The organism is Bacillus sp. SRI_025, assembly GCF_057592095.1.
On record NZ_JBYEGB010000002.1, the window covers coordinates 56,618 to 889,393 of the forward strand.

At 41.6% G+C, this 832,776-nt stretch carries 891 protein-coding genes, 2 tRNA genes, 3 other RNA genes, 2 pseudogenes, 7 riboswitches and 10 other annotated features (1 of these 915 running past the window's edge); of the genes and pseudogenes, 728 read left to right on the forward strand and 170 right to left on the reverse strand.

Annotated features, from left to right (window positions below; all coding sequences use genetic code 11):
* Positions 1-636 carry the 5' portion of an MFS transporter gene (locus tag AC20OE_RS05140; protein WP_487268615.1) on the reverse strand. The gene continues 552 nt to the left of window position 1, outside the view, so the window shows 636 of its 1,188 coding nt (coding positions 1-636); its start codon is at positions 634-636; its stop codon lies beyond the left edge, outside the window.
* 155 nt (positions 637-791) lie between these two features.
* Here AC20OE_RS05140 and AC20OE_RS05145 point away from each other — a divergent pair, with 155 nt between their 5' ends.
* Positions 792-1,163 (forward strand): winged helix-turn-helix transcriptional regulator, encoded by a 372-nt coding sequence (locus tag AC20OE_RS05145; protein WP_034322520.1) that lies wholly within the window; start codon positions 792-794, stop codon positions 1,161-1,163.
* Positions 1,164-1,201: 38 nt separating this feature from the next.
* On the opposite strand, the gene AC20OE_RS05150 is transcribed toward AC20OE_RS05145, so the two are convergent.
* Positions 1,202-3,502: a helix-turn-helix domain-containing protein gene (locus AC20OE_RS05150; RefSeq protein ID WP_372555985.1), complete on the reverse strand. Its 2,301-nt coding sequence runs from the start codon at positions 3,500-3,502 to the stop codon at positions 1,202-1,204.
* A 230-nt stretch (positions 3,503-3,732) separates the two neighbouring features.
* On the opposite strand from AC20OE_RS05150, the gene AC20OE_RS05155 reads away from it, so the two are divergent.
* The 7 genes from AC20OE_RS05155 (at position 3,733) to AC20OE_RS05185 (ending at position 9,014) form a co-directional block, all read left to right on the forward strand.
* Positions 3,733-4,698: an ABC transporter permease gene (locus tag AC20OE_RS05155; protein WP_268474290.1), complete on the forward strand. Its 966-nt coding sequence runs from the start codon at positions 3,733-3,735 to the stop codon at positions 4,696-4,698.
* Between the two features lie 18 nt (positions 4,699-4,716).
* Positions 4,717-5,829: a glycoside hydrolase family 88/105 protein gene (locus AC20OE_RS05160; RefSeq protein ID WP_372555986.1), complete on the forward strand. Its 1,113-nt coding sequence runs from the start codon at positions 4,717-4,719 to the stop codon at positions 5,827-5,829.
* On the forward strand, positions 5,826-6,350 hold the full coding sequence (locus tag AC20OE_RS05165; protein WP_064497799.1) for a hypothetical protein: 525 nt from the start codon (positions 5,826-5,828) through the stop codon (positions 6,348-6,350). The genes AC20OE_RS05160 and AC20OE_RS05165 overlap by 4 nt, the downstream gene beginning before the upstream one ends.
* Before the next feature lie 17 nt (positions 6,351-6,367).
* Positions 6,368-7,657 carry a Gfo/Idh/MocA family protein gene (locus AC20OE_RS05170; RefSeq protein ID WP_212040135.1) on the forward strand — a complete coding sequence of 430 codons (1,290 nt, stop codon included), beginning with the start codon at positions 6,368-6,370 and terminating at the stop codon, positions 7,655-7,657.
* 24 nt (positions 7,658-7,681) lie between these two features.
* A complete protein-coding gene (locus tag AC20OE_RS05175; protein ID WP_212043845.1) occupies positions 7,682-8,365 on the forward strand; it encodes a YesL family protein in 684 nt (227 codons plus the stop codon).
* Positions 8,366-8,419: 54 nt separating this feature from the next.
* Positions 8,420-8,731, forward strand: coding sequence for a rhodanese-like domain-containing protein (locus AC20OE_RS05180; protein ID WP_024424882.1), 312 nt, complete (start codon positions 8,420-8,422; stop codon positions 8,729-8,731).
* A 100-nt stretch (positions 8,732-8,831) separates the two neighbouring features.
* Positions 8,832-9,014 (forward strand): sporulation protein Cse60, encoded by a 183-nt coding sequence (locus AC20OE_RS05185; RefSeq protein WP_024424881.1) that lies wholly within the window; start codon positions 8,832-8,834, stop codon positions 9,012-9,014.
* Positions 9,015-9,059: 45 nt separating this feature from the next.
* Here the strand turns inward: AC20OE_RS05185 and AC20OE_RS05190 are convergent, their stop codons facing one another.
* The 4 genes from AC20OE_RS05190 to AC20OE_RS05205 form a co-directional block, all read right to left on the reverse strand.
* Positions 9,060-9,584, reverse strand: a complete 525-nt coding sequence (locus AC20OE_RS05190) for a CbrC family protein (protein WP_039180751.1) — start codon at positions 9,582-9,584, stop codon at positions 9,060-9,062.
* Between the two features lie 130 nt (positions 9,585-9,714).
* Positions 9,715-11,247: a glycine betaine transporter OpuD gene (opuD, locus tag AC20OE_RS05195; protein ID WP_039180749.1), complete on the reverse strand. Its 1,533-nt coding sequence runs from the start codon at positions 11,245-11,247 to the stop codon at positions 9,715-9,717.
* A gap of 140 nt (positions 11,248-11,387) precedes the next feature.
* Positions 11,388-11,585, reverse strand: a complete 198-nt coding sequence (locus AC20OE_RS05200) for a hypothetical protein (protein ID WP_099663549.1) — start codon at positions 11,583-11,585, stop codon at positions 11,388-11,390.
* On the reverse strand, positions 11,582-12,853 hold the full coding sequence (locus AC20OE_RS05205) for a BaiN/RdsA family NAD(P)/FAD-dependent oxidoreductase (protein WP_058838208.1): 1,272 nt from the start codon (positions 12,851-12,853) through the stop codon (positions 11,582-11,584). The genes AC20OE_RS05200 and AC20OE_RS05205 overlap by 4 nt, the downstream gene beginning before the upstream one ends.
* A 175-nt stretch (positions 12,854-13,028) precedes the next feature.
* Here AC20OE_RS05205 and AC20OE_RS05210 point away from each other — a divergent pair, with 175 nt between their 5' ends.
* Positions 13,029-14,651, forward strand: coding sequence for a putative polysaccharide biosynthesis protein (locus AC20OE_RS05210; RefSeq protein ID WP_047203499.1), 1,623 nt, complete (start codon positions 13,029-13,031; stop codon positions 14,649-14,651).
* A gap of 16 nt (positions 14,652-14,667) precedes the next feature.
* Positions 14,668-15,384 (forward strand): pseudouridine synthase, encoded by a 717-nt coding sequence (locus tag AC20OE_RS05215; protein ID WP_047203498.1) that lies wholly within the window; start codon positions 14,668-14,670, stop codon positions 15,382-15,384.
* Between the two features lie 277 nt (positions 15,385-15,661).
* On the opposite strand, the gene AC20OE_RS05220 is transcribed toward AC20OE_RS05215, so the two are convergent.
* Positions 15,662-15,883 carry a DeoR family transcriptional regulator gene (locus AC20OE_RS05220; protein ID WP_008356419.1) on the reverse strand — a complete coding sequence of 74 codons (222 nt, stop codon included), beginning with the start codon at positions 15,881-15,883 and terminating at the stop codon, positions 15,662-15,664.
* A 373-nt stretch (positions 15,884-16,256) separates the two neighbouring features.
* Entirely contained in the window at positions 16,257-17,555 is a 1,299-nt protein-coding gene (locus tag AC20OE_RS05225) for an NCS2 family permease (protein WP_039180738.1), read from the reverse strand.
* A 95-nt stretch (positions 17,556-17,650) separates the two neighbouring features.
* On the opposite strand from AC20OE_RS05225, the gene pepV reads away from it, so the two are divergent.
* Together pepV and AC20OE_RS05235 are read left to right on the forward strand one after the other, a co-directional pair.
* Positions 17,651-19,051 (forward strand): dipeptidase PepV, encoded by a 1,401-nt coding sequence (gene pepV, locus AC20OE_RS05230; RefSeq protein ID WP_099663547.1) that lies wholly within the window; start codon positions 17,651-17,653, stop codon positions 19,049-19,051.
* Between the two features lie 29 nt (positions 19,052-19,080).
* Complete coding sequence (locus AC20OE_RS05235; protein ID WP_487268624.1) at positions 19,081-19,698, forward strand: Type 1 glutamine amidotransferase-like domain-containing protein; 618 nt, start codon at positions 19,081-19,083, stop codon at positions 19,696-19,698.
* A gap of 56 nt (positions 19,699-19,754) precedes the next feature.
* Here the strand turns inward: AC20OE_RS05235 and cysK are convergent, their stop codons facing one another.
* The gene (gene cysK, locus AC20OE_RS05240) at positions 19,755-20,684 is read right to left on the reverse strand and encodes a cysteine synthase A (protein ID WP_151284616.1); all 930 of its coding nucleotides are present in this window, start codon (positions 20,682-20,684) and stop codon (positions 19,755-19,757) included.
* Between the two features lie 94 nt (positions 20,685-20,778).
* On the opposite strand from cysK, the gene thpR reads away from it, so the two are divergent.
* The 4 genes from thpR to AC20OE_RS05260 all read left to right on the forward strand — a co-directional run bounded on the left by thpR (position 20,779) and on the right by AC20OE_RS05260 (position 24,355).
* A complete protein-coding gene (gene thpR / locus AC20OE_RS05245; RefSeq protein ID WP_126681459.1) occupies positions 20,779-21,330 on the forward strand; it encodes an RNA 2',3'-cyclic phosphodiesterase in 552 nt (183 codons plus the stop codon).
* A 25-nt stretch (positions 21,331-21,355) separates the two neighbouring features.
* A complete protein-coding gene (locus AC20OE_RS05250) occupies positions 21,356-22,291 on the forward strand; it encodes a hypothetical protein (RefSeq protein WP_126681460.1) in 936 nt (311 codons plus the stop codon).
* Positions 22,292-22,339: 48 nt separating this feature from the next.
* A complete protein-coding gene (locus AC20OE_RS05255; RefSeq protein ID WP_039180720.1) occupies positions 22,340-23,269 on the forward strand; it encodes a YegS/Rv2252/BmrU family lipid kinase in 930 nt (309 codons plus the stop codon).
* Positions 23,270-23,554: 285 nt separating this feature from the next.
* Positions 23,555-24,355 carry a phosphotransferase family protein gene (locus AC20OE_RS05260; protein ID WP_487268627.1) on the forward strand — a complete coding sequence of 267 codons (801 nt, stop codon included), beginning with the start codon at positions 23,555-23,557 and terminating at the stop codon, positions 24,353-24,355.
* On the opposite strand, the gene AC20OE_RS05265 is transcribed toward AC20OE_RS05260, so the two are convergent.
* The gene (locus AC20OE_RS05265) at positions 24,352-24,627 is read right to left on the reverse strand and encodes a YtzH-like family protein (RefSeq protein ID WP_025092409.1); all 276 of its coding nucleotides are present in this window, start codon (positions 24,625-24,627) and stop codon (positions 24,352-24,354) included. The two genes, AC20OE_RS05260 and AC20OE_RS05265, sit on opposite strands and share 4 nt — an antisense overlap.
* Before the next feature lie 188 nt (positions 24,628-24,815).
* Here AC20OE_RS05265 and trmB point away from each other — a divergent pair, with 188 nt between their 5' ends.
* The 3 genes from trmB to AC20OE_RS05280 all read left to right on the forward strand — a co-directional run bounded on the left by trmB (position 24,816) and on the right by AC20OE_RS05280 (position 28,192).
* A complete protein-coding gene (trmB, locus tag AC20OE_RS05270; RefSeq protein ID WP_024424866.1) occupies positions 24,816-25,457 on the forward strand; it encodes a tRNA (guanosine(46)-N7)-methyltransferase TrmB in 642 nt (213 codons plus the stop codon).
* 114 nt (positions 25,458-25,571) lie between these two features.
* On the forward strand, positions 25,572-26,420 hold the full coding sequence (locus tag AC20OE_RS05275; RefSeq protein WP_126681463.1) for a YtnP family quorum-quenching lactonase: 849 nt from the start codon (positions 25,572-25,574) through the stop codon (positions 26,418-26,420).
* Between the two features lie 74 nt (positions 26,421-26,494).
* On the forward strand, positions 26,495-28,192 hold the full coding sequence (locus AC20OE_RS05280; RefSeq protein ID WP_081258405.1) for an NAD-dependent malic enzyme: 1,698 nt from the start codon (positions 26,495-26,497) through the stop codon (positions 28,190-28,192).
* A 41-nt stretch (positions 28,193-28,233) separates the two neighbouring features.
* Here AC20OE_RS05280 and AC20OE_RS05285 read toward each other — a convergent pair whose 3' ends face one another.
* Positions 28,234-28,548: a PepSY domain-containing protein gene (locus tag AC20OE_RS05285; RefSeq protein ID WP_099663541.1), complete on the reverse strand. Its 315-nt coding sequence runs from the start codon at positions 28,546-28,548 to the stop codon at positions 28,234-28,236.
* Between the two features lie 199 nt (positions 28,549-28,747).
* On the opposite strand from AC20OE_RS05285, the gene AC20OE_RS05290 reads away from it, so the two are divergent.
* Positions 28,748-29,821 (forward strand): M42 family metallopeptidase, encoded by a 1,074-nt coding sequence (locus AC20OE_RS05290; protein ID WP_487268631.1) that lies wholly within the window; start codon positions 28,748-28,750, stop codon positions 29,819-29,821.
* Between the two features lie 249 nt (positions 29,822-30,070).
* On the opposite strand, the gene AC20OE_RS05295 is transcribed toward AC20OE_RS05290, so the two are convergent.
* Positions 30,071-30,517, reverse strand: a complete 447-nt coding sequence (locus AC20OE_RS05295) for a YtoQ family protein (RefSeq protein ID WP_024426182.1) — start codon at positions 30,515-30,517, stop codon at positions 30,071-30,073.
* Between the two features lie 200 nt (positions 30,518-30,717).
* On the opposite strand from AC20OE_RS05295, the gene AC20OE_RS05300 reads away from it, so the two are divergent.
* The 11 genes from AC20OE_RS05300 (at position 30,718) to ccpA (ending at position 42,287) form a co-directional block, all read left to right on the forward strand.
* The gene (locus AC20OE_RS05300; RefSeq protein WP_487268634.1) at positions 30,718-31,746 is read left to right on the forward strand and encodes a PTS sugar transporter subunit IIC; all 1,029 of its coding nucleotides are present in this window, start codon (positions 30,718-30,720) and stop codon (positions 31,744-31,746) included.
* Positions 31,733-32,053 carry a thioredoxin family protein gene (locus AC20OE_RS05305; RefSeq protein ID WP_024424860.1) on the forward strand — a complete coding sequence of 107 codons (321 nt, stop codon included), beginning with the start codon at positions 31,733-31,735 and terminating at the stop codon, positions 32,051-32,053. The genes AC20OE_RS05300 and AC20OE_RS05305 overlap by 14 nt, the downstream gene beginning before the upstream one ends.
* A 20-nt stretch (positions 32,054-32,073) precedes the next feature.
* Positions 32,074-32,886, forward strand: a complete 813-nt coding sequence (locus AC20OE_RS05310) for a DUF1444 domain-containing protein (protein ID WP_487268636.1) — start codon at positions 32,074-32,076, stop codon at positions 32,884-32,886.
* 16 nt (positions 32,887-32,902) lie between these two features.
* The gene (gene ytpR, locus AC20OE_RS05315) at positions 32,903-33,508 is read left to right on the forward strand and encodes a YtpR family tRNA-binding protein (RefSeq protein ID WP_039180694.1); all 606 of its coding nucleotides are present in this window, start codon (positions 32,903-32,905) and stop codon (positions 33,506-33,508) included.
* A gap of 196 nt (positions 33,509-33,704) precedes the next feature.
* A complete protein-coding gene (locus AC20OE_RS05320) occupies positions 33,705-36,437 on the forward strand; it encodes a DNA translocase FtsK (protein WP_281733695.1) in 2,733 nt (910 codons plus the stop codon).
* Positions 36,438-36,740: 303 nt separating this feature from the next.
* Positions 36,741-38,039: a UDP-N-acetylmuramate--L-alanine ligase gene (gene murC / locus AC20OE_RS05325; RefSeq protein ID WP_039180691.1), complete on the forward strand. Its 1,299-nt coding sequence runs from the start codon at positions 36,741-36,743 to the stop codon at positions 38,037-38,039.
* 222 nt (positions 38,040-38,261) lie between these two features.
* Complete coding sequence (locus AC20OE_RS05330) at positions 38,262-38,681, forward strand: DUF948 domain-containing protein (RefSeq protein WP_039180688.1); 420 nt, start codon at positions 38,262-38,264, stop codon at positions 38,679-38,681.
* Positions 38,682-38,707: 26 nt separating this feature from the next.
* Positions 38,708-39,178: a YtxH domain-containing protein gene (locus AC20OE_RS05335; RefSeq protein WP_039180684.1), complete on the forward strand. Its 471-nt coding sequence runs from the start codon at positions 38,708-38,710 to the stop codon at positions 39,176-39,178.
* A 33-nt stretch (positions 39,179-39,211) separates the two neighbouring features.
* Complete coding sequence (gene ytxJ / locus AC20OE_RS05340; RefSeq protein WP_039180682.1) at positions 39,212-39,535, forward strand: bacillithiol system redox-active protein YtxJ; 324 nt, start codon at positions 39,212-39,214, stop codon at positions 39,533-39,535.
* Positions 39,536-39,757: 222 nt separating this feature from the next.
* Positions 39,758-40,834, forward strand: coding sequence for a bifunctional 3-deoxy-7-phosphoheptulonate synthase/chorismate mutase (locus AC20OE_RS05345; protein WP_034279528.1), 1,077 nt, complete (start codon positions 39,758-39,760; stop codon positions 40,832-40,834).
* Positions 40,835-41,285: 451 nt separating this feature from the next.
* Positions 41,286-42,287 (forward strand): catabolite control protein A, encoded by a 1,002-nt coding sequence (gene ccpA / locus AC20OE_RS05350; RefSeq protein WP_024424851.1) that lies wholly within the window; start codon positions 41,286-41,288, stop codon positions 42,285-42,287.
* Positions 42,288-42,331: 44 nt separating this feature from the next.
* Here the strand turns inward: ccpA and AC20OE_RS05355 are convergent, their stop codons facing one another.
* Genes AC20OE_RS05355 through AC20OE_RS05365 form a run of 3 tightly spaced genes read right to left on the reverse strand, consistent with a single transcriptional unit; the run spans position 42,332 to position 44,802 of the window.
* Positions 42,332-43,492, reverse strand: a complete 1,161-nt coding sequence (locus AC20OE_RS05355) for an acetoin utilization protein AcuC (RefSeq protein ID WP_039180680.1) — start codon at positions 43,490-43,492, stop codon at positions 42,332-42,334.
* Positions 43,489-44,130, reverse strand: a complete 642-nt coding sequence (locus AC20OE_RS05360) for a CBS and ACT domain-containing protein (RefSeq protein ID WP_024424849.1) — start codon at positions 44,128-44,130, stop codon at positions 43,489-43,491. The genes AC20OE_RS05355 and AC20OE_RS05360 overlap by 4 nt, the downstream gene beginning before the upstream one ends.
* 39 nt (positions 44,131-44,169) lie before the next feature.
* Positions 44,170-44,802 (reverse strand): GNAT family N-acetyltransferase, encoded by a 633-nt coding sequence (locus AC20OE_RS05365; protein WP_247544423.1) that lies wholly within the window; start codon positions 44,800-44,802, stop codon positions 44,170-44,172.
* Positions 44,803-44,957: 155 nt separating this feature from the next.
* Between AC20OE_RS05365 and acsA the strand changes: the two genes are divergently transcribed.
* Together acsA and tyrS are read left to right on the forward strand one after the other, a co-directional pair.
* Positions 44,958-46,682, forward strand: a complete 1,725-nt coding sequence (gene acsA / locus AC20OE_RS05370; protein WP_487268643.1) for an acetate--CoA ligase — start codon at positions 44,958-44,960, stop codon at positions 46,680-46,682.
* Between the two features lie 58 nt (positions 46,683-46,740).
* Positions 46,741-46,972 (forward strand) — a binding site (T-box leader).
* 53 nt (positions 46,973-47,025) lie between these two features.
* Positions 47,026-48,294: a tyrosine--tRNA ligase gene (gene tyrS, locus AC20OE_RS05375; protein WP_039180668.1), complete on the forward strand. Its 1,269-nt coding sequence runs from the start codon at positions 47,026-47,028 to the stop codon at positions 48,292-48,294.
* Between the two features lie 86 nt (positions 48,295-48,380).
* On the opposite strand, the gene AC20OE_RS05380 is transcribed toward tyrS, so the two are convergent.
* Positions 48,381-48,737 carry an antibiotic biosynthesis monooxygenase family protein gene (locus AC20OE_RS05380; protein WP_144464250.1) on the reverse strand — a complete coding sequence of 119 codons (357 nt, stop codon included), beginning with the start codon at positions 48,735-48,737 and terminating at the stop codon, positions 48,381-48,383.
* 270 nt (positions 48,738-49,007) lie between these two features.
* On the opposite strand from AC20OE_RS05380, the gene AC20OE_RS05385 reads away from it, so the two are divergent.
* Together AC20OE_RS05385 and AC20OE_RS05390 are read left to right on the forward strand one after the other, a co-directional pair.
* Entirely contained in the window at positions 49,008-49,586 is a 579-nt protein-coding gene (locus AC20OE_RS05385) for an esterase/lipase family protein (protein ID WP_371412188.1), read from the forward strand.
* A 209-nt stretch (positions 49,587-49,795) separates the two neighbouring features.
* Positions 49,796-50,362, forward strand: a complete 567-nt coding sequence (locus AC20OE_RS05390; RefSeq protein ID WP_268464426.1) for a cysteine hydrolase family protein — start codon at positions 49,796-49,798, stop codon at positions 50,360-50,362.
* A gap of 44 nt (positions 50,363-50,406) precedes the next feature.
* Here AC20OE_RS05390 and AC20OE_RS05395 read toward each other — a convergent pair whose 3' ends face one another.
* From AC20OE_RS05395 to AC20OE_RS05405, 3 genes are all read right to left on the reverse strand, one after another.
* Positions 50,407-50,961, reverse strand: coding sequence for a hypothetical protein (locus tag AC20OE_RS05395; protein ID WP_144516122.1), 555 nt, complete (start codon positions 50,959-50,961; stop codon positions 50,407-50,409).
* A gap of 280 nt (positions 50,962-51,241) precedes the next feature.
* Positions 51,242-51,844 carry a 30S ribosomal protein S4 gene (rpsD, locus tag AC20OE_RS05400; protein ID WP_039180654.1) on the reverse strand — a complete coding sequence of 201 codons (603 nt, stop codon included), beginning with the start codon at positions 51,842-51,844 and terminating at the stop codon, positions 51,242-51,244.
* Positions 51,845-52,144: 300 nt separating this feature from the next.
* A complete protein-coding gene (locus AC20OE_RS05405) occupies positions 52,145-52,642 on the reverse strand; it encodes a GAF domain-containing protein (protein ID WP_024424837.1) in 498 nt (165 codons plus the stop codon).
* A gap of 126 nt (positions 52,643-52,768) precedes the next feature.
* On the opposite strand from AC20OE_RS05405, the gene refZ reads away from it, so the two are divergent.
* Positions 52,769-53,434 carry a forespore capture DNA-binding protein RefZ gene (gene refZ / locus AC20OE_RS05410; protein WP_034624245.1) on the forward strand — a complete coding sequence of 222 codons (666 nt, stop codon included), beginning with the start codon at positions 52,769-52,771 and terminating at the stop codon, positions 53,432-53,434.
* Here the strand turns inward: refZ and hisJ are convergent.
* The gene (gene hisJ, locus AC20OE_RS05415) at positions 53,404-54,219 is read right to left on the reverse strand and encodes a histidinol-phosphatase HisJ (RefSeq protein ID WP_487268648.1); all 816 of its coding nucleotides are present in this window, start codon (positions 54,217-54,219) and stop codon (positions 53,404-53,406) included. The genes refZ and hisJ overlap by 31 nt on opposite strands.
* A gap of 339 nt (positions 54,220-54,558) precedes the next feature.
* Here hisJ and ezrA point away from each other — a divergent pair, with 339 nt between their 5' ends.
* Positions 54,559-56,262 (forward strand): septation ring formation regulator EzrA, encoded by a 1,704-nt coding sequence (gene ezrA / locus AC20OE_RS05420; protein ID WP_268464424.1) that lies wholly within the window; start codon positions 54,559-54,561, stop codon positions 56,260-56,262.
* A 41-nt stretch (positions 56,263-56,303) separates the two neighbouring features.
* Here ezrA and brnQ (AC20OE_RS05425) read toward each other — a convergent pair whose 3' ends face one another.
* Together brnQ (AC20OE_RS05425) and brnQ (AC20OE_RS05430) are read right to left on the reverse strand one after the other, a co-directional pair.
* Positions 56,304-57,647 (reverse strand): branched-chain amino acid transport system II carrier protein, encoded by a 1,344-nt coding sequence (gene brnQ / locus AC20OE_RS05425; RefSeq protein ID WP_487268650.1) that lies wholly within the window; start codon positions 57,645-57,647, stop codon positions 56,304-56,306.
* A 215-nt stretch (positions 57,648-57,862) separates the two neighbouring features.
* Positions 57,863-59,203, reverse strand: coding sequence for a branched-chain amino acid transport system II carrier protein (gene brnQ / locus AC20OE_RS05430; RefSeq protein ID WP_039180644.1), 1,341 nt, complete (start codon positions 59,201-59,203; stop codon positions 57,863-57,865).
* Between the two features lie 186 nt (positions 59,204-59,389).
* On the opposite strand from brnQ (AC20OE_RS05430), the gene AC20OE_RS05435 reads away from it, so the two are divergent.
* From AC20OE_RS05435 to AC20OE_RS05465, 7 genes are all read left to right on the forward strand, one after another.
* Positions 59,390-60,532 (forward strand): cysteine desulfurase family protein, encoded by a 1,143-nt coding sequence (locus AC20OE_RS05435; protein ID WP_268464422.1) that lies wholly within the window; start codon positions 59,390-59,392, stop codon positions 60,530-60,532.
* A 4-nt stretch (positions 60,533-60,536) separates the two neighbouring features.
* Positions 60,537-61,742, forward strand: a complete 1,206-nt coding sequence (gene thiI, locus AC20OE_RS05440; protein WP_487268653.1) for a tRNA uracil 4-sulfurtransferase ThiI — start codon at positions 60,537-60,539, stop codon at positions 61,740-61,742.
* Positions 61,743-61,831: 89 nt separating this feature from the next.
* Positions 61,832-62,044, forward strand: a complete 213-nt coding sequence (locus AC20OE_RS05445) for an alpha/beta-type small acid-soluble spore protein (RefSeq protein WP_024424829.1) — start codon at positions 61,832-61,834, stop codon at positions 62,042-62,044.
* Positions 62,045-62,270: 226 nt separating this feature from the next.
* A complete protein-coding gene (gene mbcS / locus AC20OE_RS05450) occupies positions 62,271-63,851 on the forward strand; it encodes an acyl-CoA synthetase MbcS (protein WP_059374794.1) in 1,581 nt (526 codons plus the stop codon).
* Positions 63,852-63,983: 132 nt separating this feature from the next.
* Positions 63,984-64,598, forward strand: a complete 615-nt coding sequence (locus tag AC20OE_RS05455) for a LysE/ArgO family amino acid transporter (protein ID WP_487268656.1) — start codon at positions 63,984-63,986, stop codon at positions 64,596-64,598.
* Positions 64,599-64,852: 254 nt separating this feature from the next.
* A complete protein-coding gene (locus tag AC20OE_RS05460) occupies positions 64,853-65,605 on the forward strand; it encodes a hypothetical protein (RefSeq protein WP_039180634.1) in 753 nt (250 codons plus the stop codon).
* A 17-nt stretch (positions 65,606-65,622) separates the two neighbouring features.
* Positions 65,623-65,799 carry a hypothetical protein gene (locus AC20OE_RS05465; protein ID WP_180272423.1) on the forward strand — a complete coding sequence of 59 codons (177 nt, stop codon included), beginning with the start codon at positions 65,623-65,625 and terminating at the stop codon, positions 65,797-65,799.
* A gap of 52 nt (positions 65,800-65,851) precedes the next feature.
* On the opposite strand, the gene AC20OE_RS05470 is transcribed toward AC20OE_RS05465, so the two are convergent.
* The gene (locus AC20OE_RS05470; protein WP_059374791.1) at positions 65,852-66,283 is read right to left on the reverse strand and encodes a MarR family winged helix-turn-helix transcriptional regulator; all 432 of its coding nucleotides are present in this window, start codon (positions 66,281-66,283) and stop codon (positions 65,852-65,854) included.
* A gap of 116 nt (positions 66,284-66,399) precedes the next feature.
* Here AC20OE_RS05470 and AC20OE_RS05475 point away from each other — a divergent pair, with 116 nt between their 5' ends.
* Together AC20OE_RS05475 and AC20OE_RS05480 are read left to right on the forward strand one after the other, a co-directional pair.
* Positions 66,400-66,987 carry an NAD(P)H-dependent oxidoreductase gene (locus AC20OE_RS05475; protein WP_268464420.1) on the forward strand — a complete coding sequence of 196 codons (588 nt, stop codon included), beginning with the start codon at positions 66,400-66,402 and terminating at the stop codon, positions 66,985-66,987.
* A 103-nt stretch (positions 66,988-67,090) separates the two neighbouring features.
* On the forward strand, positions 67,091-68,443 hold the full coding sequence (locus AC20OE_RS05480) for an amidohydrolase family protein (protein WP_268464419.1): 1,353 nt from the start codon (positions 67,091-67,093) through the stop codon (positions 68,441-68,443).
* 38 nt (positions 68,444-68,481) lie between these two features.
* On the opposite strand, the gene AC20OE_RS05485 is transcribed toward AC20OE_RS05480, so the two are convergent.
* Positions 68,482-70,449 (reverse strand): FtsX-like permease family protein, encoded by a 1,968-nt coding sequence (locus tag AC20OE_RS05485; RefSeq protein ID WP_487268659.1) that lies wholly within the window; start codon positions 70,447-70,449, stop codon positions 68,482-68,484.
* A complete protein-coding gene (locus tag AC20OE_RS05490) occupies positions 70,439-71,200 on the reverse strand; it encodes an ABC transporter ATP-binding protein (protein ID WP_024426158.1) in 762 nt (253 codons plus the stop codon). The genes AC20OE_RS05485 and AC20OE_RS05490 overlap by 11 nt, the downstream gene beginning before the upstream one ends.
* 326 nt (positions 71,201-71,526) lie before the next feature.
* On the opposite strand from AC20OE_RS05490, the gene AC20OE_RS05495 reads away from it, so the two are divergent.
* Both AC20OE_RS05495 and AC20OE_RS05500 read left to right on the forward strand, forming a co-directional pair.
* Positions 71,527-71,871 (forward strand): PadR family transcriptional regulator, encoded by a 345-nt coding sequence (locus AC20OE_RS05495; protein WP_073978742.1) that lies wholly within the window; start codon positions 71,527-71,529, stop codon positions 71,869-71,871.
* Positions 71,862-73,115, forward strand: coding sequence for an FtsW/RodA/SpoVE family cell cycle protein (locus tag AC20OE_RS05500; protein WP_144464237.1), 1,254 nt, complete (start codon positions 71,862-71,864; stop codon positions 73,113-73,115). Before AC20OE_RS05495 ends, AC20OE_RS05500 begins: the two co-directional genes overlap by 10 nt.
* Before the next feature lie 61 nt (positions 73,116-73,176).
* Here AC20OE_RS05500 and AC20OE_RS05505 read toward each other — a convergent pair whose 3' ends face one another.
* From AC20OE_RS05505 to AC20OE_RS05540, 8 genes are all read right to left on the reverse strand, one after another.
* Positions 73,177-74,181 (reverse strand): sensor histidine kinase, encoded by a 1,005-nt coding sequence (locus AC20OE_RS05505; protein ID WP_487268662.1) that lies wholly within the window; start codon positions 74,179-74,181, stop codon positions 73,177-73,179.
* Positions 74,181-74,870, reverse strand: coding sequence for a response regulator transcription factor (locus AC20OE_RS05510; protein ID WP_047203767.1), 690 nt, complete (start codon positions 74,868-74,870; stop codon positions 74,181-74,183). Before AC20OE_RS05510 ends, AC20OE_RS05505 begins: the two co-directional genes overlap by 1 nt.
* A 110-nt stretch (positions 74,871-74,980) precedes the next feature.
* Positions 74,981-75,904 (reverse strand): iron-hydroxamate ABC transporter substrate-binding protein, encoded by a 924-nt coding sequence (locus AC20OE_RS05515; protein WP_064497827.1) that lies wholly within the window; start codon positions 75,902-75,904, stop codon positions 74,981-74,983.
* Positions 75,905-76,104: 200 nt separating this feature from the next.
* A complete protein-coding gene (locus tag AC20OE_RS05520; RefSeq protein WP_144491320.1) occupies positions 76,105-76,704 on the reverse strand; it encodes a response regulator transcription factor in 600 nt (199 codons plus the stop codon).
* Positions 76,701-77,837: a sensor histidine kinase gene (locus AC20OE_RS05525; protein WP_144464232.1), complete on the reverse strand. Its 1,137-nt coding sequence runs from the start codon at positions 77,835-77,837 to the stop codon at positions 76,701-76,703. Before AC20OE_RS05525 ends, AC20OE_RS05520 begins: the two co-directional genes overlap by 4 nt.
* A 110-nt stretch (positions 77,838-77,947) precedes the next feature.
* Positions 77,948-79,003 (reverse strand): Delta(5) desaturase DesA, encoded by a 1,056-nt coding sequence (desA, locus tag AC20OE_RS05530; protein WP_039180608.1) that lies wholly within the window; start codon positions 79,001-79,003, stop codon positions 77,948-77,950.
* 189 nt (positions 79,004-79,192) lie between these two features.
* On the reverse strand, positions 79,193-80,635 hold the full coding sequence (locus tag AC20OE_RS05535; RefSeq protein ID WP_059374783.1) for a DEAD/DEAH box helicase: 1,443 nt from the start codon (positions 80,633-80,635) through the stop codon (positions 79,193-79,195).
* 118 nt (positions 80,636-80,753) lie between these two features.
* Complete coding sequence (locus AC20OE_RS05540) at positions 80,754-81,557, reverse strand: NAD kinase (protein ID WP_024424814.1); 804 nt, start codon at positions 81,555-81,557, stop codon at positions 80,754-80,756.
* Between the two features lie 445 nt (positions 81,558-82,002).
* On the opposite strand from AC20OE_RS05540, the gene sppA reads away from it, so the two are divergent.
* From sppA to AC20OE_RS05610, 14 genes are all read left to right on the forward strand, one after another.
* A complete protein-coding gene (sppA, locus tag AC20OE_RS05545; RefSeq protein WP_059374781.1) occupies positions 82,003-83,004 on the forward strand; it encodes a signal peptide peptidase SppA in 1,002 nt (333 codons plus the stop codon).
* Between the two features lie 14 nt (positions 83,005-83,018).
* Positions 83,019-83,543: an RDD family protein gene (locus AC20OE_RS05550; RefSeq protein WP_041086612.1), complete on the forward strand. Its 525-nt coding sequence runs from the start codon at positions 83,019-83,021 to the stop codon at positions 83,541-83,543.
* Positions 83,544-83,642: 99 nt separating this feature from the next.
* Positions 83,643-84,350 (forward strand): DUF2953 domain-containing protein, encoded by a 708-nt coding sequence (locus tag AC20OE_RS05555; protein ID WP_059374780.1) that lies wholly within the window; start codon positions 83,643-83,645, stop codon positions 84,348-84,350.
* Between the two features lie 14 nt (positions 84,351-84,364).
* Positions 84,365-84,817 carry a GerW family sporulation protein gene (gene ytfJ, locus AC20OE_RS05560; protein ID WP_024424811.1) on the forward strand — a complete coding sequence of 151 codons (453 nt, stop codon included), beginning with the start codon at positions 84,365-84,367 and terminating at the stop codon, positions 84,815-84,817.
* Positions 84,818-84,929: 112 nt separating this feature from the next.
* A complete protein-coding gene (tpx, locus tag AC20OE_RS05565) occupies positions 84,930-85,430 on the forward strand; it encodes a thiol peroxidase (protein ID WP_024424810.1) in 501 nt (166 codons plus the stop codon).
* Between the two features lie 88 nt (positions 85,431-85,518).
* Positions 85,519-86,493 carry a class I SAM-dependent methyltransferase gene (locus AC20OE_RS05570; RefSeq protein ID WP_487268667.1) on the forward strand — a complete coding sequence of 325 codons (975 nt, stop codon included), beginning with the start codon at positions 85,519-85,521 and terminating at the stop codon, positions 86,491-86,493.
* A 412-nt stretch (positions 86,494-86,905) separates the two neighbouring features.
* Complete coding sequence (locus AC20OE_RS05575; protein ID WP_039180594.1) at positions 86,906-88,090, forward strand: acetate kinase; 1,185 nt, start codon at positions 86,906-86,908, stop codon at positions 88,088-88,090.
* A gap of 103 nt (positions 88,091-88,193) precedes the next feature.
* The gene (locus AC20OE_RS05580; RefSeq protein WP_144494582.1) at positions 88,194-88,709 is read left to right on the forward strand and encodes a MogA/MoaB family molybdenum cofactor biosynthesis protein; all 516 of its coding nucleotides are present in this window, start codon (positions 88,194-88,196) and stop codon (positions 88,707-88,709) included.
* 173 nt (positions 88,710-88,882) lie between these two features.
* The gene (locus AC20OE_RS05585) at positions 88,883-90,094 is read left to right on the forward strand and encodes an argininosuccinate synthase (protein WP_024424806.1); all 1,212 of its coding nucleotides are present in this window, start codon (positions 88,883-88,885) and stop codon (positions 90,092-90,094) included.
* A complete protein-coding gene (argH, locus tag AC20OE_RS05590; protein ID WP_151284575.1) occupies positions 90,091-91,464 on the forward strand; it encodes an argininosuccinate lyase in 1,374 nt (457 codons plus the stop codon). Before AC20OE_RS05585 ends, argH begins: the two co-directional genes overlap by 4 nt.
* 120 nt (positions 91,465-91,584) lie before the next feature.
* Complete coding sequence (locus tag AC20OE_RS05595; RefSeq protein WP_487268668.1) at positions 91,585-92,121, forward strand: phosphotransferase; 537 nt, start codon at positions 91,585-91,587, stop codon at positions 92,119-92,121.
* A gap of 412 nt (positions 92,122-92,533) precedes the next feature.
* Positions 92,534-93,289 (forward strand): SDR family oxidoreductase, encoded by a 756-nt coding sequence (locus AC20OE_RS05600; RefSeq protein ID WP_039180586.1) that lies wholly within the window; start codon positions 92,534-92,536, stop codon positions 93,287-93,289.
* Between the two features lie 65 nt (positions 93,290-93,354).
* Positions 93,355-94,038, forward strand: coding sequence for a metal-dependent hydrolase (locus AC20OE_RS05605; protein WP_039180583.1), 684 nt, complete (start codon positions 93,355-93,357; stop codon positions 94,036-94,038).
* 147 nt (positions 94,039-94,185) lie between these two features.
* Positions 94,186-95,508, forward strand: coding sequence for a CBS domain-containing protein (locus tag AC20OE_RS05610; RefSeq protein WP_059374779.1), 1,323 nt, complete (start codon positions 94,186-94,188; stop codon positions 95,506-95,508).
* A gap of 37 nt (positions 95,509-95,545) precedes the next feature.
* On the opposite strand, the gene AC20OE_RS05615 is transcribed toward AC20OE_RS05610, so the two are convergent.
* Positions 95,546-95,848, reverse strand: a complete 303-nt coding sequence (locus AC20OE_RS05615; protein ID WP_003216665.1) for a YtpI family protein — start codon at positions 95,846-95,848, stop codon at positions 95,546-95,548.
* 147 nt (positions 95,849-95,995) lie between these two features.
* Here AC20OE_RS05615 and AC20OE_RS05620 point away from each other — a divergent pair, with 147 nt between their 5' ends.
* Positions 95,996-96,937, forward strand: coding sequence for a DHH family phosphoesterase (locus AC20OE_RS05620; protein WP_059374777.1), 942 nt, complete (start codon positions 95,996-95,998; stop codon positions 96,935-96,937).
* A gap of 51 nt (positions 96,938-96,988) precedes the next feature.
* Here the strand turns inward: AC20OE_RS05620 and AC20OE_RS05625 are convergent, their stop codons facing one another.
* The 3 genes from AC20OE_RS05625 to ytrH all read right to left on the reverse strand — a co-directional run bounded on the left by AC20OE_RS05625 (position 96,989) and on the right by ytrH (position 98,124).
* Positions 96,989-97,174, reverse strand: a complete 186-nt coding sequence (locus tag AC20OE_RS05625) for a YtzJ family protein (protein ID WP_003216400.1) — start codon at positions 97,172-97,174, stop codon at positions 96,989-96,991.
* 108 nt (positions 97,175-97,282) lie between these two features.
* Positions 97,283-97,786, reverse strand: a complete 504-nt coding sequence (gene ytrI, locus AC20OE_RS05630) for a sporulation membrane protein YtrI (protein ID WP_003216226.1) — start codon at positions 97,784-97,786, stop codon at positions 97,283-97,285.
* Positions 97,783-98,124 (reverse strand): sporulation membrane protein YtrH, encoded by a 342-nt coding sequence (gene ytrH / locus AC20OE_RS05635; RefSeq protein WP_024424798.1) that lies wholly within the window; start codon positions 98,122-98,124, stop codon positions 97,783-97,785. The genes ytrI and ytrH overlap by 4 nt, the downstream gene beginning before the upstream one ends.
* A 137-nt stretch (positions 98,125-98,261) precedes the next feature.
* Here ytrH and dnaE point away from each other — a divergent pair, with 137 nt between their 5' ends.
* The 7 genes from dnaE to AC20OE_RS05670 all read left to right on the forward strand — a co-directional run bounded on the left by dnaE (position 98,262) and on the right by AC20OE_RS05670 (position 108,693).
* On the forward strand, positions 98,262-101,597 hold the full coding sequence (dnaE, locus tag AC20OE_RS05640; protein ID WP_372556002.1) for a DNA polymerase III subunit alpha: 3,336 nt from the start codon (positions 98,262-98,264) through the stop codon (positions 101,595-101,597).
* A 141-nt stretch (positions 101,598-101,738) separates the two neighbouring features.
* Positions 101,739-102,971 carry an NADP-dependent malic enzyme gene (ystJ, locus tag AC20OE_RS05645; protein WP_025092260.1) on the forward strand — a complete coding sequence of 411 codons (1,233 nt, stop codon included), beginning with the start codon at positions 101,739-101,741 and terminating at the stop codon, positions 102,969-102,971.
* 304 nt (positions 102,972-103,275) lie between these two features.
* Positions 103,276-104,151 carry an acetyl-CoA carboxylase, carboxyltransferase subunit beta gene (gene accD / locus AC20OE_RS05650; RefSeq protein ID WP_034279640.1) on the forward strand — a complete coding sequence of 292 codons (876 nt, stop codon included), beginning with the start codon at positions 103,276-103,278 and terminating at the stop codon, positions 104,149-104,151.
* Positions 104,136-105,113 (forward strand): acetyl-CoA carboxylase carboxyl transferase subunit alpha, encoded by a 978-nt coding sequence (gene accA / locus AC20OE_RS05655; RefSeq protein ID WP_039180569.1) that lies wholly within the window; start codon positions 104,136-104,138, stop codon positions 105,111-105,113. Before accD ends, accA begins: the two co-directional genes overlap by 16 nt.
* A gap of 341 nt (positions 105,114-105,454) precedes the next feature.
* Complete coding sequence (pfkA, locus tag AC20OE_RS05660) at positions 105,455-106,414, forward strand: 6-phosphofructokinase (RefSeq protein WP_024424794.1); 960 nt, start codon at positions 105,455-105,457, stop codon at positions 106,412-106,414.
* Between the two features lie 27 nt (positions 106,415-106,441).
* Positions 106,442-108,202 carry a pyruvate kinase gene (pyk, locus tag AC20OE_RS05665; protein WP_487268669.1) on the forward strand — a complete coding sequence of 587 codons (1,761 nt, stop codon included), beginning with the start codon at positions 106,442-106,444 and terminating at the stop codon, positions 108,200-108,202.
* Between the two features lie 101 nt (positions 108,203-108,303).
* Positions 108,304-108,693, forward strand: a complete 390-nt coding sequence (locus AC20OE_RS05670) for an FxsA family protein (protein WP_039180564.1) — start codon at positions 108,304-108,306, stop codon at positions 108,691-108,693.
* Between the two features lie 24 nt (positions 108,694-108,717).
* Here AC20OE_RS05670 and ytvI read toward each other — a convergent pair whose 3' ends face one another.
* The gene (ytvI, locus tag AC20OE_RS05675) at positions 108,718-109,836 is read right to left on the reverse strand and encodes a sporulation integral membrane protein YtvI (protein ID WP_372556003.1); all 1,119 of its coding nucleotides are present in this window, start codon (positions 109,834-109,836) and stop codon (positions 108,718-108,720) included.
* Between the two features lie 100 nt (positions 109,837-109,936).
* Here ytvI and AC20OE_RS05680 point away from each other — a divergent pair, with 100 nt between their 5' ends.
* The 20 genes from AC20OE_RS05680 to AC20OE_RS05775 all read left to right on the forward strand — a co-directional run bounded on the left by AC20OE_RS05680 (position 109,937) and on the right by AC20OE_RS05775 (position 132,397).
* Positions 109,937-110,401, forward strand: a complete 465-nt coding sequence (locus tag AC20OE_RS05680) for a DUF441 domain-containing protein (RefSeq protein ID WP_007501699.1) — start codon at positions 109,937-109,939, stop codon at positions 110,399-110,401.
* A 376-nt stretch (positions 110,402-110,777) separates the two neighbouring features.
* Positions 110,778-111,896 (forward strand): citrate synthase, encoded by a 1,119-nt coding sequence (gene citZ, locus AC20OE_RS05685; RefSeq protein ID WP_024424790.1) that lies wholly within the window; start codon positions 110,778-110,780, stop codon positions 111,894-111,896.
* 153 nt (positions 111,897-112,049) lie between these two features.
* Entirely contained in the window at positions 112,050-113,321 is a 1,272-nt protein-coding gene (gene icd, locus AC20OE_RS05690; RefSeq protein ID WP_024424789.1) for an NADP-dependent isocitrate dehydrogenase, read from the forward strand.
* Positions 113,322-113,355: 34 nt separating this feature from the next.
* The gene (mdh, locus tag AC20OE_RS05695; RefSeq protein WP_008356047.1) at positions 113,356-114,294 is read left to right on the forward strand and encodes a malate dehydrogenase; all 939 of its coding nucleotides are present in this window, start codon (positions 113,356-113,358) and stop codon (positions 114,292-114,294) included.
* 185 nt (positions 114,295-114,479) lie between these two features.
* Positions 114,480-115,208 (forward strand): response regulator transcription factor, encoded by a 729-nt coding sequence (locus AC20OE_RS05700; RefSeq protein WP_039180559.1) that lies wholly within the window; start codon positions 114,480-114,482, stop codon positions 115,206-115,208.
* Positions 115,201-116,943, forward strand: a complete 1,743-nt coding sequence (gene pnpS / locus AC20OE_RS05705; protein ID WP_059374772.1) for a two-component system histidine kinase PnpS — start codon at positions 115,201-115,203, stop codon at positions 116,941-116,943. The genes AC20OE_RS05700 and pnpS overlap by 8 nt, the downstream gene beginning before the upstream one ends.
* Before the next feature lie 255 nt (positions 116,944-117,198).
* On the forward strand, positions 117,199-119,838 hold the full coding sequence (gene polA, locus AC20OE_RS05710) for a DNA polymerase I (protein WP_487268670.1): 2,640 nt from the start codon (positions 117,199-117,201) through the stop codon (positions 119,836-119,838).
* A 26-nt stretch (positions 119,839-119,864) separates the two neighbouring features.
* Positions 119,865-120,698 (forward strand): DNA-formamidopyrimidine glycosylase, encoded by an 834-nt coding sequence (gene mutM / locus AC20OE_RS05715; protein WP_024426140.1) that lies wholly within the window; start codon positions 119,865-119,867, stop codon positions 120,696-120,698.
* 174 nt (positions 120,699-120,872) lie between these two features.
* Positions 120,873-121,505: a sporulation membrane protein YtaF gene (gene ytaF / locus AC20OE_RS05720; RefSeq protein ID WP_034279660.1), complete on the forward strand. Its 633-nt coding sequence runs from the start codon at positions 120,873-120,875 to the stop codon at positions 121,503-121,505.
* Between the two features lie 13 nt (positions 121,506-121,518).
* A complete protein-coding gene (gene coaE, locus AC20OE_RS05725) occupies positions 121,519-122,124 on the forward strand; it encodes a dephospho-CoA kinase (RefSeq protein WP_047202652.1) in 606 nt (201 codons plus the stop codon).
* A gap of 172 nt (positions 122,125-122,296) precedes the next feature.
* Positions 122,297-123,319 carry a glyceraldehyde-3-phosphate dehydrogenase gene (locus AC20OE_RS05730; RefSeq protein WP_024425707.1) on the forward strand — a complete coding sequence of 341 codons (1,023 nt, stop codon included), beginning with the start codon at positions 122,297-122,299 and terminating at the stop codon, positions 123,317-123,319.
* A gap of 235 nt (positions 123,320-123,554) precedes the next feature.
* Positions 123,555-123,935, forward strand: coding sequence for an adenosylmethionine decarboxylase (gene speD / locus AC20OE_RS05735; RefSeq protein WP_003216492.1), 381 nt, complete (start codon positions 123,555-123,557; stop codon positions 123,933-123,935).
* A gap of 183 nt (positions 123,936-124,118) precedes the next feature.
* Complete coding sequence (locus AC20OE_RS05740) at positions 124,119-124,505, forward strand: hypothetical protein (protein WP_047202651.1); 387 nt, start codon at positions 124,119-124,121, stop codon at positions 124,503-124,505.
* Between the two features lie 4 nt (positions 124,506-124,509).
* Positions 124,510-124,968, forward strand: coding sequence for a transcriptional regulator NrdR (gene nrdR, locus AC20OE_RS05745; RefSeq protein ID WP_003216720.1), 459 nt, complete (start codon positions 124,510-124,512; stop codon positions 124,966-124,968).
* Positions 124,969-125,069: 101 nt separating this feature from the next.
* Positions 125,070-126,494 (forward strand): replicative helicase loading/DNA remodeling protein DnaB, encoded by a 1,425-nt coding sequence (gene dnaB, locus AC20OE_RS05750; RefSeq protein WP_269103419.1) that lies wholly within the window; start codon positions 125,070-125,072, stop codon positions 126,492-126,494.
* 16 nt (positions 126,495-126,510) lie between these two features.
* Complete coding sequence (dnaI, locus tag AC20OE_RS05755; RefSeq protein ID WP_024425710.1) at positions 126,511-127,440, forward strand: primosomal protein DnaI; 930 nt, start codon at positions 126,511-126,513, stop codon at positions 127,438-127,440.
* A gap of 33 nt (positions 127,441-127,473) precedes the next feature.
* On the forward strand, positions 127,474-128,112 hold the full coding sequence (locus AC20OE_RS05760; RefSeq protein WP_039183253.1) for a TVP38/TMEM64 family protein: 639 nt from the start codon (positions 127,474-127,476) through the stop codon (positions 128,110-128,112).
* A 60-nt stretch (positions 128,113-128,172) separates the two neighbouring features.
* Positions 128,173-129,042, forward strand: coding sequence for a putative sporulation protein YtxC (gene ytxC / locus AC20OE_RS05765; protein ID WP_059374768.1), 870 nt, complete (start codon positions 128,173-128,175; stop codon positions 129,040-129,042).
* Between the two features lie 43 nt (positions 129,043-129,085).
* Positions 129,086-129,332 (forward strand) — a binding site (T-box leader).
* Between the two features lie 45 nt (positions 129,333-129,377).
* Positions 129,378-131,318, forward strand: coding sequence for a threonine--tRNA ligase (thrS, locus tag AC20OE_RS05770; RefSeq protein WP_058838294.1), 1,941 nt, complete (start codon positions 129,378-129,380; stop codon positions 131,316-131,318).
* A gap of 158 nt (positions 131,319-131,476) precedes the next feature.
* The gene (locus AC20OE_RS05775) at positions 131,477-132,397 is read left to right on the forward strand and encodes a methyl-accepting chemotaxis protein (RefSeq protein WP_099663527.1); all 921 of its coding nucleotides are present in this window, start codon (positions 131,477-131,479) and stop codon (positions 132,395-132,397) included.
* A gap of 51 nt (positions 132,398-132,448) precedes the next feature.
* Here AC20OE_RS05775 and AC20OE_RS05780 read toward each other — a convergent pair whose 3' ends face one another.
* Positions 132,449-133,228, reverse strand: coding sequence for an HAD family hydrolase (locus tag AC20OE_RS05780; RefSeq protein WP_039180540.1), 780 nt, complete (start codon positions 133,226-133,228; stop codon positions 132,449-132,451).
* Between the two features lie 176 nt (positions 133,229-133,404).
* Here AC20OE_RS05780 and AC20OE_RS05785 point away from each other — a divergent pair, with 176 nt between their 5' ends.
* The 8 genes from AC20OE_RS05785 (at position 133,405) to AC20OE_RS05820 (ending at position 138,979) form a co-directional block, all read left to right on the forward strand.
* The gene (locus tag AC20OE_RS05785) at positions 133,405-135,162 is read left to right on the forward strand and encodes a sensor histidine kinase (protein ID WP_099663526.1); all 1,758 of its coding nucleotides are present in this window, start codon (positions 133,405-133,407) and stop codon (positions 135,160-135,162) included.
* Positions 135,159-135,896, forward strand: coding sequence for a LytR/AlgR family response regulator transcription factor (locus tag AC20OE_RS05790; protein WP_099663525.1), 738 nt, complete (start codon positions 135,159-135,161; stop codon positions 135,894-135,896). The genes AC20OE_RS05785 and AC20OE_RS05790 overlap by 4 nt, the downstream gene beginning before the upstream one ends.
* Positions 135,897-136,032: 136 nt before the next feature.
* On the forward strand, positions 136,033-136,476 hold the full coding sequence (lrgA, locus tag AC20OE_RS05795) for an antiholin-like murein hydrolase modulator LrgA (protein ID WP_024425718.1): 444 nt from the start codon (positions 136,033-136,035) through the stop codon (positions 136,474-136,476).
* A gap of 14 nt (positions 136,477-136,490) precedes the next feature.
* Positions 136,491-137,186, forward strand: coding sequence for an antiholin-like protein LrgB (gene lrgB / locus AC20OE_RS05800; protein ID WP_372556010.1), 696 nt, complete (start codon positions 136,491-136,493; stop codon positions 137,184-137,186).
* Positions 137,187-137,314: 128 nt separating this feature from the next.
* Positions 137,315-137,446, forward strand: a sequence feature (ribosomal protein L20 leader region).
* Positions 137,447-137,517: 71 nt separating this feature from the next.
* On the forward strand, positions 137,518-138,033 hold the full coding sequence (gene infC / locus AC20OE_RS05805) for a translation initiation factor IF-3 (RefSeq protein WP_024425720.1): 516 nt from the start codon (positions 137,518-137,520) through the stop codon (positions 138,031-138,033).
* Positions 138,034-138,057: 24 nt separating this feature from the next.
* The gene (gene rpmI, locus AC20OE_RS05810; protein ID WP_003216324.1) at positions 138,058-138,258 is read left to right on the forward strand and encodes a 50S ribosomal protein L35; all 201 of its coding nucleotides are present in this window, start codon (positions 138,058-138,060) and stop codon (positions 138,256-138,258) included.
* 31 nt (positions 138,259-138,289) lie between these two features.
* A complete protein-coding gene (gene rplT, locus AC20OE_RS05815; RefSeq protein ID WP_007501659.1) occupies positions 138,290-138,649 on the forward strand; it encodes a 50S ribosomal protein L20 in 360 nt (119 codons plus the stop codon).
* 63 nt (positions 138,650-138,712) lie between these two features.
* Complete coding sequence (locus tag AC20OE_RS05820) at positions 138,713-138,979, forward strand: DUF1294 domain-containing protein (protein ID WP_039180532.1); 267 nt, start codon at positions 138,713-138,715, stop codon at positions 138,977-138,979.
* A 17-nt stretch (positions 138,980-138,996) separates the two neighbouring features.
* Here the strand turns inward: AC20OE_RS05820 and AC20OE_RS05825 are convergent, their stop codons facing one another.
* Positions 138,997-139,401, reverse strand: a complete 405-nt coding sequence (locus tag AC20OE_RS05825) for a hypothetical protein (RefSeq protein ID WP_024426127.1) — start codon at positions 139,399-139,401, stop codon at positions 138,997-138,999.
* Positions 139,402-139,580: 179 nt separating this feature from the next.
* Here AC20OE_RS05825 and AC20OE_RS05830 point away from each other — a divergent pair, with 179 nt between their 5' ends.
* The gene (locus AC20OE_RS05830; protein WP_039180527.1) at positions 139,581-140,669 is read left to right on the forward strand and encodes a M42 family metallopeptidase; all 1,089 of its coding nucleotides are present in this window, start codon (positions 139,581-139,583) and stop codon (positions 140,667-140,669) included.
* A 345-nt stretch (positions 140,670-141,014) separates the two neighbouring features.
* Positions 141,015-142,811 (forward strand): carbon starvation protein CstA, encoded by a 1,797-nt coding sequence (gene cstA, locus AC20OE_RS05835; protein ID WP_039180524.1) that lies wholly within the window; start codon positions 141,015-141,017, stop codon positions 142,809-142,811.
* A gap of 42 nt (positions 142,812-142,853) precedes the next feature.
* Here cstA and sspI read toward each other — a convergent pair whose 3' ends face one another.
* Positions 142,854-143,075: a small acid-soluble spore protein SspI gene (gene sspI / locus AC20OE_RS05840; protein ID WP_024425725.1), complete on the reverse strand. Its 222-nt coding sequence runs from the start codon at positions 143,073-143,075 to the stop codon at positions 142,854-142,856.
* A gap of 113 nt (positions 143,076-143,188) precedes the next feature.
* Here sspI and AC20OE_RS05845 point away from each other — a divergent pair, with 113 nt between their 5' ends.
* The 3 genes from AC20OE_RS05845 (at position 143,189) to pheT (ending at position 147,778) form a co-directional block, all read left to right on the forward strand.
* Positions 143,189-143,932, forward strand: coding sequence for a TrmH family RNA methyltransferase (locus AC20OE_RS05845; RefSeq protein ID WP_058838299.1), 744 nt, complete (start codon positions 143,189-143,191; stop codon positions 143,930-143,932).
* A gap of 381 nt (positions 143,933-144,313) precedes the next feature.
* Positions 144,314-145,348, forward strand: coding sequence for a phenylalanine--tRNA ligase subunit alpha (pheS, locus tag AC20OE_RS05850; protein ID WP_047202641.1), 1,035 nt, complete (start codon positions 144,314-144,316; stop codon positions 145,346-145,348).
* A 15-nt stretch (positions 145,349-145,363) separates the two neighbouring features.
* Entirely contained in the window at positions 145,364-147,778 is a 2,415-nt protein-coding gene (pheT, locus tag AC20OE_RS05855; protein ID WP_487268671.1) for a phenylalanine--tRNA ligase subunit beta, read from the forward strand.
* A 37-nt stretch (positions 147,779-147,815) separates the two neighbouring features.
* On the opposite strand, the gene rnhC is transcribed toward pheT, so the two are convergent.
* Complete coding sequence (gene rnhC / locus AC20OE_RS05860; protein ID WP_487268672.1) at positions 147,816-148,739, reverse strand: ribonuclease HIII; 924 nt, start codon at positions 148,737-148,739, stop codon at positions 147,816-147,818.
* A 134-nt stretch (positions 148,740-148,873) separates the two neighbouring features.
* On the opposite strand from rnhC, the gene zapA reads away from it, so the two are divergent.
* The 15 genes from zapA to AC20OE_RS05935 all read left to right on the forward strand — a co-directional run bounded on the left by zapA (position 148,874) and on the right by AC20OE_RS05935 (position 165,754).
* Entirely contained in the window at positions 148,874-149,131 is a 258-nt protein-coding gene (gene zapA, locus AC20OE_RS05865; protein WP_012010831.1) for a cell division protein ZapA, read from the forward strand.
* A gap of 7 nt (positions 149,132-149,138) precedes the next feature.
* Positions 149,139-149,672 carry a CvpA family protein gene (locus AC20OE_RS05870; RefSeq protein WP_024423226.1) on the forward strand — a complete coding sequence of 178 codons (534 nt, stop codon included), beginning with the start codon at positions 149,139-149,141 and terminating at the stop codon, positions 149,670-149,672.
* A 114-nt stretch (positions 149,673-149,786) separates the two neighbouring features.
* Positions 149,787-151,499 carry a DNA polymerase/3'-5' exonuclease PolX gene (gene polX / locus AC20OE_RS05875; protein ID WP_058838301.1) on the forward strand — a complete coding sequence of 571 codons (1,713 nt, stop codon included), beginning with the start codon at positions 149,787-149,789 and terminating at the stop codon, positions 151,497-151,499.
* A 21-nt stretch (positions 151,500-151,520) separates the two neighbouring features.
* On the forward strand, positions 151,521-153,878 hold the full coding sequence (locus AC20OE_RS05880) for an endonuclease MutS2 (protein WP_099663575.1): 2,358 nt from the start codon (positions 151,521-151,523) through the stop codon (positions 153,876-153,878).
* Between the two features lie 14 nt (positions 153,879-153,892).
* The gene (locus AC20OE_RS05885) at positions 153,893-154,297 is read left to right on the forward strand and encodes a DUF350 domain-containing protein (protein ID WP_008345990.1); all 405 of its coding nucleotides are present in this window, start codon (positions 153,893-153,895) and stop codon (positions 154,295-154,297) included.
* 162 nt (positions 154,298-154,459) lie between these two features.
* On the forward strand, positions 154,460-154,915 hold the full coding sequence (locus AC20OE_RS05890; protein ID WP_058838302.1) for an immunity 63 family protein: 456 nt from the start codon (positions 154,460-154,462) through the stop codon (positions 154,913-154,915).
* A 99-nt stretch (positions 154,916-155,014) separates the two neighbouring features.
* Entirely contained in the window at positions 155,015-156,733 is a 1,719-nt protein-coding gene (locus AC20OE_RS05895; protein WP_059374752.1) for an AMP-binding protein, read from the forward strand.
* A gap of 168 nt (positions 156,734-156,901) precedes the next feature.
* The gene (gene fadR / locus AC20OE_RS05900) at positions 156,902-157,486 is read left to right on the forward strand and encodes a fatty acid metabolism transcriptional regulator FadR (protein WP_039180499.1); all 585 of its coding nucleotides are present in this window, start codon (positions 156,902-156,904) and stop codon (positions 157,484-157,486) included.
* A gap of 26 nt (positions 157,487-157,512) precedes the next feature.
* Positions 157,513-158,292 carry an enoyl-CoA hydratase gene (locus tag AC20OE_RS05905; protein ID WP_024423220.1) on the forward strand — a complete coding sequence of 260 codons (780 nt, stop codon included), beginning with the start codon at positions 157,513-157,515 and terminating at the stop codon, positions 158,290-158,292.
* A 31-nt stretch (positions 158,293-158,323) separates the two neighbouring features.
* The gene (locus AC20OE_RS05910; protein WP_059374750.1) at positions 158,324-159,097 is read left to right on the forward strand and encodes an electron transfer flavoprotein subunit beta/FixA family protein; all 774 of its coding nucleotides are present in this window, start codon (positions 158,324-158,326) and stop codon (positions 159,095-159,097) included.
* A gap of 43 nt (positions 159,098-159,140) precedes the next feature.
* Positions 159,141-160,118, forward strand: coding sequence for an electron transfer flavoprotein subunit alpha/FixB family protein (locus AC20OE_RS05915; protein WP_059374748.1), 978 nt, complete (start codon positions 159,141-159,143; stop codon positions 160,116-160,118).
* Between the two features lie 75 nt (positions 160,119-160,193).
* Positions 160,194-161,672, forward strand: coding sequence for an alpha-N-arabinofuranosidase (locus tag AC20OE_RS05920; RefSeq protein ID WP_099663518.1), 1,479 nt, complete (start codon positions 160,194-160,196; stop codon positions 161,670-161,672).
* A 246-nt stretch (positions 161,673-161,918) separates the two neighbouring features.
* A complete protein-coding gene (gene trxA / locus AC20OE_RS05925) occupies positions 161,919-162,233 on the forward strand; it encodes a thioredoxin (protein WP_007501629.1) in 315 nt (104 codons plus the stop codon).
* A gap of 139 nt (positions 162,234-162,372) precedes the next feature.
* The gene (gene uvrC / locus AC20OE_RS05930; RefSeq protein WP_024423216.1) at positions 162,373-164,145 is read left to right on the forward strand and encodes an excinuclease ABC subunit UvrC; all 1,773 of its coding nucleotides are present in this window, start codon (positions 162,373-162,375) and stop codon (positions 164,143-164,145) included.
* Positions 164,146-164,206: 61 nt separating this feature from the next.
* A riboswitch (Lysine riboswitch) is annotated at positions 164,207-164,385 on the forward strand.
* Between the two features lie 133 nt (positions 164,386-164,518).
* A complete protein-coding gene (locus AC20OE_RS05935) occupies positions 164,519-165,754 on the forward strand; it encodes an aspartate kinase (protein ID WP_059374744.1) in 1,236 nt (411 codons plus the stop codon).
* 154 nt (positions 165,755-165,908) lie between these two features.
* Here AC20OE_RS05935 and AC20OE_RS05940 read toward each other — a convergent pair whose 3' ends face one another.
* Complete coding sequence (locus AC20OE_RS05940) at positions 165,909-166,352, reverse strand: YslB family protein (protein ID WP_024423214.1); 444 nt, start codon at positions 166,350-166,352, stop codon at positions 165,909-165,911.
* 283 nt (positions 166,353-166,635) lie between these two features.
* Between AC20OE_RS05940 and AC20OE_RS05945 the strand changes: the two genes are divergently transcribed.
* The 5 genes from AC20OE_RS05945 to AC20OE_RS05965 all read left to right on the forward strand — a co-directional run bounded on the left by AC20OE_RS05945 (position 166,636) and on the right by AC20OE_RS05965 (position 171,190).
* Positions 166,636-167,244 (forward strand): succinate dehydrogenase cytochrome b558 subunit, encoded by a 609-nt coding sequence (locus AC20OE_RS05945; protein ID WP_039180486.1) that lies wholly within the window; start codon positions 166,636-166,638, stop codon positions 167,242-167,244.
* 37 nt (positions 167,245-167,281) lie between these two features.
* The gene (sdhA, locus tag AC20OE_RS05950) at positions 167,282-169,042 is read left to right on the forward strand and encodes a succinate dehydrogenase flavoprotein subunit (RefSeq protein WP_372556023.1); all 1,761 of its coding nucleotides are present in this window, start codon (positions 167,282-167,284) and stop codon (positions 169,040-169,042) included.
* Between the two features lies 1 nt (position 169,043).
* Entirely contained in the window at positions 169,044-169,808 is a 765-nt protein-coding gene (sdhB, locus tag AC20OE_RS05955) for a succinate dehydrogenase iron-sulfur subunit (RefSeq protein WP_034279749.1), read from the forward strand.
* Positions 169,809-169,930: 122 nt separating this feature from the next.
* A complete protein-coding gene (locus AC20OE_RS05960) occupies positions 169,931-170,392 on the forward strand; it encodes an acyl-CoA thioesterase (protein WP_372556024.1) in 462 nt (153 codons plus the stop codon).
* A 78-nt stretch (positions 170,393-170,470) separates the two neighbouring features.
* Entirely contained in the window at positions 170,471-171,190 is a 720-nt protein-coding gene (locus AC20OE_RS05965; protein WP_064497848.1) for a biotin--[acetyl-CoA-carboxylase] ligase, read from the forward strand.
* 27 nt (positions 171,191-171,217) lie between these two features.
* Here the strand turns inward: AC20OE_RS05965 and AC20OE_RS05970 are convergent, their stop codons facing one another.
* Positions 171,218-172,348 carry a 2-methylaconitate cis-trans isomerase PrpF family protein gene (locus AC20OE_RS05970; protein WP_039180474.1) on the reverse strand — a complete coding sequence of 377 codons (1,131 nt, stop codon included), beginning with the start codon at positions 172,346-172,348 and terminating at the stop codon, positions 171,218-171,220.
* Between the two features lie 135 nt (positions 172,349-172,483).
* Between AC20OE_RS05970 and AC20OE_RS05975 the strand changes: the two genes are divergently transcribed.
* The 5 genes from AC20OE_RS05975 to AC20OE_RS05995 all read left to right on the forward strand — a co-directional run bounded on the left by AC20OE_RS05975 (position 172,484) and on the right by AC20OE_RS05995 (position 176,616).
* The gene (locus AC20OE_RS05975) at positions 172,484-173,344 is read left to right on the forward strand and encodes a LysR family transcriptional regulator (protein WP_024423208.1); all 861 of its coding nucleotides are present in this window, start codon (positions 172,484-172,486) and stop codon (positions 173,342-173,344) included.
* A 153-nt stretch (positions 173,345-173,497) separates the two neighbouring features.
* Entirely contained in the window at positions 173,498-174,814 is a 1,317-nt protein-coding gene (locus AC20OE_RS05980) for a CitMHS family transporter (protein ID WP_212043759.1), read from the forward strand.
* Between the two features lie 206 nt (positions 174,815-175,020).
* Positions 175,021-175,200 carry a helix-turn-helix domain-containing protein gene (locus tag AC20OE_RS05985; protein WP_059374661.1) on the forward strand — a complete coding sequence of 60 codons (180 nt, stop codon included), beginning with the start codon at positions 175,021-175,023 and terminating at the stop codon, positions 175,198-175,200.
* Positions 175,201-175,358: 158 nt separating this feature from the next.
* A complete protein-coding gene (locus tag AC20OE_RS05990) occupies positions 175,359-176,462 on the forward strand; it encodes an AimR family lysis-lysogeny pheromone receptor (RefSeq protein WP_487268673.1) in 1,104 nt (367 codons plus the stop codon).
* Between the two features lie 19 nt (positions 176,463-176,481).
* Positions 176,482-176,616, forward strand: a complete 135-nt coding sequence (locus tag AC20OE_RS05995) for a hypothetical protein (RefSeq protein ID WP_260852374.1) — start codon at positions 176,482-176,484, stop codon at positions 176,614-176,616.
* A 225-nt stretch (positions 176,617-176,841) separates the two neighbouring features.
* Here AC20OE_RS05995 and AC20OE_RS06000 read toward each other — a convergent pair whose 3' ends face one another.
* The gene (locus AC20OE_RS06000; protein WP_059375654.1) at positions 176,842-177,267 is read right to left on the reverse strand and encodes a helix-turn-helix domain-containing protein; all 426 of its coding nucleotides are present in this window, start codon (positions 177,265-177,267) and stop codon (positions 176,842-176,844) included.
* Between the two features lie 184 nt (positions 177,268-177,451).
* Between AC20OE_RS06000 and AC20OE_RS06005 the strand changes: the two genes are divergently transcribed.
* The 16 genes from AC20OE_RS06005 to AC20OE_RS06080 all read left to right on the forward strand — a co-directional run bounded on the left by AC20OE_RS06005 (position 177,452) and on the right by AC20OE_RS06080 (position 185,683).
* The gene (locus tag AC20OE_RS06005) at positions 177,452-177,655 is read left to right on the forward strand and encodes a helix-turn-helix domain-containing protein (protein ID WP_059375651.1); all 204 of its coding nucleotides are present in this window, start codon (positions 177,452-177,454) and stop codon (positions 177,653-177,655) included.
* Positions 177,656-177,736: 81 nt separating this feature from the next.
* Positions 177,737-177,889, forward strand: coding sequence for a hypothetical protein (locus AC20OE_RS06010; protein ID WP_169738191.1), 153 nt, complete (start codon positions 177,737-177,739; stop codon positions 177,887-177,889).
* Positions 177,890-177,966: 77 nt separating this feature from the next.
* The gene (locus tag AC20OE_RS06015; protein WP_487268676.1) at positions 177,967-178,827 is read left to right on the forward strand and encodes a phage replisome organizer N-terminal domain-containing protein; all 861 of its coding nucleotides are present in this window, start codon (positions 177,967-177,969) and stop codon (positions 178,825-178,827) included.
* Positions 178,766-179,632, forward strand: coding sequence for a P-loop NTPase family protein (locus AC20OE_RS06020; protein ID WP_487268678.1), 867 nt, complete (start codon positions 178,766-178,768; stop codon positions 179,630-179,632). The genes AC20OE_RS06015 and AC20OE_RS06020 overlap by 62 nt, the downstream gene beginning before the upstream one ends.
* A gap of 85 nt (positions 179,633-179,717) precedes the next feature.
* Positions 179,718-179,873, forward strand: a complete 156-nt coding sequence (locus AC20OE_RS06025) for a DUF6906 family protein (protein WP_487268680.1) — start codon at positions 179,718-179,720, stop codon at positions 179,871-179,873.
* Positions 179,870-180,397, forward strand: coding sequence for a hypothetical protein (locus tag AC20OE_RS06030; protein WP_487268682.1), 528 nt, complete (start codon positions 179,870-179,872; stop codon positions 180,395-180,397). The genes AC20OE_RS06025 and AC20OE_RS06030 overlap by 4 nt, the downstream gene beginning before the upstream one ends.
* 108 nt (positions 180,398-180,505) lie before the next feature.
* Positions 180,506-180,646: a BH0509 family protein gene (locus AC20OE_RS06035; RefSeq protein WP_144455604.1), complete on the forward strand. Its 141-nt coding sequence runs from the start codon at positions 180,506-180,508 to the stop codon at positions 180,644-180,646.
* 4 nt (positions 180,647-180,650) lie between these two features.
* Positions 180,651-180,833 carry a hypothetical protein gene (locus tag AC20OE_RS06040; RefSeq protein WP_487268685.1) on the forward strand — a complete coding sequence of 61 codons (183 nt, stop codon included), beginning with the start codon at positions 180,651-180,653 and terminating at the stop codon, positions 180,831-180,833.
* Between the two features lie 69 nt (positions 180,834-180,902).
* Positions 180,903-181,112: an XtrA/YqaO family protein gene (locus AC20OE_RS06045; RefSeq protein WP_035701916.1), complete on the forward strand. Its 210-nt coding sequence runs from the start codon at positions 180,903-180,905 to the stop codon at positions 181,110-181,112.
* A gap of 33 nt (positions 181,113-181,145) precedes the next feature.
* Positions 181,146-181,394 (forward strand): hypothetical protein, encoded by a 249-nt coding sequence (locus AC20OE_RS06050; RefSeq protein ID WP_487268688.1) that lies wholly within the window; start codon positions 181,146-181,148, stop codon positions 181,392-181,394.
* A gap of 163 nt (positions 181,395-181,557) precedes the next feature.
* Entirely contained in the window at positions 181,558-183,048 is a 1,491-nt protein-coding gene (locus tag AC20OE_RS06055) for a S8 family serine peptidase (RefSeq protein WP_487268690.1), read from the forward strand.
* 252 nt (positions 183,049-183,300) lie between these two features.
* The gene (locus AC20OE_RS06060) at positions 183,301-183,750 is read left to right on the forward strand and encodes an ArpU family phage packaging/lysis transcriptional regulator (protein ID WP_487268692.1); all 450 of its coding nucleotides are present in this window, start codon (positions 183,301-183,303) and stop codon (positions 183,748-183,750) included.
* Complete coding sequence (locus tag AC20OE_RS06065; RefSeq protein ID WP_060596944.1) at positions 183,747-184,289, forward strand: site-specific integrase; 543 nt, start codon at positions 183,747-183,749, stop codon at positions 184,287-184,289. Before AC20OE_RS06060 ends, AC20OE_RS06065 begins: the two co-directional genes overlap by 4 nt.
* 174 nt (positions 184,290-184,463) lie before the next feature.
* A complete protein-coding gene (locus tag AC20OE_RS06070; protein ID WP_342495652.1) occupies positions 184,464-184,715 on the forward strand; it encodes a hypothetical protein in 252 nt (83 codons plus the stop codon).
* A complete protein-coding gene (locus AC20OE_RS06075) occupies positions 184,716-185,279 on the forward strand; it encodes a type II toxin-antitoxin system PemK/MazF family toxin (RefSeq protein WP_487268695.1) in 564 nt (187 codons plus the stop codon).
* Positions 185,276-185,683 (forward strand): hypothetical protein, encoded by a 408-nt coding sequence (locus AC20OE_RS06080; RefSeq protein WP_342495650.1) that lies wholly within the window; start codon positions 185,276-185,278, stop codon positions 185,681-185,683. Before AC20OE_RS06075 ends, AC20OE_RS06080 begins: the two co-directional genes overlap by 4 nt.
* 269 nt (positions 185,684-185,952) lie before the next feature.
* Here AC20OE_RS06080 and AC20OE_RS06085 read toward each other — a convergent pair whose 3' ends face one another.
* Positions 185,953-187,191, reverse strand: coding sequence for a hypothetical protein (locus tag AC20OE_RS06085; RefSeq protein ID WP_487268697.1), 1,239 nt, complete (start codon positions 187,189-187,191; stop codon positions 185,953-185,955).
* 265 nt (positions 187,192-187,456) lie between these two features.
* Between AC20OE_RS06085 and AC20OE_RS06090 the strand changes: the two genes are divergently transcribed.
* From AC20OE_RS06090 to AC20OE_RS06225, 28 genes are all read left to right on the forward strand, one after another.
* A complete protein-coding gene (locus AC20OE_RS06090) occupies positions 187,457-187,849 on the forward strand; it encodes a hypothetical protein (RefSeq protein ID WP_487268699.1) in 393 nt (130 codons plus the stop codon).
* 46 nt (positions 187,850-187,895) lie between these two features.
* Positions 187,896-188,255 (forward strand): HNH endonuclease, encoded by a 360-nt coding sequence (locus AC20OE_RS06095; RefSeq protein ID WP_487268701.1) that lies wholly within the window; start codon positions 187,896-187,898, stop codon positions 188,253-188,255.
* Entirely contained in the window at positions 188,245-188,592 is a 348-nt protein-coding gene (locus AC20OE_RS06100) for a transglycosylase (RefSeq protein WP_487268703.1), read from the forward strand. The genes AC20OE_RS06095 and AC20OE_RS06100 overlap by 11 nt, the downstream gene beginning before the upstream one ends.
* A gap of 62 nt (positions 188,593-188,654) precedes the next feature.
* Positions 188,655-189,158 carry a phage terminase small subunit P27 family gene (locus AC20OE_RS06105; RefSeq protein ID WP_487268705.1) on the forward strand — a complete coding sequence of 168 codons (504 nt, stop codon included), beginning with the start codon at positions 188,655-188,657 and terminating at the stop codon, positions 189,156-189,158.
* Positions 189,158-190,870: a terminase large subunit gene (locus AC20OE_RS06110; RefSeq protein WP_487268707.1), complete on the forward strand. Its 1,713-nt coding sequence runs from the start codon at positions 189,158-189,160 to the stop codon at positions 190,868-190,870. The genes AC20OE_RS06105 and AC20OE_RS06110 overlap by 1 nt, the downstream gene beginning before the upstream one ends.
* Positions 190,871-190,881: 11 nt before the next feature.
* Positions 190,882-191,064 carry a hypothetical protein gene (locus AC20OE_RS06115; protein WP_269195280.1) on the forward strand — a complete coding sequence of 61 codons (183 nt, stop codon included), beginning with the start codon at positions 190,882-190,884 and terminating at the stop codon, positions 191,062-191,064.
* A 5-nt stretch (positions 191,065-191,069) separates the two neighbouring features.
* Entirely contained in the window at positions 191,070-192,311 is a 1,242-nt protein-coding gene (locus AC20OE_RS06120; protein ID WP_350385828.1) for a phage portal protein, read from the forward strand.
* Positions 192,304-192,936, forward strand: a complete 633-nt coding sequence (locus AC20OE_RS06125; RefSeq protein WP_059375606.1) for an HK97 family phage prohead protease — start codon at positions 192,304-192,306, stop codon at positions 192,934-192,936. Before AC20OE_RS06120 ends, AC20OE_RS06125 begins: the two co-directional genes overlap by 8 nt.
* 35 nt (positions 192,937-192,971) lie before the next feature.
* Positions 192,972-194,177 (forward strand): phage major capsid protein, encoded by a 1,206-nt coding sequence (locus tag AC20OE_RS06130; RefSeq protein ID WP_487268710.1) that lies wholly within the window; start codon positions 192,972-192,974, stop codon positions 194,175-194,177.
* A gap of 2 nt (positions 194,178-194,179) precedes the next feature.
* Positions 194,180-194,470, forward strand: a complete 291-nt coding sequence (locus AC20OE_RS06135) for a hypothetical protein (protein WP_269196464.1) — start codon at positions 194,180-194,182, stop codon at positions 194,468-194,470.
* A 24-nt stretch (positions 194,471-194,494) separates the two neighbouring features.
* Positions 194,495-194,896 (forward strand): collagen-like protein, encoded by a 402-nt coding sequence (locus AC20OE_RS06140; protein WP_487268712.1) that lies wholly within the window; start codon positions 194,495-194,497, stop codon positions 194,894-194,896.
* Positions 194,897-194,910: 14 nt separating this feature from the next.
* Positions 194,911-195,252 carry a head-tail connector protein gene (locus AC20OE_RS06145; protein ID WP_269195277.1) on the forward strand — a complete coding sequence of 114 codons (342 nt, stop codon included), beginning with the start codon at positions 194,911-194,913 and terminating at the stop codon, positions 195,250-195,252.
* On the forward strand, positions 195,206-195,553 hold the full coding sequence (locus tag AC20OE_RS06150) for a phage head closure protein (protein ID WP_269195276.1): 348 nt from the start codon (positions 195,206-195,208) through the stop codon (positions 195,551-195,553). The genes AC20OE_RS06145 and AC20OE_RS06150 overlap by 47 nt, the downstream gene beginning before the upstream one ends.
* Positions 195,546-195,929 carry an HK97-gp10 family putative phage morphogenesis protein gene (locus AC20OE_RS06155; protein WP_269195275.1) on the forward strand — a complete coding sequence of 128 codons (384 nt, stop codon included), beginning with the start codon at positions 195,546-195,548 and terminating at the stop codon, positions 195,927-195,929. The genes AC20OE_RS06150 and AC20OE_RS06155 overlap by 8 nt, the downstream gene beginning before the upstream one ends.
* Positions 195,926-196,294: a tail completion protein gp17 gene (gp17, locus tag AC20OE_RS06160; RefSeq protein WP_151284798.1), complete on the forward strand. Its 369-nt coding sequence runs from the start codon at positions 195,926-195,928 to the stop codon at positions 196,292-196,294. The genes AC20OE_RS06155 and gp17 overlap by 4 nt, the downstream gene beginning before the upstream one ends.
* A gap of 11 nt (positions 196,295-196,305) precedes the next feature.
* Positions 196,306-196,932 (forward strand): major tail protein, encoded by a 627-nt coding sequence (locus AC20OE_RS06165; RefSeq protein WP_017367768.1) that lies wholly within the window; start codon positions 196,306-196,308, stop codon positions 196,930-196,932.
* Between the two features lie 38 nt (positions 196,933-196,970).
* Positions 196,971-197,306, forward strand: a complete 336-nt coding sequence (gene gpG, locus AC20OE_RS06170; protein WP_059375584.1) for a phage tail assembly chaperone G — start codon at positions 196,971-196,973, stop codon at positions 197,304-197,306.
* 2 nt (positions 197,307-197,308) lie between these two features.
* Positions 197,309-197,503: a hypothetical protein gene (locus tag AC20OE_RS06175; protein ID WP_017367766.1), complete on the forward strand. Its 195-nt coding sequence runs from the start codon at positions 197,309-197,311 to the stop codon at positions 197,501-197,503.
* Positions 197,504-197,518: 15 nt separating this feature from the next.
* Entirely contained in the window at positions 197,519-201,535 is a 4,017-nt protein-coding gene (locus tag AC20OE_RS06180) for a phage tail tape measure protein (protein ID WP_487268717.1), read from the forward strand.
* Positions 201,536-202,369 carry a phage tail domain-containing protein gene (locus AC20OE_RS06185; protein ID WP_487268719.1) on the forward strand — a complete coding sequence of 278 codons (834 nt, stop codon included), beginning with the start codon at positions 201,536-201,538 and terminating at the stop codon, positions 202,367-202,369.
* Between the two features lie 12 nt (positions 202,370-202,381).
* Positions 202,382-204,115, forward strand: a complete 1,734-nt coding sequence (locus AC20OE_RS06190) for a glucosaminidase domain-containing protein (RefSeq protein ID WP_487268721.1) — start codon at positions 202,382-202,384, stop codon at positions 204,113-204,115.
* A gap of 29 nt (positions 204,116-204,144) precedes the next feature.
* Positions 204,145-206,028 carry a right-handed parallel beta-helix repeat-containing protein gene (locus tag AC20OE_RS06195; protein ID WP_487268723.1) on the forward strand — a complete coding sequence of 628 codons (1,884 nt, stop codon included), beginning with the start codon at positions 204,145-204,147 and terminating at the stop codon, positions 206,026-206,028.
* Between the two features lie 13 nt (positions 206,029-206,041).
* Complete coding sequence (locus tag AC20OE_RS06200; RefSeq protein WP_487268725.1) at positions 206,042-207,400, forward strand: phage baseplate upper protein; 1,359 nt, start codon at positions 206,042-206,044, stop codon at positions 207,398-207,400.
* Positions 207,401-207,417: 17 nt separating this feature from the next.
* Positions 207,418-207,717 carry a hypothetical protein gene (locus AC20OE_RS06205; protein ID WP_487268727.1) on the forward strand — a complete coding sequence of 100 codons (300 nt, stop codon included), beginning with the start codon at positions 207,418-207,420 and terminating at the stop codon, positions 207,715-207,717.
* Positions 207,714-207,893, forward strand: coding sequence for an XkdX family protein (locus AC20OE_RS06210; RefSeq protein ID WP_487268729.1), 180 nt, complete (start codon positions 207,714-207,716; stop codon positions 207,891-207,893). The genes AC20OE_RS06205 and AC20OE_RS06210 overlap by 4 nt, the downstream gene beginning before the upstream one ends.
* Positions 207,894-207,935: 42 nt before the next feature.
* On the forward strand, positions 207,936-208,355 hold the full coding sequence (locus AC20OE_RS06215) for a phage holin family protein (RefSeq protein ID WP_487268731.1): 420 nt from the start codon (positions 207,936-207,938) through the stop codon (positions 208,353-208,355).
* Positions 208,356-208,400: 45 nt separating this feature from the next.
* Positions 208,401-209,210 (forward strand): N-acetylmuramoyl-L-alanine amidase, encoded by an 810-nt coding sequence (locus AC20OE_RS06220; RefSeq protein ID WP_487268733.1) that lies wholly within the window; start codon positions 208,401-208,403, stop codon positions 209,208-209,210.
* Positions 209,211-209,341: 131 nt separating this feature from the next.
* Positions 209,342-209,809, forward strand: coding sequence for a hypothetical protein (locus AC20OE_RS06225; protein WP_487268735.1), 468 nt, complete (start codon positions 209,342-209,344; stop codon positions 209,807-209,809).
* 173 nt (positions 209,810-209,982) lie between these two features.
* On the opposite strand, the gene AC20OE_RS06230 is transcribed toward AC20OE_RS06225, so the two are convergent.
* Together AC20OE_RS06230 and AC20OE_RS06235 are read right to left on the reverse strand one after the other, a co-directional pair.
* The gene (locus AC20OE_RS06230; RefSeq protein ID WP_487268737.1) at positions 209,983-210,174 is read right to left on the reverse strand and encodes a hypothetical protein; all 192 of its coding nucleotides are present in this window, start codon (positions 210,172-210,174) and stop codon (positions 209,983-209,985) included.
* 81 nt (positions 210,175-210,255) lie between these two features.
* Positions 210,256-210,798, reverse strand: coding sequence for a hypothetical protein (locus AC20OE_RS06235; RefSeq protein WP_486925164.1), 543 nt, complete (start codon positions 210,796-210,798; stop codon positions 210,256-210,258).
* Positions 210,799-210,929: 131 nt separating this feature from the next.
* Here AC20OE_RS06235 and AC20OE_RS06240 point away from each other — a divergent pair, with 131 nt between their 5' ends.
* From AC20OE_RS06240 to AC20OE_RS06280, 9 genes and pseudogenes are all read left to right on the forward strand, one after another.
* Positions 210,930-212,453: a recombinase family protein gene (locus AC20OE_RS06240; RefSeq protein WP_487268739.1), complete on the forward strand. Its 1,524-nt coding sequence runs from the start codon at positions 210,930-210,932 to the stop codon at positions 212,451-212,453.
* Positions 212,454-212,487: 34 nt separating this feature from the next.
* Positions 212,488-212,574, forward strand: a pseudogene (gene gerE, locus AC20OE_RS06245) (spore germination transcription factor GerE); the annotation flags it as partial.
* A gap of 149 nt (positions 212,575-212,723) precedes the next feature.
* The gene (locus AC20OE_RS06250) at positions 212,724-213,164 is read left to right on the forward strand and encodes a MarR family winged helix-turn-helix transcriptional regulator (RefSeq protein WP_024423206.1); all 441 of its coding nucleotides are present in this window, start codon (positions 212,724-212,726) and stop codon (positions 213,162-213,164) included.
* A 7-nt stretch (positions 213,165-213,171) separates the two neighbouring features.
* Positions 213,172-213,990: a glutamate racemase gene (racE, locus tag AC20OE_RS06255; protein WP_099663515.1), complete on the forward strand. Its 819-nt coding sequence runs from the start codon at positions 213,172-213,174 to the stop codon at positions 213,988-213,990.
* Between the two features lie 100 nt (positions 213,991-214,090).
* Positions 214,091-215,143: a GerMN domain-containing protein gene (locus AC20OE_RS06260; protein WP_099663514.1), complete on the forward strand. Its 1,053-nt coding sequence runs from the start codon at positions 214,091-214,093 to the stop codon at positions 215,141-215,143.
* A 151-nt stretch (positions 215,144-215,294) separates the two neighbouring features.
* Positions 215,295-216,023, forward strand: a complete 729-nt coding sequence (gene rph, locus AC20OE_RS06265; protein WP_059375738.1) for a ribonuclease PH — start codon at positions 215,295-215,297, stop codon at positions 216,021-216,023.
* Positions 216,024-216,033: 10 nt separating this feature from the next.
* Entirely contained in the window at positions 216,034-216,636 is a 603-nt protein-coding gene (locus AC20OE_RS06270; protein WP_162860205.1) for an XTP/dITP diphosphatase, read from the forward strand.
* Positions 216,637-216,650: 14 nt separating this feature from the next.
* The gene (locus AC20OE_RS06275) at positions 216,651-217,175 is read left to right on the forward strand and encodes a YfcE family phosphodiesterase (RefSeq protein ID WP_099663513.1); all 525 of its coding nucleotides are present in this window, start codon (positions 216,651-216,653) and stop codon (positions 217,173-217,175) included.
* 120 nt (positions 217,176-217,295) lie between these two features.
* Positions 217,296-217,369: transfer RNA gene (locus tag AC20OE_RS06280), tRNA-Arg, on the forward strand.
* Between the two features lie 457 nt (positions 217,370-217,826).
* Here the strand turns inward: AC20OE_RS06280 and AC20OE_RS06285 are convergent.
* A complete protein-coding gene (locus AC20OE_RS06285; protein ID WP_099663512.1) occupies positions 217,827-218,807 on the reverse strand; it encodes an SDR family oxidoreductase in 981 nt (326 codons plus the stop codon).
* Between the two features lie 197 nt (positions 218,808-219,004).
* Between AC20OE_RS06285 and AC20OE_RS06290 the strand changes: the two genes are divergently transcribed.
* The 8 genes from AC20OE_RS06290 to AC20OE_RS06325 all read left to right on the forward strand — a co-directional run bounded on the left by AC20OE_RS06290 (position 219,005) and on the right by AC20OE_RS06325 (position 226,177).
* Positions 219,005-219,619, forward strand: a complete 615-nt coding sequence (locus tag AC20OE_RS06290; protein WP_180272421.1) for a DUF4241 domain-containing protein — start codon at positions 219,005-219,007, stop codon at positions 219,617-219,619.
* 232 nt (positions 219,620-219,851) lie between these two features.
* Positions 219,852-221,138, forward strand: coding sequence for a Kelch repeat-containing protein (locus tag AC20OE_RS06295; RefSeq protein ID WP_487268744.1), 1,287 nt, complete (start codon positions 219,852-219,854; stop codon positions 221,136-221,138).
* A 250-nt stretch (positions 221,139-221,388) separates the two neighbouring features.
* The gene (locus AC20OE_RS06300) at positions 221,389-221,538 is read left to right on the forward strand and encodes a teichoic acid D-Ala incorporation-associated protein DltX (protein ID WP_024427820.1); all 150 of its coding nucleotides are present in this window, start codon (positions 221,389-221,391) and stop codon (positions 221,536-221,538) included.
* Between the two features lie 14 nt (positions 221,539-221,552).
* Positions 221,553-223,058: a D-alanine--poly(phosphoribitol) ligase subunit DltA gene (dltA, locus tag AC20OE_RS06305; RefSeq protein WP_099663509.1), complete on the forward strand. Its 1,506-nt coding sequence runs from the start codon at positions 221,553-221,555 to the stop codon at positions 223,056-223,058.
* On the forward strand, positions 223,055-224,239 hold the full coding sequence (gene dltB, locus AC20OE_RS06310; RefSeq protein ID WP_059375721.1) for a D-alanyl-lipoteichoic acid biosynthesis protein DltB: 1,185 nt from the start codon (positions 223,055-223,057) through the stop codon (positions 224,237-224,239). The genes dltA and dltB overlap by 4 nt, the downstream gene beginning before the upstream one ends.
* Positions 224,240-224,260: 21 nt before the next feature.
* Entirely contained in the window at positions 224,261-224,497 is a 237-nt protein-coding gene (gene dltC, locus AC20OE_RS06315) for a D-alanine--poly(phosphoribitol) ligase subunit 2 (RefSeq protein ID WP_024423191.1), read from the forward strand.
* A complete protein-coding gene (gene dltD / locus AC20OE_RS06320) occupies positions 224,497-225,663 on the forward strand; it encodes a D-alanyl-lipoteichoic acid biosynthesis protein DltD (RefSeq protein WP_039180447.1) in 1,167 nt (388 codons plus the stop codon). The genes dltC and dltD overlap by 1 nt, the downstream gene beginning before the upstream one ends.
* 94 nt (positions 225,664-225,757) lie before the next feature.
* Positions 225,758-226,177 (forward strand): YkvA family protein, encoded by a 420-nt coding sequence (locus AC20OE_RS06325; RefSeq protein WP_034279788.1) that lies wholly within the window; start codon positions 225,758-225,760, stop codon positions 226,175-226,177.
* A gap of 231 nt (positions 226,178-226,408) precedes the next feature.
* Here AC20OE_RS06325 and AC20OE_RS06330 read toward each other — a convergent pair whose 3' ends face one another.
* Entirely contained in the window at positions 226,409-227,452 is a 1,044-nt protein-coding gene (locus AC20OE_RS06330) for a lactonase family protein (protein WP_487268747.1), read from the reverse strand.
* A gap of 433 nt (positions 227,453-227,885) precedes the next feature.
* On the opposite strand from AC20OE_RS06330, the gene ilvE reads away from it, so the two are divergent.
* The 14 genes from ilvE to yihA all read left to right on the forward strand — a co-directional run bounded on the left by ilvE (position 227,886) and on the right by yihA (position 246,233).
* The gene (gene ilvE, locus AC20OE_RS06335; RefSeq protein ID WP_039180440.1) at positions 227,886-228,800 is read left to right on the forward strand and encodes a branched-chain-amino-acid transaminase; all 915 of its coding nucleotides are present in this window, start codon (positions 227,886-227,888) and stop codon (positions 228,798-228,800) included.
* An 8-nt stretch (positions 228,801-228,808) separates the two neighbouring features.
* Positions 228,809-229,055, forward strand: a binding site (T-box leader).
* Positions 229,056-229,177: 122 nt separating this feature from the next.
* Positions 229,178-230,902, forward strand: coding sequence for an acetolactate synthase large subunit (gene ilvB / locus AC20OE_RS06340; RefSeq protein ID WP_025092480.1), 1,725 nt, complete (start codon positions 229,178-229,180; stop codon positions 230,900-230,902).
* Complete coding sequence (gene ilvN, locus AC20OE_RS06345; protein WP_007501584.1) at positions 230,899-231,417, forward strand: acetolactate synthase small subunit; 519 nt, start codon at positions 230,899-230,901, stop codon at positions 231,415-231,417. Before ilvB ends, ilvN begins: the two co-directional genes overlap by 4 nt.
* Before the next feature lie 18 nt (positions 231,418-231,435).
* Positions 231,436-232,464: a ketol-acid reductoisomerase gene (gene ilvC, locus AC20OE_RS06350; RefSeq protein ID WP_024423187.1), complete on the forward strand. Its 1,029-nt coding sequence runs from the start codon at positions 231,436-231,438 to the stop codon at positions 232,462-232,464.
* Positions 232,451-234,004, forward strand: a complete 1,554-nt coding sequence (locus AC20OE_RS06355; RefSeq protein WP_047202466.1) for a 2-isopropylmalate synthase — start codon at positions 232,451-232,453, stop codon at positions 234,002-234,004. The genes ilvC and AC20OE_RS06355 overlap by 14 nt, the downstream gene beginning before the upstream one ends.
* An 18-nt stretch (positions 234,005-234,022) precedes the next feature.
* Positions 234,023-235,120, forward strand: a complete 1,098-nt coding sequence (leuB, locus tag AC20OE_RS06360; protein ID WP_099663507.1) for a 3-isopropylmalate dehydrogenase — start codon at positions 234,023-234,025, stop codon at positions 235,118-235,120.
* Between the two features lie 40 nt (positions 235,121-235,160).
* Complete coding sequence (leuC, locus tag AC20OE_RS06365; RefSeq protein ID WP_039180431.1) at positions 235,161-236,576, forward strand: 3-isopropylmalate dehydratase large subunit; 1,416 nt, start codon at positions 235,161-235,163, stop codon at positions 236,574-236,576.
* 13 nt (positions 236,577-236,589) lie between these two features.
* Entirely contained in the window at positions 236,590-237,189 is a 600-nt protein-coding gene (gene leuD / locus AC20OE_RS06370; protein ID WP_047202464.1) for a 3-isopropylmalate dehydratase small subunit, read from the forward strand.
* A 125-nt stretch (positions 237,190-237,314) separates the two neighbouring features.
* A complete protein-coding gene (gene ddcA / locus AC20OE_RS06375) occupies positions 237,315-238,322 on the forward strand; it encodes a DNA damage checkpoint antagonist DdcA (protein ID WP_047202463.1) in 1,008 nt (335 codons plus the stop codon).
* A gap of 240 nt (positions 238,323-238,562) precedes the next feature.
* Positions 238,563-239,837 (forward strand): trigger factor, encoded by a 1,275-nt coding sequence (tig, locus tag AC20OE_RS06380; RefSeq protein ID WP_034279803.1) that lies wholly within the window; start codon positions 238,563-238,565, stop codon positions 239,835-239,837.
* Between the two features lie 251 nt (positions 239,838-240,088).
* Positions 240,089-241,354: an ATP-dependent protease ATP-binding subunit ClpX gene (gene clpX, locus AC20OE_RS06385; protein WP_024423180.1), complete on the forward strand. Its 1,266-nt coding sequence runs from the start codon at positions 240,089-240,091 to the stop codon at positions 241,352-241,354.
* Between the two features lie 137 nt (positions 241,355-241,491).
* Positions 241,492-243,153 carry an ATP-dependent protease LonB gene (gene lonB, locus AC20OE_RS06390; RefSeq protein WP_099663505.1) on the forward strand — a complete coding sequence of 554 codons (1,662 nt, stop codon included), beginning with the start codon at positions 241,492-241,494 and terminating at the stop codon, positions 243,151-243,153.
* A gap of 171 nt (positions 243,154-243,324) precedes the next feature.
* Entirely contained in the window at positions 243,325-245,649 is a 2,325-nt protein-coding gene (lon, locus tag AC20OE_RS06395) for an endopeptidase La (RefSeq protein ID WP_039180421.1), read from the forward strand.
* Positions 245,646-246,233: a ribosome biogenesis GTP-binding protein YihA/YsxC gene (yihA, locus tag AC20OE_RS06400; RefSeq protein WP_024423177.1), complete on the forward strand. Its 588-nt coding sequence runs from the start codon at positions 245,646-245,648 to the stop codon at positions 246,231-246,233. Before lon ends, yihA begins: the two co-directional genes overlap by 4 nt.
* Positions 246,234-246,275: 42 nt before the next feature.
* Here the strand turns inward: yihA and AC20OE_RS06405 are convergent, their stop codons facing one another.
* Positions 246,276-246,761 (reverse strand): hypothetical protein, encoded by a 486-nt coding sequence (locus AC20OE_RS06405; protein WP_034279808.1) that lies wholly within the window; start codon positions 246,759-246,761, stop codon positions 246,276-246,278.
* 242 nt (positions 246,762-247,003) lie between these two features.
* Here AC20OE_RS06405 and hemA point away from each other — a divergent pair, with 242 nt between their 5' ends.
* The 8 genes from hemA (at position 247,004) to ysxE (ending at position 255,961) form a co-directional block, all read left to right on the forward strand.
* Positions 247,004-248,371 (forward strand): glutamyl-tRNA reductase, encoded by a 1,368-nt coding sequence (gene hemA / locus AC20OE_RS06410; RefSeq protein WP_487268812.1) that lies wholly within the window; start codon positions 247,004-247,006, stop codon positions 248,369-248,371.
* A 7-nt stretch (positions 248,372-248,378) separates the two neighbouring features.
* Entirely contained in the window at positions 248,379-249,209 is an 831-nt protein-coding gene (locus AC20OE_RS06415; RefSeq protein WP_039180413.1) for a cytochrome c biogenesis protein, read from the forward strand.
* Positions 249,210-249,246: 37 nt separating this feature from the next.
* A complete protein-coding gene (gene hemC, locus AC20OE_RS06420) occupies positions 249,247-250,179 on the forward strand; it encodes a hydroxymethylbilane synthase (protein WP_151284496.1) in 933 nt (310 codons plus the stop codon).
* A complete protein-coding gene (locus tag AC20OE_RS06425) occupies positions 250,176-250,967 on the forward strand; it encodes a uroporphyrinogen-III synthase (protein WP_260774559.1) in 792 nt (263 codons plus the stop codon). The genes hemC and AC20OE_RS06425 overlap by 4 nt, the downstream gene beginning before the upstream one ends.
* On the forward strand, positions 250,967-251,935 hold the full coding sequence (gene hemB / locus AC20OE_RS06430; RefSeq protein ID WP_029706177.1) for a porphobilinogen synthase: 969 nt from the start codon (positions 250,967-250,969) through the stop codon (positions 251,933-251,935). The genes AC20OE_RS06425 and hemB overlap by 1 nt, the downstream gene beginning before the upstream one ends.
* A 27-nt stretch (positions 251,936-251,962) precedes the next feature.
* Positions 251,963-253,255: a glutamate-1-semialdehyde 2,1-aminomutase gene (gene hemL, locus AC20OE_RS06435; protein ID WP_059375710.1), complete on the forward strand. Its 1,293-nt coding sequence runs from the start codon at positions 251,963-251,965 to the stop codon at positions 253,253-253,255.
* A 332-nt stretch (positions 253,256-253,587) separates the two neighbouring features.
* Positions 253,588-254,892 carry a LysM peptidoglycan-binding domain-containing protein gene (locus AC20OE_RS06440; protein ID WP_487268751.1) on the forward strand — a complete coding sequence of 435 codons (1,305 nt, stop codon included), beginning with the start codon at positions 253,588-253,590 and terminating at the stop codon, positions 254,890-254,892.
* A gap of 37 nt (positions 254,893-254,929) precedes the next feature.
* A complete protein-coding gene (gene ysxE, locus AC20OE_RS06445) occupies positions 254,930-255,961 on the forward strand; it encodes a spore coat protein YsxE (protein WP_075611719.1) in 1,032 nt (343 codons plus the stop codon).
* Between the two features lie 51 nt (positions 255,962-256,012).
* On the opposite strand, the gene AC20OE_RS06450 is transcribed toward ysxE, so the two are convergent.
* Entirely contained in the window at positions 256,013-256,201 is a 189-nt protein-coding gene (locus AC20OE_RS06450; RefSeq protein WP_003216497.1) for a hypothetical protein, read from the reverse strand.
* 168 nt (positions 256,202-256,369) lie between these two features.
* Positions 256,370-256,599, forward strand: a binding site (T-box leader).
* Between the two features lie 59 nt (positions 256,600-256,658).
* Between AC20OE_RS06450 and AC20OE_RS06455 the strand changes: the two genes are divergently transcribed.
* The 20 genes from AC20OE_RS06455 to pheA all read left to right on the forward strand — a co-directional run bounded on the left by AC20OE_RS06455 (position 256,659) and on the right by pheA (position 274,785).
* The gene (locus AC20OE_RS06455) at positions 256,659-259,301 is read left to right on the forward strand and encodes a valine--tRNA ligase (RefSeq protein WP_487268752.1); all 2,643 of its coding nucleotides are present in this window, start codon (positions 256,659-256,661) and stop codon (positions 259,299-259,301) included.
* Between the two features lie 65 nt (positions 259,302-259,366).
* Positions 259,367-260,671: a bifunctional folylpolyglutamate synthase/dihydrofolate synthase gene (locus tag AC20OE_RS06460; RefSeq protein WP_487268753.1), complete on the forward strand. Its 1,305-nt coding sequence runs from the start codon at positions 259,367-259,369 to the stop codon at positions 260,669-260,671.
* A gap of 147 nt (positions 260,672-260,818) precedes the next feature.
* Positions 260,819-261,550 (forward strand): prepilin peptidase, encoded by a 732-nt coding sequence (locus AC20OE_RS06465; protein WP_487268754.1) that lies wholly within the window; start codon positions 260,819-260,821, stop codon positions 261,548-261,550.
* Between the two features lie 156 nt (positions 261,551-261,706).
* Positions 261,707-262,723 (forward strand): SPOR domain-containing protein, encoded by a 1,017-nt coding sequence (locus tag AC20OE_RS06470; RefSeq protein WP_144490378.1) that lies wholly within the window; start codon positions 261,707-261,709, stop codon positions 262,721-262,723.
* A 177-nt stretch (positions 262,724-262,900) separates the two neighbouring features.
* Positions 262,901-263,470: a Maf family protein gene (locus AC20OE_RS06475; protein ID WP_047203336.1), complete on the forward strand. Its 570-nt coding sequence runs from the start codon at positions 262,901-262,903 to the stop codon at positions 263,468-263,470.
* A gap of 47 nt (positions 263,471-263,517) precedes the next feature.
* Positions 263,518-264,192 (forward strand): RadC family protein, encoded by a 675-nt coding sequence (gene radC / locus AC20OE_RS06480; protein WP_029706175.1) that lies wholly within the window; start codon positions 263,518-263,520, stop codon positions 264,190-264,192.
* A gap of 89 nt (positions 264,193-264,281) precedes the next feature.
* Entirely contained in the window at positions 264,282-265,301 is a 1,020-nt protein-coding gene (locus AC20OE_RS06485) for a rod shape-determining protein (protein WP_007501538.1), read from the forward strand.
* Positions 265,302-265,328: 27 nt separating this feature from the next.
* Positions 265,329-266,228 (forward strand): rod shape-determining protein MreC, encoded by a 900-nt coding sequence (mreC, locus tag AC20OE_RS06490; RefSeq protein WP_039180383.1) that lies wholly within the window; start codon positions 265,329-265,331, stop codon positions 266,226-266,228.
* Positions 266,225-266,743, forward strand: a complete 519-nt coding sequence (gene mreD, locus AC20OE_RS06495) for a rod shape-determining protein MreD (RefSeq protein ID WP_039180381.1) — start codon at positions 266,225-266,227, stop codon at positions 266,741-266,743. The genes mreC and mreD overlap by 4 nt, the downstream gene beginning before the upstream one ends.
* 54 nt (positions 266,744-266,797) lie before the next feature.
* Positions 266,798-267,481 carry a septum site-determining protein MinC gene (minC, locus tag AC20OE_RS06500; protein WP_039180377.1) on the forward strand — a complete coding sequence of 228 codons (684 nt, stop codon included), beginning with the start codon at positions 266,798-266,800 and terminating at the stop codon, positions 267,479-267,481.
* Between the two features lie 2 nt (positions 267,482-267,483).
* Complete coding sequence (gene minD / locus AC20OE_RS06505; protein ID WP_017358134.1) at positions 267,484-268,287, forward strand: septum site-determining protein MinD; 804 nt, start codon at positions 267,484-267,486, stop codon at positions 268,285-268,287.
* A gap of 180 nt (positions 268,288-268,467) precedes the next feature.
* Complete coding sequence (locus AC20OE_RS06510) at positions 268,468-269,259, forward strand: M23 family metallopeptidase (RefSeq protein WP_039180373.1); 792 nt, start codon at positions 268,468-268,470, stop codon at positions 269,257-269,259.
* Positions 269,252-270,121 carry a M50 family metallopeptidase gene (locus tag AC20OE_RS06515; RefSeq protein WP_047203338.1) on the forward strand — a complete coding sequence of 290 codons (870 nt, stop codon included), beginning with the start codon at positions 269,252-269,254 and terminating at the stop codon, positions 270,119-270,121. The genes AC20OE_RS06510 and AC20OE_RS06515 overlap by 8 nt, the downstream gene beginning before the upstream one ends.
* Positions 270,122-270,187: 66 nt before the next feature.
* Positions 270,188-270,260 (forward strand) — a sequence feature (ribosomal protein L21 leader region).
* A 12-nt stretch (positions 270,261-270,272) separates the two neighbouring features.
* Positions 270,273-270,581, forward strand: coding sequence for a 50S ribosomal protein L21 (gene rplU / locus AC20OE_RS06520; RefSeq protein WP_003216781.1), 309 nt, complete (start codon positions 270,273-270,275; stop codon positions 270,579-270,581).
* A 14-nt stretch (positions 270,582-270,595) separates the two neighbouring features.
* Complete coding sequence (locus tag AC20OE_RS06525; RefSeq protein WP_034279847.1) at positions 270,596-270,934, forward strand: ribosomal-processing cysteine protease Prp; 339 nt, start codon at positions 270,596-270,598, stop codon at positions 270,932-270,934.
* 12 nt (positions 270,935-270,946) lie between these two features.
* Positions 270,947-271,231 carry a 50S ribosomal protein L27 gene (gene rpmA / locus AC20OE_RS06530; protein WP_003216586.1) on the forward strand — a complete coding sequence of 95 codons (285 nt, stop codon included), beginning with the start codon at positions 270,947-270,949 and terminating at the stop codon, positions 271,229-271,231.
* Between the two features lie 256 nt (positions 271,232-271,487).
* A complete protein-coding gene (locus AC20OE_RS06535; RefSeq protein ID WP_073979799.1) occupies positions 271,488-272,081 on the forward strand; it encodes a sporulation initiation phosphotransferase B in 594 nt (197 codons plus the stop codon).
* Positions 272,082-272,102: 21 nt separating this feature from the next.
* On the forward strand, positions 272,103-273,389 hold the full coding sequence (gene obgE / locus AC20OE_RS06540; protein ID WP_039180364.1) for a GTPase ObgE: 1,287 nt from the start codon (positions 272,103-272,105) through the stop codon (positions 273,387-273,389).
* Between the two features lie 55 nt (positions 273,390-273,444).
* Positions 273,445-273,888, forward strand: a complete 444-nt coding sequence (locus AC20OE_RS06545; RefSeq protein ID WP_008342790.1) for an ACT domain-containing protein — start codon at positions 273,445-273,447, stop codon at positions 273,886-273,888.
* Between the two features lie 18 nt (positions 273,889-273,906).
* Positions 273,907-274,785, forward strand: coding sequence for a prephenate dehydratase (gene pheA / locus AC20OE_RS06550; RefSeq protein ID WP_024423155.1), 879 nt, complete (start codon positions 273,907-273,909; stop codon positions 274,783-274,785).
* 24 nt (positions 274,786-274,809) lie between these two features.
* Here pheA and AC20OE_RS06555 read toward each other — a convergent pair whose 3' ends face one another.
* The gene (locus AC20OE_RS06555; protein ID WP_041086449.1) at positions 274,810-275,352 is read right to left on the reverse strand and encodes a transcription repressor NadR; all 543 of its coding nucleotides are present in this window, start codon (positions 275,350-275,352) and stop codon (positions 274,810-274,812) included.
* A 3-nt stretch (positions 275,353-275,355) separates the two neighbouring features.
* Positions 275,356-276,498: an IscS subfamily cysteine desulfurase gene (locus AC20OE_RS06560; protein ID WP_185847110.1), complete on the reverse strand. Its 1,143-nt coding sequence runs from the start codon at positions 276,496-276,498 to the stop codon at positions 275,356-275,358.
* Positions 276,499-276,592: 94 nt separating this feature from the next.
* Between AC20OE_RS06560 and nadB the strand changes: the two genes are divergently transcribed.
* The 5 genes from nadB (at position 276,593) to AC20OE_RS06585 (ending at position 282,442) form a co-directional block, all read left to right on the forward strand.
* A complete protein-coding gene (gene nadB / locus AC20OE_RS06565) occupies positions 276,593-278,167 on the forward strand; it encodes an L-aspartate oxidase (RefSeq protein ID WP_487268755.1) in 1,575 nt (524 codons plus the stop codon).
* On the forward strand, positions 278,149-279,012 hold the full coding sequence (gene nadC, locus AC20OE_RS06570) for a carboxylating nicotinate-nucleotide diphosphorylase (protein WP_073979796.1): 864 nt from the start codon (positions 278,149-278,151) through the stop codon (positions 279,010-279,012). The genes nadB and nadC overlap by 19 nt, the downstream gene beginning before the upstream one ends.
* Positions 278,999-280,108 carry a quinolinate synthase NadA gene (gene nadA, locus AC20OE_RS06575; protein ID WP_487268756.1) on the forward strand — a complete coding sequence of 370 codons (1,110 nt, stop codon included), beginning with the start codon at positions 278,999-279,001 and terminating at the stop codon, positions 280,106-280,108. Before nadC ends, nadA begins: the two co-directional genes overlap by 14 nt.
* 131 nt (positions 280,109-280,239) lie before the next feature.
* Positions 280,240-281,490 (forward strand): SafA/ExsA family spore coat assembly protein, encoded by a 1,251-nt coding sequence (safA, locus tag AC20OE_RS06580; RefSeq protein WP_487268757.1) that lies wholly within the window; start codon positions 280,240-280,242, stop codon positions 281,488-281,490.
* Positions 281,491-281,824: 334 nt separating this feature from the next.
* The gene (locus AC20OE_RS06585) at positions 281,825-282,442 is read left to right on the forward strand and encodes a YhcN/YlaJ family sporulation lipoprotein (protein ID WP_059375683.1); all 618 of its coding nucleotides are present in this window, start codon (positions 281,825-281,827) and stop codon (positions 282,440-282,442) included.
* Between the two features lie 45 nt (positions 282,443-282,487).
* Here the strand turns inward: AC20OE_RS06585 and AC20OE_RS06590 are convergent, their stop codons facing one another.
* On the reverse strand, positions 282,488-283,120 hold the full coding sequence (locus tag AC20OE_RS06590; protein WP_024423148.1) for a LysE family transporter: 633 nt from the start codon (positions 283,118-283,120) through the stop codon (positions 282,488-282,490).
* Positions 283,121-283,355: 235 nt separating this feature from the next.
* Positions 283,356-283,464, forward strand: a riboswitch (TPP riboswitch).
* 126 nt (positions 283,465-283,590) lie between these two features.
* On the opposite strand from AC20OE_RS06590, the gene thiC reads away from it, so the two are divergent.
* Complete coding sequence (gene thiC / locus AC20OE_RS06595) at positions 283,591-285,351, forward strand: phosphomethylpyrimidine synthase ThiC (protein WP_041086435.1); 1,761 nt, start codon at positions 283,591-283,593, stop codon at positions 285,349-285,351.
* 35 nt (positions 285,352-285,386) lie between these two features.
* On the opposite strand, the gene AC20OE_RS06600 is transcribed toward thiC, so the two are convergent.
* Positions 285,387-285,533, reverse strand: coding sequence for a hypothetical protein (locus AC20OE_RS06600; protein WP_180272418.1), 147 nt, complete (start codon positions 285,531-285,533; stop codon positions 285,387-285,389).
* Between the two features lie 190 nt (positions 285,534-285,723).
* On the opposite strand from AC20OE_RS06600, the gene AC20OE_RS06605 reads away from it, so the two are divergent.
* The gene (locus AC20OE_RS06605) at positions 285,724-285,906 is read left to right on the forward strand and encodes a hypothetical protein (protein WP_008342761.1); all 183 of its coding nucleotides are present in this window, start codon (positions 285,724-285,726) and stop codon (positions 285,904-285,906) included.
* A 34-nt stretch (positions 285,907-285,940) separates the two neighbouring features.
* On the opposite strand, the gene AC20OE_RS06610 is transcribed toward AC20OE_RS06605, so the two are convergent.
* Entirely contained in the window at positions 285,941-286,585 is a 645-nt protein-coding gene (locus AC20OE_RS06610; RefSeq protein WP_059375678.1) for a serine/threonine protein kinase, read from the reverse strand.
* A 238-nt stretch (positions 286,586-286,823) separates the two neighbouring features.
* On the opposite strand from AC20OE_RS06610, the gene AC20OE_RS06615 reads away from it, so the two are divergent.
* The 7 genes from AC20OE_RS06615 to yajC all read left to right on the forward strand — a co-directional run bounded on the left by AC20OE_RS06615 (position 286,824) and on the right by yajC (position 291,841).
* Entirely contained in the window at positions 286,824-287,324 is a 501-nt protein-coding gene (locus tag AC20OE_RS06615; protein WP_180272430.1) for an intercompartmental signaling factor BofC, read from the forward strand.
* A 148-nt stretch (positions 287,325-287,472) separates the two neighbouring features.
* Positions 287,473-288,078 (forward strand): Holliday junction branch migration protein RuvA, encoded by a 606-nt coding sequence (gene ruvA, locus AC20OE_RS06620; protein ID WP_024423144.1) that lies wholly within the window; start codon positions 287,473-287,475, stop codon positions 288,076-288,078.
* Between the two features lie 11 nt (positions 288,079-288,089).
* Complete coding sequence (gene ruvB / locus AC20OE_RS06625) at positions 288,090-289,094, forward strand: Holliday junction branch migration DNA helicase RuvB (RefSeq protein WP_024423143.1); 1,005 nt, start codon at positions 288,090-288,092, stop codon at positions 289,092-289,094.
* Positions 289,087-289,287, forward strand: a complete 201-nt coding sequence (locus tag AC20OE_RS06630; protein WP_012010741.1) for a DUF2905 domain-containing protein — start codon at positions 289,087-289,089, stop codon at positions 289,285-289,287. The genes ruvB and AC20OE_RS06630 overlap by 8 nt, the downstream gene beginning before the upstream one ends.
* A 34-nt stretch (positions 289,288-289,321) precedes the next feature.
* Positions 289,322-290,350 carry a tRNA preQ1(34) S-adenosylmethionine ribosyltransferase-isomerase QueA gene (queA, locus tag AC20OE_RS06635; RefSeq protein WP_058838996.1) on the forward strand — a complete coding sequence of 343 codons (1,029 nt, stop codon included), beginning with the start codon at positions 289,322-289,324 and terminating at the stop codon, positions 290,348-290,350.
* Positions 290,351-290,381: 31 nt separating this feature from the next.
* Positions 290,382-291,527, forward strand: coding sequence for a tRNA guanosine(34) transglycosylase Tgt (tgt, locus tag AC20OE_RS06640; RefSeq protein WP_024423141.1), 1,146 nt, complete (start codon positions 290,382-290,384; stop codon positions 291,525-291,527).
* 47 nt (positions 291,528-291,574) lie between these two features.
* Positions 291,575-291,841, forward strand: coding sequence for a preprotein translocase subunit YajC (gene yajC, locus AC20OE_RS06645; protein ID WP_008360993.1), 267 nt, complete (start codon positions 291,575-291,577; stop codon positions 291,839-291,841).
* Positions 291,842-291,890: 49 nt separating this feature from the next.
* Here the strand turns inward: yajC and AC20OE_RS06650 are convergent, their stop codons facing one another.
* Positions 291,891-292,268 carry a TIGR04086 family membrane protein gene (locus tag AC20OE_RS06650; RefSeq protein WP_039180321.1) on the reverse strand — a complete coding sequence of 126 codons (378 nt, stop codon included), beginning with the start codon at positions 292,266-292,268 and terminating at the stop codon, positions 291,891-291,893.
* 151 nt (positions 292,269-292,419) lie between these two features.
* On the opposite strand from AC20OE_RS06650, the gene AC20OE_RS06655 reads away from it, so the two are divergent.
* Positions 292,420-293,082 (forward strand): DUF421 domain-containing protein, encoded by a 663-nt coding sequence (locus AC20OE_RS06655; RefSeq protein WP_039180318.1) that lies wholly within the window; start codon positions 292,420-292,422, stop codon positions 293,080-293,082.
* A 1-nt stretch (position 293,083) separates the two neighbouring features.
* On the opposite strand, the gene spoVB is transcribed toward AC20OE_RS06655, so the two are convergent.
* Complete coding sequence (gene spoVB / locus AC20OE_RS06660; protein ID WP_064497875.1) at positions 293,084-294,634, reverse strand: stage V sporulation protein B; 1,551 nt, start codon at positions 294,632-294,634, stop codon at positions 293,084-293,086.
* A gap of 116 nt (positions 294,635-294,750) precedes the next feature.
* On the opposite strand from spoVB, the gene AC20OE_RS06665 reads away from it, so the two are divergent.
* The 8 genes from AC20OE_RS06665 to dtd all read left to right on the forward strand — a co-directional run bounded on the left by AC20OE_RS06665 (position 294,751) and on the right by dtd (position 304,176).
* Positions 294,751-295,047: a post-transcriptional regulator gene (locus AC20OE_RS06665; RefSeq protein ID WP_003216788.1), complete on the forward strand. Its 297-nt coding sequence runs from the start codon at positions 294,751-294,753 to the stop codon at positions 295,045-295,047.
* A gap of 41 nt (positions 295,048-295,088) precedes the next feature.
* On the forward strand, positions 295,089-297,317 hold the full coding sequence (gene secDF / locus AC20OE_RS06670) for a protein translocase subunit SecDF (protein ID WP_487268758.1): 2,229 nt from the start codon (positions 295,089-295,091) through the stop codon (positions 297,315-297,317).
* A gap of 161 nt (positions 297,318-297,478) precedes the next feature.
* The gene (locus AC20OE_RS06675; protein ID WP_144494500.1) at positions 297,479-297,967 is read left to right on the forward strand and encodes a cation:proton antiporter regulatory subunit; all 489 of its coding nucleotides are present in this window, start codon (positions 297,479-297,481) and stop codon (positions 297,965-297,967) included.
* Between the two features lie 101 nt (positions 297,968-298,068).
* The gene (locus tag AC20OE_RS06680; protein ID WP_058838999.1) at positions 298,069-298,419 is read left to right on the forward strand and encodes a LapA family protein; all 351 of its coding nucleotides are present in this window, start codon (positions 298,069-298,071) and stop codon (positions 298,417-298,419) included.
* An 81-nt stretch (positions 298,420-298,500) separates the two neighbouring features.
* Entirely contained in the window at positions 298,501-300,825 is a 2,325-nt protein-coding gene (gene recJ, locus AC20OE_RS06685; RefSeq protein ID WP_487268759.1) for a single-stranded-DNA-specific exonuclease RecJ, read from the forward strand.
* A 23-nt stretch (positions 300,826-300,848) separates the two neighbouring features.
* The gene (locus AC20OE_RS06690) at positions 300,849-301,361 is read left to right on the forward strand and encodes an adenine phosphoribosyltransferase (protein ID WP_024423133.1); all 513 of its coding nucleotides are present in this window, start codon (positions 300,849-300,851) and stop codon (positions 301,359-301,361) included.
* 142 nt (positions 301,362-301,503) lie between these two features.
* Positions 301,504-303,714: a RelA/SpoT family protein gene (locus tag AC20OE_RS06695; protein ID WP_024427858.1), complete on the forward strand. Its 2,211-nt coding sequence runs from the start codon at positions 301,504-301,506 to the stop codon at positions 303,712-303,714.
* 18 nt (positions 303,715-303,732) lie between these two features.
* Positions 303,733-304,176 (forward strand): D-aminoacyl-tRNA deacylase, encoded by a 444-nt coding sequence (gene dtd, locus AC20OE_RS06700; RefSeq protein WP_487268760.1) that lies wholly within the window; start codon positions 303,733-303,735, stop codon positions 304,174-304,176.
* A gap of 95 nt (positions 304,177-304,271) precedes the next feature.
* On the opposite strand, the gene AC20OE_RS06705 is transcribed toward dtd, so the two are convergent.
* Positions 304,272-305,828 carry an N-acetylmuramoyl-L-alanine amidase family protein gene (locus AC20OE_RS06705; protein ID WP_371412187.1) on the reverse strand — a complete coding sequence of 519 codons (1,557 nt, stop codon included), beginning with the start codon at positions 305,826-305,828 and terminating at the stop codon, positions 304,272-304,274.
* A gap of 161 nt (positions 305,829-305,989) precedes the next feature.
* Here AC20OE_RS06705 and AC20OE_RS06710 point away from each other — a divergent pair, with 161 nt between their 5' ends.
* The 5 genes from AC20OE_RS06710 to AC20OE_RS06730 all read left to right on the forward strand — a co-directional run bounded on the left by AC20OE_RS06710 (position 305,990) and on the right by AC20OE_RS06730 (position 310,717).
* Positions 305,990-306,160 (forward strand): YrzK family protein, encoded by a 171-nt coding sequence (locus tag AC20OE_RS06710; protein ID WP_003216250.1) that lies wholly within the window; start codon positions 305,990-305,992, stop codon positions 306,158-306,160.
* 58 nt (positions 306,161-306,218) lie between these two features.
* Positions 306,219-306,457 (forward strand) — a binding site (T-box leader).
* A 73-nt stretch (positions 306,458-306,530) separates the two neighbouring features.
* The gene (hisS, locus tag AC20OE_RS06715) at positions 306,531-307,805 is read left to right on the forward strand and encodes a histidine--tRNA ligase (protein ID WP_024423129.1); all 1,275 of its coding nucleotides are present in this window, start codon (positions 306,531-306,533) and stop codon (positions 307,803-307,805) included.
* A gap of 18 nt (positions 307,806-307,823) precedes the next feature.
* Positions 307,824-309,602: an aspartate--tRNA ligase gene (aspS, locus tag AC20OE_RS06720; protein WP_487268761.1), complete on the forward strand. Its 1,779-nt coding sequence runs from the start codon at positions 307,824-307,826 to the stop codon at positions 309,600-309,602.
* Between the two features lie 77 nt (positions 309,603-309,679).
* Positions 309,680-309,860: non-coding RNA, 6S RNA (gene ssrS / locus AC20OE_RS06725), on the forward strand.
* A 92-nt stretch (positions 309,861-309,952) separates the two neighbouring features.
* Entirely contained in the window at positions 309,953-310,717 is a 765-nt protein-coding gene (locus AC20OE_RS06730; RefSeq protein WP_039180291.1) for a tRNA threonylcarbamoyladenosine dehydratase, read from the forward strand.
* Positions 310,718-310,750: 33 nt separating this feature from the next.
* Here AC20OE_RS06730 and AC20OE_RS06735 read toward each other — a convergent pair whose 3' ends face one another.
* Positions 310,751-312,016 carry a replication-associated recombination protein A gene (locus tag AC20OE_RS06735; RefSeq protein ID WP_341084122.1) on the reverse strand — a complete coding sequence of 422 codons (1,266 nt, stop codon included), beginning with the start codon at positions 312,014-312,016 and terminating at the stop codon, positions 310,751-310,753.
* 208 nt (positions 312,017-312,224) lie between these two features.
* Between AC20OE_RS06735 and cymR the strand changes: the two genes are divergently transcribed.
* The 8 genes from cymR to AC20OE_RS06775 all read left to right on the forward strand — a co-directional run bounded on the left by cymR (position 312,225) and on the right by AC20OE_RS06775 (position 319,085).
* Complete coding sequence (gene cymR, locus AC20OE_RS06740; RefSeq protein WP_024423125.1) at positions 312,225-312,644, forward strand: cysteine metabolism transcriptional regulator CymR; 420 nt, start codon at positions 312,225-312,227, stop codon at positions 312,642-312,644.
* 18 nt (positions 312,645-312,662) lie between these two features.
* The gene (locus AC20OE_RS06745; protein ID WP_144494492.1) at positions 312,663-313,805 is read left to right on the forward strand and encodes a cysteine desulfurase family protein; all 1,143 of its coding nucleotides are present in this window, start codon (positions 312,663-312,665) and stop codon (positions 313,803-313,805) included.
* A 94-nt stretch (positions 313,806-313,899) separates the two neighbouring features.
* Complete coding sequence (gene mnmA / locus AC20OE_RS06750; protein WP_039180282.1) at positions 313,900-315,018, forward strand: tRNA 2-thiouridine(34) synthase MnmA; 1,119 nt, start codon at positions 313,900-313,902, stop codon at positions 315,016-315,018.
* Between the two features lie 60 nt (positions 315,019-315,078).
* Entirely contained in the window at positions 315,079-315,732 is a 654-nt protein-coding gene (locus AC20OE_RS06755; RefSeq protein WP_126681535.1) for a tetratricopeptide repeat protein, read from the forward strand.
* Between the two features lie 19 nt (positions 315,733-315,751).
* Positions 315,752-318,136, forward strand: a complete 2,385-nt coding sequence (recD2, locus tag AC20OE_RS06760) for an SF1B family DNA helicase RecD2 (protein ID WP_024423121.1) — start codon at positions 315,752-315,754, stop codon at positions 318,134-318,136.
* A 73-nt stretch (positions 318,137-318,209) separates the two neighbouring features.
* Positions 318,210-318,728: a PRC-barrel domain-containing protein gene (locus AC20OE_RS06765; RefSeq protein WP_052196552.1), complete on the forward strand. Its 519-nt coding sequence runs from the start codon at positions 318,210-318,212 to the stop codon at positions 318,726-318,728.
* 13 nt (positions 318,729-318,741) lie between these two features.
* Positions 318,742-318,933, forward strand: coding sequence for a hypothetical protein (locus AC20OE_RS06770; RefSeq protein ID WP_003216308.1), 192 nt, complete (start codon positions 318,742-318,744; stop codon positions 318,931-318,933).
* Positions 318,934-318,953: 20 nt separating this feature from the next.
* The gene (locus AC20OE_RS06775) at positions 318,954-319,085 is read left to right on the forward strand and encodes a YrzQ family protein (RefSeq protein ID WP_064497881.1); all 132 of its coding nucleotides are present in this window, start codon (positions 318,954-318,956) and stop codon (positions 319,083-319,085) included.
* 80 nt (positions 319,086-319,165) lie between these two features.
* Here AC20OE_RS06775 and AC20OE_RS06780 read toward each other — a convergent pair whose 3' ends face one another.
* The 4 genes from AC20OE_RS06780 to AC20OE_RS06795 form a co-directional block, all read right to left on the reverse strand.
* A complete protein-coding gene (locus tag AC20OE_RS06780) occupies positions 319,166-319,816 on the reverse strand; it encodes an amino acid ABC transporter permease (protein ID WP_039180274.1) in 651 nt (216 codons plus the stop codon).
* 15 nt (positions 319,817-319,831) lie between these two features.
* The gene (locus tag AC20OE_RS06785; protein WP_039180271.1) at positions 319,832-320,485 is read right to left on the reverse strand and encodes an amino acid ABC transporter permease; all 654 of its coding nucleotides are present in this window, start codon (positions 320,483-320,485) and stop codon (positions 319,832-319,834) included.
* A gap of 77 nt (positions 320,486-320,562) precedes the next feature.
* The gene (locus AC20OE_RS06790) at positions 320,563-321,372 is read right to left on the reverse strand and encodes a transporter substrate-binding domain-containing protein (protein WP_103131897.1); all 810 of its coding nucleotides are present in this window, start codon (positions 321,370-321,372) and stop codon (positions 320,563-320,565) included.
* 13 nt (positions 321,373-321,385) lie between these two features.
* Positions 321,386-322,114 (reverse strand): amino acid ABC transporter ATP-binding protein, encoded by a 729-nt coding sequence (locus AC20OE_RS06795; protein WP_041086396.1) that lies wholly within the window; start codon positions 322,112-322,114, stop codon positions 321,386-321,388.
* A 230-nt stretch (positions 322,115-322,344) separates the two neighbouring features.
* On the opposite strand from AC20OE_RS06795, the gene AC20OE_RS06800 reads away from it, so the two are divergent.
* The 13 genes from AC20OE_RS06800 (at position 322,345) to udk (ending at position 335,602) form a co-directional block, all read left to right on the forward strand.
* Positions 322,345-323,409 (forward strand): AI-2E family transporter, encoded by a 1,065-nt coding sequence (locus tag AC20OE_RS06800; protein ID WP_058839007.1) that lies wholly within the window; start codon positions 322,345-322,347, stop codon positions 323,407-323,409.
* A gap of 44 nt (positions 323,410-323,453) precedes the next feature.
* Positions 323,454-323,661 (forward strand) — a binding site (T-box leader).
* A gap of 80 nt (positions 323,662-323,741) precedes the next feature.
* The gene (gene alaS / locus AC20OE_RS06805; RefSeq protein WP_487268762.1) at positions 323,742-326,378 is read left to right on the forward strand and encodes an alanine--tRNA ligase; all 2,637 of its coding nucleotides are present in this window, start codon (positions 323,742-323,744) and stop codon (positions 326,376-326,378) included.
* A gap of 89 nt (positions 326,379-326,467) precedes the next feature.
* Positions 326,468-326,734 carry an IreB family regulatory phosphoprotein gene (locus AC20OE_RS06810; RefSeq protein ID WP_008358522.1) on the forward strand — a complete coding sequence of 89 codons (267 nt, stop codon included), beginning with the start codon at positions 326,468-326,470 and terminating at the stop codon, positions 326,732-326,734.
* Between the two features lie 3 nt (positions 326,735-326,737).
* The gene (gene ruvX, locus AC20OE_RS06815) at positions 326,738-327,154 is read left to right on the forward strand and encodes a Holliday junction resolvase RuvX (protein WP_034279935.1); all 417 of its coding nucleotides are present in this window, start codon (positions 326,738-326,740) and stop codon (positions 327,152-327,154) included.
* Between the two features lie 15 nt (positions 327,155-327,169).
* Positions 327,170-327,451 (forward strand): DUF1292 domain-containing protein, encoded by a 282-nt coding sequence (locus AC20OE_RS06820; RefSeq protein WP_024423112.1) that lies wholly within the window; start codon positions 327,170-327,172, stop codon positions 327,449-327,451.
* Between the two features lie 154 nt (positions 327,452-327,605).
* Positions 327,606-328,172, forward strand: coding sequence for a biotin transporter BioY (locus tag AC20OE_RS06825; protein WP_106025814.1), 567 nt, complete (start codon positions 327,606-327,608; stop codon positions 328,170-328,172).
* Positions 328,169-329,635, forward strand: a complete 1,467-nt coding sequence (locus AC20OE_RS06830) for an acyl-CoA synthetase (protein WP_144491371.1) — start codon at positions 328,169-328,171, stop codon at positions 329,633-329,635. Before AC20OE_RS06825 ends, AC20OE_RS06830 begins: the two co-directional genes overlap by 4 nt.
* Complete coding sequence (locus tag AC20OE_RS06835) at positions 329,623-330,711, forward strand: acetyl-CoA C-acyltransferase (RefSeq protein WP_487268763.1); 1,089 nt, start codon at positions 329,623-329,625, stop codon at positions 330,709-330,711. Before AC20OE_RS06830 ends, AC20OE_RS06835 begins: the two co-directional genes overlap by 13 nt.
* Before the next feature lie 73 nt (positions 330,712-330,784).
* The gene (mltG, locus tag AC20OE_RS06840) at positions 330,785-331,867 is read left to right on the forward strand and encodes an endolytic transglycosylase MltG (RefSeq protein WP_341084116.1); all 1,083 of its coding nucleotides are present in this window, start codon (positions 330,785-330,787) and stop codon (positions 331,865-331,867) included.
* 211 nt (positions 331,868-332,078) lie between these two features.
* Entirely contained in the window at positions 332,079-332,744 is a 666-nt protein-coding gene (locus AC20OE_RS06845) for an O-methyltransferase (protein WP_039180249.1), read from the forward strand.
* Positions 332,741-333,673 (forward strand): peptidase U32 family protein, encoded by a 933-nt coding sequence (locus AC20OE_RS06850; RefSeq protein ID WP_487268764.1) that lies wholly within the window; start codon positions 332,741-332,743, stop codon positions 333,671-333,673. Before AC20OE_RS06845 ends, AC20OE_RS06850 begins: the two co-directional genes overlap by 4 nt.
* 20 nt (positions 333,674-333,693) lie before the next feature.
* Positions 333,694-334,962, forward strand: a complete 1,269-nt coding sequence (locus AC20OE_RS06855) for a peptidase U32 family protein (protein WP_024423107.1) — start codon at positions 333,694-333,696, stop codon at positions 334,960-334,962.
* A 7-nt stretch (positions 334,963-334,969) separates the two neighbouring features.
* Positions 334,970-335,602: a uridine kinase gene (udk, locus tag AC20OE_RS06860; RefSeq protein WP_024423106.1), complete on the forward strand. Its 633-nt coding sequence runs from the start codon at positions 334,970-334,972 to the stop codon at positions 335,600-335,602.
* A 52-nt stretch (positions 335,603-335,654) separates the two neighbouring features.
* On the opposite strand, the gene AC20OE_RS06865 is transcribed toward udk, so the two are convergent.
* Positions 335,655-336,002 (reverse strand): Ig-like domain-containing protein, encoded by a 348-nt coding sequence (locus tag AC20OE_RS06865; RefSeq protein WP_487268765.1) that lies wholly within the window; start codon positions 336,000-336,002, stop codon positions 335,655-335,657.
* A 624-nt stretch (positions 336,003-336,626) separates the two neighbouring features.
* On the opposite strand from AC20OE_RS06865, the gene greA reads away from it, so the two are divergent.
* The 3 genes from greA to AC20OE_RS06880 all read left to right on the forward strand — a co-directional run bounded on the left by greA (position 336,627) and on the right by AC20OE_RS06880 (position 339,626).
* A complete protein-coding gene (gene greA / locus AC20OE_RS06870; protein WP_039180237.1) occupies positions 336,627-337,100 on the forward strand; it encodes a transcription elongation factor GreA in 474 nt (157 codons plus the stop codon).
* Positions 337,101-337,150: 50 nt separating this feature from the next.
* Complete coding sequence (locus AC20OE_RS06875; protein ID WP_059374688.1) at positions 337,151-338,893, forward strand: peptidoglycan D,D-transpeptidase FtsI family protein; 1,743 nt, start codon at positions 337,151-337,153, stop codon at positions 338,891-338,893.
* Between the two features lie 67 nt (positions 338,894-338,960).
* Positions 338,961-339,626 (forward strand): YrrS family protein, encoded by a 666-nt coding sequence (locus AC20OE_RS06880; RefSeq protein WP_058839014.1) that lies wholly within the window; start codon positions 338,961-338,963, stop codon positions 339,624-339,626.
* A 38-nt stretch (positions 339,627-339,664) separates the two neighbouring features.
* On the opposite strand, the gene AC20OE_RS06885 is transcribed toward AC20OE_RS06880, so the two are convergent.
* A complete protein-coding gene (locus AC20OE_RS06885; protein WP_024423103.1) occupies positions 339,665-339,868 on the reverse strand; it encodes a YrzA family protein in 204 nt (67 codons plus the stop codon).
* Positions 339,869-340,055: 187 nt separating this feature from the next.
* Between AC20OE_RS06885 and AC20OE_RS06890 the strand changes: the two genes are divergently transcribed.
* From AC20OE_RS06890 to AC20OE_RS06920, 7 genes are all read left to right on the forward strand, one after another.
* Positions 340,056-340,697 (forward strand): class I SAM-dependent DNA methyltransferase, encoded by a 642-nt coding sequence (locus AC20OE_RS06890; RefSeq protein ID WP_251180534.1) that lies wholly within the window; start codon positions 340,056-340,058, stop codon positions 340,695-340,697.
* 15 nt (positions 340,698-340,712) lie between these two features.
* A complete protein-coding gene (gene mtnN / locus AC20OE_RS06895) occupies positions 340,713-341,408 on the forward strand; it encodes a 5'-methylthioadenosine/S-adenosylhomocysteine nucleosidase (protein WP_024423101.1) in 696 nt (231 codons plus the stop codon).
* Between the two features lie 46 nt (positions 341,409-341,454).
* On the forward strand, positions 341,455-342,378 hold the full coding sequence (locus AC20OE_RS06900; RefSeq protein ID WP_212040056.1) for a PLP-dependent cysteine synthase family protein: 924 nt from the start codon (positions 341,455-341,457) through the stop codon (positions 342,376-342,378).
* A gap of 1 nt (position 342,379) precedes the next feature.
* Positions 342,380-343,528: a bifunctional cystathionine gamma-lyase/homocysteine desulfhydrase gene (locus AC20OE_RS06905; RefSeq protein WP_039180222.1), complete on the forward strand. Its 1,149-nt coding sequence runs from the start codon at positions 342,380-342,382 to the stop codon at positions 343,526-343,528.
* Between the two features lie 72 nt (positions 343,529-343,600).
* Positions 343,601-343,831 carry a YrhC family protein gene (locus tag AC20OE_RS06910; RefSeq protein ID WP_034279976.1) on the forward strand — a complete coding sequence of 77 codons (231 nt, stop codon included), beginning with the start codon at positions 343,601-343,603 and terminating at the stop codon, positions 343,829-343,831.
* Between the two features lie 451 nt (positions 343,832-344,282).
* Positions 344,283-344,417, forward strand: coding sequence for a YrzI family small protein (locus AC20OE_RS06915; protein ID WP_144494476.1), 135 nt, complete (start codon positions 344,283-344,285; stop codon positions 344,415-344,417).
* Between the two features lie 160 nt (positions 344,418-344,577).
* Positions 344,578-344,739: a hypothetical protein gene (locus AC20OE_RS06920; protein ID WP_155267112.1), complete on the forward strand. Its 162-nt coding sequence runs from the start codon at positions 344,578-344,580 to the stop codon at positions 344,737-344,739.
* Positions 344,740-344,782: 43 nt separating this feature from the next.
* On the opposite strand, the gene AC20OE_RS06925 is transcribed toward AC20OE_RS06920, so the two are convergent.
* Positions 344,783-344,908, reverse strand: a complete 126-nt coding sequence (locus tag AC20OE_RS06925; RefSeq protein WP_008342643.1) for a YjcZ family sporulation protein — start codon at positions 344,906-344,908, stop codon at positions 344,783-344,785.
* A 267-nt stretch (positions 344,909-345,175) separates the two neighbouring features.
* On the opposite strand from AC20OE_RS06925, the gene AC20OE_RS06930 reads away from it, so the two are divergent.
* The 7 genes from AC20OE_RS06930 (at position 345,176) to AC20OE_RS06960 (ending at position 352,720) form a co-directional block, all read left to right on the forward strand.
* The gene (locus AC20OE_RS06930) at positions 345,176-345,778 is read left to right on the forward strand and encodes a class I SAM-dependent methyltransferase (protein WP_151284473.1); all 603 of its coding nucleotides are present in this window, start codon (positions 345,176-345,178) and stop codon (positions 345,776-345,778) included.
* Positions 345,779-346,191: 413 nt separating this feature from the next.
* Positions 346,192-347,406, forward strand: coding sequence for a formaldehyde dehydrogenase, glutathione-independent (fdhA, locus tag AC20OE_RS06935; protein ID WP_024423097.1), 1,215 nt, complete (start codon positions 346,192-346,194; stop codon positions 347,404-347,406).
* A gap of 85 nt (positions 347,407-347,491) precedes the next feature.
* Complete coding sequence (locus AC20OE_RS06940) at positions 347,492-348,265, forward strand: class I SAM-dependent methyltransferase (RefSeq protein ID WP_058839018.1); 774 nt, start codon at positions 347,492-347,494, stop codon at positions 348,263-348,265.
* A 44-nt stretch (positions 348,266-348,309) separates the two neighbouring features.
* Complete coding sequence (locus tag AC20OE_RS06945; protein WP_260776099.1) at positions 348,310-349,059, forward strand: SDR family oxidoreductase; 750 nt, start codon at positions 348,310-348,312, stop codon at positions 349,057-349,059.
* Positions 349,060-349,431: 372 nt separating this feature from the next.
* Positions 349,432-350,652, forward strand: coding sequence for an MFS transporter (locus AC20OE_RS06950; RefSeq protein WP_144494473.1), 1,221 nt, complete (start codon positions 349,432-349,434; stop codon positions 350,650-350,652).
* A gap of 70 nt (positions 350,653-350,722) precedes the next feature.
* Positions 350,723-351,763, forward strand: a complete 1,041-nt coding sequence (locus AC20OE_RS06955) for a 2,3-butanediol dehydrogenase (protein WP_017358082.1) — start codon at positions 350,723-350,725, stop codon at positions 351,761-351,763.
* A gap of 126 nt (positions 351,764-351,889) precedes the next feature.
* Positions 351,890-352,720, forward strand: a complete 831-nt coding sequence (locus tag AC20OE_RS06960; RefSeq protein ID WP_058839021.1) for a manganese catalase — start codon at positions 351,890-351,892, stop codon at positions 352,718-352,720.
* A gap of 35 nt (positions 352,721-352,755) precedes the next feature.
* On the opposite strand, the gene AC20OE_RS06965 is transcribed toward AC20OE_RS06960, so the two are convergent.
* Genes AC20OE_RS06965 through AC20OE_RS06980 form a run of 4 tightly spaced genes read right to left on the reverse strand, consistent with a single transcriptional unit; the run spans position 352,756 to position 355,799 of the window.
* Entirely contained in the window at positions 352,756-353,469 is a 714-nt protein-coding gene (locus AC20OE_RS06965) for an amino acid ABC transporter permease (RefSeq protein WP_058839022.1), read from the reverse strand.
* A gap of 13 nt (positions 353,470-353,482) precedes the next feature.
* A complete protein-coding gene (locus AC20OE_RS06970; RefSeq protein WP_041086347.1) occupies positions 353,483-354,181 on the reverse strand; it encodes an amino acid ABC transporter permease in 699 nt (232 codons plus the stop codon).
* Complete coding sequence (locus tag AC20OE_RS06975) at positions 354,178-355,038, reverse strand: amino acid ABC transporter substrate-binding protein (protein WP_039180202.1); 861 nt, start codon at positions 355,036-355,038, stop codon at positions 354,178-354,180. The genes AC20OE_RS06970 and AC20OE_RS06975 overlap by 4 nt, the downstream gene beginning before the upstream one ends.
* Positions 355,035-355,799 carry an amino acid ABC transporter ATP-binding protein gene (locus AC20OE_RS06980; protein WP_047201961.1) on the reverse strand — a complete coding sequence of 255 codons (765 nt, stop codon included), beginning with the start codon at positions 355,797-355,799 and terminating at the stop codon, positions 355,035-355,037. Before AC20OE_RS06980 ends, AC20OE_RS06975 begins: the two co-directional genes overlap by 4 nt.
* Positions 355,800-355,943: 144 nt before the next feature.
* Between AC20OE_RS06980 and AC20OE_RS06985 the strand changes: the two genes are divergently transcribed.
* From AC20OE_RS06985 to AC20OE_RS07035, 11 genes are all read left to right on the forward strand, one after another.
* A complete protein-coding gene (locus AC20OE_RS06985) occupies positions 355,944-357,107 on the forward strand; it encodes an acyl-CoA dehydrogenase family protein (protein ID WP_039180198.1) in 1,164 nt (387 codons plus the stop codon).
* Positions 357,108-357,211: 104 nt separating this feature from the next.
* Positions 357,212-358,021: a BPU family class D beta-lactamase gene (gene blaBPU / locus AC20OE_RS06990; protein WP_487268813.1), complete on the forward strand. Its 810-nt coding sequence runs from the start codon at positions 357,212-357,214 to the stop codon at positions 358,019-358,021.
* 101 nt (positions 358,022-358,122) lie between these two features.
* Entirely contained in the window at positions 358,123-358,737 is a 615-nt protein-coding gene (locus AC20OE_RS06995; RefSeq protein WP_144494467.1) for a hypothetical protein, read from the forward strand.
* A gap of 71 nt (positions 358,738-358,808) precedes the next feature.
* Complete coding sequence (locus AC20OE_RS07000; protein WP_394722128.1) at positions 358,809-358,973, forward strand: hypothetical protein; 165 nt, start codon at positions 358,809-358,811, stop codon at positions 358,971-358,973.
* Between the two features lie 48 nt (positions 358,974-359,021).
* Positions 359,022-359,417, forward strand: a complete 396-nt coding sequence (locus AC20OE_RS07005) for a hypothetical protein (RefSeq protein WP_394722126.1) — start codon at positions 359,022-359,024, stop codon at positions 359,415-359,417.
* 66 nt (positions 359,418-359,483) lie between these two features.
* Positions 359,484-359,831: a YxiJ family protein gene (locus AC20OE_RS07010; RefSeq protein WP_212044111.1), complete on the forward strand. Its 348-nt coding sequence runs from the start codon at positions 359,484-359,486 to the stop codon at positions 359,829-359,831.
* Positions 359,832-360,078: 247 nt separating this feature from the next.
* Positions 360,079-360,948, forward strand: coding sequence for an alpha/beta hydrolase (locus tag AC20OE_RS07015; protein WP_212044112.1), 870 nt, complete (start codon positions 360,079-360,081; stop codon positions 360,946-360,948).
* A 75-nt stretch (positions 360,949-361,023) separates the two neighbouring features.
* Positions 361,024-361,380, forward strand: coding sequence for a transcriptional activator HxlR (gene hxlR / locus AC20OE_RS07020; RefSeq protein WP_012010675.1), 357 nt, complete (start codon positions 361,024-361,026; stop codon positions 361,378-361,380).
* A 239-nt stretch (positions 361,381-361,619) separates the two neighbouring features.
* Positions 361,620-362,252: a 3-hexulose-6-phosphate synthase gene (hxlA, locus tag AC20OE_RS07025; RefSeq protein WP_039180128.1), complete on the forward strand. Its 633-nt coding sequence runs from the start codon at positions 361,620-361,622 to the stop codon at positions 362,250-362,252.
* Positions 362,249-362,806: a 6-phospho-3-hexuloisomerase gene (hxlB, locus tag AC20OE_RS07030; RefSeq protein WP_144494463.1), complete on the forward strand. Its 558-nt coding sequence runs from the start codon at positions 362,249-362,251 to the stop codon at positions 362,804-362,806. Before hxlA ends, hxlB begins: the two co-directional genes overlap by 4 nt.
* A gap of 139 nt (positions 362,807-362,945) precedes the next feature.
* On the forward strand, positions 362,946-363,671 hold the full coding sequence (locus AC20OE_RS07035) for a DsbA family oxidoreductase (RefSeq protein WP_212044113.1): 726 nt from the start codon (positions 362,946-362,948) through the stop codon (positions 363,669-363,671).
* A 149-nt stretch (positions 363,672-363,820) separates the two neighbouring features.
* Here AC20OE_RS07035 and AC20OE_RS07040 read toward each other — a convergent pair whose 3' ends face one another.
* Entirely contained in the window at positions 363,821-364,909 is a 1,089-nt protein-coding gene (locus tag AC20OE_RS07040; RefSeq protein ID WP_144490347.1) for a GntR family transcriptional regulator, read from the reverse strand.
* Positions 364,910-365,181: 272 nt separating this feature from the next.
* Here AC20OE_RS07040 and AC20OE_RS07045 point away from each other — a divergent pair, with 272 nt between their 5' ends.
* The 4 genes from AC20OE_RS07045 (at position 365,182) to AC20OE_RS07060 (ending at position 370,369) form a co-directional block, all read left to right on the forward strand.
* Positions 365,182-366,807 (forward strand): xylulokinase, encoded by a 1,626-nt coding sequence (locus tag AC20OE_RS07045; protein WP_372556047.1) that lies wholly within the window; start codon positions 365,182-365,184, stop codon positions 366,805-366,807.
* A complete protein-coding gene (locus tag AC20OE_RS07050) occupies positions 366,801-367,505 on the forward strand; it encodes an L-ribulose-5-phosphate 4-epimerase (RefSeq protein WP_487268766.1) in 705 nt (234 codons plus the stop codon). Before AC20OE_RS07045 ends, AC20OE_RS07050 begins: the two co-directional genes overlap by 7 nt.
* Before the next feature lie 17 nt (positions 367,506-367,522).
* On the forward strand, positions 367,523-368,944 hold the full coding sequence (araA, locus tag AC20OE_RS07055) for an L-arabinose isomerase (RefSeq protein ID WP_487268767.1): 1,422 nt from the start codon (positions 367,523-367,525) through the stop codon (positions 368,942-368,944).
* A gap of 84 nt (positions 368,945-369,028) precedes the next feature.
* Positions 369,029-370,369, forward strand: coding sequence for a sugar porter family MFS transporter (locus AC20OE_RS07060; protein WP_034280034.1), 1,341 nt, complete (start codon positions 369,029-369,031; stop codon positions 370,367-370,369).
* A gap of 41 nt (positions 370,370-370,410) precedes the next feature.
* Here AC20OE_RS07060 and AC20OE_RS07065 read toward each other — a convergent pair whose 3' ends face one another.
* On the reverse strand, positions 370,411-370,623 hold the full coding sequence (locus AC20OE_RS07065; RefSeq protein ID WP_039180104.1) for a hypothetical protein: 213 nt from the start codon (positions 370,621-370,623) through the stop codon (positions 370,411-370,413).
* A 250-nt stretch (positions 370,624-370,873) separates the two neighbouring features.
* Between AC20OE_RS07065 and AC20OE_RS07070 the strand changes: the two genes are divergently transcribed.
* The 10 genes from AC20OE_RS07070 to AC20OE_RS07115 all read left to right on the forward strand — a co-directional run bounded on the left by AC20OE_RS07070 (position 370,874) and on the right by AC20OE_RS07115 (position 378,051).
* On the forward strand, positions 370,874-371,152 hold the full coding sequence (locus AC20OE_RS07070; protein WP_039180101.1) for a spore coat protein: 279 nt from the start codon (positions 370,874-370,876) through the stop codon (positions 371,150-371,152).
* Positions 371,153-371,202: 50 nt separating this feature from the next.
* Complete coding sequence (locus AC20OE_RS07075; RefSeq protein WP_249115472.1) at positions 371,203-371,769, forward strand: GNAT family N-acetyltransferase; 567 nt, start codon at positions 371,203-371,205, stop codon at positions 371,767-371,769.
* A gap of 16 nt (positions 371,770-371,785) precedes the next feature.
* The gene (locus AC20OE_RS07080; RefSeq protein ID WP_212044122.1) at positions 371,786-372,340 is read left to right on the forward strand and encodes a delta-aminolevulinic acid dehydratase; all 555 of its coding nucleotides are present in this window, start codon (positions 371,786-371,788) and stop codon (positions 372,338-372,340) included.
* A 155-nt stretch (positions 372,341-372,495) separates the two neighbouring features.
* The gene (locus AC20OE_RS07085) at positions 372,496-373,899 is read left to right on the forward strand and encodes a polysaccharide deacetylase family protein (RefSeq protein WP_099663466.1); all 1,404 of its coding nucleotides are present in this window, start codon (positions 372,496-372,498) and stop codon (positions 373,897-373,899) included.
* A gap of 104 nt (positions 373,900-374,003) precedes the next feature.
* Positions 374,004-374,195, forward strand: coding sequence for a hypothetical protein (locus tag AC20OE_RS07090; RefSeq protein WP_039180094.1), 192 nt, complete (start codon positions 374,004-374,006; stop codon positions 374,193-374,195).
* A 280-nt stretch (positions 374,196-374,475) separates the two neighbouring features.
* On the forward strand, positions 374,476-374,901 hold the full coding sequence (locus tag AC20OE_RS07095) for an NUDIX hydrolase (protein WP_099663465.1): 426 nt from the start codon (positions 374,476-374,478) through the stop codon (positions 374,899-374,901).
* A 35-nt stretch (positions 374,902-374,936) separates the two neighbouring features.
* Positions 374,937-375,353 carry a hypothetical protein gene (locus AC20OE_RS07100; protein WP_487268768.1) on the forward strand — a complete coding sequence of 139 codons (417 nt, stop codon included), beginning with the start codon at positions 374,937-374,939 and terminating at the stop codon, positions 375,351-375,353.
* 9 nt (positions 375,354-375,362) lie between these two features.
* Positions 375,363-375,695: a DUF3986 family protein gene (locus AC20OE_RS07105; protein ID WP_346266235.1), complete on the forward strand. Its 333-nt coding sequence runs from the start codon at positions 375,363-375,365 to the stop codon at positions 375,693-375,695.
* Positions 375,696-375,750: 55 nt separating this feature from the next.
* A complete protein-coding gene (locus AC20OE_RS07110) occupies positions 375,751-377,520 on the forward strand; it encodes a ribonuclease YeeF family protein (RefSeq protein WP_487268769.1) in 1,770 nt (589 codons plus the stop codon).
* A 15-nt stretch (positions 377,521-377,535) separates the two neighbouring features.
* A complete protein-coding gene (locus AC20OE_RS07115) occupies positions 377,536-378,051 on the forward strand; it encodes an Imm6 family immunity protein (protein WP_099663462.1) in 516 nt (171 codons plus the stop codon).
* Positions 378,052-378,180: 129 nt separating this feature from the next.
* Here the strand turns inward: AC20OE_RS07115 and sigK are convergent, their stop codons facing one another.
* Positions 378,181-378,909, reverse strand: a complete 729-nt coding sequence (gene sigK, locus AC20OE_RS07120) for an RNA polymerase sporulation sigma factor SigK (protein ID WP_034738387.1) — start codon at positions 378,907-378,909, stop codon at positions 378,181-378,183.
* Between the two features lie 218 nt (positions 378,910-379,127).
* Here sigK and AC20OE_RS07125 point away from each other — a divergent pair, with 218 nt between their 5' ends.
* From AC20OE_RS07125 to AC20OE_RS07140, 4 genes are all read left to right on the forward strand, one after another.
* Entirely contained in the window at positions 379,128-380,249 is a 1,122-nt protein-coding gene (locus AC20OE_RS07125; RefSeq protein WP_041086294.1) for a response regulator aspartate phosphatase, read from the forward strand.
* A gap of 171 nt (positions 380,250-380,420) precedes the next feature.
* Positions 380,421-381,161 carry a polysaccharide deacetylase family protein gene (locus tag AC20OE_RS07130; RefSeq protein WP_251180498.1) on the forward strand — a complete coding sequence of 247 codons (741 nt, stop codon included), beginning with the start codon at positions 380,421-380,423 and terminating at the stop codon, positions 381,159-381,161.
* 84 nt (positions 381,162-381,245) lie between these two features.
* Positions 381,246-381,974 carry an SGNH/GDSL hydrolase family protein gene (locus tag AC20OE_RS07135; protein WP_024423053.1) on the forward strand — a complete coding sequence of 243 codons (729 nt, stop codon included), beginning with the start codon at positions 381,246-381,248 and terminating at the stop codon, positions 381,972-381,974.
* Between the two features lie 78 nt (positions 381,975-382,052).
* Positions 382,053-382,202: a hypothetical protein gene (locus tag AC20OE_RS07140; RefSeq protein WP_162842499.1), complete on the forward strand. Its 150-nt coding sequence runs from the start codon at positions 382,053-382,055 to the stop codon at positions 382,200-382,202.
* A 135-nt stretch (positions 382,203-382,337) separates the two neighbouring features.
* Here AC20OE_RS07140 and AC20OE_RS07145 read toward each other — a convergent pair whose 3' ends face one another.
* A complete protein-coding gene (locus tag AC20OE_RS07145) occupies positions 382,338-382,478 on the reverse strand; it encodes a sporulation histidine kinase inhibitor Sda (RefSeq protein ID WP_003217327.1) in 141 nt (46 codons plus the stop codon).
* Positions 382,479-382,839: 361 nt separating this feature from the next.
* Between AC20OE_RS07145 and AC20OE_RS07150 the strand changes: the two genes are divergently transcribed.
* The 8 genes from AC20OE_RS07150 to AC20OE_RS07185 are packed head-to-tail and all read left to right on the forward strand — an operon-like array spanning position 382,840 to position 387,858.
* Positions 382,840-383,361, forward strand: coding sequence for a YqeG family HAD IIIA-type phosphatase (locus AC20OE_RS07150; protein WP_008356191.1), 522 nt, complete (start codon positions 382,840-382,842; stop codon positions 383,359-383,361).
* 2 nt (positions 383,362-383,363) lie between these two features.
* Positions 383,364-384,464: a ribosome biogenesis GTPase YqeH gene (yqeH, locus tag AC20OE_RS07155; RefSeq protein ID WP_059374584.1), complete on the forward strand. Its 1,101-nt coding sequence runs from the start codon at positions 383,364-383,366 to the stop codon at positions 384,462-384,464.
* 21 nt (positions 384,465-384,485) lie between these two features.
* Positions 384,486-385,328 carry a shikimate dehydrogenase gene (gene aroE, locus AC20OE_RS07160; protein WP_039180084.1) on the forward strand — a complete coding sequence of 281 codons (843 nt, stop codon included), beginning with the start codon at positions 384,486-384,488 and terminating at the stop codon, positions 385,326-385,328.
* Entirely contained in the window at positions 385,322-385,612 is a 291-nt protein-coding gene (gene yhbY, locus AC20OE_RS07165) for a ribosome assembly RNA-binding protein YhbY (RefSeq protein ID WP_058839047.1), read from the forward strand. Before aroE ends, yhbY begins: the two co-directional genes overlap by 7 nt.
* A 13-nt stretch (positions 385,613-385,625) precedes the next feature.
* Complete coding sequence (locus tag AC20OE_RS07170; RefSeq protein ID WP_058839048.1) at positions 385,626-386,195, forward strand: nicotinate-nucleotide adenylyltransferase; 570 nt, start codon at positions 385,626-385,628, stop codon at positions 386,193-386,195.
* Positions 386,185-386,748 carry a bis(5'-nucleosyl)-tetraphosphatase (symmetrical) YqeK gene (yqeK, locus tag AC20OE_RS07175; RefSeq protein WP_058839049.1) on the forward strand — a complete coding sequence of 188 codons (564 nt, stop codon included), beginning with the start codon at positions 386,185-386,187 and terminating at the stop codon, positions 386,746-386,748. Before AC20OE_RS07170 ends, yqeK begins: the two co-directional genes overlap by 11 nt.
* 13 nt (positions 386,749-386,761) lie before the next feature.
* Positions 386,762-387,118 carry a ribosome silencing factor gene (gene rsfS / locus AC20OE_RS07180; RefSeq protein WP_003217467.1) on the forward strand — a complete coding sequence of 119 codons (357 nt, stop codon included), beginning with the start codon at positions 386,762-386,764 and terminating at the stop codon, positions 387,116-387,118.
* A complete protein-coding gene (locus AC20OE_RS07185; protein ID WP_126681566.1) occupies positions 387,115-387,858 on the forward strand; it encodes a class I SAM-dependent DNA methyltransferase in 744 nt (247 codons plus the stop codon). Before rsfS ends, AC20OE_RS07185 begins: the two co-directional genes overlap by 4 nt.
* A 48-nt stretch (positions 387,859-387,906) precedes the next feature.
* Here AC20OE_RS07185 and comER read toward each other — a convergent pair whose 3' ends face one another.
* On the reverse strand, positions 387,907-388,755 hold the full coding sequence (comER, locus tag AC20OE_RS07190; protein ID WP_099663459.1) for a late competence protein ComER: 849 nt from the start codon (positions 388,753-388,755) through the stop codon (positions 387,907-387,909).
* A 90-nt stretch (positions 388,756-388,845) separates the two neighbouring features.
* Between comER and AC20OE_RS07195 the strand changes: the two genes are divergently transcribed.
* From AC20OE_RS07195 to AC20OE_RS07205, 3 genes are all read left to right on the forward strand, one after another.
* Positions 388,846-389,475: a helix-hairpin-helix domain-containing protein gene (locus AC20OE_RS07195; protein WP_487268770.1), complete on the forward strand. Its 630-nt coding sequence runs from the start codon at positions 388,846-388,848 to the stop codon at positions 389,473-389,475.
* A 65-nt stretch (positions 389,476-389,540) separates the two neighbouring features.
* The gene (locus tag AC20OE_RS07200; RefSeq protein ID WP_039180075.1) at positions 389,541-390,110 is read left to right on the forward strand and encodes a ComE operon protein 2; all 570 of its coding nucleotides are present in this window, start codon (positions 389,541-389,543) and stop codon (positions 390,108-390,110) included.
* Positions 390,103-392,430 carry a DNA internalization-related competence protein ComEC/Rec2 gene (locus AC20OE_RS07205; RefSeq protein ID WP_487268814.1) on the forward strand — a complete coding sequence of 776 codons (2,328 nt, stop codon included), beginning with the start codon at positions 390,103-390,105 and terminating at the stop codon, positions 392,428-392,430. The genes AC20OE_RS07200 and AC20OE_RS07205 overlap by 8 nt, the downstream gene beginning before the upstream one ends.
* 39 nt (positions 392,431-392,469) lie before the next feature.
* Here AC20OE_RS07205 and AC20OE_RS07210 read toward each other — a convergent pair whose 3' ends face one another.
* Complete coding sequence (locus tag AC20OE_RS07210) at positions 392,470-392,604, reverse strand: YqzM family protein (RefSeq protein WP_012010638.1); 135 nt, start codon at positions 392,602-392,604, stop codon at positions 392,470-392,472.
* 237 nt (positions 392,605-392,841) lie between these two features.
* Here AC20OE_RS07210 and holA point away from each other — a divergent pair, with 237 nt between their 5' ends.
* Positions 392,842-393,861 carry a DNA polymerase III subunit delta gene (gene holA / locus AC20OE_RS07215; RefSeq protein ID WP_047201921.1) on the forward strand — a complete coding sequence of 340 codons (1,020 nt, stop codon included), beginning with the start codon at positions 392,842-392,844 and terminating at the stop codon, positions 393,859-393,861.
* A gap of 132 nt (positions 393,862-393,993) precedes the next feature.
* Here the strand turns inward: holA and rpsT are convergent, their stop codons facing one another.
* Positions 393,994-394,260, reverse strand: coding sequence for a 30S ribosomal protein S20 (gene rpsT, locus AC20OE_RS07220; protein ID WP_024423042.1), 267 nt, complete (start codon positions 394,258-394,260; stop codon positions 393,994-393,996).
* Between the two features lie 198 nt (positions 394,261-394,458).
* Here rpsT and gpr point away from each other — a divergent pair, with 198 nt between their 5' ends.
* The 12 genes from gpr (at position 394,459) to mtaB (ending at position 408,435) form a co-directional block, all read left to right on the forward strand.
* Complete coding sequence (gene gpr, locus AC20OE_RS07225; RefSeq protein ID WP_059374591.1) at positions 394,459-395,574, forward strand: GPR endopeptidase; 1,116 nt, start codon at positions 394,459-394,461, stop codon at positions 395,572-395,574.
* A 66-nt stretch (positions 395,575-395,640) separates the two neighbouring features.
* The gene (locus AC20OE_RS07230) at positions 395,641-396,849 is read left to right on the forward strand and encodes a stage II sporulation protein P (RefSeq protein WP_487268771.1); all 1,209 of its coding nucleotides are present in this window, start codon (positions 395,641-395,643) and stop codon (positions 396,847-396,849) included.
* Positions 396,850-396,862: 13 nt separating this feature from the next.
* Positions 396,863-397,195 carry a YqxA family protein gene (locus AC20OE_RS07235; RefSeq protein WP_024427951.1) on the forward strand — a complete coding sequence of 111 codons (333 nt, stop codon included), beginning with the start codon at positions 396,863-396,865 and terminating at the stop codon, positions 397,193-397,195.
* A 141-nt stretch (positions 397,196-397,336) separates the two neighbouring features.
* On the forward strand, positions 397,337-399,175 hold the full coding sequence (gene lepA / locus AC20OE_RS07240; RefSeq protein ID WP_024423038.1) for a translation elongation factor 4: 1,839 nt from the start codon (positions 397,337-397,339) through the stop codon (positions 399,173-399,175).
* A gap of 114 nt (positions 399,176-399,289) precedes the next feature.
* Positions 399,290-400,429 (forward strand): radical SAM family heme chaperone HemW, encoded by a 1,140-nt coding sequence (hemW, locus tag AC20OE_RS07245; RefSeq protein ID WP_487268772.1) that lies wholly within the window; start codon positions 399,290-399,292, stop codon positions 400,427-400,429.
* A gap of 81 nt (positions 400,430-400,510) precedes the next feature.
* Complete coding sequence (gene hrcA / locus AC20OE_RS07250) at positions 400,511-401,542, forward strand: heat-inducible transcriptional repressor HrcA (protein WP_003217350.1); 1,032 nt, start codon at positions 400,511-400,513, stop codon at positions 401,540-401,542.
* A 63-nt stretch (positions 401,543-401,605) separates the two neighbouring features.
* On the forward strand, positions 401,606-402,163 hold the full coding sequence (gene grpE / locus AC20OE_RS07255; protein WP_212043201.1) for a nucleotide exchange factor GrpE: 558 nt from the start codon (positions 401,606-401,608) through the stop codon (positions 402,161-402,163).
* A 24-nt stretch (positions 402,164-402,187) separates the two neighbouring features.
* Positions 402,188-404,026, forward strand: coding sequence for a molecular chaperone DnaK (gene dnaK / locus AC20OE_RS07260; protein ID WP_047201915.1), 1,839 nt, complete (start codon positions 402,188-402,190; stop codon positions 404,024-404,026).
* 165 nt (positions 404,027-404,191) lie between these two features.
* The gene (gene dnaJ / locus AC20OE_RS07265) at positions 404,192-405,325 is read left to right on the forward strand and encodes a molecular chaperone DnaJ (RefSeq protein WP_024427952.1); all 1,134 of its coding nucleotides are present in this window, start codon (positions 404,192-404,194) and stop codon (positions 405,323-405,325) included.
* Positions 405,326-405,347: 22 nt separating this feature from the next.
* Positions 405,348-406,283 carry a 50S ribosomal protein L11 methyltransferase gene (gene prmA / locus AC20OE_RS07270; protein WP_024423032.1) on the forward strand — a complete coding sequence of 312 codons (936 nt, stop codon included), beginning with the start codon at positions 405,348-405,350 and terminating at the stop codon, positions 406,281-406,283.
* Positions 406,284-406,306: 23 nt separating this feature from the next.
* The gene (locus AC20OE_RS07275; protein WP_212043199.1) at positions 406,307-407,077 is read left to right on the forward strand and encodes a 16S rRNA (uracil(1498)-N(3))-methyltransferase; all 771 of its coding nucleotides are present in this window, start codon (positions 406,307-406,309) and stop codon (positions 407,075-407,077) included.
* Positions 407,077-408,435, forward strand: coding sequence for a tRNA (N(6)-L-threonylcarbamoyladenosine(37)-C(2))-methylthiotransferase MtaB (mtaB, locus tag AC20OE_RS07280; protein ID WP_212040032.1), 1,359 nt, complete (start codon positions 407,077-407,079; stop codon positions 408,433-408,435). The genes AC20OE_RS07275 and mtaB overlap by 1 nt, the downstream gene beginning before the upstream one ends.
* A 42-nt stretch (positions 408,436-408,477) precedes the next feature.
* On the opposite strand, the gene AC20OE_RS07285 is transcribed toward mtaB, so the two are convergent.
* The gene (locus AC20OE_RS07285; protein ID WP_487268773.1) at positions 408,478-409,407 is read right to left on the reverse strand and encodes a Na/Pi symporter; all 930 of its coding nucleotides are present in this window, start codon (positions 409,405-409,407) and stop codon (positions 408,478-408,480) included.
* Positions 409,408-409,589: 182 nt separating this feature from the next.
* Here AC20OE_RS07285 and rpsU point away from each other — a divergent pair, with 182 nt between their 5' ends.
* The 25 genes from rpsU to AC20OE_RS07410 all read left to right on the forward strand — a co-directional run bounded on the left by rpsU (position 409,590) and on the right by AC20OE_RS07410 (position 432,938).
* Entirely contained in the window at positions 409,590-409,763 is a 174-nt protein-coding gene (rpsU, locus tag AC20OE_RS07290; RefSeq protein ID WP_003152957.1) for a 30S ribosomal protein S21, read from the forward strand.
* A gap of 14 nt (positions 409,764-409,777) precedes the next feature.
* Positions 409,778-410,227, forward strand: a complete 450-nt coding sequence (locus AC20OE_RS07295; RefSeq protein WP_041086254.1) for a GatB/YqeY domain-containing protein — start codon at positions 409,778-409,780, stop codon at positions 410,225-410,227.
* Positions 410,228-410,368: 141 nt separating this feature from the next.
* The gene (locus tag AC20OE_RS07300) at positions 410,369-411,682 is read left to right on the forward strand and encodes an NfeD family protein (protein WP_058839062.1); all 1,314 of its coding nucleotides are present in this window, start codon (positions 410,369-410,371) and stop codon (positions 411,680-411,682) included.
* Positions 411,683-411,709: 27 nt separating this feature from the next.
* On the forward strand, positions 411,710-412,702 hold the full coding sequence (floA, locus tag AC20OE_RS07305; protein ID WP_024423026.1) for a flotillin-like protein FloA: 993 nt from the start codon (positions 411,710-411,712) through the stop codon (positions 412,700-412,702).
* A 31-nt stretch (positions 412,703-412,733) separates the two neighbouring features.
* Complete coding sequence (locus tag AC20OE_RS07310) at positions 412,734-413,231, forward strand: hypothetical protein (protein WP_487268774.1); 498 nt, start codon at positions 412,734-412,736, stop codon at positions 413,229-413,231.
* A 203-nt stretch (positions 413,232-413,434) separates the two neighbouring features.
* A complete protein-coding gene (yqfC, locus tag AC20OE_RS07315; RefSeq protein ID WP_012010618.1) occupies positions 413,435-413,716 on the forward strand; it encodes a sporulation protein YqfC in 282 nt (93 codons plus the stop codon).
* A gap of 18 nt (positions 413,717-413,734) precedes the next feature.
* On the forward strand, positions 413,735-414,925 hold the full coding sequence (gene yqfD, locus AC20OE_RS07320; protein ID WP_487268775.1) for a sporulation protein YqfD: 1,191 nt from the start codon (positions 413,735-413,737) through the stop codon (positions 414,923-414,925).
* A gap of 3 nt (positions 414,926-414,928) precedes the next feature.
* Positions 414,929-415,888 carry a PhoH family protein gene (locus AC20OE_RS07325; RefSeq protein ID WP_039180050.1) on the forward strand — a complete coding sequence of 320 codons (960 nt, stop codon included), beginning with the start codon at positions 414,929-414,931 and terminating at the stop codon, positions 415,886-415,888.
* Positions 415,889-416,002: 114 nt separating this feature from the next.
* Positions 416,003-418,114 (forward strand): HD family phosphohydrolase, encoded by a 2,112-nt coding sequence (locus AC20OE_RS07330; protein ID WP_394722259.1) that lies wholly within the window; start codon positions 416,003-416,005, stop codon positions 418,112-418,114.
* The gene (gene ybeY, locus AC20OE_RS07335; protein ID WP_024423021.1) at positions 418,115-418,594 is read left to right on the forward strand and encodes an rRNA maturation RNase YbeY; all 480 of its coding nucleotides are present in this window, start codon (positions 418,115-418,117) and stop codon (positions 418,592-418,594) included.
* Positions 418,572-418,958 carry a diacylglycerol kinase family protein gene (locus AC20OE_RS07340; RefSeq protein WP_024423020.1) on the forward strand — a complete coding sequence of 129 codons (387 nt, stop codon included), beginning with the start codon at positions 418,572-418,574 and terminating at the stop codon, positions 418,956-418,958. The genes ybeY and AC20OE_RS07340 overlap by 23 nt, the downstream gene beginning before the upstream one ends.
* Before the next feature lie 113 nt (positions 418,959-419,071).
* Complete coding sequence (locus AC20OE_RS07345) at positions 419,072-419,470, forward strand: cytidine deaminase (protein ID WP_008356263.1); 399 nt, start codon at positions 419,072-419,074, stop codon at positions 419,468-419,470.
* A complete protein-coding gene (gene era, locus AC20OE_RS07350) occupies positions 419,463-420,368 on the forward strand; it encodes a GTPase Era (RefSeq protein WP_007501305.1) in 906 nt (301 codons plus the stop codon). The genes AC20OE_RS07345 and era overlap by 8 nt, the downstream gene beginning before the upstream one ends.
* A 148-nt stretch (positions 420,369-420,516) precedes the next feature.
* The gene (locus AC20OE_RS07355) at positions 420,517-420,660 is read left to right on the forward strand and encodes a YqzL family protein (protein WP_003217288.1); all 144 of its coding nucleotides are present in this window, start codon (positions 420,517-420,519) and stop codon (positions 420,658-420,660) included.
* A 35-nt stretch (positions 420,661-420,695) separates the two neighbouring features.
* Positions 420,696-421,466 (forward strand): DNA repair protein RecO, encoded by a 771-nt coding sequence (gene recO / locus AC20OE_RS07360; RefSeq protein WP_099663452.1) that lies wholly within the window; start codon positions 420,696-420,698, stop codon positions 421,464-421,466.
* Between the two features lie 39 nt (positions 421,467-421,505).
* Positions 421,506-421,683 (forward strand) — a binding site (T-box leader).
* Between the two features lie 112 nt (positions 421,684-421,795).
* Positions 421,796-422,683, forward strand: a complete 888-nt coding sequence (glyQ, locus tag AC20OE_RS07365; protein WP_012010611.1) for a glycine--tRNA ligase subunit alpha — start codon at positions 421,796-421,798, stop codon at positions 422,681-422,683.
* Positions 422,676-424,721, forward strand: coding sequence for a glycine--tRNA ligase subunit beta (gene glyS, locus AC20OE_RS07370; RefSeq protein ID WP_099663451.1), 2,046 nt, complete (start codon positions 422,676-422,678; stop codon positions 424,719-424,721). The genes glyQ and glyS overlap by 8 nt, the downstream gene beginning before the upstream one ends.
* A gap of 167 nt (positions 424,722-424,888) precedes the next feature.
* Entirely contained in the window at positions 424,889-425,527 is a 639-nt protein-coding gene (gene ccpN / locus AC20OE_RS07375) for a transcriptional regulator CcpN (protein WP_039180035.1), read from the forward strand.
* Between the two features lie 25 nt (positions 425,528-425,552).
* Positions 425,553-426,374, forward strand: a complete 822-nt coding sequence (locus AC20OE_RS07380; RefSeq protein WP_008342399.1) for a pyruvate, water dikinase regulatory protein — start codon at positions 425,553-425,555, stop codon at positions 426,372-426,374.
* Between the two features lie 261 nt (positions 426,375-426,635).
* Positions 426,636-427,136 carry a YaiI/YqxD family protein gene (locus AC20OE_RS07385; RefSeq protein WP_024423016.1) on the forward strand — a complete coding sequence of 167 codons (501 nt, stop codon included), beginning with the start codon at positions 426,636-426,638 and terminating at the stop codon, positions 427,134-427,136.
* Between the two features lie 33 nt (positions 427,137-427,169).
* Entirely contained in the window at positions 427,170-428,999 is a 1,830-nt protein-coding gene (dnaG, locus tag AC20OE_RS07390; RefSeq protein WP_024423015.1) for a DNA primase, read from the forward strand.
* 205 nt (positions 429,000-429,204) lie between these two features.
* On the forward strand, positions 429,205-430,326 hold the full coding sequence (gene rpoD, locus AC20OE_RS07395) for an RNA polymerase sigma factor RpoD (protein ID WP_008342392.1): 1,122 nt from the start codon (positions 429,205-429,207) through the stop codon (positions 430,324-430,326).
* A gap of 301 nt (positions 430,327-430,627) precedes the next feature.
* On the forward strand, positions 430,628-430,987 hold the full coding sequence (gene cccA / locus AC20OE_RS07400; protein WP_034280134.1) for a cytochrome c550: 360 nt from the start codon (positions 430,628-430,630) through the stop codon (positions 430,985-430,987).
* A 120-nt stretch (positions 430,988-431,107) separates the two neighbouring features.
* The gene (locus AC20OE_RS07405; RefSeq protein WP_126681580.1) at positions 431,108-431,824 is read left to right on the forward strand and encodes a tRNA (adenine(22)-N(1))-methyltransferase; all 717 of its coding nucleotides are present in this window, start codon (positions 431,108-431,110) and stop codon (positions 431,822-431,824) included.
* A complete protein-coding gene (locus AC20OE_RS07410) occupies positions 431,817-432,938 on the forward strand; it encodes a Nif3-like dinuclear metal center hexameric protein (protein WP_039180024.1) in 1,122 nt (373 codons plus the stop codon). The genes AC20OE_RS07405 and AC20OE_RS07410 overlap by 8 nt, the downstream gene beginning before the upstream one ends.
* A 37-nt stretch (positions 432,939-432,975) precedes the next feature.
* Here the strand turns inward: AC20OE_RS07410 and AC20OE_RS07415 are convergent, their stop codons facing one another.
* Both AC20OE_RS07415 and vrrA read right to left on the reverse strand, forming a co-directional pair.
* Entirely contained in the window at positions 432,976-433,920 is a 945-nt protein-coding gene (locus tag AC20OE_RS07415) for a 4-hydroxy-3-methylbut-2-enyl diphosphate reductase (protein WP_024423011.1), read from the reverse strand.
* Positions 433,921-434,077: 157 nt separating this feature from the next.
* Positions 434,078-434,782: a VrrA/YqfQ family protein gene (gene vrrA, locus AC20OE_RS07420; protein ID WP_487268776.1), complete on the reverse strand. Its 705-nt coding sequence runs from the start codon at positions 434,780-434,782 to the stop codon at positions 434,078-434,080.
* A gap of 155 nt (positions 434,783-434,937) precedes the next feature.
* On the opposite strand from vrrA, the gene AC20OE_RS07425 reads away from it, so the two are divergent.
* Together AC20OE_RS07425 and AC20OE_RS07430 are read left to right on the forward strand one after the other, a co-directional pair.
* Positions 434,938-436,257 (forward strand): DEAD/DEAH box helicase, encoded by a 1,320-nt coding sequence (locus AC20OE_RS07425; protein ID WP_024423009.1) that lies wholly within the window; start codon positions 434,938-434,940, stop codon positions 436,255-436,257.
* 9 nt (positions 436,258-436,266) lie between these two features.
* The gene (locus tag AC20OE_RS07430; protein ID WP_039180018.1) at positions 436,267-437,160 is read left to right on the forward strand and encodes a deoxyribonuclease IV; all 894 of its coding nucleotides are present in this window, start codon (positions 436,267-436,269) and stop codon (positions 437,158-437,160) included.
* Positions 437,161-437,209: 49 nt separating this feature from the next.
* On the opposite strand, the gene AC20OE_RS07435 is transcribed toward AC20OE_RS07430, so the two are convergent.
* On the reverse strand, positions 437,210-437,464 hold the full coding sequence (locus AC20OE_RS07435) for a DUF2624 domain-containing protein (RefSeq protein WP_024423008.1): 255 nt from the start codon (positions 437,462-437,464) through the stop codon (positions 437,210-437,212).
* A gap of 140 nt (positions 437,465-437,604) precedes the next feature.
* Here AC20OE_RS07435 and AC20OE_RS07440 point away from each other — a divergent pair, with 140 nt between their 5' ends.
* The 5 genes from AC20OE_RS07440 (at position 437,605) to AC20OE_RS07460 (ending at position 441,720) form a co-directional block, all read left to right on the forward strand.
* Positions 437,605-438,486 (forward strand): YitT family protein, encoded by an 882-nt coding sequence (locus AC20OE_RS07440; RefSeq protein ID WP_047202313.1) that lies wholly within the window; start codon positions 437,605-437,607, stop codon positions 438,484-438,486.
* A gap of 135 nt (positions 438,487-438,621) precedes the next feature.
* Positions 438,622-439,398 carry a metal ABC transporter ATP-binding protein gene (locus tag AC20OE_RS07445; RefSeq protein WP_024423006.1) on the forward strand — a complete coding sequence of 259 codons (777 nt, stop codon included), beginning with the start codon at positions 438,622-438,624 and terminating at the stop codon, positions 439,396-439,398.
* Positions 439,398-440,258, forward strand: a complete 861-nt coding sequence (locus AC20OE_RS07450) for a metal ABC transporter permease (protein WP_024423005.1) — start codon at positions 439,398-439,400, stop codon at positions 440,256-440,258. The genes AC20OE_RS07445 and AC20OE_RS07450 overlap by 1 nt, the downstream gene beginning before the upstream one ends.
* A complete protein-coding gene (zur, locus tag AC20OE_RS07455) occupies positions 440,236-440,664 on the forward strand; it encodes a zinc uptake transcriptional repressor Zur (RefSeq protein WP_003217433.1) in 429 nt (142 codons plus the stop codon). The genes AC20OE_RS07450 and zur overlap by 23 nt, the downstream gene beginning before the upstream one ends.
* A gap of 138 nt (positions 440,665-440,802) precedes the next feature.
* On the forward strand, positions 440,803-441,720 hold the full coding sequence (locus tag AC20OE_RS07460) for an ROK family protein (RefSeq protein ID WP_487268777.1): 918 nt from the start codon (positions 440,803-440,805) through the stop codon (positions 441,718-441,720).
* Between the two features lie 19 nt (positions 441,721-441,739).
* Here the strand turns inward: AC20OE_RS07460 and AC20OE_RS07465 are convergent, their stop codons facing one another.
* Positions 441,740-442,318, reverse strand: coding sequence for a 5' nucleotidase, NT5C type (locus AC20OE_RS07465; RefSeq protein WP_487268778.1), 579 nt, complete (start codon positions 442,316-442,318; stop codon positions 441,740-441,742).
* Positions 442,319-442,457: 139 nt separating this feature from the next.
* On the opposite strand from AC20OE_RS07465, the gene AC20OE_RS07470 reads away from it, so the two are divergent.
* Positions 442,458-442,820, forward strand: coding sequence for a DUF308 domain-containing protein (locus AC20OE_RS07470; protein ID WP_039180010.1), 363 nt, complete (start codon positions 442,458-442,460; stop codon positions 442,818-442,820).
* Positions 442,821-442,863: 43 nt separating this feature from the next.
* Here the strand turns inward: AC20OE_RS07470 and ispG are convergent, their stop codons facing one another.
* Together ispG and AC20OE_RS07480 are read right to left on the reverse strand one after the other, a co-directional pair.
* Positions 442,864-443,979: a flavodoxin-dependent (E)-4-hydroxy-3-methylbut-2-enyl-diphosphate synthase gene (gene ispG / locus AC20OE_RS07475; protein ID WP_024423001.1), complete on the reverse strand. Its 1,116-nt coding sequence runs from the start codon at positions 443,977-443,979 to the stop codon at positions 442,864-442,866.
* Positions 443,980-444,084: 105 nt separating this feature from the next.
* Positions 444,085-444,387: a hypothetical protein gene (locus AC20OE_RS07480; protein WP_039180007.1), complete on the reverse strand. Its 303-nt coding sequence runs from the start codon at positions 444,385-444,387 to the stop codon at positions 444,085-444,087.
* A 197-nt stretch (positions 444,388-444,584) separates the two neighbouring features.
* Between AC20OE_RS07480 and AC20OE_RS07485 the strand changes: the two genes are divergently transcribed.
* Positions 444,585-445,130: a GNAT family N-acetyltransferase gene (locus AC20OE_RS07485; protein WP_099663445.1), complete on the forward strand. Its 546-nt coding sequence runs from the start codon at positions 444,585-444,587 to the stop codon at positions 445,128-445,130.
* A gap of 74 nt (positions 445,131-445,204) precedes the next feature.
* Here AC20OE_RS07485 and AC20OE_RS07490 read toward each other — a convergent pair whose 3' ends face one another.
* The gene (locus tag AC20OE_RS07490) at positions 445,205-445,963 is read right to left on the reverse strand and encodes a DUF1189 domain-containing protein (protein WP_099663444.1); all 759 of its coding nucleotides are present in this window, start codon (positions 445,961-445,963) and stop codon (positions 445,205-445,207) included.
* Positions 445,964-446,107: 144 nt separating this feature from the next.
* Here AC20OE_RS07490 and AC20OE_RS07495 point away from each other — a divergent pair, with 144 nt between their 5' ends.
* The 9 genes from AC20OE_RS07495 to pstB (AC20OE_RS07535) all read left to right on the forward strand — a co-directional run bounded on the left by AC20OE_RS07495 (position 446,108) and on the right by pstB (AC20OE_RS07535) (position 455,706).
* On the forward strand, positions 446,108-446,593 hold the full coding sequence (locus tag AC20OE_RS07495; RefSeq protein WP_039180001.1) for a DUF456 domain-containing protein: 486 nt from the start codon (positions 446,108-446,110) through the stop codon (positions 446,591-446,593).
* 182 nt (positions 446,594-446,775) lie between these two features.
* Positions 446,776-447,384 carry a superoxide dismutase SodA gene (gene sodA, locus AC20OE_RS07500; RefSeq protein WP_007501264.1) on the forward strand — a complete coding sequence of 203 codons (609 nt, stop codon included), beginning with the start codon at positions 446,776-446,778 and terminating at the stop codon, positions 447,382-447,384.
* Between the two features lie 121 nt (positions 447,385-447,505).
* Positions 447,506-448,792, forward strand: coding sequence for an MFS transporter (locus AC20OE_RS07505; protein WP_039179998.1), 1,287 nt, complete (start codon positions 447,506-447,508; stop codon positions 448,790-448,792).
* Positions 448,793-448,914: 122 nt separating this feature from the next.
* Positions 448,915-451,050, forward strand: a complete 2,136-nt coding sequence (locus AC20OE_RS07510) for a peptidoglycan D,D-transpeptidase FtsI family protein (RefSeq protein ID WP_081124582.1) — start codon at positions 448,915-448,917, stop codon at positions 451,048-451,050.
* Positions 451,051-451,264: 214 nt separating this feature from the next.
* Entirely contained in the window at positions 451,265-452,182 is a 918-nt protein-coding gene (locus AC20OE_RS07515) for a phosphate ABC transporter substrate-binding protein (RefSeq protein ID WP_047202306.1), read from the forward strand.
* A 79-nt stretch (positions 452,183-452,261) separates the two neighbouring features.
* Positions 452,262-453,188 carry a phosphate ABC transporter permease subunit PstC gene (gene pstC / locus AC20OE_RS07520; RefSeq protein ID WP_047202305.1) on the forward strand — a complete coding sequence of 309 codons (927 nt, stop codon included), beginning with the start codon at positions 452,262-452,264 and terminating at the stop codon, positions 453,186-453,188.
* Positions 453,188-454,072 (forward strand): phosphate ABC transporter permease PstA, encoded by an 885-nt coding sequence (gene pstA, locus AC20OE_RS07525; protein ID WP_039179988.1) that lies wholly within the window; start codon positions 453,188-453,190, stop codon positions 454,070-454,072. Before pstC ends, pstA begins: the two co-directional genes overlap by 1 nt.
* Before the next feature lie 23 nt (positions 454,073-454,095).
* Positions 454,096-454,908: a phosphate ABC transporter ATP-binding protein PstB gene (gene pstB, locus AC20OE_RS07530; protein WP_099663443.1), complete on the forward strand. Its 813-nt coding sequence runs from the start codon at positions 454,096-454,098 to the stop codon at positions 454,906-454,908.
* A 15-nt stretch (positions 454,909-454,923) separates the two neighbouring features.
* Entirely contained in the window at positions 454,924-455,706 is a 783-nt protein-coding gene (gene pstB, locus AC20OE_RS07535; protein ID WP_039179987.1) for a phosphate ABC transporter ATP-binding protein PstB, read from the forward strand.
* Between the two features lie 41 nt (positions 455,707-455,747).
* Here the strand turns inward: pstB (AC20OE_RS07535) and AC20OE_RS07540 are convergent, their stop codons facing one another.
* Complete coding sequence (locus tag AC20OE_RS07540) at positions 455,748-456,248, reverse strand: endolytic transglycosylase MltG (protein WP_039179985.1); 501 nt, start codon at positions 456,246-456,248, stop codon at positions 455,748-455,750.
* Positions 456,245-456,592: a hypothetical protein gene (locus AC20OE_RS07545; protein WP_024422989.1), complete on the reverse strand. Its 348-nt coding sequence runs from the start codon at positions 456,590-456,592 to the stop codon at positions 456,245-456,247. The genes AC20OE_RS07540 and AC20OE_RS07545 overlap by 4 nt, the downstream gene beginning before the upstream one ends.
* A 413-nt stretch (positions 456,593-457,005) precedes the next feature.
* Here AC20OE_RS07545 and rpmG point away from each other — a divergent pair, with 413 nt between their 5' ends.
* The 11 genes from rpmG to AC20OE_RS07600 all read left to right on the forward strand — a co-directional run bounded on the left by rpmG (position 457,006) and on the right by AC20OE_RS07600 (position 466,629).
* Positions 457,006-457,155 (forward strand): 50S ribosomal protein L33, encoded by a 150-nt coding sequence (gene rpmG / locus AC20OE_RS07550; RefSeq protein WP_008360061.1) that lies wholly within the window; start codon positions 457,006-457,008, stop codon positions 457,153-457,155.
* Between the two features lie 48 nt (positions 457,156-457,203).
* Positions 457,204-457,764, forward strand: a complete 561-nt coding sequence (locus tag AC20OE_RS07555) for a 5-formyltetrahydrofolate cyclo-ligase (RefSeq protein ID WP_099663442.1) — start codon at positions 457,204-457,206, stop codon at positions 457,762-457,764.
* A gap of 131 nt (positions 457,765-457,895) precedes the next feature.
* On the forward strand, positions 457,896-458,360 hold the full coding sequence (locus AC20OE_RS07560) for a hypothetical protein (RefSeq protein WP_099663441.1): 465 nt from the start codon (positions 457,896-457,898) through the stop codon (positions 458,358-458,360).
* A gap of 85 nt (positions 458,361-458,445) precedes the next feature.
* Complete coding sequence (locus AC20OE_RS07565) at positions 458,446-458,619, forward strand: hypothetical protein (protein WP_162473402.1); 174 nt, start codon at positions 458,446-458,448, stop codon at positions 458,617-458,619.
* A gap of 86 nt (positions 458,620-458,705) precedes the next feature.
* Positions 458,706-460,244 carry a rhomboid family intramembrane serine protease gene (locus AC20OE_RS07570; RefSeq protein WP_059374625.1) on the forward strand — a complete coding sequence of 513 codons (1,539 nt, stop codon included), beginning with the start codon at positions 458,706-458,708 and terminating at the stop codon, positions 460,242-460,244.
* 70 nt (positions 460,245-460,314) lie between these two features.
* Entirely contained in the window at positions 460,315-460,518 is a 204-nt protein-coding gene (locus AC20OE_RS07575; RefSeq protein ID WP_008342322.1) for a YqgQ family protein, read from the forward strand.
* A 13-nt stretch (positions 460,519-460,531) separates the two neighbouring features.
* Positions 460,532-461,485, forward strand: coding sequence for an ROK family glucokinase (locus AC20OE_RS07580; RefSeq protein ID WP_039179975.1), 954 nt, complete (start codon positions 460,532-460,534; stop codon positions 461,483-461,485).
* Positions 461,486-461,698: 213 nt separating this feature from the next.
* The gene (locus tag AC20OE_RS07585; RefSeq protein WP_212043173.1) at positions 461,699-463,618 is read left to right on the forward strand and encodes an LTA synthase family protein; all 1,920 of its coding nucleotides are present in this window, start codon (positions 461,699-461,701) and stop codon (positions 463,616-463,618) included.
* An 86-nt stretch (positions 463,619-463,704) separates the two neighbouring features.
* Positions 463,705-464,829 (forward strand): M14 family metallopeptidase, encoded by a 1,125-nt coding sequence (locus AC20OE_RS07590; RefSeq protein ID WP_059374629.1) that lies wholly within the window; start codon positions 463,705-463,707, stop codon positions 464,827-464,829.
* Positions 464,830-464,984: 155 nt separating this feature from the next.
* A complete protein-coding gene (locus AC20OE_RS07595; protein ID WP_047202298.1) occupies positions 464,985-466,238 on the forward strand; it encodes an MFS transporter in 1,254 nt (417 codons plus the stop codon).
* A 76-nt stretch (positions 466,239-466,314) separates the two neighbouring features.
* Positions 466,315-466,629, forward strand: coding sequence for an MTH1187 family thiamine-binding protein (locus AC20OE_RS07600; RefSeq protein ID WP_034319597.1), 315 nt, complete (start codon positions 466,315-466,317; stop codon positions 466,627-466,629).
* 187 nt (positions 466,630-466,816) lie between these two features.
* Here AC20OE_RS07600 and AC20OE_RS07605 read toward each other — a convergent pair whose 3' ends face one another.
* A complete protein-coding gene (locus tag AC20OE_RS07605) occupies positions 466,817-466,990 on the reverse strand; it encodes a DUF2759 domain-containing protein (RefSeq protein ID WP_003217333.1) in 174 nt (57 codons plus the stop codon).
* 157 nt (positions 466,991-467,147) lie between these two features.
* On the opposite strand from AC20OE_RS07605, the gene AC20OE_RS07610 reads away from it, so the two are divergent.
* A complete protein-coding gene (locus tag AC20OE_RS07610) occupies positions 467,148-467,786 on the forward strand; it encodes an MBL fold metallo-hydrolase (protein ID WP_487268779.1) in 639 nt (212 codons plus the stop codon).
* Positions 467,787-467,833: 47 nt separating this feature from the next.
* On the opposite strand, the gene AC20OE_RS07615 is transcribed toward AC20OE_RS07610, so the two are convergent.
* A complete protein-coding gene (locus AC20OE_RS07615) occupies positions 467,834-468,076 on the reverse strand; it encodes a DUF2626 domain-containing protein (RefSeq protein WP_003217440.1) in 243 nt (80 codons plus the stop codon).
* Between the two features lie 215 nt (positions 468,077-468,291).
* Here AC20OE_RS07615 and AC20OE_RS07620 point away from each other — a divergent pair, with 215 nt between their 5' ends.
* Complete coding sequence (locus tag AC20OE_RS07620; protein ID WP_007501232.1) at positions 468,292-468,672, forward strand: Spx/MgsR family RNA polymerase-binding regulatory protein; 381 nt, start codon at positions 468,292-468,294, stop codon at positions 468,670-468,672.
* Between the two features lie 55 nt (positions 468,673-468,727).
* Here the strand turns inward: AC20OE_RS07620 and AC20OE_RS07625 are convergent.
* A tRNA-Gln gene (locus tag AC20OE_RS07625) sits at positions 468,728-468,798 on the reverse strand.
* Between the two features lie 98 nt (positions 468,799-468,896).
* Between AC20OE_RS07625 and AC20OE_RS07630 the strand changes: the two genes are divergently transcribed.
* The 9 genes from AC20OE_RS07630 to AC20OE_RS07670 all read left to right on the forward strand — a co-directional run bounded on the left by AC20OE_RS07630 (position 468,897) and on the right by AC20OE_RS07670 (position 474,164).
* Positions 468,897-469,772 carry an STAS domain-containing protein gene (locus tag AC20OE_RS07630; RefSeq protein ID WP_039179956.1) on the forward strand — a complete coding sequence of 292 codons (876 nt, stop codon included), beginning with the start codon at positions 468,897-468,899 and terminating at the stop codon, positions 469,770-469,772.
* A gap of 177 nt (positions 469,773-469,949) precedes the next feature.
* Positions 469,950-471,020: a competence type IV pilus ATPase ComGA gene (gene comGA, locus AC20OE_RS07635; RefSeq protein WP_084096410.1), complete on the forward strand. Its 1,071-nt coding sequence runs from the start codon at positions 469,950-469,952 to the stop codon at positions 471,018-471,020.
* Positions 471,001-472,041, forward strand: a complete 1,041-nt coding sequence (gene comGB, locus AC20OE_RS07640; RefSeq protein ID WP_039179950.1) for a competence type IV pilus assembly protein ComGB — start codon at positions 471,001-471,003, stop codon at positions 472,039-472,041. The genes comGA and comGB overlap by 20 nt, the downstream gene beginning before the upstream one ends.
* Before the next feature lie 16 nt (positions 472,042-472,057).
* Positions 472,058-472,351: a competence type IV pilus major pilin ComGC gene (gene comGC / locus AC20OE_RS07645; RefSeq protein ID WP_024422977.1), complete on the forward strand. Its 294-nt coding sequence runs from the start codon at positions 472,058-472,060 to the stop codon at positions 472,349-472,351.
* Positions 472,344-472,790, forward strand: coding sequence for a competence type IV pilus minor pilin ComGD (gene comGD / locus AC20OE_RS07650; protein ID WP_039179947.1), 447 nt, complete (start codon positions 472,344-472,346; stop codon positions 472,788-472,790). The genes comGC and comGD overlap by 8 nt, the downstream gene beginning before the upstream one ends.
* Positions 472,774-473,091 carry a competence type IV pilus minor pilin ComGE gene (gene comGE / locus AC20OE_RS07655; RefSeq protein WP_487268780.1) on the forward strand — a complete coding sequence of 106 codons (318 nt, stop codon included), beginning with the start codon at positions 472,774-472,776 and terminating at the stop codon, positions 473,089-473,091. The genes comGD and comGE overlap by 17 nt, the downstream gene beginning before the upstream one ends.
* The gene (gene comGF, locus AC20OE_RS07660; protein WP_257218391.1) at positions 473,000-473,530 is read left to right on the forward strand and encodes a competence type IV pilus minor pilin ComGF; all 531 of its coding nucleotides are present in this window, start codon (positions 473,000-473,002) and stop codon (positions 473,528-473,530) included. Before comGE ends, comGF begins: the two co-directional genes overlap by 92 nt.
* Positions 473,527-473,910: a competence type IV pilus minor pilin ComGG gene (locus AC20OE_RS07665; RefSeq protein WP_039179939.1), complete on the forward strand. Its 384-nt coding sequence runs from the start codon at positions 473,527-473,529 to the stop codon at positions 473,908-473,910. Before comGF ends, AC20OE_RS07665 begins: the two co-directional genes overlap by 4 nt.
* A 59-nt stretch (positions 473,911-473,969) precedes the next feature.
* Positions 473,970-474,164 carry a YqzE family protein gene (locus tag AC20OE_RS07670; protein ID WP_024718846.1) on the forward strand — a complete coding sequence of 65 codons (195 nt, stop codon included), beginning with the start codon at positions 473,970-473,972 and terminating at the stop codon, positions 474,162-474,164.
* A gap of 33 nt (positions 474,165-474,197) precedes the next feature.
* Here the strand turns inward: AC20OE_RS07670 and AC20OE_RS07675 are convergent, their stop codons facing one another.
* Positions 474,198-474,476 (reverse strand): DUF3889 domain-containing protein, encoded by a 279-nt coding sequence (locus AC20OE_RS07675; RefSeq protein ID WP_231120214.1) that lies wholly within the window; start codon positions 474,474-474,476, stop codon positions 474,198-474,200.
* Between the two features lie 299 nt (positions 474,477-474,775).
* Between AC20OE_RS07675 and tapA the strand changes: the two genes are divergently transcribed.
* The 3 genes from tapA to tasA are packed head-to-tail and all read left to right on the forward strand — an operon-like array spanning position 474,776 to position 476,785.
* The gene (gene tapA, locus AC20OE_RS07680; protein ID WP_487268781.1) at positions 474,776-475,303 is read left to right on the forward strand and encodes an amyloid fiber anchoring/assembly protein TapA; all 528 of its coding nucleotides are present in this window, start codon (positions 474,776-474,778) and stop codon (positions 475,301-475,303) included.
* 51 nt (positions 475,304-475,354) lie between these two features.
* A complete protein-coding gene (gene sipW / locus AC20OE_RS07685) occupies positions 475,355-475,927 on the forward strand; it encodes a signal peptidase I SipW (RefSeq protein WP_047202287.1) in 573 nt (190 codons plus the stop codon).
* Positions 475,928-475,984: 57 nt separating this feature from the next.
* A complete protein-coding gene (tasA, locus tag AC20OE_RS07690) occupies positions 475,985-476,785 on the forward strand; it encodes a biofilm matrix protein TasA (protein ID WP_039179929.1) in 801 nt (266 codons plus the stop codon).
* 67 nt (positions 476,786-476,852) lie between these two features.
* On the opposite strand, the gene sinR is transcribed toward tasA, so the two are convergent.
* The 4 genes from sinR to AC20OE_RS07710 all read right to left on the reverse strand — a co-directional run bounded on the left by sinR (position 476,853) and on the right by AC20OE_RS07710 (position 480,051).
* Positions 476,853-477,188 (reverse strand): transcriptional regulator SinR, encoded by a 336-nt coding sequence (sinR, locus tag AC20OE_RS07695; protein WP_024422969.1) that lies wholly within the window; start codon positions 477,186-477,188, stop codon positions 476,853-476,855.
* 33 nt (positions 477,189-477,221) lie between these two features.
* Positions 477,222-477,386, reverse strand: coding sequence for an anti-repressor SinI family protein (locus AC20OE_RS07700; protein ID WP_073206269.1), 165 nt, complete (start codon positions 477,384-477,386; stop codon positions 477,222-477,224).
* Between the two features lie 182 nt (positions 477,387-477,568).
* Positions 477,569-478,366 carry a YqhG family protein gene (locus AC20OE_RS07705; RefSeq protein WP_039179926.1) on the reverse strand — a complete coding sequence of 266 codons (798 nt, stop codon included), beginning with the start codon at positions 478,364-478,366 and terminating at the stop codon, positions 477,569-477,571.
* Between the two features lie 14 nt (positions 478,367-478,380).
* Positions 478,381-480,051, reverse strand: a complete 1,671-nt coding sequence (locus AC20OE_RS07710) for a DEAD/DEAH box helicase (protein ID WP_099663438.1) — start codon at positions 480,049-480,051, stop codon at positions 478,381-478,383.
* A gap of 248 nt (positions 480,052-480,299) precedes the next feature.
* A riboswitch (glycine riboswitch) is annotated at positions 480,300-480,406 on the forward strand.
* A gap of 3 nt (positions 480,407-480,409) precedes the next feature.
* Positions 480,410-480,503, forward strand: a riboswitch (glycine riboswitch).
* Between the two features lie 99 nt (positions 480,504-480,602).
* Here AC20OE_RS07710 and gcvT point away from each other — a divergent pair.
* Genes gcvT through gcvPB form a run of 3 tightly spaced genes read left to right on the forward strand, consistent with a single transcriptional unit; the run spans position 480,603 to position 484,516 of the window.
* A complete protein-coding gene (gene gcvT / locus AC20OE_RS07715) occupies positions 480,603-481,700 on the forward strand; it encodes a glycine cleavage system aminomethyltransferase GcvT (protein WP_039179920.1) in 1,098 nt (365 codons plus the stop codon).
* A 16-nt stretch (positions 481,701-481,716) separates the two neighbouring features.
* Positions 481,717-483,063, forward strand: coding sequence for an aminomethyl-transferring glycine dehydrogenase subunit GcvPA (gene gcvPA / locus AC20OE_RS07720; RefSeq protein ID WP_041086157.1), 1,347 nt, complete (start codon positions 481,717-481,719; stop codon positions 483,061-483,063).
* Entirely contained in the window at positions 483,056-484,516 is a 1,461-nt protein-coding gene (gene gcvPB, locus AC20OE_RS07725; protein ID WP_039179914.1) for an aminomethyl-transferring glycine dehydrogenase subunit GcvPB, read from the forward strand. The genes gcvPA and gcvPB overlap by 8 nt, the downstream gene beginning before the upstream one ends.
* A gap of 44 nt (positions 484,517-484,560) precedes the next feature.
* On the opposite strand, the gene AC20OE_RS07730 is transcribed toward gcvPB, so the two are convergent.
* Entirely contained in the window at positions 484,561-484,941 is a 381-nt protein-coding gene (locus AC20OE_RS07730) for a rhodanese-like domain-containing protein (RefSeq protein WP_039183198.1), read from the reverse strand.
* A gap of 219 nt (positions 484,942-485,160) precedes the next feature.
* Here AC20OE_RS07730 and AC20OE_RS07735 point away from each other — a divergent pair, with 219 nt between their 5' ends.
* From AC20OE_RS07735 to AC20OE_RS07745, 3 genes are all read left to right on the forward strand, one after another.
* Positions 485,161-485,997, forward strand: coding sequence for a lipoate--protein ligase family protein (locus AC20OE_RS07735; protein ID WP_039179911.1), 837 nt, complete (start codon positions 485,161-485,163; stop codon positions 485,995-485,997).
* 85 nt (positions 485,998-486,082) lie between these two features.
* Positions 486,083-486,517 (forward strand): transcriptional regulator MntR, encoded by a 435-nt coding sequence (gene mntR, locus AC20OE_RS07740; protein ID WP_003215946.1) that lies wholly within the window; start codon positions 486,083-486,085, stop codon positions 486,515-486,517.
* Positions 486,518-486,621: 104 nt separating this feature from the next.
* Positions 486,622-487,497 carry a patatin-like phospholipase family protein gene (locus AC20OE_RS07745; RefSeq protein ID WP_047202281.1) on the forward strand — a complete coding sequence of 292 codons (876 nt, stop codon included), beginning with the start codon at positions 486,622-486,624 and terminating at the stop codon, positions 487,495-487,497.
* Here the strand turns inward: AC20OE_RS07745 and AC20OE_RS07750 are convergent.
* A complete protein-coding gene (locus AC20OE_RS07750; protein ID WP_039179905.1) occupies positions 487,494-487,889 on the reverse strand; it encodes an SA1362 family protein in 396 nt (131 codons plus the stop codon). The genes AC20OE_RS07745 and AC20OE_RS07750 overlap by 4 nt on opposite strands.
* Positions 487,890-487,927: 38 nt before the next feature.
* Positions 487,928-488,884, reverse strand: coding sequence for a DUF1385 domain-containing protein (locus tag AC20OE_RS07755; protein WP_039179902.1), 957 nt, complete (start codon positions 488,882-488,884; stop codon positions 487,928-487,930).
* Positions 488,885-489,107: 223 nt separating this feature from the next.
* Between AC20OE_RS07755 and AC20OE_RS07760 the strand changes: the two genes are divergently transcribed.
* The 29 genes from AC20OE_RS07760 (at position 489,108) to AC20OE_RS07900 (ending at position 514,640) form a co-directional block, all read left to right on the forward strand.
* Entirely contained in the window at positions 489,108-489,635 is a 528-nt protein-coding gene (locus AC20OE_RS07760; RefSeq protein ID WP_047202279.1) for a YqhR family membrane protein, read from the forward strand.
* Positions 489,636-489,743: 108 nt separating this feature from the next.
* Complete coding sequence (aroQ, locus tag AC20OE_RS07765; RefSeq protein WP_034280247.1) at positions 489,744-490,187, forward strand: type II 3-dehydroquinate dehydratase; 444 nt, start codon at positions 489,744-489,746, stop codon at positions 490,185-490,187.
* Entirely contained in the window at positions 490,184-491,245 is a 1,062-nt protein-coding gene (locus AC20OE_RS07770) for a M24 family metallopeptidase (protein ID WP_372556053.1), read from the forward strand. The genes aroQ and AC20OE_RS07770 overlap by 4 nt, the downstream gene beginning before the upstream one ends.
* Before the next feature lie 25 nt (positions 491,246-491,270).
* Positions 491,271-491,828 carry an elongation factor P gene (efp, locus tag AC20OE_RS07775; protein ID WP_024422954.1) on the forward strand — a complete coding sequence of 186 codons (558 nt, stop codon included), beginning with the start codon at positions 491,271-491,273 and terminating at the stop codon, positions 491,826-491,828.
* 169 nt (positions 491,829-491,997) lie between these two features.
* Entirely contained in the window at positions 491,998-492,279 is a 282-nt protein-coding gene (locus AC20OE_RS07780; RefSeq protein ID WP_059374876.1) for a YqhV family protein, read from the forward strand.
* Positions 492,280-492,345: 66 nt separating this feature from the next.
* A complete protein-coding gene (gene spoIIIAA, locus AC20OE_RS07785; RefSeq protein ID WP_059374875.1) occupies positions 492,346-493,269 on the forward strand; it encodes a stage III sporulation protein AA in 924 nt (307 codons plus the stop codon).
* Positions 493,263-493,778 carry a stage III sporulation protein SpoIIIAB gene (spoIIIAB, locus tag AC20OE_RS07790; protein ID WP_059374873.1) on the forward strand — a complete coding sequence of 172 codons (516 nt, stop codon included), beginning with the start codon at positions 493,263-493,265 and terminating at the stop codon, positions 493,776-493,778. The genes spoIIIAA and spoIIIAB overlap by 7 nt, the downstream gene beginning before the upstream one ends.
* A gap of 19 nt (positions 493,779-493,797) precedes the next feature.
* Positions 493,798-494,004, forward strand: coding sequence for a stage III sporulation protein AC (gene spoIIIAC, locus AC20OE_RS07795; RefSeq protein ID WP_003153142.1), 207 nt, complete (start codon positions 493,798-493,800; stop codon positions 494,002-494,004).
* Positions 494,001-494,414 carry a stage III sporulation protein AD gene (gene spoIIIAD, locus AC20OE_RS07800; RefSeq protein ID WP_087978339.1) on the forward strand — a complete coding sequence of 138 codons (414 nt, stop codon included), beginning with the start codon at positions 494,001-494,003 and terminating at the stop codon, positions 494,412-494,414. Before spoIIIAC ends, spoIIIAD begins: the two co-directional genes overlap by 4 nt.
* Positions 494,415-494,433: 19 nt before the next feature.
* Positions 494,434-495,627 (forward strand): stage III sporulation protein AE, encoded by a 1,194-nt coding sequence (spoIIIAE, locus tag AC20OE_RS07805; RefSeq protein WP_059374872.1) that lies wholly within the window; start codon positions 494,434-494,436, stop codon positions 495,625-495,627.
* 14 nt (positions 495,628-495,641) lie between these two features.
* Complete coding sequence (spoIIIAF, locus tag AC20OE_RS07810) at positions 495,642-496,274, forward strand: stage III sporulation protein AF (protein WP_041086144.1); 633 nt, start codon at positions 495,642-495,644, stop codon at positions 496,272-496,274.
* Positions 496,267-496,938, forward strand: coding sequence for a stage III sporulation protein AG (spoIIIAG, locus tag AC20OE_RS07815; RefSeq protein WP_039179881.1), 672 nt, complete (start codon positions 496,267-496,269; stop codon positions 496,936-496,938). The genes spoIIIAF and spoIIIAG overlap by 8 nt, the downstream gene beginning before the upstream one ends.
* The gene (locus AC20OE_RS07820) at positions 496,938-497,570 is read left to right on the forward strand and encodes a SpoIIIAH-like family protein (protein ID WP_024428006.1); all 633 of its coding nucleotides are present in this window, start codon (positions 496,938-496,940) and stop codon (positions 497,568-497,570) included. Before spoIIIAG ends, AC20OE_RS07820 begins: the two co-directional genes overlap by 1 nt.
* Positions 497,571-497,765: 195 nt before the next feature.
* Positions 497,766-498,248, forward strand: a complete 483-nt coding sequence (gene accB / locus AC20OE_RS07825) for an acetyl-CoA carboxylase biotin carboxyl carrier protein (protein WP_039179875.1) — start codon at positions 497,766-497,768, stop codon at positions 498,246-498,248.
* Between the two features lie 11 nt (positions 498,249-498,259).
* A complete protein-coding gene (gene accC / locus AC20OE_RS07830) occupies positions 498,260-499,609 on the forward strand; it encodes an acetyl-CoA carboxylase biotin carboxylase subunit (protein ID WP_039179872.1) in 1,350 nt (449 codons plus the stop codon).
* 25 nt (positions 499,610-499,634) lie between these two features.
* Complete coding sequence (locus AC20OE_RS07835) at positions 499,635-500,042, forward strand: Asp23/Gls24 family envelope stress response protein (protein WP_034280262.1); 408 nt, start codon at positions 499,635-499,637, stop codon at positions 500,040-500,042.
* Between the two features lie 210 nt (positions 500,043-500,252).
* Positions 500,253-500,648, forward strand: a complete 396-nt coding sequence (gene nusB / locus AC20OE_RS07840) for a transcription antitermination factor NusB (RefSeq protein ID WP_012010530.1) — start codon at positions 500,253-500,255, stop codon at positions 500,646-500,648.
* Between the two features lie 11 nt (positions 500,649-500,659).
* Complete coding sequence (folD, locus tag AC20OE_RS07845; RefSeq protein ID WP_039179869.1) at positions 500,660-501,511, forward strand: bifunctional methylenetetrahydrofolate dehydrogenase/methenyltetrahydrofolate cyclohydrolase FolD; 852 nt, start codon at positions 500,660-500,662, stop codon at positions 501,509-501,511.
* 70 nt (positions 501,512-501,581) lie between these two features.
* Complete coding sequence (gene xseA, locus AC20OE_RS07850; RefSeq protein WP_059374870.1) at positions 501,582-502,928, forward strand: exodeoxyribonuclease VII large subunit; 1,347 nt, start codon at positions 501,582-501,584, stop codon at positions 502,926-502,928.
* Positions 502,925-503,185 (forward strand): exodeoxyribonuclease VII small subunit, encoded by a 261-nt coding sequence (locus AC20OE_RS07855; RefSeq protein WP_003215880.1) that lies wholly within the window; start codon positions 502,925-502,927, stop codon positions 503,183-503,185. Before xseA ends, AC20OE_RS07855 begins: the two co-directional genes overlap by 4 nt.
* Positions 503,169-504,065 (forward strand): polyprenyl synthetase family protein, encoded by an 897-nt coding sequence (locus AC20OE_RS07860; protein ID WP_197412135.1) that lies wholly within the window; start codon positions 503,169-503,171, stop codon positions 504,063-504,065. Before AC20OE_RS07855 ends, AC20OE_RS07860 begins: the two co-directional genes overlap by 17 nt.
* Positions 504,066-504,215: 150 nt before the next feature.
* On the forward strand, positions 504,216-506,117 hold the full coding sequence (gene dxs, locus AC20OE_RS07865; RefSeq protein ID WP_059374868.1) for a 1-deoxy-D-xylulose-5-phosphate synthase: 1,902 nt from the start codon (positions 504,216-504,218) through the stop codon (positions 506,115-506,117).
* Positions 506,114-506,968, forward strand: coding sequence for a TlyA family RNA methyltransferase (locus AC20OE_RS07870; RefSeq protein WP_366203852.1), 855 nt, complete (start codon positions 506,114-506,116; stop codon positions 506,966-506,968). Before dxs ends, AC20OE_RS07870 begins: the two co-directional genes overlap by 4 nt.
* A 369-nt stretch (positions 506,969-507,337) precedes the next feature.
* Positions 507,338-507,787 carry a transcriptional regulator AhrC/ArgR gene (gene ahrC, locus AC20OE_RS07875; protein ID WP_024422938.1) on the forward strand — a complete coding sequence of 150 codons (450 nt, stop codon included), beginning with the start codon at positions 507,338-507,340 and terminating at the stop codon, positions 507,785-507,787.
* Between the two features lie 33 nt (positions 507,788-507,820).
* Complete coding sequence (gene recN, locus AC20OE_RS07880) at positions 507,821-509,554, forward strand: DNA repair protein RecN (protein WP_126681610.1); 1,734 nt, start codon at positions 507,821-507,823, stop codon at positions 509,552-509,554.
* Positions 509,555-509,752: 198 nt separating this feature from the next.
* Positions 509,753-511,030: a SpoIVB peptidase gene (gene spoIVB, locus AC20OE_RS07885; protein WP_039179850.1), complete on the forward strand. Its 1,278-nt coding sequence runs from the start codon at positions 509,753-509,755 to the stop codon at positions 511,028-511,030.
* Between the two features lie 284 nt (positions 511,031-511,314).
* A complete protein-coding gene (gene spo0A, locus AC20OE_RS07890; RefSeq protein ID WP_059374866.1) occupies positions 511,315-512,118 on the forward strand; it encodes a sporulation transcription factor Spo0A in 804 nt (267 codons plus the stop codon).
* Positions 512,119-512,574: 456 nt separating this feature from the next.
* Positions 512,575-513,675: a Rap family tetratricopeptide repeat protein gene (locus AC20OE_RS07895; RefSeq protein ID WP_048239244.1), complete on the forward strand. Its 1,101-nt coding sequence runs from the start codon at positions 512,575-512,577 to the stop codon at positions 513,673-513,675.
* Positions 513,676-513,902: 227 nt separating this feature from the next.
* Positions 513,903-514,640, forward strand: coding sequence for a glycerophosphodiester phosphodiesterase (locus AC20OE_RS07900; RefSeq protein WP_058838020.1), 738 nt, complete (start codon positions 513,903-513,905; stop codon positions 514,638-514,640).
* Between the two features lie 35 nt (positions 514,641-514,675).
* Here the strand turns inward: AC20OE_RS07900 and AC20OE_RS07905 are convergent, their stop codons facing one another.
* Positions 514,676-514,912, reverse strand: a complete 237-nt coding sequence (locus AC20OE_RS07905; protein ID WP_039179838.1) for a DUF2627 domain-containing protein — start codon at positions 514,910-514,912, stop codon at positions 514,676-514,678.
* Between the two features lie 149 nt (positions 514,913-515,061).
* Here AC20OE_RS07905 and AC20OE_RS07910 point away from each other — a divergent pair, with 149 nt between their 5' ends.
* The 9 genes from AC20OE_RS07910 to AC20OE_RS07950 all read left to right on the forward strand — a co-directional run bounded on the left by AC20OE_RS07910 (position 515,062) and on the right by AC20OE_RS07950 (position 525,484).
* Positions 515,062-517,134, forward strand: a complete 2,073-nt coding sequence (locus tag AC20OE_RS07910; RefSeq protein WP_059374864.1) for a sigma-54 interaction domain-containing protein — start codon at positions 515,062-515,064, stop codon at positions 517,132-517,134.
* Between the two features lie 123 nt (positions 517,135-517,257).
* A complete protein-coding gene (yqiS, locus tag AC20OE_RS07915; RefSeq protein ID WP_059374863.1) occupies positions 517,258-518,151 on the forward strand; it encodes a phosphate butyryltransferase in 894 nt (297 codons plus the stop codon).
* Between the two features lie 26 nt (positions 518,152-518,177).
* Positions 518,178-519,272, forward strand: a complete 1,095-nt coding sequence (gene bcd, locus AC20OE_RS07920; protein ID WP_003215658.1) for a branched-chain amino acid dehydrogenase — start codon at positions 518,178-518,180, stop codon at positions 519,270-519,272.
* Between the two features lie 33 nt (positions 519,273-519,305).
* Positions 519,306-520,427 carry a butyrate kinase gene (gene buk, locus AC20OE_RS07925; RefSeq protein ID WP_487268782.1) on the forward strand — a complete coding sequence of 374 codons (1,122 nt, stop codon included), beginning with the start codon at positions 519,306-519,308 and terminating at the stop codon, positions 520,425-520,427.
* Positions 520,417-521,841 carry a dihydrolipoyl dehydrogenase gene (gene lpdA, locus AC20OE_RS07930; protein WP_039179827.1) on the forward strand — a complete coding sequence of 475 codons (1,425 nt, stop codon included), beginning with the start codon at positions 520,417-520,419 and terminating at the stop codon, positions 521,839-521,841. Before buk ends, lpdA begins: the two co-directional genes overlap by 11 nt.
* Before the next feature lie 17 nt (positions 521,842-521,858).
* On the forward strand, positions 521,859-522,851 hold the full coding sequence (locus tag AC20OE_RS07935; protein ID WP_039179824.1) for a thiamine pyrophosphate-dependent dehydrogenase E1 component subunit alpha: 993 nt from the start codon (positions 521,859-521,861) through the stop codon (positions 522,849-522,851).
* Positions 522,852-522,863: 12 nt separating this feature from the next.
* Positions 522,864-523,847 (forward strand): alpha-ketoacid dehydrogenase subunit beta, encoded by a 984-nt coding sequence (locus tag AC20OE_RS07940; RefSeq protein WP_024422925.1) that lies wholly within the window; start codon positions 522,864-522,866, stop codon positions 523,845-523,847.
* Between the two features lie 19 nt (positions 523,848-523,866).
* Positions 523,867-525,123, forward strand: coding sequence for a dihydrolipoamide acetyltransferase family protein (locus tag AC20OE_RS07945; RefSeq protein WP_487268783.1), 1,257 nt, complete (start codon positions 523,867-523,869; stop codon positions 525,121-525,123).
* 67 nt (positions 525,124-525,190) lie between these two features.
* Positions 525,191-525,484, forward strand: a complete 294-nt coding sequence (locus AC20OE_RS07950; RefSeq protein WP_039179818.1) for a YesK family protein — start codon at positions 525,191-525,193, stop codon at positions 525,482-525,484.
* 14 nt (positions 525,485-525,498) lie between these two features.
* On the opposite strand, the gene AC20OE_RS07955 is transcribed toward AC20OE_RS07950, so the two are convergent.
* On the reverse strand, positions 525,499-526,392 hold the full coding sequence (locus AC20OE_RS07955; protein ID WP_058838015.1) for a YegS/Rv2252/BmrU family lipid kinase: 894 nt from the start codon (positions 526,390-526,392) through the stop codon (positions 525,499-525,501).
* 169 nt (positions 526,393-526,561) lie between these two features.
* On the opposite strand from AC20OE_RS07955, the gene AC20OE_RS07960 reads away from it, so the two are divergent.
* From AC20OE_RS07960 to AC20OE_RS07985, 6 genes are all read left to right on the forward strand, one after another.
* Positions 526,562-526,999 (forward strand): BrxA/BrxB family bacilliredoxin, encoded by a 438-nt coding sequence (locus tag AC20OE_RS07960; protein WP_024428021.1) that lies wholly within the window; start codon positions 526,562-526,564, stop codon positions 526,997-526,999.
* A 195-nt stretch (positions 527,000-527,194) separates the two neighbouring features.
* The gene (locus AC20OE_RS07965) at positions 527,195-527,959 is read left to right on the forward strand and encodes a transporter substrate-binding domain-containing protein (RefSeq protein ID WP_059374854.1); all 765 of its coding nucleotides are present in this window, start codon (positions 527,195-527,197) and stop codon (positions 527,957-527,959) included.
* Between the two features lie 115 nt (positions 527,960-528,074).
* Positions 528,075-528,731 carry an arginine ABC transporter permease ArtQ gene (gene artQ, locus AC20OE_RS07970; RefSeq protein ID WP_039179807.1) on the forward strand — a complete coding sequence of 219 codons (657 nt, stop codon included), beginning with the start codon at positions 528,075-528,077 and terminating at the stop codon, positions 528,729-528,731.
* A complete protein-coding gene (gene artM / locus AC20OE_RS07975) occupies positions 528,724-529,446 on the forward strand; it encodes an arginine ABC transporter ATP-binding protein ArtM (protein WP_487268784.1) in 723 nt (240 codons plus the stop codon). The genes artQ and artM overlap by 8 nt, the downstream gene beginning before the upstream one ends.
* Positions 529,447-529,566: 120 nt before the next feature.
* A complete protein-coding gene (locus AC20OE_RS07980; RefSeq protein WP_024422917.1) occupies positions 529,567-530,520 on the forward strand; it encodes an aromatic acid exporter family protein in 954 nt (317 codons plus the stop codon).
* 52 nt (positions 530,521-530,572) lie between these two features.
* Entirely contained in the window at positions 530,573-531,082 is a 510-nt protein-coding gene (locus AC20OE_RS07985; RefSeq protein WP_041086088.1) for a L,D-transpeptidase, read from the forward strand.
* Between the two features lie 38 nt (positions 531,083-531,120).
* Here the strand turns inward: AC20OE_RS07985 and prli42 are convergent, their stop codons facing one another.
* Positions 531,121-531,213, reverse strand: coding sequence for a stressosome-associated protein Prli42 (gene prli42, locus AC20OE_RS07990; protein ID WP_149126490.1), 93 nt, complete (start codon positions 531,211-531,213; stop codon positions 531,121-531,123).
* Between the two features lie 101 nt (positions 531,214-531,314).
* Between prli42 and mce the strand changes: the two genes are divergently transcribed.
* The 4 genes from mce to AC20OE_RS08010 are packed head-to-tail and all read left to right on the forward strand — an operon-like array spanning position 531,315 to position 534,807.
* Positions 531,315-531,734, forward strand: a complete 420-nt coding sequence (gene mce, locus AC20OE_RS07995) for a methylmalonyl-CoA epimerase (RefSeq protein WP_487268785.1) — start codon at positions 531,315-531,317, stop codon at positions 531,732-531,734.
* The gene (locus AC20OE_RS08000) at positions 531,727-533,190 is read left to right on the forward strand and encodes an acyl-CoA carboxylase subunit beta (RefSeq protein WP_487268786.1); all 1,464 of its coding nucleotides are present in this window, start codon (positions 531,727-531,729) and stop codon (positions 533,188-533,190) included. Before mce ends, AC20OE_RS08000 begins: the two co-directional genes overlap by 8 nt.
* A 16-nt stretch (positions 533,191-533,206) precedes the next feature.
* On the forward strand, positions 533,207-534,328 hold the full coding sequence (locus AC20OE_RS08005) for a M20/M25/M40 family metallo-hydrolase (protein ID WP_058838011.1): 1,122 nt from the start codon (positions 533,207-533,209) through the stop codon (positions 534,326-534,328).
* Positions 534,329-534,342: 14 nt separating this feature from the next.
* Positions 534,343-534,807, forward strand: coding sequence for a chemotaxis protein CheW (locus tag AC20OE_RS08010; RefSeq protein ID WP_039179788.1), 465 nt, complete (start codon positions 534,343-534,345; stop codon positions 534,805-534,807).
* A 36-nt stretch (positions 534,808-534,843) separates the two neighbouring features.
* On the opposite strand, the gene AC20OE_RS08015 is transcribed toward AC20OE_RS08010, so the two are convergent.
* Together AC20OE_RS08015 and AC20OE_RS08020 are read right to left on the reverse strand one after the other, a co-directional pair.
* Positions 534,844-535,662, reverse strand: coding sequence for a membrane protein insertase YidC (locus tag AC20OE_RS08015; protein WP_039179784.1), 819 nt, complete (start codon positions 535,660-535,662; stop codon positions 534,844-534,846).
* Positions 535,663-535,690: 28 nt separating this feature from the next.
* A complete protein-coding gene (locus tag AC20OE_RS08020) occupies positions 535,691-535,972 on the reverse strand; it encodes a hypothetical protein (protein WP_039179781.1) in 282 nt (93 codons plus the stop codon).
* 180 nt (positions 535,973-536,152) lie between these two features.
* Between AC20OE_RS08020 and AC20OE_RS08025 the strand changes: the two genes are divergently transcribed.
* From AC20OE_RS08025 to AC20OE_RS08070, 10 genes are all read left to right on the forward strand, one after another.
* Positions 536,153-537,145, forward strand: coding sequence for a carbon-nitrogen hydrolase family protein (locus tag AC20OE_RS08025; RefSeq protein ID WP_487268787.1), 993 nt, complete (start codon positions 536,153-536,155; stop codon positions 537,143-537,145).
* Positions 537,146-537,259: 114 nt separating this feature from the next.
* The gene (locus tag AC20OE_RS08030; RefSeq protein WP_039179779.1) at positions 537,260-538,504 is read left to right on the forward strand and encodes a DNA polymerase IV; all 1,245 of its coding nucleotides are present in this window, start codon (positions 537,260-537,262) and stop codon (positions 538,502-538,504) included.
* A 98-nt stretch (positions 538,505-538,602) separates the two neighbouring features.
* A complete protein-coding gene (gene gndA, locus AC20OE_RS08035) occupies positions 538,603-540,012 on the forward strand; it encodes an NADP-dependent phosphogluconate dehydrogenase (protein WP_041086071.1) in 1,410 nt (469 codons plus the stop codon).
* Positions 540,013-540,126: 114 nt separating this feature from the next.
* Positions 540,127-540,975 (forward strand): GRP family sugar transporter, encoded by an 849-nt coding sequence (locus AC20OE_RS08040; protein ID WP_059374856.1) that lies wholly within the window; start codon positions 540,127-540,129, stop codon positions 540,973-540,975.
* Between the two features lie 12 nt (positions 540,976-540,987).
* Entirely contained in the window at positions 540,988-541,773 is a 786-nt protein-coding gene (locus AC20OE_RS08045) for a glucose 1-dehydrogenase (protein WP_039179773.1), read from the forward strand.
* Between the two features lie 136 nt (positions 541,774-541,909).
* A complete protein-coding gene (locus tag AC20OE_RS08050; RefSeq protein ID WP_041086064.1) occupies positions 541,910-542,221 on the forward strand; it encodes a PTS sugar transporter subunit IIB in 312 nt (103 codons plus the stop codon).
* 3 nt (positions 542,222-542,224) lie between these two features.
* Positions 542,225-542,557, forward strand: a complete 333-nt coding sequence (locus AC20OE_RS08055; protein WP_041086062.1) for a PTS sugar transporter subunit IIA — start codon at positions 542,225-542,227, stop codon at positions 542,555-542,557.
* A 26-nt stretch (positions 542,558-542,583) separates the two neighbouring features.
* Positions 542,584-543,930, forward strand: a complete 1,347-nt coding sequence (celB, locus tag AC20OE_RS08060) for a PTS cellobiose transporter subunit IIC (RefSeq protein WP_041086060.1) — start codon at positions 542,584-542,586, stop codon at positions 543,928-543,930.
* Positions 543,914-545,320, forward strand: coding sequence for a glycoside hydrolase family 1 protein (locus AC20OE_RS08065; RefSeq protein ID WP_099663346.1), 1,407 nt, complete (start codon positions 543,914-543,916; stop codon positions 545,318-545,320). Before celB ends, AC20OE_RS08065 begins: the two co-directional genes overlap by 17 nt.
* Before the next feature lie 190 nt (positions 545,321-545,510).
* Positions 545,511-546,233 carry a GntR family transcriptional regulator gene (locus AC20OE_RS08070; RefSeq protein ID WP_024428032.1) on the forward strand — a complete coding sequence of 241 codons (723 nt, stop codon included), beginning with the start codon at positions 545,511-545,513 and terminating at the stop codon, positions 546,231-546,233.
* Positions 546,234-546,280: 47 nt separating this feature from the next.
* On the opposite strand, the gene zwf is transcribed toward AC20OE_RS08070, so the two are convergent.
* The gene (gene zwf, locus AC20OE_RS08075; protein ID WP_047202253.1) at positions 546,281-547,756 is read right to left on the reverse strand and encodes a glucose-6-phosphate dehydrogenase; all 1,476 of its coding nucleotides are present in this window, start codon (positions 547,754-547,756) and stop codon (positions 546,281-546,283) included.
* A 221-nt stretch (positions 547,757-547,977) separates the two neighbouring features.
* Between zwf and rnz the strand changes: the two genes are divergently transcribed.
* Both rnz and AC20OE_RS08085 read left to right on the forward strand, forming a co-directional pair.
* The gene (gene rnz / locus AC20OE_RS08080) at positions 547,978-548,907 is read left to right on the forward strand and encodes a ribonuclease Z (protein ID WP_487268788.1); all 930 of its coding nucleotides are present in this window, start codon (positions 547,978-547,980) and stop codon (positions 548,905-548,907) included.
* Between the two features lie 139 nt (positions 548,908-549,046).
* On the forward strand, positions 549,047-550,354 hold the full coding sequence (locus AC20OE_RS08085; protein ID WP_099663348.1) for an aspartate aminotransferase type Ic: 1,308 nt from the start codon (positions 549,047-549,049) through the stop codon (positions 550,352-550,354).
* 46 nt (positions 550,355-550,400) lie between these two features.
* Here AC20OE_RS08085 and AC20OE_RS08090 read toward each other — a convergent pair whose 3' ends face one another.
* Together AC20OE_RS08090 and namA are read right to left on the reverse strand one after the other, a co-directional pair.
* Positions 550,401-551,165: an alpha/beta fold hydrolase gene (locus AC20OE_RS08090; protein WP_024422899.1), complete on the reverse strand. Its 765-nt coding sequence runs from the start codon at positions 551,163-551,165 to the stop codon at positions 550,401-550,403.
* Between the two features lie 120 nt (positions 551,166-551,285).
* On the reverse strand, positions 551,286-552,302 hold the full coding sequence (gene namA / locus AC20OE_RS08095; RefSeq protein WP_082700865.1) for an NADPH dehydrogenase NamA: 1,017 nt from the start codon (positions 552,300-552,302) through the stop codon (positions 551,286-551,288).
* Positions 552,303-552,442: 140 nt separating this feature from the next.
* Between namA and AC20OE_RS08100 the strand changes: the two genes are divergently transcribed.
* Together AC20OE_RS08100 and AC20OE_RS08105 are read left to right on the forward strand one after the other, a co-directional pair.
* Complete coding sequence (locus AC20OE_RS08100; RefSeq protein ID WP_487268789.1) at positions 552,443-554,056, forward strand: M20/M25/M40 family metallo-hydrolase; 1,614 nt, start codon at positions 552,443-552,445, stop codon at positions 554,054-554,056.
* A 129-nt stretch (positions 554,057-554,185) separates the two neighbouring features.
* The gene (locus AC20OE_RS08105) at positions 554,186-554,665 is read left to right on the forward strand and encodes a DinB family protein (RefSeq protein ID WP_487268790.1); all 480 of its coding nucleotides are present in this window, start codon (positions 554,186-554,188) and stop codon (positions 554,663-554,665) included.
* 34 nt (positions 554,666-554,699) lie between these two features.
* Here AC20OE_RS08105 and proC (AC20OE_RS08110) read toward each other — a convergent pair whose 3' ends face one another.
* On the reverse strand, positions 554,700-555,527 hold the full coding sequence (gene proC, locus AC20OE_RS08110) for a pyrroline-5-carboxylate reductase (protein WP_099663350.1): 828 nt from the start codon (positions 555,525-555,527) through the stop codon (positions 554,700-554,702).
* Positions 555,528-555,568: 41 nt separating this feature from the next.
* Positions 555,569-555,780: a binding site (T-box leader), on the reverse strand.
* 167 nt (positions 555,781-555,947) lie between these two features.
* Between proC (AC20OE_RS08110) and AC20OE_RS08115 the strand changes: the two genes are divergently transcribed.
* Together AC20OE_RS08115 and AC20OE_RS08120 are read left to right on the forward strand one after the other, a co-directional pair.
* Positions 555,948-556,898: an MBL fold metallo-hydrolase gene (locus AC20OE_RS08115; protein WP_064497568.1), complete on the forward strand. Its 951-nt coding sequence runs from the start codon at positions 555,948-555,950 to the stop codon at positions 556,896-556,898.
* A gap of 12 nt (positions 556,899-556,910) precedes the next feature.
* A complete protein-coding gene (locus AC20OE_RS08120) occupies positions 556,911-557,687 on the forward strand; it encodes an SDR family NAD(P)-dependent oxidoreductase (protein WP_058837997.1) in 777 nt (258 codons plus the stop codon).
* Positions 557,688-557,748: 61 nt separating this feature from the next.
* On the opposite strand, the gene AC20OE_RS08125 is transcribed toward AC20OE_RS08120, so the two are convergent.
* Positions 557,749-559,077: a CoA-disulfide reductase gene (locus tag AC20OE_RS08125; protein WP_099663351.1), complete on the reverse strand. Its 1,329-nt coding sequence runs from the start codon at positions 559,075-559,077 to the stop codon at positions 557,749-557,751.
* Between the two features lie 188 nt (positions 559,078-559,265).
* On the opposite strand from AC20OE_RS08125, the gene coaA reads away from it, so the two are divergent.
* A complete protein-coding gene (gene coaA, locus AC20OE_RS08130) occupies positions 559,266-560,225 on the forward strand; it encodes a type I pantothenate kinase (RefSeq protein WP_039179731.1) in 960 nt (319 codons plus the stop codon).
* A 33-nt stretch (positions 560,226-560,258) separates the two neighbouring features.
* Here coaA and AC20OE_RS08135 read toward each other — a convergent pair whose 3' ends face one another.
* The 4 genes from AC20OE_RS08135 to AC20OE_RS08150 all read right to left on the reverse strand — a co-directional run bounded on the left by AC20OE_RS08135 (position 560,259) and on the right by AC20OE_RS08150 (position 563,883).
* Complete coding sequence (locus tag AC20OE_RS08135) at positions 560,259-561,494, reverse strand: MDR family MFS transporter (RefSeq protein WP_039179728.1); 1,236 nt, start codon at positions 561,492-561,494, stop codon at positions 560,259-560,261.
* 194 nt (positions 561,495-561,688) lie between these two features.
* Positions 561,689-562,033, reverse strand: coding sequence for a YolD-like family protein (locus AC20OE_RS08140; RefSeq protein ID WP_099663352.1), 345 nt, complete (start codon positions 562,031-562,033; stop codon positions 561,689-561,691).
* Between the two features lie 15 nt (positions 562,034-562,048).
* Complete coding sequence (locus AC20OE_RS08145) at positions 562,049-563,281, reverse strand: DNA polymerase IV (RefSeq protein ID WP_039179722.1); 1,233 nt, start codon at positions 563,279-563,281, stop codon at positions 562,049-562,051.
* A gap of 152 nt (positions 563,282-563,433) precedes the next feature.
* Positions 563,434-563,883, reverse strand: a complete 450-nt coding sequence (locus tag AC20OE_RS08150; protein ID WP_047202240.1) for a YfmQ family protein — start codon at positions 563,881-563,883, stop codon at positions 563,434-563,436.
* 272 nt (positions 563,884-564,155) lie between these two features.
* Between AC20OE_RS08150 and AC20OE_RS08155 the strand changes: the two genes are divergently transcribed.
* The 5 genes from AC20OE_RS08155 (at position 564,156) to AC20OE_RS08175 (ending at position 567,828) form a co-directional block, all read left to right on the forward strand.
* Positions 564,156-564,635, forward strand: a complete 480-nt coding sequence (locus AC20OE_RS08155; protein ID WP_024428048.1) for a GNAT family N-acetyltransferase — start codon at positions 564,156-564,158, stop codon at positions 564,633-564,635.
* Complete coding sequence (locus tag AC20OE_RS08160) at positions 564,632-565,606, forward strand: GNAT family N-acetyltransferase (RefSeq protein ID WP_487268791.1); 975 nt, start codon at positions 564,632-564,634, stop codon at positions 565,604-565,606. The genes AC20OE_RS08155 and AC20OE_RS08160 overlap by 4 nt, the downstream gene beginning before the upstream one ends.
* A gap of 79 nt (positions 565,607-565,685) precedes the next feature.
* Complete coding sequence (locus AC20OE_RS08165; protein ID WP_039179713.1) at positions 565,686-566,012, forward strand: iron-sulfur cluster biosynthesis family protein; 327 nt, start codon at positions 565,686-565,688, stop codon at positions 566,010-566,012.
* 12 nt (positions 566,013-566,024) lie between these two features.
* Positions 566,025-566,264: a YqkC family protein gene (locus tag AC20OE_RS08170; RefSeq protein WP_024422884.1), complete on the forward strand. Its 240-nt coding sequence runs from the start codon at positions 566,025-566,027 to the stop codon at positions 566,262-566,264.
* Positions 566,265-566,565: 301 nt separating this feature from the next.
* Positions 566,566-567,828: a response regulator aspartate phosphatase gene (locus AC20OE_RS08175; RefSeq protein ID WP_024428051.1), complete on the forward strand. Its 1,263-nt coding sequence runs from the start codon at positions 566,566-566,568 to the stop codon at positions 567,826-567,828.
* 26 nt (positions 567,829-567,854) lie between these two features.
* Here AC20OE_RS08175 and AC20OE_RS08180 read toward each other — a convergent pair whose 3' ends face one another.
* Positions 567,855-568,781 carry an alpha/beta hydrolase gene (locus tag AC20OE_RS08180; RefSeq protein WP_151284400.1) on the reverse strand — a complete coding sequence of 309 codons (927 nt, stop codon included), beginning with the start codon at positions 568,779-568,781 and terminating at the stop codon, positions 567,855-567,857.
* A gap of 123 nt (positions 568,782-568,904) precedes the next feature.
* Here AC20OE_RS08180 and AC20OE_RS08185 point away from each other — a divergent pair, with 123 nt between their 5' ends.
* Complete coding sequence (locus AC20OE_RS08185) at positions 568,905-569,129, forward strand: YqkE family protein (protein WP_039179706.1); 225 nt, start codon at positions 568,905-568,907, stop codon at positions 569,127-569,129.
* Between the two features lie 173 nt (positions 569,130-569,302).
* Positions 569,303-569,707, forward strand: a complete 405-nt coding sequence (locus tag AC20OE_RS08190; protein WP_231746874.1) for an antimicrobial peptide LCI — start codon at positions 569,303-569,305, stop codon at positions 569,705-569,707.
* Positions 569,708-569,819: 112 nt separating this feature from the next.
* Here AC20OE_RS08190 and AC20OE_RS08195 read toward each other — a convergent pair whose 3' ends face one another.
* Positions 569,820-570,740: an aldo/keto reductase gene (locus tag AC20OE_RS08195; protein WP_126681630.1), complete on the reverse strand. Its 921-nt coding sequence runs from the start codon at positions 570,738-570,740 to the stop codon at positions 569,820-569,822.
* Positions 570,741-570,908: 168 nt separating this feature from the next.
* Here AC20OE_RS08195 and AC20OE_RS08200 point away from each other — a divergent pair, with 168 nt between their 5' ends.
* The 23 genes from AC20OE_RS08200 (at position 570,909) to lysA (ending at position 589,070) form a co-directional block, all read left to right on the forward strand.
* Complete coding sequence (locus tag AC20OE_RS08200; protein ID WP_034622377.1) at positions 570,909-571,466, forward strand: NUDIX hydrolase; 558 nt, start codon at positions 570,909-570,911, stop codon at positions 571,464-571,466.
* Positions 571,463-572,644: a TIGR00375 family protein gene (locus tag AC20OE_RS08205; protein WP_059377145.1), complete on the forward strand. Its 1,182-nt coding sequence runs from the start codon at positions 571,463-571,465 to the stop codon at positions 572,642-572,644. Before AC20OE_RS08200 ends, AC20OE_RS08205 begins: the two co-directional genes overlap by 4 nt.
* Positions 572,631-573,083, forward strand: coding sequence for a GNAT family N-acetyltransferase (locus AC20OE_RS08210; RefSeq protein WP_059377142.1), 453 nt, complete (start codon positions 572,631-572,633; stop codon positions 573,081-573,083). The genes AC20OE_RS08205 and AC20OE_RS08210 overlap by 14 nt, the downstream gene beginning before the upstream one ends.
* Positions 573,084-573,355: 272 nt before the next feature.
* Positions 573,356-573,577 carry a hypothetical protein gene (locus AC20OE_RS08215; RefSeq protein WP_039179694.1) on the forward strand — a complete coding sequence of 74 codons (222 nt, stop codon included), beginning with the start codon at positions 573,356-573,358 and terminating at the stop codon, positions 573,575-573,577.
* Positions 573,578-573,688: 111 nt separating this feature from the next.
* Entirely contained in the window at positions 573,689-574,819 is a 1,131-nt protein-coding gene (locus tag AC20OE_RS08220) for a S8 family peptidase (RefSeq protein ID WP_082700864.1), read from the forward strand.
* A gap of 116 nt (positions 574,820-574,935) precedes the next feature.
* The gene (gene spoIIM, locus AC20OE_RS08225; RefSeq protein ID WP_039179689.1) at positions 574,936-575,580 is read left to right on the forward strand and encodes a stage II sporulation protein M; all 645 of its coding nucleotides are present in this window, start codon (positions 574,936-574,938) and stop codon (positions 575,578-575,580) included.
* 110 nt (positions 575,581-575,690) lie between these two features.
* Positions 575,691-576,143 carry a ferric iron uptake transcriptional regulator gene (gene fur / locus AC20OE_RS08230; protein WP_003215577.1) on the forward strand — a complete coding sequence of 151 codons (453 nt, stop codon included), beginning with the start codon at positions 575,691-575,693 and terminating at the stop codon, positions 576,141-576,143.
* Positions 576,144-576,260: 117 nt separating this feature from the next.
* Complete coding sequence (locus AC20OE_RS08235; RefSeq protein WP_024422871.1) at positions 576,261-576,488, forward strand: YqzK family protein; 228 nt, start codon at positions 576,261-576,263, stop codon at positions 576,486-576,488.
* Between the two features lie 6 nt (positions 576,489-576,494).
* The gene (gene xerD, locus AC20OE_RS08240) at positions 576,495-577,385 is read left to right on the forward strand and encodes a site-specific tyrosine recombinase XerD (protein ID WP_039179686.1); all 891 of its coding nucleotides are present in this window, start codon (positions 576,495-576,497) and stop codon (positions 577,383-577,385) included.
* Between the two features lie 153 nt (positions 577,386-577,538).
* Positions 577,539-578,723: a phosphopentomutase gene (deoB, locus tag AC20OE_RS08245; RefSeq protein WP_487268792.1), complete on the forward strand. Its 1,185-nt coding sequence runs from the start codon at positions 577,539-577,541 to the stop codon at positions 578,721-578,723.
* 11 nt (positions 578,724-578,734) lie between these two features.
* Positions 578,735-579,547 (forward strand): purine-nucleoside phosphorylase, encoded by an 813-nt coding sequence (locus AC20OE_RS08250; protein ID WP_487268793.1) that lies wholly within the window; start codon positions 578,735-578,737, stop codon positions 579,545-579,547.
* Between the two features lie 159 nt (positions 579,548-579,706).
* Positions 579,707-580,861, forward strand: coding sequence for a D-alanyl-D-alanine carboxypeptidase family protein (locus AC20OE_RS08255; RefSeq protein ID WP_487268815.1), 1,155 nt, complete (start codon positions 579,707-579,709; stop codon positions 580,859-580,861).
* Between the two features lie 162 nt (positions 580,862-581,023).
* Entirely contained in the window at positions 581,024-581,377 is a 354-nt protein-coding gene (spoIIAA, locus tag AC20OE_RS08260; RefSeq protein WP_024422866.1) for an anti-sigma F factor antagonist, read from the forward strand.
* The gene (gene spoIIAB / locus AC20OE_RS08265) at positions 581,374-581,814 is read left to right on the forward strand and encodes an anti-sigma F factor (RefSeq protein WP_024422865.1); all 441 of its coding nucleotides are present in this window, start codon (positions 581,374-581,376) and stop codon (positions 581,812-581,814) included. The genes spoIIAA and spoIIAB overlap by 4 nt, the downstream gene beginning before the upstream one ends.
* Positions 581,815-581,827: 13 nt before the next feature.
* Positions 581,828-582,595 carry an RNA polymerase sporulation sigma factor SigF gene (gene sigF, locus AC20OE_RS08270; protein WP_024422864.1) on the forward strand — a complete coding sequence of 256 codons (768 nt, stop codon included), beginning with the start codon at positions 581,828-581,830 and terminating at the stop codon, positions 582,593-582,595.
* Between the two features lie 114 nt (positions 582,596-582,709).
* A complete protein-coding gene (locus AC20OE_RS08275) occupies positions 582,710-583,330 on the forward strand; it encodes a stage V sporulation protein AA (RefSeq protein WP_059377134.1) in 621 nt (206 codons plus the stop codon).
* A complete protein-coding gene (locus tag AC20OE_RS08280; RefSeq protein WP_039179670.1) occupies positions 583,320-583,736 on the forward strand; it encodes a stage V sporulation protein AB in 417 nt (138 codons plus the stop codon). Before AC20OE_RS08275 ends, AC20OE_RS08280 begins: the two co-directional genes overlap by 11 nt.
* Positions 583,737-583,756: 20 nt before the next feature.
* Positions 583,757-584,209 carry a stage V sporulation protein AC gene (gene spoVAC, locus AC20OE_RS08285; protein WP_059377133.1) on the forward strand — a complete coding sequence of 151 codons (453 nt, stop codon included), beginning with the start codon at positions 583,757-583,759 and terminating at the stop codon, positions 584,207-584,209.
* Positions 584,210-584,221: 12 nt separating this feature from the next.
* On the forward strand, positions 584,222-585,238 hold the full coding sequence (gene spoVAD, locus AC20OE_RS08290; protein ID WP_039179664.1) for a stage V sporulation protein AD: 1,017 nt from the start codon (positions 584,222-584,224) through the stop codon (positions 585,236-585,238).
* Positions 585,238-585,588, forward strand: a complete 351-nt coding sequence (spoVAE, locus tag AC20OE_RS08295) for a stage V sporulation protein AE (protein WP_007501045.1) — start codon at positions 585,238-585,240, stop codon at positions 585,586-585,588. The genes spoVAD and spoVAE overlap by 1 nt, the downstream gene beginning before the upstream one ends.
* 6 nt (positions 585,589-585,594) lie before the next feature.
* Positions 585,595-586,203, forward strand: coding sequence for a stage V sporulation protein SpoVABEA (spoVAEA, locus tag AC20OE_RS08300; RefSeq protein WP_059377131.1), 609 nt, complete (start codon positions 585,595-585,597; stop codon positions 586,201-586,203).
* Entirely contained in the window at positions 586,157-587,629 is a 1,473-nt protein-coding gene (locus tag AC20OE_RS08305; RefSeq protein WP_047204120.1) for a spore germination protein, read from the forward strand. Before spoVAEA ends, AC20OE_RS08305 begins: the two co-directional genes overlap by 47 nt.
* Before the next feature lie 115 nt (positions 587,630-587,744).
* The gene (gene lysA, locus AC20OE_RS08310) at positions 587,745-589,070 is read left to right on the forward strand and encodes a diaminopimelate decarboxylase (protein WP_059377130.1); all 1,326 of its coding nucleotides are present in this window, start codon (positions 587,745-587,747) and stop codon (positions 589,068-589,070) included.
* 38 nt (positions 589,071-589,108) lie between these two features.
* Here lysA and AC20OE_RS08315 read toward each other — a convergent pair whose 3' ends face one another.
* The gene (locus AC20OE_RS08315) at positions 589,109-589,993 is read right to left on the reverse strand and encodes a DUF1002 domain-containing protein (RefSeq protein WP_024422856.1); all 885 of its coding nucleotides are present in this window, start codon (positions 589,991-589,993) and stop codon (positions 589,109-589,111) included.
* A gap of 321 nt (positions 589,994-590,314) precedes the next feature.
* Here AC20OE_RS08315 and AC20OE_RS08320 point away from each other — a divergent pair, with 321 nt between their 5' ends.
* Positions 590,315-590,752 carry a peptidylprolyl isomerase gene (locus AC20OE_RS08320; RefSeq protein WP_008359679.1) on the forward strand — a complete coding sequence of 146 codons (438 nt, stop codon included), beginning with the start codon at positions 590,315-590,317 and terminating at the stop codon, positions 590,750-590,752.
* Between the two features lie 31 nt (positions 590,753-590,783).
* Here the strand turns inward: AC20OE_RS08320 and AC20OE_RS08325 are convergent, their stop codons facing one another.
* Entirely contained in the window at positions 590,784-591,983 is a 1,200-nt protein-coding gene (locus AC20OE_RS08325) for an MFS transporter (RefSeq protein ID WP_059377128.1), read from the reverse strand.
* A gap of 271 nt (positions 591,984-592,254) precedes the next feature.
* On the opposite strand from AC20OE_RS08325, the gene AC20OE_RS08330 reads away from it, so the two are divergent.
* The 7 genes from AC20OE_RS08330 (at position 592,255) to AC20OE_RS08360 (ending at position 596,590) form a co-directional block, all read left to right on the forward strand.
* Positions 592,255-592,836 carry a TetR/AcrR family transcriptional regulator gene (locus AC20OE_RS08330; protein WP_059377126.1) on the forward strand — a complete coding sequence of 194 codons (582 nt, stop codon included), beginning with the start codon at positions 592,255-592,257 and terminating at the stop codon, positions 592,834-592,836.
* 195 nt (positions 592,837-593,031) lie between these two features.
* Positions 593,032-593,268, forward strand: coding sequence for a DUF2164 domain-containing protein (locus AC20OE_RS08335; protein ID WP_039179646.1), 237 nt, complete (start codon positions 593,032-593,034; stop codon positions 593,266-593,268).
* 230 nt (positions 593,269-593,498) lie between these two features.
* Positions 593,499-593,843 (forward strand): hypothetical protein, encoded by a 345-nt coding sequence (locus AC20OE_RS08340; protein WP_008344451.1) that lies wholly within the window; start codon positions 593,499-593,501, stop codon positions 593,841-593,843.
* Positions 593,844-593,949: 106 nt separating this feature from the next.
* A riboswitch (FMN riboswitch) is annotated at positions 593,950-594,091 on the forward strand.
* A gap of 252 nt (positions 594,092-594,343) precedes the next feature.
* Positions 594,344-594,994 carry a riboflavin synthase gene (gene ribE / locus AC20OE_RS08345; protein ID WP_039179642.1) on the forward strand — a complete coding sequence of 217 codons (651 nt, stop codon included), beginning with the start codon at positions 594,344-594,346 and terminating at the stop codon, positions 594,992-594,994.
* Positions 594,995-595,005: 11 nt separating this feature from the next.
* Positions 595,006-595,632 carry a 3,4-dihydroxy-2-butanone-4-phosphate synthase gene (gene ribB, locus AC20OE_RS08350; RefSeq protein ID WP_099663356.1) on the forward strand — a complete coding sequence of 209 codons (627 nt, stop codon included), beginning with the start codon at positions 595,006-595,008 and terminating at the stop codon, positions 595,630-595,632.
* A 26-nt stretch (positions 595,633-595,658) separates the two neighbouring features.
* Positions 595,659-596,123, forward strand: coding sequence for a 6,7-dimethyl-8-ribityllumazine synthase (gene ribH, locus AC20OE_RS08355; protein WP_029706184.1), 465 nt, complete (start codon positions 595,659-595,661; stop codon positions 596,121-596,123).
* Positions 596,124-596,236: 113 nt separating this feature from the next.
* Positions 596,237-596,590: a GNAT family N-acetyltransferase gene (locus tag AC20OE_RS08360; RefSeq protein WP_039179637.1), complete on the forward strand. Its 354-nt coding sequence runs from the start codon at positions 596,237-596,239 to the stop codon at positions 596,588-596,590.
* A gap of 24 nt (positions 596,591-596,614) precedes the next feature.
* Here the strand turns inward: AC20OE_RS08360 and AC20OE_RS08365 are convergent, their stop codons facing one another.
* On the reverse strand, positions 596,615-597,139 hold the full coding sequence (locus tag AC20OE_RS08365; protein WP_058837976.1) for a DUF309 domain-containing protein: 525 nt from the start codon (positions 597,137-597,139) through the stop codon (positions 596,615-596,617).
* 90 nt (positions 597,140-597,229) lie between these two features.
* Complete coding sequence (locus AC20OE_RS08370) at positions 597,230-597,322, reverse strand: YjcZ family sporulation protein (protein WP_012010430.1); 93 nt, start codon at positions 597,320-597,322, stop codon at positions 597,230-597,232.
* 209 nt (positions 597,323-597,531) lie between these two features.
* Here AC20OE_RS08370 and AC20OE_RS08375 point away from each other — a divergent pair, with 209 nt between their 5' ends.
* From AC20OE_RS08375 to AC20OE_RS08445, 15 genes are all read left to right on the forward strand, one after another.
* Positions 597,532-598,290, forward strand: coding sequence for a segregation/condensation protein A (locus AC20OE_RS08375; RefSeq protein ID WP_024422848.1), 759 nt, complete (start codon positions 597,532-597,534; stop codon positions 598,288-598,290).
* Positions 598,280-598,873 (forward strand): SMC-Scp complex subunit ScpB, encoded by a 594-nt coding sequence (gene scpB, locus AC20OE_RS08380; protein WP_024422847.1) that lies wholly within the window; start codon positions 598,280-598,282, stop codon positions 598,871-598,873. The genes AC20OE_RS08375 and scpB overlap by 11 nt, the downstream gene beginning before the upstream one ends.
* A gap of 113 nt (positions 598,874-598,986) precedes the next feature.
* Positions 598,987-599,466 (forward strand): YpuI family protein, encoded by a 480-nt coding sequence (locus AC20OE_RS08385; RefSeq protein ID WP_099663357.1) that lies wholly within the window; start codon positions 598,987-598,989, stop codon positions 599,464-599,466.
* A gap of 113 nt (positions 599,467-599,579) precedes the next feature.
* Entirely contained in the window at positions 599,580-600,731 is a 1,152-nt protein-coding gene (locus AC20OE_RS08390) for a D-alanyl-D-alanine carboxypeptidase family protein (RefSeq protein WP_073979659.1), read from the forward strand.
* The gene (locus tag AC20OE_RS08395) at positions 600,719-601,306 is read left to right on the forward strand and encodes a nucleoside recognition domain-containing protein (protein WP_487268794.1); all 588 of its coding nucleotides are present in this window, start codon (positions 600,719-600,721) and stop codon (positions 601,304-601,306) included. The genes AC20OE_RS08390 and AC20OE_RS08395 overlap by 13 nt, the downstream gene beginning before the upstream one ends.
* Before the next feature lie 4 nt (positions 601,307-601,310).
* Entirely contained in the window at positions 601,311-601,847 is a 537-nt protein-coding gene (locus AC20OE_RS08400; protein WP_024422843.1) for a spore maturation protein, read from the forward strand.
* A 135-nt stretch (positions 601,848-601,982) separates the two neighbouring features.
* Positions 601,983-602,717, forward strand: a complete 735-nt coding sequence (rluB, locus tag AC20OE_RS08405; protein ID WP_058837974.1) for a 23S rRNA pseudouridine(2605) synthase RluB — start codon at positions 601,983-601,985, stop codon at positions 602,715-602,717.
* 90 nt (positions 602,718-602,807) lie between these two features.
* A complete protein-coding gene (gene resA, locus AC20OE_RS08410) occupies positions 602,808-603,338 on the forward strand; it encodes a thiol-disulfide oxidoreductase ResA (protein ID WP_039179621.1) in 531 nt (176 codons plus the stop codon).
* 1 nt (position 603,339) lies between these two features.
* A complete protein-coding gene (resB, locus tag AC20OE_RS08415; protein ID WP_099663358.1) occupies positions 603,340-605,019 on the forward strand; it encodes a cytochrome c biogenesis protein ResB in 1,680 nt (559 codons plus the stop codon).
* Positions 605,003-606,181, forward strand: coding sequence for a c-type cytochrome biogenesis protein CcsB (gene ccsB, locus AC20OE_RS08420; protein ID WP_059377123.1), 1,179 nt, complete (start codon positions 605,003-605,005; stop codon positions 606,179-606,181). The genes resB and ccsB overlap by 17 nt, the downstream gene beginning before the upstream one ends.
* Before the next feature lie 86 nt (positions 606,182-606,267).
* The gene (locus tag AC20OE_RS08425) at positions 606,268-606,990 is read left to right on the forward strand and encodes a response regulator transcription factor (protein WP_003215596.1); all 723 of its coding nucleotides are present in this window, start codon (positions 606,268-606,270) and stop codon (positions 606,988-606,990) included.
* On the forward strand, positions 606,987-608,768 hold the full coding sequence (locus AC20OE_RS08430; protein WP_039179612.1) for an ATP-binding protein: 1,782 nt from the start codon (positions 606,987-606,989) through the stop codon (positions 608,766-608,768). The genes AC20OE_RS08425 and AC20OE_RS08430 overlap by 4 nt, the downstream gene beginning before the upstream one ends.
* A gap of 202 nt (positions 608,769-608,970) precedes the next feature.
* On the forward strand, positions 608,971-609,579 hold the full coding sequence (gene sigX / locus AC20OE_RS08435; protein ID WP_039179611.1) for an RNA polymerase sigma factor SigX: 609 nt from the start codon (positions 608,971-608,973) through the stop codon (positions 609,577-609,579).
* The gene (locus AC20OE_RS08440; protein ID WP_059377119.1) at positions 609,491-610,600 is read left to right on the forward strand and encodes a hypothetical protein; all 1,110 of its coding nucleotides are present in this window, start codon (positions 609,491-609,493) and stop codon (positions 610,598-610,600) included. The genes sigX and AC20OE_RS08440 overlap by 89 nt, the downstream gene beginning before the upstream one ends.
* A gap of 104 nt (positions 610,601-610,704) precedes the next feature.
* The gene (locus tag AC20OE_RS08445) at positions 610,705-611,352 is read left to right on the forward strand and encodes a peptidoglycan DD-metalloendopeptidase family protein (protein ID WP_487268795.1); all 648 of its coding nucleotides are present in this window, start codon (positions 610,705-610,707) and stop codon (positions 611,350-611,352) included.
* 35 nt (positions 611,353-611,387) lie between these two features.
* Here AC20OE_RS08445 and serA read toward each other — a convergent pair whose 3' ends face one another.
* Positions 611,388-612,962: a phosphoglycerate dehydrogenase gene (gene serA, locus AC20OE_RS08450; RefSeq protein WP_024422834.1), complete on the reverse strand. Its 1,575-nt coding sequence runs from the start codon at positions 612,960-612,962 to the stop codon at positions 611,388-611,390.
* A 287-nt stretch (positions 612,963-613,249) separates the two neighbouring features.
* Positions 613,250-613,380: riboswitch (FMN riboswitch) on the forward strand.
* Between the two features lie 144 nt (positions 613,381-613,524).
* On the opposite strand from serA, the gene fmnP reads away from it, so the two are divergent.
* A complete protein-coding gene (gene fmnP, locus AC20OE_RS08455) occupies positions 613,525-614,106 on the forward strand; it encodes a riboflavin transporter FmnP (RefSeq protein WP_041109656.1) in 582 nt (193 codons plus the stop codon).
* Between the two features lie 231 nt (positions 614,107-614,337).
* On the opposite strand, the gene AC20OE_RS08460 is transcribed toward fmnP, so the two are convergent.
* Positions 614,338-614,586 (reverse strand): ferredoxin, encoded by a 249-nt coding sequence (locus AC20OE_RS08460; protein WP_003215700.1) that lies wholly within the window; start codon positions 614,584-614,586, stop codon positions 614,338-614,340.
* 267 nt (positions 614,587-614,853) lie between these two features.
* Here AC20OE_RS08460 and AC20OE_RS08465 point away from each other — a divergent pair, with 267 nt between their 5' ends.
* The 17 genes from AC20OE_RS08465 to fni all read left to right on the forward strand — a co-directional run bounded on the left by AC20OE_RS08465 (position 614,854) and on the right by fni (position 630,892).
* Positions 614,854-615,906 (forward strand): YpbB family protein, encoded by a 1,053-nt coding sequence (locus tag AC20OE_RS08465; protein ID WP_099663360.1) that lies wholly within the window; start codon positions 614,854-614,856, stop codon positions 615,904-615,906.
* Positions 615,899-617,407 carry a RecQ family ATP-dependent DNA helicase gene (locus AC20OE_RS08470; RefSeq protein ID WP_487268796.1) on the forward strand — a complete coding sequence of 503 codons (1,509 nt, stop codon included), beginning with the start codon at positions 615,899-615,901 and terminating at the stop codon, positions 617,405-617,407. The genes AC20OE_RS08465 and AC20OE_RS08470 overlap by 8 nt, the downstream gene beginning before the upstream one ends.
* Positions 617,404-618,045, forward strand: coding sequence for a CPBP family intramembrane glutamic endopeptidase (locus AC20OE_RS08475; RefSeq protein ID WP_047202731.1), 642 nt, complete (start codon positions 617,404-617,406; stop codon positions 618,043-618,045). Before AC20OE_RS08470 ends, AC20OE_RS08475 begins: the two co-directional genes overlap by 4 nt.
* The gene (locus AC20OE_RS08480) at positions 617,990-618,775 is read left to right on the forward strand and encodes a LysM peptidoglycan-binding domain-containing protein (protein WP_039179605.1); all 786 of its coding nucleotides are present in this window, start codon (positions 617,990-617,992) and stop codon (positions 618,773-618,775) included. The genes AC20OE_RS08475 and AC20OE_RS08480 overlap by 56 nt, the downstream gene beginning before the upstream one ends.
* Before the next feature lie 64 nt (positions 618,776-618,839).
* Positions 618,840-619,295, forward strand: a complete 456-nt coding sequence (locus AC20OE_RS08485) for a DUF2663 family protein (protein ID WP_047202733.1) — start codon at positions 618,840-618,842, stop codon at positions 619,293-619,295.
* Positions 619,296-619,382: 87 nt separating this feature from the next.
* Positions 619,383-620,171, forward strand: coding sequence for a metallophosphoesterase (locus AC20OE_RS08490; protein ID WP_099663362.1), 789 nt, complete (start codon positions 619,383-619,385; stop codon positions 620,169-620,171).
* Positions 620,172-620,336: 165 nt separating this feature from the next.
* A complete protein-coding gene (locus tag AC20OE_RS08495) occupies positions 620,337-620,915 on the forward strand; it encodes a genetic competence negative regulator (protein WP_024428080.1) in 579 nt (192 codons plus the stop codon).
* Positions 620,916-621,111: 196 nt separating this feature from the next.
* On the forward strand, positions 621,112-622,386 hold the full coding sequence (locus AC20OE_RS08500) for a Glu/Leu/Phe/Val family dehydrogenase (protein ID WP_007500982.1): 1,275 nt from the start codon (positions 621,112-621,114) through the stop codon (positions 622,384-622,386).
* Positions 622,387-622,510: 124 nt separating this feature from the next.
* Positions 622,511-623,482, forward strand: coding sequence for a YpdA family putative bacillithiol disulfide reductase (locus AC20OE_RS08505; RefSeq protein WP_366204872.1), 972 nt, complete (start codon positions 622,511-622,513; stop codon positions 623,480-623,482).
* A gap of 154 nt (positions 623,483-623,636) precedes the next feature.
* Positions 623,637-624,293: a glutamic-type intramembrane protease PrsW gene (gene prsW, locus AC20OE_RS08510; protein WP_024422824.1), complete on the forward strand. Its 657-nt coding sequence runs from the start codon at positions 623,637-623,639 to the stop codon at positions 624,291-624,293.
* A gap of 134 nt (positions 624,294-624,427) precedes the next feature.
* The gene (gene sleB / locus AC20OE_RS08515) at positions 624,428-625,336 is read left to right on the forward strand and encodes a spore cortex-lytic enzyme (protein WP_487268797.1); all 909 of its coding nucleotides are present in this window, start codon (positions 624,428-624,430) and stop codon (positions 625,334-625,336) included.
* 16 nt (positions 625,337-625,352) lie between these two features.
* Complete coding sequence (ypeB, locus tag AC20OE_RS08520; RefSeq protein ID WP_039179595.1) at positions 625,353-626,702, forward strand: germination protein YpeB; 1,350 nt, start codon at positions 625,353-625,355, stop codon at positions 626,700-626,702.
* A 102-nt stretch (positions 626,703-626,804) separates the two neighbouring features.
* Positions 626,805-627,452, forward strand: a complete 648-nt coding sequence (locus AC20OE_RS08525) for a flagellar brake protein (RefSeq protein ID WP_099663364.1) — start codon at positions 626,805-626,807, stop codon at positions 627,450-627,452.
* A 63-nt stretch (positions 627,453-627,515) separates the two neighbouring features.
* A complete protein-coding gene (locus AC20OE_RS08530) occupies positions 627,516-627,698 on the forward strand; it encodes a YpfB family protein (RefSeq protein ID WP_099663365.1) in 183 nt (60 codons plus the stop codon).
* A gap of 71 nt (positions 627,699-627,769) precedes the next feature.
* A complete protein-coding gene (gene cmk, locus AC20OE_RS08535) occupies positions 627,770-628,447 on the forward strand; it encodes a (d)CMP kinase (RefSeq protein ID WP_039179588.1) in 678 nt (225 codons plus the stop codon).
* A gap of 223 nt (positions 628,448-628,670) precedes the next feature.
* A complete protein-coding gene (gene rpsA / locus AC20OE_RS08540) occupies positions 628,671-629,822 on the forward strand; it encodes a 30S ribosomal protein S1 (RefSeq protein ID WP_041085926.1) in 1,152 nt (383 codons plus the stop codon).
* A gap of 14 nt (positions 629,823-629,836) precedes the next feature.
* Positions 629,837-630,892 carry a type 2 isopentenyl-diphosphate Delta-isomerase gene (fni, locus tag AC20OE_RS08545; protein ID WP_487268798.1) on the forward strand — a complete coding sequence of 352 codons (1,056 nt, stop codon included), beginning with the start codon at positions 629,837-629,839 and terminating at the stop codon, positions 630,890-630,892.
* Between the two features lie 16 nt (positions 630,893-630,908).
* On the opposite strand, the gene AC20OE_RS08550 is transcribed toward fni, so the two are convergent.
* On the reverse strand, positions 630,909-631,040 hold the full coding sequence (locus tag AC20OE_RS08550; protein ID WP_487268799.1) for a YpzI family protein: 132 nt from the start codon (positions 631,038-631,040) through the stop codon (positions 630,909-630,911).
* Between the two features lie 128 nt (positions 631,041-631,168).
* Between AC20OE_RS08550 and AC20OE_RS08555 the strand changes: the two genes are divergently transcribed.
* From AC20OE_RS08555 to ypjB, 36 genes are all read left to right on the forward strand, one after another.
* Complete coding sequence (locus AC20OE_RS08555; RefSeq protein ID WP_457921882.1) at positions 631,169-631,762, forward strand: YphA family membrane protein; 594 nt, start codon at positions 631,169-631,171, stop codon at positions 631,760-631,762.
* Positions 631,759-632,643 carry a YIEGIA family protein gene (locus AC20OE_RS08560; protein ID WP_338591484.1) on the forward strand — a complete coding sequence of 295 codons (885 nt, stop codon included), beginning with the start codon at positions 631,759-631,761 and terminating at the stop codon, positions 632,641-632,643. Before AC20OE_RS08555 ends, AC20OE_RS08560 begins: the two co-directional genes overlap by 4 nt.
* A 6-nt stretch (positions 632,644-632,649) precedes the next feature.
* Positions 632,650-632,844 carry a capping complex subunit for YIEGIA gene (locus AC20OE_RS08565; protein ID WP_008344527.1) on the forward strand — a complete coding sequence of 65 codons (195 nt, stop codon included), beginning with the start codon at positions 632,650-632,652 and terminating at the stop codon, positions 632,842-632,844.
* Positions 632,845-633,003: 159 nt separating this feature from the next.
* Positions 633,004-634,314, forward strand: coding sequence for a ribosome biogenesis GTPase Der (gene der / locus AC20OE_RS08570; protein ID WP_041085918.1), 1,311 nt, complete (start codon positions 633,004-633,006; stop codon positions 634,312-634,314).
* Positions 634,315-634,328: 14 nt separating this feature from the next.
* Positions 634,329-635,366, forward strand: a complete 1,038-nt coding sequence (locus tag AC20OE_RS08575; protein ID WP_041085916.1) for an NAD(P)H-dependent glycerol-3-phosphate dehydrogenase — start codon at positions 634,329-634,331, stop codon at positions 635,364-635,366.
* A gap of 266 nt (positions 635,367-635,632) precedes the next feature.
* Positions 635,633-635,836: a DUF2768 domain-containing protein gene (locus AC20OE_RS08580; protein WP_034280421.1), complete on the forward strand. Its 204-nt coding sequence runs from the start codon at positions 635,633-635,635 to the stop codon at positions 635,834-635,836.
* 17 nt (positions 635,837-635,853) lie between these two features.
* A complete protein-coding gene (locus AC20OE_RS08585; RefSeq protein ID WP_341083971.1) occupies positions 635,854-636,579 on the forward strand; it encodes a hypothetical protein in 726 nt (241 codons plus the stop codon).
* 204 nt (positions 636,580-636,783) lie between these two features.
* Positions 636,784-638,262, forward strand: a complete 1,479-nt coding sequence (spoIVA, locus tag AC20OE_RS08590; protein WP_008344534.1) for a stage IV sporulation protein A — start codon at positions 636,784-636,786, stop codon at positions 638,260-638,262.
* 375 nt (positions 638,263-638,637) lie between these two features.
* A complete protein-coding gene (gene hbs / locus AC20OE_RS08595) occupies positions 638,638-638,916 on the forward strand; it encodes a non-specific DNA-binding protein Hbs (RefSeq protein ID WP_003215863.1) in 279 nt (92 codons plus the stop codon).
* A gap of 189 nt (positions 638,917-639,105) precedes the next feature.
* Positions 639,106-639,675 carry a GTP cyclohydrolase I FolE gene (folE, locus tag AC20OE_RS08600; RefSeq protein WP_003215789.1) on the forward strand — a complete coding sequence of 190 codons (570 nt, stop codon included), beginning with the start codon at positions 639,106-639,108 and terminating at the stop codon, positions 639,673-639,675.
* 24 nt (positions 639,676-639,699) lie between these two features.
* Positions 639,700-639,930 carry a trp RNA-binding attenuation protein MtrB gene (mtrB, locus tag AC20OE_RS08605; RefSeq protein WP_008344541.1) on the forward strand — a complete coding sequence of 77 codons (231 nt, stop codon included), beginning with the start codon at positions 639,700-639,702 and terminating at the stop codon, positions 639,928-639,930.
* A gap of 115 nt (positions 639,931-640,045) precedes the next feature.
* A complete protein-coding gene (locus AC20OE_RS08610; RefSeq protein WP_041085908.1) occupies positions 640,046-640,813 on the forward strand; it encodes a heptaprenyl diphosphate synthase component 1 in 768 nt (255 codons plus the stop codon).
* Positions 640,814-640,816: 3 nt separating this feature from the next.
* On the forward strand, positions 640,817-641,521 hold the full coding sequence (locus tag AC20OE_RS08615; protein ID WP_024422810.1) for a demethylmenaquinone methyltransferase: 705 nt from the start codon (positions 640,817-640,819) through the stop codon (positions 641,519-641,521).
* A gap of 24 nt (positions 641,522-641,545) precedes the next feature.
* The gene (gene hepT / locus AC20OE_RS08620) at positions 641,546-642,508 is read left to right on the forward strand and encodes a heptaprenyl diphosphate synthase component II (protein WP_041085904.1); all 963 of its coding nucleotides are present in this window, start codon (positions 641,546-641,548) and stop codon (positions 642,506-642,508) included.
* 129 nt (positions 642,509-642,637) lie between these two features.
* Positions 642,638-643,084, forward strand: a complete 447-nt coding sequence (gene ndk, locus AC20OE_RS08625; RefSeq protein WP_024422808.1) for a nucleoside-diphosphate kinase — start codon at positions 642,638-642,640, stop codon at positions 643,082-643,084.
* 145 nt (positions 643,085-643,229) lie between these two features.
* The gene (locus AC20OE_RS08630) at positions 643,230-644,009 is read left to right on the forward strand and encodes a CheR family methyltransferase (RefSeq protein ID WP_039179563.1); all 780 of its coding nucleotides are present in this window, start codon (positions 643,230-643,232) and stop codon (positions 644,007-644,009) included.
* 74 nt (positions 644,010-644,083) lie between these two features.
* Positions 644,084-645,256: a chorismate synthase gene (gene aroC / locus AC20OE_RS08635; protein ID WP_039179560.1), complete on the forward strand. Its 1,173-nt coding sequence runs from the start codon at positions 644,084-644,086 to the stop codon at positions 645,254-645,256.
* The gene (gene aroB, locus AC20OE_RS08640; RefSeq protein ID WP_099663367.1) at positions 645,256-646,347 is read left to right on the forward strand and encodes a 3-dehydroquinate synthase; all 1,092 of its coding nucleotides are present in this window, start codon (positions 645,256-645,258) and stop codon (positions 646,345-646,347) included. Before aroC ends, aroB begins: the two co-directional genes overlap by 1 nt.
* Entirely contained in the window at positions 646,344-646,727 is a 384-nt protein-coding gene (gene aroH / locus AC20OE_RS08645; protein WP_024422804.1) for a chorismate mutase, read from the forward strand. The genes aroB and aroH overlap by 4 nt, the downstream gene beginning before the upstream one ends.
* A 231-nt stretch (positions 646,728-646,958) precedes the next feature.
* Positions 646,959-648,506 (forward strand): anthranilate synthase component I, encoded by a 1,548-nt coding sequence (gene trpE, locus AC20OE_RS08650; protein ID WP_099663368.1) that lies wholly within the window; start codon positions 646,959-646,961, stop codon positions 648,504-648,506.
* A complete protein-coding gene (gene trpD / locus AC20OE_RS08655; protein WP_099663369.1) occupies positions 648,478-649,500 on the forward strand; it encodes an anthranilate phosphoribosyltransferase in 1,023 nt (340 codons plus the stop codon). The genes trpE and trpD overlap by 29 nt, the downstream gene beginning before the upstream one ends.
* Positions 649,493-650,245, forward strand: coding sequence for an indole-3-glycerol phosphate synthase TrpC (gene trpC, locus AC20OE_RS08660; protein WP_073979673.1), 753 nt, complete (start codon positions 649,493-649,495; stop codon positions 650,243-650,245). Before trpD ends, trpC begins: the two co-directional genes overlap by 8 nt.
* A complete protein-coding gene (locus AC20OE_RS08665) occupies positions 650,242-650,910 on the forward strand; it encodes a phosphoribosylanthranilate isomerase (RefSeq protein WP_099663370.1) in 669 nt (222 codons plus the stop codon). Before trpC ends, AC20OE_RS08665 begins: the two co-directional genes overlap by 4 nt.
* A complete protein-coding gene (gene trpB / locus AC20OE_RS08670; protein WP_047203218.1) occupies positions 650,891-652,093 on the forward strand; it encodes a tryptophan synthase subunit beta in 1,203 nt (400 codons plus the stop codon). The genes AC20OE_RS08665 and trpB overlap by 20 nt, the downstream gene beginning before the upstream one ends.
* Positions 652,086-652,889, forward strand: a complete 804-nt coding sequence (gene trpA, locus AC20OE_RS08675; protein ID WP_059377974.1) for a tryptophan synthase subunit alpha — start codon at positions 652,086-652,088, stop codon at positions 652,887-652,889. The genes trpB and trpA overlap by 8 nt, the downstream gene beginning before the upstream one ends.
* Positions 652,890-652,900: 11 nt before the next feature.
* Positions 652,901-653,998, forward strand: a complete 1,098-nt coding sequence (gene hisC / locus AC20OE_RS08680; protein ID WP_039179539.1) for a histidinol-phosphate transaminase — start codon at positions 652,901-652,903, stop codon at positions 653,996-653,998.
* Positions 653,999-654,113: 115 nt separating this feature from the next.
* On the forward strand, positions 654,114-655,229 hold the full coding sequence (locus AC20OE_RS08685) for a prephenate dehydrogenase (RefSeq protein ID WP_039179536.1): 1,116 nt from the start codon (positions 654,114-654,116) through the stop codon (positions 655,227-655,229).
* A 10-nt stretch (positions 655,230-655,239) separates the two neighbouring features.
* Complete coding sequence (aroA, locus tag AC20OE_RS08690) at positions 655,240-656,526, forward strand: 3-phosphoshikimate 1-carboxyvinyltransferase (RefSeq protein ID WP_099663371.1); 1,287 nt, start codon at positions 655,240-655,242, stop codon at positions 656,524-656,526.
* Positions 656,527-656,806: 280 nt separating this feature from the next.
* Positions 656,807-658,078, forward strand: coding sequence for a tetratricopeptide repeat protein (locus tag AC20OE_RS08695; RefSeq protein ID WP_099663372.1), 1,272 nt, complete (start codon positions 656,807-656,809; stop codon positions 658,076-658,078).
* A gap of 75 nt (positions 658,079-658,153) precedes the next feature.
* Positions 658,154-658,693, forward strand: a complete 540-nt coding sequence (locus AC20OE_RS08700; RefSeq protein ID WP_008344562.1) for a ReoY family proteolytic degradation factor — start codon at positions 658,154-658,156, stop codon at positions 658,691-658,693.
* Positions 658,694-658,754: 61 nt separating this feature from the next.
* Positions 658,755-659,201 (forward strand): YpiF family protein, encoded by a 447-nt coding sequence (locus tag AC20OE_RS08705; protein WP_059377977.1) that lies wholly within the window; start codon positions 658,755-658,757, stop codon positions 659,199-659,201.
* A gap of 144 nt (positions 659,202-659,345) precedes the next feature.
* Positions 659,346-659,852, forward strand: coding sequence for a ubiquinol-cytochrome c reductase iron-sulfur subunit (locus AC20OE_RS08710; protein WP_007500911.1), 507 nt, complete (start codon positions 659,346-659,348; stop codon positions 659,850-659,852).
* 2 nt (positions 659,853-659,854) lie between these two features.
* The gene (gene qcrB / locus AC20OE_RS08715; protein WP_003215804.1) at positions 659,855-660,529 is read left to right on the forward strand and encodes a menaquinol-cytochrome c reductase cytochrome b subunit; all 675 of its coding nucleotides are present in this window, start codon (positions 659,855-659,857) and stop codon (positions 660,527-660,529) included.
* 41 nt (positions 660,530-660,570) lie between these two features.
* Positions 660,571-661,338 carry a menaquinol-cytochrome c reductase cytochrome b/c subunit gene (locus tag AC20OE_RS08720; protein WP_039179522.1) on the forward strand — a complete coding sequence of 256 codons (768 nt, stop codon included), beginning with the start codon at positions 660,571-660,573 and terminating at the stop codon, positions 661,336-661,338.
* A 100-nt stretch (positions 661,339-661,438) separates the two neighbouring features.
* Positions 661,439-662,032, forward strand: a complete 594-nt coding sequence (gene lhaT / locus AC20OE_RS08725; RefSeq protein WP_047203225.1) for a lipoprotein heptaprenylglyceryl N-acetyltransferase LhaT — start codon at positions 661,439-661,441, stop codon at positions 662,030-662,032.
* A 65-nt stretch (positions 662,033-662,097) separates the two neighbouring features.
* Complete coding sequence (ypjB, locus tag AC20OE_RS08730) at positions 662,098-662,901, forward strand: sporulation protein YpjB (protein WP_059377980.1); 804 nt, start codon at positions 662,098-662,100, stop codon at positions 662,899-662,901.
* A gap of 30 nt (positions 662,902-662,931) precedes the next feature.
* On the opposite strand, the gene AC20OE_RS08735 is transcribed toward ypjB, so the two are convergent.
* A complete protein-coding gene (locus AC20OE_RS08735; protein WP_024422789.1) occupies positions 662,932-663,804 on the reverse strand; it encodes a YitT family protein in 873 nt (290 codons plus the stop codon).
* 137 nt (positions 663,805-663,941) lie between these two features.
* Here AC20OE_RS08735 and AC20OE_RS08740 point away from each other — a divergent pair, with 137 nt between their 5' ends.
* The 17 genes from AC20OE_RS08740 (at position 663,942) to AC20OE_RS08820 (ending at position 678,895) form a co-directional block, all read left to right on the forward strand.
* Positions 663,942-664,277, forward strand: coding sequence for a nucleotide pyrophosphohydrolase (locus tag AC20OE_RS08740; RefSeq protein WP_058837948.1), 336 nt, complete (start codon positions 663,942-663,944; stop codon positions 664,275-664,277).
* A 5-nt stretch (positions 664,278-664,282) separates the two neighbouring features.
* On the forward strand, positions 664,283-665,086 hold the full coding sequence (dapB, locus tag AC20OE_RS08745) for a 4-hydroxy-tetrahydrodipicolinate reductase (RefSeq protein ID WP_039179514.1): 804 nt from the start codon (positions 664,283-664,285) through the stop codon (positions 665,084-665,086).
* 17 nt (positions 665,087-665,103) lie between these two features.
* Positions 665,104-665,523, forward strand: a complete 420-nt coding sequence (gene mgsA, locus AC20OE_RS08750) for a methylglyoxal synthase (RefSeq protein WP_034280445.1) — start codon at positions 665,104-665,106, stop codon at positions 665,521-665,523.
* Entirely contained in the window at positions 665,510-666,214 is a 705-nt protein-coding gene (gene bshB1, locus AC20OE_RS08755; RefSeq protein WP_039179509.1) for a bacillithiol biosynthesis deacetylase BshB1, read from the forward strand. The genes mgsA and bshB1 overlap by 14 nt, the downstream gene beginning before the upstream one ends.
* A 2-nt stretch (positions 666,215-666,216) precedes the next feature.
* Complete coding sequence (gene bshA, locus AC20OE_RS08760; protein ID WP_099663373.1) at positions 666,217-667,362, forward strand: N-acetyl-alpha-D-glucosaminyl L-malate synthase BshA; 1,146 nt, start codon at positions 666,217-666,219, stop codon at positions 667,360-667,362.
* Positions 667,355-668,557 (forward strand): CCA tRNA nucleotidyltransferase, encoded by a 1,203-nt coding sequence (locus tag AC20OE_RS08765; RefSeq protein ID WP_039179504.1) that lies wholly within the window; start codon positions 667,355-667,357, stop codon positions 668,555-668,557. Before bshA ends, AC20OE_RS08765 begins: the two co-directional genes overlap by 8 nt.
* Positions 668,530-669,513 (forward strand): biotin--[acetyl-CoA-carboxylase] ligase, encoded by a 984-nt coding sequence (locus AC20OE_RS08770; protein WP_039179501.1) that lies wholly within the window; start codon positions 668,530-668,532, stop codon positions 669,511-669,513. The genes AC20OE_RS08765 and AC20OE_RS08770 overlap by 28 nt, the downstream gene beginning before the upstream one ends.
* 197 nt (positions 669,514-669,710) lie before the next feature.
* Positions 669,711-670,550: a 3-methyl-2-oxobutanoate hydroxymethyltransferase gene (gene panB, locus AC20OE_RS08775; RefSeq protein ID WP_024422781.1), complete on the forward strand. Its 840-nt coding sequence runs from the start codon at positions 669,711-669,713 to the stop codon at positions 670,548-670,550.
* A complete protein-coding gene (panC, locus tag AC20OE_RS08780) occupies positions 670,547-671,413 on the forward strand; it encodes a pantoate--beta-alanine ligase (RefSeq protein WP_212043071.1) in 867 nt (288 codons plus the stop codon). The genes panB and panC overlap by 4 nt, the downstream gene beginning before the upstream one ends.
* On the forward strand, positions 671,406-671,789 hold the full coding sequence (panD, locus tag AC20OE_RS08785) for an aspartate 1-decarboxylase (RefSeq protein ID WP_024422780.1): 384 nt from the start codon (positions 671,406-671,408) through the stop codon (positions 671,787-671,789). The genes panC and panD overlap by 8 nt, the downstream gene beginning before the upstream one ends.
* 114 nt (positions 671,790-671,903) lie before the next feature.
* Entirely contained in the window at positions 671,904-674,696 is a 2,793-nt protein-coding gene (gene dinG / locus AC20OE_RS08790) for an ATP-dependent DNA helicase DinG (protein WP_064497520.1), read from the forward strand.
* Positions 674,697-674,828: 132 nt separating this feature from the next.
* Complete coding sequence (locus tag AC20OE_RS08795; protein ID WP_064497519.1) at positions 674,829-674,999, forward strand: YpmA family protein; 171 nt, start codon at positions 674,829-674,831, stop codon at positions 674,997-674,999.
* A 12-nt stretch (positions 675,000-675,011) separates the two neighbouring features.
* The gene (gene tseB / locus AC20OE_RS08800; RefSeq protein WP_039179489.1) at positions 675,012-675,497 is read left to right on the forward strand and encodes a cell wall elongation/penicillin-binding protein regulator TseB; all 486 of its coding nucleotides are present in this window, start codon (positions 675,012-675,014) and stop codon (positions 675,495-675,497) included.
* A gap of 115 nt (positions 675,498-675,612) precedes the next feature.
* Positions 675,613-676,905, forward strand: a complete 1,293-nt coding sequence (gene asnS / locus AC20OE_RS08805) for an asparagine--tRNA ligase (protein ID WP_126681651.1) — start codon at positions 675,613-675,615, stop codon at positions 676,903-676,905.
* A gap of 99 nt (positions 676,906-677,004) precedes the next feature.
* Positions 677,005-677,709, forward strand: a complete 705-nt coding sequence (locus AC20OE_RS08810; protein ID WP_064497517.1) for a DnaD domain-containing protein — start codon at positions 677,005-677,007, stop codon at positions 677,707-677,709.
* 17 nt (positions 677,710-677,726) lie between these two features.
* On the forward strand, positions 677,727-678,389 hold the full coding sequence (gene nth / locus AC20OE_RS08815; protein WP_024422776.1) for an endonuclease III: 663 nt from the start codon (positions 677,727-677,729) through the stop codon (positions 678,387-678,389).
* Positions 678,386-678,895, forward strand: a complete 510-nt coding sequence (locus tag AC20OE_RS08820; protein ID WP_059377725.1) for a YpoC family protein — start codon at positions 678,386-678,388, stop codon at positions 678,893-678,895. Before nth ends, AC20OE_RS08820 begins: the two co-directional genes overlap by 4 nt.
* A gap of 36 nt (positions 678,896-678,931) precedes the next feature.
* On the opposite strand, the gene AC20OE_RS08825 is transcribed toward AC20OE_RS08820, so the two are convergent.
* Positions 678,932-681,643, reverse strand: coding sequence for a PBP1A family penicillin-binding protein (locus AC20OE_RS08825; RefSeq protein WP_487268800.1), 2,712 nt, complete (start codon positions 681,641-681,643; stop codon positions 678,932-678,934).
* 19 nt (positions 681,644-681,662) lie between these two features.
* Positions 681,663-682,298: a Holliday junction resolvase RecU gene (gene recU, locus AC20OE_RS08830; protein WP_058837936.1), complete on the reverse strand. Its 636-nt coding sequence runs from the start codon at positions 682,296-682,298 to the stop codon at positions 681,663-681,665.
* Between the two features lie 46 nt (positions 682,299-682,344).
* Between recU and AC20OE_RS08835 the strand changes: the two genes are divergently transcribed.
* The gene (locus tag AC20OE_RS08835; RefSeq protein WP_073979686.1) at positions 682,345-683,301 is read left to right on the forward strand and encodes a DUF2515 domain-containing protein; all 957 of its coding nucleotides are present in this window, start codon (positions 682,345-682,347) and stop codon (positions 683,299-683,301) included.
* Positions 683,302-683,326: 25 nt separating this feature from the next.
* On the opposite strand, the gene sspM is transcribed toward AC20OE_RS08835, so the two are convergent.
* The gene (gene sspM / locus AC20OE_RS08840; protein ID WP_039179471.1) at positions 683,327-683,431 is read right to left on the reverse strand and encodes an acid-soluble spore protein SspM; all 105 of its coding nucleotides are present in this window, start codon (positions 683,429-683,431) and stop codon (positions 683,327-683,329) included.
* Between the two features lie 197 nt (positions 683,432-683,628).
* Between sspM and AC20OE_RS08845 the strand changes: the two genes are divergently transcribed.
* The 3 genes from AC20OE_RS08845 (at position 683,629) to AC20OE_RS08855 (ending at position 684,853) form a co-directional block, all read left to right on the forward strand.
* Complete coding sequence (locus AC20OE_RS08845; RefSeq protein ID WP_224928722.1) at positions 683,629-683,862, forward strand: DUF5446 family protein; 234 nt, start codon at positions 683,629-683,631, stop codon at positions 683,860-683,862.
* Positions 683,863-683,911: 49 nt separating this feature from the next.
* Positions 683,912-684,292, forward strand: coding sequence for a YppE family protein (locus AC20OE_RS08850; RefSeq protein ID WP_228280239.1), 381 nt, complete (start codon positions 683,912-683,914; stop codon positions 684,290-684,292).
* A 108-nt stretch (positions 684,293-684,400) separates the two neighbouring features.
* Positions 684,401-684,853, forward strand: a complete 453-nt coding sequence (locus AC20OE_RS08855) for a YppG family protein (protein ID WP_372556086.1) — start codon at positions 684,401-684,403, stop codon at positions 684,851-684,853.
* Between the two features lie 20 nt (positions 684,854-684,873).
* Here AC20OE_RS08855 and AC20OE_RS08860 read toward each other — a convergent pair whose 3' ends face one another.
* Entirely contained in the window at positions 684,874-685,293 is a 420-nt protein-coding gene (locus AC20OE_RS08860; RefSeq protein WP_372556087.1) for an Hsp20/alpha crystallin family protein, read from the reverse strand.
* A 169-nt stretch (positions 685,294-685,462) separates the two neighbouring features.
* Here AC20OE_RS08860 and AC20OE_RS08865 point away from each other — a divergent pair, with 169 nt between their 5' ends.
* Complete coding sequence (locus AC20OE_RS08865; RefSeq protein WP_039183169.1) at positions 685,463-685,969, forward strand: PTS sugar transporter subunit IIA; 507 nt, start codon at positions 685,463-685,465, stop codon at positions 685,967-685,969.
* A 53-nt stretch (positions 685,970-686,022) separates the two neighbouring features.
* Here the strand turns inward: AC20OE_RS08865 and AC20OE_RS08870 are convergent, their stop codons facing one another.
* Positions 686,023-687,141 (reverse strand): NADH-dependent flavin oxidoreductase, encoded by a 1,119-nt coding sequence (locus AC20OE_RS08870; protein WP_341040591.1) that lies wholly within the window; start codon positions 687,139-687,141, stop codon positions 686,023-686,025.
* 160 nt (positions 687,142-687,301) lie between these two features.
* On the opposite strand from AC20OE_RS08870, the gene AC20OE_RS08875 reads away from it, so the two are divergent.
* From AC20OE_RS08875 to pbuX, 12 genes are all read left to right on the forward strand, one after another.
* Positions 687,302-689,548, forward strand: coding sequence for a DEAD/DEAH box helicase (locus AC20OE_RS08875; RefSeq protein ID WP_338591401.1), 2,247 nt, complete (start codon positions 687,302-687,304; stop codon positions 689,546-689,548).
* 24 nt (positions 689,549-689,572) lie between these two features.
* Positions 689,573-690,820 (forward strand): ribonuclease H-like domain-containing protein, encoded by a 1,248-nt coding sequence (locus AC20OE_RS08880; RefSeq protein ID WP_059377743.1) that lies wholly within the window; start codon positions 689,573-689,575, stop codon positions 690,818-690,820.
* A 316-nt stretch (positions 690,821-691,136) separates the two neighbouring features.
* The gene (locus AC20OE_RS08885; RefSeq protein WP_073206049.1) at positions 691,137-691,376 is read left to right on the forward strand and encodes a CotD family spore coat protein; all 240 of its coding nucleotides are present in this window, start codon (positions 691,137-691,139) and stop codon (positions 691,374-691,376) included.
* Between the two features lie 48 nt (positions 691,377-691,424).
* On the forward strand, positions 691,425-691,967 hold the full coding sequence (locus AC20OE_RS08890; RefSeq protein ID WP_029706022.1) for an SLOG family protein: 543 nt from the start codon (positions 691,425-691,427) through the stop codon (positions 691,965-691,967).
* A gap of 75 nt (positions 691,968-692,042) precedes the next feature.
* Entirely contained in the window at positions 692,043-692,348 is a 306-nt protein-coding gene (gene gpsB / locus AC20OE_RS08895) for a cell division regulator GpsB (RefSeq protein ID WP_012010336.1), read from the forward strand.
* Positions 692,349-692,408: 60 nt separating this feature from the next.
* An RNA gene (gene rnpB / locus AC20OE_RS08900) (RNase P RNA component class B) lies at positions 692,409-692,795 on the forward strand.
* 108 nt (positions 692,796-692,903) lie between these two features.
* Entirely contained in the window at positions 692,904-694,058 is a 1,155-nt protein-coding gene (locus AC20OE_RS08905) for a THUMP domain-containing class I SAM-dependent RNA methyltransferase (RefSeq protein ID WP_366203812.1), read from the forward strand.
* A gap of 105 nt (positions 694,059-694,163) precedes the next feature.
* Entirely contained in the window at positions 694,164-694,361 is a 198-nt protein-coding gene (locus tag AC20OE_RS08910; protein WP_024422762.1) for a hypothetical protein, read from the forward strand.
* A 75-nt stretch (positions 694,362-694,436) separates the two neighbouring features.
* Positions 694,437-696,374, forward strand: coding sequence for an ATP-dependent DNA helicase (locus AC20OE_RS08915; protein WP_366203811.1), 1,938 nt, complete (start codon positions 694,437-694,439; stop codon positions 696,372-696,374).
* Positions 696,375-696,497: 123 nt separating this feature from the next.
* Positions 696,498-698,003, forward strand: a complete 1,506-nt coding sequence (locus AC20OE_RS08920) for a carboxypeptidase M32 (protein WP_487268801.1) — start codon at positions 696,498-696,500, stop codon at positions 698,001-698,003.
* A gap of 136 nt (positions 698,004-698,139) precedes the next feature.
* Positions 698,140-698,239: riboswitch (purine riboswitch) on the forward strand.
* A 117-nt stretch (positions 698,240-698,356) separates the two neighbouring features.
* Positions 698,357-698,941 (forward strand): xanthine phosphoribosyltransferase, encoded by a 585-nt coding sequence (xpt, locus tag AC20OE_RS08925; RefSeq protein ID WP_251180415.1) that lies wholly within the window; start codon positions 698,357-698,359, stop codon positions 698,939-698,941.
* Entirely contained in the window at positions 698,938-700,257 is a 1,320-nt protein-coding gene (gene pbuX, locus AC20OE_RS08930; protein ID WP_487268802.1) for a xanthine permease PbuX, read from the forward strand. The genes xpt and pbuX overlap by 4 nt, the downstream gene beginning before the upstream one ends.
* A gap of 182 nt (positions 700,258-700,439) precedes the next feature.
* On the opposite strand, the gene AC20OE_RS08935 is transcribed toward pbuX, so the two are convergent.
* Complete coding sequence (locus AC20OE_RS08935) at positions 700,440-701,288, reverse strand: polysaccharide deacetylase family protein (protein ID WP_366203809.1); 849 nt, start codon at positions 701,286-701,288, stop codon at positions 700,440-700,442.
* Between the two features lie 425 nt (positions 701,289-701,713).
* Here AC20OE_RS08935 and AC20OE_RS08940 point away from each other — a divergent pair.
* From AC20OE_RS08940 to AC20OE_RS08970, 7 genes and pseudogenes are all read left to right on the forward strand, one after another.
* Positions 701,714-702,057: pseudogene (locus tag AC20OE_RS08940) on the forward strand (transposase); the annotation flags it as partial.
* A 328-nt stretch (positions 702,058-702,385) separates the two neighbouring features.
* Complete coding sequence (locus AC20OE_RS08945; protein ID WP_126681662.1) at positions 702,386-703,486, forward strand: type III polyketide synthase; 1,101 nt, start codon at positions 702,386-702,388, stop codon at positions 703,484-703,486.
* Positions 703,483-703,992, forward strand: coding sequence for an isoprenylcysteine carboxyl methyltransferase family protein (locus AC20OE_RS08950; protein ID WP_034623498.1), 510 nt, complete (start codon positions 703,483-703,485; stop codon positions 703,990-703,992). The genes AC20OE_RS08945 and AC20OE_RS08950 overlap by 4 nt, the downstream gene beginning before the upstream one ends.
* An 85-nt stretch (positions 703,993-704,077) precedes the next feature.
* Entirely contained in the window at positions 704,078-704,164 is an 87-nt protein-coding gene (locus tag AC20OE_RS08955) for a Fur-regulated basic protein FbpC (RefSeq protein WP_226340839.1), read from the forward strand.
* 133 nt (positions 704,165-704,297) lie between these two features.
* Entirely contained in the window at positions 704,298-707,894 is a 3,597-nt protein-coding gene (dynA, locus tag AC20OE_RS08960) for a dynamin GTPase (RefSeq protein WP_366203808.1), read from the forward strand.
* A gap of 41 nt (positions 707,895-707,935) precedes the next feature.
* Entirely contained in the window at positions 707,936-708,199 is a 264-nt protein-coding gene (locus AC20OE_RS08965; protein ID WP_041085809.1) for a YpbS family protein, read from the forward strand.
* A gap of 277 nt (positions 708,200-708,476) precedes the next feature.
* The gene (locus tag AC20OE_RS08970; RefSeq protein ID WP_366203807.1) at positions 708,477-709,364 is read left to right on the forward strand and encodes a 5'-3' exonuclease; all 888 of its coding nucleotides are present in this window, start codon (positions 708,477-708,479) and stop codon (positions 709,362-709,364) included.
* Between the two features lie 204 nt (positions 709,365-709,568).
* Here AC20OE_RS08970 and AC20OE_RS08975 read toward each other — a convergent pair whose 3' ends face one another.
* From AC20OE_RS08975 to AC20OE_RS08985, 3 genes are read right to left on the reverse strand one after another with little or no spacing between them, the layout of a single operon-like run.
* Positions 709,569-709,694 carry a hypothetical protein gene (locus tag AC20OE_RS08975; protein ID WP_003215584.1) on the reverse strand — a complete coding sequence of 42 codons (126 nt, stop codon included), beginning with the start codon at positions 709,692-709,694 and terminating at the stop codon, positions 709,569-709,571.
* 42 nt (positions 709,695-709,736) lie between these two features.
* Positions 709,737-710,132, reverse strand: a complete 396-nt coding sequence (locus tag AC20OE_RS08980; RefSeq protein ID WP_039179411.1) for a reverse transcriptase-like protein — start codon at positions 710,130-710,132, stop codon at positions 709,737-709,739.
* A gap of 1 nt (position 710,133) precedes the next feature.
* The gene (locus AC20OE_RS08985) at positions 710,134-710,823 is read right to left on the reverse strand and encodes a queuosine precursor transporter (protein WP_041085802.1); all 690 of its coding nucleotides are present in this window, start codon (positions 710,821-710,823) and stop codon (positions 710,134-710,136) included.
* 94 nt (positions 710,824-710,917) lie between these two features.
* Here AC20OE_RS08985 and AC20OE_RS08990 point away from each other — a divergent pair, with 94 nt between their 5' ends.
* The 3 genes from AC20OE_RS08990 (at position 710,918) to AC20OE_RS09000 (ending at position 712,125) form a co-directional block, all read left to right on the forward strand.
* Positions 710,918-711,589, forward strand: coding sequence for a ribonuclease H family protein (locus tag AC20OE_RS08990; RefSeq protein WP_144464540.1), 672 nt, complete (start codon positions 710,918-710,920; stop codon positions 711,587-711,589).
* Position 711,590: 1 nt separating this feature from the next.
* Positions 711,591-711,773, forward strand: coding sequence for a zinc-finger domain-containing protein (locus AC20OE_RS08995; protein WP_024422748.1), 183 nt, complete (start codon positions 711,591-711,593; stop codon positions 711,771-711,773).
* Positions 711,774-711,942: 169 nt separating this feature from the next.
* Complete coding sequence (locus AC20OE_RS09000; RefSeq protein ID WP_039179402.1) at positions 711,943-712,125, forward strand: hypothetical protein; 183 nt, start codon at positions 711,943-711,945, stop codon at positions 712,123-712,125.
* A gap of 51 nt (positions 712,126-712,176) precedes the next feature.
* Here the strand turns inward: AC20OE_RS09000 and cspD are convergent, their stop codons facing one another.
* Positions 712,177-712,377 carry a cold-shock protein CspD gene (gene cspD / locus AC20OE_RS09005; protein WP_024422747.1) on the reverse strand — a complete coding sequence of 67 codons (201 nt, stop codon included), beginning with the start codon at positions 712,375-712,377 and terminating at the stop codon, positions 712,177-712,179.
* A 263-nt stretch (positions 712,378-712,640) separates the two neighbouring features.
* Here cspD and AC20OE_RS09010 point away from each other — a divergent pair, with 263 nt between their 5' ends.
* Positions 712,641-713,342 (forward strand): AIM24 family protein, encoded by a 702-nt coding sequence (locus AC20OE_RS09010; RefSeq protein WP_059377768.1) that lies wholly within the window; start codon positions 712,641-712,643, stop codon positions 713,340-713,342.
* Positions 713,343-713,375: 33 nt separating this feature from the next.
* On the opposite strand, the gene AC20OE_RS09015 is transcribed toward AC20OE_RS09010, so the two are convergent.
* Positions 713,376-714,527, reverse strand: a complete 1,152-nt coding sequence (locus AC20OE_RS09015; RefSeq protein ID WP_024422744.1) for a diglucosyl diacylglycerol synthase — start codon at positions 714,525-714,527, stop codon at positions 713,376-713,378.
* 227 nt (positions 714,528-714,754) lie between these two features.
* Positions 714,755-715,663 carry a homoserine O-acetyltransferase MetA gene (gene metA / locus AC20OE_RS09020; RefSeq protein ID WP_058838889.1) on the reverse strand — a complete coding sequence of 303 codons (909 nt, stop codon included), beginning with the start codon at positions 715,661-715,663 and terminating at the stop codon, positions 714,755-714,757.
* A 139-nt stretch (positions 715,664-715,802) separates the two neighbouring features.
* Between metA and AC20OE_RS09025 the strand changes: the two genes are divergently transcribed.
* The 12 genes from AC20OE_RS09025 to AC20OE_RS09080 all read left to right on the forward strand — a co-directional run bounded on the left by AC20OE_RS09025 (position 715,803) and on the right by AC20OE_RS09080 (position 726,660).
* The gene (locus AC20OE_RS09025) at positions 715,803-717,485 is read left to right on the forward strand and encodes a formate--tetrahydrofolate ligase (RefSeq protein ID WP_039179394.1); all 1,683 of its coding nucleotides are present in this window, start codon (positions 715,803-715,805) and stop codon (positions 717,483-717,485) included.
* Between the two features lie 74 nt (positions 717,486-717,559).
* Positions 717,560-718,042 carry a glutathione peroxidase gene (locus AC20OE_RS09030; RefSeq protein WP_041085791.1) on the forward strand — a complete coding sequence of 161 codons (483 nt, stop codon included), beginning with the start codon at positions 717,560-717,562 and terminating at the stop codon, positions 718,040-718,042.
* A 1-nt stretch (position 718,043) separates the two neighbouring features.
* The gene (locus AC20OE_RS09035; RefSeq protein ID WP_487268803.1) at positions 718,044-718,667 is read left to right on the forward strand and encodes an HD domain-containing protein; all 624 of its coding nucleotides are present in this window, start codon (positions 718,044-718,046) and stop codon (positions 718,665-718,667) included.
* Positions 718,668-718,697: 30 nt separating this feature from the next.
* Complete coding sequence (locus tag AC20OE_RS09040; protein ID WP_487268804.1) at positions 718,698-719,834, forward strand: conserved virulence factor C family protein; 1,137 nt, start codon at positions 718,698-718,700, stop codon at positions 719,832-719,834.
* A 307-nt stretch (positions 719,835-720,141) separates the two neighbouring features.
* Entirely contained in the window at positions 720,142-721,818 is a 1,677-nt protein-coding gene (ilvD, locus tag AC20OE_RS09045; RefSeq protein WP_024422739.1) for a dihydroxy-acid dehydratase, read from the forward strand.
* 81 nt (positions 721,819-721,899) lie between these two features.
* On the forward strand, positions 721,900-722,334 hold the full coding sequence (locus tag AC20OE_RS09050) for a BrxA/BrxB family bacilliredoxin (protein ID WP_039179382.1): 435 nt from the start codon (positions 721,900-721,902) through the stop codon (positions 722,332-722,334).
* Between the two features lie 66 nt (positions 722,335-722,400).
* Entirely contained in the window at positions 722,401-723,189 is a 789-nt protein-coding gene (locus tag AC20OE_RS09055; RefSeq protein ID WP_487268805.1) for a class I SAM-dependent methyltransferase, read from the forward strand.
* A 284-nt stretch (positions 723,190-723,473) separates the two neighbouring features.
* Positions 723,474-724,091, forward strand: coding sequence for a YpjP family protein (locus AC20OE_RS09060; RefSeq protein ID WP_059377775.1), 618 nt, complete (start codon positions 723,474-723,476; stop codon positions 724,089-724,091).
* A gap of 18 nt (positions 724,092-724,109) precedes the next feature.
* Positions 724,110-724,637, forward strand: coding sequence for a phosphatidylglycerophosphatase A family protein (locus AC20OE_RS09065; protein WP_047203262.1), 528 nt, complete (start codon positions 724,110-724,112; stop codon positions 724,635-724,637).
* Between the two features lie 103 nt (positions 724,638-724,740).
* Complete coding sequence (locus AC20OE_RS09070) at positions 724,741-725,535, forward strand: thymidylate synthase (protein WP_041085780.1); 795 nt, start codon at positions 724,741-724,743, stop codon at positions 725,533-725,535.
* Positions 725,532-726,017, forward strand: coding sequence for a type 3 dihydrofolate reductase (gene folA / locus AC20OE_RS09075; RefSeq protein WP_059377778.1), 486 nt, complete (start codon positions 725,532-725,534; stop codon positions 726,015-726,017). The genes AC20OE_RS09070 and folA overlap by 4 nt, the downstream gene beginning before the upstream one ends.
* 19 nt (positions 726,018-726,036) lie before the next feature.
* Positions 726,037-726,660 (forward strand): lysophospholipid acyltransferase family protein, encoded by a 624-nt coding sequence (locus AC20OE_RS09080; RefSeq protein ID WP_064497496.1) that lies wholly within the window; start codon positions 726,037-726,039, stop codon positions 726,658-726,660.
* Between the two features lie 37 nt (positions 726,661-726,697).
* Here AC20OE_RS09080 and trhA read toward each other — a convergent pair whose 3' ends face one another.
* Both trhA and AC20OE_RS09090 read right to left on the reverse strand, forming a co-directional pair.
* Entirely contained in the window at positions 726,698-727,336 is a 639-nt protein-coding gene (gene trhA, locus AC20OE_RS09085) for a PAQR family membrane homeostasis protein TrhA (protein WP_024428144.1), read from the reverse strand.
* 14 nt (positions 727,337-727,350) lie between these two features.
* Positions 727,351-728,304, reverse strand: coding sequence for an AAA-type ATPase lid domain-containing protein (locus AC20OE_RS09090; protein ID WP_099663390.1), 954 nt, complete (start codon positions 728,302-728,304; stop codon positions 727,351-727,353).
* A 181-nt stretch (positions 728,305-728,485) separates the two neighbouring features.
* Between AC20OE_RS09090 and ilvA the strand changes: the two genes are divergently transcribed.
* The 7 genes from ilvA to ypmT all read left to right on the forward strand — a co-directional run bounded on the left by ilvA (position 728,486) and on the right by ypmT (position 733,316).
* Positions 728,486-729,754, forward strand: a complete 1,269-nt coding sequence (gene ilvA, locus AC20OE_RS09095; RefSeq protein WP_025093104.1) for a threonine ammonia-lyase IlvA — start codon at positions 728,486-728,488, stop codon at positions 729,752-729,754.
* 36 nt (positions 729,755-729,790) lie between these two features.
* Positions 729,791-730,042 carry a YpmP family protein gene (locus AC20OE_RS09100; protein ID WP_059377786.1) on the forward strand — a complete coding sequence of 84 codons (252 nt, stop codon included), beginning with the start codon at positions 729,791-729,793 and terminating at the stop codon, positions 730,040-730,042.
* A gap of 187 nt (positions 730,043-730,229) precedes the next feature.
* Positions 730,230-731,072: a DegV family protein gene (locus AC20OE_RS09105; RefSeq protein WP_024428148.1), complete on the forward strand. Its 843-nt coding sequence runs from the start codon at positions 730,230-730,232 to the stop codon at positions 731,070-731,072.
* A 23-nt stretch (positions 731,073-731,095) separates the two neighbouring features.
* Positions 731,096-731,686, forward strand: a complete 591-nt coding sequence (locus AC20OE_RS09110; protein ID WP_058838899.1) for an SCO family protein — start codon at positions 731,096-731,098, stop codon at positions 731,684-731,686.
* 69 nt (positions 731,687-731,755) lie between these two features.
* On the forward strand, positions 731,756-732,517 hold the full coding sequence (locus AC20OE_RS09115) for an SGNH/GDSL hydrolase family protein (protein WP_058838922.1): 762 nt from the start codon (positions 731,756-731,758) through the stop codon (positions 732,515-732,517).
* Between the two features lie 10 nt (positions 732,518-732,527).
* Positions 732,528-733,094: a YpmS family protein gene (locus AC20OE_RS09120; protein WP_041085768.1), complete on the forward strand. Its 567-nt coding sequence runs from the start codon at positions 732,528-732,530 to the stop codon at positions 733,092-733,094.
* 24 nt (positions 733,095-733,118) lie between these two features.
* Positions 733,119-733,316 (forward strand): protein YpmT, encoded by a 198-nt coding sequence (ypmT, locus tag AC20OE_RS09125; protein WP_024422723.1) that lies wholly within the window; start codon positions 733,119-733,121, stop codon positions 733,314-733,316.
* 30 nt (positions 733,317-733,346) lie between these two features.
* Here ypmT and AC20OE_RS09130 read toward each other — a convergent pair whose 3' ends face one another.
* The 3 genes from AC20OE_RS09130 to AC20OE_RS09140 form a co-directional block, all read right to left on the reverse strand.
* Positions 733,347-734,012, reverse strand: a complete 666-nt coding sequence (locus tag AC20OE_RS09130) for a DUF4397 domain-containing protein (protein WP_099663391.1) — start codon at positions 734,010-734,012, stop codon at positions 733,347-733,349.
* A 120-nt stretch (positions 734,013-734,132) separates the two neighbouring features.
* A complete protein-coding gene (locus tag AC20OE_RS09135; protein ID WP_024422721.1) occupies positions 734,133-734,393 on the reverse strand; it encodes a hypothetical protein in 261 nt (86 codons plus the stop codon).
* 54 nt (positions 734,394-734,447) lie between these two features.
* Complete coding sequence (locus tag AC20OE_RS09140) at positions 734,448-734,879, reverse strand: MarR family transcriptional regulator (RefSeq protein ID WP_007500780.1); 432 nt, start codon at positions 734,877-734,879, stop codon at positions 734,448-734,450.
* Between the two features lie 138 nt (positions 734,880-735,017).
* Here AC20OE_RS09140 and msrA point away from each other — a divergent pair, with 138 nt between their 5' ends.
* Together msrA and msrB are read left to right on the forward strand one after the other, a co-directional pair.
* A complete protein-coding gene (gene msrA / locus AC20OE_RS09145; RefSeq protein ID WP_041085761.1) occupies positions 735,018-735,551 on the forward strand; it encodes a peptide-methionine (S)-S-oxide reductase MsrA in 534 nt (177 codons plus the stop codon).
* Positions 735,551-735,982 carry a peptide-methionine (R)-S-oxide reductase MsrB gene (gene msrB / locus AC20OE_RS09150; protein WP_024422719.1) on the forward strand — a complete coding sequence of 144 codons (432 nt, stop codon included), beginning with the start codon at positions 735,551-735,553 and terminating at the stop codon, positions 735,980-735,982. Before msrA ends, msrB begins: the two co-directional genes overlap by 1 nt.
* 51 nt (positions 735,983-736,033) lie before the next feature.
* On the opposite strand, the gene AC20OE_RS09155 is transcribed toward msrB, so the two are convergent.
* Complete coding sequence (locus AC20OE_RS09155) at positions 736,034-737,062, reverse strand: SDR family NAD(P)-dependent oxidoreductase (RefSeq protein ID WP_099663392.1); 1,029 nt, start codon at positions 737,060-737,062, stop codon at positions 736,034-736,036.
* 251 nt (positions 737,063-737,313) lie between these two features.
* On the opposite strand from AC20OE_RS09155, the gene AC20OE_RS09160 reads away from it, so the two are divergent.
* On the forward strand, positions 737,314-738,036 hold the full coding sequence (locus tag AC20OE_RS09160; RefSeq protein ID WP_099663393.1) for an acylneuraminate cytidylyltransferase family protein: 723 nt from the start codon (positions 737,314-737,316) through the stop codon (positions 738,034-738,036).
* A gap of 29 nt (positions 738,037-738,065) precedes the next feature.
* Here the strand turns inward: AC20OE_RS09160 and AC20OE_RS09165 are convergent, their stop codons facing one another.
* The gene (locus tag AC20OE_RS09165) at positions 738,066-739,028 is read right to left on the reverse strand and encodes a CgeB family protein (RefSeq protein ID WP_058838904.1); all 963 of its coding nucleotides are present in this window, start codon (positions 739,026-739,028) and stop codon (positions 738,066-738,068) included.
* Positions 739,029-739,043: 15 nt separating this feature from the next.
* Positions 739,044-739,445 carry a hypothetical protein gene (locus tag AC20OE_RS09170; RefSeq protein WP_039179354.1) on the reverse strand — a complete coding sequence of 134 codons (402 nt, stop codon included), beginning with the start codon at positions 739,443-739,445 and terminating at the stop codon, positions 739,044-739,046.
* Between the two features lie 207 nt (positions 739,446-739,652).
* On the opposite strand from AC20OE_RS09170, the gene cgeC reads away from it, so the two are divergent.
* The 7 genes from cgeC to AC20OE_RS09205 all read left to right on the forward strand — a co-directional run bounded on the left by cgeC (position 739,653) and on the right by AC20OE_RS09205 (position 745,739).
* Positions 739,653-739,973 (forward strand): spore maturation protein CgeC, encoded by a 321-nt coding sequence (gene cgeC / locus AC20OE_RS09175; RefSeq protein WP_041085753.1) that lies wholly within the window; start codon positions 739,653-739,655, stop codon positions 739,971-739,973.
* Between the two features lie 17 nt (positions 739,974-739,990).
* Entirely contained in the window at positions 739,991-741,286 is a 1,296-nt protein-coding gene (locus tag AC20OE_RS09180) for a glycosyltransferase family 2 protein (protein ID WP_099663394.1), read from the forward strand.
* A 145-nt stretch (positions 741,287-741,431) separates the two neighbouring features.
* Positions 741,432-742,808, forward strand: a complete 1,377-nt coding sequence (locus AC20OE_RS09185) for a sigma-54 interaction domain-containing protein (protein WP_099663395.1) — start codon at positions 741,432-741,434, stop codon at positions 742,806-742,808.
* A 117-nt stretch (positions 742,809-742,925) separates the two neighbouring features.
* Positions 742,926-744,326, forward strand: coding sequence for a lysine 2,3-aminomutase (gene kamA, locus AC20OE_RS09190; protein WP_047203279.1), 1,401 nt, complete (start codon positions 742,926-742,928; stop codon positions 744,324-744,326).
* 2 nt (positions 744,327-744,328) lie between these two features.
* Entirely contained in the window at positions 744,329-744,610 is a 282-nt protein-coding gene (locus AC20OE_RS09195) for a YokU family protein (protein WP_012010281.1), read from the forward strand.
* A 79-nt stretch (positions 744,611-744,689) separates the two neighbouring features.
* Complete coding sequence (locus AC20OE_RS09200) at positions 744,690-744,914, forward strand: YozE family protein (protein ID WP_024422709.1); 225 nt, start codon at positions 744,690-744,692, stop codon at positions 744,912-744,914.
* Between the two features lie 144 nt (positions 744,915-745,058).
* Positions 745,059-745,739, forward strand: coding sequence for a hypothetical protein (locus AC20OE_RS09205; protein WP_039179337.1), 681 nt, complete (start codon positions 745,059-745,061; stop codon positions 745,737-745,739).
* Here the strand turns inward: AC20OE_RS09205 and AC20OE_RS09210 are convergent.
* Positions 745,736-745,870: a hypothetical protein gene (locus tag AC20OE_RS09210; protein WP_255290989.1), complete on the reverse strand. Its 135-nt coding sequence runs from the start codon at positions 745,868-745,870 to the stop codon at positions 745,736-745,738. The genes AC20OE_RS09205 and AC20OE_RS09210 overlap by 4 nt on opposite strands.
* Before the next feature lie 119 nt (positions 745,871-745,989).
* On the opposite strand from AC20OE_RS09210, the gene AC20OE_RS09215 reads away from it, so the two are divergent.
* The 5 genes from AC20OE_RS09215 (at position 745,990) to AC20OE_RS09235 (ending at position 748,898) form a co-directional block, all read left to right on the forward strand.
* Positions 745,990-746,160 carry a YozD family protein gene (locus AC20OE_RS09215; protein WP_064497481.1) on the forward strand — a complete coding sequence of 57 codons (171 nt, stop codon included), beginning with the start codon at positions 745,990-745,992 and terminating at the stop codon, positions 746,158-746,160.
* Between the two features lie 50 nt (positions 746,161-746,210).
* Positions 746,211-746,819, forward strand: coding sequence for a phosphatase PAP2 family protein (locus AC20OE_RS09220; RefSeq protein WP_058838907.1), 609 nt, complete (start codon positions 746,211-746,213; stop codon positions 746,817-746,819).
* A gap of 54 nt (positions 746,820-746,873) precedes the next feature.
* A complete protein-coding gene (locus AC20OE_RS09225; RefSeq protein WP_039179333.1) occupies positions 746,874-747,191 on the forward strand; it encodes a YodL domain-containing protein in 318 nt (105 codons plus the stop codon).
* A gap of 112 nt (positions 747,192-747,303) precedes the next feature.
* Positions 747,304-747,999 (forward strand): purine-nucleoside phosphorylase, encoded by a 696-nt coding sequence (gene deoD, locus AC20OE_RS09230; RefSeq protein WP_012010274.1) that lies wholly within the window; start codon positions 747,304-747,306, stop codon positions 747,997-747,999.
* 68 nt (positions 748,000-748,067) lie between these two features.
* On the forward strand, positions 748,068-748,898 hold the full coding sequence (locus AC20OE_RS09235) for a M15 family metallopeptidase (RefSeq protein ID WP_039179330.1): 831 nt from the start codon (positions 748,068-748,070) through the stop codon (positions 748,896-748,898).
* Between the two features lie 50 nt (positions 748,899-748,948).
* Here the strand turns inward: AC20OE_RS09235 and AC20OE_RS09240 are convergent, their stop codons facing one another.
* Both AC20OE_RS09240 and AC20OE_RS09245 read right to left on the reverse strand, forming a co-directional pair.
* Positions 748,949-749,200, reverse strand: coding sequence for a hypothetical protein (locus AC20OE_RS09240; protein WP_024422704.1), 252 nt, complete (start codon positions 749,198-749,200; stop codon positions 748,949-748,951).
* 92 nt (positions 749,201-749,292) lie between these two features.
* Positions 749,293-749,991 carry a class I SAM-dependent methyltransferase gene (locus tag AC20OE_RS09245; protein ID WP_099663396.1) on the reverse strand — a complete coding sequence of 233 codons (699 nt, stop codon included), beginning with the start codon at positions 749,989-749,991 and terminating at the stop codon, positions 749,293-749,295.
* Between the two features lie 150 nt (positions 749,992-750,141).
* Between AC20OE_RS09245 and AC20OE_RS09250 the strand changes: the two genes are divergently transcribed.
* Both AC20OE_RS09250 and AC20OE_RS09255 read left to right on the forward strand, forming a co-directional pair.
* Entirely contained in the window at positions 750,142-751,527 is a 1,386-nt protein-coding gene (locus AC20OE_RS09250; RefSeq protein ID WP_099663397.1) for a S41 family peptidase, read from the forward strand.
* Positions 751,528-751,883: 356 nt separating this feature from the next.
* A complete protein-coding gene (locus AC20OE_RS09255) occupies positions 751,884-752,798 on the forward strand; it encodes a class I SAM-dependent methyltransferase (RefSeq protein WP_059375543.1) in 915 nt (304 codons plus the stop codon).
* 95 nt (positions 752,799-752,893) lie between these two features.
* Here the strand turns inward: AC20OE_RS09255 and AC20OE_RS09260 are convergent, their stop codons facing one another.
* The 3 genes from AC20OE_RS09260 to AC20OE_RS09270 form a co-directional block, all read right to left on the reverse strand.
* A complete protein-coding gene (locus tag AC20OE_RS09260) occupies positions 752,894-754,381 on the reverse strand; it encodes a sodium:solute symporter family protein (RefSeq protein ID WP_059375541.1) in 1,488 nt (495 codons plus the stop codon).
* A complete protein-coding gene (locus AC20OE_RS09265) occupies positions 754,381-754,584 on the reverse strand; it encodes a DUF3311 domain-containing protein (RefSeq protein ID WP_024422700.1) in 204 nt (67 codons plus the stop codon). Before AC20OE_RS09265 ends, AC20OE_RS09260 begins: the two co-directional genes overlap by 1 nt.
* 237 nt (positions 754,585-754,821) lie before the next feature.
* Positions 754,822-755,439, reverse strand: coding sequence for a nitroreductase family protein (locus tag AC20OE_RS09270; RefSeq protein WP_058838910.1), 618 nt, complete (start codon positions 755,437-755,439; stop codon positions 754,822-754,824).
* Positions 755,440-755,577: 138 nt separating this feature from the next.
* Here AC20OE_RS09270 and AC20OE_RS09275 point away from each other — a divergent pair, with 138 nt between their 5' ends.
* Together AC20OE_RS09275 and AC20OE_RS09280 are read left to right on the forward strand one after the other, a co-directional pair.
* Entirely contained in the window at positions 755,578-755,910 is a 333-nt protein-coding gene (locus AC20OE_RS09275; protein ID WP_059375539.1) for a winged helix-turn-helix transcriptional regulator, read from the forward strand.
* 75 nt (positions 755,911-755,985) lie between these two features.
* Entirely contained in the window at positions 755,986-756,204 is a 219-nt protein-coding gene (locus AC20OE_RS09280; RefSeq protein ID WP_024422697.1) for a hypothetical protein, read from the forward strand.
* A 40-nt stretch (positions 756,205-756,244) separates the two neighbouring features.
* Here the strand turns inward: AC20OE_RS09280 and AC20OE_RS09285 are convergent, their stop codons facing one another.
* Positions 756,245-756,718, reverse strand: coding sequence for an Hsp20/alpha crystallin family protein (locus AC20OE_RS09285; RefSeq protein WP_039179316.1), 474 nt, complete (start codon positions 756,716-756,718; stop codon positions 756,245-756,247).
* Between the two features lie 86 nt (positions 756,719-756,804).
* Here AC20OE_RS09285 and rarD point away from each other — a divergent pair, with 86 nt between their 5' ends.
* From rarD to bshB2, 4 genes are all read left to right on the forward strand, one after another.
* A complete protein-coding gene (gene rarD / locus AC20OE_RS09290) occupies positions 756,805-757,716 on the forward strand; it encodes an EamA family transporter RarD (protein ID WP_257218388.1) in 912 nt (303 codons plus the stop codon).
* Positions 757,717-757,794: 78 nt separating this feature from the next.
* On the forward strand, positions 757,795-758,076 hold the full coding sequence (locus AC20OE_RS09295) for a hypothetical protein (protein ID WP_024428326.1): 282 nt from the start codon (positions 757,795-757,797) through the stop codon (positions 758,074-758,076).
* Positions 758,073-758,423, forward strand: coding sequence for a YojF family protein (locus AC20OE_RS09300; protein ID WP_008359999.1), 351 nt, complete (start codon positions 758,073-758,075; stop codon positions 758,421-758,423). The genes AC20OE_RS09295 and AC20OE_RS09300 overlap by 4 nt, the downstream gene beginning before the upstream one ends.
* A gap of 18 nt (positions 758,424-758,441) precedes the next feature.
* A complete protein-coding gene (bshB2, locus tag AC20OE_RS09305; protein WP_039179311.1) occupies positions 758,442-759,107 on the forward strand; it encodes a bacillithiol biosynthesis deacetylase BshB2 in 666 nt (221 codons plus the stop codon).
* A 43-nt stretch (positions 759,108-759,150) separates the two neighbouring features.
* Here bshB2 and AC20OE_RS09310 read toward each other — a convergent pair whose 3' ends face one another.
* Both AC20OE_RS09310 and AC20OE_RS09315 read right to left on the reverse strand, forming a co-directional pair.
* A complete protein-coding gene (locus tag AC20OE_RS09310; RefSeq protein ID WP_047203289.1) occupies positions 759,151-760,512 on the reverse strand; it encodes an MATE family efflux transporter in 1,362 nt (453 codons plus the stop codon).
* A gap of 59 nt (positions 760,513-760,571) precedes the next feature.
* The gene (locus tag AC20OE_RS09315; RefSeq protein WP_008359993.1) at positions 760,572-760,697 is read right to left on the reverse strand and encodes a hypothetical protein; all 126 of its coding nucleotides are present in this window, start codon (positions 760,695-760,697) and stop codon (positions 760,572-760,574) included.
* A gap of 82 nt (positions 760,698-760,779) precedes the next feature.
* Here AC20OE_RS09315 and cdaS point away from each other — a divergent pair, with 82 nt between their 5' ends.
* The 7 genes from cdaS (at position 760,780) to odhB (ending at position 771,004) form a co-directional block, all read left to right on the forward strand.
* Positions 760,780-761,406 carry a sporulation-specific diadenylate cyclase CdaS gene (gene cdaS, locus AC20OE_RS09320; protein WP_044332896.1) on the forward strand — a complete coding sequence of 209 codons (627 nt, stop codon included), beginning with the start codon at positions 760,780-760,782 and terminating at the stop codon, positions 761,404-761,406.
* A 404-nt stretch (positions 761,407-761,810) separates the two neighbouring features.
* Positions 761,811-763,121 (forward strand): peptidoglycan endopeptidase, encoded by a 1,311-nt coding sequence (locus AC20OE_RS09325; protein ID WP_059375533.1) that lies wholly within the window; start codon positions 761,811-761,813, stop codon positions 763,119-763,121.
* A 78-nt stretch (positions 763,122-763,199) separates the two neighbouring features.
* Positions 763,200-763,778, forward strand: a complete 579-nt coding sequence (locus tag AC20OE_RS09330; protein ID WP_487268806.1) for a superoxide dismutase family protein — start codon at positions 763,200-763,202, stop codon at positions 763,776-763,778.
* Positions 763,779-763,867: 89 nt separating this feature from the next.
* Positions 763,868-764,746, forward strand: coding sequence for an ATP-binding protein (locus AC20OE_RS09335; protein WP_024422689.1), 879 nt, complete (start codon positions 763,868-763,870; stop codon positions 764,744-764,746).
* Positions 764,747-764,757: 11 nt separating this feature from the next.
* Positions 764,758-766,674: a vWA domain-containing protein gene (locus tag AC20OE_RS09340; RefSeq protein WP_059375531.1), complete on the forward strand. Its 1,917-nt coding sequence runs from the start codon at positions 764,758-764,760 to the stop codon at positions 766,672-766,674.
* A 224-nt stretch (positions 766,675-766,898) separates the two neighbouring features.
* Positions 766,899-769,733: a 2-oxoglutarate dehydrogenase E1 component gene (gene sucA, locus AC20OE_RS09345; RefSeq protein ID WP_487268807.1), complete on the forward strand. Its 2,835-nt coding sequence runs from the start codon at positions 766,899-766,901 to the stop codon at positions 769,731-769,733.
* A 14-nt stretch (positions 769,734-769,747) separates the two neighbouring features.
* Positions 769,748-771,004 carry a 2-oxoglutarate dehydrogenase complex dihydrolipoyllysine-residue succinyltransferase gene (gene odhB / locus AC20OE_RS09350; protein WP_039179294.1) on the forward strand — a complete coding sequence of 419 codons (1,257 nt, stop codon included), beginning with the start codon at positions 769,748-769,750 and terminating at the stop codon, positions 771,002-771,004.
* A 35-nt stretch (positions 771,005-771,039) separates the two neighbouring features.
* Here the strand turns inward: odhB and AC20OE_RS09355 are convergent, their stop codons facing one another.
* The 4 genes from AC20OE_RS09355 to AC20OE_RS09370 all read right to left on the reverse strand — a co-directional run bounded on the left by AC20OE_RS09355 (position 771,040) and on the right by AC20OE_RS09370 (position 776,613).
* Positions 771,040-771,990 (reverse strand): bile acid:sodium symporter family protein, encoded by a 951-nt coding sequence (locus AC20OE_RS09355; RefSeq protein WP_341083912.1) that lies wholly within the window; start codon positions 771,988-771,990, stop codon positions 771,040-771,042.
* Positions 771,991-772,139: 149 nt separating this feature from the next.
* Positions 772,140-772,961, reverse strand: coding sequence for a superoxide dismutase (locus AC20OE_RS09360; RefSeq protein ID WP_126681687.1), 822 nt, complete (start codon positions 772,959-772,961; stop codon positions 772,140-772,142).
* A complete protein-coding gene (locus tag AC20OE_RS09365) occupies positions 772,954-774,828 on the reverse strand; it encodes a terpene cyclase/mutase family protein (protein ID WP_487268808.1) in 1,875 nt (624 codons plus the stop codon). Before AC20OE_RS09365 ends, AC20OE_RS09360 begins: the two co-directional genes overlap by 8 nt.
* A gap of 300 nt (positions 774,829-775,128) precedes the next feature.
* Entirely contained in the window at positions 775,129-776,613 is a 1,485-nt protein-coding gene (locus AC20OE_RS09370; protein WP_099663404.1) for an aldehyde dehydrogenase family protein, read from the reverse strand.
* Between the two features lie 212 nt (positions 776,614-776,825).
* On the opposite strand from AC20OE_RS09370, the gene AC20OE_RS09375 reads away from it, so the two are divergent.
* The 8 genes from AC20OE_RS09375 (at position 776,826) to AC20OE_RS09410 (ending at position 782,538) form a co-directional block, all read left to right on the forward strand.
* Complete coding sequence (locus tag AC20OE_RS09375) at positions 776,826-777,038, forward strand: DUF6501 family protein (RefSeq protein WP_024422683.1); 213 nt, start codon at positions 776,826-776,828, stop codon at positions 777,036-777,038.
* A gap of 49 nt (positions 777,039-777,087) precedes the next feature.
* Positions 777,088-777,225 (forward strand): YozQ family protein, encoded by a 138-nt coding sequence (locus AC20OE_RS09380; protein ID WP_080967843.1) that lies wholly within the window; start codon positions 777,088-777,090, stop codon positions 777,223-777,225.
* A gap of 280 nt (positions 777,226-777,505) precedes the next feature.
* A complete protein-coding gene (locus AC20OE_RS09385) occupies positions 777,506-777,844 on the forward strand; it encodes a PH domain-containing protein (protein WP_024422682.1) in 339 nt (112 codons plus the stop codon).
* A gap of 175 nt (positions 777,845-778,019) precedes the next feature.
* Entirely contained in the window at positions 778,020-778,667 is a 648-nt protein-coding gene (locus AC20OE_RS09390) for an SDR family oxidoreductase (protein ID WP_064497474.1), read from the forward strand.
* Between the two features lie 91 nt (positions 778,668-778,758).
* Positions 778,759-779,259: a TraR/DksA family transcriptional regulator gene (locus AC20OE_RS09395; protein WP_039179277.1), complete on the forward strand. Its 501-nt coding sequence runs from the start codon at positions 778,759-778,761 to the stop codon at positions 779,257-779,259.
* Positions 779,260-779,391: 132 nt separating this feature from the next.
* Positions 779,392-779,576, forward strand: a non-coding RNA gene (gene ssrS, locus AC20OE_RS09400) — 6S RNA.
* A 133-nt stretch (positions 779,577-779,709) separates the two neighbouring features.
* Complete coding sequence (recQ, locus tag AC20OE_RS09405; RefSeq protein WP_039179275.1) at positions 779,710-781,512, forward strand: DNA helicase RecQ; 1,803 nt, start codon at positions 779,710-779,712, stop codon at positions 781,510-781,512.
* Between the two features lie 234 nt (positions 781,513-781,746).
* On the forward strand, positions 781,747-782,538 hold the full coding sequence (locus AC20OE_RS09410) for a LysM peptidoglycan-binding and 3D domain-containing protein (protein ID WP_039179273.1): 792 nt from the start codon (positions 781,747-781,749) through the stop codon (positions 782,536-782,538).
* A gap of 154 nt (positions 782,539-782,692) precedes the next feature.
* Here AC20OE_RS09410 and AC20OE_RS09415 read toward each other — a convergent pair whose 3' ends face one another.
* A complete protein-coding gene (locus tag AC20OE_RS09415) occupies positions 782,693-783,205 on the reverse strand; it encodes a GNAT family protein (protein ID WP_039183160.1) in 513 nt (170 codons plus the stop codon).
* Between the two features lie 198 nt (positions 783,206-783,403).
* On the opposite strand from AC20OE_RS09415, the gene AC20OE_RS09420 reads away from it, so the two are divergent.
* From AC20OE_RS09420 to prpB, 4 genes are all read left to right on the forward strand, one after another.
* Positions 783,404-783,943, forward strand: a complete 540-nt coding sequence (locus tag AC20OE_RS09420) for a DUF420 domain-containing protein (protein ID WP_024422676.1) — start codon at positions 783,404-783,406, stop codon at positions 783,941-783,943.
* 168 nt (positions 783,944-784,111) lie between these two features.
* The gene (mmgD, locus tag AC20OE_RS09425) at positions 784,112-785,254 is read left to right on the forward strand and encodes a citrate synthase (protein WP_099663405.1); all 1,143 of its coding nucleotides are present in this window, start codon (positions 784,112-784,114) and stop codon (positions 785,252-785,254) included.
* 2 nt (positions 785,255-785,256) lie between these two features.
* Positions 785,257-786,693 (forward strand): bifunctional 2-methylcitrate dehydratase/aconitate hydratase, encoded by a 1,437-nt coding sequence (locus AC20OE_RS09430; RefSeq protein ID WP_099663406.1) that lies wholly within the window; start codon positions 785,257-785,259, stop codon positions 786,691-786,693.
* 12 nt (positions 786,694-786,705) lie between these two features.
* Positions 786,706-787,623 (forward strand): methylisocitrate lyase, encoded by a 918-nt coding sequence (gene prpB / locus AC20OE_RS09435; RefSeq protein WP_099663407.1) that lies wholly within the window; start codon positions 786,706-786,708, stop codon positions 787,621-787,623.
* Between the two features lie 233 nt (positions 787,624-787,856).
* Here prpB and AC20OE_RS09440 read toward each other — a convergent pair whose 3' ends face one another.
* Together AC20OE_RS09440 and AC20OE_RS09445 are read right to left on the reverse strand one after the other, a co-directional pair.
* Positions 787,857-788,519, reverse strand: a complete 663-nt coding sequence (locus tag AC20OE_RS09440) for a lysozyme family protein (protein ID WP_099663409.1) — start codon at positions 788,517-788,519, stop codon at positions 787,857-787,859.
* A 97-nt stretch (positions 788,520-788,616) separates the two neighbouring features.
* Entirely contained in the window at positions 788,617-789,942 is a 1,326-nt protein-coding gene (locus AC20OE_RS09445; RefSeq protein WP_099663410.1) for an APC family permease, read from the reverse strand.
* A 186-nt stretch (positions 789,943-790,128) separates the two neighbouring features.
* Here AC20OE_RS09445 and czrA point away from each other — a divergent pair, with 186 nt between their 5' ends.
* Positions 790,129-790,458: a Zn(II)-responsive metalloregulatory transcriptional repressor CzrA gene (gene czrA, locus AC20OE_RS09450; RefSeq protein WP_024422670.1), complete on the forward strand. Its 330-nt coding sequence runs from the start codon at positions 790,129-790,131 to the stop codon at positions 790,456-790,458.
* A gap of 31 nt (positions 790,459-790,489) precedes the next feature.
* Here the strand turns inward: czrA and AC20OE_RS09455 are convergent, their stop codons facing one another.
* Positions 790,490-791,014 carry a CcdC protein domain-containing protein gene (locus tag AC20OE_RS09455; RefSeq protein ID WP_099663411.1) on the reverse strand — a complete coding sequence of 175 codons (525 nt, stop codon included), beginning with the start codon at positions 791,012-791,014 and terminating at the stop codon, positions 790,490-790,492.
* A 118-nt stretch (positions 791,015-791,132) separates the two neighbouring features.
* Here AC20OE_RS09455 and AC20OE_RS09460 point away from each other — a divergent pair, with 118 nt between their 5' ends.
* The 8 genes from AC20OE_RS09460 (at position 791,133) to AC20OE_RS09495 (ending at position 797,131) form a co-directional block, all read left to right on the forward strand.
* Entirely contained in the window at positions 791,133-791,528 is a 396-nt protein-coding gene (locus AC20OE_RS09460) for a helix-turn-helix transcriptional regulator (protein WP_487268809.1), read from the forward strand.
* Positions 791,529-791,549: 21 nt separating this feature from the next.
* Entirely contained in the window at positions 791,550-792,065 is a 516-nt protein-coding gene (locus tag AC20OE_RS09465) for a helix-turn-helix transcriptional regulator (RefSeq protein ID WP_487268816.1), read from the forward strand.
* Between the two features lie 54 nt (positions 792,066-792,119).
* The gene (locus AC20OE_RS09470; protein WP_039179246.1) at positions 792,120-792,593 is read left to right on the forward strand and encodes a GyrI-like domain-containing protein; all 474 of its coding nucleotides are present in this window, start codon (positions 792,120-792,122) and stop codon (positions 792,591-792,593) included.
* 36 nt (positions 792,594-792,629) lie between these two features.
* On the forward strand, positions 792,630-793,349 hold the full coding sequence (locus tag AC20OE_RS09475; protein WP_058837911.1) for an MBL fold metallo-hydrolase: 720 nt from the start codon (positions 792,630-792,632) through the stop codon (positions 793,347-793,349).
* 3 nt (positions 793,350-793,352) lie between these two features.
* Positions 793,353-793,925 (forward strand): TetR/AcrR family transcriptional regulator, encoded by a 573-nt coding sequence (locus tag AC20OE_RS09480; RefSeq protein WP_058837910.1) that lies wholly within the window; start codon positions 793,353-793,355, stop codon positions 793,923-793,925.
* Between the two features lie 135 nt (positions 793,926-794,060).
* On the forward strand, positions 794,061-794,942 hold the full coding sequence (locus AC20OE_RS09485; protein WP_039179237.1) for a membrane protein: 882 nt from the start codon (positions 794,061-794,063) through the stop codon (positions 794,940-794,942).
* A complete protein-coding gene (locus tag AC20OE_RS09490) occupies positions 794,905-795,513 on the forward strand; it encodes a DUF4166 domain-containing protein (RefSeq protein ID WP_039179234.1) in 609 nt (202 codons plus the stop codon). The genes AC20OE_RS09485 and AC20OE_RS09490 overlap by 38 nt, the downstream gene beginning before the upstream one ends.
* A complete protein-coding gene (locus tag AC20OE_RS09495; RefSeq protein WP_247544564.1) occupies positions 795,503-797,131 on the forward strand; it encodes a YndJ family protein in 1,629 nt (542 codons plus the stop codon). The genes AC20OE_RS09490 and AC20OE_RS09495 overlap by 11 nt, the downstream gene beginning before the upstream one ends.
* Here AC20OE_RS09495 and AC20OE_RS09500 read toward each other — a convergent pair.
* Entirely contained in the window at positions 797,128-797,607 is a 480-nt protein-coding gene (locus AC20OE_RS09500; protein WP_039179231.1) for a hypothetical protein, read from the reverse strand. The genes AC20OE_RS09495 and AC20OE_RS09500 overlap by 4 nt on opposite strands.
* Before the next feature lie 244 nt (positions 797,608-797,851).
* Here AC20OE_RS09500 and csaA point away from each other — a divergent pair, with 244 nt between their 5' ends.
* The 3 genes from csaA (at position 797,852) to AC20OE_RS09515 (ending at position 801,721) form a co-directional block, all read left to right on the forward strand.
* A complete protein-coding gene (csaA, locus tag AC20OE_RS09505; protein ID WP_039179228.1) occupies positions 797,852-798,184 on the forward strand; it encodes a chaperone CsaA in 333 nt (110 codons plus the stop codon).
* Between the two features lie 513 nt (positions 798,185-798,697).
* A complete protein-coding gene (locus tag AC20OE_RS09510) occupies positions 798,698-800,089 on the forward strand; it encodes an MFS transporter (RefSeq protein WP_039179225.1) in 1,392 nt (463 codons plus the stop codon).
* 24 nt (positions 800,090-800,113) lie between these two features.
* Positions 800,114-801,721 carry a glycoside hydrolase family 43 protein gene (locus AC20OE_RS09515; RefSeq protein WP_099663413.1) on the forward strand — a complete coding sequence of 536 codons (1,608 nt, stop codon included), beginning with the start codon at positions 800,114-800,116 and terminating at the stop codon, positions 801,719-801,721.
* A 47-nt stretch (positions 801,722-801,768) separates the two neighbouring features.
* Here the strand turns inward: AC20OE_RS09515 and xylR are convergent, their stop codons facing one another.
* On the reverse strand, positions 801,769-802,929 hold the full coding sequence (gene xylR / locus AC20OE_RS09520; protein WP_099663414.1) for a transcriptional repressor XylR: 1,161 nt from the start codon (positions 802,927-802,929) through the stop codon (positions 801,769-801,771).
* Positions 802,930-803,139: 210 nt separating this feature from the next.
* On the opposite strand from xylR, the gene xylA reads away from it, so the two are divergent.
* From xylA to AC20OE_RS09535, 3 genes are all read left to right on the forward strand, one after another.
* Positions 803,140-804,477, forward strand: a complete 1,338-nt coding sequence (gene xylA, locus AC20OE_RS09525) for a xylose isomerase (RefSeq protein WP_099663415.1) — start codon at positions 803,140-803,142, stop codon at positions 804,475-804,477.
* A 35-nt stretch (positions 804,478-804,512) separates the two neighbouring features.
* Positions 804,513-806,012: a xylulokinase gene (xylB, locus tag AC20OE_RS09530; protein ID WP_099663416.1), complete on the forward strand. Its 1,500-nt coding sequence runs from the start codon at positions 804,513-804,515 to the stop codon at positions 806,010-806,012.
* Between the two features lie 87 nt (positions 806,013-806,099).
* On the forward strand, positions 806,100-806,786 hold the full coding sequence (locus AC20OE_RS09535; protein WP_099663417.1) for a glycoside hydrolase family 11 protein: 687 nt from the start codon (positions 806,100-806,102) through the stop codon (positions 806,784-806,786).
* Positions 806,787-807,031: 245 nt separating this feature from the next.
* On the opposite strand, the gene AC20OE_RS09540 is transcribed toward AC20OE_RS09535, so the two are convergent.
* Positions 807,032-809,074, reverse strand: coding sequence for a molybdopterin oxidoreductase family protein (locus AC20OE_RS09540; RefSeq protein ID WP_099663418.1), 2,043 nt, complete (start codon positions 809,072-809,074; stop codon positions 807,032-807,034).
* Positions 809,075-809,205: 131 nt separating this feature from the next.
* The gene (locus tag AC20OE_RS09545) at positions 809,206-810,402 is read right to left on the reverse strand and encodes a cytochrome P450 (protein WP_099663419.1); all 1,197 of its coding nucleotides are present in this window, start codon (positions 810,400-810,402) and stop codon (positions 809,206-809,208) included.
* 422 nt (positions 810,403-810,824) lie between these two features.
* Between AC20OE_RS09545 and proC (AC20OE_RS09550) the strand changes: the two genes are divergently transcribed.
* Genes proC (AC20OE_RS09550) through AC20OE_RS09560 form a run of 3 tightly spaced genes read left to right on the forward strand, consistent with a single transcriptional unit; the run spans position 810,825 to position 814,103 of the window.
* Complete coding sequence (proC, locus tag AC20OE_RS09550) at positions 810,825-811,670, forward strand: pyrroline-5-carboxylate reductase (protein WP_257218390.1); 846 nt, start codon at positions 810,825-810,827, stop codon at positions 811,668-811,670.
* Between the two features lie 27 nt (positions 811,671-811,697).
* Positions 811,698-812,816 carry a glutamate 5-kinase gene (gene proB / locus AC20OE_RS09555; RefSeq protein WP_099663421.1) on the forward strand — a complete coding sequence of 373 codons (1,119 nt, stop codon included), beginning with the start codon at positions 811,698-811,700 and terminating at the stop codon, positions 812,814-812,816.
* An 18-nt stretch (positions 812,817-812,834) separates the two neighbouring features.
* A complete protein-coding gene (locus tag AC20OE_RS09560) occupies positions 812,835-814,103 on the forward strand; it encodes a glutamate-5-semialdehyde dehydrogenase (protein ID WP_099663422.1) in 1,269 nt (422 codons plus the stop codon).
* Positions 814,104-814,173: 70 nt separating this feature from the next.
* Here AC20OE_RS09560 and AC20OE_RS09565 read toward each other — a convergent pair whose 3' ends face one another.
* Entirely contained in the window at positions 814,174-814,743 is a 570-nt protein-coding gene (locus AC20OE_RS09565; protein ID WP_099663432.1) for a GNAT family N-acetyltransferase, read from the reverse strand.
* 87 nt (positions 814,744-814,830) lie between these two features.
* On the opposite strand from AC20OE_RS09565, the gene AC20OE_RS09570 reads away from it, so the two are divergent.
* Entirely contained in the window at positions 814,831-815,658 is an 828-nt protein-coding gene (locus tag AC20OE_RS09570) for a MerR family transcriptional regulator (protein WP_099663423.1), read from the forward strand.
* A 48-nt stretch (positions 815,659-815,706) separates the two neighbouring features.
* Here AC20OE_RS09570 and AC20OE_RS09575 read toward each other — a convergent pair whose 3' ends face one another.
* The 3 genes from AC20OE_RS09575 to gltC form a co-directional block, all read right to left on the reverse strand.
* Entirely contained in the window at positions 815,707-817,536 is a 1,830-nt protein-coding gene (locus tag AC20OE_RS09575; RefSeq protein WP_099663424.1) for an ABC transporter ATP-binding protein, read from the reverse strand.
* Positions 817,529-819,265, reverse strand: a complete 1,737-nt coding sequence (locus AC20OE_RS09580) for an ABC transporter ATP-binding protein (protein ID WP_099663425.1) — start codon at positions 819,263-819,265, stop codon at positions 817,529-817,531. Before AC20OE_RS09580 ends, AC20OE_RS09575 begins: the two co-directional genes overlap by 8 nt.
* 94 nt (positions 819,266-819,359) lie before the next feature.
* On the reverse strand, positions 819,360-820,262 hold the full coding sequence (gltC, locus tag AC20OE_RS09585; RefSeq protein WP_034280677.1) for a glutamate biosynthesis transcriptional regulator GltC: 903 nt from the start codon (positions 820,260-820,262) through the stop codon (positions 819,360-819,362).
* A gap of 152 nt (positions 820,263-820,414) precedes the next feature.
* Between gltC and gltB the strand changes: the two genes are divergently transcribed.
* The 7 genes from gltB to AC20OE_RS09620 all read left to right on the forward strand — a co-directional run bounded on the left by gltB (position 820,415) and on the right by AC20OE_RS09620 (position 832,057).
* Complete coding sequence (gene gltB, locus AC20OE_RS09590) at positions 820,415-824,986, forward strand: glutamate synthase large subunit (protein ID WP_099663426.1); 4,572 nt, start codon at positions 820,415-820,417, stop codon at positions 824,984-824,986.
* Between the two features lie 16 nt (positions 824,987-825,002).
* On the forward strand, positions 825,003-826,487 hold the full coding sequence (gltD, locus tag AC20OE_RS09595) for a glutamate synthase small subunit (RefSeq protein ID WP_039179183.1): 1,485 nt from the start codon (positions 825,003-825,005) through the stop codon (positions 826,485-826,487).
* Positions 826,488-826,663: 176 nt separating this feature from the next.
* Positions 826,664-827,365: a DUF421 domain-containing protein gene (locus tag AC20OE_RS09600; RefSeq protein ID WP_099663427.1), complete on the forward strand. Its 702-nt coding sequence runs from the start codon at positions 826,664-826,666 to the stop codon at positions 827,363-827,365.
* Between the two features lie 88 nt (positions 827,366-827,453).
* Positions 827,454-828,428, forward strand: a complete 975-nt coding sequence (locus AC20OE_RS09605; protein ID WP_268503144.1) for a pectinesterase family protein — start codon at positions 827,454-827,456, stop codon at positions 828,426-828,428.
* A gap of 126 nt (positions 828,429-828,554) precedes the next feature.
* Complete coding sequence (gene dacB / locus AC20OE_RS09610; RefSeq protein ID WP_268503143.1) at positions 828,555-830,039, forward strand: D-alanyl-D-alanine carboxypeptidase/D-alanyl-D-alanine endopeptidase; 1,485 nt, start codon at positions 828,555-828,557, stop codon at positions 830,037-830,039.
* A gap of 25 nt (positions 830,040-830,064) precedes the next feature.
* Positions 830,065-831,432 (forward strand): MATE family efflux transporter, encoded by a 1,368-nt coding sequence (locus AC20OE_RS09615; RefSeq protein ID WP_044333002.1) that lies wholly within the window; start codon positions 830,065-830,067, stop codon positions 831,430-831,432.
* Positions 831,433-831,496: 64 nt separating this feature from the next.
* Positions 831,497-832,057: a CatB-related O-acetyltransferase gene (locus tag AC20OE_RS09620; protein WP_039179171.1), complete on the forward strand. Its 561-nt coding sequence runs from the start codon at positions 831,497-831,499 to the stop codon at positions 832,055-832,057.
* 20 nt (positions 832,058-832,077) lie between these two features.
* Here the strand turns inward: AC20OE_RS09620 and AC20OE_RS09625 are convergent.
* The coding region (locus AC20OE_RS09625; protein ID WP_487268810.1) for a BclA C-terminal domain-containing protein at positions 832,078-832,776 on the reverse strand (699 nt) is incomplete at its 5' end.

Genomic DNA, 832,776 nt, shown 5'->3' on the forward strand with positions numbered 1-832,776 from the left:
GACAAATAAAAGCAAGATTCTTTTTGTTTTTAATAAGACAGCTTGATCTTTAAAAGATGTTTTCACACCCTGCTTTAATTGAGACGGAACAAGAAAATAGTTGGTTATCAGTGCGATCAGACCAATGATCACAATCACACCAAATGATGTCCGCCAGCCGAACTCATGACCAAGAAATGTCCCGAATGGCACACCTGTCACAGTCGCTACTGTTAAACCAGTGAACATAAAGGCAATGGCGCTTGCCCGTTTTTCTTTCACGACAAGGCTTGCAGCAATCGTAGAGCCAATGGACATGAAGATTCCATGGGACAAGGCTGAAATCACCCGGCCGATTAACAGCACTGAAAAAGTCGGGGCAATGGTGGCAAGTGTATTACCAACCAAAAAGACGAGCATAATGAGCAAAAGCAATGTCTTTCTTTTCATCGTGGAAGTAAGGGAAGTCAATATAGGCGCACCAAATGTCACACCAAGTGCATATAAAGAGACAGTCCAGCCCGCCTGACTGACGCTCACTCCAAAGTCCTCTGAGATCATTGGCAAAAGACCGACACTAATGAACTCAGTTGTTCCTATAGCAAAAGCACTAATCGCTAGTGCGAGCAAAGCAAAATGGTTTTGCTTGTTCTTCATCAGTAAGTTCACATCCTTCTGTGATGACATTTTGATAGACGAAGCCGATCGGCAAGAGTTATTATCTAACATAGATGACGAAAAAAAAAGTACGTACTTTTTTGTAATATAGGTACTAAAAAGTGCCTGTTCGTACAAAGAGGAGTGAATATTCGATGGAAAAGAAAAAATATAATATCTCTGTGGAAGCAACGCTTGATGTCATAGGCGGGAAGTGGAAGTGTGTGATTTTATGTCATTTGACACACGGGAAAAAACGTACGAGCGAATTGAAGCGGCTCATGCCAAACATCACACAAAAAATGCTGACGCAGCAGCTGAGAGAGCTTGAAAGTGATGGCGTCATTAACCGGATTGTCTATGAACAGGTACCGCCAAAAGTGGAATATGAATTAAGTGAATACGGACAGTCGCTCGAAAGAATTCTCAATGCGCTATGCGATTGGGGAGCAGCTCATATTGAACGTGTGTATGGAGAGCCGCTTTCAGTGCTGGAAGACAGCATCTTAAATGAACAGTTTAAATAAAAGAGCCCCGCTTTCGTGTGAGAGCGGGGCTCTTTGTCTTACGTGCCTTTTTTCTGGTCACGGTATTTACCAGGAGTTGTGCCTTCCAACTTTTTAAAGGATCGGATAAAATTTTGCGGGTTTTTATATTTCAGTTTTTCCGAAATTTCTTTGACGGACATATCGGTTTCTACAAGCCAGTTTTTAGCGACATGGTGTCTGTAGGAAGAGAGATATTCACTAAAGGAGATATCCATTTCCTTTCTGAAAATACTGCTTAAATAATTGGGATTGTAATGCAGGCGTGTGGCGATTTCATCCAAGGTGAGATCTGAGTCGAATTCTTGATGAATAATATGAATGATTTTTTCTGAGATGTTTTTGTATTGTGAGTCTTCACGTGCAGCAAGCTGGTCAATAATTGGCCGGATGATCTCATGTTTCAGCCATGCTTCTGTATCTTCAAAGGTTTTAAATTCAAAAATCGTATCATAGAGCATTTTGTTGTCTTCTACCTCAAATAATTCAATACCCAGCAAATGCATCAGCTCAATTAAATTGTTTAAAAAACGAGCGAGGGCGATCTGGTATTCGTGCGGTCCTGCATTTTTAGAGAAAATGGATTGCAGGAGCACATGTAAATAGTGATCCGCTTTGCCTTGATCGCCAGCTTTCACCGCATCAAATAAATCATGCTGCAGCTGCTTTGGAAAATGGGTTTTGAACGTCTTTCCTTGCTGGATATGCTCATATAAGATAATGGATTTTTTCTCTGCTTTGAGTCTGTATTTTAAGGCTTCTTTTCCTTCAATGTAAGCGTGTTTTGCCATCGTAAGCTCCTTAAACTGGCGGCTGATTCCAATGCTGATCGATAAACCGAGCTCTTCTTCGATACGCTGCTGAATGGTTTCTGCTAATTGATTTAAATATTCAGTAAACTCTTCGTCTGATTTTGAGTGGTTAAGGATAATCGTTGTTTGATGTTCATTGACAACGGTTGGCTGAAGGTGTTCCTCTTGCGGAATAATCTGCTCGATCAGTCCATTGATCGCAAATAAAAGCAAATCAGCATCTTTTTTTTCATAAGGTGTTCCTTTTAACGTATCAATTTGGGTCACGAGCATGGACAAATGAGACCAGCCCTGGGGAAAGCCTAAGCTTTGGAACCGGTTGTTTACTTCTTCATCTGTCAGCTTTCCAAGCAGCAGACGTACCATAAAATATTGCTGTAAGTGTGTCACTTGCTGCTCAATCCGTTCCTCTAAATCATTGTTTTGATCTTTCATTTGTTTAATACTCGATTCAATTAACTCAAATTCATTTTGAAAAGGCTGTTTTTGCAAAAATGATTCATTGCGTGCAAATGACTCGTATAATAAGCGGATTGGTTTATAAAAGTGTCTGGAACCAAACCATGAAAATAGTAATGAAAGCGCTAACAAAATAGTGCAGATAATAAAGGTAATCCACCCGATTGATTTCGTTTGCTGCTTAAGTTCTGGAATAGAAACAAAGGATAGGTACGTCCATTCATTATAATCTGATTTTTGAAATGTGATTTGATAGTTGAGTTCGTCGATCTTCATATTAAATTGTCCTGATCGTTTTTCAAGTGAGAGCACATGCTTGACGAAATCTTGATATTTCAGCGATTCACCAATTTGTTCTTTGCGATTATGTAGCAGCACTTTTCCGTTTGTATCGATGACAAACATGCTATCTGATTGAGAGAAGTCAGGCATGTTATCGGCAATCACGCAGCTTGGAATGCTGGCGACAGCGATTCCCTTTTTTTGAACGCTGTTCATAGGCAGTTGTTTGATTAAATTCACATTGTACTTGCAAAAGGATGCTTTACCTTCTTTAGTCGCAACAAGTGGATTATTCTCTTCAAGTGCCCAGCTGGAGTGACTTGGTATATTGAGGTAAGAGGTCAGCGCTTTTTCTTGGTCTTCGCTTGTGACATGATAAAGCCCCGAATTGTTCATGTACCAGTCTTTCATTTTACTGACGAGTGTAATATTGGAAAGGTCGGTGTCAAAGGTTTGCAGGTAGTTCAGTTCCTGCTGTACTTGATTATAAAGCTGGAATTGGTCTGGATTTAAAGGTTCTGCCAGTGTTTGAAGGAGAGGTGTCGAACTGACATAGTGAGTGAGAGAATGATCAACCGTTTTTAAAATATGCTCAATATTGGATTGCGTTTGTTTGACGCTGTCGAGCTTTTCATTTGAGATATTTTCAAGTGCTGTTTTTTGCGAATGCTGATAAGAAAAAATACCGACAATGATAACAGGAATCGTACTAAGTATGAAAAAAAACGTCACAAGCTTGTAATAAAATTTATACTGCCTTCTTTTCATAAAACCCCCCATTTCAAACGAAACAATCTTTTCCCCTTAATTTATTAATCCAAAAATCTGGTAGGTTTGTCAATAATCATTTTCTGAGATTAGGATCATTTTCTTATGTTTTATGTAACGTTTTGAGTAGCATCACCTATGAAAATATGATCTGTTGATATGATTGTAGACGGATTTTTCATCCTTAAGATACAGTTAACACATGCATCAGCATGAGGGGAGGCTTATCAATGAAAACAGAGGATGTCACTGCCAAGGGTGTGCCTGCGGCAGCTTTGAAAAATGAAAAAAGAAAGCGCTTACTTAATCAACTGCTTAGTCAAAAGTTTTTGTATTTAATGATTTTGCCGGGGCTCATTTATTTTATTGTTTTTAAATATGTGCCAATGTGGGGGCTCATCATTGCCTTTCAAGATTACCAGCCGTTTCTCGGTATTCTTGGCAGTGAGTGGGTTGGCTTCAAACACTTTATTCGCTTGTTTACAGAACCAACATTTTTCATCTTATTAAAAAATACGCTGATTTTATTTGCCATGAATGTTGTGATTTTCTTTCCAATTCCGATCTTATTAGCCCTTCTTTTAAATGAAGTGAGATTGGCATTGTTTAAGAAGTTTGTACAGACGATGATTTATATCCCTCACTTCATGTCATGGGTCATTGTCGTGTCCTTATCTTTTGTTTTGTTAACAGTAGATGGCGGGTTAATTAATGAATTGATTGCTTTCTTTGGAGGGGAAAAGATTAACTTCCTTCTTAGTCAGGAATGGTTTAGACCAATGTACATTTTACAGGTGATTTGGCGGGAAGCAGGCTGGTCGACGATCATTTATCTTGCGGCGATTACAGCGGTAGATCCGCAGCTATATGAAGCAGCAAAAATGGATGGTGCGGGGAGATTGAGACAAATGTGGCACATCACACTTCCTGCCATTAAAAGTGTCATTGTCGTTCTGCTTATTTTAAAAATCGGTGATACGCTTGAGCTTGGCTTTGAGCATGTCTATCTATTACTGAACGCAACGAACCGAGAAGTAGCGGAGATTTTTGATACGTATGTCTATACAGCAGGTCTTAAGCAAGGACAATTCAGCTATAGTACCGCTGTTGGTTTGTTTAAAGCAGCCGTTGGACTTATTTTGGTCATGCTGGCAAACCGTTTAGCGAAGAAATTCGGGGAAGAAGGTATTTATTAAAAAGGGAGATGAGGAAGAATGACATTATCGATTGAAAAGGGATCACCGCTTGAGCATGCAGAGAAATTAGCACAAACTATTATGAAAGCGTATACACCGGTTGAGCTGCCGCCAGCTGGAAGGTGGCATTATCATCAAGGCGTTTTCCTTTGCGGCGTTATGAAGCTATATGAGGCAACAGGGAACGAGGCTTATTTCGATTATGTGAAAAACTATGCGGACTCACTTATTGATGAGTACGGAAATCTATTATTTCGCAGGGATGAGCTTGATGCCATACAAGCAGGGCTCATTTTATTCCCTCTTTACGAACGAACGAGAGAAAAGCGGTATGTGCTCGCAGCGGAGAAGCTGCGCGGACTTTATCGTACGCTAAACCGCACGTCTGAGGGCGGATTTTGGCATAAAGATAATTATGCTTATCAAATGTGGCTCGATGGACTCTACATGGGCGGCCCTTTTGCCTTAAAGTATGCTCAGCTTAAAGGTGAAGAGTCACTTGTGGATATGGTCATCCATCAAGAGCATCTCATGAGAAAGCATACGAAAGATGAACAAACAGGTCTATATTATCACGCGTGGGATGAACGAAAAACGATGCCATGGGCTGATCAAAAGACCGGCTGTTCCCCAGAGTTTTGGGCGAGATCGTTTGGCTGGTATGTCCTTGCATTAGCGGATATGATCGAGGACCTGCCCGAGCAGCATGAAATGCGGAAAGTGTGGAAGGAAACACTGACAGACATGCTGGAAAGTGTGGCAAAGTACCAGGATCAAACGACAGGTCTCTGGCATCAAATCATTGATAAAGGAAATCACAGTGACAATTGGCTTGAAAGCTCGGGATCGTGTTTATTCATGTACGCCATGGCAAAGGCCATGAATGAAGGGTATGTGGGCCTCCGTTATGTTGATCATGTGGTCAAAGCATATCAAGGCTTGATTCAGCATAAGACGGCTGAGAAAGAAAATGGTGATTTTACCATCAACGATATTTGTATTGGAACATCTGCGGGATTTTATGATTATTACGTTGGAAGAGAGCGGAGCACAAATGACTTGCACGGGGCAGGCGCTTTTATTATGGCGTTAACTGAGCTAGAAAAGCTGTCTGTTTTTCAAAAGGCATGAGAAGGCAAAAAAGTGCCGTCGTATGGCTTATCAGTTTCATCGCTGCCTTTTGTTTATCTGCCTGTCAGGGGAAAACAAACGGTATCAATGTCCTGATTTTTTCTGATATGTCAAAGGGAATGAAGGATCAATTAGTGGAGAAGGCTTTTCAGCCGGAACAAGAGACTTATAGCGTCCACATCTTTCCGGCGGTTCCTGAAAAGCTTCTTGTTGAAATTACCTCAAAAGAGGGGGACGTGATGCTTGTCCCAGAAGAAATGTTTAGAACGTATGATGATCCTGAAAGCTTTCAGCTGCTGGAAGAGATGGAAATAGGCGATCAAGCAGCAGGACCATATACGGTCGAGGACAAAAAGACAGGGAAAACGGTCGATTATGCGGTACAAATCAATAAAGGAAAGAAAAAACTCAACGGTTATACCTTTCAATTACATCGAGATATGGTCGCTTTTATTCCCGTGTATGCTGACAAGACGAAAGAGGCGCTATCTCTTATGAAACAGCTTCGTGAAAACCAATAGAAAATGGGGTGAGGAATGTGAAACGGGTCGTGATTTGCGGGCTGAGTCATCGTGCGTTCAATATGTTTATTCGACCTCTTACAGAGGATTTCAATGAGCAGTATAAGATTACAGGGCTCCTAGATATAGATGATCAGCGGTATACACTTTGTCAGGAGCGTTTTCCATCACTCCGGGGCGTTTCGTTTTTTCATGAAGATGCATTTGATCAGATGGTCAAGAAAGCAAAACCAGATATCGTCATTGTGGCAGGCAGGGATGATACACATGTCACGTATATCATGCAGGCACTTGACCATGATCTAGATGTCATCACCGAAAAGCCGATGGTGACAACAGCAAAAGACGCCAAAAAAGTGATGGAAAAAGAGGCGGAAAGTAAAGGAAAGGTCACGGTCACCTTTAATTATCGCTACAATCCCTTCCATCGAAAGATAAAAGAACTGATTCTAGACGGGAAAATTGGAAGGGTCACATCCGTTGAACTGAGCTGGCTGATTGATACGTATCATGGTGCTAGTTATTTCAAAAGGTGGAACCGTACACGTCAATTCTCTGGCGGACTGTCTATTCATAAGTCGACGCATCATTTTGATCTGGTCAACTGGTGGATTGATCAAAAGCCGAAGCAAGTATTTGCCTACGGGGCGCTGAACTATTACGGCAGCGAAAGCCCTTGGAATCCCTTGCACGGGGAGGAAAATAGATTTTGCGGAACATGTCATGTGAAGGATATCTGTCATTATGAAGCAAGGTGGAATCCGCGGGTTGAGCGCTCGAAGGTGGAGGACGACCATATTGAATCCGGTCAGGAGCAAACGCAGCAGTACTCAAATTATCGCCCGGATGCGTGCATTTTTGATCAGGAAATTGATATTGAGGATACATATGTGGCGTCAGTCGCTTATGATCAAGGGGCTCTGCTCAGCTATTCGATTCAATTCTCCGCCCCATATGAAGGCTATCGTCTGGCTATTAATGGGACGAAGGGGCGTATTGAAACAAATGAGTTTCATGTGCCATCAAGAATTCCTTTTCAATTCCCAGAACAAACAATTTCTTATTACCCGATGTTTGGATCAAAGGAGACAATTGAAGTCGTCAAGCAGCCAGGCGGACATGGCGGAGGAGATCCTCTGCTTTTGGCTGATTTATTTATAGGAAAAGATCCATTGATTCACTACGACATTTTAGCAGGTGCAGAGGCTGGTGCTTATTCGATTGCTCTTGGAGAAGGCATGTGGCGATCTGCCGCAGAAAAACGCCCAATTGAAATTGATGAATTGTTTCATAAAGAGAAGGTGTAAAGAGAAAGAGAGGAGGGGAAAGAGATGGATCATGATGGTTCAATGAGCAGAATGCTGAGGATGTGTGAGTGGGTGATGAGACTCGCCTATACGAATTTGTTATGGCTTTTGTTCACTATCCTAGGGCTTGGGATCTTTGGCTTGATGCCTGCGACCACTGCGTTATTTTCCGTGATGAGAAAGTGGATTCAAGGGCATGAGCAGGTCAATGTATTCCGCACTTTTTGGAAGGTATACCGGGAGGAGTTTGTCCGCTCTAACATGATTGGAGTGGTGCTGTTCATCATTGGAACGATTATTTATGTCGACCTTGCTTATATTTATCCGACGAGCTGGTTCCTACATGTGCTTCGCTTTGCTATATATATTTTTGGTTTTCTGTTTATTGTGAGCTTATTTTATATTTTTCCGCTGCTTGCTCATTATGATTGGAAAAAACGTCTCTATCTGAAATTCTCTCTTCTGCTGGGTGTGTCATATTTGCAATATACACTCTCTATGCTTGTTTTCTCGGCTGTGCTGTTTGTTCTGTTTGCTTATTTACCGGGAATCGTGCCATTTTTTAGTGTGAGCATACTTGCCTACGGTCATATGTGGCTGGCCTATCAAGTCTTTAAAAAGGTAGAGTTTGAAAGTGAGCACGAGACAGCCGAAGTGAAGAAGCTGCTGCCGTCTTTCCTTCAATCGAAGCGGGTGAATACGCAGTGAAGTGAACCATCTGCTATAATGGTGTCACCGTGATGAAAAGGAGAGATGAGACTCGTGTCAGTGAAAGAAATTTCAATAGAAGAATTAAAACAAAAGCTTGAGCAGGAAGACGCCATTCAGCTTGTCGATGTACGTGAGGATGAAGAGGTAGCAGAAGGGATGATCCCGGAAGCAATCCACATTCGAATGGGCGATATCCCTGAGAAGCTGGATGCATTCGATCAAACGCAGGAATATTATATTATTTGCCGCTCTGGTAAACGTAGTGAAAATGTCTGCTATTACCTAGAAGATCAAGGCTACCAAGCGACCAATGTTGTTGGTGGGATGCTTGCTTGGACAGGAGAAACAAAACCGAAGTTATAAATTGAAGACCTTTCATCGATAGGATGAAAGGTTTTTTTGTTCATATGCCTCTCTCTATGTGCATAAAGATAGAGTAGCGAGAGAAGGGAGAGTGGCATAGGTGCTAAAGGTAGCTGTATTTGATGAAGAGCATGAGAAAGATTTGCAGAGTGAAATCAATCATTTTTTAAAAGGAATGGATGACGACCAAATCATTGACATCAAGTACAATGTAGCGGTGATCTGTGAGCAGGGAGGGGAACAGCTCTACTGTTTTTCTGCACTCATTTTATATAAAAAATAGACGGTTTCAAAAAAAGGACCTGCTTGAAGGGTCCTTTTTCTTTGGTTAGCTGGCGTCAATATATAAACGGTGCTTGTTGCAGTGAACACATTGGAAGAGGTAGCCCTGTAAGTCTCCTCCGTTGACGAGCCATTGCTTTAGGTTCTCTTTCGTTAATCCTTCGCCGCTGCAAATGTCTTCGATATCCTCGGCGAGTTCTTCCTCTAGATGTTCAATCTCTTTCCAGCCGACATACTGGACGATTGCGCAAAAATCTCCGCAATGACTTAACCAATATTCCTGCTGCCATCCGCGATAGCCTGGCGTTCTGAAGATCAGCTCATCGATATATTCCTCTTGATCGACGTCATCACAGCTCGCATCGTCTTGAAAGGTTCCATTGTATTTTTTAGCCGCTGATCCATCTTTAATGCACCAAGGACAAATTCCCTCCACATCTTCAACAGCATAAAAAGGGCCATGGTACACATAATCTCTTTCTTTCTCACAAACAGGACATGTCGTATGCTCTTTTTTAATCACGTTTAACAAAACTGGGTCTGGGTTGTACTTGAACGTAGGTAACGTCATATAAACCTCCATTATGTAGAAAGTGATAATTCAACACTATTTTAAAGGAATCCTCAAGCTCCAGACAATCTTAAATTGTGTATATAGAAAAAAGCCGTTCGGATGAGGAACGGCTTTTTCTTGCTTGCGATTATGCTTTTTTTACTCTTGGACTTCTTGGTTTATTGACTTGATTGGCTTGTTTGATGATTCTTCGTTCATCATTTAGTGATTTATACAGCGAGACAATCATCAATATGATGACAACGGAGAACGGCAAGGCTGCGAGCTTGGCTGTATTTTGCAAGGCTTCGAGTCCCCCTGAAAATAAAAGCACAGCAGCAACAGCAGATTGGATAATACCCCAGCTGACTTTGACACTGCCAGAAGGATTCAATGATCCGTAGGTTGTCTGCATTCCAAGCACAAATGTAGCTGAATCAGCCGATGTAATAAAGAATACGGCGATTAATATGAGTGCTAGTATCGATGTAATCATCGCCAGCGGATATTCATTAAGCACACCGAAGAGCATCGTTTCAGTTGATAGACCTGCAACATCGACAATATTCTTTTGCTGTAAGTCCATTGCAGATACACCGAAAATCGAGAACCATAGGAATACTAGGATAGAAGGAGCGACTAAGACACCCACTAAAAATTCGCGAATCGTTCGCCCGCGTGACACTCTAGCGATAAAGATCCCGACAAATGGTGCCCAAGAAATCCACCATGCCCAATAAAAGATTGTCCATCCATTAATCCATTCTCTCTTTTCAGGATCATTTGGAGATAGACGGAAGCTCATTTGAACGATATTGGATAAGTATTGTCCAATCGAGTCAGTAAATGAATTTAAGATAAAAACAGTTGGACCTACCAAAAGTAAGAAAAACATCAGAACAGCTGCTAATACCATGTTGATATTACTTAAGTATTTAATGCCTTTTCCAATTCCGCTCAAAGCAGATGCAAGGAAAAGCACCGTCACAATGATAATAATGATCAATTGTGTGCTAAAGGCAATTGGAATATGAAAAAGATAATTCAACCCACCGTTTATTTGTGCTGCACCTAATCCTAGGCTTGTCGCAACACCAACTACAGTTGCAAATACCGCAATACAATCGATGGTTTTTCCGATCCATCCATTCGTTTTATTTCCTAAAACAGGCTGCAGCGTTGCACTGATTAAGCCAGGTGCATCTTTTCTAAATTTAAAGTAAGCAATGCAAAGTGCAACAATGGCATAAATCGCCCATGCATGAAGCCCCCAGTGGAAAAATGTATAGCGAAGGGAATCGCGGAAGGCCTGTGCAGTTTCAGTCTCCCCTGTTGGTGACTGAATAGCATAGTGGCTGATCGGTTCAGCTGCTCCGTAAAAAACAAGACCAATTCCCATACCGGCACTAAATAGCATAGCAAACCAAGAAAATAGACCAAATTCAGGCTCTTCCCCCGGTTTTCCTAGCGTAATCTTACCGATTGGGCTAAAGATAAAGAATAGACAAAAGCCGACAAGCAGTGATACCACTAACAAGTAATACCAGCCAAAGTCATTTGTAATGTATGTTTGAATTTGATCTGTGACATTTTGCAATGTGTCTGGAGAAAACGCTCCCCACATCACGGCAACAAATGTGATCGCAATCACAATCCAAAATACACTTGATACGTTTTTCACACCATCTCACTCTCCTGTTGTTCTACACGTTTAAGCAGAGGACTTAGCTTAATATCCCCTAACTCAACTTATTTCAAACAAAAAGAGGCGAGCTTCTCACTCGACCTCTACTTTACCGTAACATGTTTTGCTTCCATTTATCAACTATCGATATGGGAAGACGATTTTTCCTCAATTCGTTTGCGAAGACGGTAGACATATTCTTTTAAACATACAGCGAAAATGGTAAACACCAAAACAATAGCGATTTTTAACGGGGAAATCGACAGCTTCAAGAAAACAGCGGCTGTCAAACTAATAACGACCGCAAGAACAATCGGTAGTGCACGTCTGATCATTGAACTCTCTCCTTTGCTTCTAGTGCAGCATTCATGCCGGCAAGCCTGCCTGTCACAAGTGCTGACGTGATATTGTAACCGCCTGTATAGCCATGGATATCTAGAATTTCTCCGCAGAAATAAAGACCGGGCATTTTTTTAGACGCCATTTTCTTCGGTTCAATTTCCTTCACAGAAACGCCGCCTCCTGTCACAAACGCTTTGTCCAAGGATAGGGTACCATTTGCATGCACAATAAAATGTTTGCAATCATGGGCAAATGCACGCAGTTTATCCTTGGCTAGACCAGAGAATGTGTCTTGTGGATCAATACCGTTCCGTTCTAATAGAAACAATAAATAGCGTTCTTGCATCCAAGATTTAAGGACATTTTTAATGGCTTTCTTCGGTTCATCTTTTAGGTCACGATGAAGCTTTTGGAACAGCTCCTCGTCATTCAGCTTCGGATATAAGTCAATTTGCAGGCGGACTGCCGGCTGCTTTTTCAATTCTTTCACAACAAATCCGCTGCATCTAAGAACAGCTGGACCCGATAAACCAAAGTGAGTAAAGATCATATCCATGACATGTGTGACGACGGGTTTCCCTTTTTTATTTAGAACACTGACAGCCACACTTCTTAAAGAAAGACCTTGAAGCACTTTTTCTTTAATAAATCGTTCATCTGATGTGACCGGTACCTCTGTTGGGAAAAGCTCTGTAATGGTATGACCTGCTGCTTCTGCCCATGCATAGCCGTCACCAGTAGAGCCGGTATGCGGTACACTTTTTCCGCCGACAGCAATGACGACAGCCTTACTTGAAATTTTTTCATCATTATTTGTAACAATTCCAGCTGCTTGTCCGTCTTGATACAGAACCGTTTTAATCTTTTCGTTCGTTCGAATGGTGACATTGAGGGCGCGGAGCCTGTCTAGAAGGGCATCCACAACAGATTGTGCTTTGTTTGATACAGGGAACATACGTCCATGGTCTTCTTCTTTTAGTTCAATGCCAAGGTTTTCAAAAAATGAAATAATATCCTCGTTGTTGAACTCAGAAAATGCACTATATAGAAAACGGCCGTTTCCGGGAATATGCTTGATGATTTCTTCTACTGGAAGGCGATTAGTGACGTTACACCGTCCGCCGCCAGAAATGGCCAGCTTTCTGCCAAGTTTGTTTCCTTTGTCAATTAACAGAACAGTAGCGCCATGCTCTGCTGATGCAATCGCGGCCATCAGTCCAGAAGGTCCGCCGCCAATGACAATGACATCATAATGTTTCATGTTACATTCCTCTTTCTACTTTCAGTCATTTTTCTATTATAACGAAGATTAGGGAAGGCTGAAATATGAATTGATTGGTTTTGTGACTTCAGTATTGGATTTGTTACCTGTGTGTTGAATTGATGTGGTAAAATAGTTAAGTTGAATATTCATTAGAAAAATGGTGGTTAAGCGCATGTCTAATAAATTGCTTCGTGGTACGTTGGTTTTAACGATAGGGACGTATCTCTCTCGTATTCTTGGTATGATTTATTTAATTCCATTTAGCGCAATGGTTGGAGCAACTGGTGGTGCGCTATTTCAATATGGATACAATCAGTATACGATCTTTTTAAGTATTGCTACGCTTGGTTTTCCAACAGCGGTATCAAAATTTGTTTCCAAATATAATGCGATCGGCGATTATGAGACAACAAGAAAAATGTTCAGGGCGGGTATGTCGGTCATGCTTGTCACCGGGATTATCGCCTTTTCTATTTTATATTTGTCCGCACCGATTTTTGCCAAGATTCAGCTTGGCGGATCAAATGAAACAGGCGGTTTGACTGTCGATCAAGTGGTATATGTGATTCGGATGGTCAGCTTAGGCCTTTTGGTTGTGCCGATCATGAGTCTTGTACGGGGTTTCTTCCAAGGGCACTCCATGATGGGACCAACAGCTGTTTCCCAAGTGATTGAACAACTTGTCAGAATCATCTTCCTATTAACGGCGACGTTTATTATTTTAAAGGTGCTTGACGGCGGGCTTGTCATTGCTGTCGGGTATGCAACATTTGCCGCACTGATCGGTGCATTTGGCGGTTTATTTACGCTTTATTTATATTGGCTGAAGCGGAAGGACCGGCTCTTATCTATGCAGCCGAATACAGGCGCTCACTCTGATTTATCTTATAAGCAAATGTTTACAGAGCTGTTTAGCTATGCGGCGCCTTATGTATTTGTTGGACTTGCGATTCCAATTTACTCTTATATTGATACAAACACAATTAACAGAGCCATGATTGCATCAGGGCATCAGGATATAAGTACAGCGGTATTGTCCATTGTGACGTTATATTTACCGAAGCTTGTAATGATTCCTGTGTCACTTGCAACAGCGTTTGGCTTAACCTTGATTCCGACGATTACAGAATCATTTACAGCACGTAATTACAAGCTGCTTAATAGACAAATTGATCAGACGATGCAGATCATTTTATTTTTCGTACTGCCTGCATCATTTGGTATCTCAGCATTGGCTGGACCGGTTTATTGGTTTTTCTATCCATCAGTTCACCCTGAGATTGGGATCTCCATTTTGTTCTGGTATGCACCTGTTGCATTATTGTTTTCTTTATTCACCATTAATGCAGCGATTCTGCAAGGGATTAACAAACAAAAATTTGCTATCGTTAGTCTTTTGTTAGGGATCATTATTAAAACGGTTCTGAACATCCCGCTGATCAGCTGGCTGCAAGGAAATGGTTCTGTACTGGCAACGGCATTAGGCTACAGTGCATCTATCTTGTATATGTTTATCATGATTAAACGCCATGCTGGCTATTCGTTCCGCAGAATTTTCAAACGTTTTATTCTGATTGGTATTTTAACGGCGATCATGGCTGTGGTGGCTTATGTGACATGTCAGCTTGTGAGCCAAGTGATTTCTTATGAAGGCGGAATAGTACAAGCGGGTATCGTCATTTTGATTTCCATGATCACTGGCGGCGGTGTGTATATGTTCTTATCTTATAAGGTGGGATTACTAGAGCGTGTACTTGGCAGCCGTATGCCGAAATTTTTAAGAAAAAAGAGTTAAGAAGAGGTAGATATTCATGAGGCTTGATAAATTACTTGCTAACAGCGGCTTTGGTTCAAGAAAAGATGTGAAAAAGCTTGTCAAGGCCCGGGCGGTCACAGTGAATGGGGAAGTGGCGAAGCAGGTGAAAGATCATGTTGATCCATCAAATGATGAAGTGCTCGTACACGGAGAGCGTGTAGAATATAAAGAATTCATTTACTTAATGATGAACAAACCGGACGGGGTGATTTCAGCCACTGAAGATCTGCGGGATGAAACGGTTGTGGATTTACTCGAGCCGGAGGATATCGCAAGGGAGCCATTTCCTGTGGGGAGACTGGATAAGGATACGGTCGGTCTCCTTCTCCTCACAAATGATGGACAGCTTGCTCATCAATTACTTTCTCCAAAAAAGCATGTGCCAAAAACGTATGAAGTTCATTTGAAATATCCTTTAGGTGATCAAGACATTAAGCGTCTTGAAGAGGGTGTTGTTATCTTAGATGATTATCACACGAAGCCGGCGAAGGTCGAAGTAGATGCGAATGAAGAGGAAGATACACGCATCCGATTGACGATTACTGAAGGGAAGTACCATCAAGTGAAGCTGATGGCCCAAGCGGTGGGAAATGAAGTGATCTTTTTAAAAAGGCTCACAATGGGGGCTGTCTCATTAGATGAAGATCTAGCACCTGGAGAGTACCGTGAATTGACGGATGAAGAATTAGACAGCTTAATGAATCGTGAATAACGTAAGAATAAAAGAAAAGAACCGGCATATCGCCGGTTCTTCAGCGTGTAGACAAACCCTCGCATTCTTTGTCAGTCCTGCGCGCTGGTGCTCACGAATGTTCGATTCGCTCCGCGCCAGTGCTCGTTCTTCCTAGACTTCAAAGGTTTTCTATCACGCTGAAAAGAAGACAAAGGGCTAAAATAAAAATCATTTTAGCCCTTTGTCAACAATCTGCAAAAGAAAAGAACCGGCATATCGCCGGTTCTTTTTGTTATATGGACAATTCATTATACGCTTAAGATGATATTTTTACTTTTTTTCTCGTTGTTTCCCATTTGCCTCTGCTTGGACTATGAACAAGATCGTTATAGGCAAGCACGTTTAAGTCTCTTTGAATGGTTCTAGGTGTGATCCCGAATTCATCAACCAGCTCTTGTGTCGTCACAAGACCTTTCTCTTGAATGAACATATAAACTGATTTAATTCGAGTCATCATACGGTTTGTTGAAGGTTTCAAAAAACCACTCCCTATCAATAAGATCGGATGGACTTGACTAACCACAACTTACTACACTAAAACTGCGAAATAAGGACATGCAACAATGGTAAATGTTCGTGTTTCTTAATGTTTTATTCTATTATACACGTTATTATGCATCTAGTTCCACCAAAAAGTCAACTTTACGTGTTTTTAAACTTGTCTTCATGAAATGAAATATGGTATATATCATGATTTGAATCCGGTTACAACCCAATAATGATAAGGGATACGATAGAAGCTGCCACGTTCAAACGTTCGAAAAATAAACTCAGAAAATTTACAAAATAAAAAATTCAGTGAAGGCCAAAAAAGGCACATTCCATGTAAGGATGTGCCTTTTCTGTTTCTGTTATCCTTCTAAGAAAAAGAGCTGAATGAAAAATAACACCGCAAAGATGAGAACAAGCACATGTACTTCTCTCCATTTCCCTTTCGCCAATTTCACAAGCGGATATGAAATAAATCCAAGTGAAATTCCTGTAGAGATACTAGAAGTCAGCGGCATCGAAAGAATGACAAGAAAAGCAGGGAATGCCTCGTCTAGTTCGTTCCAGCGAATGCGTGACACCGAGTTCATCATCAAGCAGCCAACAATGATTAAAACAGGTGATGTGATGGATGGTAAAGAAGAAATCGCTTGAACGAGCGGGCCAAAAAATAATGCCACAATAAACAGTGCAGCGACTGTTAAAGAAGTCAGCCCAGTTCTTCCGCCAGCAGCAACGCCTGATGATGACTCAATATAAGCAGTGGTTGGACTTGTACCAAACATAGAACCAACCGTTGTTGCAGCAGAGTCAGCGAGCAGGGCTCTGCGCACTTTTGGCAGCTGGCCGTTTTTCATTAATCCGGCTTGTTCGGCAACGCCGATCATAGTGCCTGTTGTATCAAAAATCGTCACCAGTAAGAAGGAGAAGACGACAGCATATAAATGATGAGAGAACACATCACCAAAGGCAGCGATTGGATTGGTAATCAGCATGCCTTCAGGCAGTGCAGGGACGTCCATCAGCATTTTAGGGAAATGAAGCTGGCCTGTTGCGAGCGCAATCAATGTAGTCGCTAACATGCCGATAAACAGTGCACCATTTATTTGCAGAACCATTAATATAACCGAAATCATTAAGCCGACAAGCGTTAAAACGACAACAGGCGAGCTTAAATTGCCAAGCTTCACAAGGTTTTCTGGATCAGCAGCAATGATTCCAGACTGACGGAGGCCGATGAACGCAATGAAAAGCCCGATTCCTGCTGTAATGCCGTACTTTAAATTATCTGGAATGGCTTGAATCAGTTGTTTTCTAAGGGATGTTAACGATAAAATAATAAAGAGTATACCAGCAACAAATACCGCACTAAACGCTGTTTGATAGCTGATGCCGCCACCGCCGACAACGGTAAAGGTGAAATAGACATTCAGCCCCATGCCTGGTGCAATGGCAATCGGATAATTTGCAAATAGTGCCATCCAGAGCGTACCGACGACAGCAGCGATGATTGTTGCAGTAAAGACTTGGTCAAAAGGAATACCTGCTTTTGAAAGAATTCCTGGGTTGACGGCAACAATATAGACCATGGTAAAGAATGTCGTCATACCAGCGATGATTTCTTTCTTTATGTTGGTTTGATTTTCTTTTAACTGAAACATAAAATCCTCCATTTACGAACATTATTACAAAACAATTAATATAATATTCGTTTTAAGGGTGGATTGCAACCTTTTTTCAAGGAGGAATGGAAAAAATGAATTGGGAAGCTGAAGTAATACGAAAAAAAGATGACTTGATCAAGGACACACAATCTTTCTTACAAATTGAAAGTGTCCTTGATGAAGAAGGCGGCAAAGAAGGAAAGCCATTTGGTGAAAAAGTTGATGATGCCCTCAAGTATATGCTGAAAAAAGGGGAAGACGAAGGCTTCACAGTCAAGAATGTCGATGGCTATGCAGGTCATATTGAATACGGGGAAGGCGAAGACATTGTAGGTGTGCTGTGCCATGTGGACGTGGTGCCTGCTGGCGACGGCTGGACAACCCCGCCATTTTCAGCGGACATCAGAGAAAATAAAATCTTTGCACGCGGGGCTATTGATGACAAAGGCCCAACCATGGCAGCGTTCTATGCGCTGAAGATATTAAAAGATTCTGGTCTGCAGCTGTCGAAAAAAATCAGAATGATTATTGGGACAGATGAAGAAAGCGATTGGCGCTGTGTGGACCATTATTTCAAGCATGAGGCGATGCCGCAAATCGGATTTGCACCAGACGCCGATTTTCCGATTATTCATGCGGAAAAAGGGATTATCGATGCCATCCTGTCATTTACATATCAACAAACAGCGAATCATCAGCGCTATACGCTGAAGCAATTTACATCGGGTATGAGGCTCAATATGGTGCCAGATGAGGCAGCTGCTACTGTGACTGCTGCACAGGCACACGATGCTGAATCATTAAAAACAGCCTTCGAAGCCTATCTTGCTGATCATCAATTATCTGGTGAGGTAAAAAGCACAGCGGATGGACTGCATTTTACATTAAAAGGGATATCCGTTCATGCCATGGAGCCGGCGCATGGGACAAATGCGGGCATTCATATGGCGAATTTCTTATGCGGACATGAATTAGATGAGCAGGGACTTGCCTTTACTTCCCAAATCAACGCTTTATTTGATCAGGATACAAGAGGGAAAAAGCTGGGAATTGCTTGCAAAGATGATATTAGTGGAGATTTGACATTGAATGTTGGGACAATCCGCTATAAACAGAATGAGGAAGCAAAGCTAGGGTTAAATGTACGCTATCCAGTAACTGCAGACGGCAAGGACGTCAAAAAAGGAATTGAAAGCATCAAAGGGGCGTCCCTTCTAAAATTCGAAGACAGCCCTCCTCATCACGTCTCAAAAGATCATCCGCTTGTGAAAACCTTGCAGCTGGTATATGAGGAGCAAACGGGAGATCCTGCAACCCTTATTGCCATTGGGGGAGGAACGTATGCGAGATCTTTAGAAGCTGGCGTTGCCTTCGGACCTCTATTTCCTGGCAGACCAGACTGCGCCCATCAAAAGGATGAATATATTGAAATTGATGACTTACTGAGAGCAGCAGCTCTTTATGCACAAGCTATGTATGAATTAGCAAAATAGAAATTGGAAAAGAGAAGAGGGGATTCATAGTGAAAAAAATGTTCTTAAGTTCTTCATTCAAAGACAGCTATTCTCTCTTGTCTGACTTTGCAGGTGAATCATTAAAAGGAAAGCGCGTGACTTTCTTTCCAACGGCAAGTGCTGTAGAAGAAGTCACGCACTATGTGGATGCAGCGAAGGAAGCCTTTCAGCAATTAGGGATGCAGCTTGAGACTGTGCAGATAGATGAACAGTCCGTAGAAGAGATCACACAGATGATCAAACAAAATGATGTGATCTATATTTCAGGAGGCAATACCTTTTATTTATTGCAGGAGTTAAGAAAGCAGCGTCTCGATGACGTGTTGAAAGAAGAAATCAACAAAGGCAAGCTGTACATCGGAGAGTCTGCGGGGAGTATCATTATGGCGCCAAGCATTGAATATATCTCCATGATGGATGATCAGGAGAAGGCGCCGGAGCTTTCATCATTTCAAGGTTTCAATGAAATAAGGCGCTATCCAGTACCGCATATGCACAATGCCTATTTAGGCGAGGCTGCACAGCTAATCATGGAGAAGCATCAGCAGACACTTGATTTATGTCCGCTTACTGATGAACAGGCTTTACTCGTCACAGGGGAGCAGGTTGAGGTGAAATCTGTCTAAGCATCTTAACCGTGAAAGAAGAAAAAGGAACAGGGATTCATCACCCTGTTCCTTTTTTAATCTTGAAAAACATCACTTGATAAGTATCGTTCGCCTGTATCTGCTGTCATACAGATCACGATTTGATCTGCCGGCAATTGCTTCGCTGTTTCAATGGCTGCATAGCAAGCCGCCCCAGAGGATGGGCCTACTAAAATGCCTTCAAGCATAGCGAGCTCCCGTGTGATGTGGTACGCATCTTCGTCGCTTACTTGCACGATCTCATCATAGACATCCTCGTTTAAGATGTGGGGGATAAATCCTGGGCTTGTGCCAACGAGCTTATGTTTGCCAGGTTCCCCGCCAGATAAGACTGGAGATCCCTTAGGCTCTGCTACACGGATGGTTAAATGAGGGAATGCCTTTTTTAATTCCTCTCCAGTTCCTGTAATAGTACCGCCAGTTCCAGCTGTTGCGACAAAGGCGCCAAGGGGCTGTCCAAGTTGTTTCACAGCTTCCATGATTTCGACCGCTGTTGTTCCTCTATGTGCATCTGGGTTTGCTCTATTGTCAAATTGCATCGGAATAAAGCTGTGAGGAATTTGAGCAGCCAGTTCTTCCGCCTTGCGGATGCAGCCTGGCATTTTTTCTTCTCCTGGAGTTAAGACGACCTGCGCCCCGTATGCCTTCAAAATATTGATTCTTTCCTTTGTCATCGTATCAGGCATGACAAGGATGGCTTTGTAGCCTCTTGCGGCAGCATTCATGGCTAAACCAATCCCTGTATTCCCGCTCGTAGGTTCAATAATGGTTGCTCCTTTTGTGAGTTTCCCTTGTTTTTCTGCCTCAACGATCATATTGTAAGCCGCGCGGTCTTTGACACTTCCGCTAGGATTAAATGATTCCAGCTTTAAGTAAACAGCCGCCGCATTTTCTGGCTGGAGCCGCTGTAATTTGACAAGCGGTGTATCGCCAATCAGCTCAGCTATATTTTGTGCAACTTTCATCAGATGACACCCTTTCTTCTCATTCCGCATTTCTTTAGTTATACTATCATCAATGGGGATTCGTAAAGTTTGTTAAAAAAGGACAGGTGATATTGTGTCAGAAAACCGTCATTATTTTATAGGGATTCACATCCCTGAACAACTTGCGCATCAAATCAAACAAGACATTGATCAAAGGAGCGGACTGTTCTTTCAAAAATGGACAGCACCACATGATTATCATGTAACCCTTGTCTTTTTAGGCGCCATTCCAGAAGAGCGTTTAAAAAAGATCATCCAGCTGCTTGACCTCCTTTCAAATGAAGCATCTGCATTTCCACTAGAGCTGAATGAGGTAGGGCAGTTTGGTGCGAAGGAACGCCCGAGAGTCTTTTTTGCAAAGCCTCATGAAAGTGAGCCGCTCATGCATTTAAGAGAAAAGGTAAAGGAGGCTGTCTTGTCAGCAGGACACCCTGTTGAAAAGAGACCGTTTCATCCGCATATGACGATTGCACGCAAATGGAATGCGGATGACCCTTATGAAGAACAAGCGCCTTTACGCAAAGAGCCATATGTGATGGAGGTTTCGCGTATCACTTTATTTGAAATACGTCCGAAGGAAACCCCTCGTTATCACGCAATCAAACAATTTACATTACATAAATGATTCTAGAAGTTGGAGTGAGCAGCAGATGGCGCAAATTATCAAAATTCAAGATTATATATCACGATATGAACAAGACCCGCATCACTACATCAATCAATTCAATCGGTTGAAAAAACAAAGATGGGACGAGTTGAAAAAGGCTTCAAAAGAGGAGGCGCAGCAACCATTTGACCAAATTCCTCAACAAGCGCCTGAACAGGAGGAAGAAAAGAGAAAGAAATTCTCCTTAAAGAGAAAGCAAAAAGAAGCCGATATGAAAAAGGAACGGGACCTAAGTCTTTTTAACGAGCCGACAGATATAGAGCAAGGGGTTTTCAGAAACGTCCCTACCGATGAAACGAAGCTGATTCACTTTTTTAAGGATCATCTCTTTGAAGTGCAATTAAAATGGGCGAGCTCAACGATTTCACATATTTCAACCGTCTCCCATCATATTCGATATGATGAAAAGCTGCGAATGCTGGCGAGGCAGCTTCCAGATTCTTATTTTGTGATGTACAAGCCGGTGCTGCTCATTCAAAAAGCTGAGATGGAATTATGTCCAATACTCATAACGCCGCTCGAAGTAATCTGTTTATCCTTCTTAGAGGCCGAGCCAGACAGCGTCTATATCGGAACGAAGGAACGTTTTTGGGAAAAACGGGCGACTGGGAAAGCTGTTCAGTCCGTCTTAAATCCTTGTGCAAGCCTTCTGCGTTCTGGCACCGTTGTGTCAAAGATCTTACAGCAAAGTGGTGTAGACCTTCCTGTGAAAAAAATTCTCATCAGCCGAACCTCTTATATTGATTTACCTGAAGTTCCATATGGGATGGAGGTTATCGATAAGAAGAAGGCAGAAGAGTGGTTTGAAAAGCAGCGGAAAAATACGGCGCCGACAAAGCATCAGCAATTTAAGGCGACAAAGGTGTTGCTTGCTTATGGTGAAACAGACAGCAAAAGAAGGCAGGAATGGCTCGATTAAAGGCATGATGGAAGGTCACGAAAAATGAGACCCGAGTGGAGCTAATATATGAATGAATGGTACTTTATCGTTAATCCAGAAGCAGGACATGGAAAAGGACTCCGCACATGGAGGAGCATAGAGAAAGAATTACAAAAGGTGGAGGTCTCTTATCGATCGTTCCTCACCCAGCATGAAGGCCATGCCGAAGTTTTGGCAAGACAAATCAGTGCCATGCAGGATGACAGGCTGAAGCGATTGATTGTTATTGGCGGTGACGGAACGATTCATGAAGTGCTGAATGGCTTAAAGGAAATCGATCATGTGCAGCTTAGTTTTGTCCCTGCTGGTCATTGGAATGATGCTGCGAAGGGTCTCGGTATCCATCGTCATGATGTCCTAAAAGAAGTGAGAAAGCAAAAAAGAATGCTCACCAAAACATTTTCTCTCGGCTCCTTTCAAGATCATGCCGAAAGTCCGCAATCTGTTCTTTTTCTCAATCATATCGGTGTGGGGTTTGATGCACATGTGCTGAGGAAAACGGTGCATTTTAGAGGAAAAAAGTGGCTGAAACGGCTGGGGCTTGGCTTTATCATCTACCCGCTGTCATTTCTCCATTCTCTATGGTCGTTTAAGCCATTTGATCTTGCGTTATTTATTGAAAATGAGAAGAAAGTCTTTCGACAAGTGTGGTTTGTGATCGTATGCAATCACCCGTATTACGGGGGAGGGCTGGAAGCAGCACCGGAAGTGAGTGCAAGGCAGCCAGGTTTTCAAACGATGGTTGTCACAGATTTGAATCCATTCAAAGTCCTCTTGTTTCTAAGTGCAATGGTGTTTCGAAAGCACCTTGGGATGAAGGGGGTTACCCTGTTTCAGCATGAGGAAGCGTACTTAGAAGCAGATGAAAAAATCTTATTTCACGCAGATGGAGAAGTGATCGGTGCAACGCCTGTCTTTGTGAAGGCAAGTGAACGATCCTTAAAATTACGTGCTTAAATAACTTGCGTTATGTCCGCAGTCAAAGAACCATGAAAAAAGGCTTCTTTTTCGTAAGGTTCTTGTCCTGATTTTTTAGTTTTGCTTGACGAGTATAAGAAGGTAACGATAAAATCTATAGGACGGCTATTGTTTAGCATCTCATTCTCAATAGCTGTCCTTTTTGTTTTTATGATCATATAAATAAAAAAAAGAAACAGCCAATTGATCCTCAATCGGCTGAATTTTGTCGACTAAAAAAGCAAGATTTAAAATATTTTAAGAAATGATGGGTTGAAAATTGATATGAACTGGTTGGGACAAATATTAGGTAGCGAATGGCACATCTCTCCGGCTGGAGGCGCTACGGGAGATGCGTACTTCGCAACACACAATGACCAAAAGCTATTTTTAAAACGCAATACGTCACCGTTTCTTGCGGTTTTGTCAGCTGAAGGCATTGTGCCGAAGCTTGTCTGGACAAAACGGATGGAAAATGGAGATGTAATTACTGCACAGCACTGGCTGAGCGGTAGAGAGCTGAAGCCAAAGGACATGAATGATCGTCCTGTAGCAGAGCAGCTAAGAAAAATTCATACATCAAAAGAATTGCTCGATATGCTGAAACGATTAGAGAAGCACTCTCTAGATCCAGAATCCATTCTGATGCATCTAAAACAGTCCATTTTAAACGAGCAAATTGTTTCACAAGACATCACGCTTGCCATTCAGTATTTAGAGAAGCATGTGGAGGCTGTCCATTTTGAGGACAAGGTCGTCTGTCATTGTGATCTCAATCATAATAATTGGCTGCTGACAGATGAAAACCAGCTCTATTTGATCGATTGGGATGGGGCGATGATTGCAGACCCAGCGATTGATCTTGGACCGCTTTTATACCATTATGTTGAGGAAGAGAACTGGGAAAGCTGGCTCTCTATGTACGGCGCCCCGCTGACGGATAATTTGCGAAAGCGCATGGCGTGGTACGTGCTCGCTGAAACCGTATCGTTTGTCGTTTGGCATAAACGAAAAGGGAATGAAAAGGCCCAAAAAGAAGTGCAAGCGGAGCTAAATGCACTCTTAAAAAGGTTAAAAATCCATTAAGACAGTGGAATGTTTTCGACCCACTCAGACAGATGTGATTGATGCTCCTCGATATGTGCATCAATTGAACTGACAGAGGTGCCCTTTTGGCTGTAATCATAAATATCTGTTAACAGCTGACGAATGTCGGGATCCAGATCTTCTTTTGCCAGCATTAATTGAATTACGCGTCCCACCTGTTCATATTCTGCAACAGTCCCGCAGCAATCCAGCTGGTGATCGGTTAAAATATCTTTGATTAATTGAAGCTGATGTTGACGGTTTAAACCCATACAAATGCTCCTTTCCTGCGTGTCATTTATGAGGTTAAACTGTGCAATCAGCGCCCAATTTATACATGCGGCAGACCAGCTCAAGCGAAGGGCTGGTCTTTTTATATGGACATAGAAGATGCTGTCTTGCGGGTCTTTATGTTTCATGGTATCTTGATAAAATGTAAAGAAAATAGAGGTGTATCAAATTGAGAATGCGACATAAACCATGGGCTGATGATTACTTAGCTGAGAATGCTCATATTGCTTTAGCAAGTCCCGAGCAATATAAAGGGAAATGGCATGAGCTGTTTGGAAATGATCATCCAATCCATATCGAAGTTGGGACAGGAAAAGGGAGCTTTATTGCTGGAATGGGCAAGCTTCATCCTGATATCAACTATATTGGCATTGAATTATTTAAAAGTGTCATTGTGACGGCAGTAGATAAAATCAAAGAGACAGATGTTGAAAATGTAAAGCTTTTGAACATTAATGCTGAGACGCTGACAGATGTGTTTGCGGAAAATGAGATTGACCGGGTGTATTTGAATTTCTCTGATCCGTGGCCAAAAGCAAGACACGAAAAGCGCAGATTGACGTTTAAAACCTTTTTAGAGCGATATGAACATATTCTTCGTCCAGGCGGTGAATTACATTTCAAAACTGATAACCGCGGGTTATTTGAATATTCTTTAAAAAGTTTTTCTGCCTATGGCCTTCTTTTAACGTATGTCAGCCTAGATTTACATGAGGACGGCTTAGAAGGAAACGTGATGACTGAATATGAAGAGAAATTCTCATCTATGGGACAACCCATCTATCGATCAGAAGTCAAATTCCCAGAATAACAAGTGACATCAAGCTGGCTGCAAAAAAATTGCAGTCAGCTTTTTTTATGAAAAGATTGGTGCATGCGATTTTTGGCTGTATTTGCTACGATAGAAAAAGGAGGGATGACAGCAATGGAGACAATGAAAATAGGTGAAATGGAACTGTTTTGGTTAAACGGGGGAGATACGCACATGGACGGCGGTGCAATGTTCGGTGTCGTGCCAAAGCCTTTATGGTCAAAAAAATACCCGGTTAATGAACGCAATCAAATTGAATTACGATGTGATCCAATCCTCATTCGGTGGAAGGGACTGCATCTGTTAGTGGATTCGGGCATCGGATCAGGGAAGCTGACAGATAAACAAAAACGCAATTACGGCGTGACAGAGGAAACCAAATTGGAAGAATCTCTAGCGGCCCTTGGTCTGCGCCCATCAGATATAGATTACGTATTAATGACACACCTGCACTTTGATCATGCCAGCGGATTAACAAAACGTGAAGGCGATAAGCTCGTGTCTGTTTTTCAGCAGGCAAAAATCATCACATCGAAAATCGAATGGGATGAAATGAGAGCGCCGAACATTCGCTCAAGAAATACATATTGGAAAGAAAACTGGGAGCCTGTGGCAGATCAAGTGGTCACATTTGAAGAAAGTATTGAAGTGATAGAAGGCATCGAGCTCCACCATACAGGCGGCCATAGCAATGGTCATAGTATTTTAACGCTCACAAGTGAGGGCGAAACAGCGATTCATTTAGCTGATATCATGCCTACACACGCTCATAAAAATCCACTCTGGGTTTTGGCATATGATGATTACCCAATGACGTCGATTCCAGCCAAGCAAAAGTGGCAGGCATTTGCAGAAGAAAAAAATGCGTGGTATTTGTTTTATCATGATGCCATTTATCGTGCTGTAAAATGGGACGAAGACGGGCAGATTACACACGAAATCAAAAGAGAAACAGGAAGATAAAAGATCATCTGTATGTTTTTTTCGCCTTTCACACAAAATAACGACAAAATGAACTTGTGAAAGGAAGAGTGCAGGTGAACCAATTTTATCGTGTACATGGTGATGTGATCGAAACACCATTAAGAGGGATGGAAGTCATGTCAGTCCCTTATTTAAACAAAGGGGTTGCATTTACAAAGGAAGAGCGGAAGGAGCTCGGGTTAAAGGGATTTCTTCCGCCTAAGGTTTTAACTTTAGAGGATCAAGCAAAGCGTGCATATGAGCAGTTCAAGGCACAGCCGGATGAGCTAGGGAAAAATGTGTATTTAACATCACTTCATGATAGAAACGAAGTGCTTTTTTACAAATTACTTAATGAGCACTTGGCGGAAATGCTTCCGATTGTCTACACGCCGACTGTAGGAACGGCTATTCAGCGTTATAGCCATGAGTATCGAAAGCCGAGAGGGCTTTATTTATCGATTGATGATCTAGAAGGCATGGAAGAAATTTTTGCTTCTTATGGTGTTGATGAATCAATTGATTTAATCGTTGCAACTGATGCAGAAGGCATTTTAGGCATCGGAGACTGGGGCGTTGGCGGGATTGCCATTTCAGTCGGGAAACTTGCTGTTTATACAGCTGCAGCAGGCATTGATCCTAGCCGCGTGCTGGCGGTAGTGCTTGATGCCGGGACGAACCAGGAAAGTCTCTTAAATGATCCGCTTTATGTTGGAAATCAGCACTCCCGCGTTCGAGGAGAGCGCTATGATCAGTTCATTGATCAATATGTCGAGCTTGCCCGTGCTACTTTCCCAAATGCACTTCTTCACTGGGAAGATTTTGGTACAAAGAATGCCCGTGCGATATTGGAAAAATATAAGGACCGCATTTGTACATTTAACGATGACATTCAAGGAACTGGCGCCGTTTCACTTGCTGCAGTTATGGCATGTGCAAAAGCTTCGAAGGTCCCGCTGAAAGATCACCGTATCGTCATTTTTGGAGCGGGTACGGCAGGTATTGGCATAGCCGAGCAAATCCGTGATGCGATCGTCAGAGACGGAGTCAAAGAAGAGGAGTCCTATGATCATTTCTGGTGTATTGATAAAACGGGGCTGCTCACAGATGATTCACCTGACATTCAGCCATTTCAAAAGCCGTATGCAAGACGTTCTGACGAAGTAAAGGATTATGCCCGTAATGGTCCAAAGCATTCGATTGATCTATTAGAGGTCGTCAAACAGGCGAAACCTACAATCTTAATTGGCACCTCGACGGTCGGAGGAGCATTTACAGAGGAAATTGTAAAAGAAATGGCGTCACACGTGGAGCGCCCTGCGATTTTACCGATGTCGAATCCGACACCTCTTTCAGAAGCAAAGCCGCAAGATCTGATTGAATGGACTGAAGGACGCGCACTTGTGACAACGGGAAGCCCATTTGATCCTGTTGAATATGGAGGCGTCACATATGAAATTGGACAAGCGAATAATGCCCTTGTCTTCCCAGGTCTTGGTCTAGGCACGATTGTGTCAAAAGCCAGGTTGATGACAGACAGTATGTTTGTTGCGAGTGCTGAAGCCATTGCAAGCATGGTCAATGTGGGGAAGCCGGGTGCAGCGATGCTGCCAAGTGTCGATCAGCTTCGAACCGTTTCAGCAACAGTGGCCGTCCGTGTAGCGCAGGCAGCAATTGATGAAGGAATAGCAGAAGAAACGCCTGATGACCTCATTCAGGCTGTGCAGGACGCGATGTGGCATCCTGTGTACAAAAAAATCAAAGCCATATAAAAAAAGCTTCGCAAGGACATGTCTTTGCGAAGCTTTCTTGATCAAGCAACAGAATCAATTACATCAACGATCATGCCTGTTTTGGCATCAATCATCACTTCATACTGTTCAAGCTCGCCAAAGGCAGAGCGGGTAATGCCAGATTTGTACACATCAATCGTTTCACCATTTACGGTATACGGTTCTGGTACAGTATAAATCCAAGAGCCATCAATCGGGCCGCGCTGTTTAAAAGCAGATTTCACAATTTTTAATGCTTTTTCAGACGAGATATACGTAGGGAAAAATACTTTCTTTGCAACAATTGCAGCGGCTACTCCAATACTCGCACCAATCAAAAAATGTTTTAACTTCAACGTGCTGCACCTCCGTATTGCTGTTTTTTCCATTATACAAAACTTGTCCATTGATGTTAAGGAATCCGAATAATTGAAAGCATATTCAAAATTTCTAGAGAGATACTTGGAAAACCGAAAGAATTCTTATAGTATAAAGTGAGTGTTATTTTTATAGGAATATATATGGTCATTACATAGAAACGAGGTAAACTGTAGAATGAACGAAGAAACATTGTCGCTTTTCCGAAATTTAACAGAATTACAGGGAACACCAGGAAATGAGCACCATGTGCGTGCTTTTATGAAAAAGGAACTTGAGAAATATTCTGATGAACTCATTCAAGACCGTCTTGGCGGAGTGTTTGGCCTACGCAAAGGGCCGGAAAACGCACCGAAAATTATGGTAGCTGGTCATATGGATGAAGTCGGATTCATGGTCTCATCGATCACGAAAAACGGAATGATTCGTTTTCAAACACTTGGCGGCTGGTGGAGTCAAGTCATGCTGGCGCAGCGTGTGGACGTTCATACCGATCACGGGCCAATTCCTGGTGTCGTCTCGAGTACACCTCCTCATCTTCTGACGCCAGAACAAAAAAGCAAACCTGTGAAGCCGTCAGATATGCTTATTGATATTGGTGCAGACAGTGAAGAAGAGGCAAAAGAGCTTGGCGTTCGCCCAGGGCAGCAAATCGTTCCTGCAACGGTATTTACCCCAATGGCGAATCCAAAAAAGATTTTGGCAAAGGCTTGGGATAACCGTTATGGCTGCGGCCTTGCAATTGAATTATTAAAAGAATTAAAAGATGAATCACTTTCATGCCAGTTGTATTCAGGAGCAACTGTTCAAGAGGAAGTAGGGCTTAGAGGAGCTGAGGTAGCTGCAAACATGATTCAGCCAGATCTTTTCTTCGCTTTAGATGCAAGTCCTGCAAACGATGTGACAGGTGATAAAACACAGTTCGGCCAGCTTGGAAAAGGTACACTTCTGCGTATTTTTGACCGCACAATGATTACGCACCGCGGAATGAGAGACTTTGTACTCGATACTGCTGAGACAAACAACATTCCATATCAATATTTCGTATCACCGGGTGGTACGGACGCTGGACGTGTTCATATTTCAAACCAAGGTGTGCCTTCTGCTGTCATTGGGGTATGCGCACGCTACATTCATACAAGTCATTCTGTGTTACATGTGGACGATTACGCAGCGGCAAAAGAGTTAATTGTCCGCCTAGTGAAAAATTGTGATCAAAGTACAGTGGATTCTATTTATCAACAAGTATAAATAGAAGAGAAAAAGGCTGCTTCTTCAATGAGAGCAGCTTCAGCGTGTAGACAAACCCTCGCATTCTTTGTCAGTCCTGCGTGCCGGTGCTCACGAATGTCAAATTCGCTCCGCTCCGGTACTCGTCCTTCCTAGGGCTGCAAAGGTTTTCTATCACGCTGAAAAGAAGACAAAGGGCTAAAATAAAGATCATTTTAGCCCTTTGTCAACAATCTGAGGCTGCTTTTTCAATGAGAGCAGCCTTTTTTCTTATTGCTGTTCAAACACGTAAGATAACGCCTTGATCGCTTGGTTTACAGTTTCCACAGTGATATTTGCTTTGTTTGAGAGTTCTTTTAACGGATGGTGCAGTTCTTTTGGACGGATTAAAATCAGAGGTTTCCCTTTTGCAATTGCAGCAGACGCATCCATGGCTGTGTTCCACTGTTTATATTTCTCACCAAAGCGCGCAATGACGACATCTGCTTTGTTTAATAAAATTTCAGTACGAAAATTGTTCAAATCAGAAGCTGCATCATCTTTGAAAATGGCATTCGGCTGCTCACCTAAAATATCCTCACCGATGTTATCTGAGCGGTCATGATTTTCCATTGGACCGACAAATGTCACCGGCAGCTTCAAAGATTGGCTTTTTTCCTTGATTTCATCACGCCACTGGCTATGAATTTCTCCAGCTAAATAAACAGTTAATTGCATAACGAACTCCTCCTTTTGTACAAACTTAGTAAAGGTTTGTCCTGTTTCTTTTCATGTTACACAAGAAGTGCTTGATAAAGCAAAAAAAATATGATTATGATATTCATGGTAGAGACAATTTTTCATCGTAAGAATACTACATATAATGGGAAGGACAGGCCTCTTCGTCTTTCCTATGAGAAAGCAGGAAGACGACGTTGATGACTTATTTGAAAAGAAAGGGGATCTCCCTTTCGCCAAAGGTGTATTTCATTGATGCACTTTCTTATATGGCTTTAGGTCTATTTGCTACATTAGTGGTAGGTCTGATTTTAAAAACAGCAGGAGGTCTGTTATCACTTTCTCTCATTGTGAAAATGGGTACGCTTGCTATGGGTCTGATGGGACCGGCAATTGGCGTAGCAGTTGCTTATCGCTTAAATGCTTCTCCATTAATCATTTTTGCAAGTGTTGTCTCAGGTGCCGCTGGAGCAGAGCTTGGGGGGCCAGCCGGAAGCTTCGTGGCTGCTCTAATTGGGGTGGAACTCGGCAAACTGGTCAGTGGTGAGACAAGAATTGATATTATTTTAACGCCGCTTGTCACCATTATTACTGGCTTTTTCACTGCTGCTTTCATCGGTCCTGGCATTCAGGCGATGATGACAGGGCTTGGCAGACTTATCATGTGGGGGACAGACCAAAGTCCGCTGATCATGGGCATGCTGGTAGCGACCATTGTTGGACTTGCTCTCAGTTCTCCGATTTCAAGTGCTGCACTTGCGCTCATGCTTGATTTAAGCGGGACAGCTGCTGGTGCTGCAACGATTGGCTGCTGTGCTCAGATGGTTGGCTTTGCTGCTGCAGGTTTTAGAGAAAATCGCTTTGGCGGTCTTGCGGCTGTCGGCATTGGGACGTCAAAGTTGCAGCTTTCGAACATTGTGAAAAACCCCCTCATCCTAATTCCGCCGACGATTGCTGGTCTGATTCTCGCGCCAATTGGTATTATTGGCTTTGGGATGGTCAATAATGCGGCAGGAGCGGGAATGGGAACGAGTGGGCTTGTTGGACAGCTCATGACCCTCACCGTCATGGGGTTTCATCCATCTGTATTTCTATCGATAGCTCTCTTGCATATCGTTGGCCCGGCAGTGATTAGTTTGGTAGTATCAGAATGGATGAGAAAGAAAGGCTATATACAATTCGGAGATTTAACCATACAAACTGGAGGAATGAAACATGAAAAAAATTGAATCTAACGAAGAATTACAAAAAGTGATTCAAGAAGACTTAACGGTATTGCTATTTTCAGCTGACTGGTGCCCGGACTGCACATTTATTGAGCCATTCTTGCCAGAGCTTGAAGCAAACTACCCAGAATTTGAGTACTTCTATGTCGATAGAGACAAGTTCATTGACACTTGTGCAGAGTGGGAAATTTACGGCATTCCAAGCTTTTTAGTCTTTAAAAACGGACAAGAGATTAACCGCTTTGTCAGCAAAGATCGTAAGACAAAGGAAGAGATTGAAGCATTTTTAACAGATTCTCTTTCTAAATAACGAAAGGAGAGTCTAAAACGATGGCAAAAATGACATCAAGACAGCTTGCGAATGAACTCAAAAGCCGTCTAACGAACGACAGCTGGTCACACCAGTTTGATCGGGAAAAAGATACACTTCGTATTGAAGATAAACAAACAGGCAAAGGCATCACACTAGAGCTCCCGCCAATTATTGCAAAGTGGGAAGTAAAGCCTGATGAAACAATTGATGAGATTGTTTATTATGTGAAAGAAGCGCTGAGTGCCATGAAAGGCGAAGCGCAGCACATTTCAGGAAAAGAAAAGCAGATCTATCCGGTCATTCGTTCCACTTCCTTTCCTGAGGCATCAAGTGATGGAATTCCGCTCGTATTTGATGAGCATACAGCTGAAACGAGAATCTACTATGCACTTGACCTTGGAAGCAGCTACCGATTAATTGATGAAAAGATGCTTCAAATGGAAAACTGGACAAAAGAACGAATCAGAGAAACTGCAAGCTTCAACGTCCGTTCACTAGAAACTGTAGTGAAAATGGATGAAGTGGCAGGCAACCTGTTTTATTTCTTCCGCGCAAATGACGGGTATGACGCCAGCAGACTTTTAAATGAGTCGTTATTACAAGAATACGCGCAAAAAATAGAAGGACAAATGGCGATTTCTGTTCCTCATCAAGATGTATTCATCATTGCAGATGTTCGCAATGATTCAGGCTATGATATTTTAGGACAGATGTCGATGAGCTTCTTCGCCAGCGGTACGGTTCCGATTACCGCATTGTCATTTTTGTATGATGAGGGTAAGCTTGAACCGATCTTTATACTTGCAAAAAGCAGACCAAAACAGCAGTAGAAGGGAATTTTGAAGAATGAATGTTTTTTATAATGCAGAAGGTGTAGGCGACACACTCCTTATTTCATTGAAAGATGTGACGAGAGAAGAAGTAGGACATGAGACGTTTGGAGATGTTGTACGAATCTTCAATCAAGAAACAAAAGAAACAACAGGCTTTAATATCTTCAATGCATCTACTTACATGAAAATTGAAGAAAACGGATCTGTCCCGCTTTCTGAAACCATTGTTCAAGATATCAATGAAATTTTAAACCGCAACGGTGTCAGTGAAACGTTGACTGTGGATCTATCACCAAAATTTGTTGTCGGCTATGTAAAGGAAAAAGAAAAGCATCCGAATGCAGATAAATTAAACATTTGCCAAGTTGATGTGGGCGATGAAACCTTACAAATCGTGTGCGGTGCACCAAACGTTGACCAAGGCCAATATGTCGTGGTGGCGAAAGTCGGCGCAGTAATGCCAAGCGGTATGGTCATCAAAGATGCTGAGCTAAGAGGGGTTCCATCAAGCGGCATGATTTGTTCAGCAAAAGAGTTAGATCTTCCAGACGCACCTGCTGAAAAAGGGATACTTGTTTTAGATGATAGCCATCAAGCTGGCGAACCCTTTAAAGCTTAACCTCCCATAAACGGGCACATAGGAGCGAAGAATGTGTTATACCAAAAGTCACTAAGTACGTACTTAGTGACTTTTTTTCATCTACAGACAGCATGAACAGCATAAACCGGCACTTTTCTCGCTTTTCTGCATGAAAAAGCAATGGTATACTAAAAATCGCCCAAGAAAACGTAAGGGGAGTTAAAGTGAGTGATAAATGATGAGTTGGTTAGATAAATTTTTTAGTGTATTTTTAGGAGAAGAAAAGAAAGAAGAAAAAGCTGTAAGACCTGAAGAAGATCTAGCTGCACCAAAGCAGCCAGCTTTTGAACAGCATAAAGAATATAAAAAAATCGAAGATACGAAAGTGTATTATGAATATCCAAAAGGCAACTTTCGGTTTCCGCTCGTTCCAGATGAACCTCTGCGTGACGGAGTGAAGCCGGAGAGAAAACACGCCAAACCAAGACAGTCAAAGACTAGACAGACAACCTATCAGCCTAAACAAACGCTTCAGCCTGATATGAATAAAAAGCCATTCAAGCCAGAGCAAATTCCATCACCGATCTATGGCTATCATCAGGATATGCGTCCAAAAAAGGCAGAAGCAAAAGAAGAAGCAGGATCAGTTCAAAGGAAAGCAGCAGAAGAAACGGCGCAGCGTGTCACACTGTTATCAGAAGAGGCAGAGCGTGAACGGAATGTCAGGCAGCAAATGAACATCCCATCTATTCAGAAAGAAAAACGTATCGAGGAAATGGTTTCAGCATCAGCAAAAGAGAGAGCGGATAAGGAGCCAGAAGTAACCCCGCATACATTGGAAGAGGAACTCGCTTATCAAGATCATGTTCAATCGACGATGGAACGTTTAACTGACGAGCCTTTCCAGCTAGAAGAAAACGAGCCAGAAGATTATCATGAAGCTGATTTACATAAGCAGCAAGCCGAAGTCTATCAGGATCAGGTGGTACAGTCCGAGCCGGAACAGGCTGCCACCAGCGATGAAGAAGAAATAAAAGACGAGCCTGTTAATCAGTTTGAAGATCATACTGTGGAAATAGACATGTTGACCTTCGAAACACCGGAACCTTCGCAGCCAGCGATTGAAATGGAAGCAGACATTCTAGCAGAAGAAGAAGCGGCGTTAACAGAAAATATGTCAGCAGAACCAGTGGAAGAAGTAGAAGCTGATCAAATAGAAGACAAACAAGAAGAAGCGCCCGCGGCAGCATATGAAGAAGCTGAGCCAGTCCAACATGACCTGCAGGAAGATCAGCTGGTTCAAGAAGCTGAAATTGAAGAAGAACAAGTGATGCCAGTAGAACAAGTAACAGAGGAACAAACTGCATCTGAACCGGCAGAAACGGTCATAGAACAGACAGAGCAGCAAGAACAAACGCACGAAGTCAAGAAAGAAGAACCAAAACAGACATCTCCGCAGCCACCACGCGCAAGCGGTCAAACCTCTACGGTTCCGTTTAATGTCATGATGTTAAAAAGCGATCAGCGCGTGCAAGGGCAAAAGAAAGCAGCCGACACACAAGGGTATGTTTTTCCAAGTCTCGCCCTTTTAGACGTACCGCCAGCTCAAAAAGAAGAGGACGGGACATGGGTGAAAGAGCGGGCAGAGCTGCTTAATGCGACGCTTAAAAATTTCAATGTAAGAGCAAGTGTTGTTCATGTCACACAGGGCCCTTCTGTGACAAGGTTTGAAGTACATCCAGAACCAGGTGTCAAAGTGAACAAAATCACGAACCTGTCAGATGATATTAAACTTAGTTTGTCCGCAAAGGATATTCGAATTGAAGCACCGATTCCAGGGAAGAACACGATCGGGATCGAAGTGCCAAACCTGCACAGTAAAATGGTGTTCTTAAGAGAAATGATCAGAAGCAGTGCTTTTAGAGATAATCCATCTCCTTTAACAGCAGCACTTGGATTAGATATCTCAGGCCAGCCTGTCGTGGTTGATCTGCAAAAAATGCCGCACGGCTTAATTGCTGGAGCAACTGGTTCAGGAAAAAGTGTCTGCATTAATACGATTTTAGTGAGCTTAATGTTTAAAGCATCACCAGATGAAGTGAAAATGCTCTTAATTGACCCTAAAATGGTTGAATTAGCGCCGTATAACCACATTCCGCACCTTGTGAGTCCTGTCATTACCGATGCCAAGACAGCAACAGCTGCTCTGAAATGGGTAGTGGATGAAATGGAAAGACGTTATGAACTATTTGCACACTCTGGCGTGAGAGAAATTAAACGATTCAATGAGCTTGTAAAAGAAAAACAAATGGGTGAAAAACTACCTTATCTCGTCGTGGTGATCGATGAGCTGGCCGATTTAATGATGGTCGCACCAAATGAAGTCGAAGAAAGCATCTGCCGAATTGCACAAAAAGCAAGAGCATGCGGCATTCACTTATTGATTGCGACACAAAGACCTTCTGTTGATGTCATCACAGGTCTCATTAAAGCCAATATCCCAACAAGAATTGCGTTTTCTGTTTCAAGTCAGGTTGATTCAAGAACGATCATTGACATGGCAGGTGCAGAAAAGCTTCTTGGAAAAGGAGACATGCTCTTCTTAGAAAATGGCTCCGGCAAGCCGACAAGGCTGCAAGGGAACTTTGTATCAGATCGTGAGATTGATCAAGTGGTGGCACATGTGAGAAAGCAGCGCAAGCCAGTGTTCCTCTTTGAACAGGAGGAACTAATGCTTCAAGGCTCTGCGATTACAGACGAAGATGAATTGTTTATGGATGCCTGTCGTTTTGCCATCGAGCAGAATAGCGCTAGTACATCAAGTTTGCAGCGAAGATTTAGAATTGGCTACAATCGTGCAGCTAGACTGATTGACATGATGGAGCGTGAGGGCATGATTTCTGGTGCAAAAGGCAGTAAGCCAAGAGAAGTGCTCATGACGCTGAGTGACTTAGAACAGTTGATCTAAACAAACCACTTCATTTTTTTTATAAACATGGTATGATAGCACATAGGTGCAATTTTGTAATTGGACGCTTTTCGCATGTCTGCCAGAACGCTTTTTTATGTAAAATAAGCGGAAACAGGTGTTAGAAATGGGAAAGTTGTCGGATACTAATCATAGTTAATATTGATTAGAATAGGAAGATCGGAAAAAAATCTTTATTTGGAGCTGCGATCTGTGATCAGCTAGAGGCAAAAATCACAAGTTGCAAATTGAAATGAGCGTCATATACTGTAAGTCAGATAGACGTTTGTTGGAGGTACAATTATGACTGTTTATCATTTTGTTGGAATAAAAGGGACAGGTATGAGTCCACTGGCCCAAATTCTTCATGATACTGGGTATACTGTCCAAGGATCGGATATCGAAAAACATATCTTTACACAAAAAGCATTAGAAGAACGAAATATTAAAATTCTACCATTTGACCCAGATAATATTCAGCCAGGGATGACGGTCATCGCAGGAAATGCATTCCCTGATACACACCCTGAGATTGAACGTGCCCTTTCTGAAGGGATTCCTGTCATTCGTTACCATAAATTCCTTGGAGAATACATGGATTCATTCACAAACGTTGCGATTACTGGTGCTCATGGCAAAACATCGACAACAGGACTGCTTGCTCACGTCATGCAGGCAGCAAAACCTACTTCGTACTTAATCGGTGATGGATCTGGAATGGGGAAAGAAAACAGCGAGTATTTTGTCTTTGAAGCATGCGAATACCGCAGACACTTCCTCAGCTATCATCCAGATTATGCGATCATGACCAATATTGATTTTGATCACCCTGATTATTTCTCAGATATTGATGACGTATTTGATGCGTTTCAAAACATGGCGCTTCAAGTGAAAAAAGCGATTATTGCTTGCGGTGATGATGAGCACTTGCCAAAAATTCAAGCGAAGGTACCTGTTGTGTACTACGGTTTCAACGAAGAAAATGATTTCCAAGCTCGCAATGTTGTGAAAAATACGGAAGGCACTACATTTGATGTATTTGTACGCAATACGTTTTATGATACCTTCTACATTCCTGCCTATGGAAATCATAATGTCCTCAACTCGTTAGCTGTTATCGCATTATGTCACTATGAATCCATTGATGTAGAGCTTATCAAAGGCGCATTAAAGACATTTGGCGGTGTGAAACGACGCTTTAATGAAAAAGTGGTCGGTGAGCAGGTCTTAATTGATGATTATGCACATCATCCAACTGAAATTGAAGTCACAATTGAAGCAGCTCGCCAAAAATATCCGGACCGTGATATTGTGGCTGTCTTCCAGCCGCATACCTTCACACGTACACAGCAATTCTTAAGTGAATTTGCTGATAGTCTAAAGAAAGCCGACTATGTCTACCTTTGTGATATTTTCGGTTCAGCCCGCGAAAACATTGGGAAGCTGAGCATTGAAGATTTAAGAGAAAAAATCCCGCAGGCCCAATTGATTGAGGAAGAAGATACATCTGTGCTGAAAGCGCACGAAGATGCGATTCTGATCTTTATGGGAGCAGGAGACATTCAAAAATATTTGCGCGCTTATGAAAAAGTCGCTGTATAAATGCTTAAAAAAGTGCCGTTTCACGCGGCACTTTTTTTATTTTGAATAAAATGTGACAAAAGAGCTAAATGTGTCAACATGTGCCGCTTTTTTTCGTTCGCTGTGGACAGGAATTAGCGAATAAGTGTAGAATTATTATTCAATCGGTCATTCTAGGCGATGTTTGAATGATACAACGAGAGGGTAATGAATTGAATATGCCCGCAGCAAAGGAGGTATCAGATGATTATTATTCTATATCTAAGCGTTGCACTGATCGCAATTGCTTTCCTCATTCTTGTCATCTATTTGTCCAAAACATTAAAATCCTTACAGCTGACATTAAAGAATGTTGCATCAACTTTAGAAGGTCTTGAAGGTCAGATGCAAGGCATCACCACAGAGACAGCACAGTTGCTACATAAGACAAACAAGCTTGCTGAAGATATTCAAGACAAATCGGCAAAACTTAACACAGTTGTGGATGCGGTGCAGGGAATTGGTGGCTCGATCAACCAATTTAATACAAGCATAAAGCAGGCAGCTGGTGCGGTTTCTTCATCCGTTGAAAGAAATCAAGAAAAAGTGACGGATGTGGTAAGCTGGAGTAACGCAGCACTTGAAATTTATAAGAAATGGAAACAACGTAAACACCAAAAATAAACCATATTCGCATAGGAGGAATAATCATGAGCAAAGACGGAATCAATAGCAAAGACTTTTTGATCGGAACACTTATTGGTGGAATTGTTGGTGCAACAACAGCATTATTTTTAGCACCGAAGTCAGGGAAAGAGCTTCGCGATGATTTGAACACCCAAGCGAATGTTTTAAAAGAAAAAACAGATCGACTCGCAACAGATGCAAAAGAAAGAGGCACTGAATATGTGACGATTGCGAAAGATAAAACGTCTGAATTGTCTCAGCTTGTAGCAGAGCAGTCAAATCAGATTTTAGACAAAGTGAAAGACATAAAAGACCGTGCAGCTGGTAAAGCTAATCATGTGAAAAGTGAAGCAGAAGATGCGGCAGCTGATTTAGCAAGCGAAGCATCAGATGTAGCTGATGAAGCAAAAGTACGAGCACAAGAAGCAAAATCAGAAATTGAAGACGGCATCAAAGATATCAAAGAAAAAGTAGAACAATCTACTAAAGGCTAACCCTCACAGCTCGAAGTGAAGAAGGAGAACATCATGTCAAAACAACTCATTGAAACAGAAGAACAGTTTGATCAACTAACGAATCAAGATGGGACGTTTGTCTTTTTTAAACACAGTTTGACATGTCCGATCAGCCAAGCGGCTTTTCATGAGTTTGAAGCATTTGCGTCTGCACACGAAGACGTGCCAACGTATTTCTTGCAAATTCAAAATACGAGAGAGCTTTCATCCTACGTGGCTGAAAAATCGGGTGTAAAGCACGAAAGTCCTCAAGCACTCGTCTTTAGTGGTGGAAAAGTGAAGTGGCATGCATCCCACTCAAGCATTACAAAAGAAGCGCTTGAACATAATCTGTAAAAGAAAGAAACGTCAGCAGCGGCTGACGTTTTTTTTATAAAAAAAGGTTTACTTGAACGAAAAGTATGCTATAATCTTACATACAATACTTTACCGCTTAAAAGCGTTTGGGTAATAAAGAAAATTTTCGTGACAATTCCGAAATCTTTGTTTATAATAAACCCTATCATGCAAGAATGAAAAAATAAAAAGCGAGAACAGGCAGAGGAAAGGATGACAAAAATGAGCAACAATGAACTAGAAAAATTGAGGCAGCAAGCAGATGAACTAAATCTTCAAATCTTAAAACTGATCAATGAAAGAGGAAACATTGTAAAAGAAATTGGAAAAGCGAAAGAAGCGCAAGGTGTCAACCGTTATGATCCTGTCAGAGAGCGCACAATGCTGAACCAAATTCTTGAAGAAAATGATGGACCATTTGAAAACTCAACCATTCAGCATATTTTCAAAGAGATTTTCAAAGCAGGTCTAGAGCTTCAAGAAGATGACCATAGCAAAGCACTTCTTGTTTCTCGTAAGAAAAAACCAGAAAACACAATCGTGAACATCAATGGGGAAGCGATCGGTGATGGAAAGCAGCGCTTCATCGTTGGACCATGTGCTGTTGAAAGCTACGAGCAAGTTGCAGAAGTAGCTGCAGCAGCGAAACAACAAGGGTTAAAACTACTACGCGGAGGCGCATTTAAACCTCGTACAAGTCCATACGATTTCCAAGGACTTGGTGTAGATGGTCTTAAGATTCTAAAGCGTGTAGCGGATGAATACGGTCTTGCTGTCATTAGTGAAATTGTTAATCCTGCTCATATTGAAGAAGCGATTGAGCATATTGATGTCATCCAAATTGGGGCACGTAACATGCAAAACTTCGAACTGTTAAAAGAAGCCGGTTCCGTGAAGAAACCAGTTCTTTTAAAACGCGGTCTTGCAGCGACTATTTCAGAATTCATCAATGCAGCTGAATACATCATCGCCCAAGGAAATGATCAAATTATCCTTTGCGAGCGTGGTATCCGCACATACGAAACAGCAACAAGAAATACGCTAGATATCTCAGCAGTGCCAATCTTGAAACAAGAGACACATTTACCAGTCTTCGTTGATGTGACGCATTCAACTGGACGTAGAGATCTTCTCCTTCCAACAGCAAAAGCAGCTCTTGCGATTGGAGCAGACGGTGTTATGGCAGAAGTACATCCAGATCCATCTGTTGCTCTATCTGATTCAGCGCAGCAAATGGACATTCCACAATTCGAAAAATGGTTAGATGCGTTAAGACCACTTGTCAACATTCACGCATAATCATAGATAAAAATAGCCGCCGGAAACTGCCCGGCGGTTTTTTTATGGAATAAATACGATGAAGTTTGGGAATGAAAGGAAGAAAGCACATTGCAAGTTCAAAAAGAGCTTGTTCACAATGTTTTCATTTTTAAAAATCGATAGAATCTGTTAAGATCATTGTCATAGCTGGCGTTCTCGATGGTTTTTTATGAAATATGATTCAAATTACAGGTAACAAGCTGTTTAAAGTTTGTTTAATTTAGTTATAAAAAGAAAGGGAACGTTTTCATATGACAAAAAAACGTGTATAATTTCATAAAAGAATGTCATTTTGATGTAGATTGAAAAATTATGTGTCTCTTTTCATCGTTTTAATGACAAATAGGATATTATTTTCCTCGTATCTGACATGTCTCTATCCAATTGGTGAATGCTATAGATATGAAGTGTATTTGAAGGAGTGATTTATGTGAATAATGTTACAATATATGATGTAGCAAGAGAAGCAAATGTAAGTATGGCAACGGTATCACGCGTAGTAAATGGTAATCCAAACGTAAAACCAACAACAAGAAAAAAGGTGCTTGAAGCGATTGATCGCCTTGGCTATCGTCCGAATGCAGTGGCACGAGGCCTAGCAAGTAAAAAAACAACGACAGTTGGGGTCATCATCCCTGATATTTCTAGTATCTTCTATTCGGAATTAGCACGCGGTATTGAAGATATCGCCACGATGTATAAATACAACATCATTTTGAGCAACTCAGATCAAAATACTGATAAAGAGCTTCATTTGTTAAATACGATGCTCGGTAAACAAGTAGACGGAATTGTCTTTATGGGCGGAAACATCACAGACGTGCATGTGGAAGAATTTAAGCGCTCTCCTGTTCCGATTGTGCTTGCAGCATCTGTGGAAGAGCAAGCTCAAACACCATCTGTCAACATCAATTATGAGCAGGCCATTTATGATTCAGTTCAGCTGTTAGTTGAAAAAGGACATAAACGAATTGCGTTTGTTTCTGGTCCAATGTCAGAACCAATTAATTCCGTGAGAAAACTTGCAGGTTATAAGCGTGCGCTTGAAGAAGCGGGCATCGCGTTTGACGATGCACTCGTCGCTGAAGGCGATTACTCTTATGATTCTGGAATTGAAGCACTTGCTCATCTGCTTGAGCAGTCTGACAAGCCGACAGCTGTTATCGCAGCTACAGATGAAATGGCGCTAGGTGTCATTCATGGAGCACAAGACAGAGGGGTATCCATTCCTGAAGATTTAGAAGTGATTGGCTTCGATAACACAAGACTTTCTCTCATGGTGCGTCCTCAGCTGACAACAGTTGTTCAGCCGACATATGATATTGGTGCTGTTGCCATGAGACTGCTCACAAAGCTGATGAACAAAGAACAAGTGGACGATCAAATTGTTGAGCTTCCGCACAGAATTGAAGAAAGACAATCAACAAAATAAAACAAAAAAAGCAGGCTTACCTTATGACGGAAAGCCTGCTTTTCTTATGCCTTTTTCTTTTCTCTTCTAACAGGCATGAGTGCTTTTTCTACTGTTTGAGCATTCTTTTCTGTGATTTCTGCTTTTCTTGGGATCGGTGGATATAAATCGTCAGGGTCTCTCCACGTAGGTGGAAGGGTAACAGGCGATTGCTTATTCCAGGCTTGAATCCAATCCCGAGGGAGTTCATCTGGCGGTGTAATGCCTTTCATCTCAAGCCAAATACGGCTCCACGCTCTTGGAACGACGCGCCAAATATCATATCCCCCTCCGCCAACAGCGATCCATTTGCCGTCACAATATTGATGCGCAAGTTCATGGGCAAGTCTAGGAATTTCCTCATATATTTTCATAGTGGCAGATAAATGAGTTAACGGATCATAGTAGTGTGCATCAGCTCCGTTTTGCGTCAAAATCACATCTGGTTTAAAAAAAGCAGCAATCTCAGTCACTGCTGTTCGGTATGCTTCGAGGAACGATTCATCTTCCGTAAATGCATCTAGCGGAATATTATAGGCGTAGCCATAGCCTTTATCGTGGCCTCTTTCCTGTACTTGTCCCGTTCCAGGGAACAAGTAGCGTCCTGTTTCATGAATGGAGACTGTACATACCTCTGGGTCGTCATAGAAGCTGAACTGGACACCATCGCCGTGATGAGCATCCGTATCAATATATAAAATTCTAGCGCCATACGTCTTTTGAATATATTGAATCGCCACAGAGCTGTCATTATAAATACAAAAGCCAGATGCACGCCCTTTGAACCCGTGGTGAAGCCCGCCGCCAAGATTGAGTGCATGCTGAGAATGACCGAGCATCACTTGATCAACTGCTGTTAACGTTCCGCCAACAAGGAGAGATGCCGCCTCATGCATGCCTGCGAACATCGGTGTATCCTCTGTGCCAAGACCGTAGCGTTCCCCCTCTGCTGTAGACAGCTTTCCTTCACTTGCCCGCTGCACGGCCTGGATATAATCTGCTGTATGGACGAGCTTTAATTCCTCCAGAGTAGCCATACGCGGTGCGACAATTTCATCCTCTGTTAACGCCTTCATTTTTTGAAGAAGATCATAAGTTAAGTAGACACGAAGCTGATTGAAGGGATGATCTTGGTTAAATTGGTACGTTTGAAAAGATGGTGAAAAAACAAAGGTCGCTTCCTTCATTTGATCGTCTGCTCCATAGGCCAGAGCACCTTATAGCCTTTTGCGCGAATCAGCTTCGTCACATGATCTGCATGAATGGTTTGAAGGCGGAATACGAGCACTTTAGAAGCCTCATTGGCATGAGGATACACAAGCACACTCAGCAATTGAATATGCTGCTCCTTTAAAATGGCTGTAATGTCTGCGAGGCCTTCAGTCATCTGCTCCACTTCAACCTCTAAGTGCGATCCAGGCTGATCTGCACCTGTCAGTCTTACAAACGTACGAAGCAGATCTGTTTTTGTGATAATGCCTACAAGTTTGCCACGTCTCACCACCGGAAGACAGCCAATTCCGTGCTCAAAAAAGACACTTGATATCTCCTCAACGAAATCAAGCGGGTGAGCAGTGATCGTCTCTAATACCATGATCTCTTCGACTGGCCGCTGAATAAAGAGCTTTCTTTTCTCTGTCTCAAAAATACTTGGACTGGCATTTTTAATATCCCGATCTGTCACCATCCCAATGACAGATCCTTGATCAGATACGATCGGAATATGCCGGATGTGGTGTGCACTCATTTTTTGAATGGCTTCTTCAATCGTATCGGTTTTTCGCAGCGTGATCACATCACGCTCCATAATTTGTTCAATCATCATTGTTTACCAATCCCCTTTGCCAAAAAAACGAATTGAACGTTAATACATAAAGCGCTGATGGAAGCGAAGACGATCGAAACGCTCGATCGAATCAGGACTCACATGTTTCCCAATTCTGGCCATTAAACAATTGGCTGGATGTGAGCTAATCTCTGGCTCGTCTGTTGCAAACCAGACAAGACCGCCTGCGTTCATCATTTTCTCCATCATTTTGCGGTACTCCCAAACGTTTTTCTTTGTCCCCTTTAAATCCCAATGCCAGTAATATTCAGTTGTAATGATGATGTAATTCTCCATTTGCTCATCCATCATGCTCACATCAAGCAAATGCTTGCCAAGTGAGCATCCTCTAAATGGAGGAGCGACCTCAATTGCGCCAAGCTCAATTAAATTGTCCATTTTGCCCTCTGACCAGCGCTCAAGTGGATCAGGATACAAATACGTGACATAGCCTACGACAAGCTCATTCACTCTTGCAATGATAATACGTCCCTCTGGAAGATCTGCTATTTCAACAAGTGCTTGTTTCTGTTCCTCAGGCGTGCGAAATGCCGTTAGTCCTTCATGAAACGCATAGTTCGCAAGCTCTGATGCAGGTACCGGTCCTTCAATCAGGATGGAACCTGTTTCTCGCTCAATGGTTTTTGAATAATAAGTTTTAGGATGCTCCACGTATCCACCGCCCCTAATTCTAGTGAGTCGTCTCTATTCTATCTTAAATCTTGTAAGAATTAAAACGGTTTCATCAGAAGTTTTTTAAAAATTGAGAAAAAAAGTCATCTATACTATAATGGTCATTGTAAACGTATGCAAAGGGGGACTGTTTGATGAAATTGGAAACGCTACCATCAGTAAAAGGGGATTATCATTTAAATGATTATGAGCAGGCATACAAAGATTTTTCATGGGAGGAAGCTAGAAAAAACTTCTCCTGGTATGAAACAGGAAAAATAAATGCAGCCTATGAAGCGATTGACAGACATGCGGACTCGTTTCGTCAGAACAAGGTGGCGCTTCACTACAAAGATTCAGAGCGGGATGAAAAGTATACGTTCAGGGATATGAAAATCAACACAAACAAAGCGGGAAATCTATTCAAAGAAAAGGCACATGTGGAAAAAGGGGATCGCGTGTTTATCTTTATGCCAAGATCACCTGAGCTCTATTTTCTTTTGCTAGGCGCAGTGAAAATTGGGGCGATCGTTGGCCCGTTATTTGAGGCATTTATGGAAGGTGCCGTCAAAGACCGTTTAGAAAATAGTGAAGCAAAGGTGATCGTGACAACACCCGATCTACTTGAACGAATTCCATTTGCAGAGCTTCCAAAGCTTGAATCTGTCATCATTGTCGGCGGTGAAAATGAAGACGTCAATGGCGTTCGGACAATTCACTATGAAGAGGCCTTTGAGGAGGCAGCTAAGGAGCTTGAAATTGAATGGATGGATGAAAAAGACGGCTTCCTGCTTCATTACACATCAGGATCTACTGGTACGCCAAAGGGTGTGCTTCATGTCCATGGTGCAATGGTGCAGCAAGGCCAGACTGGTAAATGGGTGCTTGACTTGAAAGAAGATGACGTTTACTGGTGTACAGCTGATCCAGGCTGGGTTACAGGCACAGTGTACGGTATTTTTTCACCGTGGTTTAATGGGGCGACGAATGTGATTTTAGGCGGCCGGTTTAATCCTGATACGTGGTATGAAACCATTGAATCACTCGGTGTAACCGTTTGGTACAGTGCCCCGACAGCCTTTAGAATGCTCATGGGGGCAGGGGATGACCTCATTCAAAAATATGACCTCAGCTCGCTCCGTCATGTGCTAAGTGTGGGAGAGCCTCTTAATCCAGAAGTCATCCGCTGGGGAGATGCTGTTTTTGGCAAGCGAATTCACGACACTTGGTGGATGACAGAAACGGGTGCACAGCTGATTTGTAATTATCCATGCATGGACATCAAGCCGGGCTCGATGGGAAAACCAATTCCAGGCGTAGAAGCGGCGATTGTTGATAATGCAGGAAATGAACTTCCGCCATACCGGATGGGCAACCTTGCGATTAAAAAAGGCTGGCCTTCTATGATGCATACGATCTGGAACAATCCTGAAAAATATGAATCTTACTTTATGCCGGGAGATTGGTATGTTTCAGGAGATTCAGCTTATATGGACGAAGACGGATACTTTTGGTTCCAGGGACGTGTCGATGACGTCATCATGACGTCAGGAGAGCGGGTCGGTCCATTTGAGGTAGAAAGTAAACTGGTCGAACATCCAGCCATTGCAGAGGCTGGTGTCATTGGAAAGCCAGATCCGGTCCGCGGTGAGATTATTAAAGCATTTATTGCGCTCAGAAGCGGATATGAGCCGACAGATGAGCTGAAAGAAGAGATTCGTACGTTTGTGAAAAAAGGACTCGCAGCACATGCGGCACCGCGAGAAATTGAATTTAAAGACAAACTGCCAAAAACGAGAAGCGGAAAAATTATGAGACGTGTGCTAAAGGCGTGGGAGCTGAATTTACCTGCTGGCGACCTTTCGACAATGGAAGATTAATTTTTTCATCAGTTGACTTGATATCAAAAGTGTGTTAAAAATGACATTAGTTGAATATGAAAAGGTTTTGACTGAGATTCAGTAGAATGATCTTTCCCTGTTTAAGAGAGCTGACGGCTGGTGCAAGTCAGTACAAAGAGATATTCGAATTACCCTCACGAACCGCTTTTACGAAAAGGAGCATGCCCTGATTAGTGAAAGAACGGATCTGTCCGTTATCAGTGTAAGTGAAAAGACAAGATTTTTTGTCTTTTAAGCAGGGTGGTACCGCGATATATATCGTCCCTTCGTTCATTCGAAGGGGCGTTTTTTATGTTTCATTTTAAACAAAGGAGATTTGGATATGAGTCAATTGATGGAAGAGCTATCGTTTAGAGGATTAATTCAGCAGCAAACAGATGAAGAAGGTTTAACAAAATTATTAGCAGAAGAGAAAATCAAGCTATACTCCGGCTTTGATCCGACAGCTGACAGCTTACACATTGGTCATCTATTGCCAATTTTAACATTACGCAGATTCCAAGAAGCAGGTCATCACCCGATTGCTCTTGTTGGCGGTGCGACTGGACTCATTGGCGATCCTAGTTTCAAAAAAGCAGAACGTTCACTCAACCCAGCAGAAATCGTCGAACAGTGGTCAGATAAAATCAAAGGACAGCTGTCTCAATTTCTTGATTTTGAAGCAGGCGAGAACCCAGCCGTCATCGTGAATAACTACGACTGGATCAGCCAAATGAATGTTATCACGTTCCTTCGTGATATTGGAAAGAACTTCGGTGTAAACTTTATGCTGGCAAAAGATATCGTGAGCTCACGTATCGAAACAGGGATTTCTTACACAGAATTCAGCTACGTCATCCTGCAGTCTTTAGACTTCTTAAACCTTTACAGAAATGAAAATTGTAAGCTGCAAATCGGCGGAAGTGACCAGTGGGGAAATATCACATCTGGACTTGAGCTGATCCGTAAGTCTGAAGCAGAAGGAGCAAAAGCATTCGGTCTGACGATGCCGCTTGTCACAAAAGCAGACGGCACAAAGTTTGGTAAAACAGAAGGCGGCGCTATCTGGTTAGATAAAGAAAAAACGTCTCCATATGAGTTCTACCAATTCTGGATCAACACAGATGACCGTGATGTCGTGAAATACTTAAAATACTTTACGTTCTTATCAAAAGAAGAGATCGCATCGTACGAAGAAAAAGTGCAAACAGCACCTGAAAAGCGTGAAGCGCAGCGCCGTCTAGCAGAGGAAGTGACAACACTTGTACATGGCCGTGAGTCACTAGAACAGGCAGTCAACATCTCAAATGCACTATTTAAAGGCGAGATCAAATCTCTTACAGCTGAAGAAGTGAAAGTAGGCTTTAAGGATGTTCCATCAATGGAGAAAAGCAGTACAGAAGAATTAACACTAGTTGATATTCTTGTGGAATCAAAGCTGTCTCCATCAAAGCGTCAAGCACGTGAAGATATCACAAATGGTGCTGTCTCCATCAACGGAGAGAGACAAACAGATAAAGACTATGTGCTCTCAGCTGACGACCGAATTGAAAACCAATTTACCGTTTTAAGAAGAGGGAAAAAGAAATACTTCCTTGTGACGTATAAATAAATCTTTATGAAACAGTAAACATCATGGAAAAGCACCTCAAATGTTCGTGTACATTGAGGTGCTTTTCTTTTTTTTGTAGAAGTAGCTCATTCGTCTGCTTCTTGTTCAAGGAGTGAATCTTTGTTTGTATAAGCATGTTCTACCTTACAAATTCGGGTAGTATAGGATTCATACCAATCCTTTTTCCCCTTTTTTTGAACACGCTGATGTGCTGTATGTGCTTTCCATTCTTTGATGGCTGCTAATGAATCCCAGTAAGATACAGTGATCCCAACACCACGTTCATCTCGTACACTTTCTATTCCAAGAAACCCATCTAGACCTTTCGCTAATTCTTCCATTTTTTGAGCAGCCGCAGCGTATTCTTTCTGCTCAACATTTGTTCGTTTTGATGTGAAAATCACGGCATAGTAGGGTGGAGCAGGGGTTTGCGTAAATAGCATCTAGTAGAACCTCCTTTTTCTATTGATATTATATATGAAAGAAAGAAGGTCTCGTAGTCTTTTTGTTTGAATTTAAAAAAGTCCAAGGTGCTTTTTGATTATTTATATTTCTGTAAAATCATCTCATAAACATTACCTTGTTCACTTTTCTGACATATTTTTCTTTTATAAAATAGAGTCGTATAAGATGAATAAGGGGGAATGAAAGTGATTTTTGTTAAGAAAAGGAGTTTGCAAATTCTCGTTGCACTTGCATTGGTGATTGGTTCAATGGCTTTTATCCAGCCGAAAGAGGTGAAGGCGGCTGAGCATAATCCGGTTGTGATGGTACATGGTATTGGTGGTGCCTCTTATAACTTTTATTCTATTAAAAGTTACTTGGTTGGACAAGGCTGGGATCGAAATCAATTATATGCTATCGATTTCATAGACAAAACAGGAAATAACCGCAACAATGGTCCGCGTCTATCCAGATTCGTCCAAGATGTGTTAGACAAAACGGGTGCCAAAAAAGTAGATATTGTGGCTCATAGTATGGGCGGGGCGAACACATTATACTATATTAAGAATCTTGATGGCGGAGATAAAATTGAAAACGTTGTCACGATTGGTGGAGCAAATGGACTCGTTTCAAACAGAGCATTACCTGGCACAGATCCAAATCAAAAAATTCTTTACACATCTGTCTATAGTTCAGCCGATCTCATCGTCGTCAACAGCCTCTCTCGTTTAATTGGCGCAAAAAACGTCCTGATTCACGGCGTTGGACATATCGGTCTATTAACCTCAAGCCAAGTCAAAGGCTATATTAAAGAAGGACTGAACGGCGGAGGACAGAATACGAATTAAAAAACGAAAAAAGACAGCGGTATATGCTGTCTTTTTTAATGTCAATTGGCATATGGCAGCTGTTAGATGAAAGAGATCTTGAAAAGGGAAGTATAACGATGACACAAAACAGATAAAGCATCGTATATAACCGAATAAAAACATGTACAAAACGTTCGCCATTCCGTACACTACATGTAGTGAATAAGAATCTTCGGAGGTGGGCGTTTGTGAAAACGAATCAAAAGGCTTTCGTCATTGTAGATGTACAAAAAGCGTTTGAGCATGAAAAATGGGGAGAACGCAATAACCTAGAGGCAGAGGGAAATATCAGCAGGCTATTGACGTTTTGGCGAGAGAAAGGCTGGAAAGTGATTCATATTCAGCATACATCCGACAATCCGGAATCTGTCTTTCATCCAGCAAATGAAGGGCACCTTTTTAAAGATATTGCTAAACCGCTAGAGGAAGAAACGGTGATACAAAAGAAAGTCAACAGCAGCTTTATAGGTACAAGCCTAGAAGAACAACTAAGATCAAACCAGATTGACACGGTCGTCATCGCAGGATTAACAACTCCTCATTGCGTATCAACAACGACAAGAATGAGCGGAAATCTTGGTTTTGATACGTACCTGATCTCAGATGCAACAGCTGCCTTTGGATTAACAGATCAAAATGGTACATATTTTGACCCAGAAACGATCCACCGGCTCTCACTTGCAACCTTGCATGATGAATTTGCGACTGTCATGACAACAGAGCAGCTCATCGCAAAATGGACAAGTCAAGAATGAACGATTGGAAGCTCCTAGAAAGAAATCTAGGAGCTTTTTTCATGCTAATGATATGTGTCCAGCGATTGTTTTCGTTGTTTCTTACGTGAGTAAAAGAGATCAATCTCAATAAATAAAAAACTGACAAAGAATGATAAAATTAATACGCCGGAATCCCCTATCGATACATTCATTAAATTTAAGTAAAGGACATACTTGATAGAGAGATGTAAAACGATCCAAGAACTCACCCATTCCAAAGTATAAGTGAGCCATACAGGAAGTTTAAGGAGATAAGCCAGTCCTTTTCCTATGAATAGAAGGACAGGTGACCAAAAAACGACGATAACACTCACGAACAAAGAGAAAGAGATTAAAGAAAAAAATGAATCATACGTGATGGTTTCTCCAAAAAGAAAATTCACGCCTAAAACGGTGATGTATAGCAATACACTAGGAATCGCGATCACAAAGCAGATAGAAAAAAAGAGCAGGAAGATAAACAGACTTGCAGCAAATCTATTTGGCGGTTCATTGATAATCTGTTTTTTTCTTAAAAGAGAATAGGCAATCACTGATAAGATTAAAAGTAAGAATAGAATGATTGTGATACTAAACATGGATCTCCTCCATCTAAGTACTATAGAAAACCATACGACTGATACGTCATCTATCATTATTGTACCAATAGAAAAAAGGCAATTCAATGAATTGTTTCCTATATTTGTATATATGATTGAAGTAAGAATGGAGCAGGCAGCCGGGGAAAATAAGTGTTGAAAATGGAAGATGACTTCAAATGATTTCATGTATAATTGAGAACATACAAAAAACCCTAGAAAACCTTGAAAAATCAAGGGATCTAGGGTTTGTTTGCTCTCTCTTAGAGAAGTAATGAAATTAACGAGAGTAGAACTCAACGATTAGTTGTTCGCTGATTTCAGGCGCTAATTCAGAACGCTCTGGAAGACGAGTGAAAGTTCCTTCAAGCTTTTCAGCATCGAAAGAAAGGTATTCAGGAACGAAGTTGTTTACTTCAACTGATTCTTTCACTACTGCAAGGTTTTGAGATTTCTCACGAAGAGCAATCGTTTGACCTGGTTTCACAGAGAAAGATGGGATGTCTACACGGCTTCCATCAACAAGGATGTGACCATGGTTTACTAGCTGACGAGCTTGGCGGCGAGTACGAGCAAGGCCAAGACGGTATACTAGGTTGTCAAGGCGAGTTTCAAGAAGGATCATGAAGTTTTCACCTTGTTTACCAGGAAGTTTAGCAGCTCTGTCATATAGTGTACGGAATTGACGTTCGTTGACACCGTACATGTGACGAAGCTTTTGCTTCTCTTGTAATTGTAAACCGTATTCAGATAGTTTTTTGCGTTGTCCTGGACCATGTGGGCCTGGAGCGTAAGGGCGTTTTTCAAGTTCCTTACCTGTTCCGCTTAATGAAATGCCTAAACGGCGGGAAATCTTCCAACTTGGACCTGTATAGCGAGCCATAATGTGACTCCTCCTTATTGTTTTTATTTGTGAAAAATAAAAACCGTCTGTTCTTCCTCTTCTTCGTCATTATGTTTTCATGCATCCTCGCTCCAGCAGCAGGGAGTTACAAGATGCACCTTCATATAGAAGGAACAAAATGATACAAAAAAGCCGAACAAAAAGGCTGCCATATTTCACACAAACTCTATTATATGACGCTGGGTATGAGAAGTCAACCTATTTAGAGGCAAAGGTGACGTTCCCCATTATATAAAGAAACATAAAAAAGCAGACAATGTGCCTGCTTTTTCTGCAAGATTACGCATCCGTAGAGACAGATAACGCCTGTTGGAGAATGTCTGTAAATTGAATAAGGTAGGTCTCATCTACTTCACTGAAGCGGTCTTTCACAGGACTGTCAATATCGAGCACCCCAATGATCTGTCCATTGACTTTTAGCGGAATGACTATTTCAGATTGCGATGCGGCATCACACGCAATATGTCCAGGGAATGCATGGACATCAGCGATACGCTGCACTTCACCTGTCGCAAACGCTGTACCGCAAACGCCTTTTCCAGAAGGGATGCGCACACATGCAGGCAGTCCGTTAAATGGTCCAAGCACAAGCTCGCCGCCCTTTGCTAAATAAAACCCTGCCCAATTAACTTCAGGAAGTGAGTGATAGAGTAATGCAGCTGCATTTGCCAAGTTGGCAATCAGATCAGGTTCACCATCTGTAATGGCTTCTACCTGTTTGACAAGCAATTGATAGTCTTTTGAAGGATCGCCAGACTGTTTTTCGACATGAAACATGAAAATCTCCTACTTTCTATCTTAAAAATACATAACTTGCGTTTCGCATGTGGGATTTGTCGAGCAATTGTAAAAGGAACTTCTGCCTTCATCTTGAAGTATGTACACATGAAGAGGGGTGAGCGGATGAAAACATCAACAACCGTGCAAACAAAAGACCGTATTATGGATGCTGCCATCAGACTTTTTAACCAAAAAGGATTTTCTGGAACCTCTGTCCGTGAGATTGCGAAGGAAGCAAATGTCAACGTTGCCCACATTTCTTATTACTTTCAAGGAAAAGGAGGGCTGCTTGAGCAGCTCGTATCCGATTTTTATGAAGGTTACATTCATATGATTGAATCACATCTCCATCACATGGAAACCCGTCACGCAAAAGAATGCTTGCTACATGTGGTTTTTGATATTTTATCTTATCAGCACAAGCACCGTCAATTAACCCGTTTCGTTTATCGGGAGGTGACGATTGATTCGACACTCATCAGAGAAATCATGTCGACATATTTAACAAAAGAAAAGTATTTGTTTCAGCTCATCATTGAAAAAGGAAAAAGCACCCATGTTATTTGTGAGCAGCTTTCACTCGCATCCTTTATGATTCAGCTGAAATCACTTCTCATGATGCCATATTTACAGCCGCAATATTTAACAGAGGTGCTTTATTTGAACCCAAGTGAGCCGTATTTCTATCAAATGTACTTTAAGGAGCTGAGCCGCTCGCTTCATCATCTGTTAGAACCAAAAGAGCCCGCATTAGATTCTCATCTGAACCTCATGATGTCCTCGAATTGATCATACGCATATCCGAGATCTTCCGCTTGATGGGCATCAGAGCCGAATATGAGCGGAATTTTTTTCTTTTTGGCAAGGTCAATCATCCATGGATCTAAATAGATACTTCTGGCATATGTTTTACGAAGACCTGATGTATTAAAATCTAAGGACATGCCTTTTTTTGCCGTTTCTTCAAGGCAAAGGGTGACCTTTTGACAAAGTTCAGGTGACATTTCATATGGAAAAAGCTGTTTGAATTTCTGGACAAGGGTGATATGACCGATTCTCTTTGGCTTATATTGGCCTAAAGATGATAGAATAGAAGAATGAATTTGGTCATAGTAGCTTTGGTAGACCTGTTTGATGCTGCCATAGATGCTTATTAGCTGCTGGAAGGCATGCTCGTCAAAATCAAGGCAAATATAATCATCGCCAGCAGGAAGAAAGTGTACAGATAAAATGGCGTCGTCTAGCTCTGGACCGTAGCAGTCTAAAAAGGTTCTAGTTTCCTCTTCATACTCTTTGATAAAGTCAACCTCAAGCCCAGTTTTTACTATTAATTGTCCTTTGTATTCTTGTTTCAGCTGAGCCAGTTTCGTGATGTACGCTTCAAGGTCTTGGAGCTTCATGGCACTATCCTGCTCAGGTGTTGGATCTTGAAACGATGGAGGCAGCGGGGCATGCTCGGTAAAGGTTATGGAATCAAATCCCTTTTTGATGGCTTTTTCAATATAAGAATGAAAAGAATCAAGCGAACCGTGCGGGCAAAACGGTGTATGTAGATGTGCATCTTGTTTCAGCATGTCGTCACCTCTTGTCGATATTTTGAAAAACGTGATGTTTATCAGCGAAAATAATGAAAAATCATGACCAAAAATGCTGGTTACATGGTATCATAATAACAATGAAAACGACAGCTTCCGCATACATAAAAGCAGGTCACATTGATACGTGTGATCAAATGATAGAAAGCGCACAAATACTTTCTTGAAAAAACATACATAAAACCGTGAATGGATGGTATTGGAAAACATACGATCCTGCTTATAAAAACAAATGCAAAGCGGACACGAAAGGGTTCTCAGGTCTACTCGGGACACTTTTACCCTGACATCACTTAGATCACAACAAGGGGGCTCATTATGGAGTTTATCATCGGTTTAATTGTCATTTTGCTTGCTTTGTTTTCAGTCGGTTATTTCCTGCGAAAAAATATATATAAAGAGATTGACCGATTGGAAGCATGGAAAATTGAAATTTTAAACAGATCAATTGTAGAAGAAATTTCAAAAATCAAACATTTAAAAATGACCGGAGAAACAGAGCAATTTTTTGAAAGATGGCGTGCAGAGTGGGACGATATCGTCACAGCCCATCTTCCAAAGGTTGAGGAGCTATTATATGATGCAGAAGAGTATTCTGATAAATATCGATTCTCCAAAGCCAAGCAGGTTCTTACGCACATTGAGGACTTGCTGAGTGCTGCTGATTCGAACATTGAAGACATCTTAAAAGAGATTGCAGACCTTGTCACAAGCGAGGAGCAAAATCGCAAGGACATTGAAAAGGTCAAAGAACAATATCAAACAGTTCGAAAAAATCTGCTTGCGTACAGCCATTTATACGGCACCCTTTATGACAAAATGGAGCAGGACTTAGATGAGGCCTGGGAAGGGATCAAGCAGTATGAGGAAGAGACAGAAAACGGAAACTACATGAAAGCAAGAAAGATTTTGCTTGAGCAAGACCGCAGACTCGATCAGCTTCAGCTGTATATCAATGATGTACCGAAGCTCATTGCAGACTGCAAACAAACCGTACCAGGCCAGCTGACGAAGCTGAAAGACGGTTATAAAGAAATGACAGACAAAGGCTACAAGCTCGAGCACATCCAGATCACTAAAGAGCTTGAGAACTTAAACAAACAGCTGACCCGTGCGGAAAAACTACTGATTGATGAACTCAATCTGGATGAAGCATCAAGCATTCTCCAAATGATTGATGATGCAATTCAGACGCTGTATGATCAGCTTGAAGCGGAAGTAGAAGCAGGGCAGGAAATCAAAAGCAAAATGCCTGAGCTGACGGAAGCATTTGAAAAACTCGAGCAGGATCACACGCAAACAAAGGCAGAAACAGCTCTTGTAAAAGAAAGCTACAAACTGACAGCCGGAGAGCTTGATCAACAGAAGGCGTTCGAAAAACGCTTAGAAGAAATTGAAAAGCTCATGAAACAAATTCGAGAGAAGCTTGATCGTGATCATGTCGCATATTCATTATTAATGGATGAAATCAATCAGCTCGAAACCTTTATCGATGATGCAAAAGCATTGCATGATACGTTTAAAGATCACCTTCAATCATTAAGAAAAGAAGAGCTGCAAGCGAGAGAAACACTGGCTGAGCTCAAAACGATGCTGACAGATACAGTGCGTCAGCTGCAAAAAAGCAATATTCCAGGTGTACCTGCTGACATGAAAGAGCAGGCTGAAAAAGCGCAGGAGATGATTCAGCAAGTGCACGAGCAGCTTGAGAACCTGCCGCTCAACATGCCAGCCGTGAATGAGCAATTAAAAGAAGCCTCTGACACAGTGAGACATGTTGTGGATGAGACGGAAGAAATGCTCACTAAAGTGGATCAAATTGAACGAATCATTCAATACGGTAATCGTTTTAGAAGCCAAAATCATATTCTTTCTGAACAATTAAAAGAGGCAGAGCGAAGATTTTATGCATACGATTATAACGGTTCATTTGATGTAGCAGCAGCAGCTGTTGAAAAAGCATCACCTGGAGCCGTTCAGAAGCTATTAGCTCAGCAGGAAAAAGAATATCAGCATCAATAAAAAAAGCTGAAGTCCATTGATAGGACTTCAGCTTTTTTGTATTATGACGCCTGTTTTTGGCGTTCTTCTGAAGTAGAAGAAGTGAAAAGTGAGATCAGGAATCCAATGGCGACTCCAAGTAACGCAGGGACAAGCCAGCCAATGCCAAGGTCATAAAAAGGCAATACTGTTTGGAAGAGGTCTTTTACTGGACCGATTGGAAGCTTTGCTGCTGCTAATCCGTCAAATAAGCTGACGCACCCTGTTAAAATTAACGAGAGGACATATACTGGTCTTCTATGTCCAAGCCATTTATCAGCAAGTGATAGAACGATGATCACAATTGCCAGAGGATAAATCGCTGTTAAGACTGGAACAGAGAAAGCAACGATATGAGCAAGTCCAAAGTTAGAAATGATGAAACTAAATAATGTAACAAGTGTCACGACCATTTTATAAGAAAGTTTAGGAATTAACTTTGAGAAATACTCTCCGCATGATGTAACAAGACCGATACTTGTTGTTAAACAAGCGACTGTAATGGCAGCTCCTAACACAATATTTCCTAGACTTCCGAAAAGGAACTGAGAAGACTGAGCTAAGATTTTGCTTCCATCTCCAACGAATCCAATGGCATGTGTACTAGAAGCACCTAGATACGCAAGTGATAGGTAAACGAAGGTTAATCCAGCAGCTGCAATCAAACCTGCTTTGATACAAGCAGAAGCCAGGGCCTTTTTACTTGTCACACCGCGTCCTTTAATCGCGTTGATGACAACAATTCCAAATACAATAGAAGCAAGAGCATCCATCGTTTTATAGCCCTCTAAAAATCCTTTGAAAAACGATCCGTTGCTATAAGATACATCTGGTGTACCAATCACGCCCATTGGCGTCAAAATGGCTTTGACAATGATAATAAAAATGATCGTAAATTTAATCGGTGTTAATATTTTCCCTACACGATCAACGATTTTCGTTGGATTTAAAGCAAGGTAATACGTAATACCGAAAAAGATGAGTGTAAATAAAAGAAGGGACAGCCAAGCTGGTACACTTGATAAAAATGGTAATGCCCCAATCTCATACGAAACTGTTCCTGTACGCGGAATAGCGAAAAGCGGCCCAATGGATAAATATAAAATGACGGTGAATGCTGTTCCAAACACTGGATGAGCCTTATCCGCAAGTCCTTTTGCATCACGTCCTGTTAAAGCGATCGCAATAATACCTAGTAGAGGTAAACCGACACCTGTTAATAAAAATCCGCCCATTGCTCTCCATACATTTGTTCCAGCATATTGCCCAAGCTCTGGTGGATAAATCATATTTCCGGCGCCGAAGAATAAAGCAAATAACATAAAACCTATAATAACCGTATCTTTCGTCGACAATGTTGCCTTCATTGAATATAAAGCCTCCAATATTATGTTGAAATATTCTGTTAATTAGTTGTTAAAACCGTTCTTCATTAACATTCACTAATTATAAAGGATGTACGCCTGATGTCAACATGTGTTTTCATACAAAAGTCATGAATTTTTCTATTTTAGTATATGAAGAACATAAAAAAACATCCCCTTCTCCTATGGAAAGGGATGTTTTTTGTTTTGATGCTTGATTAAGCAAGCTGTTTAGGTGGACTCGTGAATAAAGAAATAAGAAGTCCAATAATAGCTCCAAGAACGGCAGGGATTGCCCAGCCGATCCCAAGTTTATATAAAGGAACAACAGCTTCTAAAAATTCAGGTAATCCGCCAAGAGGGATTTTCGCTGCCACGAGCCCATCAATCACAGCAAAGACACCTGTGAAAAGGAGTGAAGCGATATAAATGATTCGTCTTCCATTGATCCATCGATCAATAAAAGATAAGAGAATGATCACGATGGCTAACGGATAAATCGCAACAAGCACTGGAACAGAGAGCGAAATAATTTGTGCCAGTCCCAGGTTTGCTACAAATGTACTGAATAAAGATACAACTAAAACAACTGTACGATAAGAAAAGCGTGGAAATAGCGTAGAAAAATATTCCCCGCAGGATGAAACAAGTCCAATACTTGTGGTCAAACAAGCAAATAAAATCGCAGCCCCTAACACAATATTTCCAGCAGAACCAAATAAAAAGTTTGCCGCAAGCGAAAGGAGTTTTCCCCCATCATTTGCTCCGACCATACCTGTAGCCTCAGGACTTGATGCTCCGACATAAGCGAGTGATATGTACACAAGAGCTAGTCCAGCAGCTGCGACAAGCCCCGCTTTAATACAGGCTGCTGCAATCGATTTACGTTCTGTAATACCACGCTCTTTCACAGCCGTGACAACGACAATTCCGAAAACGATTGAAGCAAGAGCATCCATCGTTTTGTAGCCTTCTAAAAAGCCGGTAAACAGCGGGCTTCCTTCATAGGTTGGATGTGGACTGCCAATTCCACCCATTGGTGTTGCGATTGCTTTGATCACAATTAAAGCAATGACAGCGAGTAAAATTGGTGTTAAAATTTTACCGATTCGGTCAACAAGCTTCGATGGATTTAAAGCAAGAGCATAGGTAATGCCGAAAAAAGCAATTGAAAACAAGAATAATGGAATCCATGATTCAGACTGCGCTTCAGACAGAAACGGCGCCAGCCCAATCTCATAAGAAACAGTCCCAGTACGAGGGATTGCAAAGAAAGGTCCAATGGATAAATATAAAATGACGGTGAAAATGGTACCGAATGTAGGATGAGCTTTATCAGCAAGCCCTTTTGCACCTGTTCCTGTCAAGGCAACGGCAATGATGCCTAGCAGCGGAAGTCCCACGCCTGTCAGTAAAAATCCACCGATCGCAAGCCATACGTTTTCACCTGCGTACTGTCCAAGTACAGGAGGGAATATCATATTGCCTGCGCCAAAAAAGAGTGCAAACAACATTAAGCCGATGGCTAATGTGTCTGTTTGACTTAACTTATTTTTCATAAGGTTATCCCCCTATTATTTTATTTTTCCGCCATGTTTAAATATTCTGTTAATTTAGGAAAAAATATGACAATGGCACTATGCATGATATAGTGAATTGATGAGGTTGTCAATATACCGCTTTATATTGAAATAAAAGGAATTCAGATCATATTAGTTAAACGCAAGAGGATAAGGAGTTTCGCAATGATGTATCTTGATAATAGTGCAACCACAAAACCGTACCCTGAGGTTTTACAAGTATATCAGCAAGTGAGTGAGCGTTATTTTGGAAATCCATCTTCGCTTCATCAGCTCGGAATAGATGCAAGCCGGCTGTTAAATGAAACGAGAAAACAAATGCTTCACTACACGGGCTTAAAACAATATGAGATTATTTTTACTTCTGGTGCTACAGAAGCGAATAACATTGCCATTAAAGGAGCAGCACTTGCCAAAATGAATCGGGGCAAGCACATTGTGACGACAGCAATTGAGCATCCTTCTGTCATTGAATCGTTTGAACAGCTAAAGGCGTTATTTGGCTTTGACATCTCCTATATTCAAGTAAATGAGCAAGGCCATGCAGATATGACGCATTTAAAAGAAGTGCTTCGCCCTGATACAGTGCTTGTCAGCATGATGCACGTCAATAACGAAACGGGTGCCATCCAGCCGATTGAAGAAGCTGCTGGCATCATTCGTGAGCATACCGAAAACGCGCTTTTTCATGTCGACGGGGTGCAGGGAATGTGCAAAGTAGCACTTAATAAACAGCTGGATGTAGATCTTTTGACGATGTCAGGTCATAAAATTCATGGCTTAAAAGGCACAGGCGCACTCTTTTTAAAGAAAGATGTCATTCTCGCCCCTTTCATTACAGGCGGAGAGCAGGAATTAGGGCTTCGTTCAGGTACTGAAAACCCTGCTGGAGCTGTCAGCTTGGCAAAAGCCATGAAACAATCATATGAACAGCTTGACAAGCATCACGATGAGATGCTGAACTTAAAAACGCAGCTGCAAAAACAGCTTGGAGACATAGAAGGTATTGTGATGAACACACCGAGGGCGCAAAGTGCGCCGCACATTGTGAATTTTTCAGTGCCGGGTATTCAAATTGAAGTCCTCCTCCATATGCTTGAAAAAGAAGGCATATATGTTTCTACAACCTCTGCCTGCTCAGCCAAGAAAAAAGAGCCAAGCCGTGTACTGCTGGCGATGGAAAAATCAGAGGAAGTGGCCAAAAGCAGTATGAGAATCAGCTTGACGTATGGACAAGGACCAGAGCTTGCATCGCAAATCATCACATCGATCACACAAAGTGTGAAAAAATTAAAAGGAATGAGATAACAGCATGAAATATGATCATATTTTAGTCCGTTTTGGTGAGATCTCAACAAAAGGGAAGAATAGAAAGAAATTCATTGAAAAACTAAGACAGCACATTCGGTTCGTCTTAAAGGATTTTGAAGCATTGAAGTATGCTTCTGATAGAGACCGTATCACGATTATGCTGAACGGAGAAGACCCTGAACCGATTTCAGAACAGCTCAAAAGTGTATTTGGCATTCAGAGCTTTAGTCTTGCGGTTAAATGTGAGACAAATCTAGATGCGATTAAAGATGCGGCACTAACAGCGGTACAGGAAGTGTATGAACAAGGGAATACATTTAAAGTGTCAACGAAACGTTCTTATAAACAATTTGAACTTGATTCAAATGAAATGAACCGCGAAATTGGCGGACATGTTCTAAGAAATACGGAAAACTTAACAGTCAATGTGAAACAGCCAGATGTGCATTTACGCATCGAAATCAGAGAGCAAGCCACGTACATTACATTTAAAGATGTCAAAGGTGCAGGCGGCCTGCCGGTTGGTTCTAGCGGAAGAGCGATGCTCATGCTTTCAGGCGGCTTTGACAGCCCAGTTGCCGGCTATCAAGCAATGAAACGCGGAATTCAAATTGAAGCTGTGCATTTCTTTAGCCCTCCGTATACAAGTGAACGTGCGAAACAAAAGGTGATTGATCTTGCAGAATGCCTAGCAGCATATGGAGGCGAAGTGAAGCTTCATATCGTACCTTTTACAAAAATTCAAGAGCTGATCCACAAACAAGTACCTGAAAACTATACGATGACATCAACAAGAAGAATGATGCTGAAAATAGCTGACAAAATAAGAGAAAAGCGTGATGCCCTTGCGATTATTACTGGTGAAAGCCTTGGGCAAGTGGCAAGTCAGACACTTGAAAGCATGTATGCCATTAATCATGTGACTAATACACCAATCATCCGCCCGCTCATAGCTGTCGATAAAAATGACATTATTGAAGAAGCAAGAAGAATTGGCACATACGATACAAGCATTCAGCCTTTCGAGGATTGCTGTACGATCTTTACGCCGCCGTCCCCTAAAACAAAACCAAAGCTTGAGAAGGTAGAACGCTACGAAAGCTTTGCTGATTTCGAGCCGATGCTGGACGAGGCAATAGAGCAAATTGAAACGATTATTGTGACAAATGAAAAGAAAACGGCAGATGAATTCGCTGATTTATTCTAAAACGAAAATTTCATAATAATTACCATAAAATCAATCGCATGAAGTCATGTGTTTCTACACATTCTATATTCACAAGGAGGTGAGAACACATGGCTCAACAAAACAGACAAAGCAGTTCTAACCAATTACTAGTACCAGGCGCTGCACAAGCTATCGACCAAATGAAGTACGAAATCGCTTCTGAATTTGGTGTAAACCTTGGTGCAGAAACTACATCTCGCGCTAACGGATCAGTTGGTGGAGAAATCACTAAGCGTCTTGTATCTTACGCTCAACAACATATGGGTGGCGGATCTTTCTAAGACACACAATTTAAAAGCTATGGCTTATGAGCGGGATGATTCCCGCTCTTTTCTTTTTGTACATATAAATAGTTAGAATATTTTTAAAAAAGAAGACGGATTTAAAAAATTATGGCATAATACTAGGAGTAGGTCCTAATTCAAGCATTTTTCAGTTATGAGTGTTAGAATAGGTAAATTGAAACATGTTTCGTTTCATAAGAAAGAGGCTAAAAGGAGCTGTACCATGAAAAGAGAAGACTTAATTGCACCAGAACAATATAACTTAGTCAGTGAGATTGAAGCGTTCAGTCATGACAAGGAGAAAATGGCCCTGCACTGGCAGGACGGTAATGGGCACGAAGCGCATGTAACATATGCAGCATTAGTAGAAGAGGCAAATAAAATTGGACATGTTTTATTAAATGCAGGCTTCAAAAAAGGCGATAAAATCATTGTGATGGTGCCGCGCATGCTCGAGGCATACAGCATTTATTTAGCGATTTTGAAAACAGGAATGGTCGTGATTCCTTGTTCTGAAATGCTGCGTGCGAAAGATTTAGATTACCGAATTGAACACGCAGAAGCAAAGGGAGCGATCGTTTACTCTTCATTCATTCAATCGTTCGACGGAACTAAAAAGCCGAACGATTTTAAAACATTCTCAATCGGTGAAAACGATCATGGCTGGACAAACATTCTAGCGCAAAAGGAAGAGCAATCAAACGAACTTGAATTGGCAGATACAAAACGCACAGACATGGCGTTTTTATCCTATACATCAGGTACAACAGGGAACCCAAAAGGGGTTGTTCATACACACGGATGGGCGTATGCACATTTACGCACAGCTGCCAAAGCATGGCTCTCCATTAATGAAGGAGATAAAGTATGGGCGACAGCAGGACCAGGCTGGCAAAAATGGGTGTGGAGCCCCCTCTTATCTGTGTTAGGAAGTGGAGCAGAAGGCTTTGTGTATGGAGGGAAATTCAATCCAAATACATACTTAGAGCTGCTTCAAAAAAATGAAATCAATGTCTTATGCTGTACACCGACAGAATATCGCTTTATGGCAAAAGTAGATGATTTGAGTCAGTACGCGCTGCCGAAGCTGCATAGTGCTGTTTCTGCGGGAGAGCCATTGAACCGTGAAGTCATTGATACATTCAAAAAGCATTTCGATATAGAAGTACGAGACGGCTATGGCCAAACTGAAAGCACACTGCTTGTAGGGGTGCTAAAAGGAATGGATATCAAGCCAGGAAGTATGGGAAAACCAACCCCTGGCAACGAAGTAGATATCATTGATGAGGATGGAAACGTCTGCGCACCTGGAGAAATTGGTGACATTGCGGTCCATCTCGAAACACCGGCTCTATTTAAGGAATATTACAAAGATGAAGAGCGTACAAAGGCGCAGCGCCGAGGAAATTACTTCATTACGGGTGACCGCGCGAAAAAAGACGAAGATGGGTACTTCTGGTTTGAAAGCCGCAGAGATGACATCATTGTCAGCTCAGGCTATACGATTGGACCGTTTGAAGTAGAAGATGCGCTGATCAAGCATTCAGCAGTGAAGGAATGTGCAGTTGTGGCGAGCCCAGATGAAATCAGAGGATCAATCGTGAAAGCATACGTCGTCCTTCGTGATGGAGTGGCGCAAAGTGATGAACTGATCAAAGAGTTGCAAACACATGTGAAAAACACAACAGCACCATACAAATACCCAAGAGAAATCGAATTCATTGACGAACTGCCAAAAACACCGTCAGCGAAAATTCGCCGTGTAGAGCTGAGAGAAAGAGAGCTTGCACGAAAAAGTAAATAATGAAAAAATGAGAAGCGTTTGGATGGAAGCATCCAGCGCTTTTTTTGTACGGAAAATGAAATTTGTTGAAAGCAGGCAAGGTGCTTTATGTTAAAATATGTAGGAATTTCTGAAAAAGGAGAATGTTAGTAGATGTCGATTGCGATCATTCATGGAATTGTACTTGCCTTTGGTCTCATTTTACCTTTGGGCGCACAAAATGTATTTGTATTTCAACAAGGAGCGCTGCAGCCTCGATTATATCGAGCAATGCCTGTCGTCATCACGGCTGCTCTTTGTGACACACTTTTAATTGCTTTAGCTGTCATAGGTGTTTCTGTTGTGGTGTTTACCATTCCAGTACTGCAAATTGGTCTTTATAGCATTGGTTTTTGTTTTTTAGTTTATATGGGATGGTCCGTATGGAACACAAGCTCATCATCAGGTGATCAAGAGAAGCAGAAATTAATGCCTGCAAGAAAACAAATTGTATTTGCTTGTTCCGTTTCTCTTTTAAATCCCCACGCGATTCTCGATACGATTGGTGTCATTGGGACAAATTCGCTGCAATATAGCGGCGCAGAAAAGCTGGCATTCACACTTGCCTGTATCATCGTGTCCTGGTTATGGTTTATTGGTCTCGCCCTTTTAGGGAAGATGTTAGGGAAGTTAGATACAAACGGCAAATGGATGAACCGTATCAATAAAGCTTCCGCGGTCATGATCTGGCTGGTTGCGTTATATATTGCATATCAATTGATTGTATAAGGGTACATAGAGAATAAAACAAAGAAGCGTTTGGACGTAATGATCCAGCGCTTTTTTTGTGTATCGGTAAGACTTTTCAGCCAGTGTCATCATGATTCAGGGAGGAAGATCAGATTCAATTGCCTAGAGGAAATGATAAAGAATAGGTTATATGCTACATTATCAATAGTGGATTTTATTGGAAAAACAGTCTATTACATTTTTTCCTTTAAAAGGTTATGATTTTTACTAACTTTACTAAAGGAGTCTGTATGATGAAGATAAGAAAAATGTTTTGTATGTTTTTGTTCATATCACTTTTATTCGGACAATATCCTGTAGGTAACGCTGTTACCATAAAAGAGGACGAGCCTTTTGAAAAGATACAAAATGATAAAACAGCAGAAAAACTCATAAAAAAAGCAAAAAAAAGCTCTCAATTTTTACAGGCAAAAGAATTAGCCCAAAAGAAAGGTTATCTATTAAATGGAGAAAGTGCGGCGGTTCATATACACGCTGCTAAAACAGATGTTGTTTATTTTTATCTGAAAAAGAAGAAGTCAGATAATCAGCTGCTTAACAATGTTTCCTTCATTTCAGTTTCACTGAGTCAAATAAAAGCTCACTATATTCAACTTGCAGAATACGATGGGAAAGGGAATTTGCACTCATATTTTTTTCAAAATGGAAAATTGAAAAATAAGTTTCATATCAACCAAAAAGGGGAGTTTTTAAAAGGATCTTTTACCTATGGTGAAAATGGTGTAAAGCAAGATATGATGGAATTAAATAGAAAAATTGTTCAAATAGATGATTCGGAAATTCAAACGAGTTTTAATTGGAACAAGTTTTGGGACTGCTTAAAAAAGAAAAGCGGCCCTAATGAATCTCTTCCGTTACGTTCAATGGTTCTAGGAGCGTGTTATTATATTTGTTTTACTGGACCTGCTAGCTGTATTGCATGCGCAGTGATTAATGGAGGTATATCAGCGGGATTGGCCGGTTATTGTGTGAAAAAAGTTTGGTGAATAGGGGGGTTTTTAAAATGGCTCATAAAGAACAGCGTAAAGGAGTAGTTCTTGCTGTTTTAGATACGTTAACATTTGGTATACCAGTATTGCTATGGAATTTATATAAGAATACGAATACAACATTGAAATTAATGATCCCGATCATTCCGATTGTTGGTTTCATAACGTATCTTTTAGCATCCCTTCATTAATAAGATACAAAATCCTTAGCATGAGCGTAGCGCTCATGCTTTTTTCATTGGGTCATTTTTTAAAAATCGTTTGATTTAATAGACGGAGAGCTTGTACGATATCATCCATTTGTTCTATATCTGAGGAAGATAGGCTGTCTATTAGCATCCTTTCGATATGCTGAAAGGCCTCGTTCATACAGGTACGGCCTTTGTCAGAAAGCATAATGATATGCTTTCGTTTGTCAACACGGTCTTCTTCTCTATCAATGAATTGTTTTTCGTGCAGTTTTTTCAGTTCTCTGCTGACATTTGGAAGAGACATATGCTGACAGTCTGCGATGTCACTAGGGGTAAGCGGTTCGCTGACCGCTAGCTGCTCTAAAATTAAATATTGTAAGGCTGTTAATTCTGGTGGTTTGACTTTGCTCATCAGATCATGTTTTAGCTCTGAAAAAGTAGAAGCAAATGCGACGAATTCCTTGAAGAAATGTGGATGTTGCATGATGATCACCTCCTACGTAACATATCAAATTTATTATCAAAAAACAATTATCATTTGACAATAAATTGGGCAAGGTGTATCATTTAGTTATCAAATGATAACTAAAGGAGAAAAATATGAATGTACTCATTATTTATACTCACCCTCATCACAATAGTTTAAATGGTGCTTTTTTTAAAGAAATTGTTAGAGGAAGCGAAGAAAATCCAATCGTTCAAGAAGTGAAAATCATCGATTTATATCAAGAAAAATTTGATCCTGTACTTGTTTTTAATGAAGAGAAAAAGAGACGTGATATGCATAAAGATCCTGACATTCGCGAGTATCAGGATAAGATCAAGTGGGCGGATAAAATCGTGTTCGTTTATCCCATTTGGTGGGGGCGGCCGCCAGCTATGCTGCTTGGCTTTATTGACCGCATGTTTGCTGCGAATTTCGCTTATCGTCAAACAGGCGGTCTGCTGCCAGAAGGATTATTAAAAGGGAAAAGTGCCGTTTGTGTATCGACAATGCAAGGACCAACCAACTACCCTTTGTTCTTTTTACAAAATGCGCACAAGATGTTAATGAAACGAGCTCTCTTGCAATATGTCGGAATCAAACCTGTGAAGTTCTTTGAGTTTGGGATGATGGAAAGTCCAAAAGGGAAGCAAGACATCAAATTAAAACGCACATACAACTATTTCAGAAACATCAGCTCTTAATATATTTTGATAAGTCACTTTTCTTCTAATTTGATCCTGTTCTGTTTTAAAATGACATTGAGGCGGGGTCACTTATCCTCGTCATTTGAAAAGGGGGATATGGATGAAGAAAACATTGTTTAAAGATTCAGCACTCTTAACACTTGATCCATCTTTAGGTTTTCTTGAAAAGGGAGATTTATTAATTGAAGGGAAACACATTTTAGAAGTTGGACCTTCAATTGAAGTAAGTGATGCAGACATTGTTGATGCATCTAATATGGTCATTATGCCTGGTCTTGTAGATACACATCGGCATGTGTGGCAGTCTGTCATCCGGGGTATAGGAACAGATTGGTCTTTGCAGACTTATTTAAGCAAAATCTATTATGGCAATTATGGAGCGATGAGACGCCCGTCCGACGATCGTATCGCCAATTATTTAGGAGCATTAGAGGCTTTAGATGCAGGTGTGACCACGTTTTTAGATTGGACGATGATCAATTCAATGGAGCATACAGAAGAGCTCATTGGAGGATTAAAAGATGCGGGTATACGAGCTGTTTTTGCTTTTGGTTCCTCTGGAGATGCTGAATATTGGGATAGAGAGAGTACGCTCACCAATATGGAGGACGCAGCACGTGTGAAAAAAGCGCATTTTCAATCATCAGATCAGCTTTTAACAATGGGACTTGCGATTCGTGGTCCAGAGTTTTCTTCATGGGAGACGTCGGTATTTGAAATTGAAACAGCTCGGTCTCTAGATGCTCTATGTAGTATGCACATCGGCTTTGGAAATTGGGGAGCGGAGGATCGATCGATTGAGCGGCTTTACAAAGCAGGGCTGCTCGGACCGGATTTGAACATGGTGCATATTAACGCAATAGATGCGGATCAAATGAAGATGCTGGCAGACAGCGGAAGCTCCATATCCATTACCCCTGAAATTGAAATGATGATGGGTCACGGTTATCCTGTCACAGGACTTGCGATTGAACAAGGTGTTCTTCCAACGCTCGGTGTAGACGTAGTGACAGCGACAGGTGGAGATTTGTTTGCTCAAATGAAATTCGGGCTTCAGGCAGAGCGCGCGATCCAAAATCAATCGTTGTTGATGGATGGGATCATGCCGGGGCCTGACCTTGGGCTGTCTGCTCATCAAATGCTTGAGGCTGCGACGATCAATGGCGCTCGTGCATTACAGCTTGATCATAAAATTGGGTCGCTTACACCTGGGAAAGAAGCGGATTTTATTTTGATCGATCGGACAAGCATGAATCTTCTTCCGATGACAGATCCGGCTGGAGCGGTTGTCCAAACGGCACATCCTTCAAATGTTGATTCTGTTTATGTTGCTGGAAAAGCAGTGAAACAAAACGGAAAGCTAGTCGGTGTGAACCTAGAAGAGGTCAAACGAAAAGCTTATGCGGCAAGAGACCATATTTTATCACACAAGTTTGAATCAACACCTTCATAAATAAAATAACCCCATAGGCGTTGCCTATGGGGAATTGATTACAAGGAATCCTTAATGACCTTTTTATAATATTGGACAGATAGGAATCCGAAGATAGAATAGAGGACAGTGTAAATCGACATAACGATGAGCATTGGAGTCCACAATTCTCCGCCGAATAAAAACCAGCCTGATTGTACAGCAAAGTAGCTGTGCAGCAATCCGACGATGAGCGGAATCCCAAAGTTAAACAGCTGTTTAAGCCTGATACCTTTTAATAGGTCCTTCTCAGTAAAACCAAGCTTGCGCAAGATCGTGTATGAGCTTTGTTCCTCTTCACTTTCATTCATTTGTTTAAAGTATAAAATACAGCCAGATGTGACAAGGAAGCTAAGGCCTAAAAACCCGACCACAAACATCATCAGTCCTATTGTTTGTTTTTGCTGCTGAGCTGAAGCTAGTTGAGACATGCTGTTGTCACCTAGTTTTAAAGATGTAAACACGCTATTTGCTTGTTCAAGATTTTTATCATCTTTTATATTGACTGCGATATATTGGCTATTCTCAAGCTGCAGACCTTTTTGTTGGTCGAGCTGTAGCTTAGGATCCTTCTGTTGATCAAGCTGCTCAAAAACATCTTGACTCACGACGGCAACAGGCAGACCGCCAGAAGTGAAGTTATAAGAAACGAGATAATCTTTCTTCATATCCATGACTTTCAAATCAAGCGGTTTCTTAATGAGAAGCTTCACATCGCCTGAGCTTTGAATCGGCATGAATTTCTTTAACATATCACTGTAGCCGCTTAAAATCACTTCGTTGTTCTCCACATGGATATTTGGTGCGTTTTTCTCACTAATTACAGGCAGTGTCAATATGCCTGGTTCATTATTCATATTTTTTAACTCTGCATCCATATCCATGAGTTTTTTTGCATCAAATTTTGCTCGAATCACTTTGACCTGCTTTAGATCATACGCAATTTGTTTGTCAGAAAGTGCACGAGTGAAGGTGTTGGCTTCTTTCTCTGAGCCCATGACGAAATGTGATGGGATCTGTTGTTCAGCGGTTTTTTCTGCTGAGTAATAGGAAATGTAGCTAAGAGCCAGCAAACCGATGGCGAGTGCAGATACGGTTGTAATAATCGTTAAAAGCAGTGCATTTGATTTTAGCCGGAACATAATGGATGACAATGATAACACTTCATGAATGGCGAGGTAGCCATTTTTTCTTTTACGTACGATATTGGCAATGAAAGAAACAGAGCCTTTGTAAAAAAGAAAGGTACCGATGATGACAGAGGCTAGAATATAAATCATGGCTAAAAGTAACTCAAGCATGGACGTATATGAGCCGGTAAAAAGCTTAGAAGAAATATAATAGCCTGAGCTGATCAAGACAATACCGAACACTCCAATGATGATTTCAAACACAGAGATCTTTTTCACACGCTGTTCTGTCGAAGACGTTGTTCTAAACAAAGATAAAATCGTTTGTTTATTAATAAAACGTCTATTTCTCAGCATAATCAATCCATAGATAATAAAAAAGACAATGAGTGTTTGCAGAAGGGCCATGCCTGAAAAATGCAGATTGGCGATGGCATTAATACCAGTCACTTTAAATAGCACCATCAGCATCAGCTTTGAACCGATAAAGCCGGCAATGATGCCGATAACCATAGCTGTCACGTATAGGATAAAGTTTTCTGCGTTGAGCAGTCTGGCAATTTTTTGTTTCGTCATACCAATGAGCTGTAAGAGACCTATTTCTTTTCCTCTGCGCTTAATAAAAATGCTATTCGCATATAGAAGGAAAATACCGACGATAGCAATGAGCAGAACCGAAGCGGCTTTAATTGAAGCGCCGCCTTTAATGGAGCCTTTTATACTATCAAGTGCTGGTGAGTACTGCAAGGTGACAAAGGAAAAATAGAGCGCCACACTAAACACGAGAGCAAACACATATAAATAGTAATTCTTCAAATTTTTCTTCAGGTTACGAAAGATGAGCTGATTAATGTTCATGCTTCACACCGCCTAAGACACCTTGCGTTTTCATAATATCCTCGAAAAACATTTTTCTTTCTAAAGCGCCTTTATTCAACTGTGTATAAATCTGTCCATCCTTGATAAAAATGACGCGGCTTGAATAGCTGGCTGCGACAGGATCATGTGTCACCATCACAATGGTCGCTTTTCGTTTGCGATTGAAATCTTGCAGTTTGTTGAGCAGGTCAGATGCCGATTTGGAATCAAGTGCCCCTGTAGGTTCATCAGCGAAAATAAGACTTGGTTCATGAATGAAGGCACGAACCGCCGATGTCCGCTGCTTTTGTCCGCCAGAGAGTTCATTCGGGTATTTGTCTCTTAGTTCATAAATCCCCATGTCTTCTGCGAGCTGTTGAAAACGTTCAAAAGCTTCTTTTTTTGGCGTTTTGGAGATGGATAAAGGCAAAAGGATGTTTTCTTTGACTGTGAGTGTATCAAGTAAATTATAATCTTGAAAAACAAAGCCAAGCTGCTTTTTTCTAAATTCCGCAAGCTGCTGATCCTTCATTTGCGTCATCTCAGCATCTGCAATACGAATAGATCCGCTGGACACATGATCGATAGACGACAATACGTTCAGTAGGGTTGTTTTCCCCGAGCCTGATGGCCCCATGATACTGACAAATTCCCCGGCTTCAATGGTTAAATCAATACCACTCAGCACCTCTTGTTTGTTGAATTTATTTCCATAGCTTTTATAAATTTTGCGAGCTTCTAAAATGTTCATTTGGGAACCCCTTTTTCTTTTAATTGATAACTCTAGTATAAAAAGAAGCCTGCTAGACGTCCTTCGATTTGGCGAACAAAACAGACGAGCATGTGACATTGTTGTCACATGCTTGTTTTTTAAACAAATTGTATGTAAATCAGTTTCTTATTAGGGTGAGTTTTCTTTCCCCATTTATTTTATCTGTTTTTCACTCTTATGTATCAATCTTCTCTGATTTTTCATGTCAGGGTGGTGTTTTGAAGCTTTACATGGCCATTTTATTCATGTATGATATGCATATTAAATAAATGCATAGTAAATCTATGTATTGGAGGTAACTAAGAATGAAAGTGAGTAAAGAGCTTCTAAAGGGAAGTACAGCTACCCTTATTTTAAGCTTATTAAATGAAAGACCGATGTATGGATATGAAATGATTAAAGAATTAGAGACGAAATCGGAAGGGATTTTCAGCTTTAAAGAAGGAACAATCTATCCTATTTTGCACAATTTGGAGGGGAAAGAATTCATTGTCTCTTATTGGGGCGAAGGGAATGGCAACCGGAAAAGAAAGTATTACAAAATAAATGAACAAGGGAAAGCATTGATACAGGAAAAGAAAGAAGAATGGAACGTATTCAAACAAGCAGTTGATGGCGTTTTGAACGGAGAGAAAATCGCATGGGATTAGATAAAAAGTTCGAGAAGTATGTCAAAAGTGTATGTAAACGAATTAAAAATAAAGATGTTCATTCGAGTGTAAAGCTTGAGCTGATGGATCATCTATACACGCTAAAAGAGGAAGCAATGAATGCTGGGATGTCTGAAGAAGAGGCGGTAGAGCAAGCGTTGGACCAAATTGGTGATGCGGAAATTCTCGGAACGCAGCTTCACGAAACACATAAAGTCCAAATCGATTTTAAGATGATTCTTCTAGTGCTAGCCACTTGTTCTTGCGGGCTGCTTGTGATGTACTTTTTACAGTTTCATTCAGATTTTACAAATCTTCAAAACATGAACATTTTTTATAAAAGCCTTGCCTTTTATCTGGTAGGTTTAGTGCTTATGTTTGGTTTGTTTTCCTTCGATTATCGGCGCTTATTGAAATACTCTTGGCATTTATACATTGGGACACTCGGAATGCTGATTTTTTCGATGATGTTCGGGTCAAGAGTGAACGGTATTCTTTTTTTAAGAATACGTGATGTATCAATAAATTTGACTGAGATTATGCCTTTTCTTCTAGCTATTTCTTTAGCAGGTATCTTTCACAATTGGAATTGGGAGAATGCGTACAGAGCTTGGCTTGGAGTAGGGATGATGGCTTTACCGATTATTTTAATCAGTACGATTGGTTTTCTTCCTGCGACCGTTATCTGTCTGGTCATGTGCTTAACCGTGATGTATGTGTCTAGCGCAAATTATAAGCAAATCATTCTGCTGACGGCAACAGGCGTGTTATATCTAATGTTTGAAGTGTTTTCTCTTTTTCAAGCAGATAGACACCGTTCCTTTTTCAAAGTTCATGAATTCAGCTCAAACGGGCTTCAGATCACACCTTATGCCATGTCTGAGGTTCACACGGATTGGATGTTTACATATATCATTTATTCATTTGGCTGGTTGGCAGGGCTCATTGCGCTCCTGTTGTTTGTCATCTTTATTCACAGAGTATTTCGTACAGCAAAACGAGTGAAAATGGCTTATGGCAAAATGGTCATGACAGGTTTAGCGGCTGTGTTTGCAGCAAAATATCTGTTAAGCATTTTCACAAACTTTGGCTTGCTGCCATTACCTGGAGTGTCTATACCTTTCATGAGCTATGGAGGTTCACATATTCTCCTAGAAATGATGGCTGTTGGGCTGATCTTAAGTATTTATAGACGGAGACAGATGGGAAATGTTTTTCGCAAAGAAGCGGGAAGTATTTCCTAAGTAAGCCACCTCAATCTCTTCGCGCAAGTTTTGACAGCCGCGAAGAGATTGCGATTGCTTTTTACATGCTCGCAATATGAACAAAATCATTCTTTTTCGGAAAGGTGAAGGTGAAGGTTGTACCTTGATCTATCGTGGAGCTGACCTCGATCGTGATATGAAGAGCGTCTGCTCCTTTTTTCGTTAAATAGAGCCCCATTCCTGTTGAGGCGGTGTCATTGTGATGTCTTGTCGAGGTAAAGCCTTTTTCAAAAATACGAGAGATGTCTCTTGAATCAATTCCTCTGCCTTGATCTGTGATCGTCAGTATGACTTGGTCATTAATTTGCTTGCTTTCAATGACAATATCGGATGAATGGCTGTATTTGACTGCATTTGTGAGTACCTGTCTGATCATAAAGGATAACCATTTTATATCACTTAATACGGTCCGTTCCCCCAGCGCCAGCTCAAAGCCGATTCCTTTTTGCATGCACCATGATTGGAGCGCTTTGATTTCCTTTGCGATGATGCTTTGCAGGTCCAGCTTTTCAATGAATAAATCATTTTCGATATGACGTACTCTGCTTTGGTGCAGCTGGGCATCAAGTAATAAATGTATTCTGAGCCACTCGTATGTCATATTGGATTTCAGCTGCTGATCTGTTAAGCGGTCAATCATTAAGCGCATCGCTGTAAGGGGGGTTTTGACCTCATGTATCCAAGAGAGCAATTCATCTTTTTCTTCTTCAAGAGCGATCTTCTGCTCTGCTGCCATCCGCCGGTAGCGTGCAATTTGCTCTGACGTCGCATCATGTATGAGCTGCTCAAATGGGGAAGAGGGGGTTAGCCGCATTTGATGTTCAATGTCATCATCCCATTCTTTCAACCTCTCATAATAAGCTGTTTCTTTTCGGTATCGAACAAAGAGAAAGACAATCATGAGAAACGTAGACAATATCACAATATAGAAAAGAGAAGCGATGGGAATGGTCGTATCCAAATAAGCAACAAATAGAATGAGGAGCTGCAAACTAAGAAAGAAAAGAATCCAGCTTCTTCGTTCTTTTAGAAATGCCTGCAGCATCATTGATCATCCTTTTCTTTTGCAAGATAGCCTTGACCCACTTTTGTCTCAATGAAGGCGCCAAGGGAGATCTCGTCTAGTTTTTTTCTGAGCCGGTTGACGTTTACAGTCAGTGTATTGTCACTGACAAACCGTTCATCCTCCCACAATGCTTGAATGAGTGATTCCCGGCTGACGATATGATTTTTATGCTGAATCAATTCCTTGAGAATAAATAACTCATTTTTTGTTAATTCAACCTCACCGTGATCATTTGTAACGGTGTTTTTTTCTAGGTCAATGGCAGCGCCGCACCACACCTTTAGGCTGGCCGGCTCTGCATTATAATCATGCACGCGGCGAAGAACAGCATTAATTTTGGCAATGAGCACGTCAAAGTGGAAGGGCTTTTGCACAAAATCATCGGCTCCGAGCTGCATCGACATGACCATATCAGCAGGGTGGTCTCTTGAGGAGAGGAAGATGATTGGAACATTTGAATGATGCCGAATCATCCGGCACCAGTGAAAGCCATCGTATTTTGGCAGCTGTATATCAATAATGACGAGATCAGGCTGGACAGACGTGAATTCCTGCAGCACCTGATGAAAATCTTGAATCCCATAAACATCATAGGACCAGTTGACTAGACGTTCTTTGATTTCTTGGAAGAGGGTTGTATCATCTTCAATTAGTAAAATCTTAAACAAAATCAGCACCACACTTTTTGTATTCGCTTGTTGTCATTGTAGCGGAAAAAGGACCATGCCGCTAGAAGTAGACAAGAAAAAAGCAAGGGAAGAGATCCCTTGCTTCAGCTTTATTTACCTAAAAAGTGCTTTTTAAAGAATGAGAGTTGGTATTCAAGTGTGATCGGGTCATTAAAATAGAATTCTTCTGCATTGGCCTCATACACACGATGTTTTTTGACAGCTGGGATGGACTTGTAAATTTTACTATTTTGATAGGAATTGTCCATTTCGCTGTTTTTACTAATGATCATATAATCTCCAGCAAATTCAGGAATGACCTCCTGTGAAACTGCATAGTAGCCGGCTTTTAATGCTTTTTCTTTCACTTTCTCAGGCATTTTCAGTTTCATTTCCTGGTAGAGGATTTCTGTTCCGCGGCCCCATGCATCTCCAAAGACGTAGAGCTCTTTTGTGCCACTTTCAAAGACAGAAACTGTTGCATCTTTACCGATTTTTGCTTTGATTTCTTTTCCGGCTTCATCTGCACGTTTTTTGAAATCTTTTACCCAAGCTTTGGCTTCTTTTTCTTTGTTTAACACTTTTCCAATTTCAATGTGCTGCTGAAGGTAATCGACTTTGTTATACGTAAACAAAACGGTTGGTGCGATTTTTTTGAGTTTTTCTACATTTTTAGTATTGCTTAAGCCAATGATGACATCAGGTTTTAGCTTCATAATTTTCTCTACATTAGCATCCGATACTTCTTCCACATTTTTTAATTCTTTTTGGAAGCGAGGGTTCTTTTTGGACCAAGAGTCAACGCCAACGATGTTCACACCAAGTGACATGACACTACCTGCGTAAGAACCTAGAACAACAACACGTTTTGGATGCGCTGGCAGCTTCACAGGGCCATTTTCAGATTGATATGTAATTTTGTCTGATGATGATGTTGATTGATTTCCTTTATTTGAGGAAGAGCTGCTGCTATTGCCACATGCGCTCAATGCAAGTACAAAGATGAGCATCAGAGGGAACAATATTTTCTTCATGAATGTAGACTCCTTTGAAATCGGCACATAGCCGTATATTTGGTTGAATTAGTGATAATGATAATTATTATCACTCGGATATCATATCATAGGACTGTGGGCTGTTGTCAATGACATTTTGATAGCTGGTGATAAAAAATAAAGAAGAGATTTTTTATCAAAAAAAAAGATCAAGGCAGCGTGTGTCCTGATCTTTTTTCTTATTTAAACCAGCCTTTTTCTTTTGAGCGGGTAATGGCCTCGATGCGGTTCTTCACTTCTAGCTTATCTAAAATAATGGAAATATAGTTCCGGACAGTGCCGCTTTTAATGCTCAGTTCTTTTGCAATTTCTTTTGTGTTTTTACCGTCTGCGACGAGTTCAAGGACCGATTTCTCTCGCTCCGTTAAAGGATTTTCATCACTATATAAGTCTTCCATCAATTCAGGGGCATACACCTTTTTCCCTTTCATCACACTGCGAATCGCACTTGCCAGCTCCTCGCTTGGACTGTCTTTCAGCATATAGCCGCTGACGCCAGCTTTTAACGCTCTTTGGAAATAACCAGAGCGGGCAAAGGTCGTCAAAATGATGATTTTCACATCTGATCCTTTGAGCTCTTCCGCTGCATCAAGTCCAGATTTTCCCGGCATTTCAATATCCATTAAGCAAATATCAACAGGGTGTTTTTTGGCAAAATCGATGGCATCTTGACCATTCGTCCCTTTCCCAACCACCGTCATATCGTCTTCTAAATCGAGAAGTGAACCGAGTGCACCAAGCAGCATTTGCTGATCTTCTGCGATAAAGATGTTGATCATTTCATCCCCTCCTTTTCTTTTGCAGCTGAATCATTTGGAATGATCATAATGAGCTTTGTCCCATCCTTTGTCTCAATACGCAGGCGGCCATTTGCAAATTCCAATCTTTCTCTTATTCCTAAAAGGCCGTGACCCTTCGATTGAGTGGGCGGATAGTCGCCTTTAAATGTTCCATCGTCCTCAACGGTGATGATCGCTTCCTTTGATTTTTGGTGAATGGTGATTTTACAAACCGTCGCGTCACTATGTTTGACGACATTCGTCACCGCCTCTTTGATGCACATGCTCACAATGTTTTCGTTCAGAAGTGAGATATGTTTCGGTGCTTCCTTTTCATCATAGACCAATTCAATTCCGGCTGCTTCGAGAATTTGCTCGATGTTCGACATTTCATCTTTAATTCGAATGCCTTTCATAGAGGAAACAATCTTTCGCACCTCATTGAGAGACGTTCTGGCAGTCTGCTGGACGCTTTTGAGTTCGGCACGAGCCTGTTCAGGGTCTTTATACACGAGTTTACGGGCAAGATCACTTTTTAAACCGATCAAAGAAAGCTTTTGTCCAAGGGTGTCATGCAGGTCGCGAGCAATGCGCTGCCTTTCTTCAAGTTTCACAAGATCAGCAATCCGTTCATTGGCATATTCTAATTTCTCCTCAAGCCGTTCACGTTCCTTCCTGCTTCGAATGCTAAGTGGAAGAAGAATGGCACTAATCAGGGTAATGACGACAAAAGGAATTTGTGTGAGAAACCAGCCCTTTTTTAAGATCAAACTAAAGTTCACTGCCACGGCGGCGCTCGCCAGATGGATATAGTACAAGATATAAAAGGGGACTTTTCGTTTGATATGTCCGTTAAAATAGGCGATGCAAAAAGCGAAATAAATATAGCTGTAGAGCATCACATAACCAGTTGAAATACCGATCAATAAAAGACCGAAGACATATAAAGACCAGCCTTTTGCGACAAAGGCAAAACGATACACAGCGAAAAAGACGACGTTCAAAATAATGCCGATGACAATACCTAAAGTCGAAGGTGTCTTAAAGATAAAATAGAAGGGCAGGATGAAAAAAATGGCCCATATATAAGGGGAAATCCCATGCAATTTTTGAATTTTAAACTGTTTTTTCATCCGTGTGCCACCTTTTTCATTCTTTTTCCTTACTTTATCAAATTCAACATGCGGCTGCATCCTGTAAATGATAACAAGCTCCTTCTAGTGTAAGAAAGAGCTTGAACCAATTATGCATTTTTCTTCAGAATGTCTCCTTTGATAACAGGGACGTTCATCTTCTTAGATTGCCTTGCCTCTTTGAAGGTAACGAATGCTTTCGTTTCTTCATCCCATAATCTAAATTTCATGGATTCAATACTTGTTTTCAATGTAATAGTTGGGACATTTTGCAACGGTTCACTTTGCTCATGAGCATGCTCTAAATGATAATTCGGTACTCTTGGGCTTAAATGATGAACATGATGGTAACCGATATTACCTGTTAACCATTGAAGAAGCTTTGGCAATTTGTAAAAAGAACTGCCTTCTACAGCTGCCTGCACATAGTTCCAATGTTCATCTGCTTCAAAGTAAGAGTCCTCAAACGTATGCTGTACATAAAACAACCATACACCGATAGATCCTGAGATTAGGAAGATCGGACCTTGAACAAGCAGGAATTCCTGCCAGCCAAAAAGAAGACATGTTACGGCTGCTAACGCAATGATGCTCACGTTTGTGAAATACGTGTTCCAACGCTCTTTTTTACGAGCATTTTTGACGTTGAAACGGTTTTTTAAGAGAAAAACAAAGATCGGTCCTAAAATAAACATCACAAAAGGGTTACGATAAAATCTGTAGCGAAATTTCGTCCATGCTGATGCTTCTTGATATTCTTTGACTGTTAGGAGCCAAATGTCACCAGTACCTCGTTTGTCTAAATTGCTGCTTGTGGCATGGTGAATTGAATGATCTCGTTGCCATTGAAGATAAGGGAAAAGGGTGAGTACGCCCGTTAAAAAACCGAACAGGTGATTTAGCGGCTTCTGTTTAAAAAAGGATTGATGGCAGCAGTCGTGAAAAATAATAAAGACACGTACTAAAAACCCAGCTGCAATAACCGCAAAGAAGAGGGTTAAAAGGTAGGAGATATTCAGGCTGTAATAGGCAAGAAACCAAAGCCCTAAAAATGGAATGAATGTATTAAAGAGTTGAATGATACTTTTTTTCGAATCAGCACCAGAGAATTGACCCACTTGTTTTCTTAAAGTAGCTTGCTGCTGTGTGTTTGTTGAAGTCGTCATGAACGTTCAAGTCCTTTCCGTTTCTTTCTACTTCAAAGTATAGAAGGAAAAGTGTCATGCTCATAGTAGCACCCATCATGTATTCAATATGACATTTGTCATGTTTGTCATCAAAAAGGCTGATGGGATCAACGTTTGTGCGCTTATTACATCATCAATAAAAAAGTAAAGGCGCTGAGCCTTTACTTTTTATGAACGTGCTTCATGTACTTTTAACTGCTTGCCTTTAATGGTTGTGTGGCGCATGGCATTCAGCACAAGAGGACCTTTGCCGTTTAAAATATCTACATATGTTTTCGTGTCTTGAATCGTAATAATCCCAATGTCATCGAATGCAACGCCATCTATTTTGGCAATGGTCCCAACGAAATCAACAGCTCGCAGCTTCTTTTTCTTTCCGCCGTTAAAATAAAGCTTCATAATATCCTTCTCAACGCCTGCCTGTTTATTTTCCTTTTGAACAGGCGTTTCAATCTTTTCTTCAAAGCTTTCTACATGCTTCTCTGCTTCTTCCTTCGTTGGATAAGGCTGAGTTTGAAAATCTATGCCGGCATCCTGCTTTAATTCATCAATAAGCGGCTTAGCATTCTTTGTCATAAACGCAATCGTTTTTCCGCTTTTTCCCGCTCTGCCTGTTCTACCAGTTCGGTGAATATAGCGCTCTTTTTCATAAGGAAGATCATAATGAATGACATGTGTCATATCACTGACATCAATTCCCCGGGCTGCTATATCTGTTGCGATCAGATAACGGAATTCACCTTTTTTAAATTCATCCATCACATCAAAGCGGTCTTCCTGTCTCATGCCGCCGTGAATTTTGTCACAGGGCACATCCCATTCATCCAGCTTCATCGTGAGTTCATTCACCCGGTCCTGTGTATTACAGAAAATAATGCAGCTATCTGGATTTTCAATGACGATCGTCCGCTGAAGAAGGGAGAATTTCGATTCCTCTTCTGTTTCAATTACGGTATGGGTGATTTGCTGTACAGACGTTTCTTCACGTGCGATCTCAATGATTTTCGGTGATTGTAAAAATTGTTCGCTCAATTTCTTCATATCTTCAGACATTGTCGCTGAAAATAGCATCGACATGCGCTTTGGCGGCAGATACTGAATAATAGAAGAAACCTGATCGATAAATCCCATGTTCAGCATTTCATCCGCTTCATCTAACACGAAAAATTTGAGATTTTCTAAAGAAAGGGTGCCTTTCTCAAGGTGATCCAAAATGCGGCCTGGTGTCCCGCACACAATATGATTTTTCTGTGAAAGCTCTACTTTCTGCGCTTGAAAAGAGGCTTTTCCAAAAATGGCTGCGGCTTTGATTCGTTTGAATCGTCCAAGGCTTGTGAGGTCTTGTTTGACCTGCATGGCGAGTTCTCGTGTCGGAACGAGGATAAGGGCTTGAGGCTTATTTTCAGCCCAATCAACCATTTCACAAATCGGCAGACCATATGCTGCAGTCTTGCCACTGCCAGTCTGAGATTTGACGATTAAATCCTGCTTTGAAAAAGCAACAGATAATGTCTCGTGCTGAACGGGTGTAGGTGTATGGAAGTGAAGCGCTTCTAGCGCTTGTTTCAATTCATCACTTAATGGATATTGATCAAAGTGTTGTAATGTCATCGTGTTCTCCTTTTCGTACATTCATACTTGTGACATCATACCATAACCATGACCGTGAATGAAAAGACATAAAAAAAAGCCCCATAAAGGAGCTTTAAACCCTCAATAATCTGAAAGATTAAAGGAATCTGCGTTTTACTTTTTCCCAGTAAGAGTTGTCTTTTAATTTCACCGTTTTAATCACTTTTCCTGAAAGGCCAATGTCAATTTGTTTGACGTGTTTTGTGCCGAGCGCTTCGTTATCAAGCCCGATAATTGGATGATCGTTTCCATCCTGCACCACCTTCAGCGTCAGCTTGCGGTCACTGCTTAAGATGAAAGGAGCACCTAATGTACGATACGAGTTGTTATTCAGCGATGCAAGCTCTGTGACTTGCATACATGGAAGCATCGGATCAACCACTGCGCCGCTCACGGATTTATTGTAAGCCGTTGAGCCAGTCGGAGTGGAAATAATCATGCCGTCGCCTCTAAAAGTTTCAAAGTGGAAATCATCTATATACACATCGATCACAAATGTTTTAATAATGCTGGAGCGGATCGACAGTTCATTTAAGCAATGGAACTGATTTGTACTGTCAACGCTTACATCGATGATCGGATATTTTCTCACTTCAAGCTGTTCAGTGTTCATGGCATCAATCATTTTATCAAAATGCTCTAACGAGAAATCACAGTATAGGTGCGTATTCTCTGATTTTGATACCCCTACATACAAGCAGTCATCCCGGAAGTTCGTTTTGCGGACTGCTTGAAGAAATGTGCCATCCCCACCAATTGAAGCAATAATATGGGCATCCTCTGCACGCTTGACGACGTGAAAGCCTTGATCGGTAGCGAGCTTCTCGAGAGAAGAAATGTGTCCATCCAATTCATGATCTTTTTTGTAAAAGAAAAATACATTGCGTCGATTGTCTGTCATTGACGTTCTCCCCTTTGCTGTCAAAAATAATTTCCAATGATAAAGGGCTTACATGAAAACCCTTGCTCACATTTTACACTTTTTTCATATGAAAGTAAAAACATTAGAGAGAACATCTAATGATCAGATTTGCATGATGAGAAATGAGTCGATGTGAGTGATTCAAAATGGCTGAATCCTGAGCATAATTGAATAGCCGTTTTCTCATGAAAGAATGGTTTAGGTGTTTCGTTGCGGTGAAGATCTAGCCTATTAGGTGCAGAGAGAGGATAAAAAAGCCAATTTTTCGTCATGCGCTTGTCTACGTAGACGATGTAAAGTTGATCGTTATTTAAGAGAGGTGCTATCATATGCCTACATGAAATGTAAAAAAACCACAATTCCTGTGAAACATTTCATGTGGGCATTCGTATGAATGAAGTGAGACAAAAAGGAGGAGAAAAAGATGAATGCGAAAAGATGGGTAGCGCTAATTATTGCACTTGGTGTTTTCGGATTTTCAATTGTGATTAGTGTCACGATGGCCTTGTTCGATAGCTTCAATGACAATAAAATGAGCTATCAATTTGGGGATGAAATAGAAGAGAAGGTACTAGAGAATGGCAGCGGTGCAGGCAAGATTGCTGTTCTTGAGATTAATGGAACCATTCAAGATAATGGCGGCGCCTCGAGCCTACTAGGCGGAGAAGGGTATGATCATCGTGCATTCCTCAAGGAACTAGATAAAGCGAAAGAGGATGCTTCGGTAAAAGGCGTACTGCTGCGCGTTAACTCTCCTGGTGGCGGTGTCTATGAAAGTGCTGAAATACATAAAAAATTAGAAGAAGTGAAAAAAGCGAAGAAGCCGATTTACGTATCTATGGGCTCAATGGCAGCTTCTGGCGGCTACTACGTGTCAACTCCAGCGAAGAAAATCTTTGCTTCACCTGAAACATTAACAGGATCACTTGGTGTTATTATGCAAAGCTTGAATTATTCAAAGCTGGCAGATAATTTGGGCATTAAATATGAAACGATTAAGAGCGGGAAGTTCAAAGACATCATGTCTCCTAACCGTGATATGACAAAAGATGAGCGTAATATCATGCAAAGCATGGTCGATAACTCTTACGAAGGATTTGTCAAAGTGATCTCTGAAGGACGAGGCATGTCAAAAAAGGAAGTCAAGAAAATTGCTGACGGCCGAGTATATGACGGGACACAGGCAAAATCGAACGGATTAGTCGATGAGCTTGGGTATTATGAAGATGCATTAAAAGCGATGAAGAAAAATGAAAAAGGCTTAAAAGGAGCAACAGTGGTCAGCTATTCTCAAAGCTTTGGCTGGAACTCTCTCTTCAACATGAGTGCAAGCAAGCTCTTTAAAAGCGAAATTGATTTTCTGAATTTAAAAGAAACACTGGCTGGCTCAAATGGGTCTAAACCGATGTATCTCTATTCAAAATAAAGGAGGGATCATAGATGGATTCTACATTCGATGAAGTAAGCGAAAGCCGCAGCCAAGAGGAAGAATCGAAGCCGGCCTTTGTGAAGCGCGCTTCAATTGAAGCACAGGCGTTTGCAGGTTTTTGGATTAGATTTTGGGCGTTTATTCTTGATTGGCTCGTCGTCTGGGGTGTCAACCATTTGACGGTTTCTCCAATCTTTAGTCTGTTTGGTTGGTCCAAAGGAGGGGGATGGTTTTCTCCATTTTCCGTCACAACGACGATTGTATTCCTCCTTTATTTCGCCATCATGACGAAAATCTTTCAACAAACACTCGGCAAGATGGTGTTTGGGATTAAAGTGGTCTCACTTCAGCCTGAGAAGAAGCTGGCATGGGATGTTATTTTCTTTAGAGAGATTGTGGGACGCTACATTAATACGATCTTTGTTCTCTATGCAATCGTTGGGTTCTCGCCGAAAAAGCAAGGGGTTCATGATTACTTTGCTGATACAGTGGTCGTCCATGAACATTTATATGAAAAAACAGAATCAAACGTATAATCAGAGGAGTTTGGCCGCGTACTGGTCAAACTCTTTTTTTGTTGATTGGGTATAAAATCCAGAATGAGAGCCATAATCGTAGGGGAAGCATCATTTGTTATGGAGGAAGTGAGCACAGTGCTTTACGTTTGGATCGCAGCGTTGTTGTTTCTTGTGATCTTGTTGATTTTCATGAAAGTAACCATTTCGCTGGACTATTCGCATACAAACGACAATGACCATATTGCACTGAAGGTCATCACCTTATATGGATTGATCAGACTCAAAAAAGAGATTCCGATGGTGAGGGTCAATCCAGAAGACCAAACGATTGATATTCGTGAAAAGAAAATGGAAAGCGCCAAAACCCCTGATCACGAAAAAGAATCGATGCATAAAAAAGTAGGAAAACGTGATATGAAGCAAATCCTTCATCAAATGGAGCGCATCACAAAAGAGATTGTCGATTTAAACCGGATCATGCGCAAGTTCTTCATTCACATAAGGGTTGTCTCATTTCACTGGTCGACATGGATCGGCTTTCATGACGCCGCTTTAACAGGTGTAGCAGCCGGCGGTGTGTGGTCAGTTAAAGGAGCGCTGCTTGCCTTTATGCAGGAGCATCTCACCTTTAAGCATAAACCTGTATATGAAGTCATTCCGGCCTTTCAGCACAACGTATCGCAGACTCAGTTTACATGTATAGCTTATTTTCGTATTGGACATGCTATGCTTGCAGCCATTCGTTTACTTGTCCATTGGTTAAAAGGGAGAAAGGCGAGAAAAAGTGCCTCTCTTCAAGCAACGAAGAATGAATCATCTGTTTAAGGAGGAACCCGAAAATGGCAGATCATCCAATCCAAGGTCTCATGAAGACAGCGATGGAAAACTTAAAAGAAATGATAGATGTGAATACAATCATCGGCGATCCAGTCGAAACCCCTGACGGCAGTGTCATTCTCACTGTGTCAAAGGTTGGTTTTGGATTTGCAGCCGGCGGCAGTGAATTTAACGGGAACCAAAAGAAGGAAAAGCGTTCTGATGATCAAGAACGAAAAGAACCGAGACTCCCATTTGGCGGCGGAAGCGGCGGCGGGGTATCGATTACACCAATTGCCTTCTTAATTGTAGGAACAAACGGAGTTCGAATGCTTCATTTGGATGAACACACACATCTGCTCGATAAAATATTGGATTCTGCTCCTCAAGCAATTGAACGTCTTCAGCACATGTTTAAGAAGGATGAGCGGGAGCACCGTCATAAAGAACGAAAACTAGATGACATAGACCTTTAAAAAGTTAGCTGCGCTGCAGTTAACTTTTTTTTCAAAATGGACGATTAGGCTTTGCAGTTTTTTGCTTTCTCTACTATGATAGAACCATACATTTGAAAAGGGAGGAATTGTTTTGGCATCGATCACATTTAAAGGAAGTCCTGTCACGCTTGTAGGAAATGAAGTAAAAGTAGGCGAGCAGGCTCCTGATTTTACGGTTTTAACGAACTCACTTGGAGAAGTTTCACTTTCTGATTTAGCAGGAAAAGTGACGATCATCTCAGTGATTCCTTCTATTGATACAGGTGTGTGTGACGCACAAACAAGACGTTTCAATGAAGAGGCAGCGGGTTTAGGTCCGGTCAATATTTATACGATTAGTGCAGACCTTCCATTTGCACAAGCACGCTGGTGCGGAGCAAACGGAATTGAAAATGTCGAAACATTATCTGATCACAGAGATATGTCATTTGGTGAAGCATTCGGAGTGTATATGAAAGAATTGCGTTTATTGGCGCGCGCAGTCTTTGTATTAGACCCTAACGGAAAAGTGGTTTACACTGAATACGTAAGTGAAGCAACGAATCACCCAAATTATGAAAAAGCCATTGAAGCTGCAAAATCACTGTTATAAAAGCAGCATCGACAAGAGCTCCGGCTTCAACCTGGGGCTCTTTTCAATGAGAACATATAGCTTTTAACAAAGCGAGGAGAGAAAAGCATTGCAGAAAGATCAAGTAAGTACTATTTTTGAACTGCTCGATACAGCTTCTATTCGATTGAAAAAGGAACAGAGCATTTCCTATATTGAGGCATTGGCAGAAGCAGGAGAAGCCTTTTTCCAAGCAAATGATCGAAACGGTTTATTAAAGGATTTAATAGAGAAAGCAGATTTTGCTTCTTATGATCATGAGCAGATTCGTAAAGCGTTTCAGCTCGCCGTATTGAAAGGTCAAAAGGATATTTCTCATCCAAATCGCCAGATGACGCCAGATACGATTGGACTGTTTGTCAGCTATTTGGTGAATAAATTTTTAGAAGGTCAAAAAGAACTTGTTGTCTTTGATCCAGCAGCGGGAACAGGAAACTTACTTCTTGCGGTTTTAAACAATCTCACTGCAGAAACAAAGCGCGGCTTTGCGTCTGAAATTGATGATGTGCTCATTAAAATTGCTTGGGCCCAGGCGAATTTAGAGGAGAAAGAAGTCGAGCTTTTCCACCAGGACAGTCTTGAACCGCTTCTGATCTCACCGGCAGATGTCACTGTATGCAGCCTGCCAGTCGGCTATTATCCAAATGATGAGCGTGCAGCAGACTTTGAATTGCAGGCAAAAGAAGGACATGCCTTTGCCCATTATTTATTCATTGAACAAAGCCTCCGCTACACAAAAGAAGGCGGCTTCTTATTCTTCATCATTCCAAACGACTTGTTTGAAGGAAAAGAGAGCGTACAATTAAAGGATTACATTAAAGACCATGCGTATATGAATGCGTTAATTCAGCTGCCAGTGTCCATGTTTAAGGATAAAAAACACGCCAAAAGCTTATTTGTGATGCAAAAGAAAAAAGAAGGGCTGGAAGCACCAAAACGAATGCTGTTTGCCAATCTTCCATCTTTCTCACAAAAGGAAGCAATGGTCGGTGTGATGCGAAAACTAGACCAGTGGTTTATAGAAGAAAAAGAAACGAAAGAATAGCCAGAGTTATTTCTGGCTATTTCAGCGTGTAGACAAACCCTCGCATTCGTTGTCAGGTCTGCGCTCCGGTGCTCACGAATCCCAAATTCGCTCTGCTCCGGTGCTCGCCCTTCCTAGAGCTGCAAAGGTTTTCTATCACGCTGAAAAGAAAACAAAGAGCTAAAATAAAAATCATTTTAGCTCTTTGTCAATAATCTGGATATTTTACTATTCAGAAAATAATGACTTATTGATGTAAGCGATAACAGTTTGAAGGTGCACTTGAAATGCAAAGTTTTCAATGTTTAAATGAAAAAGTCAGATATTTTTCGGACTTATCGTTAAACTATAAAAGACCCGTCAAACAGGTTGAATATAGCACCGGAAAAAACGTGAAACCTTATATAACAACTGAGTAAAAGGAGCGACAGTAATGTCCAAAATTATTGCAATCAACGCAGGAAGCTCATCTCTTAAATTCCAATTGTTCGACATGCCAGAAGAAACCGTTTTAACAAAAGGGCTTGTTGAAAGAATCGGAATGGACAACAGTATCTTCACGATTTCTGTAGATGGAGAAAAGAAAACAGAAGTGACAGATATTCCAGATCACGCAGTAGCGGTCAAAATGCTGCTTGAAAAACTAACTGAATTTCACATCATCAAAGACTTTAATGAAATTGATGGCGTAGGACACCGTGTTGTTCACGGCGGAGAGAAATTCAGCGATTCTGTACTTTTAACTGATGAAGTGATTAACGACATTGATCAGCTTTCAGAGCTTGCACCACTTCACAACCCTGCAAACGTTGTAGGAATCAAAGCATTCAAACAAATTCTGCCTGACGTACCAGCGATTGCTGTGTTCGATACAGCGTTCCACCAAACTATGCCAGAGCAGTCTTACCTATACAGCCTTCCGTACGACTACTACAAAAACTTTGGTATTCGTAAATACGGATTCCACGGGACAAGCCACAAGTTCGTTACAGAGCGTGCAGCAGAGCTATTAGGCCGTCCACTAGAAGAGCTTCGTTTGATTTCTTGCCACCTTGGAAATGGTGCGAGTATCGCAGCAGTTGAAGGCGGAAAATCAATCGATACATCTATGGGCTTTACACCACTTGCTGGTGTTGCAATGGGTACACGTTCAGGTAACATTGACCCTGCTCTTATTCCATTCATTATGGAAAAAACAGGACATACTGCTGAAGAAGTGCTTTCTACTTTGAATAAGAAGAGTGGTCTTTTAGGTGTGTCTGGTCTGTCAAGTGACCTTCGTGATATTGAAGAAGCAACAGAAGAAGGAAACGACCGTGCAGAAGTTGCTCTTGATATTTTTGCGAGCCGTATTCATAAATACATCGGCTCTTATGCAGCAAGAATGAATGGCGTAGATGCGATCATCTTCACAGCTGGAATCGGTGAAAACAGTTCAGAAGTAAGAGCACGTGTACTTCGTGGTCTAGAATTCATGGGCGTTTACTGGGATCCTTCCCTAAACAACATGAGAGGCGAAGAAGCATTCATCAGCTACCCGCACTCTCCTGTAAAAGTGATCGTCATCCCAACAAACGAAGAAGTAATGATTGCAAGAGACGTTATGCGTTTAGCGTAAAAGTTTGAAAAGCTCTTTTCCAATAAGGAAAAGAGCTTTTTTCTGTTAAAAGCAGCATGCTATAATGTTGTCCAAAATGAAGTAAAAGGGAGCGTTGCGGAAAATGAGCGTGACAGAACATAAACGAGAGGCGAAAGAAAGGCTTTATGTGAAGGTCATTACGGTCAGTGATACAAGAACGAAGGAAACAGATAAAAGCGGGCGCCTGATGATTGATTTGCTCAAAGAACAGGGACATCTTGTTCTTGCATACGATATTGTAAAAGATGATATTGGATTGATTCAAGACGCTGTGCTAGAAGGAACAAGCGAACCGAAAATAGATGCCGTCTTGTTAAATGGCGGAACAGGAATTGCTGCAAGGGATGTGACCATTGAAGCGATTACCCCTCTTTTTTCCAAGGAGCTGCCTGGCTTTGGTGAAATCTTCCGAATGCTCAGCTATACAGAAGACATAGGTTCAGCTGCTATCTTGTCCCGGGCAGCGGCAGGGGTCGTCAATCAAAAGGCTGTCTTTGCGACGCCAGGATCTACCGGAGCCGTTCGTTTAGCCATGACAAAACTCGTGATTCCAGAGCTTCCTCACGTCTTACGAGAGCTTGAAAAAGATCAAAAATAGCCCAAAATGACTCTGCCAAGAAAATTTGGCAGAGTTTTTTTCATAAAGGGGTTGAAAAAACAATTTTTCCTTGTTACAGTGTATACATACTAAATGCATGTTTATAAATTAAAACTTATTTTTATGCAAAAAACATTCACAGAATCAAAACAAGCGAGAGGAGCTTTTCAATCATGTCACAAAATAAAAAAGTTGTATTAGCATATTCCGGAGGTCTTGATACCTCTGTTGCAGTTAAATGGTTACAAGAGCAAGGATACGAAGTTGTTGCTTGCTGCCTTGACGTAGGTGAAGGAAAAGACTTGGCATTCGTTCAACAAAAAGCGCTTCAAGTCGGAGCGGTTCAATCATACATGATTGACGCAAAAGAAGAATTTGCTGAAGAGTTTGCACTCACTGCATTACAAGCACACACAATGTATGAAGGGAAATATCCACTAGTATCTGCACTATCCCGTCCGCTTATTGCAAAAAAATTAGTGGAAGTAGCAGAAAAAGAAAATGCAGTAGCTGTTGCTCATGGATGTACTGGAAAAGGGAACGACCAAGTTCGTTTTGAAGTATCCATTAAAGCATTGAATCCAGATCTAGAAGTTCTTGCGCCAGTGCGTGAATGGAAATGGTCTCGTGATGAGGAAATCGATTATGCACAAAAACATGGTATTCCAATTCCGATTAACTTAGACAGCCCATATTCAATCGACCAAAACCTTTGGGGCAGAAGTAACGAATGTGGCATTTTAGAAGATCCTTGGGCTGCGCCGCCAGAAGGTGCATATGATCTGACAAATCCACTTGAAAAAACACCTGACACACCAGAAATCATTGAAATCACGTTTGAAAAAGGAAAACCGACAGCGATTGACGGTATCCAGTATTCATTATCTGATCTTATCCTTCATTTAAATGAAGTCGCTGGTCAGCATGGTGTTGGCAGAATCGATCACGTTGAAAACCGTCTTGTTGGGATCAAATCTCGTGAAGTGTACGAGTGCCCAGGTGCAGTCACACTTCTTAAAGCACATAAAGAGCTTGAAGACTTAACGCTTGTTAAAGAAGTCGCACACTTTAAACCAATCGTGGAACAAAAAATGGCTGAATTAATATACAACGGCTTATGGTTCTCACCGCTTAAAGAAGCACTAGATGCATTCTTACAAGAAACACAGCAAAACGTAACAGGTGTTGTACGTGTGAAACTATTTAAAGGCCATGCCATTGTAGAAGGACGTAAATCACCATATTCACTTTATGATGAAAATCTCGCAACTTATACAAAAGCAGATGAATTTGATCATGATGCAGCTGTAGGATTTATTAACCTTTGGGGCTTACCGACAAAAGTAAACAGCATCGTGAATAAAAAGGAGCAGGTTAAAGCATGAAAAAGCTTTGGGGAGGCCGATTTCAAAAAACACCAGAAAAATGGGTCGATGAGTTTGGCGCGTCCATTCATTTCGACAAACAATTAGTGAAAGAAGATCTGACCGGCTCCCTTGCTCATGCAAGTATGCTGAATAAATGCGGTATCCTCGGTGATGAGGAGGCCGCTGCCATCAAAGACGGACTAAATACGCTCATGAAAAAGGCAGAGGAGGATGAACTGGAATTCTCAGTAGATTATGAGGACATTCATTTAAACCTTGAAAAAATGCTCATTGATGAGATTGGTCCGCTTGGCGGCAAATTGCACACAGCGAGAAGCCGGAATGATCAGGTCGCAACCGATATGCACCTATATTTGAATAACCAAGTCGAGCATATCATTGAACTGATCTCTTCCTTTCAAACGGTGCTTGTAGAGAAGGCAGAACAGCACGTTGAAACGATTTTCCCAGGATATACGCACCTGCAGCGTGCACAGCCTATTTCGTTTGCCCATCATATGCTCGCCTATTTTTGGATGCTTGAGCGTGACAAAGCGCGCTTTCAAGATTCATTGAAGCGAATTAACGTATCTCCGCTTGGATGCGGAGCGTTAGCAGGAACGACATTCCCGATTGATCGTGAATATACTGCAGAGCAGCTTGGCTTTGATCACATTTACGAAAACAGCCTTGATGGTGTGAGTGATCGGGACTTCATTTTAGAGTTTTTGTCTAATAGCAGTCTTGTGATGATGCACCTCTCACGTTTTTGTGAGGAAATCATTTTATGGTGCTCACAAGAATTCAAATTCATTGAACTCGATGATACGTATGCAACAGGCAGCAGCATGATGCCGCAGAAGAAAAACCCCGATATGGCTGAATTAATCCGCGGAAAAACAGGCCGTGTGTATGGCAACCTGATGGGGCTTCTCACGATTATGAAAGGCTTGCCACTTACGTATAACAAAGATCTGCAAGAAGATAAAGAAGGCATGTTTGATACAGTGAAAACTATCGCTGGCAGCCTGCAAATCTTCACAGGTATGATTCAAACGATGACAGTCAACGAAGATGTCATGAAAAAGGCAACAAAAGAAGATTTCTCAAATGCGACAGAAGTGGCAGACTACCTTGCGAAAAAAGGCATGCCATTCCGTGAAGCACACGAAATCGTTGGCAAGCTTGTGTATACATGTATTCAAAAAGGCATCTACTTAAGTGATCTTCCTTTTGAAACTTTTACAGAAGCAAGCGAGCTTTTTGAACAAGACATTTACACTGTTCTTGATCCGTATGTGGCGGTTGAAAAAAGAACAAGTGCAGGCGGAACTGGATTCAAACAAATCCAGCTCGCTTTAGAAAAAGCAAAAGCCTGTCTGGCATAACTGATCAAAACCATTCGTTTATACGGATGGTTTTTTTGTCATGGAAAAAAGGAGATTGATGACCATTGGAGAAAATGAAAGCATACCAGCGTCAAGCAGAAGAGGGAGTGACAGCAGATCATGAAGAAAACGCTTGAGGCTTTGTTTCATCAACCGATCGTATCAGTGAAAACGTTAGGAGAACAATATGACGGACGGGCCAATGATGTGTGGCTGATCTCCTTACAAGATAAAACGGAATATGTGATCAAATCTCCTAAAACTGCAAGAGAAGAAAGTGAATTTGTGACTGGGATCAATATGATCTATGGAGTAGATGCTCATACTATACAAAAGTATATCGATCAAATTAATCAAAAACTGTCTCATACGAATTCGTTTCAGATTCCAGAAGTTGTTCGTAAAGTGAAGAAGGCAGGAAGACATTTTTATGTAATGGAGAAAGTAGAAGGAACACCTTTCACATCTTTCGATGGACGTTCATCAAACTTTTATAAGGATTATGGGAGGAAACTAGCACATCTTCATTCATATCGAACTGACTTTTTTGGGGCAGTATACGGAGCTGAAAAGAAACATTTGAGAGAATTTCATGCGGTGTTAAAAAAGGCTGTACCCAAACTCATAGAGCGGGATTGGAAAGCTGAAGCCTCCTGATTCAGCCAGTCTTATTTTAATTGATTTAGATCCGTCTCAATATATTGAAAAAGATGATCAAGTAACGAGTTTAGTTGATACAGAATATGTCGTATATGGACCAGCTGCGTTTGATTTTATTGCATTGGAATACCTTTTGACGAAAGAAGCTGCCCGCGATGTCCAATTGGGGTATGAAGAGATTTGTCCGCTTCCTCGCGAGCTTCAAGAGGTGAGAGAGTGCTATCGTTTTGTTTCGCTGCTTCTCGATATTCATGGCTCATGGGATCTGAAAAAGTGGATGAATCACCCTATACTGTTTTACTCCTATTGATAAAGGGTTCATAAGTGCGCCAGATGCCGGTTTATAGTAAAGTAAAAGATAAGATAAGAAACACGTGAACTTGCAACCTTTGCTTTAGGAGGAGATTGTGTGCGACACGCATTAATAACAGCGGGTTCTAAAGGACTTGGCCGGAAAGTCACCGAGTCTTTACTGAATATGGGGTATTCTGTGACAGTGAATTATCGAAGTGATGATGAAGCTGTCCGGCAGATGAGAGAAGAATTACAGCAGTACGAAGATAAGCTTCAATTTGTCCAAGGTGATGTGACAAAAAAAGAAGATCTAAAAAACATGGTAGAGCTGGCAATAGAGCGATTTGGGCGGATTGATGCCTTGATTAACAATGCTGGTCCTTATATTTTTGAACGAAAGAAACTGGCGGATTACTCTGAAGATGAATGGTATCAAATGATAGAAGGCAACTTATCAGCAGTATTCCATTTGTTCCGAATGGTCATCCCAATGATGAGAAAACAAAGCTTTGGCCGCATTATCACTTATGGCTTCCAAGGTGCAGACCATGCGCCGGGCTGGATGCACAGATCAGCCTTTGGAGCTGCAAAAGTGGGCCTTGCGTCATTGACGAAAACCATTGCGATTGAAGAAGCCGAAAACGGCATCACCGCCAATATGGTTTGTCCAGGCAAAATCGTTGGAGACATGAAAGAATCGACAATAGAGGAAGCCCGCCAAATCAAAGACGAAGAAACGCCAATAGGCAGGTCTGGTACTGGAGAGGATATAGGACGTATCATCTCATTTCTATGTGATGACCGTTCAGACCTCATTACAGGCACCGTCATTGAAGCAACAGGTGGTCTTAACGTCATTCACAGGCATTAAGTTTTTCAGCTTTTTATAGAGGTAATAAATGATATGAGATCAAAATTGAAAGGTGGATATACTACATGAAAGCTACATATCATGGACATTCAGTCGTACACATTGAAACAAACGGATATCATATTTGGATTGACCCATTTTTAAATGGAAATAAGCACACAGATATCAATCCGCAAGATGTGAAAGCAGATGTCATTTTACTGACACATGGTCATGGAGATCACATCGGTGACACCATTGAAATCGCTAAAAACAATGATGCACTTGTTGTCGCGCCTTTCGAACTTGCCACATATTTAAGCTGGCAAGGGGTGAAAACGCACCCGCTTTCTATTGGAGGCAGCCGTGAGTTTGAATTTGGTAAAGTGAAGCTCACGCAAGCGTTCCATGGTTCAGCTGTCATTGATGAAGAGGCGCAGACAATTACGTATACTGGGATGCCATCAGGTATTTTATTTACCGCAGAGGGCAAAACAATTTATCATGCTGGAGACACTGCACTCTTTTCAGATATGAAACTGATTGGTGAGCTGAATCATATTGAGCTCGCATTCCTTCCAATTGGTGATAACTTCACGATGGGGCCGGAAGATGCAAGAATTGCAGCAGAATGGCTGCGGGCAAAACAGGTCGTTCCGATTCACTACAGCACATTCCCGCCAATTGAACAGGATCCGCATGCATTTGCAGACAGCCTGCATGGCGGCGTCGGTCATGTGTTAAATAGCGGGGAATCAATCGAGATTTAATCCCCATACGAAAAAAGCTGGCACACAAATGCCGGCTTTTTTGTTTACCTTCATCTGCTGAAAGAAAAGACAAATTGCTATTAAAAGCCTCCTGCCCTTATAATGAAACATAGATGAAAACGCTGAAAACAAAAAGGGTGAACGGGATTGGCGACAAAGCATGAGCAAATTTTATCGTATATTGATTCATTAGATGTCGGGGAGAAAATTTCTGTCCGGCGCATAGCGAAAGAAATGAAAGTGAGTGAAGGCACCGCTTACCGGGCCATCAAAGATGCTGAAAATAAAGGATTCGTCAGTACCATTGAACGAGTCGGCACCATTCGAATTGAACAGAAGAAAAAAGAAAATATTGAAAAACTGACATATGCAGAAGTGGTTAATGTCATTGATGGACAGGTGCTTGGAGGACGAGCAGGCTTACATAAAACGTTAAATAAATTTGTCATCGGAGCGATGGAGCTGGATGCGATGATGCGCTATACGGCAGCTGGCAACTTGCTGATCGTCGGAAACCGGATCAATGCCCATAAGCAGGCATTAGAGGCAGGGGCGGCTGTGCTGGTCACCGGCGGATTCTCAACAGATGATGAAATCATTCAGCTCGCAGATGAGCTAGAGCTGCCAATCTTATCAACAAGCTACGATACATTTACCGTAGCGGCTCTCATTAACAGAGCCATTTATGACCAATTAATTAAAAAAGAGATTGTGCTTGTAGAAGATATTTTAACGCCGATTGAACGCACTGTGTATTTATCACCAGAGGATAAGCTAGAAAAATGGTATGAAAAGAATTATGAAACTGGCCACGGCCGTTTCCCGGTCGCAGATGATCAAATGAAGATTCACGGCATCCTCACCTCAAAGGATATTGCGGGGCATGACCGCTCCACACCGATTGAAAAGGTGATGACGAAAAATCCGCTGACGGTCATTGGCAAAACATCTGTCGCCTCAGCTGCCCAAATGATGGTGTGGGAAGGCATTGAGGTGCTGCCAGTTGTGGATGATCATGCGAAGCTGATCGGGATGATCAGCCGTCAGGATGTGCTCAAGGCGCTCCAAATGATTCAAAAGCAGCCGCAGGTTGGAGAAAAGCTGGATGATGTTGTCTCAAGAGGGTTTAAAGAAGCTGATACAGAAAAACCAAAAGCAGATGCGGTTTATCAATATGAGGTCACCCCGCAAATGACGAACCAGCTTGGAAACATTTCATATGGGGTGTTCACACAAATTTTAATCGAATCAGCCAACCGCTTCTTAAAATCTCATAAAAAGGGCGAGCTGATCGTCGAGAGTCTTTCTGTCTACTTCTTAAAACCAGTCCAAATGGAATCCACAATCCAGATCAAGCCGAATATTTTAGAAGTAGGGCGCAAGTTTGGAAAGCTGGAAGTCGAGGTTTATCACCAATCGAATATCGTAGGTAAAGCGATGCTGATGGTGCAGCTGATGGAGAGGGGATAATGATAAAAAGGGCGAACCCATGTCGCCCCTTTCCTTATTACGCGTGATCTTTTTCGCCTTCTTTTAAAAAGAGCGGAAGGTAATGCTTGTAGGCTTTATACCCAGCCCATGTACTGCCGATACCGACAGCAACAAAAATAAATCCGATGACAAATGCGAGTGACGAGCGGTTTAAAAATAATTGATTCACACCGAAAAGCAGGACAAAGCAGCCAAGGGCCATACTGGATTTCGCCGACCAGAATTTTTTCTCAACTGGCCGGTTCGTACGGACATTTTTCGCTTTGTAGTATAAATAAAACATGGCAGAACAAATAATAAACACAATCAAAACAAGCATGTGCCAAGCCTCCATTGTAAGTGGTTACAACCCTATTTTAAACGTAAATAGGCTTGCTTACTAGAATAAATTGTCTATTCCTCACTTTTCCGTCACGATAGATTATGATTTAATAATAAAAAGAGTATCGCATGAGAAGGAGTTTTTATGAAAAAAGAACTGATTAGAACCATATCATTATATGACACCATCATCATTCATAGACATGTAAGACCAGATCCTGATGCGTATGGATCGCAGTGCGGCCTTACGGAAATCTTGCGTGCCACCTATCCAGAAAAAAATATTTATGCGACAGGAACCCCTGAGCCATCCCTTTCATTTTTATATGAACTCGATGAGATACCAGACGACGTGTATAAAGGGGCCCTTGTCATTGTCTGTGATACGGCCAATCAAGCAAGAATTGATGATCAGCGCTATTTAATGGGCGATAAGCTGATGAAAATCGACCATCACCCGAATGAAGATCCTTATGGTGATTTGCTTTGGGTGGATACAGAGGCAAGCTCTGTGAGCGAGATGATTTATGAATTGTACTTAGAGGGGAAAGAAGAAGGATATCAGCTGAATACAAAGGCGGCTGAATTGATCTATGCCGGCATTGTAGGAGACACTGGCCGCTTCCTTTTCCCAAACACAACGAAAAAGACACTCAAATATGCAGGGGAACTCATCGAATATCCGTTTTCATCTTCAGATCTTTTCAATCAATTGTATGAGACAGATTTGAATGTCGTGAAATTAAATGGTTATATTTTTCAACATATTTCTTTGTCAGAGAACGGGGTTGCATCTGTGTTCATTAAGCGTGAAATTTTGGAATCGTTCCAAACAACAGCGCAGCAGGCCTCACAGCTTGTTGGGACACTAGGAAATATTGCAGGCATTAAGGCATGGGTCTTTTTTGTGGAAGAAAACGATCAGATTCGTGTCAGATTCCGCTCTAAAGGTGTCGTCATTAACACCATTGCGAAAAAATATCATGGAGGCGGCCACCCGCTTGCAGCCGGTGCGTCCATTTATGATTGGGCCGTAGCAGATGAGATTTTGCGTGATTTAGAAGAAGTATGTAAATCATCATCATAAGAGAGGAGGGATATGAAGTCCCTTCTCTCTTTTTTGTCATGGAGAAAAGGGTTACTTGCATACAGGGATAAACCAGCAGCCGATGTCTGTTGAATCTTCATAGGCTTGGAGATTTTGATGCTTTAATTCTTTTTTAATTAAATGAGCCATCATTTCTGTCTCAGCATAAGCACACATGCCGTCTTTGATCCGGCTTGCTTTGTCTCGTGCCATTTGACGATAGCTGTAAACCTCCATTGTCCTCACCTCTTTCTATTTAAGGTCTCGTTCTACTTTTAGTGTATAAAAATGAAGCGTGAAAAGCGATCATTGAGGGCAGAAATTCATAAAAATTCCACAACCTCTTTATTCAGCAAATGAAATACGTACTTCAAGTGAAAGCTTCGTATAAATTGTCAGCTCTGTCACTTTCGCTCGGTATGCCTTTTCCCGAATGGTATATTCTTTATTTTCCACTGTCCGTTTTAGTAATTCCTTTGTTTTATAGACACTTTCAATATCCTTTGTAATGACTTCTGAGATATCCTCCTTGACCTGGTCTTCAAACTTTAGCGTATCTGGCTCTGGGATTTTATATTGCTCACGATTCACGAGATGAACATCTACGCTTTGGATCAGCAGCCGCTTCTTATTATCCTCATTTAACTTATGCAAATCTTCCCGATAGAGTGTGATTTGTTCCTTCAAACTGTCCATATGATGCTGCTGGCTTCTCAGCAGTGTCACTTGCTTTTCCTGAAAGGTTCCGTATGTAAAGAGAAAAATGAGCCAGCTTACAATCGCACCAAACATCATTCCTGCAAAAAAACGCTGCCAGCCTGGGCGTTTATACAGCTCCGGCACCCTCATGATGACACATGCTCCTGTGTAAGCCACGTAATAATGAGATACCCCGTTTGTGCGCCGCCCATGGCAGAGATAATTAATAAAATCTGCTTGAAAATATCACGCGTGTTTCCTTCGAAAATGCCTCGTTCAAAGCTATAAACAGCATCAAATGTTCCGCCGATAGCGGCGACAAGCGCCCAAATCTTTAAACGGTTGGCAAGACTAGTAATAATGGATAAAGGCGGCTGACCAGATAAATACGCACCAACACCGCCTATGATAGCACCACCCAAAATGACCCCAAGGGCGATAAAATAACAGCTGATAAAATTCGGAATAAAAGCTTCCTTCACATCCATTTTGTCCACCTCACTCTATTCAATATATGGTGTGTGCTGGACAAGTATGAACGGACAGAAAAGAAAGAACATTTGTTTCTCATCGCATCGCGTTTTATAATGAAAGAATGACTTTAGACGAAAGGAGTGGATTTAGCATGTCTTATGTTCATCTTCAGGTCCACAGTGGATACAGCTTGTTAAGCAGTGCAGCTAAAGTAAAGGAGCTTGTACTGAAAGCAAAAGAACTTGGCTGCAAGGCGCTCGCTCTTACCGATGACCATGTGATGTATGGAACGGTTGAATTTTATAAGGAATGTAAAAAACATGGCATCAAGCCGGTTATCGGTTTAACAGCTTCTGTCTTCATAGATGAACAAGAGACAGAGGCTTATCCCTTGGTACTCCTTGCAAAAAACAACGAAGGCTATCAAAACCTGATCAAAATCAGCAGTGTGCTGAAATCAAAATCAAAAGCCGGACTGAAAGAAAAATGGCTAAAAAGCTATCATCGCGGGCTCATTGCGATCACACCAGGTGCATCTGGGTATATTGAAACGCTTTTGCAGCATGATCAGATAGAAGAAGCGCGTGAAGCCGCAAAACAATTAAAGCATATATTCGGCGAGGGCCACGTGTACATCGCACTTCAGCCATTTCAGCAGGACGAATCGCTCACCAGCAAACTGCGGGACGTCTCACAAATTGTGGACATACCTCTTGTTGCGACGGGGGATGTTCACTACATCAATCGAGAGGATAAAATGGCTTATACGTGTTTAAAGGCTATTAAAGCAGGAGAGCAGCTTTCAGAGATAGAGGAAGACCGAGGAGAAAAGCATTTCAGATCCTTTGAAGAAATGTTGGAATGGTATAGAGATGATCGAGAGCTGCTGACAAGAACGGTGGAGATTGCAGACCGCTGCGAGGTCGATTTAAATCTTGGGCAGACAAAACTTCCATCCTATCCAACTCCTGATCAATCAACAGCAGATCAGTTTTTACGCAGAGTGTGCGCAGAAGGGATGATGCAAAGAAAGATTGCTTCACATGACACGTATGTCAAAAGACTTGAATATGAACTGAGCATTATCCAAAAAATGAATTTCAGTGATTATTTTCTCATTGTGTGGGATTTTATGAAGTATGCGCATGACAGAGGGATTGTCACAGGCCCTGGACGGGGATCAGCAGCGGGTTCACTTGTTGCATATGTTCTGTTTATTACGGATGTCGACCCGATCCGTCACGGTCTTTTATTTGAGCGCTTCTTAAATCCAGAGCGAATCAGTATGCCAGATATTGATATTGATTTCCCCGACACGAGAAGAGACGAAATCATTTCTTATGTAAAAGACAAATACGGAGACATGCATGTGGCGCAAATTGTCACGTTTGGAACACTTGCAGCAAAGGCTGCTTTAAGGGATGTTGGACGTGTGATGGGAATCGATTCAAAGGCAGCGGACCGTCTTGCCAAGCTGATTCCATCAAAGCCAGGAACGACGCTGAAAGAAGCGGTGACTGCATCTCCTGAATTAAAAACGATGCTTCAGCAATCTGAAGAGCTTCGAAAGGTCTTCCAAACTGCTTTAAAGGTAGAAGGCTTACCGAGACACACCTCGACACATGCAGCTGGCGTTGTGCTGAGCGAAGAGCCGCTGACAGAGGTCGTTCCGATTCAAGACGGCCATGAAGGTGTGTATTTAACGCAGTATGCCATGAATTATTTAGAAGATCTCGGACTTTTAAAGATGGACTTCTTAGGGCTCAGAAACTTAACATTAATTGAATCCATTAAAAACCAGATTGAAAGACAGGAAAACGTCCACATTAACTTTAGTGACATTTCATATGAGGATCAGAAAACGTTTGAATTGTTATCTGCGGGCGATACAACTGGAATATTCCAGCTTGAATCACAGGGAATGCGTCAGGTGCTGAGACGCCTGAAGCCGTCTAGTTTAGAAGATATCGTAGCGGTCAATGCCCTCTATCGTCCAGGTCCAATGGAAAATATCCCGCTTTTTATCGACCGAAAGCATGGCAGAGTCAAGGTCTCCTACCCTCATCCTGATTTGTATGACATATTAAAGGATACATATGGGGTCATCGTCTATCAGGAGCAAATCATGCTGATTGCAGCGAAGATGGCTGGTTTTCAGCTGGGCGAGGCTGATCTATTAAGAAGAGCTGTTTCGAAGAAGGATAAAAAGGTCCTTGATGAAGAGCGAAGCCATTTTGTTGAAGGATGCCTAAAAAAGGAGTATCCTGTTAACATTGCAAATGACGTTTATGACTTAATCGTCAAATTTGCAAACTATGGTTTTAATAGAAGCCATGCTGTTGCATATAGCATGATTGGCTTTCAGCTTGCTTATTTAAAAGCGCATTATCCGTTATATTTTATGTGCGGTCTTTTAACGAGTGTAATTGGAAATGAAGACAAAATTGCTCAATATTTCTATGAGGCGAAGGAAAAAGGGATATCTGTGTTGAAGCCTTCTATTAATAAGAGTGAGTTTCCATTTACGGTTGAAAAAGGGGAGATCCGCTACAGCTTAAGAGCGATTAAAAATGTCGGAGTGTCAGCTGTAAAGGATATATACAGGGCAAGACAGGAAAAGCCGTTTGAAGATTTATTCGATTTTTGCGCAAGAGTATCACCAAAGAGTGTCAACCGAAAAACGATTGAAGCGCTCATTTTTTCAGGGGCGATGGATGAGTTTTATCCCAATCGTGCTTCGTTATTAGCATCGATAGATATTGCGTTAGACCACGTGTCATTTTTAAATCCTGAGGATCAGCTGGACTTTCTTGGGGATACAACCTTCTCCATTAAGCCAAAATATGCGGAGATAGAAGAAATGCCGCTTGTTGATCTCCTGCAATTTGAAAAAGAGGCACTCGGGTTATATTTATCAAATCACCCAGTACAAGCATACCGAGACCGCTTAAGAGAGAATGGTGCAGTGGAAATAATCAGACTTTCTTCCTATATTAAGCGGAAGATTTCAATGGGTGGTCTTTTGACAAAAGTGAAATCGATTCGGACAAAAAATGGACAATCGATGGCATTTGTTACATTTGGGGATGAAACGGGAGAAATGGAAGGCGTCGTCTTTCCAGAGCAATTTAGAAAGCTGTCCCCCTTACTTGAGGAGGGCACCATGCTTTATGTGGAAGGCAGAGTAGAGATCAGAAATGACAGCAGTCAAATCATCGTGCAAGAAGCTGCTTTGCTGGAAGAGATGGACGTAAAAAGAAAAGAGTCTGTCTACATTCGGGTGAAAGAAGAGAATCATACGCAGGAGCTGCTAGAGCAAGTAAAACAAGTCCTCTCGATGCACAGAGGAGAAGCAGATGTCTATTTGTATTATGAGAAGCAAAAAAAGACGATGAGACTTCCAGATGCATACAAAGTTCATGCAGATCATGCTGTGATTTTCCAGTTAAAAGAGCTGCTCGGTGAACAAAACGTTGTGATTAAATGATGACAAATCGCCTGAATATGTTTTACAAATTCACCTATTGTGTTATCATTTTAAAGATTCTGTGTATTTAAAACTGCCAGTATGTGCTTATCAATTTAGCAAATCATTAAATCATTTTCCACTTGAAGGAGTGTTCATCACATGTCATTAAGAGAAGAAGCATTACATATGCACAAAGAGAATCAAGGCAAACTCGAATCAAAATCAAAAGTACAAGTGAAAAATGCGAAAGACTTGAGCTTGGCTTATTCACCTGGTGTTGCAGAACCATGTAAAGATATTTATGACGACACAAGCAAAGTGTATGATTATACAATGAAAGGCAATATGGTCGCTGTTGTCACAGACGGAAGCGCTGTTTTAGGGCTTGGAAATATTGGTGCAGAAGCATCTCTTCCAGTAATGGAAGGGAAAGCCGTATTATTCAAAAGCTTTGCAGGCGTAGATGCCTTCCCAATCGCGCTTGCAACGAACGATGTAGACAAAATCGTTGAAACAGTGAAGCTTCTTGAGCCGACTTTTGGCGGTGTGAACCTTGAAGATATTGCAGCTCCTAACTGCTTTATCATTGAAGAGCGCTTGAAAAAAGAGACAAACATTCCAGTTTTCCACGATGATCAACATGGAACAGCCATTGTGACAGTAGCAGGACTTGTGAATGCACTGAAGCTATCTGGAAAATCTATGTCTTCAATCAAAGTAGTGGCAAACGGCGCCGGGGCAGCAGGAATTGCGATTATCAAACTTCTTTATCATTTCGGTGTACGTGATATCATTATGTGTGATACGAAAGGTGCCATTTACGAAGGCCGCCCGAATGGTATGAATGCAGTGAAAAACGAAGTAGCTAAATTCACGAACCAAGACCGCAAAGAAGGTTCATTAGAAGAAGTCATTGAAGGCGCAGACGTCTTTATCGGGGTTTCTGTAGCAGGCGCTTTAACAAAAGAAATGGTTGGAAAAATGGCAAAAGATCCTGTCATCTTTGCTATGGCTAATCCAAATCCAGAGATTATGCCAGAAGATGCACATGCAGCAGGTGCAAGTGTTGTAGGAACTGGCCGTTCTGACTTCCCGAACCAAGTGAACAACGTACTGGCATTCCCAGGAATTTTCCGCGGAGCATTAGATGTACGTGCAACTCACATTAACGAAGAAATGAAAATCGCAGCTGTTGAAGCGATAGCGTCTCTTGTTTCAGATGAGGAATTGTCAGCTGAATATGTCATCCCTGCACCATTTGATGCACGCGTGGCACCAGCGGTAGCAAAAGCTGTGGCAAAAGCAGCAATGGAAACTGGCGTTGCAAGAATCAAAGTCGACCCAGAAGCGGTCGCTGAAAAAACAAGAAAATTAACGATTATCGGCGAATAATCAACTGGAAAAGTGTGCACGTTTTTTCTGAAATTGGAGGAAAAACGTGCAACATTTCCTCTCTTACGCGAAAAATTTTTCATCCGGAATGAGATTTTTTTGTAGACGTTCACAATTCAAACATATCAACTGCTCAGCGCCCCAAACACCTACTCATTTCTCATCAATTCCCCACTGAAAAAATTGAATGAAGGATGACAGCGTTTGACAAAAAAAGTACAATAGTTTCGGTACAGTTATGACATGTCCTATAATAGTGGATGTGCGTGTAAAGAAAAAACCCTTCAAAAAGGGAGGTAGTCATTTGTCAATCAAGAATATTTTCAGTAAAAAGAAAAAATATGCATCTGTACCCTCTGAACAGGCAAGCCAAGATGTGCCTGAAGGCATCATGACCAAATGTCCGCAATGTAAAAAAATAATGCTCACCAAAGAACTAGATAAAAATTTACGTGTTTGCATGAATTGCGGCAGACATTTGCAAATGAATGCAAAACAGCGTATCGAAAGCCTTGTAGATGAAGGCACATTTGAAGAATTTAACGGGCACCTCATTTCAGCAAACCCGCTCGGTTTCCCAGGCTACGAAGAAAAGCTTGAGAAAGACAGAGAAAAAACATCTTTGAATGAAGCCATTGTCACAGGTAAAGGTGAGATTGAAGGCCAAAGTGCTGTCATTGCTGTCATGGATGCCACGTTCCGTATGGGCAGCATGGGATCGGTTGTTGGTGAAAAGATCACACTGGCGATCGAGAAAGCAAAAGCGGACAAGGTTCCGTTTATTATCTTTACTGCATCTGGTGGAGCGAGAATGCAAGAGGGAATTCTCAGTCTGATGCAGATGGCAAAAACAAGTTCAGCATTAAAACTGTTCAGCGAAGATCAAGGGTTGATTATCTCTGTGATGACGAACCCAACAACTGGCGGTGTATCAGCTAGTTTTGCGTCTCTCGGTGATTACAACTTTGCAGAACCGGGTGCTTTAATTGGTTTTGCAGGCCGCAGAATCATTGAACAAACGATTCGTGAAGACCTGCCAGAGGACTTCCAAACGGCTGAATTTTTAATGAAGCATGGACAGCTTGATGCTGTCATCCATCGTGCAGAAATGAAAGAAACTCTAGGCCGAATCTTAGCGCTACACAGCACAGGAGGTGAACGAGAGTGGCTGGAGAACTAGAATTTGAAAAACCTGTCATTGAACTTCGAGCGAAAATTGATGAACTGAAAAAGTTCACACAAAACTCAGAAATGGATTTAAGTGCAGAAATTGAGCGCCTTGAAACACGTCTGAGCAAGCTTGAAGCAGACATTTATACAAATTTAAAGCCGTGGGACAGAGTGCAGATTGCTCGGCATGCGATGCGCCCAACAACTCTCGATTACATTCAAGAGCTGTTTGACAATTTTTTCGAATGTCACGGCGACCGTTTTTATGGTGATGATGAAGCGATCGTTGGAGGAATTGCCACGTTTAAAGGGCTTCCTGTCACTGTTATTGGCCATCAGCGCGGTAAAGATACAAAAGAAAACTTGCGCCGTAATTTCGGAATGCCTCATCCAGAAGGCTACCGTAAAGCGCTGCGTTTGATGAAACAAGCAGATAAATTTAATCGCCCGATCATTTGCTTTATTGATACAAAAGGAGCTTATCCTGGTAAAGCAGCTGAAGAGCGCGGACAAAGTGAAGCAATTGCGAAAAACCTATTCGAAATGGCAGGACTTCGTGTACCAGTTGTCTGTATTGTCATTGGAGAAGGCGGAAGCGGCGGCGCACTAGGCTTAGGCGTAGGAAACCACCTATTCATGCTAGAAAACTCAACGTATTCAGTGATTTCACCTGAAGGTGCAGCAGCACTGCTCTGGAAGGACTCATCACTTGCGAAAAAAGCTGCAGAATCAATGAAAATTACCGCTCCAGACCTAAAAGAATTAGATATTATAGATGATGTTATTAAAGAAGTGCAAGGTGGAGCACATCGAGACGTGAAACAACAAGCAGCCTACATGGAAAATGTATTAAAACAATCACTTACATCTTTGCTCAAACTAACACCTGAAGAACTAGTCGAACAAAGATATGAAAAATACAAAGCAATCGGGAAAGTATCGATTGAAAATCAATATATTGGGGTAAACTAAATAAACGTACAGCCTTTTTGGCTGGCGTTTATTTTTTTCATCTTTTTTCATGAAAACCGACCTCATGTAAGCGCTATTTGAAAATAATTTTCTTTTGTTTTCATAAAATTTGAAACGTCTGAAAACCTTGATATGATAAGGTTTATAGCACTTGCCTTTACAGATTTCAGAGAGATTTGCTTTCACGACGTTCTTAACTTTTGTTTAAAAACGGTTTATTTAATTGTATAATAAGTACGGTTTTAGAAATTCGTATTGAAAACATCCAAATTTGCTCATGATTGTTTTCAAGCAGTGGAAATGGTATGTTTAATTCATATATGGTCTCTGAGGTGAAAAAGATGAAGCGTATAGGAGTTTTAACAAGCGGTGGGGATTCCCCAGGAATGAATGCAGCTGTGCGCGCAGTTGTAAGGAAAGCAATTTACCATAATGTTGAAGTTTACGGTATTTATAATGGATACTCAGGTCTAATTAACGGTAAAATTGAGAAACTCGAAATAGGTTCGGTAGGCGATATCATTCATCGTGGAGGAACAAAACTTTACACGGCAAGATGTCCTGAATTCAAGACAGTTGAAGGTCGTGAAAAGGGAATTGAAAACTTAAAAAAATTCGGTATTGAAGGACTTGTAGTCATTGGTGGAGACGGGTCATTTATGGGAGCGAAGAAATTAACAGAGCTCGGTTTTCCATGTGTAGGTGTCCCTGGCACGATTGACAACGATATTCCAGGTACTGATTTCACTATTGGCTTTGATACAGCACTGAATACTGTCATTGATGCCATTGATAAAATTCGTGATACAGCCACATCTCATGAACGTACATACGTAGTGGAAGTAATGGGAAGACATGCTGGTGATATTGCCCTTTGGTCAGGTCTTGCGGGCGGAGCCGAATCTATTTTGATTCCTGAAGCAGACTATGACATGGACGAAATTATTGCTAGGTTAAGAAGAGGTCACGAGCGCGGCAAGAAGCATAGTATTATTATCGTTGCAGAAGGCGTAGGCAGCGGTGTTGAATTTGGTAAGCGGATTGAAGAGGAGACAAGCCTTGAAACACGTGTATCTGTCTTAGGACATATTCAGCGCGGAGGTTCTCCGAGTGCATTTGACCGTGTACTGGCAAGCCGTTTAGGAGCATACGCAGTCGAGCTTCTCCTTGAAGGACAAGGCGGACGCTGTGTAGGCATTCAAAGCAATGAACTTGTCCATCATGATATTTTAGAAATCTTAGATAAAAAACATACAGTCGATAAAAATATGTACCGACTTTCACAAGAGCTCTCTATATAAAACGAGAAGACCTTAGGAGGAACAGTAATGAGAAAGACAAAAATCGTTTGTACAATCGGTCCAGCAAGTGAAAGCATTGAAAAGCTGACTGAATTGATTGAAGCAGGAATGAATGTAGCCAGACTAAACTTCTCCCACGGAGATTTTGAAGAGCATGGTGCACGCATTGAAAACATACGTAAAGCAGGTAAAACATTAGGCAAGGACATTGCGATCCTTCTAGATACAAAAGGTCCAGAGATCCGTACACGTACAGTTGAAAACGGCTCAATTGAGCTAGTCGCTGGTGCTGATCTTATCGTGAGTATGGAAGACATTGTTGGAAATACGGAAAAAATTAGTGTGACATACGAAGATTTAATTCATGATGTAGAAGTAGGTTCAACGATTCTATTAGATGATGGTCTGATTGGTTTAGAAGTAAAAGAAATTAACAAGGACCGCAAAGAAATCGTCACTAAAGTCATGAATACAGGCACGCTCAAAAACAAAAAAGGCGTCAACATACCTGGCGTCAGTGTGAACCTGCCAGGTATTACAGAAAAGGATGCTAATGATATTCTGTTTGGAATTGAACAAGGCGTCGATTTCATCGCAGCTTCTTTTGTTAGACGAGCTTCTGATGTTCTTGAAATTCGTGAGCTTCTTGAAAAGAACAATGCGACTGATATTCAAATCATTCCTAAGATTGAAAACCAAGAGGGTGTTGATAACATCGACGAAATCCTTGAGGTATCTGACGGTTTAATGGTTGCGCGTGGAGATCTTGGTGTAGAGATCCCGGCAGAAGAAGTACCGCTTGTTCAAAAAATGCTGATCAAAAAATGCAATCGTTTAGGCAAGCCTGTCATCACAGCGACTCAAATGCTGGACAGCATGCAGCGTAACCCTCGTCCAACCCGCGCGGAAGCAAGTGACGTGGCCAATGCTATTTTTGACGGTACAGATGCAATTATGCTTTCTGGTGAAACAGCAGCAGGAACATATCCAGTAGAAGCTGTACAAACGATGAATAACATTGCATCACGTTCAGAAGAAGCACTAAACTATAAAGCAATTCTTTCCCGTAGAAGCGAAGAAGTAGAAGTCAGCATTACAGATGCGATCGGTCAATCTGTTGCACATACAGCAATGAAGCTTGATGTGGCAGCAATTGTGACGCCTACGGAAAGTGGACATACAGCAAGAATGATTTCAAAATATAGACCAAAAGCACCAATCGTAGCAGTTACAGCAAACGAATCAGTGGCAAGAAAGCTTTCACTCGTATTCGGTGTATTTGCAAAGAGCGGATCAAAAACGACGTCTACTGATGAAATGCTTGAGAATGCAGTAGAGAAGTCTATTGAAACAGGCTATGTAAGACACGGCGATTTAATCGTGATTACAGCAGGTGTGCCAGTTGGTGAAACAGGTACGACGAACTTAATGAAAGTATATGTTGTCGGTGACATCATTGCGAAAGGTCAAGGTATTGGCCGTAAATCTGCATTTGGACCGGTTGTCATTGCACAAAGCGGAAAAGAAGCAGAAGAAAAAATGTACGACGGTGCGATCCTAGTCGCAAACTGCACAGATCGTGATATGATGGGAGCTTTAGAAAAAGCATCTGCCCTTATCACAGAAGAAGGCGGTTTAACAAGCCATGCAGCTGTTGTTGGATTAAGCCTTGGCATTCCAGTAATTGTAGGTCTTGACGGCGCAACAACACTATTAAAAGAAGGCGAAGAGATTACAGTAGATCCAGCACGCGGAGCGATCTACAAAGGCCGTGCAAGCGTCCTTTAAATCATCCAAGAGGGGAGTTGTCTGACTCCTCTCTTTTTTTATGTTACACTAAAAAAAAAGTAAACAGCTTTCGATGAAAGATACCCCATGAGGTGATATGGTTGAAGAAATATTTTCTACTATTATTAATTCTGTTCCCTGCGGTGGAAATTAGTTTATTTTTAATCTCAAGTAAAATCATTGGCATTTTGCCAACGATGCTGCTCATCGTGCTGACAAGTGCATTAGGTGCTTATTTCGCAAGAAAACAAGGAATAGAAGCCTTCCAAAAAGTACAGAGAGATTTACAATATGGCAAGATGCCAGGGGGAGCGATTGTCGATGGTTTTTGTATTCTGATTGGCGGTCTGTTGCTGCTCATTCCAGGCTTCTTATCAGATCTCATTGGGGCTTTGCTGCTCATTCCGGTAACGAGAAAGGGAATTAAGCCGCTCTTTGAACGCTGGCTTAGAAACTTGTCTAATCGCAACCGCTATACAATCATTCGCTAAAGAGACCTTCAGCCTAGGTCTCTTTTATTTTTGCATGCCATACCGAATGTACTCAAAAATATCTCTGAAAACTCCTGCATTACGGAACGCCTGCCACACGACAAGGGAAGCAGGGCCAATCACAAGTCCAAGAAAACCAAACCATTTTAACCCGACAAATAGCGCCACAAGCGTTGCTAGAGGATTAAGTCCGATGGATTTGCTTAAGACTTTTGGCTCTGATATTTGTCTTTGAATGAGGACAACAATATACAAAATGCCCAGTCCAATGGCGAGTGAAAGATTTCCTGTCATAGCAGAATAAATGATCCACGGTAGGAAAACAGTGCCGCTCCCGATATATGGAAGTAAATCGACAAATCCAATACATAAAGCAATCACAAGGGCATGCTCGACTTTTAAAACGATGAGTCCAATCAATACAATACCAATCGTCATGGCCACAAGCAGAAGCTGAGCCTTCATAAAACCGGTAATGGCTTTTTTAATTTCAGATAAAATGGCGCGTGTATGCTGCATCCATTTTGCGGGAAAGATACGTGAACCATATGTTTTTAATGTAAACCAATCTTTCGTGATAAAAAAAGTTGCCAGAGCAGAAAATAACAATGTTGCTGCTGCATCAGGCAAAAGACCTAAAAAACCGGGAATAAGCTCTAGTGTTTTTGAAAGAAAAGTCCCGATTTTTGCGGCAGCTTCATCACCGAGTGCTTGAATTTGTCCCAAAATCGATTCCTTTTGGCCCGCTTGAAGCGTATTAAATTGGGCTGTGACATCATGATATAAAGGCAGAATTTTATCTGTGAAAAATTGCTCTACAATACCAATCAATTGATCAAGATGGCCAGGCAGCACCTTTGCCAAATAAGCACTCCCTGAAATGATTTCAGCCACTAAAAGCGTCATGAAGCCGGCGGCTGCGACTAAAAAGAGCAAGAGCACAATGACCACAACAAGTCCTCTCGGCATCCCGGTGATCTCTTCGATTTTGCATACGGCAGGATGAATTAAACAAGACACGATAAGGGCGATCCAAAAAGGATATAAAAACGGAAAAGACTGATATAAAAAGACAACAGCAAAAACAGCAATGCTGATTATCATCAAACTTCGCAGAAAAATGGCCACATAGGCGTGATTCACACAATCCCCTCCAAAAAACAAGCATGTCCGATACTTCATTTTATTCAAAAAGATTAGTAATATGAAAAGGTCGCAATAAAAAGAAAGAAAGGAGCGGCGTATGTTTACTCAAGCAAATTTATTTTTGGTACTTTTACTCGTTATTGCACTTATTGCAAAAAACAATTCGTTAATTTTAGCGGTCTCTGTACTGATCGCGATTAAGCTGATTGGCCTGGATCAAAAAATTTTCCCGGTTCTTCAATCTAAAGGTATTAATTGGGGAGTTACCGTTATTACCATTGCTGTGCTGGTCCCGATTGCAACAGGTGATATTGGATTTAAGCAGCTTGGAGAAGCGATGAAATCTTCCTATGCTTGGATAGCTCTTGGAGCGGGTATATTAGTAGCATTAATTGCAAAAAACGGGATTGTGCTACTCGAAAATGATCCGCATATTACGGCAGCGCTTGTGTTCGGTACCATTTTGGCAGTCAGCTTATTTAAAGGGGTGGCTGTTGGACCGCTCATCGGGGCAGGAATTGCTTATTTGGCGATGCAGGCTGTGAAATTTTTCAGCGGGTGAAAAGAGAGTGGTTCCTGCCACTTTCTTTTTTAAATTTTTTCTTGCGTGAGCTTTTGCAAAAAAACATAATTAAATATATTAAAAGAAGCAAATTCCCTTTATTCCATGCCTGATATGGGAGACTGGAAAAAAAAATATCAAAAAAAATTATAGTTAAACATTTAACAAATGTCTGATTATTGTTTATAATGGGAATAGGCTTAATTTTGAACTCATTGATCACACAAGAGATATGAGGCTAAAAGCGCTCTAACCGTATAGGTAAATGTAAGCATTTTCTTTTCAGAAACTGCCATCTTATTCGGATTGGATAGCGCTTTCAAAAAGTGAGAATTCTGCAACGAAGGGGAATCTTTTTAAAAAGGGGAGATTGAACATGACAGCAACAAGAGGTCTTGAAGGTATCGTGGCAACAACTTCATCCGTAAGCTCAATTATTGATGATACTCTTACTTATGTAGGGTACAATATCGATGATTTAACTGAAAAAGCTACATTCGAAGAAATTGTCTACCTGTTATGGCACTTAAAGCTGCCGAATGAGCAGGAGCTGAGTGAATTAAAACAACAGCTCAATGAAAATGCTCAGATTCCGCAAGAAATCATTGAGCATTTTAAATCTTATTCGCTCGATGGGGTTCATCCAATGTCTGCGATTCGTACAGCAGTATCCTTACTAGGTTTACTAGATGACGAATCAGAGATTATGGACAAAGAAGCGAATTACAGAAAGGCAATTCGCTTACAGGCGAAAATTTCTGGACTAGTCGCTGCGTTTTCTCGCATTCGCAAAGGACTTGAGCCTGTACAGCCAAAAGAAGAATACAGCTATGCTGCAAACTTCTTGTATATGCTAAATGGCGAAGAGCCATCACCAGTAGAAATTGAAGCCATTGATAAGGCGCTTATTCTACATGCGGATCATGAATTAAACGCATCGACATTTACAGCACGTGTATGTGTTGCTACACTATCAGATATCTACTCTGGTGTGACAGCGGCTATCGGTGCGCTGAAAGGACCGCTTCATGGCGGCGCTAATGAAGGCGTGATGAAGATGCTTTCAGAAATTGGCGAAGTTGAAAACGTAGATTCCTATATTCATGGTAAGCTAGAGAAGAAAGAAAAAATTATGGGCTTTGGCCACCGCGTATACCGTCAAGGTGACCCGCGTGCAAAGCACCTAAAAGAAATGAGCCAGCGTTTAACAAACCTCACTGGCGAGCCGAAATGGTATGAAATGTCTGTTCGCGCAGAGGAAATCGTGACATCAGAGAAAAATCTTCCACCAAATGTTGATTTTTATTCTGCATCTGTATATCACAGTCTTGGCATTGATCATGACTTATTTACACCAATTTTCGTGATCAGCCGATTCTCTGGATGGATTGCTCATATTCTAGAGCAATATGACAACAACCGACTCATCCGTCCAAGAGCTGATTACATTGGACCTGATCTTCAAACCTTTGTTCCGATCAGTGAAAGAGACTAATGTTTATAGAATAAGCGGGGGCTGATTTCAAAAGGCTAATCAGCCTCCATATCAACATCAACAAAAAACGAATCACGTGAAAAACTTTTTTGCTTGCAGACATCAAGCCAAGAAGTTTCAAATATTCACTACATAACCTGGGAGGTAATATCATTGTCACAAGGCGAAAAAATTACAGTTACTGGCGGCGTATTGAATGTACCAAATAATCCAATCATCCCGTTTATCGAAGGGGACGGAATCGGTCCTGACATTTGGAAAGCAGCATCAAGAGTACTTGAAGCAGCTGTAGAAAAAGCATATAAAGGTGAAAAGCAAATCACTTGGAAAGAAGTATATGCAGGTGAGAAAGCTTACAATAAAACTGGAGAGTGGCTTCCTGAGCAAACGCTTGAAGACATTCGTGAATACTTAATTGCGATTAAAGGACCACTAACAACACCAATTGGCGGAGGAATCCGTTCATTAAACGTGGCACTTAGACAAGAGCTTGATTTATTCACATGCTTACGTCCAGTTCGCTGGTTCAAAGGCGTACCTTCTCCTGTCAAACGTCCAGAAGACACAGATATGGTGATCTTCCGTGAGAACACAGAAGATATCTATGCTGGTATTGAGTATGCAAAAGGTTCAGACGAAGTGAAGAAGTTAATTGACTTCTTGAAAAACGAATTAGGTGTGAACAAAATCCGTTTCCCAGAAACGTCAGGTATCGGAATCAAGCCAGTTTCTGAAGAGGGAACATCCCGTCTTGTCAGAGCGGCTATCCAATATGCAATTGACCAAGGCCGTAAATCTGTGACGCTTGTTCACAAAGGAAACATCATGAAATTTACAGAAGGTGCTTTCAAAAACTGGGGCTACGAAGTGGCTGAAAAAGAGTTTGGCGACAAAGTCTTTACATGGGCACAATATGATCGTATTGTAGAACAAGATGGAAAAGATGCGGCAAACAAAGCGCAAAGTGAAGCAGAAGCTGCTGGCAAAATCATTGTCAAAGACAGCATTGCAGATATTTTCCTTCAACAAATCCTAACTCGTCCAGCTGAGTTCGATGTTGTGGCTACAATGAACTTAAATGGAGATTACATCTCTGATGCACTTGCAGCACAAGTTGGTGGAATTGGTATCGCACCAGGAGCGAACATCAACTACGAAACAGGACACGCTATTTTTGAAGCGACTCACGGAACAGCACCAAAATATGCTGGTCTTGATAAAGTGAATCCATCTTCTGTTCTTCTATCAGGCGTGCTTTTACTTGAGCACCTTGGCTGGCAGGAAGCAGCTGATCTAGTGATTCAATCTGTTGAAAAAACAATTGCATCTAAAGTCGTCACTTACGATTTTGCTAGATTAATGGATGGCGCAACAGAAGTGAAATGTTCTGAGTTTGCTGACGAGCTCATCAAAAACTTGTCTTGATTCTTAAACTTTAAAGTTAAAGGGGAAAAAGGAAATGGCAAACAAGCGTAAAAAAGTATCTGTCATCGGAGCAGGTTTTACTGGAGCAACTACAGCATTTTTAACAGCTCAAAAAGAATTAGCGGATGTCGTCTTAGTTGATATCCCGCAGCTTGAGAACCCAACAAAAGGGAAAGCTCTTGATATGCTGGAAGCAAGCCCTGTTCAAGGTTTCGATGCGAACATTACAGGCACTTCTAACTACGAAGATACAGCCGGTTCTGATGTCGTGGTCATTACGGCAGGAATTGCAAGAAAGCCGGGAATGAGCCGTGACGATCTCGTGTCAACAAATGAAAAAATCATGCGCAGCGTGACACGCGAAATCGTTAAATATTCTCCAGAAGCCATTATTGTTGTGTTAACAAACCCTGTTGATGCAATGACATATGCAGTTTATAAAGAATCAGGATTACCAAAAGAAAAAGTCATTGGACAATCGGGTATTCTTGATACAGCACGTTTCCGTACGTTTGTTGCTCAAGAATTAAACCTATCTGTCAAAGATGTGACGGGCTTTGTCCTTGGTGGACATGGCGATGACATGGTTCCGCTTGTTCGTTACTCTTATGCAGGCGGTATCCCGCTTGAAACATTGATTCCAAAAGATCGAATTGATGCGATTGTTGAAAGAACAAGAAAAGGCGGCGGCGAAATCGTGAACCTATTAGGTAACGGTAGTGCCTATTATGCACCTGCTGCTTCACTTGTAGAAATGGTTGAGGCGATTCTAAAAGATCAGCGCCGCGTAATCCCAACGATTGCTTACCTTGAAGGTGAATATGGCTACGAAGGCATTTACCTTGGTGTACCAACAATCGTAGGTGGAAACGGCCTTGAGCAGATCATTGAGCTTGAGCTGACAGAAGAAGAAAGAAGTCAGCTTGACCGTTCTGTTGAATCTGTTAAGAACGTCATGAAAGTATTGTCTTAATATGAAAAAAAGAAGGCTTCTCTTATGAGGGGCCTTCTTTTTGTTTACAAAACAAATCTTGTCGAAATTTTAAATTGTCCTCTTGTTAAGCTTTCGTTAAAATGAAAGAGAAAGCATGACTTCTCGCTTTTCACATAAGATACAAAAAAACGGATGCAGGGGAAATCACTAATTGGAGGCACAACATGAATAAAAAAATATTAGTTGTGGATGATGAAGAATCGATTGTAACACTTCTAAGCTATAACCTTGAAAGGGCGGGCTATGATGTCGTCACAGCAAGAGATGGGGAAGAAGCGCTTGAAAAAGCAGCAAGTGAACAGCCTGATCTCATCGTATTAGATTTAATGCTTCCGAAGATGGACGGCATTGAAGTGTGCAAACAACTGAGAATTCAAAAAATGATGTTCCCTATTTTAATGCTGACAGCAAAGGACGATGAATTTGATAAGGTGCTCGGCCTTGAACTTGGAGCCGATGATTACATGACAAAGCCATTCAGTCCTAGAGAAGTGGGTGCTCGGGTAAAAGCCATCTTAAGAAGAGCGCAGCAATCTCAGCCTGCCCCCACGCAAGAGGACAAGGAAGAGGTCATTGCAGACCAAATCAAAATTGGTGAACTGCGCATTTTACCAGAACACTACGAAGTCTACTTCCAAGAAGAACGTCTAGAGCTTACGCCGAAGGAATTTGAACTGCTGCTTTATTTGGCCAAGCATAAAGGACGTGTCCTCACACGTGATCTGCTGCTAAGTGCCGTTTGGAATTATGACTTTGCAGGAGACACTCGTATTGTGGATGTACACATCAGCCACTTGCGGGACAAAATTGAAAAGAATACGAAAAAACCAACATACATTAAAACCATTCGCGGCTTAGGCTACAAATTGGAGGAGCCAAAGCCAAATGAGTAAAATAAGAACCCGCCTGTTTTCGGGACTTATTTTTCTCCTTTTTATTGTGTTTGTTGCACTTGGCCTTTTCTTGGATCACATGTTCCATGTTTTTTATGAAACAAAATTAACGGAACGAATGGAAAATGAATCGAGCTTTCTTCTTTCTTCCATGGATGGTGATGATCTGCAGGCGAAGCAAAACAAGGAGATCCTCAATCAGGCAAAGCAGCATCTCGACATGAATGCGTCAATTGTGGATCTGAAGGGGAATATCATACATACAACGGGTCAAGCGGAGCAAAGGGGCATCATTCAAAACACACTGAACAATGAACGGCTTCAAACAAAAGGCGTCGTCATTGAGGATGAAAAGGATGCGCTGTTTCATTACGCAGTCCCTATCGTGAAACAAAACGAACCGGCAGGCTATTTATTTCTCCATGCGTCATTCCAGCCTTTAAATGAAATTGACGGCCAGCTTTGGCTCGCATTAGCCGTTTGTCTTGGCTCGGCGATTATTATCATCGTTTTCTTTGGATACCGCATGTCAATGAAATATGTAAAACCGATAGATTATGCCACAAAGGTAGCCAAACAGCTGGAACGCGGGAACTATGATACCAATCATTATGAAGAGCTCATCATTGAAACTAGTGAGCTTAATACATCAATGAAGCGTCTGGCAGAAAGCCTTCAAGAAATGACAAGCACTGGTGAAATGCAGCGGGACCGTCTGCAAACAGTCATTGAAAACATCGGTGCAGGAATTATTTTGATTGATAAGATGGGGTATATCAACCTAGTCAATCGAACCTTCCGCAAGCAGTTTAAGGTGCAAAAGCACATTTACATGCACAAGCTGTATCATGAAGCATTTACACATGACGAAATTATTGAGCTGATTGACGAAATTTTTATGACAGAAACGAAGGTGCGGAAGTTTTTGCGCCTAGCCGTTGACATTGAACGGCGCTACTTCCAAGTGGATGGTGTCCCAATTTTAAGTACAGACGATGAATGGAAAGGAATTGTCCTTGTGTTTCATGACGTGACAGAAACAAAGCAGCTCGAGCAAATGCGAAAAGATTTTGTCGCCAATGTGTCTCACGAATTAAAGACACCGATTACGTCGATTAAAGGATTCTCCGAAACCCTTCTTGATGGAGCGATTGATGACAAAGAAGCGCTGACACAATTCCTTTCCATCATTCTAAAAGAGAGTGTCAGACTCGAAACTCTCATTCAAGATTTACTCGATCTTTCCAAAATCGAGCAGCAACATTTCAAACTAAATATTCAAGACGCCAATGCGTCAGAAATCATTCAAGAGATTGAAGTCCTTTTAAAACAAAAGGCTGCGGAAAAAGGTATTCAATTACAAGTGCGTATCCCGAAAGAGCCTGTCTATGTGATGGCAGATCCGTTGAGATTAAAGCAAATCTTCCTCAATCTCGTGAACAATGCCCTTACCTATACACCAGAGGGAGGGAGTGTCACCATTTCGGCAAGACCGCGGAAAGGCGCCTATGAATTTGATGTAGCAGATACAGGAATCGGCATGAAGAAAAGAGAGATTCCAAGAATATTTGAGAGATTTTATCGAATTGATAAAGATAGAAGTAGAAATTCAGGCGGAACAGGACTTGGTCTTGCGATTGTCAAACACCTTGTGGAGGCGCATGAAGGGACGATTTCAGTCCATAGCAAACAAGGGAAAGGAACGACTTTTACAGTGAGCCTGAAATCAAAATAGGAAAAAAAGGAAAGTCACGTTAAAATTTACATGATCTTTACAATGGATTCATGTTTAGTTAAACAATCATTGGTAGGATGAATAGGAACCCCTTCATCCAAGGAGCCAATTTTGTAAGGACGAAAACACTTGTTGTTTTCGTCCCTTTTTTTATGCAGGTTCGACTATTTTCTTTTCAAAATAAACTTTGATAAAATGATGATACAATGTGTGAAAGAGACGGCTGAAATGGCTCAGCCGATGGAGGATTAAAACATGACAGACAAAAAGAAATTAGTACTAGTGGATGGAAACAGTCTCGCTTATCGAGCCTTTTTTGCTTTGCCGCTACTATCAAATGATAAAGGCGTCCATACAAATGCCATTTATGGCTTTGCAATGATTTTAATGAAGATGCTCGAGGACGAGAAGCCAACCCATATGCTTGTGGCATTTGATGCGGGGAAAACAACGTTCCGCCACGAGACATTTAAAGAATATAAAGGCGGAAGACAAAAAACACCGCCAGAGCTATCAGAACAAATGCCGTTTATCCGTGAACTATTAGATGCCTATCAGGTGAAAAGGTACGAGCTTCCTCAATACGAGGCTGACGATATTATCGGGACATTGGCTGTGGAGGCAGAAAAAGACGGCTTTGAAGTGAAAATTTTCTCAGGAGATAAGGACTTAACGCAGCTCTCAACAGACCATACGACGGTGGCAATTACGAAAAAAGGCATTACAGAAGTAGAATATTACACACCGGCTCATATTGAAGAAAAATATGGTCTGCGCCCAGATCAAATCATCGATATGAAAGGCTTGATGGGAGATTCCTCAGATAATATCCCAGGGGTGCCCGGTGTAGGGGAAAAAACAGCGATAAAATTGTTAAAGCAGTTTGAAACGGTAGAAAACCTGCTTGAACATATTGACGAAGTCAGTGGTAAAAAACTCAAAGAAAAGCTTGAAGAATATAAAGAGCAAGCGGTGATGAGTAAACAACTCGCAACGATTCTTGTAGAAGCGCCAATTGATGTATCAAGCAAGGATCTCGCATATGAAGGTCCTCATATGGATCAAGTGATCTCTCTTTATAAAGAACTAGGCTTTCAAACGCTGCTAGAGCGTCTAGGAGAAGCACCAGAAACAGGTGAACAGGTCGAAGTTGAAGCATTAGAAGTGAAAAAAATGACTGATGTAACGGATGAAATGCTGACAGATCACGCCGCCCTTGTGGTAGAACAGCTTGGAGATAATTATCATGAAGCGGATTTGATCGGTTTTGCGATCCATAATGAAAACGGTGCGTTTTTTATCACGAAAGAAGATGCACTTCAATCAGATGCATTTAAACAATGGGTACAGGATGAAACGAAGAAGAAATGGGTCTTCGATTCAAAAAGAGCAGTTGTCGCCCTCAGATGGCACGATGTCGATCTAAAAGGTGTCGATAATGATGTTCTGCTCGCTTCCTATGTCGTCAATCCTCAGAAATCCTATGAGGACGTCGCAAGTGTGGCGAAGGAATACGGTCTGAACATCGCATTTTCTGATGAAAAAGTGTACGGAAAAGGAGCAAAGCAGGCGATTCCACCTGAAGATGAACTGAAGGAACATCTTGGACGAAAAGCAGCGGCGATCTCTGCTCTGCATGATTTAACACTTGAAGCACTAGAAAAAAATGATCAACATGAACTGTATGAAGACTTAGAGCTGCCGCTTGCCCTCATCTTAGGTGAAATGGAATCACTTGGCGTAAAGGTAGATATTGAGCGCCTAGAGAAGATGGGTGAAGAGTTAGCGAAAAAGCTGAAAGAATATGAGGAAACCATTCACCGCTTAGCAGGTGAAACGTTTAACATCAATTCTCCTAAACAGCTTGGCGTGATTCTTTTTGAAAAATTAGGTCTGCCGATTATTAAAAAGACAAAAACAGGCTACTCGACATCTGCGGATGTTCTTGAAAAGCTTGAAGATAAGCACGAAATCATTCGGTCTATTCTGCATTACCGCCAAATTGGAAAGCTCCAATCGACCTATGTGGAAGGCTTAATGAAGGTAACGCGCAAGGATACACATAAAGTGCATACACGATTTAATCAAGCGCTCACGCAAACAGGAAGACTAAGCTCAACAGATCCCAACTTGCAAAACATCCCAATTCGTTTAGAGGAAGGACGGAAGATTCGTCAAGCATTCGTTCCATCAAAAGAAGGCTGGCTTATGTTTGCTGCTGACTATTCACAAATTGAGCTGCGTGTTCTCGCTCATATTTCTCAGGATGAGAATTTGATCGAAGCGTTTACGCAAGATATGGATATTCACACGAAAACAGCGATGGACGTGTTCCATGTCTCAGAAGAAGAAGTGACTTCCTCTATGAGAAGACAAGCCAAGGCTGTCAACTTCGGAATTGTATATGGAATCAGTGACTATGGATTATCTCAAAATCTTAGGATCACAAGAAAAGAAGCAGCTGCCTTTATCGAACGCTATTTAACAAGCTTTAAAGGCGTGAAAACCTATATGGAAGAGATTGTGCAGGAAGCGAAACAAAAAGGATATGTCACGACACTTCTCAAACGCAGACGGTATATCCCGGATATCACCAGCCGCAATTTTAATATCAAAAGCTTTGCAGAAAGAACAGCCATGAACACACCGATCCAAGGCAGTGCAGCTGATATTATTAAAAAAGCCATGATTGATATGGCGCGTAAGTTAAAAGAAGAAAACTTGCAGGCAAATCTTTTATTACAGGTGCACGATGAATTGATCTTCGAAGCGCCGAAAGAAGAAATTGCCATACTCGAAAAAATTGTCCCTGAAGTCATGGAAAATGCACTTCAGCTAGATGTGCCGCTAAAAGTTGATTTTGCTTCAGGCCCATCTTGGTACGACGCAAAATAATAGAGAGAGAAAAAGGAGCGAGGAGCATGCCGGAATTACCAGAAGTTGAAACCGTCCGGCGCACACTCAAGCGGTTAGTCGAAGGAAAAACGATTGAAACGGTCGATATCAAATGGCCAAATATCATCAAACGTCCTGGGGAGCCGGAAGAGTTCGCAAGAAGGATGGTAGGAGAAACGATACAAACCATTGAAAGAAGAGGAAAGTTCCTGCTCTTTCATTTAGACCACTACGTAATGGTCTCCCATTTAAGGATGGAAGGGAAATACCGTGTACATGAAGCGCATGAGCCATACGATAAACATGTACACGTCGTCTTTACTTTTACAGATGGTACTGAGCTTCGGTATCATGATGTGCGTAAATTTGGCACAATGCATTTATTTCAGCCGGGGGAAGAGGAAAAGGAACTCCCGCTCTCACAGCTGGGGTATGAGCCTTTTGATGATCAATTCACTCCGGAATATTTATGGGAGCAATTGAAAAAAACATCCCGTGTGGTCAAAACAGCGCTGCTTGATCAAAAGATTGTCGTGGGACTAGGTAATATTTATGTAGATGAGGTTTTGTTTAAAGCAGGCATTCATCCAGAAACAAAAGCGAATCAGCTCAGCCTTGAATCGTGTAAAGTGCTTCACAGGCATATTATCGATACACTTCAAGTAGCGGTAGATGCAGGAGGAAGCACAATTCGCTCATATATCAATTCACAAGGTGATATTGGAACATTTCAGCTGCAGCTTCTTGTGTATGACCGGCGGGGAGAGCCTTGTCAAACATGCGGAAGCATCATTGAGAAAACAGTAGTCGGAGGGCGCGGCACACATTTTTGTGTAACCTGCCAAAAACGTCCTCAATAAAAATCAGCCATCAGCATGCTTCCTTTTTGCTGTGCATACGATAAAAAACATTCATTTTTCAGCAAGGTGTAGACTGACACACAGCCCACCTGCTCTTCATATAGTGAAGAAGAGTCTAAGGACGCCTAGAGACTCTTGATCATCGTTGCATGAACAGAAAGGAAGAGTTCAGGTATGATTTCGATTTCGCTCCTGTTTTTAGCTATTGCAGTCAGCATTGACAGCTTTTCTGTAGGCTTTACGTATGGACTTCGTAAAATGAAGATTCCATTTAAAGCGATTGTCATTATTGCATGCTGTTCAGGGATTGTGCTGCTCATTTCTATGCTGATTGGCAGCCTGCTGACGACATTCCTCCCTGTCTCAGTGACAGATAAACTTGGTGGAGGCATTTTGATCGCCATTGGACTTTGGGTCCTTTATCAATTTTACAAACCAGCGAAAGAGCGTGATTTGCTACTTCATGAAAAGACATTGCTTAATGTGGAAGTGCAGTCACTTGGTCTTGTCATTCAAATTTTGCGCAAGCCGACAAGTGCAGATATTGACCGTTCTGGGACGATCAATGGAATAGAAGCAGTGCTTCTTGGGATTGCTTTATCCATTGATGCATTTGGCGCAGGGATTGGCGCTGCGATTCTAGGCTTTTCACCAATTGTCATGAGTATCACTGTGGCCGTAATGAGCTCACTCTTTGTGTGTATAGGGCTTCGTTCCGGTCATTACTTGGCAAATTGGCGCTGGATCGATAAGCTTGCATGCTTACCAGGGCTTCTGCTCATTTTAATTGGGGTGTGGAAGCTGTAAAGGAGGAAATCAATTGACGCTTGTCATTGGATTAACAGGCGGGATTGCTAGTGGAAAAAGCACCGTCTCGCAAATGATAAAAGAGCAGGGCATCCGGGTCGTTGACGCAGATGTCATTGCAAAAGAAGCGGTTGCCAAAGGTACACCAGCTCTTCAACAAATCGTTCAAACCTTTGGCGAGGATGTTCTCCTGCCAAATGGGGAGCTGAACCGGCAGCAGCTTGGAGCCATCATTTTTTCTGATGAAGAGAAAAGAAAGCAGCTGAATGCGATTGTTCATCCTGAAGTGAGAAAGGAAATGCTCAAACAGCGAGATGAAGGGGTTAGTCAGCAAGAAACCTTCGTTGTCCTCGATATCCCGCTTTTATTTGAAAGTCAGCTGGAAAGCCTTGTCGACCGCATCATTGTGGTGTATACAACGCCTGAATTGCAGCTGTCGCGGCTCATGAATCGAAATGACCTCAGTGAGGAAGAAGCGCTGAATCGTATTCACTCTCAGCAGTCTCTTGAGGAGAAATGTAAAAAAGCAGACCGCGTGATAGAGAACACACAAGATCTCGCGTTTATCAGAAAGCAATTGCAGAACATATTAAATGAATGGGAACATACAGATAAGTAAGAGTACATACACGTACTCTTCTTTTTTTATGCTTTATTCTTATTTCCTTTGAAAAGAACAGCCCTTTTTAGAAAATATACGTTTATATACTGGCAATTACATTCTAATGTGATATACTAATTTCATAAATAAATTTATTGAGTATAACACATAATAGAGGAGTGACCTGTTCATGAAGGTAAAAGCAGCGATCAATGGGTTTGGCAGAATTGGACGCATGGTCTTCAGAAAAGCAATGCTTGATGATCAAATTCAAATTGTAGCGGTGAACGCAAGCTATCCTGCCGAAACGCTAGCACATTTAATTAAATATGACACAAATCATGGACGTTACGAATGTGATGTGACAGCAGAAGATGACGCCTTGATTGTAAATGGCAAAAGAGTGCTTTTGCTTAATAATAGAGACCCAAAGCAGCTTCCATGGGGAGAGCTTGGGATTGATATCGTCATTGAAGCAACAGGTAAATTTAATTCAAAAGATCAAGCGATGGGCCATATAGATGCCGGAGCGAAAAAAGTCGTTCTAACAGCTCCAGGTAAAAATGAAGACATTACGATTGTGATGGGTGTCAATGAGGATGATCTTGATCCTGAAAAGCACGTCATTATTTCAAACGCATCTTGTACAACAAACTGTTTAGCACCAGTTGTGAAACTGTTAGATGATGAATTTGGCATCGACAACGGGTTAATGACAACGGTTCATGCTTATACAAATGATCAAAAAAATATCGATAACCCGCATAAGGATCTGCGCCGGGCAAGAGCATGTGCTCAGTCCATTATTCCAACTACGACAGGTGCCGCTAAAGCGCTTTCTTTAGTGCTTCCGCACATGAAAGGGAAATTGCATGGGCTTGCACTCCGCGTGCCGGTTTCCAATGTGTCGATGGTTGATCTTGTTGTAGACTTAAAAAAAGATGTCACAGCAGAAGAAGTCAATGCAGCCTTCTCGAATGCATCTAAAACATCTCTTGCTGGTATTTTAGATTACACAGATGAGCCGCTTGTCTCTACGGACTTTAACACGAACCCTTACTCAGCAGTCGTTGATGGATTGACAACGATGGTAATGGAAGGGAGAAAAGTAAAAGTTCTTGCATGGTATGACAATGAATGGGGTTATTCATGCCGAGTGGTTGACCTTGTGAAATTTGTCGGCGCACAGATGAAAGAGCTTTCTGCTGTTTGAAATGAAGAAGACGATCGTCCCTTTTCAAGAAATGAGAGAAAATCCCACTAAAAACACAGCTTGCAAAATGGGTCTAAACAAAGTATACTATTTTTCGTGAACTTCTTGTTCGCAGACTCATTCGGGTATACTTAAAGGGTTAGGACCTCTTAGGACTAACTTTCCCCCGTGGTATATGTCCGGTCCGGCTGCTTAGAACTTCACTCTTTCATTCTTGTTTAAAGGGGGGTCCATGATGGAAACAATCGGACGTCACGTTATCTCCGAGCTATGGGGATGCGACTGTGATAAACTGAACGACATGGATTTTATTGAAAAAACGTTTGTAAATGCAGCTTTGAAATCAGGAGCTGAGGTAAGAGAGGTTGCTTTTCACAAATTTGCACCTCAAGGAGTAAGTGGAGTTGTCATTATTTCTGAATCTCATCTGACAATTCACAGCTTTCCTGAACATGGTTATGCGAGCATAGATGTTTATACTTGCGGCGACCTAGATCCGAATATTGCAGCAGATCATATCGGAGATGAATTAGGTGCTGAAACAAGAGAAAACATCGAAATTCCTCGAGGCATGGGACCTGTACAAGTAAAACAGGCACAAGCCAAAGCACTGTAAACATAAAAAAGATTGCAATGGGAGCTGGCCAAAAGCATTAAATGCCTTTGTGTTATGCTCCTTTTTATATTTATTTGAGAAAAAATCCAACATTCCCCAGCTTGTCTATACTTTTGTTCTAGGAAAACAAAGGTTTTTTTTATAAAATAAAGAAAGAGGCATTATGGCAAAGGGGATACGTGTATGATTTTAAGACAAAATTTTAAACGGTTCATGTCAAACCATACAGAAACATCTGACGAGCATCCAGTGTCAGAACTGAAAAGCCATTACTACAAATCGACGAATGCACAAGTTTTTCAAGCGGTGGAAGCCATTCTTTCCCGAAACGATTCCTATCAAGTGACATCTGTTTCAGCAGAACGAGGTGAAATCAGCGCAAACATACGATTGCCGAAAAAAGCCTTTCTCGTAGCGACTGTCATTTCAATTCGTCCTTTTGAAACAGCTGTCGATTTTAATGTAACAACAGAAACGGCCCTGCCAACAGATTTCGGCTATAGTCAGAAGACCGTTCTGTCCCTTTATGATGAACTAGACAAACAACTTCCAAGAATAGATCGGAGCTGATGATATGAAATGTCCCACATGTCAGCACCTTGGCACAAGGGTGCTTGATTCAAGACCAGTAGATGAAGGGAAATCCATCCGTCGTAGAAGAGAGTGCGAAAGCTGCCAATATCGCTTTACGACGTTTGAAAAATTAGAAGAATTACCGCTGATTGTGGTGAAAAAAGAAGGAATTCGAGAAGAATTCAGCCGCGAAAAAATGCTGAGAGGACTTATCAAAGCGTGTGAAAAGCGTCCTGTCGCTTTAAAGCAGCTGGAGGATGTCTGCTTTAATATCGAAAAAGAACTGCGCAATCAAGGCATGTCAGAAGTGAAAAGCGAGCTTGTAGGTGAAATGGTGATGGACGAGCTGGCGAAAATTGATGAAGTGTCTTACGTTAGGTTTGCCTCGGTTTACCGGCAGTTTAAAGACATCAATGTCTTTATTGATGAATTAAAAGATCTATTAAAGAAAGAACGCTAAAAAGAGCTGGAGATTCTTCATGCTCTTTTTCCTGCGTAAAGCGTAAAACGCAAAAAGAGTGTACAATGGAAACAATCGCAATTCATGGGGAGGATCAGCATATGACAGAGCATTGGAAGGAAGTGCTAGCCGTCGATCCGTATGTCGTCAAAAGCGCTTCATTGCTCGGTGACATCGATAGACAGCTCATCACTCTTTTATATCAGCCGCTTATTGGCATGTCCGCTTTCAGCTTATACATGACGCTGTGGGGAGAGCTGGAACAAAATCGTATGTGGGGAAAACCTGCACCTCACCGGCAGCTCATGGTCATGCTGCAGACGAATTTAAATGATATTTTTGAGGAACGTTTAAAGCTTGAAGCAATCGGCTTACTCCGCACATATGAACAGGAAACGGAAGAAGGCAGACTGTTTACATATGAGCTTGTACCGCCGCTAAGACCGGATGAATTTTTCCAAGATGGTATGCTGAATGTCCTGCTGTACCATCGTGTAGAGAAAGCAAAATATATGCAGCTTCGTGATTATTTCTCTTATCCAGGTGTTCCTGCAGAAGCAAAGAACATTTCACGGTCGTTTGAAGAAGTCTTTCACGTATTGCAGCCAGGCGAACGCAAGATGACAGAAGAGATTCATCAGGCGTCATCGCTTGATCAAGGCTATGAATATGTGACCGTTGGATCGAGTCAGCCGGCACCGCTCTCAGACGAATCCTTTGATTTCGATCTATTGTTAGCGGGTATGTCTGACATGATGATTCCAAGAAAGGCTTTGACAAAGCAGGTAAAAGAAACAATTAAGAAGTTAGCCGTTGTATACGGCATCACCCCGCTTCAAATGCAAAATATTGTAGCAGGTGCATGCGGTTCGGATCAAATGATCTCAACAGAAGAGCTGAGAAAAGCAGCAAGAGACTGGTACCAAATTGAATACAGAGGCGAACAGCCAAAGCTGATTGATCAAAAACAGCCAAGACACTTGCGGCAAGATGCTTCAAAGACGCCGGCAGCGGATACTCCAGATGCAAAATTGATTGAAAAGCTGGATCATATTTCGCCTAGAGAGCTGCTAAAAGACATGGCAGATGGCATTGAGCCGACGTATGCCGACCTAAGAATTGTCGAAGATATCATGCTCGAGCAGCAGCTAGAGCCAGGTGTCATGAATGTTCTCATCTACTATACCTTACTCAAAACAGATATGAAGCTGTCGAAAACATACATGCAAAAAATCGCCGCTCATTGGGTAAGAAAGAAAATCAAAACCGTTGCTGCGGCGATGAAAATTGCCAAAGAAGAGAACAGACAAATGACAGAGTGGGCGCAGCAGAAAAAGCAGCGCAGCACATATGGTTCAGGAAAAGTCGTCAGGGAAGAGAAACTGCCTGACTGGATGAAAGAAACCGAAACGAAAGAACAGCCGGCAAAAGAGCAAACGGACAATCTGTCTACAGAAGACCTCGAACGAGAAAAAGAAAAACTGTTAGATCAGTTTAAAAATATGAAAAAGTACAATGCACATTAAGGTGAGGTGAGATGGGATGAAACCGATCGGTCGTTCATTTGAACAGCTAAAAGGACGAGTAGATTTTCGCGTGAGATACAATCAGATTAAAGAAAGTGTGTTATCTGATGAAGATGTGAAGGCCTTTTTACAGAAGCATCAAGAAGAAATACATGAAGACATGATCAATCGCAGCTTGAACCGGCTCTTTGAATATGTGCAGCAGTCGAAGGGTTGCTCTTACTGCTTAGATGACGAAAACGTCAATGCCATTTTAGATGGGTATCACCCGAAGCTTGTAATCAAAGGTCAGAGTATTGATATTGAATATTCCCCTTGTCCAGTCAAGCTGCGGCTCGATAGACAGAAAAAACAGCAAGAGCTGATGAAAAGCATGTATATTCCGCAAAATGTCCTTCAAGCGACGTTCGCTGATCTGAACGTTGTGGGAAGACAAGAGGTCATCCAAAAAGTAGGTCAATTCCTCCAAAGCTATGATGAGACTGGAAAAGGAAAAGGCTTGTATTTACACGGAAAATTTGGAGTAGGAAAAACGTATATTCTGGCAGCCATTGCGCAGCAGCTAGCGGAGAAAGAATACCCATCTCTCCTTGTTTACGTGCCTGAATTTGTGAGAGAGTTAAAAAATTCGTTAGCTGATCATACGCTAGAAGAAAAGCTGAATATGGTTAAATCCACCCCGATTTTAATGCTTGATGATATTGGAGCAGAATCGATGACAAGCTGGGTGCGGGATGAGCTGCTCGGTACGATCTTACAATACCGTATGGCAGAGCAGCTGCCGACGTTTTTCTCTTCTAATTTCTCACCAAATGAGCTGAAGCATCACTTTACGTACTCACAGCGCGGGGAAAAAGAAGAGGTCAAAGCCGCTCGTTTAATGGAACGGATTCTCTATTTAGCAGAGCCGGTCTTGCTCGAAGGAGAAAATCGCCGTCATTTATAAAAACGTATGTCACCTGAAGGAGGAGCAAATGAAATGAACAAAAGAAAATGGCTGCTTTTTCTTGTGATTGGCATTCTTGCTGCTGCGTTGTGGTGGCTGAATAAACAGCATCTTCAGCTCGCGCCGAAAGATGTGAAGAATTGGGTGCTTCAATTTGGGATCCTGGCTCCCTTTGTTTTTCTTTTCTTATCTCTTTTTCGCCCGTTTGTTCTCGTCCCGATTACAGTCTTTTCGCTGGCAGCAGGTTTGGCATTCGGCAGTGTCCTTGGGACGATTTATGCCCTCATTGGGGCGACAGCCGGGGCAACAGGCTCCTTCATGATTGCGTCAACCTTTCGTGCGAAAAAGAAGGAAACGGAATCAAACAGCCGGAAGCTGAAAGCGGTGACGTCCCGCATTCAGGAGCATGGATTTCTTTATATTTTGTTATTGCGTATTGCACCGATTCATTTTGATTTTGTCAGCTATGCGGCAGCCGCTTCACGTGCAAATTATCGTGCATTTGTGGCAGCCACCTTTTTAGGCTTAATACCGGGTACAATTGCGTTAAATGTTCTCGGCTCAAGCTTTGTCAGCGGCAATTATGCCGCCTTAGTGGTTGTTTGTTTGATTTATTTGATCTTTATCTCCGTTCCACTCATTTTAAAAAGAAAGATGCCTGATTTATTTTAGGCGTCTATTTTTTATGTTTCCCCCATATATATGTAACAGATGTCGTTAGGGGGGACAAACATGCTTGAAATAATCTTTGAAGATGAATATGATACCGCCGCTTTTTTACATCTTGCTGAACACTTGGACAGTCGGCATCACATGTCAATTCAACAAGGGAAAGACCGGCTTCTCATAGAGGCGAAGGAATCAGAAGAAGCACTTGAGCACATTGTGCGGCCATTATTGGTTCACTTTTTTTTGGAATGTAAAGAAAATGAGCGCATGCGCAGCATCCTTGAAAACACTTATTTGTTTAAAGATCCCGAAGAGCAGCACCAAATTCTTTCCATCGCTCACAGTATCATGAACGGGGACTTAGATGATATTCCCGGCATTCAGCAAGACCCGTCAAGAGAAGCCCTTTTAAAAAAGGAGCTTGAGGCAATTTCTTTACAGCAAGGTGTTTTTTCAATTGGTTCATTTATGACCTTTAGACTGTCAGAATATGATCGAAGGCTGAAGAACTATGTTGAAGTGTCCATTGAAGAATACAAAATGGAGCAAGAGTATCAAAACTTCATTCAATCGCTTCGAGACTATGTGATGGCAAGAGAGCCTAGGCTCGAAAAAGTACATGTTGTGCATCAGGACCGCCTGGTGATTTGGGAATTTCGCTACGCTTCTGAGCGTGATCAAAAACAATACATAGACAGACAGTTTGTAAGAGAGCATCCAATGTATATTGATTCGCAGCTGATTGCACCGCTTGTCTCTATTGCACCGCAAAAAATTGACCTATTTACAAATGATACAGGTCACTCGATGGTGCAAACGATTCAAAATATTTTTCAAGAAAGGGTCGAGGTGTTCCCGTCTCATTCATTCCAAGAGCACAATGTTCAATTTGTACATGACCATTTCGACAAGAAAAGTGAAAAGCTTTCTTGATTTTCACGAAAAAACGTTTTATAATACGGTGTAACTTCATACAGAGACCGTATTGATAAGGACATGAACAAATGAACACCCGCTTAAAGAGAGGGAAGCCGCGGCTGAAAGCTTCCTAGCAGAGGACCATTTGCTTTACCACCTTTGAACATCAGCTGTGAACTTTTTAGTAATGGCTGACGGGAATTCCCGTTATCGAACCGCAAGCCGTATTTGCTTATGAAAAGCAAGCTGCAAGTACGGGAAAAAGGGTGGAACCACGATTCCGTTTATTCAACCTCGTCCCTTTCCAGGGGGCGGGGTTTTTATATTGCCAAAAAAAGGAGTGACCAGAGATGTCAGAACAAATTCAACTTACATTTCCAGATGGAGCAGTCAAGGAGTTTGACAAAACAGCGACAACAGAAGACATCGCGGCATCAATTAGCCCGGGCCTAAAGAAAAAAGCACTTGCCGGTAAATTGAACGGTAAAGAAATAGATCTGCGTACGCCGCTATTAGAAAGTGGAACAATCGAGATCATCACAGATAAAAGTGAAGAAGCACTCGACATTATGCGCCACAGCACAGCCCATTTGCTAGCGCAGGCGATCAAACGCCTGTATGGAAAAGGACATCACGTTCAGTTTGGCGTAGGTCCTGTCATCGAAAATGGCTTCTACTATGATGTGGACATCGATGTAGCCATCACACCTGAAGACTTGCCAAAGATTGAAAAAGAAATGAAGAAAATCATTAACAGCAATCTGCCAATTGAGCGAATTGAAGTATCAAGAGAAGAAGCGAAAAAGCGCTTTGAAGCGATTGGTGATGAGTTGAAGCTTGAGCTGTTAGAGGCGATTCCAGAAGGTGAAGCTGTGACGATTTATGAGCAGGGTGAATTCTTTGACCTCTGCCGCGGGATTCACTTGCCGTCTACAGGGAAAATCAAAGAGTTTAAACTGTTAAGCCTTGCAGGTGCATACTGGAGAGGTGACAGTAACAACCAAATGCTTCAGCGTATTTACGGAACAGCTTTCTTCAGCAAAGAAGATTTAAATGAGCATTTACGTCTGCTTGAAGAAGCGAAAGAACGCGATCACCGTAAGCTTGGAAAAGAGCTGAAGCTGTTTGCAAATTCCCAAAAGGTTGGTCAAGGACTTCCGCTTTGGCTGCCAAAAGGCGCAACGATCCGCCGCGTCATCGAGCGTTACATTGTCGATAAAGAAGTGCGTCTTGGCTATGAGCATGTGTACACACCAGTTCTTGCGAATGTTGAGTTGTATAAAACATCAGGACACTGGGCGCATTATCAAGAAGACATGTTCCCCGTGATGGAAATGGACAACGAAGATCTTGTTCTTCGTCCGATGAACTGTCCGCACCATATGATGATTTACAAAAACGAGCCGCACAGCTATCGCGAATTGCCAATTCGTATTGCAGAGCTTGGTACAATGCACCGCTATGAAATGTCAGGTGCTTTATCTGGCCTTCAGCGTGTCCGCGGTATGACATTAAACGATGCACACATCTTTGTTCGTCCAGATCAAATCAAAGACGAGTTCATCCGTACAGTTCGCTTAATTGAAGAAGTGTATCAAGACTTTGGCTTGAATGACTACACATTCCGCTTATCTTACCGTGATCCAGAAGATACTGAGAAGTATTTCGATGACGATGCGATGTGGAATAAAGCACAATCGATGCTGAAGGATGCAATGGACGAGCTTGGCCACGATTATTATGAAGCAGAAGGCGAAGCAGCATTTTATGGTCCGAAGCTTGATGTACAAGTGAAGACAGCTCTTGGAAAAGAAGAGACATTATCCACTGTACAGCTTGATTTCTTACTTCCAGAACGCTTCGATCTCACATATATCGGAGAAGATGGAAAGCACCATCGTCCAGTCGTCATTCATAGAGGCGTTGTTTCTACAATGGAACGCTTCGTTGCCTTCTTAATTGAAGAATACAAAGGAGCGCTGCCAACATGGCTGGCACCTGTACAATTCCAAGTCATCCCGGTTTCACCGTCTGTTCATTTAGACTATGCGAAAAAAGTGCAAGAACGTTTACAGCTTGAAGGCCTTCGTGTAGAACTTGACAGCCGTGATGAAAAGATCGGATACAAAATTAGAGAAGCGCAAATGCAAAAGATTCCGTACATGCTTGTTGTCGGAGATCAAGAAGCAGAAAATGGCGCTGTCAATGTTAGAAAATACGGGGAACAAGATTCAGAAACAATGGATCTTGAAGCCTTTGTGAAACATGCAGTAGCAGAAGCGAAAAAATAATGAAGCAGCCAGTGATTCTTTTTAAGATCACTGGCTTTTTTCTTTTTGGAAAACTTTCTCCAATAGTGATCCAATTCCTAAAAAGAGACGTTTAGATAGTACAAAAGTAAGGGTAAGTATGTACTATTGGTTTGAGACAAATTGGGGGAATGAAATCGATGAAGCAAACAACAAACACTTTATCGTCACAAGTATTGGAGCAATCAGCTGTTCTCCGTGCATTAGAGCACTCGCTGGCAATGATTGAATTTAATGTGACAGGTGAAGTTCTATGGGTGAACGATATTTTTGCAAAAGCCATGGGATATTCTAAAGAAGAGATGATCGGTCTTAAACATAGACAGTTTTGTCCTCCACATATTACAGAACACACAAGCTATCACATGTTTTGGAAGCGTTTGAGAGAAGGTCAAGTCTTTCAGGAAAAAGTGCAGCGGTTCACAAAAAACGGCAGCAGCTTATGGCTTGAAGCGACATATTCACCTGTTCGAGATGAAGAAGGAACTGTAGTGGGTGTTGTGAAAGTGGCGACAGATATTACGGAGAGAGAACTCTCGATGAAACAGGTTGTAGAAGACTTAAAGGAGATGTCTGCGAAATTAATGGAACGAGCAGAAGTTGGCATTCAGCATAGTCAAAGTGTCAATGCCTCCTTTAATCATATAGCAAACGAAACCGATCAAAATATGAGCTTGCTAAAAGGATTAACGGAGCAGGTAGAGTCCATCAGCTCCATTGCTGCAACCATTAACAGCATATCCTCGCAAACCCAGCTGCTCGCCTTAAATGCGGCAATAGAAGCGGCACATGCGGGTTCCTATGGAAATGGCTTTAGTGTAGTGGCAGCAGAAATTCGAAAGCTTGCGACAAATTCAAAAGAAGCGATCGTCAAGGTCGATCAATATGTGAAGGCGATCCATGCAGAAGTAGAGAAGGTCAGCAGCGGAACAAGCCGGGCAAAGACAACCGTGTTTACAAACCGGGATCTTGTAAAGCTGGCAAGCGAAGAATTCATCATTGTAGGAGAAGCAGCACGCGGCTTAGACCGGCAAGCGCAAAGTCTAGCAGCAATCATTTAGCTCTGTGAATAAAAAACACCCAATCTCGTCAGGAGAAGGGTGTTTTTTGTTTTATTTTAATATATCAAACAATTCATGTAAGTCTTTGATTTCATAATCAGGCGTCACATCTGTTTCATTTTTCTTGTCATGGCGATTGATCCAAACGGTTTGGATGCCTACGCGAGATGCGCCGAGAATATCTGTTTTTGGATTATCTCCAACCATGATCACTTCGTCTTTTGTTAAGTTTAACAGCTGAAGGCAGTGCTCAAAGATACCTGGATCAGGCTTGCCTTTCCCATAATCCCCTGAAATCACAATCTCGTTAAAATAAGGAGCAAGCTCAGGAACACCCGCAAGTTTTTCCTTTTGAAGGCTAGGATCTCCGTTTGTTAAAAGGAGCAATTCGTAGCTGCCTTTCAGGCGGTTTAAAACAGGGTATGTTTCTTCATAGACATATGGGCGTTTCCTACGCTCTGCTGCAAAGAAATCAGCCAAATATTGTCCAAATGCCTCATCGTCAATTCCCGCTGCCCTTAAGCCATTGGTCCAAGCGTTTTTGCGATATTCTGGTGCAATGGCGTTCAGCTTTTGAAAGCCTTCGCTAATCGGTTCACTAAAATTGGACCACAGTCCTTCGAAAGGATTAATGCCGATCATGACAGTATAATCATATGTTTCATAGGAAGAGTACAGCTTTCTTGCTTCTTCACGTACAATCTGTTCAAATGATTCTGGATCGAGTCCATATTTCTTTTCCGCTTCCCGGCAAGTTTCCTGAAAAGTTGTGTGAATGCTTTTTTCGTCCCAAAGTAAAGTATCATCTAAATCGAAAAATACGGCTTTCATGATCTTCTCCCTTGTTATGTATGTGTTACCTTCAATTGCAAGTGACAGGCTCATGTTCATTTTACAATAGAAGAAGAGGCCAATAAAGAAAAGATTTGAGAGATCTTTGATCATTGACCGCACATGATAGAATAGAAAGACAGTAGAGAAGACATACATCAATTGAGGTGGCCGGTTTGCTTCATTTAATTATCATGATGATCGAGCGTGTAGGGATCATCGTTATTCTAGGATTTGTGCTTGCTCATGTGAAGGGCTTTCGCAATCTATTGCTACATAATCAAGGATTTCGGAAAAAGGCAATCCTTGTCTTCATTTTTGCTTCTTTTAGCATTATCAGCAATTACACAGGAATTGAAATTCAGCAGCAAATTGTCATGAACCATGAGTTTTCTTATCATCTCGGCTCGTCAAGCTCTATCGCCAATACGAGAATTATGGGGATCGAAATGGGCGGTTTGATCGGGGGGCCGTTTGTAGGGATTGGCGCAGGGCTTTTAGCTGGAATTCATCGCTATTCCCTTGGAGGAAGCACCGCGCTCAGCTGTGCGATTTCTTCCATTTTAGCCGGTGTCATTGCAGGTTATGTCGGCAGCAGGTTTAAGCGGAGGAATCGAATGGTGACACCTCGCCAAGCAGCCCTTTTTGGTGTGGCGATGGAATCATTACAGATGATCATTATCCTTCTGTTTGCAAGACCATTCGCCGATGCATGGGGGCTAGTCAGTATCATTGCCCTGCCGATGATTTTTGTGAATGGAATCGGCAGCTTTATCTTTTTATCTATTTTACAGTCAGTCATTCGGCAAGAAGAGCAGGCAAAGGCGATGCAGACGCATCGTGTATTTTTGATCGCCGATCAAACACTGCCTTTTTTCCGCCAAGGTTTAAATGAACAGTCTTGTAAAAGTGTGGCGGAGATCATTCATCGGTTGACTGAAACAGATGCGGTCTCCTTAACAGATACAGAAAAGATTTTAGCGCATGTCGGAGATGGAACAGATCATCATATTCCATCTAAAAGCCTGATTACGGGGCTGTCGAAACAAGTCTTGATGAGCGGCAAGATTATGAAGGCACATTCGAAGGGCGAAATCAATTGTTCCGTCGCCCATTGCCCTCTTGAAGCCGCAATCGTGCTGCCGCTCACTTCTAACGGTCAAACGATCGGGACGTTAAAAATGTATTTCAATTCTCCGGTCGGATTAAGCAGGGTGGAAGAGGAGCTTGCAGAAGGTTTGGCGATGCTGTTTTCCACACAGCTTGAGCTTGGGGAGGCGGAAACCCAAAGCCGCCTGCTAAAAGATGCAGAGATCAAAGCCCTTCAAGCACAAGTGAACCCGCACTTTTTATTTAACGCCATTAATACCATCTCTGTTTTATGCAGAACCAATGTGGAGATGGCAAGGAAGCTGCTGCTGCAGCTAAGTATTTATTTTCGCTCAAATATGCAAGGTGCCCGCCAGCTGCTGATTCCGATGCATAAAGAGATTCAGCATGTGGAGGCATATTTGTCACTTGAACAAGCGAGATTTCCAAATAAGTACCATGTGACCTTTCAAATTGAAAAGGAGCTGGAGCAGGTGATGATTCCGCCCTTTGTGCTTCAGGTGCTTGTTGAAAACGCTGTGAGACATGCTTTTCCTAAACATCAAACAAATTGTGAAGTCATCGTATCCGCTTTGATGAAAGATGGGCATGTTTATATGAAAGTAACAGATAATGGGCAGGGAATTGAAGATGATAAGATGGCTCAACTATTAAAAGCGCCTGTCGAATCACTAGAAGGAACAGGGACAGCCCTTTTTAATTTAGATCAGCGGTTAAGAGGGATTTTTGGTAGACAAGCTGCTTTATCGATTCATAGTGACCAAGGCACTGACATCTCATTTCGCATTCCAATGGATTATGTAAAAAAGGATGATTCTCGTTGATAAAGGTATTAATTGTAGATGATGAAGTGTTAGCAAGAGATGAATTAAAATACTTATTACGAAGAACGAAAGAGGAAGTTCAAATAGAGGAAGCAGAAAATATAGAATCTGCTTTTGATCGGATGGTCGATCAGAAGCCGGATCTGCTCTTTTTAGACATTGATTTATCTGGTGAGAATGGATTTGATATTGCCAAAAGGCTCAACCGGATGTCTGATCCGCCAGCGGTTGTATTTGCGACAGCCTTTGATCAATATGCGCTGAAGGCGTTTGAGGTAAGTGCGCTTGATTACTTAACAAAACCATTCGATGAAGAGCGTTTGCTCCAGACCATTCAAAAGTTTAAAAAATGGAAATCTGTTGAAACGCAAGAGCACCAGCTGTTAGATGATAAAATACCCCAACAGCAAAAATTAGCGATCTCAGTTGATGACTCAATTGTGATCCTGCAAGTTGAAGAGATCATGTATGTAGGACTCAGCGAGGGGAAAAAGGTTGTGAAAACAAAGGATCACATGTATGAGGTCACAGAACCGCTGGTGGTCATTGAAAAGAAACTTCCTGAGGCTTACTTTATGAGGGTCCATCGCAGCTATATCGTGAATACCTCTCATATGAAAGAAGTACAGCCGTGGTTTAATTCGACGTACAATCTGCATATGACAGACGGGTCCATCATTCCTGTCAGCCGCACATATGCCAAAGAATTAAAGAAGTCACTCCTGCTAGAGTAGGAGGGCTTTTTTGTTTGTATTTCAATACTCGTTTTTTGCATTTCAGTCATTGAATCTGGTGAGTTTTATTGTAAACGCTTTATTCATTTATTTCATGCCGTATACTGAGGGCAGTCGAAGAAAGAGGTGAAGGGGCATGAGTGCCACGAAAGTATATGGATTTCTATCTCAAGCATTTATTTTTGCAACCGTAATGTTCGTTTCTAATCTCATTTCAATGTATTTACCGATTCCGATGCCCGCATCCGTTATTGGTTTGGTTCTATTATTTGTTTTGTTAACAACAAAAATTGTCAAACTGGAGCAGGTGGAGCAATTAGGTACATCATTGACAGGACTTATTAGCTTTCTATTTGTTCCCTCTGGGATCTCAGTTATTCAATCACTAGGTGTCATGCAAGAAGTAGGTGTGCAAGTAGTCGGTGTCATTATCATTGCAACCATTATGCTACTTGCAGCGACAGGGCTGTTTTCACAGCTTCTCATGCAATTATCAGAAAGACCACAGAAACGTAAAGAGACAAAGGAGAGTAAATCTGCTCCTTCTCATTCAAATAAACCAGCTTCAAGTACGCATTAAAGGAGAGATGCAAAATGGGTACAAGTACAATGAGTCCTTATTTTGGCATTGTCGTCTCATTAGTCGCTTTTGGAATAGGGACATTCTTATTTAAAAAATCAAAAGGTTTCTTCTTGTTTACCCCGCTGTTTGTGGCGATGGTACTGGGCATTTTATTTTTGAAAGTTGGCGGTTTTTCCTACGCAGATTATAATGAGGGCGGCAAGATTATCAAATTTTTCTTAGAGCCTGCCACGATTGCTTTCGCTATCCCGCTTTATAAGCAAAGAGCCTTGCTTAAAAAATATTGGTGGCAAATTTTATCCGCTATTTTTGTAGGTTCACTTTGTTCCATTACGATCGTATATCTCGTCGCAAAAGGAATTCATTTAGATGCGGCTGTGATGAAAAGCATGCTTCCACAAGCAGCGACAACAGCGATTGCTCTCCCGATTGCAAAGGATATTGGCGGAATTGCAGATATCACAGCCTTTGCGGTCATATTTAATGCCGTCATTGTCTATGCACTAGGTGCCTTCTTCTTAAAATTGTTCCGCATTAAAAACCCAGTGGCAAAAGGTCTTGCACTTGGTACATCAGGCCATGCGCTTGGGGTTTCTGTTGGAATTGAGATGGGAGAAGTAGAAGCAGCTATGGCAAGTATCGCCGTTGTGGTCGTAGGAGTTGTGACCGTTATCGTCATCCCAATCTTTATGCATTTGATTCTTTGATGGCGTCATTGTGTGAAAAAGTCTTGCCCAATTCGTCTCATCATGTTACACTGAAAAAGTTGTTTCAAGAGTTCGGTTACTTGACGGACAAATGAAAATTGTGTAGAATAGTTAACGAATTGAATAGATATCACAAGCAGAAGCACCCGCTTCTCACCTGATTGACACATGTTTGTAGTTGACAGGTTGACCGTACATTTATTTTTTCATGCAAATGTTCGCAGTGTGGGTGTTTTATATGCCCACACTTTTTGTTTGCCTGTAAAACATACAACGAAATGGTCAAAATGAATTGTGAACTCAATTCAAAATCTCATGGAGGTGGCTCACTATTAGCAAAGATCAATTAGTTAATGAAGGTATTCGTGCGCGTGAAGTTCGTTTGATCGGACAAAATGGCGATCAGCTTGGGATTAAAACCCGCCAGGAAGCTCTGGAAATTGCTGCTAAAGCTAATCTTGACCTTGTGTTAGTTGCTGCAAATGCAAAACCACCTGTTTGCCGAATCATGGACTATGGTAAGTTCCGATTCGAACAGCAGAAGAAGGAAAAAGAGGCACGTAAGAATCAAAAAATCATTAGCTTAAAAGAAGTTCGGTTGAGCCCGACAATCGATGAACATGATTTTAACACGAAGCTCCGTAATGCAATCAAATTCCTTGAAAAGGGAGATAAAGTGAAAGCTTCTATCCGCTTTAAAGGCCGTGCGATTACGCATAAAGAAATCGGACAGCGCGTGTTAGACCGTTTCTCTGAAGCTTGCGCTGAAGTAGCAACAGTAGAAACAAAACCTAAGATGGACGGACGCAGCATGTTCCTCATGCTTGCACCAAAAGTCGAAAAGTAAAGTAACAGAGGGAGGAAACATCCAATGCCAAAAATGAAAACTCACCGCGGATCTGCTAAACGTTTCAAAAAAACAGGTTCTGGTAAACTTAAACGTTCTCATGCGTATACAAGTCACTTGTTCGCTAACAAATCTACAAAGCAAAAACGTAAATTGCGTAAGAGCGCAATCGTAAGTGCTGGAGATTTCAAACGTATCAAACAACAACTTGCAAACATCAAGTAATTTGGAATAGGAATCATAGGAGGGAATTACAATGCCAAGAGTAAAAGGCGGAACTGTGTCGCGTCAGCGTCGTAAAAAGGTTCTTAAATTAGCAAAAGGTTATTTCGGTTCAAAACATAGATTATACAAAGTAGCAAACCAACAGGTGATGAAATCTGGAAACTACGCTTTCCGTGACCGTCGTCAGAAAAAACGTGACTTCCGTAAACTATGGATCACTCGTATCAACGCTGCAGCTCGTATGAACGGTCTTTCTTACAGCCGTTTAATGCATGGCTTAAAGCTTTCTGGTATCGAAGTAAACCGCAAAATGCTTGCTGACCTTGCTGTGAATGACCTAAATGCATTCAATCAGCTTGCTGATGCTGCAAAAGCACAACTAGACAAGTAAGTTTTATAAAAGATCATTCCTTCGAGGGGTGATCTTTTTTTCTCATCATGTGAGGTGAAATGAATGAATATGGCTTTGATCCTGCTGCTTATTTTAGTGAATGGCTACGGCTTTTTTCTCATGGGTGAGGACAAACGCCGAGCCAAAGCACATAAATGGAGAATTTCAGAGGCGCATTTATGGAGTGCTGCGGTGCTTTTTGGCGCCGCTGGATCGTATCTGGGGATGCAGTATTTCCGGCATAAAACAAAGCATCCTGCCTTTCAAATCGGCATGCCTGTATTAATGATTTTGCAGTTGATTCTATTGGGATATATCCAAGTTACTTGAAAAAGGAGCAGACGCCATCAGGACGGCGTGTCTGCTCCTTTTTTTTGTTTGATTTTTTTAATGGGCTGATCCCAATCAATTTTGGTTTGAGGATAACGCTCGATAATGTTTTCCTCTAGTTTTTCAAAGTCTTCTAATGTAAATTCACTCAGCTTCTCAGGTGACTCCGTCCAAACGTAAATGGAGTGGACAAACAGAGGATGATCCTTAGAAGGAACATGCTTCTCCCCTTCAAACAAGACACCTTTATAGACGAAATTAAAGTTTTTGCGCGCATTTTGCTGTTCGTCCATAAAATAAAAGCCTTCTTTTAATTGTGCTTGTTTCAGCTTTCTTCTCGGATTTGAGAAGAATTTTACCGCCATGTAGAAGATGTAGACAAGCAGTGCAACAAGAGCTAGTCTCATGAGGATTACAAACATGACAGGATGCACCTCCAATACCGTTATCTGATGTACTACGAATGAAAACGCCAAAAGGTTTCAACTTTTTTTAAAAAAATATTTCGTAAAACGAAAAAATATTCATAAAAAGATCGTATTGAACGAAAGAGGTTTTGTATAATAAGAATGCACCATGAAGATAAAGGAGGATAAATGGAATGACAAAGCTGGATCAAACATTAACTATGCTGAAAGACCTAACGGATGCAAAAGGGATCCCAGGAAACGAACGTGATGTCAAAAAAGTCATGCAGACATACATAGAATCATATGCAGATGAAGTCTCTACAGACCGCCTTGGCAGCTTGATCGCTAAAAAGGAAGGAAACGCAAACGGGCCTAAAATTATGCTCGCAGGTCACTTAGATGAAGTAGGATTCATGGTGACAAAAATTGATGACAAAGGCTACATTCGTTTTCAAACAGTCGGCGGCTGGTGGTCACAGGTCATGCTCGCTCAGCGTGTCACCATTGTAACGAAAAAGGGAGAGATTACAGGGGTCATTGGTTCTAAACCACCACACGTCTTGTCACCTGAAGCTCGCAAAAAGTCAATTGAGATTACGGATATGTTTATTGATATTGGGGCCTCAAGCAAAGAACAGGCAATGGAGTGGGGTGTGCTGCCTGGAGATCAAATCGTTCCTTACTTTGAGTTTACAGTCATGAATGATGAAAAAATGCTCCTTGCAAAAGCGTGGGACAACCGCATTGGATGTGCCGCGGCAATTGATGTCATGAAAAACTTACACAACGCTCAGCATGAGAATATTGCTTACAGCGTCGCAACTGTCCAAGAGGAAGTAGGCCTGCGCGGAGCTAAAACAGCAGCGGCTACAATTCAGCCTGATATTGGATTTGCCATTGATGTAGGTGTGGCAGGAGATACACCAGGCATCACTGAGAAAGAAGCAACAAGCAAACTTGGCAAAGGCCCAACGATTGTTGTATTCGATGCTTCAATGGTCTCTCATAAAGGACTTCGTGATTTTGTTGTCCAAACAGCGGATGAGCTGAACATTCCTTATCAATATGACTCAATGCCTGGCGGCGGGACAGATGCTGGCGGTATTCATTTAACGGGTCATGGTGTTCCATCACTATCTATCGGGATTCCGAGCAGATATATTCATACCCATGCTGCAATGATTCACCGAGATGATTATGAAAATGCAGTGAAGCTTTTAACAGAAGTGATCAAAAGACTTGATCAAAAAACTGTCGAACAAATTACGTACGGTTCATAAGTAAGGAAGCCTTTCCTCAGCAGGGGAAAGGCTTTTTTTATTGAATTTCCCAGGAAATGAACGGTGTTTTTTAAGATGCGCCAAAAGAACTGTTTTTGGCAAAAGAAGAGAATATTTCCTAGTGAATAAGGCACATGTGATCAAGCGTTTATTTTTGTAAGATGAAAGCAATAAAAAGGACAGAGCCATAGAATGCCCTGCCAAAAGAGAGTTTATGGAAGTAGGTGAAGCTACCTTAAGAATAAACATATTATTCTTATTTGTCAACTTGGTTTTAAAAGAAAGAAAAATCAATCAATTTATGTTATATTTGTAACAAATTGTTTATACAAAGGGGATGGTTAAATGAATGCGGTTACAATTGTAATAGGATCTATGTGTATTTTAGCGATTGCCTATCGTCTTTATGGCACATTTATGATGGTCAAGGTATTAAAGGTGACAGATGATCATCCTACACCGGCTCACCTACTAGAGGACGGGAAAGATTATGTGCCGACAAATAAATGGGTCACATTTGGGCATCACTTTGCTGCGATTGCAGCTGCTGGTCCGTTAGTGGGTCCGATTTTAGCCGCTCAATTTGGGTATTTACCTGGTCTCCTTTGGCTTTTAATTGGTGCAGTCATAGGCGGAGCTGTACATGATCTAGTCGTCTTATTTGCGTCGATGCGTAAAAAGGGGAAATCATTATCAGAGGTAGCGAAGGAAGAGCTGGGGCCTGTTGCAGGGTTTTGTACAGGGCTTGCGATGCTGTTTATTATTACAATCACAATGGCAGGTTTGTCTATGGTTGTGCTTCATGCTTTAGAACGAAACCCTTGGGGGACATTTGCAGTTGGAATCACGATTCCGATTGCGATGGGGGTTGGACTGTATTATAAAAAAACAGGCAATTTAAAGCTGGCGACATCTGCGGGATTTATTTTGCTGATGTTTGGTGTATTCCTTGGTCCAAATATTCAAGGAACGGCACTAGGTGATTTTTTAACACTTGATACAAAAACGCTTGCTCTTGCCCTGCCGATCTATGCCTTTTTTGCTGCGGCTCTGCCAGTTTGGCTGCTGCTTGCACCGAGGGACTATTTAAGTAGTTTTATGAAAATTGGTGTATTCATTGCGCTGATTGCCGGCATCTTTGTGGTGAATCCGTCCATTCAATTCCCGGCGTTTACAGAGTTTGTGAACGGAGGAGGACCTGTATTAGCTGGTCCTGTCTGGCCATTTATTTCGATTACCATTGCTTGCGGTGCCATTTCTGGTTTCCACGCATTTGTTGGTTCAGGGACAACACCTAAGATGCTGGACCGCTGGAGTGATATGAAGCCTGTTGCGTTTGGTGCAATGCTGGTCGAATGCTTAGTTGGGATTATGGCTTTAATTGCGGCTACGGCCCTGCATCCAGGAGATTATTTTGCGATAAACAGTACGCCAGAAGTGTTCCGGACACTCGGTATGAGCGTTGAAAACCTTCCGCAGCTGAGTAAGGAAATCGGCCTTGATTTAGAAGGAAGAACGGGTGGTGCCGTAACATTAGCGGTAGGGATGGCGTATATCTTTACGGGAATTCCGTTCTTTAGTCATTTGGCTTCTTACTTCTTCCAGTTTGTCATTATGTTTGAGGCTGTTTTTATTTTAACGGCTATTGATGCGGGGACACGTGTGGCACGCTATTTGATTCAAGACTTCTTAGGTGAAGCATATAAACCGCTTAAACGAACTGACTGGGTACCAGGTTCGGTGTTTGCAAGTGCTCTTGCTTGTTTTATGTGGGGATACTTACTTTACTCAGGTGACATCGGGTCTATTTGGGCGCTGTTTGGGGTTTCAAACCAGTTAATGGCTTCGGTTGGGTTGATCATCGGGGCAACGGTTGTATTAAAAATTGCAGATAAAAGACGTTATATGCTGACTTGTTTAATTCCGCTTGCTTACTTATATGTGACGGTAAATTATGCAGGCTATTGGATGGTAGCGAATGTATATCTCAATCCTGAAGCATCCGGCTATAGTGTGCTGAATGCGGTGCTTTCGATCATCATGCTGATCTTAGGGTTTGTGATTATTGTGTTTGCGATTAAAAAATGGGTTGAAATCTGGCGTGATCCAGCGCTTCGAATGGAAACGCCTATCACCGGCTAAATGAAAAAGGCCGGCTTGCTTTTATAAGCAAACCGGCTTCTTTTATTGCTGCTGCTGAGGCTTTAAGCCTTGCTCTAGTGTTTCAAGGATCTCATTTTTTTCGTTTTCTGATGCTTCTTGCCATAGCACCTCAAACAACACGCCAAGACCTGGCAGCATTTTTTCCTCGCCGCTTTGAATAGCATCTAAAATCGTATGTTCAAGCTGTTCTTGATTATGGCCAGTAATGTTTTGAATGACTGCGCCTCTTAAATTAAAATCCATTGCCCACACTCCTTTTTTGATGGTAATAGCCCTATTCTGTCTCAAAGACAGGTTTATTATGTAGTGTGCATGAGATATAATAAATTCATGATAATTAAAGGAGTTAACGTCGCTTGAAATATATAGAATCAGCTAAAAACACAAACATTAAACAGTGGAAAAAGCTCCATACGAAAAAAGAAAGAACGAAAACGGGGCTGTTTCTCGTTGAGGGAATACACTTAGTCGAAGAAGCATTAAAGAGCGGGATCGTGAAGGAATTAATGGTCACTTCGCCCGATAGGCTTCCTCCTCATATCCAGCCTGACATTGAGCTTTATGAACTGAGCGAAGAGGCCTTTTCTGCCATGACAGAAACAGAAACGCCTCAGCACATTGCCGCTGTCTGTACAGTTCCTGTTTTTGAAGAAAAGAAGGTTGAACGGCTTCTTTTATTAGACGCAGTGCAGGATCCGGGGAATTTAGGCACACTCATTCGAACAGCAGATGCCGCTGGTCTTGATGCTGTGATCTTAGGAGAAGGAACAGTTGATGCGTTTAACGGAAAAACGCTCCGTTCCGCACAAGGGTCTCATTTCCACCTGCCTATCTTAAAGCAATCCCTTCAACAGGCAATCATGAAACTGAAAGAACGAGGCTTACCTGTATACGGCAGTGCCTTAAAAGATGCGAAAGAGTATAAAAGCGTAACGGCAGAAGGCCCATTTGCATTAATTGTTGGAAATGAAGGAGCTGGTATTGATCCAGAGATTCTGCAAATGACAGACCAAAATTTATATGTACCAATGTATGGGCAGGCAGAATCATTAAATGTAGCTGTTGCAGCAGCTGTTCTTGTCTATCATTTGCGTGGATAATGTTGCAACATGCGTTCATTTTCACTATAATAAAACTAATATTTTAAAAACCATGATAGAGGAAGATTGTTTCAAGAAGCGGCCTTATAGGGAGAATGCATCGTAGACTGAAAGTGCATTTAAGGAATGCTGAAACAGGAATTCACCTCTGGAGTTGTCACCGGGACCGCAGGCGTTGCTTTGCGTAAAGGTGAACCGGATTCGTTTGATTCCGTTATGTCAATGAAGCTTATTCGCACATGCATTTGTGCTTAACAAGGGTGGTACCGCGACCACAACTCGTCCCTTCTTTTATGGAGGGACGGGTTTTTTTATTGTCTTCAAACGATCAAACAGCCGTTTATCCGAGCGGTTTTGTATATCAAAAGGAGGATTACACTCATGCAAGAAACGTTAAAACAGCTTGAAACAGAGGCGATAGCGAAGGTTGAAGCAGCTAGCTCGCTCAAAGAGGTCAATGACATTCGGGTTCAATATTTAGGGAAAAAAGGACCGATTACAGAAGTACTTCGCGGAATGGGCAAGCTCTCCGCGGAAGAAAGACCAAAAATGGGTGCACTCGCAAACGAAGTAAGAGAGCAGATTGCTGGTGCCATTGCTGAAAAAAATGAACAGCTGGAAGCAGAAGAAGTAAAGAAAAAACTTGCTTCTCAAACGATCGATGTTACTTTGCCGGCAAGTCCAATCAAAATAGGGGCAAGACATCCATTAACGATAGTTGTCGAAGACATTGAAGATTTATTTATCGGAATGGGCTATACCGTTGAAGAAGGTCCTGAAGTGGAAACGGATTACTATAACTTTGAAGCATTGAATCTTCCAAAGGAGCATCCAGCACGTGATATGCAGGACAGCTTCTATATTACGGAAGATACACTGATGAGAACACAAACATCACCAGTGCAAGCACGTACACTTGAGAAATATAAAGGACAAGGTCCTGTGAAGATCATCTGTCCTGGGAAAGTATATAGACGTGACAGTGATGACGCGACTCATTCACATCAATTTATGCAAATTGAAGGGCTTGTCGTCGATCACAATATTAGCATGAGTGATCTAAAAGGAACGCTGGAGACAGTCGCAAGAAAAATGTTTGGAGAAGATCGTGAAATTAGACTGCGTCCAAGCTTTTTCCCATTCACAGAACCGTCTGTTGAAGTCGATGTGTCTTGCTTTAAATGCGGCGGGAAGGGCTGCTCTGTATGTAAAGGAACAGGCTGGATCGAGATTTTAGGTGCAGGAATGGTTCATCCGAATGTCCTGAAAATGAGCGGATTTGATCCAGAAACTTACCAAGGCTTTGCTTTTGGAATGGGTGTGGAACGGATTGCGATGCTGAAATACGGCATTGATGATATTCGTCATTTCTACACAAATGACATTAGATTCACAAAGCAATTCAAGCAGGACTAAGAGGAGGAAATCAACATGTTTGTTTCATATAAATGGTTAGAAGACTATGTCGATTTAGAAGGCATCAAGCCGGATGAATTAGCAGAAAAAATCACAAGAAGCGGAATTGAAGTGGAAGCCGTTGAATATAAAGGTGAAGGCATCAAAGGGGTTGTCGTTGGACACGTCATTGAACGTGAACAGCATCCGAATGCAGATAAATTAAACAAATGTCTTGTTGATATCGGCGAAGACGCACCGGTGCAAATTATTTGCGGGGCTCCGAATGTGGAGAAAGGACAGCATGTGGCCGTCGCAACAGTTGGTGCAGTCCTTCCTGGCAACTTTAAAATTAAAAAAGCAAAACTGCGCGGTGAAGAGTCTCATGGCATGATTTGTTCTCTGCAAGAATTAGGCGTAGAAAGCAAGCTCGTACCAAAAGAATATGCAGAAGGCATCTTTGTCTTCCCGAATGACGTGAAACCAGGGGATGATGCCCTTCAAGCACTTCAATTAGATGATGCAGTACTTGAGCTTGGCTTAACACCAAACCGTGCCGATGCCCTGAATATGCTAGGTGTCGCTTATGAGGTTGCGGCCATTTTAGGAAGAGACATCAAGCTTCCTGATACAGCACATGACACTTCTTCCGAAAAAGCAGCAGACTATATTTCTGTTAAAATTGAGGATCAAGAAGCGAATCCACTTTATGCAGCAAAGATCATTAAAAATGTAAAGGTTGGACCAGCACCGCTTTGGATGCAAACAAGATTGATGAATGCAGGCATTCGTCCAATTAACAACGTCGTGGATATTACAAATTTTGTACTGCTTGAATACGGCCAGCCGCTTCATGCCTTTGATTATGACCGCTTTGGTTCAAAACAGGTGGTCGTTCGTAAAGCAACTGATAGCGAAATCATTCAAACACTCGATGAACAAGAGCGTACATTGTCATCAAAGCATCTTGTCATTACGAATGGAACGAAAGCGCACGCGGTAGCAGGCGTCATGGGCGGCTTTGAATCAGAGGTGCGTGATGAGACGACGACGATTCTTTTAGAAGCGGCATATTTCAACGGTCAAACAGTCCGTCAAGCATCTAGAGACTTAGGACTTCGCAGTGAATCAAGCACACGATTTGAAAAAGGACTCGATCCGCAGCGTACGAAGCCGGCAGCAGAAAGAGCAGCTCAATTGATCAGCATGTATGCAGGCGGTGAAGTGCTAAGCGGTACAGTTGAGGAAAACCACCTTGAAGCAAGTATGAATGTCATCCACGTATCAACTGAGCGTGTGAACAAGGTGCTTGGAATGAGCATTTCAAAAGAAGATATGGTTCAGATTTTCAACAAACTAGGCTTCACGGTGGGCGAATCAAATGATGTTCTTGTCGTAACAGTTCCTTCCCGCAGAATGGATATTACGATTGAAGAAGACCTCATTGAAGAAGTCGCAAGATTATACGGCTACGATAATATTCCATCTACACTGCCTGCGACAGCTGGCACGGTTGGCGGTCTCACGTCATACCAAGTGAAGCGCAGAAAGGTAAGACGTTTCTTAGAGGGCGCAGGACTTTCTCAAGCGATTACGTATTCATTGACGAATCAGCATAAGTCCACAGCTTTTGCCCTTCATCCAGCTTATGAAACGAGGCTTTCTCTGCCAATGAGTGAGGAACGCAGTGTGCTGAGACAAAGCCTTTTGCCAAACTTACTTGATTCTGTTGCATATAACTTGGCAAGACAAGCTGATTCATGTGGATTTTATGAAACGGGATCTGTTTTCTTAGCAGAAGCTGAAGGAGCAAAACCAGTGGAAAAAGAACATGTCGCTGGTGCGCTGACAGGCTTATGGCATAAAAATCTTTGGCAGGGTGAGAAAAAAGCCGTCGATTTTTATGTAGCGAAAGGAATTGCTGAAGGATTGTTCGAAAAGCTTGGTGTGTCAGACCAAATCACATATGTTCAAGCAGAGCGTGAGGGTCTTCACCCAGGTCGAACAGCAAATGTTCACTTAAATGGTAAAGTCATTGGCTTTGTTGCCGCACTGCATCCAGTTGTTGAAAAAGAATTGGATTTAAAAGAAACGTATGTGTTCGAGTTTGATTTAACAGATGTGATGACATCTGAAACGAAGGATATGAAATATACAGCGATTCCGAGATTCCCTGCTGTGACAAGAGATATCGCACTTGTTGTCGATCAGCATATCTCAAGCGGACAGCTGGAGCGAGTCATCTATGAAGCAGGCGGTCACCTACTCACAGACCTCTCTGTATTTGATGTGTACGAAGGGGAACATATGGAAGAAGGCAAAAAATCTGTTGCATTCTCTCTTCAATATTTAAACCCTGAACAAACGTTGACCGAGGAAGAAGTGACGACTGTTCATACAAAAGTATTGAAAGCACTAGAAGATACGTATCAAGCCGTCTTACGCGGATAAAGAAAAAAAGCTAAGGCCTCATTGGCCCTAGCTTTTTTTATAGCATTTTTTTCGCTTTTTGTGTGTTGGCAAAATGCAGCTTTGTAAATTGACGTAAAGCATCTTCACCATGCAGCTTGATGAGCTTGGCGGCGGCCTTGTCTACATGAGGACCGGCTCCTTTTGGGATGTCAAAGCCTGCAGCCTTTGATAATTTGTCCATTTCAATTAAAAAGGCGTACCTTGCGATAATGGAAGCCGCAGCGACTGACAAATGGATGCCTTCTGCTTTTGTACTAAAATACGTCCGCTCCCGAATGATTTTTTTCCCAGCCAGATGCCTGAAATAAATGCCTGGTTCTGCAAATTGGTCAATCAAAATAGCCTCAGGCTGCTGCCCGCCCAGTTTTTCTAGCACAGAGGTAATGACTTGATTATGAAGCAGTGCCTTCATTTTCCCTTGACTCATGCCCTTTTCCTGCATCGTATTGTACTTTTCATTTCGGAGAACGAGAAGGCTGAACGGAATGGTTTTGATGAGATCTTTGGCAATGTCGATAATTTGCGGGTCCTTTAATCCCTTTGAGTCTTTTACGCCAAGCTCTTTCATTAAAGCAAGCTGGCTGGCATCAACATAGGCCGCACAGACTGTGATCGGTCCGAAATAATCTCCTGTACCTACTTCATCTGAACCGATGACCGACATGGAAGCGATGCCGGGCGGCGGACTGTACTTTGTAACAGCAGGTGCTTTTTGACTTTTCGTATCAGCTGCTTGCAAGTGGCTGAACTGACTGGCTTCAGCTTCTGCCCTTTGTCCTTGAAAGAGCACTTTCCCAGATCGATAGGCTGTAATCGTACAGCCAGGGACTTTTGCTTGAAAGAGGGCACCTGGCGGCAAAGTGTCTGTTAAATGGTGCGCATACGCGCTCTTCATCTTTTTGAGGTCTTCTGATGTTGTTTTTAAAACGGATTGGGGCACAGTGGATAACTCCTTTTTACCTTGATATCATTGATTTCTAAAGTGTACCATAACAGGGAAGGGCTCGTCTTTCCATTCAATGTCTAAACATGTTATGATAGAGACTAGGATTCTCGTGGAATGGAGGAGAAACGTTGTCTGACGGCGGTAAAACGAAAACAACAGTTGAGATTTACGGACAGTCCTATACGATCATCGGACAAGAAACGAAGATGCATATGCGACATGTTGCGTCAATTGTTGATGATAAAATGAGAGAAATAAATGAAAAAAATCCATACCTTGATATAAACAAATTAGCTGTACTGACAGCAGTCAATGTCGTCCACGACTACTTGAAATTAAAAGAGCAATACGAAAAATTAGAGATTCAGCTAAAAGAAAAGGAATGAAATTACCGTGATCGATATCATCATTTTGTTTTTGCTTCTTATGGGAACGCTTGTCGGTCTAAAACGCGGGTTTATTCTTCAATTTATTAAATTGATCAGCTTTGTTGTTTCTATCTTAGTGGCTTCCATGTTTTATCAGTCACTTGCACCACAGCTTACGTGGATTCCAGCACCTAATTTTAGCGGCGGTCAACCGCAGCTCGCTTTCTTTAGTGGAAATCTAGAAACAGCTTATTATAATACCATTGCGTTTATCATTCTGTTTATCTTGACCAAAATCCTGCTCGCCATCATTGGCGGATTGCTCACAACCATTGCAAGTATACCTGTGATTAAGCAGGTGAACAAACTGCTTGGCGGTGTATTAGGATTTCTTGAAACCTATCTATTTGTTTTTATTCTATTGTTTGTCGCTGCATTACTACCAGTAGATGCACTGCAGACAATGATGAGCAAATCAATGTTAGCAGATGTGATCGTAAACAACACCCCTTACCTGTCCGGTCTTGTCAAAGACCTATGGTCGACGTATGGAGTTTAAAAACTTCTCCTTTCCTGGAGAAGTTTTTTCTCATTCCATGACAGAAAGTTGTAGGATGAAGGGAAAGTTTGTATATTTATATAGGAAGATGCCAAAGCGGCTGGAGGATGAGAGATGAATAAAAAAGATATTATCAAACTTCTTGAAACAATTGCAGTATATATGGAGCTAAAAGGAGATAATCCTTTTAAAATTTCTGCCTTTCGTAAAGCAGCGGCGGCACTGGAACAAGACGACCGCAGCCTTTCGCAAATAGATGATCTATTAGCATTACCCGGCATTGGAAAAGGAACCTTTGCTGTGATCACAGAGTATATCGAAAAAGGACAATCAGAAACACTTGAACAATTAAAAAAGGAAGTGCCTGAAGGACTTGTCCCGCTCTTAAAATTGCAAGGACTTGGCGGGAAGAAGATTGCTAAGCTTTACCAAGAGCTTGGTGTCCATGATGCACAATCATTAAAAGAAGCATGCGAAGCGGAAAAAGTACAAGCGCTTGCAGGCTTCGGTAAAAAAACCGAAGAAAAGATACTCGCCGCTCTTGAGGAGGCTGGAAAACAGCCAGAACGACTGCCAATTGGCTTTGCATTAGATGTGGCAGAGCGGATTGATCATGCGCTTGAACAGTTGAAGGGGATTCTTCGTTTTTCAAGAGCTGGCAGTTTAAGACGTGCACGGGAAACAGTCAAAGATTTAGATTATATCATCGCGACTGACAATCCTGAACAAGTCAGAGAGCAGCTCGTTGCACTTCAAGATGTCAAAGACGTCATCGCAAGCGGTGATACGAAGGTATCTGTCATTCTTGCCCTTGATTTTGAGATCAGTGTAGATTTCCGGCTTGTGACAACAGACCAATTTGCAACAACGCTGCATCATTTCACTGGCTCAAAAGACCACAATATTCGAATGCGTCAGCTGGCGAAGGAACGCGGAGAGCGTATTAGTGAATATGGTGTGGAAACAATTGAAACTGGAGAAGTAAAAACGTTCGAAGACGAGGCCGCTTTTTATGCGCATTTTCAACTTCCGCTCATTCCGCCAGAAATTCGTGAAACCGGAGCGGAGATTGATACGTATAAAGAAAGTATGCAATTTGTCGAGCTAAAAGATATTAAAGGCGACCTTCATATGCACTCGACTTGGAGTGATGGCGCATTTTCTATTCGTGAAATGGCAGAGGCATGTATCGCAAAAGGCTATGAATACATGGCGATTACAGATCACTCGCAATATTTAAAAGTAGCAAACGGTTTAACAAAAGAACGTTTACGTCTGCAAGCAAAAGAAATTGACAAGCTCAATCAAGAATTCGAGCATTTTCACATTTTCAAAGGGGTCGAAATGGATATTCTCCCGGATGGATCATTAGATTATGATGATGACTTTTTAGCAGACATGGATTTTGTGATTGCGTCTATCCATTCTAGCTTTTCTCAGCCGGAGGAAGTCATCATGGAGCGCCTTGAAAATGCCCTGCGGAATCAGCATGTAGATTTAATTGCACATCCAACAGGCCGTTTGATCGGCAGACGAGACGGCTATGCCTTAAATATAGATCAGCTCATAGAGCTTGCGAAGAAAACGGGAACTGCACTAGAGCTCAACAGCAACCCGTCAAGACTTGATTTGAAAACAGAGCATTTAATGAAAGCAAACGAAGCAGGTGTGAACATCATGATCAATACAGATGCACACAATATCGCCATGCTGGATCATATGGAAGTTGGTGTAACAGCTGCAAGAAAAGGCTGGACACCAAAAGCAAATGTCGTGAATACTTTTTCTCTAAACGAGATCAAAAAGTTTTTAACGCGTGACAGGTAGTCGTTAGGAGGCTGGACCATGCTGCAACAAAAAGTGTTAGCATCATTAGAATTTCATAAAGTAAAAGAAAAAGTCATGTCCTATACCGCATCCTCATTAGGAAAAGAAAGAGCGCAGGATTTAACGCCGCTGACGGATATAGAAACCATTCAGCATTTGCTGGAAGAGGTAGCAGAAGCACAGGATGTCATCCGTTTAAAGGGATCTGCGCCATTTGGCGGGCTAACGGATATTAGACGCGGGGTCAAACGGGCAGAAATCGGAAGTACATTAAGCCCATCTGAGCTCATGGAAATTGCAGGACTATTATATGCTGTGAAGAATATGAAACATTTTCTCATGTCTATGTATGAAGATGGTGTAGACATACCGCGCCTTCATACATATGCAGAGACACTGATTTTACTGCCAGAAGTCAGAAAAGAAATCGAAAGCTGTATCGGAGATAATGGAGAAGTTCTCGATCATGCCACTTCGGCACTTCGTTCATTGCGGATTCAATTACGCTCACTTGAATCAAAAGTTCGAGATAAATTAGAATCCATGATTCGTTCACAATCTGCTTCAAAAATGCTGTCAGACACGATTGTTACTATTCGTAATGACCGGTTTGTGATTCCGGTAAAGCAGGAGTACCGCTCGAATTACGGCGGAATTGTTCACGATCAGTCATCATCTGGGGCAACCCTTTTTATCGAGCCGCAAGTGGTCGTGGATTTAAATAACACTTTGCAGCAAACCCGTTTAAAAGAAAAACAAGAGGTCGAAAAGATCCTGCAAATGTTGACAGCGAGCGTGTCAGAACACATTGAAGAACTACTTCACAATGTAAAGGAGCTTCAAACGCTAGATTTTATTTTTGCTAAAGCCAAGTATGCAAAGGCAGAAAAAGCCACAAAGCCTGCTGTGAACGATCAAGGGGAGATTTATTTAAAACGGGCAAGACATCCTCTATTGCCTCGTGATCAGGTTGTGGCAAACGACATTGAGCTCGGCAAAGATTTTTCAACCATCGTCATTACTGGCCCAAATACAGGGGGTAAGACCGTTACTTTAAAAACGCTTGGTCTTTTGACGCTTATGACGCAAGCAGGCCTTCATATTCCAGTTGAAGAAGGCTCGGAAGTAGCTGTATTCGACCAAGTCTTTGCTGATATTGGAGATGAACAGTCCATTGAGCAAAGCTTGAGTACGTTCTCATCTCATATGGTCAATATTGTGGATATCTTAAAGAATTTGACATCTAACTCACTCGTATTATTTGATGAATTAGGGGCAGGAACAGACCCTGCTGAAGGTGCCGCGCTGGCCATGAGTATCTTAGATGAGGTGCATCAAACAAATGCACGTGTCATCGCAACGACTCACTATCCTGAGCTGAAGGCTTACGGATATAACCGAGAAGGTGTCACAAATGCGAGCGTGGAGTTCGACATTGAAACCTTATCACCAACGTACCGCTTGCTCATCGGTGTGCCCGGACGAAGTAATGCATTTGAAATTTCTAAACGTCTTGGTTTGCCAGATCACCTCATTGACCGGGCAAAAGCGGATATGCATGCCGAGCATAATGAAGTAGACCAAATGATTGCTTCATTAGAAGACAGCAAGAAACAAGCGGAAGAAGAGCTGCATGAGACAGAAGTCTATAGAAAAGAAGCAGAAAAGCTTCATAAAGAATTGCAGAGACAAATTCTTGAATGGAATGAGCAAAAGGACAAACTGCTTGAAGAAGCTGAACAAAAAGCGGCAGAAAAAATTGAACAAGCCTCAAAAGAAGCAGAAGACATCATTCAAGAGCTTCGTTCGATAAAAAATGAGCATCGCTCATTCAAAGAGCATGAACTCATCGATGCGAGAAAGCGTCTTGAAGAAGCAGTGCCTGAGTTTGACCGGAAGAAAAAGCCAGAGCCGGCGAAAAAAGCAGCAAGACAGCTAAAATCAGGCGACGAAGTGAAGGTGCTCACCTTCGGGCAAAAAGGAACACTGCTTGAACAAACAGGTGACAAAGAATGGAGTGTCCAAATGGGCATTCTGAAAATGAAAGTAAAAGAAAAAGACATGGAATTTATCAAATCGGCACCTGAATTTAAGCAGGAGAAAGCCATTACGGCAGTCAAAGGAAAAGATTATCATGTATCGCTTGAGCTTGATTTAAGAGGAGAGCGTTATGAAAATGCCTTAAGCAGAGTCGAGAAATATTTAGATGATGCTGTCTTAGCCGGTTATCCCCGTGTGTCGATCATTCACGGAAAAGGAACTGGCGCCCTTAGAAAAGGGGTTCAGGAATTACTGAAACAGCACCGAAGTGTGAAAAATGCTCGTTTTGGGGAACAAGGCGAGGGAGGATCAGGCGTTACCATCGTCGAATTAAAGTAAAAAGGAGAAAACGCATGAAAGCCTTTTGGGAAAATGAACTTGTGGAAATTGCCGCCTATTACAGCGTGGCCGTTCTATGTCTTGTCTTATTTCTAACCATTTTTGAACTCGTCACCTCCTATAAAAACTGGGAAGAGATTCAGCGTGGGAACTTAGCTGTTGCCATGGCAACAGGCGGAAAGATCTTTGGGATTGCGAATGTGTTTCAGCATTCTATTGCACAGCACAATTCCCTTCTGCAAATGATTGGATGGGGCGTATACGGCTTTGTGATGCTGCTTGTCAGCTATTTCATTTTTGAATTTTTAACACCACGATTTAAAGTAGACAAAGAGATTGAGAATGATAATAGAGCGGTCGGGTTTATTTCACTCATTATTTCAGTTGGGCTGTCTTACGTAGTAGCAGCCGGCATTTAAGGAGACGACATGGAAAAGCTAGCAAAAGTTTTAATCGTAGTTGCCTGCACTTTTGCGGTCATTGGTGCCGTTTACATGTTCCTGTGAAATGAAAAAGACAAAGTGAGAAAGCTGTCAGGGGTCCCTTGGCAGCTTTTATCTCACCCGAAGGCGGCGAATCATATGAAGCAAATTCTGCAAAAAGACGAAATCATAAAGCGTATTGATACATGTCTCCAAAGAACATCCCTGCCAAGAGACATATATGAACCGTATATTGCACGTCCATTTCAAACGACTGGATTTTTTGATGATTTGAGCCCTTATGTTCAAATTGATCCGAGCGGCTATATTCTCATTCAATATGAACGAGGAATCCAAATGCTGCACAAAAGAACAAAAGAGGCGGATGAAGTCATTTACTGGATTTTAGAAGACACGATTTTTCTCACAGTCTACATCGACATGATGAGGCAGTATCAAGTCGACAACATCCAGACACATTTACCTAATGATCCGAGTATCCATCAACAGATCGTGGAGAGAGTAAATGAGTCATTCCGTGCAATCGGTGGATTATATGAACAGTGGCATCATGAAGGAAAAAGAGCATCGATCGAAACACCAGCGAAGAAATAAAGAGGTCATGGAACCAAGCTCTATTTGAAAAAAGCAAACTGCCTTAAGGAAAAGTTTGCTATAATAAAATAGTACGAAAGTTCAGGAAGGAGGGTTTTTATGCAGTCAGATAAACGTTGGCTTCTGCATTACCCGAATCAAATTCCCCACGAACTCACCATCCCAAATGAGACGTTACAATCTTACTTATTCAGCTCCGCAGAGGCTGCACCTGAGCATACAGCCATTCATTTTCTAGGAAAAAACATCACCTATGAGCAGCTCCAAGAAGACGCATTGAAACTAGCTGGTCACCTGATGGAAATTGGCGTGAAAAAAGGCGACAGAGTAGCGATTATGCTGCCAAACTGTCCTCAATCGGTCATTTCTTATTATGCTGTTTTAATTGCAGGCGGCATCGTTGTTCAAACGAACCCGCTTTATACGGAGAAAGAATTGGCATATCAAATGGAGGACAGCGGCTCCAAAGTGCTGATTACATTGGATTTATTGTATCCAAAGGCCTATAAAATGAAAGCGCTGACAAGTATGGAACACTTGATCATCACCAAACTACAGGATTATTTACCATTTCCAAAAAACATTCTGTTTCCTATCGTCCAAAAAAGAAAAAATAAAATGGTCATCCAAGTCGAGAAAAGTGATACCATTCATCACTTCTCACAAATCATGAAAGAATCATCAGGAGAACAAATCCCGCAGCTTGCCTTTGAACCGAAAGAGGATGTCGCTGTTTTGCAATATACAGGTGGAACGACCGGTTTACCAAAAGGGGTCATGCTGACGCATGAAAATATTTTAGCGAATACTGAAATGTGCGCTTCTTGGATGTATAAAACGACAAGAGGAAAAGAACGAATCCTCGGCATTATTCCGTTTTTTCATGTATACGGAATGACGACTGTATTAAATCTTGCTGTCAAAGAAGGACATTCAATGATTCTCCTTCCTCGATTTGACGCAGTTGATACCCTCAAAACGATTGAAAAACAGAAACCGACACTCTTTCCAGGTGCACCAACCATGTATATCGCCTTGCTGCATCATCCCAATATTGAAAAGTATGACCTGTCGTCCATTACTGCATGTTTAAGCGGCTCGGCGGCTCTTCCTGTTGAAGTCAAACAGAACTTTGAGAAATTAACAGGAGGACGTTTAGTGGAGGGGTATGGTCTTTCCGAAACCTCACCAGTGACCCATTCTAACTTTTTATGGGGAGCGAATAAAACAGGCAGCATTGGCTGTCCGTGGCCTGGAACAGACGCAGGTATTTATTGCGAGGAAACGGGTGGCCTCAAAGAGCCATATGAGCACGGAGAAATTATCGTCAAAGGACCGCAGGTTATGAAAGGATATTGGAATCAGCCAGAGGAGACAGCAGCTGTATTAAGGGATGGATGGCTTTTTACCGGAGATATTGGGTATATGGATGAAGACGGTTTTTTCTATATCGTTGACCGGAAAAAGGATGTCATTATTGCGAGCGGTTATAATATTTACCCAAGAGAGGTCGAAGAAGCCCTTTATGAGCATGAGCTTGTACAAGAAGTTGTTGTCGCAGGTATACCAGACCCTTATAGAGGAGAAACAGTAAAAGCATTTGTTGTGCCGAAAAAGGATGCTTATTTAACAGAGGATGAACTCGATCGCTTTGTGAGAACGAGAATTGCTTCATTTAAAGTACCGCGCGTGTATGAATTTAAAGAGTCACTGCCTAAAACGGCTGTCGGAAAAATTTTGCGCAGAGTTTTAATTGAAGAAGAAAAAAGAAAGCACGCTTCATCATCTGAAACAGCTGTTGATCAATTAAAGAAATAACGACCTTTATCATCCGGTCGAGCGGCCGGATGATTTGAATGATAACAGCCTGCTCTGGTATGATAAAGGTTGAAAAGAAAGAAGAAGATCTCTTGACAAATCACCCGTTTCTTTTTAACATAAAGTTATGAATGAATGCTCATTCAATTTAGAAAGGGACGAAGCACATTGAAGCAGAAAAGACCGAAGTACATGCAAATTATTGATGCAGCAGTTGTGGTGATTGCAGAGAATGGCTATCATCAATCACAAGTTTCAAAGATTGCGAAACAAGCAGGGGTCGCAGACGGAACCATTTATCTTTATTTCAAAAACAAAGAGGATATTCTCATCTCATTGTTCAAAGAAAAAATGGGACAATTCATCGAACGGATGGAAACAGATATTCAAAAGAAGCCGTCTGCCAAAGAAAAGCTTCTACTGTTGATTGAGGAGCATTTTCGCATGCTGGCGCAAAATCATCATTTGGCTCTTGTGACACAGCTTGAACTCAGGCAGTCAAACCTTGAGCTGCGGCAAAAAATCAATGAAGTGCTAAAAGGGTATTTAAATATGCTCGAGTCAATTTTAACAGAAGGAAAGAAAACAGGAGAATTCAGACAAAATTTAGATGTCCGCTTAGCGAGACAAATGGTATTTGGGACGATTGATGAAACCGCAACAACATGGGTCATGAATGATCAAAAGTATGATCTGCCTGCACTCGCAGAAAATGTACATGATCTGCTGTTAAGCGGAATACATCAATCCTAAAAACAATGTGAAAAAGGATGATTGACATGGAAAAGATACTCAGCTTACATCATGAAGGACAGACAGCGCTCATCACGATTCAGAACCCACCTGCAAATGCCTTATCCTCTCAGCTGCTCACTGAGCTTAATGACATGTTCGATGAGCTGGAACAGAATGAAGAAGTAAGAGCGATTGTGATTCACGGAGAAGGCAGATTCTTCTCAGCAGGTGCTGATATTAAAGAATTTACCACTTTACAGGAAGAGTCTGATTATGCAAGCCTCGCAGATAGAGGACAGCAAGTTTTTGAACGGATTGAACAATGTCCAAAACCAGTCATTGCCTCGATTCACGGAGCAGCATTAGGCGGAGGCCTTGAGCTTGCCATGTCTTGTGATATCCGAATCGCAACAAAAGATGCGAAGCTTGGACTTCCAGAACTAAACCTCGGCATTATTCCAGGATTCGGCGGCACGCAGCGCCTCCCGCGCTACGTTGGTTCTGCTAAAGCGCTTGAAATGATGGGAACAGCTGAACCGATTACAGGTGAAGAAGCATTTGCCTGCGGACTTGTTACAAAGCTGGCAGAAACAGAGGAAGAAGCGCTCACAGCGGCCAAAACACTTGCGGGGAAATTTGCAGCGAAAAGCCCAAAATCACTTGAATATGTGCTTGATTTATTGAACGCAACAAAACTGTATTCATATGACGGCGGAATGAAGCTGGAAGCCAAAAAGTTTGGTGAGGTTTTCCAATCAAATGACGCCAAAGAAGGCATCCAGGCCTTTATCGAAAAGCGCAAACCGAACTTTAAAGGGGAATAAGGGATAAGTACGACACAAGGGGGAGAAATAAATGAATATATTTGTTTTGATGAAGCGTACGTTTGACACGGAAGAGAAAATTTCTATTCAGTCTGGTGCAATTCAAGAAGATGGAGCAGAGTTCATTATTAATCCTTATGACGAGTATGCCATTGAAGAAGCCATTCAGCTTCGTGATGAGCACGGGGGAGAAGTGACCGTTGTGACAGTTGGCGGTGAAGATGCGGAGAAACAGCTGAGAACAGCGCTTGCAATGGGCTGTGACAGGGCCGTCTTATTAAACATGGAAGATGATCTAGAAGAGTGGGACCAATATTCAGCTTCTACCATTCTTTATCACTATTTAAAAGACAAAGAAGCTTCCTTGATCTTAGCAGGGAATGTAGCAATTGACGGCGGCTCTGGACAGGTAGCTCCGCGTCTTGCTGAATTACTCGGCTTTTCATATGTGACAACGATAACAAGTATTCAAATTGACGGCGGCTCTGCATCGATTGAACGAGATGCAGAGGGTGATGTGGAAGTCATTTCTACCGAACTCCCGCTAGTCGTCACAGCTCAGCAAGGACTCAATGAGCCTCGCTATCCATCATTACCAGGCATTATGAAGGCAAAGAAAAAGCCTTTAGAAGAATTGGAACTTGATGATTTAGATCTGGACGAAGACGATGTACCATATAAAATCAAAACAATTGAACGTTTCTTACCGGAGAAAAAAGAGGGTGGCAAGGTGCTGAGCGGCGAGCTTCAGGATCAAGTCAAAGAACTGACAGATCTACTCAGAAATGAAGCAAAAGTCATCTAAACATCCACTTTACGATATCACGAGAACAAGGGGGAGCTTGAAGATGAGTAAAAAAGTTGTTGTACTTGGAGAAAGTCGTGACGGTAAATTAAGAAATGTGACATTTGAAGCCATTGCTGCCGCTCACAAAGTGGCAGATGGTGGTGAGGTCATTGGCGTGTTAATAGGGGATGACGTCAAAGGCCTAGCCGATGAACTGCTTTACTATGGAGCAGATCATGTCATGATTGTGGAGCATCCGCACCTTTCATATTATACGTCAGATGGTTTTGCGCAGGCGCTTCAAGCCATATTAGATCAGGTCGATCCAGATGCTGTGCTTTTTGGCCATACGTCTATCGGAAAAGACTTGTCGCCGAAAATAGCCGCACGTCTCCAGACTGGCTTGATTTCAGATGCGATCGATGTAAGCGTTACCGGCGAACATCTTGTTTTCACCAGACCGATTTACTCTGGAAAAGCCTTCGAAAAAGTCATTTCCACAGACCGCCTGCTTCTAGCGACCATCCGGCCAAACAACGTGGCGCCATTTGAGCGGGATGCGTCACGAGGCGGAGAAGTCACACCGGTTTCTGTCGATATTCAGAACCTTCGGACGATCGTGAAGGAAGTCATTAAAAAAACGTCAGAAGGTGTAGATTTATCGGAAGCAAAGATCATTGTTGCTGGAGGACGCGGGGTTAAGAGCAAGGAAGGCTTTGAACCGCTGAATGAACTCGCTGAGACGCTCGGGGCAGCAGTCGGAGCCTCGCGCGGAGCTTGTGACGCTGACTATTGTGATTATGCCCTGCAAATTGGTCAAACGGGAAAAGTCGTCACACCTGACCTTTATATTGCATGCGGGATATCAGGAGCGATTCAGCATTTAGCGGGAATGTCTAACAGTAAAGTCATTGTGGCGATCAACAAAGACCCAGAAGCAGAAATCTTCAAAATCGCCGATTACGGAATCGTCGGTGACTTGTTTGAAGTGGTACCGCTTTTGAATGAAGAGTTAAAAAAGATGAATATCCACTCGTAACGCTCATACACTCAGAATGCCTAGGTATTCTGGGTTTTTTTGTATGTAATCAAGAAAAAAAGGAGCGGTTGACAAGTGAAGGGGACAGTAAAAGTCAATGACGTGATCGGACGCATTTCTAAACACATTTATGGGCACTTTCAGGAGCATTTAGGAAGAGGGATTTATGACGGGATTTGGGTAGGAAAAGACTCAGAGATTGACCATATTGACGGGATTCGTACTGATGTGCTGAAGGCGCTTCAAGCATTACATATTCCGGTGCTGAGGTGGCCGGGGGGCTGTTTCGCAGACGAGTATCACTGGGCAAATGGTGTAGGTGATCTCAGTGAACGAAAGCCAATGGTAAATACCCATTGGGGTGGGACGGTTGAATCCAATGCATTTGGTACACATGAATTTATGGCATTGTGTGAGCTGCTTGAATGTGAGCCATACATTTGCGGCAATGTGGGAAGCGGGTCTGTTCAAGAATTAGCCGATTGGGTCGAATACATGACATTTCCAAAAGGGACACCTATGTCCGACTGGCGCATTCAAAATGGAAAACAAGAACCTTGGCAGCTGACCTATGTTGGTGTAGGCAATGAAAGCTGGGGCTGCGGCGGGAATATGACGCCTGAATACTATGCAGATTTATATAAACGCTATCAAACGTACGTAAGAGAATTTGCCGGGCAGCGTATTTATAAAATCGCCTGCGGCGCGAACTCTAATGACGTGAATTGGACGAAAGTATTGATGGAGCGGGCTGCACCGTGGATGGATGGGCTCAGTTTACATTATTACACTGTACCTGGTACATGGGAGAAAAAAGGGTCAGCGACTGAATTCGACGAGGATGAATGGTTTATCACACTGAAAAAAGCCTATGAGATGGAACGGCTTGTCGAGGACCATGGAGAAATCATGGATCGTTATGACCCAGACAAGCGAATTGGGATGATTATTGATGAATGGGGGACATGGTATGACCCAGAGCCAGGGACAAATCCTGGGTTTTTATATCAGCAAAACACACTAAGAGATGCCCTTGTGTCCGCCCTCCATTTTCATATTTTTCATCGCCATTGCGAGCGGATTCATATGGCAAATATCGCTCAGACGGTTAATGTGCTGCAAGCGATGGTATTAACAAAGGACGAAAAGATGCTTCTGACGCCTACGTATCATGTGTTTCACATGTTTCAAGTGCATCAAGAGGAAGAAGCGCTTGAAGTGGAGTTCGTTTCACCGCCGTATGAACGAAGAGGTGAAAAAATTCCTCAGGTTAGTGTGTCAGCCTCGCGTTCATCAGGGAAGATGCATATTAGCTACTGTCACCTGAATCCGCATGAACAAAAAGAGGTATCCCTTGCCATTGAAGGGGTTGATGCACAAACGAAAGTCACTGGACGTGTGCTGACGGCTGATCGCATGAATGCGCATAATACATTTGATGATCCTCATTCTGTTCAGCCGAAAGACTTTCAGCAAATGACTGTAAATCCCGGGGAATTAACGGTAGAGCTGCCGCCAATGTCAGTAGTCATGATAACTGTCGACCTCGCTTGATTGCATATTTCAATGTTTGATGAGAAGAATGTTGGGGCATCATACATTGTAAATGAAGCGGAAAGGGTGTCATGTCATATGCTTAGAACCATTCTAATGATCATCGGTGCGATTGTTGTTATTGGTGCGATTATACGGTTTGTTTTTTAATTCATTTCCTAAAAAATGATTCGTAAGCATTTCATTCGCAAGTCACATTGGTAGATGCTATACTAAAAAGCATAATTTACATTGGAGGAATGAATAATGGCAATCGTAAAAGCTACTGACGCAACATTTTCACAAGAAACTGCAGAAGGTGTTGTTCTTGCAGACTTTTGGGCACCATGGTGTGGACCTTGTAAAATGATTGCTCCAGTTCTTGAAGAACTTGATCAAGAAATGGGCGACAAAATGAAAATTGTAAAAATTGATGTAGACGATAACCAAGAAACTGCTGGTAAATACGGCGTTATGAGTATCCCAACACTTCTTGTTTTAAAAGACGGTGAAGTTGTAGAAACTTCTGTTGGTTTCAAACCAAAAGAAGCACTTGCTGAACTTGTCAACAAACATCTATAAACCGATCTATGTCCAAGCGGCATGATCATTGAAGCGGTTCTCGTAAAGACGAGAGCCGCTTTTCTTTCAACATGGTATAAAACAAATGTTCGTGATACACTAGAAGGAGTGAAAGAGGAAAACAAGGACGGATGAAAATATGAACAAACTAATCAAAGAAAAACTGTCAGTCCTGCCGGATCAACCAGGCTGTTACTTAATGAAAGATAGACAAAATACGATCATTTACGTGGGAAAGGCAAAGGTGTTAAAAAACAGGGTGCGCTCTTATTTCACTGGATCACATGACGCCAAAACGCAGCGGCTTGTCAGTGAAATTGAAGACTTTGAATACATTGTCACCTCTTCTAATATCGAAGCGCTCATTTTAGAGCTGAATTTAATCAAAAAATATGACCCAAAATACAATGTCATGCTTAAGGATGACAAGACGTATCCATTTATAAAAATTACGAATGAACGCCACCCTAAGCTGATCGTCACCCGCAATGTAAAAAAGGACAAAGGGAAATATTTCGGTCCATACCCAAACGTACAAGCAGCACGAGAAACGAAAAAGCTGCTCGACCGCTTATATCCCCTGAGAAAATGCGCCACTCTTCCTGACCGTGTCTGCCTTTATTATCATCTTGGGCAATGTCTTGCACCATGTGTGTATGACATTTCCGAGGAAACGAATAAGCAGCTCGTGGACGAAATCACAAGGTTTCTAAACGGAGGACATCAGCAAATCAAAAAAGAACTGACCGAAAAGATGCAGGAAGCTGCTGAAAATTTAGAGTTTGAACGGGCAAAAGAACTGAGAGACCAAATCGCTTATATCGACTCAACGATGGAAAAACAGAAAATGACGATGAGTGATTTATCAGATCGAGATGTCTTCGCCTATGCCTATGATAAAGGCTGGATGTGTGTCCAAGTTTTCTTCATCAGACAGGGGAAATTGATTGAACGTGATGTCAGCCTGTTTCCTATGTATCAGGACCCTGAAGAGGAGTTCCTCACGTTTATGGGGCAATTTTATGAAAAGAACAACCATTTTCTGCCGAAGGAAATTTTGGTGCCGGACAGTGTCGATCAAGAGATGATTGAGCAATTACTTGAGACAAACGTTCACCAGCCGAAAAAAGGAAAGAAAAAGGATTTACTTTTACTTGCCCATCAAAATGCCAAAATCGCCTTAAAAGAAAAGTTTTCGCTCATTGAGCGTGATGAAGAGCGGACAATTGGTGCGGTGAAGCAGCTTGGGGATGCGCTTAATATTTATATGCCGTACAGAATTGAGGCGTTTGATAACTCCAATATTCAAGGAGCAGACCCGGTTTCTGCCATGGTTGTCTTTCAGGACGGGAAGCCATATAAAAAGGAATACCGAAAATACAAAATTAAAACCGTCTCAGGACCAGATGATTATGCATCCATGCGTGAAGTCATTAGAAGACGATATACCCGCGTGTTAAAGGATGAACTGCCGCTGCCAGATTTAATTTTAATTGACGGAGGAAAAGGACAGATCAACGCAGCCATCGATGTGCTTGAAAATGAATTGAATTTGTCTGTCCCAGTCGCAGGTCTTGTAAAAGATGAAAAACACCGGACTTCAAATCTCATGATGGGAGATACACTTGAAATTGTTGCGCTGGAGCGAAATAGCCAGGCCTTTTACTTATTGCAGCGCATTCAAGATGAAGTGCACCGGTTTGCCATTAGCTTTCACCGGCAGCTGCGCGGAAAAAATGCATTCCAGTCTATTTTAGACGATGTACCAGGTATCGGAGAGAAGCGTAAAAAGCAGCTCCTCAAACATTTTGGCTCTGTGAAAAAGATGAAAGAAGCCTCTATCCAAGACTTTCAGGAGGCGGGCATTCCAAAACAGACGGCTGAACTTTTAATGGAAGCATTAAAAAAATAGATTGTACTTTTTCCAAAAGTCTGTTAAGATGTGACTAATTTAATAAATGAACGTGTTGTTTGTTGAAGATAGAGGTGCGAACTTCAAGAGTAAGCCTTCGGAGATCGATGGGATCTAAGAAGAGGGCTGAAAGGGGAGCGTCGCCGAAGTGAATAAAATCCACTCATTTTATTCGCTGGCTGTACATTGAAGAAATGTAGGGCTGTCAAGAATTCATTTTCTTGGAGGGCTATCTCATTGTTTGCATCGTTTAATGATGATTTTAAAGCAATGGGAGATTTGTTCTCTCATTGCTTTTTTATTTGCAGTGAGCGGACAGTCTCCAAAGCAGCCTCTTCTCTCACACGTGAACTTTTGAAAAAGGGTGGTAGACATGGGATTAATTGTACAAAAATTTGGCGGAACTTCCGTTGGGTCAACAGAAAAAATTCGCAATGCCGCAAAGAGAGTGATCGCTGAACGCGAGGCAGGACATGATGTGGTTGTGGTTGTATCAGCGATGGGTAAATCAACAGATGTTCTAGTAGACCTAGCGAAAGAACTTACAGACGATCCAAGCAAAAGAGAAATGGATATGCTGCTCGCAACTGGTGAACAGGTGACCATTTCATTATTAGCGATGGCGCTCCAAGCAAGAGGCTATGATGCCATTTCCTTCACAGGCTGGCAGGCTGGTATGAAAACAGAGCATGTACACGGAAATGCAAGAATCGTGGACATTGATGAAGCAAGAATAAAAGAGGAATTAAGTGCGGGGAAAGTCGTAGTTGTGGCAGGCTTCCAAGGAATTGCAGATGACTTACATATCACAACACTTGGACGCGGAGGATCAGATACGACTGCTGTGGCACTGGCTGCCGCACTAAAAGCTGATAAATGTGATATTTACACAGATGTACCAGGAGTGTTTACGACAGATCCGCGTTATGTACCATCTGCGCGGAAACTTGCAGGTATTTCATACGATGAGATGCTTGAGCTGGCTAATTTAGGAGCTGGGGTCCTGCATCCAAGAGCTGTTGAATTTGCGAAAAATTATCAAGTCCCGCTAGAAGTCCGTTCTAGTATTGAAAATGAATCGGGTACGTTAATTGAGGAGGAATCATCCATGGAACAAAATTTAGTCGTCAGAGGCATTGCGTTTGAAGATCAGATTACACGTGTGACAGTGTGCGGGCTTTCAAGCGGTCTCACAACATTATCGACCATTTTTACGACGCTTGCGAAACAGAATATCAATGTTGATATCATCATTCAGTCTGTCACAAGCACCAACCAGACGTCGATCTCTTTCTCTGTGAAAACGGATGATTTGTCCAAAACAGTTGAAGTATTAGAAGAATATAAAGGGGCGCTTGGCTACGAGCAGATTGAGACAGAAAGCAAATTAGCGAAAGTATCCATCGTGGGATCTGGAATGGTCTCTAACCCAGGCGTAGCCGCTGAAATGTTCGCTGTGTTAGCGCAAAAAGATATTCAAGTGAAAATGGTCAGTACGTCTGAAATCAAAGTCTCAACAGTGGTCGGCCGTGATGATATGGTCAAAGCAGTTGAAGCGCTGCATGATGCGTTTGATTTATCAAAGGTGAGCGCAGCTGCTCACTCTTAAAAAGGTAAAGAGGTGACCTCATGAAAGAGGATCGCCTCTTTTTTCTATATGGAATCGGCTGAAACGGACGTAAACCCATTCATTAAGTATGCTATGATAGATGTAGACATATAAAAAAGGCGTGACCTGAAGTCCGCGCCTTTTACCAAGAGGATTAGCTAGGGTCTCTTAAATCCCATTTTACGGTTAAAATGACTTTCTCAGCACGCTTTTTCACTTGTTCATAGGATTCAGCTACGTGCTCATTAAGAAGCTGAATTTGTTCAGCAATAAAACCCGCTTCCATCTGAAAGCATGGCTCCTTTTGATAGGTGAGTCGATTGGATACTAGTGGACCTTCGAGCTCAAACTCAATTTCCTGTTTTTTCGAATGGACCATTGTGAGAGTCCCCCATCCGGCATCATGGAAAAATTCGGGGATCTTTTCCCATGACTCTTGAGGAAATTTACGAGCAAGCAGTTTACCCGCAAAATACATCATAGATGAATGGTCCTGACCAAGAATATCAGGCAGCAGAACTTCGCGTATCAGCTCGTAGGCAAATCCATTGACTTCAATTTCTTTTAGCTGTTCTAAGTTAGATTCGAATTTATTCATTGTACGGCTCCCCTCTTTCAACAATTTATTATAGCTTATGTGGGCATATGATGACAGAGTTTTCCCTGAAGTCTAAGAAATTCTTATTGTAGTAAAACGAATTTTGATTTAAAACTTTTAAATTTCGGAAAATTTTAATTTATGTACGCGGTTTCTTGACGCTTTTTTGACATAGGAGTAAAATGAAATTGTCAATAAATTTGAATAAAGTGCTTACAATTGAAAGAAGCGGGGGTAAGACAATTTTCAAGCAATTGCACTTTTTTTACTAGGGGGTAAAGTAATGTCGGGGAACAAAGAATTTTTTTATCGGAGATTGCATTCTTTGCTTGGCGTCATTCCGGTCGGTCTATTTTTAGTACAGCACTTAGTGATTAACCACTTTGCGACGGATGGACCAGAGGCGTTTAACAAAGCTGCACACTTTATGGAACAGCTGCCATTCAGGTACGCACTTGAGCTGTTCGTGATTTTCTTACCACTGATCTATCATGCTGTTTATGGGGTGTACATAGCCTTTACGGCACAAAACAACACGTCTCGCTTCAGTTACTTAAGAAACTGGTTGTTCAGACTGCAAAGGGTTTCAGGTATCATCACATTGATTTTTATCACTTGGCACGTATGGGAAACACGCATTCAAGCTCAGCTTGGAGCTGAAGTCAACTACGACATGATGGCGAATATTTTAAGCTCTCCATTTATGCTAGGTTTCTATATTGTCGGCGTTTTATCTACTATTTTCCACTTTGCTAATGGCTTGTGGTCATTTGCTGTCAGCTGGGGAATTACGGTTTCACCACGCTCACAAAGAATCTCCACATTTGTGACATTAGGTATATTTATAGCGCTTTCATATGTAGGGCTAAGAGCAATTTTCGCTTTTGTTTAAGAGGAAATAGATTAGTAGAAGAGGGAGAGGGGCTACAATGAGTAATTCTAGCATCATCGTTGTCGGAGGCGGATTAGCTGGTCTCATGGCAACTATTAAAGCAGCAGAAGCGGGAACAGCTGTTCAACTATTTTCAATCGTACCTGTGAAACGTTCGCATTCTGTATGTGCACAGGGCGGAATCAACGGAGCGGTCAATACAAAAGGTGAAGGGGATTCACCTTATGAGCATTTTGATGATACGGTATATGGCGGAGATTTCTTAGCCAACCAGCCGCCAGTAAAGGCAATGTGTGAAGCAGCGCCGTCCATTATCCACTTACTTGATCGTATGGGTGTTATGTTTAATAGAACACCAGAGGGATTATTGGACTTCCGCCGCTTCGGGGGAACACAGCACCACCGTACAGCGTTTGCTGGAGCTACAACAGGCCAGCAGCTATTATACGCACTGGATGAGCAGGTTCGCCGCTATGAAGTAGCAGGACTTGTCACGAAATATGAAGGCTGGGAATTCCTTGGCACTGTTTTAGATGACGAGGAAGTGTGCCGCGGGATTGTCGCGCAGAACTTGACGACAATGGAAATTGAATCCTTCCGTTCAGATGCAGTCATCATGGCAACAGGCGGTCCTGGAATCGTGTTCGGTAAATCAACGAACTCCATGATTAACACTGGATCTGCTGCATCTATCGTTTATCAGCAAGGTGCGCATTATGCAAATGGAGAATTCATTCAAATTCACCCAACAGCGATTCCAGGAGATGACAAGCTTCGTCTTATGAGTGAATCAGCTCGTGGTGAGGGCGGACGAGTTTGGACATATAAAGACGGGAAGCCTTGGTACTTCCTTGAAGAAAAATACCCAGCATACGGGAACCTTGTACCGCGTGACATCGCAACGCGTGAAATCTTTGACGTATGTGTCGAGCAAAAGCTTGGCATCAACGGAGAGAACATGGTATATCTCGATCTTTCTCATAAAGATCCTAAAGAGCTTGATATTAAGCTTGGCGGAATCATTGAAATCTATGAAAAATTCATGGGTGATGACCCGCGTAAGCTTCCGATGAAAATCTTCCCTGCTGTTCATTACTCAATGGGCGGATTATGGGTCGATTATGATCAAATGACGAATATCAAAGGTCTGTTCGCTGCCGGAGAATGTGATTACTCGATGCACGGCGGAAACAGACTTGGTGCAAACTCACTTCTTTCTGCGATTTACGGCGGAATGGTCGCTGGACCAAATGCGGTGAAGTACATTAGCGGTCTTGAGAAGTCTGCGGAAGACCTTTCTTCTGCAACATTTGACAGTGCCGTGAAGAAAGAGCAGGAGAAATGGGACAACATCCTCAGCATGGATGGTACAGAAAATGCGTACGTGCTTCATAAAGAGCTTGGAGAATGGATGACGGATAACGTTACAGTGGTTCGTTACAATGACAAACTCTTAAAAACAGATCAGAAGATCGAAGAACTAATGGAGCGCTACAAGAAGATCAACATCAACGATACCGCATCATGGAGCAACCAAGGCGCTGCCTTCACGCGTCAGCTTGACAACATGCTTCAGCTGGCAAGAGTCATTACGATCGGGGCATATAACCGGAATGAAAGCCGAGGCGCACACTATAAACCGGAATTCCCAGAAAGAAACGATGAAGAATTCCTTAAAACAACGATGGCTACGTTCAAAGGGAAAAATCAAAAGCCTGCATTCCACTATGAGGACGTCGATGTATCGTTAATTGCACCTCGTAAACGAGATTACTCGAAGAAAAAGGTGGAGAAATAAGATGAGTGAAAAAAACACAATTCAATTCATTATCACGCGTCAAGATACAGCAGATGGAAAGCCTTATGATGAAGAATTCGAAATCCCTTACCGCCCAAATATGAACGTCATTTCTGCACTCATGGAAATTAGACGTAACCCGGTCAATAAACAAGGTGAAAAAACAACGGCGATCAACTGGGATATGAACTGTCTTGAAGAGGTGTGCGGAGCTTGTTCTATGGTTATTAATGGAAAACCGCGCCAGTCATGTACAGCCCTGATTGATAAGTTAGATCAGCCGATCCGTCTTCAGCCGATGAAGACATTCCCGGTCGTGAGAGACTTGCAGGTTGATAGAAGCCGTATGTTCAACTCCTTGAAAAAAGTAAAAGCATGGGTGCCGATCGATGGCACATATGATCTTGGACCTGGACCAAGAATGCCTGAGAAAAAACGTCAATGGGCGTATGAGCTTTCTAAATGTATGACTTGTGGTGTCTGCCTTGAAGCTTGTCCAAACGTGAATGATAAGTCTTCCTTTATGGGCCCTGCACCGCTTTCACAAGTACGTCTATTTAACGCACATCCGACAGGTGCGATGAATAAGTCTGACCGTCTAGAAGAAATTATGGGTGACGGCGGTCTTGCGAACTGCGGGAACTCTCAAAACTGTGTGCAGGCTTGTCCGAAAGGAATCCCGCTGACAACGTCAATTGCAGCACTTAACCGAGATACAACATTACAAGCTTTCCGTAACTTCTTCGGAAGCGATCACGCAGAATAACATCACATTCAGTCCTCTTTGCCAATCATGATGAGTGTTTACAAGAGGCTGGGTGGAACACAAAATAAACGCCTCTTCCAATATTGGGAGAGGCGTTTATTGATGAATAAGGAGATGATAAAGTGAGACTTCCGTCATATATTGAAGAATCGTTTGAAGAGTGGAGGGCATCCTTTCGATTTTATGTCGAAACGACTGTCCGTTTTTCAGAAACGGATATGTTCGGCCATATGAACAATGTCACCCCATTTGTGTATTTTGAAGAAGCACGGATTGCCTTTTTTCAAAAAACAGGAATTGTGGATAAACGAATGAAACGTGTGAAAGAGACGATTACAGTCGTGGCAAACCTGCAATGTGATTACATCAAACAGGTGGAGATAGGGGAGCGGCTTCGTGTGTATGTAAAGCCGGAAAAAGTCGGGTCAAGCTCACTTATTCTTCATTATTTAGGAGAAAACGAGCAGCAGGAACCATGCTTTACAGGCTCAGTCACCATGGTCCAAATTAATAAAGAAACAGGCGCTCCTGTCCCATTTACAGAGGAAGAAAAAGAGACATTTCAAGCTCAGCGAAATGGGTAGTATGCAGCCTCATCAACGTGTAAGCTTCATTTTGTTATAATAAAAAGACCATATCAAGAAGAAACAAAAGGAGAACACATGAAGATTTTTCAATATGACACCATTGATAGTACAAATAATGAAGCGAAAAGGCTCATTCAGCAAGGAGAAAAACCTTCATTTGCTGTCTATGCACATCAGCAGACAGCAGGAAGAGGCAGGCTGGGCAGGCCGTGGGAAACGCCTGCAGGAAATGTCGCTGTGACCATGACAGTTTTGCCGCCAGAAGAACTCTCCACCCAGTCAACGATTGCTCCGCTGACCGCACTAGCGATCTATGATGTACTTAAGCCTCTCATAAGGGCTGAGGATCAGCTGGCGATCAAATGGCCAAATGATATTCTTATCAATGAAGCAAAGGTATCAGGCACATTGATTGAAGCGGACCGTACCGCTATTTATATCGGGGTTGGCATCAATGTGAAGACAAAGCCGGAGCATGTTCCGTACAAAACCATTTGCCTATCAGAGCTTACAGAGGTGAATGCCGATCAGCTTGTGAAGGAACTTGCAGCCGCTTTTGAAAAATATCATACACGCTGGAAGAATGAAGGGTTTGAAGCACTCACTGCCCTCTACAACAAACGGTTATATCGTCTTCATAAACCGCTGCGGATTTCGTTAGACCGTGAAAAACAAACATGGGAAGAGGGTATTTGCTGCGGGGTCAACCGTTACGGTCATCTCCAGCTAAAAGATGAGAAAGGGCAGATAAAAGCTCATTCTGCCGGAGATATAGATGCACCGCTACAGCATTAAAAAAAGCAGACGAGAGCATCGTCTGCTTTAAGCTTCTCTTTTAATCTGAGGCTGAATCACATAGTCTTGTTTTGTGAAGACAACTCCGTCTAGAATTTCTCTTGCGGTTCGAATAACTTTGACTCTGTTTTCAGAGATGTCAATTTCAGTTTGCATAATACCAGCAGGATGCCCAATACGAAGGGTGTCATCTTTTCCTTGAAACAGCTGAGAAGGAAGCGTTTCATCTAAGAAACAGCTGGCTGTCACGCAGACAGAGCCGGTAATGGCAAGTGCTTGGTGCGGTCGTTGCATCGATAGCATACGAACGATGATGTCCATATCTTCTGCTCGTCTCAAGATGCCATTTGTATCTACATAATCAGTAGGCTCACTAATGAGCGCAAGCTTTGGAACAGCTGGAGACTGTAATGTGGCCATTTCTTTTGGTGCAAAATGACACATTTCAGCAGCAAGGGAACGAATTTCTTCTAAATCGTCCAGTAATTCGTCTGTAAACTCTTCAGGCAATTCAGTTCCTTTTAATTGAATATCTTTCGCGCGAATAAAGGCAATTGGGTTTGCAATGTCAACGATCGAGATTGGAATCTCGCCAAACTTTGTTTGAATCGTATCAATTTTGTTTCCAGTTGGAAAGGTTTTACCTGTGACAGCGCCTTCAGGTTTCTCAAAGGATAAATAAATGGGAGAACCAGTTCCTTTTACGCCTGGAATTTCTGCCTGTCCTTCAAATTTTACTTCTCCATTTTCGACCTCGACCTCTGCCGTAATGACTTTATTTGTATTGGTATTGAGGATACGTACAGTCGTAATGGGCTCAACCGCTTGAACAAGTCCTTTAATGATCGCATACGGCCCAACGGCTGATGAGATGTTCCCGCAGTTTCCTTTAAAGTCGACATATCTCTCATTAATGCTGACTTGTGCAAATGTATAGTTCACATCCACATCCGGGCGTGTGGCTTTATCGATGATCGCCACTTTGCTTGTTAAAGAATTACCGCCGCCGATTCCATCGACCTGCAGCCGATCAGGGCTGCCCATTATGTCTAATAGAAATGCTTCGAGCTCATCGTGTTCATATGGTGCATTGTTCGCGTGAATGAATACCCCTTTGCTTGTACCGCCTCGCATGATTGTGATTGGAACTTTTCTCATTACTCTCACCCTCAATTTTTAATAAACTGTTTATCTAACCAAAATGGTAAAGTATAATAAGAAATAAGTTAAATACATTATTTTAAGAGAAATCAATAAAATTATTTTATAATTAGTAAAAAAGGAGGGCAAACAATGGATGAAAAAGATTGGCGGTTTTTAAAGGTACTTTATGAAGAAAAGAACATCACAAAAGCGGCAGAAAAATTATTTGTCTCTCAGCCTGCCTTAAGCTATCGATTGAAACAGCTTGAAGAGGAGTTTGATATGAAGCTTTTCTTTAAAAGAAAACGAGGAATTGAATTTACATCAGAGGGCGAATACTTGGCTAAATATGCAAATGACATGCTCAAACAGCTGCAGCAAACAAAAGATGGCATGCTCAATATGCAAAAAAAGGTCAAAGGAACGATCCGGTTAGGGGTCTCAAGTAACTTTGCCCAGTATAAACTGCCAGAAATATTAAAAGAATTTTCTAAGCAGTATCCACATGTTCAATTTATGGTCAACACAGGCTGGAGCACAAAGGTAATGGATTTATTAGGAACATCAAGTGTGCATTTAGGGATTTTAAGAGGCGATTATGACTGGAATGGAGAGCGCTTTTTGCTCGATAAAGAGCGTCTTTGCATCATTTCAAAATCAGAAATCCAGCTAAAGGATCTCCCGAATCTGCCGCTCATTGACTATCATACAGACAGTTCATTGAAACGGCTGATTAACAGATGGTGGCAGGAAACATTCACAATGCCTCCGCTTGTCACGATGGAGACAGACCGTCAGGATACATCAAAAGAGATGGTGAAGCATGGTTTAGGCTATGCCATTGTCCCAGAAATTTGCCTCAGACCAAGTGATGAGTTATTTGTAAAAGGTCTTTCGTATAAAGATGGACAGCCTGTTTTAAGAGATACATGGCTCATGTACCAGCCAGACTCACTTCATTTGTCTGTTGTGAAAGCGTTCATTGAGTTTTTAAGAAATCAGCAAGGTTGATTATAAAAGGAATTTATTGAATATACGAAAAAATCGATATTTTCATTATAAAAAAAGCTATTATATCCTTGAAATAGAAAGCGCTAACATATAGATCGCAAGTGCAAGGGGGCGCTTGCAGATCATGTAAAGAAGAGGATGGAGGGATATAAAGTGCTAGCTATTTTAGGGATCTTGATGGTCTTGACATTTACATTTCTCATTATGACTAAACGTATGCATCCGGTGGTGGCTCTAACCGTTGTACCTATCATATTTGCATTGATCGGTGGCTTTAACAAAGGATTAGGGGACATGATGCTTGATGGACTGAAAACTGTTGCACCATCAGCTGCTTTATTGTTATTTGCGATTTTATTCTTCGGTGTCATGCTGGATGCTGGATTGTTTGATCCTCTGATTAAACTCATTCTACGTATTGTAAAAGGTGATCCTGTCAAAATTGCTTTTGGGGTAGCGATTTTGTCTATGCTTGTTGCTTTAGATGGTGATGGAACAACAACGTATATGATTACCGTATCAGCTATGCTTCCACTTTTCTTAAGAATTGGGATGAACCCATTAATTTTAGGAACAATTTCATTATTATCATTAGGAATTATGAGCGGAATGACGCCATGGGGCGGCCCAGCTACTCGTGCCATCGCGGCGCTTGGATTAGATGCAGGCGAATTTTTCATTCCATTACTCCCAACGATGGTTGGAGGCGGTCTTTTTATACTTTTTACTGCTTACGTACTTGGAAAAAAAGAAAGAAAACGAATTGGGGTTGCAGAAATTCAGTACAAAGAAGAGCCGTCCATTTCTCCAGAATTGGCTGCGTCAATTGAGGATGGAGTAGCCGATATCAAAAGGCCGAATCTGATTTGGATTAACTTCTTCCTTACAATTGCTGTCATGGTCACACTAGTCCTGGATATTATCCCAATTCCTGTACTCTTCTTAATTGGATTTGTCATTGCCCTTATGATTAACTATCCAAAGGTTGAAGATCAGCGTGAGCGAATTTTATCTCATGCAGGAAACGCATTAACGGTTATTACACTTGTATTTGCAGCAGGAATTTTCACAGGGATCTTCTCAGGAACAAAGATGGTTGAGGCCATTGCCAATTTGGTGATTTATATGATTCCAGATTCCTACAGCTCATTTTTCCCGCTGATTGTTGCTTTGACGAGTATGCCATTTACATTTATTCTTTCAAATGATGCTTACTATTTCGGGGTACTGCCGATCTTGGCTGAAGCCGGCGCAGCTTACGGGATTGATCCGGTGGAGATTGCACGTGCTTCTATCATAGGACAGCCTGTCCACTTACTGAGCCCACTTGTGGCTTCAACGCTGCTGCTTGTTGGTATGCTGAACAAAGATATTGGTGATTTGCAAAAATACGCACTCCTATGGACCGTGTTAACTGCCCTTTTTACAACACTTATTGCATTGTTAACAGGCGCCATTACAATCTTTTAAATACCACGTAAAAAAGGACGATGTCTCGGTGAGGAGACTCGTCCTTTTTTGCGGGGCTGAAAGCGCAGTAAATTGGACGCTGATATGCGGGATTTCTTGATTTTAACGTCACCTACCTCAGGCACCCGGCATATGATATCTCGACTATACAGAATCCCATTCTATAGAGACTAGAGCTCTCACCTTAGCAAGGAGGGTTACAATACTTGAAGGAGAAAGAGTTTCAATCCAAGCCGCTATTAACCAAAAGAGAAAGAGAAGTATTCGAATTGCTCGTCCAAGATAAAACAACAAAAGAAATTGCAAGCGAGCTTTTTATTAGCGAAAAGACTGTTCGAAATCACATTTCGAATGCTAAGCAAACCTTTTGCAAATTAAACCTTTAATCTAAATAACTCCGAAAGTCGTATGTTAATAAGTTACACAATAGGATTATAATTGAATTGACTTATTTATTAGAGCAAAAATTCATACTTCTACGACAATTTACGACAACATTTTTTTGTACTTCATGATAAATTAAACAATGGTAAGGTGATCATATATGACAAGTACAATCGCGAAAGACTTACGGACACATTTAAGAAACTCAATAGAAATGTCTAAAGAAAGTCAAAAACAAGTTGCAACAAAGCTGGGCATAAGCAGTAGTTATTTAAGCAAATTTTTAAATGGTAAGGATGTCTCGTTCTGGATAGTTCATAAGATCATTAATTACATTGACAAAGAGAACGAAATTGAACTCATTTTAAATTATTTTAAAGAAGGCATTAATTCTAAAAATGTTCCTGCTGCTTTAGAATATTGCTATTCTAAACAATTGTACGACTACACAAGTGTGATTGCACGAGAATATAAAAGCAAAAGGAATCCCAAGTCTCGAGAGTTATGTGCTTTATATTCACTAATGATTGAGTCGAGGTTTATATTTGAAAGAAACGCTTTTTTAGATAACTTAAGAAATGTTAAGACCACATTTTTGGAAACTGAAATCATGGTGAAGGTCTTACATGTTTATTATTATTATTTGAATGGTCTTTATGATTTAACTATTTATACTATTGATCAAATAAATGACTTATTGTTTCAGGTTAGTGATCCGTTTCTAAAAATGGCATACGGTGCTAGGTTAGATGAAATTCAAGTTAATATTTACTTAAAGCAAAAAACAGAATTAATCCAGTCAAGAAAAATAGCTAACAGAATTTTGGACAGAAATTTCAGCACAGCTCACAACATTACTGCTTATCATATTTTAGGTCTTTCATATTTTCTAGAATCCTATGAACAATCAATTTCTTATTATCTTAAATGTATTGACCTCTATTCAAAATTCCCTGATAGACAGGCCGAAATAATTGAGAATAAAGAAGAAATAGCTTTCCTTCAAAAATACTGGGATAAAAGAATTAATGATGAATTTGCAGTGAGTGAATTCACCACGTTATTAAAACATGATGGGGATTTAAGCAAATTTTATCAGGATGATAGGTATAATAAATATGCGCTTCTTTTTGATGGAATAACAGAATTGTCATCAGAAAAGTTGCTATTATCCCATCATTATTTTTCAAAAAGCAAAGATTATTTCAGGGCAAGTTTCCCAAAAAATGAATTGAATAGAACTGGATTTAGGTATACACTCTAAGAGTTAGGGGGTGCTATACATGACTAAACGTTTCAATGTAATTGTTTTAACAATTACACTAGGAGCAACAATAGTTGTTTCGGAAATTCACTCACTTATCACTAACAACCCAGAAACAGTATATGAAACAAAAGATGTAAGACCAGGAATGTAAATATAAGATATGAAAAAGACGCTACCTATAATCTGGTATCGTCTTTCGTGTTTTCTGGGGAAGTTTCCTGTTTTCAAAAAATACGAAAACAGGAAATTATTTTAAATATATCTAATATAGACTAAAACGTACATAGAACAAGTATTCCTTGGAGGGTAGTGAAATGGCTATAAAATATGAAGAATTAATGGAGATCATAGAAGCAACAAAAAAAGAAGATCAAAATCAATCCTCTTCAGGTGAATCGTTTTCTAAAAATTTAGCCTTAGAAGCTCTGTAATTTTTAAGGGCATCTAGCATGAAATTACGCTCATCATCTGTTATTTGTTTGCCATCTGCATCTATAATATTTGCATTTTTGATATTTTCAAGAGTTAGTTCTTTCGCGAAAACTACTTTCTCAGCTTCTTTACCCATTTTTTTAAGATCTCTTGGATCAGTAACAAAATAGGTGGGGTCAACATTAAAATAATCAGCAAGCTTTGTCAGAGCTTCCAAAGAAGGGCTTTTAATTTTTCCTGTTTCTAGTTTTGATAAGTAACCGTTACTTAAACCAACTTCTTGAGCAAGTCGCCTTATAGAAAGTTTTGGTTTATGCTCTTCTCTTAACCTTTTTAAGTTGGTACCGATTAATTCATTTTTTTTGTCCATAAATAAGGTCACCTCGATTTAATGCCACTGTGTGTTTGTGTACGACACACGACACACCGCTACAAATAATTATAACATGTAGGTTCCCATAAGAAACATTTAAAAATAATGGTTGCACAAAAAGCTAAAGGCTGGTATATTTTACTTGTGCTTCCTGTAGGAAGCGTTTAGGGAGGTGAAAACAATGAACCGCGAAACTGCTTCTTTTGCAGAAAAAATTAAAAAAATAAGGTCAGAAAGAAATGAAACTCAACGCCAATTCGGTTTGGTTACTGGATTTTCTAGCTCTTATGTTTGTAAGTTGGAAAAAGGGAAAGCTAACCCGTCGCACTCTTCTTTAGTTCAACTAAGTGAAAAATTAAATTTGCCACCGGCTTATTTTTTTTAAACAGAGTGCTTCCTATAGTGATCAAAATTCGGAGGTTAGTCCTACTGTCCACATTGCATATTATGTTTCGAGGTGATCTTTATGGCTAAGAAAAAGCAAAAGAGAAAAAGCAACCTGTTTCTCGGAGAAGTTTTCTTTGGAACAGAAGACAGAGAAAAACTTTTCACTGAGGCTGTGGCGCCTTATTACACACCAGTAAAAAAAGAAAAGAACAAAAAAAATAAAGAGGCTTGAAACTTCTGTTTCACCTTTTTTTGAAGGACAAGCTCAAATTGAAAAGCTAAATAAGAAAAAAATAGGAGGATCAACCGATGGGGGAAGTCAAATGGGTGAAATTAAGTACCCAGATGTTCGACGATGAGAAAATCAAACTCATTGAACAAATGCCCGAATCTGACACTCTGTTGATTATATGGGTTAAATTGCTTGCTCAAGCAGGTAAAACTAACGCTTCTGGTTTTATTTATCTAAGTGAAAACGTGCCTTATACAGACGAAATGTTAGCACACATCTTTGGAAGGCCGTTAGGAATTGTTCGCATGGCATTAGATACATTTAGAAAGTTCGGAATGATTGAAATTAATGATCAGAATTTTATCAGTATATGTAATTGGGAAAAGCATCAAAATTTAGATGCGCTCGAAAAGATTAGGGAACAGAATCGCTTGAGAAAGCAAAAACAACGAAAAAAACTAAGTCTTGCAGAACCAAAAAATAACATGTCACGTGACGTCACGATCAATGTCACAGCAAGTCACGCAACAGATATAGATAAAGAATTAGATAAAGATAAAGAATTAAAAGATATATTGTCGGGAAACCCGACTGATGATCCTAAAACTCAAGAATCTGAAATTCCATTTAAGCTGATTGTTGATCTTTTGAACAAAGTAACAGGAAAGTCTTTCAGACATTCTTCTACTGCTACACAAAGGTTAATTAAAGCACGCTGGAATGACGGGTTCAGGTTTGAAGATTTTAAAACAGTGATCCTTACAAAAACTAATCAATGGCTTAAAGACGACAAAATGAATAAATATCTGCAGCCAACGACATTGTTTGGAACAAAGTTTGAAGGATACCTGAATGAAGGTGCGGGGGTGATAAAGCATGCAGAGCATCAAATCAGTGGCGGCGGAGTCCTTAAACGCAAGAATGACATTCCATTCTGATTTTTGTGAGAAACACACTTACACAAGAGGGAACGAGGATGTCATCAAGCCTGTTCGTATGATGATTCTCAATGGCAAAGTAATCTGTCCAAGGTGTGAGCTGGAGGCAGATGAGAAGAAGATACAAAAAGAATTGGAGAGTCAAATCGAGTTTAGCCAGCGTACAAAGAATTTCAACATGTTGGAGAAGCGCAGCATCTTTCGAGACAGAACCATTGCACAAGCGACGTTTGATAATTACAAAGTGGCCGAGCCTGAGGAAACAGAAAATAAGCGCCGCATGATGGAAATGGTTGGTTATTTAAAACAAGGTGAAGTATTCAACATTTTTCTTCAAGGTCATCCAGGTGTAGGGAAGAGTCACCTAGCTTATGCAGCACTTAAAGCACTCAATGTACCGCCTGATCCTGACAACCCCGAGGATATGGGGAAATCATGCTTGTTTGTAAATCTTGCTGATGCTGCTTTTGCGATTCAAGATTCCTTCCACAACAAAGAAAGCAAATTCACACAAGGTTATGTAACAGGGCTTATAGGTGATGTGGATTATTTAGTGATTGATGATGTAGGGGCTGAAACGGGATCTGAACATTCAAAGAGCGAGGCTACCAACTTTATACACAAGATACTTTATGCAGTCACCTCAGCTAGACAGGATAAAGCAACAATTTACACATCAAATCTATCTGGAGACAAATTAAAACAAATGTACGACACCAAACTTGTATCACGCATGACGAAAAGATCTAAATATATTTTGTTTAGAGATACTTTTGATAAACGTGACGAAGAATTGCCATTTTAGGAGAAAACCATGAGCCATCAGCAATTCAACAGCATCCGAAATTGCTAGTTTAATAGCCCATAAAAAAACACAAGGAGGAACGAACATGAAAAAAGGCGGTAGAAAACCCACGAGAGCCGAAAGAAAGGTTTTAGTGGTAAATGGATTAAATCCACTTTATTGGCTCGTAGAAAAGAATCTGACGTCATCTGTACACGTTGTGCATAAAGAGGTCGGTCGCAGAAAGGAAATTGCAAAGTGAGTGCTACTAGAATCATTTTAGAAGATTTCAATTTCGAATGGACCATTATTGGTCTCAAGAGGTTTTTGGATTACTGGTACGAAGGCAGGTCTTTGAGTGAAATGGCCGAACTGTTTCGCAGGCCAGAAGAAGAAGTGTTAATGCTGATGATTGATTTCAGCAAACGAGGAAAGATCAAGGAGCGTCCGAACGGTGTCGGGGCAAATGAACCAATGTATATCAAAAAAAGCGCAATGAGCTACAAAAAAAGGGATTTACGCAGGCTGTTCGAACAACAACCGGTTTACTACGCTTGCCCGCACAGCGATTTCATATGGGATGAAAAAGACATCATTTTATTTAGACAAATGTGGCAGGACCATGAACCGATCAGACATATGGCCAATCGTTTAGCCCGCAATGTCGATGACATCCTGTTGCTGATTATAGATCAAGCTGAGTTAGGAAAGATTGAACCACGTAAAGGCGGCGCGCTAGGAAAGGAGTACAAGCATGAAAAGGAAAAGCATCTTGTTGCCATTTGAGAAAGCAACGACAAGACAACTCGAAGTCATTGCGAGATTTGAAGAGTGTCCGAAACAGCTAAAGACAGCAGCCGTGCGCCACCTCAAAAAGAGAGGAGGCATCAAGTGATGAGCAGTGAAGATAGAGCGTTAATGATCGAGTGGTTGAGTCTTAAAAATGGGGCTTATGGGCGTGAGCATTGTGAAAAACTGTCTGACGAAGAACTCGAAAGAATCTATAATCTCAACGTTCCGCAGCGTGACGAATAAGGAGGTGAGCTTATTGGAAAAGGTAACGAATCCATACAAATCGGGTCCAGTCACAACTTGGGTGATGAGAGAGGAAGAACTAGCAGCTTATAGGCAGCAACATCCACCCAAGCCATATAAAAAGAGACTCAAACGTAAAGACTGGCGTTGGCAGCGCACAGATCAATCCGTCGAGTCTCAGCGGTAGAATTCACATCAGTTCAATGTGAGTGATTAAACTTATGAACCTTAATTATATCACATTGGAGTGAAAATTGTGAATAGACCACAGACTATCTCATTAACAAAAAACGAGCCTTTCACAACATTAGTTGAACAAGGAAAAGTACAAGTGATCGTGCTGGACGGGATAAACAACACAGCGCATTACATAGAGGCTCCCGAACACGGTCACACAATCATTGAAACGATTAAAGGGAGTTTTGACCGAGTTAGATTTGATTTCAGTTATAAAACTAAACGATAGCAGGGGTTTATCCCCTGCGGGGGAGGAAATACCATGAATTTACCTAAACATGTCGAGCTTTCGCAGGCAGTCAAAGCCTGCAAAAACAAAGCGATGACGATTGATGATGCAGCTGCATATATAGGCGTGCCTAAATTTTTCGTGCCAGTGCTTGCCGATAGTTGCCCTGATCTGATCATAGAGGGCAATGTCGTCATGGCAAAGCGTGAGTCAAACGGTCCTGTGATTTTCACTCTACTGTTTTTCATGGGGATTATTGCTGTAGCTGGGTTGATGCAATGAACAACATTGAGTTGTTTGCAGGAATAGGAGGAATTACCTTGCTTCAGAATGGGCTAGCATTGTTTCACTTTGTGAGCATGAATCCTTCTCTTGAAAGGAATTGAATAAAATATCTGGGTTAGTGTAAAGATACTGCTGATTAAAAAATCAGGAGGATGAAATAATGTCAGAAACAAAAGAAATACCTTCTATAGTATACGCAGTAGCTTCTGTCAAATCACAAGGTGAACAATCTCTCTTTGAGGCTCCTCATCTTGTTACTAGCGATAATGTAGAGAATTTTTATTCAGATCCCGACTTAATTGATACTGCGATCAACCGATTGAGTACAGAGGGATTCGAAGTTTTACATGTTAGCCCAATCGCAATCACAATTGCTGCTCCACTCGAGTTATATGAACAAGTTTTTAAAACGAAAATTATCCCTGTTGAAAAAGAAGTTAAACGATTAAATGATGTGCACAAATCGACTTTTTTAGATACAACTGATACTGATATGCCTGGGTTAATTGATGTGTCTAAAAGTGCTTTTAGTGATATATTGGAAGGCATTGCAATAGAAGAACCAAGGTTTCGATTAGGTTCATTGGTATCCGATGTTTTAATTGAAGTGGAAAAAAGTTTTATAGAAAAAAATCAACCTACAGCTTATCCTCCTCCAAAATCATATTGGCATTTAAATGTACCGTCTGATGTGTCTTTGGGATTGAATGCTGATAAAGCACATAGAGCTGGAATTACTGGTCGCAATGTTAAAGTAGTGATGATCGATAGCGGTTGGTACAAGCATCCTTTCTTTAGTGAACGTGGTTATCATTTTAATGATGTTGTACCTGGACCAGCAGCTACAAATTTGGAACACGATGAAAGTGGACACGGTACAGGGGAATCAGCAAATATATTCGCTGTAGCACCCGATATAGATTTTACTATGGTAAAAACAACTTTTAAATTAGTTACTGGGCACGGGGACATTGAAAAAGCTATCGATCTAAAACCAGATATTATATCAATAAGTTGGGGTTCTGATCCTCCTGATATGATCTCTGCTGCTAATATTGCTTTATCAGCAGCAGTTGCTAGAGCTGTCAAAGAAGGAATAACAGTGGTTTGTTCATCCGGCAATGGACAAAGGTCTTTTCCGGGTCAGCATCCCGATGTTATTTCTGCTGGTGGAACATACATGCATGCGGATGGTACTTTTGAAGCTACTCCATATGCAAGTGGTTTTTCAAGCCGACTTTTCCCAGGTAGGAATTGCCCAGATGTATGTGGGTTAGTAGGAATGCTTCCTAAAGCTGCCTACATTATGCTCCCTGTTGAACCAAAAGATGAAATAGATGCTCTTCTTTCTGGAGGCACTCATCCTAATGGAGATGAAACGCTTAACAACGATGGTTGGGCAGCTTTTAGCGGTACTTCCGCAGCCGCCCCACAGTTAGCCGGTGTTTGCGCTTTAATTAAGCAAGCTGCTCCTGATTTGTCTCCAATGGAAATAAGGGATATTCTCAAAAATACTGCACGGGATGTAACACAGGGGATAGCAAGCAAATCTACAGGTAGCCCTAGAGCTATGGAAGGGGTCGATTTAGCAACGGGACATGGATTAGCGGATGCCTACCAAGCTGTAAAAAGAGTGCTTAGTAATGAATAGAATTTCCCCTGGGAAAATATATTTTAAAAGGTCCAAGATGGAGAGCCTGCGGACACTGATCAACACCATTTAAAACGGTGCTGATTAGTGTCCGTTTTTAATTTGTCGGAAAGGATCAGATAAAAAACAAAACAAAAAAACAGCCGCAGAAAGCTCACTGACAGAGAAGTAAGAGAGTTGATGGGGCAAAACATGCAACGTTTAAAAAGAGCCAAAGGCGGGCCATGCGCAGAAAATAAAGGGGGAATTTTCATGAATCAAACAAGTTTAGACATTCCGCAGATCGACGAGGAAAAAACTAGAGCAAAGATGGAAAGAATGCTAGAAAAGTATAAAATGTTAAGGCTTCAAACTTCAGAAGACTTTCTTCCGAAGATCACAACAACTTACACGATTACGCCGCCGAGTTTTTCTAATCAGTTCCACTCATCCACAGAAGAAGCAGCTCTTAAAAAAATGGATTGGGAGATCGAGCGTGAAAAATATATGAAGGGAATCGAAAGGGGCATTAATCGTCTAACGCAAAAAGAGCGTCGTATTTTAGTTATGCTCTATATGCAGGATGAAGAAATGTATGATTATGAGATTTACGCTGAAATGGGCCTCAGCCAGCGGAATTACTATCGTGTTAAAAACAAAGCATACTATCGACTGGCCTTTGCACTTAGAGAAGAAGTGTACAAGCAGGGGGATAAATCATGAATTTTGTTCAGCCAATAAGGGACCTTGATCAGATCCATTATATAAAGAAATATCTTGGAGAACGGAACAAAAGAAACTTGCTGCTGTTTGTGGCGGGAATCAATCTGGGCTTGCGCATATCCGATCTACTGGAATTAAGGGTTAAGAACGTGAGAAAACAGTACGTATCCCTTAGAGAACAAAAAACAGGTAAAGAGAAAAGAATCAAAATAAACAAGACGCTTCGAAAAGCGATAGATCAATATATTAAAGACAAAGATGATCAAGAGTATCTTTTTAAAAGTAGAGAAGGACTCAACAAACCTATCAGCCGCAGCAGTGCATACAATATTTTGAGAGAAGCGGCGGAGTATGTGGGCCTTGATAGTATAGGGACGCATACACTTCGAAAAACGTTTGGCTACTGGCATTATAAGAAATTCAAGGATGTGGCCTTGCTGCAAGAAATATTCAACCACTCAAGCCCAGATATTACATTGAGATATATTGGGATCACACAAGACACAATGGATAGAACAATGGACGACTTTGGCTTATAGGCTCATCTGTTTAAATGGCGGGTGAGTTTATTTTGAATATTAAGTTAAAAGTGCGTATTTTTCTGAACCATTATGAATAAAATGATTCTCTAAGGAGATAACTGTTCTTAAAATAATATAATTGACAGAAATAGAAAGCTGGGTGATAATGTGGACAAAGGGAGGTTGAGGTTAATGGCGACTTATGTGGAACATAATCGCGATGTATTTTTAAAGCTAACTGTAACAGGCATGGCTTTAAAAGCTTCAATTGCAAAAATATACACACACCATTTAGCGGTAGCAGAAGAAAAAAGAAAAGACAGAGAATATTACGAAATGTATGCACAGGCATATTCAGAAGATCAAACTGATAAAGAATATTCAGAGATGTTTTCCAGTATTTCATTAGAAGTAGACAGATTGCTTAAGGAGAATAAAGACTAGATGGGGCGTATGGAACCCTCAAGAGGGGATATATACTGGGCTGATCTAGAACCGGTTAAGGGATCTGAGCAAGGAGGATTTCGACCGGTTTTTGTTGTGTCTAATAATCTTATGAACCAAACTGCTCCAATCTGCATTTGTGTCCCTATCACTAGAGATGGTGAGAAAGTTAAAAATTATCCATTTAATGTACAGTTTGATAGCGGTGATTGGATAATAGATGCAGAGGCTATTCAAAGTATAAAAAAGATGGGGAATAGTTTTGCAAATCAGGGAGGATTCTTGCTTTGTAATCAAGCTAGAGCCATAAGCAAAAACAGATTACATGTTAGAATGGGAACTTTCAAAAACAATTCTCAGTTAAAAAAAGTTGAAGATGCTATCATTCATTCTTTTGGGTTGAACTTATGCGAAAAATGCGAAACTCCACTAAGACCTGGCGGCTTAAAATGCGGAAAATGTAATCGAGTGCACAGCAAAAAATGTTCTGGGTGTAAGAATATTCATTCAGTAAAAAATAATTTCTGTCCGCAGTGTGGAAGTGGGAGGGGTAATAAACGATGAGCGAAAACCTTTCGAAAGATGAGTTTATTGAACTTTTACTGAAGAATATTGAGGAAATTTCATTATCAGTTGATTTATTAATTAATTCAATTAATGGGATTATTAAGGGTGAAATTGTAGACATTACATCTAAAGATAATGAATTGTTTACATCTTGCAGTAACCTGGTCAGGAGTATGGAGAAAATCCACTCCAGTAAGCACGAATTTAGAGAAGTAGATCCTGAACTTTGGAAGAAGTACATAGAAGCTACTGATGTTATTCTTCAAGCAATATTGAGCTTATTGGATTTAATTAGTAACGGTGGTAACAATACTGAAGATTCTGACCAACTCAGGGACATAGTCAACCAGCTGTTTAAAGGATCTGAAATAATCTTTTTCTTAGTAAATGAACTAGTTTAGTTGATTTTCAAACGCTCTTTAAAAAGGGCGTTTTTTATTTGCATTTTAATCAACTAACCAAAATGAGAAAATGTCCAACTCATTTTAGGGAAATGGCTGAAAAGCAAGAGGGACAAAGGATTCAGCGATTCCCTGAGTTAGACACAATAATAGATATGGTGAATTGGTGGATAATTAGGATACTCTGTTTTGTATTTAGGATTTTTACAAAGGTACAAAAAGCGACTTACCAAGTAGGTGTCGCTTTAATACTTATTTAAAGATAACGTTTAACACGTTTCATCGGTATCTGTATTAATGAAATTTCTTATGCAAGGTCCAAGACGTTTAATATATTCTCCTGAAAAACCATGATAAACATCGGTTATATTAGTTAAATCAATGTCCTCTAGTACATTTTCTATTCTGGATAATCCTGCACCAGTTTGACCTAAGGCCGTATGATACGTTGCTAGAGGATAAATCATCATTAAGACAATGTCACTTAATGAATACCAAACGTGCGTACCAGTTCTTTTTCCTGGGTAATCTTGCGCAATATATATAGCATCTTTAAAATCTCCGGTATTGCTAAAGGCATCTGAAGGTAAGGCGGCGGACATACACCACCACTCCTTAAATGAGGAGCCCATGTTATCTTCACGATGTATTTTTTGACCCGCATGAGCAAGAACATAACAACCAAGTGAATGTGTCACAGCTATCCCTTTATCATTTGATTTATTTAGGGTTTTAAGAAAAGGAACCAAATAATCCCCAGTGACTCTAGCTCTTCTCTCCATCTCTCTCCAAAAAATTGCTCCAACAAAAATTAATTCAAATGCACCTAGTCCTCCAATAACTTGACCAGCTATTGCTTTTTCAATAATCTTTCGTTCTCGATTATTCATTTCAGAATCATAACTTACAAGATAAATTTCTGTGTTTGACTCATTATTCTTAAACATTTCGGCTTCTTGTTCAAAGGTTGAATAAAAATCATAAATGTTTAAATCTGAAATTGAAAAGTCACTGCCGTCATTATTCATTGCACTATACAGCATCCCATGAATAAAAAGCCACTGTTTTTTATTTGCATTAGGAACATGAGTTTCTGGGTTAACTTTCTTAAGAATTGGCTTCTCATTTTTATAAATAGCGTAATATGGATTCTCAAATAAGAATAACTGTGGCTTTGGATCCCTTGATATATCATCCGCAATTAATGTGTATATGTAGTAAATTAATTCAGCGGGTAATAAATTATTTTTTGAAAGTATTTCCATTGTGGATGTGAAGTATTGTATAGCACGGTGTGTTAGCCTTAACCGGATATTATCAACATTGACACCACAACCTTTCACACAGTCCATCGTTTGATCAAAAAAATAATTTACATCTTCTACGCTATTTTTTATTACTTTTTTTGTCATTTCAGCGGCATCATTAATTGTGCTGCATACTTTTTTCATGCTAATTTTTGGTTTCCATCTTAGAAATTCCTGTAACTTCTCATCATATTCATTCATAATTATTCTCCTTTTACTTATTTATCTATACTGTTTCCGTTCAGTATAAAAGTATGTATTTTATTCGGATATTGTTTTTTTGGCAGTTAAATGGCGCATTTTTGGCACGATCTTGGCAAAGCATTTTGTCTGAGAGCAGTTATGATGGTAATAGGTGATAAATTGAGAGCGGCTTCCATTGCGGGGGTCGCTTTTTCGTTCGACAAATTCTGCATTAAGTTTCTTCTCTTCACTTTCTGCCGATATAAAGGCTGGAGGTGAAGATATGAGTTTAAAAAAATACATTACCAGTTTATCTACTTATGTCAATTTGATTAATGAGTTAAACGGAGAACAAACAAATGAAATATTAACTTTCTTTACTAGTTATGGATTAATTGAGGGTAGAGTTACAAAAATTGAAGAATTTGAAGTTAATGCGAATTTTGAGGATGGAGATTTTGATCAGGAATTACTCAAAACTATAAGAGAGAATAAAATAAATGCGTATGCGGTGACAGAATTTACTTATAAATTATTTTTAGGTGAAGAGCAAAATTTTGCTATCTATTTAGAAGATGTAACGATTAGGCAAGGGGTTACTACTCATACATCCAATACTTTTGTATTATTTACAAACCAAATAACTGGAATTGTTCCAGGCCAATTTAATAAGTAAATAAAAAGCATCCTGCGGGGTGCTTTTTATTTGTGGAGGAATACTAATGAAAAAGCCATTAAAACCATGCAATGAGCCTGGATGTCCTCAACTAACACGAGAAGGATATTGCCAGCAGCACAAGACATCAAAACCTTTATATGATCTGTTCCGTGAATCATCGTCACGCCGTGGGTATAATAGCCGATGGCGTAAAGCGCGTGAGGGTTATTTAGCAAAGCATCCTTTGTGTCAGTCTTGCATGCTACAAGGCAAACGTATTGCTGCTACAGTAGTGGACCATATCAAACCGCATAAGGGAGATAAAAAACTATTTTGGGATTCTTCTAACTGGCAGCCGCTGTGTGCGTCCTGTCACAGTAGGAAGACCGCTAAAGAAGATGGAGGGTTTGGAAATGGATTATAAAAAATGCACATGTGATCACTGCGGAACAATCTTCATAGTTAAATACTGTTCTAGGATTATGAGGGTCGGCCGTGGAATCAAACGTCACTTTCTTGTATGTCCAGGGTGTAAAGCTGAGTACACATCCTACTATACAAACGCTGAAATCAGAAAGCAGCAAAACAAAATCAGAAAGCTGAATAATGCCATTCGAATGACGAGGAACAAAAGTCTACTTGATCAACACCAAAAGAAAATAGATTCAATACGAGCAGATTTAGAAAGAGACATGAATCAGCTTCGCATTGATGTTGAAGGCACCCCCCAGGGTTTAATCCCTAGAAACGATTTGCCGTAGACCGCGACTCCCTCAACATCGCGAGAAATTCCCTAAATGAAATTTTGAAAGGAGGTGAGAGGATGGCGAGGCCTAGACAACCGGTAGAATTATTGTTGGTAAAGGGTAAGAAGAACCTTACCAAGAAAGAGATTGAGCAAAGAAGGAAACAAGAAGTAAAGGCGCCAAATGATAAAGTAAAAGCACCTGCATATTTACCAAAAGATTTAAAAAGAGAATTCAAAAAGATAGCGGACGAGCTCAAAAACATCGGAATTATGACAAATTTAGATGTAGATGCGCTTGCCCGTTTTTTGTTTGCTCGAAAACAATACTTAGAAATAACAGAAATCTTATTAGAGACACCGATCACAACCCTTGCTGAAAATTCAGAGGGAGAAAAGTTTGAAATTGCGAATCCTGCCTACAGTGATCTTCTTATAAATCAAGACAAATTATTTAAACAATGCAGACAAGCATCAAGTGATTTAGGCTTAACCATTTCCTCACGCTGTAAACTCGTTATCCCAAAGAAAGATGACAAGCCTAAGACAAAAGAAGAAGAACGCTTTGGAGGGCGCATGTAATGCTAACGCAAGAAATGACCGCGGAGCTTTTAATTGAGCGAGTTTGGTCATATTGCGAAAAGATTCAAGCGGGCGAAATAAAAGCAGGAAAGAAGCACAAGTGGGCTGTTCAGAGGTTCATTAAAGACGTAGAGCGGTTAGCAGATGAAGACTGTCCGTATTATTTTGACGCGGAAGCAGTCCTTGATTTCTATGAATGGGCCAAGCAATTTAATCATGTCGAAGGGATATTAGCAGGTAAGCCAATTGAACTTACAGACTTTCAATTATTCATTGCTGCTAATATTTACGGCTTTTACAAAAAAGAAAATGGTGCCAGGCGTTTTAGAAAAGCATACATCCAGTTAGCGAGAAAAAACGCGAAATCACAATTGCTGGCTATCATGGCTTCATATGAAATCTTTCCTACTAGAGAAAAACACCGCGTGTTTATTGCCGGTTGGTCAAGAGAGCAGTCAGATGAAGTCTATCAAGCAATCATTGAACAACTAAAGCACGCACCTATTTTAGAAGGGAAATACACAGACGCTAACGGGCAGGTAACAAAATACGCAACAAATTCAATCATCAAACCGTTATCCCGTGAAGCCCGAAAAGTAGGAGACGGAAAAAACCCTTCTCTTGGGATAGTCGACGAATACCAAGCACATGAAACAAGTGAAATTTATGATGTTATTGATAGTGGAATGGTCGCACGTCGAAGCCCTTTGATGGTTATCATTACTACCGCAGGTTTCAACTTAAACGGGCCGTGTTTCAAAGAGTATCAATATGTTTCCAAAATTCTTGATCCCGACATTGAAATTGAAAACGATGACTATTTTGTTATGATCTGTGAACTTGATCCCGAAGACGACGTAAAGGATGAGTCGAACTGGATCAAGGCAAATCCGATTGTAGCAACTTACCCAGAAGGGATGGAATCACTTCGGTCAGCGTTAAAAGTTGCATTAGATGTGCCTGAAAAGATGAGAAGTTTCCTCACAAAAAACATGGATCGCTGGGTCGACCAAAAAGACAACGGCTATATGAAAATGTCAAAATGGCGGGCCTGTCATGGTGAAATACCTGATCTAAAAGAAATGGCGATCTATCTTGGTTTAGATCTATCTATGACAACTGATTTGACTTCTGTCGGGTGGGTTGGTGTTCTTGATGGTTTTTATTATGTCGGTCAGCATTCCTTCATTCCAGAGGAAAAAGCAAAAGAGAAAATGGCTACTGATAAAGTGCCTTATGATTTATGGCGTGATCAAGGTTGGATGACATTCACGCCAGGGGAGGCAGTTGACTATCAATTTGTTGAAAGATGGATTGTTGAATTTGCCCACGTCAACAAATTGAGAGTCATGGAAATTGCATATGACAAATGGAATGCGTTACACCTAGCGCAGAGACTTGAGGGTAAAGGATTTAATATGACGGAGCTTCCGCAAAGGCTTCAGCACCTTTCTTTACCTACGAAGGATTACAGACAAAAGGTATACGAGGGCAAGCTCATTCATGGGAACGATCCTCTTCTAACTTTTGCATATAATAACGCAATCATTAAACAAGACGCGCAAGAAAATATCATGTTAGACAAAGCGAAATCCCCACAGAGAATAGATCCAGCTGCAGCGGTTATGAATGCTTTTGCTAGAGCCATGTATCACGATACGGGCGCAAACGTTGACTTAAATAAACATTTTTCAGGAAATTTCAGTTTTTAGGATGTGAGAGAGTGAAAAAATTTATTGTTCTTCTGAAATTTATATTAAACGACTTGCTGTTTATTGGAGGGTGCATCTTTATTCTGCTGGCAGCGTATCGGGTAAATACAAACATCGGTCTATTTCTGACGGGTGTATTTTTTATGTTTTACGCCTACCTGCTGTCAAGTCACGCGCGGCAGAAAGAGAGGTGAAATAATTGTTTATAGACAAGTTTTTTGAAAAACGATCCGGCTCAAAAACGTTAGACGGTTTTAGCCAGTTGATCAATCTGTTTGGAGGTAGAGAAACGGCAAGTGGTGAAAGAGTCAGTGAAAGTAATTCATTTGAGCAGCCGGACATTTTTGCCTGTGTAAATGTATTGTCTGATGACATCGCAAAGCTGCCGATACACACATTTAAAAAAGAGAGTCAAGGAGTCAACAGAAACCCTAATCATCCATCTGCCTATGCGATCTACGCAAGGCCTAACCCATATATGACTGCATATGTATGGAAGAAACTCATGATGACCCATGTCCTCACATGGGGAAATGCCTATTCGATGATTGAATTTGGGGCACATGGGTTCCCTGAAAATCTTTACCCGTTGCGGCCGGATGCAACAAAAGCATACATCCATCCCGACTCAGGGAGGCTGTGGTACCAAACCAACGTTAACGGAAGAACGATGGAACTATATGAACACCAAGTGCTGCATTTTAAAGGTTTATCAACGGATGGCATTCACGGTAAGTCGCCTATTGGGGTAGTGAGAGAGCATATAGGCGCTCAAGCAGCTGCCACAAAATATAACGCAAAACTATATAAAAACGAAGCCACGCCGCGAGGTATTCTAAAAGTACCTTCTTTCTTGGATGAAAAACCAAAAGAGAACGTTCGTAAAGAATGGCTGCGGGTCAACCAAGGTGAAAACATAGCCATTATTGACAATGGACTAGAATATCAATCTATTGCCATGCCGTTGCAAGAAGCGCAGTTTGTAGAATCTATGAAATTCAATAAAGCTCAAATTGCCATGATTTACAAAGTTCCTTTGCATAAACTCAATGAACTTGATAAAGCCACGTTTTCAAACATTGAGCATCAATCCTTGGAATACGTAAAAAATACACTGCAACCGTGGATCGTGAATTTTGAACAAGAATTAAATATTAAGCTGTTTACTGACAATGATCAAAAAGCGGGCCATTATGTAAAATTCAATGTTGATAGTGAGCTGCGCGGCGACAGTAAAACTCAAGCAGAGTATTTTAAGACCATGAGCGAAGCGGGTCTTTTAAATAAAAATGAGATTCGCGACTTGATAGAGAGAAACCCTATCGAGCATGGCGAGAAATATCTTTCCAGTTTGAATTATGTGTTCCTTGACTTTATGGAAGAGTACCAGCGACTTAAAGCGGGTTCTGCCATGAAGGGAGGTGACAGCAAGAATGAGTAAGGAAAAAGAAGTGCGGCTGCTCACGACGCCTATTGAGATCCGTTCTGATGGAGAGGGACAATCCGAATATGTGGAAGGCTATGCTTTGAAATTTGAAAAGTGGTCCGAGCGTTTGGGATGGTTCAAAGAAATTATCAGCAGGAACGCTTTAGAATCTACCGATCTATCAAACGTCATTGCACTTTTTAACCACCGAGAGGATTTTCCCCTAGCGCGAAATACCGTTTCAGGGGAGTCAGGGCGGCTTGAACTAGAAATAGATGGCATAGGTCTTAAATTCAGATTTAAGCCGTCAGACACGTCATATGCGCGCGATCTCATGGAGAATATACGCAGCGGCGTTATTAATCAATGTTCTTTTGCCTTTTCGTTGGATTATAACGGAGAAGAGCCTGACGAGTGGCGCATAAATGAAGATGAAGACATATACGAACGAAGAATAAACAACATTCACCGCATTTATGACATATCTCTTGTAACGACACCAGCGTATAGCGATACCGAAGCTGTAGTAGGTGCCCGCAGCTTAGAGAAAGTAGAAGAAATGAAAGAACAACGAAGTGCACCAACAGATGAAACTTTAAAAATTGAATTGGAACTTTTAAGCCTTGATCTTCCAGAGTAAGGCTTTTTTGCGTTCTATGAGGAGGAAAAATAAAGATGACAAAAAAAGAAATTGAACTGCGTCAGCGGTTTACGCAAAAGAAAGAAGATGCTGACAAAGCACTTGCAGAAGGAAAAACAGAGGAGGCGCGCCAGCTTCTCGATGAAGTGAAAGAGCTCAAGAATCAAATTGAATTGATGGTAGAAGGAAGATCACTGAACGTGCCGGATTTACCTGGCGGTGAAAATTTTGTGCCGGAGCTAGAACGTAATCCGGAGGGACGAAAAGGAGCAGAAGGGGATAAGGAAGAACGTCAAAAGAAATTTACCAAGTTGTTCATGAAGTCTCTTCGAGGTAAATCCTTAACACATGAAGAACGTGAATTCCTAGAAAATCCTGAATTCAGAGCGATGTCAGGAAAAAATGAAGAAGATGGCGGAATCCTGATCCCCGAAGATATTTCACGAACTATTAAAGAGTTAAAGCGGGAGCAATTACATCAACTTGAGCAATATGTCACGGTCGAGCCGGTTGCAACAAGATCAGGTAGCCGTATGCTTGAAAAAAACGGAGACATGACACCATTTCAAGACATAGAGGAAATGGGGAACATTCCAGAAACAGACCAGCCTAAGTTTACAAAACTATCATACAGTATCACTGATTATGCTGGATTGTTACCTCTTTCAAATACATTGCTGCAAGATACAGACCAAGCCATCATGACGTATGTGGCAAAATGGTTTGTCAAAAAGTCAATTGCAACAAGAAACGCTCTTATCCTAGCTATCCTTGACGATTTAAAAAAGGTTGAATTTAAAGGCCTGGATGACATTAAAAAGACTTTAAACGTTACGCTAGATACCGCCATTTCAGCTGGTGCGATCATCATGACAAACCAAGATGGGTTTAACTATCTGGATCAGCTGAAAGATGCGGACGGTAAATATCTACTCAAGGACATTCCATCCGAACCGACAAACAAAATGCTGTATGGTCGCCGTGTGGTGGTGATCTCAAACAAGGTCTTGAAAACAAAAGCAGGGAAAGCTCCTGTAATCGTTGGAGATTTAAAAGAGGCCGTTGTCTTATTTGATCGTCAGCAACAGTCTATCGACTATACGAACCTTGCAGCAGGATCATTTGAAACGAACACAACAAAAGTACGTGCAATTGAACGAGAAGACGTCCGAAAGTGGGACGAAGATGCCGTAGTTTACGGCCAACTATCAATAAAAGAAGAAGAGGTGAAAAAGTCTTGAGAGTGACGAAAAATTACACCACTGATGGCGGGGATAGAACTGTCATTGGTGGTGTATTAGAGTTTGCAGGAGGAAAGATAGTCAAAGACGGCGAGGAAGTGAGTGTAGGAGGCGGCGGATCAGCTGCACCAGGAAGCGTGACACATGAAATGCTGGCCGAAAAAGCGGTTCGTTCGGTAAACATCGGGACGGGAAGCGTCATGCCGGAGCATCTTAATTCGTCTATTGAAACTAGACTCAAGGGAATGGAAGACGAAATAAAAGAGCTGAAAAGCAAACTGAGCAAAGAATAAACAATTGAAAGGAATGGATTAAACATGGCTAAAGATTTTTTGAATGAGAGTAACGGAGTATACACCTCTGCAGAGGCGGGGCCTGACGGTAAACCTATCACGCCTGTTTCTATCAGAGACAATAGCGAAGAAAATCCTCTTTATGTGAAGGGGTTAAAGGGTGATCCTGGTGAACAAGGCCCTCAAGGTCCAAAAGGAGAAAAAGGCGATCCAGGAGAGCAAGGTCCAAAAGGTGACAAAGGAGATCCTGCAGTAATTGAAACGGGGGCTATTAAGAACGATCATTTAGGCGACGGGTCTGTAAACTCACGGACAATCGGTAAAGGTAGTGTTAAATGGGACAATATCAATTCAGAAGTACAAAAAATGATTACAGATTTACAGACGCGAGTTGATGGGCTTGAGGGTAAAGAAAATACTGAATAAGTAGGCGGTCTTCTATGGATTTAAAAATGCTGAAAGATGAATATTTAAAAATTGATACCGACCAAGATGATGCCTTACTTAAAACCTTAATTACTGCAGCAAAGGAATATATCAGAAACGGAATAGGGCGTTATACAAAAGGTAACGCTCAATTTGAACTTGTAGTAGGGATGTTAGTTGAGCATTGGTACGAAAACAGGGGGATGTATGAGTCAGGTGTTTCCGGCTCAAACATCCCTTTTACCGTTCAAGCTTTGCTGACTCAACTTCGATATGTGGATGTGAAAGGAAATGAAGAAGATAAGCAAATTGAATCGGAGGTTAATCTTCCAAGTAAAGAAAAGGGTACAGGATGATGAGCTGAATTGGAATGAATCCTACGAAAATGTTTTTGAGACATGGGGTTCAATTGAAGGATTTTCCGGCACAAAATCAGATACGCTTGTTGCCGGTGCGTTAGGCGTTAAGTCACCAAAGAAAATCACAATAAGATACCGGGAAGACGTTACGCAAGATATGCGTATTCTTCATCGAACGGGTACCGATGACGCAGGAGAGCCCATATATCGCACTTTCGATGTAATGGATTTCAACGACATCGAAAATAAAAAGAAGCAACTTGAAGTCACATGCAATGAGGTCGGCGTAAATGGCTGATATGGATATTGATGGATTTGATGATCTAACGAGATTTTTCAACAAGATAGGTGACGACGTGGAAAAAGCTGAAAAGGTTGCCCTTAAAGCTGGGGGCGAGGTAATAGCCGCGCACCAAAAACGTAACGTGAATAAAAGTTCAAAAAATCAGCCTCACATGGTCGATAACATCACGGTTTCAGCTGCAAGAGAATCCAAAGACGGTGAACTGTTTGTATCGGTTGGGCCGAATAGAAAAGTCGCTTACAGAGGACGTTTTTTAGAATGGGGCACGTCTAAAATGCCGCCGCATCCATTCATTGAAAAAAGTGCAATCGAAGGGGAGGGACAAGCTGTGAAGATCATGGAAAGAATTATCACGGCGCCTATTAAATGAGCTTTGATGCAAAGAAAGAATTGAGTGCAGCGTTAATAAAAAACGATGAATTAAAGCAGCTTGTCACGGGTGGTTTTCATAATCTTGTGGCTGATGATGTGGCCGCATTCCCTAGAGTTGTGTTTTCAGAGATTACAGATAGGGACCAGGAATACAGAGACAACCAAGCAGCTGCTAGTGAAGTTCGTTTTCAGCTAAGTATTTTTTCAAAAGCAGACACGCGAACGCATGAAACAGAAATAGCAAAACAGATAGACAAACTGATGAAAGATTTAGGTTACGGGAGGTACGATTCAGTCGATCTTTACGAAACAGATACAAAAATCTTTCACAAGGGCATGAGGTACGTTAAAACATTTTTCTAGGAGGAAAACAGATGGGGAAAACAATCTACGGATTAGACATGTTCCATTATGCTGAGCTTATTCAGGATGATGACAAAGGACTTGAATATGCAAAGCCTGAACGACTGCCAGGAGCTGTAAACGTCAAGGTCGATCCTAAATCAGAGCAATCTAAATTTTGGGCTGATAACGGCGTCTATGATTCATTTAACAACATGGGTGACATTGACCTTGAGGCTGAACTAGCAGATTTACCTATTGAGGTGCAAAACAAGATTTTCGGTCACAAGGTCGAAAATGGGATTTCTTTTGCCAGTTCTGATGACAAGGCTATTTTCTTGGCTTTTGGCTTTAGGGCGAAAACGTCCACAGGCGGCCATAGATTTTACTGGTTCTTAAAGGGACTTCCTGAATTGATGGCTAACGAAAATAAAACCACAGAGGGTAAAGCAGATCCTGAAACAGCAAAATTTAAAGCAGGTTTCATGACTCTTCAAAATAAGAAGGGGAAAAACCGTTGGAAGGCTCAAGCTGAGTTCGACGAAGGCTTTGACCCGGATGAATGGTTTAAACAAGTTGTATACGACGGTGCGTCGTTTTCAACGGGAAAAGATACAGAGGATTCCACAAGTTCAGTAGACATCGGAAAGGGCGTTTAATAACGCTCTTTTTTATTTTGTAATCGGGAGGCAATAGCATGGAAGCATTGACAATCACCTTGCATTTAAACGGTAAGAAAAAGAAATTTTCCACACCTAACTTTATCACGGGTGTTTTATTTAGGACTGCGGCAGAAATAACAGAAGACCTTGAATCGAATGATCCTGAAAGGATTTATACAAGTAAACAATCAGAGTTTATCTGTGAAGTGTTCGGAAACAAATTCACTGCAGAAGAATTTGAAAAAGGCATTGATTCAAGACTTTTATATAGAACAATCTACGCAACTGCAAACTATGTCATCGGAAATATCGTCGAAGCGAGCAAGATCCTGAATCCAGAAACCGCAGAGGAAGCAGAGCCGGGGGAGTAAGTTTGTCCGATGCTGTCCTTGATATGTATAACGCATTAGAGGACATTGGCTTTACTCAAAATCAGATAGACGAAATGGACATTGTCTATCACTTGAAGCGACTCGCGCGGCGCAAAGAAGCGAGCAAGGAAAAGCCAAGTAAAAACGCTGCAGCATCGGATAAGCCTTTATACATTGATCAGATACCTGGACTGTAAAAAGGTGGTGAGGGATTGAGCAAAGACATTAAAGTAAAGCTGTATTCTAATTCGTCCCAATTTAACGGGGAAATGAAAGCAATTGCAGTTCAAATGAAAAACATAAAGTCCGAGTTTGAGAAAAATAGGACTGCCGTTGGTGTGTGGGGCAATGAATTGAAAACGTCGCAGGCGAAAGTCAGAACCCTTTCACAGCAATTAGACCAGCATAAAATGAAGGTCAAAGCACTTGAAAGAGCTTATGCAGATTCAGCCATCAAGAAGGGAAAGGATGCGGAATCAACGCAAACCCTGGCCCGTCGGTTGAACTATGCAACAGCTGAAATGAATAAGACGCAAAATGCGTTAACACAAACGACCAACAAAATTCAGAGGATGGAAGCTGAGATAAAAAGAACATCCTCATCACTTTATAAGATGGGCCAAAGAATGAATACAGTTGGCAACAAAATGAGAAGTACGGGTGCTTCGGTAGCGATGACTTCAGGAGTTGCTTTTGCTGGCTTGGCCCTCCCACTGAAAGACGCCGTAGAAGTTGGTATGTCATTTGAAACACAAATGAGCAAAGTAAAAGCTATTTCAGGGGGAACAGCTGCAGAAGTCGAAAAGCTGAAAAACCAGGCTAAAGAGTTGGGGGCAACAACTGTTTTCACCGCCAGCCAAGCCGCAGATGCACAAAGCTTCCTGGCGATGGCCGGATTTAAAGCAAATGATATTTACGCAGCCATGCCAGGTATGCTGAATTTAGCAGCTGCAGGTCAACTAGATTTAGCTGCCGCCGCCGACATCTCATCTAACATGATGCAGGCATTTGCTATGAAAGCATCGGAAGCAGGGCACGCATCGGACGTAATCGCATATGGTGCGGCTAATGCTAACACGAACGTGGAGCAGATGGGAGAGGCCATGAAGTTCCTTGCACCTAACGCCAATTCATTAGGCTGGGGACTCGAAGAATCAGCGGCCGCAGTCATGGCGTTTGGTGATGCAGGTTTGCAAGGTTCAATCGCAGGACAAGCCTTTGGTACGTCTTTGATCAGGCTGGCAACACCAGCTAGAAAGGCGCAGAAGGTAATTGATAAGTTAGGGTTTGCTTTCTTTGATGTAGCGGGAGACATGAAGAGTATGCCGGAAGTTGTTGCCGAGATGGAAAAGGGTATGAAGGGCATGACGAAGGAGCAGCAAGCCGCAACCTTAAAAACCATTGTCGGAGCTGAATCATACAAACATTGGGCCGTTCTCTTACAAAAAGGCAGCAAGGCATTGAAAGAAAACACTAAAGCACTAAAAGAATCAGACGGTGCAGCTAAAAAAATGGCTGACACAATGCTTGATAATGCGCGGGGCAGTATCATTGCTTTCCAGTCTGCAGTTGAAGGGGCAAAGATTAAGCTTACTGAAAGTCTACTTCCTGCGCTTGGTAACCTAGCTGAAAAAGGAGCAGACATCGTTTCCATGTTTAACAAAATGGATTCTGCCACAGCTCAAACGATTGCTAAAACTGCGTTGTTTGCTACGGGTGTTTTGGGCGCCACAACAGCAGTCGCAACGCTAACGATGGGTATTGGTGCGCTCTTAGCATTTACGGGTCCAGTGGGGCTTGCCATAGTTGGTGGAACGGCTTTACTAGGCGGTATTGCCGTAGCGACATATGCTTATAATGAACAGCTGAAAAACCAAAAGAAACGCCAAGAAGAAGCAAAAGAAGCAGCGCTTTTATATGGCGAGGGTGTTTCTAAAGCGACACAAAAAGCGGCCGAATCATATGTGAATCTACGCGAAAAAGCTACATCACAACTGTTCCAACTGACACAGGTTTCAGGAAAAGAAGCCGAGAAGATGGCAAGCAATCTATTGTCTACTTATCAAAAAATGTCCACATCTCTTATTAAGGAGTTAGAAGGATTTAAGACTGATGCAATTGCAGTTCTCAAAGGACTATTTGAAGATCAGGAAAAAGAGACAAAGAAAATCGGAGAAGATTGGTCCGATCAATTGGTTGGAGACATTGACAAAGACGTCCAAAAAGTTCGCGAGAAAATACGGCAGTTAGAAAAATTGAAAGATGAAACAGGCTTAATGACATCGAAAATGAATGCTTCTCAAAAGAAAACTTTTGAAGAGATAATTTCATTTTTTCAACAGTCAACAAGTAAGTTTGCCGCAAATCAAAAGGACGCTTTAGCAATCCAACAGAGAGTTTCTGAGAGTCAAAACAAACTCTCTTTTAAAAATGCGAAAAGCTACAATGATCAAATCAGCGGTATTTATAAAGAGGGACAGAAAGCAGCTAAAGAAGATCGCGACTACAGAAATAAAGTTTTAGATGAGGCCCTTGCAAAAGAAGCCATATCAGCAGCGCAGCACAAAGCACTAAAAGCTAAAAGTAATGCAGATTATCAAAAGGCTCTTGCTGAAAACCTAGAGGCTTACAAAAACAGTTCCAAAGCTTTGTTTGATCAGATGTCGCAAGATGGTAAGTTGCTGGACTTGGAAACGGGAAAAGCCCTGGAAAAACAAAAAGAGTATTCCAGTAATTCAATGGGGATTTTCATTGAAATGGAAGAGAGCGATGCAAAATACCAAGCACGCTGGGCCGAAAAACAGGTTGCTTTCTTACAAAAACTTGGAGACAGCAAAGAAGAAGCATTAGAAAAAACGAAACAAGCACTTATTGAATTTAACGAGGGTTTAGGATTTTCTGCAGAAGAATCAGCTAGTAAAGCAAACGAAGCAATTGTAAATGCTGAAAATGAATTTAACCGTGCAACATCTGCCCGTGAATCGGGAAAGAAAATGGGCGATGAATTTGCGGACGGCTTAACAGATGCCACACCTAACACGTTAGCAAGTGGAACGATCCTTAAGCAGTCGCTTGATCAAAAACTGCGAGAGGAAAACGGCATTCCTAGAATTGCAGGGAAAGAAAAAGGTCAATCATTTAGCGATGGAATCAGTTCGTCAAAAATTAACGTATCTACCAGTGGTACAGTTCTGCAGCAAGCACTTAGGCAAAAGTTAAGTGAAGGCAATGCAGGAGCTAAAACATTCGGCTCACAAAAAGGCCAATCATTTAGCGCAGGTATAAGCTCAACAAAAGGCAGCACAAGCACTGCAGCAAGCAGCGTAAACCAAACAGCGTTATCAAACCTAGACAAAAATACCACTCAAGCTACTCAAGCAGGAGTGACAAAAGGGAAAAGTCATAGTGCGGGAATAACAAGCACAAAGGGCGCCAATACGTCTGCAGCATCATCCGTTAGTGCGTCAGCAACAGCCCAACTTGCCAAAACAACCGATGGCGGAGGCGGACAAAAAGCAGGGAATCAATTCGCGTCGGGAATCCGTAGCCAAGCCGGAAACGCTAGTAATTCAGGTAGCACCGTAGCACAATCGGGAAAACAAGGTTTATCAAGTGTTAAGACAACTAGCACGGGTGCTGATTTTTCTAAAGGCTTTGCTAATGGTATTCGCAGTATGGGAGGCACAGGTGGTACGATATGGAAAGCTGCATGGGCCATCGGTAAAGTTGCAATACGTTCGCTGAAAGATTCCATACAATCAAAATCACCTGCAAAGAAGACCATCGCAGAAGGTGTGAACTTTGGCGATGGGTTTATCATTGGGCTTGGAGAAAAAGCGCAGGACGTGAAAAAGAGCACTGCAGCTATGGCGCAAGGTGCTATGACGTCCTTCAAGTCTGAAATTAATAGAATGGCTTTTAACATCCAGGGAGCCGCAGATGAAATAAATACGATGCGCGCCGAACTGACTGTGAAAAACGAAATTGATACGCCTATTCTAAATCAGAAGCTAGATGCTCTTATTAACCTTCTATCAAATAATCTGCAGACCAACAATGAAAACGTAAGTGCTACAGGGCAAACAATCAGAATCCATCCTGCGCCTGTCATTATTGGCGGTGAGCATTTAGCAGACATCGTTTTTAATCAAGGAGACACATCTATTCTAGACAAAAAGAGCGCTCAAAAATATGAGCAGAATGCCTATAAAGGAGGGCTGAAAAGATAAATGGATCTGTATTTTGATTTCAGAGATGGTTTAGGGGAGCAACCTTTGTCAGGGTTACTGCCCTATTTTAAGTTGCTTAGCTTTGCACCTGACGCGCCGAGCACTGATAGGGAGTTTGTACAGTTGACCAGGTTTAACGGACTTGTACCAACGCAGCATCCGCGCGACATAGTGTACAAAGAAAGGTCTATCAAGGTTGAAATATTGCTTGATGCTAAAATAGCGGCAAACTTTTATCAGTACAGGCATGAGTTTTATGATCTCGTTGTTCAGCCCTTCTGGTATTACATCTCATGTGATCTGCTTCCTGGGAGACGTTTTGCGGTTACGTGTGACGGAGGGTTTCAAATACCCAAAGACAAGCAAAAAAAACAGGTATCCTTCCAAGTGGATTTTAACAATATCACAGGGCTGGCAGAGTCAAAAGGCACGTCTTTAAGCGCGCAGAACTTTTCTAATGAAAGATGGTTTTCAGGAATGAACATTCAAAGGCGCGACGATCTGGAGTACCGATTTAAAAACAAAAAACGTTTCAGTGTTTTCAATCCTGGCTTACCGATTAATCCACTGCAGCATGATTATAATGTGCTGCTAAACGCAAAGGGAAAAAACATAACGATTATCAATCACACGAACAACGAAAGATTGAAAATAGAAGCCGAATTGAAAAAGTCCCAGCAGGTCAGAAACCTGAAACAGTATACCGTTGTCGGCAATAAAAGATTAAAAACGTCGGGGAGGTTGCCGTCCTTAGACAAAGGCATGAATGAGTTTGAGATACAGAACACCAATGATTTTGAAATTGTATTCGATACAAGATTTTATTTTCCGTAAAAGGGGGTTGTCATGGCTGCAGCAGATTTTATAAAGAAACTAGCTCCAGGGGCGCAGAAAGTCTATAAGAAATATAATGTCCTTGCGAGTCTAGTCATCGCTCAGGGGTGCCTAGAAAGTGGTTTCGGATCCAGTGGTCTTTCTCAACAAGCCAACAACCTATTTGGAATCAAAGGAACTTATAACGGCAAATACGTATTAATGTGGACTAGTGAGCAGGACAAAAAGGGAAACGTTACTAGGATACAAGCGAAATTTAGAAAGTATCCATCTTATGCTGAGAGTCTCGCGGATTTAGGGAGTTTGTACACTCGTTTGAGTCGATATAAGGCAGTGGTAGGTGAAAAAGATTATAAGAAAGCTACTGCGGCAGTTTCAAAAGCTGGATATGCTACCGACATAAACTATGCAACAAAATTAAACAGCATCATCTTTACTTACAAACTTACACAATATGACACCTTTGATGATGTGCCGGATGAACCAGAACCAGAAACACCAACTAAACCGACATATCCAAGCAAGGAATACCAAGGCAAGGATGTAGAATTAAATGACGGGTTGCCCACTGACATTGATTTCAGGCAGCTGCACGTCTCAACCAAAGACGGCAAAGAGCTTGTGGAAATCGTTGGTGCTGTGTTGGAGCTGCAAGACGACACAACAGGTAAAAAGAGTTTCACTTTTACGTTAATGCGAACAGAGGATAACGGAACGGAATTTGATTTGCTTGTTCCAGGGAACATATTGTACTTGGATGAAAAAGTTTACAACCATCAAAAATATTACATTACAGACATTGAGCTTGATCAGAGCAGAAAAAACGTGCTGCAGAAAAAGGTTACGGCCAATCATGTGTATACCGTCTTGTTGGTAAACGACAGGGTCGAGGAAAAAACGTCAAAGAAACTTAACATCAAAGAAGCCCTAGATATTGCGCTTGCTGACACACCTTTTCAATATGTCCTGAAAGAAAAAGAATCAGCATTTGATACCGTTGATCAAGACGGCTTCGGCGAAAAGAATTGTATTGAGTTAATGGATCAAATTGTTGAGGATTATGAAATAGAGCTTGATGTAAACAACTATGTCATCTATGTATATAAAAAGATGGGAAAAGTAGTAGATTACACTTTTGACAGCCGATACAATATGCCGGGCTTTAAATTAAAGATCAATGACCAAAACACTTCCACAAGAGCATGGGGTTACGGCGCAGAAAAGAAAGTTAAGAAAAGTGATACTAAATCCACTGATACAAAAACGAACGAGGATGAAGAGGAAAAAGAGCCTGAATACGAATTCGAGCCTATCCTTTATATCCATCCTGATGAAGATAAGTTTCTCATTGAAGGAAAGCCGCGATGGGGTGAGCCGATAAGAGACGACACAGTAAAAAAAGCAAGCAACATGGTATCTGCTTTGAAAAAGCACGTAAACCCATATCCTGATGTAGTCGTTGAGGCTGAGTATCAGTATATCTATGAGCCAGCACTACAAGGTATAGAAGAGGATTTTTGGAAAGGTGACACGATCCATGTCATTGCTGATACAGCAAATGGGATCACGTTTGAGGACGATGTAAGGTTAGTGTCTGTCACTTATAATCCCCTCAACCCGTATGACAGCCCTAAAATGACTTTCGCAAATTTCCGAAAAGACATTCAGGATTATCAAGTAAGCCAGGCGCGGCAGATTAAGCAACAAAAAAGATATATAGACCAGTTGATGAGAACGCTCAATTAGAAGCGTTTTTTCTTTTGGAATTGAAAGGAGTGAATAAATTGGTCCGGCTTAAAAAAGATTATGATACGACAAGGAATTCAGTCTATGAATCACAGTTACGCGGTGACATGCAAACGGTTGAGAATGAGCTTAATAAAAATGCAACTGAATTACAGTCTCACAAGGATAGTAAAAAAGCTCATTTGTCTAGTCAAATTATGCATGGTCTATTTACTGTTGCCAACAGGATTGACAACATGTGGGCTAGATTGACAAACCTTGTTCTCAATCATGACGGGAATGATGTCAAGGAAGTTGTAGACATTCGAGTTGCTAGGGATGCATCTATTCATCCCACAGCAAAAGACAGATTAGACTATGACTTTCAAATACTTGAAGAAGAAATAGAAGCAGCTGCCGTTTCCCTGAATCTAAAAAGGTTTATTAAAAAGTACGGAAGTTTTACCGCAGGATTCAAGGCAGCTCTTAGTCTTGCAAAATTATACCCTGTGCACATTGTTGTTCCTCCTGGACAATACAAACTAATGGAGACAGCAAGCATATATAAAAACACTCATTTAACCTTACAAGCTGGTGCCGTTATTAAACGTGGCTTTGTGGGATCAATGCTTGTAAATGGGGATAAAGAAGATCAAACAAAGGAATATGACGGCCACGGAAATATACTGATTGACGGTCAAGGGGTGTTTGATAGCGCAGGGGGAGAGATCAAAGAACAATGTTCAGTCATAGGTTTTGCACATGCTGAGCGCATTATCATACGGGACATCACTATCAAGGATGTGTGCGGCGGTCATGCCTTTGACTGTGCAGGTAATAAACACGTATTAATAGAGAATGTCTGGTTTAAAGGTTTCGCTGATTATAAAGGCGACAGGTGGTTTTCTGCTGCGATTCAGCTGGACTTAATGAGATTGGCGGGCAACTTCGGCGCCTTTGGTGCTTATGACCAAACCGTCAGCAAGCATGTCACTATTCGAGACTGCTATTTCAGCAGATCTGAAAGCTTAAAAGGATATGCACGGGGGATAGATTCTCACACCAGCACAGATGGCTTTTGGTATTCTGATATTCGTATCGAAAACAACGATTTTGAAGATACGACCGAGTACGCAATTTCAGGGAACAAATGGGAAGATGTTGTAATAAGCCGAAACAGATTTAAGGATTGTGCATCCGGTGTAAGACTAATGATTCCTAGAGTAGAATCGGTCTACACGCAAGACGCAAACGGCAATCCTACGAACAGGGTCAACAAGGTAAAGCGTCTTTCGGTCAAAGATAACACTTTTACCAATATCAAAGAGCGTCATGCCATTCAAGTATATGGCCGCAAAGGAATTCAAAAAATTGATGACGTTGAAGTTTCAGGAAACAAAATCAATGGCGTAAAGGTTAAGCATGCTATTCACTTATCAGATGTGGATGGCTTTTTGGTGTCTCACAATCAATTTAGAGACATCAAGCATCATGGGGTGCTCTTAACACGCTGCAGCAATGGCAAAGCTGATCTAAACATAGGACGGGACATCGAGGGGAACGGTGTACGCGTAGAATTAGGATGTAAGAACATTGATGTCACAAACACCACCTTACGTGAAGTTGGATATTCGGGGATTTCTGTTTCAGGTGATTCAGAGGACATAAACGTTGATTTCAGCGATATTCAGAATGCTGGTAAAAGGACTTCTTCATCAAACCCGTATTACGGAATTATCTTCATGGATGGAGTCACAGATTCAGCAGCAAGATTCAACAAAGTGCGCGGGAAAAAATGCAGATACGCTATGTATTTTACAAGCAAGTGTTCTCGCATTCAGCATTTCGGCAATCGACTAAAAGGAGCTGGCGCAGAAGGTTCTTTGAAAGACAACAGCGTTGATCCTATTAAATCATTTGAAAATGTAACATGAGAGAGGTGATAACATGATTCGCAAAAATGGTCCACTTGATTTTGATGTAAACGCATATACCAGTTCAAGCGTATCAACTAGCATAAATTTTTGGACGCAGGATCGTCAGACGGCAAGGCTTATTTTCAAACTCACAAAAGATGGTTCACCTTTGCCTTTAGCAGCTGTCACTGGAAAACTTGTATTAGTTATGGCCGACGGCAGCCGATTCATTCGAGACGTAACGATAGTTGATAGAGTGAACGGACACGCCGAGTACGTTTTGACAGATGAAGAGATCAAGCATCATGGAAATGTACAAGCTGAGCTGAATTTGTACTATGCAAATGATCAATCTATGTCCGTACATCAATTCTCTTTTAACATTTCAAGGTCTCTCATTGATCAAGATATTGTGCCAATCACTGAGTATTATGTGGACGAGTTCGAGGCTTTAAGAGCAAAGATAAATGAGCTTTACGAAGAGTCTATACAAACGATTGATGAACTGAGAGACAAGTTTGAGGACTTGGAAAAGATCGAAACAAAACAGGGCGCGCAGTCTAAAGCAGATGCAGCACTTGCGGCAGCTAAAAAATACACGGATGATCACGCGGAAACACCTGCAGGTGCAAAAGATAAAGTAGCGGCGGCACTGGAAGCGGCAAAAGAGTACGTCGATCCGCACCTTGAAAACAAAAAGATTCACGTAACAGAATCAGAAAAAAGTAACTGGAATAACGGCCAGATGCACAGGCTTACACCTAACGACGGTAAAGTTGCCAGGCTGCCAAACGGTACTGATATTTTTTTACTGCCAACGGGTTTTTATATGGGAGCAAATCTGTTAAATCTGCCTGTAGAGAATGATTCCAGTTTCTATTACATTGAAGTATTAGAAACATCATATGTCCAAAATGAAATTAATTACAAAAGGATTATTGCCACGAGATCATTTGATAATATGACTTGGATTGGCACGTTCCATGCACAAGGCTTTCGAGGTTGGAAACGTCTCATAACAGACGGAGATGCTGCAGTCACTTGGAAAACACCTTCATTGTCCAAAGGATGGAAGCAATATGTATCATCAGATGGATTTCCGCACACGCTATGCTACTCAAAAGATGCCTTGGGAGTGGTGGAGATCATCGGGTCTATTACTGGTGGAGTGATTGGTAATGATGCCGAGGCGTTTACATTACTTGAAGGATTCTTTCCCTTGCAGTCATTTCACTTTATTGGAGTAGCATCCAGTTTGGGGTCACCCGGTGTACCACAATATCACCGAACCTATATAGGTACTGACGGTCGAGTTTGTGTTCAATCTTGTTCTAATACGGTAAACCCCAATGAATTTATTACGTTTGGGGTCCGTTTTAAAGCAAAGTAAACGTGGGAGGTGCGAATATGATCTGGGTGTATAAATATGATGAAAATTACATTTGGCAAGCAGACAAAGACATCTTAGTAGATGTAGAAAACGGAGAGGAAATCCCCAAAGGCTATACAGATAAACAGCCACCAGATGGGCTATTTATTGCAAAGTACGATCCCAAAAAAGAAGAGTGGTTTGAATCGGCAACACAAGAATACATTGATAGTTTGCAGCCTGATCCACCGCCACCAGATGATGTAGAGCTGCTAAAAAAACAAGTCGCTCTCCTTACATTGCAACTTTCGCAGTTGCAGAAAGGCGGGACATCATGATTTATCCAACGGCGGCCGACATAAAAGTATTTTGGGATTGGGGCGTTTACACTCTTGAGATCATGCGGGAGTATGTCGCATTAGAAGTAATAACAAAAGAAGAGTTTAAGCAGATCACAGGCGTCGCATTCGACAAGCCTGCTGTCTCAGTGGATTTAGGTTCTACAGCATCTTAACAGGTGCTTTTTATTTTGCCTTCGAAAGGAGGTGACAAATGAATGGGGGATATAAAATTGTTTATTAACTTTGAAACTTTGGATTTAGCGAAGACTTATTTATTTGGCGGTGTGAAATTTTTGGACTTGCTCTTGCTGCTAAGCGTCATTGATGTTCTGACGGGTATCATCAAAGCTTGGAAGATCGGTAAGCTGCGCAGTCGCACGGCTTGGTTCGGTTACGTGCGAAAAATGCTTAGTTTTGTTGTCGTGATTGTGGCCAACATCATTGATCAGATCATGACTTTGAATGGAGTGCTGACCTTCGGGACAGTATTGTTTTACATCGCAAACGAAGGGCTTTCTATCACAGAAAACCTCGCACAGATTGGTGTTAAAATTCCAGCTTCCATAACAGACCGCCTTCATGTGATCGAGTCTGACAGCCAAAAAGAAGAAGAGGAAAAGAAAGCTGCTGAGTAATCGACGGCTTTTTTCTATATAAAAAAATGAATGGAGAGATTTAAAATGACAAAGAAAATTATGCTTGATCCGGGACACGGTGGGCACGATCCGGGCGCAACAGAAAACGGACTGAAAGAGAAGGATCTTGTATTAAAGATCGCTAAGAAAACTAAAGCGATTCTTGAAAAGGTGTATGGGGCATCCGTTAAGCTCACACGATCAACTGACGTTTACGTTGATCTGTCTCAAAGAGCTAGACTAGCAAATAATTGGGGCGCTGATTATTTTGCTTCTATCCATATCAATGCAGCTGGCGGCACAGGCTTTGAGTCGTTTCGTTTCGTCAAATTATCTGCATCATCCGGCACTGGCAAGCAGCAAAAAATCGTACATGATGCGATCTATAGAAAAATTAAAGGTAAAGCAGGGGACCGCGGTACCAAGTCTAAAGATCTTGCAGTATTGCGAGAAACAAAAATGCCTGCAATCCTAACAGAGAACCTTTTCATTGACCGCAAAGAAGATGCTGCGCTGCTGAAACAAGATTCGTTTCTGAACCTATTGGCCGAGGGTCATGCGGAAGGGATCGCGGCGGCTGTTGGTTTAAAAAAGGTGTCTTCTTCAAATAAAACAAAGCCAAGTAATAAACCAGCGCCAAATGGCATTAAAATGGCCGTAGTGAAGCCGAATGCTGATGGGTGGCTATGGGTCTATGATAAGCCGGACTGGAAAGCAAAGCACAAAAAGGTGAAACCTGGTGAAGCATTTACGATTGATATGGCCGTTACAGTCAACGGGTCAAAAATGTATAAGCTTAAATCAGGATTATACATCACGGCTGCATCTAAATATGTTCAGGTAAAACAAAAGTAAAATGAAAAAGCCCTTCCTAATTGGAGGGGCTTTTTTTGTTTGTCGTAAATTACATACTTTATAACTATGGAAATTACTGTATATTTCAAGTTATGCTTTATTTGGAATTCACAAAGGGGGAGGGTACGATTTTGAACAAAAAGTGGATATCTAGAATTTCTTTATCCATTGTAGCTGCGTTGGGTATTTCCTGTACGCTTGGAGAGTTTGCAGATGCAAAAACTAATCAGTCACAATATGTGCAACAAAATGAAACAGCAGAATCTTTCACCAAGAATGATCCTGAATTATATCAAAGCGCTTTAGACCTTGGCCTATCTGACAAGGACATCTTTAAAATCGACAGTCTTTTCGACAAAGAAGATAAAGCCACAGTGCAAAACGTATTTCTTGTAGCGATGGGGATAATTACAGGCATGGCGGCGGTTGTCGGCACAGGTTATGGGGCTGGCCGTTATATTGCAAAGCAGCTACATAAACGCAAACAGCTTAGTAAGAAATATTACAAAAAACATAGATGGAAATTCAGAGCCGCGCTGGTACCAGTCATCGGTATTGCTGCGACATTTGGCTTTGATGACTACTACATGGACATATGATTATGTTTGAATATATTTTGATTTTACTCATTTTAGCAACTTTGTTACTGACAGTCGTCGAGGTTTCTAAAATCAAACGAGAAAATAAATCCCTCAGAAACGAGATAGAAGACATAAAGAAAAACATAAACAAATAAAAATTGTTGGTCGTCCACCTGGGCGGCTTTTTTACATTACTTGAACTTCCATTCCTTCTTCTCTTTATTCCATTCAATTTCATTTCTTGTGATAAGGTTTTTAACTGCCTTACGGATTGTCAGCTCATCTTTACCCGTTTTCCGTTTAAGCTCATCTATTGATGGGTTCTTGCGGAACCGGCTCATATTATAGATGATTCGGTATAACTTCCTTTCAAGATCTGTCACGTCATACCCTCCTATAAAAAGAATGTATGTTCGATTATAAACATATCTTGTGTAAAGTTTTCAAGAGGGATATTCCATTAATTATTTTGGTTTAAAAGTTAAAGTGACTTTTTTCTTTGGAACATCTATTTTGTAAATTGCGGAATAATTCTCATTTTCAAAAGTGTAAGATGGATCAGCATCTCTTGTCGCATCATTCAAATCACTTTCTTCAAATCCTAAAGTTTGTAATACTTTATATGCTGATAAAGTTCCTTTGCTTGGCATCTCAATTATCCCAGATTCATTTTCAATGAAATCTTCAGTTAATACTATCTTATATAATTCATTATCCTTGTTGAAGTGACCAATAACAGAATATCCTTTTTGACTATCATACAAATCTGTTTCAGCAGCAAAAACATTTGAATATCCATTATTATTCGGGACAGGATGAATATTTTCATTAAATAAAGATGGCTTTTTTATTTTTTCATCGGGACTTTTCTTTATAAAAGAATTATATGTACTTACAAATTCATCTGTTGAAATCTGAAAAGACTTTATATTCTCTTGTTTTGAAGGGGTTGAGCACCCGGTCATAAAAATAAAAATAATGTAAGTAACAGCAGTGATTTTTTTCAATTTATACTCTCCTAAGTAATTATTTCCCTGGATCATTTTATCATATTTTGAAGTGCGATTCCTTTGAAAATTTTAAGGGTTTGGATGTAGAAGTGTTATAATTTTCTTAAGTTTGTTTTGGGGGAGATTGAATGTATTTTCAAAAAGAAACGCCAAATGAAATCATCAAATATGACGATTATCCTTATAAGGTTTACACGAGGGTTTCTACAGATCGAGACGAACAAATTAGTTCTAAAGAAAACCAGATCGACGTTTGCAGGTACTGGATCGAGCAACATAATTATGAATGGGATGACCGTTCTGTTTTGTTAGATGATGGTATCAGCGGAACCGTCCTTGAAGATAGGGCAGCCATGAAATACATTTTTTCATTGGCGGAAAAGAAAGAAATAAAGATGGTGATTTTTAAATCTATCACACGTCTTGCTCGAGATCTGAAAGACGCTTTATATATCAGAGAAATTTTGGTTTCTAATGGGGTTCGAGTAGTGACTCTTGAAGAGGACTATGACTCCCTTTACGAGAGTAAAGCGTCCATGAAATTTGAAATGTCTGCTCTGTTTGCGGAGCAGTTACCTAAGTCTATGTCAGTCAATATAAGTGGTGTACTTGCAGCAAAAGCAAGGCGGGGTGAACATTCTGGTCGAGTGCCCTACGGTTATATGAAAGAGGGTAAACACCTTGTAATTAACGAAAATGAAGCTCAAGTTATTAGATTAATTTTTCACCTCTATAATAAAGAGGGCTTGGGCCATAAAAGGGTTACATACGCTTTGCAAGAAAAATGTAAGCTAGGTGAAATACCACCTCCAAAAAAACGTAGTAATTGGCAGCTTACAACAGTTCAAACCATTTTGAGAAATCCTATATATTGCGGTGTGCATATAGCCAATAGGCATACTACAATAAAAGTTGATGGGCGAAAAAAATTCATTCGGAACCCGCCCGAAAAATGGACTGTTTACGAAGACTTTTGCCCGCCGATTGTCTCAAGAGAGGATTGGGAAAAAGCAAATAATAAACTGACTGTCAATAAAAAAACTAAATTCACACCGTGGAATGAGTTGAGACAATTACTTATTTGTGGTAAATGTGGTTCTAATATGGTGATTATCCAAACAAGCAGAGCCAAACAAAATGGTGAAAAAACGTATTGGAAATACGTTAAATGCAGTAATTACAGAAGAGCTGGTCAAGAAGGTTGTGTTAACCATGTTCCAATTACTTATGAAGAGGTCAGGGACTTAGTCATTGAAAATCTAATCGAATTCTCCAAGGATATATCACATGATTACAGAAAAAATGCAATTGAACAAAAAGAAAAACAAATGAAGTCTGTTAAAGTAGAGTTGAAATCTTTAGAAACACAGAATAAAAGATTGCTGGAACTTTACTTAGAAGATCAGATTATTTCAAAAGCCGAGTTCCAAACAAAGCGCAATGAAATTCAATCTAATATAATTAAACTTGAACAGAGTTTATTTTCCTTACAGCAGGTCCATGATGAGAAAAGTTCAATGATGGAAATGCAAGCGGTTCTTCGAGAGCTTGAAGACAAAGAGAAAGATTTAAAGCATGTGTTCGATAAGCTCATTGATCATATTGTTATTCACCCAAACGGAAAAATGAATTTTCATTATAGATTTAAATGATCCTGTAAGTTATACTCATTTGTAAAAGGTATGCATAACAAATGCCATGCAAAAGCTAGGAGTCAAAGGCCGTTCACAGGCCGTAGTCGAGCTTCTGCGTATGGGTGAGCTAGAGCTCTAAAGTCAGCCGGTTTTCCTTCCATATCGGGAAGGAACCGGTTATTTCTATATGGTTTCCATGAGTCTCTTCTTGCATTTTCTTTGAAAAACGAGGAAAATAGACATGTACGTTTTAATCAAAGTGAGATGCTATAGTGAGGTATCAATAAAATGGAAACGAATGAGTCTGGCCATGTTGCAGAGATTGAAAAATCATTGCGCCACATTGCTGCAATTATTAAGCAAAAAGGCAGAGAAATCCTGAATCAATATACAATTACACCTCCACAATTCATCGGGCTTCAGTGGCTCTATGAATTCGGAGATATGACAATAGGTGAGCTGTCACAAAAGATGTATTTGGCTTGCAGCACAACCACTGATTTAATTGATAGAATGGAAAAAAGTGAACTTGTCGAACGGGTGAAAGATCCATCTGACCGCCGCGTGGTTCGCATTCATTTATTGCCTGAAGGCGAGAGGATCATTCAAGAAGTGATTGCTAAACGCCAAGAATACGTCAGTGAACTTCTAGGGGCTTTCTCAGAAGAAGAAGCCATCGTTTTCAACCAATCCTTAACGAAACTACAGCAGCAAATGAAAAGAAAATGAGGCGATTTTGTTGGATCAACCAATCGGCGTCATTGATTCCGGCGTCGGCGGTTTAACCGTTGCAAAGGAAATCATGAGACAACTGCCAAAAGAAAACATCATTTATGTAGGCGATACAAAACGATGTCCATATGGCCCTCGTAAAGAAGAAGAAGTTCTTCAATATACTTGGGAAATGGCGCACTACTTATTAAAACACCACCATATTAAAATGCTCGTCATTGCGTGCAACACAGCAACAGCGATCGCACTGGACGAAATCAAAGCAACGCTTGATATTCCGGTCATTGGTGTCATTCAGCCCGGCGCCCGTACAGCGATCAAGGTGACAAACAATCAGCACATTGGCGTTATTGGCACAGTCAATACGATCAAAAGCGAGGCATACAAAGAAGCGCTGCTGTCACTAAAAGCAGGTCTAACGGTTCAAAGCCTGGCGTGTCCGCTCCTTGTCCCATTTGTGGAAAGCGGTACGTTTTTAGATCAGACAGCAGAGGCAGTGGTGAAAGACTCCCTTGAACCAATGAAAGAAACAGGGATTGATACACTTATTCTGGGCTGCACACACTATCCGATTTTAAAAGAGCCGATTCAGCGCTTTATGGGCAGTGAAGTAAACATCATTTCATCAGGGGATGAGACAGCGAGAGAAGCGAGTACGATTCTTTCATATAAAGGGCTGTTAAATACCTCTAAAGAAGCACCTGTCCATACATTTTACACAACAGGACAGCAGCAAAATTTCCAAAACATCGCTCGTGACTGGTTTGGCTACCTGCCAGGAAAGGTCGAAACCGTGTCACTTGAACACATCTACCAGCAATAACCCCTTCTACTTGAAGCGGGTTATTTTTTTATGAAAAGGGTCTAATCCTCTGATGGAGCTCGTATACATAGTAGTACAAACTACTAGAGGAGGGTGAAGTATGCTGAAAAAAGGATCTACAGCAGCTGTTACGTGTATCGCGTCAGCCATGCTTTTGTCAGGATGCGGATTGTTTCAAACAGACCAAGCGAAAACAGAGATTGATCCACCACAAAACGTCACATATGTGAAAGAAGATAAACAAACAGCCAAAGAAGGAAAAGAAGAGAAGCAGGCTGATACAGTCATGAGAGAATTATATTTAATTGATAAAAACGGGTATGTCGTATCTCAATCCATTCCGCTGCCGAAAAATGAAGGAAGTGCCAAACAAACCCTTGAATATCTCGTGGACGGGGGACCTATTTCTAACTTAATGCCGAACGGATTCAGAGCAGTGTTGCCTGCGGACACGAGCGTATCTGTCGATATTAAAGATGGAACGGCGATTGTGGATTTTTCAAATGAATTTAAAAACTATAAAAAAGAAGACGAACAGCGAATCCTGCAATCTGTTACTTGGACGTTAACACAGTTTGATTCCATAGCCAAAGTCAAATTGAAGATGAATGGACATGAACTAAAAGAAATGCCTGTGAACGGTACACCTATCTCAGATGATTTAAGCAGAGAAGACGGGATTAATATTCAGCACGAGGCTGCCGCTGATATGACTTCAACAAAGCCTGTTACTGTCTACTATTTAGCTGAATCTGATGAACAGACCTACTACGTTCCGGTCACCACAAGAGCACCAAAAGACGAGGATGATCCGATTACAGCAGCAATTGATGAGCTCGTCTCTGGACCAAGCAAAAAAAGCCATCTGCTTACAGACTTTGACCAAGATGTGAAGCTGAATGATGTACCAAAAGTAAAAGATGGACATGTGACACTTGATTTTAATGAATCTATTTTTGGCAGTGCAGATGAAAAGAAAAAGGTGATTTCACAAAAAGTTCTTAATAGTATTGTGCTCACATTAACAGAGATGCCGGACGTCAAAAGCGTATCTGTTAAGGTCAACGGCAAGGCTGAGCTTGTGAACGAAAAAGGAGCAGAGCTCACAAAGCCGGTTTCACGACCAGAACAAGTGAATACAGGTAGTTTTTAACGTCACACATTGATATAATGGAGAAAAAGAGGCATGCATATTCGCTGCCTCTTTTTTATTCCAAGCGGTTAGAACAAGCCGAGGTTGTCAAAGTTAGTAGGAGAACCCCGCTGGCATACGCGCGGAATGTATATCGTAACGGAGGTAAAACATGAGATTAGATGAAAGACAATATGACGAATTGAGAAAAATTGAAATAGAGGCAGGCTACATCACGCACCCAGAAGGCTCTGTCTTAATCTCAGCGGGAAATACGAAGGTGATTTGTAACGCATCGATCGAAGACCGCGTACCTCCTTTTTTAAGAGGAGAAGGAAAAGGCTGGATTACAGCAGAATATAGCATGCTTCCAAGAGCAACCGCACAAAGAACGATAAGAGAATCATCTAAAGGAAAAGTCACAGGACGTACGATGGAGATTCAGCGTTTAATTGGACGAGCACTCCGCGCAGTCGTTGACTTAGAAAAGCTTGGCGAACGCACGATTTGGATTGATTGTGATGTCATTCAAGCAGACGGCGGTACACGCACAGCGTCCATCACAGGTGCTTTTGTTGCCATGACACTCGCGATTCAAAAGCTGCGAGCTGAAGGAGTCATCAAAGAAAACCCGATTACTGATTATTTAGCGGCGATATCCGTCGGAATTGATTCTCAGCAAGGTCTTCTGTTAGATTTAAACTATGAAGAAGATTCTTCTGCTGAAGTAGATATGAATGTCATCATGACAGGCGCTGGACGCTTTGTTGAACTTCAAGGAACAGGTGAAGAAGCGACATTCTCAAGAGAACAGCTAAACGGACTGCTTGATTTAGCCGAAAAGGGCATCAAAGAATTAATCGAAATGCAAAAAGCAGTAACAGGAGAAGTCATCGAATAAAGAGAAGGGTTTGATCAGGATGAAAACAGCCATCATTGCAACGCACAATGCGGGCAAAGCGAAAGAATTCAAAGCCATTCTTGAGCCAAAAGGATTCACGGTCAAAACACTAGCAGACATCGGCTTTACTGAAGAGATTGAAGAAACAGGACAAACCTTCGAAGAAAATGCCATCATCAAAGCGGAGGCTATTCAAGCCAAAGCAGGTGAAATGGTCATTGCAGACGATTCCGGTCTGTCGATTGATTATCTAGGCGGGAAACCTGGCGTGTATTCAGCGAGATACGCAGGTGAGCATAAAGATGATGCGGAGAATGTGGAAAAAGTGCTGAGCGAACTTCAAGGCATTGAAAAAGAAGACCGCACAGCCAGATTCAGATGTGCCCTTGCTGTCAGTATACCGGGAAAAGAAACAAAAACGGTAGAAGGATCAGTAGAAGGCTTCATTGCAGAAAAACCAATCGGCGAAAATGGCTTCGGATACGACCCAATTTTCATAGTCAAAGACAAAGACCAGACGATGGCCGAGTTATCACCAGAGGAGAAAAACAAGATCAGCCATCGAGCGGTCGCGCTTCAAAAGCTTTCATCACTGCTAGACGCAAATGAATAAGGGGGAATGAAGCCATGAAGATACTCATTATTAGTGACAGTCATGGACTCACAGACGAACTTCAAACCATTGCCAAACGGCATGAGGCTGAAGTCGACATGATGATCCACTGCGGAGATTCAGAACTCGAAACGAACCACCCAGCACTCGAAGGATACAAAGTCGTCAAAGGAAATTGTGACTTTATGGGCGATTTTGAAGAAGAGCTCCTGCTCCCACTTGATGGAGGCGGAAAACTATTTCTCACTCACGGACATCTGCATGGCGTCAAACAATCCTTACTTCAAGTCTACTACCGTGCAGAAGAGCTAGGCGCAGACATTATCTGCTTTGGTCACTCGCACATTCCAGGCAGTGAACTGCTAAGAGGAAAACTCCTCATTAACCCTGGCAGCGTACACTTGCCAAGAGTGCGAAAAGAGCGCAGCTATGCTATACTGACACTAGATGGAAGCGAAGCAAACGTACAGTTTTTCACGGACGAAGGTCAGGTCATACAAGATCTCGAAAACACTGTCACATTGGAAGGTATTTCATAAGGGTGCAGCATTTGCCCCTTATGAAAAAACTTTCGAAAAACCGTTGACTTTAAAGAACAATAGTAATATAATAAATCTTGTCGCTGAGGTAATACACCACAGCATATTACATAACAACATGTCCCAGTAGCTCAGCAGGATAGAGCAACGGCCTTCTAAGCCGTCGGTCGGGAGTTCGAATCTCTCCTGGGACGTACTAAGTTAAAAGCCTGAAACCCTTTATTATCAAGGGTTTCAGGCTTTTTTGTTCTTTGGAACTTAAGTTCGTAACTCGCTCCAAAACAGGGTTTTGGAGCGGGTTGGGAGCGGATTTATTTTTAAGTATTTCCGTTCCCTGTTTTTGTATCAAAGAAGCTATCAAAATGGGTGGCTGATTTTTGATCAGTTTCTTCGATGACATGGGCGTAAATTGACATAGTTGTATCCATTTTTGTATGCCCTAACCGTTCCTGAATAACTGCGATTTATTTAAATGATTGGATAATTCAGTTCATAATTTGGGTAGCAATAATAAGGCGGTCTACGTCCAATTTCAGACATTGGCCATGAATCCTCCATATAAACCATAGTAACTTTTTTCATTGAATGATTCACAAGTAATAACTCTACTTCTGGATTAAATTCATATCTCAATGCAATGACCTCCTTATATTAGGAATGTGTGGATTCCCCACCGTCAACATGCAGCACTTGACCTGTAACAAAACGTGAATCATCAGAAGCAAGATAAACAAATGTTGGTGCGAGTTCAAATGGATGTGCAACTCGTTCCATTGGGTTAAATGCTCCATATACAGCCACTTGGTCTGACGAGAAGCTTGCTGCAATGAGCGGCGTCCAGATTCGACCTGGAGCAACAGCGTTTACACGAATTCCTTGTTTTACAACATTTTTAGCCAAAGCACGTGTCCAACCAACAATTGCACCTTTTGTGGCTGTATAATCAATCATTTGTTGTTCACCTACATACGTTACGACTGAAGAAGTACCGATAATAGAACTGCCTGGTTTTAAGTAAGGAAGCGCTGCCCTGGTTGTGTAAAAATGTGAGTATATGTTGACTTTAAAGGTGTCATCGAATTGTTCGTCTGTAATGTCAAGAAGGCTTGGTTGTTGAAATTGGATACCAACGTGGTTACATAGAACATCTAGACGTCCGAAGGTTTTTACTGTTTTCTCTACAATGGTGATACATTGCCTTTTATCTCGCAAGTCTCCTGGCATCAATAAACAACGTTGCCCGAGTTCTTCGATTCTTGCTTTTGTTCTATTAGCATCTTCGTGTTCATCTAAGTATGCAATTGCAACGTCAGCACTTTCCTTTGCGAAGGCAATGGCTACGGCTGCACCAATACCACTATCCCCTCCTGTAATAAGAGCAACTTTTCCCGCTAACTTACCACTCCCTTTGTAATTTGTATTTTCAATAATTGGAAGTGGTACCATTAAACCTTCTACACCAGGATGACGAAGTTGACGTTGTTCAGGTAAATTAATTGGGATTTCTTCATAGCGTGTGATTTTTCCGTAATTAGGGTACATGGGATAAGGTTGAGTTTTCATTTTCTCTAGAAACTTCTGTTGCATTTGTTTTATTTGTTGCAACTTACGCTCATCAGATTCTTGTGTCATTGAATTCCCTCCAAATGTACTTATTCCCTTTTAATATCTATGTTGTTTACTGCTAATCCAAGTATTAATATTTCAGTAAGCTCTCATGAGTAGGTTGAACGGATTAAATAGGGGAAATAAAGCAGGAAGAAAAGGCCAAATAGAGAAAAGTACCATAATTCCAAATGCTTCAGAAAAACAATGAAAGGAATGATTACTTGTACAGCATCAATCCAAGTCACCTGTTATATAAAAATAGAGAGACAACAAGCAGTCAAGAGAGTGATCAATTATTCGCTAAACAGTTAGGTTATATCGAGATCACGGGCGGTCATATTGTTGCCTGTGATCCTTTTGTTTCAGGTATGGACCAATCTTTTACGAGGAAGGTTGCTCTAGGGAAATATCCTATTATACTTGTAGTTAAGCGGTTGGAAAACGGAGACGAACGAGTAGCCTATGCAATGATCAAGTTTACAAACGAGCAAGCAACAGAATGGGAGCTTGCTACAAGAATAGGGCAAGAACTCAATCAATTAAAAGAAGAAGAGTTCTGTGGCTACGGTGTAAATAAGGTTATGGGCTGCTTTATGGATGCGGAGTCAGCTATATATCTTCAAGCGTATGAGGATAAGCGATATAAAGAGGACAATGATTTTTATCTTTACGAGGAATTTGAAGAAGCTCTTGCGCAAAACTACAAGCACACATGGGGCTGGCTCGTCACCCGTTTTCATGACAAGGTGGACATTGCCAGGTTTACAACAGGTTTCGGTGACGGGATGTACCCGAGTTTTTGGGGATGGATGAAAACGGAGAACCTGCTTGCCTAGTGACAGACTTTCTAATAATGGATTGATGAGAAGCCCATGAAATCATGGGTTTCTTTATTGTTCTTTGATTATAGACTTAGGCAGTTTTTGATTAAACCTATTATTTTAAGCGACTCTATAGTAAGTCACTTTTCCGATGCTTTTTTCTATTAATTTCTCTTTAAAAAATTCAATGATTCTATAAAAATAAAAAAACGCTCCGATAATGAAGAAGTAAGATAATGAAAAGGGAGTGTTATTTTTGAAAAAATGGATCGTCATGATGTTACTAGTAATCCTTTCATTCACGCAGTCAGTTCAAATGGTACATGCAGCTAAGGATGAATGGAATCAATTAGCTGATTTGCCAACAGCAAGAGTGGGAGCTGTAGCTAATGCTGTAGATGGGAAAATTTATGTAATTGGTGGCTATAATGCTCTTAATGAAACATTAGAGTATAACCCTTCTACTAATCAATGGACGAAAAAGAAAGATATGCCTAGTGGGAGAGGAGGAGCAGCATCTGTTGTTGTAGGGTCTAAAATTTATGTTCTAGCAGGCAATCACCAAAAGTCATTCGATAAATTTGAAGTGTACGATACAAAAAAAGACGAATGGAAAGTTTTAACTGATATTCCTTTTGAAAGTCCTTCTAAAGGTGCTTATAATGTTCAAGCTGGTGTTATGGGAGATAAAATTTATGTATTAGGTGGCAATGAATTTTTTAGTTATGATCTAACAGAAAACAAATGGAAAAAGGAAGCTTCACCATCATTTAAAACACAAAGAGCAATTGGTCTAGTTTTGAAAGGGAAGTTCTATATTATTGGAGAAAACAATAATAGTGAAATTTTTGAATTTGATGCTTCTAATGATAGTTGGTCTGCAAAAAAAGGAGGATTTAAAAAAGTATATCTGAGTGGAGTTACTTATAAAGACAATATGATTTTACCAGGCATTTCACCTAATAGATTATATGTCTATAATGCTGAAAAAGAAGAAATGGTGAAAGTAGTTGTACCTAACAATGATATTCGTGTTGGTGCTTCATCAGTTATTATTGGGGATATGTTATATGTAATAGGAGGGCGTGAATATAATATAAACTTGAATTATACTGATATTGCTGATAAAAACTATAAATCTGTTATCTCTATTTCTTTAAAAGACTTGGAACTTCCATCAACCACACCCGGTGACAAAGATCCAGAACCGACAACACCACCAAAAGATGATTCTACAAATCCAGGAGACAAAGACCCAGAACCAACAACACCACCAAAAGACGATACAACAAATGAAGACGGTGATGCCCTTCTAATCATCACAATGGTCAATGGCTTACAGAAAGAGTATGACCTTTCAATGAAAGAAGTCAACGCCTTCCTATCCTGGTACAAAAAGCGTGATGCAGGAGAAGGTCCAGGTTTTTATGAAATTGATGAGCATGACAATAACAAAGGTCCATTTGAAAGTAAAAAGGATTATGTAGTGTTTAAAAACATTCTCATGTTCGAAGTCAATAAATATAAGAAGTAATTGAAATCAAAGCCATCTAGTCAACTAGGTGGCTTTTGCGTTAGTTCGACAGCTTTCAGCAATTTTAAGGCAAATTTAAGATCGGATTTCATTTCAAATGTATTAAATCTTTGTTACAATAAGACAGCTTTGCTCAAAAGAGACATTCCAAGGTTCGACATTTTTTTAGCAATTCTTAAAAATTTTATGTTTGATATGAAACTCTTTTGATGATCCATGCGTCTCTATAAGTGTCAAAAGAAAAGAGGTTATCAATATGCTATTCAAAAAGCTATCAGAAAATAAGTCTGTAAAATGGATAGGATATACAAGTTTTTACTTACTTATTTTGCTATTATTGTTCTTTATTTACGGATTCCACACAGCAAATACGGGATCATTCATTTACAACGATTTTTAATTGGAGATTAAACTATGAAACTATTACACACGATTCATGAATACCAGCAAACAAAACCAACACAGTCAGCATTTGTTTCTCAAGATGCGTCGATCACATATGATGAGCTTTGGCATTTATCAGACCAAATGGCTGGTGCGATTGATGCAGTCGTAACAGATAGTGCACCTGTCATTGTCTACGGTCATATGGAGCCAGAGATGCTGATTTCTTTCTTAGGCAGTGTAAAATCAGGCAGACCTTATATTCCGGTCGACATCTCGATACCTGTCGAGCGCATCGTCTCAATCATTGAAAGCTCAAAAGCCAGTCTATTGATATGTGCAAATGAGCAGAATGTATTAGATGTAGAAGAGCACATTGAAGTGAAAAGTGCGGCATCGCTTTTAGCACTTGAAAAAGAAGCACCGCCATCCACGCAGTGGGTTCAACAAGATGATGTTTTCTACATTATTTATACGTCTGGCAGTACCGGAAAACCGAAAGGCGTTCAGGTAACAGCCAATAATTTAGAAAGCTTTACAGAGTGGATGTGCCGCGACTTCCCAATTGGTGAGGGACGCACATTCTTAAATCAAGCACCATTTTCTTTTGACTTATCAGTGATGGATCTCTATCCAGCGCTTCAATCAGGTGGCACGCTTTACTGTTTAGTAAAAGAACTCGTCAACAAGCCAAAGGATATGTTTGCAGCACTTGGTCAATCTGACGTTGAAGTGTGGACATCAACACCATCCTTTGTACAAATGTGCTTAATGGACCCTTCCTTTACAGGAGAGCTTTTACCAGAGCTGAAAGTTTTCTTGTTCTGCGGTGAGGCGCTTCCTGTAGCTGTAGCAAGTGCACTTCTGGAGCGTTTTCCAAAGGCGCAGGTCTTTAATACGTATGGTCCAACTGAAGCAACTGTTGCGATCACATCGATTGAAGTCACGCAGGAGATTCTTGATCAGCACGATTCTTTACCAGTCGGCTATGCCAAACCTGATACAGATATCGTCATTTTAAATGAAGAAGGCAAGACACTTGCTGATGGTGAAAAAGGCGAAATTGTCATCGTGGGGCCAAGCGTTACGAGAGGCTACTTAGGTGAACAAGCCTTAACGGATAAAGTGTTCTTTGAATACGAAGGACGCCCTGCTTACCGCACAGGTGACGCAGGTGTGGCGCAGGATGGATTAATTACGTGCCATGGTCGTCTTGACTATCAAATTAAGCTTCATGGATATCGGATGGAGCTTGAAGAAATTGAATATCATGTAAGCGAGACAACCTATGTCAATGCTTGTGTGATTGTGCCATTCCAGCCAAACGGTCATGTCGAGTACTTGATTGCAGCGATTGTTCCAGCAGCTCATTCATTTGAAAAAGAGTATCAGCTGACAAGTGCGATTAAGAAAGAAATGGCGGATTCACTGCCAGCGTACATGATTCCAAGAAAGTTTGTCTATCTGGAGCAGCTGTACATGACACCAAACGGGAAGGTTGACCGTAAGAGAATTGCGAAAGAGGTTCTTCTATGATTCCGTTTAGTTCATTCTTTTTCTTCATTCTAATTGGTATTCTTCTTTTGCCGACAATCATTCTTGGTCTTCGCGGCAAAAGAATGCAGGGCTACAACATGTTTGCAACGGTTGTGGCACTCGCGCTTATTTTCTCAAAGGATGCACATGGCGCACTGCTGCTCTTCTTGTTCACGGTGTGGCAAGTCTTAATCATTCGCCTGTACCTTGCATACCGGTTAAAGGCGAATCAGGCATCCGTTTTCTATGCAGCAGTGGTGGCATCAATTTTGCCGCTTGTGCTGTCAAAGGTATTACCGTTCTTTTTAACTCATCACCCGCACCAGCCGCCGCCAATTAACTGGCTGAGCTTTTTGGGGATCTCGTACTTAACATTTAAAGGTGTTCAGTTAATTATCGAGACAAGAGACGGCTTGATTAAGAAGAAAATTCCGATTCATCGTTTGGTCTATTTCATTGTCTTTTTCCCGACGATTTCATCAGGTCCGATTGACCGTTACCGCCGATTTGAAAAAGATATGGATACACCGCCTGAAAAGGAAGCATACAGTGATCTTCTGTATTCCGGTATTCATAAAATTTTCATTGGCTTCTTATATAAGTTCATTATTGGTTATCTGATTCACACGTATATTCTGATGAATATTCATCACATTAGCAGCAGTCACTTTGTTCAGCAGTTAACGTATATGTATGCTTACAGCATGTATTTGTTCTTTGACTTTGCTGGATATACAGCATTTGCTGTAGGTGTGAGTTATATTATGGGCATTAAATCGCCAGAGAACTTTAATAAACCGTTTATCAGCCGCAATATTAAAGACTTCTGGAATCGCTGGCACATGTCCCTGTCCTTCTGGTTCAGAGACTACGTGTTTATGAGATTTGTGTTCTTTATGACCAAAAAGAAGTGGATCAAGAACCGTATGGCTGTATCAAATATCGGGTACTTTGTCCTCTTTCTATTGATGGGTGCTTGGCATGGTCTTGCCCTTCAATATATTATTTACGGACTATATCATGCAGTTGTCATGTCCGGTTACAATTTATTTGAGAAATGGAATAAAAAGCACAAGTGGTGGCCGGATAATAAGGTCACAATGGTTGTGTCAATCATTATTACATTCCATGTGATTTGTTTCGGATTTTATATTTTTTCAGGAAAACCATTTCATCATTAATCATTAAGGGAGTAGAAAATTATGGAATTTAAAAATCAAGTATACGGTATTATTGCAGAGGTTTGTCAGGATGACGTTGTGAAAGAAAATCCAGAGATTGCGATTTTTGAAGAAGGTCTTCTTGATTCATTTGGTACAGTAGAACTGCTTATGGCAATTGAAAGTCAACTCGGAATCACTGTTCCGATTACAGAATTCGATCGTGATGTGTGGGATACGCCGAATCATATTGCTGAGCAGCTGGCAGAGATGAAGTAATGAAAAAGCGTTTTTTTGGGCCGCTTATTTTAGCGGCTGTTCTATTCATTGGTGTTCTTCTTGTACCAAATGCATGGCTCTCACACCTGATCCCAAAAGATAAATTACAAAAGTCAGCCACAGAATTAGATCCAGGGATGTTTCAAGGGCTTTATTTACAAGATGAAATGCTAAAAGATCCAACTTATTTGCCGATCTATGGATCTTCTGAACTATCACGTTTTGATCCATATCACCCTTCGAATTTCTTTCATGAGAATCCTCAAGGGTTTACACCTTATCTTATTGGAAAAGGTGGATCGCAATCATTAATTCATGCGATGAACTTTGCAGCGCATATGGATGAATTAAAAGGGAAGAAGCTTGTATTTATCGTGTCCCCGCAGTGGTTTGTGAAATGGGGATCTGACGAGAATCACTTTGCACCTAACTATTCAGCACTTCAAGCGCTGAATCTCGCCTATAATAAAGAAATTGATCCAACTGTGAAAAAAGAGCTGATTAAAAGAATCATGAAGTTTAAAGCAGTCAAAAACGACATGGTGATTACAGAGCTTTTTAAAGCAGAGCTATCTGGAAACAAGTTCGCTTATGGCGCGATTTCTCCTATTGCGAAAATGTATTATGGCATGCTTCAAAAGAAAGACATGTACTATACGATTGGATCGGGGCATGAGCGCAAGCTTCAACCATCTCCTTCAGTCAAAGGAAAAACATGGGCTGAGCTTGAAAAAGAAGCGAGCATTTTTGGTGCGGAAAGAGCAGGGGACAACCCGTTTTATATTAATCAAAAACTGTTTGACCGCAAACTGAAACCGATCATGAAGAAGATGAAGGATTCCCGTGAAGGTCATTCTTATGCCGAATCACCAGAATATAAAGATTTTCAAATCATGCTGGATATTTTAAAACAGGCAGGGGCAAAGCCTTTGTTTGTAACGATTCCTGTCAACGGAAAGTGGTATGATTACACTGGTTTTCCGAAAGAAGGCCGTACAGGTTATTATGAAAAAATCAATCGTCAAATTCGAGATAATGGGTATGAAGTCGCAGATTTGACTAAGCATGAGTACGATCCATATTTCTTTAAAGATACGATTCATGTGTCTTATAAAGGATGGGTTTACATCGATAAGGCAATTGAAAAGTTTTACAAAGAGCAGTAGAAAGAGCAGCTTTCTGCTGCTTTTTGTTTGTCGAATCAGCGGATATCTTGTATAACTGAGGGAAAAGGGCTATGCTGTAGATGGAGGCGATATGATGAATCGTTCTGAGAAAAAAGAACTATTAAAGCGTTCGAAGAAGCATTTTAATGATCATGCCTTTTGGGAAAAGCTAAAAAAGACGGCACAAAAAGCTGGTGTCTCTCTAGTCTATGCTGTGCTATTACTTTACTATACATTGCAAAAACCCGAAGTGCCTGTCAAAGCAAAGACCTTGATTATTGGAGCACTCGGCTACTTTATCCTTCCACTTGACCTCATTCCTGATACATTGATTGGTGTAGGCTATACAGATGATTTAGGCGCCATTACATTTGCTCTGCTTCAAGTAGCAATGTACATTGATGATGATGTGAAAGGAAAAGCAAAAGACAGGCTGTCAAAATGGTTCGGCGAAAAAACCGATACGTCTTTGATTGATCAAAAGCTTGAGGATGGCGGTATGCCGTCTGCATAAAGAAAAGCCTCCGTTATTGGAGGCTTTAGCGTGTAGACAAACCCTCGCATTCTTTGTCAGGTCTGCGCTCCAGTGCTCACGAATGTTTCAATTCGCTCCGCTCCGGTGCTCGTCCTTCCGAGACTGCAAAGGTTTTCTATCACGCTTAAAAGAAGAAAAAGGGCTAAAATGATTTTCATTTTAGCCCTTTGTCAACAATCTGAAGCCTCCGTTATTGGAGGCTTTTTTCTTTTACCCTAAAAATTTCACGCAAACTGGATGAGGGACAGTGATGTCTGATTGTAAGACAGTGAGTCGTCCTGTTTCTTTGTCGCGTTTGTATAACACAAGGTTGCTAGATTCTTGGTTTGAACCGACGAGGAATTCTTCTGTTGGATCAAGCACAAAATCTCTAGGCCAGTTTCCTTCAGAAGAAGCAATCTCGACAAGGCTTAATTGGCCGTCAGCGTCTGCTTTAAAAATCGCAATGCTGTCATGACCGCGATTTCCTGCATAAACAAATTGGCCGTCTGAAGAGACATGAATGGCACTGCCTTGATTGTTCTCTGTAAAATCGCTTGGAATGGTCGTGATTGTTTGGATCTCTTCAAAATGACCATCTTCAAAGTAACGAAGCACAATGACCTCTGAGCTTAGCTCTGTCATGACATATGCCACAGGTTTCGTTGGGTGGAATGTGATATGACGAGGTCCGCTGCCTGGCTTTGTTTCAAATGTATGAGCAAGCTCAAGTTTGCCGTCTTCTTTCTTATACGTATAAATTCCATCTGTTCCAAGGTCAACAGCCACAGCAAATTGTTCATCTGGCGTGAGACCCATAAAGTGGGTGTGTGGCTTTTCCTGACGATCTTCGTTAGGGCCAGTTCCTTCATGCTGCGCCTGTGAGAGCGTGCGGATCACTGAGCCATTTTCAGCATCGATCTCATACATCTCTGCTGTTCCTTTATGATAGTTTGCTGTATACGCCGTTTTCGTTTGACTGTCCACGCTGACGTGACAAGGAGAAGCTCCAGCGGCAAGCTCTTGGTTGATGAAGTGAAGTTTGCCTGTTGTTGAATCAATTTGATACGCAGCAAGGCCGCCCTGTGATCCTTTTTTCACAACAGCATAAACAAACTTTTGATCCTCTGACACGGTTAAATATGTAGGATTTTCAAGCTCAGCAGCGACTTCTACTTGCTCAATCTGCTGCTTGTCCGTATTTAATGTAAACGTATAAACGCCTTTACTGTCTCCCTTTGTATAAGTACCGATATAACCTCTGATGTTAGCCATGTATTGCCCTCCTTCTATTAGATGCTCTCATTCTATCATAAATTCATAGGAAAACGCTTTAGAAAGGCATGCCAAAAGTAAAAACAAAGTCATTGAAATCTCACAATATTCATCAAAAATTATGTGAAAAAATATCACAAAAGTTTTCTCAAAAGAAAAGCGTTCATGTAAAGTAAATAAATTGAAGAAAAAATACAAAAAATTTTAAGTTTTTTCATTCCTTGTCTAGCAAAGGTGTAAGCGTATACATTTAATTTTGATTAGTCTAAATTGTCTAATAATTTTAAAAATGCTGTTGACACTGTATGGAAAGCGGCGTAAGATGGGTTCAACAAAAGCTAAACAAACACGCAGTGCAAGCGATTGACACATCAAAATAAAGTGTCTGAAAATTCAACTACTTTTTGTTTGAAAGAGAGGGTGCTCACTGAAAATGGAAGACCAAAAGGAACAGTGGATCTTTTTAAACGATGAACTCGTGAAAAAAGAGGATGCGAAAATTTCAGTTTACGATCATGGCTTTTTATATGGCGACGGTGTTTTCGAAGGGATTCGCGTGTATAACGGAAATATCTTTCGAATGAAAGAACATTTAGACCGCCTGTATGATTCCGCCAGATCCATTATGCTGAACATTCCATATTCACTTGAGGAACTCACGGAAAAAATGATTCATACAGTTGAAAGGAACGGCCTAAAGGATGCCTATATCCGCCTTGTCGTCTCAAGAGGAGCGGGTGATCTTGGATTAGATCCTAACAACTGCGGGAGAGCCAACACAGTGATCATTGTAGAGCCGCTGGCCATTTTTCCAAAGCACCTATATGAAACGGGTATTGACATTGTGACGGTTCCAACAAGACGAAATCGTCCAGATGTTCTTAGCCCAAAAGTGAAATCATTAAACTATTTGAATAACATTCTTGTCCGAATCGAAGCCCATATGGCCGGTGTGAGTGAAGCGCTGATGCTGAACGATCAAGGGTACGTGGCGGAAGGTTCTGCAGACAACGTGTTTATTTATAAAAAAGGCAAGCTTTATACACCGCCAGGTTATATCGGCGCACTTGAAGGCATCACAAGAAATGCCATCATGGAAATTGCAGAAGACTTAGGCTACGAAGTGAAAGAAGAACCTTTCACAAGACATGATGTGTATACTGCAGAAGAAGTATTTCTAACAGGAACCGCAGCCGAAGTCATCGCCGTTGTAAAAGTTGACGGCCGTACAATCGGTGAAGGGAAACCTGGGTTCCACACAAACAAACTTCTTGAACAATTCCGCAAGCGAGTAGTTGAAGAAGGAGAAAAAGTTGTTTTTACAGATGAAAACATTCATGCAAGTTAAATAGATATCGATAAACGTTGAAGAGGACTAGTAGCTTTAGAGTCAGTATCTACAGAGAGCCGGTGCTAGCTGGAAACCGGTGTTACTTTCTAAAGTGAACTCACCTCTGAGTGTCTGCTTGAAATGATAGTAGGGCAGGCCGAGTGACATTGCTCACTCGTTACCAAAATGGACGAAAGATGTCCATGAGACGGCAGCAGGGTTTGCCGTGAACAAGGGTGGTACCGCGAAAAACAAAGCTTTTTCGCCCCTTTGACCTAGTGAAAAGTAGTGTCATTGTGGGGTGAGAAGGCTTTTTTATATGGTCTCATATCTCTATCTTGAATGGAAAAGGGTGAAAGGACTTGACTGAAGCAAGACAAAGAGGAGGAAATCAAATGGGGACAAATGTACAAATGGAGACGGAAAAATCAAAAGCGCCACAAACGATGAACGGTGCACTCATGTTAATTGAAGCACTCAAAAGAGAAAAAGTAGAAGTCATTTTCGGCTATCCAGGCGGAGCAGTTTTACCAATCTACGATAAAATTTACGATTCTGGTTTATTTCATGTCCTGCCAAGACATGAGCAGGGAGCGATTCACGCAGCAGAAGGATACGCAAGAGTATCTGGTAAACCAGGTGTTGTCATTGCAACATCAGGGCCTGGAGCGACAAACCTTGTGACAGGAATTGCAGATGCGATGATTGATTCGCTTCCCCTAGTTGTATTCACAGGGCAGGTGGCAACGTCAGTCATTGGATCGGATGCTTTCCAAGAAGCAGATGTACTCGGCATCACAATGCCAATTACAAAGCACAGCTACCAGGTAAGAAATCCAGAGGAATTACCGGGTGTCATTAAAGAGGCATTCCATATTGCAACAACAGGCAGACCTGGTCCAGTATTGATCGATATTCCAAAAGATGTCGCAGGCATTGAAGGAACGTTTGAATATGACCAGCCAATTGATTTACCTGGTTATCAGCCAAAAGTAGAGCCGAACTATTTGCAAATTCGCAAATTGGTAGAAGCTGTCAGCAGAGCGAAGAAACCAGTTATTCTAGCAGGAGCTGGCGTTCTTCATGGCAAAGCATCTGAAGAATTAAGACAGTATGTAGAGCAGCAGCAAATCCCAGTCGCTCATACATTGCTTGGACTTGGCGGATTTCCGGCAAAGCATCCTCTTTTCCTAGGGATGGCTGGTATGCATGGCACATATGCAGCAAACATGGCTCTTCATCAATGTGACCTGCTCATTTCAATCGGAGCAAGATTTGATGACAGGGTAACAGGCAACCTCAATCATTTTGCGAAACATGCGAAGGTCGCTCATATTGACATCGACCCAGCGGAAATTGGTAAGAACATTCATACCCATATCCCGGTTGTTGGAGACAGTAAGCTCGTTCTTGAAGAACTGATCAAGCAAGACGGGAAGCAAGGGGAATCAGACGAATGGAAAAATCAATTAGATCAGTGGAAGGAAGAATATCCACTCTGGTACGTTGAAAACGAAGCTGAAGGTTTTAAACCTCAAAAGCTGATTGAATACATTCATCAATTCACAAAAGGTGAAGCCATTGTCGCAACTGATGTCGGACAGCATCAAATGTGGGCGGCACAGTTCTATCCATTTGAAAATGCAGATAAGTGGGTCACATCTGGAGGACTTGGCACAATGGGCTTCGGATTACCAGCAGCCATTGGCGCTCAGCTAGCTGATCAAGAGGCAACCGTTGTAGCAATTTTAGGAGACGGAGGTTTCCAAATGACCCTGCAAGAACTTGCCGTTATCCGTGAGCTGAACCTTCCAGTCAAAGTGATTGTACTCAATAATCACAGCCTTGGAATGGTAAGACAATGGCAAGAAATTTTCTACGAAGAACGCTACTCACATTCTAAATTTTCAGAGCAGCCAGACTTCGTAAAATTATCTGAAGCTTATGGCATTAAAGGAATCAGAATCTCATCAGACGAAGAGGCGAAAGAAAAACTCGAAGAAGCCTTAACCTCTAGAGAGCCTGTTTTCATCGATGTCAATGTAGCGAGAGATGAAAAAGTATTCCCGATGGTAGCACCGGGGAAAGGACTTCATGAGATGGTGGGGGTGAAACCTTGAAAAGAATTATTGTGTTGACTGTATTAAATCGATCAGGCGTACTGAACAGAATCACAGGCCTCTTTACCAAAAGACATTACAACATTGAAAGCATTACGGTCGGCCATTCTGAGATTCAAGATGTATCACGCATCACGTTCGTCGTCCATGTAGACCAAGAGAAAGACATCGAACAGCTGACAAAACAGCTGAACAAACAAATCGATGTTCTGAAAGTAACAGACATTACAAACCAATCAATCGTTCAGCGAGAGCTGGCTTTGATAAAAGTCGTATCTGCACCAGCATCTAGAATGGAGATCACGGGGGTCATTGAACCTTTTAGAGCTTCTATTGTAGATGTGAGCAGAGAGAGTGTCGTCATTCAGGTGACAGGTGAGTCTTCAAAAATTGAAGCACTCATTGAATTACTTAAGCCATACGGCATTAAAGAAGTCGCCAGAACTGGCACCACGGCCTTTGCGAGAGATAATCAGCAAAAGCCGCAAACAAATAAAACAATTTCAATTGTCTAAACAAAAGGAGAGAGTCAAATGGTAAAAGTATATTATAACGGTGATATTCAAGAAAACGTATTAAATGGTCAAAAGGTAGCAATCATTGGTTACGGTTCACAAGGTCATGCACATGCATTGAACTTAAAAGAAAGCGGCGTAGATGTGATCGTCGGCGTGAGAAAAGGCGGATCTTATACAAAAGCACAAGAAGACGGCCATCAAGTATTCACAGTAAAAGAAGCAGCAGCACAAGCAGACGTCGTCATGGTACTACTTCCAGATGAGCAGCAAAAGAAAGTATATGATGAAGAAATCAAAGATCAATTAGAAGCTGGAAACTCACTTGTATTCGCACACGGATTTAACGTTCACTTCCATCAAATTGTTCCTCCAAGTGACGTAGATGTGTATCTTGTAGCTCCAAAAGGTCCAGGACATCTTGTGAGAAGAACATATGAGCAAGGCGCTGGTGTACCTGCCCTATTTGCTATCTATCAAGATGTATCTGGTCAAGCGAAAGACAAAGCACTTGCTTATGCGAAAGCGATCGGCGGAGCAAGAGCGGGCGTTCTTGAAACAACATTTAAAGAAGAAACAGAAACGGATCTTTTCGGTGAGCAGGCAGTTCTTTGTGGAGGTCTTACTTCACTAGTAAAAGCAGGATTCGAAACGTTAACAGAAGCTGGTTATCAGCCAGAGCTTGCATATTTCGAGTGTCTACATGAACTTAAATTAATCGTTGACCTTATGTATGAAGAAGGATTAGAAGGCATGAGATATTCAATCTCTGATACAGCACAATGGGGTGACTTCGTATCAGGACCACGCGTTGTAGATGCAAAAGTAAAAGAATCGATGAAAGCTGTTTTGACTGATATCCAAAACGGAACTTTTGCAAAAGAATGGATCGTTGAAAACCAAGTGAATCGTCCACGTTTCAATGCAATCAATGCAAATGAAAATGAGCACCAAATTGAAATCGTTGGTAGAAAGCTTCGTGAAATGATGCCTTTCGTTAAACAAGGAAAGAAAAAGGAAGCGGTGAGCGTCGGTGCGGAAAATTAATTTTTTTGACACAACACTTCGAGATGGAGAGCAATCACCAGGAGTGAACTTAAATGCACAAGAAAAGCTAATCATTGCAAAGCAGCTTGAGCGCCTTGGGGTTAATATCATTGAAGCGGGTTTTCCCGCTTCATCCCGAGGGGATTTCTTAGGCGTACAGGAAATTGCAAGAACGATTAAAAACTGTTCTGTTGCTGGTCTTGCACGATGTGTGAAAGGTGACATTGATGCTGCATGGGAAGCATTAAAAGATGGAGTGGAGCCAAGGCTTCATGTCTTTATTGCTACTTCTGACATTCACCTGAAGTATAAACTAAAGAAAACACGTGAAGAAGTCGTAGAACAGGCTGTCGCAATGGTGAAATATGCGAAAGAACGTTTTCCAGTTGTCCAATGGTCAGCAGAAGATGCGTGCCGTACAGATCTTGCTTTCTTGGCAGAAATTGTAGAAAAGGTCATTGACGCTGGGGCGAGTGTCATTAACTTGCCAGATACAGTTGGATACCTAGCGCCAAAAGAGTACGGGAATATCTTTAAATATATGAAGGAACACGTTCCGAATATCGACCGCGTTAACTTGTCCGCTCACTGTCACGATGATCTAGGAATGGCTGTGGCAAACTCACTTGCTGCCATTGAAAATGGAGCAGATCAAATCGAAACGGCTGTCAACGGAATTGGTGAGCGCGCTGGAAATGCCGCTTTAGAAGAAATTGCAGTAGCTCTTCATATTCGAAAAGACTTTTACCAGGTCGAATCAACGATTCAATTGAATGAAATTAAGCGTACAAGTGATGTAGTGAGCAAATACTCAGGAATGATTGTGCCGCGTAATAAAGCAGTCGTTGGAAACAACGCTTTTGCACATGAATCAGGTATTCACCAAGATGGTTTCCTCAAAGAAAAAACAACCTATGAAATTATTTCTCCAGAGCTTGTCGGTGTGACAACAGATGTGCTTGTCCTTGGAAAACACTCCGGAAGACACGCGTTTAAAGACCGCATGAAAACACTAGGCTTTAAACTAACGGAAGATGAAATCAATAAATTCTTTGAGACTTTCAAGAACTTGACAGAGAAGAAGAAAGAAATTACAGATGATGATTTGATCTCTATTATATTAGAAGAAAAAGTAGCAGATCGAAAAATTGGCTACGAATTTGAAAGTCTGCAAGTGCATTATGGAACAGAACAAATGCCAACAGCAACAGTTTCTCTGAAAAACCAAGAAACACAGGCAGTCATTCAAGAAGCAGCTACAGGTGCAGGCAGTGTAGAAGCTGTGTACAACACGCTTGAGCGCTGTATGGAAGAAAGAATTCATTTGCTGGACTACCGCATTCAATCAAATGGAAAAGGCAGAGATGCACTAGCAGAAGTATATGTCACTGTTTCAATAGAAGGAAAAGAAACAGCAGGACGTGGTGTAGCGCAAGATGTGCTTGAAGCATCGGCGAAAGCTTACGTCAATGCAGTGAACAGACATTTAATCTTCAAATCAAATCTGATTGAAATTGAGAAACATCACGCGATCTCATAGGAAAGGAGGAAGGTTCTCATGAAAAAGAAAATTGCACTTTTGCCCGGCGATGGAATCGGACCGGAAGTCGTGACATCTGCAGTCGCTGTCCTTCAAGAGACAGCGGCTCAATTTAGGCACGAATTCGAATTTGAAACTGCGCTCATTGGCGGTATCGCAATAGATGAAAAAAACAACCCGCTTCCAAAGGAAACAGTAGATGTATGCAAAAGCGCTGATGCGATTTTATTAGGAGCAGTCGGCGGACCAAAGTGGGATCAAAACCCGCCAGAGCTTCGTCCAGAAAAAGGCTTGCTCGCCATTCGTAAGCAGCTGGACTTATTTGCTAACATCCGCCCTGTAAAGGTGTTTGATAGCTTAAGCGAGGCATCTCCGTTAAAACAGGATCACATTAACGGAGTCGATTTCGTCATCGTTCGTGAATTAACAGGCGGTCTCTATTTTGGTGAACCAAGCGAACGCTATACAGATGATGAAGGAAAAGAAGCTGCCGTTGATACGCTCCTTTATACAAAGGAAGAAATTGTCCGCGTATTAAAAGAAGCGTTCGATATGGCTTTAACGAGACGGAAAAAAGTGACGTCTGTGGATAAAGCGAATGTTCTTGCTTCTAGTAAACTATGGCGGGATGCAGTAGAAGAAGTTGCTTCTCAATATCCAGAAGTTGAATTTGAGCATATGCTCGTTGACAATGCCGCCATGCAGCTGATTTACAAGCCCGCTCAATTTGATGTCATTGTGACAGAGAATATGTTCGGTGACATTTTAAGTGATGAAGCTTCGATGATTACTGGATCACTCGGCATGCTGCCATCTGCTAGTTTATCAAGCACAGGCCTTCATTTATATGAGCCAATTCATGGTTCAGCACCCGATATTGCGGGGCAAAACGTTGCAAACCCTCTGGCAACCATTTTATCAGCAGCAAGCTTGCTTAGAACATCCTTTGCATTAGAAGAAGAAGCGGCTGCAATAGAAGACGCTGTGGAAGCTGTTCTTGCCTCTGGCAAACGAACAAAAGATTTAGCAGCAAAAGAGGGAACATATCAAACGACTGAAGAAATCACTAATGCGGTTGTAGACGCACTCAAGAAGCGCGTGCAAACGATTGTATAAATAGAATCTTGTGGAATTAGATAGAGGGAGGAAAAGGGTTATGCCTCGAACAATCATCGAAAAAATATGGGATCAGCATATAGTCAAAAGCGGCGAGGGGAAACCAGACCTTTTATATATTGATCTGCACTTGGTGCATGAAGTGACATCACCTCAAGCATTTGAAGGATTAAGACAAAAAGGGCGTAAGGTGAGAAGACCTCAAAACACGTTTGCGACGATGGATCACAACATCCCAACTGTGAATCGATTTGTGATTAAAGATGAGATTGCTAAAAAGCAAGTGAGTGCCTTAGAGCGCAACTGTGCGGAATTTGGCGTTCGTCTTGCTGATCTCCACAGTGTTGACCAGGGAATCGTCCATGTCGTTGGACCGGAGCTTGGATTGACACTTCCGGGGAAAACAATCGTTTGTGGAGATAGTCATACATCAACTCACGGCGCGTTTGGCGCGCTTGCCTTTGGGATCGGTACAAGTGAGGTTGAACATGTACTTTCTACACAAACACTTTGGCAGCAGCGTCCGAAAACGCTAGAAATTAGAGTAGACGGAAAGCTTCAAAAAGGGGTAACCGCCAAAGATGTCATTTTAGCCGTCATTGGTGCACACGGCGTGAAGTTCGGTTCAGGTTATGTCATTGAATACACTGGGGAAGTATTCAGAAACATGACGATGGATGAGCGGATGACAGTTTGTAATATGTCGATTGAAGCAGGCGCGAGAGCAGGATTGATTGCACCTGATGAAGTCACCTTCGAATATTGCCGCGGCCGCAAATATGCACCGCAGGGCGAGGATTTCGAAGCAGCTATTAAAGAATGGGAAGAACTTAGAACAGATCCAGGTGCAACCTACGATAAAACCATTGTGTTAGATGGAAATAAGATTTCACCAATGGTTACGTGGGGAATTAACCCAGGAATGGTACTGCCTGTGGATGCATCAATTCCAGGACCTGAGGACTTTGCACAAGAAGATGATCAAAAAGAAGCGATTCGTGCTTACGAATACATGGGAGTCCATCCGCATCAGCGTATAGAAGATATTACGATTGAGCATGTCTTTATCGGCTCATGTACGAACTCAAGAATGACTGATTTACGCCAAGCCGCTTCTATGATTGAAGGACAAAAAGTAGCAGATCATGTCAGAGCGATTGTGGTGCCTGGCTCTCAAAGTGTCAAATTGCAAGCAGAAAAAGAAGGTCTTCATGAAATCTTCCTTGAAGCAGGATTTGAATGGAGAGAATCAGGCTGCAGTATGTGCCTTAGTATGAATAACGATGTGGTACCGGAGGGCGAACGCTGCGCGTCCACATCAAACCGTAACTTTGAAGGGCGTCAAGGGAAGGGTGCGAGAACGCATCTTGTCAGCCCGGCAATGGCTGCAATGGCTGCGATACATGGCCGATTTGTCGATGTCAGGAAGTTTAATCAAGAGAAAACAGTCGTGTAAGGAGTTGTCATAGATGGAGCCTTTAGTCACTCATAAAGGGAAAGCCGCTGTGCTTAACCGTATCAATGTAGATACAGATCAAATTATTCCGAAGCAATTTTTAAAAAGAATCGAACGAACAGGATATGGCCGCTTTGCCTTTTTCGACTGGCGTTATTTAGCCGATGGCAGCCCAAATCCAGATTTCGAACTGAATCAGCCGATCTATGAAGGAGCATCGATTTTGATCGCAGGAGAAAACTTTGGCTGCGGATCATCTAGGGAACATGCTCCTTGGGCGCTTGATGATTATGGCTTTAAAATTGTCATCGCACCATCATTCGCAGATATATTTCATCAAAACTGCTTTAAAAATGGGATGCTTCCGATTCGCCTTGATTATGATGTGTGGAAAACCTTCGCAGCATCATATGAGAACAAAGGGTATGAGATGACGGTTGATCTTGAAAAACAGCAGATAGAAGATCACGAAGGGAATATCACCCCTTTTCAAGTCGACCCTCACTGGAGAGAAATGCTCCTAAATGGTTATGATGAGATTTCATTAACATTACTACTAGAAGATGACATTCAAGCATTTGAAGAAAAGCGTAGCAACTGGCTGCGCGCTTAAGCAACGAGAAGCTGTCCGCCCGAGGTGTGACGGCTTCTTTTTTGCATGAAAACCTCTCGTTACTTGTGTTTACTAATCTTCGTTGGTAAACTGATAAAAAATATGCGCCCGAAAGGAACGTAAGCATGAAGCATGACAAGAAGAAAGATAATGTCATTTTGTTTCCTGGTCTGAAAGAAAGACTGATTGAAAAAGGAATGGCAGCATTAAAAGATAAACAGTATCAAGAGGCGCTTCACTTGTTTTCAGAAGCAAAATCGTATGATGACGATGAAGAATCCGATATTCACCTCGGAATGGCAATTTGTTTTCTGGAGCTGGGTGAGCTGCAGGATGCAAAGCGTGTTTGTGAAAAAATGCTGCATGAAGGATATGGCCACTATTTCACTGTGCTCCAAGTGTATATGACGATCTTAATTCAGCTGAAAGAATATGAAGAAGTCAAACAGACGATTGAGGCTGTGCTCGAGGAAAACCATCTTCCGGCAGAAAGCGCGGAGCATTTTTACAAGCTGCTCGAATTTAGCAGAAAAATGATTGAATCACCTGAAGAGATTTTAGATGAAGATGAGGAAGCCGGAAGTGAGGTCAATATAGATGACATGCTGAAGCGGCCGGAAGAACAGGTCCAGTTCATCCATTCATTGAAAGACCGGAATATTACACCGCACATGGGTCTATTAAATACAATCTTACAAAATCCCGATGGGAACCCTTTGGTCAAATCAATGATCCTGCAGCTTCTGGCAGATCATGATGTGGCAAAGCCGGTTCATGTGACAAAATTCGGTGATTCTTTAACACTTATTCCTTCTGAGGCTGTAAAGCCAGAGCAGATGCCGCTTCTTCAGCAAGTCCTTCGTATGCTCGATGACACGCTCGGCAATGAGAACCCAACCCTTTACCAAGGCGTGGAAGAGCTATGGCGCCGGCACTTATTTGTGCTGTATCCATTTCTTCCTAAGTACACAGATCCGAGTCTTTGGGCAGCGGCACTTCATAAAGTCGGCTATGAAATGCATGGGATCGAGATTGAACTCGAAGAATTGCATCTATTGTATGAATTTAACGAACGAGAGCTGAGAGAAGCTTGCACAATGCTGAAAGATATTGAAGAAATTTCTTATTTGTAATTTGTCGATTTAGTTGAAAGACGGACTTGTTATGTTATAATATAATGGTTGTATTTGTGCATATATAGTGCAGTTGTCAGATTCCAACGGTTGAAAGACGATATGTATAATCAAGTCAAATGTTGTATACATAATGCAAGCTTCTTAGCGGAGTGCGTGGTTTTTGATTGGACGAAGTCTTTATGATGCTTTAGAATGGAGCAACGCACAATCTGAATAGATTTTTGGAGGGAAACACACATGTCAGTAAAATGGGAAAAACAAGAAGGTAACGAAGGCGTTCTAACTGTAGAAGTTGACGCTGAAACATTTAACAAAGCACTTGATGATGCATTTAAGAAAGTGGTTAAGCAAGTATCAATCCCTGGATTCCGTAAAGGGAAAGTACCACGTGGTCTTTTCGAGCAGCGTTTTGGTGTAGAATCTCTTTATCAAGATGCATTAGATATTCTTCTTCCAGTTGAATATCCAAAAGCAATCGACGAAGCTGGTATCGAACCAGTTGACCGCCCTGAAATCGATGTTGAGAAAATCGAAAAAGGCGAAAGCTTAATCTTCACTGCAAAAGTAACAGTGAAGCCTGAAGTAAAACTTGGTGACTACAAAGGTCTTAACGTAGAAAAAGACGACACAGCTGTTACTGATGAAGATGTACAAGAAGAGCTTAAAGGCATGCAAAACCGTCAAGCTGAGCTTGTTGTCAAAGAAGAAGGCGCAATCGAAAACGGCGATACAGTTGTTCTTGATTTCGAAGGATTCGTTGATGGAGAAGCATTCGAAGGCGGAAAAGCTGAGAACTACTCTCTTGAAGTAGGTTCTGGTTCATTCATCCCTGGGTTCGAAGAGCAATTAGTTGGTCTTGAAGCTGGCGCTGAAAAAGACGTAGAAGTTACATTCCCAGAAGAATACCATGCTGAAGACCTTGCAGGTAAACCAGCTGTATTCAAAGTGAAAATTCATGAAATCAAAGCAAAAGAACTTCCAGCACTTGACGATGAGTTCGCTAAAGATGTTGATGAAGAAGTAGAAACACTTGCTGAGTTAACTGAAAAAACGAAGAAACGTCTTGAAGAAGCAAAAGAAAACGAAGCAGAAGGAAAACTTCGTGAAGAGCTAGTTGCGAAAGCTTCTGAAAATGCGGAAGTTGACATCCCACAAGCGATGGTTGACACAGAGCTAGACCGCATGATGAAAGAATTCGAACAACGTCTTCAAATGCAAGGTATGAACCTTGAGCTTTACTTCCAATTCTCTGGACAAGATGAAGATGCGCTTAAAGAGCAAATGAAAGAAGATGCTGCTAAACGCGTAAAATCTAACCTAACACTTGAAGCAATTGCTGCTGCAGAAAACTTACAAGTGTCTGACGAAGAAGTGGAAGAAGAACTTTCAAAAATGGCTGAAGCATACAACATGCCAATTGAAAATATCAAACAAGCGATCGGATCTACTGAAGCAATGAAAGAAGATCTAAAAGTTCGTAAAGCAATTGATTTTCTTGTAGAAAACCGTTAATATGGTGCATAATAATAAAACAGGGCGCGAGTGACTCGTGCCTTGTTTTGTACAATTTTTGACTTATCATCGCTTCTTTTGGAAACGATAGTGTAAGTCGCATCTTTCTGTCATACATATCTCAATGTGCGGTGTTAGAAACACATCGTTACCGTCTTTTAGGAAAGTATGGTAAAATGCATACATACTGGACCCAGAAAGGTAGCTGACTGTTAGCTACAGGCAAGTGAAGAAGAATAAGGGGTGAAAGAATGTTTAAATTCAACGAGGAAAAAGGTCAATTAAAATGCTCGTTTTGCGGAAAAACGCAAGATCAAGTGCGTAAACTGGTCGCAGGACCTGGCGTATATATATGTGATGAATGTATCGAGCTTTGCACGGAAATAGTTGAAGAAGAGCTCGGCACAGAGGAAGAAGTTGAATTCAAGGATGTTCCGAAGCCTCATGAAATTCGGGAGATTCTTGATGAATATGTCATCGGACAAGACAATGCGAAAAAATCCTTAGCTGTAGCGGTTTATAACCATTACAAACGGATCAATTCCAACAGCAAGATTGATGATGTTGAGCTTTCGAAAAGTAATATTTCTATGATTGGACCAACAGGAAGCGGTAAAACATTACTTGCTCAAACACTTGCTCGTATTTTAAATGTTCCATTTGCGATCGCAGATGCAACATCATTAACTGAAGCAGGTTATGTTGGTGAAGACGTAGAGAATATTTTACTAAAGCTGATCCAGGCAGCGGATTATGATGTAGAAAAAGCGGAAAAAGGCATTATCTACATCGATGAGATCGATAAAGTAGCAAGAAAATCAGAAAACCCTTCTATCACTCGTGATGTATCTGGGGAAGGTGTCCAGCAAGCCCTTTTGAAAATTCTTGAAGGAACAGTTGCTAGTGTACCGCCTCAAGGTGGACGTAAGCATCCTCATCAAGAATTCATTCAAATCGATACAACAAATATCCTCTTTATTTGTGGTGGAGCCTTTGACGGCATTGAGCAAATCATCAAACGCCGCTTAGGTCAAAAAGTAATTGGATTCGGTGCGGAAAATAAAGTCGAAGATCTTGAAAAAGAAGTCCTTCTATCAAAAGTACTGCCAGAAGACTTGCTTCGCTTCGGTTTAATTCCAGAATTCATCGGTCGTCTACCGGTTATTGCAAGCCTAGAGCCGTTAGATGAAAAAGCACTTGTAGAAATCTTGACGAAGCCTAAAAATGCGCTCGTTAAGCAATATACAAAAATGCTTGAGCTTGACGATGTAGAGCTTGAATTTGAAGAAGATGCTCTTAGCGAAATTGCGAAAAAAGCAATTGAGCGTAAAACAGGAGCTCGTGGTCTTCGCTCGATCATTGAAGGCATCATGCTTGATGTGATGTTTGACCTTCCATCTCGTGATGATATTGAAAAATGTGTCATCACTGGTGCAACGGTTGCTGATGGTGAGCCGCCGCGTCTTGTGTTAAAAGATGGCACAGTCGTCAACAAAGATACAAAAACATCTGCATAAAGAGAAGTCTCACTCCTGAATCATTTTGATTCAGGAGTTTTTTATTTATCGTGGAAGACGTGTTTATTCCGTCCAGCTCTAGGAAATACTAGCAGACAGAAACCAATACATACGATAGATGAAGGAGGGAGCACCGATTGAGCTGGACAGGAATCGTATTATTTATACAGCTGTTCTTTGGTATCGTCATCGGGCTGTACTTTTGGAACTTACTGCGAAATCAGCGCACACAAAAGGTGACGATAGACAAAGAATCAAAGAAAGAAATGGAAGCACTCAGAAAGATGCGCTCAATCAAGCTGAGTGAGCCTTTATCAGAGAGAGTCCGGCCAAAGGGATTTCAAGATATTGTAGGGCAGGAAGACGGCATTCGTGCTCTAAAAGCAGCGCTTTGCGGACCAAATCCTCAGCATGTCATTGTCTACGGCCCACCGGGAGTTGGAAAAACAGCAGCTGCCCGTCTTGTCATGGAAGAAGCGAAGCGTCATGCTGATTCACCGTTTAAGAAAGATGCGGTATTTGTGGAGCTCGATGCCACAACCGCAAGATTCGATGAACGGGGCATCGCAGACCCACTCATTGGTTCCGTGCATGACCCGATTTACCAAGGGGCGGGAGCGATGGGACAGGCAGGCATTCCGCAGCCAAAACAAGGAGCCGTTACGCATGCTCATGGCGGGGTTCTGTTTATTGATGAAATTGGTGAACTGCATCCGATCCAAATGAACAAAATGCTGAAAGTCCTTGAAGATCGGAAAGTATTTTTAGACAGTGCCTACTACAGTGAGGAAAACACCCAAATTCCGAATCACATCCACGATATTTTTCAGAATGGGCTTCCGGCTGATTTCCGGTTGATTGGTGCTACGACAAGAACACCTGAAGAAATTCCACCAGCCATTCGCTCAAGGTGTTTGGAAATTTTCTTTAAGGATCTTGACCAGCATGAACTGAAAATTGTTGCTGCTAAGGCTGTCCAAAAAATCAAAAAGGAATTAAGTGATGAAGGGTTGAACCTGTTAACCTCTTATGTGAAAAATGGCCGTGAAGCAGTCAATATGGTGCAGATCGCCGCTGGAATGGCCGTCACAGAAAACCGAAAAGACATCACGATCGAAGATGTCGAGTGGGTCATTCATTCAAGTCAGCTGACACCAAGATATGAACAAAAAGTACCGGAAAAGCCAAAAGTCGGGGTAGTGAATGGTCTGGCTGTCTACGGACCAAACAGCGGTGCCCTGCTTGAGATTGAAGTGAACATATGTAAGGCGCTTGAAAAGGGCAGTATCAACATTACAGGCATTGCTGAAGAAGAAAGCATTGGCAGTCAATCTAAATCCATTAGACGAAAAAGTATGGCCAAAGGGTCTGTTGAAAACGTATTAACAGTGCTGAGAAACTTAGGCATACGGACAAATGAATATGACATCCATATTAATTTCCCAGGCGGTGCCCCGATTGATGGACCGTCTGCTGGGATTGCCATGGCGGCGGCGATTTTCTCTGCCATTCATCAAATCCCGATTGATCATCTGACAGCAATGACAGGTGAAATCGGATTGCAGGGTCAGGTGAAGCCGATCGGCGGTGTGATACCGAAGATTAAAGCGGCGAAACAAGCTGGTGCCACAACCGTGATTATTCCTTATGACAACCAGCAGTCGATCTTAAAAGAGATTGAAGGCGTCACCATTGTGCCTGTGAAGCACTTCCAAGAGGTGCTGGATCAGTGTTTGGTCAACCCGCCAGACGAGAAGAAAGATGGACTAGAAGAGGAAATGAAAAGAAAATCTGTTTAATCCCCATCACATATGGGGATTTTTTAGTGAAATAGATCTTTTTTTCTTTTTCAAGATAAAAAGAAAGGGTATACTACGGTAAGATCATCATTTCTCAAGTCTTTTACATTGTACAAGACTGAAACAGGTATATTATAATGATTCATACTAGTGACGGAGGTGTCAATCAACATGGCAGATGAAATCAAAAAGAATGTTCCGCTCCTCCCATTGCGAGGCTTGCTTGTTTATCCAACAATGGTCTTGCATTTGGATGTTGGACGCGAGAAGTCTGTTCAAGCATTAGAACAGGCGATGATGAACGATCATATGATTTTTCTAGCAACACAGCGGGAAATTTCAATAGATGAACCAGGTGAAGAGGAAATTTTCAAAGTCGGCACCTACACAAAAATCAAACAAATGCTGAAGCTGCCGAATGGAACGATTCGTGTACTCGTAGAAGGCTTAAATCGAGCGCAGATCGAATCATATGTGGAGCTTGAGGACTATACGTCCGTCGATATTAAAGAATTGGCAGAAGAAGATTTAAAGGACGCAGAAGCAGAAGCGCTCATGCGCACTTTGTTAGATCACTTTGATCAGTACATAAAAATTTCAAAAAAAATCTCAGCTGAAACATATGCAACGGTGACGGATATTGAGGAACCGGGGAGAATGGCAGATATCGTTGCTTCTCACCTGCCGCTTAAATTAAAGGACAAACAAGAAGTACTGGAAACAGTGGATGTTAAAAAACGTCTGAATCGTGTCATCAGCTTAATCCACAATGAAAAAGAAGTGCTGGAGATTGAAAAGAAAATTGGTCAGCGCGTCAAACGTTCAATGGAACGAACGCAAAAAGAATATTATTTGCGTGAACAAATGAAAGCCATTCAAAAGGAGCTAGGTGACAAAGAAGGAAAAACGGGCGAAGTCAGTTCATTAATGTCTAAAATCGAAGAGTCCAGCATGCCGGATTCTGTTCGTGAAACGGCACTAAAAGAATTGAACCGTTATGAAAAAATTCCTTCCAGCTCTGCTGAGAGCTCTGTCATTCGAAATTATATTGATTGGCTGATCAATCTTCCATGGGGCATCTATACAGAAGATCGTCTAGATTTAAAGCTGGCAAGTGAAATTTTAGATGATGAGCATCATGGGCTGGAAAAAGTCAAAGAACGTGTGCTTGAATACCTTGCTGTACAGAAGCTGACGAATTCATTAAAAGGACCGATTCTTTGCTTAGCAGGACCTCCTGGGGTAGGGAAAACGTCACTTGCCAAATCGATTGCTAAATCACTTGACCGAAAGTTTATCCGTATCTCTCTTGGCGGTGTGCGTGATGAATCTGAGATTCGTGGACATAGAAGAACGTATGTAGGCGCGATGCCAGGCCGTATCATTCGCGGGATGAGCAAGGCAGGCACAATGAATCCGGTGTTTCTTTTAGATGAAATTGATAAGATGTCATCTGATTTTAGAGGTGATCCGTCTTCTGCGATGCTTGAAGTGCTGGATCCAGAGCAAAATCATAATTTTAGCGATCACTATATTGAAGAGACATTTGATTTATCACAAGTGTTATTTATTGCCACTGCCAACAATTTAGCAACCATTCCAGGCCCACTTCGTGATAGAATGGAGATTATCACGATTGCAGGGTATACAGAGGTTGAAAAAGCAGAGATTGTGAAAGATCACCTTCTGCCGAAGCAGCTAAAGGAGCACGGATTAAAGAAAGGGAACTTGCAGCTTCGTGAAGCAGCGATTTATGATATGATTCGCTATTACACAAGAGAAGCAGGAGTCCGCGGGTTAGAGCGTCAGCTTGCGGCCATTTGCCGAAAAGCGGCAAGAGCGATTGTGGCTGAAGACCGAAAACGCATCACAGTGACGGAAAAGAACTTATCTGAATTTCTTGGAAAAAGACTTTACCGTTATGGTCAGGCTGAAACGACAGACCAAGTGGGGGTTGTCACAGGACTTGCGTATACGACAGTTGGCGGAGACACCTTATCAATTGAGGTATCACTCTCGCCTGGTAAAGGCAAGCTCTTGTTAACAGGTAAGCTTGGTGATGTCATGAGAGAATCTGCACAGGCGGCATTCAGTTATATTCGTTCTAAAGCAGATGAACTGAACATTGATCCTAATTTTAATGAAAAGCACGATATTCATATCCATGTTCCAGAGGGTGCGGTTCCAAAGGACGGGCCATCAGCTGGTATCACCATTGCGACGGCTCTTGTATCAGCACTCACAGGACGTCCTGTATCAAAAGAGGTTGGTATGACAGGAGAGATAACGTTAAGAGGAAGAGTGCTTCCAATTGGCGGACTAAAAGAAAAAGCATTAGGCGCACATCGTGCAGGATTGAAAACCATTATTCTTCCAAAGGACAATGAGAAGGATATTGATGATATTCCTGAAAGTGTGAGAGAAGGACTAACCTTTATTCCGGTCTCACATCTAGATGAGGTGCTTGAGAAAGCGTTGGTAGGAGAGGGAAGATGAAAGTAACAAAATCAGATATCGTCATTAGTGCGGTGAAACCAGAGCAGTACCCGAGCGGCGGACTGCCTGAAATCGCGCTTGCTGGACGATCAAATGTTGGAAAGTCCTCGTTCATCAACTCATTGATTAATCGTAAAAATTTAGCGCGTACGTCTTCTAAACCAGGTAAGACACAGACGCTTAATTTCTACATTATTAATGATATGCTCCATTTTGTGGACGTTCCGGGCTACGGCTTTGCCAAAGTATCAAAAACAGAGCGCGAAGCCTGGGGTAGAATGATCGAAACGTATATTACAATGCGTGAAGAATTAAAAGCAGTTGTCCAAATTGTGGACCTGCGTCATAAGCCATCAGTAGATGATGTGAACATGTATGAATTCCTTAAATATTACGGAGTTCCCGTGATCGTCATCGCTACAAAAGCGGATAAAATTCCAAAAGGCAAATGGGAAAAACATGCGAAAGTCGTCAAACAGACGCTCGACATTGACCCATCAGATGAACTCATCTTATTCTCTTCTGAAACAAAAAAGGGGAAAGATGAAGCCTGGAATGCGATCCTTGCGAAAGTAAACGGCTAAAAAAAGCATCTGCGATGAGCAGATGCTTTTTTATTGTATAAGTTATTTCCTTTTTAAAAATAATAAGAGGAGACTGACAGCAATCAGTACATAAGGCCAGTACAATTCAAAGCCAGAAGTAGGAATCGAAAGGGAACTTAGCTGTTTTGTAATTTGCTGAAAGAAATAAAGGAACAGACCGAGTGCGATCAGCACAACACTTTCAATACGATATTCTTTTTTCTGAGATGATTTCACAAAGAGTGCAAGTCCTACGATGAATACAATCATCGTAAATGTGTCTGGCCAGTGGTCCAATTTAGGCTGAAGAATAAAGTGTAGCGAAAGGCCTGTCATAAGCATACCGATAAACACATGAGCGCTTTCTTGCTCCTTCTTTCCTTGATATAAAAAAGCGAGGCCAAAAAGCAGTACAAGTGTATACCATTTCTCTTGATCCTTCCAAATGTCAAATTGACCTCCCGAGAGAATGGCATATAGCGCTACAGCCAGTAAAGTAAGCGGCAGCAAAATGGATTTTTTCTTCAAAGATGTCACCTTCTTTTAAGCAGATCATTTGTCCGCACGCGCCAAATCTGGTAAATTGCTTGAAGTGATGATATGGCATAAACGGTGTCGAACATTTTTCTACTATATCACAACATTTTTGAAATCTGTTCACAATTTTTATCCAGTTAAAAATGAATATATGTTATAATCATTATAAATAATAAATTCTATATTGTAATTATTATAAATTAGACAGGGCGTTGGGGGTGCAAGCTGAAGTTATGCATATTCTTGTTGTGGGTTTAGATTATAAAACAGCCCCTGTTGAGATACGGGAACAGCTGAGCTTTGAACCGAGTGAGCTCGGAACAGCGATGTCCAAGCTTAAAGAAGAAAAAAGCATTCTAGAGAATATCGTCATCTCAACATGTAATCGAACAGAGATCTACGCAGTAGTAGATCAGCTTCATACTGGACGGTTTTATATAAAAAGATTTTTAGCCGATTGGTTCGGTTTAGAAAAAGAAGATGTCTCTCCTTATTTGAAGTTCTATGAAAACGATGGAGCGGTTGAGCATTTATTCCGTGTGGCCTGTGGACTTGATTCCATGGTCATTGGTGAAACGCAAATACTCGGTCAAGTACGCTCAAGTTTTAAAATAGCTCAAGAGGAGAAGACCATTGGTACCGTTTTCAATTATTTATTTAAACAGGCGGTCACTGTCGCAAAACGCTCTCATGCGGAAACGGATATTGCGTCTAATGCGGTGTCTGTCAGCTATGCAGCGGTTGAGCTTGCTAAAAAAATCTTTGGACGTCTTTCTGATAAGCATGTCCTGATTCTTGGCGCGGGCAAAATGGGCGAACTGGCGGCTCAAAACCTCCAAGGGCAAGGAATTGGCCAAGTAACGGTTATCAACCGAACATTTGAGAAGGCAAAGGAATTGGCCGGTCGTTTTTCAGGAGAGCCTAAGAGCTTAAACCAATTAGAAAAAACATTATCCGAAGCGGACATTTTAATCAGCTCAACGGGTGCGAAACAATTTGTCATTACAAAAGAAATGGTCGAAAGTGCGAATAAAAAGCGGAAGGGCAGACCTCTATTTATGGTAGATATTGCTGTGCCCCGTGATTTAGATCCAGCCATTTCTGAAGTAGAAGGTGCTTTTTTGTATGACATTGATGACCTTGAAGGCATCGTGGCTGCTAACTTAAAAGAGCGCCGTGCAGTGGCTGAGCAGGTTGAGCTCCTGATTGAAGCAGAAATTGTAGAATTTAAGCAATGGCTGAATACGTTAGGTGTTGTTCCAGTCATTTCTGCACTTAGAGAAAAGGCACTCACAATTCAAGCCGATACGATGCAGAGTATTGAGCGGAAGCTTCCAAACCTCACAAACCGTGAAATGAAGCTGTTAAATAAACATACGAAAAGCATCATCAACCAAATGCTGAAAGATCCTATCTTAAAGGCAAAAGAAATTGCCGCGGAGCCAAATGCAGAGGAAAAACTTTTACTCTTTAAAGAAATCTTTGATTTACAGGTTGAAGATGAAGAGAAAAAGGTCGAACCTGTACAGGTGGAGCAAGGGGCATTTCAGCTGTTCAAACCAAATATGGCACAAGGCTTTGCTACAGTTGCCAGTGAGTGATTAAGCGATGATGGAATCCATTGTAGCGAGACTCAATGAAGCAACGATCTTAATCTATGCACTAAGTGTCTTGTTCTATTTCATAGATTTTCTTCAACACAACCGGAAGGCTGGAAAAATGGCTTTCTGGTTGCTTTCTATTGTCTGGCTGCTGCAAACAGTCTACATGTTCTATATTATGATGGAAACAGACCGATTCCCTGTGTTGAATGTAGCAGAGGGGTTATATTTTTATACGTGGGTGCTTGTGACACTCTCTCTTGTGCTCACAAAAATATTGCGCGTTGAATTTATTGTCTTTTTTACAAATGTGATCGGTTTTTCCATGATGGCGATTCATACCTTTACACCATCTGACCTCCATTCAGCAGAACTAACGGGGAAGCTGACGAGTGAACTGCTCGTGATTCATATTACGATGGCGATTTTATCCTACGGTGCCTTTTCACTTTCTTTTGCATTTTCACTGCTTTATCTCTTTCAATATCGTTTGCTGAAAAAGAAAAAATGGGGAAAATGGCTTTTGAGAATTGAAGACTTATCAAAGCTGGATCATATGGCATACGTGTTAAACATTATTGGTGTGCCAATGCTTTTGCTTAGTTTAATTCTTGGCATCATTTGGGCATATATCTCGTATGATACGTTGTACTGGACAGATGCAAAGGTGCTTGGTTCGTTTATTATGCTGTTTTTATATGGCTTTTACTTATATATCAGATTGGTGAGAAATATGCAGGGCAAAATCGTGGCATTTTGGAATGTCGCTTCATTCCTTGTGCTGATGATCAATTATTTTCTGCTTGGTAGCTTATCAACCTTTCATTGGTTTCAATAATGATGAGTCTTAAAGGCATTGTCGGGAGGAAGACGTATTGCGTACAATTAAAGTAGGTTCTAGACGAAGTAAGCTGGCAATTACACAAACAAAATGGGTCATTCAAAAGCTGTCTGAACTAAACCCTTCTTATTCTTTTGAAATAAAAGAAATTGTGACAAAGGGTGATCAAATTTTAGATGTGACCTTATCTAAGGTTGGCGGAAAAGGACTGTTTGTTAAAGAGATTGAGCAGGCGATGCTGAATCATGACATCGATATGGCGGTGCACAGCATGAAGGATATGCCGGCAGCTCTTCCGGAAGGTTTAGTGATTGGCTGTATTCCTGAGCGTGAAGATGTGCGGGATGCACTTATTTCGAAGAATCATCTGAGTCTCAGCGAACTGCCTAAGGGTGCAATTGTGGGAACGAGCAGCTTACGGCGCAGCGCACAGCTTCTTCAGGAAAGACCAGATCTTGAGATTAAATGGATTCGAGGAAACATTGATACGAGATTGGAAAAGCTGAAAAATGAAGAGTATGATGCCATTATTCTAGCGGCTGCCGGTCTGTCCAGAATGGGATGGAGCAAAGAGGTTGTGTCGGAATTTTTATCTCCTGAGACGTGCCTTCCAGCCGTTGGACAAGGCGCGCTATCGATTGAGTGCCGCGGGGATGATGAAGAGCTGTTGCAGCTTCTCGCCCAATTTACGAATGAATATACGAAGAAAACGGTTCTCGCAGAAAGAGCCTTCCTCAAACAAATGGATGGAAGCTGTCAGGTGCCGATCGCTGGCTATGCAACGATGAATGAGCATAATGAAATTGAACTAACAGGTCTTGTTGCATCTGCTGATGGGCACACAATTATTCGAGAAACCGTCACAGGCACTGACCCTGAAGCAATTGGGACAGCGTGTGCGAAGCAGATGGCCGATAAGGGAGCAAAGGATTTGATCGACAAGGTGAAAAAGGATCTGTCTCAATGAGCATAGGCAAATCGCTTCACGGACAGACGGTGCTTGTCACTCGAAATGAACGTCAAGCGGGCGTGTTTCAGCAAAAGATTGAAGCGCTGAACGGCCATGCGGTTTTAACCTCTCTTATTCGGTTTGAGCCTACGCTCACAAAAGAAAAAGCGCAGGACTTTTTAAAGGACTTAGAAAATAGCCAATGGCTTGTTTTCACGAGTGTGAATGGTGCGTCTTTTTTTCTGAACTACATAAAAGACCATCATTTCCAAAAGAGCTTATCCCATTTAAAAGTGGCTGCTGTAGGAGAGAAAACCTCTGCCTATCTTGAGCAGCACGGCTTGAAGGTGGATGTTGTGCCAGAACGATTTATAGCGGAAGAACTGGCAGATGCATTACTTGACCATGTACGCCCAGGAGATCGTGTGTTTGTAGCAAAAGGGCATCTATCACGAGATGTGGTGAAAGAGACCCTCGTTCCGCTCGGCATAGAGGTAAAAGAATGGATTTTATATGAAACAGTCAAGGATGAGGAAGGAATTGCTGCTCTTAAAACGGCAATGACGAAGCAATCATTTGATTTTATTACATTTACGAGCTCATCTACTGTTCATTCTTTTATGCATGTGATGGAAGCAGATGCAGCGAAGCTGGCCGCATCTGACACCTGTTTTGTGACGATCGGTCCTCTGACAAAAGAGGCACTGCTTCAATACGGGATTTCTTCTGAAACCCCAGATACTTATACGATAGACGGAATGCTTGATTTGATGTGCCGTTTATCTGAAAGGAAGTTGAACCATTGATGAAATTTAACAGACACCGCAGATTGCGGACAAGCGCAGGAATGAGAGAATTAGTCAGAGAAACTTTTTTAAGACCATCTGATTTCATTTATCCGATCTTTTTTGTAGAGGGAGAAAATGTCCGAAAAGAAGTCTCTTCAATGCCAGGTGTGTATCATATTTCTGTAGATCTTGTGAAAGAAGAAGTCCAAGAGCTTGTTGATCTTGGCATCAAATCGATCATTGTATTTGGTGTGCCAGATCATAAAGATCATGTAGGCAGTGAGGCGTATCACGATCACGGCATTGTTCAAAGAGCAACGCTTGAGATCAAAAAGCATTTCCCAGAGCTCGTGGTCATTGCAGACACTTGCTTATGCCAATATACAGATCACGGACATTGCGGAATCGTTGAAGATGGAGAAATTTTAAATGATGAATCTCTTCAGCTATTAGCGAAAACGGCTGTCAGCCAAGCGCGTGCAGGTGCAGATATCATCGCGCCTTCAAATATGATGGACGGATTTGTTGTTGCCATTCGTGAGGCACTTGATGAAGCAGGCTTTATTCATGTACCAGTCATGTCTTATGCCGTGAAATATGCAAGTGCTTTTTACGGTCCGTTCCGTGATGCAGCACATAGTACACCGCAGTTTGGAGATCGTAAAACATATCAAATGGACCCTGCAAACCGTTTAGAGGCTCTAAGAGAAGCGCAATCTGATGTAGAAGAGGGAGCTGACTTCTTGATTGTCAAACCATCTCTTTCTTACTTAGACATTATGCGTGATGTGAAAAATGAATTTACACTCCCTGTTGTTGCTTACAATGTGAGCGGAGAGTATGCAATGGTGAAAGCCGCTGCTCAAAATGGCTGGATTTCTGAAAAAGAGCTTGTTTTGGAAATGCTGACAAGCATGAAACGTGCAGGAGCAGAACTCATCATTACGTATCATGCAAAAGATGCAGCAAAATGGCTCTCGGAATAAAGAACGGATAGACAGGAGGACATTGAAATGGGACGTAGCTATGAAAAATCAAAACAAGCATTTGAAGAAGCACAGCATTTAATGCCTGGTGGTGTCAACAGCCCTGTACGTGCATTTAAATCAGTCAACACAGACCCGATTTTTATGGAACGAGGCAAAGGTGCCAAGATCTATGATATTGATGGAAATGAATACATCGATTATGTCTTATCATGGGGACCGCTGATTTTAGGACATACGAATGATCGTGTCGTTGAAAGCATTCAGCGAGTAGCGGAAAATGGGACAAGCTTCGGTGCTTCTACGTTAGTTGAAAATGAATTAGCTAAACTTGTATCAGAGCGGGTCCCTTCCATCGAAGTTATTCGCATGGTCAGCTCTGGTACAGAGGCGACGATGAGTGCACTTCGTCTAGCTCGCGGTTTTACAGGCAGAAATAAAATTGTGAAATTTGAAGGTTGCTATCATGGCCACGGTGATTCTTTGCTCATTAAAGCAGGTTCTGGAGTGGCAACGCTTGGACTCCCGGATAGTCCTGGTGTTCCTGAAGGGACTGCAAGCAACACGATCACAGTGCCGTACAATGATTTAGAAAGCATTCAAGTTGCTTTTCAAGAATTTGGCGACGATATCGCTGGTGTCATTGTAGAGCCGGTCGCAGGAAATATGGGGGTTGTCCCTCCGCAAGAAGGTTTCTTGCAAGGGCTGAGAGACATTACGGAACAATATGAATCATTACTCATTTTTGATGAGGTCATGACAGGCTTCCGTGTGGATTATCACTGCGCGCAAGGTTATTTTGGCATCACACCTGATCTGACGTGTCTTGGTAAAGTCATTGGAGGCGGTCTTCCGGTCGGTGCTTATGGCGGAAGAGCGGATATTATGAGACAAATTGCGCCAAGTGGTCCAATTTATCAAGCAGGAACGTTATCTGGTAACCCTCTTGCGATGACAGCAGGCTTAGAAACTCTAAAACAGCTGACACCTGAGTCTTATGAAGAGTTTAAACGAAAAGGTGACCGTTTAGAAGAAGGTATTTCGAAAGCAGCAAAAGCATACGGAATTCCATTAACGTTTAACCGTGCAGGTTCCATGATCGGATTCTTCTTTACAAATGAAGAAGTGATCAATTATGACAAAGCGAAAACAGCTGATCTTGCTTTATTCGCTGAATTTTACAAGGAAATGGCCGATCACGGTATCTTCCTCCCGCCTTCTCAATTTGAAGGACTATTCCTGTCAACAGCTCATACAGATGAAGACATCGAATATACGATTGAGACAGTGGAAAAGGTATTTCAAAAACTACGTCGATAAAACAAAAGCCGATATGGAGACATATCGGCTTCAGATTGTTGACAAAGGCTAAAATGATCTTGATTTTAGCCCTTTGTCTTTTTTCAGCGTGATAGAAAACCTTTGCAGTCTAGGAAAGACGAGCAGCGGAGCGGAGCGAATTTGACATTCGTGAGCACCGGAGCGCAGGACTGACAACGAATGCGAGGGTTTGTCTACACGCTGAGCCGATATGGAGACATATCGGCTTTTTGCGTTGGAGAAAACCAATCATATTTTCACTTCCTCCCACATACAACTGTATTGACATCTAATTTTATTTTTTAAGGATTAGATGAAAGGAGGACACCGACTTGTCTCAAAACAATCGATTACAGTTTTCGGTAGAAGAATCCATTTATTTCAAAAGCGGACAGGAAGTCAGTGAGCTGCTGTCAATTTCTCTCGACCCTGACATTCTCGTTCAAGAAGTGAATGATTATGTTTCCATTAGAGGTTCACTCGAGCTAACAGGAGAATACAACATAAATCAAGAGGAGCTATTGGGTGAATTGAGTTCCTTTCCAACATACAGGGAAGCAGATGAGGTAAAGGTAAGAGAAGACGGAACAGCGGAGCTTCTGCATCAATTTCCAGTCGATATCACCATTCCGAAGAACAAAATTAGTCATTTAAATGATGTGTTTGTGTTTATTGATGCGTTTGATTACCAGCTGACAGAGAATCGTTTGCTTACCATTCAGGCTGATTTAGCCATTGAGGGCTTGTTAGACGAGGAAACGTCTCAAGCGCCTGTAGAGGAGCCGTATGAATTTGTCCATCGTCCTGAAGAGGATTATGGCGATATGGCTTACGATTATCAGTTGCAGCCGGAACAAGAAGAACAAAAAGAGCTGCAAGGCGAAGAACATGAGGATGATGAGAAGCAGCCTGTTTTCCAACATGACACACGTGCTGAGCAAGAAGAACAGGAAGATCAAGAAGAAGAGGATGAAGAAATTGAGATAGAACTGGTGAACAGGGAAGTAGAGGAAGTGTCCGAAGAACCGGAAGAATCAGAAGAACAAGAAGAGCCGGAACAGCCGAATAACCAAGAAGAAGCTATGGCACTTGGCTATCGATCCATCCCTGAAGCTCACGTGCAGGAACCGCCATTTTTTGAACCACCTAAGCTTTTAGAAGAAGAGGAGCGGGAGGATACATTCTTTGAAGTGGAAGTGAGAAAAGATCCGGAAGCTGCAGAAGAGCAGGAAGAAATGGTACAGTCGTATCCGGCATTTGAAGCACCTGCTTATCAAGTGGAATCTGAGCAAGAGGAGCAGGATGACGAATATCAGCTCGGGCGGTTATATGAACGGGAAGCACCTAAAATATATGAGTCAGCTCAAGAAGAAGAGGTGCTTGAAGAAGACGTAAGAGAAACGTCTGGAAGTGAGAACTCTCTTTATTTAACAAAGCTGTTCGCTAAGCAGGAGGAGGAAGATTTTTCTCGCATGAAAATATGTATAGTTCAGCAAGAAGATACCGTCGATCGTATTTGTGAGAGATATCAATTGAATGTGCAGCAGCTTCTTCGCACAAACTCATTATCGATTGATGCGGAGCTTGAGGAAGGGCAGATTCTTTATATTCCTGAATATCAAAAAAGCAATGCATAGCAAGCGATGACTGACCGAGAAAATGTGGTGAGTGAACGTGGATGAAATCCAATCTGTCTTATACGAATACGGACTTGAGGCTGAATATATTGAACCTGTCAGTCCTGTTGTCATCAAGGTATATACAAAGCAGGGTGTATTTGCCCTGAAGCGAGTAAAAGCCAACCGGCATATGCAATTTACAGAACAAATGCTTGAACTAGAATCAAAGGGCTATCGCTCCTTTGTTCCGATTTATCGGACGAAGAGCGGTTCCTTTTTCTCAAGTCATCGGGAAAGCCAGTATGCATACTATCTGATGCCGTGGCTGACGAATGAAAAGAGAGAAGAGCAGGACGATAAGCACGAATATTTATTTCAAGAGATTGCAAGACTTCATAAGCGGACTGAAGTCATGATGGATATCACAGAGCAAGAGATAGAAGCGCATTACACCCAAATCAAGACCAAATGGGAAACAGAGAAAGACATGTATGAACGATTCATAGAGCGGGCAGAACAAACGTGGTATATGTCGCCATTTGAGCTGGCCGCTGCTATGTATTTTTCAGAGGCGATGTCTGCCAGCGAATTTGCGCTTGAGCGTTTAGAAGATTGGCATGAAGAAATGAAAGACAAAGAGACAACGCGTGTTGTGCTAAATCATGGACAGCTATCAATCCATCATTTTTTGTATAATGATGTAGGAACAGGACATTTCACCAATTTCGAGCGGTCTAAAAAAGCCGCCCCCATCTATGATCTTCTGACCTATTACTTTCGGACATTCAAAACCTATCCCACGTCTTGTCCTGAATGCACTTCTTTGTTTTATACGTATCAAAAAGGAAACCCTCTTCGGGAGGAAGAACTGCATTTGTTCCTAAGCTACCTTGCTTATCCGCAAGGGCTGTTTGATACAGTAAAAGCTTATGAAGCAGGCGGGCAGGATGAAATGGAAAGCTGTCAGCAGCTGTTAAGAGCGTATTGGCAGATGAAAAATTCTGAGCCGACCGTTATGAAGATTCATGAGATTGAGCAGGCTAGACGGCTTGAAGAAGAACAAAGTGCCTCGTCATCAGCGGAATGACGAGGTTATGCTGCGTTGGCTTTATATGGACAGGTACATAAGCATGAGTTTTTAAAACCAATCTAGATGAAAGGCACAGGCGAGAAAAATAAGAATACCTAGAATGAGGACGTCAAATGTTGTAGGGAAAATGATCGTACGAAATCCTTGAAATATAGCAATCGGGAGAACGACTTGGGAGGCAACTGCCCGAATTTGTCTCAGCCAGGGGGGGAGTGTGTAAGGATTGATCTTCTTCAAATCAAACGCCCTCCTTCTTCATTTTGTTATTATCATATGGGCAAAAGGGCGAAGGGTGCCTGCCCAATTTGTATAAAGAAGAAGAAAAGCGGAAAAGATGATTGACGAAAACAAAAGGCATTTAGTAATATTAATAAAAGATGAGTATGTGCTGATGAACGTGATATATCGTAAGCGTGGATCAGGAAGAGTACGAGCAAGACCCTAAAGAGAGGGAAGCCAAGAGCTGAGAGGTTTCCTAGGATGTACTTGTTTGGAAGGTCGCCTGTGAGCTTAATTTCTTGAATGAACAAGTAGAGAAATTCGGGAGAACCCCGTTATCCTTTAGAGTGTATGGGACACGTGTATGTGTCTCGTGAAAAAAGGTGGTACCGCGAAAAAGCTTTTTCGTCCTTTTATAAGGATGGAAAGGCTTTTTTTATGTTTCATCAGCCGAAAAAATGTGGAGGTTACACAAATGGGAACAAATAATCAAGAAATGCCAACAAAGTACGATCCTAATGCGATTGAAAAAGACCGCTATACGTACTGGCTTGAAGGAAAATTCTTCGAAGCACAAAATGACAAAACGAAAGATCCATATACAGTCGTCATTCCTCCACCAAACGTGACAGGAAAACTGCATCTTGGGCATGCATGGGATTCTACACTCCAAGACATCGTGACACGTATGAAACGGATGCAGGGCTATGACGTTCTTTGGCTTCCAGGTATGGACCATGCCGGTATTGCGACTCAGGCAAAAGTCGAGGCAAAGCTTCGCGAAGAAGGCGTAAGCCGGTATGACCTTGGCCGAGAGAAATTTGTGGAAGAAACGTGGAAGTGGAAAGAAGAATATGCAGATTTTATTCGCAGCCAGTGGGCGAAAATGGGTCTTGGTCTCGATTACTCCCGTGAACGTTTTACTTTAGATGAAGGTCTGAATAAAGCCGTTCGCCAAGTGTTTGTTCAATTGTACGAAAAAGGGCTTATTTATCGCGGAGAGTACATCATTAACTGGGATCCAGCAACGAAAACGGCACTTTCTGATATTGAAGTGATTTATAAGGATGTTCAAGGTGCGTTTTATCACTTGAGATATCCGCTTTCAGATGGCACGGGTTCAATTGAAATTGCGACAACAAGACCTGAAACAATGCTGGGAGATACAGCCGTAGCCGTACACCCTGATGACGAGCGTTATCAGCATTTGATTGGAAAAACAGTGGTTTTACCAATTACAGGCCGTGAGATCCCAATCGTCGGTGATGACTATGTTGATATGGAGTTTGGTTCAGGTGCTGTGAAAATTACACCTGCTCATGATCCGAATGACTTTGAGCTTGGAAACCGCCACGGGCTAGAGCGTATTCTTGTCATGAATGAAGATGGCACAATGAATGCGAATGCCCTGCAATATAAAGGGATGGACCGCTTCGAATGCCGCAAACAGCTTGTGAAGGATTTACAAGAAGAAGGCATTTTGTTCAAAATTGAGGACCACATGCATTCAGTTGGTCATAGTGAGCGAAGTGGAGCTGTCGTTGAACCGTATTTATCAACACAATGGTTTGTGAAAATGCAGCCGCTGGCAGACGAAGCCATTCATCTGCAAAAAGGGGACGACCAAGTTCAATTTGTTCCAGACCGATTTGAAAAGACATATTTACATTGGATGGAAAATATCCGTGACTGGTGTATTTCTCGTCAGCTATGGTGGGGACACCGTATTCCGGCTTGGTATCATAAAGAAACGAAAGAAGTATACGTTGGACTTGAAGCACCAGAAGATATTGAGAACTGGGAACAGGATAACGATGTACTTGATACATGGTTCAGTTCAGCTCTTTGGCCGTTTTCTACAATGGGCTGGCCGGATGCAGACAGTGAAGACTTCAAGCGCTACTATCCAACCAATCTGCTTGTAACTGGCTATGACATCATTTTCTTCTGGGTATCCCGCATGATCTTCCAAGGTCTTGAATTCACAGGAGAAAAACCGTTCAAAGATGTCCTTATTCATGGGCTTATCCGCGATGAACAAGGGCGTAAAATGAGTAAGTCGCTCGGCAACGGAATTGATCCAATGGAGGTCATCGACAAATACGGTGCGGATTCATTAAGATATTTCTTAGCGACTGGAAGCTCACCAGGTCAGGATCTTCGTTTTAGTTTTGAAAAGGTTGAATCCACTTGGAACTTTGCGAACAAAATTTGGAACGCATCCCGTTTTGCTTTAATGAATATGGATGGTTTAACGTATGATGAGCTTGATTTAACAGGAGAAAAATCAGTTGCTGACCAATGGATTTTAACACGCTTAAATGAAACAATTGAAAGTGTCACACAGCTTGCTGACAAGTATGAATTCGGTGAAGTGGGCAGACATTTATACAACTTTATTTGGGATGATTTCTGTGATTGGTACATTGAAATGGCGAAACTTCCGCTTTATGGAGAAGACGAAGCAGCGAAGAAAACGACTCGTTCGATCCTTGCGTATGTATTAGATCAAACGATGAGACTTCTACATCCGTTTATGCCGTTCTTAACAGAAGAAATATGGCAGCATCTCCCGCATGAAGGTGAGTCCATTACTGTTGCGGCATGGCCTGAAGTGAAGCCGGAGCTTTCCAACGAACAAGCTTCTGCTGATATGAAGCTGCTTGTGGAACTCATCCGCTCTGTTCGTAACATTCGCAGTGAAGTGAACACACCAATGAGCAAACAAATAGAGCTTTACATTAAAGCCTCCACATCTGATGTGCAGGAACGCTTAGAGAAAAACCGTTCATATATTGAGCGCTTCACGAACCCAAGTGTTCTTGAAATTGGCACAGATATCCCAGCTAGTGATAAAGCGATGACGGCTGTTATTTCTGGAGCAGAACTCATTCTGCCGCTTGAAGGCTTAATCAACTTAGATGAAGAAATTGCTCGTCTGCAAAAAGAGCTTGATAAGCTGACAAAAGAAGTGGAACGAGTACAGAAAAAGCTTGGCAACGAAGGCTTTATGAAAAAAGCGCCTGAAAGTGTCGTAGAAGAAGAGCGTGCGAAAGAACGTGATTATGTCGCAAAACGCGAAGCTGTTCAAAAGCGTATTGAAGAGCTGAAAGCATAAGGTTGAAAAGACGGCTCCTAATGAAAGGGAGTCGTCTTTTTTGAAAATTTCGTATGAAATGAGAGATGACATTGTTTACAACCTATCATGAAGCCATTGATTGGATTCACAGCAGACTGGCCTTTGGCGTAAAACCGGGTCTTGAACGAATGAAATGGCTGATGAACAGACTAGGAAATCCGGAACAAAGTATAAAAACAGTACATGTTGCAGGTACAAATGGTAAAGGATCAACCATTGCGTTTACGCGTTCTGTTTTGCAGGCAGCCGGCTATTCGGTCGGAACTTTCACCTCTCCGTTTATACTAACGTTCAATGAAAGAATCAGCGTGAATGGAGTGCCTATAGAAGATGAAGAATGGCTGAGTTTGGTGAATCAAATCAAGCCTTTTGTTGACGAATTAGATCAAACAGAGCTTGGCGCAGCAACAGAATTTGAAATCATTACAGCATGTGCATTTGCTTATTTTGCCCATGTGCACCAAGTAGACTTTGTCCTCTTGGAAACAGGGCTTGGGGGAAGGCTTGATTCTACAAATATTGCTGTGCCTATTTTAACAGCGATTACGTCAATTGGTCATGATCATATGGCCATTTTAGGTGACACACTTGAACAGATTGCAGCTGAAAAAGCGGGCATTATCAAAGAGGGTATTCCAATGATCACGGCAGTTCACCAGCCTGAAGCTCTTGCTGTCATTCAAAACACAGCAAAAGAAAAGAATGCGGAATGTATTTCCTTACATGATACTTGTAGATTTGATGAGCAGCAGCCGACAGAAACAGGTGAACGTTTCACATTACGCACATCAAAAAAGCAGTATCCGCAGCTTGAAACAGGATTAATCGGAACGCATCAAAGGCAAAATGCTTCCCTTGCTGTTTTACTCATTGAATGGCTGGAGCAAGAAGGCTATATTAGTGTGACAGAAGAGCAAATATATGAGGGCATTCGGCAGGCAGCTTGGGCTGGGAGATTTGAAAAAGTCAAAGATCATCCTCCAGTGTATTTAGACGGCGCTCATAATGAAGAAGGGATCGACCGTTTAATTGAAACTGTACAAGCTCATTTTTCTAGTAAACAGGTGCATATATGTTTTAGTGCTTTAAAAGATAAGCCGTACAAGCAAATGATTCAAAAGCTTGAAGCTGTCAGTTCTTCCATCCATTTTGTTTCATTTGATTTTCCAAGAGCCGAATCAGCTGAAAAGCTTTATGTATGCAGTCAGTTAGACGCAAAGTCTTATGATGATGACCCTCGTACAGTGCTTGAGTTCATTCAGAAAAAAAGTGATGATCCTTCAGCGGTGATCATTGTGACAGGCTCTCTTTATTTTATTTCAGATATACGAAATCGTATGATCGGGTAACACAAAAACGCAAATGGCTTCAATGCCATTTGTGTTTTTTTCTTTTGATATACAGATGGAAAGTAAAATCATATTTTCGCTATGTGCTCAATGAATACGATCGTGATAAAATCCGGTCTATCTTATTCTCGGAAGGGGTCACGATATATGATAGGCATTTTTGTGTTTCTTGCAGGCATCACCATGGGGTCGTTCTTTCATCTAGTTGGTGAAAGGCTGCCACTTAAGCGGTCTATTCTCTTTCCTCGTTCTCACTGCACAGTGTGTAAACAGCCGCTTTCCCTGCACGAGATGATCCCGCTCGTTTCGTATTCGTTATTGAGGGGAACTTGTAAGCATTGCGGCACTCGGCTGTCTTTGTTATATCCACTGGTTGAGCTGCTATCAGGCAGTCTTTTTTTGCTCATGTATAGAATCGCTGGTATTTCGTTTGAAGGTCTTTTTCTTGTGATTCTTTGTAGTTTCTTTGTGATTGCTGTCGTGAGTGATCTCCTTTATATGAGGGTGCCAAACGAGCTGTTTCTCTTCTTTTTCCCTCTTTTCGTCATATACCGCACGCTTGAACCTCTTCTAATTTGGTGGGAAGGAGCGGCTTCGCTTCTTTTTTGCTTTCTCATGTTTTATAGTTTAGAACGTTTTAAGCCAAATAGCATGGGCGGAGCTGATATGAAGCTGTTCAGTGTTCTTGCGTTTTGCTTTGGCTTCAAGCCATTCCTTCTCATTCTTTTCCTCTCGTGTATCGCTGGAATCGCCTATGCGAAGGTTTTTTCTTTTCGATTAGATGAACCATTTCCCTTTGTTCCTGCGATCTCTTTTTCTTTTTGGCTGTATCTCTATGGAGCTCATGTCATGCTCCCATTCGCAGGGTCGACCGGTTGAAAAAATTGGCGAACACTTTTTTTCCCTGCCGACAAAAGTCTTGTTCTTTTTTTTTTTCGCTATGTTAAAGTGTGAAACAGAAAGAAGGACGGGTACATTCGCGCTGATTCATTGGACAAAAAGGTCTTTCTTACAAACAATGTTAGAAAGCGGGGAATGACAGTGAAAAAAAGGCAGGCAAAAAAACAAGGGTTAAAAGTCAATATTAATGGCAAAGAAGAAATGCTTCATGAAGATGACCACCAGCCGCCAAAACAGCAAGAGGATGATCAAGTGACGTTTTCGAATTGGGAGGAAAAAAGGCAGTCAGAACAGGAGACAGCTGCATCTGAGGAAGAACCGGCTAAACCGAAAGAAGAAGACTTCCAGTGGGATGACGCAGCTGATCATATTTATCATTCTGATCCAAAGGTCGTCACACCTTATCAAAAGAAAAAAGGCTCCTTTGATCAGAAGTTCGGTAAAAACCGCGGCCCGTTTAAGAGAGTGATGACAACGATTGTATTTGCAGTGGTTCTTGGGACAGGCCTTGGTGTGTTTGCACTTAGCTTAAGTCAAGATGGTACTCAGAATCCATCAGGGGGAGATATCAGCGTTTCAGCATCCGGAAATCAATCATCGATGAAAGCAGGTGGTGATGCGCCGCCAACAGATACTGCTGATGGATCAAAAGAGAATAAAAATGAAAAAAGCGCCTCTGGCCATTTTTCAACCTATGTCGTACAGGCTGGAAAGTTTTCCTCTGAAAAAGGAGCAGATGAATTAGTTGGCAGTTTAAAAGAAGCAGGGTATGCGGGAAAAAAGATCTCAATGGATGATGGCTATTATGTCATTGCTGGGCTTGCGACAGAACAGGGCATGACAAGTGCTGTTGGGAAGAAGCTGATTGATCAGCACTTTGAGGCATGGGGAGGCAAGGAGCTCTCATTTCAAGTACCGGATGAGCTGACTAGTTTAATAGAAAAGGCATCTCTATTATCCTCTAAGGTCATTGCAGGAGATGATGTAGATCAAAAGGACGTTACGCAGCTGATCTCTGAGCTTGAAAGTGCCAAAACAACGGACGCACCAGCTAAAAGCAGTTTGCTGAAAGCGGTACAACTGTTAAATGAACCTACTGCTGAAAACGCGTGGAAATCTCAGCAGGCACTGCTTGATCAATTAAATACGTAAAATCATATTTTAAGAAACGAAACTAGTCAAAAAATGACTAGTTTTTTTCTTTTGCATCCAACATAATGATGAAGGAACATGAAAAATGAATTTTCGTAAATTGTTGGTAAGATGTACATTTGATAGGATGAATGGGTATCTTACTTCTTAGGCTAAACCCTGAAAGGATGGACATACATGAACCGATTGATTCTCGCATCTCAATCCCCTAGAAGAAAAGAATTGCTTGATCTAGCAGGGTTTTCTTATGACATTCAAGCAAGTCAATTAAAAGAAGAAATAAATCGAAACTTTTCTCCTGCAGAGAACGTCCAATGGTTGGCAGAACAAAAAGCAAGTGATATTCAAAGATTATATCCCGAAGCTGTGATCATTGGTGCAGATACGATTGTTGCAATTGACGGCAAATGTCTTGGGAAACCAAAAGACAAGGAAGAAGCGGCCTCAATGCTTCAATTATTGTCAGGAAAGACACATCAAGTCTTGACGGGTGTCACGATTCAGTCAGAGAATAGAAAAGAAACATTTTATGAACAGACAGAAGTAACGTTTTGGACACTTACGCAAAATGAAATAGACCGCTATATCGAAACGGGAGAACCGCTTGATAAAGCGGGAAGCTATGGTATTCAAGGGAAAGGCGCACTGTTTGTTCAAAAAATAGACGGTGATTATTTTTCCGTTGTAGGTCTCCCTATTGCCAAAACAGTTAGAGTGCTCGAAACATTTGGAATCACCCCTTTTTGATGACAGGAAGGAATCTAAAAGGAGTGGGCATCATGAACGATTTCCCTATGTTGCTAAAGCATTTTCCTCAAGATGAAAAGCCGAGAGAACGATTGATCAAATATGGTCCCGGCAGTCTGTCAAACCATGAACTTGTTGCGATTCTTTTAAGGACAGGCACAAAAAAGGAATCAGTTCTTCAAATTTCCGCAAGACTTCTGCAAACATTTGGCGGTCTTCGCACTATAAGAGAAGCCTCAATTGAAGAAATGTCGAAGATTCGAGGAGTTGGAAAGGCGAAGGCGGTCTCTCTTTTAGCTGCTTTAGAACTCGGCACTAGATTACACCATCAAACGACGGACAACCGCTATGTGATCCGCACACCAGAGGATGGGGCAAACTTTGTGATGGAAGATATGAGGTTTTTACAACAGGAAAATTTCGTTTGTCTTTATCTCAACACAAAAAATCAAGTTCTTCATAAACATACCGTGTTTATTGGAAGTCTGAACTCATCCATCGTTCACCCGCGTGAAATTTTCAAAGAGGCCTTTAAACGGTCCGCTGCTTCATTTATTTGTGTGCACAACCATCCATCTGGAGATCCGACGCCCAGCAGGGAAGATATTGAAGTCACACAGAGACTATTTGAATGTGGAAAGCTGATTGGAATACAGCTGCTTGATCATCTTGTCATAGGTGATCAAAAATTTGTGAGTTTGAAGGAAAAAGGGTATTTGTAACACTTTTTTTTTCAATGTTTTACGATATAATAGAGTTTATGAGTTTTTCCCTAAGGGAATTTTGGTTTAAGAAAGGAAGATACATACATATGTTTGGAATTGGTACAAAAGACCTTGGAATAGATCTTGGAACAGCGAATACGCTTGTTTTTATTAAAGGAAAAGGCATTGTTGTGAGAGAACCTTCGGTCGTAGCTTTGGAAACTGATACGAAGTCTATAGTGGCGGTCGGAAATGATGCTAGAAATATGATTGGCCGTACACCTGGTAATGTTGTGGCACTACGCCCAATGAAAGACGGAGTCATTGCAGATTACGAGACGACAGCAACAATGATGAAATATTACATTAATCAAGCATTAAAAGGCAAAGGGCTTTTTGCTCGTAAACCTTACGTAATGGTATGTGTGCCATCTGGCATTACAGCTGTAGAAGAGCGTGCAGTTATTGATGCAACGAGACAAGCTGGTGCACGTGACGCATATCCGATTGAAGAACCATTTGCTGCGGCAATCGGTGCTAACCTGCCTGTATGGGAGCCAACAGGAAGTATGGTTGTGGATATTGGCGGCGGTACAACAGAAGTAGCGATTATTTCTCTTGGCGGCATTGTGACATCACAATCAATCCGTGTTGCAGGTGATGAAATGGATGATGCGATCAGCAGCTACATCCGTAAAACGTATAACCTGATGATTGGTGATCGTACGTCAGAAGCGATTAAAATGGAAATCGGTTCTGCGCAGCCTGATGTACATGATGAGATGGACATTCGCGGACGTGACCTTTTAACAGGTCTGCCAAAAACAATCTCTATTACGGCAGAAGAGATTGCAAAAGCGCTTCGCGATACGGTGGAAACAATTGTCGATGCAGTAAAAATGACGCTTGAAAAAACCCCGCCTGAGCTGGCAGCAGATATTATGGACCGCGGAATTGTTTTAACAGGAGGCGGTGCATTACTGCGTAATCTTGACAAAGTCATTAGCGATGAAACGAAAATGCCAGTCATTATTGCTGAAGATCCGCTTGACTGTGTGGCGATCGGAACAGGGAAAGCACTTGAACATATTCATTTGTTCAAAGGAAAATCAAAAGATAATCGATAATCGGGCGTAATTAAAGAGGTGTAAGACATGCCGCAGTTTTTTATGAATAAAAGATTAATGTTGCTCCTTGTCTGTGTCATCGTACTGGTGGCCATGATTGGTTTTTCAGTGAAAAGCGGCAGAGGTGCTTCATGGCCGGAAAAATTAGTGGGGGATACGACAGGCTTTTTTCAAGGTGTCTTTCATAAACCATCACAATTTATTGCCGGTATTTATGGGAACGTACAAGATTTAAAGAACACATATGATGAAAACGAGCGTCTTCGAAAAAAACTTGATGGACAAACCCAATATGAGGCGAAACTTCAAGAACTAGAAGATGAGAACAAAAAGCTACGCAAACAGCTTGGCTATGTGAACTCTGTTCGTGATTACACGCCAATTCTATCAACTGTTATCGCAAGAAACCCATCTCTTTGGGATAGCTTTGTGATGATTGATAAAGGGAAAAAACAAGGCGTTGACAAAGATATGGCGGTCACAAATGAGAGTGGCGCATTAATTGGGAAGATTGAAAGTGATAAGCTCAACAATTTTACTTCAACTGTAAGGTTGCTAAGCTCAACTGACCAAAATAATAGAATTTCAACGAAAATTTTTGCGAAAAAGGGCAAAGAAGAACTCAATGGAATCATTAACGGTTATGACAGCAAGAAAAAAATGCTGACTATGAATATTCTAAAATCCGATGCAGATGGGGATGTCAAAAAAGGAGATCTTGTTGAAACATCTGGAGCAGGGGGCGTATTCCCACAAGGCTTGACGATTGGTAAGGTGAGTGAAATCGAGCCAGACCATTACGGCCTGACAAAGATCATTTACGTAGAACCAGCGGCAGAACTCAACAATTTAGACCGTGTGATTGTGGTGAATCGCAGCACAAGTACAGCAGATGCATCTGAATTGACGAAGGAGGAAGGCTCGTGAAACGTGTCCTTCTTGCTTTCGTCATGTTGTTTATCTTCGTATTTGACAGCATTTTTGTCGATTTAGTGAAGCTCCCATTTGTTTCAGAGAATCAAATTTTAGCTCCTCATTTCATTTTACTTGCACTTGTATTTATGACTGCTTTTGTGAATCAAAAATATGGTGTGATTTACGGATTTATTTTTGGACTTTTATATGATATTTCATATACAGGCATACTTGGTGTTCATATGTTTGGCTTTGGGGCGCTTTGCTATTTGCTAGCAAAAGCCTTTAAAGTTCTGCAAACGAATATGTTAGTCGTCGTCTTTCTGTCGATTATTGCTGTTTCCGTCATGGAGTTTTATGTATACGGCGTTCAAGCGACAATTCAACCAGGGATTATGCCGTTTAATACGTATGTCATCGAACGCTTTATTCCAACGATTCTTTTAAATACTGCTGCGTCTCTCATACTTGTTGTGCCGCTTAGGCTCTTTTTCATCAATGTGAAACAAGGACTGATCGACGAATAAAAGCAGGAGTTTGTCCAATTACGGCGAAATGAGTATGTTGTTGAGGTGAGCATCTTGAAAACTCAAAAACAGCAATATGTGACGATAAAAGGTACAAAAAACGGATTAACATTACAGTTAAATGATGACTGTTCGTTTGATGATCTTCTTTCTGGCTTGCGAGAGGTTCTTTTACTTGAGCAATATACAGATGGAAGAGAAGGACATAAGGTCAATGTGCATATTAAGCTTGGTTTTCGTTATTTAACGGAGGATCAGGAGACGCGTTTGACTGAAGCGGTGTCTGAAAATGAACATCTCGTGATCCACTCCATTGAAAGTGACGTCATGTCAACTGAAGAGGCGAGACGATTAAAAGCAGAGGCTGAAATTACTTCTGTAGCAAAAATTGTACGCTCTGGACAGGTGCTGTATGTCGAAGGAGATCTTTTATTAATAGGAGATGTCAATCCTGGCGGAACGATTCGCGCAGGAGGAAATATTTTTGTGCTTGGCGCATTAAAAGGTGTGGCGCATGCTGGATGTAATGGCAACAAGCAGGCTGTTATTGCGGCATCACATATGATTCCAACACAGCTTCGCATCGCACAAGTTTTTAACCGTGCACCAGACCAAAAAGAAGATGGAAATGAAATGGAATGTGCTTATTTAGATATAGATGGCAATATGATCATTGAACGCCTGCAGCAATTGGCTCATATAAGACCTAATCTGACAAGGCTTGAGGGAGGAATGTGAAATTGGGCGAGGCTATTGTGATTACCTCAGGAAAAGGCGGCGTTGGCAAAACAACAACATCTGCAAACTTAGGCACAGCACTAGCAATTCAAGGGAAAAAAGTGTGTCTAGTTGATACGGACATCGGCCTTCGGAATCTGGATGTCGTGATGGGGCTTGAAAACCGCATTATTTATGATCTAGTTGATGTAGTAGAAGGAAGATGCAAAATTCACCAAGCGCTTGTAAAAGATAAGCGTTTCGAGGATCTTTTGTATCTTTTACCTGCTGCTCAAACAAGTGATAAAACGGCTGTGGAGCCGGAACAGATCAAGGAATTAATTCAATCATTGAAACAAGACTTTGATTATGTTGTCATTGACTGCCCTGCTGGAATTGAGCAAGGCTTTAAAAATGCTGTATCCGGTGCAGACAAGGCCATTGTCGTGACGACACCTGAAATCTCAGCTGTGAGAGATGCGGACCGAATCATCGGTTTGTTAGAACAAGAAGATATCGAACCGCCTCGTTTGATTGTCAACCGTATTCGTACACACATGGCGAAAAATGGCGATTCAATGGATGTAGATGAAGTGGTACATCACTTGTCGATTGATCTACTTGGCATCGTAGCAGATGATGATGATGTGATTAAGGCTTCAAACAATGGTGAACCGATTGTTATGGATGCTAAAAACAAAGTATCGATTGCCTATCGCAATATTGCCCGCCGGGTACTAGGCGAATCTGTTCCGCTTCAATCCTTTGAAGAAGAAAACAAGGGAATGTTTGCAAAGCTGAAAGCATTTTTTGGTGTAAGAGCATAATCGTGATAGAAAACCTTTACAGTCTAGTAAGGACGAGCACTGGAGCGCAGACCTGACAACGAATGCGAGGGTTTGTCTACACGCTGAGACCGATTCGATTTAGAATCGGTCTTTTTGTTGCATATCAGATGAGGTTGTCACATAAAATGTACAAACTGTTTGTATGTAAAGGGTGATCTCATGAAAAGAGTGGACGAGTACCGAAAGAAAATCGCGCAGCGCCGCAAAACGATGCAGCCTGCTGCTCCTCCTAAGAAGACGGCTTTCAAGAAAAAAGAGGATATCCCGCCATGGGTTATGCTGACAGAGGAAGAAAAGCATTCTGGCTCGACCTCCTATGAACCGGCGTCTCATCAGCCAAAGAAATATCGTCATCCCTTATTTAACCCGAATACCTTTGTGCTTAAATGCTTATTATCAGCGTCCCTTGTGTTGATTGCTGCCATTTCGTTTAAAGGTCAGGCAGGTCCGTTTCAGCAGCTGAAGCCGGTGATTACTCAGACCTTTGAGCAAGATTTTCAATTTGCTGCTGCCAACCGTTGGATAGAAAAAACAGTCGGACATCCGCTGGCATTTTTAACAGAGAAAAAAGAGGGCCAAAAAGACGTACAAGCGAATCAAGAACTAGCTGTGCCTGCCTCTGGTAAAGTGCAGGAATCCTTTACGCAAAATGGAGCAGGGGTCAAAGTCGAAACATCCGCTGAAGCCATTGATAGTATGAAGGAAGGCTATGTGGTCGAGGTGAAAAAGAAAAGCGACACAGGGCTTACCGTTGTGGTGCAGCATGCAGATAACAGCTATAGCTGGTACGGTCAATTAAAGAAAGCCGATGTGGCCTTATACGATTTTGTTGATAAAGGTGAAAAAATTGGCCAGATTTCGCTTGATGATCAAGGGAAGGGCACGTATTACTTTGCCATTAAACAAAATGAACAATTTATCGATCCTATTCAGGTGATGACCTTTGAATAGATGGCTGCTCATGCTGACGAAAATTCACATCCATCCGCTGCTGTGGATTGTGATGGCGTTTGCGATTCTGTCAGGTCAAATTAAGCCGCTGCTTTGCCTGCTTGTGATCGTCTGTGTCCATGAACTTGGACATGCAGCGGCTGCCTGCTATTATCATTGGCGCATTCGGCGGATTTTTTTACTGCCATTTGGCGGAACGGTTGAAGTAGAGGAACATGGAAACCGTCCGCTAAAAGAGGAGCTGGCGGTCATTTTGTGCGGGCCGCTTCAGCATGTACCGCTCCAGCTCATGGCGTGGCTGTTCATGGAAGCTTCTCTTATTTCGCATGACGTCTTTACGATGTTTACCTTTTATAATATGGCGATTTTTCTTGTCAATCTTTTGCCCATTTGGCCGCTTGATGGCGGAAAATTATTCTTTTTGCTCTTATCTATTTTTTACCCTTTCCAACGTGCACATGCTCTAGCCATAAAAGGCTCACTTGTCTTTTTCGGTCTATTGACAGCAGGATTACTTTTGTTTGCACCGCTGCAATTCAATGGCTGGGTGCTGCTCACTTTTTTAGCTTATTCACTCGTGATGGAGCACAGGCAGCGGCATTACGTCAGGGTTCGTTTTTTACTAGAACGGTATTACGGTAAAAAAGAGCAAAAGGTAGAAAAACTGATTCCGCTGAGAGCAAGTGCAGAGGAAAAAGTTTACGAAGTGATGGCACGATTTCAAAGGGGCTGCAAGCATCCGATTATTATTGAAAGAGATGGCGTGAAGATGAGTCAGCTTGATGAAAATGAACTGCTCCATGCGTATTTTTCAGATCGCAGAACGACCTCCTCAATGGAAGAGCTTCTTTTACCGTACTAATGGTGAAAATACATTGACATTCTGCGTCTAGTTTGATATATTTTTTAATGTTATGGATATGTAGCACCCGTGCTACAACCGCGCGGAGCAGGTGTAAAGAGCCTATGGCCCCCTGTATTCGGCGAGTCTGAGTTTATTAGGAGGTGCAGAGATGTACGCAATTATCGAAACTGGTGGTAAACAAGTAAAAGTTGAAGAAGGTCAAACTGTTTATGTTGAAAAACTAGCTGCTGAAGCAGGTGAAACAGTAACTTTCGAAAACGTATTGTTTGTCGGCGGAGACACTGTCAAAGTGGGTAACCCTTCAGTTGCTGGAGCAACAGTAACGGCTAAAGTTGAAAAACAAGGTCGCGGTAAGAAAATTACTGTGTTCAAGTACAAACCGAAGAAAAACAACCACAAGAAACAAGGTCATCGTCAACCTTACACTAAAGTTGTTATCGAAAAAATCAACGCTTAAGGCGTGTGAGTGATATGATCAAAGCAACCATTACTCGGTCATCAGCAGATGAAAGCATTACGTCTTTTCAGATGACTGGACATGCCGAGTTTGCTGAAAAAGGTCAGGATCTCGTTTGTGCAGGTGTATCTGCTGTTGTTTTCGGCTCAGTCAATTCAATTATTGCACTGACAGGATTGGACCCACTGCTTGATATTGGTGAAGAAGGCGGCTACTTCTCTTTTGAACTGCCGGCTGATACAGATCCAGTATCCTTTGAAAAAGCCCAGCTGCTTTTAGAAGGCATGGTCGTTTCCTTAGAGACAATTGAACGAGATTATCACGATTATGTGAGAATATCAACAAAAAAATAGGAGGTGAACTTCATGCTTAGATTAGATCTTCAATTTTTCGCATCTAAAAAAGGGGTAGGTTCTACAAAGAACGGACGTGACTCTGAGTCTAAACGTTTAGGCGCTAAACGTGCTGATGGTCAATTCGTAACTGGTGGTTCTATCCTTTATCGTCAACGTGGAACGAAAATCTATCCAGGTGAAAACGTTGGACGCGGAGGCGACGACACTCTTTTCGCTAAAATCGACGGAACGGTTAAATTCGAACGTTTCGGTCGTGACCGTAAAAAAGTGAGCGTATATCCTGCGGCACAATAATTGCTAAAAACTCCGGTCATTGACTGGAGTTTTTTTCACTTTTACAAGCAGTACCGAAGATGATAAAAGAAGATGCACTCCATAAATATCAAAGAACGTTTGCTGACTTTGCCTCATTTTCTCCTATACGATCAGAAAAAACAACCTTTCCTCACATAACTAGTGTTTTTCTATGCTGTCTTCTCTGTTATAATTCAGGGAGACATATTGATGATAAGACTCCTAAAAGAGAGACCAAACGATTGGGAGTGCGATAATGGAAGAGATACCAAGTAAAGAAAATGAAAAATTAACTCACGTTGCATTAACAAATGAATTGATCTATCTGCTCAGTCGTTCAAGACACGACTGGATGAATAAATTACAGCTGATCAAAGGCAACTTGACATTAGAAAAATATGACCGCGTGTTTGAAATTATAGAAGAAATGGTCATTGAAGCACAGCATGAATCCAAACTCTCAAATTTAAAAATTCCCCAATTGGCCTATTACTTTCTAACATTTAATTGGGAGTCGCATTTTATCACCTTAGAATATGAAGTGCTTGGTGAAACCCGAGACTTATCAGCATATGAATCACAGCTGCTATCGGTATCACAGGAGTTGTTTTCGATATTCGATCAATCAGTTTGCCAAAAAACTGAAAATCATTTAACGGTCACGTTCCAAACAGATCATGAAGAAAATGATGTGATCTTATATTTTGATTTCAAAGGAAAATTAACAAGTTTGGATGCGTTAAATGCGTTTCATGACGCAAACTATCCATGTATGAGTATAACGCAATTTCATGTGACGCCTCATGAGTCCATGATTGAGCTTTGTTTGAGGCAAGAACGAGATATGTGATGCAGAGAAACGGAGGAAGTTATGTTTGTAGATCAGGTTAAAGTGTATGTTAAAGGCGGTGACGGCGGAAACGGTATGGTGGCGTTCCGTCGTGAAAAATATGTACCAAAGGGCGGCCCAGCAGGCGGCGACGGCGGAAATGGTGCAGATGTTGTATTTGAAGTAGACGAAGGACTTAGAACGTTAATGGACTTTCGTTATAAGCGTCATTTCAAGGCTGACCGCGGCGAGCATGGAATGAGTAAAAACCAGCATGGCCGAAATGCGGAAGAAATGATTGTCAAAGTTCCGCCTGGTACGGTTGTGACAGATGCAGAGACGGAACAAGTACTAGCTGACTTGACAGAGCATGGGCAGCGTGCTGTGATTGCCAAAGGCGGACGTGGCGGACGTGGAAATTCACGCTTCGCAACACCAGCAAATCCTGCGCCACAGCTTTCTGAAAACGGTGAGCCAGGTAAAGAACGTGACGTCATCTTAGAATTAAAAGTACTTGCAGATGTTGGACTTGTTGGTTTCCCAAGTGTCGGGAAGTCAACGCTGCTTTCAATTGTCTCTTCTGCGAAACCAAAAATTGCGGATTATCATTTTACAACGCTTGTGCCGAACCTCGGAGTTGTTGAAACAGACGATAACCGAAGCTTTGTTATGGCGGATCTGCCAGGACTGATTGAAGGAGCGCACGAAGGCGTTGGCTTAGGTCATCAATTTTTACGTCATATTGAGCGTACACGTGTCATTGTCCATGTCATTGATATGTCTGGACTTGAAGGGCGTGACCCATACGAAGACTACGTGACGATTAATGAAGAGCTTGAGCAGTACAATATGAGATTGACAGAGCGTCCGCAAATCATTGTTGCGAACAAAATGGACATGCCAGATGCAGCTGACAATCTAGCGGCATTTAAAGAAAAACTAACGGATGACTATAAAGTGTTCCCGATTAGTGCGATCACAAGAGAAGGGCTTCGTGAGCTCTTATTTGAAATCGCCAATCAGCTTGAAACAACACCGGAATTCCCGCTCTATAATGAAGAGGAGCTCTCGGATAACCGCGTGATGTACAGATTTGATGAGGGCGATGCACCATTTGAGATCTCTAGAGATCCTGATGGCACATTTGTCTTAACGGGTAAAGCACTTGAGCGTCTCTTTAAGATGACAGACTTCTCAAGAGATGAATCCGTTAAACGATTCTCTAGACAGCTGCGCGGTATGGGTGTCGATGATGCCTTGCGTGAGCGCGGTGCAAAAGATGGCGACATCATTCGTCTGCTTGAATTTGAATTCGAATTTATTGATTGATCAACAGGAGGGTCCAGACCATGGGCTCTCCCGTTTTTAAAAGGGGAGAAAACAGGTGAAAGAAGAAACGTTCTATTTAGTAAGAGAGGATGTACTTCCAGATGCGATGCGAAAAACGCTTGAAGTCAAAAAGCTTCTCGATCGCAAAAAAGCGGATTCAGTTGCCGATGCTGTTCAAAAAGCGGATTTAAGCCGCAGTGCTTTTTATAAATACCGAGATGCTGTTTTTCCATTTTATACAATGGTAAAAGAGCAGATCATCACATTGTTTTTCCACCTTGAAGACCGGTCTGGGGCTCTGTCAAGGCTGCTTCAAATTGTGGCTGACTCTGGCTGTAATGTGTTATCCATTCACCAAACGATTCCGCTGCAAGGAAGAGCGAATGTCACCCTATCGATTAGTACGGCAGGTATGGCAGATGATATTAATACCGTCATGAATCAATTAAGAAAGCTTGAATTTGTCGAAAAAGTTGAAATTCTAGGTTCTGGGGCGTAAAAGGAGAGATCATAGCAGATGAAGCAATTAACTGTAGGTTATTTTGGACCAGAGGCAACATTTACTCATTTGGCCGTATGCTCTTGTTTTCCAAAAGATGCAGTGCAGCGTGCCTATGCAACGATTCCGCAATGTATGGATGCTGTGTCAAAGGGCGAAGTCGATTTGGCGGTCGTTCCACTTGAAAATGCACTCGAAGGATCTGTGAACTTAACGATTGATTATTTAATTCATGAAGAAGCGTTGTCCATTGTGGGGGAGATGACAGCACCGATACGGCAGCATTTGCTTGTCCACCCATCAAGAGCGGAGAGCTGGGAGACGTTAGATGTCATTCAATCACATCCTCACGCGATTGCCCAGTGTCATCAATTTCTGAAAAAACAGTACCCTCATATTCCTCACCGGCCAGTGGAATCAACAGGCTATGCAGCAAAATACATCAGTGAGCATCCAGATGAAGCTGTCGGGGCTATTGCCAATGAAATTGCCGCAAAAACGTATGGTTTGACGATTGCGAAAAAAGACATTCATGATTATCCGCACAACCATACACGCTTTGTGATTTTACATAAAGATCCTAACGCATCGTTCCCAATGAATTCTGGTTTCTCATCAAAGCCAAAAACGACCATTGTGGTCAGTCTGCCTAAGGATGACCAATCAGGTGCATTGCACCGCGTGCTGTCTGCTTTTTCTTGGCGGAATCTTAACTTGTCAAAAATTGAATCTCGTCCGACAAAAACAGGCCTTGGACATTATTTATTTATTATTGATATCGAAAAAGAAATGGATGATGTCCTAGTCCCAGGTGCGATTCAAGAATTAGAAGCGATTGGCTGTGAGGTCAAGCTGCTTGGCAGCTATCAAACATATGAATTAACGAATGAAAAATAGTGTCCCAACCAGGACACTATTTTTTTAGTCTTTTATTAAAAACCCAGCATCATCCAGCGCTTGAATGGCTTGATCAAGCTGCTTTTGGCTGTAAGAAGTGAGAGTATGCAAATGTACGCCGTCTGTTAGTTCTGACAAGTAGGACGCGCCGGTGTTAGAAATATGATGGACAAAATCAGCGACTTGTTTCCGAGTGCTGACGCGAATGGAGGCCGTTAGTTCACCATAAACAGGATGCTCAATGATCACATCTTTCACCGTCACTCCAAAGTCTACAATCAAGGTCAGTTCCTCTTCTGTGCGAGCAGGATCATGCTTACAGGCGATGATTTGTTCAATTTCTCTTTCTGGCGCATGCTGCGCTGCCATATACACATAGCCTTGGCTTGTGGCAATAATGGGTTCATTTTTTGCTTTTAATAATGAAATATCTTGTACAATGACTTGTCGAGAGACAGCCGCTTTTTTAGCTAAAAAGCTTCCAGTAAGCGGTGTGTCTGTTTCTTTCAGCCACTCTAAAATGGCGGTTCTTCTTTCTTCGCCAATGAGTTTCCTCTCTTGCTCCACGTCCTAAGCTCCCTTCTTCTCCTTTTGCAAATGGTCAAATGTATGCAAAAGCTGATCGATGTCATCTTTTGATGACTGCCATCCAAATGATAGTCGAATAAATTGAAGGGCATCACGATCTGATACACGCAATGCCTTCACAGCAGGGGAAGGATGGTGATAACCAGAAGCACATGCGCTTCCAGTTGATAGACAAATCCCATGCCGGTTACATGCTAACATTACATATTGTCCTTCAAACCCTTCAAAAAAACAACCAATAATATGAGGCAGCGTGCGGCGATTGTCATTGTCCTGAAGAGTACGAACTGGCAACTGTCTGATTTTTAACTGTTGAAGAAAATAATCACGCAGCTGTTCATCTAATTTTTGCTGTTCATCCAGCCTAAGCATTGCTTGTTCACTTGCAGCAGCAAAAGCACCGATACACGGTACATTCACTGTCCCTGGACGTAAGCCATTTTCCTGAACTGCTCCTGTATATAAAGGTTTCCAAGGAACATGAGTGCCCATATAAACGGCACCAGCGCCTTTAGGAGCATACACTTTATGACTTGAGATGGACACGGCATCGACTCCAAGTTCTTTGATGGACACACGTACCTTTCCAAATGTTTGCACAGCATCTGTATGAAAAAGAATGTTCCTTTCTTTTAAAAGAGGTGCTAACTCAGCAAGCGGCTGGATAATCCCTGTTTCTGAATTAGCATGCTGAATAGATACGAGTCCTGTTTCAGGCAATAATGCTTTTTTGAGAATGTCCTCTGTTATGATTCCATCCTGATTCGGTTCAATGATGGTGACTTTTACGCCAAGACGCTCTAAGCTGCTAACTGCATGATGAACAGAAGGGTGCTCGACTGATGTTGTGATGACATGCTGTTTATGTGGTGGTAGTCCATTGATGATCGATTGAATCGCAAGGAGATTGGATTCAGTTCCACCGCTTGTAAAGTAGATCCCATCTGGTTCACCCTCGATCATGGCAGCGAGTGATTGTCTGCTGTAAGTCAATATGTCATTTGCTTTTCCCCCAGCATCATGAAGACTGCTTGCATTTCCGTAGAAATTTTTACTCAGCTGCTCAAAAACATGCAGTGCTTCTTCTGAAACAGGTGTAGAAGCTGCGTAATCTAAATAAACCAACCTATCCATCTCCCGTGTGAAAATTTTTTCTTGTATTTATTTTAGTGTTGTGTAATGATATGTGTCAAGACAGGTGTAAATGACAGGAGGGGCAATGGTGTCATCAATCAAAAAAGTTATTGTGGTGGGATCAGGCATTGCAGCGCTTTCCTTTGCAAGAAATATCTCGAAAAACTGCCAGGTCATCATGATGACAAAAAAACAATTTTCATCTAGTAATTCCATGCTGGCACAAGGTGGAATTGCTGCTGCCTTTTCAGCACATGATTCAGCTGAGCAGCATGTGCAAGATACACTAGATGCTGGCTGTGACCACAATGATGAAAGAACCGTACAAGAAATCGTGAGACTTGGAAAACATCTTGTGCAGCAGCTCGTAGCAGATGGATGTCCATTTGATCAAGATGAAGCGGGAGAGCCGCAATTAGGCAAAGAGGGGGCACACACCACTCATCGCATCTTGCATGCAGGAGGAGATCAAACAGGGAAAACCCTTGTACAGTATCTGAAAAGTCAGCTCGGCTCACATATTCATTTATATGAATATCATCATGTCATTGATCTATTGGTTCATGAAGGGACATGCAAGGGTGTTGCATGGAAAGACGAGACAGGACACGTACAAACAATGACCGCAGATGCTGTTGTTTTATCAACTGGCGGCTGCGGCTCCCTATATGAGACAAACACAAATGATCCTTCTGTCACAGGAGACGGACTGATGATGGCCTATCGAGCAGGTGCGCAATTAGTGGATCTAGAATTTGTTCAATTCCATCCAACTCTTTTGACAATCGATGGAAAAGCAGTTGGTCTCATTTCAGAGGCAGTACGGGGAGAGGGAGCTTATTTAGAAGATGAAACAGGCAGGCGGATCATGAAAGGTATTCACCAACAAGCTGATTTAGCACCTAGAGATGTGGTCGCTAGAGCTATTTTTCATGAGCAGCAATTAGGCCATCAATTGTATCTTAACATCCATGATATTCCGCATTTTTCAGCCCGTTTTCCAGCGATAGATGCGATGTGTCAGCGTGCAGGTGTCAATATGGCGAGCGGCAGGCTGCCAATTTCCCCGGGTATGCACTTTTTAATGGGCGGTATCAGTGTCAATGAATATGGAGAAACGACTGTTCCAGCGCTATTTGCCATTGGAGAAGCGGCCTGTACTGGCTTACACGGTGCGAATCGATTGGCGAGTAATTCTCTTCTGGAAGGTCTCGTGTTAGGCAGCAAAGCGGCACAAAGAATTGAACAGCTGCCTAAACAGAAAGAAACAAGTCCACCTTTTTCTATTCAAGAAATATGGATGGTTCCAATGATTTCAAAGGATCAGCTGAGACAATGGATGACTACATTTGCAGCCATTGTGAGAGATGAAAAGGGCTTGCAGACTTTGCTTCATACGTTACAGCATGTCACTTTTCAGCAAATTAATGTGAAGGATATCACAAATGAACAGATCGAATTAAGCAATCAATGGGCATTAGCGGTTTGCCTTGCTAAATCTGCATTACTCCGTACAGAAAGCAGAGGCGGCCATTATCGAATGGATTATCCAGAGCGAAGCGATGCGTTGTGGCAGGGCAGGCAGATTGTTCATGAAAAAGGTCATATTCATATCATGAAAAATGAAAGGATCGGTGCCAAATGGAACGTTTACAGTTAAAACAAATGCTCACTCATTTTTTTACAGAGGATATTGGCTTTGGAGATGTATCAGCTGATGCCATCTTTGGAGACAAGAAAGGAACAGCTCTTATCATTGCGAAACAATCTGGTGTATTGGCAGGATCACAACTGATTGAAATAGGTTACCGCCTGTTGAATGAACAGATTCAAACTGAGCTGTTTTTTCAAGAAGGTGATTGGATTCATTCAGGCGCTGTACTGGCGAAAATAAAGGGCCCAGTCAACGACTTATTAAAGGGAGAGAGGGTCATTTTAAATCTATTGCAGCGAATAACAGGTATCGCCACCTTAACACATGAGGCGGTGCAGCGATTAGGTGACCCGTCTATTACGATTTGTGATACGAGAAAAACGACACCCGGCTTGCGTATGTTAGAGAAATACGCAGTGAAGACAGGCGGTGGAAAGAATCATCGCTTTGGCTTATCAGATGGGGTCATGATTAAAGATAATCATATTGCCGCATGCGGCTCTATTCGTGAAGCTGTAGAAAAAGCAAGAGCATATGCCGGTCATATGGTGAAAATTGAAGTGGAAATTGAATCAGAAACGCAGCTAATGGAAGCCATTGATGCAAAAGCGGATGTCATCATGTTTGATAACTGCTCTCCGGACGAGGTTAAACGTTTTAAACAAATGACGCCAGAGTCCATTCTGACAGAGGCTTCAGGGGGCATTACGCTAGAGACATTGCCAAGCTACAGGGGGACAGGAGTCGACTTGATTTCACTTGGTTTTCTAACACATTCTGCTCCAGCATTTGATTTTAGTATGAATATGGAATTCAGTCATAAAGGGGGAACAACTCATGTCCATGCTTAATGTATTAGCCAATCAACATGCAGCCATGATGCCAGATGAATATAAACACCGCTCTGATGATGAAATGAAGCAGCGAGTGTTAGAAATCAAGCGGGCTTTTGGATCAAAGCTTTTTATACCGGGTCATCATTATCAAAAGGATGAGGTCATCGAATTTGCAGATGCAACAGGAGATTCATTGCAGCTGGCACAAATAGCGGCCGACAATCACGAGGCTGAATACATTGTGTTCTGCGGTGTTCACTTTATGGCAGAAACGGCAGATATGCTGTCAAACAAGAATCAAAGCGTCGTATTGCCAGATATGAGAGCAGGCTGTTCCATGACAGATATGGCAAACATGAAACAAACAGACAGAGCATGGGAGCAGCTCACTGATCTGTTTGGAGATACAATACTTCCGCTTACGTATGTCAATTCAACAGCAGATATTAAAGCATTTGTCGGCAAGCATGGCGGGGCGACTGTTACTTCATCAAATGCTAAAAAAGTACTCGAGTGGGCGATGACGCAAAAAGAGCGGATTCTGTTTCTCCCTGATCAGCACCTAGGGCGTAATACGGCTTTTGATTTAGGGATTCCGCTAGAAGAAATGGCTGTCTGGGATCAGATAGAAGAAAAGCTCATTACCGATCAGCCGCTTTCCCGAATCAAGATGATTTTATGGAAAGGCCATTGCTCCGTACATGAGAAGTTTACCGTTCGGAATATAGAAGAAATGAGAAAAAAAGACCGTGACATTCAAATTCTTGTCCATCCTGAATGCACGCATGAGGTTGTAAGGGCTTCTGACTTAGCAGGTTCAACGAAATTTATTATTGATACGATCAAACAGGCGCCTGCAGGCAGCAAGTGGGCGATTGGAACAGAGATGAATTTAGTCAAACGGATCATAGCGCAGCACCCAGATAAACAAATTGAATCCCTTAACCCAGATATGTGTCCATGCTTGACGATGAACCGGATTGATCTGCCTCATTTGCTATGGTCACTTGAAAGCATTGAAAAGGGTCAGCCGGTCGGGTTGATACAGGTCAATGAAGACATCACGAAAGACGCTTTGCTTGCACTCGAGAAAATGCTCGCCATTAAATAATGATTCAGCCCCTCCTATCAGAAAACAAGTTTTTATCATATCGGCTTGTAAATAGGCATAAATTTATGTTGAAACATATTGTACTTCTGACATAACCGTTACGTTCACGTTTTGCATAGGAGGGGAAAACGTTGAAAATTCATATTGTGCAAAAAGGAGACTCCCTTTGGAAAATTTCAAAGAAATACGGAGTCGACTTTCAAGAATTGAAAAAACTAAATTCTCAGCTCAGTAATCCTGATTTGATCATGCCGGGTATGAAAATTAAAATTCCATCTAGTGGTGTTCCTGTGAAAACAGATCATCACAAATCAAAAGAAATGCCAAAAACGAAAGAACATCCGTATGTGAAAGAAAAGCCAAAAGATGTCGTGCAAGTGCAAGATACAAAACCGAAGGAAAAGCCAAATGAACCGGTACCTTATGTACCGCCAGTGCCAAAGATCGAGCAGCCAGTTTTTCCGCAAGTCGATGTGAACTATTATCAGACCAATCTCTACCAGCCATTCACGCCTCCTCCCAAAAAAGATCATTATGAGAAAAAAGATCACGTTCACGAGAAAAAAGATCACAAAGATCATTTTCATCATGAGAATAAAGACCATAAAGATAACAAGGGGCATTTCCATCATGAAAATAAGGAACATAAAGATCACAAGGACCATTTTCATCATGAAAATAAAGGTCATCTAAAAGATGAAGTGGCAAAGGGATATGACCCGTTTATTCATATTCCGCATCAAAAAGAGGAGGGAAAAGACATGGAGCATGGCAATTACCCAAACCTTCCTAACTTCCCGCAAATGCCAAATGTGGGAGGGGCAGCGGTAGGAGGAGCGGCTGAAAATAACGAGCATCATCACCAGCATCATCATCATGAACCATATGATCCTTATTTTGGTTATGGTCATGGTCATTACATGCCGGCGATGTATCCATATCCGCAGCAAATGGTGCCGGCATCGCCAATTTTACCGGGATCAGGCCTATGTTATCCTATCCAGCCATATTATCACCATCATATGATGCCATATCCATACCCGGCTCATCCATATTATCCTGCGTATCAAGCGCCTGCTTACTACGGAGAAAATCATGAGCACCATGCAAACGACGGACATCACTGGCCTCACCATATGCATTCAAACGCCAATGCAAATGCTAACGTAAATCAAGGCTTTTATCCAAACGTCTCAAATGCCGCATACGGCAAGGAAGACTGCGGATGTGATGATGGCATGAAGCATTATCAGCCTTGGCCAGGACATTATCCGAATCCTGTTCCTTATGGCCAAATGGGAGCTTATCCAGCTCAGCCTTATATGCAGCCATATCCAGGTCAATCAGTATTTGCAAGGCCGGAGGAGGAAGAAGAGGATTAATGACAGAAGGAACGATCTCAATCGTTCCTTTCAGCGTGTAGACAAACCCTCGCATTCGGTGTCAGGTCTGCGCTCCGGTGCTCACGAATGTCAAATTCGCTCCGCTCCTGTGCTCGTCCTTCCTAGAATGCAAAGGTTTTCTATTACGCTGAAAAGAAGACAAAAGGCTAAAATCAAGAACATTTTAGCCTTTTGTCACCATACCAGAAGGAACGATCTCAATCGTTCCTTTTTTTGTTTATAACTGACAGCTTGATTTTCTTCCTAACTGTACATGCTAAAACAGAGCCTGTTTCGCGCTCATGAGATTGAATTTGTACAGGGGGTTTTTCGTTTGAGACAAAAATGGCAAAAAACAATCGCATTAGTGCTTCTTCCTATTGGGTTAACAGCATGTGGTACAAATGACAATGCAGGTGTAGATACAAGGCATAATCAATCAGGTCAGCCGGTCGGATATCATTCGAATAACCGTGCAGATGACAATAACCAAGATCATCAAGGACCAGTTTCTGAACTCATGGAAGGGATGAACGGTGGGAATACAACGAATGTTGATTATCGCACCCGTCCTCAAGCCGATGATCGAATGCCTCTTGCAGGTGGAGATGGACGCTACAGTCATGGAGATATGAACTATCATAACCAAATGTCGTTCTCAGGCTACGATAAACAAGAGAACATCCAGCGTTCAAGAAAAATTGCCAACCGCGTCAATAAAATGAATCACGTGGCAGACTCTCAAGTCATGGTGACGGATGAGAATGTGTATATTGCCATTAAATCAGATGGCCGCCTGACGTCAGAAGGCGTATCACAAGTAGAAGAAGCAGCGACTCGTTATGCGGATGGAAGAGCAGTCCAAGTCATGAAAGATGAAGGTGCATTCACACGCTTTAGAGATATGAGAAGAACGCAATTTGAAACAGGACAAACAGGCATGACCCGATAGTTTGACACAAAAAGGCTAAAGTTCATCACGAACTTTAGCCTTTTCTTAAAAATAAACCTTGATGCCTATATAAAATTCGTAAAAGAAATAACAGCCAAACCCTAATAATAAAATACCAGCAATAATGGATGTCCACTTGATCATCGTCCGATTCATCACTTTTCTTGTTAAGGATACAAGGGTGAGTAGACCAATGTCATGAAGGAGAATCCCTGCCAAAATACCGCCGGCAGCCAGCATAAATTCAGATGAATCTGTTTTTGTATAAGCATCTGCAAGTACAGCACCAAAAACAGAAACCCAGAACACAAGATTTCCAGGAGATACCGCCACAAGCAAGCCGTTTCGATATGTTTTCGCGAATGATTTATTGACCTTTTCTCCTGCTAAATGGATATCTTGATCCGCATTTTTAATGGAATCGTATGCGAGAATCATTAAAAATACAGCTCCGATCAGCCAGAGCGGGATTTGAACAAACGGCAAAGATAAAAACTGAGCAAATCCAGCATATAAAGCCAAGATGAGTAATAAGTCTATGGTCATACCGCCTGCTCCGACAGTTAAACCATGAAAAAATCCGTTTTTCAGTCCCTGTTTTGTCATTTCAACCGTGATTGCTCCAACAGGCAGAGCAATTGAGAATCCTACGACGATAAATGTGAGAAATGTTTGCAATCGACTAGAACTTCCTTTAAATAAATTGTATAAAAATTCTCCGTTTAGATTAATTATACATAATAGGAGAAAAGGATCAATGATTATTTCAGATTTGATTGAAATGAGAGAGATAGATGATGTATAGAAGACTGTATATCAACATGATCTATAACGCTTGTAGGGGAAAGGAACTATTTTCCTAAATCTTCTTTTCTTCATGATGTCTCTATGCTACACTGATGTGGAAATCAATAAAAGTGACTAGGGGTGCCCGTAAATGGGCTGAGAGAGAAGCTTAAACTTCTTAACCCTTTGGACCTGATCTGGCTCGTACCAGCGTGGGGAAGTTAAAGATGATGCATGTATCATATCAATGATATGCATGTTTATTTCTGACGACGAAACCAGGTTCTTTAAATAGAGCCTGGTTTTTTGCTGGTGCTGATTCCATCCTGTCCGGTGACAAGAAGAAAAGGAGAGAACAGCAAATGAAAGAAAAGAAAAGTGTCCCATCCAACCAATCATTGTTATCCAGCTTTGACGGCAGCCATAAGGTGTATGAGAAAGGATCAAGACCCGATATCTTAGTGCCAAAAAGAGAGATCACGCTCTCACATACTGTGACAGAGGCGGGCGACATAAAAAATGAACCAGTCCGTGTATACGATACGAGTGGACCGTACACCGATGAGAACGTTCATATTGACGTCACAAAGGGGTTAAAGCGTCTTAGGGCAGCATGGATTGAAGAAAGAGGAGATACAGAAAGCTATGAAGGGCGTCATGTAAGACCGGAGGATAATGGATACCGTTCAAGGGAGAAGGAGTCCATCCATTCTGTCCAAACTGATTTTCATCATAAGCCGCTCCGCGCGAAACAAGGTGCATGTGTGACGCAAATGCATTATGCCAAAAAAGGTATCATTACGCCTGAAATGGAGTTTATCGCAATTAGAGAAGAGCTAAGCCCTGAGTTCGTTAGAGAGGAAGTGGCGAGCGGAAGAGCCGTCATTCCTTCGAATATTAACCATCCAGAAAGTGAACCAATGATTATCGGAAGGAATTTTCATGTCAAAATCAATGCGAATATTGGCAATTCAGCTGTCACGTCATCCATTGATGAAGAGGTTGAAAAAATGACATGGGCGATCAGATGGGGGGCAGATACAATGATGGATCTGTCTACTGGAAAGGATATTCATACAACGAGAGAATGGATCATTCGGAATTGCCCAGTCCCAGTAGGAACCGTTCCCATCTATCAGGCCCTTGAAAAAGTGAATGGAGTCGCAGAAGATTTGACGTGGGATGTGTACAGGGACACATTAATTGAACAAGCGGAGCAAGGTGTAGACTATTTCACGATTCATGCTGGCGTGCTGTTAAGATATATTCCGCTCACTGTCGATCGGGTGACCGGAATTGTTTCAAGAGGCGGTGCAATTATGGCAAGATGGTGTCTTGCTCATCATCAAGAGAATTTCCTCTACACTCACTTCGAAGACATTTGTGAAATTATGAAAAAATATGATATCGCCTTTTCACTTGGAGATGGACTTAGACCAGGCTCGATTGCTGATGCCAATGATGAGGCGCAGTTTGCAGAGCTGGAAACGTTAGGTGAGTTAACAGAGATTGCTTGGAAACATGATGTGCAGGTAATGATTGAAGGGCCCGGACATGTCCCAATGGATAAAATCAAAGAGAATGTGGACAAGCAAATGGACATTTGCAAGGAAGCACCATTTTATACGTTAGGGCCTCTTACAACAGATATCGCACCTGGTTATGATCACATTACATCCGCGATCGGTGCGGCCATGATCGGCTGGTACGGAACAGCAATGCTGTGCTATGTAACGCCAAAAGAGCATTTAGGTCTGCCGAACAAAGAAGATGTGAGAGAAGGCGTGATCGCCTATAAAATTGCTGCACATGCTGCTGATCTAGCAAAAGGACATCCTGCGGCTCAAAAGCGCGATGATGCTTTATCGAAAGCGAGGTTTGAATTTAGGTGGCGGGACCAATTCAACCTGTCACTTGATCCAGAAAGAGCCTTGGCGTTCCATGATGAAACATTGCCTGCCGAAGGCGCTAAAACCGCTCACTTTTGCTCGATGTGCGGACCGAAGTTTTGCAGTATGAAAATTTCTCATGATATCCGCAATCAATCTGAAGAAGTAAAAAGAGAAATGGAAAAGAAGGCGAAGGAGTTTGTCAGTCAAGGAAGTCAAATTTATCAGCCATAAAAAAAGAACCTCGCACGATGCTGTGCGGGGTTTTATCAAACCGCTGAAAAGGCTTTTCTTAAAAGGTGAAAAAATGCCTTTGCTGCATATGCCATCATGTCCACACTCGGAATGAGAGCATCTGTTAAATGAAAAAAGACTGTTTTTCTTTCTGGAGATGTTCGTTTCTCTTTCTGCTTCATCAAGGGCAGCCTCCTTTTTACCAATATACTTCTTTGCAGATATGAGAGATAGATATGTTGTGTGAATTTAAACAAAATTTAAACTTCTTGGGTTTGAATGGAAAGAAGGAGGGGAAACGAGTTGAATAGAGAATGAATGAAAAGAGCTGATCTATTTGACCAGCGAACAAGAAGAGTGGAAGGTGATCTTATGATGAAAGTATTTAAGGTAACATTTCATATGAACAATGGGGAAGTGCTTGATTTCGAGCTCAAACGTCCAGCTACCTATGATGTGTATAAAAAAATTGAAGAAGCCAATCATTGGTTTAAGCTGAATAATGAAATCATTAACCTATTAAACGTCAATAGTATCCATGTAGAAACAGAATAACAGCAAAAAGCCGCTCAAAAGAGAGCGGCTTTCGTTATGCAGAAAAATCATTCCGATTATTAAGCTGCCCGCGGGACAGCCAGTTCTTTTTATACAAATAAGCAATCACTTCAAGCCACAGACGCGGTGCTTTTTTAGGGAAAAAAGGTTTTTGGTAATAAGCATAAGCGGCTTTTAAATCATCCCATTGATGACATGCTTTCGTTTGCGTGAATCTGGCAACGTCAATGACTCTGATCCGTCCTTCTTTTGTTAAGATCAGATTGCGCAGATGGATATCAGAAGGATTCAATCCTTTCTCGCGCGCTTCCTCCAGCGCATCATCGACTTGATTAATCATCTGTTTTTTAATAGGAATTCCTTTTGTAAGGCATTCATAGAATGTGTAGCCTTTAATATATTCCATTAAAATATACTGATCCCCAGACTCATAAATCTCAGGGTAGTAAGACGAACCAGAAAGTTTTTCGTAAATGGCAGCCTCTTTGCGGGCAATATGCTGATAAGAAGGGAAAAAGACTTTTAGTGCCATTTTCTTGCCGTCTTTTTTGTATAAAAAGACATAGGCACTTCTTCCTTTGCCGCACAGTTCAAGCTCTGCTGGTTTATAGGCAAGCTTATGAAAACGTTTCTCTTCATGATACTGAATCGATTCGGCTAATCTTTTGACATCTGACATTGACTTCACCTTCTTTGGTTTCAGTTTATGCGGCTGAAAAACGAATGATGAAAAAACGTGTCACTCGATAAAGCAATGGATTGTATAAAACATAACATTTACGAATGAAGGATACAACGAAAGACTCTTACCATACATTTGAATCATCGATTTGGTTAATGTTTAGAAAAATGGGTCAAACTACATATGTCATGCATCGATCTCATGTTCTAAAGAGGTGTAAATAGTGAAAGTGAAGATGAAATGTTTCGTTACAGGACTTATCATGACAAGTGTGCTTTTTTTCGCTGTAGATATGGAAGGGAAAGAACACTTGCAAAAGCAGTCAAACTCTATCACCGTCCAGCTTGAAAAAGTCTATTTAGACGGCGATGTGAGTATTGAAAGACACCGGGCATCATTAGAAGACAAAGACACATTCTGGGCGCAGTATAAAGGCTGGACGCTGGTAGAACAAAAAGAGGATTTTGCCCTTTTTAGAAAGCAAATTGATGATATCTCTCCATTAAGTAAAGCAAATGGATATATCGGATTATCAGAGGACGGTGTGATTTCTACGTTTCATGGAAGGCCTGACGGCTGGGCGGAGCCTATTCATCTCTTTTTTCAAATTGATACGTCCCGTTTAGAAAGTCATGTGGAAAAACAGCTTGAGCAAGGCATTCCTTTTCGAACAAAGGATGAATTTGAGCATGTGCTTGAAGTCATGAAGCCTTACCGAAATGAAATATCGTTTTAAAGCGTGTAACAGCTTGCTGGTGTGAAGACCGCAAGCTGTTTTTCGTGGTTTCATGATAAAAATGTACTGAGCGAACGTATGTTAACTTTTATTGCGGTTTTCTCCTCGATTTATGTTACAATGAAGAACAGTCAAAGAGGTGAAAACGGTGATAGAGTTTGTAAAAGGGACCATTGATTATGTGTGCCCGCAATATGTTGTCATTGAAAACGGCGGAGTGGGATATCAAGTCTATACCCCAAACCCGTTTATCTATCGAGTAAATAAACAAGAAACGATTTATACGTATCATTACATAAAGGAAGACGCATTTTCGTTATACGGTTTTCAAACACGAGAAGAAAAAGCGCTGTTCACAAAACTGTTAAATGTCACAGGAATAGGGCCAAAGGGTGCACTCGCCATTCTTGCTTCCGGTGATCCAGGCGCTGTCATTTCAGCGATAGAACGTGAAGATGAAGCGTTCCTGATTAAATTCCCTGGTGTGGGCAAAAAAACAGCACGTCAAATCATTCTGGATCTAAAAGGAAAACTTGCAGATGTGGTACCAGAAATGATTGGCAACTTATTTAATCACGAGGACCACATTCAGGTTGAAACGCAGCAAACTGCATTAGATGAAGCGCTTGAAGCCTTGAGTGTCCTTGGATACGGTGATCGTGAAATTAAAAAGGTTCTTCCATTATTAAAAGAAGAAAAGAATCTCACAACCGATCAATATGTGAAAAAAGCTTTACAAAAAATGTTGAAATAGGGTGATGTCTCATGGATGAACGGCTCGTCTCAACTGAAGCAGACAACCATGAATCAGCCATTGAGCAAAGTCTGCGGCCACAGACACTTAGCCAATATATCGGTCAGCAAAAAGTAAAGGATAATCTCAGCGTATTTATTGAAGCTGCCCGCATGAGGCAGGAAACGCTTGATCACGTCCTTTTATATGGACCTCCTGGACTTGGGAAAACAACGCTTGCGTCGATCATTGCCAATGAAATGAATGTTCAGCTGCGTACAACATCAGGACCAGCCATTGAGCGTCCTGGTGATTTGGCGGCCATCTTAACATCTCTTGAGCCAGGTGATGTATTGTTTATTGATGAAATTCACCGCTTGCAGCGCTCAATTGAGGAAGTGCTGTACCCAGCAATGGAGGATTTTTGTTTAGATATTGTCATTGGAAAAGGAGATACAGCACGCTCTGTACGGCTTGATTTACCGCCATTTACGCTTGTAGGTGCAACGACCCGTGTCGGGCTGTTAACAGCGCCGCTTCGTGATAGGTTTGGGGTACATGCAAGATTGGAATACTATGAGCAAAGAGATTTGGCTCACATTGTGGCAAGAACAGCCGAGCTGTTTGAGATTGGGATCGATATTCGCTCTGCCGAAGAGATTGCGAGACGTTCCCGGGGAACACCGAGGGTTGCCAATCGTTTGCTCAGAAGAGTAAGAGATTTTGCGCAAGTGCTTGGGAATCATGCTATTACGCAGGACATTGCGGAAGATGCCCTTGAGCGTCTTCAAGTCGACAGGCTTGGCCTCGATCATATAGACCATAAGCTGCTTTTAAGTATGATTGAAAAATTTAGAGGCGGTCCTGTTGGGCTTGATACGATCTCAGCGACAATTGGAGAAGAATCACATACGATTGAAGATGTGTACGAACCGTACTTGCTGCAAATTGGTTTCCTGCAAAGAACACCAAGAGGGCGGGTCGTCACAAGAGAAGCGTATGAACATTTTCAAATGGAGGTTCCGATTCGTGACTGAATTCCCTAAAATATTAATGATTTTAGGTGGTGTCCTTTTTGCCGCAGGATTAGTGTTTCAATTGGTTGGTAAGCTTCCAGGTGATATTTTTGTAAAAAAAGGAAATGTAACGTTCTTTTTTCCTGTCATTACATGCATTGTCATTAGCATCGTACTAACCATATTACTGAATATCTTTGGACGGATGAAATAACGTTAACTAGTTAACTACAGAATAGGTGAAGGAAATGAAGCTAGAACTATTTGATTTTGATTTACCAGAAAGATTGATTGCACAAGTGCCGCTTGAAAAAAGAGATGCATCAAGACTGATGGTCTTAAACAAACAGACGGGTGCGATTACACATGATACATTCTCACAAATCATCGATTATTTTCAAAAAGGTGATTGTCTCGTTCTAAACAATACTCGCGTTCTGCCTGCACGTCTGTTTGGTATGAAAGAGGATACAGGTGCCAAAGTTGAGCTGCTTCTATTGAAACAAGAAGAAGGAGATAAATGGGAAACACTTGTAAAACCAGCGAAACGGGTGAAAAAAGGGACGGTTATCACTTTTGGTGATGGACGGCTCAAAGCGGTATGTACAGAGGAAATGGAACATGGCGGAAGAAAAGTCGAGTTTCAATATACAGGCATTTTTTATGAAGTGCTTGAATCCCTTGGTGAAATGCCGCTGCCTCCATATATTAAAGAGCAGCTTGACGACCGTGAACGCTATCAAACCGTTTATTCAAAAGAGGTTGGCTCCGCTGCTGCCCCAACGGCCGGTCTCCATTTTACAACCGAGCTGCTGGATGCGCTGAAAGCGAAAGGTGTACACATTGCTTTTATTACGCTGCACGTGGGACTTGGCACGTTTCGTCCGGTAAGTGCAGAACGTATTGAAGAACACGAAATGCATGCAGAGTTTTATGAAATGAATGAAGAAACAGCTGATGAGCTTAATCGCGTTCGCAAAGAAGGCGGGCGGATTATTTCAGTCGGCACAACGTCAACAAGAACGCTTGAAACCATTGCAAGTGCACACGATGGTGAGTTCAAAGCCTCAAGCGGCTGGACATCGATCTTTATTTACCCTGGCTACACATTCAAGGCAATTGATGGCATGATCACAAATTTCCATCTGCCAAAATCCTCGTTAATTATGCTTGTCAGCGCATTAGCTGGACGAGAGCACGTACTAAAAGCGTACAATGAGGCTGTGAAAGAGGAATACCGATTCTTCAGCTTTGGCGATGCCATGCTGATTCAATAACATCATACAACAAAGACAGGAGGGCTCATTTTTGTCGCAATTACCGATACGTTATGAGTTCATTAAATCATGCAAACAAACAGGTGCACGTCTTGGCCGCGTTCATACACCGCACGGCTCTTTTGAAACACCTGTATTTATGCCAGTAGGTACACTGGCTACAGTCAAAACAATGGCGCCTGAAGAATTAAAGGCAATGGATGCAGGCATCATCTTAAGCAATACGTATCACTTATGGCTCCGTCCAGGTCACGATATCGTAAAAGAAGCAGGCGGTCTGCACAAATTTATGAACTGGGATCGAGCCATTCTAACTGATTCAGGCGGATTCCAAGTTTTCTCATTGAGTGAATTTAGAAAAATTGAAGAAGAAGGCGTTCACTTCCGTAATCATTTAAACGGAGACAAGCTGTTCCTATCTCCTGAAAAAGCCATGGACATCCAAAATGCGCTTGGCTCTGATATTATGATGGCATTTGATGAATGCCCGCCATATCCTGCAGAGTACGATTACATGAAACGTTCTGTGGAGCGGACAAGCAGATGGGCAGAGCGCTGTCTAACAGCGCACCAGCGTCCAGAGGATCAAGGGCTGTTTGGAATTGTCCAAGGCGGAGAATACGAAGAGCTTCGAAAACAAAGTGCAAAAGACCTTGTTTCACTTGATTTCCCAGGCTACGCCATCGGAGGCTTATCTGTAGGGGAACCAAAAGATGTGATGAATCGTGTACTTGAGTTCACTACACCATTTTTACCGGCAGACAAACCAAGGTACTTAATGGGTGTCGGCTCGCCAGATTCCTTAATTGACGGCGCCATTCGCGGTGTAGATATGTTTGACTGCGTACTGCCTACGCGAATTGCAAGAAACGGTACCTTAATGACTAGTGAAGGCCGTCTTGTTGTGAAAAATGCAAAATATGAGCGTGACTTTAGACCAATCGATGAGAACTGTGACTGCTATACATGTAAAAACTATACACGCGCCTATATTAGACATCTCATCCGAACAAATGAAACGTTCGGAATTCGATTAACAACTTATCATAATCTTCATTTTCTGTTAAAATTAATGGAGCAAGTGAGAGAAGCTATCCGTGAGGATCGTTTAGGTGATTTTAAAGAAGAGTTTTTTGAGCGTTATGGCTTTAACAAACCGAATGCGAAAAACTTTTAACGCATAAACGAAAGGCTTTACAATGCTTTAGAAAGGGGTGAAATAGAATGGATGGTGGTATGGGTTCAATCATTATGATTGTTGTCATGTTTGCTGTGCTTTACTTCTTGTTAATCCGTCCACAGCAAAAGCAACAGAAAGCTGTGCGTCAGATGCAGCAATCTTTATCAAAAGGCGATAAAATCGTCACAATCGGTGGTTTACACGGTGAAATCGACTCAATTGATGAATCAAAAGTGGTCATCAAAACAAGCGAAAACAACCGTTTAACTTTCGATCGCCGTGCTATTAGAGAATTAGCTGACAAAGGCTAATCCTCCGATACATAGCAATAAAAAAAGAGCGATATGAACCGCTCTTTTTTTATTTGCCTCGAAGATTGACGCCAATCATTCCCCCCAGCATACAAATGCCTAAAAATGCCCCATGATAGATGAACTGCTCTGGTGAAAACGTTTTTCCAAACCCCAAATATTGAAATAAAAATACAGTGAGAGAAAAAATGATAGATGTGATCGCACCAATTAGCCAGCCGCGCTCCTTTGCTTTCCCGCCAGAAATGATGCCTCCTAATAACAGGGCAACAAAGGACAAAATCATAATCATCCATTTAAATGATGATTCCTGCATACTTGTGAATGTAAGCATGAGCGACACAAGTAAACTTGTGACAACCATCACGACAAAAATGGCAATTAATCCGGATAAAATGCCTTTTCCAATATGTTTTGTTTCTTGCATGTGATTTGTCTCCTCTCCAATTGACCGAAGCTTGTCTTTTACTAAAATGTATTCACAGTGGAGAAAAAATAGACATGTTTCAGACGTTTCTTTTCTACATAAATAAAGTGTTTTGACACAAGCTATGATGGAGAAGGAGGGTTTACATCACATGCAGGACATCTTGATCATTTCCATGAGAACCATCATTTTATATTTTCTAATTTGGTTTATCTTTCGCTTAATGGGCAAAAGGGAAATTGGGGAATTGAGTATTTTAGATCTAGTCATTTTTATGATGATTGCAGAAATTGCGGTTCTTGCCATAGAAGAAGTAGAGGATCACATGTTACATACGGTATGGCCAATCCTGCTGTTAACCTTCATTCAAATCACACTTGCCTATCTCTCATTGAAATTCCAAGGCGTCCGGCGCTTTCTTGACGGCAAACCGGTCTTGCTCATCATCAATGGCAAAATAGACGAGGGTGCGATGAGAAAACAGCGATACAATTTTGATGACCTGCTCATTCAATTAAGAGAAAATAACATCGACAGTATTCAGGATGTCTCTTACGCTATTTTAGAGCCGTCTGGAAAACTCGCCGTCGTCGAAAAAGAAAACAAGCTCAAACATGCAGCGCTTGAGCTTCCACTTGTTGCGGACGGTGTAGTGCAACATGATCACCTTAAGCAAATCAATCAAAATGAACAGTGGCTGAAAGATGAGCTTGCTAAAAGAGGTTATCATGATATCGAGCAAATCTCTTACTGCAGCTTTAATCAAAAAACATTTTATATTGATTTGAAAGATGAAGTGATCAAAAAGAGATGAGCTAAAACAGCTTCCCAATGAACGGGATGCGTCGCAGCTCTTCTCGTTTCACTAGTCCTAGGCAGATTAATAGAATGACATACAGCATGCACGTAACAATGATGAGTGTTACAAGTTCAATAGGAGCAGAAAAGAGTCCGTTTACTTGAGATTTCAGCCAAAGACTGACAGCCCCCGTACCGATAATCACAAGGACGCATAGTCCATATTCCTTTAGTGGTAAATGAATAGGCAGCACCTTTCCAACAGTTGCCGCATGGAGCAGTGTGACAAGGATGATGCCGATTAAGATCGCAAGTGCTGCGCCCATAATGCCAAAGCCAGGCTGTGAAGCAAGAACAAAAATCATCCCTGTTTTCACAATTGCACCTACCAGGCTGTTGGTCATCGCCGCACCAGCTAAATTGAGTGCTTGAAGCACGGCTTGAAGGGGCCCCTGAAAATAATATAGAAGGAAAAACGGCGCCATGAATTTCACATAAATGGCTGCATGCGACGAACCATACATAAAGAGCGTTAAATCTTCTGCATAAACGAAAAGAATAATACATGAAATGCCTCCGCTGAGTAAACAAAGGCGCATCGCCTGCTTCAGCCGGTATTCGACCGTTTTACGTTTATTCTGCTCCATTCCTTCACTGATCGCCGGAACTAATGCAGTGGAGAGTGAATACGTAATAAAACTAGGCAGTGTCAAAAGGGTCAGAGCAAGCCCGGTCAACTCCCCGTACTGCCTTGTCGCCTCAACAGCCGCATATCCAGCAATGGCAAGACTTTGCGCGACAACAATCGGCTCTAAAAACCATGAAATATTCCCGATAAAACGGCTGCCTGTTGTTGGCAGGGCAATGCTCATCAGCTGCTTAAATGTGTCCTTCCCGTCATGAATCGCCTTAAAAAATCGTTTTCGAATACGAATGGTCTTTTTATAGCGAAAGGCGATCAGTAAGTAAGCAAGTGAAATCATCTCTCCAATCACAGATGACACCATCGCACCTGCTGCCGCAAATTCAATCCCGTAAGGAAGGAAAGCCGTTGTACATACCGCGACTAATGAAATTCTTGCGACCTGTTCCAGTACTTGAGACATCGCGAGCGGACTCATTTGCTGTCTGCCTTGGAAATAGCCTCTTAACACACTGGAAATGGCGATGACTGGTACGACGGGTGTAATGGCAAGCAGTGGATAGACCGTTCTAGGGTCTGTCAGCATATTTTCTGCCATGATGGGCGCAAACCATAAGAAGAGCGGCGTGAAAATCAGGCTGAGTGTTCCTGTTATCGCAAGGGACATGACCAGAATACGTTTTGTTTTCTGTTTGTCACCCCGGGCTTCTGCTTCTGCGACAAGCTTACTAATGGCGACAGGCAGTCCGAATTGCGTGAGCGTCACGGCGAGAAAAAAGGTAGGTGCAGCCATCATGTAAAGCCCGACCCCTTCTTCGCCAATGAACCTCGCAATGACAATTCGATTGACAAAACCCAATATTCTCGTGATAAAACCTGCTAAAATTAAAATAATGGTCCCCTTTAAAAACGTTTGCTTCGTCAAATCACAGATCACCTGCCTTCTCAAACGACATAGAATCATATACAATAAGATATGCGTGTATATCGTCCAAGCATGACAAGTCTCTCGATAAAAAACTGAAAAGGGGGAGCTACGCAATGACACAACATCCAGCTGCTATTTACAAAGACCATTTAAAGCCTTTTCTGTTCAGTAAGCTTGAAGAATTCATCGTTTTGGGCTATAAAGATGTAGATTTAGAGGAATTATGGTCATACTTAGAGAATAAGAAGTGGAAGAAAAAACAAGAGTATCCGATTCATGAAATGGTTGCAGATATCTTATCTGTGAAAATAGGCGAATTTATGAACTATGCAACCGTTCAGTCGTTTAAAACGTCTGCTTTTTTGGACAGTGAAGATGGCAAGAATATGCTTGATGAACTGTTAAAATAAGCCATCTTAATGGATTCAGGTGTTTAAGGAGGAAATACATAATGAAAAAAGGGCGCATTCTTGCGTTTTTCTTAGTGGTTCTGTTAATCGGAACTGGCGTGGGCTTACTAACAAAGCCTGTTGCGAAAGATATGACGCTAGGGCTGGATTTACAGGGTGGATTTGAAGTCCTGTATGATGTACATCCAGTGAAAAAAGAGGACAAGATCACAAATAGTGTTCTCGTTAGTACAGTGGAGGCTCTTAACCGAAGAGCAAACGTGCTTGGTGTAAGTGAGCCGAACATTTCGATTGAAGGCAACAACCGTATCCGCGTGCAGCTTGCGGGTGTAAAAGATCAAAACAGAGCAAGGGAGATTCTTTCCACTGAAGCACAGCTATCCTTCAGAGATACGAATGATAAAGAACTCCTAAACGGGGCTGACCTAGTCGAAAACAGTGCAAAACAAACATTCAGTCAAACGAATGAGCCAATTGTGACGGTTAAACTAAAGGATGCGAAAAAATTTGGTGACGTCACAAGAAAAGTAGCAGCGATGGCACCAAATAATCAGCTTGTCATTTGGCTTGATTACCACAAAGGAGATTCCTTCAAAAAAGAAGTCTCAAAATCAAACCACAAGTATGTATCTGCACCAAATGTGAATCAAGAGATTAACAGCAGTGACGTACAAATAGAAGGAAAGTTTACTGTCCAAGAGGCAAAAGACCTTGCGAGTATTTTAAATGCCGGGGCATTGCCAGTGAAATTAACAGAAAAATATTCCACATCTGTGAGTGCACAGTTTGGTGAACAAGCACTGAACGAAACAGTGTTCGCAGGAATAGTAGGAATCGCATTTATCTTCTTATTCATGCTGTTTTATTACCGATTACCTGGTCTTATAGCTGTCATCACACTTTCAGCTTATATCTACATTACGCTGCAAGTGTTTGACTGGATGGGCGCGGTTATGACACTGCCTGGAATTGCCGCACTCATTTTAGGGGTAGGGATGGCTGTCGATGCCAACATTATTACTTATGAGCGGATCAAGGAAGAGCTGAAGCTCGGCAAATCAGTCCGTTCTGCTTTCAGATCAGGGAACCGCAGATCATTTGCGACGATCTTTGATGCTAACTTAACAAGTATTATTGCCGGCGGAGTGCTGTTCTTCTTCGGGACAAGCTCTGTAAAAGGATTTGCAACAATGCTCATCCTCTCGATTTTAACAAGCTTTATCACAGCTGTTTTCCTATCAAGATTCCTTCTCGGTCTTCTTGTTGAAAGCCGCTCTCTTGACCGGAGAAAAGGCTGGTTTGGTGTTCGTCAAAAAGACATTATGAACATCCATGAGACAACAGAAACCACCGAGCCAAAAACACCATTTGATAAGTGGGATTTCGTCAGCAAACGTAAAGGATTTATGATTTTCTCAGCTACTATCACCATTGCGGGAATCATCGTTCTTTCCATCTTCAAGCTGAATGCGGGAATTGACTTTACAAGTGGAACTAGAATTGATATTCAAAGTGATCACAAGCTGTCAACTGAACAAGTCGAGCAAGACTTTAAAAAGCTTGACCTTGAGACAGACAGTGTCGTGTTATCGGGTCAAAAAGAGAATCAGGCAGCAGCGAGATTTGTCGGTGTGCCGAACAAAGAAAAGATTGCTGAAGTGAAAGATTACTTCAAAGATAAATACGGAACGGAGCCAAACGTAAGTACAGTGTCTCCGACTGTCGGAAAAGAACTTGCCCGTAATGCGCTATATGCCGTCATCATTGCCTCCATCGGGATCATTTTATATGTATCCGTCCGATTTGAGTATAAGATGGCGATTGCGGCAATTATTTCATTGCTATATGATGCGTTCTTTATCGTGGCCTTCTTTAGTATTACGCGCTTAGAGGTGGATGTCACCTTCATTGCCGCGATCCTCACGGTCATCGGGTACTCGATCAACGATACGATCGTTACCTTCGACAGGGTTCGTGAGCAAATGAAGAAACGTAAACCGAAAACCATTGAAGATCTATCGTACATTGTGAACTTAAGCTTACAGCAAACCTTTACGCGATCTGTCAATACGGTGCTGACTGTACTTGTCGTTGTTGTCGCACTGCTTATCTTCGGATCAGCGTCGATTACAAACTTCTCCATCGCCTTACTTGTCGGCTTATTAACAGGGGTGTATTCATCCCTTTATATCGCGGCACAAATTTGGCTGATGTGGAAAGGCCGCGAGCTGAAAAAACCAGCTAAGATAGATACAGATCAAGATATTTAATCTGGAAAGACTGCCTTCTCGGCAGTCTTTTTCTATTGAAAAAACATTTCGGGTTTCATTGATCTTAAAATGGTCTTTTGCTATAATGACTTACGTTTAGATCAGTATAGAAAGCGGGTGTCTGTTTAAGGCATTTTGCTTTATTCATTGGAGGGGCTGTGATGAAGGTTCGGGAAACTGAACTGCCAGGTATCGGTCATAAAACCGAAATGATCACAAGAAATAATGAGAAGCTTGCCATCATTACACATAATGACGGCAGAAGAGAAATGTATCATTTTCAGGAGGACGACCACGAAGAAACGATTTCTGGTATCCTGCTAAACGATGAAGAAGCAAGACAAATTGCGGCTATTTTAGGCGGCATGGTCTATAAGCCGAAAGCGCTTGAAACCGTAGAGGTAGCCATTGATGATCTAGTGATTGAATGGTTTAAAATTGAAAAGAATGCACCAGCTGTTCAAAGAAGCATCGGTGAACTCAATGTTCGCCAAAACTATCAAGTAACAGTCATCGCCATTATGAGAAAATCACACGAGAAGATTTTAAATCCAGGACCAGATACCATCATCGAAGAAGGGGATACCCTTGTTATTTCTGGAGAAAGAAAAGAATTAAAGAACCTGATTAAAGAAAAACTCAGCAGCTGATGATGCCCATGCTGATAGGTTTTCTTCCGCTGCTTTTTTTCTGTGTTTAAAAAAGGCAGTGAAAAGGGAAGAATAAAAGAAAAAGCTTGGGGGATATGTAGATGAACAAACAACAATGGACCATCATACTCGCATTTATTTTCGTATTAATTGTCTCAGTATTTGCCGTGATTAATGTACGGCCTGTCGAGGTAGACTACTTATTTGGAACGGCTGAATGGCCGCTGATCCTCGTCATTATCGGTTCTGTTTTAATGGGCGGACTGATTGTGGCATTTGCAGGGATCTTCCAAATTGTGAAACTGAAACGTGAACTAAAGGCATTAAAAGCTGAGCGTGCAGCTGCTGCACCTGCTACTTCGACGAAAAAGGCAGACAAAGATCTTCAAAAAAAATCGCATGTTACGCCTTTAAAAGAACAGCCAGCATCATTTGACCGGAAGGAAAAATAATCTTCCAGCACAATTTCATAAAATAAAAATTGAAACCCCTCAGGCCACTCTAGTATAATAGTGTGGTTGAGGGGTGAATTTATGTTATTATCCAAAATGCGCTGGGAATATGAACATCCAAGCGAAGAAAAAGTGAAATCACTCTCTGAAAATCTGAATATTTCAGCGCTGACTGCATCGCTTCTCGTAAAAAGAGGACTTGAAGAAGTAGAAGAGGCGAGGTCTTTTTTATTTGATCAAAAAGCCGAATTTCATGATCCATTCTTATTAAAAGGAATGAAAGAAGCAGTAGAGCGCATCAACAAAGCGATCGAAGAGCAGGAATCGATTGTGATCTTCGGAGACTATGATGCAGATGGTGTGACAAGTACGTCTGTACTTTTACATACATTAAAAGAGCGGTCTGCGATAGTAGACTTTTATATTCCAGATCGGTTTAAAGAAGGCTATGGGCCTAATGAACAGGCTTTTCGATATATCAAGGAGCAAGGAGCATCGCTTGTCATCACGGTTGATACAGGCATTGCTGCTGTAAATGAAGCACGTATTGCAAAAGAAATAGGGCTAGACCTGATCATTACAGATCACCATGAACCAAGTGAGGAGCTGCCTGAGGCACTTGCCATTGTCCATCCTAAGCAGCCAGGCTGTGAGTATCCCTTTAAAGAACTTGCTGGTGTAGGTGTAGCGTTTAAAGTGGCGCATGCACTTCTTGGGGAGCTGCCAGTTCAGCTGTTAGATCTTGCAGCAATCGGGACAATCGCGGATCTTGTACCGCTTCATGATGAGAATAGATGGCTCGCCAAAAAAGGGCTTATGCAGCTTCGTCAGTCGAATAGACCGGGGCTGAAAGCGTTATTGAAAGAAGCGGGAGCCACTTTAGAAGAAGCGAACGAGGAAACGGTCGGCTTTCAAATTGCGCCAAGGCTGAATGCTGTAGGACGAATTGAACAGGCAGATCCAGCTGTTCACCTTCTTATGACTGAGGATAAGGATGAAGCAGAAGAGCTCGCTCGTTTTGTACAGGAACTGAATAAAGAACGACAAAAGATTGTCAGTACGATCACAGAAGAAGCCATTCAAATGGTGGAAGAGGCAGGCGATGACCAGTCTGCGATCGTTGTAGCGAAAGTTGGCTGGAATCCGGGCGTTGTCGGAATTGTTGCCTCTAAATTGACGGATACTTTTTCTCGTCCGGCGATTGTGCTTGGAATAGATGAAGAAACGCAAATGGCAAAAGGATCAGCCCGAAGCATTCCTGGCTTCGATCTATTCTTCCATCTAAGCAAATGCCGCGACATCCTGCCGCATTTCGGCGGGCATCCGATGGCAGCAGGGATGACACTTCGAGCGGATGATGTCGCTTTACTAAGGGAAAGATTAAATCAATATGCCAATGAAACATTGACGGAAGAAGATTTTATTCCCATTCAGCGGGTCGATGCTGTGTGTAAGGTAGACGAATTGACGGTTCAAGCGATTGAAGAAGCAGGGATGCTGTCACCATTTGGTATGTCAAACCCAAAACCGTTCATTATGATTGAAGATGCGAAGCTTGAAGATATCCGAACAATTGGGGCAAATCACAACCATATTAAAATGTCTCTGAAAGACGAAGACAAGCTGCTTGACTGTGTCGGCTTTCACCAAGGGAAATTAAAAGAAGAAATTGTTCCAGGAAGCCGCATTTCCGTGATTGGAGAAATGTCCGTCAATGAATGGAATAACCGGAAAAAGCCCCAGCTAATGCTAAAAGATGCACGAGTTGATGAATGGCAGCTGTTTGATCTGCGCGGGAAAAAGGATTGGGAGAAGAAAGTTTCGACGCTTGATTCAGAAAAATCTTTGATTGTCTGTTTTGAGGAAGCAACAAAACAGAACGTCGATATCCCCATTCATCATGTTCATGCAGAAAATGTATCAACGTTTGATGTACACGGAAAGTATGTGGTCTTTGCGGATGTTCCCGCAGATGAGCAATTGCTGAAGCAGCTTTTAGAAAATCAGAAGCCTGCCAGAATTTATACGGTTTTTCAAAGAGAAGAAGATCATTTTATGTCCTCTTTCCCAAGCCGTGATCAATTCAAATGGTTTTATGGGTTCTTGTTTAAACGGGGAAGTTTTCCTATCAAAGAACAAGGAATGGAGCTTGCCAAACATAGAGGCTGGACAAAAGATACAATCATTTTTATGACAAAGGTGTTTTTTGAACTCGGTTTTGTTAAAATAGAGAATGGTGTGCTGTCAATAGTACTTGATGCCCCTAAAAAAGATTTAACGGCATCAGCGTCCTATACAGCAAAACAACGATTGATGGAACTCGATCAAACACTAACATATTCCTCAGCTAAAGAGCTGAAGGAATGGCTGAATAGCATGATGAGCGAAGTCTCACCTGTGCTTTGACGTACGAGGAGGAAAAGGAAAAGATGGATTTAAAACAATATGTGACAGTTGTACCTGACTACCCAAAGGAAGGTGTACAATTTAAAGATATTACAACGTTAATGGATAAAGGCGAAGTGTACCGTTATGCAACGGATCAGATCGTTGAATACGCGAAGGAAAGAGACATTGATCTCATTGTTGGACCTGAAGCGCGTGGATTCATTATTGGCTGCCCTGTAGCATACGCACTTGGTGTAGGTTTTGCACCGGTTCGTAAAGAAGGAAAGCTTCCTCGTGAAGTCATTAAAGTCGATTACGGCTTGGAATATGGTAAAGATGTATTAACGATTCATAAAGATGCGATTCGTCCCGGTCAGCGTGTCCTGATTACTGATGACTTACTGGCAACTGGTGGAACAATTGAAGCGTCCATCAAGCTTGTAGAGGAATTAGGCGGCGTTGTGGCAGGGATTGCATTTTTGATTGAGCTGACGTATCTGGATGGCAGAAAGAAGCTTGACGGCTACGACATCATGACGTTAATGCAATACTAATGGAGTTTTTCGTAAAAAGCACTCAGTAAGAAGGGTGCTTTTTTCCTATCAAAAATCTTTTAGCGGACTTCTTCTCTTTACATCTATCGAATTTTTCTTGATAATAAACTACAATACAGTTTTCATTTAAAAAGGTGATTCCATGGCGAACGAACAAGTTTTAACGGCGCAGCAGGTCATTGACAAGGCAAGAGAATACCTGTCCGCTGAACATATTCAATTTATAGAGCGAGCATATGAATATGCTGAAAATGCACACAAGGAGCAATACCGGAAATCTGGTGAGCCCTATATTATCCATCCAATTCAAGTGGCGGGCATTCTTGTTGACCTTGAAATGGATCCATCAACCATTGCAGGCGGTTTCCTGCACGATGTAGTTGAGGATACAGATGTGACATTACAGGATTTAAAAGAGCATTTTAACGAAGAAGTAGCAATGCTTGTTGATGGTGTCACAAAGCTCGGGAAGATTAAATATAAATCACAAGAAGAACAGCAGGCCGAAAACCATCGAAAAATGTTTGTTGCAATGGCGCAGGATATCCGCGTGATCTTGATTAAGCTGGCAGACCGTCTTCATAACATGAGAACGCTCAAACATCTTCCGCAGGAAAAGCAGCGGAGAATTTCAAATGAAACACTTGAAATCTTTGCACCGCTTGCGCACAGATTAGGGATTTCAAAGATTAAGTGGGAGCTTGAAGATACAGCACTCCGCTATTTAAATCCGCAGCAATATTACCGAATTGTGAATCTGATGAAGCGTAAACGAGCGGAACGTGAGGAATACTTGGACGAGGTTGTCAATGAAGTGAAAGACCGCGTGTCTGAGGTGAACATCAAGGCTGAATTTTCCGGAAGACCAAAACATATTTATAGCATTTATCGCAAAATGGTCTTGCAAAATAAGCAGTTTAATGAAATTTATGATCTGCTTGCCGTTCGTATTTTGGTCGACAGCATTAAAGACTGTTATGCGGTGCTCGGTATTATCCATACATGCTGGAAACCGATGCCAGGCAGGTTTAAGGATTATATTGCGATGCCAAAGCCGAACATGTACCAATCTCTTCATACAACGGTGATTGGGCCAAAAGGTGATCCGCTTGAAGTTCAGATCCGTACAGTGGAAATGCATGAAATTGCAGAATATGGGATTGCGGCACACTGGGCATATAAAGAAGGCAAAGAGTCAGCAGAATCAACGGAAGAAGCGGTCTTCCAGAAGAAGCTTTCTTGGTTTAGAGAAATTCTTGAATTCCAAAACGAATCTACAGATGCAGAAGAATTTATGGAATCGTTAAAAATCGATCTCTTCTCTGATATGGTGTTTGTGTTTACACCAAAAGGAGACGTCATTGAACTGCCGTCGGGCTCAGTTCCGATTGATTTCTCTTACCGGATTCACTCGGAAATTGGGAATAAAACGATCGGTGCCAAGGTCAATGGCAAAATGGTCACACTCGATCACAAACTAAAAACAGGTGACATTATTGAAATTCTGACATCAAAGCACAGCTACGGACCAAGTCAGGATTGGGTCAAGCTTGCCCAAACCTCCCAAGCGAAGCACAAGATCAGACAGTTTTTCAAAAAACAGCGCCGTGAAGAAAATGTCGAAAAAGGCCGAGAGCTCGTAGAAAAAGAAATCAAAAACCTTGAGTTTGATGTCAAAGACATTCTGACCGCTGAAAACCTGCAAAAAGTGGCTGACAAATTTAATTTTTCAAACGAAGAGGACATGTATGCAGCTGTTGGATATAACGGCATTACTGCACTACAAGTCGCCAATCGTTTAACGGAAAAAGAAAGAAAACAAAGAGATCAAGAAGAGCAAGAGAAAACCGTTCAAGAAGTGACGGTGGAACCAAAGACGTATCACGGGAAAAAACGGGAAGCTGGCGTAAGGGTCAAAGGGATTGATAACCTGCTTGTCCGCTTATCTAAGTGCTGTAACCCTGTTCCTGGCGATAGCATTGTCGGTTTTATTACGAAGGGCCGAGGCGTATCTGTTCACCGTGAGGACTGTCCGAACGTGAAAACAGGAGAAGCGCAGGAGCGGTTAATTCCGGTCGAGTGGGAGCATGAGCAGCCTGCTCAAAACCGTAAAGAATACAATGTGGAAATTGAAATATTAGGATATGATAGACGCGGCTTACTCAATGAGGTGCTTCAAGCAGTTAACGAAACCAAAACGAACATCTCCTCTGTTTCTGGGAAGTCTGATCGTAACAAAGTGGCGACGATCCATATGGCGATCTTTATCCAAAATATTAATCATTTGCACAAAGTAGTCGAACGCATTAAACAAATCAAAGACATTTACTCTGTTCGCCGATTCATGAATTAGAAAGGAAGTATATCGTCTATGAGGCTTGTTGTGCAGCGTGTGACAAATGCATCTGTGAAGGTAGAAGAAGAGATCACAGGTGCCATCAGCGATGGATATATGGTGCTTGTTGGTGTCACACACGAAGATACAGAAGAAGATGTGCTTTACTTAGCTGAAAAACTTGCACATTTACGTATTTTTGAAGATGAAAACGGGAAAATGAATCGTTCACTATTGGACATAAAAGGAAGCGTTCTGTCTGTGTCGCAATTTACCCTTTATGGTGATACGAGAAAGGGCAGACGGCCGAATTTTATGAAAGCCGCCAAGCCGGATGCAGCCAATTCGCTTTACGAATGTTTCAATAAAACCCTTAGAGAAAAAGGCATCCATGTTGAAACTGGCCGTTTTGGTGCGATGATGGACGTGTCATTGACCAATTCAGGACCAGTCACGATCTTGATGGACAGCAATGAATAGATTCTCTTTAGACTGTAGATGAACTCATGCGGGAGTTTGTTTAGAGTCTTTTTCTTTTGTGGTCAAAAAAAAAGAGGCGCAGAGGCCTCTTTTTTTTAACGGAAATATTGTTTTAATCCTTCAGTCATTCCTTCTGTGACTCGTTCCTGGTAAGAGGCACTATAAATGATCGCTTCCTCCTGAGGATTGCTTAAATACCCGAGTTCATATAAAAGGGAAGGGCGTTTGTTTTCTCTTAAAACAAAGTAATCTCCGAATTTGACACCCTTATCAGGGATTTGAGAGCGCTTTGCGACTTCGGAATGAACACTTGACGCTAATTGCTGATCTTTTGCTGCGTGATAATAATACGCTGTACTTCCTCTAACACTTTGATCCATAAAACTATCATAATGAAGACTAATAAATGCATCTGCATTTCGGTAATGAGATGTCGCCACCCTCGATTGAAGGCTGATAAAGGTATCGTCACTTCTAGTTAAATACACATTCGCACCAGAAGCTCTTAATTTGCCTGCCAGTAAATTGGCGGTTTTGATGGTGATGTTCTTTTCAAAAGCACCGTCTGCGCCAATTGTGCCGCTGTCTTTTCCGCCATGACCAGGGTCAAGAACAATCGTTTTTCCTTTTAAAGAACCAGTTCCAGACGATGAATCATGCTGAGGTCTTGGCGCTTCGCTGCTATTTTTCTTCGTTTGAACGACCCAGCTCGCCACATAGCCAGTCCCGCCGTTCGATAGTGTCACCTCGTACCAGTCACCTTGCGTCCGAACAATGTGATAGGCAGCTCCTTTTGTTGCTCTTTCTGCAATCCCAGCAGAGGTAGAAGCGCTTTTTCGAATGTTGGTGCCATCATAGACAATGTACGCTTTTTGCTCAGAAGCCGAAGAGGATGAACTCTTTTCAGGTGCAGAGCCTGCTCCTTTGCCTGTGACAATGTAATAGCTTGCAACCCAGCCTTTTACGCCTTTCCCCTCAATTTCATACCAACCGTTCTGCTCTCGCAAAATGGTGATCTGTGTGTTGCGGGCAAGAGAAGCGATGACTTGTGCATTTGGTGCCGCGGATTGCCTCACATTCAAGCTCGATACGCCAACTGTGCCTGTCTGGTTAGAGCGAGAAGACCCGCCGGAGCTTGATTGAGAAGTTTTCTGCCCACCTGAAACATAATCAGAGTGAACCCAGCCTTCTGCTTGTTTATAAGAAATTTTCGTCCATTCGCCGCTTGTCTCGAGCTTTTTAGCGGAAGCGCCTTGCGGGAAAGTACCAATCACTTGATAGGAAGTCCCAGGGCCTGTCCGGATGCGAAGGTCGGAAGCTGTCGATGTAATGGTACTGCCTCCAGCCGTGCTTTGACCTTGCGCCTTTGGTTTCGCTGTTTTTTGAGCGCCGGATGATGTGGTGATCAACCATGAGACGACCCAGCCTTTTTGTCCGTTTGATAATTGGATCTGCACCCATTCTCCTTGTTCAGTGAGAATAGGATAACTTTCGCCGCGTTTTACAACAGCTGCAATTCCATAGCTTAAACCAGGGCCCGTTCTCACATTGATTTCATCTGTTGCGACCACAGCTTGATCTGTTTGTGCTGTAGCATGTGTCATAGGCAAAGAACTCGCGATGAGAACAAAACAAGTAAGCAGCATCATCATTTGATTGTGTTTTTTCAGATTCAAAACGGTGTTTTCCCCTCCCTTGTAAAACCGATGAATGTTAATTCGTTATGTAGTGGTTGAATTCCTTGCAGTTTCCCTAATAAAAATGAATCAATCTGTTTATACTAAATAAAAATGTGATAAAAGGATGTACAAACATGAGATTAAGCAGAAAATTAGGACGAGTGCAATATAATGGACATCGTGATATCGACCGCTGGCAGCACGACGAAATGGATCAGCCAGGCTTCCTTGAAGAAACCGCATCTGAATACGGATGTACGTCAAAAGAAGAGCTGGAAAAGAAAAAGAGGCACGGCAAGGGTTGACAGAGTGGCAGCACCGACCTTATTATAATATAAATCAACACACTTGAAAATTTAAAATGTGGAACTGATGATAGAGAATAGTAGGGTAAATTGCGTGAGCAGAGAGGAATCGCCTTAGGCTGAAAGCGAATCCGCATGGCATTTATCACGAAAGAACACTCTGTAGGTTTCCTGCTGAACGCTCGAAAAATGAGTCAATAGGCGGAGAACGTGAATCTGCGTTAAGGATTTGAGCGGGAACATGCTTGATCATGTTCCAACTAGGGTGGCACCACGGGTATAACTCTCGTCCCTACTATACACATAGTAGAGGCGGGGGTTTTTTATATGTCCACATAAAAAATGAATGATGGTCGTAGGAGGACGAAAAATGAGTTTTAATATTCCAAGAGGCACACAGGATATTTTACCTGGAGAGTCAGAACGCTGGCAGTATGTTGAACAAATTGCGAGAGATACATGTGCAGCCTTTCAATACAAAGAAATCCGCACACCGATTTTTGAGCATACAGAGCTGTTTGCACGGGGAGTAGGCGAATCAACTGATATCGTTCAAAAAGAGATGTACACGTTTGAAGATAAAAAAGGACGCAGCATCACACTCCGTCCAGAGGGAACAGCTTCAACCGTCCGTTCTTATGTTGAAAATAAATTGTTTGCACAGCCGGCTCAGCCAACTAAGCTGTATTACATCGGACCAATGTTCCGCTATGAACGTCCGCAAACAGGAAGATATCGTCAATTTTATCAATTTGGAATCGAAGCGATTGGTTCCAAGGATCCTGCCATTGATGCAGAGGTCATTTCACTTGCGATGAGTGTGTATGAGAAAGCAGGCCTTTCTAACTTAAAACTCGTCATTAACAGCCTTGGTGACAAAGAGAGCCGTGCAGACTACCGCACAGCACTGGTCAAGCACTTTGAGCCAAGAATTGAGGAATTCTGTCACGACTGTCAAACTCGTTTACATCAAAATCCGCTGCGTATTCTTGATTGTAAAAAGGATCGTGATCATGAACTGATGACAACCGCTCCATCCATTCAAGATTACTTAAATGAAGAATCACGGACGTATTTTGAAAAGGTCAAACAATACTTATCAGATATAGGCATTGAGTATGTCGTCGATCCAAATTTAGTGCGCGGTCTTGATTACTACAATCACACAGCATTTGAGATCATGAGTAATGCAGAAGGCTTTGGTGCGATTACAACATTAGCCGGCGGCGGCCGTTATGATGGACTCGTTGAAGGAATTGGCGGTCCTGAATCACCAGGGATCGGATTTGCGATGAGTATTGAGCGTTTCCTATCAGCGATCGATGCTGAAGGAATTGAGCTTCCTCTGCAAGATGGTATTGATTTATACATTGCTGCTCTCGGAGATGAAGCGAAGGATTATTCTGTTTCATTATTAAACCGTCTGAGAAAAGAAGGTATCTCAAGTGAAATGGACTATACAGGGAAGAAACTAAAAGGACAATTTAAAGCAGCTGATCGTTTAAAAGCCAAATTTATTGCAGTTCTTGGTGAAGATGAACTTGCACAGCAAATTGTGAATGTGAAAGATACAACTACGGGTGAACAAATTGAAGTGAAGCTTGATGAGCTGATTCAAATGTTGAAGGCCCACCAGAAAGCGTAAAAAAGGAGTGGAATGTTTGTGTTTGGTAGAACTTTTTATTGTGGAGAAGTAACAGAAGACCAAATCGGTCAGTCAGTTGTATTAAAAGGATGGGTTCAAAAAAGGCGTGACCTAGGCGGTTTAATCTTTATTGATTTGCGCGACCGTTCAGGGATTGTACAAGTTGTCTTCAATCCAGACTTATCAAAAGAGGCGCTTGAGACAGCAGAATCAATTCGTAACGAATATGTCCTTGATATTAAAGGGACGGTTGTCGCAAGAGAAGAAGCAACGATCAACCCAAATTTAAAAACGGGCAAAATTGAAATTCAAGTCGAAACGGTCACCGTTTTAAATGAAGCGAAGACTCCTCCATTTGTGATTTCAGATCAAGCAGACGAGGTATCAGAAGATGTTCGTTTAAAATATCGTTACCTGGATCTTCGCCGCCCTGCAATGTTTGAAACAATGAAAATGCGACATGAAGTCACAAAAGCATTCCGCCATTTCTTAGACGACAACGGCTTTCTAGATATTGAAACACCAATTTTAACGAAAAGTACGCCAGAAGGTGCGCGTGACTATCTTGTTCCAAGCCGTGTACACGAGGGAGAATTTTATGCACTGCCTCAGTCTCCGCAATTATTTAAACAATTGCTGATGGTTTCTGGGATGGACCGTTATTATCAAATTGCCCGCTGCTTTAGAGATGAAGACTTGCGTGCTGACCGTCAGCCGGAATTCACACAAGTCGATATTGAAATGTCCTTTATGAGTCAAGAGGACATCATGACGCTTGCTGAAGAGATGATGGCGAAGGTAATGAAAGATGTCAAAGGTGTAGACCTTACATTGCCATTACCTCGTATAACATACGATGAAGCGATGAATTCCTATGGATCTGATAAACCGGATACACGTTTTGAGATGAAGCTGGTTAACATTTCAGATACGGTAAAAGACTCCGATTTCAAAGTGTTTAGTGGCGCTGTGAAAAATGGTGGAGCTGTGAAAGCCATCAATGTCAAAGGTGCTGCAGCGAACTACTCAAGAAAAGACATTGATGCACTTGGTGCATTTGCAGCGAACTACGGAGCAAAAGGTCTAGCTTGGCTAAAAGCAGAAGGGACTGAATTAAAAGGTCCAATCGCTAAATTCTTTGATGATGCAAAGCAGGCTGAATTAAAAGAACAGCTGCAAGTTGAAGAAGGCGACCTTTTACTCTTTGTCGCAGATAAGACGTCTGTTGTTCATGATGCACTTGGTGCACTTCGCTTAAAACTTGGTAAAGAGCTTGAACTGATCGATGAGTCTGTATTCAATTTCTTATGGGTTGTCGATTGGCCGCTGCTTGAAAAGGATGAAGAAGAAGGCCGCTTCTATGCTGCCCATCATCCATTCACAATGCCGGTTCGCGATGATCTTGAATTAATTGAAACAAGCCCAGAAGACATGAAGGCACAGGCTTACGATCTTGTGCTGAATGGCTACGAGCTTGGCGGAGGTTCTATTCGTATTTTTGAAAAGGACATTCAAGAAAAAATGTTTGGCTTACTTGGTTTTTCAAAAGAAGAGGCCTACGAACAATTCGGCTTCCTTCTGGATGCGTTCGAGCATGGTGTTCCTCCGCATGGCGGAATCGCGCTTGGGCTTGATCGTTTAGTGATGCTGCTTGCAGGCCGCTCTAACTTAAGGGATACGATTGCATTCCCGAAAACGGCAAGTGCGAGCTGCGTTCTCACAGATGCCCCTGGCCATGTGAGCGAGGCGCAGCTTGATGAGCTGAGTTTAGCGATTAAAACAAAAGTAAAACAGTAAAATAGGCGCATGTTTATAGGTATGTAAACGCTTGAAAAAGAAATATGCCTATGATATGCTTTCATCAATCAATAAATAAAGTCCTGATACGTACGGTGGTTACCTAGTTTTGACCGAACATTTTTTTATACGGGAGCTTGCCTTTCCTTTCTGCATAAATGCCTCATTAGAGGACTTATAAAGTCAGGAAGAAAGCACCCACCTGCATGGTGCGGGGTTCAAAACGAAGGAAATGCTGGCGGCGTCATCGGGACTTTTTTGTGTTTTTTTCTTTTAGAGAAGGATGACGGAGAAGTCTGAATATGATATGATTCTTTCGATTCATTTTAAATAAAGGTGGAGTGAGGCACTTGTTACATCAGTTTTCAAGAAACGAGCTTGCCATTGGCAAGGAAGGCTTAAATATACTAAAAAACAGTACAGTTGCAGTGCTTGGTGTGGGCGGCGTTGGTTCATTCGCAGTAGAGGCACTCGCTCGTTCAGGCGTTGGCCGTATTGTTCTTGTTGATAAAGATGATATTGATATTACAAATGTAAACCGTCAGCTTCCAGCATTGCTATCAACAGTTGGCCAGCCAAAGGTTGACTTAATGCAGGCGAGAATCGCTGATATTAATCCAGAATGTGAAGTTGTTGCGCTTAAAATGTTTTATACAGAGGAAACATACGAGCAATTTTTTGAGTATCCGCTTGATTATGTCATTGATGCCTCAGATACCATTCACTATAAAATTCATTTAATGAAAGAGTGTCTGAACCGCGGTGTGAACATCATTTCAAGTATGGGAGCTGCGAACAAAACAGATCCGACACGCTTCAAAATTGATGATATTTCAAAAACACATACCGATCCTATTGCAAAAGTCGTGAGAACACGTCTGCGTAAGGAAGGGATTCGTAAAGGAATTGAAGTTATTTTCTCTGATGAAAGTCCGATTGTCATTCGCGAAGATGTCAGAAAAGAAGTTGGAAATGATGAAGCGAAGATTCGCAAGGCGCAAATGCCGCCATCATCCAATGCATTCGTTCCGTCAGTTGCCGGACTGATCATGGGTGGTCATGTCATTATGAAGCTTTTAAAGGATATTCCGATTACACGTGTGAAGGATAAATAAACAGCCCGCCTGCTAATTATGCAGGGGGCTTTTTTATTTTTGGCGTTTTAAATTTTCATAGACCTGTTTCAATGCACCTTCAAATTTTCCGGTTTGCTTCGGTACATAGTATTGCTTGTTTTTCAGCGGATCAGGTAAATATTGCTGCTTCACCCAGCCGTTCTCGTAATCATGTGGGTATAAGTAATCGACACCTCTTCCGAGTGCTGTGGCGCCTTTGTAGTGTGCATCTTTTAAATGAACTGGAACCTCACCAATTTTCCCTGTACGAATGTCACCAAGTGCCGCATCAATCGCCTTATATGCCGAATTGGACTTAGGAGAAAGACACAGTTCAATCACTGCGTTCGCCAGCGGAATCCGTGCTTCTGGGAAACCGATTCTTTCTGCTGTTTGTACTGCGCTTAACACGCGGGGGCCTGCCTGCGGACTGGCTAAGCCAATGTCCTCGTAAGCCATCACGAGTAATCTTCTTGAAATGCTTTCAAGGTCTCCTGCTTCGATCAGTCTGGCAAGGTAATGCAGCGCCGCATCTGTATCAGATCCCCTAATGGATTTTTGAAAAGCCGAGAGGACATCATAATGAGCATCACCATTCTTGTCATGTGAGAAGCTCTTTTTTTGTAAGCATTCTTCTGCTGCGGCAAGAGTAATTTTGATATGCCCGGTCTCATCAGGTTTTGTCGATAAGACAGCGAGTTCTAGTGCATTTAAAGCAGAACGCACGTCTCCTCCGCATCCATTGGCAAAATGATTCATCGCTTCATCGTCCACGGTCACCTCATAACCGCCAAGCCCGCGATGCTCATCCTGTAAGGCTCTTGTTAACGCAGCTTTGATTTGCTCTGTTTCAAGCGGCTTCAGCTCGAATATTTGTGTCCGGCTTCGGATGGCGGGATTGATCGCATGATAGGGATTAGCCGTCGTTGCGCCAATTAAAATGATCATGCCATTTTCTAAATAAGGAAGGAGAAAATCCTGCTTTCCTTTATCAAGCCGGTGGACTTCGTCTAAAATAAGGATCACCTGTCCGCTCATTTTCGCTTCAGCGGCGACAGCTTCCATATCCTTTTTGTTATGAATGACCGCATTTAATGTACGAAAAGCAATGCTTGTACTGCCAGCAATTGCGGTCGCAATCGATGTTTTGCCGATGCCCGGCGGTCCGTATAAAATCATCGAGGATAAATGCTTTGCCTCGACCATTCGTCTAATAATTTGACCTTCTCCAACAAGATGCTCCTGCCCAATAATGTCTTCAATATGACTTGGGCGCATCCGGTACGCTAAAGGTTTCATAATTATCTCTCCTAAAGCAATGTCTTGTTTGTATAGAGTACCGAAATTTCTTCAAATAGAAAAGGGATGCGTCCTCCTATTATGCTCAATACCCGTAAATGAAAGTTGGCTTAAAGTATGATATAATTGCTTTTGGTCTATATATCAGCGTATATGAAATCAGAAAAATAATTGATGACATAGAATAGAAAACGCAGAGGTGTTTAACTTGAAAATATCAACTAAAGGCAGATATGGTCTGACGATCATGATCGAATTAGCCAAAAAACATGGCGAAGGCCCTACATCATTAAAATCAATCGCTCAAAACAATGATTTGTCTGAGCATTATTTAGAGCAGCTTGTATCACCACTCCGCAATGCCCGTCTTGTAAAAAGTATCCGCGGTGCGTATGGCGGCTATGTTCTTGCACATGAACCAAACGAGATCACAGCAGGTGATATTATTCGTGTATTAGAAGGACCAATTAGTCCTGTTGAAGTCATCGAAAACGAAGAACCAGCAAAGCGTGAACTATGGATTCGTATTCGTGATGCAGTAAAAGACGTACTAGACAATACAACTCTTGAAGACTTGGCAAGCTACACAGATGACGGGGATCAAGACTCGTATATGTTCTATATTTAGATCAGAGGTGTACCGGAAATGGAACGAATCTATTTAGATCATGCAGCCACAACGCCGATGGATCAGCGTATTGTGGACAAGATGATGCCGTACTTTACAGAGATATTTGGCAATCCCTCTAGTATTCATTCATATGGGCGCGAGGCAAGAAAGTGGCTCGATGAAGCAAGAGAAGTCATTGCAGGAGAATTACACTGTAAACCACAGGAGATCATCCTCACAAGCGGAGGAACTGAGGCGGACAACCTGGCAATCACAGGTGTTGCCATGGCAAGACAGCATGAAGGAAAACATATCATCACAGTGAAAACAGAGCATCATGCGGTGCTGCATACATGTGAACGCCTAGAGAAGCTAGGATTTGAAGTGACGTATTTAGATGTGGACAAAACGGGATTGATTCATCTTGATCAATTAAAACAAGCATTGAGAGATGATACGATTCTTGTGACCGTCATGTACGGCAATAATGAAACAGGTGTGATTCAGCCAATCAAAGCCATTGGCGAACTTCTACATGATCACACTGCTCATTTTCATACAGACGCAGTGCAGGCGTTTGGCACAGTGCCTATTGATGTAGCAGATCTCCATATTGATCTTTTATCTGCTTCTGGCCATAAGCTGAACGGTCCGATGGGAACAGGCTTTTTATATGTAAACGAAGGCGTGAAACTTTCTCCGCAAATATTCGGAGGGGAACAAGAAAGAAAGCGCCGTGCTGGCACTGAAAATGTGGCAGGAATTGTTGGACTTGCAGAAGCTGTTCAATTAACGAAGCAAAATAGAAGAGAAAAAGCGATGCATTATGGTAAGCTCAAAGAAACTATGCTGCAAGTATTCGAAGAGGAATCTCTTAATTTCTCTATCAATGGACATCCGAAAGAGACATTGCCGCACATTTTAAATGTTCATTTCCCGGGCGTCTCCATTGAATCGCTGCTTGTGAATTTAGATATGGAAGGAATTGCTGTTTCAAGCGGATCGGCATGTACGGCTGGATCTGTCCTTCCTTCGCACGTGTTAAGCGCCATGTATGGCGAAGAAGCAAAAGAGCTGACATCCTCAGTCAGAATAAGCTTCGGTCTTGGGAATGAAGAGGATCATGTGAAGCAGGCGGCACGTAAGATAGCAGCTGTTGTCAAACGCCTAGCCAAATAAATGCTTCCTTTTGTTCGTGTGTGAAAAATGAAACAGCGAAGCACCTGAAGAACGAAACGCGTATGTTGTTTCATTGAAATTGGAGTTGATGAAGATGACAAAAAGACCAGAAGATACAAGAGTTGTGGTCGGTATGTCCGGAGGAGTCGATTCATCAGTTGCCGCTCTTATGCTAAAGGAGCAAGGCTATGATGTCATCGGCATATTTATGAAAAACTGGGATGACACTGATGAAAATGGTGTTTGCACAGCAACGGAAGACTATGAGGATGTCATCCGCGTGTGTAACCAAATTGGAATCCCATATTATGCAGTAAATTTCGAGAAGCAATATTGGGACAAAGTGTTTCAATATTTCCTTGATGAATATAAAGCGGGCAGAACGCCAAACCCAGATGTCATGTGTAACAAAGAAATTAAGTTCAAGGCATTCCTTGAGCATGCATTGTCACTTGGTGCGGATTATTTGGCAACAGGACACTATGCCCGTGTTGATAGAACTGGTGATGAAGTCAAAATGCTGCGAGGTCTTGATGCAAACAAAGACCAAACGTATTTCTTAAATCAGCTGACACAGGAACAACTTGATAAAGTCATGTTCCCAATCGGTGATTTAGAGAAAAAAAGGGTTCGTGAATTGGCAAAAGAAGCAGAGCTCGCAACAGCAACGAAAAAAGATTCAACAGGTATCTGCTTTATTGGAGAAAGAAACTTTAAAACGTTCCTCAGTCAATATTTGCCTGCACAGCCTGGTGTGATGCAGACAATGGACGGAGAAGTAAAAGGGGAACACGATGGACTGATGTATTACACGATCGGTCAGCGCCAAGGACTTGGCATTGGCGGTAGTGGTGATCCTTGGTTTGTCGTTGGGAAAGACTTGGAGAAAAACATCTTGTTTGTTGAACAAGGCTTCCACAATCCACTTTTATACTCTGAAAGCATTTCAGCTGTTAATATCAGCTGGACTCGTCCTCATATTGTCGGGGAAAACGGTGAATTAACGTGCACAGCAAAATTCAGATACCGTCAAGAAGATCACCATGTGAAGGTCAAAATGACAGGTGAGCAAGAAGCGATGGTTATTTTTGATGAGCCTGTTCGTGCTGTTACTCCGGGACAAGCGGTTGTTTTTTATGATGGTGACGAATGTCTTGGCGGCGGTACAATTGACGATGTCTTCAAAGATGGTCAAAAGCTGTCGTATGTGTAGCATGTTTTCAAAACCTCAACGTCGCTGTTGAGGTTTTTTAATGAAAGGATGAGAGAGCGAATGAATCATAACGAAATCGGCATAGAAGCCTTGAATCAAGGGAATATCGAAAAAGCAGCTGAAGCTTTTACAAAAGCGATCGAAGAAAGCCCGAAGGATCCGGTTCCATATATTAACTTTGCGAACTTACTTTCAAGTATCAATGAATTTGAACGTGCTTTAAACTTTTTTCAAAAAGCAATTGAACTTGATCACACTGCTGCCGCAGCCTATTACGGGGCAGGAAATGTGTATACATTAAAAGAAGACTTTATGAAAGCGAAAGATTATTTTGAACAAGCACTAAAAGCGGGCATGGAAAATAGTGATTTGTTTTATATGCTTGGGCAGACGCTCATCAAATTAGAGCAGCCAAAGCTTGCGATGCCGTATTTTCAGCGTGCCGTTGAACTAAACGAAGAAGATAATGAAGCTAGATTCCAATTTGGCATGTGCTTAGCCAATGAACACATGCTGGAAGAAGCGGTGACAACTTTTACTGAAGTCATCACGCGTGATCCGCAGCATGCAGACGCCTTTTATAATTTAGGGGTTGCGTATGCGTACTTAGAGAAAAAAGACGAAGCGCTTGAGATGCTGGGTAAAGCCATTGACGTGCAGCCTGACCATATGCTTGCACTACATGCGCAAAAGCTGATTCAAGAGGCAGAATAGATGGAAGGAGGGAAGACCTGTGCAGGAACATCCAGATCAAATGAAGCTTGAGGACGAACCGTTTTTAAAGGGGACCATTCAAGCCGTTATTTTCCATAATGAAAGTAATTTATACTCGGTGTTAAAGGTGAAAGTCATTGAAACATCGGAAAACTTAGAGGAAAAAACAGCATCTGTCACAGGCTACTTCCCCGCACTTCATGAGGAGGAAACCTACACCTTTTATGGCAAAGTCACAAGCCATCCGAAATTTGGTGAACAGTTTCAGGCCACTCATTTTCAAAAGGAAGTACCGACAACGAAGCAAGGAATCATACATTATCTCTCAAGTGATTTATTTGAGGGGATAGGAAAAAAGACGGCGGAAGAAATCGTGGGACAGCTTGGCAATCAAACGCTTCATAAAATTATGCGTGACCCAGCTGTTTTATACGATGTACCGCGTTTATCAAAAAAGAAGGCGGATAAGCTGGCCGCAGCGCTTCAGGAGCATCAAGGACTGGAACAAATCATGATCAGCCTGAATCAATATGGCTTTGGTCCGCAGCTCAGCATGAAGATTTACCAAGTGTACGAGAGTGAAACGCTGCAAAAGATCGAGGAAAATCCCTATCAGCTTGTTAAGGATGTTGAGGGGATCGGATTTATTAAGGCGGATGAGCTCGGCGCTAGAACAGGCATCTCAGGTAATGATCCAGAGCGGATTCGCGCAGCCTTGCTATATACAGTGGAGACAGCCAGTCTTCAGGACGGTCATACGTACATACAAACGAAAGATTTGATCGTCGAAACCCGCAAGCTGCTCAACCAAACAGGCAATGATTACAAAGTGACTGAAATGGATGTTGCCAATCAGATCATTGCACTTGGCGAAGGAAAAGAAATGATCATTGAAGATGACCGCTGCTATCATCCATCCTTATTTTATGCGGAGCAAAGTGTTGCCAAACGCATTCAAAAAATCGTCTCCCAAACAGAATACGCGGATCAATTTCCTGAATCAGAATTCCTGCTTGCACTTGGTGAGCTGGAGGAGCGGTTAGGCGTCCAGTATGCACCGACACAAAAGGAAGCAATTCAAAAGGCACTCATGTCCCCAATGCTGCTTTTAACAGGTGGACCTGGTACAGGGAAGACGACGGTCATTAAAGGAATTGTCGAGCTTTACAGTGATCTTCACGGTGTATCTCTTGATCCGAGTGATTATAAAAAGGATGAATCCTTCCCATTTGTACTTGCGGCACCAACTGGACGGGCGGCTAAACGGATGACAGAATCAACAGGGCTTCCAGCTGTCACCATTCACCGGCTGCTAGGCTGGAACGGGTCGGAGGGCTTCTCGCATGATGAAGAACAGCCGATTGAAGGAAAACTTGTCATCATTGATGAATCAAGTATGCTGGATATTTGGCTGGCGAATCATTTGTTTAAAGCCATTCCTGATCATATCCAAGTGATTATGGTAGGGGATGAACATCAGCTGCCATCTGTCGGACCAGGCCAAGTTTTACGGGATTTGCTTGCCTCAAAAGCTGTGCCGGCTGTTACCCTGACAGATATTTACCGGCAGGCAGACGGCTCAACCATTGTTGAACTTGCCCATGATATGAAAAATGGTGTGCTGCCAAAGGATATTACTGCACGCTCAAAGGATCGGTCCTTCATTCAATGTTCAGCTGATCAAATGAAAGAAGTCATTGAGAAAGTCGTCAGCAATGCTGCTCAAAAAGGGTTTTCGGCAAAGGACATTCAAGTACTCGCACCAATGTATAAAGGAAAAGCAGGCATCAATGAGCTCAACAAAATGCTGCAGCACATTTTGAATCCTAAAAAACCAAAAGGCAGAGAAATCCCGTTTGGTGATGTGGTGTACCGAACAGGTGATAAAGTGCTTCAGCTTGTGAATCAGCCAGAGAACAATATCTTTAACGGCGATATCGGCGAAATTGTCTCGATTTTTTATGCAAAAGAAAATACAGAAAAAGAAGACATGGCCGTGATCTCCTTTGATGGAAATGAAATCACCTTTACTAAAAAGGATTTTCATCAATTTACACATGCCTATTGCTGCTCCATTCACAAATCACAAGGCAGTGAATTCCCCATTGTTGTGCTGCCAGTTGTGAGGAGCTATTACCGAATGCTTCGGCGGAATCTGCTGTACACAGCGATTACACGAAGTAAAAAGTTTTTAATACTGTGCGGCGAGGAATCAGCGCTGGAGTGGGGCGTGAAAAACAATGAGGATTCCCTCAGACAAACGTCCTTAACGATGCGGCTTGTGCAAACCGAACAAATCATGGATGCAGAACTTGAAGCGCTCCAAAAAGAGCTTCCGTTTAGCGTACATGACGCAAATATTGGCATGGAGGGAATCACTCCGTTTGATTTTATGCATGAGTAGAAGGCTTCCATACGGAAGCCTTTTAGCGTGGAAAGAACTTCTTCCATTCCGTTCATGGAAGCCATTTCTTCGTATGAGTCATGAAGCAAACGCACACGATAAGACTGTTCCGCAAAAGGTGGTTGAGCACATTTTGAGAACATGCCGAGAACTTGAAGGAATGACGATCTATTCAGATGAGCTGTCCCAATCGCTTGGTTCCATAAAAGATATTTGCTTTTTAGCCGGAGGCAGCTGCGGAGGGTATGTGTTAGAGGGGAAAAAGAAAGACTGTGCACTCATTCCATTCTCTGGATTTGATCAGCTGACAGACAAAGGTTTATATGTGAGCTGCCAGGAGGGAGTAGGCATGGATTCCTCTGCTCCATTCTTGTTATTTTCGAAATTAAAAAAGAAAATGATGCAGTCGCCTGATGGTGAAAATTTAGGCATTTTGGAAGATGTATACTTTTGTACAAATTCGGGCACAATCGTAGCATATGAACTCTCGGACGGCTTCTTTACAGAGCTATCAGGGATTCGGAAACAGCTGCAGGCTGCCGGAACCTTGATGAACGTTCAAAAAGAAGCACTGGTTCTAAACCGAACGTAAAGAGGTGCTGATTATGCTCATTTGCCCAAATTGCAAATGTAAAGACATCGGAAAAATTGGGGTCAATCAATATTATTGCTGGGGCTGTTTTATTGAATTGACGCTGTCAAAAGGCAAAATATCGACACACCAAGTGGAGGAAGACGGGACACTAAGCAGCTTAGATGATCTGTTTAGTGACGATGAACGTTCAATTCAACTATAAGTGTTAAGGGGGAATTTCGAATGGGCAAAATGACTTCTTCACTATTAACGCTTGGTGCAGGTGCACTTGCATATCACTTTGCAAGCCGATATGATATGCCATCAAAGCGGGATATGAAAAAGCTAAAAAAACGTGTTATGAGAATGATGTAAACAAAAGGGCTAAAATGATCTTCATTTTAGCCCTTTGTTTTTTTCAGACCGGGGCCCAGAGTTGTCAATAACTTGAGCTGTTACGCTTGCCTGTATTCTAATCGTCTTGCAAGAATGGATAAGCTGAAATTGACGACAAAATACATCATAGCTGCCAATAGGAAAATCGGCAGTAAATAGGATTGGCTTTGACCGTTTAATATTTGAGCGTGATGTAATAATTCTGGAAGCGCAATGACAACGGCAAGCGACGTATCTTTTAAAAGAGATATGAATTGACTGACAATTGGCGGCACCATTCTGCGCAGGGCCTGCGGCATAATAATCATTTTTAATGTTTGAATATAGGTTAAACCAGAAGACCTGGCTGCTTCGATCTGACCCTTATCAATTGATTTAAGGCCGCTTCGAATAATTTCTGACAGCATCGCGGATTCAAACACGGTTAAAGCCGCAATGGCAGAGGCTGTGATGCTTAGCTTGATGCCGATTTCAGGTAATGCAAAATACGTGAAAAAGATGATCAGTAAAAGTGGTAGGTTCCGTATGGTTTCTACAATAACCGCAAGCACTTTTGATAAAACCGGAATTTGAGCGAACCGCAATGTGCCGACGACTAATCCAATGATAAAGCTCAAAATGATGGAGATAAAAGCCACTTTTAAGGTGACAGCAAATCCTTCAAGTAAAAAGGCGAGATGATCAGGCTGGTAGGCACCTATAAAATCCAAGATATTTCCTCCTCTCTAGTGGCTTCTTGCTAATCTTCTTTCTAAATAACCAACGCCTAGACTAAGCGGAATTGTTAATAGCAGATAGAACATGGCAACAAAGATGTAGACATCAAACGTCACAAATGTTCTAGATGCAATAAGGTCACCTTGATACATGAGATCAAACCCTGCAATGACACCTAAAATCGAGGAGTTTTTGACAAGGTTAATAAATTGATTCCCAAGAGGGGGAATGACGATTTTAATCGCCTGCGGCAAAATGATATACCGCATCGTACCACCATATGACAGACCTGAAGCGCGGGCTGCTTCCATTTGTCCAAGCGGTACAGCTTGTATCCCTGCACGAATGGCTTCAGCAATAAAGGCAGACGTATAAATGGCAAGAGCAATCGTCCCAGCAGTAAAGCCATCTGCTACAATACCTAGCACGGGTAAACCAAAGAAGAAAACAAAGGTGATCAATAATAATGGAATATTCCGAATAAATTCCACATAAGCCGTTCCGAACCAGTTGAGCGGCCTAAATGGCGCAATTCTCATAATGGCAATGAGTGTACCGATCAAAAAGCTTCCAATCAGAGCAATGACACTTGCACCAATGGTATATTTAAAGCCTTCTAAATAAAGATGGAAATTTTCAGTGAGAATGGAAAACCGCAGCAATCAGTTCACTTCCTTCCTGATCAACAGGGGAGCCATTGAGCGGCTCACCTGAGGCATTGATGTTAACCAATCAAATGTTATTCTTTGATCCATTTTTTAAGAATTTTGTCATACTCACCATTGTCTTTTAACGTTTTTAAGGCTTTATTGATCGCATCAGTTAATTCTTGATCCCCTTTTTTCACAGCAATGCCATAAGGCTCATCTGTAAAGGTGCCGCCGACCACTTCGTAATTTGAATCCTCATCTGCCATACCAAATAAGATCGCATTATCAGTTGTCAGCACTTGCCCTTGATTTGATTTTAAAGCTGTAAAAGCCTCTTGATAGTTCTCAAATTCTAATACGGATACTTCAGGTGCTTTCTCACGGATATTTTGAGAAGAAGTAGATCCTTTCACGGCCAGCACCTTCGTTCCTTTTTTAAGATCATCAATGGATTGAATGTCGCTTCCTTTTTTCACAAGCAGTGATTGTCCTGCTTCAAAGTAAACATCTGAGAAATTGACTTCTTTTTTACGCTCTTCTGTAATTGTCATGGTGGCTACAATCGCATGGATATCCCCTTTTTGAAGCAAAGGAATTCTTGTTTTAGATGTCACTTCCTTAAATTCTGCTTTTCCTTCATCGCCGAGTATTTCCTTTGTGATGGCTTTTGCAATATCGATATCAAATCCTTCAATATCCCCGCTGCTCGGATTTTTTAGACCGAATAGCCGTGTGTCATTTTTTACACCGAAAATGATTTTTTTGTCTTTCTTAATGGCTTCTAAAGAACTTCCTTGTTTTGCATCAGTTGAGCCTTTTTCTGTAGATCCACAAGCAGCTAAAGCGGCGATGCAGCAAGTCATAAAGAGCAGCAGGCCAAAGCGTTTCATTTTTTTCATTAAACCATTCCCCCTAGTGATTTAAAATACGGCTTAAAAATAATTGAGCACGTTTCTCTTGCGGTTTTTCATAAAATGCAGCTGGTGTTGATTCTTCAAGAATTCTGCCCTCATCAATAAAGACAATGCGGTCGGCCACTTCACGGGCAAAGCCCATCTCATGCGTGACAACAACCATGGTCATGCCTTCACGGGCCAGCTGCTTCATCACATCTAATACCTCGCCGATCATCTCTGGATCAAGTGCAGATGTCGGTTCGTCAAAAAGCATCACCTCTGGTTTCATCGCAAGCCCTCTTGCAATGGCAACGCGCTGCTGCTGTCCGCCTGAGAGTCGTGAAGGGTAGGTGTCTGCTTTTTCAGGAATGCCGACTTTATTTAAATAAAATTCAGCTGTTTCCTTTGCTTCTTCCTTGCTCACTTTTTTGACCTTCATCGGCGCAAGCATAATGTTTTCAAGCACCGTCTTATGCGGATAGAGGTGGAAATGCTGAAAGACCATTCCGATATTTTGCCTGACAAGATTGATGTTGGTCTTCGGATGCTGAACAGACACTTGGTTGACGAGAACTTTTCCCGCATCAATGCTTTCAAGACGATTGATACACCTGAGCATCGTACTTTTACCAGATCCTGAAGGACCGATGATCACAACAACCTCCCCTTTTTGAATATGTAGGTTAATGTCCTTAAGTACATGGAAATGGCCATAATGCTTGTTGACTTCTTCGAATGTGATCATGAAGAACCTCCTCTTGTGTTTCATTGGCTAAAGCTAAAGTGGATTCTAGCACAACTTGTGTAAAAAGAAGTAAATGTTGGAATATTTTCTGACGAGATTTTACAGCAAATAGTGACTTTGGATGGAGCTGTATGTTTCATGTGTATTCATTTTTAACAAAGTTAGGACAAATTTTATTTACGTGGATAATTGCAGAAGATGGTTAAACAATAAGAAAAGAGGTGAAAAAGGTGAAGAAACGTCCGATCCAATTTCTGATATATGCTGCAGGGATCTTGCTTGTCCTTGCATCCTTGCTCATTTTACTTCAGCTCGACGAGTTATGGATGCCTGTTTTTTTATTGCTGAAGGCGGTTCTCATTCCGCTTCTCATCGCCATTTTTATTTCTTATCTGCTTTATCCGATTGTGGAAAGACTTCATGCACGAGGGCTGCCGAGAACAGTCAGTCTCTTACTCATCTATGTCCTGTTTTTTGGCGGGATTGGGTTTGCGGTTTATAAAGGAGCGCCTGTGATGATCGCACAGTTAAATGAGCTGTCAGAACAAATTCCTGTCCTCGCTGAAACTTATAATGGCGCTTTATCACATATTCATCGTCATACGAGCCACTGGCCTGACGGACTTCACGACCGCTTGGACCGCTTCATTGTTCAATCGGAGACATATGCAGCCAATAGTGCTGAGCGGATGATTCTTAGCTGTAAGGTTTTATTTGATTACGCATTAGTCGCAGCACTCATTCCTTTTCTTGTTTTTTATATGGTGAAGGATATGAACACGATGAAGCGGGCGGCATGGTATTTAACGCCGCCATCATTTAGAAAGAGGGGAAAAGCTTTTGTCAAAGCAGTGGATGAATCGCTTGGTGATTATATTCGAGGGCAGCTGCTTGTTTGTTCTTTAATCGGGGGTGCAGCAGCCATTGTGCTCTGGCTTTTTCATATCCCGTATCCGCTTGTTCTTGGGATGCTGATAGGGGCAACGAACGTGATTCCTTATTTTGGACCGATTATTGGCGCAGTTCCTGCCATCTTTATTGCGTTTACCATCTCGGTGAAATCGGTCATCATTGTACTGATCACAGTAGCGGTGCTGCAATTTTTAGAGAGCAATGTCCTCAGCCCAATCATTGTAGGGCGAAGTCTTCATATGCATCCTGTCGTCATTATGCTTGTCTTGCTTGCAGGAGGAGAGCTGTTTGGCTTAATTGGGATGATTTTAGCCGTACCAGCAGCTGCAATTATCAGGGTGATCATTGTGCAATATATCCTGATGAGACGAAGCGTTCATTGACAAGACGAGCCGAGTTGTCTATAATAATTTCGATTCATACATATTGAAATTCAATGACGGACCCGAGTACGTTAAAAAGCTGTTGCAGAGAGAGGCTTTATTTGCTGAGAAAAGCCTTATCAGACCTTTAACGGAAGCTAGTCCCGAGTGCAGATAAACACTGCCGCTCTCTTCCGGCGTTATCGGATGTGAAGGTGATAGACGAATTTGTCTATAATCAGGGTGGTACCGCGAGAACATCTCGTCCCTGTGTAAGTCGTTTTGTGCTTGCATAGGGCGGGATGTTTTTTCGTTTGTGTGGAGATTGATGAATGATAAGGGAGGATTTTTGAATGAAAACTTTAACTTCAGCTCAAGTACGTCAAATGTTTTTAGACTTCTTTAAAGAAAAAGGACATGCTGTAGAACCGAGTGCGTCTCTTGTACCGCATGACGATCCGACACTTTTATGGATCAACAGTGGTGTGGCAACATTAAAGAAATACTTTGATGGTCGCGTCGTACCTGAAAATCCGCGTATTTGCAACGCGCAAAAATCGATTCGTACAAATGATATTGAAAATGTAGGGAAGACAGCACGCCATCACACGTTCTTTGAAATGCTTGGCAACTTCTCTATTGGTGACTACTTTAAAGAAGAGGCCATTGAATGGGCGTGGGAATTCCTCACAAGTGACGAGTGGATTGGCTTTGATCCGAATTTGTTATCTGTAACAGTCCACCCAGAGGACGAAGAAGCGTATATCCTTTGGAGAGATAAAATTGGTGTGCCTGAAGAACGTATTATCCGTCTGGAAGGAAACTTCTGGGATATAGGCGAGGGCCCAAGCGGACCGAATACAGAAATTTTCTATGACCGAGGTGAATCATACGGTCACGACATGAACGATCCAGAATTATATCCAGGCGGGGAAAACGAGCGTTATTTAGAAGTATGGAATCTCGTGTTCTCTGAATTCAACCATAATCCAGATGGATCATACACACCACTGCCGAAGAAAAACATTGATACAGGGATGGGTCTTGAACGAATGGTATCTGTCATTCAAAATGTGCCGACGAACTTCGATACAGACCTATTCATGCCAATTATTCGCGCAGTCGAAACGATCTCTGGAGAAAGCTATGGCGAAACAAAGGAAAAGGATACAGCATTCAAAGTGATTGCTGACCACATCCGGACAGTTGCCTTTGCTGTAAGTGACGGAGCACTTCCTTCCAATGAAGGCCGCGGATATGTATTAAGACGTTTGCTGCGCCGCGCTGTGCGTTATGCAAAAACGATCCATATCCACCGTCCGTTTATGTATGATTTAGTGCCAGTTGTTGCTGAAATCATGAAGGATTTCTACCCAGATGTACAAGCAAAAGAAGAATTTATTGCGAAAGTCATCAAAAACGAAGAAGAACGTTTCCACGAAACACTGAACGAAGGGTTAGCCATTTTGTCAGAAGTGATCAAAAAAGAAAGAGACAAAGGCAGCTCACAAATTTCAGGTGAAGATGTATTTAAGCTGTATGATACGTATGGATTCCCTGTCGAGCTGACAGAAGAATATGCAGAAGATGAGAACATGACAGTTGATCGAGAAGGCTTCCAAGCGGAAATGGAGAAGCAGCGTGAACGTGCAAGAAATGCGAGACAAGATGTCGGCAGTATGCAGGTTCAAGGGGGCGCTCTAGGCGATATCAAAGTAGAAAGCACCTTCGTTGGCTATGAAAATCTAACAGCAGATGCCCGTATCATTGAATTGCTTCAAAATGGTGAAATTGTCTCGGAAGCACATGAAGGAGACACGGTGCAAATCTTGTTAGATGAAACTCCATTCTATGCGGAAAGCGGCGGACAAGTAGCGGATAAAGGGACACTAAAAAGTGCAGAAGCCATCATTGAGATCAAAGATGTGAAAAAAGCGCCAAACGGTCAGCATGTCCATGAAGGAGTCGTCGTAAGCGGTACGGCTCAAAAAGGTCTCGAAGTCACTGCAGAAGTGGAATCAGCTCTTCGAAAAGGTATTGTGAAAAACCATACAGCGACACACCTTCTGCATCAGGCGCTAAAAGATGTATTAGGCAGCCACGTGAACCAAGCAGGGTCATTGGTGAATGAAAACAGACTTCGTTTTGATTTCTCTCACTTTGGACAAGTGACGAAAGAAGAATTGTCTCAAATTGAAAAAATCGTGAACGAAAAGATTTGGGAAGGCATTTCGGTTGCGATTGACCTGAAGCCAATTGCTGAAGCAAAAGAAATGGGCGCAATGGCGCTGTTTGGCGAAAAGTATGGCGATATTGTCCGCGTAGTCCAAGTCGGCGATTACAGCATCGAGCTATGCGGCGGCTGTCACGTGCAAAACACTGCGGAAATCGGTTTGTTTAAAATTGCGTCTGAGTCGGGTATTGGTGCTGGAACACGCCGTATTGAAGCTGTGACTGGTCAAGGTGCCTATGAAGAATTAAATGACCAGCTGGCGATTTTAGAGCAGGCAGCAAGTGAGCTGAAGTCAAATACGAAGGACGTACCAAAACGAATCGCTTCATTACAGGCGGATTTAAAAGAGGTTCAAAGAGAAAACGAATCTCTTCTTGCGAAATTAAGCCAAGCAGAAGCAGGCTCTATTTTAGAGAAAGTGACTGAAATTGCCGGAGTGAAAGTATTAACTGAAAAAGTAAATGCTAAAGACATGAACCATTTAAGAACAATGGTTGATGACTTGAAAGCTAAATTAGGATCAGCTGTCATCGTCCTGGGAGCCGTTCAAAACGGAAAAGTAAACATTTCAGCAGGAGTGACAAAAGACGTGATCGAAAAAGGTCTGCATGCAGGGAAGCTTGTGAAGCAGGCAGCTGAAATCTGCGGCGGAGGCGGAGGCGGACGTCCAGATATGGCACAAGCAGGCGGAAAACAACCAGAAAAACTTGAAGAAGCACTGGCATCTGTCGAAGAATCTGTCAAATCCGTTTTATAATCAGGCGATGTAGTGTAGAATAATGGTATTAGATGAGCGGTTAGAAAAAAGCTTGCTAGTAGAATGTTGGAAGAGAGGTGCAAGAAGCAGTGAGTTCATTTGATAAGACAATGAAGTTTAACTTCTCTGATGATTCAGCTGAAACCAATGTGAATGAAGTGCTCATTACAGTTCATGACGCACTCCAAGAAAAAGGATACAACCCGATCAATCAAATTGTCGGATACTTGCTGTCAGGCGACCCTGCTTATATTCCAAGACATCAGGATGCACGCAACCTAATTCGTAAACTAGAACGAGACGAATTAATTGAGGAATTGGTTAAATCGTACTTAGAGACACATAAAGAGGCGTAAAACATGAGAATTTTAGGCTTAGATTTAGGCACGAAAACCCTTGGTGTTGCGATCAGTGATGAAATGGGATGGACAGCGCAAGGGATTGAAACAATTAAAATTGATGAAGCAGGCGGAGACTTTGGTCTCAGCCGCCTGTCTGAGATTGTTGCAGAATATGGAGCGGATAAAATTGTACTTGGCTTTCCAAAAAATATGAACGGCACGGTCGGTCCTAGAGGCGAAGCCAGCCAATCATTTGCGAAAGTGCTAGAAAACACGTACAATGTTCCTGTTGTGCTTTGGGACGAGCGTCTGTCAACAATGGCAGCGGAAAAAATGCTCATCTCTGCAGATGTGAGCAGACAAAAGCGTAAAAAAGTCATTGATAAAATGGCGGCTGTTATGATCCTGCAAGGATATTTAGACAGCTTAAATTAAAATGAGGTGAATCAAATGGAACACGGAGAAAAGCAAATTACAATCGTTGATGATAATGGAAATGAACAGCTTTGCGAAGTACTATTTACTTTTGAAAGCGACCATTTTAACAAATCTTATGTTCTTTACTACCCAATTTCTGAGCAAGACAATGAGGAAATTGAAATTCATGCATCAAGCTTCACACCGAACGAAGACGGTGAAGATGGCGAGCTAGAGCCGATTGAAACGGATGAAGAGTGGGACATGATTGAAGAAACGTTAAACACGTTCTTAGATCAAGAAGACGAAGAATAGAACGAATAAAAGGCCTGTGAACAGATCTTCTTGATCTTTCTTCACAGGTCTTTTTTTACGATCATTATGTTAACTTAAATTTATTTCATGTTGACATAATGAACTGTACCTTTTACTCTATTTTTAACAATAAATTGAGTGAGGGGCATGAATATTGAGAATTCAAGATATGATGCAAATAGCGTTAATGACAGCGGTTATCGGGATGTTAGGCTTGATCCCGCCGATTTTACTGACATTTACACCTGTACCGATTACATTGCAAACCGCAGGTCTTTTGCTTGCTGGGGGGCTGTTAAAGCCAAAGCAAGCACTGATCAGTTTATGTCTTTTTCTTTTGGTTGTGGCAGCAGGCGCACCTCTTTTGTCAGGTGGGAGAGGCGGGATAGGGGTCTTTTTTGGTCCAAGTGGTGGTTTTCTTCTTGCTTATCCTGTTGCTGCCTTCATGATCAGCTTATGGGTGAACCGGCTGAAAAAAGTAACCGCACTGCGTCTTTTTGTGATCTATGCGGTTTGCAGTATTGTGATTTTGTATATGAGCGGTATTCCTTTTCAAGCCATGATGATGCATATTAAGGTGTCGCAGGCGGCTTTCCTTAGTTTGATTTATCTTCCAGGTGATCTCATCAAAGCGGGAATGTGCGCTTTCTTTACGGTCAAAATCATACAGGCCATGTCCTATCGAAAAAGGGATCTGCATAAAGGGAGGCGTGCAGTTTGAACAGAATAACGGAAAGCTATGCAGTACATGCAGAAATGAAACGAGATCAGATTGCCATCATAGATGAGCAAGAAAGCATTACATATGAAGATTGGTATGAACGTGTGCAGAGATCGGCACAGTGGTTACAAGGAACGGCTCATCAGCAAAAAAGAATCGCTTTTTTATTATCAAATGGTGCTTCTTTTCTTCAAATATTTGCGGGCGCTGCTTGTGCAGGGTGGACAGCCGTTCCGCTTGATCCGAGATGGAGTCATCAAGAATGTGTAGAAAAGCTCTTGTTAAGTGAGGCGGATCTCGCCATTATAGAGGATCGATTGATGAAAAGATTTGAACAGGGAAGCGTGGACATGCCGATTCTTTCTTTATCTGAATGGAAGGAAAGAATGAGCCTTCTCACAGACATCAATCCTTGTAACAACTGCGATACCGAGAAGGATCCTGTCTTTTATATGGGATTTACGTCAGGTTCAACAGGCTCACCGAAAGCCTTTATTAGACGTCAGCAATCATGGATCGAGAGCTTTCGAATGACAGCTGCTTCATTTGGAATCACTCATCAAGATCATGCTCTTATATTAGGTACACTCTTATCCTCTCACTTTTTATATGGTGCCATCAGTACATTATACTTTGGCGGCACAGTGACACTTTTAGAAAAATTTGTGCCAGGAAAAGCGAAGCAAGCCTTAGAGACAGGTGATATCACCGTGATGTATACTGTCCCAACAATGACAGAAACGTTACTGCAAATCGATGCTTTTAAAGGAGACAATCCGCTTCTTGTCATGTCATCGGGAGCAGATTGGAGCATCTCGTCAAAAGAACAGCTCGTCTCCAACTATCCACATATCACTTTTTTTGATTTTTATGGTACATCAGAGTTAAGTTTTGTCTCTTACTTGTCTTCAAATGACTTTCTGCAAAAACCTTCTTCTGTTGGACGGCCTTTCTCCTCCATTCAAGTAGAAGTAAGGCGGCCCGATCAATCTGTCTGTCAGCCAAATGAAACAGGGAGGATTTATGTAAAGAGCCCAATGACTTTTTCAGGTTACTTACATGAGGAGAAACCGCCGCAGGAGTGGCTGACAGTTTACGATATGGGATGGCTGGATGAAGACGGTTATCTGTATATGAGCGGTCGTGAGAATGGCATGATCGTCTATGGAGGTCTGAATATTTTCCCAGAGGAAATTGAGCGTGTGCTAAATGAACAGCCAGAGGTGAAGCGGTCGATTGTGGTGGGCGTTCCTGACCCATATTGGGGTGAAATCCCTGTTGCCATACTGGAGCAAGTGCAGCAAATAAAGGTGGTTCGACAAGCTGTTAAAGAAAAGCTTGCGGCCTACAAGGTACCAAAAAAATGGCTTATGATTGATCAAATGATTGAAACATCCGGCGGAAAAATTGCCCGCGTGAGCATGAAAAGGTGGGCGGAGGAGCAATTGTCATGCAAGCGATGATCGTACAAGCAAAACGAACACCCTTCGGTGACAAAAATGGGATGCTGAAAGATTATCGCCCAGAGCAATTAGCCGCTCCCCTTATTCGGCATTTGTCTCAGAACATGACACCAGATGACGTCATATTAGGCAATGTCGTCGGAGGCGGTGGAAATATGGCCCGTCTGTCCTCATTAGAAGCAGGGCTTCCTTTACACGTTCCCGGTATGACGATTGACAGGCAATGTGCCTCTGGTCTTGAAGCGATCCGAACAGCTTGCATCATGGTTCAATCGGGGGACGGCGCGATGTATATCGCTGGCGGGACTGAGAGCATTTCCAGATCACCAATGAAAGAAAGAGCCCGCTTTTCACCGGAGTGGATAGGAGATCCACATATGGGAGAAGCAGCAGAGCTGACCGCGTCGGCATTTTCTGTTACAAGAAAAGAACAAGATGACTATGCCCTTTTAAGCTGGGAGAGGAGTTTAGCCGCATTTAAACATGGTACATATGCAGAAGAAATCGTTTCGGTAGACGGGCTGAGTATAGATCAAGCAGCTGCTAAAATAAGACCAATGACAAAGCTGATCAAGCGGGCAAAACCTGTATTTTTGCCGGGGAAAGGAACTGTGACCACCGCCAATAGCTGTAAGGAAGCAGACGGAGCAGCTGCTGTCGCTGTGATGGAAAGATCGTTAGCGGAAGCAAGTGGATGTAAGGCGATGCTGCGGTATGCCGGAAGTGCTGTGACAGCGATACATCCTCATTTTCCAGCTGCTTCACCGATTGATGCAATCAAGAAACTTTTACATCAAGAGAACATCAAGGCAGAGGAAGTGGCGCTTTTTGAAATCAATGAAGCATTTGCGCTGAAAGCAGCACTTATTGCCCGCATGCTGGGGATACCATATGACCGGATCAATAGAAGAGGCGGTGCACTATGCCTTGGGCATCCATACAGCGCGTCAGGAGCTGCTATGATGGTGAGATTATTTTATGAAGCGCACACCTTACCGAATGGAAGCTATGTCATGGCTGCTATTGGAAGCGGTGGCGGTGTTGGTTTAGCCGTTTTGTGGCAAGTTTTGTCATGACATGCATGAGCAAGGAATTGCCGAACTCCGTCGAATCATGTACTATAAAAGCTAGATGTGAGGAGGGCCATGCATGTTTTCAGAACAAAAGAAACGACCATTCTTCAAAAGAAAAATGGGGATCGTCCTGTTATCTGTCCTTGCTGTCATCATCATTGCAGCATTATCAGGCTTTTTATATGTTAAATCAGCACTCGGACCGGTCGATCAAAAAAGTAAACAAACGATTAATATTCATATTCCAAATGGGACATCTGTGCGCGAAATTGCGGGCATTTTAAAAGAAAATGGGCTCATTTCGAATGACACGATTTTCACTTATTATGCGAAATACAAAAATGCGTCCGGCTTTAAAGCGGGTTATTTTCATTTGAAACAAACAATGGACGCAGACACGCTGATCAAAAAGCTGACATCTGGCGGAACAGATTACGCCTTTCAGCTTGTGATTCCAGAGGGAAGACAGCTATCTGATATTGCAGCGATTATTGCAAATCAGACGAATTTTTCAGCGAAGGAAGTTGAAGCAAAGCTGGATGATCCTGCTTTTATTCAAACACTAATGAAAAAATATCCGAAAACCGTGACATCACAGGTGAATGGGAAACAGGTGAAACATCCGTTAGAGGGTTACTTATTCCCTGCTACGTATCCATTTTATCGTGAGGATGAATCACTCGAGACGATCATTGAAACGATGATTAAACAAACAGATCAATACGTGAAAACGTATGAAAAAGACATGAAAAAGAGAAACATGTCCATACATGATGTGTTAACGATGGCATCACTCATTGAAATGGAAGCAACAGAAAAGACAGATCGGGCAAAAATCTCAAGTGTATTTTATAACCGGTTGAAAAAGGACATGCCGCTTCAAACTGACCCAACCGTTCTTTATGCACTTGGTGAGCATAAATCCCGCGTTTATTACAAAGACCTAAAAGTGAAATCTCCTTATAACACGTATAACAACAAAGGGCTGCCGCCTGGACCTATTGCAAATGCTGGTGAATCCTCTTGGAAAGCAGCACTGCATCCAGAGAAAACGGATTACGTTTACTTCCTTGCGAAGAAAAATGGAGAAGTCGTATTTACGAAAACGTTAAATGAGCATAATAAAGCAAAAGCGAGATACATCACAGGCAGCAATTAACGTACAAGTGAATCGAAAAAGACTGTAGACAATACGAGATTGCCTGCAGTTTTTTTCGTTGGAATATCCATTTTATAGGTTCGCAATTACCACTCCTTTGTGGTAAAATATATCGGGTTGTTTTTACTTAGATGAACGAAAGATTGACGAGAAAGAGAGCTGCAATAGGCAGGACTCTTCTTTTTCAGGTCATGAAGGAGCTAGACAGATAATGACTATCGAAGATGATCGAATAAATGATTATATTGAACATTTAATTCACCCAAGTCCTGATGCGATCGCTCAATTAGAGATATATGCAAAAGAGCATCATGTGCCAATTATGGAAAAGGTGAGCATCGAGCTTTTACTGCAGCTTCTTTCGATGAAAAAGCCGAAGAAAATTCTTGAGGTTGGGACAGCGATTGGCTATTCCGCCATTCGAATGGCAACAGCTCTGCCAGATGCTGAGATTTATACGATTGAGCGAAATGCAAAGCGCTATGAAGAAGCGACACGGAACATTGAAGAATTAAAGTTAAAAGAAAGAATACACGTGTTTTTTGGTGATGCGATGGAATCGGCTAAAACGGTCCAAACGATGGCGCCCTATGATGTGATTTTTATTGATGCTGCAAAAGGGCAGTACAAGCGTTTTTTTGAATTGTTTGAACCGATGCTTGCTCATGACGGAATGATTATTACAGACAATGTATTATTCAAAGGCTTAGTGGCAACGAATTATGAAGAAGAAATTGAAGATAAACGAAAAAAACAATTAATTGGAAAAATTGATCGATACAATCAATGGCTCATGTCAAACCCTGATTTCCAAACGTGCATTATTCCAGTTGGAGACGGGATCGCCATTAGTACAAAAAGAGGTGACCAATCATGAAGAAACCAGAATTGCTTGTGACGCCAAGCAGCGTGTCAGACGTCATGCCATTAATTGAGGCAGGAGCTGATGCATTCTTAATAGGCGAACAAACATACGGTATTCGTCTTGCGGGTGAGTTTTCAAGAGAAGATGTGAAACAAACGGTTGAGCTTGCACATGCTCATCACAAAAAAGTGTATGTGGCGATGAATGCAATTTTTCATAATGACCGCGTACAACTGCTTGGAGATTATTTAACTTTTCTCGATTCATTAAACGTGGACGGTGTCGTCTTTGGAGACCCAGCCGTGATCATGGCTGCAAAGGAAACAGGAGTGAACCTGAATCTTCACTGGAGTACAGAAACGACTGGGACAAACTATTACACTTGTAACTATTGGGGCAGAAAAGGCGCATCGCGTGCTGTTCTTGCAAAAGAGCTGAATATGGACAGTGTGATCGACATCAAAGAAAATGCTGAGGTGGAGATTGAAATCCAGGTCCATGGCATGACATGTATGTTTCAATCAAAACGTACGCTCATCGGCAACTACTTTGAATACCAGGGCAAACAAATGGATGTCGTAGGCAGACATATGGAGGAAGGGCTATTCCTGCATGATCAAGAGCGTCAAAACAAATACCCTATTTTCGAGGATGCAAACGGGACACATATTATGAGTCCAAATGATGTGTGTATGATTGACGAATTAGAAGAGTTTGTTGACGCAGGCATTGACTCATTTAAAATTGACGGAATTTTAAAGTCACTTTCTTATATGACAGAGGTGACATCACTTTATAGAAAAGCAATTGATTTACTAACGACTGACAAAGACGCATTTTATGAAGATCAGAAAGAGGACTGGGTGAAGCGGATTGAAGAGATTCAGCCAGTGAATCGTTCGATTGATACAGGATTCTTCTTTAAAGAAACGGTTTATTAATATAAGAGGAGGCAGAGGAAATGGCATTATTGAAAGATGGTATTTCTGAAATGATTGATGGGAAACGTGTCATTACAAAAAAACCAGAACTGCTTGCACCCGCAGGAAACTTGGAAAAGCTGAAAATTGCTGTACATTATGGAGCTGACGCTGTTTTTATTGGTGGGAAAGAATTTGGGCTTCGCTCAAATGCAGATAACTTTTCAATTGAAGAAATGGCAGAAGGCGTCGCATTTGCAAACAAATATGGCGCACGCATTTATGTGACAACGAATATCTTCGCCCACAATGAAAACATGGACGGGCTGGAGGAATACCTTCAAGGGATTGAAGGCGCTGGAGTAGCAGGCATTATCGTAGCTGATCCACTGATCATTGAAACATGTAAACGTGTTGCACCGAAGCTTGAAGTCCACTTAAGCACACAGCAATCTCTTTCAAATTGGAAAGCTGTTCAATTTTGGAAGGAAGAAGGGCTTGAGCGTGTGGTGCTTGCACGTGAAACAAGTGCGCTAGAAATTAGAGAAATGAAAGAAAAAGTCGATATTGAAATCGAAACATTCATTCACGGTGCGATGTGTATCGCATACTCTGGCCGCTGCGTGCTCAGTAACCATATGACGGCAAGAGATTCTAACCGTGGAGGCTGCTGCCAGTCCTGCCGCTGGGATTATGATCTTTATAAACTAGAAGGTTCTGAGGAAGCGCCCTTATTTGGTGAAGAAGATGCACCATTTGCGATGAGTCCAAAAGATTTGAAGCTTGTTGAATCCATTCCTCAAATGATCGAAATGGGAATTGACAGCTTAAAAATCGAAGGACGGATGAAATCCATTCATTATGTTGCCACTGTTGTCAGTGTGTATCGTAAAGTCATCGATGCGTATTGTGCTGATCCAGACAATTTTGTCATTCAGCAGGAATGGTTAGATGAATTAGATAAATGCGCAAACCGTGACACAGCACCAGCCTTTTTCGAAGGCGTACCAGGAACAGATGAACAAATGTTTGGCATTCATGGAAAGAAAACGACATTTGATTTCGCAGGTCTTGTTCTTCATTATGATGAAAAAGAACAAATCGTGACATTGCAGCAGCGTAACTTCTTTAAGCAAGGCGACGAAGTCGAATTCTTCGGACCAGAAATTGAGAATTTCACATGCAAAATTGAGACGATTTGGGATGAAAAAGGCAATGAACTAGATGCCGCTCGTCATCCGCTGCAAATCGTCAAATTCAAGCTTGATCAAAAAGTATACCCTAGCAACATGATGAGAAAGGGGAAATAACAGCCACATGAGGAGTAAACCAGTTGTCATTGGTATTGCTGGCGGCTCGGGTTCAGGTAAAACGAGCGTCACCAATTCAATCTATGAAAAATTTAAAGGACATTCCATCCTCATGCTTCAGCAAGATTTATATTACAAAAATCAAAGTCATATGCCATTTGAAGAGCGCCTGCTCACGAACTATGATCATCCGCTTGCATTCGACAATGACCTGATGTTTGAGCATTTGGAACAGCTCCTAAGGTACGAATCCATTGAAAAACCAATATATGATTTTAAACTAAACACACGTTCAGAAGAAACGGTTCATGTTGAGCCGAAGGATGTCATTATCGTTGAAGGTATCTTTGCGCTCGAAGACGAACGTTTGAGAGACTTAATGGATATTAAACTGTATGTCGATACAGATGCAGACCTTCGCATCATTCGCCGCATTTTACGCGATACGAAGGAAAGAGGCCGGTCGATCGATTCTGTGATTGAACAATATGTATCTGTTGTCAGACCGATGCATAATCAATTCATTGAACCGACAAAGCGATACGCCGATATCATCATCCCAGAAGGCGGCCAAAACCATGTGGCAATAGACTTAATGGTCACAAAAATTCAAACCATTCTTCAAAACCGAGCAGAGTAAATGGTGGCGAAGAAAAAGACCTTTACAGTGTAAAGGTCTTTTCAGCATCATATTAATAAACAGTCACGAAAACTTGTCCTAAGACAGACGTCCCTTTATAAAGAGTGATCGTGGCTTTGCCAGGTGAATTTGCGGTCACTATTCCATTAGAGCTAACAGAAGCTACACTCTGTTTATCTGTCCAATAACGTGTAGCTGCAGAATTATAGACTGAGTATTGCTCACCAACTCTTAAAGGTAAACTGTAATCTTTAATCGAAATCACATCTAATGTTTGAAATCCAGACGAGCTGCTATTGACTGTGACATCTGCTGTTTCTTTGGCTGAAGCCATGCCCATTAGTGAAAAAGATAAGGTAGAGATGGATAGAACAGAAACAATTGTTTTCTTCATGTTCATTTAAAACACTCCCTAGCATGTATTTGGTCTTGCATTGATAGAATTCAACAAAAACCAAATATTTCCTTGTTAATATTTGTTAATTATATGTGAACATTTATGAAAGCAGCATTATCGGAAAAAATCTTGAGGGTTTGATATGATAAGAAAACAATGAAGAAAAGAAGAGATGGAGAAATCACTACCACATAGCGAAAGAATGAAGTTGAAAAAGTATATTAAAAAAACGACAAACAAATCATCACAAATTTTCAAACAATTCTTGATCAAAACGCAATTTTGTAATAATATAGCATAGACATATCGTACACTGACCATATTATGTATTGGAAGATGGAGAATGGATAAGCTATTCTTCTACATATGATCGAAATGGCCGAACGAGGTACAGGAGCTTCCTGTGCCTTTCCACAGTTTGTGCGATTTTAGACCGCTGCGGAGTGGTCCTGTCTAATAAAAGGCATAATAGTTGCATCTAAAAGGGACGCCATGTAAGATGGACTTTTACGAATATGGGACAGAAGGAATGAGGGCCTGAACATGTCCTCATTCTTGTATATTTCAGTCGTCACTCACGTGCAGAAAGTTTGTATGATGAGGATTAATAGAAGGAGTGAATGATTCATGGCACAAGAGAAAGTATTTCCAATGACAGAAGAAGGAAAGCGTAAATTAGAAGAAGAACTTGAACATTTGAAAACGGTTAAACGTAAAGAGGTTGTAGAGCGTATTAAAATCGCTAGAAGCTTTGGAGACCTCTCTGAAAACTCGGAATATGATTCTGCTAAAGAAGAGCAGGCGTTTGTAGAAGGCCGTATTACAACGCTTGATAATATGATTCGTAATGCCAAAATTATCGAAGATGAAGGAAATTCAAATGTTGTTTCACTTGGTAAAACGGTGACATTCGTTGAATTACCAGACGGCGAAGAAGAGTCTTACACCATTGTGGGAAGTGCAGAAGCTGATCCGTTTGAAGGCAAGATTTCAAACGATTCACCGATTGCAAAAAGCCTTTTAGGTAAACAAGTAGACGACAAAGTAACCGTTCAAACACCTGGTGGAGAAATGTTTGTCAAAATTGTAAAAATTTCATAATCACGTTTATCACGTAAACACCTCGTCCACAATAGGGACGAGGTGTTTTTATGCGCAAAAAAAGAAGAATTCAATGGACAGGTGCGATTATTTTTATGCTATTTCTCGGTCTTCTGATGAGACTGGCAGAAATTCAGCTGTTCTTCACAGAATCTTTTTCAAAGCTTGATATCAATTTAATACAAGAAAGTGTCAAACAGCGAACAGAAGAAGTCGTCATTTCAGACGGGCGCGGTGAGTTTTTAGATCGAAACGGCCAAGCACTTCTTACAAAAGAACAGCCCGCGGTTATCTTATTTCCTTTCCTGCAATATGATCTTCCGCGCTTGCAGCAAACTGCCTCAATTCTTGAGATGGAAGAGAATGAACTCAAAAAACAGTTAACAGAAACGAAAAAACCGCTCATTTTAAAAGATGACATTTCGAAAAAAAAGCTGAAAGACATCAATGATATGAAATATTCAGGTGTGTACGGCGTATATATGAAAGAGAAGGACAAAAAAAGACTTGCCCTCCACACATTAGGTTTCACAAGCGAGAATCCAGAACTATTGAGAAAGCGGTATCCTGACAAAAAAGAGCTTTCCATTCGTACTGAAATCGGCACATTTGGGCTGGAAAGCACCTTTGACGAATTTCTATTACCCGAGCAAGACACAAAATTGTTATATCATGTGGACGGAAGGGGAAACCCTTTGTTCGGTATGGACGTCAAATATACAGCAGAAGCTCATTCCTTTTATCCACTTCAGGTACAGACAACAATAGATGAAGACATGCAGGCTGAAATGGAAAAGGTGCTCAAAGAACAAGGCGTTGAAAAAGGCGGTGCCGTTCTGCTTGACATTGAAAAAAGCAGTGTGCTGGCGATGGCGAGTACCCCAAATGTCACAAGCAAAAACCGGCACGAGGCAAGAAATTACATGCTGACAGCGATTGCACCAGGCTCTGTCTTTAAAACGGCTGTGCTTGCCGCAGCAATCGAAAAAAACCTTGACCAGCCACAAACCATGTATGACTGTCGAAAGAATTTATATGGAGAGCCTGAAGGAAAACAGGAAGTGCTAAATCTGACGGACAGTTTCTCAGAGAGCTGCAATTATACCTTTGCGACACTTGCTGAAAGGCTCATTCAAGCAGATGATCAAATCATCGAAAAGACGGCTGCAAAGCTTGGACTCTTAGATCGAGCTGGCTGGGAAGGGGATGTCTATCATAAGCAGCACTTCAAACAGTTTGATCGTGAAGAAACAGGCAGTGTGTGGGGAGATAAAAGAGACAAGCATGTCAAAAAAGCCATTGCACAAACCGCAATAGGACAAAAAAATGTCAAAACGACTCCTCTGCAAATCGCGAATATGATGGCTACGATCGCAAGAGGAGGAGAACGAAAAGAAGTGAAAATCGCAGAAAAAGTGCTGTATCAAAACGGAACAACGATGCTGTCCTTTCAAAACAAACGGCCTGAAGGGAGCAGCATAGACCGCTATACAGCTCAAAAGCTGCAAAAATTCTTAAGACAGGTGGTGACCTCTGACAAGGGAACCGGAAGAAGGTTTCAAGATTTGCCATACGATGTAGCGGGGAAATCAGGTACTGCCCAAACCGGCGGTCAAGACAAAAAGGGGAATCCGCTTTATCATAAGTGGTTTGCTGGATACTTTCCGGTAGAAAAACCAAAATACGCCCTTGTCGTTGTTCACCTTGACGAGACAAGTGGCCGGGCTAAGACAAATGATGCGTTTTATGATATTGTAAAAAAGGTCAATGAAATTGAAAAGAAACAGACATAGAACATCCCTTCATGACATGTTAGAATAGTAACGACTTAGGGAACAGAGGCAAAGGAGTGCAGAGATTTTGAGTAGAAATTCTCGATTTGAACATCGTGATAAGCGCAGAAAGGCAAATATGGTGCTTAACATATTAATTGGTATCGTTGTGGTGCTTATTTTGGTTGTCGCATCGAGTTTGTTAATTTTTAATAAGCCGAAAGATACAGATGTAGCGGATGCACCATCAAAAACGGCACCTGCAACAAGTGAAAATAAACAAAACTCAGAAGAAGATGTGAAAGATCCAAAGAAAGACACATCCGATGATTCAGATGCAAAAAAAGATGATTCATCTGATCAAGACGACGATACGAAGAAGACAGATGATGAAGAAAAACCTAATAAAGATGCGTTAAAAGACGCCAAAGAAACAGACGGCGGCAAAACAAGTGACGTCGACAAAACATACGAAAACGATGACTGGGAGCCTGTAGGAACAGAGCAATCCGGTTCACATACAGCAACCTATGATTCGAGCTCAACAGACTGGAAAGAAATGATCAAAGCGATGTCTTATGCGACAGGGATTTCAGAAGATCAAATGACCGTTCTTTGGTTAGGAAATAACGGAGGTCCTCAAGATGCAAAAGGAACCATCCGTGATAAATCAACAGGTGAACGCTACCGCGTGGAAATTACGTGGGTAGATGAAAAAGGCTGGAAACCTGTGAAGGTTGAAAAATTAAGATAAACATGAAAAAAAGATAGCAGATATGCTATCTTTTTTGTTTAAACATTCGCTTTAAAATGAACAACTGCTGTATACAAAATCCGCTCATCGATCACAGTCGTTTGATGACTGACAGAATGAACGGTCAGCAGAATCGCCTGATTATGTTCAATTTGTTTTTGGATCTTTTGTTCAAGTTCTTTTAAAGATGTTGCTTCAAAAAATTCAATTTTATCCTTTAAAAAATCCAGCTGAAAATCCATTTGATTCACCTCTCTATAACTCTTCATTCATCTTAATCTCTCTCCCTCAGAAGGGCAAATATTTTTCTACCTCTCCCAGTATTTTTTAGTAGGAAAGAAACAGAAGTTGTGGTAGGATAGGAACTGTTCGACGGAATAAAACATACTATACGCATAGGAATAAAAAGATAAAGTGGAGGGAAAGAAAATGGGACGTGAATTTCTTTCTTTATTTGATCATTGGGCTGACTCTTATGACGACACGGTGAGTGGTCATGACGAGCAGTATAAAGAAGTGTTTCGCCGGTATCCGGCTATTTTAAAAGAAATTACCCGCCGTTCAGGCCAATATGTTCTTGAGTTTGGAAGCGGTACGGGGAATCTAACAGCGCTCCTGCTTGCAGCTGATAAAAACGTGTTTGGTGTTGAACCATCAGATGCCATGAAGAAAGCAGCTCTTCAAAAAGGAATACCAAATATACTTCATGATGGGGATTTTTTATCATTTCCAGCGACGCCTTTTGAGCCGGATACGATCGTCAGCTCATATGCATTCCACCATTTAACGGATGAAGAAAAAAAACAAGCCATTCACACCTATAGCAACATCCTTCACTCAGATGGTAAAATAGTCTTTGCTGATACAATGTTTCAAAATCAAGCAGCACATCAAGCTGAAATCGACAAAGCGAGAGCTGCAGGGTTCGATCAGCTTGCAGAAGATTTAGAAACGGAATATTATCCATCCATTGATGTGCTAAAGCAAATCTTTGAAGAAGAAGGTTTTAGCACATCCTTTCATCAAATGAATGATTTTGTTTGGATCGTAGAAGCGAAGAAAAGGGAATGAAAGGATGTTTTTGTTTTGAAAATCGCAGTTATAGGTGCAATGGAAGAAGAAGTGACGATTTTAAGAGATCAACTAAAGAATGCTACACAAGAAAACATCGCTGGGTGTGAATTTACAACAGGTGTTTATGAAGATAAAGAAGTGATTTTATTAAAATCAGGGATTGGAAAAGTAAATGCAGCGGTCAGCACAACATTACTGCTTGACCGCTTTCAGCCAGATTATGTGATCAATACAGGATCTGCTGGCGGTTTCCATCACTCATTAAATGTAGGTGATATTGTCATCTCTACTGATGTGAGACATCATGATGTAGATGTGACCATCTTTGATTACGAATATGGACAAGTGCCGGGACTTCCAGCTGCTTTCATTGCAGATGAAAAGCTTGTAAAGCTTGCAGAGGAATCTGCTTTAGAGATCGATCATATTCAAGTGGCAAAAGGAACAATTGCAACAGGAGATTCATTTATGAATGATCCGGATCGTGTAGCGTTTGTAAGAGAGAAGTTTCCAGAGCTATATGCGGTGGAAATGGAAGCTGCAGCTGTTGCACAAGTATGCCAGCTCTTTGGTACGCCATTTGTTGTCGTTCGTGCGCTATCAGATATTGCAGGGAAAGAATCCAATATCTCCTTTGATCAATTCCTTGAACAAGCAGCGATTCACTCAACCGACCTTGTCTTGCGTATGATAAAGCAAACACAATAAAAGAAGGGGTTTCCCCCTTCTTTTCCATGCAAAGGAAGGGAATTATATGGCTGTCATAAAGGATATTACCGAATTAATTGGCCGCACACCGCTTTTAAAGCTGTCAGGGATTGGCGTCCCAGAAGGCGTTGAGGTGTATGCAAAGCTTGAGATGATGAATCCAGGTGGAAGTATTAAAGATCGTTTAGGTGATATGCTCATCAGAGAAGCATTAGCATCTGGCAAACTGCGTCCAGGCGGAACCATTATTGAAGCAACTGCTGGGAACACAGGAATTGGGCTTGCCCTAAGTGCAAGAAAGCATCAATTGCAGACCATTTTTTGTGTACCAGAACATTTTAGTCAAGAAAAACAACAGGTGATGAAGGCGCTCGGTGCAGAGATTATTCATACGCCGAGAAAAGAAGGCATGAAGGGTGCGATTGATCGAGCCCTTGAACTAGAGGCAAGCCTTGACAATGCCTATTGTGTTTTACAATTTAAAAACCAAGTAAATCCATTGACTTACTACAGAACGCTCGGTCCGGAATTATGGTCCGACTTAAAAGGGAATATCGATGTATTCGTCGCAGGAGCAGGATCTGGCGGGACTTTTCAAGGGTGTGCTGCCTATTTAAAAGAGCAGCATCCGTCGTTAAAAACGGTTGTTGTGGAGCCTGAAGGGTCAATTTTAAATGGTGGGGATCCGGGCCCGCATAGAACGGAAGGAATTGGTCTTGAATTTATCCCAGATTATATGGAGCAGGCTTTATTCGATGAGATTTACACTGTCAGTGATGATGATGCGTTTCGAATGGTGAAAGAAGCAGCTGAAAAAGAAGGTGTTCTCATCGGCAGCTCTTCTGGTGCCGCTTTATTTGCCGCTTTAGAGGAAGCAAAGAAAGCAGCACCTGGGACAGTCATTGTCACCATTTTTCCTGACAGCAGTGAGCGATATTTAAGTAAAGGAATTTATGAGGGAGGAAAATAGAATGAAACCAAAAACAATGATGATTCACAGCGGAACAACGGGTGATGAAAGAACAGGCGCCGTGTCTGTACCTATTTACCAAGTGAGCACGTATAAGCAGCCAAAAGCAGGCGAACATACGGGGTATGAATACTCCAGAACAGCAAATCCAACAAGAACCGCACTGGAAACAGTCATTCGTGATCTTGAAGGAGGAGCAAACGGCTACGCATTTGGTTCAGGAATGGCAGCCATTACGGCGGTGATGATGCTGTTTAACAGCGGGGATCATATTGTCCTGACAGATGACGTGTACGGCGGAACCTACCGCGTCATCACAAAGGTGCTAAACCGAATTGGCATTACTGCAACCTTTGTTGACACAAGTGATCCTGAAGCGGTGAAAAAAGCCATTTTACCTGAAACAAAAGCCGTTTACATTGAATCACCAACCAATCCTTTACTCAAAATGACGGATCTAAAAGCGATCGGCGAATTGACAAAAGAAGCCAACATCTTGATGATTGTCGATAATACATTTTTCACACCGTATTTCCAAAAGCCGATTGAATATGGTGCGGACATTGTTCTGCACAGTGCGACTAAATATTTAGGCGGTCATAGTGATGTTGTGGGCGGGCTTGTCGTCACAGCGACGAAAGAGCTTGGAGAAGAACTGCACTTTGTTCAAAACTCGACAGGCGGAATTCTTGGACCGCAGGATTCATGGCTTCTCATGAGAGGGATGAAAACACTTGGGCTAAGAATGGAAGCACATCAACAAAATGCACAGAAAATCGCTGAGTTTTTAAAGCAACATCCAGCTGTCACACGTGTTTATTATCCAGGTCTCGGTACTCATCCTGGCCATGAACTTGCGAAAACACAAGCATCTGGCTTCGGTGGAATGATCTCTTTTGATATTGGAAAAGAAGAACATGTTGATGTATTTTTGAGCCAGCTAAAGCTGTTTACGATCGCAGAAAGCCTTGGAGCTGTTGAAAGCTTAATTTCTGTCCCTGCCCGGATGACCCATGCGTCCATTCCAAAAGACCGCAGGGAGGAGCTTGGCATCACAGATGGTTTAATTCGTATTTCCGTTGGGATTGAAGATGTTGATGATTTACTACATGATATCAAGCAAGGACTAAGCGCGCTGGCGAATGGATAGATTTACATGCTCCTCGCTTTCTCTCACTATGTTAAGCTATGAATAGACATTGATAACTGGAAGGTGAAACAAGTGAAGAAAAAGTGGAGTGATTTAGTGACAGATTACAAGCAGTACGCTTTTATTTTGCTTGCTGTCAGCACCTTTTTATATATTGGTACGATCTTACCGAACCAGCACATCGAAGCATCTCCAAAAATGCTGATGATGGGAATAGATTGTGTTTTCTTATTAGCCGCTTTTGTTTGTGTTAAACGTGCGATTTTCTTTCAAAAGAAACTGCAAGAATTAGATGAAGATTAATTCGAAAGTCTCCTCATGTGCCTGAGGGGGCTTTTTTCATTGTATTGGACAATCGGACAAGAATAACTGTAGAAATTTAGTCAAAAACACAAAAATCATCTATATTACTAAAAACAGGTTTACAAAATGGTGCTTGCTGGATATACTTACAAAGTAATTAAAAAAACGTAAAGGAGGCTGAAGAATATGTTATTCGTATCTACTTGTGATCAATTCAACCAACAATTTCATCATGTCATCAGCCTGTGGAAGAGTTCGTGTTCTTCCTTTGCCTTATACGGTGCACGCTTTATAACTGTTTAAGTAGTAAACGAGGATTTCACACGTATCATCCATTGCAGGTTGGAAGACAATGTCTTTTGAGCTGTATTTTTGTGTGCCCACAGGTCAACTGATAAAGAAGATCTGCGGGCTATTTCGCGTGCTGCGAACTGAAGGGAGGTGAGCGTATATGACAATCCATTTATTTTTTATTACATTGACGATCAAGCGTAAATACAAGGATATTGAGACTGTTCTTTACGAACAAGAAGTCGAAACATTTTATGAAGAAATGAAACAGAAACAACTAATGTATATGAACTAAAACAGGAAATGAAAAAAGTGAAAAGGAGGAGATTGACATGTTTATGATGCTTGCCATGCTTGATTGTTATACGAGGGAGAAGGACCAGGTTTAGACACGCTCCACATTGATCACCTGCACATATGATAACCGTAAAAGGAGATTGTGAGGTGATCAATAAATGTCGATGTCACCATATATGAGATTTCCGTCTGTGGGGCACGGATATGCATCTATTCCGCATTCCTTAAAGCACGGGTACGGCAATCCATACCGCATGCAAAGAGAGCAAGAGGAAATGCTCAGACGTTATATGTATCAGTACCGGACTTATTGGTATTAAAGAAAAGGAGCAGGAAACGTCATGGTTTCCTGCTCCTTTTACGTTAGCAAATCCAGCTTGCACCAATGATGATCAACAAAATGAACAGTACAACAAGCAATGCGAATCCGCCTGCAAAACCGCCACCGTAGCCACCGCAGTAGCCTCCAGAATAACCGCCAAAGCCCATAATCTAGCACCACCTTTATCTTATCAAGATACATTTATAAATTATGCAGCTCATGCAGAAAACGAAATCAATCTGAGCACAAATAATGAAAACGCCTATTCAGGTCAAAAAATTTTCACTTTCTGCGAAACATTTTCTGAAAAGGAGCGTCTTATAAAGGACAAATAAATTAGGACTAGGTCTTAATTTTTGTTAGGTGAGAGCCGATATGAAAAGTAAGAAAATTTGTAAATAGTTATATTTACTGGTGAAAAGCAGGTGTTAACATTGATTCAAAGCTGGATTGGAAAACAAATGAGAGAACCAAAAGGCTTGTTCTCAAAATGGGTTGCCCGCTATATGGAAAAAAATCATCATAATATCAATGAATGGACGCTTCAACTCTTAAATATACAAGAAAATGACCGAATTTTAGAAATTGGGACTGGAAGAGGCATTACCTTATCAAAGGTAGCAGAAAAACTTGACCGCGGAAAAGTATATGGAGTGGATGCCTCTCGTCATATGATTAAATATGCAAAAAGAAAACATAAGAAGCTTGCGGAACAGGACAAAGCCGTTATTACGCTTGGCAAGGCTGAGCAATTACCTTTTGAAGACAGATCATTCAATAAATTATTTACGGTGCAGACGATCTATTACTTGAAGGATATTGAGCAAGTTATGAAGGAAGTGTACCGCGTCCTTCAAGTGGATGGTGAAGTATTTTTATCTTTTCAAAAGCAGGATCTGATAAAGGAACAAAAACGGTCAACATCTTTTTCATCGTACAGTGAACAAGAGATCAGCCGTCTGTTTTCAGCATATCACTTTAGAGAAGTCTCGGTTTATCACTATGATACATACATCTGTATCAAAGCTTTAAAATGATGAAAATATTTCCCAGGTAATGAACAAGCACTCAAAAAGAGGCTCTTCGTCAGAGGAGCCTCTTTGTCTGCAATCAAATGTAAAAATAAATAAAGGCTCTTCATCAGAAGAGCCTTTTGTATGTAAGGTAGGCGCCAGCCAGGTGTGTAAGGAATGATAGTATATATAAGGAATTTGTTTGTCGATTAAGGATACCTGTCTGGCTTATTTCTTATATCGACACCGTTCTGCAAAAGTTTAGCTTTTTTTTCAATATTTTCTTTTTTATTTCACTGGAAGACACATTTTTCTTTCTCACGTAGACATGTATCCCCTTCTTTTTCACATAATGTGCGGTTTGAAGAAGGAAATTGCTTAAGAAATAGAGAAAATTGTAGAGACTTCATTTTTAAACAAAAGGGAGGAATGAAATCATGTCGGGAAACAAAGGTGTCGTTTATAAAGGAGCAGGAAAAGTAGCAGTTGAGGATATTGGATACCCTGATTTGGTCTTAAAAGATGGCCCGGGTGTACCTAAAGCCAATGTGGGGCGCAAATGTGAGCATGGCGTCATTTTAAAAGTAGTGACGACGAATATTTGCGGAAGTGATCAGCACATGGTAAGAGGGCGTACGACTGCACCTGAAGGACTTGTCCTTGGTCATGAAATTACAGGTGAAGTCGTTGAAGTTGGGCGAGATGTGGAATTTATTCAAAAAGGAGATCTCGTGTCCGTTCCGTTTAATATTGCATGCGGACGCTGTGTCATGTGTAAGGAACAAAAAACCCATGTGTGCTTAAATGTAAACCCGGACCGTCCAGGCTCTGCCTATGGATATGTAGATATGGGCGGATGGGTTGGCGGTCAATCCGAGTATGTCATGGTTCCATATGCAGATTTTCAGCTGCTCAAATTTCCAGACAAAGATCAAGCGATGGAAAAAATCCTTGATCTCACGATGCTTTCCGATATTTTCCCGACAGGTTTTCATGGTGCTTATACGGCAGGAGTAAAGCCTGGTTCGACCGTATATATTGCGGGTGCTGGCCCAGTAGGTCTTGCAGCAGCCCATTCGGCTCAGCTTCTTGGCGCATCTGCTGTGATTGTTGGAGATCTGAATGAGCAAAGACTGGAGCAGGCAAGAAGCTTCGGCTGTGAGACGATCAATTTACGAAAACATGATCGAATCGGCGAACAAATTACGAATATTTTAGGGGAGCCAGAAGTCGATTGTGCTGTCGATTGTGTCGGCTTTGAAGCTTCGGGTCATGGAGATCAGGGAGAAGCACCAGCGACCGTTTTAAATACAATTATGGATATTACCAAAGTTGGCGGCAAGCTTGGAATTCCAGGGCTTTACGTCACAGAAGATCCAGGAGCAGTGGATGCCGATGCAAAAGTCGGTTCTCTGAAAGTGCGAATTGGACTTGGCTGGGCGAAAGCTCATACCTTTGTGACAGGTCAAACCCCTGTTATGCAATATCATCGCAGTCTAATGAAATCCATTTTAAGCGGAAGAGCACAGATCGCCAAAGCCGTCAATGCGACCGTCATTGACCTTGATCAAGCTCCTAAAGGATATAGTGACTTTGATTCGGGTGTGGCGAAGAAATTTGTCATTGATCCGCACGGGATGCTTTCTCGATAATTTTTAACATGAAAGGAGCCGCTCAATAAAATGGGACGGCTCTTTATTGTGGAAAACCCAATCTATTTCAAAGGGGAGGAATCAGATGAATACAGATCAAGCCAAAAGAAGAGTTATAGAACAATTTGGGAGAAATGCAGAAAAGTATGTGACGAGTCAAACTCATGCAAAGGGAGCAGACCTAGATCTCATTGTTGAATGGGCAGCTCCAGAAGAAAGCTGGGTCGTTCTTGATATAGCAACTGGTGGCGGGCATACCGCAAAAACACTGGCTCCATATGTGAAACAAGTGTTTGCGACGGATTTAACGAAAGAAATGCTTTCTCATACATCACTTCATTTAAAAGCGTATCCACAAATTTTTTATGTAGTAGCGGATGCAGAAAGCCTTCCTTTTTTAGATGGCACATTTGATATGGTCACATGCCGAATTGCAGCACACCATTTCCCGCACCCTGAACAGTTTGCCAAAGAGGCATCTCGTGTATTAAAGTCAAATGGTCTGTTTTTCTTTATTGATAATGTTTCGCCAAATGATGAAGAGCTTGCACTATTTATCAATGAGCTAGAACGATTGAGAGACCCAAGTCATGTCTCCTGTCTATCGACAGAACAATGGCGGGAATTGTTTTTAACAGAAGGAATAAAAGAAGTAAAATCAATGGAACGAAAAAAACGTTACCCTTTTCAAGAATGGGTCAAGCGAACAACGAAAAATTTAAAGGAAGAAGAGATTGTTACAGAATACTTGTTAGATGCTAACGAGAAAATAAAGCAATATTATAGATTGAAAATGACAGAGGATCAAATAGAATCAATAGAGGTAGATGACTGGATTGCTCTTTTCAGGAAAGGGTAAAAGTAAATCATTCAAACCAGTTATAGAAAGGAATCAATCAAATGCTGAATTTTAAAGGAAAAACCGTCATCATCACAGGCGCAGCCAATGGAATTGGTGAAGCGATCGCCTGCGGCTATGCAAAAGAAGGGGCGCGTGTGGTGTTTGCGGATATAGATGAAGAGAAGGGGGAGCGTTTGGAGGAGCAGCTGAGAAAAGAGTCCTATGAAGTTTATTTCATCAAAACGGATGTGAAACAAGAGAAGGATATCCAGCGCTTAATGTCGTTTGCAGCGGAGCGCTGCAAAACGATTGATATTCTCATCAATAATGCAGGCGTCATGTGCACAGCATCGCCTTATGAGTTAACAGTCGATGAGTGGGATCATGTCCTGCATACAAACGTAAGAGGGACTTTCTTATGTGCTAGAGAAGCAGCGCGTTATATGAAAGAGAATCCAAAAGGCGGTTCCATTGTGAACATTTCATCTACCCGTGCGACCATGTCAGAGCCTCATACGGAAGCTTATGCTGCATCAAAAGGCGGGATTTCAGCGCTTACTCATGCCTTGGCGGTTTCTTTTAGTCAGGATCACATTACGGTGAATAGCATTTCCCCTGGGTGGATTGAAACGAAGGATGAGAAAAGTCTTCGAGAAATTGACCATCATCAGCATCTTTCCAATCGAGTCGGCACGCCAAAGGATATTGTGAAAGCTTGTTTTTATTTAACAGATGAAGACAATCAATTTGTGACCGGCACAGATTTGGTTGTTGATGGTGGCATGACTAGAAAAATGATTTATGCGGATTAACATGAAAAAAACATTGACGCTTTGATCAAGCGGCAGTACAATATGTAACAATTCAGCTGAAGATCGTGATGAAAAAAAGACACAGCGCCAATAGAGAAGAGTACATCATAGCTGCCCCACACAGAGAACTCCGTGAAGCTGAGAAGGAGCTGGGGAGCATGATGGAACCAAGCCTCTTAGCTCTGCACCGGATTCTCTCGGATGGTAGTGCAGCGAATTTCTCCCGTTACAGAGAAGGGTGAATGATCACCCGCTAAGGTTCATCTGGCAACAGATGAATGAACTGAGGTGGCAACGCGGAGTAAATCCCGTCCTCAAGACAGAAATGTCTTGGGGGCGGGATTTTTTTTATGACAAATAGGGGGGACAATGATGAAAAAACATTGGCGGGATATGAGTATTTTGCTTGGAGCCATCGGGATCGCAAACATAGGAGAATGGATTTATATGATTGCCCTCCATCTGCTTATTTTTCAAGAAACGGGCTCTGTTCTTGCTGTAACAGCAGTTTATTTGCTAAGACCGGCAGCTTCTCTTTTGACCAATAGCTGGTCTGGCAGTTTGATTGACAGGCTGAATCAGCGGAATGTGATGATCAGTTTAGATATTACCCGTGCTTTGCTCATTGCATGCATCCCTTTTGCCTTATTTTCAGGACATCTGCTCATCCTGTATGTCATGGTGTTTTTCATACAGATGGCACAAGCGATGTTTCATCCAGCGTCGATGGTGTATATGACAGGACTCATCCCGGCCGATAACCGAAAACGGTTTAATGCCATTCGCTCTTTATTACAATCCGGTGGATTTTTACTTGGACCCGCAGCAGCAGGTCTGCTTTTTCTCATCGGGACGCCTGTTCTTTCAATTTATGTAAATGCGTTCTGCCTTTTGATATCTGCTCTGTTAACGATGTGTTTACCGAATTTGCTCAAAACAGATGCTGGCCAAAAGGGGTTTTCCCTTTCAATGTTAAAAGAGGATGCCAAGCTGGTTCTGCGATTTAGTCTGACGTCACGCCAGATCATGGCGGTATATTTATTATTTAGTGCGGCGATATCGGTCCTTCCTACGGCCATTGACTCACTTGAAACAGCCTTTGCAAAAGAAGTACTGATGCTGACTGATACCCAATATGGCCTTCTTGTTAGTGTGGCTGGAGCAGGCATCATTGCAGGGGCAAGTCTTAATTCGGTCATTGTCGAAAGGCTGTCAGTTTCGCTGATGCTTGGAGTCGGCAGTTTGTTTGTGGCGTTTGGCTATCTTATATATGCATTTTCCAGCACACTATTTGTAGCAGCCGGTGGTTTTTTTATATTAGCCTTCTTTTTAGCTTTTGCGAATACAGGTTTTATGACGTTCTATCAAACAAATATCCCAGTAGAGGTGATGGGAAGGATAGCCAGCTTTTATGCTTTCATTGAAGCCATTTTGACAATAGCCATGACAGGAATATTCGGCGGGCTCGCTCATGTTTTATCAATCAGAATGTCCGTCATCATTGGGTGTATATGTATGCTTCTTATCTGTCTATTGCTATGTTTTGTCATCTTTCGTCCATTGACTGTCAAAAAAATAGTGCATCCTACTTAGAAAATTAAAAAAATTATGTTATCATTATTTAAGTAAGTTAATTAAATTGATGAGAAAAGGAGTCTTACAAATGAAAGCACTACGCTGGCACGATCAAAAGGACATTCGACTAGAGGAAATTGACGAACCAACAGTTGCTCCAGGTAAAGTGAAACTGAAAGTAAAATGGTGCGGCATTTGTGGTAGTGATTTACATGAATATTTAGGCGGACCGATCTTCATTCCTGTGAATGAACCTCATCCACTTACAAAAGAAAAAGCACCAATTACATTGGGACACGAGTTCTCTGGGGAAGTTGTTGAAGTAGGAGAAGGCGTGAGCAATTACAAAGTAGGCGATCGAGTGGTTGTAGAACCTATTTTTGCAACTCACGGGCATCAAGGTGCTTATAACTTAGATGAAAACATGGGCTTTTTAGGACTTGCCGGAGGCGGCGGTGGATTCTCTGAATATGTATCAGTTGATGAAGAATTACTTCATTTATTACCAGACGAAATCTCCTATGAGCAAGGCGCGCTTGTTGAGCCTTCTGCAGTTGCTTTATATGCGGTACGTTCTAGTAAAGTACAAGCTGGGGATACAGCGGCTGTGTTTGGCTGCGGGCCAATTGGTTTACTTGTCATTGAAGCATTAAAAGCAGCTGGTGCTACTGATATTTATGCAGTTGAATTATCAAAAGAACGCCAAGAGAAAGCAAAAGAGCTTGGAGCGATCATTGTAGATCCTTCTCAATATGAAGATGTTGTTCAAGAAATCGCACGCCGTACAAACGGTGGCGTCGATGTTTCTTTTGAAGTGACAGGTGTACCTGTTGTATTGAAGCAAGCAATCCAATCAACTAGAATTTCAGGTGAAACCGTCATTGTAAGCATTTGGGAAAAAGGCGCGGAAATTATGCCGAACGATATTGTCATTAAAGAACGTACAGTGAAAGGAATTATCGGCTACAGAGACGTATTCCCATCTGTATTAAACTTAATGAGAAAAGGCTATTTCTCTGCAGACACACTCGTCACGAAAAAAATCAAGCTGGACGATGTGATCGAGGATGGCTTCCATGCTTTAATCAATGAAAAAGATCAAGTGAAAATTTTAGTCAGTGCTGAATAAGTAAGATGACAAAGGGAATGGCATAAGCCATTCTCTTTTTTTATGTGATCAGATCATTTTCATAAAGAGAGCTGCGGTTGAATAGTGATAATTGAAAAGATGTTTCATGATAAGGGAGATGACATCATGTTTTATCACATCAAAGAATTGCAATATGAAGCAAAGCCCTCAAAGCCTGATCCGCTTTACGCGAAAAAGCTGCAAGAAGTATTAGGCGGTCAATATGGTGAAATCAGTGTGATGATGCAATATTTATTTCAAGGGTTTAATTGCCGAGCAGACCAAAAATATAGGGATTTATTATTTGATGTTGGGACAGAGGAAATTGGTCATGTCGAAATGCTGGCGACAATGATCGCACGTCTACTTGATAAAGCACCGGTAAAAGAGCAGGAACAAGCGTATCAAAGTGATCCAGCACTTGCGGCTGTTATGGGCGGAATGAATCCGCAGCATGCAATTGTTGCCGGTTTAGGGGCGATGGCAGCGGATAGTCAAGGGTATCCGTGGAATGCCAAGTATATCATTGCAAGCGGAAATTTAATGGCGGATTTCAGAGCCAATTTAAATGCAGAATCGCAGGGGAGACTTCAGGTCACAAGGCTTTATGAGATGACAGATGACCGCGGCGTCAAAGATATGCTTTCCTTCCTCATTGCTCGTGATACATATCATCAAAATATGTGGCTTGCGGCAATTAAGGAATTAGAAGAGCGGGAAGGGGATGTCGTCGTACCAACTACTTTCCCTCGTTCACTAGAAAAACAGCAAGTATCCTATGATTTGTTTAACTTTTCAAGAGGGGAAGAAAGCAAGGAAGGCAGATGGGCACATGGCCGCAGCATGGATGGAAAAGGAGAGTTCAGATATATTTCTGCACCTGTCGTATTCGGCTCAGCACCAAAGCTCAATCCCGCACCAAAAGAACTGTTTAACACACCAAAAAAGGGTGAATAAAAAAGTCGATCAGGTTTTTGTGCCTGATCGACTTTTTAACGTCCGAGAGTTCTGCCGTACACGCTGACACGTTTCTCTAATAATGCAAAAGCTAATTCAAAGACAATGCTCAACAGCCAATAGATCAAAGCAGAGACGAGATAAGTTTCTAAAAACTGATAGCCGTCATTTGCAATGATCCGGGAAATACCCATGATTTCGAGTACCCCAATTGTAAACGAAAGAGATGTCGCTTTTAATAGCTGAACGAGCTGATTGCCTAGGTTCGGTAAGGCCACAACAAATGCCTGCGGCAAAATAATGCGAAGCATCGCCTGCCTTGTGGTCATGCCTACAATTTTTGCCGCTTCCAGCTGCCCTTTGTCTACTGCCAGAAGTGCACTTCGGACCACCTCTGTTAAATGGGCGGCTGAATGCAGGCTGAAGGTAATGAGGGCAACAGCTAATGGGGAGACCATGTCCGGGTGAAAGGTCAGCCCGAATGTGCCGCTCATGCTAGTTAGAACAAAAGGAAGCCCATAAAAGAAAGCAAACAGTTGAACAATTAGAGGCGTACCTCTAAAAAAGGAGACGTAGAGCGTGACCAGCTGCCTGAGTACAGGGATGCGAAAGAGACGAATAAAAGCAAAAACAGATCCGATCACAAGACTCACAGCCATAGAAACTAGTGCAATTAATAAGGTGAAAGGAACGCCTTTTAGAATATGAGGTACTTGGTCAATCGCAAATGGAATATCAATGGTTTGCATCTAAATCGCCTCCTTAACGTGACAGGCTGGTGCGGCCTTTTACAAATTTCTTTTCAAGCAGCATGGTGACTAGTTCAATGCTCATACAAATGAGCCAGTACACAATCGCAATGATTACATACACTTCAAACATGCCGATTCCATAGTTATTTCCTAAGATGATCTTCACCTGTCCCATAATATCGATGAGCCCGATCGTAAAGGCAATCGCCGTGTCTTTCACAAGATCAATGGTGTAATTTCCGAGGTTTGGCAGGGCAATGAGAAAGGCCTGCGGGATAATGATCCTGATCAAGGCCTGTGTATCTGTCATCCCAACAATGTAGGCGGCTTCCAGTTGATCTTTTCCAACTGATGAATACGCACTGCGAAAAACTTCAGATAAATAAGCGCCCGTATGTAAAGAGAACGTCATCATCACAAATAACACACGATCCCAATGGTTGATTTGAATTCCTGCCACAAGTAAAAGCTGAGGCAGTCCAAAATAAATTAAGAATAACTGAACAATTAATGGCGTACTTCGTGTAAAAGATAAATAGACAACAGCCAATTGCTTCAGCACTGGGATTTGCTTAATACGAATGCATGCAAATAGGAGCCCTATGATGATAGCGAAAAACAATGACACTACAATAATGAGAAAAGTGAGTGGCAGGCGTTCAAGCACCTGTAAAAAGATCCGCAGCCAATCTCCAGCTGTAAACGTCATGACGCTTCCTTCCTTTCTTCATATTGATAGCCTTGCTCTGAGATGTAGTCAATATCTTGAAAGAAATCAACCCCAAACCACTTTTTCGCAAGCTTAGGCAATGTTCCATCATCAATCATCTCTTGTGTAACCCGGTCCAAATCTGCTGCAAGCTGTTTTTGACTTGGCTGTAAGACAAGATAGATCGGCTCCTTTGACACGATCCCGCCCACTTTGACCTTCAGGTTCAGATGCTTTTGAATGGTATCAAAGGTTGAAATATTCATAAACGCAGCATCAGACCGTCCGCTTTCAACGCGCTTTAAGTTGAGTTCATTTGAAGGGCTTTCAATGGTTGTCAGCGGAATATCTGGATCATGTTCTTCATTATATTGATTTAATATGGAACGCAATCCGCCGCTAGGACTGACTGGAGCGAGCTTTTTAGATGTCATATCGTCAAGCGATTGAATATCCTGGTTTGATTCATTCACAATTAAACCTGTCATCGAATAGCCGTACGGAACCTTAGGATAAAGAAACCGCTTTTCGCGTTCAGGGTTACTGAAAAACCAATTAGCCGCCATTTCAAACTTCCCAGCGCCAACACCAATAAGATTGGATTCTTCTTCGCCAAAGATGTAATCAAAATGGATGTGCGGAAGTCTTTTTTCCACTTCATTTAAATAATCAATGTTATAGCCAATCGGTTCGTTTCGGTCATTTGTCGCTAAAAAGGGTGGATTGACCTCTGCACTCAGTGCGACTTTCACAATTTGTTTCCCATCATCTGTTGTTGTTTTTACACTGCTGCAGCCAATCAAAGAGAGGAGAAACAGAAGGACACCAGATGTCATGAATGCTGTCTTTTGCTTCATATGTCTTCCTCCGATCCTTGCCACATTCCGCGATGAATTCTGGATAAAAATTGTTTCGTTCGTTCATGCTGAGGCTTCATCAGAACATCTTCTGGTGAGCCTTTTTCAACAATTTCCCCATCTGCCATAAAGATCACCGTATCCGCTACGTCCTTTGCAAAGGAAATTTCATGCGTCACAATGACCATCGTCATCCCTTGGCTTGCAATATCCTTGATCATTTCAAGGATTTCTCCAACCATCTCTGGGTCCAGTGCGGACGTTGGTTCATCAAACAGAAGCACCGCAGGATTCATCGCAAGAGCGCGGGCAATTCCAATCCGCTGCTGCTGCCCGCCAGATAGTTCACTCGGAAATGCATCCTTTTTATGAAGCAGTCCAATCCGCGTTAAAAATTGCTCTCCAACCTTTTCTGCTTCTTTCTTAGACATGTTTTGAGACACAATCAATCCCTCTGTAATATTTTCAAGTGCCCGTTTATTTTGAAACAAGTGATAATGCTGAAATACCATGGAAGATTGCTGCCTTAGTTTTAAAAGATCTTTTTTATGATATCGTTCAAATTGAATCGTGGCTTCTCCAACAGTCAGCTCTCCTTTGTCTGGAATGTCGAGGCTGTTTAAACTGCGGAGAAGTGTTGTTTTTCCTGATCCGCTCGGTCCAATAATTGCGACCACTTCACCTTCTTGTACGGAGAAATCAATGCCTTTTAACACATGGGTCTGCCCATAAGATTTATGTAGATTAGTAGCTGAGATCATAAAAGCATCACGTTCCTTTGACAGATGTACTTAATATTGATAAAATTTAACACATTAAATCCTATAAGTAAAGTGTGTTTTATTCATTCCAATTGGAAAAATGAGATATCATAGATTGTGAGAAACAGAGGAGTTGGATACATTTTGTCTAAAGCATTATTTGTCGATACCGATTTTCAAAAAACATGGCTCAATCAGCTGGAATCTCTTCGTGAAACGATCGAACAAAACGCAAAAAAACATGATGAAGGCGCTTATTTTCCTAAAAAGAATATCGAATCATTAGTAAACATGGGATATACAACCCTGTCTCTCCCCGCTGAATATGGAGGCGGAGGTCAATCTGTAACAGATATGGTTCTATTTCAAGAAACGCTTGGGAGCATGGACGGAGCAACTGCCTTATCGATCGGCTGGCACCAAGGAGTTGTAGGTGAAATTTATGAAAAGAAACTATGGAATGAGAAACAGCTGCAATTCTTTGCGGAAGAAGTGAAGAAGGGCGCCCTTGTCAACCGCGCTGTGAGTGAGGCGCAGACAGGCAGCCCAACAAGAGGCGGCAAGCCTGGAACAACAGCGATTAAATCAGGTGATCGCTGGGTGATCAATGGACGTAAAATTTTCACAACGATGTCACCAGCTCTCACATACTTTTTAGTCGGCGTATGGATTGAAGAAAAAGAAGCGATGGGATTCTTCTTAATTCACCGTGATACGGAAGGTGTTTCTATAGAAGAAACATGGGATGTTGTCGGCATGAGAGGAACAGAAAGCCATGATTTAATCCTAGACCAAGTGGAAGTCCCAGATGACATGCTTGTTGAAGTGCAAAAAGGACCTCGAGGCGGTACATTAAACCCTTGGATCGCACATATTCCTTCCTGCTATTTAGGGATTGCGCAAGCGGCAAGAGATTATGCTGTTCAGTATGCCATTACCCATTCACCGAACAGTATTAGCGGAACGATTAGTGACCTGCCAAATGTCCAAACACTGATTGGCGAAATTGATTTACTACTAAAGCAAGCACGACACGTCATCTATTCAACGACAACATTGTATGAGCAGCCTGAGAAAAGAGAGCTGTTAATCAATGAATTCGGTGCAGTGAAGCATACAGTCGTCAATCATAGTCTGCAGGTGGTTGATAAAGCCATGCGTTTAGTCGGTGCAAAAAGCTTGAGTCTTGGCTGTCCGCTGCAGCGTTACTATCGAGATATTCGGGCTGGGCTCCATAACCCGCCAATGGATGATATGACGATTTCAAAAATCGCAAAGCAGGCCATTGAAGAGAAAAAAGAAAGCTAATATGATCAGAAAGCCGGATGAAACCGGCTTTTTTTATTTGGCAGAAAAGAGGACAAGCGTACCTTATGTCTCATCGCTCAGGCATGCTACAATCGATACAAATCATGGGAAAAGGAGCGATTTTTTTGAAGAAAAAGCATATGAAATGGCTGGTTTCCTCTATTATGCTAATGGCGCTTTGTATCGGTCAGCCGTCTTCAAGTGAGGGAACATCACCAGCATGGTCAGTAGATGAATTCTTGAAAGACAGGGAAGGTACATTTGTGATCCAAGAAGTAAAAGAAAAATCGCCATGGGTGTATAACAAAAAAAGAGCGAATCAGCGCTTTGCCCCACAATCAACATTTAAAGTGGCAAATGCCCTCATCGGCCTCCAAACAGGCGCGGTGAGAGATGAATATGACATCAAATATTGGGACGGAGTAAAAAGAGAAATTGATAACTGGAATAAGGATCATACACTGGGCTCTGGCATGAGAGATTCAGTCGTCTGGTACTATCAAGCCATGGCGCGTGACATAGGGGAAGAACGCATGAGCTATTGGGTGAAAGCCATTCACTATGGCAATGAAGACATATCTGGTGGAATCGATCAATTTTGGTTAAGTAGTTCGTTGCGCATTTCTCCAATAGAACAAGTCCATTACCTCAAACAGCTATATGAAGAAAGTCTCCCATTTGACCTATCTGTCATGAGAACGGTCAAACGAATGATGATCCAAAAAGAAGAGAAACATGCCACCCTATACGGAAAAACAGGCTCCGGCTCAGGCATCGGCTGGTACGTAGGCTTCATCAAACATGAAAACAAAACCTACATCTTCGCCACAAATATCGAAGGCACCGGACTAGAAGCAAAAGAAATCACCTATCGTATTTTGAAAAAATATCATTTGATTGAAGCATCCGTTTAGGATGCTTTTTTATATATAAAAGGGGATATTTTGATAAGATGATGATATATGGGTTATTTTTAGAAAATAATAGTGACATCACATGAGAAGGGGGCTTTTCCTTGAACCAGCCTGAGCACTTATTTATTCGTTCAGAAAAAGAATTCAAGTTCTATCAGAATTTAGTAGATCATGTATTTGATCAAAATAAAGGTCTTCCACAACATGTCTTCCGTAAGAATTTTGATTGTTTTTTATTTCAAGAGTTTGATTGGGCATTAAGTGATAATATTTTACCTACAATCAAGGAGTTATCCAATTTAACACATGATGGAGAATTTTTGACCGCAGTCCTTAAGCCAGATCCAGTTGATTACTATTTGAAGGAGTTTGGTTATTACAATTGGCTGAAAGCGAGTGTGAACATTTCAGGTGAGGATTATGTAAATGCACTATGGATGCACCCAAAAGGTTCCATAGCGGATAATATAATCACGAATTCGAATATAGTTGTCTGGTTATCTCATTCTTTGCAGTGGGCGATTTGGGCAGATAGAGATATGGAAATTTGTATCATAGGGATGGTATCAACAAAAGATTCTGCAAAAGATATGTTATTAGAAGAAGGATGGAAGCCACTGGATCACCCTGTTTTAGCAAATTGGCTACAAATATTATTGAAGGATCAAAAAACATTCGATGACTATTTCACTCAAATGCTTTCTAGTTATGCATAATGCTCCAACCGGTGGAATGGAGAATCAATGACTGATAATAGCCTTATCCGAAGATATGAAAGGAGCATAAAGTGAAAAATTTGTTTATATCCGATCCAAAAGAACTTGAACATGTTCTATCGTTTGTTAATTCGCTCGTTAACAGTACGAAGACATTCCCTGATCAAGTGTTGAAAACAAAAACCCCTCATTATTTATTCGAAGAATTCCATTGGTTGTTATCAGACGGTAGCTAGGAGACACTAAAAGATTTAGCTTTGAACCATAGAGATGAATATATACTAATGGCTGTGTTAGATGAGCAGAAGACTATGGATAATTATTATCGTGATTTTGGTTATTATCCTTGCGTGAAAATCCCGTTAAATATCACACCAAGTGATTACCTTGATATCTTAACGGATTACCCGATACATAGTGTAAACGATAGCATGATGAATATTGCTTCACGTGTGATATGGGTTTCCCCTTCTGCAAAATGGATCATTTATGGTGAAAGAGGTTATGAGATAGGAGTATTAGCGACTCATCAATTAGAACATATGAATAAACAATTGCTGAAAACGTGGAGAACTTTAGATGAGATTGTATTAGGTTGGATTTCTGTTGTATTTCAAAATCAGAAACTTCCAGAAGATTTTAAAAATGAATTCATTCAAAATTACACAAATATTGAATAATAAGAACTATAATCTGCTTAAATTTTAACCTACTTAAAAGCATTGAGAGAAAGGTGTAGTGGATCCATGAACACGAGCCAAGATAAACAAGGCTTAATCAATGATTTGAAGCAGCGCTATCAATACTTGTTAGATTCCGCTTATCCAGATGATATCGTCTCTTTTGAAGAAGAAACTGGTATGCCCTCAGATGATTTTTATTTATTTTTTTCACTTGTTGCAGGCAGCTTAAGTTATGTGATCGATCATAAACGAATACCCAAAAAACAGTTAAACGTGCTGCGTCAGTCATTTGAAGAGCAATTCCCTCAAATCAAATCGTTTCAACATATCCTTGAATCGTATCCTTTATTGCATTCCTACGTTCAATACCATGAAGAAACAAGAAAACGAATCATTGCATTTATACAATAACCTCTTGGAGGACAAACAATGACAAGGTTTTTAGATGGAAAAATCAGAAGCAAATCCCTGATTTCGATATCAGTCATCTAAAGCAAATCAATGAATTCCACTACTTAAAAGAGTATAATGAATATGACGACTTGATCAATTGTTTTGCTCTTGCACATCCCATATGAATCTAGTATCGAATTGAATGGTGCTAGTTTATCTACATATCTGCTACTCATGTTTCCCCATCCCAACATAGAAAGGTGCAATGACATTGAATCGAATCTTGAAATGGCTCTTATTTGCGGCGGTCATCGCAGGCTTATTGGTTTGCGCATTCTTTGTGTTCCGTTTCAATCAGCCTAAGCCGACGACAAACATCCATTATGCAGACACACAAAATAAACAGCAAACCCTCGATATGTATATGCCGAAGGGCAAAGATGAAGACAAAAAGAAGAAGCATCCAGTCATGATCTATCTCCATGGCGGCGGCTGGACAGGCGGCGATAAGAATAGAGTCGCTTCAAAGGCTGATTATTTTACAGGTCAAGGATATGTGTTTGTTTCGATGAATTACAGGCTTCACCCTAATGCCAACTATGAGCAGATGGCAGATGATACGGCAAACGCCATTAAATGGGTGAAGGATCATGCGGATGAATATCAAATTGATTCATCAAAAATCAATGTCATGGGTCACTCAGCGGGCGGTCATTTGACGGCGCTCGTTGCCACAGATTCGACCTACTTAAAACGTGTGGGGCTGTCGCCAACAACGATCAATTCCATCGTGATTTTAGATGGGCCGTTAAACATTAATCAATTTATACAAGCCATCCCATCGTACAAAAAAGTCTTTGGCAAACAAGTGGAGAATTGGACAAAGGCATCACCTGTCACTTATATGAATCAAAAGAATTTACCACCTGTCTATTTGGTCACGGGCTGGGAAAATCCTGAGGTGTACAGATTTGCAGAAAAACTGAATCATGACAAAGGCTCTCGGTTTGTTTTTCGGGTGCATACGCTGAGCCACAGTGACCTGAATAAATGGTTTGGATCAGACAGAGCGCCAAAAGAAGCACAAAAAATGACGGAGGCTGTGATGGCTTTTGTCAAAAAACAAAATCAATAACGAAGACCATATGCTAGGCAATCCATTTTGTTGCAGTTATGATAAAACCTAAGTGGTTTGTTATTAAAGGAGTGTATGTCGTTGTCATCACGAATGGAAAATAAAGTATTCAACTGCGAAAAAGAGCTGACGCTGAATATTATCGGCGGTAAGTGGAAAATGTTGATTTTATGGCACCTTGGCAGAGAAGGGACAAAACGTTTTGGTGAGTTAAAGTCGTTAATGCCTGGGATTACGCAAAGAATGCTTGTCAATCAGCTAAGAGAATTAGAGGAAGATCACATTGTGCACCGGGAGGTTTATCCTGTCGTCCCGCCAAAGGTTGAGTATTCTCTCACAGAATTAGGAGAAAGCTTAATGCCGATTTTAGAGGCGATGTATGATTGGGGAAAACAGTATCTCGACAGCAATTTCTTAAAAGATGATAAATAGAAAGACTACCGATTGTAGACAAAGGGCTAAAATAACTTTATTTTAGCCCTTTGTCTTTACCCTGAGATACTGCCCAAAAGACAGTATCTTTTTTGTAACCATATGCGGAAAAGTATAGTATGTAAAAAAAAAGTGCGTACTTACATTGCGTCATTCCTGTTGTTATACTCATTTCATCGTTCAAGATGCATCATCCGCGGAGCTCTTGAAGATGAGATGAAAAACGGGAGTGAAAGTTGATGAAATTACAATTAGCATTAGATTTAGTGAATATACCAGAGGCAATTGAGCTGATCAAAGAAGTAGAAGCATCCATTGATGTGGTCGAAATTGGGACACCTGTTGTGATTAACGAAGGGCTTCGTGCTGTAAAAGAAGTCAAGCAGGCTTTTCCGAATTTACGTGTACTCGCTGATTTGAAAATTATGGATGCTGCCGGCTATGAAGTGCAGCAGGCATCTGAAGCTGGAGCAGATATCGTCACCATTCTTGCAGCGGCAGAAGATATGTCTATTCAAGGAGCGGTGAAAGAAGCGAAAGCAAGAGGAAAACAAATTTTAGTTGATATGATTGGCATCAAAGATATCGCAGGCCGTGCAAAAGAGCTGGATGCGCTTGGAGTCGATTATATTTGTGTGCATACAGGCTATGACCTGCAAGCGGTTGGTCAAAATTCATTTGCTGATCTTATGACGATTAAAGAAGTTGTCAAGCAAGCGAAAACAGCGATTGCAGGTGGAATTAAGCTTGATACGTTACCTGAAGTCGTGAAATTAAACCCTGATTTAATTATTGTTGGCGGCGGTATTGCAAGCCAGGATAATAAAGCAGAAGTGGCTGCACAAATGAAACAGCTGATCGCACAATCATGAAGACCAGCGACTATGTGAAAGCCATTTTAAATGAGCTTTCTGATCATTCGTCTGCCATTCAAGACGAACAAGCAGAGCGCCTGATCACAAGTATTTTATCTGCACAAAAAGTTTTTGTGACAGGTGCAGGCAGATCCGGCTTGATGGGAAAATCGTTTGCGATGAGACTTACGCATATTGGCGTCAAGGCATATGTAATTGGAGAAACGAATACGCCTTCTTTTACAGAAGAGGATCTTTTGATTGTCGGGAGCGGCTCTGGCCGTACAGAGTCTTTACTCGTCCTTGCAAAAAAGGCAAAAGCAATTGGCGGAAAAGTGGCAGCATTCACGCTTTCTGCTGAGTCACCTTTAGCTGATCTATCGGATGAAGTCATCTTATTGTCAGGTGCACCGAAGGATCAACAGGAAGGAAACCATCATACCATTCAGCCAATGGGCTCACTATTTGAGCAATCGCTTCTTCTGACATACGATGCGGTCATTTTAAGGTTAATGGAAATAAAAGAGCTCGACACACATAAAATGTACGGTCACCATGCAAATTTAGAATAGGTATTTTCAAAGCCTTTCCTTTCTTAAAAGGAGAGGCTTTTTCATTTAAATCAAGATCAGAATCTTGACATCATCTATTTGATGTAACTATAATTGTTACATCGTTAAAGAAAAAGTGCAGCACGGAAGGAAGATGAACATGAAAGTACAAATTTGGTCAGATATCGCCTGTCCTTTTTGTTATATAGGAAAAAAACAGCTGGAAACAGCGCTAGAACAATTTCCAGAGAAGGAACAGGTAGAGATAGAGTTTAAAAGCTTTGAGCTTGATCCACATGCACCTGTTGATGTCGATCATGACGTTCACGATATGCTTGTCAAAAAATATGGCATGAGCCGCAGCCAGGCCATGGCGATGAATGAGCAGGTGAAGCAGGCTGGTAAAGAGAAAGGAATCGATTTTCAATTCGATCCGCTCGTGTTGACAAACACTTTTGATGCTCATCGATTGGCGCAATATGCTGGTCAAAAGGGGAAAGGCGATTTCGTCATGGGAGAGCTGTTTCAAGCGTATTTTACAGATGGAAAGCATGTTGGTGACCGTCAAACTCTTTTAGACATTGCAGAAAAAGCAGGTCTTGATGAGAAGGAAGTACAGCAAGTTTTGGGCGGCGAAGCATTTGCCGATCATGTCCGAAAAGACGAACAAGAAGCGAGACAGCTTGGTATCAATGCTGTTCCGTTTTTCATGATCAATGACAAGTATTCAGTTGCAGGTGCACAGCCAGCCGATACGTTCCTGCGTGCACTTGAAACAGCTTGGAAAGAGGAAGCAGCTCAAGCTGAGAAAGCTGCTGACAATGCGTTTGAAGCAGCATGTGCAGATGGCGTATGTGCGGTGCCTTCCCCTAAAGAAGAGGCGTAATAGATATGTTCCCTATCTTTTTATAAGATGGGGATTTTTTATTGATTCATGATGAATGAGGGGAAACACATGTCTTTCATTTCAGGGAGCCGAACCATTCACGCCTTATGCTGGAATCTAAAATAAAATGAGCCACCTGCGGCAAGGGCTCATTTTATTCGTTTGATCGTTTCACCTGGAACCAATTCAGGCTCGTAAAACGTTTGATCAGGGAGATTCTTTTTCCCTTGTACTTTTTTAATCATCCAGTCTGCTGCATCACGGCCCATTTGCTCCTGTGGATGGGTCAGTGTTGTCAGCTTCACATGGGCATTTTTCTGGGCAATATACGAATTATCCTGTCCAATAATCGAGAGATCATCTGGAATGGACAGCCCGATTTCGCTGCATACATTGGCTACTTCTAAACTCACCTCATCGTTATAGCAAACAAGGGCGGTCAATTCATGTCTGTGCGACATCAGAAATGTGTGAATTTGCTCTCCCAAATGCTGCTTTGATTCTGTATCGAAAAAGAGCACATGCTCAGGCAGGAAATTAAGCTTCGCTTCACCTAGCGCTTGAATATAGCCCTTCATCCGATATTTTCCCTGTAAATCATCTGTTTTTGAAATAAGTCCAATTTGCTGATGGCCCGAGGTGATCAGCTCTTTTGTGGCTAAATAGCTGGACTTCACATCATCTAAACAGAGAAAAGGAACCTCTAGCTGCTCATAATAGGCATTGATCATAATGAGCGGTACATCCTGTTCTTTAAAGGATAAGTAGTACGAAATGTTTGGATTATATAAATTGCTTTTCGTCGGCTCGACAATAAGTCCGTCCACCCCAAAAGATAGCATCATTTCCAGCGCTTTTTTCTCCTGCTCAACATCGTTATTTGTGCTTGCCAGTAACAAGGAATAGTTCTCTTCGTTTAATCGGCTTTCAATGCCTCGAATGATGGAAGGGAAAATGTAATCGGATATGTATGTTGTAATGACCCCAATCGTTTTCATATGTGCATGTCCCGCAGGTTTTGTTTGATATTGATTGGTCACAAATGTGCCTGAACCTTTTTCGCTGCGCAAAAATCCTTCGCTGGACAATTCCAAAATGGCTTTTCGAACTGTATGTCTGCTTACTTGATACATGTCTTGCAGGCTTGATTCGGTTGGAATGCGCTCCCCGATCCGATAATCCCCTGTGAGTATTTTGCTTTTTATATCATCAATAATGATCTGGTACTTCTTTTTCATCGTTTCACTTCTTTCTCAGTTGATCATCTACTCGGATTGAGAAGAAATTGTATGGACATATTTTAACATGGTTGTCGAATCAAAAACAGGCGCTTTCCTTTTCTGTCATGACCCCTCCAGAAAAAATGCAGGTTTTTGTCACATTGTGTATGTACAACTATATTTATTATTGACATATGTACGTACAAATATTATATTGTGATTGTACCAGAGAATCAATGAATCTAGAAAAACAAAATTGAAACCGCTATCAAAATGGGGGTGAACGTAGATTGAATCATAAAGAGACGGCCAAAGCCTTGAAAGAAGGACGGACATCTTTAGGCATTGAATTTGGTTCAACACGAATTAAAGCGATTTTAATAGATGAGGAATTTCAGCCAATTGCACAAGGTGCATATGAATGGGAAAGTTTTCTCCAGGATGGCATTTGGACGTACAACTTAATTGATATCATTACAGGTCTGCAAGTGGCCTATCGAGAGATGAAAGAACAGGCCGAGCAAAAGTATGGTGTGACCATTCAAACCATTGGCTCAATGGGGGTATCAGCGATGATGCATGGTTATGTGGCATGTGATCATACAGGAGAGGTTCTCGTTCCGTTCCGAACATGGCGAAATGCAACGACCATCGAGGCGAGTCAAAAGCTGACAGATGTATTTCAATTTCATATTCCAGAAAGATGGAGTATTGCCCATTTGTATCAAGCGGTATTAGAAGAGGAAAAACATCTATCCCGATTAGAATATATGACCACTTTGTCTGGATATATTCACTGGCTGTTAACCGGAAAGCAGGCCATTGGTATTGGCGATGCATCAGGGATGTTTCCAATTGATGACGAAACGAAGGACTACAATGAAGAAATGCTCCAGCAATTTGAAGCATTGATTGCAGAAAAAGGCTATCCGTGGAAGCTTCGTCACCTTCTGCCGCGTGTCTATTTAGCAGGCGAAGAGGCTGGCGTGTTAACTACAGCAGGAGCAGCCATTTTGGATCAGGGAAAACATTTGCAGCCAGGCATTCCATTTTGCCCGCCGGAAGGTGACGCTGGAACGGGAATGGTGGCGACAAACAGTGTAGAAAGGCGCACCGGGAATATTTCTGTTGGGACATCTGTTTTTGCCATGATTGTGCTAGAGCAGGATCTAAAAGGTGTCTATCCAGAAGTGGATCTTGTCACGACGCCGGATGGACTGCCAGTTGCCATGGTTCATGCGAATAACTGTACAAGTGACCTAAACGCTTGGGTGAATATATTCAGAGAGGCATTTGAAGCACTAGGCATGCAAGTGGAGTCAGAAAGGTTATACGAATCCCTATTGCAGCAAGCTTTAGAAGCAGATCGAGATGGCGGCGGACTCTTAAGCTATGGCTATTACTCTGGTGAAAATATTACGAGACTGCCAGAAGGAAGACCTCTTTTTGTCAGGTCTCCTGAAAGCCGCTTTAACCTCGCTAATTTCATGCGCACTCATTTGTTCTCCGCTTTTGGCGCTATGAAAATAGGCATGGACCGGTTAAAGGAACAGGAACATGTAGTGATTGACCGCTTACTAGGGCATGGGGGATTATTTAAAACACCGCTCGTTGGACAAAAAATGGTTGCCGCAGCACTGAATACACCTGTATCAGTCGTTTCAACAGCGGGAGAAGGTGGTGCGTTTGGGATGGCGGTTCTTGCTTCATATATGGTCCATCATCATCAGCAAACATTGGCTGAATTTCTTACCCACCGGGTATTTGCCCATACATCAGAAGAGCTCATGGAGCCCGATCCACTCGATGTCAAAGGCTTTGACGAATTTTTAAAGCGCTATCAAAAGGGGCTTCCGATTGAAGAAGCGGCAGTAGCGCATCTGATGCCAAAGAAAGGAGTGACGACGGTATGCTAGATCGCTTAAAAGAAGAAGTGTATCAAGCAAATTTAGATTTGCCAAAATACGGACTTGTGAAATTTACATGGGGCAATGTCAGTGCATGTGATCGTGACAGTGGTTTGTTTGTGATTAAGCCGAGCGGCATAGCGTATGACAAACTATCAGCAAAAGATATGGTCGTGGTGAACTTTGACGGTGAAGTGGTGGAAGGAGAATTCAGTCCTTCGTCAGATACAGCTACACATGCGGTTCTTTACAAACACTTTGAGGAAATAGGGGGCATTTCACATAGCCATTCTATGTGGGCAACCGTTTGGGCGCAGGCAGGTCTTGATTTACCAGCAATGGGCACAACACATGCCGATACATTTTACGGCGCCGTTCCGTGCGCTCGTTTTCTGACAGAAGAAGAAGTCAATCGCGGTTATGAGGTAGAGACCGGCCGGCTGATCATCAAAACGTTTGAGAAAAGAAACCTAGATGTCATGGCAGTACCCGGTGTATTGCTTCAAGGGCATGGTCCGTTTACATGGGGGAAGGATGCAAAAAGTGCGGTCACAAACAGTGTGATTTTAGATGAAGTGGCCAAAATGAACCTTTTTGCCAAGCAATTGAACGAATTTGCGGAGCCATTGCCGCAGCGAATTTTAGATAAACATTACTTAAGAAAACATGGAAAGCATGCGTATTACGGACAAAAACCTTCAAGATAAAGAAAAGAGGGATATCTATGTTAACAAGTCAGAAAAAAGAATTTTGGTTTATCGTTGGGTCACAGCATTTATATGGTGATGAAGCACTGCAGAAAGTAAAAGCAAATGCACAAAAGATGACAGATGCCTTAAATGAAAGCGGTTTACTTCCTTATCCCGTAATCTTGCAGGAACTGGCTGTCAGCGCCGATCAAATCACAAAGCTTATGAAAGAGGTCAATTATCGCGATGAAGTCATTGGTGTGATGACGTGGATGCATACATTTTCACCGGCGAAAATGTGGATACGTGGGACCAATCTTTTGCAAAAGCCTCTTTTGCATCTTGTCACACAATATTATGAAAAGATTCCGTGGGACACGATCGACATGGACTATATGAATCTTCATCAATCCGCACATGGAGATAGAGAATATGGCTATATCAATGCCCGCTTAAATAAACAAAACCAAATTGTAACCGGTCATTGGTCTAAGCCGGATGTGCAGCAGCAAATTGCTGATTGGATGGACGTTGCGGCTGCCTATCATGAGAGCTTTCACATCAAAGTAGCCCGGTTTGGTGACAACATGCGGCATGTGGCCGTGACAGAAGGCGATAAAATCGAAGCGCAGATTCAATTAGGATGGACCGTTGATTACTTTGGAATAGGCGATCTCGTCGAATATGTAAATGCAGTAGAGGAAGAAGAGGTAGATGCATTATTTGCTGAGTATTTAACGCAATATGATGTGAATTATGGAACGTATTCAGTTGACGAATGGGAAAAAAGTGTCAAGGTGCAAGCGCGATATGAAATCGCCATCAAACGTTTCTTAGATGAAGGCGGCTATCATGCCTTTACAACAAACTTTGAAGATTTACATGGGATGAAGCAGCTGCCTGGACTTGCGGTACAGCGGCTGATGGCAAAGGGATACGGCTTTGCTGGGGAAGGCGATTGGAAAACGGCTGCACTATCCCGCTTATTAAAGGTGATGAGCCATCATCAATCTACTGGTTTTATGGAGGACTACACATATGAAATGACGTCTGGACAGGAAGCGGTGCTGCAATCTCATATGCTGGAAGTAGATCCAGCGCTCGCCCATACAAAACCTGTCATTGTCGTGTCTCCACTTGGGATCGGAAACCGGGAAGATCCAGCACGTCTTGTATTTGATGGAAAAGCAGGCGAAGGTGTTGTTGTTTCCATAGCGGATTTTGGAACACATTTCAAATGGCTGATACAAGAAGTCGAAGCCTTTGAGCCGGAGGAAGCGGCACCTCATTTACCAGTTGCGCGTGTATTGTGGAAAATCAAACCGAATTTTCAGGATGGCGTCAAAGCATGGATTAAGCAAGGGGGAGGCCATCATACAGTCGTGTCTCTCAATTTAACGGTTGATCAAATTGTTCAATTTGCAAAGCTTGTCAATGCAGAATATGTGGTTTTATAGAAGAAGGGTGAAAGGTCTTCTACTGTTTACAGTGGAAGCACAGGGAGAAATGAAAGCGGTTAATTAAGTGAGGGGGTTATCCACTTGGAGAAAAAAGTGTCAAGCAAATTTATCTTCTTTTTCGGGTCCTTTGCAGGCATCTTATTTGGGTATGATATTGGTATTATTGCAGGGGCGGAAGGACATATTCAGGAAGAATTTCAGCTCAGCCCATTATGGCTTGGAATTGTTGTCTCTTCATTAATGGGCGGGGCCATCATTGGCTCCATCTTAAGCGGTCTCTTAGGGGATAAATTTGGCCGCAGAAAACTCATTTTGGTCTCATCCGTTATCTTTTTTGTCGGGGCTATCGGATCAGCTGTCGCACCAGAAGAGATTTCACTTACCATCGCTCGGATCTTTTTAGGGACAGCAGTAGGAACAGCCTCATCATTGGTTCCGGCTTACATGTCTGAAATCGCTCCTGCTAAAATCCGCGGGAAATTATCTGGACTCAATCAGCTCATGATTGTAACTGGACTATTGCTCAGCTATATTGTCGCGTTTGTGTTTGAACCCATCCCAGACAGCTGGCGCTGGATGCTGGGAAGTGCTGCTTTATTTGCGATCGTGCTTTATATTGGCATGCTGAAGCTTCCTGAATCTCCGAGATATTTGATTAAACACGGAATGGCTCATAAAGCACGAGAGGTATTAGGATCACTGCGTTCTTCCCGTGAGGAAATCGAATCAGAAATGCAGGAAATCTTAGAAGTCGCCAAAGAAGAACGCTCGGGTATTCGTGAATTGTTTCAAAAGAAATTCAGAATGGCTCTTTTCATTGGGGTTGGAATGGCGACCCTTCAACAAATTCAAGGCGCGAACTCCATTGTCTATTATGCAACGAGTATCGCTCGGAATGTAGGCCTTGCGCCGCAGGTCGCCGCAGGTTTTACAGTCATTGTCGGTGTCATTTTTGTCGTCACGACCGTGATCTTTTTACAATTTGTTGACCGCTTTGACCGCCGAACGATTCTCACTGTAGGGGGATCGGGCATGGCTCTTTCTTTCTTTGCCCCAGCCGCATTAGGTGCACTTGGCGTCAGTGAAGGAATTTTAAACTGGGTGACATTGATTTCACTTTGCTGCTTTATTTTGTGCTATGCCTTCTCGTGGGCACCGATCACTTGGATCATCATTGGCGAAATCTTCCCGCTATCTGTCAGAGGCATCGGAGCAGGTATCTCTTCTGCCTTTAACTGGACCGGATCGTTAGCAGTTGGACTCGTTTTCCCTATCCTGGCAGATCAATTCAGCTTTGGGGTTATTTTCTCCTCATTTGGCGTCATCTGCTTAATCGGACTATTATTCACCCGATTTGTGCTAGTCGAGACAAAGGGAAGAAGCTTAGAGCAAATCGAAACCGATATGGCTGCACGTGTATAAATTTAAGAAAACCATCTACCCACACGGGATAGATGGTTTTTTTACTCAAGCGTCTGTTTAAGCTCATCTGGCAGTAAATCAATTAATTGATCGTAGGAAGACAAATCCAGCACTTCAATCAGTGCATAATATTTCGCGTAAATTTCACTCAGCTGATCAGGATGATTGGTTTGATATTGATTCAGATGTAATTGAGTTAGTTCTAGTGCAATGTCTAGCTTGTTTCGTTCGAATGGCTGTGTCGTGTTAATCATATCGTGCACCTCTTATTTGATGATGTGTAGAGAAAATACAGTGAATAAAAAGAGCTTATGTGTTGTTTTCATGGATGTCCTATCTTCTCAATATATCATTTGTATAATATGTTAAAATTGTCCTTTTGTAAATAAAAAGAAAACTAGATAGAAAGTGGATTTCTTTAAAAATAGACATGCATCTAATCACGAAAGGTAACTCTAACATACGATAGAGTGTAAGTGAAAGACAACTTGAAGGGGTGTTAAGATGAGCCGAAATCGATTAGATGATTTCTTCTTTGGACCTCGCAGAGAAGAAACGGTTGTTTTCCCCACACGTCAAATTGTCAACACAAGAACGAATGAACAAACGATCAGAAAAATTCATCCAACGCATATCACAAACGTCAATAAAAACATTAAAAGAATAGAAAACTACTATCCGGTCACTGAATCGACTCACAACGAGTATATTGTAGAAGAATACGATTGCGGCAGTGATATCAAAAACCCTTGCTGCCGTCCGGTGAAGCGCTGTAAGTGGTAGTGAAGGGGCATCCTTTTAGAGGATGCCTTTTTATATTCAGGAATAAAATTTTGATCCAAAGTTCTTTTCAAGATAAAATTGGAAGTATCCATCATTCTTTTGGAGGTGATTTTCTGAATATTCGATTGTTAACAACAGATGATGCTGAAGAATATACAGCACTCAGACTAGAAGCACTGCAATTAAATCCAGAGGGTTTTGCGATGAGCTATGAGGAAGAGCAATTCAATACAAAGGACAAATATAAAGCGCGTTTTGCTTCGGCGCAATCTATGTGGACATTCGGCGCTTTTCATCAAGGGCAGCTTGTGGGGGCAGTCACCCTTATCCAAGAAACCTTGCAGAAGTTAAAGCACCGAGCGAATCTGACTGCGATGTATGTAACAGCTAATGTCCGCGGAATGGGAGCAGGCAAGACCTTGATGACGAAAGCTCTTTCCTTCGCGCAAGAACAGCAAGACATCGAGCAAGTGTATTTATCAGTGGTGACAACTAATCATTCAGCAAAGCGCCTCTATCGCTCCGTTGGGTTTGAGTCGTACGCTGTTGAAGAAAAAGCGTTAAAATGGGCTGATACATATGCAGATGAGGAAAAAATGGTTTTATTTTTATCATAGACTGGAGGAGATAGAAGTGAATCAACAGGCCATGCGCATTACGTTAGCAGCAGGACCCAATAGTGAGTTGGAATCTTTTGCACTGCGTGCAGCACTTGAAAACTTCGGCGCGAAAGTCGATATGCATTGGATCGGAAGACCAAATGACCTGATTCATGTGTTATCTGGTAGAAATAGAGGAGAAATAGATTACCTTCTTTTATCGTTTCATGGTGAAGAAGGAGCATTTATCATGCCTGAATTAGGGGAAGATGTATACGAAGATGAAGAGCCTAGGGATACTGCTTTTGGAGCGGATGAAATCAAGCGGTATGCTTCCTTAGAAGGAGTTCATGTTATCTCTACAGGCTGCACACTAGGAGAGAAAAATCTAGCAGATGCTTTTTTAGAGGCAGGATCTACATCTTATTCGGCGCCGGACGATTACATAGATGGGAATGCAGCTTTTATCTTTGTGCTGACCATGATGTACGAGCTCATGAACAATACAAAGACGGTCAGAGCGGCATTTGATCGAGCGCGTTCCATTGATGAAGAAACGAAATTATTTCAACTATATATGCAAAAGTAATCAAAGGACTGAGAAATCAGTCCTTTTTTATTCCTCTCTAAAAATGTGTCGAAAATGTGACAATTGTGTGATTTGCAAACTAAAAAGGGGGCATGCAAAGTCTATCCTACAAACACGTCATTCAGGTATGACGGCATCACGAGAGGAGAATCATTGTGTCAATTAAATGGAAAGTCAGTCTCGTCCTATGCGGACTTGCGATGATCATAGGAATCGCCGCGTTTTATCATAATCAGCAGGCAAGCGGGACAGAGAAGAAGAAGGTAGCACCAGATGCGAGCTATAAAGAAGTTGAAATTGTGACCCTCGTGAATGACGGGAGATACTTGAGATATGCTGTGAACTATCCTGTGTTTCATCAAAAAAAGCTAGATCAAGAGATGAAAAGATTTGCAGAAACAGCGCTCGATAAATTCAAAACATCATTTAGTGAAGCAAGTGATGTCGATGAAGATCATCGATACGAATTAAACATAGATTACGAGATTACTCATTATGCCAAACAAACTGCTGCAATCAAATTCAATACATATGAATTGAAAGGCGGAGTAAAAGGCACACATGAAACGAAGATATTCAATTTTGATTTCAAGAAACAGCATTTTTTATCGATAGATGATCTATTTTTATCAAAGAAAGAAAGTCTGAAAAAACTTTCTCAAATGACATTTGAGGAGTTAAAAAAAGATCGCTCTCTTGCTGAAAATAAGCATTTGCTTAAACAAGGAACATCTCCTGAGGCAGAGCATTATCAGTATTTTGCCATCAAAGATCGTTTTATTGAATTCTACTTCCCAGCGGGGCAAATTGCACCAGACAAGAAAGGTCCTCAAGTGCTGGCGATTAAGAAAACACTGCTTAAAGGAATGTTAAAGCCAGAATACATCAATAAAGAAAAGAACAAAAACGAGAAAAAAGAACCGATCGCAAAAAGAAAGATTGTAAAACTGCCTAAACAGCGAATATTTAACCCACATCAAAAAGCCATTGCCCTTACATTTGATGATGGACCAAATCCATCAACGACTTCAAAAATCTTAACAGCTTTAAAAGAAAACAAAGGACACGCGACATTTTTTGTATTAGGCAGCAGGGTTCAATATTATCCCGATATGCTAGGTGAAATTAGAAAAGGTGGAAATGAAATCGGAAATCATTCCTATAACCACCCTTTACTCACAAGACTGCCATTAAAACAAGCCATCAAACAAGTAGAAGATACGCAGCAAATTATTGAAAAAGCAGGCGGATTCACACCGACTCACTTTAGACCGCCATATGGTGGAACAAACGGACAGATCAACGAAGCTGTCAACATGAAAGTCACGCTTTGGGACGTTGATCCTGAAGACTGGAAATATCGCAACAGCCAATACGTCGCAAACTACATTCTTTCACATGCGTCTAGCGGAGAAACCGTCTTAATGCACGACATCTATGACACCTCTGCCAACGCAGCTGTCACGATCATCAAGGAATTGACCAAACAAGGATATCAGTTACTAACAGTATCGGAGCTTGAGCAGTGGAAGGAAGCCCGGGCGAAAAAGGTGAATTGAATACGTTAAAAAGATGCGAGTCTTAATGGATTCGCATCTTTTTTAAAGCATATTATGAAGATAAAGGGAAAATATGTTAAAGTTATAGAAAGGGAGGGCTTCGAATGGTGTTGATGAGGTTGATCAGCATATATATGCTGACAGTGTTTAGTTTGGGATTTGTTATAAACTATGTACCTGGTTTGATGCTGCCCATCTATATTCTTGCGATGATTGGGCTCATTTTATGTCTCGGTCATATTGCGCTCCATTATATTCGGCGAATTAGATATATGTTGTTTGAGGAAAAACGGTAAGATTCCTCCTATGGAAAAAAACCTCCTGCTAGTTGCGTGAGGTTTTATTTTTTTATGTTCTAACAGTTTGATGATTTTCCCGTTTGGTGCTTTGATTTGTCTCAAAAGAGAAACGAAATTCCCCGTAAATCGTATGAGGACAATAAGTAAAATAATGATCATCCACAAGCTATGACCTCCAATCGATATGAAGGATACGGTACAATAAGAATGTATAAAATGAACAGTTCGTGCCATCTATTCGACAATTGGTGTGAATGGATTGTTAAGGGGGATTCATTTGAAACGAGTAGACGTGGTTTCAGCTATTATTTATGACGAGGAAGAAAATATATTAACGGTCAAGAATGTAAAGGGATATTGGGAATTTCCGGGCGGTGCTGTGGAAAAAGGTGAACACCTGCAGCAGGCTGTCATCCGCGAAGTGAAAGAAGAGACAGGGTATGTTGTCAAAGTAAATGAACTTCATTCGGTTCGAGAAGCATTCTTTCAAGATAAAAAGCATCATGCGCTGATCATTACGTTCTTTGCGGAAATGATCGGGGGAGAGATGAACATTCTAGATCCGGATCATGATATTGAAGAAGTAAAATGGGTCAGCACTCAAACCTTTCAAAAGCTAAACCCAAAGCTATATCACATGCTAAAATTAAACCAACAAACGCAAGCTTTTTATGATTTTGAGGGAAATAGAACAATTGGTTAAATCCAAATTGATATAGGCATAAAGGAGCGATATTGATGTTTTTATACTACGGACCCATAGGAGCTCCAGTAGAAAATCCGGGAGAAGAATTCATGAAAAAGATCTTCTTTCAGGAGGGTGAAGAGTATTGGAAACAAGGAAACGGGGAATCTTCCATTGAGATAGAGGAAGATTGGGAATGCGAAAGTCTAGTTTTCTTTTATACTGAACCGTATGGATTCTTTATCATCAGATATCCAGATTTTTTAGTCCCTTTTCAAAAGGTAGAAAAGATCGAAACGATCAAGCATTTGGTCGCTGGATCACCATTGTATGTGCCATCGTGTAGCTATGTCGACCGCAATCAGGCGTATCAAATCGTTCAACATTTTTTGACGACAAAAAAGGTACCTGACTTTGTTGATTGGGTTGAGTTGAGGAATATTGATTTTCAGCATAATGTGAAAAGTTAGGGGAGTAAGGTGAAAGTGTGTACAAATGAAAGAATACATAGTTTAGATGAGAGTATGCATTTACATGTAGGATATTATGAACAAGGTTATGATTATGAAGGCGTCTTTTTTAAGAGTTTAGAAACAGGAAGATGGTTATTGTTTTTTGATCAGAAAAGTTACGGGTTAACGTTTTCAACGGAATATGAGAAGAGGGACGAAGTAGGGCTAATATTGAGGAGTACCCTTTACTACAGGTTTAAAGTTTCGAGAACTCTAAATCATTTGAGTGCTGTTTTTGTATCTTTATTCCTATTTAATGACAAACTTTGTGTTGGTAAAATTGACCTTGTCAATGAATAGGAAGGAGTGAATTCTGCTGGGCAAGATACTTGATGCAAAAGCACTAACAAGTGCAATGGACACAAGGGCAAAACACTATCAGGAACTCCGTGAACAAATGGTAGATTTAAAAAAGGCATTACAAGGTGTTGCCAACCTCGGTGATGATTTTACTGGGAAAGGTGCCGATAACATTAAAAGCTTTTATAAAGAACTAGCGGGTAATGTTGACATGTTTATCAATTTCATTGATAAGCAAAAAGCCTTTCATGAAGGTGTTTCTGGGACACTTGATGATACAAACTTTGGCGGCGACACCTTTGTAGAAGAACACTTTTTAGACAACGCAGTACATATGGGCATCAAGAATGCCAAAAGCATTGTGAAGGATCAAAAAAAGGCACTCAAAACCATTTTTCAAGACATTGATGACCTCATTTCCCTAGAGGTATTTGATAGCCAAACCTTTGATGAAAAAATAGAAGATGCGGAAGATGAACGAAAAAAGACGGTCAAAGATCTAAGAGAGCTTGATCAAAATTTAAAAGATGAATATGCTTTGTCAGAGACGGAACAGCAAGCTACAATGGCATTGTACGCAGAAATGATGAATGCGACAAATGACGGAAAAGCGATTTCGCCTATGAATTTTGATAAGAAAGCGTATCAAAATAGCGACATCTACAAGGCAAAAAGTGATATTGAAAAGCAAACTTCTGAATATCTGAAAATCAAAAAAGAACAAGAAGAAGCCCGAAAGATTGCGAAGGAACAAGAAGCCCTCGCCAACCGTCCTTGGTATGAAAAAGCACTTGATTATGGCGGAAACATCGTCAATGAACTGACCGGCGTGAACGATGCAAAACGTGCCGCAACAGGCGTTGATCCAATCACGGGCGAGGAACTCACCGCAGGTCAGCGAGTCGCGGCAGGAGGCATGGCAGCAGCCGGTTGCATTCCAATCGTCGGCTGGGCAGGCCGCATTTTCAAAGGCGGAAAAGCAGTCTATAAAACCACTCAAGCCACATCAGCCGCAGTGAGAGCGGTTGACGTTTACAAAACATCACAAAAATCCTTTGACGCCCTAAAAACATCTCAAAAAGGCTTATACGGCCTCACCGCCACCAACGGCTTCAGCGAAGCAATCACAGGCCGAGACATGTTTGGAAACAAGATCTCAAAAGAACAGCAGGAAGCAAGTATGAATGCGGCGCTTGGAATGCTTTTGCCGTTTGGGGCGAAAGGGTTTAATGGCAGAATGGGAATTAATCAGAAAAGCAACCACCTTAATCAAGCAAGCGTAGGAAAGACTGATTTAGATCGTTTGCGGAAGAAGTGGAATGTTCCAGAAACTCAAACTGTTGCTGTAGGAAAAACAGATGTCAAAGGTTTGGAACGTAGCGTGTTCGAAGGTGGGTCGCCAAAAGTTAGGAAAGAAGGAGGTCTTCCTTCATTAGATGAAGTTTATCCTGATCGGAAAATTAAGGCACCATATAAAAGATCAGTTAGAGGGCACGCTCAATTTATGGATCATGCAGAAGAAGGCGTAATAGCAGAATTTGAGGATGCAGTTAAAAAGGCAGGACTTAAACCAGAAGAGATAAAAGGTATACTAAATATCCATCAATCCAATCCAAATGGAGTTTGTAATAAATGTACAAAAGGTTTGTTTGATCGAGTTCCAAGTGAGGAAAGAGGAATATTCAAGCAACTGACAGATCACTATCCTGAATTGAAAATAAAAGTAACAACAGAACGAGATCCAAGTGTCCCACATCCAAGAGATACTTTATCTTTTGATGTTAAAAATGGTGTTACAGAAAATGTTGTTAAAATAAAAAAATAGGAAAGAGGCTATAGAATGGATTTTATAAATGACATTAGTGAAGAAGCTAAAGTTGCTCTAGGATTAGCAATAGCTGAAAAAATGTATACATTCATAGATAAAGAAGATGATGGTTACCACATAGGAGAAAAAGCTTTAGATGATTGCTGGAAATGGCTTTCTGGGAAAGAGTTAAGTGCAGATGATTTATGTAATTATATAGATAGTGAAGATTATATGGATGTAGCCGAGTTCGCTACTAAAGAAAAAGATGAACAAAAACAATATGGCTGGTATTCAGTTTTAGATGCAGTTTCTTACACGGCGTATCAAGCGTATAAACGAGAAAATAAAAAATTTGTTCCTCAAGTGTTAGAGGTAATAGACGATGAAACATTAATTGTAATGTGGGAAAATGCAATTGAATCAAAAAAGATTGATAGGGCTGAATTAAATACCTTGAGAAAATATTTAATTGATCATTATCCTAGCAAAGATCACGATCATAACAAAATATATTTAATTAACAAAGAGGACATCGCAGTCATTTAAATTAGATTAATTGGGCGATATGAATAAAGGGCAGCTATTATCAAAAGAAATGCAGAGAGACAGTAGCTTAGTGCCAAAAAAACAGACCTAGTGAGGTCTGTTTTTGTTAGAAGTTAGGGGAATTTATTTTCACTTCCCCTTCTCCCGTTTCCGCTTCTCCTTCTCCGCCCGGTAAAACTCATGAAACATCTTCATCAGCGCCCGCTTCTCAATACGTGACACATAGCTCCGTGATATCCCGAGCTCCTTGGCTATTTCCCGCTGCGTTTTTTCTTTCTTTAAATCAAGTCCGAACCTGCCGACGATCACTTCTTTTTCTCGGCCGTCGAGAATGTCGATATACTCCTTTACTTTTTCAAGCTCCATGTTGAGCTGAATGGTATCGATCACATCTTCATTTTCGGATTTTAAGACATCGATTAATGAAATTTCGTTGCCTTCTTTATCCTGACCAATGGGGTCATGCAAGGAGACATCCTTTTTTGTTTTTTTGAGCGCGCGCAAGTGCATGAGAATTTCATTTTCAATACACCGCGCCGCATACGTTGCCAGCTTTGTTCCTTTTCCAGAGGAATAGCTTTCGATGGCTTTAATGAGTCCGATCGTCCCGATGGAGATGAGGTCTTCAGCGTCTTCCCCGGTATTTTCAAATTTCTTTACAATATGGGCGACGAGCCGAAGGTTATGTTCAATCAGCATGTTTCTTGCGTGTTCATCACCCTGTGCCATGAGGGCTAAGTATTTTTTTTCATCATCTCCCGAAAGGGGCTGTGGAAAGGCATTGTTTTTGACATAGGACACTAAAAACACCAATTCTTTGACCATCAATCCCATCGCTGTAAATACTCCTGCCACGATTTTCACCTCCACCATGTTTAGGCTGCTGCCTATATCCTCAAATGTATGTGAAGGAGGGATTGTCTGTGTCTGTACGATGAAAAAATCATCTTTTTCAAAAAAAACGTGCTTCTGTGCGTCTCTTTTTTATGTTTGCGGTTTCTTTTCGGTGCTTGGCGGTCAAGAAGCGTGCTAAAATATGTAATATTAGACCGAAAAGGAAGGGGTCATTTCGGAACATGGGGAAGGTTCTATCTTCACATGTAGGTATGAAAATTAATGAATGGTATCGAATGATACGGCAGTTCAGTGTTCCAGATGCGGAAATCTTGAAAGCGGAAGTTGAAGCGGAAATTGAACAGATGGAAGAGGACCAGCATTTACTGATTTATTATCAGCTCATGTGTTTTCGGCACCAAATCATGCTTGACTATATACACCCTTCAAAATACCAACCTTTCTCAGTATCTAATCTAGTCGATAAAATCGAAAATTCCAATCATGAGTTATCTGATATGCTGCATTATTACCATGCATTTTTTCGTGGCATGCATGAATTTAGTCAAAAAGAATATTTAGAAGCCGTCAAATATTATCGAGTGGCAGAAAAGCAGCTGTCCATGGTATTTGATGATATTGAGCAGGCAGAGTTTCATTTTAAAGTGGCAGAAGCCTACTATATAATGAAACAAACACATGTCTCCATGCACCATATTTTAAAGGCGCTGGAAATATACGATCAGCATGATGCGTATACCATTCGCATCATTCAATGTCTCTTTGTCATTTCAGGAAATTATCAAGATTTAAAACGAAAAGACCGGGCACTGCCTCATTTAAAAAAGGCAAAACAGCTCGCATCTCAAATTGATCACCCGCGCATATACAGTTCAGCGCTTTATAATTTAGGAAAATGTTATGGCGAGCTTGGCTATAGAGAGGAAGCGGAACGATATTTAACGGAATCCGCTGATCTTGCCCGCAAAGAGCTGCTCCCAACGCTTCCGCATACGCTCTATACGCTGGCGAAGCTGCTTTTTAGACAGAATGAACAGGCGGATGCCCTGCGCATATTAGAAGCTGGGAAATTGGCTGCAAAGAAGCATGAAGACCAGCTGTTCTGTCATATGTTTGAGTATCTGGATGCTTTATATGTTCAGGAAATTAATGAAGACCAACTGCAAAAAACCATTGATTATTTGGAAAAACTTAGCCTATACTCTTATATAGAGGATATCTCACTAGAAATTGCGACAGCCTTAGAAGCCTCTCAACAATACAAAAAGTCCAACCAGTATTATCAGAAATTATTATGGGCTCAAAATCAAATCCAAGAAGGAGAGTGTCTGTATGAATTCTAAGCAACGTTCGACAGTTGAAGAGAGAAACCAAACGTGAAACACAAAGAGCGGGCCAGTATGGCCGGCTTTTTTTATGTGAAAAAGATGTCGATATCCTCATGAGGTTTGCATGAATTGATGAGAAAGCGGGCAATTTAATTGGTAATGATGTTCGGTGGAGGAGGCGGTCGAATGAAAGGGCTGCATATCTTAATGTGTATATGGCTGCTATGTGCTTTTGTTCCTAATAAAGTAGAGGCACGTACATTAAAACGAGTCGATCTTGAAAAAACGGGACGTGCCTTTTGGGACATGAGAGCGGAACGGAAAAAGATTGCAATCACCTTTGATGATGGACCTCACCCAGTGTATACAAATCAAATATTGGATGTGCTGAAGGAGCAACAAGTGAATGCGAGCTTTTTTGTGATAGGGAGCCGAATCCATGCATATCCAATGATCGCAGAACGGATTGTGGACGAAGGGAATGAACTCGGCAATCATACGATGAATCATACGTATTTTGACCTGTTGTCGTCAAAGGAGATCAAGCGGGAATTAAAAGAATCAGCGGCTCATATCGCTTCACTCCAGCCTGGTGGTCCCTTATTATTTCGCCCTCCTGGTGGACGCTTAACAATGAAATCATTCCGCATTCTGTCAAAGCAAGGGTACGATGTGGTCATGTGGTCCTTTACGCAAGATCCGAAGGACTGGTCAAGACCAGGCGCACATAAAATTGCAAGCCGAATTATTGATCATATTCAAGGCGGCGATATCATCCTTTTACATGATGGCGGCGGAAATCGCAAGCAAACGGTAGAAGCATTAAAGCAGGTGATTCCTGAATTAAAGAAGAGAGGCTATGAATTTGTAAAAGTAAGTGAGCTGCTGCACCATGACAAAGCATATATGCCAGTTCAACTGCAATAGTAATCATTCGTCAAAAACAGTCATTCATTGAAACCAAAAGTCTTGTCGTTTACTATATGAAGAGGGCTTTTGGAGGTGAATGTTGTGAAGAAGTATGTTTTCCTTTTTATCCTATTATGTGTTGCTGCTGGGTGCTCAAAGCCAGTACAAGAAAGCGTCATTGCATTTGGTGACAGCAATACAAGAGGATCAAACTGGGACTTTCGAGATTATCCAACATCTGAAAAATGGGTGAATCTCATGAAAAACGTCGAGCGCGGCCAAATTCAAGTGAAGAATGCAGGCATTGGTGGGCAGACGACTGAAGACGCGAAACTGCGCTTTGAGCAGGATATTTTAAAACAGAAACCAACTTACGTTCTCATCATGTTCGGTACGAATGATGCGGCGATTTTAGACGGGAAACATCCCCGAGTGACGAAAAAACGGTTTAAAGAAAATTTAACCTACTTCATTTCTGAAAGTAGAAAAGAAGGCATTACCCCGATTCTCATGACCTGTGTTCCTGTTGTAGAAGGCGGGAAAAAGGGCTTGTATTATTACTCTAGATATAAGTCATCTTATTTTGCCGGGAGAGGCGGGGCAAGAGCTTGGCAAAACTCTTATAATGACATCACGAGAGAAGTAGCGAAGGATGAGCAGGTGCCGCTTGTCGACAACTGGAAAGCTTTCATCCGAGAAGCTGGTGAAGATAGTGATCATGCCCTGATTCAGTCAGGCTTGATCGACCCTTCTGGCAATCATATGACACCAAAAGGGGCGAGAATTATTTATAACGAAATCAAAGAGCGTGATGTCATCAAACATTTTTAAATGATGGCCATCTGCCTAAACAAGACCATCCATCCAGCATAGTCTAACAGTATATCTTCCTAGAAGGAGGTAACTGATATGTGGGGATGTCCTTATCCTTACCCTGCGTGTTCGCCTTATCCAGCACAAGGAGCAGGAATCGGTTACGCTTTTCTTGTTGTGTTCCTTGTGGTCATTTTAGTCGTAGGCGGAGGGTTATGGTTTTGGAATGAACAGCCTTGCAATTAAGACACCTCTTCTTTCATCAGAAGGGGTGTTTTTTACGGAAAATAGTAGTAAGCCTATAGCGCAAGTGATATAATATCAGTCACCTGAGTTTAAAAAAGGAGAGTGCTCGGGAGGCATGGTTCCTGTGATATGGAATTAAGAGGAAACAGAGAGCATATGCCCGAGCGAACGTCTTTTCATTTCTGTCTCAATTAATTCAATGAAGTCGCGATTTAAGTTCATTTCATTTGCTTTATAATACGATTCTATAAGTAAATCATCTGACAGCTTTTTCATACTAGAAACCCATATGATGGGAAAAACACCTCCCCTGAAAAAGTTGGCATAAAATTTGAGGAAAAGACATATCATCATAGGTTGATCGACTGTCTTTGAAGTACCTTTAATCTACCATGAATGGGAAACAAGAACAATCGTTCTGTTATCCACATGGTTAAGTGGATAACTTGTGGGTAGAGTGTTTATAATTGAATGAAAGCGTGATGAAATATAGGTGGATAATGTGTGTAAAATTATCCACACCTGTTGAAGGTCCTCATCATATGTCGAAAACTTTTTCATTGTATTCGATAGACAGACAAATTGTGATTTGATTCGACACAATCGCTGAAAACCAATGGAAGAAAGGGTGCAAATTGTGCTAAAGAAGTATTTCTTACCGGATGAATTTGTGAAAAGTATTTTCCACATTTCACCGCAAAAATTAAAAGAACGAAATGTAAAAGGAATTATTACCGATCTAGATAACACACTAGTAGAATGGGACCGTCCAAGTGCGACACCGCGCTTAATTGAGTGGTTTCAAGAAATGAAAGATCACGGGATACAAGTGACGATTGTATCGAACAATAATGAAAAAAGGGTCAAGCTTTTTTCTGAACCGGTTCATATCCCGTTTATCTATAAAGCGAGAAAGCCTATGGGAAGAGCCTTTAATAAGGCAGTCGCTGATATGCAATTGAAAAAAGAAGATGTGGTTGTCATTGGGGATCAGCTCATGACAGATGTTCTTGGCGGGAATCGTCATGGCTTCCATACGATTTTGGTCGTTCCTGTTGCTGCCTCGGACGGATTTTTCACAAAGTTTAACAGGCAGATTGAACGCAGAATTTTAGGAGCCTTAAAGCGTAAGGGCCACATTCAGTGGGAGGAAGAGTAATAATGGAAAAGGTTGTTTGTATTGGCTGCGGTGTAGCCATTCAGACGGAAGATAAAGATCAATTAGGATATGCGCCGGCAGCATCTCTATTGAAAGAAGATGTGATCTGTCAGCGCTGTTTTAGGTTAAAGAACTACAATGAAATTCAAGATGTTTCTTTAACAGAAGACGACTTTTTAAATATATTGCACAGCATTGGAGAGACAGATTCTCTCATTGTGAAGGTCGTTGATATTTTTGACTTTAACGGAAGCTGGATCAATGGGCTGAGCCGTATTGTCGGCGGTAATCCGATTTTACTTGTCGGTAACAAAGTGGATATTTTACCGAAATCCGTGAAAAAAGATCGTCTGATTCATTGGATGAAACGGGAAGCAAAGGAAAACGGATTAAACCCTATTGATGTTTTCTTAATTAGTGCAAGCAGAGGTCAGGGCGTGCCTGAGGTGATGGAAGCGATTGATCATTATCGCGATGGAAGAAATGTCTATGTTGTCGGCTGTACGAATGTTGGGAAATCAACATTTATCAATCGAATCATCAAAGAAGTATCTGGAGAAGAGAATGTCATTACTACCTCCCAATATCCAGGTACTACACTTGATGCGATTGAAATACCGCTTGATGACGGATCTGCTTTATTCGATACGCCGGGCATCATCAACCGCCATCAAATGGCGCATTATGTCAGCAAAAATGACCTGAAGATTTTAACGCCGAAAAAAGAATTGAAACCGAGAACGTTCCAATTAAATGAAGCACAAACGCTTTATTTTGGTGGACTGGCTCGATTTGATTACGTAAAAGGCGGCAGAACGTCATTTGTCTGCTATATGCCAAATGAGCTGAACATTCACCGTACAAAGCTTGAGAACGCAGATGATTTATATGAAAAACATGCAGGAGAACTGCTGTCGCCGCCATCAAAAGAGGGAATGGAAGATTTCCCGCCGCTCGTTCCGCATACCTTTACCATTGATCAGCCAAAAATGGACATCGTCTTTTCAGGTTTAGGCTGGGTCACTGCAAATGATGCGGACAAGCAAATCAAAGTTTATGCGCCAAAAGGCGTTCATGTGTTTATGAGACGTTCGTTAATTTAAATGTTCAAAGGGGGAGAGACCTTGAAACCTTTATACGGAGTAATCGGTAACCCTGTTGGCCACTCAATGTCTCCGGATATTCATAATGCTGCACTAAAGGATGCTGGAATTGATGGACATTATCATGGCTTTCAAGTAGAAAATGATGACCTGAAAGATGCGATTAGCGGCATGAAAGCGTTAGGAATCAGCGGCATTAACGTCACTGTTCCGCACAAGGTAGAAATCATGAAGTACCTTGACAAAATTGATGTAACAGCTGAACGCCTCGGTGCCGTCAATACGGTGCGGCTCGAAGGAGATCAGCTCGTTGGGTACAATACAGATGGAGAAGGCTTTCTTCATTCATTGCTTGAAGCCCTGGATCAGCCGTTATCAGAGCTGTCATTTCTCTTGATTGGTGCTGGCGGAGCGGCAAGAGCGATTTATACGACAATTGCTCAGTATGCACCGAAGAGCTTTGATATTACGAACCGCACCATTGAAAAAGCTGAAGCTTTAATTGAAAGTGCAGAGGGGAAAATCACATCTCATGCAATCACATTAAATACAGCAGAAGAGCAACTTGGGGAATATGATGTCATCATCCATACGACCTCGATCGGCATGTATCCGAATGTTGAAGAAACCCCGATTTCTTTAGCGAACGCAAAAAAAACAGCGGTCGTTTGTGATATTGTGTATAATCCAATAGAAACAAAACTGCTAAGTGAAGCAGCAGGTTTAGGCTTGAAAACAGTAGATGGGGTTGGCATGTTTGTTGGACAAGCAGTAAGAGCCTTTGAACTGTGGACAGGCATTACGCCTGACGCCGGAAAAATGAAGTCAATTGTCATAGAGAAATTAGGAGGAACACCATGTTAAAAGGTAAGCAAAAACGTTTTTTACGTGCACAAGCACATCATTTATCACCTATTTTTCAAGTTGGAAAAGGCGGGGTAAATGACAATATGGTCAAGCAAATTTCCGAGGCGCTTGAAGCAAGAGAACTGTTAAAGGTCAGCGTATTGCAAAATTGCGATGAAGACAAAACGGAAGTTGCGCAAGCACTTGTAAAAGGTGCAAAGGCTGAACTCGTTCAAACGATCGGAAATGTGATTGTCCTTTACAAAGAATCTAAGGAAAATAAACAAATTAAGCTGCCGTAAAGGTGGATGCGATATGAAAAAAATAGGGTTGTTCGGCGGTACGTTTGATCCTCCCCATAATGGGCATTTGCTGATGGCAAGTGAGGTGCGGATTCAAGTTGGGCTTGATGAAATTTGGTTTATCCCAAACCATATGCCTCCTCACAAAACAGGACGGAAACGAGCAGATAGTCATCACCGGATAAATATGGTGGAGGCGGCGATTCAGTCAAATCCGTATTTTCAGCTCGAGCTCATTGAAATGGAGCGGGAGGGTCCGTCTTATACGGTAGATACAGTCAATCTGTTAAAGAAGCGTCATCCAGAAGATCAGTTCTTTTTTATGATAGGAGCGGACATGGTCGAGTATTTGCCAAAATGGCATCGGATCGATGACTTGCTTCAAATGATCACCTTTATTGGGATGAAAAGACCGGGTTACGTTGGAAGTACGGCATATCCTCTTTTATTTGCAGATGTTCCAGCTTTTGATGTATCATCGACATTGATTAGGCAGCGAATAGAGCAGGGAAAACCTGTTGATTATTTGATTCCGAAAGCTGTTGAGCGTTATATAAAGGAGCATCATTTATATGAATCGTGAAGAAGCATTGAACTGTGTCAAAGAGCAGTTAACAGAGCATAGATATACACATACACTTGGAGTCATGGAAACAGCCATTTCATTAGCGGAACGGTTCGGTGCTGATGTGAAAAAAGCAGAGATCGCCGCTATTTTTCATGATTATGCGAAATTTAGACCAAAGGAAGAAATGAAGGGGATTATCGAGCAAGAGAAGATGAACCCTTTATTGCTTGAATATTCGCCCGAGCTTTGGCACGCCCCGGTTGGTGCCTATTTGGTCAAAAAAGAAGCTGGAATTAGCGATCAAGATGTTTTAACAGCCATTGAATTTCATACTTCCGGCAGACCAGACATGACTTTACTTGAAAAAGTCATTTATGTCGCAGATTATATAGAACCAGGACGACATTTCCCTGGTGTCGAAGAAGTAAGGGAGTTAGCAGAACATGATCTAGATCGTGCACTGATCCAATCATTAAAAAACACCATCAGTTTTCTAATGAAAAAGAATCAGCCAGTCTTTCCAGATACGCTTGCTACTTACAACTCGCTTGTGCATAAGAACAACTAAGGAGGAATTTTGGATGGATTCATCATCAATTTTAAACGTCGCAGCAGGAGCATGCGATGATAAACGGGCTGAGGATATTATTGCCCTTAATATGCAAGGAATCTCACTTGTTGCAGATTATTTTCTCATTTGTCACGGGAATTCTGATAAACAAGTGCAAGCCATTGCAAGAGAAGTAAAACATCTTGCAGAGGAAAGTGGAATTGAAGTAAAGAAGATGGAAGGCTTTGATGAAGCAAGATGGGTATTGATTGACCTAGGAGATGTCATTGCCCATGTGTTCCACAAAGAAGAAAGAGGATATTACAATCTAGAAAAGCTTTGGGGAGATGCGCCGAGAGAAACGCTTTCACTTGGCATTAACTCATGATTTATCAAGGGTTTGCAGGTGTGTATGACGAGCTCATGACACATGCACCTTATGATGAATGGGTTCAATGGATCCAGCAGTATATGAAGCCGAATGCTGCCATCATCGATGTAGGCTGTGGAACTGGAGAGATTTCTCTTCGGTTAGCTGAAAAGGGCCACAAGGTCACAGGAATTGACCTCAGTGAAGAAATGCTGGCCTTCGCGCAGCAAAAAGCCCAGGCGAAAAAGCAGTCGATTCAATTTCTACATCAAGATATGAGAGAGGTTACGGGCTTTGAGCAAGCCTTCCAGGCAGCCGTTATTTGCTGTGATTCCTTGAATTACTTAAAAAACGAAAATGACGTCAAAAAAACCTTTAAAAACATGTTTCAGCTTTTAGAGGAAGATGGGGTTTTACTTTTTGATGTTCATACGCCTTATAAAATGGAAGAGGTATTCCCGGGATCGACTTTTGCAGATCAAGATGAAGAGATTAGCTATATTTGGCAGAGCGATAAAGGGGATGACATGTATTCGGTCATTCATGATTTAAGCTTTTTTGTAAAAGATGGAGACATGTATCAGCGTTATGATGAGACGCATGAACAGCGCACATTTCCATTTGAAACATATGCAGCGTTCCTTAAGTCCGCTGGTTTTGAACAAATAGAAGTGACCGCTGATTTTACAAATGAAGCCCCCGGTGAATTTGCCGAAAGATATTTCATCTCAGCTAAGAAACCAAAAACCATCGTTTAATAGAACGATGGTTTTTTAAAACCCTTTTTTCGCTTGTTGCAAAGATGATTAATTTCTGCGATCATCAGTGAACACACTTGGTGGATATTGATGCGCAACTGCTTCAAGATCTTCATCGAATTTTTCATGGGTGTTTTGAAAGAGGCGGTGAAACATATCTTGCACACCTGCTTCAAGTGCTTTAATGCCTTCACCAGTGACCCCGCCTTTCACACATACTTTGTCTTGCAGTGTCGGAAGGGTATAGACTCTTTTTTCAATCAAACGGCCAAGTCCAACCAGCATATCTTCTGCTAAGGTGGTGGCTTCTTCTTTAGAAATATCCGTTTCTTCTACGGCCGCTTCAATCATCTTCTGAACGAGAAAACTGATAAAAGCAGGTCCGCAGCTGACAATATCGGAAGCCGCTCTTGTAATCGAATGATTGATCTCGATTGGTGTTGAAATGCACGAAGCTAACTGTCTTAACGCTGTTTTCGTCACGGCATTGCATGATGAACCAAAAGTTAAAAGTGATGCGCCTGATAATGCGCGGTTTGTAATGCTTGGAATCAGCCTGGCTGTTTGACAAGGAACGATATCCTGAAGCTGTTCAGGATGAACCGGACTTGTAATGATGACAATGGTTTGCTGCTCCGTTAAAAGAGGACTCAGCTCTTTTAAAAGTGGATAAATATCAAGTGGTTTGACACAAACAAAAATGAAATCTTTATTCGTGACAGCCCCTGAAAGCTGTTTCGTTACTTCAAGCTCTGGATGGTTCTTTTTTATATTGAACGCTTTTTCAATGGTTCGGTTTGTAATGGTGATCGATGAGGGATTGACTGCCTTTGATTCAATAAATGCCTCAGTAAGTATGGTACCCATGTTTCCTGTACCGATTAACCCTATATTCAAACGTTCTCCCTCCTTAGACGCATAGGATCTGTTATCTTCTAAACAGTATGTCGAACAGTAATAAAATATGATTGAAAGAAGCGTGATTAAGTGAAACGACTCATTCCATTAAAAAAATACAGTCTTTATATTGCAGCTGGACTCATGGTTGTGATGATCACCAGTTTCTTCTTTTTCACTGGAAAAGGGGAAGGCAGCAGAGAACCAAATGTATTGAAGGGAAATAAAGACATACAAGTCACATTAGAAGACAAACAAGAAAAGACAGAAAAAGAGCCATCGTCGATTTTTGTAGAAGTCAAAGGAGCTGTAAGAAAGCCAGGTGTTTATACGTTTCAATCTGATGCTCGGGTAGAAGAAGCGATTCGAAGGGCAGGAGGCTTTACTAGCAAAGCAGACTCGATTGAAATCAACCAAGCAGCAAAATTAGAGGATAGTATGATGATTTATGTTCGGAAGCAGGGGGAAGCGGAAAGAGAGACGCAAACAGTATCAGATGACGCATCAACGGACGTTGAAAAGAGTGAGGGGGTAAATGTCAATCAGGCCGATGCAGCCGAATTGCAAACCATTAACGGCATAGGACCAGCTAAAGCCGAAGCTATTATTACCTATAGAGAGGAACACGGAGATTTTCAACAAATTGAAGACTTGCGGAACATTTCAGGTTTTGGGGAAAAGACGATTGAACGGCTGAAAAGTCAATTGACCGTGAAGTAGAATTGACGGTATAGAAGAAAGGCATGTACACTTAATATCAACCATCATTCTGGAGGGATCAGCTCGTGGAAAGAATTTCATGGAATCAATATTTTATGGCACAAAGCCATTTGCTTGCTTTACGAAGCACCTGTGAGCGGTTAGCTGTTGGGGCGACCATCGTAAGGGACAAGCGCATTATTGCAGGGGGGTATAATGGCTCCATTGCCGGTGATGTTCATTGTGCGGATGTAGGGTGCTATGTCATTGATCATCACTGTGTTCGCACCATCCATGCGGAAATGAATGCTATTTTACAATGTGCCAAATTTGGAGCACCTACAGCTGATGCTGAAATATATGTCACACATTTTCCTTGTTTACAGTGCTGTAAAGCCATCATTCAAGCGGGTATACGGACAGTGTACTATGCAAAGGATTATAAAAATCATCCATATGCCGTTGATTTATTCGAGCAGGCGGGTGTTCAAACGGAGCAAGTTGAATTAGATGAAATGATCATCGACTTAAAAAATCAAGAAAAATTGGCCTTTGTTGCAGATTTAATTGGGAAGCTGAGTGAATCAGGACTTAGCGAAACAGAAATTCGCGATATGCATGAGAAGGCGAATCAATTATTTACTTCCTATGTTTAAATATTTGCCGTTTGGGGCAATTTCAGCAGCTGTTGGAATTGCTCTGGCTGCATATCATCTTCATATATATTTCCTTCTCTTTCTTCTCATCATATTACTTCTCAGCCTACTGAAAAAAATGCCCCAGCTTTTTTTAATGGTCAGCCTATGTGGGGCTGTCTATACACTTATTTTTATGGTTCATGAGTCTCTTGAAACGGAGCTACCCGTACAAGAAAAATTCCTATCTGATTCCGTTGTGATTGAAAGCATTCCGAAAACAGATGGCAATCGTTTTTCAGCGACTGTATCGACAGACCATGAACGACTAGCCACTTTTTATACAATTCAAACAGAGCGTGAAAAAGAGGCATTAAAAGAGGTAGAACCTGGTATGAGCTGTCACATGACAGGTGATGTTCGCCCAGCAAAACACGCCACCATTCCTAACGGATTTCAATACGATCAATTTTTAAAAACAAAAGGCATTGACGCTATATTTCTGCCGCAGTCGATCAAAAACTGTACAAAAAAAGGCGGTTCTTCCTACTATCTTCAAGCGATGAGGCAAAAGGGTTTGACATTTTTAGAGGACCATGTGCCAAAACACTCTGTTGGCATTGTACAGGCACTTATTTTTGGCGATCGTGAGTTGATAGAACCTGACACATTAAGAGATTATCAAATGCTCGGTATTATTCATTTACTAGCGATCTCAGGATTGCATGTGCAAACGCTTCTTGCGTGTTTATTTTGGTGTCTCCTTCGTGTGGGTGTGACAAGAGAGACAGCACGTATTCTTCTATTATGCTTTCTTCCTATTTATGCTTGTTTGACAGGTGCTGCACCATCTGTTTTAAGAGCTTGTCTCATGGCAGGAATCTATTTAGTGATGACTAGTCTGCCAAAAGAATTGAAACAGCCTTCTGCTGTGGTATTAAGTGCAACGTTTTTACTCTTATTAGCGATTCATCCCCTTTATTTATTTGATATCGGATTTCAGCTTTCCTTCGTGGTGACGTTTTTTATTTTGTTATCGACGAGGATTTTATCAAAACCAAAAAGTTCGGTTATGCAATTATTCCTGATTTCCTTTATTGCACAGCTTGCTTCGCTCCCTGTTCTTTTATATCATTTTCATCAATTCTCTTTACTGAGCGTTCCTTTGAACATGATATTTGTTCCTTTTTTTACGACGATCGTCATGCCACTATCCTTACTCTTTTTTCTTTTGACGATCGTTTATCTTCCGCTTGGACAAACATTGTTTCAACTGCTTGATTCGGTGATCCAGCTTAGTCATCAATTGTCAGCCTATATGGCTGATTTTGATGGATTCAACTTGATTTTTATGAAGTCAACTTGGTGGCATATTGTTCTTGAGGTGAGTGCCTTAATTGTTCTGTTAGTTGTGATGGAGTGCAAAACGTCTGTGAAGTCCTATGCTGTGCCGCTCCTTTTTCTCATTGGTGTCTTGAGTGTTCACTATTTCACCCCGAATTTTTTCGAAAAAGGGGAAGTGACGATGCTGGATGTAGGACAGGGGGATAGTTTGTTTATTCAGCTGCCCTATCGAAAGGGGCACCTGCTTGTGGATACGGGAGGCAGGCTTTCTTTTGAAGAAGAACCGTGGAAAAAAAGACGAAAAGTGTCTACGATCGGTGATCAAACGCTGATCCCGTTTTTACATTCTAAAGGTATAGCGAAACTTGATGTCCTTATTCTGACGCATGCGGATCAAGACCATATGGGAGAAGCGGTTCGTTTAATCAAGCGAAATAAAGTAAAGCGGCTGGCTATACCAAAAGGCTTTGCCCGGAGTCCAGAGGATGCGGAGCTGTTAAAAGAAGCAGCTGATCAAGGGATCATGATTGATGAATTAGAGAGAGGAGATCGGCTTCAGATTGGAGAGCAAATATTTGAGGTTCTTCATCCGTCGCGTGATCGAGTGACAACTAAGAATAATGATTCGCTCGTTTTGACATTTACTCTAGGCGGGAAGCGGTTTATGCTCACTGGAGATCTTGAACAAGAAGGGGAGCGAGACATTATAGAAGCCTTTCCTCATCTGCGGGCAGATATCTTAAAGGTTGGACATCACGGGAGTAAAGGGTCAACAAGCGAAGAATGGCTTCAGCATCTCAAGCCCTCACATGCACTCATTTCAGCAGGTGAACGCAATCGTTATCAGCATCCACATCAGGAAGTCTTGAAAAAATTAAAGGATCAGCAAATGAAGGTGTATCGTACAGATACCGACGGGAGTGTGACGTATGAATTTCTCGATGAGGAAGGAACGTTTTACACTCACCCTCCATATGATATCTTACAAACTCAATAAAAAAACTGCCAAAACGGCAGTCATGTAACCTTCATGAAGTTAAGATCCAACGAGGTGTATAATAGTTGCCAAAATAAACATTGAGGCGAAAAATCCGAATGTGACGATAAAACCAACGGCTGAGTCGGTCACATCATTCCGCTTGCTTTGAACATTTTTTTCAAATTCATTCATTTTCATCCCTCCTGGCTAATTTTAGTATACTTGAACTCATTTGGAATTGCTAGAAGGTAAAGTAACCGTTTTCCATTTTCATGATCATTTTATGAATATCGTCTGACAGCAGGCTGACCCGGGAGCTTGCGCCGGACGTTTACTATAAATGAGGAGGCGGCACTTTCAGCTTCCTCTTTACTAATGTCTTCACACACTTTAGGATAGAGGAGGAAGTGAAAGAGAGGGATTCAATTGATGGTCTTTGATGTATGGAACAATTTAAAACGAGGGGATATCCATCCCGTTTATTGCTTATATGGGAAAGAAACATATTTACTGCAAGAAACCGCCGCTAAATTGAGACAAGCAGTAGTAGACGAGGAAACGAAAGATTTTAATTACTCCATCTTCGATATGGAGGAGGTGCCGCTTGAACAGGCTGTGACCGATGCAGAAACATTTCCGTTTATGGGAGAAAGACGTCTCGTCGTGATCAAGAATCCTTATTTTCTTACAGCTGAGAAGAAAAAGGAAAAGATCGAGCATGAGCTTTCTGTATTAGAAGCTTATTTAGAAAAGCCAGCGCCCTATACCATTCTTGTGTTATTAGCACCATATGAAAAGCTGGATGAGCGTAAAAAAATCACCAAATTGCTAAAAAAGAAAGCTGCTGTTGTTGAGGCGAAAGAATTAAACCCAAAAGAAACAACTGATTTCACCATTACACTGGTGAAGACAGAAGGAAAGATGATTACATCTGAAGCGGCTGAACAGCTTGTGATGCTATGTGGCGGAAGTCTATCCTCTCTATTCCAAGAGGTTCGGAAGCTAAGTACATATATTGGAGAGCGGGAAGAAATTGAGTTAGCAGATGTCAATCAGCTCGTTGCAAGAAGCTTAGAGCAAAATATTTTCGAGCTGATTAATCAAATCGTAAACAGACGCCGCTCTGAGGCCATGCAGATGTTTTATGATCTCTTGAAGCAAAATGAGGAACCCATTAAAATATTAGCACTCATTTCAACTCAATTTCGATTGATTTTGCAGACGAAGTATTTCGCTCAGCAAGGGTATGGACAAAAACAAATTGCTTCAAATCTAAAAGTCCACCCATTCCGGGTCAAACTTGCCATGGATCAGGCAAGATTGTTTTCAGAAGAAGAGCTCAAGCAGATCGTCAAAGAGCTTTCAACAATTGATTATGAAATGAAAACGGGTAAAAAGGACAAGCAGCTGCTGTTAGAATTGTTCCTGCTTCGATTGTTAGGCGCTTGAACATAAAAAACGACCTTCTAAAAAGAGGGTCGTTTTTGTTTAGATGTATAATTGCCAGTCTGTCCTTAGGCTCGGCCGATCAGGACGGACGTACAGTTAAACAGGTGCCTCATCACTGAGGCGTTGCAAGCATTATGCAGAAAGTCCGTTTACTTGTTTAGCAAGTCTTGATTTGTAACGCGCAGCTGCGTTTTTGTGTACAAGACCAGTTTTAACGGCTTTGTCAATGCGTTTTGCAGCAGAAGCAAGAGCAGCTTTTGCTTGCTCAGCATCGTTGTTAGCTACAGAAACTTCAACTTGTTTAATCGCAGTACGCATCGCAGACTTAATTGTTACGTTATGTGCACGGCGTTCGTTATTCGTTTTTGTACGTTTGATCGCTGATTTAATATTTGGCATGTGTTTCACCTCCTAAGATACAACCTAAACACAATTGTCTTAAGGTTAAATCTTCACAATAGAACAAATTGTATTCTATCAAACACACCTTTAGAATGCAATATAAATGTAAAGTATTTTTCATTGATGACGTGCTCGAATGTTTCTTTCAAGAGATGGAAAGACTACTGTTAATTACTTGGTGGAAGGAGTCTTTTTATGGAGAAACAGAAGCTCGATTTAAGCGTTTATCAAATCCGGACAGACCTTGCTGTTGAAACAAAAGAGATACTAGAACAAGAGAACGATCCGAATGTCGTCAAAAAGGACGGGATCCAAGGGATCGTCGAAAAGGAAAAAGATGAGCAAGGCATCCGCATCCGTACTGTAGAAATCACGAAAGAAGGGGAGGAGCTGACTGGCAAAAAGGCAGGGACCTACTTGACGTTTGAAGCGCAAGGCATTCGGGAGAAAGACTCTGAAATGCAAGAAAAAGTCGTCCAAGTCTTTGCCCGTCATTTTGCTCAGTTTTTAAAAGACAGAGGCATTCAGGCAGATGCGAGCTGCCTTGTAGTAGGACTGGGAAACTGGAATGTCACGCCAGATGCACTAGGTCCTCTCACAGTTGAAAACCTGCTTGTAACCCGCCATCTCTTTGAATTGCAGCCGGAAAATGTTCAGGAAGGCTATCGCCCAGTTTCCTCTTTGTCACCAGGTGTGATGGGACTGACTGGTATTGAAACAAGTGACATTATCCAAGGTGTGATTGAGCGGTCTAAGCCTGATTTTGTCATTGCTGTCGACGCCCTTGCTGCTCGTGCGGTGGAACGAGTGAATACAACCATTCAAATTTCTGATACAGGTATCCATCCTGGTTCTGGTGTAGGGAATAAGCGGAAAGAATTAAGTAAAGAAACATTGGGCATCCCAGTGATTGCGATTGGCGTTCCGACAGTTGTGGATGCAGTAACGATTGCTAGTGACACAATTGATTATGTCTTAAAGCATTTTGGTAGAGAACTAAAAGATGATAGACCATCTCGCTCTCTTGTGCCGGCTGGTTTGACATTCGGGAAGAAAAAAGTGCTTAACGAAGAAGACTTGCCAGATGAGGAAACACGTCAATCATTCTTAGGCATCGTAGGAACCCTTCCAGAAGAAGAGAAAAGGCAGCTGATCCATGAAGTGCTTGCGCCGCTCGGGCAAAATTTAATGGTCACACCTAAAGAAGTCGATACATTCATTGATGATATGGCAAACGTACTTGCCAACGGATTAAACACAGCGCTTCATCAAAAAATCACGCAAGATAACATGGGTTCATATAATCATTAATCGGTTCTACTTTCTCTAGCTCGCTCATAGTGTAATTACTAGAAAGCGTGCTGGAGGGAGTAAATCATGAAAAAAAGACCCCGCCGTCCTCGACAGTTGGTCGTTGCGATTAATGGAACGAAAGTAGTCAAAAGCATTTTCTTATTTATTGCCTCTCTTGTTGTGGTGTTTGTGATGTCAGGGGCTTTAACATCTTTAAAACCTGAGCTGAGGCCGCAAGCCTCGTTATATGGTGTAGCAGATGAGCTCTCTGGCGCATTTTTTGCCACTTTAATGGGCATGGAAAACCAATATTTCGCCTCAGCAGTTCCAGAAGATCAAAAAGGATTTCATTTCTCTGGGCTGTCACTGAAGCTTGCAACCAGTATTAATTTAGAAGACCCGCGCAGTTTTCTAGGAAGAGAACTTCCAGGCTTTGAACATTTTGATACAAAAATCATCTTAGCGGGTGAAGGCACAGACTATACCAACATGCCAATGGAATCGCCGCCTCCGAGTGAAGTGATCCAAGATGAAAAAGAAGCAAATTTAGCTGAACTGGACAAGCTTGATGAAGATGGGCCGAAAAAGCCTGCCAAAGAACCGGACCGGTCAACAGGAAAACGAAAAGCTGTGTACATTTATCACACACATAATACGGAATCATATTTACCATTTTTAAAAGGAGAAACGAATCCAAATAATGCACGGCACTCAAAAGTGAATGTTACCCTTGTCGGCGACATGTTTGGAAAGGCACTTGATCAGCAAGGAATCGGCAATACAGTCGACAAAACGGAAATTGAAAAAAGACTCGTGAAAAAAGGATTAAAGTATCCGCAGTCTTATAATGAATCAAGATTGGTCGTGAAAGAAGCCTTAGCGAAAAATGATGACCTCGATTATTTAATTGATATTCACCGGGACTCAAGAAGAAAGAAAGATACGACTGTCGAAATCAATGGGAAGAAATATGCGAGAATTGCGTTTGTTGTAGGGAAGAAGAATCAAAGCTATGAGAAAAACTTAAAGCTTGCGACAGAGTTCCACCATTTGATGGAGAAAAAATATAAAGGTCTTAGTGTCGGCGTGTTTGCCAAAGGAGAAATTGGCGATAATGGAATCTATAATCAAGATTTATCTGACAAAGCCCTTCTTTTAGAATTTGGTGGAGTAGATAATAATATGGAAGAATTAAGAAATGCATCCAATGCAGCAGCTGATGTATTCAGCGACATTTTCTGGGACGCGGAAAAGGTGGACGGCAAAGCAAAGGATGAGAAAAAACGCTCTTAAGGTGGTGACGGGTATGGGCTCATTTATTGGAAAAACCATTATTTTAGGATTGGTCTTGCTGTTTGGTGTCTTTTTAGGAATGCAGCAAGCGAATAATGGCATGCTGCAAATGAAGGGCTACCATGATCCGCAATTAAAAGGAGCTTTCTCCATTCAAATGAACGATGATGAAGAAAAGGAAGCTTCTATCTTAGGAACGGCTGTTACAGAAAAGGATCTTGCCGAAAAACAAAAGCAGCTGGAGGAAATAGAAGGCTTTAATGCCTTTTCCAAAGCAGGAAAAGCCCTGTCTGATGGTATGACACATGCAGCCCGTTCTCTTTATGATTGGGTGAATGGGAAATAAACGAATTTCATGAGATATCACCCTTTTAATCAAAGCCGCTGACCGATAAGCGGCTTTTCTTGATTTCGATTGAATCTTTACAGCCCTATTGATATAATCTAACCTAGCGCAACCCGCGTTTTATAGTAGGAGTGATAGATTGTGACAGATAAAGAAAAACGATTAGAACGGCAATCAAGAATTCGAAATTTCTCCATTATCGCCCATATTGACCATGGGAAATCCACATTGGCGGACCGTATTTTGGAAAAAACAGCGGCGATTACTCAACGGGAAATGAAAGAACAATTACTTGATTCCATGGATTTAGAGCGTGAACGCGGCATAACGATTAAACTAAACTCTGTCCAGCTGAAGTATAAGGCGAAGGATGGAGAAGAATATATCATGCACCTGATTGATACACCAGGGCATGTCGACTTCACCTATGAGGTATCTCGAAGCCTAGCTGCCTGTGAGGGTGCGATTCTCGTAGTAGATGCAGCACAAGGAATTGAAGCACAGACACTTGCGAACGTTTATTTAGCTCTTGATAACAACTTAGAAATTCTTCCGATTATCAATAAAATCGATCTGCCGAGTGCAGAGCCTGAGCGTGTAAGAGAAGAAATTGAAGATGTCATCGGGTTGGATGCGTCTGAAGCTGTTCTCACCTCTGCTAAGGCGGGTATTGGAATCGAGGATATTTTAGAACAAATCGTTGAAAAGGTGCCAGCACCTGCTGGAGATCCAGAAGCACCACTTCAAGCCCTTATTTTTGATTCTCTTTACGATGCGTATCGCGGCGTTATTGCGTACATACGAATTGTTGAAGGAACCGTCAGACCTGGTCAGAAAATTAAAATGATGGCGACGGGGAAAGAATTTGAAGTTCTTGAAGTCGGCGTATTCACACCAAAAGCCATGCCAACAGATGAACTCACAGTTGGAGATGTTGGCTACTTAACCGCTGCGATTAAAAATGTCGGTGATACACGTGTAGGGGATACGATCACAAGTGCGGAAAACCCTGCGAAAGAAGCGCTGCCAGGATACAGAAAGCTAAACCCAATGGTATACTGCGGACTTTATCCGATTGATACAGCGAAATACAACGACTTACGTGAAGCGTTAGAAAAGCTTGAATTAAATGATTCTTCACTTCAATATGAGGCAGAGACATCCCAAGCACTTGGCTTCGGTTTCCGCTGCGGCTTCCTTGGAATGCTTCATATGGAAATCATCCAAGAACGGATTGAACGTGAATTTAAAATTGATCTGATTACGACAGCGCCAAGTGTTATTTATGATGTATATATGACAGATGGAGAAAAAATCGTCGTAGATAACCCGTCCAATCTGCCTGATCCGCAAAAGATTGAGCGAATTGAAGAACCATATGTAAAAGCAACAATGATGGTGCCGAACGATTATGTAGGCTCTGTGATGGAGCTTTGCCAAGGAAAGCGCGGAAATTTCATCGATATGCAGTATCTTGATGCGAACCGTGTGAGCATTGTGTACGAAATTCCTTTGGCAGAGATCGTATACGAATTCTTTGATCAGCTAAAGTCTAACACAAAAGGCTACGCGTCCTTTGATTATGAGCTGATTGGCTATCGTCCATCGACGCTGGTGAAGATGGATATCATGCTGAATGGCGAAAAAATTGATGCCCTTTCCTTTATTGTTCACCGCGATTATGCATATGAACGAGGCAAGATCATTGTAGAAAAGCTAAAAGAACTGATTCCACGCCAGCACTTTGAAGTGCCAGTTCAAGCAGCAATCGGTCAAAAAATCGTTGCTCGTTCCACCATTAAAGCGATGCGTAAAAACGTACTTGCCAAATGTTATGGTGGAGACATTTCCCGGAAAAGAAAGCTTCTTGAGAAGCAAAAAGAAGGGAAAAAGCGCATGAAGCAAGTGGGCTCTGTTGAAGTCCCGCAAGAAGCATTTATGGCCGTGCTGAAGATGGATGACAGCACACCGAAAAAATAACATCCTCAAGGCTGCTTGCTTTACAATGTTCGCCTTGACGTTTATAGTCGATAACAAACAAAGGCGCCGCAGCGATAAACTGCGGCTCTTTACCTGTAAAGAAGGTGTCATCAAATGAAAGCAGCATACATTCACATTCCATTTTGTGAGCACATTTGCCACTATTGTGATTTCAATAAATTTTTCATTAAAACGCAGCCAGTCGATGAATACTTAGCGGCTCTTGAAAAAGAGATGCAGCATACGATCGAACAAAAGGGCGAGCAGGAACTCAAGACGATTTTTATTGGCGGGGGAACCCCGACATCACTGACTGTCAGCCAGCTAGACAAGCTCATGAACAGCATTCACCGTGTATTAAAGCCGACAAAAAACCTGATTGAATTTGCAGTGGAAGCGAACCCAGATGAATTATCACTCGAGAAGCTGCATGTGTTAAAAGAAGCCGGTGTCAATCGGCTGAGTTTTGGCGTTCAAACCTTTGAAGACGATTTGCTCAAAAAAATCGGACGAGTTCATCAAAAAAAGGATGTCCTTACGTCCTTTGAGCGAGCTAGAGCGGTTGGATTTGACAATATTAGCCTCGATCTCATGTTTGGCTTGCCGCATCAAGAAAAGCATCATGTGATGAATTCACTTGAGACAGCTTTCTCGCTGGGGGCAGAGCATTATTCGGTTTACTCACTCATTGTCGAGCCGAAAACCGTTTTTTACAACTTAATGCAAAAGGGAAAACTTCATTTACCGCCGCAAGAACGTGAGGCTGAAATGTATGAGCTTGTGATGGATGAAATGGAGCGCCATGGATTAAAGCAGTACGAAATTAGCAATTACGCCAAACCTGGCTTTGAAAGTCAGCATAACCTGACCTATTGGAGCAATGAAGATTACTTCGGTTTTGGTGCAGGCGCACACGGGTATGTAAATGGCGTCCGAAATGTGAACGCAGGGCCGGTGAAGCATTATTTGGAGCTGATTGACCAAACAGGGTTCCCGTATAAGGAAACACATGAGGTCACAAAAGCAGAGCAAATAGAAGAAGAAATGTTTTTAGGTCTTCGAAAGATCGAAGGAGTGAAAAGTGCTGATTTCCAAGCAAAATATGGTACTGCACCAGAAGCACTTTTTCCCACTGTTCTTGAAGAATTAGAAGAAAAAGGCCTCATTGTAAAAGATGACATCGGGATCCGTTTAACAAGAAAAGGAAAATTGTTAGGGAATGAAGTATTTCAAGCGTTTCTCGGTGAGTTATAATTGACATTTTAATTTGAGTTTGGTAATTTTGTTTATACAATTAGCACTCGTTGAAAGAGAGTGCTAACAGGGGTGATGATGATGTTAACAAATCGTCAGCTTTTGATTCTGCAAGTCATCATTAATGACTTTATTCGTTCGGCGCAGCCAGTTGGATCAAGGACTCTTTCTAAAAAAGAAGACATTACATTCAGCTCTGCGACGATTAGAAACGAAATGGCTGATTTGGAGGAACTTGGTTTTATTGAAAAGACCCATTCTTCATCAGGAAGAATTCCTTCCGAAAAAGGATATCGTTATTATGTAGATCATTTGCTCTCTCCGCGAAAACTGTCGTCTAAAGAGCTTGTGCTCATCCAGTCGGCCTTTCAGGAGAAAATTTTTGAGCTGGAAAAGACAGTTCAAAAATCGGCGGAAATTTTATCAGATCTCACAAACTATACATCGATTGTGCTTGGTCCAAAGCTAAGTGAAAATCGATTAAAGCAAATTCAGCTTGTCCCTGTTCAGCCGAACAAAGCAGTGGCAATCATGATTACAGACAGCGGACATGTTGAAAACAAAACCATTACCTTCTCTGAGCATCTCGATGTCTCCGATATTGAGAAGCTGATGAATATTTTAAACAGCCGCCTAGCCGGAGTCCCGATGGATCAGCTGAAGGACAGAATGTATAAAGAAGTTGTGATGCTTCTTCGCACGCATTTAAAAGATTATGATCATATTTTAGATGCGCTCGGCAATACATTTACATCGACTCAAAATGAATCAAAACTTTTCTTTGGCGGGAAGATTAATATGTTGAATCAGCCGGAGTTTCATGACATTGACCGCATTCGTTCACTCATGATGCTTATTGAGCAAAAGAATGATGTCATGCAGCTGTTTCATCCAAATCAGCAAGGAATCACCATTAAAATCGGTTCAGAAAACAATTTGGAAGCGATGGAGAACTGCAGCTTAATCACAGCCACTTATTCGATTGATCAAAAATCACTCGGCTCCATTGCTGTCATCGGTCCAACCCGTATGGATTATGGCAGGGTTGTCAGTCTCTTGCATCATGTATCAAAAGACTTGTCAAACGCACTTTCCAATTTGTATGATGAGTAGGGTGATAAAAGATAGGGGCATAGCCCCTTCGTATTTTTGAATCTTTTGAGGGAGGTGAACACAATGTCAGAAGAAAAACAGACACCTGAGCAAGAAGCAGAGGTTGAAGCACAAGAAGAAGCAGTTCAAGCAGATACTGAGGAAGTAACACATGATGAACAGTCTGCCTTCCAAGAAAAAATCGATGAATTGCAGCAGCTTCTAGATGAAAAAGAGAACAAAATTCTGCGTGTTCAAGCAGATTTTGAAAACTATAAACGCCGTGCTCGAACTGAAGTGGAGACCGTGCAAAAATATCGTTCTCAACATGTTGTCAGTGATCTTCTCCCAGCTCTTGATAACTTTGAAAGAGCGCTTGGAATTGATCCAGACAATGAGCAGACGAAAAGTTTGTTAGAAGGAATGCAAATGGTTTACCGCCAGCTGGTAGAAGCGTTGAAAAATGAAGGCGTTGAACCAATTGAAGCTGTCGGCAAAGAGTTCGATCCAAACCTTCATCAAGCCGTCATGCAAGTTGAAGATGAAAACTTCGATTCAAATATCGTTGTAGAAGAATTGCAAAAGGGCTATAAACTCAAAGATCGAGTTATTCGTCCATCAATGGTAAAAGTAAATCAATAACTACATAATGGGAGGTCATCGAATATGAGTAAAATCATTGGGATTGACTTAGGAACAACAAACTCATGTGTTGCAGTACTTGAAGGCGGCGAGCCAAAAGTCATTGCAAACGCTGAAGGAGCACGTACAACACCATCTGTTGTCGCTTTTAAAAACGGAGAGCGCCAAGTGGGTGAAGTAGCAAAACGTCAATCAATTACAAACCCAAACACAATCATGTCTGTTAAAAGACATATGGGTACAGATTATAAAGTAGAAGTTGAAGGCAAGAACTATACACCGCAGGAAATCTCTGCAATCATTCTTCAACACCTTAAATCTTACGCTGAAAGCTATCTTGGTGAAGAAGTAACAAAAGCAGTTATCACTGTTCCTGCTTACTTCAACGATGCAGAACGTCAAGCAACGAAAGATGCTGGTAAAATTGCCGGTCTTGAAGTAGAACGTATCATCAACGAACCAACAGCAGCTGCACTTGCGTATGGTTTAGATAAAACAGATGAAGATCAAACGATCCTTGTATACGACCTTGGCGGCGGTACATTTGACGTGTCAGTACTTGAACTTGGAGACGGCGTCTTTGAAGTGCGCTCAACTGCTGGGGACAACCGTCTAGGTGGAGACGATTTTGACCAAGTCATCATTGATCACCTAGTGGCTGAATTCAAAAAAGAAAATGGCATTGATCTTTCTAAAGATAAAATGGCGCTTCAGCGTTTAAAAGATGCTGCTGAAAAAGCGAAAAAAGATCTTTCTGGTGTATCTTCTACACAAATTTCACTGCCATTTATCACAGCTGGAGAAGCAGGACCTCTTCACCTTGAATTAACGTTAACGCGTGCTAAATTCGAAGAGCTTTCTGCAGATCTTGTAGAGCGTACAATGACACCAGTACGTCAATCACTAAAAGATGCTGGTTTATCTGCTAGCGAGATTGATAAAGTCATCCTTGTAGGTGGATCAACTCGTATTCCTGCAGTCCAAGAAGCAATCAAAAAAGAAACAGGCAAAGAGCCTCATAAAGGTGTAAACCCTGATGAAGTTGTTGCACTTGGTGCAGCGATCCAAGGTGGAGTGATCACAGGAGATGTCAAAGACGTTGTTCTTCTTGACGTAACACCACTTTCTTTAGGAATTGAAACAATGGGCGGCGTGTTCACGAAGCTGATTGAACGTAATACAACAATTCCAACAAGTAAATCTCAAGTATTCTCAACGGCTGCTGACAACCAAACAGCTGTAGATATCCATGTCTTGCAAGGTGAGCGCCCAATGGCTGCAGATAACAAAACATTAGGCCGCTTCCAATTGACTGATATCCCGCCAGCACCACGCGGCGTACCACAAATTGAAGTATCATTTGATATCGATAAAAACGGTATTGTCAACGTACGTGCGAAAGATATGGGTACAGGCAAAGAGCAAAACATCACAATCAAATCTTCTTCAGGTCTTTCTGATGATGAGATCGAAAAAATGGTCAAAGAAGCAGAAGAAAATGCTGAAGCAGATGCGAAGAAAAAAGAAGAAATCGAAGTGCGCAACGAAGCAGATCAATTAGTGTTTACAACTGAAAAAACATTAAAAGATCTAGAAGGCAAAATCGATGAAGAGCAAGTGAAAAAAGCAAACGACGCGAAAGATGCACTAAAAGCTGCGATCGAAAAAGGCGAGTTTGAAGACATCAAAGCGAAAAAAGATGAGCTGCAAACAATCGTTCAAGAATTAACGACAAAGCTCTATGAAGAAGCTGCAAAACAAGCACAAGCTCAGCAAGAAGGCGCTGAAGGTGCTCAAAAAGCAGATGACAATGTAGTGGATGCAGAATACGAAGAAGTAAACGACGATCAAGAGAAAAAATAATCACCTTTACTTTTGAAAAAGACTGCTGAAACGTACTCGTCAGAAAGTCAAAGTCAGGATCTCTTGGCTTTGACTTTTTTTCTTTTCAACGATGAAAGGAATTGAAAAAAGTTAAATCAAAATGATACAATCGTATTTATGTGAGAAAATCGGGAGTGTGAAGAGATGAGTAAGCGTGATTACTATGAAGTGCTTGGCGTAAGTAAGAGCGCCTCAAAGGACGAAATCAAAAAGGCATACCGCAAGCTTTCAAAAAAGTATCACCCTGATATTAATAAAGAAGCTGGCTCAGATGAGAAATTCAAAGAAGTAAAAGAAGCCTATGAAACCCTTTCTGATGATCAAAAGCGTTCGCATTATGACCAGTTCGGTCATACCGATCCAAACCAAGGCTTTGGCGGTGGCGGTTTTGGTGGAGGAGGAGACTTTGGCGGCTTCGGCGGCTTTGATGACATCTTCTCTAGTATTTTTGGCGGCGGAGCGAGAAGAAGAGATCCAAATGCACCGCGCCAAGGAGCGGACCTGCAATATACAATGACGCTTTCATTCGAAGAAGCGGCATTTGGGAAAGAAGCAACGATCGAGATTCCCCGCGAGGAATCATGTGAAACATGTCATGGATCAGGTGCAAAGCCTGGTACGCAGGCGAAAACTTGTTCACATTGCGGCGGTTCTGGTCAATTAAATGTTGAACAGTCAACCCCATTTGGTAAAGTGGTCAACCGCAGAGTATGTAACTACTGCAGCGGAACAGGGAAACAAATTGATCATAAATGTTCAACATGCGGCGGATCTGGCAAAGTGCGCAAGCGTAAGAAAATTAACGTGACGATCCCTGCAGGTGTTGATGATGGCCAGCAGCTCAGAGTATCTGGTCAAGGTGAACCAGGTGTAAATGGAGGACCTCCAGGCGATCTATTCGTTGTATTCCATGTGCGTGCGCATGAATTCTTCGAACGTGATGGAGATGACATTTACTGCGAGATGCCGCTCACCTTTGCCCAAGCTGCATTAGGTGACGAAATTGAAGTGCCGACATTACACGGAAAAGTAAAATTAAAAGTTCCTGCTGGCACTCAAACTGGCACGAAGTTTAGACTTAAAGGAAAAGGTGTGAAAAATGTACGCGGCTACGGCCAAGGCGATCAGCATATCGTTGTACGTGTCGTCACACCGACAAATTTAACAGACAATCAAAAAGATATCATTAGAAAATTTGCTGAAGTGAGCGGAAATAAACCGGACGAACAAGAAATGAGCTTTTTCGATAAGGTAAAACGCGCATTTAAAGGCGAGTAAGACGGATAAGGAGTTGGTAGTATTGAAGTGGTCAGAAATTAGCGTCCATACAACAAATGAAGCGGTGGAACCGATCACCAATATTTTGCATGAAGCAGGTGCAAGTGGTGTCGTGATTGAGGACCCGCTTGATTTAGTCAAGGAACGTGAAAATGTATACGGTGAGATCTACCAGCTCGATCCGAATGACTATCCGGATGAAGGTGTCATTGTCAAAGCCTATCTTCCAATGAACAGCTTTTTGATGGAAACGGTAGATGAGATCAAAGAAGCCATCAACAATCTTCTTCTATACGATATTGACCTTGGACGCAATACACTGTCAATTTGTGAAGTAAATGAAGAAGAATGGGCCACCGCATGGAAGAAATACTATCATCCTGTGAAAATTTCTGAAAAATTCACCATCGTTCCAACGTGGGAAGAATATACACCGGTTCATTCTGATGAACTGATTATTGAAATGGACCCAGGAATGGCATTTGGAACAGGTACGCATCCCACAACCGTCCTTTGTATTCAGGCGCTTGAGCGCTATGTAAAGGAAAACGATACGGTGATTGATGTTGGAACAGGCTCTGGGATTTTAAGTGTGGCAGCAGCGATGCTTGGTGCAAAAGACATTCAAGCCTTTGATCTCGACACCGTTGCGGTAGAAAGTGCGAAGCAAAACATCGAACTAAATGGTGTAAGTGACCAAGTGACGGTCAAACAAAACAACTTGCTTGATGGGATTTCAGGTGAGCGTGATGTGATTGTCGCCAACATTCTGGCAGAAGTGATTTTGCGCTTTACAGATCAAGCCTATGACCTATTGAAGAAAGATGGCTATTTCATTACATCAGGCATCATTGGACAAAAGAAATTACAAGTCAAAACAGCATTAGAAGAAGCAGGTTTTGATATTGTTGAAGTGCTGTCAATGGAAGATTGGGTCAGCATTATAGCGAAAAAATAAAGCGAGTAGGTGTCAGGACACGTATGCAACGATATTTTATCGACCTCACGAAAGAAGAAGTTATTGCAAAGGGAGCCATCGTCATAAAAGGTGAAGATGTACATCATCTTTCCAATGTCATGCGGATGAAAGCAGGGCAGGAAATCCTTTGTTTAACGACAGACGGCTTTGAAGCGCTCAGTAAAATTGATACAATAACAAAGGAAGAAGTGATTTGTCACCTTGAAAGCTGGACAAATCAGGACAGAGAACTTCCGATTCGGGTGACGATCGCAAGCGGTCTTCCAAAAGGAGATAAGCTTGAGCTCATTATCCAAAAAGGCACAGAGCTTGGCGCAAGTGCTTTTATCCCATTTCAAGCGGCTCGTTCTATTACAAAGCTAGACCAAAAAAAGTCACATAAAAAACGAGAGCGCTGGGAGAAAATCGCGAAAGAAGCAGCAGAGCAGTCCTACCGGAATATCATTCCGCGTGTTTATTCAGTATCAACGTTTAAAGAGCTGACGCAATTAGCTGGTGAATTCGATAAATGTGTCGTTGCATACGAAGAATCATCGAAAGAAGGAGAGCAAAGCCGCTTTCAAACTGTGCTTCAACAGATGAAAGGCGGACAAACCTTGCTAGTGGTTTTTGGCCCTGAAGGCGGTTTGGCAGAAAAGGAGATTGAAGAGCTTGAAACGCTTGGTGCAGTCATTTGCGGGCTCGGACCACGCATTTTAAGAACGGAAACCGCTCCTTTATACGCGCTTTCCGCTATATCTTATCAAACAGAGTTATTAAGAGGTGAATCATGATGGGAACAGTAGCGTTCCATACACTTGGCTGTAAGGTCAACCACTATGAAACAGAGGCGATCTGGCAGCTGTTTAAAGAAGCTGGCTATGAAAGAAAAGAGTATGAATCAAAAGCAGACGTATATGTCATTAATACATGTACGGTCACGAATACAGGCGATAAGAAAAGCCGCCAAGTCATTAGAAGAGCCATTCGTCATAACCCGGATGGTGTCATTTGTGTAACCGGCTGCTATGCGCAAACATCTCCAGCAGAAATCATGGCGATTCCTGGTGTTGATATTGTGGTTGGAACACAGGATAGACATAAATTACTAGGTTATATAGAAGAATACCGCAGAGAAAGACAGCCGATTAACGGGGTTGGCAACATCATGAAAGCACGTGTGTTTGAAGAACTTGATGTTCCTGCCTTTACAGACAGAACGCGCGCTTCATTAAAAATCCAAGAAGGCTGTAACAACTTCTGTACATTCTGCATTATTCCTTGGGCACGCGGCCTTCTTCGTTCTCGCGATCCAGAAGAGGTCATCAATCAAGCGCAGCAGCTTGTTGATGCAGGCTATAAAGAAATTGTGCTTACAGGTATTCACACAGGCGGATACGGAGAAGACTTAAAGGATTATAACTTTGCGAAGCTTCTGAGAGAATTAGATGAACGTGTTATTGGCTTAAAACGAATCCGTATCTCATCTATTGAAGCTAGTCAAATTACAGATGAAGTGATTGAAGTGCTGGATCAGTCAGATAAAATTGTCAGACACTTACACATCCCGCTTCAATCTGGCTCAAATACTGTGCTAAAAAGAATGCGCCGTAAATATACGATGGAATTCTTTGCAGAGCGTTTAACAAAGCTGAAAAAAGCATTGCCAGGACTTGCTGTCACCTCTGATGTAATCGTAGGATTCCCTGGGGAAACAGAAGAAGAATTCTTGGAAACGTACAATTTTGTCAAAGACCATCAATTCTCTGAGCTGCACGTATTCCCTTACAGCAAACGTACAGGCACGCCAGCTGCAAGAATGGAAGATCAAGTGGATGAAAATGTGAAAAACGAACGTGTCCACCGTTTGATCGCTCTTTCTGACCAGCTTGCGAAAGAGTATGCATCTGTATATGAAGGTGATGTGCTAGAAATTATTCCGGAAGAATCCTTCAAGGAGCAAGAAGGAAACCACAATCTTTATGTTGGTTATACTGATAACTATATGAAGGTTGTTTTTGAAGGAACAGAGGACATGATCGGACGTCTGGTCAAAGTGAAAATTACGAAAGCGGGTTACCCTTATAACGAAGGACAATTCGTTCGCATCAGCGATGATGTGCAGCCAGACAAAGTGAGAATGACCTCATAATAGATAAAAAAACCGGCAGCCAAAAGGGCAAGCCGGTTTCTTTTATTTTGACTGATTCGGCATGAGACACAAGATCAATGCGTGAAAAGGGCGTATGAACGGCAAGAAGAGGAGAGAGCTTGCCACATTAAACAGCAGGCTGAAATGCGCAATCTGCTGGGCGGGTGAGCTTGCGAGAAGGGCGACAACCTCTGTGATCAGGGCGAGAAACGGAAGGCATATAAGAACACCGAGCACATTAAACACGACGTGTGCATAAGCCGTTTGACGTGCTGCGTAGCCGCCAGATATCGCAGCCATCACAGCCGTAATACATGTCCCGATATTGGAACCTAACACAAAGCTGATGCCTTCCTGAAGTGCCACAGTTCCCTCATTCATAAATCCCATTAAAATGCCGATACAGACGGAGCTCGAATGAACAATCGCTGTGAAAATGGTACCCGAAAGCAGCGCTGTCCAGTCTGAATGCTGCATCATTTCAAGAAAACGCAATGTCTCAGGCTGACTTGTCATCATCCCTGCAATTTTTGAAAAGCCTTGTATGCAAAAAAAGATCATCCCGAGCCCAAATAAACTTTTTCCTGCATGTCTAAAAGATGTTCTGCCAAAAAGGATGCATACAAGACCGATTATGATCAAAACCCACATGAAGACATCCATTTTAATAGCGATAAATTCTGTCGTAAACGTGGAGCCGATATTGGTTCCAAGAATCATAGGGATCGATTTTTTAAAAGAGAGAATGCCTGTACTGACAAAGCCGATGACGATGACCATAAACGCCGAACTGCTTTGTAGAACCCCTGTAAACACAATGCTGACCAAGAATGCTTTGACCGGGTGATCTGTAAAGAGAAGAAGTGATTTCTCAATACGAGAGGACGCAAGCGCCATTAATCCTTTTCTCAGCAAACCCATTGACCATAAAAAAATGAAAATAAGTGCACAAAAATAAATGATCGCCATCATAGAAAAGTCCTCCTCTTACCAATGAATATATGGACTTGTCTACCTGCTCATGACGAAAATATATTTCCAAATCACTTAGTTGACCTCACACAAGGCTTATATTATAATGACTAGGTACATGTTTTGCATGTATATCTTTTTTTAATGCAGTCGATTGGTGTATTCGGAGGGAGGGAAAGAGAATGTCAAAAACGGTCGTTAGAAAAAACGAATCGCTTGAAGATGCTCTTCGTCGCTTTAAACGCAGTGTATCCAAAACTGGAACATTGCAAGAAGCAAGAAAGCGTGAATTTTATGAAAAGCCTAGCGTAAAGCGCAAGAAAAAGTCTGAAGCTGCTAGAAAACGTAAATTCTAAAGAGGGTGGATTTTATGAGTCTTCTTGAGCAATTAAATTCTGATATGAAGCTTATGATGAAAAACCGTGAGAAAGACAAGCTTGTTGTCATTCGTATGGTAAAGGCTTCGCTGCAAAATGAAGCAATTAAGCTTAAGAAAGACAGTTTGACCGGCGATGAGGAACTAACCGTCCTTTCCCGCGAGATTAAGCAACGTAAAGACTCCCTCCATGAATTTTCGAAAGCTAATCGCTTAGATTTAGTAGATAAAGTTCAAAAAGAGATTGACATCTTAGACGTTTATTTACCTGAACAGCTTTCTGAAGAAGAACTGCAAACGATCGTGAAAGAAACGATCGCTGAAACAGGTGCTTCCTCAAAGGCTGACATGGGTAAAGTGATGAGCGCTATTATGCCAAAAGTAAAAGGTAAAGCTGATGGAGCTGTCATTAACAGACTTGTCAGCGAGCAGCTGTCTCAATAAAAAAGTATCCTTCTATTGTTAGAAGGGTACTTTTTTTATGCCCTCATGATTCTGTCATATAAAAATGAAACCTATGATACATTTGTAACGTATGTAAAGGAACAGTAAAATGGAAGAAAGAGAGGAGGGATCACCAAATAGATGAAAAAAATAAAAATTTCTATTGCTCTCTTCAGTTGTTTTATAATATGCTTGTTATTAGGGGTTCAATTGACCGCGAAATCAGCAGATCAGAAAGTTCATGTTATCCCAATTGAAGATACAGTAGAAAAAGGACTTTCTAAATTCATTGAACGATCGTTTGAGCAGGCAAAGGCGGAACGGGCGAAGCATATTATTCTCGACATCAATACACCGGGTGGTGCAGTCGATGCAGCGCTTGAGATCGCAGATACCATCCGCGCTTCCGATATCCCAGTGACAGCGTTTGTCAATCATAGAGCGCTTTCAGCCGGGGCATTCATCGCGCTAAATGCCGATCAAATTTATATGACCCCGAATGGAAAGATGGGGGCTGCTGCGATCATTGATGGAGAAGGCAATGCTGCCGATCAAAAATCTGAATCTCTATGGCTTGCTGAAATGAGTGATGCTGCCGAAAAGCAGGGGCGTGATCCAAAGTATGCTCTTGCCATGGCGGATGTAGATATAGACGCAAAAGAAGCCGGTGCACCAAAAGGGGAATTGCTCACCTTTAACACAGATCGGGCGCTTCAATTCGGGTATGCAGAAGGTGAAGCGAAAAATATGGATGACTTGCTTCAGAAGCTGAAATTAACAGACGCTTCTGTTCAATACGATGAAGTGAGCTTTGCTGAAAAGGTTGCGCGTTTTCTTACGCACCCAATCGTCATTCCGATCCTTTTATCCATTGCAAGCTTAGGATTAATTGTTGAGCTCTATTCTCCTGGCTTTGGAGTCCCGGGCACCATGGGAGTGACAGCGCTTCTTCTATTCTTTTATGGTCATCTCGTGGCAGGTTTTGCAGGATATGAGACATTGTTCCTGTTTTTAGCAGGGATTGCACTCATCATTCTGGAATTGTTTTTGCCAGGGGGAATCGTAGGTGTCATTGGACTGATCTGTGTCGTTGTCAGCTTATTTTTAGCAGCTGGAAGCTTTACAGAAATGGCGATTTCCATCTTGATTGCCACTGCTGTTTCAATCATAGCAGTTATTTTATTGACAAAGGTGTTGGGGAAACGTATGAAATTCTTTAAAAAGTTCATTTTAACCGATTCAACCAATAAGGAAAGCGGTTATGTCTCAAATGAAACAAGAGAAGATCTTGTTGGACAAATCGCAGTGACAGCAACTGCACTTCGTCCATCTGGTACGATCGTATTCGGAGATGAGCGCATTGATGTTGTGTCAGAAGGTGCATTTATCGATAAGGATGAGCAAGTAAAAATTGTGAAAGCGGAAGGCTCACGCATTGTCGTGAGGAAAGTATAGATATACTGATTTTAGAGGAGGAATAAAATGGATCCATCTACTTTACTATTATTTGTGATTATCGCAGCAGGTTTGATTGTTCTTTCGATCTTTTTCACCTTTGTACCGGTGATGCTGTGGATTTCTGCCCTAGCGGCTGGCGTAAAAGTGAGCATTTTTACACTTGTAGGAATGAGACTGCGCCGAGTCATTCCAAACCGAGTAGTCAACCCGCTCATCAAAGCACATAAAGCAGGTCTTGATGTGACGATTAACCAGCTGGAGAGCCACTATCTTGCAGGTGGTAACGTGGACAGAGTTGTGAACGCATTAATTGCAGCTCAACGCGCGAATATCGAATTGAACTTTGCCCGCTGTGCAGCCATCGACCTAGCAGGACGTGATGTACTAGAAGCAGTTCAAATGAGTGTAAACCCTAAAGTCATTGAAACACCATTTATCTCTGGTGTTGCGATGGACGGGATTGAAGTCAAAGCAAAAGCACGTATTACAGTTCGTGCAAACATCGACCGTCTTGTCGGTGGTGCAGGGGAAGAAACAATTATTGCCCGTGTAGGTGAAGGGATTGTCTCGACAATCGGTTCATCAGATAATCATAAAAAGGTTCTTGAGAATCCTGATATGATTTCTCAAACGGTTCTTGGTAAAGGATTAGATTCAGGTACTGCATTTGAAATTCTCTCGATTGATATCGCAGATGTGGATATCGGTAAGAATATCGGGGCGATTCTGCAAACAGACCAAGCAGAAGCAGACAAAAACATTGCACAAGCGAAAGCAGAAGAACGCCGCGCAATGGCTGTTGCACAAGAGCAAGAGATGCGTGCGAAAGTTGAAGAAATGCGCGCGAAAGTTGTAGAAGCAGAGGCAGAAGTACCACTTGCAATGGCTGAAGCATTACGTGAAGGCAATATTGGTGTCATGGACTACATGAATATTAAAAATATCGATGCTGATACGGATATGAGAGATTCATTTGGTAAAATGACAAAAGGTCCATCTGATAATGAAAACAAATAAGCATCCTCTCACGCTTTAAGGAGGGAGCCCATTGGACATTCTATTTGAAAATCCGCTACTAATTGCGATTATCATCGGTATCATCTCTGCCGTCTTTGGGAAGATCGGCAAACAAGAGGAGAACGAAGAGCAGAATCAGCAAAAGAAGCCCGCTCCTCAGCGTAAGCAGGTGCCCCAAAAACAAACAAAGCAAACAAGTCCAGATCCAGTCGTGACGGATCAGCTGGACGATTTCGGTGATGTACATGATCATGGCGGGATGAAGAAAAAAACTTCTCAGTCCTTACAAGATCGCTATACGGCTACACTTGCCGAAATGGAAGAAAGAAAAAACGAGCTGAACAAAGAGTTCCAATCGCTTGAAAGAGAGCTGACAAGGCCAAAGGCTGCATCTGCTGAAGTGAGGCCAAAAGTCATTGAGAAGCTGAACCAAGATACAATTGTTCAAGGAATGATCCTTGGAGAAGTATTTGGAGAGCCGCGCGCGAAAAAGCCGCACAGAACGATGAAACGGCCATATAAAAGATAAAGAAGAAAGTCCCCTTCAAAAAAGGGGGCTTTTTTTGTCTGATAACGATTTTTCATAAAGAAAATGCTGAAACGGCTGTTTTACGGGATTCATTAGCATGATATGAACCCCTGAGGAATAGGATGATATAGAGGCTTTCTCATCAGTCTCACCATCTTTCAGTTTGATCTCATACACATGAGGTGGGAAGGGGTTCTTATTGAATGGGAAAAAGAAAAAATCGACTTAAAGCATGGCTGACAAGAACACTTGAAATCCCTCCAGACGTGATGATGGATCTTCCCCGTATTACGATGGTTGGCAGACTCCACATTTACATAGAGAACCATAAAGGGCTTTTGCTTTTCAGTGATCAAGAGGTAAGGCTGATGCTCAAACAGGGACAATGCATTATTTCAGGGAAAGATTTTGTGATTAAAACGATTTTGCCAGAAGAGATTTTATTGGAAGGGAAAATCGATGAGGTCCGTTATATTGATTCTTAACTGACGGAGGGGAGAAGCGTGAAGAATAAATGGTTCGGCTATTTTATTGGCAGAGTGGAAGTGGAGATCAAAGGAAATGGCATTGAGCGGCTCATCAATGAGTGCACGAGGCAGGGGATCACAATGTTTCAAGTGAGCCGCCGTCAAGACAGCGTGTGCTTATTTATTCGCCTATCAGATGTACATGCCTTCAGAAAGGTACGCAGACATCATGACGTGACATGTTCATTTCATCAAAAGAAGGGCTTTCCGTTTCTACTTCTTTGGTCAAGGAAGAATATCGGATTTACCCTTGGGATTGTATGTTTTCTAGTGACGATATTGGCACTTTCAAACATGGTATGGAAAATTGATATTAAAGGAGCCAATCCAGAAACTGAACATCAAATGAGAAAGCATTTAGACGACATTGGGGTGCAAAAAGGACGTTTTCAGTTTCTAATGGGAACACCTGAAAAAATTCAAAAATCCCTGACAACCAATATTCAAAGCATCACATGGGTCGGTGTTGAACTAAACGGTACAACCTTTCAAATGAAAGTTGTGGAAAAAAATGAACCCGAAAAAGAAAAATACATGAGTCCTCAGCATATCGTCGCCAAGAAAAAGGCTGTCATCACGAGAATGTATGTAGAAAAAGGGGAGCCGCTCGCCGCGGTTGATGAACATGTAAAGAAAGGACAGATGCTTGTCTCTGGACTCATTGGCAGCGAAGATCAGCAGAAAACGGTAGGAGCCAAAGCGAAAATCTATGGTGAAACGTGGTATCGTTCTGAAGTTTCTGTCCCTCTTCGAACATCTTTTGACGTCTTTACGGGTAAAATGAAGACAAAGCACAAGCTCTCCGCATTTGGAGGCTCACTGCCATTTTGGGGCTTTTCTTTTAAAAAGGATGATTTCAAGCAGCCAAAAACAGAAACAGAAGTTCATCCGCTTCATTTCTTAAACATGCAGCTCCCATTCTCTTATGAAAAGGAAATCACACGTGAAAGTGAGAAAATAAATCGAGAATACACAAATAAAGAAGCGGTTCAAGCAGGGATTAAAATGGGTAAAAAAGAATTAGAAGAGAAGCTAGGTCAAACAGGAGAGGTGAAAAGTGAAAAAGTTTTGCACGAGACAACAGGGAATGGTAAAGTTAAGTTAATCATCCTTTACCAAGTAATAGAAGATATTGTTCAACCAACACCTATTGTTCAGGGAGACTAGAGAATGACAGAACATTTACTTGAGATTCAACAAAAATTGGATAGTCCAAACGAAGCGATTGCTTTATTTGGCAATCAAGATGCTTATCTGAAACTAATGGAAAACGAGCTGAACGTCTCCGTTATTACGCGTGGAGAAAAAGTGTATGTTTCTGGTGAGGAAGCATCGAGAGATACAGTAAGCCGTTTGATCACATCTCTTTTACATCTCATCCGTAAAGGAATCGAGATATCTGAACGGGATGTCGTCTATGCCATTAAAATGGCGCAAAAAAACAAGCTGAATTATTTTGAGAATATGTATGAAGATGAAATTACGAAAAATGCCAAAGGAAAGTCGATCAGGGTGAAAACAATCGGCCAGCGGGAATATGCTGCGGCGATGAAAAAAGATGACCTGGTCTTTGGAATTGGACCAGCTGGTACAGGGAAGACGTATTTGGCAGTCGTCAATGCGGTACATTCATTAAAAAATGGACATGTGAAACGGATTATCCTGACAAGACCAGCTGTTGAAGCAGGAGAGAGTCTTGGCTTTTTACCAGGCGATCTAAAGGAAAAGGTAGATCCTTATTTAAGACCACTATATGATGCCTTGCATGATGTGCTTGGCAGTGATCATACGGAACGTTTAATCGAGCGCGGCGTGATTGAAATAGCGCCCCTTGCCTATATGAGAGGCCGGACGCTTGATGATGCATTTGTTATTTTAGATGAAGCGCAGAATACAACACCTGCCCAAATGAAAATGTTTTTGACGAGACTTGGCTTTGGTTCTAAAATGGTCATTACAGGAGATATTACACAGATTGATCTGCCAAAGGGCATGCAGTCAGGTCTTGCGGCTGCAAAGGACATGCTTGCAGATATCAAGGGCATCTCATTTATTGAATTAGACCAGACAGATGTGGTCAGACACCCGCTTGTGGCGAAGATCATTGGCGCATACGAAAAGCAAAAATGAACTGAGTGACCCGATCGTCTTCATCGGGTCATTTTGTTTCGATCGTGGTTTAAAGTAAAAAAGGAGGTACTTTCCTTGAGAAAGAATCAAAAAGGCAGTAAGCGCAAAAGACTGCTGTCTAAAAAAGAACCTCAGAAAATGGAGCGCTCACGTTATTTAAATGTTTTGCTGTACGCTGCTTTAGCAGCCATTTTATTCGTGGTGCTCTTCTTCCATGTAAAGCCTGAATCGCTCGACTTAGATTTATTTTCTGTGAGCGAACAGACCATCTATTCTCCGTCAACTGTTGATGATCAAGAAGCGACAGAAGAAAAGAAACAAGAAGCAACAGATCAAGTGGAAGATCAATATACGCTCAAAAAAGCGTATTCTGATAATCGTGTAGACCTCATCTCATCCCTCTTTGAAGCCATTAAAGAAGAGAAGAAAGCAGCTGATGAAAAAGAGAAAGCGCCATCAGATCAAGAAATGGTCAAGCGTGTCAAAGAAAAGCTCACAACAGATATGCAGGAAGCTGTTTCGGATCAATCCATCAAAGCACTGCTTCAGGCAAGTGATGAAAATCTCTCATTTACTAAGGATTCCATCATCACAGTGGTGAATTCACTGATGAGTAAAGAAATCACAGCAGCAAAATTACAAGATGAGAAAAAACAAGTCAAAACAGAACTTGAAAACAATTCGATTCCATCAAAATACTTAAATGCAGCGAAAGAAATCGGTGAATTTGCGATCATCCCAAACTATGTATTTGACCCAGTGGCAACAGAGAAGAAAAGACAGGAAGCGGCTGACAATATTCAGCCAGTGCAAATTAAGCAAGGGCAAATCTTAGTTGAAGAAGGAGAGCTCATCGACCGGGAAGTTTATCGCAAATTAGAACTCACGGGTCTATTAAACAGCTCAAATTTATTTAAGCCTGTAAGTGGTCTTTTCATATTAATTGGCCTTTTCTTAGCAGCGATTATTCATTCCCTTGAATCGAGAAAAAAGTCGCTTGTCCATAAGAATAAGTCATTATTGCTCTACTCGCTTATTTTTACGATTATTTTAATTATTATGGAAGTGTTCAGTCTCTTCCAGGAAACGAAATATACAACGATAGGCTATGTTGTGCCAGTGGCACTTGGCACGATGCTGATCAAACTGCTCATTAATGAGCGGTTAGCAATCTTCTCCGGTCTTGTATTTGCTCTTTGCGGCAGTATGATGTTTAATCAAGGAGTAACCGGCGTCTTTAACTATGTGATCTGCGCTTATTATCTGATGAGCGGGATGGCGGGTATTTTATTTTTAAGAAAACATAATGCAAGATCAAAAATATTGCAGGCTGGGCTTTTGGTGGCGCTGGTGAATGTACTTGTGGTTTTATCCATTACACTGATCCAAAACTCTTCACCATCAGGGCTTGAAATCGGTGTGAACCTCATGATGGCGATTGTGTCAGGGTTTGCATCATCTATCTTGGTCATTGGGTTAATGCCTGTTTTTGAGAGCATGTTTGGCATTCTTTCCACAATGAAGCTGATTGAATTATCTAACCCAAATCATCCGCTCCTCAAAAAGATTTTAACCGAGACACCAGGTACATATCATCATAGTGTCATGGTGGCGAATTTAGCGGATGCTGCATGTGAAGCAGTTGGTGCAAACGGTCTTTTAGCAAGGGTCGGCGCTTATTATCATGACATTGGGAAAACGAAAAGACCGCAATACTTTATCGAAAACCAAATGAACATTGATAATCCGCATGACAAGCTTTCTCCTCAGCTGAGTAAAAATATTATTATTGCCCATACGACAGATGGCGCTGATATGCTGAGAGAAAAGAAGTTTCCTGAAGAGCTTGTCGACATTGCAGAACAGCATCACGGAAAGTCTCTTTTAAAGTTCTTTTACTATAAGGCAAAAGAGCGTGATGATCAGGTGACAGAAGAAGAATTCCGTTACCCTGGTCCAAAGCCGCAATCAAAAGAAGCAGCGATTATTTCTGTGGCTGACAGCGTTGAAGCGGCGGTTCGTTCCATGCATAATCCAAATCCAGAGCGGATTGAAAAGCTTGTCAAAGGCATTATTTCGGATAAAATGCAGGACGGGCAATTTAGTGAATGTGACCTGACATTTAAAGAATTAAATATTATCAGCCAAACGATTTGTACAACATTAAAGGGGATTTTCCATTCTCGGATTGAATATCCAGATGCCCCGAAGCAGAAGGTGAAGTAAATGACATTGTTAATCGATTTAATAGATGAAACAGGACAAGTATCAAAAGAGCAGCTTGAAGAAGTGGAAAAGCTTCTTCAGTTTGCTGCAGACGAACTTGAGGTCAAGGATCAAGCGGAAGTATCAGTGACGATCGTTTCGAATGAAGAGATTCATCAAATCAATAAAGAATACCGCGGAAAAGACGCGCCAACAGATGTGATCTCCTTTGCACTTGAGGAAGAAGGAGAAGGGGAGATTGAAATCATTGGAGCGGATGATATCCCGCCTGTACTTGGTGACATTATCATTAGTGTAGATCGAACGAAAGAGCAGGCGGAGGAATATGGACATTCCTTTATGAGAGAGCTTGGATTCTTAACGATTCATGGCTTCCTTCATTTGCTCGGGTATGATCATATGACAGAGGAAGATGAAAAAGAAATGTTCGCCAAACAGACAAAAATCTTGGATGATTATGGCCTTTCGAGATCATCGTAAGAAAAGAAGGCCGCTCGCCCGTTTTTTTCGGAGTTTTTACTATGCATTTAGAGGAATATGGCGAACTTTCTTGAATGAACGGAATTTTCGATTTCACACAGTCGCAGCCATCATCGTGGTGATCTGCGGCTTTTGGTTCCGCATTGACCCATTTGAATGGCTGATCGTTCTTCTTCTTTGCGGGGGGATGTTTGCGCTTGAACTTGTCAATACAGCCATTGAACATACAGTGGATCTGATGACAGAAGAAAGGCACCCGCTTGCAGAGAGAGCGAAGGACGCTGCGGCAGGCGCTGTTTGCGTTTACGCCGCAATTTCGGTTATGATTGGGTTGATCATCTTCTTACCGAAGATCATGCAATAGAACAATATTACTATTTATTAACATTTTTAGAAATGGGCGTGAAAATGTCACGTGAATTATGTAAAATATAAATGTGACAGTGGTACCATTTCTTCTGAAAGTGGGAACTAGGAATGAACAAACAAGAGTTGATTTCAGAAGCAATCAAAGCAAGAGATTTTGCATATGTACCCTATTCTAAATTCAAAGTCGGTGCAGCGTTACTGTCGAATGATGGAAAAGTGTATGGCGGCTGCAACATTGAAAATGCAGCATATGGTATGTGTAATTGTGCGGAAAGAACAGCACTTTTTAAAGCCTATTCAGAAGGCATTACATCTTTTCAAATGTTAGCAGTGGTGGCTGATACAGACCGTCCTGTTTCGCCGTGCGGCGCATGCAGACAGGTCATTTCAGAGCTATGTGCACCTGACATGCCAGTGATTCTAACGAACTTAAAAGGACATATATACGAAACAACAGTAAACGAACTATTGCCAGGAGCATTTTCACCGGAGGATTTAAATGACTAACGAAAGCTTCAAATCAGGATTTGTATCAATTATTGGAAGACCAAATGTAGGGAAATCAACCTTTCTTAATCGTGTTATTGGACAAAAGATCGCCATCATGAGCGATAAGCCCCAAACGACGCGAAACAAAGTGCAAGGTGTCCTGACAACGAACACATCACAAACGATCTTTATCGATACACCGGGGATTCATAAACCTAAGCATAAGCTTGGTGATTTTATGATGAGGGTGGCTCAAAATACACTGAAGGAAGTCGACCTGATCTTATTTATGATCAACGCACAGGAAGGCTATGGCAAAGGTGATGAATTCATCATTGAACGACTAAAGCAAACATCTACACCGGTGTTCCTTGTCGTGAATAAAATTGACCAAATTCATCCAGATGAACTGTTTCTTTTAATTGATGAATACCGCACACGTTATCCATTCAAGGAAATTGTGCCAATTTCAGCTCTTGAAGGAAACAATATCGACACGCTTCTTCAGCAGATTGAAGGTTATCTTCCAGAGGGCCCTCAATTTTATCCGGCAGATCAAGTAACAGATCATCCAGAACGGTTTATTATTTCTGAATTAATTCGTGAAAAAGTGCTGCATTTAACGAGAGAAGAGATTCCGCACAGTATTGCGGTTGCGATTGAATCAATTAAGCCAGATGAAAATGGCAAGATCCATGTCGCGGCAACCATTGTCGTAGAACGTGATTCGCAAAAAGGGATCGTCATTGGTAAACGAGGCAGCTTGTTAAAAGAAGTGGGACAAAAAGCGCGCAGAGATATTGAAGCACTTCTAGGCTCAAAAGTGTATTTAGAGCTTTGGGTCAAAGTTCAGAAGGACTGGCGTAATAAATCCACTCACCTTCGTGACTTCGGATTTAGAGAAGACGAATATTAAAAAATCGCTGCATTTGTCAGCAAATCTGACAATGGTGCGGTTCGATTAGTAAAAATTGTTTATCATGAAATGGAGGTAGCCTGGTCAAGATAAAATTAATATGTTGGATGTAGCGTTGCTGCTTCTAATAAAGAAAGGTGGGGTTTTTATGTTGAATTTTACATGGAACGTATTTTCACAAACAGGAAGCGTTGACACGTATCTGCTTTTCAAAGAGTTAGAAAAGGAGAACCTGGAAAGACCCGATGTACTTGAAGAAGAAATAGCACGATTTGATTTTCCAATCTTATAATTCTTGACCCCCTCCAGCGCTCGGAGTGTAGACAAATGCTCATTAAAAGTGAAGGAATCGTCCTTAGAACAACAGATTATGGCGAAACAAACAAAATTGTCACGCTGCTCACTAGAGAACATGGGAAAATTGGCGTGATGGCAAGAGGCGCAAAAAAATCAAACAGCCGCCTGTCAGCCATAAGCCAGCCGTTTTTATACGGCACCTTTCTTATCCAATCATCAACAGGAATTGGAACGCTCCAGCAAGGCGAAATGATTGAAAGTATGCGGGCCATTCGGGAAGACTTATTTCTGACCGCATATGCCGCATATATGACGGAATTGATTGATAAAGGGACAGAAGAAAAAAAGCCAAACCCTTATTTGTTTGAGCTTCTGCTTCAATCTCTGCGTCATCTCAACGAAGGCACAGATGCTGATATTATTTTATTTATCGTAGAGGTTAAAATGTTATCAGTGATGGGGATGAAGCCTGAACTTGATCAATGTGTTCACTGTGGTCAAAAAGAAGGGCAGTTCCATTTCTCGATAAGAGATAACGGCTTCATTTGCCAAAATTGTTTTTCGAAAGATCCATATAAACTGCCCTTATCCCCCGCAGCTGGAAGGCTGCTCCGTTTGTTTCATTATTTTGATTTATCAAGGCTTGGTCAGGTTGATGTGAAGCCTCAGACGAAACAAGAAATTCGTCAAGTGCTTGATCACTACTATGACGAATATTCCGGCCTCTATTTAAAATCAAAAAAATTCATGAATCAAATGGAATCCATGAAAAAGCTAATGGGTGACGAAAACAAAAGTTGACATCTCCCATGACTTTTTGTAAGATCATCTAAGATAAAATATGTTGCATTGACAGAAAGAAGTACTTACGTAAAATCCATAAAAGCGACCTTAGGGCGGTGTGAGCTAAGGATGGAGGCGTAACGAAAGGCATTCTTGAGCAACGTAAAACAAAGCGGCTGGATGCTACGACACCAGCAAATAGGGTGGAACCGCGGGAAAAACTCTCGTCCCTATGTTTGCAAAGAACCTTGCGAGCATAGAGACGGGAGTTTTTGTGTTCTCTTACAAGGTTCTAATCCCACCCGCCATACATAGCGGTTGGTGTAGAAAAGATGGAGGTGCGATCATTGAATATTCAAGACATGATTTTGACGCTGCAAAAGCATTGGTCAAATGAAGGCTGCGTATTAATGCAGGCGTATGACACAGAAAAAGGTGCCGGAACGATGAGTCCATACACGTTCCTCAGAAGCATCGGCCCAGAGCCATGGAAGGTAGCATATGTAGAGCCTTCAAGACGCCCGGCTGATGGCAGATATGGAGAAAACCCAAATAGATTGTATCAGCATCATCAATTTCAAGTGATCATTAAGCCATCACCTGACAATATTCAAGAACTATATCTTGAATCATTGAAGGCACTTGGCATTGACCCGCTGAAACATGACATTCGTTTTGTGGAAGATAACTGGGAAAATCCATCTCTTGGCTGTGCTGGACTTGGCTGGGAAGTATGGCTTGATGGGATGGAAATTACGCAATTCACGTATTTCCAACAAGTCGGCGGCTTAGAATGTAAGCCCGTTTCTGTTGAAATCACATACGGTATTGAACGTCTTGCTTCTTACATCCAGGACAAAGAAAATGTCTTCGATCTTGAATGGACAGACGGATTTACGGTCAGAGATTTATTCTTAATGGCTGAATATGAGCACTCTGTGTATACATTTGAAACATCTAATACTGACATGCTGTTCGAGCTATTTACAACCTATGAGAAAGAAGCACATAGTCAAATGGACAAAGGACTTGTTCACCCGGCATACGATTATGTCCTCAAATGCTCTCATACATTTAACCTGCTCGATGCAAAGGGCGCTATTTCTGTGACTGAGCGAACTGGTTATATCGGAAGAGTGCGTCAGTTAGCAAGAAAAGTAGCCAAAACCTATTATGAAGAACGCGAAAAATTGGGATTCCCTATGCTAAAAGAGGAGGCGGCTTCTCATGAATAAAAAAGATGTATTACTTGAAATCGGCTTAGAAGAGATGCCGGCTCGTTTCATGCCAGAGAGCACAAAACAACTAGGTGAGAAAGTAAAAGCATGGTTTGAAACGCAAAATATTTCATTCGAAGAGACTGCTTTATTTAACTCACCAAGACGTCTTGCTGTACTTGTGAAAGGTGTTGCAGAAAAACAAGAAGACATCAAAGAAGAAGCAAAAGGCCCAGCTAAAAAGATTGCCCAAGATGCTGAAGGCAATTGGACAAAAGCTGCTGAAGGCTTCGCCCGGGGCCAAGGTGCTTCAACAGACGATCTCTATTTCAAAGAGATCAAAGGAGTGGATTATGTCCATGTCCAAAAGTTTCAAGAAGGGAAGCAAGTCAAAGACCTTCTCCCAGCGTTAGGTGAAATTGCTGCTTCATTAAGCTTTCCAAAGAACATGAGATGGGGAAGCGAAGATTTACGCTATATCCGTCCGATTAAATGGATTGTTTGTTTATTTGGACAAGAGATTGTACCTGTTGAAATTGCCGGGGTGAAAAGCGGCCGTGAAACAAGAGGACACCGTTTCCTTGGTACGACAGCGAGCATTGACACTCCTGCTTCTTATGAACAAACTTTGCGCGATCAATTTGTGATTGCAGACTCAGATAAAAGAAAACAATTAATTACTGAACAGCTAAATGCGCTATCTTCAGAAAAAGGCTGGGTCATTCCTGTTGATCCTGAACTTCTAGAAGAAGTGAACGATCTTGTAGAATATCCAACTGTGCTGTCTGGTTCCTTTGAAGAGGAGTTTCTTGCATTGCCGGAAGAAGTATTGGTGACAACAATGAAAGAGCATCAACGCTACTTCCCTGTGAAAAATGAGCAAGGAGAATTATTACCGCATTTTATTACAGTCAGAAATGGAAACAGTGAGGCGCTGGAAAATGTCGCAAGAGGGAACGAAAAAGTACTTCGCGCACGTTTATCAGATGCTGCATTCTTCTATAAAGAAGACGAAAAACTAGTGATTGAAGACAATATTAAAAAGCTTGATAAAGTGGTATTCCATGAGAAACTTGGAACAATCGGCGACAAGCTGAAGAGAGTGACAGACATTGCAACCCGTCTAGCGGCGCATGTCGGAGCAGATGACGAAACAACAAAACGCGTGGCTAGAGCAGCAAGTATTTCGAAGTTTGACCTTGTGACTCAAATGGTCTATGAATTCCCTGAATTACAAGGAATCATGGGTGAGAAATATGCAAGAGCTCTTGGTGAACATGAAGAAGTGGCAAGAAGCATTAACGAGCATTATATGCCGCGCTTTGCTGGTGATGAGGCGCCGTCTACTTTGATTGGTGCGATTGTGGCCGTAGCAGATAAGCTCGACTCTATTTGTTCATTCTTCTCAATCGATGTGATCCCTACAGGTTCTCAAGATCCTTATGGACTTAGAAGACAAGCGAGTGGTATCGTTCAAATCCTGCTTGACCGTCATTGGAATATTTCATTTAAAGAGCTGTTAGCACTTGCTCAAGTAAAGACAGAACATGAAGCTGCTCTAATTGAATTTTTAACGCATCGTTTAAAATATGTTCTTCAAGCAGAGCATATTCGCCATGATGTTGTTGATGCAGTGCTGGATGTTGAAAATATTGAGCCATATGCAGTCGTCAAAAAAGCAGCTGTTCTTGAAGAGAGTGTAAAACAAGAAAGCTTCAAAGAAACGGCTGAAGCATTGGGACGTGTCATTTCAATCAGTAAAAAAGGCGAAGACGCAGAGATTCAGCCTGAACTGTTTGAAAATGAACATGAGCAAAAGCTGTTTGAGGCGTATCAGCAAGTAGAGAAAGCTGTCAAGGACCATGTAGCAGCAGGACAATACAGGTTGGCTCTTGAGGCGCTGGATACATTAAAAACACCGATCGTTCATTATTTCGATCACACAATGGTTCATGCGGATGATGAAAAACTGAAGCGAAATCGTTTGGCACAAATGGTCAAACTAGCCAAAGTGATTCAATCATTTGCGAATATGAACAATTTAATTGTAAAATAAATACCTAAGAACGGTTGCCTTTTCCGAAGGGCAATCGTTTTTTACTCATTTAATTCACGGTTTTTGAGTGGATTTTTGTTTCATTCGGACAAAGATGCGCTATAATATGATGAGTTATGAAAATGATATACATAAAATAAAGATTTCGCTCTCTCTATTTAAAGGTGGTGAGTACAATCGAGTTAAATAAACGGCAAGAGCAGATTTTACAGATTGTCAAAGAGAATGGTCCGATCACTGGAGAGCATATCGCCGATCGGCTGAACTTAACAAGGGCGACCCTCAGACCGGATTTAGCCATTTTAACAATGTCAGGCTTTTTAGAAGCAAGACCAAGGGTCGGCTACTTTTTCACAGGAAAAACAGGCACGCAGCTTCTCGCAGATAAGCTGAAAAAACTTCAAGTGAAAGACTTTCAATCCATTCCAGTGGTGATACATGAGAATGTTTCGGTTTATGATGCGATTTGTACGATGTTTTTAGAGGATGTGGGCACATTATTCGTTGTGGATGATCACTCTATTTTAACAGGCGTGTTATCAAGAAAAGACCTCCTTCGCGCAAGTATAGGGAAACAGGAGCTTCCATCTATCCCTGTCCATATTATTATGACAAGAATGCCGAACATCACCGTTTGCCGCAAAGAAGATTTCATTATGGATGTGGCGAAGCACTTGATTGAAAAGCAAATAGATGCACTTCCTGTGATAAAAGATACGGAAAAAGGCTTTGAAGTAGTCGGAAGAATCACGAAAACAAACATGACGAAAATACTTGTCAGCTTATCGGAGAACGAAATAATCTAATGACAGAAGACTGCGAGGGGATGTTATGAGTAATCGCGTAATTTTTGTGGTATCAGATTCAGTAGGAGAAACGGCAGAGCTCGTGGTCAAAGCGGCACTTAGCCAATTTGATGGCGGCTCATCAGACCATTCAAATATTAGAAGAATCCCGTATGTAGAGGATGTTGGTACGATTAAAGAAGTCATTTCACTGGCGAAAGCAGATAATGGGATCGTCTGCTTTACTCTTGTTGTGCCAGAAATGCGCCAATTCTTAATCGAGGAAGCAGAAGCAAACGGTGTTGTTTATTATGACATCATCGGTCCACTCATTGATAAAATGGAGACGGCCTATGGAAATGAAGCGAAACATGAGCCGGGTCGTGTACGTCAATTAGATGAGGACTATTTTAAAAAGGTAGAAGCCATCGAGTTCGCTGTGAAATACGATGACGGCAGAGACCCAAGAGGTATTCTAAAGGCTGATATTGTACTCATTGGTGTATCACGCACGTCCAAGACACCATTATCTCAATATTTGGCGCATAAACGGCTGAAGGTAGCGAACGTACCAATTGTACCTGAAGTTGATCCGCCAGAAGAGTTATTTTCAGTTGATCCGAAGAAATGTATCGGTTTGAAAATTAGTCCAGACAAACTAAATCATATTCGCAAAGAGCGTTTAAAATCTCTTGGTTTAAATGATCGCGCTATTTATGCGAACATTGAGCGGATTAAAGAGGAACTAGAGTATTTTGAAAAAGTGGTTGATCGTATTAACTGTCAAGTCGTTGATGTATCGAATAAAGCAGTTGAGGAAACGGCAAATGTCATCCATCAAATGCTGACCAAAAGAGGTTCCGAATAAACTCAGGATGCTCCTCCTGGGTTTTTCCTATGGTGGGAAACGGGTAAACAAAAACAATAGCATATTTGCTGCATTTGTATTATAATAAAAAATTGTGATAAAATGATTGATTTTAGGTTTAAGTTAAGTCAAGAACGAATAAACTAATATTGGCAGAAGTCAAGTGATTCTGAACATAACTTTTCGACAAAATGAGTTTTACTGTTGATTGCTTTATGGGGGAAAAGTATGGTCTTTTTGCTTCTCTAAAGCAGGAATAAGGTGGAGGGATGGAGAATTAGTCACCTGAATGAACGTAAAAAAGAGAGGACGATTTATGTCGATGCAGATGCTTGTCCTGTAAAAGACGAAATCCTTTCTGTCGCATCTCAATTTCAAGTACCAGTGACATTCATTGCTTCATATGAGCATTTTCAAACCAAAAGATCTCCACTTGAAGATTGGCGGTTTGTAGATACACATAAGGAAGCAGCGGACTTAGTCATTGCCAACTCAGCTGCCGCACATGATATTGTCGTCACCCAAGATATTGGTCTTGCCTCCTTACTGCTTCCGAGACAGGTCATTGTTCTGTCTGAAAGAGGACGAATGTACACAAACGAAACAATTGATTTTGATTTGGAACGCAGGCATGTTTCCAGCAAACAGCGAAGAAAAGGTGTATACGGAAAAGGTCCCAAAAAGCTTTTAGAAGAGGATAAGAAGCGATTTATGGCGCAACTACAAAAAATCCTGTCGAATCATGAAGGATTTTTAAATTAAAAGGCGAATAATGTACGACGGAGTGTTATTAGGATGAGCAAACGTATACCAGATGAACTTTTGGAGCAGATCCAAAAAAACGCAGACATTGTCGAAGTGATTGGAGAATACGTACAGCTTAGAAAGCAAGGTCGAAATTACTTCGGTCTTTGTCCATTCCATGGTGAAAATACTCCTTCATTCTCTGTTTCAGCAGATAAGCAAATCTTCCATTGTTTTGGCTGTGGTGCAGGAGGCAACGTGTTTTCGTTCCTCAGACAAATGGAAGGCTACTCATTTATTGAAGCCGTTTCACATGTGGCTGATAAGTACCATATTGATCTGCCTGATCAGGTGGCGAATGCTCAGATGAGTTCCTCTCAGCAAGAGGACACTGCAGATCATAAAATGATTGAGGCCCATGAGCTTCTTAAGAAATTTTACCACCATTTGCTGGTAAATACAAAGGAAGGTCAAAACGCACTCGATTATTTACGGTCCAGAGGCTTTACGGATGAAACAATTGCCAAGTTTGAGATCGGGTATGCTCTTGATTCTTGGGATTTCGTGACCAAGTTTTTAGAAAAACGAGGATTTGATCCTGTGATGATGGAGAAGGCTGGTCTTTTGATTCAACGTGAAAACGGCACAGGCTTTTTTGACCGCTTTAGAGATCGTGTCATGTTTCCCATTCATGATCATCATGGAACGGTCATCGCTTTTTCCGGAAGATCGCTTGGTGATCAGCAGCCTAAATATATGAATAGTCCTGAAACGCCGCTTTTTCATAAAAGTAAGCTGCTTTATCACTTTCATGACGCACGCATGCATATTCGCAAACGCGAACGGGCAGTTCTTTTTGAAGGATTTGCAGACGTCATCTCAGCTGTTACATCAGGTGTCGGTGAAAGTGTTGCAACAATGGGTACGTCTCTTACAGAAGAGCACGTAAAGCTTCTCAGGCGGAATGTAGAAGAGATCATCCTTTGCTATGACTCTGATACGGCCGGATACGAAGCGACCATGAAAGCATCAGATTTGCTTGGAAAAAGAGGATGTAAAGTTCGCGTTGCCATGATACCAGATGGACTTGATCCAGATGATTACATTCGTAAATATGGCGGCGAGAAATTTAGGAATGACATCATAGATGCAAGTGTGACATTAATGACGTTTAAGATGAATTTTTTCCGAAGAGGAAAAAACTTATCAGACGAAGGAGACCGTCTTACTTATATGAAGCAGGTTCTCCGAGAAATCAGCCGGTTAAACGGCTCTTTGGAGCAAGAGATTTACATGAAACAGCTTGCTGGGGAGTTTTCGATCTCACTTGATTCATTAAAAGAACAACTGGAGCTGTTTGAAAAGCAGCAGCGGCAAGAAACCAAAAGCACACAGGAAGAAAACGGGCTTGAAAAACGGCGTGCACATCTGTCAACACAAGTGAGAAGAAAGCGTCTGCGGCCGGCATATGAAAATGCAGAGCGAATGCTGCTTGCTCATATGTTAAAAAGCGATGACGTGATCCGCAAAGTACTTGACAGAATCGGAATTGAATTTAATATAGATTCGCACAGGGCGCTGGCAACGTACATTTATGCCTTGTATGAAGAAGGCAAAGAACCAACGCCGCAGCATCTGATGAACCGGATAGAAGATGATGTCATGAATCAGCTGCTGACGGATATATTGATGATTCAAGTCGGAGACGAACTAAGTGAGGCTGAATTAAGTGATTATGTAAAAAAAGTGTTGAATCATCGGAATTTGTCAATGATAAAGGAAAAAGAACTAGAACGTGCAGAAGCGGAGAGGCAAAAAGATTTCTTCAAAGCGGCAACACTTGCAAAAGAAATTATTCAGTTGAACCGTTCGCTGAAGTAATACGTCTATTATTAATGACAGGACTTACGGCTGGCAATGAATCCTTTACGGGAGGAGCATAAGACCGCAAGCATCTTGCCTTCATCATTATTTATTTTATTCCTATTTGCTTCGTCTTCTGTTTGACAGAGAGAGAAAAGCAGGGCGGAAGCAAATCGCAAGTTACTTTAGAATTCGTTGCAAGCTTTGGAAGGAGGGATCCATAATGGCTGATAAACAAGCCCACGAAACCGAAACTGAATTAACCTTTGAACAGGTGAGAGATAAGCTCACTGAAACGGGTAAAAAACGGGGCGTTTTAACATACGAAGAAATTGCAGAGCGTATGTCTAGCTTTGAAATTGAATCAGACCAAATGGATGAATACTATGAATACTTAGGCGAACAGGGTGTAGAGCTCATTAGTGAAAACGAAGAGACAGAAGACCCAAATGTTCAGCAGCTGGCTAAAGCGGAAGAAGAATTTGACCTGAATGATTTAAGCGTACCACCAGGTGTCAAAATCAATGACCCTGTTCGTATGTACTTAAAAGAAATCGGACGCGTCAACTTGTTATCTGCTAAAGAAGAAATTACGTACGCTCAAAAGATCGAAGAGGGCGATGAGGAATCAAAAAGAAGATTAGCGGAAGCAAACCTTCGTCTCGTTGTCAGCATTGCGAAACGCTATGTCGGTCGTGGTATGCTGTTCCTTGACTTGATTCAAGAAGGAAACATGGGTCTGATGAAGGCGGTTGAGAAGTTTGATTACCGCAAAGGATATAAATTCTCAACATATGCGACTTGGTGGATTAGACAGGCGATCACACGTGCGATTGCCGATCAGGCGAGAACAATCCGGATCCCGGTTCATATGGTGGAAACCATTAATAAATTGATCCGTGTTCAAAGACAGCTTCTGCAAGACCTAGGCAGAGAACCAACGCCTGAAGAAATTGCTGAAGACATGGATTTAACTCCAGAAAAGGTAAGAGAGATTCTTAAAATTGCGCAAGAGCCTGTATCTTTAGAAACACCTATTGGTGAAGAAGATGACTCGCATCTTGGTGATTTTATCGAAGACCAAGAGGCGACATCTCCATCTGACCACGCTGCGTACGAACTCTTAAAAGAGCAGCTTGAAGATGTATTAGACACGCTGACGGACCGTGAAGAAAATGTGCTGAGACTACGTTTCGGACTAGACGACGGAAGAACACGCACGTTAGAAGAGGTTGGTAAGGTGTTCGGCGTAACAAGAGAGCGTATCCGACAAATTGAAGCGAAAGCTCTTCGTAAATTAAGACACCCAAGCAGAAGTAAACGATTAAAAGACTTCTTAGAGTAGAAACCGGACGGATCTTGAAAGAGATCCGTTCTTTCTTATCAAAAATGAAAACGCTTTTTTCAATCTGATTATATTTTACTGAATAACAAATGAATTTGCAACGTTCTTAGAGAAAAGATGTATAAAAAATACATCTAAATGTGCTGGAGGCTTCATTTCTCATCTTGAATCATTTTTGTCTAATCTGTGAACTTGACCAAAGTTTTGTATCATAATTCGTTTACTTTTTGTAAAATTAAAGTAGAATTAGAATTGTTTGCATAGTCTCAAAGGGGTTTTCACAAAGGGGAGGATGAAAGAAATGAAACGGAATCCACTTATACCATTTTTATTGATTGCCATTTTAGGTATTGGACTCACTTTTTTCTTATCAATGAAGGGGCTGAAAGATGAAGAAAAAATTGCCTCAGGGGGCAAAGAGCAAAAGCAAGAAGAGACAGCAAATGCGACGCCGGAAGAATTGTATAAACAGAACTGTCTAAGCTGTCACGGGGAAAACTATGAAGGCGGAGCAGGTCCTGCTTTAAAAGGTGTTGGAGACAAGCTTGAAGTAGCTGACATCAAGAAGAAAATTCAAGAAGGCGGCAACGGGATGCCAGGCGGGCTGATTCCGAATGAAAAGCTCGATGAAATGGCGGAATGGGTATCTAAAATTAAATAACCGTACACAAAAAGCTCTTTTTCAAAAGAAGAGCTTTTTTCATTTGAAAACGACTTTTAAAAAGTCCATAATTTATATAAGATAGACAAGTATGAACATTAAAGAAAAGTAGTGATACGTATGAATGAAATGAATTTATCCAAACGATTAAAAAAAGTCGCAGACTTTTTACCAGATGAGGCAGTCTTCGCTGATATCGGCTCAGACCATGCCTATTTGCCATGCTATGCGATCCTGCATCAAAAAGCAGTGAAAGCCATTGCTGGTGAAATTACCGATGGACCGCTCCAATCGGCGCAGCAGCAAGTACATAGACTTGAATTAGATGAACAAATATCGGTCAGAAAAGGAAATGGCCTTGAAGTCATTGAAAAAGGTGAAGTGAATGCTGTAACGATTGCAGGTATGGGCGGGGCACTCATTGCAAGTATTTTAAATGAGGGCAAGCATAAGCTCGCAGGCCATGAGCGGCTCATTCTTCAGCCGAATATCCATGCCCACCATATTCGTTTATGGCTTTATCAAGAGGGGTATGAATTGATGGATGAAGTCATTTTAGAAGAGGACGGCAAAATATACGAAATCATCATCGCAGAAAAAGGCGATAAAGATAAAGCTTATGAAGGAATGTCACTTGAAGCAGGCATGCTGGTTGGTCCGTTTCTTGCGAAAGAGCAAAATGACGTCTTCCAGCGCAAGTGGATGCAAGAGCTTCAGCATATGGAGAAGATAGAAAATCAAATTCAGCAGGCAGCACGGACAGAAGAAAACAAAGAGCGCCTTGAAGAGCTGAATGCGAAAATAAAGATGCTAAAGGAGGTCTTGACTGTTGGCTAAAACAGTAAACGGGCATGAAATCATCCAATTGTTTGAACAATTTTCACCAAAGGCATATGCCATGGAAGGTGATAAAATTGGTCTCCAGATTGGAACATTGAATAAAAAAGTAAGCAATGTGATGATCACCTTGGATGTATTAGAGAATGTAGTAGATGAGGCGATCGAGCGAAAAGTGGATCTCATTATTGCGCACCATCCGCCGATTTTTCGTCCATTAAAACATGTAGCGACAGATCAGCCAGCTGGACGGATCATTGAAAAATGCATCAAACATGATATTGCGGTATATGTGGCACATACGAATTTAGACGTAGCTGATGGCGGAGTCAATGACCTGCTTGCTGAGGCTCTAGAGCTTGAAGAAACAAGTGTGCTAGTGCCGACATACGAGGATCCAATCAAACAGCTTGCTTTGTATGTCCCTGAAGAGTTTGAAGAGGCCATCCGGACAGCTTTAGGAAATGCGGGCGCAGGTCATATCGGCAACTACAGCCATTGTGCGTTTTCAAATGAAGGGACAGGCAGCTTTTTGCCATCAGAAGAAGCTAAGCCGTTTATTGGGGAGTCGGGTCAATTAGAATTTGTGAAAGAAGTGCGGATTGAAACCATTTTCCCAGCCAGCATAGAAAAACAAGTGATTCGCGACATGATCAAAGCACATCCTTATGAAGAAGTCGCCTATAGTGTACACACGACAGATCTTCCTCCTATTCAAAAAGGCCTTGGCCGTATTGGAGAGCTAAATGAGCCTATGACACTTAGAGATTTCACACAATTTGTGAAAACGAAGCTAGATGTGAATGGTGCTCGTTTTGTAGGAGATCAAGACGCTGTAGTGAAAAAAGTGGCGGTGCTTGGCGGAGACGGAAATAAATACATCCATCAAGCGAAAAGAATGGGTGCAGATGTGTATGTGACAGGAGACCTTTATTTCCATGTTGCGCATGATGCCATGATGCTTGGGCTGAACGTAGTGGACCCAGGGCATTATGCTGAAAAGATTATGAAAGAGGGCGTAAAGGCGAAGCTTCAATCGCTATGTGCAGATAAAAAGTATGACGTACAGCTCTTTGTTTCTGAATCAAACACAAACCCATTTCAATTTATGTAAACAAAAAACGTCAGAGCATATCCGCTCTGACGTTTTCTTATTTCTTTGTTTTGACGCGAGGTAAAATTTTAGAAAGAGGAACGGTCCGTTCAATCTTCCAAGTCGTTTCATCATCCGGTTCATAGTTTTCTAAGAAACGAATGACTTCCTTTGTAATAGGTGTTGGTGTTGAAGCACCAGCAGTAACAGCAACGGTTTTGACGCCCTGCAGCCATTCCAGCTTGAGTTCACTTAAATCGCCAATACGGTAAGCCTGCGTTCCGGCTATCTCCATTGACACTTGTGCGAGACGGTTGGAGTTATTACTTTTTGGATCGCCGACAACAATGGTTAAATCGGCTTGACCAGCTTGCTGCGAGACAGCTTCCTGACGCACCTGTGTCGCAAGGCAAATTTCTTGATGATACTCGACGTGAGGGTATTTCTCTTTAATCAGCTCCATCAGATCGTGGACATCCCATTGAGACATCGTCGTTTGGTTCGTGATGAGAAGTTTTTCTGATGTTAAATCGAGCGCCTCAATATCGGCTTCTGTTTCGACAAGATGTACCTTGTCAGGGGCTACTCCGACAGCTCCTTCTGGCTCAGGATGACCTTTTTTCCCAATATAAATAATGTCATAGCCATCGGCTGTTTTCTCTGAAATGAGTTCGTGGGTTTTCGTGACATCAGGACAGGTCGCATCAATGGCGACAAGGCCTTTTTCTTCTGCGATTTGACGAACCTCAGGAGAAACGCCGTGAGCCGTGAAAATGACTGTTCCGCTTTCTACCTGCTTTAAAATGTCTAAGCGGTTTGGTCCGTCCAGTGTGTAGATTCCATCTTCCTCGAAGGCATCAGTGACATGTTTGTTGTGCACAATCATACCTAATATATAAATGGGGCGTGGCAAATTCTTATCAAGTGCGGCATTTTTAGCAATGACCATTGCATCCACAACGCCATAGCAATAGCCACGCGGCGATATTTTAATTACATTCATTTATTCGTCCTCCTGTAGGGAAGTGCTGCTAGAGAAGAACAATATAAAAAGCCGTAAAAAACGGCTTTTTATCATTCTCTTGCTTCCATTATAGCCAAAGTAAGCGTATATATCAAAGATTGTTATACGCAGTGAACACTTCGCCGTTAAAAGATCACTAGACATATAGTTTTGGAACAGAGCTGCCAGATCTTTTTTTCGGTTTTGCTTCAGGAGCAGGTGATGTGTGTGGTGCTGCTTTTTTGACAAGGATGTCTTCGGGTTCAACATTTTCTTCTATTTCATCAGGTTGTGCTTCTTCCTCGGGTACTTCTGTTTCCGCGCTGGTCTCCGTTGATTTTGCATCATCGTCATTTGCATTTGCTTCATCATCGTCCGCACTGCCAAGCTGGCTGTACAGTTTAATCATTGCAGGTAAGTTTCTCACTAAAGGACCGTATTGCTGAATCATTGGCGTAAATTGCTGCGCCATCCCGAGCACTTTTTGAACATTTCCTAACATGCTTGAGAGAGTCGCAGGATTCGTGAAGCTCTGGATTCCTTGTAATCCCGCACCACCTCCAGAGACTCCAGCTCCTCCTGCGCCAGGAAGAAATTTAGAGAGCATGCCTTTAATTCCTGCTCCGCCGCCTAGTGCACGGCTCTCACCTCCTGGAATTCCGCCCATCCCGGGTAAACCGCCTCCCTGTACAGACGGGGAGCGAGGCATCATTTGCTGAAATGGATTGCCTTGCCCTTGAAAAGGCTGTTGGATAGGAGGCTGCTGCCCTCTTTGAAACATTCGGGGCTGTCCGCCATTTCCAAGGTGCCGGCGTGAGGGGCGGCGCGGCTGAAAATCGCCCATAGGCCTTTGCCCTAACATACTTGTACCTCCCTTACTGCATTCTCTTTCTCTTCATAGGTTATGCAAGGAAGCATCAATTGGTTTCCTGTAGGAAAAGCGGACATGGTTTTTTTACTGAAAATCAGCTATAATGAGGAGATGAGCAAAAAGGCATTGCCTTAAGGAGTGAAAACATGAAAGAAACAAAATTTACGACATATGAATTAAAGCCTTTTATTATAGATGCTATTCATGAACTAGGCTTTTATGAGCCGACTGATATTCAAAAAAGAATCATCCCTGCTGTTTTAAAAGGAGAAAGCGTGATTGGCCAGTCACAAACAGGAACAGGAAAAACTCATGCGTACTTATTGCCGCTGATTCATTCAATTGATCCAAGCAAAGAGCAGGTACAAGTCGTGATTACTGCACCTACAAGAGAATTAGCCAATCAAATTTTCAAAGAAGCTCAAACGATTTTAAAGAATGCTTCCCCAGAAGAAGAGATCAAAGCAAAGCTTTACATTGGCGGAACGGACAAGCAGAAATCAATTCAAAAGCTAAAAAATCAGCCGCATTTGGTGGTCGGCACACCTGGACGTATTGCTGATCTCATTCATGAGCAGGCGCTGAATGTTTACAAAGCGACCTCCCTTGTCATTGATGAAGCGGATTTAATGCTGGATATGGGATTTTTAGAAGATGTGGACCGTATTGGTGCACAAATGCCAGAACAGTTGCAAATGCTTGTGTTCTCTGCAACCATCCCAGAAAAACTAAAGCCTTTCCTGAAAAAATATATGGACAATCCAAAGTATGCGCATGTTGAACCAAGACGGATTACAGCAGAAAACATTCAGCATATTTTAGTTCCATCTAAACAGCGTGATAAATTAAAATTGCTCCATGAAATGGTGACGAATGTACAGCCATATTTAGGGATTATTTTTGCCAATACAAAAACAACTGTTGATGAAATCGCATCGTTCCTACAAGAAAAAGGAATGAAAATCGGTGTGCTTCATGGCGGATTAACGCCGCGCGAACGTAAAAAAGTCATGAAACAAATTGAAGATTTGGAGTTCACTTATATTGTGGCATCTGATCTTGCAGCTCGCGGCATTGACATTAAAGGCGTCAGCCACGTGATTAACTATGAGCTACCATCTGATCTTGATTTTTATGTGCACCGCGTTGGAAGAACAGCTCGTGCTGGTTCATCTGGAATTGCCATGACCATTTATGAGCTGGCTGATGAGGATGCACTCATTCAAATTGAGAAAATGGGCGTTGTGTTTGAAAACAAAACCATTGTTCATGGCGAATGGCGAGATGCAGATGACCGTCTGAAGCGTCAAAGACGTAAAAAAGCACCAAATGAAATTGAAGAAAAAGCAAAACGTCTTGTGAGAAAACCGAAAGCCGTCAAACCTGGATATAAAAAGAAAATGACACGTGAGATGGATAAAATCAAAAGACAGGAACGTAGAAAGTCAAAGCGTAATGGAAAGTAGGGGGAAACATTGTTAAAGATTGGTTCACATGTATCCATGAGCGGAAAACATATGCTTCTTGCAGCGAGTGAAGAAGCTGCCTCTTATGGTTCGAATACGTTTATGATTTATACAGGTGCACCGCAAAATACGCGCCGCAAAAAAATCGAAGACCTCAATATTGAAGCTGGACAAGCGCATATGAAAGAGCACGGCATGACAGATATCGTCGTCCATGCTCCGTATATTATCAATATTGGAAACACAGTGAATCCCGCGACATTTGAGCTTGGCGTAGATTTCCTGCGCTCTGAGATCGAGCGTACGGAAGCGCTAGGTGCAAGGCAAATTGTTCTTCACCCAGGTGCGCATGTTGGAGCAGGGGCAGAAGCAGGGATTCAAAAAATCATTGAAGGCTTAAACGAAGTCATTGTGAAAGGTCAAGAGGTTCAAATTGCACTTGAAACAATGGCAGGAAAAGGATCAGAGTGCGGAAGAAGCTTTGAAGAGCTTGCCCAAATTATCGACGGCGTGACACATAACGAAGCTCTTTCTGTCTGCTTTGATACGTGTCACACGCACGATGCTGGTTACCCGATTGTGAGTGACTTTGATGGTGTATTAGAAGAATTTGACCGAATCGTCGGTATTGACCGAATCAAAGTTCTTCATATTAATGACAGTAAAAACGTACAAGGCGCAAGAAAAGACCGACATGAAAATATCGGTTTTGGTGAAATTGGTTTCGATGCACTGAACTATATTGTGCATCATCCGCAGCTTCAAGATGTGCCAAAAATTCTAGAAACGCCTTATGTAGGTGAAGATAAAAAGAACAAAAAACCACCTTACAAATTCGAAATTGCGATGCTGAAAGAAAAGCAATTTGATGAAGGCTTACTAGACAAAATTACAGGTCAATAAAAAAGGATATAAACATGTTGAGGTGCCGCTAAATGCGGCCCTTTTTTGCTTAACTTGTAAACTGGTTAAACAAATCATTCACAGTCTGTGCTGTCTGTTTAGAAGTAATCGCTTCCACTTGCTTAAGAAGCCGGTTACGCTCTGAATCATTAAAAATATTGATATTTTTCCCGTTCATGAGTTTGGCAACCTCAGCTGCTTGATGTGACGTTAAACTGACGCCATACTGTTTCGCATACCTTAACAGATCATTTGCTGTGATCTGATTGAGCCGCTGCAGGACAATTTTTTGGATTAAAATCAATTCCATTCCTCCCCTCTGTAACAATGTATGGGCGAAAACGGAAAATGTGCAAAAAATTTTATTTTATTCTGTGAAATGATAAAATAGTAAAGTGAATAAAATGTTCATTGAAAATTTAACATGTGTAGAAGGGAGAACGTATGGCAAATAGTAAACAGCATAGAAAGGAATCAGTGCCTCATTTTATTTTGAGAATTTTTCTGATTCTAGTAGGGGCTGCATGTGCAGCAGTAAGCATTGAATTATTTTTAGTGCCAAACAATATTATTGATGGGGGCATCATCGGCATTTCGCTTATTTTGGATTATCTCTTTACAGATAACCCGTTTATAAATTTTGCGACGATTGTTGTCATTTTAAATATTCCATTTATGATATCAGGATACAAGCATATTGGGAAAACCTTTCTGGTTTCCACTGTGATTGGGATTGTCAGCTTAGCCGTGATCGAATCTTCACTTCATCATGTGGAGGCATTTACAACACAGCCGATCTTAGCCACTGTATTTGGCGGGCTATTACTTGGATTTGGTGTTGGACTTGTCATCCGTAATGGAGGCTCAATGGATGGAACAGAGATTTTAGGAATTCTTTTGACGAAAAAAATCCCTTTCTCCGTCGGTGAGTTTGTTATGATCGTCAATGTGTTCATTTTTATTTGGGCGGGCTTTGTTTTCGGACCAGAGCAGGCTATGTATTCTGTCATGACATATTATTTGGCAATGAAAACAATTGATGCTGTCATTCAAGGGCTTGATGAAACAAAAGCTGTCATTATCGTATCAGATTATTATGATGAAATTTCAGATGCGATTCTGCATCGACTCGGCAGGGGAACGACAAAGCTGAGAGGAAAAGGCGGCTATACAGATGAAGAAAAAGATGTCATCTACGCCGTTGTCACAAGGCTTGAAATTACAAAGCTGAAATCCATCGTATTTGAAATTGATGACCAAGCATTTATCACGATTATGGATACGCATGAAACAAAAGGCGGTAAGTTCAAAACAGCCATTCATTAGCTTTTATTTTACTTTTTTATCTTTCTTTTATATAATGAAATGTATGTATGGACAGAGAAAATGGCAAAAGCCATTTTCTTTTTGTTGTATAAATCGTAATCATTCTTTTTATATTGATTAAAGGTGGAAAGATTCATGGCAAAGCCAATCATTGAAATGAAGGACATTTCGTACTCATATGGACAGCGAAATGTCATTGATCACATTCATTTAACAGTAGAGGAAGGAAACTTTCTAGCACTTGTTGGACCGAATGGTTCTGGTAAAACAACCTTATTAAAATGCCTGCTTGGGCTCATTAAACCGCAGCAAGGGGAATTAAAGCTATTTGGCACGCCTGTTTCAAAATTTAGAGACTGGGATCAAATTGGATTTGTTTCTCAAAAGGCGAATAGCTTCAATACGGGTTTCCCTGCTTCTGTATATGAGGTCGTCGCAAGCGGATTGACCGCGAAAATTGGTTTATTCAAACGAATGAGCAAGCAGGATAAATGGCAAGTTGAAGATGCCATACGCTCAGTTGGCATACAAGATTTAAAGCACCAAAACATCGGTGAGCTTTCAGGTGGTCAGCAGCAGCGTGCATTTATTGCCCGTGCGCTTGTCAGTCAGCCAAAGCTGCTCATTTTGGATGAGCCCACAGTTGGGGTAGACCAGCGGACAGTAGAAGGCTTTTATCAGCTGCTCGAAACATTGAACAAAGAAAAAGGAATGTCTTTAATTCTCGTCACACACGACGTTGGCACCGTTTCCGATAAAGTCACCCATGTGGCTTGTTTAAATCAGACACTGCATTTCCACGGGGATGCGGAAGCGTTTGATTCAATGGATGATCAGGCGCTATCCCAATTTTACGGGCATGACATTCAAGTGATTCATCACGACCATCACCATCATGGGGGACATGAATAATGCTATTTCCATTTTTTCATTATGAATTTTTACAAAATGCGTTTATCGCAGGGTTACTGATCGGTTTTATTGCGCCCTTACTTGGTGTATTTATTGTCGTCAGAAGGCTCTCGCTTATTGCAGATGCCCTCAGCCACGTATCACTTGCCGGTATTGCCGCAAGTCTATTTCTTGATAAAAAGTTTGGCCTTTTGACAGGGGTAAGCCCGCTGTACTTAGGGATGGCTTTTTCTGTTGCTGGTTCATTGTTTATTGAACGCCTGCGCTCCGTGTATAAGCATTATCAGGAGCTTGCCATTCCCATTATTTTATCAGGGGGAATTGGGATCTCCGTCATCTTCATTTCACTAGCGAATGGCTTTAATACAGATTTGTTTAGTTATTTATTCGGAAGTGTCAGTGCGGTGTCAAGACTCGATCTTTGGATTATTGTAGGGATCTCACTCGTTGTTGTGTTAGTTGTTGTGCTTTTATATAAAGAATTATTTTTGCTTTCTTTTGATGAAGAGCATGCAAAGGCTTCTGGTATTTCAGCAAAATGGATTCATTTTATTTTTATCTTAGTCGTTGCACTTGTCATTGCGGCATCGATGCGTATCGTTGGTACCCTGCTTGTGTCGGCGCTCATGACGCTTCCTGTTGCGGCAAGTATCCGCATTGCCAAAGGATTTAAACAGGCGATTTTCCTTTCGATCTTGTTTGGTGAATTGTCGGTATTAGCCGGATTGATTTTAAGCTATTATCTTGATTTAGCGCCAGGCGGAACCATTGTGATGCTGTCTATTTTGATTTTAATCGGGTGTATTAGTATTGGGAAATTCAGAAGGGGGAATCAACATGAACGTACAAGAAGCGCTTGATTTATTAAAGGAAAAAGGCTACAAATATACAAGCAAACGTGAAGATATGCTTCAATTGTTTTCTGATTCTGATAAATACTTGACTGCTAAAAATGTGCTGACGGCACTAAGTGAAGATTACCCGGGTCTTAGCTTTGATACAATTTATCGAAACTTGTCACTATATGAAGACCTTGGAATATTAGAAACAACGGAATTGTCAGGGGAGAAACTATTCCGTTTCAAATGTTCATTTTCCCATCATCACCATCACTTTATTTGTCTTACATGCGGGAAAACAAAAGAAATCGATGCCTGTCCTATGGACAAGCTTGACGCCGATCTAGAGGATTATCATATTAGCGGACATAAATTTGAAATATACGGAACGTGTCCTTCCTGCGAACCGAAGGAAGTTCACTCGTGAAAAAAAGCCAGCCATGGAGCTGGCTTTTTTGTTTTGTCTTTTGAAAACGTTTTACAAAGGGTGGCTGTTTCATTAAAATGAGATCAAGGTAATATAACGTGCAATTTGAGTCTTTTGGAGTAAAGGGAGGGGTCAAAAGTGGCATATTACGTCGTGTTTGATGTAGGCGGGACGAGAACGAAACATGGATTAATGGATCAGGATGGAAAGCTAATCACTAGCGGTGACTATCAGACGAACTGCCGGCAGCTTGAACTGTTTTTAGAAGCAATGGCGGATGTGGTCAGGGAATATCAAAGGATGCAGGATGTCAGGGGTATCGCCATCAGTCTTCCGGGCTTTGTGGACAGTGAATCAGGTTATACAGAATTTGCAGGCGCCATCATCGCCTTAAATGGTCAAAATGTAAAAACACTTTTAGAAGAGAAAACATCTCTTCGTGTAGAAGTGGAAAATGATGCAAACTGTGCAGCTCTCGCAGAAAAATATAGCGGCCATGCGAAAGAGTGTGACAGCTTTATTTGTATGACACTTGGCACAGGTGTTGGCGGTGGTATTTTCGCTGGTGGTCAGCTTGTGCGCGGGGCTTCCTTTCGCGGCGGTGAATTTGGCATGATGCTGACAGAAACAGACAATGGACAATTTACAACACTCAACAGCAGCGCTTCAACGGCTGGACTCATTCGCAGCTATAAAGAAAAGCAAGGAATTCCGCAAAGTACACAAATAGACGGCCAAGACATTTTTGAAAAGGCGAAGCACGATCCGTCCATTGAAAAACTGGTGGATCAGTGGTACAAGCGAATCGCCATTGGCATTTACAATGTCGCAACCGTCCTCAATCCAGAAAAAATTCTCATTGGCGGCGGCGTGAGCGCAAGACCAGATTTACTATCAAGTATTGAGAAACACCTACATACACTGCCTGCGTGGAAGAACATTCAGGTGAAGCTGGAAACGTGTTATTACTTGAATCAGGCAGGCATGAAGGGAGCGTTGTACCATTTCCTCATGAAAGAAGGGCAGCTTGCTCCATCGAAAAAGCCGATACATTAAATGTATCGGCTTTTCTACCTTAATAAGCAGCTTGCAGACTTTGTTCATATTGTTTGATCCATTGATACGCTTCGTGCCAGTTGTTTACGCGAATAATTCTGTCGTCAATTGGCATCTGGTTATAAGGGGAGTTAAAAAGTATAACCGGGATGTCTGCCTCTTTTGCAATCATTGTGGCATTGCCGTGATGGTCTTCAAAAAATACATCAATCTTGTGCTTTTGAACGGCTTCCAGCTTATGATGACCGCCAACCAGCTCAATGTCATCATAATGCACGTCATGTTCTTGAAACCACTTGTAGGTGATATCTGAATGCTGCTGCCTTCTTGCTGTAATATAAATCAATTTGTGCTGCTGCTTCATTTGCTCGAGGATTTCTTTAGCACCCTCAGCAGGCTTTGCCTGTTTATAAATAAGAGGCTCATGCTCATTCATCCAGCCCCAAAATTCTTCTTGAGAAATCTTTAAAAGCTTCGTCAAATCATATTCTGTCATATCATCTAGTGTCATGGCACATTGGAACGACTCGTTTAAATAGGGAACAAAGGTGTCCTGCGCCGTCACTGTACCATCAATATCAATTCCTAAACGTAACATGCCCACACTCCTCATTTTTATACTCTTAAAGTGTAACATAATCATTTCACAATTCCAGCAAGTTTTAGCAAACATGAAACAGACATTTTTGCTCATACTAAAAAAGCTTCTTTCTATTAACCAAAAGGGGGAATTGATCATGGAAAGAGACGAGGATTTCAGAAGAAATGATCGTGAAATCGACACACACTTTAGTAATGATGATGGCTATTTAGAGGAAACAGCTGCTGAAATTGCAGAGCCATATCAAGCATCAAGAGATCGAGAAGATAGACGAGGACGTGACCATGCAGGTGACGATTCGGGCAGTAAGGGGATAGGCTATACAGCACTCGCGATTGCGATTATCTCATTATTTGTCTTGCCGGTGCTATTAGGGGTAGCGGCAATCGTCGTTGGTTATATTGCAAGAAGAAAAGGAGCACATGCGCTTGGCGCGTGGTCAATCGGGATCGGAATTGTTTCCGTCATCCTAGGCATATTTATCACCCCGTTCTTTTAACAAGGACAGAAAAACGCCTGACAATGACGTCAGGCGTTTTTTGTTATGCATTCGCTTGTTTTTCTTTTTCAGCTTCCATTTTCGCATAATGTTCTTCAGCGATTTTATCGATTTCTTTTTTCAGTTCTTCGACCATTGTTTCTTCCGGTACTTTACGAACAATTTCACCTTTACGGAACAATAAGCCTTCGCCTCTAGCACCTGCGATGCCGATATCTGCTTCACGCGCTTCACCTGGACCATTTACAGCGCAGCCGAGGACTGCTACTTTAATCGGAGCTTTGATTTTAGAAATATATTCTTCGACTTCATTTGCAATGCTGATAAGGTCAATTTCAATTCGTCCACAGGTTGGGCAGGAGATTAGTGTTGCTGCATTTGATGCAAGACCAAATGATTTCAACAATTCACGTGCTACTTTTACTTCTTCAACTGGGTCAGCACTTAATGAGATACGGAGTGTATTCCCAATCCCCATATTCAAAATAGCGCCAAGTCCAGCTGCACTTTTGACTGTACCTGCAAATAACGTACCTGATTCTGTAATCCCAAGATGAAGAGGATAATCAAAGGCTTTAGCCGCTTTTTCGTATGCCTCAATTGCAAGGTTTACATCAGATGCTTTCATACTGACGATGATGTCATGAAAGTCTAGGTCTTCTAGAATTTTAATGTGATGCAGTGCACTTTCGACCATACCATCTGCAGTTGGGTAGCCGTATTTATCAAGAATCTTTTTCTCTAATGAACCAGCGTTTACCCCAATACGAATTGGAATGCCTTTTTCTTTTGCTGCTTTGACAACAGCTTCAACTTTTTCTCTTCTTCCAATGTTTCCTGGATTGATTCGGATTTTGTCTGCGCCTGCTTCAATCGCTTTCAGTGCAAGCTTGTAGTCAAAATGAATATCCACAACAAGCGGGATATTAATTTGTTTTTTAATGTCCGCAATTGCATTTGCTGCACGCTCATCTGGACATGCGACACGCACGATTTGACAGCCTGCCTCTTCTAAACGTTTAATTTCAGCGACTGTCGCTTCGACATCATGTGTTTTGGTTGTTGCCATACTTTGAATGACAACCTCATTATTTCCACCTATAGTTAAAGGTCCCACTTTGACGGGACGCGTTTTAGTACGATGTGTGACTTCACTCACTTGTCAATCGCTCCTTAGTGTACAAGCAATTCTTTGCCGTGTACGTCGTGTTTTACAGTTCATATTGTAACAGTCTCTTCGTATGAATGACAAGGAATTAACGTTTTATCTCTTATAGACAGGAAACTTATATGTACTGCCTGCTCTGATTTCGTTCGCTTTCACACCTTGATTCAGCTCCTCGAAATCTTTAATGACATCATCAAGTGGCTTGCTTGTATGTACGATGGAGAGGACCGTTTCACCTTGTTTTACCGTAACGTTCTTATATGTCTTTTTCTCAGCTGTTTGAAGGGCACTTGCTGGAACGGCTGGGTTTTCCTCAACAGGAATGGTTCCATTTTTTAAATCAAAAAAGATAATAAAGAGGACAAACAAACTGATTAGTAAAAAAAGAATTCGCCGCATTTTACTCACCGCTTTTAAGAGTTTACTTCAGTCTATGCATATCCTGAAATGATAGAACCAAAAAGAGGAGAAAAGCTGGAAAGGATGGTTCTAGTTAGTTCTAGTATGTCTTGTAATAAAACTGCTTGGGTCGTTGGTGTAAATAGGAGAGCAATCTCATATGACGATTATGATAAAATAAGAAAGGGGGAGATTTTATGAAGAAAGTTAGTCAGCATATATATGTGAGAACACTAACAGAAAATGATGCAGAATCACTGTTAACATTAGAGCTTGAGAATCGCTCATATTTTCAGGAATTTACACCTTTGATCAAAGATGATTTCTTCACGTTACCTCGTCAAATTGAACGAATTCAGCGGAGTAGGCAAAGAAGAGAACAAGATGAATCATACATGCATGGTATCTTCTTAAATGAAACAGGTGCCTTAATTGGGACGATCTCTTTAAGTTCTGTCGTAAGAGGTCCGATAGAAGGAGCTTGGCTCGGGTATGTACTCGATCAAAGGCAGGGTGGAAAAGGATATATGACAGAAGCCATTCGTTTAATCATTGACTATGCCTTTTTTGAGTTGAATCTCCACCGGATTGAGGCTGGAGTAAAGCCGAGTAACAAGGGTTCCATTCGTGTACTTGAAAAGACAGGTTTTGAAAATGAGGGACTAAATCGTAAAAAAGTAAAGATTAATGGCGTGTGGGAGGATCATTATTTATTTGCGATCATCCATCCAGATGAGTCCTAGCGTATGAACATACATAAAAAGCTCCTCCGAGACGGGGGAGCTTTCATTGTGTAGACAAATCCTTGTTGGATGGATCATTTGCTTTTTTTTGCAGGTATTTCTTTTACAACAAGATATAAAAAGATAAAGTTAATGACCCAATTCAATAAAAATGAGTTTGCAACAGTTGTGTTTAATGCACTCATGATGGCGAAAAAGACCGTGGTTAATGTGAGTGAATAAGCGGAGAGCTTCCAAAGCATTTGGAAAGACAGCTCTTTTTGCTGCATTCGTTTAATAAATGTACCAAGCATTGCAAGGAATGTTGCGCTAATAAACATGAGCGCCGCAGTTGATAAATATAGCAGTACACAGATGACAGGGATAATAATCGCTTGGTTCTGATTTGTGACGCGAGCAAGTTCGTCTTTTGTCAGCGTTCCGCCTAGGAGCTGGTATGGAATATCTGTCATTTGCCCATCAATCGCAATCACTGCTTTTTCCTTTAATAAAGCAATGGCTGTTTGCTTTGATTCAAGTTCACTTGCTTTTATTTTTTCAGCAGGATCAAAGATGATCGTAATGCCGTTTTCTTCTTTTTCTATTGGTGCACTTTGATCCGCTTGAAGCTTTCCTTTTTCAATTGAAAAGTCGGGTAAATCTTTTTTGATCACGTGCTGAAATCCTGACATCGCATTCGAGATCTCCTGGCTCATATGATATCCCTGAGGAACTGCTGCGATAATTGAGAGGATAAAAATGAATAAAATCGCTTTACCGATTCCTGTAAATCTTGCTTTGGCAATATCTTTTGGTGAATAAATTCCTTTTAACAATAGATTAAATACGTTCAATACCTATTCACTTCCTACATTCTTTTCTATTTCTCATATTGTATCAATGTCTATCCATCAAGTACAAGTATGGCCTCATCACTGGTTAAGATAGAAGGAATGAGGCATAATGTATACAGCATATAAAAAGGAGGCGGCAGGGTCTTGGACGTGCTTTATTGGATACTGATTGGCTGTGCATTTATCATTGCGTTTGTTGGACTGGTTTATCCAATTATTCCGAGTGTGGTCTTTATGGTACTCGGATTTATTCTATATGGCTTCTTCTTTAGTTTCGAGCCGCTTACACTGACGTTCTGGCTCATTCAAGCGATGTTTACTGCCGTCTTATTTGCGGCGGATTATGTTTCAAATCTTATAGGGGTCAAGCGCTTTGGCGGCAGCAAGGCAGCTATTTGGGGAAGCACCATTGGGTTATTAGCTGGTCCTTTTGTGATCCCCATTGCAGGAATTATTATTGGTCCATTTCTCGGGAGTGTCATTGCAGAGCTCCTTGTTCATCAAAAAGATTTGAAGACGAGTGTGAAAGTCGGATTAGGCTCATTAATTGGATTTGTATCAGGTGTTTTTGCAAAAGGATTGATTCAAGCGTTGATGCTGGGCATCTTTTTATTTTATGTCCTTCGCTAAGTTGAAAAAGGGTGTTTAAAACTTTATCTAAAGGGCTAAATACAAAATAAACACTGAAATGTTTCAGAACATGAGCAATAACGTTGAAACAAGCTGTTTCTTTTGATACTCTTTGAGTAGGGTGAATTGCTGACTTACAAAGGAAGCATTTCAGTACATACATTTTAAGGAGGAAATTAACCATGGCTTTTAAACTTCCAGAATTACCATATGCTTACGATGCATTAGAACCACATATCGACAAGGAAACAATGACGATTCACCACACAAAACACCACAACACATATGTAACAAACTTAAACAAAGCAATCGAAGGTGTATCAGCTCTTGAAGATCAATCAATTGAAGAGCTAGTGGCTAACTTAAACTCAGTGCCTGAAAACATTCGTACAGCTGTACGTAACAATGGCGGAGGACATGCAAACCACTCATTATTCTGGACGCTTCTTTCACCAAACGGTGGCGGCGCACCAACTGGTGAACTTGCAGATGCAATCGAAAAAGAATTAGGCGGATTTGAAAAATTCAAATCTGATTTCGCTGCAGCAGCTGCAGGACGCTTTGGTTCTGGTTGGGCATGGCTTGTTGTGAACAACGGAAAACTTGAAATCACAAGCACGCCAAACCAAGATTCTCCTTTAACTGAAGGAAAAACGCCAATTCTAGGACTAGACGTTTGGGAGCATGCTTACTACCTAAACTACCAAAACCGTCGTCCTGATTACATTTCAGCATTCTGGAATGTTGTGAACTGGGATGAAGTAGCTCGCCTTTACAGCGAAGCAAAATAATGATTTGATTCTAAAAGACCTGCTTTCAAGAGAAGCAGGTCTTTTTATATTTTCCCTCCTTTTTTTACATATCTGCCTTTTGATGAGACAGACTATTGTGTAGAAAAGGAGAATGAATTGTATGAGCAGATTAAAGAAAATGTTCGGGGACATGGATGTTACAAGAGATTTATTGCTCCTCCTCACGATTGGCGGGTTATACGCACTTGCCATTGCGCTTTCAAATACGTTTGTAAATGTGTACTTATGGAAACAGTCTGGGAAATTCACAGATCTTGCGATTTATAACTTGGCCATTGTGGTGCTTCAGCCCATTACGTTTTTATTCGCTGGCCGGCTCGCTAAAAAAATAGACCGGGCGTTTGTCCTTCGTTTCGGTGTCATCTTTTTAGCCGCTTTTTATTTGATTGTTTTAATGGCAGGAGAACAAGCGGCCGCACGGCTTGTTTTATTGGGAAGTGTCCTTGGGATCGGCTATGGTTTTTACTGGCTTGCTTTTAACGTACTCACCTTTGAGATCACCGAGCCTGAAACAAGAGACTTCTTTAATGGGTTTCTTGGGGTGCTTTCCTCAACTGCTGGCATGATCGGTCCTCTCATTGCGGGGATTGTCATTTCTCAGTTAACGGATGATACAGGCTACACAGTCATTTTCACGTTATCGCTTTTTTTGTTTTCATTAGCGGTTGTGATGAGCTTTTTCCTCAAAAGAAGACAGTCAAAAGGCAAATTTATCATCAAACAAATTTGGAAAGAACGCCATGCAGACGAGAACTGGCGTAGGATTACATCAGCACACTTTTTTCAAGGGCTTCGTGAAGGGGTCTTTGTCTTCTTAATCAGTGTCTTCGTGTTTATTGCAACAAACAGTGAGCTTGCTCTCGGGACGTTTGGTTTAGTGAATTCAGGTGTTGCGTTTTTTGCTTATTTCTTCGCTACACGTTTGATTAAGAAAAAGTGGCGGAAGAAGGCGATTATGCTTGGCGGGCTGATTTTATACGGCGCCCTGTTTTTAATCGTTTTCCACTTGTCCTATGTTTCACTTCTGATGTATGCGGTAGCCATTGCGATAGGATATCCGCTCCTGCTTGTTCCTTATGTATCCTTAACATATGATGTCATCGGCCATGCAAGGTATGCCAGAAAGGCCAGAATTGAATATATTGTGGTCAGAGAGCTATTTTTAAATGCCGGCCGTATTAGTTCGATTATTTTGTTCCTGCTGTCTGTCACCTTACTAGGTGATGAGCTCGGAATCCCAGCATCTCTTGTTGTGCTCGGGGCGGGACATACCCTCATTTATTATTTTGTAAAAGATATTCATTTAAAAGAAAAAACAGCTGATATGAAAGAGGCTGACGGTCAAAAGCCAGTTTCTCACACGAACCTTATTAAGGGAGAAAGGTAAAATTTCTTACCAATGGAACATCAAATTTCTAGATAAATGATAAAAAAACCGCTAAAATGATGATGGTACCTTTTAAATACAAAAAGGGGTGCCATTTCTTTCTTGATAGAAAAGGTGATGTGATGAGAAACAAGAAAAACAAAAAAGACGCGAAGGAAGGGCGCAAAACACTTCCGATCCGGCTGAATTTATTATTTTTAGCTGCGTTTATTATTTTTACCGGTGTTGTCGTTAGACTCGGGTTTGTGCAAATTGTCAATGGAGAAGATTATAAAAAGCAGGCAGAGAAACAAGAGGATGTGAATGTCAGCTCATCTGCTCCGCGCGGAAAAATTTACGATCGAAACTACAATACGATTGTCAGCAATAAAGCGCTAAATGCCATTACATATACGAGAACCTCGACGACTTCACAAGAAGAGCGGCTCAAAGTGGCATCAAAATTAGCGGATATGATTCATGTGAGTACGAAAAAAATCACAGATCGTGACAAAAAAGATTTCTGGATCTTAACGCATCCGAATGAAGCGAAAAAGCTTGTTCAAAAGGAATCAGAATTAAAGGGTGACGATAAGGTCTCTGATGATAAACTATATGAGCTTCAGCTAAAACGCATCACAGACAAGGAATTAAATCAACTGACGAAAAAAGATTTACAAGTGCTTGCCATTAAAAGGCAGATGGATGGAGGCTATGCACTGACGCCTCAATTTATTAAAAATGAAGATGTAAAGCCGAGCGAAATTGCTTACGTCTCTGAGCATTTGGACGAGCTGCCAGGTGTTGATGTAACGACAGACTGGTCACGCAGCTATCCGTATAAAGGACTGCTCCGCAGTATGCTTGGCAGTGTGTCTTCGAGTGATGAAGGTCTTCCGCAGTCACTTCTTGAGCATTATCTATCACTCGGCTACAGCCGAAATGACCGTGTAGGAAAAAGCTATCTTGAATATCAATATGAAGATGTCCTGCAGGGCCAAAAGGAAAAAGAACAGAGTACAACTGATAAACAGGGCAATGTCACAAGCTCTAAAGTGTTAACAGAAGGTAAGAGCGGGAAAGACCTTGTGCTGACAATTGACATTCAGCTGCAAAAAGCGGTTGAAAAAATTATTGAAAAGAACTTGAGAAGTGCGAAACAAAGAGGGGGAACTGAGCTTCTTGATCGCGCATTTGTTGTCATGATGGACCCGAGAAATGGAGAGGTTCTCTCTGTTGCGGGTAAGCAAATTTCAAACAAAAACGGAAAATACAAGTTCGATGACTACTCATTAGGAACGATGACATCCTCATATGCGATGGGATCAGCTGTAAAAGGGGCAACGGTACTGACCGGATATAAAACAGGCGCTATTCATATTGGAAGTACCCAGTATGATGAACCTCTCTATATCGCTCAGTCACCGCCAAAGAAATCCTATCAAAATATGGGACTCATTAATGATTTAACAGCACTAGAGCGTTCATCTAACGTGTATATGTTCAAAACAGCGATCGCCATTGGGAAAAGCGAATATCGTAAGAATCAGCCGCTCCCAATTGATCCGAAAGCATTTGATACGTTCCGCTACAATTTCAGTAAATTTGGCCTTGGCGTCAAAACTGGTATTGACCTGCCAAACGAGGCAACGGGCTACAGAGGAACGTCTACACAATCGGGTCTCTTACTTGACTATGCGATTGGACAGTATGATACGTTTACACCGCTGCAAATGGCGCAATACGTTTCAACCATTGCAAATGGCGGGTATCGTTTACGTCCGCAGCTTGTCAAAGAAGTGAGAGAGCCAGATCCGCAGCGCGGCATTGGAGCTGTGACAGAATCCGTCAAACCGGATGTATTGAATAAGCTAGACATGACAAGTGATGAAATCAAGCGTGTCCAGCAAGGCTTCAAGCTTGTCATGCAGAACCCAAGAGGGACAGCCTATTCAAACTTTGGCAACAAAAAGTATAATCCAGCTGGCAAAACAGGAACCGCTCAATCATTCTATGACGGTCCAATTAAAAGCAAGCGCGGTACACCGACGTATAACACAACTCTTGTAGCATACGCGCCTGCTGATAATCCAGAAGTGGCTATTTCCGTTGTCGTCCCGTGGGTGTATCAAGACTACAACCAGCGCTATCCAATTACAAATGATATTGGTGAACAAGTATTAGACAAGTACTTTGAACTGAAATCAAAACAGGAAAGCAATGATACACAGGCGAAAAACAAAAACAAAATTGAAAATGAAGCAGAAACAAATAACTAGACCTTTCATAGGTAAAAACGCTCACTTTTTGTGGGCGTTTTTTTACGTTTTCTTCAAAAATCCCGATATAAATTGACAAAATTCATAAAAAACGCCGCAATTTCTCTACAAAACTTCGACATTTACAAAACCTTAACATTCCATTTAAACGAAATTAATAAAGAACCTTTAATGTATTACTCGTAGGACAAATTATTCAGGGGGTATTCTTGAAATGAAAAAGAACAAATTATGGCTGCTTACTTTCCTTACTATCGCATTGTTAGCATTCGTCACTGCATGCGGAAACAGCAGCTCAAGCGGAGATTCAAAAGACAGTAAAGGAAATGCTTCAAACAAAGATGAGGCATCAGGTTCCATTACCATCTCAGGATCATCTGCGATGCAGCCTTTAGTTCTTGCGGCAGCAGAAAAATTCATGGATAAACATCCAAAAGCCGATATTCAAGTACAAGCCGGCGGTTCAGGAACAGGACTTTCTCAAGTTTCAGAAGGATCTGTACAAATTGGTAACTCAGATGTATTCGCTGAAGAGAAAGACGGAATCGACGCAAAAGCTTTAAAAGACCACAAAGTAGCAGTTGTTGGAATGGCCGCAGCTGTAAACCCTGAAGTGGGTGTCAAAGACATCACAAAGGACGAATTGAAAAAAATCTTCACTGGTAAAATCAAAAACTGGAAAGAGCTTGGCGGGAAAGACCAAAAAATCACACTTGTAAACAGACCTGATTCTTCAGGAACTCGTGCAACATTTGTGAAATATGCACTTGATGGTGCAACACCTGCAGAAGGAATCACAGAAGATTCTTCAAACACAGTGAAAAAACTGATTGCAGAAACACCAGGTGCGATTGGATACCTAGCATTCTCTTATTTAACAGATGACAAAATTACACCGCTTAGCATTGATGGTGTGAAACCAGAAGAAAGCAATGTAGAAAGCGGTAAATATACAATTTGGGCATACGAGCACTCTTATACAAAAGGTGAGCCGGAAGGTCTAGCAAAACAATTCTTAGATTACCTTATGAGTGACGAAGTACAAAAAGAAATCGTTAAAGACCAAGGCTACATCTCAGTCTCTAATATGAAAGTAGAAAGAGACGCAGCAGGCAAACAATCAGATAAGTAAGAGGTCTTGAATTGCTGATGAAGGAAAAGTGGAGCATTTCACTTTTCCTTTTATGACATTCATAGGAGTGTAGAAAAAGATGAAGCAGATAGAACATACAGAAGCGAGCGATCGGCTGATCAGCTCGAAGAAAAATAGGCAAATGGATGAAGTAAGAGGAAGTATTTTGGTAAGATTCTGCGCATTCTTAATGATTGCAGTATCCATCGCCATCACCATCTTCCTTGGCATTAAGGGTTTACAATCTTTCATCGTAAATGGTGTAAGCCCAATTGAGTTCTTAACCAGTATCAATTGGAACCCAACAGCAGAAAACCCGGAGTACGGCGCATTTCCTTTTATCTTTGGATCGATCGCCGTCACACTTCTATCGGCACTCATTGCAGCGCCGCTAGGCATCGCAGGAGCGATCTTTATGACAGAAATTGCACCTGCATGGGGCCGGAAAATTCTCCAGCCGGTCATTGAATTGCTTGTAGGGATTCCATCCGTTGTTTACGGATTCATAGGTCTTACAGTATTGGTGCCGTTTATCGGACATTTCAAGTCAAGCGGCTCAGGGCATAGCGTGTTAGCAGGAACGATTGTCCTGTCTATTATGATTCTGCCAACCGTTACATCTATTGCAACTGATGCAATGGCTTCCCTTCCAAAAAGCTTGCGTGAGGGATCGTATGCACTTGGCGCAACAAGGTGGCAAACGATTAGACGTGTGCTTGTACCAGCAGCTCTTCCAACATTAATGACAGCGGTCGTTCTTGGGATGGCAAGAGCATTTGGAGAAGCCCTTGCCGTTCAAATGGTCATTGGAAACACACGTAATTTACCAGAGAGCATTATGGATACAGCTGGTACATTAACAACCATTATTACGTTAAACATGGGTCACACAACGTATGGAAGTGTTGAAAACAATACACTTTGGTCAATGGGGCTTGTCCTTCTAGTTGTATCGTTTATGTTCATACTCATTATCAGATACTTGTCGTCTAGGAGGAAGATTTAATGAATAGCAAAATGACCGATCGTTTTGCCACGATTGTTTTTGGATTATGTGCCGCCATTATTACGGCGATCCTAGTTGGTTTGTTTTCTTATATCATTTTCAACGGTGCAAAAGAATTAAACTTTGACTTTTTGACAACCCGCTCAAGTGCAATTGGCTCTGGCGGCGGCATCAGGGATCAGCTGTTTAACTCGTTTTACATTTTGTTTATTACAATGCTGATCACAGTACCACTTGGTGTCGGCGGCGGAGTGTACATGGCTGAATATGCGCCTCAAAACAAAGTCACTGATTTTATTCGCACATGTATTGAAGTGCTGTCTTCACTTCCTTCCATTGTCATTGGTATGTTTGGTTTACTTATGTTTGTCAATTTAACAGGCTGGGGCTATACAATCATCGGAGGAGCTCTTGCGCTCACGGTGTTTAACCTGCCAGTGATGGTCAGGGTGACAGAAGACGCGCTTCGCTCTGTACCGAAGGATCAAAAGGAAGCATCACTAGCGCTCGGTGTAACGAAATGGCATACAGTGAAGACGGTCCTGATTCCAGGTGCGATTCCTTCTATTATTACCGGTGCGATTTTAGCATCAGGAAGAGTTTTCGGGGAGGCAGCAGCGCTTCTTTTCACAGCAGGCCTCACCACACCGCGTCTTGATTTTACAAACTGGAGTCCATTTTCTGATACGTCACCGCTGAATATTTTTAGACCGGCAGAAACATTAGCCGTTCATATATGGAACGTCAATACACAAGGAATCATTCCAGATGCAGAGGCCATTGCAAATGGTGCATCAGCCGTACTTGTGCTTTCAGTTTTAGTATTCAACTTAGCAGCTAGATGGCTTGGTTCATTTATTCATAAGAAGCTTACGTCAAAATAATGTGAGAAAGGTGTGAAGGGGATATGGTTCAAATGCTAGCAGAAAAAAAAGAGATTGCAGCAAAAAAGGCTCCACTTCAAGCAGAACAGATTTTACAGGTACAGGATTTAAGCATTTATTATAGGGAAAAAAGAGCGGTCAATCACATTTCATTTGAAATTGAGAAGAACGCAATTACCGCATTAATCGGCCCATCTGGCTGCGGGAAATCAACCTTTTTACGCAGCATTAACCGTATGAACGACTTGATCCCAGGTGCGAGAAGTGAAGGGGCGATCATGTACGAAGGGCTCAATATTTTGGATGACCGCATTAATGTGGTGAATTTACGAAGAGAAATCGGCATGGTTTTCCAAAAACCAAACCCATTTCCTAAATCGATCTACAATAACATTACCCATGCATTAAAGTATGCGGGAGAAAAAAGAAAATCAGTGCTTGATGATGCGGTAGAGGAAAGCTTAACAAAAGCGGCGCTTTGGGATGAGGTCAAAGATCGTCTGCACCGCTCAGCTTTGTCATTATCCGGCGGTCAGCAGCAGCGCCTTTGTATTGCCCGTACTCTTGCGATGAAGCCTAGCGTTCTTTTATTAGATGAACCTGCTTCTGCCCTAGACCCGATCTCAAATGCAAAAATTGAAGAGCTATTATCAGATTTGAAAAATGATTATTCGATCGTCATTGTGACTCACAACATGCAGCAAGCGTTACGTGTATCTGATCATACGGCCTTTTTCCTAAACGGTGATCTAGTAGAATATGATGCCACTGAACGTATCTTTACACGTCCTGCGCAGCAAAAAACAGAAGACTATATCAATGGTCGATTTGGATAAGGCGGGTGGATTTTGATGAATGCAGTAGCAACTGAAACAGCAAAAAAAGAAGTGTTTCGTGTGAATGATATGAACCTTTGGTACGGACAGCATCACGCACTGAAGCATATTGATTTAGACATAAGAGAGCATGAAGTCACAGCAATTATCGGTCCGTCCGGCTGCGGAAAGTCAACGTTTATCAAGACCTTAAATCTCATGGTCAAAACAGTGCCAGGTGTGAAAATCACCGGGGATATGATGTATAACGGTGACAATATTTTAAAAGGCCGTGTCGATCTAGTGGAACTACGTAAAAATGTCGGGATGGTCTTTCAAAAAGGGAACCCATTCCCTCAATCTATCTTTGATAATGTCGTCTATGGGCCAAGAATTCACGGGGTGAAGAGCAAGCAGCAATTAAAAGAAATCGCTGAAAAAGCGCTTCGTGATGTTGCCCTTTGGGATGAAGTGAAAGATCGCTTAAGTGCGCCTGCATTAGGTCTTTCCGGCGGTCAGCAGCAGCGTCTTTGTATCGCAAGAGCCATTGCTACAAGCCCAGATATCTTATTAATGGATGAACCAACATCAGCGCTTGATCCTGTCTCAACATTAAAGATTGAAGAATTGATTATGAAATTAAAAGAGAAATATACGATTGCCATTGTGACGCATAACATGCAGCAAGCGGCCAGGGTATCAGATAGAACAGCCTTCTTCTTAATGGGGGAGCTTGTTGAGATCAATGATACGAATGTGATGTTCTCTGAGCCAAATGATCAAAGAACAAATGATTATATATCTGGTCGATTTGGATAACAAAAACCCCTGGAGGTCAGCGCCGCCAGGGGTTTTTATCGTTATTTTGTTAAGGCTTTGACGATTTGTTTGAACGTCATCCCTGTTTTTAAATTGAACTTGCCTGCACGAATTTCTTTATGGTAGCCGGCGTCAATCACGTAATCATTAAAATCTTTAGACGAGTTGATGATTCCGTCCTTTTCAAGCATGTCTGAAACATCACTTGTGCTCATCCCGTTTTTAATAACGAATTTGACCGATTTGCCTTTAGGCTTGTCTGATGTTTGTTTATCATTTTTAGAATCGCCGTCTTCATTTGCTTTCAGTGCTTTTTCTTTATAATCAAGAAGCTGCTGATATGTTTCACGGCTGACGGAGACTTCTTTTTTAGAGTCTAAATAGTTTTTCACGTCAGTGTCTGTTACTTTCGCTGCGAGCGTTTCTTTTGTGGTCGTATCAGCCGTCGCTTCATCTTTTCCAGTGAGGAAAAAAACGATTGCCAGAACACCAGTTGCAAGAATCATACCTGCCGCAAACGTTTGGATGCTTTTTTTCGTCATACAAGCACCTTCTCGTTGTCTTTAATGATCATGTTGACTTCATCTACAGATACATGCTCAGCGCGCGCAATGGCCTCAGGAGACATGCCATTTTGATGCTTTGAAATGATTTGTCTTGCGATAGATGGATCAATTTCTGAATGTTTGCGGACGACGATGTTTGTTTCAAGCAATTCTTCTTCAAGAACCTTCATTTTCTTTTTCAGTTTATAGATTTCTTGCATTGCAGATAGTTGAAGTGTTTCAAGTTCCTGCTCGACTTCTTTAATCGGCTCTCTTTGAAAATATGAGAATGCGATCAGTACGATACTGACAACAAGCAATCCGATAATTGCAATTTCCATGTTTCATCACCTTTTATTCGTATTTTAATGCTGAAAACCATAAAAGGCTTTCATGATTGTTTCAGACAGTTTTCGACCCTTCTTTTTTATACCATAAAAAAGCTAGTTTCAAAAGGAATTGCTGAAAAAATCACCTTTTTTTCATCTTTTTTCTTTTTATATGAAAAACGAGTATGAAAATCTTGCTCGCTGTCAAAATAAAAGAGGGTTTCTCATGTATACAGTACGACAAAGATTGACGTTTTATAGGGGAGCAGGCCATTTTTCATGAAATGACCGTACGATATAGATCAGAACTCAGACGGATTGCACTGAAATTGAAATTGGTGAAAAAACATTCTAGCATTCCTAAGCTAGAAGTGGTATTATAGTTAGGTCTGAATGTGAATTGATTTTAGTTTGGAGGGAAAAACATGCGCGTAAATATTACTCTAGCTTGCACTGAATGCGGTGAGCGTAACTATATTACTAAAAAGAATAAGCGAAACAATCCAGATCGCGTTGAATTCAAAAAGTATTGCTCACGTGATAAAAAACAAACTTTACATCGTGAAACAAAGTAAGCAGCAGGGAATTTTCCTGCTGTTTTTTTATGATGGGAGATGATCTGTGTGAAAAAGGAACTCCGCCTTCAAACATTAGCCAAGCTGGATCAGATGAGTGCTGAGGAATTCGAGCGAAGCACCGCTTTACTTCATGAGCACTTGTTTCAGCTGCCAGCATGGAAACAAGCAAATACGATTGCCCTCACCATGTCTAGAGGAAAAGAGGTACCAACAATGCCTCTCATTGAAAAAGCATGGCAGGAGGGGAAAACAGTATGTGTACCCACCTGTTTTCCGGAAACAAAAGAGATGACGTTTTATGAATATACACCAGAAACGAAGATGATATCCCGCTACTTTGGGCTATTGGAGCCCGACCCTATGGCGTCGGCCGCTGCATCTAAAAAATCAATCGATTTGATCATTGTGCCTGGGGTGTGCTTTGATCGACAAGGCTACCGTATCGGATATGGGGGCGGCTATTATGACCGCTACTTAGCTGATTATCACGGTGAAACCCTTGCCCTTTGTTTGACTGTACAGCAAACCGAGCAAATTCCGGCTGAAACGCACGACATCCCGGTCTCCATCATGGTCAGTGAGAAAGGTACCATATATCCAAAATAAAGTCCGCTGCTTATACGTATGAACGGGCTTTTTGTGTTGAGCGAAGGTCTTGTGTGTGATCAAAAGTCACATGAACGATAGCGATCAACATTCTTCATTAAAAAGCATTTTAGCTGACGGGGGGATATGTTTTGAAAAAATTCCGTGGAAAGAAAAGATACTTCCGTAATATGTGGGAGGAAGTGAATACTTATCAATTAACGCTCGACCACGATTCGTGGTTCTCTTTTTCGCATACGCACCTTGATTTTTTTGGAGTCGGGGAAAATAGCTTAAAAATAAGAAGAGAGCATATTAAAGCTCATATCGCTTTATATCATAGGCTGCTAAAACAGCTTGAAGGCTTTGAAAAGCCATACCAAACTTGGATTTGTATTCACGAGCATGACCCTGGTTTAGACGCTGTATATGTTCATACACCAAATCCATACGACAGTTACTTCCCGCACAAGGTGGAGGGGTTAGAGCGGTATTGTAAGCTGCCTCATACTTTCAAGGATTTAATCGACCTTCATCAATTTGACGTTTCTTATGATCAATCAGAGTGCGGAGAGGTTTATTATATTCAATCAAAAGAACAAGGGATTAGATTGTGAAGGCCTGGTTTTAGGCGATAAAAATGTTGGTTCATGCATAAACAAATCCTATTTAAGCCACGATACGAACATAGGAGGGAATATGATGAATAAAATGATTTGGAGCATTGTGTTCACACTGTTTGCATTCGTTCTCGTGCAAAATCGTTATCGGCTCATGAATTTGATTTTAGGCCAAAATCAAGTACGTCACTTTTTGATTAAATGGTTGATGAAAATCCCATATTTTCGGACGAAATTTATTCGCCAAGCATTCTAATCCCGCAAATGCCGGGATTTTTTTGTTTTGAAATGCGGATCAGAACGATTCTTGCTATAATAATGTAAAAAATGGAGCGCGAATGTATGAATGTCATAGATAGTCTATTTTGGCGAGTTGTTGATGAACTAAGACAAAAAGGATACGAGATGATTCAAAGTCCGTACCCAGAAGATGAAATATTTTTTGAAGCACCACGAAACTCAGGCTATGATCTCATTCGTCTGTATAGAAAAGATGTGAATTTCAGACAGGAGATCGTTCGAGATATCGAGGAGCAAACATATCGGATCAATCAGCTGAGAGAAGCTATGCGTAAACGATCGCTTCATCTCTTGCAGCTGCAATTTACAACTGATGTTCCAGTAGATGATTGGGAAGACTTAAACGGTGAGCTGCAAAAAGAGAATAAGGTGACAGTTACTCCTGTGTTACTCAATGCAGACACGCTTCAAAACGATATAAACGAACTGCAAAAATGGCTGAATACATCTCTTGCAGTTGATGTAGAAGAAGCGAAGAGAGACACAGCTGAGGATGCAATGCAGCTTAAAAGGAACGTGCTCCAGGCATTTGATGATCAGGAAAAACAGCGTGAACGAGAACGGGCCGTGTTTCAAAATGGCAGACCCATTTTCACCTACTTGCTGATCGCTGTCCAAGTGGTGATGTTTCTTTTACTTGAGCTATCTGGCGGAAGTACCAATACGGCAACTTTAACTGCATTTGGTGCTAAAAATAATGTGCTGATTTTAGAGGGTGAATGGTGGCGCCTGATAACACCAATGTTTTTACATATTGGCTTGACGCACTTACTCTTTAATACTTTTGCTCTTTGGTCAGTTGGAGCGGCTGTTGAGAGAATTTATGGGTCAGGAAGATTTTTGCTCATCTATTTGATTTCTGGCATTTTTGGCTCCATAGCGAGCTTTGTGTTTAATACGGCAATTGCAGCCGGAGCATCAGGCGCGATTTTTGGCTGTTTAGGGGCACTGTTATATTTAGCTATCTCAAACCGAAAGCTTTTCTTTCGGACGATGGGGACAAATATTATTGTCATTATTCTCATTAACCTAGGAATAGGCTTCACTGTATCAGGTATTGATAACGCAGGGCATCTTGGCGGTCTGGTTGGCGGCTTTTTCGCTGCATTAGCTGTCCGTCTTCCTAAACAGACGCAGCCTGTCAAAATGCTTCTTGCGACTGCTGCTTTGCTCTTGATTGGTGGTTTTGGATTGTATACAGGGTTTCATTCAGATAATCAAAAGGAAGCAGCGGCAACAAGTGAGGCAGCGAGTTTATTTGATGAGAAAAAGTATAGCGAAGCAAGTGAACGACTAGAGGAATATGTACACGAAAAAGATGCATCAGCTGAGGCACTTCATATTTATGCACTATCGGAAGCGCAGCAGGGCCAACTTGATAAGGCTATTCAATTTTTACAAAAGTCGCTTGAAAAAGATCCAGATGATCCAAATAAACTGTATCATTTATCGTTGTTATTCGTAGAAAAAGGAGAGACAGCGAAAGCAGATGATCTATTAGCGAAAGCATTAAAACAAGATCCTCAAAATGATCAATTTTTAAAGCTGAAACAATATATCGAAAATAGTCAAACACGTTGAATGACTTGACTGAAAGCGCATTTATGAATACGCTTATCCTATCTGTTGATGAGAAGAAATGGTGGAAACAATGAAAACGTTATATGATGTACAGCAGCTGCTTATGAGATTTGGAAATTATGTGTATTTCGGAGATCGTGAAGTAGAATTAGAATTTATGGCAGACGAATTGAAGGAAATGTATACATCGGGCATCATTGACCGGACTGAATGGTCAAACGCAATGACGATTCTTCAAATGGAGTTAGCCAAACTAAATCGAAAAACAATGTGAAGGTGGAGGGCATATGACAGGGGATTGGTTTGTAGGTATTGATCTTGGCGGTACGACAATTAAGCTTGCGTTCATTAATCTATATGGTGAAATTCAGCATAAGTGGGAGATTCCTACGGATAAATCCGGGCAGACGATCACAGTCGATATTGCCAAATCAATTGACCATAAACTGGTTGAGATCAGTATGCCGAAATCAGCACTTATTGGGATCGGAATGGGTGCACCTGGACCTGTAGATAAAGTATCTGGAATCGTCTATAAAACAACGAATCTGGGCTGGACAAACTATCCGTTGAAAGATCACCTAGAGGCAGAGACAGGACTTCCATCTGTCATTGAAAATGATGCGAATATTGCTGCACTCGGTGAAATGTGGAAGGGTGCAGGAGATGGCGCAAAAAATATCCTGATGGTCACACTTGGAACGGGGGTTGGCGGCGGCATCATCGTCAACGGTGAAGTTGTTCAAGGGGAGACAGGAGCTGGCGGAGAAATTGGCCATATTTGTGCCGTTCCATTTCAAGGAGCACCTTGTAACTGCGGAAGAACAGGCTGTATTGAAACAATCGCATCTGCAACTGGCATCGTCCGGCTTGCAAAGGATAAATTAGAAACCGAGCAGCATACATCTTCACTTGGCACGCTCGCTTCGCTATCAGCAAAGAATGTATTTGAAGCGGCAGAAAACGGAGATGATCTTGCAATGCGTGTCGTAGAAGAAGTGACGACACATCTTGGACTTGTCCTAGCGAATCTTGCCAGTGCTTTAAACCCAACGAAAATTGTGATTGGCGGCGGTGTTTCAAAAGCAGGTGAGCTTCTTCGCAGTAAAGTAGAACGCGTTGTGAAACAACATGCGTTCCCGCCTTGCGCAGACGATGTCGAAGTGGTGATAGCATCACTCGGAAACGATGCGGGTGTCATCGGTGGTGCATGGATGGCAAAAACCAAATGGCTGTCTTGAACAAAAAAGTCATAATGATGTCATTTTTATTAAAAAAAGCGATAGATAGGCATGAAATTGGATGTTTAGCATATTCATAAGTTTGTCATGAGGAAAAAGACATTGATTTTCCATCATATACAGGATAAGATATACTTTAGTTATTTTTCTAGAAGCACCAATAATTAGGGTATATCCTGAGCCTGGGTGCGCGCTTAGCATAAGGAGGTTACAATGCGAAAGAATAGATTAAAGGCGATTTCATTTTTACTGATTGCGACATTGCTGATGTGGGTCAAAACCTATGTTATCTATAAATCTAGCTTCAATATTAAAATTGAAAATTTCATGCAGGAGTTTATCCTGTTTATTAATCCGCTTAGCTTTCTTTTGTTTATCTTCGGTATCGGTTTATTTTTCAAAGAGAAAAATCGAAATCGATATATCATCGTGACAAGCTTTATCCTGACATTCATTTTGTTAGCCAACATTGTGTTTTATCGATTCTATAGTGACTTTCTAACCATCCCCGTCCTATTTCAAACAAACAATATGGGTGACCTCGGGTCAAGTATTACCTCTTTAATTGAACCAGTCGATTTACTGATGTTCGTTGATATCATCATTTTAATTTGGCTCTATAAAAAACAGCCTTCCTTTAGAACAGATGTCACAGTTTCACGAAAAGAACGAGCAGCATATTACTTATTTGTGGCAGCTACATTTTTCTTTAACCTTGGTTTAGCTGAAACAGAAAGACCAGAACTGCTTACTCGCTCATTTGACCGTGAGATGCTGGTGAAAAATATCAGCTTATATAACTTTCATATTTATGACGGGGTATTGCAATCGAAGCAGTCCGCCCAACGAGCCCTTGCTGACAGCAATAGCTTAACTGAAATTGAAAACTATGTAAGCGCAAATCAAACAGACCGTAATGAAAAGACATTTGGTCAAGCAAAAGGACGAAATGTCATTCTTGTATCACTTGAATCTACACAGAGTTTCGTGATCAATGAAAAATTAAACGGGAAAGAAATTACTCCGTTTTTAAACAAATTGATCAAGAAAAGCTATAACTTTACTAATTTTTATCACCAAACAGGTCAAGGGAAAACATCTGACTCAGAGTTTATTGTAGATAATTCTCTTTATCCACTTGGAAGAGGGGCTGTGTTCTTCACAAATCCAAGTAATGAGTTTACAGCGACACCTGAGCTGTTAAAGGATGAGGGCTACCACTCTTCTGTTATTCATGCGAATAACAAAAGCTTCTGGAACCGTGATCTTATCTACGATAGCTTTGGCTACGACAAGTTCTTTGATATTAAATCATTTGATGTGAATGAAGAAAACTCAGTTGGCTGGGGACTGAAAGATGGTCCGTTCTTTGAGCAGTCCGCTGAATTAATGAAATCGATCCCGCAGCCTTTCTATACGAGATTGATTACATTAACGAACCATTTCCCTTTTGATTTAGATGAAGAAGATAAGCTCATTGATGAATATGATTCAAAGAGTAAAACGCTGAACAAGTACTTCCCTACAGTGCGTTATCAAGATGAAGCCCTTAAGCTTTTCTTTAAAAAGATGAAGGAAGCTGGGTTATACGATAACTCCATTTTTGTTTTATATGGGGATCACTACGGAATTTCTGAAAACCATAACGAAGCCATGGGACAATTTTTAAATAAAGAGATTACGCCATTTGAAGAAGTACAGCTTCAAAAAGTCCCATTTGTTGTACACATTCCAGGGGTAACGGATCAACATCCAAAAGAAATTGATACGGTAGGTGGTCAGGTCGATATCCGTCCAACTGTACTCAATCTTCTAGGCATTGATACAAGTAAACAAATTCAATTTGGTCATGACCTTTTATCGAAAGATACGAATGACTTTACAGTACTCCGTGATGGAAGCTTTATTACGAAGGACAGCATTTTTACAGATGGTGTTTGCTACAATAAAGAGACAGGCGAGCCAGCAGATGATAAAAATTTGTGTCAGTCTTATGAAGAGAAGGCGAAGCAGGAGCTTCAATTCTCTGATCAAATCATCTACGGAGATCTCCTTAGATTTTATGATCGAAACAGCCCGGACCATTCACCATCCAAAAAAGAAGGTGAAACGGAGCTGAAAAAGGCGTCCTAATAGATGAAAAAACCTCTGCTATTTTTAGAAGCAGAGGTTTTCTTTTTTTGCCTGACGGCTCATATAATATGAGAGGAGGGATGTAAATGAAGACAACGTCGTTTGGAAAAATTGAATGGCAGCTGGATGAAGCGGAGAGGGATGCTGTGGCAAAGCAGCTTGGTATTGGCAAAGCTGCTTTTCATTTATCTAATCAAACAAGCACTGATGACCTTCTTTTACCGGGATATAGACTTCCAGAAGGAGTCCATGAATTTGATTCCATCGGTGATGTGCAGAAATTTATTGCGCCTTATAGACTGCAGCAATCCGATGATTGGATCAATGGAACATTTGAATATGATAGCGCTCAATTAGAAGAAGAGCTGAGCCGCTTGAAAGCCGTATTTCCTTTTCTTCATATCAGCGTCATTGGTCATTCAGTGCTTGATACACCTATTTATGAAATCCGAACAGAGCCTGTTCAGCATTTACATTCTATTCATCTCAATGCCACATTTCATGCAAATGAATGGATCACGACGTCTGTTTTATTAAAATGGTTGAAATCGCTTTGCTTAGCAGCGTCTGACCCGGTTCAGGCAAGACATTATGAAGCGGTTCATATTCTGCAGACCACCGCTTTATCCATCGTGCCAATGGTCAATCCAGATGGAGTGGATTTGGTTCGTAATGGACCGGAGTCACTAGGTCTTCATCGTGAAGAATTCACACTACTAAACGGTGGATATTCCGATTACCGGGAATGGAAAGCAAATATTCGAGGGGTGGATTTAAACAATCAATTCCCTGCTTATTGGGAGATCGAGTACTATCGTCATCAGTCGAAGGCACCGTCCTACCGGGATTATCCTGGGCGCGAGCCATTAACAGAACCAGAAGCGAAAGCGATGGCAAATCTTGCGCTGCGAAAACGATTTGACCGGCTGATTGCCCTTCATACACAAGGAGAAGAGATTTATTGGGGTTTTCTTGGCCATGAGCCAGCCATCTCAAAAGAAATGGTCAAACGATTCGAACAAGTGAGCGGCTACAAACCGATCCAATATCTCGACAGCTATGCAGGCTATCGCGATTGGTTTATTTATCAATTTCATAATGAGGGCTATACAGTTGAGCTTGGTCTAGGGAAAAATCCTCTTTCCATGGATCAATTTGATTCGATTTATGAAAAAACAAAGCGGCTTTTATGGGAAGCGTGTAAGTGTTAAAAGCACCTGTCTGGTGCTTTTTCATATTGGAGCAACAATCAATTGCTTATGGTCAATAAAAACAATGTTGAAGTAATTGACGAAGGCTTTCTTGTAAGCTATTGTGAAAGATATGGATGTAAAAAAAAGGATATGATTTAGGGAGATGTCGACTATTGAGTGCTCAAAGCCTGTGGAAAAGAAATTTTACTTATCTATTTGTTTCTAAAATGTGCAAAATTACAGCGGATAGTTTATCTTTCAACACCATCTTGTGGCTTTTGGTACTAGGAGGGAAAGGAGCAATAGGGACAGCTTTTTTTATTGCGGTCAGCTTTGTCCCTCAAGCGATTGTTGGACCATTTATTACGCCTATGATGAAGCCGCATCAATTGAAATTTTGGATGTGCTTTGCTGATTTAACACGAGGAGCGATTATTCTTGTGATCGTGGTTAGTTACTTTTATGGTTTCACACCATTAGTCCTCATCATTGGCTGCATGCTGCTTCATTCGGCGACGGGAGGCTCCTACGAACCGGCATCTGTATCGATTATTCCAAAGCTTGTCCATGAGGACCTCATACAAAAGGCGAATGCAACCATCCAATCAGCAAGTCATGTCGTAAGACTTGTGACGGTAACGATTTGTGGTGTCATGATTGCATTTGTAGGCGTAGGCTATACAATGCTTGTGATCATTCCTCTTTATCTTTTGTCCGCTTTATTGGTGTTCATGATTTCATATCAAACAGAAGCCATCATCGATAAAGCCAAAAAAGGATTATCTTATGGCAAAAGATTAATTCGAGGTTTTTCACTTGTTAGAAGCCATCATATTTTGTTTCCGTTAGCCATTTTTTGTGTCTGCTCAAACTTTGCTGCGGCACCATGGGAAGCATTGTCTGTTATTTATTTAACTGAAGACTTACATAGTGGACCGGTCGTCTATTCATTCATCAAAGTCACAACCGCACTAGGCGCCTTTTTGATGGGGTTTGTTTTAACAAAGATAAAAGTGAATCGGTATGGATTGCTCTTTATAGGTGCTGGGATTGTTGATGGAATCGCCTTCTTCATCACAGGTATGAACGCATTGTTACCACTTGTGTTTATATCAGCTTTTGCTTTAGGAGCAGCCATTAGTGCAGTTAACGTACCCGAACATACGATGATTCAATTGTCAGTAAAGGCAGAGGATCAGCCGCAAGTGTACGCGATTATCAACATGATTTCCTTCTTGATGATTCCTTTAGGCGCCCTCATTGGCGGTTATATGGCAACACTGTTTGGGTCTGGGTATGTCATTGCGGCTGGCGGCATCATTGAAGCTGTTTCAGGTATATGCCTGCTTTTGTTTACAAAGATCGGAAAGGTAGAGAGGGCGGATTTGACGATAGAACGAGACAAACCTGCCGTAAACGCAACGTGAGCATGGCATGATTGATTGAAGATAGGTTACAATGAGGACGAGAAAACATGAGAATTTGATTGAAAGGGGAAAAACGATGGCTATAGCAGACGTCACCATCATTCCGATAGGCACTGAAACACCAAGTGTCAGTGCTTACGTAGCAGATGTACAAAGAATTTTAGAAGGCTTTCAACAAGAAGGGAAAATCAAATATCAATTAACACCGATGAATACGTTAATTGAAGGCGAATTATCCATTTTATTTGAGGTCATTCAGCGCATTCATGAAGCCCCTTTTGAAAAGGGATTGCACCGAGTAGCGACCAATATTCGCATCGATGACAGGCGGGATCAAACCACAACGCTTACAAGCAAATTAGAAAGCGTGAATAAGCATTTAAATCAATAAAAAAGCCTGCTATAAGCAGGCTTTCAGCGTGTAGACAAACCCTCGCATTCGGTGTCAGGGCTGCGCTCCGGTGCTCGTCCTTCCTAGACTTCAAAGGTTTTCTATCACGCTGAAAAGAAGACAAAGGGCTAAATCAAGATCATTTTAGCCCTTTGTCAACAATCTGAAGCCTGCTAGATGCAGGCTTTTAATGTGCAGTTGGATAACCGCTATAGATGATGGTCATGACAGTGAACCATCCAAAAACCAAAAATGTAGCGCCAGCAAAAGCGATGGCAAGTACGTTCACTTTTTTTAGTGAGCGATAGATACCGAGCGCAGCTAAAATCGTGACTAGACCAAAAATAATGACGAGCATCATGTGAAAGTCCCCCTTTGTCATCAATCCCCTTGATTTCCTTTCTTTTCATTTTAACCGTTTTCATAAAGCTTGTCGAGTAGATTCCAGTTGACGATTGTTTGAATTTTTATTGAATAGCCTTCATAATAAAAAAGAATCAATAAAGTAGGTGATGAAAATGAATTGGAGAAGAATGCCACTAGGCTATGTACAAGCGAACGCATATATTTGGAAAAACGAGCAGGGAGAATGCTTAATTTTTGATCCAGGCGGCGAAGCGCAAAAGCTGATTTCCTATGTAAAAGAAAAACAGCTCACACCGCTTGCTGCCTTATTAACACATGCTCATTTTGATCATATTGGTGCGGCAGATGAGGTACGCGAAGAGTGGGGAGTGCCGCTGTATGTACACGAAAATGAAAAAGAATGGCTCACGAACGCTGAATTAAACGGTTCAGCTCGATTGATTGGAAATGGAATTACGGTCAAAGAAGCTGAAAAATTGATTACGACAGAAGGAACTCTTCAAATTGGATCGTTTACATTAGAAATGTTCCATACACCTGGGCATTCACCTGGCAGTGTGTCTTACTATTCGGCGGAAGAGGGCTTTGTTATTTCTGGTGACACGCTATTTGAAGGTGGCATTGGGAGAACAGATTTAGTAGGCGGCAGTCAGGAAGTGCTGCTTCAATCAATCCATCATAAATTATTGTCCTTGCCAGAATCAACTCTTGTATTAAGCGGGCATGGCGGGGAAACCACTGTGCTGACAGAGCAGGAGCAAAATCCGTTTATTAATGGTTTTTCTCTTTAATTGCAGGCATGAAAAAAGCATCTCTTTAGAAGAGATGCTTTTTTCAATTAATGTCCGGTACCGGGAACCATGATGAAAATCGAATAATATGTAAATCCGGCAAAGAAAATCGTCAAGTACGCTCCGAAAATGTAAATATACATTCTTTCGGATAGATTCAAGTAGGATAAAAATACAAAAAGAACGGTTTGACCGAAGAACAGCAGCGATGCATCTTTCATATGTCCTAAATAGAACATGACAGCAAAAATACCCGTCCAAAAGCCAAGCACGCGGAACATGCGATTCATTTCTTTCCCTCCCCTTTAAAAAAACCCCTTTGAATCATATTATAGCTGATCACCACTTGTTATGTAAACATTTACATTTTTGACAACGTGTGAACAATTTATTTTGAATGTAGAAAAAAATTTTTTGAAAAAGTGAAGAAAAAGTGTTTATGCTGAAAAACATGAGGGTACTTACTCCATAAGAGAAAAGGTTAACGACCTAAGGAGGAAGACTAATGAGTGACATTACTTTTTATTCATACCCAAGCTGCACGTCTTGCCGCAAAACAAAACATTGGTTAAAGGCGAATCAAATTGATTTTAAAGAGCGTCACCTTTTCAGAGAAACGCCAACTCTAGATGAATTAAAAAAGATTCTTTCTTTAACAACAGAAGGAATGGATGAAATTTTAGCCACAAGAAGTCAAGCTTTTAAAAGCTTAAATTTAAATATTAATGACTTAAAAGTAAACGAGGTTTTGCAGCTTCTCATTGAAAAACCAAAACTGCTTCGAAGACCAATCATCATTGATGGAAATAAATTAGTAGTTGGTTATAATCCAGGAGAACTCATGAAAATATCAAAAAAGAAAGCGATTCATCAATCAGTTTCCTAATAAAAAACGAAGATCAGCTGAAACATGCTTCAGCCGTCTTCGTTTTTGTGCTGAACTGGGCTAGCTGGGTTCGAACCAACGATCACGGAGTCAAAGTCCATTGCCTTACCACTTGGCTATAGCCCAATATCAAACGTGTAATGATATTGTTCACCATCTACGGTCATTTATACATAAAAATTGTATGTCACGAGTTTTAAGTGCAAAAGGAGCGAAAGAAGTAAATGAAAAATGAAAAATCAAAGCAATTATACGAATTTATCCTAAAAGAAGCCCCTGTCATGACCGAAGAATGGCTAAAGACAAGAACAGAAGAAGGCTCATTATATTCTAAACATGCTTCAGAGGAAACGGAAAAGAAGCTGAAGGAACAGAACACAGCGTTTATTCAAACCATTGCAGCAACACTTGTGACACTGTCAGACAAAGTAGAAAACCATTTGAAAAAGTGGTCTGTTGATATTGCTCGTGATCGAGCAGTGCACGAGGTGCCGTTATATGAGATCATTGGACAATTTAAGATTTTCCGCCACATTTTCTGTTCGAGAATTGAGACATTCACCCAAGAAACAGAGCTTGAAGTGACGCTGCAAGATGTGTGTCAGTGGAATCAGCACTTTCACGCCACATTTGATGATATGATTGAGCGTTTATCAGAAGAGTATGACCGCGTGACACTCAGTCAGCTGAATGCACAAAGAGAGATGATTCAAGAACTGAGTGCCCCTGTTATTCCAGTATCAAAGGAAATCGGGATTTTGCCATTGATCGGAGAAATCGATACGTACCGGGCTAAAATCATTTTGGAATCCGTGCTAGAACAGGCTTCAAGACTGCGCCTAACGCACTTATTTATTGATATATCTGGCGTTCCCGTTGTTGATACGATGGTTGCTTATCAGCTGTTTAAAGTGGTCGATAGTGCGAAGCTATTAGGAATTGAGACGATTATATCAGGCATTCGCCCAGAGATCGCTCAAACTGTAGTGAAACTCGGCATTGATTTCTCAAAAGTAAATACAGAACACAGCCTTGCAAAAGCTTTAGAAAAAAGAGGATTTCGCATTTTTGAAGAGCAGCAGCAAGAAGCCACATCATGACGAAGAAACCTGCACTTGTAAAAGTCAGGTTTTTTTATATGCTCTTTTCTAAAAAATGATGTGATGCATCTTGAGTTGAGGGTTTTCATGCTTTATTAGTCATGAAAATCATAAAATGCTCTTTTGTCATTCAGGTTCCTCCATTCTACAATGTGATCAATGAAAGGAGTGATCCACTTGTATGGGATTGAATATTTAAGGCAAGAGCTGCTAGAAGAAGCATGCCGCATGAGAGCATCTGATGTGCACATTGTCCCAAAAGAAAAGGAAGCGTTGGTATCTTTCCGCGTAGACTCAGATTTAATCCAGCAGCGAACCATTGATAAAAAAACCGGCGAGCGGCTCATTGCTCATTTTAAATTTTTATCTTCTATGGATATCGGGGAAAAAAGGAGACCGCAAAATGGGTCATTAGCTGTGGTGCTAAGAAGCGGCCAGGTGTTTATTCGAATGTCTACCTTACCAACTGTAAATGATGAGAGTTTAGTGATTAGAATATTGCCGCAGGATCATGTTCCGAAAATAAAACACCTGTCACTATTTCCGAAAGCTTCAGCCAGGTTATTGTCATTTTTGAAGCATTCGCATGGGCTTATTTTATTTACCGGTCCAACCAATTCTGGGAAAACAACAACCCTCTATTCACTGATCCAGTTTGCAAAAAAGAATTTCAACCGAAATATTATTACGCTTGAAGATCCTGTGGAAACAAGAAATGAAGAAGTGTTACAGGTTCAAGTAAATGAAAAAGCCGGCATCACATATGCCGCAGGATTACGCGCTATTTTAAGACATGATCCAGATATGATTGTGCTAGGAGAAATAAGAGATGCTGAAACGGCCAGAACGGCGATTAGAGCAGCACTGACAGGCCATTTAGTATTGAGTACGCTCCATGCAAAAAATGCAAAAGGAGCCCTTTATCGTATGCTTGAATTTGGTGTCACGATGAATGAACTTGAGCAAACAATGGTTGCGATTGCTGCCCAGCGATTAATCGAGCTCACCTGTCCTTTTTGCGGAGAAACATGTCAGCTTTACTGTAAATTAAATCGACCGATCAGACGAACAAATGTATTTGAACTGCTATTCGGAAAAGAGCTTGGTGAGTGTATCAAGGAGGCTAAAGGAGAATATGCTCACTCGTCATATGAAACACTGCAAAGATTAATTCGTAAAGGAGTGGCACTCGGCTATTTATCAAAAAACACTTACCATCGCTGGGTTTATGAAGAAGCGAGCCTCTAAAGTATGGTCTAAAAAGGACCAAGCTGAATGCCTATCAAAACTGGCTCAATTAATTCAGGCTGGATATACATTGATTGAGGCATTAGTGATGGTGAATATCCAGTTATCAAAACAACAGCGGCAGCAATTAAAACTAGGTATTCAGTGGCTGCACGAAGGCGAGCCTTTTTATGTGGTGCTCGAGCGACTCCATTTTCAGCGGGAAGTCATCGCCATACTATGTTTTTCTGAGAAGCATGGCAGTCTAGCCCGTGCTTTAGAACAAAGCGCCCGTTTTTTAGAGAAAAAAGTCAAGCAGTTAGACACGTTTAAACGCATGTTGCGTTACCCGCTCTTCCTCATCTTCACGGTTTTGGTCGTGCTGATACTCGTTCAGAATATGATCATTCCTCAATTTTCTGTTTTGTACTCATCGATGGATACCCGCATGTCTTGGCTGATTCAAGGAATGTTTGGAATGTTTCAATTCCTTCATGCTTTTCTGCTCATCACCAGTTGTCTGTGTATTTGTCTTACCGGCTATTATGCTTTGTTTTTTAGGAAAAAGTCGACGCTTGAGAAATTGAGGGTGATGAGTAAGCTGCCTTTTTTATATAAAGGGATGCAGCTGATGCATACATACCTTTTTTCTCTTCAGCTAAGCGGACTGCTTCAGGCTGGATTATCGATGTACGAGGGTTTGCAAGCTTTTAAACAGCAAAGCTACTTACCTTTTCTTCAAGAAATAGGTGAACAAATGATGGATGAGTTAAGAAAAGGAGAAAGCATGGCACATCAAGTAAGTGAGAGTCCTTTTTTCGAAAAACATTTTGCAGCCATCATCAAACATGGTGAAGCAAGCGGGATGCTAGCAAGAGAAATGTACACGTACAGCCAATTTCTATTAGAGAATGCAGAGCTGAAAATTGAAAAATGGATGTCTTGGCTGCAGCCGGTGATCTATGGTGTGACGGCACTTCTTATACTCATCGTATATTTATCTATTCTTTTACCAATGTATCAACTAATGGAGCAAGTGTAAGAAGGAGGACAAAGACATGAATGATAAAGGGTTTACCCTGTTAGAAATGTTAATTGTCATGCTCGTGATATCCATTCTTTTACTCATTACCATACCGAATATCACACGTCATCACCAAGCAATTCAAGCAAAGGGCTGTGAAGGGCTCAAATCAATGGTCAGCACACAAGTGATGGCGTATGAATTGGAGCATGATGGGAAGACGCCATCTTTAGCTGAGTTAGAAAAAGAAGGTTATGTTAAAAAGGGATTAACCTGTCCTAATGGAAAAGCGATTGTCATTCAAAACGGCAACGTGAAGCATGAATAAATTACTTTTACATGAGAAGGGTTTTACCCTCATAGAGCAGCTAATGATCTTACTAGTTCTATCGATTCTATTGTCGATCATAGGAATGAAAATCCCAAATTTAATAGTAAGCGCTGAAGCCAAAAGACAAGTAAACCTCATGAAACAAGATCTTCAATTGGCATCATATACTGCATTTATCAAAAAAACACGTGTGCATGTTGAGATCCAACCGCCGCATGTATCTTATCAGGTAATAGATCAAAAGAGTAACGAAGTCATTGCTTCTTATCAGCATAAAAAGGGCAGCATCAAAACTTCTACATTCTCGCAAGGTATCTATTTTAATGAAAATGGACATCCAAGCAGCGGTGGATCTCTCATTGTCGAATTTGACAGTCAAACGTATAAACTCACGATTTATTTAGGAAGCGGGCGAATCCATGTTCAAAAGCAATAGAGGGTTTAGTACGATTGAAACGCTGTTTGCTTGTCATATCTTCCTATTTGCAGCCCTTGTGATTATGCCGGCCTATGAAAAAATCATGCTGGGGAAAAAGGAAGTAAGAGCCAAACTTGAAGCTTACCAAATCTTACATGAACAGATGAATGAAGCATTCATAAAGGGTACAAAATCGTCTGTCAAAAAGAAGCGAGGCGACAACACATATGTATTCAATTGGAGTAAAGAGAAGGGATGTGTATCATACAACTTACAAAAAAAGCAGACCATATGCTTTCACCAGGTTGCGGAACGGTGAACAAGGTTTTACCCTTGTCCAGGCTTTGTGGCAATTGCAGCTATTTTTGTTCCTCTCTTTTGGCTCTGTACTGATCTTTTCAACAGCTGAGAAAGCCCTTCCTTTTGAAGAGATTAACCGATTTTCACAAATGGAGTGGAAACAAACTGTCCTGCAATTAGATGAGGAATTAAGCCGTGCAACGGCAGTTCGATCGGTGCAAGGAGGTAATGCGTTAGAGTATGTATCTGATCAAGGGCGAGTGGTAACGATTGAGCCATATCAAGAGATGCTTCGAAAACGTACGGATCAAGCTGGACATCTTCCTTTATTGCACAAGGTGAAACAATTTCAGGTGAGAACGAGTCAGCATAGAGCCATCCTGAAAGTCACAGATGGATCTGGTAAGGTTCATGAAGCCGTTTTTTTCACATATAAAGGGGTGGTTCCTAAATCGTGAAAAGAGAGGAAGGGTTTATCTATCCGCATGTGCTTGCTGTGATCCTATTTTTTCTCTTGATCCTAGGAGCGATAACGATGGGCTTTCAAAAAGAGCTGAGAAGTGCAGAGCTCACGATTTCTTTTTATAAAAAACAGCATCTTTTTAGGGTGGGTGTGAGTGAAGCTGCCAGCTCAGTAAAACGCATTTGTGAAAAGCAGAAGATCTATATTGATACAGAAGAAGGGCATGTGACACTGAAGCAGATGAAATGCGATCAACAGAAAAAACGTGTCCTCGCTTTGGTGAGGGTGAAAACAAAGGATGGCTTATCCGATGAGCGGGAGCTGATGCTGGATTGGAAGACCGATGAAATCATGAGATGGGCAAACCCTGATTAGCCAGTGTATAAAATCATCCTCTTTCTGGTAACACTTGAAGGAAGAAGAGGTGAATTTGCTTGAAAACAAATGACTATGTAAAATATATGACGCAGGAAATCATTAAATATATGAATACACCACGAGACGAACGGAAGGAACACAAACAAGAAAAAATGGAAACAAAACCGCCGTTTTCACAGCGATTATTTGGGGTTCTGCCGTTTGGCTTCTCCATGATGCTTAAAAAACGTCAGCGACATCGACGAAAGTAAAAAGCCGCCAGCAGGCGGTTTTTTTATGCCATTTTAGTTGTATTCCTCCACAACAATCACTTTATTCACCTTATTTGAGTAAGGATTATAGGAAATGGTGACAAACACCCCAAATTCCTTTGTATGGTCTTTTAACGTAATATGATACTGTTTTACAGATTCCTTATCGCGGTGGCGGTCCCATACTTTTTGTTTAAATAAGACTTGCGTTAGCGGGTATCTTTTTTTGGCTTCTTTGACTGCTCGCGTTTCCCATTGGTCTGCGGCGGCAGTCAAACCTCTCGCATCCACAGGTTTGACGTCTAGCATCATAGGACTCAGCAGTAAACTGAGCATGATTATGATTTTTCCATATTTCACTTAACATCACCTCACCTCTTCATATCCTGACCAAATCCTACATTTTTATGTAAGTTTTAAGAAGTACAAATGTCACACAAAAAAATATTGAATATGGCGAAAGAATGAGAAAATGGAAGAATTTTCTCGCAATGGTTCTTGTTTAAGAACAAAATGAACTAATTTGACGTTTTGGGTTTTATAGGTATTTCCTTATACTGTATATAATCGTTCTTTTTAAAGAACAACCGTTCAAGGAGTTGAAGGGATTAATGAAACAGTCGCTCTTTGTCCTTTTTTGTGCCATTTGTTTGATGTTGACATCTTTCCTCATGACACCCACGAATGCCTCTTTTAACGATGTCGAGCACAAAAATTTTGTAATGAAAACATGTGAAAACTTTGAACAGACAGATCAGCATTGTCAGCCTAAAAAATGGGATCGAAGTCAATTGGAGCTTGTCGATCAAACGATGATCGAAGGAACAGTCTGCGCACCTCAAAGGCTGAGCATGACACTAAAAAATAGTGGACAGCCTATTGCGTACTCTGAATGGAAGTGGGAATTACATAAAGTGGGAAATGGTCAGGAGCCATTACAAGATGGTCATATTCTTGAAAAGGGCTCCATAAAGTCCCTATTGTCGCAAGAAACAGCGACTGTCACGACAGATAAAGCAAAAACAAATGGAATCTATGCATTTAAAATCTTTTATTCTAAAGGATTTGGCGCATCTGATCAGGCGTACTTTTGGTCTAAACAGATGGTGCTCTCAAAGTGTCAAGAAAAGGCGTCCTAAATGGAGCTGTCTTTTAAATCGAGAAATGATAGGCGAAGGGGAGAAGGGATCATGAAAAAATGGATGAAGATGTCTGGAAGTATTCTTTATGTGGTGGTGTTCACGGTGATGATAGCCTCAATTATTGTCGTGTTGTCATCAAGAACAACAGGAGGAGAACCTCAGATTTTCGGTTATCAATTGAAGCAAGTATTATCAGGTTCGATGGAACCAGAATTTTCAGCTGGGTCACTGATTGTTGTAAAGCAGGTCGCCTCACCTGAGACGCTCAAAAAAGGAGATATTATTACGTTCCAAACAAAGCAGGATCAGTCCTTTGTGACCCACCGAATTGTTGGGGTGAAGGGAAAGGATGCAAATAAAGCGTTTGAGACGAAGGGTGACAATAATATGTATCAGGACGGCACGCTGGTAAAAGCGGATCAGGTGACTGCGCAGTATATGGGAGTGAACATTCCTTATGCAGGAAAGCTTCTTTCGTATGCAGGGACATCAGCTGGAACTGCTTTGCTCCTTATTATACCGGGTGTCATGCTGCTTGTTTATTCAACCATTCATTTTGTGGGCGCAGCGAAACACCGTAGACACACGGCTGATGTACATATGTCAGAGGAACAAGCTTAAATCGTTTGTAACCTAATCAGGTTTCAATAAAACAAAATATTAGGGGGTTTATTATTCATGGCAATGAAGAAATCAATTCGTTTAGGTGTATTATCAGGGGCTTTAGGTCTTGCATTAATCGGCGGGGGAACATGGGCGGCGTTTAATGATTTTGAAAAGGCAAATGCGGTCTACTCGACAGGAGAGCTGGATTTATCTGCTAAAGAGAACTCCGGCGCCATCAACCTTTCGAACTTAAAACCTGGTGATCGGATCAAGAAAGAATTTCATTTTGATAATAAGGGATCACTAGCGATAAACCAAGTGCTGATGAGTCTTGATTATAGCCAGTTTACAGATGGATCTTCCGCGAAGAATGGCGGTAAGAATACAGCTGAAGAATTTCTCAGTCAGTTTCAGGTGAGTGTTCTGACGGTTGGAGCCGAAGGTGGAAATGGTTATCCGAAAAACATTATTTTAGACCATGCAAACCTGCTTGACTTGCATCAATTAACGTCAAAACAGGATCAGACCGCATTTGAAAAGCTTCGTCATGCCGTCGATGAGAAGTTTTTACATGAAAGTGGGAAAATTAATGTAGCAACTGTTGATGGAACAGTGGCTCCAGAGTATGACGGCATTCCAAAGAATCCGTTTGATTACGATAAAGTGGAAATGACCATTGAATTTATCAATGACCAGACGAAGGATAAAGCTGGTCACTATATCCAAAATAAATACCAAGGCGATGCGATTCAAATTGATCTTTCCTTCGAAGCGACTCAGTGGAATGGTTTAACGATCAATCCAAAAAAGCATACGGATGAAAAAGGCTACGTGAAAGAAAACGAAAAAGCACACAGCGAAGATAAAAAATAAAGCCAGTCTTTAGGCTGATATCAAGATCTGCATAGCAATTGGAGGAGTATGCGCTAAAACGTGCGCTTTACTCCTCTTCTTGCTTTTTTCTCCAGATTTGATAATCTAAAAATTCACGAAATTGCTTTTTCGAAACCCCTGATGTCATTGCATCTCGAACTAGTTTTTCCCATTCACTATCTAATTGACCATCGTATTCGGTTTCATCTTTTTCGTTTAAAAGTGTATGAACCGAGACGTCCAGAACAGCGGAGACTTTTTCAAGAAATTGAATGGAGGGGTTTGTTTGCAAGTTTCTTTCTATTGAGCTTAAATAAGACTTCGCTACCCCAGCCTTTTCGGCCAGTTCTGATAGTGAGTAGCCTTTTTCATTGCGGTATTGTTTAATACGCTGGCCAATCAATGTCATCACCTTCCTTTCGATATTATAGCACATTCAGAAAGGTTTGATAGAATGACTTCTTACCAGAGGGGGAGACTCAGAGGACTTTTCATTTGATTTGAGGAAATGACGGACTTCTTCAACTGTTAGTCCTGCCTTGCGAGCTTCACGTAATAATTGAACCCATTCACTGTCTAATTTGTTCGTTTTCTTTTCCATACAAATACCCTCCTAAAATACTGAATCATGTATTTCAGGCACTTAACGCATGAAATGGAAAGACATAGGTGGTAAGACCTCATAGTTTGCTTGCGTCATGTTTCCGCCCAATACAAACAGACAAACTTAGCTTTAGACTGATCGAAAATTGTAAGTCACATAAAAGGGGAGGGGACTATGGGTCAACCTCCTCTTTTTTGCTGTAAGTAAAAAAGTCCGCCATTTTCAATCGTAAGACTGATTTTTGGTTCGTATAAAGTTTTGAGTGCTTGCCTTTCTATTTCATATTCTACAGATGTGTCTGAAGTCCCTTCATAAAATTGGTTTAAAAGTTCGGAGTCTTCTTTCCATTTTTGAACGGCTCGCACTGCCCAGTCGTCCGGCTCCTCATGGGCATAACGCTCCATAAGGCTGTAGAGCCGTTTGATTCCGCTTTCTGGCTTAATCATTGTACTCATCGTAAAACAATAATCGGGAATTTGAGACGACAGCTCACGAGCTTCCAGCTTTTCTTGAAATTGTTCAATGACTTCTCCGCGTATAAGATGGAGTCCTAATGATAAAAGCTTATCCTTCTTCCGGTCTGCAAGGTAAGAAATTTTTACATTGAGACCAAGCCATGGCTCAAGTGCGATTTGATTGTTCGTGAGCGGGCTGACTCGTTCATAAAGCCGGATAAAACGGCCCTGTTGTTTGACCGCCTCAAATATTTGAAATAACCGGGGGGAGCCGAAATGGATGAATTCACCACTGACCGTATCACCCGCTTTTTTTTGATCTGTGATGAAAGTCAATTGCCGCGGTTCAGGTACACCGCCAGTTTTTTCAAGCCAGTGCCAATAAAAAGGACGGTTCATAATCAATTTATCCATTTCGATTGTCAGCTGTACGGTCATATGTCCTGCACTTTCTTCTAATATGCTGCATTGATTCGCCTTGAAAAAACGGAGAAGAAAGGTGTGAATGTCATGCTGCTCCATTGATCAACTCTCCTTTATGAGCCCTGCTGTCTCTTTTCTAAAAGTGGTGTTTGTGCTTCAGTTAAATGAGAAGCAAATTGGGTTAATTTCTTTTTCATGTCTCCATCAGATTCATGCTGGAAGAGAATTTGATGCAACTCTGTTTCGACTTCTTCAATATCAATTCTCGTTAAAATATCATCTAAATCGCCTATGACGTTTTCGAACAGCTGAATTTTTTCATATAAAAGCTTTAAAATATGCTCTTCAACTGTTCCGTTTGTTGACATATTGTAAATGTGGACATCTCGTTCTTGGCCAAGGCGGTGGATACGTCCGATTCTCTGTTCTAAACGCATCGGGTTCCACGGGAGGTCGTAGTTAATGATTTGATTACAAAACTGAAGGTTGATCCCTTCGCCGCCAGCTTCTGTAGCAATTAACACTTGCGCCCGTTCTCTAAATAAATCTTTCATCCAATCTTTTTTACCCCGCTTAAAGCCGCCACGAAATGGCACGGAGCTAATGCCATTTTGCTGTAGAAACCATTGTAAATAAATTTGTGTTGCGCGGTATTCGGTGAAAATAATGACTTTTTCATTTAACTGTTGAATGAGTTTGACCACTTCAAGCGCCTTTGAGTTTTGCTCCACTTGATTGATTTTCTCCATGATTTGCGCTATAGCAGAAGAGCCGAGAATATGCTTTTCTTCTTCCTGCATTTTTTTAATCGTCATATAAACTGCCTCACGGCTTGAACAGCATTCTCGTTCCAAGGTCATAATGGAAAACATATGCTTTGTATAAGACGGATTCTCTTTCAGCTTGCAGATTTCATCATACAATGCTTGTTCTGTCGGAGAAAAATCAATGGAAATCGTTTTGACATGTCGTTTTGTCCACTCGATGCCTGTGTCTTGTCTTCGGTTTCGAATCATCACTTTATTGACGAGCTGTTTTAATCGGTCATGGTCTTCAAGCTGCAAGTCCTTTTTGGCAAAGATATCTTTAAATTGATGTTCATTTCCTAGGTGGCCCGGCTTCAGAAGGGAAACGAGATTAAATATTTCTCCGATCCGGTTTTGAATAGGTGTCGCTGTCAGCAGCAGACAGAACTTCTTATTCAGGTTTCTCACAAATTCATAGTTTTTCGTTTTATTGTTTTTCAGTTTGTGTGCTTCATCGATAATGACCATATCGTAGGCAATCGATAAAATCGTGTCTCGATGCGGCTGTCTTTTGGCTGTGTCAATGGAAGAAACGACAACGTCGCACTGCTCCCACACATAGCTCTTTTTTTGTTCAACAGCATCAATATAAAATTTCGTCCGCAGCTCCTGTACCCACTGAGATACAAGGGAGGCGGGGACAAGAATAAGAATTTTTTTGGCAAGTCCACGAATCATGTATTCTTTGATAATGAGTCCTGCTTCTACGGTTTTACCCAGTCCCACTTCATCTGCTAGAATGGCTTTCCCATTCATTTCTTCTACGACTCTTCTGGCTACTTCGAGCTGGTGCTGTAAAGGTGTGAATGCAGGCAGGTGCGCAGGAGCTTGCAGCCCCTCGAATGAATCAATGGCTGTGACTTTTTGAACCTGCGTCGCTAATCGATACATATCCCAGTTCGCCCAGGGGCCGTCTGATGAAAGCCGCTGCTGAAATTCATTTGCCCATTCCTGATCAAAAATCGTTTGAATATTCAATGTGGTCGCCTGCCTTTCTAGTAGGATCTGATAAATTGTTCTGTTTTTAAACGCTTCATTTTTTAAGAGGTCTCTAAAAGACTAGATATATGAATAAAAGCGAACGATATCGAAAGGTTATTTTAAAAATGTTAATGATTTTTCTGTTGCTCTCCATCCATTTCTAATGGTAGGATGTTGATAAGTGATCTAGAAAATAAGTCACCCATTTTGATAGTATGTCCAATAAATGTGAAAAATATGAGCGGATGATGGTATGGGGAGAGACTTGGCGGTTATTTTGCACTGGCAGGCGCCGAAGGAGCAAGCTGAATGATTCAGTGAATCTCTCAGGCAAAAGTACTCTTACCGGACGCAACTCTGGAGAGTGTTTGCTGATCGTTTTAGCAAACCACCAAAGGGGAAAACGCACAATGATGTTGTGCTGTAAACTTTCAGGTGCAAGGACAGAGACTTCTTTTTGATAAAAGGGAGCGCTCTGTCCTTTTTTGCTGTGATTTTTTTCTGAAAATTCAGCTTGCATTTGCACTAAAAAAAGGGGGAAACGATTGATGTTGAAACGAACACCGCTTTTTCATGCGTATGAAACGTTTGGCGCAAAAACCATTGACTTCGGGGGCTGGGAATTACCTGTCCAATTTTCTTCCATTAAAGAAGAACATGAAGCTGTTCGAACAAAAGCAGGGCTTTTTGATGTGTCTCACATGGGTGAGGTGGACGTCAAAGGTCAAGATGCCCTTCCTTTTTTACAAAGGTTATTAACCAATGATGTGTCTAAGCTGACAGACGGTAAGGCACTATATACAGCCATGTGTTATGAAGATGGCGGAACGGTAGATGACCTGCTCGTCTACCAAAAAGAAAAGAACCACTATTTACTTGTCATCAACGCATCAAATATCGATAAAGACGTGGATTGGCTTTTGAAGCACCAAGAGAAGGATGACGTATTGATCAAAAATATATCTGATCAAACCGCCTTGCTAGCGCTTCAAGGACCTCTTGCTGCTGACATCATCAAAGAGGTGGCGGATGAAGAGGTGACATCGCTTAAACCTTTTACGTTTTTATCAAAAGCTGAGGTCGCAAATAAAGAAGTGCTCGTTTCTAGAACAGGTTACACAGGGGAAGATGGCTTTGAAATCTACTGCCAGTCAGAAGATGCGGTCCACCTTTGGTCCGCTTTATTAGAAGCGGGGCAGCCAAAAGGATTAATACCGTGCGGACTCGGTGCACGTGATACCTTGAGATTTGAAGCAAGGCTTCCGCTTTATGGCCAGGAGCTGACAAAGGATATTTCTCCATTAGAAGGCGGAATTGGTTTTGCTGTCAAAACGGATAAAGAAGCTGATTTTATCGGAAAAGCAGCACTTAAAAAACAAAAAGAAGAGGGACTGAAGCGAAAGCTTGTCGGCATTGAAATGATTGAAAAAGGGATTCCGCGTACAGATTATCCAGTCTTTTCAGGAGAAAAGCAGGTTGGGTTTGTCACAACGGGCACTCAATCCCCAACATTAAAGAAAAATGTCGGGCTTGCTTTGATCGAAACCTCAGAAGCGGAGCTTGGGGCAGAGGTGGAAGTACAGGTTCGCAAAAAGCGTCTAAAAGCCAAAATCGTCACAACACCATTTTATAAAAGAACCAAATAACGAGGGGGAATAGAGGATGAAGCACAGATATTTGCCGCAAACAGAGCAAGATCAGAAAGAAATGCTGGATGTCATCGGCGTTCAGTCGATTGATGAGCTTTTTTCAGATATCCCAGAGAAGGTGAGATTCAAAGGAGCATACAACATCAAAGAAGCCGCATCTGAAACAGCGCTTGTCAGGGAATTATCCCGGCTAGCTGCAAAGAATAAGGATACAGTTTCCTATGCATCGTTTCTTGGTGCTGGTGTATATGATCATTACCAGCCTGTCATTGTCGATCATGTTATCTCACGCTCTGAATTTTATACAGCGTATACACCTTATCAGCCGGAGATTTCACAAGGTGAATTGCAAGCGATCTTTGAATTTCAAACAATGATTGCTGAGCTGACTGGTATGGATCTAGCCAATTCCTCAATGTATGATGGCGGGACGGCACTAGCAGAAGCGGCAATGCTTGCTGCGGGACACACAAAGAAGAAAAAAGTGGTGGTTTCTGAAACGGTTCACCCTGAATCAAGAGCGGTGCTGAAAACATACGCCAAAGGACAAAACATTGAAGTTGTTGAAGTGCCTGCGAAAAAAGGGCAGACAGATTTAGCTGCACTGGAAAAGGCCGTCTGCGATGATACAGCAGCAGTTCTCGTGCAATATCCAAACTTTTTTGGTGTCGTCGAGCCGTTAAAAGACATTGAACCCATTGCACATAAAGGAAAAAGCCTGTTCATTGTCTCTAGCAATCCCCTCGCACTCGGGCTATTGACGCCGCCTGGTAAACTTGGGGCAGACATTGTCGTTGGTGATGCGCAGCCGTTCGGTATCCCGGCGGCATTTGGCGGACCTCACTGCGGATATTTTGCTGTGACGAAAAAGTTGATGAGAAAAGTGCCAGGTCGTTTAGTCGGGCAGACAGAAGATGAAAATGGTGTTCGTGGATTTGTCCTGACTCTTCAAGCGCGTGAGCAGCACATTCGAAGAGATAAAGCGACGTCAAATATTTGCTCGAACCAAGCATTAAATGCGCTAGCTGCTTCTGTTGCCATGACGGCACTAGGGAAAACAGGCATAAAAGACATCGCCTATCAAAACGTGCAAAAAGCCCATTATGCCAAGACGCAGGCAGAAAAATATGGACTGCAGGCGGATGTAGAAGGGGCTCATTTTAATGAATTTGTGATCAAGTTACAGGAGCCTGTGAAAGAAGCCAATAAACGATTGCTTGAAAAAGGAATCATCGGCGGCTACGACTTAGGGCTAGACTACCCAGAGCTTGAGCAGCACATGCTTGTAGCCGTGACAGAGCTGAGAACAAAAGAAGAAATTGATACGTTTATCAAGGAATTGGGGGATCGCCATGAATAAACAAGATCAGCCGCTTATTTTTGAATTATCTAAAGAAGGAAGAATTGGGTACAGCCTGCCTGATTTAGATGTACCTGAACAGGAGATCCCGTCTTTATTTGATAAGACGTACATCCGTGATGAGGATGCTGAGCTCCCTGAAGTATCTGAGCTTGATATTATGCGTCATTATACAGCATTATCAAGACGCAATCATGGGGTCGATTCTGGATTTTATCCTCTTGGCTCTTGTACGATGAAATATAATCCAAAGATTAATGAAAAGGTTGCACGCCTTGCAGGTTTCTCGCAGGTCCATCCACTACAGGAGGCAGACACTGTACAAGGTGCATTGGAATTACTATACGATCTAGGTGAACATCTTGAAGAAATTACGGGGATGGACGCTGTGACATTACAGCCTGCGGCAGGAGCACATGGCGAGTGGACGGGACTCATGATGATCCGTGCGTACCATGAAGCAAGAGGAGATCATCAGCGTACAAAAGTCATTGTGCCTGATTCTGCTCATGGAACGAACCCGGCATCTGCGACAGTCGCTGGATTTGAAACCATTACTGTCGCATCTGATGAAAACGGGCTTGTTGATTTAGAAGATTTACGCCGCGTTGTTAATGAAGAAACAGCTGCTTTAATGCTTACAAACCCGAATACACTTGGCCTCTTTGAAGAAAACATTTTAGAAATGGCTGAAATCGTTCATGGAGCTGGCGGTAAACTTTATTATGACGGAGCCAACTTGAATGCGGTTTTAAGTAGAGCAAGACCAGGAGATATGGGATTTGATGTTGTCCACTTAAATCTTCATAAAACCTTTACAGGCCCACACGGAGGCGGAGGTCCTGGTTCAGGTCCAGTTGGCGTTAAAAAAGATTTAATTCCGTATTTGCCAAAGCCGGTGCTTGTAAAGAAGGAAGGTCGTTTTTACTTTGAATATGACCGTCCGGAATCAATCGGGCGCGTGAAGCCATTCTATGGCAACTTTGGCATTAACGTCAGAGCCTATGCGTACATCCGCTCTATGGGGCCAGACGGCTTAAAGGCTGTAACCGATAATGCCGTGTTAAATGCGAACTATATGATGCGCCGCTTAAGTGCTCATTATGATTTGCCGTTTGATCGTCACTGTAAGCATGAATTTGTCCTTTCAGGTAAACGTCAGAAAAAATTAGGTGTGCGGACACTGGATATTGCCAAACGATTACTTGATTTCGGCTACCATCCGCCAACGATCTACTTCCCGCTCAATGTAGAGGAATGTATCATGATTGAACCGACCGAAACAGAATCAAAAGAAACACTTGATGCATTCATCGAAGCAATGATTCAAATTGCGAAAGAAGCAGAAGAGAATCCTGAAGTGGTGCAGGAAGCGCCGCATACAACCGTCGTGAAACGTATGGACGAAACAAAGGCCGCTCGGAATCCCGTTCTCGTTTTTGAAAGAAAATAAAGAAAAAAGACTCAGGGGGAATCATGCTCCCAGAGTCTTTTTTGTTAGTTCTTCGTTTTAATGCGGCCGCCCCATTTTTTAAAGCCGCCTTTTAAATTATAAATCTCACGGCAGCCATTTTTACGTAAAGTTTGGGCTGCTTTTCCGCTTCTAAAGTTATTTTGGCAATAGAGGTAAACAGGCTTGTCAGGACGTATTTCATTTTTGCGCTGCTTTAGTTGGGAAAGAGGGATATTTCTTGCCCCTAAAATATGTCCGCCTTCAAACTCATTTGGCTCTCTCACATCAATGAGCTGGGCTTTGCGGTAACCTTTAATAAATTCTGCTTCCGTCAGCGTTTTCATAATGCGCTGCTGATAAATGTAGCTGCCGATGGAATAAAGAACAAAAAGTCCACAAAGTGAGAGGACGATATAGTTGAACATTGACAATACAACTCGACTCCTTCTTGAGCATCAGCACAGTAGCCTGTCTGATGGTACGTTTTAGACAAATACTATTATAGTAAAGCATAAGAAACTTGTCATCATAAATGGTAAGAATTATTTTCAATTCCGTTCCTATTTGATAGACTGATGAAGAGAGAAAACCGGTGGTCACCACCATCATCTAACATTGACTACGTAAAAGAGAAGGGATTTTATATGCAAAAAGAGAAATGGTGTTTCATTGATTCAGGAAACCAAGACCCTGCCTTTAACATGGCAATGGACGAAGCCTTGCTTTATTGGCATAGTGAGAAGCTCATTCCGCCTGTTATCCGCTTTTATGGATGGGATCCGGCGACATTATCTGTTGGGTATTTTCAGAACGTTGAAAAAGAAATCAACCTAGAAGCTGTCAAGCGCTATGGTCTTGGATTTGTCCGCAGACCAACCGGAGGACGAGGAGTACTACATGACCAGGAGCTGACCTACAGCGTGATTGTGTCAGAGGAACATCCAGAAATGCCAGCAACGGTGACAGAGGCGTACCGCGTCATTTCAGAAGGCATTTTAGAAGGATTTAAAGAGCTGGGACTCGATGCGTATTTTGCCATTCCTCGTACAGATAAAGAAAAGGAAAGCTTAAAGAATCCAAGATCTTCTGTATGCTTTGATGCCCCTTCTTGGTACGAGCTTGTTGTAGAAGGCAGAAAGGTAGCGGGCAGTGCTCAGACGAGACAAAAAGGTGTCATCCTCCAGCATGGATCTATTTTAATTGACCTTGATGAGGATAAATTATTCGATTTGTTCCTTTATCCTAACGACCGGGTAAGAGAGCGGATGCAGCGAAGCTTTAAAAACAAAGCGGTTGCCATCAATGAAATCTCAGACCGAACTTGTACGATAGACGATGCGCGTGTTGCGTTTAAAAGAGGATTTGAAAAAGGATTAAATATTGAGCTTGAACCTTATGAGCTGACAGATGAAGAATTAGCGTTTGTCCATCATCTCGCCAAAACGAAATATGCCTCAGATGATTGGAATTACAAGCGTTAAGACGATGGACACTCCTTGTTTTTTAATGAACGATGGTGTAGAATTGGGTTGATTATTAAGTAAAGGTGCATTATGGAGGGGTTTTATGACTACACCTAGTATGGAAGATTACATTGAACAAATTTATATGCTGATAGAAGAAAAAGGATATGCCAGAGTCTCTGATATTGCAGAAGCACTCGCTGTCCATCCCTCCTCTGTAACAAAAATGGTTCAGAAGCTAGATAAAGATGAATACCTCATTTATGAGAAGTATCGTGGTCTAATTTTAACCCCGAAAGGCAAAAAAATTGGAAAACGTCTCGTATACAGACATGAACTGCTGGAGCAATTTTTAAGAATCATTGGTGTAGATGAAGAGAAAATTTATGATGATGTAGAAGGCATTGAACATCATCTCAGCTGGAACAGCATTGACCGCATCGGCGATCTCGTTCAATTTTTTGAAGAAAACGATGAGCGATCTGTTCAGCTGAAAGCGATTCAAAAGAAAAACGAACAAACAAATCAAGAATCTTAATCAAAAAGGACACCCTTAGCATGGGTGTCCTTTTTGATTAAAGTTCTAATTGAAAGCAAATGCTCCTACACTATTATTAGCGTGAAATCAAAGGGGGCTCCTTGATGAAGATAGATGGTGTGTTCTCAGGTGGAGGCATTAAGGGGGCAGCGCTTGCTGGTGCCTATGAAGCGCTTGAAGCGAGAGGATTTCAATTTGTCCGTCTTGCTGGTACAAGTGCTGGAGCAATCATTGCTTCACTCATCGCAGCAGGTTTTACAAGCCAGGAAATTCGGGAGCTTTTAGATGAAATGGATGAGCATCAATTGCTTGATAGAAGATGTCAATTCATCCCGTTCAAAATGCTTAGGTGGGTATCCATTTACTGGCGTCTTGGTCTTTATAAAGGAGACCGGCTGGAAAAATGGCTGACTGATGTGCTAAAACGAAAAGGGGTCACCGTGTTTGGAGACCTCAAAAAAGATTCGCTGAAAATTGTTGCGTCCGATTTAACGAATGGAAAAATCCTCGTACTGCCAGACGACCTTCCTTCATATGGCTTGAATCCAGAGCGGTTTTCCGTGGCGAGGGCCATTCGAATGAGCTGCAGCCTGCCGTATTTTTTCGAACCTGTCAAACTGAAGTCTTCAAAAGGCATTTGTACCATTGTAGATGGAGGAGTGCTTAGCAACTTTCCAATTTGGCTGTTTGCAGAAGAGAAAAAAAGACCGTTCGTCGGTGTCACATTAACGCCAAACGAAAAAGAACGCCCACAACACTCCATCCGCAATGCGTTTGAACTGTTTGGCGCTCTTTTTGAAACGATGCGTGGTGCTCATGACGAAAGACATATCGCCACAAAACACGAACGTCATATTATTTTTATTCCTGTAGAACACGTCATTGCCACTGATTTTCAACTCATGACAGAAAAGAAAAAGGCGCTCGTCGATCTAGGTAGACAGAAGGCCGAGCAATTTTTAAAAAGCTGGACATTTTAAAATAAGGCGCGATTCTTCTTTTTGTTTTTCTTGCCTTCAATCACAGTCAAATGTGTTTGGCTTTTCTTTTTGAGAAGGACGGGCTTAGACTTGTGGTCAGTCGGCACGCTTCGCAAATGAGTGACCCGATTTTTCATCTGGCTTTTCGTTTTTGGTTTAGGCTGCTGGTAGCGACGTTTTGATTGTTTGACTGCTTTGCGATAAAGATTGCCTTCTGTTCCAGTTCTTCGATTCATCAGCCATCTAAATAGGAAAAATAGGGCCGCTCCAATGATCACAACAGACAGCAGCATTGTAAAAAGTCTGCCTGGGTTCGTTGTGAGTAAGTACACAAATCCCAAAACACCTAAAGCGAAAATAATGGTAAAAGCAGGATGTACTCGGCGATTCATAACTGTCCACCTCCGAAGGAATTTACCGGATTTATAAGTTAGATCACTTGATGAGCAGAATCTGACGCTTGTTTTAGAGATGCTTCCTCTAAACGAAGAAGTTCATTAAAACTTGCAATGGCTACCTCGACTTGATCGTCAGAAGGTTCTTTTGTTGTAAGCAATTGCAGCCAAAGGCCAGGATAGCCAAGCACTTTAAGTACAGGCACTTCTCGGAGTTTGTTCGTGAGCTGAAGCACTTCAAATGAAATGCCCAGAACAACCGGAATGAGCGCCAAGCGGTTCAGAACTCTCACCCATAAAGGATCTGTCGGTACGAGTAAATAGACGAACATTCCAACAATGACAGTGAATAAAATAAAGCTGCTGCCGCATCGATAATGCAGACGGGATTGCTTTTGGACATTTTCCACTGTGATGTCAAGGTTCTGTTCATAGCAGTTTATGACTTTATGTTCTGCCCCATGATATTGAAATACTCTTTTAATTAAAGGGGTCATGGAAATAAAGTAAATATAGCCTAATAAAAGGACCAATTTAAAGAATGTTTCCACTGCGATTTGTGCGAAATTCCCTGAAAAGATGGGACGCACAAGCTCTGCTAAAAAGACAGGTACCAGGGTAAAGACAAATTTACTAAAGAGAAGAGAGAGAACTCCGATCACAGCAATGCCGAAAATCATGGATAATTTCGAGCCTTTTTGTTCTTTTTCAAGAGTATGATCTTCAGAAGGATCTAAGTCATATCGCTCACTGGAGAAGTTTAAGTGCTTACTGCCGTTTGCGCTTGCTTCAACAAGTGCAGCAACACCCCTGACAAAGGGGATTTTCTTGAGAAAGGCGGTTCGTTTATTGGAGGTCCGGGGAAGCTTCAAAAACTCAATGGACTGGTCCTTTCGCCGAATCGCTGTCACATAGTTCTTCTTACCTCCGAACATGACACCTTCGACAACTGCCTGCCCTCCATAAGCTGGAGGTTTTGTTTGATTGGACATATTTCATCAACCTGCCTGTTTCCTGTAATTTACATGCATTTCCTTATACCTTTATTGTACAGGATTTGAGGGGAAATCACTAGCGCACAGGTCGATTATCTACTAGAATTCTATCTACCTCTTTTTAGCCAGTATACCCTGTTTTAAAAATTTTACACTCACGCATGGAAATCCTTTTTTTTCATGACATTTTGGACATACTACTTGCTGGAGGTGTTCACAAATGAAACGTGATGAAAAGAAAAACCAAGAAGAAAAAAATCAGTCCGTGCAAACGACATCACTTGTGGCAAGAGCAGCTGCTACAGGATTTGTAGGCGGTGTTTTTTGGGGCTTTATCGGGTTTCTGACCCATGTGTTCCATTTTTCAGAGGTGAGTCCTAACATGTTGCTTCAGCCATTTGTGCTTGGAGAGTGGAAAAAGGGAGGACTTGGTACTTTTATAAGTATTATGCTGTTAGGAATTTTATCGATTGGAGCCGCCTTTATTTATTATGGGCTTTTAAAAAGGATCAAAGGCTTTTGGATGGGTCTGGTTTATGGCGGGCTTTTATGGCTGCTTGTTTTTTACGTATTTAATCCCATTTTCCCAGATGTAAAGCAAGTACAAGACTTGCAGCAAAGCACCATTGTTACGACATTTTGCCTATATATTTTATATGGCATGTTTGTCGGGTACAGCATTTCGTTTGAATATAATGAATTGACGAGTCAAAAGCTTGCGAGGGCACTCGGGAAAAAGACAGAATAAAGTGTAAATCACCTATTCATATGATAAAATATTTTTGGAAACGAAAGGTTTCTAAGGAAAAAGAAACAGATCTCAATATAGATTGAATTAGGGTGAAGGAGTGGTCATATGCCTCATTTTCTTGTACTGAATGGACCCAATTTAAATAGGCTTGGCAAAAGAGAGCCTGCTGTTTATGGAAGTAAGACGCTGACAGATTTAGAGACAGATTTGTTCCAGTTTGCAGAACGAGCAAACATTCAATTAACGTTCTTTCAATCGAATCACGAAGGGGATTTGATTGATGCGCTCCACGAAGCAGAAGATCAGTACGATGGAGTCGTGTTTAACCCGGGTGCATTTACCCACTACAGCTATGCGCTGAGAGATGCCATTGCAAGTATTTCTTTATCTGTCATTGAAGTACATATCTCAAATGTTCATAAGAGAGAGGAATTCCGCCATCATTCTGTACTTGCTCCAGTATGCCAAGGGCAAATCGTTGGACTTGGCTTAGAAGGGTATAAATTGGCGATTCGTTATTTAGTCAGTGAAGGGGGAGCAGTATCATGAAACTTGAAAAACTAAGAACACTTTTAAGCGAATTAGAGATCGATGGCATTGTCATTACGAGCAGCTTTAATTTACAGTACATGACCAGCTTTACCGGATCTGCCGGCCTTGCAGTTGTTTCAAAGGACCGGGCAGCTTTTATCACGGACTTCCGCTATACAGAGCAAGCGAAGGATCAAGTCAAAGGTTATGACATCATTGAACATAAAGGAAACATTGTGGAAACGGCTGCCCAAACGGCGAAGGAATTTGGAGTAAAACGCCTTGGGTTTGAACAAAACCATATGACATTTGCCACGTATCAGCAGTACGCAGCCAAAGCAGGTGAGATAGAGCTTGTTCCAGTCTCTGAATCAGTTGAAAAGTTGCGCTTGATTAAGTCTAGTGAAGAGATTAAGATATTAGAGGAAGCTGCGAAGATTGCAGATCAAGCCTTTGATCATATTCTCACTTACATCAAGCCGGGCCTGACGGAAATTGCTGTCATGAACGAGCTTGAATTTTTCATGAGAAAAGAAGGTGCTGAAGGATCTTCATTCGATATGATTGTTGCTTCTGGTGTTCGTTCAAGCCTGCCGCACGGAAGAGCGAGTGAAAAGGTAATTGAATCTGGTGATTTAGTGACACTCGATTTCGGTGCTTACTATAAAGGCTATTGTTCTGATATGACAAGAACGATTGCTGTCGGAACACCAAGCGACAAGCTAAAGGAAATTTATCATATCGTATTAGAAGCAGAAAACGCTGGTGTGGATAGAATCAAGCCAGGCTTAACAGGAAAAGAAGCTGATCGCATCACACGAGACATCATTGAAAAGTACGGCTATGGTCAATACTTCGGGCATTCAACCGGGCACGGCCTAGGTATGGAAGTACATGAAGCGCCAGGCCTTTCCTCACGATCAGAGGTCGTTTTAGAAGAGGGAATGGTCGTCACAGTTGAGCCGGGGATTTACTTGCCAGATGTCGGCGGCGTGAGAATTGAGGATGATATTGTCCTGACAGCTGACGGCAATAAACGATTGACCCACTCACCGAAAGAACTTATCATATTATGATGGTGAAATGTAGGAGGATGACAAAATGATTTCAGTAAACGATTTTCGTACTGGCCTGACAATTGAAGTGGACGGCGGTATTTGGCGAGTAGTGGATTTCCAGCACGTAAAACCAGGGAAAGGCGCAGCGTTTGTTCGTTCGAAACTGCGTAACCTGCGTACTGGTGCCATTCAAGAAAAAACATTCCGCGCAGGCGAAAAAGTAGCGAAAGCTCAAATCGAAACAAAAACAATGCAATACTTGTATGCTAATGGCGATCAGCATGTCTTCATGGATACAAGTTCTTATGAGCAGCTTGAACTAAGTGAAGCACAAATTAAAGATGAGCTGAAATATTTACTTGAAAATATGTCTGTTCAAATCGTGATGTACGGTGCTGAAACACTTGGAGTAGAACTTCCAAACACAGTAGAACTAGAAGTAGTAGAAACAGAGCCTGGTATTAAAGGTGACACAACATCAGGCGGTTCAAAACCTGCAAAAACTGAAACTGGTTTAATCGTCAACGTTCCTTTCTTTGTGAACCAAGGAGATAAACTAGTAATTAATACATCAGACGGCTCATACGTTTCAAGAGCGTAATGAACGAAAAAAGGCTGTAAACCTCGTGTTTACAGTCTTTTTTTATTGAAAAATGACTCCTCAAGACTGGCCTTCTCTCAATTCTCTCATTCATCTCTCTTCCTTCCTGAAAAACAAGACTACTTCCAGCTGGTCAAGCATATAGTGTAAAAAAAGCTGGAGGTTCTATATGAAACAATTGCTCCCAGGCATACACCCGTCGGTCGCTGCAATGGCAGGCATGAGGTTCTTATCCGCCGCCATTGAACTGACGGCAGCCATCCTCATTTTAATCACAAATGATGTACGGAAAGCAGTGGTCATCAATAGTATATTGGCGATCATCGGACCGCTCATTTTTATTATCACGATGACGATTGGAATCTATCAAATTGCAGGGCAGTTATCCTATGCAAAGCTCGTGTTCATTTTCATTGGTGTCGTGTTTATTCTTGTTGGGATCTATAAGTGAAACGGCTTGGCATAATTAACGGCTCACATCATACATTTTAGAGAAGAAAAAAAGGAGGGGAATTCGTTGCGGAGTTTGTTGGATATTCTCCCGCACTCGATTGGACAAGAACTCAGACTGCTGAAAGAGGCAGAATGGGCGCAAATAGAAGAAATCCGCATTCGCACGGATCGTCCTATTGAACTGATGCAAGGAGGAAAACCACGTTTCCTTTCTTATCACACCACCTGGGAAGATGCGTCTCAGCTATTAGGCAGGCTGAGCAATTACAGCATGTACACACTTGAGGAAGAGCTAAAACAGGGCTATATCACCATATCTGGCGGACACCGGGTAGGACTTGCAGGAAAGGTGATCGTTGAAAACGGATTTGTCAAAGGGCTAAGAGATATCTCTTCATTTAATATCCGCATTTCGAAAGAAAAAATCGGGATTGCGCTTCCCTTTCTTCCTTATTTATATAAAGAGCATTGGCACAATACACTGATCATCGGTCCCCCGCAAACGGGGAAAACCACATTGCTCCGGGATATAGCACGTCTTGCTAGTACAGGCACAAAGACAATTCCTCCTAGAAAAACAGGCATTATTGATGAGCGTTCTGAAATTGCCGGTTGTATCAGAGGGGTGCCGCAGCACCATTTTGGCCACCGGATTGATGTCCTCGATGCGTGTCCAAAGGCTGAAGGGTTGATGATGATGATTCGGTCTATGAGCCCAGAGGTCATGATTGTCGATGAAATCGGAAAAAGTGAGGATGTCGAGGCACTTTTAGAAGCGATTCATGCTGGAGTCAACATCATCGTCTCAGCTCATGGCTATTCACTTGAAGATGTTTATAAACGTCCTTCATTTAAGCCGTTATGGGAGCTTCGTGTGTTTGAACGATATGTTGAATTAAATCGAAACAATGGACCAGGTACGATCGGGCGGATTTACGGCGGGGACGGCCAAGAGATGAAATGGAGGCGGGGAGTGGACGTATGTTAAAGCTCATTGGCGCTATTTTCATTGTCGCGGCCACGACTTGGGGAGGATTCGAGTTTGCCAAACGATACAGCGACAGACCTAAACAAATTCGGCAGCTGCGCTTTGCTCTCCAGTCTCTTGAAGCTGAAATTATGTATGGCCAAACCCCTTTAGCGCGGGCTGCAGAGCAAATTGCAGCGCAGGTAGGTCCTCCAGTGAATCAGCTGTTTGAACAATTTGCAGAAAAGCTGAAAGTGGGGACTTTTTCTGCACGTCATGCATGGAACGAAAGTCTTGAAGATGTTTGGAAAAAGACTGTATTGAAAAAAGGCGAATATGAGGCGCTGAAGCACTTTGGGGAAACTCTTGGCCAGCATGATGTCACTTCTCAGCAAAAGTACATCAAGCTTGCTTTAGGCCATTTGGAATCAGAGGAGAAAGAAGCAGAAATCGCCCAAGAGAAAAATGAAAAAATGGTCAGAAGCCTTGGATTTTTAAGCGGATTGTTACTGATTCTTTTATTGATGTGAGAGGAAGGGAGTCGAGAGCATGGGCGTTGATGTAAACGTCATTTTTCAAATTGCCGGAGTAGGCATCGTCGTGGCCTTTCTCCATACGATTTTAGACCAAATGGGGAAGAAAGAGTACGCTCAGTGGGTGACGCTGCTTGGGTTTATCTACATCTTGTTTATGGTGGCAACCATTGTAGATGATTTGTTTAAAAAGATTAAAGCCGTATTTCTATTTCAAGGATAGGGGAGGGCTTACAAATCGAAATCATACAAATTGTTGGACTTGGTTTAATCGCTACTTTTTTAGCATTAATCGTCAAAGAACAAAAGCCAACCTTCGCCTTTATGCTTGTCGTTTTTACTGGATGTGTGATTTTCCTTTATTTAATTGATCAAATCTATGCCATTATCTCAATGATTGAAAAAATTGCAGCAAGTGCTGGCGTCAATATGAAGTATGTTGAAACCATATTGAAGATCATCGGCATTGCCTATATTGCAGAATTTGGCGCTCAGCTGACAAAAGATGCTGGACAGGGCGCCATTGCATCAAAAATAGAGCTAGGCGGTAAGATTCTCATCTTGGTTATGGCAGTCCCGATTTTAACAGTCATCATTGAGACGATCTTAGGGATGATCCCGTCCATGACGTAAATGAAAAGAGGTGACGACAATGAAACGGGTGACCGCTGTAATGGGATTAATGCTTTTCTTTTGGCTGTTTGCTCCGCATGCAGGTGCAGAAGAAAAAGAACCTTTATCTAATGAACAGCCAGCAGCAGAGGAAGTGGCGAATGGACAGGCTGATGCACTTGAGCTTCATTCCATCAGTGACTTTTGGGAAACCATTTTGGACGAGTATGGCGGCTTTTTGCCAGAAAGCCAAAAGGGCACAGTGAAGGAAATGATTGACGGCGATAAAGAGCTGTCTCCCGAAACATGGCTGAAAGCCTTTGTACATTATCTATTTCACGAGGTCATTGCAAACGGAAAGCTCCTAGGTACTCTCATTTTACTCACCATCTTTTGTTCGCTTTTGCAGCTTTTGCAAAATGCCTTTGAACAAAGCACTGTCAGCAAAGTCGCATATGCTCTTGTTTATATGGTGCTGATTATTATTGCACTCAACAGCTTTCATGTGGCGATTTCCTATGCCACAGAAGCTATTCAAACGATGACCAGTTTTATTCTTGCTCTTATTCCTCTTTTACTAGCGCTTATTGCTTCATCAGGCGGGCTTGTCTCAGCCGGATTCTTTCATCCTGTTATTTTATTTTTAATGAACACTAGCGGTGTTTTCATTCAATATGTCGTTCTTCCGCTCATCTTTTTATCAGCGATATTGAGCATTGTCAGTACGCTGACCGAACAATACAAGGTCACCCAGCTTGCGCAGCTGTTAAGAAATGTGGCAATTGGCGGGCTTGCCGTTTTTTTGACCGTTTTTCTCGGCGTCATTTCCGTTCAGGGTGCATCTGCGGCGGTTACTGATGGAATCGCTCTTCGTACAGCCAAATTCATTACCGGTAACTTCATCCCTGTTCTAGGCAGAATGTTTACAGATGCGACGGATACCGTGATCAGCGCCTCTGTTTTACTTAAAAATACAGTTGGACTAGTTGGGGTCGCCATTTTGATTTCAATTGCCGCCTTCCCGGCGATTAAAGTACTTTCGTTAGCCCTTATATATAAGCTTGCTGCCGCGATCCTTCAGCCGTTAGGGGGCGGACCCATCATCAGCTGTCTTGATGTCATTTCAAAAAGTGTGCTGTATATATTTGCCGCACTTGCAGTTGTGTCGCTCATGTTCTTTTTAAGCATTACCGTCATCATCACTGCGGGTAACCTGACCATGATGATGAAGTAAGGAGGGGACACCTTTTGAGCTTTCTCACGGAATGGATCACAAGTATTATTCTCTTTATCTTATTTGCGATTGTCATTGATCTTCTGCTTCCCAATTCGAGCATGCAAAAGTATGCAAAAATGGTCGTCAGTCTGCTGCTCATCGTCGTAATGCTCAATCCGATTTTTGCTTTATTTCGAGCAGATCCTGACCAAATTTTTTCAGAATTGATGAAAGGGAAGGAAGAAGCGCAGTCAGAAGAAATAAAAAATCAGATGAATTTAGAAAAAAAAGAAATACAAGCCTCTCAGCGTGCATATATTTTAAAGCAAATGGCTGTCCAACTAGAAAAAAGCGCAAAGGAGCCACTGGAGAAGGAGAGCTATGAAATGAAACACGTAGAAGTGCTGGCTGATGAGGAGCATCTGGATCAGAATATGGAGGCGGATCAATTTCGCATCAAAGCAGTTCTTTCCCCGCTCACAGGTGATGCTGTAGAAACGGTGGCAAAGGTGGACATTGATCTCTCCAGGCAAAAGGAGGAAAGCGCTGAATCTTCTAGCAAAGAGATCACGAGGGTAAAAGAGACGCTGGCTGATGTTTGGAATACGAGTCCTGAGCACATCGCGCTGAACATTGAGGGAGGTGACGCAGCAGATCATGAATAACAAGGACTGGAAACAAAAGCTGAAATCATTCTTCCAGCCGCCTGAAAAAGGTGAAGGGAAACCCAAATTAACGAAGCACCATTACTTGCTGCTTGTATTCATTATCGGCGTATCTTTCATGTTAGTCAGTCAGATCTTGTCACCGCCATCAAGCAAACAACAAGCTGCGGTTCCTGCTGCTAAAAAAACATCCTCAGAAGAGCAGGAAGTATTCAAACCGGCATCCTCAGGTAAACCAAAGAATTCAATTGAGGACGTGGAGCAAGAATACGAAAACCAGCTGAAAGAAATTTTAGAGACCATCATCGGCGTTGAGGATGTATCCATCGTGGTCAATGTAGATGCAACGTCTTTAAAAGTGTTTGAAAAAAACAAATCCAATAAAAGTACAACGACCGAGGAAACAGATAAAGAAGGCGGCGTACGAAGTGTCACCGATCAAACAAAAGAAGAAGAAGTCGTCATCATCAAAAATGGCAATGAAGAAACACCAGTCGTTGTGCAAACGAAAAAACCAGAAATTCGAGGTGTCCTCGTTGTTGCTCAAGGAGTAGACAACGTTCAAATAAAGAAAACCATCATTGAAGCGGTTACACGAGTGCTTGATGTACCGAGCCATAGAGTGGCTGTTGCCCCTAAAAAAATCAAGGAGGATTCGGAATGATGTTAAAAAAACAAACGGTTTGGCTATTAACGATGCTAAGTTTAGTTGTCGTATTAAGTGTGTACTATATCATGTCTCCACAGGGTGAAAATGCAGTGACAGTAGAAGATACGAAATCTAAAGGGACTGAAGAGAAAAAGGTTGAAACAGAAAAAGGAACGGACAAAGGAATGGAAAAAGGCGCTGATAAGAAATCCACTGACAAAGAAACAAACGGCAAACAAGAGGATATCGAAACAAGCGGTGAAGAAGGAAAGGCTGTGTCAGAGCAAACAGACGATGAGCTTTTTACAACATACAGACTAGAGCTGGAAGATAAACGAAGCAAGCAGCGCGAAGAATACAACGAAATCGTCTCCAGTGACGATGCAACAGCGCAAGAAAAAAGTGAAGCATACGATCAAATGACAGCGCTTAGTGAAGCAGAAGGAACTGAGCGTCAGCTCGAGACCTTGATCAAAACAAAAGGCTATAAAGATGCGCTCGTAAGTGCTGAAGGAGATAAAGTGAGCATCACGGTTCGTTCTGATAAAAAATCAAAGTCTCAAGCGGCCGATATTATTGATATGGTAACAAAAGAAATGAGAGGTCTTGATAACGTAGCTGTCACTTTTGAGCCCACTAATCAATAAAAAATGAACTGGCGCCCTTTGCTGAAAAGGGCGTTTTTTGATGCGGCTTGACGCCCCTTCCAAGGTGCTTTCGCGAGACGCTTCGCCACAATAGTAGTTGAATTCATTGAAATCCTCCTGTAAGATGTGTATAGTACGTACTTTTAGTACTAGCCTATAATTAAAAGATAAATCCATACATAGGGGTGCAAATCCATGTTAAAAATTGAAGAAATTCATGAACTGATTAAATTAATTGACGACTCTACAATCGACGAATTTACGTACGAAAACGAAGGTGCGAAAATCAAACTGAAGAAAAATAAAGAAGTCGTTCAGCAAGTTGCGGCACAAGCACCAGTGGCTCCTGTCCAAGCAGCTCCAGCTCAACAAGCTCCTACAGCACAAGCTCCAGCTCAGACTGAAGCCCCTGCACAAGAGGCAACTGCGTCTGAAAATCTGCATAAAATCACATCCCCAATGGTTGGCACATTTTATGCTTCCTCTTCACCAGAAGCAGATCCATACGTGACAACAGGTTCTAAGGTGAAGGAAAATTCAGTTGTATGTATCGTTGAAGCGATGAAACTGTTTAATGAAATCGAAGCAGAAGTAAAAGGTGAAATCGTCGAAGTATTAGCTGAAAACGGTCAGCTTGTAGAATTCGGACAACCCCTCTTTCTAGTGAAAGCAGAGTAAGGAGTACGATCATGATTAAAAAGCTATTAATTGCAAACAGAGGAGAAATCGCAGTTAGAATTATCCGCGCTTGTAAAGAGCTTGGAATTGAAACTGTTGCGGTATTTTCTGAAGCGGATCGCGATGCGCTGCATGTACAAATGGCTGATGAAGCATATTGCATCGGACCAACTGCTTCTAAAGATAGTTATTTAAATGTCACGAATATCGTCAGCGTAGCAAAATTAACAGGAACAGATGCCATCCATCCAGGATACGGCTTTTTAGCAGAAAATGCAGACTTTGCAGAGCTTTGCGAGGAATGTAATGTAATCTTTGTTGGACCAACCGCGTCAGCGATTTCCAAAATGGGAACAAAAGATGTCGCGCGAGAAACAATGAAGAGTGCAGGCGTCCCGATCGTTCCTGGTTCTCAAGGAATTGTAAAAGATCTTGATGATGCTGTTTCAACAGCAGCTAGTATTGGGTATCCTGTCATTATTAAAGCAACTGCAGGCGGAGGCGGTAAAGGAATCCGTGTGGCTCGTACAGAAGAAGAGCTTATTAACGGAGTCACCATCACGCAGCAGGAAGCGGCGCAAAACTTTGGGAACCCTGGTGTCTATTTAGAAAAGTTCATTGAAGACTTTAGACATGTGGAAATCCAAGTGCTTGCAGATCAGCATGGCAATACGATTCATTTAGGAGAGCGTGACTGCTCGATCCAAAGAAGAATGCAAAAGCTTCTTGAAGAAACGCCATCACCAGCACTGAATGCAGACATCCGTGAGCAAATGGGTGAAGCAGCCGTAAAAGCAGCAGAAGCTGTTGAATATACAGGTGCTGGAACAGTTGAATTCATTTATGATTATAATGAAGAGAAGTTCTACTTCATGGAAATGAATACTCGTATTCAAGTAGAGCATCCTGTGACAGAAATGGTCACAGGTGTAGACTTGATCAAAGAACAGATCAAGGTTGCATCAGGTGAGAAGCTTTCTCTTACACAAGAGGATGTCGTATATGAAGGCTGGGCGATCGAATGCCGTATCAATGCAGAGAACCCAGAGAAAAACTTCATGCCTTCAGCTGGTGAAATTAAAATGTATCTTCCGCCAGGCGGTTTAGGAGTACGTGTTGATTCTGCCGCTTATCCGGGCTATGTGATTCCGCCATATTATGACAGCATGATTGCAAAAGTGATCACATATGGTAAGACGAGAGAAGAAGCGATTGCGAAAATGAAACGTGCGCTTCAAGAATTCGTCATTGAAGGAGTCTACACAACGATTCCATTCCACCTTAGATTGCTCGAGCATGAAACATTTGTGAGTGGTAATTTTAATACGAAGTTTTTAGAAACATACCAAATCATGAAATAATCACAGCTTTCGGAGGTGAATGATCGTGTCAGAAAACAATTTGCTTGAAATGAACCTTGATGAAGATCAATTGGGAAAAGTGCAAATTGCACCAGAAGTGATTGAAGTCATTGCTGGGATCGCCGCTTCAGAAGTCGAAGGCATTGCCGAAATGCGCGGCAATTTCGCTGCTGATGTAGCAGAACGCTTTGGTAAAAAAAATCACCGTAAAGGTGTAAAAGTAGATGTCTCTGATGAAGGCATCACAATCGATGTGTATTGTGTGGTTGAATTTGGCCTATCCATTCCAAAGGTATCCACTGCTGTACAAGAAAATATCCGTCAAACCCTTTTAAACATGACTGCCTTAACGATTAATGAAATTAACATTCATGTCGTTGGCATTCAATTTGATACAAAAGCACCTGAGGCTGAAGTAGATCAAGAAATGTAAAGAAGGGTTCAAGTGAAACCAAGGAGGCATTGCCTCTTTGGTTTTTTAAAGCCCATTTTTGGGTGATTTCCGAATATTGATAACGTCACGTGTTGATTGATTCGTTTTTCGTCACAGCTCGCATGGATCTTGGTGCGACCACGGTCAAAATATGTTATGATCTCTGTATGGCTTAACGACAAGCGGATAAAGTGGTTAAAGGAGTAAATAATGAAAAGAAGAACTGCAAGAGAAAAGGCGTTACAAACATTATTTCAAATTGATGTGAGCAATATTGATCCGAAAGAGGCCATTACACATGCGCTGGATGAACAAGAATCAGATCCTTTTTTCGAGGAACTGGTTTTCGGTGTGCTTGAACAAAAGGACAAGCTTGATGACATGATCTCACAGCATCTAGTGAATTGGAAACTCGATCGTATTGCAAACGTAGACAGAGCCATTTTAAGGCTGTCTGTGTACGAGATGGTGTATCAAGAAGACATCCCAGTTAGTGTCTCAATGAATGAAGCGATTGAACTTGCCAAATTATTCGGCGATGATAAAGCACCGAAATTTGTAAATGGTGTACTTTCGAACATTAAAAACGACCTAAAGCAGCAATAGGAGGATTCGACATGACAGCAACAATCATCGATGGGAAAGAAACAGCAAAAGAAAAGCGTGAACAATTAGCAAAAGAAGTAGAAGAGCTAAAACAAAAAGGAGTCACACCTGGTCTTGCCGTTATTCTAATCGGTGATGATCCGGCTTCACTTTCTTACGTACGCGGGAAGAAAAAAGCAGCAGAAGCAATGGGCATGCATTTCCAGCTTGATCATTTAGATGCTTCTTTAACAGAAGAAGAATTGCTTCAGCTGATTGATCAGTACAATGCGAACGATCAATTCCATGGGATTCTTGTTCAACTTCCACTGCCTAAACACATTTCTGAAAAAGCCGTTATTGAACGTATTTCACCTGAGAAAGATGTAGATGGTTTCCATCCATTAAATATCGGGAAAATGCTGCTTGGGGAAGATACATTCCTTCCTTGTACACCAGCAGGTATTGTTGAATTATTGAACAAAACGGGAGTCGATCTTTCTGGAAAAGAAGTGGTTGTTGTGGGACGCAGCAATATTGTCGGCAAACCAGTTGGACAATTGCTGTTAAATGAAAACGCAACGGTTACTTACTGCCATTCAAGAACGGCAAATATTTCAGAACACACGTTAAAAGCGGACATTTTAGTTGTTGCCGTCGGTCGAGCAAACTTTATTAAAGCTGACCAAATCAAAGAAGGCGCAATTGTCATCGATGTAGGAGTCAATCGTTTGGATACTGGGAAGCTTGTTGGGGATGTTGATTTTGAAGGAGCAAAAGAAAAAGCTTCTTACATCACACCAGTCCCTGGCGGAGTCGGTCCAATGACGATTACGATGCTTGCACACAATACGGTTAAATCAGCAAAACGTACATTAGCATAAGCTTTATCCATTCATCCACCTGCATGCTGCCGGTGGATGAATGTGCGTTTTTGAAGAGGAGGAATACGTCATGAGTGAAAAAGCCTTTGTGACGGTCACAGCCCTTACAAAATACATAAAAAGAAAATTTGATGTTGATCCGCATTTAGAAGATATTTGGATCAAAGGTGAGTTATCCAATGTGAAGATTCATTCAAGAGGTCATGTGTACTTCACCTTAAAAGACGAAAACGCACGCATGCAAGCTGTCATGTTCCAGCGTTCCGCAGCAAAGCTGCCTTTTTCACCAAAAAGCGGAATGAAAGTGTTTGTACGCGGCGGGATTCAAGTATATGAACCAAGCGGCAACTATCAATTATATGCAAAAGAAATGCAGCCTGATGGTGTTGGTGCTCTTCATCTCGCTTATGAAGAGCTGAAGAAAAAGCTGGCAAGTGAAGGCTTATTTGATGCGCGCTATAAAAAACCAATTCCTGAATATCCAGAGGTTGTTGGTGTCATTACATCCCCAACAGGAGCGGCTGTCCGGGATGTCATTACAACGATTAACCGGCGCTATCAGCAGGCGAAAATCATTGTGCTTCCGGCGCTTGTCCAAGGTGAAAATGCCACTCGTTCAATCGTAGAGAGGATCAAGGAAGCAAATGAAAAACAGCTCTGTGATGTCTTGATTGTCGGAAGAGGAGGCGGTTCGATCGAAGAACTTTGGGCCTTTAATGAAGAAGCTGTCGCAAGAGCAATCTTCGCATCAGACATTCCAATCATTTCTGCAGTAGGGCACGAAACGGACTTTACAATCAGTGATTTTACTGCAGACATGAGAGCACCCACACCAACAGGAGCAGCCGAGCTCGCTGTTCCAAGCACAGCCGATTTAATAGAACGAATCAAATCCATCGACATTCGGCTGACAAGGGCCGTGAAGAATCGAACATCACAAGCGAAAGACCGTCTTGTGGCGCTGCAATCCTCTTATGCTTTCCGTTTTCCAAAACGATTGCAGGAGCAAAAAGAGCAGCAATTCGATTTGGTCTTTGACCGTTTTCAAAAACAGCTGACGAGACAAATTGAACAAAAACGCAGTCAACTAGACCGCCAGACATACAGGTTGAAGCCGCTTCATCCAAAAGAGCAGCTGCTTCAAGCGAAAAAACGCTATGCCAATGAAACAGAACAGCTCATCCGAAGCATGAATGTGCAAATGAAAACAATTCATTCGCAGTTCCAATCTGTTCTTGGTAAACTAAATGCATTAAATCCACTTCAAGTGATGGAAAGAGGCTACAGTTTAGCCTATAAAGACGATGAACTGATTAAAAGTGTGAACCAAGTCGATACGAAGGATCAGCTGGCTATCACCATGAAGGATGGACGTCTGATTTGTGAGGTTATTGAGAAGGAGGGGCAATCATCATGACAGAATCAAATAAACAAAAAGAAGAACAAATGACATTTGAAGAAGCGATGAAAGGTCTTGAGGAGATCGTTGGGAAGCTCGAAGAAGGAGATGTACCACTTGAGCAAGCCATTCATTATTTCCAAGAAGGCATGACACTTTCAAAGCTTTGTCATGAAAAATTACAGCACGTTGAAAAGCAGATGGATTTCATTTTAAAAGAGGACGGTGAGCTGGCTCCTTTCTCAGTGAAGGAGGCAGATGCTGGTGACAAGTAATTTGCAGGATTTTTTAACAACACGAAAACAGGCCATTGAAGATTATTTATTTACATATGTTCAGGAATTGAAGATTCCAGAAGACCTCAAATCTTCGATGCTTTACTCTCTTAAAGCTGGAGGGAAAAGACTTCGTCCTGTTCTCGTTCTTGCTTTATTACATGCCTACGGCAAAAAAGAAGAAGATGGCATACCGGTTGGCTGTGCTGTAGAGATGATTCATACGTATTCATTGATACACGACGACCTTCCTTGCATGGACGATGATGACCTTCGCAGAGGAAAGCCGACCAACCATAAAGTATACGGGGAAGCAACAGCGGTTCTCGCTGGCGATGCTCTTTTAACAGAAAGCTTCCGTCTGATTACATCTCAGCTATCTAGCAGCGTCTCTCCTGACCAAAAACTCAAAATCGTAGATGAACTTGTGAAGTCAGCAGGTGCGCTAGGCATGGTTGGCGGGCAATTTGATGACATGGAAGCAGAGCAAAAACAAGTCCCGCTTGCAGAACTAGAATCCATTCACGCCCGGAAAACAGGAAAGCTTCTCACATTCAGCGTCACAGCAGGTGCCATGCTGGCAGGTGCATCAGATGACGAAATCGAAAAACTAAGAGAATTCAGCTATCATATCGGTATTGCTTTTCAAATCCGTGATGACATTTTAGATCTCGAAGGAAGCGAAGAAAAAATAGGAAAACGGGTCGGCTCTGATACAGCGAATGAAAAGTCGACATATCCTTCTTTATTAACGCTTTCAGGAGCAAAAGAAAAACTGCACGAGCACATCACACGTGCAAAAGAAATTGTCTCAAATCTTGAAATAGAGCAGCAATTGCTGCATGAGTTATGTGATCTGATCGCCTCAAGAGATCATTAAAAACAGCCTAGATTTGAGGGTCTTCGAGCAATTGTGGTAAACTGTAAACAGTTTATCATGATGAGACAACTCTTATTCCCGCTTGGTTTTCATAGGAATAAGGCATTATATATGTAGATAGAAATTTTGTTGAAAGCGAGTTGATCCTGATTGGATCTTTTATCAATAAAAAATCCAACGTTTCTAAAAGGAATGTCAATAGCAGAATTAGAGGAGCTTAGTGCTGACATTCGCATGTTTTTAATTGAGTCCTTGGCTAACTCTGGAGGGCATATCGGTCCGAACCTGGGTGTCGTTGAACTTACGGTTGCCCTTCATAAAGTATTTGACAGCCCGAAAGACAAATTCCTTTGGGATGTTGGACATCAGTCTTATGTTCACAAGCTGTTAACTGGGAGAGGGGCGGAGTTTGATACGCTTCGTCAATATAAAGGACTTTGCGGATTTCCTAAACGAAACGAAAGCGAGCATGATGTATGGGAAACAGGTCACAGCTCAACGTCATTATCTGGCGCGATGGGTATGGCGGCGGCGCGTGATATTAAAGGAACAGATGAATATATCCTGCCGATTATCGGAGATGGTGCATTAACCGGAGGTATGGCGCTGGAAGCTCTGAATCATATCGGTGATGAAAAGAAAGATATGATCGTCATCTTAAACGATAATGAAATGAGTATTGCACCAAACGTCGGCGCGATTCACACAATGCTTGGCAGACTGCGCACAGCAGGCAAATACCAATGGGTAAAGGACGAGCTCGAATATTTATTCAAGCGGATCCCAGCTGTAGGCGGAAAGCTTGCTGCCACAGCAGAGCGTATTAAAGACAGCCTCAAGTATTTACTTGTGTCTGGCATGTTCTTTGAGGAAATGGGATTCACTTACTTAGGTCCTGTCGATGGACATTCTTATGAAGATCTTTTTGAAAACCTTGAATATGCAAAGAAAACAAAAGGTCCTGTCTTGCTACATGTCATCACGAAAAAAGGAAAAGGCTATCAGCCGGCAGAATCCGATAAAATTGGGACTTGGCATGGTACAGGTCCATACAAAATTGATACAGGTGACTTTGTAAAACCAGCAGCAGCTGCCCCGTCATGGAGTGGTCTTGTCAGTGAAACAGTCAGAAAGCTTGCGCGTAAAGATGAGCGAATTGTGGCCATCACGCCTGCGATGCCTGTTGGCTCAAAACTTGAAGGCTTTGCAAAGGAATTTCCAGAGCGAATGTTTGATGTAGGAATTGCTGAGCAGCATGCAGCCACAATGGCAGCTGGGCTTGCGACGCAGGATATGAAGCCATTTTTAGCGATTTATTCTACGTTCCTGCAAAGAGCCTATGATCAAGTGCTGCATGATATTTGCCGCCAGAACCTCAATGTATTTATCGGGATTGACCGTGCGGGTCTTGTTGGTGCAGATGGAGAAACGCATCAAGGTGTGTTTGATATTGCCTTCATGCGTCATATGCCGAATATGGTGCTCATGATGCCGAAGGATGAAAATGAAGGTCAGCACATGGTCAATACAGCCATTCAGTATGATGACGGTCCTATTGCCATGCGTTTCCCGCGTGGAAATGGGTTGGGCGTGAAAATGGATGAACAGCTGAAAACCATTCCGATTGGGTCTTGGGAGGTTCTTCGTCCAGGGAAGGATGCCGTCATCTTAACATTCGGAACGACGATTAAAATGGCACTGCAAGCAGCTGAGGAACTTCAAAAAGAAGGAAAATCAATTCGTGTCGTCAACGCTCGGTTTATTAAGCCGCTTGATGAAGCGATGCTAAATGACATTCTTTCTGAAGGGATTCCGATTTTAACGATTGAAGAAGCTGTGCTCCAAGGCGGGTTTGGCAGCAGTGTATTAGAATATGTACACGACAAGAAAGCATCACATATCAAAGTAGAACGGATGGGTATCCCAGATCAATTTATTGAGCATGGAAGTGTTGATGCCCTGCTTGAAGAAATTGGTCTGACGAAAGCACAGGTTGCTGAGACTTTACGTGGCCTGCTTCCCGCAGCACCAAGAAAAGGAATTGGATCATGACATCAAAGAAAGAACGACTTGACGTTTTATTAGTCGAACAAGGACTAATGGAAACAAGAGAGAAAGCAAAGCGTGCCATCATGGCAGGAATCGTTTACTCAAATGAAAACCGTTTGGATAAACCAGGAGAGAAAATTGCTCGTGATACGCCGCTCACAGTGAAGGGGAATCCTCTCAAATACGTAAGCCGAGGCGGGTTAAAGCTCGAAAAAGCGCTCAAAGAATTTGACCTGACAGTTGAAGGGAAATTGCTGATTGATATTGGCTCATCTACAGGCGGATTTACGGATTGTGCTCTTCAAAATGGAGCGGTCAAATCATATGCTGTAGACGTTGGCTACAATCAGCTCGCGTGGAAATTAAGGCAGGATGACAGGGTGATCGTCATGGAGCGCACCAATTTCCGCCATTCCGTCCCAGCTGATTTTACTGAAGGATTGCCAGAAGTGGCTTCAATTGATGTATCTTTTATTTCACTTAAACTCATTCTGCCAGCTTTAAAACATATTCTTGTTCCGGGTGGTGACTGTATTGCACTCGTCAAGCCTCAATTTGAAGCGGGCAGAGACCTTGTTGGGAAAAAAGGCATCGTGCGCGAGCCGTCTGTCCACCTCGGTGTACTAGAAGAGATGAATCAATTTGCTGCTAAAGAAGGCTATGATGTAAAGGATGTTTCATTTTCGCCTATCACTGGTGGAGACGGAAATATTGAATTTCTGCTTCATTTAGTGCTTCATCCTGATCAAGAAGAAAATGCGGCACTTCCTGCTTCAGAACTTGAGAAAGTCGTGAAGGAAGCCCATTCTGTATTGAAAGAAAAGAAAAACAGCCCTGAGCCGGCTGACACATGAGATGATTGATACAAAAGGAATAATAGCTCGCTATTATTCCTTTTCAGATTGTTGACAAAGGGTTAAAATGATCTTTATTTTAGCCCTTTGTCTTCTTTTCAGCGTGATAGAAAACCTTTGAAGTCTAGGAAGTTCGAGCACTGGAGCGGAGCGAATTTGACATTCGTGAGCACCAGCGCGCAGGACTGACACCGAATGCGAGGGTTTGTCTACACGCTGAAAGGAATAATAGCTCGCTATTATTCCTTTTTACATGGTCAAAAGACGAGAATCGGCTGGATCTCACGTAATGCTTGTTTTTTGAAGTGTGCATCATATAACATAGAACGTAAAGACAAACTGAGAATAAAACGCCTAGGGGGGTCAAATATGAATAAAGGTCAAAGGCATATTAAAATTAGAGAAATCATTGCAAGCCAAGAAATTGAAACACAAGATGAATTGGTCGATATTTTGAAAGCCGATGGATATAACATCACACAAGCGACCGTTTCTAGAGATATTAAAGAATTACATTTAGTGAAAGTTCCGACGAACAATGGAACATATAAATACAGTCTTCCTGCGGATCAGCGGTTTAACCCGCTGTCAAAGCTGAAGCGATCCCTAATGGATGCATTTATCAAAATGGATGCTGCCAGTCATTTAATTGTTCTGAAAACAATGCCGGGTAATGCTCAGGCGATTGGTGCTTTAATGGACAATTTAGATTGGGAAGAAATTATGGGAACGATTTGCGGAGATGATACCATTTTAATCATTTGCCGCACTCCAGATGATACAGAGACAGTTTCGAGCAAAATTTTAGAGCTTCTATAAAGAATCAGGTTTACTAAAAGAGGTGTCAAATGAGTGTTAGCAGAACTAACCATTAAAAACTTTGCAATCATTGAAGAGTTAACGGTTTCATTTGAAAAAGGACTCACAGTCCTAACAGGGGAAACAGGTGCCGGAAAATCCATCATGATTGATGCTGTCTCACTTCTCGTGGGAGGAAGAGGGTCCTCTGAATTTGTCCGCTACGGTGAAAAAAAAGCAGAGCTGGAAGGGCTTTTTCTTGTACCAGCCGATCATCCTGTATTTGCTCTATGCGAAGAGCAGGGAATTGACGCATCAGATGAAATGATGATCCTCCGCCGTGATATTAACAACAGCGGGAAAAGCATTTGCCGGATTAATGGAAAGCTTGTCACCATCTCACTTTTACGTGAAGTAGGACGGCTTTTGCTTGATATACATGGTCAGCACGATAACCAGCTGCTTATGGAAGATGAAAATCATCTGCATTTGCTCGATCAATTTGGAGCAGAAGAAATTGCACCGGCTCTCTTGCAGTATCAAGAAGCATATGATCAATATATGAAAACGGCTCAAAAGCTAAGACAGCTGTCCGAGAATGAGCAGGAAATGGTGCACCGCTTAGATTTACTGCAATTTCAGCTAGAGGAGATTGAGGCAGCGCAGTTAGAGCCGGGAGAAGATGAGCGGCTTCAGGAAGAGCGTCATCAAATCAGCAACTACGAAAAAATCTATTCCTCACTTCAAAACGCGTATAACGCCTTGCGTAATGAACAAGGAGGACTAGATTGGGTTGGCATGTCCTCAAGCGAGCTTGAGCAGGTGTCTGAGATCAATGATGATTTGAAAAAGCTATCTGAACAAGTATCGAATTCCTACTACTTATTAGAGGATTCAACTTTCCAAATGCGAAGCATGCTGGATCAATTAGAATTCGATCCGGCTCGTCTTGATTTTATTGAATCCAGGCTGAATGAAATGAAGCAGCTAAAACGAAAATACGGCACAACCGTTGAGGAAATTTTGGAGTATGCGGCGAAGATTGAAGAAGAAATCGATCAAATTCAAAATCGAGACAGCCATCTGCAGACGCTCAAGAATAAACTGGATGCGATGAGCCGTGATGCCCTGCTGGAAGCACTTAACGTTTCGGAGCTGCGTAAAAAATGGGCCAAAAAGCTAGCGAAGCAAATTCAAACGGAGCTCAAGGATTTGTATATGGAGAAGTCATCATTTGATACAGCTTTTTCTATTCGATATGCGCCTTTTGGAAGCACCGATTGTCCGCTATTAGACGGAAAACCTGTCCAGCTCGGGAAAAATGGAATCGACCAAGCGCAATTTGTCATTTCTACAAATACAGGCGAACCGATGAAATCTTTATCGAAAGTAGCCTCAGGTGGAGAAATTTCACGTGTCATGCTCGCTGTGAAGAGTATTTTCTCAGCCAAACAAGACGTCGCATCCATTATCTTCGATGAAGTTGATACAGGCGTCAGCGGCAGAGTCGCACAAGCCATTGCTGAAAAAATTTACAAAGTAGCATCTGGATCACAAGTGCTCTGCATTACACATCTGCCTCAAGTAGCCGCAATGGCTGACACACATCTCTTCATTTCGAAACGCTCAAAAGCGGGCAGAACACTGACGAGTGTCAAACCATTAAGTCATGAAGAAAAAGTGAGTGAAATTGGCCGGATGATTGCCGGTGTGGAAGTCACAGAGCTGACAAAACAGCACGCAAAAGAACTATTGCACCAAGCAAATGATGTCAAAACAACAGGGTAGCTGAATCATCAGCTGCCTTTTTTATGTTGTGTAAAAGACGGCGTATATACCCATAAAATCGTCTTTTTCTTTTATCAATTTATCCAATCATTTTCTAAAGCTGCCGGTTATAAATCCTCTCGAAGAAGGCAAAAGTAAAGATGTAGCCAAAACATGAGTGTTCTGGTGTGGGTAAGGAGCGAGGAGAGTGAAAAATGAATGCCCGAAAAGATGAGAAAAGCCATTGGTGTGATTCTCCTTGTTTCTTTAATAAGTACAGGGTTTATGAGCATAGTGAAGGAATACATCAGCATTCCAACAAATGTTGCTGTATTTGAAAAACAGAAGCACTCAATTGACACATCGATTGAAGCGTCAGCCAATGCTTCTTCGCCAGCCTTTAGCCTTTCAGAGAAAGAGAATCAGCTGGATATTACAGGACAAAAGGCGGGAAAAGCCGAAATTGTTTATGATTTTAAAGGATTTCCTATTAAGAAAACAAAAGTTGATGTTCTCCCTGAATTAAAAGTCGTTCCTGGAGGACAATCCATTGGCGTCAAGCTCCACTCTGTAGGAGTTCTCGTTGTAGGTTTTCATCAAATCACAACAGCAGACGGCAAAAAATCACCAGGTGAAGCCGCAGGCATTCAATCAGGGGATATGATCATTGAAATCAATGGTCAAAAAATGGAGAAAATGAATGACCTCACCCCATTTATTCAGAAAGCAGGGAAAACGGGTGAAACCCTTCGTTTGCTCATAAAGAGAGATCATAAAACCTTTCAAACAACATTAACACCCGCAAAAGATGCAAGTGAAGGCATCTATCGAATTGGTCTTTACATTCGTGATTCTGCAGCAGGAATCGGCACGATGACCTTTTTTGAACCTTCATCTAAAAAATATGGTGCCCTTGGGCATGTGATTTCTGACATGGATACAAAAAAACCAATTGTTGTCGACAATGGTGAAATTGTCAGATCAACAGTGACATCGATTGAAAAAGGTACAGGAGGCAATCCTGGAGAAAAATTGGCGAGATTTTCTTCCGAAAGAAAAACAATAGGAGATATCTCCCGCAACAGCCCTTTTGGTATCTTTGGTACGTTAACCGAAAAGCTTGAAAATCATGTAGCAGATAAACCACTTCCAGTCGCTTTATCAAATGAAGTAAAAGAAGGCCCAGCAGAAATTTTAACCGTTGTGGATCATGATAAAGTGGAGAAGTTTGATATTAAAATCGTCAGCACAACACCGCAGAAATTCCCAGCAACTAAAGGAATGGTATTGAAGGTAACAGATGAGCGGCTCTTAAGCAAAACGGGCGGAATCGTCCAAGGAATGAGCGGAAGCCCCATCATCCAAAATGGCAAAGTCATTGGAGCTGTCACACACGTATTCGTCAATGATCCGACTAGCGGGTACGGCGTACACATTGAATGGATGCTGTCAGAAGCAGGAATCGACCTTTATCAAAAAAACAAAAAAGCAAGCTGATCTTAAACTGCCGCGAATCTTCCGGCAGTTTTTTTCTACCCTTTCTTTCTCTTCCATCATGTTATAAAATAAGGAAAAAGAGATTTTTCGACAAAATGGAAAAAAGCTTGTTGTCAAATTGCAATAATCGTCGATTCGTTAAGAAAAACGTAGAAAAAGCTAGATAATGCTCTATTATTCGGAAAATTAAAGTTTTTTAAAGGTGATAGCATGGTTTTGTCGAATTGAACACTCAGAAGAGAAATGCAAAAGACTAAAGGAATCGACATTGGGGAGGAAAGAACGTGGAGAAAATTAAAGTGTGTGTAGCTGATGACAATCGAGAGCTTGTTGGCCTTTTGACAGAGTACATTGAGGGACAGGAAGATATGGAAGTACTTGGCGTGGCGTATAATGGTCAGGAATGCCTGACATTATTTAAAGATAAAGAGCCCGACGTTCTCCTCTTAGATATTATTATGCCTCATTTAGACGGTCTTGCTGTACTAGAACGCCTCCGTGAAAACGATGAAATGACAAAACAGCCAAGTGTGATTATGCTAACAGCCTTTGGACAAGAAGATGTCACGAAAAAAGCAGTTGATTTGGGCGCATCTTATTTCATTTTAAAGCCATTTGATATGGAAAACCTAGTAGGTCATATTCGTCAAGTCAGTGGAAACGGCACACAAGTTACCCATCGCTCTTCATCAATCCAAAACAGTGTTCTTCGCAACAAACCTGAACCGAAACGTAAAAACTTAGATGCGAGCATTACGACCATTATTCATGAGATTGGCGTGCCCGCTCATATTAAAGGGTATTTATACTTAAGAGAAGCGATTTCTATGGTGTACAATGACATTGAGCTTCTCGGAAGCATTACTAAAGTGTTGTACCCAGACATTGCAAAGAAATTTAACACGACCGCCAGCAGGGTGGAACGGGCGATTCGTCATGCCATTGAAGTCGCTTGGAGCAGAGGGAACATTGATTCCATTTCCTCACTCTTTGGTTATACTGTCAGCATGTCAAAAGCGAAACCAACCAATTCAGAATTTATTGCCATGGTAGCTGATCGTTTGCGATTAGAGCATAGAGCTAGCTAGTTTATTTTTCATGAAAAAACGTTTCTTCATTGAGACGTTTTTTTATTTTGAAACATGTTGTCAAAATTTGGTTAGGTTGATAAAATCATCTTAATGTTTAAATTGGACAAACGGGTTGCTTTATTTTCAGAATAAAATGAAAAATAAAGCATGAAAAAAATAAAAAAGACATAAAATAATGGTAATCAGCTGCGCCAATCGATCATGAAGTCTTCAAAATAGAAGAAGAAAACGCTCATTCGTAAGAAAAAGGATGAAAGGAAAAGGTCTTATGGAAATGGTAATTAAAGCAAACGAGATCGAAAGTTCTATTTCTATTGACCTGATTGATTGGCGTTTTAAAGTCACTGGCTTCTTAGAGATTGTGCCATTTGAACTGAATATTCCCATTGTCGAATTTAATAATTTTCACATTCTTTTACTATGCTATAATAATGAAAAGAAGAGGGTGAGGTTATGGGAAAGCTGAAAATCCACTCTGCTGAGGTAGCGAACGAAATTAGCAAGTGGACGAGGGTCATTTCTCAGAATGACTTAGAAAAATCTGCTGTCTATAAAGAGAAAATTCAGAATTTGCTAAAAAATACAGATGAAGACCGTGAAGTTCTCCTTTATTATCAGCTTGTTGACGGCAGACATGAAATGTTACTTGGAAATATTGAAAAAGCCAATCAAATTATGAAAAGTGTCGGAACGCTTGATGAGAAGGCAGATGACATTATTAATTTTTATTTTTACTTTTACAAAGGCCAATATGCTGCATATGTGAAAAAGTATGATGAAGCCATTAGTTTTTACAAAATTGCAGAACAGCGGCTAAAACGTGTGAATGAAGACCTTGAAGTAGGAACTTTTCACCATAAGGTTGCTTCAATTTATTACGAACTGAAACAAAACTTCATATCCATTAATCATATTAAAAAAGCCATCGATACATTTAAAGCGCATGAAGAGTATACAGCGCAGGCAATTGACAGCTTGATTTTACATGCAAGTAATTGTATTGATTTGTTCCAATTCGATGAAGCAGAGGAGAAGTATCAAGAAGCACTTGAGAAAAGTAAGCGCATTAACAATGAAGTGCTGATTGGGAAATGCTATCACAATTTAGCTGTTCTTTATTATGCAAAGCATGATTATGAAAAAAGCGCACATTATGCAAAAAAAGGAATGGGCATTCAAATTCACCGTGACAATAGTCATTATTACATCCAATCTTTATATGTTCTGGCAAACGCCTTAGTGCATCTAGGAGATCAAGAGGCGAGGGAATATATTAAAGAGGGTATTCTGTATAGCTGTGATATCCAAAATAATGAATATATAGTAAAATTTGAAATTTTGGATTTGATGTGCGAGAATAGTGGGGCAGCAGACGTATTCTCTGAAAAATTAGACTACATAGAAAAAAATAGATTATATGTGGAGCTTGAGGATTTGTCTGAACAAATATCGAAATACTTCAAGGAACGAAATGATTATCAAAATGCCATTCGTTTTCTTGAAAAGAAATTCGATGCACAAATACTTCAAAAGAAAGTGGAGGTTATCTTATGAAAAAGTTGTTGTTAGGTGTAACCGTTGTTACAGCAGTCGCAGTTGTTTCTTCCCTTTTTGCTCTTGACGCAGAGACGACAGAGCAAGCCATCAGAGCGATTACGTGATCGAATTTATCTGTCAACCTCTTCATGCGAATCAGAAGAGGTTTTTTTATGTGCTCAAAACTGGAAAAACGAAAAAAGACACGTCATAATGAAAGGAAGCATCATATTTAGAGGTGACCTATGACGAAAATTTTTGCACACAGAGGCTTTAAAGGCATTTATCCTGAAAACACCATGATAGCCTTCGAGCATGCACTCCATTCGGGAGCTGACGGAATTGAGCTGGATGTTCAGCTGACGAAAGACGGCAGACTTGCTGTTATTCACGATGAGAAACTGAACAGGACAACGAATATGAAAGGTTTAGTGAAAGACCATACATATGAAGAATTAAAAGCGGGAGATGCGAGTCATTCTTTTTATGAAGAAACCGGTGCTGTATCCATTCCTCTTTTAGAGGAAGTATTAGAGCTAGTGACGCAGCAATCATCATTGATCATTAATATTGAACTGAAAAACTCCATTTATCGATATCCAGGTATCGAGGAGAAAGTAAAAAAGCAAATCGAGCATTTTCAAATAGAAGACCGTGTACTTGTTTCATCGTTTCATCACGGCAGTTTAGCTCTTTTTCACAAACTGATGCCGCATGTTGAACTTGCTGTACTCACAATGGATGTGATTCATCAGCCGGAGATGTATATAAAAACAGTACCAGCAAGAGGCTATCATCCAAATATTAAGGGTGCAGGCGTGACCAAAGAGGTTGTGTCAACTCTCCATGCATCTCAGCAAGTAATCAGGCCGTTTACAGTAAACAGTGAAAAGCAAATGAAAAACATGTTTTCCTTAGGTGTTGATGGCATTTTCACTGATTTTCCTGACCGAGCCGTGAAAATAAGAGAAGAAATGAAATAAAGACCTGCTATCATCAGCGGGTCTTTTTTCACGTTTTATCTCTGCTTAAAGCGAGCAGTCACTTTATTTCGTTTACGGTCTCTATATAAAATAAAGCCAGCCACTACATAAAGACCTCCCCCTAAAAATAACAACCCTGCAATTCCTTGCAGCCATAAAAATGGAAATGGTGCAATGATGATGCCGAAAACAGTGTCACGCAGCAGCTTAATCCCAAGTGCAGCAAGCGCGCCAGGTATTAAAATAATCACTAGTGCAAGTATTCTCCCCATCAAATGTCCCCTTAAACGTCATTTACTTCCATTGTCTAATTCAAAAAATATTTTGTCAAGAAAGGAAAACGTGGTAATATAAGAGTTGTGCAATTTTTTGCAACGGAAAAATATGGTGTGCAAATTTTTTCATATAAAGGGGTAACGGGATGCAGAGAGTCTTGATTGTCGGTGCGGGACAGGGTGGATCAGCATTGCTAGAAACATTGCTGAAAACAAATATGATTCAAATCATTGCGATCGCCGACCTTGATCTTGAGGCACCGGGGATGGCAGAAGCGAAAAAGAATGGAATTGATACGACAACGGATTGGAAAGAATACATAAAAGATGACATTGATATCATCATTGAAACAACGGGCAGTTCAGCAGTGCTGAAAGAGCTGATGGAAGAAAAGCCGGAGCATGCTGTCATTGTTCCAAGTTCAATGGCTTACGTCATATCAGAATTAATGTCAGAAAAACAACAGCTAATTCAAATATTAAAAGAACAAACCTATAAGCATGACCGCATTTTTAATGCAACGAACGATGGGATGATTTTTATAAACATGGACGAAGAAGTCGTCCTGTTTAATCGATCAGCGGCCAAAATGGTTGGATGTTCGCAAAAAGATGCGATTGGCCGCGACATACGAGAAGTGATCCCAAACACAAAACTTCCCGACATTTTAAGATCGAGAGAGCCAGAATTTAATCAAAAACAATTTCTGAACCAGCAAATACAAATTGTCACAACGCGTTTGCCAATTATTGATGACGCGGGGAGAATGCTAGGTGCTTTATCGATCTTTAAAGATATTACAGATGCCGTTGAGCTTGCGGAGGAAGTAACGAACCTTAAAGAAGTGCGAACCATGCTGGAGGCGATCATTCAATCGTCAGATGAAGCCATATCGGTTGTTGATGAGCAGGGAAAAGGGATTTTGATCAACCGAGCTTATACGAAAATGACTGGATTAACAGATAAAGAAGTTGTGGGGAAACCTGCAGGTGCAGATATTTCTGAAGGAGAAAGCATGCATTTGAAGGTACTTGAAACAAGAAGACCGGTTCGAGGCGTCAGAATGAAAGTCGGGCCGAATAAAAAAGATGTGATCGTCAACGTAGCGCCGGTTATCGTTGATGGCATCTTAAAAGGCAGTGTCGGCGTCATTCATGACGTATCAGAAATTCAATCACTCACGAATGAACTAAATAAAGCAAGGCAGCTTATCCGGACACTTGAAGCAAAGTACACATTTGAAGACATCATTGGAGAAAGTGAGCAAATGCTTGTGGCACTTGAGCAGGCAAAGCTAGGCGCAAAAACGCCAGCCACCATTTTACTCCGGGGAGAATCAGGTACTGGAAAAGAGCTGTTTGCGCACGCCATTCACAATGAAAGTGACCGGAAATATAATCGCTTTGTACGGGTCAACTGTGCAGCCTTATCTGAGACTCTTTTAGAGTCAGAGCTTTTTGGCTATGAAGAAGGAGCGTTCTCTGGTGCAAGGCGCGGCGGGAAAAAAGGACTGTTTGAAGAGGCGAATCAAGGCAGCATTTTCTTAGATGAAATTGGTGAAATGACGCCAAGTACACAGGCGAAGCTGCTGCGCGTCATGCAGGAGAAAGAAATTGTAAGAGTAGGCGGAACAAAGGCCATACCAGTTGATGTTCGTGTGATCACGGCGACAAATGTCAATATTGAAAAAGCGATGGCGGAAGGAAAGTTCAGAGAGGACTTATATTATCGCATGAACAGATACCCGATCTCTATTCCGCCGCTAAGGCAGCGCCTTGAGGATATTGACTCGTTAAGCAAACGTCTCATCCAAAAGATCAATTTAGACTATGGACGGAACGTGCGCGGGTTAACAGAACAGGCGCTTCATAGACTGCGATCATATAAGTGGCCTGGAAACGTAAGAGAGCTTGAAAATGTACTTGGACGAGCCATGATCTTTTTAAACCCGCAAGAAGAATGGATTGATGAGGGGCATATTTCATTCATGGAGTCTGAAGAACAGGAAGAAAAAGAGCAGCAGGAACTGGCTGTCAGTCAATTTGAGGGAGAGACGCTTTCGGATGCTGTTGAGGCATTTGAAGCGCAGCTGATTAAACAAACCCTTGAAAAGCATCAATTCAATCGCACGAAAACAGCGAAAACGTTAGGGATCAGCATACGGAACCTTTACTATAAAATGGATAAATATCAACTTGCAAAAGATAGCATGCAATAAAATGCATGTAAACTGCAAAAGATTGCACGAATGGCATGCGAACTGCCTCATTTTACTGTATTTCAAACTGGCACGGAACTTGCATATAAAACATGAACCGAGCACAAGGAAAGGTGGGCATATATGAAGCTTGACGATCTGATTATGAAAGCCGCCCAGCTGCAGAATAAAACGGCGGCTGTGGCTCATGCAGAAGACGAAGAAGTGCTTCATGCCATCAAGATGGCAATTAAGCGAAAGGTCGCTCGCTTTCTCCTGGTTGGGAACAAACGCAACCTGAAGGAGCTAGTGAAACAGCATGAAATCGATGAGGACTGGATAGATATTATTCATTCAGATTCTCCCGAAGAATCTGCCAAAATAGCCGTGCAGGCAGTGAGCGAGAAGCATGCAGATATTTTGATGAAGGGGCATGTCCCGACAGCCGTTCTTTTAAAAGCAGTACTGAATAAAGAATATGGGCTCAGGACAGCAAGGGTCCTATCACATGTCGCAGCATTCGAAGTACCGGGCTTTGACCGCTTTATTTATGTCACGGATTCTGCGATGAACATCGAGCCCGATTTAAATATGCTGAAAGAGATTACGATCAATTCTGTTCAAGTAGCACAAGCTGTAGGAAACGACATGCCAAAGGTTGCAGTGCTCTCTGCGGTCGAGGTCGTGAATCCGGCAATGGATTCAACTTTAACTGCGGCAAGTCTTGCGCAAATGAATCGGCGGGGGCAAATTTCTGGATGCCTAATTGATGGGCCTCTTGCTTTAGATAATGCCATCTCTCAAACGGCAGCTTCTCATAAAAATATTACGAGTGATGTAGCCGGCCATGCAGATATTTTGCTTGTGCCAACAATTGAGGCAGGAAACATTCTTTATAAATCTCTCATCTACTTTGCACATGCGAAGGTGGGAGCTGTGGTGGCAGGAGCGAAGGCACCGATTGCTTTAACAAGCCGGTCTGATTCAGCTGAAAGTAAGCTTTATTCAATTGCGCTTGCCATCTGTACATCAAATTAAGCGGAAGTAATAGGAGGAATAACACAATGGAACTTTTTAAATATATGGAACGATACGATTATGAACAGCTTGTATTTTGTCAGGATGAGCAGTCTGGCTTAAAAGCGATTATTGCGATTCATGATACAACACTTGGACCTGCACTAGGCGGAACGAGAATGTGGACGTATGAAAACGAAGAAGCAGCTATTGAGGATGCACTGCGTCTAGCAAGAGGAATGACTTATAAAAACGCGGCAGCAGGACTTAATCTTGGCGGCGGAAAAACAGTGATCATCGGTGACCCGAGAAAAGACAAAAACGAAGAAATGTTCCGTGCCTTTGGACGTTACATTCAAGGGCTGAATGGCCGCTATATTACAGCGGAAGATGTCGGTACAACGGTAGAAGATATGGATCTCATTCATGAAGAAACCGATTTTGTCACAGGGATCTCTCCTGCATTTGGTTCATCCGGAAATCCGTCTCCAGTCACAGCTTACGGTGTATATAAAGGGATGAAAGCCGCTGCCAAAGCTGCTTTCGGTACAGATTCATTAGAAGGAAAAACAATTGCTGTCCAAGGTGTTGGAAATGTGGCCTACAATCTGTGTAAACATCTGCACGAAGAAGGCGCACAACTTATTGTCACAGATATCAACAAAGACTCTGTCAAGCGAGCTGTTGAAGACTTCGGCGCAAAAGCAGTCGATCCTGACGATATTTATGATCAAGCATGTGATATTTATGCACCGTGCGCACTTGGTGCAACCATTAACGATGTAACCATTCCTAAGTTAAAAGCAAAAGTGATTGCAGGTGCTGCAAATAACCAGCTAAGAGAAACGCATCACGGAGACCTTATCCATGAAATGGGGATTGTATATGCTCCTGACTATGTGATCAATGCAGGCGGTGTGATTAACGTGGCTGATGAGCTTTATGGCTATAATGCAGATCGTGCGATGAAAAAAGTCGAAGGCATTTATCAAAATATTGAACGTGTGATTGAAATTTCAAACCGTGATGCCATTCCAACTTATAAAGCGGCAGACCGATTGGCTGAAGAGCGAATTGAAAGAATGCGCAAATCAAGAAGTCAATTCTTGCAAAATGGTCAACATATTTTAAGTCGTCGCTAATTGGAAGAATGAGTTGAAACGGAGGTTTTGTTTTTGCTGACAAAAGAATGGCGTATTCTCACGATTAATCCTGGCTCTACTTCAACAAAAATCGGTGTGTTTCATAATGAACGTTCTATTTTTGAAACGACACTTAGACATACAGATGAGGAATTAAAGTCGTTTCCTCATATCATTGATCAATTTTCTTTCCGCAAAGAAACCATTTTGAAAACACTGCATGAACAGGGGATGAATATCTCAAAGTTTGATGCAGTGTGCGCGCGCGGCGGTCTCCTTCGTCCGATTGAAGGAGGCACATATGAAGTCAATGAGCAAATGGTGAAAGATCTAAAAGAAGGATATGCCGGCCAGCATGCATCTAATCTCGGCGGAATCATCGCGGGAGAAATCGCACTTGGCCTGAATATCCCAGCTTTTATTGTCGATCCAGTTGTGGTGGATGAACTAAAGCCAATTGCTCGTATTTCAGGGCTGCCAACGATCGAAAGAAAAAGCATCTTTCATGCATTAAATCAAAAAGCGGTCGCAAGAAAAACAGCGGCTTCTTTTGGAAAAAGTTACGAAGATTTAAACATGATTATTACTCATATGGGCGGCGGTATCACCATTGGTGTTCATGAAAAAGGGAAAGTCATCGATGTGAATAACGGTCTGCATGGCGAAGGTCCTTTCAGTCCTGAGCGTGCGGGAACCTTGCCGACAGGTGATCTTGTAAATCTTTGTTTTTCGGGTGAGTATACCCAAGAGGAAATGCTCAAACGCATTATTGGTGAAGGCGGGCTAGCGGGCTATCTTGGCACGACAGACGCTGTAAAAGTGGAACGCATGATTGAAGCAGGTGATGAGCGTGCGGCGCTCATTTATGAAGCAATGTGCTATCAGATTGCCAAGGAAATTGGTGCGGCTAGCGCTGTTTTAAAAGGAGCAGTTGACGTCATTGTATTAACAGGCGGACTTGCGTACAGCAAACAAATTACATCAAGTATTCGCGGCTATATTGACTGGATTTCAGATGTTGTCGTGTATCCAGGTGAAAATGAGCTGCAATCGTTAGCGGAAGGTGCGCTTCGTATTTTAAAAGAAGAAGAATCACCGAAAGAATACCCAAATGATCAACAGGAAAAGAAAGGAGTGACAAGTCATGGCAACTGAATATGACCTCGTCATTCTTGGTGGAGGCACAGGCGGCTATGTAGCAGCCATCCGTGCCTCACAGCTTGGATTGAAAACAGCAGTTGTAGAAAAAGAAAAGCTCGGCGGAACATGTCTTCATAAAGGCTGCATTCCGTCTAAAGCGCTGCTCAGAAGTGCAGAAGTATATCAAACCGTCAAACGCGCAGCTGATTTTGGTGTTGAGGCAGGCGGCATTGCCTTGCAATTTGCGAGTGTGCAAAAAAGAAAAACTGAGATTGTCGAAAAGCTAGCAGGCGGCGTCAAACACTTAATGAAACAAGGGAAAATTGATGTATATGAAGGAATTGGCCGTATTCTTGGCCCATCTATCTTTTCGCCAATGCCAGGAACGATCTCCGTAGAAATGGCAAATGGAGAGGAAAATGAAATGCTTATTCCAAAGCAGGTCATCATCGCAACAGGCTCAAGACCGCGGGTGCTGCCAGGGCTTGAAGCAGATGGAACACACATCCTCACATCGGATGATGCACTTGAACTGCCAGAGCTTCCGCAGTCGATGCTCATTGTCGGAGGCGGAGTGATCGGAATCGAGTGGGCGTCTATGCTCAATGATTTTGGTGTGAACGTCACTGTGATTGAGTTTGCAGACCGCATTTTACCAACAGAGGATCATGACATTTCTAAAGAAATGGAAAAGCTATTATCTAAAAAAGGCATCACCTTTGTGACAAATGCGAAGGTACTGCCAGATAGCGTAGAAAAGCAGGAAAATCTCGTGACAATTCAAGCGGAAAAGGATGGAGACATTCAGACGTTCGAAGCGGAAAAACTCCTTCTTTCAGTCGGCAGAGTACCTAATATCGAAGGCATAGGTCTTGAAAACACGGACATCCAAACCGAAAAACAAGGCATTGTCGTGAATGAACATTATCAAACGAAAGAATCGCATATTTACGCAATAGGAGATGTCATCGGCGGGCTTCAGCTGGCACATGTGGCTTCTCACGAAGGTATGATTGCTGTTGAACATATGGCTGGGAAAGATCCAAAGCCGCTCGATGAAACGCTCGTATCTAAATGTGTTTACTCTCACCCAGAAACCGCTAGTGTAGGACTCACTGAACAGGCGGCAAAAGAGCAGGGATTTGAAGTCAAAATAGGGAAATTCCCATTTATGGCGATTGGAAAAGCGCTTGTGTACGGGGAGTCTGATGGATTCGTCAAAATCATTGCCGATCAAAAGACGGATGATATTTTAGGAATTCATATGATTGGTCCTCATGTAACAGATATGATATCTGAAGCTGGATTAGCCAAAGTACTTGATGCAACCCCGTGGGAAGTGGGGCAGACGATACACCCGCATCCGACCTTATCAGAGGCGATTGGCGAGGCAGCCCTTGCTGTTGACGGGAAGGCGATCCATTTTTAATCAAGGAGGGAAACATGATGAGTAACATGCGTCATCAGGAATTAGGATTATCAGATGAACAAGCAATTGATATATATAGAACAATGCTTCTAGCGAGAAAAATCGATGAACGGATGTGGCTATTAAACCGTTCAGGTAAAATTCCATTCGTCATTTCTTGTCAAGGGCAGGAAGCGCAGCAAGTCGGTGCTGCATTTGCCCTTAATAGAGAAGAAGATTACGTCTTACCTTACTACCGTGATATGGGGGTTGTCCTTGCTTTTGGGATGACAGCAAAAGATTTAATGATGTCTGGTTTCGCAAAACAAGACGATCCAAACTCAGGCGGAAGACAAATGCCTGGGCATTTTGGACAAAAAGCAAATCGAATTGTGACCGGATCTTCACCTGTAACAACGCAGGTTCCTCACGCGGTGGGAATTGCCCTTGCTGGACGATTAGAGCAGAAAAACTTTGTCAGCTTTGTCACGTTCGGTGAAGGCTCATCAAACCAAGGAGATTTTCACGAAGGCGCTAACTTCGCTGCTGTGCATAAACTGCCTGTTATTTTCATGTGTGAAAACAATAAGTACGCGATTTCCGTACCATATGACAAACAAGTGGCCTGTGAACGCATTTCAGATCGTGCGATTGGATATGGGATGCCTGGCGTAACTGTAGATGGAAATGATCCGCTTGAAGTATATGCCGCTGTCAAAGAAGCGAGAGACCGTGCGGCAAGAGGCGAAGGCCCGACATTGATTGAAACAATCTCTTACCGTTTAACTGCGCATTCAAGTGATGACGATGACTCAAGCTATCGAGAAAAAGAAGAAGTGCTCGAAGCAAGAAAGAAAGATCCGCTCATCCAATATGAAACGTATTTAATCGAAGGAAACGTCATGACTTCTGAAATGAAAGAAGAGATGACAAAAGAAATCATGCAAATCGTAAACGAAGCCACTGATGAAGCGGAAAACGCAGCTTATGCTGAAGCAGAAAGCGCACTTCGTTACGTGTATGCGGAGTAAGGGGGAAGAAAAATGCCTGTTATGTCATATATAGACGCCATTACACTGGCGATGAAAGAAGAAATGGAACGAGATCCGAAAGTGTTTGTGCTCGGAGAGGATGTCGGGAAAAAAGGCGGCGTATTTAAAGCGACAGCGGGTCTTTACGAGCAATTTGGAGAAGCGCGCGTCATGGATACACCTCTTGCAGAATCAGCTATTGCTGGTGTAGGTATTGGGGCAGCGATGTATGGAATGCGCCCAATTGCAGAAATGCAATTTGCGGATTTCATTATGCCTGCAATCAACCAAATCATTTCAGAGGCTGCAAAAATTAGATACCGATCAAATAATGATTGGAGTTGTCCAATGGTCATCCGCGCACCATACGGAGGCGGAGTACACGGGGCACTTTATCATTCACAATCGGTCGAAGCGATTTTTGCTAACCAGCCTGGTTTGAAAATTGTGATGCCTTCTACACCTTATGATGTCAAAGGTCTTTTAAAGGCTGCAGTGCGTGATCCAGATCCTGTATTGTTCTTTGAACATAAACGTGCATACCGCCTTATTAAGGGAGAAGTGCCTGAAGAGGATTACACTCTTCCGATTGGAAAAGCAGATGTGAAACGTGAAGGCGATGATATTACGGTCATTACATATGGCCTTTGTGTGCATTTTGCGCTGCAAGCAGCAGACCGCCTTGCAAAAGACGGTATTTCCGCTCATATTCTCGATTTGAGAACAGTGTACCCGCTTGATCAGGAAGCGATTATAGAAGCGGCTTCTAAAACAGGTAAAGTGCTCCTGTTAACGGAAGATACAAAAGAAGGCAGCATCATGAGTGAGGTTGCGGCAATCATTTCAGAGCATTGCTTATTTGATTTAGACGCACCAATCAAACGCTTGGCAGGACCAGATATTCCGGCAATGCCTTATGCGCCGACAATGGAGAAATTCTTCATGGTCAACCCGGATAAGGTAGAAGCTGAAATGAGAGAGCTAGCGGCGTTTTAAGAAAGAGGAGGGTTTCAAAGTGGCAATTGAACAAATGAAAATGCCTCAGCTAGGTGAAAGTGTAACAGAAGGAACTATTAGCAAATGGCTCGTTTCACCTGGCGATCATGTGAATAAATACGATCCGATTGCGGAAGTCATGACGGATAAAGTGAACGCAGAAGTCCCGTCTTCTTTTACAGGAACGATTACAAAACTATCGGCTGAGGAAGGCGAAACGCTGCAAGTAGGAGAAGTGTTCTGTGAAATTGAAGTTGAAGGAAGCGAGCAGCAGAGCGAGAAAGAAGAAGCAGCACCTGAGCAAAGCAAAGCGCCTGAAGCAGATCAAACAAATGAGAATCAAAGTCAAAAGAAACGTTACTCTCCAGCCGTTCTTCGTTTAGCAGATGAGCATGGCATTGATTTAGCAGCTGTTCAAGGTACGGGAGCAGGCGGCCGAATTACTAGAAAAGATTTGTTGCAGCTTATTGAAAACGGCGGCGTCAAAGAGAAGACAGCACCTGTCAATGAACGTGCTGTTCAACCGGAGCCTGCGCAGCCAACTCAAGCAAAAGCGGCTCCTGCCATCCCTTCCATGCCTGGTGATGTTGAGCTGCCAGTCACGCCGATCCGGCAGGCAATTGCGGCTAATATGCTGAGAAGCAAACATGAAATTCCGCATGCATGGACGATGATGGAAGTCGATGTGACAAATCTAGTGACAAGAAGAAATCAGCTGAAGGATCAGTTTAAAGCAAAAGAAGGCTTTAACTTGACGTTCTTTGCGTTCTTTGTCAAAGCAGTGGCTCAGGCCTTAAAGGAATTCCCTGAAATGAACAGCATGTGGGCTGGAGATAAAATTGTGCAGAAGAAAGCGATCAATGTTTCGATTGCTGTCGCTACAGATGACGCGCTTTTTGTTCCAGTCATTAAGGATGCGGATGAAAAGACCATTAAGGGCATCGCCAAAGAAATTCATGAGCTGGCGTCTAAGGTGAGACAAGGAACACTCAAGCAAAGTGATATGGAAGGCGGTACATTCACTGTCAACAACACGGGATCATTTGGTTCAGTACAATCAATGGGAATCATTAATTATCCGCAAGCGGCGATTTTACAAGTAGAATCGATCGTGAAGCGTCCAATGATAGTAAACGGAATGATTGCGGCAAGAGACATGGTCAATCTTTGTCTTTCATTAGATCACAGAGTACTAGACGGTCTTGTATGCGGCAGATTCCTTCAGCGAATTAAACAAATCCTTGAAGGCATCGACGAGCAAACATCTGTTTATTAAAACAATTCATTTTCCCCCTCCCGGCATGAGAGGGGGATTTCCACATCTAGGAGAAAGGAGCGATGATATGTCTGGACTAGATTTTTTTGCTTTTCTAACGATTGGTCTCATGTTTATCACAGCGATTGCCTTCGCTTTTCTGCGGTACATTTCTAAATCACGCAATCATCCTGAACGATTACTGCTTATCATATCGATCGTTTCAATCATTCAAATCGTGTACTGTCTGCTGATTGTCGGTGGCTTCAAAGGAGCAGCCAATAGCTTTTTAGGAATATCACTTCTCGCTGGTACACTTCTCGGATATGCACTTGAATATTTATACAGACGCTATATCAAAAAAAAGCCCGAATCAAAATGATGTCGGGCATTTTTTTATTCTGCTGGAACAATAAAGGTCAAATGCTGTTTTAACACTTCTAAAGAAGAGGGAGCCTTCATATAAACCTCACCATCCGTATCAGCATCCATTTCCTCTTTTGTGTGGATACGAATACTGGACGCTTGAATGAGAGACAGATCGCCGGTGAAATCCTCCAGCTCTTCCCGGTTCATTGAGAAGATTTCTTTTAAAGCAGAGAAACTTGTATTTCTGCAAATTAAGATTTCAGCTTTTCCATCATCAATGGATGCATTAGGCAAATCAATTTTATTTGTACCGATAAAATGTCCATTCATGACAAGAACGATGACTGCTTCCTCTTCCCAGCTTTCCTCTTCGGTCTCAATCCGTACGTGAAAAGGATCTGTTTGCTGCAGTGTGCGCAGGGCACTTGTGAAGTAGCTGATTTTACCGAGTACGGCTTTTTCCTTGTCGTTAATGTTGTTGGACGTGTCTGCGATCAGCCCAATTCCCCAAAAGTTTAACACGTATCGATCTTCTGCTTTGATTAAGTCGACCTTTTTCTCTTTGCCGTCTACAATCATTTGAGCGGCTTTTTGCATCTGTTGAGGAATACCAAGTGTTCTAGAAAAATCATTGCATGTCCCGCCTGGTAATATCGCTACAGCGGGCCTTTTTTCTAAGCCGCCAATACCGTTCATACATTCATGCACGGTACCATCTCCGCCTAATATGATGAGCAATTCCACCGTCTCATCAATATGACGGCAGAAATTATAAGCATCATTTGGCTGCTTTGTTGGTTTAAGAATGAGTTCATCAATATGTAGAGAAAGAAGAGGCACTGTTTGACCGAGTGTTTTTTCCATGTTTTTTTGTCCAGCATTTCCATTATAAATGAGCATCGCTTTTTTGAATTGTGCCATCACGCAGTTCTCCCTTTCATCTCTTTATCATCACTTTTCCCCAATTTGACAGCTCATAAACGATGTTCGGAAAAAGAGGCGATGGATAAGACAACACATTTGCCCGCAGGCGTTTTCCTTGATATGATGGATTTAAAATGGTTTTGGTACGCAAAAGGAGTGGACGGACATGAATATTGATTTTAATTTATTTATGAATGATATTGTAAAACAAGCGAGAGAAGAAATTAAGCAGGCAGGCTACACTGAGCTCACGTCAGCTGAAGAAGTAGACGAAGCACTGACTAAAAAAGGAACGGCACTTGTCATGGTGAATTCAGTATGCGGCTGTGCAGGCGGTATTGCAAGACCAGCTGCTGGCTATTCTGTTCATTACGATAAGCGTCCAGATCAATTGCTGACAGTGTTTGCTGGGCAAGACAAAGAGGCAACAGCAAGAGCTCGTGAATACTTTGAAGGCTTCCCGCCATCTTCACCATCTTTTGCCTTATTAAAAGATGGAAAAATCATCAAAATGGTCGAGCGTCATGAAATTGAAGGGCACGAGCCAATGGAAGTCGTGTCAAAACTACAAGCCGCTTTTGATGAGCATTGCGAAGAAATCTAACATATGACTTTTGAATGAATAAATATAAAGCAGTCCGGTCTTTAGATCGGTCTGCTTTTTGTTTTATAAGACAATAGAATCAAAATAATTTTAGCAAAATACTATTGCATCTTAAAAAGAAAGTGTTTAAAATACATTATAGTGAATAAATATTCAAATCAATACATGATTTTAAATACTGGGAGGCATCATCATATGAAAAAGTGGTTATTATTACTTATGACAGCTGGTCTTGCAGCTGCACTCGCAGCATGCGGAACTTCTTCTAATAATTCAAACGCATCAGGAGATGACAAGACACTCGTGATGGCGACATCAGCAGATTATCCGCCATTTGAATCAAAAGACGGAGATAAAATTGTCGGTTTTGATGTAGATCTTGCAACAGCACTAGCGAAAAAGAACGGCTACAAGCTAGAAATTCAAGATATGGACTTTGCTAGCCTTGTATCAGCCCTTAAAACAAACAAAGCTGATATTGTCCTTGCAGGAATGACACCTACAGAAAAACGTAAAAAGCAAGTTGATTTCTCTGATGTTTATTACAATGCTAAAAACTTGGTTGTATCAAAGAAATCTAGCGGTATTAAAGCAGAGAAAGATTTAAAAGATAAAACAGTCGGCGTTCAATTAGGTTCTATTCAACAAGATGAAGCAAATGGATTGCAAAAGAAATATAACCTTACAGTTGAAGACCGTAATAAAATTTCTGATATCGTTCAAGAGATCAAAGCAGGCCGTTTTGATGCAGCAATTATTGAAGATAAAGTAGCTGCTGGTTACTTGAAAAAGGAAAAAGACTTCCAAGCATTTGGATTGAACAGCTCAAACGAAGGTTCAGCCATTGCATTCAAGAAAAATAGCGACTTAACAGCGAAGTTTAATAAATCATTAAATGAAATGAAAGATAATGGTGAACTTGATAAATTAATTAAAAAATGGTTTGCTGATGAAAAGTAAGTCAGGAAAAGAATCAGCGTCATTCAAGAAAATCAAGTAGAAAAGCGCTGAAAAGTTCAACTCGTGTTGAACTTTTTTTCCTGTTTTGTATGAAGGCAAAAAAAAGGAGAATGTCATGTTTGATTTTAAAGATGTAATACCTCAGATGCCCTTTATTTTAGAAGGGCTTAAGGTCACACTTTCTATTGTAGTGGTATCCCTTTTCCTTGGATTTATCTTAGGAATATTATTAACGCTTTGTAAAATTAGTGTGTTTAAACCGCTCATTTGGATTGCAGACTTTTATACGTCAATTTTCCGAGGCACACCGCTTGTGCTTCAATTGCTCATTATTTATTTTGGTCTGCCTCAGCTTCTTGGGTTCCAAATCGATCAATACTGGGCTGCTGTAGCGGCATTTTCACTCAACTCCGCGGCATACGTATCTGAAATTATTCGTGCGGGTATTAATGCCATCGATAAAGGTCAAAAAGAAGCGGCCGTTGCTTTAGGCATCCCTTATGCTAAAATGATGAAGGACTTATTGCTTCCGCAGGCGTTTAAAAATATTTCTCCTGCACTTGTGAATGAAACGATTACACTGACAAAAGAATCAGCAATTGTAACAGTCATCGGACTGGGTGATGTCATGAGACGAGCCTATCAAGCTGGGGCCGTCACGTATAATTATCTTGAACCGCTTATTTTTGCGGGTCTTATCTATTATGTCATCGTGCTTGTTCTCACCTTTGTCGGCAAATCGGTGGAAAGGAAGTTAAAATCAAATGATTAAAATAGAGAAACTCACAAAATCTTTTGGTAAAAACGAAGTTTTAAAGGGGATCGACACGACCATTAAAGAAGGGGAAGTTGTTGCGGTTATTGGACCATCTGGTTCAGGAAAATCGACCTTCCTCCGCTGCATCAACTTACTTGAAAAGCCGACTTCCGGTGTAATAACAATTAAGGACACCGAAATCACCAATCCAAAAACGAATGCACTAAAAGTGCGTGAGAACATCGGAATGGTATTTCAGCATTTCCATCTCTTCCCGCATAAAACGGTGCTGGAAAATATCACGTATGCACCAATGAATGTGAAGAATCAATCGAAGGAAGACAGCATCAAACAAGCTGAAGACCTGCTCAAAAAGGTAGGGCTTTTAGAGAAAAAAGATGATTTCCCGAACCGTCTGTCAGGCGGTCAAAAGCAACGTGTAGCGATTGCGCGTGCGCTTGCGATGACACCAGACATTATGCTGTTTGACGAACCAACGTCTGCCCTAGATCCAGAAATGGTCAAGGAAGTATTAGAAGTCATGAAAGAGCTGGCTCAATCTGGAATGACACTTGTCATCGTCACACATGAAATGGGCTTTGCAAAAGAAGTGGCTGACCGCGTGATCTTTATGGATGATGGGAAAATTGTAGAGGATGCAAACCCTGTGCAATTTTTTGAATCACCGTCTTCACAGCGCGCAAAAGACTTTTTACAAAAAATATTATAAAGAAATAAGAGAAGGAGACTTAACATCTCCTTCTTTTTTTGATTATAATGGGGAAAGTAAAAAAAGTTCATCATTTCACAAAAGTGAATGGAAACAAGACAGAAAAGAGTGAATCACATCATGTTTAAAATCGGCTACCGAACGCTGAAAACAGCATTAGGAACAGCGATCGCTATTTATATTGCACAATTGCTTGGCTTGCAAAATTATTCAGCTGCCGGGATTATTACGATCCTGTGTATTCAGGTGACAAAGAAAAGATCCCTCTTAGCATCGGGAGCCCGCTTTGCAGCATGCAGTCTCGCTATTTTATTTTCTTATTTATTTTTCGATCTGATCGGGTATCATCCTTTTGTGATCGGTTTGATGCTGCTTGTCTTTATTCCAACAACGGTTCTGCTTCGAATTAAAGAAGGGATTGTCACAAGTTCAGTCATCATTCTCCATTTATACATGTCTGGCGGGATTACCCTGCATCTCATTTGGAATGAACTGCTGCTGATTACCATTGGTGTTGGGGTAGCGCTGATTATGAACCTGTATATGCCTAGTGTTGATAAAAAGCTCAAACGCTACAGCGAACAAATTGAAGCCAACTTTGCTAAAATCTTTGAAGAAATCGAGCAATACTTAATGACAGGGAAACAAGACTGGACAGGAAAAGAAATACCAGAGACACATCAATTAATTAAAGAAGCAAAAGCTCTTGCATATCGTGATGTTGAAAACCATGTATTAAGACATGAAAACCTGTACTATCATTATTTCAACATGAGACAAAAGCAATTTGAAATCATTGAGCGTGTGCTGCCCAAAATTACGTCGATTTCCGTCACAACGGAGCATGGACAAATCATTGCAGAATACATTAGAGACTTACGCGAACATATTCACCCAGGGAACACAGCGCATAAGTTTTTAAGACGTCTCATTGATATGAAAGAAGAATTCGACGCACTTCCGCTCCCGCAAACACGAGAAGAATTTGAGGCAAGAGCGGCACTCTTTCATTTCCTCGGTGAAATGGAACAATATTTAGTACTGAAAAGCTATTTTAAAGGGATGAAAGAATAGAGACGCATGAGTTCCTCCTTCATTGGTCAATCTAATGAAAAAGGAGGAGCCTATGCGTCTTTTATTTTACACCGTACTGACCATGTCCCTTTCACCTATCTGGCCGCTTGGACAAAACCCGCTGCCAGGTGACCCATTTGTCATTATTAATAAACAAACGAATGAACTTGCCTTTATTGATCATGGGAAAATTCAAAAAGTATATCCTGCCTCTACAGGAAAAACAGCAGATTTAACGCCAGAAGGTGAATTTACCATTATGATCAAAGCGAAAGATCCCTATTACAGAAGAAAAAATATTGAAGGCGGTGCGAAGAATAATCCTCTTGGACGAAGATGGATTGGATTTGATGCACGAGGAACAGATGGCAGAACCTATGGAATTCATGGAACAAGTGATGAAACTTCGATTGGGAAATTTATCACGGCAGGCTGTGTGAGACTTCATAATCAAGATGTAGAGCTGCTGTTTGATCAGCTTCCAATTGGAACAAAGGTATGGATTACAAAATCAAGTGCTTCCTTTGAAACGCTTGCCAAAGACAAACAGGCCATTCGTTGATATCCCGAATCACCTGCTTGTCTGCTTTTATTCAATCCTTATAAAAAGGCTGCTGCTCCTGCTAAAAGTGAAGAAACTAACAGCAGGCTAATCATAAGCAATACCATAAATTTCATGAATTTTTGAGACATATCGCACCCCTATAACCGAAGATTTTTGCGACAAGCGCAGTTGTCTTTATTTTATCTGGTTTTTTCATATGCGACAAGTGATCAGCAAAGGAAGTGAACGGATGACACAAATCGATCATATTGCCATTGCCGTCTTTTCTATTAAAGAAACATCTCAAACGCTTCATCAGCTATTTAATTGGCATTTTTCAGACATACAAGAGATTCCTGAGCAGGAGATAAAAGCGTCCTTCGCTTCACTAGATGATCTGCACATTGAATTAATTGAGCCGATCTCAGCCCGCAGTAAACTACATAATTTCTTAAAAAAAAGAGGAGAGGGGCTTCATCATATTGCGCTAAAGTCGGGTGACATTCAGGCTGATCTTAGCCGTCTCGATCACCTTGGCGTGCAGCTTCTCCAAAAAACAGCACAGATGGGCGCCAGCGGAAAGCAAATTGCATTTATTTCACCTAAAGAAACGTCAGGTGTGTTATTTGAATTGTGCGAGTCCTTGAAAGGAGAGAAACATAGTGAATGATTCGTTCAATGACTTGTCTGAATGGCGGAAGAAAGCGTTAATGGGCGGCGGCGAAAAACGAGCAGCGGCTCACAAGAACAAAGGAAAGCTGACGGTTCGAGAGCGGCTTCATGAACTTCTTGACGAGGGCAGCTTGATGGAAATTCAGTCATTTGCAACAGGCGAGCTCTCAGAGCATGTTGGTGACGGTGTCGTCATTGGAACGGGACTCATTCATGGAAAACCAGTATGTGTTTATGCACAAGATTCAACAGTATACGGAGGCTCTTTAGGCGAAATGCATGCGAAAAAAATAGCCTCTTTAATGGACCTGGCAGCTAAAAATCAGATGCCGGTCATCGGTCTAAAAGACTCAGGTGGTGCGAGAATTCAAGAGGGTGTGGTATCATTAGAAGGATACGGACAGATTTTTAAACGGAATGTGCTGTACTCTGGTCGAATCCCGCAAATATCTGTTATTTTAGGTTCATGTGCTGGAGGTGCAGTCTATTCTCCTGCATTGACTGATTTTGTCTTCATGACAGAGCAAACAGCTCATATGTTTTTAACTGGTCCGAAAGTAATAGAAAAAGCAACAGGAGAAACGGTCTGTCCTGACCGTCTTGGCGGTGCAAGTGTTCAGCATCAGACCAGCGGGAATGTGCACTATACTGGGAAAGATGAGAAGGACGTGTTAAAAGCGGTTCGAACTCTTTTAACGTACATACAAACGAAACAACAGGCTGTCACACGCGCTGGGGCACGAAAGCACGATTCCGCCGATCCAGGCAGAATTCTGCCAAAGAATCCATCACGCACCTATGATGTCAAACAAGTGGTGACAGTGATAACCGATCCAGACTCATTCTTTGAAACGCAGCCTTGTTTCTCAAAAAATATTGTCACAGGTTTTGCCAGATTACAAGGAGCCTCCATTGGTGTTGTTGCCAATCAGCCAAAGGTGCTGGCAGGCAGCCTTGATCTTGACGCTGCCGATAAAGCGGCCAGGTTTATTCGATTTTGCGATGCGTTTCATATTCCGATCTTAACCCTTGTGGACGTTCCTGGTTTTTTACCAGGGGAGAAAGCTGAGCATGCAGGAATTATCCGCCACGGTGCAAAGCTTTTATATGCGTATGCTGAAGCAACCGTACCAAAAATCACTGTGATTTTAAGAAAGGCGTTTGGCGGTGCTTATGTCGCAATGAATAGCAAGGGCTTAGGCGCTGACTTTGTTTATGCATGGCCAGAGGCCGAAATTGATGTCATGGGGAAAACGTTCGCAGACGAAATTGTTCATCCTGCTTCGCGCGAGTCTGAAAACAAACCAAGTGTATGGAAAGCGGCCCAGGCAGGTCTGATAGACGATATTTTTATGCCAGCTGAAACGAGAGAGCGATTGATCCGCTCATTTGATTTGCTTCGCAGTAAGGAAGAAGATAGACCGTTAAAAAAGCATGGCAACATGCCGCTATAAGAGGAGGAGCATCATCATGATCAATGAAAAACGCTTACTAGACGAATTTTTAGAATTAGTTCAGGTTGATTCAGAAACAAAACACGAAGAGAAAATTGTTGAAGTATTAAAAGAAAAATTCTCGCAGCTTGGTCTTAAAGTGGTTGAAGACGATTCAAAAGCAGCAACAGGCCACGGTGCAGGCAACCTTGTCTGCACATTAGAAGGGAATCAAGAGGCAGATACGATTTATTTCACTTCTCATATGGATACAGTTGTGCCGGGAAATGGCGTAAAACCAGTCATTGAGGACGGCTATGTGAAAACAGATGGAACAACTATTCTTGGTGCTGACGATAAAACAGGACTTGCTGCTATGTTTGAAGCGATCCGTGTGCTGAAAGAGAAAAATTTAAAGCACGGGAAGATTGAATTTGTGATCACAGCAGGCGAGGAATCAGGACTTGTTGGAGCAAAAGCGTTAGACCCAAATTTGATGACAGCGAAATACGGCTATGCCCTTGATTCAGATGGCAAGGTTGGTACGATTATCGTAGCTGCACCAACACAGGCAAAAGTACGCGCAACGATTTACGGAAAAACCGCTCACGCAGGTGTCGCGCCTGAAAAAGGTGTGTCTGCGATTACCATTGCATCAAAAGCAATTGCCAGCATGCCACTTGGCCGCATCGATGAAGAAACAACAGCGAATATCGGCCGTTTTGAAGGCGGAACACAAACGAATATTGTGTGCGATCAAGTCGATATTTTGGCGGAAGCACGCTCTTTAGAACCAGCAAAAATGGAAGCTCAAGTAGCGAAGATGAAAGAAGCCTTTGAAAAAACCGCTAAAGAAATGGGCGGAAGTGCCGATGTACAAATTGACATCATGTATCCAGGCTTCAAATTCTCACACGGCGATCAAGTCGTAGAAGTGGCGAAAAAAGCGGCAGCAAAAATTGGCCGTCCTTCAGAACTGCAGACGAGCGGCGGAGGCAGTGATGCAAACGTCATTGCAGGCAACGGCGTCCCAACTGTCAACCTAGCTGTTGGATATGAAGATATTCATACGAAAAATGAGAAAATGCCGATTGAAGAATTAGTCAAAACAGCTGAAATGGTTCTCGCCATTATCGAAGAAACGACAAATCCATCGTAAAGGCAGGAGACTCTGTGAGCGCGCAAAAGATTATTATTTTTCAGGTGGGGCAAGAGGAGTTTGGCATCAGTGTAGAGCATATTCGTTCGATTGAAAAGGTCCCTTACTTACAAGAAGTATCGAACCTTCCAAAAGAAATTAAAGGGCTGATGTCATTAAGAGGAGAGGTCATTCCTGTCAGTGACACAGGTGTGATGCTTCACGGAAAGCCTCTTGATGTAAACGAGCAGTCAAAGGTACTGCTATTTGAAGTAAACGATCAAATGATTGGCTGTCTTGTCTCAGATGCAAAAGATATTATCGATATCGAGCAAAGCGAGATCAAGCCATTTCATATGAACACGAAGGCCTCTGAATATTTCTTCGGCGTTGTTGAGAGAGAAAACAAAATGATTTTACAAGTGGACCCAAATAAGTTCCTTGGGAAAATTGAGGACCTCGATCAATTGCCAGACCGGTTGAAAGAAGAATTGGCATAATGAAAAGCCCCTTATCTTTAGATAAGGGGTTTATTTTTATTCAGCAGCTGGTTTGGCTTGTTCGTTAGCCGCAGCTTTCGTTTTTGATTTTTGGTACATGACATTTAAAATAATCGTTTGAATCGTGAGTAGTAGTCCGCTTGTCATCCAGTATAAAGGAAGAGCAGCGGGTGCATTAATTGAAAGAAACAGCATCATGATTGGGAAAATCATGCCCATTACTTTCGCCTGCTTCAGCGCAGCCTCTGTCTGGGTGCCTGATTGCTTCGCATATTTTTGCGTGACATAAAATTGTAAGAAATACATAGCCCCTGCAAAAATCGCCACCAATAAATCGGTTTGTCCTAAGTTAAACCATAAGAACGTATGAGTTGCGATCTCAGGTGTTGAGCGGATTGCTGAGTAAAAGCCAAGAACAATTGGAATTTGAATCAGCATCGGCAGACAGCCCATGGCAAGCGGATTCACATTGTTCTCTTTATATACTTTCATCATTTCCATTTGCAGTTCTTTTTGTTTTTCAGGTTCTTTCGTTTTCTTCAATTTGTTTTGTATTTGGTCAATCTGAGGCTTCACCAATGCCATTTTTTCCTGCATGACTCTTTGCTTCTTAAATTGATTCGCAAAAAGTGGGAAAATCAGCAGGCGGACAATCAAGGTGACGAACATAATCGATAAACCATAATCATCATGAAAGAAGTTCGCAAGCCAAATGATCAGCTCAGAAAAAGGCTGAACAAAATAATGATGGAAAAACCCATCAGAGCTCGTATTCGTTTGCGCACTCGCTGCAAATGCAGGTGACGCAATCATCATCAAACATAAAGTCGTAAACACAGTCAATAAACGTTTCAATTCGTTTCCTCCTCATGATTAAAAAAATTTAATTAGCGAGAGGAAGCGAATGGTCTTCATCATCATTAGATGATCTTTTCATTCGAATGACTTTACTAATCCAAGTTGTAATGCGATCATATATGATAAACAGAAAGTCTGTTCGATTCAAGCAAGATGCGTCCAACTCTTCCAAACGATGCCCACCAAGGTGTTCGTTCATACGGCAGTCTTTTAATAAAAACGCAATACCGATGGCCGTCAGCGCTGGAAGAATAATCGTAAAGAATTCAACAAGGAAAAAGACTTCATTGAATGTATCAATTATCATGATTATCACATCCATTTCATTACTCACAGTGTACTATACACATGGTTAAATGTCTAACAGAACCGCGTGTTTTCTCCATTAAATAAAATTCCTTATTTTGTATAAAATAGTAAATGTCATCCAAACTTCATATTTCCTATCCTATAATGAGGGGGATGAAAAGAAATGGAGGTTTTGAATATGACAAGTATTTATCCAAAGTTTCGAGCAGCTGCGGTACAAGCAGCACCAGTCTATTTAAATTTGGAAGCAAGCGTTGAGAAATCATGTGACCTGATTGACGAGGCAGCTTCAAATGGTGCAAAGCTTGTGGCATTCCCAGAAGCATTTTTACCTGGTTACCCTTGGTTTGCTTTTACTGGTCATCCAGAATATACAAGAAAGTTCTATCATGAATTATATAAAAATGCAGTTGAAATCCCTAGCTTAGCCATTCAAAAAATCAGTGAAGCAGCAAAAAGAAATGAAACGTACGTTTGTATATCATGCAGTGAAAAAGATGGCGGCTCTCTCTATTTAGCTCAGCTTTGGTTTAATCCAAATGGGGATTTAATAGGAAAACATCGGAAAATGAGAGCTTCTGTAGCAGAAAGACTCATTTGGGGGGATGGAAGTGGCAGTATGATGCCAGTGTTTCAAACTGAAATTGGAAACCTGGGCGGATTGATGTGCTGGGAGCATCAAGTCCCGCTAGATCTTATGGCGATGAATGCCCAAAATGAGCAGGTACATGTAGCCTCTTGGCCAGGTTATTTTGATGATGAAATATCAAGCAGATATTATGCCATCGCGACACAGACATTTGTGCTGATGACATCATCTATATATACGGAAGAAATGAAAGAGATGATTTGTTTAACGCAGGAGCAAAGAGATTACTTTGAAACATTTAAGAGCGGGCATACGTGCATTTACGGGCCGGATGGGGAGCCGATCAGTGATATGGTTCCAGCTGAAACAGAGGGAATTGCTTACGCTGACATTGATGTAGAAAGAATCATTGATTACAAGTATTATATTGATCCGGCTGGACACTACTCCAATCAAAGTTTGAGTATGAATTTTAATCAACAGCCTACTCCGGTTGTGAAACAATTATATCCTCAAAAAAATGAAGTATTCACATATGAGGACATTCAATATCAACATGGTATACTTGAAGAAAAAGTGTAAATGAACGTGAAACCTTCTCTTTTTTAGAGAAGGTTTTTTTGAGGAAAGATGAAATAAATCAATGTATAATCAAAAATAGCTGATCAAAATTCAGGTAGATAAGAAAATGGGGTTATGCCAATGTCAAATATTATTTTTCATATAGACATGAATGCTTTTTATGCCAATGTAGAAATGGCGTATGATCCTTCTTTGCGAGGGAAACCTTTAGCTATCAGCGGAAATGCAAAAGAGCGTAAAGGGATTGTTGTGACGTGCAGCTACGAGGCGAGAGCATTAGGTGTGAAGCCCCCGATGCCCTTGTGGGAGGCGAAGCGGCTATGTCCGGGACTCATTGTCCGCACACCGAACTTTGACCGGTACCGCAGCTCCTCACAAGAGATGTTTACAATACTAAGAGAATACAGTGATTTAGTCGAACCTGTATCGATTGATGAGGGCTACATTGATTTAACGCATACGCCATATGCCGAACATGCGGTAAAAACGGCTCATGATATTCAAACAAGGCTAGTAGAGGAGCTGATGCTTCCTTCAAGTATCGGCATTGCACCGAATAAATTTTTAGCGAAAATGGCGTCTAATTGGAAAAAGCCAATGGGAATCACCATATTGCGTAAACGAGATGTTCCGAACATGCTTTGGCCGCTACCTGCTGGTGACATGCACGGGGTTGGACAAAAAACGGCAGATAAATTGAAAACCATCGGAATTCATACTATAGAAGACTTAGCGAAAGCGAATGAGTATACGCTAAAAGAATTGCTTGGCATTAATGGACCGAGATTAAAGCAAAAGGCGAATGGTGAACATGACGGCATCGTGGACCCAGAAAGAATATACGAATTTAAATCCGTCGGCAATTCATCCACTCTGCCTCATGATTCGGATGATTCAGATGAACTTGTCACGTTAATTGATAAGCTGTCACAATCTGTGAGTGCAAGGTTAAAGAGAAAAGAAGTGATGGCGAATCGGCTGCTCATCATGATTCGATATGCAAGCTGGAAAAATATCACGCGAAGTATCATGCTCACAAATCCAACGGATCGAAAGGAAGACATATTTGAAGCGGCAAAACAGTTATTCCTGAAACATTGGAATGATCAGCCAGTGAGGCTCTTAGGTGTAACGGGGACAGACCTAGTCGAACGAAAAGCAGCCGTTAAACAGCTTGATTTATTTTCATATACAGAAGATGCAAAAGAAGAGCCCCTCCAAACCATTTTAGATGGACTGAAAGAAAAATATGGAAAACCATTGGTGCAAAGAGGGATCACCATTAAGGAAAAAGAGAGTAAAACAAGCGGGACAAGTTTTAATAAAGATTTTTTTCAGGACGAAAGAGGAAATGACTAGCCTGAAAACTTGATAAAAGAGGTGATGTTGTGGTAATTTCAAAGGGTACATCATTTCAGCAGTAATCAATATAGTGTGTTAGAAGGGACGTCAGAATTATGTCAAAACAACAAATCGGTGTGGTTGGACTAGCCGTTATGGGGAAAAACCTTGCCCTCAATATTGAAAGCCGCGGTTTCTCCGTATCCGTTTATAACAGATCTAGCAGCAAAACAGAAGAGTTTCTTCAAGAAGCAGAAGGAAAAAACGTTGTTGGCACATACAGCATCGAAGAATTTGTTCAGTCGCTTGAAACACCGCGTAAAATTCTTTTAATGGTAAAAGCTGGTGCAGCAACAGATGCAACCATTCAATCATTACTTCCTCACCTAGAGAAAGGTGACATTTTAATTGATGGTGGAAATACATATTACAAGGATACACAAAGACGTAATCAAGAGCTTGCAGAAAGTGGCATTCACTTTATTGGTACAGGTGTTTCCGGCGGTGAAGAAGGCGCGCTAAAAGGTCCTTCCATCATGCCAGGCGGTCAAAAAGAAGCGCATGAGCTAGTGAAACCAATTTTAGAAGCGATCTCTGCGAAAGTAGATGGCGAGCCTTGTACAACGTATATCGGCCCAGATGGAGCAGGACATTATGTCAAAATGGTTCATAACGGTATCGAGTACGGAGATATGCAATTGATCTCTGAATCATACTTTATCTTGAAGCATGTTGCTGGATTGTCAGCAGGGGAGCTTCATGAAGTATTCTCAGAGTGGAATAAAGGCGAGCTTGACAGCTATTTAATCGAAATTACAGCTGACATTTTCACAAAAGTGGATGAAGAGACAAACCAGCCGCTTGTGGATGTGATCTTAGATAAAGCTGGTCAAAAAGGAACTGGAAAATGGACAAGCAAAAGCTCACTTGATCTAGGTGTCCCGCTTCCAATCATTACTGAGTCTGTTTTTGCGCGCTACATTTCAGCAATGAAAGATGAGCGTGTGGAAGCAAGTCAATTGATCCAAGGTCCTGAGCCTGCGCAATCAGCTGAGAATAAACAAGAGCTGATTGAAGCGGTTAGAAAAGCCCTATTCATGAGTAAAATCTGTTCTTACGCACAAGGCTTTGCGCAAATGAAAGCAGCGTCTGATGAATATAACTGGGATTTAAAATACGGTGAAATTGCGATGATCTTCCGCGGCGGATGTATCATTCGTGCAGCCTTCTTACAACAAATTAAAGAAGCATATGACCGTAATCCTGAACTGAAAAACCTATTGCTTGATCCATACTTTAAGGATATTGCTCAAAACTATCAATCATCACTTCGTAAAGTCATTTCACTTGCAGTTGAACAAGGAGTTCCTGTTCCTTCATTCTCAAGTGCACTTGCTTACTTTGATAGCTATCGCACAGCTGTCCTTCCAGCGAATTTAATTCAAGCACAGCGTGACTATTTCGGTGCACATACGTATGAGCGCACAGATAAAGAAGGCGTATTCCATACTGAATGGATGAAATAAACAGAACGACTGAAAAACCTTACCTTTGGTAAGGTTTTTTTGTTTGCATATTTTCGGCTAAAAATGAGAAAAAGAGGGATGCTATGTAAAAAAGACAAGAAAGTAGGGATAGAAGTGGGCATCTTATATGCACTTCTCCCAGCGATATTTTGGGGAAGTATTGTTCTCATCAGTGTCAAACTAGGCGGGAATGCGTATCAGCAAACCCTCGGCATTACGCTCGGCGCGTTTTTATTTTCGATTGTAGCTTTTTTCATCAAAATGCCAGAGCTGACACCGCTTATATTTGCGGTTTCCGTCATTTCAGGCATCTTTTGGAGTATTGGACAAATGAATCAGCTTTCAAGTGTCGCTTTTCTTGGCGTGTCTAAAGCGGTTCCTTTATCAACGGGCATGCAGCTTGTGAGCACGACCCTATTTGGCGTCATGGTCTTCAAAGAATGGCAGACAATGACTGTCATACTCATTGGTTCCTGCGCCATTTTACTGATCATTGCAGGTGTTGTCATGACATCGCTCGGTCAAAAAAAGAATGGCGGCGAGAATGGCAGAGGCAATTTTAAAAAAGGGATCATTATTCTACTCATATCCACCGTCGGCTACGTCGGATATGTTGTCATTTTAAGATGGTTTGATATTGATGGCTGGTCTGCACTCGTCCCGCAATCTGTCGGCATGCTTCTTTCATCCTTAGCGATTAGTTTAAAGCAGGATCCATTTAGTAAATATACGTTTAGAAATATCATTGCCGGTCTTATTTGGTCAACAGGAAATCTTGGGCTGCTTTTGGCCATTCCATTAATTGGCGTAGCCGTAAGCTTTTCAATGTCACAAACAGGGATTGTCATCTCAACACTAGGCGGCATTTACTTATTAAAAGAGAAAGCATCTAGAACAAGCTTTGTCATTGCAGGCTGCTTGATGATTATTGCAGGCGGTGTGCTGCTAGGCTTTACAAAATAGGAGGTAACACGAATGTATCCAGATTTAGAAGGAAAAACAGTTCTGATTACAGGCGCAGGTACAGGAATTGGTCAAGCGATGGCACGCCGATTTGGACAAGAAAAAGCCAATGTGGTGATCAATTACTTTTCTGATAAAGAAAATCCGGATGACACCATTGCAGAAATTCAAAAACATGGCGGACAGGCTGTGAAAATCAAAGGAGATGTATCAAAGGAAGAGGATATGCAAGCAATGATTAATAAAGCTGTTGATACATTCGGCAGCCTTGATGTGATGATCAATAACGCAGGCATTGAAAATGAAGTGCCTTCCACCGAAATGACGCTGGATAATTGGAACAAAGTGATGTCTACCAATTTAACAGGTATGTTTCTAGGATGCCGTGATGCACTAAAGTATATGACGGATCATGGGATAGAAGGCTCGATCATTAATATGTCGTCTGTTCATCAGCAAATTCCTTGGCCTCATTTTGTCCATTATGCAGCTAGTAAAGGAGGCGCCAAGCTTTTGACAGAAACATTGGCGCTTGAATATGCCCCTAAAAAAATCCGTGTAAACAGTATTGCACCAGGCGCCATTGATACCCCGATTAATGCGGAGAAATTCGATGATCCGGCCTTGAAAAAAGGCGTAATTGAGCTGATTCCAATCGGCTATATTGGAAAGCCGGAAGAAGTGGCAGCATGCGCTGTCTGGCTGGCATCAAAAGAAGCAAGCTATGTTACGGGCCTAACGTTATATGTAGACGGCGGCATGACAAAGTATCCAGGTTTTCAGGCAGGAAAAGGATAATATAAAAAAAGAGCGTACAATACGCTCTTTTTTTATATTAAATACAGACAAATAAAATTAAATGTCTAGACATTTAAAAATAAAAATATATAATATTAATTGGAAGCGCTTTTATTACAACAATGGGGTGAGAGAAATGAAACGTATTTTATTAGCATGCAGTTCAGGAATGTCTACGAGTTTACTAGTGACAAAGATGAAAGCACATGCCGATTCAATTGGGGACGAAGCAGAAATTTGGGCAGTTGGGCAAGATCAAGCGAGAAAAGAAATGGCGAATGCGGATGTTGTGTTAATCGGACCGCAAATGAGCTTTTTAAAAGGAGACCTTCAAAAAGAAGCAAAAAAATACGGGATTGAGGTAGAAGTCATTGATATGCAGGCATACGGGCTTGCCGATGGACAAAAAGCGTATGAACAGGCACTTACACTGATGGGGGAATCTTAAAGGATGGAAAAGAAAACACTCGAAGGGCTCACGGAGGAACAAGTCAGCTTTCAATTGATCTTACACAGCGGGAATGCACGCAGCAAATTGCTCGAGGCTCTTAAACAATATCGAGAAGGTCTAGAAGAACAGGCTTTTGGTCTCATGAAAGAAGCGGAAGAAGATTTACGGCATGCACATGACATCCATTTTCAACTCGTGCAGAAGGAGGCAGGAGGAGAAACAACATCCTTTTCCTTACTGCTCATGCACGCCGAGGATCACTTAATGTCGACTATTACCATCAAGGAGCTTGTGGGAGAGCTCCTGCCGATATTCCAATCGCTGAAACAATAAAGGGTGTAAACAAGGGGGGGAAACCAATGTTTGATAAAATAAGTGCCATTTTGGTTCCGATTGCTGGGAGATTGAACAACAACCGCTATTTAGGCGTATTACGGGATGCCTTTATGCTTGCGTTCCCGCTCACCATCTTTGGTTCCATTATGGTTGTGCTGATGAATTTGCCATTTTTAGATAAAATCATGAGTAAAACCGTACTGGAAGGCGTCCAGTCTGCACTGAATATCGCACCGAGTGCAACCATCAGCATTATGAGTGTGTTTGTTGTATTTGGGATCGGCTACTATTTATCAAAAAGCTATGATGTAGAAGCTGTCTTTGGCGGCGTGATTGCTTTAGCCTCTTTCTTGCTTCTGACTCCGTTTTTACTAGAACAAGAAGGCGGTGCAACGATTGCAGGCGTCATCCCAGTCGATCGTTTAGGTGCAAAGGGGATGTTCCTAGGAATGATCACAGGCTTTTTATCTGCTGAAATTTATCGTTATTTTGTCCAGAAGAAATTTGTGATCAATATGCCGCAAGGGGTTCCGCCAGCTGTTTCCAAGTCTTTTGCTGCACTGATCCCGGCTACTTTGACACTTACAACCTTTTTATTAATTAATATCATCATTACACAAGGCTTCAAAACAAATATGCATGATCTGATTTATCATGCAATTCAGGCGCCACTTGTCGGTCTTGGAAGCGGTATCATTCCGACGTTGATCGCTGTTTTCTTTATACAAATTCTTTGGTTCTTTGGGCTTCACGGTCAAATTATTATCAACTCTGTCATGGATCCGATTTGGAATACATTATCCATTCAAAACCTAGAGAGCTATACAAAAACAGGTGAGGTTCCTAATATCATCAGCAAGCAGTTTATTGAAATCTATACGGTTGGAATGGGTGGAACCGGTATGACGCTTGCTGTTGTGTTTACCATTTTAATTTTCCTGAAAAGTAAGCAATTAAAACAAGTAGCCAAGCTCGGCTTAGGACCAGGATTATTTAACGTCAATGAACCGATTATCTTCGGTTTACCAATTGTCATGAATCCGCTTATTCTGATTCCGTGGATTTTGGCGCCAATGGTCATTACATGTATTACTTATTTTGCTATGGCATCAGGCATTGTACCGCCGCCTACAGGCGTGAATATACCGTGGACAGTACCGATCTTTATTAGCGGAATGATGGCGACAAATTCACTAGCTGGCGGTCTGCTTCAGTTGTTTAACCTGATGATTGTGTTTGTCATTTGGTTCCCGTTCCTGAAATTTATTGACCGGATGAATGTGAAAAATGAAAAAATAACGACAACAGAAAATACGAAGACAGCAAACATCAAAGGTGAAGGAGACTCAATACATGTCGATGGAAACTAACAAGCAATCATATACATTTCCAGAAGGTTTCTGGTGGGGATCTTCTGCTTCTGCGACGCAAACGGAAGGGAGCGTCCCTGGTGATGGAAAAGGACCGAACATTTGGGATCATTGGTTTGAACAAGAGCCTACTCGTTTTTTTGATGGCGTAGGGCCGAACGTGACATCTCAATTTTATCGAAAATATAAAGAAGATATCCGTCTAATGAAAGAAATTGGCCACAATTCATTTCGGCTGTCGATTTCATGGTCACGCCTTTTACCTGAAGGAACAGGTGCAGTCAATGAAGAAGCGGTGTCCTTTTATAATGATGTGATCAATGAACTGATTGCACATGATATCGAGCCATTTGTGAACCTATACCATTTCGATATGCCAATGGCGCTGCAGGAGAAAGGCGGCTGGGTGAACAGACAGGTGGTCGACGATTATGTCAGCTATGCGACATTATGCTTCCAATTATTTGGTGACCGGGTGAAAAAATGGTTTACCCATAACGAACCGATTGTCCCTGTAGAAGGCGGATATATGTATAGCTTTCATTATCCAAACGAAGTCGATTTCCAAAAGGCTGTGCAGGTCGGTTTTCATGAACTTTTATCAAATGCGAAGGCGATTGCGGCTTATAAAGAGCTGCAGCAAGACGGTAAGATTGGCATCATCTTAAACCTGACCCCTTCGTACCCGCGAAGCCAGAATCCGAGTGATGTAGAAGCAGCTGAGATGGCCGATGCTTTCTTTAACCGCTCCTTCTTAGATCCTGCGGTGAAAGGACATTTCCCGGAAAAACTAGTAGAAGTCTTAAAGAAAGAAGGCTTTATGCCAAGTATGGAAGAAGGGGATCTTGAGCTGATTCAAGAGAATACGATTGATCTTCTTGGCATCAACTATTATCAGCCAAGAAGAGTGAAAGCGAAAGAGCATATGCCGCATCCTCAAGCACCATTTATGCCGAACCATTACTTTGATTCTTTTGAAATGCCGGGAAGAAAAATGAATGTGTATCGAGGCTGGGAAATCTATGAAAAGGGCATTTACGATATATTGAAAAAAGTCCAGACAGACTATGATAATATCGAATGCTTTATTTCTGAAAATGGAATGGGTGTCGAAGGAGAAGAGCGGTTTAAGGATGAAGAAGGAATGATTCATGACGATTACCGTATTGACTTTATATCTGAGCACCTCAAATGGGTGCATCAAGCCATTCAAGAAGGAAGCAATGTGAAAGGTTATCATCTGTGGACATTTATGGACAACTGGTCCTGGTCGAATGCATATAAAAATCGTTATGGATTTGTCTCAGTTGATCTTCAAAAAGACGGGAAACGAACGATTAAGAAGAGTGGATACTGGTTTCAATCAGTTTCAAAGAATAACGGTTTTTAATCAAAATACTTGCTCTTTCCTTGAAAAGGGCAAGTATTTTTCTTATGTGACGGTAAGTGGATGAAACAAAAATGGCTGGCATCTTTTAAGCTCACATCCCTTAGTGTAGAATGAGAAGAAGGCTAAAAAAACGCCATATTCCTTCTTGAAATAAGGTGCTATGAAAAAACAAGTCAGTTGGTGGTGTGAGATGAAGAAGTACGAACTCATTTCAGAAGAAATCAGAAAACGAATAGGAACAGCATATTATCCAGAAGATCAACCCATTCCAGATGAAAACTCGCTTGCCGCTGAATTTCAATGCAGCAGAATGACGATGAAGCGTGCGCTTGATCTTCTCGTTGCAGAAGGTCTGCTCTTTAGAAAAAGAGGCCACGGTACATTTATTGTGAAGGCAGCGCTCAATCAAGGGGCCATCAATGTATCAGGCCATGAAAATAAAGGGTTCACAAAAGTCATGGCGGATAAAAACGTCACGACTCAAATCATTCACTTTGATGTCCATTTTCCAAGCGAAGAGGTGGCAGCCCATCTATCTATTGACTCAACCACACCTGTTTATGATATCATCCGGCTCCGTCTTGTGGATGAAGAGCCTTATGTATTAGAAAAAACGTTTATGCCTGTCAATCTCATTAAGGGCATAGATGAAGAAGTTCTACTGGGTTCTATCTATGGCTATATTTCAAATGAGCTTCATTTAAAAATAGCAGGAGCGCACAAGAAAATTAGAGCGGCTAAATCAGATCAGCTGGATCAGCAGTATTTAGGGTGTGACCCAACAGATCCTGTGCTTGAAGTCGAGCAGGTTGCTTATTTAAACGCAGGGCAGCCATTTGAATATTCATTTAGCCATCATCGCTATGATAAATTTGACTTTTCAACGGTTGAAATCACGAAAACAGGACGTTAAAAAAAGAGCAGAACCCCCGAGGGAGACTGCTCTTTTTTTATTTAATTTTATATGTTCCACCAATGATATCCATCTTTTTCTAGAAGCTCATCCGCTTCTTTCGGTCCCATAGAACCAGCAGGATAGTTTGGTTTTAATGTTTTGTTTTCTGCCCATTTCTCAGAAATCGGATCAACGAAGTTCCAAGAAAGTGCTACTTCATCCCAGTGAGCAAAGTTTGTTGCATCGCCTAGTAAGCAGTCATGAATCAGTTTTTCATATGCTTCTGGTGTATTCATGATGTCGTTATAGTTTGTCTGGTAGTCGAGTTTAATCGGTTTCGCATACGTGCCGCCATCCAGCTTGCGAGCATTCAGGTGAAGGGTGATGCCTTCATCTGGCTGAATATGAATGACAAGGAGGTTTGGATGCATGGCATTTCCGTTACCATAGTACAGGTTCATTGGAATGTCTTTAAATTGAACCACGATTTGAGTAGATTTCTTTTCTAACCGTTTCCCTGTCCGAATGTAAAATGGCACCCCGGCCCATCTAAAGTTATCAATCAGCAGCTTCCCTGCCACAAATGTTTCTGTGTTTGAGTTCGGGTCAACATTTTGCTCTTTCAGATAAGAAGGAACCTCGCTGCCATCAATCGTACCCGTATCATACTGTCCGCGGACAAAGAATTGATCGACCTCATCTTTAGAGAAAGGACGAAGAGCGCGCAATACTTTTCGTTTTTCGCTGCGGATTTCCTCTGTATTTAGTTTAATTGGCGGCTCCATTGCTAAAAGGGCAACCATTTGAAGCATATGGTTTTGGACCATATCTCTTAGTGCACCAGAATTCTCATAATATCGAGCCCTGTCTTCAACCCCCAATGATTCACTGGATGTAATTTGAATGTTTGAGATATAGCGGTTTGTCCAAAGCGGTTCAAAGATGGCATTCGCAAAACGGATAACCTCAATGTTTTGAACCATTTGTTTACCAAGATAGTGGTCAATACGATAAATTTGATCTTCTGTGAATGCATCACGAATTTCTTCATTTAATGTTTTCGCACTTGGCAGATCATGCCCAAATGGCTTTTCAATGACAAGACGTGACCAGCCGGTTGTTTCTGATACGCCCTCACTCTTTAGGAACTTCGCGATCGTTCCGAAGAATTCCGGTGCCATAGCTAAATAGAACATGCGGTTATTTGGAATACTGTACGTATCTTCAAGGCCTGTTAGAAGCGTGTTAAGTGATTGATAGGAAGCAGGGCTTGATACGTCAAAATCGTGATAATAGAAATGTGAAATGAACTCTTCTGTTTTCGCTTCTGCATCATCAGAAGAAACAGATTCCTTTACCACAGATCTGAGGTCCTCATGAGACCACGGACGGCGTCCAACTCCGACAACAGCGAATTGATCACCGAGCTTTCCGCTATGATAAAGTCTATGTATAGAAGGGTAGAGCTTGCGTTTGGCAAGGTCTCCTGTTGCGCCAAAAATGACAATGACTGCTTTAGGGTTATTAGTTTCTGTATTCACGAGAAGTACCTCACTTTATTCGTAGCATTGTTGTAAAAACCGAGAATGTATGTACATTTTCTTTATTTTAAAGGTTCATTGTTCGTAAAGCAAACATTTGATTCGACTTTTTCTGCTCTCGTTTCACTTTTTTCAAAAATTCCGCTGAATTCACATTTACCTTGTCTTCATGTATTCTATATGAATGAAGATATTGTATACCGGCTTTAGGAGGAAAAGTAATGGAACTGCTCTTTTTAGGAACAGGTGCAGGCATTCCTGCAAAAACAAGAAACGTCACTTGCACAGCGCTAAAGCTTTTAGAAGAACGAAATGCAGTGTGGCTTTTTGATTGCGGAGAAGCAACACAGCACCAAATCTTACATACAACGATTAAACCGAGAAAGATCGAGAAAATATTTATCACACATATGCACGGAGATCATGTATATGGCCTTCCGGGACTTCTTGGCAGCAGATCCTTTCAAGGCGGGGAGGATGAATTGACGATCTATGGACCAAAGGGCATCAAGGCCTTTGTAAACGCATCACTTTCAGCCTCGCAAACGCATTTGACATATCCGCTGCATATCATAGAAATAGAAGAAGGGATCGTATTTGAAGATGATACCTTTCAAGTAGAAGCAAGAAGAGTCTCTCACGGGATTCCAGCTTACGGCTACCGGGTTGTGGAAAAAGATCTGCCTGGTTCATTAAAAGCCGAAGACCTAAAAGAAATCGGTGTAAAACCTGGACCTTTGTATCAGAAGTTGAAAAATGGGGAAACCGTGACACTCGAAGATGGAAGAACCATCGATGGAACCGATTATTTAGAACCCCCTAAAAAAGGGAGAATCGTTGCATTTTCAGGAGATACCCGTTTGTGCGAGAATATAACAAGGCTTGCCAAAAATGCGGATGTGTTAGTCCATGAAGCAACATTCGGTAAAGAAGATGCAGATTTAGCCTACAATTATTATCACAGCACAACAGAACAAGCAGCGAAAACAGCACAGGAAGCAGGCGCAAAAAGGCTCATTTTGACCCATATAAGTGCACGTTACCAAGGAGAAGAGGCACTGAAACAACTGTTGAAAGAAGCCCGCGATATATTCCCGCTGACAGAAGCTGCACATGATTTCTCTTCTTTCCCCATTGAACGCACCCTGTAAAAATTGGATGAATCGTCAAAAAAAGTTGTGTGATTTTTTTGATATTTATGATGACGCTCTTTTTCAGGTAGTGGTAAAATGGTGAAGAAAAAACAAATGACGAATTAAACTATGAAGAATACGGGAGGCACAATCAAAGATGAGCGGTTTTACAGCATTAAGTGAAGCAGAATTGAATGACCTATATGTGGCACTACAAAATGAGTATGAAACTTACAAAAGTAAAAACTTGCACTTAGACATGTCTAGAGGGAAGCCTTCACCAAAACAGCTCGATTTGTCTATGGGCATGCTCGATGTTGTGACATCAAAGGATGCAATGACAGCTGAAGATGGCACAGATGTGCGAAACTATGGCGGCTTGACAGGCCTTCCTGAAACGAAGAAATTTTTTGCAGATGTTCTTAATTTAAAGCCTGAACAAATCATCATCGGCGGTAACTCAAGCCTGAATATGATGCATGATACCATTGCACGTGCGATGACTCACGGCGTATGTGACAGCAAAACACCTTGGGGAGAGCTGCCAAAGGTAAAATTCCTTGCACCAAGCCCAGGGTATGACCGTCATTTTGCCATTTGTGAGCTATTTAACATAGAGATGATCACGATCGATATGAAGGCTGATGGACCTGATATGGATCAGGTAGAAAAATTGGTCGCAGAAGATGAAGCAATTAAAGGCATTTGGTGTGTACCGAAATATAGCAATCCAGACGGCATTACGTATTCAGATGAAGTCGTTGACCGCTTAGCCTCAATGAAAACAAAAGCAGACGACTTCCGCATTTTTTGGGATGATGCATATGCAGTCCACCATCTAACGGATACACCTGATACGTTAAAAGATATTTTTCAAGCAGTTGAAGAGGCAGGATACCCGAACCGTGTGTTTATGTTTGCGTCTACGTCTAAAATTACATTCCCAGGCTCAGGTGTTGCACTGATGGCATCTAGCCCGGACAATGTGAGCTTTACTCAAAAGCAATTATCGATTCAAACGATCGGACCTGACAAAATCAATCAACTTAGACATCTTCGTTTCTTCCAGAATCCAGAAGGTTTGAAGGAACATATGAAAAAGCATGCAGCGATCATTAAGCCAAAATTTGACCTCGTTCTTTCCATTCTTGACGAAAAACTTGGCGGAAAAGATATCGCTGAATGGCACAAGCCAAATGGCGGATATTTCATTAGTTTAAATACACTTGATCATTGTGCAAAAGCGGTTGTGCAAAAAGCTAAAGAAGCAGGTGTCACAATGACAGGTGCAGGTGCAACATATCCATATGGAAAAGATCCGCTTGATCGTAACATTCGCATTGCACCAACATTCCCGGCTCTTGAAGAACTAGAGCAAGCGATTGACATCTTTACATTATGTGTTCAGCTTGTCAGCATTGAAAAGCTGCTTTCTGAAAAAAGCCAATCTGCTCCAACGGCATAAATAAAAGAAACTCCTTGACTCATAACGGGTCAAGGAGTTTTTCGTTTTAATTAGCAGTTTGATAATAGGAGACAGGTTGTTTGGCTGCGCACCATACATCATAGATGGCAAGCTGTACAATATGCGGTTCATCATGATGAATATAGTGCGAGCTGTTCTGCGCTTGAATCCATCCGCTTTGAGATGACAAAGACAGCATGCGTTTATGAAGTCTGAGCCAAGCTTCATGCGCTGGATGAAACAATCGGCTCTTACCTGATGAAATGACAAGAAGCGGCATCATCCCATAATGGGTTTGCTCCTCTTTGATTGTGCTTAGCATTTGCTGAAAGTCCTCATGCGTACATTCTGCTGTAAATTGCGCCATATATGAAGTGCGTTCTTCCTTTGATAAAAGCGGCAGGATCACCTGCTCTTGTTCCTCACTTGCTGGGTCTAGCAGCACCATGCCGATGACATCATCTCCTCTTCGGCTTGCCCATAGCCGGCTGACAAGAGAGCCGAATGAGTGAGCGACGATGAGAAATGGCGGCTGAATATTGGCTTCTTTCAGCAGCGCATCTAAATCATCAGCGAGGTCATGCAAGGTTCTTCCTTCACCGCTCTCACTGCTCTTTCCATTTCCTAAACGGTCGTATAAGAAAACCCCAAGCTCTGGGTCAATATCACGGGCCATATTCGACCACGTATCACTAGAAATGCCGTAGCCAGCTTCAAAGATAATCGTGGCTTGCCTTTTGCCTTGACGATGTTTTGTATAAAAATGGTGTCCATCTATATGATACATTTTTTCAATCATTGCCGAATTCATTCTTCCATCTCCTCTAAGTGGTTCTTTAGCTAAAAGACGGCACAAAAGGCAGATATGTTTCTCTTAAAAACAAAAAAGATGCCTATTTCGAAAAATAGACACCTTTTTTCCTAAGAGCTTTTACCAAGCGCGATCATATTGACGCGGGCTTTCGATGGATGTACGGAGCTCTTGAGCAGCTGTTTTCGGGAAGTATGGATCCCGTAAAAATTCTCTGCCAATAAAGATCAAATCCGCACGCTGATTTTGTAAAATCTCCTCTGCCTGTACACCAGATGTGATCAGACCGACAGCAGCTGTTTGAATGCCGGCCCCTTCTTTTATTTTCTCTGCGAATGTTACTTGGTAGCCGGGGAATGTGTTGATTTTCGCCTGTACGACAGCACCTGAGCTGACATCAATTAAGTCGACACCTTGCTCTTTGAGCCAAGTGGCAATCCCAATATAATCTGCAATATCAAGTCCTTTTGTTGTGTAATCAGAAGCCGACACACGGACAAATAAAGGTCCGTCCCATACGGCGTTGACTGCGTCTACGACTTCTCTTAAGAAACGATAGCGGTTTTCTGGTGAACCGCCATAGTCGTCTGATCGGTGGTTCGCAAGCGGTGAAAGAAATTCATTGATTAAATAGCCATGTGCACCATGAATTTCAATGATGTCAAAGCCCGCTTTTTTTGCCCGTACAGCTGCATCCTGAAACGCCTGAACGGTATCTTTGATTTGATCACCAGACATCTCGACAGGGGTTTTAGATGTTTCATCAAATGGAATGCTTGATGGTGCAAGGATGTCCCCATCAAGTTCCGCTTTACGGCCTGCATGGGCTAGCTGGATGGCTGTCTTCGTTCCGTATGATTTGATTTGTTCGTTTAATGAAGCGAAACCTTCAATGTGCTCATCGCTCCAAATACCGAGGTCGTGATCACTAATTCTTCCCTCAGGAGATACAGCACTTGCTTCCACCATAATGAGGCCAGCCTGACCTTGTGCACGGGAAATATAATGTGTGAAGTGGAAAGGCTGTAATTTCCCATCACGGTCATAAGATGAATACATACACATCGGGGACATCACGATGCGGTTTTTCAGTGTAACACCTTTTAATGTCCAAGGTGAAAAGAGTTTTGTTTCCAAATACCTTCGCCTCCTCATGGAATTGTATAGCCGATTATAACAGCCATTCAAACTTTCGTCATAAAAGGTGCTCAAAGAATATAGCTTTTATACACGTTTTTGTATAATGGAGAGATAGAGACATCAAAGGGGGAGAACGGATGAAATGGCAAACAGAGAGTGAACTAAAGGAGCTCCTGACAGCTCTTATGCAATATGAAAGCATATCAGGTACAACAGGAGAAGTCGCGTTAGCGGAATACTTATATTATTTGCTAAGGGAACGGCCTTATTTTGAGCAGAACCCTGATCATTTGGCTTTGCATCCGATGAAAGATGGCCGGTATTATTTAACGGCACTTGTGAAGCGCAGTACGCTGCGGCGTACCGTGCTGCTTCTTAGTCACTTTGATGTAGTTGATACAGAAGATTACGGCGAATTTCAAAACATGGCATGCAAGCCTGAAGAGTTAATGGCATCCTTTTCGCAAAAAATTGCGCTTCTTCCAAAGAGGGCAAGAGAGGACCTTGCTTCAGGCGACTGGCTGTTTGGGAGAGGGGCCATGGATATGAAAGCAGGGCTCACCGTGCAGCTTTCTATGCTGGAAAGAGCGATGACAGAAACATTTGATGGAAATGTCCTGCTTGTCACAGTTCCTGATGAAGAAGTGAATTCACAAGGAATGCTTGAGGCTGTCCCGAAACTAAAGGAGCTTAAAGAAAAGCATGACCTTGACTATACCGTGTGTTTAAACAGTGAGCCCATGTTTGAAAAGTATCCAGGGGATGAACATCATTATATGTATACAGGCAGTATAGGAAAGGTATTAGCCGGATTTTTCTGTAAAGGGATTGAAACGCATGTAGGAGAGCCATTCTCAGGTTTAAATGCGAATTTTATGGTATCTGAACTAAACCGGCTGTTAGAGCTCAATAGTGATTATTGTGAGGAAGTAGATGGTGAAGTAACTCCGCCCCCAACGAACTTAATGCAAAAGGACTTGAAAGAAGCCTATTCCGTTCAAACACCTCACACAGCCGTATCTTTATTTAATGTGCTCATGATGAAACGTTCAAGTGAAGAACTGCACGGCCTTCTCTATGATACTGCGAAACAAGCAGCAGACCAAATCGAGGCCAATCTTCAGCAAAAAACAGCTGACTTTCAGCGATTCAAACACTTTACACCAATTGACACCCGGGTTACGGTACTCACGTATCACGAGCTGTATCAAAAGGCCGCAGAACGCTCTGATGAACAGGAGGTTGAGCGCATTGTCAACTATGCCTTTGCCAACCGGGGTGAGCTTGGAGATCGTGATTTTTCAACGAAAATTGTCTCGGAGCTGACGACGCTTTGTAAGGAAGAAGGACCGCTGATTGTTCTATTTTATAGTCCGCCATTTTACCCTTCTGTGTCCTCAACAGAAGATCCGCATATTCAGAAGACATTCAAGAAGATTCAAGAAGAGGCAAAAGAGGTGTACGGACTTGAAGTAGAGGAAGTGAAATATTTCCCGGGATTGTCTGATTTAAGTTACTTACAGCTCGAAAAGCAGGAGGTAGGTCATTACACGACCAATATGCCGCTTTACCAAAAGGGCTATTCTTTACCGCAAGGAGAAAAGGAAGCCCTTTACGTTCCAGTCATCAACGTGGGTCCATTAGGAAAGGACCCGCACAAATGGACAGAACGGCTGCACGTCCCGTTCTCTTTTGGCATTTTGCCAGAATTACTAGAATCAACGATTCATGCTTTATTAGAGAAAAAGTAAGTAGATGTGTGAAGAGCTCTATCTTGATGATAGGGCTTCTATTTTTAAATAAACGATCTTTCCACTTAGATAAATAGAGTATGATATTGATGAAGACTTACAATTATTTGTAGGGGGTAAGAACATTAAATGGAAACTGGGATATTAACAAAAACAGACATCATCACATCGCTTCAGGAAAGTATGCGTGAACTTGAGAAGCTAGTGGAGGCTTGTGATGATAACACACTGGATCAATCTTTGGGGGAGGGGAAGTGGTCAATCAAGCAGCTCGCCGGGCATTTGTATGACACAGAAGAAGTATGGTTAGAGCGGATAGAGCAGGCGATATCAGATGATCAAACGCCCTTTCAATCGTATAATCCTGAAATGTATGTGAAAGAAAGAGCGTATGAATGGTATAACGCAGAGGAGATCAAAGCATTGATCAAACGGATGAAAGAGAGACGAAACAACACGCTTAGGCTATTAGAAAAAGATATATGGGAACAATCAGGCCTGCATCCGGAAGAAGGACTGATGACCGTTCAAATATTAGCTGAAACCATCGCTTTACATGAACAACATCATCTGGATCAAATCAAAGCCATCATGTCAATGAGGCAGTGAAAAAGCACCCGCATCAAAACAGGTGCTTTCAAATTCATTTATACGTGCTTGCTGAAAACATTTCGTTTAATTCTGCTGCGCGTTTAGTGGCTGTTTTGACACAATCGACAACGGCCTCTTCAAATTGATAGGCAGCCAGTGTGTTCAGGCCGGCTTCTGTTGTTCCGCCTTCACTTGTGATTTCTTTGCGCAGTTCGGCAGGTTCTTTTCCGCTGTCTTGAAGCATATTGGCGGCGCCTGCAATCATTTGGCAAATGAGTAATTTTGCAGTTGCTTGGTCCATTCCAAGTTCCGAAGCACCTCGCTCCATTCCTTCAATCAAATGATAAATGAAGGCAGGGCCGCTGCCTGCGATGGCTGTCACCGCATTTAACTGTGATTCATCTAATACGGTGACGTGCCCGATTGTTTCAAACAGTTCGACGGCCTTTTTCTTTTGCTTTTCAGTAACTTCACGACTTACGGCAATACCTGTTGCTGACTGCTGAATTGCCGCTGATGTATTTGGCATCGCACGAACGACTGCACTATTGCCGCCAGCGTAGTGTTGAATCGTTTCAATGGAAATACCCGCTAAAATCGAAATGATCAGCTGGCCATGTAAATGAGGCTGGACTTCAGAAATTCCGCTTTCTGCATCCTTCGGTTTTAAGGCAAAAACGAGAATATCCGCTTCTTCATAAATAAAGGAGCGAGCGAAATCCGTTTTGACCCCATATCGCGCCTGTAATTCCTCTAATCGTTTTTCATTCGTTTTGTTTGTGACAATGATATCTTCATTCGACATCATGCCGCTTTTTAATAAACCTTTGATCATAGACTCTGCCATCGAGCCTGCACCGATAAATCCAATTTTACTCATAAGCTGCTCCTCCTTGTAGAAAATAAAAAAACCTCTCGCCTGAAAAGGACGAAAGGTTTTTCGCGGTACCACCCTCAATTAGCATGCAAACATGCATACTCAGCTCTAGTCCCTTAACGCGGGAAACGTTTAGGTTTGCCTAACAGCTCAAAGGGCAGGTTCAGCAAATAAGAGGATGGTGAAGTCTTACAGCCGGCGGACCTCACTCTCTTGCATCATTATTTTGCTTACTAATCCTTGTCATCGCGCATCATATATTTGTTGTTCATTATGCAACGATGGACAAGTTTATGTCAATAGGGGCAGTTAAAAAAATTGCCCATCTAAACCGCATGACAGTCTGCCTTTTGCAAGATACAATGAAGTAAGAAGACTGAGTCCCACAATCATGAGTCAAAAAGCAGGAGATGACATATAAAAGTGAAAGAAGACATCATTCAATTATCCATCCCGACGCCGTTTGCCGTTGGGGATGTGCATGCATATGTATTAAAAGGAGAGGCCGTAACCTTAGTAGATTGCGGGCCGATGACAGAAGAGGCAGAGCATGCCTTTGTCACCCAACTAAAGGAACATCGTTTATCGATAGACGATATTGATCAAGTGGTGCTGACCCATCATCATGCAGATCATGTCGGTCTATTGAATTTGATGAAACCTCATGTCCGTGTGATCGGGCACCAGCTAAATGAGCCGTATATTAGTCAGGATCCAGTGTTTAAGCAGCGCCAAGTGGACTTTATGGTTCCTTTTTTTCAGCAGTTAGGTGTGCCGCTTCGACAAAATGAGTGTGAAAAAATGGTGAAGCAATCTTATACATATTCTTGTATTTCACATGTGGATGAGGTCATAAAAGAAGGTGATCGTTTAAGCGGGCATGAACACTTCTTTGTAATGGAAACACCCGGACACGCACAGTCTCACCTTTCCTTTCTAGACGAAAGAACGGGGAATTTTATTGGCGGCGACCTGCTTTTGACGACCATTTCCTCAAATCCGTTAATGGAAGCACCGGATGAAGGTGAGGAACGTCAAAAATCACTGCTTCAATATAAAACATCACTCAATCGGTTATTGCGTCTGCCAATCAAGACGATTTATCCAGGACACGGTCAGCTCATCACGGCTCACCATGAATTGATCGAAGAAAGATTTAAGAAACAAGAAAAACGGGCAAACACAATGTATCAGCTGCTCAAACAAAAAGAAATGACAGCCTTTCATCTTTGCCGTAAGCTATTTCCAGTGCTATATGAAGAGGCCTTATTTTTAACGATGTCAGAGACAGTCGGTCAGCTTGATGTGCTCTTAGCGGCTGGGCAAATTGAAGAAGTAGAAAAAGACGGAATCGTCTATTACAGGGCAAACTAAGGAGTGAAACGTATGGGGCGATTGACAGGAAAGAGAATTTGGATTACAGGCGCATCTGGGGGCATTGGTGAAAAAATGGCGTACTTGGCAGCAGAAGAAGGCGCAGAAATCATTATTTCAGCAAGACGAACAGAAAAGCTTACAGATGTGAAAGAAAAAATTATGAGCGCTGGCGGGGTGTGTCACATCGCCCAGCTTGATGTCAGCCAGCTCGATGACATTGATCGCGCGTATGAAGAAGTGGGGCCGGTCGATATTTTGGTCAACAATGCCGGTTTTGGTGTATTTGATCTCGTCGAAGATGCGTCCATCGAAGAAATGGTGTCGATGTTTGAGGTCAATGTGTTTGGCTTAATCGCCTGTACGAAAAAGGTCATCCCTGAGATGAAGCAAAGAGGGCAGGGACATATTATCAATATCGCATCCCAGGCAGGAAAGGTTGCGACGCCCAAATCAGCCATTTATTCCGCATCAAAGCATGCCGTTCTTGGATTTTCAAACAGCCTTAGAATGGAGCTGGCAGACTCAGGCATTCACGTGACGACAGTCAATCCAGGACCGATTGCCACAGATTTCTTTACCATCGCTGACCGCAGCGGTGAGTATGTGAAGAACGTTGATTTTATGATGCTGAGTGCGGACAAGGTGGCAGGCAAAGTCGTATCTGCCATGATGACGAAAAAGAGAGAGATTAATCTGCCCGGGTGGATGAACGCTGGCAGCAAATTGTATCAGTTATTCCCATTTTTATTTGAAAAAGCAGCACGCAAAGCGTTGATGAAAAAGTAACAAAAAAGAAACCGGTTTTGAACTGGTTTCTTTTTTTGATCAGGCTTCATTGCGCCACTTTCTATATCCGTCTTGCCGCTTGCTGAAGCGGGTCCCATACACTGTTAAAGGGCGGTGCATAGCTAATATCTAAATCTTCAAGATCTGTTATAGTCAGCTCTTGGTAAAGGGCAGCCGCCACGATATCGATCCGTTTATCTACACCGTTTCTGCCGATGATTTGGGCACCAAGCAAGGTATGGTCATCGCTTCTGTAGATTAGTTTCACTTTCATTTTCTGCGTATCTGGGTAATACCCTGCGTGATCCGTACTATCAATGGTGATCACGGAGAAAGGAATGTCCGCTGCTTTTGCTTCTTTTTCTGATAAGCCTGTTCTTCCTGCTGTCAAATCCATAAATTTCATGATGGCTGTTCCAGTCACGCCTTGAAACGCCCGGTTTGTTCCTGTCATATGAAAGCCTGCGATTCTCCCTTGTTTATTCGCAGTTGTGCCAAGCGGAATATAATCCAGTGATTTTTTGATGCGGTGATAGGTCGCCGCGCAATCACCAGCAGCATAAATGTCTTTTATATTGGTTTGCATGTATTGATTTACTGCAATAGCGCCATTTTGAAGACGCTTGATACCGGTACGATGTAAAAAGGAGGTTTGGGGAGTGACGCCGATGGCCATGATGACCATATCTGTTTGAATGGTTTGTTTGTCTGTGATAACAGCTGTAACATGTGACTTGCCTTCTAATTGCTCTACCGTTTCTCCAAGCGATACGTGAATACCCTTGGCGTCAGCCTCGTCTTTAAGATATTTTGCCATATCGGAGTCAAAGCCCGGGCCGAGTGCTGCTCCCCGCTGAATGATATGTACGTTTTTTCCGAGCGCTTTTAAATTTTCAGCCATTTCAAGGCCGATATATCCACCGCCAATGATGGTGACATGTGTGATGTCCTTTTTTAAATGGTTCAAAATGGACAGCGCATGCGGGATGGTTTTTAATACGTGTACGCCTTCTAATGGCTGAGTGTCTAAATCCAGTGTGACAGGGCTTGCTCCTGTTGCAATTAAAAGACGGTCATAGCTTTCTGTAAAAGGTTCTTTTGTTTTTGTATGATGACCCGACACTGTTTTTTGCTCTGGGTCAATGGAGGTCACTTCGTGTAAGCATCTGGCGTCAATTCCATATTTCTCACGAAAAGTTTCAGCACTGCGTGCGATCAGCTTTCTGTGATGATCAATGAGACCGCCGATCAAGTAGGGGAGTCCACACTGTCCATATGAGAAAATCTCTCCTTTCTCAAAAGCAACAATGTGTGCATTTGGATCCTCTCTATATATTTGCATCGCGCAGCTCATTCCAGCTGCATCTCCGCCAATCATCACATATTTCATTTGGTGTGCTCCCTTCTATCTATCATACTGAATACTCTTATTTACCCTCATATCCTTTTTTTTAATGCTTTTTTTTGCAAAAGAAGCAAACTTTAGTTGAAAAATAAAGACAGCGCCTTCATTTTAAGCTACAATCGGATTATCGTCTTTTTGGGTTACGAGTTTAGTGAAGATTGGTGGGAAAGACTTTGAGTGACACGCGACTAGATTTTAATACGTTATACACGCGCCATACGAGAGAGGCCTGGGCCGCTCTTGGAGAATATATGCCGGTATCTGTTTCAGAAGAGGAAGCGAGAGCGCTGCAAGGGCTAAATGACTATTTATCGCTCGAAGAAGTTCGAGATATTTACATACCGCTTATTCGTTTTCTGACATTACATGTCTTTGCAGAAAAACAAAAAAACCAGCATGTGAATGCCTTTTTAAACTACCCGCATCATGCCAAAATTCCCTTTTTAATTGGGATTGCTGGAAGTGTAGCTGTTGGGAAAAGCACAACGGCTCGTATCATTGAAACGCTTTTATCGAGGCTTGGAGATGGGCTGAAGGTAAGTCTTGTGACAACAGATGGCTTTTTATATCCTCAAAAAGAATTAAAGGATCGAGGGCTGATGGAAAAGAAGGGATTTCCAGAAAGCTACGATGTCAAAGCCCTGCTGTCTTTTTTAAATGAATTAAAATCAGGTAAACAAACTGTGCATGCCCCGGTATATTCGCATCTGACCTATGACCGGCTAGAAGGAGTGTATGAAACAGTAGAGGATGCAGATATTGTCATTATTGAAGGAATCAATGTGCTCCAATCACCAGCGCTGGATGATCTGAAGGATGAACCGCGTGTGTTTGTATCAGATTTCTTTGATTTTTCGATTTATGTAGACGCCGCTGAAACGCAAATTCAATTATGGTATAAAGAACGGTTTCGTTTACTAAGGGAAACAGCCTTCCAAGACCCTGAATCCTTCTTTCATCAATATAAAGATTTGACGGATGAAGAGGCAGATCAGATGGCAAGCACGATTTGGAATACCGTGAATCGGCCTAATTTATATCAAAATATTTTGCCGACAAAATATCGAGCTGATCTCATTTTGAAAAAAGGTGATCAGCACAAGGTGGAAGAGATCGCCATCCGCCGGGTATAAAGAAAAAACCGCTCAAACGAGAGAGCGGTTTTTTTAATGATCTCCACTTACTTTAACAGCTACGGCCGCCGCCGATCGCTTTTTTAAACGGTAATATCCTATGAGTAAGAATGGAACGCCTGCAATGGTGATCATCGATAAGACCGTAAAAATGGAGAGGGGATGGGCTGCGCCAAAATAGTCAATGCACAGTCCGCCGACAAATGGTCCGATGACGCTGCCGAGCTGAGAAAATCCCATCGCACCAAAGTAAGATCCCTTCACTTCAGGCTTTGCAATATTGTCTACAAAAAGATCCATCATCGCAAACAGCAGAACCTCGCCAATCGTAAACACGACAATGATGAAAGCAAGCATGCCGAGACTCTGTGAAAAAGCAATGGCAAACAAACTGCCGGCAAGGAGAATATTCCCAGTGGTCAGCGACAAAATGGTGGAGTAGCGCTTCGCAATCATGATGAGCGGGTATTGTACGACAATGACAACTACTGCATTTAAAGACAAAAGATATCCAAACAGTTTAGGACCATCCTCAATCATAGGTGACGCTGATAAGTATTGAGGCAGTGTTGAGCTTAAATGCGAATACCCGAACGAACATAAGGTAACGCCGATGAGGATGATGCTAAAGACCGTATCTTTTTGAATAATGGAAAGGGCTTTTTTGACGCTGATTTGTTTCGTGCTTTCTGGAGCAGCAACTGGATGTTTTTGAAATTGCCAGGCCAGTGTTAATCCGTATAACAAATAAATGAAGGCAGCGACAAGAAATGGAAACGTTGTTTTCGATGATCCGAGATATAAGCCAAGCAGCGGGCCGAAGATTACACCAATATTAATGGCCGTATACCGTAAATTAAAAACAAATAACCGAATACTTGATGGGGTGACATCAGATAAGAGTGCCTTAGACGTCGGTTCAAACAGTGCCCGGCACAGTCCATTTAAAGCGTTCATGAGGAAGAAGACCCAAATGGCATCTGCAAATGCAAAGCCAACAAAGACAAATGACCAGCCGAAGATGGATAGAAGCATGACTTTTTTTCTGCCGATTCGGTCAGAAACATAGCCGCCGTAAAAACTCGCAACGATCCCAATAAGGGAGCTGACGGCAATGATTAACCCAGCTGAAGAAGCTGAAGCCCCTTTGACTTGTGTCAAATAAACGGCCAAAAAAGGAATGCTCATGGACGTCGCCATTCGGCCGAATATGGTGCCGATGATGATCGTCCAACTAAGTGGATGTAAAGTACGTAAATTATTTTTCATGCTGTTTCTCCCCTGAGTGTTAAGATGTTCCAATCATACATGAAAAATTGTGCAAATTAAATACACAATTTGATGGAGGAGACATCCACCATATGACAGAGGAGCTCCGAATAGCCCGCAAATTTGGAGAGCATGTTTTTTCTGCCGATGCTTCTATGTTTTTTTGCTGATTCGTACGATCACTTAAAGACCATTTAATCCAGATCAATCGCGGCAATTTGCTGCAAGGACAGGTGGAGAACATCTTCATCATTGACGATTTTGATGCGCTGCGTTTCATAATGAATGGCTTTCACCCAGCCCCAAAACTGCTGTTTCATACCTGCTGCAGCATATGTCACGCAAATCGCTTGGTCCTCTGTAATCGACTGTGTGATCAAAAAATTCATTTCCTCTAGCCGATCAGTGCTCAGCGGAGGAGGCGTGTATTCTTTTTTCTTCCGTTTTTGAGCAAGCAGCTGTTCACGGTGCTCTGGTAGCATCATTCGGCTTGATTCCCACATGATGTTGTATCCAGGTGTTAATTTATTGGGATTCATGGCTGTTCGCCTCCGTTATTTGTAATGTCCACCAATTTTTTCGGCGCGGTGATACGCCTGCCCTGCGCTTGTTAGTGACGAAGCGTGCAAGAGCGCAGCAGGTCCATACTTCATATGGATGGCATCAAATACTTTGCTGAGTCTGTCTTTTTTTAAATGGTGATCAAATAAACTCAGCTGATATTGGCTGTCAGGCTGCAGCTGCGAGAGAGTAATACCTACACTGCGAATGGGCTGGCCGTCCCAGTGCTGCTGACATAGCTGAATGGCTGCGTCTGCAATATCTGTCCCGTACTGTGTGGGTGAATGGAGCTTGATTTGTCTATGAAATCCAGTCGGATGAGAAAAATCAGCGCCTCTTACGCCAACAGACACCGTTTGCCCAACATAATGCTTAAAGCGCGCACGTCTTGCCACTTCTTCACTCAATTCAAGAAGGGCGACTTTGATGTCCTCAAAGGACGCATAATCATGGGGAAGGGTCATATGATGCCCAACCGCTTTTTGCTGATCATGTGTGTGAAGAGTGACCGGGGAAGGGTCGTGTCCTAAAGCAGTTCGCTGCAGAAGCTCCCCGTTGATTCCCCAGCGCTTTTTTAGCCGGTCTAACGGATAAGTAGCAAGTGTCCCAATGGTACTGATGCCCATTCGTTTTAAATGGTGCTCCATTCGTTTACCGACGCCAAATAGTTTTCCAACCGGAAGCGGCCATAAATCAGCCGCCACCCGGTCTGCACGAAGCTCATAGATGCCAGATGTGTTTTTTTTAGCAAAATGGTCACAGGCCATTTTAGCGAGCACTTTATTAGGACCAATGCCAACGCGTGCGTAAATGCCCGTCTGGTTCATAATAGTCGTTTGTATATTTTGGGCGATCTCGCGGGGTGAACCGAGTAGTGTCACACTCCCCGTAATATCGAGAAACTGTTCATCAATTGAATAGGGTTCGACAAGATCTGTGTATTGTTCAAGCAGTTCTGTCATCATGACAGAAACATCAAGGTAGCGCTGCATACGTGGACGTACGACGACGGCTTCAGGGCATTTCTCCTGTGCTTCCCATAATCTTGATGCATTTTGTACGCCCCGTTTTTTAGCGAGCGGGCAGGCGGCAAGTACGACCCCGCTCCGCCGCTCAGGATCTCCTGAGACGATGAGCGGCACATCCTTCAAATGAGGAGCCTCCACTTTTTCGACCGACGCATAAAATGACTGCATATCCACAAGCAGAATGGCTCGTTCATTCATCATTTTCACCTCTTAGAACGTATGTTCTGTATATATTTTAACCGCCAGAAGGTGAAATTGATACTGGTAAATCATTCAAAGAGAAGAGTGTAAATCCATACAAAAAAGACGAAGTGTTTCCACTTCGTCTCATCTGTGTAAAATGAGCCATTTTAAGCATGTGCCAAGTTATTGGATGCTTGGAGCGGCTCAGAACGCAAACGATAGGCCGTTAGCTTTTTCTTAGGCTTATGAGTAAACTGCCGCACCACATCCACGTGGTCATCGTAATGATACAGATAAAGGGTCACATCATGCTTGCCAAGCTTTGTTTGCATGGTAAGCGGCGCTGGTCCTTCCTGCGGATGAAGAAAACGCTCTTCGTCACCAGGATAAATATAATAGCGTTCAATAAAGATCGCATCATTAAAATGTTGAATAATTTCAGATGTTTGCTGATCATCGAGTGGACGTCCTTGAAACGTCATCGTTGTTTGATCACTTGTTACTTTTGCATGCACCGCATAACGACTAAAAAGGCGTTCAACAACACCAGAAGGCAGCGAAGTGACAAGCAGCTTTAAAAGACTAAACACAACAAGTGAAGTAACAATCCAAACCAATATCATCATCTCCAATAAACTTTTGTTCCATTTCTTATATGAACAATTTTAACATAACAAAAGAATGGATCTTTCGCATAAAAAGTGAACTTTTTGAAATAAGTGTGAAGATTTAAAAGGAGATGACCGCGAAAAGACGAAGAACCAACAAAGCTGAAGGAAAAAAGGCTGATACATCACCTTTACAAACAATTGATCAGACAGGTAGACTATTGAAACAGTTGATTTTTTGTGAAACGGTACAGCTAAAAATGAAAAGGGGCGAGGCCATCATGATACGTCAAGTGAAGCCGTCAGATTTTTATGCGGTCACATCCGTCATTCAAAGCTGGTGGGGAGGCAGAGATTTGCGCGCAAAATTGCCAAAGCTATTTTTCGAACATTTTCAGCAAACAAGTTTTGTCGTTGTTGAAAAAGGTGAACTGATCGGCTTTTTAGTCGGTTTTTTATCGCAATCGCATTCAGATGAAGCGTATATTCACTTTGTGGGGGTACATCCAGACCACCGAAAATTGAAGATTGGCAAAATTCTCTATCAAGCGTTTTATGAAGCGGCTGAAAAGGAAGGAAGAACAACGATTAAGGCCATCACAGCTCCTGTCAATAAAGTCTCAATTGCTTACCATACAAAGCTCGGTTTTCAGATAGAAAAGGGAGATAAAACGGTCGATGGCATTTCAGTTTTTTCAGATTACGACGGCATTCATGAAGACAGGGTGCTGTTTGTGAAAAAGCTGGAGGCGAAAGCATGATCATTAGACTGAATCAAAAAAATAAAGAACAAGCAAAAGAGCTGTTACATATCCAATTGGCTGCATATCAGCGGGAGGCAGAGCAAATTGGCTATCAAGATTTACCGCCCTTAAAAGAAACGGTTAAAGACATAATAGAAACAAATGAGATTTTCATAGGATTTGAAAAAGAGGGGCATTTGTTAGGGATCGCTTCATATGAACTGCATGACGACCGGATCATCCTCAGCCGGTTAGCTGTGCATCCACATCATGTCAATCAAGGCATCGGGACAGCGCTCCTGCAATCCATCATCCAGCATCAAAAAACAATTGAGCTCACAACAGCGGAAGCAAATATACCAGCAATCAAGCTTTATGAAAAACTAGGGTTTAAACAGAAGGATCGTTTGCAGGTGGAAAACAATCTGATGTTAACAAAGATGGAACGTTTGATGCTTCGAAAAGTGGAAGTGATTGAATACCAAGCGAGCTGGCCAAAACAATTTCAAGATGAGCATGATAAGCTGAAAAAGATAGTTGGCGACAACTGGGTATATGGCCATCATATTGGCAGTACGTCAGTCATAGGAATGGCGGCTAAGCCAATTATTGATATATTGCTAGAGGTGAAGCATATCAGTCGCTTAGATGAATGTAACCACCTGTTTCGTCAGCTTGGATATGAACCGCTCGGAGAAAATGGACTCAAGGGAAGACGTTTTTTTAGAAAAGGCGGCTTGAATCGAACACATCACGTTCACGCCTATGAAGCTGGACATGATGATGTAAAAAGGCATTTGGTGTTCCGAGATTATTTAAAAGCTGCACCTGATCGTGCCAAAGCCTATGCCGATAAAAAGCGTCAATTGGCAAAAGCATATCCTGAAGATATGGCAAGTTATATGAAAGGAAAAGATGGGCTCATTAAAGAAATTGAACAAGAAGCGTACAATTGGTCAGACCAGTTAAAGAAAAACGATCAGACATAAGAGCTGGCAGGACGTGAACATGTTTAATTGATGACTGATATGTTACAATGTAACAATCAACGAAAAAAGGATGTTCGGCATGTATATTCATATAACAGAACCAGCAGCAGCGTACCTTACAAAACAACAAGCAGGGCATGAAACAAAAGAACTGCTCCTTCGATATGATTCAGATGGGTGCGGCTGTGCGGTAAGCGGTGTCCCAATGATTTGGCTCACAGGTGAAAGAACAGGCGAATGGGAAGAGCTCAAGCATAATCAGCTCTTTAAGCTGTACATACACACAGCACAAAAGGTCTTTTTTGACGAGGAAATGACGATTGATTTTAATGAAAAAGCCAACACACTCATGTTGAAAAGTCCTCAACAAATACTCAGCCCGAGAATGGGTATACTTGTAAAGTAAGGTGGAAATGTAGTGGATCAAAAGCTAAAAGTGATACAAAATACGGCACAAAATAAAACATGGGTGTCGTTTTTAAATAACAATCATCCCTATAGCCTTTTGCACTGGTCAATAGGTGGAATGGATTCGGTGAAAAAGGACGTTTGGCTTCTTCAAGATGAAGTCACATTTGAAACGGAAGAATTTCCAACGCTCGAATTAGCTGTCAATTGGATCAAAGAGAATATGGACCAAGTAACAGATGTATTATAAAAGCCCTTTTTCGAAAGGGTTTTTTTCGTGCGTTCATCATCTCATCAAACGGCACGGTTGTCTAATCTGAAAAATGATCTTTTGAAGCAAAAAAAGCAGTTTTTCAACAAACAATTCGACAAAATGAGCAAGCTGGAAATAAAAAAATAATGGCTGTAAATGCCGAAAAATAGGCATTCGCAGCGTTTATTGCGGGATACCGAAAACTTTGCGAAAAATGACATTTCATATTTCTTCCATTCGAGGAAATGTGATAGAATACAACATGTATCGTATATGAGAAGGGAGGTGCTAAAGTGAATTGAAGCTCAAGCTGTCATCGCCTCAGGTTGGAATCAAAATAAACGAATGGTATAGGCAGATTTGCGGATTTCATGTGATGAAAGCAGAGAAGCTGAAGGCGGAGATCGAGCAGGAAATCCTCGAAATGGAGCAGGATCAAAACTTGTTATTGTTTTACCAGCTGATGGATTTTCGCCACAAGGTAATGCTTGAATATTTTGAACCGGCAAAGAAAGCCTCGAATGATGAAGAGATTAAGAATTTGCTAGAAACGATCGAACATTCACAAACGAAATTAACGGATATGCTTGAATACTATGTTCATTTTTTCACAGGAATGTTTGAATTTGAACAGAGAAACTACTTAAGTGCCATTGCTTATTACCGCTCAGCAGAAAAAAAGCTCAATCTCATATCAGATGATATAGAAAGAGCAGAATTTTACTTTAAATTAGCAGAAATTTACTACCACATGAAACAAACCCACTTTTCGATGCACTATGCCTTGCAAGCGTTAGATACGTATTCTGCCTACAGAACGTACACGCTGAGAATCATCCACTGTGAATTTGTCATTGGTGCAAACTATGATGATTTGAAATGCTATGAACATGCATTGCCCTACTTTAAAAATGCTCTAAAGCGAGCACGCTCAATTGGAAACCCTCGAGTCATAGGTTCGGCCCTTTTCAACTTAGGTAACTGTTATTATCAAATGAACGATCTTGCGGAAGCAAGCCGTTATCTGAAAGACTCTATTGAAGTGTTTGAAAAGGAGAATTTAACCCATCTTAATCGCTCTCTAGACCCACTATTTATGCTGACACAAATCCTGTTTAAACAAAAACAAATAGAAGAGTCGTTAACCCTCTATCAACAAGGTATTATGAAGGCCTGTGAATTAGAAGATGAAATTTACATCTGCAAATTTCAGTTCTTAAAAGCATTGTACGTTGATGCAGACATAACAATCATAGACGATACATTAGACCTGCTCGAGGACAAGCGCTTATACCCAGATATTGAGGAATTGGCACTTGATGCGGCTCATTATTACAATGAGCTTGGACTGTTTGAAGTATCTACCCGGTTTTACGAAAGGAAAATTCAAGCCATATCAAAAATTCAAAATGGGGGTCATTTATATGAAAACGAGTTTGATAGTTCTTTTATTGGCAGCAACTGCAGGATTATCGGTCATGAGTCAGCAGCAATCGGAAGAGAGCCATATGGAGCTTGCGGGCAGACACCATACAACAGTGGTGACTATCGCATAAGTTAGCTCAAAAAGAGGGGACGAACTGCTGTTCATTCTCCTCTTTTATTTTCATTCAATTCAAATCTTTGAAGAAATGCTTGAATTTCTTGCTCATAAGCTTCCTTATTTTCGCTAAAAGACATTGCATGCGCACCATGTGGCGCAATAAACAACTGTTTGTCACCCTTTTTTCGTGCATATAACTGCTGACTTTGCTCACAGGGGATATAGTCGTCATGGCGGCTATGAATAAAAAGTACAGGTTCTTTCACATGATCGATCACATCAAGAGGGGAAACTTGCCGGATGCGGTATCCGTCCCGCCATTTTAACACTTGATCACTTAGTGGAAGAATCCATTGCCCTGAAAGGCGAAAATCTGTTTTTAATCGATACAGAAGCTGGTCCTCAAAAGAAGCAAAAGGGCAGTCTGCTATGTAAAAATTGGCGGTTGCTTCCGGCTTCGCAGCATATAACAAGGTCGTGACTGCACCCATTGATTCTCCGTGTATCCCAATGATGGCACTTTCTCCGAGTTTTTGTCTGAGCCACTTTACGATCTTTGCTAGATCTTCTTTTTCATAATATCCATAACTCGTGGTTTTCCCGCCGCTCATCCCGTGTCTTCTATGATCATAAAGCAGCACATTCCATCCGAGCTTTTGGAATAATTTCATATACTTAACGGAATTAATCAAACTGACTGTCACACCGTGGCAAAGTACGATTGTGCGTGTTGTATGAGGATGCGGCACAAAATAGCCATGTAGATTATAACCAAATGCTGAAGGAATACACACTTTCTCTTTCTTAAGCTCCTGAAATTCCTCGTGATGATAATGGCCTCCATCTGATTCTCGTTTGATGAGCTCTTCATCCGTTAATTTTCGAATATACATCATTTTATTGGTGAAAAAAATGCCGATGACAGCGAGTGGACATAATATGAAGGCAAATATAGCGATCCATTTCTTCATCTAGCCGATTCTTCCTTTCCGAAGTTTTTTCTATGACGATCATACCACATCTTGGTAGATTGGCGTGCCTCTTGCTCAGAAAATAAAACGGATGATACACTAAGTCAAAAGGAGAGAGGCACAATGAAAAAGACCAAGCAGGATCAAGCGAAATTAAAGGACGGCATAAAGGACGATGTCAAACAGCAGCTTCTTCAAATGAAACAGAACCTCGCCGTTGAAACAGAAAAAAGAGAAGAACAAAAACGACAAGACCTCCTTCGGCAGCAGAAAGAAAAAGAAAAAAACAAAAGCTTTTCAGAGCTGCTAGATGAAAGCCATTTAGACTGGAGAAAGTATAAAAGCTAAAAAGGGAGCAATGATGCTTCCTTTTTTTTATGTCATCATCCTTGAGATAGATCCACAGAGTCCATAAAGAGAAAAGCATTTTTGCCTCCTTCACATCACTTCATTTCAGAATCGCGACAGTATGATTTTTTAAACGAAATCCCATAGCTTATGTTTGAAACAGAAATAAAAAGGTGAGTATTGATTTATTTAAATTCCTTTTTATTGAAAATATGGTTATTAAGACCCTTTTGGTAGAAGGTCGTTCTTCTTATAATGAAGGTGTGTTACAAAATTTGGGAATGGAGATGATTCACGTGAAATTGAGAAAAACAATGGCTGGAGTCGCTTTATCTTTAGGATTGCTTTTACCTGTTTCTGGACAAGCTCTTGCAACAAATGAGTTAACGAATGCAGATGTGAGTACAAAGGCTACTTCAATTGTAGATTGTTCTGTAACTCCTTTTAAAGGTGCAAGTAATCGATTATGTATGCATTCAGATAATGGTTCTTTTGCAAATAGTTTCAGTCGTTTTGGTACCACATTTTATCTTAAAGGCAAATCTGGAAATTATGCATATTACGAAAGTGCAAGATAAGACAACGGGGCTTTTAGCCCCTCCTTATTTTATATAGAGAAAACATAAAAAAATGTAGAAAAACATGAGTTTTTCTACATTCTGACGAGATAAATGATGTGATTTTTTCTTATTAGGATCGGTGCGCTTCATACACAAATGGTTTTGTATAGTAAGTTACTGCTTTGACTTCTTGGTCACTTAAAGAACGTGCATTTGCTGCTGCTATGTTTTCTTTTAACTGATCCACCGAGCTCGCGCCAAATACAACGGAACTGACCGCAGAATGTTTCAGTATATACTGAATGGACAGTTCAGTGAGTGATAGGTCATAAGCGACTTTCTTTAAAGAAGGAATGATCTGCTGAAGCTCTTCAAATGAATATTGAAGATAGCCGTTTTTTTGAATCGCTGCACTTGCTTGAGAAAGTGGTTTTTCAGTTAATAATCCTTTCGCTAAAGGACCTCTTGCGACGACGCTAATGCTTTGTTCTTCAAGAAGAGAGAACCATTCTTCCGGGCGGCGGTCGAGTAAGCTATATTGCATCATCACGCTTACGATATTGGACTTTTTGGCATATTCTTTAATGACATTTGGGCGGATAGATGAAATGCCATAATAGCGAATAACGCCTTCCTCTACTAATTCTTCAAAAGCCTCAATGGTTTCATCAATGGGGTCATCAATCGTGCCTCCGTGCAATTGATATAAATCAATATAATCTGTTTGAAGCCGCTTGAGGCTTTGTTTTACTGCTTCCTTTATGTACACCTTTGAAGGGTCCCAGTCCCAGCCTGGTTTGCCTTTTTCAAAACGGTTGCCGCCTTTTGTCGCCAAAATCAAATCTTGCCGTCTATTTTTGATGGCTTCCCCAACAATTTCCTCATTTGTCCCAAAATCATATAAATCGGCTGTATCCAAATAGTTAATTCCGAGATCAATGGCCTCATCTAATAAAGAGAGCGCTTTTTCTTTATCAGTCCCAAGAGACATGCATCCTAGTGCCGCCTCGCTCACTAAAAGATCTGAGGTGCCAATACGTCTTTTTTTCAATTCCATCACACTCCTATCCTTTCACATTAAGTGAAAAAAATCAGGAATTCAAGCTAGGTGATTTCAAATGGCGCATTGAAGCAAGCGTTTCGCTTTTCGCTTCTCTTAAATCATCTATGTTAAAATAAATGAAGTAAAAAGTGAAAGTAGAACGAGGAGCTGACAAAATTGAAGGACTTTGAAGAAAAAACATTATCGTCGAAAGAATTATACAACGGAAAAATCATTGATTTGGTACTTGAAGATGTAGAATTGCCTAACGGAAAACAAGGCAAACGCGAAATCATTAAACATCCTGGTGCAGTAGCTGTAATTGCACGTACAGACGAAAATAAAATCATCTTGGTCAAACAATACCGTAAAGCACTAGAGAGAGCCATCGTTGAAATTCCGGCTGGAAAACTAGAAAAAGGGGAAGAGCCGGCACATACAGCATTAAGAGAATTAGAAGAAGAAACAGGATATACAACTCAGCAGCTTCAAAAGCTGACGGCCTTTTATACATCACCTGGTTTTGCAGATGAAATTGTTCACATTTATCTAGCAGATCAGCTAGTTCCGCTTGAAGAAAAAAGAGAGCTGGATGAAGATGAATTTGTCGAAGTAATGGAAGTTTCATTAGAAGAAGCCTTGCACCTCATTGAACAGCAGCATATTTACGATGCAAAAACAGCCTATGCCATTCAATACTTACAACTGCAAGAGGTACTTGAGTCAACAAAATGAAGGAATTTTTTGCAGACATCCATATTCATATTGGCAGAACAAGAACAGGCAGAGCTGTCAAAATTACAGGTGCAAGGTCATTGACAATTGACCAAATTCTCATTGAAGCAGCGGAAAGTAAAGGGATGGGGATGATTGGTGTGATTGATGCACAATCTCCAGAAGTCTTAGAAGAGTTAATAGAGGGTGTAGAGGAAGGCCGGTACACGGAACTAAATGACGGCGGTCTCTCATTTGGACCGACAGTGCTGCTTTTAGGCAGTGAATTAGAGATCAATGATGACCATTCAAAGGGTCCAATTCATGTGCTGGCATTTATGCCCACACTACACAAAATGTCTGAGTTCTCCGCATGGCTTTCGCTTCATATGAAAAATGTGCATTTGAGTTCACAACGCCTCTATGTTGATGGGAAAACACTTCAGCGCAAAGTAAAAGAGCTAGGAGGATTGTTTATTCCTGCTCATATTTTTACGCCGCATAAAAGTCTATACGGCAAAGGGGTCAGCACTTCTTTAACGGAAGTATTTGATCCTGACCTTATTGATGCTGTTGAGCTTGGTCTTAGCTGTGATACGTCAATGGCGTCCCAGCTGAGTGAGCTGAACCGGTATCCCTTTTTAACGAATTCAGATGCTCATTCTTTAGGGAAAATCGCGCGAGAATATACCAAAATCAAAATGGATCATGCCTCTTTTGCCGAATTCAAGCTAGCCCTTGAAGAAAAAGATGGCAGAGCTGTCACAGGAAATTATGGACTTGCTCCACGGCTTGGGAAGTACTATCATACGACCTGCGAGAAATGCGGGGTAAGACCTCACGCATCAGATCAGGAAGAGTGCCACGAATGCGGACATACCCGGATGACAAAAGGAGTAAGTGAGCGTTTAAAAGAGCTTGCTGACCAAGAAAGTGAAAAAAGAATGAGACCTCCTTATGTTCATCAGCTCCCGCTTCAGTTTATTCCGGGTGTTGGACCTAAAACGCTGGAGAAGCTAAAAGCCGTGTTTCACACAGAGATGAATATTCTGCATCAAGCAACAGAACAAGAACTAAAAGCCGTTTTGCCAGAAAAGATAGCGGGCTACATCATCAAAGCAAGAAAGGGCGAAGTCGGACTAATCGCTGGTGGAGGCGGAGTGTACGGTAAGGTGGATATCAATCATGAGTCACATTAAATGGACATGTCAAACGTTTGAACAATTGTCAAAAGAGGATCTTTACTTGATTCTTATGGAAAGAGTCAACGTGTTTGTTGTAGAACAAACATGCCTTTACCCTGAAATTGATCACAGGGACCAAGAAGCAATTCATCTCATCGCAAAAGAGAATGGCACCATTGTGGCTTATTGCCGAATTTTTCAAAACGGGATCGTGTACAAAGAGGCGTCCATCGGCCGCGTTCTTGTGACGCAGGCCGGCCGGAAAAAAGGGTATGGAAAGATGCTGCTCATCAAGGCTTTGGAAAAGCTTAGTGAACTAGGTGAAACAAGTGTCAAAATACAGGCGCAGGCCTACCTGAAGTCATTTTACGAATCATTTGGTTTCAAGGCCGTCTCAGATGTTTATGATGAAGATGGGATTCCGCATCTTGATATGGTAAAAACAGAAAGATAGACGTATTTACGTCTATCTCAGCGTGTAGACAAACCCTTGCATTCGTTGTCAGGTCTGCGCTCCGGTGCTCACGAATGTCAAATTCGCTCCGCTCCAGTGCTCGTCCTTCCTAGACTTCAAAGGTTTTCTATCACGCTGAAGATGAAAGAAGACAAAGGGCTAAAATAAAGATCATTTTAGCCCTTTGTCAACAATCTGAGATAGACGTATTTACGTCTATCTTTTTTATGTAACATCGTGTATCATAACGTCAACGAAAGGGGTTTTGCCAAATGGGAAAAAGCAAAGCAAAGAAAAAACGAGAGCATATCCAAAGACAGCACAGCCGTAATCCAGAACTGTCGAGAGGAAACATGCCGCATTTTAGCACACACGAAAGGAAGACAAAAACAAAACAAGAAGTCTTGCAGCACATGATGAAAAAACATAAAGGACGAAATGCTTATGATCACTATCAAGAGGATCATAAGCATTTTTATTTTGCTTTTTTGTGAAAACTAGATCAAATAAATGGAAAAATTTTTAAAAATAGGACAAACGGTCGTTTCTTTTTGTCTAAAAATGTAGTTAAATGACAAAAAGAAACGAAAGGGAGAGTGAGTATTGTGAACGTCAAGTCATTTGGAGCAGGGCTTTGTATGGCAAGTGTGCTTGTGGCATCGGTCATGTTTGGCGCGTCAGATATTTCTGCAAAGGAACAAGCAAAAAAAGAGTACATGATCGGCTTTTCTTCTTCCGTTCAAGACAAAATACAAAAACAGCTTGTAGAAGAAGCTGGCGGGCATGTGAAAGAATCCATAGAGCAAATAGATATGATGAAAGTGTCGTTGAATGAGACATCAAAAAAGAAACTGAATGAAGCAAAAGAAGTGACCTTCATTGAGGAAGACCAAAAAGCAAAAACAAGCAGTCAAACTGTTCCATATGGCATCAAAAGCATCAAAGCACAAAAGGTACATAAACAAGGATACGCTGGACAGAATGTCAAAGTAGCAGTTCTTGACAGCGGTATCGACGGCAAACATGAGGATTTACATGTCACCGGCGGGGTGAGCTTTGTACCGACAGAGTCCGATCCGCTTGTAGATCCGCATAAACATGGGACGCATGTGGCAGGGACAATTGCCGCTTTAGATAATAAGGTAGGTGTCGTTGGTGTTGCGCCAAAAGCCTCTATCTATGCTGTTAAGGTGGCAGATGAAAATGGTGACGGTTACTATAGCTGGATCATAAAAGGGATTGAATGGGCCATTGAGAATGACATGGATGTCATCAATATTAGTATGGGGGGAGCAAGTGAATCTGAGGCGCTGAAAGAAGCGGTAGATCGAGCGTATGATAAAGGGATTCTCATTGTGGCTTCTGCAGGGAATGAAGGAAGTTATGGCTCTCTCAATACGATTGACTATCCGGCTAAATACAGCTCCGTGATGGCTGTTGCCTCTGTTGACCAAAAAAAGCAAAGAGCTTTTGATTCATCTGTTGGCGAAGAACTGGAAGTCTCAGCACCAGGCGTTTCAACGCTGAGCACCATTCCTCATAACGAATACGGCTACATGAGCGGAACGTCAATGGCATCACCGCATATAACGGGCGCTGCGGCTGTCATTCTATCAAAACATCCGAATCTGACAAACGATGAAGTGCGTGAGAGACTGTCAAAAACGGCGACAAAACTTGGAGAACCTTTTTATTACGGTGCCGGGCTTGTGAACGTACAAAAAGCCGCACGATAAATGAAAAAGAGAAAGCAGTGAGCAGGCTGCTTTCTCTTTTTTCTTTCAATAAAACTGTCATGTTTCGTAATCTCTCTCATAGAATCTAGTAACCTTACGATTTGGGAGGAAGACACATGCGGAAAAAGTCTTGGAAGGAGCATCTTCTTCAGCACGTAAAAGATCATCTCTCGATTTATTTATTTGTCTCTGTACTCTTTTTAATGGGTGTGATCTTCGGTGCCATCATTGTCAATAGCATGACATTCAGCCAGAAAGAGGATTTATTCTATTATTTAAATCAATTTTTTGGTCAGCTGACGAATGAGAAAGCAGCAGAATCAAAAGAAATGTTTTTACAAAGCTTCCTGCATCATATGAAATATTTAGGCCTTATGTGGATACTGGGAATATCCATCATTGGTCTGCCGCTCATCTTTCTCATGATCTTTTTAAAAGGAATTGTTGTTGGATTTACTGTTGGTTTTCTCGTGAATCAAATGGGGCTGAGTGGATTTTTTCTCTCGTTTGTATCGGTGCTTCCGCAAAACATTCTGCTTATTCCAGCCTATTTAGTGATTGGCACCTGTGCGATTGCGTTTTCCATCCGTCTCATTGGACAGCTCTTCATGAAAAAAACCATCAGTCAAGCACCCGTCCAGTGGTTTGGCCGGTATGCATCGGTTCTGCTGATGATTTTAGCGCTTGCTGCACTTTCATCTTTTTTTGAATCGTACATATCATTCATGCTGATGAAAAAGCTGGCAGGTATTCTTTTATAATTGTTATTAATTAATAATCAATTTATTTATCAATTTAAAATGATTATAGTTGGCTCTCAGCACATCATTTGATATAATGATCAAGTAATGTGGCGTAGGAGGGAAAGTCAATGGAAAATAGGATTGATCGAATTAAGAAACAGCTTCATTCTTCCAGCTACAAGCTCACGCCACAGCGTGAAGCCACAGTAAGAGTACTGCTTGAGAATGAAGAAGACCATTTAAGTGCAGAAGATGTATACCTCCTCGTAAAAGAGAAGTCTCCTGAAATTGGTCTTGCTACTGTTTATCGGACGTTAGAATTGCTCACTGAACTGAAAGTTGTTGATAAAATTAACTTTGGAGACGGCGTTTCGCGATATGATCTTCGCAAAGAAGGAGCCGCTCACTTCCATCACCATCTTGTCTGCATGGAATGCGGAACAGTCGATGAGATAGAAGATGATTTATTAGAAGATGTCGAAGAGATTATTGAACGTGACTGGAAATTTAAAATTAAGGATCATAGATTGACATTCCATGGTATTTGCCACCGGTGTCATGATGATGAATCCGGCAAATAATCCGAATTGGAACCTTTTCATTTAAGATGAAGAGGTTTTTTGCATTTTCGCTGTATATTCCTTGTCCTACCTGGCATATGCTGAAGTAATGAGAAGGTGAGAAAGGACTTGAAGATCATGGGAAAATGGCTCAAAACAACAGGTGAAGTGATCAAAGTATTTATCTTGTTCACAGGTTTTACCGTCCTGTTCTATTATGCTATGATATGGATAAATTCAGAATATGAAAGCTACCATCGTTATGATAAACCAGAGGGTGCAGCAATTAAAGTGATGGAAATGGATCAGCCGAATCAAGACAATTGGCAAGACCGATTGATTTATTTTTATCAAAACGGGGAGTAGAAATCATTGAACGATCAATTATCCGACTTTATTCATTTTATGACCGTAGAGAGAGGACTCTCTGAAAATACCATTGTTTCTTATAAAAGAGATTTGCAGAACTACTTGTCTTTTTTAATGACACATGAACAGCTGACGGATATTAGCGATGTCACGCGCCTGCATATCATTCATTATTTAAAGCAGTTAAAAGAGGAAGGGAAATCGAGTAAAACGTCTGTACGGCATCTATCATCGATCCGTTCCTTTCATCAATTTTTGCTTCGGGAAAAAGTGACAACGGATGACCCGTCATGGAACATTGAAACGCAAAAAACAGAGCGGACATTACCGAAAGTTCTATCATTAGGGGAGGTCGAAAAACTGCTTGATACACCAAATCAGCACACTCCCTTTGACTACCGAGACAAAGCAATGCTTGAGCTCTTATATGCAACAGGCATTCGCGTCAGTGAAATGCTGGATCTGACCCTTGCAGATGTGCACCTCACAATGGGCTTTATCCGCTGTTTTGGAAAAGGAAGAAAAGAGCGAATTGTGCCAATCGGTGAAGCTGCCGCAAGCGCAATTGAAGAATATATCGAAAAGGGAAGAAGCAAGCTGTTAAAAAAACAGCCGTCCGATGCCCTGTTTCTCAATCATCACGGGAAAAAAATGTCGCGCCAGGGCTTCTGGAAGAACTTAAAGAAACGAGCCATTGAAGCAGGGATTCAAAAGGAGCTGACGCCTCATACGCTCAGACATTCATTTGCTACACACCTGCTTGAAAACGGTGCGGACTTAAGAGCTGTACAGGAGATGCTCGGACATGCCGATATCTCAACAACACAAATTTATACACATGTGACGAAAACAAGACTGAAAGATGTGTATCACAAATTCCATCCAAGGGCATAAGTAAAGCATGACACGATGAACGGGTGTCATGCTTTTTCATCTTTACACCGTTTATGGTTGTCAACTGGCTTGTAAACGGTTTATACTTGAGATGTCTGACCTCTTACTGTTTGTAAGGTCAAAAGACAAGAATATTGAAGGAGGCGCTTTTTAATGCCTGATTATCAGTATAAACGCATTTTCCTCGTCGTAATGGATTCAGTAGGGATTGGGGAAGCACCAGATGCTGCTGATTTTAATGATGTAGGTGCAGATACACTTGGACATATTGCTGAAAAAATGAACGGGCTTCATATGCCGAATATGGCGAAGCTTGGGCTGAGTCATATTAAAGAAATCAAAGGAATTCCAGCGGATGAAAAACCGCTTGCGTATTATGGAAAAATGCAAGAAGCATCAAATGGTAAAGACACAATGACAGGGCATTGGGAAATCATGGGTCTTTACATAGACACACCGTTCAAAGTCTTTCCAGACGGATTCCCAGATGAACTATTAAATGAATTAAAAGAAAAAACTGGCCGAGGTATTATTGGAAATAAACCTGCGTCTGGTACGGAAATTTTAGATGAGCTTGGCGAAGAGCACATGAAAACAGGCGATTTAATCGTTTATACATCTGCGGATTCTGTGCTGCAAATTGCTGCGCACGAAGAAGTTGTGCCATTAGATGAGCTTTACCGTATTTGTGAAATTGCCCGTGAACTCACATTAGATGAAAAATATATGGTTGGACGGATTATCGCTCGTCCGTTTGTCGGAGAGCCTGATGCTTTTGTTAGAACACCAAACCGTCATGATTATGCGTTAAAACCATTTGACCGTACAGTCATGAATGAACTCAAAGATGATGGGCTCGATGTCATTGCGATCGGAAAAATCTCTGATATTTATGACGGCGAAGGAATCACATCATCTCTTAGAACAAAATCGAACATGGATGGAATGGACAAGCTGGTCGATACACTTAAAACAGACTTTACAGGACTCAGCTTTTTGAACCTTGTTGATTTTGACGCTCTTTACGGACATAGAAGAGATCCAGAGGGTTATGGAAAAGCATTAGAGGAATTTGACGCACGTCTTCCTGAAGTGTTTGACCTGTTGAAAGAAGATGATCTTCTTGTGATCACAGCAGATCATGGAAATGACCCGATTCATCACGGAACAGATCATACAAGAGAATACGTTCCGCTCATTGCTTACAGCAAAAAGCATCAGGAAGCAAATGAACTGCCAACAGCAAAAACGTTTGCTGATCTTGGGGCAACCGTTGCAGATAATTTCAAATCAGCAATGCCTAAATACGGAACAAGCTTTTTATCTAAACTCAAATAGGGGGAAATCTCGTGGGAGCACAGTTTTCAGAAGCGGCGGCATATATTAAACAAGCATCGACATATGTACCAACAGTTGGATTGATTTTAGGATCAGGGCTTGGCATTTTAGCAGATGAGATTGAAAATCCAATCAAAATAAAATATGAAGATATTCCCGGATTCCCTGTTTCAACAGTAGAGGGACATGCAGGGCAGCTCGTGATCGGAACGCTGAAAGGCACTGTCGTTTGCGCGATGCAAGGACGTTTTCATTTCTATGAAGGGTATGATATGAAGCAAGTGACGTTTCCTGTCCGTGTGATGAAAGAAATTGGTATTGAAACATGCATTGTCACAAATGCAGCCGGCGGAGTGAATACTTCATTCCGTCCAGGAGACCTCATGCTGATCACAGATCATATCAATATGATGGGAACCAATCCATTAATTGGCCCAAATGACAGTCAAGGCGTTCGTTTCCCTGATATGTCTGCACCGTACGATAAAGAATTGCTGGCACTTGCAGCAGAAACAGCCCAGCGTTTAGGTATATCTGTACAGCAGGGGGTTTATGCAGGGATGACAGGCCCTTCATATGAAACACCTGCTGAAGTTCGTTTCCTTAGAACGCTTGGAGCAGATGCGGTAGGAATGTCGACTGTTCCAGAAGTCATTGTTGCGCGTCATGCAGGAATCAAAGTACTTGGCATTTCATGCATTTCCAATGCGGCATCTGGTATTTTGGATCAGCCGCTGTCACATAATGAAGTGATCGAAGTAACGGAAAAAGTGAAAGCAAGTTTTCTTGATTTAGTAAAAGACATTGTCAAACAACTTTCATAGCATGTGTCCAGAAGCCTTCTGCTACCCAAGCAGAAGGCTTTTTTTATTTGCAATCATACGATCTCTGAATAAAACAGCCTGTATGAGGAAAAAATAGAAAGGATTACGATAATGGAGGTCTGCCACTTGAAACGTCATATATGTGCATTGTTTATTTTAATGATCCTTATCTCAATGGTTTCACCATCAGCGATAGCAAAAGAAAAGATAGAAAAACCAGGAGAAAAACAAACATCAGAATTGGCACACGAAGCCAAATCAGCGATCTTAATAGAACGAGACACGGGAAAGGTCCTTTACAACAAAAACAGCGATGAAAAGCTTGCACCCGCAAGTATGACCAAAATCATGACGATGCTTCTCATCATGGAAGCCCTTGATCAGGGTAAACTAAAAATGACAGACAAGGTCAGAACGAGCGACTATGCAGCGTCCATGGGAGGGTCGCAAATCTTCCTTGAACCAGGAGAAGAAATGACCGTGAAAGAAATGCTGAAAGGTATTGCGATTGCGTCAGGAAATGATGCTTCAGTTGCCATGGCAGAGCATATTGCAGGATCTGAAGAACAGTTCGTAGAGCAGATGAACAAAAGGGCGAAAGAGCTTGGCCTCACCTCAACAGTCTTTCAAAACCCAACAGGACTTCCTGAAAAAGACCATTACAGCACAGCTCACGATATGGCAATAATGGCGAAAGAGCTGTTGAAATATGAACAAATCACCAAATTCACAGGTGTCTACGAAGACTATCTACGGCAAAACACAGATAAAAAATTCTGGCTTGTAAACACAAACCGTCTGATTAAATTTTATCCAGGTGTCGATGGGGTGAAAACCGGTTTTACAGGCGAAGCGAAATACTGTTTAACTGCATCTGCTAAAAAAGGCAACATGCGCGTCATTGCGGTTGTCTTCGGTGCAAGCACCCCGAAAGACAGAAACGCTCAGGTAGTCAAAATGCTGGACTACGCATTTAGTCAATATACGACTCATCCGCTTTACAAACGAGGGCAAGATGTGGCGGAGGTCAAAGTGAGCAAAGGGAAAAAGAAAAATATTCAGCTCGTTACTTCTGAACCGATCTCCCTTCTAACGAAAAAAGGCGAAAATGTGGATCAGATCAAAAAAGAAATCAAATTGTCTCATGATGTCAAGGCTCCATTTTCAAAAGGAACGGAACTTGGTACGATCGTCTTGAAAAAAGACGGAAAAGTGCTGCATGAAAGTCCTGTAGAAGCAAAAGAAGGAATGGAAAAGGCAGGCATTTGGACTTTCTTCAAACGAGCAATGGCTGATTTTGTGAAATGGAAATAAAAGGCGAAAGGCTGCTGAAATGGGCAGTCTTTTTGCTATGAGGAAAAAGAAAAGAACATCTAAATGTGACGAATGGTCACTAGTTTTGTCATGGTGAAGGATTTACTTCATATAAAAGAGAAACACTCTTTATCCGAAATTAGAGCAAGGAGGAATAAAAAGATGAGCCTTGGTATTGATTTTCAAGTAAAAGAGAGCGTACTTTGCATTCGGTTAACAGGAGAGCTCGATCATCACTCCGCAGAAACATTGAGACAAAAGGTGACGAATTATTTGGAAACAGAGGACATTCGCCACATTGTGCTGAATCTGGCTGATTTATCGTTTATGGACAGCTCTGGACTCGGAGTGATTTTAGGAAGATATAAAGAAATTAAGCAGCTCGGCGGAGAAATGGTCGTCTGTGCCATCTCGCCAGCAGTGAATCGGTTATTTGATATGTCTGGTTTGTTTAAAATCATTCGTATGGAGCCTTCAGAGCAAACGGCTTTGCAAACATTGGGGGTGGCGTCATGAGAAATGAAATGAATCTGACTTTTTCGGCATTAAGCCAAAATGAATCGTTTGCGAGGGTGACAGTCGCGGCGTTTATCGCTCAGCTTGATCCGACTTTAGATGAATTAACAGAAATCAAGACCGTCGTATCCGAGGCAGTGACAAACTCCATCATCCATGGCTATGATGGGAATCCAGATGGCAAGGTGCATATCCATGTCACATTAGATGATCATGTCGTCTATCTCACCATCCGTGACGAAGGCATGGGTATTACCGATCTTGAGGAAGCAAGACAGCCGCTTTTTACAACAAAACCAGACTTAGAGCGCTCTGGAATGGGCTTTACCATCATGGAGAATTTTATGGATGATGTCATGGTGGACTCATCTCCAGAAATGGGCACGACCATCCGTTTAACAAAGCATCTATCAAAAAGCAAAGCGCTTTGTAATTAAAGGAGCTGCTCATATGGATGTGGAGGTAAAAAAGCAAGCTAAAAAAGCCCAGCTGTCAAATGATGAAGTCAAAGAGCTCATCAAAAAAAGCCAAGACGGTGATCAGCAAGCAAGAGACCTCCTCGTAGAAAAAAACATGCGTCTTGTTTGGTCCGTTGTTCAGCGCTTTTTAAATAGGGGATATGAACCAGATGATCTGTTTCAGATTGGCTGTATTGGACTGTTGAAATCTGTGGATAAATTTGATTTGTCATATGATGTAAAGTTTTCAACGTACGCCGTCCCAATGATCATCGGGGAAATTCAGCGATTCATTCGAGATGATGGGACGGTTAAAGTGAGCCGGTCATTAAAGGAACTTGGAAATAAAATCCGGCGGGCAAGGGATGAATTGTCTAAGTCTCATGGAAGAATGCCGACCGTTCAAGAAATTGCCGAATACCTTGATATCACACCAGAGGATGTCGTCCTCGCCCAAGAAGCGGTCCGCTCACCATCATCCATTCATGAAACAGTGTATGAAAATGATGGGGATCCGATAACATTGCTTGATCAAATTGCCGATCATTCTGAAGAAAGATGGTTTGACAAAATTGCTCTGAAAGAAGCGATCAAGGAATTAGAAGAAAGGGAAAAACTCATTGTGTATTTAAGGTATTATAAAGACCAGACACAATCTGAGGTTGCAGAAAGACTTGGCATTTCACAGGTGCAAGTCTCACGGCTTGAAAAGAAAATTTTAAAGCAAATCCAAATGCAAATGGATCAAAAAGACAGCTAGCCAATTCGGCTGGCTTTTTTTGTGTGGTAATTACCGGTAAATCAAGTTCTATCAGTATGAGAACCATTTTTCACCACATACTATTTTTAACCCCTCGTATAGGAAGTGACTTGGATGGACGGACAAATCTTTATTCGGCTGCGCCATCGAATCAAGACTGGAATAGATCAGCTCATTTATTTAGAGGATGTCGCCCAAATCACTGGTGATGAGTTTGCTGTGCAAAAGCTTAGCAAAATGCCGGTGTATCATGTCAGCAAAAAGGATCGTCACATCGCCGTTCTTGATATCATGCATGTCGTCAAAACGATCAAAAAAACGTGGCCGGATATCGACATTCAAACCGTTGGCGGCTCTGAGGCCATTGTTGAAATTGATACAGGCAAACGCCAGCTTTCTCCCGTTTTATTTGTGTTTGTATGGCTTCTATTATTTGTCGGAGCGGCGCTTGCCATTATGAATTTCCACGAGGATGTCAGTATGCGGCTCGTTCATATCCGCCTATATGAAATGATCACAGGGAAAACGGTTGAGCATCCGTATTTATTACAAATTCCATATAGCTTTGGACTCGGCCTTGGGATGATTTTGTTTTTCAATCATGTATTTAAAAAGCGTTTAAATGAAGAACCAAGTCCGCTCGAAGTGGAAATGTTTAAATATCAGCTCGATCTCGATCATTATGTCGCACTCAATGAAAATAAAGAAACATTGAAGGATATCCATGATCGGTAAATGGCTTTTTGTCGTACTCGTTGGACTTGGCGGCGGTTTAACAGTCGGAGCAGGATTTGTGGCATTTCTTACAGTGCTTGGCATCATTCCCCGCTTAATGCAATTAACCAAAACGCAGCGCTTCATACAAGGGTACGAGGCGGCAGTCATTAGCGGGGCGGTTGTTGGCGGCTGGGCCACCTTAAGTCAAATACATCTGCATTTAACCAAATGGCTGGCGCTGCCGGTCGGTCTTTTATCAGGCATCTTTGTCGGCATGCTTGCAGCTGCACTTACTGAAGTATTAAATGTACTTCCTATATTAACGAAAAGAATTGGAATGGACGGGAAAATTGTTTTGCTGCTCATGGCCATCGTCTTAGGAAAGATATTTGGTTCACTATTTCATTGGCTTATTTATATTTAAGAAATTGGAGGGAACAACACGTGTCGAGTTTAAAAGAGAACTATCCATCTAAGGTGAAAACATATCAGCCCAAACCTCCTTATGTCCTCAACTGCATCAAGGCGTTTTTAGTTGGCGGCTTAATCTGTCTAATAGGAGAGGGGCTGCAAAATTTCTATATCCACTTTTTTGATTTTAATGAAAAGACAGCAGGGAACCCGACGGTGGCAACCCTCATTTTAATTTCTTCTATATTAACTGGAATCGGTATTTACGATAAGATCGGCCAGTTTGCTGGAGCGGGATCAGCTGTACCGGTAACAGGCTTCGCTAACAGTATGACAAGTGCTGCCCTTGAGCATAAAAGTGAAGGGCTTGTTTTAGGTGTTGCCACAAATATGTTTAAACTAGCTGGGAACGTCATTGTGTTCGGTGTCGTCTCGGCATATATCGTAGGGATCATTCGATACATCTTCGAAAAGATGTTTTCGTAGGAGGAATGAAAGGTGAAACTAACAGGTAAACAATCTTGGGTATTTGAGCACAAGCTTTATGTCAATGCAGAAGGAACTGCTGCAGGACCTAAGGAAAAAGAAGGTCCAATTGGACATTTAATTGATAAAACATACGATGAAATGCACTGTGATCAAAAGAACTGGGAAATGGCTGAAAGGAAGCTCATGGATGATGCGATATCAACCGCTTTATCGAAAGCCAATTTGCAAAAAAGCGATATTGATCTGTTGCTGGCTGGAGATTTACTCAACCAGAACGTCACAGCAAACTATGTGGCAAGAGAGCTGAAGATCCCGTTTCTCTGCTTATTTGGAGCATGCTCGACCTCAATGGAATCGGTCGCCATTGCGTCAGCACTCATTGATGGCGGCTTTGCAAATAGAGCCATCGCAGCAACAAGCAGTCACAATGCGACCGCAGAACGCCAATTTCGAAACCCGACCGAATACGGCGGACAAAAGCCAGATACAGCAACAAGTACCGTAACAGGGAGCGGAGCCGTTATTATCAGCCAAGAGCCCTCACAAATTCAAATTACAAGTGCAACGGTAGGCAGGGTCATGGATCTTGGCATTACAGATCCATTTGATATGGGATCGGCCATGGCACCGGCCGCGGCAGACACCATCAAGCAGCATTTAGAAGACTTAGGAAGAACAGTAGATGATTACGATTTGATTTTAACTGGAGATTTATCAGGCATTGGTTCACCGATTTTAAAGGATCTCCTGAAAGAAGAAGGCATCCAGCTTGGGCGAAAACACGATGATTGCGGTTTAATCATCTATACACCCGATCAAAACGTATTCGCTGGAGGCAGCGGCTGTGCTTGTTCAGCTGTTGTGACATTTAGTCATATTTTTCAAGAAATGAAAGCAGGGAATCTGCAAAGAGTACTCGTTGTCGCAACCGGGGCGCTACTCAGCCCAATGATGGTTCAGCAAAAAGAGACCATTCCAACCATTGCGCACGGTGTCGTATTTGAGCGTGCAGGAGGAGAGAGCTAATGGATTATCTTATCGCTTTTGTGGCAGGCGGACTTATTTGTGTCATTGGCCAGCTTTTGCTAGATGTACTCAAACTCACGCCGGCACATGTCATGACTACTTTTGTTGTGGCAGGTACCATTTTAGACGGATTCGGTATTTATGATAAATTTATTGAATTTGCAGGTGCGGGCGCAACCGTACCAATCGTCAGCTTTGGTCATAGCTTGCTTCATGGGGCAATGCACCAGGCAGATGTACATGGATTCATCGGCATCGGTATCGGGATTTTTGAATTAACCTCGGCTGGAATATCAGCTGCGATTTTATTCTCATTTATTATCGCACTGATCTTTAAACCGAAAGGATAACCGAATATGGGGCAAAGACGGAAAATCATTTTAGTGACAGACGGAGATATATATGCTGCCAAAACCATTGAGCTCGCCGCTAAAAACGTCGGCGGACGATGTATTTCCAGCTCAAAAGGAAATCCAAGCAAACGGACAGGACCTGAACTTGTTCAGATGATTTTAAAAACACCGTATGATCCAGTCTTTGTGATGTTTGATGATTCTGGACTGACCGGTGAAGGAACAGGCGAGACGGCGATGAAACATGTAGCACGCCACCCTGAAATCGAAGTCATTGGCGCGATTGCAGTTGCATCTAAGACGCACCAAGCCGAATGGACAAAGGTCCATGTCTCCATTGACCGGGAAGGTGAACTGACAGAATACGGTGTCGACAAACACGGTCTTCCCGAAATGGAGCCCCATAAAATGAGCGGGGATACAGTGTATTGTCTTGACTCCCTCAATCTCCCGTTCGTTGTCGGGATTGGAGATATTGGCAAGATGGGACGGAAAGATGATCTGAGCAAGGGATCTCCAATCACGATGAAAGCAGTGGAATTAATATTAGAAAGGAGTGGCTTCCATGAAGAAAGACAAGGTAAACGTGTACCGAGACCCGAAGAAAAATGAAGATTACTTCAAAGAAAATGTCGGAATGGGTCTCAGCTTTGACCTTGGTGTTCGGAAAATTTATATACACGATCAGGAAATCCAGCTTTACTATGTAAACGGATTGTGTGATACACAGTATGTCATCTACTTATTAAAAGAACTAATCGAAATCAATGACAACGAACCAGAATCAGATGATCTTGCACATGTAGTCGAGAACCGCCTTGTCAATCAGCAGGTCTCCAAGGTAGAAACGCTGGATGAAGCGGTGGATCAAGTGCTGTCCGGGCTTGTAGCAGTTGTTGTAGAAGGTGAAAACTACGCCTTTATCATTGATGTTAGAAGTTATCCTGGCAGAATGCCTGAGGAGCCGGATACAGAAAAGGTTGTCAGGGGAGCAAGAGACGGTTTTGTTGAAAACATTATTGTAAATACAGCGCTTATTCGAAGAAGAGTGCGGGATGAAAAGCTGCGATACAAAATGCTCAAAGTAGGCGAACGTTCCAAAGCCGATGTTTGTGTTTGCTATATTGAAGATATTGCAGACCCAGATCTTGTAGATATTATAGAAAAAGAAGTATCAGGAATTAAGGTCGATGGGCTGACGATGTCTGATAAAACGATTGAAGAATTTATTATTAAGCAAGGATATAATCCCTTTCCGCTAGTGCGTTATACCGAGCGTCCAGATGTCGCCGCTAACCACATATTAGAAGGGCATGTCATCATCATTACGGATACATCCCCTAGTGTCATCATTACACCAACCACTATTTTTCACCACGTTCAGCATGCAGAAGAATATCGCCAGGCACCTGCCGTTGGTACATTCCTAAGATGGGTACGCTTTTTAGGCATTTTATGTTCTACCTTTCTTTTGCCGATTTGGTTTCTTTTTATCCTTGAACCGAATCTTTTGCCTGACAATTTAAGCTATATTGGGTTTAACAAACCTTCTCATATCCCTGTGATTCTCCAAGTGTTCCTTGCTGATTTCGGGGTGGAATTTTTAAGGATGGCAGCAATTCATACGCCAACCGCCTTGTCGACCGCCATGGGACTGATCGCGGCTGTTTTAATTGGACAAATCGCTATTGATGTCGGTTTGTTTACACCAGAGGTCATCTTATACGTTTCACTGGCGGCTATCGGTACCTTTACAACGCCAAGCTATGAACTGAGTGTCGCCAATAAGATTGTCAGGCTCATCATCCTAGCACTAGTGGCGATCTTCAAGCTGAATGGACTCATCATTGGTTTTACGTTATTACTCATTTATTTAACTTCCATTCGTTCATTGCAGACGCCTTATATGTGGCCGTTCCTCCCTTTTAATGGGAAGGCTCTGTGGCAAGTGCTGATTCGGACGTCTGTTCCTGGCTCAAAAGTAAGACCGAGCATCGTTCACCCTCAAAACAGATCAAAAATTCCGCCAAATTCTTAAGGCTCATTGAAAGTGGCTGAAGATTGTGATATTGTATTTTTAACTTTGAGACAAGGCAAAAGGCAGCTCACGCAGCTGCCTTTTTTCAGCCGAAGCGGAGAAAGAGGGAATGACATTGTATTTACACGGCACTTGCAGACAAAATGAACTCGGTCATTTAGAAATCGGTGGTGTTGATGCCGTTTCTTTAGCTGAAACGTATGGGACACCACTTTATGTATATGATGTGGCTTTAATACGGGAGCGCGCAAAAAGCTTTCAAAAAGCATTTATAGAGGAAGAATTAACAGCGCAGGTAGCATACGCGAGTAAAGCATTTTCTTCCATCGCCATGTTTCAGCTTGCTAAAGAAGAAGGATTATCTCTTGATGTTGTCTCAGGCGGTGAGCTTCACACAGCCATTTGCGCTGGATTCCCAGTAGAAAAAATTCATTTCCATGGCAATAATAAAAGCAGAGAAGAATTAAAAATGGCTTTAGAGCATGGGATCGGCTGTATAGTTGTGGATAATTTCTATGAAATGAAGCTCATTGAACAGCTTGGTCAAGAGCTGTCAAAAAAAGTGAAAGTATTGCTCCGCATCACGCCTGGTGTCGAAGCGCATACGCATGATTACATTACGACAGGTCAAGAGGATTCAAAATTTGGCTTTGATCTTCACAATGGACAAGCAGATGAAGCGGTGAAACAAGTGCTTCGTTCAGAAGTGATTGAGCTTTTAGGTGTTCATTGTCATATCGGTTCACAAATTTTTGATACGGCTGGTTTTGTCCTTGCGGCAGATAAAATCTTTTTGAAGCTGGATGAATGGAGAGAATCATTTGGTTTTATTTCTACAGTGTTAAACTTAGGCGGCGGCTTTGGGATTCGTTATACAGAAGAGGATGAACCACTTCCTGCGACAGAATATGTCGAGAAAATAATCCAAGCTGTGAAAAAGAACGTGGCCCGCTATGAGTTTGATATGCCGGAGATTTGGATAGAACCAGGCCGTTCTCTCGTTGGAGATGCAGGGACGACTCTTTATACGATCGGATCATCAAAACACGTACCTGGCATCCGCGATTATGTTGCGGTAGATGGCGGAATGAGTGACAACATTCGTCCGGCTTTATATCAAGCGAAATATGAAGCGGCAAGTGCCAATAAAATGAGTCAAACGCATGATCAAACCGTTTCAATTGCCGGTAAATGCTGTGAAAGCGGAGATATGCTCATTTGGGATATCGATCTGCCAGAGTTATCACAAGGGGATTTATTGGCTGTCTTTTGTACCGGAGCTTACGGCTATAGTATGTCAAACAACTATAACCGCATTCCGCGCCCAGCGGTTGTGTTTGTAGAGGACGGGGAAGCGCAGCTTGTGGTTGAGCGTGAAACCTATGAGGACATTGTCAAACTTGATTTACCGTATCAATCAAAAGTGAAAACATCTAATTAAAAAAGCTGCCTGGGGTACAGGCAGCTTTTTTTCATGGATTATTTTCCTCCAGTGAATACAGAGACGATCGCGTTCCAGATGGAGACAAAGAAATCCCAAATCTTTTGAAGAAGGTTTTTCCCTTCATCTGATTCTATGAATTTTGTAATCTTGTCTTTTGCTTTATCAATTTGAGACCCTACTTGATTCCAATCAATATTGATGTTTTTCATTTTATCAAATAACGAGACAAGCTGATCTTTTTGATCCTGCGTCAGATTTAAGTTCAAATCAGAAGCCGCCTGATCGACTTTTTCTTCTACTTCTTTTGTGGTTTTAGGGACACCGTTTTTTGCAATGTCATCTTTGATTTTTGCAATAAGGGCAGAAGCGTTGTCTTTCCCGATGGAGTCACCCAATTTAGAAGTTGTCACAAGCTCTTCGTTCGCCACCTGCTTCACATCTTCTGGAATGGCTTTGTCGCTTGACACTTCATACGCTTTAAGTAAGCCCGTCAGTGCGGCTGTACCAGATACTTCAAATGGAGCAGTGACGACAACCTTGGCATCCTTGACACCTGCTGTCATTAAAGCATTTAAATACATCTCATCTGTAATGGTCTTGATGTTGTGTGTATCCACAGTCAGACCAGTACCTGATTTCTCAATGGTGATAGATGAAGATGATAATGCTCTCGTCCCGATAGAAGAACGAGGGATATACTTTCCTAAATATTCGTGCTCTTCTTTATTGGTTACTTCAATTTTTGTCGCATTTTCAGGTGGATTCAACTCGTCAAGCACCTTTTGTCGATCAGCTGGTGTTAAGTCTTGCCCGAGTGTGACGATGACATCGCCGACAGCTGCATCCGCTAAGCTGACTTTTGGCGCACCAATTAGGAAAAGGAGCGCTGCCATCATACCAAGCATCATTTTTTTAAACATGTTGACCTCCTTCAAGTCGAAAGCGTTCCTCTTTCAAGAGAAACTCAGCTTTTGAGTACACGTACAGAAATGCACTCCATCATATAGACGTAACAAATTGACTCGACGTTTCAATTTTCTTTTTAAGATGTGTTCCTTTTCCAATAAATGAAGACATGTCATTTCGTCACATATCATTTTATGAGGAAAAAAGAATCAAGCAATCCTATTTTATCAATCATCAGTTAAGAGGTAAATGACAATCGAAGAGCAGGGGATGTTTAACATCACCGAAAATGTGCTATAATGAGCGTTGTTTAACCTGAAAGGAGAATGTGAAAAATGGCGAAAAAAGGATACATACAATTAACGAATGGAAAGAAAATTGAGTTTGAACTTTACCCAGAGGCTGCTCCAGGTACAGTAGCAAACTTTGAAAAATTAGCGAATGAAGGCTTCTACGATGGATTGAAGTTCCACCGCGTGATTCCAGGCTTCGTCAGCCAAGGCGGGGACCCAAACGGCAATGGAACGGGTGGTCCTGGTTACACAATTAAATGTGAAACAGAAGGAAATCCACATCAGCACGAAAGAGGTTCATTATCAATGGCACATGCTGGTAAAGACACAGGCGGCAGCCAATTCTTTATCGTACATGACCCGCAGCCGCACTTAAACGGTGTTCACACTGTTTTTGGCAAGGTAACATCTGGTATCGAGGCTGTACTTGATATGGAGCAAGGCCAAGGCATGGAAAAAGTTGAAGTTGTGGATGCGTAATCCAAAACACCGCTTAATCGCGGTGTTTTTTTTATTTTGTTTCTGAGTCAAATGTGATTTGTTTCGTTAGGCGATAGGTGATGATCCAATACAAAATGGCTAAAGCGCTGATAGAGGCACCAAAAAGACATACTCCGCTCCAGCCATAGGCTGCGTATATGCTGGTTGAAACAATTGAACCGGTCGCACTGCCGATGGAGTAAAAAATCATGTAAGCAGCCGTAAGCCGGCTTCTCGCCTCAGGCCGCACTGTGAAAATCATAGTCTGATTCGTTACGTGTACTGCCTGCACAGATAGGTCAAGAATGATAATGCCAATGACTAAGGCAATAAGTGAATGTTCAGTCAAACTGATGAAAAACCATGAAATGAATAATAGGACAAGGGCTATACCGCTTGTGAACTGTCCAAAACCTCGATCAGCAAGGCTGCCAGCCCGAGCAGCCCCTAATGCTCCGGCTGCTCCAGCAAGACCAAATGCGCCAATAGCAGTATGTGAAAGAGAGTGTGGCGCAGTACTGAGAGGCAGCACGAGTGAAGTCCATAACGTACCAAAGACGATAAAAATCAGAAGAGCTAGAATCCCGCGGATACGCAGGATTCGTTCTTGTATGAACAATACAAACATTGAACGAAGCAGATGAGCATAAGATAATGACTCTCTTTTGCTGTCATCACGCGGGAGCACTCGGAACAATACGCCAGTTAGGATCAGCATGATGACGGCAGAAACAAGATATACAGACCTCCAGCCAGCAAAATCGGTTAATACACCAGCAAAGGTTCGGGCGAGAAGAATACCGATGACGATTCCACTTTGCACCAAGCCGACGATACGGCCGCGCTCTTCTGGAGCAGCCCAACTTGCTGCAAACGCAACGAGTACCTGAGTGACTACAGCGAGCAGTCCGACCAATGCTAATCCTATAAATAGGACGGTGACGATAGGAGCGATGCCGACTAGAATAAGGGCAAGCACAGATAAAAGCATCTGACCAATGATGAGCCGGCGTCGATTCAACAGATCACCAAGTGGTACGATCAGTAGCAGCCCCGCCGCATAACAAAGCTGAGTAATCGTAATGACAATACCGATGGATGAATACGTGATATCGAACTCGGCTGCCAGTGAATCTAGTAACGGTTGTGCGAAGTATATGTTTGCAACAGCCATCCCGCAGGCTGCTGCAAAAAGTAGTGCCATATAGTGAGTCATTTTATCTTTAACCATTCATTGCATCCTCTCCTTTTTATACTAAAAAGAATAATATACTAATCGGTACAAAATGATTCCTGTTAAGGATAACCATCAAAATGTTTTAAAGTCAAGAATTTATTCTGTGTTAATCTTGAAAGAAGAAAGACGGTTTGACAATTTTACCTGAACAAAATACAATCATAATGTACTGATTAGTAATGAAAAGAAAATGATATCCTGATAAATAAAGAAATAGACAATTGTTATCGTGAAAGGATTTTATTGTTGAAAAGAGGAATTGATGATGGTTCGACAGCGTGAGTTTGATGAGGAAAAAGCGTTGAATGATGCAATGATGCTTTTTTGGGAAAAGGGGTATAGAGCTACAACGTTAAGCGATTTGACTGCAAAAATGGGAATACAGCGGCCAAGTTTATACGCAGCCTTTGGAGATAAAGAGGAATTATTTGAGGCTGCATTACGCACATATACAAAGCAGCATGCAGCCCGTATTCGAACAAAACTTCAAAACAATCGATCTGTAAAGGAAGCATTTCATCTATTATTGACAGATGTAGTGGAAGAGGAATATGGAGATGGCCCAAGTAAAGGCTGTTTTTGCATTAATACAATAGTGGAACTTGCTCCACACGAAGAGAAATTTGAAATTTTGACAAGAGAGCATCAGATGTATCTTTCGGTCATTTTTGAAGAAAAGATCGTGCAAGGTATTCGCTCAGGTGAGCTCGAAAGCGGCTTAAATGCTAAAGCCTTAGCACAGACACTGGTCGTTTCTTTCATCGGGCTCACCGTCCTCATGAAGTCACGTCCAGAGCGTTCATTTGTAGATCATTCTATAGCGACGATCCTATCTATTTTAAAATAAAATGGATAACACGCTATGACAGCTTCTGAGAAAAAGCGTATTTTGATCCATTACATCAAAATACGCTTTTTCTTTTAGGGCATCCATGCACAGAATCTTTTTTTATGATATGATAAGAGAACAAACATTCGTATTTGTGGAATGCCAGCACATCCAGCTGCAAATGAAGAAAATAGAAAGAAAGAAGGGGAGACTTTGAAACCACTCACTAAAGAAGAAAAAAATCAAATGATGATGGCCATTCAGCGTTACTTTGCCGAAGAACGAGAAGAAGAGATTGGTGAATTAGCAGCCATTAATATACTAGAATTTATCACAAAAAACCTTGGAAGCTACTATTATAATCAAGGGGTTCGCGACAGCCGCAGCATCGCTGTTCAGCGGTCACAATTGTTAGAGGAAGACTTATTCGCACTCGAAAAAAGAATATAATCGAAAAGCCTGTAGTATCGTGTGGGACGAACTGATAAATAAGAAAAAGACCCCCTTAATAAAGAACGCATATTCGTATCATATGTAATGATTAAGAGGTGGAACCAAAGGGCCATCTGAATCGTTATATAAGTAACCATTAATGAAAATCAGCTTTTTTGGTTTTATTTCAATAAAAGAAGGAATAAAACATACAAATAGGCGAAGTGCAGATGATGGAGGTTCTAAATATGGGGAAAATTAAATTAAAAATTGCAATCTTATTTGTTTTACTGCTTTGTTTAGGCGCAGGTTATTTATACATGAATGGCATGAAAATTGAAGATGTGCCAACAGCCATTGGCGAGAGCTTAACAAATAATGATAAAGATTACACTATCTACGAATATACCATTACGAAAATTGATGGAGATGAATATTACGGTCAAGCAAAGAATGGCACCAAAATCATTTTTAATGGTAAGAAATTTGAAGATGATGTGGCCGATCTGAAAAAAGGCGATCGTATTAAAGCCTACTTTAGTAATGAAAAAAGAATAGATGGACTGATAAAAGTAGTAAAAGTCGTTAATTAACATGTCTCCTTTCCTATAAGGAGGCTTTTTTTTGTGAAGAATCATGATTGTTGCATTTGAAAACAAGTATCGCTATAATAGCTCCTAAGGACAGCTAAATATCGATTGTATCCTTCGGGGCAGGGTGAAAATCCCGACCGACGGTAATAAAGCAAATGCTTTACAGCCCGTGACCCGTTAATTTATTAACGGTTGATTCAGTGAAAAGCTGAAGCCGACAGTGAAAGTCTGGATGGGAGAAGGATAAAGAAAGCTATGAACGAAAAATATTTGTTGATCATAGTCTTATTTCTGATGCAAAAAAACCACAGCCCCGGAATTTTTTCCGGGGCTTTCTGTATGTTTTTGTTGTTAATACACACATGCAGTGTTTATTAGGTGATCCCTCATCTACCTTGTATGGACCATAAAAAGCGACGAAGGTGCTCAATCGATCACATGTCCCTAACATCGCTTTTTTTAAAAGTGAGAAATACAAATGAAAAGAAAGGGAGGATCACATGTTTACGGGGATTATTGAAGAAGTTGGCACCGTTCAGTCATTAAGTAAAAAGTCAGCAGATGCCATGGAAATTGTCATTACATGCAGTCGTGTGCTGGAAGATGTTCACCTCGGAGACAGTATCGCCATTAATGGAGTATGTCTGACAGTCACAAGCTTTACAAAAGGACAGTTCGCGGCAGATGTGATGCCGGAGACGGTCAAATCGACATCACTGGATCAGCTGACAAAAGGCAGTCCAGTGAATTTAGAGCGAGCCATGTCCTCAAATGGACGATTTGGCGGCCATTTTGTCTCAGGCCATGTTGATGGAACGGCTGTCATTACCCGAATAGAAAAGAAGAGTAATGCCATTTACTATGATTTAAAGATGGACAAGACCCTCACAGATATGCTCACCCAAAAGGGTTCGATCGCAATAGATGGTGTCAGCTTGACCATTTTTGACTTGCGAGATTCACAAGTCACAGTCTCTATTATTCCTCATACGCTTGAAGGAACTATTTTCCCGACTAAATCTATGGGGGATATTGTGAATATAGAGTGTGACATGATCGGTAAATACATTTATCGTTTTTTAACAAAAGAGCAAGGCGATAAACAGCCATCTCGATTGACCCCATCATTTCTAAAAGAGCACGGATTCTAGGAGGCGAATGTATGTATCATTCTGTTGATGAGGCAATAAATGCCCTTAAACAAGGAGAAATCATTATCGTAGTGGATGATGAAGACAGAGAAAATGAAGGAGACTTTGTGGCACTTGCTGAGCATGCCACACCTGAAGTGATTAACTTCATGGCTTTACATGGAAGAGGCCTCATTTGTACGCCAGTCGATGCGTCGATCGCCAAACACCTGAATCTGCATCCAATGGTTGAACATAATACAGATGCACACCATACAGCATTTACAGTAAGCATCGACCATGTGACAACGACGACTGGTATCAGTGCTTTTGAGCGCTCCACGACCATGCTGGCCATGTTAAATAAAGACGCAAAACCAGACGAATTTGCCCGTCCAGGCCATGTTTTTCCGCTTATTGCAAAAGAAGGCGGCGTACTAGAAAGACCAGGTCATACAGAGGCGGCGGTTGATCTTGCTAAACTGGCAGGCTCAGAGCCAGCGGGTGTCATATGTGAAATTATGAATGCAGATGGATCAATGGCTCGCGTCCCTGAACTAAAGGAGATCCAAAAACAGCATGATTTAAAGATGCTGACAATAGAAGCATTACAGACATATTTAAACAATAATCAAACAGCGACTATCAAAACAAAATAAAAATCACATTAAAGGATGATCAACATATGAATACAATACAAGGTCATGTAGTAGCAGAAGGACTAAAATTTGCAATCGTTGTAGCGAGATTCAATGATTTTATTACAAGTAAACTGTTAGATGGAGCAGAAGACACATTGCTCAGACACGGAGCAAATGGTGATGATATCGATGTTGTGTGGGTACCAGGCGCTTTTGAAATCCCGTACATGGCAAAAAAATTAGCTGAAACCAAAAAATATGATGCAGTCATCACACTTGGAACCGTGATCAGAGGCGCAACGACTCACTATGATTACGTTTGTAATGAAGCTGCTAAAGGAATTGCTCAAAGTGCAATGTCAACAGGGGTACCGATTATCTTTGGTGTACTGACAACAGAATCGATTGAACAAGCCATTGAAAGAGCTGGTACAAAAGCTGGAAATAAAGGCAGCGAATCGGCTGCAGCTGCTATTGAAATGGCGAATCTTAATCGAACGTTCTCTTAATTTAGTGAAAAAGAGTTTAAAAACGGTATAAAAATGTTTATAATGTGTGATGAGCAAATGAATCATAAGACATTTGCTGGAAATTAGGATAATTTGAATATTGAGGGGTATATATGTTAATTCGTTACAAGAGGTCTTTTGAAAAAATTGCCATGGGACTCCTGTCCTTTATGCCGGGTGAGAAAGACGTCAAACAGCTTCAGCAGACGATGAAGTCATATGAAATGGATGAAGATCGGCAGCTGTTCCTATGGAAAGATGGCGAGGATATTGTAGGTGCTATTGGTGTGTTGAAAACAGACGACCAAGTACAAATCGAACATATTAGTGTGAATCCATCCCATCGTGATCAAGGAATCGGCAAGGAAATGGTTTTAGCCGTGGAAGACATATTTAAAACCAAAACACTCATTCCAAATGAATTAACGCAAGGCTTCTTTCATAAGTGTCACAGCGAATCAAATTAAATATCACACATGTAAAAGCAGAGGCTACAGTCCTCTGCTTTTTTTACGTTCAATCTGCTTTTTTCGCTCCAGCAATACATCTGTCCGGTCACGGAGTCTATGTTTTTCGATTAAAAATGTATGGGATAAGTTGCTTTCCTGTCCAAAGAGCAGTCCTTCTTTTTGGGCCATTTCTTGGCATAAAGATAGAAGTGCTTCATCTTTGATCGGCAGCATCACACTCTCATAGGGCATGTCTTCATCCATCTTCTTTTTCAGCGTTCGCAAAAGCAACAGAAATGCCTCATCATCCAGACCGAGATTCGATAATACTGAACGATTTGCTTCTAACAAGTGAAGACTGTTAGAAATGAGCCGTTTTGCTCCTTTTCCATTTCCCCGTCTTTGATGATACAAGGCAACCGCGAGCTGAATGAGCCCGACCCAATATTCTTTGCGCTGCTCTGGGGGATCTTCCTTCCAATATTCTTCTAGAATTTCATGACACTCAAAATAATCTCTTGTTGTATGAAATTCGTGTAAAAAAGCCACGTACGCTTCAGGATACACAGCGGTCATCTCCTTTTCCACTCTCAGTCTAACATATTGAAAAGAAAAGAAGAAAGAGCGTCCCTTTATTGAAAAGGACGCTCTGTTTCTTTAATAAACCCAAGCCGCGCCAACGATGATCAGCAAGATGAAAAGCACGACAATAAGCGCGAATCCTCCGCCGAAGTTATAGCCATCTCCCATAATGATACGGCCTCCTTTTTCATCAGTTCTGATTACAATGGTATTCTATGTATAAATGCCCTTATTGGTATGGGCGAATCCACTGTTTTTCTTGATTTGCCTAAGGCATCATGGCCGAAATTATATTGGACGAGAGCTTTATCCTGTCTTATACTAAAGGTTAGCCGGTGAAACGGTACTTAGAAGACAGTAGAAATGGTGAGAAAAAGATGCTGGAATATCAGGTGAAAATAGATTCGTTCGAGGGTCCTTTGGACTTGCTTTTACATTTAATTAACCGGTTGGAAATTGATATTTATGATATTCCCGTCGCTAAAATTACGGAGCAGTATTTATTATATGTCCACACGATGAGGGAGCTTGAGCTCGATGTTGCGAGTGAATATTTGGTCATGGCTGCAACCCTCCTGAGTATTAAAAGCAGAATGCTTCTTCCGAAACAAGAGGAAGAGCTGTTTGATGAAGACCTGCTCGAAGAGGAAGAGGATCCTCGAGAAGAGCTGATTGGCAAATTGATTGAATACCGCAAGTATAAAAATGCAGCACAAGAACTAAAGGAACGCGAAGAAGAAAGGCAAAATGCCTTTACAAAACCACCAAGTGATTTAAGCGAATTTGCAAAAGAATCAGAAGCGAAGGACACAAATTTACACGTAACGGTGTATGATATGTTAGGTGCGTTCCAAAAGGTATTAAACCGAAAGAAAATAACGAAACCAGCACCATCAAAGATTACAAGACAAGAAATCCCGATTGAAGACAAAATGAATGAGATTATGAACCATTTAAGAAAAACAAAAAAGCGAACCAATTTCATGACTCTATTTCAACATGATCAAAAGGAACACCTTGTCGTGACGTTTCTTGCTGTTCTCGAATTGATGAAAAGTCATCAAATCATGTTAGAGCAGGAAGGGAACTTTGAAGACATTTATATCATAGGGAGTGAAACGATTCATGACGCTTGATATCGTGAATTGGAAAGCCATCTTAGAAGCGCTGCTGTATGCAGCAGGTGACGAAGGCTTAACAAGAAAACAGCTCATGTCTGTTCTTGAAGTTGATGAGTCGGTATTACTCGACATTATGTCTTCCGTAAAGGAAGAATACCAAAAACAAGAACGAGGGATTGAGCTCATTGAATATGCAGATTCATATATGCTGCTGACGAAAAAAGAATACAGCATGTATTTAAAAAAATTAGTCGAGACACCATCCAAAGGTTTGTCGCAGGCAGCGCTGGAGGTGCTTGCCATTGTTTCTTATAAACAGCCGATTACACGCAGTGAGGTAGAGGAAATCAGAGGAGTCAAATCAGAGCGGGTACTTCATAGCTTAGTAGCCAAAGCGCTGCTCTGTGAAGTAGGACGTGCCGATGGTCCGGGACGAGCGATTCTTTATGGGACAACCCCGACCTTTTTAGAGCAATTTGGCTTAAAAGCCTTAGATGAATTACCGCCGCTTCCAGAGAATGTGGAAGCAGATGGAGTACAAGAAGAGGCCGATCTATTTTTTGAAAACTTCAATCAAACATTTGAAGATATAAAATAGTTCAAAAGAAGGAAAAATGTATGATAAAATATAAAAAAGATTTTAGGTCTAAAATCTTTTGATGACAGATAAAATGGTGACAAAGCCATGAGGGGAAGGTAAACAAGAAACAAATGGCACATATGAATGTAAAGGCTCAAGTTGATCAAGCAGGCGTCTTTTTATCAAAGGTTGCAATTGAAATGAATGTTTTTCTGAACGAAGCCACCTTATCAAGCTTGAAACGATTAAACCCCGAAGCGGAAGCCTATTATTGTGACATATTGAGTACATTACGGAAGCTTGCAGTGTACAGCGAGGATGCAGCAGCAGTTTGCAGGAAAATGGGGCAGCAGCAGACATTTCCGCAGCAAGCCGCACAGCAGATGCTTCACCGTATTTATCATCAATGTATTGAAGAATTTTTCACGCCGAAAAAGGATACATGGTATGAAGACAGCCGTTCGGCCTATACAGGAAAAAGCAGCATTGTTTTTCACCATGAAGTATCCGCTGATATGAAACAATTATTTTCTTCATTAGAAAAAGACTTTTTAGCGATGAGAGAAGAGCTGGAATATACGACTTCTCATCAACAAGTGAAAATGGTATAAGTAATTCGAAGAAGCGCCTCTACATGTAGAGGCGCTTTTTTTTATGGACGAGGCATCATAACTTTTTCAGCTGAGCATACACTTGTACAAAACGGACAAGGACGTGAATGAACATGCCCTATTTAAAAATTGGAACAGCAGTCCTTCTTCTATTTACACTCTTACTGCCTTTTTCCTCACATGCCAAAGCAGACATTTCGTTATCAGTGAGTGCAAGAAGTGCCATTTTAATAGATGGACAGTCAGGCAGAGTCCTATTTGGAAAGGACGAGCACGAAAAAAGAAGAATCGCCAGTATTACAAAAATCATGACGGCTGTATTAGCTATTGAATCAGGAAAAATGAAAGATACCGTCAAAGTATCAAAACGTGCGATTCAAGCGGAGGGCTCATCCATTTATTTAAAGGAAGGGCAGAAGGTGAGCTTAGAAGATTTGACATACGGGCTCATGCTGCGTTCTGGAAATGATGCAGCTGTTGCCATTGCAGAGCATGTTGGCGGCAGCTTAGAAGGCTTTATTTTTATGATGAATCAAAAGGCAGCTGAACTAGGAATGGAGAATACGAATTTTCAAAATCCGCACGGACTCGATGATCATAAAAATCATTATTCATCAGCCTATGACATGGCGATCCTAACAAAATACGCGATGAAACATAAACAATATCAAAAAATTGCTGGTACGACTTTCTATAAAGCAAAAACAATGGAAGGCTATTGGAAAAATAAAAACAAGCTGCTCACCGGTTTATACGAATATTCAACTGGAGGGAAAACAGGATATACAAAACTTGCAAAACGTACACTCGTCTCCACCGCTGCAAAAGGGGATGCTGAGCTGATCGCTGTGACCATTAATGCGCCGGACGACTGGAAGGATCATATCTCTATGTTTGAATATGCATTTGATCACTACAAAACGTATGTGCTTGCTGAAAAAGGAAGACTTGCTTCGTTAAAAGGGAGCTTTTACGAAAAAAAAGCGTTTATCAAGCGTGATGTGGACTATTTTTTAAATGAAGATGAGAAAAAGCTTGTCAAAATCGAAACAGAAATGCTCACCCCTAAAAAGAAATGGAAAAAAAACGCCGAAGCCATCCCAGATGTTGTAGGGAAAATGACGATTTTATTAGATGGACAGGTGATCGAGCAATTACCGATTTTTTATGAAAATAAACGAAACCGCATGCCTCAGAAAAGCTTTCAAGAAATGTTTAAGTCTGTCTTTCAGACATCTATAGGCGGATCTTCATGGTCAATCTAATTTGGGTATTTCTCACTGTCATCGGTCTTGTCTATGCGATGTTTAATGGAACGATGCATGAAGTGAATGAGTCTGTATTTAAGGGCTCAAAAGAGGCGGTTACTATTTCAATTGGTCTGATTAGTGTCCTCGTTTTTTGGCTCGGGCTCATGAAGATTGCCGAAGAGGCAGGGCTGTTAAATTTCTTTAGTAAATTGTGCCGGCCCTTTATTTCAAAGCTATTCCCGGATATTCCGCCTAATCATCCTGCAATGGGGTATATTTTGTCCAATCTCATGGCGAATTTCTTTGGTCTTGGGAATGCCGCTACACCGCTTGGGATTAAGGCGATGGAGCAGATGAAAGCATTAAACGGCGGAAAAAATGAGGCAAGCCGCTCTATGATTACATTTCTAGCGGTCAACACATCCTCTATCACACTTGTGCCAACAACCGTCATTGCTATAAGAATGACCTATGGGGCAGATCAGCCAACAGACATTGTAGGACCAACAATTTTAGCAACACTCATTTCAGGAATCGGTGCAATTATCATCGATCGTTATTTCCACTATCGCAGAAGCAGGCGGGGGTGATCTTGTGGCATTTATTAACTGGCTGTCACTTGCTTTGATTCCACTGATCATCGCAGGGATTTTGATTGCTGGAACCATTAAAAAGGTACCAACATATGAAACATTTGTGGAGGGAGGAAAAGAGGGCATTCAAATTGCCTTTTCCATCATTCCCTATTTAGTCGGCATGCTTGTAGCTATTACGATATTCCGTGCGTCAGGTGCGCTTGATTTTGTTATGGGACTTTTAAAACCAGTCTTTACAGCGATTGGTTTCCCTCCCGAAGTCGTTCCACTTGCGTTTATTCGCCCGATATCAGGAACGGCTGCACTTGGGATGACATCAGACTTGATAGCGACGTATGGTCCAGATTCTTTTATTGGCCAGCTCGCGGCAGTCATGCAAGGGTCAACAGACACCACCCTTTACATTTTGACGGTTTATTTTGGAGCAGTCGGTATTAAAAAGATGGGAGATGCGCTGAAAGTAGGTTTGTTAGCAGATCTCATTGGTGTCATTGCATCTGTGATTATCGTCAGTTTGTTATTTAGCGGCGCCTAATCAGGCGCTTTTTTGTATTTCATGGATGGAAAATCGCTTTTTAGCTGAAATTAGACAGACGAAACGCTTATTTTTCCGCGAATGCTTGTTTGTTTTAGGTCAAGCAAGTAAGATAGTACATGAGGTGAAAGACAAATGGAACGTTTACAGAAAGTAATTGCACATGCCGGCGTCGCTTCAAGACGAAAGGCTGAAGAATTAATTAAAGAAGGACGAGTTACCGTTAATGGTCAAACAGTGACAGAGCTCGGAGTGAAGGTGGGCTCTTCAGATAAAATTGAAGTCAATGGCTTAAAGCTTGAAAGAGAAGAACCGGTTTACTTTATGCTTTATAAACCGCGCGGCGTCATTTCTGCTGCCGAGGATGATAAAGGACGTAAGGTCGTCACAGATTTTTTTGATGATATCCCGCAGCGCCTTTATCCAATCGGCCGGTTAGATTATGATACGAGCGGTTTGATTTTGATTACAAATGATGGGGAATTTGCCCATAAGCTCATGCACCCGAAATACGAAATTGATAAAACGTATGCAGCGAAGCTAAAAGGCATACCATCAAAGGAACTGCTTAGAAAGCTAGAAAAAGGGATCATGTTAGATCATAAAAAAACAGCACCTGCCCGTGCGAAAATGCTTTCTATTGATAAACGAAAGCAAACTTGTATTGTCCAATTAACCATTCATGAAGGCAGAAACAGACAAGTACGCCGCATGTTTGAAGCGATCGGCCATGATGTGTTAAAGCTAAAAAGGGAGCAATATTCGTTCCTTCATATTGAAGGTATGAGACCAGGAGACCGCAGAGAATTGTCTCCACATGAAGTAAAGCGCCTGAGAGCAATTGCCGATCATGGGAAAAGCGCTTTTTAATTTTCACATAAACTTCAAAAAATGAAGAAGCATCAAAAGAAGGAGAATGCTATAATTTACCTGAATGTCTATGGGGAAGGGGTACTTCAGATGAAAAAAAGACGGTTTTTCATACGGACGGGCATTCTCCTCGTGATGCTTGCTGCACTTTGTTATACAATGTATAACTCAGTATTTGCCAAACAGGATCGAGTCAAAGAAGGATCTATTGCGCCAAACTTTGTCCTTCAATCTGTGGATGGGGATCGGATTGAGTTAAAGGACTTAAAAGGCAAAGGTGTCTTTCTTAATTTTTGGGGTACATGGTGCGGTCCGTGTAAACAAGAATTTCCTTATATGGCGAATCAATATGAAGTGTTCAAGGATCGCGGTGTGGAAATTGTTGCAGTCAATGTTGCGGAATCCAAGATTGCCGTGAAAAATTTTATGGAATCCTATGGCGTGAATTTTCCTGTTGCCTTGGACAAAGATCGTCAAGTGACAGAGGCATATGATATTACGCCGCTGCCAACCACATTTTTAATTAATCCTGAAGGCAAGGTAATCAAAGTCATAAAGGGAACGATGACAGAACGTAATGTCTATGAATATATGAATTTGATTAAACCAAAGGGGTCATAGAATGAAAGAGGTAAAGTGCGAGTGTGGACATATTAATCCAATCGGTACTGTTCTATGTGAATCATGCGGGAATCCCATTGCGGCTAAAGAGAAAAACTCTTCGAAGCTGCTTGATATGAGATATGACGGCAGTGCAAGACGCTCGCAAACATACAACAAAACGATTGTTGATAAAGTATGGAACTTTTTTTCTTCCGTTAAGGTGGGTGTGTGGCTGATTGTCATTACACTGCTCGCTTCTTCGCTTGGAACGATTTTTCCGCAGGAGCGATTTATTCCGCCAGGTGCATCTGCTTCCACGTATTATGAAGAGCAATATGGATCGTTTGGCAAGCTGTATTATACACTTGGATTCCATGATCTTTATAATTCTTGGTGGTTTTTAGCTCTTATCGCATCAATCGGAATCTCTCTTGTCATTTGCAGTCTCGACCGCGTTATTCCTCTTTATCGAGCACTCAAAAACCAAGGGGTTATCAAAAAAGAAGGCTTTATGAGAAGACAGCGTCTGTTCAGCGAGACAGACAAAACATTAGATCAGCATACATATGAAGGCATCATTAGAGCAATGAAACAAAAGCGTTACCGCGTGCGAGAAGAAAATGGGTATATTTTAGCCGAAAAAGGACGTTTTTCACGCTGGGGACCTTACGTCAATCACATTGGATTAATCATCTTTCTCATTGGATCAATGCTCCGGTTCGTCCCGGGCATGTACGTAGACGAAACGCTGTGGGTCAGAGAAGGTGAAACTGCACCGATTCCAGGTACGGATGGTCAATATTTCTTGAAAAATAATGCGTTTTCAATTGATCGTTATGAAACTGGAAATGAAAAAGAAGTGTTTGAGAATGCCATTGAAAAAGCTGGCGACGGTCAAGTGGTGAAAAGCTATAAAACGGATGCCATCTTATACAAACGTGAAGGAGAAGTTGTATTTGGTGAAAAGCCCAAGCTGAAGCAGGTCACAGAACACGATATCAAAGTGAATGAACCGCTCAAGTTTGACAATTTCTCATTGTATCAAGTGGATTTTAAACAAAATGAACTCGATCAAATGGTCTTTCAGCTGATTCGTAAAGATACAGAAAAATCTTTCGGTACAGTGAAGATTAATCTGCTGGAGCCTAAGTCGGAATATGATCTTGGTAGCGGTTACAAAGTCAAAGTGATGAGCTATCTGCCTGATTTTTATTTTGACGATGATGGAACACCAAGTACGAAAACAAGGAATCCCAATAATCCTGCTTTCGTGTTTGAAATGATTTCTCCTGAAAAACCTAAAGGTGAAAAAAGCTTTGTCGCCATTCAAGAGACAGTAGAGGGTTCTGATAACAATCTATATAAAATGAAGTTTGATCGGGTTGAAACGAAAAACGTCACAGGGTTAACTGTTAGAAAAGATTTAACACTAGGGGTGCTTATTGTAGGCGGAATCATTTTCATGATTGGTGTCGTGCAGGGGATGTATTGGCAGCATAGAAGAATCTGGCTGTCGGCAAAGGATGGAAAAGTATTGGTGGCAGGACATACAAACAAAAACTGGTTCGGCTTAAAGTCCGATCTTAACGTGTTACTGAGCGGCAGTGGCATCAAACAGCCAGTTGATCAAAAAGAGCTGCCTGATACAACAAGTATCAGCAAAAGCAAGGGGGAAGGATTAGATGGCGGCAGTCAGTGAAAATCTGTTATTTGCAGCTTTTCTATTTTATTTAGCGGCAGTTCCTTTTTTTGGTGGTGCCATTAAGGGAAAAAAGAAAGAAGAAGGACCGCGCAGGAATAAGGCGGCACTCATTGGCATTACGCTTACCATCATCGGTTTTTTGAGCCAGCTGGGCTATTTTATTTCAAGATGGATCGCATCTGGTCATGCACCAGTCAGTAATTTGTTTGAGTTCACTACGGCTTTTGGGATGATGCTGGTGCTCGCATTCATCATTTTATATTTTGTGTATCAAGTGTCTGTACTTGGTTTATTCACACTTCCAATCGCTTTATTGATTATTGCCTATGCGAGTATGTTCCCATCGGATATTTCACCGCTGATTCCTTCACTTCAAAGTAATTGGCTTTATATTCATGTGACAACAGCAGCACTTGGCCAAGCCATTTTAGCCATCAGCTTTGTGGCAGGTGTCATCTTTCTATTAAAGCATGTGGATCAAACAAAGCCAGGAAAGAAGACGTTTGGTTTAGAGCTTGTCATGTTTATGATTGTGGTGACACTTGCATTTATCGCTGTCACGTCTATCTTTAGAATGACAGGATATGAAGCGACATTTAATTGGATCGATAAAAATAAAGAAAAAAGTGTGATGGTCTATGAGCTGCCAGCTCTTGTCGGACCTCATAAAGGGGAGCTTGTGACGGAAGATCGTTTGGAGCCGTTTGTTGAGCTGCCGCCTGTTTTTTCAGGCAGAAAGGTCAATACAGTATTATGGTCATTTAGCGTAGGGCTGATTATATACGGACTAATTCGATTGATCATTCGAAAACGACTGAGCGCACTGCTTCAACCGCTAGTGAAACAGGTGAACCTAGATTTAGTCGATGAAATTGGGTATCGGGCTGTTTCGATTGGTTTCCCTGTATTTGCATTAGGCGGGCTGATCTTTGCCATGATCTGGGCGCAAATTGCATGGACTAGGTTTTGGGGCTGGGACCCGAAGGAAGTATGGGCATTGATTACGTTTCTCTTTTATGCAGCCTATCTTCATCTTCGCTTGTCGCGAGGCTGGCATGGTGAAAAGTCCGCTTGGCTTGCTGTGATCGGCTTCGCCATTATTATGTTTAATCTCATCTTTGTCAATCTTGTCATTGCGGGGCTTCATTCCTACGCATAATTACAAGGAAAAGGCCAACTTTTATGATTCAATTCGGCTTTTTGTTAAAATGAATGTAACAACGGAGAAAGCAGGAGGACTGTCTAATGGAACACACAACTCAAACGAAAATATTAGTCGTAGATGATGAGGCAAGAATTCGCCGCCTTTTAAAAATGTATTTAGAACGTGAAAATTATGAAATCGATGAAGCGGAAAATGGTGATGAGGCGATTCAAAAAGGGCTTCAAACCGATTACGACCTCATTTTGCTCGATTTAATGATGCCTGGTACAGATGGAATCGAAGTGTGTAATCAAATTCGAGACAAAAAAGCGACTCCAATCATTATGCTGACGGCAAAAGGAGAAGAGGCCAACCGCGTTCAAGGATTTGAGGCAGGAACGGATGACTATATCGTCAAACCTTTCAGCCCGCGTGAAGTTGTTTTACGTGTGAAGGCATTGCTCAGAAGATCGTCTCAAACGTCTTATCTTAATACTGGGACAACAACAAAAGATGTTCTTGTGTTTTCTCATCTTTCTATTGACCATGATGCCCATAGGGTGACGGCTGATGGCAAAGAAGTCAGCCTCACGCCGAAGGAATATGAGCTTTTATATTTCCTTGCTAAAACACCGGATAAGGTTTATGACAGAGAAAAACTGTTAAAAGAAGTATGGCAATATGAGTTCTTTGGAGACTTACGAACAGTCGATACCCATGTCAAACGACTTCGTGAAAAATTGAATAAAGTGTCACCAGAAGCTGCGAAAAAAATCGTTACTGTATGGGGTGTCGGGTACAAATTTGAGGTCGGCGCTGAATGAAACTGTGGAAAAGTGTTGTAGGAAAGCTATGGTTAACCATTCTTTTCCTCGTCCTGATCGTTTTATCTATTTTAACTGTGCTTCTTTTAGAGTTCATTGAGAATTATCATGTAGAAGAAGCAAAATCTGATTTAACACAAATGGCGAACAAAGTAGCGGTCATTTTAGAAAGCCATGAGGATCAATCGCTTGCAAGATCGATAACATCAGAACTCGCTGACAAATTGACGAGTATTGCGATCATCCAAGAGGACGGGCTAGAGTGGTATTCGTCTGAAAAAGGCGGGAAGCTTCCTGCGATTACAAAGAAACAAATTGAAGCGGACAGAGATTTAAACCAAGCACTGAAAGATCGTAAAAAAATCAGTAAACGTGCAGAACCTGATGCAGGCAATCAAAAAGATGAACGAATTGTAGTCGGTGTTCCATATGAGGCGAACGGAAAAAAAGGCATGGTCTTTCTTTCACAGTCACTCCTCGCTGTAGAACAAACAACGAAACATACGACGCGATACATCTTCTTAGCCGCTGGAATTGCGATTGTACTGACCACTATATTCGCTTTCTTCTTGTCAACACGTGTCACCTATCCTCTTAGAAAGATGAGAGAGGGTGCACAAGATTTGGCGAAGGGGAAATTTGATACAAAGATTCCTATTTTAACGCAAGATGAGATTGGAGAGCTGGCGATCGCCTTTAATCAAATGGGGAAGCAGCTTAAATTCCATATCACAGCCTTAAATCAAGAAAAAGAACATTTGTCTAATATTTTAAGCAGTATGGCTGATGGCGTCATCACGATCAATATTGATGGAACGATCTTGATGACCAATCCTCCTGCAGAACGATTTTTGCAGGCGTGGTATTATGAGCAAAATATGAAGATCAAAGATGGAGATGAACTGCCGCCAGAAGCGCGAGAGCTATTTCATACAGCTGTCAGCACAGAAAAGGAGCAAATGATCGAAGTTACGCTGCAAGGGCGTACGTGGGTTCTTCTCATGTCTCCGCTTTATAATCAGCAGGATGTCAGAGGGGCAGTTGCAGTCCTTCGTGATATGACGGAGGAACGAAGACTTGATAAACTGAGAAAAGACTTCATTGCCAATGTCAGTCATGAACTTCGTACACCAATTGCCATGCTGCAAGGGTACAGTGAGGCGATTGTAGATGATATTGCAGGATCAGAAGAGGAAAAGAAAGAGATTGCGCAAATTATCTACGATGAATCACTTCGAATGGGACGTCTTGTAAATGATCTTCTAGATCTAGCGAGAATGGAAGCAGGTCATATTACACTGAATCTTGAATCAACAGATACGGAAGAGCTGACTGAGAAGATCTACCGCAAGTTTCTAGGGATTGCGAAAGAAAAACAAATCGATCTTACGTATAATATTCAAGTGGATGAACCGTACTTTGTATTCGATCCAGATAAGATTGAGCAAGTGTTTACGAATCTCATTGATAATGCCATTCGTCATACACCAGAGGGCGGAGAGGTTCACTTTTCGGTTCAATCGGTGGAAAACGGGCTGAAAATGGATGTGAAAGATTCGGGAAGCGGAATTCCAGAAGAGGATCTGCCCTTTATTTTCGAGCGCTTCTATAAAGCTGATAAAGCAAGAACAAGAGGACGTTCTGGTACTGGGCTTGGCCTTGCGATTGTGAAGAACATCGTCGAAGCGCATCAAGGCTCTATACATGCTCACAGCAAAACGGGTGCAGGTACACACTTCACCTTCTATATTCCGAGAAAAAAGCAGGAACTCGTCTAATCTTGACGAAGAATCTTGTTACATGAGAAACACTTCTTTTCGAAAGAAAATGAAGTGTTTTTTCTATTTTGAAATTTTTAAGGAGAAGTTAAACAAAAAGCCCTTTCCAAACTGTCGAACTTGTAATATATTTGTCATAAAGTTGTAATGTAACGTTTTATAAGAGTCACTCGACAAAAATAAGTGAACGGAGGGGTTTCCTATGCATGAAACCTTTCAAAAAATATATGATTCGTACCATCAAGATTTGTACCAGTTTTTATTTTATATGGTTAAAGATAAAAATCAGGCAGAGGATCTCGTGCAGGAGGTTTACATTCGGGTACTTCACTCATATAAAACTTTTGAAGGAAGAAGCAGCGAGAAAACATGGCTGTTTTCAATTGCAAGGCATGTGGCGATTGACTGGTTTCGCAAACAGCAAACCATTAGACAACGGGTGCTCGGCACGTTTGATTGGGATAAGCAGGATGTAAAAGATCCAGACTTACTCCCAGACGAACTAGCTGTACAGGATGAAAATACAAAAGAAATTTATGCCGCACTTGATCACTGTACGATTGATCAAAGAGCTGTCATCATTTTAAGGTTTATCCAGGGCTACTCAATCATGGAGACGGCAAAGGCGCTAAAGTTCTCGGAAAGCAAAGTCAAAACAACGCAGCACCGAGGCCTGAAAGTGCTCCGAAAACATATGGAGCTTTTGAAGGAGGAGCTAGTGAATGAAAACGAACAGGTCCGATTGGAGCGAAGAACGAATCAAGGTGTTACTAAGTCAGCTTCCAAAAGTGGAGGACAACCGTTCATCTAAGCAGATATACCAGCAGATGCTGATGGCAAGCGGGAAGAAAAAGAAAAGTGTCAGATGGATCGGTCCAGCGGTGGCAACCGTTGTGGTTTTATTTATGGCGTTTTTAATTTCTCCTCATTTATTTCAGCCGGCAGCTCAAGAACAGCATCAACAGATGAAAATGGAATCAAGTGCTGACAAAGGACAGGCGAATGCCACATTAGAGCCGGTCAAACAAGCAAATGGTACCGCGCACGTTGTTTCTCATGAAGACAAGCAAAAGTATATGACGGTTGCATACATAGATGAATCAACATCTCAAGTGGTTCCCATTAGTATTGAAAAAGAAAATGAACATGACCATTTGCAGGAAATGATGAACACATATGAACAGGTGCAGTTGCCTGAAATGACAAAGCCGCTTCAATCTTATCTTGAGATGGTGGACCTTCGTGAAAAAGGGAATACACTTGTCTTTCAGTTAAAAAATGATTTGTCCCTTGATACGATAAAGGAAGCCAATCGGTTTAAAGATATGGTAAAAGAAACGCTGAAATGGAGCAGGTATAAGCAAGTGGAAGTCAAATCTGTCAAAGGCTCTCAGCTTCAATTAGGGGCAAGTGGAAGCATCGGCAGGGTATCGATTGATAAACAAACAAAGCAAGCTTATTACGTATTAGAAAATAAGAGCGGGACTTTTTTGGTGCCCTCAAAAACGCATTATTCTTCTTATGAAGAGGCGGTAGAGGCCATGAAACGGACGAGTGATTCTGGGCTCGAACCATTAATTAAAGAAGAATCCATTAAAGAAGTGACATCAAAAGGTAAGCATGTGACGATCACGTTTGGAGCATCAGCAAAATTATCGGACTCAATTGATCATATTCTACTCATTGAAGGTCTGCTGCTCACAGCGAAAGATTTTGGTTTTACAGATGTCACCATTCAATATGCAGGAACAGATCAAGTAGGACCTTATGAATTAAACGAACCAATAGAGGTACCGGCTCTGCCGAATCCAGTTGTCATCAAAGATCGTTAAAGGACGCAAGTGAGTCATTGCGTTCTTTTTTAATGTATAGAAAATGGCCTTCTTGCTGTATACTAAGCTGTCATGAAAAGAACCTCAAAGAAGGGGAGTCACTGATGAAAAGGTATTGCTTCATAGGTGCAAGCTGTTTTTTGTTCTTCATCTTAGCACCATTTGCCCATGCGCAGCAGACAAACGAATGGGTGGAGCCAGTGAAAGGAGAAGTCACTGACTTGTTTGGGACAAGGGGCGGCTCGCATAAGGGATTAGATATAGCTGCGCCAGAAGGAGAATCCATTTTTGCTGCAAGTGAAGGTGTGGTTACGCGTTCGTATGTATCGGCTACATATGGAGAGGTTGTGTTTATTCAGCATCCAAACGGGTACGAAACCGTCTATGCTCATTTACACGAGCGTTTTGTGAAAAAGGGTGACCAAGTACAAGCGGGAGAGCCGATTGGCATCATTGGCAACACAGGAGCCTCTAGAGGCACTCATTTGCATTTTGAGGTACATCGTGGCAATTGGTCAGTCAGCAAAGAGGATGCGATAGATCCGCTCAAAATGATTGCAGTGGAACGTTTCAAAGAGCCCGCTCTTCATGTAAATGGACATGAAAAAAATACATATGTCATTCAAAAAGGGGACACTCTTTGGTCAATAGCAAAGGTGCATGAAATGACTGTGGAACAATTGAAAAAGATCAATGAGCTGACCACTCACCTCATTCGAACAGGAGACCGTTTAATGGTTTCAAAAAAATAAACCTCATGCTTTTGCATGAGGTTTATCACTGTTTTTTAAAGGTCAATCAGGCGGACAGACAGAATATCCTGTACTTCCGTTAATTTTTTCACAATTTCATCCTCTAGATGCTTATCGAACGAAAGCATCATAATGGCTTCGCCGCCTTTTTCTTTACGTCCTACCTGCATTGTTGCGATGTTGACATCATGGTCGCCTAAAATCTGTCCAACCTTTCCAATCACACCAGGTGCATCTGTATGCTGGATGTAGACAAGGTGTCCATCTGGATAAAAATCAATATTAAATCCATTAATAGAAACAACGCGTTCCCCTAGATGCGGGATGTAAGTCGCTTTTAGAGTAAAGGTTGAAAGGTCACCTTTGACTTCAATAGAAATACTGTTTTCGTAGCCAGATTCGCTGGAAGAAATTTTCTCACTAAAGCTAATGCCGCGTTCTTTTGCGACCATTCCAGCATTTACTTCATTCACAGTCGAATCAACGCGCTCTTTTAAAAAGCCTGAGAGGAGACTTTTTGTGATAAAGGATGTTTCGAGTTTTGAAATAGAGCCTTCATAAGAAATGCCTACTTCTTTTACCGGTTCTCTCATTGATTGAGAGACAAGACGTCCAAGTTTTCCTGCAAACTGATGATAAGGCTGAATCTTTTTGAATTCGTCTTTTGTCATCGCTGGTAGATTAATAGATGACATGACAGGAAGACCTTTGGCAAATTGAAGGACTTCTTCAGATACTTGCGCTGCTACATTTAATTGTGCTTCTTTTGTAGAGGCACCAAGATGCGGAGTTGCAATGACGTGTGGATGATCCACAAGCGGATTATCAGTTGGAGGTTCTACCTCGAATACATCGAGTGCAGCTCCTGCGACATGGCCGCTTTCAAGTGCCTCAAGAAGGTCAGCTTCGTCAATAATGCCGCCGCGTGCACAGTTTACAAGGCGAACACCTTTTTTCGTTTTTGCAATCGTTTCTTTATTGAGAAGTCCTCTTGTTTCTTTTGTTAATGGCGTATGTACAGTAATAATATCTGATACTTCGAGTACTTCATCGAGTGATTTCGCATTGACGCCAATTTTTTCTGCACGTTCCTTTGTGAGAAATGGGTCAAACACGTTGACTGTCATGCCAAACGCTCTTGCACGCTGGGCGATTTCACTTCCGATTCTGCCTAAGCCGACAATCCCAAGAGATTTTCCGTAAAGCTCAGCACCAACATATGCACCTCTGTTCCATTCTTTTGATTTGACAGAAATATTGGCTTGCGGAATATGACGCATAAGTGATGAAATCATGGCGAACGTATGCTCAGCTGTCGAGATCGTATTACCGTTTGGTGCATTGATGACAATGACGCCGTGCTTGGTTGCTTCATCAATGTCAATATTGTCTACTCCCACACCGGCACGGCCGACAATTTTTAATGAAGTCATTTTTTCATAAAGCTCTTTCGTTACTTTCGTGGCACTTCTGACAAGTAAGGCATCAAACGTGTGTAATTCATCTTCTGCTTCTGCTACATTTTTTTGGACAATTTCAACAAAATCTGATTCTAAAAGTGGTAGAAGACCATCATTGCTCATCTTATCTGAGACTAATACTCGAAACATCGTAAGATTTCCTCCTAAAATAAACGTCATAAATATCTGATAATTTACCATATTCCTTTTCACTGTGTCAATCAAATTAAAGCAGTAAAGTGAAAAAGAAAACACGAACATTTCTTTGTGTCTTTATAAAGAATGAACACCTTTAAACAAAAGATAACCAATTTTTGCGCATTTGTCATTAGAATTTTTGTGTTTTTTACGATTTCTTAAAACTGATGAATTTGCTCAGGATTTTTATCTGTACAAATGCTCATATATCATATATAATGATGTCGAATTGAATAATGATCAATCTTCGGGGCAGGGTGTAATTCCCTACCGGCGGTGATGAGCATAGTCTCTAAGCCCGCGAGCCTTTTTGGCAGGATTCGGTGTGATTCCGAAGCCGACAGTATAGTCTGGATGGGAGAAGATGGAGGTTCATAAACGTTGAAAACATTGATGTTTACACGTTTATTTGTCTAGCCCAATTTCCCCGCTCCTGTTTTCAAGGGCGGTTTTTTTGTGGCTAAAATGGAACAATCCTCTTTTCGAAAGATTTGATCGAAAAGGAGAGAGAATATTGAATCAAAGTAAAGTAAAGCGTTTAGTCGTTACCAGTATGCTCAGCAGTATTTCGTTTGTATTAATTTTATTGGATTTCCCTTTCCCGGGTCTTCCAGCGTATTTGAAAATTGATTTCAGTGATATCCCGGCGATTATCGCAATTTTAATTTATGGACCGGGTGCAGGAATTGCTGTTGAGGCATTAAAAAATGTACTGCATTACCTCATTCAAGGCAGTATGTCCGGCGTTCCAGTTGGGCAAGTCGCGAACTTCATTGCAGGCACATTATTTATCTTGCCAGTCGCCTTTATGTTCAAAAAAATCAAATCAGCAAAAGGGATGGCATGGTCTATGATCGCGGGTACATTGCTTATGACTGTGATGATGAGCATTTTAAATTACTTCTTATTCCTGCCAGCTTACACATGGTTCTTAAACGCGCCAGAACTATCAGATCATGCGCTCAAGACGACTATTACAGCAGGGATCTTACCATTTAACTTTATTAAAGGCATCATCATTACCATCGTGTTCAGCCTCATTTTTGTGAAAATGCGTCCATGGTTTGAAAATAAACGTCGACTTCAAAATAGTTAATATAAAAAAAGCCCCTGCATAAGGGGCTTTAGATTATTGACAAAGGGCTAAAATGGTTTTTATTTTAGCCCTTTGTCTTCTATTCAGCGTGATAGAAAACCTTTGCAGTCTAGGAAGGGTGAGCACCGGAACGGAGCGAATTTGACATTCGTGAGTACCGGCGCGCAGACCTGACAACGAATGCGAGGGTTTGTCTACATGCTGAAAGCCCCTGCATAAGGGGCTTTTATACTATTCATGCTTAAGTGGGTCACCCTCGAAAGATTCGTCCGCAACTTTGATTGAATCCGTTGGACATCCTTCAAATGCATCAAGCATATCTTCTTCGAGTACTTCTGGAACTTCTACAGTTCCTTGGTTGTCATCAAGCGTAACAAATGCAATGCCTTCATCATCATAATCATAAATGTCTGGAGCAGCTGCACCGCATGCGCCGCAAGCAATACATGTGTCTTTGTCTACAATTGTATATTTTGCCATGTTAAAAAAATACCTCCCAGATTGTTCGATGGAACAAATGGTCTAACCTTTTTAGTTTCACCGATAAAAAACAATTTCCTCAAACCTTATTGTAATGATTTTAATTTCACATTTCAACTGTAAAGTGATTGAGAATGCTTATCACATAAGGGTTTGTTCATAACTTTCCCCCACAAATTGAGTTTAAACATTTCTTCTTCTATGAAATCTGTTAAAATAAAGGGAGAAAATATTCGAATTTTGTCAGGAAGACAGGTGCTTTGGCGAATGACTCTTCATTATTTGGATGTCATGTTAATGGACAGCGTATATAAATTGAACGGCGAACGCTCCATAAGTGCTGTCTACCATCTTTTTAAAGGAAAAAAATCATCACAAACCATACAGGATGCCAGTTTATTTCAGCTTTCAAAGTACTTCGGCTGTTACCCGGGGTTTACGAGGGAGCAGCTGAATCGCTCTACTATAAAACTTGACGAAGAGCACTACATCAAAAAAACGGGGGAGACATTCACTGTTACAGATGCAGGACAGCGTATGCTAAACCAGTACTTTTTAGAAAAACCGATGCCCGTTTATTTTCATGGTGCAAAATATCATGATAAAGCAAAGGTGCTATGGATGAGGCTCTCGTTACTTGTGCAAGTGCTTTCTCACCATATGGCTGGATCGTATCAATATGTCCCAATACAAAGAGATGTATCCGTACAAAGCTGGACGAAATCCTTCTTAAAACAGCATCACGAGAAGAATAAACTTTCAGAAGAGCTGCATCATGAACTAGAAACGCTCCTTAGCCGTATAAGTAATCAAGAGGCGCTGATTTTTGTTTATTCATTGACGTCAAATGAAAGAATCGGGCGTACGTATCAGCAAATGGCAGAGTGGCTAAAAGAAGATGTGTGGTATGTGTACCTGCTTTTTTGGAATGTCCTCCATTATTTTATTCATGCTGCCCAAAAAGGTGAGACGCAGCTCATGCAAAAGCTCGTAGGTGACCTTGAATTCAAACGCGTGCTAACAACCTCTACTCACAAAACGCTCGAACTTGTGCAAAAAGGCTTTGATATTGATCAGATTGCGCATATTCGTTCATTAAAAAAGGCAACGATCGAAGACCATATTGTCGAGCTTTCCATACATGAACCGAACTTCTCAATAGAGCCGTATGTGAGCGTAGAAGCGCAGCAGGCCATTCATACAGTAGCCAGGGAGCTTCAAACAAATAAAATGAAGCTGATTAAAGAAAAACTCGAACATTCATTTACTTATTTTCAAATACGATTGGCTCTGACAAGGATGGTGAAAGCAAATGGATAAGCTTCATCAGACGCTCATGCGATATTTTGGTTACGACTCATTTAAAACAGGTCAAGAGGACATTATTCAAAGTGTACTAAATCAAAAGGATACGGTTGCCATGCTGCCTACTGGCGGCGGGAAATCCATCTGCTATCAAATTCCCGGCTATATGTCAGATGGGTTAGTTCTCATTATTTCGCCGCTGTTATCGCTTATGGAGGATCAAGTCGAACGAATGAAAATGCGCGGAGAAAAACGAGTGGCGGCGCTGAACAGCACATTGTCTTTTCAGGAGAGACGGCATATCATTCGGCATTTGCCATCATATAAGTTTTTATTTGTCGCGCCTGAGGCATTAATGTCAGAGGTGCTGCTAGAACAGCTCAAATCGATGCATATTGGTCTGTTCGTCGTCGATGAAGCCCATTGTATATCGGAATGGGGGCATGATTTCCGTCCGGAATATTCCAAGCTGGGAGAATGGAGAGAAGCGTTAGGTCATCCTGTTGCCTTAGCACTGACGGCAACAGCAACAAAACAAACGCTAAAAGATACCGTGCAAACGTTAAGATTGCAGCATCCAGACTTTCATATTCATTCTGTCAACCGGCCAAACATCGCTTTAGTTAAAGAAGCGCACGAAACGAAAGAAGCAAAAGAGAAACGGGCCATTGAGCTTGTGGAATTCCTGCAAGGCCCCGGTCTGATTTATTGCCCGACTCGGCAAATGACAGAAGAAATGGCGCTTTTTATGAAACAAAAAACCCATCAGCGTGTAGAGTATTACCATGGCGGAATGGATGCAGGAGACCGCATGCTTATTCAGCAGCAATTTATCAGCGGACAGCTTGATCTCATTTGTTGTACAAGTGCTTTTGGAATGGGAATTGACAAAGCAGATATACGATTTGTTATTCATATGAGCCCGCCGCAGTCAATTGAAGCATTTATGCAGGAAATTGGAAGAGCAGGACGGGACGGGAAAAACAGTGTGAGCATTCTTTTATATACAGAAGAGGATGCGGACATTCAACAGCATTTAATACAAGCCGAGGGCTTTGATGATCCAGAAATTGATTTTTTCTTAGCTAGACTGACACAAACGCAGACAAATGATGAAAAAAAATTACGTGAACAATTGATGGAATCAGGGCTTCAGGAGACACGGGCAAGAATGCTGATCCACTATTACAGGATGTATCAGTCTGAACAGCCGCGTGTGCTCCTGATGAAACTGAAAGAGAAATTGCAGGACAGACAAACAGAAAAACTGAGAAAAGTATGGCAATTTAAGGAGCGGATCACAGGTCATAGCTGCTTTAGACAATCTCTGTTATCATACTTTTACGAACAGCTTGATCAAACGGAGATTGCATCCTCTGGCAATTGCTGCTCTTCTTGCGGACTTGACCTGTCTGATTATGAAAAAAAAGAACAACCATTGGAGCTGAATGAAATGAAACACTGGAAGACCGTGCTGAATCGTATGTTTCATCTGACAAAAGAGGCGCAGCATTGATCGAACAACATCGCCGAATCATTGAAAAATTAACCGATCGACAAGTCGTAGAACAACTGTATTTTACGCAGCTGCTGATGCTGGTTATTTCTTTTTTACTAGGTATATTTATGTTCGATCATTGGACAGATTTCACATCTCTTTGGGAGATTCAAGATGCGCGGATACTGACTTATGGAATTGGCGGCGCTGTGCTTGTGATCATTGTGGATGCGATTGTCATGAAGGTGTTTCCTGCTCATATGTATGATGATGGTGGTTTAAATGAAAAAATGTTCAAAAACCGCAGCATCCCGCATATTGTTTGGTTAACACTGCTCATCGCCTTTTCAGAGGAAATTCTATTCCGAGGGATCGTCCAGCAGCAATTTGGATTGGAGATTGCTAGTATCGTGTTTGCACTTCTTCACTTTCGTTACTTATCAAAAATACTCTTGTTTATCCTTGTGGTTTCCATTAGTATTTTTTTAGGACTTTTATACGAGTGGACGGGGAATTTATTTGTTCCTGTCATGACCCATTTTGTCATTGACTTAGTCTTTGCTTGTCAAATTCGTTTAAAATATAGGGGGAGGGATGAACATGGAAGAAATGTCGAGAATGAAGAGAAAGAAAGAGCAGCTGACAAACATCCATGACGATGATGTTGAGAAGATTTTTGAAGAAGAAGTACAGCCTTCAGATGACTCTCACTTTCCTACACGAGAAGATTTTCATGAATATAAAAAGCAGCGCACAAAAAAGGTTCGCAATCCATTGTTTACAACACTGGCTATTATCTTTCCTATTATCGTCGTCACGGTGTTCTTCCTTTTGATCTACTACACGTCAAAGGAAATTAACCATAATAATAATCAAGATGTATATAATATTGATTCTACATCAAGTGCTGACACAGACCCAGTCCCGTCAGCACTTGCCGAAACGAAAAATGACTCAAGCGCTGATAAAGCGGATGCGTCTGATGATGAGAAGCAAAAGAAAGATGAAGAAAAACAGCGATCGAAAGAAAAAGCTGAACAGAAGAAAAAAGAAAAAGCTGCTAAAGAGAAAGAAGAGCGTGAACAAGCAGCGAAAGAAAAAGAGCGGGAGCGAGCTGAAGCTGCCAAAAAGCGTGAACAGCAGCAGCTAGCCCTGCAAAAGCAACAGGAAGAGAAAAAACGAAAAGAAGCTGAAGAGAAAAAGAAGCAGGAAGAAAAGCCAGTTCGTGTCGTGCAGCACACTGTTGGTCCAGAGGAAAACCTGTATCGAATTTCAATGAAGTATTACAAAAACCGTTCGGGTGAAGAGAAAATTAGAGCCTATAATCATTTGAAAGGTAACAGCGTGTACAGTGGTCAAGTGCTGAATATTCCACTAGAAAACTAATCATCTGACATGAATGAAGAAGCAGGCACATACATATGTAGAAAAAAGGGACAGGGTGTATGTGATGACATTGCACGCAATCAGCCGATATATGGATCAGCCAACACAGAAGATGATGGAAACATTGATCAAAAGAAAGCATAAATATGAGGGGTTTGCCAAGCAGTGCAAAAGGTGGCAATGGACAGCCCTTCTATCGCTGGCCATTCTTTTGTTTTATTTTGTGATCACGGCAAATGCGGGAGGCGGCTCGCTTCAGCCGGAAGCCATGATTGCCACACTGCTTGGTCATGAAGTATTTCTGTTTTGGATCATGGCTGAGGTCTTTGCTTTTTATGCCTCTTATTACTATAAGAAAAAAGAAGAAAAGGCTGAAGATGAATATCATCGGCTTCGATGTGAAATTATACAAAAGAGCACAGACTTATGGCCGCAATCAAATCAGTGGAAAGAGCGCGAGGCGGTTTTTCACTATATGCAGAAGCAATATGACATTAATCTTTATTATGAAAGTAAATAAATGAGAAAAAAAGACGTTTAACAGTTGAAACGTCTTTTTTCATTCAAGCGTCTTATGAAAGAAAGATATGTAAGGGAGCCATTTGTGATGAAATATGCCATCGGATTTACTGCCGCCATTGCGGCTGTTACAACAGGTGTGTGTGTAACGGCAAAAATGGTGAAAACGGCAAAACAAAACAACATCAAAAAGCATTACTTTACAATAGAAGCACTTCAATCAGACCGTCCTGCTGTCATTTTCTTTATTTCTGATACACACAGACGTCTCATCAGTGACACTTTATTAGCAGAAATCAGACAGGAAGAGCCAGATGTGATTATGATTGGCGGAGATTTAGCGGAAAAAGGTGTACCCTATGCAAGGATTGAAGAAAATGTGAAACGTTTATCAAGAATTGCGCCGGTTTATTTTGTTTGGGGAAATAATGATCATGAGCTGCACCAGCAAAGGTTTAAAGAGATTCTTCATGCATACGATGTCACGACTTTGCAAAATGAAACGGCTGTATGGAATTTCGAAGGCCAGCGAATTAAAATCGGAGGAATTGATGATATTCGGCTTGAAAAAGCAGATTATGAAGCGATACGGCCAGAGTTTGTGAAAGAAGATGTCAATATTCTCTTATCACACAATCCAGATGTACATCATTTGATGAGTGAAGAGGAAGGAATTGATCTTGTCCTGAGCGGTCATACGCATGGGGGACAGATCCGAATTGGGAAATTTGGACCGTATGAAAAAGGAAGAACAGGCCAGGTCAAAGGTGCGTTCTTTCTCATTAGTAATGGCTACGGAACAACAAAAATTCCCATGCGTCTCGGAGCAGAACCAGAAACCCATCTGATCTATTTAATGCCTCTAAAAACGCGTTAACTTGCAGAACCCTCAATATTTTCCATAAAAGTCACCGTAAGCATAGCTTCATGCTTGTCTTCCGTCTTGACACAGTGTAAACTGAATACAAAATTAAGAACCTATGACTCATCATCTCATATACTACAGTATGATGTGTGTTTAGAAGAGGCAGGAGGGAACGTTATGCGACTGGAGCGTCTGAATTATAATAAAATCAAAATTTTTCTCACACTAGATGACCTGACAGACCGAGGTCTTACGAAAGAAGACCTTTGGAAAGATTCGTTCAAAGTCCATCAGCTGTTTAAAGACATGATGAACGAGGCGAATCAGGAGCTCGGTTTTGAAGCGAATGGACCGATTGCTGTTGAAGTATTTTCTCTTCAGGCGCAGGGGATGGTCGTCATTGTCACAAAGAGTCAGCAGGAAGATGCTGATGATGAGTTTGATGAAGATTACATTGAGATGCAAGTCAAGCTCGACGAGAGCAAGCATGTGCTCTATCAATTTGCCTCGTTTGAAGATGTGATTCAACTGTCCCATAGTTTAAGTCGTATTGGACTTTTAGGGGGTACAGTTTACCATTATGAAGGTCAATATTATCTCAGCCTAGATGATGTTGGAGAACTATCTGCTGATACAGTCATTTCAATTTTAGCAGAGTTTGGTTCACCTACGACACTCACCATTCACCGGCTAAAAGAGTATGGAAAAGTGATCATGCAAGAAGATGCCGTGAAAACGATTCAAATGTATTTTTAATCACTTTTTTCTATTATATTTAATACTGTTGTGATGAAACAACAGTATTTTTTTATATCCTTTTTTATATTTATAAACGCTGATATTTTATTTTGATAAAAAACGCTTTTTACCTTTGCTTTACCAGTACGAAGGTGTATACTATTGCTTGAAAGGGAGCAGTAGATCATGAAAGATTTCTAGGGGGTTTATTTTAATGGCAGCCGATCAAAACGCCGCTCATAACGCAGAAGATAAGCTAGATGTTTTAAAGTCAACTCAAACCGTCATACATAAAGCGCTAGACAAATTAGGGTATCCGCAGGAAGTGTATGAATTGCTGAAGGAGCCAATTCGTCTATTAACGGTCAAAATTCCAGTACGTATGGATGATGGATCTGTGAAAATTTTCACTGGTTACCGCGCACAGCACAATGATGCTGTCGGTCCAACAAAAGGCGGAATTCGTTTCCACCCGAACGTTACGGAAAAAGAAGTAAAAGCGCTTTCAATTTGGATGAGTTTAAAATGTGGAATTGTGGATCTTCCTTATGGCGGAGGAAAAGGCGGTATTATCTGTGATCCAAGAGAAATGTCATTCAGAGAGCTTGAAAAACTTAGCCGCGGCTATGTTCGCGCCATCAGTCAAATTGTTGGACCAACAAAAGATGTTCCAGCACCAGACGTGTTTACGAACTCTCAAATTATGGCATGGATGATGGATGAATATTCTAGAATTGATGAGTTTAACTCGCCAGGGTTTATTACAGGAAAACCAATTGTTCTTGGGGGATCACACGGACGTGATACTGCAACAGCAAAAGGTGTGACGATCTGCATCAAAGAAGCGGCGAAGAAAAAAGGAATTGACATTAACGGGGCTCGTGTTGTCGTACAGGGATTCGGAAATGCAGGAAGCTACTTAGCTAAATTCATGTATGATGCTGGAGCGAAAATCGTAGGGATTTCAGATGCGTACGGCGGATTATACGATGAAGATGGTCTAGATATTGACTACTTGCTTGACCGACGTGACAGCTTTGGAACCGTCACTAAATTATTTAACGATACAATTACAAACCAAGAGCTGCTTGAGCTGGATTGTGATATCCTAGTACCTGCAGCCATTGAAAACCAAATCACAGAAGATAATGCGGCAAACATTAAAGCTAAAATTGTCGTAGAAGCAGCAAATGGTCCAACGACACTGGAAGGAACCAAAATTCTTTCAGATCGTGGTGTACTACTTGTCCCAGACGTACTTGCGAGTGCGGGTGGTGTAACTGTTTCTTACTTTGAATGGGTTCAGAATAACCAAGGGTTCTACTGGACTGAAGAAGAAGTTGAAACTCGTTTAGAAGATATGATGGTGAAATCATTTAATAATATTTATGAAATGGCGCAAAACCGCCGGATTGATATGCGTCTTGCTGCATATATGGTCGGTGTACGTAAAATGGCTGAAGCTTCTCGATTCAGAGGCTGGATTTAAGCGGCTGATTTGCATCGCGCCTTAAAATCTCCTATCCTTAAATAGGAGATTTTTTTATGGAATGGAACAAAGAATCAAACAGCCCAGCAATTGTTATTGCAGTGAAATGACAGGAGTGGAACAAATGAAACAAGAAAAAGCGATCATAATAGGAGGCGGCCCATGCGGACTATCAGCTGCCATCGCATTCAAGCAAATTGGGATTGATGCACTTGTGATTGAAAAGGGGAATGTCGTGAACAGTATTTATCATTACCCAACACATCAAACCTTTTTTAGTACAAGTGAAAAGCTTGAAATCGGTGATGTCGCTTTTATTACTGAAAATCGTAAGCCCGTTCGTATTCAGGCACTTTCCTATTACCGAGAGGTCGTCAGACGAAAAAACCTGCGTGTGCATGCTTTTGAAAAAGTGAACGCCGTGACGAAACAAGATGGCGGTTTTACAGTGAATACATCAAAAAACGACTATTCATGTGATTACGTCGTCATTGCAACTGGCTACTATGATCATCCAAACTATATGAACGTCAAAGGAGAAGACCTTCCCCACGTATATCACTACTTTAAAGAAGGACATCCATATTTTGATAAAGATGTGACGGTGATTGGCGGGAAGAACTCTAGTGTGGATGCTGCACTAGAACTTGTGAAATGCGGAAGCAGAGTCACTGTGCTTTATAGAGGAACTGAATATTCATCCAGCATCAAACCTTGGATTTTACCAGAGTTTGAAGCGCTTGTCCGTAATGGAACGATTCGAATGGAGTTTGGCGCGCAGGTGAAAGAAATCACAGAAGAAGATGTGATCTTTACAAACCAGCAAAATCAAACGGATCGAGTGAAAAGTGACTATGTATTTGCCATGACTGGCTATCATCCAGATCATTCTTTCTTAGAAAAAATGGGTGTCACGATAGATCAAGAATCAGGCCGTCCAGCATTTGATGAACAAACGATGGAAACGAATGTTGAAGGTATTTTCATTGCAGGAGTCATTGCTGCTGGAAATAATGCGAATGAAATTTTCATCGAAAATGGAAGATTTCATGGCGGACTCATTGCAGAAGAAATCAACAAAAGAATCAACGGATAAAAAAAGAACTGGATCCTTCAAAGGGGTTCGGTTCTTTTTTTATAAATTGGGATTATATAGAAAGTTATTTTTAGAAAAATGGGCCCGAGTCATATAAAAAAAGGGTAAATCATGGTACGATAATGAAGGATAATGTAGGGAAAGAGGTCTGGTTATGATCGCAATCATCTCAGCAGGTTTAGCTCCCGGCATCGCACTTTTAAGTTATTTTTATTTGAAAGATCAGTACGACAATGAGCCGGTTCATATGGTCATCAGATCTTTTATGCTAGGTGTCATACTTGTGTTTCCAACCATGTTTATTCAATATGTCCTTCAAGAGGAAAATATCGCAACAAACCCTATCTTGATTTCATTTGTGACGTCGGGCTTTTTAGAGGAATCATTAAAATGGTTTATTTTAATGGTCAGCGTTTATGCGCATGCCCAGTTTGACGAACACTATGACGGGATTGTGTATGGAACGAGTGTCTCACTTGGTTTTGCAACACTTGAAAATATTCTTTACTTAGTCGGTCATGGGGTCGAATATGCGTTTACCCGTGCTTTATTACCTGTATCAAGTCACGCATTATTTGGTGTTGTGATGGGATTTTATATCGGAAAAGCCCGCTTCTCTGATAAAAAAGAGCAGCGCAAATGGCTGATTCTTTCTTTAACGCTCCCTGTGCTGTTTCACGGCCTGTATGATTTCATTCTATTAGGGATGAAAAACTGGGGATATATCATGGTGCCGTTCATGATTTTTTTATGGTGGTTTGGTTTAAGGAAAGCAAAAAAAGCCCGTGCGGTAAAAATGGTGCAAATTTAATTTTTGAAAACGTCCTATTTGTTGATAGGGCGTTTTTTTGTCTTTTCCATCCAATTCTCTCCTGTGTTGAATGTATAAAAATAGGGATCGGAAGAAACATATATTCAAACATCAAAAGTACAGGAGGATCAAATATGGATAAAGCTCGTTTCATAAAACAAATCGTTCTTATCTTCTCAATCGTTCTTCTTGCGTCTTCACTTTTGACAGAGAGTAAAAGTGAAGCCTTCACCAGCCAAGTCATCCAGCGCGGCGCAACAGGAGAAGATGTAGTCGAACTGCAAGCGCGGCTCCAATACAATGGTTTTTACAATGGCAAAATTGATGGCGTCTATGGCTGGGGGACGTACTGGGCCGTTCGTAACTTTCAAAGCCAATTTGGTATCAAGAAAGTCGATGGACTTGTAGGCGAGAAAACAAAAAGCTTATTAGTTCAAAAGACGAAATACTACAAAGAATTTGTTCAAAAGCAGCTGCAGCAAGGAAACCAGTTTACCCATTATGGCGGAAAGCCTCTTGATCAGCAAACAAAGGCTCCGAAAAGAAGCTCGCAAAAGAAGACAGCCCAAGGTACAAAAGAAAATCAAAAAAGTCAAAGTGGATCATCTGGGAAGTCTGGCAATCAGTCAGGCAGCCAGCAGGGGAATCAAACACCGAAACAAACAGCAGCCAACATGCCTGGTGGATTTTCTAGTAATGACATTCAGCTCTTGTCACAAGCTGTTTACAGTGAAGCAAGAGGTGAGCCGTATGAAGGACAGGTGGCCATCGCGGCCGTCATCTTAAACCGTTTGAACAATCCGACCTTTCCAAATACGATCGCAGGGGTCATTTTTGAACCGCTAGCATTTACCGCTGTTGCAGATGGGCAATTTTATATGACGCCAGATGAAACGGCAAAAAAGGCTGTGTTTGATGCAATCAATGGCTGGGACCCATCTGAGAGCGCCATTTATTACTTTAATCCTGATATAGCAACAAGTCCATGGATTTGGGGAAGACCACAAATTAAACGAATCGGGAAACATATATTCTGCGAATAAAAAGAGGTGTAAATAAATGATCAGAGGAATATTGATTGCTATTTTAGGAATTGCTGTCATCTCAACAGGTTACTGGGGCTATAAAGAACATCAAGAAAAAGACGCCGTGCTGCTTCATGCTGAGAACAACTACCAAAGAGCCTTCCACGATTTAACGTATCAGGTGGATCAGCTGCATGACAAACTGGGCGCAACACTTGCGATGAACAGCCAAACATCCATCTCACCAGCACTTGCAGATGTATGGAGAATGTCATCAGAAGCGCATAACAATGTCAGCCAGCTCCCGCTCACATTGATGCCTTTTAATAAAACGGAAGAATTCCTGGCGAATGTCGGAGACTTTAGCTACAAATCATCAGTCAAAACTTTATCAGACGAACCATTAAATAAAGATACACACAAAACCATTACAGCCCTTTATAATCAAGCATCAGATATCCAAAACGAACTTAGACAAGTGCAGCACCTCGTCCTTAATAAAAACTTAAAATGGATGGATGTTGAAATGGCGCTGGCTGACGGCGATCGAAAGAACGACAACACCATCATTGACGGGCTGAAAACAGTCGAGAGAAATGCAGATGCGTTTGCAGATGTCGATCTTGGGCCTACAAATGTGTCGACAGAAAAAGAAACACAAGGCTACAATCATCTAAAAGGCGACAAGATTTCAAAAAAAGAAGCGATCCGCATTGCACAGCAATTCACACCTGACCATAATCAACATTTTAAAGTGAGAAAAAGCGGCAGCAAAACCAATCGTGACGTGTATAGCTTATCGATGTCTGATCCAGACAGCCATGCTAACTTTTACTTAGACTTAACTGAAAAAGGAGGACACCCAGTCTACCTTCTTCAGAATCGTGACGTGAAAAAACAAAAAATCAGTTTGAATGCTGCATCAGAAAAAGCACTCAGCTTTTTAAAGAAGCACGGATTTGACACAGAATCGTTCCATTTAGATGAAAGTGCACAATTTGATAATATCGGTGTATTTACCTATGTGCCTCTTCAAAAAAATGTATTACTTTATCCAGATAGTATACGCATGAAAGTCGCATTGGATGATGGCGAGGTTGTTGGGTTTTCAGCGAAGGACTACTTAACGAATCATAAAACTCGAGACATCAAAGCACCGAAAATCTCTCAAAAAGAAGCACAGAAAACATTGAATCAGCATGTAAAGATCGAAGATACTCATTTGGCGATTGTGCAAAATGATATGTCAGAGGAAGTTCTGTGCTATGAGTTCCTCGGAACGATAAAAAACGATACGTACCGCATGTTCATTAATGCAGATACTGGAAAAGAAGAACGGGTAGATAAACTGAAAAACGCAGAACCTATATATAAAGACCTATAGAAAAGGAAGCGAGGAAAAGGCTAATAAGTCTTTTCCTTTTGTTTTAGACATGGTTTAATATAGGAGAGGATACGATTTCACAGATGAAAAGAGTGATGAGGAATGTTACAAATAGGGGATGCAATCACAATTGAATATGTCAATGAGAACAAAGAAGTGAAAACAGCAAAATCGAAGGTTTTGGAAAATAATAACGATGATATTTGCATTAATTATCCAGCAGATAAAGAAACGGGCCGCACCATCTACTTAAACCAGCAAACAGAAATCACCGTCTTCTTTTTTGACGAAAATCAAATTCCATACAAATGTACAAGCGAAGTCATCGGAAAAAGAAAAGAAGATATTCCGATGATTGTTATTTCCATTCCGCCAAAAGAAAAAATGATCCGGCTTCAGCGAAGAGAATATTTGAGAGTGGATACGATGATCAAAGCCACTATGATGCAAACGGATGAAGAGGCCTTTGACACGTTTATTGTGAATATAAGTGCTGGCGGCGTGGCGATTGCTGTTCCTGAGGGCGTGTCATTGAAAGATTATGGAGAAGTGGCCACAGAGTTTGAACTTCCCTTAAAAGAGCCCGTGAAAATTAAAGCGGTTGCAGAGATGAATCGAGTATATCAAGATGAACAGTCTGGCAAAACAAGAGCGATCATGGAGTTTTCAGAGATCACAAATGACCACCAACAGCACATTATGAAATACTGCTTCCAGCAGCAGCTTTTAACACGTGTGAAAAAAGCATAAGAATAAAGGGTGTAAAAAGCTTCCATACTAGAGAGGAAAGAATCTAGCGTGGAGGCTTTTTGTATGAAGACAATGGAAAGATGGTTATTGAAAGTGGTGTTCATTCAGCTTATTTTATTGCTAACTGTTCAGATCACACTTCATTTGACGAAAGGAGAACTTTTTTTGTCAAAAGTCGTGCAGTATGAGGGTGTGAATAACATGAGTATTGAAGAATGGATTGAGACGTTTAAGCAGAAGGATTGATAGAAAATTCCCCCGTTTGAGCGGTGATCGTGTTACAATTCATAAGGGAGATTCAATCAAGGAGAGGTATTATGAAAAAGAAATTATCTATTGCAATTGATGGTCCTGCAGCAGCAGGCAAAAGCACTGTGGCAAAAATAGTCGCAGCCAAAAAATCATATATTTATATTGATACAGGTGCCATGTACCGCGCGATTACACTTGCGGCACTTAATCAAGGTGTAGACCTTGAAGACGAACAGGCACTTGATTCATTACTGAAAAAAACAGTCATTGAACTAGTAACAACAGGCGAGGGTCAAAAAGTCCATCTAAACAATACGGATGTCACAGAGGATATTCGTACAGACCGCGTAAGCAACCAAGTATCGGTTGTTGCAAAGCACAGAGCTGTTCGGGAAGAAATGGTCCGCAGGCAGCAAGAGCTTGGCAAACGAGGCGGTGTCGTTATGGATGGAAGAGACATAGGCACTCACGTACTTCCGGATGCCGAAGTGAAAATTTTCTTGCTTGCATCAGTAGAAGAAAGAGCAAAACGCCGCTTTGAAGAGAATCAGAAAAAAGGCTACGATGTCAATTACGATCAGCTGATTGAAGAGATTGCAAGACGTGACAAGCTTGATTCTGAGCGCGAAGTTTCACCTTTAAAGAAAGCGGACGACGCCATTGAAATTGATACAACCTCCCTTTCTATTCAAGAGGTGGCAGGGAAAATTTTAGATGCGGCAGACCGCGTAGAGAAACAGTAAGAAATTTTAGAAAACTTTAATAAGTTAGAGGTTTATCTCTTGACAAACAAGGTCTTTTATTAGAAGTTTATACTAATACTATTTTTATTGATCATTCAAGCAATTATATTGATTTGAATGTTTCTATAATACATATTCGGCTGGCATTCATCATGCTTAAGACACATATTCGCCCAGTCGTTTTAACTAAGCTGTGTAGGTTTGGACCAAGGAGGTTATCGAAATGACAGAGGAAATGAATCAAATCGATGTTCAGGTACCAGAGGTTGGAGATGTAGTGAAAGGGATTGTTTCTAAAGTTGAGGACAAGCATGTCAATGTAGATATCGTCAATGTGAAACAACCTGGTATCATCCCAATCAGTGAATTATCAAGTCTTCACGTTGAAAAAGCATCAGATGTCGTGAAAGATGGCGACGAGTTAGAGCTTAAAGTAACAAAGGTCGAAGACGATGCTTTGATTTTATCTAAACGTGCTGTTGATGCAGACCGCGCTTGGGAAGACCTAGAGAAAAAGTTTGAAACAAAAGAAGTATTTGAAGCTGAAGTAAAAGACGTTGTAAAAGGTGGTCTTGTCGTTGACATTGGTGTGCGCGGATTTATTCCTGCATCTCTTGTAGAAGCACACTATGTAGAAGACTTCACAGATTACAAAGGGAAAACACTCTCACTTGTCGTGGTAGAACTTGACCGCGAAAAAAATCGCGTGATTCTCTCGCACCGTGCAGTCGTTGAGCAAGAGCAGTTAGACAAAAAGCAAGACTTCCTGCAAAAGCTTGAAGTAGGCAGTGTGATTGATGGTAAAGTTCAGAGGCTTACTGATTTTGGTGCATTTGTTGACATTGGCGGCATTGATGGATTAGTTCACATTTCTCAACTATCCCATGCGCATGTTGAAAAGCCATCTGACGTAGTAGAAGAAGGACAGGAAGTCCAGGTCAAAGTACTTGCTGTTGATCGTGATAACGAACGTATCTCACTATCTATTAAAGAAACATTACCAGGACCTTGGAGCCAAATTGGTGAAAAGGTAAAACAAGGTGATGTGCTTGAAGGAACTGTTCAACGTCTTGTGAGCTTTGGTGCATTTGTTGAAATTCTGCCAGGTGTAGAAGGGCTTGTGCATATTTCCCAAATCTCTCATAAACATATCGGCACGCCGCAAGAAGTCCTTGAAGAAGGGCAGACTGTCAAAGTGAAAGTGCTTGATGTGAATGAAGACGAAGAGCGCATCTCACTAAGCATTCGTGATTTAGAAGAAAATCCTGAAAAACAAATCGAAGAGGATTATCGTCAATATCAGGCGAAAGAAGAAAACACAAGCGGATTCCAGCTTGGTGACCTGATCGGCGATAAACTCAATAAACTAAAATAATTTGGTGATCAAAATTGACGCGAGCAGAAAGAAAGAAACAGCATATTGAGCATGCGTTGTCCACTGGCCAGCATGCAGCAACAGGTTTAGAAGATGTTTCCTTCGTTCACGCCAGTTTACCAGATCTTGCAACATCACAAATTGATACACATACGACAATTGGCGGACTGACTTTCGGTTCGCCAATTTTTATCAATGCAATGACTGGCGGGGGCGGAGAATCTACCTATGAGATCAACCGCTCTTTATCGATCGCAGCGAAGGAGACCAATATCCCAGTAGCAGTTGGATCACAAATGGCTGCACTGAAAGATAAAGAAGAAAGACGAACATATGAAATCGTTCGTAAAGTCAATCCGGATGGAATTGTATTTGCGAATTTAGGCAGTGAAGCGACGATTAAGCAAGCTCAAGAAGCAGTCAGCATGCTCGAGGCAAATATGCTCCAGATTCACCTGAATGTCATCCAAGAGATTGTCATGCCTGAAGGGGATCGCGATTTCAGGGGGGCGCTTGAGCGGATTGCAGCTATCGCTCAATCTGTTGGTGTGCCTGTTGTCGTGAAGGAAGTCGGATTTGGCATGAGCAAGGAGACGGCAAGAAAGTTATTCCATGCTGGGGTTGCAGCCATTGATGTAGGCGGATTTGGTGGGACGAACTTTTCTAAGATTGAAAATCTCCGCCGCCAAAAAGCCCTTCGTTATTTTGATCAATGGGGGATTCCAACTGCAGCGAGTCTTGCTGAAGTACATACAGCCTTTCAGAATCAAACGATTTTAGCCTCCGGAGGTATCAAAGATGCTCTTGATGTAACCAAATCATTAGCTCTTGGCGCATCTGCTGCTGGTCTTGCTGGATTTTTCTTAAAATTATTGACCAGTGGAGGAGAAAGCGGCCTCATCGCAGATATCATGGATCTTCAAGAAGATATCAAGATGATGATGACAGTGCTTGGTGTGAAGACGATTGAAGAACTGAGACAAGCTCCAGTTGTGATCTCAGGGGAAACAAGTCATTGGCTCAAAGAAAGAGGCGTTGACACAACGTACTATAGTAAGAGGGGCATGTGATATCACATGCCTTTTTTTACTGATTTCTTTTTCGAGCGCTTTCTGGACCTTCTAATGCTGTTGCACCTTTATGATGAATGGATTGATCACGGTTAGATTCCACTCTTTTTGACGCCTTTAAACGCTTTTCCTGTCTATCTTTTCCCATCATTCATCCCTCCTCAATCATTAGGGTGTCACCTCTTGTTTATTTCATACAGAGCCGGTAACGATCCGCATGTTTAAAAATTGGAGATTTTCCCATAATGTAATTGAGGTGATGAGGCGTTGGAGGCTTTGTACTATTATTGGTCTATATGGTTCGTTTGGATCATGGTGACATTTATCATGGAAAAAAGTTTGTGGCGCAGCGTGCTAGGTATCTGTGTACTTGTCCATATTATATCCAGTCATTTCATGATATCCGTTTTAGATATGAGCATGAATGCGGGATTCTTGATGACTTTTTTATATGCATGTGCCGCTTTCGTCATATTCAGGCCTGGTTATCGATTCATGAGGATCATGCAATTGGGCTCAATGGTGAGCGCGTATGCCTTTTTTATGATGTTTGCATTATATGACCCTGTTTGGTTCACGATAATAAAGGTGGATTGGGTCGTATTTGCCTTGCTGATCTTAATGTGTATGACATATGGACAGCCGTTAACGGAAAGAATCACCCTATGGATGATGTCAGTATGTCTCGGCGAAGCCCTTTATGCGCTGACGATTCACCGCCTTACATCATCAATTGTCATAGGGGATCTCTCTTTTCTTTCCTTCGTTGTGCAAGGAGCGGTCTTCCTATTAGGTGTCGATCAGCTCGAAAAGCTCTTGAACGCCCGTTCATCAAGAAAATCAGTAAAAGGGGCTGCAAAATCAACATGACAGACTATACGTTTCCTGTGATTATTGGTGTCGTCTTTGGGATGGCGGCAAGACTTTACATGTTAAGAACTGATTACCGGCAATACCCTACGTATATTCATGGACAAGTGATTCACATTGCGCTTGGTTTTATTGCGTCAGGATTAGGTGCGATCATTATGCCTGCACTGATTCAGGAGGAATTTACGGCGATTACCTTTCTCACTTTGGCAGCCACGCAATTTCGTGATGTCCGAAATATGGAAAGAAATACGTTAACCCAAATGGATTCGTATGAGCTTGTTTCACGAGGCAGTACATATATAGAAGGCATTGCCATTGCCTTTGAAAGTCGAAATTATATTGCGATTCTCACTGCACTTATTACAACGACAGCCTGTATTTTCTTCTCACTTGTTGTTGGAACAGTGGTCGGTATTCTTTGTTTTTTCATGGCAAAGCTATTAATGTCAGGCAGTCAATTAAAGGATATCGTCAATATTCAAAAAGGGGAACTTCGCTTTGATGGGGCAGGGCTTTATGTGAATGATATATACATTATGAATATCGGGCTGCCTGAAAAGCAAAAGCTCATTTTAGAGCATGGGATGGGCTTTATTTTGACGCCGAAAAATTTCAACTCTGCTACAACGATTGCCAACCTTGGACAGCGGCAAGCCATTTTATTTGATTTATCGAACGTGCTTGGCGTGTATCGCGATTCTGGGGAACCATCGCTCTGTCCGCTCGCAAAACGTGATCTGAATAACGGCACACTTGGCGTGTTCATTTTACCGCAATGGTATCGTGAAGATTTGGCTGTCCGTGTATTAGAAGAGGTGCCTATTTTAGAAAATGCCATTCGAATGCCGACAGATTTCATTAAAAAGAAAGTGAGGTAATAGGGCATGGCGAACACCATTGAACAATTTATATTGGCTGTGGCGACAACAAATAAAGAGCGGGTCATTGGCGGAACAGCCGTTTTTTTCTGTGAAAATAAAGAAGAGCTCGACATGTATGCCATGAATTTAGAGGCCATTTTAGATGGAATTGCACACGGCATTGGAGAAGATCTTTACTTGATTGTCAAACATTTTTAAGTTATTCATTGTGGTCTGATTAAAAATTGATATAATATATAAGTTGAACCCTTCATGTTTGAAGGGTTTATTTCATAAAACTGAATGAAAATTATAAATCCCGGTTGAAACATGATGATGAACATATTGAATCGCGGCTGGATTGAAAGGAAGGGTACTATGGGTAAACCTGTCGTAGCCATTGTTGGAAGGCCCAACGTTGGAAAATCTACAATTTTTAATCGAATCGCAGGCGAAAGAATATCGATTGTAGAAGACACACCTGGTGTAACAAGAGATCGAATCTATAGCTCTGCTGAATGGTTAAATTATGACTTTAATTTAATAGATACTGGTGGAATTGATATTGGAGATGAGCCATTCTTGGCGCAAATTCGCCATCAGGCAGAAATCGCAATGGACGAAGCGGATGTCATTATCTTTATGGTGAATGGCCGAGATGGCGTAACATCTGCGGATGAAGAAGTCGCAAAAATTTTATATCGCACGAAAAAGCCAGTTGTACTTGCTGTCAATAAATTGGACAACCCTGAAATGAGAAGCGACGTGTATGACTTTTATGCACTCGGATTTGGCGAGCCGTTTCCGATTTCTGGAACGCACGGATTAGGTCTTGGTGATCTGCTTGATGCAGTTGCAGAACATTTTAAAAATTTACCGGATACGCAATATGATGAAGAAGTTGTTCAGTTCTGCTTAATTGGCCGCCCGAATGTAGGGAAATCTTCATTAGTGAATGCCATGCTGGGAGAAGACCGCGTCATTGTCAGCAACATCGCTGGTACAACAAGAGATGCTGTCGATACGATGTTTACGTACAATCAGCGTGATTTTGTCATTGTTGATACAGCAGGTATGAGGAAAAAAGGGAAAGTATATGAAACAACAGAGAAATACAGTGTGCTTCGTGCATTAAAAGCCATTGATCGCTCTGATGTTGTCGCTGTTGTACTTGACGGCGAGGAAGGCATTATTGAGCAGGATAAACGAATTGCGGGCTATGCACACGAAGCTGGTAAAGCTGTTGTCATCATTGTGAACAAATGGGATGCTGTTGAAAAAGATGAGCGTACGATGAAGGAATTTGAGCAAAACATCCGTGAGCATTTTCAATTCCTTGATTATGCACCTGTCTTGTTTATGTCTGCTCTTACGAAAAAGAGAATTCATACATTAATGCCGTCGATTATCACAGCGAGCGAAAACCATGCAATGCGCGTTCAAACCAATATTTTAAATGATATCATCATGGATGCGGTGGCGATGAATCCAACGCCGACCCATAACGGACAGCGCCTGAAAATTTACTATGCAACACAGGTGGCCATTAAGCCTCCTTCCTTCGTTGTGTTTGTAAACGATCCAGAGCTTATGCACTTTTCTTATGAGCGTTTCCTAGAAAACCGCATTCGAGATGCATTTGGTTTTGAAGGAACACCGATTAAAATATTTGCGAGAGCGAGAAAATAAAAAGGGTGAGCAGGATGAAGAAAATTTCCGTACTTGGAGCAGGCAGCTGGGGAACAGCTCTTGCGCTTGTATTAGCTGATAATCATCATGATGTACACATGTGGGGACATAGACAAGAGCTCATTGATCAAATCAATGAGAAACATGAAAATCATGATTACTTGCCAAATGTCGAACTGCCAGCGTCTATTCAGGCGACAACTGATATGAAGCAGGCTTTAGAGGGGACAGAGGCGATTATTGTCGCTGTGCCAACAAAGGCCATTCGTGAGGTATTGAAGCAGGCAAATGAGCTGATTTCATCGAAGGTGCCGTTTGTCCATGTCAGTAAGGGAATCGAACCAGATACACTTCTTAGAATTTCTCAAATGATTGAACAAGAAGTCCCATCTGAGAAAAGAGAAGCTGTCGTTGTCCTATCAGGGCCAAGTCATGCAGAAGAAGTAGGTCTGCGTCATCCGACAACTGTTACTGTCTCATCAGAAAATATTGAAGCAGCTCAATTTGTTCAAGATTTGTTCATGAACAATCATTTTAGAGTGTACACCAACCCTGATGTGATTGGGGTAGAAATTGGCGGCGCATTGAAAAATATCATTGCTCTTGCGGCTGGTATCACAGACGGACTTGGATATGGTGACAATGCAAAAGCGGCGCTTATCACTAGAGGACTTGCTGAAATCGCACGTCTTGGCACAAAAATGGGAGGGAATCCCCTTACATTTGCCGGATTAACAGGTGTTGGCGATTTGATCGTGACATGTACAAGTGTTCATTCGCGTAACTGGCGCTGCGGGAATTTACTCGGTAAAGGATATAAGCTCGAAGAAGTGCTTGAAAAAATGGGGATGGTTGTCGAAGGCGTCCGCACAACAAAAGGCGCTTATCAGCTTTCTAAAGAATACAAGGTCAGCATGCCGATTACAGAGGCTCTTTACGGCGTTCTGTTTGAAGGGAAAAAGGTTGACGATGCTGTAGAATCTTTAATGGCACGTGTGAAAACACATGAGATGGAAGACCTTGTGAACATGTTTGAAAACCAAACAAAATAAATGGAAAGACTGAACTTAGGCATGTAGAGGATGCAAGAAGGGGAAGACTTGCATAACATAGCAATGAAGTTTGAATAGAGCTTTGCCTCTACAGAATGAGGAAAATAGTCGATCCAATGACTGAAGCAGAGTCCCCCTCTTTGCTTCAGTTTTTTTATGCGCTTTTTTCTGAATGATTGGAAAAATGATTGGTATTTACCTTATTTTTGGTTTAAAATGAAATATAAACGCTTACAATTCGTTCGTTTTAAAGGGGGACAGGCACGATGAGTTTTGCTTTAATCAAGATGTGGTTTGCGCTTGGTTCAATGGGGCTCATGTTTTTAGCCGTAGTAACCATTTATTTCAGCAGGTTTAAGCTGAAAAGCAAATTTCTTAAAATAACGGCCTCAACCGTCGCATACAGCTTGATGCTGATATCAGGTATCATTGTGTTTTTAGTTGTCTTTAGCGGGCCGGTCAATGAATAAAGAAAAGGAAGAATGTGATGATCAAAGCAAAAGTCAGTGTCACGCTGTTAGCACTTATGTTATTAACAGGATGTCTGTATCCAGAAAATCGCAAAGCTGAAAACCGGGTGCCATACGAAGAGCAGCTGCAAAGTGTCCAGACAGCGATTGAGGAATTTCAAAAAGCAACAAATGGTCTTCTGCCTATAGAAACGAAAGAAGCAGACACGCCGGTTTATCAGAAATATGTCATCGACTTTAAGCGCTTGTCACCAAGATATTTACACGACGTACCGTCTACATCTTATGAAGGCGGGGGCGAATATATTTATGTCCTCACAGACGTCGAAAAGAAACCAACTGTGAAACTGCTTGATGTCAAAATGACGCAGACCATAAATGAATTACGTCTTAGGATCAAGATGTATCAAGATGAACATACATATCCGCCATACGGCAAAGTCGTATCAGACAATTTATATACGTTAAATGAAAAAAAATTAGGATTAAAATCGCCGCCTGCGGTCATGAGTCCTGTGACAGGGAATTCCCTCCCATTACTGATTTCATCAAACGGTGAAATCTATGTGGACTATCGCAGTGATTTTGCTCATATTTTGAAGAATACGAAGCAAAAGCTGAAACCAGGTGAAAACATTCAAGATGTATATTGGCAGGAAACTCCATTTGTACCCGCGTTTTCTGTCCCATATACCATCAACAAAAAAGGTGAGCCTGCCTTTTTAGAAAAAAAGACGTCATAAACAAGAATGAACCTTTTTCCTCTGCATATAAATGAGGAGAAAGGTTTTTTTATGGCTAAACATACTCTCAAAACAAAAAGGTGTCATATTCAAATAGGACAACGTCATACACATATATTGTCCAGACACCTTTCAAGCACAGTTTGATTGAAGAATAGAGTATTTAATTTGAAAACGAGGATAGCAAGTCCGGGAGGGGATCACTTGGAAAAAGTCGATATTTTCAAGGATATCGCTGAACGAACAGGAGGCGATATATATTTAGGAGTCGTTGGCGCTGTTCGTACAGGGAAATCTACGTTTATTAAAAAGTTTATGGAGCTCGTGGTGCTCCCGAATATCAATAATGAGGCAGATCGTGCAAGAGCACAGGATGAATTGCCGCAAAGCGCAGCAGGAAAAACCATTATGACCACAGAGCCAAAATTTGTACCGAATCAAGCAGCATCTATTCACGTGAGTGACGGTCTTGATGTCAACATCAGGCTTGTCGATTGTGTGGGATACACTGTCCCTGGTGCGCGCGGGTATGAAGATGAAAATGGCCCAAGAATGATCAATACGCCGTGGTATGAAGAGCCAATCCCGTTTCATGAAGCAGCGGAAATTGGTACACGCAAGGTCATTCAAGAGCATTCAACAATAGGTGTAGTGATTACAACAGATGGTTCCATTGGAGAAATCCCAAGACATGATTATATTGAATCTGAAGAACGTGTGATTGATGAACTCAAAGAGGTTGGAAAGCCATTTATTATGGTCATCAACTCAGTGAGGCCATATCATCCTGAAACAGAAGCGCTCCGGCAGGAACTTAGCCAAAAGTATGATATTCCAGTACTCGCCATGAGCGTAGAAAGTATGAGAGAGCAAGACGTACTCAGTGTACTTCGTGAAGCATTATATGAATTCCCAGTTCTAGAGGTGAATGTGAACCTGCCAAGCTGGGTGATGGTGCTGAAAGAAGATCACTGGCTGAGAGAGAGTTATCAGGATTCAGTGAAGGAAACCGTAAAGGATATTAAAAGATTAAGAGATGTCGACCGTGTCGTTGGTCAATTCAGTGAATTTGATTTTATTGAAAGAGCGGGGTTAGCAGGAATTGAAATGGGTCAAGGGATTGCTGAGATTGACCTGTATGCGCCAGATGATCTATATGATCATATTTTAAAAGAAGTCGTTGGTGTAGAAATTAGAGGGAAAGACCATCTACTTGAGCTCATGCAAGATTTTGCTCATGCTAAGACAGAATATGATCAAGTATCAGACGCATTAAAAATGGTGAAGCAGACTGGTTATGGGATTGCAGCGCCAGCGTTGTCAGATATGAGTTTAGATGAGCCAGAAATCATTAGGCAGGGATCAAGATTCGGCGTAAGGTTAAAAGCGGTAGCGCCATCTATTCACATGATCAAAGTAGATGTAGAGAGCGAATTTGCACCGATTATCGGAACAGAAAAACAAAGTGAAGAGCTCGTCCGCTACTTAATGCAAGACTTTGAAGATGATCCGCTTTCGATCTGGAATTCAGATATATTTGGCCGCTCCCTCAGCTCCCTTGTCAGAGAAGGCATTCAAGCTAAGCTGTCTCTCATGCCGGAAAATGCAAGATATAAGCTGAAGGAAACACTTGAAAGAATCATCAACGAAGGATCCGGCGGTTTGATTGCGATTATTTTATAGCAAGTGAGACCTCTCATTGATAGGGGTCTTTTTTTGCGTATTGAATGAGTCATAAAAAGACAATTGTATAAAGATTAGTCAGATTCAGGTTGAAATTAGGAATATTCGTTCGCAAAAGTGCCCTTAATCCTTGACGAATAAGGATTCTACCCTTTAAAATGCTTGATATGGTATTTCATATGTGTTAATCTACTTACAGAAAATCTTCACTTTGTTGGACAAACATTCCTTCAAAGAGATGTTTTCTAATGAAAAGCCATGTATAACGCTTTCTAGGACGCTCTTTTTTTCTAAAAAAGGGTATAGAAAGAAGATGAATTGTGAAGAAATGATAACAATCTATTGAATGCATATTTTTGGGAGGAGGTGAAAGGCATGAACAAGACAGAACTTATTAACGCGGTTGCTGAAGCAAGCGAGTTATCTAAAAAAGACGCGACAAAAGCAGTTGATTCTGTTTTTGATACAATTTTAGATGCACTTAAAAATGGTGACAAAATCCAACTTATTGGTTTTGGTAACTTTGAAGTACGTGAGCGTTCAGCTCGTAAAGGACGTAACCCACAAACTGGTGCAGAGATCGAAATCCCTGCAAGCAAAGTACCTGCTTTCAAACCAGGTAAAGCACTTAAAGACGCGGTGGCAGGTAAATAATCGTTATGTGTAATGATCCTGTGAAGGAGTTATACATATACAGTTTCACACTGGTCTAGAAAAGCCCCTTTCATAAGGGGCTTTTCCTTTTGAATCAAAAGGTTCGTTTAGAACGCTCTCCTTTGCTTTTAGGATCTGAAGTGTGCTAGAATCTGAATGAAATGTAATCGCCTTTGGAGGATATAATACATGAGTGAAATAAATAAAGAATTAATCGAACACGCAGTACGCGATATATTAAAAGCAATCGGAGAAGATCCAGATCGTGAAGGACTTCTCGATACCCCAAAACGAGTCGCCAAAATGTATGAAGAAGTGTTTTCAGGATTAAATGAAGATCCAAAAGAACATTTTAAAACCATTTTTGGCGAAGACCACGAAGAACTCGTCCTTGTAAAAGATATTGCTTTCCATTCAATGTGTGAACACCACCTCGTGCCTTTCTACGGGAAAGCCCATGTTGCTTATATTCCGCGCGGCGGAAAAGTAACGGGACTTAGCAAGCTGGCAAGAGCAGTCGAAGCCGTGGCAAAACGCCCTCAGCTTCAGGAACGCATTACATCAACCATTGCAGATAGTATGGTGGAAACACTTAATCCGCATGGCGTGATGATTGTCGTTGAAGCAGAGCATATGTGTATGACGATGCGCGGAGTGAAAAAGCCAGGCGCTAAAACAGTGACCTCAGCAGTACGCGGCACATTTGCAAATGATGCAGCCGCAAGAGCAGAAGTGCTTTCCTTTATTAAAAACGACTAATTCAATAGATGGACGGTGAACAAAATGAGTGAAAATAAAGCATCTGATTTTGTGGTGATTAAAGCTATTGATAATGGTGTAAACGTCATCGGCCTAACAAGAGGCTCTGATACAAGATTTCACCATTCCGAGAAGCTCGATAAAGGTGAAGTGATCATTGCACAATTTACTGAGCATACATCAGCGATCAAAGTAAGAGGCGATGCTGTCATTCAAACAAGCTTCGGTGAAATTCAAAGCGAAGCAAAGAAATAAAGAACTTGTATGCACTTGATAGCATAAAAGTGAGAGCTGATATGGTATAATAAATCTCTATACAATGTGCAGGTCTACATATGAAACTGTAATTTTTGGGACAAGGGTGATATCTTTGCAAGACATCTACGGAATTTTATCTAATCTAAATATAAAATTAAATAAAAAGCTTTCTCATCCTTATTTGGCGAAGCATTTACGCGCGCCACTCATCGATGAAGATAAGCTCCTTCTTTTTCATGCAATGTTTGATGAAGCTCAAATTGATGCAGAGAAAAAAGAAAATTATATTTTAACGGCGATGCTTGTGCAAATTGCCCTTGATACCCATGACGAAGTCACAACTGCTGCAGCCATCAAGCAAGACGAATTCAAAAATCGTCAGCTGACCATCCTGGCAGGAGACTATTTCAGCGGTCTCTATTATTCTCTTCTCTCTGACATGAAAGACATTTATATGATCCGCACGCTCGCTACGGCGATCAAAGAGATCAATGAACATAAAATTAGACTGTATGACCGGTCCATTCAAGATGCAGCGCACTTTTACAAAAGTGTAGCTACAGTTGAATCTGCGCTTTTCCAAAGGATTTCTGAGCATTTTCAATTAACGCATTGGAATGAGATTGCAAGTCGTTTTCTTGTTTATAAACGTTTCATGAAACAAGCAGAAAATGACAAACATTTAAAACTTTTTTTGAACGATAGTTATACGGACGCCTATTCATGTTTTGACAACTTTGAGAATGAAGGCTATGAAAAGGCCAAACGGCCGATCAAGGAGCATCTTGTTTCATCTCCGGTCGTTCAAAAAGAGCTATTAAATCGCTTGGATCATATGAAAAATGAGCCTGCGTACCATCAGAAAGTGGAAGAAGGGTAAGTCATGCAGCAATCAAAAGAACAGCGAGTACACGGTGTATTTGAAAAAATTTATAAAAACTATGATCAAATGAACTCTGTCATCAGCTTTAAACAGCATAAAAAATGGCGTGATAAAACAATGAAGCTCATGAATGTGCAAAAAGGCTCTAAAGCATTAGATGTATGCTGCGGGACAGCCGATTGGACAATTGCGCTTGCAGATGCTGTTGGAGAAAAAGGCGAGGTCAAAGGCCTTGATTTCAGTAAAAACATGCTGAGTGTTGGAGAAACGAAGGTGAAAACTGGGGGCTACAAACAGATTGAATTGCTTCACGGCAATGCGATGGAGCTTCCTTTTGAGGACAACTCATTTGATTATGTCACCATAGGTTTTGGACTTCGAAACGTCCCTGATTATTTAACGGTGCTAAAGGAAATGACACGAGTAGTGAAGCCCGGCGGAATGGTTGTTTGTCTTGAGACATCACAGCCTGAGATGATCGGCTTTAAGCAGGGCTACTACATCTATTTCAAATACATTATGCCGCTCTTTGGTAAACTGTTTGCCAAAAGTTATCAGGAATATTCATGGCTTCAAGAATCAGCCAAAACATTCCCTGGCATGAAAGAGCTGGCGGCTCTGTTTGAAGAGGCCGGGTTGTCTGATGTCTCGTATCATCCATTTACAGGCGGTGTAGCAGCAACACATATCGGAAAGAAGCTTTGAATAAACGATATTTGGGTGAAGATAATGAAACTAAAAGCAATGATCTCTTTTTTAAATCATGATATCGATATAATTGAAAAAGAGCTTGAACAAACAGTTCGCTCTGATTATGCATTATTAAGTGAAGCAGGTCTTCATTTGCTGCAAGCGGGCGGAAAACGAATCCGCCCCGTTTTTGTTCTCCTTTCAGGCATGTTTGGTGACTATGACATTAATAAAATTAAATATGTTGCCGTTGCTCTCGAGCTGATTCATATGGCATCACTCGTTCACGATGATGTGATTGATGATGCAGAGCTGAGAAGAGGTAAACCAACGATAAAGGCAAAATGGGATAACAGAATTGCCATGTACACAGGGGATTATATGTTTGCGAGATCACTTGAATACATGACAAAAATCAATCACCCAATGGCACATGAAATTTTGTCAAAAATGGTCGTTGAGCTCTGTCTTGGTGAAATAGAGCAAGTGAAAGATAAATACAATATGGAACAGAACCTGCGTACATATTTAAGAAGAATCAAACGAAAAACAGCCTTGCTTATTGCGGGCAGCTGTCAATTAGGCGCTATTGCAGCAGGTACAGATGAAAAAACACATAAAGCCCTCTATTGGTTTGGATACTATGTCGGCATGTCTTATCAGATCATTGATGATGTCCTTGATTTCACATCAACAGAAGAAGAGCTGGGCAAGCCTGTTGGAGGAGACCTTTTACAAGGAAATGTCACACTCCCAGTTTTATATGCACTGAAAAATCCGACACTAGAAGGTCAATTGAAGCTGATCAATAGTGAAACGACGGAGAAGCAGCTGAAGCCTGTCATTGAAAGCCTCAAACAAACAGATGCGATCGACCGCTCGATTCGAGTGAGTGAAATGTATTTGAAAAAAGCTTTTGAACAGCTCGACAAGCTTCCTCGAGGACGAGCGAGAACGTCACTCGCCTCCATTGCAAAATATATTGGGAAACGAAAATTCTAATCAACGCTACGTTGATTGGTTTTTTTGTGAAATTTTTTGTCAAAAATTGATTATTATAAAAAAAAATGATACGATCACTTTGTAACAATGTAAGCCTATACATACATAACGACGGGGTGGAAAACGTATATGGACAAAACATTTCTTATGGTCAAACCTGATGGTGTGGAAAGACAATTAATCGGTGACATTGTGTCAAGATTCGAAAAAAAGGGGCTTCAGCTTGTTGGTGCAAAACTAATGAGTATACCAAAGGAAGTAGCAGAAACACATTACGGAGAGCATAAAGAAAAACCATTTTTCGGAGAATTGGTTGACTTTATTACGTCAGGACCTGTATTTGCAATGGTATGGCAAGGTGAACAGGTAGTAGACGTAACAAGACAAATTATCGGCAAAACAAATCCAAAGGAAGCGCTTCCAGGAACAATAAGAGGAGACTATGGATTGACTGTTGGGAAAAACATTATTCATGGGTCAGACTCACCAGAAAGTGCTGAAAGAGAAATTAACTTATTCTTCAAACAAGAAGAACTCACAAGCTGGGATCAAACCATCTCAAGCTGGATTTATTAATGTTCAAGCCAAGGTGTTCATTCAATGAACACTTTGGCTTTTTTTATATTGAACTTTCTACACGAAATTTCGTATGAGAAGATACAAATTTTCGATAAAAACAGCTATACTAGGACAAAGATAGATGAGACAGGAGAGGACATTGATGGATCCATATCAAGTATTTGTTGGAAAATGGAAAAAACTAACCGGGGTTGATCTGAATTTATATAAAGAAGCACAAATGAAACGAAGATTAACATCACTTTATGATAAAAAAGGATTTAAAGATTTTGAAGCATTCGCGGCCGCGCTTGAAAAGGACAGAGCACTATTAGATGAGACGATGGACCGCATGACGATTAATGTGTCAGAATTTTACCGAAACTATCAGCGCTGGGAAGTACTTGATCAAAAAATCCTGCCGCTGCTTTCGAAAAATGGCGGGACCTTAAAGATTTGGAGCGCAGCATGTTCGACAGGAGAAGAGCCATATACACTCTCTATGCTGCTGTCAAGTCATCCTCTAGTGAAAGACTTTCAAATTATTGCAACTGACATTGATGATAAGGTTTTGCAATCAGCTCAAAAAGGCAGATATCATGAACGCTCTCTGCAAGAGGTACCAGATCATATCAAGCAAAAATATTTCACAAAAGAAGATTCTTCATTTTACACTGTGAAAAATGAGGTTCGAAAGCATATTCAATTTAAGAAGCACAACCTTTTAGCTGATCCATATGAAAAACAGCTTGACCTTATCGTTTGCCGAAATGTACTGATTTATTTTACTGAAGAGGCGAAAGAAGAAATTTACTTGAAAATGAGCAGTAGTTTAAAACAAAATGGCGTATTATTTGTTGGTTCTACAGAGCAAATTTTTCACCCGGAAAAGTTTGGACTGACATCTGCTGATACTTTCTTTTATCAAAAGAAGGGTATGTAGCTGACTTTTTAGTAGCAAGTGTGTTATTATATTTTTACTTAAAAGCGTTAATGCGATGAAGGGAGATTAAGTCAATGAGGTACTTAACAGCAGGTGAATCACATGGTCCACAATTGACCACAATTATTGAAGGAGTTCCAGCAGGACTTTACATAGAGCAGGATGACATCAATTATGAATTGGCTAGAAGACAAAAAGGTCATGGCCGAGGAAGAAGAATGCAGATCGAAAAAGACCAGGCAAAAGTGTTAAGTGGCGTTCGCCATGGGAGAACATTAGGTTCGCCAATCGCTCTTGTTGTTGAAAATAACGACTGGAAGCACTGGACAAAGGTGATGGGGGCAGAGCCGATCACAGAAGAAGAAGAAAGTGAAATGAAGCGTCAAATCTCTCGTCCAAGACCAGGACATGCGGATTTAAATGGTGCGATTAAATATGGACACCGTGATATGAGAAACGTATTAGAGCGCTCGTCAGCCCGCGAGACAACTGTTCGCGTAGCAGCAGGCGCAGTTGCCAAACAAATCTTGGCGCATCTAGGGATTAAAGTAGCTGGCCACGTCCTTGAAATTGGCGGAGTGAAAGCAGCTCATACAGCATATGAGTCTATTGAAGATTTGCAAAAGGTAACAGAAGAATCACCTGTTCGCTGCTATGACAGTGAAGCAGGTCAGCAAATGATGGATGCAATTGATGAAGCGAAGAAAAACGGCGATTCAATTGGCGGAATTGTTGAAGTCATCGTTGAAGGAATGCCGGTTGGGGTTGGCAGCTATGTTCATTACGACCGTAAATTGGACAGCAAGCTTGCAGGCGCTGTACTTAGTATCAACGCTTTTAAAGGGGTTGAATTCGGTATTGGCTTCGAGGCAGCCTCTAAAAATGGCAGTGAGGTCCATGATGAAATCATCTGGGATGAAGAAAAGGGCTATACGAGAAAAACAAACCGCCTAGGTGGTCTTGAAGGCGGAATGTCAACTGGTATGCCAATTGTCGTAAGAGGGGTTATGAAACCAATCCCAACGCTTTATAAGCCGCTTCAAAGCGTTGACATTGAAACAAAAGAACCTTTCTCTGCAAGTATTGAACGTTCTGACAGCTGTGCTGTTCCTGCCGCAAGTGTTGTTGCAGAAGCAGTCGTGGCATGGGAAATTGCCAATGCAGTTGTGGAGCAGTTTGGCCTTGACCAAATCGACCGCATTAAAGAAAATGTTGAAAAAATGCGCCAGCTTCAGAGGGAATTTTAATGAAAACACTGGAAGTTAAGACGTCTTCAGCCACTTATCCTGTATTTATCGGTGATGGGATTAAACGCAATATCGTCGACTTGATAACTTCCACTGGGCATTCCTATACGAAGCTGTTAATCGTCACAGATACAGCTGTTGATGCCATTTATGGTGATGAAATGGTTCGCTTACTTCAAGAGAAGTGGCCTGTGAACAAAGTGGTTGTGCCAAGCGGAGAGCAGTCAAAATCCTTTGCCGAATTTGAGCATATTCATACGAAAGCCATTCAATTTCAGCTTGATCGTTCCTCCTGCATTATTGCGCTGGGAGGCGGTGTGATTGGAGATTTGGCTGGATTTGCTGCTGCCACTTATATGAGGGGCATTGACTTTATACAAGTTCCGACGACGCTGCTGGCACATGACAGTGCAGTTGGCGGGAAAACAGGGATCAACCATCCGCTCGGTAAAAATTTAATCGGTGCGTTTCATCAGCCAAAAGCTGTGATCTATGATACTAGTATGCTTGAGACTCTATCTCAAATTGAACGAAGATCAGGCTTTGCAGAAGTCATCAAACATGCATTGATTTCTAGTGAAGACTTTTTATCACAACTGATGTCCATTCGTTCTTTGTCGGATTTATCAAAGAGTGAGCTGGCTCATATGCTGTATCAAGGCATTCAAGTCAAAGCGTCAATTGTTCAAGAAGATGAAAAAGAACAAGGTGTGCGTGCATTTTTGAATTTAGGACATACCCTGGGGCATGCCATTGAAGCAGAATACGGGTACGGCGTCATCACGCATGGAGATGCCATTGCAATCGGCATGCAGTTTGCGCTGTATGTGAGCGAAAAGCAGCTGGGGCTCAGCCTTAATCGTTTGGAACTAAAAGAGTGGATGCAAGAGCTTGGATTCCCTGTACAAGTCACACCAGATATTTCAACGAAAACATTTGTTGACCGGATGATTGGTGATAAAAAAGCAAGAGGGGGCAGTGTTCAATTTGTTTTATTAAAACAGATTGGAGACGTCACCTTACAGTCTTTCACAAAAGATGAGCTGCACTACTGGCTCGAAGAATGGAAACGGGAGGAGGGATGTCTATGATGTTTCGCGGGATACGTGGGGCTACAACTGTGATAGAAGATACAGAAACTGAAGTGTTAAACAAAACGAAACAGCTGTTAGAAGCGATTATTTCAAGAAACCAAGTAGATCCAGAACGTGTCGTGCAGATCTTGATTTCAGCTACACAAGATATTCACTCCGTTTTTCCGGCAAAAGCACTTCGTCAGTTTGAAGGATGGACATATGTACCGGTTACTTGCATGCAGGAGCTAGACATTGATGGCGGTTTAAAGCAATGTATTCGTGTCTTAATGACTGTCCAGACAGATACAAAGCAGGAAGACATACAGCATGTGTACTTGGAAGAAGCTGTGACGCTTCGCCCTGATTTACAGTTGACAAAAAACAAGGAATTATAATACGATATGAACAGCCGAAGTTTACACACAGGTGTAAACGGCATTGCAAGCTTAGAGAAGATGAGAATGAGACTAGGGTAGTTGAGATGAGTAGAGTTGAGCAGAGATACGATACTTCTATTTAATCATACTGCCTAAAAGAGAAACCCTCTTTTAGGCTTATTTCGTATACTCATACAAACCCTCTATATGTCCCCTCATTCTCCTTAATCCCATTTAAGGAGTGTGCTTATGAATTCCCAAGCAAACCTGACCCAATTTTTAAAGGACAGTGAGTCCTACAAAACAATCCCAATTGTTGAAACCATTACAGTCGATACGCTCTCACCGATTCAAATTGTTGAAAAACTCAAACAAGATATTGTGTATTTGCTAGAAAGCAAAGATGAGTCTTCCAGCTGGTCGAGATATTCTTTCATTGGATTGCACCCGTTTTTAACCTTGCATGATGACCAAAACAAATACATTGCACGTGACGCTTCGGGGCAGGAAGTCATGCAAAAGCAAGAGCTGAAAGAACTGCTGGATTGGATGAAAGAGCAATATCAAATCAAAGCGCCAAATATTGATATCCCATTTACAGGTGGGGCAGTTGGGTACTTAAGCTACGATCTGATTCCAAACATTGAACCTTCTGTCAGGCCTCATCGAAACGCATCGCTGGCAGATAATTGCACATTATTTGTCTGCCAAACGATGATCGCCTTTGATCATGAAACGAATCATGTTCATTTTATCCAGTATACCCAGCTAACCGGACATGAAGCAGAAGACGAAAAAATACGCGCTTACAAAGAAAATCAAAAACAGCTTGAACAGATGATTCACAAGCTCCATTCAAAGACTGATATGAAAGAACTGATATTATCAGGGAATATGAATGAGCCGCCATCCTTTGAACATGTGACGTCAACCTATGAAAAAGCGCAATTTTTAAAGGACGTAGAAAAAATCAAAGAATACATTCGAGCGGGTGACATTTTCCAAGGCGTCCTCTCGCAGCGATTTGATATCCCTGTATCAGTGAGTTCATTTGAGTTATACCGCGTGCTTCGGATTGTGAATCCATCTCCTTATATGTATTTTATGAAATTAAAAGACCGTGATTTAGTCGGCAGCTCGCCAGAACGATTAATCCATGCCAAAAACGGGCATCTAGAAATCCATCCTATTGCAGGCACAAGAAAAAGAGGAAGAACAAGAGAAGAGGATGCCGCATTAGCAAAAGAGCTGCTTGAAGATGAAAAGGAAAAAGCAGAGCATTACATGTTAGTGGATCTTGCCAGAAATGATGTAGGCCGTGTGGCAGAATACGGCAGTGTGTCCGTACCGACCTTTACAAAAGTAGTGAATTTTTCACATGTCATGCACATTATCTCCATTGTGACAGGAAAGCTAAAGCGGGATACACATCCAGTCGATGCGCTCATGTCCGCTTTCCCAGCAGGCACATTAACAGGTGCCCCGAAAATAAGAGCAATGCAATTATTAAATGAAATGGAGCCTGAGCCAAGGGAAACGTATGGCGGCTGTATTGCTTATATTGGATTCGACGGCAATATTGACTCCTGTATTACCATTCGTACGATGAGCGTCAAAAATCAGACCGCTTCTATACAAGCAGGCGCCGGCATTGTGGCTGATTCTGTCCCAGAAAACGAATGGGAAGAGACTTGCAACAAGGCAGGAGCACTTCTGAAAGCCATTCAGCTTGCGGAACATATTTTCTCAGAAAAGGAGAGTGTGCAGGATGAATCATCGACTATCAGCTCTTGTTAATGGAGGCTTTCTATCAGAAAATGAAGCAAATAAACTCATGCATGATATGATGAGCGGCTTTTTAACAGATGCTGAAGTCGCTGCAAGTCTTTCCATTTTAGCGCATAGAGGAGAAACCGCTGAAGAAATGACGGGTTTTGTGAAAGCCATGCGGCAAAATGCGGCGCCAATGGAACGATCGCTTGATGTTGTTGATACTTGCGGCACGGGAGGCGATGGACTCTCAACCTTTAATATATCAACTGCCGCTGCGATTGTTGCTTCCGCTGCTGGAGCCAAAATCGCCAAACATGGAAATCGATCAGTTTCTTCTAAAAGCGGGAGTGCCGATGTACTAGAGTGTCTTGGGATTCACATTCAATCCACACCGGAAGAAACAAGAAGACAAATACAAGAGAAAAACATGGGCTTTTTATTTGCACCATTGTATCATTCATCTATGAAACAAGTAGCCACAGTCCGCAAGCAGCTCGGCTTCCGGACGGTATTTAATCTGTTAGGACCGCTTTGCCACCCAATGCAAGCCAAAAAGCAAATCATCGGCGTCTACTCAAAGGAAAAGGCAAAATTAATGGCAAAAGCCCTTGCGCCATTAGAGCCAGAACATGTGCTGTTTGTTTGCGGAGAAGATGGGCTTGATGAATTAACGATTACAGCAAATTCATATGTGATTGAACTCAAAAAAGATGTCATGACAGAATATACACTCAATCCAGAAGACTTTGGGCTGCAAAAAGGATATTTATCAGATATTCAGGTCCAATCACCGGGAGAGAGCGCTAAATTGATTCAGAATATATTGAATCATCAAACAGTAGGGGCGCCGCTTCATATTACAGCCCTGAATGCTGGAGCGGCTTTATATGTCGCAGGGAAGTCAGAAAACCTCATGGCCGGAACATTAAAAGCGATTGAAACGATTAAAAACGGCGCAGCCAAAGAACAATTGGCTCGTTTAAAACAAAAAACGAGAGAGGAAGAGATCTATGCTTAATCAAATCATTGCCCGCAAAAAAGAACATATCCAAACATTGCAGCTACCAGTAGATGAACACTTTGAAAGACGATCATTTAAAGAAGCACTCATGAATCCTCATCGCTCAATTGGTCTAATTGCTGAGGTGAAAAAGGCGTCTCCTTCCAAAGGAATCATTCAACCAAATTTTGATCCTTTACAAACAGCAAAAGCTTACGAAAAATCCAACGCTGATTGCTTATCTGTTTTAACGGATGAACCATTCTTTCAAGGAAAAAATGAATACTTATCCCTCATTAAAAAACACGTAGATCGTCCAATTTTAAGAAAAGATTTCATCATTGACTCCATACAGGTAGAAGAGTCAAGACGTATAGGAGCAGATGCCATTTTATTAATTGGAGAAGTACTTGAGCCGCAAAAGCTGCACGAGCTCTATGCTGAAGCGAAAGAGAATGGACTTGATGTCCTTGTCGAAGTACATGCAGCAGATACACTGGAAAATATTTTAAAGTTGTTCACTCCTGAAATCATTGGAGTGAACAACCGGAATTTAAATACATTTACAACAACAGTTGAACAAACAAAAGAGATTGCTCCCCTCGTTCCAAAAGAGGTCTTACTAGTGAGTGAGAGCGGGATTCAAACATTTGATGATCTAACCTTTGTGAAGAATCATGGAGCGGGTGCAGTCCTTGTAGGAGAATCATTAATGAGAGAACAATCACAAGAAAAAGCCGTTCAGACATTGTTTGGAGAATGAACAGGATGAAGCCTTATGTAAAATATTGCGGGGCAGTATCACAAGAAGATGTGGAATGTATTGCGCAATCTCACGCAGATGCCATCGGATTTATTTTTGCTCCAAGTAAAAGACAAGTCCAGCCAGATCAAGTGAAACAATGGCTCACCCAAACAAAGTGTGAGAAAAAGATTGCCGGTGTATTTGTAAATGAAAAGATTCAAAGAGTGCGCGAGATCACAAAACAGATACCTTTAGATATCGTACAGCTTCATGGAGATGAAACGCAGGATGACGTAAAAGAAATCAAACAACAAATAGGGGCTGTCGTTTGGAAAGTGTTCCATCACGAGCCTGATGTAACAAGAACGCTTGAAAAAATGACGGCATTTGCGCCTGTTGTCGATGGCTTCCTTATTGATGCGAAAGTAAAAGGGATGAGAGGCGGCTCTGGAACAGCTTTTGCTTGGGAGGCAGTGCCTCTATACGTTAAACATGCAAAACGTCTGGAGAAAACTTGCATAATTGCAGGCGGCATCACACCAGAAACGATAGCAAATCTGCTCGCCTATGGCCCAGAAGCGATCGACCTTTCAAGCGGAATAGAAGAAAACGGAAAGAAAAGCAGCGCTAAGATCGAAGCGCTCGAAGAAAGGATGTTAAATGATGTACGCATATCCAAATGAGATTGGCAGATACGGAGAATTCGGAGGGAAATTTGTCCCGGAAACGCTCATGCAGCCACTTGCAGAAATTGAACAGGCATTTCGTGAATTAAAAGAAGATCCTGCTTTTCAAGCAGAATATGTATCACTACTTCGAAACTATTCAGGCAGACCAACTGCGCTTACATATGCTGACCAAATATCAGCATACCTCGGCGGCGCAAAGATCTATTTAAAAAGAGAAGATTTAAACCACACAGGTGCTCATAAAATTAACAATGCGCTTGGGCAGGCTCTGCTTGCAAAAAAAATGGGGAAATCAAACATCATCGCGGAAACAGGCGCAGGTCAGCACGGAGTAGCTGCTGCAACGGTGGCCGCAAAGTTCGGGTTATCCTGCACGGTCTTTATGGGAAAAGAAGATGTGGAAAGACAATCACTCAATGTCTTCCGAATGAAACTGCTTGGCGCTGAAGTCATACCTGTCACAAGCGGAAATGGTACATTAAAAGATGCAACAAACGAAGCCATTCGCTATTGGGTTCAGCACTGCAGTGATCATTTTTATATGATCGGCTCCGTTGTAGGCCCTCATCCGTATCCTCAAATCGTCAGCGAGTTCCAGCGCATGATTGGTGATGAAGCAAAAGAGCAGCTGCTTGAAAAAGAAGGAAGGCTTCCACATAAAGTGATTGCCTGTGTCGGCGGCGGAAGTAATGCCATTGGAATGTACCGGGCATTTTTAGATGAAGAGGTAGATATCATTGGGGTAGAGGCTGCTGGAAAAGGAATCGATACGCCGCTCCATGCTGCAACCATCACGAAAGGAACCAAAGGAGTGATCCACGGGTCTTTGACCTATTTAATCCAAGACGAATTTGGCCAAATTATTGAGCCATATTCGATTTCCGCTGGTTTAGATTATCCGGGAATTGGACCAGAGCACGCCTATTTACATGCGAGCGGACGGGTTCAATATGTGAGTGCGACAGATGAAGAAGCACTAGATGCCCTAAAACTGCTGACTGAAAAAGAAGGAATACTTCCAGCAATTGAATCTGCACATGCGCTAGCCAAGGCGTTTGAGGTAAGCAAGACGATGAATGAAGATGAAATCGTCCTTGTCTGCCTGTCAGGAAGAGGCGATAAGGATGTGCATACATTAATGAACGTGCTTGAAAGTGAGGGGAAACAAAATGATTAGATTTCAATTAGAGCAAGGCGAAAAATTATTCATCCCATTTATCACAGCAGGAGATCCGTCAGAAGACATCACGATTGATTTAGCTATCTCCCTTCAAGCAGCCGGTGCACATGCGATTGAACTCGGTGTTGCTTATTCCGATCCACTAGCGGACGGTCCTGTCATTCAAAGAGCCTCCAAAAGAGCTCTAAATCATGGCATGAATATCGTAAAAGCGATAGAATTAGCAGGGAAGATGAAAAAAAACGGTGTAAAAATTCCTGTAATTCTATTTACGTATTATAATCCTGTGTTACAATTAGACACAGAATACTTTTTCGCTTTACTGCGCAAAAATCATATTTCGGGACTCTTAACACCCGACTTGCCGTTTGAAGAGAGCAGCGAGCTGCAAAAGAACTGTCAAACCCATGACATTTCATATATTTCACTCGTTGCACCAACAAGCAAGGAACGATTAGTAAACATTGTAGAGCAGGCAGAAGGTTTTGTGTATTGTGTTTCATCTCTTGGTGTAACAGGTGTCAGACAATCCTTTGACGCGTCAATTACAGATTTTATTCAACAAGTGAAACAGCTGAGTCACATACCGGTTGCGGTCGGTTTTGGCATCTCAACAAGAGAGCAGGTAGACTCAATGAATAAACTGAGTGACGGCGTCGTTGTCGGCAGTGCACTTGTGAAAAAAATTGAAGAGCTTCAAGAACAATTGCTGGCAAGTGATACACGTCAAGAGGCTTTAAGAGAATTTGAAACATATGCAAAAACATTTAGTCCCCTCTATTCATTCAAATGAGGTGAAACATTTTGCAAATCAAAGATCAATTAAAACAGCTAAAACCGTATCAACCTGGGAAACCAATTGAAGAGGTCAAAAAAGAATATCAATTAGACAAAATTGTGAAATTGGCTTCAAATGAAAACCCTTTTGGATGTTCCGTACATGCAAGAGAGGCGATACAGGCCGAGCTCGAACATTTAGCGATTTATCCAGATGGATACAGCGCAAGTTTAAGAACAGAGCTGGCTGAATTTCTTCAAGTAAGTGAAAAACAATTAATTTTCGGGAATGGCTCAGATGAACTTGTGCAAATTATTGCGAGAGCATTCCTTGATCAACATACAAATACCGTCATCCCATCTCCATCTTTTCCGCAATACCGTCACAATGCAGTTATTGAACATGCTGAAATTCGAGAAGTGCCTCTATTAGACGGAGGAGCTCACGATCTGAAGGGCATGCTGGATGCGATCGATGAAAACACGAAGGTTGTCTGGGTATGTAATCCAAATAACCCGACGGGAAATCATTTGTCAGAATCTGAGCTTGTGGCGTTTTTAGACGAAGTGCCGGCTCACGTGCTTGTTGTACTAGATGAAGCGTATGTTGAATACGTTCGTGCAGAAGATTTTCCAGACAGTTTATCTTTATTACAATCCTATCAAAATGTCATTGTACTTCGAACGTTTTCTAAAGCGTATGGACTTGCAGCACTTCGAGTAGGCTACGGGATTGCATCAGAAGAGCTGATTACTGCCATTGAACCAGCGAGAGAGCCGTTTAATACTAGCCGTATCGCTCAGGCAGCTGCGCGTGCAGCGATAAAAGACCAAGACTTCATTCAATCATGCAGACAGAAAAATGAAGCAGGTCTCAAGCAATACCAAGATTTCGCTGAACGTTTTGGACTATATATCTATCCATCTCAAACAAACTTTGTGCTGATTGATTTTAAACGAGATGCAGATGAATTGTTCAATGCATTATTGAAAAAAGGTTACATTGTTCGTTCCGGTAAAGCACTTGGTTTTCCGACTTCTTTACGTATTACCGTCGGAACAAAAGAGCAAAATGAAGAAATTCTAAGTACACTTGCCGATTTACTGCAAGGCATTCGTGCGTAGCATAACCATAAAGTCATATCCTAATGCAGGATATGGCTTTCATTGTACCAACCTCCTATACATATAAGCTGTTGAAATAGGTTGTTTAATTTTCGCGAAAAATCAGGTGATGAATATGAACGATGCAAACGAAACAATATTAATCGCTGGACTCGGTTTAATCGGTGGGTCCATTGCACTCTCGATTAAAAAAGAGTATCCTCATAAAAAAATTGTAGGATTTGATGTTTCCAAAGAGCAAATGGTTGCTGCAACAAAGCTGGGAATTATTGATGCAACAGCTGATTCGTTTCTAGCGGGTTTAGAAGAATCTTCGACCATTATTTTGGCAACACCTGTCCAGCAAACAGTAAAGATGCTTAGTGATATTGCAGACTCTGGAATTGAAAGAGAGCTCACAATCACTGATGTCGGCAGCACAAAGCAAAAGGTCGTCCATTTTGCTGAAAAAGCGCTGCCTGAGCATTACCAATTTATTGGTGGCCATCCAATGGCAGGCTCTCATAAGTCAGGTGTTATTGCAGCAAAAGACTTTTTATTTGAAAATGCGTTCTACATTTTAACGCCTGCAAAGGAAACAAACCGTCAAGCTGTTGATCGGTTGATGGACTTGTTAAAGGGGACAAATGCTCATTTCATCGAGATGACACCAGAAGAACATGATGCTGTGACAAGTGTCATTAGCCATTTTCCTCATATTGTTGCAGCCAGTCTTGTGCATCAAGCGCATCATTTTGAAGAACAATTCCCACTTGTTAAACGGTTTGCTGCTGGAGGCTTTCGTGATATCACACGAATTGCTTCAAGTAATCCTGCAATGTGGCGGGATATCCTGCTGCACAATAAACACAAGATTTTAGACCGTTTTCATGAATGGAAAAAAGAGATTAATCGCATTGAGACCTTCGTACAGCAAGAAGATGCTGAAGGATTGTTCTCTTATTTTCAAGATGCAAAGGAATATCGCGATGGACTTCCTCTAAGGAAAAAAGGAGCCATTCCTGCTTTTTATGATCTGTATGTCGATGTTCCGGATCACCCTGGGGTCATTTCGGAGATTACAGGGCATCTTGCAAGTGAAAACATTAGTATTACAAATATCCGTATTATTGAGACGCGGGAAGACATTAATGGGATTTTACGCATTAGTTTTCAAACAGATGACGACCGGAAGCGTGCAGAAATCTGTATAAAAAATAGAGCGAATTACGATACATTTTATGCTGACTGAGGTGACAAACATGAAAATTCATAAAAATGCTCCTATGAATGGAGAAATTCATATCCCAGGTGATAAATCTATTTCACATAGATCAGTGATGTTTGGTGCAATTGCTGATGGGACCACAGTAGTGAAAAACTTTCTTCCTGGAGCTGATTGTTTAAGTACGATTGATAGCTTTAGAAAGATGGGCGTTGAAATTGAACAAAAAGGGACAGATGTTGTCATTCATGGTAAGGGACTGAAAGAGCTCAAGGAGCCGTCTGACATTCTCGATGTCGGTAATTCTGGTACAACCATTCGATTAATGATGGGAATATTAGCTGGTTGTGAGTTTCACAGTACACTAATCGGTGATGAGAGTATTGCCAAAAGACCAATGAAACGTGTGACGGGTCCGCTTAAACAACTCGGAGCCAAAATAGACGGCAGAGCAAATGGCGAGTATACACCACTGTCTATTCGTGGCGGTCATTTAAAAGGCATAACCTATGAGTCTCCAGTGGCAAGTGCACAAATTAAGTCAGCTGTCCTTTTAGCAGGGCTACAAGCAGAGGGAACAACGACATTAACTGAACCACACAAATCAAGAGATCATACAGAAAGAATGCTCTCTATGTTTGGTGTAAAGCTAGATGAAGATGAACAAAGTGTTTCCATTGAAGGCGGCCAAACATTAACAGCAACAGATATATTTGTTCCTGGGGACATCTCTTCAGCTGCATTTTTCCTTGTAGCTGGATCAATCGTTCCTAATAGCCAGATTGTCTTAAAAAATGTCGGGCTAAACAAAACAAGAACAGGTATTATTGATGTACTGAAACTTATGGGGGCAAATCTTGAGATCAATGAAGTAGATGCCAAAGGCGGAGAACCGTACGGTGATTTAACCATTTCTACTTCATCATTAAAAGGGATTGAAATTTCTGGTGACATGATTTCAAGACTCATCGATGAAATTCCGATAATTGCGCTTCTTGCGACCCAAGCAGAAGGAACAACAATCATTAAAGATGCTGCTGAGTTAAAAGTAAAAGAAACCAATCGAATTGATACAGTCGTATCAGAACTTAAAAAACTCGGTGCTGATATTGAAGCAACAGATGATGGTATGAAGATTCATGGTAAAACTACGCTTCAAGGCGGCGCAGTCGTCTCAAGCTACGGAGATCACCGTATCGGTATGATGCTTGGAATTGCCGCATGTGTGACAAAGCAAGCAATTGAGATTGAAGATACAGAAGCTGTTCGTGTCTCATACCCAAATTTCTTTGAACACATTGAATATTTAACAAAAACAGTCTGAGGATGTCCTCAGGCTTTTTCTTTCCTTCTGCATATTTGTCAGAAATATAGCATAGCTTGTCTCAAGGTGAAACCTTGAAAAAAAACATTTTGTCCGATAAAAATAGTGTCTGCAGTTTACAAATCATCAGTTTCGTATAGGATGAAATGAAAAACAGTCTTTAAAACACAAAAATGGGTTCATTTTAAAAGAGCAACATATTTGCTGGATGTGCACCTGTCGATTATGATATGAAGTAACAATAGTTTAGGTTTTTGGAAACAGAAAGGAACGGTTTGATTTGAATAGTTCATTACAAGAAGCCATAAAATTAGTTGAGGCGGGTGAGACTGAAAAAGGACTCCAAACACTTGCTCAAGCAGAGAAGCATTTGCATGATGAAGAAAAGGCGCAAGCGGCTCAATTATATTATGATTGGGGAGATATCGATAAAGCACGGAATCTCATCAGTGATTTACATGATTTATATCCAGAGGAAACAGGTTTAACGTGTTTTTATGCAGAGCTGCTGATTGACTCTGATGAAGAAGAGAAGGCGATTGCAGTATTAGAAACGATTCCTGAAGATGATGATGCGTACCCAGAGAGTTTATTGTTAATGGCAGATTTGTATCAAATGCAAGGACTATTTGAAGTCAGTGAACAAAAGCTTTTAAAAGCGAAAGAACTACTTCCGAATGAAGCCGTCATCGATTTTGCATTAGGTGAGTTGTATTTTTCTCAAGGTCTTTCAAAAAAAGCGGCTGATTTTTTCTACAAAGTGGCAGATCAACAGCATGAGGTTGGCGGTGTCAATGTGTATCAGCGGCTTGCTGAATCACTCAGTACAGCTGGAGAATTTGAGGATTCACTTGAATGGTACGAAAAGGCAGTAAAAGATCAAGCAGACCCGAACACTCTTTTTGGCTACGGATTTACAGCGATGAGGGCTGGCAGAACAAAAACAGCCATTCAGCAGCTTACAGAACTGAAAGATATTGATCCATCCTATTCGTCACTTTATATGCCTTTAGCGAAAAGTTATGAGGAAGAAGGACTATATCACGAGGCTTTAGAGGTAGTAAAAGAGGGTATTAAAGTTGATGAGTATAACAAAGAATTATATTTATATGGTGCCAAGATTGATTTGAAAAATGGGGATTCAGAAGATGCGAAAAAACTGCTTCAAGAAGCACTTGCTCTCGATCCGGGTTATATTGAAGCAGTTCAAACATTGCTGGCGATCTATTTAAATGAAGAGCTGTTTGATGAAATTCTAGATGTTATTAAAGAGGTTAAAAGCTTTGGGGAAGATGATCCAAAATGGAATTGGTATGCTGCATCTGCTTCTGTCGGGCGAGAAGAATACAAAGAAGCTGCCGAGTATTTCAAGCTTGCCCTGCCTGATTTTGATGAGGAACGTGACTTTTTATATGAATACGCTTCGTTCCTTTTAGAAGAGGGCAGACAAAAAGAAGCACTGCCGTTATTACGCAAAGTTCTAGAGAAAGATGGCACAAATGAAGAAATTGAAGAAACGATTTTAAGAATTGAAGACGAAATTTCCTTATAGTTTGCAGGAATGAAGAACTGGTTTGTTGAATAATTCATGTATAGCAATTTAATTTACGATAGAGGAGGGAATAACATGCAGACCCCTGTTTCTGTCAATGAAAAGAAGGAATTTATCCGGTGGTTCTTAAACCATTATCAGCTAAAGCGAAGAGAGTGTGTTTGGATATTAAATTATTTAATGAGTCACGACTCTTTGATGGAAAAGGTTCATTTTGTAGAGCAAGCAGAATTTTGCCCAAGGGGAATCATCATGTCAACACACTGTGTGGATGAAGTTCCCTTTAGATTTTATAAAGAAAACATCATGACGACAGATGCTGAAAAGTCATTTCATGATATTCGTTTGAATAAACAGCAGGATTTGTTTATTCAATTGAATTTCCGTTCTGCTTATCGTTCGCCGGAATATGCAGCTGTTCTTGAAACAAATCCCCATATTCCAAAGGATCTTTATGAGAATGAAAAAGATAAGGATCTTGCTGAGAAAGTGCTTGAGCACTCAATCGCAACTTTCCAAAAAGAACGGCTCATGAAAGAGATAGATGAAGCACTCGACCGTCATGATCAAGAAACATTTAATAAGCTGGCAAAAGAATTAAGCCTATTGTCATAAACTGAACGAATAAGCCTTGCCCTATACAGGCAGGGCTTATGTCATGAAAGAGGGGAAATTGATGAAGTTTCAAGCAGAGGACGCGGATCGCTTTTTGCAATCTAAAGCTTACATTGATACCGCTATCATTCCATTAGTTGGGATTAACGCAGATCAAATGAAACAAACCGTGTCTTTAGGAGAGTTTACTATTCTTGTAGCAGAGGAACTTGAAAGACAATTAAAAGGGCGGGTTTTTCTTTTTCCACCACATACATATTTAGAAGTGAGTGACCGGAAACAAGAAGACATATTCACAATGAAGCAGTCGCTCAAAGATCATTTTCAGCATGTCGCACTGATCACATCTGATCACCAGTGGAAAGAGCATGCTGAGATTAGCGAATCGCTATTTTTGCTCAAGCCGGTTCCGCTGGAGCATTTGAAGGTTGAATTAAAGCAAAAAGTCATTCAAGACAGTGTAGAACAAATTTTGAACTTTTTGTTACAAAAATGGAACCCTTCATAAAAACCCTTACATTTGCATTGTACATAGCTTTTTAGGATGTTGACCTTGTGAATAGATTGATATATTATGAGGGTGTCCTAGTTTTATGAAATTTTTTCTAATTCAGTTATAAAGTAGCTGACGACCTGAGGGGGGGAGAAAAAAATGAGCGAGAAGAGACATGGAGTGTCCAGGCGTCAATTTTTGAATTACACGTTGACCGGCGTGGGGGGATTTATGGCCGCTGGAATGCTCATGCCTATGGTTCGCTTTGCGCTTGACCCTGTGCTAAAAGGAACAGAGGATCAGGATATGGTTCAAGTTGTCAGTGTAGATGAACTGACAAAGGAACCGAAGCGCTTTGACTTTAAAATTGATCAAGTAGATGCATGGTATGAGTCAAAGGAATCTAGGTCAGCATGGGTGTACAAAGAAGGGGATGAAATTGTCGCTTTATCGCCAATCTGTAAACATTTAGGATGTACAGTGAACTGGAACAGTGATCCGAAAAATCCAAACAAATTTTTCTGCCCGTGCCATTATGGGCTGTACGACAAGGATGGTACAAACGTACCCGGAACTCCACCGCTTGCACCGCTTGACCATTATAAGCAGCAAGTGAAGGACGGATACCTCTATCTTGGAAAAGCTGTGCCGAAAGGGGAAGGGTAACGATGCTTAACAAGATTTACGATTGGGTAGATGAGCGGCTAGACATTACACCGATATGGAGAGATATTGCGGATCACGAGGTGCCAGAGCACGTCAATCCAGCACATCATTTCTCCGCTTTTGTGTATTGTTTTGGCGGTTTAACGTTTTTTGTGACAGTCATTCAAGTCCTGTCGGGCATGTTTTTAACGATGTATTACGTGCCGGATATTAAAAATGCCTGGGAATCTGTCTATTATTTGCAAAATGAAGTGGCATTTGGCCAGATTGTCAGAGGGATGCACCACTGGGGTGCGAGTTTAGTCATTGTGATGATGTTTTTACATACGCTAAGGGTCTTTTTCCAAGGGGCGTATAAAAAGCCTAGAGAGCTGAACTGGATTGTTGGTGTGCTCATTTTCTTTGTGATGCTTGGACTTGGTTTTACAGGTTATCTTTTACCATGGGATATGAAGGCGCTGTTTGCGACGAAGGTTGGTCTTCAAATAGCAGAAGCAACACCTTTCATTGGTAAAGAGATCAAAACGCTGCTTGCAGGTCATCCTGACATTGTAGGGGCACAAACGCTGACGAGATTCTTCGCTATCCACGTCTTTTTCTTGCCAGCGGCATTATTTGGGCTGATGGCTGCCCACTTTATTATGATTCGTAAGCAAGGAATTTCTGGACCGCTATAAAATGTTGCGTTTGATGAATGTTCAATGAGGAGGGGATGACTTTGCATAGGGGAAAAGGGATGAAGTTTGTCGGAGATTCCAGGATACCGGCAGAAAGAAAACCTAACATACCTAAAGACTATTCCGAATATCCGGGAAAAACAGAAGCCTTTTGGCCGAACTTTCTTTTAAAGGAATGGCTTGTAGGTGCCGTTTTTTTAATTGGATTTCTTGTCCTAACTGTTGTTCATGCGCCTCCGCTTGAGCGGATGGCTGATCCGACAGATACTGGCTATATTCCGCTGCCAGACTGGTATTTCCTATTTTTGTACCAGTTATTAAAATATGAATTTGCTGCAGGTAGCTTCACTGTCGTTGGCGCGATGATTATGCCTGGAATCGCGTTTGGTGCACTTTTGCTCGCACCATTTCTTGATTCAGGTCCAGAACGCAGACCGTATAGAAGACCAATTGCAGTCGGGATGATGATCCTTGCAGTCGGCGCAGCAACATATTTAACGTGGGAGTCTGTTGCAACCCATGATTGGGAAGCAGCGGCAAAACAAGGTGAGATTAAGAAAGAAGCAGAGATTGATACTTCAGCTGAAGAGTATAAAATTTATCAAGAGCAGACATGTATCTCCTGTCACGGGGATAACATGCAGGGCGGAGCAGCCGGACCGTCACTTGTTGACAACGGTCTTTCGCCTGAGGAGATTGCTAAAATCGCTGTAGAAGGAAAAGGCAATATGCCTAAGGGTGTCTTTAAAGGCAGTGATGAAGAACTCGAGAAGCTCTCTAAATATTTATCTGAGGTCAAATCAAAATAATTCAGTTGTTTAAATGCAAGTACAAGGATATACTCAAAAGAGAAAAAGCTGGCGCTGTCAGCTTTTTTCTGATTTTAACAGATCGTGAGTGAAGAGACATATGAGATGGATTCAATATTTGCTAGCGACGCGCTACATGCTTGTGCTGGTGCTTATGATCAATTTCCTTGGCACTGTGTACGGATACTATTGGTATATTCCGCAGCTTGTAGAGACGCCGGCTGTCTTTTTAGCTTTTGTACCAGACAGTCCAACGGCCAGCTTTTTCTTTTTATTTGTATTACTTGCGTTTTTGATGAAACGAAATGCTCCTTATTTTGAAGCACTTGCTCTTGTGACCTTGATTAAATATGGGCTATGGGCGGTAGGAATGAATATCTTTGTGCTTTTATCTGTTGATGATTTTCCGTGGGAAGGCTACATGCTGATTGGGTCTCACTTTGCGATGGCGGTTCAGGCCGTATTGTTTGCGCCGTATTATCGTTTCCAAATGCGTCATCTCGTGGTAGCGGGAATTTGGATTTTACATAACGATGTGATTGATTATGTATTTGGTATGATGCCGCGTTATTCTATGCTGTCTGCCTATTCAAACGAGATCGGCTATGCGACGTTTTGGTTAAGTATCGCGGTTCTTCTTGTTTCGTATTATCTCGTTCTATCGAAAAAATCGGTCAAGCTGGAACTCCCTTAACAATGTTGGTCTAACCTTGTCCTTTTCTTCATACGCTGTATGGAGAAGGGCTAGGAGGGACTTGCATGAAACGAAAGCCAATCGCGATGATTCTATTATTTTTTCTCGTATTACATCCTGCTGTTGCCAAAGGTGAGGAAACAGCTGCTAACACGCTGCAAGAATTAACGGAACTATCAGATTCCATCTTTCAATTAACGAGACAAGCTAAATATGATGAGGCATTACAAGTCGCATTGTATGTTGAAAAGACATTTAAAGCTGAGAATTGGCGTGGAACTTTGACGAATACGCAGATTCGGCAAATTACACTTGGCTATCAAGATATGATAAAAGGGCTGCCGCAGGAAGAATTGAATGAGCGCGAAAAGCTTCGTTATGCTTCTCAATTTAGAATGCTGCTTGATGCGATCCAGTCGGATTCTGAGCCTCTTTGGGGTTCGCTCGAGAAGCCCATTATGGAGTCTTTTCCTACTTTGAAAAAAGAAGTGAAAGATCCAGAATCGACGACATTTTATGAAACTTGGAATGAGCTGGTTTCTTTATACGATATGATCTATCCGAGCTTAACCATTGATATTTCGCCTGAAAAGCTCCAGACGATTAAGCAGCACATGGAAGTGATTGAGCAAGGTGAATTTTTAAAAGCATCAAGTGGGACAAAGCTTGAACGTCTCACGAAGCTGGAAGAGGATTTATCGAGTGTGTTTGCTCACGTCGATGAAGATGAAGCTGATCCATCCCTTTTATGGGTCATCTTAACAACTGGGAGTATCATTTTACTAACGTTAACGTATGTTGGATTTCGGAAATATCGTGCTGAAAAAGAAAAGAAGCAAAAACGTCAGGCTGATTATCCTAAATCATAAAAAAAGAAGCCCAAAACTGGTGCTTCTTTTTTAATGTGGATTGAGCGGCTTTTTGTGTTCATCTAATGTAAAGCCTTCACCGAGTACATCATGCACGTCACTGACAGATACGAACGCATGAGGATCGACTGAGGTCACGACGCTTTTGAGGTGGACAAGCTCGTTTTTCGGAACGACGCAATAAAGGACGTTGCGCTCCTGCTTCGTATAGGAACCGACCCCTTTTAAGATGGTGACACCGCGCTCCATTTCATCCGTGATTTTCTTTTGAATGATGTCATCTTTTTCAGAGATAATCATGGCGCCTTTGGCAGCGTAAGCGCCTTCTTGCATGAAGTCAATGACCTTCGCAGCAACAAATACTGCGACAAGTGTATACATCGCTTCTTTATAATTTAAGTAGGTAAGAGAGATGGTAATGACGCATGCGTCGAAGATGAACATTGTTCGTCCCATGGCCACCTGATAATGCTTGTTGATCAGTCTTGCAATGATGTCCACACCGCCTGTTGTACCGCCGAATTTAAAGATGATCCCGAGGCCTGTTCCGATAAACACACCTGCAAAGAGGGCGGCTAAGGCTAAATCGTGCTGGAGAGGCATATGTATTTGAAAGCGCTGGAAGATGGCAAGAAAGACAGAAAGACTAACTGTGCCTACAATTGTATAAGTAAACATCGTTCTGCCGAGCATTTTCCAGCCAATAAAAAAGATCGGAATGTTTAAGACAAGGTTTGAAATAGATGGGTCAATGTGAAATAGAAAATATAAAAGCAGTGTAATACCTGTAAATCCGCCTTCCGCCAAATTGTTCTGCATATTAAAATGAACAAGACCGAAAGAAAAAATCGCAGATCCTATTAAAATAAATACGATATTTTTAAGACGAATTTCTTTTAGCAAGAGATCACTCCTTTTTTTGCTTAGACAGCGATAATATTATATGGTATGGGAGAGAAACAAGCAAACTGAGTCTTAAACATTTGTCAAATATTTATGATTTCGCTAACATGTAAGAGATGGATAGGAGGATGAGCTTCATGACGAAAGAAAAAACGCTGCGTCAAGTGCAGCAAGAAGTAGATGATTACATAGGACAATTTAAAGAAGGCTATTTCAGCCCGCTTGCCATGATGGCCCGTCTGACAGAAGAATTGGGAGAGCTGGCAAGAGAGGTTAACCATTACTATGGAGAAAAGCCGAAAAAAACAACGGAAACAGAAAAAAGCATGGAAGAAGAGATAGGCGATGTATTGTTTGTGTTAACATGCCTCGCTAATTCACTTGATATTTCACTAGAAGAAGCACATGACCGTGTGATGCATAAATTCAACACAAGAGATAAAGACCGCTGGACGAAAAAAGAAGGGAAGTAGAGACGATGACGAACGAAACCATCAAAGTAGTAATCGCTGGAGCAAGAGGAAGAATGGGGATAGAAGCTGTGAAGCTGGCGGAAGAAACAGGCCATTTTCAGCTGGTGGCCGCACTTGATCACGTGCATGAAGGAAAAAAATTATCTGATGTGATTCATACGACCTCTCATGCGCCAATTTATACGGATATTGATGTGTGTCTTTCAGAAACAGCACCAGATGTATTAATTGATCTGACGACACCAGAAATCGGGAAAGTACATACAAAAAAAGCACTTGAACATGGCGTGCGTCCAGTCGTAGGCACAACTGGATTTTCAGAAGATGACCTAAAAGAGCTTCAGCAATTAACAGAAGAAAAGGGCATAGGCTGTATTATTGCGCCAAACTTTGCTGTCGGTGCAGTCTTAATGATGAAATTTGCCAAAATGGCCGCAAATTATTTTCCTGACGTTGAAATCATTGAGCTTCACCATGATAAAAAACTAGATGCCCCAAGCGGTACGGGCTTAAAAACGGCTGAAATGATTGCAGAAGTAAGAGAAAGCAAAAAGCAGGGACATCCAGAAGAGAAAGAATTGATCGAAGGGGCACGAGGAGCAGATTATGATGGTATCCGTCTTCACAGCGTGAGACTTCCTGGTATGATTGCACATCAAGAAGTGCTGTTTGGAATGGACGGACAGACGCTCACCATTCGTCATGATTCTTATAACCGTGCATCCTTTATGTCAGGCGTGAAGCTTTCAGTGGAACAAGTCATGCACATTGATCAGCTCGTCTATGGTTTAGAAAATATCATCGACTAATAAGGAGTGGATTCCTGATGAACATTGCTTTAATCGCTCACGATAAGAAAAAAAGTGACATGATACAGTTTGCCACCGCGTACCGTGATATTTTGGCAGATCATACACTTTACGCAACAGGGACAACAGGTTTGAGAGTGAAAGAAGCGACGGGGCTTCCCATTCATCGTTTCCAGTCAGGACCACTTGGGGGAGATCAGCAGATCGGTGCTTTAATTGCTGATAATGCAATGGATCTTGTGCTCTTTTTTAGAGACCCACTAACTGCGCAGCCGCATGAACCGGATGTATCTGCACTCATCCGGCTTTGCGATGTGTATACCATTCCATTAGCCACCAATATGGGAACCGCTGAAATTTTAGTCAGGAATTTAAATAAAGGTACGTTTGATTTTCGAGATGTAGCAAAAAACGGAGGAACAAATGAAACGACTTGATATCCTTGCATTCGGTGCCCATAGCGATGATGTAGAGATCGGAATGGGCGGAACGATTGCAAAATACGTGAAAAAAGGGGCGCGCGTCGGAATTTGCGACTTGACCCAGGCCGAATTATCTTCAAATGGATCGGTAGAGAGCCGCAAAGAAGAAGCAAAAGCCGCCGCCGCTATTTTAGGTGTCAGAGCGAGAATCCAGCTTACACTGCCAGATAGAGGGCTGTATCTAAATGACGAAGCGATGAAGGAAATTGCGGGCGTGATTCGAACTTACAAACCGAAACTGATTTTCGCTCCGTACCACCAAGATCGGCATCCAGATCATGGCCATGCGGGCTCACTTGTAGAAGAGGCCGCTTTTTCTGCAGGCATACATAAATTTGAAGATTCATACAAGCAGCCAGCGCATAAAATAAGCCAAATGTATTATTACATGATTAATGGGCACCATCGTCCAGATTTTGTGATCGATATTTCTGAGGAAATGCACCAAAAAATTGATAGTTTGCATGCGTATAAAAGTCAATTTGTTAAATCGGCAAATTCAGTAGAAACACCTCTTGTGAACGGTTATATTGATTTTGTCAAAATGAGAGAGTCTATGTATGGAAGAGAAGTCAACAAAGCTTATGCAGAAGGGTTTATCACAAAGAAACCACTTTTGATGGACGATGACTTACTTGGGGGGTAATTATGAAAAAACTGAAGGTCGGAATTACATGTTATCCAAGTGTCGGCGGATCGGGCATTATAGCCACGGAGCTTGGAAAACGTTTAGCTGAAAAAGGGCACGATGTTCATTTCATTACCTCTAGCATTCCGTTTAGGCTTAATAAAGTATATCCGAATATTTATTTTCATGAGGTGGATGTGAATCAATATGCTGTTTTTCAATATCCACCTTATGACCTTGCGCTGGCAAGTAAATTGGCAGAAGTCGCAAAACGAGAAAAGCTTGATATTATTCATGCGCATTATGCAGTCCCGCACGCTGTCTGTGCGTTTCTAGCCAAACAAATGACTGGACACTCTGTGAAAGTCGTTACGACGCTTCACGGAACGGATATTACGGTTTTAGGCTATGATCCATCATTAAAGGAAGTCATTCGGTTCGCCATCGAATCATCGGATCGTGTGACGGCGGTGTCGCATTCATTAGCTGCGCAGACGTACGATCTCATCAAACCAGATAAAAAGATTGATACGATTCATAATTTTGTTGATGAACGGGTGTATTTGCGTGAAGATCACGATTTGCTAAAGACACATTATGGTCTTTTACCGAACGAAAAGGTTATCATCCATGTATCAAACTTTCGAAAAGTGAAACGGGTGCATGATGTGGTTCATGTGTTTCAAAAGATTTCTGAACAGGTGCAGGCAAAGCTGCTACTCATTGGTGATGGTCCTGAAAAATCGGTCGTATGCGAACTTGTGAAAAAACTGGGACTGACAGACCGCGTGTTGTTTTTAGGCAAGCAAGAGAAGGTTGAGGAGCTTTATTCAATAAGTGATTTGAAGCTGCTTCTTTCAGAGAAGGAGAGCTTTGGGCTTGTGCTTCTTGAAGCAATGGCGTGCGGTGTCCCTTGTATCGGAACGGATGTCGGAGGTATTCCAGAGGTCATTACACATGGAGAAACAGGGTTTCTTGTCCCGCTCGGCGATATAGACGGAGCAGCAAAGCACGCAGTGTCTCTGCTAAAAGACGAAGCGCTTCATGAAAAAGTGTCAGCGGCAGCTCAGTCTAGTGTTCAGGCTCATTTCTCCTCTGAAAAGATTGTGAGTGAATATGAAAAGCTTTACCTAGAATTGATCGAAGGTGATGTTGAAGATGAATGAACCATTCACACATGCGATCCCTATATTACATACACTGCACGAACATGGGCATCAGGCTTACTTTGTCGGCGGAGCGGTGAGAGATGTTCTATTAGGACGAGAAATCGGCGATATCGATATTGCGACAGATGCAACACCTGATAAGGTTGAGTCCTTATTTGAAAAAACAGTAGATGTCGGTAAGGAGCATGGCACTGTCATTGTGTTACATGAGGGTGTCAGCTATGAGGTCACGACATTTCGAACGGAATCAGAATATGAAGATTTTCGCAGACCGAAAGAAGTGGCGTTTATCAAGTCGCTTAAGGAAGATCTTTTAAGAAGAGATTTAACGATTAATGCGATGGCTATGGATATAAACGGGGAAATCATTGATCATGTAGGTGGTAAACAGGATATTAAGCGGAAACGAATTCAAACCGTCGGAGATCCTGCGTGCCGCTTTCAAGAAGATGCGCTTCGTATGATGAGAGCTGTCCGTTTTTTAAGCCAGCTTGGCTTTGAGCTGGCAGATGAGACGGCTGAAGCAATGAAAAAAGATAAACATCTGCTTGCCAACATATCGGTTGAGCGCAAAAAGATTGAAATGGAGAAGCTTTTAAAAGGCCGTCATTGTGAGCAGGCCATTCAAGTGCTCATCTCAACTAAGTTATATGAAGAATTACCAGGTCTCAAAGAGGATCGTCTTCACGAATCCTTTCAATCCTTTCCATATTACTTGCTGGATGGACTAGAAGAGGTATGGGGGGCTTGTATCCATTTGCTTGGCCTAGATGAAGCGGAGGCTGTTGTCTTCTTAAAAGAATGGAAGCTGTCAACGAAGCTTTTGAAAGACGCAATAGCTATTAGTAAATACGTTGATTGTGACTGGGATGCGGAAAACATGTTTGAAGCTGGTGAACACGTGCTCTTATCTAGTTTGAAGATCACGCAGCTAAAACATGAACGCCGCATTTTCTTTGATGAGCTGGAGGCAGCGAAGCGTTCTTATGATGCACTGCCGATTAAAAAGCTCCAAGACCTCGCTGTTTCAGGAAAAGATTTAATGGCCTTTCGGCAAAAGACGTCTGGGAAATGGATTGCAGAAGAGCTTCATTTTGTGAAAAAAGCTGTTTTGCAAAACCGTTTAGAAAACCGAAAAGAAGCCATAGAGGAGTGGCTTAAAGCATGCGATCCGCAATTAGAAAACGATTAATTGAACTATTTACAGCATCCAGCCAGGATTTTGTTTCAAGTCAGCAAATTTGTGATGAGCTTGGCTGCTCCCGAACGGCTGTATGGAAGCATATGGAGGATTTGCGAAAAGAGGGGTATGAGGTAGAAGCGGTCAGAAGAAAAGGATACCGTCTGCTTCGTAAACCGGACAAAATTAGTGAGGACGAAATTCTGTTTGGTCTTGAAACAGAGAGTTTCGGCAGGCATATTTACTTTCAGAAAGAAGTCGCTTCAACTCAGCTGATTGCCCATGATCTTGTAAATGAAGGTGCGCCCCACGGCACGATCGTTGTCAGCGATCACCAGACAGACGGAAAAGGACGCCTTCAAAGAACGTGGCATTCACCAAATGGGACAGGCATTTGGATGAGTCTCATTCTCCGGCCTGAGATCCCGCTCTATAAAGCGCCGCAAATGACGCTTTTAGCATCTGTAGCCATCGCAGAAGCGATTGCGCAGCAAACAGGACTCGCTCCATCTATAAAATGGCCAAACGATATTTTGTTGAATGGGAAAAAGGTCGTTGGCATTTTGACTGAATTAAAAGCAGAAGCCGACCAGGTTCATGCGGTCATTATTGGACCGGGCATTAATGTGAACCAAACAGCTGATGACTTCCCGGATGAACTAAAGGATGTCGCTACAAGTCTGCAAATGGAACTGAATGAAAAAGTGGATCGGGCTGCACTCATACAACAGATCATGTCCACCTTTGAAAAAAGATATGATGAATATATGCAGCAAGGATTTGCGCCGATTAAACAATTATGGGAATCGTTTGCGATGACGATCGGTCAACATATTGTTGCCCGCACCGTTAATGGGCAATATACGGGGAAGGCGCTTGGAATCAATGAAGAAGGTGTTTTATTGCTTGAAACGGAGGACGGTATCCAAAAAATCTACTCGGCAGACATTGAGATCAAGTCAACTTGAGTGGAACACCCGGCACATTTTTGATATACTTCGTGTGGGCAGTATCTGCAAAGAACTGTACCTGTTAGGAAGAAAAATTTGATAAATTTCTGCCTTGATCCTAAGGGACTTGGACAGAGGGATGATTCGCCGCACATGAGAAATCAAAGCATGTGATGTGAGGCAAGCCATCTCCTCTCCAGAATGAGGAGGAACAAATGAAGACAAAGCTAGATTTTTTCAAAATGAAAGAACAAAATGAACCTATTGTGATGCTGACTGCATACGACTATCCAGCTGCAAAGCAAGCGGAAAAAGCGGAAGTCGACATGATCTTAGTTGGTGATTCACTTGGGATGGTTGTACTTGGATTAGATTCCACAGTTCAAGTCACGATGGATGATATGATCCATCACACAAAAGCAGTGAAAAGAGGCGCAAAAGACACATTTGTTGTGACTGATATGCCATTTATGTCTTACCATTATTCGTTAGAAGAAACAATGAAAAATGCAGCACGCATCATGCAAGAAAGCGGTGCCGATGCCTTAAAGCTAGAAGGCGGAGATGGAGTATTTGAATCCATTCAAGCTCTAACAAGAGGCGGCATTCCTGTCGTCAGTCATTTAGGCCTCACACCTCAATCTGTTGGTGTACTTGGCGGGTATAAGGTGCAAGGAAAAGACCACGAAAGTGCTCAAAAATTGATTGAAGACAGCTTGAAATGTGAGGAAGCTGGTGCAATCGCACTTGTGCTGGAATGCGTACCTGGCGAACTGACAAAACGAATTACCGATATGCTGAAGATTCCTGTGATCGGAATTGGTGCAGGAGCTGAGGCAGACGGACAAGTTCTCGTTTACCATGATGTGGTTGGATACGGGGTGTCTAGAACACCTAAGTTTGTGAAACAATACGCGCAAATTGATACTGTTTTAGAAGAAGCGCTCATTCAATATACAAAAGAAGTAAAAGCACGCACATTTCCAGAGGACATGCACACGTTTCATATCAAAGAAGAAGTCCTTGATGGCTTATATGGGGGAATCAAAAAATGAACGTTGTCACCCATATTCACGAGCTAAAAGAATTAATCAAGCAGCATCAAGATAAGCAGCATTCCATCGGCTTTGTTCCGACGATGGGCTTTCTTCATGAAGGACATCTGACGCTTGCGAGGGAAGCAAGAGGACAAAATGACATTGTCGTGATGAGTATTTTTGTCAATCCTTTGCAATTTGGACCAAATGAAGACTTTGAATCCTATCCAAGGGATATGGAAAGAGACCAGCGTCTTGCAGAAGCAGCAGGAGTGGACATTTTATTTACACCTGATGTGAAGGAAATGTACCAAAACGAACCATCTATTACGATGACGGTTCAAAAGCGGACGGATGTGTTATGCGGAAAAAAACGTCCAGGACATTTTGACGGCGTTGTCACTGTGCTTACAAAGCTGTTTCATCTTGTGTCACCAACAAATGTCTACTTTGGTCTAAAGGATGCACAGCAAGTCGCTGTGATTGACGCGATGATCAAGGATTTCTTCTTTGATCTTCACCTTGTATCTGTACCAACAGTCAGAGAAGAAGACGGTTTAGCGAAAAGCTCAAGGAATGTGTACTTGTCAGAAAAAGAAAGACAAGAAGCACCTGCTTTATACCGCGCTTTAACAAAAGGACGGTCAGCTGTTGAAAAAGGTGAACGTGATGTCAGCCGTGTGTATCAGCTGATTGAAGAGGAACTTGTTCAGACGAGCGGGGAAATTGATTATATTGAGATCTACTCATATCCAGAACTTGAGCCGCTTGAACAGTTAGCAGGTCAAGTCATTATGGCGATTGCGGTGAAATTTTCACGGGCAAGACTGATTGATAATGTGATTTTCCATGTTCCTGAAAGCGGTGAAAAACATGTATAGAACCTTTATGACATCTAAGCTTCATAAAGCGACGGTAACAGAAGCAAACTTACATTATGTAGGAAGTATTACAATTGACGAAGATTTACTTGATGCGGCAGGTATGATGGCAAATGAGAAAGTACAAATTGTCAATAATCATAATGGCGCGAGACTTGAAACATATATTATTCCTGGCGAAAGAAAGAGCGGTGTCATTTGTCTAAATGGGGCGGCGGCGAGATTGGTTCAGCCAGGGGATGAAGTCATTATTATCGCTTATGGGATGCTGTCAGAAGAAGAAGCAAAGACACATACACCAAAAGTGGTCGTGTTAAATAAACAAAATCAAATTGAGCAAATGATTGGGCAAGAGCCTGCGAGAACGATTTTATAACGCAAGCTCCGTAGAAACAGAACAGTTTCAGGAAGAGAAGCTGTTCTGTTTCATCTATTTTGTCCAGAGCGTGTTTCACTTCAGGGTGAAACGAGGAATTGAGGTGTCCATTTTATGACCGATCAAAGGTTTGTTGTCGTTGATATTGAAACCACCGGGAATTCACCTAAAAAAGGTGATAAAATTATTCAAATAGCTGCGGTGGTCATTGAAAATGGACAAATTGTCGAACGGTATTCAAAATATGTGAACCCGGGAAAAGCAATCCCTGGATTTATTGAACAGCTGACAGGCATTCAGCAGCACATGGTTGACGATGCGGTGTTTTTTGAGGACATTGCCCAAGAGGTGTATGATCTCATACAGGGTGCTTATTTTGTTGCGCACAATGTTCATTTTGATTTGAATTTTTTAAATGATGAACTAAAAGCATGCGGGAAAAATGAGCTGGATGTGCTAGCAATTGATACAGTTGAGATTTCTAGAATTCTTTATCCTGAGCTTGAAGGTTATAAGCTCACTGAATTAAGTGAAGAGCTCATGCTTCCACATGACCACCCGCATAGGGCGGATAGTGATGCGGAAGTTACTGCCATGTTATTTTTAACTTTATTACATCAATTAAAACATACACCGCAAAATGTGCTGAAGCAGCTGCGCAGATTATCTTCTTATCTCCTAAGTGATATAGGGCTCTTAATTAAGCAGCTTGAAACGAGCCAAGCCAGCCTGGAAGATTCTTTGGTGGAAGTCGGCTCTTTTGCTGTAAAAGATGTCACCAATCCTATCAGTAGGGCGACACATTCAGTAGGTGAAGATGATGAAAAGCTGTTTGAGGAGATCAAAAAGAAACTTCCGCAAACGGTAGAAGGCTATGAGGTAAGAGAAGGCCAGCTTACGATGATGAATAAAGTGAGAGACGTGTTTCATGAACGAGCCTATGCATTAATTGAAGCGGCACCAGGTATTGGGAAAACGCTCGCTTACCTCATCCCAGCCGCTCTAGAAGCGAGGAAATCAGGAAAACCTGTCATTATTAGTACTTATTCCATCCTGTTGCAGCAGCAAATGTTTCAGCGCGATGTGCCGATGTTGAATCAACTGCTCCCGTTTGAGCCTGCTGCCTGTGTCTTTAAAGGCCGCGCGCATTATATTTGTTTAGATAAGTTTGAGCATGTGCTTCATGAGGAAGATGATAACTATGATGTGGTCTTAACGAAGGCGCAAATTTTAATGTGGCTCCTTGTAACGGAAACAGGTGATTTATCTGAACTGAATTTACCGTCAGGAGCCGCCAATATAAAAGACCGCATTTCCTGTGTACATATGCCGTTTACATCAAAAAAGCGCCGTTTTAAAGAGTATTGCTTTTATGAGCGCGCCAAAAAAAGAGCAAAAACAGCTGATTTAATTTTAACGAATCATCGTCTGCTTTTATCACAAACGGAGGCATCGTCTATCTTTCAGCATGCTGACGTATATGTGATAGACGAAGCCCATCAATTTGAGAAAACAGCCAATGAAACACTAGGGGATAGTGCGTCTTATATCCAGCTTCATGCGAAATTAACGCAGCTTGGCTCCTTGCAAGGCGGACTGTTAAAGAAACTGAAAAAGAGATTTCATCATGCAGGGTTACAGACGGACACATTTATTGAAATGGATGAGTATCTGAATCAGCTTCAAATGGAAAGTGATGCTTTCTTTAGCACCGTTCATTCATTTGTGAAAAGGACAAAACCAAAAGCTGACATCAATCGTCTCATTCATAGAGTACGTCATCATTCAAAGCATGCTCAGTGGAAACGGATTAAAGAAACGGCAAGTAAACTTTGTTCCTTGTTAATTGCTTGTGAGAAGCTGTATGAGCAGCAAAAAAACGAGCTTCTTCAAAAAAGTGAACAGCTGACAGAACACTTTGCCTTTGAAGCAGAGGAATACGACCAAGTCATGTCGTTTATGCATACTTTTTGCAGTACGCTTTACCGGTTTATCTTTGAACCGAAAAACGATGAAACGGTTTGGATTGAAATTGATGCAAAGGGCGCCAAAAACGCTGTCTTTATGCATGCACAGCCGTTAGATACTGGGGAGCTTTTGGCTGATCGTTTCTTTATGAACAAAAAGAGTGTCGTCCTTACATCAGGGACGCTTACGATCAATCACCGCTTTGATTATTGCTTGGAACGGTTTGGCCTGCAAGATTTTTACCCTCATCTTGTGCAAATTGATTCACCTTTCGAACTTGAAAAACAGCTCAAGGTCATTGTTCCGGCAGACATGCCGCCGATTACAAATCGTGATGAACGAGATTATGTAAAGCAAGCTGCGCAATATATTAAGATTATGGAAAAGCAGCAGCATGCAAAAATATTGGTTTTGTTTAATTCACATGAGATGTTAAAAGCAGTCTATGAAGAGCTAAAAACAGAAGGGATGCAGTCCGCCCTTTTTGCTCAAGGTCTGACAGGCGGAAGCCCCGTAAAATTAACGAAAATGTTCAAATTAGCAAAACAAGCTATTTTACTTGGTACGGGTAGCTTTTGGGAAGGTGTTGATTTTCCAGGCTCAGAGCTGACTACAGTCATCATGGCACGTCTTCCGTTCCGGCCGCCTGATTCTCCGCTCATTGAAGCAAAATGTGATGCAGCTAAAAAACAAGGGAAGAATCCATTTAAAGCCGTCGCTTTACCAGAAGCTGTGTTAACCTTTAAGCAAGGAGCTGGACGCTTGCTGCGCTCTGAAAAAGACATTGGCACATTGCTGATTTTAGACCGCCGAGTGAAAACCGCTTCATATGGAAAACTATTTTTAGAATCACTCCCTCATGCGCCAGTTCACGAGATGTCAAAAGAGTCACTTGAGGCGTATATAGAAAACCTTAACAACGAAAAGCCGCTGTCATAAGCGGCCTTTAGCTGGTGTGGGTTTGGAGTTAATTTATCGTAACGGTTTTTTGTGTTCCGTTGTAAAAATAGTATCGGTTCCCGTGCAGAAAAGTATGACTAACAATATTTACGTACCGAGGAGGAATTAGAAGTGGAAAGTAAAATAGAGGTACTTTCAACTGTTCAAATTAAGCATTCAGAAGACCTGTACAAAATCGTTGATGTATTGAACAGAACGCTTAAAAGAGAAGATCTCATGTTTGGATTAGCATTAGATCAAGAAGACCAAAATCAAGCGGTATTTACGATATATCGCACATAGGGGAAGCTTGACATGAAAAAAATAGTCTGGATTATTTCATCTGTAGTGGCTCTCGTTCTGCTCATTGGCATCATCAGCTTTACGTGGATTTATCAAATTGCCATGGGACAAAGAGAACAAGGGCATGAAGCAGCGATCGAACGAGCAAAAGAACAAGCAAACATCGTACAAGTGGAGCAAGTGGAAACCTTTGTCGGGAAAGAAAAGCAATTTATTGTTGAAGGGAAAAACAAACAGAATGAAACGACCTACGTTTGGGTTCCTGCCAGCAAAAAAGAAAAAGTGATCGCAAAAAAAGCAAAAGAAGGCATTACCTCGAATCAAGCAGTACAAGCCGTTCAAAAGGAGAACACGGTCTCTAAGCTAAAAGAAGTCAAATTAGCGAGAGAAGGTGACGTACTCCTTTGGGAAGTGACGTACTTAAATGAGAACAATCAATATAGCTTCAGCTATGTCGACTTTTCGACAGGACGTGTGGAAAAAAATTTAACACCGTAGTTTCTCCTGTCTTGCGTTGACCATGCTGATTTAGAACGGTTATAATAAAATGTATGAAAAAAGATTCACACCTGACAAATAGGTGAGTTTCTTTCTGGCTTTGGAGGGAATTATGTTGAAAACAACGATTAATCAAGTGTTCAAACACGTCGATCAAGAAGTAACCATCGGCGCATGGATTGCCAATAAACGTTCAAGCGGAAAAATTGCATTTTTGCAGTTGCGTGACGGGACAGGCTTTATTCAAGGAGTCGTAGTAAAAGCAGAAGTGGAAGAGGAAGTCTTTAAGCTTGCGAAATCAGTCACACAAGAAACATCTGTCTATGTGACAGGTCAAGTGACAAAAGATGAGCGTTCACCACTAGGTTTTGAATTACAGGTGAAATCCATTGAAGTGATTCATGAAGCGACAGATTACCCAATTACACCGAAAGAGCATGGAACAGAATTCTTAATGGATCACCGTCATTTATGGCTTCGTTCTAAAAAACAGCATGCCATTATGAAAATCCGTAACGAAATTATCCGTGCTACATATGAATACTTCCATCAAGAAGGTTTCGTGAAAGTAGATCCGCCAATTTTAACTGGAAGTGCACCTGAGGGCACAACGGAACTGTTTGCTACGAAATATTTTGATGAAGATGCGTACCTTTCTCAAAGTGGTCAGCTTTACATGGAAGCTGCAGCAATGGCACTCGGAAAAGTATTCTCATTTGGCCCAACATTTAGAGCAGAAAAATCTAAAACAAAACGTCATTTAATTGAGTTTTGGATGATCGAGCCTGAGATGGCTTTTGTCGAATTCAATGAAAACCTTGAGTATCAAGAAAATTATGTGTCTCATGTTGTTCAAAGTGTACTTGAAAACTGTAAAGTGGAGCTGCATACACTAGGTCGTGATACAGCGAAATTAGAAAACATCAAAGCACCATTCCCGCGCATCACTTACGATGAAGCGATTAAATTCTTGCAGGAAAAAGGCTATGATGATATCGAATGGGGAGATGATTTCGGAGCGCCTCACGAAACAGCGATTGCCGAAAGCTATGATAAACCAGTGTTTATCACTCATTACCCAACATCATTAAAACCGTTCTATATGCAGCCAGCACCAGATCGTGAAGATGTTGTCCTTTGTGCAGACTTGATTGCACCAGAAGGCTACGGAGAGATTATTGGCGGTTCTGAGCGTGTTCATGATTTAGAGCTTCTTGAAGCAAGATTGAAAGAACATGGGCTTGATCAGGAAACTTACAAATGGTATACAGAATTAAGACAATACGGTTCTGTACCGCATTCAGGTTTTGGTCTTGGACTTGAACGTACAGTTGCTTGGATTAGTGGAGCGCCGCATGTGCGTGAAACCATTCCTTTCCCAAGATTATTAAACCGTTTATACCCTTAAGACGTGAAAGCCTCCAACAAATGGAGGCTTTTTCAAACGTCTTTTTAGGGAGGCACGTGAAATAAAACGTGATATACTTAAAATGAAGAGGTGTATCCGATGAATAGGCAGCAATTTATAAATATGCAGCAAATGGGGGCGACAAGTTTGCCTAATTTGCTGATTGCTCATTATGAGCAGTTAGGACTGAATGAATCACAGATGATGGTCATGCTCAAGATTAAAATGAATGAAGAACAAGGTGTTTTCTTTCAAACATTTGAAGAGCTTTCTCATGGAATGACCATATCAGCGGAAGAGTGCGCGTATATGGTGCAGCATCTGATTCAAAAAGGATTTATCTCAATTCAGCCATTTGAAGACAGGTCTGGTATTCAGCATGACCGTTACTCAGTAGAACCTTTATGGGGCGTGCTGTATGACTTTTTAGAAACAAAACAGGCGAAAGAAGCTCAAAAACAACATGTGCAGGCAGAAAAATCTTTATATGCTTTATTTGAAGATGAATTCGGCAGACCGCTGTCTCCTCTTGAAGGAGAAACACTTTCGATCTGGATGGATCAAGACCATCATGATGCTGAAATGATTCGGCTAGCGCTAAGAGAAGCCGTTTTATCAGGGAAATTAAATTTCCGTTATATTGATCGAATTTTATTTGAGTGGAAAAAGAAAGGGCTGAAAACAGCGGAAGAAGCAAAAGAGCATAGCCAGCATTTCCGTTCTCAGCAGAAAACGCCACCTTCAAAAGAAGAGACGTCCACTTATAAACGACAAGTTCCTTTTTATAATTGGCTGGAACAATAACCAATAAAGGAGAAGGCATGTTATCAAAAAAACAAATCAATGAGTGTTTAGATATTATAGGAGATATGTTTCCAGAGGCTGAGTGTGAGCTTGTTCATGCCAATCCATTTGAGCTTGTGATTGCTGTTGCGCTCTCTGCTCAGTGTACAGACGTGCTTGTAAATAAAGTCACCAAAACGTTATTTCAAAAATATAAAACACCAGAAGACTATTTAAGTGTACCGCTTGAAGAACTGCAGCAAGATATTCGCTCGATTGGTCTTTATCGAAATAAGGCTAAAAACATTCAAAAGTTGAGCAAAATGCTGATTGAAGAATATGGCGGTGAAGTACCAAAGGACAGGGATGAGCTTGTCAAGCTTCCTGGGGTTGGCCGGAAAACAGCAAATGTCGTCGTTTCAGTCGCTTTTGGGGTACCGGCAATAGCAGTAGATACACATGTAGAACGAGTCAGCAAGCGTCTAGGCATCTGCCGCTGGAAGGATTCTGTGCTTGAAGTAGAGCAAACCTTGATGAAAAAGGTGCCAAAAGAAGATTGGTCTGTGACGCATCACCGCCTGATCTTTTTTGGGAGATATCATTGTAAGGCGCAGCGGCCGCAGTGCGAATCGTGTCCGCTTCTTGATATGTGCAGGGAAGGGCAGAAGAGGTTGAAAAAAGGACTGGTGAAGCTGGCATGAGCGGGGCAGCTATTTTCACCTCATATGTCGAAAAGCTAAAAGAGAAAAAGGTAGAGATAAAAGGTGATCGAGTAGATATACTGAGAGCCAATCCGCTTGCATATGATCTATCTTCGGAACCTTTAACAGACGAGCTTCCATGGCAGGAAACAGAAGAATTTGTTCCAGTCATGTTCGAACTGTGGAACGAATTAAAAGAAAAAATGCTTCCTCGTTTCCAAACAAGGAAATCCCGCTGTGATGAAGATGATATGCTGCAAGGAATCATCAGTATGATTGCGATGTTTTACTGGATTAAAGGGGAGAGAGTCCAAACGTTTGAATGGGAACTTATCAAGCAAGAGACATTTCCTGTTGCTCCGATTAATTGGACGGAACGTTTAGAGTTCATTTTGTTAAAACCTACTCAATATCACTGCTTTATTCAATTGGACGAGCTATACACGGAATTAAAAAAGCAGTATGGAAAATATGAAGCACTTAAGAAAATCAGACAGCAGCGTTAAAAAAAAGCACTTGCCAAGGAGGCAAGTGCTTTTTCATTATTCATCTTCTTTACGAGAAGTAGAATTTGATGGCGAATTGGAACTTTGAGAGTTGGCTTTCGCATCATCTTTCTTTTTATCTTTATTATCAGTTTGTGAGTTGCTGTTCCCATTTGTACTGTCTGAGCCATCATCTGAAGAACCATTATTTCCGTTTTCGGTATTTCCGCCTTGGTCTTTATCCTTATCCTGATCTTTTTTGTCATCAGGCTTTTGCTCATCAGTGCCAGGGGGCTGCTGATTTTTGTTATCGTCTGTTTGGTCTGTCTGCTCGTCGTCAGGCTGCTGCGGTTCTTCTTCTTCTTTATTCTCATCATCCGCTTTTTCTTCTTCATCAGCGTCATCCTTAATGGTGAGGAAGGTAGAAGCCGCTTTACTTGTGACATCCTCTACAGTGGCTGTCACTTGGAATTTATATGTGGAGCCAGGCTTCACATCAGAGATGACCGCTTCTTTAGCAGAGCTGTTTTGAATCTCTTTATAGCCGCCATTATCAACCGCTTGCTTGACATTAAATGTAGCATCAGCGTCGTCAGAATAGCCCCAAGTTAGTGTAATGGATTTTTTCTCTTCATCATACACCGCTTTTAAGTCAGAAGGCTTATCGGCTTCTTTTTTCTCATATGTGTCAGACACTTTGGTTGGAACTGTTCCTTTAACAAAGTATTCTGTTGTCTTTTTGTCACTTGGTGTATTCGGTCCGGCTAATTTTGCTGGATCTGAACCTTTTTCAACCGTAGCTTCGACGACACTGTCTGGTTTTTCAAATGAGCCGCTTCCATCATCAATTTGAGAAATTAATCGCTGGAAGACGATTTTGGCAACACGCTGCTCGTATTCAGTCAGCCACATTTTACCGTCTGCATCTTTTGAATTACCGATTCCAGTCCATACGGCTGCTGTATATTGCGGCGTATAACCGACAAACCAAGAATCTTTCGCACCGCCAGAAGGGATATTGTATTTATTAATATCATCTTGTCTGAAGTTCGTTGTACCGGTTTTACCAGCTACTTGAACGTTCGGTACTTGTGCAAGTGTACCAGTTCCAGATTGAACAGCAGTTTTCAGCATGTCTGTGATCATAAATGCTGTGTAATCACTCATCGCTGCTTTCGAGTCCGGCGTAAGGTCAAGCTTTGTCCCGTCATTAAATTCAACAGATGTGACAGCGTGCGGTTCGTTATAGTATCCGTTATTACCGAATGCACTAAATGCTCCAGCCATTTTTAATGAAGACACACCATCTTCAAATCCACCAATTGAATAAGATTCTGGAATATCAGAAGGTAAGTCCATGCCTAAATTATTCGCAAATTGCGCGGCATTCGCTGAACCAGCTTCTTGGAATGCTTTGAGTGCAGGGATGTTACGTGATTGTGCCAAAGCACTTCTCATCGACATTTTCCCTAAATGTCTTCTATCAAAGTTGTTAATTGGTGTCCCATCTGAGTACGTATATGGTGCATCATCGATTTGCTGATATGTTGACCATTTTTTGTTTTCAATGACTGGGCCGTAATCTAAGATCGGTTTAATTGTGGACCCTGGCTGGCGTTTTGCATCTGTCGCATAGTTAAAGCCGCCGGCTGGTACATCACGTCCACCGCCAATGGCGCGTATTTCACCATTTTTCGTATCAAGCAGGGTGACACCCGCCTGCATACCTTTCGTAAATCCAACTGAATCTCCATTGATGATATCATCTAGGTGATCCTGTGCTTTTCGATCAAGTGATGTATAGATTTTTAATCCATCAGTTGATGCATCCACTTTAGCTTTTTTCTGTACTTCTTCCATCACTTCTTCAATGTAGGCAGAGTACTTACTAGAGTTTTGGCTCTTATATTTACTAGCTGAAACAACTGTTTTGCTGACAGGGGTTGCTTTTGCAACGTCATAATCTTTTTCAGAAATATAGCCTTGTTTTTTCATAAGGCTTAAAACGATATTACGGCGTTTTTCCGCTGCCTCTGGGTGTTTCACTGGGTTATAGGCAGAAGGACTCTGCGGCATACCTGCAAGAGTGGCAGCCTGTGCAACGGTTAGTTTATTTAAATCTGTGACTCCGAAAAATTGTTCAGCTGCTTTCCCAACACCATAAGCATAAGGAGAGAAGAAAATACGGTTTAAATACATTTCCAAAATTTCATCTTTAGAGTATTTTTGCTCAAGCTGAATCGAGAGCCATACTTCCTGTACTTTCCGTTTTAACGTCTTTTGATTGCTCAGGAGGGAGTTTTTCACAACCTGCTGTGTAATTGTACTTCCGCCTTCAGCGCCAAAGCCGTCCTCAACGTTTGCTACAAGGGCACCGCCAATACGGATTGGGTCAATCCCGTGGTGCTTATAAAAACGTGCATCTTCAGTCGCAATAAATGCGTCTTTTACCACATCGGGTATATCTTTTATCGAGACATACGTTCTTTTTTCTGCACCAACTTCTGCAAACACTTTCTTGTCTTTATCATAAAGTTTTGAAGAGTATGGTGTTTTAAGCTTACTATCATCAATAGAAGGAGCGCTTGATGCAAAAACGGCAAAAGTTGTGATTCCGGCAACTAAACAAAGTAGACCGATCACGAGTAAAGATAAAAATATTTTTTTAAATAGACCTGCTTTCTTTTTGCCTTTTTTGTTCTTTTGCTTCTTATTGTTTTCTTGACTTGCTTTACGTCGCTGCTCACGACTTGTAAATTGATCAGACATCACATCTCAACCTTTCGTGTTAAACCTTTTTCGAACGTAATTGCTGCTTGCTTTCATCCGAAAAATGAAGTGTCTCCACTACTTTAATATAATCAATTCTTGGCGAATATCCAAGTGTCATTATGTGGCCAGCTTCCATTAATTCGTCTTTGCTAATGGATTTACGGCCGTTTTGCTTCTGCCGCTCCCAGAAGAAAAAGAGATCTGAAGCGGGCAAATAATAAACGGAGCCAAAAGCGGATATAATAACGAAACAAATGCCGCCTTGCTTTTCAACCTGTTTCATATGCTCAATTTGATGGTCGTGGAAATTTTTGAGCGGAAACGAGGTAGTGCTTTTGGTTTCCTTTGCTTCAAAATCGATATAGCGGCCTTTGTACACCCCGTTATAGTCTGTTGTGGAGGATTGTTTAAAATAGGCTTCTTTAATGACAGCAGCACTTCTTTTTGGATAATCCACATTCACAATTTGAACTGGGGTAGGCTTTTTATGAATGACTGCGATCCCGTTGACCAAATAGTATTGGTTCGTTTCATTTAAATCAGCCTCAAGCGTCATCCCGCGGTTACTATAAGAGGATTCGCCGCTGATTCTTTTTTTTGTCCCAATTTGTTGAATGGGCTGATACGATTTTCCGTTTGGATACCGAATCATCAAGTTTCAGCCTCCTTTTAATGCATTTTGTATTGGAGAGATCACCATGTTGTCCCAAGAAGAGCACATCATCACTCAGCAAATTTTGCGTGAAACGAAAGCAAAAAATAAAGACAACCTGACGAGGACAAATGCTTACAAGCGGTTTTATGACCGGCATCCAGAGATGAAATGGTCGCTGCTCGCTTCCTTTGTCTCGAGAAATGCAGGGTGGTCCATGACAGATTTAAAGGGCGAACTCTTCCATCCAGGTTTAACGGATCAGCAGGGGCATCTTTTTTTCACAGCATATGAAAGAGCAAATTGGCTGATCTTTTCGGATGCTTATCCTCAGCTTCTTTTGTATGAATGGTCTAAGAGATGCAGTCAACCTTTGTTTCATCTGCTGCCTTATTTCTCCGTGTCTCGTTTTATGAGCGCTGAGTGGGAACATTTTTGGCTAAAGCGTGACACAGAGCGTCTGCTTTATGCACTCATCATAAATGAACAATATACTATACAATCTCCTATTATACAAAATCCTCTTCTGAAAAAGAATGTTTTTCACTCGATTCAATATCTTTTCAGCGAGTGGGGACATTTCCAAACCGTTGTTTTTCCAACGGTGGACGGGCATTTGTACGGCTTAACCATACGGAAGTTTTCCAATGTAAAGGAACGCATTACATTAGGTAAAAAACTAGCGAAACTATTATTTCGAGCCGATTTGTTTTCGGATTTTTATCATTTTTTGCATACCGTTCCGCATACTGGGTCTCGGTTTGATTTTGAGCCGTTTTTAGGGATCGCTAGAAGGTCAACACCTTTTCTTCGGACGGTTTATCCGGTGATGACACATTCATTAGACGATCAAAGGGAAGATTGGTTTCAAAAGAAATTGAGTCCATCTTTATTTGAGGCAGAGGCGCTGCCAAAGCAGATTGAGCTGACGGACTGGTATTTTCATAAAAAAAGACAGCTTCGTTTTCTTTTCTCATTAGAGCACTATTTTTTGCATAAATAAAAAGCAGGGGGTGCCTGCTTTTTTTTTACGTAGATGGACGATTAGGACCGCCGAGCTTTTTATCAAGCTGATCTGTACTGTTTTCTTTCCCTTTTGGATTTTGCTCTTTTGGTGCTGGCTTCTTTTTCATGAAATCTACCTCCTTTTGTCCTTAGAATTTACACAATCGGACGCAATCATACAAAGAAGGACAAGCATCTGTCGAAAAGGAAGAAATAGCGCTTATCTACACTTAGATTGGCGATTTGCTTCTAGTTTTGTCATGTGTGAAGGAGGGTGAGAAAGAAAAGAGAATGTAACGAGAGACGATAAAGGAGGAATCTGATGATGAGCGAATTTGTATCAAAAGAATCCATTATGCAGTTGTTAGAGGAAATCGAGCGAAAAATTGATGCGGTGGAAGCAGAGCTGTCTCTTGCTGTGAATCAGACAAAACGTGCAGCAATAGAAGAGCAAGAACAAATCATTGACCGGCTTGAATCAGAAGTAAAGGACTGTGAAGTGAAGCTTCATGCAGCCGAGTATAAACTGGCGGCAAGACCGGCATATCACGCCGGATAGCTTTTCTATTTGAGCAATAGGTAAACGTTTGATAGGATGGTTCATAGAGGTGAACACTTTGGATAATCAAACATTACTTGAACATACACAAAACTTGAGAATATGGATCGAAAAAGCGTATGAGCAGTACCAAAAGGGAAAGGCTGAAGAGGAGTACCCATCGTATGATTTTTATACGGATATTCAGCCAGCCGTTGATACATTTGATCAGAAAATGGAAGAGTGGCTCACCGCAGCTATTTCCTTTGTTCAACAGGTCAAACCTAGATATTTACACCAAGAACAGCTTGAAGCCGTAAAAGAAAATGGTAAAGAGGTTGTCCTGCAATCTTATTTTGGCAAACAGCATGCACCCCGTGTAAAAAATTTAGTTGAGTCAGTGGTTTACACACTGAACCTTTTAATAGAAGAAATCAAACAGCGCAGCTAAAGACATAATGCTGCGTTTTTCTTATGACTTCTTTAGGCACATCTTCTGCTTTTGATCATAATATATGAGTGACATCAATATGTGTTGAGAGCGAGAGGAGCGAGATAGATGTTCCCTTATTCAAACCAGCAGCCTTATGAATTCAATCAATTCAAGCAAAGGCCTTTTCCGTATTCAGAGATGCAGCAGCAGCCTCCGCAGCCTCCAGACTATTTCATGCCGCCATATCAAGGTGGAATGAACCAGGCACCATCTACTGTTTATCAGCCGCCTTATGGATACCAAGAAAATGTGCCGCTTATGCAGCCGCCTGAAGCGATGAATCCACCCCAAATGCAGCCGCCAGGTATGATGCCCATGCAGCAGCCTATGAACCCATATCCTTTGCCAAGACCGCAAAAACAGCAGCCTTCTCAGTTTAAAAGTGTGCTGTCGCAATTCAAAAAGACGAATGGGCAATACGATTTTAACAAAATGTTTGATACAGCTGGCCAAATGATGAGTACAATGAATCAAGTAGGCTCATTGGCGAAAGGATTTACAAGCATTTTTAAAGCATAGTTAAAACCCAATAGATCGATCTATTGGGTTGTTTGCTTTGGCGCAGATACACGAAGCGATTGATCTTTCCACACACTTTTCATTTTCGTTTCATCTATTTTTGCCGGCATTAAAATGGTTTTTGTAAAGCTTGAATACGAGGAAGTCGTATCCGTTTTGATTTTTTCCTGCACTGATAAGTGTAAATATTGAGCTTTTACTTCTAACGCAATGTCACCTTCGACAAAATGGTCTGGAAATTGAATCTCGATATAGACATTCTGTTCATCCTCTGTCACATTAGTCGTAATTGATGCAAGTGATTGCGATGTGGTCATGAGTGCCTCCGCACTATTTAATATCTCGTGAAACGGGGAGGATGCAAAAAATTGTTCAATCGCTTCATATAGCATATCTTCATTTGCCAGCAATTCATGTTTGTTTTCGCCATCTTGTTTCATTCGAATCACCTCTCATCTACAGCCTATGCAGAAAGGGCTCAGGCGGTTATCAATTGATGAGAGGAAAAAATTATGATTAAATAGTGTTGAATGAAGCAAGGTGTATAGGCGTAAAGTTTCTTACACTAAATAGATTTAGGAAGCAAAGCTTGAAGGGAGCAAATTGACATTGCTGAAAAAATTATTCGGTTTCGGAAAAAACCAAGATGATGTAAAGGAAGAAGTCATTTATTCTCCAGTTGATGGAGAGTTAATGGATATGACTGATGTACCAGATCCCGTCTTTTCTCAAAAGATGATGGGAGACGGCGTAGCAGTAAAACCAAAAAGTGGGACGATTGTGTCACCAGTAGAGGGTGAAATCATTCAGCTCTTCCATACAAAACATGCAATTGGCATTCGAACACTCTCGGGGCTTGAGCTTCTGATTCATATCGGACTTGAAACAGTTGGGTTAAATGGTGAAGGATTTGAAGCGCACATTAAAGAAGGGGATAAAGTGAAAATCGGTGACCCTCTCATTACGTGTGATTTAGAACTGATTGAAGAGAAAGCATCAAGTACAGTGACACCGATTGTGATTATGAATGGTGACCTAGTCGAACGACTTGATAAAGAACCAAAAGGCTCTGTAGAAAAGCAGATGTCCAAGCTCTTTACAGTGAAAATGAAATAATCCATGAATAGAAAAAACTACCCGTTAATAGGGTAGTTTTTTTATTGAGGATATTAATCCTCCATTGGAACCCAGCCTTGACTCGCTTCCATGACAGACCACAATCCTTCTGGAATGAGATACTTGTCTTTTTGGCTGCGTTTAATGACGGTTTCAATCTCTTGTTCTCTGCCTTCTTTAATCTTTTTAGCCCAATCTGGGTCGACGATCAGCTCTCGTGCGACAGCAATCAGAGGAATCCCTTGATTGTAAGCATGGAGAGCATCTTCAGCTGTAATGACGCTGCCTACTCCAATAAGCGGAAGAGTTTCGCCGCATCGTTCTTTTAGCAGTTCCATACGTGTTTTATTAGAATCTGCGCCTCGTCTTGCTTTAGAGCCAATCTCCATTAAAGAGATATGCAAATAATCGAGGTTTTTTGTTTTGAGAACATCCACTAATGTAAACGTCTCTGTCATTGTTAAACCAGGTGTTTCAGGTTCTTCAGGAGATAACCGGTATCCAAAGATAAACGGTTTAGCCGCATGTTCTTTGATGGCCTCTTTGACTGCATCTACAACAGCAATAGGGAAAGCTAGACGTTTTTCTTCATTTCCTCCCCATTGGTCTGTACGTTGATTGCTATGCGGTGAGTAAAATTGCTGTAATAAATAACCGTTTGCTCCGTGAATTTCCACGCCGTCAAACCCTGCTTGAATCGCTCGTCTTGCCGCTTCTTTAAAGGAGTCGATAATATGAGTAATTTCCTCTTCTTTTAAAGCGCGTGCAATTTGTTTTCCATCTTTGAACACATCACTTGGCGCAACCACATCACCGTTTGGAACTAAATGAGGGAGAGCCTGAGAGCCGCCGTGATGAATTTGGATAATGGCTTTTGTTCCTTTTGCCTGGATAGCTGAAGCCAGTTTTTTCAGACCTGGTATATCTTCATCTCTTGCGATAGAAGGCTGTCCTTCAAATGCCTTCCCATCTGGAGTCACGTTCGCACATGCTGTAATCACCATACCCATTTCACTTGATCTAGCTGTAATGAAATCAATTTCGTCTTTTGAAATGGTGCCATCGTCATGAGAACCAAAGTGTGTCATTGGAGCAACCACTAACCTACCATCAATAGAGGCACCTCCAGGAAACGTAAATGGTTCAAATAAAGGCTTAAATTCGTTTTTCACTCTGATCATCTTCTTCCTTGATAAAATCATTTCACTATAGAAGTGTAATGGATACTGTTACAACAGTTCAAAGTATTTGCTCATAACTCCAGCATCAAAAAATTGCCGCCTAGTCATGCAAACGAATATTCGGTACACTAGAATGAGAGGTGGAAGCAATATGAAAAAGAAAACAATGAACGAACTGATAGAAGAATTAAAGAAAGACGAACAGGTAGAGCATTGGCATGAAATTGAAGCAAAGCCTGCACAGACCTCTCCCGTTCCTGAAAGAGTGGACGACAGGCTAAAAAAGGCGCTTGAAAAACGAGGCGTGAAAGAACTGTACATTCATCAAAAAGAAGCCTTTGAACGAGTAATGGATGGTGAACATGTTGTAACGGTTACACCAACAGCTTCAGGTAAAACGCTTTGCTACAATCTGCCTGTTCTTCAGTCGATTGCAGAAGACCAGACAAACCGCTCTCTTTATTTATTCCCAACAAAAGCGCTCGCGCAGGATCAAAAGAGTGAACTTAACGAGATCATCCACGAGATGGATGTTCCGATTCATAGTGAAACATATGACGGTGACACCTCACCAGCCATTCGGCAGCGAGTGAGACAAGCAGGACATATTGTCATCACAAACCCAGATATGCTGCATTCAGCCATTTTGCCTCATCATACGAAATGGGTCAGCTTGTTTGAGAATTTGAAGTATATTGTCATTGATGAGCTTCATACATATCGAGGTGTGTTTGGCAGTCATGTGGCCAATGTGATTCGCAGGCTAAAGCGAATTTGTGCATTTTACGGAAGTGATCCGGTGTTTATTTGCACTTCAGCAACGATTGCGAATCCAAAAGAGCTGGCGCAGCAGCTCACAGGGAGCAAGGTGCATCTTATTGAACGAAACGGAGCGCCTAGCGGTAAAAAGAATTTTGTGTTTTATAACCCGCCAGTGGTGAATAAACCATTAAATATTAGACAAAGCGCTGCCACTGTCGTCAACCAATTGGCTAAAACATTTTTAAAAGAAAAAATTCAAACGATCGTTTTTGCTAGAAGCAGAGTACGAGTAGAAGTGATTTTAAGTCACATTCAAGAGCTTGTGAAAAAGGAAATCGGTCCAAAATCGATTCGCGGGTATCGCGGAGGCTATTTGCCAAAAGAGCGGCGCGTGATTGAAAAGGGATTAAGAGAAGGAGACATTTTAGGTGTCGTCAGCACGAACGCCCTAGAATTAGGGGTAGATATAGGTCAGTTAAAGGTATGCATTATGACGGGGTATCCTGGCAGTGTAGCGAGTACATGGCAGCAGGCAGGACGTGCTGGAAGGCGTCATGAGGAGGCGCTTATTATCATGGTGGCAAGCTCCTCACCCCTTGATCAATATATTGTCAGACACCCTGAATATTTCTTTAATAGACCGCCTGAAGCAGCCAGAATCAATCCTGAAAATCTCATTATTTTAGTGGATCATCTAAAATGTGCTTCCTACGAGCTGCCATTTCGGACGGATGAACAGTTTGGCGACATGGAAGTAGAAGATATTTTGCAATACTTACACGAAGAAGGAGTTCTTCATTTTAACGGGAACCGGTATTATTGGTCAGATCAATCGTTCCCAGCGCATGGCATCAGCCTGCGGTCTGCAAGCCAGGAAAATGTAGTGATTGTGGATCAATCAGATGTAGCGAATGTCCGAATTATTGGAGAGATGGATCGATTCAGTGCGATGACACTGCTGCATGATGAAGCGATTTATTTACATGAAGGGGTTCAGTATCAAGTAGAAAAGCTAGATTACGAGCATCTGAAGGCTTATGTGAAACAAGTGGATGTAGAATACTATACAGATGCTAATTTAGCTGTTCAGCTCAAGGTGCTTGAAATCGATCAGACAACAGAGAAAGAAGCGGTATCTGTTCACTACGGTGATGTCACTGTCAACGCAATGCCAACAATTTTTAAAAAAATTCGGCTCAGCACTGGTGAAAATATCGGCTCTGGTCCGATTCACTTACCTGAAGAAGAAATTCATACGAGTGCGGCCTGGTTTGAATTACATGAAGCAGAGCGGAGATTTGAAGAGAAAACACTTGAACAGCTGCTGCTCGGCATCGCAAATGTTCTTCAGCACATTGTACCAGCCTTTGTGATGTGTGACCGTTCAGATATTCATGTTGTTTCACAAATTAAAGCGGCACATACCGGTAAACCGACAGTCTTTTTATATGACCACTACCCTGGCGGAATTGGCTTAAGCAAAGAGGTCCAAGCTCGTTTCGATGAAATAGCAGGTGCAGCCATTCAACTGATAGAGCGGTGCCGCTGTGAGAACGGCTGTCCATCCTGCATTGGCATGGAAATGAAAGAAGTGAGCGGAAAAAGCAGCATTGTTGAATTGATGTCTGGATTTTAAGGGGAAGGAGGAAGAGAGCTACTCATGTCACTAAAAGGGAAATTAAATAGAATGAAGAAGCACTTATCGCACAACCAGCCAAACGAAAAACGGCAAAAAGCAGTGGAAGGAAAGCCCCAGCCTGTGACGGCTGATAAAATCCCATTTTTAAAGGAATGGGAGCAACTGGGTGCAGCTCCATATCACTTTGAGGATTCCTTTTGTCTCATTCGAGAAGTCACCTATTCATTAGATGACAAGCATGGACTCTATTCGTTTGCGGAACTGCCAAAGATCATCGAGGCTTGGAACAAAAGCGGCATCCAGCATTCACTATCGGCTAAAGGTTACAAACCGCATGAACTGTTTTTCTTTGATACAGAAACAACAGGATTATCTGGCGGGACGGGAAATATGATTTTCTTGCTTGGACATGCGCGGGTTTTTGCTGACAAAGTAGTGGTGAAACAGCACCTGCTCACAAATCCGGGAAATGAAGCGGCTCTTTATAAAAGCTTTCTCGATGAAGTGAACGTAGAATCGCTCGTTACATATAATGGAAAATCATTCGATTGGCCGCAAGTGAAAACGAGACATACTTTGTTGCGAGATCAAATCCCTGCGCTTCCAGAGTTTGGCCACTTTGATCTTCTGCATGGGTCAAGACGATTGTGGAAGCATAAATATGAACGAATGGCGCTGTCTGTGGTTGAAAAAGAAGAGCTGCACGTTCACCGGGAAGGCGACACACCAGGTTTTTTGGCACCGATGATCTATTTTCATTTTTTAAAGGAACAAAATCCGAAGCTCATCGAAGGGATTTTGACTCATAATGAATTAGACGTCCTTTCGTTAATCAGCCTCTACATCCATCTATCCAAAAAAATCCTATCTATGGATGCGGTAAAGGAGCACGATGAGAAATACGCGCTGGCTAGGTGGCATCTTGCGCATCGAGATGTACAGGAAGCTACGAAGCATTTGCGGGAATTAACAGGTGCTGATTTTGAACATGCCAATCAGGCGGCTTATGATCTCTCCTTACAATATAAACGGCTAAACGAGTGGGATGAAGCAGTTCGAATTTGGGAAACATTATTTGAATCAAGTGATGTCCATTTAGCATTAAAAGCAGGTATAGAGCTTGCGAAGTGTAAAGAGCATCGCCAAAAAGATGCAAGGTCAGCTCTTTCCATCACCGAATCTTTATTATCTTTCTCGTCGTTAAGCGAGCGAGACACGGAAGAGCTTGAGAAACGAAAAAAACGGCTATTGAGAAAAGCTGGGCAATGAAATATTATTACCCGGGAAAGCGCAAAAAATGACAACGTTCGGCTCTCGGCCGAAAATAAAAAATGTTTAGCACTTTTATTGTAGAAAGGCCGCGAATCCTGTAAAATAACGTTAGATATTGAATGAGGAGCGTATAGCATGTATAAGGGTCTTTTCTACTTGTTTTTTCTTGTGGTCATTTTGGTCGCTTTTGTGTTTTCGAACTATAAAGATATTTTTCTTGCCAACTTTTAAAATAGGTTAATGCATTAGTACATGTACACCTCTTGATTCATACATTGTTAATGTAAGAAAATAAAGGAGAGGGGAATGCTACATGTACCATCATCATCATCATTGCCATCCGAATGTTACACAGCCAATTGTTCATCCGACGAATCATTGCTGTACACACAGCGAGTCAACAACAATTGTGCCGCATATCCACCCGCAGCATGTGACAAATGTTCACCACCATAATTTCAAACATGTTCACTACTTCCCGCATACGTTTTCTCAGGTGGACCCGACAACACATCAACACTTTAATTGCGGTGGACCTTGCTGTAACAGATAAAGTGAATGGGACTTTTATAAGTCCCATTTTTTAAAAGCAGGTGAAGAAATGAAAATTATTGCTGTCACAGGGTACAAGCCGTTTGAGCTTGGGATATTCAAGCAAGACGAGCCTGCACTTCAATACATAAAAGCGGAGCTTCAAAAAAGGCTGACAGCCCTTATCGAAGAAGGTCTGGAATGGGTGCTCATATCAGGCCAGCTTGGCGCAGAAATCTGGACAGCCGAAGTGGTGTTTGAGCTTCAGGAGGAATATCCAGCGTTAAAACTTGCAGTCATTACGCCATTTTATGAACAGGAAGAGCGCTGGAATGAGCAAAACAAAGAATTGTATGAAGGAATTCTTGCACAGGCCGATTTTGTAGAAAGTGTCACGCATAGACCGTATGAAAGTCCGGCACAATTTAAACAAAAGAACCGCTTTTTTATTGAAAAAACAGATGGACTTCTCGTCTTATATGATCCCGAGCATGAGGGATCGCCGAAGTATATGATTAGAGAAGCAGAAGCCTATACCGATTACCCCATTATGTACATCACAATGGATGATCTAAGAGCGCAGGTTGAGGCGGAAGATCCGTTTTTTGATTAAAAGCAAGAGAAAATTTGACAACGTCACGTATTTCTGAAAAAATATACTATGAATTCACGATATGAGGTGAAAAAGATGCTTGCTGATAAAGTAAAGCTTTCTGCTAAAGAAATTTTAGAAAAAGAATTTAAAACAGGTGTCAGAGGGTACAAACAAGAAGAAGTCGATAAATTTTTAGATATGGTCATTAAAGACTATGAGACCTTCAACCAAGAAATCGAAAAACTTCAACAAGAAAACCTCCACTTGTCAAAACAGCTTGAAGAAGCTGTTGAACAAGGGAAAAGACAGCCTGCACAGTCTAATACAACAAACTTTGATATTTTAAAAAGACTATCGAACCTTGAGAAACACGTTTTTGGCAGCAAACTTTATGATTGAGTCTTGCTGAAAAAGCTTGTGTCAGATGTCATTGTCGTTTATAATAACGCTTATTGATTAACGTTCGGGTAATCGCTGTAATGCTATTTAGGGCATTGCAGAGGAAAGTCCATGCTCGCACGGTGCTGAGATGCCCGTAGTGTTCGTGCCTGGCGAAAAAATAAGCCAGGGCAGCCTGGGAAAGGCTGACGGCAGGAAAAATGCCTACGTCCTCTTTAGGATATGGCAAAGTATCCTTGAAAGTGCCACAGTGACGAAGTCTCACTAGAAATGGTGAGAGTGGAACGCGGTAAACCCCTCGAGCGAGAAACCCAAACTTGGTAGGGGAACTTTCTCAAAGGAACCAAACGGAGAGAAGGACAGAGAATTCTGTAGATAGATGATTACCACCTGAGTACGAGGCATTTGCCGTTTGCAGTACGATGGAACAAAACATGGCTTACAGAACGTTATATCCGTTATAATAAACATGATGAAACAAAGCTCTCCTATTTCAACATATGGAGAGCTTTTATCTTGAATACATAAAAGGACGAGAAAACAGGTGATAAATCAATGAAAACCTATACACTCATCGCAACAGCTCCAATGGGGATTGAAGCAATTGTTGCAAAAGAAGTAAGAGACCTTGGCTATGAGTGCACAGTCGACAATGGAAAAGTGATTTTCAAGGGGGATGCTCTTGCGATTTGCCGTGCAAACCTTTGGCTGCGTACAGCAGATCGGATCAAGGTACAAGTTGCTGAATTTTCGGCAAAAACATTTGATGAGCTTTTTGAACGGACGAAAGCGATTGATTGGGCCGTTTTTTTACCAAAAAACAGTACGTTTCCTGTCATCGGGAAATCTGTGAAATCTCAGCTTGCCAGTGTTCCGGACTGCCAGCGCATCGTCAAAAAAGCCATCGCGCAAAAGCTGAAATCCTCCTACAACATTCATTCTGAATGGCTTGAAGAGACGGGACCTGAATATAAAATCGAGATCGCTCTTTTAAAAGATAAAGCTGTGCTTACTCTTGATACATCTGGTGTAGGTCTTCATAAACGTGGATACCGCATGGATCAAGGCGGAGCACCTATTAAAGAAACGCTTGCAGCTGCGCTCGTCCTATTAACGAACTGGACACCTGACCGTCCGTTTGTTGATCCTTTCTGCGGATCAGGAACAATCGCCATTGAAGCAGCGATGATAGGACAAAACATTGCCCCGGGATTCAACCGGGATTTTGCGTCTGAATCATGGGAATGGATCGGCGAAGACGTATGGAACAAAGCGCGTGTAGAAGTAGAAGAAAAAGCAAACTATGACCAGCCGCTCCGCATTATTGCAAGTGATATCGACCATCGTATGGTAGACATTGCAAAAATGAATGCAGAAGAAGCAGGACTAAGTGAACTGATTGAGTTTAAACAAATGCAAGTAAAAGACTTTCAAACAAAAGAAGAGTATGGTGTGATTGTCGGAAATCCTCCTTACGGTGAACGACTGAGTGATAAACCAGCAGTTGAAAAAATGTATCAAGGAATGGGTGAAGCATTTAAGAACCTAGATACCTGGTCCATATACATCTTAACGTCACACGAAAAATTCGAAGAATGCTTCGGAAGAAAAGCGACGAAAAAGAGAAAGCTGTTTAACGGTTTTATCAAAACAGACTATTATCAATATTGGGGAAAACGCCCGCCTAGAAAACAAACAACCGAATCGTAATAAATGGCCGCACCGAAAGAAGGTGCGGCTTTTTTGTGCTGAAAAGGTATAACTCTAAGCGAGACGGAATAAACTGAACTTGATTTTAAAAAAAGAGGTGTCTTCATGATTCATTATGATCAAATTCAGTTAATCCAAAAAGCACTCGCTTCGACTGCTCAAGAAATAGAAGGGCATGAAGGTGGACAATCTGCTCAGCTTACGGCAGCCATCGAAGATTTGGCACTGGCTCAGGCATACATAGAACGTTCTGAGCATGCATTTTTAATGAAGGAAAGCTATCAACATCGCCTGCGCTCATAAAAAAAGATTGTTTTTCCCCAGCGTAAATGGTACTATTGAATGTCTGAATGATTCAAAAGTTGGGGGTTGAAGCAGGTGACAGCATCTCGTTTGCCTTTTTCATTATCAAAAGAACACAATTTTTACGAAGAACTGGGCAACTGGATTGGTGATGTGTTTTATGACATTTTGCCAGAAAAGGGCTTTGATCTTCGAGATGAACAAATATTCATGGCTTTTCAGCTAGAAAGAGCCTTTAAAGAAAAAAGTGTGATGTTTGCCGAAGCTGGGGTAGGCACAGGCAAAACCATCGTCTATCTATTATTTGCCGTCACATATGCAAGGTATACAGGGAAGCCTGCGATTATTGCATGTGCAGACGAAACGTTAATTGAACAGCTCGTTAAACAAGAAGGTGATATCTATAAAATTGCCAATCACCTTGATATTCAAATAGATGCGAGATTAAGTAAATCGCATGATCAATATTTATGCTTAAAGAAGCTAGAGAAAACGATGCAGCGTGAAGATGATGAAAAGTGGCTCGATATTTATGAATCACTGCCTTCATTTGTTCATGAATCACACGGTATGCAAACCTTTTATCCGTATGGCGATCGAAAAGAGTATCCAGAGTTATCAAATGATGAATGGTCACGAATTGGCTATGACTCGTTTCAGGACTGCCTGACGTGCGATATGCGTCATCGCTGCGGTCTGAATTTATCAAGAGATCATTACCGAAAAGCGACAGACCTCATCATCTGTTCACATGATTTTTACATGGAGCATGTGTGGACGAAGGAATCCCGAAAACGTGAGGGACAGCTTCCGCTGCTTCCTGAGCATAGCTCCGTCGTATTTGATGAAGGACATCTTCTCGAGTTTGCCGCTCAAAAAGCGTTAACGTACCGAGTGAAGCAATCAACGCTTGAAACATTTTTGGAGCGTCTTTTGCAAAACGACATACGCGAAGAATTTGCAGAGCTTGTTGAAGATGCACTTGCAACAAACGATGAGTTCTTTTATCTCTTAAAAACACATGCCAAAAAAGTCAAAGGCTCGCACCGGCTTGAAATTGGGCGTGTCGATGAGGTGAAGCGTTCTGCAAGCGAATTGTGTGACTTGCTTGAAAAAATCGGAGAAGCGCTCGTGTTTGAATCTGAAATGTATACGATCGATCAATACGAATTATCTGTTGTGGAAGAATACATTGAACAAATGGCGTATTCTCTATCGCTTTATCAAAAAAATGCCATTAGCTGGCTGGAAAAACAAGAATTAGATACAACATTTGTTGTGATGCCGAAGACGGTTGCAGAGGTACTTGGCGAAAAAGTTTTCTCGCAAAAAAGACCTTATATTTTCTCTTCCGCTACATTGTCTGAGAATCAATCCTTTGATTATTTAGCTGAAAGTCTTGGGATTAAAGATTACTTATCAATGAGTGTCGCTTCGCCGTATGATTACGATGAACAAATGAAGATTTATTTCCATGGAATTCAGCAGATCGCTGAGCAAGAGGCGAAAGCACAGCAAGTGATCACTCAGCTGAAAGAAAATGGAGGACGATCTCTGATTCTATTCCCTTCATTTGATGAACTCCATTTCTTTAGAAAACAGCTTGAAGCAGCAAATGAATCACTGCCGTTTGACGTATATTTTGAGGGAGACGAGGAAATCAGCACAATTGTTCAAAAGTTCCAAGCTGATGAGACGTCTGTGTTATGCTCTGTTCATCTGTGGGAAGGGCTTGATATTCCAGGTGAATCATTAACGAATGTGATCATCTGGGGACTTCCTTATCCGCCGCATGATCCGGTATTTGAAGCGAAACGAAATGAAGCAAAGGATGCACATGCTGAAGTTGACCTTCCGTATATGCTGCTTCGCTTACGCCAAGGGATTGGAAGACTGATCCGGACAAGCCAAGACGCAGGAAGCATTCATATTTATTTTGATCGTAAGGAAGATACAGCGCTTCAAAGTAAAATTGAATCCGTTCTGCCAGTGAAGCCCATCATTACATCTTAAATAGCTGAAAACTTGTAAAGGAGGAGGATACCGCTGTGTGTCCTCCTTTTTCATTGACAAAAGAACATTCATTGAAGTAGCCTTGAAACGTACATACATATTATTGATTGGGGGAACAAACGCATGAGTCTTGAAGCAACTGAGAAAGCGTTTTATCAATTACTAGGGAAAATCGCCCATTATACAGAGGCGCTCCATTTACTTTATTGGGACTCTAGAACACAAGCGCCTAAAAAAAGTGCGGATTTTAGAGCGGAAACGATCGGTCAATTATCAAGTGATATTTTTAATATGAAGACTTCTGACGAAATGAGAGATCTTCTCCACGAATTAAACAAACATCGAGATGAGCTGTCAAAAGATACACAGAAGGCGCTCGAATTATCACAAAAAGAGTATGATGAAAACAGCAAAATTCCGAAAGAAGAATTTAAAGAATACTCGATTTTGCAATCAAAAGCAGAGCATGTTTGGGTAGAAGCAAGGGAGAAATCAGACTTTTCACTCTTTGCACCATACTTAAAACAGCTTATTGACTTTAATAAGCGTTTCATCCAATATTGGGGCGTGAAAAAAACGCCTTATGATGTGCTGCTCAATAACTATGAGCCAGATATGACGGTTGAACAGCTTGATCAAAAATTTGGTGCACTTCGTGACGCCATTGTTCCTCTTGTGAAAAAAATCGAAGCTTCACCAAATAAGCCGGATACTTCATTTTTATCGAAAAGCTTTCCAATCGATAAACAAAAGGAATTGAGCCTCTTTTTCTTAAAAGAATTAGGATATGACTTTGACGCAGGCCGCCTTGATACAACCGTCCATCCATTTGCAGTAACATTAAGCAGAGGTGACGTGCGTGTAACGACCCGTTATGATGAGCATGATTTTCGAATGGCGATCTTTGGCACGATTCATGAATGTGGTCATGCGATTTATGAGCAAAACATTGATGAAGCACTGAGCGGAACGCTTTTATGTGATGGCACTTCAATGGGTATCCATGAATCACAGTCTCTTTTCTTTGAGAACTTTATCGGCAGACACGAAGATTTCTGGAAAACGTATTATCAAAAGCTGCAAGAAGCATCTCCTGAGCAATTTAAAGATGTTTCTTTAGAAGACTTTGTGCATGCAGTGAATGAATCGAAGCCGACTTACATTCGAATTGAAGCCGATGAACTGACGTATCCGCTTCACATTATCATCCGCTATGAAATTGAGAAAGCGATTTTCAATGAAGAAGTAGCGGTGGAAGATCTACCTGCACTTTGGAATGAAAAATATCAAGCGTATCTTGGCATTACGCCTCCTAATGATGCACTCGGTATCTTGCAGGATGTTCACTGGTCTGATGGAAGCTTTGGCTATTTCCCTTCATATGCCCTTGGTTATATGTATGCGGCGCAATTAAAACAACAAATGATTAAAGACTTACCAAATTTTGATGAGCTGATTCAAAATGGGTCTTTTGCACCGATAAAAGAATGGCTGATCGAACATGTTCATCAGCATGGAAAACGGAAAAAGCCATCTGAAATCATTCAAGATGCAACAGGCGAAGAATTAAATGTTCAATATTTAATTGACTACTTAACGGATAAATATACGAAACTGTATTTATCATAAAAGAAGGGCACCCTTTCATGAGAAGGGTGCTTTTTTGATGCTTGAATATTCTAAAAACGAACATTTTGTTCTGATCTATTATTTAAGTTCGGTATTTTTCTGGAAAAGTGCTTTCCAAGCGTCTGAAATCTTGTTATAATTTGAACACTATAACACTCATATAATCGCGTGATGATGGCACGCAAGTTTCTACCGGACACCGATACGGTCCGACTATGAGTGAGCAAAATGAAACAGCTCTTGTTTGAGCTGAAGATCCGTGGATCGTTTTCGCATTGCTTGCTCCTCATGGGCAGCAATGCTTTTTTTATGCAAAAAATCGAATGTTTGCCAATATGCTAGGGGGAAAAATGATGGAATTGTTACGTCAAAAAATTGAGAACGAAGGAATCGTTCTGTCAAATCAAGTGTTAAAGGTAGATGCTTTTTTAAATCATCAAATTGATCCTGTGTTAATGCATGAGATTGGGCAAGAGTTTGCTAGATTATTTAAGCATGATGGCATTACAAAAATCATCACAATCGAATCTTCAGGCATCGCACCTGCTGTGATGGCTGGGCTTGCTCTTCAAGTCCCTGTTGTGTTTGCAAGAAAACGTCAATCACTCACATTAACGGATAACCTGTTAACAGCCAGTGTGTACTCTTTTACAAAAAAAGTAGAAAGCACGATTGCTGTCTCAAATACGCATCTGAGTGAAAACGATTGTGTGTTAATCATCGATGACTTTTTAGCAAATGGTGAAGCTGCGAAAGGACTTGCAGAGATTGCAAAGCAGGCAAAGGCGAAAGTAGCCGGTTTTGGCATTGTCATTGAAAAATCATTCCAGCCTGGAAGAAATGCACTTGTGCAAATGGGCTACCGCGTCGAGTCCCTCGCACGTATTGAATCACTTGAGGAAGGGAAAGTCACGTTTGTACGGGAGGTACAATCATGAGTGCCGCTAAAAAAGTCAAAACGCTCTCGCTGGGCATTCAGCATGTACTGGCAATGTATGCAGGTGCTGTTCTTGTACCGCTCATTGTTGGAGGTGCGCTTGGGCTCACGCCTGCACAGCTGACTTACCTCATCTCTGCGGATATTTTCATGTGCGGGGCTGCTACATTGCTTCAAGTATGGAAAAACCGCTTCTTTGGGATCGGTTTACCTGTTGTATTAGGCTGTACATTTACGGCGGTTTCTCCAATGATTGCGATTGGCTCTAAGTATGGAATTTCGTCTATCTATGGCAGTATTATCGCTGCTGGGTGTATTGTCATTCTTCTTTCTTTTTTCTTTGGGAAGCTTGTGAAATTTTTCCCGCCTGTTGTCACAGGCTCTGTCGTCACCATTATTGGGATCACCCTCATTCCTGTAGCGATGAACAATATGGCAGGAGGAGAAGGAAGTGCGGACTATGGTTCTTTTGAAAATCTAGGGCTCGCTTTCCTTGTACTATTTATCATTGTACTGCTCTATCGATTCACGAAAGGGTTTATGAAGGCGATCGCTATTTTAATCGGTATTCTCCTTGGGACAGCAGTTGCTGCGTTTATGGGGAAAGTGGAAACAGCTGAGGTGGCAAACGCCCAGGTTTTCCGCATGATTGAGCCATTTTATTTTGGCATGCCGACCTTTGAATTTGCACCGATCATGACCATGACGTTAGTTGCGATTGTGTCATTAGTTGAATCAACAGGCGTTTATTTCGCACTAGGTGATTTAACAAACCGTTCATTAAAAGAAAAAGATTTAGCTAAAGGCTATCGGGCAGAGGGGATTGCTGTGTTATTAGGTGGAATCTTCAATGCTTTTCCGTACACAGCTTACTCGCAAAACGTTGGATTGATCCAGCTAACAGGAGTCAAGAAAAACCAAGTCATTGTCGTAACAGGGGCATTGCTCATGTTATTTGGTCTTTTTCCTAAAATCGCTGCCTTTACGACGATTATTCCAAAATCGGTTCTTGGCGGTGCAATGGTTGCCATGTTTGGTATGGTCATTGCATATGGTATTAAAATGCTCTCGCGCGTGGATTTTGCAAAGCAGGAGAACTTGCTGATCGTTGCTTGCTCCGTGGGAATCGGCTTAGGTGTTACCGTGGTACCGCAAATGTTTGAGCATCTGCCAGATTCGATGAAATTATTAACAAGTAACGGCATTGTGGCCGGAAGCTTTACCGCAATTTTGCTCCATATTATTTATCACATGATTCCATTTAAAAAAGAAACAGAGCAGGAGCTTATGGAAGAGCCTAAGCAATCTGTTATGTAAATCCCTCTCTTGGAGAGGGATTCAGATTATGGACAAAGAGCTAAAATGACCTTTTATTTTAGCTCTTTGTCTTCTTTTTAGCTTGATAAAAAACCTTTGATCCTAGGAAGGAGCGTGTGAGGGTTTGTCTACAAGCTGAAAGCCCGCATCTTTTGGATACGGGCTTTTTGTGATTAGCACTATTAATGCTGTACCGGCGGCATTGTTTCGTTAATGACTGCAAATGTATAGCCCCTTGCTTTTAGTTGTATAATCAGGCTATCTAAATAGTTTGTGGTAGAGGGTTGATCATGCATTAATATAACTTTTGGTTCCCATGGTTTATTATTCTCAAACATTTGCAATTGATTCAATACCTCTGGAACATATTGTGAGTTTTTATATCTCCAGTCAAGGCTATCAATCGTCCAGTCCCAGTAAATAAAGCCATTTTGGTTTAAACGTACTTTTTGATGATATGTTAAATTTGGAACACTGCCATAGGGGGTTCTTACAAGACGGCTGTAGACGCCTGTAACAGAGGCAAGAATACGCTGAGCTTCTCTCATTTCATTTACGGGAGACTCGCTGTTCTGATAAAAGAGGTTTATATCATGCGTCATGCCATGAAGACCTAATTGATGTCCTTCTTGATAAAGTCTTTTCACAGCTGATTGGTGTGCTTGGATTTGCGGTCCAAGCATGAAGAACGTCGCCTTCACGTGATGTGCTTTTAATACATTTAACAGCTGATTTGATGTAGCAGAAGGACCATCATCAAATGTTAAAAAGACTGTTTTATTCGTTGCCTGTTGGTTTGGATTGGTCTTAAAATGTGTATCCAATGTTCTTGTAGACTGATCTTTTGCTTTCAGACCTGTGTCACGAAAATCATTGCTGGCAACATTTTTTGCTTGCCCATTTGTCGCCTGCAAATGGGGTTTAGACATATCCCAGATAAAAAAGAGAAACAGTGTAAGAAGCACTAAACCAATTACCTTTGAGAGAAGTATCATGTTGTAGGGTGTCTTTTTTTTGGAAACCTTTTTCATTACAATCACTCCAGTCAATTAAATTTTGAGCCGAACCATGTTGTAGATTCTTTCTTTTTTCACTGTTTTTCTTGGTACACATATTGATTATGTATATAGTAGGAAAAATCCTTTTTATATAGAAAATTCAAACGAATTAGAAATTTATGGTTGTTACTTTGTGTTGATCAGCAAAAAAAGGGTGATCCATTCATGTTTAAATAAAATCATTCTGAATAATGATCGAAACGTTAATATTTATACGCTAAGATAGCAGCAGATGTGACCATTAATTCGAAGCGAAAGGGAGATTCTTTATGAAAGTGTTGTATAATGACGATTTCATTGAAAAAAGGGTGCTTATGTGGAAAGTGGAGACAGAGGCGATTAATCTCAAAAAACAATAGAGAAAAGCTCGTACCACTACAAAATAAAGAAGATATCGGCAAATTCTCTCTTACCGTACAACGACTAGAGAAGGATTTAAACAATATGTGTCCGGTACAGAGGTTTGTAAAACTAGTTCTTTTCTAGATAACTGTACACAAAGTCAAAATCATACCAAGCAAATTCATCGCATATTTGGCAAGACTAGATGAAGCAAACTACCTAAGACTCACTGAAATAAATAAAAGCAACTATGCAAAGCGGAGAGAAATAAAGAACGCGTCTTTGCGGATGCAAAAGAAAAGCATAGTATGCGTTGGACGAAACTTCGTGTACTAAAAAAATTTCAATGCAAGCGATGCTTACTCTCGCTGCCATGAATCTTAAAAAATTAGCTAACTAGACATGGAAAACACTATGTCCAGCGTAAACCCTTTATAATTATAGTGAAAACCCCACTTTCATTTAAAGTAAAAGGGGGGGTTCTACGGTCTGAACACTTCTCTTTTAGAAGTGTTTTTTTGCATAAAAAAAGCAGGTTCGCTTGGCTTAGAACGAACCTGTGAAGGAGGAAAACTACATCATGTTTTCACCTATATTATCCAATATTTATCAATTGTCGTCAAGACAAAAAGTTAGACGAAGGAAAATATTTTGACTGAATTGTGACGTTTTGGCATGTATATCCTTTTTTCGATAGGGGATATTAATCGAAAAAAGAGGTGAAGCCGATGGCGTACATTCTTTCTGTTGGAACGAGTCTGCCACAACATCATGTGGATCAGAAAAAGGCGGCTGATTTTGCTAGATCCCAATTTAAACGATCGTTTAAAGATATCGACCGGCTGCTCAGAGCTTTTCAAAACGGAGAAATTGAGAGCAGACAGTTTGTGCAGCCAATTGAATGGTATCAGACGCACCACTCTTTTGAGGAGAAAAACAACCTCTATTTGGAAAAAGCATTGGCTCATGCAAAAGAAGCGGTCATACACTGTCTTCATGAGAAGGCATTCCTGAAAAAACCGATTCCGTTTGAAGAAATCGATGCATTGTTTTTTATTTCAAGCACCGGACTTTCGACACCAAGCCTTGATGCAAAACTGATGAACGTTCTCCCTTTTTCGCCTTATACGAAACGAGTGCCGATCTGGGGCTTAGGATGCGGGGGCGGAGCGGCGGGGTTGACCCGGGCTTACGAATACATAAGGGCATTTCCAGAAGCGAAGGTACTGGTTGTCGCCTGCGAACTGTGCAGTTTAACCTTTCAGCCGCAAGATCAATCAAAAAGCAATTTAATCGGTACATCTTTGTTCGGAGACGGGACAGCAGCGGTACTCTTAACTGGAGAAAAAGGTGTATCAGAATACACCCATCTAAAAACAGTCCCTAAAGTGATTGGTACACAATCTGTCACAATGAAAGAGTCTGAGGATGTGATGGGCTGGGAATTTACAAGTGACGGCTTTCAGGTTATTTTCTCCCGTGACATTCCTTCCATTATTTCCGGCTGGTTAAAAGAGCAAGTCGATCAATTTTTAGAGAAGCAAGAGTATTCTGTAGAAGAACTATCGGTTTTTCTTGCCCATCCTGGAGGGAAAAAAGTGATCGATGCCTATATTAAAAGTCTATCCTTACAAGAAGATCAGCTTTTTTCATCAAAAGAAGTACTCAGACAACACGGAAATATGTCCTCTGCCACAGTTTTGTATGTGATCAAGCATTATCTTGAACATCAATCCGCTGAAGCGGGAGATATCGGTCTTTGCGGAGCGCTTGGTCCGGGATTTTCATCAGAGCTGCTGCTCATGAAATGGGAGGAGGTCATATCATGATCATTTGGCTCGTCATTGGTTTCTTCGTGTGTCAGCGGCTTATTGAAATGCTTGTGGCTAAAAGAAATGAAAAGAAAGTGAAAGCGATCGGTGCCATTGAATTTGGTGCAAGTCATTATCCTTATATGGTCGCTATGCATGCGGGCTTTTTTCTCTCACTCATGGTTGAGGTATGGGGGTTAAACAGGCCGCCGTCGCGCTATTTTCTTGTGTTGCTCGTTTTCCTGCTGGCTACACAGGTTATTCGATATTGGGCATTATGCTCTCTTGGAACGTATTGGAATACAAAGATTTTAGTTGTACCAAATGCGATGATGGTGAAAAAAGGACCTTATCGCTGGTTAAAGCATCCTAACTATGTCGTGGTGGCGATTGAGCTTATGCTGATCCCGCTTTTATTTAATGCCTATTTTACCGCCATTTTGTTCACATGTTTAAATGCATGGATGATGGCTGTGAGAATTCAAACAGAAGAGAAAGCGCTCAATCAGTATTTGTTAAATTAATATTGAAAATCATTATCAATTGTGATACACTTTCATTAATGATAAGCATTCTCAATCACGAAGGATGGACGGTGATCACATGACAATGGTTTTCTTACTCGGTACGGTCTGTGTATACAGCCTATTAATTGGCTTCGTATTAAAAGGTGTTTCTAAAAAATCTGCTTCCTGATCGCAGTCAATTGCGACTGATCGGGCAGCAGATTTTTTTTATTTCCTCAGATCAGAAGAAAAATCTCTTGATTTTGTGTAAAATGGTATCACATACATAACTGACTTTTCTAAAAACAAAGGGGTTTATCGTCATGGAAGACTTGTCTATTCGAGATTCGCTCGTTCAAACTACAGGTGCTTTATATCAAAGCCTTCTCAAAAGGGATGATCATGAACGCGCAGCCAAACTTGCATCGATTATCAAAAAGGAAGCAGAAGAAGAAGTATATATCGCATTTACCGGTCACTATTCAGCTGGAAAGTCATCACTTGTGAATCATCTGCTTCATGATCACATCCTGCCAACGAGTCCGATTCCAACAAGTGCAAACTTGGTCGTCGTGAGGAAAGGGGAGAGTGAAGTAAAGCTTCACACCTCAGATGGCCGTTTTGCAAAAATGAGCGGTTCTTATGATAAAGAAGCAGTTCAGCGTTTTTGTAAGGACGGGGAACAGATTGAAATGGTGGAAATTAGCGGGGACTATAGAGGATTGGAAGAAAAGGTGGCACTGATTGATACGCCTGGAATTGATTCAACGGATCATACCCATTTTTTATCTGCCGCGTCTATTCTTCATCAAGCAGATGCTCTTTTTTATGTCGTGCACTACAACCATGTTCATTCAGAAGAAAACATTCGTTTCATTCGCTCCATTAAAGAGAAAGTGCCAAATCTTTATTTCATCGTAAATCAAGTCGATCGACATGATGAGCATGAGACAGCGTTTGAAGACTACAAAAATCAAGTAGTTGATATGCTTCTTAAAGAGGGCATTGAAGAAGAACATCTATACTTTACATCTGTAACCGATGAGTCGCATCCAAGAAACGAAATGATTCGTTTAATCGAGAAACTGCAAGAATTACAAACATTGCCGAAAGCATCACTTCGCGCCTATACCGAGCAGAAAATAGAGAATGTTTTAAAAGAACATATTGACTCATTAAAAGAAGAGCTGCAAGAAGAGGATCTTGATTCACTGCTTCAAGAAAAAAGAAGAGAAGTCAAGGAACTTGAAGCGAAAAGCAGCTTTATTGAAAATGGAGCAAAACAGTTAGAAGACGAAGTGTCTTTTGAAGTCGAGAATATTTTAAAAAATGCAAACCTAACCCCATTTAAAATGAGAGAGCTTGCAAGTGACTATATTGAATCGAAAGCACCTGGCTTTAAGGTAGGACTGCTGTTCGCTAAAAATAAAACTGAGCATGAAAAAGAAAAGCGGGCGAACGATTTCTTAGCAGATGTCAAAGCAAGAATGAAAGCTGAAGTGGACTGGCATATTGCTGAGCTGCTCAAAAAAGAAGTCAAGAAACATCAGCTTGGTGAAGAGCTATTAAATCAAGTGATGGCATTTGAAACACCTGTGGAAGAATCACTGCTTGAAAACGTCATCCATCATGGTGCGACATTTTCAAATGAATACGTTTTGCAATATGCAAAAGATGCTGGTGAAGCACTGAAAAGACAGACCAAACAGAAAGCAATACCATTAATTGAACAAATGACTGAGACGCTGAAAACCCAGCTCATGAATGAAAAGGGAAAACAGCAAGATAAATGGGCCCAGGCAGCACAGGAGCTCCAAGCGCTGGAGCAAAGCATGGAAAAAAATGATCAAATCAGAAGAGATATTGAGCATATATGGGATATTTGGCAAAACGGAACAAATGAGCAGATCACAGATGATTGGTTTTATGTGAAAAAACATCGGATGCAGCATGACGAGCTAAATCAGAATCATACGTCCACTCATGCGGAAGAAAGCGAGAAAGAAAATCAGCAGCAGACAGAGCTTGATCAAATGCGTCAATCACAGCATATTACGACAGCGCAGTCGATTGACCAGTTTGAGCAGCTTTCTCAAATGTTAATGCCATTAAACGCGCTTCAGTCTCAAAGAAAGTCCTTTGAACAACGAACAAAGCGGCTTCAAGCGAAGGAATTTACACTCGCCTTATTCGGTGCTTTTAGTTCAGGGAAATCGTCGTTTGCCAATGCCCTAGTTGGGAGAAAGGTGCTGCCATCATCTCCTACACCAACGACGGCCACGATCAATAAGCTGACGCGGCCGACAGAAGACCATCCGCATGAAAGTGTGAAAGTGGTGTTCAAAACCGAGCAGGAAATATTAGAAGAGCTCGATCAAATTCTCGGTTTTTCTATAACAGAAGAAAAGGGAGATACGTTTCAAGCCAAACTCGAACGAACGCTGAAAAAAAGAGCGCTTGAACAGGATCACCGCATCATTGTTGAACATTTTTTAAACGCTCATGAAAAGTTCCGTGAGTCCATTCAAAAACAAACGCCGCACAATGTCACCCTGCAAGAATTAAAGCCATATGTGGCAGAAGAGGCTGTTTCTTGTGTGGTGAAGGAAGTGACGGTGTATTTAAGTACACCTTTAACAGATAAAGGACTGACGATTGTTGATACACCAGGCGCCAGCAGTATGAATAAACGTCATACAGAGATTGCCTTTCAATATATGAAGGATGCTGATGCCCTTCTTTATTTAACTTACTACCAGCATTCTTTCTCAAAAGCAGACCGGTCATTTTTACGTAAACTCGGGCTTGTAAAAGATTCATTTAGCATGGATAAAATGTTTTTTATTATCAATGCAGCTGACCTCGCAAAGGATCAAACAGAGCTTGAAACCGTCTTTGACTATGTGAAAAATGAGCTCACAAAAGAAGGCATCCGGCAGCCAAACCTTCATCATGTATCCAGTAAGGAAGAGATCGAAGGAAAGGTTCAGTCGCCCTATAACCAGTATGCACAGCTTAGAACACAGCTCGACTATTTTATTGAGGAAGAATTAACGAAAGATGCGATTGAGCTGCTGTATTTTGAAGCGAGTACATTATGTAGAACAGTCGACAAGCTGCATGAGACGCTGCATCAGTCAGAAGATGAAAAGCAAGCGGAAAAGAAAAAGATAGACACATCCTATGAAGTGATCGTTGATCAAATGAGCCATATTAAACGATCTAAGCTAGTGACAGAAAGTGTGAAAAAGGACTTGCACGAACAGCTTTACCACATTGTTCAGCGCTTGTCACTTTATGCAAATGATCTGTTAAAGACAGCCTTTTATCCTGGAATATCTCAAGGGGACTTCAGGCAGGAGTTGAAAAAAGCGCTTGAACAGGCGCTAAAGGATTATGAATTTGAATTTGTACAGGAGCTTAAGGCGCTTGATATTCGAATGGAATCGTTTATCACTCAATATTTCAAAGAGGAGTGGGAGAAAGGATTACAGGCTGCGTGTGCAGAAGATCCTTACTTTTCTCTCCGGCTGTCGCCGCCAGATGAGAAAAATGCAGAGCTGAAACAAATTGAAGTGGAAGCGGACCTAACGCCGTTTGAGCCGCTCTTAAAGAAGCAAAAATCAGCGAAAGCTTTCTTTGAACAGAACGGGAAGGCAGCGTTTATTGAAGCGATTCGAGATGTCCTTTTCCAAGTAACGACGAAATGGGCAGATAAAGAAAAAGAAGAATTACAGAGCAGATACGAAATGATGGTGAAGACCTTTACTGAAAGATATGAGACAGAAGCGCTTAAACAGCTGAATGAACAAAAACAAACATTTATCATGAGCTTGACGACAGATGCGAAAGAGCAGGCGATGATAGAACAAGTATACAAGCAGACAAATGAATGGAAGAATCAGTTGAAAACCATTTGATTCATGATAGACTATAGAAAAAAGAAAGCAGTTGATAAAAAATGACGAGCGTACACGAAGAGATTTCGGCACATTCACAAAAACAGAATGCTCATATCAAGTCGTTTCTTGCGCTTGAGCAGAAAAGAGAGCAGGCAATAGAGACTGCAGTTTTCAAGTGTGAGCAAAACGAACCATTTACAACTGACGATATCAATGCGATTACTTCAAAGATGAATGAGCTTGCACGAGGCGGTATTGTTCCGCTGCGTAAGCATGTCACGATTGATATGGTCAGGGAGTATGTCGAAAGAAAACAGAAGTAAAGAGTAACTTTCTCTTTTTTGGTCATCTTAACAAGTGAACCGAGAAAGGGGAATGATGATGGAAAAAAAGCAGCATGCAAAAAAGCAGGATGAGCGTAACCCGAAACAAAAAGAGATGCCATCCTACGCAGAAGCAGAATCGAAAAAAATGCAATACGGTCAAAAATAATCCAAAGGTGCCACTTCTTTTCCAAAAGAAGAGGGCGCCTTTTTTATGTCGAATTCTATGTTCTGTGATAGAATAGGAGTATTGTTTTGAAAAAGGGAGTTTATAAGAATGAATAAACACGTACTGCTTGTTGATGGCATGGCGCTTCTGTTCAGATCGTTCTATGCAACGGCTGTCCATCGCAATTTTATGATAAATGATAACGGCGTCCCGACGAATGGAGTAAATGGCTATTTGAAGCATTTATTAACCGCTGTTCAGACATTTGAGCCAACTCATATTGTGTGCTGCTGGGATATGGGAAGCCAAACATACCGAAATGAATTGTTTCAAGATTATAAAGCAAATCGAGGAGAGGCGCCTGTCGAGCTCATTCCGCAATTCGATTTAGCAAAAGAAGCGACAGAAGAACTAGGAATTGTAAACGTTGGTTTAAAAGGCTTTGAGGCAGATGATTGTATCGGTACGCTGGCAGCAGTCTATCAGAATGAAGCACGTGTGACGGTTCTAACTGGCGACAGAGATTTGCTGCAGATATTGAATGAACAAGTGACTGTTGCTTTGATGCAAAAAGGGATCGGGAACTATAAACATTATACAAAAGCCTTATTTGAAGAGGAAATGGGCATCTCTCCAAAGGCGCTGATCGATATGAAAGCACTTATGGGGGATTCAAGTGACAATTACCCAGGCGTCAAAGGAATCGGAGAAAAAACAGCATTAAAATTTATTCAAACATATCAAACCATTGATGGATTATTAGAAAATGTTCATGAACTAACGGCCGCACAGCAAAAGAAAATGCAAGCAGGATTAGAAGATTTGAAGCTCTCCCGTCTATTGGCAGAGATCAAATGTGATGTCCCGCTGAGCTGTCCAATTGATGAGACGAAGATGAACATCAATCAAGAACGGGCTGCTGCCATGCTGCGTTACCATCAAATCAAAGGAATTGAACCGATGGTGAATCGATTAAGTAAAATAGAGATCAGCTAAGCCGATCTCTCAGCGTAAAGACAAACCCTCGCATTCGTTGTCAGGTCTGCGCTCCGGTGCTCACGGATGTCAAATTCGCTCCGCTCCGGTACTCGCCCTTCCTAGGGCTGCAAAGGTTTTCTATCACGCTGAAAAGAAGACAAAGGGCTAAAATAAAAATCATTTTAGCCCTTTGTTAGAGATCAGCTAAGCTGATCTCTAAGGTCATCTTTTTGTATTGCTTTTCTTCGCTCTATTTTCGAGCTGAGATAGTGGCTGCTTATCTTTTGTTTGCGCATCACCTTGAGGGGTTGTCCCATTTGTGACACGACCTTTATTCTCTTTATCCAATCAGTATCACCTCATACATTAGCATAACCGAAAAAAAGCGATTCATCCTTTAGAAAGGTGAATCGCTTTTCTAGCGAGCTGATCAGCTACTTGATTTTCCTTGCTTGGAATCCACTTAATGAAAAATAAATCAAACTGCCGTTGAAGCTCGATCATCTCTTTTATAAAAGGCTGAAAGGCTGGATTTTTAGCAAATCCTGCATTGGCCGCACGGTCAACTACCTGTGAATCTGTTCGAAACGAAACGGAACGCAGTCCTTTTTCTACGCAGATTTTCATCCCTTCAATGAGAGCGGAAAATTCTGCTTCGTGATTGCTCATTGATCCGAGAGGAATCGAGAAAGATTCAGCCTTTCCATCATATTTAATGAAAATGCCGATGCCAGAAGGACCTGGATTTCCTGCGCTAGCACCATCAATGTATATTTCAGCTGGCAATTTATTTCACCCTTTCATCAAGCGGAACCATTCTTTTCGCTGCATACGCATATGGTGTCCCAATCGCGGCGACGATAAATTTAATCACATAAGTCGTGATGAAGATTTCGATCCATACATGAAATGGATAGGTGCCAAGAAAGGCAATGGTTGTGAAGATCAGTGTATCAAGCAGCTGGCTGATCATCGTACTTCCAGCGTTGCGCACCCAGAGCGCACCATCGGAAGGAAATATCCGGCGAATAAACGAATATACATAAACATCTAACATTTGACTGATGATATAAGCAGCAAGACTGCCAAGTGCGACCCTTGGCATAAAGCCAAATATCGTTTCGAGCGATGTTTGAGAAATGTCGGATGGAGCGGGATGGAAAAGCAAAGCCTCCTGCATGACAACGGTTAACGTTAAAAGGGTGGCAAAGCCAATCCAGACAGCTTTCCTCGCTTCATTTTGTCCATATTTTTCATTCAATACGTCCGTTGCAAAGAACACACTGCCATATAAAATGTTTCCAAGTGTTGCCGTTAAGCCAAACAATTCAACGGTTTTGACCACTTGTAAATTTGCAGCAACCGTCGCAAAGCCAATCCAGACGAAAAGGCCCATCTTGCCAAATCCTTTATAAAATAGAAGAACAATGATAAAATTAATGATCGCAAATAAGATCCAAATACCTTCATTAAACAAGTGACATGAACTTCCTTTCTCATTGTAAAATGTAACTTTTTGATTATAGCATAACGAACGTTTACCTTAAAAGCACGGGAAGGCGATGTGATCAATGAAATTAAGAGCGCACTATACAATGAAAGTGAAATCGATTGGGTCCATTGCTTTTTTCCAAGAAGATTGGATGGAGCTAAAAGAGGCCTTGCTTTTAGCAAAACATATCGACAAAAAAGAACCACAGTCACTCCTATCATTTGAAGATGAAAAAGGAGCGATGTGGTCTATTAAAGAACTTGAAAAGCTAAATGAAGAACTAAAGCTTGAACCTGATCAGCTTCAGGTCTATTTTGATGCAAGTTTTCACAAAGAAACAGGCGACTCTGGCCTTGGGGTTGTCGTCTACTATAAGCTCGGAGAAGATACTTATCGTTTGAGAAAAAATCAGCCCTTTCAAGGAATCACCAATAATGAAGCGGAGTATGCAGCTTTATTTGAGGCAGTAAAAGCTTTGAAAGACCTCGGGGCAAGCAGAAATTCTGTCACGATTAGAGGCGATTCATTAGTTGTCATGAATCAATTAAAAGGAGAATGGCCTTGTTATGATGATATACATAACAAATGGCTCGACCGGATTGAAGCGGCTTTAAAGGAGCTGAGGCTTACGCCAACATATGAAGTCATCGATCGTAAACAAAATGCAGAAGCGGATCAGCTTGCAAGGCAGATACTTGCAGACGTCCCAATTGAAAGTAAATTGAAATTAGAAGCAGACGGAGCTGAATAAAGTGGATAAAAAAACAGCAGTACAAGAATTGACGGATCTCCAAGACACGTATTGTTCAGATTGCTTGATTAAGAAGCACTTTCGAAAAGAATATGGCAAAAAATACGCCCACTCCTTTTGTATTCAGCAATGCACAGTAGGAGAGAAAATAAAAGAATACGGACAGACGCTGCTTAAAAAGTAAGCGGCTGCCCCGGTTTTCCTTACTCAAACATCCGCTCGTGAAAAAAAACGGATAGAATGTGTTAAAAAAGAACATATTCTGAAAAATGAGCCGATATAACTATAGAAAGTTTTGGTTGAGTTACTTTTTGACTAAGTGACGGATAATAGAGGAAAAGGGGAAGGCCGGCATGAATAATAAGGATTTCGAAACGGTATTACATCGAACATTTCAAGAGGTATACAGCGATCTAGAGCAGCTAGTAGATGTAGCAAAGAAGGGAAGACCTTTTCTCGAAAAAGATATTTCTGAAATTGAACAACGACTGAAGCAAAATATTTTAGCCATTGAAATTCAGCTGAAAATCAAATAAGAGAGGCATATGCCTCTCTTTATTTTGTCGTTTCATCATTGATTTAGTTGATTAAAGTTTTGTTACGTTTGCAGCTTGAGGTCCACGATTACCTTCAACGATTTCAAAAGAAACTTCTTGTCCTTCTTCTAAAGACTTGTACCCGTCACCTTCGATAGCTGTGAAGTGAACGAATACATCGTCTCCGCCTTCAACTTCAATGAAGCCGAAACCTTTTTCATTATTGAACCATTTTACTTTACCGTTTTGCATATTGCTTTTTCCTCCTAGTACTGTAGCACACCTTTTGGGCATACTAAAAAAAATTTTCATCACCTAACGACTTTACAGTTGTTAAATGATGGTTCCACTATACACCATCAAAAGTAACGCGTCAAGCAGGCGAGCCAAATTTTGAGCAGAATGTTTGATTTTTTTGTTTTTTTGGTGAATAACAATGAAAAATAAAACGTCCTTTTCGGAACCTAACGTGCAGCTTGTCCGTATATAAAAAAAATACAGAAAGAGGTGCAATCATGAATCGTTATACACTTGAAGAATTTATTCAGAATACGCAGCAAGAAGATAAAGGAGAAGGGGTCTTTGAACTTGAAACATCAAGGCTTCTAGAAATTAATTTGACTGACACCATTTGGGCAAAAACAGGTTCCATGGTTTCCTATCGAGGGAAAATCAAATTTGAACGTGAGGGTGTTTTTGAGCACGGCGTCTCAAAGATGTTCAAAAAAATGCTCTCGGGAGAAGGCACCTCACTAATGAAGGCGACAGGTGATGGGAAATTATATGTGGCAGATCAAGGCAAAAAAATCTCAATTCTCCGTTTGGCCCAAGGGGAATCTATTTTTGTGAATGGAAACGACCTGCTCGCATTTGAACCGTCTGTCCGCTGGGATATCAAATTGATGAAAAAGGTATCAGGCATGCTTGCAGGCGGATTATTTAATGTCAAATTAGATGGGCCGGGCTTAGTTGCAATCACAAGTCATTATGAGCCGCTGACGCTCATTGTTCAGCCTGGTGACTCTGTTTATACAGATCCGAATGCGACTGTTGCGTGGTCAGGGGATCTAAAAACTGAATTTGTGACAGATGTTTCCTTTAAAACCTTTATTGGCAGGGGAAGCGGAGAGTCCATTCAAATGAAGTTTAGCGGAAGCGGCTTTGTTGTCGTTCAGCCGTTTGAAGAAGTATACACAACAAATGGAAATCAAGGGTAAAGAAAAAGGTGTCCGTCAATGACGGACACCTTTTTATGATAATGCGCGAGCATATGTTTTGTTATTCATGATGAGATCTGACTGCTCGACGATATCTTCCAAAATGGTTTGAGAAGATTGTTTTAAGTGCAGTTTTTTCATGTTTTGTTTCATTGTTTCTAATTTTTCTTCGTCCTGCAGCAAGTTGGTCACAGATTCTAAAATGTCTTCATGTCTGTTAATGACAATAGCAGCGCCATAATCCTCAAAGAAAAGAGCATTTTCTTTTTCTTGGCCAGGGACAGGCTTGTAAAGAATGACTGGGACACCGATTGCAGTTGCTTCTGTTAAAGTAATGCCGCCTGGTTTTGTAATCATACAATCTGTTACTCTGAACAATTCATCAATTTGTTCCACATATCCAAGCGCCTTCAATTGATCTGGGTGTGCCTGCTCAAGAACGCTAAGCGATTGTTTCAGTGCGGCGTTCTTTCCGCATACAACAACAATTTGTACTTCACTGTCGAGAAGCAGCGCCTCACATAATTCCTTCACATTTTTTAGTACACCGTGAGCACCAGCCATGATAAGAAGTACTTTTTTGTCGGATGATAATCCATATTTTTTATAGATCATCGATTTTGGCACGTCGGCTTCAAACTGTGGTCTAATAGGAATACCTGTCACTTTGACATCGCTTGGATGTGTGCCGATTTCCACTAATTTTTGTTTCACATAATCGGTTGCAACATAGTATCGGTCGATGTTTTCATGTACCCAAATCTTATGGAGACAAAAATCGGTCATGACATTAAAAGTCGGAATCACTTTACCTGTTTTGTTTCGATATTCTGGTACAACAATCATCGGGAATGTAATAATGATGATATCTGGATTGTGTAACTGAATTAATTCATCGAGACGCTTATTTCCCATCTTTAAATAAATGTTAAATTTGCGTTTATTGTAAATTTTATCAACACCGTAATAAAACAAGCGATAAAATTGTTTCCCAATGGAAAAGCTCTTCAAGTATAAATATTGAGTCACTTCTGACACAATGGGATTCGATTCTTGATACAAATTAGAAACTACAACATGTTCAAATCCTTGGGATTTGCATTCATCATACAGTGTTTTTGCTACCTGCATATGTCCATTTCCATAATTTGCGGTCAAGATTAATATTTTTTTATTGGTATTCAAGAATATTCACCTCAAATGTAATCAACAACAACAAAACTTCGTACGAAACTATTAATCTCATAGGTCTACATATACATAAAGATAACATATAAACAGTTAGAGCATATCATTCGTTACGAAAGAATTAAACTAATTTTAAAAAACAAACAGATTCAATTGATAATGGAAGACAGAGCCATTTGTATTTTAACACATTTTGACGATTTATCATCAGACCACAGTCTATTTTATTCCCAAACGTATGGTGTTTCTTGATAAACATAATAATTAAGCCAATTCATAAACAATAAGGTTGCATGGGCTTTCCAACGATTTACTGGGATTAATGTGTCACCATCTTCTATAAAATAGTGGACAGGTTTTTGGACTGTATCATGTTTCAACAAATCTCTTTCATATTCCTGCATCAATGTATCTGTATCATACTCAGGATGTCCAGTTAAAAATACTTGTTTATCATCATCTGAAACAATTAAACAAACACCTGCTTCTTCAGACATACTCAAGACTTTCAAATTCGGCGTGTTTTTTAATTGTTCTGTATTAATATCTGTATGCCTAGAATGTGGGACATAGTATACTTCATCAAAACCTCTGACTAATCTTTCTTTTTTCTCTTTCACAATATGCTCAAATACACCAAATTTTTTCTCGGGAAGCTTGATCTTTTCAATCCCGTAATGGTGATATAAACCTGCCTGTGCACCCCAGCAAATATGAAGGGTAGACGTCACATTGGTTTTACTCCAGTCCAAAATGTCCTGCAGCTCTTTCCAATAAGAAACTTCTTCAAAAGGTAAGTGCTCAATTGGTGCGCCAGTGATGATCATTCCATCAAATTTTTTATGGCGAATCATTTCAAAGGTCGTATAAAATTCATCTAGATGCTCTCTCGACGTATTCTTCGGTGTATGTGTACTTGGAATCAAAAACGTAAAGTACACTTGTAAAGGAGAATTTCCGAGCATTCTCAGCAGCTGCGTTTCAGTTTGTATTTTTTTTGGCATTAAATTTAAGATCACGATATTCAAAGGACGGATATCTTGCTTGAATGCCCTTGTCTCATCCATGACGAAAATATTTTCGCTCTCTAGTATTTGTTTTGCCGGCAGATGAACTGGTATGTTAATAGGCAACTCGCCACCCCCTGAACCAAAGCTAATTTCACTTCATTATAGGAACTTTCTGGCGATATTTCAATGTTTCAATTATGTTACAATGAAAAATAGAGCAAAAAAGAATGCTGTTTCTGTAAAAAAAGGAGGCCGTTTTGTTATGATCACAAAGCATTTATCAGATATTGACATTGCCCAAAAGGCTAAGCTAAGACCAATTCAAGACATCGCAGCAAAGCTGCAACTACATGACGAAGAATTAGAATGCTATGGTTTCACAAAAGCGAAAATATCTTTGACTATTTTTGACCGTTTAAAGGAACAAAAAGAAGGACACGTGATTCTTGTCACTTCCATCAACCCAACGCCAGCAGGTGAGGGGAAATCCACGGTAACAGTCGGCCTTGGTCAAGCCTTCGAAAAAATTGGCAAAAAAGCGATCATTGCGATGCGTGAGCCATCATTAGGTCCTACAATGGGGATTAAAGGCGGGGCAGCGGGCGGAGGATATTCACAGGTGCTGCCAATGGAAGAAATCAATCTTCATTTCACAGGAGATTTTCATGCCATTACATCTGCACATAACGCCTTATCTGCATTTATTGATAATCATATCCATCACGGAAATGAACTCGGCATCGACACGCGCCGCATTGTATGGAAGAGGGTGCTTGATTTAAACGATCGTGCATTAAGACAAGTCGTTGTCGGACTTGGCGGTCAGTTAAATGGGTATCCTAGAGAAGACGGATTTGACATTACAGTTGCTTCCGAAATGATGGCGATCCTCTGTTTAGCAGAAGACTTATCTGACTTAAAAAACCGTCTTTCTTCTATTGTTGTTGCCTATAATCAAGAAGGCGAGCCAATCACAGTGGGAGCACTTGGATATGAAGGTGTCCTGACGTTACTTTTAAAAGACGCACTCAAGCCGAACCTGGTTCAAACGATTGAAGGAACCCCAGCACTTGTCCATGGCGGTCCTTTTGCCAATATCGCACATGGATGCAATAGTTTAATTGCAACCAAAATGGCAGCAAAATTAGCTGATTATGTCGTAACAGAAGCTGGATTTGGAGCAGATCTTGGAGCAGAAAAGTTCCTTCACATTAAAACAAGAGCTGGTGATTTCAAACCTGGTGCAGTTGTCATTGTGGCGACAGTGAGAGCATTAAAGATGCATGGCGGAATGAAGAAAACCGAACTCAAAGAAGAGAATGCACACGCCGTCTTAGAAGGTATACATAATTTAGAAAAGCATATTGAAACCGTGCAAGCTTTTGGTCTTCCATATATTGTCGCGGTAAACCGTTTTATTACGGATACAAAAGAAGAGATTCAAGCGATAGAAGATTGGTGCGGCAAACATGGCCATCCAGTTAAAGCCGTGAATGTATGGGAAGAAGGAGGCGAAGGCGGGACAGCTCTTGCCGAGGAACTAGCGGAACTCATTGAAAAGAAAAAGAACAACTTTACCTATTTGTATGAAGAGAACGATTCCATCGAAGAAAAGTTATCTAAAGTGGCCAAAGTGGTTTACGGGGCAGATGGGGTCACGCTCACATCCAAAGCAAGAAAGCAGCTGGCTGCCATTGAGGAAAACGGCTGGGCTCATTTGCCGGTTTGTATGGCAAAAACACAATATTCTCTTTCGGATGATCCAGCTTTAATCGGCAGACCTAAAGGCTTTACCATTACGATTCGCGAGTTAAAGCCATCTGTAGGAGCAGGATTTATTGTGGCCTTAACCGGAAGCATTTTGACAATGCCTGGATTACCTAAAAAACCTGCGGCTCTCGAAATGGATTTATTAGAAGACGGCAGTGTGACAGGACTCTTTTAAACGGGAGCATAAAAAGCGATTTTCTAAAAGAAGCATGTTACGATAGGAAAAAGTGAATCCTAGGAGGCTATGAGATGTCAATTTATGATATTCAGGTCAAGACCATTAACGGTCAGGAAAAATCGATGGCAGATTACAAAGGAAAAGTGCTCATTATTGTCAACACAGCAAGCAAATGTGGACTGACTCCTCAATTTAAACAATTACAAGAGCTATATGATCAATATCATGAAAAGGGCCTTGAAATTTTAGGATTTCCGTGTAACCAATTTATGAACCAAGAGCCAGAAGGAGAAGAAGCCATTCAAGAATTCTGTTCTTTGAATTATGGAGTGACCTTTCCAATGTTTGCGAAAGTAGATGTTAATGGCGAAGAAGCGCACCCGCTGTTCAAGCATTTAACAAGTGAAGCGAAAGGTGTGCTTGGGACAAAAACAGTGAAATGGAATTTCACCAAATTTATCGTGGACCAAAACGGAGAAGTCACTGAACGGTTCTCCCCGAAAACGCCACCAAAAGAATTAGAAAGCTCAATCATCGCTCTGTTGGACAAATAAGATGCTGACAGTCATGCAGCGAAAACAATTGGAGGCAGCTGCCTCCTTTGTTTCAGACAGGCTGAAGGATGAACCAACTGGACACGATGCGGCTCATGTTGCTCGTGTGCGCCAGCTTGCCGTCCATATTGCACATCAGGAAGGCGGCTCTTTCTTTATCATCGAAATGGCGGCAATTGTACATGATCTCATTGATGAAAAGCTGTCAAGTGAATGGAAAGTCACTAAGGAGCAGCTTGAGCACCAGCTCCTTTTGTGGGAATTGGATACGAGGGATATCCGCTACATCATGGACATCATTACAACGATGTCTTTTCGTCACCGGCATAAGCAGTTTAGGCCGATGACGTTAGAAGGGACTATTGTTCAAGATGCGGATAGGCTGGATGCGATAGGAGCAAGCGGTATCGCTAGAGTTTTTACGTATGCTGGCGCAACAGGTGAGCCCCATTATACAAAGGACACGCAGCAGGGCTCTGTGCTAAAGCATATGGAAGAAAAACTGCTCAAATTAAAAGACTTGATGAACACTCGTGCAGGGAAGCAGCTTGCTGATGAGCGGCATGAATTGATGAGTTTATTTATCAAGAAATGGAAAGAAGAATGCGGCCTTACAGATGAGTAGGGTCTTTATGTGTGTAAGGAGGATATATCAATGAAAATAACAGCCATAGAACCGACGCCAAGTCCGAATACCATGAAGGTTATTTTGACAGAAGCACTTGCCGGCGGTAAAAGCAACAACTACAAAAAGGATCAAAAAGACGAAGCCCCAGAAATGATCAAGCGTATTTTAAGCATTGAAGGTGTAAAAGGGGTTTATCATGTCGCAGATTTCTTAGCAGTCGAGCGAAATGCAAAGTTTGACTGGCAGGGTATTTTACAGCAGGTCAGAGAAGCCTTTGGACAAGAAACAGAAGGCCTTCAGGAAGGATCGCAGTCAGGCGATGACACATTTGGTGAAGTGAAAGTGTTTGTCCAAATGTTTAATGGGATTCCGATGCAGGTCAAACTGTCAGACGGTGAAAGAGAAGAGCGGTTTGGCATGCCTGACCGTTTTCAAGCAGCCATTTTAAAGCTTAGAAGCAGCTCAGACAATGTCGTGTTTGAACGTGTGTGGAAAGAACACGGCGTTCGTTTTGGGGAATTTGCTGATATCGGTCAGGAAGTCACAGAGGAGCTGCAAGCAGCCTATGATGATGAGCGTTTAGCCCGATTAACAGAGGCAGTAAAAGAAGGGCAGGAAGCTGTAGATAGACAGGTGAACCGAAAAGCATATGATGTAACAGAAGCCATGCTGCAAGAGGAAGATTGGAAAAAACGTTTTGCCCATTTAGAGCAAATGCAGCCAGAGCAAAAGGATATACCTGTTTTAATGAAAGCAATGGAGGATCCAAAAACGTCTATTCGCAGACAAGCCGTTGTGAATGCTGGCATGATTGAGGATCCTGCCATTCTGCCTATTTTATATAAGGGGCTCGAGGACAAAACAGTGACAGTCCGCAGAACGGCTGGTGACTGTATTTCTGACCTTGGTGACCCTAGCGCTATAGAAGCCATGATCGCAGCATTAAAGGATCCGAGTAAGCTCGTCCGCTGGCGTGCAGCTATGTTCCTTTATGAAGAAGGGGACGAAACGGCACTTGAAGCATTAAAAGAAGCAGAGCAAGACCCTGAGTTTGAAGTCAGTCTTCAAGTCAAAATGGCGATTGAGCGCATTGAGCATGGAGAAGAAGCGAAAGGCTCTGTGTGGAAGCAAATGACAGAAAGTAGAAAGAATGCATCAGAATGATGAGAAAAATGAACAAGCTGCCAATGAAAAGCAGCTTGTTTTTCTAAAAAAGATAGACAGAAAAATTTTTTTAGAAAAATTATTTTGAATATTGTTGAAATATGCGAAAAAACTCTATATAGTAGTACCAATATAGAATATTGGAGGTCAGATTTTATGACACGAACCTTGCTGAGCGCTTGCTTCAGCAGCCATGTTAGTCATCAGTCATTCATAGGTGGCTAAATAAACAGAAAATTTGTAAAATAAAATCAACTCAAAATCATGCAGTCAACAAGACTTGTAGTATAGGAGGCTTTTTAAACAGATGGCAGAACTACGCAGTAATATGATTAAACAAGGAATCGACAGAGCACCTCACCGAAGCTTACTAAGAGCAGCGGGGGTAAAGGATGAGGATTTCGGCAAGCCATTTATTGCCGTATGTAATTCCTATATTGATATTGTCCCAGGACATGTCCATCTTCAGGAATTCGGGAAGATTGTGAAAGAAGCCATTCGTGAAGCTGGCGGCGTTCCATTTGAATTCAATACGATTGGCGTCGATGATGGAATTGCCATGGGTCATATCGGGATGAGATATTCATTGCCAAGCCGTGAAATCATTGCTGACTCTGTAGAAACCGTTGTATCTGCTCATTGGTTTGATGGAATGGTTTGTATTCCTAACTGCGATAAAATCACACCAGGAATGATGATGGCAGCGATGCGCGTGAATATCCCGACTGTTTTTGTGAGCGGCGGACCGATGGAAGCGGGTAGAACAAGTGATGGCAGAAAAATTTCTCTTTCTTCTGTATTTGAAGGTGTTGGTGCATACCAGTCAGGTAAAATCAATGAAGAGGAATTAAATGAATTAGAGCAGTTTGGCTGTCCAACCTGCGGATCTTGTTCAGGTATGTTTACAGCTAACTCAATGAACTGCTTAGCAGAAGCACTCGGGATTGCTCTTCCTGGAAATGGAACAATTTTGGCGACATCACCAGAGCGAAGAGAATTTGCGAAGAAGTCTGCAAAACAACTCATGGAGCTCATCAAAAAAGATATTAAACCACGGGATATTGTCACTGAAAAAGCAATTGATAATGCATTTGCATTAGATATGGCTCTTGGTGGTTCAACTAATACTGTTCTTCACACATTGGCGATTGCGAATGAAGCAGGTGTTGAATATTCACTTGAACGTATCAATGAAGTAGCAGAACGTGTGCCTCATTTATCGAAACTTGCTCCAGCTTCAGATGTTTATATTGAGGATTTACATGAAGCAGGCGGCGTTACAGCGGCACTAAATGAATTGTCTAAAAAAGAAGGCGCTCTTCATTTAGATACAATGACCGTTACTGCGAAAACGCTCGGCGAGAACATTGCGGGACATGAGGTAAAAGACTATAACGTCATTTATCCAATTGATAAGCCATTTACTGAAAAAGGCGGCTTAGCCGTTTTATTTGGAAACCTTGCGCCAGATGGAGCCATCATTAAAACGGGCGGGGTACAAGACGGGATCACACGCCATGAGGGACCTGCGATCGTATTTGAATCCCAAGAAGAAGCCCTTGAAGGCATCATTAATAGAAAAGTAGAAGCAGGACATGTTGTCATCATTCGCTACGAAGGACCTAAAGGCGGACCTGGCATGCCTGAAATGCTTGCACCTACTTCACAAATCGTCGGTATGGGACTTGGACCAAAGGTTGCTTTAATTACAGACGGACGTTTTTCCGGCGCTTCTCGCGGATTGTCTATTGGACACGTCTCACCAGAGGCAGCTGAGGGCGGCCCGCTTGCCTTTGTTGAAAATGGTGACCATGTCGTTGTCGATATCGAGCAGCGCATTTTAAGCGTAGATGTCCCAGAGGAAGAATGGGAAAGAAGAAAAGCAAACTGGAAAGGCTTTGAGCCAAAAGTAAAAACAGGTTATCTTGCTAGATATTCAAAACTTGTGACATCAGCCAATACAGGCGGAATCATGAAAATTTAATCTGATATCGAACATTTGAAAATTGGCTCTCTCTATAGTATCCTTTATTCACAACATAAGGATTATAGAGGGGGCTTTTTTATGTCAATGGCATATGAAGAATACATGCGCCAGCTCGTTGTACCGATGCGTCAAGAGCTGACAAGTGCAGGATTTCAAGAACTAACAACGGAAGAAGAAGTAGAACAAACGATGCAAGAAAGAGAAGGAACGACATTTGTGGTTGTCAATTCTGTATGCGGGTGCGCTGCCGGATTAGCACGTCCAGCTGCTACTCAAGCTGTGATGAAGGCAGAAAAAACGCCAGATCGAATTGTCACAGTTTTTGCTGGCCAGGACAGGGAAGCAACGGCAAAAATGAGAGAATACTTCACAGGCGAAGAGCCATCGTCTCCATCTATGGCACTTTTAAAAGGAAATGAACTTGTTCATTTTATTCCGCGTGACGAAATTGAAGGTCATGAAATGGAAGACATCATGAACAACGTCTTATCTGCATTCGAAAAACATTGCTAATACACATGTTGAAATGTCCTGTGATCAAATCAGGGCATTTTTTCATGATCATGATGGAGGAACCGCATGCTTATCACAACAAGCTTTAGAGCAAATGAACAAACGATTGAAACAGCAAAAGCCCTTGCAGAGGATTTACACGGCGAGTATGTAGAGAGGCGCAAACAATCTGTCAAGCAGCTTGCGATAAAACGAGGAGACGTCCTTGTTGTGGGGAAAGAAAGATTCGAATGGTATCAGCCAAATGGTGAAAAGTTTTTCTTTCATCCAAGCTCAGCAATGTTCAGGGTGAAGCGGCTCATGCGCGGAGAAAAGGATCCTTTAATCGAAGCCACGCAGCTTCAGCCTGGCGATTCCTTTTTGGATTGTACGCTTGGCTTAGGATCAGATGCCATTACAGCCAGCATGCGAGTAGGTACGAAGGGAAGGGTCGTTGGTATCGAAAAGAATCCCATGACAGCATTGCTAGTGCGAGAAGGACTAAACACATGGGAGACAGGGTTAAGAGAGGCAGATGAAGCGATGAAACGGATATCTGTTGTAAGTGGAGACAGTATCGAGCAGCTAAAGAAGCTCTCTGATGGTTCATTTGATGTCGTCTATTTTGATCCGATGTTTGAGGAGACAATTCAAGAATCTGCAAGTATCGCTCCGCTACGTCATGCAGCAGAGCACCACTTTGACAACGAAATAGCCGTCCAAGAAGCACTGAGAGTGGCGAGAAAAAGGGTAGTTTTAAAAGATCATTGGAAAAGCACCCGATTTCTAGCAGACTCCTATCAATTTCACGTTTTAAAACGAAAAACAGCTCAATTTCATTATGGATATATTGAGAAAGAAAAAAGCCCTCACTAATAGACAATACTTTGAATTCCTTGTCAATCATCTAAAAAAGCCCTTATTCAGGGCTTTTAATCTGTAATCTCCATATAGACAAAATAAAATAACGTCAGCAAGGAAGCCGTAATGAAAAACCCTTCAAGCATACCCATTCCTCCCAAATTTTAGTCGCCTTTGCTACCATTGTAAACGTTTTATTATGAAAAAGAAAGTCTCAAATCGATGGCCAAATTGAATGACTGAAAATTCATTATATGCTAGAATAGCAGTATGATAACTTATGGAAGGAATTAGATATCATGAAGATGTGGATGAGAAAAACGCTTGTTGTGCTCTTTACGATTGCAACTTTTGGTTTAGTCTCTCCTCCGTCGGCTTTGATGACAGACAAGCCTTCTGAACTTTCTTCATCTGATAAAACGCCTTATACAGCTGTTTATGATACATCAGATGAAATGCGCAGCTGGGAACTAACGCAAGAGGAAAGCAAAGAGCAGACAGATCCCTTTGAGCAATATAAGCAAGAGGTGCTGTCAAATGCAGAAAATCAATCCTTTCTCAAATTTGGCCGTAAAATCACACCTGTCATTGAGGACGAGTACAGAGAAGAGATTCAGCCGAAGATTGAACAAGTGTTAACCGACTATTTAACAAATTTCAAAGATGACGAAAAATTTCAAGATGTTGTTTTAACTGATCAGCCTTCAAGCGGAAATGGCGAAAAAATCTTCCACATTTACAACCGCAAGACCGGAGAAGATTTGCTCCGTTTCCATGTCAGAAGAGATCAGCCGCCTCACAGCGGATATTGGTTTAACTTTCATTACCATACAGCAGAAGATGGATTCCAGACGCATCATGAACTCGGTAATATTTACTGGGATAAAAACACCCCGCCGAGCTGGATGAGCCACTAGAAGGAGATGTCATGCCAATTGAAAAAATATACAATGAACGAAATGGTGCAGATTACAAAACAAATGTTAAACGACCGCGGAGTGAAAATTGAAGATATCGCACACATTGTGCTGAAGCTCCAAGAAAAATATCATCCAAACCTTCCACTTAGTGTCTGTATTGAAAATGTTGAAAAAGTGCTGAATAAAAGAGAAATTGTCCATGCGGTTTTAACAGGACTTGCCCTTGACCAGCTGGCAGAACAAAAGCTTTTGCCAGAACCTTTACAGCACTTAGTTGAAACAGATGAGCCGCTATATGGAATTGATGAGATTATTCCGCTTTCCATTGTCAATGTATATGGATCAATCGGTTTGACCAACTTCGGTTATTTAGATAAAGAGAAATTTGGTATTATTCGTGAATTAGATGAGGGCCGTCCAGGTGAAGTGCATACTTTCCTTGATGACCTAGTCGCTGCACTTGCCGCAGCAGCTGCAAGCCGCATTGCTCACTCTCACCAAGATATTAAAGATGAAGAGCAGGAACGAGTGAATCAAGTATAAAAAGAAAAACATGTCTGCTCATCATGCAGGCATGTTTTTTTGGTTTCAACAAAAGCAGAAATAAGGTAAACTACAACAAGAACATAAATAAAGGATGAAAAAAATGAAACAATACAAAGAGTTATGCCGTCATGTATTACAGCACGGGGATGAAAAAGGTGACAGAACGGGTACAGGTACAATTAGCACGTTCGGTTACCAGATGAGATTTGATTTACAGGAAGGATTTCCTCTTTTAACAACAAAGAAATTACACCTGAAATCAATCATTCATGAGTTGCTTTGGTTTTTAAAAGGTGATACAAATGTCAAATATCTTCAAGAAAATGGTGTCCGGATTTGGAACGAATGGGCAGATGAAAATGGAGAGCTGGGCCGTGTGTACGGAGCGCAGTGGAGATCATGGGCAAGTGGAGACGGCGAGACCGTGGATCAGATCACAAAGCTGATTCATGATATTGAGCACAATCCGAATTCAAGACGACTGATCGTCAGTGCTTGGAACCCGGGGGAAATTGATCAAATGGCGCTGCCTCCTTGTCATTGTCTGTTTCAATTTTACGTATCAAACGGGAAGCTTTCCTGCCAGCTATATCAAAGATCGGCAGATATCTTTTTAGGCGTGCCGTTTAATATCGCTTCATATGCTCTCCTAACGATGATGATTGCTAAAGTCACAAATCTTGAGCCAGGCGAGTTTATTCATACACTTGGAGATGCTCATATTTACCAAAATCATCTTCCGCAGGTGAAAATGCAGCTGGAGCGCGAGGAACGCACGCTTCCTAAGCTTCGCATCACAAGGGATGTAAAGAGCATTTTTGATTTTACGTTTGATGATTTTGTGCTTGAGAACTATGATCCGCATCCGCATATTAAAGGAGAAGTCAGTGTATGATTTCCATGATTGTGGCGACAGGAGAAGACAGAGTCATTGGTCAAGATAATCAAATGCCTTGGCATTTACCCGCAGATTTAGCGTATTTTAAAAAAGTCACAGGCGGACATACGATTGTCATGGGCAGAAAAACCTTTGAATCGATTGGACGAGCGCTGCCTAACCGCCGAAACATTGTGCTGACCACAAGTTCTTCTTTTAAAGCAGAAGGATGCGAGGTTGTTCATTCAATTGCTGACGTTTTGGCAATTGCGGAAAGCGAGACAGAGCTATTTATTATTGGCGGGTCTAAGCTGTATGAAGAGATGATGCCATATGCGAATCGTCTCTATATCACGCACATTCACCATGCGTTTGAAGGAGACCGTTATTTCCCGTATTACAATGAAGACGAATGGACGATTGTATCACGCGAAAAAGGCCATCGTGACGAAAAGAACCCCTACAATTATGAATTTGTCGTCTATGACAAAAAAGGATAAGTGAGTAGGAGGAGTACGGTTGTTTCGTTATTGGTTTTTAACGATTTATGTTGTTGTATCCTTTTTAAAAAGTATGAGGCATTTGTACGATCATGAATTAACGGATCCACGCATTTCCTATACGAAACGAATGCATCTCATTCATGAGCATGCAAAAAGGTTTGCCCGGGGATGTATTGATCAATCAGGATCAGTCATGACCATTCATCAGCAAAAGAAGCTGCCAGACTGCCCGGTTATTTATGTCACAAAAGAGCTGAATCCAGTCACGACGACATTATTGATCGGCCACCTTGAGCAGCCAGTTGCTTTTATGGCAAAGCCGAAGCTCTTTCGGTGTCCGATTTTAAAACAGTGGCTGAAAAAAATGGCGGTCATTCACCAGAATCAAACGGATGAGGTCTTATTAGAAGAAACAAAGGAAAGAATCATGTCTGGACAGAGTCTACTGCTTTCAGAAGAGTATCGTCATATTGCAGAGGCGCTTGCTGAAGAATTCGATTGTCCGCTTGTACCGATTGAAACGAGCGGAACGGATCGTCTTTTAACGGGGAAGTTTGTGAAGAGAATGCGTCCTGTTAATGTCGATATTCATATTAAAGCTCCTGTCATGATCAGTGATTACGCACAAAAGCGTGCATAGAAAAAACCAGCAATCCGAATAGAGGATGCTGGTTTTTTTATGCAGCAGGAATGTTTACGCAATAGAATAAAATACAGAAGAACATCGATGCACTGCCGCCGAGAACAAAGCTGTGCCAAATCGCATGGTGATAGGGGATTTTCCGCCAAATATAAAAGATGGTTCCGACTGAATATAATATACCGCCTAACAGTAAGAGTCCAAATCCTGCACCTGTTAATTGGATATAAAGCGGTTTGATGGCAATGATAATCATCCAGCCCATTAATAAATAGACGAGGGTAGATACGATAATAAAGCGTTTGACAAAAAAGATTTTAAAGACAATCCCACCAGCAGCAAGCGCCCATACAATCGCAAGGAGCGTATATCCGAGTGCCCCTTTTAGTGGTCCAAGTAAAAAGGGTGTATATGTACCAGCAATCAATACATAAATAGCCGAGTGGTCGAGGATTTCAAAAATATCTTTTGTTTTTTTGTGCCGAATGCTATGAAGCAGGGTTGAACTTAAATAGAGCAGAAGCATGGATGCACCAAATATCGAAAAGCTGATAATATCTGTGACGGTGCCGTATTGAACAGCGAATAAGACGAGAAACACAATAGCTGGTATGGATAAAATAACACCAATGCCATGTGTAATGGCGTTTGCAATTTCTTCTTTTACAGTAAACAATGGATGTCCTCCTTTTATTGAACCGGTATATAACCATCAAGCGACTTCAGGAATGAAAGACCTTCAAGTGTAATCTTCGTTCCGGCCCTGCCTTTTCCTTTCGTCACGTATGCTTTTTTCTCAAGATCATCTAAGCGGTTTCTCACCTGCTGAGGGGTGAGCGGAATGTCTCCTTGCTTGCTTAGTTCAGACAAGATGCGTCTGCTGGCTGCTTCTCCTTTTTCATTGAGAGATTTAATGGCTTCCAGCAAGAAAACAAACTCTTGTTTTTCCATTAGTGTGAGCTGGTGTTCTTCCTTTTTACCTTTTACGGCTGAGGGAAGAGGTGCTAACACAAAGGGAGGTAAATGATGTAAAAATACCGTGTGACCCTCGAGTATGGACGCAGCGTAATGAACGATATTTTTGAGCTCTTGCACATTTCCTTCAAATGGATACTGCTGCAAGGCTTCCCAAACACTTGGATCAATGTCAGGAGCCATGTTCAGCTCTTGAAAGAAAGCATTTGTTAACACAGGAATGTCTGTTTTTCGTTCAGCTAAAGCCGGAAGGGCCAAATGAAGAACATTCAAACGATAAAACAGCTCGGGTAAAAAGGTAGAAGAAACCCTGAGTGCCTCTATTGATAAAGACGAAGAAGCGATTACTTTTGTTGCAGGTGATGTTTCTAGAAAGTGAATGACCTTGTGCTGCATAGGAATACTTAATGCGGCAACTTCATCTAAATAAAGAATTTGATTGTTTTTTTCTGTGAAGGCTTTCTGTAAGATTTCTTCATTCAAGATGGGGCAATACATGTGTGTCATTGCTGCGTTCGCCATTTCTTGGGCAAATAGTGTTTTGCCTGTGCCTGTGTCTCCTGTTATTAAGACCGGCTGTTCGTTTTTCGAAAATTGTTTTGCCAGATGAATGGCATGCTTGATGTCTTGATGATCTCCATATATAGACGTGAACGATTGTGTGGCCATGAGGTGGTTCCTTTCTTTGTGGTTCTAATTGGTTCAATTGTAACACCCAATTAAAACAAATGTACAGGAAAACGAAAAAGTTTATAAAATTTATGATGGATCCGTGATCTATTGGTTTATTTTTTGAATATTCATGTTATAATGACAAATTAAATAAGGTTAAAGAGAAAGGATCTTGTACATGAAACCGTTGCTCAAAGAAAATACGCTAATTCAAGTGAAAGACATCTTAAAAGCCCATCAAAATTTGAAGGATGTAGTCATTCATACACCACTTCAAAAAAATGAGCGACTTTCTGAACGATATGAATGTAATGTCTACTTAAAAAGAGAGGATCTTCAAGTAGTTCGTTCCTTTAAATTAAGAGGCGCCTTTAATAAAATGAGCCAACTTCCAAAAGATAAACTAGAAAATGGCATTGTCTGTGCAAGTGCTGGAAATCACGCACAGGGTGTTGCCTATTCTTGTAAATATTTAGGCATCCACGGGAAAATTTTTATGCCTGCTACGACGCCAAGGCAAAAAGTATCCCAAGTGGAGCTGTTCGGAAAAGAATATGTTGAAATTATTTTAACCGGAGATACGTTTGATGATTCGTATCATGAAGCCGTAAAATGCGGAGATGAAGAAAAGCGCGAATTTATCCATCCGTTTGATGATTTGGATGTGATGGCAGGACAAGGAACGACTGCTGTCGAAATATTAAACGATATCGAAGTGGAGCCTCACTTTTTATTTGCAAGTGTCGGAGGTGGAGGTCTGTTATCTGGTGTTGGTACATATATCAAAAATATCTCACCAGAAACCGAAATCATTGCAGTCGAACCGCTTGGCGCAGCTTCACTGCATGCGTCACATGAGAAGGGCGAGGTTGTGACACTTGATTCGATTGATAAGTTTGTGGACGGAGCAGCGGTTCAGCGGATTGGCGAAAAGACGTTTACATCGCTTCAGTCTGTTGTCGATAAAATCAGTCTAGTACCAGAAGGGAAAGTATGTACAACAATTTTGGAGCTGTATAATCAATGTGCGATTGTAGCAGAACCGGCAGGCGCATTGCCGATCGCAGCATTAGATGCCCATCGCGAGGAGATTAAAGGCAAAAATGTTGTCTGCATTGTCAGTGGAGGAAATAATGACATCGGCAGAATGCAGGAAATCAAAGAACGCTCAATGATCTATGAAGGGCTTCAACATTACTTTATTGTCAATTTCCCGCAAAGAGCAGGAGCACTTCGAGAATTTTTAGATGAAGTGTTAGGACCAAATGACGATATCTCACGCTTTGAATATACGAAAAAGAATAACCGAAGCAAAGGCCCTGCGCTTGTTGGCATCGAATTGAAAGAAAGAGATGACTATGCCGCGCTGATTGAACGGATGGATAAAAAAGGCTTCCACTATGTTGAAGTGAATAAAGATCAAGATTTATTCCACCTATTTATTTAGGCTTAACAGATAATTGGAAAAGAGGATTGATCGTTTGTGCTGCTCAAAACAATATGTTTTAGACGGATGGATGGAGCTCAGATCAAGGTAACAGAAGTCCCTGTTCTAAAGGGAGATGAGACGTATCGTTTCATGCTCACCTTTAGACTTGAAGCTTTCTTGAAAAAAGTCTATGTATCTAATGGAAAGAGAACTGTGTACTCTTTCAGAGAGGATGTGAAACGTAACGTCAAGTGGAGCACATATGAACAGATCTATCAGGAGCCTACACTGAAACACAATGCGTAAGCAGGAATCTTTGTCAAAAGGGGGAAGCAGCCATTTTGAAATGGCTGCCGCTCAGTTTGGCAAGGATTTTTTTCGTGACAAGAAGAAAATGTGACAATTTCAAAAACGTTAAGTCAGTTGTTTTCAAGTGTGCAGGAAATAAGGTAATATCATAAGTAAAGACTAAGACAGCAAGGATGAGACGATAGTGAAACAAATTAAAATTGTAACAGATTCAACTGTGGACCTTCCGCAAGAGAAAATCAATGATCTTTCCATTCACGTGATTCCGCTCAATATCTCCATTTCTGGAGTTGATTATATTGACCGAGTGAATATACAGCCAGATGAATTTATTGAAAAAATGGAGGCCGCTGAGGAACTGCCGAAAACGTCTCAACCTGCGATCGGTCAATTCGTCGAATTATATGAAAAGCTGACGGCAGATGGAAGTGAAGTGATCAGTATCCATTTAACTGGCGGGATGAGTGGTACTGTTCAAACTGCTGAAAGCGCTTCGAAAATGGTAGATGGAAACATCACGGTGATTGATTCGAATTTTATTTCCTATGGATTAGGATTTCAAGTCATCAAAGCAGCAGAACTAGCCAAAAAGGGTGCAAGCCGTGAAGACATTATCACAGAATTAGATAAAATCCGTCTTCAAACAAAGCTATATGTCACAATCGATACATTAGAAAATCTCGTCAAAGGCGGCAGAATTGGAAGAGGAAAGGCGCTGATCGGCTCACTACTTCACATCAAACCAATTGCCAGCTTAACAGACGGGGTATATACGCCAGAAGCGAATGTGAGAAGCTATTCTGCGCTTGTCCGTCATCTGACAAAACAGTATGTACAGGCGGTGAAGGGAAAAACAGTTCAAGCCATTGGGATCGCACATGCAGATGCATTAGAACTCGCTGAAAAGCTAAAAAAAGCGCTGCTTGATCATACACCTGAAGCACTGATTGACATCGCCTACACAACACCGATTATTTCGTGTCATACCGGAAAGGGCGCAATAGGTTTTACTTTTTATACCGATTGATGGAAAAAGGGGATGGGCATATCATGGATAGAAAAAGGGGAGCCTCACTTGGTGCGCTTATGATCATAAGCGTGCTTCTTTTAGTCTCATGTTCAAATGGACAAATCAAAGATGCGTTAAATTATCAAATAGAGCCGTTTGAGTTTGAAAACCAAGATGGTCAAAAGGTGTCATTGGAAGATTTGAAGGGGAAAGTATGGGTAGCAGATTTTATTTTCACAAGCTGTGAAACGATCTGTCCGCCGATGACCGCTCATATGACAGAGCTGCAAAAACGAATAAAAGAAGAAAAATTGGATGCGCATATCATTTCCTTTAGTGTGGACCCAGAGGTCGATTCACCGAAAAAGCTAAAAGAATTTGCAAAAGCCTATCCATTGTCCTTTAAAAATTGGGATTTTCTCACGGGGTATTCACAGTCAGAAATCGAAAAATTCGCAATGAAGAGCTTTAAGACCATTGTCAAAAAACCTGAAGATGAAGACCAAGTGATTCATCAGTCCCTGTTTTTCCTTGTAAATCAAGAAGGGAAAGTGATGAAAAATTATGATGGCGTGCAAAACACACCTTATGATGACATCATCAAGGACATCAAAACGCTGAACCGAAGCTAGCATAAGGATGTTCAAATGGGCGAAAACATGATACACTTTTTTAATCAGAAAAAGGAGGGACATCATCGTTTGAAGGCTCGTTTGATTTTGATTGTGATGTCTCTAGCATTTGTTCTTTCTGCATGTTCTGCGCAAGAGGCTGGCATAAAGGATAAACTAGAAGACACACAAAACGTAAAAGAACATATTACCATCGCAGCGGTTGGAGATTCCTTAACAGAAGGAATCGGAGATCAAGATAAAAAAGGCTATGCAGGCATGACCCGTGACAAGATAGAAGCGGTCGACGGCGTGCAATCTGTCACATTAAAAAACTATGCCATTAAAGGCAGTAGAACAGTAGATTTGTTAAAAAGATTAAAAGAAAAAAAGGTGCAGGACGGACTGAAAGACGCTGATTATATTTTCTTTACAATCGGCGGGAATGATCTCATGCATGTTGTCCGTCAAAATGTGCTTAATTTGACGTTTGCTCCTTTTAAAAAAGAGCAGGGTCCTTTTGAGGAGCGCTTTAAAACCATTCTTGCTCAACTGAGAGAACAGAATGGCCATGCGAAAATTATGTATGTCAGCATGTACAATCCTTTTAAGTTCAGTTTGTCTGAGCTGCGAGATATTGATGAAGTCGTCAAAGACTGGAATGCCGCTGCCAAAAAGGAACTCAAAAAAGACGGCAATGCGGATATGATCAATGTAGCAGACTTATTTGAAGAAGGTTCTGATGAAAAATTACTGGCAGATGATGATTTCCACCCAAACCAAAAGGGGTACTCTCTTATGGCAAATCGTTTATTCTCCGAAGTGAAAAAAGAAGGACTGCCGAAGGAATAGGGTGAAATAGATGAAAAAATGGAAAAGCTTATTTTTTATTTTACTTGCAATCAATCTATTGATTGTGATTGCCTGCGGTATTTTAATGCTGCTGCCAGGCGGTCAATCCGCTTCAACCAAAGAAGTGAAAAGCGAATATGCTTTTAATATATCCAGCTCAAAAGAATCGCTCACCAGTTTTGTGAATGATTATTTGAAAAATCAAGGATCAAATGATATGCCAGACTTTCATGTAGCGATCGATCAAGATGTGAAAGTAACAGGCGCAATTAAAGCTTTCTCTTCAACGATTGATGCAAACGTCTCATTTACGCCAACTGTTGAAGATAATGGTGATGTGCTTTTGAAAGTGGATGACTTTTCAATTGGACAATTGAGCATTCCAATTAGTTTTGTTTTAAGCTACATGGGTCAGTTCTATGAGCTGCCAGAATTCGTTCATGTAAAACCGGATCAAAAAACGGTTGAAGTGCGCCTTTCAGAAATGCCGCTGACGAATGATATGTATGTCAAAGCGAACAAAATTGATCTACAAAACGATGAAATTGAATTCTCATATTATCATCCAAAGCAATAGAACGTGTGAGTCAGGAGTGAAATCATGAAGCGAGTTTATCAATATTTTAGTTTACTGTCGTTTTTATTTGCTGCGTACTTTGGCATAACGGCTGCCAATGCTTTAAAAGCAGAAAATATCGATCAGTTTTACTTAAATATTGCCTACTGTGCATTATTTCTAGGCACGATGATTCTTGCTTTTGATTTTCAAAAGCAAGAAAAAGCTGAAGATGTCTCGTAAGGAGCCTTTTCCATTGGGAAAGGCTCTTTTTTATATTTGCCGAGACAAGACGACCTTCGCCATAAGTTCTGGCTCTCCGTTAGCAAATCCATGAAGCAGAATCAGGTATGCACGCTTTGTTTGCAAATGAACTTTGGGGATATCAAGCAGTACACTTTGAGTGCCGGCGGCTTTCAATTCAAAATGATATTTATTCGGGGAGAAATGATGAATGTGGGTACTGTTTAAATAATCAAGCTCCTTCGATATGATCCCTTGGTCTCGTTCATATATATCTATGGAAGGAAGGTCTGGAGACAGCTGTACAAATGTAAGTGCTGACAGGTCTTCTTGTTCGATCAAAGTAGTCTGCTGCTCAGTCAGCAGTGCAAAGCCTGCACGAGCACCTGTGATACAGAGTGTATAGACCTCGCCGCTCTTAAATTGAATGCGAGAATGAAGAATTTTTTCATTTGTAGCCAGTTTGAACACTTCTATTTCATACATTCCCTCATCCCACTCCATATAAGCGGTCAAATGGCTGTAAGGCATTGTTTTCATCAGCTGCTTCTGGTTCACATAAACAGCGAGCTCACTGAGATCTGGTGCAGCGTGAAATAATCGAATAAAGGCTTTTGATGAAGGGCTGCTTTGAAGATGCTCATAGGCGGCAGTGAATGGCCGATATGGAAAGTCATGATAAAAGAGCTGCTGCATGTCATCAATCCCTTCTTTCTCATACAATGGTGTTTTTTGTAGCGTATGCATGAAAAAGACGATCTGTATAGGCAAAAGAAGCAAAGAAAAAAGCCTGACGTATTCCGTCAGGCCGGCATGTTAAGAAGGAGAAGAATATTGATGATATTCAGCTAGTTTAATGAACGTTTTTTCATCCTCAATTAAACCGCAAACGCCGCACTGAACCTTCATTTGAGGACCTTGATAGCTCAAGTGAAAAGGAGACAGCTGCTCTCCTTCGTATCTTTCAACAACTGCTCCTGTCGCTGGATCTAGCTTGACAGGTTCTGAAAGCTGCTCAATGAGATTAAAGCGCGTTCTGTTTGTTTTACAGTTTGGACAAAGATAAGGGCTTGTCATGGTTCATTCCACCTCTTTTTATCCGTAGCATGTCCTAAGCGCTAAAATCTATGCTTAATCCTTTTGACTTTTATCCAGCTTTTTGAATAATTTGATCATCGTTTTGAGTTCTTCGTCATCAAATGACTCAAATCGCTCCATAAAGTATTCTGTTTTCTTTTTCTCAAAATGCTCAGTAATTTCCTTACCCTTATCGGTTAAGTGGATTTTGATAATGCGGCGGTCCTCTTTTGAACGGATACGGGTGATCCAGCCTTTTTCTACGAGTGTGTCAGTCACAGCGGTAATATGACTTGCTGACACTCCAAGAATGGAAGCGAATTCCGTTACTTTTTTTGCACCTTGCTCACGGAGCAGATTTAAAATAAGAAATTCATTCCGAGATAATTCGTTTTCGAGCAGGCTGTTAATTTCATAACGGATCTGCTTAAATACGGTTCTCAGTAAAGTGTCCATTTCGTACATCATTTGTTTTCTTTGTTCCAATCATTAAACCCCCATTATATTTTAAAGATACGACAGAATGCTTTCTTTTATTTTAGGTATACAAGTCGTATCATTTTCATTATTTTTTATCATGTTATAATATGATGATACCATTTTTTAAATGAAGGGGGCACTAATATGTCTGAAAAACAAGAATTAGCCACATTTGCAGGAGGCTGCTTCTGGTGTATGGTTAAACCTTTTGATGAACAGCCGGGCATTATCAAAGTTGAATCAGGGTATACTGGCGGACATACAGTGAATCCGACCTATGAGGAAGTATGTACAAATACAACGGGACATAGAGAAGCGGTTCAAATTACGTTTGATCCTGACGTGTTCCCGTATGAGAAGCTGCTAGAACTGTATTGGCAGCAAATAGACCCAACAGACGATGGCGGGCAATTTGGTGATAGAGGGGAATCCTACCGTACTGGTATTTATGTTCATCATGACGAGCAGCGAAAGCTAGCAGAAGCATCGAAAGAGCAGCTGAGCCAAAGCGGGGTTTTCAAAAAGCCAATCGTGACAGAAATTTTAGATGCAGGTCCTTTTTATCCAGCAGAGGAATATCATCAGCATTATTATAAGAAAAACAAAATGCACTACGAACGATATCATGTCGGTTCGGGCAGAGCCGGTTTTATTGAGTCCCATTGGAGTGATAAATAATGGCAAATGAAAAAGAAAAGCGTATAAAAGAATTAAACCGCATGCAGTATGAAGTCACGCAAAATAATGGTACAGAGCCGCCATTTCAAAATGAATTTTGGGATCATAAAGAAGAAGGTATTTATGTGGATATCATTTCAGGAAAGCCGCTGTTTTCTTCTTTAGATAAGTTTGATGCCCACTGCGGCTGGCCAAGTTTTACAAAACCGCTTGAAGAGGAAGAAGTAGCAGAGAAGGTTGATACGAGTCATGGAATGGTACGGACAGAGGTTCGCAGCAAAACAGCTGATTCTCATCTTGGCCATGTTTTTCCTGATGGACCAGGGCCAAACGGTCTTCGGTATTGTATTAACTCAGCCGCTTTGAAGTTTATCCCAAAGGATGATCTTGAAAAAGAAGGTTACGGGGATTTGAAACATCTATTTGATTGATCCATTTAAAAATCGTCACATGGAAAGCATTTGCTTCCGTGTGACGATTTTTTATTTTTTATGATGTGTATGATGTAATTGTTCGATGATGGTGAACAGCTTTTCTTTTGTAATGAGCGGTGCTTCTTTTGAGGTGTAATTCGTTAAATCGACTTTTTGAAAGGCAGGGTGCAAATGTGGTCTCGGTAAAATGGCATAAAATTGTTCATGTTCAAAGAGTGCATCTGCTTCGTGCGGGAATGTGAGCTCCTCGTGAAGCTTTTCGCCAGGTCTTTTTCCGACAACGAGAATCTCCGGAGATTTAGCATTGATTTGGGCGGCATATTCATGAAATGCTTTTAAGAGATCGGCAAGCTGTAAGGACTCCATCTTGAGAATGAAGGTTTCGCCGCCTTTCATCATGATTGCTGCTTGAAGTGTGAGGGAAACAGCTTCTTCAATGGACATAAAAAAACGTGTCATATGAGGATCAGTCACGGTCAAAGGTTTTTCATTTAATAGCTGCTGGAGCATGATCGGAATGACGGAACCTCTAGATCCAAGCACATTGCCAAAGCGTACAGAGCAAAACTTGGTTTTTTGATTCGGAATACTTTCGTTTGCTTGGGAAAATAGTTTTTCTGAAATCAATTTTGTTGCACCCATGGCATTAGTCGGAGAAACCGCTTTGTCAGTTGAAATGTTGACAACATGACTCACTTCATGTTCGAGGGCGGCTTCAATGACGTGCTGCCCGCCGATGATATTCGTTTGAACGGCTTCGAACGGATTATCTTCACAAGTGGGTACTTGTTTTAAGGCCGCTGCATGAAAAATGATATCCACACCTTTGACGAGCTGTCTCACGCGGCTTGCATCCCGGACATCTCCTAAAGCGAATACGACCTCTGGATGATCTGCGTATTCATTTTTCATCATGTATTGTTTGCTGTCATCTTTACTGAAGACGATTACCTTTTTTGGAGAGCAGCTTGTTAATTTATTCACGATTTGCCGGCCGATGGATCCTGTACCGCCTGTAACTAATATCGTCTTGTCACGAAAAAAGGTCTTCAAAGTCGTTTCTATCTGATTGGACATATCTAATCCCCCAACTCTCATTTCTCTACTTTGCATCATATGTGAAAGAGCGGCATTCGTTTGAGGAAAAGAACCACTTCATGTATAAATTAGGTGAACAAATTATAACCATCTGCTTACCGTCTTAATAGAATATGGAGAGATAAGAGATTAACTAGAAAAACGAGAGACCTGAATACTTCAGTACTGCGATCAGCTCGGTCAGAGAAGAAAATTGTAAGGGAGCTGTGCGCGAGGGGAGAAGAGAAGACATGTATAGGGGAAATCGTATTTTAGCCATGATACCTGCATTTAGAAGTACCGACGGCCAGCATGATGAACATATACGCATATTGGCAGAGCGGCCGCTTATCTATTGGACCATTCAGCCGCTTTTGCAAATGATTGAGTTAGATGAAGTCATCGTCTCCTCAGAGGATGTCAATACGCAAATCATTTCATCTCACTACGGAGCAAATGTGATTGAACTGCCAAGTACACATGTAACAGAACAAACGCCGTCGCTGTTAGCTGTGAAGCATGCGCTTGCTTATTTAGAGCGGGAGGGGAAAACCTTTGATATTGTGCTATATCTGCAGCCATCGTCTCCTCTAAGACAGACGGCAGATATCGAGAAGTGCTTGCAGCTTTTAGTGGAGGGGGGATATGACTGCACCGCATCTTTTACAGAGGCGTTAGAAAACCCAAATGAAACTTGGACACTGCATGAAAACAATGAAGCTACTTTATATAAGGACAATCATTACTTTTTCATGCCAAAACATGAGCAGCCATATACGTATGGCCGGCTAAATGGTGCGGTATATGCTTTCCATGCTCATTATGTCAAAGAATGCATTCATTCCTTTTTAGAAGGATCTGTCGGAGCATATATGATGGATCACACGCGGTCGCTTGTGGTGAAACAGGAGGCGGACCGGAAAAAGGCAGAGCACGTCTTATTGGCTCGCCGAGATGCAGAAGATCATGCATAAGCTGACCTTCAACAAGAAAAAGCGCCCAGTTATAGGGCGCTTTTTACGATTTCATAAAGCCTTTGCGGCATCGTATCAAATGTATTCCAGCGAACGGCTTGCTCGTAGTTGTTCAGTGCGGCCGCCTTTCTTTCACCTGCATTTGACCCATAGTAATCCACCTGTTTGATCAAATCGTCCTCATCTTTGTAAAAAGCAAAGCTTGAAAAAGTAGGCGGCGGATGTAGATCCGTCAATTGAAAACTTCCAGTTGCAGCAATGTCAAATGCTCTGTTATTGAGGCTCATATTTTGAATCATGGCTTTATTTTTGTTATATACAAATTGAGACGGCCTATGCGGATTCAGGACAATCGCTGTCTGCTGATAGATGTCCGCCATTTGCTGAGGACTCAGCCAATTCGTTATAAGGGTGAAATCACGATAATGTCTCCGTGATTTATTTAAGTGACGGTGCCATTCCTTACCTGCAACGAGAATACGCCATTTGTTTTGCTTTAAGAGTGTATCGATGGCCTTAATGCGGTTGGGATAAGGGTAGCCAATGAGTGCAATGTCAAACGTGCACATCTCATCTGGCGATTCATTTTTCTGAAAAACACGTGTATTTGTCGGAATGGGAAAGTAGTGTGTATTTTCGGCGCCTAATTGTTTGTAAAATGGCAAAATCCCTTCATCAATCGTTAAGATAAGCTGAGCATCACGTGCGCAAGCAGCTGATACATCTGCATAAAAGGGATCTTCTGTCATCCACAGAACGATCGGGATTTTTTCTTGTTTGAATTGATGAAGTACATCTTTCGGAACATGATCACCGATCATCATCAAAACAAAATCCGGAGAAAATGTCCGGATTTTGTGCATGTTAGTGGGTAGAGATTCTCTATCAATCTTTACACATGAAAAGGGGGAATCAATGAAGCTTTCTTCTACCCATTGATCAAACATGTGATAGATTCCGCCGTAGCCAGAACTGATATAAAGAAGCTTCATGATGACCCTCTCACATTAAGATGTGAATGTAACACTTTCAACTTTATCTACATCTAAAAGAGTCGTTGCTGAGCCGGTAGGTGTGACAGAGCTTTCTTGTGTAACAAATACAACACCTGTTGAAGCATCGAATGATACAAATTGAACTGGCCCAATTAAATCTCCTGAGTCAGTGACAATACTAATGACTGTTCCTGGTGCGAGTCTTGCAAAGATCCATCTTGCTGGCTGAGATACATCGAGTGTTGTAGCAGAATCTGAAGGTGATGCCTCAGCTGCCACTTCACTTAATAAATCGTTCAATTTCTCTTCCACTTGAACTCCTCCTTCTTCGAGATTAGCTGTTAATGCATGAGTAATTGGTTTGAAAAACACTTTCAATAGTTCTTTTTTTAATTCAGCACGCTTTTCGCTCATTTTTTCCCCATCCTTTCTTCATCAATTCAAACTCACCCCTATGTATATGCCGTTCATTTTTTTTGGCATAAGCAGAACGCTGATTCCTGATTCTTTTTTTCAATTAATCACTTCACACATTTTTAAAAATGTTTTCAAATGCTGAGGCTAAATGAAGTGGCGCTCATACTCTAGTAAAGATTAAATGTGAAGAGAGAGGGATTATGAATGGAATTTGAACAATTATTAGATGGTTGGAACGAAGAATTACTAGAGTCGGAAGGAGTGCTTGAAGTCATCTTGATTTTACTTCTTCTTCGCCTTTTAGAAGAAAGTGAGGAAGAGAATGTGTCAGACATCAAAGAATTACTTCGTCCATGGCTTGAGCTTGGCATTCCAGTGCCGCGTGTTCATTTGGTCAATGGAGATGTACTTCAAAACGTGGTTGTCGTGCAATTGTTTGATACGGTCGCGGTCTTTAAAAACGCGACAAATCAGCTAAGAGTGAGTGTTCCTTTTGTGAACATTGTCAGCTGGGGGGCATTTTAAACTAATCAAAAAGGATAATGATCATGAAAGTATCGGTGATTTTAACAAGCTACAATAAACCAGATTTCATTGATCGTGTGTTAAAGAGTATGGTAGAACAAACGTATCCGCATTGGGAGCTTTTGATTATGGATGATGGCTCAGAACAGGGCACTATTCAAAAGATCCAGCCCTATTTAAGTGATGAACGCATTCAGCTGTATTCGCACACGGTTCATCCGGCAAAACGGCTGTTAACCGCACGATATGCGACGCTTATTAATGAAGCATTAACCCGTATAACAGGTGAGCTCATTTGTTATTTAACCGATGATACCGTGTACCATAAAGATCGTTTGCTTAAAATGGTGGATGTTTTTCGGTCGAAGCCTCATATAGATATTGTGTATTCCTCGCAGCGGGTTGTGCATGTGAATCAGCATTTAGTGGAAACGATGAGTTTTGTTCGAGAAGCAAATCAAATCCTAGAGCATGCGTCCTTTCAAGTGGACCATTGTTCGGTCATGCACAGAAGCCGCTTGCTTCCACTGATTCATGAAAAATACGGACAATATTGGGATGATGAGCCAAAGCACTGGCATCATGCAGATTCTGTTTTTTGGATGAGGCTGAATCATTTCGCTTCGTTTTTTCCATTAAAAGCTGTACTGGATACAACGTATAAAACGCCCCATTCCTTTCATCATCAGTTTTCGAGTATGCCGTATGATTTAATTGACGGAACGATCATTGAAAAAGAAGGGGATTATTATCAAATCGCAGACGGGAAACTTCATGGAATTGAAAAGCGCTGGATCAATGAAAAGAACAGGCGTGCGATCCGTGTTCCGCTATTATGTGAGATGAAATATGAAATAAAAGAGAAGCTGGCAGTACCCAATTATACAGTTGTCACCGCAGATCAGGGGAAAACGTTCTTTTATATTGAAAAACAGAAAAAAAGAAGGTTTGCTTCAAAACGTGACGTGCAATATTTTCAGTTTCACCCAAAGGAGACCTATACGATTTCAAATGACCAGCTTCAGTCATTTGAAGATGGCGATATCATCAAAGTTTCTCCTGTATTCAGTCCGCCAAACAGGCGGCTGTTTAAATGGAAACAAGATGTTTATTTACTTGTGCATCATGCCTTTTGCCGAATTGATCCTGAGGTGGTGAAGCGGTTTGCTTTTTATCATCAGCCGATTAAGCTGTACCCGTCCCAATTTACGTTATTTCAGGAAGGAAAGCCGATTGTTCCGCTGTATAGGGAATCGCTGCAAGAATTCGATATGTCTCTTTATCAGACATCCGGGCGAAAGCACTCCTCATAAGAGGGGTGCTTTTTAAAATTTTTGCAGGAAGTAGAAAGGAAAAAGCGAAACATGAAAAAGACAGGGAACCATTTAGAAATGATCAAGCCGCTGAAAACTCGGCAATTGATGCCGGTTTTTTGGCACTGAAAGTGAGGGGGAAAGAATGGGGAAAGTTGTCGAAAGAGCAGATTGGTTTGAATTAATTTTAGAAGCCATCGATGAAGCCATTCACGTTGTAGATGATCAAGGGATGACGATTTTTTACAATCATAATGCCGCTAAGTTTGACTGTTTACAAAAAGAAGAGGTGATTGGCAAGTACATCCTTGATGTGTATCCCTCTTTAACTGAAAAAACAAGTACGCTTATGCATGTGTTGAGAACAGGAAAGCCCATTTATCATTCGCTGCAAACCTATTTGAATAAAAACGGAGAAAGAATTGAAACAGTGAACACGACATTACCTATTATTGAAGATAACGAGTTAATAGGTGCGGTCGAAGTCGCAAAAGATGTATCCAAGCTGTCTGCTCTTTCCAATCGTTTAGATCAAAAAAAGCGAACATTTGACGCGGATGGGGTAGAACAAATGCATGATTTTGCTTCATTTTTAACAAATGATCCGCTTTTAAAAGAAATGCTTGAAAGGGCAAAAAAAGCAGCTGCTTATCCGTCATCAGTTGTTGTCTACGGGGAAACTGGGACAGGAAAAGAAGTGCTTGTTCAGGCCATTGTCCATGAATCTGACCGGAAAAACCAAGTGTTTATTCCGCAAAACTGCGCAGCACTCCCAGAAACATTACTTGAAAGTCTATTGTTTGGATCTGTCAAAGGGAGCTATACGGGCGCAATTGATCGCAAGGGACTTTTCGAATTGGCTGATGGGGGCACGCTTTTTCTTGATGAGCTGCAAGCGATGCCGCTCACCCTTCAGACGAAATTATTACGTGTGTTAGAGGATGGCGTTGTCCGCCGCATCGGTGATGCAAAGTCCATTCAAGTGGATGTTCGGCTCATTACTGCGCTCAATATGGACCCATTTGAAGCAGTGAAAAAGCAAATTTTAAGAGAAGATTTATTTTATAGACTGCATGTATCATCTTTTCATATTCCGCCGCTTCGTGAGAGAAAGCAAGATATCACGCTGCTATCCCGCCACTTCATTCAAACCTATCATCAGCAGTTTTCAAAAAACGTCACACGCCTTTCTGAAGAAACGGAACGATTGTTTATGGCGCACCACTGGCCTGGGAATGTTAGAGAATTAAAACATACGATAGAGCATGCCGTGTTGATGATGCCAAAGGAAGCGGAAGAGATCACCCCTCTATACCTTCCGGCTCATTTACGTGAGCAAAAGCTGGAAAAGGAAACATCTGAATCCTCCTTAAAAAATCAAGTGTCTTCATTTGAACAAACATTGATTCAAGAAGCTTTACATCAGCATAATGGGAATATTAAAAAAACCGCCGCCGCCTTAAAAATCCCTCGACAAACGCTGCAATATAAATTGAAGAAATATGCAGATGCCGAAATGTAGGCACAGCATCCAATTGAATATGACGGGTAAAGCTCCTTTTGTAAAGAATAGGGGCATTTTCCCATGTTGGCACATAACTTGCATAGTATAAAGTGAATGCTGATAGGGGGAATGGATATGAATCAGAAATTGTATGAACCGGCGCGTCACTGGAAGGACATAGAGCTTTGGAAGGATGTACCTGAGGAAAAGTGGAACGACTGGATTTGGCAGCTGACGCATACCGTGAAAACGCTTGAGGATTTAGAAAAAATCGTAAACTTAACAGAAGAGGAACGAGAAGGGGTGAAGATTTCCACCAAAACCATTCCACTCAACATTACACCCTACTATGCCTCACTGATGAATCCAGACGATCCAAGATGTCCAATACGTATGCAATCTGTGCCAATTGCAGAAGAGCTTCATAAAACAAAATATGATCTGGAAGACCCGCTGCATGAAGATGAGGACTCACCTGTCCCGGGGCTCACACACAGGTATCCAGATCGCGTGCTGTTTCTTGTGACAAATCAGTGCTCGATGTACTGCCGCTATTGTACGAGAAGACGTTTTTCCGGTCAGATTGGTATGGGTGTGCCGAAAAAGCAGTTAGATGCTGCCATTGGATATATTAGAGAAACACCTGAGGTGCGGGACGTGTTAATTTCTGGCGGAGATGGGCTGTTAATCAATGATCAAGTGCTTGAATACATTTTGAAAAACTTACGTGACATTCCGCACGTTGAGATCATTCGGATTGGAACCCGCGCGCCGGTTGTCTTTCCGCAGCGTATAACAGATGAGCTGTGCGAGATATTGAAAAAATATCACCCAGTTTGGCTGAATACTCACTTCAACACAAGTATTGAAATTACAAAAGAAGCAAAAGAAGCGTGCGAACGTCTTGTGAATGCCGGTGTCCCTGTAGGGAATCAAGCCGTCATCCTTGCAGGTATTAACGACAGTGTGCCGATTATGAAGAAGCTGATGCACGACCTTGTGAAGATTCGGGTCAGACCATATTATATTTATCAATGTGATTTATCTGAGGGCATTGGCCACTTTAGAACGCCGGTATCAAAAGGGCTTGAAATCATCGAAGGCTTAAGAGGACATACAAGTGGTTATGCAGTGCCAAGCTTTGTGGTAGATGCGCCAGGAGGCGGAGGGAAAATTGCCTTACAGCCAAATTATTTATTATCGCAAAGCCCTGACAAAGTCGTCCTTCGTAACTTTGAAGGTGTCATCACCTCTTATCCAGAACCAGAGCATTACGTCGCAGGCCAGGCAGATGCGTATTTCAATGAAATTTATGAAGAAAAACAAGAACCAGCAATTGGTATTACCGCACTATTTGAGGATGAAGCAAGATCGTTTACGCCTGAGAATTTAAATCGAATGAAACGTAGAGAAGCATATGAGACAAATCCTGAGCATGACACACTCAAAAACAAACGTGAAAAACGGGATGAATTAAAAGAGAAGAAATATCAAGCGCAGCTCAAAAAAGAACAAACCGTGAAGGAGGAGAAATAGCCTTGCTGACATGTGATTGGTGTGAGGAAAACAAAGCAAATGCTGAGCAGACAACAGTCTATTGGGAACTGATCACGGGCACACAATCAATTGAAATCATCGAAACGCCGTCCATCTCCTGCACGCACTGCGGTATGACCTATCAAAAGGATGAGACGGTCAAAGAGATTGAAGATCAATTAATTTTAGTGGACCAGACAAAACTTCCAGAAAAAATCTCCTATGAAGAATTAATGAGCATGGAGCGGTTATTAAAGCGAAATTACTTTGACTTTTCTTCATAAGTTGTACCTCCGCCTATACAAGTCATCAAATTGCTGTATAATATAACAACAAAATAGTGTGTCGCGGAGGGAAAAACAGGTGAAGTCGTTTTACCATTATTTAATGAAGTTCAGACATCCAAAACCGAAAGATGAAATCAGCCATTTTGCAAATGCTGCGTATGAGGATCACAGCTTTCCTAAAGCTTCCACAGATTATCATGAGCTGTGTGCTTATTTAGAATTAAATGGTGATTATTTAAGCTCAATGACAACATTTGACGAAGCATTTGAGCAATACGAAGTAGAAGTCAAAAAAAAATAACACACAACCGCTTGTTCCATATGGGAGAAGCGGTTTTTTTATGAGAAATAAAATGGCGTTTTGCATGGTGTGGTTGCCCATGCAGAATTCCTTGCGCCGGCATACGATACGTTAAGACCAAAAGTCGGGCAAGGGGGAGACAGAATGAAGGCGAAAGCACCAAAATATCAAGTAGGGGATATTGTCGTCGTTGTCATGTACGGCACAGTCGGAACGATTACAAAAGTCCATCAAATTGACCAGCACTATTTATATGAGGTCAATCATAATGAGGTGCTTTATTTTGAAACATCACTTCAGCTTTACGATGAGTATAGCGGGGTGATTGTCGATACAGAAAAGCTGGACATTGAATATGAGTTCCTCATTGGCGATGTTGTATATGTAAAAGATTACGGAAAAGAGCTATTTAAAATCATCGGTCATCGGACTGAAATTTGGCGCTACCTTGAAGATGGCTGGGAGGATGTCATTTACGAACTTACGAGGCTGAAAGACGGAGAGTGGCTGGAAACAGAAGAGGAGGATTTAACGCTTGTCTTAAGGAAATATGAGATGGATCAGTTTGTTCATCAGCTTCTTTTTGTGCATTACGTCGGAGAAACCTCAAAAGAGTTAGAAGAAGATATGGTTCAAACGGCTCTATTGCAGCTAGAAGAGAAACAAGAAAGCGAAGCTTCACTTGAATTTCTCGCTGTATCTATAGTGGATGAGCTTCTTGATATTTATAACGATTATAAAATTCTCTACGAATTTTTCAAAGATCCAGAATATAAGGATATGATGGATTTTATTTTGGAAAGTTTACACGAACATTTTGGTTAAAGAAAGACTTGTCCTAACACGAATAAAAAATAAGGCACACAGAAAAATGCAATCACATAAAACCATCCCCTCAAGATACGGCCCATCACCTGATCAAATGTTTCTCCATCTAATATGCTTAACCATTTCATTCTTTCAAGCCCCTTTTCTTTTTGTTTACTGCATTTATATGTATGGAATGAGCCATTATGACAAACTGTAATAAAAAACAGCTGGCGTTCATACATCATAAAAAAGGAGGCGGAATGCAATGAAAGAAGCAGATTTGGTGATTGATACAGAGGAAATTGCGGAGTTCTTCTACATGGAGCTGATCAAAAGAGGGTACATACCTGCTGAGCTTGAAACTTTTGAGCTGGCTGACATTACATTTGAATATATGCTGAAAAAAGCAATGATAGTTGAAGAAGAGGCGTGGTAGGCACTATACTTTGAAGAGATTCTGAAGAGAGAGGGAGGGGAATCCTTCGCGTGTACATCCTATTTCTTTTCATTTTATTTGGCGCCATTGCTGCGCTCATGGTATCTGGGGCTTTTCAAGATTTGGACAACCAGATCATCTTATGGTTTGAAAGCATCAGACTCCCTTTTTTAAATGATGTCATGCTGGCTTTGACGGACCTTGGCATCAGCGCGCTGCTCGTTCCAATCATGCTCATTTTTAGTGTGGTATTGTTTATGTATAAGCGCTACTACTCTATCATGATGCTTTTTCTATTATATCTTACAGAAAAAACAATCAATCATGAATTAAAGGGGCTGTTTGCTAGAGAGCGTCCGGCCTTTGATCACCTTGTAGGTGAAACGTATTACAGCTTTCCGAGTGGACATTCGATGAATGCAGCCACCATCTATCCTTTTATGGCTTATCTATTAGTTGAGATGATTCCATGGCTGAAAGAACGACAGAAAATCGTCTATTTGATCACAGGACTGGGCGTCCTAGTCATCGGCATCAGCCGGATGTATATTGGCGTGCATTATTTGACAGATGTCGCTGGAGGCTTTGCGATAGGACTCGCTTTATTTCTCATTTGTAAAAAGATTGACGAAAGATTGCCTGTCATTCGACAAAAATAGAAGAAGGAAATTGACAGATCCCAGCCAATTTTATATAAAAGGGGAGGGATTTGAATGCAATTGACGTTGAGATTTTTTCAAAAGAAACCTTCAGCATTTCACTTAACCATTTATCAAACACCTGAATATGGCGCTGCAAGTGGGCATCAGCCTGTGTACCGGACAAAGATTGGCGGCAGAACACACCTTGATGTACTGGAAAAAGCATTCTCGACATTTAATGTACATGATACAGTCCCTAATGATTACAATGCGCGGTTTATCACAACTGGCGATATTGTTGTGATTGATGATAGGAAAAAGGGGAAGTGCTATTATCAGCTCTCTCCGGCAGGATGGAAACGCAGTGAACGACTAATGACGATAGGCTAAATAGATGATGAATGATGCCAGCTTGAGATCCAGCTGGTATTTTCTTTTTTAAGCTCTATCGTTTATAATAAATAGGATAAAATACATAGTAAACGTAAGTGGAGGCTAAAAAATGAGTGTACATATTGGAGCAGAAAAAGGACAAATTGCAGAAACGGTATTGCTACCAGGCGATCCGCTTCGTGCGAAATATATTGCAGATACATATTTAGAAGATGTTGAGTGCTATAACGAAGTGCGCGGAATGTATGGCTATACTGGAACCTATAAAGGAAAACGTGTTTCTGTACAGGGCACTGGGATGGGCGTACCATCTATTTCGATTTATGTGAATGAACTCATTCAAAGCTATGATGTTCAAAACTTAATCCGCGTTGGATCTTGCGGAGCTATCAAAAGGGATGTCAATGTACGTGACGTCATTTTAGCGCAGACATCATCAACAGATTCACAAATGAACCGTGTGGCATTTGGGCCGATTGATTATGCGCCATGCGCCGATTTTGGCCTGCTTAAGAAAGCATATGACACAGCGGAAGCAAAAAATGTCGCTGTACGTGTCGGAAATGTATTTACAGCAGACCAATTTTACAATGAAAAACCACTTGAGCTCATGGCTCAATATGGTATCCTAGCGATCGAAATGGAGACAACCGCTCTTTATTCTCTTGCAGCAAAATTTGATCGAAAAGCGTTATCCATTTTGACAGTGAGTGATCATGTTCTAACAGGAGAAGAAACAACGGCTGAAGAGCGTCAAACAACGTTTGATGAAATGATCTTAATTGCGCTAGACTCCGTTTTATAATAGTATAAAGGGTGTGCTACTACGTAGCGCATCTTTATTTTTTTAGAAGAGCAAAAGGAAGGTATGTCATGAAGAAAAGCTACAAAATACTCTCAATCGCATCGATTCTTGGTTTGACAGCCGCACTATCAGGCTGCCAGTTGCTGGATCAAAAAAGCGGTACATCTGAATCAAACAAAACAAACGAACAAAAAAACGCAGCAAGTTCATCTCCCCAGCACAACTCAAACGATACGGCAGATTCATCGAATCAAGAGCTGACGTTAAAGAGTGAATATTTCAATGACATCAAGGTTGTGAGCGGTCTGAAAACCATTCAAAATCCTGAAAATGTGCTAGCACTTGTTAACAAAGAATATGCATTACCAGGAACCTATAAACCTTCTGATCTCGTTGTGCCAAAAGTAGAATTCTCTTTTTCGGAAGATATTGAAAAGCGGTATATCCGCAAAGAAGCAGCGGAAGCGCTTGAGAAGTTATTCAAAGGTGCAAAAAAGGAAAACTTCGAGCTTGCTGCAGTATCTGGCTATCGCTCCTATGACCGTCAAAAAGTCATTTTTGATAGTGAGGTCAAATTAAAAGGCAAAGAAAAAGCACAAGAAGCAGTTGCTTTACCAGGGGAAAGTGAACATCAAACAGGTCTTGCCATGGACATTTCCTCAAAAAGTGCCGGCTTTGAGATCTCTGAAAAGTTTGGTGAAACACCAGATGGCAAATGGGTGGCTAAAAACGCCTATAAATATGGTTTTATCATCCGCTATCCAAAAGGAAAAGAAGACATTACGAAATACGAATATGAGCCGTGGCATTTGCGCTATGTGGGAAAAGAAGCCGCTAAAGCGATGCATGATCACGATTTAACATTTGAAGAATACATGAACAAAGTAAAGAAAATCTAAACAAGTAAAAGGCCTCCCAGCTATTCGGGAGGCCTTCTCTTATTCTTCTTTTAAAAAAAGAACAATCCTGCTAGTGCGAAGCCGGTAATGAACCCGAGGCCGATGCCATACGCTGCACCCCAGCCATAATATCCGCCCCAATAGCCAAAGCCAAAGCCCCCGCGAGACCCGCCGACTGGACGAATATAAACTTTGCGGTTTGTCACACGCTCAATGCGTCCGACATGTACTCTACCATTTCGATCAGTGATTCTAGCGACTTTCCCCATGTGCTGCTGACAAAGCTTGTAGTAGCGCTCCATGTTTTTCCTCCTTATGACAAACTCTTTTCACTCTTATCCTATGCGAGAGACCTCATAGAGTTTGGACAAAACATATAGGGGATTCGCTCATTTTATACAGTGCATTCAAATAGAATGTGACTTAGCTGCTTGCGGTGTGCTTGAATGAGATCGTAGTGTGTTTGCAGCGTCTCGTAAAGAGAAGGCGGTATGTGTTCAGATAATTCCATTTCTGTTGGTTCCTCCTGTACCATATGTTCATCGAATGAGAGAATCTGAATGTCACGGAAGCCTGCTGCTGTTAACTGCTCCTTCCATTCTTCAAGCGACAAGAGCGAGTGAAAGCCGTAAAACTCTCGAACAACGGCCATCTCTTCACGTGTAAGAGGGGCTTTTAACACAGCTTCATTTGCAATCAATTGACTGCCAGGAGCAAGGACGCGTTTGATCTCAGCAAGTGCGACAGGCAGCTTGGTAAAGCTTAAAACAGATTCACTGATGAGTAGAGAGAACGCTTGATCTGGAAAGGGCAGCTGCTCAATGGATGCCTCTAAGGCGCGGGTTGGCAGTTCCTCCCGCTTGAATCGCAGGTTCGCCTTTTCAATCATCAATGGATGCGTATCAATGGCCTCCACCTGATAACCTATATTTCCTAAGTAGGCGGCCGTCTGTCCTGTACCGCATCCGGCATCCAGTATACGTGCATGAGGCGGCAGTTTTATATGCTCAATCATCGTTTTTGTTAACTCAATTCCGCCAGGATGGGCACCTGATACGCCAAAATAGGCAAGCATTTCTACATAATCACTCATATCATCCCTTCTTTCCTTATCCTGTTCCTCTCTAAAGATTATGCAATAAAGGAGCAAATGGCTTATCTTTTCAAGTAGAAGTTGATCCTTTGGTTGACGGATGAAGCATCGTCCTTGATAATAATGAAAGGAGATAAAGGTGGTGTTTTTTTGAAAAAACAAATGAAGTTCGTGGTAGCCATTCTGGTGACTGCTGCACTGTCCTCTGCGATTACATTTGTGATCACAAAACAAGGTGCTGTCAGCGTCTCTGGAGACGAGAAGTTTAGTAAACTCATGGCTGCGTATACGAAGGTAAAGGATGAGTATTACGAAAAAACGGATGATCAAAAACTAGTAGATGGTGCGATCCAAGGAATGATTGCATCACTTGATGATCCATACTCTACATATATGGATCAGGAGGAAGCCGAAGGATTTAACAACACCATTTCTTCATCATTTGAAGGAATTGGTGCACAAGTAGAAGAGAAGGATGGACAAATTTTAATTGTCGCACCGATTAAAGGCTCTCCTGCTGAAAAAGCTGGTTTGAAACCTCATGATCATATTTTAAAAGTGGATGGAAAAAGCACCAAAGGCATGTCGGTCAATAAAGCCGTCTCTCTCATCAGAGGACAAAAAGGAACGGATGTCCAGCTGCATCTCAACCGTCAAGGAGTGGGCAATGTAGATGTGACCATCACAAGAGACACGATTCCGCTTGAAACAGTGTATGCAAAACTCACAAAAGACAAAATAGGAGAAATCCAAATTACGTCCTTTGCTGAAACTACATCGAAAGAGCTGGATAAAGCGATTGATGACCTCGAGAAAAAAGGGGCAAAAGGTTTTGTCATTGACCTCAGAGATAATCCAGGCGGCATTATGACAGAAGCCATAGAAATGAGCAATGACTTTATCGATAAAGGGAAAGTCATTATGCAAGTTGAAGAAAAAGGGAAGAAACAAGTGTACAAGGCTGAAAAAGAACGCAAAGTCCATCAGCCGGCAGTTGTTCTTGTAAATGGCGGCTCAGCCAGCGCTGCTGAAATCATGGCGGCGGCTCTGCACCAATCTTCAGGCATTCAAATTGTGGGTGAAAAGACGTTCGGCAAAGGAACTGTCCAAAATGCGCAAAACTATAATGACGGTTCTAGTGTCAAGTTAACCATTGCAAAATGGCTGACTCCAGACGGTTCTTGGATTCACAAAAAAGGAATTGAACCACAGGTCAAAGCAGCTCTTCCAAGTTATGCAAAGCTGCCGTACTTAAGCCCGAAAAAAACGTATGAGCTAAATGACAATGGAGATGAAGTCAAAGCGGCTCAAAAAATGTTCCAAGCGCTCGGCTACAAAGCAAAAGCAAACGGTGAGTACGATCAAGCATTCCAGTCTATCGTCAAAAGCTTCCAAACAGACAACGATTTAAAGGCAGACGGTATTCTGACAGGAGATACAACGACCGTTCTGATGACAAAGATCCAAGATAAGTTAAAGAACAACGATACACAAATGAAAAAAGCCATTGAAGTCTTGAAAAAAGAAATGAAATAAAGAAAAAGCAGTCCTCATCAGGGGACTGCTTTAAGATTGTAGAAAAACCCAACCTTTATTTTAAGTGAAGTGGGGTTTTTTGATAAAAACATATAGAGTTTTATGCTGAACACGGGTCTTTCCATGTCTAGTTTGCTTCCTTTTAAAATTCATGGCAATGAAAGTAAGCATACTTTCATTTTTGATCCATGTAACGCTGTTAGGTGTTACTATTTGTATGGAAAAAGACTGTTTTAAACTTGACAAAAAAATGTGATTATGCTATAATTTAATTTCTTATTTTTAGAATATATAATAGGATTCTCCTAGCCAGGAGAATCCTATTTTTTTGTTCTAAAATAAAGGAGTGTGTTTGTATGAAGAAAGATGAGCCCAGTGTCACTTCGTTAATATCGGCTTTTGCTAGATCCTATCATAGTCAATTTGATACTCCTAAAATCTTTAATGATTATATAGCTAAAGAATTAATTTCTGAAAAAGAATTCAATGACATCAAAGAAAATATGGTTCAAGGCATACATTTCTTCAACAAAGATATCGCACAAAAATTCGAGGGAAATACAGAAGAAATATTAAAATGGATTACACAAGTCCAGCTGTCTCCAATAACCTTATCACGTGCTGCGTATTGCGAAAAAGTAATGCTTCATGAGGTAGCGTTAGGATTAAGACAATATGTCATACTTGGCGCTGGATTAGATACTTTTAGCTTCCGACATTCAGAATTGGAAAACAGCTTAGAAATATTTGAAATTGATCATCCTACTACACAGGAATTTAAAAAGCAAAGATTGGACGAGGCTAACTTAAAAATCCCAAGTAATCTTCATTTTGTTTCTATGGACTTCACCAAAAATTTGTCCTATCAAAACCTAATAGGTCAAGGATTTGATAACAAAAAGACGTTCTTTAGTCTTCTAGGGGTTTCTTACTATTTAACGAAAGAGGAAGTTTCAAGCTTAATAAATTATTTATTCACCAAGGTTCCATCAGGAAGTTCAATCGTTTTTGATTATGCAGATGAAAAACTATTCGAAGAAAAAGGAACCTCTAATAGAGTTGAAAATATGGTGAAAATGGCTTCAATAGGCGGAGAACCGATGAAATCATGTTTTTCGTACTTTGAAATCGAAAAGGTGTTAGAGAAATCAGATTTACTCATTTATGAACATTTATCACCTGAAAAAATTAATAAACTGTATTTTAACAATAGAGAAGATTACCTATCAGCTTTTGAGACCATTCATTACATTCATGCCGTAAAAAAATAAAACTCCAGCATGTACATTGGAATTGTGTTATACAAAAAATCTTGTAGACTTTGTCTACAAGATGAAAGCAGTCCTCATCAGGGGACTGCTTTTTCTTATCTTGTGATCGCTTCTGTTTTTTCATTATCCTTTTCAAATAGTTCATTCATGACAGAATTGGACGTGACCTTCTTTTGGAAGAATGGATTTAAAATCAAGATGACTACGACGTTTGCTAGTAAACCAAGAAAACCTTCATAAAGGCCGAACGTGACTTGTGAGATATTCGCTGTAAAGGTGACGATGATTCCAATGACTAACCCAGCAATCGTTGCTTCTCTCGATTGTTTTTTCCAGAACAAGCTGATGGCAATGGCTGGGAAGATTTGGACCATTCCTGAAACACCAATGAGCTGAAGTGTGACAAGTGCAGTTGGGAACAGCATCCCGAATAAAAGAGCGAGCCCGATGACGATAAACACCATCGAACGTGTAATGATGGTCAATCTTTTAGGTGACACATTCGGATGAATTAAGTCACGGTATAAATTATTGGCAAATAAATTCGATGCGCCAATAGCCATGATGGAGCATGGAATGAGGGAAGCCAGTGCAATCGTTGAATAAGCGAGCCCCTGCATCACGCCGCCATATGATGTTTGAATTAAATGAAGAAGAGCAAATCTTGGATTTGTATCTTCTGGTAAGACTAAAAAGGCAATAAATCCAAGGAAGATGACCAAAATCAATACAATATTATAAAGAGGCAAAAACATGCTGTTTTTACGGATGGCATCTGCGCTTTTGGCTGTAAAAACCCCAGTTGCCGCGTGTGCCCACATAAACAAAGCAAGGGCAGAAACGCCTGAAGCAGTAATGAACCATAAAATGCCTTTAGGACCGCCTTCAGGGATCGTGAGAAGCTGAGGCGCTTCTTTGGCTAACGTGTTCATCATCGGTGTCCAGCCGTTAAAATGAATAATTGGCAGTGAAACCACCATGAACAGCATGATCACCCAAACGAGAATATCCTTAATAATGGCTGTATATGTAGGACCTTTAATACCACTGAAAAATGTATAAAGTGCGACTAAAATAAATGAAATGATAACAACTGCATTGACATTAATATAATTAGTTCCAGCGACAGTTAACGTATCTTGAATCCCGCTCAGCTGAAGACAAATATAAGGAATCAGCATAAGTACCCCAACAATCGCAATCAAACTAGATAACAGCTTGCTGTCAAACCGCTCACGTGCATAATCGGCAAGTGTTGTAAGGTTGTGACTTTTCGCTACCGTCCATAGTTTCGGTAAAAAGAAATAAGCAATAAAATAAGCTAGGACTGAATAGGGAATAGCGAAAAAAGCGACGCTTCCAGCTGTATAAGCTGTACTTGTAAGCCCTAAAAAGGTATAAGCTGTATATAAGTCTGCGCCAACGAGAAACCAGACAAGCAGTCCGCCAAATTTTCTCCCGCCGACAGACCATTCTTCTACTGACTGTCTTGATGATTTGTCACGACCAGCGGCAAAACCGATGACCACGACGATGAAAATAATACTTGCAGTAATCAATAAAGCTGTTAAATTTCCTTGCATTAGTCAGTTCCTCCATTTGAATGTTGCATCTTATAAATGATAAATGTGCAAATTGGTGTGAGTACAATCCATAGTAAGAGCCAGAAGTGGAAAAAGGGCAGGCCGATGACAAATGGATGAATGCGATTCGCAAATGGCAGTAATGCGAGCTGTCCAATGAATGGAATCGCGATAAGTAGTGCCAGCATCAATTTTTTGTTCATGATTTCCTCCTGAATATTTTGTAATTTCATAATAATAGCAGTTGTCAGATTAGATCACAAGACCATTTTCAGAAAAAACAATCATTTTGGTGAATATCATACTAATATAACGCTTTCATTCTTAAAAAGGAGAAAGAGTGAAGATGTAAAGAGGGAGAAGGTGAAAGAAAGTATGTATAAATAATATTTAAAAAAAATAAAAAAGCCCCAGCATAAAAGCTGAGACCTTGCCAATTTTTAAAGGAAATCAGATACTTCTTCGATGTCGAAACGATTGCTTTTATGAGCTTCTTTTGCTGCTTTACCAACAGAAATCAGCATCACTGGGTCGTAGCGGCCGCTTACATTGAATTCCTTGATGTATGCTTCTTTACTGAAGCCACCCATTGCACACGTATCATAGCCCATTGCTTTTGCCGCAATCATTAATTGCATAGCAGCTAATGAAGCATTTGAATACGCTGCTTCTCGTGCATATTGCTCACTTTGATATGCGCCATTGATTTGAGTCATCAATGTTTCTTTAATGTCTTCAGTAATAAAGCCTTGTTCAGCCAGCTCACTGTAGATTTTTTCGCCATTTTGGTTAGCTTCAAGGTCACCTAGAACTGCAATAACAGCTGATGCTTGTGATATTTGCTTTTGGTTGTACGCGATTGGAAGTAACTTCGCTTTTGCTTCAGCACTATGGAAAACAGTGAAGTGCCAATGTTGAAGGTTCCAAGCAGATGGTGCTTTTGTTGTGATTTCAAGAAGCTCTGTTAACTCTTCTTTTGTCATTTCATGAGTAGTATCATACTCTTTTACTGAAGCTCTTTGTTTTAAGATGTCAATCGTTTTTTGATCGGTCGCCATATGGATATTTCCTCCCGTTTTTGCAAATAGTATGGTACAATAACTAAAAAGTGAGAAACTTACTTATTGTAACTAGAGATATTTTAAATTGTACACCGTTAGTTTGTCAAACAATCATGAAAAGAAAGGCTGAAATTTATGGAATTCCAATTATGTCCACACATTCAGCAAGCTTTTTTACTCCTAGGCAAAAGGTGGAATGGGCTTATTATACATGTATTGCTTGATGGTCCAAAGCGTTTTAAAGACCTCACAGACACGATTCCATCTATCAGTCAAAAAATGCTTGCAGAGCGTTTAAAAGAGCTCGAGCAAGAAGGAATTATAGAGCGGACTGTCCTGCCTGAGACGCCTGTCAAAGTCATTTACAGCTTAACTGAAAAAGGGAATGCGTTACATGATGTGTTTCATGAGGTATCTCGGTGGGCAGGGGAGTATACAGACACTCATGGCAAAAAGGAGCAAGCCTAGTTTCAGGTTTGCCCAAACATTTTGCCTCCTGATGAATATGCTGATGTTAGGCACATGACAAAGGAGGAGAAATGCATGTACCCTCATACTCCGTATTTTCGAGGCGGCGCCCCTGGCATTCCGCCATATGAATCCAGAGTCCCTTTGTTTTTTGGTTTTGGCGCTCCTTTGGTCGGCGGACTGCTTGGCGGATTTCTAGGAAGTGCGATTTTTAATTATCCCCGCCCATATTACCCCCCGCCACCACCGCCTGCTCCACCACCTTATGGCGGCGGATATCCACCATATTATTAAGAAAAAAGAGTAAGCCTGCTTCCATTCCAAAGCAGGCTTTTTATAATGGAATATCAATTTCAGAAATTCCTGGATCATCATGCTTTAAAAACATAATTTCCAATATACCGTCTTGATACGACGCCTTCGTTCCTTTTCGCTTCACAGCAGCAGGGAGGACGACTTTTTTCTGCGCCCCTTCTTCAGGAAAATGATCAATAAACAGCAGATTGGCTGTATGTTTGATTTTGACTTTTTCTGTGTTTGGACGAGCAAGTTCAATTTTGACAAACACATGATCAGTCGTCTCGAACACTTCGACTTCTGGCTCTTTTTCCTTTTGGACGTCAGTTTCTCTTGTTTTTTGATTTTGAGAAAGGGGGTCCTGAAATGGGAACTGAGCAGGATAATTGGAGCCGAATACACTTTCCATGACTTGATTGACATACTGCTCAACGTCTTTAGGATCTGAATTCTTTAAGGCTTCTTTTGAGAACTGCTTTTGAAAAGGGAATAATCGGTTCCAGTCGAACATGCGAATCATCCTTTCTAAATGCCCTGAATTAGTATATGCCCATTCGCCAGCGTGCGTGCTATAATATACGTTAGATTTAGAAAGGGATGGTTACATTGAACGAACAGCATTCAAAAGGTGTTCTCTACACGGCAGCATCTTTTACACTCTGGGGTTTATTCCCGTTATATTGGAAGCTGATGGAGCATATTTCGTCAGGCGAAATTTTAGCGCACAGAATTGTATGGTCATTTGTGTTTATGTGCGGTATTCTTTTGTATTTAAAACAAGTCCGCCCAGCGATGCAGACAGTAAAGGGTCTCATACTGGATGGTAAAGCATTTTTTTCATTACTTTTATCTGCTATTTTAATTTCGGTCAACTGGTATGTATATATTTGGGCAGTCAATCATGGTCTTATGCTAGAAGCAAGTTTAGGGTACTATATTAATCCGCTTGTATCCGTTCTATTAGGGATTATTTTCTTAAAAGAACGACTTAATAAATTACAAACCATTGCCATCCTCATTGCCGCATTTGGGGTGATCCTTTCAACAGTTCAATACGGGTCATTTCCTGTCGTTGCTTTCTTATTAGCCTTTAGCTTCGGTTTTTATGGTCTGATTAAAAAAAGGATGAGCTTCACGAGCGCGATTGGTTTGACGATTGAAACGCTGCTTCTCGCACCGGCTGCACTAGTGTACTTATTATTTTTCTTAAAAGACCCTGTTGTGACTATGAATCCTAACAGCTTCGGGTCGCTCGGTCTCTTATTTTTTGCAGGTGTTTTTACAGCCGTGCCGCTTCTTTTATTTTCAGAAGGCGCAAAAAGAATTCCTCTTTATCAAGTGGGCATTTTGCAATACATTGCACCGACAATTACGCTGTTTTTAGGGCTGTTTGTCTATCACGAACACTTATCCGCAGCTAAAATTGTGACGTTTCTTTGTATTTGGGTGGCGATTTTACTGTTTACCACCTCTCAATTACGCATGAAAAAAACAGCGAATTCTCATTAAGCCAAACGAGCAGTTTGCTTTTTTTTGCAGGCGGATCATGTCATAATAAGTTGTTACCAAAACTGTAGAGGTGATCATATGTCGTCAGCTCATGAGCTTGCAGCCGCCTATCAATCTTTATGGAAAAATCGTCAGCTTGATGTTGATGATATGTCTTCTTTACACGAGGCCATATGTGATGATTTACTTGATGCACGAACTCATCCGAGGGCGAGGAAATCATTACACCAAAAGTATGTGCTTGCTGTTGAGAGAATTTTAGAAAGTGAGCTTAAGCATGATCATCAGCTGCAGCTGATCAGCTTACATACAAAAAAGCTGCGAGAATTAATTCAAAATGAAGGAAGGAACCACTCATGAAACCAATTCAAACGGAAGATGTCACAGCACATCTTGAATCGTTTTTAAATCGTCCAGTCTTCGTTCATCTTGAAACGACAACTGGTTCTTATTCAGCTCATGTAAACGAACAAAATATGACGGTTGTGGCGTATATCCGCAACGCGAAAGTCGTCTATTCACAGGCGAAAATAAAAGGACAAGGTCCATACCGTGTTGGAATGAAAACAGAAGACGGCTGGATTTACGCAGAAGGATTAACCGATTATGTGTTTGATGACCAAGGCCGCCTGCTTTTAGCTGGGCACTTGCCAGACGGGAAACTAGCGATCTCATTACAAATTAGTGAAACACCATTTCAGGTGTAGAAGAAAGGGTGACGAGTCATGAACGAACATGTACTAGTGATGCTGCCTCACCCCGATGATGAATCCTTTGGGGTTGCAGGTCTCATTGCACAAAGCAGAAAACGCGGAATTCCCGTCACATATGCATGCGGGACACTTGGGGAAATGGGCAGAAATATGGGAAGCCCAACATATGCTAACCGTGAAACACTTCCGGAATTAAGAAAACAGGAATTAATCAATGCCTGCAAAGAAATGGATATCACAGACTTACGTATGCTTGGCTTGCGTGATAAAACATTGGAATTTGAAGACGACGAGTATTTGGCAGATGTGATGGAATCCATCATTGATGAAGTCAAACCGACACTCATTGTGACGTTTTATCCAGGACACGGTGTACACCCTGATCATGATGCGACAGGCGAAGCTGTCATTCGCGCGCTATACCGCAAGAAAAAAGAAGACCGCCCTGTCACATACTGCATGGCCATTACGAAAAATAGAGAAGAAGTGCTTGGAAATGCAGATATTGTCATTGATATTACAGATGTTGCAGATATCAAATTAAATGCACTGAGAGCGCATAGAACGCAAACAGAAGGCATGCTGAGAGAACTGGAACAAAAACTGAAAAACAAAGAACCAGTCGTCCAAAAATGGTTTGATGAAGAAATTTTCTGGACGTACCAATGGAATGATTAAACGCAAAAGCAGCTGACATAGATCAGCTGCTTTTTTGTTGTATTTAGTGGTTCGATACATATCGAAGTTGACGTTTTTGAATCAATCTGAGACGGATAAAGAGGACGATGGCACCTGCGGCAAGCCCGGCAATCAGCCCAATCCAATAACCAAACGCACCAAAGGAGGTATATGTGCCAATGAGGTAACCGGCAGGAAGACCGATGACCCAGTAAGAAACAAAAGCAGCAATCAGCGTATAATTCACGTCTTTATAGCCGCGCAGAGCCCCTTGAATGGGTGCAGCAATCGCATCTGACAGCTGGAAGAAGATCGCGTAAATCAAAAAGTGCTGTGTCATTTGTAAAACAGCTGATTCAGCTGTATATAAACCAGCGATCTCTGGTCTGAATAACAAAATAAGTGCGGCCGTACATAATGAGAATAATACCGCCGTACCAATGCCGATATAGCTGTAGCTTTGCGCGTCTTTATATCTCTTAGCCCCCGCTTCAAACCCAACAACGATCGTTAACGCCATTGAGATACTAAGCGGTAAAATATAAAGAATAGAAGCAAAGTTCATCGCTGCTTGGTGACTGGCGATTGTAATGGTATCAAAGTGACCCATTAAAAGCGTCACTGCTGCAAAGATACTCGTTTCAAAAAAGATCGCAAACCCGATAGGAAGGCCAATTTTCAGTATTTGCCCTACACGGGAGATATTCATTCGAGGCAGTTTTTGAAACAAACGAAATGAGGCGAATGGCTCTGCTTTAACGACAATACAAATACTCATGATGAAAATCGCCCAATACGTCATTGCAGATGCAAGGCCGGCACCCGCACCGCCAAGCTTTGGAAAGCCAAAATTCCCAAAAATCAATACGTAATTTAAAACAAAGTTAATAGGTAGTGCTGTAAGCGTGATGAACATCGTCACACGTGTTTTCCCTAATGCATCAATAAATGACCTTAGCACCGAATAACCAAACAGCGGGATGATGCCAAACGCAAGAAAGCTGAGAAAATGCCGGGCAATATCCTCTACAGACTGCTCGAGTCCAAGTCCTCCGAGTATGTAAGGAACGCTGATCGTACCAATGACAATCACAGCGATACTTAAAAGAAAGGATAAATAAATCGCCTGAAAGACAGCCCGGGGAACATCTTCTTTATGCCCAGCCCCCATCAGCTGAGCCACAATTGGAGTAACGGCCATCAAAATACCGGCAAGTCCTGTATAAACAGGTGTCCAAATACTAGAACCGATCGCAACACCCGCAAGGTCTTCTGCACTTACTTTTCCAGACATCACCGTATCTAAAAAGGTAATAAGTGAAAGACCTGCTTGGGTGATTAAAATCGGAATCAAAATGGTTAAAAATAGTGTCAGCTTTGCTCGAATGCTATTCGTTTCTCTCATCATAAGTTCCTCTCTGAACAGAAATAACGAGAGGAATTATATCATGCTATGTAAAAAAATCAATTCTCCGTCGGATTATTTTTCTTAGATGGCTTCGTTTTTTTAAACATTTGGGCATAAATAAAAGAAAGACTGACAACACCTAAAATGCTGCAAGCATATTGGATGATTTTCTGAATGGTCATATTAAGCTCACCTCCATACAAATAGAATGTGCACAATTTGCTATTTTATAACAACAAGCGAAAGAAGGAGGGAAAAGGTCAGATGATCCACCGGACGAACGAAGAAGTCATATTTAAAGCAGGAATGAGAACACACTTGATGAACATTATGAAGGATGCAAGTGACATCATTGATTCTCTTGATGAAACAGAGCAGTGCTTACTTTGTGATCTCGAATCATTGCATGATCAGTTTAATGAAATGCATGCTGAGGCTTCGTCGTTTTATTTACAAGCGTATATGGAAGAATTCACACCAGGATTTGCTCAATTTTCTTTAGCTATCGAGAATTTATCAAAACAAAAGCATGGCGCACTCATTGTGATCCAAAGGAGGGATGAGGTTGAGGATTTTATTCAAAAAGGGACAAATCTTCATGCGAAAATTAGTGCTTCCTTAATAGAAAGCATTTTTTACCCGGGAAATCCACTTCATGATGGGGCTCTTTTAGTCAAAGAAAATACACTTGTTTCTGCTGCAAACGTGCTGCCGCTTACATCAAAAAAAGTGAGCCCGTCGCTCGGCACAAGGCATAGAGCAGCGATCGGACTCTCTGGTATGACCGATGCACTTGTTCTTGTCGTATCAGAAGAAACGGGAAAAATGTCGTTTGCGAAAGAAGGCGTGCTTTATCCGCTTACCGTAAAAGATCCGGAAATAAGAAAATAAAAACGAACGCTGCATTCTTCATTCGGAAGGATGCTTTTTTATTTGTGGAGAAAAAATAGCCAATTAAGCAAAAAGTCATTTGATACAGAAAAATTTGTCATGTAGAATAGAACTATGAAACTAGCAGCGTGCTTGTTTTGACAAATTTCTAAACGTCAACTTAAAAATTCCTTAAAAAATGTTTATAAATAAAACAAACAGCCGATAGAAACGATATGGCTTTGTTTTTTAGCATTTTGAGTTGGCTGCTTTAGCCTATTTGTTATTGCCCAACGTCTTCATGTCGAGTAATATAATAGAAATAAAGATAAAATAGTGCAAGAGAAGCAGAACCATTAAATGCTAAACTCGAAACTAGTACATAAGTCTTAATGAACCAAATTACGAAAGGCGGAGATTTCTTTATGAAGAAAAAAGTAGTAACCGGCCTCACAGTTTCAGCGATCGCTGGCTCAGCTGTGTTTGCTGCACCGGCAGAAGCACAGACGATCAAGGTGAAAAGCGGTGACTCACTTTGGAAGATTGCCGAACAGTACAATACAAGTATTTCGGAGCTTCAATCTCTTAATCAATTAAAAACGACAATGATTTTTGCAGGACAAAGCTTGAAAATTCCTGGTGCAAAAAGCAAAAAATCGAGCTCATCAACAAGTTCAAAATCAACGAAATCAAGTGCTTCAACGACTTCCAGCTATACTGTAAAGCTTGGAGATTCTTTATGGCTGATTGCAAAAAATCATAAAATGTCAGTTGCAAGCTTAAAAAGCCTAAACAGCTTAAACAGTGACCTGATTCGACCTGGTCAAAAGCTAAAGGTATCTGGAAGCACGAAGACGAGCGGTAGCCAGTCATCAAATTCAAACTCATCTTCAAGCAATAAGACAACTAATTCAAATAGTTCTTCATCATCAAGTACATACAAGGTCAAATTAGGCGATTCTCTCTGGAAAATTGCGAATGCGTTAAATATGACGATTGCTGAAATCAAAACCTTGAACGGATTAAAATCTGATGTGATTTATACGAATCAAGTGTTAAAAGTAAAAGGGACGGCTGCATCTAAACCAAGTCAGTCAAAACCTACTAAACCAAGCAATTCAAACAGTAACCAGTCTTCTAGCGGGAAAACAACATCTTATACTGTAAAATCAGGCGATTCGTTATGGAAAATTGCGAATCAATTCAAAGTACAGGTTCAATCCATCCGCACAGCCAACAGCTTGAAAAGTGATGTGCTTAGAATTGGACAAGTATTAAAAATTAATGGTGCAGCTTCCGGCTCAACTGGATCGAACGGTTCTACGTCTAACGGTTCAACAACTCCGGTCAACAATAACAAAAACGATGTACCAATGAACGCAAAGATCACGACAATGATCCAAGAGGGGAAAAAGCTGACAGGCGTTCCTTACAGATGGGGTGGTAATACTCCAGCAGGATTTGACTGCAGCGGCTTTGTTTACTATCTCATTAACAAAGTTTCATCTGTATCCAGACTAAGCACAGCAGGCTACTGGAATATGATGACTTCTGTTAGCACACCACAAGTTGGAGATTTTGTTTATTTTACAACGTATAAAGCGGGCCCTTCTCATATGGGACTATACCTTGGCGGGGGAGATTTCCTTCATGCAAGTGACAATGGAGTAGGGATCTCGAACCTAAGCAACCCATATTGGAAAAAAGCCTACTTAGGTGCAAAACGTTTCTTCTAAAAAAAGCCGATTTTCGGCTTTTTTTGTTTGCCCGCTGCTGTGATTGTCCATACTGATAACAAAAGGGGGCAGTCATAAATGAAAAAGACAGTGTGGATGATCATGATATGTTTGGTCTTTACTGCGTCAGCATGTCATGCACCGCCGAAAAAAGAAATGACAGAAGAAACAAGCGAAGTTGCCGCACCTAAACAATCACCAGTCACGGCGTCACTCATAAACGAAAGCGGGCAAAAAATAGGAAGCATTGAAATCAGAGAATCCTCAGAAAATGGGCTTGATTTGCATGTGAAAGCGAAAGGACTGCCGCCAGGTCCTCACGGTTTTCATATTCATGAAACAGGAATATGTGAAACGCCAGATTTTGAAACGGCAGGAGCTCACTTTAATCCAACCCATAGAGAACATGGTTTTGACAATCCAAAAGGGCACCATGCTGGAGATATGCCTAATTTAGAGGTAGGGGCAGATGGACAAATTGATGTTGTCGTGAACGTACCAGATGTGACGTTAAAGGGAGGCCCAAATCAATTAATCGATCAAAATGGGCGAAGCTTTATCATTCATGCAGAAGCAGATGATTATTTAAGTAACCCTTCTGGAAACTCAGGGAAACGCATCGCTTGCGGATCAATGACAAAAGAAATGGTAAAATAACAGAAGTCTAACCTTTATGTATTGAGTGCATAAAGGTTTTTTTAGTATACTTGGTGAGGAAAATGATCGAAGAGAGGAATTAATCATACATGTTTAACGAACAATCACTCCCAGAAGAAATTCAAGCAATGATTGAAGCAAAAGCAAAAGGGCTGGAAGAAGAATTTCGTCCACTTATTGGAACAGGCGGCTATGAATCACAGGATACTTCTATCATTCAAGATGCCATGATTGCATTAGCACTAGGAAAAAACGTTCTTTTAAAGGGGCCGACCGGCTCAGGTAAAACAAAACTAGCAGAAACATTATCCGCTTTCTTTCAGCAGCCGATGCATAGTGTGAACTGCTCGGTTGATCTTGATGCAGAAAGCTTGATTGGCTATAAAACCATTCATAATGATGGTCAGGTGGCTTCGATTGAATTCATTGAAGGACCTGTGACAAAAGCAATGAAAAAAGGCCACCTTTTATATATTGATGAAATCAACATGGCGAAGCCAGAAACACTTCCTATTTTAAATGGTGTACTCGACTACAGAAAAATGATGACAAACCCATTTACAGGTGAGGTTGTTCGAGCAGAAGAAGGCTTTGGCGTCATTGCGGCAATCAATGAAGGGTATGTAGGCACAGTGCCTCTAAATGAAGCGTTAAAAAACCGATTTGTTGTCATTGACGTTCCATATATCGGCGGCGGTATCCTGAAAGATGTGCTGCAATCTCAATCTGTTTTAAAGGATGAGCGGTTAATTGATCAATTCGTTCAGCTCTCATCAGACCTTATTACACAAGCTCATAACGGACAGGTGAGTGAAGAAGCAGCATCCATCCGCGCGCTCCTAGATACTTGTGATCTTGCGCAATACATCCCGCCGCTTCGTGCCGTTGAACGAGGGATTGTTGAAAAACTGGAAGATGACCGGGAAAAAGCAGCGGTAAGAAATATCGCCCAAACATTATTCGAGTGAGGTTCTGACTTTTGAAATTTATCAAATTTAATGACAGCAGAATCGATTCATTTCTATTTATGGAATTAACGGATTTAGCTAAAACGTTAGCAAAAAGTGATGATGTCGAGCTTGAATACGGTGTGCAGTCCTACTATGAACCGTTCGAAAAGAAAATTTTCATCAGTCATTTTTGGGATGATCGTAAACAAGAAGATATGCTAGCAGGGCTGAAAAGTGATGTGTTCCTTCGTGCAGTAGGGACGGTTTATAGTGATCTTACTGTATTTCAGGAGATCGTTCGCTATGCGCATACATTATCCATTCCTGATATATGTAAACAATTGTTTATGCTGTTTGAAGATATCCGGATTGAAGAGCGGATTAAACATGGCCGCCCAGGAACAAAAAAGGTATTTAAACGAAGAAGAGAGCTGTACCGGCGTCACTTTAAGACACAATTAACGATTAACCAAGAACGAAGCATATTAACGGATGCACTCTTTTGTGCGATTTATGTGAAGCTGACAGCTGATTCTCCGCTCGAAGAGATTCCGCCTCTTCATGAGCAGATCAATCCGATGATTCCGTTTATTGAGTCAAGTCTTGAACGTGTGTATGATGCGGGTTCAACAGCAGACATTGCAGCTATTGTCAAAGAATTGATGGAAGGCTTTGATGAACTGCTTGAAAAGGACATGCTGAATACGTACTTTTTCTTCCCTGAATTGGACTATGAACAAGCGGCAAAAGAACCACTGTTCCATGACTTAAAAAGAAAACCTAAATTAAGTGAGGACATCAAAGTCGACCGGGAAAAAGAAGGCGATGAAGACATTCACCAAGAGTACATGGAAGTATGGCATCGAGAAACCGAAGCGCCATCAAAAAGCTTCCTTCAATTTGATTTAGAGCATGGCGGTAAAAGTGATCTTGGTAAGGATGCAGCAAGAGAAGGCGATGACGGAGATCAGGCACTCGGAACTGTCCAAGGCTCTGCAAAGCAAACACACCGAAAAGATTATTCAAAGCTTGAGGCGCTGGAAGAGGCTGAAGGTGAAGAAAGCGGAGCAGACGGTCATGAAAATGGAAAAGAGAACAAATATGCGTTTCCAGTCATGATTTCACCAGATCCGCCTATGCCAGAACAAATCAATGTATACAAGCAGCATGCGAAGGAAATTGAGCCTTACCAAAAACGCTTAAAACAAATGATCCAAAAAACTCTTGAACATAAAAAATCTTGGCCTAAAACGGACCTTCATGCGGGACGTCTCAGCAAAAAGCTGATTCGCTACTTTACAGAGTCTAATCCGCGTCTTTTCTATAAAAAACAAGCACCGTCTTCTCAGATTGATGCTGTTTTCACCTTATTAGTAGACTGTTCAGCGAGCATGTTTGACAAGATGGACGAGACGAAAAAAGGCATTGTTCTATTTCATGAAGCGTTAAAATCCGTACAAGTCCCACATCAAATTGTTGGGTTTTGGGAAGATACGAACGACGCAACAGAAACAAGTCAGCCAAACTACTTCAACACAGTCGTGTCGTTCAAAGACTCTTTATTTGATGCAGGGCCTTCTATTATGTCTCTTGAGCCAGAAGAGGATAACCGGGATGGTTATGCGATCCGCCAAATGACAAAGATGATTTTAAAGCGAAGAGAAGAGCAAAAGTTTCTGATTGTCTTTTCAGACGGAGAGCCAGCTGCGTTCAGCTACGAACAAAATGGGATTGTCGATACGCATGAAGCAGTTCTTGAAGCGAGGAAAAAGGGCATTGAGGTGATCAATGTGTTTTTATCCAATTCGCCGATAGAAGAAGCACAGATGAAAACCATTCAAGATATGTATGGCAAGTTCAGCATTTTTGTACCAGATGTCGATACATTGCCAGATGTTTTATATCCACTACTGAAGAAACTGCTGCATAAAAGCATTGGGGCATAAGGTTTTGCCCCTTTCTTCAAATTATTTTTCGGAATGATTTAAATTTTTTGTTTTTCTGTGAATTTTTTATCTTTAATTGAACAAAGAATGTAGAAAGTAATCCAAAACAGTGGTAGAATATTATTGGAAGCGTTTTATTACATAAATTTGGTCATTGTGTTCTGGAAGTTATATCGAGATAGTGTTCAATCACTTGATGATCAAAGTTGGGGGTAGTGTTCAAAATGTTTCAAAATGATGTGAAACAACCGTTGAGTTGGGAAGAATTTCATGGTCCGAACCTCGGCTATGTGCTCGAGCTCTACGATCAGTATGTCCAGGATCCTACTAGTGTTGATGAAGATCTAAGAGGCATATTTGATGAACTTGGTGCACCACCGAGTGAAATGAAGGAGGAAATTGGGAAAAAAGAAAATAGCGTAGTTACTTCTGAACAAATCCAAAAGATAGCATCAGTCGTTAAACTGGCAGAAGACATCAGAACGTATGGCCATTTAAATGCTTCCGTCAATCCTCTTCGCAAAGAAAAGGAATTACAAGAACTGTTTCCTTTAAAGGAGTACGGTTTAACAGAAGAAGATGTCAAGAATATTCCGATATCTATTATTAGTCCGGATGCACCAAAACACATTTCAAACGGCATAGAAGCCATTAACCATTTGAGAAATACGTATAAGCGTACCATTTCATTTGAGTTTGATCACGTGCATGACTTCGAAGAGCGAAACTGGCTCTCAAAATCAATCGAGTCTGGTGAACTATTTAAGAAAAAACCATCAGATAAACTAGTTTCTGTATTCAAGAGATTAACAGAAGTTGAGCAGTTCGAGCAGTTTCTTCATAAAACATTTGTTGGGCAAAAGCGCTTTTCTATAGAAGGTTTAGACGCACTTGTCCCAGTACTTGATGAAATTATTTCAGAGTCCGTTACACAAGGGACTTCAAATATTAACATTGGAATGGCACACAGAGGCCGTTTAAATGTATTAGCACATGTGTTAGGGAAGCCATATGAGATCATTTTCTCAGAATTCCAGCATGCGCCAAATAAAGAGCTTGTTCCATCAGAAGGCTCTATCGGCATCAGCTATGGATGGACAGGGGATGTTAAGTACCATCTTGGAGCTGACCGTCAAATCAAAGACGAAGATACAAAGAGTGCGAGAGTCACGCTTGCCAATAACCCAAGTCACTTGGAGTTCATTGATCCAATCATTGAAGGAAGCACGCGTGCCGCTCAGGAATCACGTACTCAAAAAGGCTATCCAGTTCAAGACGTTGAAAAAGCGTTAGCCATCTTAATTCATGGGGATGCAGCATTCCCTGGAGAAGGAATTGTGGCAGAAACGTTAAATTTAAGTCAACTTGTCGGCTATCAAGTGGGTGGAACCATCCATATTATTGCCAACAATATGATCGGGTTTACAACGGAAAGCAATGAATCTCGTTCGACGAAATATGCAAGTGACCTTGCAAAAGGGTTTGAGATTCCTATTGTTCACGTCAATGCAGATGATCCAGAAGCGTGTTTAGCGGCTGTTCAGCTAGCTGTAGAATACCGCAAACGTTTCAAGAAAGATTTCCTTATTGACTTGATCGGCTACCGCAGATACGGTCATAACGAAATGGATGAGCCTTCTACAACTCAGCCAATGCTGTACGATGCGGTCAGAAAGCACAAAACGGTCAAGAATATCTTTGCAGATAAACTTGTCTCAGAAGGTCTTTTGACAAAAGAGCAGCGTGAAGAAATCGAGCAGGCTGTGACGGCAAAAATAGAAGAAGCCTATAAAAAGGTGCCTTCAAAGAAAGAGCATACGATTCAAGAAATCGAACTGCCAGAGCCTGTATCAAACGGCTTCCCAGCAGTGGATACATCAGTAGAATTTGATGTATTGCGAAAGCTGAATGAAGAATTGATCAGCTGGCCGAATGATTTCCAAGTATTTGGTAAGCTGAAAAGGATCCTTGAAAAACGTGCAAAAGTGTTTACAGATGACCGTAAAGTAGAATGGTCACTTGGGGAAGCACTCGCATTTGCATCTATATTAAAAGACGGTACGCCAATTCGAATGACCGGACAGGATTCAGAGCGTGGTACTTTCGCTCAAAGAAACCTTGTTCTTCACGACAGTCAAACGGGTGATGAATTTATTGCTCTTCATGAACTGAGTGATGCAAATGCATCGTTTACTGTTCATAACAGTCCACTGTCAGAAGGCTCAGTCATCGGATTTGAATATGGTTATAATGTCTATTCTCCTGAAACGTTAGTGATTTGGGAAGCTCAATTCGGAGACTTCGCAAATGCGGCTCAAGTGTATTTCGATCAATTTATCTCGGCTGGCCGTGCAAAATGGGGACAAAAATCAGGTTTAGTGATGCTGCTGCCGCATGGATATGAAGGACAAGGTCCTGAGCATTCAAGTGGAAGAACAGAGCGCTTCCTGCAATCAGCTGCTGAGAATAACTGGACAGTTGCGAATCTGACAAGTGCAGCGCAATATTTCCATATTCTTAGAAGACAGGCGAAAATGCTGCTTCGTGAAGAGATTCGTCCGCTTGTCATTATGACACCGAAGAGTCTGCTTCGTAACCCGAACACATTGTCTGAAGTCCAAGAATTAACGGATGGACAGTTCCGTCCAGTTCTTGAACAGCCAGGTCTTGTACATGATCACGAAAAAGTATCGCGTCTCGTGCTATCTAGCGGGAAGGTATCCATTGATATTAGTGATCGTTTTACTCAAATGGAAGAGCCGAAAGATTGGCTTCACGTTTTAAGAGTGGAACAGCTATATCCGTTCCCAGCCAAAGATATTAAAGGAATTTTAACAAAGCTGACAAACTTAGAAGAAATCGTATGGGTGCAAGAAGAACCGCAAAATATGGGAGCTTGGGGATACATTGAGCCATATTTACGTGAAATTGCGCCTGAAAAAGTAAAAGTACGTTACATCGGCCGAAGAAGACGTTCAAGTACGGCTGAGGGTGATCCAACTGTGCATAAAAAAGAACAGGAACGAATTGTATCTGATAGCTTGACTCGCAAAAACTAAGGGGGAAATGAAAAATGGCGGAAATTAAAGTACCTGAATTAGCGGAATCAATCTCGGAAGGAACGATTGCTCAATGGCTAAAGCAGCCGGGCGATTATGTGGAGCAGGGGGAGTACCTGCTGGAACTTGAAACAGATAAAGTCAATGTCGAACTGACTGCTGAAGAATCTGGTGTATTAAAAGAAGTGCTCAAAGATTCTGGTGACACTGTACAAGTTGGAGAGGTCATCGGAACGATTGCAGCAGGTGAAGCTGGCGGAAGCGAGTCCGCAGCTCCAGCACCTGAGCAAGCTTCTGCACCAGCTTCGAAAGAAGAACCGGCAGCTGCTCAAAAAGAAGAAGCAGTGAAAGAAGAGCCGAAAGCTGGTAATGGCAGAACCATCGCTTCTCCTGCAGCTAGAAAACTAGCGAGAGAGAAGGGATTAGACTTATCTGAGATTCCAACCGTAGATCCGCTGGGCAGGGTACGAAAGCAGGATGTCGCTTCTTATCAAAAGAATGAAGCACCTGCAAGTGCACCGAAAGCCGCGCCAAAAGCAAATGCGGCGGTGCAAACTGAACAACCAGGAAAGCCAGTTGAACGTGAAAGAATGTCACGCCGCAGACAAACAATTGCAAAACGTTTAGTTGAAGTTCAACAAACGGCTGCGATGCTGACGACATTTAATGAAGTCGATATGACAGCTGTGATGGATTTAAGAAAGCGTCGTAAAGATGCCTTTCTAGAACAAAATGATGTCAAGCTTGGCTTCATGTCCTTCTTTACAAAAGCAGTTGTAGCAGCACTGAAGAAATATCCGCTGCTTAATGCAGAAATTCAAGGTGATGAGCTTGTCTTGAAGAAATTCTATGACATCGGCATCGCTGTTGCTGCAAACGAAGGACTTGTCGTACCGGTTGTCCGAGATGCAGACAGATTGTCATTTGCGGGGATTGAAAAAGAAATTGGTCATCTTGCGAAAAAAGCAAGAGATAACAAATTGGCTCTTAGTGAGTTACAAGGTGGATCATTCACGATCACAAACGGCGGAACATTTGGTTCTCTGCTTTCAACACCGATTTTAAACAGCCCGCAAGTTGGAATTTTAGGAATGCATAAAATTCAGCTTCGTCCGGTGGCGATTGATGAAGAACGTTTTGAGAACCGTCCGATGATGTATTTAGCTCTTTCTTACGACCACCGTATTGTCGATGGTAAAGAAGCAGTTGGATTCCTTGTTACGATTAAAAACCTGCTTGAAGATCCTGAGCAGCTATTGCTTGAAGGATAATCTTCCATTATAAAAAGCTAGCACCTGTTAAGGTGCTAGCTTTTTTTCTTTTCACTGTCAGGTTGTCCTCGTTTTGACCAATACGTCGCAAGCCAGGAACCAGATAAATTATGCCACACACTAAAAATCGCACTTGGTACGGCTGCGAGCGGTGAGAAATGTGCTGTTGCAAGGGCTGCACCAAGCCCGGAGTTTTGCATGCCTACTTCAATCGAAATCGCTCTTTGAGAAGGAATATCCATTTTGCACCATTTTGCGATCAGGTAACCAAATAAAAGACCGAGCCCATTATGTAAAATGACAACGGCTAATATCAGCAAACCAGATTGAAGAATCTGCTCTTTATTTGCACTGACAACCGCTGCAATGATCACCACAATTCCAGCAACAGATACAAGCGGCAATGCTTGAACCGCATAGTTTACTTGTTTTTTGAAAAACACCTTAACAATAACCCCTAAGATAATAGGAATAAGCACAACTTGGACAATCGACAAAAATAATGCCTCCGGTGATACAGGCAACCATGATCTTGCAAAGATAAAAATAAAAAGAGGCGTTAAAAAGGGAGCAAGAAGGGTCGATATAGTTGTGACCGCTACGGATAATGCCATATTGCCTTTTGCCAAAAAGGTCATGACATTGGATGCAGTACCGCCTGGGCAGCAGCCCACAAGAATAACGCCTACTGCAATTTCAGATGGCAGCCGTAATCCGTAAGCTAATAGAAAGGCGATCAGCGGCATGAGTGTGTACTGCGCCAAAACCCCGATTAGCACATAAAGAGGTTTACGAAAAAGCTCCTTAAAATCTTCACTTGATAACGTAAGCCCCATCCCAAACATAATGATTCCTAGTAAAAAAGGGATATACGGTCCAATCTGAGAAAATACGTCAGGAAAAGCAAATCCAAGACATGCAAAGATAATGACCCAGATTGCGAAGGTTCTTCCTGCAAATTGACTAATGGTTAAAAGAATGTTCATTCATTGCTTCATCTCACTTTCCTCACATATCTTTCCTATTTTAAACGAATTTTCTGAAAAAACAACCCGTTCTTTATAAAGGTGTTAATAATTTAATTATGTAAACTAAAAACACCCCATATAAGCATGAGCCTATATGGAGCATCGTCTTAAAAAGGGGTCCACTTCACTTGCTGTGCTTGCTTAAGCCTTGCTTCTGGCTCACGCCAGTCAACTACATTCCACCAACGATCTACGTATTTCGGTTTTTCATTCAGATATTGAAGATAGTAGGCGTGCTCCCATACATCAAGGGCTAAAAGAGGGATTACGTCCCATTGTGACAAAAATTGATGGCGTTCTGCTTGTAAAATCTCTAATCGCTGGGATCTGGGCGCCCAAACGAGAATGGCCCAGCCGACACCCTCTACTTGTTTGGCCGCTGCTGAAAATTGAGATTTAAATGCGTCATAGCTGTCAAATGATTGTTCAATGAGACGAAGCATTTGTCCAGTGGGCTTTCGTTTTCCTGAAGGACTCATGGAAAACCAAAAAATACAATGTAAATAGTGCCCCGCACCATTGAAGGCAAGCTCTCTTTCCCAATGCTTGATCATTTTAAAATCATTGGTTCTTCTTGCATTTTTTAATGCAAGCTCAGCTTGGTTCAAACCATCAACATATGATTGATGATGCTTCTGGTGATGCAAATACATAATTTCTTTTGAAATAAACGGTTCTAGTGCATCATACCGGTAAGGGAGAGGAGGTAGCTTATGATTTCCCGCTGCTACCTCTCGCATGTCTTCTTGTGGTTTCATGTCCTCAGAAATACGTTCTGCCAGTTCGTACCACTCTTGTTCACTGGAATGTTCATCATCCATTGAAAACCATAAATGGTCTACTTTTTGACGGATGTTGTCATCTTGAATCGCGGGTTGAATGGAGCTAAGCCACTCTTTGAGCTGCATTCGATACTGTTCCTTATTCATTCTTACGCCTCATTTCATCTAAAAATGTAGAACAAGTCATCATGGGAAAGACAAATGGGTAGCTATGATAGGTGATGTAAAATTGCTTTGGCAGGCCAATGCCCACTGGATAGTGCAAGGCTTCACTCGTGTGCTGATGATGGGTCAAAAATGAGATGGCTTTTAAAATCGCTTTGTCATCTGGCTTCTCATATTGTAAAAGTGCCTCTGCTGCCCAAGCCGTCTGCACCACTGTGCCAAACGGGAGGGGGACATACGTTTTTACCTCTGCACTTTTACACGATTCTCCGAAGCTGCCATCTTCTCGTTGAATCTGCTTTAAAAATCGGCACGCTTTTTGAACAGCAGGATGGGTAGAGGGGATGCCGGCCTCTTTTAGTCCTGTTAATGCTGCCCACGTCCCATAAATATAGCAAACACCCCATCTGCCAAACCATGATCCATTTTTCTCTTGATGATCTAGGAGCCACTTGACACATTGATCTTTTTGCCTGTGAACGGGTGGTGACATGTTTTTCTCTTCAAGACCAATGAGATGAAGCACCCGGCCTGTAATATCGGGAGTCGATGGATCGATCGCTGCATCCTCCGCAGATTCAAGCGGCAGATGTCGAAGCAGGAAGTGATCTTGATTTTTTTCAAAAGCAGAGAATCCGCCGTCACGGTTTTGCATGGAAAGAAGCCAATGAAATCCTCGTTTCCACTGAACTGGTGCGTATGTTCGCGGAATGGCTTTTAAGACAATTTGCGTATCATCACAATCAGGGTTATTTGTGTTGATATCTGAAAAACCAAAGCCTCCCGGGGCAGCATGACGGTTATGAATCGCCCAATCTGCTTTCTTCATTTGCTGCCGGTTCAGCAAGTATGAGAAAGACTTAGTGATGACTGGGTCTTCTTGTTTTTTGCCAGCTTTTTGAGAAGCGTAACTGACAAGCGCTGTATCCCAAACTGTGGATGTGGAATTTTCTGCATACATTCTGCCCTGACAGACAGTAACTAGTTTTTTCATGCCTTTGACTGCTTTTAAAATGAGATGATGCCCAGGGGAGTACCCAAGACTCATAAGTGCATAGACCATAAATATACTGGCACTTAAATAGCTGTACAGCATGCCATCTTTTTCAAGGCGATCAAACATATATCGCTTTGCTGCTTCATATCCGAAAAAGTCCAGCCGGCTGTCGAGTGCTGTATACGATCGCATGTAAGTCAGAAAGTGTTGAGCGGAACGTTCTTCTCTTGCCATAAACCAGTCAAATGGATTCTTAGACATGTTTGCATCAAGGTGTGCCAAGCTTGGAAATGTCTCATGAGAGGTATATCGTTTGTTGAGTGCGATCATCATTGGTACAAAGTGAATTCTTGCATATGCACTAAGATGATAAAAGTGCAGCGGAAAGTATGTAGGGATGAGTAAAAAGGAAAGTGGTGCATAGAAATACGGCCAAGGGTGCATGCCGTTGACGGCGAGCATCCACTTTGTCATAAAGTGAACGTTCTTTAATCCGCCTTTTGAACGTATATATTGCGCTGCTTTTTCCATATGAGGCTCATCTTGTTGAAACCTGCCTGATACGAGCATTCCGCAATAGCCCTGCACAGTGGCAGTTACATGTCCCGTTTGATCATGATACAAAGAAAAAGACCCATCCTCATTTTGTTTTTCGCGGATCGCTTCTGCTAGTTGATGAACCAAAGCCTGATCCGAATCACCTACAGCCTTTAACAGCATAATCAAAAAAGCATTTGTCATCATAGGACCTTCAAAGCAGAAAACAAAGGCGCCATCTTCTCTTTGTCTTCGCTGCATTTGTATGTGCAATTCTTCGATAAATTCGTTTACTTTCAATTGAAAATCTTGCATATGCGGCCATGCTCCTTTCCTTTCATACTATATTCAGGAGCCGGCCTGTCACATGCAAACACAAAAAAAGCCGATGACAGGGTCACCGGCTCAGCGTGTAGACAAACCCTCGCATTCGGTGTCAGGTCTGCGCGCTGGTGCTCACGAATGTCCATTCGCTCCGCGCCAGTGCTCGTCCTTCCTAGACTGCAAAGGTTTTCTATCACGCTGAAAAGAAGACAAAGTGCTAAAATAAAAATCATTTTAGCACTTTGTCAACGATCTGAGCCGATGACAGGGTCAAAGGCTTTCTTGACGTCATTAGTCTTGGAGATTAATCCATACACTTTTGACTTCTGTATAGTTGTTAAGGGCATATGACCCCATTTCTCTGCCAAGACCTGATTGCTTATATCCTCCAAACGGGGAGGCGGCATCAAAGACATTATAGCAGTTGACCCAAATCGTTCCTGCTTCAAGACGTGCAGCAATATCGTGGGCATGCTTTAAGTTTTCTGTCCAAAGTCCTGCTGCTAATCCATATTCAGACTGGTTGGCCCGTTCGACCACTTCATCAATGGAATCGTAAGGAATTGCAGATAAAACAGGTCCGAAGATTTCTTCTTTGGCAATGGTCATTTCATCTTCTACATCTTTAAAAATAGTAGGGGAGACGAAATAGCCAGCCTCATAAGGGCAATCGCCACCGACAACGGCTGTTGCCCCTTCGGATTTACCTTTTTCAATATAGCCTAATACGCGTTCGTGCTGTTCTTTACTTACAAGAGGTCCAATTTGTGTATCTTGATGAAGACCAGCGCCTTGCTTGAGGGATCCTGCATATTTGGCCATTTGATCGACCACTTCATCATATTGGCTCCGGTGAACAAAGACTCTGGAGCCCGCGCAGCATACTTGGCCTTGGTTAAACATGACGCCATTTAAAGCACCTGGAATGGCTTTCTTTAAATCAGCATCAGGTAAAATAATATTCGGTGATTTTCCGCCAAGCTCTAATGTGACCCTCTTAATGGTTTTAGCCGCTTTCTCCATGATTAATTTTCCAACGCTTGTTGACCCTGTGAAGGCAAGCTTGTTCACATCAGGATGTTCAGTTAAGGCATTTCCGGCTGTTTCACCAAATCCAGGAACGATGTTAATCACGCCTTCTGGGAAGCCGGCTTTGTCCACTAATTCTGCTAAATAAAGAGCAGAGAGTGGAGTTTGTTCGGCTGGCTTTAAAACGATGGTGCATCCTGTTGCAAGTGCGGCACCCATTTTCCACATGGCCATGAGTAGCGGGAAGTTCCATGGGATGATTTGTCCTACAACGCCAACCGGCTCATGGCGGGTATAATTAAAATATCCTTGACTGACAGGAATGGTTTGTCCATTCATTTTTGTCGTCCAGCCCGCATAATAGCGCATGTGCTCAATAGCGAGGGGAATATCTGCATTTGTTGTTTCATTGATTGGTTTTCCATTATCTAAAGTTTCAAGCTGTGCAAGCTCTTCTTGATTTTCTTCCATTAAATCAGCAAGCTTGAACATGAAGCGGGCGCGTTCAGCGGCAGACATTGAGCGCCAAGGACCATGAAAGGCTTTTTTTGCAGCTTTTACTGCCTCATCAATATCTTTTTCACCTGCTTCATATACATCAATAAGGGTTTCGCCTGTGGCTGGGTTAGGAGTAGCAAAGGTTTTATTATCGTGACTTGTGACAAACTGACCGTTAATGTAGAGTTTTTTCGTCCCTTGGAGAAAAGATTCGAGTTTTGAACTAATTTGAAGTGTTGTAGAGCTCATAAATAAACAAACCTCCTTAAAGATATGGATTGTTTTCTGCGAGTTCTAGGTGAGAAAAGCGGACATGCAACGAAACAGTATACGCACAAAAATGTAAACGTATACAATTATCATATTACACGACATGTTTGAAAGCAATCCATAACACTCATTGCATTTCGCGAAAATTTGGCTACAATAAATGTATAGATGAAAAAAGGAGTTTTTAAATCATGATCCATCAAAACTGGCAAACAGCTCAAACGTTAAAACAAGTAAAATGTGTACATACAAACGCGAAAAAATATATGGTCGACCGGGCATTAACGGTTGGAAGCACATATGAAGTGAAAAATGAAACAGAGGAATTCCTGTTTGTCGTTGACAATACGGGTAAAGTAGGCGGGTATTACAAGGAGTATTTCGAAGATATTTCGGCTGAATGATTTTGAGGGTCATCACTCATACTAAGAAAAACAGTAAAGGGTGATGATGATGAAAAAGCAGCAAAATGACGAGCAGCAAAATCAAAATGCATGGCATGAACACGAAGATGCTGATATGGCGATTACGCTTGAACAGATTTCCGATGTGTATGCCGAGGGAACGATTGATACACCAAAAGACGAATAGTCATTTAAAAACAGTGATTTAGCATAATCACTGTTTTTTTATTGGGAATGATTCAGCATTTTTTCTCGAAAAGAACTGAAACTTTTTTCCTGCTTTAACAGTCTAAATAAATAGAGGAAAGAGCATCGGATCAAAAAGAAAAAGTTAAATGAAATTTAATCTATTCGTAATGGAATAACGATCATTTATAGCGTATTCTATAAGTGAGAATAAAACGTACCCACAGAGCCGTGTGGCCGTTTTGTCATAAAGGAATTTGATGCAGGAAGAGGGGGTTTACGTGGGTATTTTTTCTGTCAGTAAACAAAATGATAAGAAATTCGAATCCTTATTGATTGAAGGGGAAAGAATTGAGGCTGTTTACAGACTGCGTCACGACCAAATTTGCTTTACAAATAAACGACTGATCTTTGGCGATAACCGCGTATTTTCTAAGAAGAAAGTCAGGGTCTCCTTGCCGTATCGATCAATTGAAAGTTTTGCCATTCAAGAAGCTGGCGTGTTTGATCAGGACACAGGTATGCTGCTTGTCACAAGCTCAAAAGTATTTGAACTCGACTTTTCCAAAGAGACGGATTTGAGCGATGTGCAAGCCATTTTGACAAAACATCTTTGCTGATCAATCTTGCGATTACATAGATCATATGCACTTTTCTCATTCTTCGTTCTTATTTTCATAGATCGCACATTTCTGAGCCTTTCCCATCTGATGGGAAGGGCTTTTTTCTGCTTAAGTGTTTGAATGATAGCAAAAAAGGTTAAAGATGAAACAGATACAGAAAGGAGAATGAACAATGAAAGTGTTAGTTGCAGGAGCAAATGGACATACAGGTAGACTTGTCGTTCGTTATTTAAAAGAAAAAGGACATGAGCCGCTTGCTCTCATTCGAGATGAAAAACAAGCTGATGCGCTAAAAGAACTTGGTGCAGCACCTGTCATCGGTGATCTTGAAAAAGATGTGACAGATGCTGTGAAACAAGCAGACGCTGTCATCTTTGCAGCTGGTTCAGGCTCAAAAACAGGTGCGGATAAGACCATTGCGGTCGATCAAGAAGGGGCAAAACGCCTCGTTGATACAGCGAAAAAAGAAAACATCCAGCATTTTGTTATGCTCAGTTCCTATAATGCCGATGACCCGAACCAGGGAAAAGGGCAAGGAAGTATGGAAACTTATTATGAAGCGAAAAGAAAAGCTGATGAACACTTAAAACAGTCTGGTCTTTCCTATACGATTGTCCGTCCGGGCGCCCTGCTGCATGAGGAGAAGACAGGAAAGATTAAAGCTGCCGAACATATTCCAGATGATCAGAACATCGAGATTTCAAGAGAGGACGTAGCCATTGTTCTTGTGGAGAGCTTAACAGAATCGAATGTGAAAAATAAGTCCTTTGACTTGATTAAAGGCGATAAACCAATCGAAGAAGCACTTCGCCATCTGTAAGAGAAAAAAGCTGCTGCCAAATAGGCAGCGGCTTTTTTGATGTTTTCTTTTCCCTTCCAGCGGGAAGGTAATGAGAAAGGAGTGATTGACCGTGGGCTTAACGAAAGAACAACAAGCTGATTTATACGAAAGATTGATTCAACTAAAAGAAGATGTGAAGGGATCAAAAAAGAAAGAAGAATCGATGCTCGTTGAATCGAGTGAGATATCAAATGGTGTTGGGAATCATATCGCTGATCATGGGAGCATCTATTTAGACCGCATGACAGAACAAACGCTGGATCAAGTCGATGATCAACTTGAAGGTGAAATCGATGCAGCACTGAAACGAATGGAAGACGGAACATATGGGATTTGTGAGAAAACAGGAAAAGAGATCCCATATGAGCGTTTAAAAGCAGTTCCATATACACGCTTTTCAATTGGTGCAAAGAAAAATGAGGAAACAACTCAAGATCCAAACGAGTTTGACCGTTCATTCTCCGATCAAATGCGTGACTTAACGAATAGAGAAACAATGGATCAAATGCATTCAGATACGTATGAAAGACTCGAGGAAGAGCAGGATATTGATGTGGAGGAAGAAAAATAGCAATATATGAGAAGGTTAAATTTTTTCAGAATAATGTTTCCATATGTACTCGTGGACAAAAATCTTGTATACATGAGTATTTCAAAGAAAAAAGATCTCTTGAAATTTAATTAACTTTCGTGTAGTATAGTTTAAAGGCTGCGATGCGCGTAATGTTAATTAAGTTTTAACCTTTAAGCTGTAATAGGGAGTTTTATATTGAAGCCGGAATGTCATGCCTCCTAGAGAGGAAGACAGGAACGTTTCTGCAAACACCCACTTTGAGGAGTGGTGGTTTAAAACTTTCTTACTTAGATTACGGCATCCGCAGCTTTTCCTAGGATGATTCAAGCCATTTTCCATTTCGGAAAATGGCTTTTTATTTTGTGAAAAAACGAAATTGCACAGACCGCCGGATGAAGAAGGAATGTATGTTAAAATAGACAAAACAAAAGACGGAGAGGGAATTGGATGTTAGAACAAGCAGAAGCACTCCTGAAACAATACTTTGGCTTTGACACCTTTAGGCAGGGACAGAAACAAGCCATTGAATCGATTGTAAACAAACAGAAGGATACCGTTTGTATTATGCCGACAGGCGGAGGGAAATCGGTTTGTTACCAGATTCCTGCCCTGATGATGGAAGGAACAACGATCGTTGTATCCCCGCTAATTTCTTTAATGAAAGATCAAGTCGATGCACTAAATGAAATGGGCATACGATCGTCCTTTTTAAACAGCACACTTTCTGCAGCTGAAATGAATAAAAGGCTGAAAAAATGTGCAGATGGGGAATATCAGCTGCTTTATATCACACCTGAACGTTTACAAAATGAACGTTTTTTTCAGCTCCTTGATCGGTTAACGATCCCTTTAATCGCAATTGATGAAGCGCACTGTATATCTGAGTGGGGGCATGATTTTAGGCCAAGCTATCGCTTTATTCAAGAATGCTTAGATAAATTGACAAAAAGGCCAGTGATAGTCGCGCTAACGGCTACAGCCACGAAAAAGGTCCACCGAGATATATGTGAACAGCTTGGCATGAACGAAGAAGAAACCATTTTTACTGGGTTTGCTAGAGAGAATTTGTCTTTTCAGGTGGTCAAAGGAGAAAATAGTGACCGCTTTATCACACATTATATGAAGAAAAACAAGCTTGAGTCCGGCATTATCTATACAGCTACAAGAAAAGAAGCTGAAAACATTTACAATCGGCTAAAGAAACAAAAGATCAAAGCTGGCATTTATCATGGCGGGTTAGATGACGATGTGAGAGAAGAGCAGCAAAACCTGTTTTTAAATGATGACATCCAGGTCATGGTCGCTACATCTGCATTTGGCATGGGAATTAATAAATCAAATGTCCGTTTTGTCATTCATCATCAAATTCCAAGGGATATTGAAAGCTACTATCAAGAAGCTGGGCGCGCAGGCAGAGACGGTCTTGAAAGTGAATGTATTTTACTGTTTTCGCCGCAGGGCGTACGAATGCAGCGCTTCCTCATTGAACAGTCAACAGAAGATGAAGTGCGCTATCAGCATGAACTGCTTAAACTAAGACAAATGGTGGATTACTGTCATACTGAGCAATGTTTGCAGCAATTTGTGATGGACTACTTTGATCAATCAACAAGTACTCCTTGCCAAAAATGCAGCAATTGCCTTGATGAAAGAGAGCGTGAAGAGGTCACTCGAGAAGCGCAAATGGTTTTATCGTGTACGGTTAGAATGAACGAGCGATTTGGAAAAATGATGATTGCTCAAGTACTGGCAGGCTCTAAAAATAAAAAAGTGCTTGATCTTGGTTTCGACCGTCTTCCTACATACGCTTTAATGAAGCAGCAATCAGCCCAGCAAATCAGTGATTTCATCGAATTTTTAATTACAGAAGAGTATTTGCACATGTCTGAAGGGGCTTACCCAACATTAAAAGTGACACATAAAGGGAAGAAAGTGTTAGTCGGACAAGAGGCGGTGTATAAAAAGCAGGCAGTTAAAAGAGAGGCGATTCAAGAAAACGATGCATTATTTGAGCAGCTAAGAGCGGTGAGAATGAAGCTGGCAAGAGAGCAGGGCGTTCCGCCATTTGTTGTATTTTCTGATCAAACCTTGAAGGAAATGTCAGCTGTTCAGCCTAAAACAGAAGAAGAACTACTCCATATTAAGGGAATAGGCGCTCAAAAAAGAGAGAAATACGGGGATGTTTTTCTAGAAGAAATCCGTTTATTTATAGAAAAAGAGAAAAATAAAGAGGTTGAAGAAGAAAAATAAATTTTTTTCGCTGCGTTTGGACACGTTTTCAACAGGAGGTTTCTGATCCTTTCAAAACCTTGATATGGCGGGTAATTGAGCTGTTTTGTGGTCTGATTTACCAATGGAGAGAGATGTTTCATGTAAAGGAACTGTAATCTAAAACATATCGTTTTGTTATTGAATTGACATTTACATATGTTACGATAGCACTCGTTAGCCGCCATAAAAAGCTAACAAGGGAGGATTTACTTTATGAAGAAGACTATTATGTCCTTGGTTGCTGTTGCAGCAATCTCAACAACAGCATTTGGAGCACAGCAAGCTTCTGCAAAGGAAATCACTGTGAAGAAAGGTGATACACTTTGGGGAATCTCTCAAAAAAATGATGTGTCTCTAAAGGACCTAAAGGGTTGGAACAATTTATCTACAGACATGATTTATGTAGGTGATAAATTGACAATCTCTTCAAAAGAGAAAACTCAGGAGCAGTATAAAGTCCAGAAGGGGGACAGCCTCTGGAAAATCGCTCAAAAATTCAATGTGTCAATTAGCGATATTAAGTCTTGGAATAACTTAAACTCAGATATAATTGTGACTGGTTCAACACTAAGTGTTGCTGGTCAAAGCTCAGCTCCGGTAAGCTCAGAGCCTGTACAAAAACAGGAGCCTGTCCAAAAAGAGCAAACAACACAAAAAGCTGCTCCTAAAAAGGAAACAGCTAAAGCAGAATCATCTTCTGCTAGTCAAAGTGTACAAAAAGAATTGACTGTAACGGCTACGGCTTATACAGCAAATGATGGTGGCATCTCAGGTATCACTGCAACAGGGGTAAACTTAAACAAAAACCCAAATGCGAAAGTCATTGCAGTAGATCCTAATGTCATTCCATTAGGAAGTAAGGTTTATGTTGAAGGCTACGGTGAAGCTACCGCAGCAGATACTGGCGGCGCAATTAAAGGTAACAAAATTGATGTACATGTACCAAGCAAATCCCAAGCAAAAAATTGGGGCGTAAAATCAGTCAAAGTGAAAGTACTTAACTAGTAATCTATTGTTTTTTTGAAAGAAAGCATCAGGTGGCGGCCTGATGCTTTTATTGTACCCTTTTTTTGGTCAAAAAAACACATATTTTTCAGAAAAATTTGCATTTTCGACAAAAACCAGCGTATATTTCATCATACACGCTGGTTTTTTGGCGTTAGCTGTCCACCCAATAAATTTCCCCGCTTTGTTCTTCCCAATTAATTTGGACATCAAATTGGTGCTTTTCATAAAAGTGGATCAAGCGGTCAACGTGATTCCAATCTCTTTTGACGAGGTCACCTGTGATGACTGGAATGTTCTGCTCTCTTGCGATTTCTTTTAAATGCTTCATGCAGATTGAGCCGTATCCATTATCGGGAGGGCCTTTAATATCAGCAATGTGAATCTTTCCTTCTTCAGGATATTCCGCGATTAAGGAAAAATCAGATTGTCCGCGAAAAGCTTTTTCACAATCGCTGAGCATGATTTTGCATGTATCCGCACTTTCAATGGCAGAGACAATCATCCATTCGTCTTCTTTCGCCTGATCAATGCCAATGATCTTTGCTTTTTTCGAAATATCTTTCATATTTTCTTGCATTCGATACATTTGAAACTGCAATTGCTGTAATTCTTGCTCTAACGTCTTCACATCTTTGGTTGTTTCCTGTAAGATTGACAAGTCCATTACTCCTTTCATATAAGAAATCATAAAAACCACATAAATTCCAATTCTAAAGGAAGTGGATGGATCTTTCAAGCCGTTAGAACGCCAGTAATCGGCAAGTTTGTCTAAAATTCGACGAAGACAGCGAATTCATTGACTTTATAGAGAAAGTTAAATAACATACTCTTAGTCGGAACTAATAAAGAGAGGTTTTCAAACATGAACGAACAGAATCAAAAACCGAAAAATTTCACCGGCATTGTTGTCATTTTAACAATTGCCATAAACGGATTAATCGCTTTATTATTTTTAATGCCAAAAACAGATAAATTTAGTCATCTGGACATTACATTTCTTCCTTTACTGAATGCCGTGATGAACAGCTTTACGTTTATCTTCTTACTTTCAGCACTCATTATGATTAAACAAAAGAACATTAAAGCACATAGACGATTTATCTTTGCTGCATTTTCAACAACACTTGTCTTTTTAATTTCCTATGTGACATATCATTCAATGGCAGCTGATACACACTTCGGAGGAGAAGGAATCATCCGTCCAATTTACTTCTTTATTTTGATTACACATATTGTGCTTTCAGCAATTATTGTACCGCTTGCATTGATTACACTATTTAGAGGCGCACAGATGCAGGTTGAGCGTCACCGTAAAATTGCCCGCTGGACGATGCCGCTTTGGCTCTATGTTAGTCTCACTGGCGTCATTGTCTATATCATGATTTCTCCATACTACAGCTAACGTATGTCCAACTGGACATACGTTCTTTTATTTACAAGATGAAGTGCTTTGGATAGAATGGAAATTGGATATCCGACTTGCACGGTATCTTCCCATCTATAGATTCACATCATTTCTGGCCGTTTGCTCGTTTGGAGATCAACAATTGGACGAAACGGGGGTTATATGATGACTGAACAATTGCAGTATAAACCGGGGCTTGAAGACATTGTGGCAAGCGAAACGTCCATATCATATTTAGATGTGGAGCAAGAGGAAATTGTGATTCGCGGGTACGACCTCATTGAGCTAGCACAAAACAAGACATATTTAGAAACAGCCTATCTGCTTATTTATGGAAGATTACCAGATACGATGGAATATCACCAATTTCAGCAAGATATATCCTCACAAACGAACTTACATCCAACCATTCAAACCATTTTAACGAAGCTGCCAAAAACCACTCACCCTATGGATGCGATGAGAACGTGCTTATCTGCTCTTGCAGGGTACGATGATGCACTACATGATCGATCAGAAGCGTGCCAAGTGAAGCGTGCAGTTCGATTACTAGGCCAGCTGCCGGCCATTGTTGCTGGAAGCTATTATATTCTCACAAAAGACGCCGCTATTTCTCCAGATCAGACCAAATCCTACACTGAAAACTTTTTATCCATGCTAACTGGACGCACCCCGACCCAAGACGAAATCATCGCTTTTGACCAAACACTTACATTATATAGTGAACATGAGCTGCCGAATTCAACGTTTGCGGCTAGAGTCATTGCATCCACGCATTCTGACATGTATGGTGCTTTTACTGGAGCGATCTCTTCATTAAAAGGTGACCTCCACGGAGGAGCAAATGAAGCTGTCATGCACATGCTTCTTGAAGGAAAAACAACGGAAGGATTTCTTGCGCTCATTGAACGAAAATTAGCCGCAAAAGAAAAAATGATGGGTTTTGGCCACAGAGTATACATGAGAAAAATGGATCCGCGCGCCGCTCTTTTAAAACGTTCATTGAAAACGCTTACTGAATCGAAGGGAGATACAACGCTATATGACATGTGTGTAGCAGGAGAGGCATACATGAAAGAGCAGAAAAACCTCTATCCAAATCTTGATTATTACGCCGCTCCTATTTATTACGTGCTTGGAATTCCTATTTCACTTTATACACCCATTTTCTTTGCTGCAAGGGCTAGTGGATTAGCAGCCCACGTTATTGAACAACATTTGCATAACCGCATTTTTAGACCGAGAGTCCGGTATTTAGGGCCAAGAGGATTAAAGGTTTCAAATGATGATGGAAAAACGGGGGAATGAATATGAACAAAACAGCAGTCGCCAATCAAACAGATCAGCTATTAGAAGAAATTGCTGCCTATGCAGTAGACGGAGAAATTACGAGCAAAGAGGCCATTGAAACCGCGCGTTATGTGCTCATAGACACGCTCGGTTGCGGTATGCTGGCACTCAATTTTCCAGAATGTACGAAGCACCTTGGTCCCATCGTACCTGGAACAGTTGTACCTAACGGAGCAAGAGTTCCCGGCACTTCGTTTGTGCTAGATCCTGTTCAAGCGGCTTTTAATATTGGCTGTATGATTCGCTGGTTAGATTATAATGACACATGGCTTGCACAGGAGTGGGGCCATCCGTCAGATAACTTAGGCGGAATATTAGCTGTAAGTGATTATATTAGCAGAAATCGTCTTGCAAACGGAGAAGAGCCGCTAACGATGAATGACGTACTGCATGCAATCGTCAAGGCACATGAAATTCAAGGTGTGCTCGCTTTAGAAAATTGTCTGAATCGAAATGGATTGGACCATGTGTTATTTGTCAAAGTGGCAACAAGTGCAGTTGTATGTGCAATGCTTGGCGGAACAAAGGAAGAAGTCCAGCATGTGTTATCACAAGCGTTTGTTGATAATTCCCCGCTTAGAACATATCGCCACGCCCCAAACACAGGATCGAGGAAATCATGGGCAGCAGGGGATGCAACAAGCCGCGGAGTGAGACTGGCAATGATGACACGAAAAGGGGAAATGGGCTATCAAACGCCGCTTAGTGCAGAGAAGTGGGGCTTTGAAGATGTTCTTATGAAAGGAAAACCACTTACGCTCGCCCAGCCTCTTGGATCATACGTCATAGAAAATGTTCTTTTCAAAATTGCTTATCCTGCTGAATTCCATGCGCAGACTGCTGCAGAGGCGGCTGTGATGCTGCATGACGCGGTAAAAGATCGTTTAGATGAAATTGACCGGGTAGAGATTACGACACATGAGTCAGCGATTCGGATTATTGATAAGAAAGGGCCGCTTTATAATCCGGCAGACCGTGATCATTGCTTGCAGTATATTACAGCCATTGGACTGATTTATGGTGAGCTAACAGCTGACCATTATGAAGAAGAAACGGCGCAAAATCCGGCCATTGATCGTCTGCGTGATCAAATGGTTGTGAAAGAGGATAAGCGTTATACAGAGGATTATTTAGATCCGAAAAAGAGATCAATTGCAAACTGTGTACAAATTTTCTTTAAAGACGGGACGATGACAGACCGAATTGAAATTGAATATCCGCTTGGTCATCGTAGAAGAAGACAGGAAGGCATTCCGCTGCTTGAAAAGAAGTGGATCTATCATTTGAAGACAAGATTTCCACAAAAACAAGTAGATCAAATTGTGTCACTCTGCCAAAATCCAAATCAATTAAAAACAACAACAGTACCAGCATTTATGGACTTATTCGTTATATAAGGGGGAGCTAGCGTGTGGATCGTGAATGAAGAAAGAAGTCAGGCTGATTTAGCCGCAGCCTTTAAAGAACAAATGAACAAATCAGCTTTATTTCAAATTCCAGGCGTTCACGATGGAATGTCTGCGCTCTATGCAAAAAAAATGGGCTTTCAAGGACTCTATTTATCAGGTGCCGCTTTTTGTGCCAGCAAAGGACTGCCTGATCTCGGCATGATCCATTCAACAGAAATGGCTGAAAAAGCGAAGGAGATTATTCGAGCATCCCAGCTGCCGCTTTTGGTCGATATGGATACAGGCTATGGCGGTGTTTTAAATGCAGCAAGAGCGGCAAAAGAAATGGTTGAAAGCAAGGTGGCAGCTGTTCAAATTGAAGATCAGCAAATGCCGAAAAAATGCGGGCATTTAAATGGGAAATCACTCGTTCCAGTAGAAGAAATGGTCGCAAAAATCAAAGCCATCAAACAAGCGGCACCAACGCTTTTGGTGATTGCGAGAACCGATGCAAAGTCAGTAAATGGAATGGAGGATGTCATCCGCCGGGCCAATCTTTACGTAGAAGCAGGAGCTGACGCTATTTTCCCTGAGGCACTCATCACAGCAGAGGACTTCACGCATGCGTCAAACAATATTAAAGGTCCGCTCCTTGCCAATATGACGGAATTTGGCAAGACGCCTTATTATCATGCAGACGAATTTTCAATGTTTGGCTTTCAAATGGTCATTTACCCTGTGTCATCACTCAGAGTCGCTGCAAAAGCGTATGAGCGTTTATTTACAGAAATCATGGAAAAGGGAACGCAGCAGGGGATACTTGGGGATATGCAAACGAGAAAAGAGTTGTATGAAACGATTCATTATGATGAGTATGAGGAAATGGATCAGCATTTAGCAAAAACGATCCTCCCGGAAATTGGGAAAGAACAGCGATAAAATGAAAAGCACTTCCTTGACGGAAGTGCTTCAGCATGTAGACAAACCCTCGCATTCGGTGTCAGGTCTGCGTGCCGGTGCTCACGATTGTCAAATTCGCTCCGCTCCGGTACTCGTCCTTCCTAGAATGCAAAGGTTTTCCATCACGCTGAAAAGAAGACAAAGGGCTAAAATCAAGATCATTTTAGCCCTTTGTCAACAATCTAAAACACTTCCTTGACGGAAGTGTTTTTTTACGATGATGATGTGGATGATGAAGCCAATTTCATCTTTTCTTCAACTGTTTTCGTTTTTTCTTTTACTTTTTCAGCGTAAGTGAAATCACCGTAGCAATACGGATAGCGGAAGTTATCCTTGTTGCCGCCGCACGTATAGACCTTGGGGTTTCGTTTCACTTGCTTTTTGGAGTATTGCTTTGCCAATTTCTCGGAATGTTTTCCCCCGTTTTTTGCAACAAAATCAATATAGCCGATTCCCATGTTATAGCTTTGAATAATGGTTTCCAAATCAACGCCTTTTTTCTTCCCATGCTTGTACATAGTCGAAAAATGATGGACTCCTTGTTTAATGCTTTCCTGAGGGTCATTGATTTCATTTCGTTTCAAACCAAGAGATTCAGAGGACTGCATTGGATCTCCGCCTCTGCCTTTTGATTCTTGATACATCATACCGAGGATTAACGCGGTATACTGATCTAAATCTTGATCTCTTAACTCTGTTTCTACAAGCGGTTTGTAATCATCCAATCTCGACAAAACAATTGATTCCGTATCAATCGGCAGCTTTTTTAACTCCTTTTGATTAAAGGAGATGGCAATGGCTGCTAATACGAAAACAAAGAGAAAAATCGTGAAACAGCCTGAAATGGCAAAACATCCTGTTTTTTTCTTTTTCAAGGTCAGTTCACCCCTGTTTTGCCCCGCTTTTAAAAGGGAAGTACAGCCTTTTTATTATGCCATATCCTGTGCAGGATACCAAGTGAAAACCTTATAATCAATCATATCCAAACGTAAATTCAGACCTTGTTTTCAGCCTGAAGCAGAAATAAATAAAACCGATCATCAGCCAAATCATGCCAATGATTAATGCATTTGTACTGATGCTCGTTAACAGCCAAATACAAAACGCCGTCCCGCATAGAGGGATCACTGCATATCTCAATGTATTCAGAACACCTCTTTGTTTTTGTCTGACGAAAAAGTACGCAAAAACAGACAAATTCACAAAGGTAAATCCAATTAACGCGCCGAAGCTGATAAAGGAATAAATGACTTCAAGTTCGCCAACGACTGCGGTTAAGGAGAAAGCCCCGATTAATAAAATATTAAAAACAGGGGTTTTTAATCTCGGATGAATATACCCGAAGAATCGCTTCGGTAACGATTGATCTCTTCCCATTGCATATAAAAGCCTTGCTGCACTCGCATGTGACGATAAGGATGAAGAAATGACAGCGACCATTGTGCCAGCTAAAAAGAACGAGTGGAGAAATGCGCCGCCCACGAATTCTGCAATTTCAAGTGAGGCTGCATCAGGATGTTTGAATTGCTGAAAATTTGGAAACACCTGCTGCAAAAAATAAGACGTCAACGTAAACAGTACGCCTCCAATCGCAACTGTTAAGAAAATGGCAAGCGGAATCGTCTTTTTTGGTTTAATGGTTTCCTCAGACATCGTCGAAATGGCATCAAATCCTAGAAAGGAGAAACATAAAATGGTCGCTCCTGAAAAAATAAGCGCTGGATCTAAGCTCGCTGAATAAAAAGGCCGGGCTGACAATAACTCTCCACTGCCAGCGTTTTGCGTGAGCCCATAAATAACAAACCCAACAAAGGTGACGGCGACAATGACCTGAAACGTCACAAATAGCGCCGTAATGTTGGCTGTAAGCCGAATACCGATTACATTGACAGTCGTTATGGCGATAGCAAGTATGATGATCCAAATGTAATGAGGTACATCAGGAAAGGCTGCGGTTAAATAAGCACTTCCGATCGCAAAATTCACCATAGGCAGAAATAAATAATCCAGTAAAAGTGTCCAGCCCACAAGGAAGCCGACATGAGGATGAATACTTTTTTGCGCATATGTATAAGCAGATCCTGCTTTTGGAAAAGCCTTCACCATATTCCCATAGCTAAGCGCTGTCAATAGTAATGCCAGCAACGTAAATATATAAGCTGCAGCTACGTGTCCTTTCGTCAGCTGAGCAACAATGCCGTATGAATCAAATACGACAAGTGGATCCATATAAGCAAGCCCGATCACAACAAGTGGAAAGACAGTCAGGCTGCGTTTTAGTCTTGGCTCTTCAGTCAATTTGCCTATCAGCTCCTCTAAAAAAATGAATAAATAATGCTCATTTTAAAAAGAATGCTACCAAGTGTCAATGCTATTTGAATAAATCTTTTTTCTAAAGTGTGCCCGCTTTGCACGCCGCACGTTTTAGTATATGATGATACATAGAATAAGTCGTGATTTGACTAACAAGAAAGGTGAAGCGAAATGAAGGAAGAACTGAATACAAATCAAGAGCAGGAACGGATGGAGCTGGATGAAGAAAGCTTATTTCTTGTCTCCCAAACGTTTAAAGCCTTATCTGATCCGACACGTATTCGTATTCTGCACCTGCTGTCTCAAGGTGAATACTCGGTAAATGATATCGCGGAAACGCTGAATCTCATGCAATCAACTGTTTCTCATCAGCTGCGTTTTTTAAAAAACCTTCGTCTCGTGAAATCTAGACGAGCAGGGACATCGATTTTTTACAGCCCTGAAGATCAGCATGTGATGGAAGTACTTGAACAAATGATTCACCATGCGCAGCATGACTAATAAAAACCTTCCTACTCATATAGGAAGGTTTTTACGCATGATGCATATGTGTTGATCGTTTACCTGCTTTCATCATTTGATAAGAAAAAACAACATAGTAAGCAGCTAACAGAAAAAAGCTGAGCATGGTCATGGCATCATCACTCACAATATGCTGATACAGTTCAACGACACCAATCTTTGTGAGCGAATAGTTTGTCAGCTCACCCAGCTTAAAACTAAGTCTAGATAAAAATAAGCATAAAATGAAGCTTTCAATCCATTTACTCGTTTTCACATAAAGACGCCCATTTTCTTCTTTCATCCGGATCGTCTCATAGGCATGAACGGCCAGACTGCTTCCAAAGAGCATACCAATAGCGGCATAGATGAAAATGCTGTGATTTTGCCAGCCTTCTAATAAGAGAATAAGGGCAGTGAGTCCAAATACATACATTCTCATCAAAAGACTGATTGGGCGCACAAGCTGATAGCGTCTCATACGATTCATTCGAAAGATGATGCAGATCAGCATAATGCCTCCAATTATGAATAACTGCCACACGTGATGTGTCATGATGCAACCTCCTCCTGCATGTGCAGGGATGTAAACGAATGCTGGCTGTTCCTTATCTTTACCATTCTTTCTTTTTTTATCAAATCAAAACCTACATTTATGAAAAAGAGGAAAAGGCATGAAAATCGATCGTATTTTGTCTATTGTGATGCTGCTTATTAGCAAGAAGCAAGTTCAAGCGAAAGACCTTGCTGAACTTCATGAAGTGAGCGTGAGGACGATTTATCGCGATATTGAGACCATCAATCAAGCCGGGATTCCTGTTGTGACAACACAAGGAGCAGGCGGAGGCATTTCACTTGTTGATGACTATCGTTTAGAGAAAAAATTATTTACCGATGATGACATTGAACTTATTTTAACAGCCCTTGAAAGCATGACGAGTGCATATTCCTTTAAAGAAAGTAAACATGTACTGAAAAAAATCAAATCTCTTATTCCGCGACAAACTCATGAAAGTGAGAAACAGCACCATGTCTTTATTGATTTAAGCTCATGGGGGAAAGACAGCTAGGCTGAGAAGAAGCTGCAGCTGATCCATACCGCTGCCTCCGCGCATCAATTCATCCAGTTCACTTATCGCAATGCAAAAGGTGAAACACTTCCACGGAAAGTGGAGCCTTATACGCTTGTCTTAAAAGGAAGGCATTGGTATTTGTATGCGTTCTGTTGTGTGAAAAAAGCTTTTCGTCTGTTCAAGCTGACAAGAATGACAGACCTCATCACCATTTCAGCATATTTCAGGCCGAAAAGAATCAAAAATGAAGAGAAGCCTTGGAATGACTCTTGGCATGAAGAACCTTCAGTCACAACGCTCACGCTCAGGTTAACGGAAGCATCAGTTGGCAAAGTGAAGGAATGGATGGATGAGAACGAATTGATCGTCAGTTCAGATGGAACCTATTTGGCAGCATTGACCGTGCCGCAAGATGATTGGCTGCACAGTTTACTATTCCATTTAGGACCGGACGTCGACATTCTTTCACCTCAGCACATCAAGGAAGCGTTTGATCTCAAATTAAAACAATTTATGAAGAGATTAGAAACTTGACACACAGTTGTCAGGTTTCTTTTTATATGATGGGAGAAAAGGAGATGAGAATGTATGTACGATATCGTGACATTAGAAAAACAATGGATCAAAGGGTTGTCTGTTCGAACTACAAACGAAATAGAGCAAACAAAAGAGCGGAAGATTGCGCCGCTTTGGCAGGAATTTTTTGCGCAGCAGCTTCATGGGGGACAAGCCCCAGTCATAGGTCTTTATTCAGATTATGAGAAAGATGAACATGGCTCGTATTTATTCACGGCTGGGCAGTTCGCGAGGCAGCATCGAGATCATGTCATAGAGATTCCTGCGTCCACCTACGCAAGATTTCAAACGAGAAAGGGACCAATTGAAGAGGTTGTGCTTGAAGCATGGCACAAGATTTGGACGTGGGATCAGCGACAATACCGCACTTATACAGGTGATTTTGAATGGTATGATGAAAGATCTATTGATCCAAAAGAAGCGCAAATTGATATTTATATTGCGGTTGATGAAAAAATGTTTGCTAAAACTAATACCATTAGTTAATATAAAACTAACGACATTAGTTTTAGGAGGGCAATCATGAGATTAACAACTTTTGACCGTCTGCACCAGCTTACATTGATGCCGCGATTATTTCCGGTAAATTGCTATGTATTTGAGGAAGAGGAAGGACTCATTTTAATTGATGCTGCTTTAAAAATGGCGGCGAACTCGATCATCGAATTTGCCCGTAAAAAGAACAAACCAATTCATAAGATTATTCTCACTCATAGCCATATGGATCATATCGGTGCATTAGATGAGGTGAAAAAGGCTTTTCCCGAGGCAGTCGTCTATTTATCAAAACGTGATGCCCGCCTTTTTGAAGGTGACTTTTCCTTGCTGCCTAGTGAACCCCAGCAAAAAATCAAAGGCAGTTTTATGAAAAATATTCATACAAAACCAGATGTGCTTGTCGAAGAAGGAGATGAGATTGGGCCCTTCAAAGTGATTGCAACACCTGGCCATACACCTGGCAGCATTTCTTTATACGATGAAAAGTCAGGAGTTGTCATTGCAGGTGATGCACTTGTGACAAAAGGCGGCTTATCGGTAACTGGTGAGTTTCGGTGGAGCTTTCCGTTCCCGGCATTTGCCACATGGGATGCAGAAACAGCACTAAAAAGCGCTGAAAAATTACTAGCGCTGCGCTTATCCTGTCTTGCTGCCGGACATGGTGACCTTATGATAGAACCTCATGAAAAGCTTCAAGCTGCCGTCCGTAAAAGGCAGCACCAGCTAAAAAAAGGAGGGCAGTAAACCGTGTCTCCAAGAATGGGAATTACACAAGAAAAAATTATGGATACAGCGGCAGCATTTGTTGATGAAGAGGGCTTTTCCGCTTTGACCATTGCTACATTGTCTAAAAGGCTGAACATCAGACCGCCTTCTCTTTACAATCACGTATCCGGCCTTCATGAGATTCAGGCAGCACTCGCAGTAAGGGGGCTGTCCATGCTTTGTGAGGAAGGGATGCAAGTCACAGAGGGGCTGGAAAAAGAAGCAGCTGTTTTAGCCTTTGCCAGACAATATGTGCAATTTGTCCGAGAACACCCCGGTCTTTATGAAGCTGCCTTTTCACATATGAACGAAAAAGAAGTACGACTTGCAGCAGAGCGCCTTGTTCAGTTTGTTCAATCCATTATGTCACGCTTTGGTGTAAAGGAAGAGGAAATGACGCATGTTGTCAGAGGACTGAGAAGCTTACTGCACGGCTTCGGTGATATTTCTAATAAAAAGGGATTTCAACGAAAAGAACAGCTTGAAGAAAGTGTGAGCTATGCGGTTCGGCTCTATATCACAGGAGTATTGCAAAAAGAAGATCTGTCTATATGACAGGTCTTTTTTTTGCAGCGAACCGATATCATAAATGGCACAATTTTTTAAGAAAAAATGAATAAAGATTTGACAGTTTTGTGAAACATGGTATGCTTATTATGTGAAATAATTCACATAGAGGAGTAGAGGCAGATGAAAAGAAAGCCTGTTTATGTGGAAACAACCATTCATGCACCTTTAGAGAAAGTATGGGAATATACGCAAAATCCAAAGCTTCATGAACAGTGGGATTTGCGCTTTTCAACCATTTCATTAAATGAACCTCAAGATGAACAGCCCCAAACCTTTTTGTATGAAAAGCATCTTGGATTTGGTGTAAGTGTCACAGGGACAGGAGCATATCGAACTAGAATGATGGATGAACGGAATGAACGGGCATCCTCGCTGAAATTTAAATCGTCACACCCGTTGTCTTTTATCAAAGAAGGCGGCGGCTATTGGAAATATGTGAAAACGAACGATCATATTGTGTTTCAAACTCAATTTGATTACAAAACGAAAGAAGGAAAAGGATGGGCGTGGGCAGATCGATTTCTTTTTCGCCCGATGATGGGATTTATGACGGCCTTTAGTTTTGGCGCACTAAAGACGTGGCTTGAAAAGGGAACGCACCCTCGGTTGTTACTGGAGAGAACCCTTGCCCATTATGGAATTTGTTTGCTGTTTGCCATCGTCTGGCTATGCCAAGCGGTCATCCCATTTTCACATTCCGCTTTTGATCATAGCACCGGATTTCGGTTGTTTTATGCCCTGATAGGCGTATCGTGGCTGATACCTAAGCTATCAAAGAAATATCTGTTCATTCTTCAAAGCGTGTTTCTGCTGATGATGCTTTGTATCGGGATTGTATCCCCACAATCGACACTTCATGAGCCGCTTGTGATGAGTGCATTTTTGATTCTATCCATTGGAGGAATGATTAATTTAAAAGATTGTATAGATGTATTTTCGATCAAACGGAAAAGGGGAGGTAGACATGGTCGTTCATCGTCATCAAGTAAAGGATTACGATAAGCTTCATCCAAAATTAAAAGAGAGATACAACCGTGCGTTTACCGCTGAAGGCACTATGGAGGAAATAGGCGGCGGAACGAGGCTCATTCGATTTTTCTTCAAAATTGGTCCACACTTTCGCTGTTTTTTCCCCGAGAGAGGAAAAAACATTCCCTTCCGAATTGTGAATAAACCCTTTATGACAAATAAGGGAGAGGAAGGCATGCACTGGTTCCGTACGTTTTATTTCCCAAAGAAGGAAAGGCACTTTGATGCAGATATGATCATTGATGAGAAGAGTCATAAAGTACTAGACTATTTTGGAAAGCCTCGACTTCTTATGTCAGAGCTTCATTTTACAGTAACAAAGTACGGGTTCCTTCACATTCAATCCGGCCAGCAGAAACTGTTGATGTTTGGACGTGAGTGGCCGCTGCCTTCATGGCTTTATGGTGAGTCAGATGTCACAGAAGGCTACGACGAGCGTACAGATGAGTATACGATTCATGTGCATGTGAAAAATCGACTGTTTGGCACTCTTTTTACATATAAAGGCCGATTTACTGAAAGGGTGGAGTCTCATGATGAATAAATGGCACTTGATATCAAGCCTTCTCTTCATGTGTTGTTTTATCGCCGCCCGTTTGATGACAGGTCCGATAGCAGAGTTTTTTGTACTGATAGCGATTCTGTTTTTCCTTCCTGCAGTGTTAGCTTTTTTTGCGAAGGAAGAGAGTGAGAGTAAGCCGGGAGTACTGCTCGGTATTTTAATGAAAGCCTTTCCATTAGCTGCTTTTTGTGCAACGGCTGCATTTATCTATCATTCTGCTTTGTTTGCATCGGGATGGTTTTTGTATACGATCATTTTGGCGTTATATGGCTTTACTCGTTTGCTGAAAAGGGGAACCGTTCCGCTTCATGAATTGATGATTGATGGTGCATGGATGTATCTCGCTTTAGGCGGGCTTTGGTTTTGGCTGTATACAGCAGATATACAGGTGATGACCTTTTCACCAATCATCGTGCTTTTGACTGCTATTCATTTTCATTACTCTGCTTTTTTTATCCCGCTTTTCTATGGATTATTAGGGAGACAGAGAGAAAAAGAGACAGTTTTATACAAAGGGGCAGGCTGGGTGATTTTGCTGTCGCCTGTGATGATTGCTGTTGGGATTAGCTTCTCCCGTCTATTTGATACGTTCAGCGTTATGCTATATGTCATTGCACTCTATTTGTACGGCATTCTTTGTATGAGAACAAGGTTTCGATCGACTGTGGCAAAAAGGCTGGTTGTGTTTTCTAGCTGCATCTTAATGGCGACGATCGTGCTATCTCTTCTATATTCTGCCGGCATGCTCATGCACGTGACCTATATCAGTATTGATCAGATGATTTGGTTTCATGGCAGTATCAATGCCTTTTTTGTGATTTTACCAGGTCTGATTGGATGGCTGATCGAAGGGCCAAAGGATCAATTGATACAGAAGAACTTTCCGATATCAAGCGTGCATGGCCGTTTTCATAAGATCTCTTTTCAAAAGGAAAGAATGCATGATCGCGAGAAGCTCGGTTTAGTCGATTCACTTGATGATTTAAATGGAACGACGTTTTCAGCTGAAAGGGTATCACCTGTGATTCGGAGGTTTTATGAAAATCCGACGGCATTTACGTTAAAATCAGCAGTCTGTTTTCATTGGTGGGTGAGGCCGTTTGTTTTTTTACTTCAGCCCATGTTTAAGAAAATAGGGCAGCTCTATTTAGGAACATCTCGTATCCCATATGAAATGAAGGGACGTCTGACTACATTTCAACATCCTAAAGAAGAGCGAAAGAAAGTCAGGGCGTGGATTCGTCACAACGAAAAAGGGGAGCAGGTCTTTTTTGCACTTTATGCTCATCATCACGATGCAGCTGCGGGCTATATGAATATTGCGCTGCCGCTTCCATATTCTCAGATGACCGCCATTTTAAAACCTTTTAATGAAAAGGAAGACTTTCTCTTAAAAAGTGCATGTCCAAAAGGCAGTACCGGTGACGAAGGATTGTATTTGCATACGCCTTTTATCACCATGAAACTGCCAATGGAAGAAAGCTTTCATATGAAGCCGGAGACAGATAAAAGTCTCACAGCAGTTCATCAAATGAAGCTATTCGGTATTCCCTTTTTAACGATTCATTATCAAATTGACAGCCGGAAGCCATCCTGTTAGTCAATGATGTCACATGGTTCACCGTGCCGAATGATGTTCACAATCGCTTGCCCATCACTCGGATGATGATCTGCATACTGGACTGGCAGCAGTGCAAAAAATACATAGTAGACAGAGAAGTAAGCAAATTGATAGAAAAATTGATGTTCTGGCAGGATATCATTGGCGATCATTGTATTCAGGATGAGAACACTGAGCAGGTTGCATAATGATCCGCCTAGGTAGACAAGAATGTGCGAGAATCGGTTATTTTTCCTCATTTCTTCATAATGGCAAAATGCATCTAGAAAATAGATACGTCTAATTTCAACAACGCCTATTTTCAATACTTTTTTGCCTCTGCCAAGAGCAAAAGAAACCTTTGCGCCAAACATCCACGCGACCATAATATGGCCAACCTGATGCAAGATGGCAACGATAGGAAGAATGACGAAAAACGACCAGCAAAATGTCCACATATCCGATAATGTAAACAAGTGTTAACCCCTCCCCAATATATTTGGGAGGAAGCAGTAGGATTATTTGCCATTTTACTGAATTAATTTTCAGGATGCAAACATTTAATACAAGACAATAAAATTATTATGTAAACTAAAGGTTGGATTTGCGATGAATCGGCTTTTTGACTCACTTTTTTTACGAAATGAATGTGCTACAATGAAAAAACAATGGATGTCTCTAGTAAATGAACTTACCCTGGAATGAAGAGGAGAGAATCAGATGGCAGATATTGAACAGTTTTTAGCGTTAGATATTCGTGTTGGGACGATTATCGAAGCAGAATTCTTTGCAGAGGCAAGAGTACCTGCATTAAAACTCAAGATTGATTTTGGTGAAGAGATTGGTCTAAAACAATCCAGTGCTCAGCTGACAAAACGGTATACAGCTGAGAATATCATTGGCAGGCAAATCGTAGCAGTCGTCAATTTTCCGCCAAGAAGAATTGCAGGGTTCAAGTCAGAAGTGCTTGTATTAGGGGGCATGCCGTCAAAAGAAGACGTAGTATTACTAGCAACAGATGAGCCTGTAGAAAATGGGACAAAAATAGGATAAGAAAAAAGACATCTTCCTGAGAAGATGTCTTTTGCGTATTGAGGCGGAATAACCACACGCCACATTCGTGTGTGTCTCAAGGAGACATGTTACCCGACTTACACAATTCAGCTCATCGCTTGATAAATATAGCATGGGATGAGCTGAATTGCAACCATTAAATGATTCACTTCAGTTTTTCACGTCATTTCAGCAGAAAAATGACAAGAAATCAATTATTTGGATTATTTTTTCGAAAAATATTGAAAAGTCAGATCAGATTTTATAAAATGAACTCATCTTAGTTTGTTTAGTCGATAAACTAAGATGAGATCTAAGTGATGATCCGACTATTGAAGGGGATGATTCTGTCATTCAAATCATTTGCTGCGTATGTGGGCTAAGCTGAAAGGGTTAGATTTTCAGCTTCATTTTTACAACAAATTGAAAGCGCTTTATATTCATTGCATTGACTGCTGCTGCCCTCCATCATCTGTTCATTAGAAGAGGCTAAGAGAAGAAGGGAGAAAGCTCATGGTAAGTGAGAATTTAAAAAAGATTCGTATGTCTGAAAAAGTGGGATATGCTTCAGGAGATTTCGCATGTAACTTAATTTATGCAACTGTCTCTACGTATCTATTATTTTTTTATACAGATGTGTATGGTTTATCAGCGGCAGCAGCAGGGACGATGTTTTTAGTTGTTCGGGCCATTGATGCGCTTGCAGATCCGTTTATTGGTGCATTGGTGGATCGAACGAACAGCCGTTTTGGCAGGTTCAGACCTTACTTGTTATTCGGGGCGTTTCCTTTTGTGGTACTCGCCATCCTTTGCTTTACAACACCTGATCTTTCTGAAATGGGTAAACTCGTTTATGCCTACATCACGTATGTTGGTTTATCGCTTACATACACATTCATCAATGTTCCTTATGGTGCTTTAACATCCGCAATGACAAGAAATAACCAAGAGGTTGTCAGTATTACGTCTGTTCGTATGCTTTTTGCTAATCTCGGAGGTCTAGTTGTTGCTTTTTTTGTTCCTTTTCTTGCGACTTTTTTGAGTGATAAAACAGGAAATACAGCCCTCGGCTGGCAGATGACGATGGCTTTTCTCGGCGTTCTTGGCGGTGCATTACTTATTTTCTGTTTTAAAAGCACGAATGAACGTGTCACGCTTCAAAAGCCGGAGGAAAAAATTAAGTTCAGTGATATCTTTGTCCAGTTACGTGTGAATCGTCCGCTTGTTGTATTAAGCATTTTCTTTATTATTATTTTTGGCGTGAACTCGATCAGCAACTCTGTTGGGATCTATTATGTGACCTATAACCTCGGCAGAGAAGATTTAGTGAAATGGTACGGACTCATTGGGAGTCTGCCTGCTTTAATGGTGCTGCCGTTTATTCCAAAACTGCACAAGCTGTTAGGAAAGAAAAAGCTGCTGAATTATTCATTATTGCTGAATATCGTAGGTCTTCTTGCATTACTTGTGATACCGCCGAGTCAAATCACTTTAATACTTATTTTCAGGCTAGTTGCAGCTGCAGGAAGTATTACAGCCGGTGCATATATGTGGGCGCTCATTCCTGAAACCGTTGAATATGGCGAATATAAAACAGGGAAAAGGATGGGTGGACTCATCTATGCCATCATCGGATTCTTCTTTAAATTTGGAATGGCATTAGGCGGGATTGTGCCAGGGCTTGTACTCGATCGCTTTGGCTATATTGCGAATCAAGTGCAAACACCAGAAGCATTACTTGGCATTTTAATCACGACAACGGTGATTCCTGTATGCTTACTGATTTTAGCGATGGTGGATATTAATTTTTATAACCTAGATGAAGAAAAACATAAAAAAGTCGTACGGGAGCTTGAGAACAGAGACAAGGTATATATCGATCATATGGACGATTTTAAAATGTAGGTCTCTGAAAGAGGAGGAAGTTCAATGAAGATTACCAATCCAGTGCTCAAAGGGTTTAACCCCGACCCAAGTATTTGTCGTGTCGGAGAAGATTATTATATGGCCGTCTCTACATTTGAGTGGTTTCCAGGGGTGCAAATTTATCATTCAAAGGATCTCGTCCATTGGCATCTTGCTGCGCGTCCTTTGCAAAAAACGTCACAGCTGGATATGAAGGGAAATCCTGATTCTGGCGGAGTATGGGCACCGTGTTTAAGCTATGCGGATGGGCAGTTTTGGCTTATTTATTCAGATATCAAAGTAGTGGATGGTCCATTTAAAGACGGTCATAATTATTTGGTCACGGCAAGCGAAGTGGACGGCGATTGGAGTGAACCGATCCGGCTCAACAGCTCTGGGTTTGATCCATCTTTATTCCATGATCAAAGCGGGAAGAAATACGTCTTAAATATGCTGTGGGATCATAGGGAAAAGCACCATTCCTTTGCAGGTATTGCCTTGCAGGAATATAGTGTGGCTGAAAAGAAGCTCATCGGTCAAAGGAAGGTCATTTTTAAAGGCACACCGATTAAACTGACAGAAGCGCCGCATCTGTATCATATCGGTGACTACTACTATTTATTAACGGCAGAAGGAGGTACCAGGTATGAGCATGCGGCAACGATCGCCCGGTCCCCGCATATTGAAGGGCCTTATGAGGTTCATCCTGATAACCCGATTTTAAGTGCTTTCCATGCGCCTGAACATCCGCTTCAAAAATGCGGGCATGCTTCAATCGTTCAAACGCATACAAATGAATGGTATCTCGCTCATCTCACTGGCCGCCCGATTCAATCAAGCAAGGAATCTATTTTTCAACAGAGAGGATGGTGCCCTTTAGGAAGAGAAACAGCCATACAAAAGCTCGAATGGAAGGATGGTTGGCCTTATGTTGTAGGCGGAAAAGAGGGGACGCTTGAGGTTGAAGCGCCAAAGATCGAAGAAAAGGTTTTTGCACCAACCTACCATACAGTCGATGAATTTAAAGAATCAACACTAAATAGACACTTCCAAACATTAAGAATTCCGTTTACCGATCAGATTGGTTCGTTAACGGAGAAACCTCAGCATTTAAGGTTATTCGGTCACGAATCTTTAACGTCTAAGTTTACCCAAGCTTTTGTTGCAAGGCGCTGGCAAAGCTTTTATTTTGAAGCAGAGACAGCTGTTTCGTTCTTCCCAGAAAACTTTCAGCAAGGCGCTGGTCTTGTGAATTATTATAATACGGAAAACTGGACAGCACTCCAGGTGACATATGATGAGGAACTTGGGCGCACGCTTGAGCTATCTGTCTGTGAAAACCTTGCCTTTTCTCAGCCATTGACACATAAAATCATCATTCCAGACGAGGTCACTTATGTCTATTTAAAAGTGACCGTTCAGAAAGAGACATATAAATATTCTTATTCTTTTGATCAAAAAGAGTGGAAGGAAATTGATGTGCCGCTTGAATCCATCCATTTATCCGATGATTTCATTAGAGGTGGGGGATTTTTTACAGGGGCGTTTGTCGGTATGCAGTGTCAAGATACGAGCGGCGAGCGTCTGCCTGCTGATTTTCACTATTTTCGCTATGAGGAAACAGATGAATAAAAAAAAGACAACGCGCTACGGGCTGTCTTTATTGGAAAACAAATAGATCATGTTGTGAGGGTGGCATCTTGCAGGAAAGCTTCTATGACAAGAGATGTCATCCCCAATACTGGTGCATTGTGTCCTAATGATGAGGGGAGCAGCTCTATCTGTGAGCTGAATTGCGTATCCATTCGCGAGGATACCTCCTCCCCAATCACATGTAGAACCGTTTGATGTGATTCGATCACTTTGTTTCTTAAAATAATGGCTTGCGGGTTAAAGGTATGAAGGACGTTTGTGAGACCGACGCCAAGGTAAAAACCAAAGTTGCGCAGAGCATTGAGCGTTCTCATATCATTTAACTTGGCCAGCTGTTCCAGGTCTTGATGGGAGATGGGCTGACCATCTGTTTGAAGAGACTGAAACAAGGCTTTCTCAGATGCATACAATTCCCAGCACCCACGGTTCCCGCAGCTGCATGTTGGTCCATTAAAATCAATCGTCATATGTCCCATTTCACCAGAAAAGCCGAAAGCTCCTCTGTATAAATGATGATTGATAATGATTCCGATCCCTATGCCAGTGCCGATGCTTGCATAAATCAAATGGTCATAGTGTTTAGCGGCACCAAAGATTTTTTCACCATATGCACCGGCATTTGCTTCATTTTCAATGAAGATCGGCACTTGGAATGTGTCTTGGAGCGGCTTTTTCAGATCAACATTTTTCCATTTGGAATGAGGCGTAAACACGATTTGTTCATCTGCATCTACTAACCCATGTATGCATAGACCAATGCCAATGAGCCCGTATGGGGAAGAGGGCATTTGTGTGATGAGCTGCTGTATTAATTCAATTAATTTACGTATCGTCACATCAGGAGAGCTCGGTGGGAGCTTGATCTGCTCTTCGTAAAGAATGGACCCTTCAAGGTCTGTTAATATGCCATTGACATAATCAACACCAACATCAATCCCGATGGAGCAGCCAGCACGTTTATTAAACATCAGTAAAACCGGTCTTCTCCCGCCGCTAGACTCACCTTGGCCGATTTCATAGACAAGATGTTCCTTCATTAACGTACTTACTTGAGAAGAAACAGTCGATTTATTTAATCCAGTGCGTTCAGATAATTTTGCTCTCGAAATGGGCGCATGCTGGAGAATTTCTTTTAATAATAGTTTTTGATTTATTTTTTTGACAAAGTTCTGATCAGCGATATCCACGTTATCCACTCCATTTGTTTCGTCTTTAGATTAAGTTGAGAAGAGCTGCTTTTTTTCGCATGTATTCGATAAAAAAGATGATTTTAACTTTATTATAACGAAAATATTTCTAAAAAACTAAAAAATATGGAAAATTCAAAGAGATTTTCTCATACATTGATCGTTAGTTTGTTGAATCAACTTACAAAGTGTACTCAGGAGGAATGAAGAATGGCTAAATCAAATATGAAAACGTTATACAGCTTAGAAGGAATCAGCAAAATTCAATATGAAGGAAAACAATCAAAAAATCCACTCGCCTTTCAATACTATAATCCAAGCGAAGTGATTGGCGGAAAAACAATGAAAGACCACCTGCGTTTTTCAGTCGCTTATTGGCATACATTAACCGCTGATGGAACTGACATGTTTGGAACTGGCACGATGCAGAGAGTATGGGACTCCTATAGCGGAATGGATTTAGCAAAAGCTAGATTGGAAGTCGCTTTTCAGCTTTTTGACCTACTAGATGTACCGTATTTTTCATTCCATGACCGCGATATCGCGCCAGAGGGAGAGACGCTTCAAGAGACCAATCAACAATTAGACATCATTTTAGAAAGAATGAAAGAATACATGCAGCAAAGCGGAGTAAAGCTGCTGTGGAACACGGCCAATATGTTCAAGCACCCTAGATTTGTACACGGTGCTGCGACATCTTGTCATGCAGATGTCTTTGCCTATGCGGCCGCACAGGTTAAAAAAGGCATCGAAACCGCCAAAGAACTCGGTGCAGAAAATTATGTTTTCTGGGGTGGACGAGAAGGGTACGATACGCTGCTTAATACAGATATGAAAAGAGAGCTTGATCACATGGCAGCCTTCTTGCATATGGCTGTAGATTATGCAAAAGAAATTGGGTATACAGGTCAATTTTTAATTGAGCCAAAGCCAAAGGAACCAACAACTCATCAATACGACACAGATGCAGCGACATCCATCGCCTTTTTAAAGCAATACGGATTAGATTCTCATTTTAAATTAAATATCGAAGCCAATCATGCGACACTCGCTGGCCATACGTTTGAGCACGAATTACGTGTCGCAAGAATTCATGGGCTGCTTGGTTCTGTTGATGCGAACCAAGGAAATTCGCTTCTTGGGTGGGATACAGATGAATTTCCAACCGATCTGTATGCCACAACTCTTGCCATGTATGAAATTTTGCAAAATGGCGGTCTGGGGGCTGGCGGTCTCAACTTTGATGCAAAAGTGAGAAGAGCTTCCTTTGAACTTGAAGATATTTTATATGCCCATATTGCCGGAATGGATGCATTCGCAAAGGGACTGCGGGTCGCTCATAGACTCATAGAAGATCGTGTGTTTGAGGATGTGATAAAGCACCGGTATCGCAGCTTTTCTGAAGGAATTGGGCGTGACATTTCAGAAGGGAAGGCAAACTTTCATACATTAGAAGAATATGCGCTGAAACATCCTTTGATCAGAAACGAATCGGGAAGAGAGGAACAGCTGAAGGCCCGATTAAATCAATACTTGTTAGAAGATTAATTGAAGGGGCGGACTTGTTTTAAAGGAGTGAAAACATGAAATATGTGATGGGAATTGACCTTGGAACGAGCGGGGTCAAAGCGATATTAGTCGATGAGAGCGGAAGGGTGTGCTGCGAAGCCTCTAAGCCGTACCGCCTCATTCAAGAGAAACCGGGATATTGTGAGCAGCACCCCGAGGATTGGGTAGAGCAGACAATAGCTGTGATGAAAGAACTGATGGCAAAGCAGCCTGTTCATTCAAGGCAAGTCGAAGGCATCAGCTTTTCCGGACAGATGCATGGGTTGGTTCTATTAAATGAATCTCGCGAAGTGCTCCGCCCTGCAATTTTATGGAATGATACACGAACGACAGCACAATGTGAACACATGACAAAAAAGCTGGGGGACCGGCTGCAAAAGATCACAAAAAACCAGGCGTTAGAAGGATTCACACTGCCTAAATTACTATGGGTAAAGGAACATGAACCACATATTGATCAACAAATCGACATGTTTTTACTCCCAAAAGATTATGTCAGATTTCGTTTAACAGGCGCTGTCCATATTGATTATTCTGATGCGGCGGGCACTTTGCTGTTAAATATCGGTGAACAGACGTGGAGTGAGGAGATTTGTCAGGCATTTGACATTTCTCCTCATATTTGCCCGCCGCTTGTCACATCAGAGGCGGAGGTTGGTACACTTTTGCCGCACATTGCACGTGATGTTGGGATGAAAGAAGGCGTGAAGGTTTTTGCCGGCGGGGCAGATAATGCTTGCGGAGCAATTGGTGCTGGTATCTTATCCTCTGACCGCACGTTATGCAGCATCGGCACATCGGGGGTCATTCTCTCCTATGAAGAAGATCATGAAAGGGAACTTCAGGGGAATTTGCATTTGTTTCACCATGCAAAAAAAGACGCTTTTTACACAATGGGCGTCACCCTTTCAGCGGGATATAGTCTTAACTGGGCAAAACACTTACTGGCACCTGAGGAATCGTTCCAATCACTTTTAGAAGGTGCGGCTCATGTTGCGCCAGGAGCGAAAGGATTGCTTTTTACTCCCTATTTAGTCGGGGAAAGAACACCTCATGCGGATTCGATCATCCGCGGCAGCTTGATTGGATTAGACAGCAGGCATGAAAGGGCACATGTTGTCAGGGCTGTGTTAGAGGGAATTACCTTTTCGCTAAATGAATCTATCGCATTATTCCGGCAGGCAGGAAAAAACATAGATTCTATTGTGTCCATTGGCGGCGGTGCAAGAAGCCGGACATGGCTTCAAATGCAAGCAGACATTTTTCAGGCTGACGTCATCCAGTTAGACAATGAACAAGGGCCTGCATTAGGTGCTGCCATGCTTGCTGCGGTTGGCTGCGGGTGGTATCCGTCACTTGAAGCATGTGCTAATCAATTGATCCATCAAGCCGCTGTCTATGAGCCAAATCAGCAGTATGCAGAAGTATATGCCGATTTATTTCATTTGTATCAAAGGATTTATACACAAACAAAAGACATCCATGCCGAGTTAAAGCCGTACCGTTCCATCTAGCAGAATGAGCTTCATGAAAGGAGGTGATGGGTTTTTCATCTGAGGGATGACAGAACAATACGAATGAAAAAAGGAGAGGGATGGAAAATGAATTTGAAAAGATTGAGGCTATTGTTTGTGGTGTGTATTGGATTTGTGCTGACACTGACGGCTGTGCCAGCTGATGCGAAAACGATTTATAATAATGAAATGGGTACACATAGCGGATACGATTATGAATTATGGAAGGATCATGGAAACACCTCGATGACACTCAATAACGGCGGGGCATTTACTGCAGGCTGGAACAGTATCGGAAATGCTTTATTTCGGAAAGGAAAGAAGTTTGATTCCACTAAAACTCATCATCAGCTTGGCAACATCTCCATCAATTACAACGCAGCCTTTAACCCAGGCGGGAATTCCTATTTATGTGTCTATGGCTGGACACAATCTCCATTAGCAGAATACTACATTGTTGATTCATGGGGCACATATCGTCCAACAGGAGCGTATAAAGGATCATTTTATGCAGATGGAGGCACATATGACATTTATGAAACGACCCGTGTCAATCAGCCTTCCATTATCGGGATTGCGACCTTCAAGCAATATTGGAGTGTACGTCAAACCAAGCGTACAAGCGGAACGGTTTCCGTCAGTGCGCATTTTAATAAATGGGAAAGCTTAGGCATGCCAATGGGTAAAATGTATGAAACGGCATTTACTGTAGAAGGCTACCAAAGCAGCGGAAGTGCGAATGTGATGACCAACCAGCTGTTTATTGGACGATAAAAGCAGATCAAAAAGCCAGCATTTTTTGCTGGCTTTCAGCGTGTAGACAAACCCTCGCATTCGTTGTTAGCTCTGCGCGCTGGTGCTCACGAATGTCAAATTCGCTCCGCTCCAGTGCTCGAGCTTCCTAGACTTCAAAGGTTTTCTATCACGCTGAAAAGAAGACAAAGGGCTAAAATCAAGATTATTTTAGCCCTTTGTCAACAATCTGAAAGCCAGCAGTTTTTTGCTGGCTTTTACTTTTTCTAAGATAATTTTTCAACTTCGACTCTGCCAGAAAAGAACGTCGCGCCGCCGCCCATATCTGCCAATCGATCAGGTGTTAATCCATTCACTAAATGCTTTTTGCCTTTTTGATCTGCCCATAATCCTTGACTGACCACCACACCAGATAATACATTTTGACCGACTGACACGACAAGCTCACACTCTCCTCGATCGTTCAGCACACGCACCATGTCACCATCTTCAATTTTTCTTTCCTTTGCATCCTGTTCATTCATGTGAAGCTTTGGAAATTTCTCAAGCTTTTGATGCTTTTCATGAAGTGAGAAGGTGGAGTTCAGAAAATTATGGTTAGGCCCCGGTATAAAGGTAAGCGGATAATCGCTTTCCTGATAAAGGGGCACATAGGTTGGAAGTGCTGGATACCCGTCTTTTTTCATTTGTTCAGAATAAAGCTCAATTTTTCCGCTTGGGGTTTGAAGCTTTAATTCCTCGAAAGTTCCACGCTTTGCTTTGATCCATTTCTTTTCTTTTAATGCTTCGTATGAAATGTCCTCATAATGCGGATTTTCTGGATGATGAAGAGCTTGTTCCATGAGCTCAGCATCTGTCTCTCGGAAGGCTTGATCTTCAAAACCCATCGCATGAGCTAGCAGGCGGAATACTTCAGTATTAGATTTGCTTTCTCCGTAGCGTTCTATCACTGGCTCCTGAATTTGAATATAATGATGCCAATATGATGTATAGAAATCCTCATTTTCAAAGGCAGATGTCGCCGGCAGGACAATGTCTGCATACGCCGCTGTTTCTGTTAGAAATAAATCATGAACCACTGTAAATAAGTCCTCTCTCAGCAAACCTTCTCTGACTTTATTCGCTTCAGGTGTTACAACTGCTGGGTTGCACGAGTAGATAAAGAGAGAATCAACGGAAGGCTCTGCACTTGTCAGCACACTTCCCAGCTGGTTCATATTAAATGATCTAGGTGTGCGTTCTTTTAATAAATCCGGCCGCTGAAGAGCTGTTTCATTATAGCTAAGAAAAGAAGAGTTTGATTTCATCGCGCCGCCGCCCTTGTGCAGCCATTGACCAGTCAGGGCAGGGAGGCAGGAAATGGTTCTAATACTCATCCCGCCATTATCATGGTGCTGCAAACCATTCCCAATGCGAATGAGAGATGGTGATGTCTCAGCGTACATTCTAGCTAGTGTCATGATGTCATCCTTAGGGACACCCGTGATTCGCTCAACTGTGTCTGGATCATACTGCTTCACATGCTCGCGCAGCTCTTTATGACCGACCGTGTAGGTCTCTAAAAAGGCTTCATCTGTACGTTCCTCTTTAAAAAGGACATGCATGATGCCAAGGGCAAGCGCACTGTCAGTACCAGGTCGAAGCGGAATGAACCAATCTGCCATCCGGCCGGTTTGGTTCTTGTGAACATCAATCACGACAATCTTAGCTCCTTGCTTTCGCGCTTTTTGTGCCAATGTGATTTGGTGCATATTGGTCGATACGGCATTGATGCCCCAAAAGATAAATAGTTTCGTATGAATGGTGTCTTCAGGGTCTGTCCCAATGCTTGCACCCATTGTATATTTATAGCCAGTCGTTCCCGCTGACTGACAGATCGTCCGGTCTAACTGACTTGAACCAAGACGATAAAAAAAGCGGCGGTCCATTCCTTCTGCGTTGAGATTGCCCATGTTCCCATAGAAGCTGTAAGGCAGAATGCTTTCTGACCCTTTTTCTTCGATCAGCTTTGTCCATTTTTGACGAATGGTTTCAATGGCTTCTTCCCACGTAATCGGCGAAAACTGTGCTTCGCCTTTTTTACCAACACGTTTTAAAGGAGTGGTCAGTCTTTTTTCATCGTATAAACGGGCTGTGACATTACGCACTTTGTTACATATGTTTCCTTGTGTGACAGGGTGGTCCGGATCTCCCTGCACTTTCACGATCTTTCCATTTTCTTTATGTATTAAAAGACCGCACTGATCCGGGCAATCTAACGAACAAACTGATTTGAATATTCCGTCTTTCATCGCTGTATAATCGGTCATGAGTTTTCGGCTTCCTTTCTGCATTCCGTTATCGCTTTGTATGGACTTTATTTTAGCATGTTCGGAGGTGGAAGGTAAGAAAGAGATGATGAATTGAAGAAAATGAAAAAAAGCCCCTGAAAAAGGGACTTTTAAAAACGGGTGACTTGTACAGGAAATTCTTTCACACCAAACACAAACGTGCTTTGAATAGGTTTTAGCTGATCTGCAGCGCAGGTGATGTCTTGAAACGTATGGAGTAAAACGTCAAGCGCAATGTTGCTTTCAAGCCGGGCAAGCGGTGCACCGAGACAGAAATGAATGCCAAACCCAAAGCTCATATGCGGATTTGATTTCCGATCAAGCCGGAACGTATCTGGATCTTCAAACTTCTGTTCATCCCGATTTGCTGAAGCAACCCAGCCGATGAGGTAGTCTCCCTTTTCAATGCGTGCGCCAGCAATTTCAACATCCTCTGCGGCGATTCGGCCAATGGCTTGAACAGGCGGATAATACCGCAATGTTTCCTCAGTCAATTGAGGAATAAGAGAGGGGTCCTGTCGAACGGATTCAGCGATATGCGGCTGCTCTGTCAGCAGTCGTACGGCATTGGTTATTAAATTGGTCGTTGTCTCATTGCCTGCAACAAGTAATAGAATACAAAAGCCAAGCAGTTCATTCTCGGTTAAACGCTCTCCATCGATTTCAGCTTGAATGAGAAGCGAGATCAAGTCATCCGCAGGCGTTTCTTTTCGTTTTTTGATCAGATGAGCAAAATAAATGGACAGCTCTTCTTCAGCGCGTTTTTGCATATCTACAACAGCCTGAATGGCTTCTTTTGATTCATCCTTAGCACCTGCCACAAGGGCATCAGAATGTTTTTTAATCAGCTCTCTGTCCTGCACCTCTGCACCGAGAAGCTCAGCGATGATCATCACTGGCAGGGGAGCTGCTAAATCTTGCACGATATCAAACGTACGTTGATCCTTGACTTGATTTAATAGATCATGTGTCAGGTCTTTGATCTTATCTTCTAATTGTTTGATCGCTTTTGGAGTGAATGCTTTATTCACGAGCGCTCTCATCTTTGTATGTTTTGGAGGATCCATCGTTAAAATACTTGTTTTAGACGTGCTTCTTCCCCGCTGTGAAGAGAACACTTTAGGCTGCTTTAAAACAGACTGGATATCCGCATATCGAAAGAGATCCCAGCACTTTCTTGTCTCATCATATCTAATATCACTTTCTGCACGCAGCTCATTGTAAATAGAGAATGGGAAAAGAAGGTCATCGGTAGAACGGATTTCTTTCATTGGAATCACATTGATATAGTTTTCTTTCACTTTCATTATGAACGCTCCTTTTTCACATGATTTCTCTTTCACGGTATCACCAGTAAAATATCATTTCAACGGACATGTTTTCTAAAATATGTCAATAGTCTAATCGAAAGATTCAAGCACATTCACCAAATAGGAAAATAGAAAGTGATTAAAATGAGAGCGCTTTCTAAAAAATAGAATTGAAGTCACCGAAACCAAAAATAAAATGGGGAATTCAGTCGAACGAAAGGGTCCTATGATTCAAATGATCATAGTTCTTTTGATCTAAATCGCTGAATTTGAAAAACACGGCTAACATACTTACAGCAAGCTGTCCGCCATGCATTCGGGACTTTTGAAAAGCGCTGGCTCTTTCTTGACACGATTTCTCATCATGTTACGATAACTAACGTGTGAAAAACGCGAACAAAAAGCGAACAAGGGAGAGGATCAATATCATTGATCAAAAGAAAGTTGCTTTCATTGGAGCAGGTTCTATGGCGGAAGGAATGATTGCAGGGATTGTGCGATCAGGACAGATGCCGCTAGGGCAAATCTACGCAACAAACAGACAAAATCAACTTCGATTGAAAGAATTAACGAAACAATACGGAATTCAAACAGCCGCAATGGATTCATTTCCTTTTGAAGAAATGGATATGTTGATCCTGGCCATGAAGCCAAAGGATGCTGAAGCAGCACTGGAATCATTAAAATCTCGTATTCAGCCAGATCAGCTTATCATGTCTGTCCTTGCAGGTGTTAAGCTATCGTATATTGAAGACATGCTGCACGAAGGTCAGCCTGTTATAAGGGTCATGCCAAATACCTCAAGTACGATCGGCGCATCAGCGACTGCTTTATCGGCTGGACGTTACGTGAAAAACGATCATATGAGCATAAGCCAGGCTCTTTTATCTGAAATGGGCGAAGTCTATACCATTCAGGAAGAGCAAATGGATATCTTTACTGGAATTGCTGGAAGCGGGCCCGCCTACTTTTATTTCTTAATGGAAAGAATCGAAGAAGCAGGAGAAGAGGCAGGTTTATCAAAGGAATTGTCTCGCCAAATTGGCGCGCAGACACTCCTCGGTGCGGCAAAAATGCTCCAAGAAACAGAGGAAAATCCTTCAGTCCTAAGAGAGAAAATTACGTCACCAAATGGAACAACTGCTGCTGGACTGAATGCATTAGATGATTTTGGCGGAGGAGAAGCGATCAAGCAGGCTGTCAAACATGCTGCCAATCGATCAAAAGAGATAAGCAATCAGCAAAAACAAAAAGTATCTATATAAATAGAGTTCAGATGCAGGAGTGATAAGGTGTACGCAAATAAAGAGAGAAAACGAATTGTTGTGAAAATCGGAAGCAGCTCTCTTACTAGCTTTCAAGGTGAGATTAGTTTGAAAAAACTAGAAAACCTCGTCAATCAAATTGTGAAACTGAAAGATGAAGGACACGAAGTCATTTTGGTTTCATCTGGTGCGGTTGCAGCTGGTTACCGAAAACTAGGATTTATCGATAGACCGAAAACACTGCCGGAAAAGCAGGCATCTGCCTCAATTGGGCAAGGGCTTTTAATGGAATCATATTCTACTTTATTTTTATCACACGGTTATATTGCCTCACAGCTCTTAATCACAAGAAGTGATTTTTCTGATGAAACGCGCTATCAAAATGTGCGCAACACAATGAATGTGTTATTAGATCGAGGCATCATCCCCATTATTAACGAAAATGATACAGTGACGATCAATCGGTTGAAGTTTGGAGACAACGATACATTGTCTGCAAAAGTAGCTGGCTTAATTGATGCGGATTTCCTTGCCATTTTATCTGATATTGATGGCTTGTATGAAGATAATCCTCATACAAATCCAAATGCGAAGAGAATTCTTGAAGTCACTGACATTACAGAAGACATCGAAGCAGCTGCTGGAGACGCAGGCAGCAGCATAGGTACAGGCGGAATGAAATCAAAGCTCGATGCTTTTAAAATATCAATGGCCGCAGGTATCAATGGCTTTTTAGGAAAAGCAGATACGCCTCACATTTTAGACAAAGCGATCAATGGGACAGAGGACGGGACTTATTTTACCGCTGACGAAAATGTAGCGCCGCTGAACTATAAGAAGCAGTGGATTGCCTTTCATTCTGGACCAAAAGGTGAGATCTTGGTTCAAGAGAAAACACAGAAATTTCTCATGCACCGAGAGGGAAGTCTTGATTCTGATGGGATTGTCAGTGTGAAAGGTTCATTTAAAAAAGGCGATGTCGTCCGTATTTTAGATCAAGATGGAAGAGAAATAGGGCTTGGCATTGTGAATTATGCGTCAGATGAACTCGCACGTAAGAGTGACTTGTTACAAGATGAAATCGTTCATGTCGTCGATCTTGAAGCATTTGTTTGTCATTTAGATTTATCGATTCCAGTTTGTTAACCAAAAGGGAGGAATTCCATGACACTGACAGCTGAAGTTGTCACATCGGTCAAAGAAAAAGCGAAAAAAGCAAAGTACGTTTCAAAAAAACTAAGTTTACTTCAGACAGAGGAAAAGAATGACGCGCTGCTTAAAATGGCAGAAGCGTTAGAGCAAAAAAGCCGCTTCATTTTACAGGAGAATCAAAAAGATTTAAATGCTGGGAAAGAAAAGGGCTTCTCAGAGGCACTCTTAGATCGGTTAATGTTAAATGAAGAAAGAATTCATGAGTTTGCTGAAAGTTTGCGGCTCGTGACGAGATTAACGGATCCTGTTGGAGAAATATTGGATGAATGGACTCTTGATAACGGCTTACATGTGAAAAGCCGAAGAGTACCGCTCGGCGTGATCGGGATGATCTATGAAGCGAGACCGAACGTCACTGTCGATGCAGCAGGCCTTGCCTTAAAGGCAGGCAACTCAGTGATTTTAAAAGGCGGTTCCTCCGCTATTTCTTCCAACAAAGCCATTGTCAGTGTGATTCATGAAGCATTGGATCAAACAACAATTCCTCGTGATGCGGTGCAATTGATTGAACAAACAGACCGTTCATCGGTTCAGGCGATGTTTCAACTAAAAGAATGGATCGATGTGTTAATTCCGCGAGGCGGAGCTTCCTTAATCAAAACAGTGGTGGAGGAATCCACTATTCCAGTGCTTGAAACAGGGACAGGAAACTGCCATATCTTTATTGATCAAACCGCGAATGTGAAAAAAGCTATTGAGATTGTGATCAATGCGAAAACGAATCGTCCGGCTGTATGTAATGCACTTGAGACGCTGATTATTCATCGCGATTGGCTGAAAGAAAATGCAGTCTCATTAAATGAAGCTTTGCAGGAGCACCGTGTCACTGTACATGGCGATCAGGCAGCAGAGTCTTACTTTTCAGATGCGGTTCCTGCTGGGGAAGTGGATTGGACAGATGAGTATTTAAGTCTTGATCTTGCAGTGAAGGTAGTCGATTCAATCGAGGAAGCGATCAGCCATATCGATCAGTACGGCACAAAGCATTCAGAAGCCATCGTGACAGAAGATGAAAAACATGCACTCACGTTTCTAAACGAAGTCGATGCGGCGGCTGTTTATCATAACGCATCGACTCGCTTTACAGACGGCGGCGCACTTGGCTATGGAGCTGAAATCGGCATCTCGACTCAAAAACTCCACGCAAGAGGGCCAATGGGACTTCCTGCACTCACGACAACTAAGCTGCTTCTATGTGGCGACGGTCAGATTAGAAGCTAGAAAAGATTCAAGAAACACTACCTTTTTATGAGGTAGTGTTTTTAACTTTATCTTAAAGAAATGCTCGTTATCATCCGTTTGAACCGTTTTTCTTCATCACCTTCTCAAATTTAAAAAATTCAAATTCCTCAGGTGCTAGAGTCTCATTGGCCTGATCTGCTTCACGAGGTGCGTTTGGGTCTGGATGGTGTAAGTGATAAAATTCAACAATTTGAAAGCCGCACTTGTTGACATAGAAATGAATGTTGCGTTTTTCAAAATATGGGGTCACAACCTCCCATACAATTGTTTCTGGATATTGCGCCTCGATGGCTTTCCATGCTGCTTGACCAATACCGCGGCCGTGAGAGGATGATGAGATGTATAGCAAATCAACCGAGTTGTGATGTGTCTCTTGGTTGATTTTGATAACAACGCCGCCTGCCTTTTCACCATTTAGCATAATATGATAAACAATGTGGTCATTGGAATGAAAAGACTCATCAATCACTTCATCTGGAGGAATCGGACCATCCTGCGCATCGCCGAATGCATCGATCACGCCAGCTGTAAAAGCTTTCTGAAGCTCTTTTTTCATAGAAGGGAAATCTTCTTTATTTGCATGTGCTAATGTCACTTCATGTTGAGTTATTTTGTTCATTTTCTTATCCTTTCCCTGCGTAATGGTGTTTCTGCATGTTATGATAAAGGATGGAGTAACTCCATAGTCAAGAAAGGAGCCTTCATCATGATCAATGATGTGCAAAAAACATTTTTCACTGGAGAATTTGCCAAGCTATTTGATGTAAAAAAGGATACGCTTCTGTATTATGATAAAATCGATTTATTTAAGCCGGCTGGTGTTCATGAAAATGGCTACCGTTACTATACACTTGAGCAATTTGACCATTTTATTGCGATTCAATCCTTGCGGGCTGTTCAATTTCCGATCAAAGAGTTAAAACAATATTTCACAGAACCTTCTCGCGAGAGACTGCAAAGCCTGGCGGCCGACCAAGTAGAAAAGGTCAAACAAGAGATTGAAAAACTGCAAGATATCCAAGCTTTTCTTATGCGGGTGATCGAGACAACGCATGAATTATCAACTGTGAAAATAGGGGAGGTCCTGTTTCAAGAGCTGCCAGAAGAACCAGTCATACTAAGTGCTTCAAACCCGATCGACTTAAATACACCTGTAGAAGAAATATCGCGTATTGTAGGGAAATTTTTAAAGGAAGTTGGCATAAAAGGGGCTGCGGCAAATGGTTCTGTCTTAAAAAAGGAACAGTTTCGTAAGCGCCGCTATCATCAGTCAGATCAGCTGTTCTGCCGAATGGATGGACCGGGGGCAGTGAAAAAACCTGGCGGGATCTATGCGGTGATATATGATCAAGGAACATATGATGAGATTGAATCTGCTTATTCACATTTATTAGATGAAATCGAGAAAGAGGGCATGTTGCTGGATGGAGATGTATTTGAGGAGTATTTACTTCATTCGCTCATGTCTAAAGATGAAGCAGAGTATATAACGAAGCTCAGTGTAAAAGTGAAGAAGCGAGCAGGTAACAATTGAAAAGAGGGTAGACAGCATGTGACATGCGTGTTTACCCTCTTTTTGATGTTAACCAACTTGATTTTCGGCAAATTGACTCATATATAAATCTGCATAGAATCCTTTTTGTTTTAAAAGTTCGCTGTGCGATCCTTTTTCAATGATGCTTCCATCCTTCATGACTAAAATGAGGTCTGCATCCTTGATCGTTGAAAGTCTGTGTGCAATCACGAAGCTCGTTCTGCCTTTCATCAATTCATTCATTGCTTTTTGAATATGCATCTCTGTCCGTGTATCCACACTGCTTGTTGCTTCATCTAATATCAAGATCTTTGGATCAGATAAAATAGCACGGGCGATGGTTAACAGCTGGCGCTGACCTTGTGAAAGGTTGCCGGCATCTTCTGTTAAGAGTGTGTCATATCCATCTGGAAGTGTACGGATGAAATCATCCGCATAGGCATGTTTGGCGGCTTTGATGACATCCTCTTTGGAAACGTCCTGTCTGCCATAGGCAATGTTGTCGTAAATCGTTCCTTCAAAGAGCCACGTATCCTGAAGAACCATCGCAAATAATTCTCGTACTTGCTGACGGCTGAGATCAGTTGTTTTGACACCGCCAATGCGTATGGAGCCTTGATCTAATTCGTAAAAACGCATTAAAAGATTGATGATGGTTGTTTTTCCTGCGCCTGTTGGTCCGACAATGGCAACCGTTTGTCCTTCTTGCACATCTAAATTCAAATCTTTAATAATCGGCTGATCTTTTTCATATCCGAATTGAACTTGTTCAAAGCTCACATCACCTGAGAGTGATGCAAGATCAATTGCCGCATCTTCTTCGGTACTTTCTTCTTCTTCATCAAGGATTTCAAAGACCCTTTCAGCAGAAGCGATCGCTGATTGAACTAAGTTTGCGACGCTTGATGCTTGCACAAGCGGCTGAGACATTTGCTGTGTGTATTGGATAAACGCCTGCACATCCCCGACACGAATATTCCCGTTAATGACAAGAATCCCGCCGGCTACACTGACTGCCACATAGCCAAGGTTCCCGATAAAGGTCATCATTGGCATCATTAAACCAGAAATGAACTGCGCTTTCCTTGAGGATTCATATAGCTTTTCGTTTAATTGATCAAATGTATCGATCGCTTTCTTTTCGTAGCCATACGCACGGACTGTCTGATGACCTGTGAACATCTCATTAATATGGCCATTGATCTTCCCAAGCTCTTTTTGCTGCGCTTTAAAATGCTTTTGTGAAAATGACGTAATGCCGCGAATCGCAAACAGGCTGAGTGGCAGCGTCAAACAAACAAGCAGCGTAAGCAGCGGACTGATGAAGAGCATCATCACGACAATTCCAATGACTGTAATAACAGATGTAATCACTTGGGTGAGCGCCTGCTGAAGCGATGTATTAATATTATCGATATCATTCATCACACGGCTTAGTGTGTCCCCGTGGGTTGTTTTATCAAAATAACGAAGGGGGAGACGTGTGAGCTTGTCATTTGCTTCCTGGCGTAATTCAGCAATGGTCTGTTGAGAGACACCGGCCATGACATATTGCTGAACGAATGAAAAGAGAGAAGCAACGACGTACAGGACGACAAGCAGCAAAAGTATTCGTGAAATGACATCAAATCGAACAGCTGTTCCATTCGTAAAGCTGTCAAATAGGGAAGAGGTGGCATCCCCAAGCAGCTTTGGACTAATGACATTAAAGACAGTTGAACCAATTGCTGCAATAAAGACGATGATCAGCTGAAATTTTCTTGGTTTTAAATAGCCTGTCAACCGAAGCAGTGTTTTCTTAAATTCCTTCGGTTTTGCGGCTGGCCCTTTAGGGTGGGCGCCTTTATGGCCCATGCCGGAAGACATTTTCTTACTCATCCTCGCTCACCTCCTGACCTTCCTGTGATGCGACAATTTCTTGGTACACAAGATTATCCTTTATTAATTGTTCGTGTGTTCCGATACCTGCGATTTTCCCTTCATCAAGTACAATGATTTTATCACTATGCTTCACTGTGCTGATTCGTTGAGCGACAATGATGAGGGCTGCATGTGCTTTTTCTGCTTCTAATGATGCCCGCAGCTTTGCATCTGTTTTGTAATCAAGTGCTGAAAAGCTATCGTCAAACAAATAGAATGATGGTTTTCGCACTAGCGCCCTTGCAATGGAAAGCCGCTGCTTTTGGCCGCCCGATAGATTGGAACCACCCTGATCAATTTCTGCATCAATTCCGCCATCTTTTTGCAAAACAAATTCCTCGGCCTGCGCAGTTCGCAGCGCCTGCCAGACGTCTTCATCGCTTGCATCCTGATTGCCAAAGCGCACATTCTCGGCAATGGTTCCGCTGAATAAAACAGCTTTTTGCGAGACATAGCCCATCTGGTTTCTCAGTTTCTCCTGTGGCAGCTCTCTAATGTCTACACCATCCAGTGTAATCCGGCCTTCTGTCACTTCATAAAAGCGCGTCATCAGCTGGAGAAGGGTAGTTTTCCCAGAACCCGTACTTCCGATAATGGCTGTTGTTTCGCCAGTTTTGGCTTCAAACGTGATGTTTTGAACGGCCGGTTTCTCTGCATTTGAGTAATAAAATGACACATCCTCAAAGCGAATGGATTGCGCGGGCTCGTGAAGCTCAGTCATAGACACTTCTTTGTCTTTAATCTTTGGTTCCATGTTTAACACTTCATTCATACGTTTAGCTGATGCTTGTGCTCTTGGAACCATAATAAAGCTCATCGACAGCATAATCAGTGCCATTAAAATCATCATCGCATATTGAATGAAGGCAATGAGATTCCCAACTTCCATTTCTCCGGCATCAATTCGGTTTGCCCCGAGCCAGACAATACCGATATTCGTGAAGTTCATGATGATCAGCATAAATGGAAACAAGTAAGCCATTAATCGGTTGACTCTAAGCCCAGTATCCTTATAGGACGTGTTAGCTTCTTGGAATCGCTGCTTTTCATCATCCACACGGTTAAATGCACGAATGACCCGGATGCCTGAAAGAGATTCTCGCATAATTAAATTCAGCCGGTCTGTTTTTTTCTGAAGCTGGCCAAATAGCGGAATGGCTTTTCTTGACACCAAATAAATAAATCCGCCAAGAAGGGGGAGGGCTGCTAAAAAGATAAGAGACAGGACAGCATCCCTGGAAACAGCCAAAATGATTCCGCCCACAAGCATAAGCGGGGCCCGCGTCATCATTTGTAAAATCATGATCGTCACATCTTGGACTTGTTTCACATCATTTGTTGATCTTGTAATAAAGGAAGACGTGCCGATCTTTTGAAATTCTTCTAATGAAAATTGTTCGACATGCACAAACAGCTGTCTTCTCATATCACGGCCGAAGCCTAGTGCTGTCTTTGATGACAAGTAAGACTTCCAAATGGTGAGCAAAATGGCGAGTAAAGAACAAGCCACCATCCAGCCGCCAACCTTCCATATGTAAGCAATATCTCCCTGGACGATTCCGACATCAACGATATCTGCTGTTAACGTCGGTAAATACAGCTGGAGCATACTGCTTAAAAAGGTGAGAATAACAATGGACACAACGGACAGCCGATACGGCTTTAAAAATGATAAAATTGATTTCATACAAATACCTTTCTTCCATATAGTCTTTTGTTCTGTAACCCATCATATACAAAGAGGGATTATTTCTACAAATGAAATGTCTTGTTTTAGTGAATTATTTATATTGTTCAATTTTAGAAAAGAAATCCTTCACAAACACATAAAAATCATGGGCAGAAGGAGACATTTCTCGCGTTTTAGATGCAATAATGCCAACCGTTCTTCTCACTTGAGGAAAATCGATCGGAATTTTCACTGTAAATCGCGGTGTTGTTTCATAAAAGGCACTTTCGGGTAATAAGGTAACGCCCATACCTGCCGATACGAGACCTTTTATGGCATCCAAATCTTCTCCTTCAGATGAAATGGTAGGCTCATAGCCTGCCTGCTTGCAAGCATCAACCGCAATTTGTCTCAGCACATACCCTTCAGGAAATAACACGAAATGATCCTTTCTTAAATCACTTAAATGAATGCTCCTTTGTCCGCTAAAGGGGTGGCTAACCGGTAAAAGGGCATAAATGCTTTCAGAAAACAAAATATTTCCTTCTATTTGAGAATCGTTTGTCGGTACAGGTCCTAAGAAGGCGAGATCGATATCACGATTTTTAACGGCTTCAATGAGAAACTTATAGGATCCTTGACGAAGTAAAAAATCGACCTCTGGATATTCCTGCTTAAAAGCGGAGATGACAGAAGGGAGCACTTGGCTTGCTAGACTTGTAGGAAAGCCAATATTTACCGTCCCTTTGTGCGGATCTAAGTATTCATCAATTTGCTCTTTTGCGTAATCAATGGCTTTGAGTGCAGTTCTGACATGATCTAAAAATTGTCTGCCGATCTTCGTTAATTTGATATTTCGTCCTTCTCGTTCGAATAAGGCCACTCCAAGTTCTTCTTCTAAATTCGCAATCTGCCGGCTGATGGCAGATTGGGCAACATGTAAGTTTTCAGCCGCTTCTGACACGTGTTCACGGTCTGCGACTTCTACAAAATAACGTAACTGACGAAGCTCCATTTTTGCACTTCACACCCATCTATCTCAAAAAGAGATTGTTTTGATCTAAATTATATATTGTTTATATCAATTTGAAAACTTAAAATAAGTTACAGAGTTTGTGAGATTTTATTACTGTGAAAAACGGATCTTTTAAACGGGGGAGAGAAACGATGACTTATAATCAACTACCACAACCACAAGGTCTCTACCGTCCTGAATTTGAACATGATGCATGTGGAATCGGACTGTACGCCCATTTAAAAGGGGAGGCGACACATAGCATCGTCAAAAAGGGATTACAAATGCTGTGCCAGCTTGATCACCGCGGCGGGCAAGGCAGTGATCCGTATACAGGTGATGGTGCCGGTTTAATGGTACAGCTGCCAGACGCTTTCTTTAGAAAGAACTGCAAAGAATTTGCACTTCCAGAAAAGGGCCGTTACGGGGTAGGAATGGTCTTCTTTTCAAAAGATGATGACGAAAAAACGCGTCAAGCCATCGAACAGAAAATCAACGGGTTCATTAAACAAGAAGGTCAAACATTAATCGGCTGGAGAACGGTTCCTGTCGATGCTGGGAAAATTGGTACTGTCGCAGCGAAGAGCTGTCCGGTTGTGAGGCAGGTCTTTATCGGAGCAAACGACAACATCACAGATCGTTTGTCATTTGAAAGAAAATTATATGTCATCCGTAAACAGGCTGAGAACTGGGGAACAAAAGAGGAAAAGCAATTTTACTTTGTCAGCCTGTCGAGTCAAACCATCGTATATAAGGGGCTTTTAACATCAGATCAAGTCGATGCTTTTTATCTTGATCTACAGGATGAAACATTTGTTTCTGCATTTTCACTTGTTCATTCAAGATTTAGTACAAATACATTTCCTACATGGGAAAGAGCCCATCCAAACCGTTACTTAATTCACAACGGAGAAATCAACACATTAAGAGGAAACATCAATTGGATGAGAGCAAGAGAACAACAATTCGTATCTGAAGCCTTCGGAGACGATTTAGACAAGATTTTGCCAGTGCTGAATGCAGACGGAAGTGATTCATCCATTTTAGACAATGCCTTTGAATTCTTTGTGCTTGCAGGCCGTACACCTGCTCATACAGCAATGATGCTGATTCCTGAGCCTTGGACGGAAAACACGCACATGTCAAAAGAGAAACGGGCATTTTATGAATACCATAGTTCTCTCATGGAGCCATGGGATGGACCAACAGCGATTTCCTTTACGGACGGTAAACAAATCGGGGCCATCTTAGACCGAAACGGATTAAGACCGGCTAGATACTATGTCACGAATGATGATCATATCATTTTCTCTTCTGAGGTCGGCGTAATTGACACAAATGAAGAAGATGTGAAGTATAAAGATCGTCTTGAGCCTGGCAAAATGCTACTCATTGATTTAGAAGAAGGAAGAATTATTTCTGACGAAGAAGTGAAATCAACCATTGCAAATGAACTTCCTTATCAAAAATGGCTCGATGAAGAAATGGTCCACGTCAATCGCTCGGAAGAAAATTCAGAAAATTCTAGTATAATGGATGATTTGTTGACACGTCAGCGTGCGTTCCATTATACGTACGAAGACATTCAAAAGTATTTAATTCCTTTACTAGAGGAAGGCAAGGACCCAATTGGTTCAATGGGAAGTGACACACCGCTTGCTGTGTTATCAGATCGTGCGCAGTCTCTGTTTTCTTATTTTAAGCAGTTGTTCGCACAAGTCACGAACCCGCCGATTGATGCCATTCGTGAGCAGCTGGTGACATCAACCATGACTTGGTTAGGTGCCGAAGGCGATATTTTACATCCGAATGAATATTCATGCCGAAGAATTAAACTTTATACTCCGGTCTTAACGAGCGGACAATTTAACGGCTTGAAAACAATTGTTCATAATGCCTTTAAAAGCAAAACAATTCATACACTTTTCACCGATGATTTAAAGCGCGGACTGGATGCGATGTTTGAAGAGGCAGAAAAAGCGATTAGAGAAGGTGTCTCTTTATTAATCCTTTCAGATCGTGAAATGACAGAACAAAAAGTACCAATTCCACCAATTCTTGCGCTAAGTGCACTTCATCAGCACCTTGTGCGTCAAGGTCTGCGGACAAAGGTCAGTCTGATCGTTGAATCTGGAGAGGTGAGAGAGGTTCATCATTTTGCCGCACTGATTGGCTATGGGGCAGATGCGATCCATCCTTACCTTGTCTATGAAACGTACAAACAGCTAATTGCAGACGAAGCGATTTCGATCAGCTTTGATGAAGCTGTTACAAAGTTTGGTAAAAGCGTGACAGAAGGTGTCGTCAAAGTCATGTCCAAAGTGGGGATTTCCACTGTGCAAAGCTATAGAGGCGCACAAATCTTTGAAGCAGTCGGGATTAGTGAAGACGTCATTCAAGAGTATTTCACAGGAACAGCTTCTCAGCTTGGCGGGATTGATCTTGACACCATTGCTCATGAGGCAAAACTTCGTCATGAAGCAGGGTACCAAGCAGCAACTGACCAGACACTTGAATCAGGCAGTGAATTCCAGTGGAGAAAAAATGGAGAGCACCATGCCTTTAATCCAAAAACGATCCATACGCTCCAGTGGGCATGCCGTAATGAAGATTACGACCTATTTAAACAATATACAAAGGCAGCGGATGAAGAAAGAATCGGCTTCCTCAGAAATTTGTTTGCATTTCAGCCAAAACAAAAGCCGGTTCGTCTGGAAGAGGTTGAATCTGCTGAATCCATCGTGCGCCGCTTTAAGACAGGTGCTATGTCATTTGGATCTTTAAGTAAAGAAGCGCATGAGGCACTTGCGATTGCGATGAACCGAATTGGCGGTAAAAGTAACAGCGGAGAAGGCGGAGAAGATCCTGCCCGCTTTACAGTAGATGAACACGGTGATGACCGCAGAAGCGCCATTAAACAAATCGCTTCTGGCCGATTTGGTGTGAAAAGTCATTACTTAGTCAATGCAGATGAATTGCAAATTAAAATGGCGCAAGGGGCAAAGCCGGGAGAAGGCGGACAGCTTCCAGGAAATAAAGTGTATCCTTGGGTGGCCGATGTACGTGGTTCTACGCCAGGTGTCGGATTAATTTCACCACCGCCGCATCATGATATTTATTCCATTGAGGATTTGGCACAGCTGATTCATGATTTGAAAAACGCAAACCGTGATGCACGCATCAGTGTCAAGCTTGTATCTAAAGCAGGCGTTGGCACGATCGCAGCAGGTGTAGCAAAAGGAACTGCAGACGTCATTGTCATTAGCGGCTATGACGGCGGTACAGGAGCTTCACCGAAAACGAGTATTAAACACACAGGACTTCCTTGGGAGCTTGGATTGGCAGAGGCGCATCAAACCCTTGTGCTAAACGGTCTTCGCGAGAGAGTTGTTCTTGAAACGGACGGAAAGTTAATGACTGGCCGCGACGTTGTCATGGCTGCGATTTTAGGAGCAGAAGAGTATGGCTTTGCGACAGCTCCACTTGTCGTGCTGGGCTGCGTAATGATGAGAGCATGTCATTTAGATACTTGCCCGGTCGGTGTTGCCACACAAAATCCAGAGCTTCGCAAAAAATTCATGGGTAACCCTGATCACATTGTGAACTTCATGATGTTTATTGCAGAGGAAGTAAGAGAAATCTTAGCAGAACTCGGCTTTACATCAATGGATGAATTAATTGGTCGCACGGACGTCCTAGCGGTCAGTGAACGAGCAAAAGCTCACTGGAAAGCAGGGCAGCTAAACCTTGAAACACTGCTTTATCAGCCAGAAGGAGCGCGGACATTCAGAACACCGCAAAATCATAAAATTGATGAATCGCTGGATATGAATGAAATCCTTCCTTATGTACAAGAAGCGCTGAATCATCAAACACCAGTTGATCTATCATTGAGCATTCGCAATATCAACCGTGTGGCCGGAACCATCACTGGCAGTGAAGTGTCTAAGCGCTACGGGGAAGAGGGCTTGCCAGAGGATACGATCACACTAAGATTCACTGGTTCAGCTGGACAAAGCTTTGGCGCATTTGTGCCAAAGGGTATGTCTCTCTATTTAACAGGTGATTCAAATGACTATATCGGCAAAGGACTCTCAGGAGGCAAAATTGCTGTTAAAACCTCTGATCATTTTGTACAAAATGGACATGAAAACGTCATTGTAGGAAACGTCGCATTTTACGGTGCAACTAGCGGAAAAGCTTATATTAACGGACGTGCTGGTGAACGATTTGCTGTTCGTAATTCAGGTGTACATGTGGTTGTTGAAGGAATCGGAGATCACGGCTGTGAATACATGACTGGCGGACGTGTCGTCATTTTAGGAGACGTTGGGAAAAACTTTGGTGCAGGTATGTCTGGTGGTGTGGCTTACATCCATACATCGGATGCAAAACAGTTCAAAAGAATGTGTAACATGGAAATGATCATGTTTGAAAAGCTCACAGATCATGAAGAAGAACAAGAAGTGAAGCAAATGATCAAGGAACACCTTGATTATACAAACAGCTCAAAAGCAGCAACACTTCTTGAAGACTGGGAGCAAGAAAAGGATCAATTCATCAAAGTCATTCCGAGAAATTACAAAATGATGCTTCAAAGCATCGAAGAACAAAAACAAGCGGGCCTCAGTCATGAAGAAGCGGTGATGTTTGCCTTTGAAGCAAATACAAAACCGAAAAATCAAGAAACGGCAAACGGGCAAAAAGCAGCCCTCGCTCATTAAGAAAGGGGAGAGGACAATGGGCAAAGCAACAGGTTTTATGGAATATAAAAGAGAAAAGCCAAATGAACGTGACCCTCTCACTCGTCAAAATGACTGGAAAGAATATTCAGCTCCTTATACAGATGACGTATTGAAGAAGCAGGGCGCTAGATGTATGGATTGCGGAACACCGTTTTGTCAAATTGGTATGGAGATCAGGGGCGGCGTGTCTGGCTGCCCGATCTACAATTTAATTCCAGAGTGGAATGACCTGGTCTATCGCGGACGATGGAAAGAAGCGCTCGAAAGACTGCAAAAAACAAATAATTTCCCTGAGTTTACTGGGAGAGTATGTCCTGCGCCTTGTGAAGGTTCATGTACAGTCGCTATTAATGATCCAGCTGTTTCGATTAAAAATATCGAACGCACGATCATTGATAAAGGTTTTGAAAATGGATGGATCACGCCAAGGATCCCTTCAAGCCGTACAGGGAAGAAAATTGCCATTGTCGGCTCAGGACCAGCAGGACTTGCAAGTGCTGATCAATTAAACCAAGCAGGACACGCTGTTACAGTGTTCGAGCGTTCTGACCGCCTTGGCGGACTGCTGACTTACGGGATTCCAAATATGAAGCTCGACAAAGAAGTGGTCGAGCGAAGAGTCAAATTGCTAAGACAAGAAGGCATTGACTTTGTGACAAACACAGAAATCGGCGTGGATATCACTGCCGACGAACTGAAAGAGCAGTTTGATGCGGTTATCCTTTGTACAGGTGCACAAAAGCAGCGTGACCTGTTAATTGAAGGCAGGGAAGCAAAAGGGATTCACCTTGCAATGGATTATTTAACACTCGCAACGAAAAGCATGCTTGATTCAGGATTCAAAGACAAAAACTTTATTGACGCAAAAGGGAAAGATGTGATTGTGATTGGCGGAGGAGATACAGGCGCTGACTGCGTCGCAACTGCACTTCGCCAAAAAGCAAAAAGTGTTGTTCAATTCGGGAAGCATCCAAAGCTTCCAGATACACGTGTAGGGGATAACATGTGGCCAGAACAGCCTTATGTCTTCTCACTGGATTATGCTTATGAAGAAGCACAAGCAAAATTCGGAGAAGATCCGCGTCAATATTCAATTCAAACCACAAAAATTGTGGCAGATAAAAATGGGAAATTAAAAGAGCTTCATACCATTCAAATGGAAAAGGTGAAAAACGAACAAGGGAAGTTTGAATTTCATGAGATTCCAGGGACAGAGAAGGTATGGCCTGCTCAGCTCGTCTTTATTGCAATTGGTTTTGAGGGAACTGAACAGCCGCTTGTGAAACACTTTGGCGTGGACAGCAAAAACAATCGCATTGACGCAAAGTATGGGGAATATACAACAAATGTAGAAGGCGTATTTGCAGCGGGAGATGCAAGACGCGGGCAAAGCTTGATTGTCTGGGCAATTAATGAAGGCAGACAAGTGGCGCACGAGGTAGACCGTTATTTAATGGGGAGTTCGGTTCTGCCAAAATAGGTCAAACAAAGGGTGTTACAATATAAAGAAAAGCCATGACCGAAGTGTGGTCATGGCTTTTTATGTATTGGAGATAGAGATGAAGAATGATGCATTGATGGAAATGACGAACACGTTTAGATCCCTCCTTTCATGTATATGCTGTTATAAATGCAGTAAGAAAGGAAGGAACTTTTGTGCCGTTCGTTAATATTTTGACTGAACTCTTCATCGGATTTTTTGCTTTATTTTTAATTACAAAATTATTAGGAAAAACACAATTTGCACAAATCACACCGTTTGATTTCATTTCTGCACTTATTTTAGGCGAAATGGTCGGAAACGCCATTTTTGACCCAGAAGTCAAGATTCAGCACATTTTATTTGCTGTTGCGGTATGGGGCGTTCTCATATATACAGTTGAATGGCTTTCACAGCGCTTTAAGTCCATTCGTGCGTTTTTAGAAGGAAGACCTACGCTTGTGATTGATAAGGGGAAGATTCACTACAACCGGTTGAAGAAGAATATGCTTGATATCAATCAGCTGCAGACACTGGTTCGCGCAAAAGGCCATTTTGCCCTGAATGAAATTGAATATGCCATTTTGGAAACTGACGGCTCTGTCAGTGTTCTTCCGAAAATGAAATACGCACCAGCCACAGCAGAAGATGTGAACGTGAAGGGAAAAGAAGTGAAATTGCCTAGAACGTTTATTATTGACGGCGAAATTTTAAAAGATGATTTACAAGAAGCCGGCTTTGATGAATCCTGGCTGAGTGATCAATTAAAAAAGCAGCATATTTCCTCTTATCGAGACGTTCTCTTTTGTGAATGGATTGAAAATGAAGGGATTTATGCGATGCAATATGAAAAGTCTAAAAAAACATCCACAACATAAAAACGTGGGTGTTTTTTTGCGCGTGTATGGAATAGGATCAAAAAGAATGTTTGATGAAAACGTTCACAAAATGAGGAGGAGATATGTGATGAAATATAGAAACGTATGGATTATCATGGTCTTGTCTCTATTTCTTTTTGACCCAGCTTCACTTCAAGCAGCTGAAGCAGGGCATAACCGCGTCCTTGTCGTTGATCAAAAGGGAAGCGGGGCATACCGCACCGTTCAGTCTGCCATTGATGCGATTCCAGCAAACAATCAACAGCGGGCAACGATCTATATTAAAAATGGCGTATATAGAGAAAAAATTTTGCTTCCGCAAAATAAACCACACGTATCTTTTATCGGTGAAAACCAGCACAAGACGATCCTTACGTATGATGACACAAATGCAAGCACTGGGAGTACAACCAATAGCTCAAGCACAATGATTCGTGCAAACGATTTTTATGCAGAAAATATTACCTTCCAAAATACAGCTGGCAGACATGCTGGTCAGGCGGTGGCGCTGTATGTGTCTGGCGACCGGGCTGTGTTCAAACAAATACGTGTGTTAGGCTATCAAGATACACTTTATGCAACAGGCACAGGGCGGCAATATTATGAAAACTGCTATATCGAGGGCACGGTCGATTTTATTTTTGGATCAGCCACCGCTGTGTTTAAAAGAGCTGAAATAAAAAGCCTTGGAAATGGGTATATTACTGCAGCATCCACAACAGAAGCACAAAGGTACGGTTACGTATTCATAGATTCTACGTTGAAAAAGGGAACGGCAGCTGCGCAATCGGTTTATTTAGGACGTCCGTGGAGACCTTATTCGGCTGTGACATTCCTCCATACAAAAATGGATGACCATATAAAAGCAGTGGGATGGCATAACTGGGATAACCGTGACAACGAAAGAACGGCTAGGTATAAAGAATTTGGATCGACAGGAGCAGGGAGCAGTCCAGCAAACCGCGTAAAATGGTCAACTATTTTAACCAATAACGAAGCAAGTCAGATCACGGTTCAAGCAGTTCTTGGAGGAGCCGATGGTTGGAATCCAGAAAACAGGTAAAGGGCTTGTCAGTTTTCGTCAAAGAAAGCTGACTTTTCTGTTTAAAAAACCTTTGAGAACAAACGTTCTTTTGTGTATAATGAACATATTCTTCTAAATTTGGCGGCTACAATAAGGAGGGATTACGTGAAGCGTTTTTCACAGCTCATGTTTTTACAAATATGTATCCTGTCGATTTTATTTCTTCCTTTTTCAGCGAAAGATGAACAGCTCACAGCTCGTGACGATTCACTGGCTTGGATGACCGCTTTAGACGAACTCATACGAACAGCACCTGATTTAGAGGGCGCGATCTCTGGCATCAGCGTCCGCGATACTTCTGACAACTCTCTTCTTTATGAACATCAAGCCGATATTCGTCTTACTCCTGCTTCTAATATGAAACTGCTCACATCAGCCATCGCACTTGATATACTTGGAGAAACACACACATTCCCTACAGACATCTGGATGGATGGTTCCATTCAAAAGAAAACGTTACATGGCAGCCTTTATCTTCGCGGCACCGGCGATCCGACTTTATTAGAGAAGGATTTTGCAGCACTTGCCAAACAAGTCAAAAAGGCCGGAATACATAGCATTCGCGGACAGCTTGCAGCAGATGACACTTGGTTTGATGACACGAGATACTCCATTGATCTGCCTTGGAGTGATGAGGATCAATATTACGGGGCACAAATTTCTGCTCTCACGGCTTCACCGAATCAAGATTATGATGCAGGGACCGTAATTCTCGAAGTAAAACCAGGAAAAAAAGCAGGACAGAAAGCCGCATATGAGATGATCCCGAAGACGGATGTCGCTCAAGTCATCAATCAAGTGAAAACAGTTCCTGAAGGCGGAAAAAAGAAAATCTCTTTTAAGCGTTCTCACGGAACCAACAAGATTACGTTAACTGGGACCATTCCGGTTAAAGCAAGCTCATCTAAACAATGGGTCGCTTTATGGGATCCGGCCGCCTATGCTTTAGACTTAATGAAACGAGCGTTAAAGGCGGAAGGCATTCAAGTAAAAGGACCACTGAAAGCAAAACAAGTTCCTAAAAAAGCCAAAAAAATCGCCTCCCATACATCGATGCCATTATCAGAGCTGCTCGTTCCTATGATGAAATTAAGCAACAATACACATGCAGAAATTTTGCTAAAGGAACTAGGCAAAAAAGTGAAGAACAAAGGGAGCTTTGAAGCTGGGCTGGACGTCATGAATGAACGGCTTCCTGCGTTTGGCATCGATCCTTCGCTTGCAGTTTTGCGTGACGGATCGGGGATATCACCTATTAACCTTGTCTCTGCTAACCAGTTCACTTTATTTTTGACAAACATTCAAAAGGAAAAATGGTTTAAAACCTATGAACATGCGCTCCCTTTAGCAGGGGCGAGTGAACGAATGGTGGGGGGCACGTTAAGGAACAGATTGAAAGAACCAGCTACACTAGAAAAAGTACGTGCAAAAACAGGGTCGTTAACAACGGTCAGCACACTTTCTGGATATATTGACACGCAGGGCGGAAAAACGCTCGCTTTTTCCATCTTGTTAAATCACCTTGTTGATGACGAAAAAGGGAAAGAGATAGAAGACCGTATTGTCAGCATATTAGCTGAGAACCTTTAGATTTAGAGAGAGAAGGAGAACCATCATGACGTTAGATAACAATCAATCTTTAGTAAAAACCATGTCCATTTTTCTCATCCCGCTTTTGCTAAGCAATATTTTGCAATCGATCGGACAGTTAGTGTCCATTGTTCTTGTCGGAAGATGGATTGGAGAGGATGCAGTAGCTGCCATTTCTGCATTCTTTCCGCTTTTCTTTTTGCTCGTTTCTTTTTCCATTGGAATTGGATCGGGAAGCTCGATCCTTATTGGACAGGCGTATGGAGCAAAAAATGAACAGAAATTAAAAGAAATCATTGGCACAACGCTTTCATTCACTTTTTTGATCGGCGTCTCTTTAGCGATCATTGGAGGTTTTTTCGCAACAGACATCTTAAACCTCATGGGAACACCTGCTAATATCGTGGAGGAAAGTGCGGCTTACGCCAGAATTTTATTCATCTCAATGCCGATCTTATTTCTTTATTTTGTTTATACAACATTCTTGCGGGGAACAGGGGATTCGAAAACACCTTTTTATTTCTTAATGATTAGTACGGCAACGAATATTCTGATGCTGCCCATTTTATTATTTGGCTGGCTGGGACTACCGGCGTTCGGCTTATATGGCGCTGCGTATGCTTCAGTGATTTCAACAATTGTGACGTTTATCATTCTACATATCTACTTATATAAGACAAAACATCCACTTCGTATTGATGCATCGGTGAGAAAGCATTTATTGATGAAAGGGGATCTATTAAAAACGTTATTAAAGCTCAGTATCCCATCAAGCATTAATATGATCCTTATTTCTTTATCAGAAATTGCCGTTATTTCTTTCGTCAACGATTATGGATCACAGGCGACAGCTGCCTATGGTGTTGTCAATCAAGTCGTGAGTTATGTGCAGATGCCGGCAGTGAGTCTTGGCATTGCGGTCTCAATCTTTGCAGCACAATTCATTGGTGCAGGGAATATGAATCGACTGAAAGATGTCATTAAAATTGGGTTAGGACTTAACTTCGCCATAGGCGGATGTATCATTATTTTCGTTTATATTTTTGCACCGCAGATTTTATCTATCTTTTTAACAGATCCTAAGACGATAGACATTGCCTATAGTTTGGTTGTCATTACACTATGGAGCTATCTCATTTTTGGAACGGCCCAAATTGTTGCAGCCACAATGAGAGCAAGCGGGACAGTTCTTTGGCCGACGATCTTTAGTATTTGTTCCATTTGGCTTGTAGAAGTACCAGTCGCCTATGTGCTATCACATTATACATCCCTCGGCATTAAGGGAATATGGATTGGCTACCCTGCTGCGTTCTTTGTGAACTTACTCCTCCAATACAGCTACTATCAGCTCGTATGGAAGAAAAAACAAATTGTAGCGCTTGTTCAATCATAATGTGAAGGCGTAAAGTAGCATATACATACGAAGATCTATCACTTTTAAGGAGGCCGGATCTTCTATGTTTTTGAATCAAAGAAGTGAACTAAGCTCGTACAATATCGGTGACTTTTCTTATGCCGGACCAGATTTCCAAGTGCTGACATGGGGGGAAGGAACGACATTACATATTGGGAAGTTTTGTTCCATCGCAAACGAAGTGAAAATTTTTCTAGGCGGGGAACACCGTACAGATTGGGTCACAACGTATCCATTTAATCAAATTTTCAAAGAAGCTGCACATATTAAAGGACACCCAAAATCGAAGGGGGATGTTCATATTGGACATGACGTATGGATTGGATATGGTGCGACGATTATGTCCGGAGTATGTATAGGCAACGGGGCTGTGATAGGAGCAAATAGTGTGATCACAAAAGATGTGCCTCCATATGCAATAGCCGCAGGAAATCCCCAGCAGCTCATGAAATATCGATTTTCATCCGAAATAATCGAAAAACTGCAGTTATTAGAATGGTGGAATTTAGAGTTTTCAATCATCCAATCTGTTTTTCACCTTTTGCAATCTGATGATATTGAACAGTGTATAAATGTAATAGAAGACATAAAAAAGAAAGGCTGAAAAAGCCTTTCTTTTTTCGTTTAGCTTAGCCGTATAATGGTCAAGGCTGCTCCTGCAGCACCGCCCCCGCCAACTAAAATAGCTGTGACAACTGCCCCAAAAAACTGCAGTGAAATAGTGCTTCCAGCTGTTAAATTAACAATAACAGTGTTGTTGATAAATGAAGTTGAGATAACAGGTGATTGAACAGAACCAGAAATAGTAGTTGCTCCATTTAAAAGCAAACGTGTACTAATCAAAAGAGCTGTAGTGGTGTTGACTTGATACGTAATATAATATTTACCAGTTTGCAGAACGGTAAAAACAGTACTTGTGCCGTTTGCCGTAAAACCAGTAATGTTTTGAAAGTTTGGCAGAGGAATATTCGTTCCACCGGCTACAGTAACAATGGTAGGTCCAGAACTATTAGCAGCATAAAGTGCAGTATCTGTAAAACCACCTGTTCCAGTTGCCCCAGTGACACCAGTAACACCTGTCACGCCAGTAGGACCAGTTGCACCTGTAATGCCTGTGGCGCCGGTAGGCCCAGTAGCTCCAGTAATACCCGTAGCGCCAGAAGGTCCGGTAGCCCCGGTAATACCTGTGGTGCCAGAAGGTCCGGTAGCTCCAGTGCTACCCGTTACGCCAGTAATACCCGTTGCGCCGGTAGGTCCGGTGGCTCCGGTAATACCCGTTGCACCAGTGATACCTGTAGCCCCGGTAATACCTGTGGTGCCAGA

What these genes read in the sequence shown, in the direction of transcription:
- AC20OE_RS08970 (WP_366203807.1), top strand. Translation starts at nt 708,477, where the DNA reads ATGAATAAACACGTACTGCTTGTTGATGGCATGGCGCTTCTGTTCAGA.
- rsfS (WP_003217467.1), top strand. Translation starts at nt 386,762, where the DNA reads ATGGATTCATCATCAATTTTAAACGTCGCAGCAGGAGCATGCGATGAT.
- AC20OE_RS07575 (WP_008342322.1), top strand. Translation starts at nt 460,315, where the DNA reads ATGAAAACGTTATATGATGTACAGCAGCTGCTTATGAGATTTGGAAAT.
- AC20OE_RS07600 (WP_034319597.1), top strand. Translation starts at nt 466,315, where the DNA reads ATGGCTATAGCAGACGTCACCATCATTCCGATAGGCACTGAAACACCA.
- dtd (WP_487268760.1), top strand. Translation starts at nt 303,733, where the DNA reads ATGAGGCTTGTTGTGCAGCGTGTGACAAATGCATCTGTGAAGGTAGAA.
- cstA (WP_039180524.1), top strand. Translation starts at nt 141,015, where the DNA reads ATGAATGCGGTTACAATTGTAATAGGATCTATGTGTATTTTAGCGATT.
- AC20OE_RS08055 (WP_041086062.1), top strand. Translation starts at nt 542,225, where the DNA reads ATGGAAAAGAAAACACTCGAAGGGCTCACGGAGGAACAAGTCAGCTTT.
- AC20OE_RS05595 (WP_487268668.1), top strand. Translation starts at nt 91,585, where the DNA reads ATGAAGAAAACGCTTGAGGCTTTGTTTCATCAACCGATCGTATCAGTG.
- AC20OE_RS08025 (WP_487268787.1), top strand. Translation starts at nt 536,153, where the DNA reads ATGACAAGTATTTATCCAAAGTTTCGAGCAGCTGCGGTACAAGCAGCA.
- aroQ (WP_034280247.1), top strand. Translation starts at nt 489,744, where the DNA reads ATGCCTCATTTTCTTGTACTGAATGGACCCAATTTAAATAGGCTTGGC.
- cmk (WP_039179588.1), top strand. Translation starts at nt 627,770, where the DNA reads ATGAAAAAGAAATTATCTATTGCAATTGATGGTCCTGCAGCAGCAGGC.
- sipW (WP_047202287.1), top strand. Translation starts at nt 475,355, where the DNA reads ATGAAAAAATGGATGAAGATGTCTGGAAGTATTCTTTATGTGGTGGTG.
- recO (WP_099663452.1), top strand. Translation starts at nt 420,696, where the DNA reads ATGCTCATTAAAAGTGAAGGAATCGTCCTTAGAACAACAGATTATGGC.
- AC20OE_RS05465 (WP_180272423.1), top strand. Translation starts at nt 65,623, where the DNA reads ATGGCTCATAAAGAACAGCGTAAAGGAGTAGTTCTTGCTGTTTTAGAT.
- grpE (WP_212043201.1), top strand. Translation starts at nt 401,606, where the DNA reads ATGTCAGAAGAAAAACAGACACCTGAGCAAGAAGCAGAGGTTGAAGCA.
- tapA (WP_487268781.1), top strand. Translation starts at nt 474,776, where the DNA reads ATGAAACAGTCGCTCTTTGTCCTTTTTTGTGCCATTTGTTTGATGTTG.
- AC20OE_RS08550 (WP_487268799.1), bottom strand. Translation starts at nt 631,040, where the DNA reads ATGGGAAAAGATAGACAGGAAAAGCGTTTAAAGGCGTCAAAAAGAGTG.
- spoVAEA (WP_059377131.1), top strand. Translation starts at nt 585,595, where the DNA reads ATGGGGCAAAGACGGAAAATCATTTTAGTGACAGACGGAGATATATAT.
- dynA (WP_366203808.1), top strand. Translation starts at nt 704,298, where the DNA reads ATGGAAGACTTGTCTATTCGAGATTCGCTCGTTCAAACTACAGGTGCT.
- ilvB (WP_025092480.1), top strand. Translation starts at nt 229,178, where the DNA reads ATGGGGACAAATGTACAAATGGAGACGGAAAAATCAAAAGCGCCACAA.
- AC20OE_RS08280 (WP_039179670.1), top strand. Translation starts at nt 583,320, where the DNA reads ATGATCGGTAAATGGCTTTTTGTCGTACTCGTTGGACTTGGCGGCGGT.
- AC20OE_RS05990 (WP_487268673.1), top strand. Translation starts at nt 175,359, where the DNA reads ATGACAAGTACAATCGCGAAAGACTTACGGACACATTTAAGAAACTCA.
- spoIIIAB (WP_059374873.1), top strand. Translation starts at nt 493,263, where the DNA reads ATGTTAAAGCTCATTGGCGCTATTTTCATTGTCGCGGCCACGACTTGG.
- folE (WP_003215789.1), top strand. Translation starts at nt 639,106, where the DNA reads ATGAGTGAAATAAATAAAGAATTAATCGAACACGCAGTACGCGATATA.
- spoIIM (WP_039179689.1), top strand. Translation starts at nt 574,936, where the DNA reads ATGCGGAAAAAGTCTTGGAAGGAGCATCTTCTTCAGCACGTAAAAGAT.
- pfkA (WP_024424794.1), top strand. Translation starts at nt 105,455, where the DNA reads ATGAAGCGTATAGGAGTTTTAACAAGCGGTGGGGATTCCCCAGGAATG.
- gpG (WP_059375584.1), top strand. Translation starts at nt 196,971, where the DNA reads ATGGAAGCATTGACAATCACCTTGCATTTAAACGGTAAGAAAAAGAAA.
- hxlA (WP_039180128.1), top strand. Translation starts at nt 361,620, where the DNA reads ATGAAATTACAATTAGCATTAGATTTAGTGAATATACCAGAGGCAATT.
- AC20OE_RS06100 (WP_487268703.1), top strand. Translation starts at nt 188,245, where the DNA reads ATGGATTATAAAAAATGCACATGTGATCACTGCGGAACAATCTTCATA.
- AC20OE_RS08030 (WP_039179779.1), top strand. Translation starts at nt 537,260, where the DNA reads ATGCCAATGTCAAATATTATTTTTCATATAGACATGAATGCTTTTTAT.
- AC20OE_RS06190 (WP_487268721.1), top strand. Translation starts at nt 202,382, where the DNA reads ATGGCTGCAGCAGATTTTATAAAGAAACTAGCTCCAGGGGCGCAGAAA.
- dnaG (WP_024423015.1), top strand. Translation starts at nt 427,170, where the DNA reads ATGAGCAAACGTATACCAGATGAACTTTTGGAGCAGATCCAAAAAAAC.
- AC20OE_RS06835 (WP_487268763.1), top strand. Translation starts at nt 329,623, where the DNA reads ATGCAAGCGATGATCGTACAAGCAAAACGAACACCCTTCGGTGACAAA.
- AC20OE_RS05760 (WP_039183253.1), top strand. Translation starts at nt 127,474, where the DNA reads ATGAACAAAAGAAAATGGCTGCTTTTTCTTGTGATTGGCATTCTTGCT.
- yqfC (WP_012010618.1), top strand. Translation starts at nt 413,435, where the DNA reads ATGGGAAAAAGAAAAAATCGACTTAAAGCATGGCTGACAAGAACACTT.
- aroB (WP_099663367.1), top strand. Translation starts at nt 645,256, where the DNA reads ATGAAAACACTGGAAGTTAAGACGTCTTCAGCCACTTATCCTGTATTT.
- pheA (WP_024423155.1), top strand. Translation starts at nt 273,907, where the DNA reads ATGAAGCAATTAACTGTAGGTTATTTTGGACCAGAGGCAACATTTACT.
- ezrA (WP_268464424.1), top strand. Translation starts at nt 54,559, where the DNA reads ATGGAGTTTATCATCGGTTTAATTGTCATTTTGCTTGCTTTGTTTTCA.
- AC20OE_RS06695 (WP_024427858.1), top strand. Translation starts at nt 301,504, where the DNA reads ATGGCGAACGAACAAGTTTTAACGGCGCAGCAGGTCATTGACAAGGCA.
- AC20OE_RS06755 (WP_126681535.1), top strand. Translation starts at nt 315,079, where the DNA reads ATGAATCATAACGAAATCGGCATAGAAGCCTTGAATCAAGGGAATATC.
- ribH (WP_029706184.1), top strand. Translation starts at nt 595,659, where the DNA reads ATGAATACAATACAAGGTCATGTAGTAGCAGAAGGACTAAAATTTGCA.
- yqeK (WP_058839049.1), top strand. Translation starts at nt 386,185, where the DNA reads ATGAATCGTGAAGAAGCATTGAACTGTGTCAAAGAGCAGTTAACAGAG.
- sucA (WP_487268807.1), top strand. Translation starts at nt 766,899, where the DNA reads ATGTTTCAAAATGATGTGAAACAACCGTTGAGTTGGGAAGAATTTCAT.
- AC20OE_RS08845 (WP_224928722.1), top strand. Translation starts at nt 683,629, where the DNA reads ATGAGCGAATTTGTATCAAAAGAATCCATTATGCAGTTGTTAGAGGAA.
- AC20OE_RS08875 (WP_338591401.1), top strand. Translation starts at nt 687,302, where the DNA reads ATGAAAAAGAAAACAATGAACGAACTGATAGAAGAATTAAAGAAAGAC.
- rpsU (WP_003152957.1), top strand. Translation starts at nt 409,590, where the DNA reads ATGTCAAAAACGGTCGTTAGAAAAAACGAATCGCTTGAAGATGCTCTT.
- AC20OE_RS09485 (WP_039179237.1), top strand. Translation starts at nt 794,061, where the DNA reads ATGAAAAGAAAGCCTGTTTATGTGGAAACAACCATTCATGCACCTTTA.
- ypeB (WP_039179595.1), top strand. Translation starts at nt 625,353, where the DNA reads ATGATCAGAGGAATATTGATTGCTATTTTAGGAATTGCTGTCATCTCA.
- AC20OE_RS09370 (WP_099663404.1), bottom strand. Translation starts at nt 776,613, where the DNA reads ATGAGCTCTACAACACTTCAAATTAGTTCAAAACTCGAATCTTTTCTC.
- aroC (WP_039179560.1), top strand. Translation starts at nt 644,084, where the DNA reads ATGAGGTACTTAACAGCAGGTGAATCACATGGTCCACAATTGACCACA.
- rpsD (WP_039180654.1), bottom strand. Translation starts at nt 51,844, where the DNA reads ATGGCTCGCTATACAGGTCCAAGTTGGAAGATTTCCCGCCGTTTAGGC.
- AC20OE_RS05305 (WP_024424860.1), top strand. Translation starts at nt 31,733, where the DNA reads ATGAAAAAAATTGAATCTAACGAAGAATTACAAAAAGTGATTCAAGAA.
- AC20OE_RS09325 (WP_059375533.1), top strand. Translation starts at nt 761,811, where the DNA reads ATGAAGAAAAAAGTAGTAACCGGCCTCACAGTTTCAGCGATCGCTGGC.
- AC20OE_RS07980 (WP_024422917.1), top strand. Translation starts at nt 529,567, where the DNA reads ATGTTTAAAATCGGCTACCGAACGCTGAAAACAGCATTAGGAACAGCG.
- AC20OE_RS06130 (WP_487268710.1), top strand. Translation starts at nt 192,972, where the DNA reads ATGACAAAAAAAGAAATTGAACTGCGTCAGCGGTTTACGCAAAAGAAA.
- ybeY (WP_024423021.1), top strand. Translation starts at nt 418,115, where the DNA reads ATGACATTGTTAATCGATTTAATAGATGAAACAGGACAAGTATCAAAA.
- AC20OE_RS08020 (WP_039179781.1), bottom strand. Translation starts at nt 535,972, where the DNA reads ATGATAATTGATACATTCAATGAAGTCTTTTTCCTTGTTGAATTCTTT.
- nadA (WP_487268756.1), top strand. Translation starts at nt 278,999, where the DNA reads ATGTCCATGCTTAATGTATTAGCCAATCAACATGCAGCCATGATGCCA.
- hemW (WP_487268772.1), top strand. Translation starts at nt 399,290, where the DNA reads ATGAAAGCAGCATACATTCACATTCCATTTTGTGAGCACATTTGCCAC.
- AC20OE_RS05190 (WP_039180751.1), bottom strand. Translation starts at nt 9,584, where the DNA reads ATGACGTTACCTACGTTCAAGTACAACCCAGACCCAGTTTTGTTAAAC.
- sodA (WP_007501264.1), top strand. Translation starts at nt 446,776, where the DNA reads ATGGCTTTTAAACTTCCAGAATTACCATATGCTTACGATGCATTAGAA.
- yqiS (WP_059374863.1), top strand. Translation starts at nt 517,258, where the DNA reads ATGAAGCTTGACGATCTGATTATGAAAGCCGCCCAGCTGCAGAATAAA.
- AC20OE_RS07415 (WP_024423011.1), bottom strand. Translation starts at nt 433,920, where the DNA reads ATGAATGTAATTAAAATATCGCCGCGTGGCTATTGCTATGGCGTTGTG.
- trpA (WP_059377974.1), top strand. Translation starts at nt 652,086, where the DNA reads ATGATTAGATTTCAATTAGAGCAAGGCGAAAAATTATTCATCCCATTT.
- AC20OE_RS08890 (WP_029706022.1), top strand. Translation starts at nt 691,425, where the DNA reads ATGAAAATTATTGCTGTCACAGGGTACAAGCCGTTTGAGCTTGGGATA.
- AC20OE_RS08440 (WP_059377119.1), top strand. Translation starts at nt 609,491, where the DNA reads ATGAAAACGAACAGGTCCGATTGGAGCGAAGAACGAATCAAGGTGTTA.
- cccA (WP_034280134.1), top strand. Translation starts at nt 430,628, where the DNA reads ATGAAACGGAATCCACTTATACCATTTTTATTGATTGCCATTTTAGGT.
- AC20OE_RS09275 (WP_059375539.1), top strand. Translation starts at nt 755,578, where the DNA reads ATGGAATTCCAATTATGTCCACACATTCAGCAAGCTTTTTTACTCCTA.
- AC20OE_RS06900 (WP_212040056.1), top strand. Translation starts at nt 341,455, where the DNA reads ATGGCTGTCATAAAGGATATTACCGAATTAATTGGCCGCACACCGCTT.
- AC20OE_RS05445 (WP_024424829.1), top strand. Translation starts at nt 61,832, where the DNA reads ATGGCTCAACAAAACAGACAAAGCAGTTCTAACCAATTACTAGTACCA.
- AC20OE_RS05460 (WP_039180634.1), top strand. Translation starts at nt 64,853, where the DNA reads ATGAAGATAAGAAAAATGTTTTGTATGTTTTTGTTCATATCACTTTTA.
- AC20OE_RS08820 (WP_059377725.1), top strand. Translation starts at nt 678,386, where the DNA reads ATGAGCGGGGCAGCTATTTTCACCTCATATGTCGAAAAGCTAAAAGAG.
- AC20OE_RS05615 (WP_003216665.1), bottom strand. Translation starts at nt 95,848, where the DNA reads ATGCTTGTTTTGATTGTGTTTATTATTTGTTCTGCCATGTTTTATTTA.
- refZ (WP_034624245.1), top strand. Translation starts at nt 52,769, where the DNA reads ATGAAAACATCAACAACCGTGCAAACAAAAGACCGTATTATGGATGCT.
- AC20OE_RS09255 (WP_059375543.1), top strand. Translation starts at nt 751,884, where the DNA reads ATGAAGAAAGATGAGCCCAGTGTCACTTCGTTAATATCGGCTTTTGCT.
- AC20OE_RS08460 (WP_003215700.1), bottom strand. Translation starts at nt 614,586, where the DNA reads ATGGCAAAATATACAATTGTAGACAAAGACACATGTATTGCTTGCGGC.
- ccsB (WP_059377123.1), top strand. Translation starts at nt 605,003, where the DNA reads ATGGCGGCAGTCAGTGAAAATCTGTTATTTGCAGCTTTTCTATTTTAT.
- AC20OE_RS08390 (WP_073979659.1), top strand. Translation starts at nt 599,580, where the DNA reads ATGCCCTATTTAAAAATTGGAACAGCAGTCCTTCTTCTATTTACACTC.
- AC20OE_RS08050 (WP_041086064.1), top strand. Translation starts at nt 541,910, where the DNA reads ATGAAACGTATTTTATTAGCATGCAGTTCAGGAATGTCTACGAGTTTA.
- AC20OE_RS06185 (WP_487268719.1), top strand. Translation starts at nt 201,536, where the DNA reads ATGGATCTGTATTTTGATTTCAGAGATGGTTTAGGGGAGCAACCTTTG.
- mce (WP_487268785.1), top strand. Translation starts at nt 531,315, where the DNA reads ATGACACAAATCGATCATATTGCCATTGCCGTCTTTTCTATTAAAGAA.
- AC20OE_RS07730 (WP_039183198.1), bottom strand. Translation starts at nt 484,941, where the DNA reads ATGTTCAACTATATCGTCCTCTCACTTTGTGGACTTTTTGTTCTTTAT.
- alaS (WP_487268762.1), top strand. Translation starts at nt 323,742, where the DNA reads ATGAAAACTTTAACTTCAGCTCAAGTACGTCAAATGTTTTTAGACTTC.
- AC20OE_RS06650 (WP_039180321.1), bottom strand. Translation starts at nt 292,268, where the DNA reads ATGCAAGAAACAAAACATATTGGAAAAGGCATTTTATCCGGATTAATT.
- AC20OE_RS08180 (WP_151284400.1), bottom strand. Translation starts at nt 568,781, where the DNA reads ATGAAGAAATGGATCGCTATATTTGCCTTCATATTATGTCCACTCGCT.
- spoIIIAE (WP_059374872.1), top strand. Translation starts at nt 494,434, where the DNA reads ATGAAACGGGTGACCGCTGTAATGGGATTAATGCTTTTCTTTTGGCTG.
- gpsB (WP_012010336.1), top strand. Translation starts at nt 692,043, where the DNA reads ATGCTTGCTGATAAAGTAAAGCTTTCTGCTAAAGAAATTTTAGAAAAA.
- AC20OE_RS08395 (WP_487268794.1), top strand. Translation starts at nt 600,719, where the DNA reads ATGGTCAATCTAATTTGGGTATTTCTCACTGTCATCGGTCTTGTCTAT.
- AC20OE_RS05520 (WP_144491320.1), bottom strand. Translation starts at nt 76,704, where the DNA reads ATGATCAACATCTTTATCGCAGAAGATCAGCAAATGCTGCTTGGTGCA.
- AC20OE_RS06025 (WP_487268680.1), top strand. Translation starts at nt 179,718, where the DNA reads ATGAAAAAAGGCGGTAGAAAACCCACGAGAGCCGAAAGAAAGGTTTTA.
- scpB (WP_024422847.1), top strand. Translation starts at nt 598,280, where the DNA reads ATGACGCTTGATATCGTGAATTGGAAAGCCATCTTAGAAGCGCTGCTG.
- dnaI (WP_024425710.1), top strand. Translation starts at nt 126,511, where the DNA reads ATGAAACCGATCGGTCGTTCATTTGAACAGCTAAAAGGACGAGTAGAT.
- dnaJ (WP_024427952.1), top strand. Translation starts at nt 404,192, where the DNA reads ATGAGTAAGCGTGATTACTATGAAGTGCTTGGCGTAAGTAAGAGCGCC.
- AC20OE_RS06535 (WP_073979799.1), top strand. Translation starts at nt 271,488, where the DNA reads ATGGAAGAGATACCAAGTAAAGAAAATGAAAAATTAACTCACGTTGCA.
- AC20OE_RS05995 (WP_260852374.1), top strand. Translation starts at nt 176,482, where the DNA reads ATGACTAAACGTTTCAATGTAATTGTTTTAACAATTACACTAGGAGCA.
- AC20OE_RS09170 (WP_039179354.1), bottom strand. Translation starts at nt 739,445, where the DNA reads ATGAGCGAAAAGCGTGCTGAATTAAAAAAAGAACTATTGAAAGTGTTT.
- AC20OE_RS05475 (WP_268464420.1), top strand. Translation starts at nt 66,400, where the DNA reads ATGAATGTACTCATTATTTATACTCACCCTCATCACAATAGTTTAAAT.
- AC20OE_RS05175 (WP_212043845.1), top strand. Translation starts at nt 7,682, where the DNA reads ATGGATCATGATGGTTCAATGAGCAGAATGCTGAGGATGTGTGAGTGG.
- yhbY (WP_058839047.1), top strand. Translation starts at nt 385,322, where the DNA reads ATGTTAAAAGGTAAGCAAAAACGTTTTTTACGTGCACAAGCACATCAT.
- AC20OE_RS05310 (WP_487268636.1), top strand. Translation starts at nt 32,074, where the DNA reads ATGGCAAAAATGACATCAAGACAGCTTGCGAATGAACTCAAAAGCCGT.
- dapB (WP_039179514.1), top strand. Translation starts at nt 664,283, where the DNA reads ATGACGAACGAAACCATCAAAGTAGTAATCGCTGGAGCAAGAGGAAGA.
- AC20OE_RS07590 (WP_059374629.1), top strand. Translation starts at nt 463,705, where the DNA reads ATGAAGACAACGTCGTTTGGAAAAATTGAATGGCAGCTGGATGAAGCG.
- mntR (WP_003215946.1), top strand. Translation starts at nt 486,083, where the DNA reads ATGACTACACCTAGTATGGAAGATTACATTGAACAAATTTATATGCTG.
- AC20OE_RS05495 (WP_073978742.1), top strand. Translation starts at nt 71,527, where the DNA reads ATGAAAGTGAGTAAAGAGCTTCTAAAGGGAAGTACAGCTACCCTTATT.
- AC20OE_RS08275 (WP_059377134.1), top strand. Translation starts at nt 582,710, where the DNA reads ATGGACGGACAAATCTTTATTCGGCTGCGCCATCGAATCAAGACTGGA.
- AC20OE_RS07985 (WP_041086088.1), top strand. Translation starts at nt 530,573, where the DNA reads ATGCGTCTTTTATTTTACACCGTACTGACCATGTCCCTTTCACCTATC.
- dnaE (WP_372556002.1), top strand. Translation starts at nt 98,262, where the DNA reads ATGTCTTATGTTCATCTTCAGGTCCACAGTGGATACAGCTTGTTAAGC.
- AC20OE_RS08665 (WP_099663370.1), top strand. Translation starts at nt 650,242, where the DNA reads ATGAACAGGATGAAGCCTTATGTAAAATATTGCGGGGCAGTATCACAA.
- araA (WP_487268767.1), top strand. Translation starts at nt 367,523, where the DNA reads ATGTTAACAAGTCAGAAAAAAGAATTTTGGTTTATCGTTGGGTCACAG.
- gp17 (WP_151284798.1), top strand. Translation starts at nt 195,926, where the DNA reads ATGAGCTTTGATGCAAAGAAAGAATTGAGTGCAGCGTTAATAAAAAAC.
- prli42 (WP_149126490.1), bottom strand. Translation starts at nt 531,213, where the DNA reads ATGTCTCAAAAATTCATGAAATTTATGGTATTGCTTATGATTAGCCTG.
- AC20OE_RS07580 (WP_039179975.1), top strand. Translation starts at nt 460,532, where the DNA reads ATGACAGGGGATTGGTTTGTAGGTATTGATCTTGGCGGTACGACAATT.
- AC20OE_RS06035 (WP_144455604.1), top strand. Translation starts at nt 180,506, where the DNA reads ATGAGCAGTGAAGATAGAGCGTTAATGATCGAGTGGTTGAGTCTTAAA.
- AC20OE_RS05145 (WP_034322520.1), top strand. Translation starts at nt 792, where the DNA reads ATGGAAAAGAAAAAATATAATATCTCTGTGGAAGCAACGCTTGATGTC.
- AC20OE_RS06425 (WP_260774559.1), top strand. Translation starts at nt 250,176, where the DNA reads ATGAGCATAGGCAAATCGCTTCACGGACAGACGGTGCTTGTCACTCGA.
- AC20OE_RS09060 (WP_059377775.1), top strand. Translation starts at nt 723,474, where the DNA reads ATGAAGATGTGGATGAGAAAAACGCTTGTTGTGCTCTTTACGATTGCA.
- AC20OE_RS07895 (WP_048239244.1), top strand. Translation starts at nt 512,575, where the DNA reads ATGGGAAAGCTGAAAATCCACTCTGCTGAGGTAGCGAACGAAATTAGC.
- AC20OE_RS05535 (WP_059374783.1), bottom strand. Translation starts at nt 80,635, where the DNA reads ATGACATTACAACACTTTGATCAATATCCATTAAGTGATGAATTGAAA.
- AC20OE_RS08425 (WP_003215596.1), top strand. Translation starts at nt 606,268, where the DNA reads ATGGAACACACAACTCAAACGAAAATATTAGTCGTAGATGATGAGGCA.
- AC20OE_RS05380 (WP_144464250.1), bottom strand. Translation starts at nt 48,737, where the DNA reads ATGCTATTTACGCAAACCCCTGCTCCACCCTACTATGCCGTGATTTTC.
- AC20OE_RS08340 (WP_008344451.1), top strand. Translation starts at nt 593,499, where the DNA reads ATGGGGAAAATTAAATTAAAAATTGCAATCTTATTTGTTTTACTGCTT.
- AC20OE_RS09210 (WP_255290989.1), bottom strand. Translation starts at nt 745,870, where the DNA reads ATGAAATGGTTAAGCATATTAGATGGAGAAACATTTGATCAGGTGATG.
- xseA (WP_059374870.1), top strand. Translation starts at nt 501,582, where the DNA reads ATGAGTGAAAAAGCCTTTGTGACGGTCACAGCCCTTACAAAATACATA.
- AC20OE_RS05945 (WP_039180486.1), top strand. Translation starts at nt 166,636, where the DNA reads ATGTCGGGGAACAAAGAATTTTTTTATCGGAGATTGCATTCTTTGCTT.
- ilvE (WP_039180440.1), top strand. Translation starts at nt 227,886, where the DNA reads ATGGAAGACCAAAAGGAACAGTGGATCTTTTTAAACGATGAACTCGTG.
- resA (WP_039179621.1), top strand. Translation starts at nt 602,808, where the DNA reads ATGAAAAAAAGACGGTTTTTCATACGGACGGGCATTCTCCTCGTGATG.
- AC20OE_RS07440 (WP_047202313.1), top strand. Translation starts at nt 437,605, where the DNA reads ATGGCAAATAGTAAACAGCATAGAAAGGAATCAGTGCCTCATTTTATT.
- AC20OE_RS06605 (WP_008342761.1), top strand. Translation starts at nt 285,724, where the DNA reads ATGATGAAAGTATTTAAGGTAACATTTCATATGAACAATGGGGAAGTG.
- AC20OE_RS05940 (WP_024423214.1), bottom strand. Translation starts at nt 166,352, where the DNA reads ATGAATAAATTCGAATCTAACTTAGAACAGCTAAAAGAAATTGAAGTC.
- AC20OE_RS08210 (WP_059377142.1), top strand. Translation starts at nt 572,631, where the DNA reads ATGAGTCACATTAAATGGACATGTCAAACGTTTGAACAATTGTCAAAA.
- lrgB (WP_372556010.1), top strand. Translation starts at nt 136,491, where the DNA reads ATGGGTACAAGTACAATGAGTCCTTATTTTGGCATTGTCGTCTCATTA.
- AC20OE_RS06915 (WP_144494476.1), top strand. Translation starts at nt 344,283, where the DNA reads ATGACAATCCATTTATTTTTTATTACATTGACGATCAAGCGTAAATAC.
- AC20OE_RS09515 (WP_099663413.1), top strand. Translation starts at nt 800,114, where the DNA reads ATGAAGATTACCAATCCAGTGCTCAAAGGGTTTAACCCCGACCCAAGT.
- AC20OE_RS06070 (WP_342495652.1), top strand. Translation starts at nt 184,464, where the DNA reads ATGGCGACTTATGTGGAACATAATCGCGATGTATTTTTAAAGCTAACT.
- AC20OE_RS05330 (WP_039180688.1), top strand. Translation starts at nt 38,262, where the DNA reads ATGATTATTATTCTATATCTAAGCGTTGCACTGATCGCAATTGCTTTC.
- AC20OE_RS08135 (WP_039179728.1), bottom strand. Translation starts at nt 561,494, where the DNA reads ATGAAAAATAATTTACGTACTTTACATCCACTTAGTTGGACGATCATC.
- trpE (WP_099663368.1), top strand. Translation starts at nt 646,959, where the DNA reads ATGAATTCCCAAGCAAACCTGACCCAATTTTTAAAGGACAGTGAGTCC.
- AC20OE_RS09475 (WP_058837911.1), top strand. Translation starts at nt 792,630, where the DNA reads ATGAGATTAACAACTTTTGACCGTCTGCACCAGCTTACATTGATGCCG.
- AC20OE_RS09050 (WP_039179382.1), top strand. Translation starts at nt 721,900, where the DNA reads ATGTCAATGGCATATGAAGAATACATGCGCCAGCTCGTTGTACCGATG.
- AC20OE_RS06415 (WP_039180413.1), top strand. Translation starts at nt 248,379, where the DNA reads ATGATGGAATCCATTGTAGCGAGACTCAATGAAGCAACGATCTTAATC.
- AC20OE_RS08710 (WP_007500911.1), top strand. Translation starts at nt 659,346, where the DNA reads ATGAGCGAGAAGAGACATGGAGTGTCCAGGCGTCAATTTTTGAATTAC.
- hepT (WP_041085904.1), top strand. Translation starts at nt 641,546, where the DNA reads ATGAAACTAAAAGCAATGATCTCTTTTTTAAATCATGATATCGATATA.
- rph (WP_059375738.1), top strand. Translation starts at nt 215,295, where the DNA reads ATGAGATTAGATGAAAGACAATATGACGAATTGAGAAAAATTGAAATA.
- AC20OE_RS06745 (WP_144494492.1), top strand. Translation starts at nt 312,663, where the DNA reads ATGGAACGAATCTATTTAGATCATGCAGCCACAACGCCGATGGATCAG.
- tseB (WP_039179489.1), top strand. Translation starts at nt 675,012, where the DNA reads ATGAAAAAAATAGTCTGGATTATTTCATCTGTAGTGGCTCTCGTTCTG.
- AC20OE_RS06665 (WP_003216788.1), top strand. Translation starts at nt 294,751, where the DNA reads ATGACACAACATCCAGCTGCTATTTACAAAGACCATTTAAAGCCTTTT.
- AC20OE_RS07230 (WP_487268771.1), top strand. Translation starts at nt 395,641, where the DNA reads ATGAAAAAAAGACCCCGCCGTCCTCGACAGTTGGTCGTTGCGATTAAT.
- leuC (WP_039180431.1), top strand. Translation starts at nt 235,161, where the DNA reads ATGCCTCGAACAATCATCGAAAAAATATGGGATCAGCATATAGTCAAA.
- AC20OE_RS09300 (WP_008359999.1), top strand. Translation starts at nt 758,073, where the DNA reads ATGAAACCAATTCAAACGGAAGATGTCACAGCACATCTTGAATCGTTT.
- AC20OE_RS06770 (WP_003216308.1), top strand. Translation starts at nt 318,742, where the DNA reads ATGCTCATTTGCCCAAATTGCAAATGTAAAGACATCGGAAAAATTGGG.
- gltD (WP_039179183.1), top strand. Translation starts at nt 825,003, where the DNA reads ATGGGCAAAGCAACAGGTTTTATGGAATATAAAAGAGAAAAGCCAAAT.
- AC20OE_RS09375 (WP_024422683.1), top strand. Translation starts at nt 776,826, where the DNA reads ATGATCCATCAAAACTGGCAAACAGCTCAAACGTTAAAACAAGTAAAA.
- resB (WP_099663358.1), top strand. Translation starts at nt 603,340, where the DNA reads ATGAAAGAGGTAAAGTGCGAGTGTGGACATATTAATCCAATCGGTACT.
- AC20OE_RS07750 (WP_039179905.1), bottom strand. Translation starts at nt 487,889, where the DNA reads ATGAATCGCCGAGTACATCCTGCTTTTACCATTATTTTCGCTTTAGGT.
- AC20OE_RS05575 (WP_039180594.1), top strand. Translation starts at nt 86,906, where the DNA reads ATGTCCAAAATTATTGCAATCAACGCAGGAAGCTCATCTCTTAAATTC.
- AC20OE_RS07340 (WP_024423020.1), top strand. Translation starts at nt 418,572, where the DNA reads ATGGCCTTTCGAGATCATCGTAAGAAAAGAAGGCCGCTCGCCCGTTTT.
- spoIIAA (WP_024422866.1), top strand. Translation starts at nt 581,024, where the DNA reads ATGAGCCTTGGTATTGATTTTCAAGTAAAAGAGAGCGTACTTTGCATT.
- AC20OE_RS08935 (WP_366203809.1), bottom strand. Translation starts at nt 701,288, where the DNA reads ATGAAAAAGGTTTCCAAAAAAAAGACACCCTACAACATGATACTTCTC.
- AC20OE_RS05680 (WP_007501699.1), top strand. Translation starts at nt 109,937, where the DNA reads ATGTTTACTCAAGCAAATTTATTTTTGGTACTTTTACTCGTTATTGCA.
- pheS (WP_047202641.1), top strand. Translation starts at nt 144,314, where the DNA reads ATGCAAGAAACGTTAAAACAGCTTGAAACAGAGGCGATAGCGAAGGTT.
- AC20OE_RS07205 (WP_487268814.1), top strand. Translation starts at nt 390,103, where the DNA reads ATGTTTAAATATTTGCCGTTTGGGGCAATTTCAGCAGCTGTTGGAATT.
- hemL (WP_059375710.1), top strand. Translation starts at nt 251,963, where the DNA reads ATGGGACGTAGCTATGAAAAATCAAAACAAGCATTTGAAGAAGCACAG.
- AC20OE_RS07855 (WP_003215880.1), top strand. Translation starts at nt 502,925, where the DNA reads ATGACAGAATCAAATAAACAAAAAGAAGAACAAATGACATTTGAAGAA.
- AC20OE_RS08465 (WP_099663360.1), top strand. Translation starts at nt 614,854, where the DNA reads ATGACTCTTCATTATTTGGATGTCATGTTAATGGACAGCGTATATAAA.
- AC20OE_RS08235 (WP_024422871.1), top strand. Translation starts at nt 576,261, where the DNA reads ATGGGAAAATGGCTCAAAACAACAGGTGAAGTGATCAAAGTATTTATC.
- AC20OE_RS06140 (WP_487268712.1), top strand. Translation starts at nt 194,495, where the DNA reads ATGGCTAAAGATTTTTTGAATGAGAGTAACGGAGTATACACCTCTGCA.
- AC20OE_RS06330 (WP_487268747.1), bottom strand. Translation starts at nt 227,452, where the DNA reads ATGGCTAACATCAGAGGTTATATCGGTACTTATACAAAGGGAGACAGT.
- sdhA (WP_372556023.1), top strand. Translation starts at nt 167,282, where the DNA reads ATGAGTAATTCTAGCATCATCGTTGTCGGAGGCGGATTAGCTGGTCTC.
- AC20OE_RS05155 (WP_268474290.1), top strand. Translation starts at nt 3,733, where the DNA reads ATGAAAACAGAGGATGTCACTGCCAAGGGTGTGCCTGCGGCAGCTTTG.
- recU (WP_058837936.1), bottom strand. Translation starts at nt 682,298, where the DNA reads ATGATTCGGTATCCAAACGGAAAATCGTATCAGCCCATTCAACAAATT.
- AC20OE_RS05975 (WP_024423208.1), top strand. Translation starts at nt 172,484, where the DNA reads ATGGATGAAAAAGATTGGCGGTTTTTAAAGGTACTTTATGAAGAAAAG.
- AC20OE_RS09565 (WP_099663432.1), bottom strand. Translation starts at nt 814,743, where the DNA reads ATGAACAAAATAACTCAACATGAAGTGACATTAGCACATGCAAATAAA.
- AC20OE_RS06125 (WP_059375606.1), top strand. Translation starts at nt 192,304, where the DNA reads ATGAGTAAGGAAAAAGAAGTGCGGCTGCTCACGACGCCTATTGAGATC.
- AC20OE_RS06865 (WP_487268765.1), bottom strand. Translation starts at nt 336,002, where the DNA reads ATGAACATGAAGAAAACAATTGTTTCTGTTCTATCCATCTCTACCTTA.
- rpoD (WP_008342392.1), top strand. Translation starts at nt 429,205, where the DNA reads ATGGCTGATAAACAAGCCCACGAAACCGAAACTGAATTAACCTTTGAA.
- AC20OE_RS08910 (WP_024422762.1), top strand. Translation starts at nt 694,164, where the DNA reads ATGATTCATTATGATCAAATTCAGTTAATCCAAAAAGCACTCGCTTCG.
- AC20OE_RS06940 (WP_058839018.1), top strand. Translation starts at nt 347,492, where the DNA reads ATGAATACAGATCAAGCCAAAAGAAGAGTTATAGAACAATTTGGGAGA.
- AC20OE_RS07485 (WP_099663445.1), top strand. Translation starts at nt 444,585, where the DNA reads ATGAAGAAAGTTAGTCAGCATATATATGTGAGAACACTAACAGAAAAT.
- AC20OE_RS08480 (WP_039179605.1), top strand. Translation starts at nt 617,990, where the DNA reads ATGGAAGAAATGTCGAGAATGAAGAGAAAGAAAGAGCAGCTGACAAAC.
- AC20OE_RS08140 (WP_099663352.1), bottom strand. Translation starts at nt 562,033, where the DNA reads ATGAATCCCAATAAATTAACACCTGGATACAACATCATGTGGGAATCA.
- comGF (WP_257218391.1), top strand. Translation starts at nt 473,000, where the DNA reads ATGTATTCAATTGGAGTAAAGAGAAGGGATGTGTATCATACAACTTAC.
- AC20OE_RS07675 (WP_231120214.1), bottom strand. Translation starts at nt 474,476, where the DNA reads ATGATGCTAGACGTCAAACCTGTGGATGCGAGAGGTTTGACTGCCGCC.
- xylA (WP_099663415.1), top strand. Translation starts at nt 803,140, where the DNA reads ATGGCTAAATCAAATATGAAAACGTTATACAGCTTAGAAGGAATCAGC.
- ndk (WP_024422808.1), top strand. Translation starts at nt 642,638, where the DNA reads ATGGACAAAACATTTCTTATGGTCAAACCTGATGGTGTGGAAAGACAA.
- AC20OE_RS06510 (WP_039180373.1), top strand. Translation starts at nt 268,468, where the DNA reads ATGAAAAGAGTGGACGAGTACCGAAAGAAAATCGCGCAGCGCCGCAAA.
- AC20OE_RS08565 (WP_008344527.1), top strand. Translation starts at nt 632,650, where the DNA reads ATGGCGAACACCATTGAACAATTTATATTGGCTGTGGCGACAACAAAT.
- AC20OE_RS08580 (WP_034280421.1), top strand. Translation starts at nt 635,633, where the DNA reads ATGAGTTTTGCTTTAATCAAGATGTGGTTTGCGCTTGGTTCAATGGGG.
- udk (WP_024423106.1), top strand. Translation starts at nt 334,970, where the DNA reads ATGAGGAGTAAACCAGTTGTCATTGGTATTGCTGGCGGCTCGGGTTCA.
- dnaB (WP_269103419.1), top strand. Translation starts at nt 125,070, where the DNA reads ATGACAGAGCATTGGAAGGAAGTGCTAGCCGTCGATCCGTATGTCGTC.
- AC20OE_RS08085 (WP_099663348.1), top strand. Translation starts at nt 549,047, where the DNA reads ATGAGCGGTTTTACAGCATTAAGTGAAGCAGAATTGAATGACCTATAT.
- ytrH (WP_024424798.1), bottom strand. Translation starts at nt 98,124, where the DNA reads ATGGATGTGAAGGAAGCTTTTATTCCGAATTTTATCAGCTGTTATTTT.
- mmgD (WP_099663405.1), top strand. Translation starts at nt 784,112, where the DNA reads ATGACTGAACAATTGCAGTATAAACCGGGGCTTGAAGACATTGTGGCA.
- obgE (WP_039180364.1), top strand. Translation starts at nt 272,103, where the DNA reads ATGTTTGTAGATCAGGTTAAAGTGTATGTTAAAGGCGGTGACGGCGGA.
- AC20OE_RS06220 (WP_487268733.1), top strand. Translation starts at nt 208,401, where the DNA reads ATGACAAAGAAAATTATGCTTGATCCGGGACACGGTGGGCACGATCCG.
- dinG (WP_064497520.1), top strand. Translation starts at nt 671,904, where the DNA reads ATGACCGATCAAAGGTTTGTTGTCGTTGATATTGAAACCACCGGGAAT.
- rpsT (WP_024423042.1), bottom strand. Translation starts at nt 394,260, where the DNA reads ATGCCAAATATTAAATCAGCGATCAAACGTACAAAAACGAATAACGAA.
- AC20OE_RS08485 (WP_047202733.1), top strand. Translation starts at nt 618,840, where the DNA reads ATGACATTGCACGCAATCAGCCGATATATGGATCAGCCAACACAGAAG.
- AC20OE_RS09415 (WP_039183160.1), bottom strand. Translation starts at nt 783,205, where the DNA reads ATGGACTTGTCAATCTTACAGGAAACAACCAAAGATGTGAAGACGTTA.
- AC20OE_RS08560 (WP_338591484.1), top strand. Translation starts at nt 631,759, where the DNA reads ATGACAGACTATACGTTTCCTGTGATTATTGGTGTCGTCTTTGGGATG.
- hxlB (WP_144494463.1), top strand. Translation starts at nt 362,249, where the DNA reads ATGAAGACCAGCGACTATGTGAAAGCCATTTTAAATGAGCTTTCTGAT.
- AC20OE_RS08100 (WP_487268789.1), top strand. Translation starts at nt 552,443, where the DNA reads ATGAAATGGCAAACAGAGAGTGAACTAAAGGAGCTCCTGACAGCTCTT.
- hrcA (WP_003217350.1), top strand. Translation starts at nt 400,511, where the DNA reads ATGTTAACAAATCGTCAGCTTTTGATTCTGCAAGTCATCATTAATGAC.
- AC20OE_RS05895 (WP_059374752.1), top strand. Translation starts at nt 155,015, where the DNA reads ATGCAGTCAGATAAACGTTGGCTTCTGCATTACCCGAATCAAATTCCC.
- fdhA (WP_024423097.1), top strand. Translation starts at nt 346,192, where the DNA reads ATGTCGGGAAACAAAGGTGTCGTTTATAAAGGAGCAGGAAAAGTAGCA.
- brnQ (WP_039180644.1), bottom strand. Translation starts at nt 59,203, where the DNA reads ATGAAAAATAAGTTAAGTCAAACAGACACATTAGCCATCGGCTTAATG.
- AC20OE_RS08765 (WP_039179504.1), top strand. Translation starts at nt 667,355, where the DNA reads ATGAATGAACCATTCACACATGCGATCCCTATATTACATACACTGCAC.
- artM (WP_487268784.1), top strand. Translation starts at nt 528,724, where the DNA reads ATGATTAAAATAGAGAAACTCACAAAATCTTTTGGTAAAAACGAAGTT.
- mgsA (WP_034280445.1), top strand. Translation starts at nt 665,104, where the DNA reads ATGAACATTGCTTTAATCGCTCACGATAAGAAAAAAAGTGACATGATA.
- AC20OE_RS07910 (WP_059374864.1), top strand. Translation starts at nt 515,062, where the DNA reads ATGCAGAGAGTCTTGATTGTCGGTGCGGGACAGGGTGGATCAGCATTG.
- AC20OE_RS07355 (WP_003217288.1), top strand. Translation starts at nt 420,517, where the DNA reads ATGTTGAATTTTACATGGAACGTATTTTCACAAACAGGAAGCGTTGAC.
- AC20OE_RS08860 (WP_372556087.1), bottom strand. Translation starts at nt 685,293, where the DNA reads ATGAAACAAGATGGCGAAAACAAACATGAATTGCTGGCAAATGAAGAT.
- polX (WP_058838301.1), top strand. Translation starts at nt 149,787, where the DNA reads ATGAATAAAAAAGATATTATCAAACTTCTTGAAACAATTGCAGTATAT.
- AC20OE_RS06015 (WP_487268676.1), top strand. Translation starts at nt 177,967, where the DNA reads ATGGGGGAAGTCAAATGGGTGAAATTAAGTACCCAGATGTTCGACGAT.
- AC20OE_RS07950 (WP_039179818.1), top strand. Translation starts at nt 525,191, where the DNA reads ATGTCTGGACTAGATTTTTTTGCTTTTCTAACGATTGGTCTCATGTTT.
- AC20OE_RS08120 (WP_058837997.1), top strand. Translation starts at nt 556,911, where the DNA reads ATGGGGCGATTGACAGGAAAGAGAATTTGGATTACAGGCGCATCTGGG.
- AC20OE_RS09575 (WP_099663424.1), bottom strand. Translation starts at nt 817,536, where the DNA reads ATGAGTAAGAAAATGTCTTCCGGCATGGGCCATAAAGGCGCCCACCCT.
- trpD (WP_099663369.1), top strand. Translation starts at nt 648,478, where the DNA reads ATGAATCATCGACTATCAGCTCTTGTTAATGGAGGCTTTCTATCAGAA.
- AC20OE_RS07110 (WP_487268769.1), top strand. Translation starts at nt 375,751, where the DNA reads ATGGACACAAGGGCAAAACACTATCAGGAACTCCGTGAACAAATGGTA.
- fur (WP_003215577.1), top strand. Translation starts at nt 575,691, where the DNA reads ATGGAAAATAGGATTGATCGAATTAAGAAACAGCTTCATTCTTCCAGC.
- pheT (WP_487268671.1), top strand. Translation starts at nt 145,364, where the DNA reads ATGTTTGTTTCATATAAATGGTTAGAAGACTATGTCGATTTAGAAGGC.
- AC20OE_RS08965 (WP_041085809.1), top strand. Translation starts at nt 707,936, where the DNA reads ATGACGAGCGTACACGAAGAGATTTCGGCACATTCACAAAAACAGAAT.
- AC20OE_RS07275 (WP_212043199.1), top strand. Translation starts at nt 406,307, where the DNA reads ATGCAACGATATTTTATCGACCTCACGAAAGAAGAAGTTATTGCAAAG.
- sleB (WP_487268797.1), top strand. Translation starts at nt 624,428, where the DNA reads ATGGATAAAGCTCGTTTCATAAAACAAATCGTTCTTATCTTCTCAATC.
- AC20OE_RS08065 (WP_099663346.1), top strand. Translation starts at nt 543,914, where the DNA reads ATGTCGATGGAAACTAACAAGCAATCATATACATTTCCAGAAGGTTTC.
- dltC (WP_024423191.1), top strand. Translation starts at nt 224,261, where the DNA reads ATGGAATTTAAAAATCAAGTATACGGTATTATTGCAGAGGTTTGTCAG.
- AC20OE_RS08205 (WP_059377145.1), top strand. Translation starts at nt 571,463, where the DNA reads ATGAAGGAATTTTTTGCAGACATCCATATTCATATTGGCAGAACAAGA.
- AC20OE_RS09215 (WP_064497481.1), top strand. Translation starts at nt 745,990, where the DNA reads ATGAAAGAAGCAGATTTGGTGATTGATACAGAGGAAATTGCGGAGTTC.
- AC20OE_RS09155 (WP_099663392.1), bottom strand. Translation starts at nt 737,062, where the DNA reads ATGTCCAATCAGATAGAAACGACTTTGAAGACCTTTTTTCGTGACAAG.
- glyS (WP_099663451.1), top strand. Translation starts at nt 422,676, where the DNA reads ATGAATAAAAAAGATGTATTACTTGAAATCGGCTTAGAAGAGATGCCG.
- AC20OE_RS06680 (WP_058838999.1), top strand. Translation starts at nt 298,069, where the DNA reads ATGAACAAACAACAATGGACCATCATACTCGCATTTATTTTCGTATTA.
- rpsA (WP_041085926.1), top strand. Translation starts at nt 628,671, where the DNA reads ATGACAGAGGAAATGAATCAAATCGATGTTCAGGTACCAGAGGTTGGA.
- AC20OE_RS05490 (WP_024426158.1), bottom strand. Translation starts at nt 71,200, where the DNA reads ATGAACATTTTAGAAGCTCGCAAAATTTATAAAAGCTATGGAAATAAA.
- AC20OE_RS09235 (WP_039179330.1), top strand. Translation starts at nt 748,068, where the DNA reads ATGAAGAAAAGCTACAAAATACTCTCAATCGCATCGATTCTTGGTTTG.
- AC20OE_RS07860 (WP_197412135.1), top strand. Translation starts at nt 503,169, where the DNA reads ATGCTGGTGACAAGTAATTTGCAGGATTTTTTAACAACACGAAAACAG.
- ytxJ (WP_039180682.1), top strand. Translation starts at nt 39,212, where the DNA reads ATGTCAAAACAACTCATTGAAACAGAAGAACAGTTTGATCAACTAACG.
- AC20OE_RS06820 (WP_024423112.1), top strand. Translation starts at nt 327,170, where the DNA reads ATGGAACACGGAGAAAAGCAAATTACAATCGTTGATGATAATGGAAAT.
- floA (WP_024423026.1), top strand. Translation starts at nt 411,710, where the DNA reads ATGGATCCATCTACTTTACTATTATTTGTGATTATCGCAGCAGGTTTG.
- rpmA (WP_003216586.1), top strand. Translation starts at nt 270,947, where the DNA reads ATGCTTAGATTAGATCTTCAATTTTTCGCATCTAAAAAAGGGGTAGGT.
- sspM (WP_039179471.1), bottom strand. Translation starts at nt 683,431, where the DNA reads ATGAAAAAGAAGCCAGCACCAAAAGAGCAAAATCCAAAAGGGAAAGAA.
- AC20OE_RS08615 (WP_024422810.1), top strand. Translation starts at nt 640,817, where the DNA reads ATGCAGCAATCAAAAGAACAGCGAGTACACGGTGTATTTGAAAAAATT.
- ilvC (WP_024423187.1), top strand. Translation starts at nt 231,436, where the DNA reads ATGGTAAAAGTATATTATAACGGTGATATTCAAGAAAACGTATTAAAT.
- spoIVB (WP_039179850.1), top strand. Translation starts at nt 509,753, where the DNA reads ATGCCCGAAAAGATGAGAAAAGCCATTGGTGTGATTCTCCTTGTTTCT.
- AC20OE_RS06690 (WP_024423133.1), top strand. Translation starts at nt 300,849, where the DNA reads ATGGATTTAAAACAATATGTGACAGTTGTACCTGACTACCCAAAGGAA.
- era (WP_007501305.1), top strand. Translation starts at nt 419,463, where the DNA reads ATGACTAACGAAAGCTTCAAATCAGGATTTGTATCAATTATTGGAAGA.
- AC20OE_RS05500 (WP_144464237.1), top strand. Translation starts at nt 71,862, where the DNA reads ATGGGATTAGATAAAAAGTTCGAGAAGTATGTCAAAAGTGTATGTAAA.
- AC20OE_RS06600 (WP_180272418.1), bottom strand. Translation starts at nt 285,533, where the DNA reads ATGAAGCAGAAAGAGAAACGAACATCTCCAGAAAGAAAAACAGTCTTT.
- mnmA (WP_039180282.1), top strand. Translation starts at nt 313,900, where the DNA reads ATGACAAAAAGACCAGAAGATACAAGAGTTGTGGTCGGTATGTCCGGA.
- AC20OE_RS09055 (WP_487268805.1), top strand. Translation starts at nt 722,401, where the DNA reads ATGCTTATCACAACAAGCTTTAGAGCAAATGAACAAACGATTGAAACA.
- AC20OE_RS06065 (WP_060596944.1), top strand. Translation starts at nt 183,747, where the DNA reads ATGAATTTTGTTCAGCCAATAAGGGACCTTGATCAGATCCATTATATA.
- AC20OE_RS07760 (WP_047202279.1), top strand. Translation starts at nt 489,108, where the DNA reads ATGAAACGTGATGAAAAGAAAAACCAAGAAGAAAAAAATCAGTCCGTG.
- AC20OE_RS07735 (WP_039179911.1), top strand. Translation starts at nt 485,161, where the DNA reads ATGCAAAAAGAGAAATGGTGTTTCATTGATTCAGGAAACCAAGACCCT.
- lon (WP_039180421.1), top strand. Translation starts at nt 243,325, where the DNA reads ATGGCAGATGAAATCAAAAAGAATGTTCCGCTCCTCCCATTGCGAGGC.
- AC20OE_RS06960 (WP_058839021.1), top strand. Translation starts at nt 351,890, where the DNA reads ATGTTTTATCACATCAAAGAATTGCAATATGAAGCAAAGCCCTCAAAG.
- AC20OE_RS08325 (WP_059377128.1), bottom strand. Translation starts at nt 591,983, where the DNA reads ATGGTTAAAGATAAAATGACTCACTATATGGCACTACTTTTTGCAGCA.
- der (WP_041085918.1), top strand. Translation starts at nt 633,004, where the DNA reads ATGGGTAAACCTGTCGTAGCCATTGTTGGAAGGCCCAACGTTGGAAAA.
- ddcA (WP_047202463.1), top strand. Translation starts at nt 237,315, where the DNA reads ATGAAGCATGACAAGAAGAAAGATAATGTCATTTTGTTTCCTGGTCTG.
- AC20OE_RS09310 (WP_047203289.1), bottom strand. Translation starts at nt 760,512, where the DNA reads ATGAGAGAAACGAATAGCATTCGAGCAAAGCTGACACTATTTTTAACC.
- AC20OE_RS06110 (WP_487268707.1), top strand. Translation starts at nt 189,158, where the DNA reads ATGCTAACGCAAGAAATGACCGCGGAGCTTTTAATTGAGCGAGTTTGG.
- AC20OE_RS06795 (WP_041086396.1), bottom strand. Translation starts at nt 322,114, where the DNA reads ATGATCACATTCGAAGAAGTCAACAAGCATTATGGCCATTTCCATGTA.
- AC20OE_RS07960 (WP_024428021.1), top strand. Translation starts at nt 526,562, where the DNA reads ATGAATATTGATTTTAATTTATTTATGAATGATATTGTAAAACAAGCG.
- sppA (WP_059374781.1), top strand. Translation starts at nt 82,003, where the DNA reads ATGAATGCGAAAAGATGGGTAGCGCTAATTATTGCACTTGGTGTTTTC.
- czrA (WP_024422670.1), top strand. Translation starts at nt 790,129, where the DNA reads ATGAAGGAAGAACTGAATACAAATCAAGAGCAGGAACGGATGGAGCTG.
- AC20OE_RS09335 (WP_024422689.1), top strand. Translation starts at nt 763,868, where the DNA reads ATGTTTAACGAACAATCACTCCCAGAAGAAATTCAAGCAATGATTGAA.
- vrrA (WP_487268776.1), bottom strand. Translation starts at nt 434,782, where the DNA reads ATGTTAGGGCAAAGGCCTATGGGCGATTTTCAGCCGCGCCGCCCCTCA.
- AC20OE_RS06205 (WP_487268727.1), top strand. Translation starts at nt 207,418, where the DNA reads ATGATCTGGGTGTATAAATATGATGAAAATTACATTTGGCAAGCAGAC.
- queA (WP_058838996.1), top strand. Translation starts at nt 289,322, where the DNA reads ATGAAGCTAGAACTATTTGATTTTGATTTACCAGAAAGATTGATTGCA.
- prsW (WP_024422824.1), top strand. Translation starts at nt 623,637, where the DNA reads ATGATCGCAATCATCTCAGCAGGTTTAGCTCCCGGCATCGCACTTTTA.
- mtrB (WP_008344541.1), top strand. Translation starts at nt 639,700, where the DNA reads ATGAGTGAAAATAAAGCATCTGATTTTGTGGTGATTAAAGCTATTGAT.
- AC20OE_RS07820 (WP_024428006.1), top strand. Translation starts at nt 496,938, where the DNA reads ATGTTAAAAAAACAAACGGTTTGGCTATTAACGATGCTAAGTTTAGTT.
- AC20OE_RS08700 (WP_008344562.1), top strand. Translation starts at nt 658,154, where the DNA reads ATGCAGACCCCTGTTTCTGTCAATGAAAAGAAGGAATTTATCCGGTGG.
- AC20OE_RS05820 (WP_039180532.1), top strand. Translation starts at nt 138,713, where the DNA reads ATGAATATGGCTTTGATCCTGCTGCTTATTTTAGTGAATGGCTACGGC.
- AC20OE_RS05360 (WP_024424849.1), bottom strand. Translation starts at nt 44,130, where the DNA reads ATGATGATTGAACAAATTATGGAGCGTGATGTGATCACGCTGCGAAAA.
- brnQ (WP_487268650.1), bottom strand. Translation starts at nt 57,647, where the DNA reads ATGAAGGCAACATTGTCGACGAAAGATACGGTTATTATAGGTTTTATG.
- AC20OE_RS08145 (WP_039179722.1), bottom strand. Translation starts at nt 563,281, where the DNA reads ATGAATGAACGAGCCATTCTGCTTGTGGATATGCAGTCATTTTATGCG.
- AC20OE_RS07955 (WP_058838015.1), bottom strand. Translation starts at nt 526,392, where the DNA reads ATGGCACAATTCAAAAAAGCGATGCTCATTTATAATGGAAATGCTGGA.
- AC20OE_RS05605 (WP_039180583.1), top strand. Translation starts at nt 93,355, where the DNA reads ATGAAAGCTACATATCATGGACATTCAGTCGTACACATTGAAACAAAC.
- AC20OE_RS08855 (WP_372556086.1), top strand. Translation starts at nt 684,401, where the DNA reads ATGTTCCCTTATTCAAACCAGCAGCCTTATGAATTCAATCAATTCAAG.
- leuB (WP_099663507.1), top strand. Translation starts at nt 234,023, where the DNA reads ATGAAAAAGAAAATTGCACTTTTGCCCGGCGATGGAATCGGACCGGAA.
- AC20OE_RS05935 (WP_059374744.1), top strand. Translation starts at nt 164,519, where the DNA reads ATGGGATTAATTGTACAAAAATTTGGCGGAACTTCCGTTGGGTCAACA.
- AC20OE_RS05345 (WP_034279528.1), top strand. Translation starts at nt 39,758, where the DNA reads ATGAGCAACAATGAACTAGAAAAATTGAGGCAGCAAGCAGATGAACTA.
- AC20OE_RS05165 (WP_064497799.1), top strand. Translation starts at nt 5,826, where the DNA reads ATGAGAAGGCAAAAAAGTGCCGTCGTATGGCTTATCAGTTTCATCGCT.
- serA (WP_024422834.1), bottom strand. Translation starts at nt 612,962, where the DNA reads ATGTTTCGAGTATTAGTCTCAGATAAGATGAGCAATGATGGTCTTCTA.
- artQ (WP_039179807.1), top strand. Translation starts at nt 528,075, where the DNA reads ATGTTTGATTTTAAAGATGTAATACCTCAGATGCCCTTTATTTTAGAA.
- AC20OE_RS06710 (WP_003216250.1), top strand. Translation starts at nt 305,990, where the DNA reads ATGAGATTAAGCAGAAAATTAGGACGAGTGCAATATAATGGACATCGT.
- ruvX (WP_034279935.1), top strand. Translation starts at nt 326,738, where the DNA reads ATGAGAATTTTAGGCTTAGATTTAGGCACGAAAACCCTTGGTGTTGCG.
- ytpR (WP_039180694.1), top strand. Translation starts at nt 32,903, where the DNA reads ATGAATGTTTTTTATAATGCAGAAGGTGTAGGCGACACACTCCTTATT.
- AC20OE_RS05150 (WP_372555985.1), bottom strand. Translation starts at nt 3,502, where the DNA reads ATGAAAAGAAGGCAGTATAAATTTTATTACAAGCTTGTGACGTTTTTT.
- AC20OE_RS05210 (WP_047203499.1), top strand. Translation starts at nt 13,029, where the DNA reads ATGTCTAATAAATTGCTTCGTGGTACGTTGGTTTTAACGATAGGGACG.
- AC20OE_RS05480 (WP_268464419.1), top strand. Translation starts at nt 67,091, where the DNA reads ATGAAGAAAACATTGTTTAAAGATTCAGCACTCTTAACACTTGATCCA.
- AC20OE_RS05405 (WP_024424837.1), bottom strand. Translation starts at nt 52,642, where the DNA reads ATGTTTCATGTCGAAAAACAGTCTGGCGATCCTTCAAAAGACTATCAA.
- AC20OE_RS08160 (WP_487268791.1), top strand. Translation starts at nt 564,632, where the DNA reads ATGATCATTAGACTGAATCAAAAAAATAAAGAACAAGCAAAAGAGCTG.
- AC20OE_RS08430 (WP_039179612.1), top strand. Translation starts at nt 606,987, where the DNA reads ATGAAACTGTGGAAAAGTGTTGTAGGAAAGCTATGGTTAACCATTCTT.
- AC20OE_RS06165 (WP_017367768.1), top strand. Translation starts at nt 196,306, where the DNA reads ATGGGGAAAACAATCTACGGATTAGACATGTTCCATTATGCTGAGCTT.
- ytrI (WP_003216226.1), bottom strand. Translation starts at nt 97,786, where the DNA reads ATGAGGGTGCCGGAGCTGTATAAACGCCCAGGCTGGCAGCGTTTTTTT.
- AC20OE_RS09495 (WP_247544564.1), top strand. Translation starts at nt 795,503, where the DNA reads ATGATGAATAAATGGCACTTGATATCAAGCCTTCTCTTCATGTGTTGT.
- ribB (WP_099663356.1), top strand. Translation starts at nt 595,006, where the DNA reads ATGTATCATTCTGTTGATGAGGCAATAAATGCCCTTAAACAAGGAGAA.
- AC20OE_RS05555 (WP_059374780.1), top strand. Translation starts at nt 83,643, where the DNA reads ATGGAGGAAGTGAGCACAGTGCTTTACGTTTGGATCGCAGCGTTGTTG.
- AC20OE_RS08990 (WP_144464540.1), top strand. Translation starts at nt 710,918, where the DNA reads ATGAAATTAAGAGCGCACTATACAATGAAAGTGAAATCGATTGGGTCC.
- AC20OE_RS05905 (WP_024423220.1), top strand. Translation starts at nt 157,513, where the DNA reads ATGGAAAAGATACTCAGCTTACATCATGAAGGACAGACAGCGCTCATC.
- aroH (WP_024422804.1), top strand. Translation starts at nt 646,344, where the DNA reads ATGATGTTTCGCGGGATACGTGGGGCTACAACTGTGATAGAAGATACA.
- AC20OE_RS06470 (WP_144490378.1), top strand. Translation starts at nt 261,707, where the DNA reads ATGACAGTGAAAAAAAGGCAGGCAAAAAAACAAGGGTTAAAAGTCAAT.
- celB (WP_041086060.1), top strand. Translation starts at nt 542,584, where the DNA reads ATGTTTGATAAAATAAGTGCCATTTTGGTTCCGATTGCTGGGAGATTG.
- ribE (WP_039179642.1), top strand. Translation starts at nt 594,344, where the DNA reads ATGTTTACGGGGATTATTGAAGAAGTTGGCACCGTTCAGTCATTAAGT.
- AC20OE_RS06465 (WP_487268754.1), top strand. Translation starts at nt 260,819, where the DNA reads ATGATAGGCATTTTTGTGTTTCTTGCAGGCATCACCATGGGGTCGTTC.
- AC20OE_RS06000 (WP_059375654.1), bottom strand. Translation starts at nt 177,267, where the DNA reads ATGGACAAAAAAAATGAATTAATCGGTACCAACTTAAAAAGGTTAAGA.
- pyk (WP_487268669.1), top strand. Translation starts at nt 106,442, where the DNA reads ATGAGAAAGACAAAAATCGTTTGTACAATCGGTCCAGCAAGTGAAAGC.
- AC20OE_RS06240 (WP_487268739.1), top strand. Translation starts at nt 210,930, where the DNA reads ATGTATTTTCAAAAAGAAACGCCAAATGAAATCATCAAATATGACGAT.
- AC20OE_RS08375 (WP_024422848.1), top strand. Translation starts at nt 597,532, where the DNA reads ATGCTGGAATATCAGGTGAAAATAGATTCGTTCGAGGGTCCTTTGGAC.
- AC20OE_RS07145 (WP_003217327.1), bottom strand. Translation starts at nt 382,478, where the DNA reads ATGAAAAAGCTGTCAGATGATTTACTTATAGAATCGTATTATAAAGCA.
- AC20OE_RS07035 (WP_212044113.1), top strand. Translation starts at nt 362,946, where the DNA reads ATGAAAGTACAAATTTGGTCAGATATCGCCTGTCCTTTTTGTTATATA.
- gltB (WP_099663426.1), top strand. Translation starts at nt 820,415, where the DNA reads ATGACTTATAATCAACTACCACAACCACAAGGTCTCTACCGTCCTGAA.
- AC20OE_RS09420 (WP_024422676.1), top strand. Translation starts at nt 783,404, where the DNA reads ATGAACGAACAGAATCAAAAACCGAAAAATTTCACCGGCATTGTTGTC.
- AC20OE_RS06455 (WP_487268752.1), top strand. Translation starts at nt 256,659, where the DNA reads ATGGGAACAAATAATCAAGAAATGCCAACAAAGTACGATCCTAATGCG.
- AC20OE_RS07295 (WP_041086254.1), top strand. Translation starts at nt 409,778, where the DNA reads ATGAGTCTTCTTGAGCAATTAAATTCTGATATGAAGCTTATGATGAAA.
- nadC (WP_073979796.1), top strand. Translation starts at nt 278,149, where the DNA reads ATGGAACGTTTACAGTTAAAACAAATGCTCACTCATTTTTTTACAGAG.
- AC20OE_RS07210 (WP_012010638.1), bottom strand. Translation starts at nt 392,604, where the DNA reads ATGAATGAATTTGAAAAAAATGTTCAAAGCAAGCGGAATGATGTGACC.
- AC20OE_RS09110 (WP_058838899.1), top strand. Translation starts at nt 731,096, where the DNA reads ATGGATAGAAAAAGGGGAGCCTCACTTGGTGCGCTTATGATCATAAGC.
- gcvPB (WP_039179914.1), top strand. Translation starts at nt 483,056, where the DNA reads ATGAATAAACAAGATCAGCCGCTTATTTTTGAATTATCTAAAGAAGGA.
- AC20OE_RS08005 (WP_058838011.1), top strand. Translation starts at nt 533,207, where the DNA reads ATGATCAATGAAAAACGCTTACTAGACGAATTTTTAGAATTAGTTCAG.
- AC20OE_RS05890 (WP_058838302.1), top strand. Translation starts at nt 154,460, where the DNA reads ATGAAGCAAATTCTGCAAAAAGACGAAATCATAAAGCGTATTGATACA.
- AC20OE_RS09185 (WP_099663395.1), top strand. Translation starts at nt 741,432, where the DNA reads ATGGGGAAAGTTGTCGAAAGAGCAGATTGGTTTGAATTAATTTTAGAA.
- AC20OE_RS08125 (WP_099663351.1), bottom strand. Translation starts at nt 559,077, where the DNA reads ATGAAATATGTGATGATTGGCGGAGATGCAGCTGGAATGAGCTGCGCG.
- comGC (WP_024422977.1), top strand. Translation starts at nt 472,058, where the DNA reads ATGAATGATAAAGGGTTTACCCTGTTAGAAATGTTAATTGTCATGCTC.
- AC20OE_RS07900 (WP_058838020.1), top strand. Translation starts at nt 513,903, where the DNA reads ATGACGAAAATTTTTGCACACAGAGGCTTTAAAGGCATTTATCCTGAA.
- AC20OE_RS05275 (WP_126681463.1), top strand. Translation starts at nt 25,572, where the DNA reads ATGGAGACAATGAAAATAGGTGAAATGGAACTGTTTTGGTTAAACGGG.
- ytxC (WP_059374768.1), top strand. Translation starts at nt 128,173, where the DNA reads ATGCTTGAAATAATCTTTGAAGATGAATATGATACCGCCGCTTTTTTA.
- AC20OE_RS09295 (WP_024428326.1), top strand. Translation starts at nt 757,795, where the DNA reads ATGTCGTCAGCTCATGAGCTTGCAGCCGCCTATCAATCTTTATGGAAA.
- rnz (WP_487268788.1), top strand. Translation starts at nt 547,978, where the DNA reads ATGGAACTGCTCTTTTTAGGAACAGGTGCAGGCATTCCTGCAAAAACA.
- AC20OE_RS09165 (WP_058838904.1), bottom strand. Translation starts at nt 739,028, where the DNA reads ATGAAGCTTCTTTATATCAGTTCTGGCTACGGCGGAATCTATCACATG.
- AC20OE_RS05515 (WP_064497827.1), bottom strand. Translation starts at nt 75,904, where the DNA reads ATGAAGAAAATATTGTTCCCTCTGATGCTCATCTTTGTACTTGCATTG.
- AC20OE_RS07470 (WP_039180010.1), top strand. Translation starts at nt 442,458, where the DNA reads ATGGAAAGAGACGAGGATTTCAGAAGAAATGATCGTGAAATCGACACA.
- AC20OE_RS08045 (WP_039179773.1), top strand. Translation starts at nt 540,988, where the DNA reads ATGTATCCAGATTTAGAAGGAAAAACAGTTCTGATTACAGGCGCAGGT.
- cdaS (WP_044332896.1), top strand. Translation starts at nt 760,780, where the DNA reads ATGATCCACCGGACGAACGAAGAAGTCATATTTAAAGCAGGAATGAGA.
- AC20OE_RS08215 (WP_039179694.1), top strand. Translation starts at nt 573,356, where the DNA reads ATGGGAAAAAGCAAAGCAAAGAAAAAACGAGAGCATATCCAAAGACAG.
- AC20OE_RS05915 (WP_059374748.1), top strand. Translation starts at nt 159,141, where the DNA reads ATGAGTAAAAAAGTTGTTGTACTTGGAGAAAGTCGTGACGGTAAATTA.
- proC (WP_099663350.1), bottom strand. Translation starts at nt 555,527, where the DNA reads ATGAGTAAAATTGGATTTATCGGTGCAGGCTCGATGGCAGAGTCTATG.
- spoIIAB (WP_024422865.1), top strand. Translation starts at nt 581,374, where the DNA reads ATGAGAAATGAAATGAATCTGACTTTTTCGGCATTAAGCCAAAATGAA.
- AC20OE_RS07140 (WP_162842499.1), top strand. Translation starts at nt 382,053, where the DNA reads ATGTGGGGATGTCCTTATCCTTACCCTGCGTGTTCGCCTTATCCAGCA.
- dltA (WP_099663509.1), top strand. Translation starts at nt 221,553, where the DNA reads ATGAAACTATTACACACGATTCATGAATACCAGCAAACAAAACCAACA.
- AC20OE_RS09035 (WP_487268803.1), top strand. Translation starts at nt 718,044, where the DNA reads ATGCTGACAGTCATGCAGCGAAAACAATTGGAGGCAGCTGCCTCCTTT.
- radC (WP_029706175.1), top strand. Translation starts at nt 263,518, where the DNA reads ATGTTGCTAAAGCATTTTCCTCAAGATGAAAAGCCGAGAGAACGATTG.
- AC20OE_RS06145 (WP_269195277.1), top strand. Translation starts at nt 194,911, where the DNA reads ATGGATTTAAAAATGCTGAAAGATGAATATTTAAAAATTGATACCGAC.
- AC20OE_RS08585 (WP_341083971.1), top strand. Translation starts at nt 635,854, where the DNA reads ATGATCAAAGCAAAAGTCAGTGTCACGCTGTTAGCACTTATGTTATTA.
- AC20OE_RS05200 (WP_099663549.1), bottom strand. Translation starts at nt 11,585, where the DNA reads ATGATCAGACGTGCACTACCGATTGTTCTTGCGGTCGTTATTAGTTTG.
- AC20OE_RS08770 (WP_039179501.1), top strand. Translation starts at nt 668,530, where the DNA reads ATGCGATCCGCAATTAGAAAACGATTAATTGAACTATTTACAGCATCC.
- folA (WP_059377778.1), top strand. Translation starts at nt 725,532, where the DNA reads ATGATTTCCATGATTGTGGCGACAGGAGAAGACAGAGTCATTGGTCAA.
- AC20OE_RS07620 (WP_007501232.1), top strand. Translation starts at nt 468,292, where the DNA reads ATGAGTGACATTACTTTTTATTCATACCCAAGCTGCACGTCTTGCCGC.
- AC20OE_RS06855 (WP_024423107.1), top strand. Translation starts at nt 333,694, where the DNA reads ATGGCATTATTGAAAGATGGTATTTCTGAAATGATTGATGGGAAACGT.
- AC20OE_RS06075 (WP_487268695.1), top strand. Translation starts at nt 184,716, where the DNA reads ATGGGGCGTATGGAACCCTCAAGAGGGGATATATACTGGGCTGATCTA.
- AC20OE_RS09615 (WP_044333002.1), top strand. Translation starts at nt 830,065, where the DNA reads ATGACGTTAGATAACAATCAATCTTTAGTAAAAACCATGTCCATTTTT.
- accC (WP_039179872.1), top strand. Translation starts at nt 498,260, where the DNA reads ATGATTAAAAAGCTATTAATTGCAAACAGAGGAGAAATCGCAGTTAGA.
- gcvPA (WP_041086157.1), top strand. Translation starts at nt 481,717, where the DNA reads ATGAAGCACAGATATTTGCCGCAAACAGAGCAAGATCAGAAAGAAATG.
- AC20OE_RS05740 (WP_047202651.1), top strand. Translation starts at nt 124,119, where the DNA reads ATGATTTTAAGACAAAATTTTAAACGGTTCATGTCAAACCATACAGAA.
- murC (WP_039180691.1), top strand. Translation starts at nt 36,741, where the DNA reads ATGACTGTTTATCATTTTGTTGGAATAAAAGGGACAGGTATGAGTCCA.
- dnaK (WP_047201915.1), top strand. Translation starts at nt 402,188, where the DNA reads ATGAGTAAAATCATTGGGATTGACTTAGGAACAACAAACTCATGTGTT.
- AC20OE_RS06260 (WP_099663514.1), top strand. Translation starts at nt 214,091, where the DNA reads ATGCTGAAAAAAGGATCTACAGCAGCTGTTACGTGTATCGCGTCAGCC.
- AC20OE_RS05335 (WP_039180684.1), top strand. Translation starts at nt 38,708, where the DNA reads ATGAGCAAAGACGGAATCAATAGCAAAGACTTTTTGATCGGAACACTT.
- AC20OE_RS06875 (WP_059374688.1), top strand. Translation starts at nt 337,151, where the DNA reads ATGCGCAAAAAAAGAAGAATTCAATGGACAGGTGCGATTATTTTTATG.
- AC20OE_RS06975 (WP_039180202.1), bottom strand. Translation starts at nt 355,038, where the DNA reads ATGAAGCAAAAGACAGCATTCATGACATCTGGTGTCCTTCTGTTTCTC.
- AC20OE_RS09545 (WP_099663419.1), bottom strand. Translation starts at nt 810,402, where the DNA reads ATGAAAGTGAAAGAAAACTATATCAATGTGATTCCAATGAAAGAAATC.
- AC20OE_RS08445 (WP_487268795.1), top strand. Translation starts at nt 610,705, where the DNA reads ATGAAAAGGTATTGCTTCATAGGTGCAAGCTGTTTTTTGTTCTTCATC.
- AC20OE_RS08255 (WP_487268815.1), top strand. Translation starts at nt 579,707, where the DNA reads ATGATCCTTATCTCAATGGTTTCACCATCAGCGATAGCAAAAGAAAAG.
- AC20OE_RS07130 (WP_251180498.1), top strand. Translation starts at nt 380,421, where the DNA reads ATGAAAGGGCTGCATATCTTAATGTGTATATGGCTGCTATGTGCTTTT.
- AC20OE_RS09010 (WP_059377768.1), top strand. Translation starts at nt 712,641, where the DNA reads ATGAATCGTTATACACTTGAAGAATTTATTCAGAATACGCAGCAAGAA.
- AC20OE_RS05830 (WP_039180527.1), top strand. Translation starts at nt 139,581, where the DNA reads ATGACAAAGCTGGATCAAACATTAACTATGCTGAAAGACCTAACGGAT.
- AC20OE_RS07125 (WP_041086294.1), top strand. Translation starts at nt 379,128, where the DNA reads ATGGGGAAGGTTCTATCTTCACATGTAGGTATGAAAATTAATGAATGG.
- desA (WP_039180608.1), bottom strand. Translation starts at nt 79,003, where the DNA reads ATGACGACTTCAACAAACACACAGCAGCAAGCTACTTTAAGAAAACAA.
- AC20OE_RS05780 (WP_039180540.1), bottom strand. Translation starts at nt 133,228, where the DNA reads ATGAAAGCCGTATTTTTCGATTTAGATGATACTTTACTTTGGGACGAA.
- spoVAE (WP_007501045.1), top strand. Translation starts at nt 585,238, where the DNA reads ATGGATTATCTTATCGCTTTTGTGGCAGGCGGACTTATTTGTGTCATT.
- rluB (WP_058837974.1), top strand. Translation starts at nt 601,983, where the DNA reads ATGGAACGTTTACAGAAAGTAATTGCACATGCCGGCGTCGCTTCAAGA.
- pbuX (WP_487268802.1), top strand. Translation starts at nt 698,938, where the DNA reads ATGAGTGCCGCTAAAAAAGTCAAAACGCTCTCGCTGGGCATTCAGCAT.
- AC20OE_RS05290 (WP_487268631.1), top strand. Translation starts at nt 28,748, where the DNA reads ATGAACGAAGAAACATTGTCGCTTTTCCGAAATTTAACAGAATTACAG.
- AC20OE_RS06610 (WP_059375678.1), bottom strand. Translation starts at nt 286,585, where the DNA reads ATGTCAGATGTCAAAAGATTAGCCGAATCGATTCAGTATCATGAAGAG.
- AC20OE_RS09455 (WP_099663411.1), bottom strand. Translation starts at nt 791,014, where the DNA reads ATGACACATCACGTGTGGCAGTTATTCATAATTGGAGGCATTATGCTG.
- AC20OE_RS07935 (WP_039179824.1), top strand. Translation starts at nt 521,859, where the DNA reads ATGAGTAACATGCGTCATCAGGAATTAGGATTATCAGATGAACAAGCA.
- accB (WP_039179875.1), top strand. Translation starts at nt 497,766, where the DNA reads ATGTTAAAAATTGAAGAAATTCATGAACTGATTAAATTAATTGACGAC.
- AC20OE_RS09510 (WP_039179225.1), top strand. Translation starts at nt 798,698, where the DNA reads ATGGTAAGTGAGAATTTAAAAAAGATTCGTATGTCTGAAAAAGTGGGA.
- AC20OE_RS08920 (WP_487268801.1), top strand. Translation starts at nt 696,498, where the DNA reads ATGAGTCTTGAAGCAACTGAGAAAGCGTTTTATCAATTACTAGGGAAA.
- kamA (WP_047203279.1), top strand. Translation starts at nt 742,926, where the DNA reads ATGAATCAGAAATTGTATGAACCGGCGCGTCACTGGAAGGACATAGAG.
- sdhB (WP_034279749.1), top strand. Translation starts at nt 169,044, where the DNA reads ATGAGTGAAAAAAACACAATTCAATTCATTATCACGCGTCAAGATACA.
- cgeC (WP_041085753.1), top strand. Translation starts at nt 739,653, where the DNA reads ATGGAATTTGAACAATTATTAGATGGTTGGAACGAAGAATTACTAGAG.
- AC20OE_RS08705 (WP_059377977.1), top strand. Translation starts at nt 658,755, where the DNA reads ATGAAGTTTCAAGCAGAGGACGCGGATCGCTTTTTGCAATCTAAAGCT.
- AC20OE_RS09285 (WP_039179316.1), bottom strand. Translation starts at nt 756,718, where the DNA reads ATGTTCGACTGGAACCGATTATTCCCTTTTCAAAAGCAGTTCTCAAAA.
- AC20OE_RS05485 (WP_487268659.1), bottom strand. Translation starts at nt 70,449, where the DNA reads ATGAACATTAATCAGCTCATCTTTCGTAACCTGAAGAAAAATTTGAAG.
- AC20OE_RS09380 (WP_080967843.1), top strand. Translation starts at nt 777,088, where the DNA reads ATGAAAAAGCAGCAAAATGACGAGCAGCAAAATCAAAATGCATGGCAT.
- AC20OE_RS07480 (WP_039180007.1), bottom strand. Translation starts at nt 444,387, where the DNA reads ATGCGGCGAATTCTTTTTTTACTAATCAGTTTGTTTGTCCTCTTTATT.
- AC20OE_RS06925 (WP_008342643.1), bottom strand. Translation starts at nt 344,908, where the DNA reads ATGGGCTTTGGCGGTTATTCTGGAGGCTACTGCGGTGGCTACGGTGGC.
- hisS (WP_024423129.1), top strand. Translation starts at nt 306,531, where the DNA reads ATGAGTTTTAATATTCCAAGAGGCACACAGGATATTTTACCTGGAGAG.
- AC20OE_RS09535 (WP_099663417.1), top strand. Translation starts at nt 806,100, where the DNA reads ATGAATTTGAAAAGATTGAGGCTATTGTTTGTGGTGTGTATTGGATTT.
- AC20OE_RS05205 (WP_058838208.1), bottom strand. Translation starts at nt 12,853, where the DNA reads ATGAAACATTATGATGTCATTGTCATTGGCGGCGGACCTTCTGGACTG.
- pepV (WP_099663547.1), top strand. Translation starts at nt 17,651, where the DNA reads ATGAATTGGGAAGCTGAAGTAATACGAAAAAAAGATGACTTGATCAAG.
- AC20OE_RS05885 (WP_008345990.1), top strand. Translation starts at nt 153,893, where the DNA reads ATGAAAGCCTTTTGGGAAAATGAACTTGTGGAAATTGCCGCCTATTAC.
- panD (WP_024422780.1), top strand. Translation starts at nt 671,406, where the DNA reads ATGTATAGAACCTTTATGACATCTAAGCTTCATAAAGCGACGGTAACA.
- AC20OE_RS07870 (WP_366203852.1), top strand. Translation starts at nt 506,114, where the DNA reads ATGACATCAAAGAAAGAACGACTTGACGTTTTATTAGTCGAACAAGGA.
- pstC (WP_047202305.1), top strand. Translation starts at nt 452,262, where the DNA reads ATGAAGCAGATAGAACATACAGAAGCGAGCGATCGGCTGATCAGCTCG.
- AC20OE_RS07050 (WP_487268766.1), top strand. Translation starts at nt 366,801, where the DNA reads ATGCTAGATCGCTTAAAAGAAGAAGTGTATCAAGCAAATTTAGATTTG.
- ypmT (WP_024422723.1), top strand. Translation starts at nt 733,119, where the DNA reads ATGAAGCGAGTTTATCAATATTTTAGTTTACTGTCGTTTTTATTTGCT.
- bshA (WP_099663373.1), top strand. Translation starts at nt 666,217, where the DNA reads ATGAAAAAACTGAAGGTCGGAATTACATGTTATCCAAGTGTCGGCGGA.
- AC20OE_RS09360 (WP_126681687.1), bottom strand. Translation starts at nt 772,961, where the DNA reads ATGAATAAGGAACAGTATCGAATGCAGCTCAAAGAGTGGCTTAGCTCC.
- AC20OE_RS07015 (WP_212044112.1), top strand. Translation starts at nt 360,079, where the DNA reads ATGACATTGAATCGAATCTTGAAATGGCTCTTATTTGCGGCGGTCATC.
- hisJ (WP_487268648.1), bottom strand. Translation starts at nt 54,219, where the DNA reads ATGCTGAAACAAGATGCACATCTACATACACCGTTTTGCCCGCACGGT.
- AC20OE_RS07770 (WP_372556053.1), top strand. Translation starts at nt 490,184, where the DNA reads ATGAAACTTGAAAAACTAAGAACACTTTTAAGCGAATTAGAGATCGAT.
- AC20OE_RS09605 (WP_268503144.1), top strand. Translation starts at nt 827,454, where the DNA reads ATGAAATATAGAAACGTATGGATTATCATGGTCTTGTCTCTATTTCTT.
- AC20OE_RS07065 (WP_039180104.1), bottom strand. Translation starts at nt 370,623, where the DNA reads ATGATTAACACGACACAGCCATTCGAACGAAACAAGCTAGACATTGCA.
- zur (WP_003217433.1), top strand. Translation starts at nt 440,236, where the DNA reads ATGAACGTACAAGAAGCGCTTGATTTATTAAAGGAAAAAGGCTACAAA.
- AC20OE_RS09580 (WP_099663425.1), bottom strand. Translation starts at nt 819,265, where the DNA reads ATGAAATCAATTTTATCATTTTTAAAGCCGTATCGGCTGTCCGTTGTG.
- AC20OE_RS06735 (WP_341084122.1), bottom strand. Translation starts at nt 312,016, where the DNA reads ATGAAACCTTTAGCGTACCGGATGCGCCCAAGTCATATTGAAGACATT.
- nusB (WP_012010530.1), top strand. Translation starts at nt 500,253, where the DNA reads ATGAAAAGAAGAACTGCAAGAGAAAAGGCGTTACAAACATTATTTCAA.
- efp (WP_024422954.1), top strand. Translation starts at nt 491,271, where the DNA reads ATGATTTCAGTAAACGATTTTCGTACTGGCCTGACAATTGAAGTGGAC.
- gndA (WP_041086071.1), top strand. Translation starts at nt 538,603, where the DNA reads ATGTCAAAACAACAAATCGGTGTGGTTGGACTAGCCGTTATGGGGAAA.
- lrgA (WP_024425718.1), top strand. Translation starts at nt 136,033, where the DNA reads ATGAGTGCCACGAAAGTATATGGATTTCTATCTCAAGCATTTATTTTT.
- AC20OE_RS08685 (WP_039179536.1), top strand. Translation starts at nt 654,114, where the DNA reads ATGAACGATGCAAACGAAACAATATTAATCGCTGGACTCGGTTTAATC.
- rplT (WP_007501659.1), top strand. Translation starts at nt 138,290, where the DNA reads ATGCCAAGAGTAAAAGGCGGAACTGTGTCGCGTCAGCGTCGTAAAAAG.
- clpX (WP_024423180.1), top strand. Translation starts at nt 240,089, where the DNA reads ATGTTTAAATTCAACGAGGAAAAAGGTCAATTAAAATGCTCGTTTTGC.
- rpmG (WP_008360061.1), top strand. Translation starts at nt 457,006, where the DNA reads ATGCGCGTAAATATTACTCTAGCTTGCACTGAATGCGGTGAGCGTAAC.
- AC20OE_RS07940 (WP_024422925.1), top strand. Translation starts at nt 522,864, where the DNA reads ATGCCTGTTATGTCATATATAGACGCCATTACACTGGCGATGAAAGAA.
- AC20OE_RS07565 (WP_162473402.1), top strand. Translation starts at nt 458,446, where the DNA reads ATGAATAAAATGATTTGGAGCATTGTGTTCACACTGTTTGCATTCGTT.
- AC20OE_RS06080 (WP_342495650.1), top strand. Translation starts at nt 185,276, where the DNA reads ATGAGCGAAAACCTTTCGAAAGATGAGTTTATTGAACTTTTACTGAAG.
- recQ (WP_039179275.1), top strand. Translation starts at nt 779,710, where the DNA reads ATGTTAGAACAAGCAGAAGCACTCCTGAAACAATACTTTGGCTTTGAC.
- ytaF (WP_034279660.1), top strand. Translation starts at nt 120,873, where the DNA reads ATGATTTCGATTTCGCTCCTGTTTTTAGCTATTGCAGTCAGCATTGAC.
- AC20OE_RS06010 (WP_169738191.1), top strand. Translation starts at nt 177,737, where the DNA reads ATGGCTAAGAAAAAGCAAAAGAGAAAAAGCAACCTGTTTCTCGGAGAA.
- AC20OE_RS08950 (WP_034623498.1), top strand. Translation starts at nt 703,483, where the DNA reads ATGATCATTTGGCTCGTCATTGGTTTCTTCGTGTGTCAGCGGCTTATT.
- AC20OE_RS07965 (WP_059374854.1), top strand. Translation starts at nt 527,195, where the DNA reads ATGAAAAAGTGGTTATTATTACTTATGACAGCTGGTCTTGCAGCTGCA.
- AC20OE_RS09160 (WP_099663393.1), top strand. Translation starts at nt 737,314, where the DNA reads ATGTATAGGGGAAATCGTATTTTAGCCATGATACCTGCATTTAGAAGT.
- AC20OE_RS05260 (WP_487268627.1), top strand. Translation starts at nt 23,555, where the DNA reads ATGAACTGGTTGGGACAAATATTAGGTAGCGAATGGCACATCTCTCCG.
- folD (WP_039179869.1), top strand. Translation starts at nt 500,660, where the DNA reads ATGACAGCAACAATCATCGATGGGAAAGAAACAGCAAAAGAAAAGCGT.
- lhaT (WP_047203225.1), top strand. Translation starts at nt 661,439, where the DNA reads ATGAGATGGATTCAATATTTGCTAGCGACGCGCTACATGCTTGTGCTG.
- AC20OE_RS05970 (WP_039180474.1), bottom strand. Translation starts at nt 172,348, where the DNA reads ATGAGAAAAGTTCCAATCACAATCATGCGAGGCGGTACAAGCAAAGGG.
- AC20OE_RS06050 (WP_487268688.1), top strand. Translation starts at nt 181,146, where the DNA reads ATGAATTTACCTAAACATGTCGAGCTTTCGCAGGCAGTCAAAGCCTGC.
- odhB (WP_039179294.1), top strand. Translation starts at nt 769,748, where the DNA reads ATGGCGGAAATTAAAGTACCTGAATTAGCGGAATCAATCTCGGAAGGA.
- secDF (WP_487268758.1), top strand. Translation starts at nt 295,089, where the DNA reads ATGAAAAAAGGGCGCATTCTTGCGTTTTTCTTAGTGGTTCTGTTAATC.
- AC20OE_RS06250 (WP_024423206.1), top strand. Translation starts at nt 212,724, where the DNA reads ATGGAAACGAATGAGTCTGGCCATGTTGCAGAGATTGAAAAATCATTG.
- comGD (WP_039179947.1), top strand. Translation starts at nt 472,344, where the DNA reads ATGAATAAATTACTTTTACATGAGAAGGGTTTTACCCTCATAGAGCAG.
- AC20OE_RS06020 (WP_487268678.1), top strand. Translation starts at nt 178,766, where the DNA reads ATGCAGAGCATCAAATCAGTGGCGGCGGAGTCCTTAAACGCAAGAATG.
- AC20OE_RS07700 (WP_073206269.1), bottom strand. Translation starts at nt 477,386, where the DNA reads ATGGAAAAGAAAACGAACAAATTAGACAGTGAATGGGTTCAATTATTA.
- AC20OE_RS07465 (WP_487268778.1), bottom strand. Translation starts at nt 442,318, where the DNA reads ATGTTACGTTTAGGAATTGATATTGATGGTACAGTGACGGCGCAGGAC.
- AC20OE_RS08155 (WP_024428048.1), top strand. Translation starts at nt 564,156, where the DNA reads ATGATACGTCAAGTGAAGCCGTCAGATTTTTATGCGGTCACATCCGTC.
- AC20OE_RS07585 (WP_212043173.1), top strand. Translation starts at nt 461,699, where the DNA reads ATGCGAAAGAATAGATTAAAGGCGATTTCATTTTTACTGATTGCGACA.
- nadB (WP_487268755.1), top strand. Translation starts at nt 276,593, where the DNA reads ATGGTGTCATCAATCAAAAAAGTTATTGTGGTGGGATCAGGCATTGCA.
- acsA (WP_487268643.1), top strand. Translation starts at nt 44,958, where the DNA reads ATGAAATTGGAAACGCTACCATCAGTAAAAGGGGATTATCATTTAAAT.
- AC20OE_RS07630 (WP_039179956.1), top strand. Translation starts at nt 468,897, where the DNA reads ATGAAAAATGAAAAATCAAAGCAATTATACGAATTTATCCTAAAAGAA.
- AC20OE_RS07605 (WP_003217333.1), bottom strand. Translation starts at nt 466,990, where the DNA reads ATGATGCTCGTCATTATTTTTGGTCTAGTCACGATTTTAGCTGCGCTC.
- AC20OE_RS06325 (WP_034279788.1), top strand. Translation starts at nt 225,758, where the DNA reads ATGAATCGTTCTGAGAAAAAAGAACTATTAAAGCGTTCGAAGAAGCAT.
- mtaB (WP_212040032.1), top strand. Translation starts at nt 407,077, where the DNA reads ATGGGAACAGTAGCGTTCCATACACTTGGCTGTAAGGTCAACCACTAT.
- AC20OE_RS07570 (WP_059374625.1), top strand. Translation starts at nt 458,706, where the DNA reads ATGAATGTCATAGATAGTCTATTTTGGCGAGTTGTTGATGAACTAAGA.
- AC20OE_RS05550 (WP_041086612.1), top strand. Translation starts at nt 83,019, where the DNA reads ATGGATTCTACATTCGATGAAGTAAGCGAAAGCCGCAGCCAAGAGGAA.
- AC20OE_RS07040 (WP_144490347.1), bottom strand. Translation starts at nt 364,909, where the DNA reads ATGAAAAAGAAGTACCAGATCATTATTGATGATATAAAAAGCAAAATA.
- AC20OE_RS05540 (WP_024424814.1), bottom strand. Translation starts at nt 81,557, where the DNA reads ATGACAGACAATCGACGCAATGTATTTTTCTTTTACAAAAAAGATCAT.
- AC20OE_RS06460 (WP_487268753.1), top strand. Translation starts at nt 259,367, where the DNA reads ATGACATTGTTTACAACCTATCATGAAGCCATTGATTGGATTCACAGC.
- AC20OE_RS09135 (WP_024422721.1), bottom strand. Translation starts at nt 734,393, where the DNA reads ATGACAAGCCCTTATCTTTGTCCAAACTGTAAAACAAACAGAACGCGC.
- mbcS (WP_059374794.1), top strand. Translation starts at nt 62,271, where the DNA reads ATGAAAAGAGAAGACTTAATTGCACCAGAACAATATAACTTAGTCAGT.
- AC20OE_RS07505 (WP_039179998.1), top strand. Translation starts at nt 447,506, where the DNA reads ATGAGCAGATTAAAGAAAATGTTCGGGGACATGGATGTTACAAGAGAT.
- dltD (WP_039180447.1), top strand. Translation starts at nt 224,497, where the DNA reads ATGAAAAAGCGTTTTTTTGGGCCGCTTATTTTAGCGGCTGTTCTATTC.
- bshB2 (WP_039179311.1), top strand. Translation starts at nt 758,442, where the DNA reads ATGAACGAACATGTACTAGTGATGCTGCCTCACCCCGATGATGAATCC.
- pstB (WP_099663443.1), top strand. Translation starts at nt 454,096, where the DNA reads ATGGTTCAAATGCTAGCAGAAAAAAAAGAGATTGCAGCAAAAAAGGCT.
- deoD (WP_012010274.1), top strand. Translation starts at nt 747,304, where the DNA reads ATGAGTGTACATATTGGAGCAGAAAAAGGACAAATTGCAGAAACGGTA.
- AC20OE_RS06085 (WP_487268697.1), bottom strand. Translation starts at nt 187,191, where the DNA reads ATGAATGAATATGATGAGAAGTTACAGGAATTTCTAAGATGGAAACCA.
- AC20OE_RS08880 (WP_059377743.1), top strand. Translation starts at nt 689,573, where the DNA reads ATGTCACTAAAAGGGAAATTAAATAGAATGAAGAAGCACTTATCGCAC.
- AC20OE_RS09240 (WP_024422704.1), bottom strand. Translation starts at nt 749,200, where the DNA reads ATGGAGCGCTACTACAAGCTTTGTCAGCAGCACATGGGGAAAGTCGCT.
- AC20OE_RS05965 (WP_064497848.1), top strand. Translation starts at nt 170,471, where the DNA reads ATGAAGATTTTTCAATATGACACCATTGATAGTACAAATAATGAAGCG.
- AC20OE_RS08505 (WP_366204872.1), top strand. Translation starts at nt 622,511, where the DNA reads ATGAAACAAGAAAAAGCGATCATAATAGGAGGCGGCCCATGCGGACTA.
- AC20OE_RS08305 (WP_047204120.1), top strand. Translation starts at nt 586,157, where the DNA reads ATGAAGAAAGACAAGGTAAACGTGTACCGAGACCCGAAGAAAAATGAA.
- msrB (WP_024422719.1), top strand. Translation starts at nt 735,551, where the DNA reads ATGGCAAATGAAAAAGAAAAGCGTATAAAAGAATTAAACCGCATGCAG.
- trpB (WP_047203218.1), top strand. Translation starts at nt 650,891, where the DNA reads ATGTACGCATATCCAAATGAGATTGGCAGATACGGAGAATTCGGAGGG.
- AC20OE_RS05620 (WP_059374777.1), top strand. Translation starts at nt 95,996, where the DNA reads ATGAAAAAAGAACTGATTAGAACCATATCATTATATGACACCATCATC.
- AC20OE_RS05585 (WP_024424806.1), top strand. Translation starts at nt 88,883, where the DNA reads ATGTCACAAAATAAAAAAGTTGTATTAGCATATTCCGGAGGTCTTGAT.
- AC20OE_RS07380 (WP_008342399.1), top strand. Translation starts at nt 425,553, where the DNA reads ATGAGTAATCGCGTAATTTTTGTGGTATCAGATTCAGTAGGAGAAACG.
- greA (WP_039180237.1), top strand. Translation starts at nt 336,627, where the DNA reads ATGGCACAAGAGAAAGTATTTCCAATGACAGAAGAAGGAAAGCGTAAA.
- AC20OE_RS07115 (WP_099663462.1), top strand. Translation starts at nt 377,536, where the DNA reads ATGGATTTTATAAATGACATTAGTGAAGAAGCTAAAGTTGCTCTAGGA.
- AC20OE_RS07515 (WP_047202306.1), top strand. Translation starts at nt 451,265, where the DNA reads ATGAAAAAGAACAAATTATGGCTGCTTACTTTCCTTACTATCGCATTG.
- xpt (WP_251180415.1), top strand. Translation starts at nt 698,357, where the DNA reads ATGGAATTGTTACGTCAAAAAATTGAGAACGAAGGAATCGTTCTGTCA.
- AC20OE_RS07090 (WP_039180094.1), top strand. Translation starts at nt 374,004, where the DNA reads ATGGTGTTGATGAGGTTGATCAGCATATATATGCTGACAGTGTTTAGT.
- AC20OE_RS06485 (WP_007501538.1), top strand. Translation starts at nt 264,282, where the DNA reads ATGTTTGGAATTGGTACAAAAGACCTTGGAATAGATCTTGGAACAGCG.
- AC20OE_RS08495 (WP_024428080.1), top strand. Translation starts at nt 620,337, where the DNA reads ATGCGACTGGAGCGTCTGAATTATAATAAAATCAAAATTTTTCTCACA.
- trxA (WP_007501629.1), top strand. Translation starts at nt 161,919, where the DNA reads ATGGCAATCGTAAAAGCTACTGACGCAACATTTTCACAAGAAACTGCA.
- AC20OE_RS09540 (WP_099663418.1), bottom strand. Translation starts at nt 809,074, where the DNA reads ATGACCGATTATACAGCGATGAAAGACGGAATATTCAAATCAGTTTGT.
- AC20OE_RS08490 (WP_099663362.1), top strand. Translation starts at nt 619,383, where the DNA reads ATGAAATATGCCATCGGATTTACTGCCGCCATTGCGGCTGTTACAACA.
- AC20OE_RS05700 (WP_039180559.1), top strand. Translation starts at nt 114,480, where the DNA reads ATGAATAAAAAAATATTAGTTGTGGATGATGAAGAATCGATTGTAACA.
- dltB (WP_059375721.1), top strand. Translation starts at nt 223,055, where the DNA reads ATGATTCCGTTTAGTTCATTCTTTTTCTTCATTCTAATTGGTATTCTT.
- AC20OE_RS09260 (WP_059375541.1), bottom strand. Translation starts at nt 754,381, where the DNA reads ATGCAAGGAAATTTAACAGCTTTATTGATTACTGCAAGTATTATTTTC.
- AC20OE_RS06765 (WP_052196552.1), top strand. Translation starts at nt 318,210, where the DNA reads ATGAGTCATGAAGCAAACGCACACGATAAGACTGTTCCGCAAAAGGTG.
- AC20OE_RS08630 (WP_039179563.1), top strand. Translation starts at nt 643,230, where the DNA reads ATGGATCCATATCAAGTATTTGTTGGAAAATGGAAAAAACTAACCGGG.
- aroA (WP_099663371.1), top strand. Translation starts at nt 655,240, where the DNA reads ATGAAAATTCATAAAAATGCTCCTATGAATGGAGAAATTCATATCCCA.
- AC20OE_RS07285 (WP_487268773.1), bottom strand. Translation starts at nt 409,407, where the DNA reads ATGATGGCGATCATTTATTTTTGTGCACTTATTTTCATTTTTTTATGG.
- AC20OE_RS08530 (WP_099663365.1), top strand. Translation starts at nt 627,516, where the DNA reads ATGAAGACAATGGAAAGATGGTTATTGAAAGTGGTGTTCATTCAGCTT.
- xylB (WP_099663416.1), top strand. Translation starts at nt 804,513, where the DNA reads ATGAAATATGTGATGGGAATTGACCTTGGAACGAGCGGGGTCAAAGCG.
- AC20OE_RS06210 (WP_487268729.1), top strand. Translation starts at nt 207,714, where the DNA reads ATGATTTATCCAACGGCGGCCGACATAAAAGTATTTTGGGATTGGGGC.
- AC20OE_RS08905 (WP_366203812.1), top strand. Translation starts at nt 692,904, where the DNA reads ATGAAAACCTATACACTCATCGCAACAGCTCCAATGGGGATTGAAGCA.
- AC20OE_RS06060 (WP_487268692.1), top strand. Translation starts at nt 183,301, where the DNA reads ATGAATCAAACAAGTTTAGACATTCCGCAGATCGACGAGGAAAAAACT.
- AC20OE_RS05395 (WP_144516122.1), bottom strand. Translation starts at nt 50,961, where the DNA reads ATGTTTAGTATCACAATCATTCTATTCTTACTTTTAATCTTATCAGTG.
- AC20OE_RS07100 (WP_487268768.1), top strand. Translation starts at nt 374,937, where the DNA reads ATGTTTTTATACTACGGACCCATAGGAGCTCCAGTAGAAAATCCGGGA.
- speD (WP_003216492.1), top strand. Translation starts at nt 123,555, where the DNA reads ATGGAAACAATCGGACGTCACGTTATCTCCGAGCTATGGGGATGCGAC.
- AC20OE_RS06775 (WP_064497881.1), top strand. Translation starts at nt 318,954, where the DNA reads ATGGGCAAAATGACTTCTTCACTATTAACGCTTGGTGCAGGTGCACTT.
- AC20OE_RS09355 (WP_341083912.1), bottom strand. Translation starts at nt 771,990, where the DNA reads ATGAACATTCTTTTAACCATTAGTCAATTTGCAGGAAGAACCTTCGCA.
- AC20OE_RS05320 (WP_281733695.1), top strand. Translation starts at nt 33,705, where the DNA reads ATGATGAGTTGGTTAGATAAATTTTTTAGTGTATTTTTAGGAGAAGAA.
- AC20OE_RS09330 (WP_487268806.1), top strand. Translation starts at nt 763,200, where the DNA reads ATGAAAAAGACAGTGTGGATGATCATGATATGTTTGGTCTTTACTGCG.
- csaA (WP_039179228.1), top strand. Translation starts at nt 797,852, where the DNA reads ATGGCAGATATTGAACAGTTTTTAGCGTTAGATATTCGTGTTGGGACG.
- ahrC (WP_024422938.1), top strand. Translation starts at nt 507,338, where the DNA reads ATGAATAAAGGTCAAAGGCATATTAAAATTAGAGAAATCATTGCAAGC.
- cspD (WP_024422747.1), bottom strand. Translation starts at nt 712,377, where the DNA reads ATGCAAAACGGTAAAGTAAAATGGTTCAATAATGAAAAAGGTTTCGGC.
- AC20OE_RS06005 (WP_059375651.1), top strand. Translation starts at nt 177,452, where the DNA reads ATGAACCGCGAAACTGCTTCTTTTGCAGAAAAAATTAAAAAAATAAGG.
- ypjB (WP_059377980.1), top strand. Translation starts at nt 662,098, where the DNA reads ATGAAACGAAAGCCAATCGCGATGATTCTATTATTTTTTCTCGTATTA.
- AC20OE_RS07510 (WP_081124582.1), top strand. Translation starts at nt 448,915, where the DNA reads ATGAGAAACAAGAAAAACAAAAAAGACGCGAAGGAAGGGCGCAAAACA.
- AC20OE_RS09315 (WP_008359993.1), bottom strand. Translation starts at nt 760,697, where the DNA reads ATGACCATTCAGAAAATCATCCAATATGCTTGCAGCATTTTAGGTGTT.
- AC20OE_RS05625 (WP_003216400.1), bottom strand. Translation starts at nt 97,174, where the DNA reads ATGGAGGTTTACAGCTATCGTCAAATGGCACGAGACAAAGCAAGCCGG.
- AC20OE_RS05385 (WP_371412188.1), top strand. Translation starts at nt 49,008, where the DNA reads ATGGCTTTTATCCAGCCGAAAGAGGTGAAGGCGGCTGAGCATAATCCG.
- AC20OE_RS09490 (WP_039179234.1), top strand. Translation starts at nt 794,905, where the DNA reads ATGGTCGTTCATCGTCATCAAGTAAAGGATTACGATAAGCTTCATCCA.
- AC20OE_RS07745 (WP_047202281.1), top strand. Translation starts at nt 486,622, where the DNA reads ATGAAGATAGATGGTGTGTTCTCAGGTGGAGGCATTAAGGGGGCAGCG.
- AC20OE_RS09225 (WP_039179333.1), top strand. Translation starts at nt 746,874, where the DNA reads ATGCAATTGACGTTGAGATTTTTTCAAAAGAAACCTTCAGCATTTCAC.
- AC20OE_RS07300 (WP_058839062.1), top strand. Translation starts at nt 410,369, where the DNA reads ATGAAAAAAATAAAAATTTCTATTGCTCTCTTCAGTTGTTTTATAATA.
- AC20OE_RS08945 (WP_126681662.1), top strand. Translation starts at nt 702,386, where the DNA reads ATGGCGTACATTCTTTCTGTTGGAACGAGTCTGCCACAACATCATGTG.
- sspI (WP_024425725.1), bottom strand. Translation starts at nt 143,075, where the DNA reads ATGGATTTTAATTTAAGAGGCGCAGTCATTCAAAACATTACTGGCCAT.
- cysK (WP_151284616.1), bottom strand. Translation starts at nt 20,684, where the DNA reads ATGAAAGTTGCACAAAATATAGCTGAGCTGATTGGCGATACACCGCTT.
- AC20OE_RS07445 (WP_024423006.1), top strand. Translation starts at nt 438,622, where the DNA reads ATGGCAAAGCCAATCATTGAAATGAAGGACATTTCGTACTCATATGGA.
- AC20OE_RS09090 (WP_099663390.1), bottom strand. Translation starts at nt 728,304, where the DNA reads ATGGCCACACAATCGTTCACGTCTATATATGGAGATCATCAAGACATC.
- AC20OE_RS08955 (WP_226340839.1), top strand. Translation starts at nt 704,078, where the DNA reads ATGGTTTTCTTACTCGGTACGGTCTGTGTATACAGCCTATTAATTGGC.
- AC20OE_RS06200 (WP_487268725.1), top strand. Translation starts at nt 206,042, where the DNA reads ATGATTCGCAAAAATGGTCCACTTGATTTTGATGTAAACGCATATACC.
- AC20OE_RS09030 (WP_041085791.1), top strand. Translation starts at nt 717,560, where the DNA reads ATGTCAATTTATGATATTCAGGTCAAGACCATTAACGGTCAGGAAAAA.
- AC20OE_RS05295 (WP_024426182.1), bottom strand. Translation starts at nt 30,517, where the DNA reads ATGCAATTAACTGTTTATTTAGCTGGAGAAATTCATAGCCAGTGGCGT.
- tig (WP_034279803.1), top strand. Translation starts at nt 238,563, where the DNA reads ATGTCAGTAAAATGGGAAAAACAAGAAGGTAACGAAGGCGTTCTAACT.
- AC20OE_RS07705 (WP_039179926.1), bottom strand. Translation starts at nt 478,366, where the DNA reads ATGGAGCAGCATGACATTCACACCTTTCTTCTCCGTTTTTTCAAGGCG.
- rpmI (WP_003216324.1), top strand. Translation starts at nt 138,058, where the DNA reads ATGCCAAAAATGAAAACTCACCGCGGATCTGCTAAACGTTTCAAAAAA.
- AC20OE_RS07235 (WP_024427951.1), top strand. Translation starts at nt 396,863, where the DNA reads ATGGGCTCATTTATTGGAAAAACCATTATTTTAGGATTGGTCTTGCTG.
- AC20OE_RS07545 (WP_024422989.1), bottom strand. Translation starts at nt 456,592, where the DNA reads ATGGAAATTGCAATTATCGGATTGCTTGTTGTCAGTATCGTACTGATC.
- mltG (WP_341084116.1), top strand. Translation starts at nt 330,785, where the DNA reads ATGTTTTCAGAACAAAAGAAACGACCATTCTTCAAAAGAAAAATGGGG.
- tyrS (WP_039180668.1), top strand. Translation starts at nt 47,026, where the DNA reads ATGAGTCAATTGATGGAAGAGCTATCGTTTAGAGGATTAATTCAGCAG.
- AC20OE_RS08360 (WP_039179637.1), top strand. Translation starts at nt 596,237, where the DNA reads ATGTTAATTCGTTACAAGAGGTCTTTTGAAAAAATTGCCATGGGACTC.
- AC20OE_RS06095 (WP_487268701.1), top strand. Translation starts at nt 187,896, where the DNA reads ATGAAAAAGCCATTAAAACCATGCAATGAGCCTGGATGTCCTCAACTA.
- AC20OE_RS07405 (WP_126681580.1), top strand. Translation starts at nt 431,108, where the DNA reads ATGAATGAAATGAATTTATCCAAACGATTAAAAAAAGTCGCAGACTTT.
- AC20OE_RS07325 (WP_039180050.1), top strand. Translation starts at nt 414,929, where the DNA reads ATGACAGAACATTTACTTGAGATTCAACAAAAATTGGATAGTCCAAAC.
- AC20OE_RS06790 (WP_103131897.1), bottom strand. Translation starts at nt 321,372, where the DNA reads ATGAAAAAAATGAAACGCTTTGGCCTGCTGCTCTTTATGACTTGCTGC.
- AC20OE_RS06950 (WP_144494473.1), top strand. Translation starts at nt 349,432, where the DNA reads ATGAAAAAACATTGGCGGGATATGAGTATTTTGCTTGGAGCCATCGGG.
- AC20OE_RS08525 (WP_099663364.1), top strand. Translation starts at nt 626,805, where the DNA reads ATGTTACAAATAGGGGATGCAATCACAATTGAATATGTCAATGAGAAC.
- AC20OE_RS05730 (WP_024425707.1), top strand. Translation starts at nt 122,297, where the DNA reads ATGAAGGTAAAAGCAGCGATCAATGGGTTTGGCAGAATTGGACGCATG.
- AC20OE_RS06055 (WP_487268690.1), top strand. Translation starts at nt 181,558, where the DNA reads ATGTCAGAAACAAAAGAAATACCTTCTATAGTATACGCAGTAGCTTCT.
- yihA (WP_024423177.1), top strand. Translation starts at nt 245,646, where the DNA reads ATGAAAGTAACAAAATCAGATATCGTCATTAGTGCGGTGAAACCAGAG.
- AC20OE_RS08330 (WP_059377126.1), top strand. Translation starts at nt 592,255, where the DNA reads ATGGTTCGACAGCGTGAGTTTGATGAGGAAAAAGCGTTGAATGATGCA.
- AC20OE_RS09025 (WP_039179394.1), top strand. Translation starts at nt 715,803, where the DNA reads ATGATCACAAAGCATTTATCAGATATTGACATTGCCCAAAAGGCTAAG.
- AC20OE_RS06105 (WP_487268705.1), top strand. Translation starts at nt 188,655, where the DNA reads ATGGCGAGGCCTAGACAACCGGTAGAATTATTGTTGGTAAAGGGTAAG.
- AC20OE_RS07005 (WP_394722126.1), top strand. Translation starts at nt 359,022, where the DNA reads ATGGCTGTGTTAGATGAGCAGAAGACTATGGATAATTATTATCGTGAT.
- gpr (WP_059374591.1), top strand. Translation starts at nt 394,459, where the DNA reads ATGGAGAAACAGAAGCTCGATTTAAGCGTTTATCAAATCCGGACAGAC.
- comGB (WP_039179950.1), top strand. Translation starts at nt 471,001, where the DNA reads ATGAAGAAGCGAGCCTCTAAAGTATGGTCTAAAAAGGACCAAGCTGAA.
- AC20OE_RS06525 (WP_034279847.1), top strand. Translation starts at nt 270,596, where the DNA reads ATGATCAAAGCAACCATTACTCGGTCATCAGCAGATGAAAGCATTACG.
- AC20OE_RS08825 (WP_487268800.1), bottom strand. Translation starts at nt 681,643, where the DNA reads ATGTCTGATCAATTTACAAGTCGTGAGCAGCGACGTAAAGCAAGTCAA.
- AC20OE_RS09460 (WP_487268809.1), top strand. Translation starts at nt 791,133, where the DNA reads ATGAAAATCGATCGTATTTTGTCTATTGTGATGCTGCTTATTAGCAAG.
- AC20OE_RS06675 (WP_144494500.1), top strand. Translation starts at nt 297,479, where the DNA reads ATGAAGGTTCGGGAAACTGAACTGCCAGGTATCGGTCATAAAACCGAA.
- trpC (WP_073979673.1), top strand. Translation starts at nt 649,493, where the DNA reads ATGCTTAATCAAATCATTGCCCGCAAAAAAGAACATATCCAAACATTG.
- panB (WP_024422781.1), top strand. Translation starts at nt 669,711, where the DNA reads ATGAAGACAAAGCTAGATTTTTTCAAAATGAAAGAACAAAATGAACCT.
- AC20OE_RS06850 (WP_487268764.1), top strand. Translation starts at nt 332,741, where the DNA reads ATGAAGAAACCAGAATTGCTTGTGACGCCAAGCAGCGTGTCAGACGTC.
- ruvB (WP_024423143.1), top strand. Translation starts at nt 288,090, where the DNA reads ATGGATGAACGGCTCGTCTCAACTGAAGCAGACAACCATGAATCAGCC.
- AC20OE_RS06155 (WP_269195275.1), top strand. Translation starts at nt 195,546, where the DNA reads ATGGCTGATATGGATATTGATGGATTTGATGATCTAACGAGATTTTTC.
- uvrC (WP_024423216.1), top strand. Translation starts at nt 162,373, where the DNA reads ATGAACAAACTAATCAAAGAAAAACTGTCAGTCCTGCCGGATCAACCA.
- AC20OE_RS05455 (WP_487268656.1), top strand. Translation starts at nt 63,984, where the DNA reads ATGTCGATTGCGATCATTCATGGAATTGTACTTGCCTTTGGTCTCATT.
- AC20OE_RS06980 (WP_047201961.1), bottom strand. Translation starts at nt 355,799, where the DNA reads ATGATCTCAGCTACTAATCTACATAAATCTTATGGGCAGACCCATGTG.
- AC20OE_RS08740 (WP_058837948.1), top strand. Translation starts at nt 663,942, where the DNA reads ATGACGAAAGAAAAAACGCTGCGTCAAGTGCAGCAAGAAGTAGATGAT.
- AC20OE_RS09070 (WP_041085780.1), top strand. Translation starts at nt 724,741, where the DNA reads ATGAAACAATACAAAGAGTTATGCCGTCATGTATTACAGCACGGGGAT.
- AC20OE_RS05300 (WP_487268634.1), top strand. Translation starts at nt 30,718, where the DNA reads ATGACTTATTTGAAAAGAAAGGGGATCTCCCTTTCGCCAAAGGTGTAT.
- AC20OE_RS07345 (WP_008356263.1), top strand. Translation starts at nt 419,072, where the DNA reads ATGAACAAACAAGAGTTGATTTCAGAAGCAATCAAAGCAAGAGATTTT.
- AC20OE_RS05215 (WP_047203498.1), top strand. Translation starts at nt 14,668, where the DNA reads ATGAGGCTTGATAAATTACTTGCTAACAGCGGCTTTGGTTCAAGAAAA.
- AC20OE_RS05250 (WP_126681460.1), top strand. Translation starts at nt 21,356, where the DNA reads ATGGCGCAAATTATCAAAATTCAAGATTATATATCACGATATGAACAA.
- ytfJ (WP_024424811.1), top strand. Translation starts at nt 84,365, where the DNA reads ATGGCAGATCATCCAATCCAAGGTCTCATGAAGACAGCGATGGAAAAC.
- qcrB (WP_003215804.1), top strand. Translation starts at nt 659,855, where the DNA reads ATGCTTAACAAGATTTACGATTGGGTAGATGAGCGGCTAGACATTACA.
- AC20OE_RS05160 (WP_372555986.1), top strand. Translation starts at nt 4,717, where the DNA reads ATGACATTATCGATTGAAAAGGGATCACCGCTTGAGCATGCAGAGAAA.
- ystJ (WP_025092260.1), top strand. Translation starts at nt 101,739, where the DNA reads ATGTCATTAAGAGAAGAAGCATTACATATGCACAAAGAGAATCAAGGC.
- bshB1 (WP_039179509.1), top strand. Translation starts at nt 665,510, where the DNA reads ATGAAACGACTTGATATCCTTGCATTCGGTGCCCATAGCGATGATGTA.
- AC20OE_RS05505 (WP_487268662.1), bottom strand. Translation starts at nt 74,181, where the DNA reads ATGCTGCAGGCATTTCTAAAAGAACGAAGAAGCTGGATTCTTTTCTTT.
- AC20OE_RS06965 (WP_058839022.1), bottom strand. Translation starts at nt 353,469, where the DNA reads ATGCAAACCATTGATATTCCATTTGCGATTGACCAAGTACCTCATATT.
- AC20OE_RS07010 (WP_212044111.1), top strand. Translation starts at nt 359,484, where the DNA reads ATGAACACGAGCCAAGATAAACAAGGCTTAATCAATGATTTGAAGCAG.
- AC20OE_RS09410 (WP_039179273.1), top strand. Translation starts at nt 781,747, where the DNA reads ATGAAGAAGACTATTATGTCCTTGGTTGCTGTTGCAGCAATCTCAACA.
- hemB (WP_029706177.1), top strand. Translation starts at nt 250,967, where the DNA reads ATGAAATTTAACAGACACCGCAGATTGCGGACAAGCGCAGGAATGAGA.
- AC20OE_RS08165 (WP_039179713.1), top strand. Translation starts at nt 565,686, where the DNA reads ATGTATATTCATATAACAGAACCAGCAGCAGCGTACCTTACAAAACAA.
- AC20OE_RS06475 (WP_047203336.1), top strand. Translation starts at nt 262,901, where the DNA reads ATGAACCGATTGATTCTCGCATCTCAATCCCCTAGAAGAAAAGAATTG.
- AC20OE_RS08315 (WP_024422856.1), bottom strand. Translation starts at nt 589,993, where the DNA reads ATGTTTAAAAAAATGATGCTTGGTATGATGGCAGCGCTCCTTTTCCTA.
- AC20OE_RS07185 (WP_126681566.1), top strand. Translation starts at nt 387,115, where the DNA reads ATGATTTATCAAGGGTTTGCAGGTGTGTATGACGAGCTCATGACACAT.
- AC20OE_RS06285 (WP_099663512.1), bottom strand. Translation starts at nt 218,807, where the DNA reads ATGACACAAGAATCTGATGAGCGTAAGTTGCAACAAATAAAACAAATG.
- AC20OE_RS06905 (WP_039180222.1), top strand. Translation starts at nt 342,380, where the DNA reads ATGAAACCAAAAACAATGATGATTCACAGCGGAACAACGGGTGATGAA.
- gltC (WP_034280677.1), bottom strand. Translation starts at nt 820,262, where the DNA reads ATGGAGCTTCGTCAGTTACGTTATTTTGTAGAAGTCGCAGACCGTGAA.
- mreC (WP_039180383.1), top strand. Translation starts at nt 265,329, where the DNA reads ATGCCGCAGTTTTTTATGAATAAAAGATTAATGTTGCTCCTTGTCTGT.
- AC20OE_RS05580 (WP_144494582.1), top strand. Translation starts at nt 88,194, where the DNA reads ATGAGCGTGACAGAACATAAACGAGAGGCGAAAGAAAGGCTTTATGTG.
- AC20OE_RS08470 (WP_487268796.1), top strand. Translation starts at nt 615,899, where the DNA reads ATGGATAAGCTTCATCAGACGCTCATGCGATATTTTGGTTACGACTCA.
- AC20OE_RS09620 (WP_039179171.1), top strand. Translation starts at nt 831,497, where the DNA reads ATGTTTTTGAATCAAAGAAGTGAACTAAGCTCGTACAATATCGGTGAC.
- AC20OE_RS07170 (WP_058839048.1), top strand. Translation starts at nt 385,626, where the DNA reads ATGAAAAAAATAGGGTTGTTCGGCGGTACGTTTGATCCTCCCCATAAT.
- citZ (WP_024424790.1), top strand. Translation starts at nt 110,778, where the DNA reads ATGACAGCAACAAGAGGTCTTGAAGGTATCGTGGCAACAACTTCATCC.
- AC20OE_RS06615 (WP_180272430.1), top strand. Translation starts at nt 286,824, where the DNA reads ATGAAATGTTTCGTTACAGGACTTATCATGACAAGTGTGCTTTTTTTC.
- blaBPU (WP_487268813.1), top strand. Translation starts at nt 357,212, where the DNA reads ATGGGAAAAGGAGCGATTTTTTTGAAGAAAAAGCATATGAAATGGCTG.
- AC20OE_RS05910 (WP_059374750.1), top strand. Translation starts at nt 158,324, where the DNA reads ATGAATATATTTGTTTTGATGAAGCGTACGTTTGACACGGAAGAGAAA.
- hxlR (WP_012010675.1), top strand. Translation starts at nt 361,024, where the DNA reads ATGTCGTTGTCATCACGAATGGAAAATAAAGTATTCAACTGCGAAAAA.
- AC20OE_RS09000 (WP_039179402.1), top strand. Translation starts at nt 711,943, where the DNA reads ATGAATAATAAGGATTTCGAAACGGTATTACATCGAACATTTCAAGAG.
- AC20OE_RS09365 (WP_487268808.1), bottom strand. Translation starts at nt 774,828, where the DNA reads ATGCAAGATTTTCAATTGAAAGTAAACGAATTTATCGAAGAATTGCAC.
- polA (WP_487268670.1), top strand. Translation starts at nt 117,199, where the DNA reads ATGACAGACAAAAAGAAATTAGTACTAGTGGATGGAAACAGTCTCGCT.
- holA (WP_047201921.1), top strand. Translation starts at nt 392,842, where the DNA reads ATGGTCTTTGATGTATGGAACAATTTAAAACGAGGGGATATCCATCCC.
- AC20OE_RS07540 (WP_039179985.1), bottom strand. Translation starts at nt 456,248, where the DNA reads ATGACGAAAAAAAGCATCCAAACGTTTGCGGCAGGTATGATTCTTGCA.
- AC20OE_RS08385 (WP_099663357.1), top strand. Translation starts at nt 598,987, where the DNA reads ATGGCACATATGAATGTAAAGGCTCAAGTTGATCAAGCAGGCGTCTTT.
- AC20OE_RS08575 (WP_041085916.1), top strand. Translation starts at nt 634,329, where the DNA reads ATGAAGAAAATTTCCGTACTTGGAGCAGGCAGCTGGGGAACAGCTCTT.
- thiC (WP_041086435.1), top strand. Translation starts at nt 283,591, where the DNA reads ATGAAAGAAAAGAAAAGTGTCCCATCCAACCAATCATTGTTATCCAGC.
- nth (WP_024422776.1), top strand. Translation starts at nt 677,727, where the DNA reads ATGTTATCAAAAAAACAAATCAATGAGTGTTTAGATATTATAGGAGAT.
- AC20OE_RS05225 (WP_039180738.1), bottom strand. Translation starts at nt 17,555, where the DNA reads ATGTTTCAGTTAAAAGAAAATCAAACCAACATAAAGAAAGAAATCATC.
- AC20OE_RS06890 (WP_251180534.1), top strand. Translation starts at nt 340,056, where the DNA reads ATGGGACGTGAATTTCTTTCTTTATTTGATCATTGGGCTGACTCTTAT.
- recJ (WP_487268759.1), top strand. Translation starts at nt 298,501, where the DNA reads ATGTTATTATCCAAAATGCGCTGGGAATATGAACATCCAAGCGAAGAA.
- sigX (WP_039179611.1), top strand. Translation starts at nt 608,971, where the DNA reads ATGCATGAAACCTTTCAAAAAATATATGATTCGTACCATCAAGATTTG.
- lpdA (WP_039179827.1), top strand. Translation starts at nt 520,417, where the DNA reads ATGGCAACTGAATATGACCTCGTCATTCTTGGTGGAGGCACAGGCGGC.
- AC20OE_RS09180 (WP_099663394.1), top strand. Translation starts at nt 739,991, where the DNA reads ATGATCATGAAAGTATCGGTGATTTTAACAAGCTACAATAAACCAGAT.
- AC20OE_RS05525 (WP_144464232.1), bottom strand. Translation starts at nt 77,837, where the DNA reads ATGAAAAAACAGTTTAAAATTCAAAAATTGCATGGGATTTCCCCTTAT.
- AC20OE_RS05255 (WP_039180720.1), top strand. Translation starts at nt 22,340, where the DNA reads ATGAATGAATGGTACTTTATCGTTAATCCAGAAGCAGGACATGGAAAA.
- hbs (WP_003215863.1), top strand. Translation starts at nt 638,638, where the DNA reads ATGAACAAGACAGAACTTATTAACGCGGTTGCTGAAGCAAGCGAGTTA.
- AC20OE_RS06845 (WP_039180249.1), top strand. Translation starts at nt 332,079, where the DNA reads ATGACTATCGAAGATGATCGAATAAATGATTATATTGAACATTTAATT.
- AC20OE_RS05355 (WP_039180680.1), bottom strand. Translation starts at nt 43,492, where the DNA reads ATGAAGGAAGCGACCTTTGTTTTTTCACCATCTTTTCAAACGTACCAA.
- AC20OE_RS09120 (WP_041085768.1), top strand. Translation starts at nt 732,528, where the DNA reads ATGAAAAAATGGAAAAGCTTATTTTTTATTTTACTTGCAATCAATCTA.
- AC20OE_RS09560 (WP_099663422.1), top strand. Translation starts at nt 812,835, where the DNA reads ATGACACTGACAGCTGAAGTTGTCACATCGGTCAAAGAAAAAGCGAAA.
- gcvT (WP_039179920.1), top strand. Translation starts at nt 480,603, where the DNA reads ATGTTGAAACGAACACCGCTTTTTCATGCGTATGAAACGTTTGGCGCA.
- msrA (WP_041085761.1), top strand. Translation starts at nt 735,018, where the DNA reads ATGTCTGAAAAACAAGAATTAGCCACATTTGCAGGAGGCTGCTTCTGG.
- AC20OE_RS09270 (WP_058838910.1), bottom strand. Translation starts at nt 755,439, where the DNA reads ATGGCGACCGATCAAAAAACGATTGACATCTTAAAACAAAGAGCTTCA.
- rarD (WP_257218388.1), top strand. Translation starts at nt 756,805, where the DNA reads ATGGTTACATTGAACGAACAGCATTCAAAAGGTGTTCTCTACACGGCA.
- AC20OE_RS06090 (WP_487268699.1), top strand. Translation starts at nt 187,457, where the DNA reads ATGAGTTTAAAAAAATACATTACCAGTTTATCTACTTATGTCAATTTG.
- AC20OE_RS09205 (WP_039179337.1), top strand. Translation starts at nt 745,059, where the DNA reads ATGAAGGCGAAAGCACCAAAATATCAAGTAGGGGATATTGTCGTCGTT.
- bcd (WP_003215658.1), top strand. Translation starts at nt 518,178, where the DNA reads ATGGAACTTTTTAAATATATGGAACGATACGATTATGAACAGCTTGTA.
- AC20OE_RS07070 (WP_039180101.1), top strand. Translation starts at nt 370,874, where the DNA reads ATGAGCCGAAATCGATTAGATGATTTCTTCTTTGGACCTCGCAGAGAA.
- AC20OE_RS09130 (WP_099663391.1), bottom strand. Translation starts at nt 734,012, where the DNA reads ATGCAGCAGCTCTTTTATCATGACTTTCCATATCGGCCATTCACTGCC.
- spoIIIAC (WP_003153142.1), top strand. Translation starts at nt 493,798, where the DNA reads ATGGGCGTTGATGTAAACGTCATTTTTCAAATTGCCGGAGTAGGCATC.
- AC20OE_RS06885 (WP_024423103.1), bottom strand. Translation starts at nt 339,868, where the DNA reads ATGGATTTTCAGCTGGATTTTTTAAAGGATAAAATTGAATTTTTTGAA.
- AC20OE_RS08370 (WP_012010430.1), bottom strand. Translation starts at nt 597,322, where the DNA reads ATGGGAGATGGCTATAACTTCGGCGGAGGATTCGCGCTTATTGTCGTG.
- AC20OE_RS05265 (WP_025092409.1), bottom strand. Translation starts at nt 24,627, where the DNA reads ATGGGTTTAAACCGTCAACATCAGCTTCAATTAATCAAAGATATTTTA.
- argH (WP_151284575.1), top strand. Translation starts at nt 90,091, where the DNA reads ATGAAAAAGCTTTGGGGAGGCCGATTTCAAAAAACACCAGAAAAATGG.
- leuD (WP_047202464.1), top strand. Translation starts at nt 236,590, where the DNA reads ATGGAGCCTTTAGTCACTCATAAAGGGAAAGCCGCTGTGCTTAACCGT.
- AC20OE_RS06215 (WP_487268731.1), top strand. Translation starts at nt 207,936, where the DNA reads ATGGGGGATATAAAATTGTTTATTAACTTTGAAACTTTGGATTTAGCG.
- AC20OE_RS07780 (WP_059374876.1), top strand. Translation starts at nt 491,998, where the DNA reads ATGAAACAATTGCTCCCAGGCATACACCCGTCGGTCGCTGCAATGGCA.
- pstA (WP_039179988.1), top strand. Translation starts at nt 453,188, where the DNA reads ATGAATAGCAAAATGACCGATCGTTTTGCCACGATTGTTTTTGGATTA.
- AC20OE_RS09470 (WP_039179246.1), top strand. Translation starts at nt 792,120, where the DNA reads ATGTACGATATCGTGACATTAGAAAAACAATGGATCAAAGGGTTGTCT.
- AC20OE_RS07610 (WP_487268779.1), top strand. Translation starts at nt 467,148, where the DNA reads ATGAATTGGAGAAGAATGCCACTAGGCTATGTACAAGCGAACGCATAT.
- AC20OE_RS07905 (WP_039179838.1), bottom strand. Translation starts at nt 514,912, where the DNA reads ATGGGGAGAATACTTGCACTAGTGATTATTTTAATACCTGGCGCGCTT.
- AC20OE_RS08885 (WP_073206049.1), top strand. Translation starts at nt 691,137, where the DNA reads ATGTACCATCATCATCATCATTGCCATCCGAATGTTACACAGCCAATT.
- thrS (WP_058838294.1), top strand. Translation starts at nt 129,378, where the DNA reads ATGTCAGAACAAATTCAACTTACATTTCCAGATGGAGCAGTCAAGGAG.
- AC20OE_RS09570 (WP_099663423.1), top strand. Translation starts at nt 814,831, where the DNA reads ATGATCAATGATGTGCAAAAAACATTTTTCACTGGAGAATTTGCCAAG.
- rplU (WP_003216781.1), top strand. Translation starts at nt 270,273, where the DNA reads ATGTACGCAATTATCGAAACTGGTGGTAAACAAGTAAAAGTTGAAGAA.
- mdh (WP_008356047.1), top strand. Translation starts at nt 113,356, where the DNA reads ATGGCAAACAAGCGTAAAAAAGTATCTGTCATCGGAGCAGGTTTTACT.
- AC20OE_RS08835 (WP_073979686.1), top strand. Translation starts at nt 682,345, where the DNA reads ATGTTGTCCCAAGAAGAGCACATCATCACTCAGCAAATTTTGCGTGAA.
- sigF (WP_024422864.1), top strand. Translation starts at nt 581,828, where the DNA reads ATGGATGTGGAGGTAAAAAAGCAAGCTAAAAAAGCCCAGCTGTCAAAT.
- spoIIIAG (WP_039179881.1), top strand. Translation starts at nt 496,267, where the DNA reads ATGAATAACAAGGACTGGAAACAAAAGCTGAAATCATTCTTCCAGCCG.
- AC20OE_RS06955 (WP_017358082.1), top strand. Translation starts at nt 350,723, where the DNA reads ATGAAAGCACTACGCTGGCACGATCAAAAGGACATTCGACTAGAGGAA.
- AC20OE_RS07425 (WP_024423009.1), top strand. Translation starts at nt 434,938, where the DNA reads ATGAAAGAAACAAAATTTACGACATATGAATTAAAGCCTTTTATTATA.
- AC20OE_RS08185 (WP_039179706.1), top strand. Translation starts at nt 568,905, where the DNA reads ATGAAAAAGACCAAGCAGGATCAAGCGAAATTAAAGGACGGCATAAAG.
- AC20OE_RS09390 (WP_064497474.1), top strand. Translation starts at nt 778,020, where the DNA reads ATGAAAGTGTTAGTTGCAGGAGCAAATGGACATACAGGTAGACTTGTC.
- AC20OE_RS05470 (WP_059374791.1), bottom strand. Translation starts at nt 66,283, where the DNA reads ATGCAACATCCACATTTCTTCAAGGAATTCGTCGCATTTGCTTCTACT.
- yajC (WP_008360993.1), top strand. Translation starts at nt 291,575, where the DNA reads ATGGATGGTGGTATGGGTTCAATCATTATGATTGTTGTCATGTTTGCT.
- hemA (WP_487268812.1), top strand. Translation starts at nt 247,004, where the DNA reads ATGCATATTCTTGTTGTGGGTTTAGATTATAAAACAGCCCCTGTTGAG.
- AC20OE_RS09430 (WP_099663406.1), top strand. Translation starts at nt 785,257, where the DNA reads ATGAACAAAACAGCAGTCGCCAATCAAACAGATCAGCTATTAGAAGAA.
- tasA (WP_039179929.1), top strand. Translation starts at nt 475,985, where the DNA reads ATGGCAATGAAGAAATCAATTCGTTTAGGTGTATTATCAGGGGCTTTA.
- AC20OE_RS09040 (WP_487268804.1), top strand. Translation starts at nt 718,698, where the DNA reads ATGAAAATAACAGCCATAGAACCGACGCCAAGTCCGAATACCATGAAG.
- AC20OE_RS08320 (WP_008359679.1), top strand. Translation starts at nt 590,315, where the DNA reads ATGGCGAAAAAAGGATACATACAATTAACGAATGGAAAGAAAATTGAG.
- AC20OE_RS06920 (WP_155267112.1), top strand. Translation starts at nt 344,578, where the DNA reads ATGTCGATGTCACCATATATGAGATTTCCGTCTGTGGGGCACGGATAT.
- AC20OE_RS05775 (WP_099663527.1), top strand. Translation starts at nt 131,477, where the DNA reads ATGAAGCAAACAACAAACACTTTATCGTCACAAGTATTGGAGCAATCA.
- AC20OE_RS06655 (WP_039180318.1), top strand. Translation starts at nt 292,420, where the DNA reads ATGCAGGACATCTTGATCATTTCCATGAGAACCATCATTTTATATTTT.
- deoB (WP_487268792.1), top strand. Translation starts at nt 577,539, where the DNA reads ATGCCTGATTATCAGTATAAACGCATTTTCCTCGTCGTAATGGATTCA.
- AC20OE_RS09280 (WP_024422697.1), top strand. Translation starts at nt 755,986, where the DNA reads ATGTACCCTCATACTCCGTATTTTCGAGGCGGCGCCCCTGGCATTCCG.
- AC20OE_RS08090 (WP_024422899.1), bottom strand. Translation starts at nt 551,165, where the DNA reads ATGAATTCGGCAATGATTGAAAAAATGTATCATATAGATGGACACCAT.
- AC20OE_RS05825 (WP_024426127.1), bottom strand. Translation starts at nt 139,401, where the DNA reads ATGTTTGTAATCCTCATGAGACTAGCTCTTGTTGCACTGCTTGTCTAC.
- AC20OE_RS06275 (WP_099663513.1), top strand. Translation starts at nt 216,651, where the DNA reads ATGAAGATACTCATTATTAGTGACAGTCATGGACTCACAGACGAACTT.
- comGE (WP_487268780.1), top strand. Translation starts at nt 472,774, where the DNA reads ATGTTCAAAAGCAATAGAGGGTTTAGTACGATTGAAACGCTGTTTGCT.
- AC20OE_RS08105 (WP_487268790.1), top strand. Translation starts at nt 554,186, where the DNA reads ATGGAAACTGGGATATTAACAAAAACAGACATCATCACATCGCTTCAG.
- ilvA (WP_025093104.1), top strand. Translation starts at nt 728,486, where the DNA reads ATGAAACCGTTGCTCAAAGAAAATACGCTAATTCAAGTGAAAGACATC.
- AC20OE_RS05435 (WP_268464422.1), top strand. Translation starts at nt 59,390, where the DNA reads ATGATGTATCTTGATAATAGTGCAACCACAAAACCGTACCCTGAGGTT.
- nrdR (WP_003216720.1), top strand. Translation starts at nt 124,510, where the DNA reads ATGAAATGTCCCACATGTCAGCACCTTGGCACAAGGGTGCTTGATTCA.
- ilvD (WP_024422739.1), top strand. Translation starts at nt 720,142, where the DNA reads ATGGCAGAACTACGCAGTAATATGATTAAACAAGGAATCGACAGAGCA.
- pstB (WP_039179987.1), top strand. Translation starts at nt 454,924, where the DNA reads ATGAATGCAGTAGCAACTGAAACAGCAAAAAAAGAAGTGTTTCGTGTG.
- AC20OE_RS07450 (WP_024423005.1), top strand. Translation starts at nt 439,398, where the DNA reads ATGCTATTTCCATTTTTTCATTATGAATTTTTACAAAATGCGTTTATC.
- thiI (WP_487268653.1), top strand. Translation starts at nt 60,537, where the DNA reads ATGAAATATGATCATATTTTAGTCCGTTTTGGTGAGATCTCAACAAAA.
- AC20OE_RS09265 (WP_024422700.1), bottom strand. Translation starts at nt 754,584, where the DNA reads ATGAACAAAAAATTGATGCTGGCACTACTTATCGCGATTCCATTCATT.
- AC20OE_RS08070 (WP_024428032.1), top strand. Translation starts at nt 545,511, where the DNA reads ATGAAGAAGTACGAACTCATTTCAGAAGAAATCAGAAAACGAATAGGA.
- AC20OE_RS07615 (WP_003217440.1), bottom strand. Translation starts at nt 468,076, where the DNA reads ATGAATCGCATGTTCCGCGTGCTTGGCTTTTGGACGGGTATTTTTGCT.
- AC20OE_RS08810 (WP_064497517.1), top strand. Translation starts at nt 677,005, where the DNA reads ATGAATAGGCAGCAATTTATAAATATGCAGCAAATGGGGGCGACAAGT.
- AC20OE_RS08500 (WP_007500982.1), top strand. Translation starts at nt 621,112, where the DNA reads ATGGCAGCCGATCAAAACGCCGCTCATAACGCAGAAGATAAGCTAGAT.
- mutM (WP_024426140.1), top strand. Translation starts at nt 119,865, where the DNA reads ATGCCGGAATTACCAGAAGTTGAAACCGTCCGGCGCACACTCAAGCGG.
- AC20OE_RS07755 (WP_039179902.1), bottom strand. Translation starts at nt 488,884, where the DNA reads ATGTCCAATCAAACAAAACCTCCAGCTTATGGAGGGCAGGCAGTTGTC.
- pnpS (WP_059374772.1), top strand. Translation starts at nt 115,201, where the DNA reads ATGAGTAAAATAAGAACCCGCCTGTTTTCGGGACTTATTTTTCTCCTT.
- yqeH (WP_059374584.1), top strand. Translation starts at nt 383,364, where the DNA reads ATGGAAAAGGTTGTTTGTATTGGCTGCGGTGTAGCCATTCAGACGGAA.
- AC20OE_RS06705 (WP_371412187.1), bottom strand. Translation starts at nt 305,828, where the DNA reads ATGATGATGCTGCTTACTTGTTTTGTTCTCATCGCGAGTTCTTTGCCT.
- AC20OE_RS09245 (WP_099663396.1), bottom strand. Translation starts at nt 749,991, where the DNA reads ATGAGTGATTATGTAGAAATGCTTGCCTATTTTGGCGTATCAGGTGCC.
- panC (WP_212043071.1), top strand. Translation starts at nt 670,547, where the DNA reads ATGAACGTTGTCACCCATATTCACGAGCTAAAAGAATTAATCAAGCAG.
- AC20OE_RS06970 (WP_041086347.1), bottom strand. Translation starts at nt 354,181, where the DNA reads ATGACGTTTACAGCTGGAGATTGGCTGCGGATCTTTTTACAGGTGCTT.